Here is a 914,377-nt window from a genome sequence, read left to right as displayed (position 1 = left end):
CGGGCGGCCATAACGCGGATCATCGGGCGAAAGGACCGGACCGGTGGGCGCGGCAGCGGTGGCCGGGCGGCCATAGCGCGGATCGTCAGGGGAAAGGATCGGGCCCGTGGGCGCCGGGGCGCCACGGTCCGAGTAAACCGGCGCACCGGCGGGCCGACCATAACGGGGGTCGCTGGGCGACAGTACCGGACCGGGCGGCGGCAACGCGGCAGAACTCTGCGCGTTCGGCGCCTCGTCATCATCATCCAGCGCATCGAAATCAGGCGCGCTGGAGCCACGGCCTTCCTGGGCCGCGTAGCCGCCGGGCACGTACTGTCCCGGAGCTGTCGAATAGGATTGGCCTTGGTAGACTTGGCCTTGACCTGACGGATAGCCCTGCGCATGGGCCAGCGAGGTTCCCGCCATGGCAGCGGCGATGGCGGCACAAATCGTCAGAATGCGGTTATTCATCATCGCCTTTGTATAGACCCCAAAGCCCGACCGGACCGTTAACAGCAGATGACGGAAGATAGCGGCGCATTCAAGACAAATCCCGGAAACTCGGCCCAAACCAGTCATTTGTGATCGCCGCCTGGCTGCGGCAAAGATGCCTCAGGGCGGCGAAAATCGCCGATATCGCGTTGGCGAGCGACTTCAAAACGCAGATTTTGTAACAAAAAGCCGCCGGGCATTGAGATACTCTCAAATCGGCCTGATTCGCGCGCGCCGTCCCCGCGAAATCCAGCCGCACAGTGGTCACCGCGTTCCCTTGGCAATCAATAACCCTCCAGCGATCTCCAAGGAGGGGTGGAACTCGCGTCCATGCTTCCCGGCTTTCGTTTTCTGTTCACTGCAATCATCCTGTCGACGTCGGTCCTGATTTTTGGCCTGGGCGCTGCCGCGCTGCTGCGGGCCGCGCATGAGGAATTTGCCAACCTTCCCTCGCGACGGGCGGCGCCCGAGCCGATGTTTGCCCGTCAGACCGACGACTCGCTGCCGACGCTGGCGCTGCTGCGTGTCGATACGCCGGTCGTGGACAAGCCGGCAGAGAGCGTCCCGACTGCCGCCATTCCGGAAGCGCCCGCCGACAACCCGGTGACCATCGGGCAAACGCCGGACGCCGGACCGACCGAACCCGAGAAACTGGCTGCGCTGAAAACGGATGAGCCCGTGCAGGCCGAAGCTGCCAAGGAAATTGCCAAGGAAACTGCCAAGGAAACTGCCAAGGAAACTGCAAACGAAGCCGCCAAGCCGGAACCTCCGGCGCAGGAGGCAAGCGCCGAGACACCGCCCGCTCCGGCGCCCGCACCCGAAGCACCCGCGATCCAGGCGGAAGCGAAGCTTGCCGCCATCGCGGAAACGCCTCAGCCTTCGGCCGTGGCACCCCCGCCTCCGGCCGAGCCGGCGATGGCAGCGACCTCCCCCGAAGACGGCCCGGCTGCGCCCCGGATCGCGACGCTCGGCGGTCCCGCCGTCGTCGTGGATGAAAAGACATTGGCGGCCACCACGGAAGCGAAGCCGGACCGCAATGCCCTCAAGAAGCGGGCCGCGGAGCGCGCCCGGGAACGGCGGCAGCTGGCCGCGCGCCGCGCACGCCTGGCACGTGAGGCGGCGGTGCAGCAGCAGCAATTGCTGGCCAATCCGTTCGCGCAATTCCAGGCGCCGCGCGCAACGCGTTAGCCGGCTCGATCAAGAGATCAGGCCGGGCCGGTCGCGACCGGCGGGCCGTCGGCGGCGCCCCACTCCGTCCACGAGCCGTCATAGAGCGCCGGGTTCTCGACGCCGAGGCGATAGAGCGCCAGCGTCAGCACGGCGGCGCTGACGCCGGACCCGCAGCTCGTGACGATGGGCGCATCCAGCTTCACGCCGGCGCCGGCGAAAGCCGCCCGCAACGCATCGAGCGGTTTCATCGTGCCGGTCGCAGCATCGAACAGATTGTTGTAGGGCAGGCTGAAGCTGCCGGGGATGTGGCCGGAACGCAGCCCCGGCCGCGGCTCGGCGACCTTGCCCTGATAGCGCTCGTTGGTGCGGGCATCGATCACCTGCTCGGCGCGGCTTGAGAGATTGGCAACGAGCTGCTCCATGCTGCGTACGCGGCGTGCATCGAAGGTCGCCCTGAACGTCGAAGGTTTTGGCGCGACCTCGCCCTTCTCGACCTTGCGGCCTTCCGCGACCCACTTCTTCAGGCCGCCATCGAGGATGCGCACCTCCTTGCCGAACGACAGGAACATCCACCACACCCGCGGTGCGGCGACCCAGCCGCCGGAATCGTAGACCACGACAATGTCATCATTGCCGATCCCCAGCGTGCCGACATCGCCGCCGAATTGCTCGGCCGAGGGAAACATGTGCGGCAACGGGTTGGAATGATCGGATACCGCGTCGACATCGAAGAACACCGCGCCTGGAATGTGCGACGCGAGATAGTCGTCCTTCGGCAGCGGCAGCACGCCCGGCATCTTGAACGAGGCATCGATCACCTTGACGTTGGCATCGCCGATGTGCGCGGCGAGCCATTCGGTGGAGACGAGCGGGTCGGTGGTGGCGGGCATGGTGCAGATCCTTTCAGCATTCGTCATGGCCGGGCTTGTCCCGGCCATCCACGTCTTGCTTTCGGCCGTGCAGCCAAGACGTGGATGCCCGGGACAAGCCCGGGCATGACGGAGATAACGGAAAAGGGTTCGGATTACCCCTTCTTCTTCGGCTCCCACTTCTCGATCGGGCCGCCGGCGTCGCGCCAGGCGGCGAAACCGCCGCCCATATGGGCGACCGGCTTCAGGCCCATGTCTTGCGCGGTCTTGGCGGCGAGCGCCGAGCGCAGGCCGCCGGCGCAGTGGAAGATGAACTTCTTGTCCTCCTGGAAGATCGGCTTGGCGTAAGGGCTTTGCGGATCGATCCAGAATTCCAGCATGCCGCGGGTGCAGGAGAAGGCGCCGGGGATCTTGCCCTCGCGCTCGATCTCGCGGGGGTCTCTGATATCGACGATCACGACGTTCGGGTCCTGTGCGGCCTTGATGGCGTCAGCGGCGCTGACGGTTTCGATCGCGGCGTTGGCTTCGTCGATCAGGGATTTGATGCCGCGGTGGATGGTCTGGGGCATTGGACTGCGCCTTTCGTTGTTCTTGATCCGTCATTCCGGGGCGCGCGTAGCGCGAACTATGATGCGCAGTTGCGCATCTGAGAATCCAGAGGTTATTTCATCCGATCGAGATTCCGGGCTCGATGCTTCGCATCGCCCCGGAATGACGACGACCGCTACCGCACCAATTCCTTCATCGCGCCTTCGAGGCCTTCGATCGTGATCGGGTACATGCGGCCCGAAAGCAGCCGGCGGATGATGGTGGTGGATTCCGAATAGTCCCAGTGCTTCTGCGCCACCGGATTGAGCCACACCGTGTGCGGATAGGTGCGCGTGACGCGTTCCAGCCAGACCGATCCGGCCTCCTCGTTGACGTGCTCGACCGAGCCGCCCGGCACCATGATCTCGTACGGCGACATCGAGGCGTCGCCGACGAACACCACCTTGTAGTCGTGCGGATACTTATGCAGCACGTCCCAGGTCGGCGTGCGATCGGTGAAGCGGCGCTTGTTCTGCTTCCAGACGCCCTCATAGAGGCAGTTGTGGAAGTAGAAATACTCCATGTGCTTGAACTCGGACTTCGCCGCCGAGAACAATTCCTCGACCTGCTCGATATGCGAATCCATCGAGCCGCCGATGTCGAAGAACACCAGCACCTTGACCGCGTTGCGACGCTCGGGGCGCATGACGACGTCGAGATAGCCGTGGTTGGCGGTCTCGCGAATCGTGGTGTCGAGATCGAGTTCGTCGGGCGCGCCGGTGCGGGCGAATTTGCGCAGGCGCCGCAGCGCGACCTTGATGTTGCGGATGCCGAGCTCGACATTGCCGTCGAGATCCTTGAACTCGCGCTTGTCCCACACCTTCACGGCGCGGTTGTTGCGGTTCTTCTCCTGACCGATCCGGACGCCTTCCGGGTTGTAGCCATGGGCGCCGAACGGCGAGGTGCCGGCGGTGCCGATCCACTTGTTGCCGCCCTGGTGACGGCCCTTCTGTTCTTCAAGGCGCTTGCGAAGCGTCTCCATGAGCTTGTCCCAGCCCATGGCTTCGATCTGCTTCTTCTCTTCCTCGGTGAGGTATTTTTCCGCGAGCTTCTTCAGCCACTCCTCGGGGATCTCGGCCTTGTCCATGGCGTCGAGCAGGCTTTCCAGCCCCTTGAACACGGTGCCGAAGACGCGGTCGAACTTGTCGAGGTTGCGCTCGTCCTTCACCAGCGCGGCGCGGGAGAGGTAATAGAAATTCTCCACCGTCTGGTCGGCGAGGTCGGCGTCGAGCGCCTCCATCAGCGTCAGATATTCGCGCAAGGTCACGGGGACCTGGGCGTCGCGGAGCGATGTGAAGAATTGCAGGAACATGGATGACAGATTGCCCGCCGGGCCGCCAAGGTCAAGGGCGGAGCATGCCAAAGGCCAGCGCATAGCTGTCAGGCCTAGACCGGGGGGCTTTTTCAATTACAATTGAGCGGTAAAGGCTTTATTCCGGCAGGGGAAATTCAATGAGCATCATTGCGGCGCTGATCATCGGCGGTATTGCGGGCTGGCTTGCCGGGCTGATCGTTCGCGGCGCAGGGTTCGGGCTGATCGGCAATATCGTGGTCGGCATCATCGGCGCGCTGCTCGCGGGCTGGCTGCTGCCGCAACTGGGCGTCAGCCTCGGCGTCGGCTGGGTTCGCGATATCATCAACGCCACCATCGGCGCGGTGATCATCCTGGTGATCCTGTCGCTGATCAGACGCTGACGCAGCCGCCAGCTACTCCAATCGCGACCGCCGGACCGGCGGTCGTTTACTGTTCAGGCCGCGAGCGGCCCAAGAACTAGCAACAAGGCAAACGGATAGATGAAATTTACCGGCACCAAGGACTATGTCGCCACCGACGACCTCAAGGTCGCCGTCAACGCCTCGATCGTGCTCGAGCGCCCGCTTCTGGTGAAGGGCGAGCCCGGCACCGGCAAGACCGTGCTGGCGGAGGAAGTGGCTAAAGCGCTGGGCGCGCCGCTTCTGACCTGGCACATCAAGTCGACCACCAAAGCGCAGCAGGGCCTCTACGAATACGACGCGGTATCGCGCCTGCGCGACAGCCAGCTCGGCGATCCCCGCGTCTCCGACATCTCGAACTACATCAAGCGCGGCAAATTGTGGGAAGCCTTCACCCACGACAAGCGCCCGGTGCTTCTGATCGACGAGATCGACAAGGCCGACATCGAGTTTCCGAACGATTTGCTGCTCGAACTCGATCGCATGGAGTTCTTCGTCTACGAGACCGGCGAGAACATCAAGGCGAGCCTGCGCCCGATCGTGATGATCACCTCCAACAACGAGAAGGAACTGCCGGACGCGTTCCTGCGCCGCTGCTTCTTCCACTACATCAAGTTCCCCGACGCCGACACCATGGGCCGGATCGTCGACGTCCACTTCCCCGGCATCAAGAAGCGGCTGGTGGAAGAAGCGCTGCGCATCTTCTTCGAGGTGCGCGAAGTCCCGGGCCTGAAGAAGAAGCCCTCGACCTCGGAGCTGCTCGACTGGTTGAAGCTCTTGCTGAACGAGGACATCACGCCGGAAATGCTGAGGGAGCGCGACCCGCGCAAGCTGATCCCGCCGCTGCATGGCGCGCTGCTCAAGAACGAACAGGACGTGCACCTGTTCGAGCGGCTGGCGTTCCTCAGCCGCCGCGAAGTGTAATTCGCTGACGACCTACGGCGCCAGAACCTCACGGTTCTGGCGTTTCGTTTTTCAAGACACAACAAACGAAAAAGAAACAGGGAAGATGAACGTTCAGACCCAGATCGACGCAACTGCGCCCCGAACCACTGAGCATTTCGACGTCGTCATCGCAGGCGCCGGCATCTCCGGCGTTGGCGCCGCCTATCACCTCACCACGCAGTGCCCGGGAACGACGTTCGTCGCGCTGGAAGCGCAGAAGACATTCGGCGGCACCTGGACCACCCACCGTTATCCCGGCATCCGCTCCGACAGCGACCTGCACACCTTCGGTTATCGCTTCAAGCCGTGGACCACGGCGCCGATCGCGAGTGCGGCGGAAATCCTCAAATACATGGGCGAGGTGATCGAGGAGAACGATCTCGCGCCTCACATCCGCTACCAGCACACCATCACCTCGGCGAAATGGTCGAGCGAGGAAAATCTCTGGACCATCGAAGCCACGCGTACCGACACCGGCGAGCGGCGGCGCTTCACCACCAGTTTCTTCTGGATGTGCCAGGGCTATTACCGCCACACCGAAGGCTATACGCCGGAGTGGAAGGACATGGCCAAATTCAAGGGCCCGGTCGTCCATCCGCAGAAATGGCCTGAAGACCTCGACTACAGCAACAAGCGCGTCATCGTGATCGGCTCCGGTGCCACCGCGGCGACGCTGATCCCGGCGATGGCGGCCGACTGCGCGCATGTCACCATGCTGCAGCGCTCGCCGACGTACTTTCGCACCGGGCGCAACGCGATCGAGATCGCCGAGGAGCTGCGGAAGCTGCAGGTCGACGAGCACTGGATCCACGAGATCACCCGGCGCAAGATCCTGTTCGACCAGGACGCCTTCACCCGCAAGACGTTTGCCGAGCCGGAAGCGGCCAAGAAGGATCTGCTTTCCGCCGTCGAAGCCTATCTCGGCAAGGACTACGACATCGCGACCCACTTCACGCCGAAATACCGGCCGTGGCGGCAGCGCATCGCCTTCATTCCTGACGGCGACCTGTTCCAGGGGATCAAGTCCGGCAAGGCCTCCGTCGTCACCGACGAAATCGACCGCTTCACCGAAAAAGGCATTCTGCTGAAGTCAGGCCAGGAGCTGGAGGCCGACATCATCGTGACAGCGACGGGCTTCAACCTCTGCGCCAATGGCGACATCGAGTTCGCCGTCGACGGCAAGCCGCTCGACTTCGCCGACACCGTGACCTATCGCGGCATGATGTTCACGGGCGTGCCGAACCTCGTCTGGGTGTTCGGCTATTTCCGCGCGAGCTGGACGCTGCGCGTCGATCTCGTCGCCGACTTCGTCTGCCGGCTGCTCACGCACATGAAGGCGACCGGCGCCAAGAAAGTGACGGCGGAGCTTCGCCCCGAGGACCACAACATGCCGCTGCTGCCCTGGATCGATCCGGAGAACTTCAATCCCGGCTACATGATGCGCGGCATGCACCTGTTGCCCAAGCGCGGCGAAAAGCCGGAATGGCAGCACAACCAGGATTACTGGGCGGAAAAGGACGAGTTTCCGGCCATCGACCTCAAGGACAAGGCGTTCGTTTACAGCTGAGGTGTGATGCCGGGTGGTGTTGCATCCCCTCACCCGGCATTCCCTAGCTTACGCAGAACGCGCCTCGATCACGTTGAAGCGGCCGGCGGGATGAACCGCGGCCAGGGCAAAACCGCTTTGCTCGATCAGTTCGCGATACTGCTCCCTGGTGCGCTCGCAGCCGCCGGGCCCGCGCATCATGTTCAGATCGCTCAACGCATGCGCCTTGTCCTCGTCGGTAGCGGCCGGCGTTTCCGGCATCAGCCGTTCGACGAGCAACAGCTTGCCGTTGCCCGGCAGCGCCGCGCGACAATTTCGCAAGATCGAGATACTGCGCGCATCGTTCCAATCGTGGATGATGCTCTTGAGGATGATCGCGTCGGCAATGGCAGGAACGGATTTGAAGAAATCGCCGGCGACGAATTCAACGCGATCGCTGATGCCGGTTTGCTGGAGATGCTGGCTCGCGGCCTCGGCGCATCGCGGGAGGTCGAAAACAGTGCCGCGCAGTTTCCGGTTTTGCTGCGCGATGGCGCCGAGCAATTCGCCGGAGCCGCCGCCGACGTCCATCAGGTGAGAGATCCCGCTGAAGTCGTAGGAGCGAAGGATATCCGGTGTGACCAGCCGCGTGAGCTCCGTCATCGCCACATTGAACTTGCCGACGAGATCAGGCGATCGGCCCATCAGATCGAAACTGCTGGCGAAGCCTTGCAATTCCGCCGCGGTCTTGCCGGTCATCACGGTCTCAAGCATTCCGCTCCAGGTTTTCGAGAGCAACTCGGCTTCGAAGATGGCCCAGCCCTTGAACGATTGCGCCGCTTCGCCGTCGAGGCGGGCGCCTACTTCCGTCAAGGCGTAGCTCCCTCCGCCGGTTCGCGAACATAGGTCGATGGTGGAGAGTGCAACGAGCAGGCGTCCAAGCGCGCCTTCGTCCGCGCCGGTTGCCTTTGCGAGTTCGCGAGGCGTGCGCGGTCCGTCCCGCAACAGTTCGGCCAGTCCTAGCCGGGCCGCCACATAGATCGCCGCCGTCACGCGGTGCGAGTGAATCAGGTCGAAAAGCCTGAGGGCCGATACTTGCGATGCCATCGTGCCTCCTTTGCCGTGATGCCGTTGCGTTTTTCGAATGCGATTTCCCCGCGAACTTGCCGCGTGCCGCCCGGAATCGCTTGGCGCCGCCGCTTTCGTTGAGCGCCGCTGGAGCGCGGCCGGGAGTTATTCGCGCCGGGGACGCATGCAAGCCCGGGGAAGCGGTGCGGTCGGCTTGCGATCAAGGTGACGGCTAATGGGAGCCGACGAAATGAGACATTTCACAAATATCATGTATACCTAAAAGGTACTATAAAACCGTAATATTAGTCTATTTGCCCCATCTCCGCTATTCCTGTATACATCCTGCACTCAACACGGAGTGCAGCCCATGCCGTCCTCATTCCCGCTCAATGCCTGGTATGCCGCCGCCTGGGACGTCGATATCAAGCACGCACTGTTTCCGCGCACGATCTGCGGCAAGCATGTCGTGATGTACCGCCAGTCCAACGGGCAGGTTTCCGCGCTGGAGGACACCTGCTGGCACCGCCTGGTGCCGCTGTCGAAGGGACGGCTCGACGGCGACACCGTCGTCTGCGGCTATCACGGGCTGAAATTCAACGCGCAGGGCCGCTGCACCTACATGCCCTCGCAGGACACCATCAATCCCTCCGCCTGCGTCCGCTCCTACCCCGTGGTGGAGCGCCACCGCTTCATCTGGCTTTGGATGGGCGATCCGGCGCTGGCCGATCCCGCCTTGGTGCCCGATATGCACTGGAACGACGATCCGGCCTGGGCCGGCGACGGCAAGACCATCCATGTGAAGTGCGACTATCGCCTCGTGGTCGACAACCTGATGGACCTGACCCACGAGACCTTTGTGCACGGCTCCAGCATCGGCAACGACCACGTCGCCGAAGCCCCGTTCGACGTCACCCATGGCGACAAGACGGTGACCGTGACGCGCTGGATGCGGGGCATCGACGCGCCGCCGTTCTGGGCTGCGCAATTGCAGAAGCCTGGTCCGGTCGATCGCTGGCAGATCATTCATTTCCAGGCGCCCGGCACCGTCAATATCGACGTCGGCGTGGCGCCCGCCAGCACCGGCGCGCCGGAGGGCGACCGCTCGCAGGGCGTCAACGGCTTTGTGCTCAACACCATGACGCCGGAGACCGAGGCCACCTGTCACTATTTCTGGGCCTTCGTCCGCAACTACCGGATCACGGAGCAGAAGCTGACCACCGAAATCCGCGAGGGCGTTTCCGGCATCTTCCACGAGGATGAAATCATCCTCGAAGCCCAGCAGCGCGCGATGGACGAAAATCCGGACCGCACCTTCTACAACCTCAACATCGATGCCGGTGCGATGTGGGCGCGGCGCGTGATCGACCGCATGGTCGCGCGCGAGCGAACGCCACCGACCATGCAAGCCGCGGAGTGAGCCGTGAGCGAAGCGGAGCAACAGACATGAGCGAACGCGACACCGAGCGTTCCGTCTCGCAGACCGTGCGGGCGCAACTCGCGCTGCGCGACATGATCCTGTCCGGGCGGCTGCGGCCGGGCGAACGCATCAGCGAATTGCAGGCGGTCGACATCACAGGTGTATCGCGGACGCCGGTACGGCTGGCGCTGGTGCGGCTGGAGGATGAAGGCCTGCTGCAGGCGATCCCCTCCGGCGGCTTCATGGTGAAGGCCTTCACCGAGCGCGACATTCTCGATTCGATCGAGCTGCGCGGCACGCTGGAAGGCCTTGCCGCCCGCTTCGCCGCCGAGCGCGGGGTCAGCGCGCGCAGCCTCGAGCCGCTCAAGGAGTGCCTTGCGGATCTCGATCAGCTGGTGCGGCAGGACCCGATTTCGGTCGAGGCCTTCTCCGCCTATGTGACCATGAACGCGCGCTTCCACGCCATCCTCAACGAACTGTCCGCCAGTGCGCCGCTGATCCGCGAGATCGATCGCGTCTCCGCATTGCCGTTCGCTTCGCCCAGCGCGTTCGTGATGGCCCAGTCGGCGCTGCCGGAAGCGCATCAGATCCTGCTGCTCGCACAGGATCATCACCGCATCGTGGTCGACGCCATCGAGAACCGCGAGGGCGCGCGGGCCGAGGCCGTGATGCGCGAGCATTCCCGCCTTGCCGCGCGCAATCTGCGGCTCGCGGTCCGCAACCGCACGCATCTCGAACTGATGCCCGCGCTCGCTCTGCTCAAATCGTCAGCCGAATAGGAACGCCCATGCGTTTTGCCGAACAATGGAGCTGGTGCACGGTCGACGCGGTCAGCGACGTGACGCCGACGATCCGCGAATTCCGCCTGCGTCCCGAGAGCGGCCACATCGTGCCCTACCCGGCCGGCAGCCATATCGGTGTCACCGTGCTGATCGACGGACAGCCGGCGCGGCGCTCCTACTCGCTGGTCGAGAATAGCGATGCCGGCACCTACCGGATCGCGGTGCGGCTGGCCCCGGACAGCCGCGGCGGCTCGCGCAGCATGTGGAATTTGAAAGTCGGCGCGCGGATCGAGACCTCGAACCCGACATCGCTGCTCGAAATCGACTGGACCAGGAAGAACTATTGCCTGATCGCCGGCGGGATCGGCATCACGCCGATCACGGGAATCGCGGCCGCGTTGCGCCGAGGGAATATCGACGCGCCGCTGCATTATGCCGTGAAGTCGCGCAGCGATGCCGCGTTCCTCGATGAGCTGACAGCGCTGCTCGGCGACCGGCTGACCATGCACGCCTCCGAGCAAGGCGCGCGGCTCAATCTCGACGCCACGTTCCACGCGCTGCCGCGCGACACCATCGCCGTCATTTGCGGGCCGATGCGAATGCTCGAAGCCGCGCGCCGCGCCTGGAATGACGCAGGGAGAGCGCCTGCCGATCTGCGCTTTGAGACCTTCGGCTCCAGCGGCCTGATGCCGACGGCGGAATTTCGCGTACGGCTGAAGGATACGGATACCGAATTGGTGGTGCCCCAGAACAGCTCGATGCTCGACGCGCTGAACGGCGCCGGCTTCGAAGTGATATCGGACTGCCAGCGCGGCGAATGCGGCGTCTGCGCCGTCGATGTCCTCACCGTCGAGGGCGAGATCGATCACCGCGACGTGTTCTTCAGCGATCAGCAGAAGCGCGAGAACCGCAAGATCTGCCCGTGCGTGTCGCGCGCGATCGGGGTGGTGACGATCGATACGCTGTACCGGGCTGAGACTGTCTAAAGCGTGATGACGTTTCGTCGAATCGTCATCCGCTTTATCTTTTTGTTTGAGCATGATCTTTTCGGAAAACCGGTGCCCACTTTTCCGGATCATGCTCTGGCGCCTGGATCGGGCGCCGGTCTCGCCGGTCGCGCCCCCATAAACCTGCGCCGCAGTCAGGTGCGAATGAAATCCGCCGTGCCCCTGATAGCGGCGCAATAGCGGACCTCACCTGAAATCCTGCTCGGGCCAATTGCGGACGTGCGTCGCAGCACGACGGGCCGATAGATTGATTTATCGGAAGCGCGGGCCCAGCTTACCTTCGGAGGCAGCGATACGTCCAGACAATCGGGAGGTGAAGCATGTATCAGCATATTCTCATTCCGACAGATGGGTCGGAACTAGCGGAGCGTGGCGTGACGCACGGGTTGGCGTTGGCGAAATCCGTTGGAGCCAGGGTATCTGTAATCTACGTCGTGGAACCGCTTCTTGCAGTCACAGGCGACTTTGCGAGCGTGTTGGATCGCGCGAAAAATGCGGCCAAGGAGGCCGGTGTTTCCTGCGAGACAATTCAAGTAGAGAACGTGCCACCCTATCAAGCCATCGTCGCAGCAGCCGAGGACAAAGGCTGCAATCTCATTGTTATGTCATGGCATGGGCGCAGCGGACTTTCGACGCTTGTAATCGGCAGTGTGACAAACAAGGTGCTGACCTACGCGAAAATTCCCGTACTGGTTTGTCGGTGAATGTGCAGACCGCTCGATGGTCAAACATCAGCGTCGAGGCGTTGAGATTGGCGGAGATCATGCGCGACATGATCGAGGCGTCGACGACCCGTAGCTCCTGCAGCCTGCGGACGTGCAACTGGTCGTCGACCACGGTCCATCCGAACGTGGCAACGCAAATTGCGGCCGGCCGGCGCCTTGCCGCCAGAGATGGCATCGCCTCACAGACCATCGGCGACGAGCCATCAAGACCGCTTCACTATCCGCGAATGCCTGCTCTACCTTTTTCGCGTGCGATGTTTAGCCAACCGGTCCCGGGATCCAATAGTCCCCCAGGAGCGGCATTACCTTTACGCCATTAATTACTCCGCGCTGCAGGCTTGGATCGAAATAGCGCATCGTCCGCTCATTGAGGTCAATGATGCGTCCAGGCGTTAGTGGCCCCACGTCATTTATCTTGACGATGACCTTCTTGCCTACAGCCTCAACGAGGGCATACTTCGCTCTCGCGCCATATAGGACCCCACCAAATTTCTGACGCAAGCTTGTCTTGATGGCAGCCGCCCAGACAGAGGGATCATAGCGCTCGCCCGAGGCTGTGTTCGGGCCGCCCTCTCGCCATCCGGGCTTGAACGGATTGTATGTGGATGCTGCACCAACGATCGCATCTCCCGAAGCGGCCATAACGACAGCGATTGAATGAACTGCAACGATTTCACTCCGAGCAGCGGAAACAGAAATGACAAGCGCAACCAGCGCGCCGCAAATTGCGGCGCTCGAGCGGAACAGCATCATAGCTCCTTTGATTTTCTACGATCGGCCGGTTCCAGATGCCGCAAAACATGGTCACGCGAACGCGGAAGCGTTCACGAATTCATGCCAATTCTTTGCGGATTCGCGCCAACCCGGGCGACGGGAACCGTTGTGGGAACCGACGATGGTCCTCGCACAGCGTTCTTAGTTCTCACCGACTAAGACAGAGATTGCGTCAGCAACATGACAACGGAGCCTGGCGAAGAGGAACCGTCTAGGCGATACCGCTGGGGATCGATTGCGTTGAAAACTCGAAAGTCGCCGGGCCCCAAAATCTCGCCAATGTAGCGCCTTGGCGATTTCAGCCGCTGCAAGGCTCTGTAGACTCGATACGGACGACAGCGATAGCCAATACGGTAATTGATATGGTCCCTCACGTCGCAGCGAGAGGACTTTTTCAACGCTGTCGGTCATTAAGCGACATCACCGAGCGCAAGCCTATTCGGCTCTACCTCCAATAACGGACGTTTGGCGCCACGGCTGTGATGTCCTCTCAGGGCCATAGGACTAAACCGCTCGCGCGGTAGGGCGCCGCGGCTGGCGACGGAGCCAAGAGGATAGCGCAACGGGGCGTCCTGCCTTGAGATCGAGGGGTTCGACAACCTCACTCAAGACAGGAGCATCCCCATGACCGACGAGGCAGTGAGCCCGTTGCGCCGGCGCATGATCGAAGACATGACGATCCGCAAGTTCGCGCCGAAGACCCAACATGACTACGTGCAAAGAATCAAGAACTTCGCTGCGTTTCTCGGGCGATCACCCGATACGGCGAGCTTCGAGGATGTCCGCCGCTACCAACTTCACCTGACGGCGAGCGGTGTTGGCGTGCCGACGATCAACCAGACCGTCTCGACCTTGCGGTTCTTGTTCCGGGTCACGCTGAAGCGGCACGAGATCGTCGAACATACCCATATCATTCACGAGCCGCGCAAGCTCCCTGTGGTGCTTAGCGTCGAGGAGGTGGCGCGGCTACTCGATGCTGCACCGGGGCTCAAATGCAAGGCGGCACTGAGCGTGGCCTACGGCGCCGGTCTGCGCGCCACCGAGGTGGTCTCGCTCAAGGTCTCCGACATCGACAGCAAGCGCATGATCATCCGCGTCGAGCAGGGCAAAGGCGGCAAGGACCGTAATGTCATGCTGTCGCCGAGCTTGCTCGACCTGCTGCGGACCTGGTGGAAGGCGGCGCGCCCACAGGGCTGGCTGTTCCCGGGCCGCGATCCGGCGCAGCCGATGACCACGCGCCAGCTCAATCGTGCCTGTCATGCCGCCGCGCAGATGGCGGAGATCAGCAAGCGCGTCTCGCTGCACACCTTGCGGCACAGCTTCGCCACCCACCTGCTCGAGCAGAACATCGATGTCCGCGTCATCCAGGTGCTGCTCGGTCACGCCAAGCTCGACACCACGGCGCTCTATACCCGCGTCGCCACCAAGACGATCAGCGAGGTCATGAGCCCGCTGGAGCATATCGCGCTCAAGCTCAAGGAGAGCCGACCGCCCAGCTGACGCGCAGGCCGCTCGTGTCGCGCCCGGCCTTGGAGGTTGCGGATATCTTCCGCAACCATGGCCCGGCATGGCGTCAAGCCCATGCCGGCCATGTCAGCCTCGATCAGTTGAAGGTGATGTCGGCGATCGAGCGCTGTCGCACGGCGGCGCTGGGCGGCCATGTCGCGCGCTGCGCGGACTGCGCCTATACGACGATCGCCTACAACTCCTGCCGCAACCGGCATTGCCCGAAGTGCCAAGGCGCCGCCGCGAAAGACTGGCTTGCCGACCGCGAGACCGAGCTGTTGCCGGTGCCGTACTATCACGTGGTGTTCACGCTGCCGGCGGCCATCGCCGACATCGCCTACCAGAACAAGGCCGTGATCTACGACCTGCTGTTCAAGGTCTCGGCCGAGACCATGCTGACGATCGCCGCTGATCCGAAGCATCTGGGCGCCAAGATCGGCATCACCTCCGTGCTGCATACCTGGGGCTCGGCGCTCACCCATCACCCGCATGTGCACATGATCGTCCCGGGTGGCGGCATCTCGCCCGACGGCCAGCGCTGGGTGTCCTGCCGGCCGGGCTTCTTCCTCCCGGTGCGCGTGCTCTCCCGCCTGTTCCGCCGATTGTTCCTGGAGAAGCTCATCGCCGCCCACCAGACCGGCCGCCTCAGCTTCTTCGGCGAGAACATCCATCTGGCCGATGCGCGATCCTTCGCGGCCTATCTCGCCCCGCTGCGCAAGGCCGAGTGGATCGTCTACGCCAAGCGCCCGTTCGGCGGACCCGAGGCGGTGCTGGCCTATCTGTCGCGCTACACCCACCGCGTTGCCATCGCCAACAGCCGCTTGATTGCCTTCGACGATCGCGGCGTCACCTTCAAGTGGAAGGACTACCGCAGCGAGGGCCGCGATCGATACAAGCACATGACGCTCACCACCGACGAGTTCATCCGTCGCTTCCTCATCCACGTCCTGCCCAAAGGCTTGCACCGCATCCGCCACTACGGCCTGTTCGCCAAAGGCGCTTGTGCCGACAACATCGCCCGCGCCCGTGAACTGCTCGCCGTTGCAAAACCTGACGACCAGCCTACCGCTGCCGCCGTCGATCCCAAAAAGCCGAGCTGTCCATGCTGCGGCGGTCGTATGATCATCATTGAGGTCTTCGAACGCGGCGCAACGCCACGGCATCGGCCGACAGCTCCAGCGACCGTCATCAGGATCGACACCTCATGACCGCGTTACAATCCCGCAAATCTGCGCGTCGCGCCCGCTGCCCCTCCGCCAGCCACGGCAGAGCGCGCCCAGCTCTCTGCCCACCGTCGCAAATCGTCGGACAGCTTATGCAGTTCAGCGTCATCCGCCGCTCGTTCGTCAGCCGCTTCACCGTCGCACAACGCGTTGCTTCGGCTCGATCCCAATCAGCCAGCGCGCCCGCGGCACTCAAATTCCCATAGCGCCTGCCGCACCGCCGTACGTTCCCTTAAGCGCGGTTTCCTCCCTTGGAGGCTTTCGGACGCCGGCCGCCGAGCACGCGGCGCCGTCCCTCAAGCGGCCGGCATCCGAAACCCTTCACAGAGGCGGACTCATACGGTGCAACGTTGGACGAACTATGCACCGAGCAATGGCAACGTGAACTGAAAAACGGCACCGCCGCCCGCTTTGTTCGTTGCCCAGATCCTTCCGCCAAAAGCCTCAACGATCCCGCGCGACGTGGACAGCCCAAGCCCCGAACCCCCTCGCTTCGACGCGAACGGTTCGAAGATGCTGGAAAGCTGGTGAGCTGGAATGCCTGTTCCCGTATCAGAGACGGAAAATCCCGCTTTGGACTGATCGACCTGCCGAGTTTCCATCACGACCCGCCGTTGGCCCGGACGATCTTTCATCGTTGCGTCCATCGCGTTCAACGCCAAATTCAACACAACCTGCTGCAGCCAAGTCGGATCGGCACGCACCGCCAGCATGCTTTGCGAAGGGTGCGTTTTCATTTCGACACCTACTTCGGCAGCATGTGGCTTCAAGATTTCATGAACAAGACCCACGACGTCATTCAAGTCGATCTTTTGTATCTCCGGCTCACCGCTTCGCAACAGGTTCTGCATATGGCGGATGATTTGTGACGCGCGCAGGCTGTCGCGACGAATGTCGGAAAGGATTTCCTTCACGCCAACGGGCGCAGAAGACCCTTCAACGTCCAGCTCTGCGGATTCGATATTGCTCAGGATAGCCGCCAAGGGCTGATTCAATTCGTGTGCAAACAACGAGGCTATCGCCGCAGCGTCGGCACGCCGAGTTAATCGACTGATTTCGAGGAGACGACGTCGGAGTTCGCTCTGCGTTTCCCTGTACTCATGGATATCGGTACAGGAGCCGATGTATCCAAGAAAGGAACCGTCCCGCGCATAGCGCGGAATTCCAGTATCATCGATCCAACGATAGGTGCGATCATGGCGACGCAACCGATATTCCATTCTGAATTCCTTCCGCGCGTCAAAGTGGCTGACGTAGGTTTCCAGACAGCGATCGAAATCCTCCTGATGAACGCCCCCCGACCAACCATTACCAAGTTCCTGCTGCATGTCGCGGCCAGTAAAGGTCAACCATGGCCGGTTGAACCAGATGCATTGCTTGTCCGGTCCGGACACCCAGATCATCACCGGGGCGGCATCCATGACTTCGGCGAATCGCGCGTCCAGTCCGCCCGCCGGCTCGGCAGAAGAGCGAGTTGCCGGCGCGGTCCGGATTTGGCTTGTCGATTTCGATCGCTGCTCGGTGCGACCGCGGCATCGGGCGAGGGCCCGCTCAATGGCTTCGAGCAACGTGGATTTTAGGATCGGCTTTGTTAGAACGTCTTCAGCGCCAGCCTTGATCGCTTGCACGCTGGTCTCAACGCTCCCGTGCCCCGTCAAAAACAAGATAGGCAAACCAGAGCCGATTTCGTTCAATCGCTCCTGCACGTCGAGCCCATCGAGGTCGGGCATGCGCATGTCCAGCAGTACACAGCCTGTTTCCGTGCGCGGCGGATTTGCGAGAAGCTGTCGGCCGGATTCATAGACCATGACCCGGTAACCGGCAGTTCGGAGCAGCCGGGCAATAGCAACCCGAAACGATGAGTCGTCGTCGACAACGTAGATGGTTGCCGGTTTGATGGTCATCTTGTTCACCCAGGCGGAGCGGGATACCGCCTGCGCCAACTCCGGTTGTTCACCCAGATATTCAAATCACAAGCAAGAACAGGAGCCGCTTTGATCTGCATCAAGCAATCCCTTATTGAAAAGGGGGAATCCCCGGCCCAGGTCTGCTGTGGCTCACGAGCGGTAATACTCCAACTGATCGTAAGTTCCGCTTGGCCATCAGAAGCGGCATCTACGCCTTTACCAATCCGTCCTAGAAGAATTCGCCGAGGAATGCCGCAGCTTCGTCCGAGATGCCGACGATCTTGTTCGTTGCCTGACGATAGAACTTGAATTTTAGTTCGGTCGCAGGCTCGCCATCATTCCACTTGTTGAAATGCTTGAGCCCGCTCCGCCCCAGCGATCGCTTCGCGGTGCGTCCGATGGTGACGCTCACACCTGGCGTTTGCCTGATCTCTGCGCGGTGAACGCGAACGTCTTCGGCCGTGAATCGGAAATCCCGGCCTTGATCGCGAACGCCATGCTTCCTCGTGCCAACGCTACGCCGACACCGGGAATCTCACCGCTTCCAGTGCCGTCTTGCCGCGGATCATGTCGGAGGCCTTGTCGGCGATCATCAAGGTTGACGCGTTGAGATTGGCCGAGATCATCCGCGGCATGATCGAGGCATCGACTACGCGCAGACCCTGCAGGCCGTGCACGCGAAGCTCGTCGTCGACCACAGCCCATTTGGCATCCGCCGGTCCCATGCGGCAGGTGCAGCCGGGATGGAACGTGGTGGTGCCGCGCTCGGTGGCAGCGGCGAGGAATTCATCGTCGCTCTGCACCTTCGGTCCCGGGAAATCCTCGTACGCATAGTACGGCGCGAGCGGTTTGGACGCGAGCAACCGGCGCGCCAGCTTCATGCCGGCGACGACGACGCGGCGGTCGACCTCTTCCACCAGATAGTTGGTCTGGATGATCGGCGGCGCGAACGGGTCGGCGGAGCGGATGCGGACATAGCCGCGGCTCTCGGGACGCTGCTGCCATGAAGCGACCGTCATGCCGGGCTCATCTTCAAGCTGGCCCTGCACGCCTTCCTTGTAGCTTGCGGGCGTGAAGGTGAGCTGCAGATCGGAGCTTTCGGTGGTCTCGCCGGAGTGCCAGAAGCAATAGACCATGGTCGGCGACAGCGAGAGCAGGCCGCGCCGCGTCGTCGCCCATTTCAACGCCTCGACCCAGAGGCTCACGCCGCGCCTGAGTTCGTTGATGGTCCTGATGTTCTTGACGCGCGCGACCGAGCGCGGCGCGTAATGGTCCTGCAGGCCCTCCCCCACGCCGGGCAGCGCGTGGCGAACCTCGATGCCGTGCGATTGCAACAATTCCGGCGAGCCGACACCGGACAATTGCAGCACCTGCGGCGAGTTATAGGTGCCGCCGGACAGGATGACTTCCTTGCCGGCGCGCACCTCGACGGGCGTACCGCCCTTGCCACCTTTGAGGTAGCGCACGCCGACGGCGCGCTTGCCCTCGAAGATGAGGTTGGTGACATGCGCATGCGTCCGCACGTCGACATTGCCCCGCCTGCGCGCCGGATGCAGGAATGCCGTCGCAGCGCTGACGCGCAGGCCCTTCTCGATGGTGCGCTGGCAGTAGGAGACGCCCTCCTGGATTTCGCCGTTGTAGTCGGGGTTACGCGGAATGCCGAGGCTGACGGCGCCTTCCATGAAGGCTTCGCAGAGCGGATCCTGCCAATCCATGGTGGTGACGGTGAGACTGCCGTCGCGGCCGCGATAGGTGTCGTCGCATTCGCCGACGCGCCGCTCCATCCGCTTGAAATAGGGCAAGATGTCCGGATAGCCCCAGCCGCGGTTGCCGAGCTGCGCCCAGGTGTCGAAATCCTGGCGCTGGCCGCGGTTGTAGATATGGCCGTTGATGGACGACGAGCCGCCGAGCGTCTTGCCGCGCGGCGCGTAGATGCTGCGGCCGCCGGTCCACGGCCCGGGCTCCTGCTGGTAGGCCCAGTTGATGCTCTTCATGTGGAAGGTCTTGATGAAGCCGGCCGGCAGATGGATGTAAGGGTGCCAGTCTCTCGGGCCTGCTTCGAGCACGCACACGCGGCTCGCGGGATCTTCACCCAGACGGTTGGCGAGCACGCTGCCTGCGGAGCCCGCGCCGATAATCACATAATCGAACGTTTCCATCGTCTCGCTTCTCGCGCGGCTTCGTTACCGCGGCTTGTCGTTGAGTTGATAATTGAGATGGGCCTTCACGGTCGGCCACTCGCTGGCGATGATGCTGTAAACCACGGTATCGCGCAACGTGCCGTTCGGCGCGATCTGGTGGCTTCTCAGGATACCGTCCTGCTTGGCGCCCAAACGCTCGATGCCGCGGCGGCTCTGGTGATTGAAGAAATGCGTGCGGAACTCTACCGCAATGCAATTCAGCTTCTCGAAAGCGTGCGTCAGCAGCAGCAATTTGCACTGGGTATTGAGCGCGCTGCGCTGCACGCGCCTGGCGTACCAGGTCGAGCCGATCTCGACGCGGCGGTTGGCGGCGTCGACGTTCATGTAAGTCGTCATGCCCGCGACCTTGCCGTCGGCGTCGAACACGGTGAACGGCAGCATCGTTCCGGCCGCGAACAGGCCGAGCCGGCGGTCGATTTCCTGCTTCATGTTTTCGGCGGTCGGGATGAAGGTGTACCAGAGCTTCCACAGCTCGCCGTCGCTTACGGCTTCCACGAGCCCCGCGGTGTGATCATGCGACAGCGGCTCAAGCCGCGCGTGCGCGCCCTGCAGGGCTACAGGTTCAAGAAAGGCCATTTAATTCTCCACTGCCAACCGCGTCATTGCGAGGAGCTCGCGACAAAATTGCAAGGCAATTTTGCGCTGAAGCGACGAACAATCCATCTATCCCCTTGTGGTGCTATGGATTGCTTCGCTGCGCTCGCAATGACGGGGATGGTTCATTTGTTCAAAAAGTTCAGCGGCAGTCCCGGCCGCGCCCAGTCCATCGCGATCAACTCGCCTTTGCCCGACAGCGTGATGTAGGCCGTCTTCAATTCTGACCCACCGAACGCGATATTGGTGGTGACACGGTCGCCGGTCGGCACCTGCTCGACCAAGGTGCCGTCGGGCGCGATCACGGAGATGCAGCCTGACACCAGCGTCGCCACGCAGACATTGCCTGATGCTTCCACCGCCATCGAATCGAACATCTGGTAGCCGCCAAGCCCCGCGATCGGCTTGCCGCGCTCGCCGCGATAGATCACGTCGCGCGGCTTGATGGTGCCGGGCTCGGAAATTTCATAGGCCCACAGCCGCGCCGTCGGCGTCTCCGCGATGTAGACCGTCTTCTCGTCCGGCGACAGGCCGATGCCGTTGGCCGGCAGCACGCCGTGCACGGCCTCGACGATCTCCTTCATGCCGGGCTTGATGTAATAGAATGCGCCGACATCCATCTCGCGGGCGCGGCGCTTGCCGAGATCGGAGAACCACAGTCCGCCGTGCCTGTCGAACACCAGGTCGTTCGGCCCGCGCAGCGCATGCTCGCCGCATCTGTCGACGACGGTCTCGACCTTGCCGCTCTGCAGGTCCACGCGCTGGATCGAGCCGCCCTGATAATCCTCCGGCTGCGGTCCCGGCATGATCATCTTGCCGGTCGGAATCCAGCTGAAGCCGCCATTGTTGCAGATGTACATCTTGCCGTCCGGCCCGAGCGCTGCGCCATTGGGGCCGCCGGGAATTTGCGCGACGACTTCCTTCCGCCCGTCCGGATAGACCCGCGTCAGCCGGTTGCCGCGGATTTCGACCAGCACCACCGAGCCGTCGGGCATGACCACGGGGCCTTCCGGAAACTCCAGATCGGTGGCGAGAACGCGGATATCGGCCATGAAATCCTCCCGGCTGGCGCTTGGCTGCAGGCGGATTTTGGCTCGACCCCGCACGCGCAACAATTCGTTGCGGCTGTTATGGCAAAGTCGGTTTGGCTTGCCAAGCAAGGGCGGGCAATCTAGCAGCGCAGGGCAGCATTGCGGAGACGCTACTCCCGCACCGGAATCCATATCTCCAGCCCGCCATTGCCGGTGGCGGGATCGAACTTCTCGTCGTAGCGCTCGAAGTTCGGTGCGTCCGCCGCCTTCATGCCTGATAGTGGCAGCCAGTGATTCCAGATCGTGTTGACGGTGCGGCGAATGGTCGAGATGTGCTCGGCGTGGGTGAACACGGCATATTTCGCCTCGGGTATCCGCACGCGGGCGAATTCGCGCGGCAGGTCGGAGAAGTCCAAAACCTCGACACCGGCGACGTAGTCGAAATTGCCGGCATCGTCGGCGTTGCAGCAGACGCCATAGGCGACCCTGCCGATCCGCGCCGGGAGATGATCGACGCTTTGGTGAAACTGGTGCCACAGGTTCGGAATGCCGGCGCCGCTGTTTTCGTGGGTGCAGCGCTCGGCAATACCGGCGACCAGCAACGGCTTGGAGGTTTCGAAACGCGGGGGCTTGAGGTTTTCGAGCAGGGTGGAATCCATGACGATCGGCTCCTGAAGCTTGAGATGATCGAGGCACGTTGCGGCGCGGACCGCTTCGGGCGTGGTGCCGAAATGGTCGCGGAACGCGCGGGTGAAAGCTTCGTGCGAGCTGTAGTCAGCATCCAGCGCGAGACTCAAGATATCGGGCGCACCGGCGGCGAGCGCCTGCGCGGCCTTGGTCAACCTGCGGGCGCGCACATAGCGCATCACCGAAAGACCGGTGGCGGCGGCAAACGCCCGCACCAGATGAAAGCGCGAGACGCCAGCGACACCAGCGACATCATCGAGCGTCAGCGGCTCGGCGAGATGACTTTCAATGTACCAGAGCGCTTTCTGGGCCGGATTCATGACTGACAGCTTTCATGCGAAGCGTGCGCAGTATGATCGATGGCGCCGCGCGTCGTTTGACAGTCCTTGCTCTTCAATCTCACCACTGACACTGTAGGCGAAACTTTGGGAGGGGTTCCATGCTCATCACGAAGGTTCGGGCGCATCATATCCGCATTCCCTATGACGCGGGAGTTGCGAGCTTCAGGCAAGGTGCTTCCTCGATCTCGGCGCTGGAAATCGTCATGGTCGAAGTTTCAACCGATGCCGGCATCACCGGCTGGGGCGATGCCTTTGCCTATGTCTGCCCGCGTACCAGCTATGCCGCAATCGAGGAGATGATTGCGCCGCAGGCGCAGGGGCAACAAGTCCCCGACGCGGCCGGCATTCCCGCCTTCATGGAACAGATCCAGCGCAACCTGCATCTGTTCGGCCGCTACGGCATCACCATGTTTGCGATCTCGGCACTCGATATCGCGCTGTGGGACCTTGCCGCCAAGGTCGAGAGCGTGCCGCTGCATCGCCTGATCGGCGAGGCCAGGCGCACGCGGATTCCCGCCTATGCGAGCCTGCTGCGGATCGGCAAGCCCGAACTCATTGCACGCGAATGCGAGACTGCGCTGCGGCAGGACTACAAGGCGATCAAGCTCCACGAGACCACGACGCCTGCCGTGTTTGCCGCGCGCAAAGCGATCGGTCCCGACATTCCGCTGATGGTCGACATGAATTGTCCGCTGAATGGCGAGGATGCGATCGCGTTCGCGCATTCCTGCCGCGACGCTGCGCCGATGTTTTTGGAGGAGCCGGTCTGGCCGCCGGAAGATTTCGCAACGCTGGCGGAAGTGCGGAGCAAGGGCGGGCTCAATGTGGCGGCCGGCGAGAATGCCTGCACGGTGCATCAGTTCAGACAGATGATGAAGGCCGGCGCGGTGAGCCACGCGCAACCTTCCGTCATCAAGGTCGGCGGCATCACCGAGCACTTGAAGGTCGTCGCGTTGGCCGACGAACTCGGCGTCCGGCTTGCGCCGCATTCGCCGTATTTCGGGCCGGGCTTCCTCGCGACGCTGCACCTGATGTCGTTGCGCGACGACGCAAGCTTCGTCGAAGTGTTCTCCATGAAACGCGCCGCCTGTCTGTGGCGCGGCCGCATCGATGTCGACGCCCATGGCAACGTCGAGGTGCCGCAAGGACCGGGGCTCGGTTATGAGCCCGACAAGGCCGTCATGGAGCAATACCGCGTGGTGTGACCCTACTTCGCGCCGTCTTTTGGCGCTGGCGCATCCTTCGCAGCAGGCGCGGCATCCTTCGCTGCGGGCGTTGCCTTCCTCGCATCCTCCGCCGCCTTGTTCTGTGCCGCCTGCAAATCGCTGACGACCTTCTGCAGGCTGATGACCGCGCCCTTCAGCGCCTCGATCTGCCGGTTGGCGGCATCCGATTTCTGCTGATGATCGGTGGTGAGCTTGGTGATCGTCTTCTGCAGGAAGTCGACATTGCTCTGCAGGCAGGAGGTGCGCCGCTCCATGGTTTTTTCGACGGTGCAGATCTCGATGCCAGGAACGTCCTGCGCGCGGACGGTCGAAGGCAGTGAGGCCATCAGCAGCGTGAAAGCGGTGAAAGCAATCCTCGGAGCAATCATCAAATCCTCGTTCCAAATGCATCTGGCGCAGGGAACATCTATCACAGCAATTTGCGCGAAGCAGGTCCTCGACCGCAGAGATACCATACTGATACCTCATTCAGGCGCTGTGCTTCATCCCGTTAACGTGGATGGATTTAGCCGCGAACAGAACCGGTGTTCACCGGCCGCGGCAGTGGAGATTGATTGTATGGCAACGCGTGAAAAGCGGCTGGCGCAGTTCGACGGCAACGGAGACCCGCCGCCGAACCTGCCGGTGGAAGTTCTTTGCGAGGATCACAGCGGAACCTATCAACTGCCCTTCGCCTGCCGCTGGATCGATGGTCAATGGCGCAACGACAGGACCGGCGGCATGGTCGAGGCCACGGTGGTCGGCTGGCGGCTGCCGCGCTCCAGCGCGATCTGAGGAAACCGCGGGCGCGGGCGGCCGCACCCCGCATTTTGTGCCAGAATGCGACGGGAACACGCGCGACGTTAATGTTCGGAACGCGAACGGAACGAACCGCGCCCGAATCACTGATTGAGCGCCGTACTCCGTTGTTCACGGCTAGATGTCGGCCGCCATCCCAGACGGCGCACAACATAGAGCGCCATAACAATCGGCCGCAGCCAACGGCCAAGGACAAACGTTAATTCCTCGGGAGATGACATGGCGGTCAGCCTCCAGGGGGTGGGTGGCGGCACCTTGTCGACGGCCGGCGGCACATCGACGGTCTTGAAGTCGGCGGGGCTGACGATCTCGAGGTACTCCATGTCCTCGGAGTAATCGTACAGGTAATGCGTGATGCCTGGTCGCTGGTGCACGACATCGCCGGCCTGCACCAGGGTCGACTTGTCCTCATACATGAAGCGCGCCCAGCCCTTGGTCATGATCACGATCTGGAATTCGCATTCGTGCTTGTGCCAGCCGGTACCTTCTTCCGGCGGCAAGTCGGGATTGGCCTTGACCAGATGGCAGATCACCTGCCCGCCCGTGGCATCCGCGATGCCGAGGTCGCGATACAGGAAGAAGTCGCGCAGACCTCCGCCCTTGAATTCGGTATCGCCGGGTTTGACGTGGGAGAATTTGCTGACGACAGCTTGCTTGTTCATGGAGCCTCCACGGTTCGCGTTGGCGGGATCGCGCGAAGTCGGAGAGCGTCCAAATTTTCGGCAGCCTCGCATCGTCGCGTCACGGCTAACATGTTGCTATGCGAAATCCGCGCCAGCCGCGTTGCAGTGCGGCGAGAGGATGGCAGCGGTGCGGTGAACCGATTGGCTGGAGGCAGGAATTCGGTTTCAGCAACCCAGCGAAAGACGGCGAAGAGATCACCCGGATGTGGGCCTTGGCTGACACCGGCTTGGGCAAGACCTGCGCGTTACCTGAGCCGTTCAAACGGGCAAGGCCTCGCGCCCCTGCCTAATATTCGACCTCGAGCTCTTCGATATCGGCGGGCTCGGCCCTGGCGGCTTCGATCCATTCCTGCATTTCGGGCATCGCCATGATGGTGCTGGCGTAGGCTGCGAGCGCGGGTTCGAGCTTCACGTCATAGGTCATAAAGCGGGTCACGACGGGGGCGTACATCGCGTCCGCCATGGTGCGCTCGCCGAACAGGAATGGCCCGCCTGATTCCTTGAGGCATTCACGCCAGATGGTGCAGACCCGGTCGATATCGGCCTGCGCGCGCGACCAGATCTTGAAGCCGGGGAAATGGCCCTTGAGATTGACCGGCAGCGAGGCGCGCAGCGTGGTGAAACCGGAATGGATTTCGCCGCAGATCGAGCGGCAATGCGCCCGCCGGATCCGGTCCGCCGGCAGCAAGCCCGCCTCCGGCCTGACCTCGTTGAGGTATTCCGCGATCGCCAGCGTATCCCAGATGGTGGCGCCCTCATGGCGCAGGCACGGCACCAGGATCGACGACGACAGCAACAGGATTTCAGCCCGCGCCGAGGCATCGTCCGGGGCGGTGACCACCTCCTCGAACTCCAGGCCGGAGAATTTCGCCAACAGCCAGCCGCGCAGCGACCATGACGAGTAGTTCTTGCTGGAGATGGTCAGTGTCGTCTTTGCCATATGGCCTTTTCCTTCAGCGAAGCGTCGTCCGCCCGGACACCGGCAACCGGCCGCGCCAATACGCCGCCGCCTAATGCGTGTGCGTCGTGAATGTTCCACAGCAAGCCACGTGCCAGTTTTAGAGGCGGCCAGCCCGGCTCTGGCGTCGATATTGCATGGCCACCTGGGACAGGGGCTGATGTGAATGATGTCAATGATGTACCAGACCTATCAGAACCACATGGACCTGACGGCGCCATGGCGGACCGGGGCGGCGGCGGCGCTTAAATACCTCAATCTGGTGCCGCAGGGCGTCTCTGATCGACTGTTTGGCCGGCTCGCCGCCTCGCTCGAACTGATCTCGCGCTCCTCCCTCACCTATGACCGGCCGGCCTATGGCATCGACCGGGTGCTGGTGGGCAACCAGGAGTTGGAGGTGACCGAGGAGGTCACCTATGCGACCCCGTTCGGCTCGCTGCTGCATTTCAAGAAGGAGAACGCGCCGGAGCAGCCGCGGCTGTTGCTGGTGGCGCCAATGTCCGGCCATTTCGCCACCCTGCTGCGCAGCACGGTGAAGACGCTGCTGCAGGACCACGACGTCTACATCACCGACTGGCACAATCCGCGCGACATTCCGCTTCATGCCGGCCGCTTCGGCCTGGAGGACTACACCGACCATCTGATCACGTTCCTCGACAAAATCGGCCCGCGCGCGCACATGGTCGCGATCTGCCAGCCATCGGTCTCGGCACTGGCCGCCGCCGCCGTAATGTCGGAGGACAACCACCCGGCCCGCCCGGCCACGCTGACGCTGATGGCCGGGCCGATCGACACCCGGATCCAGCCGACCAGGGTCAACGAATTCGCCAAGAGCAAGCCGATCAACTGGTTCGAGAAAAACCTGATCAATTACGTGCCGGTGCAGTGCAAGGGCGCGTTCCGAAGAGTCTATCCCGGCTTCGTGCAGCTCACCGCCTTCGTCTCGATGAACCTGGAGCGGCACATCAAGCAACACATCGACCTCGCCAATCATCTGGCGAAGGGCGAGAAGGAGAAGGCTGAACTCATCAAGACCTTCTACGACGAATATTTCGCCGTGATGGATCTGCCCGCCGAATTCTATATCGAAACGGTTCGCGACGTGTTTCAGGAGCATCTGTTGCCGCAGGGCAAACTGATGCATCGCGGCCGGAAGGTCGACCCGGCCTCGATCCGGCGCATGGGCCTGATGACGGTCGAAGGCGAAAAGGACGACATCTGTTCGATCGGCCAGACACTCGCCGCGCAGGACCTCTGCACCGGCGTGCGCGCCTATCGCAAGGTCCACCACATGCAGGCCGGCGTCGGCCATTACGGCGTGTTCTCGGGCAAACGCTGGAATAACGAGATCTATCCGCTGCTGCGCGATTTCGTGCATGTGAATGCGTGAGGGTACTCGCGCCGCGTCATTGCGAGGAGCGAAGCGACGAAGCAATCCATGTCTCCGCGTATGCCGAACGATGGATTGCTTCGCTCCGCTCGCAATGACGCTGCGGCTCTAGCCGTACTCGCTCTCACGCTGTAAAACCCTCCCAAGGCCGACCGCTCAAGAGTCGTCCGGGAGGACCAACTAATGCGACTTTCAGCAAATCTTCGCGCTCTCGCACTGGGCGTCGTCAGCGCCATCCTGCTCTCCGCCACGGCCTCTGCCGCGGAAGTGCGGGTGATGATCTCCGGCGGACTGTCCGCCGCCTACAAGGCGTTGGTGCCCGAATTCGAACGCAGCACAGGCCACAAGGTGCTGACCGCCTACGGGCCGTCGATGGGCACGACAACCAACGCGATTCCCATGCGGCTGGAGCGGGGCGAGCCGGCGGACGTGTTGATCATGGTCGGCTATGCGCTCGAAGATCTCGCCAAAAAGGGCAAGATGACCGCCGGTACCAGCGTCGATCTCGTGAAGTCGCCGATCGCGGTTGCCGTGAAATCCGGCACGCCGAAGCCTGATATCAGCACACCCGAAGCGCTCAAGCGCGCGCTGCTGGCGGTGAAGACCGTCGCCTATTCCGACAGTGCCAGCGGCGTCTATGTCTCGACCGAAATGTTCGGCAAGCTCGGCATTGCAGACGAAATGAAGGACAAGGCGCGAAAGATTCCGGCTACTCCCGTCGGCGAGATCGTCGCGCGCGGCGAGGCCGAGATCGGCTTCCAGCAGATGAGTGAACTGAAGCCTGTCGAGGGCATCGACATCGTCGGTCCGCTACCGGACGAATTGCAGAAGATCACGGTATTTTCCGCCGGCATCGCCAGCGTCTCCAAGGAGCCCGACGCCGGCAAGGCGCTGATCAAGTTCCTCGCCTCGCCCGCGGCGCGCGGCGAAATCGTGAAGAGTGGGCTCGACCCGATCGCCACAGGCGCTACGAATTAGGCCGTGCCCCGCTAAACCGCCGTTTCGAGGGCTTGCCAGCATCCGCTATGCGCCGATAGCGACCAGAGCTTGCAACGCAGCTAAATGACGCGATGGGCCAGTTCCGGCAAACAAAGGTGACCAAGGACCAATCAGAACTCCCCGCTTCGGGTCGAAACAAGCCGAATAGAGGCAGGACCTTCCATATTGGCGCTAATATAGCTTTGCGCGGCCGAAATGAGAGTTTCCACGGCGGATCGATTGTACGCGGGATGCTGGGGATTCAGATGCAAGTCAGTTTCGACGATCATCACCTGTGTAATCCCAGAGGATAGAACCTCAACGGCGAATGATACGAACGATACGTGCGGAGCTTTGAATGGCATTGGAGCCGCTTTCACTGACGGCGGACGAAGATGACACCCCAGCCGAGGCCAAGTGTGGCGGCGACAAGCGAGCCCAGGAGCACGCCTAGTTTCGCGGCCTTCAACAACCCTTCATCGGAGAAGGCGAGTATCGCGATGAAAATGGACATGGTGAAGCCGATCCCAGCCAGCAGGCCGACAAGACAAACTCCGCCCCACGAAACGCCAGGAGCAAGGCGACACCAGCCAAGCCGTACCGCAACCCAGGTTGCGCCGACGACGCCAAGCGGCTTCCCGGCAATCAGGGCAAGCGCAGTGCCCAGCATCACCAAAGAGCCCCCACCGGAGAGATCAATGCCTGTTAAGCTAACGCCGGCATTCGCCAGCGCGAAAATCGGCATAACGCAGTAAGCCACCCACGGATGCATCGCCATCTGCACCCGCGAAACCGGAGGCAATATCTCGCGGTGAGCTACGCGAAGCTCTCGCAGCGGTTGCTCTAACTGGTGCGAATCTCTTGCCTTCACCGCGTCACTGCTTTGTAACTGCTTGAGCACGCGTGAGACCACTTCCAGCGGCTGTTCCCGCATGGGTGTAGGGCGCGCCGGCGTAATCAGCCCGAGTACGACACCTGCAAGGGTTGGATGAACCCCGGCCATCATGAACCCGATCCAGACCAAAGAACCGGGCAAGACGTAGAGGGGCGCGGAACCGATCCCGATCCGCTGAAAACCAAAAACAGCGAGAACGCCAATCAATACGACGGCAAATCCGCTGAACTGAAGACTGGCTGTGTAGAAGATGGCAATGACCAGCACCGCGATGATGTCATCGATAATCGCCAGAGCAAGCAGGAAGACTCTCACATTGACCGGGATCGATCGTCCAAGCAGTGCGAGTACACCGACGGCAAAGGCAATGTCTGTAGCGGTTGGCACGGCCCAGCCCTGACCCCGGGTGGGATCGCTGTTAAGGCTCAGATAGATAAGCGCGGGGACGATGACGCCACCAGCCGCCGCGATCAAAGGCAGAATGGCCTGATCGAGTTTGCTCAGTGCGCCTTCATGAATCTCGCGCCGAATTTCCATGCCCACGACAAGGAAAAAGACCGTCATCAGCGCATCGTTGACCCAGAAATGCAGCGACCGGGAAAGAAAATATTCCCCAAATCCGATTGTGAGCGGCAGGTTCCAGAAGGCGTGATAGACGTGAGCGAACGGAGAATTGGCCCAGATCAATGCAGCGGTGGCGGCAACGAGAAGCACGACTCCGCTGACAGCCTCAACATGCAGGAAGCGTTGAAGTGTGTTGAGGGCCTGTTCGGCCAGTTGCTGGGCTCGCGGCAGGTCGTCAAACGCTGAGCGGTGATTCATGAGGCGCACGCTTTCCGCGAGGCGGCCCGACCGTCGCTTGACCTGTCACTGCTCTATGCAGCGAGCACCCGAACGCCGTTATACATCGCCAAGCCGACAATTCAACCTTGGAAGAACGACCAATATCTTCTTTGGGTCGAAATACGACCGGGTCGAGCCAGCAGCAAGTCCGGCCAAGTCGGCTATGCCGCCGAAAGTAACCTCAGAGTATTAGCGATGCATGTGCTGCATGGCGAGCAGCACGATCACCGCCAGCGCCAGCACGATCGTCGTGCTTTTCCAGAACAGCAGCGGATTGCGCTCGATCAGCGGCGTGCGTGACGTGGAGAGATAGTTCGCATTGGGGTGGCGCAGGTCGAACAGGAATTCCGAAAAACTGTCGTAGCGCTTGAGGGGATTGGGGTGCACTGCCTTCTCCAGCGTGCCGTCGATCCACTGCGGCAATTCGCGGTCGCCATGCGACGCCGGACGATAGACCAGCCTGTTGAACTGTGATCGCGTCCGCGCCTGTGCGATCTGCGCGCCGTAGGGCAGTTTTCCTGTCAACATCTGGTAGGTGATGACGCCGAGCGAAAACAGGTCGGAGCGCGTCGTGGCGAACTCGCCAAGAAAATACTCGGGCGCGGTATATTGCTGGGTACCGAGAATGTCGTCGCGCATGCCTGACGGCTCGGCCTCGATGACACCGGTGATTTTCGTCGAGCCGAAATCGATGATCTTCACCGTGCCAGTAGCGTCGATCATGATGTTGTCGGGCCTGATGTCCTGGTGCAGCATCTCCTTGCGGTGGAAGGCGCGCAGCCCCTTGGCGATCTGCTCGACGATGTCGCGCACGGTCTCAAGGCCCGGCTTCGGGTTGTCGATCATCCACTGCGTCAGCGTCTGCCCGTCGATGTATTCGGTCGCGACATAGAGAAAGTTGCGCTTGCGCTGCAGCAGGCAGGGTTTGAGCACATGCGGGCTGTCGATCCGCCGCGCCACCCACTCCTCCATCATGAAACGCTTCAGGTAGGCGGGATCGTCGCGCAGATCGATCGAGGGGATCTTGATGGTGACGACCGCGTCGGTTTCGATATCGACGGCGAGATAGATGTGGCTTCGGCTGGAGCCGTGCAGCTCGCGGACGATCCGGTAGCCGTCGAACACCGCCCTCGCCTCCAGCAGCGGCGGCAGCGGCAGCTCTTGCGGCTGCGCGAATACTTCGGCTGCGGCGCCGTCAGGCAACTCATCGACGCGGACGATCTGGACGGTGAGGTTGTCCGTGCTGCCGGCTTCAAACGCCTGGTCGACAATCCCCTTTGCGGCCGCATCGAGATCGCCGCTGCCCTCGTTCACTGCCTTTGCCATGCGACGGGCGCTCAGATGCTCGTAGATGCCGTCGGTCGCGAGCACAAAGACGTCGCCCGGCTCGATCCGCAGCATCTGGTAGTCGATCTCGATTTGCGGATTTACGCCGAGCGCCCGGCCGAGATAGCTCTGCTGCGAGGAGATGACGATGCGGTGGTCGTTGGTCAGTTGCTCCAGCGTGTTGCCGGAGAGACGATAGATGCGGGAATCGCCGATGTGAAAGAGATGCGCCGTGGTCGACTTGATGACGATGGCGGAGAGCGTACAGACGTAACCGCGGTCCTTGTCATAGGCATACTGGCTGCGCGTCTGCGAATGCAGCCAGGAATTGGTCGCCTCCAGCACGCGCTGCGCCGAGGTGCGCACCGACCAGGATTCAGAGGTGCAGTAATAATCGGTCAAGAATCCCTTGACCGCCGATTCCGCGGCGACCCGGCTGACCTTGCTCGTGCTGATGCCGTCGGCCAGCACGATGGAAATGCCCTTGAGGCTGAGCAGCGGCTCGTCCGGGATCAGGACGCCATGGAAATCCTGGTTGGTTTCCTTGGCTCCCTTATCGGAAAATTGTCCGACCGATATTTTCAGCTGGCGCGGCATTCCCGGCTTTCACGACAATGGGCCTCCCCGCAAGGAGAGACCCATCCGCAGCGCGAGATCAAGCCGCCAGGCGCGACGAAGCCGGCTGCTGCGAGGCAGACCGCTTCGGCGCCGTTTTGACGTGGGTCGTGTACAGCGTCAGGCCGGTGAAGGCGAGGCCGCCGACGAGGTTGCCGACGACGGTCGGGATCTCGTTCCAGAAGATGTAGTCGAACCAGGTAAACTTGCCGCCGAGCAGCAGTCCTGCGGGAAATAGAAACATGTTCACGATCGAGTGCTCGAAGGTCATCGCAAAAAACAGCATGATCGGCATCCACATCGCCAGCACCTTGCCGGGAACCGTGGTGGAGATCATGGCGCCGACGACACCCGCCGACACCATCCAGTTACAGAGCATGCCGCGAACGAACAGCGTCAGCATGCCGGCTGCGCCGTGCGCGGCATAACCCACAGTGCGGCTTTCGCCGATATGGCCAAGCGCGATGCCGACCTTGTCGGGCGGCGACGAGAATCCGAAGGTAGTGACGATCGCCGCCATCGTCGCGACAGTGAAGGCGCCGCCGAAGTTGCCGATAAAGACAAGACCCCAGTTGCGCAGTACGCCGCCGAGGGTGACGCCCGGGCGCTTGTCGATCAGCGCCAGCGGACACAGAACGAAGACGCCGGTGAGCAGGTCGAAGCCGAACAGGTAGAGCATGCAGAAGCCGACCGGGAATAGCAGCGCGCCGATGATCGGCTGTCCCGTGTTAACACTCATCGTGACGGCGAACCAGGCCGCCAGCGTCAACAGCGCACCGGCCATGTAGGCGCGGATGACCGTATCGCGCGTCGACATGAAGATCTTGGATTCTCCGGCGTCGACCATCTTGGTCACGAATTCCGAAGGCGCGAGATAGGCCATTCCTGTTCCCCTTTCGAGACAACGTTAGAGCGCGCCGGATGCTGCGCAGCCGTGCACCGATTGAGTGAAAATCTTGCCGTCCTCGCGCGCGACGAATCCCGCGCCGCCTCTGAACGGCACGGAACGACGCAGGTCACGCCGATCGGGGACTTGGGACGCGCGAGCTATCGTGAGGTAGTCCCGAAGACTGCTCGAAGCACCTCACGCGAGGCTGCTTGATCCCAACGCCTTCGGCCAACGCTGGCCTTGGCAATCCGAAAAGGACGGCAGTCGTCATTGACTGAGACAGGATTAAGCAATCGATGTGCCAACCCGAAATCGCGCCGCAGGCTTAGAAAAAGCGCGTATTTCTACGTGGTTATGGACTTATCGCAGGATGTCCCGACTGAGACTGATGCCTTGTATTTGTGCAGTTGCACAGATGTTGCGCCAGCCGCGCAGTCCGCCCTATCAGTCATTCCGGGGCGCGCAAGGCGTTGGTGCGTTCGAGGCTCGATGGATTCGGGTTCGAGGCTTTGCACCGCCCCGGAATGACGGAAGGACTATCCTCAGACCTCGACGGGTCAGCCCGCCTCAAGGAAGGTGCAACGATGAGCGACAAGATCAGCCTGACGGACAAACTGGCCACGTTCAATGAGTATTGGTCGCCAAGAACCGTTGCGCAACTCAATGACTATGATGTGATGGTCGTAAAGGTGAAGGACGAGTTCGTCTGGCACAAGCACGATGATACGGATGATTTCTTTCTCGTCCTGAAGGGCGTTCTCGACATCCAGCTGCGCGACCGAACGATCACGATCGGCCCCGGCGAAATGTACATCGTTCCAAAGGGCGTCGAGCATCGCCCGGTCGCCCGCGAGGAAGTACACCTGTTGCTCATCGAACCGACCGGAACGCCGAATACCGGCGACGCCAGAACGGCGGCACCACGCAAGACGGCATAGTGGATCGCGTCATCTTGTGGCCTTTCGCGACTTATTGCGCCGCTGCGCAAGCTTGGTCGGTCACGGGGCAAAGCGGACATTAACCGGCCGATAGTCCTGGCTGAATCAGCTGAAGATGACCCATACCGGACTCAGCCTGAAGATCAGAAGCGAGGTGAAGAGAACTCGACGGCCGGGACAACTGATTGTGGAGCCGAGTTCAATGCTCGTAGCAAAAAGTGATTTGCCAAGCTATTCTTGTCGGGTCGTGGGAGCGCGCAATGTCGAAAGCAATTGCCGTCTTGGGCTCCGCTCTGTTCTTCGTCATTGCGCCGTTGGTGCTGGCAGGCTTCGTCCCCTGGTGGGTCACGCAGTGGGAATTTCGGCCAGCTTTCTTCGGCGTCGATCTAACCCGCATCCTCGGCGGGATATTGATCCTCGCCGGAGTGCCCGGACTTGTGGATTCATTTGCCCGTTTTGCGCTGGAGGGACTGGGGACGCCTGCCCCCATCGCGCCGACTCAAAAGCTCGTAGTGACTGGCCTTTATCGCTACGTGCGAAATCCGATCTACATCGCGGTCGTCGCAGTCATTTTTGGTCAGGCCGTTTTGTTTGGTGACTGGCGTCTCTTCTGGTACGGCGCGCTACTCTGGCTTTTTTTTCATGTCTTTGTGGTGATGTACGAAGAACCGACGCTCAAGCAAACATTCGGCACGGAGTACGAGAGCTTTCGGACTAATGTGCCGCGCTGGATTCCGCGGTTGACGCCATGGCGAGCCGCATAAAGGAATCGCTGCAAGCGGCTCGATGCCGGCTGCAACAAACAATGCGAGACGGCGAAGCGTAGCAAGCGCGCCTAGCGGCCTCGCCCCGGAGGGTCCACTACCTTAGCCGCCAGGTCGAAACAACGCATGGGCCGGGCAACTGCACGCCCGTGTCTTTCCGATCCCGGAGGAAGACCGGCCGTCTGCGCCTGCGCATTATGAGGACCGAATCTGGCCCTTCGCGACATATTGCGGTGCCGCGCAAATTTGGTCGCTCACGAGACAAAGCGGACATAATCTTCGTCGCGCCATGCCACCACGTTTATGGGCTCACGGCGGCCTATTTCGTCTGCGTCCGCACCGGCCGGTCCTTCAGGCCGTTATTGTCATAGGCCTTGCGCAACATGCCATTGGCGATCGCTTCGTTCATAAACTTGACCGCGAACGCCCGCGACAGCGGATGATTGGGCGGTACCGCCACCGCCGTGACCGTTTGCTTGAAGGTTTCGTCCAGCACGCGGGTACCCGGGATCTGCTTTGCCATGGCGTTGAGCTGGTCGCGCGACAGCGCGAAAGCGTCGATCTCGCCGGCCTTGAGCAGGCCGAAGATTTCGTCGTAGGTCTGGTATCCTGTGACCTTGGCGTTCTTCAGATGCGCGATCGCGCCGCGCATCGTGGTCGTGTTGTTGACCGCGGCGACCTTGATGCCGGGTTGATCCAGCGTCGCAAAATTCGTCACCGTCGAACCCGGCTTGACGATGTAGGTCGCATCAGCAACTTCATAGATCGGGCCGAACGACATCCGGCCCTCCCGCTCGGGATCCTTCGGCAGGAAGGTGATGTCCCAAGTGCCTTTCGATGCAGCGTCAACGATTTGCCCGGAATTGTTGTGCGCGACATATTCGACGGGAACGCCGAGTTGCTCCGCCATTGCCTTGCCGAGATCGACCGGCACGCCGGCGTAGCCGGTTTCGGTCTTGGTCGACCAGAATGCGCCGCCGGCCGGACTGATCGCGATCGCCACCCGCAGCTTCCCCGTCGGCGCGATCTCGTCTTTCAGCGCGTCGGCGCCGGCGGGCGTTGTCGTCATGATGGCTAATCCCAGAAGGAGGCCGGACATTCCCGGCCGGAACTGATTGAACATCGGGAGCTCCTCCCCTGGCGGCTGGCGCCGCCCATCCTTTCACGGATGATCACTGTTTCTTTTTCTTTGCCCCGGCGCCGCCTTTTTGTGTCGCCGCGGCCGGCGTTGCCGGCTTGGCCGGCTCGGCCGTTTCAAACTTGCCGATCACAATGATCTGCACGCGCGCATTGGCAGGCGACGCCGGACGGTTGACATCCTGCAACTGTTCTTCGCCCAAGCCAAGCGCCTGAAGCCGTTTCGGCGCGACCTTGAAGGTATTCACCAGCACGTCGCGGATCGATTCGGCGCGGCGCTGGCTCAGGATCAGATTATGGTCGCGCCTTCCGGCGGACTCGACGTGATCGACGATCAGATAACGGTAGGGCCGCGTCTTCGGGTCCGTGAGCGCGTCGGCGATGCTGCCGATGGTCTGGTAGGAGGCCGGGCGGATCAGGGAAGAGTCCTGGTCGAACACGACGTCGAAACGGAGCTGCGGCAGTTTCGTCAATTGCGGCGCGATCGGCGGCCGCTTTTGCGGCTGCGCATCCGCCCTAGCCTTGATGCGATCGGCAGCCTGCTGGCGCAACGCAGGCAGATCGAGATCCGACTCGGCTTCGACGGCAAGCTTCTCAATGATATCTGCGGTCGACGTCGCCGTTTGCGCACGCGCCGCGGCCGTCGGCCAGGCCATCAGGGACAGGGCGCCCAGCAAAAGGCCGATGTCGCGCAGCTTTCCGCTTGTCCACCGCATCATTGATATCCCGCCGCGCTGATCGCCTTGTTACAGTTCGGGGTCGCTTTCTTGGTCGATTCCAACAGGCATTGCAGGCCCTTGACGGGGTCCTGCCGCACCTCGCCGCAAAAACGGTTCAGCTCCCAATTGCACAGTTTTACAAGGGAAGTGCGCGCGGTAATGCGCGCCTGGATCGCGCCGAGGGCCTGGGGATAATCGGTCCTGCACTTCGCCGACACCACGTCCTGGTTGCGGCCGAGGCACTCCCGCAGACGCGTCGCGTCGAGATTGACGCCGCGGCAATTGTCGTCGATGTCCTTGCCGCAACTGGCGGCCAGCATGGCCCCCGCTTTTTCGAAATTCATGGTCTGCGCTGCCGCCAGCGAAGGCAGTGATATTGCAATGATGCAAAGGAAAAGCCGGATTCGGGTCATGCGCGCACCTCACACAAGGAGGATGGCGATGGTCAAGTGTTCTGTTTGATTTAGCTACGTTCTCCTCGATGTATTGCGCCGCAACAAATCGTCGCAAGGCGGGCCACCGGACAGGCCGGACTTGCTAGGCTTGCGAATGACCGTCCAGCCACCTGCAGCATGACAGAGTGATGACAGCATGAGTTCGACCGCCGCGTTCCTGGCCTCCTTCGCCACGATCCTGATCGGCGTGGCCCTCGGCACAGGCCTGAGGCGCGCCCTGCCGGCCGAACTGCTCGAAGGCGGCGCCAAGGAAGCGATCCGCCTCAGCGCCGGCTTCCTCTCCACCTTGGCCGCACTCGTGATCGGCCTGATGATCGCGTCGGCGAAGAACACCTACGACAACCAGAACAGCAATTTAAGACAACTCGGCACCAATGCGGTGCTGGTCGACGAGATGCTGACCAAATACGGGCCGGAGGCGAAAGCGGCGCGCACCCTGCTCCGTGAAATCATCCCGTCCGCGGCCGCCCGCATCTGGCGGGAGAACGCCGCAGGCAAAGGCGGCGATCCCAATTTCGTCGTCAGCGAGACGGCCGAACGATTCTACCGGGCGGTCGAAGGCCTCAATCCCGTCAACGCGGAACAGACCTCGCTGAAATCCCGCATCATCCAGATCACCACCGACATGGGCCGGACGCGGCTTCTCGTGTTCACGCAGGCCGACGACGCGATACCTCTGCCGTTCTTTATCGTGCTGGTGTTCTGGCTGGCGGTGATCTTCGCGAGTTTCAGCCTGTTCGCGGAACCGGGGTTGATCGTCGTGACATCAACGCTCGTTTTCGCGCTCTCGGTATCGAGCGCGCTGTTTTTGATCGTCGATCTCAGCCACCCCTTCCAGGGCCTGATGCAGATCTCGGACCATCACCTGAAGATGGTGCTGCCCAAGATCGAATGAATTTGTTTCATGTTCTATGGCGCGGATTGCGCCGCCGGCACCTTGATCTCCTGCGGCAGGATGATGGCGGCCACGATCACCAGCAGGCACAGCGCGCCGAATGCCTGCAGCATGGTGGAGAAGCCGCCCATTTCATAAAGCCATGCCACCAGGCCGACGGAGGCGCCGGCTGCGGTAAAGCCGACGAAATAGCGCACCGAATAGGCGCGCGAGCGCCATTCCTCGGTGGTGTATTTGCCGACCATGGCGTCGTTGACGGTGACCTGGCCGAACGCGCCCATCACGATGCCGATGGAAGCAATGATCAGCGGCAGGTTCGACAGCGTGGCCGCGACATACATGAACGGCGCCAGCAGGAACGACAGCGGCAGCATCACCGTCTTCAGCGAATAATGGTCGATCAGCTTGCCGATCGTATACTGCGTCATCGCGCCGAACACATAGACGCCGGCCGCGATGACCCCGAGCAGCGCCGGGCTGTTGGTCACGCCGGCCAGCCGCTCGGCGAACAGCTTTGGCATCGCCACCGTGATGGCGTTGAAGGTGGTGGAAATCGCGATCACCACGATCAGCAGGGCCAGCAGCGCCCGCCACATGTCCTGCTTCGCGATGCGCGCCTGCGCCGCCGCCTGTTTGGTGCCGGTGCGGTCCTCGTGCACCACCATCAGCGCAAAGGCGACGCCGATCAGGATGGTGACGATGCCGGGCGCGATGAACGCCCAGCGCCAGCCGAGATATTGCCCGATCACGCCGGTGACCAGCGCGGAGGACGCGACGCCGAGATTGCCCCAGACGCCGTTCAGGCCCATCTCGCGGCCGAGCCGGTCGGCATAGGACACGATCATCGCGGTGCCGACCGGATGATAGATCGAGGCGAACAGGCCGATCGCCAGCAGCGCCGCGCCGAGCTGCAGCGGGCTCGAGACGAAGCCGACGGCGATCATCGACGCGCCGATGCCGAGAAAGAAGATCACCATCATGTGGCGCCGGCTCCAGCGGTCGCCGAGCCAGCCGGTGATCAGCGAGCCCGCCCCGAAAGCGACGAAACCGGGGGTGGCGTATGGCAACAGCTCCGAATAGGCCATGCCGAGCGCCGGCCCCATGATGATGACGGCAGCCGCAAAAATGAGCATCGCATAATGGTCGATGAAATGGGCGGCGTTGACGAAAGTAATGACCCGGCTGGGGCTGTTCATGGTCGATTCCCGAATCCCGTAATGTCCTGAAATAGGTTATACGGGGATGTCCTGACGGGATGTCGCCAATGAATATCGCCGAAAAGCCAATTGCCGCCATTATCGGGCGCCTCACCTCGACCGGCGACGGCATCCACATGATCGCCAACAGCTACAAGAAGGGTTTTCGGATCCACACCCACATGCACCGCGAGGCGCAGCTCGTCTATGCGGCCAAGGGGACGATGCAGGTGACGACGCCGAAAGGCCGCTGGCTGGTGCCGCCGGACCGGGCGGTGTGGGTCCCGGCGCTATCAGAACATGCGATCGACGTGCTCGCCGACATCGAGATGCGGACGCTGTATTTCGAAATCGACTGGCTGCAGCGCGAGGCGCGCAGCCACAGTCTCGATGCGGAATTCGTGGTGCGGGTGTCGCCGCTCCTGCACCAGACCATCCTCGCGCTGTTCGACGATCGCGGCGACCGCGAGCGGACGGAGCTTCTGTTGCGGCTGGCCATGATGGAGCTCGACCAGGCCGAGGATTCGGCCACCTTCATCCCGCTCCCACATGAGCCGCGCTGCCGGCGCGCCGCCGACATCGTGCTCGCGGACGTGACCAGCGACCATGAAATCGAAACGCTGGCGCGCGAGGTCGGCACCTCGGCGCGGACGCTGTCGCGGCTGTTCTCGGCGGAAACGCAATTGAGCTTCAAGAGCTGGTGCCAGCGGGCCCGGATTGCTGCCGCCATCGAGAAGCTGTCGACCGAGGCCGGAGTCTCGGTCAAGCAACTCGCCGCGGATCTGGGCTATGCCAGCGTGCCTGCGTTTTCCCATGCCTTCCGGCAGGTTACCGGCAAGACGCCGACGGAATTCGCCGGCAAGGAGTGAGTAATCCCTTTGCGGAGGCGTGACATATTTCTGTACAGTCCATACGCTTGATTGTGATCGGCACCGCCCTAAATTCCGTATAAGTTTCCGGCACCCTCACTGGATTCGACTTAACCGCATGGCCAACGCCTTTTTCTCCGACCTTCTCGCAACGATCTCAGAACGTAGCCGTACGCTGCTGCGCAGGGGCGATCCATCGGTCGCCCGCCAGGACTCCTCCGAACTGCTTGAACTCTGCGAGGCCTTGCTGTCGGGCCGCGGCGAAGCGTCCGCCACCGCACTGGCGCGCGACGTGCTCGATCGCTACCACGACCTCGACGCCGCCCATCGCCTCACCTTCTTCGAAGCGCTGGCCCGCGACTTCGGCCCCGACCGCGAGAAGTTGTCGCAGGCGATCGAGAGCTGGCGCAGCCACCCGAACGATTCTGACGCCAGCGATCTCCACTTTGCTTCCGAGCCGCGGCGTCAGGAGCTGATCCGCCGGCTCAACCGCGCGCCCGGCGGCACCAGCGACCTGGTGGCGATGCGCGCCGACCTGCTTGCCCTGATGAAGGGCAACAAGGATCTGGCCGCGCTCGACCGCGACGTCGTGCATCTATTGTCTTCTTGGTTCAACAGGGGATTTCTCGTGCTGCGCAGGATCGATTGGTCGACGCCGGCCAATATTCTGGAACAGATCATTCGCTATGAGGCCGTGCACGAAATCCGCGACTGGAACGATTTACGCCGCCGCATCGATCCGGTCGATCGCCGCTGCTATGCCTTCTTCCATCCCCAGCTCAACGACGAACCGCTGATCTTCGTCGAGGTCGCGCTGACCGAGGCCATACCGACCGCGATCGCGCCGCTGCTCGCAGCCGAGCGTCAGCCGGTGCCGATCGAACGCGCGCGCACCGCCGTGTTCTATTCGATCTCGAACACGCAGAAGGGGCTCGGCGGCATTTCCTTCGGCAGCTTCCTGATCAAGCAGGTGGCCGAGGAATTGCGGCGCGAATTGCCGAAGCTCGATACCTTCATCACGCTGTCGCCGGTGCCGGGCTTCATGCAGTGGCTGAAAAAGGGCGACGACGTTCCGCTCAGCGACGAGGAGCGGACGCTGCTGGAGGCTCTCGACAGACCGGACTGGTTCGAGGATGCGGAACTGACGGCGCAACTGCGCACCGTGATCGAGCCCTTGGCGGCGCATTATTTCCTCAAAGCCCGCACGTCCAAAGGACGGCTGGTCGATTCGGTCGCCCGCTTCCACATCGGCAACGGCGCGCGGCTGGAAAAGATCGACTGGCTCGGCGATCTCTCGCCCAAGGGCCTGCGCGAATCCGCCGGCATCATGGTCAACTACCTCTACCGGCTCGAAGACATCGAGAAGAACCACGAGGCTTACGCCAACCAGGGCGAAATCGCAGCTTCGAGCGCGGTAAAGAAGCTGCTGAAGACCGAGGGGCGACGGCTGCTCGACATGCGGCTGTCGTAGGCCGGCGACTGATCCGATCGCCGATATTGCGCCTGCGTAGCCCGCATGAGCGCGTAGAGTCGAGGAGAGGCGCGGTGACTTGGGCCATGCGGCAACGTTCCGTTTCCTCTCCCCGCTCATCAAACCGGACGTGCCGATTTCCGGCATCCGGCTTTCCGACTGGCTTCACGACAGAACACACGACTGATCAGCCTTCGTTCTGTCGTACAGCCTTCTCAGGAGCGTCCGGAGCTAACTGGTGTTTGCAGGCTTATCGCCAATCACCACTCCTCGGCTCCTTCGAAAGGCGTGCCCGAAGTCAGGGTCCTTCCCTCCACCGGAGTTACCCGGTTTCATCAGTACTATGACCCTGTCCGACTCCCGTTCCGGCCGCCGCCTTTCGCGACGTCGAGGCCGCCACCCTCGCCCAAACGGGTCTCCCCCGTTGCCTGCATCACCTTTCCACCGTGCCGTGCCCATTACCCCGGCGGATCAGACGGGTGCGCGCGTCGATTGCTTCCCCATCTGTGCGGCCTTCCCCGTATCGCTGGCGGGTCGGCATCCGCATCTTCACTTTCGAGGCCTGCTCAGGCTTCACTCACGTTACGGCCCGCTGGATTGCTCGACCGCCCAAGGCGACCTTTGTCACGAGGCTTCAGTGTGACCAGTTACCCAGCCACCCTGCTCGTCAGCTACCAGACCTATCGACAACTATCTGGGTGGATTCTTCCTCCACTGGTGATACACGCCCTTTCGGGGCACACAGCGACATGCGGGGGCCACTCTTTCCCAAACTCGAGCCTTTGCGAGAGGCCCCGCATGTCGCTGCGCTCATGCGGGCTACGATCTGTTTCAAGTCTTGTACTCATAGAGCAACCGGGCCCGAATGGTGCCTTCCAGCGCCCTTATGTCCGCGAGCACGCGCTGGCCGTCGGCGGCCGACGCGTCGACATCAAGCACCACGTAGCCGACGTCGTGGGCGGTCTCGTAATATTGCGCGGCGATGTTGACGGCATGGCGCGCCAGCACTTCGTTCAAACGTCCGAGCATGCCCGGCAGGTTACGCTGCACCTGAATGAAACGCGTGCCTAACGGCCGCGACGGCAATTGAACCTGCGGGAAGTTGACGGCGCCCATGGTCGAGCCGGAATCGCTGTAATCGACCAGCTTGCGTGCGACTTCGGCGCCGATGCGCTCCTGCGCCTCCTCGGTCGAGCCGCCGATATGCGGCGTCAGGATGACGTTCTCCAGTCCCTGCAGCGGCGAGACGAAGCGATCGGCGTTCGAGCGCGGCTCGACCGGAAAGACATCGACCGCGGCGCCGCGAAGCCTGTTCTCGCGCAGCGCGTCGGCGAGCGCCTCGAGGTCCACGACCGTGCCGCGGCTGTTGTTGATGAAATACGCCCCGTGCTTGATCGCAGCGATCTCCTCGCGCCCGATCATGCCGTGCGTGGCGGGAGTTTCCGGCACATGCAGGCTCACGACGTCGCTTTGCGCCAGGAGTTCATGCAGGTTCGCGGTCGGCTCGGTGTTGCCGTGACGAAGCCTGTCGGTGTGATCATAAAAGATCACCCGCATGCCCATCGCTTCGGCGAGGTTGGAGAGCTGCGAACCGATATTGCCGTAACCGATGATGCCGAGCGTCTTGCCTCTCACCTCGTAGCTGTCGTTGGCCGACTTGTCCCAACGCCCCTCATGGGCCGCATTCGAGCGCGCGACGATCCGGCGCAGCAGGATGACGATCTCGCCGATCACGAGTTCCGCCACGCTCCGCGTGTTGGAGAACGGCGCGTTGAACACCGGAATGCCAGCCCGGCGCGTGGCGTCGAGGTCCACCTGGTTGGTGCCGACACTGAAACAACCGACCGCGATCAGGCGGTCCGCGGCGTCGAGAACATCCGGCGTGATTTGCGTGCGCGAGCGGATGCCGAGCAGATGCACGCCCTTGATGGCCTCCTTCAGCGCATCGCCCTCGAGCGCCTTGGACAGGCGCGTCATGTTGGAGTAGCCGGCAGCCTCGATCATCTGCGCGGCGCTGTCGTTGACACCTTCCAGGAGCAAGACCCGGATCTTGTCCTTTGCAAGCGAGAGTTGGGGAAGCGTGGTGGCCAAGATCGTAGCGTCCTTCTTCAGATTATGCCGTCATTGCGAGGAGCGAAGCGACGAAGCAATCCATCTTTCCCTGTGCCGAGATATGGATTGCTTCGCTTCGCTCGCAATGACGAACGAGAGACCTCTTCAGGACTTCGGCTTATCCCGGAAATACGGCTCGACCGGGCCGTGCACCTTGATGGTCAGCGGGTTGCCGTAACGGTCCTTGGCGTTGCCGGCGGTGACGCGCACCCAGCCTTCGCTGATGCAGTATTCCTCGACATTGGTCTTCTCGACGCCCTTGAAGCGAATGCCGACATCGCGCGCGAGGATCTCGGCGTTGTAGTACGGGCTGTTCGGATCGACCGAAAGCCGGTCGGGAAATTGGTCGCTCATCGCTTTGTTGGTCTCGCTCACAGCAGTGCCTCGATATCTTTTCTTAGTCCCTCGGGGATGGCGGTGGGCGCGTAACGCCCGACCACCCCACCCGACCGGTCAACCAGGAATTTGGTGAAATTCCATTTGATCGACGAACCCAGCAATCCCGATTTCGCATTCTTCAGGTGATTGAACAGCGGATGCGCCTGGCTGCCGTTGACGTCGACCTTGGCGAACATCGGAAAGGTCACGTCGTACTTGCTCGTGCAGAACTCCTCGATCTGTTTGGCGTCGCCCGGCTCCTGGCCGCCGAACTGGTTGCAGGGAAAGCCGAGCACCGCAAAGCCGCGCGGCGCGAAGTCGCGATGCAGCTGCTCCAGCCCCTTATATTGCGGCGTGAATCCGCAGGCGCTCGCGGTGTTGACGATCAGGAGCGCGTGCCCCTCGAACCGCTTCAGCGGAACCTCTTCGCCGTCGAGCGACTGCGCCGTAAAATCATAAACGCCTGGCATGGTCCTCTCTGTTCAGCCCGCCGGATCGATCGCCGCCGCGGGCGTTTCGCCGGCTTCGACTGCCTCGCCCACGGCGAGACAGAGATCTTCGCGGTAGCGCCCGGAAACCAGCTGCACGCCGACGGGAATGCGTCCCACCAGCCCGGTGGAGACCGTTAGCCCGGGAAGCCCCATGAAGGGAATGGCAATCTGCGGCAATTGCGCATGCCAGACGCGCGCGAACGACGCCTCGTCCTTGCAGTCGAGCTGATCGGGGAACGGCAATTCGCCCGATACTGGCATCAGCAGCACGGCATAGTTTTCGAAGAACGCCAGCCATTCGCGCGTCAGCGTTGCGCGCCGCGTCAGCACCTTGGACAGATCGAATGGATGCACCTTTGCGCGGTTGCCGCGCAGGCAGGCCAATGCGCCGGGGTCGCCTTCGCGTTCGGCGGCTTCGAGTTGCGCCTCATAGCCGTCGCCGAGCCAGAGCTTTGTCTGGAGATCGGCAGGCTCGCGTAGCGGCGGCGTATTCGCGATTTCCTCGACGATCCATCCGGCACGCTCCAGCCGCTTGCCGGCGTCGGCAACAGCGGCCCTCACCTCGGGCACGGGATCAAGGCCGTCAGGGTTTAGGCACATCGCGACGCGCTTGGGCATCGCCGGCCCGTCCAGCGGCGCCGGCACCCACCAGGGATCGCGATAATCCTTCGCCGACATCGCGGTCAGCGCGATCCTGATATCGCCGATGGTGCGGGCCAGCGGGCCGGAGACGGCGCTGATCTGCGGCCCGATCGGACGATCGGGCAGCGCCGCGTTGAACGCCGCAATGCGTCCCATGGTCGGCCGCAGGCCGTGCACGCCGCAGGCATAAGCCGGGTAGCGGATCGAGCCCGCGATATCAGTGCCGTGCGCGATGTGCCCGATGCCGGCCGCGACCGCCGCCCCTGCACCGCCGGACGAACCGCCCGGCGTGATCGAGGGGTCGCGCGGATTCTTGGTATCGCCATGAATGAGGTTGGTGGTGAACCAGCGATAGGAGAACGCCGGGCAATTGGTACGCCCGAGAATGACGGCGCCGGCCTTGCGTAGATTGTCGATCACCGGACTGTTGCTCTTTGCGATGGTATCGCGTTGCAGTTTCAGCCCGTTGGTGGTGGCAAAGCCCTCCTGGTCGATATTGACCTTCACCGTGACGGGCACGCCGCCGAGGGGGCCGGTGTCTTCGCCGCGCCCGATCGCGGCATCAATGGCGGAAGCCTGAGCCAGAACGTCCTCGGGCCTATGGTCGACGACGGCATTGATTTTGGGATTGACCGCATCGAGCCGCGCCAGCGCGGCAGTCGCCGCCTCCCTGGCCGAGACTTTCTTCGACCTGATCAGCGAGGCCATTTCCGCAGCCGACAAACGCCAGAGATCCTGCATGCAAAACTCCATCCGATTGCCGCCCTTGTAGCGCCAGGCGCAGGGCAATGCCAGCGGGAGGAAATGGCAGGGCGCGCTCCCTCTCCCCGCAAGCGGGGCGAGGTTGACCAAAGCTAGCGCATATGGGCGATGTAATAGGCGAGATCGACGATCTGCGCGACCGAGATTGGGGCCATCACGTCGGCCATGCTGGCATCATAGCCGTGGCGGCTGTTGTCCTTGTACTCGGCAAGGGTCTTGGCGAGATAGTCCTCGCGCTGATTGGCGATGCGCGGGACGTTTTCCTTCCCCGACAGATCAGGATTATGGCAGGTGTCGCAGCGGTGCTGTTGTACCAGCGCCTGGCCGCGCTGCATCCGCGCCGGATCGCCATTTTCCCCTGGCGCCTCGGGCTTCGGCATCTTGGCGATGAAGTCCGAGAACAGGCGAAGATCGTCGTCGGTAAGCCCCTTTGCCATCTCGTTCATCGGCTCGAAGACGCGCAGCTTCTCGCGGAACATGAAGAGCTGGATCAACGTATAAGGCGCCTGCTGACCGCCGAGCGAGGGCGTGTTTTCGGTTTCGGACTGGCCCTTCTCGCCGTGGCAGGCGAGGCACGGCGCGATGCGCTGTTCGATGGTTTCGGCGTTGGCGGAAAAGGCGATGGAGGCGAACGCCAAGGCCAGGATTTTTTTTCGCATTGATGAATACTTTGCAACATGGCTCGTCATGCCCGGCCTTGTGCCGGGCATCCACGTCTTGACTGCGTCACAGCACCGAAGACGTGGATGGCCGGGACAAGCCCGGCCATGACGATGTCGTGGATTAGCTCCGACTACGACTTCCCCGCCACCTTCTGTTTGCCGTAGGTGATGCGGTAGACGGCGCCGTTCCAGTCGTCGGAGACCAAGAGCGAGCCGTCCTTCATCTGCAGCACATCGACCGGGCGGCCGATATATTTATTGTCTTCCAGGAAGCCGGTGAGGAACGGCTCCATCGACTTCATCGTGCCGTCCTTGTTGAACTTGGCCATCACGAGATCGCCGCCCACTTTCTTGGAGCGGTTCCAGGAGCCGTGCCGGGCGATGATGGCCGCGTTCTTGTAGGCCTTCGGGAACATGCTTCCGGTGTAGAAGCGCATGCCAAGCGCCGCGGAATGCGGCCCCAGCAGACCCACCGGCGCGGTGTATTCGCTGCAGGATTTACCCCAGCCGAATTCGGGATCGACGATGTTGCCCTGCAGGCAAAACGGCGCGCCGAAATGTTCGCCGACCTTGGTGATGCGGTTGAGCTCGTCCTCCGGCACGTCTTCCGACATCCAGTCGCGGCCGTTATCGGTGAAGTAGAGCTGCTTGGTTTCCGGATGCCAGTCGAAGCCGACGGTGTTGCGAACGCCGCGGGCGATGACTTCCGCGCCCGAACCGTCGAGATTCATCCGCCTGATGAGGCCATGCTCGTCGTCGTTCAGCACGTTGTTGCCGGGCTGCCCGACCGGAACGTAGAGCTTGTTGTCGGGACCGATGGCGATGAACTTCCAGCCATGGGCTTCATCCTTCGGCAGCTTGTCGAAGATCACGGTCGGCTTCGGCGGGTTGTCCAGGTTGTCCTCGACCTTTTCGATCTTCGAGACCTTGGACAGTTCGGCGATGTAGAGCGTGCCGTCCTTGAAGGCGAGGCCGTTCGGCCGATAGAGGCCGGAGGCCAGCACCTTGACTTCGCGTTTGCCGTCCTTGTTGACGATGGCATAGACCTTGTCGACCAGGCGGCTGCCGACGAACACCGTGCCCTTGTCGCCGAGCGCGAGCGAGCGGGCGTTCGCCATGCCGGCGGCATACACCTCGATGTTGAAACCGGCCGGCACCTTGAGCTTCGCCGTCGGCAATTTATCCGGCGCCGCAGGTATCGGCGGCGGCGCATTCGGCGCAAGCTTGGCGGCGGCTTCATTGCCCGCGGGACGGCCGATCAACGGCGAGCCTGGAGGCAGCCCCGGCGAGACCGCAGCCGGCGGTGGCGCTGCCGCGGCCGGTGGCGTAGCGGGCTGCTGCGCGGCGGCCGGCGGATCGGCGGCCTGTTGGGCCGCGGCATTCAGCGCGAAGGCAGTCAAGAATGCGCCGGACAGCAACAGGCTGCGCGGCACCGACACGTAGTTCATCATCGGCGTTCTCCCTGGCGGAAGCCTTTCTCGTTGCGCGGGCCGATATGACGCCAGCGCCGGAGGCTTTCCCGGCCGGCACTCTCCATATTTCTCTGTAGGTGCGCAATCGGAAACCTACCGCTCGCAAGTTGCACCTGCCGTAACGAACGGCGTTGCGAAGCGTTCCGCGGGCTTCTCGCGCGCGGTCAGTGCCGGGTGATGGACCCGCCGGGCGCGTCGAGGATCGCTTCCGCGAACGGAAACTCCAGCACGATCTCGCCGTCGTCGTCAGTGACTTCGATGGTGGCGCTAAGAAGCGCCCCTTCGGCACCATCCGTCTTGAGCAGCTCCCGGATCATGGCGCGCGCCATTTCCCAGGCGCGATCGGGATCGACCAGCACTTCGCCGTCGGGATCGGAAATCAGCTCATCGCCGATACGGGTGTTGAAATAATATCTCGGCATCGGCTGAAACCTGATTCCATTAAGGCCCCGCCACCGGAGGCCGCCACTGTCTCACAAATTCTTTCATCCGAAGCCGGCAGCGCTCCGTCCTCCCAGAATTGCCATTCGCGGCGCTGCGAACAACAGCGAAACGCTTGATCCCACGTTGATTTGACCGGAACGCGCCGCACAACCCCGTGAAAGCGTCTTCGCAGCGCAGCATAACAATTAGGAGTTCCGGGAAAAAGATTTAACTGGCGAACTTTTTGATCCGCAGTACCTTAAGGGTATGGGCGGTGTTCGTCCGGTAGCAAAGGGAGAGGCTAAATGGCCTGGAAAGCGCCGAAAATCGTCGAAGTGCCGGTCGGCATGGAAATCAACATGTATATGTGTGCCACCCGCAAGTAAGCGGTAGCGCCTATCATTTCTCACGCAGGTGGATTTGCGGGCATGACGCATCCCCGATCGCGGGGTTGTGTCTGAGTCCGGAGTCCACCTTGTGGTGTTTGTAGCAGTTCGCATCTTCAAGTTTGAATCTCCAGGAGACGGATCATGCTTCGCGTCGTCGTCCTGGGCGCCGCCGCCGGTGGCGGCGTTCCGCAGTGGAACTGCGGGTGTGCGGTGTGCACCAAGGCACGAACCGAAAATCGGGAATTGCAGAGCACCCAGGCCTCGATCGCGGTCAGCGCCGACGGCGAGCACTGGTATCTCATCAACGCCTCGCCCGACCTGCGCCAGCAATTGATCGCGACGCCGCAGCTTCATCCCAAAGCTGGCCAGCTCAGGCACAACCCGATCGCCGGCGTGATCCTGACCAATGGCGAAGTCGATGCGGTCGCAGGGCTGTTATCGATGCGCGAGGGCTCCCCCTTCACGCTCTATGCGCATGAGCGGGTGCTTGCGATTTTGCGATCCAACAGCATCTTTAACGTGCTGGGCGAAAACAATGTGAAGCGGCGGGCGATCGAGATGGACGTCGCGTTCGAGCCCGCTTTGCCTGACGGCTCGCCGTCAGGCATCGAAATCCTTCCCTTCGCGGTTCCCGGCAAGGGCGCGTGGTATCTCGAAGGCAAGGCGCATCCGGCGGGCGGCGATGGCGCGGGCGATACGCTGGGCTTGCGGATTCTGGACAAGGCCAGCGGCAAGTACTTCTATTTCCTGGCCGCCTGCGCTGATGTGACCGACGATCTCAAATCGCGCCTTTCGGGCGCCGCGCTGGTGTTCTTTGATGGCACGGTGTGGCGCGACGATGAATTGATCGCGCAGGGCCTCGGCACCAAGACGGGACAGAGCATGGGCCATATTTCGATGTCGGGCGAACATGGGGCGATCGAGAGCCTTGCCGGCCTCGACATCGGCCGCAGGGTGTTCTTGCATATCAACAACTCGAACCCCGCTCTGCTCGCCGGCTCGGACGAACGAACGGCACTGGAACAGGCGGGCTGGCAGATTCCAGCCGATGGAACGGAGATCACGCTGTGAATGTCGTGCCTACCAGCGGAATGACCGCGCTCTCGATCGGCAAGGGCATTACGCTCAACAATGCCGAGGAACTGGAGGCGACGCTCCGCCATATCGGCGCGACGCGCTATCACAGCCTGCATCCGTTTCACCGCCTGTTGCACGGCGGCAAGCTCAACAAGGGACAGGTGCAGGCCTGGGCGCTGAACCGCTATTATTACCAGAGCACGATCCCGCTGAAGGATGCGATGGTGATCTCGAGGTTCCGCGATCGTGCGACCCGGGTCGAGTGGCGGCACCGGATCGAGGATCACGATGGCGACGTCGGCAGCGAAGGCGGCATCGAACGCTGGCTGAAGCTGACCGAGGGCCTCGGGCTCGACAGCGCCTATGTGGAATCGACCGAAGGCATCCTGCCGGCAACGCGGTTTGCCGTAGAGGCCTATGTGCATTTCTGCCGGGACAAGACGCCGCTGGAGGCGATCGCCTCCTCGCTGACGGAACTGTTCGCGCCGAACCTGCATGAGGAGCGCATCTCCGGGATGCTGCAGCACTATGATTTCGTCAATCCTGACATCATGAGCTATTTCAGCCGCCGCCTGAGCCAGGCGCCTCGCGATGCAGGCTTTGCGCTGGAATACGTCAAGGCGCATGCGAAGACGCATGCCGAGCGCGAGGCGGTCTGCAACGCGCTGATCTTCAAGACCAATGTGCTATGGGTTCAGCTCGACGCGCTGTATCATGCCTATGTCGAGGGCCACATACCGCCCGGCGCGTTCGTGCCCAAAGGGGATTAGCGATGGCGAGCCGCAACATCAGTGTCAGCGAGGCGAGCCGGCCGAAATTGCCGCGGCACGCCAGGCTGAAATTCGATGAGACGCGGCAGGTCTGGGTGATCCTGGCGCCGGAGCGGGTGCTGGCGCCAGACGAGATTGCGGTCGAGGTGCTGCAGCTTTGCGACGGCGTGCGCAGCGTCGCCGACATCATCGACCAGCTTACCATCAAGTACACAGCTCCCCGCGAGGCGATTGCCACCGATGTGGTTGCGATGCTGCAGGACCTCGCCGACAAGGGTTTTCTGACCGGAGCGCGTGAGAAGACGTCATGAGCGACATTCTCGCAGACGGCAAAACAACCGGCACCGCCGCCCCCAGCGACGGACTCGCGGTGCTCGAGCAGAAGCGCTCGACCGCGGAGACGTTCGGCATTCCCCTCGCCGTGCTCGCCGAGCTGACCCACCGCTGCCCGCTGCAATGCCCCTATTGCTCCAATCCGATCGAACTCGATCGTGGCAATAGCGAACTCACCACCGCGGAATGGAAGAAGGTCTTGAGCGAGCTCGCCGAGATCGGCGTGCTGCAGATCCATTTCTCCGGCGGTGAGCCGACCGCGCGCAAGGACCTGGTCGAACTAGTGCAGCACGCAACCGATGTCGGGCTGTACAGCAATCTCATTACCTCGGCGGTGCTGCTGACCAAGCAAAAGCTGTCAGCACTCGCCGATGCCGGGCTCTGCCACGTGCAGATCAGTTTCCAGGGTAACGAGCCCGTCGTGGCCGATCGCGTCGCCGGATTGAAGAATTCGCATGAGAAGAAGATCGAAGCCGCGAGATGGACGCGCGAGCTCGACATGCCGCTAACGGTGAACGCGGTCATGCACCGCCAGAACCTGCACCAGCTCTCCGACATCATCCAGATGGCGGTCGATCTCGATGCCGACCGGCTCGAAGTCGCCAACGTCCAGTATTACGGCTGGGCGCTGAAGAACCGCGCCGCGCTGATGCCGACGCTCGAACAGATCGAGGAAACCAGCCGCATCGTCGAGGAGGCCGCGACACGGCTGAAGGGCATTCTCGCCATCGACTATGTGGTGCCGGACTATTACGCGCTGCGGCCGAAGAAATGCATGGGCGGCTGGGGCCGGCAGTTCTTCAACATTTCGCCGGCCGGCAAGGTGCTTCCCTGCCATGCGGCCGAGAGCATCACCGGGCTGGAGTTCGAATCCGTTCGCTCGAACCATTCGATCGCCTGGATCTGGCAGAATTCCGAGGCCTTCAACCGCTACCGCGGCACCGGCTGGATGCCCGAGCCCTGCAAGAGCTGCGAATTCCGCGAGATCGATTTCGGCGGCTGCCGCTGCCAGGCGTTTGCGCTGACGGGCGACGCCGGCAATACCGATCCGGCCTGCACGCTGTCGCCGATGCATGAGCAGATCTTCAAGCAGGCCGAGCGCGAGGCCGCCGCGCACCAGGACCGCTTCCTCTATCGCAATTTCGCCGGCGGCACGCTGGAGACGGAAGGCGAACATGGCGCCTGACGCCGACGCCGGCAAATCCATCAAGCGTGCCGATCCGTTTGCGCCGCTGACGTCGGAGCAGCTCGCGGTCAGCGACGGTCACGACATCTATGTCGAAAGCGTCGGCTGCACGAGCGGCATTCCCGCGGTCTATCTGCATGGCGGGCCCGGCAGCGGCTGCCAGCCGGATCATCGCCGGCTGTTCGATCCCGAGCGTTTCCATGCGGTGCTGTTCGACCAGCGCGGCGCCGGCCGCAGCCGCCCCAAGGGCAGCCGCGAAGCCAACACCTTGCCGCATCTGATCGCGGACATGGAGGCGATCCGCGAGAAATTTGGCTTTGAGCGCTGGATGGTCATCGGCGGCTCCTGGGGCGCGACGCTGGCGCTGGCCTATGCGCAGGCTCACCCCGACCGCGTCAGCGGCATCGTGCTGCGCGCAACCTTCCTCGGCACGATCGAAGAAATCGAAAACGGATTTCTCAAAACGCTGCCAAGGTTTTACCCCGGCCTTTACGACGACTTCATCAGCACGCTACCGGAAGACGAACGCGCGCAACCGCTGCAGGCCTATTTTCGCAGGATCCTCAATTCCAGTCCCGACGTGCACATTCCCGCAGCGCGGGCCTGGGGCGAGACCGAACGTATCCTTTCCGAACACACGCCCAACCGCACGCGCCTCGATCTGACGGCACTCAATTCGTCAAAGAGCATGCCGGCCACGCCGTTCATGGAAGCGCACTATTTCTCCAACGATTGCTTCATGCAGCCGAACCAGTTGCTGCGCGAAGCGGAACGGCTCGCCGGCATTCCCGGCATCATCGTGCAGGGGCGCTACGACTTGCTGTGTCCACCCGCGACCTCGCATGCGCTCGCGGCGATCTGGCGCGAGACCGAAATCCGCGTGATCGAAGGCGCCGGCCACACGTTGTACGATCCCGGCGTCCGCGACGCCGTGATGAGGGCGATCGCGGACATGGCGTCCCGAACCAGCAAATAGGAATCAAGAAAAATGCCGATGGCGGGAAAAGGCATGCTGCTGACGTCGATGAACATCGACGCCGAGCATGAGGCCGAGTTCAATCGCTGGTACGACCGCGAACATCTCGAAGAGCGCGTTGCCATCGACGGCTTCCTCGAAGCGCGCCGCTATGTCGCCCATGACGGCAATCCGAAATATCTCAGCCTCTATTCCACCGAAACCTTTGAGGTGCTGGACAGCCCGGCCTATCGCACCGCACTGGCGAACCAGACGGCGTGGTCGAAGGCCAACATCGCCCGCTTCCAGAACATGATCCGCGCCGTGGCGCGCATCACCATCAGCCGGGGTACCGGCCGCGGCGCGGCGCTCGGCATCATCAGGCTCAGGCCATCGGGCGGCGAGGACAAACTGCGCGCTGCGTTGCACGAGCAACTCGATCCGGCACAGCTCGACGGCATCATTTCGCTGCACCTGATCGAGAGCGATCCGGCGCTGTCGAAGCCGATCACCGATGATCCCTCGGCGCCCAATTCCGGCGCCGGCGACTGGTTCCTGCTGATCGATGCCACCGACGTTGGCGCATTGCCCGCGGCCATGCTGCGCTTCAGCGGCAATATCGCATTGAAGCCGTTGACGATCTCGAGCGGTATCTACCGGCTGATGTGGGATCTGGCGAAGGGCGATATCGGCAGCTAAAGCCTGATGACTCTTCCTCGAATTGTCATCCCGCTTTAGCTTTTTGTTTGAGCATGATCTTTTCGGAAAACCGCTACACACTTTTCCGGATCATGCCCTAGACGCTGCCCCCGACCGCCGCGGGCAGCTTGAGCCGCCATCCGAACCGGCTGGCGCGGCCCGACAGGAAATCCCTGACTGAGCGCTGCGCCGGCCGTTCGACAAAGCGCCACACCATCCAGGCCAATAGCGTCGTGGCAAGAATGATTGCCACCACCGACGGGACCGGGTTGGCCGGCGCTTGACGGGTAAGCAGCACGTAGCCGAACTGCATGTGCAGGAGATAGAGCGGATAGGTGAGACCGCCGGCCGCGAGCACGAGTGCAGACGGCAGCGGCACATGGCGGATGCGCGTGGCCACAAAGATGATCGCGATCGATGCGAGACAGATCGCCGCTACCGTCCATGCGTCGAACGTGCCGCCGGTAAGCGGCGCCAGCTTCACCGTCTTGTGGATGGATTGAAATACCGCCGTGCCGATCGACAGCGCGAACATACCGTACAGCGCCGGTCCGCGGCGGCCGCGATAGAACTGATAGATCAGGAGGCCAACGGCGAAGAAGCCGCTATCATCGGTGAGAAACAGCTTCTCGAGCAGCGGAGCGTCGAGCGTCAGCTCATTGGCGAAGGTGATGCCGAGCCAGACCAGGATGATGGCATCGATCCGGCGCGGAAAGAGCCCGGCCGCGATGAGGACGGCGACCCAGGCATAGAACATCACTTCGATCACCAGCGACCAGTAGGAGGTATCCATATAGGGCTGACCGAGCGGGGGCGCTGCGATGAACAGATTGGCGAGCCACTGCCTGATGCCGGTTTCGAAGTGCGGCGGGCCCAACACCACGATCGCGAGACAGGTCAGCGTCATGCAGAAGACGAAGGTCGGGTAGATCCGGCTAAAGCGGGCGATGGCGAAGCCGGTCGCCGTTCGGCCCTCGGCCGAATAGGCGATGACGAAGCCGCTGATGACGAAGAAGGCGGGCACGCCGAGATAGCCGTATTTGGCGATCGGCGTCAGCCAGGGCAGCGCCACCTGCGGTATCCCATGCGAGGCCGGGCCCCAGAAGCCAAAATGGTAGAGAACGACGGCCAGCACGGCCGCGAGCCGCAGCAGATCGAGCGCTTCGACGCGCGAATTTGGATGTGCGGTTGGCGGCATGATCTGAGCGTTCCGGAATGGGAACAAATGGCAATGCCGCGAACGTAGGAACTTCCGATGAAGGTGCTGTTAATACATGTCGAGTAAACCGCTGGGCGAGATTTGCTTTCTGGCAAGCATCGCTCGATTTCAGAGCGGGTCCGCACGGCCAGCGCTTGCGTCAAGCGGCTTCGATTTCTCTTCGCATATTGGGCGAACGCCCCGAGAAGACAGATGAGAACTTCTGCCGAAGTCTCTCATATCACTTTCAATTGTGTCGCTAATGTTCTTCATGAACTGACGTCCTGTTTCGGATGTAATGGATGCCATACGCATCTGCTTCCTTGATAAAGCTTGCCTCACACACTTGGTGACATTGCCGGCTCCCGTTACCTTCAGCCGCCAATGGAGTCGCATGCATGGTGGAAAAGCCCGTGGGCAACATCGCCGAGATTTTCGCCGCCTTCCTCAAGCTCGGCCTCACGTCGTTTGGCGGGCCGATCGCGCATCTCGGCTACTTCAGGAGCGAATTCGTCGAGCGGCGGAAATGGCTGAGTGAAAGCAGCTATGCCGACATCGTTGCGCTGTGCCAGTTCCTGCCGGGGCCGGCCTCCAGCCAGGTCGGCTTCACGCTCGGCATCTTTCGCGGCAACGGCCTGCTCGGCGGATTGGCGGCGTGGTTGGCCTTCACCATGCCCTCCGCCGTCGTCATGTTCGCCTTTGCGCTCGGCGCGACGGTCTTCACCGGCCCGTTCGCCGAAGGGGTGCTGCACGGGCTCAAGCTGGTCGCGGTCGCCGTCGTCGCGCAGGCGATCTGGGGCATGGCCAGGAGTCTCACGCCGGACCGTGAGCGTGCCGCCATCGCGCTTGCGGCCGTTGCGATCGTGGTCTTCATCGGCGGATCGTTTGGGCAGATCGGCGCCATCGCCCTTGGCGCGGTGGCCGGACTGTGGCTGTGCCGTGGAGCAGGACCCGAGCCAACCGGCCATCTCGGATTTTCAGTATCGCATCGGCTTGGCGTCGCCACGCTTGTGTTGTTCGCGGTGCTGTTCCTGGTCACGCCGCTGGTGGCGGCAAAGACCGGCTCGCAAAGCCTTGCCCTGTTCGATGCGTTTTACCGTTCCGGCGCGCTGGTGTTCGGTGGCGGACATGTCGTGCTGCCGCTGTTGCAGGCGGAAGTGGTAGCGCCGGGCTGGGTCAGCAATGCGGACTTCCTCACCGGCTATGGCATGGCGCAAGCCGTGCCCGGGCCCCTCTTCACTTTTGCGGCCTATCTCGGCGCTGTCACAGGCCCCGCTCCCAATGGCCTCGCCGGCGCGGTGATTGCGCTGATCGCGTTGTCGCTACCGGGGCTGCTGCTGGTCTATGGCATGCTGCCGTTCTGGGATGCGCTGCGCCAGCGCCCCAATACACAGGCCGCGATGCGCGGCACCAATGCCGCCGTCGTCGGCATCCTCGGCGCCGCACTCTACAATCCGGTCTGGACCAGCGCGGTACTCACGCCGCGCGATTTCGCGGTGGCGCTTGCGGGCTTTCTGCTGCTTACGGTGTGGAAGCTGCCGCCATGGATCGTCGTCGTCATTCTTGCGGCGGCCGGCGCTGCGTTGCCGATGATCTAACGTCTGCTTGGTTCATTCAGCATTGAATCAAAAGTGCACTGCACATGCTGCGGTGCCACATCAATGCTGCGACGCTAAGTCCAAGCTCCTATGCAATTGAAAGCTTGAGATCGCGCAAAATTGGCTTGTGTGCCGCGTCTGGAATGGCTCTAATAAGATAAGCCTATGATCCAATTCAAAAACCACAAGAACGCTCGTTAAGCGTTCGCAAGGCAAAATGAGGCCGCGTTCCGGTTGTTGGCGCGGACAAGGTAGGAATGAAACCGACTGATATCTCGGCGCCAGACTACTTTCACAAGGTGGTCGATTGCCAATGGGCCTGCCCCGCACACACACCGGTTCCCGAGTATATCCGTTTGATTGCCGAGGGGCGTTACAGCGACGCCTACATGATCAACTGGAAATCGAATGTGTTCCCCGGAATTCTGGGACGCACCTGCGATCGTCCATGCGAGCCGGCATGCCGGCGCGGCCGCGTCGAGGATAATCCGGTCGCGATCTGCCGCCTGAAGCGCGTTGCCGCCGACTTCAAGGACGACGTCAGGCACCGCATGCCGAGGCCTGTCGCGAAGAACGGCAAGCGCATCGCGCTGGTCGGCGGCGGTCCCGCTTCTCTCGCCGTGGCACGCGACCTCGCGCCGCTCGGCTATCACTGCACCGTGTTCGATTCCGATCCCAAGGCGGGCGGCATGATGCGGAGCCAGATTCCGAAATTCCGCCTGCCCGATACGGTCATCGACGAGGAAACCGATTACATCCTCAACCTCGGCGTCGAGTTCAAGGGCGGTCACCGCATCGACAGCCTGAAGAAGCTACTGGCCGAAAATTACGACGCGGTCTTCATCGGCTCCGGCGCGCCGCGTGGCCGTGAGTTGGATATCCCTGGCCGCAAGGAAGCCACCGCCAATATTCACATCGGTATCGAGTGGCTGGCGTCCGTCTCGTTCGGCCATGTCGAGAAGATCGGCAAGCGTGTGATCGTGCTGGGCGGCGGCAACACCGCGATGGATTGCTGCCGTACCGCGCGCCGGCTCGGCGGCGCGGACGTCAAGGTCATCGTGCGCTCCGGCTTCGAGGAAATGAAGGCGAGCGCCTGGGAGAAGGAAGACGCCATTCACGAGGACATTCCGATCCTCAATTACATGGTGCCGGTCGCGTTCAAGCATGTGAACGGCAAGCTGATCGGCGTCACCTTCCAGAAGGTGAAGGCCGAATACGACGCCAAGGGCCGCCGCAATCTGGTGCCCTCCGGCGAGCCGGACCAGACCATCCCCTGCGACGACGTGCTGGTTGCCGTCGGCCAGGAGAACGCCTTCCCCTGGATCGAGCGCGATTGCGGCATCGAGTTCGACAAGTGGAACATGCCGCAGGTCGATCCCAAGACGTTTGTATCGACCAACCCGAAGGTGTTCTTCGGCGGCGATGCTGCGTTCGGCCCGAAGAACATCATCTGGGCAGTGGCGCACGGCCATGATGCTGCGCTGTCGATCCACAAGATGATCTCGGGCGAGGACATCAACGAGCGCCCGCTGCCCGAGGTGCATGTCACCTCACAGAAGATGGGCATCCACGAGTGGAGCTACGACAACGACATCTCGGGCGACAAGCGCTTCAAGGTGCCGCATCGCGACAAGGTGATCGCGCTGAAGGACATCAAGACCGAGGTCGAGCTCGGCTATGACGTCAAGCTCGCGCTCGGCGAGGCGCAACGCTGCCTGAACTGCGACGTGCAGACCATATTCTCGGCGCCGGCCTGCATCGAATGCGACGCCTGCGTCGACATCTGCCCGATGGATTGCATCACCTTCACAGAGAATGGCGAGGAAGAGGACCTGCGGCAGCGGCTGAAAGCGCCCTCGCCGCGTCACGACCAGGCGCTCTATGTCGCCGAAGGGCTCAAGACCGGGCGCGTCATGGTGAAGGACGAGGACGTCTGCCTGCATTGCGGGCTGTGTGCCGAGCGCTGCCCGACCGGCGCCTGGGACATGCAAAAGTACCTCATCGATATGACTCACGCAGGTTCGACATGCCAGACCAAAGCCCGATCAGCAGCGTAAACGACTTCGTCGTCCGCTTCGCCAACGTCAACGGCTCGGGTTCGGCGAGCGCCAACGAACTGTTCGCGCGCTCGATCCTGCGCCACGGCGTGCCGGTCTCTCCGCGCAACATCTTCCCCTCCAACATCCAGGGGCTGCCGACCTGGTACGAGGTGCGCGTCACCGAAGCCGGCCATCTCGGCGCCCGCGGCGGCGTCGACATGATGGTGGCGATGAACCCGCAGACCTGGGACAAGGACGTCGCCTCGATCGAGCCCGGCGGCTATCTGTTCTACGATTCCACCAAGCCGATGCCGTCGTCGAAGTTTCGTGCCGACATCAACGTCATCGGCGTGCCGCTGACCGCGATCACCAACTCGACCTACACCGACCCGCGTCAGCGTCAGCTGTTCAAGAACATCATCTATCTCGGCGCGCTCTGCGCCCTGCTCGACATGGATCCAAAACTGGTCGAGCAACTGATCGGGGAGCAGTACAAGAGCAAGGAAAAGCTGTTGTCGTCGAACGTCCACGCGCTGCATCTCGGCCGCGACTGGGCGCTGCAGAACCTGAAATGCCCGATCGGACTGCAGGTGAAAAAATCAGACAAGGTCGGCGACCGCATCTTCATCGAGGGCAACAGCGCAGCCGCGCTCGGCGCCGTCTATGGCGGCGCCACCGTCTGCGCCTGGTATCCGATCACGCCGTCATCGTCGGTGGCGGAGGCCTTCACGAGCCACTGCAAGAAGCTGCGGCACGACCCCGAGACCGGCAAGGCGAAATACGCGATCGTCCAGGGTGAGGACGAGCTCGCATCGATCGGCATCGTGATCGGCGCCTCCTGGAACGGCGCGCGCGCCTTCACTGCGACCTCCGGTCCCGGCATCTCCCTGATGACCGAATTCATCGGCCTTTCGTACTTCGCGGAAATTCCGGCCGTGATCATGAACATCCAGCGCGCCGGCCCTTCGACGGGAATGCCGACGCGCACCCAGCAATGCGACATCATCGCCTGCGCCTACGCTTCGCACGGCGACACCAAGCACGTCCTTTTGTTTCCGGAAGACCCGGCCGAAGCGTTCGAGTTCGCGGCGCAGTCGTTCGATCTCGCCGACCGGCTGCAGACCATGATCTTCCTGATGCTCGATCTCGACATCGGCATGAACCACCGCCTCTGCCGCCCGCTGAAGTGGGACGACGCGAGGCAGTATGACCGCGGCAAGGTGATGACGGCGGCAATGCTCGACGAACCCGGGCGCGATTTCGGCCGCTATCTCGACGTCGACGGTGACGGCATTCCCTACCGCACCTATCCGGGCACGCATCCGACCAAGGGATCGTTCTTCACCCGCGGCACCTCGCGCGACCGCTACGCCCGCTATTCGGAAGAAGGCGCGGTTTACGCCGACAACATGCAGCGGCTGGTGCGCAAGTTCGAGACCGCGCAGGACCTGGTGCCGCGGCCGTTGCAGGCCAACGCCGCCAAGCCGACCAAATACGGCGTGATCTATTTCGGCTCGACGGCGCCCGCGATGGACGAAGCGATCGGCCTGTTGGAAGCGCGCGGGCACCAGCTCGATCGCATGCGCATCCGCGCCTTCCCGTTCCACTCCAGCGTGGCGAGCTTTATCGCCGACCATGATTTCGTGTACGTGGTCGAGCAGAACCGCGACGCCCAGCTTCGGCAGTTGATCGTCAACGAGAACGGCATCGATCCGGTCCGGCTGGTACCGATCCTGCACTATGACGGCACACCGATCACCGCGCGCTTCATCGCCAATGCCATCGGCGACCACCAGGACCATCTCAAGGTGACCCCTCTCCGCAAGGCCGTGTCATGACCTACATTGCAAGGCCAAAATTTCATCATCCCGGCCTGAAGAAGAACGATCTCGGCTATACCCACCGCGACTACGAGGGCAAGATCTCGACGCTGTGCGCCGGCTGCGGTCACGACTCGATCACGGCTTCCATCATCGAAGCCTGCTACGAGCTGTCGATCGAACCGCATCGCGTCGCCAAGATTTCAGGCATCGGCTGCTCGTCGAAGACGCCGGACTATTTCCTCGGCAATTCGCACGGCTTCAACTCCGTGCACGGCCGCATGCCGTCGGTGCTGACCGGGGCCAACCTCGCCAACCGCGACTTGATCTATCTCGGCGTCTCCGGCGACGGCGACTCGGCTTCGATCGGCTTCGGCCAGTTCGCACATTCGATCCGGCGCGGCGTCAACATGACCTATATCGTCGAGAACAACGGCGTCTACGGCCTCACCAAGGGCCAGTTCTCGGCGACCGCCGACCGCGGCTCGAAGTCCAAGAAGGGCGTGATGAACACCGACAACGCTATCGACCTGGTGGCGATCGCGCTGCAACTCGGCGCCAGCTTCGTGGCGCGCAGCTTCTCCGGCGACAAGACCCAGCTGGTGCCGCTGATCGCCGCCGCGATCCGCCACAAGGGCGCATCCTTCATCGACGTCATCAGCCCCTGCATCGCCTTCAATAACCATGCCGGCTCGACCAAGAGTTTTGACTATGTCCGCGAGCACAATGACGCGGTGAACCGGCTCGACGTGCTCACCGGCCGCGACCCGATCACGGTCGAGTATGCGCCGGGCACGGTGCAGGTGGTCGAGCAGCATGACGGCACGCGGCTGGCGCTGCGCAAGATCGACGCCGATTATGACGCCAGCGACCGGCTGGCGGCGATGACCTTCCTGCAGAAGCACGCCGCCAAGGGCCAGGTGGTCACAGGGTTGCTGTATGTCGATCCCGATGCGGAAGACTTGCACACCCATCTCGACACCGTCGAGACGCCGCTCAATACGCTGGAAGCCAAGGACCTGTGCCCTGGCACGGCGGCGCTGGAAAAGATCAACGCCAGCCTGCGGTAGCTACGCCGCCACGGAGATGTTCCGTGGGTGCGCGACATACTCCTTCAGGACCGTGCCGGACGCGTCGCTCTCGACGAGCGATACGTCATAGCTCCAGAGATCGGCGAGGTGCTGCAGCACGCGCTTGGTATCGGTCTCGGTGAGCTGGGCGCCCTTCACCACGGTGTGGCGCAACATCAGCCGGCGATCGCCGGCAAGGTCGACATCGACGACTTCGATATTCGGATCGATGAAACCGACGTCGTACTGCCGCGCCAGTTCGCGCCGCAGCCGGCGGTAGCCGCGCTCGTTGTGGATGGCATCGACCAGGATGCCCGCGCGCTCCTCCGGATCATCATGCAGGTGGAACAGGCGGAAGTGCCGCATCAGCCGCGGGCTCATGAACTGGCTGATGAAGCTTTCATCGCGATAGTTGGCCCAGATGTCGCGCAGCACGGCCATGGCATCGCCCTTGCCGGCGATATCCGGAAACCACTCGCGATCCTCGGCGTCCGGATCGGTGACGATGCGCTCGATGTCCTGCATCATCGCAAATCCCAGCGCATACGGGTTGAAGCCGGAATAGCGCGGATCGTCGAACTCGGGCTGGAACACCACGTTGGTGTGCGACTGCAGGAATTCGAGGAAATTGCCGTCGGTCAGCCTTCCCTGCTGATGCAGCCGGCTCATGATGCGATAGTGAACGTAGGTCGCCGTGCCCTCGTTCATGACCTTGGTCTGGCTCTGCGGATAGAAATATTGCGCGATGTGGCGCACGATCCGCAGCAATTCGCGCTGCCAGGGGCGCAGGCGCGGCGCGGTCTTCTCGAGAAAATACAGCAGGTTTTCCTGCGGCAGGCCGAGCATCTGGCGGCGGCGTTCGACGTCCAGTATCGCGCTGCTCTTCACCTTGCCGCCCGGAACGGTGCGCCACAAATCGTTGAATGCGGCCTCCTCATGGGCACGGCGCCTGCCCGCTCGCTTTTCCTCGGCGCGCAGGTCGAGACTCTTCTTGCCGGGATAGCGATCGATGCCGTGCGACATCAAGGCGTGCGCGGCGTCGAGCGTGTGTTCGACCGCCTGCCGGCCGTGGCGGTCCTCGCAATGCGCCACGTAGCGCTTGGCGAATTCGAGATAATCCAGAATGCCGTCAGCATCCGTCCATTGCTTGAACAGATAATTGTTCTTGAAGAAATGATTGTGGCCGAAGGCGGCATGCGCGATGACGAGCGTCTGCATCGTCGCGGTGTTTTCCTCCATCAGGTAGGAAATGCACGGCGACGAGTTGATGACGATCTCGTAGGCCAGCCCCATCAGTCCCTTGCGATAGGATGCCTCCTGAAAGGCAAAGTGTTTGCCGAATGACCAATGCTTGTAGAACAGCGGCATGCCGACGGATGAATACGCGTCCAGCATCTGCTCGGCGGTAATGACCTCGATCTGGTTGGGGTAGACGTTGAGCCCCAGCTCATCGCACGCGACCTGCTCGCAGGTGTCGCAGATCTTCTGCAGCGTCCGGAAATCCCAGTCGGCGCCCTGAAACAGCAACTGGTCGGTCGCAGTCATGACGCGGTCCTTTCCTGCTGGCTACGGCGCTGGAAGAGATCGTGAAACACCGGGAAGATCTCGCTGCGCTCATTGACCTTGCGCATCGACAGCGGCGCGCCATTCGCACGCAGGCCCTCGTAAAGGGTCCAGAGCGCGGAATTCGGCATTTCGTAGGACAGGCCGTTTTCCTGGCCGACTTCCAGATAGGCAAAGAACTGGCTGACCGGCAGGATCTTGTCGGTCAGAAGCCGGCTCGCGACCTCGCCGTCCGCGTAGGAATTGTCGCCGTCGGAAGCCTGCGCGGCATAAATGTTCCAGTCCTCGGGGCGGAACCGCGTGCGCACGATGTCGTGCATCGCCTGCAATGCGCTCGACACCAGCGTGCCGCCGGAAGCCGGCCCGTAAAAGAACGTCTGCTCGTCGACCTCTTCGGCCCGGTCGGTGTGCCGGATGAAGACAATCTCGACATGGCGATAACGCCGCTTCAGGAACACGTAGAGCAGCATGTAGAAGCGCTTGGCGAGATCCTTCATGTGCTCGGTCATCGAGCCGGAGACGTCCATCAGACAGAACATCACGGCCTGCGCCACCGGCTTCGGCACCGTCTCGAAACGGCGGTAGCGGATGTCGATCGGATCGATGAACGGGATGCGTTTGATCTTTGCCTTCAGGGCCTCGATCTCGGCCAGCAGTTCGACGCGGCGCGCCTCGCTGCAATCCTCAAGCTCGGCTTCGAGGGCCGCCAGTTCCTCCGGCCGCGGCCGCCGCAGCGCGACGCGACGCGCCAAGGCACGGCTTACGGTGCGGCTGACCGAAATATTGGCGGGCGAGCCTGACGTCGAGTAGCCCGCCCGGCGAATGCCCTCGCATTCGACCTCGGCCAGCTTTCGCTTGGCGAGATCGGGCAATTCGAGGTCATCGAGGAACAGGTCGACAAACTCGTCGCGGCTGAGGACGAAGCGGAACGTATCCTCGCTGTCGCCCTCGCCCGCACCCCTGCCCTTGCCGCCGCTCTGGTTCGGCCGCGGCAGCATGTCGCCTTCGACGAACTTCTTGTTGCCAGGCAGCACCATGTCGCGCGTGCCGCCCTCGCGGCGAAAGCGCGGCTCGTCCATGCCATCAATGGGTACGCTGACCTCGCCGCCCTCCAGGACATCCTTGATGTCCCGTTCCTGCGACGACTTCTTCACCGCCCCTTGAACCAGCGCCTTGGCTCGACGCAGAAAGCGCTGGCGATTCTCCAGACTCTTGCTACCCGGATTCAGGCGCCGGTCGACGATGTGAATGGCCACGGTCTCATCCGCCTCAGCCTGCCTGTTTTACGCGCATGTACCACTCGACCAACCGGCGGACTTGTCGCTCGGTATAGCCTCGCTCGACCATGCGCGCGACAAACTCGCCATGCTTCTTTTCCGTCTCTCCGTCTTTCTTCGAACCGAACGAAATCACGGGAAGCAGGTCCTCGACCTGGGAGAATATCCGCTTTTCGATCACTTCGCGAATCTTCTCGTAGCTGGTCCAGGACGGGTTCTTCCCGCTGTTCTGGGCCCGCGACCGCAGCGAAAACTTGACCACCTCGTTGCGGAAGTCCTTCGGATTGGCGATGCCGGCCGGCTTTTCGATCTTGGTCAGTTCCTGATTGAGCAGCTCGCGATCGAGCATTTGCCCGGTGTCGCGATCCTTGAAATCCTGGTCCTCGATCCAGGCATCGGCATAGTCGACATAGCGGTCGAACAGGTTTTGGCCGTAATCCGAATAGGATTCGAGGTAGGCCTTCTGGATCTCATGCCCGATGAATTCGGCATAGCGAGGCGCGAGTTCAGCCTTGATGAACTCGAGGTAACGCTTCTCGACCTCGTCGGGAAGCTGCTCGCGCCGGATCGCCTGCTCCAGCGTGTACATCAGATGGACCGCGTCGGCACCAACCTCGCTGGTGTCGTGATTAAAGGTCGCGGCGAGGACCTTGAACGCGAAGCGGGTCGAAACGCCGTCCATGCCTTCATCGACGCCGGCAGCATCCCTGTATTCCTGAACGCTGCGCGCCTTCGGATCGGATTCCTTCAGGCTCTCACCGTCATAGATCCGCATCTTGGCGAACACGGTCGAATTCTCGTGCCTGCGCAACCGCGACATCACCGAGAAGCGCGCCATGGTTTCCAGCGTGGCCGGAGCGCACGGTGCGGCGGCCAGTTCGGAACTCTGGATCAGCTTCTCGTAGATCTTCTGCTCTTCGGTGACGCGCAGGACGTACGGCACCTTGATGACGCAGATGCGGTCGATGAAGGCCTCGTTGTTCTTGTTGGTCTTGAAGCTTTGCCATTCGGCCTCGTTGGAGTGGGCGAGAATGTGACCGGTGAACGGGATCGCACCGATATTCTCGGTCCCGATATAGTTGCCCTCCTGCGTCGCCGTCAGCAGCGGGTGCAGCATCTTGATCGGCGCCTTGAACATCTCGACGAATTCGAGAATGCCCTGGTTGGCGCGATTGAGACCACCGGAATAGCTGTAGGCGTCGGGATCGTTCTGGGCGAGGGTCTCCAGCTTGCGGATGTCGACCTTGCCCACCAACGACGAGATGTCCTGGTTGTTTTCGTCGCCGGGCTCGGTCTTTGCGATCGCGATCTGGCGCAGCCGCGACGGCTGGATCTTGGCGACGCGGAACTGCGAGATGTCGCCACCGAAGGCTTCGAGGCGCTTGTAGCACCACGGGCTCATCAGACCAGTGAGGCGGCGGCGCGGAATGCCGTACTTTTCCTCAAGCATCGGCCCCAGCGATTCCGGATCGAACAGGCTGAGCGGACTCTCGAACACCGGACTGAGTTCGTCACCAGCCTTCAGCACGTAAATGGGGTGGACTTCCATCAACGACTTGAGGCGTTCGGCGAGCGACGATTTTCCGCCGCCGACAGGTCCAAGCAGATAGAGGATCTGCTTGCGCTCTTCGAGCCCTTGAGCTGCGTGGCGGAAGAAGCCGACGATGCGCTCGATCGTATCTTCCATGCCGTAGAAGCCGGCGAAGGCCGGATAGAGCCGCATGGTGCGATTCAAAAAGATACGGCCAAGGCGAGGGTCCTTGGCCGTGTCAATCATCTGAGGCTCGCCGATCGCAGCTAGTAGTCGCTCCGCAGCATTGGCGTATCGCATCGGATCGTTTCGACACGACTCCAGATATTCCGCCATCGACATATCGGTCTGGCTTCTAGCTTCGAAGGACCGGGCGAAAGCATTGAACAGAGAATCGTTGTACATGATCCGTCTCTCCATGGTCACCTGATAAATGCCGGACGCACCGTCGGGTTCCAGTAGCGGAGCGTCACAGCTTCCGTCTCGCGAATCACCATAAGCACCTGCACTGATTGGACACGCGAGCCAGATCACAATGCAATGCAATAGTCGTGCTAAGCGGCTCAGCCTCGTAAAGATACGGGTCCATTTCGCTCCCGTTGTATCCGCGCGGCAACATTTTGCACCGGGCTAATACCGAGCGGGAGGTAAGGGGTTTTTTAACGATTCTGCGCACTGCACTGCTCGAATCGGCGACGGCTTTGGCAGTCTGAAGCAGCAAAGCGGAGAAAATCCGGATTCCAGGCGGCCCAAAGGTGCGAGAACGGTGGCCTTTTGTCACCTTCGGCAGGCCGGCCAGTCGCGAAAGGGCCAAGATTAACACCCGTTCATTTCGCGGGCCGGGGCGTTGAACGCGCCCCGTGCCAACTGCAACTAAAGTACGGTGCCGCGCGTTTAATCCGAGTCTGCCATGAAATTCGTCTGGATCGTCGCAGCTGTTGCCTCCCTCGTCGGAGCCAATGCCTCTCTCGCCCAGGAGGCGGTCGACAAGGCGAAAGCCGCCACCTTCAATATCAAGATGTTCAGCGGGCCGCTCAGCCACAAGGCCTATGCCTGCTTCGTGCGTCGTTATGACGCCAGCCATCTGGCGCAGCACCCCAGGCAGAAAGTCAGCGCGATGAAGCTGCTGGTGACAGCCGAAGAAGCGCCGGAGGACAAGATCGTCAACTATTCCTTCCGCCTTGGCTTCAAGTATCGCCACCGCGCCGGCAACTTCGATTCCAGCGGCTCTTGCAGTCACATTGCCGCCGAAAACAGCGGCGGTGAAATTCGGCTCGGCTGCGGCGTCGATTGCGAAGGCGGCGGCATCGAGGTGGCGATGAAGGATGCGCGATCCGCGCTGATCCGGCTTGAGCGCATCAGAGCCTGGGAGCGCAACAAGGCCGACGAAGACGCCAGCGACGATCTGGCGGCCGGTGCCGACGACAAGATTTTCCGCGTTGATCGCGCCGATCTGCACGAATGCTCCGACTTGGTGACCGATCGCAAGGAGCTTGCGGCACTCAGGCACAAGTGAGCCACTCTACATAAGTTGGTGAACCACCTACTTAGGTTTGTGAACCACACCACTTAGGCTGGAACGACGTCATGTTACGTTGGAAGGACGTTATGCATCGACGCAACATGCTGTGGGGCGCGGTTTCGGCGTTCAGTGCAGTCTTTGCTGCCTCTCGCGCAAACACCGCTGCCGAAGCGCCTTCAACAAAATTGAAGGTGGTGTATCACCTCAACGATCTCGACAAGGTGAACTTCGTTCTGAGCAACATCCAGAACCATCTCAACGGTGTCGGCGGCCCCGATCACGTCACGATCGCGCTGGTGGTTCACGGCCAGGCGTTGCGGGCGTTTCACTCCGCTTCCGTCAATCCAGACATTTCCCGGCGCGTCGGCCACTTCAACAAAGCCGGAATCGAATTCGCTGTCTGCGGCAACACCATGAAGTCGCAGAATGTCACGCTGACGGATTTGTTGCCGGGTTTTATCGCCGACGACCGCGGCGGCGTGGTGCGGATCGCCGAGCTGCAATCGCAAGGCTATCTTTACCTGCGACCATGAGGCGTTGCCGATTGACGTGAATGTTTCACGTCGACCGCTCATTTGAGCGATCTGGTCGCCGCACTTTCGCCCGCGCCATCGAGTTGAATGCCTCTTGTGTTCGGATGCAGTCGCGATGGCGTCTGCGCGCCCGCTCCCACCCCGACATGCGAGTTGTGTCCCCCAGCAACCGCCCGCGGAATGTTTTGCGCATGAACCCTCAAATGCACGCCGGCGCCGGCGGCTTCCGCTGCGCGCGGGCCGAAGGCGAGCAGGCCGGCCAAAAGCACGAGGCAGGTGCGAGACGAAAAACAACGGCTCATGACGGGCTCCTTCACAACTTCGTGCTTGTGCCCGTTGGTGTCGCCATTTCGACAACCGGTTCGACCCGCCAGCCGGCATCGAGACCGGCCATTTTACGGGATCGAACCGGTGCCAATGGCGTTAATATCGCAGGGAAACCTCCCCCATCCGACCGCAAGCCCAACCAAATATTGACTTTCCGGCCCTGCCCCCGAAAGCTGCCAGAAACCCAAAAACAGACCGCGCAAACAGAACAGGCACCATGAATCCCGTCAAATCACTCGAAAACCATGGCCAGGCCGTCTGGCTGGACTTCCTCGCCCGTGGCTTCGTCGCCAAGGGCGACCTCAAGGCGCTGATCGACACCGACGGCGTCAAGGGCGTGACGTCGAACCCCTCGATCTTCGAAAAGGCGATCGGCAGTTCGGACGAATATGACGGCGCGATCAGCCATGCCCTGAAGGCGGGCGACCGCCCGGTCGCCGACCTGTTCGAGGCGGTGGCGATCGAGGACATCCAGAACGCCGCCGACGTGCTGCGGCCGGTTTATGACAGCCTGGACGGCGGTGACGGTTTTGTCAGCCTCGAGGTCTCGCCCTATCTGGCGATGGACACCAAGGGAACGATCGCCGAGGCCGAGCGGCTCTGGAAGGACGTCAATCGGCAGAACCTGATGGTGAAGGTGCCGGCAACACCGGAAGGCCTGCCCGCGATCGAGCATCTGATCGGCGAAGGCATCAGCATCAACATCACGCTGCTGTTCTCGCAGGACGTCTATCGCGAGGTGGCAGAAGCCTATATCGCGGGCCTGGAACACTACGTGGCCAAGGGCGGCGATCCCTCTCACGTCGCCAGCGTCGCATCTTTCTTCGTCAGCCGCATCGATACCGCCGTCGACAAGCAGCTCAACGAGAAGATCGCCAGGGCCAATGACCCCAGCGAGAAGGAGCGGCTGAGCGCGCTGAAGGGCAAGGTCGCCATCGCCAACGCCAAGCTCGCCTATCAGGACTACAAGGGGCTGTTCGCAGGCCCCCGCTGGGAGAAGCTTGCCGCCAAGGGCGCCAAGCCGCAGCGGCTGCTGTGGGCCTCCACCGGCACCAAGAACAAGGACTACAGCGATGTGCTGTATGTCGAGGAGCTGATCGGTCCCAACACCGTCAACACGGTGCCACCGGCAACGCTCGATGCATTCCGCGACCACGGCAAGCTGCGCGACAGTCTGGAAGAAAATATCGAGGACGCGCAGCGCGTGCTCGAAGAGCTCGAAAAATCCGGCATCTCGCTCGACGACATCACCGCCGAACTGGTCACGGACGGCGTCAAGCTGTTCGCTGACGCCGCCGACAAGCTCTATGGCGCGGTCGCGAACAAGCGCGCCGCCTCTCTCGGCGGCGGCATCGACCACCAGCAACTCGCGCTCGGCGATGGCATCCGAAAGGCCGTCGAGAAGAGCACCGAGGACTGGCGCGCATCGGCCAAAATCCGAAGGCTGTGGCAGAAGGACAAATCGGTCTGGACCGGCGAGGATGAGAATAAATGGCTGGGCTGGCTCGACAGCCCCGCCACAGCCGACGTCGCCAATTACGAGGATTTTGCCCGGCGCGTGAAGGGCCAGAAATTCAGCGACGTCGTCGTGCTCGGCATGGGCGGATCGAGCCTCGGGCCGGAGGTGCTGGCGGAAACCTTCCCCAAGAAGTCCGGCTTTCCGAAACTGCACGTGCTTGATTCCACCGATCCTGCGCAGGTGCGCGCGATGGAAGACACCGTCGATCTCGCCCACACGCTCTTCATCGTCTCCAGCAAATCCGGCGGCACCACCGAGCCGAACGTGATGAAGGATTACTTCTTCGATCGCGTCGCCAGGACGGTCGGCAAGGACAAGGCCGGCCATCGCTTCGTGGCCGTGACCGATCCCGGCTCGTCGCTGGAGAAGAATGCGATCAGCCAAGGCTTTGCCCGTATCTTCCACGGCGATCCCGCGATCGGCGGACGCTATTCGGTGCTGTCGCCGTTCGGCCTGGTGCCGGCGGCCGCCGCCGGCATCGACGTGCGCAGCCTGATCGAGCATACGCTCGCGATGGTGCGCTCCTGCGGCGCCGACGTGCCGCCGCATGAAAACCCGGGCGTGCAGCTTGGGCTCGCGATGGGTCTGGCCGGCCTCGAAGGCCGTGACAAGGTGACCATTACCTCGTCGGAAAAGGTCGCCGATTTCGGCGCCTGGGCCGAGCAGTTGATCGCCGAATCCACCGGCAAGGAGGGCAAGGGGCTGATCCCGATCGACGGCGAGCCGCTCGGTGCTCCCTCGCTCTACGGCAACGACCGCTTCTTCATCGATATCAGGACCGAAGGCGAGGACGACGCCTCGCATGACGACCGGCTCAAGGCGTTGGAAACGGCCGGACATCCCGTGGCCCGCATCGTCATGAAATCGATCGACCATATCGGCCAGGAATTTTTCCGGTTCGAGATGGCGACCGCCGTGGCTGGCGCGATCCTCGGCATCAATCCGTTCAACCAGCCCGACGTGGAAGCGGCGAAGATCAAGACGCGGGAACTGACCGGCGCGTTCGAAAAGACCGGTTCGCTCCCGGCGGAGAAGCCTGTCATTTCGACCGACGAGGCCGATCTCTATACCGACGAGCAAAATGCGGCCGAGCTGCGCAAGGCCGGTGCCGATGGCACGCTCGGCTCCTGGATCAAAGCTCAGCTTTCGCGCGCGGACAGCGGCGACTACGTCGCCCTGCTCGCCTATATCGCGCGCAATCCCGGCACGATCGGCTCGCTGCAGAAGATGCGGCTTGCGGTGCGCGACACGCATCATCTGGCGACCTGCGCCGAATTCGGCCCGCGCTTCCTGCACTCGACCGGTCAGGCCTACAAGGGCGGCCCCGACAGCGGCGTGTTCCTGCAGATCACGGCCGACGATACCGAGGATTTGCCGGTGCCCGGACAGAAAGCGAGCTTCGGCATCATCAAGGCGGCGCAGGCGCGCGGCGATTTCGACGTGCTCACCGAGCGCGGCCGGCGCGCGCTGCGCGTCCACCTCAAGGGCAGCCTCGGGCCGGGACTGGCCGCACTCGATGCCGCAATTTCGGAAGCGCTCAGTTAGGAAAGTCAGATGCAACTCGGCATGATCGGTCTCGGCCGGATGGGCGGCAACATCGTCCGCCGGTTGATGAAGAACGGCCACACCGCCGTGGTCTACGACAAGGATGCCAAGGCGGTCGCCGCACTTGCCGGCGAAGGCGCAACCGGCGCGGAAACGCTGGAAGCGTTCGTGGCAAAACTGGAGAAGCCGCGCACCGCCTGGGTGATGCTGCCGGCCGGCAAGATCACCGAGGCGACCATCGAGGCGCTCGCCAAGCTGATGCAGCCTGGCGACGTCATCATCGACGGCGGCAACACGTTCTGGCAGGACGACGTCCGCCGCGGCGCGGCGCTGAAGGAGAAAGGCTTGCACTATCTCGACGTCGGGACCAGTGGCGGCGTCTGGGGCATCGAACGCGGCTATTGCATGATGATCGGCGGCGACAAGGCCGTTGTCGACCGGCTCGACCCGATCTTCAAAACACTGGCGCCGGGCGCCGGCGACATTCCGCGCACACCGGGCCGCGAGGGCCGCGACCCACGCGTCGAGCAGGGCTATATCCACGCCGGCCCTTCCGGCGCCGGACATTTCGTCAAGATGATCCACAACGGCATCGAATACGGCCTGATGCAGGCCTATGCCGAGGGTTTTGACATCCTCAAGAACGCCAACATCGAAGCCTTGCCGCCGGAGCATCGCTTCGACATGAACATCGCCGATATTGCCGAGGTGTGGCGGCGCGGCAGCGTCATTCCGTCCTGGCTGCTCGATCTCACCTCCTCCGCACTCGCGGAAAACCAGACGCTGGATAATTACTCCGGCTTCGTGGAAGATTCCGGCGAAGGTCGCTGGACCGTCAACGCCGCGATCGACGAAGCGGTGCCGGCGGAAGTGCTGACGGCGGCGCTCTACGCGCGCTTCCGTTCGCGCAAGGATCACACCTTTGCGGAAAAGATCCTCTCGGCAATGCGGGCCGGTTTCGGCGGCCACAAGGAGCCGCCGAAGAAACCTGATACGAAGGCGTAGGCTGTCATGGCTGTCGGTAAAGCAGCACGGCAACGGCCAGATCCCTGCTCCTTCGTCATCTTCGGCGTCACCGGGGACCTCGCGCACCGGCTGGTGATCCCCGCGCTCTATAACCTCGCGGCCGCCGATCTCCTGCCGGACAAATTCTGCGTGGTCGGCATCGCCCGCAAGGGGATGACCAGCGATCAACTGCGCCACAACCTGATGAAAGGCCTGCGCCAGTTCGCCACCCGCGCCGTCGACGATGCGATCGCCGAGCGCCTTCTTGCATGCGTCACCTGCATCGAGGCCGATCCGAAAGAGCCTGAAACGTTCGATGCCATGAGCCGACAGCTCGACGCATTGGAGGCCGCTCGTCAAACCGGCGGCAACCGCCTGTTCTATCTGGCGACGCCGCCGAACGCGTTCCTGCCGATCAGCCGTGAGCTCGGCCGCACCGGCATGCTGGCGGAGAATGGCGCATGGCGGCGGCTGGTGGTCGAAAAGCCGTTCGGCACCGACCTCGCTTCGGCAAAAGCGCTCAACAGCGAATTGCTCAAACTGGTTGAAGAGCACCAGATCTATCGGATCGATCATTACCTGGGCAAGGAGACGGTGCAGAACATCCTGGTGCTGCGCTTTGCCAATGGCATGTTCGAGCCGATCTGGAACCGCAACCATATCGACCACATCCAGATCACCGTCGACGAAAAACTCGGCGTCGGGCACCGCGGCAGCTTTTACGACGCGACCGGCGCCCTGCGCGACATGGTGCCGAACCATCTGTTCCAGCTGCTGTCGCTCGTCACGATGGAGCCGCCGGTGAAATTCGACGCCCATTCGGTGCGCTCCGAAAAGGCCGAAGTGCTTTCCGCGATCCAGACCCAGACCGAGCAGGAGGCGCTGCAAAATTCCGTGCGCGGCCAGTATCGGGGCGGCAGGATTGGCGATGTCGAAATCGACGACTATCGCAAGACCCCCGACGTAGCGCCTGGCAGCACCACCGAGACCTATGCCGCGCTGAAGCTGACCATCGACAATTGGCGCTGGGCCGGCGTGCCGTTCTATCTCCGCACCGGCAAAGCGCTCGGCGTCAAGCGCACCGAAATCGCCATCAAGTTCAAGCAGGCGCCGTTCGCGATGTTCCGCGACACGCCGGTGGACCGGCTGTCGCAGAACTACCTCATCATCTCGACCGAGCCGACCGAAGGCATCGCGCTGCAATTCAACACCAAAGTGCCGGGGCCGAACATCAACATCGACGGCGTCGAGATGAAGTTCCGCTACAAGGATTACTTCAAGGCCGAACCTTCTACCGGCTACGAGACGCTGATCTATGACTGCATGATCGGCGACAATATCCTGTTTCAGCGTGCCGACAGCGTCGAGGCCGGCTGGCAGGCCGTGCAGCCGTTCCTCGATGCCTGGAAGAAGGCCGGCGGCAAGGGATTGAAGGTTTACGAGCCGGGCAGCGAAGGGCCGGAGGAAGCCAACGATCTGCTTGAACGCGACGGCCGTAGCTGGCGGAAACTGGGCTGAGCGATGACGGCGGAAGACAATCGCCATGTCGTTGCGGTCGCCGATCCGGCCGAACTCGCAAAGGCCGCCGCCGAACGCCTTCTCGCCCGAATAGCCGCCAACAACGGCCGCGTGGCGATTTGCCTGACCGGCGGATCAAGCCCGAAGCAGCTCTATCAGTTGCTGGCGACCGATGCGTATCGAAGCCGGATTCCATGGCAGCGCGTGCACTGGTTCATCGGCGACGAGCGCTTCGTGCCGGCGGACGACCCGCTCAATAACATGGGCATGGCGCGAGCGGCCTTCCTGGACCGATGCGCGCCGGCGGCCAATATCCATCCGATTCCAACGGCGACCGCCGACCCGGCCGACCCCGACCGATGCGCCGCGCTCTACGAACAGGAGCTGCGATCGTTCTATGGCGCAGACATGCTCGATCCAGCCTACCCCCTGTTCGATCTCGTGTTGATGGGCATAGGTCCCGACGGCCATACCGCGTCGCTGTTTCCCGGCGATCCCGCGCTCGACGAGACCGTGCGCTGGGTCGTCGGCGTGCCCAAGGCGAATGTCGAACCATTCGTCCCGCGGATCACGCTTACGCTGCTCACCCTTGCCTCCTGCCGCGAAATGTTGTTCGAGGTTGCAGGCGGAGCCAAGCGCGCGATCTTGACGCGGTTGTTCGCAGGCGAGAACCTGCCCGCCAACCGCGCGCGATCCACCGGCGAGACGATCTGGCTGGTCGACCGGGACGCGCTTCCGGAGGATTTTGGTTGAGCGACAGGACTCTTTGCGCGCTGGTGGTGATGGGCGTTTCCGGCTCGGGCAAGAGCACCATCGCCGATCATCTCGCCAAACGCCTCGGCTGGCGCTACGAGGACGGCGACCGCTTTCACCCGCCGGCCAATGTTGCGAAGATGAGCGCCGGCCATCCGCTGACCGACGAAGACCGCTGGCCGTGGCTCAAGGCGATCGCCGACGAGATCGACCGGCTCGCAGCGTTCGGCGAGCACGCCGTGATCGCCTGCTCGGCGCTGAAGCGCGCCTATCGCGACGTTCTCGTGCACGGGCGCGACGATGTCAGAATCGTCTTTCTCCAGGGAACGCAGGAGCTGATCGCGGAACGGCTTGCGGCCCGCAAGGGACATTTCATGCCGCCGGGCCTGCTCGCCAGCCAGTTCAGAACGTTGGAGCCGCCTGATACCGACGAGCATCCGATCAAGGTATCGATCGATGCCCCGGTCGAGGCAATCGTCGACGACATCGTCAATCAATTGAACCTGGTTTCCCAATGACCCGAATCGCACTCGTTGTTTCCGACGTCGACGGCACCCTGTTGACGCACGACAAGATCCTGACCGAGGGCGCAAAGGCTGCCGTGCGCAAGCTGCATGCGGCCGGCGTCGGCTTCACCATCGTCTCGAGCCGGCCGACCATCGGCATGGGTTTTCTGATCGATCCGCTTTCGATCACGCTTCCGATCGGCGCCTTCAACGGCAGCTCGATCGTCGATAACAGGCTCAAGCCGATCGAGCAGCACCTGATTCCGCCTGCAGTGGCGCAGCGCAGCCTCGACGTGCTCAATGCGTTCGGCGTCGATATCTGGCTGTTCAGCAACGAACGTTGGTACACGCGCAATCCCGACGGCGAGTATGTCCCGCACGAGAAACGAGCCATCAAGGCCGACCCGACCATCGTCACCGACTTCACGCCGCATCTTGCGGAGGCCTGCAAGATCGTCGGCGCCAGTTCGGACCCGGCGCTGCTGCAGCGTTGCGAAGTGGCCATGAGGGAGGCGGTGGGTCTTGAGGCGACCGCGGTGCGTTCGCAGACCTACTATCTCGACGTCACGCCGCCCGGCCACGACAAAGGCACCTTCGTGGACGCCATGATCAGGCGCCTCGGCATTTCGCCCGCAGCGGTCGCGACCATCGGCGACATGGAAAACGACCTGCCGATGTTTGCCAGGAGCGGCGTTTCGTTTGCGATGGGCAACGCGGCCGACAGCATCAAGCAGCGCACGACGCATGTCTCCGACAGCAACGAGCACGACGGGTTTGCGGCCGCCATCGATACGGTACTGCGGCTTGGATAGGCCGATCCGGCGTATCAAGGCCGCCTGAAGGATAAATCGAGGACTTGTCAAAGTCTTCCGGCGACGAATCCGGTCCTGTCGGCGGGCACAATCGGCAAGCGCGAGCCGGTGTCCGAGCGCCTCCTCCTCCCATGAAGGCAGGCCCCCCAGCCCGAGCCTGCCTCGGCGAACGGGCGGCGGCTCGCGCGACTTCCAACAACCTCAGTGGGCTTGTCGCTCCCTCCGGTATGATTGTCGACCGCCGGCCGGTATTTCCGCCGACCGGCGTTGCTCGGTCTTCAACCGCCATGCGCATTCGACATCTCCGACAGGACCTAATCGACGCTGAAGCTCGACGGCTTCTGCCGTCGCCCGGGAGGCGTGTTCGCAACCGTCTTCACTATGACGTGGAAAATCACTGCGCCGCACGCTGGCCATATGCACGCCGCCGGGCATGAACGCATCGCCATATCCGAATGCACGTCAACGTGATTATCCGGACACGTCGTGGCTGAAAGCTCCCTCAGGATCGTTCCGGTCCAAGTGCCCCATGAATCCCTGCTCCGCCCTGACTCGATCATACGATCGATAAGTCTCTGTTTCCCTTGCCAGCGCAGCAGATGCCATAACCGAAATAGACCACGCTGTAATGTACGGCTCGTGCCAAATCTTCCGACGCCTCACATCCCCTGGAAACCCTGCAGCGCAATCGTTGCTCATTCGACCAGCGTGAAGGCTTGTCCGATAATTCAAATCAAAGCTTCGCGCCGGGCAGAAATCGGCCATGTCTTGCTCGCTCATAAATTGAGTTGTCTGCCTCGGCGGATGTCGCATAGTGTTCGTGGAAATGCATGAAGGCTGAGTTCTAGCGCAACACACGGCTGCAAGCAGATTCAGACGCATTCTGTTCAAGCAGCGAAACAGCGGACTTTGCCGATGGATGACTTGACGGTCATTACGTCTCGCGTGGATGGTTTCGAAGGCTTTCGCAACGCCGTCCACGGCTCGCATGTCGATGTGATGCAGCTTCAGCGCGGCCGGTTTCGCGGCCTGCTGACCCATATTGGCGCCGGCGACTTCTCTCTCAGCGTCGGATCTTTCTCCGTCGGACTTCGGACACAACGGACATCGTCCGATCCCAAGCTCATCGTCGGCATGCTGCTTGGTGCAGAGAATCGTGTCACGCACTGGTCGTACGATATGGACCCAGGGGACGTTCTCGTGATTCCGCCCGGCGTCGACCATGATGGGCGATTCCACGGCGCCGCATCATATGCAGCCCTCCGGCTCGACCTGTCCGACGTGGCCGGCGTTTTCGGCCGCGAGAACCGGATGGGTGATCCGACGAACTGGAACCGAAAAGATTGCTATCGCGCGGACCCGCGTATCGGCGGGAGAGCCATTGCAAAACTGCGCGAGATCGTGTCGCGACTGGCCGATCCGAACGCTCGCATCTCGCCGAAGGCCGTCGAGTTCTGGCGACGCACGATCATCGATGTCGTCACGGCGACCGTCCAACATTCGCAATCATCCGGCATGACGGAGATGATCCCATCGGCGACACGTGTAACGCAAAGGGCCGAGCAATATATCGAAACCGCCGGGTCCCGGCCCGTGCATATTTCCGAGATTTGCGCCGAGTGCGGCGTATCCCGCCGCAGCCTTCATCGGGCGTTCGACGAGGTGCTCGGCATCGGTCCGGTCACCTTTCTTCAACGCAAGCGGCTATGCGACATTCATTCCGCGCTCCGCGATTCCGATCCCGCCACGACGACGATCGCGGAAATCGCCCTGCAACATGGCTTTCTCAATCTCGGAAGATTTTCCGGCTATTACCGCACCCTGTTCGACGAGTATCCGTCCGAGACGTTCGGCAAGCGCTATCCCGGCAGGAGCCGGCGGCTGGCGGAGCCTGCCGCTACTTCGAACGCTGCACTGCCGGCTTCTCGGTCGGCGTCTTTGCCGCGCAGAGATTATGCGCGGTGTTGATCAGCGCGATGTGCGTCAGCGCCTGCGGGAAATTGCCGGTCTGGCGGCGAGCGGTCGGATCGTATTCCTCCGCCAAGAGGCCGAGATCGTTGGCGATCGCGACCACGCGGGCAAACAGCTCCTGCGCCTTGTCAAGCTCCCCGGCCAGCACATAGGCGTCGGCGAGCCACAGCGTGCAGGCGAGGAATGCGCCTTCGGCCGGCTGCTTCTCCACTTCACGGGGATCGTGCCGCAGCACGAAACCGTCGCGCATCAGATGATGTTCGACCGCGGCAAGCGTCCCACGCACGCGGGGATCGTCCGACGGCAGGAAACCCACCGACGGCAGCAACAGAATGGAGGCATCGAGCATCTTTGAGCCGTAGAACTCGACGAAAGCGTTCATTTCAGGATCAAAACCCTTGGTGCAGACGTCGCGATGAATGGTATCGCGCAACTTGCACCACTTCTCCAGCGGCGCCTTGAAGCCGAACGTCTCGGCGCTCTTGATGCCGCGGTCGAACGCGACCCAGGTCATCACCTTGGACGAGACATAGTGCTTTCCGGCGCCACGGCGCTCCCAGATGCCGTGGTCGGGCTTGTGCCATACTTCGGCAAGGTGCTGCAGCACGGCGCACTCCATCGCCCAGCTGGTTTCATCCATTTCGAGCTTGGCCACGCGCCACTGGTGAAACGCGTCGATCAATTCGCCGTAGACATCGAGCTGCAACTGCGCATGCGCGGCGTTGCCGACCCGAACCGGCCTTGCACCCTCATAGCCGGGCAGCCAGGTGGCCTCCCATTCCAGCAGGCGTCGCTGCCCCATGATACCGTACATGATCTGCATGTTGGCGGGAGAACCTGCCGCCGCCCGCAACAGCCAGCGGTGCCAGGCGGAAGCCTCCTCGGTATAGCCCGAGTTCATCAGTGCCAGCAGCGTGAAGGTGGCGTCACGCAGCCAGCAGAAGCGGTAGTCCCAGTTGCGCTGTCCCCCGAGCTGCTCCGGCAGCGACGTCGTTGGCGCGGCGACAATGCCGCCGGTCGGCGCATAGGTCTGCGCCTTCAGCGTGATCAGCGAACGCATCACGAGATCGCGGTATTCGCCTTCAAAAGTGCAACGGCTGCACCATTCGGTCCAGAACGTTTCGGTGTCCTGCAAGGCGTAAGCAGGATCGATCGGCTTGGGCACAGGAAGATGCGAGGGGCCGTAGGTGAGGACGAAGGGAACGGTGTCGCCCTCGCCCACTTCGAAATCGGCGACCGTCGTCAGGTCCTCGCCGCGGGTTTCCACCGGCGTCCGCAACACCGTCATGTCCTGCCCGCAGATTGCGAGCAGCGCGGAGCCATCCTCGCTTTTCTTGACCCAGGGAATGTCGACGCCGAAACCGAAGCGGATCACCAGTTGCATGTGCATCCTGACCCGGCCGCGAACGCCGCGCACCAGCCGCACCACATCGGAGGCGTTACCGCGCGGCGGCATGAAGTCGATCAGGTCGACTGTACCATCAGCCGTCTCGAACCGTGTCTCCAGGATCAGGGTGTCGCCCCAATAGCGGCGGGAGGTGCCGGTGACCTCCCCCGCCGGCGCGATCAGCCAGCGGCCGTGCTTGTGCGTGCCGAGAATAGCCGCAAAGCAGGCATCGGAATCGAATGCCGGCCAGCACAGCCAATCGATCGACCCGTCACGGCCGACCAGCGCCGCGGTTTCGCAATCGCCGATCAGCCCATAATCTTCGATCGGGCACGGCACGGTGATTCACCACCAGAGCGGGATGGCATTTCTTCCAGTCATCATCCCGCTCTGCCTTCCTGCTCGTGCATGATCTCTTCAGATCGCGGCGCGCGACCGCTCATGGGTTGCCGCCTTGAGCGCGGCGACGTCGACCGTGGACGTCATTTCCTCAATTGTCACCGGAAGCCGCCGCCGCCAGTTCGGATGCTCGTTGACGGTGCCGGGAATGTTGGGCTGATCGACCACGCCGAGCAGATCCTCCAGCGAGACCGCGAGCAGCCGTGATTTGGTACGCGCCAGGAAACTCGCAACCGAATAGAGATCGTTGCGATCGATGGCGTGATGCCGCAGCACGTCGTCCAGCATGGCAAGCGCGTGCCAGCGCGCCTCGTCGCTCTCGCCGGGATCGATCCCGAGCGAGCGCTTCAGCTTGAGATCGCCGAACGAGCGCCAGCCGGCATAGGTCGAGAGATCATGGGTGTTGAAGGTGACGAGCGCGTTGGTCAAATAATGATCGATGTTGCGGAACGATCCGTGGTCGTCGCGCTCGAACATCATCACAAGATATGACCAGATGCCCCAATCGGCGATCTGGTCGCGAAATCCTTCCGGCACCGTGCCGAGGTCTTCGCCGATCACGACGCAGCGTTGCGCCACGCTTTCCTGCGCGGTCACCGCCAGCAGCGCCTCGAACGGCATTTGCACATAGACGCCGTCGCGCGCGGTAAAGCCTTGCGGCACCAGATAGAGCCGCTTCAGCCCGAGAACGTGATCGAGCCGGATCGCGCCGGCATGCCGCATCGAGGCGCGTAGCATGTCGCGATACGGGGCAAACGACTGCTGCTCGAGCCCGACCGCATTGAAGCCGGCAAGGCCCCAGCTCTGGCCGGCGGTGTTGAGCGGATCGGGCGGTGCGCCGACGCCGAGGTGGCGCGATATTGCGACCTGCTCGTTCCAGGCGTCGAACCCGTCGGCCTGCACGCCGACCGCGACGTCGAGATAGAGCCCGACCTTCATGCCGAGCTTTTTGGCCAGATCGTTGGCCGCGCCGAGTTGCCGGTCGGCGGTCCATTGCACGAATTCGACGAATCCGATTTCGCCGGCGTCCTCACCCTGGCGCAAGGCGGCGCATCTGATATCGTCCGGCTGCTGCCATTCTTCCGGCCATTCCCACCATGGCTTGCCGAACTTGTGCCGGAGCACCTCGAAGCAGGCAAAGTGCGACAGCAACGTGCCGCGCTCGGTGCGGAATTTGTCAAAATCCTGTTGGCGCCCCGGCTTGGGAGCGGACTTGAAAGCGGCGAAGGCGGCGCGAAGCGCGCGCCACTTCAACCCAGCGACGCCGACGTAATCGACGACATCGCCTCCCCGCAACGATGCCAGCGCCTCGCGGATTTCGGAATCGGGCTGAAATTCGGGAAGCTTTTCAACGTCGATATAGAGCGCGTTGAGAAACAGCCGGCTGTTCGGCGAATACGGGCTGCAATCGCCCGGGCGATCGTCGAACAATGCATGCAACGGATTGAGGCCGACACCATCGGCGCCGAGCTGATCGGCGAGTTCGATCAGGTTGGCGAGGTCGGTGAAGTCACCCATGCCCCAGTTGCGGGCCGAGCGCACGCTATAAAGCTGGACCGCGAGCAGCCAGCAGCGGTCGAACTCGCCGCCAAACGCCCGTTCCGGCGCCGAAATCAGCGGCACGTCCTCGGTCGTTGCGGTATCCCTCACCTGCAGCCGATAGATGCCGAGCGGCAGGTCCTTCGGCCAGTCGATGGCGTGGTCCGAACTCTCGCCCTTGGCAATAACTCCCGAATCCGCAACGATTTTCCAGTCCACCGGGAGCCTGGCCTTCGGGAGTTCGGTTCGCGACGGCCGCCCGGACCGGACCACCACGGGGTGGCCGACCAGTGGCCCCGGCGCCTGCGGTGGCAGGGCATCCAGAATTATTTTGAGCGCGGCGGCGTCCGTCACACGGCGGTGACCCTGACCATCCAGGAACTCGGTTTGAATCCCCAGGGCTTTGGCTTGAGCAAAAAGGTCCATTCGGCACGTACTTTGCACGCAAACATCAAACCGATGTCGCGAAATTGTCCAATTACGGGAAGGAGATAGACCGTGTCTAACGCTCGGACCCCTCAACGGTTCCACTGGAACCAAAGCGAGCCGAGCGGCTTTTTATCTATGTCCGGAACGTCTCCCTTTCTTCAAACGAAACGGGGACGTCATTTCCATGGCTAATGGCATCACCGTGAACAAAAAAGCGCAAACCGCCGAAAGCTCTCATTCCGGCGTCTCCCTCCCTATCGATGGCGCCTATCCGCTGGATAAGGACCTGTTGCTCGAAGCAAAGGAGATGCCAGCCGCCGACCCCGTGGCCGACGAACTCTGGTACAAGGATGCGATCATCTACCAGCTCCACGTCAAGGCCTTCGCCGACAGCAACAACGACGGCATCGGCGACTTTGCCGGGCTGACCGAGAAGCTGGGGTACCTGCAGGATCTCGGCGTCACCACGCTGTGGCTGTTGCCGTTCTACCCTTCGCCCGGCCGTGACGACGGCTACGACATCGCCGACTACGGCGACATCAATCCCGATTTCGGGACGATGAAGGATTTCAGGCGCTTCATCCAGGAAGCCAAGAAGCGGGGCTTGCGGGTCATCACCGAGCTCGTCATCAACCACACGTCCGACCAGCACGACTGGTTCAAGCGCGCCCGCCGCTCGGACCCGAATTCCAGCGCTCGCAACTGGTATGTCTGGAGCGACACCGACCAGAAATATCTGGGCACCCGGATCATCTTCACCGATACCGAGAAGTCGAACTGGACCTGGGACCCGGAAGCCGGCCAGTTCTACTGGCACCGCTTCTTCTCGCACCAGCCGGACCTCAATTTCGACAACCCGCGCGTGGTCAGCGCGCTGGTGCAGGTGATGAAGCGCTGGCTCGATACCGGCGTGGACGGCTTCCGGCTCGACGCCATTCCCTATCTGTGCGAGCGCGACGGTACCAACAACGAAAACCTGCCGGAGACGCATATCATCATCAAGCGGCTGCGCAGCGAGCTAGATGCCTATGCAAAAGGCAAGGTGTTGCTGGCCGAGGCCAATCAATGGCCGGAGGACGTGCAGGAATATTTCGGACGCGGCGACGAATGCCACATGGCCTATCACTTCCCGCTGATGCCGCGCATCTACATGGCGATCGCGCAGGAAGACCGTTTTCCGATCACCGACATCCTGCGCCAGACGCCGGATATTCCGGGCAACTGCCAATGGGCGCTGTTCCTGCGCAACCATGACGAGCTGACGCTGGAAATGGTCACCGACGTCGAGCGCGATTACCTGTGGTCGACGTACGCCAACGATCCTCGCGCCCGCATCAATGTCGGCATCCGCCGGCGGCTGGCGCCGCTGATGGACAACGATCGGCGCAAGATCGAGCTGATGAACTCGCTGCTGTTCTCATTCCCGGGCACGCCGATCATCTATTACGGCGACGAGATCGGCATGGGCGACAACATCTATCTCGGCGACCGCAACGGCGTGCGCACCCCGATGCAATGGACGCCGGACCGCAATGGCGGTTTCTCCCGCGCCGACCCCGCGCGGCTCTATGCACCGACCATCATGGACCCGGTCTACGGCTATGAATCGGTCAATGTCGAAGCGCAGTCGCGCAGCCTGTCCTCGCTGCTCTCCGCCACCAAGCGGCTGATCGCGGTCCGCAAGTCGACGCTGGCCTTCGGCCGCGGCACCATGACGTTCATTCGCCCGGAGAACCGCGCGGTGCTGTGCTATGTGCGTCAGTACGGCGACGAGGTCATCCTGTGCGTCGCCAACCTGTCGCGGTCGGCGCAGGCGACCGAGCTGGATCTCTCCGCCTTCAAGGACCGCATCCCGCTGGAAATGCTCGGCCGCACCCGCTTCCCCGCGATCGGCGAGTTGCCCTACATGATCACGCTCGCGCCTTACGGCTTCTACTGGTTCGAACTGCAGGAGCGCGACAAATCGGCGCCGGTGCCGCAGCGCGCAGTGCCCGAGTTCGAAACGCTGGTGGTGCCGCTGAACGCGACCTGGGTGTCGCTGGCGCGCGAACGCGGCGTGTTCGAGCGCGATGTGCTTCCGGGACATCTGGCGCGCAGCCGCTGGTATCCCGAACGGTCAGAGAAAGCGATCCGTCCGGCGCTGACGTCGGCGATACCGTTCTGCGACATCGGCGACAACCGACCGTGGCTCGCTTTCTTCGAAACCACGGAGCGCAGCATCACGACGCGTTACGTGTTGCCGATGCAGATCGAATGGGTACGCTTCGACCGCGAGCGCTACAATCCGCATGCGCTGGCCGCCGTCCGACAAGGTGCCCGCGAGGGTACCTTGCTCGACGTCGCCACCGACCAGATCTTCATCTCGCTGTTCTTGCGCAACCTGCAGCAATCGCTGACGGTCGACGAGAGCGAACAGGGCCTGCAACTCGAATTCCGCCCGACCAGCCGCTTCGGCGACAAGCCGATCCGGCAGCCCGAGCACATCCGCACCGTCGAGTCCGATCTGCCCCGCAGCACCGCGCTGGTAGACAACGACTACGTCGTCAAGATCTACCGAACGCTTCAGCCCGGCCCCAATCCCGAGATCGAGATGGGGCGCTTCCTGACCGACGTCGCCAATTTTCCCAACGCACCGGTGCTGCTCGGCAGCGCCGAATTGGTCGAGGGCAACGAGAAGAGCGCGGTCGGTGTCGTTCACGCCTTCGTCGCCAATCAGGGCGATCTATGGGCCGTGAGTGCTGCCTATCTCGATCGTTTCGTCGAGGAGCAGCGGCTGCTGGCGGAGAGCATCCACCCCGGCGAGCGCGAGGAAGAAATCCCCTATCTGCGTTATATCGCGCAGGCCGGGCGGCGCGTCGCCGAGCTGCATGTCGCGCTCGCCAGCAATAGCGAGCTCGCCGAATTCGCGCCGGAGCCGACCGGCCGCGACGACGTACAGCGCTGGATCGACGATTTGGCACTGTGCGCCGGACACGTCTTCGATTTGCTCAGGCAGCGGCGCGAAACGCTGAAAGACGCCGCCGACCGGGCGCTGGCCGACCAGGTGCTGGCGTTGCAGCCGGCCCTGCGCGATCGCCTCGAAACGCTGCTGCCGCGCGAGTTCGACGCCGCCAACATCCGCTGCCATGGCGACCTCGATCTCAGCCAGTTGCTGATCGTCAAGGACGACATCTTCATCGTCGACTTCGAAGGCACGCCGCGGCGCACGATTGCCGAACGCCGGCGCAAGGTGCCCGCGGCGCGCGATGTCGCCAGCCTGATCCGCTCGATCGATTATTCGGCAACTTCCGCCCTTGAGCGCGCGCTCAAAGTGGCCAACGATGAGCATGGCAAGCTGGGTGCGGCGCTTGGCGAGTGGCGCGACCGGGCGACCGTGGCATTTTTCGCCGCCTACAGCGAAGCCATGACCGATCAACGGTTGTGGCCGAACGATCCCAGAGCTGCCGAGCGCATATTGAACTTCTTCCTGCTCGAGAAGGCTTTGAACGAAATCGAACACGAGCTGTTGTATCGACCGGACTGGCTACGCATGCCCCTGACCGGAATCATCCGAACGTTGTCGCAATCACCATTCGAGGCCGCATGACCAAGCTATCCGCCGAGGCCTATGCGATCATCGAAGGCAAGCATTCCGATCCGTTCCGCTATCTCGGTCTGCACAGCGAGGGCGGCCAAAGCGTGGTGCGCGCGTTCATCCCCGAAGCCTCCAACGTGGAGGCGATCGGCGAGCATGGCGAGACCGCACCGCTGCAGCGCATTCACGATGCCGGACTGTTCGCGGGCGCGCTGCCGAACGGATCGAAGCGTTACCAGCTCCGCGCCCGCTTCGGCGAGAACGTCGTCGATCTCGATGATCCCTACCGCTTCCCGCCCGTGCTCAGCGACTTCGATCTCTATCTGCTGGGCGAAGGCACCCACCGGCGGATCTACGACAAGCTCGGCGCGCATCCGATGCGGCTGGATGGCGTCGAAGGCGTCGCGTTCGTGGTGCTGGCGCCGAACGCCAAGGCCGTCAGCGTGGTCGGCGATTTCAACTACTGGAATGCCAGGCGGCATCCGATGCGTGTGCGCGGCGTCGGCTATTGGGAATTGTTCGTGCCCCATGCCCGCGCCGGCGACCGCTACAAGTTCGACATCACCGACCGGGACGGACGGCGCCTGCCGCTGAAATCCGATCCGGTGGCGTTTGCGGCGGAGATCCGGCCTTCGACGGCCTCGATCGTCGTCGACGAAAGCAAGATTCCGCATCCGCGCTCGGCGCCATCGGGCATCAACGCGCTGGAAGCGCCGATCTCGATCTACGAGGTGCATCTCGGTTCGTGGCGGCGCAAGAACGGCAACGAATGGCTGAGCTATCGCGATCTCGCCGAGCAGCTTCCGGCCTACGCAAAGGACATGGGCTTTACCCATATCGAATTCCTGCCCGTCAGCGAGCATCCGTTCGACGGCTCATGGGGCTATCAGCCGACCGGCCTGTATGCGCCGACCAGCCGGTTCGGCACGCCGGAGGATTTCTCCGCCCTCGTCGATGCCTGCCATCGCGAGGGGCTCGGCGTATGGCTCGACTGGGTGCCCGGACATTTTCCCGATGATCCGCATGGTCTCGGCTATTTCGACGGCACCGCGCTCTACGAGCATGCCAATCCGATGCAGGGTCGCCACCTCGACTGGGGTACGTTGATCTACAATTACGGCCGCACCGAAGTGGTCAATTTCCTGGTTTCCAACGCGCTGTTCTGGCTCGATCGCTATGGCGTCGACGGCCTGCGTGTCGATGCCGTCGCCTCGATGCTCTATCTCGACTACAGCCGGCCTGCGGGCGAGTGGATTCCGAACCGGCATGGCGGGCGGGAAAACCTCGAAGCCATCGAATTCCTGCGCCGCTTCAACATCGAGGTGTTCGGGCATTTTCCGGAAGCCACCACGGCGGCGGAAGAATCCACCGCATGGCCGCAGGTCTCGCAGCCGGTCGAATATGGCGGGCTCGGCTTCGGCTTCAAGTGGAACATGGGCTGGATGCACGACACGCTGAAATATATCGGCAAGGATCCGGTGTACCGGAAGCACCATCACGGCGATGTGCTGTTCGGCCTGCATTACGCGTTTTCGGAAAACTTCATCCTGCCGCTGTCGCATGACGAGGTCGTGCACGGCAAACGCTCGATCCTCGGCCGCATGCCGGGCGACGAGTGGCAGCGGTTTGCCAACTTACGCGCCTATTACAGCTTCATGTTCGGCCATCCCGGCAAGAAGCTCCTGTTCATGGGCTGCGAGTTCGGCCAGGAGCGCGAGTGGAATCACGATCAGTCGCTGGACTGGCACCTGCTGGGGCAACACCGGCACGCTGGCATCCAGAACCTGATCCGCGATCTCAACCGGCTCTATCGCGCCGTGCCGGCGCTGCACGAGATGGATTGCAACCAGGCTGGATTCGAATGGGTCATTACCCATGATTCCGGCAACAATATCTTTGCCTGGCTGCGCAAGGGTTTCGACGCGCATGCGCGCTGTCTCGTGGTCGTCAACTTCTCGCCGAACGTCTATCAAAATTACCGCGTCCGGGTGCCGTTCGCTGGCAAGTGGAAGGAAGTGCTGAATTCCGACGCCGCGCATTATGGCGGCAGCAATGTCGGCAATGTCGGCGAAGTCCACACCCTGGATGGCAGCATCCCCGAACTCAGCCTCACCATTCCGCCGTTGGCCGCGATCTTTCTCGTACCGGAAAGCTGACGCATGCGATTGTCCGCGGGAAGTCCCGCCCGCTTAGGTGCAAGCTGGGACGGAAGGGGCACCAACTTTGCGTTGTTCTCGGCCAATGCGGAGAAGGTCGAGCTTTGCCTGTTCGACGCCCAGGGCCGCCGCGAACTCGAGCGGATCGAACTGCCGGAGCGCAACGAGGACGTCTGGCACGGCTATCTCAACGACGTCTCGCCCGGGCAGCTCTACGGCTACCGCGTCCACGGCGCCTACGCGCCCGAGCGCGGGCACCGCTTCAACGCCAACAAGCTCCTGCTCGATCCCTATGCCAAGCGGCTCGCCGGCCGCCTGGTGTGGAGCGACGCGCATTTCGGCTATCGCACGGGAAGCGCGCGCGAGGATCTCTCCTTCGACCGCCGCGACAATGCGCGCGGCATGCCGAAGGCGGTCGTGGTCGACGAGACCTTCAACTGGGGCCGCCGCGAGATCCGGCCGAACATCGCCTGGGAAGACACCATCATCTACGAGGCCCACGTCAAGGGTCTGACACAAAAGCGCAACGACGTGGCGCCGGCCTGGCGTGGCACCTATGGCGGACTGTGCTCGCCGGCGATGATCGACCATCTCAAGCGACTTGGTGTCACCACCATCGAGCTGTTGCCGATCCACGGGCTGATCGACGACCGGGTGCTGGTGGAACGCAAGCTGGCGAACTACTGGGGCTACAACACGCTGGCATTCTTCGCGCCGGAGCCGCGCTATGCGCAGGACAATGCGCTCGATGCTTTCAGAACCACGGTGGCGCGGCTGCACGACGCCGGCATCGAGGTGATGCTCGATGTCGTCTACAACCACACCGCCGAGGGCAACCATCTCGGCCCGACGCTGTGCTTCCGCGGCATCGACAACGCGTCCTATTACTGGCTCAACAAAGAGCATCCGCGCTACTATGACGATTTCACCGGCTGCGGCAGCTCCGTCAACCTCACCCATCCGCGCGTGCTGCAGATGGTGATGGATTCGCTGCGCTACTGGGTCGAGGTCTGTCATGTCGACGGCTTCCGCTTCGACCTCGCCACCACGCTGGCGCGCGGGCCGAACGGTTTTGACCGCAATTCCTCCTTCCTCACCGCCGTGCGGCAGGACCCGGTGCTGGCCACCGTCAAGCTCGTCGCCGAGCCGTGGGATCTTGGCCTCGGCGGCTATCAGGTCGGCGCGTTTCCCTCGCAATGGTCGGAATGGAACGATCGCTATCGCGGCGCGATGCGGCGTTACTGGAGCGGCGAAGGCAGCCTGATCGGCGAAGTATCGAGCCGCATGACCGCCTCATCCGACCTGTTCCGTCACGACAATCGCGCGGCGCGCGCCAGCATCAATCACATCACCGTCCATGACGGTTTCACGCTGGCCGACCTGTTCAGCTACAACGAGAAGCACAACGAAGCCAACGGCGAGGACAATCGCGACGGCTCCAACGACAACAACAGCAACAATTGGGGCCATGAGGGCCCGACCACCGACGCCGGGATAACAGCGCTGCGCCGGCAACTCCGCAAGAATCAGTTTGCCTGCCTGTTCCTCGCGCAGGGAACGCCGCTGATGCTGGCCGGCGACGAGGTCGGCAATTCGCAGAACGGCAACAACAACGCCTATTGCCAGGACAATGAGATTGGCTGGGTTACCTGGGACAATCTCGGCAAGGTGGGCGAAGACCTCACCGATTTCGTCGGTCACATGACCGCGCTACGCCGGCGCTTCCCGCAACTGCGCTACCAGCGCTGGCTTTCCGGGCGACGCAAGGATGGCACCTATGGTGTGCTGTGGCTGACACCGGCGGCCGAGGAAATGCAGGAATCCGACTGGAATTTTCCGGAGGGACGATTCCTCGCCTACGTGCTGGGGCCCTTGGAACAAGGCCAGCCGCCGATCTTTATCGTGCTGAACGCCGCGCCTGAAGAGATCGGTTTCAAATTGCCGCAGATGTCCGAAATCAAGAACTGGCAGCAGGTGCTGAACACGACCGAAACCGTGCAGAGCTTTGCCGAGTTCGCTTCCGGCACAGAGACCAGCGCGCCGCCGCGGTCGGTGCTTGCCTTTGCAGGCGCGGCATGAATGACCGCCAGTTCGGCCCTTTTCTGACCAATTACGGCACGCGCTTTCGACTGTGGGCGCCAGCGGCGAAACGCGTCGAGGTGATGCTCGAGCAACCTCACGCGATGCGGCGTGGCGAGGACGGCTGGTTCACGGCCGACATTGCCGGCGTCAAGGCTGGCGCGCGCTACAAATTCCGCATCGATGACGAGATCGACGTGCCGGACCCGGCATCAGAGTTTCAACCCGATGACGTCTTTGGCCCGAGCGAGATCATCGATCATGCAGCCTATCCGTGGCGTGCCCAAAACTGGCGCGGCCGGCCGTGGCAGGAGGCTGTCATCGTCGAGGCCCATGTCGGCACCTTCACCAAGGAAGGCAGCTATCGCGCGATGATCGACCGGCTCGATCATCTCGTCGAGACCGGCATCACCGCGCTGGAATTGATGCCGCTGGCGGATTTCGCAGGCACGCGCAACTGGGGCTATGACGGCGTGCTGTGGTATGCGCCGGACAGCGCCTATGGGCGGCCCGACGATCTCAAGGCGCTGATCGACGAAGCGCATCAGCGCGGGCTGATGGTGATGCTCGACGTCGTCTATAACCATTTCGGCCCCGAAGGAAATTATCTCGGCCGTTATGCGCCATCCTTCTTCACGGATGCACATACCCCGTGGGGAAGCGCGATCGATTATCGTGTAGCGCCGGTCCGCGCCTTTGCGATCGAAAATGCACTGCACTGGCTGCGCGACTATCGTTTCGACGGGCTGCGGCTCGACGCCGTCAACTCCATCGTCGAGCCGGGCGGGCTATCGCTGCTGCATGATATCAGCGCCGCCGCGGGCAAGCTCGCAACCGAGACCGGCCGGCACATTCATCTCGTGCTGGAAAACGGCGACAACCGCGCCAGCATTCTGGACGCCGCGGAAGGCCCGCCGCACGGGAAGTATCGCGCGCAGTGGAACGATGATTATCATCACGCCTGGCGCGTGCTGATGACCGGCGAGAAGCAGGGCTATTACGCCGACTATCAGCGCGCGCCGTTATCGGACATCGCCCGCGCGCTGTCGTCGGGCTTCGTCTATCAGGGTGAGATGTCGGCGTTCCGTCGCGGCAAGCGCGGCGAGCCGAGCGGCCATCTGACGCCAACGGCCTTCATCAACTTCGTGCAGAACCACGACCAGATCGGCAACCGCGCGCTCGGCGACCGGCTCGAAGGCAACGCCGACCCGCGGATGATCGAAGCGGCGCTTTCGGTGCTGCTGATCGCACCTCACATTCCCATGCTGTTCATGGGTGAGGAATGGGGCTCCACGGTCCCCTTCCCGTTCTTCTGTGATTTCGGCGGCGAGCTTGCCGACGCGGTCCGGAAGGGTCGCCGCGTCGAACTGGCGTGGGCCTATGCGGAATATGGCGACGAGGTCCCCGACGCGCTTGCGGCATCGACCCGCGATTCCGCCATCCTCGACTGGGACGGCCGCAACGCGCCGGCCGGACAGAAACGCCTGACCATGGTGCGAGAACTGTTGCTGATACGACGGCAGGAGATCGTGCCGCGCCTGGCCGGCGCAGCCTTCGGGAAGGCCGAGGCAGCAGACAACGGGCTACTGACGGCCAACTGGCGCATGGGCGACGGCGCCGCGCTCCGCCTTGCCGCCAACCTGTCGGACCAGACCATCAGCCATGCGCCCGGCAGACCGGCGGGAACCCTGATCTGGGGCAGCGAGTTGGGCGACAGCGTCCCGCCATGGACGGTGCTCTGGCGCATCGGATAGGAAAATGCCTCCGGCGATCCCGATCGCGACCTACCGCCTGCAATTGTCGGCGGATTTCGATTTCGACGCTGCCGCTTCGGTGGTGCCTTACCTGAAGGCCCTTGGGATCACCCATCTCTATGCCTCGCCCTTCATGCGCGCCCGCAAGGGCAGCACGCATGGCTACGACGTCACCGACCACGCCCGGTTCAATCCCGAACTCGGCGGCGAAGCCGGCTTCGAGCGGCTGAGCGCGGTGCTGCGGCAACACGATCTCGGGCTGATCCTCGACTTCGTGCCTAACCATGTCGGCGTGCATTTTGACGACAATCCCTGGTGGCTCGACGTGCTGGAGTGGGGTCCCGCCTCGCCGCACGCCATATCCTTCGACATCGACTGGGAGCAACTGCCTTACCGCGCCCGTGGCGGCGTTCTGCTGCCGATCATCGGCTCGTCGTATGGCCAGGCACTGGAAAGCGGCGAGATCGAGCTGCGCTATGACGCGAGCGAAGGCAGTTTCTCGGCCTGGTATTTCGAGCATCGGCTGCCGATCGCGCCGGAACGTTACGGCGAAATCCTGCGCATGATCCTCAAGGAAGCGGATGCGGAAGAAAGCGCGCCCGGCAAGGCCATGCTTGCGCTGGCGCTGCGCTACCAGGGACCGCGGCGTCCCAACCGCAAGGAAGCGCCTGGCTTCAAGGCCGAACTGAAGGGCATCGCGGGAGCCGCCGAGATCATCGCGCAGGGCCTTGCAGCCTATCGCGCCGGACCGGATCGCGGCGCTGCCACACTGGCGCTGCATCATCTGCTCGAACGCCAGCACTACAAGCTCGGCCACTGGCGGCTCGCTTCCAGCGACATCAACTACCGGCGCTTCTTCGACATCAACACGTTGGCAGGCCTGCGCGTCGAGGATGCCGCCACGTTCGAGGCGATCCATCGCCTGGTCAAGAAGCTGATTGCCGAGGGAAAGCTGCATGGCCTGCGGCTCGATCACATCGACGGCCTGCGCGATCCCGTGCAGTATTTCCAGCGCCTGCGCCGGCTGGTTCGCGAGGCGCATGGCGGCCAGTCACGGCCCTTCTACGTGGTGATCGAGAAGATCCTCGGCGAGCACGAGAAGCTGCCGGCCTTCGCCGGGGTTCACGGCACCACCGGCTATGAATGGATGAACGCGATCACCCAGGTGCTGATCGACGGAAACGGCCTGGAGCCGCTCGACGAGATCTGGCGGCAGATCAGCAACCAGTCGCCCAAGCTCGAACCCATCCTGCGGGAGGCCAAACGCCGCGTATTGGAAACGCTGCTGGCCAGCGAGTTCACGGTGCTGACGCGGCTGTTGGCGCGGATTGCCAGCGGACATTACTCTACCCGCGACTATTCCGCCGACAGCCTGCGGCAGGCGCTCGAACTCTACGTGCTGCACTTTCCGGTCTATCGGACCTATCTGGCACCGTCAGGCCCGTCCGTGCATGATCGCCAGTTGATATCAGGCGCGATCGAGCGGGCGCGCAGCGACTGGTTTGCCGCCGACGACGGCATCTTCGACTTTCTCCGCGACACGCTGACGATGGATCTGATCAACCCCGGGCGGGCGCACCACAGCGCGCCACGCGTCAGGCGCTTCGCCTTGAAGGTGCAGCAATTCACCGGCCCGATGATGGCGAAGTCGCTGGAGGACACGACGTTCTATCGCTACCACCGCCTGCTGGCCCTCAACGAGGTCGGCGGCGACCCGGCCGCAAAGGCGCTTACGGCCGGCGAATTTCACGACATGATGCGGACCCGCGCCAGGGAGTGGCCGCATGGGATGACGGCGACCGCGACGCATGACACCAAGCGCGGCGAGGATGCGCGGGCGCGCATCATGGCGCTGGCCGAAATCCCGGGCGAATGGACCAGCACGGTGGCACGATGGAAATTGCTCAACGCGCCGCACCTTCTGGTCGATGGCGAGTTGCGCGCGCCCTCGGCGACATCAGAATACATGCTGTATCAGGCATTGCTGGGCGCATGGCAGCCGGGCGACGCTTCCCTCCTCGAACGGATGCAGGAGTATGCGCTGAAAGCGGCGCGCGAGGGCAAGCAGGAAACGAGCTGGCTCAATCCGCACGCGGCTTACGAGGGCGGCGTAAAAGACTTCATCGCAAAAATTCTCGATCCATCGCTCTCGGGTGAATTTCTAAGCTCCCTGCAATCGCTTGCGCAGCGATTATCGCTGCTGGGCGCGCTGAACTCGCTCAGCCAGATCACGCTGAAAGTGGCGATGCCGGGCGTACCGGATATCTATCAGGGCACGGAGCTGTGGGATTTTTCACTGGTCGATCCGGACAATCGGCGGCCGGTCGATTTTGCCGAACGCGCAGGCCGGCTCGCCGCGCTGGAGAAATGGGATTGGGGTCGGCTGACGGAGAACTGGCCGAACGGGCATCTGAAGCTGGCCTGGACACGGCATCTACTCAAGCTGCGGACTGAACTCGCCGATGTATTCACGGACGGCGACTACGAGCCTCTGGAGGTGGGCGGCTTGCATCGCGACCATTTCATTGCTTTCGCCCGGCGGCGAGGCCGGGAGGCGGCAATCGTCGTCGTGACGCGATGGTTTGCGCCGTTTACCGACAGCGGCAGGCATTGGCCAAGTCCGGAAAATTACGACGCCGTGCTGAACGTCGGCGGCTATGCGGCGGAAGGTTTTGCCGATGCCGACGCTGCGCAGTTGCGCCTGTCAGACCTGCTCACGCATCTGCCCGTCGCCGTGCTGAAAGCGAGGTTCACCGGCGCCGCAAAGCCGTCTCCACGGCGCAGCCGCGGCTAGTGCATCAGTTTTTCTTGGTCAGCAACAACTGGCCCCGACTGCGGATGGCGGCCTGTGCGGCCTCGGCAAAGCGCTGCAACAGCCATGGCAGCACCACTTCGACCTGCACATGATCGTCGGCGACGTCGACATGGCCCGCCGCGCCCTGCCCGAGGGCGCGCACGCGGAAGATCATGCGGTTATCTTCCCAGCGCTCCTCATCGACGCTCAGCATCGGCACGCCGGACGCGGCGCGCGAAAGCCCGGACTTAAGGCGGCGCATCGCCTCTTCGCGTCCCAGACTATGCGGAATGGAAACCACGAGCGGCTTGGTCATCGCAAAATCCCTCTCTCATCTAACCGCATGTAATTGCACAGGCTTCGAATGGAAGAGCCTCACGCATTATGGCGGTGCAAAACGGAACTTAGGTGACTCCCGGTTGTTGGTCCCCGTGAAGGGCAGAACATGCAGAACGCCCGTTCGGGCTGAGGAGAGGTTTATGTCTATCGGCACCATCATCCTGATCATTCTCATCATCGCCCTGCTCGGCGGATTCAGCGGCATCGGCGGCGGTCCGTTCTATGGCACCGGATATTACGGTGGCGGAGGATTGGGCCTTGTGATCGTGATTCTGTTGATCCTGTTGTTGCTTGGGAAGCTGTAGGAAAAGCGCCGTACGTGGGGTGGGCAAAGGCGCAGCCGTGCCCACCTTTCTTTTTGGCCGCAGGATGGTGGGCACGCTTCGCTTTGCCCACCCTACATTGAAGCCAGCTTTTTCATCGACGCCTTGATCGACGCCGCCGCATCATCATAACCGTCCCACGCCTTCGTCTTCGCCAGCAGCGAGGGCACGGTGCGCACCGTGTACTTCTTCGGATCGAGATCGTCGCGCACCTGCGTCCACGTCAACGGCATCGAGACGGTAGCGCCGTCGCGCGCACGCGGCGACAGCACGGCAACCGCGGTCGACATCCGGTCGTTGCGCAGATAATCGAGGAAGATCTTTCCCTTGCGCAGCTTCTTCGACATGTTGAGCAGATAGCGCTCGGGATCATCGTTCGCCATCCACTGGCAGATGCCTTGCGCGAACGCCTTGGCTTCCTTCCACGTCACCTTGTCCCTCGCGCCATGGAGCAGCGGCGTCACCACGTGCAGCCCCTTGCCGCCGGTGGTCTTGCAGAAACATTCGAGGCCGACGGCGGTCAGTCGCTGGCGCATATCTTTCGCCGCCTCGATGACATCCAGGAATTCGACATTGGGCGCCGGATCGAGATCGAACACCAGCCGCCCCGGCACATCGGGTTCTCCGGGCGCGCAATTCCAGGGATGCAGCTCCAGCCCGCCGAGTTGCGCCACCGCGGCCAGCCCTTCGATCCGGTCGATCTGCAGATAGGGCTTGCGGTCGCCAGAGACCTTCACCAGTTCGAGGAGCTTCGAACCGCCCGGCATGGCGTGGCGCTGAAAGAAGGTCTCGCCCTTGATGCCATCGGGCGCACGCAGCACCGAGCACGGTCTTCCCCTGATATGGCCGATCATCCATTCGCCTACCGCCTCGAAATATCGCGCGAGGTCGAGCTTGGTGACGGCCTCGCCGTCGCCGCCGTCAGGCCACAGCGCCTTGTCGGGCTTGGAAATCGCAACGCCCAGCACCTCTGAAGATCTGGCCGACGCTTTCGGCGATCGCGCGACGGGCGTTACAACTTGGGTCATGGCAGGCCTCTCCGCGCGTACTTCCTTTGCCGGCTTGTCCTGACGCAGACCCTTGAACGCGGCCTGCCGGATGTTGCCGCCATGGGTCCAGCCGGCGAACTCGACCTCGGCAATCAGTTCGGGCTTCAGCCAGTGGACATCGCGGGTCTTCTTCGGCGCATCCTTGCCGCCGAACGGGCTCTTGTCCGATGCCGCCGCTTTCAGCGCCGGCATGATGCGGCGGACCGTATCCTGGCCGAAACCGGTGCCGACCAGCCCGACAAAAGCCAGATGGTTGCCACGATAGACGCCGGCCATCAGCGAGCGGAATTTGCCGTTAGTGGTTTTCCAGCCACCGAGCACGACCTCCTGCCCGCCGCGGATCTTTGCCTTGGTCCAGCTCTCGGAACGTCCCGAACGATACGGCGCGGCCAGCTTCTTGGAGACGATACCTTCCAGCGACAGCTTCCTGGCCGACTCCAGCACGGCATCGCCGCGCTCCTCGAAATGATCGACGTAACGGATCAGTCTATCCTTTCCGTTTCGCCGCTCCTCCAGCAGCCGTTTCAAGCGTTCCTTGCGCTCACGCAGCGGCAACTGACGCAAATCCTCACCCTCGGCAAACAGCAGATCGAAGGCAAAGAAGATCAGGTCGCCGGTCTTGTTGTCCGCTATTGCCGCCTGCAAGGCGGAAAAACTTGGCACGCCGCTGTGGTCCAGCGCGACGATCTCGCCGTCGATCAACGCATCGGGTAACGCCTTGGCCGCTCGCGTAATGGCGCCGAATTTGTCGGCCCAGTCCAGCCCTTTCCGGGTCAGCAACGCGGCATCACCATCCTCGATCCGCAATTGCACGCGGTAACCATCGAACTTGACTTCATGACACCAGCCATCCGCGTTCGGCGGCCGCTCGACCGAGGCACAGAGTTGCGGCGCGACGAAATCCGGCATCGTGGAAACCTTCTTCGGTTTTGCGCTCTGCGCCGGTGCGCGGGATCTTGTTTCGAGACTGGATCGCAAGGCCGCCGCTTTGCCCCTGGCGCGCGCCTCCGCCGCATCGCCACGGTTCGAATGCCAGACCGCGTCGGCTTTGGTCTTGCCCTTGGCCAGCATGAACGGCTTTGGCGCCCTGCCCTTGCCTTCGGCAATCTGCGCCATCGATCGCCCCGAAGCGACGGAACGATCCTCTTCCAGAATGTCGTTGGCCTCGCCTTCGCGTGCGTATTCGTCACGGTGCTTGATCAGAAGCCAGTTGGTGCGCTTGCCGCCATAACGGTCGCCCTTCATTCGCACCAGCACCCAGCTTCCGTGCAGCTTGTCGCCCTGCAAGGTGAATTTCAGGTCGCCCTTCTTGAAGCCGCGATCGGGATCGTCGGATTCCCAATAACCACGGTCCCATAGCTGCACGGTGCCGCCGCCATATTCGCTGTCTGGAATGGTGCCTTCGAAGTCGCCGTAATCGAGCGGATGATCCTCGACCTCCACGGCAAGCCGCTTGTCGTGCGGATCGAGCGAGGGGCCGCGCGTTACCGCCCAGGACTTGAAGACGCCGTCGAACTCCAGCCGCAGATCGTAATGCAGTCTTGTCGCATCATGCTTCTGGATCACAAAACGCCGATGTTTGGCGGGCGCGACCTTGACGTCGCCGGAGGGCTCCGCCGTTTTGCCGAAATCGCGCTTCTTGCGGTACGTGCTGAGTTTCTTCAACGCCACGGCCAACCTCGACCATCAGGACCGCCCCTGTCACGCAGGAACGAAACCCCATACTAGCCGTTGAAGTTCCCAAACCCAACCCGTGCCCGGAGATTGCAATGGCCCCCCGCGCCTACTGGAAAGGCTCGCTGAAACTCTCCTTGGTGTCATGCCCTGTCGTATTGTACCCGGCCTCGACATCGGTCGAGAAAACCCGTTTTCACATGATCAACAAGGAGACCGGCAACCGCCTGAAGCAGCAGATGATCGATGCCGAGACCGGCGATGTCGTCGAAAGCGACCAGAAGGGCCGCGGCTATGAGCTGAAGAAAGGCCGCTATGTCGAGATCGAAAAGGACGAACTCGAAGCCGTTCAGATCGAGAGCAATCACACCATCGAGATCGATAGCTTTGTGCCGCGGGATGAAATCGACAAGCGCTACTACAATCACCCTTACTATCTCGCCCCCGACGGCAAGGTCGCGGTGGACGCCTTCGCGGTGATCCGCGACGCCATGAAGGATGAGGACCGGGTGGCGCTGGCGCGCATCGTGCTGACCAACCGCGAGCACGTCATGGCGATCGAGCCGCTCGGCAAGGGACTGCTCGGCACCACGCTGCGCTATCCCTACGAGCTGCGCGACGAGGACGACTTCTTCGAGGACATCAAGACCCCGAAGATCACAAAGGACATGGTCGAGCTCGCGGGCCATATCCTGCAGACCAAGGCCTCGCATTTCGATCCCTCGAAATTCAAGGACGAGTATGAGGATGCGCTGAAGGCGCTGGTGCGGCGCAAGGCTTCCGGCAAGACAATCAAGCTACCCGAGCCCGAGGAGAAGCCCGACAACGTCATTAACCTGATGGATGCGCTGAAGGCGAGCCTTAAGGGCAAGGCAGCGGCGAAGCGGCGCGGCCATGGCTCAACGGCGCGGCGTGCGCCGGCACGCCGGACGACAAAGCGAGCGCACCGGTCCGCGGCCCGGCACCGCAAGGCGGGCTGATTCCTCCGTCATTGCGAGGAGCTCGCGACAAAATTGCAAAGCAATTTTGCGCTGAAGCGACGAAGCAATCCATCCCTCCGCGCGTGTGTAGCGATGGATTGCTTCGCTTCGCTCGCAATGACGGGGTGGCCTCGGTCCCGCTTGCATTACCCGGCACCAAAAGGCATTTTCTCCCTGGGAACTGACGCCACCGATAACAACGGCGCCGGACCGGGGAGGATTTGATGGCACTGACAACGTCGCACGTCGCTGGACCAGCCACGCCTGCGGTACGCGAAATGACGTTCGGCGATCTCCTGCGCAAGGCGGCCGAAGCGGCGCCCGATCGTCTGGCCCTGATTGCGGGCGTGCCCGATCCGGCGCTGCGGCGGCAATGGACCTACGCCGAATTCTATCGGGAGGCGCAGCGGACCGCCCGCGCGCTGCTGTCCCGCTTCAAGCAAGGCGAGCGCATCGCGGTCTGGGCGCAGAATATTCCGGAATGGATGATGCTCGAATTCGGCGCCGGGCTCGCGGGCATGGTGCTCGTCACGGTCAACCCGGCCTTTCGCGCGCGTGAAGTGGAGTATGTGCTGAAGCAGTCGCGCTCGGCCGGCGTCTTCGTCGTCAACGGCTTTCGCGGCAATCCGATGCTGGAGACGGTGCAGGCGGTGGCTGCGAACTGCCCCGAGCTGCGCGAGATCATCTGCTTCGACGACTGGAACGCCTTCATCGCGGCTGGCGACGATGAGCGCGTCACGCTGCCGGACGTTACTCCCGACGATCCCGTCATGATCCAGTACACGTCGGGCACCACGGGCTTTCCGAAAGGCGCCCTGCTCCGCCATCGCGGACTGCTCAATAACGGCGCCGACACCGCCGACCGGATGGGTGTCGATGCCGGCGACGTCTTCGTCACCACGATGCCGCTGTTTCATACCGGCGGCTGCGTCTGCTGCGTGATCGGCGCGGTATCGAAAGCGGCGACCCAGGTGCTGGTGGAAGCCTTCGAGCCCGGCCTCGTACTGGAAATGCTCGGGACCTATCGCGGCAATGCGATGCTCGGCGTTCCCACCATGCTGGTGGCGATGCTGGAGCACCCGACATTCGCGGCGACCGATCTTTCGGCCGTCAAGGCGATCTGCTCCGGCGGCTCCACGGTGCCGGCCTCGCTGGTGCGGCTATTGGAAGAGAAACTCGGCGCGCCCTTTACGATCGTGTTCGGCCAGACCGAATGCTCCCCGGTCGCGGCGCAAACGCGCACCACCGACAGCGTCGAGGACAAGGCCAACACGATCGGCCTGCCGCTACCCAACATGGAAACCAAGATCATCGACCCCAACACCGGCGAGACCGTTCCGATCGGCACGATCGGCGAGTTCTGCACCCGCGGCTATCACGTGATGATCGGTTACTTCGAAATGCCCGACGCGACTGCCGCCGCGATCGACGCCGACGGTTGGCTGCATACCGGCGATCTCTGCGCCATGGATGCGCGCGGCTATTGCACGGTGGAAGGCCGCCTCAAGGACATGATCATTCGCGGCGGCGAAAACATCTATCCGCGCGAGCTGGAAGAGCTGCTGTTCAAGCATCCGAAGGTCGGCGAAGTCGCCGTGATCGGCCTACCGCACGAGAAATGGGGCGAAGAGGTCGCAGCCTTCATCCGCCCGGCGCCGGGAGCCATCATCGACAAGGACGAGATGATCGACTACATGCGCGCCGCGCTCGCCCCGCACAAGACGCCAAGACACTGGTACGTCGTCGATGCCTTCCCACTGACTGGATCGGGCAAGATCCAGAAGTTCAAGCTGCGGGAAGCCTGCACCAAGGGCGAGATGACGGCGATCTGAAAATCCAGGTGCCATTCCAATACAACCGCAACGATGATAGTTTGGCCTGGCACTGGGGACCATCAATGCCGGGTCTAAACGCGATCTTGATACTTGAGGCATCACGCCCAAGCATCACCTGCCGCCTGCCCCGCCCTTACGTCGTCGCGCGGCGTACGAGCCGATAGGTCATTGTGATGTTCGACCGAGCCTATCGGCAGCGCCTCGAAGCGGACCTTACGCGATGGGAAGCCGATGGCGTGATCACGCCTGCTTCTCTGACAGCCATCCGCGCCGCCCTTCCCCCGCTCGCTCCCGGCATCAACATCGCGGTAGTAGTTGCCATCGTCGGCGGCCTGCTGATCGCGGCTGCGTTCCTGGCTTTCGTCGCGGCGCATTGGATTGAACTGGCGCGGCTGTTGCGTTTGGCCATGCTGCTTGCCGGCGTCCTCATCGCCCATGGCCTCGGCGCCTGGTTCGCCCGCGCCGGCCAGCCGGTGCTCGCCGATCTCTGCGCCAGTGTCGGCGCGATCATCTTTGGCGCCGCGATCGCACTGGTCGGCCAGATGTATCATCTGGGCGGCGACTTTGCCGGCGGCATGCTGCTGTGGGCGATCGGCGCGTTGGCGGCGGCCGCGCTGACCGGCTCGCGCGGCACGCTCGCGGTGGCGCTTACGGCCGCAACCATCTGGAGCTGGATGCGCACCTTCGAAATCGAAGTCCCGCATTTTGCATTTGCGGCGTTCTGGCTTTTCGCGGGCGGCCTCGCCCTGGCCTGGAATTCGCGCGTGGCGGCGCATCTCGTAGCGGTCGCGGCATTTCCATGGTGGATTGCTTCTTCGCTTCATCCGCATCTTCATTTTCGGCCATCATTCATGCTTGCCAATGGTGCGGCATTGCTGTTCGGCGGCGGGCTGGCGCTTGCCGCTTTGGCCTGGGAGCGCGCGGCCCGTGCCGGATCCGTCCTGTCGAACTACGGCGCTTTGGCACTGGCAGGCGCCGCGATCCTGGAAGCGGTCATGGCCAACGAGGTCTTCCGCAGCCACACCGGGTTGGCAAACCAGCCGCTCTGGATCATCTCATGTGGCGTCGCCGGTATGATCTTTGCCGTTGCCGTCGCCGCAACGGCACGTCGGATCGGTACGGCTTTCGCCGCAGGCGCGATCGGGCTCGTCCTCGCTGCCGCGGCCGCGTGGACGCCTCAGCAATCGAGCGAACCGTGGCTGGCCTATGCCGCTCTGCTCTGCGCCATGCTCTGCCTGGTTGTTTCCGGCATGCTGGACGCCGCCCGTCCGCGGATCGTCGCCGGCTGGCTCGGCATCGCAGGCGTTATCGCGGCCATCACATGGGCGGTGAAGGGTTCGCTCTTGAACCGCTCGATATTCCTCGCCGCGGCCGGCATCGTCGCTGTTGCTCTCGCCTTGATCCTCAATCGTTTCGTGCCGAGGGCCCGCGAATGATCACAGGCTCTGTCGCATCTCTCGCTGCACTCTGGTCGCGCATTCCAAAATTCGTGTTGTTCGGCGTTGCCGCTCTGCTTCAGATCGCGCTGCTGGCCGCGATGATCGTCGATCGGATACAGGTTCTGCGTGACGGCACGGAAGTGACCTTGCAGACCCGTCCCGTCGATCCCAGGGATTTCCTGCGCGGCGACTACGTCATCCTGGGCTACGACATTACGCAACTGCCGGCAGGCACGCTTCAGAACCAGCCCTCCGGCGAGCGCCATCCGCTGGTGTACGTTAAACTCACGCCCAATCGCGACGGCGTCCATGAGCCCGTCTCGGTCCATGCCAACCCTGTGCCGGTTGCGAGCCCCGAGGTGTTGATCCGCGGCCGCATCGCCTATGGCGCCAGCTGCGGCTCGAAGTCAGACGTCTTCTGCGAAAAACTCACAATTCGCTACAACCTCGAAAGCTATTTCGTTCCCGAGGGTGAAGGCCGGAAGCTCGAAGATGTCCGCAACCAGCGCAAGCTGCTGGTCGTCGCGGCAGTCCTGCCCTCCGGGCGCGCCGCCATCAAGCGCCTCCTGATCGACGGCAAGCCGGTATATGAGGAGCCGTGGTTCTAGCTCCGCTTCCGCGACCTCACGCGCGGTCGCCACTAGCCCTTGAATGTCGGTTGCCGCGGATGGATGCAGTCCTTGAAATCCGCAAAACCCTTCCACGCCGGCTCCGGCGCGTCCTGTCCGGCCTGCGGCATATAGATCGATGTCTCCATCGACCCCATTGTCGGAATATAGCGCGGACAATTCGGAAAGATCGCCCGCGCGGTCACGCGCACGATGAGTTGCGCGCCGACGGTCTCCGCCAGCAGCGGATCGTTATCGCTCACGCTGGCGCTGCCGTTGACCCGCAAACGTTTCGGCTTGTCGTGCATCGCGATAAACAGCAGGCCGACATCGGCATTGACGACGATGTTGCCCAGACTCTTGAACATGCCGTTGCCGTCATAGTCGGGGAAAGCGAGTTCGGAAGGCCCGGTGATGCGCACAAAGCCCGGCGCCCCGCCCTTGAACGAGCAGTCGGGCCGGCCCTCGGCGTCGGCGGTTGCGAGAAAGAAATACGGCAGGCTTTCTATATACTGCTTGTCGTCAGCGGTGAATTCCTTGCGCATCAGCTTCTCTTCCAGCCGGTCCGAAATCCGGCGGCTGTCGAACTGATCCTGCAATTGCCGGTTACCTTCGTGATACATGACACTCTCGGCCATGGCGTTGCGTCCTCCTCCGATTCATCCGGGCGCGTGCGGTCTACCCAGTGGTCACATCCCAACGGTGAGCATACCATTTTATCGTGGGACAGCGTGCGGCAAGCTGACCCGCGTGACAGATGCGATACGGATCGTTTGGCGAGCTATCGCAGTCAGTTGAAAACCGGTAGATTTATTAGCCCCACCACGGCCATTGGCCCGGGAGTTCCATCGATGCTGCAGCTTTACGGAAACTCGAGATCGCGCGCGATGCGATGCCTGTGGATGCTTGAGGAAGTCGGCAGGCCGTATCAGCTGGTAGAAAAAACGACCCGTGCGGACGATCTGCAAACCGCAGAATATCTACGATTGAACCCAAATGCCCGGATTCCGACGCTGGTTGACGGCGATCTGGTGCTCTGGGAGTCGATGGCGATCAATCTCTACCTCGCGCAAAAATATGACGGGCCGATGCACTGCACCAGCCCGGAAGTGCTCGGGCTCGCCGCGCAATGGAGCTTCTGGGCGATGCTGGAGGTTGAACATCTGCTGCTCAATCTTCTGGAGCACCGCGCGCTGCTGGCAGAGTTTGCGCGTGATGCATCCGCGGTGGAGCGGAACGAATTGCTGCTGAAGAAACCTCTGGGCGTGCTGAACGACACCTTGGCCGGATGCGATTATTTGGCGGGGAACAGCTTTACGGTCGCCGACCTTAACGTCGCAAGCATCCTCGTATGGGGCAAGATGGCGCGACTGGATTTTTCTGCCTACCCGAACCTGATACGATGGCTGAACGCGTGCCTGGCAAGACCTGCCTTTGTGCGCGTGCGCGAGCAGGCTCGCCGCAAATAGCCGCCACGATCTGATCAATCCGGCGCGCGCAACCGGTAACCGATCCCCGTCTCCGTCAGCACGAATTGCGGACGCTCGGGGTCGGCTTCGATCTTCTGCCGGAGCTGGCGGACATAGACGCGCAGATATTGTGCATCCGTCAGTTCGTCCCAAAGCTCCTTCAACAGGAAGCGATGGGTCAGCACCTTGCCGGCGTGCTGCACCAGGACGCGCAGCAATTCATATTCCTTGGGCGAAAGCTTCACCTCGCGCTCGCCGACCTTGACGATGCGGCGGACCAGATCGACCGAGAGGTCACCTGCGCGAAACACCGGCCGCTCGCCCTGTACCTGCAACTGGTGCCGCAGCGCCGCGCGCATCCGCGCCAGCAGCTCATCCATCCCAAACGGCTTGGTCAGGTAATCGTCGGCGCCGAGATCGAGCGCCTGCACCTTGCCGGCCTCATCGCCTCTGCTCGACAGCACCACGATCGGCACGCTTTCATTGCGGCCGCGGATCATGCGCAGCAAGTCGTGGCCCTGGATATCGGGCAGGCCCAGATCGAGAATGATCAGCGCCGGGTTCTCGGCGAGCTTTTCCAGCGCCAGCTTGCCGTTGGAGGCTTCCAGGATGTCGTAGCCTTGCGTGCTCAGTCCCATCCGCAGCAGCTTGCGGATCGGCGGCTCGTCATCGATGACCAGAACCTTGATCGCGGGAGCATTCATGCGGCGGTATCCAGTGCGCTGTCCATAGCAGGTACCGGCAGCCGAATTGATATCACCGCCCCGCTACGGTCGCTGCGGTTGGCAGCCGAGATCGTGCCGTGCATCGCCTCGACAAAGCCGCGGGAGATCGCAAGCCCAAGGCCGGTGCCGGGACGGACGTGATCGCCCTTCTCGGCGCGATAGAATTTGTCGAACACGCTTTCGAGTTCCGCAGGCGGGATGCCGTTGCCCTCATCGAGGATCTGCAGCAAGACGACGCCTTGATCGCGCATTCCCCTGACCGAGATCGTGGTGCCGGACGGCGCATATTTGGCGGCGTTATCGAGCAGGTTGAACAGCACCTGTTCGAATAGCACGGCGTCGAGCTCCAGCATTGGCAGATTGGGGCTAAGCTCCAGCGACACCTTGTGATGCACGAGAATCTTCCCGGCCCGCCGCAGCGCGCTGCCGACGATCTCACTGACGTCATGCCGCGCGGAATTCGGCACGATGGCGCCGGATTCCAGCTTGGTCATGTCGAGCAGGTTGGCGATGAAGCGGTTGAGCCGCTCGGATTCGTCGATCATGGTAGCAAGCAGTTCGTTCTTCTGCGCGTCGTCGAGGCCGGAGCCGAGATCGCGCAGGGTGGAGGCGGCGCCGAGCACGGATGCCAGCGGCGTCTTCAGATCATGCGAGATCGAAGTCAACAGCGCGCCGCGCAGCCGGTCGGATTCCACCGTGCGCTTGACCCGATCCATGTCCTCCACCAGCAGCACGCGCTCGATCGCGAGCGCGCCCTGATCGACCAGCGCATCCAGCAGCCGGCGCTGGTCCGGCGTCAGCAACGGGCCGGTGCGGTCGTCGTCGATGCCGATGACGCCGATTGCGCCGCGCCCGGTTCGCATCGGCAGGAACAGCCGCTTCGCGCCCGGCAGCGTATCCGAGCCGCGCCCGGCCGGACGATCGTTGCCCCAGGCCCAGTTGGCGGCGGCGAGATCGGCCTGATCGAGCTGATCCTCCGGCGGATAGCCGGACTTTACGGTGAGTACGCCCTCCTCGGGCAACAGCAACACCACCCGCACTTTCAGCATCAGCGCGGTCTGGTAGGCGGTCGCCCACAGCACGTCATCCAGGGTCGCGGTGCCGGCCAGCTTGCGGCTGAAGGCATAGAGCGATTCGGTGGTGCGGACCCGGCCGATCGCCGTGTCGGCCTGTGATCGTACGCGCGCCGCGACATTGGAAACCAAGAGCGCGATCACCATGAAGAAGAAGAACGCCACGATGTTGGTCGGATCGGTAATGCTGAAGGTGTAGACCGGCGGCAGGAAGAAGAAATTGTAGGATAGCGACGCCACGACGCTTGCCAGCAGCGAGGGCCACAGCCCGTAGCGGGCGGCGACGCCGACAACGGCGGTGAGGAATATCAGATCGACGTTCTCGATGCCGCCGAACAGCGGACGGATCAGCGCGGCGGCGGCAAGGCCGATCGCGACGAACAACAGCGCCATCAGATAGGGCCGCGCCTCGAACGACTCCTGCCGCGCCGCGGTCTGCACCGCCGCTTTCGCAACGCCCTCCTCGTCGCCGGCAATGACGTGGACGCTGATATTGCCGGAGCGGCGCACCAGATCGTGCACGACGGAACCGCGTGTCAGTTCGAACCACCATGACCGGGTCGATTTGCCGATGATGATCTGCGTCACGTTATTGGCATGTGCGAAGTGGATGACGTCGTCGGCGATGCGGCGGCCGACGCCGGGAATGGTCAACGCCTCGCCGCCGAGCGCTTCGGCGAGCCGCATGGTATCGACCAGCCGGTCGCGCTGTTCGTCGCTCAGCTGCAGGCTGCGCCGCGTCTCGATGCTGATCGCCGTCCACGGCGCGTGCAGCCGGTCCGCCAGACGCTTGGTATAACGGACAAGGCCAGCGGCGCGCGGATCTTCGCTGACGCAGACCAGGATACGCTCGCCGGCCGCCCAGGGACCCGCGATGGCGTTGGCCTGCATATGGGTGAGCAATTGCTCGTCGACGCGCTCGGCGGTGCGGCGCAGTGCCAGTTCGCGCAATGCGGTCAGGTTGCCCGGCGAAAAATAATGCTCCAGCGCCCGCTGGGCCTGTTTGGGGACGTAGACCTTGCCTTCCTTCAGCCGCTGGATCAGGTCATCGGGCGTGAGATCGATCAGCTCGATGGCGTCGGCGCGGTCGAAAATCGAATCCGGCACGGTCTCGCGTACCCGCACATGCGTGATCTGTGCGACCACGTCGTTGAGGCTCTCGATGTGCTGAATGTTGACGGCGGTATAGACGTCGATGCCGCGCTCGAGCAGCTCCTGGACGTCCAGATAGCGTTTTGGATGCCGGCTGCCGGGCGCGTTGGTATGGGCGAGTTCGTCCACGAGCGCGATCTGCGGCCGCCGCGCGATCAGCGCGTCGAGGTCCATCTCCTCGAGGACCTGGTCCCGGTAGCTGATGCGCTTGCGCGGGACGACCTCAAGACCATGGAGCAGCGCTTCGGTCTCGGCCCGGCCATGGGTCTCGACGATGCCGACCACGACATCGGCGCCCGCGTTCTTCTTGGCGTGGGCGCTCTGCAGCATCTCATAGGTCTTGCCGACGCCGGGCGCAGCGCCGACGAAAATCTTCAGCCGACCCGCGCGGCTGTCCTCGCGCCGGGCCGCCTCCAGCAAGGCCTCCGGCGAAGGACGTTGTTCGGGGTCGCGGCGGGTTTGGACCATGCGGCAATATAATCCTCACCCGCCGGTGAGCCTAGCTGGTCTCATTTGGAAGCCTCGTCCAATGCCAAATTCAACGCCAATACGTTAACACGCGGTTCGCCGAGCAATCCTGCCATGCGGCTCTGGGTGTGCTCCGCGACCAGTTCACGGACGCGTGCTTCCGGCAGGTTGCGGGCTTTGGCGACGCGCGGGACCTGGAATAGCGCGCCCTCGGGCGAAATATCCGGATCGAGCCCGCTGCCGGACGTCGTGACGAGATCGACCGGCACAGGCGAGGACGGGTTTTCGGTCCTGAGCTTGTCGACGTCCTCCTTGATCCGGTCGGCCAGCGCCTTGCTGGTCGGCCCAAGGTTGGAGCCGCCGGAGTTGGCGGCGTTATAGGGCGCGGGCACGGTCTTGCTCGGATCGGCCGGGTCCGGCGCCGAGGTCGCGGAGGGGCGGCCATGGAAATACTTGTCGTCCTTGAATTCCTGACCGATCAGGGCCGAGCCAATCACCTTGCCGTCCTTCTCGATCAGGCTGCCTTGCGCCTGCTTCGGGAAGATCGCACCGGCGACGGCGGTCATCGCGAGCGGATAGGCAAGGCCCGTGATCGCGGTGAGCAGCAGCAGGATGAGGATGGCGGGGCGAATTTCTCTGAGCATTGGTGTGTCTCCGATTTCTCCGTCATTGCGAGGAGCGAAGCGACGAAGCAATCCATTCTGTGTTTGCGGCGATATGGATTGCTTCGCTGCACTCGCAATGACGGTTGGGGTTTAGGCCAGCCCCAAGGCCGCAACCGCGAGGTCGATGGCCTTGATGCCGATGAAGGGAACGATGATGCCGCCGAGGCCGTAGATCAGCAGGTTACGGCGCAGCAGCGCGCCGGCGCCGACCGCACGATAGGCGACGCCTTTCAGCGCCAGCGGGATCAGCGCGATGATGATCAGCGCGTTGAAGATGATCGCCGAGAGGATCGCGCTTTGCGGGCTGGCGAGGTGCATGACGTTGAGCACTTCGAGCTGCGGGTAGAACGCCAGGAACATCGCCGGGATGATCGCAAAATACTTGGCGACGTCGTTGGCGATCGAGAACGTGGTCAACGCGCCGCGCGTCATCAGGAGCTGTTTGCCGATCTCGACCACCTCGATCAGCTTGGTCGGGTTGGAGTCGAGGTCGACCATGTTGCCGGCTTCGCGCGCGGCCTGCGTGCCGGTGTTCATGGCGACGCCGACGTCAGCTTGGGCAAGGGCCGGCGCGTCGTTGGTGCCGTCGCCGCACATCGCCACCAGCTTGCCCTTGGCCTGCTCGTCGCGGATCAGCTTCAGCTTGTCCTCAGGGGTTGCCTGCGCCAGGAAATCGTCGACGCCGGCTTCGGCGGCGATCGCAGCGGCCGTCATCGGATTATCGCCCGTGATCATCACGGTGCGGATGCCCATGCGGCGCAGTTCCGCAAAGCGCTCGCGGATTCCGCCCTTGACGATGTCCTTGAGATGGATGACGCCGAGCAGCTTGCCATCCTTGGCAACCGCGAGCGGCGTACCGCCGGCTTTGGAAATTTCGTCGGCAATGGCCTGGATTTCGCGTCCAGTTTCGGACATGGCGCCCGTTTGCAGCGCACGAACCGCATTGCCGGAGGCAACCGCCCGAATGCCGCCGCCATCGACGTAGTTGAGGATCGCATCCACCGCGCCCTTGCGGACGGTAGACGAGCCGGCATCGATGCCGCTCATGCGCGTCTGCGCGGCGAAAGGAATGAAGGTCGCGGCGAGCTCGTTCATGTCGCGCCCGCGGATACCGTATTTCTCTTTCGCCAGCACGACGATTGAACGTCCTTCGGGCGTTTCGTCGGCCAGCGAGGCGAGTTGGGCTGCATCCGCCAATTCCTGCTCGGTGACGCCGCGGACGGGACGAAATGCGGTGGCCTGCCGGTTGCCGAGCGTGATGGTGCCGGTCTTGTCGAGCAGCAGCGTGTCGACATCGCCGGCGGCTTCAACGGCTCGGCCGGACATTGCGAGCACATTGAAGCGCACCAGGCGATCCATGCCGGCGATACCGATCGCCGACAATAGCGCGCCGATCGTAGTCGGGATCAGCGTGACGAACAGTGCAACCAACACCACGACCGAAATCGAGCCGCCCGCATAGGCCGCATAGCTCGGGATCGTCACGGTCGCGAACACGAAGATGATGGTGAGGCCCGCGAGCAGGATGTTGAGCGCGATCTCGTTCGGCGTTTTCTGCCGCTCGGCGCCCTCCACCAGCTTGATCATGCGGTCGATGAAGGTCGAGCCTTGCGCTGCCGTGATGCGGACGCGGATCCAGTCGGACAACACCTGCGTGCCGCCGGTCACCGCCGAGCGGTCGCCACCGGATTCGCGGATCACCGGCGCCGATTCACCTGTTATTGCGGCTTCGTTCACCGACGCCACGCCCTCGATCACTTCGCCGTCGGACGGGATGTTGTCACCCGCCTCGACCAGGACGATATCGCCCACCTTCAGGCTGGTGCCGGAGACCAGACGATAGGATCGGTCGGAGCCTTCCAGCAGCTTGGCCTTGCTTTCGGTGCGGGTCTTCTTCAGCGATTCCGCCTGGGCCTTGCCGCGGCCTTCGGCAACGGCTTCGGCGAAATTGGCGAACAGTACGGTGAACCACAGCCACAGGATGATTTGAAAGGTGAAGGCGAGCCCCTCTCCGCCCGTCACCAGATTGCGCAGGAAGATGACGGTCGTGAGCGCGGCGACGATCTCGACCACGAACATCACGGGATTCTTGATCATCAGCCGTGGATCAAGTTTTGCAAATGCCGCGCGGATCGCGGGCACGACGATTTTCGGATCGAGCATCGCCGAAGCTGTCGCCTTTTTCTGCAGTTTCATGGTTTCCATGGATGTTACTCCGAAAGATCAGAACAACGTGTTGGCGTTCATGGCCAGGTGCTCGACGATCGGGCCGAGCGCGAGCGCCGGGAAGAAGGTCAAGCCGCCGATGATCAGGATTACGCCAACGACGAGGCCAACGAACAGGCCGCCGGTGGTCGGCAGCGTGCCGGCCGAGGGCGGAATCGATTTCTTGGAAGCGAGCGATCCCGCCAATGCCATCGCCGGAACGATCATGAAGAAGCGGCCGACGAACATCGAGCTGGCGAGCGTGAGATTGTAGAAGAAGGTGTTGCCGGTCAGGCCGCCGAAGGCCGAGCCGTTATTGCCGGTCGCCGAGGTGAAGGCATAGAGTACCTCGGTGAAGCCGTGCGGCCCGGCATTGGCCATCGACGCCACTGCCGAGGGCAGCACCACGGCGACCGCGGTCCAGCCGAGATACATCAGCGGCAGGACCAGAATGGCGAGCATCGCCATCTTGACCTCGCGCGCCTCGATCTTCTTGCCGACATATTCCGGCGTGCGGCCGACCATCAGGCCTGCGACGAAGATCGCCAGCACGACGAACAGCAGCATGCCGTAGAGTCCGGCGCCGACGCCGCCGACGATGATTTCGCCGAGTTGCATGTTGATCAGCGGGATCATGCCGCCGAGCGCAGTGAAGCTGTCATGCATGGCGTTAACCGCACCGCACGAGGCCGCCGTGGTGATGACCGCAAACAGCGAGGAGGCGACGATGCCGAAGCGGACTTCCTTGCCCTCCATGTTGCCGCCGGTCAGGCCGAGCGAGGCAAGGGTCGAGGTGCCGTTGGCCTCGGCCCAATAGGTGACGGCGACGCCAGCAAGGAACAGGACGCCCATGACGGCCAGGATCGCCCAGCCCTGCCGTTCGTTGCCGACCATGCGGCCGAATACGTTGGTGAGCGCGGCGCCGAGCGCGAAGATCGAGATCATCTGCACGAAGTTCGACAGCGCGGTCGGATTCTCGAAGGGATGCGCGGCATTGGCATTGAAGAAGCCGCCACCATTGGTGCCGAGCGTCTTGATCGCGACCTGCGAAGCGACGGGACCGACCGCGATGGTCTGCTTGGCGCCTTCCAGTGTCGTCGCCTCGACATAAGGCTGAAGCGTCTGCGGCATGCCCTGCCACACCAGGAACAGCGTGTAGACGATGCAGATCGGCAGCAACACATAAAGGGTGCAGCGCGTCACATCGACCCAGAAATTGCCGATGGTGCGCATCGAGGAGCGGGAAAAGCCGCGGATCAGCGCCACTGCCAGCGCGATGCCGGTTGCCGCCGACAAGAAGTTCTGATGTGTCAGGCCCAGCATCTGCACCAGGTACGACAGCGTGCTCTCGCCGCCGTAGTTCTGCCAGTTGGTGTTGGTGATGAAGGAGATCGCGGTGTTGAACGAGAGGTCCTGCGCGACCGCGGATTGCCCCGCCGGATTAAACGGCAACAGGGCCTGCAACCGCATCAGACCATAGATGATCAGGAAGCCGCCGACATGAAACAGCAGCATGGCGACCGTGTAGGTCAGCCAGTGCTGTTCGCGCCGTTCATCGACGCCCGAGATCCAGTAAAGGCCGCGCTCCACGGGACGCAGCACCGGTGACAGGAAGGTGGCCTCGCCGTTGAACACGCGCGTCATGTACCAGCCGAGCGGTTTGACGAGCGCGACCACGATGGCGCAGTACAGGATAATTTGAAACCAGCCGATGACAGTCATTGTCCGAAACCCTTCAGGATCTTCTTGCGGGCAGCAGCAGATGCACGAGCGCGAGCAGGAGCGCCGATGTGACGACAAACGCCAGTATGACTTCCACCAGCGTAATCATGGCGCGCTCAGAAGCGTTCCGGCCGCAACAGTGCGTAGGTCAGGTAGAACAACAGGCCGAGCGAGACGAGGCCGGCAAGCGAGTAATCGAAGATCATGGCACGCTCCTCCATAGCGTTTTCAAGCGAAGTGGATTCCGGTTCGCGTGAAGAAAACGCGTCAACATCTAAAGCCGTTCACAGGCGTAGGCGTAACCGATGCCTGCCACAAAGAAGCCGAGGCCGAGCGCCAGCATGAAAATGTCCATCATGGGATGTTCCTATGCGACGTGAGCCGGCCGCGCGAATGGCCAGCGTATTGGATGGCTGTGAGGTGCCACCGGACGCATAGGTTTTCGAGACGGGAGGAATAGCGACGTTATAGGAATCTCATAAAGACGACCCAGTCGTCCCTGCGAACGCAGGGACCCATAGCGACCGGCCGTAATTGAGCGAATGCCGTCGGCCACTCTGCTTAATCGAAAGAGCAACGCGGTATGGGTCCCTGCGTTCGCAGGGACGACAAGCAATTACCTTTATGAAATCCCTATTTCTTCGCCCCTCGCCTGCTCTCGCTTTCAAATGGCGATCTGGCCAATTTCGTCGGTGCGGCTATCGCAACAGCCGCGCCAAAAGAGAGATACGGCCATGTCGATTCTCCTCGAGCAAACCCTCCCCGCTGCGCTCAGCGACCGGCTTCGCGATGCCTTTTGTGTCACGGCCGAGTTCTTGTCTGACATCATCAGCGAAACCTGCCGGCGCTTTCCCTCTGCGAACGGGAACGCCAGAACCGCCCGCATCGAGCGGCTGATCCAGTCGCAAGCCTGGACCGACGCGGCGCTGGCGCTGATCGACCTGGAGCTGCCGCAATGGCAGATCCGCCGCCTCGCCTATGATGAAGGCGAATGGTACTGCGCACTGTCACGGCAGCGCGAATTACCCGAATGGCTCGACCAGTCGATCGAGGGCCGTCACGCCGACCTGGCGCTGGCGATCCTGAGCGCATTCGTCGAGGCCCAGCGCGTCAGCGCACCGGCATGGCGAACCAGCGTGCCAAGCGTGCCCCAGGAAACGAACCCGCAGTACGAACCGCTCTGCAGCGACAATTTCGCCTGAGGCAAGGCCGCCATGCAACATTGGCCGAACCTCGCGCACCCATGCGTGCTCACCCAGGCCCTCGGCTGACCGCTCATCGAAAGCTATCGCGATCCTACGCGATCCTTATGAGATCGCTCGCGCACTCCGCTCGAATTCATATCGAGCCGCAAAGATATTCAAAGGCACTACCCGTCTCGTAAAGGAATACCAACGTGAAACTCGTCGAACCTCCATCGTGCAGCGCCGCGTCAACCATTGTCGTCATTGGCCGCAATCGGCACGGCCAATGGGTCGCCCAGGAGCAGAACGGCCTCTATGGCGGCCTGTTCGTCAACCGCGCGCAGGCCCTGAAATACGCACTGTTCGAGAACGGCCATCACCCGGAAACCATCGTCGAACTGTCGCGAGAAATCGAACTTGAGATGCATGACAGCGGTGGAGTGGTTCGCCGGACAGCCGGCGGCGACCGTACAGAGCTCGGCAAGACCTCCTGATTCCCCATGATGTCACTAGCTGCTCCCACCGACTGGCTCATCGGCTACATCGCCGATCTCCCCACCCCGTTCGACGGGAGTGACGAACTCGATCTCAACGCATTCGCCACGCTGTGCGAACGCCAGATCGATGCCGGCGCTTCCGCGATCGTCGTCGGCGAAACCGCCGGCGAGATGTCGACCTTGACGACGAAGGAGAGGCTTCGCCTCATTTGCTGCGCCGTCGAGACCGCGCAGGGCCGCGCCCGCATCATTGCGGGCGCCGGATCCAACTCAACCGATCGCGCGATCGAATTGACGACGCGCGCCGAGCACGCCGGTGCCGACGCCGTGCTGTCGGTCGTACCCTACTACAACAAGCCGACGCAGGAGGGCATGGTCGCGCATTTCCGCGCCATCGCCGCCTCCACCGCGCTGCCGGTGATCCTGCACGACATCCCCGCGCGGACCGTCCGCGAACTGACCGACGCAACGTTGTCGAGGCTGGCCGAGTCAGCGCAGTTCATCGGATTGCTGGACCGCACCGGCAGTATCGCGCGTTCTGCCCGCCTGCGGCCGCGGCTGCCGCGGTATTTCCGTCTGTTCACCGCGATGACGCCACTGCGTCAGCCTACATGGCGGCCGGCGGCCATGGCTGCGTTTCGGCGGTAGCCAACATCGTCCCGGTATCGTGCCGGGCGCTCCACGCAGATCTCAGGCAGGGTCAGCTTCAATCCGCGCTGCACTTGGCCGACCGACTGCAACCAGTGGCCGAATTGCTGGCCGCTGATCATCCGGCCAGCCTGAAATGCGCGCTGGCGCTGCTCGGCCTGATCCGGCCCGATACGCGCCTGCCGCTCGTGCCGTTGGACGAAACGGCCAAGTCCTTGGTCGAGGTCGCCATCGCCCGCCTTTCCGACGAAGACCCGGTCAGCCCTCGCCGTGCCTTGCCCGCCACGCCGGTCCGGGACCGCGCATGTAATGGGCCTCCGGGCGATAAGCCCTGATCGGCTCGTTGCCGAACCATGTCAGCAAGCGAGCCAGTGCGCGCAGCAGCGCGACCGATATGGATGAAACTTGTCGCATATCAAAAATCCCATTTCTCGCCGAGGTGCAGCGGCTGGCGCGGAAATCGGTCGCCATGCGCCACAGCGTCGGCTTGGTGCGTCCAGTTCACGCGGGCCGCGGCATGCAGCCGCAATTCGTTGCGCAGCCGGCGGATCTTTGCGGCGGCGATTGCGCGGTGGATTGTCCTCCGTGCACTCCGTACGCGACGGAACGTGCGGCCAATGGAGAAGCCGGCAGCCGAACCATGCCACCGGTCGTGATGCGAATAGAAAAGAGTCATGTCCATACTCCCGATCTGGCGCGAGGTGTGCGCCTGATCGAACATGCGGAGATACGCATATGATTTCGAGAGGCGCGGCGATCCTTTCACATAGGTACGGTATAAAGATCGGCAGGGTTCACCAGCATGATCGAAAGGTTTTGCGGGAACATCGTCGATCCGGTCGCATTGACGATGGATTTCGTGGTGCTAGCCTGTTTCGAAAATGCCGCCGCGAAGCACGGCTTAGCAACAATCATTCGGGGTGGAAGCCATGAACGTCGCCTCGTCAGGCGCTGCAAAGACCGAGCCGGTCACCTCCGACGGCGTGGTCGCGGCCGGCGTCTATGTCGAGGGACGGCGCGTTGCCAATATCGCCATTGACGAAGCCTCGAGCTGGCGCAGCAAGCCCGACCATGTGGTCTGGATCGGCCTGCACGAGCCTGACATGGCGGTGCTCAGCCGTGTGCAGCGGCAGTTCGAGTTGCACGACCTTGCGATCGAGGATGCCGACCATGCGCATCAGCGGCCGAAGATCGAGCAGTATGGCGACGCACTGTTCATCGTGGCGCGCACGGCGCAGCTCGACGGCAACAGCATCGCATTCGGCGAGACGCATCTGTTCGTCGGCGAGGGATACATCGTCTCGGTGCGCCACGGCGCCTCGACGTCCTACAAGGCGGTTCGCGAGCGCTGCGAGAGCTGCCCGCGCGCGCTCGCCCGCGGCGAGGACTACATTCTCTATGCCATCCTCGATTTCATCGTCGACAATTACTCGCCTGTGATCGAGACCATCCAGGAAGAAGTCGAGGCGATGGAGGAGCAGGTACTCGCCAGCGCAATGACGCGGGCGCAGATCGAGCGGCTGTACATGCTGCGTCGCGACCTGTTGCGCCTGCGCAATGCGGTCGGCCCGCTGGTCGAGGTCTGCCGCCGGCTGGAGCACGACAATCTGCCGATGGTGCGGCCGGCGATGCGGCCGCTGTTCCGCGACGTCACTGACCATGTTCGCACGGTGCAGGAGCGGATCGATTCGCTTCGCGAGGTGCTGGCATTTGCCTTCGAGGCGAGCCTGCTGGTCGGCCAGGCGCAGGAAACCGCGGTGTCCAAGAAGCTGGCCTCATGGCTCGCCATCATCGCGGTCCCGACCGCGATCGCCGGCATCTACGGCATGAACTTCAAACACATGCCGGAGCTGGAGTGGGAATACGGCTATTTCGGCGTGATTGGCACCATCCTGCTCGTATGCGCAGGATTGTTCTGGCGCTTCCGCCGCGCCGGCTGGTTGTAGGATGACCTGCCGAAAGCCGTGTTTTTGCGGGCGCAAACGGGTACCCACCTTGCTCAAGACGGTATAGAATACCGGCGAGCCAACGATCAGGCAGACGGACGATTACCATGACTGCCATATCGGCGCCCCGAACCATCATCTCCATCATTGCCCTTGTTGCGGCCTGTGGCGTGGCAGTTGCCGCCACCATCTTTTACGTCCGCCGCGAGGCGCCGGCTGATACCACCGCCGTGACAAATGCTCCGGCAATCTCAGGGCCCGCATCGGACGGGCGCGGGCCGAGTCCAACCCCGCTGGCAACGGCCAAGGCGGAAGCCAACGCCGTGGTGGATGCGCTGATCGGGCCGCCACCAGCGCCGGAGAACAGCGATGGCGTGCCGACGTTCGACGTCGCCCGTATCGAGCCATCTGGCGAAGCTGTTATCGCCGGTCGGGCGGCGCCGGGCGCAACGGTCGAGTTGCTGCGCAACGGCGAAGTGCATGATCGCGCGGTCGCGGATCCATCCGGGCAGTTCGTCATGATCCCGCCTCGGCTTCCGTCAGGCACTTACGACCTGACGCTGCGCGCCAAACAGGCGGACGGCAAACTGATGATATCCAAGCAGCGCGTGACGACGGCGCTGGAGCCGAAATCGATCGAACGGCCGATGGTGGCACTGGTGACGCCGGACAAGCCTACTGTCGTGCTGTCGCAACCGGCCGAGTCAAAGCCGGCGGCAGGCGCCGTGGTTGTGGAGGCCGTCGAGATCGAGCCCGGCGGCAAGTTCCATGTGAGCGGGCAGGCGCGCCCCGGCGCGGGCTTGCGCCTTTATCTCAACGACAGCTTCGTTACGTCGGTGACGGCCGGCGCAGATGGACGTTTTGCGGTCACGATCAATGAAGGGGTCGCGCCGGGCAACTACCGTGTCAGGCTCGACGAAGCGTCGAACTCCGGCTCGGTGCGGGCACGCGCCGAGGTGCCGTTCAACGTTCCCGACACCGCGGTGACCGCATCCGTGTCGGGGCAGTCCAAGCGCGCGGACTCCAGCAGCGCACAACAGCCGCAGCTTGCGGCGGCGGGCGGTATCACCTTGCCTGATGGCGGCGCGCCGGCCTCGACCGTGGTCGTGCCGAAGATCACGACCACCACGGTCTCCCGCGGCGACAGCCTCTGGCGTCTCAGCCAGCTCTCATATGGCGCCGGCACGCGCTATTCGGTGATCTACAAGGCGAACCGGGAACAGATCCGGAATCCCAACCTGATTTATCCCGGCCAGATCTTCGTTCTTCCGGCGCAGTGACGCTCCGTCATCATCGCGATGACGTCATCACGGCGCCGTTGAACGATGATCTCGTCTACTCCGCCGCCGACTGCAGCGCCACCTTTTCCGCGCGCACGGCGCAGAACTTGAATTCGGGGATTTTTCCGAACGGATCGAGCGCGGGGTTGGTGAGCAGATTCGCCGCCGCCTCCGCGTAGCAGAACGGCATGAACACCATGTTTTCCGGCACATCGCGGTCGGAGCGCACCTTGACCTCGACGGCGCCGCGGCGTGTCTCCAGGCGGATGAAATCGCCGGGCCAGACGCTTAAGCGCCGCATGTCCTTCGGCGACATGAACGCCACCGCCTCGGGCTCGATCTGGTCGAGCACCTGCGCACGCCGCGTCATCGAGCCGGTGTGCCAGTGCTCGAGCACGCGCCCCGTGGACAGCACCATCGGATATTCGGCGTCGGGCAGCTCATCCGGCGGAATCACCTTGGCGGGCACGATCTTGCCGCGGCCGCTCGCGGTCGGGAAGCCGGTCGTGAAGATGATCTCATTGCCGGGCTTGCTGGGATCATCCGCCGGATAGGTGACGGCTCCTTCGCGCACCAGCCGTTCCCAGCTGATGTTCTTGAGCGAGGGCATCAGCTGCGCCATCTCGGTGTAGACGTCGCCGGGACCCGAATAATTCCACGGCAGCCCCATGCGCTTGCCGATCTCCTGGATGATCCAGAGATCCTGCCGCGCATCACCCGGCGGCTTGATCACCTGGCGCGCGAGCTGCACGCGGCGATCGGTGTTGGTGAACGAACCGTCCTTTTCCGCGAACGCAGAGGCCGGCAGGATGACGTCGGCGTGGAACGCGGTCTCGGTGACAAAGAGATCTTGCACGACGAGATGATCGAGCATCGCGAGCGCATGGCGCGCATGCTGGAGATCGGGATCGGACATCGCGGGGTTCTCGCCCTCGATGTACATGCCGTTGATCTCGCCGGCGTGGATCGCATTCATGATCTCGACCACGGTGAGGCCGCGGACGGGATCGAGGTCCTGGTCCCACAGCTTCTCGAAGTTGCCGCGCATGTCGTCGCGGCCGACGGGCTGGTAGTCGGGCAGGAACATCGGGATCAGGCCGGCGTCGGAGGCGCCCTGCACGTTGTTCTGACCGCGGAGCGGATGCAACCCAGTGCCGGGACGGCCGACCTGGCCGGTGATCAGGGCAAGCGCAATCAGGCAGCGCGCGTTATCGGTGCCGTGGACATGCTGGCTGATGCCCATGCCCCAGAAGATGATTGAGGACTTTGCGCGGGCGTAGGTTCTGGCGACCTCGCGCAGGGTCTCGGCATCGATGCCGCAGATCGGCGCCATCTTCTCCGGCGTGAACTCCTTGATCTTCTCCTCGAGGTCCTGGAATCCTTCGGTGTAACCGGCAATGTACTGGTCGTCGGTCAGGCCTTCGGTGATGATCGTGTTGATCATCGCATTGAGCATGGCGACGTCGGAGCCCGGCTTGAACTGCAAATGCTTCGTCGCGTGACGCGACAGCGTCTGCCTGCGTGGGTCCAGCACGAAGAGCTTCGCGCCCTTCTTGGCCGCGTTCTTGATGTAGGTCGCGGCGACCGGGTGGTTTACGGTCGGATTGGCGCCGATCACGATGATCACCTCGGCGTCCATCGCAGCCGCAAACGGCGCCGACACTGCGCCCGAGCTCAGACCTTCGAACAGCGCTGCGACCGATGAGGCGTGGCACAGCCGCGTGCAGTGGTCTACATTGTTGGAGCCGAAGCCGGTGCGGACCAGCTTCTGGAACAGGTACGCCTCTTCGTTGGAGCCCTTGGCAGAGCCGAAACCGGCGAGCGCTTTCACGCCCTTCTCGTCGCGAATCTTGACGAGACCTTTTGCTGCAATATCCAGCGCCTCTTCCCACGACGCCTCGCGGAAATGCGTGAACGGATTGGCCGGATCGACTTGATCGTTGGCATCCTTCTTCGCGTTCGGCAGCCGCACCAGCGGCTTGGTCAGGCGGTGCGGATGATGGATGTAGTCAAAGCCGAAGCGGCCCTTGACGCAGAGGCGGTTGTGGTTGGCCGGGCCGTCGCGACCCTCGGCATAGATGACCTTCTCGTCCTTGACCTGATAGGTGACCTGGCACCCGACGCCGCAGAACGGGCACAGCGAGTCGACCTTCTTGTCCGCATAGGTGACGCGGGTCTGCTTCTCGTCCAGCATGACCGACGGCATAAGCGCGCCGGTCGGGCAGGCCTGCACGCATTCACCGCAAGCCACGCAGGTGGACTCACCCATGGGATCGTCGAAGTCGAACACGATCTTGGCGCCGGCATTGCGATAGGCCATGCCGATGACGTCGTTGACCTGCACTTCGCGGCAGGCGCGCACGCACAGGCCGCACTGGATGCAGGCGTCCAGATTGACGCTCATCGCGGGATGGCTGGTGTCGCCCGACCAGCGCTCGGCCGCCGGGAAACGGCTCTCGGTGACCTCGACCTTTTCGGCCCAGTGCCAGAATTTCGAATCGGGATCGTGCGAAGTCTCGCGCGCCGGCTGGTCGGCGACCAGAAGCTCCAGCACCATCTTCTGCGCCGCGACCGCACGCGCGCTCTCGGTCTTCACCTTCATGCCGACGCTTGGCGTGCGCTTGCAGGACGCCGCCAGCACGCGTTCGCCCTCAATCTCGACCATGCAGGCGCGGCAATTGCCGTCGGGCCGATAGTCGGGCTCCGGCGAGTAGCACAGATGCGGAATTTCCTTCTGGTGGCGTTTTGCCACTTGCCAGATGGTCTCGCCCGCGCTGGCCTCGACTTGCTTGCCGTCGAGCTCGAATTGAATCTTCGTCATTCCGCAGCCTCGTTCGGCACGAATTCTTCCGGAAAATATTTAATCACTGAGGTCAGCGGATTCGAGGCCGCCTGCCCTAACCCGCAAATTGAGGCATCGCGCATCGCCTGGCTCAACTGGTCGAGCAGTTCGCGGTCCCACACCGGACGCTGCATCAACAGCGCCGCCTTCTGGGTGCCGACCCGGCACGGCGTGCACTGGCCGCAGCTTTCATCCTCGAAGAACTTCATCAGGTTCAGCGCCGCATCCTTCACGCTGTCTTGCTCGGACATGATGATGACGGCGGCGGAACCGATGAAGCAGCCGTATTTCTCCAGCGTGCCGAAATCGAGCGGAATATTGTCCATCGACGCCGGCAGGATTCCGCCCGACGCCCCGCCCGGCAGATAGGCGTGGAACGTGTGGCCATCCGCCATGCCGCCGCAGAATTCATCGATCAGTTCACGCACCGTCAGGCCCGCCGGCGCAAGCTTCACACCCGGATTCTTGACGCGGCCGGAGACCGAATAACTGCGCAGCCCATGGCGGCCGTTGCGGCCGTACGAATTCCACCAGGATGGGCCCTTCTCGACGATGTCGCGCACCCAGAACAGCGTCTCGATGTTGTTGATCAGCGTCGGCAGGCCAAACAGCCCGACCTGGAACGGGTATGGCGGCTTGTGTCGCGGCAAACCGCGCTTGCCTTCGATGCTTTCCAGCAGCGAGGATTCCTCGCCGCAGATATAGGCGCCGGCGCCACGACGGACGTGGATCGTCGGACCGCCGGGCGGCAGCTTGGCGAGTTCGAGGGGAAGCACCTTGAGCGCCGCCGGATATTCGTCGCGGAGGTAGATATAGACATCGGTCGCATCGACGATATGCGCGCCGATCAGCGTGCCCTCGATGAATCGATGCACGTCGCGAAGCAGATAGAAGCGATCCTTGAACGTGCCGGGCTCACCTTCGTCGCCATTCACCGCCATCAGCCGCGGCCCGGGCTCGCCGAGCACCGCGCGCCATTTGCGCCCGGTCGGGAAGCCGGCGCCGCCAAGGCCGCGCAGGCTGGAATCGTCGAGCGCCTTCAGAATGTCTTCCTTGCTGACGCGGCCGGCGCGCAGATCGCCCAACAGCTTGTAGCCGCCGTCCTTCACATAGCTGTCGTAGTCGACATAGGGCGGAATTTCGGGATGAACCTCGCCGCGCGCCGCGGTCGCCAGCACTTCGGGCGCGGTCGCCTTGAAAACGTAGTGATGGCCGACCTCGGCCACCGGCGCCACATCGCACAGTCCGACACAGGGCGCCCGCACCACGCGCACCTCCGGCCCGGCGCCGCGCTGCAATTCCTGCAGCAACTGCTCGGCCCCCATCATGGCGCAGGTCAGCGAATCGCAGACCCGAATGGTAAGCGGCGCAATATCCGGCTCGCCCTCCTTCACCACGTCGAAATGCGCGTAGAAGGTCGCGGTCTCGAACACCTCCGCAAAGGACAGATTCATCTCGTCGGCAAGGGCGGCGAGATGGGCGGCCGAGATCTGGTGGTACTTGTCCTGGATCAGGTGCAGATGCTCGATCAGGAGATCGCGCCGCCGCGGCCGGTCGCCGAGCAGAAGCTCGATCTCGTGCGCTGCGGTAGGGTCGACCTGGCGGCCCTTCGGCGTCGCCTTTGCCCGCTTCCTTCCCGCGCCCGGATGTTCGAACGAGCGGACCTGCTGCACGTCATGGACATTCATTGATAGCGTCTCGTTCTCAGGACCAGATTAGATCGACTCTAATCACTGGCATGCCAGATGCCAAGCAAATTATGGCGTCTCGATAAGTATTTAAGTCGCTGGTGGTGGCAGGGTTCGGGCGTTCAAGCCTCGGCGACATCAGCTGGGTGTCGCCCTACCTGACGAGGGAATGAGAACTCGAAAACGACCGCAAGATCAATAAAGCCATCCTATGCTGCGATTGCGAAGGCGTATCGATCGAACCCCTGCGGAAGTCGTAGCCGCACAAGACGCCGCGGGAGCCATGCCTGGTCCCCCGCGGCGTCCTCTTGTATCAGAGTATCTTGACGGCGCTTTCCAGCGTCTTCCAGACGCCCCAGGCCAGCGGAATGCCGACGAAGGCCCAGAACAGCGCAGCCTTGGCGTCGAGCCCGCCGAAGCCGATGCCATAGGAGCCCGACGGCCCCGAAGCCCCGGCATTCGCCGTCGCCGCCTGCAGCTTGGCGACCTCGGCATCGCTCATGTGCCACTTCGCATCGACCGGCTTGATCAGGTAGTTGCAGATCAGGCCGGCGACCAGCATGGCGCACAGGATGTACATCGTGGTGTTGTAGAGTTGGTCGCGCGGAACACCGGCCGAGAGCTGGAATTCGCGGATGTAGTTCACCACCACAGGGCCGATGATGCCCGCCGTCGACCACGCCGTCAGCAGACGGCCATGGATGGCGCCGACGAACTGGGTGCCGAACATGTCGGCGAGATAGGCCGGCACGGTCGCGAAGCCGCCGCCATACATCGACAGGATGATGCCGAAGCCGAGCACGAACAGCAGCTTCGAGCCCATCGCGGCAAACGTCGGCGCCAGCGCGTAGAGCGCGATGCCGAGGATGAAGAAGGTGTAGTAGGTGTTCTTGCGGCCGATCTTGTCCGACAGCGACGCCCAGAAGAAGCGGCCGCCGATGTTGAACAGTGAGAGCAGCCCGGCGAAGCCCGCCGCGATGCCCGCAATCGTCGCCTTCTGTGTCGCGTCGAGCTGGTTGAAGCCGACATCGGGCAAACCGATCAGCTTGCCGGCGAAGATTTCCTGCAGCATCGGCGAGGCCATGCCGATCACACCGATGCCGGCGGAGACGTTGAGGCAGAGCACCCACCAGATCAGCCAGAACTGCGGCGTCTTGTGCGCGTCCTTCAGATGAACGTGGTTCTGCGAGATCATCGCATTGGCCTTTGCCGGCGGCGTCCAGCCCTCGGGCCGCCAGCCTGCCGGCGGAATGCGATAGCGGAAGGCGCCGATCATCATGAACACGAAATAGATCACGCCCATCGCGACGAAGGTTTCCCAGACGCCGACCGAGGTCGGGGTCTTGAAATAGTTCATCAGCAGGTTGGCCAGCGGCGCGCCGATCATGGCGCCGCCGCCAAAGCCCATGATCGCCATGCCGGTCGCCATGCCGCGCCGGTCAGGGAACCATTTCACCAGCGTCGACACCGGCGAGATGTAGCCGAGGCCGAGACCGACGCCGCCGATCACGCCCGAGCCGAGCCACAGCAACCAGAGCTGATGCGTGTAGATGCCGATCGCGCCGAGGAAGAGCCCGCCGCACCAGCACATCGCCGAGACGAAGCCGGCCTTGCGGGGGCCGACGCGCTCGAGCCAGCCGCCCCACACCGCTGCGGCAATGCCGAGCAGCACGAAGAACAGCGTGTACATCCAGCCCATGCTGGCGACCTTCCAGTCGCAGGTGGTGGTGAAGAGCTCCCGCACCAGCGTCATGTCGGCGCACGCCTTCGGCGCGCTCAGCCCGATCGCGCGCGATAGCGGCAGCCAGAACACGCTGAAGCCATAGGCCATGCCGATGCAGAGATGGATGCAAAGCGCGGCCGGCGGCACCAGCCAGCGGTTGAAGCCGGCTGTCGCGATCGTTCGCTCCTTGTCGAGGAGCCCGAGCGCACCTGACGGTGCAAGCGTGGCGTCGGCTGTACTCATAGAAAAAACCTCCGGGTTCGTGGCCTTACCGGCACGTCAGTTGGAAAGTTGAGGGATGGATGAGGGGCAGCGAAGCGCCGACCGGATGCGCATGGCCGGATCGGAGCGGATCTCAGGGCAAAATCGTTCGGAGTGCGGAGCAAGCGCGTCAGCAAAGCGACAAGCGACGGAACTCGCTTGCACGCTTGCCCACCTATCGACCGAACCTGCGGTCATCGCGCCCCCTCCCCACTCAGACTTCTTGAGTCAGAAGACAGCAATCGACGTGCCAAATGGCGCGATACAGAAAATCAATCACTTAGCAGGATGGTGTTGGCATCCACGGACAAAATGTCCTGATCGTTGCCGGACAAAATGTCCGGTCAGCTCGCCTCCGGCAGCCACACGCGGAAAGTGCTCCCCGCGTCAACCGCGCTCTCCACGGTAATCTGCCCACGCTGGCGCTTCACCAGCGTCTGGCTGATCGACAGGCCGAGGCCGGTGCCTTCGCGACGCTTGGATGTGAAGAAGGGATCGAACACCTTCTCCATGACTTCAGCGCTCATGCCGATGCCGGTGTCGGCCACTTCGATTGCAATACCCGGGTTCCCATCGCGATCGGCGTCGAAGGAGCGGAGAGTCAATGTGCCGCCGTCCGGCATGGCATGGATGGCGTTGACGATCAGGTTGATCACGACCTGCTGCAATTCGGTGCGGTTCATCAGGACCAGGCGGCTCGCGCGATCTTCCCGCACCACGCTGATTTCCGTCTTGTTCAGAAGATGCTGGACCAGCGGCAGGCAATCCAGCACGACGCTTCCCGGCGCATGGCGCTCGATATAGCCGGCATATTCCTCCGGCCGGGCGAACTGCAGAAGTTTCATGACGATCTGGCTGATGCGGTGGATCTGCTCATCCAATAGCCGGAACTCGACCTTGGCCTTATCGACGTCGGCGCCGATCACGCTGCGGATGACGTCGAGATTGCCCTGCATCACCGCGATGGGATTGTTGATCTCATGCGCCACGCCCGCGGTGATCTCGCCGATGGCGGCGAGCTTTTCGGACATGATGAGCTGCTTGGTGGTTGCCTCCAGCTTTAGATTGGCATGCTCGAGATCCTTCGTTCGCTCGCGTACCCGCGTGTTCAACTCCTCGTTCCACTCGCGCAATTGCCGGTCGCGCTCCTGGACCTGGTCGAGCAGGGTATCGAGTTGGAACGCCACGCGGCCGATCTCATCACCCGACACCGGCAGTTTGGTGCGGGCGGACAGGTTGCCGCTCTCCACCTCGCCGATCGTCGCCGTAACGCGTTCGAGCGGCATGAATATCGACTGCGCCCAGCGCAGGAAGATCGGCACGGTCGCCGCCGTGATCACGATGAACGCAAGCGCGATGATCAGCAGCGTCTCGAACTTGGCGTCGTTGAACGGCTTCTGCAGGAAGCCGACATAGAGCATGCCGACGCGCTTGCCATAGGTGTCGACCAGCGGCTCATAGGCCGAGATGTACCAGTCGTTGACGACGAAGGCGCTGTCCAGCCAGGTACGCCCTTCCCCCAGGACCGCGGAGCGGACCGCCGCCGACACCCGCGTTCCGAGCGCGCGCCGTCCCTCGAACAGGCGGACATTGGTCGATATCCGCACGTCGTCGAGAAACAGCGTTGCCGTGCCCTGGCTGCCCTCCGGCAGGCTCGCCTCGCGATAGACGAGGTCGTTGATCGTATCGATGAATTCGAGATTCTGGTTCAGCAGGATTCCACCAACCAGCGCGGCCGGCCCGCCTCCGGGAGCCGTTGCGCGGGCAGCAGCATGCACCACCATGCCGCTTGTTTCCGTACTGCGATCGGTCGGCACTGCGTTGGGCGTCGGCACCAGATCGAGACGCGCGCGCTCGGCGAGAACAGGCGAGATCGACGCAAGTTCGTCGTTGGTGAAGATGTCGATACCCGTCGACATGGCCTCGCCTGACAATGCCGACCTGATGATCGGCCAGTCGGCCCTTGGCGCGCCCTTGAGCGGGGGTGACGAGGCGACGACCTTTCCACCGGCGTCCACCAGATAGAGAAAGTCGAGACCGATTTCCTTGCGGGACTGTTCGAGCAACTCCACCACGGCGGCGAGGGTTTCACGCTCTTCCACCTCGCGGAAGCGGAACGAGAGACTGAGCCCGCGGATCTGAACACCGGTCTTTTCCAGAATACGGGCCAGATATTGGTGAGCGATGGTGAGATCACCATTCACCTTCGAAATCAGCGTGGCGTCGAAGCGCGCGTTCCAGCGATAGATGGCAACGCCGAGCAGAAGCGGCAGGATGACCAACATCGGCAGCAGCGCGATGGCAAGCAGCCGGAAGCGGACGGATTGCCCGCGCACCGGCGCGTCGATGCTGCCTGCCCGGTCAGCCATTCCATAACGCAAGTTTGCGATCGATGGTCTTGCGCGAAACCCCGAGCCGCCGCGCGGCTTCCTCGCGGTTGCCGCCGGTCTCCTTCAGCACCGAAAGAATATGCCGGCGCTCCAGATCCGCGAGACTGTCGGCGCTGGCAGCCTGCCCGTCGTTGCGCTGCGGTCCGGCGAAATCGTCCGGGAACGCGCCGAGGATCAAGGTGCGCTCGATCAGATTGCGCAACTCGCGCACATTGCCCGGCCAGTCGTAACTCGCCAGCGCGGCCCGCACCGAGTTGTCGATCGGAACCGGCGGCATGCCCAGTTGCATCGAGAGCTTGCTCATGAAGATGGTGGCGAGCTCCTGCACGTCGTCGCCGCGGTCCTTCAACAGCGGCAGATGAATCTGCATGACGTTGAGGCGGTAATACAGATCCGCGCGGAAGCGTCCCCTCTCCACTTCCTTCTGCAGATCGGCATTGGTCGCAAAGATGAAGCGAAGATCGACCGGCACTTCGCGCTCGGAGCCGACGGGACGCACGCGGCGGTCTTCCAACACGCGGAGCAGCTTGCTCTGCATCGGCAGCGGCAGTTCGCCGATCTCATCGAGGAACAGCGTGCCGCCATGGGCATAGAGGAACAGGCCTTCGCGGCCGCTGTCGGCACCGGTGAAGGCGCCCTTGATGTGGCCGAACAGCTCGCCCTCGATCATTTCAGGGGGAATCGCTGCGCAGTTCACCGGCACGAACGGCTTGTCGGCGCGGTCGGACAGCGAGTGAATCGAGCGCGCGGCGACTTCCTTGCCGGTACCGGATTCGCCGGTGAGCAGAATCGATGTCGGCAGGCGGGCGACGCGGGCAATGGTTTCCCGCACGCTGCGGGTCGCCGGCGATTCCCCGATCAGGTTATCACGCAGGAAGGTGCGATCGGAGGACGCGCGCAGCGCATAGCGCAAGACGTAATTCTCGCGCTGCAGCCTGACACGGTCGAGGCAGCGCGCCACCGCATTCAATATCTGGTTCGAGCGAAACGGCTTCAGCACGAAATCGACCGCACCGGCGCGTAGCGCCTGGATCGCGGTGTCGAGATCGGCATAGGCCGTGATCAGGATGGCATCGGCGAAAAAGCCGACGGCCCGCTGCTCGGCCAGCCAGTCGACACCGTTCTTGCCCGGCATGATGTTGTCGAGGATGACGACGTCGAACCGGCTCTTGTCGAGCTTGCGCGAGGCTTCGTCGGTATCGGCGGCCTCTTCCACATGCTTGCAGCGCGGCCCCAGGGTGCGCACCAGAAAATTGCGCATCCCGGGCTCGTCATCGACGATCAGGATCGAGGCCTGCGCCAGCGCGCTGAACTCGGGGCCGCCGGCCGATTTGCCTGACTTGGCCGCGGGTTCTGCCGCAGGGGATATCGCTGCACTCGCCTTCGATGTCGGGAGATTCATGCCGGGAGTTGTAGGTCCGATTGTCGCACCCGGCAATCACGCGCCGTAGTGAAGTCGTCTAATTGACGCGGGCGACTTTACCGCTCAGGCATTCGCCTTTTCTATCGGTCAATTTGCTTTTTCTATCAGAAAAACAATGCGGTCCTGGCTGCGCTCGGTGATTTCGACCTTGTCGCCGGTCTCGCGGATGAGGTTCGGGATATCGATCACCGACAGCGGATCGGTGCAGAGCACTTCCAGCCTGTCGCCGGGCGGCAGCGTCTTCAGCGCCTTGCGCGTCTTCAGCGCCGGCAGCGGACATTTCAGGCCGGCGAGATCGAGTTTTGTAGTGCTCATGCATCGACCATGGCGAAGCGAGCCTGCATCGTCAACTTAGGTCTGTAGGGTGGGCAAAGCGAAGCATGCCCACTATTTTCATTCGAGCCTAGAGAGATGCGTGGTGGGCACGGCGCAAACGCGCCTTTGCCCGCCCTACGGCCCTACATCAGACCTGCATAGGACAGGAACCCAACCGTCTGGCCGGGCTCGACCAGCGTCACCTGTTCGCCGAGTTCGACCAAGCCGTCGGTATCGACCAGCGACGACAACAGACCCGCGCCCTCGCGCGGAAACTTCACCGCTTCGAGCGCGCCGTCGGAGGCCTTCCGCAAGCTGACGCGGACATATTCGCGGCGCGAGATCTTTTTCTTGTAGCCGAAGGCGGCGCGAACCGGCATCGGCAGCAGCGGCTCCGGCCGCGCGCCCGATAGCGCCAGAATGGTCGGCCGCACCACGTGAACGAAGGTGACAAAACTCGCCACCGGATTGCCGGGCAATCCGATGAACGGGGTGCCGTTGATGATGCCCATCGCGACGGGGCGTCCCGGCTTGATCGCCATCCGCCACAGCACCAGCCGGCCGACACTTTCGACGCTCGCCTTGACGTGATCCTCCTCGCCGGTCGAAACGCCGCCGGTGGTGAGGATCAGATCATGATTGCCGGCAACCTCCTGCAGCGCGCGCGCCAGCGAGGTGCGATCATCCCTGATGATGCCGAGATCGCTGACCTCGCAGCCGAGCCGCGACAGCATCGCCATCAGCATGAAGCGGTTGGAATCGAACAATTGCGCCGCGGCGCGCGCTTCGCCGGGCGAAGCGATCTCGTTGCCGGTGGAGAATACGGCGACGCGCAGGCGCCTGACGACATCGAGCCCGGTCAGGCCGAAGGCCGCGGCAAGCGCGACATCCTGCGGCCGCAGCCGCTGGCCGGCCTGCAGCGCCGCAAAGCCCTTGGCGATGTCCTCACCCGCGGGACGCACATTGGCGCCGGGCTTGAGGCCCGCGGGAAGCACGACCTTGTCGCCGTCGACGCGCACGTCCTCCTGCATGAACACGGTATCGGCGCCTTCAGGCATCGGCGCGCCGGTGAAGATGCGCATTGCATGCCCCGGCTTGAGCGGCGCAGATGCAGCGCTGCCCGCCTGGACGCGGCCGGTAACGACAAACGCCTGCTCGTCCTTCTGCGGCAAGTCACGGCTCGAAACCGCATAGCCATCGACGGCGGAATTGGTGAAGGGCGGCAGCGGCAGCGGCGCCAAAATTTCGTGCGCGAGAATGCGGCCATCGGCGCGGGCGAGCGCGACCCTCTCGACATCCACCACCGGGGTCACGCGCGTGGCAATGAGACCCACGGCCTCATCGACCGACATCATCGGGCCGCCGAAGGCAAAGCAATCGTCGGACAACTGCGCCATGTGCCTGATCAGCCCTCAGCTTCGCATTTCGCCAGCAGGTCTTCGAGCGAGATTGCGGACCGCAACATCATCGCCGCCACGGCCTCGATATCGTCGAGATGGGCAGTCGGCAGCCTGGTTTCAACCGCCGTATCGGTGGCGATGCCGACAATGCCGGGATCGTCGGGGAACAGCAGCGGCTTCTCATTCGCGGCGCGATGGACCTCGATCTTGCGATGCGGCTCGCGCTTGAAGCCCTCGACGACGACGAGATCGACCTCCGACATCTTCGCCAGCAGTTCCGGCAGTCGCGGCTCATGCGCGCCGCGCAGCTCATGCATCAGGGCCCAGCGCCGGCCGGACGACACCAGAACTTCGGCCGCGCCGGCCTCGCGGTGCCGCCAGGAATCCTTGCCGGGCACGTCGACATCGAAGGCATGATGGGCGTGCTTGATCACGGAGACGCGCAGCCCCTGTTTTGAAAATTGCGGAATCGCCCGCGTCAGCAAGGTGGTCTTGCCGGCGCCGCTCCATCCCGCGAGGCCTATTACCTTCATTGCGTTCTCCCGGCGGCCCCCACCGTCATTGCGAGGAGCGAAGCGACGAAGCAATCCACGCTTCATTCGCGGCACTATGGATTGCTTCCGCCTTCGCTCGGTGAGCTACGGCGGACAAGTCGCTTCGCTCGCAATGACGGCTGGTGGCCGCATTGTTCATCTCCGGAAATGCTTTATATCGGCTGGAAGCCCTTGTCATGCTAACCTGCGTCCTATGATGAAGATGGAAAAAGCCCCCGCCCCCCTGATCGTGCCGAATCCCGAGGATCCGCGGCTGACGGAGCGCGTCGCCGGGACCGACCAGACGGGCGCTGCGGTCGAGATCCGGGTGCCGGTGGAGCGGCCGCTGACGCTGTACCTGAACGCGCAGGAGATCGTCACCATGATGACGATCGGCGACTACCCGGAGTATCTGGCGCTAGGCTACCTCCTGAACCAGAACATGCTGAAATACGACGACGTCGTCACCGAGGTCGAATATCACGACGACCTGCAGGTGGTCGTGGTGCGCACCGAGCACCATACCAATTTCGAGGCCAAGCTGAAAAAGCGCACGCAGACTTCAGGCTGCGCGCAGGGCACCGCGTTCGGCGACCTGCTCGAAGCCGTGGAAAGCGTTGCACTGCCGAAGGCGGAACTACGCACCTCCTGGCTCTACGAGATGACGCGTGCCATCAACACCATGCCCTCTCTCTATCTGGAGGCCGGCGCGATCCATGGCTGCGTGCTGTGCAAGGAAGGCACGCCCGTCTGCTACACCGAGGATGTCGGCCGCCACAACGCGGTCGACAAGATCGCGGGCTGGATCTATCGCCACGGCGTCGATCCCGCCGACAAGATCCTCTACACCACCGGCCGCCTCACCTCGGAAATGGTGATCAAGACGGTGCGGATGGGCATTCCCATTCTGGTCTCGCGCTCGGGCTTCACGGCCTGGGGTGTCGAGCTGGCGCGGCAGGTCGGACTGACGCTGGTCGGCCGTACGCGCGGAAAGCGCTTCATTGCGCTGTCGGGACAGGAGCGGATCGTGTTCGACCAGAACCTCGACTATGTCGAGGAGGAATCCGCGCGGCACAAGCGCAAGGGCGAAAGCGATGACTGACATTCCCGGCGTGCTGCTCGCCGGCGGCCTGGCGCGGCGAATGGGCGGCGGCGACAAGCCGATGCGCACGATCGCCGGCCGCACCATCCTCGATCGCGTCATTACGCGGCTTGCGCCGCAATGCGACGGATTGATCCTCAATGCCAACGGCGATCCCGCGCGCTTTGCCGCGTTTGGGCTGCCCGTGATCGCCGACGGCGTCGCCGATTTCCCCGGCCCTCTCGCCGGCATCCTGGCAGCGCTCGACTGGATGGCGGCGAACCGGCCTGACGTGGCGCTGGTATTGAGCGCAGCGGCGGACTGTCCGTTCCTGCCGCGCGATCTGGCCTCGCGCCTGCATCAGGCGCTAATTGATGAAAATGCTGAGCTCGCGGTCGCCGCTTCCGGCGGCCAGTCGCATCCGGTCATCGGATTATGGAGTATCGCCTTGCGCGACGAGCTGCGCCATGCGCTTGTCGTCGAGGACATCAGGAAGATCGACCGCTGGACCGCGCGCTACAAGCTCGCCACCGTATCCTGGCCGACCGAGCCACTCGATCCCTTCTTCAATGCAAACACGGTGGATGATATCGCGGAAGCCGAACGGCTGGCAGCGCTGGACGCGGCGCCGGAGGCCTGAGAAGAACCAGGATTTCGGAAATTCCGTCAGGGTGCCAACCAGATCACCGCGAATGTAATCAGGCCGCACAGGCCCCAGGCGGTGGCTAATTTCGGCAACCGACCGATGGCGACGAGGAACCACGCCGGCAGAAAGAATATTCCGAAGATCGCACTAAGCAGAAGAACAGCTATCAGATGAAACCCGCCGTCACCGCCAGGGGGCGGGTAGAGCACATGGAAGGTATAGATCCAGAACACTGTGCCGGCGGCGGCGACGAGGGCCGCGATCGTGCGGAAACTCAGGCGGTCGAACAGCGTCATGGGATCATTCCGCGCGATCGACCGCATCGCCTGACGCCGTGTCGCGCTCCTTTCGACCTGCTTGGTCGCGGCGCGTACCTGTCGGGTTCATCGCGGTACGACCTGCGGCGCGCCACGGCAGCGGGAGCGGCACTCTGCCGACCTGAACCTGATCACGGACGGTTGCGACTACCGTCCATGTCCCGCAGGCTCGAGAGTTGCCGATGAGCGAGATCGTATGGGGTATTTTGGCCTTCTTCCTCAGGGCGGTCGATTTTGTCCTGAATATTGGGGTGTTCGTTTCGCGGCTGCGCGAGCTTGCCAGAGTGTGGACGGGTAGCGACAAGATCGTCGAGGTGCCGGCGACGGTAAAAATCCTGACGCCGGCGGCACAGCGCGCCCTCGCCGAAGCCGAACGGCGTAACCACTTCCTTTACCTGCCTCGAAGATAGCGCGGCATTCTACGCCACCAGCGGAACCGTCCAGGCATCGTAGCCATACACCCAGTCGGTATCGGTCTTTCCGCTGAGCCAGGTGTTGGCGCGCGAGGTCGATTGAATACGTTCCGTCCGCGCCTTGCGCGTCGCCTCGAAGCGACGAAACGCATTCGCGACGCCTTCCCGTTCCACGCCATCGAGACAGCGCGAGAGAACGGCGGCGTCCTCGATCGCCATCGCTGCGCCTTGCGCCATGTAGGGCGTCATCGGATGGCAGGCATCGCCGAGCAGCGTGACGTTGCGATCCGTCCATCGCTCCAGCGAATGGCGATCGACGATCGCCCATTTGTGCACGTCTGGACATGCCGCCAGCACCTTCTCGACCTGGCTATGGAAGCCGACAAAGGCCTTCCGCAATTCGACGACATCGCCCTTCGCCGACCATGACTCGATCCGGAACTCCGGCTCCGGCTGGCTGGTAACGAGATAGATCTCGCTGCGGTCCGGCTTGACGTAGTAGATGACGATGTGACGGTCCTCGCCCCACCATTTGGTGCAGTCGTCGATTTTTGCTCCTCCCAGCAGCGTGGCGGGATAGGTCGTGCGATAGGCGATGCGCCCGGTAAAGCTGACCGGCGACGCTCCGAACAGAATGTCCCTTACCAGCGAATGAATGCCGTCGGCGCCGATCACGGCGTCGGCCGTCGCGGTCGCACCATTGGCAAAGGCGAGCCGGACGCCCTCGGCAGCCTCATCAAGGCCGATCAGCTTGTGATTGAGCTTGACGCATTGATCAGGAACGGCGCTGGCGAGCGCCGCATGCAGATCGCCGCGATGCGCCAGGAGATAGGGCGCGCCAAACTTTTGTTCGGCGCTCTCGCCGAAGATCATGTCGAACTTGACGTCGCCGGTGCGCCAGTCGCGGTTGTTCCAGGAGCGCGGATAGAAGGATTGTGCGCGCAACCGTCCTTCAAGCCCAAGTTCGCGCAGCACCTTCATGGCGTTGCAGCCGATCTGGATGCCGGCCCCGATCCGCGCGAACTGCGTCGCCTGCTCGTAGACGGTGACATCGATGCCGACCCGCCGCAGCGCTGCGGCAGTCGCAAGCCCGCCCATGCCGGCGCCAATAATCGCAATTGATAGCGGTGTTGCCATTTCCCATCCCTGCCCCGAGCCGCTTCTGTTGGCGGCTTCTTACACTTCGCGAGCGCGTCAGGCCGGCCGGAAGCCCGCCTGCTCCAGTGCCGCGCGGCCCGCCTCCGACGCCAGCGCGTCGAGAAACGCCTGCACCGCCGGCCTCTGCTTGCGCGCCGTCACCAGCGCGAAGTCATAATGCTCTTCGGCAAAGGGAATGAAACCCAGATTTGATGCATGCGCGACCGGCGCAATGGTCATGCCCCAATCGGCGCGGTGCTGCGCAACGGCCGCCGCCACCGCATTATGCGAGCGCGGCTGATTCCAGTAGCCGTCGGGGCGCGCACCGCCGAGCAGCCGGTCGATCAGGATGCGCGTGCCGGCGCCCTGGTTTCGATTGACCATGATGCAGGTGGGATCGGCGAGCGCGGCGCGCACCGCATCTTCCGCGTCCAAGCCCTCGAAGCGCCGGTCGCCCTTGCGGAACACGATGCCCTGCATGCGACGCCAGCCCGGCACCAGTTCGAGACCCTCGGCAAGATAGGGCGTGTTGTAGGTTTCAGTCTTCTCGTCGAACAAATGGATCGGCGCAAAATCGCACTCGCCGCGTTTCGCCGCCGCGAGCCCGCCGAGGCTGCCGACGGCGATCGAGCGCACGACGAGCCCGGCATGCGCCAGCGGCGCGGTGACGAGATCGAGCCCGGTGCAATGGCTGCCGACGATGACAAGATCGGGCACCCGCACATGCGGCGTGAACAGCGTGACCTCGGCCTCGCAGCCCGCCGGCATCTGGTCGGCGAGCGCATCGATGCGCAGAAACCCGTCGGCTTGCGCAAACGAGGTGATAGCACCGGAGCCCTTGCCCGTAGGATACGCAATCAGCCCATCCGCCCCTTCGACCAGCGACACCATGACGAATTCGGTGCGGCCGAGTTCTGACGCGATCCGCACCGGCACGCGCGCATTGACCTTGGCGTCTGAACGCGGCGGCAGGCCCGCCATCCGTCGCAGCACCGGCACGATCATGTCGTGGAAGGTGAACATCGCCGAGGTCGGAAATCCCGGCAGGATGATCACCGGCTTGCCGTCGCACACTGCGAGGCACAGCGGCTTGCCGGGCTTCAGCGCCACGCCATGAGCGATGATGCCGGGCTTGCCGAGCCGGCCGATGATGCGGTGCGACACGTCGCCCGCGCCTTTCGAAGTGCCGCCCGACAGCACGAGCATGTCGCTGCTCGCGAGTGCCTCACGCATCACGGATTCGAGCTGCGCTTCGTCGTCCGGGATCGCGCCGAGAAAACGAGCCTCACCGCCGTTTTCCGAAATCGCGGCCGTCACGATCGCACCATTGGTGTCATAGATCGCAGCCGGCCGCAGCGACTGGCCGGGCTGCACCAGCTCGTCGCCGGTCGAAATGATGGCGACGCGGGGAGCCCGCGCGACGGTCACTTCCGCGATTCCGCAGGCCGCCAGCATGCCGATCTCGCGCGAGCCGATGACGGTGCCGGCGCGCAGCAGCGCTTCGCCGCGGGCGATGTCGGAGCCGGCATAGGACACGAATTGTCCGGGCGAAGCGGCGCGGCGGATTTCGATCGCGCGATGTCCCGCCGGCTGCGTATGCTCGACCATGACGACGGCGTCCGCTCCGCGCGGCACCGGACCGCCGGTCGCGATCGGCGTGGCCGTTCCCGACAATACCGGCCGCGTCGGCGCAGTGCCGCAGGCGATCATCTCGTCGTTCAGCATCACGCGCACCGGTGAAGCCTCACCGGCGGTCGCGAGATCGGCGGAACGCACCGCAAAACCATCGACGTTGGAGCGATCGAACGGCGGCACGTCGATCGGCGCGGTGACGTCTTCGGCGAGCGCGCAGCCGAGCGCGTCAGCAAGCAGGCGCTTCTCTCCCGGTACCATCAGCGGGAACAACGCGGCTTCGAACCGCGCCAGCGCATCCTCGCGCGACAGGATCGTCAGGAACTGATCCTGCTCGTTACTGTCGCGATCTCTCGGCGAGGGCGTGTTGGTCATTCCCGAACCCATATCATTCCCGCAACATATAGGCATCGACCGGCGCACCGGCCGCAAATCCTTCCGAGCCGCCTGATACCACGAGCCAGGCTTCAGCACGGGCGATCGCATCCAGCGACAATTCGCCCACGGCAAGCGTGCTCCATCTATCCTGCTGCCGCTCCAGCAACACGATCTCGGCGATGCCGACGCTGGATGCAATCTTGCGCGCCAGCGGCAAATTGACCGTCTTGCGCGAGCGACGCCCCGAGAGGCGATCGAGCACAGGAAGCGCCAGCGTCCACCATGCCGCAAGGGCCTGATCCGGCGCGCCCGGCAGCGCGATGACGGGCATCTTGCCGATGCGCCCGACGGCCGAGGTGCGGCCGGGCTGCAGCGCAATGCCGTGGGCAAGAACTTCGCCACGCGCAGCCAATGCGGTCACGGCCGCGTCGGTGCGCCCGACGCCGGAGCCACCGACGATCAGGAGCAGATCGCTTGCGCCGTCATCCAGTGCCGCTGCAATCGAACCGGCATCGCGGCCTACGGCGGTCGACGACACGACGTCGGCACCCGCGGTCCGCGCGCTCTCGGCGATCAGCTCTGCCGTCGCGCTGCCACCGCGAACATTGACGATGCGGAGCCGCGGACGGCGAACGTCCAAGCGCTCCAATCCGGCAGCGCGCGCGATCAGAAGATGACGCGGCAGCACGCGCCGCCCGGCCTCCACGACAAAACTGCCCGCGGCGATATCGCCGCCGGCCCGGCGCACGCCCTGCCCCGGGATCGCCTCCGCCTGCACCTGTGGCAGCGGACCTGATACATCGACGGAATCGGAATCGAGCACGCAGTCGCAACCATCGGGAATCGCATCGCCGGCCTCGACCCAGATCGGCGGCGCCGACAACGGTAACGGCGAATAGGAGGACGCACCAACGAGATCGCGCGCGCCGAATGCATAACCGTCCACCGCCGCGACGTCGCGCGGCGGATGTGCCCGAAGCGGCGGCATCTCGGCGGCGATGCAACACAGCGCCTCGGCAAGCGTAAGTTCTGCCGGCGCGACAGGCTCCACGCCCTGCAGCAGGGCGTCGAGCGCTCTATCGAGCGGCGTAAGCGTGGTCGGCAGGCGCTGGCGCGAGGTCATGGTTCGCCTATGCCCTGAATCGGGCCGGAAATAAACAGAACCGGATACCGCTCGCTGACGAGCCGCTCCATTTAGCCACGTTGACGCCGGCGCAAAATAGTTGCAAATGAGACCAATTGGCGGGGCAACCGCCTGAAGACACAAACGGCCAACGCGCCGATTCCAGGGAGAAAACAGGGATGTTCGCCAGGAACCTATCCAGGCTTACCGTGCTTGCGGCCGCGATGCTGGCATCGACCGCCGCGCTCGCGCAAATTTCCGACGATGTGGTCAAGATCGGCGTCCTCACTGACATGAACGGCCCCGCGGCGACGCCGACCGGCCAGGGTTCAGTCACCGCCGCGCAGATGGCGATCGACGATTTCGGCGGCAAGGTGCTGGGCAAGCCGATCAGCATCATCGTCGGCGACCACCAGCTCAAGCCAGACATCGGCGGCGGCATCGCCCGGCGCTGGTACGATGTCGATCAGGTCGACCTGATCGCCGACGTGCCGGTATCGGCGGTGGGGCTTGCGGTGCAAGGCATCGCCAATGAGAAGAAGAAGCTGTTCATCACGCATTCGACCCTGACCGCGGATTTCCACGGCAAATCCTGTTCGCCCTACGCGATGCAGTGGGTGATCGACACCCGTTCGCTCGCGGTCGGCACCGCGCAGGCGGTGGTCAAGCGCGGCGGCGATAGCTGGTTCTTCATCACGGACGACTACGCCTTTGGCCACTCGCTGGAACGCGACGCTTCGAGCGTCGTCACCGCCAATGGCGGCAAGGTACTGGGATCGGTGCGCCCGCCGCTCGCCACGCCTGACCTGTCTTCCTTCGTGCTGCAGGCGCAGGCGTCCAAGGCCAAGATCATCGGCATCGCGGCCGGTCCGCCGAACAACATGAACGAGATCAAGACCGCCGCGGAGTTCGGCGTGCTGAAGGGCGGTCAGCAGATGGCGGCCTTGCTCGCGCTGATCACCGACATCCATTCGCTTGGGTTACCGGCAGCCCAAGGCCTGTTGCTGACTACGTCGTTCTACTGGGACATGGACGACAAGACCCGCGAATGGTCAAAGCGCTATTTCGCCAAGATGAACCGGATGCCGACGATGTGGCAGGCCGGCGTCTATTCCTCGGTCATGAGCTATCTCAATGCCATCAAGGAAACCGGCACCGACGAACCGCTGAAAGTGGCGGCGAAGATGCGCGAAAAGCCGATCGAGGATTTCTTCTCCCGCAACGGCAGACTGCGCGAGGACAATCTGATGGTGCACGACCTCTGGCTGGTGCAGGTCAAGAAGCCCGAGGAATCGAAATATCCGTGGGACTATTATCAGATCCTCGCCAAGATCCCGGGCGACGAAGCGTTCGGCCCGCCGGACCCGGCGTGTGCGATGGCGAGGAAATGAGGTAAGCGAATGGCGAGTAGCGGAAGCGATTCGCCACTCGCCATTCGCTATTTCACTACCCCCGCCTCCCGAAAATACTTCATCACCCCCGGATGAATCAGCGCCACATTCGGGGCGGCGGCAACGGTGTTCGCCGCCGTGGTCTCACAGGCCTGCGGCAGCTTCTTGCACAGTGCGGCCTCCTGCCCATGCAAGGTACGCGCGAGGCGATAGGCGACGTCATCGGGCAGGCTTTCGCGCGCCAGCACAAAACTCCATGAGCCGATGGAATCGATCGCTGCCGGCTGGTTCGGATAGCTGTTGGCCGGGACAGTCAATGGCTTGAGGAAGGTGTGCTTGGCGCGGACGCGCGCGATCTCGCCGGCGTCGGGTGCGATGAACCGCGCGCCGCCGGGGGCCTGCGCCATCGCGGCAAAGCCCGGCCAGCCGATGCCGGCGCCCCACAGCGCGGCGGCGCGGCCGTCCTGCACCATGGCCGGACCGTCGCCGGCGCGATCGAGATAGATCGACTTGAAATCCTCGTCCTGCTTCAGCCCGATGCCGTCGAGGATATAGCGCGACAGGATCGGCAGGCCCGAACCCCTGGCGCCGAAGGCGACCGGCTGACCGACCAGATCCTTGATCGTCTTGTAGGGGCTGTCCGCCCGCACCACGAACATGCCGGGACTGGAATACATCGCGGTCAGGATTTTCAGCTTCGTCGCGGCCCTCCCGATGCCCATGAAGGCTTCGTAAGCGGGCTCCCCCGCGATCAGCGCGATATCGAGCTGATCGGATTCCAGCAGCGGAATGTTCTCGTTGGAGCCTTTGGTATTGCGCGGCTCGATCGCGAGCGCCGGATCGGCAGCGTTCATGACTTCCGCAAAGGCATTGCCGTAAACCGGGAAGCCGCCGCCCGGCGTCGCGGTCCCGAGGCTGATACTGGTCTTGGTAATGGCCTTGTCTCCGTCCTGCGCCATGGCGGCGCCGGCAAACAGGAGCAGGCCGGCACAGGCGATCCCAGCGAGTTTCATCGTTGGCCTCAAGCGTTCCATGACGAATGATGCAATGGAGGTTGTAGGCAAGCACACAGCCCGATGAAAGCCCGTTCTTGGCCCCCAACCCGCCATTGCCGTATCGCTGTCATGCCTGTAAACGATGGCGGCACCGTTGCCGGCCGCCCTCCCGCGGCCGCTCCGCGGCGGGGCCTGTAGCTCAATGGTTAGAGCCGGCCGCTCATAACGGTCTGGTTGCAGGTTCGAGTCCTGCCGGGCCCACCAGCGATATCAATTGCTTAATCAGGGGTTATTTCGCCGCAGCGGGATCACCGCACCAGAAACCGCACCAGATACGTGCGCCTTTCGTTCGTGGCCAGTCTCACGCATCGCGATTTTCTCGACTGCGTCCGACAAATAATCGGGATGATGGTGGCCGTAGGTGTTGAGTAGCACCTCCAGCGACATCCCAAGGTAACCAGCGGCCTGCCATGGGTCTGCTCCCTTCTGCATAAGCCAGGTCGCTGCTGTGTGTCGCAACGTGTGAGGTGATATTCCTGGACCCAGCCCCGCGAGCCTAACCGCGCTCTTGAACGCCGTCTTGACTGAACTAACTGGCTTGCCATTGAACTCGACGAAATGCTTCGCCTCTGGGTCGATCCGATGCCAACGCCGCAGATGCGCAAGTAACCGCTGAGGGATCGGAACCGTAGGTTGGCGCTTATTAGTTTTCGCAGCACCTTGTTGAAGGCGGTAGTACCGCCCCCGCTCGAGGTCGACATAAGACCGACCGAGCGCCGGAATGGGCGATGCGGCAGCGATGGCTCCCGCGCGCGTTCCACTATAGATTCCCAGCAAGATGAAGCGAGCAAGATGCCGGAGTGGACGCTTGGCTGTAGGAGCCTTCATGTCGTCGATCAGCCGGCGCGACCTTTTTTGCAACTCGCGATATCGCCAGCAAGTCCAGATCAGTTTGGCTGCATCACTACGCGTCAACCATTTGTCACGCGGCTCACCCTTTTCCGGCAGCGAGACCTTAACGATTTCGCGGTGATAGCCTTCCGCGGCATGATGGCCGACGGCGGCGCGTAGATCCTCCAAATCTCGCCTAGCGCCGCCTCGGTTACGCCGTTTCCTTCTGTAAGCGCGACACGCCTCACCGCTCACCTCACCGAGCATTTTTGCGCCCCACCACGCATTCAATCGCTCGATGCGCTTCTTGAATTTTCGTATGGCGGCAACGGTGTCTTCACTTTCGCTGTCAACTTTGAAGCGATCACGAAGCTTTTCTAACTGCGCATCCAAGTAGATCGAGAGAACGTCCGCGATCGGGATATCGTCAATATGCCGCACTCGCCGTTTCGGCGTGTACTTGGAGGCGATGTATTCCTCTAACTTCTTCTCCGCGGCCGCAATCTCATCTGCAGTGCAGCCTGTGCTGACGTCCCGACCATTGTCTCGGATGATCCAGGTTGCTTGGTGTGTGATCTTTCCACCTTTGCCACGGCGGGCGGCCTTAAGCTGGAGCCTGGCTCCCTTGCTTCGTCGCGGCATAACTCTCGCATCCGTTCAATGTGCGCCAGCGTCGTGAATTCCTTGCCGGCAATTTTTTCAATAATCAATCGGCTACGATCGCGCTCACGGCGCAAACCGGCGACCGTCATCCCGCCCATAGGAAATGCGATTTTCACGGCATCAGCAAGGCGAAGCGGAGTGTTAGGTGTAATTTCAGGTTGCGTTCGATCTATCATCGAAGCTTTCGAAATTTCGGATGACCGATCGCCATCCTGGCAGGGGCCGCCGCGAAATAAAGCCGACAACCGCTCTTGTCGGGCTTCAGAGCATCCAATCGCAGAATTGAGTGGGTTCGCGTAAAAAAGCGCAGAGGCGGCAGAGCAGTCCCCTAGGGAATCGAAGACCCATGTTTCGGCCTTGAGAGAGCCAAATAATGGCTCCGCCTCTGTCCGCCATTGTCCGCTGCTGTCCAATTATTTCAATAAATTCAATATCCATAATCCGCTATTGTCCGCCGACGTGCACCGTCTTTTATTCGACGGATATTCGACGTACAAGTGCGGGAAACGTTATTAAGGCACTCCCCGAATGTCGAAGTCACTCACCGAGGCTCAGGTCACGACGGCTAATGCGCGCTCCAGGCTCGAGCTTGGCGTGCATTGGCGTCGCCTCGATGCGGAAGCGCATCTGGGCTATCGCAAAGGAAAACAGAGCGGCGTTTGGTTTGTCCGCTGGCGTAATCACCACAAAGGCGGCAACTACAAGCAGGTGCCAGTCGGCGTCGCCAACGACATCAATGATAAGCCCGCCGCCGGGATTCTGACCTTCGAACAGGCCGTGAGAACGGCGCGGGAGGCCGTAGCTCGAGCCAGAACAGAAGCCGCATCGCAGGCGGCGGGCCCGGCTCCTACCGTACGATCGGCCGTTGAATCGTACGTCAGGGAACGCGACGCTCGAGAAAAGCGCCGAACAGGCCGCGACGTCCGATCCGATGCCAGTACCAAGCTGCGGCGCTACGTTCTTGGTCAAGACAAGCGTGGCAATCAGGAAGCTGCGGAAGCTGCTCCTCTTGCATCGGTGTATCTGCATGCCTTGAAAGGAGATGACTTGATAACGTGGCGGGAGGGTTTGCCGGAGGACCTAAAGGTCACGACCAAGCAGCGGTTCGTGAATGACCTCAAGGCGGCACTAAATGCCGCGTGGCCGCGACTTTCCGCAGATCGAAAGAAGCTAAACCCGACGTTCCTCGCCATTGTGAAGGCCGGCTTCAAAGCCGAGCGGATCGATGATGATGATGCTGTGTCGGTTGCTCGGGATAACCAGATTCTCACGGATGACGTGGTTGGCGCCATCCTTCAAGCTGCGCGTGAAGTCGATCACGAGCAAGGATTTGATGGCGATCTATATCGGATCGTCGTATGTCTCGCCGCGACCGGCGCGCGGTATGCCCAGGTCAGGCGAATGCGCGTTGGCGACGTACAGGTTTCAGCACGGCGTCTAATGGTACCGGGCTCCTACAAGGGGCGCGGCGGCAATAGCGGCTCAGGCCCGGTCCCGGTGGGCGACGATGTGATTGAGGTGCTTTCGCCCGCAATCATCGGGCGGCCAAGCGATGCACCTCTTTTCGAGCGATGGATCCATGAACAGCAGTCGGGAGGTATCGCGTGGAAGAAGTCTGAACGCGGCCGTGGAAAAGAGGCGAACTTGCACGTCCTTGGAAGGCCATTCGCGAGCGCGCGGGTATGCCGGAGGTGATCCCCTATGCTTTGCGGCACTCGAGCATCGTACGCGGCCTCCGAAAGGGCTTGCCTATCCAACAGGTCGCCAAATTGCACAACACCTCAGTCAAAATGATCGAGCGGCACTACGCGAAATACATTGCGACCGCTTTGGAAGACCTCGCAAGGGCGGCAGTCGTGTCCCTGGTGCCGCGGAGTGATGGAAACGTGGTGCCGATGGGAAAACGCGCGTAAGGGATCATCCTGCGGTCTTGATCGAATCCATTCGTTTGATGGCGACGGTAGCCCCTTGCACTAGCAGTGGGTTTGCCTTGCGAGCTATCGCTCGAGACTGCGCTCCTGGCCGCATACGATTGGGGCACGCGCTGCTTATGATGTTTCGGCGCTGTTTCCGGATAGATTGTCCGGAAAGTCTCCTCCGTGTCCGCTGATTGCTACGAAGCCTAACGAACGGCCATCCAGGTCGCCATGCCCACCATCATCAGATTCTCGGTCAACGAAACGAACCCGAGCGGGACTTTGCTGCTACCCCCGACGCATGCGCATTTGAGCTCTCGCCGATCTATGTAAACCGCTTTGAAGACCGAAATCGCTCCGATCCCGCCGATGAAGAGCGCGATCGGAATTGCGATCCACTTGAATAGGCCGCCGGCGATCATCAAAACACCCGAAACCGCTTCGCCGAACGGATAGACGTAGGCATATCGAACGACCCGCTGAGCGAAGAGGTCGTAGCCCAGGAACATGTTCGAGAACGTCTCCAGATTCTGCAGCTTCAGGATCGCAAGGATGCACATGCTGAAGGCGACGAACCATTCCCCGGACCGGACCGATATCAGCGTGCCGGTTGTCGCCCAGGTCCCGGCAAGCGCCATTGCCAGCGCGGTGGCGAAGACGGCAACGACCGGTTGGTAACTTGTCGCATTCGGATCGGCGACCGGCTGGTGGAAGTAGCGGCGCAGGTCGTCGTAACCACCAACCCGATTGCCGGCGATGAAGATCTGGGGGGTTGTATCCACGTGCTCGGATGCCATGAACGCATCGGTTTCCGCGCGGCTCTTGAACTGATGGTCCTCGACGTCGAATCCTTGGCGATGCAGGAGGTCGAGCGATTTGAGGCCGAATGGGCAGATATGCTCCGGCGTCACCATGCGGTACAGCATCGCCGATTTTGTGGGGATGTGATCCAATGCGATGATCCCGCTTCGCGATCTAGGTTTCGTTCTTCCGGTATCTTTCACGCGTGACGTCTTTGGCCACTGGGTCCAATGCGCGGTTCCGGTAATGATAGCTAAGGACGCCGTAGATCAGCGCGACGAGAAGGACGAACGCTCCGACGAAGTACACGGCTTCGAGGCCCATGGCGATTTCTCCTGGACGGTTCAGGCGGCGTGGCGCTTTCTGGTTCGGGCGGCCTTCTTGGCTGACCGCGAACGTTCCGCTGCCGGACGCTTGGCCGCGGCGGCCCCGCCCAGGCGGCCGCCCTTGCGCGACGGCGAGTGGTCCTCCTTCGTGCCTCGTCCGGAGCCGCTCTTCTTGCCGCCGTGGGTCTCCTTGTTGACGGTCGCCCAGGCACGCCGCTCGGCTTCGTCCTCCGGAACGCCGCGATGCTCGTAGCCTTCCTCGATATGCTCGGCCTGGCGCTTTTGCTTGTCGGTGTAGCTGGATTTGTCGCCGCGAGGCATGGTGGTCTCCGTCGTTTAGGACCTCGGAACCAACCCCTGGGCAAGCTATGAGGTTCCTATTCGAAATGGTCTCGCCTCCGCAGGCTGCAGGTCGGTGAATGCGGCTCGATCCGATTTCGCTGCGTTTAGAAGCGGCATGGCGGCCTGACATCAGAGCCCAAACGGATAGGTATCCGGAACCCCCGTTGGGCGATGCTGCGGTCCTAAAGGACTGACCGCGTGAGTCTCGTTGAACCACAAGAACGAGTCGAACTGCTGAGGCAGCGAGGCTTCAGCATAATGGCTTTGCAGTTCGGTATTCGGGCGGTAGATGACACCGATGAAGCGTTCGAGGCGCGGCTCGAGCAGGCGACGGCGAAGGCTCTCGTCGCGGCGAAATTCCAGCAAGCCGCTTGTCGCGCCCGCATCGTGGAACAGTCGCTCATAGCTGTCCGGCCGGGAGGGCCGTACCCGCATCACTTCCATCTCGCCGTCCCAATCCGAAGCGGCGGCGACGGTGCCCGTATGAGTGCCAAATCCGATCAGGGACGCGGCTCCAGCGAACTTCTCTCGACAAAGCTGACCGATGTTGAGTTCGTCGCGGACCGCGCCCATCTCGGTGAATCGGGCATCCCCGATATGAGAATTGTGCGCCCAGACCACGGCCTTAGATCGAGTCCCTTGCGCGTCCAGAATATGGCCCAAGGTCTCAAACATGTGGGTGTCTCGTAGATTCCAGGATTCAGCGCCGCCATAGTACATGATGCGGTAATAGCGTTCGGCCGAGGCGATCAGCCGTGCGTTCTGGGCGGCGTCCAGGAAGCTGTCCGGATCGTTCGCGGCGTAATCCAGTTCCTTTGTCAGGATCTCCTGGCATTGCCGAAGGACCTCGGCCTCGCATTTCCGATAGCCTTCGGTCAGGACGGCACGGCCGTAGGTCGAAGGTTCGCGCTGCCAAGGGGTGAGACAACCATAACGCTCACGGGCGACCGCCGCGGCTTCAGGATCAACGCTATCGAGGTAGCCAAGGAGGGCCGCAACCGAGCTCCGCATGTTGTAGAGGTCGAGGCCGAAGAACCCGGCCCGCTCGCTTGCCGGTTTCCCTTCATTGTGTTTGCGCATCCACTCGACGAACGCGGCGACATCCGCGTTTCGCCACATCCAGGTCGGGAAGCGCTCGAACGGCTTTTCGGTCGGACCGTGGGACACTCGACGGCGAACGTACCTGTCGATGGCGGCGGCGTCAGGCCAATCCGCTTCGACAGCGACAATCTTGAAGCCTTGCTTCTCGATCAGGTGGCGCGTGATCGCGCCGCGGGCCCGATAGAACTCTGACGTGCCGTGACTGGCTTCGCCCAGCAGAACGACGCGCGACCGCGCGAAGCGATCGAAGGAGGCGCCGAAGGCGGGATCGTCGAAGGACGGCAAGGGTTCGACGGCAGCGCTGATCATCTCCGTCAGTGAGCCAAATCGTGCGCGCCCAGGGACGTGATTGCTGGCGGAACGCGTGCCGTCTTCGGCCCATCCGTGCTCTCCGATCAGTGGCACGAAGCGGACGGCGCCGAAGGTTTCTTCGTCATATTCCGCTTCACTCCGGCGCGTGATCCGCAGCAGCAACTGTTCGTCTTCGAAACCACCGACCGGGATGATGAGGCGTCCGCCGACGGCCAACTGCTCTTTGAGCGCATCCGGTATCGTTGGCCCGCCGGCGGCGACCAGAATCGCGTCGAATGGCGCTTCTTCGGGCAGACCGCGCGTACCGTCGCCGGTATGAACCACGCAATTGTCGTATCCTATCGCGGCGAGACGTTGGGTGGCGACTCTGGCCAGATCGCCATGTCGTTCGATCGTGTGAACCGCTCCGGCGAGCCGAGAGGCCACCGCCGCGGCATAACCTGAACCGGTTCCGACCTCGAGCACCTTGTCCGCCGGGTTCAGTTCGGCCGCTTCGCTCATCAACGCGACGATATATGGCTGCGAAATAGTCTGCGCACCCGCGATCGGCAACGCACCATCCTCATAAGCGAATTCCTCGAAGCCGGATTCGACGAACCGCTCCCGTGGGACCTCTGCCATGGCACCAAGAACACGTCGGTCGCGAATACCGCGGCCGGCAAGTTGAACCTCGACCATGCGATTGCGAAGTTGGGCGAAATGAGCCATCGCAGCACCTCCTTTGAAGTTGTGGTGCGAGAAGCCAATGGGGAAAAGCCAGCCCGGTTCCTTTCAGCGCGGCCAAGCGCCTGCTGCGGCTCGAAAAAAAGGCAGGTATCGACTCAGAAAAATTGCAACTTCGCTCCGGTCCATCGGTTACAGCACCGTGTTCGACAACTTCCGCCCAAGATTCGCGCGCAGTATGATCGAACCGAGCGGAGGAGCTGCGATACCTTCGCGCGAGACCCGCGGCAACGAATGCGACAAAGCCACTCGTCGGAACTGCAGCTTGCCGGCCGAATTGTCGTGGCGAAGGCAACCGACTGCCCGGTCATGACCTTTCGTCACCCCGGAGCTTGGTTGCTTCGCTTCGTTGTCCTTATCGGAACGATTGACAGCATGAATGGATCGATGCCGTGGTGGGAATCCGCCGTCATCTATCAGGTCTATCCGAGGTCCTTTCAAGACACCAATGACGACGGTATAGGCGATCTCAACGGCATCACCCAAAGACTGCCGCATCTACTCGATCTTGGTGTCGATGCGATCTGGATTTCGCCGGTTTTCCGTTCGCCGATGAAAGACTTCGGCTATGACGTTTCCGATTACACCGACATCGATCCGATCTTCGGTGCGATGCCGGACTTCGAACGACTGATTGCAGAAGCACATGCGCGCGGGATCAAGGTGATCCTGGACTTTGTGCCCAACCACTCCTCCGATCAGCATGCGTGGTTCGTCGAAAGCCGCGCGTCCAGGAATAATCCGAAGCGCAATTGGTATATCTGGCGTGATCCTGCTCCCGATGGCGGTCCACCCAACAACTGGCTTTCGGAGTTCGGCGGCAGCGCCTGGGAGTTCGATCCACCCACGGGCCAGTATTACTATCATGCCTTCCTGAATTCCCAGCCCGATCTTAACTGGCGGAATCCGGAAGTGGTGGAAGCGATGCGGGAGGTGCTGCGCTTCTGGATGCGCAAGGGAGTAGACGGATTCCGGGTCGACGTAATCTGGCACCTGATCAAGGACAATGAATTTCGCGCCAATCCACCCAACCCAAATTATCGTGAGAGCAGGCCGCCGAACGAAGCCTTGATACCGCTGCACACCACCGACCTGCCCGGGGTCCACGATGTCATCGCCTTGCTACGCCGGACCACTGACGAATTTGCGGATCGACTGTTGATCGGTGAAATATATCTGCCGGTGGAGCGCCTCGTCACTTACTACGGCAGGGATCTCGACGGAGTGCACCTGCCCTTCAATTTTTCTCTGCTCAATGTTCGCTGGGACGCGAAGTGCATCCAGGCCCTGATCGCGGAATATGAAGGCGCGTTGCCGAAAGACGGGTGGCCAAACTGGGTGCTCGGCAATCATGACCGGCCACGTATCGCTGGCAGGGTAGGTTCGCGCCAGGCCGCGGTTGCGGCCATGCTGCTGCTGACACTTCGCGGCACGCCGACGATCTATTACGGCGATGAGCTCGCCATGACCCAAGTGGATGTCCCCCGCGATCGCGTGCGCGACCCGTTCGAACGCAATGTCCCAGGGATCGGAGTCGGCCGGGACGGCTGCAGAACGCCGATGCAGTGGAATTCGGGTGAAAACGCCGGCTTCAGCAAGGTCGATCCCTGGCTGCCGCTCGCCGACGATTGGCGATCGAACAACCGGGCGAGGCTGCGCGAGGACCCCCTTTCGATTCTTAACCTGTATCGGCGCTTGCTGCGCCTGCGCAAGAAAATGCCGGCACTGTCGGCCGGCGCGTACCAGCCGTATGCCGCGGACGAGGACTTGCTGGCCTATTACCGGGAATTCAATGAGAACAGGTTACTCATCGTCCTGAACCTGACGGACCGGACACAGGCCTTGAAATTGGAAGACGGCGCACGTGCACGGATCCTGATATCAACGAGGGCAGACCGCGATGGAGAGCGGATCCCAGACGCCGTTACGCTTGTCGGCGACGAGGGCCTCGTCATCGATCTGGCAGCCGGCTAGGAACCACTGCTTCGAGCGGACGTTTGGCTCTTACTGAGGGCAGGTCACCGATCGAACGGAGCCTAGCTGCGCGCGTGAGTGTAACGGAAGAACCGAGGGCCTGGTGGCGCGATGCAGTCATCTACGAAGTTGCAGCCATCTCGTTTCAGGACAGTAATGGAGATGGCTACGGAGATCTTCCGGGTCTATTGCAACGCATCGATTATCTGAAATGGCTCGGCGTCGGCGCCGTATGGCTTACGCCCGTCTATAAAAGTCCGGATCAGGACTTTGGCTACGACATTTCAGATTTTTCCGCCATTGACGCTCGCTACGGCACAATGGATGATTTCGACCGCGTCAAGGAGGCATTGCACGAAGCCGGCATCAAGCTCGTTCTCGATTTCGTGCCCAACCATACCTCCGACCGGCATGTCTGGTTTCATGAAAGCCGAGTATCGCGAGATAATCCGAAGGCCGACTGGTACGTATGGGCGGAAGCGGGCGCTAACGGCGGGCCGCCAAACAATTGGCTCAGCCGCTTCGGCGGCAGCGGCTGGGAGTGGTGCGAGTCGCGCCGACAGTTCTATTACCACTCGTTTTTGCCCAGCCAGCCCGACCTGAACTGGCGTAACGAACAGGTCCGCCGAGCCATGGCCGGCGTCTTGCGCCTTTGGCTCGATCGCGGCGTCGACGGCTTTCGCGTCGACGCCAGCGCTGTGCTGATCAAGGACGATTTGCTGCGCGACAATCCTGCCGATCCCGAAGCCGGCGATTCCACGCCGCCGCCTCAGAGATACACGCCGGTGTTCACCGACGACCGGCCTGAAGCCATGGGCTGCATTGAATACATCAGAAGCATTCTGGACGAATATGACGCAAGGCTGCTCTGCGGCGAGGTGCAGGGCAAGACCGATCGCATCGGTCACTTCTACGGCAACGACAAGCCGCGGCTGCATCTGCCGCTCAACTTTGCACTGCTCGACACGGAATGGAATGCCATCGCGCTGCAAGCGACCATCGACGCCTACTTCAATGCGATTCCGGACGGCGGTTGGCCGAACTTTGTGATCGGGGGGCACGATAAGCGCCGGGTAGCAACCAAGCTCGGCCAGGCTCAGGCAAGAATTCTAGCGATGCTGCTAATGACGATCCGCGGCACGCCGATCATATTTGCCGGAGATGAAATCGGGTCCCAGCAGGTCAAAATTCCGCCCGAGAAGATACGCGATCCGTTCGAAAAATTTGTGAAAGGTTTCGGCCTCAATCGCGACCCCGAGCGCGCCCCGCTGCGCTGGGATGCAACCGAGAGAGGCGGCTTCACGACCGGCGATCCGTGGCTGCCGCTCAGCGAGGACAGGTCGTGCAGCATCGAGACGGCACGGCGCGATGAGCGTTCGCTGCTGCACCTCTACCGTGAACTGATCGCTTTGCGCGGCTGCGAACCCTGCCTCCTGCGCGGCGAGTACCTTCCGATGCGCGCGCACAATGACATCTTCTCTTTCGCGCGGGTCCTGGATCAAGTGCAAATCCTGGTTGGTCTCAACCTGTGCCGTGAGCCGCGGCTCTGGGAATGGCGTGGTAATGGCATCAGATTGATGACAAGCTACCTTGACCGCGAGCAAGCCAAACTCGTGGGGCCAACGCATTTGCGGCCAAATGAAGGTTTGGTGATTAAGCTGAACCGTTAAGGTCCTTTCGGCGACCTTCTCGGTCGATCAGCGCTGGCAACTATCGGCAAGAGAACTTCATCTGACGAGCTGAACGCGCAGCTCATCCAACTATTTTGCGAACGACAGTTGATCAGTAGGTTTCATCGTCGACGCGCCGGAAGTCCGGATTTCATACACGGTGTCCGCTTTTCTGAGTGAGTAGCTGACTTCAGCTGCTTGCGCCTTGTTTCCGCTGCGTGGCGGTTGAAATTCGACTTGCGGCTAGCTTTACTCTTCTAGCTCCTTTAAAAGGCGTTCGCGGTGTCGAATATGCTGCATGTGTACCGCATAGAAGCTATCGAGAAGCTTCCGAGCCTCCGTCGTGTTATGCCCATGACGGGCAAGGGCCGCTACCCTCTGCTCTTGTTCGGCAGTTCGTCGGTCGCCTTCGGCAACGTGCCGCTCCGCCTCTTCCAAGTGACGCAGACGCATCGTGCGATCCATGCGCGCAGCATAGCCTATTTGGCAGGCGGGGCGCTAAGGTTCTGCTCTGGGTGGTCAGAAGCGGAAGTCCCTGCCCCGACGTTCTTAGGCGAGTAACATTGTAGATCGGCGTACAAGGACTTACTCGGTGGCGGAAGCAATGGCGCGCCTTGGGTATACGTTTCGCAGACGCGAGCTCGCGCATCTTCGTACCTCTCCGCCTTCGGCGCGAAGCGCAGCTTTTGGGTGTGAAGTCGCCCGTGATTTCGGGCATTCAGGACACACGCCCGTAATGGGTGAGTTCTAGACATAGAAAGGAACGATTGCAGCCGTGCGCATTTGATTCCTGCGAACGCACCAGTCGCTTCCTTTCAGGAGTTTGCGCCATGCAAGGGAACAAAACCCACGAGCAGCAGAAACGAATTCTCGAGCGCAAGGAGGATGTTCCCTCGCCGAACCGATCAGATGCACAGAAGCAGTTCAATGCGGCGGCGGGCAGCGCCAAGATAGCGCGGCATGGCGAACGGCAAAGCGAGTATCCCCTGAGTTCCGGCGGAATGAACCAGGAAAGCGACCAAAACAAACATAATCACCAGACCCAGCAGAATCACAAACCGCAAAGACCTGAGCGCGCGCAGCAGAAACAGGACTAATCAGATGACCAAAGAAGGCAGAAAGGGTGTCGGGCCCACCGCGCGGAGCAAGGGCGCGGGGACCGGAGCAATGACCGATTTTCCAGAAGAAAAGCTTGGCGAAAACGACGTATTGTCAAATCGAGACAAGGCCAGTCGTTCTGAAACGCGTGGCCAGGATGGCAAAAGGATCCAGAGCGATCAATATCAAAGCACGGTGCACGAAAAGCGGTAGAAAATAGCGCGCGGGCACTTACGGCCACTTTGTCTCTTGTCTGGCTCAAGAAGGTAGCGACCATGAAAATCGGCCAATCTTCGCTGGAGTGATCAAACTTCGCATGGTTGGTGGTGTTGAAGGCTACCGACGGGATCGGTGCCGTGTACCGCCATAGCTGCGGGAGGAATGATCACGCTGGGTGGGTATTGGTCCGAGATTCGCGGAGGCGCTGGCCGCCCGGCATTACCCGAGTTGTAGCATCTTTTGTACTGAGGTTCGCATGCCTACCACGGCCGACATTCTGATCGACACGCTGATCGCCTGGGACGTTCAGGTCATCTTCGGCCTGCCTGGCGACGGCATCAATGGCATCATGGAGTCGCTGCGCACACGCCAGGACAAGATCAGGTTCGTGCAGGTTCGCCATGAGGAGTCCGCGGCCTTTATGGCGACGGCCTATGCGAAATGGACTGGTCGACTAGGCGTCTGCCTTGCGACATCGGGACCGGGCGGCACGCATCTGCTCACGGGTCTTTATGATGCCAAGCTCGATCAGGCACCGGTGCTAGCCATTACCGGGCAGCAGTTTCATGACCTGATCGAAACCTTTACCCAGCAAGATGTCGATCTCACACGCGTCTTCAACGATGTGGCTGTGCTCAACGCTCAGGTCACCGACGCTGCGCATATGGAGAATGTCGCCAGCCTCGCCTGCCGGTCGGCCCTTTCGACGCGGGGCGTCGCGCACCTTTCCATCGCCAATGACGTGCAGGAGCAGACCCTCGACGCCACAAAGCGCTCGAAGCGCAACCGGCCGCGCCATGTTCCCAATCGCTGGTTTGAGGGCCGCAGGCTTCCGACCGAGCGCGAACTCGATGCCGCGGCGGAAATTCTCAATCGAGCCAGCCGTGTAGCAATACTTGCCGGCCGCGGTGCGATAGAGGCCCGCGAAGAACTCGAGCGTGCTGCGGACCTGCTTGGGGCTCCTGTAGCCAAGGCGCTGCTGGGCAAGGCAGTCCTGCCTGACGATCATCCGCTGACGACCGGCGGAATCGGCATACTGGGTACGCTGCCCTCGCAAGAGCTGATGGAAAGCTGCGACGCATTGCTTATTGTCGGGTCAACGTTCCCTTACGTCGAGTACTATCCGAAGCCCGGCCAGGCTCGCGGAATTCAGATCGATCGCGATGGCCGGCGCATAGGCTTGCGCTATCCGGTCGAGTCGGGCCTCGTCGGTGACTGTGCGGAGACGCTGCGCCTGCTCAACTCGCGGCTAGGGCGCAAGGACGATCGGTCGTTTCTGCAGCGGGCTCAGGCCGGCATGAAGCGTTGGCGCGACCTGATGGCGCTCTCCGAAACAAAGGACGATCGGCCGCTGAAGCCGCAGGTCGTCGCCCGCGCCTTCGGCCGCCGTTTGCCGGCCAATGCCCTGCTTGCGTCTGACTCCGGCCAGAACACTGAACTCGCCGCCCGGCACATCGATCTTCAGGCGGGCCAGGCATTCGCTGTGTCCGGCAGCCTCGCCTCGATGGCCTGCGGTTTGCCATATGCAATTGCCGCCGGCATCGCCTTTCCAGGCCGGCCGGTCTTTGCCGTCATCGGCGATGGCGGTTTTGCCATGCAGCTCGGCGAATTTTCGACCGCAGTTCGGTATCGAATTCCACTGAAGGTGCTGGTGATCAAGAACAACATGCTGAACCAGATCGCCTGGGAGCAAATGATGTTCCTTGGCAATCCCCAGTTCGGGTGCGAATTGCAGCCGATCGACTTTGCCAAGGCCGCCGAAGCCATGGGTGGACGGGGCTTCACTATCGCCAAGGCATCAGACGTCGAGCGCGTTCTGGATCAGGCCTTCGCCACGGAAGGGCCCGTCGTCATCGAGGCGGTTGTCGATGCATCCGAGCCAATGACGCCGCCTAAGATGCCTGAGGACTACAGGAAGAACTTCAAGCAGGCGCTACCGGAAACGCCTGGCCGCGAACAGATCGAACGCAGCATTGCGAGCGAGCCGGTCAAATCGATGATGGACGCAAAGGCATAATCGTGCCGGCCGAAACGGGTTTCACTTCTGGCGTACCTGGCTGACCTGTTCGCCCGAACCAATCATCTTGGATCGCCCGTTCGCGAGTATGGCAATCCAAGCCCGACTCGCAGCTTACCTGTCATAGCATCCGGAACAAGCCGTCGCTCGAAACAAGCTCCGTATGCAACTTCAAACCGTTGGGCACATTGTCGTACCATGAACGAGCTCGCAAATGGACTTCTTGTTGCACTGGCGGTGTTGGCGATCTTCGGAGCTATCGCCGTCTTCTATTTTGTAATCTATACGCGTGCCGACTGAATACAGCGCGTTTGGTGACAATCGCCGGACTTTAGGTAGGGGTGGACATGGTCCATGCCGGAACATCGTGAGCAGGCCTTGCTGCGGAAGCATTGGTCAGGGTCGTGTCTAGTTGATTGAAAGATCTGAACGACCTGCTTCGATGCTCGATCGGTTCGCGGCGGGGCGAGAGGAGTACGCGGCTCCATGCTTCCGTACTTTTCTGTTGTGGATCTCGCTAGAAAAATGGTGGGTGACCTCCTGGAAAATGCAGGTCACGGCCCGCATGAAACTGCATGGGACCGCATCGAGAGTTCGGCCTATCGATTACGGCGCTACGGACAAATTGCGGAAACCAAGTCACCAGTCTTGATTGTGCCAGCACCGATCAAGCGTGCATACATTTTCGATCTGTTGCCTCAGGTTAGTGTGGTACAGCGTCTCCGCTCTGCCGGATTCGCAGTTTACTTGTACGAATGGCCGGAGGAACAGGATGCCAAATGGGGTCTCGAAGCCTGTATAAGCTCGCTTTGTCTTGCGACTGAGATGATAGCGACCAAGCATGGCGCCCCACCCATCCTGGTCGGACACTCTCTCGGCGGAACTCTTGCTGCGATCACAGCGGCTCTGGAGGCGCAGCAGATCAGGAAAGTAGTGCTCATTGAATCTCCACTGAAGTTTGGGGAGCAGACAGGAGCGCTGAGACCCATTGTGTTTGCTTCGCCAGTATTGCCGCTCGATACAATCCCGGGAACTCTTCTCAATTTGGCTAGCATTGCTGCAGATCCAAAGGAGTTTGCATTCGACCGTTATGGCGACGCCTGCGCATGCCTGGCGGATCAAGAAGCGCTGGCAATCCACCTTGCCGTTTTTCGCTGGAGCCTCGACGAGTTCGCCCCAAATGCCCAGCTAATTCAAGATGTACTTCAGCTGCTCTACCGTGAAGATCGGTTCGCGCGGAACGAACTCCATCTTCTCGGGCGGTCTGCCCAGTGCGATTTACTCGGTAACGTTGCAGCGATCGTCGATCATACAAGCCGCGTGGTCCCATCCTCATCCGCACTGGGATGCTTGAAGGCGCCTTCAGTTTTCTCATATGAGCCGGAAATTGGAGTTGCGCTTCAGCACGTGGGACCAATTGTGGGTCGGCGGGCCCACGAGAAGGTATGGCCGAACGTGATTGATTGGATGCGGGCGCACCTCTAATCGCCGTCGACCGTTTCTTCTCACGTGGCAACAATATCTACGTCTGCTTGATCAAAGTGGTAAAGATTTATTAGTCCACGTCTTTTCAATCTCGATTAGAAATTTCCCTCCGCAACTTGCACATGGAACGCCCCTTGCACGCCACATTTGTACTACCTGATCCCGGTCGTCAAAAGTCATGAGCGGTCGATAACCGTCAGCCTGAAGCCGTCCAAGGATGGAACATCTACATCGCTCTCGCCGGCAACCATTCATTCGCGCTACATGACAATCCGTCGCGCTGCGCAGGTGAGTGCACCTCGCGCGAACGGCCACCGCCGACAGCGCCGAGTCGCTTATCTCCGTTCACAACTGTTCGGAGTGAACACTGTTTGGACGCGGCTTTCAGGACCCGCGACGGATCCGTCATTGACGAGTACTAAAGCCGAGAGCAACGCATGGGTGCTTGGCGTCACATGCCGCCGGTGCGCGCTTCCCAGTACATAGGCGTCCCGTAATACCGGTGGGTACGTGTTTCCCAATCTCGATCCTGCCAGGAGTCATCGCTGAACTCAGGCGCATCCTTCAGCTGTTGCTCGGTAATACTGGTTCGAAAACCGCCAAGCGACGGATCATATGTCAGAGCGCCCCAAGGGATGGGATAATGGCTGTGGCCCAACCCGACGAATCCGCCAAAGCTCATGACCGCATATGCGACGCGACCCGACACCTTGTCGATAATGAGGTGGTCAATCTCGCCAATATTCTTTCCGCCTGCCCCATAGACCTCGGTTCCCTGAATGTCTTCGCTAGAGACACATTGATGATCGGGATGGGCTGTCGCACGGGCCATGGTTAGCCTCCTTAAACAAGGTGGGGGTTTCCTTGGCTAAACTCGACCGGTACGCGCTCGTTCCGACGGTACGGAAAAAGTCCTGCCGCAATGTCGCCTAGCGACATTACACGACGCGAGGTCTAATCACGGCACTCCTTTCGCTGGCAGCAGTGCCCGTTCGATTATGCCGCAAACTGCCTCAGAACGACCGGCTCGTAGCGCACTCGCGCTCGACGCGTTCCGTCACGTCGCGTGCCATAGCGATGGAACCAAGCGCTTCGCCTCCGTCATCTCCTTTAACGATTGCAAACGTCATCTCGACGTAAAGTCTGCGCCCGCTCTTGTGCAATGCTCGGGTCAGAGTCGGCCGACCTTGAAGCTTTAGAGTACTCTTTGTCATTGCTGCATCGAAGCCATTCCAGTGTGCGGCTCGAAGATGACCGGGGATGATCAGATCGAGACTTTGTCCCAGCGCCTCCTCTGCAGCAAAGCCAAACAGCGCGATGCAGGCGCGGTTCCAGCGAATGATCACTCCTTTGCGGTCGACGCAGATGAGAGCGTCAGCGCCTGCTCAAGGATTTTCTCGTCCAACTCTGACACCGTGTTCTCCCGTATCGGAACGATGGATCTGAATTCGTTCAAGGGCCGCGGGTTCGGACCGAACGTACGCATCCGACGGGGGCCGTCTTGCGTGACGGGTGGCAATTCGCGAAGCGTGTGGCCTTAAGTCTAGCTTTAAGGTCATCAGGCGATGCGGGTCGAGGTTTTGGGTGGGCTGGAGCGGCGGCGGCGCTGGTCGCAGGACGACAAGGCACGGATTGTCGAGGAGACATTGGCGCCGGGCGCGAAGGTGACTGAGGTTGCGCGTCGCAACGGAGTAGCGGCCAGCTTGGTGTTTACCTGGCGTCGACAAGCACGGACATCGGAACAAGTTGTACCATCTTTTACGCCGGTGCAGATCGCTGCCGTAGCGGCATCGGCTGAGGAAACTCCGAGGCTTTTGCCTACGGTTGATGGCCGAGTTCGCTCCGTGGCAGCCGCGCGTACTGGATTGATAGAGATCGATCTCGGCAACCGACGGTGCATCCGGGTGGATGCGCACGTCGATTCGGAGGCGTTGGCGCGGGTCCTCGATGTGCTTGGACGCCGATGATTGCGATACCGGGGAATGTGCGAGTGTGGCTCGCGACAGGCTACACGGATATGCGCAGAGGCTTTCCGTCGCTGGCACTCCAAGTGCAGGAGGTGCTGCACAAAGACCCGCTCAGCGGTCATCTGTTCGTCTTCCGCGGTCGCCGCAGCGATCTTGTGAAGGCGATCTGGCACGATGGCCAGGGAGCCTGCTTGTTCACAAAAAGACTCGAGAGAGGAAAGTTCATCTGGCCATCGGTTGCCGGAGAATCGGTAACGATCTCGCCGGCGCAGTTGAGCTATCTGCTGTCCGGGATCGATTGGCGTAACCCTCAAGAAACCCATCGGCCGACGCGGGTCGGATAGCCGCTTTTACGGTTTGAATCTGCTGCTTGATCTGATTCAATGGCTTCATGATATCGAAGCCGGACGATCTTCCATCGGACCTCGTCAGTGCCCTGGCGGCGCTGCAGGCCGAGCGTGAGGCACGGCTGCGAGCTGAGGCGGTGGCTGCCAACTGGCAGGCGCAAGCCGCGAATGCGCAGGCGCAACTGTCGGATACCGAGGCGCTGATCGCGCATCTCGAGCTGCGGATCGAGAAGCTGAAACGCGAACTGTACGGGCAACGCTCCGAACGCACGGCACGGCTGCTCGAGCAGCTGGAGCTGGAGCTGGAAGAGCTCGTCACCACGGCGAGCGAGGATGAGCTTGCCGCGCAGGCCGCCGCGGCGAAGACGCAGAACGTCCGCCCCTTCATGCGCAAGCGGCCGGTGCGCAAGCCATGGCCGGATGACATCGAACGCGAGCGCGTCGTCATTGAAGCTCCAACGACCTGTGCCTGCTGCGGTGGATCGCGGCTGGCGAAGATCGGTGAGGATGTGACCGGGACGCTGGAGGAGATCCCGCGGCGCTTCAAGCTGATCGAGACGGTACGGGAGAAATTTACCTGCCGCGATTGCGAGAAGATCAGCCAGCCGCCGGCGCCGTTTCATGCCACGCCGCGTGGCTTCATCGGCCCACAATTGCTGGCGACGATGCTGTTCGACAAGTTCGGCATGCATATCCCGCTCAACCGCCAGAGTGCGCGCTTCAAGGCCGAAGGGATCGACCTGCCGTTGTCGACGCTGGCCGATCAGGTCGGCCACGGGACCTTCGCCGTCATGCCGCTCTTCCACTTGATCGAACGCCATGTGCTCGCGGCCGAGCGCCTGCATGGCGATGACACCACCATCCGTATCCTGGCGAAGGGCAAGTGCACGACCGGGCGGATCTGGACTTATGTGCGGGATGACCGGCCCTTCGCCGGGCCTGCGCCGCCGGCGGCGGTCTATTACGCCTCGAGCGACCGACGAGGCGAGCACCCCCAGAAGCATCTGGCCGCCTTCACGGGTATCCTGCAGTGCGACTGTTACAGCGGCTTCGAGCCGCTGTTCGACCCGCAGCGGAAAGTGCTGCCGATGACGCCGGCGTTTTGCTTTGCCCATGCGCGGCGGGGCTTCTTCGAGCTGGCTGACATCGAGAAAAATGCTCGGGAAGGTAAGAAGGGCAAGCCGGTCTCTCCGATCGCGCTGGAGGCGGTCAAGCGCCTCGATGCGTTGTTCGAGATCGAGCGCGCCATCAACGGCCGTGGCGCCGACGAGCGGCGCGCCGTGCGCCAGGAAAACAGCAAGCCGCTTCTCGATGACATGCGCGCCTGGTTGCTGCGTGAGCGCGAAACCCTCTCGCGCTCCTCCGATGTCCTGAAGCCGATCAACTACATGCTCAGGCGCTGGGACGACTTCGCCAGCTTCCTCGACGATGGCAGGATCTGCTTGACCAACAATTGTGCTGAGCGCGCATTGAGAGGCATCGCATTGGGAAGGCGCAACTGGACCTTCGCCGGCAGCCAGCGTGGCGCCAACCGTGCCGCCATCATGCTGACGATGATCACGACCTGTCGCCTCAACGACGTCGATCCCAAGGCTTGGCTCGCCGACGTCCTCGCCCGTATCGCCGATCTTCCCGCTTCGCGTCTGCACGAACTGCTGCCCTGGGAATGGAAACTCCTGCGCCAAGCCGCCGGTCAGCAGGCCGCCTGACCTTCACGCAACGCCATCATAGAGCCCGCCGCGCCCGCGCGCATGCGTCAATCAGGCGGTCTTCGTCGTATGCGTACGACCGAACTGGTCATGATTACAAAGGTGGTACGGAGCTCCATAACATCAGGGCTTTATAGGAGAAGCGGCGTGATCACTGGCCGACGCCATCAGAGACACCAATAATCCGACTATGTGACGGGCGGCCCGGTCGTTAGCCTGACTCCAAGAAGGGCTGCACTCGATACGCACGCCGGCCCACATCGAACGTAAACTTGGCCTGAAAACCGACCTTCTATAGTTTCAACCTCAATGGCCAATGAAGCAGGTTTGGCTTGCACTGGCTAAGCCGAGTCAGGCCGTGACCCTGGTGCTGGCGCATGTCCCCGAAGGCTGGACGGCTGAAGTGGTGCCAGCAGTCCTCACCGAAAGGCAGCTAAGGCTCTTCCGCGAGGTGAGCCTGAAACCCGGCGAGATTTACAGGATCACGAAGGATTAGGGCGCGTGCCGATCTCTTTCAGTATCAGTCAATACAATCGCGCGGCAGTAGTTCTGGCATCGACTCACATCGGCGGCTTCAACCCGGGAGACCGCAGCCACTCGCTCATGTGGGAGCCGGTTTCGGCTTGCCTCGCTCTGCGCAGGAGCGTTTCGCGTGGACGGCCCGCTGGAAGCAACTTGGCCTCCTCGCGGAGCCGCTTTGCTTCATTTGCTAGGCGGGTTTCCAGAGTTTCAGTTTGCTTGAAGCGACGGCGCTGCTGCATGACACAACCTCGCTGCTACGGGTCCTAACCGTTGGGTTTGCAAGTTCCGATTCTAATATGCGGGAGGCGACGAGTCAGTTCCAAAAATCAAACTAGGGCGAAAACCGAAAGCAGGTCATCAGCGCCGGAAAACACACCAATTCTGCCGCTGCTGCAAGGAAATATTGGGTACTGGCCGAAATAGGCCACTCGCGGAACCAAAGCAGGCCACCTCACGGGAACAAGCGGTAAGAAGCTAGCGTTTCCTCTGGGGCGTTTGAGGAGGCGAAAATGCCAGTATTCATCATGTGGGCCATTCCTGCCGTGATCGTTGTGGGCGGCGTGGGCTATTATTTGGTTCGCGCCGTTCACTAAGACGGCGGGCGATCCCGGCACTGCATATTGCCCCGGTGCCGGGACTTTTTTCGGGAACGAGTGGCAATGGAATTGAGGTCGTGTCTGGAGGACAGACACACGAAGCAAGTGGCACGGTCTCGCTGGCCCGCCGCAGAGACGGAACTGGACAGACCCCGGCGCTTCACTCGTCCCCAACCTGTGCGCCGGGGTCGTCTTTTTGTTGCTTGCGAACTGTGGACGCCGCTTGGCCAGCGACTTGATTGGAGACCCTGACCGATGAACTAAGCTCGCGGAAGCGGGCCGCTCCCATGTTGATGCACCGGAACTGTAGGTGGGCCACTTAGATCGGCTTGTGAGGGCATCCAGGCTCGCTCGGCAGCCAGGGCTCCCTTTGCCATTTCTCTCGTGTCGCATGGTGATTAGGTGGGGAAATGGGATGCCTAACTCCTTAGTGCCTTTAACCTCCCTACCTGCTTGCCTCGCTTGAGGACCACGGACGCGCGAGCGACACTCGCACCAAGTTTGCGCAAGCGCTCGAGCTTTCCGATCTCCTCCTCAACCAACTCCTTCGACACACCTTGGCACGTCCATCTCAGCGGTCCGGCCGCCGCTCGACTTTCTTCCTTGCTGTTGCCGACTTTCTTCACCGCCTTCTTGACTGCCGCACGCGACTTCTTCGTTTTCCGTGCCGCATAACCAAGCTCGTGTACGGGACCGCCTGTCATTCGTGCAGGGTCTTGCTTTCGGGATCGCGTCGTCTGTTTCTTCTTCTCGGTTGACACGATCCTCTCCTCAAATGAGCCGGTACATTAAGGTGCCACCGAGGAGGCCGCCTAAGACGAATGGCCGCAATCCATGGAATGTCTCCAGCTCCTGCGGCGTCCCTCGATCTCCTCTGATCACGTGAAAGAGCAACGCAAACGCCGACAAAAGGCCCTGGCAGCAATTCGCAAGCTGCGTGCCGCTGATGCAGTGGGGTAGCGGCATGCGTCAGGCGAAATGGGGACCGACCGTGTACCTGCTGGGCGGACGACCTCGGGCAGCTTGGCCGTTCCGGCGATAGCCAGATGTCAATGACGACAACCTGGAGGCGGCGAGCGCCGACCTGCCTGAAAAAGCAATCGAATGGTCCATTCGGTTAGTCGGTTTCAACTCCCGTTGAGGATTTGACACCCTCCAGTGCGTCAGCGGAATTGCCCTACGTCAACGGAACTGTCGGCGGCGTGTTCCCTAAGAAGGAACCTAAGCTTATACCATTCGCGGACACTCCGGTGTCGAATTTTGGCTAGCGTCGCCGCTCAGCCTGCTCGCCTCGCCCTCGCGAAATGCTGAGAAAGGAATCCCCAAGTTCCCGGTGAATCGCAGCGTTGTCCTACCGGCTGATCGATCAAGCCACAGGAACTGGCCCGAATATGCCGAGTTGATGTTCTAGGGTCTGTTGAGATTCACCTGGAATGGATGACGGCGGTAGCGAGGTAGATCATCGCCTCGAAACTGCTGTCTGTCTTGTCGCATCGCATTGCCACGCGCTTGAATTCCTTCAGCTTGCCGAAGAAGTTCTCGATCAGGTGGCGCCATTTGTAGATGTCCTTGTCGATGTCGAGAGGCTTGGCGCGCCTTTGATGCTGCGAGATTACGACCTTCGCCTTGCGCTCATTCATGTCTTCGATGATCCAGTTGGAATCAAAAGCCTTATCAGCGATCAAGCCGCCGAATTCGAGGTCCTTGATCAGGGGCGCGACGCCGACGGTGTCAAAGCGATGGCCGGGGAGCAGGATGAACCGCACCAGGTTCCCAAGTGCGTCGGTCAGCGCGAGGATTTTCGTGGTCCAGCCGCCCTTCGACTTGCCGATGGCCTGATTTTTTGTCCCCCTTTTGCTCCCTGCGCGTGGCGGTGAACTTTGACGATTGTCGCGTCGACCATGGCGAACTCCATATCCGGATCATCCGATACGGCATCGAAAATCCGCTTGAAAACGCCGGCCTTCACCCAATCGCGATAGCGCTTGAACACCGTATTCCAGTTGCCGAACGTCGGCGGAAGGTCTCTCCATGGGCTGCCCGTGCGCGCGATCCACAGCACTGCTTCGAGAAACAAACGGTTGTCACCCCCTGTGCGGCCGGGGTCCGTGGCCTTGCCCAAACAAAGCGGCTCCATCTTCGCCCATTGAGCGTCCGTCAAAACGAATCGGTGCATTCCAAACTCCTTTCGGAGCTTGAATCACGGGCACTCCAATCTGTGAATCCTGAATCTCAACAGACCCTAAACCGTCTTTTTCAATCGGAGGAGACATGGGACTTTTCTCAAAGGGTATCCAAACCATGGATGACCTGCTGCTGCACGGCCTGCACGATATCTATTACGCCGAACAGGAGATCACCAAGGCGCTGCCCAAGATGGCCGACCAGGCGACCAATCGCGACCTGGCGCAGGGCCTGAAGAACCATCTCGAGGAAACCAAAAAGCAGATTGAGCGTCTCGACCAAGTGTTCAAAAAACTCGGCAAGACCCCACAATCCACCGACTGCCCCGCCATCGACGGCCTGATCAAGGAAGCCGACAATACCGCCGGCGACGTCGAGGACAAGTCCGTGCTGGACGCCGCCATCATCGCCAATGCCCAGGCCGTCGAGCACTACGAGATCGCCCGCTACGGAACGTTGATCGCCTGGGCCGAGGAGCTCGGCCACGATGATATCGTGCGTTTTCTCACCACCAATCTCGATGAGGAAAAGGCGGCCAACACCAAGCTGAATAGCGTGGCGCTGCGCAAAGGCGTCAACCGCAAAGCCGCAAGCTGATGGAGGGAATCATGAGACGTACGATGATTGCAACCGCTTGCCTATTGCTGGCGGCGCCGGCGCTGGCGCAATCGATCGGTGAGAAGACCGGAGTCAATTCCGCGCTCGGCGTGAGCCCCTCCACTGCGGATTTCGTCAAGCAAGTCGCGATATCCGACATGTTCGAGATCGAATCGAACAAGCTTGCCCAGCAGAAGGGCAATGCCGCGGAAAAGACCTTTGCCACACAGATGGTAACCGACCACACCAAGACCAGCACGGAACTGAAGGGGCTGGTGTCGGGAGGCAAGGTAAAAGTCGAATTGCCAGCTGCACTTGACTCTTCGCACCAAAGCAAGCTCGACAAGCTCAAGGGGACGAGCGGCAGGGATTTCAGCTCCGAGTTCAATTCGATGCAGGTCAGCGCCCACAAGGAAGCCGTCGACCTGTTCGAGCGCTATGCCAAGGGAGGCGACAATTCCGATTTGAAGGATTGGGCCGGCAAGACGCTGCCTGCGCTCAAGCATCACCTCGAGATGGCGCAGGATCTCGACAAGAACTCGGCACCTACGGTCGGCGAGGGCAAGAAATAGGCACGACGAAGGGTCGGTTCTGTGCGGCAGGCTGCTGCAGTGTTCTCGTAGGCGTGTTTCAAGCTGTAACGGCAATTCTGCTCGTCGGCCAGTTCGTTACACTGGCCACGATATAATTTGTTCATCGCCTTGGGGCTTCCATGAATGACGAATTCCGAAAGCAGCATGCCGTGACCGTTCGGCTATCGCCGATAAGGCGGATCCAATCACGAAGAAACGTTTACTCGACTTAGCGGCCAGGTACGACCTGGCACCGCGGCCGGCTGTCCCATCACATCCAAGTCCGCCAAGCAAGTGCGGGATCCGCTTCTTTGAAGCAACTCGTCACGATCGACACGAGATACTCGAAACGTTGTGCCAACTAGCTAGCACTACTTTGGCAGATTTTGAGCGGCATAGGATTCCCAAATCAGTTTTCCAATGATTCATGGGTAGTCGGCCTTTGGAGGGGCCGACCATGGTTGGCAACACGCTGGATTGGAATGAAGAGCTTGGACGCTGGCTCAAGCCATTTCTGGATCGGTTGGGTCATAAAGCGCGGCGACAAATGTGTCCGCTTTACGTATCGGGGCTGATCGGCCCTGGTGATCGCAAGAGCATTCAGCCGATGGCGGAGCGGCTTGCACTTGGCGAATATGATCAATTGCACCACTTCATTGTGGCCGGGGTCTGGGATGCGACGCCGGTTGAGACGGAACTGCTCGTTCAAGCGGATAGGCTCGTCGGCGATAGCGATGCCGTGCTGGTGATCGACGACACCGCGCTTCCCAAGAAGGGTACGCATTCGGTGGGTGTCGCTCCGCAGTATGCTTCGGCGCTGGGCAAGACCGCCAACTGCCAAACGCTGGTGTCGCTGACGCTTGCGCGAGGCGAAGTACCGGTCATGCTCGCATTGCGGCTGTTTCTTCCGGACAGTTGGACGAGCAATCGGGCTCGATTGGAGCGAGCGGGTGTTCCGACCGAATATCGAACGGCACGGACGAAGCCGGAGATGGCCCTGGCAGAGATCGATCGTGTCATCGCGGCCGGTGTGCGCTTTGGCTGCGTATTGGCGGATGCCGGTTATGGGATGAGCGCGCCGTTCCGCCAGGGGCTCACAACTCGCAAACTTGCCTGGGCGGTCGGTATTCCGCATCACCTCAAGGTGTACCCTGCCGATGTGCGGATGATCTGGCCGGTTGCTGGGCGCGGCCGTCCCCGTAAGCGGCACGTTCCTGACATTCTATCGATGGCGGCCGGAGACATGCTGACCGACGCCACATGGCAGAACATCAGTTGGCGCACGGGCACGAAAGGAAAGCTCAAGGCTGGTTTTGCCGCTGTCCGCGTGCGGGTAGCCGACGGACCACCGCAGCGGATCAGAGACAAGGGTCAGCAACATCTGCCAGGGGATGAGGTTTGGCTCATCGGCGAGCACAGGATGTCGGGAGAGAAGAAATACTATCTCGCCAACCTGCCGGCAAAGACGAACCTACGCACCTTGGCGGCCACCATCAAGGCGCGATGGATTTGCGAGCAGGCTCACCAGCAGGTGAAAGAAGAACTCGGTCTCGATCACTTTGAGGGACGATCCTGGCAAGGCCTACATCGTCATGCGCTCATGACGATGATCGCGTACGCCTTCCTCCAGCATCGCCGCCTCGCAACAGCAGGGCGGAAAAAAAAGAATCAACGGGCCACCGCCTCAGCCGACGTTGCCAGCCGTGCGCCACGCCATCCTCGAACTCATCGCTCGACTACCGCCGCAGCGATGCCCGCATTGCCGAAAATGGATTTGCAACGAGCGGCGGCGTGAGTAAATCTGCCAAAGTAGTGCTAGGCCGTGTACCCATAAACCGGCGGCGTGATGCGACTAACGCAATGTCTGCTTTGCCCCTATAGCGACCGACTCCGTGCGGCAGGGCAATGGGTCGCGATGGACCACAAGCTGACATCAGCAGCTTGCTACTTCGCCGTTACCAGCGTCTCACTTGGCTGCCGACTACCGGTGTCCTCACGGGTTTCGCCAAGCCAAAGAATACCACGAAGGCGTTGCCACCGCAGCGCGTTGAAAGGGTTTCGTCCGGCGTCTTGGTCAGGCAAACCTCATCCATGAGATCGATATTGTTGGCGGCCCATACGTTTCCCGCGGGATCGACGACAACCCCCGTCAGAAATTGCATCCCTTTCCCCGCGTAGCCGGTCTTGGGCGGAGAGATCGGGTCGCCGGTCTTGAAGCCGGGAGGGCATGTCTCGGTCCTGACGCCGCAAAGCTGCGTCAGCGTTTTGCCGAAACCGTTCGCAACCCATATGTGGTCATTGCCGTCGACCGTGATGCCCCAAGGTCCGCTGATGCTCCCTCCACCGTCGAACGACGGGGCGGTCCCGTGATTGCCATCCGGGCGTATCATGCTGACGCTGCCACCGGGAAATTCCTCGATGATGCGGACCAGGGCGATGAACTTTTCGACCGTCTCGTCACCGCCGCCCGCCGGCTTCAATTTGCTTTCCAAGCTGCTCCGCAGCTTCATCCGGAGCAGGTCCAGCTTTTCCTTGATGCTCGGCTCGCCCAACACATTTGCGACCCAGGCGTTGCCGTGGCTGTCGATTGCGATGGCGTGGGGACTGTAACCGACCTTCAATTCTTCGGCCTTGCCGGGATTATTCGCCGGGAAGCGGGTCACCGTATTGGAGTTGGAGTTGGAAACCAGGACCCGGCCCTGCAGGTCGAACGCGACGTGGAAAGGACCTTTCACCTGGCAGGTGCCGTCGACAGGCTTGTCGTCAACGGTACGGCACAGGATGCGCGCCTGAGCCGGATCGCCCTTCGGCAAGTGAACGATCTGGCTCTTGCTTGAATCCAGCGCCCAGACATCCCCATCGGGCGTCGTATTGACGCCCTGCATTCCACCGAGTTGCCCATTCAAATTGTAACCGGTCGATGGGGACAGCGGCTTTCCATTCTTGTCGAACACCGAAATCGTCTTACCGCCGATGCTGGTCACCCACACCTTGCCATCGCCTGCGATGGTGAGACCCCAGCCGGGAAAGTCCACGCCGCCGCCGGTAAAGCCCGTCGTCATCGGCGAGATGGGGCGGCCGTTCGGGGCGAGCGCGGAGAGCGTGCCGCCGATCCCGCCGAACATGGTCGATTGCGAGCCTGCCATCTGATTGTTTGCCGCCCAGGCGTTGCCATCGCCGTCGATACCGATGCCGCCGAGGCCGTTCAAACCGCCACCTGCGTATCGCAGCGCGATCGTCCATGTGCCGGGAGCGAACAGGAGGTAGGGCCGGAAAGGGACGGCGCGGGAGCCTGGCCCCTCCCGTCCAGCCGGATAGAAATGGTCCAACAGCGCAAACAGTTTTGCAGGCTGATTCCAGGGATGCAGCGCAATCGCCTGCGCCGCGGTCAATGTATCGGTGGGAGCGGACTTTCCCGGCGGCGTTGAGGCGGCAAACAACCTTTCGCAGGCGTCCGCCTGCACGCGCGTGATGCAACCCGCCAGCAAGCCACCCAGGGTGTTCAAAACAGCCAGGGAGGTGGTCTGCGTGCTGTTCAACGGATCCTGGATCACCGTGCCCCATCCGCCGGTCGTGAGGTCTACCAAGTTGGGCACATTGCCTGCGGCGATCTTCAGGCCGAGCGCATGACCGCTAAGCGTTTCACCTTTGAGGAATTGCGCGCCGGTCCATACCGCTGCCACTGTCGTGAGTTCGTTGACGGTCACTTCTTTCGGTGCGGTGGACCCCAACGTTGCCATCAGCGCGATAGCCGGGTTCGGGCCCTGGGAGCCGCCAATCCTGGGCTGTCCACCCTTGGCGGTCAGGTAGAGCACGCCGCCGCCAGCCTTCCCGGTGTCGAACTGCAAGCGAAAGGCTCCGTCGTCGCCCGTGCTTATTTCCGACAGCTTGGTGGGTGCGCCCTCACCCGCTGCCCACAGCGTCACCGTCGACTTTACGATAGGACCGCCGCCGCCATTGACCTTCCCAAGAAGTTCTTGGGCCGAGGCGTGGCCGAAGGTCAGCGCGACTAAAGCGAAGGCAAGAAATGGCACGCGCATGGCGTCTCCTCTCACGGTGGCAATGATCAGGTGTTCCGCTGGGAAAATTCAGTCCGGCGTGTCGTGATGGTGGGTCGTCACTATCCTGCACTGTCTAAAAACAACTCCTTGACGTAGATCAAGGCGGCTTTGGGTCGATTCCGTTGAAGAAGTCCGTTCGCGCCCCGAGGCGGCGCAAATTGCAGCGCGAACCGACCATCTCTCAGGCCGATTTTGGCTGCGGCATGGGGACCAGCTTGGCTAGTTTCCGGAGGTTCTGGGCGGTTGCTGCGAGCAGGAACTCGTCGCGGGCACCATTTGGTCCACGTAGTCGCAGTCGGTCGAGCTTGAGAATGCGTTTGAGGTGAGCGAACAACATTTCGACCTTCTTGCGCAGTCGTCGTGATGCTCGACCTTCCCAGGATTTGGCAATCGCCCGCGCCATGTCGCGGGCCTTCTCATGAATCGAGCGAGGCACCTTTCGAGCAGGCGTGTTCGGACAGCAACGTGGCCTCAAGACACAGGCGTCACAGTCAGCCTTGCTCGCTCGATAGAGCAGCGTCTCGCCATCATCCACACGCGTCCCTGTTGTGGTCAGCGTCTTGCCGCCAGGACAGATATAAACGTCGCCGGCTGGATCGTAATTGAAGTCCTCCCGTGCGAAGGTGCCGTCCTTGCGCGCCGATTTGTCGAACACGGTCACATGCGGCTCGATACCGTGTTCATCGACCAGCCAGCCCAGCATGTCGGCTGAACCATAGGCACTATCACCGAGGAGCCTGAACGGGTGGAGAGCGAAGTTCCTTGCGGTCCGCTCGATCATGCGCTTGGCGGCGAGAACTTCTGCCTGCCGGATCGCTGTGGTCGGCTCAACATCGACAATGATCGCATTCTCCACATCGATCAGATAGTTCGTGGAGTAGGCAAAGAAAGCCTGCCCGCCATGAGCGCCGGTCCAGCGTGCGGCTGGATCAGCCGGCGAGATGAACTTGGGGACGATCTCGGTCGCAGCCCCGAAGGCCGCATCGTCCAGGACGGCTAGATACTCGTCGACCGCACGGCTCGCGACCTGTGGGGGCAGCCCCTTCTCGCCCTCGATGCCGTTCTGCCGGTTCGCATCGGCTTTGATCAGGCTGGCATCGACTGCAAAGCTTTCTCCGCCAACCAGGCCCTCGTCGACGCAACGGCGCAAGATGGCCTCGAACAGATGTCGCAGCAGATCACTGTCACGGAAGCGCCCATGCCGGTTCTTCGAGAAGGTCGAATGGTCGGGCACGTCACCCTCGAGCCCAAGGCGGCAGAACCAGCGGTATGCCAGATTGAGGTGAACCTCTTCGCACAAGCGCCGCTCCGAACGGATGCCGAAGCAGTAACCGACCAGCAGCATGCGGATCATCAACTCGGGGGCGATCGAGGGGCGCCCAATGGTGCTGTAAGCTCTCGCCTCAGCCCATCGAGCTCCACGAACCGGTCGATCGATCGCAACAGGTGATCGGACGGAACGTGCCGCTCGAGCGAAAACTCGTAGAACAACGCAGCCTGCTCACCCAGCTGAGGTCCCATCATGATTCAGTCCTCTCGCTACGACTGAATCAGCCAAGATCAACTGGCGCAAGCGCCGACTTTTTCAACAAAATCGGCCCAAAGCCGCTCTCCGCCGCATCGCCGTGGATGTCCGCTTGGAGTCATTTTCGACGGCTTTGGCAGAGATTGAGGGCTGGTTCATGTCCGCTACTGTCCATAAGCGCCGTACAAGGCTCGGGCCAGGAGCGTTGCGTTTGGCCGGACTCCCGTGATTCAAACTCCCAAACTGGGGCTCGAATCATGCGCTACGAACTCGCCGCTATGAATGGACCGCCATGAGGCCGATGCTGCCGAACAAGCCGCGTGGCGTTCCTCGGGTGAACGAAGAACGTGTCCTCAATGGCATCTTCTGGGTCCTAGGATCAGGAGCACCCTGCCGCATTCCGCCATTGTCGGACCTTCGTCGCCGGCTCCTGAGTCGGTTTACTTCCGTGACGAACCTATAGACTACACGCTTAATGTCATCGCTCTACCCGGAATAGGTTTGGTGCTGAACTTAGCTTAGAATACAGGACGCAGTTACTTCGATTGACCTCTGCTTACGCTCGACAGCCACGATCGCCTCGTTCGCGAGCCATACCCGATGGCGCCTACCTTCGCTCCATTCCCGAAAGATGATCTCGGGCTATGATATGCTGAGTTTCTGAATAGGGATCGGCAAGACCGGTCCGCTCCAGGTAATCAAGTGCGATATCGAAAGCTTCCAGGACCACTAAGTCACTTACGAGGACAGGGCCACTGATGCGTCATTAACTCACTCATAGAGACTCTAAGAGGGAATGCCATCGCATTGGCAATCGTTCCTCATGTGCCCACTCCGGCAGGCGGCAAATCTTTCGCAACGGCGAGCTATTCGGCGGCCTGGTGGTGCGCCGGCTTCTCGACATCGGCAAGCGGCGATACCGCGGGCCCGTTGAGCGCGGTGCCATTGGGTGCGAACTGCGATCCGTGGCACGGGCAATCCCAGCATTGCTCCAGCGAGTTCCAGTGCACGACGCAGCCTAGGTGCGTGCAGCTGGCTGAATGCAGATGCAGCTGCCCCTTCTGATCCCGGCACGCGGCGACCTTTCGCAACCCACTACGCACTAGGCAGCCTTCCCCCGGCCGCAGCCGCTCGACGGAAGCGATTTCGTCCGCCGAAAGATATTCCGCGAAATTCTTCAACGGCGTGATGTTCTCGCTGATGTACTCACCGAGATTCTTGTGGATCTTTCGTGCCGGCGAATAGACTTCCTCCCATGGACTGGCGCCGGTGGTGATTAGGTCCGCGATCAGGATGCCGGCGACGAGGCCATTGGTCATGCCTTGTCCGGAGTCGCCACTGACGATGAAAACATGCTCCTCGTCCGGCGAGCGACCGATGAAGCCGACGAAATCGATCGGCTCCAGCACCTGGCCCGACCAGCGGTAGGTTATCGCGCCCATGTCAGGCAACCGTTCGCGCGCCCAGTGCTCCAGCGCCGCAAATCGTTCCTCGCCGTCATCGGCCTCGCCCGACTTATGATCTTCGCCGCCGATAATCACCAGGACTTCCTCGGTGGAGAGCGGTTGGAGGCGGACATAGTGATAGGGATCGAGCGTGTCCCAATAAAGCGCGTCGGCCAGCACGCCGGCCGGCAGTTTCGCCGCGATAACGTAAGTGCGATAGGGTGCCTGCTTAGTGTGAATAGCGACTTCAAGGTTGACCGGAGAGTTTGTCGCGACGACAACGTCGGTGGCGCGCACCTCGTGCCCGGACGCAACCTTAACGACGACGTCGCCCAGCTTATGCTCGATACTCTCGACGCAGCTATCGGCGTAAAGTTTTGCGCCGGCGCGCTGCAGGGCGCTTGCGAGCCCGGCGAGATATTTCGTGGGATGAAAGCGCGCCTGTCCGGGGAATCGCAACGATCGCGCCATGCCATCGGAGTGAAACGGCGTCGCCGTCTTGCGGTTCTCGACGGGGATGCCGAGTCGCTGGCAGCACTCAAGTTCCTCATCCAGCAGGGAGCCCGGCGTCTCCGGCGCTGGCACCCAGAGGCCGTCCACCCGGCAGAAATCGCAGTCGACGTTTTCGAGATCCTGGATCGCCTCGGCGCGGCTGATCGCGGCCATGACGCTCTGGTAATAGAGTCGCGCACACTCCTCGCCGCGCGCGCTGACAAGTTCCTTGTAATAGTCATCTAGCGCCGTGGCGAGATGCGCGGTCGTGCGCGCCGTCATGCCGCTGCCGATGCTGCCGCGGTCCAGCACGATCACGGAACGGCCGCGGCTCACAAGCTCATAGGCCACCGACAGCCCGGCAATACCAGAACCCACAACAACCAAGTCCGCCCGCTCGGACCCCGACAGGCTCGGAGCCTGGGCCACGTGGATGTCCATCCATAGCGATCGCGTATGTTCATCCCGCACATTCATGGCGCACCTTTATCAAAAAGGGCCAACGGAGCCGCAAGAGAAGGGTTCCGTTGGAGGACGATTGCGGGTGGGTGGAAGCAGCAGCGACCACGCGTCAAAATCGCCTCGTTGGCTTTGTGGAAAACGTGCGATGTCAGGCATCGCCCCATTTGAGGCCGACCGTACGCTCTTCTTACCGAAAATCGCGGAAACTTAGCGATGGGCGGCGGTTCCAAGTTCCTCGGCGTAAGTCCGGTCTTTGCACGCTCCGTCCCTTGCACTAGGCAGGGGCGCCAGATCGGCTCCTCTCGCCGACGAAGCCAAACCAGGCGAATGGGAGTGCGACTACACAGAGAACTGCCATCGGAAAGTACGCTGCCCCGCCATAGGAGGCGTATAGCGCACCTGATGAGATAGTCATTGCAGCGGTCATAATTCCTGAGCCAAACGCATAGAAAGCTTGCGCGGTTGCGGCGACTCGTGTCGCAACCAGAGTGCCCATCATCCGCATGCAAGCGAGATGAAGCAAAGCAAAGGTCAATCCGTGTAGCGGTTGGATAAGCGAAAGTAGCAACACGGAGGTCGTCGTGCCGGCTACACACCAGCGGACAATTCCGGCAGCAGCTGACAAAGCGATCGCGGCGCGCGCGCCAAACCGATTAAGCAATACCGGACCAGCGAGAAAAAACACGAATACCTCTGCAACTACGGCTTCCGACCACAGCAAACTGATCGTCCAAGTGCTTATGCCAGCATCGCTCCATCGAATCACAGAAAATGCGTCGTGCATTGCGTGACTGCCATAAACGAGCGCAGATACCAAAATCAGGATTCGGAAGTGCGACATCTTGACCAGTGCCTTCAGCTCCGCGAACGGAAACGATGGCGGGCGATGCGACGCGCTTCGAGCCACACTGGGCAGAAGTGCCGTGGCGCCAGCAGCCGCGATCAACAAGGCAGCGTTCATCCAGATGACCGGAGAGAGATCAACAGGGGTTATGAGCTGTCCAGCCGACAGCGTACCCAAGACGAAAGCCGCCGAGGCGTAGCCCCGAATCCGGCCGTATTCGACCCTTCCCGTTATCCGAGGATTCGCCAAATTGACCGATAATGCGTCGGCAATGGAGGTCGTAGGGGCAAGAGCGGCAGGCTGAAGAAGGACTACGGCAAGTAGCAGCCAAAATGCGTCAGCCCAGATCAATGCGATCGCGGCGGCAGCGGAAATGACGGCACAACCGGCAAGGACGAGGCGCAACGATCCAAATAGATCGGCCAGCATTCCCACCAGCGGTCCAGAGACAAGCCGCATTAATAATGCGGCGGCCAAAATCAAACCAATCTGCTGGGGGGCAAAAGCTCTTGTCTCGAAAAATTTGGGCCAGAATGGAGACGCAACGCCGAAAGCCGCATACAGGGCGACGTAAAGGATTATATAGATCAGTGGTACGGGGATGCACATGGGCTCGGAGGTTCTGTTGTCAGCTAATCCAAACCAGTACATGTGCCCCCGCAGGACACCGAATGTCCGCCGCCGGTCAGGTTTGAGGTTTCCGTCCCAATAGTTGCTTCAGCCTACTGAAATCATCTAGTAACCACGTGAGTTTCTGACGCGGGTTGACGGAGCGAGGGGTGAGGAAAAGCAACCTCTCTGAAAGCACACTGTGCCTCATAATGACGCACATATTCTTCAGCCATTCGCGTCGCGCTAAATCTACTTTCAAAATGCGATCGAACGCGTCGTCGGTCGAGTTCTTGGAGTCGCCCGATAGCGCGAACAGCTTCCTCCTCGTTGGACACCACAAACCCTGTTATTCCTTCATCGATTACTTCCTGCACCGAACCGGAGCTGTATGCAATTACGGGTGTTCCGCAGGCCATGGCTTCGATCATGACAAGGCCGAACGGCTCAGGCCAGTCGATCGGAAAAAGCAGCGCGGTGGCGCCGGCAAGAAACTGACGCTTGGTTTCATCATTTACTTCACCAGTAAGCTGGATCCGGTTGCCGTCAACGTGGGGCTCCAGCCGCTCCTTAAAGTACCTACGCTCGCCACGCGGTACCTTTGCAGCGATGCGAAGTGGCATTCCAACTGCGTGTGCGATGCGGATGGCGGCTTCCGGCCCTTTTTCCGGCGTGAGCCGACCGAGGAAAGCGAGGTACGAACCTCGCTCAAAAGAAGGCTCACAAAGCTTGAGCGGCAGGCCGTGGTACACGGTGCCAATCCAGTTTGCTTCAGGCAATGACGCACGCTGATTGTCGGAAATAGAAACGAACGGAGCAGAGGGAAACCGCCGGACCACATCGCCGAAACCCGGTAGATCCATCCGGCCGTGACAGGTCGTCAAGAAAGGAACGCCCAATCGACTGAGCAACGGCAGGTGCAGCCAATCAATATGCGCGTGAACCACGTCGAATTCAGCCGCCGTTCGCGCCAGTTCATCCAACAAGGCCGATTGAATCGCCATTGGATCGGTGCGTGGCCGGCCAAGGCGAAGAGCGCGAGGCCATATAGCATTGAGCTGAGCCCTCGTCACTGAATCCCCGCTCGCGAAGAGCGTCACCTCATGCCCCAAGCTGATCAACTCATCAACCAGCCAAGCCACGACGCGCTCGGTGCCACCGTAAAGTTTTGGGGGCACACTTTCCATTAGAGGCGCTACTTGGGCAATGCGCATCGATTTTCACGCTCCTTCAGAGTGACCCGAGCAAAAATGCTTTATCTCCGATTTTTGCTGATGGAGTGATTATTGTCATTTCCCCAGCCGGCCGTGCTCGACCATTAGATCCAGCCAGTCCTCCAACAACCGGCTCATCAAGAAGTTTTCGCGTACGCTCTCCTTTGCGCGTGAGCCGAGCTGCTCTCGAAGTTTGGGATTTTTCAGTACCTGGACTATTCTTTCAGCGGCCTCACCAGGCGTCTTCACTAAGAACCCATTGCATTCGTTCTTAATCTGGTGGCGGATGCCGCCCACGTCCCCGCCGATGACCACGGCGCCTTTCCACATCGCCTCTGTTACAGTGAGGCCAAATCCTTCGCGGATCGACTTCTGTAAAACCACCGTTGCCTTCCGCTGCAGCGCATTCACCAGCACCGGGTCATCCACCGCGAGAACAATGATGCCCTCGTCGATCGAACTCTGCAGCGATTCAAAGATGACCTGACTCTCTGGATCGTCAGAGGCGTTGTTGCCAATCAATACGAGTCTACAATCCGCCTGTTTTCTTGCCTTGCGAAACGCGTCGATGACGCCCAAGGGGTCCTTCCAACGATCAAATCTGGAAATCTGCACAACTAACGGCAGATCCGTTGGAATTTTATAGTTGGCGAGGAATTTTCCGATCTCTTTATCAGACAATTCTCCATTTTTGGGTGAAAATGGATCGATCGCGGGAGAGACGAAATGCTGGTCTATGCCGAGATCTTGAGCATATTCAGGGAGCGAAAAAACAGCTGCGTCATACTTTTCTATGAAAGTCCGCAGATAACTCCACACGGGGGCAAATGGAGACGAAAGATCGACGTGACATTGCCACAGCCATGGCGCCTCGCGATGGGGAAAATGAGAAATAAGCGGCAGCGGCTGAGGATCGTGGACGATAATGGCGTCGCACTCATCGAGATGAAGCCTCGTTGCATTCTCGAACACCACCTCTTCATATATGGTTCGCTCGGCCTCAGACCAGGTCAAGTTCTCACCTTGCAGAGTGTTGTGCAGCTTCTTAGTGCAGCCGAAAAAACCGGGCGTACCCTGAATGAGGTGCCAGTCGGTCTCGATTCCCGCCGCATTCATCATCAGCGTCAACGGCGTGAGGAGTTCGGTTACACCGCCACCATAGAATGTAGAACTGACGTGGGCGATGCGCATTGCGCGGACGCGGTCAGCCTTCAAGCCTATTCTTTCCGCCGCAGCTGAACCGATCAGCGGTTCGTACTGTTCGATCGTGTGAAGCCCAAGTTTGGATCTCTCAACAGGCGAATTGAGCAAAGACATCGAAGAGTACCTTTTCGCAGACTCGGATTATCTGCCGCTTGATCTGTCCCAGATTTCTCCACCCTTCCCATCCGATAAGTCCTGACCGCCTGCGATGTTTCGAGATCAATTCGATCGAGCTGCCACGATGAACAGACGTTCATATTCATCGGGGTCTACTGCCCGCGAGATATTGAGCTTCGGCAGACTTAGGCGACCCATGGGACGATGGTGCGTCGCAACAAACGTGGCGCCGGTGCGTCGGCAACCTGGGTGCGACGCCCTTTGGTCATTCAAAGTTGACAATTCGATCTAAGGTCAAAACAGCGGCAAGCGATTGGCTGAAAGCCGGCAATGTCCGACCGTTGTGCTTGAAGCGCCATCTGCCATCGTCAGAGTACTGGCAGAGCCCGTTGTGGTCCGTCCGGCGACGCCACACGCACGTCATCAAACTGCAGTTACGCAACCGCCTTTCTCACTACCGACAGTACGTCGCATTTGAATGGGTCCCGTTTCGTCCAATGAGAGGCCGACCCCTTAAACCGAATCGGAGGCAGTCGGTGAGCTGCAGGGTGTTTGCAGGTCAGTCAGTTCGACGACCGCGTCCTTCCCAGCATGAGCGCGTTCCGAGCGGCATCCTCACGAGGTCCACGCCGACCGTCGTGATGGTTCTCGCCAAGTTCTCCCGGCCGGGATGTGGTAGCTGCCCTCGCGCAGAGTATCGAACAGCTCTGAAGATAACAGATCCAAGGTCAGGGAATTGAAAGAAGAAATGGCAGCCGCAAAACGCCTTTCGAACGAAACTTTTCCACTTGCTCTTCGCTTGCCGGCGCACGATTCGATGACGATGATCCGCTGCGCTCGCCGGAGGTTTGGAGATAGATTGAGAGTGAACTTAGAACGCCTTCGTTATTCGATCGTCCCCAGCCGCTCACGAAGGTCTTCGCTCGAGCGACCACGGCCGAACTTGGCCAGTGATCCGGTCTGATTAAGGGCTTCGGCCCTTCCCGGCAATCCCAGGGGACGGCAACTCACGGCAGCCTGACGACAAGACGGCAACGACGAAATTCGACTGGAACACACAGCCGCGCATATTTCCCGCGCCCGTAGGCCTGCCTTCTTGATAGGCCGGCCCAAAAGCAGCGAAATCTGCAAAGGTTTGCGGCCGACGATGCAGATCCATCCCGCAATGCCTTGGCCATAGGAACCGAGCAACCTGCAACCGATTAAAACTTGATGGATAACTCGGTTGAAAAGAAACAAGGATCATCTTCCAGGAATCTTTTAGCTTGTGCGATCAAGCGACGCCAAGTGATCTTGTTCGTTGGAGCGGGAGTCTCGATGGCCGTCGGTCTGCCGTCCTGGCAGACCCTGATAGACCATCTGCTAAAGGAGCTCGAGCTCGCTCCCGAGGTGATAGATGGAATGAATGACGGCTACCAAATGCTCGCCGAATTTTATCGGCTGAAGCAGGGTGGAATGGGCCAGCTACGAAGCTGGCTCGATCGAAACTGGAAAGTCGCGACAGACAAGGTCGCGCAATCGGAGTTGCACAAGCTCATTGTCGAATTCGATTTCCCAGCCATTTATACCACCAACTATGATCGAAACCTCGAGACGGCGTTCGAGGTCCACCATAAGCCTTATGCGAAGATCGCAAACGCCAAGCATATCGCAGACGCTGCCCACGGCATTACGCATATCATCAAGTACCATGGTGATTTCGATGACGATGCATCGCTGGTTCTTACCGAGACCGATTTTCTGGATCGACTATCCTTCGATTCACCGCTGGATATCAAATTCCGCGCGGATGCTCTCGGTCGCACCATTCTGTTCATTGGCTACAGCATGTCTGACCCCAATATCCGCCTGCTATTACACAGCATTTGGCTGACATGGGAAAAATCAGGCCATAAGGACCATCGGCCGCCCTCCTTTGTGTTCATGGCAGAGTTTAACCCCGTGCAAGAGGCGATACTGGCCCACTGGGGAATTACGCTTTTAACTCCCGAAAGTGGAAGCTGCCGAGGTGACGCGTTGACAGCTTTCCTGGCCGATATCCGAGCGAAGATTCGTGACGTCGACGATTAGGTCTGGGAGTCTGTGATCTTGCTGGCCTTGCGCTCGGCCGCCATGATGCGCCAAGCCTCTTCCCTTAATTCGTCGAGATCGTAATCGTCGCCGGTATCGAGGTTAAGGCGGCCTTGCTCGCAAGCCACGACGTCTTTGTCGCCCAGCCAAAACGTAGCACCAGTCGGCATATGGGTAAGCTTGTCGCCGTCAAGCACGAACTGCTCCTTCATCACTTTCATATGCATAATACTGTCCTCATGAGGAGCGTCTCGTATTAACGGCGCCAAGATTATCGGCCACCTTTGCTGCCACGACGAGGTTCTTTACCTGCCGCTTGACGGCTCGCCCGTGCCACTTTGTTGGCGCCTCGCGCGTGATGTCCATTCCGGTTACCGCCGTGTTTCCCAATTCTTTTGCCGGCTCTGCGGTTGTCTTCACCTTGACCATGTTTAGCATTCTCGATTTTTGTCGTGGTTGTCGGACCAGGCGAGCTATCTTCCAGCGAGCTGCCTGTAGTGCACTCATGAAAGGCGCGTCCTGTAAACGCATCTCACGCCCTAACTGCGGTCCTTGTTGGCAGCGTGATCCTTCAATTGTTCGGTTTGCGTCCACTTACTGTCTCTCTGCAGTGCTTGTCGCGGTTTGAAAGCACCATGTTATCGCAGATCAGGTCGCTCTGAAGGTCAGTCATCGCACCAGTACAAGCGCCTTTTCCTTCGCTCCCGGCGCGGATGTTTGCCATCTCACTTTAATCCACTGATCATGATTGCCTATCCTTGTGGCTTTTGGGGCCTGTGGCCCGACTGCCCCCCATGATTGTGCTTATTGTGCTGGCTTTCCTGGTTTAGGCCGCCGCGGCTCACCGGAAACTCCGATTGGCGTCCACCACGCTTCGCAGTGCGTGCACCGCCATCGTGTTGCGTGCGTGCGATCTCTTCCTCGAGCTTCCTAGCATCAGGAACATCAGGCTTTCTTTCAAGGATACGCAGTTGCTGCTCGTGCGTTTTCTTGCCCTGTAGTGCAGTCTTTCGTGGACCACTGTCGCGATCGTTTTGTGGGGGGCCGCGACGCCGATCCCGGACCTCAGCTTTATCGATTCCACCCTGCGGATTAGTGTCGTTCGCGATGTCACCTTCAAAGGTGTTAGCGCCGGCAAATTCCTCCAGCTCATCGGGCGTTACTCCTGCCATCGTCGTTCCCTTCGAGCCGCCGATCAGCGGGTTGCGTACCAGGTCGACGTTAGTCGGCCTGTTCAGTTTCACATGTTTAGTGCTCATGACCTGTCCTTCGAAGCTGGATGGGTGCCGCCACCTTTTCTTTCCGCATCATGAGTATGGTGGCTATCGCGTTCGCCGCCGCCGCCGGATATTTTGCTGTGCCGGCGTTGCGGATCGTCGGCCGGCGGTTTCTCGACGTGGAGCGGCTCCTTGGCGTTTTCATGGGAAGCGCCCGGGCCACCCTGACGGATGCTCGCTGGCGTCTTTGTTGAAGTCGACATGGCGCTCGCTCCTGACTAGCGATCCTGCTGATAGCCCTGGTGAGTGGTGTTCTGCGCAGTATTTCCGGCTTGCCCCTGCTCTCGGGGATTCTCAATATGGCTGCGGCCTTTCTGAACCTGATGGGCATTACCGGTTTTGGAATCACCGGTGCCCTTGCGGCTTTGATTGTCCGGCGGCACGGGCGGGGGCTTGGTCATTGTTGGCTCCGTTGTTGCTTGCAACAGGACAACGCGCGGTGAACACGAGGGTTTCTTCCCGATTCAAGGACCGCGACCGCCCACAGGTCCGACAGACCGAGACGATGGCGTAGTTCACATTCCGGAGATCGGCAGAACGAAAGGTGCAGCTTTGTTCCATTAAGGAACGCTTCCACTTGCGTCCAGTTTTACTCTCAGTCCGCTTACGGAGGTGGCCATGCAGAAACGAAACCGTTTCAAACAAGCCCAATCCCTAGAAAAACGTCTTGCTGAAGAGGCGAAGCGGCTGCGTAAGGAAGCCGAATTGCTTCCCCACGGCAAGCAGCGCGATGAGGTTGAAACGAAGGCCCGCCAAGCCGAGACCGGCTCGCGCATTAGCGATTGGTTGCAGTCGCCCGGCTTGAGATCACCGCAGTAAGGATCATCTCATGACTCCGAGAGAGCGCAAGGACATGCCTTGGCTTCTGCTATGTTTTGCTGTCGTCATCGCGGTAATAGCCGGTGGCGCTGTTTCCCAACTGCTATAGGCGAAGTAAAGCCGCCCCAGCGTCCAGCTCCTTGTCGGCCCGACCAAAGACCTCGCTAGTCTAAAATCAGAAAAATGCGATCTGAGGTTTTGCTATCATCAGCCAGAATATGATTGCAACGGCAGCGAAGGCCGGGACACCGAAGGCAAACCAAAGCCAGAAAATCTGATGATACTGACGCGGAAGTGCCGTTCCCTCGACCGCAGCTTTCAACGCCAGGTCCCTCAGACGCATTTGCATCCAAACTACTGGCAGCCAGAGGGCACCCGTGATGAGATAAAGTACGATCGACCAGGCGATCCATCCTTCCCATATTGAATAACCGACGTTTTGGATGAGCAAGGTACCGGTGATGGGCTGAAGCACAACTGCGGTAGCCGTGAAGATGAAATCTGCGATAACGACGATTCGCGCGACACCGGCGATAACTACTGGCCTTCCCCCGAGATGAGCTGCAAGCATAAAAAAGGCGATACCTGCACCTGTCCCGAGCAGCACGGCTGCGCCTATGACATGCAAATACTTGAGAACGAAGTAGAGCATCACCGGTCATCCAGAATCGCCAACGCGACGAAGTGTAGGACAATGATCGGCCAGATTTTCAGCATCGGCCCCAGAGGATCAGCCCATAGGCGCGGCACAAGGATGGTTCCGATGATAGCGTAGGCGACGGAAATGCCGATCGCCGCATAGAGGCCGTAGCGGCTGGTGGGTCGGTAGGCGATCGCAAGTCCGATGACGAGATCAGACAAAGCGCCAGCGACAACCGTCACGGTCGCAGACGTACCTTCCACGCCGCCTTCACGCATGAGCCCGACGCCAATATCCCAGCCCGGCCCTAGCGAAACGAAAGCGGTCGAAATCCAGAAGAGACACAATATGCCGAACACCACCAGTTTGAGCAAATACATGCGGGCAAACCAGCGCTCCTGAACAGACGCGGGCTCTGAGGCAAAAAATTCCGAAGGGCTCTTCGGATGGAGCCCAAGATGGTGCATTGCTTCGAGGCTGCCTATCGCGCCTCGCGCGATCTCCCGTTCGGCTGTGCTCCGCACCGGAGGCCGCCAACCCAAAAACGAGATCGTATCGCCAGCCCTGTACATCAGGCTCGATGCGAATTTCGGCAGGTGTATCTCCCGCGCGGGCGCCCACCTGTACCAGCCCCGTATGAGGGCGATGATCTCGCTGAAGGAATAGCGATGCGGTCCGACCAACTCGACGATTTTTTTCCCAGGCGTCGCTGGCTCGAGAAAGACTTCCACGGCTCGCACGACGTCTTCCAGCAGCACGATCTGCAGCGGCCCAGAGTTCGGCATAACCGGTACTAACGGAAGCGCGGCCAAGCCCCGCATGAGCGCGCTTGCCCCATATGCCGATCGACCGATCACCACGGAGGGCCGCAGAATGACCCAGTCGAGATCTCGCTGCATAAGATCCAGATCACCCGACAGCTTCGTTTGTGAAAAAGCGCTCGGGGTCTCGCGGTCGACGCCGATTGCGGAAAAATGAATGACGCGCCGGATTTTCAGCTGCTCGCAGGCGGCAAATAGGCTCGCGACGCCTTGATGATGAACCATTGATGTCGACTCCCCGGGACTGTCCTGAAGGACGCCGGCGCAGTTCACGACCGCTTCCATGCCGTTTAGATGAGACAACCAGTAGGACGATGACGTCGCTTGCGAAAGATCGACTTTGATAGCCCGAGGGTCGGATTGGCAAACGCTTCTGCTTAACGAAAACACCGCATGCCCGCGCGAGGACAGATGATTTACAATCGCTGACCCGATCAGTCCGGTCCCTCCTATCACCGCGATTTTCATGAATGTCTCTGCCTCTCCAGTGATGGCGCTTCTCTCCTGATGGTTTCTTGTCTTCTTGGAACGCAACTTGCCGGGCCTCTGGATCGTTCCAGAGTGCGGAACGAGACAAGCGTCAGAGGGCCGAACCCTCAGAGGCGGCAGGAAAAGCGCAACGCACCTTCTCTTTGCAATTGGCTTCCTCGATCGAGAAGTTCCCGGCAGGCGCCCGGCGGGTCCGACGGCTACAGTGCAAACCGACCAGCAGCACACCAGTGCGCCCACTCGGCGCGGCAGTAAAAGGCGGCCGATACACGACACATCGCCGCCTGCACCCGATTGTCAATGGCGAGATCATGGTGCCGGCGGCGGGACCGCAGCCACAGATAGATGCGCTCGGGAAGCCCCGATCAGGTCACAGGCCGAGCCGCTTCTTTGATCGCTGCGCTGGTAGTTGAGATTCCAGCCGCATAGGCAGCCCCCGCGCCAAGCAACAGCGCGCAGAAGCTTGCAAACATGACATAGGCGAAGTGTTTTCGGGCTTCCTCCATCTGCGCCTGCGTTGCGGGCCGCGCCGTCGAGCCGACCGTCTCGCCGCGCGACGGAGCGCCTGAAAAGGCGGCCATGCGAGCGCTTGCCGAGTAGGAAGGGCCGACCAGGTTGCTGGCGACGCTAGTTGCAGAAGCCGGAATCATCGCCGATGCGGCCACAACCACGACGGTCGCGACCGCCCAAGCCCCAAGTGCGTGTCCGACCCGGCCGAGGCCGGTTTGGTCAGGCGAATTGGCGGCTGCGACGGCGCCGCCAACAAAGGCGGCGATGATGCCCGAGACGGCCCACCATACGAAGGCGGCCCATCCGGAGGCGGCGGGCGCCGATTGGGCGGTCGGAACGTCGATTGCGAGCAGCCCGACTCCGAAGCCGAGCATGGTCAGCAGGATTTGGACCACGAGTGAAGCAAATACGCCGGCCAACACGGCCGACCAAGTCCAGCCGAAAAAGGCATTTGGAAACGTGCGCGGGGCCATGACGACCTCCTCCAGAAATAAATGGAACCTATTGTGCAACGCGTTGTCCAAGCCACCGTTCCTATTGAAGGAACTGCTGCTGCATCCAGCCGTTGAACGTCAGTGAAACGATCGATGGAGTTAACCATGACCTTCGGCAGAGGAGCCCTGTTGTGGCTCCTGGGTGTCCCCCTTCCGATCCTTCTGCTGCTAGCGCTGTTCTGGCGTTAGTTGCATTTCGGCATTAAAGGACGGGCCCGTTAGAACGACTCGGTTATCCCACGATATGGACGCGACGGCCGCGATTTTGCCCGCCGACGCACGACCTGTGGGCGTCGTTCCTAGGCGGGCAAGCGATATTGTTCTAGGTTTTCTGGCAATGGGCATCAGCTACGTGTCGATGAGGGTCACCGCCAGCGTGGCTCTGCCAATGTTGACGCGAAGTCACGTCCCAGCTCGAAGGGAGCGGAATCCCGAGCTGAGGACCTTCTTGCACGCTGCCCGTGCCGCGAGCCAACGCCCGCTGCGGCAACCGTCCACTACTAAAACGATAAGATGAAGAAGCCGTTTCGAGCGACTTTTTACGCACGCTTGAATCGAAAGATCGTGAAGCATTAGGATGACGTCAGCGTTCGACATTGCGATTGGTGAAGCGGGCGTTCCCAAGACCGGTGCCGATGGTCAACACGCCCCAACGTTTCACATCCTGCATGAAGGGCACCTCGGATAGACCTTGCACGACGCCGTCGTTGGGCATGACCACGACCGTATCGTGCTCGCCAATCTGGGGAATCGCCTCGACGAGACTTGCCGGCAGATTGAACTTGCCGCTCACCCAATTGCCCGGCAGATTCTGCGCGCCCTTTTTGATCGAGCCGTCGCTCTCGATAACGCCCGGGCACGCCACGCCGATGAACGGCGCGAGGTTGAATCCCTCGTCTTCCGCCTTCGCGATCAGACCTTTGAGCATCCTGACGACGCGCTTCACGGCGTTTTCACGGGTTGGCTCGTCGTCGGCATGACGCCATAGCTCGGGTTTCCATACGCACGCTTTGGAGAGGTCCGGCGCCTTCTTGCGACGCGTTTCCACGACGCCGCAGCGGATGTTCGTTCCTCCGATGTCGACGGCAAGGATGGAGTCATGAGCTTCGAAAATCCAGGAAGGAGCGAGATGTAGCGCACCGATAAGTCCCGCTTCATCCGGATGACGGTGGATCGGCAACATCTCGATCTTGGAGTTCTCGACTTTGAGGATAATTTCGGCGCGTGCGATGGCGAGTTCGCCGAGGCGGCTGTCGCGAAAGCCGCCCCCCACGACGATACGCTCGGTCTTATCCCATGCGCTGGTCTTGAGGAAGCGGCGCGTTACGTGGGCGAGCTCCTGCGCGAAGTCCTCGACCGCACTGTACACGACCGCTGATGCCTCGCTATCGTCGCCGACCAGAGTGGCATCAAGTTCTTTCTTGCTGAGATTGTCGGAAAGCTTCTTGCCGAACGGGTCGTCGCCCGACCTGCGCAGCGGCTTCCGCCACTCTTCGAGATTTTCCCGGAAAGCGGTTTTGCTGGCGCGGTCTCCGAGGAATCCTTCCTCATCCTTCAGTTCGAGGTTGAAGCTATCGATCTCAACCCATTGGAGGCGAGATGCGCCGTGAGCAGCGATGCCAGTAGTCGTGATCGTTTCGTCGGCCATCTGAGTCTTCTTTAGCAAGCCGCGAGGCAATTAGGCGCCTTGCATTCAACACGCCCCGCTGACCGCGGTTCCTCCTGTCTCGGGCCAGGCTTTGCCGGGTGCGCGATCCGGAGGTGACGATTGCGCAGCAGGCGCGCGGGCTTCCGCGCTTCCCGGCGCGCCCCTTTTATTGCGGTCTCAACCGTGACTTCATGGATGTCCCATACTTCCACCGCCGCGTGCCATATTCAGATTGGTGAAGTATTCGCATCCATCGGCCATTCCTGTTCCCCCGAGGTCTCATCTCGAATGGGAACAGCGGGCAGCCAGCGGCTCGTCGACGCCACTCAAGCCATCGAGCACTGCAAAATCTGCCGCAAAGGACGAGGCTGAGGAGTTCGGCTATGGCGACATCGCGCGTTTCCTCGCCAATCTGAATGAGAATGCGGCAAAACACCGAGCTCAACACGGCGGCGCTGCGCAACGGCATCAAACGCGACGGCTTCGACCGCGGCGTGAACGCGTCGCCTCAGCGGCTTCGTCGAATCGCGGGGTCGCTGCCTTCTTGTCCGGTCCGCACTCTCCACACTGATCGCGTCTTGCGGCGGGCGTACCAAGCCGCTACCGAAATAACCAGCCAGGCAAACGATGCGCCTATAAAGGCAGCCGCGATGCTGGTCTCCGCCGTCAACGAAAAGACGATCGCAAAGGCCAGCATGCCTATCGCGCCGAGCGCGGCGCCGGCGGAGTCTACCGCTGCCGCCATTTGCCCGCGGCGCTCGCCGACGAGACCCGCTTCGCGCTTTCGGCGGATTTCGTGCTTCTCGATCAGAGTCGCGCTCGCGCAGAATATGGCTGGAAGGGCGAGAAAGACGCCACCGATGAATGCTCCATAGCGGCTACTGACGAGGCCCGTAAAAATGGTCGCGCCGCCGCCAAGCGCGAAGCGGATCAGGTATTCATACCAGCGTCCTTCCTTGAGAGAGGACCGCGAAAAGCGGATCGGAGTCATGTCTGACCTCCGGCGAAGATCAGAAGCCCAAAGGCGACGATCAGCCAGACAACCAGCGACAGCAACGTAGACGTCACGGTTCGCAGCTTCGCGCGGACAAGGAGGTGGCAGACAACGACGCTGTAGATGGCGAGCGCAATCGCTCCCGCAATCATCGCTTGAGTTTGCAAGGCCGCGTAGTCCGCCCCATGCTGATAAACCGCGATTCCAAGCGTTGCGAGCGCGACCGAGGGCGCTGCTCCGAACAGGCCGGCGAAGCTCTTCGGACGCAGAAGATCTCCTAGCATCGCGAACGCCGATACGACGGCGCCGCCGACGAGGAAGCGGATGGCGTATTCAGTCATTTCGCTCTCTTCCACAGTTTCGAGATCGGCCCGCCGGCTCCGTAGACCGGATCCTTGCGCGGCACCGGCACCTTCGGAATAGTTTTCAGCGCCCGCGGACGGTGCTCGACGGTCGTGCACTCGTCGTATGCGCCGGTCGGCGGGTAGGCCCCGATGACGAGGAACTCATCGTCTGCTGAAAGGCATTGATGGCCCGTGCCGGCAGGCAAGATGACCACATCGCCAGCCTTCAACGTGAAGATTCGCCCCTTTTTGCCGCCAAAGCGAGCGCGCCCCCGGCCACGCGCGACGCCGAGCACCTCATGGATCCCTGAATGATAGTGCACGTAGTCGTAGATGCCGTCGCGCCAGGTATCTCCCCACCCGTTTGCTTCGAACAGGTCTTCGATCGCGGCCGCTGGGTCTTGGCGGTCGTCGAACGCTACAGCCTTTCGATAGATAATCAGTGGCCAGCGCGGATGATTTGGGACAAGACCGTCGTCCTTAAAGCGGACCGTGTGAGGCTTACGCACTCGGGCGAGGTCCAAAGCTTGCCGCTTGCCGGGGCGCCGCAGCCCGGTTGCGCGTTCCGCGTATCCCTTCAAGTCTTCAAAGGTCGGCATGATCGTCCTCCGTTGAAGTGTCGCCGGGATAGCCTGTCAAAAGCCGGAGGGACCGTTCGAGAACCGCACCCAGCGCGAAGCCCGCGACGACATCGCTCGCCCAGTGTGCCAGAACCACTATGCGCGTGAGCGAAAGCCCGACCGCAAGCGCGCGGATCGCCCCGCGGGAGCCGGCCGGCAACGCTCCGGCTGCCGATGCCAAGGCTCCCATATGCAGCGCATGGCCGGACGGAAAGGCATCCTGACGTTTACCGGAAAAAGGGACGCCATGGACATGGCCGACAACTGTTCGGCGGTCCGGCCGGGTCTGGTCGAACATATGCTTCAAGCCATGGGGCAGCAGCGACGCTGCGACGGTGACGAGTAGAGCATGATTGCCGGCTCGCCGCAGCGAGTCGGCGCACCCGCGCGACGCAAGCCAGCCGGCGGCTGCCAGTGCCAGAAGGACCTTCTCGTCGGCGCCCCAAGTCAGGGTGCGGGCCAAGCGCTCCGGCGCCCGCGATGTATTGCGGGCGACAGAGCGCGCGACCGCGACATCCGCACTGGTCGGCCGGACCGTGACTGGAAAGCTTGGCCCGCGCCTTGCGCGGCCTGCTGACAATCTAGCTGTTCCAAACATGACTCAAAAGATCGGAACGGAAAGGTACCGTCCTAACGCGCGAGCTGCCGCCAAAGGTCCTCCTTGCTGCCGAATCCGGGCTTCCCAAAGACCGGGCTTCTCAAAGAAGGGAGTACCGGACCGTGCCGCCCGTTGTTACTCTGTCGTTTACGGCTCGGACCGGAACCCTCCGCCACCGCACGCCTCCGGGCACAGCGTCGCGCTTGCTGGTTGTCCTTCTGATAGATGGCGGCGACCTTCCCATTGCATCCGGATAATCATCCAACCATTTCGAATTGCCGTTCAATTTGTTCGCCCGCTCCTATCCAATGCTTCCCAATCAGTTCGTCTCCATCTCGGCGACATCGCCGTCCGACGGCAATCCTTCGACCGCGGAGGAACAAACCAGAGCGCCTACCGTTCGAACCGATATTTCCCTCTCGCTTCGAGGCTTCCAATGTATCACCACGTCAAGAAACTGATGTTCACCGTCCGCGTCGACGAACCGGATCCACGCTTTGGCAATATGCTCCTGGAGCAGTTCGGCGGTGCCAATGGCGAACTCGCAGCCGCGATGCAATATTCGATACAGGGTCTGAACTGCGAGGATCCGGATCGCAAAGACCTACTGATGGATATCGGCACCGAAGAACTGAGCCATCTCGAAGTGGTAGGAACCCTCGCCCGCATGCACCTCAAGCCAACAAAGTTCGATCGCCAGGCGGCCGAAGCCGATCCCCTGATTGCGATCGCGGGCGGTGGCGGCGTGAACCTGTTCAATTCTCAAGGCAACCCTTGGACTGCCGATTATCTGAAAATCACCGGCGAACTCGACGTCGACCTGCGCAACAACATCGCGGCTGAAGCGCGTGCGAAGATCGTCTATGAACGGTTGATCAATTTCTGTGACGACGCCGGCACCAAGGACGCGCTGCAGTTCTTGATGACCCGAGAAATTACCCACATGAAGGCGTTTGCCTTGGCGCTCGAGAGCATGGGCAAATCAGCCTTCAGCATCGGCCGCATCGCGCCGACACCAGGACTGGTCGACCAGTTCTTCAATGATTCCACTGGCACCGGAGAGCATGGCGAAATCGACACTCGCGGACCCTGGAACGAGGGAAATGGCTGGGTATTCACGGACTCGCCGGCTATTCAGGCCGAAGCTGGCGCCCCGAGCGCGATCGTGACGGAAAGTTCGCCGTCCGTCGACGCGAATGGGCTGAGCGAGCTACTGGTCGACGAACTCCGCGATATACTGCACGCGGAGAAACAGCTGACGAAAGCGCTTCCGAAGATGGCCGAAGCGGCGCGTTTCGACCAGCTACGAGAGCTATTCGAGCAGCATCTCGTCGAGACCGAAAATCAGGTGGAGCGCATTAACGAATGCTTCGAACTGCTCGGCAAGACCGCCCGCGCGAAACCTTGCAAGGGCATGATGGGCCTTGTCGAGGAAGGTGATGAGGTCATGGCCGAAGGCGAAGAGAAGGAGGATCCGGCTGCCGACCTGGCGCTGATTGGTGCGGCGCAGCGCGTGGAGCATTATGAGATCTCGGCTTACACAACGGCGAAGAACCTCGCCCAGCAACTCCGCCATAGTGCCATCGTCGCGCTATTGTCGAAATCGCTGGCTGAAGAAGAGAACTCCGACCAGTTGCTCAACCAGGTCGCTCGATCGCTGATGTCGGTGGCAAAAATGCCTGCCGCGATCGAACAGGCCGAATAAGCGATGCTGTACGTAATCCAGTATTCATTTCTGCAACCGCCGGCACGGCTCGTTCGGAAGTCCAAGGAACCGGGTCCGGTAGGAAACTGAGGACATCCTCAAGGATAATGGCGAGACTTTGAATCGCGACAAGGAGGAAAGCGGACATGAAAGTGAGCAATAGTCAAAAATCCGACCAGGCAGAGGATGGTATTTCTCGCGAAACATTGAACGATTGGCAGCGGAAGGACGCCGCAAAAAATGCAGGGGAAGCCAAGCGTCGCGATGCAGACCTGAAGGACAGAGGGAAACAAGCCGGAGGGAAAATTCATCGCCAAGGATAAAGCCGAGCGACTTGCTCCGGAGCGGACGCGATATTGAACCGTTGACCGCGCGACTGCGACTGTCGGTTTGACGGTGTCTAGCATCCGCAGGATTTCGGATGAGGCAGATTCGGAAGTCGGTGAGTTGTCTGGACGTTCGACAAGTCAATCGCAGGTCAATGCAAGCGTTGCCTTGAAGTGGGCCGACGTCCCCTTCCCTCCCGATTTACCATGCCCTATATGAACCGCGCCCTCATTCGCTTGAAAAAGGACCGGCGGTTTGGCCAAGCAGCTTTCGCTATTCGCCGTCACGTCTCGCTCTCCCGAAGGCCTGCGTTACGCCGCCGAATTCATTTCGCCGGCGACCGAACGGGATTTGATCGAGCATGTCGCAGCGCTTCCGCTGCAACCCTTTCAGTTCGGCCAATATGAGGGCAAGCGGCGCGTGGCGTCGTTCGGCTTTCGCTACGACTATACGCTGCGCCATCTGCAGGAGGCTGATCCGATCCCACCATGGCTCACGCAACTGATCGAACGCGTCGAAGGGCTCGGCGGCCCGGGCACCAAAATCGCTCAAGTGCTCTGTACCGAATATGACACCGGCGTCGGCATCGGCTGGCACCGCGACAAACCGCATTTCGACAGGATATTCGGGCTATCGCTAGGCTCACCGTGCAAGTTCCGCTTTCGGCGGGCCGTAAGTGAAAAATGGGAGCGCTTTGCTCTCGATGTGGCTCCGAGGTCGATCTACATGATGGCGGGCGCCTCCCGACAGGACTGGGAGCACAGTATTCCTGCTGTGGAGGCTCCCCGATATTCAATCACTTTTCGGACGATGGTGAAGCGAACCTGACGATCGAACGCATTATCGATATGCTCGGTCGACTCAACCTTTCGGAAACCCATGACCCGACGAACCGGCAGTGCCGATCTACCGCTACACGGGGGCCGCGTGCCATCTTGGCTGGCCGAGCGCATGGCCTCGCTGGGCGCGATCATCACCCAAGCTGTGGTTCACCACTATGGGCGCGATGAATTCCTGCAGCGGCTATCGCATCCATTCTGGTTCCAATCGTTTGGCGCTGTAATGGGCATGGACTGGCATTCATCGGGCATTACCACCAGTGTGATCGGTGCCTTGAAGCGCGGACTGAGTCCAATGCAAGCCGAGCTCGGCATTTATGTCTGTGGCGGCCGCGGCAAACATTCGCGTCGCACGCCGGACGAGTTGACTGCGATTGGCGAGCGGACCGGTTTCGATGGCCGGGCGCTGGCACGCGCCAGCCGACTTGTCGCCAAGGTTGACAGCGCGGCCGTGCAGGACGGCTTTGAACTCTATCTGCATGGTTTCTTCGTCACCGATGACGGCAAATGGACCGTGGTGCAACAAGGCATGAATGGCGAGAAGCGGCAAGCCCGTCGCTATCACTGGCATTCCGAGAACCTACGCAGCTTTGTCGACGAACCCCACAGTGCAATCGACGGGCCGGCGCAAGGGGAAATCATTAACCTGACCGATCATCGGGCGGAAAGCTCCCGGAGCGCGCAGCTCGAACTCCTCAGCGCGCTGGGGGCTGAGGGCATTACCCGCGAATATGCGGCGCTCTCGGGCCAGGTCGCGACCCAGCCCGAATTGCCGCACCTCCTCATGCCCGGCCACCACGACGTCCGCAGCAGCGACGTGTTCACCCGCCGCCTGCACGGCACACTTGCCGCCGCCGCCGAGAGGGGTCCACTGGACTTTCCGGAATTATTGCTTACCCCGGGCGTCGGAGCCCGTACCGTGCAGTCCCTCGCCATGGTCGCGGAGGTAGTGCATGGCGCGCCCTATCGCTTTCGTGATCCGGCTCGTTTCTCGCTCGCGCATGGCGGCAAGGATCGCCACCCTTATCCGGTACCGATCAAGGTCTATGATGAAACCATCCGTGTGCTGAAATCCGCGGTGCAACAGGCAAAACTGGGCCGCGACGAAGAAATGCAGGCCCTAAAGCGTTTGGATGACCAGGCTCGCCGGCTGGAACGAACGGCCACCGGACCGTCGTTTGAAGCCTACGTCGCGGCGGAGAGAAGCCGCTCCACCTCGCTCGGCGGACGATCGGTATTCGGTTGGGAAATCGATCTCCCTAAATGGAATTTTCAAAAGCTTAGATAACGATTTCGCGGATGCACGCACAAAAAAAGACACCAGTTATGAATAACTGACCGGGAATTTGGAGGTTCGCTTCTTCGCGGATTTCTCCTTTTTGAACCTAGCTCGGCTCAATGAGGACCGTGTCTATGTCGTTCCCAGGCTGCATCTGGATGCAAATCATTTTCCGCAAGCAGCGATCTTTAGGAAGCCGTCCCGATTTGCGGGGTTCCTCGGTCAAAGATCGAGGAAAGACGATGTCGACGTGGTTCAGGGACGATGCCAACCCGCAGCTCCTCATGGAAGCCAAGCAGATCGCTTGGGAGTTTCTCGAACGCAGCGGCGAGATTGATGATCCCGGAGAAATCAATCAATTCCTGACAGGCAAAATTGAACATATGATCGGACAGGGACAGCGGAACCGGCTGGCGCTTTCGAACCGCGCGATAGCCGCCTTTAGGGAATATCGACGGGCGCGAACCATCGAGCACACGCTGATTACGCGGTGAGGAAAGGTCTCGTTGCTTACCGCGCTTCACAAAGATGTCGATGAACAAAGGAACACTAATCCGCAAAATCTGTTGGCGGCAGAAGCGACTGCAACAGGAGACATTCATGAAAGTTCGTGACGTCATGAGTCCTGAAGTTCAGCTCTGTACGCCCGATGACACGCTAAAAGATGCGGCCGAAGCGATGGCGGCACTTGCCGTGGGTTTGCTTCCAGTGACCGACAATAAGTGTCTGGTCGGAATGATTTCCGACCGCGATATCGCGGTCCGCGGGGTTGCCTTGGGCCGAGGGCCGGATTCCCGCGTGGGCGATGTCATGACCGCCGAGGTCAAGTACTGCTATGACGATCAGGATCTTCACGAGATCACCGCCAACATGGGCGACATCCAGGTCAGGCGGTTGCCGGTGCTTAGTCGCGACAAACGGTTGGTCGGCATTATCGCGCTCGGCGATATCGCACAGGCACAGGCAGGCAATGGCACCGGTGAAGCGCTCAGCCAGATATCGCGGCCGGGCGGACAGCACGCCCAGCTATAAACCATCAACTGGCAAGGCTTACGTCCGCAGATGGCTGCTGCCGTTTAGCCATCCGAGCGTCGTTACTGTCCGTTGCCGGCCGCACGGGCCACACCCACAAAAGCCGGTGCAGTGCTGCGTTGAGTGCGGCATTAGCCTAAGGAAGTTTTCCTCGCGTTCCTGCCTTTCGCACCGGACAGGCAGGGACTCACCGCTCCAGTAGCCATCAATCGCGACGGAACCGCTAGCTGTCCTTACTCGTTCGTGGATTGGGACCAACGGAGCTTCTCATGCTGATTGAGCACCAAGGTAAGCGGCCGAGCATCGATCCAACCGCCTATGTGGCCCCAACGGCGGTGATCTGTGGCGACGTGACGATCGGTCCACGTACGCACGTCTCGTTCGGGGCGGTGATTGAGGCACACGGCGCGCCGGTACGTATCGGCGCACAGTGCGTCGTCCGCGAGAACCTCAACATCCGCAGCACCAGCCGGAATGCCGTCGAGATCGGCGACTTTGTCCTGATCGGGCCGCAATCTTCCCTCAAGGGTTGCATCATCGAGGACGAGTGCTTCCTGGCCACGGGCGTCAAAATCTATCAAGGCGCAGTCATCGGGCGGCTCACAGAGGTTCGCATCGACGGCGTGGTCCACGTGCACAGCGTCCTGCCGCCGAACTCGCTTGTCCCGATCAAATGGGTGGCAGTCGGCGATCCTGCTCAGCTGTTCCCGCCCGACAAGCACGAGGACTTGAACGCGATCCTGGCAGGGATGAACTTTCCCGAAGAGGTCTACGGGCTGGAGCGCCAGTCCGGCAGCGGCGTCGACATGGACATGAAGGAGGTCACCCGACGCGTGGCGGGCGGGCTTGCCGATCACCGCGACGATCGGGAGCTATAGCGCTGCGTCGGAGTCCTCCGGGATTTCCTCAGATCGAAGCCCGCGTGCTGGCCGATGGGGAGCTATTCGAAACGCCGTCATGCCCAGGGCATGTAGGCATTCCGTCAAAAGGAATGCGAGTACCGGCTTGCGTTTGACGGGATGTCCGGTTGCGGCCCTTCGCGACATTTTGCGCTGCCGTACAACTCCGGCCGCTATAGGGCAAAGCGAACATTGCCTTCTCATCACGTCGATGGGGCTTATGTACACGGCCTAATCTCGCTTGAATGACGAAGGCTCGTCTGCCGCCGAAGGGATCACGAATCCAGATGCTACTCGGCCTGACGCAAGTGCGACATGGCATCAGTCTCGGCCGTGCTGGTCATGACACGCCGCCAGGGTGCGCGCCTTTCCATCACCGCCGCGACGACGCAGCAACCCGCTGGACCTGCAGGCGATAAAGTAAACAGATTTCCCAAACGGCGGCGCTCTCGAAACTACAGCGACGTCGGCTTTCGAATCGAGTCGCGTCCGATGTCTGCAAACGGATCATGGATGAGCGATTCGCGACGTAGCCCGTTTGCGAGCGATCTACCGAGCAACGGTGACTAAAGGAACAATTTGGCGGATTCCATCGTTAAACGAGGACTTAACGGAGGAACTCATGGCAAGAACCGCATGGAAGCGGCCAGGTTCGCCGATCGGCAAGAAGGGACCGCGCAAGGCAAATCCCTCGTACAAACGCCGATCTCGTCAGCCTTGGTCGATGACGGACGTGAACAAGTTGAAGCAACTCGCGAAGGGTAACACTCCTGCCCGCGTGATGAGTGTCAAGCTTCAACGGCCCATTGCAGCTATCCGCAGCAAAGCCCACCGTGAAGGAATATCATTGAGACCGGTGAACCGCTCTCCTTACAATCGACGAGCTAAGACAGCCAAGAGAAGCTAGGAGTTGCGCCGGATCACGACCTAAATGCGAGGCTGCCTTTCTTTTTATCGATGCAGAGGGTTCCGGATTTGCTCTTCTGCTTCGCTCAGTCCTCCAGATAGAAGAGCCCTTTTGCAGTCATCGCTAGACCGACCTGCGGAGTAAGGTCGCCGGCAGGACTGCTTTCTGCTGGAGCTGTTCCATCGTGCATTGCCGCGGCTTCTTGTCTGGCCGCCAGCGCAGGATTGTTGTGCCGTGCCGGAAGCGCCCACCGGTGAAGTGATCGTAGGACACCTCAACGACGAATTTCGGTTTTACCGGTTGCCATTCGGCCGATCGCCTTGTCGACCAGCGGCTCGGGCCGCCTGGGACATTTCCGGTAAAGCTGCGGTCGCTGGCAATGACCTCGAGTTTGTCCGTCAGCGCTGCCTTTTGTCCTGACTTGAGCCCCGACGTGAAGCCCACATGGTTCAACAGGCCCTCTTCATCGTAGAGGCCTAACAGGAGCGAACCTACAATCTTGCGTCCCGCGGTACGCCTCTCACCATAGCGAAAGCCACCGATCACGCAGTCTGCGGAGCGCATGCGTTTAATCTTTTGCATGCCGTTGCGATTGCCACTTTGGTAGGGAAGATCGAGGCGTTTGGCAATGACACCGTCGCTGCCACCGCCGGCCGAAGCTAACCACCGTTTGGCATCGCTATGATCCCGACTCGAGGGAGACAGTCGGAAGACGTCACTGTGCTTGAAATGCCGTTTGGCGAACCGTTCGAGCGCAGGCCGTCGTTTCATGAGCGGGAGCCTATCCATATCATCGGTACCGCAGCGAAGAAGATCGAACGCAAGGAATATCGCGGGTGTTTCCGCGGCAAGACGTTTGATGCGGCTCGCCGCCGGGTGAATGCGCTGCAAAAGATCATCGAACGAAAAGCGATTACCGACTGGAATAACCAGCTCACCATCAAGCGTAAACTGCATGTCGGCCAGGCTCATGGCCGCGACCGCAACTTCGGGAAAGTACCGGACGAGATCTCGTCCGGATTTGGACTGCATCCGAAGGCGATCCCCGCTTCGGATCAGGAGGCAACGAAAGCCATCCCACTTGGGCTCATACTGCCACTCGGCTCCTCGTGGCAGTTTGTCGACCGAGCGGGCCTCCATGGCGAGCACGAATGTCTCCCGTTTTGTCAACTTCCGAACTGGAACTTTAACAGCACGGTCGGCTTTCTGTTCCTGAAGCAATCGGAGAGCATCCCTGTGGTCAAGAAATTGCTGGCCCGCTACCATGCCAAACGCGACTTCGAAAAGACTGGCGAGCCGCGCGGCACCAAGCGTGTGAAAAGCTCGAAGCGCCTGCGTTTTGTTATTCAGAAGCATGCGGCCTCTCGCTTGCATTACGATTTGCGCCTGGAAATCGATGGTGTTTTCAAATCATGGGCGGTGACGAAAGGACCCTCGCTCGATCCTTCTGACAAGCGTCTTGCCGTGGAAGTCGAAGACCATCCACTCGATTACGGCGACTTCGAGGGTACAATCCCGAAAGGCCAATATGGCGGTGGCACCGTGATGCTTTGGGATCGCGGCTATTGGGAATGTGAAGATCCGCAGCAGAGCTACCGTAAAGGCAAGCTCGATTTCATCGTCGACGGGACAAACTCTCCGGAGGCTGGATCTTGACCCGCATGCGACCACGTGAAGGCGAGAGACGCACCAACTGGCTACTCATCAAACATCGCGACAAAGCATCCCGTGAAGGGAAGAAGAATAGCATCCTCAAAGACGACCGTTCGGTGGCCTCCGGTCGTTCCATGGACGAGATTGCGGAAGGAAAGGGCAAGGGACCTAAACCCTTCATGAGCGCCGCACGCGCAAGGCGGCCGGCAAAGGCGGTTTGGGGTTCGAAACGCGCCGCCGCCCGTACACGCGCAGCGGTTAAGCGGTCGTCTGTCGGGTCGGCGAGGCGCAAAAAGAAGGCTTCGTCCGGCGTTAGACTTCCGGCATTCATAGCGCCACAGCTGTGTACCTCGGTCGATCGTCCGCCTTCGGGACATTCGTGGGTCCACGAGATCAAGTTCGATGGTTACCGGATCCAAATGCGCGTCGCCAGCGGCATGGTTACGCTCAAGACTCGCAAAGGTCTCGATTGGACAAGGAAGTTCCCGGCGATCGCGCTAGCAGCCGCCAGTCTGCCCGATTGCTTGATCGACGGCGAAATCGTGGCTCTGGATCATCGCGGTTCACCCGACTTCGCGGGATTGCAGGCAGCGTTGTCGGAGGAAAAGACGGACGACCTGATCTTCTATGCCTTCGATCTAATATTCCAAAGGAAGTTGGACGTTCGTCGGAAAGGACTAGTCGAACGAAAGAATGCACTCAAGAAGTTGCTGGTAACAACATTTGGAAAGAAAGAACTCGAAATCTGTTACGTGGAGCACTACGAGAGTGGTGGCGATGCCGTCCTGAAGTCAGCCTGTCGTATGTCACTTGAAGGTATCGTTTCGAAGGAAGTGGACGCGCCTTATGTATCGGGCCGCACAGCGCACTGGACCAAAGCCAAATGCCGCGCTGGGTACGAGGTCGTGATCGGCGGCTGGAACAGCAATGGCTCGGCGTTTCGCTCGCTGATGGCCGGAGTTTATCGAGGCAACCATCTCGTCTATGTCGGCAATATCGGCACGGGCTATGGCGGCGATAAAGTGAGCCGGCTTATGCCGCAGCTGAAGGCTCTGGCTTCGGATGTAAATCCCTTCGGTGGGAAAGACGCCCCCAAGAATAGAACCGGCATACACTGGCTTAAGCCCGCCCTCGTCGCTGAGATCGAATTCGCGGGCTGGACAGGGTCGGGCATGATCCGGCAGGCCGCCTTCAAGGGCTTGCGGACAGATAAGCCGGCCACGGAAGTGGAGGCCGAAACGCCGGCACCGCTTGAGACGATCGAAGTCCGCAAGCCTGCGACAAAGCGAGCGGGCGTTCGCAAGGCTTCTGCAAACGATATCGTAATGGGCGTGCCGCTAAGTCGGCCAGACAAAGTCCTCTGGCCCGACGATGGCGAAGGTGCGATGACTAAACTGCAGCTTGCCGAATATTATAGGGAGGTCGGCCCGTGGATTATGCAGCATTTGAAAGGACGCCCATGCTCGATCATCCGCGCGCCCGACGGCATAACGGGCGAGCGCTTCTTTCAGCGTCACGCAATGAAGGGGGGCTCGAATCTGCTGGAGCAGGTTTCAGTCGGAGGCGATCGCAAACCATACATTCAGATCGATCGCATCGAAGGGCTTGCTGCAGTGGCCCAGAGCGCAGCCGTCGAGCTTCACCCGTGGAATAATCAGCCAGGGGATCCTGCTCTTCCCGGTCGCCTCGTGTTCGATCTTGACCCCGCGCCCGAGGTTGAATTCGATCGCGTGATCGAGGCTGCCTTGGAGCTTAGGGACCGATTAGCGAAACTTGGTTTGGCTTCATTCTGCAAAACTACGGGAGGCAAAGGGCTGCATGTGGTAACGCCTTTGGCACGGCCCCGAAAAGGCGAGAAGCTTGACTGGCCAACGGCAAAGAGCTTTGCCCGTCAGGTGTCTACGGCCATGGCATCAGACTCACCCGACCGCTTTCTCGTCAATATGTCTAAAGCCAAGCGTAGGGGAAAAATTTTCCTCGACTATCTCCGAAATGACCGTTTTTCGACCGCGGTCGCGCCGCTCTCGCCACGTGGCAGACCACATGCTCCCGTCTCGATGCCTCTGGCTTGGCCGCAGGTGCGCCAAGGTCTCGATCCGCTGAAGTACACGTTGAAATCAGTTCCAAAGCTGCTGAAGAAATCAAAAGCGTGGGAGGAATACTGTGAGAGCGAACGGCCACTTCGACGTGCCATTTCGCAAATAAAGAGTGGGTCAATTGGCCTCGCTGCATAGCTGACAGCGCAGCTGCATGGCTGACAGTTCCTGTCCATGTCGCGGCGGCCATGGAGACCGGTCCGCGCGGCGAACTTTAGTTTAGGATTTTGCCGTTCCGGGCTCCGCCATCTTCCGGTGTTGCTTGGCCAACCGTTCGGCCGGCGTCACATTGGCGACTGCGGATTGTATCTTGTTTTTCAGTCCGCTGACGACGTCGCCTTCGCCTTTCATCATGGCGTCGAAGCCGGCTCTGGCAACCATGGCAGCGTCATCCTTTGCTTCCGAGCCCACCTTGGTATCGAGCATATCGGCGCGCGCGAAGAATTCGGTCTCGGTGGCCCCGGGCATCAGGCAGGTCACACTAATCTTCGTCTCGCGCAATTCTTCGCGCAGCGCAAAGGAAAAGGAATTCAGATAGGATTTGGTGGCGTTGTAGACCGCCTGGAAACTTCCGGGCGTAAACCCGGCAATCGAGCCTGTGATAAGGATACGGCCTTGATCAGCTCGGCGCATATCCCGGCCTACTTTGTGAATCAGATAGGTTGTGCCCATTACGTTGGTATCAATGACTTCCCGCGCCCGCGGCCAATCTTGATCAAGGAAAGCATGGCCTAGCCCTCGTCCGGCGTTGGCCATTAGCACGTCGACTAGCCGGCTCTTGGCTGCGTCATAAAGCTGATCGACACCCTCCATGGTGGCGAGATCGACGTGGAGGGCCTCAATAGCACCTCCACCCTTTTCATCTCGCAGCTTCTGGGCCGCGTCGTGGATCTCGGGCTCATCGGCGGCAATCAGCAGATCAAAACCTTCACGGGCACATATCCGCGCGAGTTCGAAGCCGATGCCGGTGGAAGCCCCAGTCACGATTGCAAATTGTCCAGCCATGCAGCGTCTCCAATGATGTCCCTCTTTGCTCCCTCATCTTTTAATCAGCACGGCACCCGCGGCGTTCCTATTTTCGTTTGGAACCGCGCGCCAAGAGGACACTTGATTCAGATAGATATTCCCGGAGCACCGTATGAAAGCCCTCACCTGGCACGGCAAAAGCGACGTCCGTTGTGAATCGGTTCCCGATCCGAAAATTCAGGAAGGACGCGATGCGATTATCAAGGTGACCGCCTGTGCCATTTGCGGTTCGGATCTGCACCTCTTCGATGGCATCATGCCGACCATGGAAAGGGGTGACGTACTCGGCCATGAAACGATGGGCGAAGTGGTTGAAGTCGGCAAAGAAAACAAAAAACTGAAGGTCGGCGATCGGGTCGTCGTACCATTTACGATTGCTTGCGGCGAATGCTTCTTCTGCAAGAATGGGTACTATTCGGGTTGCGAGCGTTCCAATCCGAACGCCAAGGAAGCCAAGAAGATGTGGGGACACTCGCCTGCCGGTTTATTCGGCTACTCCCATATGCTCGGCGGCTTCGCAGGCGGCCAGGCGGAATACATGCGGGTCCCATATGCGGATGTAGGCCCCTACCAGGTGCCGGAAGGTTTGAGCGATGAGCAGGTCCTTTTTCTGTCGGACATTTTTCCGACCGGCTACATGGCGGCCGATTTCTGCAACCTAAAAGGCGGAGAGACGGTCGCCGTATGGGGCTGCGGCCCGGTCGGCCAGTTCGCGATCAAAAGCGCCTTTCTACTCGGCGCTGAGCGCGTGATTGCGATAGACACAGTGCCGGAGCGCCTGGCTCTCGCACAGAAATCGGGCGCCACGACGCTCGATTTCATGAAGGAAGACATTTACGACCGCATCCAGGAATTGACGAATGGTCGAGGCGCCGATGCCTGCGTCGATGCGGTCGGCACGGAGCCCGAGACCAAAGCGAGCCTGGATTCGGTCGTGGACCGTATCAAAGTGGCGACTTTCATGGGCACCGACCGCCCACATGTGCTGCGCCAAGCCATTCAATGCTGCCGCAACTTCGGCACTGTCTCGATCGTCGGCGTCTACGGCGGTATGCTGGATAACATTCCGATGGGCAGCGCGATCAATCGTGGCCTCACTTTCAGAATGGCGCAGACACCGGTTCAGCATTACATGCCGAAGCTGATGGAGCGGATAGAAAAGGGGCAGATCGACCCGTCCTTTGTCATCACGCACCGCGCGACCCTTGAGCAAGGACCGGAGCTCTACAAAACCTTTCGGGGGAAAAAGGACGGCTGCATCAAGGTCGTCATGAAGCCATTTGGTTAAGGAGATCAGGGTCATGGCCAATCCGAAAACCATCACGAACGAGGTCGCCGGTAAAGCCAAACGCCTTATAGGCGAGATTCTGGGGGACCAAGGTCTCCACGACGAAGGCAATGCACAGGAACGCCAAGGCCGGGAAGAACGAAAAGAACCGCCCGAGATCAAGCCTCTCGGCAACCTCGACAAATTGACTTGAGGATGCGCAAATCCTTCGGTGCCTCATGGCCGAGCCAAAATCGAACTGGATCGCGGCAGCCGAACTAGGACTCATCAGCAGCAGCTTCTCGACCATCGTCAGCCAGCTCTTCGCTGCCCGTTTGGGACGCGACGCTTTCGTCGACTGGATGACCGTTGCCGCCATTCCGATGCGCGATGCGGCGCTAAGCGCCGAACCGTCCTGGAGTGCGATCCTCGCCGGGATTGCGTTTCATCAATGGGCGGATTTTTCCTGGGCCGTGATATTCTTCGGTCTCCTCGGCCGCTGGACCGCGGAGCTTTCTCCGTTGCGCATCTTTCTCTTGGCCATACCCTGGGCGGTGTTCACTTCCGCTTCCGAATGGCTTGTATTGGTACCATTACTTCCCTTCCAACAGCCTTTGTTCACACTTCAGCAGCCATACTGGACCGGCCTTCTGGTGCATATGGCTTCGGCCGGTATGTACCCCATATTCGCGTGGCTACGCTGGCCGCATGGTCGCGCGCCTTCGACGAAGGCAGTGAGGGCGGCTCGGGCGTGGGGCGCCGGTAGCCTGGCCATCATTTGTATTCTCGCAATGCTCGCCCTCTCAAGCCAGTTCGGTTGGGAATGGCCTTGGATGGGCAAGGATCCCGAGGCCGATCAGACCTATATGCGTCACATGACGACGCACCACGCACAGGGTATCGAGCTTGCAAGGCTAGGAGAGCAACGCTCGCAAGATCCGCATCTTCGGGCTCTGGCGAGCCTGATGGTCGCCAGCCAAGTCGGCGAGATCCGGATCTTCGGTGCGTGGTGGCAAAGCTGGTTCTCTCTTCCGATGCCAGAGTGCACCGCTCAGGAGCGTGCGGGCATGCCGGGTTATCTGACGACAGATCAAATGAAAGAGGCGCGATCGGCGTCCAGCGACCAGTTCGATCGCACGTTCATTGAGCTGATGACAATTCACCATGCGGGGGCGGTGAAAATGGCCGATAAGCAATGGCGACGCCGCGGCGATCCGAGGCTCCGGATTATGGCGCACGCCATCCGACATGGGCAACAAGGTGAAATTGCGCTGATGAATAGAATTGAGGGTGCCGCTGCCGTTCTCACGGCCACTCAAAACATGCTGGCCGATAACGTCAACTAAGATTCGTTGCGGGCGCTTCAATCCGTGTCGATTCGGTAAGCGAATATTGTGGCCAGTGCCATAAGACCCTAAGCCGTCGCAGTTGCATAATGCTCGCGGAGGCGGTCGAGCAGCTGGGCCTCGTGGATGGTTCGTCGGCTGCGGCTGTTGTCCGCCAGTTGTCTCGTCGATTGTATCTCAACCCTCCTATTCGCACAAAGCTCGACAGGACAAGAGTTGATTGTGCGGCAAGCAACGTCAATGCGAGCATCCGAGAGCGCTCGCGTACGACAGCGCACGTCAGCGGCGGTTTGAATATTTCCGGACACCAAGGGCGACGAGGAAATTTTTCGCGAATGAGCCGCCCACAGTGAGGTATCGCAACGAGGCTGCTAATGTCGGCAGTAAATTCCGCAAGCGTTCGCCGCTGTTCACCAGTGTCCTAATCCAACGAACGCGGCTGATGGCCGCCTAAGTGCCTGAGTTTGCTGGCGCTCCCTAGGGGAATCGAACCCCTGTTTCAGCCTTGAGAGGGGCAAATAATGGCTCCGCCTTCGTTCGCCAACATTCGCCGACATCCAGTATTTTCAATAGGTTGAATGCCCGTAGTTCAGTATTGTTCGCTGACATACACCGTCGTATATTCGACTAATATTCGACGTATAGCGGTGCGACAAAACGCTATGTCGAAGGCACTCACCGAATGTCGAAGACACTCACCGAGGCTCAAGTCACGACGGCTAATGCGCGCTCAGGCTCGAGCTTGGCGTGCATTGGCGTCGCCTCGATGCGGAAGCACATCTGGGCTATCGCAAAGGAAAACAGAGCGGCGTTTGGTTTGTCCGCTGGCGTAATCACCACAAAGGCGGCAACTACAAGCAGGTGTCAGTCGGCGTCGCCAACGACATCAATGCCAAGCTGGCCGCCGGGATTCTGACCTTCGAACAGGCCGTGAGAACGGCACGGGAGGCCGTAGCTCGAGCCAGGACAGAAGCAGCTTCGCAGGCGGCAGGCCCGGCTCCTACCGTACGATCGGCCGTTGAATCCTACGTCAGGAACGCGACGCTCGAGAAAAGCGCCGAACAGGTCGCGACGTCCGATCCGACGCCAGTACCAAGCTGCGGCGCTACGTTCTTGGTCAAGAAAAGCGCGGCAATCAGGAAGCTGCGGAACCTGCTCCTCGCGCATCGGTGTATCTGCATGCCTTGACAGAAAACGACCTGATAACGTGGCGCGAGGGTCTGCCGGAGGACTTAAAGGTCACGACCAAGCAGCGGTTCGTGAATGACCTCAAGGCCGCACTAAATGCCGCGTGGCCGCGGCTTTCTGCAGATCGAAAGAAGCTGAATCCGACGTTCCTCGCCATTGTGAAGGCCGGCTTCAAAGCCGAGCGGATCGATGATGATGACAATGCGTCGGTTGCTCGGGATAACCAGATTCTCACGAATGAGGCAGTTGGCACCGTCCTTCAAGCTGCGTGTGAAGTCGATCAGGAGCAAGGATTTGACGGCGATCTATATCGGATCGTCGTATGTCTGGCCGCGACCGGCGCGCGGTATGCCCAAGTCAGGCGAATGCGAGTGAGCGACGTACAGGTTTCGGCACGGCGCCTGATGGTGCCGGGCTCCTACAAAGGGCGCGGTGGCAATAGCGGCTCAGACCCGGTCCCGGTGGGCGACGATGTAATCGAGGTGCTTTTGCCGGCAATCGCCGGGCGACCAAGCGATGCGCCGCTTTTCGAGCGATGGATCCATGAACAGGAGCCGGGGGGTATCGCGTGGAAGAAGTCTGAACGCGGTCCGTGGAAAAGAGGCGAACTTGCACGTCCCTGGAAGGCCATTCGCGAGCGTGCCGGTATGCCGGAGGTAATTCCCTATGCTTTGCGGCACTCGAGCATCGTGCGCGGTCTCCGAAAGGGCTTGCCCATCCAACAGGTCGCCAAACTGCACAACACCTCGGTCAAAATGATCGAGCGGCACTACGCGAAATACATTGCGACCGCCTTGGAAGACCTCGCGAGGGCGGCGGTCGTGTCCTTGGTGCCGCGGAGTGACGGAAAAGTGGTGCCGATGGGAAAACGCGCGTAAGGGATCATCCTGTAACTCATTCGTCTGATGGCGCCGGTAATCACGCTGACGAGATCCGCACCAAACTTGCCGCCTGATCTTTCCAGCAGCGTTGCCAGAAGCCGTCGCGATGATGCGGCGGCTTTTCCACTCGGGAGAGGTGCAAGGTCCATCCCTAGGGCGTTCACCATTGCCCAATAAATTCAATGATATAATCGCTCAATTCCTCAGGGTGTGCCGTAAAACTTAGGAATCGCTGATTAAGAAGCGGATGGCTCGGTCATCTCGGGCGAGCGGAACTCTTGTGGCCATGCTTATTCGGAAAACAGCTCGGGAGCCAATACTTAGATATTCTAATCAATCGCACCCCTCCGAAAAAGCGAAAGGAGTTCGTACGAACGGTCCGCCGCTCCCGGCTTGCTTAGCGTCATTGCATAAGTCCCGGCATACAGCGCTTCGTCGAACGGCCGTTCATAAATCCAATCACGCACCACTCCGCGATATGAAATCTTCCAAACTCCATTCCGGCATTCATAGCGGTTGAAGGTGCGACACGCGGCGATCGTCTCCTTGGCTTCCGGCGTTCGAATGCGGTGGTGCGAAATGCGGTGCGTTTCGCCCTCTGCGCGATCGCCGTCTACGCGGTACCATTCGTTCAGGACGTAATGGGTGGTCAGCTCGTATTTGCCGATAAACTCCTTGAAGACCCAGTCGACAAAATCCATTGCCGCCCCCCGGTACATCTCTCCGTGCTCCTCGACAGCGTCGCTGAAAAAGATCGAGCGGAGGAGATCCGGGTCCCTGCGATCGACCCCACGGCAGTAAGCCATCTCCAGTTCGTGAAGACGCTCTTTTACGAGCAAGGTTCGGAGAGCCTGCTGGTCAAGGGTCATATCTCACCTCACGATCGATGGGTTCAGCCTGACGGCGGCTCGCATCTATTCTGCAGCTACCTTTGGAGACGACGGGGACACCAGAGCTGTCGCCCGACCTCTCGTGGACAGCAAAATCAGGATTGCGCCAGTTGTCATGACCGCAGCGCTTGCGAACAGTCCGGCCGAGAACGAGCCCGTTGCATCGCGCAGATAACCAACGGTGAAGGGCCCGAGAAAACCGGCAAAATTGCCGATCGAATTGATGGCCGCAATGGCGATTGCCGAAGCAGTCCCGGACAGGAACGCCGTCGGCAACGTCCAGAACACGGGCGCATACCCCAGACAACCGAAGGCGGCGAGACAGAGCGAAGCCACGACCAGATAGGGATCGCTCAACGATGCTGCGCCCACAAATCCAAAAGCGGACAGTACGAAGGGAAGAAAAACGTTCCAGCGACGGTCGCCGCCCCGGTCGGAGCGCGAGCCCCAGTACAACATTCCGATGGCGCCCACGACGTATGGAAGAGCCGCCACCATGCTGGCTCTGAGATCGGTCAGCCCCAGGGTCTTCACGATTTGAGGCAGGAAGAACCCCAGGCCATAGATGGCCAGATTTCCGCAAAAATGGATCGCGGCGAAACAGATGACGCGAATGTCGAGCAGGTTGCTCCAATTTCCGGGGCGAGCCTGCTTGGGGCGATCGGCCTCGGCGCGCAGGGACTGCACCAGCCAGGCCCGTTTATCCTGCGTAAGCCATTTGGCTTCCGCCGGCTGATCGGTGAGATAGAAATACGCGATGACGCCCACAATGACGCTCGGCAGCGCTTCGAGCAGATAGAGCCACTGCCAGCCTTTCAGGCCGAGGACGCCATCCAGTCCGAGCAGGAGACCGGAGAGCGGCAGGCCAATAATGCCGGCAAGGGGAACCGCAGCCAGAAAGTATGAAAATACGCGCCCGCGATATGCCTCGGGAAACCAGTAGCTCAAATAAAAGAGAACGGCCGGAAAGAACCCCGCCTCGGCGACACCGAGCAACAGCCTAAGAGCATAAAAGCTCTGCTCGCCCTGCACGAACGCCATGGCGCCCGCGACGAGACCCCAACTCACCATGATGCGCGCGATCCAGCGCCGCGCGCCGACCTTCTGCATGATGATATTAGAGGGGACTTCAAAGAAAAAATAGCTGACGAAGAAAAGTCCAGCGCCGAAGCCAAAGACGGCCTGAGAGAAGCCCAGATCGCGATTCATGGTCAAGGCCGCAACGCTGACATTCACCCGATCGATGAACGCCAGAAAATAGCAGAGCACCAGAAAAGGAATGATCCTCCGGGTGACAGCTTTCAAGGTATCGCGTTCAAGCAGCATGTTTGCCCCGTACGTTCATGCGATGAATGCGCCTGCACAGAGTCAATGTGCCGGCAGTTGACCCCGAAGTCCTGGCGCTGTTCCTGGCACCGTCGGCATCTCGATAGGCGTCCAGAGCCATTTCAAGCAGCGGTAATAGTCTTCCGCGTCGCGATCCTGATACTGCTGACGCCGGACATCGCGGGAAATGGCGTCTTCTGCGTGATACACATCCCACAGCGCCCGCGACTCGAGCTGGACACGGGAGGTCCGCACCACGCGATCCCGCTGGAACTGTAGAAACGTGGCAGCAACGTCGCCGTTTGGGACATCCAGAAGAGCGGCAAGATAGACGGCATCTTCAATTGCCATCCCCGCGCCCTGCGCGAGAGATTGCAGCGTCGCGTGGGCGGAATCGCCCAGCAGGGTGACACGGCCCCTGGCCCAATGCCGGATGGGATCCCGGTCGGCGAGCGGCCAACGTCTGGAAAGATCGATCAATCCCAGCACCGCCTGCACCTCGGGATGCGTGTCGCGGTACGTGTGCTGCAGTTCGGCCTTGTGCGCTGCGGGATTGTTCTTCTGAGCGAATGTGTCGGTCTTGAATACGGCGACAATGTTGAGCTCGGTCCGGTTTCGCAGCGGGTAGTAAATGATGTGAAATGCGGGCCCGACCCAGAGCACGACCTCGTGGCATCGGACGCCTTTCGGTACGGCATCGACCGGAACAATGGTGCGATGAGCGACGTATCCGATCGATCGGGGATGGTCATTTGGATGGAGCTGCGACCGGATCACGGATCGCAGACCATCGGCGCCGATCAGGGCCGCGCCTTCAATCGTCTTCCCGTCGGCCGTAGCGACCTCCACGCGATCGCCGAGGTCCCGAAACCCGGACACCGTAACGGATTGGTCGAGCCGGACGTTGGGCAGCTTTCGACAGGCATCGAGAAGAATATGATGCAGATCGACCCGATGAATCGCGACATAGGGAGCGCTGAACCAGCTCCTGAATGCGGCGTCAAAGGGAACCGCGGCAAGCTGTTCGCCGGAATAGGCGTCAAGCATCAATAGCGCGCTCGGCATATGGGATTGCTTGCGAACGAGGTCGGCTATACCCAACTGTTCGAACGCTTGAAACACGTTGGGGCCAATCTGGATCCCGTATCCAATCGCGCCAATCTGCTCGCTTTGTTCGAGCAGGCGAACCGCCATTCCCTTCCTGCCGAGCGCGAGCGCGGTGGAAAGGCCACCGAGACCGCCACCCACGATCAGAATTTCATCGGGGTTCTTGTTCATCCTGGATACCGCCTTGCGTTTGAGTTCCGTCGGCCGCGCCCGGCCGTGGTCACTATTTTTTCACGAGCGCGCAGCCACCCTGATCGAGCGGCCTGAAGGCCTGGTTCGCGGGAATCGTGCTGACGAGCGAATAGTAATCCCACGGCCCCTTCGACTCTTCGGGCTTCTTGACTTGGAAGAGGTACATGTCATGGATCGCGCGGCCGTCGGCCCGTACGACCACGCGGCCGAACAGACTGTCATCAATGGCGCCTTCCTTCATTTTCGCAATTGCCTCGGCGCCGTCGTCCGAGTTGGTTGCTTTGACGGCACCGAGATAGGCGAGGACCGAAGAATAGACCCCCGCGTGATTCATCGTCGGCATCTTGCCCTTGTTGCGTGCGGCAAACCGTTTGCTCCATTCGCGGGTCTTGTCGTTCAGGTCCCAGTAAAACGCTTCCGTAAACAGCAGACCCTGTGCGGTCTGCAATCCGATGGCGTGAATATCCGAGACGAAAACCAGCAGAGCAGCCATGGTTTGACCGCCTTGCGGGATACCGAATTCGGACGCCTGCTTGATTGCAACGCTTGTGTCGCCGCCCGCATTTGCCAGACCAATGACCTTGGCCTTCGAGGACTGCGCCTGCAGCAGGAACGACGAGAAATCCGACGTTCCTGTCGGGTGACGAACGGAGCCGAGGACCTTGGCTCCGTTTGCCGTGATAGCCGCAGTGGCGTCGCGCTCCAGGGCATAGCCAAATGCATAGTCTGCCGTGAGGAAGAACCACGGCGATCCGCCGCGCTCGGTAACGGATCTAACGGTCGCGTTGGCGACGGACCACGTATCGAAGGTCCATTGTACGGTATTTGGAGAGCACGCCTTCCCGGTCAGGTCGGAAGACGCCGTACTCGACGCTAGAAAGGCATGGCGGGAGCCGCGCACGATCTCATTGACCGCCAACGCAACGCCCGAATTCGGAACGTCCAGTATGGCGTCTACGCCATCGACATCGAGCCATCGACGCGTGAGCGCCGAGCCGACATCAGGCTTATTCTGGTGATCAGCGGATACTACTTCGATCTTGATGCCGGGCCCAATGGAGCCGAAATCCTCAACAGCCATTTGCGCCGCAAGGACTGAGCCCGGCCCGGCGGCGTCGGCGTACAGGCTCGACTGGTCGTTCAGCACGCCGATTTTGACGACACCATTAGAAATCTCGGCCTGCGCGCCGGCAATTGACACCAGGGCCGCGATCGCCGCCGCTACGATGACAGAGCGTTTCATCATTCCTCCTCCCCACCTTAAGCACCCCTAGCCAGGTGTCTTTATGTCAGTATACCTACATATATCTATCGACTGTCAATTATTTCGTGCTATAAATCTGGAAGATAACAGATTTTGTCCATCCGATTAATGTACGTGTACATACAGTTAGGATGGCTTCGTCAGGACCTCAGAAGGACAGCGAACAATGCGCCTATGCCGTTTCGACGATGGTTTGCTCGGCCTGGTCAACGACCAGGTTGTTTACGATGTCACCGCTGCGCTCGACTCCCTTCCGAGTTACCGCTGGCAATATCCGATGGGCGACGCGCTCATTGCGCATCTCCCAGCTGTCTGCAGCGCCGCGCAGCGGCTCAAAGGCCACGCAAGGAAATTCGACCTGGCGCAGGTTCAATTGCGCAGCCCCGTGGCCAATCCCGGTAAGATCATGGCGGCCCCGGCGAATTATCGTCTCCACGTCGAGATCGATGCAAAGGACCCCGCAGTTCATCATAATTTTCACAACAAGCAGCTTGCGGGACTCGATCGGCCGGTTGAAACGCTCGGCTTGTTCTTGAAAGCGACATCTTCGGTTGCGGGGCCGAGCCCCGGCATCAGCCTGAACTGGTGCGACAAGCGAAACGACTACGAAGCCGAGCTTGTCGTCGTCATCGGCAAGACTGGCAAGAACATCAGCGCTCGAGACGCCATGGAATACATCGCCGGCTATTGCATGGGGCTGGACATGAGCGTTCGTGGATCGGAGGAACGAAGCTTTCGCAAGTCCGCGGACTCCTACACTGTCCTGGGACCATGGCTTACGACCGCCGATGAAGTTGCCGATCCGGAGCAACTGATGCTCTGGCTGACCTTGAATGGCGCTCCGCGGCAGCGATCCTCAACGGCGGCGATGACCGTCGGCATTCGGCGCCTGATTGAGATCGCATCGAGTGCCTACACGCTTTACCCCGGTGATATTCTGATGACCGGAACCCCGGAAGGGGTTGGAGCGGTGGTCCCTGGGGATGTCATTGTCACTGGTTGCGAAACACTTGGCGAAATGACCGTGCCCGTTGGTAGTTAGTGGCTTTTTGATCGCCGTCGATGACGCGACCTCCAGCTTCCGAAGGAAATGCATCTTGCCAAGAACACCAGCCGCCTCCCCGACCGCTTCCGGTTCGACGACCGTCGCACAGACCGAGGCCTTCGCGCGCGGTCTCGTCCTTCATGGATTGCCGGGCTATCTCATCCGGCGGCTGGATAGCCGCGCAGCCTCGCTCTACGAGCAATTTACCGCGCAATCCGAACTTACGCCGCGCCAGTTCGGCATTCTGCTCACCCTCTTCCAGCTGGGACCGCTGCCTCAGACCGAACTTGGCAATCGCTTGCATCTTGATCGCAGCACCTTGGGCGAGATGTTGACGCGCATGGTCGAACGCCATCTCGTGGAGCGGCGCGCTCACGAACGGGATCGGCGAGCCGTGGAAATCGCTCTCACCGAAACCGGCAAGAGCGCGCTACTGGCCGTCGTTCAGCAGGCGCTCGATGCACAGGAAGCCCTTCTTTCTCCTTTACCCGACTATCTCAGGCCGGTGTTTCTCAAATGCCTGCAGATTCTCGCCGATGCCGAAGATGCTGTCGGTTGAATTGCTGCGATACCTCCAACGATAGAGAGAAATCATGGACACAGTCATGATCAAGGATAATGCGGGACCACAAACCGAAATCGCATCGCTGGATGATCTTTACCGCGAAACGGAACGTCTCGAAGTCACGCCGGGCTGGGTGGGGCGTGATCGTCCTATCTTCTGGAAGGAGCCGCGCACCGATTTTGTTCCCACACAGTGGCGCTACCGCCAGGTTCGGGACGCGCTGGCATCAGCGGGCACCCTGATCGACGTAGCGCTTGCAGAACGGCGCAATCTCATTCTGAGAAACCCGTTTCCCGGCAACAATTTTGCGACCGTGAGAACGCTTGTCTGTGCGTACCAGATGATTCTGCCGGGCGAGGTGGCACCGTCGCACCGCCATTCGGCTCACGCGCTGCGCGTCATTCTCGATGCGAAGGGATCATATTCAGTCGTCAACGGCGAAAAGACACCGATGGCGTCCGGCGACATCATTCTGACACCAGGAGGGCACTGGCACGGACATGGCCACGAAGGAGCAGAGCCTGCTTATTGGCTCGACGGCTTGGACATTCCCTTGGTGCATCTGATGGAGCCGATGTTCTTTGAGGAATATCCCGACAAATACGAGAAGATCGCGTCGGTCGCGGCCGACTCGCGCTTCCGATTTTGTCGCGACGCGATATTGGCCGGGCTCGATACGGCAAAGAGCGATCCGGAGGAGGGCCACGGTCCTCGCATCACGCTTGAGGCGCCTGATATGCCGACCATGGGCCTGACAGTCGAGCGATTGGGTTCCGGACAGCGAACGCGTCGCCAGCGCTCGACCGCGAACCGGATATTCGTTGTGATGGAAGGGTCTGGTGAGACCAAAGTGGGCGAGGAGACATTCGCGTGGCAAAAGGGCGATACGGTTGCCATTCCCACTTGGGCCCCTTTCAGCCACCAATCAACCTCGGACTCTCAGCTCTTCTGCATGTCCGACGAACCTCTGATGCGTGCTTTCAAGTATTATCGGTCTGAGTTCGTGTGACCGCTCCGACGGATTGAATCGTCAGCACTAATTCGATGCAGCGGAGATTTAAGCGCTGTTTGCGGCGGTGAAGGTGCATCGCACGAATGAGGCGAAGCGGGCGACCGGGATTTCACGCTGCCAACACCAGCGGCCGGCGACCAGGCCGCAATTGGCGGCCTGGAAGATCGGCTCTTCCTCATCGTCTTTGGTGGCGACGATCACCTGGAGAAAATCAACGCTCGCTCGGCCAATTGGCCGCCGGGGTGGTACGAGGACTGCATTCAGACGATCCGGCTCTCTCTAGGGTCGATTCGCGTCTTAGGCAGCCCCGCGCCCGATGTGCATCCTTGATCGCCTGCAAGGGCTTCCAGCACCGGTATCGCGAACGGCGACTTCGTGCTTGGGTCTGTTGACCGGCCTGTAGAGGGAGCATGAGCAAGGCGATTCGCATTCGGCAACACGGCGGACCGGATGTGTTGGAGCTCCTAGATATCGAGCTTCCCAATCCTGCCCCGGACGAGGTCCGGGTGCGCCATACGGCGATCGGAGTGAACTTTTCCGACCTGAACGTAAGGCGCGGCGGATTTTATCCTAACCATAACCCCTCGTTCCCTTTCGGGATCGGCAATGAGGCGGCGGGCATCGTTGAGGCAATTGGCTCATCGGTGACCGACTTCAAGCCCGGTGACCACGTCGCCTACGCCGGCATGCGCGGGCAATTCTATGAGGATACCGGAGCCTGTGCTGAAGAACGCAACGTTCCTGCTGATCGCTTGGTCACGGTCCCATCCGGCGTTAGTGACCAGCGGGCTGCCGCGATGCTCATGAAGGGGTGCACCGCCTCTCTGATCATAAACGGTGTTTACCAGCCGGGACCGGACGATATCATCCTGATTCACACAGGGGCCGCCGGGGTCGGTTCTTTGCTAGTCCAATGGTCAAAGCACCTGGGCCACGGTAATCGGCACGGTAGGCTCCCGCAAGAAGGCAGAAACGGCCAAACGACTGGGCTGCGATCACATCGTCCTCTACAGGGAAACCCGACTTCGTATCCGAAGTAAAGCGAATCGGGCCGCGTGGCCTCTCGGCCGTTTTCGATGGCGTCGGTAAGGACACGTTTATTCCATCGCTCCCGCTGCTACGGCAACTTGGACGAGCGGTAAACTACGGCAACGCGTCAGGCAATGTTCCTCCGTTCAACGTAATGCTCCTCGCGTCGAAGTCGCTTTCCGTGACCCGCGTCGGTGTGACGGGGCACATCCAAGATACCGCGTCGTTCCGTTCCGTTGCAGCCACGCTCTTCGAATTGGTTCGAACCGGCACGATCGCCGTGAATATCGACCGTGCTCGCCATCGTCGACATGACGAACTCCGGGGCGGCCATCGCCGTGCAGGGTCGGCCCAATGCGGACCTTGGCGGAGCGCGGCTCGTCTCGAATCGCCCTAGAGGCGGAAGACCCGCGCGGCGTTGCCGCCGAGAAATGCTGCCTTGATCTCTTCGGTGAGGTTGAGTGCGTCGAGGCCTTCGAGCGCCTTGTCGGGTGCGATCATCGGATAGTTCGTGCCAAACAGCACCTTCGCGGCGCCATGGCTGCGGAGATACTCGACAAGCCCCGGAGGATAGCGCCGCATCGTATATGCCGAGGTGTCGATGTAAACATTTTCGTGCTTGGTCGCGACGGCGACGGCTTCTTCGGTCCAAGGATAACCAATGTGGCCACCGACGATGACCAGTTCCGGAAAATCGAGCGCAATACGATCGAGGTAGATCGGTCGCCCGACCTCGGAAGGCATCAGCGGGCCGGTGTGTCCGATCTGCGTACAGAACGGCACGCCCTCCTCGACGCAGGCAACATAGACCGGGTAGAATCGCCGATCGGTCGGCGGAACTTCCCATAGCCAGGGCAGCACCCGGATCGCCTTGAAGCCGAGCTCACGCACGCAGCGCCTGACCTCGCGAATTGCTTCCATCGGCCTGGAAATGTCCACCGAGCCGACGCCGACCAGTCGCCCGTGGGCTTCGGCGACGAAGGAAGCGACCTCGTCATTGGATATCATGACATTGCGCGGCGCGACCCAGGCGCTGATCAGCATGCGGTTGACGCTTCCCTTGTCCATCGCGGCCAACGTCTCCGACACCGGCGGCGCCTCGGTCGGCGTGGCGCGCTTAGTCCAGCGCCGCAGCGACGCGAAGATCGGATCCTGGCTGTGGCGCAGTGTGTGATGCTGTCCCCAGGCATCGATGATCATAGGTACCTCGCTTCAACAGTTCCAAACGGTCCAAAATCGGCAACGAATGTCTCGCCCGGCTTCGGCCGCAACATCCCGGTCAGCGTGCCCGTGCTGATCATCTGCCCAGCCTTCATTCCGATGCCCGTGCGCGAAAGTTCGTTGGCAAGCCAGGTCACCGGCACCATCGGGTGATCGAGAAACTCTCTGGCCGTGCCTTTGCGGCGCAATGTGCCGTTACATGTTAGGAAGACCTCCTGCCCGGCAATGTCGCGCCTTTGCCAATCCGCGATGGCAGGACCATAGACGATCGTCCCGGAGCCGGCGCCATCAGCGAGGACTGCCGTCAACGGAGGAAATGCTGCGTCGTGGACGAACCGGCATTCCGCCAGTTCAATTCCCGGGTGCAGCGAAACTATCGCCTCAGTTACTTCCTCAGTGGTGTAGGGCTTGCCGCGCGGCGGCAAATCGGCTCCAAGGCGCGCCTGATACTCCACCTCGGGAATCGGGCTGCATTGCCTGGCGTGTTCGACGTTGCCGGGCGACTCCACGATCCCTGATGCAAATACGCGGCCGTAGATCGGCGAGTCCGTGCGCAACTGCCGTTGCAGCGGCTCCTTCATCGCAGCGATTTTCCACCCCGCGACCTCCCAGCCCAGTTCTTCCTCGACCATGCGGGCAACGCCATAAGCCGTCGCCTTGTCCGGCGGCACGAGGCGCCGGTCGAGTCCACTTTGCTGTCGTCCTTCGCGGCGTAGCGTGGCGAGCAGGCCGGCGAGCTCACGCGGGGTGGATCGATTCATCGTAGTCACCTCACCAGGAGCATTGGCGTATGACTTGACACCGCTGCACGCAAACGACTTCTTAGGTCGGTGGGTTGAGCCAAAGTCAACGCTCGATCGCCTGGGCCGCCCTTAAGTCCCGCCTACCCTCCGACACCGGCTGGAATCGACCAATGGCATCACGACGACTCCCTCCCTTGCATGCGGTGCGAGCGTTCGAGGCTGCCGCGCGACACCTTTCGATCACGCGTGCCGCCGACGAGCTGAACGTCACGGTTGGAGCCGTCAGCCGGCACGTGCGCGCGCTCGAGGCACGCATGGGCACTGCGCTTTTTCTGCGTGGACCACGTGGGCTGGCCTTGACCTCCGCCGGCAAGGCCTTCGCCGATTCCACACGCGAGGCTTTGGACCGGATCGCAGATGCGGCTGACGGGCTCCGCTTGCGGCGTTTCAGGCGTCTATCGGTCGGGGTCTACGGCTTCTTCGTCTCTCGTTTTCTTCTGCCAATCTGGCCAAGCCTCAGGACTGCCTATCCAGACCTCGAGATCGACTTGCACACCAGCGCCAATCCGGTGGACCTCCTGGCCAGCCGATTTGATGCGGTGATCGCCGTCTCTGATGCCGAACCGCGGGCCGGCATGGTCACTCGGCCGTTGGTACCGATCGCGACAGTGCCGGTGTGCTCGCCTGAACTCATCAGAAACGGCTCAGTGGACTTCTCAAGCATTCCCCTTTTGCATGTGAAGCCCCGCCCCGACGACTGGCGACGATGGTTGGATTGCGCGCAGTTCTCGGACGTGCCTGTGCAGGGCGGCAGCAGCTTTGAGAGCCTCAGCCTCGCCATCGAAGCCGCGGAAGCGGGCCTTGGCGTGGCCATCGCAATCGAGGGCCTGCTCGGCCCCGACCTCGTGCGCGGCAGGCTCGTCCGCGCCCATCCCATCGTTCGCCAGACCCGGCGGCACTTCGTTCTCGAATACGAGCAGCGGATGGCGGATGATCCTGCAGTGGCCGCCTTTGCCAGTTGGCTCGGCAACTCACGCGACCAGGATATCCCGCGCGCGTCATGAACGAAGCGTCCCGCTCGGAAGGTAAAGCCTGCCACAGAAGTGACTTGAGTGTCGCTCAAGGCGCAAACAGAAAACCTCGTTTGCCAGGCTGACCCAGCTCTGAGCACCTAAAACGCTGAATGAAGCGGAAGCCTAAGATTCAGGGAGCAACGATGACGACACAAGACGATTGGCAGTATCCTTACGGGACCAAGCAGCGTTACCACCTCCAGCACGTGCATCTCTTTGCATCCGACATCGATGCGACGATCGACTTCTACAAGAAATGGTTCGACGCCGAGGTGATGTGGGACGGCGATGTTGCCGGCGCGCGTAATTTCTTCATGAAGATCGGCATCGGCGCCTTGCACCTGTACGATCAGCTCTCGCGCGGCGAAGGCAAGAACGCCGTCCATCATCTGGGCATGCAGGTCGTCGGCATCGATGAACTCTACAAGCGCATGAAGGCCGCAGGTCTCCATATTCCAAACCCCATCCGCTCGCTGGGCGGGGGTGGCGGCTATTTCATGGTTGGCGCTCCCGATGGGGTTGTCATCGAAGTCTTCGAACCCGGAAAGCTCCGCGAGCCGGTGGTGCGCACGTATTTTGGCTTCGGAGAATGAGACTGAGGGAGACCTTCCCTCGATGGCTTTGCGAAGCTGGTGGCAACGCATATCGCGCACGATCTCAGGAAATACGCGTTAGCGGAAATGCCAGGTCGCGCTATACCCGCGATTCGGGGACGCGCTGTCCTGTCGGCGGGTAGCACAATCGGCTAGCCGCGCTTTGATTGTCCACAAGAGCAGCCTTTTGCGCTGAACTCCATCGATTTGTGCATTACCCTCAGTGCAGCTCTCGGTTACTGCGAGATCCTGCTCCGGACATCTCGACCCAGTTGATCGGAGGCGGTCCGGTGCGGCCGGCCGCGCGGGATGCCCGCCGCGAGGGGCCTTCCGACTGAAACAGCGGTTGATAGATCAATTAGTCCAGTTTAAAGAAGAAGTTATGCGAAAACTCGACCCTGAGAAGCACGAAAAGAAACGTCAGGAAATTTTGGGCGCGGCGATGCGCTGCTTCCTCCGGAGCGGCCTGAAGGGCGCGTCGACAGCGGAAATTTGCGCCGAGGCGGGAATCAGCCCCGGCCACCTCTATCACTACTTCGAAAGCAAGGACGCGATCATCGCGGCGCTGGCGGAGGGGAGACTCGAGAAGATATCGGAGCGGTTAAAGGACATCGTCTCCGGCGGGCGCTCGGTGGTGGCGGCGCTCCTGTCGGAGCTGGGGGGACAGCCCGGGGGGCCGGCGGGGTTCGCCCTGTTTTTCGAGATACTCGCAGAGAGCAGGCGCAATCCCGAAGTGGGCAAGATAGTGCACGGCCACAACCGAAGCATGCGTGGGCTTCTGGCCGAAGTACTTCGCTATGGCCAATCCCGGGGTGAGATCCAGAGTCAATTGGATCCGGAGGTCGCAGGTGCCGCGATCATCGGGCTTACCCATGCGGTGAAGGCAGTGGCATTGCAGGATCCGAAGCAGGATGCGAGCAAGGTCACGGCCCTGCTCCAACAGCTTCTGGTTCGCCTGCTGACGACTTCTCTAGAAGACGCGAGAAAAGAACCTGGTCGGACGAAGAAAGCGCTGGCGCGATCCAGAGCTTGATAGCGACTGACCGGAGAAAGACCCGATAGTATTGCCGTCAAGCCAGCGAATTCGGCGCCACGCCCGTTGCGGCTAACAGATTTCGGCGCCGTCGCCGCTGCAGTCATTTCCTCAATGCGGTGAAGGCCTGGCTCTCGCAACGGTCAACAATCACCGACATTCGGGTCGTTACGTGCTCATTGCCTTTATAGAAGACCGCTAACGGTCGTCTTCTTGAGAGCTCCGTAGCGCCGCTCCGAAGACATATGATCCACGGTACAGAAGATATTGGATGGGCTCGGATCGGCGCCGAAATCTCATGGGGCTCCTCAAGCTTGGCTTCAGCGGCAACTTTCTTCAGCGACTCCATGACCTTCGATAGGTCCGGCGGGCTGACCGGGGTGTCAACCTGTCGCGCCGGGTCCGAGGAACACGCCGCCAGGAGAACATACAATGGGCCCCACGAAAGTCGCATCCAGCTCTTCTGTCGACGACTAGTCTTGGATGGCCTCCTCAACTTGGATACATCGCTCCAACAGCGCCGCTGCTCGCTCGCGGCTGCGGATTCATCGAGCATCTCGAAGAAGATCAATCGAGACCTGTGAAACCCAAGCCCCAGGTGATTCCATCGCGAACGATTGACGATTTCCTTTTGTGCGAACGGTCAGCAAGGCCGTGATCGTATCGCCCTCGATTCTCGCTTCGATCAAACCGTTGACGTTTTGGCCCGAAATCTTACCTCCCTGGCGGTACTGGCTTTCAAACCAGTTACCCGAAAGCGCGGAGCCCCTTTGATCGATATTCGCGGTCAGCTCCAGTTTGTAAGCGTCGCTCGCGCAGCGCACATTCATTTTCACGGACTGACCTTCGTTCTTAGCTATGTAATTGACCTTGCAACGGACACGCTCGCGCGGTCCATCCGAAGGTTTCATCGAACCCACACCCGACCATGAACCGGCCACTTCATCGAAGCTCGGCTGCGCGCAAGCAGGTGCGATGATCAAGACTGCCATCAAGAATGGCCATCCCAAACTCCGCGAGATGAGTGTTCCATACCGAAACATGATCTTGATCCTTACTCTTTCCACCAGCGTCGGTCGCCCTGCCGGGATCCCACGGTATATATAGATCACTCAATCTAATATTTGATTGACACGTTGTCACCTGCGTCACATAACTAGATTGATCAATCTAGTAACAATATGTGCCGCTCACTGCAAATATTCTTGAGGAGTGCCAACTGTGCCATCAAGCAACGCTACGGAGTTCCGCATTGGCGGTGACATGGCTGTCAAACGGGTCGGATTCGGCGCCATGCGTCTTGCGGCTAACGGATTTCGCGGCCCGGCCCGGGACCCCGCCGCCGGCCGCGCTGTGCTGCGCCGCGCGGTCGAACTCGGGGTCAACCTCATCGATACGGCTGCCTTCTATCACAGCAGCGACAAAACGGTTCGCGCGAACCGCTTGATCCGGGAGGCGCTTTATCCCTATCCGTCGGGCCTGCTAATCGCGACCAAGGTCGGACACGTTTTTAATCCAGATGGCAGCCACCGGACCGCCACCGGCTCCGACATGCGACGATTGGTCGAGGAAAACCTTCAGGACCTCGGCCTGGACCGGCTCGACCTAGTCTATTTGCGCATCGGAGAAATGAGGCCGCCGCAAGACGAGTCGCTGGCCGAACGCTTCGAGGCTCTTGCTGCCCTGCGCGAAGCAGGCCTGATCCGTCACCTCGGTCTCAGCAATGTTCACCCGGACCATCTTTCCGAAGCGCGCGCGATCGCGCCGGTCGCTGCTGTGCAGAATTACTTTAACGTGGCGCAGCGCGGAGACCTTTGGCTGTTGAAGGCGTGCGAGGCCGAGAATATCGCCTTCAGCCCCTTCTTTCCTCTCGGCGGAGGAATGACGATCATCGACGACGGCCGCCTCGCACGGATTGCGAGCCAACACGGAGCAACCAGCAATCAGATTGCCTTGGCCTGGCTGCTGGCTCTCTCGCCAGCGATGATCGCAATTCCCGGGACCGGGTCCATGGCGCACCTGGAAGAAAACACTGCCGCCGGCGATATCGTCCTCACGGAAGAAGACCTTGCCGACCTCGCCTGACTTGATGGGCTCATCCTTGTGGGGGACTGCAGGTGGGTTCGCCGGTTCTGGTCGGGCATCCGGTGAATCTACCATCGCAAGGTCGGGCAGATCACGAATAATTATAGAGCGATCAGTCTATTTTTGTTGACGAGGCACGCGCTCTGCCTAAAAGGTCTACCTCGGAGCGTCGCCTGTCTGGCCTTTTTGAGGAAAACGAGTCCCAGACCTCCACGGGCGGGCGGCGCTCCACCCTCTCTCTCGAAGGACTACTTCAAAATCGATGAAGTCTGTTCAGACGACTCCGCCTGCCCTGCTGTTGCCGATCCTCATGACGGCCCAGGCCGCACGCCATCATCCGTTCGTCAGTCCCTCGATAGCAATAGAAGGACACCTACCTCGCGAGACGTTCGCTATGCGGCACTGCCGCCGTACTTCAGGCAGATCAAAGGAAGAAAGGACATTCACATGAAAACACATCTAAGGCTCGCACCGGCAGCCGCCGCAATTCTTGCCTCAATCCCCGCGTTTGCCGCAGCGGGACAGGCGTACCTGCCGCCGCAGAAGGCGGTCGCGATTCTCGTTGACGGCGCTCCCTGGTCGGCCGATTCGCCAAATGGCAGGAGCTTCAAACTCACCCTGAACAAGGACGGCACCGGCAGCATGCGCGCGACCCTGTTTACGCAATCCGTCACCTGGACAGTCAAAGGCGATGCGATGTGCCTCTCCGGCACCACGATGGCGAAGTGCCTTCGGTTCCAAGAGATTCCCGGAGGACTTCAGGCTTGGGAAGGCGACAAGCCTGACCTGAAGATCAGCCGCTAACGGCTTCGTATCGGCTTCATTGGCGGCGCCTTGGTAGCGCCGCCGCCTCGAAGCCGCGCCTTATGGTGGCGGAGCTCGGGACCGATCTTCAACTATGAACTGAGAACCAGGATGAGAAGAGTACAATACGACCGCTACGGCGGACCTGCGGAAATGCATTTCGGAGAGTTCGACTTACCTCTGCTTGGGCGCAACCAAGTGCGCGTTGCCGTCCGGGCCGCGGCGATCAATCCCTTTGACTGGAAGCTTCGCCAAGGAGCGATGAAACTCTTCATGAATAGGTCATTTCCGAAGGGGATGGGTACCGATTTTGCCGGGGTCGTCGAGGCCGTCGGAAACGACGTCACCACTGTTCGTGTCGGGGATGAAGTCTTCGGCACCATGGACTTCAAGAAGTCGGGCGCCTTCGCGGAACAGGTCACCCTGGATGCCAATCTTGTCGCAAAGAAGCCCCCGCAGCTTTCCTTTGCCGAAGCAGCCTGCCTTCCCATTCCGGCGATGACCGCCTGGGCTGCGGTCATCGACCAAGCTCGAGCACGGCCTGGCTCAAGTATATTTGTGAATGGCTGCGCGGGCGCGGTCGGCTCGTTCGCCGTGCAGTTGGCGATCGCCCACGGAGCACGCGTTGCCGGGACAAGCGGTCCCACCTCCATGGCAAGCGCAAGCGCGGCGGGTGTCCAGCCGATATTCGCGTACTCCAACAAGAGTGCGTACCTTAATGGCGAAAAGTTCGACGCCGTGTTCGATACCCTCGGAACGCTCGGTGTTGGCGACGGCCTTTCAATGCTCAAGCCCGACGGGGTGTTCGTCGATATCAATCCGACAGCCCCGAGGCTCATTCGAGGAATGGTGTCGCGACGCTACAAACTCGCCTTCGCGACCATGGGAATCAAACACCTTTCGGCAATCGCTGAAACTGCTTACAAGGGCGCGTTGAGGCCAGCCGTTGGTGTGGAGGCGCGCTTCGAAGACGCTCTGACTATGCTGACGAAAGCGGAACTAGGACCAAGGCTGTCCGGCAAGGTCGTGTTGCTGATGAAAACATAGGACACGATCTTGATCCTTCCTTACGATCCAGAGGGCACATCAGACGCGCGTTGGCTCGACACCGCTGCATACATTAAGTTCGACGCGGCGTAGGGCGGCTTGCCGGCGAACACATGCGTTGACAGCGTTATTTCATGATACCAATATCTACGCTTTCTCCTTAACGATGGCGTTGCTTGAAGGGATAGTTTGAAGTGACCATTGTCGTGTCGGTCAAGTATGTTCTCAAGCCCGGAAAGCGGGATGAGCTTTTGTCCTTCGTGATGGACAATGTAAAAAACACAAGGAAGGAGAACGGAAATCTAGCCTATTCCCATTATCCCTCTTTAGAAAACGAACAAGAGATGTTCGTATTCGAGATGTGGGAGACCTTGAAAGATTTGGAAAACCACATCAACATGCCGCATTATGTGGCATTTGATGACAGAAGAAAACCTCTTCTGGAATCCTATGAGGCCCAAGTCTATGAGGCGACGTTGTGCCGCTCAACGAACAAGGCTCCCAGGGCCAATTGACCCAGCACGAGGCCCTCGGCCAGGGAACAGCTCTTCTCCCGGCTGCAATCGTAGGAAGCCCAACGCCCTCGCAATGATCGGTAGAATTGGAATTGCATTCCAGCCTACACACCGCGATGCTGGCGCTTTTTCGCCGACGCCTTGTTCGATGGAGGCCGCAGGAAGCGCGAGATAGCGATCTTTAGCATCTCGGTGGTGTTCGCCGCGTCCAGCCCAGGATCGCGGATCGTCATCGCCTTGGCGCCATCGATGAAGCTGATGAGGATCGACGCTGCCAAGTCCGGATCCAGGTCAACATCGACTTGGCCGCGCTCTTGGCCTTCCTGCAAGAGCTTCGCGAGCAACGCCCTAATTTCACAATGACGCTCGCGCAGGATATCGCCGATCCCGGGATTACGGGCGGATTCCGCGAGCAAATCGAGCATGAAAGTCCCCTTCGAACGGTCGCCGCCGAAGATCCCGCGCTCCAGCTCTGCGAGGAGCGCCGTGACCACGTCGGGCCCTTGAGCGATAGCGCTGAAGATCTCGGTGGCCATCGCCAGTCCGAATACGGTGATGGCGCTGACGATCGCCTCCTTGCTCGGGAAATAGTGGTAGAGGTGCCCGGGGCTGATCTTGGCCTCTGCACAAATGTCGGACGTGCTCGCTCCTCTAAAACCGTCCCGCACAAAACAGCGTGCTGCAGCTTGCAGAATTTGCTGCCGCTTCTCTTCGTGCTTGACTGGATCGAGCTTCCTCATAGCCACCTTCCTAATTTAGAGCATTCTGTCTATCATAAGGTGCGGTCATTATGCGAACATATTATAATAGATAGATCATTCTACTAATTGAGATTTCAGTTCTGGAGAATCCCACGTGAGCGATCAGCAATCTCAACCCACCAGCGGTGAAACCGGAACCCTTGGCGTAGGCCCAGCCGCTGCCGATGTGTCGGCGCCCAGCGAGCCGGCAGCGGCTGAGGTCGAGACGGCGAGAATCGCATCCAACCAGGAAGAAACCTCGCCGAGGCCCGACGCGCCCAGGGTGGAGGCCGTCGCAACGGAAGCGCAAAAACTTGAAGCGTTACAGGGTGAAGCTCTCGCGATCGACACCGGAAAGCCGGAAGCGCGGCGCTTCCCCAGTAATGTGACGATCATGTCGCCTGGCGACCGCCTCGGCGCTGACGCAAAGGCTGCGCCGGCAGAGGCATCGTCCAGCAAGCGCCGGTTCGGGGTGATGGCCGCCGTGCTGGCGTTGGCGACGGTGGCGGGTGCGCTCGGCGGGGCGCTGGCAACGGCAGGCATTGGAAAGTTGATGGCCGGAGAGACGGCTTCGGCCTCAGCCCTGGCGCCGGCGAAGGACCACGGGCTGGAGGCCTCCGTGGCGCGGATCGATGCCGACATCGCAGCGCTGAAGGCAAGCATCGAACATACTGCCACGGCGGGCGCTACCCAGTTCAACAAGGCCAGCGACCGCCTCGACAAGGTCGAGAAGGCGCAGACCGAGCCTGCCGCGAAACTCGCCAAGCTCAGCGAAGCCGTCGACAAGCTTCGCGCCGCCCAGGCATCCGCGACAACGGGCATCGCCGCATCGGCTCCCGCAAAGGACGTGACTGGGTTGATATCGCAGCAGGCTGCGGCCGCACCCGCTCCTTTTCCTTCGCCCAAGCCCGAAATTGCACGGCTGCCAACCGTCGAAGGCTGGATATTACGGGACGTCGCCAATGGCAGCGCACTGATCCAGAGTCACCGCGGCATGTATGAGGTCTATGCCGGCGACCCCGTGCCCGGTCTCGGCCGGGTCGATGCCATTCGCAAGCAGGACGGCCGCTGGGTGGTCGTGACCAGCAAGGGCCTGATCGTCGCGCGCTGAATATTCCTTCATTCTCGCGTGAAGCTTGCCCGGTCGGAGCAAAGCAGAGCGTATACACGGGCCTGTCGTGCCGAAGTATCGGCCATGAGCACGACGCCATCTGCCCCAAAGAGTATTGCGCGCCCGACCTCGCGGGCTCTGCCCACCGGGCCATAGTTGGAGACGCCCCTCGCCTCCTGCGCCCGAGTCACCGAGAGTGCGATGGCGATGGCGATGGCCGCGAAGCCACCGCTTGCAGCAATGATGCCACCCTGAAGAAGGATCGCCGGTGGGTAGGCGTGGCTATCGATTGAGGCCAAGCAACCGCGCTTGAGTAGCTGCGGCGCAGGCCGCGCCTCTCCGAGCTTTCCTACTTGTAATTTTCTATCTGTATGCTGTCTTTCTCAACACCAGATTCATTTAGGGCTTCAACGACAGATGCAATGAGCCTGCTTGAGCCGCATACATAGAAGATCGCATCATCGCTCCGGCCTCTCGCTACATTCTTGACGGTATCGACAAACGCCTCCGGACGGACGGCATTATAGTCCGATACAAGCGGCTCCAGCTCCTTGCGATATAGGAAGTCGCCTCGCTGTACCTGAACCAGCGTGATCGGATGGTTGCCCGCCTTGTGTGCTTCCAAAATCATGGAGCGGAAGGGTGTCATCCCCACTCCGCCCGCTATGAAAACCAAGCTTCCGGGCCTGCTTTCGGGCAGTTTGATGTGTGCGCCTGTGCCAAACAGGCTGATCTTATCGTTTGGCTGGAGCGCGCTCATTTTTTCCTTGAATTTGCTTTTCGAGCCGACATGCATGCTGAACATGAGCTCCGGATCTCCAGGAGCTGAAGCGAAGGACAGCTCGCGTATCGAGCCAAGGAAGAAGTCGAGCGCACCGCCGACTCTCAAATGGGTATACTGCCCAGCTCTATATTTGACTCCGGTTGCATCGAAGAAAAACGAGTAGACGTCGTCGTATTCGTGGACCTTTCTCGTAAAGGTGATTTTCATACGTGGTACTTGCTTCCTTGTTTTCCTGGTCTGTTTTGTCTTGACCAAGAGCACTTACAATTCGAGGCCGCCATGGCTGCGCTTTCGCGCCACAGTCGATCCTGACGGTCTCGGCTTCGCGCTAATTCGGAGGGGTCGGGAAAGGTCGGTTCGCCCTTGACCAGGGAAATGTAAATCCGGCCGTCGGGCGGGGTGATTGCCCCTAGAGCGACGTTAACGAGCATTTTGCCGGAGTGTTCGGGTGTATTCATGACGAACTCGGGACGGAATAGGCCGATCAGCGGAAAGACCGTACGCGTTAGGACTTTCACGAACGCTCTCTGCAAAACCGACGCGTCACGACCCGCAACGCCGCCGGTAAGTCCGGGATTGAAGGCGACGACGCTGATCTGACGAGCCTTCACCTCGTCGAGTCGGACGACGGACAGTGCCGTCATCAGATTGCACAGCTTTGAAGCCGTGTAGGAGCGTATGCCTAGCCAGAACCATTTTCGGTCGGGTGGGCCCATTCCTGCAGGTCGAGCGTCTTAGGCGCGATCCGCTTGAGGGGAGGATCGTGCATGTTGCTTGAAGTGATCACCAGGCGGCCGTGATCGGCCAAATGCGGCAGCAGGAGTCGGGCCAGCAGATAGTGGGCAAGGTGGTTCACCGCGAAGGTCAGGCCATAGCCCTCCGCGCTCCGCTGCTTGGCGTCGGAACCATGGATGCCGGCGTTGAGGACCAGAACGTTGATGCGGGTGTCCCCGAGCTGCCATGTCACTGCATCTGCAAATTCCCGGACACTGGCGAGCGAGGCCAGATCGATCGGCATGACCTCGACGCCACTTGGCACTGTTCGCCCGCTACCACGGGCACCGATGATGACTCGCGTGTCGAGCTGAGCGGCAATCTGCTGCAGGGCAGAGCGCCAAGCCCGGCTGTGGCTCCGGTCATGACAACGACGCGCTGCGGCTTAGCTTTGTCCATGGCTTATCGTCCCATTCTGATCTCTGCAGGCTGCTCCGGCGGCCCAGGCAGAAGAGCCGTTGAGCTCCTATCGTCGCCAGGCGCGATCCGGCCTTCGGCGCGCACCTCGGTGATCATGGCGGCTGGCCTCCCGGGCGCTGGCGGCTGCAAAAGCTTCTGCGCTGGCGTAGTAGCAACCAACGTCCCTGCTGGAGGCTCGGCGAGAATGTTTCGCCAGGCGGCGTTCCAATGGCTCAAACCGGTCACCTGCCCTGTGAAGGCGTAGTCCAGGAATGCGAGGGTCAGATCTGCTGTGGCCTCCTTGACCATCGGGTTCAGCGCCGGGCCTCCGACGAGAGGCCGATCCGTGAACATGCTATGAGACCCGCCCTGAAACATGGCCAGCAGCTTTCGCGGGCTGGCAACTGCGTTGAAGACCGCCACGCGATCGCTCGCCGGCGAGTAGAAGCCCGGAATTCTTATGATGTCCTCGGTAGACGTCACGTGTAGAGTCGGAACGTTGATATTGGCGAGCACGCCGGTCAGGTTCTTTTCGCCGTAGAAAGGCGGCGCGGAAATCACGATCGCAGCCCGATAGCGCTGATCGCGGAACTGGACCCACCGTCCACTACGGATGACGCGCGCGCCGACTGCCAGCAATGTGGTGTTGGCCCCGTACGAATGCCCTGCAGCGACAATCCGGTGCGGGTCAATGAGGCCGGCATAGGGACTCGCGTTGGAGAGCATGCGGTCGAGCGCAAATCGCAAATCGATAGCCCGCGCTGCCGCTTCGCCGTCCTGTGCCGCGGCTTGAAGGCGATTCACGATCCCGAGGGGATTGCCGAACCAAACCCCGGAGTCGCTGCCGGTGTGCTGAACATGCAGGCTGGCAATGCCGTGTGCGGCCCACTGTCTCGCAAGATAGGTGTAGCCATTGCGAGTACCTCCGATGCCATGTGAGAACACGATCAACGGCACCCGGCCGGAAGACGCATCAGCAGGCCAATACAGGCGCGCTGGGACTCGGCGTCCCCGAGAAGTATCGACCCAATCAAAGTCGACGGTACGAAAGGGCGCCACCTCTTGTTTGGAAATGGCAACCTGCGCATCCGCGCCTTTCGCTGAAAACGCGGCGACGAAGCACGCCAGTAGCACGGCATTGAGCTGACGTCTCATGTCCTTTGCTCCTTGGGAGATGATGTCCTTGAGAGGTGCGCGCGGCGATCGTTTGTTTTATCGTTGCAGACGCGGGGAGATTTCGAAGTCCATTTGGGGCGCGAGCGAGTTAGAGCTAACCATTGGAGACTATGCGGGCGCCTAATTCGTGCGGCCGGGGGCCATGGTTTCAGTCCGCGGCAAGTATTTTCGATCTCAAGCGCGGTCACCCGACGGATGATGCCTTTGTCCCGCAACACGGATGCGAGGCACCATCTGGACACACCCGAAGTTGTTCGCAGATGCATTCGGGGCCACTCATCCCAATTTACTCATTACGCAGTTGCTCATATTACTAGAGCGTACCTTCTATTAATTATCAACCAAACCCATGCGCGTCAACATATATTAGATCACTTGTTCTAATTATGCTCCACCCCCTCGATTAGGTCGAGCGCCTCACAATTCACCGCGTTCTCATTTAGGAAGGCTCTGTGCATCTAACGTAAAGGCCATTTTGCGAACACATTGTAGTTAGATAGATCGATCATTCTAGGAATAGAATGGAAGCGATTATGGGTTTTAGTCCTGCAGCGAAAAGCCTCCTTCCAGAGCGTCGTCTACCCTGGGCGAAAGCCGGCGCGGCGGTCCGGGCTTTGCTTACGAGGGCCACCATCAGGGCCGCCATTCTCTATGCGTCCTCTACAGGACCCTCGGCCGCTGAAGACGGCGATATCCGCGCTGCCTATGAAGTGGCGTTTGCAGGCCTCACCATTGCGCAGGCCGACGTCCTGGCTGCCGTGCGGGGCGGCGCCTACAAGGTCAGGGTCAACTATCGGACATCCGGAGCGGCGAGGCTGATGGGTTCGGCGACTGGAGAGGCGGTGTCGAGCGGCGCTTACAAGCGGGGCCGCCTTATTCCCGCGACTTTCGACCTTGCCCATCAAGGAAGCCAACGAGTGCAAAAGATTGGACTGACCATGTCAGACGGTAAGGTCAACGCAATGTCGATCGATCCGCCCGCCAAATCAGAGAACATCAACGTTCCCGTCACGTTAGAGCATCTCAAGAATATCACCGACCCCTTGAGCGCTCTATTGCTGCCGGCGGTTGCTCAGGACGGGAAAAGTGAAGCCGGAGTTTGCGATCGCACGGTGCCGGTCTTTGATGGCCGGCGCCGTTTTGACGTCTCGTTGAAGAGCAAGGGGACGCGTATGGCGAACAAGGGCCCCTACGTTGGGCCTCTCACAGTCTGCGAGCTACGGATAACACCCATCGCGGGAGAAATGCGCAGCGAGAGCAGTTCACAGGCCAAGAGGCCGAGTGGAGCGCTCGGCGACGTCGAACTGGCGTTCGGAGTGGTCGATGCGCAGAGGATTTATATCCCCGTCTCGCTCTCAGCGAAGATTGGCTACATGACGCTCGAGGCTCGCCTCACACAACTTTCGAGCTCTGGTTCAAGATAAAGAACGCCCAGGAACTTTCGCTATTCGTCCAAGCTAGAAACTTTAACCGCGCATATATACGTTTCTTGTATAGATCGAGTAATCGATCTATGATCGATGTCGATATCGAACGGGAGGGCGCCCTTGAACTTCACTTCGGATGGCTCACTTCAAGCGCACTCGGCAACGCTCTTGGCGTCTGACGAGACGACGCATGAATTCGCTGATCAGGGATCGTCGGATCAGATTCGAGTGCGGGCGCCCAAGACGTGGCCAGTCTCAGACCACTTTGACGGGCAACGCTTCCATAACCCCACTCTTCCAACGGGTTTCGCGCCTACGTTTTCGAGCGCGATGAAAATGATCTTTGACAAGAGAAGCCGGTGGCCAGCTGCAGTGGAGAATGCGTCAGTGCCCAGGCTACGCGCGATGTGCGGCACCAATGACATTGCCATAACCTTCGTGAATCACGCCACGTTCTTGATTCAGTGCAAAGGCTTGAACATTCTGACCGATCCCATTTGGTCGATGCGTGCAAGCCCAATCCAATGGCTCGGTCCAAAGCGCGTCAGGGAGCCCGGCATGGCCATCGATGACTTGCCGCGCATCGATCTCATCCTGATCAGCCACAATCACTACGACCACCTGGACATAGGTACGCTGCGTTGTCTTCAGCAGAAGTTCTCGCCAATCGTGCTGGTGGCCGCTGGCGACGGAGAATTGGTCCGCTCTATCGGGTTTACCAATATTTGCGAGTTTGACTGGTGGGAGGAGCTCCAAATCAGGCCAGGCTGCAAAGTGACCTTCGCACCGACACAGCATTTTTCGGCGCGCGGGATCCGGGATCGTCAAAGGAGTCTTTGGGGCAGCTATCTGATTCAGGATGGTGATCGCCGAGTCTATTTTGGGGGAGATGGAGGCTATTCCACCCACTTCTCTGACATCAAGAGACGACTTGGGACTCCCGACGTCGCGATGCTGGGCATCGGTGCATATGAGCCACGCTGGTTCATGAGTCCTATGCATATGAATCCCGCTGAAGCTGTCCAGGCGCATCAAGACCTTGGCGCCACGCAAAGCATCGGAATGCACCACGGGACCTTTCAGATGTCTGCGGAAGCAATTGACCGTCCGCTGGTGGACCTGGCCGCCGCGATCAGGATGGCTGGGATAGACGAGACCTCGTTCATCACTCTCCGGGAAGGCGAAACACGAATCTATCGCGCGAACTGAGAAGACTGCAGCGGCCCACTCATTGGTATTCTTCGGAGTCTACAAAAATGTCACCTGTTAGACGGGCAGCGCTTGCAGCAGCACTGTGCCTAGTAACGGCGGGTTGCGCGACAGCGCCGCTCAATCGGGCAGGATCGCTCGCGACTTACGATGATCTCAAGGCTTCCGATGGGGTCCTCACGAAATCTGTCCTCCGCGTCGATAAGGACTATGTCCTTGCAGCGAAGACCGTTCGGCTTATGCCGACGCGCTTCTCCGCGACTGCTGCGGCGGGCGTTCCATTCTCGGAGGACCAGCGCAGACTCATCAGCAATGCCATAGACCGGGCCGTGTGCGCTGGATTGAGCGAACGGTTTCAGGTCGTCGGCGGGACTGAGCAATCAGATCTGATCGCGCACGCCGTTATCACCCATGCTGCTCCAACAGACCCCGCGGCGGCGGGCGCATCCAAGGTCGTGTCCGTGGTGCCGACCATCCTCCTCCCCGGGGTACCCGTGCCCGTTCCACGCATTCCTATTGGACTGGGAAGCCTGTCGGTGGAGGCTGAGGCCAAGGACCTTCGCGGCAAGCAGAAAGCCGCCATGGTGTGGGGACGCGGAGCGAATTCCTTCACGAGCGCCGGACGGGTATCACAGGACGGAGACGCATACGATCTCGCGACGGCCTTTGGCGCCGACTTCAGCAAACTGCTCGTCTCTGGCAACAGTCCGTTCGGCACTGGGCCATCACTCCCATCGGCGGAGAGTCTAAGCACCACGTTGGGCGGCGCACCAAAGCAAGCCGCCTGCGAGGCATTTGGAAGAGCACCAGGCGTGGCTGGGCTGATCGGGGAGCGAATTGGGCTCCCTCCCGACTGGACTGACAAGGGCACGCCCGCGCAATCCCCTCCAGCATCGAACTGATTCTGCTGACTAACGCGACGACGCGGCGTCGCCACCCGGCTCCTTCATTGACTCGGGCAAGTCGCCTCCTATAATTAGAGCGATCGATCTATAATGAGGAGAAGGTAGTTGTCCCTATCTGCGCCAAACCGGAGGATTGTTGTAGCCGAACCGGCGGACTTTCCCGTGCTGGCAACGTCTGGCGAAGGCGTTGCTCCTCCGCGTCGGCGCCGGGGTTTACTTGTTGCCGCGGCAGCGATTGCAGCAATTGTGGTCGCCGTGATGACAGTTGCCATGGTGAATCGTCGCGCATCGACCGCGACCATTTCAGTTCAACAGGCCCCTGCTTTGACGGCCACGAGCGCAATCCCCCGTGAGCTGACGTGGGACATGGCGATGGAAGCGTCTGGCACGATCACGGCGTGGCAAGAAGCCAGTATCGGAGCGCAGATCGGCGGCTATCAGTTGTCCGATGTCCTGGTAAACGTCGGCGATCAAGTCAAGAAGGGCCAGGTGCTTACACGGCACGATCCGAACCTGTTGCGCGCGGATGAAGCTCAGTTGAAAGCTCGATATGACCAGGCCGAAGCAAATTGGCAGCGCGCGTTGAGCCTAAAAGGCCGTGGTTTTCTCAGCGATAAGGATGCCTTGCAGCAGGAGACCGAGGCGAAGACCGCAGAGGCGCTTCTCGTAGCGAAGCAGTTGCAACTGAAATATACCGAGGTTGTCGCGCCTGATGACGGTGTCATCAGTTCACGAACGGCGACGCTCGGCGCCGTTGTCCCAGTCGGGCAGGAACTGTTCCGCCTGATCAGGCAGAATCGCCTGGAATGGCGGGGCGAACTCACGGCTGCGCAACTTGCGCAAATCGTACCGGGGCAGCGCATTATCCTGGCGTTGCCGGACGGCGGCACCGCCGCTGCAAAGGTTCGTCAGACAGCGCCCTCTCTGGATCCGCAATCGCGTCTCGGCGTGGTCTATGCCGATCTCGAGCCCGGGAGCCGCGCGCGGGCCGGGATGTATGTGGGCGGCAGAGTTATCCTGGGCGAAAGTCAGGCGCGCGTGATCCCGTCCGAAAGCGTCGTCATACGTGACGGACGCAGTTTCGTGCTCAAGATCGCGGACGGAAACTCAAGACCACGCGTAGCACTTCAAGCCGTGACCATCGGGCGCCGGCAAGGCAGCGATGTCGAGATTACTTCCGGGATCGAGGTCGATGACCGGGTGGTTGTCCAGGGCGCCGGCTTCCTGAAGGACGGCGACATAGTGCGATTGGCTGCAATGAGCGATGCCAGTTCGGCCTTCAGTCCTCAGGATGGTGATCCCAACCAATGAATATGGCGACGTGGTCGATTCGAAATCCGATCCCGGCGATCATGCTGTTCGCGGTTCTGGCACTTGCCGGGTTCTGGGGCTTCAGGGTGTTGCCAATCCAGAGCTTTCCGGATCTGGACCTGCCCGTCGTCAACGTCACCTTGATTCAACCAGGGGCGGCGCCGTCCCAGCTTGAGACGGAGGTCGCCCGCAAAGTCGAAGACTCCCTTGCGACGTTAGGCGGCCTCAAGCATCTGCGAACGTCGATCACGGACGGTCAGGTCGCCATCCGGGTCGAGTTCGTGCTCGAGAAGAATCTCTCGGAAGCCTTGATCGAGACCAAGGATGCAGTCGACCGTGTACGTTCGGAACTGCCCTTGGACGTTCAGCCACCAACTGTGAGCGCACAGCGGGCGGGTAGCAACGCCCTGCTCGTCTATGCCATATCGTCCACGCGCTTCGACGAAGAGGCCCTGTCGTGGTTCGTCGATGACACCATCGCAAAGATAATCCTCGGCGTGCCCGGCATAGGTCGCTTTGAGCGTGTCGGCGGCGTGCAGCGGGAGGTGCGCGTTGAGGTTGACCCCGTGCCTCTGGCCGCACTTGGGCTCACAGCGGCCGATGTCTCGCGCGCACTACGCCAGGTTCAGCAGCAATCGTCGGGCGGACGGGCCCAGTTGGGTCAGAACGAGCAGGCCGTCCGCACGACGGCCATCGTGCGCCAGGCCTCAGATCTCGCCGCGCTTCCGATCACGCTCGCGGGCGCACCCAAGGTGCGCCTCGATCAGGTTGCGAATGTTCAAGACACCATCGCTGACCGCACGCAAGTCGCTTTGCTGAACGGCGAACCCGTCGTCGGATTCAGGATATTTCGTGCCAAAGGCTTCGATGAGGCGAGCATCGCCGACGCGGTTCGGAAGGCGATGGAGCAACTACAGACGACCGATCCGACACTGCGTATCAAGCAGATCTCGGGCTCGATCGACTATACGCGCGAGCAGTATGCGGGCTCGATGCATATGCTCTACGAGGGCGCGCTGCTGGCGATCCTTGTCGTCTGGTGGTTTCTGCGCGACTGGCGCGCGACGCTTATCGCCGGCGCGGCCCTTCCGCTATCGATCCTTCCCGCCTTCGCCGCAATGGCATGGCTGGGATACTCGCTCAATACCGTGACGCTCCTCGCGCTCGCGGTCATCGTCGGGATCCTTGTCGATGACGCGATCGTCGAGATCGAGAATATCGAGCGCCATCGCGCAATGGGCAAGCCGATGCGTGAGGCCGCAAGCGAAGCCGTAACCGAAATCGGGCTCGCAGTTGTCGCAACGACGATGACGTTGGTCGTCGTGTTCCTGCCCACAGCCTTGATGAGCGGCATTTCCGGAATGCTCTTCAAGCAATTTGGGTGGACGGCGGTCATCGCGGTGCTGGCATCCCTACTCGTCGCGCGTTTGCTCACGCCGATGATGGCCGCGTATCTGCTGAAGTCACGACCGTCGACGGAGCACAAGGACGGTCCACTCATGACAACATATCTCCGGGCCGTCAGTTGGTGCCTGGACCATCGGAAGACTACAGCGGCGGGGACGGTATTGTTCTTCCTCGCTTCGCTCGCGCTTATACCGTTAATCCCCACCGGATTGATCCCTCCGGCGGACCGCGGTTCTACGACGGTGAATATCGAGCTTCCGCCAGGCAGCTCGCTGCAGAACACGCTGAGAGTTGCCGAAGATGTGCGCGTCGCGCTGAAGGACGTGCCTGGGATCGACAATGTGTTCACGACGGTGGGCGACTCCCAACAAACGGGGCCGGGAGCGCAGCAGGCCGGCGAGGTGCGTAGAGGCGCCATGGTCCTTATGCTGGCCCCCCGCGGTCAACGTGAAGGTCAGGTCGCGATCGAGAACCTCGTGCGCCCCAGGCTTCTCGCCATCCCCGGCGCGCGGTTCGCGATCGGCAGTGGCGGCCTCGGCGAGAAGATCCAATTCATTCTCTCAAGCGACAACGTGGAGGCGCTCAGAGCCAGCGCGGAGGCGCTCGAACAGGAACTGCGAGGCGTCGGCGGGTTCACCAATATCAAGTCTACAGCCAGCCTCGAACGTCCCGAGGTTATCGTCCGTCCCGATCTGCTGCGGGCCGCCGATCGCGGTGTCAGCACCGCCTCGATTGGTGATGTGGTCCGAATAGCAACCAGTGGCGACTTCAACACGCAGGTCGCACGTCTTAATTTTGATAGCCGGCAGGTCTACATCCGGGTGCGTGTTGCGGACGCGGCGCGGCAGAAGATCGATACGCTTGCGAACATGCGTGTGAATGGCCGGAATGGTCCGGTTCCATTGTCGAGTGTTGCTGCGATCTCGGTTGAAAGCGGCCCCTCACAAATCGACCGTTATGATCGCCGTCGCTACGTAACCGTTGAGGCCGATCTCGGCGGCATGGCGCTCGGAACCGCGCAAGCTAGAGCCATGGCTCTGCCCGCGATCCAGAACTTGCCGTCGGCTGTAAGTCTCATCCGGACCGGCGATTCCGAGCTTGCTGGCGAACTTGCGGCTGGTTTCGGTCTGGCTATCGTCATCGGCATTGTTTCCATGTTTTGCGTGCTTGTGCTGCTGTTCAAGGATTTTCTCCAACCCGTGACCATTCTCTCGGCGCTTCCGCTTTCCGTCGGCGGCGCTTTCGTCGCGCTGCTCGTCGCGCGCAGTCAACTCAATCTCCCGGTCATGATCGGATTCGTGATGCTGATGGGTATCGTGGCGAAGAATTCCATTCTGCTGGTCGAATACGCTGTCGTCGGTATCCGCGAACGCGGCCTTTCGATGCATGAAGCGCTGGTTGACGCGTGTCACAAGCGCGCGCGCCCTGTTGTCATGACCACGATCGCGATGATCGCCGGCATGCTGCCGATAGCACTGGGATTTGGCGCCGATGCGAGCTTCCGTCAGTCGATGGCGATAAGCGTCATCGGCGGCCTGCTGACATCGACAGCGCTCTCTCTGTTGGTCGTGCCCGTGGCATTCACCTACGTCGAAGGATTCGAAAGGTGGATCATGCGTCTCCATGAACGCTTCATCTTTTGGCGAAAATTCAAAGCGTACCAGGCAACAGGTTAGTCTCAACCCAAGCGGCGGAAGCGCCATAGGAACCAAGCCGTGGACAGTCTAGTCGAACCCTCGCGACTTGCCGGCATCGAGCCGGGCACCATCTCCATCAGGAACGTCAATCTCTCGCTGGGATCAGGCGCCGCCCGCGTTCATATCCTGAAGGACATCAGCCTTCGTGTGGCATCGGGCGAGGCGATCGGCCTGGTCGGACCGTCGGGTTCGGGCAAGTCGACCTTGCTGATGGTGATGGCGGGGCTGGAGCGCCCTGACAGCGGAGAGGTGGTGGTATCAGGCACGCCGTTCGATGCCCTCGATGAGGATGCGCTGGCCCGCTTCCGCGGCCGCCAGGTCGGCATCGTGTTCCAGTCGTTTCACCTGATCCCGACCATGACGGCGCTGGAAAACGTCGCGGTGCCGCTGGAGCTTGCCGGCAATCCCGACGCGGCGAAGCGCGCAGCAGAGGAACTCGCTTCCGTCGGGCTCGGCGAGCGGCTGCATCATTACCCAACCCAATTGTCCGGCGGCGAGCAGCAGCGCGTGGCGCTCGCCCGCGCGCTGGCGCCCGATCCCGCCATCCTGGTCGCGGACGAACCGACCGGCAATCTCGACGAGACCACCGGCAAGCAGATCGTCGACATGCTGTTCACCAAGCACGCCGAGCGCGGCATGACGCTGGTGCTGGTGACGCATGACAGTTCGCTGGCGCAGCGCTGCGATTGCGTGGTGCGGCTGCGCTCGGGCCGTATCGAGGAACATTCATGAGCACCGTCTGCGAACCAGTCTACCCACGCCGCACGTCCTGGCTGGCTCTCCGCTATGCGCTGCGCGAGTTGCGCGGCGGCTTGCGCGGCTTTTACGTCTTCATTGCCTGCCTCGCGCTCGGTGTAATGGCGATTGCCGGCGTCGGCTCCGTCGCCGCCAGCCTCAGCGGGGGCCTGGAGCGCGAGGGCCGCACCCTGCTTGGCGGCGATGTCGCTTTCTCGCTGATCCAGCGCGAAGCCAAGCCGGAGGAAATCGCCTTCCTGCGCGCGCGGGGGCAGGTTTCGGTGGCAGCCACGCTGCGGGGGATGGCACGGAGCCATGACGGCAAGCTTGCGCTGGTCGAACTCAAGGCGGTCGATGGCAACTACCCGATGCTTGGGGACGTCACGCTCGCGCCAAAACTGCCGATGGCGGACGTCCTAGCCGAGCGCGACGGCGCGTTTGGCGCGGCGGCCGATTCCATGCTGTTGACCCGCCTCGATCTCAAGCTTGGCGACCGCATTACGATAGGCAATGCCACGCTCCAGATTCGCAGCGTGGTCGACGCCGAGCCGGACAAGCTCGCCGGCAGTGTCGGCCTTGGCCCTCGGGTTCTGGTCAGCGACGCGAGCCTGCGCGCCACCGGCTTACTGCAGCCCGGCAGCCTCGTGCGTTGGATCTACCGGCTCAAGCTGCCGGACAACGCGTCCGACGAGCGAGCCGCCACCCAATTGATCGAGAGCGCGCGCAGCGCCCTACCCGAAGCCGGCTGGGAGATCCGCAGCCGCAGCAATGCCTCTCCTCAACTCGAGCGCACCATCAACCGCTTTACGCAGTTCCTGACCCTGGTCGGCCTCGCCGCGCTCCTGGTCGGCGGCGTTGGCGTTGCCAATGCGGTCAAGAGCCACATTGATCGACGACACGATGTCATCGCCTCGTTCAAGGCACTCGGCGCCACCGGGCGCGACGTCTTCCAGATCTATCTGATGCAGGTGATCGTGCTGGCGGGCGTCGGCTCGGTCATCGGGCTGGCCGGCGGCGCGGCCCTGCCATTCGTTATCGTCGGCGTGTTTGGCAAGCTGCTGCTGCTGCCGGTGATCCCTGCCCTGCATCCCGATGAATTGGCGCTGTCGTTCATCTACGGCCTATTGACCGCGCTTGTGTTTGGATTATGGCCGCTCGGCCGCGTGCATGACGTGCCGGTCGCGGCGCTGTTTCGCGAGGTAGTTGCCCGCGAATGGCACCGCCCGCGCTGGAGTTATCTGGCGCTGATGGCCGCGGTGACCGTCCTCCTCGTCACGGTTGCGATCGGGCTCGCCTACGACAAGCGGATCGCTGCCGTGTTCGTCGTGTCCTCAGTCGCGGTGTTTGGGCTGCTGCGTGGTGTCGCCGCCGGTCTGATGGCGCTGGCGCGCCGCCTGCCGCGATCCGACATCACCATGCTGCGGCTGGCGATTGCCAACATCCACCGGCCCGGTGCGTTGACGCCGTCGGTCGTGCTGTCGCTCGGCCTTGGACTGGCGGTGCTCGTCACCATCACCCAGATCGACGGCAATCTGCGCCGGCAGTTTCTCGCCTCGCTGCCGGAGCGGGCGCCGGCGTTCTATTTCCTCGACATACCAAGTTCGGAAGCCGACCGCTTCGGCGCATTCCTCAAGCAGATCATGCCGGCCTCCTCGTTCGAGGACGTGCCGATGCTGCGCGGACGCATTGTCGCGGCCCGTGGCATCAAGGCGGAAGAGCTCAAAGCCTCGCAGGACGCCGAGTGGGTGCTGCAGAGTGACCGCGGCCTGACCTACACCAGCGAGATCCCGAAGGGCTCCAAGATCGTCGAGGGCGAATGGTGGGGGCCTGACTATCAGGGCCCGCCTCTGGTCTCGATGGAGAAGCGGATCGCCGACGGGCTAAAGCTCAAGATTGGTGACGATATCGTGGTCAACGTGCTCGGCCGCGACATTCCGGCTAGGATCGCCAATCTGCGCACCCTCGACTGGCAGGGGCTCGGCGTCAATTTCGTGCTGGTGTTCTCGCCCAACGCGTTCAAGGGCGCGCCGCACACCCATGTCACGACGCTGACCGAGGCACATCCCGACCCGACCAACGATGCCAAGGTCATCAAGCAGGTGGCCGACGCCTTTCCGATGGTAACGAGCGTGCGCATGCGCGAGGCGCTGGAGACCATCGGCACGGTTGTGGTCAACCTGGCGCTGGCGATCCGCGGGGCCAGCGCCGTGACGCTGATCTCGGCGATCCTTGTGCTTGGCGGCGCGCTCGCCGCAGGCCATCACCAGCGGGTCTACGACGCCGTGATCCTGAAGACGCTCGGTGCAACCCGGGCGCGGCTGCTCGGGGCCTATGCGCTGGAATACCTCATGATCGGGTTCGCCACGGCGGTGTTCGGCGTGATCGCCGGCACCATTGCGGCCTGGCTGATCGTGACGCGGCTGATGACGCTGAGTTTCGCATGGCAGGCCGGCAGCGCCGTCGGCGTGGTCGCAGTGGCCCTGATCGTCACGGTGGGGCTCGGGCTCGCCGGCACGTTGTTGGCGTTGAACCAGAAGCCGGCCGGCGTGTTGCGGAATCTGTGACAATTGGTCGTCTCTGATGAACAATCCGCACGTTACGGAAACAGCTACCGCTGAAGCGAGCGTCGTCGCCGATATAGCCGAGGTTGGTGCTCTCACCAGAGACCTGGCGAAACGCTACGAGGGAGTTTTCTCGCATTTTAGGTCTGTCCTGCTCGAAGCCTTGCAGGGGGCGGACACGATGGCGGATGGGGCGCGTTATGCCATGGCAATGACCGAGGCTGCGTCGGCAAGTTTCCGCGAGAGTTTTCCCAATCAGCCTGTCTACGCCTGCAAAAGCGGTTGTGCCGCCTGTTGTCACCTCTTCGTGGCCGTCCCCCCAGGTATTGCCGAGGTGATCGCAGCCCATATCGCGGTGACCTTTTCGCCGACGGAGCGAACTGCATTGGTGACACGTCTTAATGAGGCTGCCGCCGCTGCTGCGGAGGTGGAGGATCCGGTAAGGCTTCGAAGGCGGTGTCCGTTGCTGGGCGAGGACAACCGATGTTCGGTTTACGAGGTCAGGCCGCTGACTTGCCGAGCCTTCACCTCGACGTCAGTTTCGCGTTGCCAGCAGATCGTATTCGATCCGGCCTTCGCAACGGCCGGTGTTGAGCAAAACCCGGCGCTATATCGCATCCACATGGAGGCGACGGTCGCACTTCAGGAAACGGCGCGTCGTCGCGGCCTGCCTGCCGACCAAAAGGGCTTGGCGCGTGCGTTGTTGAACGTCTTCATGGAGCTTCCATAGATTCCGAGCCGACGGATATACGCTGCTTGTCGGCGCAACGGGCGCCATGGTCGTTGGCCCCGCCATCGGCGCGCCGGCGTCCTATGAAACTTTGGCCGACTTCCAGCCCGTCGGCATGCTCGGGACGTCTCCGCTCTTGCTCGTGGTAAATGCCGAGTCGCCGCACAAGACCCTGAAGGATCTGGTCGCTTGGTCGAAGGCCAATCCATCGACGGCAAACTATGCAAGCGCTTCGCCAACCTTCACGCTGGCAGCCGAGCTGTTGAAGCTGCGATCCGGAGCTGGGAGCTGCCCGACGTGCCGACCATGGCCGAAGCTGGTATCACAGGCGCTGAAGCGGCTTTCTGGACAGGTCTCTTCGTGCCCAAGAGCACGCCGACAGAAGCTGTAAGCCGACTGGAAGCGAGGTGCGAACTGCGATGCAGGATGCAGACGTCAGGCAAAAGCTGCGGTCGCTGGCAACGGATGCGGTAAGCAGTTCGCCAGCCGAATTTACCGACCGCATCAAGGAGGACTTGAAGGCATGGAGCGATGTGGCGAAGGTAGCGAATGTTACCTTCAATTGAAGCCGAAGTGCTCCGCCAACGTCACCCATCGCTATGGGTGCGATGTTCACGACGAGGTGCATTCACCACGCGTAGCGTAACGCGAAGTCGCTTATCCGACGCTCTGAAGCGTGCGCTACTCGGGCGACTCGCGGTCCGGATGGCGCCTCCGTCATCGCCTGCCGGACGCCGACGGCAGGGCACGGATCGGCCCAATAAAAAACACAGCCTGCCGATGAAATCACCCGATTCCAAATATCTTATCGATGCTCCTGCATTCTCAGAGCAACATGGTCGCGAATGGCCGACGAACAAGACCACAGATTTTTATCCCTCCGCAATCAATCTACAACGATCCCCCTTCAACACCTCCGATATGCGGTTGTTTGCGCGGAGTATGGAAGCTTCCGGCGGGCTGCAGAAGCGTTGTTGACGCAGCAATCAACTCTGAGCCGCTGCATTCGGGAACTCGAGGAATCAATAGGCGTGATTGTGTTCGAGCGGTCGAGCGGCGGCGTCTGCGCCACGTCGGCCGGCCGGGATTTTCTCCGAGCGGCGCGGTCGATTCTCGAACAAATGGATGCGCTGGTTACGACGGCCAAGTCTAACGGACGCGGCGAGGCTGGGCGGCTGTCTGTGGGATTCTATACATCGCTGTCGGCCGGCAATTTACGAGCGACCTTGGTAGATTTCAGGCAGCGGTGCCCACAGGTCGCACTTGGCATGGTCGAAAGGTCCCGGATGCGCCTCGTCACCGCCTTAAAGAATGGCGCTATCGACGTTGTCATCGCGACCGACGGGGGACACGTCTTTGACAGCAACGCCTTGCCGCTGTGGAGCGAGCGCGTCCTGGTGGCCTTGCCTGAGGGACATCAACTGGCTGGGAGGAAGGCGATCTACTGGACCGATCTGCGGAATGAGACGGTCCTTCTCAGCCATTATGACCCGGGACGAGAACTTGAGGATCTCTTGTTGGCGAAGCTGATCTCGACAGCAGACCGTCCCAAGATCGAACGCCATGACGTTAGCAGAGGTATCATCAAGACCCTCATATCCATAGGATTCGGTGTCAGTTTGGTGGCCGAGTCCGACATCGGCGTCACTTTTGCGGGCCTCGCTTATCGAGAGGTACGAGACGGCACGGGGCCGAGTCAGGTCAATTATTCAGCACACTGGCGCAAGGACAATGACAATCCGGCGCTGGCAAACTTCCTCAAATTGTTGAGCGAGCGCTATCCCTTGCCTTGCGCAGGCTGACCCTTGCGGCGGGTCTTTGCAAAGGCCCGGTCGGTTGCCATGAATCGCGCCAGCATTGGTGCGACCAGCTTTGCTGGATCCGAGATCGACTGCCCGGTTCGCGGGCAAGCATGTCGATGTAGGCCGCAAGGTCGCTATGGACATCGGCCGGTAATTCCACGGTGAGCTTTACCGGCTTGTCATCGGCGATGGCGCCGAGCTTCAGCTTTGCCATTTTTTCAGCCTCTGTATGGTTCGAGCACGAGGTCGCGATTGACGATTACCCGCACCGGAAAGCCCGGCCGGATTGTCAGCGTCGGCTGGATGTTGAGATTGCGCCGAACGATCTGCTGACCGGTCTGGTTCAGGGCCCCTGCCCCACGGCGAAGGGCCTGCAGAATAGCGCTGTTTCCGTTGCCAGCATCCGAACCGGATCCAAGTTCGGCTCCTACACCAAGCAAAGTCGACAGCAACGCCGCCTTGAACAGCTCGCCCCAGTGAAGATCGACCTCGTCGTGAAGCCCAGCATAGCCTGCGGTATCGGCACCCGGCTGGCGCTCAAGGACGATCGATCGGCCGTTCGGCATGATCAGGCGGGTCCAGACCAGGAGCACGCGTGACTGTCCATGTGTAACGTGGCTATCGTAGATTCCTATCAGCCGCGCACCCTGGGGCACCAACAAAGTTTGACCGGACAACGTATCAAATAGCGGTTCGGTCACATGCGCCACGATCTGTCCGGGTAGATCGGAGCGGATGCCCGTAATAAGGGCCGCCGAAATCACAGACCCTGCTTGGACGAGATAACGCGAAGCTGGCTTCGCCACACGGTCAGGGCTCGTGGTCCGCCGATCGACGGCAGCGCTAACAAAAGCGAGCTTGCGGTCCTGTCCATTCTGGGCAAACGCCTCATCGGACGGTGATGCGGCATTTGAGGTCGTCTCGGGAGTCGCTGCCGCCGGTGGCCGAACATTCGTCGCCGCAAATACTTTGCTGGTACGCGCGGCCTCGCTTTCCTGGCTCATCCGCTGTTGCTCCGGATCGATCGCAAGCGGCCCGGACTGGGCCTGGGCCGCAACGATGGGGCGACCGAGATCACCCGGCAATGGCGGCCCGAGGCGCGGCACCTCGCGCGGAATGCCCGCATAGTCGCGCGGCAGCCCGACAAGGCCGTCGGCCACATTGTGGTGATCGGTGCTGTACAGCTCTTCGGAAGCTGGACCACGCGTGCGATTCTGCTGCAGGGCCCACAGCACGGCTCCGGAAACGAGAACGAGCGCGAGTGCCGTGCCCCCGGCCAATACCTTACGCGACAGGCGTGTCACGGGCAGCCGTTCTGGACGCAGGCGCAGTGAGCTGGCTATCTCCGCAGCACTCTTCGGCGAGGTAGAACCATGACTACCGGCACCAGTCGTTTGGTTATCGGTCACGACGGCCTCCCGTCGCTTCGGATGATTCGGACCTTTTGCTGAGAGTCACCACCAAGTCGCAGCTCGGCCGCCGCAAACAGCCGATCGACGATCAGCACGTTACGATAGGTTCGGTAGTTGACGATCTCGGAATTGCCGTCCGGACCGATGGCAAACAGCGGAGGCATTTCTCCCTGAACGATGCCGGGTGAGAACTCGATAAAGACCTTGCGGCCATCGTCATAGACGCCGATCGGCCGCCAAGGCGGATTGTCGCCCTCGAAGGTGTAGCGATAGCGCCGCTGAGAAGGCTCGGGGAGAACTGGCGTCGGGGAAACAGCTCGGGCACGGCCGGCCCTGTCCTCGGGATAGAACCAGGCGACTGATGGCATGTAAGGTTTTTCACGCGAGCGCAGCTCGATGAGATAGGTGCGACGGTCGGTATTGACCACGAGGTTGGTCTCAATCGAAGGCCGCGTCGGCTTGACCATGATGTGGACACGTCTGGTATCGCCGCTTCCGCTTTCGGTGTCGCCAACGACCCAGCGCACGGTGTCGCCAGCCGATACCGGCCCCGAACCCGTGAGCTGCTCGCCGGGCTCGAGTGCGATATCGGTGATCTGTCCGGGGCTCGCGTAGATCTGATAGAGGGCGCCGGGACTAAAAGTGAAGACCTGAACGGCATTGAAGTAGCCGGCGCTACGCGGCTCGACTCGCGCAGCGTCATTGGCGGTCTCGATCCGCGCAATAGGCTCCTTTGCCTCAACGTTTCCCTTCTTGCCTCCCTTCGCCGGCGTCCAGGACGGCGGAACGTGCAGAGATCGCGGACGATCCTCCGCCAGCGATGGCGGACTGGGAAGTGGCGGGACATCGTCGTCGTAGCTGATCTGCGGCGGCTTGACGGTGGTACAGCCGCTGAATGCCAATATGCAGACAAGCAGAATCGGGCCCATGACGTTGCGCGCACTCGGCCTGGTAACTCCAATAAACTGCATGCTCACTGCCCAAGCTCCTTTGACCAATTGATGGCGTTGACATAGATCCCGAGCGGGTTCTTGCGCAGGCGTTTGGCATTACGCGGGGTTTCGATCACGATGGTGAGGATGGCAGTCCAACGCTCGGTGGCGGTAAGCTGGCCATTGTCGTAGCGGCGCTCGATCCAGGCGACCCGAAAGCTTTCCGGCGAGGCACGGATGACGCTGGATATTTCCACTGCGATCTGCAGTTTGCCGAGTTTGGCAAAGGGATCGTTGACGCGGGCGTGGTCATTGAGGGCGGCTGCGCCGCGATCGGTCGTAAAGTCGTAGGCGCGCAGCCAGTCCTGACGCAGCACGATGGCATCGGCCGACAGCCCGCGCACGTTCTCGATGAAGCGTGCCAAATGAAAGGCGATCTGCGGATCGGTCGGCTGATAGAAGCGATTGGGAGGGCTAACCGCCTCTGCCTTGCCGAGACGATCGACCTCAATGACCCAGGGCGTAATGCTTCCCTGTGTGGATTGCCAGATGAGACCTGACGCAAGTCCTGCCGACAGGATCAGAGAACCGAAGGCTATAAGTCGCCAGTTTTTGGCCTGCACCAGCGCCGAGCCGATGCGCTCGTCCCACGCTTGCGCCGCTTTCTGGTAGGGCGTTACGGGCGCGGGCGTGCGGCCATAATGAACGGATGGTCGTTTGAACATCACTTCCCTCCTTCGGAGAGATCGACAGAGGCGCCTCCTCCACCATGGTCTGCAGTGCGAACGACGTTGGTAGCGGTCGACGCCCCGTGACTCATGGTCTGCATGAGCTTCATGCGTCTGGCCGAGCTGGACTGACTGTCCGGAGGTGAGGAACTTGCCGCTGGCTGGGCTGCGCCGGCTTCACTGGCAGCGCCACCAGTTGATGCCGAGCCGCTTGCAGAATTTGCCGCGGCGCGACGAAGCGGGCTCGTCATCGCAGACGCGGCGGCATCCGCGACGCCGGACAAACCACCCGCCCTGAACGTCCCGCTCGCGCTACCCGCTAGCGCCGCAGTCCCGCGCGCCGCACCGCCGAGTGCACCGACGCTTCCAGCAGCCAGGCCCGCTCCGGCCACCACGACCCCGCCGGCAGCCAACCCCGTGCCCGCGGCGGCTCCGGCGCCAAGTTGCGGGCCGCCGGACACGATGCCATTGGCGATGCCGGGCCCAAAGATCCCTAAGCCCAGAAGCGCTAACGCGGCCAGCACCAGGGCCATGGCATCGTCAATGCCGACCTGTGCGCCGGCCGAGCTAACGGTAAACTGTGAGAACAACGTCGAGCCGATGCCGACGATCACGGCAAGCACCATGACCTTGACGCCTGACGAGATGACGTTGCCGAGTACGCGCTCGGCGGCGAAGGCTGTCTTACCAAACAGGCCGAAGGGGATCAGGACGAAGCCCGCGAGGGTCGTCAGCTTGAATTCAATCAGGGTGACAAAAAGCTGAATTGCCAAAATGAAGAAGGCGAGCAGCACGATCACCCAGGCAAACAGCAGCACCACGATCTGGATGAAATTCTCGAAGAAGCTGACATAGCCCATCAAGCCTGAGATCGATTCCAGCATCGGCCTTCCCGCATCGATGCCGACCTGCGCGATCCGGCCCGGGCGCAAGAAATCCGCTGACGACAGCGCAGAGCCCGATGCCTTCAGGCCCAGACCGGCAAAACTCTCAAAAACGATGCGAGCGAGGTTATTCCAGTTGCCGATCAGATAGGCGAACACGCCGACGAACAGCGTCTTCTTCACGAGGCGGGCGATGATGTCTTCGTCGGTGCCCCAGGCCCAGAAAAGAGCGGCGAGCGCAATATCGATCGCGGCGAGCGTGGTTGCGAGGAAGGCGACTTCGTTGCCAAGCAACCCAAAGCCAGAGTCGATATAGCGGGTAAAGGTTTCCAGAAATCGGTCGATGACGCCGGTGCCACCCATGGAATCACTCGCGTTCGGGTGTTGGAACGGGCGGCCAGCCCTGGGGGAGACGATCGGGATGCTTGGGCTGCATCAACGACGGTATCGGGCTGTTTGGCTGAGCATCGGCGGAAGTAACGCCCGGTGGTTTCCTTGATCCAAGGAAGCGACGGCGGTTCTCCGCCCAAATCAGACGGCACTCCTGGAGTTGTGCCACCTGCTCGGAGGTGACCTTCCGGCAGCGTTCGAGCTCGGCGGCAAGGCTACTGGCTACACGGGATGCCGACGATCCAGCAGCCAGTGGACCGTCAGTGTCGCCGCGGAGCTGGATTGTGCAAGCTGCGGCCGAGAGGACGGAGACGATGGCTGCTGTGAACACGAACATTCCCCGCCTGAATCCACCACGCCTGCTCATTGATGAAACATCCGCACGCTTGAAGGCTGATAGCCGCGACCGGATGCCAGAAAGCGGCGAAGCTGCTCCCTGCCCTGGTCCTGAGCAGCGGTGCGCTGAGCCGTTTCGAGATTTTGCGCCCGTCCCTGTGCGGCAACTGCTGCTGTAAGATCGGCGAGTTGCTGCGCCTGCAGACCAAGGAGCTGATTCCCGGCCTGACTGGCCTGCAGCGCGCCGGTCGCGCCCTGGCTTGAGCTGACGAGGGCCGACATCTCTTTGCGATGGGCATCGAGATTGCCGACCACGGTCGCCTGAATGCGCATAGCATCCTGCAAGCCCGCCACCGAATTTTGCCAGCGTGTCTGAGCATTCGCGATCAGCGCTTGATCTGACGCGTTCGTCGATGCTGGCGCATAGGTCGTCGAGAAAGCTCGATCGACCTGCTTGATGTCGTAGGCAATGAGCTGGGCCTGGGCGAGAAGTTGCTGGGTTCGCTGGATGGATTGTTCGAGCTGCTGCAGCGAGGAATACGGCAGACTGGCGAGATTTCTGGCTTGGTTGATCAACATCTGGGCTTGATTCTGCAGCGATGTGATCTGGTTGTTGATCTGCTGCAGCTCACGCGCGGCCGTGAGCACGTTTTGCGCGTAATTGTTGGGATCGAATACGATCAATTGGGCCGAGGTGGACGAGACCGCGCCGACGATTGCAATGGCGATGGCGCTCGCCGCAGTGAGGTACCGGAAATGCTTCATGACAAACCTTCCTGCACTCTGAGACCCGGAATGAGATCGGCGGCCCAACCCAGCCCACGCTCGGCGAGCCAACCCATGACGAACCCCTCGCGGCCATGTTCGGCGAGAACCCGCTCGATCATTGCCTGGTCGGACTTTGAGGAAGCCGCAGTGAAGGCGAGCGCGAATTCATCTAGACCCAGCTCGAACAAGCGATTGCCGCGCCGGGATTGGCAGTAGTAATCGCGCTTGGGCGTGGCGCGCGCGAGGATCTCGATCTGCCGGTCATTGAGACCGAAGCGCCGGTAGATGGAAGTTATCTGCGGCTCGATCGCCCGCTCGTTCGGCAGGAGCAGTCGCGTCGGACAGCTTTCGATGATGGCAGGCGCAATCTCGGAGCCGTCGATATCCGAGAGCGATTGCGTGGCGAAGACGACGGAGGCATTCTTCTTCCGCAGCGTCTTCAGCCATTCGCGGATCTGGCCGGCAAACCCTTCGTCGTCGAGCGCGAGCCAACCTTCGTCGATAATGAGTAGCGTCGGCCTCCCATCGAGTTGACCTTCGATACGGTGGAAGAGATAGGCGAGCACAGCGGGTGCGGCACCGGTCCCGATCAAGCCCTCGGTTTCGAACGCCTGGACTGAAGTTGTTCCAAGCCGTTCGGTCTCGGCATCGAGCAAGCGCCCGAAGGGGCCACCGAGGCAGTAGGGTTGGAGAGCCCTTTTCAGGCTCTGGGACTGCAGCAGCACGGACAAACCGGTCAGCGTCCGTTCGCCGTGAGGTGCCGAAGCCAACGATGACAACGCCGACCAAAGATGGTCCTTAGCTTCAGGCGTGATGTCGATCTTTTCGCGGGTGAGAATGGTTGCGACCCATTCCGCCGCCCAGCCGCGCTCGGTCGCATCGTCGATCATGGCCAGCGGCTGCAGCGCGACCGGCTCGGAGGCGCTATCCGACAGCGCGCCGCCGAGATCGTGCCAATCGCCCTTCATGGCAAGCGCCGCTGCCCGGATCGACCCGCCGAAGTCGAACGCAAAGATCTGGGAGGAGGGATATCGGCGGAATTGCAGCGCCATCAGCGCGAGCAGCACGGATTTGCCCGCACCGGTCGGACCGACCACCAGCGTATGTCCGACGTCCCCGACGTGGAGAGAGAACCGGAACGGCGTTGATCCTTCCGTCCGCGCAAAGAATAGTGGCGGCGCACCGAGATGGACGTCCCTCGCCGGCCCGGCCCAAACCGCGGACAACGGGATCATATGGGCGATGTTCAGAGTCGAGACTGGGGGCTGGCGGACGTTGGCATAGACGTGGCCCGGCAACGAGCCCAGCCAGGCATCGACGGCGTTGACGGTCTCCACCATGCAGGTGAAGTCGCGTCCCTGAACGACCTTCTCGACCAGGCGCAACCGTTCATCCGCGACGTGCGGATTCTCGTCCCAGACTGTAATCGTTGCTGTGACGAAGGCTTCGCCGACTAGGTCCGAACCCAGTTCCTGCAACGCGGCATCGGCGTCAATTGCCTTGTTGCTGGCATCGGTGTCGATCAGCGACGAAGCCTCGTTGGTCATCACCTCTTTCAGGATTGCGGCAACGGATTTGCGCTTGGCGAACCACTGCCGCCTGATCCTGGTCAAGAGTTTCGTCGCGTCAGCCTTGTCGAGCATGATCGCGCGGGTCGACCAGCGATAGGAGAACGCAAGCCGATTGAGGTCGTCCAGGATTCCCGGGGTGGTCGCGGTTGGGAACCCGACGATCGTGAGCACCCGCAGGTGTTGGTCGCCTAGCATTGGCTCAAGCCCACCCATCAGGGGCTCGTCCGCCAACAGCGCATCGAGATACATGGGAATCTCGGGAACGCGGACGCGCTGTATCTTGGTCGAGACGCAGGCATGCAGGTACGTCAGGGTCTCGCCGTCATCGAGCCACCGGCACGCCGGCATGAACCCTTCGACCAATTGCAGCACGCGGTCGGTCCGATCGACAAAGCCGCGCAATACCTGGTGGGCGCCGGCAGCCTCCCCGCGCTCAGGTCCCTCATAAAGGAGGCGCTCGGCGCGCGCCGCATCTTCGGCCGGCGGCAGATACAAGAAGGTGAGGAAATGGGCTGACTCGTAGTGAGCACCCTCCTCCTCGAATTGCGCCCGGCGCTCGGCATCGACCAGCGCCGATGCCACGTCTGGGCAACTGCTCGGTGGATAGGCGTTCGATGAATACCTCTGCGCTTCAACAAACACCGCCCAGCCGGATCCGAGGCGCCTCAAAGCGTTATTGAGGCGGCCGGCAACCGCAACAAGTTCTGCTGGAACAGAGGAATCAAGATCTGGCCCGCGAAAGCGCGCGGTCCTCTGAAACGATCCATCCTTGTTGAGGATGATGCCTTCGTCGACCAGTGCGGCCCATGGCAGGAAATCCGCAAGATGTGTAGTGGAGCGGCGGTATTCGGCAAGGTTCATCATTGGTTGCTCACACATTCAGATGGGTTGGGGTGCGCAGATGGCGTCTTGCAGTCTCGACAAAGAGCGGATCGCGCTTCGCGGCCCAGACGGCAGCGGCATGACCGATTGCCCAGATCAGTAGGCCCGCGATCCACAGCCGAAGGCCGAGGCCGAGCGCAGCGGCAACGGTGCCGTTGACGATGGCGATCGCCCGCGGCGCACCGCCCAGCAGGATCGGTTCGGTCAGCGCACGATGCACAGGAATTGCAAAACCTTCAACCGGCCCGTCCATCAGATCAGCACTCCGCCGCCGAATGAGAAGAATGCCAGGAAGAAGCTCGACGCTGCGAACGCGATCGATAGACCGAACACGATCTGGATCAGGCGCCGGAAGCCGCCCGAAGTGTCGCCGAAGGCGAGCGTAAGGCCCGTAACGATGATGATGATCACGGCGAGAATCTTAGCGACGGGCCCCTCGACCGACTGCAGTATCTGGTTAAGCGGCTGCTCCCACGGCATGTTGGAGCCAGCGGCCTCTGCAGTGGGCGAGATCGCCACGGAGCTGAGAGCTATCAGCCCGCTTCTCAATGTGACGGCGTTCATGAAGGGTCTCCTGCGGGTGAAATGAGGTAGTCGCCCTCGGTGGTCAGGCCATCGACGCGCGCGAGTTCTGTCAGCCGACGGTCTGCGCCGCGGCCGGAGAGAACCGCAATCACGTCGATGGTCTCCGCGATCAGCGCCCGCGGCACGGTGATGACGGCTTCCTGGATAAGCTGTTCGAGGCGGCGAAGGGCACCAAGCGCCGTGCCCGCGTGAATGGTGCCGACGCCACCGGGATGGCCGGTGCCCCAGGCCTTGAGAAGGTCGAGCGCCTCGGCCCCTCTCACCTCACCGATCGGGATTCGGTCGGGGCGTAGCCGGAGCGAGGAGCGCACGAGGTCGGACAGCGAGGCGACACCATCCTTGGTGCGTAGCGCCACGAGGTTAGCCGACTTGCATTGGAGTTCGCGCGTATCCTCGATTAACACGACGCGATCTGCCGTTTTTGCAATCTCGGCCAGCAGCGCATTGGTCAGTGTGGTCTTGCCGGTCGAGGTACCGCCGGCCACGAGAATGTTTTGACGTGTTCGGACAGCGTTCCGGAGCTCTTCAGCCTGGACGTCTGTCATGATGCCGGCGGCGGCATAATCGTCGAGCGTGAACACGGCGACCGCCGGCTTGCGGATGGCAAACGCAGGTGCGGTCACGACGGGCGGCAGCAGCCCCTCAAAACGCTCTCCCGTCTCGGGTAATTCGGCCGAGACGCGGGGACTTGCCGGATGAACCTCGGCGCCGACGTGATGGGCAACCAGCCGCACGATACGCTCGCCGTCGGCTGCCGCGAGGCGCTCGCCGGTATCCGCCAGGCCCCCTGCCAACCGATCGACCCAAAGCCGGCCATCGGGATTGAGCATAACCTCGACGATCCCAGCGTCTTCGAGCCAGGCCGCTATCGCCGGTCCGAGCGCGGTGTGCAACATGCGTGCACCACGCGAGGCCGCCTCAGATTGAAAGGAATGAACTGCCACGCTTGCCCCCAAGGTCGCCGAGATATGAGCTCGGCGGTGGGGATCAGTAGAAAAGGCAGGTTACGCGCTCGTGCAACAAGCTGAAATCAGGCGGCGTGCCGTGGCGTAGCAAAAGAAGAGATGGCGGGATTACTCACGAGGAACGGTTGGCGACGTTTGCTCCGGATCGATGTCGAGCGAGATCTCCTGGGCCAGGGTCTGGCCCCTGGCCAGCCGGCGCCCGAGGGCTTCGACAAACCCCTCATACCGTTCCCGGCCCTTGGCCTGCGCAGCGGGTTGCGCCGTATCAGGGAGCGGCGGCGTTGCCGTCAGCCAGAACCGCACGAACAAGGCCAGCGCTTCATTTGAAATGGTGATGTGACGCTCCAGCCGCTCGACGTGCCGGGTCAGCCGGTCCAGACGACGGCCGAGGGCTGCTTCCATCCGCTCCGAATTATCTGGCGACAGGAATGAAGCCAACGCGGTTTCGACGATGAGCGCCTGTGGCACCCGCTTGCGGCTGGCATAATCGGCGAGCTGGCCCGCAAGGTCCGGAGGCAAACGAAACGTGTGCTTGGTTCGCATTATCTCATCCTAGAGCTCAAGGCCATCGTCTGGATCCATCGCGGCCTGGCGTGCGAGTCTGGAGACGTTCATGCGCAGCACACGCGCTCGTATGGCGTCACCGTCGCCCTCATCTTCCGTGAAGTCGAACTCCGGTGGAGGCTTCAAGGCCTCTGGCGCGATATTTTCATGCTCGGGAAGCTCCGGCTCGCGGCGAATGCCGGAATTTGCAGTAGATTGCCGAGCACCCGACAAGCTTACCGACTCGGCAACATTTGAAATCTGCGAAGCTGGCTGCCTGCTCCAATCATCTGACGCTGCCTTACCGTCTCGGTCGAGGGAGCTTGAGTTCGACGGTGGTAGCACGCGCTCGGTCAAACGTGGATCTTCAAAATACTTCGCCTTCTTGGCGCGGATCGGTGGCACGCCGGAAACCAGCACCAGCTCGTCCTCGGGCGGAAGCTGCATTACCTCGCCGGGCGTTAGCAGTGGCCGCGCGGTCTCCTGTCGCGAAACCATGAGATGGCCGAGCCACGGGCTAAGCCTGTGACCGGCATAGTTCTTCATCGCCCTTAATTCCGTGGCAGTCCCAAGCGCGTCCGAAACCCGCCTGGCCGTACGCTCGTCATTGGTCGCAAAGGAAACGCGCACATGACAATTATCGAGGATCGCGTTATTCGGCCCGTATGCTCTTTCGATCTGATTGAGCGACTGCGCAATAAGGAAACTCTTGAGCCCATAGCCCGCCATGAAGGCGAGCGCCGACTCAAAGAAATCGAGCCGCCCCAGAGCCGGAAACTCGTCGAGCATGAGAAGCAATCGATGCCGGCGGCCCTTTGCCTGGAGTTCCTCGGTGAGACGACGGCCGATCTGATTGAGGATCAACCGCACCAGCGGCTTGGTGCGGCTGATGTCCGATGGAGGTACGACGAGATAGAGCGTTATCGGCCGGTCATTCTCAACGAGATTTCGGATGCGCCAGTCGCAGCGGCGCGTCACCTTGGCAACGACAGGATCGCGATAGAGGCCGAGGAACGACATCGCGGTCGAGAGCACGCCGGACCGTTCATTTTCGCTCTTGTTCAGTAACTCCCTCGCCGCGGAAGCGATCACGGGATGTGTTCCGGCTTCGCCGAGATGCGGCGTGGTCATCATCGCGCGAAGTGTGGTTTCGATCGGACGTTTCGGATCGGACAGAAAGCTCGCGACGCCGGCAAGCGTCTTGTCGCGCTCCGCATAGAGAACGTGCAGGATGGCTCCAACGAGTAAGGCGTGGCTGGTCTTCTCCCAATGGTTCCGCCGTTCCAGTGACCCCTCGGGATCGACGAGAACGTCGGCAACATTCTGGACGTCGCGAACCTCCCACTCCCCCCGTCTTACTTCCAGGAGAGGATTGTAGGCCGCACTTGTTGAATTGGTTGGATCGAACAACAGCACGCGGCCGTGCCGGGCGCGAAAACCGGACGTCAGGGTCCAGTTTTCACCCTTGATGTCATGAACGATGCAACTTCCCGGCCAGGTTAGAAGGGTCGGGACAACAAGTCCGACGCCCTTTCCGGATGTGGTGGGGGCGAAGCACAGCACATGCTCAGGTCCATCGTGCCGCAGATAAAGTCCCTCGATCCGCCCGAGGATCACACCATCTGCCCCGGCAAGGCCGGCACTTCGAATCTCAAGCTGGCTGGCCCAACGTGCAGAACCATATGTGGCCGCCGTCTCCGCCTCCCGAGCCCGCCAAATCGACATCGCGAAAGCGACTATGATCGAGATGATCCCTCCGGACGCAGCGACGCATGCCCCTTCAACGAACACTTCAGGTGCGTAGGCATCGTAGGCATACCACCACCAGAAGAAGGCCGGAGGCAGATAGATGGGAACGCCCGGTGCGAGCTCAAACCAGGGGTGTCCGAGTTGCGGCTGATAGCCGAGACGCCATGCCGTCCATTGCGTCGCGACCCACATCGTAATGAGCACGACGGTCAAGACGCAGGCGATCTGGCCCCAAAGTATTCTGGTTGCGGACATGGCATCGAATATCAAGTGACTCCGTAATCCGCGGACAAGCCATCTTGCAGGCTGCGAGTATTTTCGGATATCCGGGCGAGCAGATTGGTGCGGCAAACCAGATGCCAGCCACGATCTGAAGCCCTACGTTGAAAGCAAATGCCGCTTGGTAAGCGACTTCAGGGTAGTGCCCATCTATGGGAGGCCAGAGCTGAACCACTAACCCCGTCATATATTGCACGACAAACGCGCTACCGATGTGGAAGACGTTCAGCGCTGCATTGGCTCTACCCGCCAGCTCTTTAGGGAAATACTCGGCTAGGATCGCGTAACTGAGGACAGTCCCAGCGCCGACTGCCGCCACGAAGATCCATGGGACATACGACGGGAGCGGCAATCGCAAAATCAATGCCAATTGAGCCGCGATGAACATCGTCGCGACAAGGCCCAACAGCGGCCGCGGTCCAACGCCACGTCGACGCGCCCGATCGACCGCAACGCCCCACAGAAGCCCGCCCAAACTCAATGCGATTGCCATGATGAGCAAATGCCAGAGTAGTCCCGAGCGGTCGAGGCGCTCGACATCGCTGAGCCATGGCGCCGCCCACAGTCCCTGCAACGCCCATGCCGTCCCGATACAGGCGGCTGAAAGCGGAGCCAGGCGCCAGAAGCGTCGGTCGGCATAAACCATCCTTAGGCTATTTGGTTCGCCTGCCACCGATATAGGTGCTGGCACCTCTGGGACAGCAAGATAGATGACAAGAGCGCAGCCGGCCGAGACAATCGCGAGCAGCGCAAACAATGCTCGCCAACCCGCCGAAACCAGCAGGACCTCCGCAGGCAAAGTTGCCGTCAGTGCGCCCAAGGCCCCCAACATGATCATCAGGCCGTTGAGCAGCGGGACACGTTCGCTGGGAAACCAGAGCACGAGGGCTTTCAAGCCGGCCGTCAATGACGCGGCGACACCAAGACCGATCAGCGCTCGGCCGCCGAGGAGCAGCCAAAAATTATCCGAGACGGCAAATAGCGCCGCGCCCAGAGCTGCGGCAATCATCACGGCACTTTGGATCCGCCCCGGACCATATCGGTCCAACAAGATGCCGATCGGAATCTGGGCAGCCGCAAAAGTCAGGTAGTAAACAGACGTCAGTAGACCAAGATCGCCAGCGCTGAGGCCAAATTCCGATGTCAAAGAGCCAGCGACCGTCGCATTGATAGTCCGGAATAGAAATGAGAGATAATAAGCGGCAACGAACGGCAGAAACACCCGCAGAATCAGGTGCCAGTTTTCAGTCCAGCCGCCGACACGTCGGCGTCGAGTCGCATGGCTGGACAGTCGGGACCGTAGTGGCTGTTCGACCGATTCTTCGTGAGCAATTGTCTGCTTCGCAACAGGTCTAGTGCAGAGGCAGTCCCGCCTTCCCTGGAAAGTTGAACAGGCTGCCGCCCTCCCGGACGGCAGTGGAGTGCTCTACTTCGATGCCAACCGGGTTTGACGTGCGGAGATCTGGCTCGTGAACTGGCGAAGAAGTCTTTGCCACTCCCTTCCCAAAACCGTCAGCGAGAGTACCTCTCTTGTGGCCGAGCCGATCCACCGTCTCATGCACGAGCGAAGTCCCCGACTGAACGCGCCGCCAAACCTGTGTGGCAAATTCATCGAACCGCTCCGACCCTAGCGCACACGCGGCTCGCAGAGCTGCTGCCGGTAGCGGCGGCGTCACCGCAAGCTGGTATCGAGCCTGCAGCGCGACACTCTCGTTGACAACCCTAAGATCCCGATCGAGCTGTTCGAGCTGGCGGCTCATAAGCGAAAGGCGGCGATCTACCGGGAGATTATCGCTATCGTCGTCTGAACCGAAGAACTGAGCAAGGGCGGCCTCAACGAGCGCCGACTTGCTGGCGCCGGGACGCTTGGCGGCTGCCGCTAGCCGCGCGGCCATCTGCTCCGAAAGATAGACGCCAATTCTGGGCTTCATCGTTGGACCTTTTGATAGCCTGATTTCCTGCAGTGCGCGTCTGAAACAGCGGAATGGTGCCGATCAACTACACCCGACGCGCTGAACAAAAGGGCTACTCACGGTCCCCGAGCAACTGCTCAATCGCAACCGTCGTGCGTTCGGATAGATCGGCGTAGAAAAAAGCCGCTCGAGATTGCATGGCACCTGGCGGCGGGCGCGAGGTGCGACATGGCGCGGAAGTGCCGGGCAGTCCGCCAATCAGATTCCCAACCCAATTTTCCTTCCAATGCTCCAGGTCACTCCGCCCCCACTTGTCGCGACGCCGGAGACCTGTCGATCGAGATGCTGCTCCAACGCTGGCCGCCAGGGCACGAGTTGGAATCCAAGCCCGTCGTCAATCATGGCAAACCTGCCTGACGCAAGCGTTATGCGCCGGCGATAGACGCCCACGATGCGTTCGCCCTCCGACGAAGGATTGTGAGATAACCCCGTCTGGGCCGCGAGTCTCGCGACCGCCGCGTCCAGCTCTCGCTGTCTTAGCGTTTTGAGGAGATCGCGGGCAAAGATGACCCTTGCCCCCTGCCGGCGCACAAGGCTTTCGGCCGCGAGATGGTCGACCCTGCGGTCCATGGCATTGCGCACTTCTGATCCGAAACCGCCGTTCGCCACGACCGTATCCCGTGCGAGCAACTGCCGATCAAGCCAGGTTGCGCCCGGCGCCGTTACCTGCGCTTCGACATTGAGATCGGACCGCGTTGCGAGCGAGAGCCGCTTGCGGCCCTGAGCATCGTCGTAACTCCGCGTCTCCACGATCGCACCGGGCGCGGCGTCACCAGTCATTTCGATATCGATGAACCTGAGATGATGCGTTCGTCCATCGATACCCTCGACGACCGCGTAGGCCAAGCCCTTCAGTTCATCATGCAGTCCGCGCTCGATGAGACGACCGAGCACCCCATCGGCCGGCGCATCGCCGTGCAGGGCAAAGCCGGATACGTCCGGCTCGCGACCGAAGCCGCCCATCGCCCGATGCATCGTTTTGATGATGTCGCCACGAACTGAGAGTTCACGCAGCTTGTCCTCGATACCGGGTTTGAAGGTCCAGCAGCCCGGTGCAATCTGCTCGGCAAGGCCGAAACGTTCGAGTTTGGCGGCCCGCCCGACCATCAGGCGACGGAGTTCGGGGTCTTCTCCCGACGCACTGGGGCGAAGGTCCGCGACGCCGGCGCCCTCGTCGGCGGCAATACGCAACGCCCGATCGAGGCTCGTCCAACGTTCTGCCTCGACCTCTCTTTCCAGGGCAGACTGGATATCCCGCTCGCTACGCGGCCCAAGCTCAAGGGCAACGCGCTCGGCGGCCCGATCCCGAAACCCGCGGCTGATATAATCCCGGCTGATGACGAGATCCCGGCCGTCCTCTGCGCGGCCGCGGATCAGAACATGGATATGCGGATTGTCTGTGTTCCAATGGTCGACCGCGATCCAGTCCAGTTTGGTTCCGAGATCCCGTGCGACGTCGGACATCAGCTCGCGTGTGAAGGCGCGGAGATCGCCGAGCTCGGCGGCATCCTCCGGAGAAATAATAAATCGAAAATGGTGCCGGTCATCCTTGCAACGCTCGGCGAACGCACTCTCATCCGCTGTATCCGAAGCCGCATCGAACATCCGCGTATCGGCGCCGTCCCGCGTCACGCCATCTCGCTTCAAATAGGTGATGTGCTTGGACAGCGGCGCCGAGCGGAAGCGCGTGCCCCGATGACGGACCACGCGCGCCTTCATCACCACCCGTCGCGAGGTCGAGCGGAGGGACAAGGAGAGCGCTGCGCGCCGGCCTCGCCCGAAGCGCGACCGGCTCGCGCCGCCCGTGCCCCAGCCGAAAGCGTCGCCGACATGACCGGCCTTCTTGGCCGCCCGCATGACCTGGCCAACAAAGCTCTTCGGACGTGAGGGACTACGTCCGCCGTCGCGGATGCGGCCAGGACGAACGCGAAGATCATTGTCTTGCCCACTCACGATCGTCTCTCCGCGAGCTGTTGCTCGCCGACGGCTCTCGCCGCATTGATTTCGCTGATGATTTGCAATGGAGCGACGGCTTGGCTATTCCCGATGCCTGGTAAAACGTCAACCCCGCCAACCACATGCGCCCTGCCGAAGGCGGCGCTTTTCCCTTGCCGTCCTCAGTTGACCTGCGAAGCCCCACTGTTTGCGAGGGAAGCGAGCGTTTGCGATAGCGATCGTTACCCGAAGGGCCGAGACACCCGTAGGGTGGCTCGGTGAGGAGCGAAGCGACGAGTAGAGCGCGGGCCGAAGGCATCGCCCGTAGGCCATCAGCACGTTGATATCGCGGTCTATCCAACGCGCCGGTACGGCAGAGCGGTCGGAGGCCAGATGAATGAATGGCGAACCGATGAATAGCTGCGAGACGCGGCACGGTCTGTGCGCGCACGCTAAGCTCCACGAGGAGAGCCGCCACAGGAGCGCAAACGGCAATCCCAACAAGGGACGAGCATGCCACCGTGCTCGAGGCCATCCAGGGTAAAGCTGCTTCGCGCCGGCCGTTCGGCCGCCCTGGACGGCCGCTGTGCGCGGTGGCTTTGACGATGATGGTCGGGACGGAGGAATGGTGCCGCCCCCGTTCGAACAGAGGAATGGCAGATTGAGTGCACGCGGAACGCACGGTTAATCTTCCCATGTCCACACGGGAACTACTTGACCGATGACAGCCGCCGCCGGTGTTATTCCGAAGTAGCGCCCGTCGAAAGATTCCGCAGATTGCCAGTTCATGAGAAAGAGCTCCCCTTCCCCAATGACGCGACACCCCTCCCACTCCGGCAATGTCCGACCGCGACTGTCGCGCTCCTGCGCCTCGCCCACCGCGATACCATCGACTGTAATGCTGCTCCCGGTTCTGCACACGGTTTGTCCCTGCCGCGCCAGCACGCGTTTCAACATCGGAACACCGGTTGGCAGATAGCCGTTCAGGTCAAGATAGCTTGCCAGCGGAGCCGGCGGCCAAACGGCGACCAACTCCGTGACGTAGTGGCTGCCTGCAGGCCGCACGCGATAGAGGCCGACAGGAACGCTCGCAGAACTGTTCCAGATGTAGATTGGCGATGGCCGTCCGACGATCGTCCCAGCGAGAATGGCAACTGCGCCAATTGCCATTGGGATTGTTCGGGTCCGAGGCGTCACGGTGCGACCCGTCGCCGATGAAGCCAGGCTTGATGGCGTGACTTTGTGTAGCCGCGGGGCGATTCGTTGACGGACAGGCGATTGTGAGCATGATGCCAATAGTCGGGCGCGGCGTCGGCAGGATCAATGCCGAGCGCCTCGATGGCATCGATCAACTGCAGCACGTGTTCGACCTTGGACCAGCCTGACAGGCGCAAAAGGCTCTCTCCGCCTGGTTTGACATAAGGGACAGTCGAGCAGCGCTGGCCGGTTGCGACCGCCCGCAAGATGTCGATCCGTGAAACGACCGTTCCAAAATCGTTCGACATCCAGCGGACAAACGCGAAGATGCTGCCGGGCGCGAACGACAGGACGCGCCTGCGGCGATCGAGAATTCGCTCCTCGGCGACGCGACCGAAGCGAATTCGGTTCTCGATACGCTTTTCAAGCCAGAGAAGCTCGACCTGCGTGAGATCGCTCATGCGCCTCCTCCGTCTGCTCGGAGGCCAAACGTTTGCACGCCCACACGCTGACCGCGGTGGTTATGCACAGCCAGGAAAACGGCGTGGTCCGTTAGAAGAAATCCAAAGGATTTCTGGTTAGTAAAGTTACGGCGGCTCGAACGCGCCTGATTACAAGCGCTTAAAACCGATTCCGGTCCCCGATAGCACGAGCATCCGGTCCCCGATGGCACGAGTGTTGTGGTCCCCGATAGCACGAGTTGATTCACAGCTTATCTCCAGCCTGAAGTGCGAGACCTCGCTTGCGAAGCCGTTCCGCTAGTGGATCGGTGCAATGGGGCGTAAAGTTCAAACGTTCGACACCGTCTCGCTCGCGCGTGATCACGAGCTGATAGCCAGGCAAGGTTTGCCGGCGGACGATTTCGCGCAGATCAAAGGCAAAGTGTTTGAGGGGCGAGAGGCTGCCGGACTTGGCGTGAAGGTGCAGGAAATCAAAACTCCAACCACCCTGCTGGCGGCCGCCGTGCTTGCGAACAAGCCGGTAAAGCCAACGCTCAAGTCCGCCGGTTAAACCGAAATAAGCCCGGTCGATTGTCAGCACGAGCGCGTCATTGCGAACGCCAGCGTAGAACCAGTCCGGCAGAATCAGTTCGAGCCCCATGGGGCGTCCATTGGCATCCGCCGTCTCCTTCCATTCGTTGATCCAGGAGAAGCGATGCCGCCGTCGTTCAGCGGGCTGCCGGATCGATGTCAGCACCGAGGTTGACTGCAGCCGATCCAGACCCGCCTTGAGGCGATCATAGTCGCGCACGCTGGTGCCGCGGCCAACGAAGGTCAGAATTTCGTGCGGCGTTGCCGCCATCAGACGCGAGGTCTTCAGCCCGGCGTCGCGCGCCTCGACAATTTGCGAGGCTGCCCAGATCAGGACGTCAGCATCCCAAATCGTTGCCATGCCGTGTTCCGGCACCGGCTCGACGCGAATGGAAATGCCTCCCGCCCGGAAATCGATGGGTACGCTGCGCTTCGACTTGGCCAGTGAAAAGAATGGATAGGCCATCAGGTCCTGCGCATCGCGCGGTGCGAGGTCGCCTGGCAATGCGCGAAACAGCTCAAGCTGATTGCGCTCGGATCGTAATTTGTGCCGCATCAGCGACGTTCCTGGCCGGCATAGGGGCGCAGCGCCGGATGCTTCTTCGCAGGCAGGACCGTCCCCTTACCGGGGTCGGACGTCGATGTCTTGGCACCGAGATCGGCCCAGGCCTTCAGATCATCGAGCGCATATACGACGCGGCCACCGATCTTCCGATAGGTCGGTCCGGTCCCGTAGGTGCGGTGTTTTTCCAGGGTGCGACCGGACAGTCCGAGGTACCGCGCGGCCTCCGGCGTTCGCAGGAAGCGTGGCGGCAGACCGGCCATGGGATCAGGCATTTGAGGGCTCCATGAAGGGATCGCGCTAGCGCTGCGGTGACAGCGTGCATGCGGTGATCATGGAGGAGCATTCCGTCGCGGGGGGATGCCGAAGATCGGGGGGCCGATTTTCGATACCCCTAGACATGCCTATTTGCCCTTTCGTCTCGCGCGCAAGAGTTCGCGGTAGCCGCCGCGCATTAGGGCGAGGCCGCGCTTCACGAGGCGGATGGTACGGTTGCGCAGGTCATGGGTCTTCCAGGCGCGCTCCGGAATCTGCTTCTTGCCAAAGAGGCCTTCGGCGATCGCGCGATAGGTTTGCCCCTCATTGCGTCCGTCCAGCGCACGCAAGACAAGGGTCATCTGCTGACGCCGGCGTGAGTGCTCCGAGAGCGGCGGACGGGGAGAACGGCCGCTCATGGCGCGCCACAGCGATTGGGCTGCCTGGGACCGCAGCTCAAACGAGGAGTCCATTGGCAACTCTATCGCGTGCGCCACGCCCACGACGGGCAACGTCTTCAACCACATGCGATGGGTTGCGCCGCCCGACCACAGCACGGCGTGCCATCCGTCCGCGCTTAGCCGCAGTTCGCCATTGGGCAAACTTGTGAAATCAAGCGAGACCGGTTGAGCAGAAGCCTGCGACGAAGTGGTCACCGACAAAACGGTCGGCAGCGCTTCAGGCGCCCAAAAGACATTCTGCTCGTAACAGGCCTTTTGTGGATCAGCTGCGAAAAGTCAGGCCCCATTTCCTCCGGAATTCGGCTGGGGCGGCGTTAAGCGGATTGCCAAGCGTGGAATAGTGCTTTCGGTATTCGGGATTACGGCGAAGGCATTCCCAGGCGAGGCCCGTCAGATCGACGTTTTGCACTTTTGAATAGGCCTCGGGCGAGCGCCAATCGAAATTCGGCATGTACTTGATCCTCACGCTTAGCAATGCCGCATAGCAACACGCCAAATGTGGACCCTTTATGGTTGCATACTGTATCCCACCAGTTAGTTACGCGAATTATTTCGCCAGAAAGAAATTTTCCGGGCCTGTCACTATCAATCCTTCGGACTCGCTAGCGGGACCGCCGGAGCAAATGGCCGTAGCCACGACGTGTCATCCATTTGGCGCGAGCCAGATGGCTGTCAAAGGCGGTACGCGCTCGCTGCGGGCTCTGGTCGGGATCGATGTGGAGGACGATGCGCGCGACCTCCCGCCAATCAGCATTCTCGGAGTCGGCATCCAACAGACGGAGATAGGTGACGACATGTTGCTGGTCATAGTCCGTCAACACGGGGTCATCCGGCGCCAAGTCCGCAACATCAGGGTCCAGTGGGGGTGACGGCATGACACTCCTTCGAGAGCTCCGGGGCTGCGCCCGCCAACTGATAGCCCCAGTTTAGTCCTATTCAAGGCAGTTCGCGGCCAAGCTCAACGAAAGCAGTAACCGATCGGCATTTTCGTCGCCACGCGCTTTGTAGAAAATACTCCGTGGTGAAATACTCTTCAAGCCGCTGCGCTCCCGGATATGGATATCCGAGAGATATTGGCGCTCAATCTAAGAAAGCTTCGGCGTGTGAGAGGCATCTCGCAGGAAGAGCTCGCGCATCGTGCCAAGATCGATCGCACCTATATCAGCTCGCTTGAGCGTAACCTTTACGCGGCGAGTATCGACGTTCTGGATAGAATTGCGCGCGTTCTGGGGGTTGAAGCCAGTGATCTTCTGAAGCGGCCACCAACAGCGCCCAAGAAGCATCGCAGCCCCGCCGATAGTTAAGTTCTAAGCGACTAGAAAGAGTTGGATCCAATCGTCCCCGAAAGAGTTGGATCCAATCGTCCCCGCGAGCCGGACCGCAAGGTCCGGCGAGCCCCGGCGCGGACACGCGTCGCCGCCGCCGATCCGCTTACCGGATCGGCGGCGGCGCACCTGGCGCCTGGTACTGGACGGAAAGTGGCCGCGCAATTTTCTCAAATTGCGCGGCTCATGTCTCTAGATGGCGCGTTCCATCAAGCGTTTGGCTTTCCCCTCCAGCTCCAGCCGCGCATCCTGATGCGACTTGGTCCGCGCCAGCGCGGTGATCCCTTGCACGAAGTCAAAGACGCTTTCGGGTTTCCGGCTTTCTTCGCCAAGCACGGTTTCGATAATCTTCGCGGTTTCCGATTTGGAAAACCCGCCCTTGCGCAAGAAACTCTCGCGATCGTCATCGGTCCGGGCGACAATTCGAGCGCGTGCGGCCTTGATACCGGCAACGAACGGCGCCGGCGATGAATTGGCAAAGCTGGTCAAGGCTGGCGCCGCCTCATGCGCGAAACGCTGAGCGGCGAACTTGGAGTGCCGGATCGTGATTTCTTCGAAATTCTCCACGCCCCACAGGTTGCGGTTCATGCAAACGCCGCGAAGATAGAAACTGGCAATTCCGAGCGTCTTGCTGCCGACTTCGCTATTCCAGCAGTAAAATCCCCGGAAATACAAATCCGGTGAGCCATCCGGCAATCGTCCGGCTTCGATTGGATTCGTGTCGTCAACCAGAAACAGGAACACGTCGCGATCGCTGGCATAAAGCGTCGTCGTATCCTTGGTCACGTCGACGAACGGGTTATGGGTCATCGTGCTCCAATCCATCACACCCGGGACCTTCCACCGTGTGTCGCCAGTGCCGTTGCCAGCGATCTTCATGACGGCGGCGACCAGTTCATGATCCCAGATACGGCCGTAGTCCGGTCCAGTGACGGCACGAAGCTCCACGCGTCCGTTATCAGCTTCCAGCGTTTTGACGAGTTCAGCACGATGGGACAGCAAGCCGTGCTGCAGGTTGATGGCGGACAAAGCTGCGGGAAGCTGCCGCAAATAGGAGGTTGGCGCGCCGACCAGCGTGCACAACTGCCCGAAACTCCAATGCGTCGGCATGACCTGTTCGTCACGCCCCGGTACCATCAAGGCAAGCCGTTCCGAACTATCCCGGTTCGCTTCCACCCGGATGGCCCGGCTTTCCACCGTCCGCGCCTGCGCCCGCTCCGCCCTGCCCCGCACGGATTCGTACAGATCAGAGAGGCTCAGAAAGCGCTCGTCATCGGGCCGCGTAAACCACTCCGAGGAAACGCGGCCGATCCGCTGGCCGCGCGATATATCGACGCGGAAGCCGCCGGAAACGGGCTGGTTGCCTTGAGTCCCGGTCATCATATTCATGGTCTTTCTCCTTTGAGCTGAGGTTGAAGCGCAGCGCTGCGCTGCAACCCTGCCCGTCGGCGAGACCTGGGGTAGCAAGGGCAAGGGCGGCTGGGCGTGGAGGGGGATCACCCGCCTGACAAGGGCGCGCGGTACGCGCGCGTCTGCACGCGCCTGACGATCAAATCGTCCAGGAAGATCTTTGCGCGGAAGACCGGGGAAACCCGTCCGGCCGGCACGCATGGCGTGCTTCACCCTTGCCCGCGCGAGGGCGGAGCCCTTAGCCCTCCTTCAAACAAATGCTCTTCTTTCCACGCGCAAAAAGCCCCGCCTCCGAAGAGGCGGGGCGCGATCCCCGAAAGGATCAGTCGCCGCTACGGCGGGACCAGATCAGGGTAAAGCCCTCGTCGCCCTCGACCTTCACCAGCGAGGCGTAGATCGGTGCCGGGAAGCTCGGATCATCGAGCTTGACTGAGAGGTACTCGCGATCGCTGTCACGGGCGGTCTTCTTCCAGGCGGCGCCGAATTCGGTGGTGCCTGCGAAGATACGATAGTCGGGGGCCCTGTCGTTCTCCTTGTCGCTGGGAGAGAATTTCGCCTTGATGTTGAGCGTCAGCGTCTTGATCGAACCGATGTAGCCGTTGTCCTGCGCGGTGAAAGTGCCGATGGTAGCCATAGTAATCTCCGTTGGTTGCTCGGGCCGCGCCCATCGCGGCCTCGATGGCGATCCGTGGCCCGGGGAGCGATCGGCCCGCAGCCCTTGGGCCCGCAGCGTCAGCGGAGGACTGCGGAGCCTGCTTTTTTGACTTCCGCGAGGAATGCCGCGTCTTCGCGGCAGGGGAAAAAAGCAGGCGTAGCCGTTGCGGGAAGGCGATCGAGGCCTTTGGCCGGCCCTCGGGCCTGATCAGCCATTCGAGGTTGCGTTGGACGCGAGCCACGAACGAACTGACGGAGATCACCATGGCTGCCGGTGTCAGCACTGCACAAGGACACAACTTCATCAGTCGAGCCCATGCGGACAGACGCGCATCAATGGCCATGACAACGCGGCGAGGCAAACGCAAGCAAACGTTTTCGCAGTCCATCGCAGGGGATCGGAAACTGGTCGGGAAGATCGCGAGGCAATTCAGGGGTCCGAAATCATCCGGCTATGGAGCGGCTAGCGAAAACCAGACCTCGTCGATTGAGTCGGCGACAGCAATCCCCAGCCACTACGAACGGCGTACCTCCGAGAAACCGCGCCAGCTTCGAGGGGGTTCAAGCGGTCCAAAACTAGGCGACCGGCTGCGCGCCGCAAAGGCGCGCGGCCGAAATTTTTGAAATCAGCCGGGGCCGCTATCGCGGCCCCGGCTGACATCTTCACTCGGCAGCCTCCGAATAGGCCTTGCCGCCTTCAACATCGGTCGGCGTTTCCACTGGTTCCGCAACAGGCTTGTCCGTTTGCAGCAGCGCGGGCAGCCAATCCGTTGGGGCCAGCAATTGTTCGGCCGCTTCCACCATTTCTAATTTCTTCATGTCGGTCATTCGCTCCGCTGCCTCGTCGCTCACGCCTGCCCGCACGGCCTCCAGAATGCGTGCCTTGGTGACGCGTCCGAGATAACTCCGCACGGTCGGCCGCCAATAGCCAGTCATATCAAGTGACACGGCTTCCGCCAGACGATCCGCGGTCGCAAGCGCGCGGGGCCTGCGATCCCATGGCAATCGCACGGCATTGACGGTGAGCGCAACACAATGCGCGAACAGCGCCAATCGGCTATCGTGATCCAATTCGGCCACGAATGCCCAGAGCTCCGTGACCTCGCGCGGCATCTGCCTTGCCCAATTGGCGTGACGATCTGCCCACGCCTTGCCGCTTGGGGTATCCGCGATCCCGTCAGCATGGCCCGCCAAGTCGGTCTTGAGCGGCTGGATGCCGACGATATGCGCGTCCGCCCCGAGATAGAAGATTTGCGCTGTCAGCGCGTGGGTCGCCGCAACGATGGCGACCTCCGGCTGCTCACTCAGATTGAGCCGAAGCCCCAAGGTACGATGCGCGGTAAGATCGCGGACAAGCGTGTCAGACAAGGGACGGTCTTCTTCCTCGTCGTCAGCCCCTTGTTCCCTTTCCCCCGGCTCGTCGGGTTGGTCCGGGTCACCATTGTCGTCATCCGGGCCCGATGTATCGCTAACTTCTTCGCTCTCGGCTTGGGGTTGTTCGTCCCCAGGGCGAATGAACCCGCGTTCAATCCTGACCGTGCCGTCATGGTTGAGGATAACGAACGCGCCGCCTCGCGCGATGTGGCCGGGATCGTAGGCCTGACGCTTTCTCTCCAGACGCTCGATCTCGGCTTCGAGTTCGCCGAACCGCGCATCCACATCTTCGGTGAGTTCCTCGGCCGTCCGGTGCTGTTCGGTGAGACGGTCAAACTCCGATTGTGCAGTTCCAAGCGCGGCCTGATCTTCCTCCGATAGTTCTACCGCATGCGGGTAGGTTCGCCGCATGCCATGGGCATGCGGAAAATCTAGATGGGCTTCGGTCCATTTCCAGCCCTCCGCTTCTCGCAAAGCATCTGCCGCACGCCCAAGCTTTGCGGTGACGAGAAGATCAAGCAGTGCGATGTCTTCCAGATAGCCGCCGCGATCCTCAGTGAAGAGATCGCGCAGCATGCTGCCGCCCGCTTCCACATATGCCTCGATCCCGACAAAGCGCGCGCGGCGATCGGTGGCGGGGACATGGGTTTCGGTGAGAAGGCGGCGGATGCTGCTGGCATCGCGGTTATAGGACAGCCGATCAAAGACGGCCTCTTGGCGAGCGTGGTCGGTGGTAATGGCAAAGGCCATCAACTGTTCAAGCGTCAGTTCACCATTGCGGTAGACCTGCATCAGTTTAGGAGAAACCGCGGCGAGCCGCAGACGCTGCCGCACCACATGGGGCGTGACGCCGAAACGGGCCGCGATTTCTTCCGCACCGAACCCGCGTTCATCAGCGAGTTTCTTGAAAGCCTCGAACTGGTCGGCAGGGTGCATGCTTTCGCGGGTGACGTTCTCGTCCAAACTGATCTCGTGCGGATCGTTGGCAGTATCGACGATGCATCGGATCGGCTCGGTCTTCTTGATTTCCTTTCGCTTCACCCGCAGAAGCTGGGCAAGCCGCCTGCCCTCGCCGATGGTCACGAAGTAAAATCCGGTCGCGGCTCCTTCCGCGTCCAGCTCCGGTTCAACGACCAGATTTTGCAGAATGCCCTTGGCGGCGATGCTCGCCGCATAGGCTTCAATCGCCGGCTCGCTATGCGGCGTCTTGCGCGCATTGTTCGGCGACTTCTTGAGCTTGTTGAGCGGAATGAAAATCCCGACTGCGCTATCGGGGCTGGCTTCAACGTGCTTGGCCGACATGATCGATCTCCTTTGCTTTCATGGGTGCAAGGCGCACTCCGCGCCTGCGCCCCTGCCCGTCGGCGAGACCGGGGGTAGCAAGTGCCAGGGCGACCCGTGCGGAGGGGGATCACCCGCCCTAACAGGGCCGCTCAAAGAGCGGGTCTGCACAAGCGACTGCCAAGAATTCGAGCGTAGGGGAGATCCGAGAAGCGCGGAAGACCGGGGAGACCGCTCGGGTCGGCGCCGGCGCTTGCCGGCGCTTCACCCTGGCGCGCGCGAGGGGCTGCGCCCCTTAGTCTCTCAGTGAAAAAAACGCACAGTGCGAGCCAGTTCGCCTATTGGCGACAAAACTATAGAGGCAGCCGCAGGAGCGTCAGCATAGCGCCGACGCGGGAACCGCGGCGGGACGCGGGACCGACTGCAGTCGCGAGACCGGTTAACAAGGCACCCGCCGAAGGGCAGTGATAGCGACGCCGGAATGAAATGACGGCGGGCCCCGAAGGCGAGTGCCTCCGGCGAGCGACCCATGATCGCGCGAGGGATCGAAGCCGAATGGCGTGCGCCGTTGTGGCGTGAAGAAGAAGGGAGTGTTCGAAAGAATGGGGCCTACTGGTTTGGCTCTTATCTGCCCGACTTACCGGTGTCGGAAACGACTGAGACCTCGAAAGAGGAACGGGACCAGAGCATGTCGGGAAACGTCTCGAAATCGGGCGCCGCAGCCCGGTGGAGAGCACAAGGTAAGGTGTGCATGGTGAAAGCTGTATTGCCTGAATCCCAGTTTCCAGTTGCCAAAGGGCTGGCCGTAGCGAACGCGGCTGACACGCTATGCCACGCGGGGCAGATCGCACCGGCCAGTGCGATCCGCCACCAGTCGGCGTGGGACGACCTCCGTCGGAGGGTCAAGGAAGCGAATGGGACACCTAAACACACCGTAACTCCCCACACACGCAACTACGGGATCGCCTGCAGCAGGTTCGTTCGCGAACCTGTATGGCGACGGAGCCGTCGTAGTACCCAGATGCCCGGCGTAATGGCCGGGACAGCCGCCGCGAGGCGGACGATCATGCGTATAAGGCCGAGTGACCGGTTCGAAAGCGCCTCCGATCGGGGGAAGGACGATGCCGCTAACAACGGCATGTGCAGTATGCGTAGAAGAGATTCTTCAACGGAGAGGTTCTGCTGATGCAGGCCGTTACCATCCAGAGGAGAATTGAATCACTTCCGACCTTGTCGCGGTCGGGCAAGCGGATCAATGGCCTTCACCGCCTGATGAGATCTCCATTTCTCTTCGAGCGGGCCTACGAAAAGGTCTCCCAAAATAAGGGAGCCTTGACGCCCGGTGTTGACGGCAAGACCTTCGACGGCATGTCGCTGGCGAAGCTCGCCGACCTCGCCTGTCGCGTGGCAGAGGGCACATATCGCTTCCGACCTGTCCGCCGGGTTTACATCCCGAAGGGCAACGGCAAGACACGACCGCTGGGAATTCCCACGGTGGAGGACCGACTCGTTCAGGAGGCGGTCAGGACCATCCTCGAGGCAATCTATGAACCTGTGTTCCTCGATGAGTCGCATGGGTTCCGTCCCAGGCGGTCCTGTCACACCGCGCTAAATCTCATCAAGAAGACTTGGACGGGTTGCAAGTGGCTGATCGAAGTGGATGTGCGTGGGTTCTTTGACAACATCGACCACGACGTCCTGCTCAGGCTTCTCAAGAAGCGGATCGATGATGACAGATTCATCGGTCTGATCGAAGGAATGCTGAAAGCGGGCTACATGGAAGATTGGGTCTATGGACGCACATACAGCGGTACACCACAGGGCGGAGTCGTATCGCCCTTGCTCGCCAACATCTATCTGCATGAGCTGGATCAGCACATGCAGACATTGAGGGCGGGATTCGATAGAGGCCGCGACCGACGCGCATTCCCGCCCTATGCGGCGTTGCAAAGGCGCGTCCTTGGCCTCCGCCGGAAGATTGAGCGGCTGCGCGCCAACGGCGCGGAACTGGCCGAGATCGATGCCGCGTTGGCAGAGATCAAAGTCATCAATAAGGAGAGACGGAAACTACCTTCCGTCAATCCCATGGACCCCAACTTCAAAAGACTCCGCTACTGTCGATACGCCGACGACTTCCTGATCGGCATCATCGGCAGCAAGGAGGAGGCTCGTGAGACAATGGCCTCTGTCGAACGATTCTTGACAGAGACGCTGAAGCTCGCGATCTCGCCCGAGAAGAGTGGGATTCAGGCCGCCTCAAAGGGAGTGACCTTCCTCGGCTACCGCATCGTGGCGTACACGTCCTACGGGGGTGGACGAAAGTCCAACCGCAAGGGACCGGCAGCACGGACATGGCGCGTTACGCGTCGACCGACTACCGGCAATGTTAGTCTGCGTGTGCCACGCAAGCGGATAACCGAGTTCTGCAAGCGGCATGGCTATGGCGACCTCGCCAGGAAGACCGGCCGTGCTCGTGAGCAGTTCTTGGTCACCAGCGACACCGCGACCGTGCTCGCCTATAACTCAGAGTTCCGTGGTTTTGCCAACTACTACTCGTTTGCCGATGACAACAAACGTGCCTTGGGACTGCTGGAGCTCGTTGTGTTCCGCAGCCTCATCAAGACGCTGGCGTTGCGCCATCGAACGACGAGGGCACAGATCATGGCCCGTCTGTGGAAAGGGTCGGATTACGAGGTGTCCTCCGTAGTCCGAGGTAAGCTTCGCACGATCAAACTGTGGAGACTGAAGCACCTCACGCGAACCTTTTGGATAAGTCAAGGAATTGACGATCTCACAAGAGGCGCGTGGTGGGTCATAAGCTCGAATGACCTAATCGACCGCCTGCATGCTCGCCGATGCGAAGCATGTGGCAGCACGACAGGACCATTCGAGATGCATCACCTCCGCCGCGTGCAAGACCTGCAGAGTGGGTCGCTGATAGTCTGGAAACGGTCCGGTTGGCGGCGCAAGACGATCGTCCTGTGCCCGTCGTGCCGGGTGGCCGTCTCCAATCGAGAGCATACGCATATGGAAAGCCGTGTGCATCGCAAAGGTGCCCGCACGGTTTGGGGGGAGGCGTAGGGACATCCTCCGCGGAGGTGTTCCACGCCTACCCTACCGAGACGCCGTGCGGCTCGGTTCACGAGAGCCCGGTGCGGCACTTGCCGCTCGCGCAAAAGGCACGTGCTCGTGTGCTCTTTCTGTCGTCATAGTCGTGAAGCGATTTCTCCGATGTGGGACTGGCCGGAGTTACCCGCAGGACAGGTCAATGCTTTCTGAACCGACCGTCGGGAACTGGTTTGCCGATTCGTGCTTTAGCTCCCTACAGGAGGATCAAATGGCACAACCAGCATGGAAGCGCTCCGGCTCGCCAATCGGCAAGAAGGGTCCGCGAAAGACAAACCCGAAATACAAGCGCCGCTCGCGTCAGCCGTGGAGCGACAAGGAAGTCAAGCAGCTTCGCTCGCTTGCGAAGGCGAACACGCCGACCGGCGTCATCAGCCTTAAGATGGAACGGCCACCAGCATCGATTGCCAGCAAGGCACAACGTGAGGGTATCTCGCTAAGGCCAACCAATCGCTCCCCTTACAATCGGCGCAAGACTACCAAGAAGGCGAGACGTTAATTTCGTGCTGACGGTCTTTCTTCAATGACCTCACTCACGTCAGGCTCTTCGAGGCCGTCAGCGCGAACACACTCACACGGCATCCCCGCTCCGCACTGACAGCCTAATTCTTTAGTCCATGGACGTTGGGGGTGGTTCTCGCACACCCAGCCAATACCGCGACAGACCTTGCAGTCGGGGTTGATCATGAGACGAGTTTGACCGGCTGACGTCGGTACGCATCGATTGCGCAGTTTGAAAGAACGAGCCTGCGTCGTTCTCCGCACCTCAACATTCCAATGAGTTCATCGAGCAGAAAATTCGCAGACCAATTGGGGTCCCTGAGTTCACCGGATTTCTCAAGGACACTCCAGGCAATCGCAAAGGACTGCTCTATTAGGTCAGTGTCGGTCATAGCCGGAAAACGGCCCCTCAACCGATATGTTCCTACGCAGTGGTTTCAGACCCGGGAGAACTCGAGCGTGGAGCGATCGCTCGGTAAGCTTCTGCTCCATCCCTACATTTCTGCTGCCTTCTCGTAGCAGATGACGTGAACCAACCCCGACCCTCTGAGTTATTTGATAGTCTGGAGGTGCGCATGTCGAACTTCGTAGTCCTGTTGGTTGAGGACGATGCGTTCCAGCGCGAGGCGGTGGCCGAACTTCTGAAGGATGAAGGATTCGAAGTGATCGAATGCACGACCGCAGAAGCTGCTGAATTGATCATCGCGTCAACCGGCACCGAGCTGCAAGCGCTCGTCACCGACCACAAACTAGCGGGTGCCATGTCAGGCGCAGCACTTGCTCAATATGCCCGCCGCCGGCACCCGCAGTTGAATATTGTCATCATGTCCGGCACGACCGTGCAGCCTATGCCGGTCGATACGACGTTCCTGCAAAAGCCTTTCGTTCCCGCGCGGCTGCTCGAAGCGGTTCGCGACTAAAAAGCGTGGGGGCCCCGCTCCAAGAGATCGCGAGCATACCCCACGCCTTCAGTCCGCCGCCAATTCCTTGCGGACAGCGGCGGCTGAATTTCCGACCTTGTCGATAACCTTCTGCAGTTCTTCCTTCGCGATGTTCAGATGCCTGGTCCAGTAATGGACCTCATGGTCCTGGTTCATATTGATTTTGCTGCGGCCAGGCTGCTCTCTCCTGGTCAGGCTATCCGCCATCAGGCTGTCCTCGCTACGCGCCGTCTCGAAATCCGGTCTGGTCCGTTAGATAGCGAAGCCCCTCGACTGCGAGTGCCTTTTCGTCAACGTCCAACCAAGCCAGATGCGCGGCCAGTCTTGCGCGGGTGGTTTGGACCTCCTCGGGAGTGAGGTTCGCGATCATCGTGAACGCCTGCATTACCCGATCAATAGCTGCCTGCATGTTGTTCCTCCTCTGCGACGCTCAACTCAGGAACAAACCATACGTTCCTAGGTTGGAACGCGCATTGGAGGACGTCATGGACCTGACACGTTGTTCGCACTGCGGGAAACGTATGGTCCCCATACCCAGCTGCAGCGGGCGCACCGAGCTAAAGTGCCTTCTCTGCGACAAGCTGGACCCAAGGGAGACACTGGCTGCAAAGCAATGGGCGGACAGCTCGCCAGCCCCGCCTATTTCCGAGACAGCCCCTTAAAGGAGCTTGCTCTTAAGAGGCCCTCGGAAGTGATGTCGCGGTACTCGATATCGGCGGCAAAAGTCGGCTCAACCCACGTAGCCTTGGGCTTCCGAATGGGTTTGGTGAGCTTTGATTTTGGACTGACCACGGCATCAAGCTGCTTGCGGATTTGGCTGGAGACCGTGCGGGACCAGCCGGTCCCGACCTTTCCCATGTAGACCAGTTCCTTGCCTTCGCGCCTGCCGAGATAGAGCGCGGCGACGCCGGTCGGATCCTTTATAAATCCAATGACGGGGAATTTCCCCTTCTGGACAGTCTTGATCTTGAGCCAGCTTTCACTGCGTTCTGATCGATACGGAGCGTCCGCTCGTTTGGAGATGATGCCTTCCCAATTGAGCTTGGCAGCGTGCTCAAACATCTCTTGCCCGTCACCGATCAGATGTTCGGAATAGAGAACCGGCAGCTCGACGCCATTTTCACCGAGCAGGTCGAGCAGCGCTTGCTTGCGCTCGATCTGTGGCAACTTACGGAGGTCCCCGTCGCGCCAGAGCAGGTCGAAGGCGTAATAAACCAGCCGGTCCTGTCTTCCCGCCGCGAGCTCTGCCTGCAATTCGGAAAAGTTCGTCCGGCCCTCGTGAACGACCACCACCTCTCCGTCGATGATGGCTTCGCCGGGGATGTCCAACGCGCCCGCGATTGTCGAGAAGCGTTTGGTCCAGTCGAGCCCGTTCCGGGTGTAGACCTTCTTGCGTCCCCGGTTGAGGTGAACCTGGACGCGGTAGCCATCGTATTTGATTTCGTGAAGCCATTGTTCGCCGTTCGGCGCCTTGGACTTCAACGTGGCTAGCTGGGGTTTAATGAACCCCGGCATGGTGTGGGTACGCTTTGGCAATAACTCAACTCACAAAAAAGCCCGCTGGAGGGCGAGCGGGCATTTTTGCTTATTTCCTTGGAATCTCGAACAATCAGGGGACGTGATCCTGCCTGCCACCACCAGCGCTGTAGGGTTTGTTGGGGAGGTACTCGCGATCGCCCAGTGCCTTTCCCGCGTCCCGCACCGCCAAAATGGCGGACTTCCGCCGCTAGCGCCTCGAGGAATGGCGAGGGGCATGGGTCCTCCTGAAAATACTTCAGGGGGTCATCACTTCCGGCCTCCCAGTCGGGACTATCGCGATTTCATCGACAAGATGGATACCCACTATCCTCGTTCTGGCGAACAGTATCGGCTTGATTCGATTGCGAGCGAGAGAAGGACGACGGCAGGGGCTGTAAAACGAAAAGAGGGCGCCCGGCCTCACTGAACTCCCAGCTCCTTGATCGCCTGAGCCGAAATATCCGCAGGATCACGCACCCCCGTCTGCCCGATCTCGATTATTTTCTTGGCGATCATCTCGGCTATCGGGTCGTTACGGTCGACAAGCCCAATGGTCCGCAGTGCTTGCTCATAGGCCGTCGTCAGGCGATTGATTTCCTCGGGCCCCATCGGCATGTTTTGCAGTAGGCGATAAATGGGCATCGTTCAGCCCCCTGGTCGGGAGCACAATCATACCCGTTCAAACCGAGGGCGGGAATAGGCCGATGCCTTGCTTCCTCTTGAGCAGGTCGGCCAAATCCGCCTCGAAAATCTGCTGCGTACGCTCGAAGCATTCGAGTAGATCGACGGAGGACCGGCTGTTGATGCGCGCAACAAGCTTGCGCTGGCGCTCAATGATGAGGCGACCGCTTTCGACGTGGCGTTGAGCCTGAGCGATCTTCTGGTCCAATGTCATCGAAGGCGACCCCCGGGTCTAGTTCCGGAAAGGGAACTGAACTCCCTTTTGCGTGTTGAGTCGAATTAAATCGAAGCTGGTGCCGCAGCCTCGTTTTGCTTTTAGGTCTAAATTCCTTGATAAAACCGAATAGTCCTCGCGAGCGGACTAGCGACACGTCGAAGCGGGACGACGGATCGTTGAAGGCGACGAAATCACGTTGCCTCCGGCTTAGCCGCGCCGGGAGCGGACGCACTGCTAGAGACGTTTGAATCGACGCTGGCGATCTTTGAGAGCGACCTAGTCCGCCTATTGAAACAATGAGATGCAAAAGGCGGTTGGACTGCGTGACCAAGCTTCCGATGTTTAGCTGAGTATCCGTATGGCGCGAAAGACCATCGCCGTGTCGGTGGAGAGCGATGAGGTACGGCTTAGTTTAATTCCACCCAGCCCTCACGCCCCGCGAAATCCCCGTCGCAGCAATCCGGCCAGCGCGCCGCTCAGGCTGGCTTCACTGGCGATGTTGCCGTGCGATGTGCTGAACAGCCGAACCACTAGCCGCTGATATTGTTCGGCCGTAGGCTCGAGACGCGCCACCACCGTCTCGCGGAATCGCGAGACCATGGATATGTCGGTCCATCCCAGCCCTTCCAGATGTATCTGGTAGCGCCAGCCCGCAAGCTCCAGCGCGTTTCCGGCCGGACCCGAAAAGCGCACCGAGGTCAGCGACACCGCCAGCAGGCGGCACGACAGAACTTTCCCTTCGCCGGCGAGCCAGGCGGCCTCGTCGGTTTCAAAACTATCGCCGGTGCGCGGCAGTTCGAAGCAGACGAGAAATGCGATGAAGGCGATTAGCATCGCGATGCCGGCCCACAGCAAGTTGAAGAAGTCGAGCGAAGAAATCTCGCCAGCCGCGTAGGGCGAGACGAACGCCCAGACGATGCTGGCGGCTGAACTCAGCGCGATCAGGCCAAAGATCGCGGCGAGCCTCCAATGCACGCGTGGCGTCGAGCGGTCGCCGCCCTTATCGGTGATATTGAACGGGCGGCCAAACGGCTTGACGATGGCGCTCAGCAGCGTCGCGGTCACCGCAAAGCAGGTGACGGCGTGGGTGGCCTCCATGAACAAGGGGAGCGTCCGCGCGCGCGAGATCCAGCCCATGTAGATGATCTGGCCGAGCAGCGCCGGCACGCCGTAGCGCAGGAAGGTGTGATAGTCGGCTTCGAAGGCGGGCAGGCCGCCGAACCAGTAGATCGTCGGCGCGATCAACAGCAGCACCATGAAGGGCTTGCAGAGCCAGTTCAGCACCCCGTGAAAATAATGCCAGCGCTGGGTGAAGCTGAAGCCGCGGCCGAACAGCGGGCCGTTGCGCAACAGCGCGACCTGGATGGTGCCGAGACACCAGCGCGCGCGCTGTGTGATGTATTCCGGGACGCCTTCGGCGGAAAGCCCAAAACTGAGCGGCTCGTTCAGCCAGGAGGTGCGGTAGCCGCGCGCAAGCATGGTGTAGGTGAGATTGATATCCTCCGAGATCGCTTGCTGCGGGAAGCCGCCGACCTCCTCGAGCCGGTCGCGACGAACAACAAAGGATGTGCCGACGCAGAACGCGCAGCCCCACCCATCCTTGGCCGGCTGGAAGATGTCGAAGAAAAAGCGTTGATCGTCGACCCAGTTCTTCTCCGCCAAGAGATTATGCTGGATCGGATCGGCATTGTAGTAGAATTGCGGCGTCTGCACGATCGCAACTTCCGCGTCGGACAATAGCAGGCCGACGGTGCGTTTCAAAAAATCCGCCCGGGGCGCAAAGTCGGCGTCGAGCACCAGAATGACCGGCGCGTTGCTCTCGCGCGCGGTCACGGCCAGCGCGTTATTGAGGTTACCGGCCTTGGCGCCCTTGTTGTCGGGCCGCGTCACATGCCTCGCGCCGACCCGGTCGCAGTACTCTCGCAGCCAGTCACGCCTGGTATCGTCGAGCACCCAGACCGTGGCGTTGGGATAATCGAGCGCCAGCGCGCTCAGGATTGATCGTTCGAGGATTTCGAGCGGCTCGTCATACGTGCAGATGAAGACATCGACAGCGGGGTAGTCATTATTCGCGGATAAAGCGCGCTGCGCCGCGTCGGCTTCCGAGCGACGATCGGTGCTGCGGAACAGGATCACGATCGACATCAGCGTGTACAGAATGGCCAACAGCTCGAACCCAATGAACAGCCGAGGCCAGAGGCTTTGAGCCGACAGCGCGAACGGCGGCAACGTATCGTTCCACCGCCACAGCGCATAAAGGATCAAAAAGCTTGCGGTCGTGACCCCGAACAGAATGCGATCGCGAGCGCGCAACGGGTCCAATAGCCGCGCCATCACCAGAAGGCCGATGAGGATTCCGATATCGATGGTCAGGATCGACAGGTCGTCGCCGGCAGTCGGGAACATCAGCGTATCCTTTCCCCGGTGAATGGATTCCAGCCCGTTTCGGCCAGTACGGCCCAGGCTGTCGCGCCGAGATGGGGGCGGCGATAGTAAAACAAGTCGGGCACGGTGCCGGTCGGGTCAATCGACAGTCCCGTCGTCAGTCGCGCCGCGCGCGACGCATTGAGCAGCCCCGAGCGGGTCTGATCGGTTTTCAGGCTGGCCAGCAGACGATGGCTTTGCGTCGCATCGCCGTTGATTCGGTAGGCCAGCGCCGCCTGCGCCGTGCCCTCGACCCAGACGCCATCGCGGTCGCCATTGAAGTCAAAACCGCCATCGACAGCGAGATGCGCCTGCGCGAAGCCCAACGCGCGTCGCCAGGCCGCGGGCGCATCGCTCACGGCCATCCAGGGCCAGAGCTGAACGTCGAGCGCGAGCACGCCTTCGTCGGCCATGCGGCCGTCGGGTTTGGTGCCCAGAAGGAATCGATCGCCCCGAAAGGCTCGATCGAGCAGTCGCCGTGCCTGCGCCGCCGCGTCGGCATATTTCTGTTCGCCGGTCAGGCGCAACAGCCAGTTCGCAACGGCGTGAACATCGACATTGTGTTCGGTCGACATCCAGGTCAACCTGACCTGCTGCGGATCGTAGCCGTGAAAGCCGCCACAAAAACCGTCGCCGCAGGCTGTCGCGGCGATGATCCAGTCGGTCAAATGCTTGGCGTCGGAAAGATACTGAGCATCGCTCGTCGCCTGATGCAGCGTCAGCAGCGCTAACGCCACCCACGCGACATTTCCGGTCGAGGTGCCTTCCTGCGCCGCATCCTCCGCCCAGATTTTGGCGCTTTCATCCCACCAGCCCGGTAGATTCGGAGCGCCCGCTCCTACGGGGCCGGCGCGATAGGCGTTGCGGATCCGGCCATCGTCAAAACTGCGGTCATGGCGGGCTGCCCGGCTCAGCGCGTTGCCGATCGGCTTGGCGTCCGACAGGTTTCCGCAGGCGATCAGCGCAATGACGGCAAGCGCGTTGTCGTAGACGAAGGCAGTGGTGGCGATGCCCGCAGGCAGGTTCGCTTCATCAGCGGCCGCTTCATAGCTGCGGATGAAGACCGCGTCCGCGCCGCGTGTGAGCGGCGTCACCGCCCGGTTCAGCCCGGCGCAGAAGCTGCTTGCCGTTTGCGCCTCCTCGCCCGCGGCCGGCCATGCGCCCATGATGGCTGCGCCTAAAGTCATCGCGATGGCAAGCTTCATTGCGACGCGAGCGCGCGGGCTCCGGGCTCCCGGTCTTCATCAGGTTTTTCCGCCTGCGGTCGCGGGGAATGGAAAGCGGCTTGCAGCCGGTCGAGACCGGCGCGTCGTGTATCCGAATCGAGCGGCGAGTTTTGGGCAGTGTCAGTGTGGAGACCCGCGTCGCGCGTCCAAGAAGCAACGAAGTGGCCGAGTCGGCGCCAGCTCACCGACATCGATGGCACCACGCCATTATCGCGCGTGACGGTTACCCATTGGCCGACCGGACAGGCCGGCACGCCCGATGTCGCCGCCTGCTGCGCCTGCGAGCCATTGCCGTCCGCGCCATCCGGCGTGATGATCGCGTAGAGTTCACGCCGCTCGGTCTGCGGAAAGGGAACGGCAAAGCGCTCGTCGGCCTTGTCGCTGGTCTTTGGCAATACGGCGCTGATGATCCCGGACCGGAACGAACTTCCGTCGATGCGGACGCGGGTGCCCGGCATCATGTTCTGTCCCTGCCGATAAGAGAAGATGGCGACCACAAAGCGTTTGTCGCAATCGACGATCGAACTGATGGTGTCGCCGGCATTGACATGACGTCCAGCCGCCGCGCCGATGGTCAGCACCTTGCCGCCGCCGCGAGAAAGAACGTCGGCGGCTGAAAGGCTCGCCAACCTACTCTGTTCGAGGTCGATCATACTTTCAAGGTCGGCAAGCACGGCGGACAGCTGCTTCTCCTCGATTTCCATCCGCTTGGCATCCAGCCCGATATCCCTGCGCTTCTGCGCGAGGTTATTGAGCGCAATCAGTTCGTCGCCCACATAGACGCCCCGGTTCAGGGCGCCAAGCTGCGCCTGCTTCTGGTTCAGTTTGGCCGTTTCCGCATCCGCATTATGTAAGGCCGCGTTGTATTGTTGCGCGGTCGGTCTGACCATCTCGATGCTCGCGGCAGCGCGCGTCACCATGTTGTTTTGTCGTTCCACCAAAGCCTTCTTCTCGCCGCTCATGGCGTTGGATTGGGCCACGCGCGCGCGCAGTTCCTCGATCTGCGACTGGAATTGCGCCCTGAGCTGGTCGGTCTGGCTCGCGAGTTCGGTGTCGAGGGAAGCAACGTAGGCGAGATCCGACTCGCGTTTTGCGCGCGTCGCATCGAGCTTCTGGCGCGCGTCGGAGGATTTTTCCTCAAGCGAAATCAGCGTGCTGCGGTCGAGCCTCGGATTTCTGATCTGCGCCAGCCGGTCGCCGTCGCGCACGTCGCTGCCAGGAAGCGCTGTCAGCGCATCGATTTCACCACTGATCGGCGCGGTAAGGAGTGTTACCGGGGCATTGACGACGGCGCGATCGGATTGGTCGGCAACTATCGGCGGTGCCACCGCCGTCACCATCAGGATCGACAACAATCCCGCCACCCCGACGGCGGAGACCCTCAGTATTGCTTGATGCTTCCGGGCAGTCGCACCGTTTGATCGATCAATCATCAGCTCTCCCTTGACTGGAGGTGCCCCGAAGAAGCGCTTCCCTGTTGATAGCTGCCGGTTCATGCCGGTTGCCTTGTGACTGCACTGCAAACAGAGCATCGCGCGTTTGGTTCAAGTTTCATTTGGGAAAAAGATGCAGAAATGATCGATGGGAACCGCACAATGAACTTGCGGGCTGCGATCTGCTTCACGCACAAGCGCGAAATCAGTACCCGGGCGCGATAGTTCATCGAGCCTCAGAAGCGTGCGCCCGCGACTTTCGGCCCTGCCAGGCAGCGCACGCGAAACCGAGGTGGACCGCTACGACTAAAATTGCATTGTTTTCCCGACATCGACGGAACGATGGGTTCTCCCCGGAGTCGATTCCAAGCCTCTGGCACTATGCCCTCCAAAGCCCCAGGCCAGAGGAAAACCTCCCAGGTTGGCGGTCCTGGCGCTAGTGCGGTAAGCGCTGGGGCCGCTTGGGACTCGCTGGATCGTGGAATGGCCCTGCACTTCAGCCGCGTTGCTCCCGCGACGGAGGAGCTGGAGATATGGAGCGCGAGCGAGCGCGGCTTCTCATTTGTGATAAGTTACGAGAATACCAGTGGCCCTGGACTTCACGGGCGGCCGGGCTATGTAGCTGCTTGGCGCCCCATCTACATTGCAGGCCTGCCATCAGGGTAGGTGGATCCCGTTTAAGACGTTGCCGAAGCCGAGGATGCCTGTAACGCCATGCTGGGGCATCTGACCAGATAGCTTTGAATGTGGCGTGGCGTCGCCTCAAAACCGCTGAGTGAGTCGCCCACCGAACAGACAAGCGGTATAGGTCTGTCACGATACCCGCGCGGCTCCGGGGTGAAATGTTCAAAAAATCATCATTTGATATGGAGGTCTCTCCGCTGAGGAGACACGCTGCTGACGCCCTGAGGCGCGCCCGCAAGCTGCCGGTCGGCCATGCGCGCAACGACCTAAGACAGCTGGCGGCCGGCTTGCTCTGGCTTGAAAAGCGCGACTGCGTCAAAGCCCGCGTCGTCGACGTCGCTACCCATCTGGAGAAACTGGAAGGCGCCGCACAACCTAGCGTGGTCGTGGTGGAACTCGCCGCAAGGCGGCCCGGCTAATAACGAATGTGGCTTCTATTTTGGCCTTGATCAAGCACGGCTCCAACGCGGCGATGGTTGAGGGCCTATGCTTGCGATCCGCGCCAGAACAGCCCCCCTCTGCGGCGCGTAGCCGTCCCTACTTAGGTGCCTTCAGCCCGGGCGAGGTGAGCCACTCATTCATGTGTGCGGAAATGTCCATTATACGCGCTCGTCTTAAGAGGGATTCACGCTCCGATCCCGGCGGCAATCGCTCTGCCTGATCTTTGAGATCCGCTACTAATTGCGCGATCCTATCTTCAAGAGGTGGACGGTTCAGTCTCTCCACTTGGGTCAACCGCTTCCTGGGATGCGCTTTGCTTTGAGTCTCCTCAATCATGCTAGGTCCTCCACGCTGGCATGGCCGCCTTCCACGGCTCTACAGAGCAAACTCACCCCGGCAATTCCAGTTTCGAATCCGGTACGGTCACTATCAGTTTATGACCGGCGAAGTGTCGGCCATCCGACAGAGCAACCAGCGCAACTTACTCAATTGATTATTGGCATGAATGTCGCCGCTTAGTGCCGGGTCAGCCAAGCCTAAGATTTTCGGCGGATTCTTTGCCGCGGTTTGCGACTACTTCGTAGCTAACCTTCGCGCCCTCATTCAGAGTGCTCAGTCCCGCCTTCTCGACAGCCGAGATATGGACGAACACATCTTTGCCGCCTGCGTCGGGCTGGATAAATCCATAGCCCTTTGTCGAATTAAACCACTTCACAGTGCCTATCGCCACAGTCGTTCTCTCCCAAGACATTGTAGATTTCTATCCCAAGGCAATCAGAGATCGAATGCAAGAGAGAAATCAGCCCGCCGGCCGTGAAGAATCGGAGGGCCGCTTATGCAAACTAAAAAGACGCAGGAAGGAAGTTTAATTCCAGATCCACGCACAGTAAGCCGCTTAGTATTCAGGACCGTTGGAGTCAGCTCGAAGTAGTTGTCCGATTTTCGATCAGAGACGTACGCCCACCGGTGTTGACATCCGCCTTGTGCTCCATCATCGCGACGCCCCACTGCAAATTGCGGACCAACTGCCGGACCTCACCGTTGGAGCTTTCGTAGAGTGATCTTCCGGTTCCAGGAGCTTGGGCCGGAAGAACCAAAATCGCGGGCAGACGTTGAATCCGCATGTCGGACGCTTTTCACTATTTCCGAGCTCATGCTGTCCGGGCCCTTTGCAAGGCTCGGGCGATGCCTGTCGGACGGATGAGGCATCTCCAGATCGTGGTGGGAAGGATCTATCATCTCCTGACGAAGGAGGCCGCGTACGGCCCGAACCTAGATCACATGGATGACTTTCGGGCGGCACAAAAGCTCGAAAAATCGCTCGATTGATAGGCGTTACGCTCACTCCGCCCGTGCACAGCCGGTTGCATCGTAACAGGCAAAATCATCGACCGGAGCACGGGACCAGCGAAGAATTGCGTCCGCCACGAGAAGAAGTCGCGGTGGGCCCGCAGGAGACGAATTGAGTGGCAGTCGCCGATACCCAAACGGTCGCAAGGCTGCTACGGGAGTATGCGCAGCGGACCGCATTGCGCGGCGGCAATCCATACCGTGCAAAGGCCTACTCACGCGCTGCGGACAGTCTTTCCGCACTTGCCGTCCCGCTCCACGTGCTGATCGAGGAAGATCGCCTCACCGAAATTCCGGGAGTGGGGGAAGCTATTGCCGACATCATCACAAAGCTTCATCGGACGAGCACGCATCCGAGTCTGGAGAAGCTCCGTAAGGAAATCCCAGTCGGCGTCCTAGAAGTGCTGACGGTACCAGGCCTGAGACCAGACAAAGTGCTCCGGCTCTACAAAGATCTCGGCATCACCTCCCTTGCCGAACTCGAGGCCGCCGCAAAGGAAGACCGTATCAAGAAGGCCAAAGGGCTGGGCGCCTCGCTGCAAGCCAGGATCCTGCAGAATTTGGCTATCGCGAAAAACGGCGTGGGGCGGCTGCATCTGCATCGCGCCGCCGCCCTGCTTGAACATGCGACGGCGTCTCTTCAAAAGGCGCGGCCCAATCTGAAGCATGTCACCATCGCTGGCGACTTCCGGCGCGGGTGCGAACTGGTGGGCGACCTCGCTCTTGTTGCAGAAGCGCCTGAAGTGGAGGACGCGCTTGCCGCCCTGGAGGGGGCGGGCTCACAGTCCATATCACGGACCGGAAGCACTTCGGCGCGACCCTGCTTCACGCGACCGGGTCAGCGGGACACCTTGAGCAGCTTCGGGCGCTCGCCGAAGATAAGGGCATGAAGCTTGAAGCGATAGGGCTAAGGAAGGGCCGGCGCCTGCTGGCTGCAACGGAAGAGGAAATTTATAGCGCGCTCGGCCTTCCATTTGTCGAGCCGGAGCTTCGCGAGGGCGCGGGCGAAATAGAGCGTGCGATAAAGGGCAAGCTGCCGAAATTGATCGCCGACCGCGACCTGCGCGGTATCCTGCATTGCCACACGGACGCCTCTGACGGCACCGAAACGCTCGAGGCAATGGCAAAAGCCACACGCAAACGCGGCTTCCAGTATTTCGGGGTGGCCGACCACTCGCAATCGGCGCATTACGCCGGCGGACTCTCGCTCGAGGAGATCGAGGCGCAGCACCGCGAAGCCGATCGGCTCAACAAGAGTTTCGGCAAGAAGTTCCGGATCCTCAAGGGCATCGAATCCGATATCTTGGCCGACGGCTCCTTGGACTACCCCGACGAAATTCTTAGTAGGTTCGACTTCGTCGTCGCGAGTATCCATGGTCGCTTCAAGCTCGACCGGGAAGCGCAAACGGCCCGCCTGCTCCGCGCGATCTCGAACCCACGCACCACGATCCTCGACCATATGACCGGACGCCAGCTAATGCGCCGTCCAGGCTACGACATCGATATCAAGAAGGTACTGCGCGCCTGCGCAAGGCACGGCGTGGCCGTAGAGATCAACGCCCACCCTTGGAGGCTCGATCTCGACTGGCGCTGGCATCAGGCTGCGCTCGACTTCGGTTGCATGTTAAGCGTCAATCCGGATGCCCACTCGATCGGAGAGCTCGACCATATGCACTGGGGCGTCGAGATGGCCCGCAAAGGCGGCGTACCAGCGGACCGGGTATTGAATGCCATGAGCCTGCCACAGCTCCTGAAGCATCTCAGGCGCCGGCGGTAAGGAATTACTCCCGCCGCATCCTGCCGAGGATCTATTATGACGGATTCCTGCCGACTATGGTCGAACTCAAGCAGCGTGCACCCGCGGCTTGCTAGGCGATTCTTTGTGATTGGCGTGCTTCGGCTGCTCCACCTGTTTGGCGAGCCGGCTCCGCAGTAAGGCGAGCACGGCGGCTTCCTCCGGCTTCAAATTTGCGACAGCGCTCCGAAGTTCGCTCTCGACTTGTGACTTGATCTCAAGGACCAGGTTTCCATCCATGTACGAGTTCAATACCTCCGGATGGATGTAGCACTTCCTGCAGATCGTCGGCGTGTTGCCGAGCCGCGCCGAGACGTTTTCGATTGCGCTGCGAAGATTGCGCTTGGCCTGAGCAGCGCTGTCGAAGCTCTGAAGTTCGCTCAGGGTCATGGCAGCCAGCACCGTTCCTGCCCAAGTCCGGAAATCCTTTGCGGTAATTTCTTTACCGGTAATTGCCTTGAGATACTCATTCACGTCGGTCGATGTGACATCCTGGCAATTGCCTTGTTCATCGATGTACTGAAGCAGTTCTTGTCCGGGGAGCTCCTGGCAGGCTTTGATGATCTTGGCGATGCGCCGGTCTCGTACGCGTAGCGACCATTGCTTACCCCCTTTACCCGTGAAGCGAATACGAACCTCGTTTCCCTCGACCGCCACGTGCCGGTTCTTCAACGTGGTCAGGCCATAGCTGTTATTCTGCTTGGCGTAATCGTCATTACCTACGCGGATCAACGTGGTTTCCAGGAGATGCACGACGGTTGCCAGAACTTTTTCGCGCGGCAGGCCGCGCAATGCCATGTGCTCGCGCACTGTTTCCCGAATGGAAGCAAGCGCGTTTGCAAACGCAACCACATGCTCATACTTTGTGCTTTCGCGCACTTCGCGGAAGCGGGCATGGTAGCGATATTGCTTGCGTCCCTTTGCGTCACGGCCGGTTGCTTGGACATGGCCGTCCGAGAACGGGCAGATCCACACGTCGGTCCAAGCGGGCGGGATCGCGAGTGCCCTGATCCGCTTCAGCGCGTCAGATCCGCTGAGCCTTGTGCCGTCGGGTCGTATGTAACTAAATCCTGTCCCTGCCTTCTTGCGCCGAATACCGGGACGTTCGTCTGATACGTATCTCAGGCCAGCGGATTCGGCGGCGTCCCGCGGGTCGACAATCGCCTGCGCGCTATCTGGTGGCTCGATCAGCAACACACCGCCTCCTGTCCAATGAACTTTTCTGATCGAGGAGGGTTCCTGTGAGGCCTTCAATGAGGCACAAGGGCCTAACGCCCTGGCGGGCGCCCTTCGAGCGAAGACCCGATACGATCAACCGGCTTTGCGATGGCGCGCGCTCCGCCTGCCTTGGCCCGTTTTTCCATTTCGGGTTCGGGAGGCAGGCTTTGTCGAGCGCTCGGCGGCGAGGCTTCGCCGGAGCGCATCCATGAGATTGACGACGTTCTCGCGTGAGGGCTTGACCGGAGGGGCCTGCGTTGGGCGTTTTGCCTTCTTCCTGCGCAGAATGCGCACGAGCGCCTTGCGGTAGTGATCCTCCAGCATAGCAGGATCGAAATCGGCTGACCTCGTTCGGATGATATGCTGCGCGAGCTTCATCATTTCGGGCGGCAACTTCATCTCGAGAATCTCGCTGAAATATTCCGACTCGTTTCGGACCTCGTTCGCGAAGCGTAGCGTTACGCCGCGAAGGCCGTGGCCCATCGGCTCGAGCAGAAACGGCCTCTCGCGCGAGGATAGCACTACGCGAGCCAGGCCGCTAACGGCCTCCCGGCTCATCGCATCTCGGATCACCGCAAAAGATTCCCGGCTAATTTCCTCGCGCGGCCCGACGTAGTACGGCTTCTCGAAATACCGCGCGTCGATCTGCCCGGCGGGAACGAAACGCTCGATTTCGATCGTGCGCGTGTTCTGCGGCCTTTGAATAGTAACCGATTCTCCTGCTCTTCATCATCATAGTCGGCGGCGTCTTCGGCGGGCTCACCACGAGGGATGGCGGGGACGATTGGCGCACTTTCACGCCGGGGCGGAGTGGCAACCTCCACCTCACCAGGCCCGCGGTGCTCGCGTCGAGCCTGCTCTAGGTCTCGATCTTCGACCAGCAGAAACTCGTTCTCGCCGACCTCATAGCCGCGCGCCGCTGCTTCTACGGCCTCTCCCGTAACGGAATCGACAAGTTTCTGTTTGATGCGATGGCCGGTTCGCCGGTTGACCTGCCGAAAGGAGATCCGCTCAGCCGCCGAGATTGCGGGATAGAGCGCGATGGGACACGAGACGAAGGACAGCTTCAGATAGCCCTTCCAGTAGGGTCGGGACGCCGGCACCAGAACGCAACAAGGTACAAGAGCCAAGCCGGGGGTATGGCCGCGCAGTCAACGGCCGTAAGGCACGGAAGTTTCAGGGGCGGCCTTATGTTGCACGCCTTTCGCAGGAACGCTGCGCTTCAGCAGGGCTCTGCTACCAAGGTCGATTTCCCGTGCTTGATGCTGGAGAATCCTTGCACTGCCGACTCACCTGCACGTGCATGTGCTGATTTCCGAGCGGATATGGTCAAGTCCTATAACCAACACCGGCCACGAACGGGTTGCGCGCTCAATCAACCAAGAATCTATTGTCCACGCCCATTCACCGGTGTCCGCTATGGCGAAAGCGGCTGGTTATCCTCGCGCCCGGCGCAACGCAGCTTGCAGTCGCGTCATCTCCTTCTCCCAACGCGCCTCTTCAGCCTGCGACTCTTCCTCGAGAGCCTGTAGCTTTGCTCGAATGCCTGCTGCTTTCTCTTCGTGCTTCCGGCGGGCTGTGTCCAAGGCGCCTTGTGCCTTGTCGATGGCATGCTGCCGTCGCTCGCGCTCCATCTCCCTGGCAGCCTCTTCCTTCGCACGTTCGCGCTCGCGGCGCTTGTGCTCCTTCTCGAAAGCGAGTGCGGCCTTCCGGTCAGTCGCCTGGTCATTGCCTCGTCTTGGGGGCTTCTGTGCACTGCGGCCCTGCGACTTGCGGCCTGACGTCTTCGAGCCGCGGTCGCTGGCGAGATCGGTGGGCAGTTCAGCGTGCTCCTTAAAAAGCCCACTCGAGCCGACTGGGCGTTTCAAAACGACGCCCGGCGCCGCCATCGTCGCTACGATTACGTCGGGATCCTCGCTTTGCTTCGCCGCGCCCTGGTGAAAAAGATTGCTGTCCGCGCCCCAGGCTTCCAAAGCCGCCTTCATCGAAGGCGCCGCTATCGCCAAGTCGAAAAAGCCTAATGATGTCTCGTAGGTCTTCAGCTTTTTCGCCATGCATACGCTCCGCAGCGGCCAGTTAGATCACGATATGATCGAAGTCCATGGCAATCCGGCAGTTTGGAAACGTCCTCTTCGCTTCCGCCAATAAGTCTGCATCGGTATAGCGACCGGAAATGTGAGTTAGGACGAGTTGCTTCACGTCGCACATAGCCGCAAGCGCGGCCGCTTCACGCGCGGTGAGATGTCCGTAGTCGCGCGCAATCGCCGCGTCGCGTTCCAGAAACGTGGCTTCGATGACCAGCACGTCCGCACCCCGAACCAAGTCGGCCAATCCCTAATGGTGCGCAGCTTCTCCGCAACGGCTGCGTCTTGGATTTCTTCCGCATAGCCGTGCCTTGCGATCAACTCCCACGTCTCTTCATGCGCCGATGACAGCAGACTAGCGACGTGACGATCAGCCCGTCGAAATTGAAGGTGTTGGATGACTTCGGCTTGAACTTTAGGGCTCGGGTCCGCCTTCGCGAGCTCTACCGCCAGATCTATTCCATCCAAGCCGCTCTCTCCGGCAATCAATGCCAGCAGATGCTCCCGCGTCTGCTCGGAGAGCGTAGCAACTCTTGCTTGAAGATCGGGACCCAGAACCCCCGGACGAAAGCGCGGCGCGCTGCGCAAAGTTGGAATTTGCGTCTGGCTATTGCTGTCCGAAGCTAAGGGCCAAATCTGCGGCGCGAAATCGGGCCTGCCGGTCATAATCATGAAACGCACCGCGCGATCCACTTTGCCCGGTTTGTGCCAACGCTCGGCGAACGCCATGATGTCCGCCTGCACGAGGTCCCAGGCCCCGGACGCAGCGCGATAGATCATCTCGGCCGCCAACATCGGATCAATGGGCAAGGCGAGGCGTATGGCGTGAGCCACGATTTCTGCGCCACCCTTCTCACGCGACAGGCGCTCCGTGGCGAACAAGACCGATTCTTCCCACGAAGGCTGATCAAGGATGGCAGCACGCAGCTGCACGCGGGCGCTCGAGTCACCGCTTACGGCAGCCCGCATAATTTCAACGACCCGGCCACTCGCATACCATTCCTGGAATTGCTGATGCTGAAATGCAATGCCCTCTCCCGAGCGCATCAATATGTGGTGACTCGTCAGCGCTTCTAAAATTGCGAGCGGCTGTAGCGGACCGGCAATCTGGCCTTGTTCTCGCAGCTTAGCAGCCGTCGCTGTGACGATCCGGCGTGCGTCGGGCTCAGACATGGTGGTAGAGCCAACAATATTGAGATGACTCGCCAGATCGGTCAGAATCTCCGTGTGGCATCCAAGTAGCACTGATCGCAGAGCGTCGGCGTGGTCGACTGCTCTCTCATGCTGCTCGACGAACAAGCGCAGCACGGCTTCCTTTGTGTCAGGCATTGCGCCTTGCGCGCCGCCCGTGAGCAAGGCAGAAAGGTACAGGGGCGTGGCGATCAGCGCGCGAACGCCGGGCGTCCGCCAAGCACTATCGACGATCATCTTTCCGGCTTCGCTAAAGAGTGCATCTGCGATCGCGATCTGCTGATCCACAGAGAGGGGTTCGATCTCGACGCGCGGCCCCGATATGGGAACGTCGAGCGCCTGTCGCCGCGTTGTCACGACGATGCGAACGTCCGGCCAATCGCGACGAATTTGCCCGATCTCTACACGCAAACGCTTGTGGGCCTCCGGTGCAAGCTCATTCCAACCGTCGAGCAAGAGCAATAGGCGTCCGCGTTGGGCGAGCGCGCTGATCTCGCCAGCGTCAATCGTCCGGAAAGCGGCACGGCGATGTAGGCTCTCAAGGAGCCCTGTTGATCCTGCGGACCAATCGCCCAGCCTAAAATAAAGCGGTACAATCGAAGGCGCTGTGAGCGCGTGTTCAGCTAGTTGCAAGAGGGTCGTGGTTTTGCCTGTGCCTGGGGACGCCACAATCGTTACCTCAGGCGCGACTTCGATCGCGAGTGGCAATCTTCCGATGCTGAAAGATGGCGCGGCGCTGTCTCCGTCAATTCTCAGCGTGAGCTCGACTGTGGCGCCAGACCACACTGGCCCGCGCTTGTGTGTCACGAGGTCCGCGCCAGCAGCGGAACGAATCTTCTGGAATACGATATCGAACGCGGCATCAACTGGTCGATCATCGGCGGAAATCGCTGCCTCAACCCGCGCTGGCTCCTCGGCAAGGACGGTAGCGGGGTTGAGAAGCTCGCGGAAAGCGCGTGCTTGGGTGTCATGTTTCCATTTGGTCAATTGCTCGACGGTAAACCGTTCAGGATCGGCGTCGACGAGCCTTCCGCAATTTTGGCAAAGCCACAGTCCGTTATCCTTGCTGCGTCGCGCTTCCGGCGTTTGGGCAGCGTTGTAGCGTGGGCCACCGGGAGACGCCGCGCAGATATGGGCCGCCACGCCGATGATGATCGTCCCGTCCTGGGCTGCATTGGCACCGACAGTCGGCCGCCGGCATTCAGGATTGGAGCAGCGATAGGCGACGCCCTTGGCAATCTCCGTAACGGTGCGTTTGGTGAAATCGTCGCGCACGTGCAACCCAAAATCCTAGGAATTGCCTCCAGGCCCCTGCCAAGAAATGACGAATCCTTTATAAAACCAATAACATAGAAAGCATGCCGCTGCACGCCGGTGCGTTTGCAGTTGTTTCTTGGCATGGTGTTCGGCAGAACCGATCATCTAACGTCGGATCATCAATGCCAAAAGTTCTTCCGAGCCAGATCGTAGACGCCATTGATGGCATGTTCGGCGCCAGCCGAAACGAAATTGATGCCGGCGCCGTCACCTATGTCCACCGTGCCGAGGTTCACGCGCTGCTCGGTCTTCTCGATCAAGTTCCAAGCGAACTGGTCGATCTGCCGGCGACGGACTATCTTGAATTGTCGCGCTGCCGCGCTGTCCTTGCGACGTCGCTTGCGCTCTGGAACGTCGGCGATACTCGGCCCGCGCGAGATATCGGTGGCAAGGATGCGGTGGAGCGCATCCGACGCCTGATGAAACAATGTCATGATGAATTACCTCCAACAGAACCTGAACTGCCCTTTATTTCTGATAGCGATATTCGCCTTGGCATTGAGGATCGCATTCGGGCCGCATGGACGGATTTCAATGCGCGAGAATGGATGGGCGCGACAGTCTTTGCGGGGGCAGCATTGGAGGCCCTTCTTCTCTGGGCGTTAAAACAAGTGTCGCTCACGAAACCGTCCAAACGGCCTCCTGATCAGCTGCATCTCGCCGACCTGATTAGCCTCGCTGCGTCAAATGGAGTGATCGACGCTGCAACCGAACAACAGGCGGGCCTTGCCAAGGACGCACGCAACCTTGTCCATCCTGGGCCTGCATTGCGGTCCGGCGAAGCTTGCAACAAAGCAACGGCACTGGCCGCTCTTGCCGCGGTTTACGGTCTGATTGAGCAACTTAAAAAGTTAGTGGTGTAGGGAGCTCTTAGAACGCTAGGTAATGAACTAGGTAATCTGCTTATGCAACAAAACGAAATGATTTCCCGTCTGGAGAGTTATGTAACTGCGCTTGAGGGGATTCTTTCGCGATTCCGTAAGACGCGCGGCAGCATTCATATCGATAGCGATGACGATGCTCGTTTCAGGCAGATTGTCTTGGAATTGCGAGATTTGTTTGATGACGAGTTCGTTGATGGCCATCGGCACTCTCAGCCACTTGTCGCTTATTTCAACGACAGCATCAGCAATTGGCTGAATTCGCCTTCCCATCATGGCGTCGAAAGCGTCAAGGGCGTTGTTGTCTCCGCCCTCACGCGTGTTCGCCGTAATTCGCTTGCTCTTAAGACAGCGACGCTTTCGGTAAAATCGTCAAAATCAATCGACCCGGAAATCATTTTCAGGCTAGCCGAGCGCCTACATCGGGTTGTGCGTCAACTAAGGGAACGTCGTGAAGGGCGTCCTACACTTGACGTCGCTGACGAATACGACGTGCAAGATCTTTTTCATGCTCTCCTAGCCATTCATTTCGATGATATTCGCCGAGAGGAATGGGTGCCATCATACGCCGGCCGAGCCTCAAGAATGGATTTCTTGCTGCCGGAGATTGAAGGGGTCGTCGAAATAAAAATGACGCGCCCAGGTCTGACAACGAAGCAGCTCGGTGAGCAGCTCATCATCGACATCGCCAAATACAAGAGACATCCAGCATGCCGGACGCTGTTCTGCGTGGTGTACGACCCTGAAGGACGTATTACGAATCCTCGAGGTGTTGAGAACGACCTCAAGGACGAAAGCGATCAGATGTCCACGTATGTCATAATCGTGCCGCGGAATGCGTAGGTATATTATCTAGTAATTTCAATATATGATACATATCCTTGTGTAATGTCTTGACATATGCAAGGTTTTGTATCATATTGGTTCCATGAAAAAAGAGCCGGAACGCCAGGAGGATAGGGCCATCTCGCTTCTCCAGAAGCGAGGTATGATGCGCCTTTCCGAATTCCTCGAACAAGGAATCACGTCGGCGACCATTTCCCGGATGGAGCAAAAGGGCGCGCTCAATCAACTAAGTCGCGGTCTTTACCAGCTTCCTGACGCGCTGCTGGACAGCAACCACTCACTTGCTGTTGCCGCCAAACTCGTTCCCAACGGGGTCATCTGTTACGATTCCGCGCTCTCCTTTCATGAACTGACCGATCGCATTCCTCCCTATGTGTGGATGGCGATTGGTCCGCGCGATTGGCGGCCCAAGATCACGCGCCCTCGCATTCAAATCACGCGCTTCGGCCCCAAGGAATTCGACAAGGGCGTTGAACATCATTCCATCGAAGGCGTATCGGTATCAATTTATACGCCCGCCAAGACGATCGTCGACCTCTTCAAAAGTGGCCACCGTCAAAAAGCGTTCTACAATGCACCCGCAGGCCTTGCGCACGCTACGCAAGCCATGAAAGACGCGCTCAGGCTGCGCAAGGCGACACCTTCCGAGATCGCAAAATACGCCGTCGAAGCCGGCATATGGGAAAAAATCGTTCAGCCGCGCCTTGAGGCGCTGACTGTGAATGCGTAAGCCGCTGAAAAATGCCGGGGCTTCCGTCCGTGCCCGCCTGCTCAATCTTGCGAAAGAGCGCAACGAGCCGTTCGATCTCCTGCTCACGCAATATGCGCTCGAACGACTGCTCTACCGGCTGAGCATCAGCAAGTACAAGGATAAGTTCGTCCTCAAAGGTGCCATGCTGCTGCGACACTGGCTCGATGATCCACATCGGCCAACGCGCGACCTCGACCTGCTCGGCTTTGGCGAGAGCGATCCGCAACTGACCCTAGGTTTATTCAAAGAAATTTGTGAAACCCAAGCCGACGACGGCGTTACGTTCGATACCGGTACGCTGGAGGTCGACACGGTTCGCGACGACTCCGGCTATAGGGGCTTACGTCTCAAATGCTATGCTACGATTGACGGGGCGCGTGTGCGAATTGTCATCGACATCGGCTATGGCGACGCAACCGAGCCGGGGCTAAACGAGATCGAACTCCTGCCGCTGCTCAACCAGCCAGCGCCGAGGCTGCGGGCCTATCCGCCGGAGACTGTCATTGCCGAAAAATTCCAGGCGATGGTCCATCTTGGCCTTGCCAACACGCGTTTGAAGGATTTCTACGATATCTGGGTCCTTGCCCGAACCTACGAGTTCAAGGACGATCGCCTCGCGCGCGCAATTGAAGCTACCTTCGCGCGACGAAAGACCGAGATTCCAGCGGATCGACCGGACGCCCTCACCAAGGCGTATGCGGATGATCCGACCAAGGTCCAGCAATGGACGGTCTTTATCCAGGACGTTGCAGTCGATCCCGATCCTCTTCCTGGTGTCGTCGAGACGCTCGCCACTTTCCTAATGCCCCACGCAGAAAAGGCGCGGAATTTGAAAGGCTAGGAGCTGCAATGGTCGGTCGGACGAAAATCGCCGGCATCAACGGCAAGCCTCCTAAGACATCTCTCCACCACTGGTGGCCCCGAGGTCTCTCCGGACTTTGGAAGGACAAGGAAGGCAAGGTCACACGATTATCGTGGGATGGAACGATGCTAAGGGCGCCACCCAAGCAATTCGGCGCGATTACCAATGGCCACCACATCAAGCTCAACGGCCCATGGGCGGGATCGATCGAGCCGCTCTTCGACGATGCAGACAGTGTCTTACCGTCACTCGCTGCAAAATTGGAAAGCCTGTCGTACGTTGATGGGAAATGTGGCACGGCGATCGATGAACGCATCACACCTCACGAGATAACGCCTGAGGACCGAAAGTTGCTCGGCGAGGGCTTGGCTTCCTTGTTGGTTCGATGCCCTGCTCATCGCCATCAATTGCATCTGGCAACGGAGCGCTCTGCGGGTCGGACCGGTGACCGGGTTCAAAAACATGAAGGCGCACTCATCGCCCTGAACATCAATCAACACTATCGCCAGATCGTGCAATCTTTGGAACGTGGCGGGAAAGTCGTTCTGCTCCGATCAGGCGAACGAGAGTTCGTCATGGGCGAAGGCTATTTGAATACACTCGCTGGTCACACCGTCGAACTCTCGTACCAATGCCTCCTACCGCTCACGCCGACTATGGCTGTGCTTGCCTTCGCGCCGCGCAGGTATTGGACCAATCCACCTATTTGCACCATCGGCCTCAACCATGCCGAGGTTGACCTCATCAACGAAGTTACGCAGATCTATTCCCGTGATTACATCTTCTATCGGAACGAGGCGCCAAAATTGATTGACGCATTCACGGCTCGCGAATTCCGTGTTTTTCAGTATCATCGGTTCGAATGGCTCGATGCCGTGATGCAGGCGGTTGCAGCTTATGCACCAAGGCGGAGTGTGTCATAATGGATGCCTCCCATGAAGGTCGTTGATTCACTTCTAAACCGCTCTGAAAAAACGGTGATGCGCGAACTCGAAAAGATCGCATCGGACAATGCAATGAGGATATTCGCCAAGCCGCGGCTGTCCGATGTGATCCAGAAGAACAGCACGCATCTCACCAACCGCGAGTTCGATTTCTATACGCGGAGTCACTGCGATTTCGTTGTTGCCGACCCAGAAGCCAGACCGGTCATGGTCGTCGAATATGACGGGCCGCTGCACCGATTGAGCGACGAACAGCGGGAGCGCGATGCAATCAAGAATGAATTGTGTCGGCGAGCCGGATTGGGATTGCTTCGGATCAACGACAACTACGTCACGAAGATTTATCGTGGCATGACCGTCCTGCGCTGGATCATCGAAGTCGCCGAGCTAGAAAAGGTTTTCAATGCTGCGCAAGAAGGAGGTCACATTCCGTGGGATGAGCCTTTCGATCCGACATTTCTTGAGCCGGCCGGCTCCGGCGGTCGCTTTCCCTATTGGCTTGGTGCGGCGGCAACCCAATCCTTCCATAAGTTCTTCGGAACGCTCGATCGCGACATCCCGAAAGGCCTCAATGGTGTTCTCGGACAAGATGAGAACGGTGCCGCACGCAGACTTTCATGCCTCTATTTCGGAGACCAGAGTCTCTGGACGACGACCGGTATTCGTAAGCAAGATTTGCAATTTCCAGATTATGATCTCCTAGATGAGATCAACACTTGCGAGCTCGGCATTCTCCTAAAAAGGTTTCGACGAGGGCTGGTCCACGCGTCCTCTGTTGACGAATTTCGGCCGATCTTTGATCACTTTTGCAAGAGTTACAACGCACATCCGAGCTACTCCATGGGGGCTTTTCCGTTCGAAACCCATTGGAACTTCACCGAGGGGTGGAAGGCACGGCAGGCTTAAGCGCGTTGGCCGTTCAATCAACGTCTCCTTGAACTGCAAAGCGTATTCATTCGCTTTGGCGGGGCTGCCGCATCGCGAGTGCTGGCGCTCACGATCCGCCGCAAGACAGGCGGGACCCTCTGACATCAAGGATAGACGCGAACCACGGGCGGGGTCATTGCAGATCGAATGGAATAGTCACCGATCTGCCGCGCAACCTCGCCGGCGATGTACTGCGCGCCCATGACAATGTGCCCGACCGCCACCCGGTCGGGCTGTTCCGGAGAGTATCGGTTCTCGACGTATTGAGGTAACCGCTTGATGACGAGGAGCACGCGATCGAGATCGAACGCTTGGCTCCCCGTGCTGAACGCTTTGGCGGCAGACGCCAGATCATGACCATGCTTGCGGCGCTCTTTATCATCGATCCCCTGAGCGGCAAGGCCACCTTTAAGCGAGAGCTCCGCCCCAATTAGGCTGGATTGAACGGCTCCTCGAAAATCAAAAGCTACGCTCAAAGCGGCCGCGGCTGCCTGCAACTGGAATGAAGCCAGTTGAAGTAACTCCTGAGCTTCCTTTGAGGGCACCTTATAGTCGCCCAACCGACCTAATGCGCCCGCGAAGTCGAAAATATCAATGAACTGATCGTGGAAGGCCGCCAAATCCTGGGGGCGCGATGCCAACCAACGAAGTTGCATCTCTGAGAGATCAGTAAGCTGAAACGGATTGACGGACATCCGGCCGTAGCCATAGGGGATGTAAATCCGCGCGAAGATATCCCTAAACATAAAGACGCCGCCGTGAATGCCTCCAATCGCCAAGTCCGATGGCCGGTAGAGCGAGCCATGTATCTCCAGTATCCGTTGCGCCGTCGGAGGCATCCCGTCCCCTGTCATCACGAACGAGATGTAGCCAAGTTTCTTCATGACCTTAGAGACGATCGCCATGCTGCGCTGCTTAGGTGCCAGTCCTTCCGTCAGGGCTTCTTCGTCAGCCGCAATAACGAGTTCGAGTAGTTCGCTATCGGAATGCTCTTCACGCCCGGATGTTTTCTCGCCATGGGGAGGCTGCATAGCGTCGTCCTTAGCATCGTTGCGCAATCGGATATCCGTCAAATTCAAGCGGGCACCGTGCGAGCCGGCCTGCGCCATACACGAGGTAACGCAAGTCGACCAATGGCCTGTCGCTGCCTTAGAGCCGGCACCCTTAGTTCGAAATGTGAAGTTCAGTAAGGTGTCTGCGTGCAGCGCCCTCAAGCCCCACGAACGATGCGCCGGTTATAATCATCTGTGTTTGGGCGAACTCCTCTCGTTCCAACAGTTCGATGAACGGTTGGACGATGAAGTTCTCTTTATCTTCGATCAGCTCACCAGCAAATTCGGCGGGCATATCCAGAATTGCCAGACCTGGATAATGGCACTGGGCTTGGGCGCTCAGCGTCAACAGTCCGTAGTGGTAAGCCATGAGGAAGTACAGGGAGTCGGTTCCTCCCAATGCGGCTTGCCACTTCTTCGATCCAACTTTGAATCTGAACGAATTGGCCGAAATGTCCAATGACACGTCGTTGTGCGGCCAGATGCCCGGCTTTAGCCGATCGATCGCATGCAGGTACTCGTTCATTCCATCTGCCAGTACCTTACTGGCGTCGTCGAAGTCGGTTGCGCGGATCATCGCGCTCACTGTTTCGTCCAGTGGTCTGATGCGTTTTTCAATCTCGGTGATTTCAGATCCCAGCTTCAGGCCAAGTTCTACAGCGCCCTTTAACCGACCGAGCTGCCGTTGCCGCTCGTTCAGTTCGCCGAGTTCCATGTCTGTGGCGCTGATCTGTTCGCTGACCAAAGCAGAAACAGCCGCACGCAAGGGCGCGAGTTCGTTGTCTACCATCTTCAGGGTCTCTTTAGACTCTGCGAGTTGTGCCTCGATGCGCTTGCTGTCGCGGTGAAGAAGACTTAGCAGCTGTTGCGCCTCGGCTAGTTCCCCTTTCAAACGCTCGCTTTCGAATTTTAGCCTGGCTGCACCAAGCTCCTGAATCGCGGGTCCGTCGGGTAACTCCTGGCTGCATAGAAAGCAGCTATAGGGCCTCGATGCTTTATTTGTTACCGATTGATCGCAAGCCGGGCAATGAGTTACACGCAAGTCGGCCAGCAATTCTCCTGCGTCGCTGACACGGCTCAAGCGCTCCGCTTCCCCGTTGAGGGTCTCCTGATAAGCCTTCATTTCGGCGATACGTTCGGTGACACCCGCCGCCCGCTTACTTAATTCCTCCATTCCGATCACGAGACTGGCTCGCTTTTCTCCGAGTTCCTGACTGCGACCGCGTCCACTTGGCGGCAATGAGTTTGTCCGGATCGATTCGAGAATTTCGATTCGTCTAGTGCGAAGCTCGCTAGCGCTGTCTTCAAGCCGCTTTTGCGCTTCGACAACGCGGGCAATGGTTATAGCTCCCTTCAAGTCGGCATCCGCGAGTACATCACCCGCCAGCTCTTGCAAGGTCGCTTCGTATTGCTCCCGTCGCGCCTGAAGTTTGGCGGCTTCACTCTTCAGTCGGATTAGTTCTCCGTATTCGTCACTAAAGACGCTCTCGGCCAAGCCTAAGAACTGAAGCAGACAGGCATGTTGTTCACCTTCTGGCTGCTTGTCAGCAATATCGGTCCAGAACCGCTGCTGGCGGAATATATGTCGCAATAGCATCCGAAAGCTCAATTCCGGCCACGTTTGACCGGAGTAGGGGCTGCCTTTCGGGAAGTGAAGCAGGGGTATGTTCAGTTTCTCTAGCAACAAGCGTTGAAAATCTTGCGAGCCCATCGGAACGCCATTGACGAAGACCTTTGATTTTGCGCCCAGCTCGTCCCATTTCCGCTCGACGTGTAGGGTGTCATCAGCGACGCGCATTACGGCGGAAGCGCCACCGTATTTGATGGCAAGATGCTCATCGATGTCGGACTCGAACGGATTGGCTCCGCTGTCGCCAAGCAGGAAGTCAAGCGTCTGAAGCCAGCGCGTCTTTCCGGTGTTCGGGCGACCGACAAGGACATTGACACCATCCTCGAAGATTAGCTCTTCCGGTGCCCCGACTGTCTTTCGGCGTTCCACTCTCACAATGCGAAGCGTTGGCGTGCTCATCGGCGTATCACCTCACCGAGGGGCTTCTTGCCGACTTCCTCGTCAAACAAATTGTAAATCAGTTTCTTGAGCGTGCTGCCGCTCTTGGAGCCAAATTCCTTTTTGACGGCACGCATTCTTTCAACAAGCGACGCAAAGGACGGCTTTCCGGCGAGCGCAGTCGCTCGTTTTTTCCCGTCAGGCGTCAGCGTTATCAAATAGCCGTTCTTCTTCTTCACGACCTCGATCAATTGCCGCGCTTCGAGATAGGCCAGAACACGGTAGTATCGTTTGTCCCATGGGCCGTAGTGATGCCGGACCATAGCGGACTCGACTGTATCGCTGCCTTCTGCAACAGGCGGCGATGCGTTCTTTGCGACGGCGAAGAAATCTGGATATCTCACGAAGAAATCCAGCTTCGCCATTTTTGTCAATCCGTCGATCCGGTTGCCGGTTCCGCATAGGCTGATAAGTAGGAGTATTCTAGCTGCATGAAATTCAACAATGTTGTCCGCAGACAAAGGCAAGCTGACCGGGGCGAGGCCTATTTGATGTATCGACTTCATCGCTCTTGCCTCGTGAATCGATGAAGGCACCTGTCCGCGATGTCGTACATGCAGCCCTTCAGAAAGGCTGGCTGGTCATCAACGGGGTTGGACGAGTTCTGATTAATGGCATCCATTTTTTGCAAACACAAAGAATGGAAGATCGCTCCGTCAGCAGACAGCTCGCCTGCCATTTGTCCAGCACGCAACGTGGCAAGCTCCGACTTGACCCGCCGCTGCATCGCTTGGACATCGTTCTCGCTCATATAACGTGGCGTACGCATCATTTGCGCATAATCACGCCGCAACTCTAGTGCCATTCTGATCTGGTCGTCAGAAAGACTCGCGTCGTCCATCTTCTCCCGAAGTTTGGCGCCGGAAACGTCAGAGCATCCATCGACAAGTTCTTGAAGCCGATCACTCCACCACGCCAAAAGCGCGGCGCGGCTTATGATCTTTTTAGCCCTGTCGGGAATCCAGAATGCCCGCCCTGCGTCATAAGCCCACGAACGCAGTTCGCCTTCCACGACTTCTGCCTGCTCAGGCAGAATGAAAAATTTCTGGCTGAAGGCGATCTTCAGGATGCGCAACACGTTTTTGCTGCGGATCGTATCTTGGTCATGTCGCACGTCCCAAAGACAGTGCTCAAGCCAGTATTCGATGCCGCTTCCCTTCGCCGACTTGAGATCGGGAAGCTTTTCCTTGACGGATTCCGAAAGCGAGCCGAAGTCCGCGCAGGTTGTTTCGCGTCCCGGCCCGTAGCAGGGATATGTCAACAGCCTGAGTTCTGAATTTACGTCTCGCAGCGTGACAATCCGAAAGCGTGCGGTCTCTTTATGCTGATCGCGAGTCAGCGACTTTGCGCAAACGGAATCCGCCCCTTTCGCGCAAAGACTTGCGACCGACCAAAGTGTATCTGGTTCATTCGATTTGACTTGGACGTATTCGACGAACTCTTCGCCGTCCTGCACGCGCTTGATTAAGATGTCGTCGTGCGTCTCGCAATGCACCTTTTGAATGGTCGCGTCTTCGATCATATCCAGAAAAATATCGACGACGATCTCGTCTTGATACGAAAGGCCTGCACGCGCAGTCGGCCCGCCTTCCTCATGCGGATGATGGTCGTCAATGGACGGCAGCTCGATCTCGGCGGTGCTTGCTTCGTCGGACATACTGGGCGTTTCAATCGGTAGCTTTTTGCTTAGCCCCAACCCTTTCAAATTTTTCTGGTAACCGCAACGCTGACTTGCTAGATTTTAATAATACAGCTTCGGCTACACATTTAATAGCTCTTCCCAGCAAGTGGTGTACCGAGACGAAAGGTGGTCTTGATGTCGCTTTCAAGCTTGCTGCCTGCCGGACGATGCGTATGTCAGTACGTGCCACGACCGTAATACGCATTCAGGCGGTCGAGGGCCTTCATTATCGACTTCGACCTAGCGCTTTCTGGCGCGATTCAGAGATCGCCCTGGACCCTTGCCGCAGGTGCGAGATCAAGTAGCATGACGCCTGCTTTCTTGTACCGAAATCGGGGTTGGTAGATCGCCCGTATGACGCGGTTGGCGGCTTTGGCCAGCGTGCCGGTATCGGCACTGGCAATCGGCAGCCGGACCGAGCGTGTCACGTTGGACGGCGGATCGGTCGGCTTGAAGCGGTTCGTTTCGACGAATACGGACAGGTGCGCTGTTGCCAGACCTTGGCGGCGCATCTTTTCGGCGGCGCGTGCGACGTAACTCGCGACTGCTTCCTCCATTCCTTGCAACCTCGTGACCGGCCTTCCGAACGAGCGCGAAGCGATGATGCTTTTGCGATCCGGCGCGTGATGTTCGAGCGAGAGGCAGCCGACGCCGGGTAATTCCATGACCATGCGCCCGTGCGGGGGTCGAGAGGGCGCTGGGGAAGCGACACAGGACGTGAGCGTGTTCAAAGCACGTCTCGCCTTCAAGACATTCAACGTCGTGCGGCAAGGACGGATCGATTTAAAGAGATCATGACGGCCAAGGGTTACCAATATTCGATCACTCAATGTGATGTACCCGCCGAGAGATGGGCCACACTTGAGGCGTTTCGGGCGAAGCGCGAGACTTGGCTAGAGTGGCTCGACAACGATGAACACCATGCGATCTGGACCACCGTATCAGCGATGGTTTGGACAGACGTGTCATTTCGAACTCTCACTCAGCTAGCCGTCGATGATGAGAATAGCAGTCTCGGCAATTCGCTGATCGCAGAAGCGGTAATCAACGGGCACGTTACCACGCAGGTTCTTGCCATACGCCGACTGATTGATAACGGCAGCGACGTCATGTCGTTGCGTCGCCTGATTAAAGATGTGCGAAGGCATTTCGACCTGTTCACGCGAGAGAATTACGTCTGTCACGACGGCCTTCCCTATGATTTCGAAGACGTCCAGGTGAAGGCGATGAAGGAGCAAGTAGGACGTGGACCGGTCTGGTTGGCAACAAGCGGGCCGGAGGCATGGAGCACATCGCGGATGATGCACGAACAGTTTGACAGGCTGTCTGGCATTGACCCTTCCAAGCGCAATCGAGTGGACCGCTTGCCGATTGCGCTTATCGAGACAGTCGAAGATTGGCTCGATAAAAGCGGCTCAGATGATTTAGCAAAATGGAGCCATGCTTACCCTGGCCCATGCTGGAACGCGACAAAGGCGGGAGCGCATTGCGGGCCTGATGGTGACAACCAACAAGCTTACAGACGCGATTAGAACGCTGGCGCGGGTAACTGAAGCTGTATCAGCCGAAATTCTCTTTGCTAGCGGCAGACTGAATAGCCTGATGCCGGCCGCGCAGTTCGACCAATTCGAAAATCTGGACAGGCCAGTCATGCCAGCGGACGGCATGGAGAACGCGCAGCAGGTGTGGGAGGCGTTGAGCGACGAGCGGGAGCAGTATCTTGAAAGCGTCAGGGCAGACCTGATCCGCGCTGCAATCTTACAGAAGGCAGCACCGTGAAATGCGCCGTTCGCCGCTTTAAGAGTCTGGAGCTTGCGCTGAAAGAAATCGAGCCGTTTCGTGCGAAACGGCGCGCACCTGCAAGCCGGCAGGTATTCAAGCAACTCGGCGACCTGAGTCGCGCGAAATTCTCGCTAATTTGATCCTTTGCATAACGAAAAAGGAGGTCGAGGGGGCAGACGTAACGTTTTCAAGCGACCCGATCGGCGGCGACGGGATCATTCAAGACGTCAAAACTGGTGAGACATGGCCGACCGAACATGTGATGGTCCCTCGTCACGCGATCAAAGAATCTAATGACGCAAAAACGCTGATCCTCAAGGGAATCGAGCAAAAGCGCCAGAAGGGCGGCGAAGCTTACGCGGGCGGCAAGACGTTGGTTGTGTTTCTGGATGGACCAGTCGGCGAATGGAAGCCTAATGTCGTTGCGCGGGACCTGCCCGATCCGCTGCTTCTTCGCGGCTGTTTGGGTGGTGGGGTTGCGAGGCGTCGAGGACGGCGAGTACGTTTATAACGTTACTTGTCTGGATATCAGCGAGGGCGATGCACCAGCCTTTTACGTAGCCTTAACAAAACGTTCGACGGCTGGAGTGTGACGCAAGTTCAGTAATTGCGGGGGAAACATGTTTCAATGCGTAAAGGCGCTTGCTCGTAAAGCATGCCGCTTTGTTTCAAACATTTTTGGAGGGGATCAGGTGTCAACTGAACCGATTTATTTCGGAATCATCTCGGAGGCAGAAGTTGAAACATTGCGTCAGCACTGTTCACGTGGGAGGACGCACCCGCTGCTCGACTTGATCGCCCGAAAAGAGGAGCGATCGTGGTACGTCGTCGAGCACGCTGCAAGAATGATCTATCAGCATAATCAGACTTGGCTTGAAGGCCTCAAGGACCGCTTGCTCGCAACTGACGACTATACGCATGCGTCCAGCGCGATCGGTGAGATTCGCGCATACGGCGCGCTTTTGGATACGTGGATGGCGGTCACGCCCGGTCCCAAGGTTCCGTATTCAAAAGTGTCTCCGGAGTTCGGGGTGGATAACGGCGATGGAGATGTGATCGTTGAGGTTCACACGCGGCAACTAGACAACGCAGAGGCCGAGGGGTTGAAGCAGCACCATGCTGACCTGAATGCGGCGCACCAGAAGGCCGTCGCTGCCGCCCGTTCGACAGGAAGTACGGAAAGCGTTGTCACGAGTGGGGAGAAAGAGGTCTTTCCAACAGGGGCACCAAAGCCGGGCAAGAAAGGCGATACGTGGGTTACGAACACGATTAGCCGCATAGCCGCGATCAAGGAGAAGGAGCACCAGATCGATCCGGAACGCCCCTTCGTTCTGTGGCTCGATCTTCACGATTATTCGGTTTGGGGTTTCGCGCTCGACCTAGAGTTTTTCAGGCCGCTGTTTTCCGAGGGGAAAGACGGTTACGTCAATTCGGGTCCGTTTTGGTTCGCCGTATACGGCAAGAAGGGCGATCCGCTTTTATATTCGCAAAGTTTTGATTACCGCTCTATGCCACTGGCCCACGATGGCAGGTTCTTCCAAACAATGACGAAATCCCATGGTGGCCCCACGCGCGTGTCTGCTGTTGTTTTTTCCACGGTGGGAGCCACAATGGTGATGGAAAATCCAAACGCGGTTCATCCGTTGCCGAACAGAGTCAGGGCGGCTTTGATGAAGGTCCCCGACTTTCGTCTCGACCTTTCGATCATGGAGTGGGAGCCGGGCCTTGTATCGTCGACCGTAGAACAAGACCGAAAGGTGGTTGTCGCCGCAGCCACCACGCTTGGGAAATTCGATGCGGCTGGCTAACGATCACTGTCCGCTATCAGAGATCAGACTTCTAGTGAGCTGATGTCAGTCACATGAAACTGTAGTTGGTCACAAAGCCACAGCTGCGCCTTGAGCAAAAAGTTGTCGTACATCACTTCGAGTGACCTTTTTGCGGAGCCGCTGGGCTCGCGATCCATAAATGTTCAAGCCGCAATGACCGGTGCCGGGCCATTCAGGCTTGAATCAGCGGGCGGTGCGTTTGGCCGCAAACGGTGTCAATTGGTCGACGATGAGCAAATCACATCAAGCTTGTCAGTCAGCCCGATACTCCATAACGTCCGATGTGCGAAGTTCGATCGACGTTCAACTCGTACGCAGCAGCGACGGGTCGAGCGCAGGCAGCCTTATCGGGTCGAACGGCGCCAAGTCGACGCTTTGTGCTGCGCCATCCGCGATCAATTCGGCAATTGCTTCTCCGGTCGCTGGTGAGTTGAGGATACCCCAGACATTGTGCCCGGTAGCGACATAGAGCCCCTCGCTGCCTGGGACTTTGCCTATCAGCGGCAAGCCGTCATGTGTGACCGGTCGGAAACAGGCTTGCCGCGCGACGATCCTCTCTGGGCGGAAAACCGGCGACAATCGTTCGGCGATGGCCTGCAGGCGACCGATGGCCTCTGAATCCGGTTTTACGGCGGCGGGGTCGATCGGCAGCGGGACCACGTCGGATAGAGCCGTAATATGGGTGCTGCCGTCTGCGCGCGGAAACACCTCGACGCTGACCATGTCGCTGGTCTCGTCGTGATAGTCTAGAAATAGTGCGTGTGGGGGAACGTCTGCGCCGGTATCGTAGACAAGACTCGGACTACGCTGCCCGAAAACGGCCGGCAAGCTCATCCATTCCGCCGCCAGCAATGACCACGGTCCCATGGCGACAACGACGGCGTCTGCCTCAAGGATCTCGCCGTCAACTTCGACGTCCCGCACAGTCGTCGCGTGGGTATGCCTCACCACGCCAGTAGCGCGCCCGCGGCGCAGTTCGGCGCCGCGCGCTTGGGCGGCGCGCATCATAGCGGAGGTGAACATGCGGGGATGAACAATTGCCGTCGTCTCAGGGGTGCTTAACCGCGACGCAATAACAACCCCGTTGGAGAGCCAATCGAGCTCCGAAGGCTTCTGGCGGCGCGGGTCGCGCTCGGAAGCGACGAAGCCGCCGTAAGCGGTCATGGGACGATAGCCCCAATCGTCGGCGATCTCCTGCGGCAAAGCAGCGTGCAGCTGGAAACTGCGTCGGGCCAGTGCGTCTAACGGCGTGCCGGCACACCAGTCGAGTGCCAGAAATCCGCCGGCCTTTCCAGATGCTGCGGCGGCAACCTCGGTGCTCTCAACCACGATCACTTGGGCGCCGCGTCGGCTGAGGAAGTAGGCCGTGCAGGCGCCCACTACGCCGCCACCGCAAATCACAACCCGCATGGTCTCTCCGCTTGCAAGCAATCAAAACGCCGAGGAGGTCAGGTCCGCGATGCTAACGCGTCGGCAGCCCCTTTGTCCCCTTGATCTTATCAACGAACGACCATGTCTTGCGTACGTGGGCGCTGATGAAAGGGCCGACACATCCGGCGATTCTGGCGTGCAGTTTCAACACTTGGAACCAAGATTCAACCAAAGGAGCGGCTGTATCTTGAGACTAATCACCCCGGTTAACCGATGCCATCACGTAGAATGGCTGGACGCTTACCGCGTTGGCCTATTCCGGTTCAAATTCCGAAATCCAGTTGCGGCTCCGTGTCGTTCTCACCTTGCAGGGAAGACAGCGACACTCCCAGGAGGCGGACCGCTTTTGAAAGGGGCATGGCGTCTTCCAGCAGGCCGATCGCCAGGCGCGCGAGATCATCGCGGTTCGCGACGGGCGCAGACACGGATCGGCTGCGCGTGATGATCTCGAAGTCGGCGAACTTCACTTTAAGTGTGACCGTTCGCCCCCGAGTGCCCGCCGACTCGCAATATCGCCAGACCTTCTCTATCAGCGATTGGAGCTCCGCCACCATCGCGTCGAATTCCGTGAGATCGGTGAAGAACGTGTTTTCGGCGCCGACCGATTTGCGGATGCGATTGGCCCGCACGGGGCGGTCGTCGACGCCGCGCGAAATCCAGTAATAGTAGGTGCCGGACTTGCCGAAGTTCTCCTGCAGGAACGCGAGGGACTGATTGCGAATGTCGAGGCCGGTCCAAATCCCAAACGCGTTGAATTTGGCGGCGGTTGCCGGCCCGATGCCGTGAAACTTCCCGACCGGCAACGTCTCGACGAAGGCCGGTCCCATCTCCGGCGAGATAACGTACTGCCCGTTGGGTTTGCGGTGATCGGAGGCGAGCTTCGCCAGGAACTTGTTATAGGAGATGCCCGCCGACGCGTTCAGGCCGGTTTCAGCCTTGATCTTCTCTCGGATCCGCAGCGCGACGTCTCTGGCAAGCAGGATGCCTTGCAGGTTTTCGGTGACGTCGAGGTAGGCCTCGTCGAGCGAAAGTGGCTCGATAATTGGGGTGTGCTCGGCGAAGATATCGCGAATCTGTCGGCTGACCGCCTTGTAAACTTCGAAACGCGGCTTGACGAAGATCAGATCCGGACACTGGCGTTTCGCGGTGACCGACGGCATGGCCGAGCGAACGCCGTACTGGCGGGCTTCATAGCTCGCGGCGGCGACGACGCCGCGCTCGGCCGAACCGCCCACTGCCACCGGCTTGCCGCGCAAGTCCGGATTGTCGCGCTGCTCGACCGACGCGTAGAAGGCATCCATGTCGATATGGATGATCTTGCGGTGAGGCGCGGACGAAACGCTGTGTTTCGGATCGGGCGGGACCATGGGTGGATTGTACAGGGGACCGCAAGCCAAGTCGCGACCAGATAAGCCTCAATCCGCCGAGGGACATTCAGGGCAGGTGTCGCCGATCGAGTCCAGCACCTCGGCAATCGCGACGGCGGCCACTTGCGACGAAACGCCGGCCGGCGGATCCATCCGAGCGATCTGGAATGCGCGGTCGCGGGCATGCGGATCGGCGCGGTCCTGCATCCACCCATGCTCCTCGCATTCGCGAATGGCGCCGGCCTCGCTGAGCGTCGAAATCGCCCAGCCGCGTAGCGTCCGGATCGCTGGTTGCCTGTCCTTGGTCATCAGCATTCGAAATCGCTCCTAGCGGGCGAATCCTCACGCCTCGCCGTCGGTTCCGGGCTGCTAACACAGGTCAGAGATTCCGAATTGCATGGCCTATGGCTTTTCCACGTGTTCCGTCCGTCTGTGGATGTCAGGCGGCTAGCGCGGGATCTTCCTTTTCGCCCGTAGCCACGATCTTTAGCGCCCCGTCTGGCAACGGCCGCTGGAGCGCCTTGGCCTCGTCCCAAGGAGCGCGCAGCCAGACGTCGTACTCTTCGTTTGTGGTCAGGATCACCGGCATCGCCTTCGGATGGACGCGTTCCACCTCGGCGTTCGGCTTGCAGGTCAGGAAGGCGTAGACGTCGATTGTGACTTCTCCTTCCTTGGCCTTCCGGACGCTGGTCCAGTTCGTCCAGAGGCCAGCGAACGCCAGCAGCGGGCGGCTTTCGTCCGGAGCGAACCATACCGGCACCTTCTTGCCATCGATCGTGTCGTACTCGCTGAATGACGTTAAAGGGACCAGGCAACGGTGCTCGGTCGCGAGCCACCGCTTCCAATGTGCGCTGCTCACGTTTCGGATGTTGGTGGTGCCACTGTCTGGCTCCATCCGAAGCAATTCCTTGAAATCGACCGGCTTACCCTTGGCCTCGAGTTTTTGGGCTCGCTTCTTGGTGGCATCCAGGAGCGCCTGCTGGGAGGACGGCATGCCCCATCGAGCCATGACGATCTCACGACCGTCGGGCGCGTTGCGAATAATCGGCGCTGGGTAGTCCGGAAAGATGCCGGGCATGGAAGGCAGGTTGCCAACGTGACTGTTGAGTGCGTTGAACAGGCGGCGGATCGCGTCAACGTTCTTGGTCATCGAATAGAGATTGCACACGTTCAGTCCTCCGGTGGCACGATGCGCGGCCGCTGAGTTAGTTGCAGCAGCGTCGCCGCGGGGCGACGGCCCGCCTTGGCGCATTTCTGACAGCGCAGCCTGCCGGCGAGATCATGAACGAAGGTTGTCGATGGATGGGGCAGGGCAGCCAGATCGACCTGGCTCGGCGCCTTGCAGCGCGAGCACTCGATCTGAAGCAAAGGATAGCCGCCGTTTATCGCCTGGTCGACGGTCGGAGAGGGATCGATCGGTTCTCCGTCCGCCCACATCCGCTCGTTCCAGCTTTCAGCCAGGAGCCGATCGGCCTGGCGGATCAGTGCATCTCCCTTGGCGCGCAACTCGTCTGACTGAATGGCCAAAATGCCTGTCATCGCCCGCGCCTTGCCGAGCTCCTTCTTCAAGGCCTTGCGGTCTCTGCCAGACAGGGGCGTCGGGTGATACTTGGGAGTCATCCGGAGCGACGCCGGGCCATGATCAGATAGGCTCGAAGGCCGGCCAGCAGCCGTCTTCCTCATGACGGCCAGTCCGGTTCTGGCAGGTGTTGTCGAGCAGCCGCTGCCCCACCTCCCTCCAGCTGGCTTGCTGCCCGTACAGCCGGACGGCGTCGGCCTTCTGGATCTCGACAATGCGCTCGCATCTGCGACAGGACACCCGCAGGATATGTTGCGGGATTTCGGAGAGGCGCTGCCCCGCGCTCGGTTGTCTCAAAGGCCTGCTGCCGGCATAGGCATCATTCAGCACGGCCTGCCAATATTCGTCCGGCATCTCGTCTTGTGGGCCAAGATGAGGCGCCCCTATGGATTTACCTCCAATCGAAGCGGCCAGCTTTTCCATTTGTTTCGGGGTAGGCATCCGCCAACTCGCGGGTCGATCGCTCATGGCATAATTAGAACATATCAAGAACAGATGTCGAGTCCGACCAACGGCGGATGTAAATGATCTTTTCTGGTGTCGACGGTGCGTATCCAAATTGAGTCGCAAAACCCGGGCGGCATGTCGGAACCAGCCCCTTTCGATCGTCTTGAATCTGAGCTGCCCCGAAAACGGAGTTCTGCGTACATGGCCCCCCGCGCCAACTGGAAAGGCTTTTTGCGCCTGTCCCTCGTCACTTGCCCGGTCGCGCTGTATCCAGCCACCTCCGAGTCCGAGAAAATCTCGTTCAACCAACTCAATCGGCAGACCGGTCACCGCATCAAATACCTCAAAGGTCGACGCGGACACCGGGGAGGAGGTCGCCAACGAGGACATCGTCAAGGGTTACCAGCTCGAGAAAGACCAGTTCATCGAGATGACGAAGGAAGAGCTCGAAGAGATCGCGCTGGAGTCCACGCGTACCATCGAAATTGACGAGTTCGTCGAGAAGTCCGAGATCGATCCGCGTTACCTGATCCGTCCCTACTATCTGCGTCCAGACGGGAAGGTCGGTCACGACGCTTTCGCGGTCATCCGCGAAACCATCCGGGAGATGAACAAGGTCGCGATCGGGCGCGTGGTGTTGACCAATCGCGAGCACATCATCGCGCTTGAGCCACTGGATAAAGGGCTGGTTGGTACCTTGTTGCGCTACCCCTACGAAGTGCGCTCTGAACAGGAGTATTTCGACGATATCCAGGACGTTAGAGTCACGAAGGACATGCTGGATCTTGCCAGGCATATCGTGAACCAGAAGTCCGGACGCTTCGAGCCGGAGAAATTTGAGGATCAGTACGAAACGGCCCTGATCGACCTCATCAACCAGAAGCGTGCCGGCAAGCCGATCACGCCAAAGGAGCGACCCCGCGGCGAGAACGTCGTCGATCTGATGGAGGCGTTGCGACGAAGCGTCGGCGGGGCTGCGGCCGAAACGAAGGCCACGAAGAAGCCGGCGAAAAAGCCGCGCAAGGCGGCAGCCGGACAGAAGGAAATGTTGATGCCGATCGCCGGCAAAAAGAAGGAGACGGCGGCGAAGAAGCCGGCAGCCAGGCCGCAGCGCAAGTCCGCCTGATTGTGATACCGTGTGATCGGCGAAAACCACGCGTGAGCGTTCTCGTACCAATGCCGGTAAGAGGGAAAGCCGGCCTACGATGTTCGCGCTCACATTCCTAGGGACATCGGCAAGCGTTCCGTCGGCTGAACGGAATCATCCCGGTCTCCTCGTCGAGGCCGGAAGTCACCGCATTCTGGTGGATTGCGGAGAAGGGACGCAGCGCCAATTGCTCCGCAGCGGCGCGGGCTTTCGAAGGCTCGATCGGCTCTTGTTGACCCACGGCCATTTCGACCACGTGCTTGGCATTCCCGGTCTCTTTTCGACCCTGCGGCTGCGACAGAGCACTGAGGTCATGACGATACACGCAAGCCCGGCCACACTCGAAGTCGTCATCGGGATGCTCGCCGGCCTCTGGGGCGAGGGAAGGGCACCCATTCCACTCGAGCTTGTTCCGCTGACCGCAGGTCAAGTCATTGACGGAGGCGAGTTCACAATTGCCTGCTTCCCGGTTCGCCACCGCGATACCGACAGCTTCGGATTCTCATTTGAAAGTCGGGCTCGCCGTCACCTTCGGCCGGACCGCCTTGCCGCCCTCGGCGTGCCCGACGGTCCGGTGCGCAAGGAGCTGGCGGAAGGAAGACCGGCGACACTCGCGGACGGTAGGACAATTGATCCCGAAGGCGTTCTCGGTCCGCCAGAGCGGCGCAGGAAGCTCGTCATCGTGGGCGATGCCGAAACACAAACGACCCGTCGCAGCGGTTGAGCCTCCTTTTTCAACAATTGCCCACCGCAACAGGACGCGACGCAGCGATTGCAAAGGCGATTGCAGACCCGCAGTTTGTCGTCAACGACCCGCAACGCAGCTGGCTTTATCTCGTGCAACGAGATGCACCTGCGGCTCTGCTCGAAGGACTGCGTCGGCGCCTGGAGGCAGGACTTGAACTGCCATACCGTGCTGACGAAATTCTATCGGACTTGGACGTGGTCGATAAAGGACCGATCGTCGATGCCATCCTCGACGTTAGTAGCGAGAATCGCAAGATCAATCCTGCTGCTGCAGTGGTTGGCCCAGCAACAATTGAGGCGCTCCTCGATAAATATCTAGCGATCAAGCAAGCGTTGCGGAAGGATCGGAACGACCGCGCGCTGTGGGACGAGCATAACCGCATCGAGTCCAGAATCCAGTGCACGCGCCCTGCGATTTTCGCTGCGACCATCTTGCGCAAGGCAAAGTCAGACGATCCTTCCATCATTTCGGCCTTAGCAACTCTTGTGTCTCATCACGGTGCCCGCCATGAGGATCGCGGCAGACCTCTAGCGATTGATCCAACGACCAAAGGCGCGTGGATTGATCTTCTGCGAAGCTGGGTCGACGCGGTGATTGCATCACCTAGCGCAGGACGATACGCGCTTAGCGAGGTGTCAAATGCCATTGGTCGTTTGGGTTTTGAGGAACTAGCACCCCAACTAAAACGTCTCCTGTACGAGGAACTAGTGCGCCTGAAAAGAGCGCAACAAGGCCGCGCCGCCGCTTTGAGGCGTGGAGATATCGTAGCGTCGTCTGATGCAGGCATGCGCTATGACAATCAGTACCAAGCGTCTTTCATCCGTCTCGGCGGAGACGCGGTTGCGGCCATTGCTAAGGAATATCTCGAAGAAAGGAACTTTGGCTTTTCGGCCGCGCTGATACTCAAATCTATATCCGACAGGCAACTAAACTTGCCCGAACCAAGCTTTCATCGCCAGTGGCCGTGGTTCGACGGAGTGGACGCGGCCCGGAAGAGCAGAGCTGCATCGCCTCAGCCAACACCTGCCAACGCGCTCGCGACACCGATTTTTGCGGCCATAAACCGGTTGGCAAGATCGGAGGCAGAAAAAGAGGACCAGTTGCTCGCTATCAACTTAACCCGCATCGCCTTAAGTATGCCGCATGGCGATCGTGATGAGCTCGTTGCCCGGGTTGTGGCTTTGCCGCAGCCTTTGGCGACGAAGCAGACACTCCTCGCTGCTATGGTGCTCGATGGACAAATCATCGATGTGGATTTCGTCATGCAGGCCATCGACGACTGGCTCTTGGATGCCGGTGACGATCCAATCAAGGCTTGGCACAAGCGGCAAAACACGTGGGAAATCGAGCCTTGGCTCGAATTACTGCCGTTCACGACGCGGCCCGAAGCCGTGTTTGACGGCTTGGCCAAGGTAAAGGCGTTCTATGGCCGTGACTGGGCAAAGCGATGGGAACGTGTGGTAAGGGCGGTTGCGGCCGTGCCCGATGCAGCAGGGATCACTCTGCTAACAAGCCTGGCACGTGAACACAAAGATATAGCAGACGACCACGCTTGGATGCAGGCGATCCTCAACCGGGGCTCTCTCGGATCCGTGCTCTTGTACGTCGATCTGTTCATCGAGCGTATCTTGGGGATTGGGCCTCATGGCGTCGATGCGTGGCATGTCGGTCGCCAACTCGCGGATTACGCGCAGAAATTTTCTGAGTTAAAGCCTGAACTGCGGAAACGCTACGAGACGGTTGGCAATGGTCCGGGCCGGGCAATGCTTGAGCATTTCTTTGGTGATGCGGCCGGCGCGGATGATCTTCTTGCCATGGTCAAGAAGTACGCAGCGAATAACGAGCCTTATAATGGCGAGATGGCGCGAGCTGTGGAAGCTGTGGCAGTTGACAAGGTGCCCACTGCCGAAGGCTCGAACGCTTACAACATCTATCCGGCTCCTGTGAGGAAATTGCGTAAAGCGCTCTTCGAGTTGCTCAATGGCTCATCCGTGGAAGCATCTATCGCCAAGCAATGTCTCAACGCTATTGACAAGCTCCGAGACGAATACGGCATCGCAGCCGACGACGCCCGGCATCCAGACGTTATGTCCGAACGACCGTGGCCGCTAGAAGCGAAGGCCTCATAATTGGCACCGTCGCGACCGATCCGTTCACGTCGCGCTGATCTGGCCGAGAAGTTCGTCCAGTGTTGCAAATTGGACCCCAAACTCCGCCTTGAGCCAGGCTCTGTTAGTCGGACTGAGAATCGATCGGACCGTTCCATGAGCCAGATCGTTAGTGCACAAAATATCGTTTCGATAGGCTATGTGGGCAGCGACAATCTCCCCGTCAGCCCATTCTGCACAGGCCTTGCGAAACCTCTTCTCCTGGAGCACTCCGCTGGCACCCTGCCACCCACCAGCGGCTTCAAATGCAGCCCTGCCTACGCCCCGAGCCTCAATGCGGGCCAAGGTATCAATCTGACGTTGCTCGCGCTCGCCGTCCCCGTGCGCTGCGTGCGCAAAGAGCGCCGGGTCAGCGATATCGACCGGCCTGGGTAATCCGAGCCATGACGCGGTGCGCATAAGCCTGATACCCGCATCGAGTGCACTTTTTAGCTTTGCCGATTGGATAACGGGCAGGCCAGGATGACGGGCGTCATCGGGGCCCATCGTCATTAATTGAATGTAGGGCTTGCCATCCCTCTCAACTATGGAAAAGGGAAACTGCACCTGCATTGCAGGCTCGGCGAAATAGGCCGTTCGATCGGTCTTACGAATTGCCTCGATCCGAAAGCTCGCTTCGCTTATGAATCCAGTGATCCGGTTATTCGCGAGCGCAGCTCGAATAAGTCTCCAATCGCAGTCCGCCGGATCGAATATTTTTTCCCAAGCATTGCTGTCGAACGATATCCGCATACTCAGACCTTATCGCTGAACAAAGTTCAGCTTCGACGTTTTCGGTCAGCATCGAAGATACTCCATGCTGGGTGGAGCCGCTGTCAATAGTTGGTAGTGCTTGAAATCAAACGGGAAATTCTGCGAACGCGCCCGCCGCAATCTCAGGTGAGCTTTCGTAGATTTTGCCGCGTTCTGGAGCTCCGCTTTGCAGGCATTCCCAAGAAAACCGTGAACACGCGAAGAACGCTGAACGAGCAACCACAATGCCACGTTGGCTATTGCATCAAGCTGCGGCAACGGTCGATTTGCGGAAAATTTACCACTATAAGCCCGCGATAAAATTCACCGTTTGAAAAACCGTTTTAATCTCTCGCACTCAAACGGTGAGCTTTTCTAAGTGCTTGATTTGACTGGCGCGCCCGAAGAGATTCGAACTCCTGACCCCCAGATTCGTAGTCTGGTGCTTAACGTGGCTGTGGGCTTGCAATTTGTCCAGATTTGGACTATATCCATATTCGACAGGAGCGATCCATGTTGAATAAACGCAAGCCGACCCCCACTGGGACAGTAAAAGGGCCTCAACGTCTTGATAGCTCACGATTTGCTCCCGCCAACCGAAGGCGGCTCAGCGCGCCAGCCCTACGAACCTTCCTCGCGATTGCGGATCTCTGGGGATTGACGGAAGAGCAGCGCCTCCTGGTGCTCGGGTATCCATCCCGGTCCACTTACCATAACTGGTGCAAGCAAGCCCGTGAGCACGGCGCGTTCACACTTGATGTGGACGTTCTGACGCGCATTTCAGCGGTATTCGGTATCCACCAAGCACTGGGGATCCTCTTTCCCCAGGAACGGCTCGGTGTTGATTGGTTGCGAACTCCACATAACGAGATCGTCTTCGGTGGACATGCGCCGCTCGATCTCATCACCAATGGCTCTCAAGATGGGTTGCTATCGGTGCGTCGTTTCCTCGACGGCGCACGTGGCGGCCTTTACATGCAGCCGAACACGATTGACGAGGCCTTCACGCCTTACGACGACACGGAGATCGTCTTCCGGTGACGGACGCTTTCGTACCCTCGCCACGGCCTGCCCATCGTTTGATCCCTTCACAATTTCCTCCCATCGGGCTGTTCGATACGGTCGCGACAGCGGCCGATCTTTCAGCGGTGATGGATCTCGTCGGTTGGACGAATGACCGTCTTGTGGCCGAACGTATCGATCGGCTACCGCAGAGCGAATGGGTATATGGCACCCCTAACTCCAGCATCGTCATGGCAGCCTTTCTCCACGTCGCTCCCGGCGGAATGAGATTCAACGGACCGGAGCTTGGCGCCTGGTATGCGGCTGATGATATTCGCACGGCGGCTGCCGAGGTCGGTCATCACCTTCGGCGCGAAGCGGCTGCTCGCAACATCGCCACGATGAGCCGGACTTACAGGGCATACACCGCTACGCTGCTAGGAGATTATCTCGACATCAGAGGGCAGCAACTCGCACTTCCCGAAGTGTATGCGAGCGAACGTTATGATGCTTCGCAGAAGCTTGGCGAGGATATTCGCGCGTCAGGTCGTGCGGGGCTGCTCTACGACAGCCTAAGGCGTCGCAAGGGTATCAACGTCGTCGCGCATAGACCGCGCAACATCGTAGATATTTTGCAGACGGACCACTTTGAAATCACTGTGCAAACAGCAGCGCGCACGATCGACGTGCGACAACTATCCAACTGAGTAGTACGCGGACCGAATTGAACCGCACTCTCTACATCGTGAATTCTGGCATGATCTGATGAAGCAATTAGTTCCCCATCAAGCCGAAACGCGCAAGTTTCCATACTACGCCAAAATGCGATTTGGCACGCGGGGACCAGAAGTCGTCCGATCGAACACACCCGGTGTATCCGGCGCCCCGCATCGAGTTTCTATCATTGTCGTCTATCGTAAAGCTGATGGTGCTGGGGATTATCCCAGTGCGACCGACGGTCAATGGCATTACGATGAAAGACGTTGGCGCTCAAAAGCGCAAAGACATCGCCAGGTGCAACGAACCGGAGTTGACGGTTGCACCACAGAGCGCCAACGCTCCCGATCCCCGTCTCGTCGAAGTCGTGCGACTGCTAGCTCGTCATGCTGCGCGCTGCTGGTACGAACAAGCCAACGAGGAGCACGGGTCGAAGCGCTCCTGACTTTGCCGGAGACCGTCTCATGAAGGTCGCGCTTTACGCCCGCTACTCCAGTGACAACCAGCGCGACGCGTCAATCGCGGACCAATTTCGCGTCTGCCGTACCTATGCCGAGAAGCAGGGTTGGCGAGTCGTTGAGGAGTATTCCGACCACGCGATTTCCGGTGCGTCGCTTCTGCGTGCCGGCGTCCAAGCGCTCATTACCGACGCCTTGCGCGGGCGATTTCAAGTGGTGCTGGCGGAGGCGATGGATCGCCTCTCACGTGATCAGGAAGACATCGCTGGCGTGTTCAAGCGCATGGCCTATGCCAACGTAAAGATCGTTACTTTATCCGAGGGTGAGGTTACGCACCTGCATGTGGGCCTCAAGGGCACGATGAACGCCCTCTTCCTCAAGGATCTTGCCGACAAAACGCGCCGAGGCCAGCGCGGACGCGTCGCGCTTGGCAAATCTGGCGGTGGCAACTCCTACGGCTATGATGTTGTGAAGCACTTCAATGAAAGCGGCGAGCCGATACGTGGCGATCGCATGATTAATCCTGCGGAAGCTGAGGTGGTTCGCCGCATCTTTCGCGACTATGTCGTTGGCAAGTCGGCGAAGCGGATCGCTGTTGAGCTAAATAGGGATGGCATCGCGGCGCCAGGCGGCGGCGATTGGGGCTTCAGTACCATCAATGGCAACACGAAGCGTGGCAACGGCATCTTGAACAACGAGATGTATATCGGCCGGATCGTTTGGAATCGACAGCGGTTCATCAAAGACCCGGAAACTGGCAAGCGTCAGGCGCGCCACAACCCCGCAGCCGAATGGATCATTCAAGAAGTACCAGAATTGCGCATCGTAGATGATGGGCTCTGGAATGCCGCAAAGGCACGACAAGCTGCCATAAAGACAAAGCGCCAGGACGATGGCACTGAGGTGCAGAATAGCTTCCGCGACCGCCGCCGCCCAAAATACTTATTCTCAGGTTTGATAAAATGCGCATGCTGCGGCGGCGGATACGCCATGATTTCGGCCGACCTCATCGGCTGCTCGACCGCAAGAAACAAGGGAACGTGCGATAATAGGAGGAGTTTCCACCGCGCGCGGCTGGAGGCACGCGTGCTGAACGCGCTACGATGCCACCTAATGGACCCGGCTCTGTTCAAGGAATTCTGCGACGAATTAACACGTGAGATGAATCGTCTTCGGATGGAAGGCTCGGCGTCGATAGAGGTTGCGCGGTCGGAGCTGAAGCGCATCGAGCGCGAGCTGGATACGCTGCTTAATCTGATCCTCAAGGGCGGCGCGGCGGACAGGATCAACGCCAAGATGGTCCAGCTTGAGGGCCGGAAGGCAGAGCTTGAGCAGCAGCTCACCGATGCAGAGGTGCCGCCGCCCCTTCTTCATCCCGAGATGGCGACGTTCTACCGGGAAAAGGTCGGCGCCCTCCACGAGGCGTTACAGGACCATACCGAGGCAACCCGGCTGAAGGCTGGCGAGATTCTGCGTTCCCTCGTGAAAGAGATCATCCTTACTCCAGAGGCTGGCGAATTGAAGATCGACGTCCGGGGCGATCTAGCCGGAATCTTGGCGATTTCCCTCAAAACAAAAACCCCGGCCACTGGGACCGGGGTTTCGCAATTCGAGATGGTTGCGGGGATAGGATTTGAACCTATGACCTTCAGGTTATGAGCTTGACGATGTGCCGGTAGTGTTTGTCACGATCATCTGGCGGTTTGCATAACCAGTCCGATTTCTATGCCACGACCATCCACATCCCGCAGACAAAAGACCTTCTATAAACACTTTGAGAATCGGCCATACAATCTATGATAGTCCTTTCTTCAGCAACCTTTGGGCGGGACAGGTCAAATGCCGAAGAGCATCGTCATCTTTTCCGATGGCACAGGCCAGGCGGGCGGCATCAATTTCGACGAGGCACGAACTAACGTCTACAAGCTGTACCGCGCCTGCCGCGTAGGCCCCGACACCCGAATTGATCCTTCCGAGCAGGTCGCATTCTACGACCCCGGTCTCGGTTCGGCAGCGGACGGCGGTCACTTCAAGGTCGGCTGGCTGCGTACGTTCTACAACGTCGCGAGCATGGCTACCGGCCTCGGCATCACCGCAAACATCATAGACTGTTACGCTGCGATAATACGCTTGTATGAACCCGGCGACCGTATTTTCCTGATCGGCTTCAGCCGCGGCGCTTACACGGTTCGCTCGCTTGCGGGTGTGATCTCCTATTGCGGAATCGCGCGGCAATTGCCGGGTGGTGCCCCCCTACGTCTTGACCTTGAAGGATCGCGCGAACTTGCAGAACACGCGGTGAAGGACGTGTATCAGTTCTGCTCATCCTATGACCGGACGAAGGTGGGCCACTATCTCCAGTTCATGTTGCAGACGCGCGATGCGATCGCCGAAAAATTCAGGACCGAACACGGATGCTCAGCCGTCAAGGACGGAGTCGAGCAGGCAAATGTGTTTCCCTATTTTATCGGCGTCTTCGACACTGTGGCCGCATTAGGGAATAAGTGGCTGGCGCCGATTCTTATCGCGGCTGTGCTCGCGATTCCATTCGGGCTGCATTTCATAGGCGCTTGGCTGGAACCCGCCTACCCATGGGCCGGCAAGGTTACGCGCGATCTGGGCTATTTGAGTGTTATCGTTGCGCTGCTCATCTACCTGAAGAATTATTTGAAGATTGCGCCGTCCCTGCCCGGCTATGGCTTTTTCAGACGTCTCATGACGCTGCATCTCACGCGGCCGAAGCATCAATTCTATGACACGACCCTTAACGTGAATGTCGGCTACGCGAAGCATGCAATGTCCATCGACGAAAACCGCGCCGACTTCGCGCGTGTCGGCTGGAGGCCAACCGCCGAGAAGCTGATGAAGCGCGACGAGGATAAGAACCTTTACTTCGAACAGGTCTGGTTTCCCGGGGTTCACGCGGATATCGGCGGCGGCTACCTCGAAAACGAAGCCCGCCTTTCGGACGTCGCCCTGAGCTGGATGCTCGCCGCTTCGTCTATTATCCAGGATGGCCTGAAACACGACAGCAGCGTGCTGAAGCTGTGGCCCCATCCCAGCGGCCCGCAGCACGACGAACAGGCCGGGGGCTGGCTGAAGAAGGGCGTCCGGCTGTTGCCGGAAGACGATAAGACGCATGAGTCCGCTGCAACGATGCACAAGTCTGTCTACCAGCGGTTCGCAGGCGATCCGGTCCTGTTGTTCAACCGAATTGCGCAGTATCGCCCCTCAAATCTGGGAAAGCATGTCGACTTCAAGCAATATTTTGGTTCGAATGCAGCTGTAGCCAAGCCTGCCCAGAATCCAAAGTGCGTCGCCGACGATATCGAGGCGAAGTGGGAAAAAGCCGGCTATCCGGGCCGGTTGTGACGGGGAGCCCGGAACGAAGAGCGTCTACTCCGATAGGATCTCGACCTATGGCCCTTAGGTCATTAGGCTGAAGGTCCGCTACGAGTGACAGACGTCAGGTCGCCACAACGCCCTATCTAAGTTCGGGTCCAGACCGAGGCGCCACCGCACCAGTTTCGCACCAGAAACGCCCCAGCCAAAGCGCAACGAACGCGATCGAATTCAAACGAAAGGACAGCAAAATCAACGAACCTGTTCGATATTCAGCAGCTCATAACGGTCTGGTTGCAGGTTCGCGTCCTGCCGGGCCCACCAGCCTTCGCTCCCCACCAACCAAAATATCGAAAACAACCCCATGCAAAGTAGCAACTGGTCGATGCTTTGAGCGACCCCGCGAACGATTTGACACGTCGGGCAAATCAGCGGCACTATTGCATCGTCGCATATCATTGCTTTGCTTCAGCGGCCATCATACTACCGCTCCACTACTCGATCTGACGATGGCTTCTCTCTCCTGATCGTAGATTCGGCGGCGTTATCGCGCCAAGGGTCTAAAAGCAGGCGCCAGCTGCGGCCGCTATCCGTTAGCTCGCGCTCGTTGCAGTAGGCGCGAGGCGGCAACAAGATCCTGCGTTTCAAAACCCTCGGTGAATTTTTGATAGACCGGGGCGAGCAATCGGATAGCCTTGGACCTGCGGCCGGTCGCGATCCAGTGCTCGGCTAAATCGGTGGCGATACGTAGCTCGAAGGTCAAAGCCCCTATCGCACGCGCTTCGGCGAGCGCTTGCTGCAGCCGCTTTTCCGCACGCAGCGGCTCACCTGCATGGAAAAGGACCGATGCATCAACTCGCTGCAGTTCGGACCGGCACCAGCGTTCTCCCTGGCGTTCCTGATAGTCGATGGCCTGCGCGATGGTCTCGCGCGCTTCCTCAATCCGCCCTTGGCGCAGCAAGGTGTGCGCCAGGACTGCAAGATAGCTGCCGATCCGCATCAGAAAGCGACATTCGATGAGTTCGCCAATCGCCGCTCGAATATCCTCCACCGCCTGCGGATCGCCGCGCAAATCGCGCAGGCAAGCAGAGAAATAGCGCTCGACCGGAACCCAGCGCGAGATGCGCTCCCGTTCCAGGTTGCGACGCAGCCGCTCGGTGAAACTCTCGAGCGCGTCCAAATTCCCCGTTTGGAGCGAGACGGGAAGCGCGGCCAGCCCAAGCGCATTCGACTGAGACACCCAATGACCGCTGCGATCGGCAGCGTCGACAGCATCGCGGGCCAGCCTGGCGGCATAGTCGGCATGCCCTTGCATCCACGCAACGAAGGGCAGGTTGAAGCGGACGGTGATGAACCGGTAGACCTCGTTCGCATCCTTGCGCGAACGGCCCTCAGCCAGCGAATAGGTCGCGGCAAGGCGATCGAGTACCTCGCGGCTTTGATTTAACTCGCCAGCATGGGCACGGGCCCAGGCCAGCGCCCTGTCACCTTCGGACGTTGCCGTCGAGTCGCGGTCGCGATCAGCCAGCTCGGCGGATTCCTCGAGATAGGCTATGGCACGCGCGACATTGCCGATCTGCAATAAGTAAAAGGCGAAACCCACCAGCGCCCGCTGCTGATACTCAAGATCGTCGGCGCGCTTCGCAAAGGCAATGGCGGCAAGCCAGGCAACCTCGTTTTCGTTCGACATTTTGCGTGCGTAGAACAGGCTCCATCCAAGGGCACAGGCGAGCTTTGCCTTCGACAGGTCGTCGCAGTCGATTGTCTTGGCCAGGGCGAGCGCAAATTCCAGCCGCGCTTGGGCTTCTGACAAAATGGAGGTTTCCGACCATAAAGTGATCGCCGCAACCGTAAGCTTGATTCCGAGGACCGGGTCGCCTTCTTCGCTAAACGCCCATGAAAGGGCAGCCCTCAAATCGGAGATACGGCCGAGGTAGCGCTGGGTCCAGTCGGCCGGCTCGCGCCAGTTCCACTCCTCTTCGGACTGTTCGTACAGCGCGAGGACGCGCTGCGCATGATGCCGTTGAGCTTGACCGCAGGCGGGATCGGCCTGGCGCCGCTCGGCCGCGTACCGCCGTGTGCTGTCCAGCAGTCGATAGCGAAGGCTCGGGCCTCTCGCCTGCGCGGTCACAAGCGATTTGGCAACGAGACTTCCGAGACCGGTGACGACATCGACCGGAGTTAGTTCCGTTGCCTCCGAGATGAAGACCGCATCCTCGACCTCGAAGGCATCGCTGAACACCGAGAGCAAGCTGAACAGCGTGGCTTCCCTCTGCGAGAGGAGCTTGAAGCTCCAGTCGATCGTGGCCATGAGGGTTTCATGGCGTGGCGGCGCACCTTCAACGCTTGGGCCCCGAAAACCGAGGTTCTGGTCAAGCATCGCCACCAGCTCGCGGGGGCTGAATGTTCCAATCTGGGCTGCCGCCAGTTCAATAGCCAACGGGAGACCGTCAAGCGAATGACATATTGAGGCGACGGCCTCGCAGTCATCATCGATGAACTGGTAGTCCGACCATTCGGCTGCGCGGCGGACGAATAGCTGCACCGCTGGAAATCGGATGGCCTGATCGGCTGTCAGGGCGTCGCCAGATCTCGGTGAGGGAAGCGAACCAAGCCGCACGACATGCTCGGTGACGGTGCCGAGCGGCTCGCGGCTCGTAGCAAGCAGCTTGGACGGCGATGTGTCAGCCATCAACTTGCCGGCAAAGATGGCGGCGGCGGGGAGCACATGTTCGCAATTGTCCAGAATGATCAGCATCTGTCGCGGTCGCAGATACTCGAGGACTGCAGCTAGGCTGTTATCCGAATTGCCCCTGATGCCCAGCGCTGTCAGCAGCGCCGCGCCGAAAAGTGTCGGATCAGAGATTGTCGCGAGGTCGACAAAGCACGTGCCGTCGCGGCACTGCGAGGAAAAGGCCCGCGCCGCGGCAATGGCGACGGTCGTCTTGCCGATCCCCCCTGCGCCGGCCAGGGTGATGTGTCTCTTCTGGATCAACAAGTCGGCAATGTCCGCCATGTCCGCTTCGCGACCAACGATGCCGCGCAACAATGGCGGCCGGGACGAAGGGGACGGCCCAGCAAGCGCAAGATTGTCCTCGACCTCGGCGATGCTGGTTTGCACCTCCGCTATAAATTTGTAGCCACGGCGCGCCACGGTTGCAATGTAGATAGATTCAACCTGCGTATCACCAAGCGAACGACGCAAACTCCACATATTGACCTTGAGATTGCTGTCGTGAAGGAAGGTGCCCGGCCAAGCGGCCGCCATCAGCTCATCCTTGGTGACCAGTTCGCCGCTGCGCTGTACCAGCAGTTGCAAAAGTTCGAAAGCGCGCCCACCCAATTTTACGGGACGCCCGTCAAGAAGAAGCAATTGTCGGCGGGGAACGAGGCGAAACGGTCCGAAGGAAAATATCAGTTCCTGCCGGCGTGCGCCTTGCTGCGATGTCTCCGTGGCAACCCGCATTGATCATCGCCAATCGATCTACAAGATCGACTGCAATCATAGTGCGCCGCAAACTTGGGGTCGACCGGATTTCGCTCGGAATTCGCCTGTAGCGGACATTTCGCCGCGGCCCAGCCGCGACGAAGATCGTCTGCTCAGGGTCCCGTTCCAATATGACACGATCGCAGGAGGCTACGCGCGCATGCCGACATATGGTCATCTGCAGTCTTGCGATGCGCACTTCTTGCCTAAGGATTGATCATTTTTTGGACTCGCCAAGGATCGCCAACCGCATGACCTCGACGCCGCCATCGGCAAGCTCCGGCAACTTGCCGAACCATTCCTGAACATAGGGCATGGCGTTGTGGGCTTCGAAATCAGCCTGGCTGGCAAAAATTTCGTAGAATACGAAGTGGCCGGGCTTGGCGCGGTCCTCCTGGAGAAAATACACGAGATTCTTGGGATCGCCGCGAACCAGGGCAATGAGCGACAAGGTCGCTGCGCGCAGGGCATCTTCCTTGCCGGGCTTGGCCCGCACCTGAGCCACCACCGAGTAGGCGCCTTCCCGAATCTCCTGGTAGCGCACATGCGGCGCCTCCTGAGCGTGCGCCAATGATACTGGCATGGATAGCAAGATGCCGAACAGGATGGCTGCAAGACAATTGCGGATGAGAGTCTGCATGACGAATTCCTTCACATTGATGATCATGAACGTGCCGCCGGGCTAGCAAGCCGTCGCTGCCAGTCCCGGCGGGGGCCGATCGACCGCTGGCCTTGCGGATCAGCGTGCGATTGTCTGTTGCCGTTTCGTCAGGGCTTCGCTGAATCGCTTCTTGACGGGGCCGAGCGCTTTCACGAACTCGAGTTGCTCACCTTCAGGGCCCTTGCAATAGATCAGTTCCCAACCGTCCGACGGCGCGTCGGTGACCCGGTTCGTGTTGGCGCTGCGGGGAGCGGCCTTGCGTTCCGCCTCGGTCATGACCCGGACGGTGCGGTTCGCCCTCACCTGCGTCATGCCACGGCGGGCGGATTCGGCTTCGAGATCGGCGATGAACTTGTTGAAGTCGACATCGTCGCGAACATGGAAGCAGATATGCATCATGCGCGGAAAGGCGGGGCTCATGTGCTGCACCGGTTCGGCGAAGCTCTTCGAGGCGCCCATTGGTTGATCGGCGTCGCGATATTGCAGTAACTCGATGACGACATTGTCGAACTGGATGAAGCGGACGTCGAGCCGCTGGGCGCCACTCCGCAAATCAGGGACGCCGATCGTCCGCGGATTGACGCCACGTGCATTCGCCTCGATTTCCTGGTCGGCCAGCAGCGTGTTCTGCACCCCGTCGCCCTGAAAGTCGCCGTGGCGGAAAACCTCGGTGCCGCCCAGCACCGCGGTATAAAATTCATAGGCCCGCTCCATGTTCTGGACGGTGAGCCCGAAATGCTGGACTCCCTGGAGCCGCGCGCCAAGCGGCGCCTCATTGCGCTCGGCCGCCGACATGCCCTCGGTGTCCCGTGCGGCGGCCGGTGTGGTTGCCGGCGTGCCGCCGACCGCAGCGATCACGGCTACGCCGGCCGTTCGAAGCATGGCCCGGCGGCCGATTTCGGGAGCGTTGTGGTTTTCATCTGTCATTTCGTTCTCCTTGGTTTTTGGTTGCATTGCCTGCGCTATCCGGCCGCTCAATCAGCCGTGGGCAGAGGAGCAGCGGGATTGACGAGACCCGCCGAACGAAGTTCGCGCCAGAAATCGACGGGTATGGATTCTTCGAGGGCCGCGCGATCCTCAGTGATGCGCTCCGGACGGCTCGCGCCGGGGATCACGGCCGCAACCACCGGATTCGCGAGCGCGAACTGCAGGCCTGCACCCTTCATGCTGGTGCCGTAGCGATCGGCAATCGCCTTGATACGCGCCACCTTGTCGAGGATTTCCGGAGCCGCCGGCGCATACTCGAAATTCGGACCGCCAACGAGTGCCCCCGAGCTGTAAGGGCCGCCGACGACGATAGCGAGCTCATGCTCCGCAGCCATCGGCATCACCCGCTGAAGCGCCCGGGCATGATCGAGAAGTGTGTATCGGCCCGCGAGCAGGAAACCGTCGGGGCGCGGACCTTCTAGCGCAAGCAGCAACTCGATCGGTTCCACCCGGTTGACGCCGAGACCCCACGCCTTGATCACACGCTCGTCGCGTAGCCGATCAAGCGCCTTGAATGCGCCCTTGCGCGCACTTTCGAACACCGCCAACCACTCATCGCCGTAGAAGTCCTGTGCCACGTCATGCACAAAGGCGATATCAATATGGTCAGTGCCCAGCCGCTTCAGGCTGTCCTCGATCGAACGCAACGTCCCATCTTCCGAGTAGTCGTTGATGATCTTGTTCGGGCGTCCGTGCCTGAAGACATCACTCTTCTCGCCGAGGTCACGCGCGCTTACATCCTCGATCTCGTCCAGGATCAAGCGTCCGACCTTGGTGCTGATCACGTAATCGCCGCGCGGTCTGCCGGCGAGGGCAGCGCCCATACGGATCTCCGCAAGCCCCGCGCCATAGAAGGGCGCATTGTCGAAGTACCGGATGCCGTCGTCCCAGGCCGCGTTCACCGTCGCCCGTGCTTCTTTCTCCGGGATGTTGCGGAACATGTTGCCGAGCGGCGCGGCACCAAAGCCCAGCTTGCCCGGCAGAATATCCTTGAGCACCATTTGCATATCCTCCGTTTCGGGCAGACCATGCCATCCTTCGGAATGACCGCGAGACCGTCGACCCAAGAGGTCGACGCTCTGCCGCGATCAATTTCAGTCATGAGCGGATGTGTCTGCGCTCTTTATGAACGCTGCGACCTCGCGCGGATGCGACAACATCACCGCGTGGCTGCTCTTCAGCTCCGCCACTTTCGCACCCGACCGCCGGGCCATATTGCGTTGCGCGGTCGGGGGGATCATATGATCCTCGCTCGTCACCATGTAGTAAGTCGGCTTTGTCTTCCAGGCCACGCGACTGACTTTGGTCTGCACCGCCTGCAATCCCCACGGGAGTTGAGCGGCACTCATGAAGCGCGTTGTGGCGATGTCGACATCGGCGGCGAACGACGAGGGGAATTTTTCGGCGTCGACGAGGAGGTAATTGCCCTCGGCGACGAGCGGAGCTTTGTGCTCGCCCGCCGGCGCAGGCGCTTCTGCGAGCGTGCTTACTGACTCTCCGGCATCGGGAGCGAATGCCGCGAGATAGACCAGGCTGCGAACTTTGGGATTGTCGCCTGCTTCCGTGATCACCATCCCTCCATAGGAGTGCCCGACAAGGATCACCGGATGTCGAGCCTTGGCGATCACCCGTTCGGTCTCCGCGACATCTTCGCGAAGCGCGATCGTCGGCTGCTGGACGACAAGCACCTCGTAGCCTGCATTTGAAAGAATGTCGTAAGTCGTTTTCCACCCCGATCCGTCGACGAAGGCACCATGGACAAGAACAATGGAAACGCCTTTCTCGGCCGAAGCCGCAGGGGCGGCTTGAGCAGTTGCGATCGATATCGCGGCAAGCGCGGAGATAATCGGCTTCATGACAGGCTCCAATCTTCGAAACGGCGACATGCTGTTCGATGAGCCATCACTAGATCAGGCGTGCATTCCGGTATTTTCGATTCCTGCGCGATGAGAGACAAATCCTGCTCATCTCCTGCGAAGTCACCGCTGCTTGCGAAGCCCAATCGGGTGCTTGAACAAGCCTTTGTTCTACCTGCCTTTTACCTCTTTTAACCGCTTCGACTCTGGACTCAGCAGCGAGCTCACCCAACAATTGCCATGGATCGGCACAGCGCCCCGGTTTCACCGCTTGTGAGAGATTTCCGTGGCTTGGTAGCGATCGGGATTCCGGCCGTGCACGTGACGGGAATCCGCGTTCGTTCGCGATACGGGCCGGGACTCGCCGCAGTTAAGGGGGAGTCACAATGACGCTTGCCACGCATGGCAGTCAAAAATACCAGAACAGCGAGAAACTCGCTGAGGCCGCCGACTGGCCGGCGATGAGCGTCGAGCATCGACGGTTTGAGGCGGGACAGCAGGCGACGCCGGTTCCGATCTGCACGGAGATCGTGATGTTGTTGTCAGGCGGCGGAATGGTCCGCCGCGACGGCAACGGCGAGGTACAGCAGAGCCTTGCCCGGCCGGGCATGAGCTATCTCGTACCCGTGGGAACGCAGGAGACCCGCCTCGAGCTTTCGGACCGGATGGAATGTCTTCACCTCTATCTCCCTGCGGCACTACTCGACCAAAGCGCCCTCGCCGACTTTGATGTCGATCCGGCGAAGGTGCAGATCGCCTATGCCCACGGCCTGACGGACCAGGTGCTCTTCCACATCTGCTCACCGCTTCGCGACCTGCTTCATCGTCCTCGCCAACCGACCGATACGTTGTTCGTGGAAGGCATTCAGATCGCGCTCGCCGCGCATCTTCTTGGGCACTATACGATCGACCGCTGGCGCCCACCGGACAAGTCACCGCAGCTCGATCCACGAAGACTCCAGCGCGTGTTGGACTATATCGAGGCTTCTCTCACAACCGACATCCGACTTGAGGAGCTGGCAGCACAGGCCTGCCTCAGCCCGTTTCATTTCTCCAGGCTTTTCCGCGAAGCGACGGGACTGTCACCGCACCGCTATGTGACCGATCGCCGTGTCCAGGCTGCGCGGCAAGAGCTGGCACGCAACAACCTGTCGCTGGTCGAGATTGCTCTGGAATTCGGTTTCGGCTCCCAGGCCAATTTCACGCGTGTGTTCCGCAAAGCCACGAGTCTCACTCCGGGTCAGTATCGCGAGCTGTGCGGCGGCCAAGTCGATGGCAGCGGCTGATCCCGATGGCCGAGATTCCGCAGGGATTGAGCATGATCCCGCAGGATTCGGAAATACGCGCGCTCCTCGCTTGCTAGAAATTCTAATCCGATCCTAGCAAACAAACAGGAGATACCATGTCTAAAGGAAAAGTGCTCGTCGTTGGCTCCAACGCCACCCGAATTGAGATTCAGGGAGAACGCACAGGGCCGACGGGCCAATACCTCAACGAGACAGTCGTGCCGGTCATGGCCATGATCGATGCCGGCTACGACGTGGTGCTGGCTACACCCGACGGCACCAGGCCGCACATCGATCCCGCCTCAGACTCCGCACAACATTTCGGCGGAGACGAGAAGGCCTTCCAGCGGGCACGCACTTTCTTCGAGAGCGATGCGTCGATGAACAATGTCCGTACGCTGCGTTCGGTCATCGAAGCTGGGCTGGGTGACTACTTCGGCGTTTTCGTCCCCGGCGGTCAGGCTCCGGTCGTCGACCTCATGCAGGACGCCGAACTCGGCGAGATTCTGCGGTACTTCCACACGAGCAAGAAACCAACCGCGCTTCTCTGCCATGGGCCGATAGCTTCACTGGCCGCCCTACCGGATGCCAGGGGATACCGCGCTGCTCTGATCGCCGGGGACGGCGCCAAGGCGGCGGAACTGGGAAAGGGCTGGCAATACACCGGGTATAAGATGACGGTGTTCTCGGCCTCCGAAGAGAAGCCGATCGAACAACACATCCTGCATGGCAAGCTGTACTTCACGATGCCGGATGCGCTCCAGATGGCAGGTGGCGACGTGACCACGGGCGCTGACTTCGAACCCAATGTCATTATCGATCGCGAGCTCATCACAGGGCAGAATCCGCGGTCAGATCATCCGATCGCGTCGGCGCTGATTGCCGCGCTGGAACGCGCCTCTGTCCCAGCCTGAGCTCCTGTGCGGTTGCTGCGAACCCTTGTACCCCTTCACCAGTCGCAGCAACCGTTTCGCCGCTGCGGCGGTGTATGACTTCTGCTTCTCATCCAACAGCCGAAGCGCGTTGCCCGTTTGCCGACGGCTGCAACGCTGGACGACACCAGTTTCGCACCAGAAACAGCCTGACTGAAACGCAACAAATGCTATCAAAATCAACAAAAACAGGGGGAAATCAACGAAACTGACCGATATTCTGCCGCTCATAACGGTCTGGTTGCAGGTTCGAGTCCTGCCGGGCCCACCAGTAAATCAATCACTTAGCGGCCTTCGTTGCATCCTCCGTTAGAGTACCGCACCAGAAATGCCTCGCTTCGTTGCTTTCAGTCGTGCTTCAGCAATCCGCAAACTACTTCTCGGGTTTCGATCTGGCTACGATTTCTCCACGCGATCGTAGATTCGGCTGCATTTTCGCAGAAGCAGTCCAAGCAAGAGCTCGGGTTTCTACGATCGGAGGACCTGTCGACGGTAAAGAACCTGCGAGCGGAACGTACAGATCGGCAATATTCATCGAGACGGATGTGCATGAGCCGACGATTGCCGATGAATTACGACGCTTGGGCTGCCGCGCCCCTAGAGCCGAGGCCGCTTGCGAAGGGCGGCTACAGATCGGAGCGACTCTGGTCGAAGCCGCCACGAACTTTCGAGCTCTATAGACCGACCGAACCGGCTGGCGGCGCGGTGCGGTAATGCCGCAACGATTACCCGCCGGCGGCATCCGCCCCTCCTCATCGTCAGCGCCCGACGAATTTCGGCGGGCGCTTGGCGTTGAAGGCTTCGACGCCTTCCTTGAAGTCCTCGGATTGGCGCAGACGGCTGTAGCAGTGCCCTTCGAGTTCGATGGCGATCGAAAGCGTCGAATCTTCGGTGTCGTTCAAGAGCTTCTTCGCCGTGCGCTGCGCCAGCGGCGAGAAGGTACGAAGCTCGTCAACGAGCCTATCTGTCGCCTTCTCCAGCTCGACGTCCGGCACGCATTCGGTCGCAATCCCCCATTCCAGCGCCTGCTTTGCCGAAATGCGCTTTGATCGCATCACGATGTCCTTCGTGCGGGTGATGCCGACCATCTTCTGCAGGCGTGCGGATCCGCCCGACCCGGGGATTTGCCCGAGCTTCTGTTCCGGCAGGGCATATTGCGTGGTCTCCGAGGCGATACGGAAGTCGCAGGCGAGCGACAGCTCGAAACCGACACCGAAACAATAGCCGCGGTTGGCCACGATCACCGGCTTGGCGCAGCGCGCAGGCGCTGCGATATTCCAGGCCAGTTTCGACACATGTTCGGGGCTCGCTTCCATGAACCCGCCGATATTGCCGCCGCTGGAGAAATGTTCGCCTTCGGCCCGCAGCACGATCACGCGAACACGCGGATCTTCGTCGAGTGTTTCAAAGGTCAGCCGCAGCTGGTCGCGCTGCGGCATAGCGACAACGTTATAGGGCGGCCGGCCAAGAATGATGTCGGCGCGTTCGCGCGCCTCATCGATCTCGACCTTGAACCCGTCGAGCTTGGCCAGGCGAGGATCGGCAAAAGTGTAGGATGACGGCATTTCTTGCTTCCTTCTGTTTGTAAGTGATCAGGTCGCGTCCGGTGGCGGCTGGCGCTCGACGTCATACTCTCCGGCGACGAGCAGGCGCCGCAGCAGCTTGCCGACCGGTGATTTCGGGATGGCATCGATGAAGACGTAACGTCGCGGACGCTTGAAGTTGGCAAGGCCCGAGGTGCGGCAGAACTGCTCGAGCTCTGCCTCTGACACCGGCCGATTGCGCTTGATAAAGGCCGCGACGACCTTGCCCCATTTCTCGTCGGCAAGACCGACCACCGCCACTTCGGAAACCGCTGGATGCAGCGACAAGCAGCTCTCGATCTCCACCGGCGAAACATTCTCGCCGCCGGTGATGATCATGTCATCGACGCGGCCGGTGACGAAGAGATCGCCCTCGGCATCGATAAAGCCAGTGTCGCCGGTAAGGTACCAGCCCTCGCGCAACGCCTTGGCATCGGCTTCGGGCCGCCGCCAATAGCCCTCGAACGCCTCGTCGCCGGCGAGCGAGGCGATGATCTGGCCTTCCTCTCCCGGTGCGGCCAGTTCGTCCACCGAGCGGGAGTTGATGCGGACTACCCTGATGTGCTGGTTGATGCCGGCCTTGCCGGCTGAGCCGGGCTTGGCCAGCGCATTCTGGTCGATCGTGAAGGTGTAGATCTCGGAGCTGCCGTAGTGATTGACGAACAGCTCAGGCTTGAACACATCGGCCAGCTTCTTCAGCAGTCGATCCGTCATCGAGGCCCCGGCAAAGCCGAGCTTTCGAACGCTTGAGATGTCGGTGGCGACAAACGCGTCGTGGTGAACGAGATCGTGATAGAGCGTCGGCACCAGATAGAGATTGCTGACCCTCTCACGGTCGATCAACGCCAGCGCCTCGCGGGCGTCGTAACGCGGCAGGCAGATGAAGGCGCCGCCGATCAGGGACATGGCGAGCAAGGAGCGGACGCCCATGGTGTGATAGAGCGGCATCACGCCAAGCGTGCGCTCGCCCCGGCCGTAGAGGTTCTGCGCTACATGCGCCACGGCCGCTGCCCGCTCGGCGCGATGACGGCGCGGCACACCTTTTGGCCGCGATGTCGTGCCCGAGGTGTAGAGCATGATCGACCAGGCATCGGCGCCAACTCGCGGCAGGGCGTCGGAAGCGGCGCCACCCACCATCTCCGCGAAGGCCAGGCCGCCGTCGATCTTCATGCCGATCGCAACGCGCTGCAGGCTGGCCGCACGTGTGGCATTTCTGACGGCCTCGGCGGAGACATCCTGATAGAACACGGCGCGCGCCTCGGCATTTTCGATGCAGAAATCGAGCTCGTCGGCCTTAGCGCGCCAGTTGATGGGAGTGAGGACGAGGCCTGCCAATTGACAGGCCCAATGCAGCGTCGCCGCCTCCCAGCGGTTCTGCAGCACTGCGACGACATGGTCGCCGGGCCTCAGCGCGATTTGGTCGAAGGATGCCACGAGCGCCGAAATCTTGCGGTACCACTGGCGATAAGTGAGGCGGACATCGCCATCGACCAGCGCAAGCGCATCCGGATCTCGCGCGACGCTTGCAACAAAGCTACTGCCAAGATCAAGCATCGGACTTCTCTTCGGTAGTGGTGGCAAGCTCGGCGGCCGCTTCGAGCGCCGCCTTTATGATCTGGGTGTATCCGGTGCAGCGGCATAGATGGCCGCTGAGGAGATCGCGAATATCGGCTTCGCGCGGCGAGGGATTGCGGCGCAGATGGTGGTCAAGCGACATCAGGATGCCGGCCGTGCAGAACCCGCATTGCAGAGCGTGGTTGCGGCGGAAAGCCTGCTGCAGGATGCCAAGCCGGCCCGGCGACGGAGCAAGCCCCTCGACCGTCTGGATCTCACAGCCATCGACCTGCGCCGCCAGCGTCAAGCATGAACGCGTGAGCATGCCGTCGATGATGACTGTGCAGGCACCGCAGACGCCGTGCTCGCAGCCAACATGGGTTCCCGTGGCGCCGATCCGGTGGCGCAGGAAGTCAGAAAGCAGCATGCGCGGCTCAGCCTCGGCCTCAACTGGTTTGCCGTTCAGATGAAAGCGGATTGGATGACGGCCATGGGCGGCAAGACGCGTCATTGCAGCACCTCGCCGATCAGGTCGCGCCCAATAATCCGCACCAGATCGCGCCGATATCGCGCGGTCGCGTGCACGTCGTCCCGCGCGTCAAGCTCGTAGGCAAAGCCATTCAACGCATCGTCAAGTGCGGTGCCATCGAGGCATGGCCAGTCCCGCGCCACCGGTACATCCGCGACGCCGCCCACGGCAAAGCGGACGCCTTTCGGCGTTGCCGCCGCCGCACAGGCCACGATGGCGAAATCACCGTGACGGCGGGCGACCTCGCGGAAGGCGCATCGGCCGCCGCGATGACCGGGAAACGACACGGCCTCGATCAACTCGTCTTCGGCGCGATCAGTAGCCATCATACCGACAAAGAAATCGCGAGCTGGGACGCGGCGACGCCGCCTTTTGCTGCGCAGATGCACCTCGCCGCCGAGCGCAATGAGCGCGAGCGGCATCTCGGCGCTGGGGTCCGCATGCGCCAGCGAGCCGCAGATGGTGCCGCGGCTGCGCGTCTGGACGTGGCCGATCCAGGGTAGCGCCAGCGCAAGCAGTGGCAGCGTCCGTGTCAGTTCGGGCCAAGCGAGCAATGTGGCCTGGCGTACGCCCGCGCCGATCGTCACGACGCCAGCCCGCTCCTCGACGCCGTTGAGCTCCTTTAGCCGCATGATGTCGATCAGGACCTTTGGCCGGGCCAGGCGCATGTTGAGCATCGCCATCAGCGACTGGCCGCCGGCCAGCACGCGAGCATCGCCGCCCTCGTTCGAAAGTCCTTCCAGAACTTCGTCGAGGGACTCGGCCCGGACATAGTCGAAGGCGGCGGGCTTCATCGTCGTCCTCCAAACAGGCTTGCGAGCCTGCCGAGCAGCGCAACGAGGGAGAAGCCGCTGGCGGACGCTCCACCGCCGGCCTTGCGCGCGAGAGCCGCGAAAAACTGTCCGATGACCACGCGCGTGGCGCCGTCGAGCAGACGGCCGCCGATGCTGGCGACCTTGCCGCCGATCGCGGCGTCGTAGCGGTAGTGCAGCCTAGTGCCGCCCTTGCCGTCGGGCTCGAGCGTGATGCGCCCCTCGGCGTCACCGAAGCCGAGCGCGCCCTCGGCCTTGCCGCGCAACGTGACGGCATTGGGCTGGTCGAGATCGAACAGCTCGACATCGGCGCGATAGCGCCCTGTCACCGGACCGATACCCAACGTCACGTCAGCGCGGAAATGCGTGTCGGAGACCTTCTCGACGCGCTGGCATCCGGGAATTACCGCCTGCAATGTCCTGACGTCGAGCAGCATCGTCCACACCTGCTCCGGCACTGCTTTGACGGAGGCGCTGCCCTCGCCGCGCAGCCGGCGGTCTGCCTCCCGAGCGGCACCTGCCCTCAATTGTCCTGCCGGCGGCGCCGGCTCCGGCCCGCGCGCCAAGTCGGCGAGCTTCGCCGGCACCAGCGGCAACGTGACGTCGGCCAGTCCCAGCGCATCGGCCACGGCGTTGGCGATGCACACCGGCGTCGACATGCAATTGCCCTCGCCGACGCCCTTTGCTCCCAGCGGGGTAAACGTCGAGGGCGTCTCCATGTGAATGATCTGCGGCTCCGGAACTTCGGTCGTGGTCGGCAACAGATAGTCGGCAAACGTTCCGGTCAGAAAGCTGCCGTCGGCGGCATAGGCGTATTCTTCAAAAAGCGCCGCCCCCAGCGCCTGGGCAAAGCCGCCGCGGATCTGCCCGTTCACCATGCCGGGATGCAGGATCGTGCCGCAATCATGCATGGTGACGTAGCGATCGATCCGCGTTTCAAACGTCGTGCGATCAATCTCGATGCCGCAGAAATCGAAGATAAAGCCGTGGCAGAGCGATGAGTTGATACGGTCATCGTCATCCGGCGCTGTCAGCTCCGGCGGTGTCCAGAACGCGGTTTCGCGGATGGTCTGGCCGGCATCGTCCGGCAGTGAGCCCGGCGACCAGTGACCCAACGCCGCAACGCGCGAGAAGGCGACGCGGTTCTCCGGATTGGACTTCGAGACAACAAAGCCGCCGGCGAACACAATGTCCGCCGGCTCGACATTGAGCTGGCTCGCAGCGATGCGCGCGAGGCGATGCGCGATGCGTTCAGCCGCCAGCTTGGCGGTGCCGGCCACGGCGGCCGCAAACCGGCTCGCGTAATTTCCGGAGGCGATCGACCACGCATCCCTAGCGGTATCGATCTCGGTGTTGACGCGGATGTCCTGCGGCCGGAGGCCGAACACGTCGGCGACCACCTGCGACAGCACGGTGCGATGGCCCTGCCCTTGCGGCACGGAGGCGACATGGACGGTAACGCCGCCGACGGGGTCCAGCGCAACCGTTGCGGTCGCCTGCGCGCCGTTCTTCGGCCCCGCCTTGCGGCGCTCCGCTGCAGTAAGCACGGTCGTGATGTAGCCTATGTTGGAGACGCTCGGCTCGACGACCGCGGTGAAGCCGATGCCATAGAGCCGGCCCTGCGCGCGCGCCTCATCGCGTCGCGTTCTGAGTTCTGCGAGTTTCCCCTGCTCAACCGCTCTGGCGATCGCCTCCTGATAGTTACCTGAATCCAGCAGCGCACCGGTTGCCGTGCGATAGGGAAAGGCGCCGGCGGGAACGAGATTGCGCTTGATGAGTTCGAGCGGATCAAGGCCTAGGCCGATTGCGATCCGCTGCACCAGCCGCTCCAATGCGAAATAGACTTGCGGTCCACCGAAGCCGCGGTTGAGGCCAGTCGGCGTCTTGTTGGTGACCACGACGCGATTGCGCACCTTTACATGGCGGATATCGTAGGCGCCCGTGAGATTGCCGTGCATGCGGTAGAGCGTGGCTGGTTCGGGTGCGCGCAGATGCGCGCCGCAATCCTCGACCTGGTCCCAGTCTAGGGCGAGGATCCTGCCGTCGGCGGCGACGGCAGCCGAAAGGGTGGTGGCGCGGTTGGTGGCCGAGACCGAAGCAGTGAGGTGCTCGAGCCGATCCTCGATCCATTTCACGGGACGTCCGACAGCACGCGAAGCCGCGCCGATCAACACAATGTAGGGAAATACGCCCTGCTTCACGCCAAAGCTGCCGCCGGAATCGGGCGGGGTGCGCAGCCGCAACCGGTTGCCCGGTACTTTCAGGGCGCGTGAGATCACCGTGTGAATACTGAACGGTCCCTGGAAATTGGCGAGGATGTCGAAGGCGTCCTCTGCCGCTTCGTAGGAAGCGATCACGCCGTAGGTTTCGATCGGCGTGCAGGAATTGCGGGGATAGCGGATATCGATCGAGAAGCGATGCGCGGCTTCCGCAAACACCCCGTCCGGATCGCCATAGGAGAAGCTGCGGTCACTGGCGAGGTTGCCGAGAAAGCCGTCGTGTAGAACCGGCGCATCGGCCGTAAGCGCCGCCAGCGGATCGACCACGGCCATGCGCGGCCGGCACTCGACGTTGATCAGGTCGACGGCGTCTTCCGCCCGGGCGCGATCAGCGGCAATGACGATGGCGACCGGCTCACCGACATAGCGCACCCGATCGACCGCGATCGGCCAGCATTCCACCGGCGCCTTGACACCGACCACGAGGCTTGAAGTCAATTCTTTGACCTGCCTGCCGGTGAGAACGGCCGCGACGCTTGGCGCACGCCGCGCCGCCTCGGTGTCGATCGAAATGATATCGGCGTGGGCGTAGGACGATCGGAGGATCGCAGCATGAAGCGTTCCCGGCGGCGTTCCGATATCGTCAATGAAGCGCCCGCGTCCGGTCAGGAGCGCCGCATCTTCGACGCGCTCGATCGAGCGGCCGACCCAAGGCCGGCCTTCCTTCCGACCTTCCATGTCGACCGATACGGATCGAGCCGCAGGCTGCGCCATTTATGACATTCCTCCCGATCGCGCTCTGCGAAGCCACGTGGAGCAGATGTAAGAATGCTCGCAGGCCGGGCCATACCGGCTGCTCTCGCGAGTTACCAAATCGTCTCATTTAGACTGCCCGCGACCAGTCAGCTGGCAAGGCGCGAGACGTTGCGGAACTCGCGCGGACTCACACCGGCGTGATCACGAAAGAAGCGCGTGAAATGCGCCGGCTCCGGAAAGCCGAAGCGTTCGCTGAGTTCGCCAAAGGGCACATCCTGGTGCATCACCGCCTCGAGCGCCCGCTCCATTCGCATTACGTTGAGATAGATCTTGGGCGACACGCCGAGCGACGTCTCGAACAGACGGAAGAACTGCGCCCGCGACAGACCCGCGTCCCTTGCGAACTGATCGACGCTCGCGCACGGATGCTCCCGGGTCCGCATCGCTTCCGTGGCGCGCCTGATCCGCCAATCACAGCTCTTCGCATTCATGCGGATCGAAGCCGGAAAGCGGTGCCATGGCGTGAAACGCTCGATCACCGCGATCATCAGATCCGAGAGCGCCTGTTCATGGGTGCGGGTGCAGTCCGGATGCTCTACCATTTCGGCGGCCAGCCGGAGCGTGAGCTGACGAATCCGCGGCGAGACCTCTCCGGAAGGTTGGTCGAAAAAGCCGGGCGCGCCGCTGGCGGCCCAGCCGGAACGAAATTCCTTCAGCCAATGTGGCTCGACGTAGAGCGCGAGAATGAGGGTCCGCGGCCGCGCCGGATCGTGAACATAGGCATGCGGCGTCCAGGCATCGACCAGGACAGCATTGGTATCGGTGAGTGGATAGGCTCTGTCCCCCACCATGAATTGCGTATCGGCGCCTTCGACCTTCAGGAGGACGTGGCACTGCGGATGCGCGTGGCGCACCAGCGAGCGATCCATATCCAGGAGCGCAACCCTACCGAAGGCGCCGTGAGCGATGCGCAGAGCTGTCGACATACTGGTCCTCCCTTCACAAGCTGCTTCGTTTCATGGCGCGGATCGTACCGCGTGCCGCGACGCCAGCGCATGCTGACGCAATTGGGTTAGCGTGGCAGAAGGTGTGATGGCCTCCGGATCGATCTTCAGTTCGAGGAGGGCCGGCTTGCGCCGCTCGTCTGCATAGGTCTTTGCCCGCGCGAAGGCGGCGGCAAAACCTTCAATTTCGAGAACCTGTTCGCCATAGCACCCGAACGAGCGGGCCAGCGCGACAAAATCCGGATTCTCGAGCGCCGTCGCATGAACGCGCCCCGGATATTCCTTTTCCTGGTGCATGCGGATCGAGCCGTACATGCCGTTGTTGACGACAATGATAATCACGCCGAGCCCGTACTGCGATGCGGTCGCAAGCTCGTTGGCGCTCATCAGGAAGCAGCCATCGCCGGCAAAGCAGACTGCCGCGCGGTCAGGATGAACCAGCTTGGCCGCGATCGCCGCAGGCAGGCCATAGCCCATCGCGCCGGATGTCGGTGCAAGCTGCGTCCTGAAACCGCCATAGCGATGGAACTTGTGCACCCAGATCGCGTAGTTGCCCGCCCCGTTCGAGATGATGGCATCGTCCGGCAGGGCTTCGCGCAAGTGAAGCATCACCGCGCCGAGATCGACCGGGCCTGGCATCGATCCGGGTATCTGATCGGCGATGAACTCCTCGCGCGCCGCTGCGAGCCATGCCTTCCGCCGCGCCTCCGTCTCCGCTTCGTGTCGCTCGGAAGGCCGGAGCCCGGCCAGCGCCGCGGCCATCTCGGACATGCCGGCGTTGATCGGCAGATCGGCCTGATAGATGCGTCCAAGCTCGTTCGGATCGGCATGTATGTGCACGAGGCGCTGAGCCGGTCGGGGAATCTCAAACAACGTGTAGCCCGAAGTCGTGGTCTCACCCAGGCGTCCGCCCAGGGCGATGATCAGGTCGGCGCCGCGAACGCGTTCGACCAGCTTCGGACTTGGGCCAAGACCGGCGTGGCCGACATAATGCGAATGCCGGTTGTCAAGAATGTCCTGCCTCCGGAAGCCGGCGACAACCGGCAGGCTGAATGTCTCCACGAAGCTCCCGAGGTCCGCGCAGGCTCGGGCATTCCATCCGCCGCCACCGACGATCACCAGCGGCCGCTCGGCGCCGTCGATCATCTCGACCAAGCGCGACAACTGAGCGGGACCGGGATGGCCCGCAACCCGCACGTAAGGAGCAGCATTCGCGACCGCAGCTCGCTCCGTCAGCATGTCCTCAGGCAGCGAGACCACAACCGGCCCCGGACGCCCGGACACCGCAACATGGAAGGCGCGGCTGACCAATTCGGGGATACGCTCGGCGCGATCGATCTCGACCACCCATTTGGCCATGCTGCCGAACATCCGCCGGAAGTTGACCTCCTGCCAGGCTTCACGCCCCAGCATGCCACGAGCGACCTGGCCGATGAACAGGATCATCGGCGTCGAATCCTGCGACGCCGTATGAACGCCGATTGCGGCATGGCTTGCGCCTGGCCCCCGCGTGACAAAGCAGATTCCGGGATGCCCGGTCAGCTTGCCATACGCTTCGGCCATGTGCGCCGCGCCCGCCTCATGCCGGGTCACGATGGTGCGGATCGTCTCGTCCGGGCCGGCAAGCGCATCGATCGCGGCCAGGAAGCTTTCACCCGGCAGGCAGAAGACCGTATCCACGCCGTTGATCTTCAGCGTATCGACGAGAATTTCGCCGCCACTGCGCTGGCTTGAAGTCATCAACATCGACAGCTCTTCGGCTCATGATAGATGGTTGGTCGAACAGGCCGGCCTTGATTCCCTAAAGCCGATCTTGGGCAAGAACACGCGAAAGCGCAGGATCCGGATTCTTCTGCAGGGCATAAGCGAGATCGACCTGCTCCTCGCCCTTGACGTGAATGCGCTTGAAATCGAGCTCCGGCGCGTCGACCGGCACGGTCGCGTCAAGCCCCATCTTGGCGCTGATGCCGTCCCTTGTGGTCGGATCGAGCTTGGAGCCGAGTGCGCCGGAAACGATCAGCAGATCGCGATCGGCCTGGAAGCGCGTCGCGACCGCCCACTCGATTTCCTCGGAGTCGTCGATATTGACGTCCTTGTCGACGACAACGACGTGCTTGACGTCATAGTGGGCGCCGAAGGCGCACATGATCATGTTCTTCGGCTCCCCGTCTGACGTCTTGTCGATCTTGACGGCAAGGTGGTAGCGGCAGGTGCCGCCGCGCGGCAGACGCACATCGAGCACGTTCGGGAAGCTGCGCCGCAAATGCTGCAGCAGCGTCGCCTCACGCGGCACGGCGCCGAGGATGAGGTGCTCATAGCCACCGCCGACAATCGTGTGGTAGATCGGCCGGGCACGGTGAGTGACGGCGTCCACCTCTATAACCTCCCGGTTTGCGCGCGGCCCGTAGTATTGGGGAAATTCACCGAACGGTCCTTCCGGCTCGCGCACGCGCGGGAGAATTCGCCCTTCGATCACGATCTCGGCCTGAGCCGGCACGCCGATGGAATTGGTCTTGCACTTCACGACGTCAATAGGTTGACCCAGCAGCGCGCCGGCTATCCCCATCTCGTCTTCATCGAGCGCGGCAATCGCCTGCGACGCCAGAAGCAATGCCGGATGGACTCCGATGACGATCGCGATCTCGAGCGCCTCGCCCGCCTCCTCGGCCATGCGGAAATAGGAAAGCGTGTGCCTGGGTAGCAATAGAACGCCGATCCGGTTCGGACCGCTGATCTGGCAGCGATGGATCGATACGTTCTGAATGCCGTTGCGCGGATTGCGCGCGATCAGCAGACCTGCCGTGATATAGGGCCCGCTGTCGCGCTCGTTGTGCTTCGGGATTGGTAGCTGCCTGAGAAGGTCGACCTCGTTGTGGACGATTTCCTGAACCGGCCCGCTGCTAACTTCGCGGCTCGGCAGCGGCTCGCGCGCCGCAGCGAGGAAGCGCGCCAGCAACTGCTCCGCGCCAACACCGATGGATTCGGCGACCCAGTCCCGGGCCGCGAAAAGATTGGCGACCACCGGAATGTCGTGTCCGCCCGGCTTTGGAAATAGCACCGCGCGATCGCGCTCCAGCCGCTTCGAAACGGCAGCAAGTTCGTCGGCGAGCTCCACGCCCTCGCGGGCGACCGCGAGCCTGCCTCGCTCGGCAAGATGGGCGAGCCAGAAGCGCAAATCCTTTGGTGCGTCCGCAGCAGCGGGTCTGGCCAGGTTTTCGGTCCGCATGATGTGCTCCTTTCGGTGGTCTTCGGCAGGCATTCAGGGAGCAATTTTTCGCAGTGGTCGGCGTTTCAGCGCCTCGTCTTCGCCCCAGCGGCGCACCACGCCGATATCGATATCGAACAGGTCGAGCACGCGTCCGACCGTGTGCTCGACCATGTCGTCCAGACTGTCGGGCTTGGCGTAGAACGCCGGCACTGGCGGCGCGATAATCGCGCCGATCTCCGAGAGTGCGGCCATCGTGCGCAGGTGCCCCGTATGCAGCGGCGTCTCGCGCACCATCAACACGAGCCGGCGTCGCTCCTTGAGGACCACGTCGGCGGCCCGCGTCAGCAGGGTGGTCGTGACGCCGGATGCAATTTCCGACGTGGACCGCATTGAGCAGGGAGCGACGACCATGCCTGCCGTACGAAACGAACCGCTGGCGATCGAGGCGGCCATGTCGTCGATGGCATGGTTGAAATTGGCAAGCGCCCTCACCTCCGAGATCTTCAGGTCGGTCTCGTAGGCAAAGGTCTGCTCAGCCGTCTTCGACATCACAAGATGCGTCTCGACGCCGGCATTACGGAGCAATTGCAGCAGGCGGACGCCATAGACGACGCCGGAGGCTCCGGAAATACCGATAATCAGCCGTGAGGGCGTCCGATCCTGCATGACGGTTCGCGTTCCGCTCCCTGTGTCGCGGCGCAACAGACGGTCGAACGTCATGCGCCGTTTGAAGGGACAGTAGGGGGAAGCCAGGATCAGAACAAATAATGATTGATGATAAACTCGATCATCTGAAATGATGGTCGTCTAGCATGACCGGAGGGGACGGCGATGGAATTCAGGCAGATGCAATACTTCCTTTGCCTGGCGGAAGAGAGGAACGTGACCCGCGCGGCGCGCCAGCTCAACATCGTGCAGCCGGCACTCAGCATGCAGATCGCCAAGCTCGAGGCCGAGCTCGGCCAAAAGCTGTTCGAACGAAGCAACAACGGCATGACGCTGACGACGGCCGGCGAAGCATTCTCCCGGCTCGTGTCTCCGATCGTGCGCGACGTCGAATATGCCAAGCAAGAAATGGCGCGGCTCAACGGCCGGATCTCGGGGCGGGTTTCAGTCGGGCTGATCACGTCGGTGGCGCAAAGCACGATGGCGAGTTCGTCGGCAACCGTTGCGCAACTCTATCCGGAGATCACGCTCTCGGCCTGCGAGGGCTACACGGAAACGCTGACGGACTGGGTCAATTCCGGGCAACTGGACTTTGCGCTGATCAACGTGCCACGCCGGCGCGTTTCGCTCACCGCGCACCATGTGATGGACGAGGAAATGGTATTCGCCTGCCGAAAGGATTCGCCCATCAAGCCGCCGACGAACCTGCGCTTCGGGAATCTGCCCGAATTCGACCTGGTCATGCCATCGAGACGGCACGGCCTGCGCATGATCCTGGAGGAGCACGCGGCCACGGCCGGCATCGAATTGAAGCCGAGACTGGAGCTCGACACTCTGCCCGCGGTCTGCGATGTGATCGCCACCACGAATCTGGTGACCGTGCTGCCCACGATTGCACTTCAACAGTCGCTAGCCGACGGCAGGGTGAGAGCGCACCGCTTCGTCGAACCGCGTATCGTCAGATCGATCGCCTGGGTTCATCATCCGCGCCGAATGGTGTCCCCGGCCGCCAGAGCCGTGCTGGATATCATTCGCCGCGACCTGCTCGAGGCAGCGACATCGGCAAGCAACTACGTGCAGCCGCATTCCGGCTGCGCCGGGAGGCGCCGCGCTGCCCGACACGCCAGGTCGCGATCGCTGCATCGCACTGGTAATCATCTGAAATGATCGAGGTTATCATCGCTAATTATTTGCGGTGATGACGGGCCGCATTCTATGAGGAGCTACTCAACAAGGACGCTTTCTCATGACGGGCGATCTTCGCCGCTCTTCATCACGCGCGCATGCCTGGGGCGCAGGCAGCGGAACGACTCCCGAGGCTCGCCTGCGGCAGCGCTTGCCCACGCTGGATGACATCGAGCGTCGCGCGCGCCGCCGCATCCCGCGCTTTGCCTTCGACTTTCTCGAGGGCGGCACCGGGAGCGATCTCAACACGCGGCGCAATCGACTGGCGCTCGACGCGGTGGAATTGGTCCCCCGCTACGGCAATCCCAGTCCCGTCCGCGTGGATGTCGAACTGCTCGGTGTGCACTGCGCCGCGCCGATCGGTATTTCTCCCGTGGGCGTCGACGGCATCATCTGGCCCGGCGCTACGCGGATTCTCGCGCGCGCCGCCGGTAAGGCGCGTATTCCCTATATTGCCGGCTCGCTCGCCACTGCTGCGATCGAAGAGGTCGCCGAGCTCGCAGGTCCCTATGCCTGGTTTCAGCTCTACGGCCTGCCCGCCAACGATCATGCCGTCACTTTCGATCTGATCAAGCGGGCCGCTACGGCCGGCGTACGGGTGCTGGCAGCGACACTGGATGCGCCGGTACGCTCCAAACGGCCTCGCGACCTGCGTAACGGCCTGGTGGTGCCGTTTCGTCCCACGCCCAAAACCATTTTGGATGTGGCTCTGTCACCGCCGTGGCTGCTTGCACTCGCCAGAGCAGGCACGCCGGCCTTTCGCAACATGGAGCGCTATGTCGAAGAGCCGGCGACGCTGGCGAACACGGCCGGCTTTGTGCAGAGCCAGATCAAGGGCACGTTTTCTTGGGATTTCGTCAAGCGAATGCGCGACGCCTGGCCGGGCGCGCTGATCGTGAAAGGCGTCATGCAGCCCGACGACGCCGAGATGGCCGTTGCAGTGGGAGTGGACGGCATCCTGGTTTCCAACCATGGTGGCCGGCAGTTCGACGCGGCGCCTGCCGCGATCGATGTCCTACCCGCCATCGTTGCCAAAGTGGGAGCCAGGGCCACCGTCCTGTTCGATAGCGGCATCCGCTCTGGCCTGGACGTCGCCCGCGCCCTCGCGCTTGGCGCCCGCGGCACATTTGCCGGCCGCGCTTTCCTGCTCGGCCTCGGCGCACTCGGCGAGCGAGGCGCAGCCTATGTGGCCGCAATGCTGAAGGAAGAATTGGAAACCGCAATGGGGCAACTGGGCGCGCATTCTCCCGACGCGCTGACCCTACTCACATCTCGCCACAGGCACACGTTCGATTTTGCCTGAACCCGAGCGCGAAGGCGGCAGCCTTCGTTCGAACCCCATCCGCGATCGTCTTCAACGGCCCGGCCATTCGCGATTTTTTGAGACGCTTTGGTAAGTCCCGAGACTCGGCGGAATCGAGGTGCGTCGGTTGCCTGTCCAGAATTGACTCAAGGGCGCCCAAGTGCGCCACGAGGAAACGTTTGGGTACAGGTCGCACGAGCCCCATGGACAAGAGTGTCCGGGTGGCCACGGTCGCCGGCCCCACCCTTTGAGGACGCCAATGCTATTCCGCTCCACCGCCATTGCACTCTGCACATTGTCCGCTCTCGTCATGCACGGCGCGTCGGCAACCGCAGACAACTACCCTTCCCGTCCGATAACATTGGTGGTGCCTTTTCCGGCGGGAGGCGCAAGTGACGCTATCACCCGTATCCTCGCCGACAAACTGGGAGAGGCTCTTCGCGGCACGATTGTAGTCGAAAACAAGGGAGGCGCCGGCGGCAATATCGGCACGAACAACGTGGCGAGGGCCGCTCCGGATGGTTACACCCTGCTGCTTAGCTCTTCAGGTCCCCTCGCCGTCAACAAGACGCTGACGACGGATCTTCCGTATGATCCAGAGACCGCTTTCGAGCCGATCTCGCTGATCTCGACCATGCCTAATGTTCTGGTCGTCAATCCGACCAAGATTCCGGCAACCAACGTGCAGGAATTTATCGATTTTGCGAAAGCCAGCCGAGAACAGATCTCATACTCGTCGATCGGTAATGGAAGCTCGCAACATCTTGCCGGCGTTCTGTTCGAGCGCCGGACAGGAACGCGTTTGCTTCATGTCCCCTACCGGGGGGCTGGCCAACTAACCGTCGATCTGGTGTCGGGCGACGTGCCGGCCAGCTTTCAACTCATACCCAACATTGCGAGCCAGTTGCAGGCCGGTCAGATAAAGCCGCTAGCAGTGACCAGCAAGCAACGCAGCAAGGCACTTCCAGACGTCCCCACGATGGCGGAGGCGGGATTTTCGGATCTGGAATCCTTTGCGTGGTTCGGCCTGCTCGTTCCGAAAGGGACACCAAAGCCGATTGTCGATCGGCTTCATAGCGAGGTGGTCAAGATCATGTCGGACCCTGCAGTGCAGAAGCGGATGATCGATATCGGAGCCGATCCGATCTACACAAGTCCGGATGAGTTCAAGGCTCTGATTTCGTCAGAGGTGATCAAGTGGCGAAATCTGATCAAGGAAGCTGGTATCTCCGGCAACTGACGACGATTCGGGAAGGATGGTTGCAATCTTGCGGCTTATCGGAGTGCGGCGCAGCTCATACGATGCATGACCAGCCAGGCGCGCGGTGTCGCGCGGTAGGTGCCGTTCGAGAACACCCAACATCGAGATTGCTGTGACACCAGCCGATGACCATCGCGTTTGCGTCTGTCGCACACATGCGCGTTTCCAGACGTCGGGGTCCATGCGCCCACCGCCAATATGGCCTTGTTCTGACCGATCTTTCGCAAGGGGCGCACCAGTTTCGCACCAGAAACAGCCCGACTGGAACGCAACAAACGCGATCGGAAGCAATCAAAAACGAAGCAAGATCAACGAAGCTGATCGATATTCCGCCGCTCATAACGGTCTGGTTGCAGGTTCGAGTCCTGCCGGGCCCACCAGCCTTCGCTGGCTACGCCAGCTTCGGCTCGGCAAGCCACATCGTAGCGAAGGTTGCTGCGCCGAAGCCCATTGGACGTAGGCATGCTTCCGGGCCGCGAGCTACCGCCGGGCCAGCCAGCCCAACCAAAATATCGAAAACAACCCCATGCAAAGTAACCGGCCGTCGCCGCCAAGGTGGCTTCGACATTGACACGTCGGGCAAATCAGGGGCACGATTCTACGATCGCGCACCAGAAGCGCCTGGCCTTGTCCCAGCGACGCGCTTCATTTCTGTGATCGGAACAACCTTTCGACAACTTCGAACCTGCGAGCGGAACGTGCAGATCGGCGATGTCCATATTGGCGGCGCGAATGAGCCGACGATGAAGTATCGCTAAACCTACTATCACCTGGCGCTTCCTACTCGAGAGCAGCTGGGCGAAAGCATTGCCCTGCAAAGGCAAAGGTCACAGGTTCGAATCGTGTCGGGTGCGCCAATTTCCTGCGTTTGTATCGGCTAATGGCTAGACTGTTCTGTAGCTCCGCCTGAGTTTGGGTGAGCAAGCAATCTGATCGAATTCGTCACCGGTAGTTGACACCGATGCGCAATGCCGAAATGCGTGTGCGAGTGCATGCGCCATGCACGGGAAGGCCAGTGTCTGCAGTCTCGAGCCTACGTGCAGCAGCCCGCCCCGCCCGTGTCCGCCCTGGCCTTCTTGAAAGCAGACATCCGAGTAACCGACGCCACGATCTGTTAAGGGCCCATTCACGGACATCCCCAATATTCCGGTAAGCAAACCTGAGGTAATGCTTTACTGTGCGCCGCGAGATATAGGTTTCAAGCAGGTGCAAGGTGAACCGAGAGATATTGTTCGGACCGTTTCGCTTTGACGCGGCTACCCGTACACTATGGGACGGAAGCGTCCCGGTTCGGCTTGGCGCTCGCGCGCTAGCGATCCTGCAAGTCCTCCTTGAAGCACCTGGCGTAACCGTCAGTCGGAGTACCCTGATCAAAAGCGCATGGCCGGGCTTGCACGTTGATCAAAGCAATTTGCGGGTGCAAATCTCAGGACTGAGAAAGGCTCTGCGTGATTACGGCGGCGCAATTCAAGCTGATCCGTCTCAGGGTCCCCGTTCCTTGGTGGAAGCCCGTTGCCTGCTGGACAGGTTGCACCCCTGGACCGCACCAGTTTCGCACCGGAAACAACCTCTTCGAAACACGACGAACGCAATCGAAATCAAACGAAAATGCAGCAAGATCAACGGAGCTGATGGATATCCCGTCGCTCATAACGAGGTGGATGCGCATGAGCCGATAATCGCCGATGAGCTACGATACGTGGGCTGCCAAGCCTCTAGAGACGAAGACATGGTCGCTTGCGGACGGTGGTTGCAGATCGGGGCGACGAGAGGCACCCTACCCGCCCGTAACTATTGTCCGTTCAACTGACCCGTCAGCCTTCCGTGAAAGGCAAGGCTTCGCGGATCGAGCCCGGTGAACTTGATGGAGTGACCCAGCGCGCGGTACTTCGTTTCGATCGCGTCGAGCGCGGCGACACTTGAAGCATCCCATATCTGGGACGATGTGAGATCGACAGTGATCTCCTTTGGATCCGCACGATACGAGAAGCGCTCAACGAGGTCGTTGCTGCTTCCGAAGAACAGCGGGCCGTGCACGGCGTAGCGGACTGTACTGCCGTCCTCGCTCGGCACTCGCTCGACGCGGATAACATGAGCGACGCGTCTGGCGAAGAGCACCATAGCCAGCAGCACGCCACCGGCGATGCCGAAGGCGAGATTGCCGGTTGCGACCGTGATGGCCACCGTCACTGCCAGCACTGAGGTTTCCGACTTCGGCATGCGCTTGAGCGTCGAGGGCATTACGCTGTGCCAATCGAACGTCTTCACCGCGGCAATCATCATGACGGCCGCCAGCGCCACGAGCGGAATTTGCGCCATCAGGCCACTAAGCACCGTAACCAGCACCAGCAGCACGATCGCCGCAGCAATGGTGGATATCCGCGAGCGGCCGCCGCCGATCTTCACATTGACGACCGTCTGCGCAATCATGGCGCAGCCGGCGATGCCGCCATAGAAGCCTGCCACAATATTGGCGACGCCGAGCGCCCAGGATTCCTTGCCCTTGTGCGAGCGGGTGTCGGTTACGTCATCGACCAGTTTGGCCGTGAGCAGCGTCTCCAGCAGACCGACAAAGGCGACGCTGAGCGCGGTCGGCCAGATGATGCCGAGGGTTTCGAGATTGAGCGGCACGGTAAACTGCGTGATGCCGGGCAAGCCTGGCGCCATGGCGCCGCCATTGCCGCCGACATTGGGCACCGTGAGTTGGCCCGAAATTACGATCGCCGTGACGACGACGATGGCAATCAGCGGCGCAGGAATAACCGTGATCAGCCGGGGTGCAAGCAGCACGATCGCAATCGTCAGCGCGAACAAGGGATAGACGATCCACGGCACGTTCAGGATATGCGGCACCTGCGCGAAGAAGATCAGAACGCCCAGCGAGTTGACGAAGCCGATCATCACAGAGCGCGGGATGAAGCGTGTCAGCCGCGCCATGCCGGTCAGGCCGAAGACGATCTGGATGGCGCCGGCAAGCAGGATGGTCGGCAGGATGTAGCCGGTGCCGTGGGTCTTCACCATCGGCCCAATCACGAGCGCGATCGATCCTGCAGCAGCCGTCACCATTGCCGGCCGCCCGCCAAATACGGACATCACCAGCCCCAGCACGACCGAGGAGAACAGCGCGACCTTGGGATCGACGCCGGAGACGAAGGAGAAGGAGATGACCTCGGGGATCAGCGCGAGAGCCGTCACCACGCCAGCCAGGGTCTCGCGCGTGAATTCCCGCGGCGAGGCCAGCACCGAGCCGATTGAAGGAGAGTCGTCGAGTGCCATCTGTGCAGCGCGGTCGTCGATTGCGGTCATGGCAATGCCCTACTGAACAGCGCGCTTCAGCGCGCCGGCAAGATTGGTCTTTTCCCAGGAGAAGCCGCCGTCGCTTTCCGGCGTGCGGCCGAAATGGCCGTAGGCCGCGGTGCGCGCATAGATCGGCTTGTTGAGCTCGAGATGCCGGCGGATGCCGCGCGGCGTCAGATCCATCGACTCGGCGACCGCCTTTTCCAGCTTGTCGTCGGCCACCTTTCCGGTGCCGTGGGTGTTGATGTAGATCGACAGCGGCCGCGCGACCCCGATCGCATAAGAGAGCTGCAGCGTCGCCTTGTCGGCGAGACCGGCGGCCACAATGTTTTTCGCGAGGTAGCGCGCCGCATAGGCCGCAGAACGGTCCACCTTAGTGGCGTCCTTGCCGGAGAACGCGCCACCGCCGTGTGGCGCCGCGCCGCCATAGGTATCGACGATGATCTTGCGCCCTGTCAGCCCGGCATCGCCATTGGGTCCGCCGATGAAGAACTTGCCGGTCGGATTGATGTGCCAGATCGTTTTGTCTGATATCCAGCCTTCCGGCAGCGCCGCGCGCACATAGGGCTCGACGCGTTCGCGCACCTGGTTGGAGCTCATGTCCTCGATCAGGTGCTGGTGTGAGACCACGATCTCGCGCACGCCGACCGGCTTACCGTTTTCGTATTGCACCGTGACTTGGCTCTTGGAGTCCGGTCCCAGCACCTTCTCTTCGCCAGCGTGCCGCGCTTCCGAGATCAGCCGCAGGACCTTGTGGGCGTAGAATATCGGCGCCGGCATCAGTTCTGGCGTTTCGTTGGTAGCGTAGCCGAACATGATGCCCTGGTCGCCGGCGCCCTCCTCGCGGTTGGTGCCGGGCTTGTCAGCATCGACGCCCTGGGCGATGTCGGCCGACTGCGGATGCAGCAGCACCTGCACGTCGACGGTCTCCCAGTGAAAGCCCTCCTGCTCGTAGCCGATGTCCTTGATGGCGGCGCGCGCGGCCTGCTCGATCTGTTCGTTGGTCACCGAGGACGGTCCGCGCGTCTCGCCCGCGATCACGACCTTGTTGGTGGTCGCCAGCGTCTCGCATGCAGCGCGGATACTCCAGGGATCGACCCCGGCCCTTTCGCCCTCGCGGAAGAACAGGTCGACGATCTCGTCGGAGATGCGGTCGCAGACCTTGTCGGGATGGCCCTCCGAGACGGACTCGCTGGTGAAGAGATAGGATGTGCGCATGATTTCCCTCGGGTTTCAGTTCGGCCCGCGCACGACGCAGCGGAAGCCGATGTGACATGTCGATGAATCGATACTCTCGCCCTGCCGCGCGGCCGGCCGCGCCCGCAGGCAGTAGTTCGGGGCGCAAAGATGCGAGCCGCCCTTCACCACGCGCAGCGCCTTGCGCTGATCCGCGTCCTTGCGCTGGCAGCACGATTTGTCCGCGCTGCCGGTGGGTGCGTAAGCCGTCGTGGTCCACTCCCAGACGTTGCCGCACATGTCGTGCAGGCCGTAGCCGTTCGGCGGAAACGCATCGACCGGCGACGTTCCCTCAAAGCCGTCCTCGGCGAGGTTCTCGAAAGGAAAGCGTCCCTGCCAGGTGTTGGACAGATGGCGGCCTTCGGGATTGCCGGCGTCGCCCCAGGGGTACGCAGCCCCCTCGAGCCCACCGCGTGCAGCGAACTCCCACTCCACCTCGCTGGGCAATGCCTTGTCGGCCCAGGCCGCATAGGCCTGCGCGTCCTCGTAGTTGATGTGCACAACCGGATGATTGCCTTTCTGGGCGATCGAGCTGTTTGGCCCGTTCGGATGCCGCCAGTTCGCACCGGGCACATAGGCCCACCATGCACGATGATCGCGCAGGCTGACCGGCCGCGGCGGCTTGACGAAGACGAGCGAACCCGGAACGAGGAATTCCTCCGCCGCATCCGGATACATTTCGCGCATCGGCGTACGCTCGGAGAAGGTGACGTAGCCCGTCGCTGCGACGAACCGGTCGAACTGCGCGTTGGTCACGGGATGGCGGTCGATCCAGAAACCATCCGATGTCTCGCGGTGGACTGGCCCCTCTTCGCGGTAGAATGCGTTCGAGCCCATCAGAAAAGTCCCGCCGGGAATCCAGACCATGCCTTCCCGGCGGACAACGCTTGCGGCGCGGAAGACCGTGGACGCCTCGCCGTTCAGCGAGGCGCCTTGATGCGAACAGCAGCGTGTTGCAATCCGTTCCACGGCCCTGCTCTCAACCGGTCAGCGAAGATTTTGCTTCGGCACGAAGTCGAGCGGCGCACCGGGCGGAATCAGTTCCTCCTTCTTCGCGCTGTCCTCGAACGCGCGTACCACGCGGTGGGCGTGCTGCATCACCCACCAGCGCACATAGCGCTGGTTGACGGCCTCACGCTCCTTGGGGTCTTCCTTCAGGTGGGTGATGCGGGCGAAGCCGAGCGGCAGCTCCGGGTCGTGGAAGTGCTGTTGGCGCTTGAAGTTGATCTTGAAGTCCTTCCACTTCACCGCGTGCAGCTCGTCCTTGAGCCAGACGATGCAGGACTCGCGGTTGGACGCTTCCTGCTTGCCGAGGAAGAAGCCGGTCTGATCGGTGCCGTCGATCAGGCGGTCCTTCGGCGGCTCGCAGCCGGCGAACCTGAGGAGCGTGGTGAACATGTCGGTGACATGCACCATCTCATTGCTCTCGACGCCGGCCGGGACATGGTCGGGCCAGCGGATCAACAGCGGCGTGCGGATGCCGCCTTCGGCCGAGGAGAAGTAGGAGCCGTCGAAGAAGCCGCCGGTGCCGCGGCCGGCCAGATGATCCTCGGCGCCGTTGTCGCCGCACATCACGACGATGGTGTTGTCACGCACGCCGAGCCGGTCGAGTGTGTCGAGCAGCACGCCGAAGTCGTGGTCGAGCATCAGCAGACAGTCGCCCCAGTCGCCGTTGTCGCTCTTGCCCACGAACTCGTCGCGCGGACTCATCGGGAAATGCATCAGCGAGTGGTTGAAGTAGCAGTAGAACGGCTTGTCGTCCTTGACCGCCTTCTCCATGAACTTGATGGCCCGCTTCTGGTATTCGAGGTCGCAGGTCTTCTTGGTTTCCATGGTGAGCTGCTGGTCCTTGATCGGCCAGGCGCCCTTGCCTTTCACGCCCTCATGCATATGCGAGTAGCCGTCGCGCTCGGGATCGTAGTGCGGATCTTCCAGCCACATGCATTCGTCGTAGGTGCGCAGCGGCCCGTACCATTCGTCAAAACCATGATCGGTCGGGAAGCGACCGTCTTCGGCCCCGATGTGCCACTTGCCGTAGATCGATGAGGTATAGCCGGCTTCCGCCAGGATCGACGCAATGGTGCGCTCCCAGGTAACGATGCCGCCGCCATTGCCGCCGAGCGCAATGGTGTGGTTGCCCGAGCGGATCGGGAAGCGTCCCGTCATCAGTGCCGAACGGGTCGGCGTGCACTGCGGCTCCACGACATAATGCGTGAGCTTCATGCCTTCCTTCGCGAACGTGTCCATCCGCTTGGTGTCGGCGCCGCGCAGGCGACCGCCGCCATAGCAGCCGAGTTCGCCCATGCCGAGGTTGTCGACGTGAAAGAACAGAATGTTTGGTTTCTTGGCCATAGTAACTCCGTTGGTGGCGCTATTCACGCCGGGTCTTTGATCTTCGGTTGCGCGGGACTTGCGGAATGGCTCTCCTGCCATTTCGGACCTGGTCCGCGCATGTAGTGCCGTTCGGGTCGGTATCTGCTGCCAAAGATCGCCCAGAGCCTGCGCCATACTGCTGCAAGCGGCGCGCCGAGCTCAGCCATGCCGGGGTTGTTGGCATGAAGAATGCTTGGTTTCCTTGCCATAGATCGCTCCGATCGATTGGCGCCAGGATGCACCAATCCCTTAACGACGCGGGTCGCGCGTCATTTTCCTCGAATTGTTGTTTCGCTCCCTCCCGGCAGCGAGTTCGATGTGTCAGTAGAGTTCGCCCACTCCTTTCGGTCCCACCTTCATTCCAAAACCGGACAGACCGCGGTCCTTGATCTCCGGGGCCATGGCGGCGAGCGATTCTTCGCGGATCAGCCCCTTGAGCTCCTGAACCAGGTTCATGAACTCCGGCGTATCCGTCATTTCGGGTGTGCGCGGCCGCGGCAGCGGCACCTTGATCTCCGCCTTGATCCTTCCCGGCCGCGCCGTCATCACGTAGATTCGGTCTGACAGGAAGATCGACTCCTCGATGTCATGGGTGATGAACAGCACCGAGATGCGGAACTGCTGCCAGATGTTGGTCAGGATCTCCTGCATCACGACGCGTGTTTGCGTATCGAGCGCGCCGAACGGCTCGTCCATCAGCAGCACCTGCGGGCTGGTCGCCAGCGCTCGCACGATGCCGATGCGCTGCTTCATGCCGCCCGAGAGCTGGTCGGGATAATGGTTCTCGAACGAGAGCAGCCCCGCCAGATCGAGCAGCGAGCGCGCCGTCGTGAGGCGCTTGTTCTGGTCGACGCCGGCCATCTTCAGGCCGAACTCGACGTTCTTTCGCACCGAGAGCCAGGGAAACAGCGAGTATTGCTGGAACACGACGCCGCGGTCCGAACCCGGCTTCGTGATCTTCTTGCCGTCGAGCAGCGCCGCCCCTTTCGTCGGCTTGACGAAGCCGGCGACGATGCTGAGCAACGTCGACTTGCCGCAGCCGGATGGGCCGATCAGCGAAACGAACTCGCCGGGCTGCACGTTGATCGAGACTTCCTTGACGGCGACAACTTCGCTTTCAGCACGGCCGAAGGTCACGCCTATGTTGCGGACGTCGATGAAACCCCTGGCGGCTTCCGCATGTGCTTCTGCGACGCTCATTTCCTGCCTCCGGGTGCGTAGGCGAGCCACGGCATCAGGAGCACGCCGACCATGCGGATGACGCCGCTGCAGGCGAGACCCAGCACGCCGATCGTGATCATGCCGAGCATGATCGCGGGATAGTCGACCAGCGAATAGGCTTCCCAGGTGAAGTAGCCGACGCCGAACTGGCCGGAGATCATCTCGGCCGCAATCAGCGACACCCAGGCGACGCCCATGCCGACCGCAAGCCCGGTGAAGATATGCGGCAGCGAGCCGGGCAGGATCACGTTCCAGAACAGCTGCGCCTCGTTGGCGCCGAGACAGCGGCCGGCGCGGACCAGCACGCCGTCGAGCGAATGCACGCCGTGGATGGTGTTGAGCAGGATCGGGAAGAACGCGCCGATGAAGGTGATGAAGACGATCGCCGCCTCGTTGTTCGGCCATAGCATGATTGACATCGGCACCCAGGCGATCGCGGGGATCGGGCGCAGGATTTCCACGCAGGGCATGAACAGGTCACGCACCCGCTCGTATTTGCCGATCAAAAGTCCCAGCGGCACGCCGATCGCGATCGCGATGAAGAATCCGGTCAGGATGCGCTTGACGCTGATGGCGATGTTGACGAGGTACTTGTTCGACAGGCCGACCTGGGTCAGCTGGTTGAACACCTCGGCCGGCGTCGGCACGTTCTTGAAGCGGATGTAGAACTCGAAGCGGTACTTGGTGCCGAGGTACCAGACCAGGAACAGCGCGCTGATCGAGATGCAGCCGAGCAGGACCGAGATGATGCGGTCGCGCGTGATGTGCTTGAGCAGCGAACGCGCCACGGTACGGAACGACAGGGTAGGGACCACCTCCGGCTCGGCCGCAACCGGCGCAGGCGCCGCCTGCCCTTCCGTTACCGGCACTTGCGGCTTCTCAGGCGTGGATGTCATCGTGCTCTCGAGGATCCGCTCCGGATCGATCTGTCCTGTCGGGATTGGGATTGCCACAACCTTCGCTCGCGCCATGTTGCTCATCGCGCGCCCCTATTGCCCGACGTTGATAGCGTTGAGCGCTTCGGTGTAGGTGGCGAGCTTGCCGCCGTTCTTCGCGGCATAGGCCTCGGCGTCCTTCTTCAGCAGGAACGGCACCACCTCGGGATTCTTCGCGTCGGGCTTGACCGCGTAGAAGGCGGCGTCGGCAAACACCTTGATGCCAAGCTCGTGGTCAACGAGATAGACCGCGTTGAACTTCTTGCCTTCCTTCGTGAATTTCTTGACGCCGAACAGCGCGCAGACCGGCGAGGAGAACGGCACGATTTCGCCGCCCTGGATCCAGACTTCGCCGACCTTCTTGGGATCGTTGACCGGCACGTTGCAGACGGGGTCGGTGCCTGTGACGTTGTAGGTGTCGAAGGCCGCCATCTGCTTGTCGTAGTCGAGCCCGAGCTCCTTGTAGGTGGCACGGATGTAGCTGTCGTTGATCCAGGCACCCATATCGAGCGGCTTGATCATGTTGAGCTTCTGCAGGATCGCGTAGCTTCCGCTCGCCGATTCGATCAGCAGCTTCTTGATGGTGGGATCAAGCGTGTGCACGCCGCCGGGGCCGAGGAAGATGTAGACCACTTCCTTGTTGATCTTGGTCCACTCCTCGATCTTCTCGGCGGCGAGCTTCGGATTCTTGCGCATCCACTCATTCGCCTCGATCAGCGACTTGAGATAGGCCGTGACGATCTCCGGATACTTCTCGGCAAAATCCTTGCGCACGGTCACGCCGTGGAAGGTTGGCACCTTGGTCTCGGCACCGTCATAGATCTTGCGCGCAAAGCCCTTGAACGGCAGCAGCTCGGCGAAGGGCACGAAGTCGCCGTGGGCGTCGATGCGCTTCTCCTGCAGATTGGTAGTGCCGACTTCCGGCGACTGCGAGACGAGGCTCCAGAAGTCCGGTGGCAATCCTTTCTTCTGCAGCGAAGTCAGCATCATGCCGTGCGCGGCGGAGCCGAACGGCACCGAGACGTTCTTGCCCTTGAGATCGGAGAGTTCGTAGAACGGCGAGTCCTTGTGAACGACGATGCCATTGCCGCCGCCGACGGCGTTATAGGCGATGATGGCAACCAGCTGCGTCGGATTGTTGGTGGTCTGGCCGGTTGCGCCGTTCACCATCAACGGATAGTCACCCATCATCCCGATCTGGATGTTGTTGGCCATCATGCCGTTGGTAATCGGCGGACCTGACGTCGCGTTCTGCCAGTTGAGTTTGTATTGGAAATCCTTGTACTTTCCGGTCTTCGGCAGGTTCTTCTCGAGAAGACCAAGCTCCTTGATAACGACCCCGCCAGTCACCGTATTTGTCGTCGTGTTCTGCGTGCCGATGCCGATCTCCAACACCTGCGCGCGCAAATCTCCGGAGGAGAGCATAAGTGCCACCGCCACGCACCAGGGGGCGACCTTTGAACCGCAAGACACGAGTGTGGTGACGTTCATCACGTTAACCCCTTAAATTGACGCGGGTTTGCTGGATGGCGGCCCGCCGTTGGGCTGCGCTCGGCGCGATCGGGGGTGCAAGGGCCAAGCCAGTTTGCACCCTGCCTGCGCGACAGGTTGTCCCTGTCCGCCGCATGCGACGCACCGAATTTACGAAGGAAGAAACGGCGGCTGTGATGCCCACTCGCGAAACCCTCAAGACGACCGAATTGCCGTGCTTGACGTGAGTTCTGGGCTTGGAAAGGATTTCTTAAAACAAGGAACGGCGGTGGCACGCAAATCCTTGCCGAAAAACTCCGACTGCTCAAGAATTAGCCGGATCCGGCGTACTTTCTGATGAAATATTGAGCGACATGACGCCCGTCCGAGCAAGTGAGCTCGCCGTTTCAAGTCGAACCGACACGTTACCGGTTGTCAGTCTGCGTCGTCCTGAAGACCAGTCCTGGCGGTCTTGCCGTCGCGCATTTTTGCCAGCGGCGCGGTATCCTTGATCAGGATGTTGGTCCCGTGCGTATCGAGCGCCCCCATCTCGGTAAGACGCTTGAGCGTGATGGTCACCCATTGGCGTGTCACGCCTACCATGTTCGCAAGGTCGGCATGGGTGAATGAGGCTGCGATCAATGTGCCGCCGTGCTCTTTGACGCCGTAAAGGTCCGTCAAGTGCAGCAGCAGATGAGCGAGCCGCTCCGTTGGCGAGCGCGTGCCGAGCATCTGCGCCAGCGAGGAATAGCAGCGTCCCTTGAAGCTGAGACCTTCGATGATGCCCAGCGCCAACGCAGGGATTTTCAGGACCATCTGACGCAGCACGTCTCCGGGTAGATGCAGGACGGAACTGTTGATCGCAGCCGCGCCTGACCAGACGTGAATCCCTCGATTGAACACGTCGGGACCCCCGACGAAATTGCCGGGATGCCAATAGGCCAACGTGATTTCGCGTCCAGAAGGGCCGATGTAGAAGACGCGGATGCGCCCGCTCTCGACCAGATAGATACCGTCCTGCGGGCTGCCCTGACTGAAGACCTGCGCACCACGGTAGTAGACCTTGTGCTTGCTGGCGCTGACGACCTGCTGGATTTCCGCCGCGGAAAGGCCTTGGAAGAGCGGCGCCGGGCCGCCTCCCCGCGCCTTCTCGTCGGGCATCAGCATGGCGCCAAAGCGAGCTTGGTCGGCCCAGCCGAGGTTGGCTCCCATCTTCCAGGTATTTGCCAGCTTGCCTGCCAAAAAGGCCTCCATCGATGCAAGTTAAGCAAATCTTGCGCCAAGGAGTCGGCAAGAATGGGAAAGCCCCGTGGCGCCGCTTGGGCGCCGGTGATCCTGCGGCCAGGATGCTCAGGGCATAATTCCGGACACGTCTGTCGCAGCGTCCCCACCTGACGTCAGGTCCAGAGCAAAACTGGTCGCCTTGGCCTGCCCCAGAGGCTAAACGACGCCGGTGGATGGCGCTGCGGCTCTAGTAATTGCTACGCGTCAGCTCGTTCGGGATGCCATCGATCGGGCATTCGTCAGTGCCGACGGTCGGCCGCGTGAGCGCCTCGACCATTTCACGGGTGCCTTCGGGGTCTGCGATCCACTTCGCATAGAAATCGTAGGGGCACTCGGCGACGCCCTTTGCGTCTTCGCCGGAGTTGATTTTGCCGGTGTAGCCGCGATGCAAGAGCTTGAAGAGATGGTTCTGCGACTGGTTGTTGCGGCGGGCGTCGCGGATCAGATGTTTCGACAGCGCCGCATACTGGATGCCGTATTCCTCTTCGCCCGTTTCGCCCAATGTGCGGCCGTCAAAACCGATGATCGCGGAGTGGCCGAAATAGGAATAGACGCCGTCGAAGCCGGCGGCGTTGGCGACCGCGACATAGACGTTGTTGGCCCAGGCCATCGCCTTGGAAATCAGCACCTGCTGCTCCTTGGCCGGATACATGTAGCCCTGGCAGCGCACGATCAGCTCGGCGCCCTTCATGGCGCAGTCACGCCAGATCTCCGGATAATTGCCGTCATCGCAGATGATCAGGCTGATCTTCAGGCCCTTCGGCCCCTCGGAGACATAGGTGCACTTGCCGGGATACCAGCCCTCGATCGGCACCCACGGCATGATCTTGCGATACTTCTGAACGATCTCGCCCTTGTCGTTCATCAGGATCAGGGTGTTGTACGGCGCCTTGTTGGGATGCTCTTCATGGCGCTCGCCGGTCAGCGAGAACACGCCCCACACCTTGGCCTTGCGGCAGGCTTCGGCGAAGATCGCAGTCTCTTCACCCGGCACCGATGACGCGGTCTCGTACATCTCCTTGGAGTCGTACATGATGCCGTGGGTGGAATATTCCGGGAAGATCACGAGGTCCATGCCCGGCAGGCCGAGCTTCATGCCGACGATCATGTCGGCGATCTTGCGGGCGTTGTCGAGCACTTCGGCCTTGGTGTGCAGGCGCGGCATCTTGTAATTGACGACTGCGACGCCGACCGTGTCGTTGCTGGAAGAAATATCACCGTGAAGCATGGGACTCGCCTCTTGTTCTGGTTTGGGTTTGACGGATCGCGCTGCTAGTGGCTGATCATCCATGGCCGCGCGGTCGGAAAACCCTTCGCGCCGCTCTTTGTCTTGGTCATCAGCCGGCCCGGCTTCTTCTTGCCGGTTGAACAGCAGCCGCAACCGGGGCCGTGCGAAGCCTTGTATTCGGCAACCGTTTTCGGCGCGTGGGCGCTGCGCTCGTTGGTGGCGATCGCCTTGCGCTTGTCGGATGGCATGCAGAAGAACGCCGGCGCGGTCAGGATCACCCGCGGCGATTCATTGTCGCAGCGCGGGCAGTCCTGCGGTTCGTCATATTCGGACATCGGCCGTATGTCCGTAAACGGACCGCAATCGTTGCAGAGATATTCGTAGACGGGCATCTGGTTTCCTTGCGCGAATAGTTCGAAGGAGAATTTCGCGAATGGCGGATGCGGGGCGGCCGGCACGCTTAAGCCGACCCGCATCTTTCTCGCGCAGGGATCACTTGTCCGGCGAGATCGGCATCTGGATGTCGCCCGTGATATGTTTGATGGGACCGGCCGACGACGGCATGATGTCGAAGTCGAAGATCTCCGTCGGCAGCCACAGCGTGGCGCAGGCGTTCGGCACGTCAACCACGCCTGAGATGTGACCCTGGCACGGCGCGGTGCCGAGGATCGAATAGGCCTGCGCGCCGGAGTAACCGAACTTCTTCAGGTACTCGATCGCGTTCAGACAGGCCTGGCGATAGGCGATGTGGACGTCGAGGTAATGCTGCTTGCCGGCTTCATCCACCGAGATGCCCTCGAAGATCAGATAGTCCTTGTAGTTCGGCGTGATCGGCGACGGCTTGAACACAGGATTCTTGATGCCGTATTTGGCAACGCCGTCCTTGATGATTTCGACCTTCAGATGTAGCCAACCGGCCATTTCGATCGCGCCGCAGAAGGTGATCTCGCCGTCACCTTGGCTGAAATGCAGATCGCCCATCGAGAGGCCGCCGCCCGGCACATAGACCGGGAAGAAGATCTTTGAGCCGCGCGATAGATCCTTGATGTCGCAATTGCCGCCATGCTCGCGCGGCGGCACCGTGCGCGCGCCCTCCGCGCCGACCTTGGCCTTGGCATCGCCTTTGGCGCGGCCGGCATGCGCGGTCGCGGCGAACGGCGGATTGGCGAGACCCGGGACGCGCGTTGGGTTGGTCGCGATCAGCGCGGTCTCGCGCTCGTTCCAGGTCGCGAGCAGTTTCGGATCGGGCAGACAGCCGATCAGGCCGGGATGGATCAGGCCGGCAAAATTCACGCCGGGCACATGACGCGACGACGTGTAGAGACCCTTGATGTCCCAGATCGATTTCTGCGCCAGCGGGAAATGATCAGTGAGGAAGCCGCCGCCATTCTGCTTGGAGAAGAAGCCGTTAAAACCCCAGAGGCTCTCCTTCAGCGGACCGACATCGAGCAGGTCGACCACCAGCAGATCACCGGGCTCAGCGCCCTTGACGCCGATCGGGCCGGACAGGAAGTGCACGATCGACAGATCGATGTCGCGCACGTCATCGGCGGAATCGTTGTTCTTGATGAATCCGCCGGTCCAGTCATAGGTCTCGATGATGAAGTCGTCGCCGGGATTGACCCACGCCACGATCGGGATGTCGGGGTGCCAGCGGTTGTGGATCATGTCGTTCTCGTAGGCCGATTTGGTAAGATCGACCTTGATCAGTGTTTCTGGCATCGATAGCTCCCCTTTTTAAACAGCACAGTTACGGTTCAAACGGACAGGAATTTCGAGACCTGCGCGGCATCGACGCTGTCGCGCGGGTCGTCGCGAACGATCTCGCCGTTCTCGATGACCAGCACGCGGTCGGCGATATCGAGCGCAAAGCTCAAGACCTGTTCGGAGACGACGATCGAAAGGCCGCGCTCGTCGCGGATGCGTTTCAAGGTGCGCGCCATGTCCTTGATGATCGACGGCTGGATGCCCTCGGTCGGCTCATCCAGCAGCAGCACTTTCGGTTTGGTCGCGAGCGCGCGCGCAATCGCGAGCTGCTGCTGTTGACCGCCCGACAGATTGCCGCCGCGGCGGTTCTTCATCTCCAGCAGCACCGGAAACAGCTCATAGATGTCGTCGGGCACTTCCGAGCCGCCTGAGACGACCAGGCCGGTTTCGATGTTCTCCTTCACCGTCATGGTGGAGAAGATCATGCGGCCCTGCGGCACATAGGCGAGGCCCTTTGCGACCCGCTCGAAGCTCTGCATCGCGTTGAGCTCGGCGCCGTCCATTTTCACCGAGCCGCTCTTCGCAGGCAGAATACCCATCAGCGATTTCATCAGCGTGGTCTTGCCCATGCCGTTACGGCCCATGATCGCCACGATCTCGTTGGGCGCCACCGAGACGTTGAGGCCGTGCAGCACTTCGCTCTGGCCGTAAGCGACGTGAAGATCCGAGATAGCCAGCATCGACGCGCTCTCCTTATTTTCTACGCATGATCTTGTCCGGAAACCGGACGCCACTTTCCGGGATCATGCGCTAATGTCCGAGGTAGACTTCAATGACCTTCGGGTCGTTCTTGACCTTCTCCATCGTGCCCTCCGACAGAATCTGGCCCTGGTGCAGCACCGTGACCTTGTGAGCGATGTCCTCGACGAATTTCATGTCGTGCTCGATGACGAGCACCGAGCGGTCCTTGATGATGCGGTTGAGCAATTCGGCGGTCTTGGCGCGCTCGGAGACGCTCATGCCGGCCACCGGCTCGTCGAGCATCAGGAGCTCCGGGTCCTGGATCAGCAGCATGCCGATCTCGAGCCACTGCTTCTGGCCGTGGCTGAGTTGGTCGGCATAGGTGTCGAGGCGATCCTTCAAAAAGATCATCTCGGCAACTTCCTCGACGCGTTCCTTGACCGCCGCGTCGCGCTTAAAGGCCAGCGAGCCGAACACGGTGCGGCCGCGTGGGTATGAAATTTCGAGATTCTCGAACACGGTCAGGTCCTCGAACACCGACGGCGTCTGGAACTTGCGTCCCACGCCGGTCTGCACGATCTGGTTCTCCTTCAGCTTCGTCAGCTCCTTGCCGCGAAACTGGATCGACCCGGAGGTGGCCTTGGTCTTTCCGCAGATCAGATCGAGCACCGTGGTCTTGCCGGCGCCGTTCGGGCCGATGATGACGCGGATCTCGTTCTCCTCGACATAGAAGGAGAGATTGTTCACGGCCTTGAAGCCGTCGAAGGACACGGTGAGTCCCTCGACCGCGAGCAGGAAGGGTTTGGGCTGGTGACCGATGAGCATGGTCTATTTCCTCATTTCGCCAGTTGGGCATCGGCACCGAGGTGACCGATGAGCATATCTGCCTCCTCACTCCGCCGGTGCGCCGTCGGCGACGGAATTCCAGCCGTCTTTAGGTTTCGATTTTCGCGATGCCAGCAGCCGGTCGATGCGCGGCTGAACGTAATCCGCCCAGATTCCCGACAGGCCGTTCGGGAAGGCCAGCACGACCGCGATGAACAGCGCGCCGAGGCCGAACAGCCAGAGCTGCGGGAAGGATTCCGAAAGGCCGGTCTTGGCGAAGTTGACCAGCAGCGAGCCCCACACCGCGCCGAAGATCGACATCCGCCCGCCGACCGCCGTGTAGATCACCATCTCGATCGACGGCACGATGCCGACAAAGGACGGTGACATGAAGCCGACATTGAGCGCGAACATGGCGCCGCCGATCGCGGCGAAGACCGCGGCCATGCAGAAGGCGAAGATCTTGAAGTTGGCGACGCTGTAGCCGGAGAAGCGGACGCGGTCTTCCTGTTCACGCATCGCCACCAGGATGCGGCCGAGCTTGGTCAGGCGGATGAACTGCGCGATGCCGATGCAGGCGAACAGCAGGATCACCTCGACGAAGTACAGGATGATCTTGGCATGGTCCGGCCGGATGTCCCAACCCTTCAGGGTACGCAGGTCGGTCATGCCGTTGATGCCGCCGGTATAGCCCTGCTGTCCCACGATCAGGATGGTCAGGATCGCGGCGACGGCCTGGGTGATGATCGCGAAGTAAGTGCCGCCGACGCGGCGCTTGAACATCGCGGTGCCGATGATCAGGGCGAACAGGCCGGGCACCAGGATGATGGCGGCGATGGTAAAGGTGAGACTGTGGAACGGCTGCCAGAACAGCGGCAGCGCAGTGATCTGATTCCAGTCCATGAAGTCAGGAATGCCGGGTGTCGACTGGATCTTGGTGTTCTCGACGCTGGAGGCTTCCAGCTTGAGGAACATCGCCATGCAGTAGCCGCCGAGGCCGAAGAACACGCCCTGCCCCAGGCTCAGAATGCCGCCATAGCCCCAGCACAACACAAGCCCGATCGCGACAAAGGCGTAGGTCAGATATTTCGCGACCAGGTTGAGGCGGAACACATCCAGCGACAGCGGCAGGATCACGAACAGGACGGCGGCGAGCGCAATGAAGCCGATGAGCTCGGATCGATTGAAGAAGCGTGAGTTGATCATGACCGTGCCTGCTCTCTGTTATTTGCGGACTTTGAGGGCGAACAGGCCCTGCGGCCGCAGCATCAGAATTCCGACCACAGCGAGCAGCGTGAGCACCTTGGCCATCGAGCCCGACATGAAGAATTCCAGCGTCGACTGCGTCTGCGAGATCGAGAAGGCGGAGGCGATCGTGCCGAGCAGGCTGGCGGCGCCGCCAAACACGACAACCAGGAACGTATCGACGATGTAGAGCTGGCCTGAGGTGGGCCCGGTCGAGCCGATCATGGTGAAGGCGCTTCCGGCGATGCCGGCGATGCCGCAACCAAGCCCGAAGGTGTAGCGGTCGACCTTCTCGGTATTGATGCCGACGGCGCCGGCCATGATACGGTTCTGCACCACGGCGCGGACCTGGCGGCCCCAGCGTGACTTGTACAGGACGTAGGCGACCACGATCGTGATCAGCACCGTCAGGCCCATCACGAAGACGCCGTTGATCGGGACCTCGATGCTGTCGGTCACCTTGAGTGAACCCAGCATCCATTGCGGCAGCTCGACGCCGACCTCGCGCGGGCCGAACACCGAGCGATAGGTCTGCTGCAGCATCAGGCTGAGGCCCCAGGTGGCGAGCAGCGTATCGAGCGGTCTCTTATAGAGGTGCCGTATCAGCACCCATTCCACCAGCATCCCCAGCGCGCCGGAGGCCAGGAAGGCCAGTATCATCGCGAGGAAGAAATAGCCGCTGAACAGGCTCGGAAGATAGGACTGAAACGTGTTCGACGTCAGCCAGGTGACGTAGGCGCCGAGAATCATGAACTCGCCATGCGCCATGTTGATGACGCCCATCTGGCCGAAGATGATCGCGAGCCCCAGCGCCATCAACACGTAGACGGAAAACAGGATCAGGCCCGCAAAGCCCTGCATGACGAAGATGGAGCCCAGATCGCCAATCGAATAGTCGCCGAACATCGATGTTTCTCCGTCGAGGGGATAAAGTCCCCGCGCCACGAGCAAAGTCGCGACGCGGGGCCGTCAAGCGCGGATTGACGGTCCACGCCAGGGAGCTCTTGCTCGGGAAGCCTGCGGTGAGTCCGCAGCCCTTACTGGTAGCCCTTCGGAAACGGATCGGGCTCGACCAGATCCGAAGTCTCGAAGATCAGCTCGAACTGGCCATCGAGCTTGGCGCGGCCGACGCGGGTCTTTGACCACAGGTGATGGTTTTCATGGATGCGCACGTAACCTTCGGGCGCTTCCTTGAATTCCACGCCGGGCGAAGCGGCGGCGATCTTGTCGACATCGAAGCTGCCGGCCTTCTCGACGGTCAATTTCCACAGCCACGGGCCGAGATAGCCGGCCTGCGTGACGTCGCCGATCACGGTCTTCTCGCCCCACAACTTCTTGAAGGCCGGAACGAACGCCTTGTTGTTGGCATTGTCGAGCGACTGGAAGTACTTCATGCAGGCATAGGCGCCCGCGATGTTCTCGCCGCCGATGCCGTCGATTTCGTCCTCGGTCACCGAGATTGTCAGCAGCGCCTGCTTCGAGAGGTCGACGCCGGCCGCCTTGAGCTGCTTGTAGAACGCGACGTTCGAGCCGCCGACCACGTCGGTGAAGATAACGTCGGGCTTGGTGAGCTTGATCTTGTTGATGACCGAATTGAACTGCGTGCTGCCGAGCGCGTAATATTCCTCGCCGACGACCTTGCCCTTCAGCACGTTCTCGACGTGCTTGCGCGCGATCTTGTTCGAGGTGCGCGGCCAGATGTAATCCGAGCCGATGAAGAAGAACGATTTGGCGCCCTTCTCCTTGGCGATCCAGTTCAGCCCTGCGAGGATCTGCTGGGTGGCTTCCTGGCCGGTATAGATGACGTTCTTGGACTGCTCGAGGCCTTCATAGAAGGTCGGGTAATAGAGCATGCCGTTGTACTGCTCGACGACAGGCAGCACCGCCTTGCGCGAGGCCGAGGTCCAGCAGCCCATGATCGCCGCGACCTTGTCGTTGACGAGCAACTTCTTGGCCTTTTCGGCAAAGGTCGGCCAGTCGCTGGCGCCGTCTTCCTGGATGAACCTGATCTTGCGCCCGAGCACGCCGCCCATGGCATTGATCTGTTCGATCGCGAGCTTTTCAGCCTGGATCGAGCCGGTCTCCGAGATCGCCATCGTGCCGGTGGCGGAGTGCAAAATGCCGACGGTGACTTCCGTATCCGTGACCGCGAGGCCCGTGGTGTTGACCACGGAGGTGGCGGGGCCTGCCCCGAAGGAAGGACGTGGAAGGATCGAAATGAGCGGCAGGGCCGCCGCGCCCATCAGCAGTTTGCGGCGAAGCGGCGACTGCAAGCCCTTGTTTGGTTCGTCTGACATGAGCACCCCATTTTTGTTTCGAGAACGCTTATTGGTCAGGCGAGGATTGCCCGGAATTGTGCACTGCACAGATACGTGGGATTGCGTATTCTGCACCGCAAAATAGCGACGTAGATTTCTGGTACGAAGTTTGCTGGCCAGGAGGGACCGGTTGAGCGGGCAGGAGCAGCAGAAGTGGCAGGGCGGCAGCGGATAGACCGCGTCAGGCGCCAGTATAATCAATGGGTTGCCAACCAGACGTTGGAAGACTACGCGCTGCGCTTCACCGCCAAGAGCGCGCGGCGATGGTCTGCCGCCCGCGTCGCCAACACGGCCCTTGGCGCGATCTCTTTTCTGGCACTGGAAGCGATCGGCGGTACGATTACGCTGAACTATGGCGCCACCAATGCCACCGTTGCCATCCTGGTCGTCAGCGTCATCATTTTCTTCTGCGGCCTGCCGATTGCCTATCATGCCGCCAAATGCGGCATCGATATTGATCTGCTGACCCGCGGCGCCGGCTTCGGCTATATCGGTTCGACCATCACCTCGCTGATCTACGCCTCCTTCACCTTCATCTTCTTCGCCATCGAGGCGGTCATTCTCGCCTCCGCGCTGGAGATGTGCTTCGGCATCCCGCGGCCGATCGGCTATCTCATCAGCGCCGTCGTGATCATTCCGCTGGTGACCTACGGCATCACGCTGATCAGCCGCTTCCAATTGTGGACGCAGCCGATCTGGATCATCCTGCATATCCTCCCCTTTGTCGCGATCGCCTATGCCAATCCGCTTTCGTTCACAGAATGGCGCAAGTTCGCCGGCGAACACGGCGACGCCGGCGGGCATCTCGATCTGCTGCTGTTCGGCACCGCGGCTTCCGTGGTGTTCTCGCTGGTGGCGCAGATCGGCGAGCAGGTCGACTTCCTGCGCTTTCTGCCGCGTGATCGTCGCACGTCGCGAACGTCGTGGTGGCTTGCGCTATTGATCGCCGGCCCCGGCTGGATCCTCTTCGGCGCGCTCAAGCTGCTGCTGGGCTCGTTCCTCGCCTTCTTTGCGCTGAGCCACGGGCTCTCCAGCGAGCAGGCGGCCGAGCCGGCGCACATGTATCTCGAGGCGTTTCGATACGTGCTATCACAGCCCGACATGGCGCTGGCGCTGACCGGCGCCTTCGTCATCCTCTCGCAAATCAAGATCAACGTCACCAATGCCTATGCCGGTTCGATCGCCTGGTCGAACTTCTTCTCGCGGCTGACCCATAGCCATCCCGGCCGCGTGGTGTGGCTCGTCTTCAATGTCGTGGTCGCGCTGCTGCTGATGGAGATCGGCGTCTACAAGGCGCTGGAGCAGACGCTGGCGCTCTATTCCAACGTGGCGATTGCCTGGGTCGGCGCGCTGGTCGCCGATCTCGTCGTCAACAAGCCGCTGGGGCTGCGGCCACAACACATCGAGTTCAAGCGCGCGCACCTGTGCGACATCAACCCGGTCGGCGTCGGCGCGATGACGATCGCGACCATCGTCTCGATCTCGGCGTTCTACGGCCTGTTCGGACCGACGGCGAAGGCCCTCTCCGCCTTCGTGGCGCTGGCGGTCGCCTTCGTCACCGCGCCGCTGATCGCCTGGGCGACCGACGGAAAATATTACATCGCGCGAAAACCGAAGCGGAGCTGGCAGAATCTTGAATCGATCCAGTGCTGCATCTGCGAGCATTCGTTCGAGCCGGAGGACATGGCCTCCTGCCCGGCCTATGCCGGGCCGATCTGCTCGCTGTGCTGTTCGCTCGATGCGCGCTGCCACGATCTCTGCAAGCCGCATGCGCGTGCCGGCGCCCAGGTCTCGGACATGCTCGGGAAACTGCTGCCGGAGCCGATCTTTGCGCGGATCAATTCGCAGTTCGGGCATTACCTCGGCGTGTTCGCGGTATCCGCAGGGCTCGTCGGGCTGACGCTCGGGCTGATCTATCTGCAGACCTCGGCGACGATGCCGGTCGAGAACTTTGTGCTGTCGGACGTGCTGTGGAAGGTGTTTTTCGCGCTCACCATCATCATCGGCGTGGTGGCGTGGCTGTTCGTGCTGGCGGAGCAGAGCCGCCGCGCGGCGGAGGCCGAGACGCGGCGGCAGACCACGCTGCTCATTCAGGAAATCGACGCGCACAAGCGCACCGACGCCGAGTTGCAGCGCGCCAAGGAAGTCGCTGAGTCCGCCAACCTCGCCAAGAGCCGCTACGTTGTCGGGCTGAGTCATGAGCTGCGCTCGCCGCTGAACGCCATCTCGGGCTACGCGCAGTTGCTGGAACAGGATTCGAGCCTTGCCACCAAACCGCGCGACCAGGTCCGTGTGGTGCGACGAAGCGCCGATCATCTGTCGGGGCTGATCGACGGCATTCTCGATATTTCCAAGATCGAGGCCGGCCGGCTGTATCTCTCGCGTGACGAGGTACGCTTGAGCGAATTTCTCGATCAGCTCGTCGGCATGTTCCGCGTCCAGGCTGCCGCCAAGGGCATCGACTTCGTGTTCAAGCGACCTGCGGTGCTGCCGGTCGTGGTCTATGCCGACGAGAAGCGGCTGCGGCAGGTTCTGATCAACCTGTTGTCGAACGCACTGAAATTCACGCAAAGCGGCAGCGTGCAATTCGCGGTGCATTACCGCAGCCCTGTCGCGGAGTTCGAGATCATCGACACCGGGCCCGGCATTCAGGCGGACGATCTCGAACGCATTTTCGCGCCGTTCGAGCGCGGCGCGCTCGGCGTCTCGCAGCCGCAGACCGGCACCGGGCTCGGCCTCACTATCAGCCGGCTGCTCGCGGGCGTGATGGGCGGCGATATCAAGGTGGCGAGCGAGGTCGGCAACGGCAGCACGTTCCGTGTCAAGATCCTGCTGTCGGAGGTCACCAACCCGACGCGGATCGCCCCGGTGGAGGCGCCGATCTTCGGCTATCACGGCCAGCGCAAGACCATTCTGATCACCGACGACGATCCGACGCATCGCGATCTCCTGCGCGAGGTGCTGGCGCCGCTCGGCTTCATCCTGCTCAGCGCGCCCGACGGCCCTGGCTGCCTCGCGCTGGCGCAGCATTGCCGGCCTGATTTGTTCCTGCTGGATATCTCCATGGCCGGCATGGATGGATGGACGGTAGCGCAGGCGTTGCGCGAGAGCGGCCATCATCAGGCCCGCATCCTGATGGTATCGGCGAGCGCGCTGGAAGCCCACGGCGCGCCGCTGGCCCAGCCGTTCCACGACGGCTATCTGATGAAGCCGATCGATATTCCAAAACTGCTGGAGACCATCCGGCAGTCGCTCAAGCTCGAATGGCAGTATGAGGCCGATCAGATCCCTGCCCCACACTGGAAGCCGGATACGGGCTCGCGGCCGCCGGTGAAGCACGTCGAAGAGCTGATCGGGCTCGGGCAACTCGGTTATATCAGAGCGATCCAGGTCAAGCTCGATGAGATCGGCAACGATCACCCCGAACATGCCGATTTCGTTTCGCAAATGCGCGCGCTGATCGACCGCTTCGATCTCGATCAGTACATGGCGACCCTGAAAGCCCTGCACAGCCATGATCATTGAACCGAAAAAGCGCGATGTCGCCCTCGTCGTCGACGATTCCCCGGAAACGCTGCGGCTACTGACCGATGCGCTCGACGGCGCAGGGATGACGGTGATGGTCGCGCTCGACGGCGCCTCCGCGATGCGGATCGTCGACCAGATCACCCCCGACATCGTGCTGCTCGACGCTGTCATGCCGGGCATCGACGGTTTTGAGACCTGCCGGCGGCTGAAACGCGATGCCGGCCTCGACCATGTGCCGATCATCTTCATGACGGGCCTTGCCGAGACCGAGCACATCGTCCGCGGGCTGGAGGCCGGCGGCGTCGACTATGTGACGAAGCCGATCGCAGTCGAGGAGATGCTGGCGCGCATCCGAGTTCACCTTGCCAACGCGCGGCTGACCCAGAGTGCGCGCGCCGCGCTCGATGTGTCCGGCCGCTATCTACTCGCGGTGAACAACACGGGCAGGCTGATGTGGGCGACGCCGCAGGCGCAAAAGCTCTTGTCGGACGCGTTGGCAAGCGAAACCGACGAGGTGATACTGCCCGACCCGATTCCGCAATGGCTGGAACAGGCGCGCAAGGGCAAGACAGGATCGAAAGCCACGATCATGGCCACGCTGCCTGGCAACGAGTTGCTCCGGCTGCAATATATGGGCAAGCTCGGCGCCAACGAGTTCCTGCTGCGGCTGGCAAAAGACTCCGGCGCCGAGGCGCCTGCGGAGTTCTCCAGCGAGTTGGGGTTGACCACCCGCGAGGGCGAAGTGCTGTCATGGCTCTCCAAAGGTAAGACCAACCGCGACATCGCGCAGATTTTGGGTCTCTCCCCGCGCACCGTCGACAAGCACCTCGAGCAGATCTATTCGAAACTCGGTGTGGAGAATCGCACCGCGGCCGCGGCGATTGCAGTGAATGCAAAGCACCGGAAATCCTGACGCGAACTCTCGTTAGCCGAGCGACACAACAGGCTTCGGACTATCTTGGCATTGATGCGGGCTCACCGCTGAGCTTGCCGCACCGCCGGTCAGGTGGTTCTGCCGCTTGTCAAACCTATGCTTGCTGGACAAGCGAGTGCAACGCCTTGACCGCGGCCTCCCGGTTCTCCACCGGAACAAACAGGCTGACCGAATTCGGCGACATCACGTACTTGTCGGGGACGATCCCGTGATGTGCGAGAACCTGCAACGCCGTGAGCGGCAATTCCGGCGAAACGGCGCCGAAGCAGGTGAGACTGACCGCGCTTGAAGCCTCGCGCGGCTTGCGTAGATCCTGGCTCTGCTCCAGCGTGCGCGAAAGCGCATCCAGCCACTCTGAATCACAGGCCACGGTCATGCTGGTTTTTCCCACGGCGAAGCCGGAGTCGAGGAGCTGCGGCCAGGACAGGCTGTTCTGCTTGAGATGCTGCGCGAATTTCTCGAAGCCGTGATTGAGATCGTTGCAATCGATTTCCACATGCTCGATGCGCGCGATCGAATTGACGGCCAGAGCTTTTCCGTTTTCCATGCCTGCAACCTCTTTCATCACTTGCGTGCTGTGTTCGACGCCACCCCACTGCTTGATCACCAGCGGCACGTCCTGACTCTGCGCCAGCTCTATGCTGCGAAAATGCAGGACCTTTGCGCCCCAGAAGCACATCTCCGACAGGGATGCGAAGTCCACTCGCCGCAGGGGCTTCGCGTCCGGCACGATGCGCGGATCGGCCGAACAAACTCCGTCGACTTCCTTGATGATTTCACAGCGTTCGGCCTTCAATGCCGCCGCCATCGCAACGGCCGTGGTGTCGCTGCCGCCCCGGCCGAGCGTGGTGATTTCCCGGGTCGCCGGGTTCACGCCCTGAAATCCCGCCAGCACCACGACGCGCCCACGATCAAGTTCCTCACGCACACGAATGGGCCGTACATCCAGAATGCGCGCGGAGGAATGGGAGTCGTCGGTCATCACGCCGGCCTGGCTGCCGGTGAAGCTGATCGCGGGCACGCCGAGATCGGCAAGCGCCATGCTCATCAGCGACATGCTGATGCGCTCACCGGTTGTCAGCAGCATGTCGAGTTCACGACGATTGGGAGCAGGGCTGACCTGATAAGCCATCTGGATCAACTGGTCGGTGGTCTTGCCCATGGCCGAGACGATCGCCACGACACGATGACCACGGCCATGCAGGTCGGCGAGGCTGCGCGCAACGCTGCGAATTTTTGCCGGGGTTTCAAGGCAGACACCGCCATATTTCTGCACGATGATGGGATGGTTGCGCATCTAGCCTCCCTGAGAAACCTCGCTCGCCTCGTCCATCGCACCGGCACCGCCTATCCACGTGCCGACGACTTCAAAGTTTGGATTGAAGGCGACCAGGTCGGCGCGGTATCCGGGCGCGATCCGTCCAAGCTCGGACTCAAGGCCGAGAAATGCCGCCGGCGTCCTGGAGGCCATGATGAGGGCATCAACAAGGGAGATTCCGAGTAGCGCAACGGCGTTGCGCACCGCCTCGATCATGCTGAGGTGAGCGCCCGCGAGCGTGCCATCCGGACCGGTCAGGCGATTTTCGCGCAAGGTGATCGGCCTTCCCTGCAGCATGAATTGCCGGTCGTTCGTGCCCACCAATGGCATGGCATCGGTGACCAGCATCAGTCGGTCGCGCCCCTTGCAGCGGAACGCAACACGCAAAGCGGCGCGGTCAACGTGGATGCCGTCGCAAATGATCCCAGCAAACAGCCGGTCATCATCCAGCGCGGCGCCCACCAGGCCCGGCTCTCTTGCGTTCAACTGCGACATGGCATTGAACAGATGGGTCACCCCCGAAACACCGCGATCGACCGCCTGCCCGATTTGGGCCGCGGTGGCGTCGCTGTGGCCAGCCGCGATACGCAAGCCGGCGCCGATCACCTCATCGATCATGGACGCGGGCACGCATTCCGGGGCCAGCGTCACCATGGAGCGGCCGCGGCCCCCAAAACTTTTGATCGCGGCGAGATCGCGCCGGTCGGGCACCCGTATCTCGGCTTCCGGGTGAATGCCCTTGCGAGACCGGTTGAGGGCCGGTCCTTCCAGATGAAAGCCGAGCACGCCGGGAATCGTCAGACAAGCCTCGGCGACTGCCGCCAGGCGCTCGATGACCTCGCTGCGATCGGTGATGAGGGTCGGCAAGCAGCCCGTGGTTCCCGTCTTGCGGTGCGCCTCGACGATGCGTCGAACGCCAGCCTCGGTCGGCTGGTCGTTGAGAAGAACGCCCCCGCCTCCGTTCACCTGGATGTCGATGAATCCGGGAGCAAGGATCGCGTCCGCGGGAAGCTGGATTGAGGCGCGCGCCGCCGCCTCGCCAAAGGTGATGCTTTCAATCCGCCCTTGGGAGATCCTGACCGAACCGGGACCGCGCATGTCGGCACCATCAAAGATGTGCTGCGCGGCAATGGTGAGAGAGGAATAACCGGCGTGGCCCATCAGCATTGATCCGAGAATGGCAGTCACGGACTCGTGAGGTGAGTCCCGTACAGGACTTCATATGTACACTGAAGAGCCTCGAAGAGGACCCGGAGCGAAACCTTCGCGTTAGCGTTCCATGGTAACAAAAGCTACCACGTATCTCGGCATCGATGGCGGTGGAACCCGCTGCCGCGCCCGGATCGAAGACGAAAACGGCAGGGTACTCGGAACAGCGAGCTCCGGACCTGCGACGACGCGGATTGGCTTCGAGAAGGCCTGGCGGTCGATCATGGAGGCCACCGAGGCCGCAGCCGCGCAGGCCGGACTGACGCGCGAGGATTTCGCCCAGATGCACGCCGGAATTGGGCTTGCCGGTCTTGGTCGGCGGGGCGCGGAGGCGGCGCTCAACCAGATCGCGCATCCCTTTGCTTCCGTCATCTTCATCAGCGACGGCCTGGCGGCCTGCCTCGGCGCCCATAGCGGCGCGGATGGGGCCATCGTGGTCGCCGGCACAGGTTCGGTGGGTGTCGGCCTGATCGATGGCCGCGAAATCCGCATCGCCGGTTACGGTTTTCCCGTGTCGGACGAAGGCAGCGGCGCCGATATCGGGCTCCACGTCGTTCGACTGGCGCTGCGGGCCGCGGATCGCCGCGGCGAGCTGACCCCATTGCTTTCGGAGGTGCTGGGCGCCTTCGATCATGATCCCTATCAGGCGGTGGCCTGGTCCGAAGAAGCCAGGGCCACAGACTACGCGGCGTTCGCGCCGATCGTGATGCGGCACGCCAATCAGGGCGATCCGGTCGGCCGTCGCATTGTCGAACGCGCGGCCGATGCCATTGGCGATCTGCTCGATCTGTTCCTGGCGAGAGGAATTGACCGGCTCTCGCTGGTGGGCGGGCTCGCCGATGCCATGGCTCCCTGGCTGACGCCTGACTTGCGCACCCGCCTGAGACCTCCCGATGCCGACGCGGCGGCCGGCGCGTTGCTGGTGGCGCGAGGGCGGCTTGATCTGCCCAAGAGAGAGACGGAGAGAGAAACGGACAGAGACACTGACCATGAACAGGCTTCGAAGTTCCGCGTTTGATGGCGCTTGGATCAACAACATGGCCACCGAAGAAGTCGATCCCCGCTTTGCCGATCTTGATGCATGGTCGCTGACCTCAGCGATGGAAGCGATGTGGGAGGGCCAGCTCGCGGCCGTCGCGGCGATTGGTCACGCCCTTCCTGCGATCACCGCGGCGACCGAAGCGGCCAAGGCGGCGCTGGGCGATCGCGGGCGCATCGTATATGTCGGCGCCGGCACCTCGGGCCGCGTGGCCGTCCAGGACGGGGCCGAGCTGACGCCGACCTTCGCCTGGCCCAGGGAGCGCGTCCGCTTCATCGTTGCCGGCGGAGACAGCGCGTTCGTCACCAGCATCGAGGGCGCGGAGGACGATGTCGATGATGCGGTCGCGCAGATCGATGCCGCGCGGCTCACACCGCACGACGTGGTGATCGCCGTTGCCGCCAGCGGCACAACGCCATTCACGGTCGCGGCGCTGCAGCAGGCGGGCGCGTTCGGCGCAGTGACGATCGGCGTCGCCAACAATCCCGGCACCGCCCTGCTGGCATCGGCAAAGTTTCCGATTCTGATCGAGACCGGCCGCGAGCTGATCGCCGGCTCCACGCGGATGAAGGCGGGCACCGCGCAGAAGGTCGTGCTCAACCTGATCTCATCGGGGATCATGCTGCGGCTTGGCCGGGTGTATCGCGGCATGATGGTGAACATGCCGCCGACCAACGCCAAGCTGAAGCGGCGCGCCGAGGCCATGGTGGCGCAAATCGCGCACTGCGATCCGTCGCACGCGGCACGCGCGCTCGAGCAGGCCGAGGGCGACATCAAGACGGCAAGCCTTCTGGCGTTGGGTGTCGACAGGGTTGATGCCGAGACCATCCTGAAAAACTGTGACGGCAACCTTCGGCGCGTATTTGCCGAGCTGACCAAGGATCAAGACCGGCATCGCAAGGAAGCGCCGGTGCGCAAGCAAGGCGGAGCGGTTGAGCCGTGACGTCTTCCGCCATGGCGCGCGAAATCGGCGAAAGCCCGGATGTTGTCGCCAGGATTGTTCGCAACCGTCCCGCCACGCGCGACATCGCCCAGCGGATTGGGATTGGCTCCGCCCCCCTGTGCGTCGTGTGCGGCCGGGGGAGTTCCGGGCATGCCGGGGTTTTCCTGAGATACCTTGTCGAGACGCGGCTTCGCCTTCCCGTCTCAGCCAGCGCTCCTTCCGTGATCACGGCATTTCGCACACCCTTGATGCTGCGCGATGCGCTGTTCATCGTGATCTCGCAATCCGGGCGCAGCCCGGATCTTGTCGCGGCGACCAGATCGGCGCGTGCCGCGGGCGCCCGCACTATCGCCATCGTCAACGCGACGTCGTCGCCGGTGGCCGACGAAGCGGAGTTCGTCGTTCCGATCGAAGCTGGCACGGAGCACTCCGTGGCGGCGACCAAGACCGTGATCGGCTCGATGGCCGCCAGCGCCGAGCTTGTTGCCGAGTTGGCGGAGGACCCTGCGCTGCGGTCAACCCTCGACAGGCTGCCCGAGCGCCTGCACCGCGCGCTGGCGCTCGACTGGTCCGCAATTGCCGATGATCTCGCCAAGGCATCAGCCGTGTTTGTGGCGGCGCGAGGCCTGGGCCTGGGCTCGGCGCGGGAGATCGCGCTCAAGCTTTCGGAAATCCTGCGCCTGCCTTCCATTGGTCTGAGCGCTGCCGAGCTGCAGCATGGGCCGCGCGCCGCGCTATCATCGCGCACGCCGGTTGTCATGATGCGCCTCATGGACGAAACGGCTGTTACGGTGGACGCGGTGGCGGAAGAACTGCGCGAGCAGGAGATCGCGCTGCATCTATGCGGCGGACCGCATGGCTCGCTGCCCTGGCTGGCCGAGGATGACCCCGCCACCGACCCGATCACCATGCTCGTTCCGGCCTATCGGATGATCGAGCAGGCAGCGCGTGCCTGCGGATTTGACCCCGATCGTCCGCCTCGCCTGAGCAAGATTACCGAGACGTTTTGACGGCTGACCAATCGGCGACATCACGCGCACTTCGACCGTCAAGCGGCGACCGGCTTTCGTCCTCGTTCAAAAACGAAATCGCAGTACCCGTTTTGTATGGCGGCCGCGCAATACTCCCGGTATTTGGGAAACCCGCCCGTGAACAGCGTCAGTCCCTGAGCCTTGTCCTTGACGTTGGTGCCGACGTACCAGGTCTTCGCCTTGGACAGGAGCGAACGCTGCGCGAGCTTGAACACGAGCGACATCCAGTCGTCTTCCGCCTTCCTGGTCGGCTCGATGGTATCGAGGCCATGGTCAGCCATATGCGTGATGGCATTGGCGATCCAGTCGACATCGTTCTCGCTGATCCTGACGATGTTGGCCAGCGCCGCCGGGCCGTTAGGTCCGGTCGTCATGAAGAGATTCGGAAATCCCTCCATCATCAGGCCTAGATATGACCGGGCCCCCTCCTTCCATTTCTCGTTCACGGTACAGCCGTCGCGACCGACGACATCGAAAGCCGTCAGTGCGCCTGTCAGCCCGTCATAGCCGGTCGCAAAGATGAGCATGTCGAGTTCGGTTTCGCCCGACTGCGTGCGCACGCCATGCGCCGTGATCTCCACGATCGGGTCGGTGACGCAATCGATCAGGCGAACATTCGGCTGGTTGAACGTCTCATAATAGCCGGTGTCGAGGCACGGACGACGGGCAAAGATCGGGTAGCCGCGCGGCTTCAGCTTTTCCGCGGTGACGGTATCGGTGACGACGCCATTGATCTTGTCGCGCACGAACTCCGCAACATGCTCATTGGCCTCCTCGTTGCTCAAGAGATCCGTGAAGGTGCCGAGCATGGTCAACCCGCCGGACTTCCAGGCATCTTCCAGGAGCTCGCGACGACGCGACGGCGTCACGCTGAAGAACGCGCGGGTCGTCCACGGCCGCACGCCGCCGTTCGGGCTGTTGCGCGCCGCCTCGCGAATACCGGCGTAGTTGCGTTTGACATCCGCCACGTAATCGGGATCGAGCTTCTGGTTGCGCATCGGCATGGTGAAGCTCGGCGTGCGCTGGAACACGAACAGCTCATCGGCCTGCCGGCCGACCTCCTGCACGATCTGGATGCCGGTCGATCCCGTGCCGATCACGCCAACGCGCTTTCCTTTGAAGCTCACCGGATGATGCGGCCATTTACCAGCCCGCAGCAATTGACCCTTGTAGGCATCGATGCCGGGTATCTCGGGATCCCTCGGAATCGAGAGAGGACCGGTCGCCATCACGCAATAAGTGGCTTCAATCGTCTCGCCGCGATCGCTCGTCACCTTCCAAAGCTTGCGCGCTTCATCCCAGACGGCACGCGTGACCCGCGTGTTGAACTGGTAGTGCTTGCGCATGTCGAGCCGGTCGGCGACGAAGTTGAAGTAGGCCAGAAGCTCCGGCTGCGACGCGAACTCTTCCGACCAGGTCCACTCCTGTTCGATCTCGGGCGAAAAGGAATAGCTGTAGTCGATGCTCGGCAGATCGACGCGCGCACCGGGATAGCGATTCCAGTACCACACACCGCCGACGTCGCCGCCGGCCTCGAAGGCCGCGATCCTGAGGCCCATTTCGCGGAACTTGTAGACGGCGTACAGGCCGCCGAATCCGGCGCCGACGACGACCACGTCAACGCGCTGTCCTCCTGCAGTCCCAATCTTCATGTCGGCGTTTCCTCCATTTGATTCTTGAATCCTGAAGACGGCGTCCGCTAGCGCCGACGGAGATCGTAGATGGGATCGTCGGGAAACCACGCGCCCAATGGCAGCCGCGGTCCAAAGCGGATCGCTTCGGGCTCGGTTGCGGCCACCTGCTCGTCCACCCAGTCGTAGACGACCACGCGTCGGAAGACCCGCCACTCGCCGTCTCGCCGCTGAAAGACGTCGCAATAGCGGCCGGCAATCAGAAACTGGCGAACGACGTCATCCCGTCCCGGCCCGCGCTGCAGCGCGAGGAAATAGCTTTCGACAACGGCCTCGTTGGGTGCGGTGAACTCGATCAGGATGTTGCCGACCATATGGACGTTGCGTGCGCCGCTTTCGAAGATTCCGCTCGCCCACTGGAAGAACCCTTCGACCGGGCCCGAATACGGGCCGTGCTCATCCGTTGCATCCGGCCAGTAGGCGCTGCGAAGCGCCGCTTCATCGGCCCGATCAACCCCGCGGCAATAACGGTAGATGCAGTCGCGGATCGCCTCTCGATCGAGCAGCTCGGCGATCTTCGCTTGAGCTATGGTCATATCGCGCCCCGTCCAAGCCTTGGCTCGATGCGCAACTCGCACATCGGCCCTCCTTGACGGCGGCAACCATCCCATGTGCAGTGGAAGCAACCAACAAAACTTCATATGTGAAGCTGAATTTCACATTCTTGAATTTACTCCGGCAAAGGGAGGGGCGTTGTGGCACCGCAGCAGACGACATCCGCCTCCATTTCCGCGGCCGGATCCACGGTCAAATCCGCACTACGCGCCATTGAAATCCTCGAATTCTTCATGCGGGAACGGCAGCCGCGTGCCATGTCGGAAATCGGCGTTGCGCTCGGTTATCCGCCGTCCAGCGCCACCGTTTTGCTCAAGACGCTGGTCGGCCTCGGCTACCTGAATTTCGACCGCAAAACGCGGGTGTATTTCCCGACGCCGAAGGTGACCTCATTGGGTGACTGGATCCCGAGCACGCTGTTCGGAAGCAGCCGCCTGCTCGAGGCGATGCGCGACGTTCATGCCGCAACGGGTGAAGCCGTTGCGATCGGCACCACGAACGACGTGTATCTGCAGTACGTCAAGATCGTCCAATCCATTCACCCGCTTCGCTTTCATGTCGATGAGGGAACGCTCAGACCGCTGACGCAGTCCGCGCTCGGCTGGCTGCTGATGTCGACGATGCCGGACGAAAAGGTCGACAACATCGTTCGCCGCGCGAACATCGCTACGCCGAATGCGTCGGACAGGGTCAAGCTCCCGGAGATGATGAAGCGCATTCGCCAGATCCGCGGCAAAGGCTATTGCTCCGCAGAGAATGTGCCAATTTTGGGTGGAGCCACCATTTGCGTGCTGCTGCCGACCAAGATTCAGAAACAACCCGTGGCGCTCGGACTTGGCGGCGCAGCCGAGCGGATCAGGCAAAACTCCAGCCGCTACTTGAGCGTTCTGCAGCAGGCCGCCAGATCGGTCAGAGCCAACGACGCGTCAGCCGATACCGGCTTGTGATATCGCTCCAAACGGGCAGTCGCTGGACGGCCGTCACTCCTGCAGGGCTTCCTCACGCCGCGCGCGGATCGCGGGTAGCGTGATCAAAATGACTGCGACGGCGGCGGCGGCCAGGAGGCCGGCCGACAATGGCGAAGTCAGAAACACGCTCGCGTCGCCGCGCGAAAGCACCATCGCGCGGCGGAAATTCTCCTCGATCGCCGGCCCCAGCACCAGTCCCAGCAACAGCGGCGCGGCCGGTAGTTGCAGCTTGATCAGGACGTAGCCGAACACGCAAAACGCGGCCGCTTCATAGATCTCGAAGGTGCCGCCGTTGATCGAATAGACGCCGATCGAACAGAACACCATGATCGCCGGAAACAGATAGCGATAGGGAATAGTGAGAAGCTTTACCCACAATCCGACCAGCGGAAGGTTGAGGATCAGCAGCATCAGGTTGCCGACCCACATCGAGGCAATCAGCCCCCAGAACAGGGCCGGATTCTTGGTCATGACTTCCGGACCGGGCTGGATGTTGTGAATGTTCATGGCGCCTACCATCAGCGCCATCACGACGTTGGACGGCACGCCGAGCGTTAAAAGCGGAATGAAGGAGGTCTGGGCTCCGGCGTTGTTCGCCGATTCCGGACCCGCGATGCCTTCGATTGCGCCCTTGCCGAACTGCTCCGGATGCTTCGACAGCTTCTTTTCCAGCGTGTAGGAGGCGAAGGACGAGAGCACCGCGCCGCCGCCCGGCAGCACGCCGAGCAGCGTACCGAGCGTGGTGCCACGGAGCATCGCTGGGATCATGCGCCGGAAATCCTCCCGCGTCGGAAACAGATTGGCGATCTTCTGCGTCACCAGCGACAGCTTGTCGTCCTGCTCGAGGTTCTTGACGATCTCGGCAAAGCCGAAGATGCCCATCGCCAGCGGCACGAAATCGAGGCCGTCGAAGAGCTGCGGAACGCCGAAGGCAAAGCGCTGCGTTCCGCTGCTGAGGTCGGTGCCGACGAGGCTCAACAGCATGCCAAGCACGACCATGCCGACGCCCTCGATGAACGGACCGCTTGACAGCACCGAAGCAAGGATGAGGCCCAGGATCATCAGGGCAAAGAATTCCTTGGGGCCGAACAGCAAGGCCGCCGCCGTCAGCGGCCCGGCCAGCGCCGCAAGCGCCAGCGTGGCCACGCAGCCCGCAAAAAAGGAGCCGATCGCGGCCGTCGAGAGCGCGACGCCGGCCCGGCCCTGCTTCGCCATCTGGTAGCCGTCAATCGTGGTGACGACGGACGAGGACTCGCCGGGCAGGTTGACCACGATGGCCGTGGTCGATCCGCCATATTGCGCGCCGTAATAGATACCCGCCAGCATAATCAGCGCCGCCTCCGGTGGCAGCGCGTAGGTGATGGGAAGCAGCATTGCGATGGTGGCGAGCGGACCAAGGCCGGGGAGTACGCCGATCAAGGTACCCAGCAGGCATCCCGAGAAGGCGTAGAGCAGATTGGCCGGTTGGGCCGCGGTGGAGAAGCCGATCGCCAGGTTGTGAAAGAGATCCATCGCAGTTCGCCTTCAATTGAACAGCGCCGGCCATACCGGGAGCCGCAGCCCGAGGCCATAGACGAACACGAGCAGGCACAGCGCGATCAGCACCGCCGCATTTGCCAACGCTCCCTTCCAGGTGAACTCATGACTGGCCTTGCTCGACACCACGATCAGGACGAAGAGCGAGCCCACCAGACCAAGTGGAAACAGCAGGAGGGCAAACAGGATCACCGAACCCGTGACCCAGGCGAGGCCTTTCCAGTCCCACTGTCGCAACGGCTGCCGTTCTGCCGTCGATCGCATCGCCCGCACCATCACGGCAAGCCCGATAGCGGCAAGCACGATCGCGAGCATACGGGGAAAATAGCCCGGCCCCATCCGCGCCGCGGTGCCCGCGGGATAGCCGAGCGCCACGACGTAAAAGAAGATCGCAAAGCCGAGGAACAGCGCACCCGCAGCAAAGGCACGCTGATCGCGGATCGCAAACCGCGCCATCATTCTCGTCCCTCCTGATCCGGATTCCCGCCCGCCCTCTCGTCGATTGCTTCCAGCAGGATCGGCACACCGACGGCGCAGGCATGGACGCCGAGGTGGGCCGTCATCTGGAGAACCTGAAGGATTTCTCTGGTGTCGATACCGAGGCGCAGCGCCCGCCTGATTTGCACGCGCAGTCCCGACGGATTGAGACCCGTGAAGCAGGCATTCAAGGCAATCGAAATCAGGCAGCTCGCCTGCTCATCGAGCCCATCTGCCGCAACTCCTCCGACAAGGAGGTCGAGCAGCACGGCGAAATAGCCGGGATCAAGGCGCAGCCACTGGTCGCAGAAGTCGGGGAAATCCCCGAACCGGGCAATATAGGCTTCGCGCAGCGCCTGTTGTTGGCCGGACAGTTCGCCCCTTGGCGTATCGAGCCCTGCCGCGGCTAGCTCCTCGACCAGAATGCCGACACCGATATTGCAGCCATCAAGACCCTGCGCGGTCGCGAGCCGCAATACGTCGATGATTTCCCGCGCCGACGCGCCGTTCTCGAGCGCGAGACGCGTGTGCAATGCGAGCCCCGAACGAAACAGATGCGTCGCCGACCCATCCAGGGCGACATAGATCAATTCGCACATCTTGCGCGACAACGGGCCGGTTTCGGCGGGATAGCCGCCATAGCGGGCATAGGTTGCGAGAAAAGCCGGATCGAGCCGCAGCAGGCCCTCCGTCCATGGCCGCCAGTAACCGCGGGCGCGAATGAAAGCTTCCTTCAGGACCTGTTCCTCGGAAGTGAGATTCATGAGGCGTATCCTGCAATGACACGATCGGGACCCGCATAGACGCTGAGCCAACCATCGACTGCGATCACGCTGCCGGTGACAAAGCTGGCGTCGGGGCCGAGCAGAAACGCCGCGGTCTCGGCAATATCCTGCGCCGATGCTGCGCGCCCCAGCGGCATCCGGCTAACCGCGCTCGACGCCGTTCCCTCGATCGGTCCCGCGGCGATTGCATTGACGCGAATGCCGCGCCCGCTCCATTCACACGCCAGCGTCCGCGTGAGCATCGCGACCGCCCCGGCGCTGGCTGCGACCTCAACATCTTCGCCGAGCGCGACGTCGCCGGCGATCGATGTCAGGTTGAGCAGCGTGCCAAAGCCCTGTTGCTGCAGGACCGGTCCAACCGCTTTCGCGACGCGGAGCGCTCCCGTCAGATGGACCGCCAGCGCGTCACCGCCGGCATCGGCAGAAAGAGCGGTTCGATGGGCCGTGGTCACTGCATCCGCACCAACCGCATTTACGACCCCATCGACGCGACCGAAACGGCGCGCGATACTGGCGAGCGCCTCCGCCATGGCTTGCTCGTTCGAAATTTCGACCGGGAGCGCGTGGCATTGGGCAACCCCTGCGGCAAGCGCCGCCAATTGCTTGCCGTCGGCATCGAGCGCCACGACCGTCGCATCCTCATCAGAGAGCCTCCGGACCGTCGCCTGGCCGAGCGAACTGCAGGCACCGACGACGACGTAGGTCGGCCTCCCCGGCGGCGCCGCGCTGCGCTTGTTTTCTTCCGTGTGGCCATGACCGCCGAGCAGCGATCCACCGTCGACGAGAAAGGTCGATCCCGTGATGGACGATACCCGAGGCGAGGCCAGAAATGCGATTGCCGCGGCGATTTCCTCGGGCGCCGCCATGCGACCGAGCGGAATTCGTCGGGCTACCGCGACCGGGTCGATACGGCCGCGCGCGATCAGCGCCTCGACCAACTCGGTACGCGTATAGCCCGGTGCGATTGCGTTGACCCTGATTCCATCGCGCGCAAATGTGCAGGCATGGTGGCGTGTCATCGCAAGCACACCCGCCTTGGAGGCGCTGTAGCCGTTTCGAAACGGCACCGGCCGCAATGCCGCGCCGGAAGCGATATTGACGATGACACCTCCGCCGGAACGCCGCATCACCGCTGCAGCCTGCTCCGCAGCGACAAGGCTGCCGCGCAAATTGACCGCCACGAGATTTTCGAAGACAGAAACCGGCTGATCCACCACACCAACCCCATCCGTGTCGGTACGGCCGGCATTGTTGACGAGCACATCCAGGCCACCGAGGCGGCGGACGCAGTGCTGCACCATCTCGGCCACCTGCGCCGGCCGCGCCATGTCCACGCCGAAATATCCATGCGCTGCACCAAGCTCGCCGGCACGGATTGCGGCCTTGTCCGCATCGATGTCGGCGATCAGCACCCGGGCGCCCTGGGCTGCAAAGCGCCGCGCTGCTGCCCAACCGATCCCGGCGGCCGCCCCCGTGATCAGGACGACACGTCCGCTCAGTTCAGCTTCCCGTTCGGCTCGCGTCACAACCGGTCCCCGATGCTCCCAGGCGTCTTCTGCGCTAGGCGATGTTTGTGAGGACAATCCCGCCGTCGACCGTCAGCACCTGCGCCGATATGAAGCTGCTGTCGTCGCCGGCCAGGAAGGCGATAGTGTTGGCTATATCGTCGACCGTGCCGAGCCGTCCGAGCGGCGTCCGCGCGATCCGCCGCGCGTCGAGCTCCGCATTGCGGTTTCGCATCGTCCCCTCCGTCGGAATCGCCGATGGCGCCACCGCGTTCACCCTGATCTTGCGCTCGCCAAGTTCTGCCGCCGCGGCCCGCGTAATGCCCATGACGCCGGCCTTGATGCCGCTATAGACGATGCTGTTTTTCGCGGAGATCAATCCGGCAACCGAAGCCACATTGATGATCGCGCCGCCGCGCTCGCCATCCATCGCCTCGGCCGCTGCCTGAATGCCCCAGATGATCGCCTTGAAGCCGATATTGAGCATGCGATCCACGGTCTCGGGCGCGATGTCGGGCACCGACTGGTAGCGGACCCAGGCGGCATTGTTGACGAGGATATCGAGGCGTCCCTGCTGCTCGGCGAGGCCAAGGACGGCGGCGCGCATTCCGTCGCGGGTCGAGACGTCCTGCGTGACGGCAACCGCGGTGCCGCCAGCCGCCTTGATCGCTTCCACCGTCGAATTGACGAATTCAGGCTTCAGGTCGTTGACGCCCACGGTGGCGCCGCGTGACGCCAGAAGCAATGCGGTTGCGCGTCCGATCCCGTTCCCGGCGCCGCTCACGAACGCGACACGATTTGCAAGCGGCTTGTCCTTCATTTCCGTCATTGCGAGTTCCCTTCCCTATCGTGACGCGGTGACATCGGAAGCCGGCGCGATCGCACCGACGTAGCGGCGACCGAGCGCGGCCAGGACCTCGCTGGCATCACCCTGCGCCTGCAAGGCGCGGACACGGCGCAAGTGCCGGTGCACCGGGACATCCCAGGTGAATCCCATGCCGCCATGAATCTGCAGCGCGCCTTCGCTGATCGCGCTGCCATAGACGCCTGCGGCGAGAAACGCAGCATCACGCTGCAGCGCGCCGGCTTCGTCGCCGACGCTGCGTGTGATGGCGTGTCGTATGCCTTCCAGTCCGAGTTTCTGGCGGGCCAACGCATGCCGTATCGCCTGATTGTAGGATAGCGCGCGGCCAAACTGGCGGCGCGTCGATGCGTGTTCCTGCGCCAACGTCAGGCACGTCTCGGCAGAGCCCAGAATGGCCGCGGCGCGCAGGACGTTGGCGTCCGAGCACAGAACACGCCAGGTATTTTCGGGCAGAAGGTTCGCCGCCGGTATGGTAACGCCCTCCAGATGGACAGCGTGTTCGGGCACCGCCAGATCCAGACCCGTCGCGTCCTCGACGACGATCCCATTGCTGTTGGTCGAAACCAGTGCCGCCCCGCTCTCGCCGATGCGGACCAGAAGGCAATCGGCCTCGCGCGCGCAAGCTGCCCGGGCAATCCAGCCGTTGAGCACAACCGATTCACCTTCACGCGCGGCACTGACATTGCTCTGCCAGGCGATCGTCGCCAGCATTTCGCCTGATACGACGGCTTCGGCCGTTCGTGGCTGCGTTTCTTGCAGCACGCGGCCAAGAAGAAGGGCCTCCATCAGCGGAAAGCCGAGCAGGCCTGCCCCCGCGGCCGCGACCACCGGGACAGCAAAGGCCAGCGGCAAATCCAGCCCGCCGACATCGTGAGACGCCATCACCCCGAGCAGGCCGTCATTGGCAAGGTGTCTCGCCTGCTCCCGCAAACTCAAATCCGCACAATCCGCAACCGCGCGCGCCGCGGTAACGGCGAACTCGCTCGGCTGCAATCCTTCGCCGGTCAATGTCATCACTTGCCTTTCGAAAGCTGCAGAATCCTGTCGGCGATGATGCCGAGCTGAATTTCGGTGGTGCCGGCATAAATCGTCTCGGCGCGTGCCTGCAGATAGATCGCCTCGAAGCGGCGGCGCGCGACCTGCACGGCCGGATGCAGCGGTAACGATGCCTGGTTCAGCAGCTCAAGCGTGAGCGCCGCAAAACGCTGGTGCGCTTCGCTCCAGTGCAGCTTCGCAAGACTCCCGCGCGCGCCGATCCGGTCGCCGTTCACCAGCGCGTCCACGGCCGTCTCGACATGCGCCTTCAGCACCTCGATGTCGACGACAATCTCGCCGAGCCTGACTTCGTAGTGTCGCTCTGCGACCAGTTGCGCCAGCACCGGATCGGCCTTGCAGGCCGAGATCACGTGACGAAGCTCGTTCTCGAAGCGCCAGGCGCGATACATGCGGTTGGTAGCCCGTTCGATCTCAAGCACGCGGATTGCGGCGGCCCACCCTTCATCCGGCGCTCCGAGCGCATCGGACTGCAGGACCTCGACGTCGTCGAAAAAGACCTCGCAAAAACTCTCGCGTCCGTCGATCGATTTGATCGGCCGCACACGCACACCCTTTGCGTCGAGCCGCACGGCAAACATCGCCAGCCCACGATGCCGGTCCTCCAGCGGGCCCGTTCGCGCCAGCACCAGACAGCGCTGGGCGCGGTACGCACCGCTGGTCCAGATCTTCTGACCGTTGATCCGCCAGGTGTCGCCGCTGCGGGTGGCACGCGTCCGCAGGCCCGCGAGATCCGATCCCGCCTCGGGCTCGGAAAAGCCCTGACACCAGATATCCCGCATCTCCAGGATCGCCGGCAGGAAGCGGCGCTTCTGCTCCTCGGTGCCGACAGCGAGAATGATCGGGCCTGCGAGCTCCTTGCCGATCGAATTGACGCTTTCCGGCATCGCCAGCGCGCCGATCTCCTGGTTCGCGATCAGGTGTTCGCGCAAGGTCCGGCCATGCCCGCCGTAGCCTTTCGGCCAGATGATGCCGGCGAGCCCGGCGCGATACATCGCCGCCTCCCACGCAATCGATTGCGGCAGGGTCGGCGGTGAGAAGGCCGCGCTGTCGCTGCGAAAGTTCGCAGGCAGATTGGCCCGAAGCCAACGACGCATCGCGACCCGATAGGCCTCACCGGACAGATCACCGGATGCGGCTGCAGGCGGCTCTGTTTCAATCACTGTCATCGTCGACTTCCCGCTTCAACTGAACCGGGAGCGATGCCGGCCGCAATCGACCGGATCGCTCCTCGGATTTTTCCGATCATTGCGACTTGAGCAGATCGCACGCGCTTTCCGAGGCCGGGCGCCACGCCTCCTCGGCGGGAATGGTCCCCGTGATCTCGTAATAGTCGTTGGCGTATTTCGACTCGGCCGGCGTCTTGATGCGGGCCACGTAGAGCGGACGCATCACCTGCCCGTCGGCGCGGATGCTGACATTCTTCATCGCGAAATCGTTGACCGGCGTACTCTTCATCTGCCGCGTCACCGCATCGCCCTCGTCGGTACCGGCAGCCGCAACCGCCTTGAGGTAGTGCGTGATGGCACTGTAGGTGGCAGACTTTGCCTCGTTCAGGATCTGGCCGTTAGACGCCTCGGCAAAGCGCTTGGCGAAGGCGCGGGTTTCGACAGTGAGGTCCCAGTAGAACGGAGTGGTCAAGCGGACGTTCTGCAGGTCGCGCAGCCCGATCCCATGCGCCTGATTGATCATCAAGCCCAGCGGCACAAGCAACTGCTTCTGCGGCAAGCCGAACTCCTGCGCCTGCTTGATGGCATTGCCGAAATCCGCGCCGGAATTAGCCAGCGCAATCGCCTTGGCGCCGCTCGCCTGCGCCGTCAGCAGGAACGAGGAGAAATCCGATGAGTTCAGCGGATGCAGCACCGAGCCCACGACCTTGCCGCCGCCCGCCTTGATGAAGTTCGTGGTGTCGGCCTGCCATCCCTTGCCGAAGGCGTAGTCGACGGTCAGGAAGAACCATGTGTCCACGCCCTGCCCCAGCAAGGCCTTCACCGTGGCCTTCGGCTGCGCGTAGGTGTCCACCATCCATTGCGTGGTCATCGGCGAGCACTTATCGTTGGTGAAGAACGACCCTGCCGTCCCCGCCAGAAGATACGGCTTCTTCCGCGCCTTCATGATGTCCTGCACGGCGAGCGCGATCGAGGAGGCCGAGCAGCCCACGATGGCATCGACGCCCTCATTGTCGAGCCAGCGCAGCGCCACGGCGACGCCGATGTCGGGCTTGTTCTGGTCGTCGGCGACGACGAGCTCGATCTTCTTGCCGTTGACGACGCCACCGAAATCAGAGATCGCGAGCCGCGCCGAAGCAACCGAACCTGGCCCGCAATTGTCGGCATACGGGCCGTTCTGATCGTTCATGATCCCGATCTTGATCACGTCGCTGGAGATGCCTTGGGCGCGGAGCGGGACCGTTACGAACAGCATCGCGGCCAACGCAACGACGGCGTTGAGAAAACGAATATTCCCCTTCATCATCAGTTCCTCCCTGCAGTGATTGAGCCGACTTCGCGGTTCTTGTTGATTGATGCCTTCAGTGTTGCGGACCGCCCGTGCGCGGGACGATGAGTGCGTCGAGCGCAACCGCGCCCTCGCCTTCCGCCTTCAAGAGCAGTGGATTGATGTCGATTTCGGATACCGATTCCGCATGCGCGACCGCAAAGCGCGACAACGCGGCGATGGCCCGGGCTGCGGCCTCGAGATCGGCGCGCCGCCGGCCCCGCGCCCCGTTCAAGACTGCGAATGCCCTCAGCGATGTCAGCATCGCCATAGCCTGCGTCTCGCTCACGGGCGCCATCTGCACGGCGGTGTCCTGGAAGATTTCGGCAAAGATGCCGCCGAGACCGACCATGACGACCGGCCCGAACACCGGATCGATCCGGCTGCCGAGGATGAGCTCGGACAGGCCTTGCGCCATCGGGGCAACGATCACGCCATCGATCGCCGCGTGCGGTGCTTTCGCAGCGACCCGCGAGAGCATCTCGGCATGCGCTTGCCGCACCTCGGCTTCGGACCGAAGCCTGACGGCAACACCTCCGACTTCCGTCTTGTGCGGCAGATCGGGCGAGGCGATTTTCAAGACAACCGGAAAGCCCATCTCGCTGGCGACGCGGGCTGCGGCGTCGGCATTCAAGACCAACTGCTCGGCGAGCACCGGAAGGCCGGCGTCCGCAAGCGCGCGCTTGGCGCCGAGCTCATGCCGGAACGCCTCCGCGGAAAGCGGCGAGGCTTTCGCAATGACTGATGGGTTTGCATCCTTCGGGGCTTTCGCCGCCGCCTGCAGTCGCGCCAGCGCCGCGACCACCGCGCAGCAGCCGTCAAAACTCGCAATCGTCGGATAGCCCATGGCATGCAGCTCGGCGAGCGCGTCGGGCGGGCCGTCGACGCAGAGAATGACGGGACGGTCGGGATATTGCGCACGGATGTGGCGCAGGGCCTCCATGTAGACCGAGCGCAGGCGCGGCATGTGCAGCGAGAACGGAAGCGGCAGCACGATCACGTCACTGCGATCGTCGGCCACGACTGCCGATAAAATCTTCTGCAACAGATCGGGTCGGCTCGACATCTGCGCGGTGGCATCCACCGGATTGCGCGCGGACGCAAACGGGACGAGCTCGAGGATCGTGCGCTGCGTTGCTTCGCTCAGCTCCGGCAACGACAACCCGACGGCCTGCGCGGCATCCGCCAGCAGGACACCGAACCCGCCCGACGCGGTCACAACCGCCAGACGCGGCCCCTTCGGCAGCCGGTCCGGCAGCAGGATCGAGGCGGCATGGCCAAGCTCGATCAGTTCCTCGATGCTGCGCACCCGAACCGCGCCATGACGCGCAAGCAAGGCGTCAAAGACCGCGTCCGATCCCGCCAGCGCTCCGGTGTGGGAAGCAGCCGCCGCCTGCCCCGCCGCCGAGGTGCCGATCTTCAGCACAAGAACCGGCTTTCCGGCATCGCGCGCCTCGGTCAGCGCCGCAATCAGGCGACCCGCATCCCGGCAAGCCTCCACACAGCACAAGATGACCTTGGTGGCGGGATCGCGGGCAAGCCAGGCAATTCCGTCGGCAACATCGATGTCGCATTCATTGCCGGTCGTCATGAAGCGGCTGACGCCGACGCCGCGGTCGCTCGCCATCCGCATGGTGAAGCTGCCGAGATTGCCGCTTTGCGAGACGATGCCGAGCGAGCCGGCGGCCGGCAGGCTGTGCTCGAGCACGATCGAGAAGGTGGCGATCGCCCGATCGGCAACGCTGACCGCGCCGAGGCAATTCGGCCCCAGCAGCCGCATGCCGGTCCGGCGCGCGGCCACGCGCAGCCGCTCCTGCATGGCGCGACCCTTCTCGCCCAGCTCTGCAAAACCCGAGGAGAACACGACGACGCTGCGGACGCCGCGTCCGGCGCATTGCTCCACCGCTTCAGGTGCCTTCTCGGCGTCAACCGCGATGATGGCAAGGTCCGGCGCTTCCGGCAGCTCGTCGAGCGACGCATAGGCCTGAAGCCCCTGCACCACCGAAGCCTTCGGATTGACCGGATAGATCTGCCCCGCATAGCTGTAGCGGCGCAACAGATCCACCGGCCGACCACCGATCTTGGTGGCGTCCTGCGATGCACCGATGATGGCGATCGAGCGCGGCGCCATCAACGCGTCGAGACCCTCTCCCGGCCGCATCGTCAGCGCCCCTTGAACACCGGCGCGCGCTTTTCCAGGAACGCCATGCGCGCTTCCTTGGCGTCTTCGGTCTTCGACAGCGCCATGGTGATGTTCTGCTCGAAGCGATAGGCATCGCGCGGCGGCATCAGCTCGACCATGTTGGTGGCCTGCTTGGCATACTCGATCGCGACCGGGCTCTTCTCGGCGATCTCGCGCGCGATCTTCATCGCTTCCGGGATCAGGTTTTCGCGGGTGGTGCAGTCCTCGATGATGCCGAGCCTATAAAGCTCGGCCGCGGGCACCCGGTAGCCCGTGAAGAACATGCGGCGCATTAGGGAGCGGCCGAACAACGTGTTCAGCATCGCCGCGCCGCCGGCAAGGCCGACATTGATCTCGGGCATGCCGAACACGGCTTCTTCGGAGGCGTAGAAGATGTCGCAGGACGCCATCAGGCCGAGGCCGGCGCCGAGCGCGACGCCGTTGATCGCGGCAATCACCGGCTTGGAGCACTCGCGGATGCAGTTACCGGTTTCGCGGGTGATGCGGTTGTGGTCGTGAAACGCACCGATCTTCGTCGGGTCCGGGCGATCCTTCAGATCGGCGCCGCTGCAAAACACCTTGCCGGCGCCGGTGAGAATCGCAACTCGGACATCGCTGCGCTCGGATATCTCGTCGAACACGCTGACGATGCGATCCCGCATCGCGCGATTGAGCGCATTCACCGGCGGGCGGTTCAGCGTCACCAATGCGATGTGATCGGATACTTCGAGCGTGATGATGTCGCCGGACATGGCTTCCTCCTGATTTGCTTGATCTTGACGACGCGATCCTCGACGCCGGCGTCGGCTTCAGACGCCTGACCGATCGGTCAGTTTTTTGGCAAATAGCACCAAGGCTGCTCGCTTGCAAGAGCCGTTCGCACAGATCAGTTGACTGACCGATCGGTCAGGTATTAGGTTGCTGCCCAACCGACAACAAAATCCCGGGAGAATTCGCCATGGCAAGAATCAGCCGACGTCAGTTCACGACGCTCGTGGCCGGCGCCATCATCGCGCCGTTTGCCGCGCCCGCGATCGTCAGAGCGCGCTCGTCACAGACCATCTTCATCATCGTGCCCTATGCGAGCGGCGGCTCGATCGACAGCCTGATGCGCACGGTCGCCAAGGGAATGTCGGAAGCGCTCGATCAGCCGGTTCTGGTCGACAACAAGCCCGGCGCCAACGGCATCGTCGGATCGCAATATGTGGCACGCGCCGCCAAGGACGGCACCGTCCTGCTCGCCGGCGGCACCGGCCCGATCTCGTTGAATGTCCTGTTGCGCAAAAACCTGCCCTACAAGCTTTCGGATTTCGCTTCGGTCGCCATGCTCTGCAACGGCCCGCTGTCGCTGACCGTGAACGCCAAGATGCCGGTTACCGATGTGAAGAGTTTCGTTACCTATGCCAAGGGCCGCGACAAGCCGCTGTTCTACGCCACCCTCGGCCCCGGCAGCGTGACGCATCTGTTCGGGATCATGATGGGGAAATCGATGGGCTTCGCCGTCACCGACGTCGCCTATCGCAACAATCCGCTTTCGGTCATGGAGCTGCTGTCAGGCGCGTGCGACCTCAATTTCGCAACGCCGGCCGCCGTGGCCGAGCACGCCAAGACCGGGCAATTGCGCATTCTCGCGGTTTCCTCCGCCAAGCGCATGGCGAACATTCCAGATGTCCCGACGCTCGCCGAGTCAGGCTATCCGGAGCTCTCCGCATCGTTCTGGACCGCGCTGCACGCACCCGCCGGCACCCCGCGCGACGTGATTGAACGGCTGAACGCGGCGGCCAACACCGCGATGCAGAAGCCGGAGATCGCAAAGCAACTGGAAACCGATGGATTGCAAGCCGACATCGGCGCACCGCAGTTGCTCGATTCCCAACTGGGCAAGGACGCGGCCCTTTGGGGACCGGTGATCACGGCGCAGAATATATCACTCGAATGAACCGGGTCTTCGCCCGGCCGTTCGATCGTCAGGATCTCGGCGTCTGACGCGCCTTTCGCCGGGAGGATTTGGGCGGCTCTGCCGGCGGCGGTGCCGCAACATCACCGCTACGAAGGCCGTTGAACACCATGTCGAAGAAGATGTCGGCGATCTGCTCCGGCGTTGCGCTCTTGTTGGGATTGTACCACCGATGCATCCAGTTGAGCGACGACAGGATCAGCCGCCCGGTCATGGGAACATCGACCTTTCGAATTTCGCCGGCGTCGATCGCTTCCTGGATCAGGCCGCGCAGAAAGTTCTCGAACCGGTCGCGGCGCGTGAGCCTTTCCTTCTGGCGGTGACGATCCGGATCGTTCCAGAAGGCGGTCGTCGATGCGATCCAGGCCCAGCGATATCTCCGGAAATACTCGGCGGTCGCGACCATGAAGGCGCGGATCTTCTGCGACGGCGGCCCGTCCGGAACCCGGTCGCGCACGAACAGGTACAGTTCAAGCGTGGAGCCGACGGCCACGCGCGCGTAGATCTCATCCTTGTTGGAGAAATGATGATACAGCAGCGACTTCGAGATGCCGCAGGCTACGGCAATGTCGCGCATCGACGTGCCGTCATATCCCTTGGTGGCGAACAGCCGTCCGGCTTCCGAGAGGATCTGCAGGACACGATCGGACGCCTCCGCCTGGTTCGGGATTCCGTCCTTTGTCGTCGATAATTCAACCATCGAACCCGCAATCTGTCTTGGCGCGTCCGAACCTAAAGCCGCAGTGACCGCCATTCCAGAACGACCGTAGATTTTCACCGACCGACCGGTCAAGTCCGCTCAGCCCTTGCAGCCCAACAAGGTATACCGCGATGAATAAAACCCCGCGCATCATCCGTATCGGAGGAACCAAGGACCAGCTCGGCGAGAGCCCGGTGTGGGACGAGCGCACGCAGTCGCTGGTCTGGATCGATTCCCTTGCGGGAGCGATCCGCAAACTGTCGCCCGCAACCGGCGCCATCGAGGAATTCCAGGTGCCGGCTCCGATCGGGTCACTCGCCCTGACGCATGCCGGCGGCGGGGTCCTGGCGCTGCGCCATGGCTTTGCGCAGTACGATTTCAACACGCACGGCTTGACCATGGGCCCCTCGATCGACGTCGAACACCCCATGGTACGGCTGAACGACGGCAAGGCGGATCCTTTCGGGCGCTTCGTGGCCGGGACCCTGCATGGCGGCCGGGCGGAGAATGAAAGGCCGCTTGGCGGCCTCTATCGCATCGACGCGTCGGGCGCGATCGAACTGATCGAGGACGATCTTGGCGTGACCAACGGCCCGTGTTTCAGTCCGGACGGCAGGACGTTCTATCTCGCGGACTCGGCGCGGCACGTGACCTGGGCCTATGACTATCGCCGCGAGGGCCCGCTTGCGAACAAGCGCATCTTCGTCAATACGGACGCACTAGGCTCGGGCGCCGACGGGGCGACGGTCGATGCGGAAGGTTATTTGTGGACCGTGCTGGTGCGCATCGGCGCGATTGCTCGCTTCGCGCCGGATGGAACGATGGAGCGGCTTGTCGAGATGCCGGTCCGCCATCCGACCAGCGTCGCGTTCGGCGGCCCCGGCCTCGATGTACTCTATGTGACGTCAATTTCGCGCAGCACGAACCTCGCGGACGACAGCCCGGATGCCGGAGGATTGTTTGCGGTCGAGGATCTCGGCGTGAAGGGACTGGTGGCCGAGAGGTTCGGCTGACGCTAAAGCGTGATGAAATTAGATTTGATTGCGACCACGAAGAAGGCGCGCTCCCTCTCCCGCTTGCGGGGAGGGTTGGGGTGGGGGTGTTACCGCGGGCGATACTGCCCGAGTGGAGAGAGCCCCCACCCGGCGCTTCGCGCCGACCTCCCCCGCAAGCGGGAGAGGTGAAGCGCGTTGCGGCTAAACTCATCTAACCAAAAATCATCATGCTCTAGGCAGACCGTTTGATCTGCCGCGGCACGCTCTCGGCCATGTAATCGACAAACACCCTGATCTTTTCCGGCAGATAGCTGCTCTGCTGGAACGTGGCGTAGATGCCCTCGTCGAAGGTCGAGTTGGTGACGCGGAAGCCCGGCAGCAGGCGCATCAGCCTTCCGCTCTTCAACTCGTCCGCGACCGTATAGTCGTCGAGCAACGCAATGCCGTGTCCCTGCGCGGCGAGATCGCACAGGATGATGCCGTTATTGCTGCTGAACGAGGATGGCACCACGATCTCGCGTAGCCGGTTCTTGCGCATGAACTTCCAAACCACGTCCTCAGGTCCCATCCAGTAGGTCAGGCAGTTGTGCCCCGTCAGATCATCCGGGCCGCGCAGCTTCGGCATTCGCCTGGCATAGTCCGGCGATGCCACCAGAATGCGTTCGCTCCTCACTAGCCTGCGCTGCATCAAGCCCGGATCCTTCGGCGCGGCGATCTGGAAATCGATGTCGAATTCCTCCTCGCGGAGCTGGACGCGCCGCTCCGACAGACGAAGCTCGACCTTCAACTCCGGATAAAGTTTCTGGAACTGCGGAATCAACGGTGAGAGCACCTTGATTCCGAACAGCGTTCGCGAATGAACCCGGAGCGTGCCGCGCGGCGTACTTTGCAAGGCGAGCGCCGCGGCCTCGGCATCCTCGATGCCGTGCAGCACCTGCTCGGTGCGCTGAAAGAAAATCTTGCCGGCCTCGGTCAGCCCGAGATGACGGGTGCTGCGATTGATCAATTGCACCCCGAGCTGGGCCTCGAGCTCCCCGACATAGCGTGACACCGACGCCGGAGAGAGCCCCGCTTTTCGGCCCGCAGCGGAAAAGCTGCCCTCGCGTACGGTGCTGACGAACAATTCCATGGCCTGGAGGCGATTCATCGATCTTTTCAGATTCTGCAAAAGACATGCTCAGATTACGCCAATTGTTCGAAAAACCACAAGGCCATAACTTTGCCTGAAGCGGCCGCACGGGGCCGAAACGCAAATGGCGAGGAACGCATCCGATGGAATTCGGCGTATTCATTCTGGCGCAGCAGCGCGGCTATCACCAAACCTCGCAGCAGGTCATCAACAATGCCGTCGAACAGACCGTCGCGGCCGAGGCGGCCGGCTTCGATACGGCCTGGTACGCCGAGCATCATTTCAACAATTACAGCCTGTGTCCCTCGCCACTGATGATGGTGTCGCATTGCGCGGGCCTGACCAAGCGGATCCGGCTCGGCTCTGCTGTGTGCGTGCTGCCGCTTTACAATCCGGCGCGGTTGTTGGGCGAGATCGGCTTTGCCGACACGGTCTCGAACGGCCGGCTCGACCTCGGCATCGGCTCGGGATACCAGCAGTTCGAGTTCGACCGCTTCGGCGTCGGCCTGAAGGACTCGCATTCGCTGTTCGCGGAGTTCTACGATGTCCTTCAGGCGGGCATGAAGGAACGCATATTCTCGTACTCCGGCAAGCACCTTCAGATGCCGCCGACGGCGATCGCCGTTCGCACGATCCAGAAGCCGATGCCGCCGATCTGGGTGACATCGGGGCATCCGGAGACGCTCGGCCGCGCTATCAGCGACAATCACAATTTGTTCGTGACCGCCCTTCTCAACGGTCTCGACGCCATCAAGGCGCTGCGCGAACGACTCGAAGGCATTGCATCCAAGGAAGGACGCTCGATCGACGACACGCATTTCGGCTTCCTGCGCTGCGCCTATGCCAGCGACAATGAGAATGAAATTCACGCCTACCTCGACAATGCCCGCTTCCAGCGTCGGCTGTCGGAAAGCCTGAAATTCCGACGCGCCCAAAGCGACGACGGTTACCTGATCAAGGAGGAAGCCGGACCGAATGACATGAGCCTGGAGACGATGCGCAGCAATCTGCCGGTCGGCAGTGTCAACCAGGTGATCGATCGCATGCTGGAGGAGATCAGCATCTTGAAGCCGCCCCACATCGCGCTCCAGACCCAACTCGGCGATTTCGACCAGCGCACGATGCTCCGTCAGATCGATCTGTGGGGCAGCAAGATCATTCCGGCGATCCGGCGCGAACTCCGCTCAAGCCGGCCCGCAGACAGGCTCGCCGGGGAAGCGGCCCCGGCATAGAGCAGTTGTCAGTATCGAGGCGACCCTGGAGGACCACATGGGCTGTCAATTTCTCCCGATGAGCGACGTCCGCTCCGTCGAGGCGGCGGAGTTTCGCGAGGCCATGCGGAATCTGGCGAGCGGCGTCGCCGTCGTCGCGACGGGAACCGAGACCAAGCGACGCGGTCTGACCGTGAGTTCGGTCACGTCGCTGTGCATGGACCCGCCCTGCCTGCTGGTGGGCGTCAACCTGACATCGGAAACGCATGATGCGATCCTCGCCACCGGTCGTTTCGGTGTGAGCCTTCTCGGCGACGGACAGCAGGATCTCGCTCTTCGTTTCGCCGGGCAGAATGGCGTCAAGGGTGTCCAACGCTTCGAGACGGCGGCCTGGGAGCAAGGCATCCTCGACGTGCCGCTGTTGCGATCCGCCGTCGGCGCGCTGGAGTGCGTGCTGCATCACCACCACGTCGTCGGCACCCACGGCCTCTTCGTCGGAAGAATCGTGGCCACGCGCGGAGGTAAGGGCGATCCTTTGGTCAATTTTCAAGGCGCGCTACGGACATTGCCGCAGCCCTAATCCCCCGACGCGCGCGCTTGCATCGGCAAGCCCGCTACTCGCTCACTCCTGAAGCAGACTTCGGAACGGACCGACGCATGATCGTCGAATGCTCGCCGGAAGGCGGAATCCAGCTAACGGAGCCGTTTGATTTCCGCAGGTTCAAGCTCGTGCTGAAAGGCGAAGCAAGTGCCGAGTCGCGCGCGTGGCGGGGCGTCACTTTTGTCGATGACCGCAATGCCCTCGTTCCCATCCAACTGGTACCCACGTTGAATGGCCGTCCCGACGATGACAGTTGGGAACCGGCCTTTGCCGAGATGGTCGCGAAAGCCCGCGAGCACGGCTGGATCGAGGCAGATGCAATCCGTGCCCACGTCGAACGCCAGCCTTGATCGCACCACCTCGCGACGCAGTCCCGCTAAAGCATGATCCGGAAAAGTGTGTAGCGGTTTTCCGAAAAGATCATGCTCAGACAAAAAGCTAGAGCGGGATGACGATTCGAAGAAACGTCATCACGCTTTAGTTCGAGGATGTATCGACCTTCTTCCAGGTCTGGTCGGGGTTGAACCGCGCGATACGCAGGGCGAGCAAGGCGGTGCGGGCGCCGAGGTCTTTCTGGTAGACCACGCCATTATGGTTGACCAGGAAGGTCATCACGCCCGAATTGCCGTATTCGGCGGGCCAGGCGAGCAGCGCGAAGCCGCCGATCATCTTTCCCTTCACGATATAGTTGAGTTCGCCGCCCGTCGCATTCGCCCCCTGCTGCGTCAGGATCTTGAAATAATAGCCGTGATAGGGAGTAGCCCCTTCTCCGGCCTTGTATCCCTCGGCGGACGCCTTCGCGGCGAGTTCGCCGAGCGGACTGTCGTCACCCGGCCAGTAGAGCCCATCTTTCTTGCCCGATGTGCTGACGATGCGCTGCGCATAGACGCCAACGCCCGCGCCGCGATCCTTCTCCGCATATTCGTTCTGCGCGTCGACAACAGCGAGAGCGGTCTGGATCGCATCGAGCTCATTGCGGCCGATGCGGCGGTACAGAATTTCGAGGCGTCCCGCCGCTGTGTCGAATTCCCACGCGGCCTTGTTCTTCACCAGCGGGATCGGGAATGGGAAGTCGTCATTGCCGAGAATGATCGTCGCCTTGTTGTCGCCCTCGTTCTTGATCGAGTGCTTCGCGGTCCAGGCCGTGTTGAAGCGCTCGAGCGTTTCCTTGTCGGCGACATCATCACCGGAGGAGACGATGTCCGCTCCATCAGGGCCAAGCACCTGCAGGATGCTTTTCTCGGCTCCCGACTTGACGGCATCTGCCAGCGCCGTCGCCGCCTCATCGGGAGTCTTGAAGGTCTGTTGCGCGCTGGCGGGAAACGACAGCAGGCACAGCATGACCGCAGCAGCCGGAGCGAAAAACCGGGTGCGAACGGAGTCGATCGAATGACGGATCGTCATGGTCACATCCTCGATTGCGTCGGAATCTGTGCGCCTGACGCGACCCAGTCGCGGTAGGTGCGGAATTTCAGTCCGAGCCTGTCGTAGTGGACGCGCAGATAGCCGTCGCCGCCGCGGGTCACCGCGTCCGGTTTCACCATCTGCACTTCCTGCGCCATCACGCCGACATAGGACTTGGTGCTGCCGAGATAGCTGAAGCGGTAGTAGCCGAGGCCGTTACGGAGATGACCGAGCAGCGTGATGTCGTGCTTCAGCTCAATGTCGGAGCGCCGCCCGCCGCCAAATCCGCCGCCGCCCCGGAAGCCCCCGCCGCCACCGCCGCGGAAGCCGCCACCACCTCCCATCGCGGCTCGACCGCCGAAACCTCCGCCCCGTCCGGCCATGGCCATGCCGCCGCGCGGGCCCATGCTCGCCATGCTGGTCCGGCCGCGGGCCGCATGCGCAGCAGCGCCCCTGCCCGCTGACACATTCATGGCTCCGCCGCGTCCGCCGCCGCGGTCTGCGCGCGCGCCGCCGCCGCGATTGGCAGCCTTGGCGCGATCTCCGCCGCCCGCCTTGGCGCGATCGGCCGCGCCCGGCCGGTTGCCGCCACGATCTCCGACGCGATCGCCACCGCGATTGCCGGCACGATTGCCGGCCCTGTCACCAGCGCGATCACCGGCACGATCTCCGATGCGATCACCCGCACCCGGACGATCACCACCAGGCTTCAGCACCTGCTGGCCGTCGCGGCCGCGAAAATCCATCCGGTTGCCGGCACCCGCCTTCAGATTGTTGTTGCCGAAGCGATCCGCGACGCGCGCGTTGGCGTATTTGACGCCCTGGCGGTGCGCCGGGTTGTGCTGCCAGTTGTTTCCGACGTTGGTTATCCTGTTGTAGTGATTGACGTAGAGGTTGCGGTTGCCCCAGTTGAAGCCGCCGCCCCAGTAATTGCCCCAGCGCGCGATGGCCCAGCCGGTGCCGAAGGCAAGCCCGGCCGCGATCACTCCGGCGCCGAGATAGGACGGATATCCGAAGTAATAGGGCGGATACTCCGCGTAAGGCCATTCGCCGTACACGGTGGCGGGATCGTAATAGGGCACGTACATCGTCGACGGGTTGGCCTGCTCGATCACGATCACGTCGCGATTGTCCTGTTTCTGAACGCTCACCTTCTGCTGCTTGTTGGTCGCCAGCTTGTTGCGCGCCTGCGCTTTGGCCCGCAGCCGCTGGACCGCATCCATCACATCCGGCTGCTGCGCCAGCACGGCATCACCAAGGTCTTTGGTCCAGTCGATCTTGTCGCTCATCATCGCGAGCACGTCGGGGGTGGAAGCGAGCGCCTTGACGCTGTCGTCCCATCCCTGCTTGTCGACGGCCGCCTTCAGCGCATCGCCCTTCAAGCTCTTGTTGCCTTTCACCCAGCGGTCGCCCTGCACCACTTCCAGCGGATAAGTCGATGCCGCCAGCACATTGGCGAGCAACTCGTCCGGATAGAGCGCGATCGGCGCAACCAGCGCTTCGAGCTGCCCGGGCTTCAGGAGCTGCTGCTCGGCTTGCGGTTGGGGCGGCGGGCTGCTCGGGGGTTGAGCGGCCGCCGGCGGCTGGCTGGTTTGGGCGGATGGCGCCGGTTGATTGTCTGTCGTTTGTGCCATGGTTGCGATCGGCGTCGCCAACAGGAACGCCCACGCAAGCAGGATTTTGCCGCAACGGAACATCGTCGCTCTCCTCCAGATTGCTGGGCCAGCTTCAAGCAGTGGCGAGGCCGAAGGTTTGATAAAGATCAAAGGAATTCAGTCAGGCCTAACCCCGAACCTGTTCCCGCGCCTTGCCGCCCTGTTGCGGCGCAAGAACAAGCCGGCGGTCGTGAATCAGGTTTTCCAGCCGGTGTGCTGCCACATTCAACGCGGTGACATCGCGGGTTTCGTCCTCGCCGGCGGCAGCCTTGAGGCGCTGCGTCTGCAGGATGCGGTCGATTTCGCGCTCGATCTCGTCGAGCTCGGCCTCTTTGCCGCTGACCCGGATGCGCCGCCCCAGCGCATAGAGCGCATCAAGCGCCTGCTCGCGGGTCTGCGGCCCGTCCGCGCGCAGGAATTTCCAGGCAGCGGCGAGCACGGACACCAGTCCGCCAGCGATCATCGGCGCCAGGAAGATGATGTTGCCCCATTTGTCGAGGAAACTTTCCTGCGTGCCATTATAGAAGGCTGCTGCGCCGGGATGCACCGGCAGGTGAGCATCCGCATCCGTATCGGGCGCCGTCACCTGAGCGAGGATCGGCAACTCCGTGAGCAGGTCGCGACGCGCATTCATCACCGATTGCGTCAGATCCGTGATGAGATCGTTGCTGAGCTTCTTTTGCGCGACGAGATAGAACGAGGTGCGGAGCGTCGTCAGGTCCTCCGCGGGAACAGGCGGCGCGCCGCGCAAGGTACCCTTCGGCACCTCATAGCTCTCATAGGCGCGATCCCGCCCGGCAATGGCGCCGGCCTGCTCGATCGGAATCAGCACCGGCGACATCTTGGTGTTCTGTGGAAACAGGCTACGGATCAGCGTCAGGTATTTTTCGGCAAGCGGCACCACGATCAAGATCGCGCGGACCTCCTTTGCCTCAAGCGCCTTTCGCGCGTCCGCGGGCGCCACGTTCTTGAAGATCACGTTGGCTCGGGGGAGATCGTACTCGTCGCTCAATTCCTTGACGATCTTCCGATTGACGTCACCGCCGACGACCCCCACGGTAACCCGCTTCAATCCGGCGATATCCGAGATCGGCGAGCCCGGCGGCGCGACCAGCAACGCCACCGCATGCGCGACCACCACGACCGCTTGCGCCTGTGACAGATCGCCGACATCGCCGCGCACGATCGCAAGATCGACCTTGCCGGAGGAGAAGGCTGTCGCCGCATCCAGCACGCTGCCGGTCTCGACCATGTTGAACCGCACGGGCGCGTTCAACTGCGTCAGCTTGCGCGCGATGGCCGTCACCAGCCGGCTCGCCTCCCCATCCAGCGACCCCACCGCGACCGTCAATGTCGTCGGCTTCGTGTACCAGCGATATCCAAGAAAGCCGGCGCCTGCCACCAGCAGGAAGACGCCGGCCACCAGGGCGATCCGCAGCCAGGTCGGCAATCTCATCGGGTTCATGCGGCGTGCTCTGACAGTGCCTCAGGCGACCGTCGATCCGAACAGCCGCTTTGCCAAGGCTCGGTCGACATCAAGCCAACCGCGCGCGAGCCGATCCATTGATCCAGATCAACGCTGCCCGGCTTCGCCCTGCAAGAGTCGAGCAGCCGGCGCCCACCCACCCGGCAAGCCGCTCCCCCAGAGCGACACCAAGAGGCCGTCACCCCCATGGCGGCCTCTTACCTTGCAGGGTGATGCCGGAGTTTCGAACATGCGCACGTCAAAGCTGATCGCCGCCACGCTTGCCGCCTTGCTGCTGGCCTGGTCGCAAGCGGCCGCGGAGGACAAGATGGTGGTCGACATGAGCAGGATGACGTGCGGCGAGCTTACCAAGCTCGGCTTCCAGGATTTCGCCGGCATCACGATGTGGCTGAGCGGCTATTACAATGCGAGCGTCCGCAACACCACCATTGACCTCTACCAGTTCGCGCAAGCCGCCAAGACCGTGAAGGACTTTTGCGCGACAAGCCCGCGCGCGACGGTGATGTCGGCCGCCGAGCGGGCGCTCGGAATCAAGATGCCGCGAGCGCGCTAGAGTGCACCAGCGGCAACCGGATCCGGAACAGCGCGCCCTCTCCGCTCCGGTTTTCTGCTGAAATCTCGCCGTCATGCGCCTCGACGATGGTGCGCGCGATGGACAGTCCCATCCCCATGCCGCTGGGCTTGGAGGTGTAGAAGGGCTCGAATATTTCCGCCAGTTTTCCGGCGAGGATGCCCGGGCCATGATCGGCAATCTCGATCTCGGCGTAATCGCGATCCCGCGCGGTGCGCACGACGATCCGGCGCCGCGCTCTATCCAGATGCGCCATCGCGTCCGCAGCGTTCATGAACAGGTTGAGCAGGACCTGCTGCAGTTGAATACGGTCTCCCTTCACAGGGAGGGGGACAGCGCTGAGCGCTCTTTCCACGGTAACTCCTCTCGCATGGGCAAGGCCGGATACGAGATCGAGGGTCTCGCCGACCGCCTCGTTGAGGTCGATCTCCCTGGCCTCGAACGGCGCACGCTTCAGCAGACTGCGCAACCGTCTGATCACCTCCCCTGCGCGCTGGTCGTCGCGCCTTATGTCGGAAAGTATCTCCTTCAGCTCGCTCACGTCGAGCGTCGGCGAATCCAGCATCAGGGCTGCGGTCTCGGTGTTGACGAGGATCGAGCCGAGCGGCTGGTTGAGCTCATGGGCGATCGACGTGGTGAGCTCGCCCGCCATGGAATAGCGGTTGACATGGGCGAGTTCCGACATGCGCTGGCGCGCCTCGACCTCGGCGAAACGACGGCGCCGCCGCTCGTAGAGCAAGATAGAGATCAGCGCCGCCTGCAGCAGGACAACACCGCAGGCGGCCGCGATCTGCCAACGGTATTTCTCCCAGGCAGAGGCCTCGCGAAAATAGACCTCGCTACCCGGCGGCAGCAGCGCTTCGCTAATGCCCCATCGCTGCAATTCTCGCCAATCGTATTTGGCCGCTGCAAATTCGCTGGGTGGTGTCTTGATGTCGCCCGGGTTCTCACCACCGAGAATGCGAATTGCCACGCTCACGGCGGTCCGGCTGCGGCCGAGCGCCGAATGCATCGGCCCGCCGACGATTTCCCTGCCGAAGAACGAGTCGTCATGCGTAAAGATCGGCGCATTGGCGACGTTGTAGAGCCTCGTCAGCGCCCGGCCGCCTTCGTGCGCGACACCGGTGGCATCGGCAACCATTTGGTACCAGAAGATCGCGGAGTGCGACGGCAGGGTGGCAAGCTGCCTCAGCGTGTCCTCATAGGGCAGCTTGTCGTACCACCTTATCTCTATTCTTCCCTCGAGCGGCTTCAGCTCCCTCACCATTTCGCCTCGCCAGAATCGCTCGTTCGGCGAGTCGCCATTCACGATCGCGATCGTCTTTGTGTCAGGCGATATCCTGAGGAAGTTCTCGAACAGAACGAGGAATCTGTGGGTGACCGCGACGACCGTGTCATTGCTGGTCAAAGCGGAATGCTGGACACGGCGAGCCTCAATGGTCGTAAACAGCATCGGCGTTGCAGGAAAAAGCTGCGCGCGGTTGCGTTGAATGAACGAAGCCGCGGGCGCGCCGACAACGATGACGAGGTCGGGCAGATGGTTGGCGTAGAGCGCCTGCAGATACTGAAGAAACGGGGTTTCCGAATTGACGTCGGCGGAGCGCGCAGCAACGAGGGAATGCTCCTGAACATCCAGCGGCCAGGGCGACTGGCGGTCCAGCTCGGCGCGCATGGTCCTCGCATATTCGTTCCAGGGCCGAAATTCCCGGCCGACCGAGTGCAGAATCATGATCCGTTTGTGGTCGGGCTGGCCGGCGTAGACCGGTGCCGAGCTGATCAACGCCAACAGCACGAAAAGGCGCCAGACCATTCTGGTCAGACGCCTTTCGCCGATCTTGATCCCCGAGCGACCCGTCACCGCTGCCTAGCTTCCTGTTGCACAGCACAACACGAAGCCATAGCAGCATGATTTAGCGCGCAGGGAAACTGTGGCAAAGTCCCCCTCGCCGGTTACCTGGCACCACCCGCTAGCAGCGCGTGACGACCCGGCCGTAGGCATCCACCGCCTGGACGCAACCCGATCCGTAGTAGGCGCCGGCCGCGGCTCCCGCGGCAGCGGCACCCGCACCGACCGCAACGGCCCGCCGCGTGGTACGCCGCGCCACGCCGGCATAGCTCATCGGCGTCAGCGGACGTCCAATGCGCGCCTCCGCCGACGTGACCAGGCCGTTGTTCACTGCAGTCTCGCCGTTCCAGAACAGGCCGACGGCGAGCGCAGCGGCGGCGGCAAAAGTGAAAGTCAATTTGCGCGAGGCGGTCATTTCTTTGCTCCTGCGGGTGTGCCGGGCGGAATTTCGTCGAACTCGATCATGACGGCAGAATCGAGCGCGACCTTGGTTGCGTCTGTCGGCGGCTTGAACGCAAAATCGCCGTCGGCGTTCGCCTCCGTCTTCCAGTCCTTGATCTTCAGCGTGTATTGCGGTGCGCCGGTCACGGTCTTGCTGGTGATCACATATTTGCGCGGCACGGGTTTTGCGCCGGGCTCGACCCAGATCTGCCAGTCGGTGTCGACACCGCGAAACGCCAGATGTTCGCATTCGACGCCGTCTACCACGCCGAGCCCGATATGCTTGCCTTCGACGACGTCGGCCATCAACTGGTCGTAGGAATTGGAAAGCAGCAAGTCGGCGCCGGGCAGCCCCGCGCCCGATCGGGACTGCAGCGTGTCGATCACCTGATCCACGGTGCCCGCGAGATCGGACTGCACATAGGATTTTGCGTTGTTACCGTAGAGCGAGACCGTCTTGCCGTCATAGACCAGCTCGACATCGGCATAGCCGCCGGTGCGGCGGACGCGCAGCTTGTCGGGACGATTCATCTTCATTTCGCCGGAGCTCGTGAACTGGATCTTCTGCAACCCCGGCGTGACAATCTCGATGTCGCTGTCGAATTTTGCCGAGAGCGATTTCTGACCGGCGAGATAGTCTGTCATGCCTTTCAGGATTTTGGCGGGATCGTCGGCGCGTGCGCCTTGCGTTGCGACAAGGGAAAGCACGCCGATCGAGATAGCCGTCGCCGAAGTGCGGAGCAATGTCCGGCGGTGTGTTTCAGTAGCCATAAGGTCCTCCATGGTGCGCGGCATTCAACCCGTGCCATGGAGTGCGGCCTTGACTTGAATCAAGGCATCGCCCGACCGTATCTCGGCTACGGCGTCGGACAACGCGCGTATTTGATTTCCATGCCCGACATCCCCGGAAACAGGCGCATGACGGTGTTGGCGTCCACTTCCCTGAGATTGAACTGCACGCTTTGCAGCATGATATCGGAGGCGCAGGCCGCCAGGAGGTTGATGGTCGCCCCTTCATCCTTTTTTGCCTTGATACGGCAGCGCGCGAATTTTCCGGTGATCTGGTCGCCCTCGATGATGAAGCCGCCGCCATAGACGTCGGACATGTCGGTGAAGGTAATCTGGTTGCCCTTGCGCGTGAAAACCTTGCCGCAATTTTCGGCGTCGCTCGCCCACGCGCCGTTGAGGTCAAAGGCGCCGGCAGAACCGCAAAGTCCGAGCGAGACGCCAAGCAGGAGCGCCGCAGATGCGGCGTTGGTGTGAAAGCGATTCATCTCATCTTTTCCCCTCAGTGACCGCTCATCACCAGCGTCTTGACCGGCAGCAACAGCGCCTGGATGCGCAGCAAGAGCGCATGCACGAGGCCGGTGGCATCGACGGCATGCAGGGCAAAGCCTTTCAGCGCACCGGTCTTCGGGTCGGCGATCACATCGTGATTGCTGGTATAGGCATTGACGATGCAGCTGGAGCCCGGCGTGACCCCCTCAAGTCCGCCTTTGTAAAGCGGCTCCAGGAAGACGAGGATCGTGCCGGGCCTTTGCAGGTTCTGCGGATCGATCAACTGCTCGCCGCTCCGGAACTGTCCGGCTGCGATGTAATCCTGCACGGTCGTGACGACGAGCGGAATGATCGCCCAGGGCCTCGAGATGCAGGTCGCTTCCGCGACCATCCCCGGCTTCATGACCTGGGCCTCGATCTGGCCGAAGCCGGCCTGCAGGATATTTCGGCCGGCGCCTTCAGGGATCAACACGCCGGCTGGCCGCATGAGCTGATTGACCACATCCCCGGTGCGAACGAGAAACTGCTCGACCCGTCCGTCGATACCTGCCCGCACGTAGGTCTTGTCGAGATCGACCTGCGCCTGCGCCATCGCGGCCTCGGCGCTCGCCTTCTCGGCGGGTAGCAGCGTCGAGACTCGCAACACCGCTGACTCCTTCACGGCATTTGCTGCGTCGACGCCGGACTGTCGCTGATCGACCAGCACCTGCAGTTTTTCGATGTCGCGTTGCGGCACGATGCCGGGATTGCGCCGCTGCAACTCGCTCTTGACGTCCAGTTCGTCCCTGGCCTGCTGCAAGTTGGCCTTTGCTTCGCCAACCTGGGCGTCCGCCTTGACGACATCCGCCCTCGCGCTGATCATCGCGGCCTCAACTTCGGCGACCTTGCGCCTGGCGGTTTCGACCGCGGCCTGCTGTCTGGAGCTGTCGAGCCGGAACAGGACATCGCCCTTTTTCACCGGCTCACTGAAGCCGACATTCACCTCGGCGACGCGGCCGGAGCCTTCAGGCAGGATAGGCACCGTGCGGAAGTAGATCGCCGCCGACGTGGTCGAGGGGTGGAAATAGAAGATCATCGTGATCAACCCGATGGTCAACATCAGGCAGCCCGTGATGCCCCAGCGCAGTTCATACCAGACCGAAAAGAATGTGATCTCCTTGCCGAACCGCTTGCCCTGCACATAACGGCGATAGAGGTAGTCCGGGAGGATCGTCACCAGCGAACAGATCATCAGCTCAAGCATGGCTGCGTACCTCTTCCTTCGCGGCGCTCCTGGCGCCGGACTTGCCGCCTGACGTAGCTGGTGCTTCGGAAATCGGCTCGGCCTCGGGCGTGCCCGGCGCAGCGTCGGCAATGCGTTCGACCGATCCGGCAATGCTGCGCAACGGCGTGCTGAAATCGGGCAGGTCGATCATCGCGAGCAACAGGCCCGCGATCCAGAAGATATGCATGTGGGTAAAGAGCGAGATCAAGCCGAGAACGGCGACGATTTCGAACTGCAGCTTGTGCGTCCTGTGCGCCATCCGCTCCGGCAGGCTATGCAATTTCCAGTACAGGGTGCCGACCCACAAGATGACACCCACAAGGAAAATTCCCATCACCACCATCAGTGTGTCCGATCCGTCCGGACCCGGGATGAAGAACGGCAGATGGTGGGGCGCCAACGGATGTATCTGTTCACTCAAAGCTCGTACTCCCCCTGTCAGGTCGCCCGAAGGCCCCGCCCCGCGTGCAGAGTGGGGACTATGGTCTCCCAATGCTTGATCTGAATCAAGAAGTGCCCTGCGGCCCCAGCCGTAACGTTGGAACATCCAATGCGGCGAACGGTCATTCGGGAGAGACGTACATGGCCAAGATCGACGACCTGATCCCCAGCGCGAAGGAAATCCAGAAGCAGGCGGCGTTGAAGGAGGCGCAAAAGGCGGACGAGATGGCCAAGCGGCTGGCTGCGACAGAGGCCGAAAAGCATGCCCTGATCGACAAGCTGAGCCAGCCGTCGGGCCTGTCCGAGGATGAGAAGGTCAAGCTTGCCTCGACCGTGATCCAGCGAGCGGTGCGCAACGGATTGACGGAGGTGCAGGTCTACCGCTTTCCGAATTCGCTGTGCACCGACCGCGGCCGAGCCATCAACCAGATGGAAAAAGGCTGGGAAAAGACCCTGACCGGAATCCCCAAGGAGATCTTCCAGCTCTGGAGCGACTATCTGCAGCCGCGCGGCTATCGCATCCGCTACCAGATCGTCGATTTTCCCGGCGGCGTGCCCGGCGACATCAGCATCACCATCAGCTGGGACGCCTAGCGCGACCGATCGCCATTGAACCGGGAATCATTGCGCATGTCCAAGAACGGCAGCCAGTCGAAGACGAAGATGAAGCGGAAGGAGTATGAGAAGGAGTTGCGCAAGCTCCAGGTGCAGCTCTGCCATCTGCAGGAATGGGTCAAGCAGGAAAAGCTCCGGGTCATCATCCTGTTCGAGGGCCGCGACGCCGCCGGCAAGGGTGGCACCATCAAGGCCCTCACCGAAAAGGTCAGCCCGCGGGTGTTTCGCGTGGTCGCACTGCCCGCGCCCTCCGACCGGCAGAAAACCCAGCTATTCCTGCAGCGCTATGTCGAGCAGTTTCCCGCCGGCGGCGAGATCGTGATCTTCGACCGCAGCTGGTACAATCGCGCCGGCGTCGAGTATGTCATGGGATTCTGCTCGCAGGCGGAACACAAGCGTTTCCTGGAGCTGTGCCCGCATATCGAGAAAATCGCGGTCGAAGGCGGCATCATCCTGATCAAGCTGTGGCTCGAGGTCGGGATGGAGGAGCAAGAAATCCGCTTCAACGCACGCATCGAGGATCCCCTGCGGCAATGGAAGCTGAGCCCGATGGACACCGAGTCGTTCGGGCGCTGGTACGATTACTCGCGGGCGCGCGACATGATGCTCGAGGCGACCGACACCAAGCACGCGCCGTGGCACCTGATCCGCTCCGACGACAAGCGAAAGGCGCGGCTGAACGTCATCTCACACATTCTCGGCACGATCCCCTACAAGAAGATCGCGCGCGACCAGGTCAAGCTGCCGAAGCGCTCCCACAAGGGCCGCTACGATGACCAGGCCAGCCTGCGTGGCATGAAGTTCGTCGAAGAGCGGTACTAGGTTCGCAAACGGGAGCCGCGCGGGCGGCTCCCGCCGCTTCTGTTCATCGCATCGCGATCGTCACGCCGCCGACGGCCGCCGAGACTTCGGCGCCGACCCTGGGCCCGCTGAGTTGCAGGATGACGCCTTTGGCATTCTGCAACTGGACGCCGCCGGCCCCTGCCGCCACCGCACCTCCCGCGCCGACCACGGCGTAGCTGCCGGCGAGATCGCCTGGGCTGCGCAGGTTCAATGCCCTGCCGGTGAATTTTGTCGTGGAGGCGCCGACCGTGAATCCCACACTCATGCCTGACACGGTGAACGGATACTTCTTGCCGCGAAAGGTCAGGACGCCCTCCCCGCCGCCGACGCCGACGATGAAACCGCCCTTGGTAAACACGACGGCAACCGAACCGACCTCCGCCATCGTCGGCGTCGCAAGTCCGGCCGAGACCAACAATCCCAGCACGGCAGCCAGCATCATTCGCTTCCGATACTTCTTCATGGCATTTCCTTCTAGGGTTTGAGCCGGACCACCATGATCCGGGCTCCAGACTGCGGCCGGCCTATTGCGCGAGGATCATTGCGAAATAGCCGAACACGGTAAGCAGGATGTTGGTGTCCTCAGACATGTCGGAGCTCCGGGAAGCTTGCGGCGACGGTTGGCCGATGCTGTTCCGCTTCCCGCGGCATCCTTTGATTCAAGTCAACGCAAGCTGGTCTTGAGCGCAGCGCCTCGCATTCGACGCGTCACCGCACGCGGCGGTGCAGTCAGCCGGCCTTCAGATCGCCGAGCAAACTATCCATCCTTCGGGTCCAGTTGGCGCTGTCAGTCTTGTCGGCGAGGCCATCTGCCTGCAGGACGTCGCGGACCTGCCCGCGGGCGCCGACGATCTGGAAAGCGATGCCGCGCGCGGCAAGCTCGTCATGGAGGTCGTGCAGCATCCGGGCGCCTGCGAGATCAATGAAAGGCGAGGATGAAAGGCCGCAGACGACCAGCCTGGTGTCTGGCGCTGCCGCGAGCCTTGCCAGCACGGCGTCAAGAACTGTTTCCGCATTGATGTAGAGCAGCGACGCTTCCGGCCGGAAGGCGATGATCCCGGCAAGCGGCTCGACGTCCGGATTGCGCGCGCTGTCGGCATAGCGGCCGGTTCCCCGCACCCGGCCGAGAAAGGCGATGTTCGGTTGCGAGGCCCGCGCCAGCAGCAGGAAGATCGAAGCGAGCGCCGCCAGCAAAATGCCTTGCAGGATGCCGAGCAGCAGCACGGAGACCAGGGCAATCGCCGCGGCAAAAAAATCGATCCGGCTGATCCGCCACATGCGCTTGAGCGCGGCAACGTCGACGAGCTTGTACACTGCCGTGAAGACGATCGCCGCCAGCACGGCCTTCGGAAGATTTGTCAGAAGACCGGTGAGGAAGAGCAGGCAGATCGCCAGTGTCAGCGAGCAAATGACGAGCGCGAGCGGCGTTTTCGCGCCGGCCTGGTCGTTGACGGCGGATTGCGACAATCCGCCTGCGACCGGATAACCATGGCCGAGCGATACCGCGAGATTGGCCGCGCCCAGCCCCAGAAATTCCTGCCGCACGTCGAGGACGTAGCCGTGCTTGGCCGCAAAGCTCCGCGCTGCCGAGACGCCTTCGACATAGGCGAGCAGCAGGATGCCGGCGGCGAGCGGAAACAATTCATCGAAATCCAGAAGCCCGAAGGTCGGCATAGCGAGGCTCGGCAACCCCTTCGGGATTTCGCCGGTGACGGGAACCCCGAGCGCGGGCAGGCCAAGCGCCGTCGCGACGAGGATCGACAGGATGACGACGGCAAGCCCGACCGGTCTGCCCGGCAAGGCACGTTCGCCGAACAGGAGCAGCAGGACCGCGACAAGACCGACCGCCAGCACGATCCAGTGAATGCCATGAAGTTGCCCGACGAGCATGATCAGGCGGTCGAAGAAATGGCGTCCGCCGCCGGCAACGCCGAACAGGCTCGGCAGTTGCGTCATGATGATGGTGAGGCCGGCGCCGGCCTTGAAGCCAACCAGAATGCTGTCACTGATCAGGCGCACCAGCATGCTGAGCCGGAAAATCCAGGCAATCAGGCAGAGCGCCGCAACGGTAAAGGCTGCCAGGCTCGCGATCTGGGCATAGCGGACGTAATCGCCTCCCGCCAGTGCCCCGACCGTAGCGGCGATCATCAGCGAAATCGCCGAGGTCGGCCCGACCGCAAGCTGCCGCGACGAGCCGAGCAGCGCATAGCCGAGACCGCCGAGCATATAGCCGTAGACACCGACCTGCGGCGGCAGCCCGGCGAGCGCCGCATAGGCCAGCGACACGGGAATCGCGTAGGCGGCGAGCGTCACGCCGGCAATGACGTCGTGGCGTAACCAGCCGGCGCGGTATTCGGCGAACCACTGCGCTGGAGGAAAAAGTCTGGTCTCTCTCAATTTCATGAATATCCCTCATCGCGGTTCTGCCGCTTCGGCCGGGCGCGTTGCCGCGCAGCGCAGCAGCACGCGCAGCCCCTCCGTTGATCCAGATCAACGTTTCGCTCTGCGGGCCAACAAGACTTCGGAAGGGCCCCGAACCTGGATGCAAGGCATGCGCCTGCTACGCCTGCTGATCATCGCCGCAAGCGTCATGACAGCGTCATTGGCGACCGCAGCCGATGAACCGCAATTGCAGGAAGAGGTGTGGGCACTGCCCCTGCCCGTTCCGACCATCGCCTATGTGGTGCGCCCGGTCGGCGACGGCCCCTTCCCGCTCGCCATCATGAACCACGGCGTATCGCTCGATCCCAAGCAGCGCAGCTTCTTTCCGCTGGTCGAATTCCGCGATGCGGCGATGTGGTTCGCACGGCGCGGCTACATGGTGGTGGCGCCGTCCGGCCCCGGTTACGGCGCGACGGCTCTCGACATACCGGAGGCCGGAATCTTCACTGTGTTCTTCTCGAAGATCGGCAAGTGCAGCAATCCCAATTTCCGCGATGCGGGGCTCGCAGCCGCCCAGCTCAATCTCTGGATCATCGAGTACATGACCGAGCTGAAGCGGATTGTCCCCGGCAACGTCATTGTCATTGGCCAGTCCGCAGGCGGCTGGGGCTCGATCGCCTTGTCGAGCGCTAATCCTCCGCCGGTCAAGGCGATCATCACCTTCGCCGCAGGACGGGGCGGCCGCGTCGACGGAAAGCCGCATAACAATTGCGCACCGGACCTGCTGGTGGAAGCAGCGGGCAACTTCGGCCGTACGTCGCGGGTGCCGATGCTGTGGCTGTACATCGAGAACGACACCTTTTTCGGACCGGAGTTGTCGAAGCGAATGCATGCGGCTTTCACCGCCGCAGGCGGTAATGCGGAGTACCATCTGTTTCCGCCTCATGGCGGCGATGGGCACTTCTTCGTCGGCTCGCCGGACGCCGTCGCGATCTGGTCGCCAATAGTCGGCGCTTTTCTCGACAAGCACAGGTGAGCAACCATGCGACATTCAGCGAGGCTATCTCTATGCTTCGGCATTGCAATCGTCCTGGCGGCGAATGAACCGACATTCGCGCAACAATCGGCAAAGCCCGCGGCAGACGAATTCGCCCTGCGCGGCCAGCGCGAGGCCCGTAGCATCAGGTATGGTGAGTGGCAAAAGGTCTGCTTCAAGCCGGGCGGCGCACAGACAGTCTGCCGCACCGCCATCAGCGGCACCTTCGAGACCGGCCAGACGGCGGTGCGCGTCTATGTGACCGAGCGCGAGAACGACAGCACGGCACGGCTGCAGCTGTTCCTGCCGGTCGGGCTATACATGCCGCCCGGCGTCAAGCTCAGTGTGGACAAGGGGCCGGAACACAAAATTCCCTACACCTGGTGCCTCACCAACACCTGCATCGCCGGCGACGTCGCCAGCCCTGCTTTGCTTGGCGAGTTGGAGAGGGGCAAGAGCCTGACGGTGGAGGTCGTCGACACGAACTTGCTCGAGGTCACCACCTCGTTGCCGCTCGACAAGTTTGCCGCCGTTCGCAACGGCGCGCCGGAAAAAGTCTTCGAGCAGAAGATCGACGAATGAGCTACGCGAGAGCCGCCGCCCGCTCGATCGGCTCGATCAGCGACTGCGCGGTAAACGGCTTTGTCAGATAAGCGATGCATCCGGAGGCCATGGCGGCCATGCGCGTGGCGTCGCTGTCGTTGCCGGTGATGTAGATGACCGGCACGTTCACGCCCGATTCCGCCAATTGATGACGCAACTCGATGCCCGATCCGTCGCTCAGATTGATATCGAGCACGAGGCAGAACGCCGCATCGAAATTGTCATGATTTTTTAGCGCACTCGCTGTTTCGAACGGCACAGCTTCAAAGCCATGCCGCCCGAGCAGCCGGCGCATACCCTTCAGCATCGAGGGGTCATCATCAACGACAAAGACGGCTTTGCGATGCAACAAGGTGCTCCGCCTTCAGTTATTCGGGAACTTTCATCGGCATGGCCTCAAGGGGCAGCCCGAGTAACCTTTGGATTGGACGAGGGTTCCTCACCTGGTCCACTTTTATCGACCACGAGATCCCAAAGGCGCTCTCGTATGCTGGTCAGCATACTCTCTGTCGGTAAATCTTCACCCTGTACTTCCGGACAAGTACAGTCTTGGCGTGTATCAACCAAGCATGCCGAGTCGTTCGGCCAGCGTCACCAGTTCGGCCAAAGACCGCGTCTTCATTTTTTCCATCACCTGATGACGATGCGCCTTGATGGTACGCTCTGTCGTGCCGAGCTCATGGGCGATTTGCTTGTTCAGCTTGCCGCGCACAACGAGGCCGAACACCTGCTGCTCGCGCGGCGTCAGTTCCGCCGCCAGCGCCCGCACCTCCCCCAGCCTGGACCGTTCGTCGCGCACGGTGGCATGACGCGCCATCGCCCGCGCAATGGCGCCGAGCAGTTGTTCTGATTCCACAGGCTTGGTGAGGAAGTCTTCCGCGCCAGCCTTGATGGTCCGCACCGTCGTCGGCGTGTCGGCATGCCCGGTCAGGAACACGATCGGCAGGGTCAGGCCGAGTTCGTTGAGGCGTCCCTGCAATTCAGGGCCGCTCAGGCCGGGGATGTGCACGTCGAGCAGGATGCAGCCGGGCTCGCTATCGTCCGGCAGGCAATCGAGCAGTTGCTGCGCCGACGGATAGGTCGCGACCTGATAGCCGGCGAGTTTCAGGCGACGCTCGATCGCGGTCCGGAACGAAGCATCGTCATCGACGACGTGAACGTGACCCTGCAACCTCACCTCCTATGCCGCCAAAGGAAGCGTGAAATGAAATGTCGCGCCGCCGCCGGTTTGGTTCTCGGCCCAGATATTTCCCTTGTGGGCCAGGATGATGCTGCGCGCAATGGAAAGTCCAATCCCCATGCCCTGATCCTTGGTGGTGAAGAACGGGTCGAACACCTGGCTAAGCTTGTCGGACGGGATGCCCGGACCGGAATCGGAAATCGAAATCTCGACCGCGGATCCGCCGTTCAATTCCGTGCGACCTATCACGGTGCGACCGTAGGGAATCGCGGACATGGCATCCATGCTGTTCACGACCAAATTCAGGATGACTTGCTGCAGCTGAATCGGATCGCCGTTGATCCGCAACTCGCCCGGCGCGGTCTGCAGGTAGAGCGCGACGTTGCGGCCCGAAGCTTGCACCGAAAGGAACTTGAACGCCTCGTTCATGATTTCGTTGAGGTCGACCTCCCGTGTTTCGAACGGCGTGCGCTTCAGGAAGGCGCGCAGCCGGCGGATCACCTCACCGGCGCGCTGATCGTCGCGTTTGATGTCGGCAAGGATTTCCCTGACCTCTTCCAGATCGGGGTTATCCGACCTCAGGATCAATTCGGCGGTCTCGGCGTTGGTCAGGATCGAGCCCAGCGGCTGATTGAGCTCGTGCGCGATCGACGAGGACAATTCGCCGGCGGTCGCATTCCGATTGACGTGAGCGAGTTCGGACATCCGATTGCGCGATTCCACTTCGGCATCGTGCCGCAAGTGCCGCTCATGCAGCAGAAACGTGATCAGCCCCGCCTGGAGCAATAGCGCCGCCACAACAGCCATGCTCTGCCAGCGATATCTCTCCAGGAACGTCTGCTCGCGGAAGCGAACTTCGCTGCCTTCGGGCAGGCTGGATTCGCTGACGTTCCAGCGCTGCATCTGCGGCCAGCTGAAGAGCGGCTTCACGCCGGCGCGAGCCGGCGGAATATCTCCGGCCCGTTCGCCGTTGAGAATGCGCAGCGCGATTTTCGCGGCCTCCGTGCCGATCTCCGTCGCGAGCAGGACGTATCCACCGATCCCACCCATGGCCAGCAGCGGTTCTGCGCCGACGATGATGGGGCGGTTAGCCTTTTCGGCAATCATCCCGAACGCTGTCGCCGCGGGATAGAATGTGCCCTCGCCGTCCGAGAACACGCCCGTATAGATAATGGCGCTCCGCTCCGGCAATTCGGCAACGCGTTTGCGGATGTCGGACATCTTCTGCCCAACGATATCGATCACGTTCAGGCCGGATGTTGCGGCGGGAATTTCCTCAGACCAGTGACTGAACAGAGCCTGCCGCTCCCAGGCATCTCCCACCAGGGCAACGGTGTCGAGATCAGGCACCACAGCCCGTGCGGCTTTGATGGCACCCGCCATGGAATTCTTGAGGATGACCCCCGTTACGTTCGATTGCTGCTCGAGCTTCGCAAGATCCCTCTCGTCCAGCATGGCGAATACGATAGGCGTGTCCGGCCACAATTCTGCGCGCCAGCTCAACGTGTGCTCAAGCATTCCCCTGCCCATTGACACGATGACATCGATCGGCCTGTCCCGGTATTTTTCCTTGAGGTGCCGCTTCAGGCTTTCCGTATAGACAGCGCCGCCGAAGCGGGGCAGATCGAGGTTCTCGCCGTAGATCGTCACGCGCACACCGGCGCGGGCATCGAGCACCCCGCGCAGCCCCGACCAGAGCTGATAGTGGAACGGTCCGCGCAAATCCGACTGGTCGAGCACGAGGACGGAATGCGGCCGCGCCGGCTGTGCCGAAACGCAGATCGGCGCCAGTAAAGCAAGCAGCCCGATAATCCACCCACAGATCCTAACCATGATGCCCCTGAAAGAATCTCGGGTAAAACTAGCATCCGGCAGCGGCCGCGAACACCCCGTGTGCCGTCACAGAATACCGTATCCGTGGCAGCCATGTTGACGCATCCGACCTGTCCTCAGGGACAATGGACCGCGGACCGGTGATCGCGAGAATGGCCGCCTTGTGAAACGGTTTTCGCCAAATGCGACAGCGGCGTCGCATTCCAGAACGCGAAAAATCGAGACCACCACCCGAGCGCTTGTGTCGTTTTAGCAAGGAGATGGTCCATGTTTGCCCGCGTCAGCACCAGCTTTGCTGAATTCCCCGGCATCTTTGGAGAGTATGACCCCAAAGGTGGGGCGCCGATCAGAATCAATTTGAACGAATTCAGCTACAAGAAGGGCGCCGAAATCTTCGGCGAGAAGGAGCCGGCCGACTATGTCTACCAGGTCGCGGCCGGCGCCGTGCGGAGCTACAAGCTGCTCTCCGATGGTCGCCGTCAGATCGGCGCCTTCCACCTCGTCGGCGATATCTTCGGGCTCGAGATCGGGACGGAGCATCGCTTTACCGCCGAGGCGATCGTCGACACCACCGTTCGCCTGCTGAAGCGACGCAGCCTCGAACTGGTGGCCGAGAACGACGCGAAAGTCGCCCACAATCTGCTCAGCATGACGACCAGCAATCTCCGACACGCCGAAGATCACATGCTACTGCTGGGACGCAAAACCTCGCTGGAGCGCGTTGCGGCCTTCTTGATCGAGATGGACCACCGGTCGACGGCGGCGGGCATTCTTGCGCTGCCGATGTGCCGGCGCGACATCGCCGACTATCTCGGGCTGACGCTGGAAACGGTATCACGCGCGCTGTCGCGGCTGCACGATCTCGGCATTCTCAATTTCATCGGCAACAACCAGCGGCAAATCGTGCTGCGCGACCGGGACAAGCTCGCTAGCTACGATCTCCAGCACTGAAGGCCTTCCCTAACGCATTCGGGCCGAGATGCTCGATCGTCCTGAGCAGAACCTCGAACAGCACCGCGGTGGACCATCCGAACATCAGGATGCCGTTCATCGCAGCCATCGGGCCGAACAGCCGCCATTCCTTGACCGGTATGACGTCGCCATAGCCGAGCGTCGTGTAGTTGACGAACGCGAAATACAGGAGATCGCTGCCTTCAGGTGCCGCGCCGACCGCGGCGTAGGACAGCGACCAGACGACGATCTCGATCGTGTGCGCCAGCATAAGCATCAGCACGGTCGCGACCATGACACCCATCAGAAAGAGGCGCGGACGCCGTGTGTCATTGAGCCCGGTCCAGCGGGCGATGCTGACGGCGGCGACTGTCGCCAACGCATGAATGATGATGTTGATGATGCTGACGCACGAGCCGACCAGGAGCTGGATCATCATCGCGCTTTTCCAATTCCCTGTACGGCACTTTTTTGAGCTGCCGCCTCGGTGTCAGCCGGCACCTCCGTCGCACCGTCCTCGCGCACCCACGCTGTGAGCAATTCCCATGCGACCGCCAGGATGATTGGCCCGATGAACAGGCCGACGATGCCGTGTGCCAGCGTGCCACCGATGACGCCGAGGAAGATGACGAGCGCGGGCGTCGTCAGTCCGCGTCCCATCACGATGGGCTTCAGCACGTTGTCGGCGAGCGAGGCCGGCACAAGGCAAAGCGTGATCAGCAGCGCCACCACTAGAGGCTTGGTCGCCCAGATCCAGATAAGGACGGGAATCACGATCACCGCCGAGCCGATCTGCAGGATGCCTAGTATCATCACGGCGAAGGCCAGCAGTCCTGCCTTCGGTACATCGGCCAGCTTCAGGATGATCCCGATCACCAGCCCCTGCGCGACCGCAATACCAATCACGCCCTGCGCCACCGAGCGGATGGTGGCGCCCGCCAGCACCAGAAAATTCTCACTGCGCTCGGCCACGACGCGCGCCAGGAAGCGGTTGCTTGCCGCGACCAGCCGGGGGCCGGCCGGCAACAGGAAGCCGGTCAGCGCCACTGCGACGAGGAACTTGAGGGTCCCGATGCCGGCGCCGCCGGCAAGGCCGAGCATCGTTCCGGCCAGCGGTTTCAGGTGCGGCGCCAGTTCCCGCATCGCCGTGCGCAGATTGGTCGATGCCTGCTCCCACAGAGCGTAGAGCTGCGCGCCGATGATCGGCCACTCCTTGACGCCCGCGGGCGGCGACGGCGCGGCGAGCGTGCCGGCACTGAGCTGCGCCGCAAAACCGCGCAGCCCCTCGACCGCACCGAGCCCGAGCCAGGTCGCAGGACCGATGACGATGCCGAAATTGACGAGGGTCAGCAGGGTTGCCGCAAGCCTGGGGCGGTTGCCGAGCAGGCCGGAGAGCCAGCTGAAGACAGGATAGAGCGCAACGGCAAGAACCACGCTCCAGGCGAGGATCGGCACGAACGGCCGGATCACGACGAACGACCAGTAGATCAAGAGCGCAAGGAGCGCGAGCCGGACCGCCAGCTGGATTTCATCCTCGCCTGCGAGGAGTTGTCGGATGGTTCGCAAGCCGTGCCCCTCGTGTCTGCCGACAGCGAGAATTCCGCCTTCTGCATGGGTACGGTTTGACTCAGATCAACCCGGGGAGGCAGGCAGCCTTCCGGTAACGGATGGCCACTGGGCCCAAGGTACATCCATGGGAGGTACACCCATAGGTCAGCCCAACAAGCCAATACCGCTCAACGCGAGCTTGTGATTTGCCGATTTCACGATTGGGGAAGATGATGCCCTACCCCCAGCGGAGTTGCAGTGATGCGTAGAGGGGCCCCTTGGACGAGGCAGTACCGAGAACTGATCTTTGCGGCAGGCGCGATCTGCGCGGCATTGACCTCCACCGCAGCATTGGCTTTCGCACTGTTTTCGTAGTGTTTGAGTAAGTTCAGCGTCATCAGCGCGGCCTCGGGGCTGGCGTGGCGCGCGCAATGGGGCTTTTTGGCCACCACCCTGCAGCGGTCGCTCAACGGCATCGTTAATCCGGACGCCGGCTAGGCCTTGAGGCCGCCGAACCATGCGCCGAAATAGCCGGCATACAGGGCCGGCGATTCGAGATTCATGGAATGCCCGATGCCGGGCACTGCCACGAGCCGGCAGGCCGGCATCGCTTCCGCCATCGCGCTCAGGTCGGCCGGAGCTATCCAGCCGTCCCGCTCGCCCCAGAGCACCAGGTGAGGATGCCTGAGTTCTGGCATCCGCCGTTGCAGTTCGCCGCTTTTCCGCTCGAGGGTCAAATTGACCGGCGTGCCGATCCAGATACCCTCCGACACGCCGAATGTCTGTTCCAGGATTCGCTCATACAGCTTCTCGACCTCTTCCAACCCTGCCCGAAACCGCGGCATCGCATTCGGCGCGAGGCTTTCGGGCTCGAACAGAGATACCGCCGCCGTCGCCATGACCGCGCGCGTCACCTCCCTGCTCGACATCATGGCTCGGAAGAGATCGAGTTGCTCGGCATTGAACGACATGCCGAGCGGCGTCACGGGGTCGAGCGCGAATACCCGGCCGAAGCGCTGCGGCTGCATCAGCAACATCCGCGCGGCAATGATGCCGCCGGTTGAGTGCGTCGCCAGATGACAGAAGGAAATGTCCAGCTCATCCAGCGCCGCCAGCATGTCGAGCGCATGCTGCTGCATGGAATAGTTCGCGTATCCTGCCGTATGCGGCGGCCTGTCGCTTTCGCCGCAGCCGCGCCAGTCGATCCCGATGACCCGCAGGCCCCTTGGAAACAGGGGCGCGGCGAGTTCAATCCAGTCCTTGCTGGCGAGATTGCCATGGATGAAGACGACGGTCGTGTCGCCCTTCGCCCATTCCCGCCAGCCGAGGCTGATCTCTCCCGCACGCACAAGCGGCATCGGCAACCTACTTATTGAGACCCGCCGTCGGATTCGGTCCGTCGGGAGTCGGTGCCTCCGGTATCGCCGAGACCACCACACCACGGATCAGACGGTCGGTCTCGATCGGCGAGCTGGTATCGAGATTGCCCGTGGACACGAAGTCGGTGACGTCAGCCGCGAACTCCACCGGATTGTCGGTATGGATGAAGTGCCCGGTGTCGGGATAGATCTTCAGGATCGGCCGGTTGTTGGCGCGCGTCATCTTCGTCATGAAGGGCGTGATGATGTCGCGGCCGAGGTCCTTCAGCCCGTTGAATGCGGTACCGGGAATGAAGGGCTCCTTGTCGCCGAAGGCGAGGAAGATCGGCGCCTTGATCTCGGTCAGCCGCCGGTAGAGATTCTTCGGGTCATCCTGCTGCAGCTCCGACACCATGGTGTAGATGTCGAAAATGTAGACATTGGCCCACTGCTCCAGCTCCTTCGGATTGCCCTTGATCAGGCCGACGCGCTGCTCGGTATGCAACCGCGCATACTCGCTGTCGTTCATGAAGTAGCCGCTCTTGCTCCGGCCGACCACGCCGGTGACAGGATCGCGCTTCTTGAAATAGAAGAACTCGCGGATGTTCTGCTCGGGACGGGCGATTTCGTTCGAGAGCACCTGGGTCGGTCCCCAGACCTCCTTCCACTTGTCGAAGTCCCGCGCGAGGGCAGCGTCAAACAGCTTTGCCTTTTTGCCCGGCGCGACTGTTACCTCGCGCGGATACTCCTCAAGGCCAGCAGGCGCTTCGAGTACCAGGCTATTCACCGCATCCGGGTATGTTAGCGCATAGCCCAGAATAACCTGGCCCCCCAGCGAGTGGCCCAGATAAGTTGCCTGCTTGACCTTGAGCTGGTTGACCACGAGGTCATAGACCACCTCGCGCAAGTCCTGCATGGTGCGCGCCGGGCTCTTGTCGAGATTGCCCGGACCAGACATGCCGTAATGCGGCAGGTCGGGTGCGATCACGCGCAGGCCGCTGCGCAGCGCGTACTGCATGACGTTGCCGTAATGGCCGGCGAACGCGCCCTTGCCATGGATGATGACCAGCACCTTCGGATCCTTGTCGGTGCCGTTGTACTCATCCATGTAGCCAATTTGGTAGGTGGTGCCCTTGGCATCCTTGGCGTTGGCGTATTTTACCGGATAGGGATAGGTGACAAAATCCTTCCAGAACGACTTCTTGGGATCGATGTCGGAGGCCACGCCAGGCACGCGGTAGTTCTTGTCGACGAACTGCTGCGCCTTGTCGAGGCTGGCAACGTCATCCATGAACGACACGAACTTCGGATCGTTCTTTCGGTGGTTGATGATCGAAAACACGCCGTAATGCGCGACCGGGCTCTCCTCGGCGATCAGATCAGCGCCGGGGATACGTTCGACGGAGCGCTCCGCCAGCTTGAAGTTGAGCCAGAGGTCGTTGGTGATGTGCATCACCAGGGTGCGCGACTGGATACGACCCAAATATGGGTTGAGATTGTGGGTTTCGCCGACGCGGTTGCGCCAGACCAGATCGACCGCATCATATAGCTTCGAACGGTTGATCACATTGAGGCCAGCCTTCTCGTTCGGCGGATCCCAATAGAAGATTTCGGGCTGCACCGAGGTGAAGGCCTGGGTTGTCCGATACCCGAAATCATAGCCGGTCAAACCGAGCACCGACCACCCGAAAGCCATGCCCATCAGCGGGTGCTTTTCCTTGGGCATCTTGTAGTAATCGCCTTTGGTCTGTTGCCAGACCGGATCGGACTCGATTGCGGCCGTCATCAGCTGGAAGGTCCAGTTACCGACGGGATCCTCTGCATCGGATTGCGCGGTGCCGCCGATCGGCATTATCGCGCTGACATATTCCGGATGCATCACGCCCCAGACATAGGTTTGCGTGCCGCCCATCGAGACGCCAGCGGCAAGCGCCACCTTCGCCACTTTCAAATGGTCGCGCAGCATCCGGTAATTGGCCTGCACCATGTCATAATAGCTGTATTGCGGGAATTTTACGCCGAGCCCATCCGATGGCTTGCTCGCGCCCCAGGTGCCGAGCGGGTCGACCATCACGACGTAGTAGCGGTCGGTGTCGATCGGCCGGCCCGGGCCAATGATCGGTACGCTGCCCGAGAGCGCGGCGCCCTTGACCCACTGCTCGTACATGTCGGTGGAGTCGCCGGAGTAATAGGAGTTGATGACCACCGCGTTGGTGATCTCGCCGGCGGCGTTGCGCCGCGGAGTGCCGACCGCGATGTAAGCCGTGCGCAGCTTGCCGCCACCGAGCGACTCCAGCGTGACGCCGCCCTCGCCGCCATTCTCCCATTTCGAAGGATTGGCGAGGTCGTATTTGCCGCCGAGCTTGAAATTTGCAATCTCGTAATACTGCTTCAAGCCATCGTGCTGTACCTGCGAGGATCGTCGCGTAAACGGCTGCGCGGTCGCCAGCGACGCGCTCACCGTCAGCAACAGCAGACCGATGAAAAATCGCCTCATGGAAAGCCTCCCTGGACAGGTTTTCCGTAAACTTCCGACTGGGCACCTCACCAAGTGTTGATCTATCTCAAGGGCTGACGCGGCAGCGCGCCTCAGGGTTGCGGCTCGATATCGTCAAAGTGAATCGAATGCCGTTTCTGGCGCATGGCTCGCACCGCATCCGTTACGAGCTCGATGGCCCGCAGGGCGCCCCCGCCTATGTGTTGGTCAACGGGCTGACGCAATATTCGGAGCTGTGGGCCGCTTACCGCGACGCACTGACGGCCAGAGGATTCCGCGTCGCAACGTTCGACCTTCTCGGCCAGGGCGCTTCCGACAAGCCAGAGCTTTTCATCAGCCAGGGCGATCAGGTCGAAGCGCTTCGGCTCCTGATCGGCGAACTCGGCGATGGCCCGATTTTCCTGAGCGGCATCAGTTTTGGCGGGCTGATTGCGCTGCGGTACGCGATCGAGCATGGTGAAAGACTGGCCGGGCTCGTCCCGATGAGCGCATTCGCCGAGCTGTCGCCGCAACTCCTGCTGCTAGGCAATGCGCTGCGAACGGGCCTCATTCTCGGCGGCACGACCTATCTGCAGGACCTGCTGCTGCCGATGAACCTGTCGGACGCCTGGCTCAAGCCGCTGCTCGGCAATCTCGATGCCGTGAAGCGGCAGGGCTGGTTGATCAACGACGTTTACGCGCTTCAGAACCTGATGGAGTCGTTCCTCGATTTCCAGCCTCTGACGCCGCTTCTTCCGTCCATCAGGACGCCAACCATGATCCTGAACGGCGAGTTCGATTTTCTCACTCCGCGCTCGCTGCACGAAACGCTGCGCGTCAATATTCCCGACAGCTCGCTCGTCATCATCCCGAACGCCTATCACGCCTTCACGCTGGAGAAGGCGGCATTGACCGCGGATCTGCTGGCGCGCTTCGCCGAAGACGTGCTGGCGAAACGCTGGCAGGGCAGCAAGACGGTGTGGATCGCACCGGAGGAGCCCGGCGGCGCGATGATCCCGTTTCCGGCCGGCTACGACCATTTGCGCGCGGTCCCGGTGCAGAAGGCGGCGCCATGAGCCAGTTCCTCGGTCCGCTCGATGCCGCCGGCCGCGTTCCGCCGCTCCAGCAAACGCGCATCGCCGCATTCCTGATTTCGGCGCATGGCGCGCTGGCAAGGCAGCTTGCGGTCGCCTTGCCCGGCCAGCTCAAGGCCGGCTGGCAAACCGAGCTGAACGCGCAGCTTCATCGCGAGACCGAGATCGTCTCCTTGCTGATACGTGCGACGTCCTGGTTGCCGGAATTCACGCTTCCCCTCCACGCGCTGACCTGGGAGGCGGCCTGGCTGCCGAAGCCGGTAACCGGCGTTGCCGACCTGAGGCAAGCAATGACGATCGATATTGCCGCACTTGGGCACGCCGTGCACGGCGCAATCCGGCCTGCCGCACTGCTGCCGGTCGAGGCATCCGCGGAGGATCCGTTCGTGATGGCGTTGCGGCGGATCGAATTCGAGAGCAGCCGTCTCATTCAGGCACAGATTCATTTCCTCAAGAGCGAAGACCTCAGGCCGATGCGCGACGCCGTCAGCGCGGCGGTCGAAGGCCGGCATCGCCAGGTCGGGAAGCTGTGGGCGGAGCTGCTCGAGGGCATCGGCATCCGGGGTGACGCGGAAGCGTGAACGGGCGGACCCTTGACCCAGATCAAGGTCGCCGCTTGGCCCGGCCGCAACATCTTCGATCAACCGTTCCGCCTCCGATCGATTGCCGGAGTTAGATCATGAAGCCCGTCTCCGCCGAAGAAGCCGTCGCGATGATCCCCAACGGCGCAAGCATCATGGTCGGTGGCTTCATGGGCGTCGGCACGCCGGAACGCCTGCTCGACGAGCTGGTGCGGCAGAAGAAGTCAGGCCTTTCCCTGATCAGCAACGATGCGGCGGTACCCGGCAAGGGCGTCGGCAAGCTGTTCGAGGGCGGCCAGGTCACCAACATGATCGGCACCCATATCGGGCTCAATCCGAAAGCGCAGCAGCAGATGCTCGGCAAGCAGATCACCGTCGACCTGATCCCGCAGGGCACTTTTGTCGAACGCATCCGCGCCGGCGGCTGCGGCCTCGGCGGCGTGCTGACGCCGACCGGCGTCGGCACCCTCGTCGAGGGCGGCAAGCAGAAGATCGACGTGAATGGAAAATCGTACCTGCTCGAGACGGCGCTGCGCGCCGATTTCGCGCTCGTGCACGCATTCCTCGCCGACTATGTCGGCAACCTTTCCTATGCCCTCACCGCCCGCAACTTCAATCCTGTGATGGCGATGGCGGCTGACACGGTGATCGTCACCGCCGAACATATCGTGCCGGTCGGCGTCATCGCTCCCGATCATGTCGTCACGCCAGGCCCGCTGGTGGATTATCTCGTCGCGAACGGGTGACCCATGGATGCACAAACCATCATTGCCCGCCGCGTGGCGCAGGAGCTTCGGTCCGGCAATCTCGTCAATCTCGGCATCGGCATTCCGACGCTGGTCGCGAACTACGTCCCCGCCGGGCTAAATGTTTTCTTTCAATCCGAGAACGGCCTGATCGGCACCGGCCCCATTCCCGAGCAGGGCATGGCGCATCCGCTTTTGACCGATGCCGGCGGAAGGCCGATCAGTGCGCTGCCGGGCGCGGCCACCTTCGATAGCGCGATGTCGTTCGGCCTGATCCGCGGCGGCCATGTCGACATCACGGTGCTCGGCGGCCTGCAGGTGGACGCCGGCGGCCATCTCGCCAACTGGATGATCCCCGGCAAGATGGTGCCGGGCATGGGCGGCGCCATGGACCTGGTGACCGGCGCCAAACGCGTGATCGTTGCCATGCAGCACGCCGCCAAGGGCAAGTCCAAGATCGTCGCCGAGTGCAATCTGCCGCTGACCTCGGCACGTCCGGTCGATCTTGTCGTGACCGATATGGCGGTCATCGCCTTCCCTGGCGGCAAGGCTACGCTCATGGAGACGGCGCCGGGCCTGAAAGTCGCCGAGGTGCTCGCGGTGACGGAAGCCGAACTCGCCATTCCGGACAAGGTGCCGGAGATGAAGCTTTAAAACGCGAACGCGGATCGAGACCATGCAGATCTTCAACGGATTCGACGATCTCAGGGCCGCCGTCGGCAAGGAGGTAGGCGTCAGCGACTGGATCGAGATCACGCAGGACCGCATCAACAAGTTTGCGGAAGCAACGTGCGACGAACAGTGGATTCACGTCGATCAAGAGCGAGCGAAAGAAGAAATGCCTGGTGGCAAGACCATCGCGCATGGCTTGCTGTCGTTGAGCCTGACACCGATGTTCATCCGCGAGGTGATGGGCCTGAAGGGGCTGAAGAACACGCTGAACTACGGCGCCGATCGCATCCGCTATCTCGCGCCGGTGCCGGCCGGCTCAAAACTGCGCGGCCGCGTGAGCATCGCCGAAGCCGAGGACGTGCCGCCCAACGGTTTGCGGGTGCACTATCGCGTCGCGATCGAGATCGAGGGCGGCCAGCGGCCGGCTTGCGTCGCCGAAGTGATCGGCCTGCATTACCGTTAAGCCGGCCTAATCGATGATGTGATAGCCGCCGTCGATATAGAGCACGCTGCCGGTGATCAGCTTGGCGCCATCGAGCGCCAGGAATGCGGTGGCCCTGCCGACATCGTCGATACTGACGAGGCTGCGCGCCGGCGCCTGCGACTGTGCCTTGTCCATCAATTCATCGAACTCGGGAATGCCCGACGCGGCGCGGGTCGCGAGCGGTCCCGGCGAGATGGCATGGACGCGAATGCCCTTCGGGCCGAGTTCTGCCGCGACATAGCGAACCGCCGCTTCGAGCGCCGCCTTTGCTACGCCCATGACGTTGTAGTTCTTCACCACCATCTGGCTGCCGTAATAGGTCATGGTGAAGATGGTGCCGCCGTTCTTCATCAGTGGTTCGGCCAGATGCGCCATCCGCAGGAACGACCAGCAGGACACGTCCATGGTCTTCTGAAAACCTTCGCGGTCGACATCCACCACGCGGCCGTGCAGCGCGCCCTTCGGCGAGAAAGCAATGGAATGAAGCAGGAAGTCGAGCTGTCCCCATTCCTTCTTGATCCGTTCGAACACCTTCTCGGTTTCACCCTCGACCATGACGTCGAGCGGCTCGAAGATCGGCGATTCCAGGGCTTTGGCCAGCGGCTCCACGTGCTTCTTCGCCTTTTCGTTCAGGTAGGTGACTGCGAGATCGGCCCCCAGCGCGCGAAACGCCTTGGCGCACCCCCACGCGATGGATTGATCGTTGGCAATGCCGACGATCAATCCCTTCTTGCCCTTCAGCGCGACCTTGGTCTCGGGAAAAACCGGGATGTTCATGATGCTCTCACGCGTTTCTGGTTGGGCGATTGTCTATTCATCAGCAGCGCCAGCGTGTGCTGCGCAATCATCAGCTCTTCGTCGGTGGGCACGACGTAGACGGGAATCCGGCTGTCGGAGCTCGATATTTTCGTGGCGTGTTTTGCATTCTCCGCCTGGTCGAGCGCAATGCCGAGCCAGGCCAGTTTTTCGGCAATACGGGCGCGGATCGAGACTGAATTCTCGCCGATCCCGGCCGTGAACACGAAGGCGTCAAGGCCCTGCAGCGCCGCCGCCAGCATGCCGGCGTTGAGGCCAACGCGGTAGACGAAATAGTCGACCGCAAACGCCGCACGCGGGTCCGCGCTCGTCTCCAGTTCCCGCATGTCGTTGCTGACGCCGGACAGCCCCTTCAGGCCGCAGTCGCGGTAAAGGAAATTCTGCACGTTCGCGGCCGACATGCCCTTTTCCGCGATGAGGTAGAGGACTACGCCGGGATCGAGCTGGCCCGGGCGAGTTCCCATCGCGAGCCCGTCGAGCGCGGTGAAGCCCATGGTGCTCTCGACGCTCTTTCCGCCCCGTATCGCGCACATCGAGGCGCCGCTTCCGAGGTGAGCGACAATCACCCGACCGCCGGCGATATCGGGCGCGACCTGCGGCAAGCTCTTGGCGATGTATTCGTAGGACAGCCCGTGGAAGCCATACCGCCGGACGCCCTCGGTGTGAAGCTGATGCGGGATCGCATAATGGTCCGCCAGGGCGTCATGATCGCGATGAAACGCGGTATCGAAGCAGGCAACCTGGGGCAATGTCGGGAATTTGCCGAGCAGCGTCCTGATCGGCGCGAGGTTATGCGGCTGGTGCAGCGGCGCCAGAGAGACGTAGCGCTCCAGGCGCGCCACGACACCATGATCGATCAGCACCGGTCGCGAATGATCCGGTCCGCCATGGACCACGCGATGGCCAACCGCGATGGGATTTACATTGAGCTCATCGCGCAGCCACGCACCTGCCACCGCCATCGCGGCCGGAACATCGGCCACGGCTTCGATCGGATAGGCCCGATCGGCCATCGGATCACCGTTGGGACCGCTGGCGCGCAGCCGCGGCCGGCTGCCGATGCCGTCCATCTGGCCCTTGATCTGGCGCCGCAGCCCGCCCTCGCCTTCGACCGCGAAGATCTGAAACTTCACGCTGGAGGAACCGGCATTGACGACGAGGATCGTATCCATGGCGGTCACGCTGCGGCGATTGGAGTGGTTTTGCGGCGCGCATTGGCCTGAAGGGCGGCAATGGCAGCGGACGCCATCCGCGACCGCGGCGAATCCGCCCGCGACGTCAGCACGACGGGCACGCGCGCGCCGAGCACGACGCCCGCACCATCAGCCTTGGCGAAATAGGTGAGGTTCTTTGCCAGCATGTTGCCGGACTCCAGATCGGGCACGACCAGGATCTGCGCGCGGCCTGCGACCTCCGACTTGATGCCCTTGATGCGGGCGGCCTCGAGGTCGATCGCGTTGTCGAAGGCGAGCGGTCCGTCGAGCAACGCTCCGGTGATCTGCTTGCGGTCGGCCATCTTGCACAGCGCGGCGGCCTCGATGGTGGACGGAATCTTCGAGGTGACCGTCTCGACCGCGGACAGGATCGCGACCCGCGGCGTCGTGCCGAAACCTGCCTGATTAAAAAGATCGACGGCGTTCTGGATGATGTCCCGCTTGGCGTCGAGGTCCGGGGCGATGTTGATCGCCGCATCGGTGACGAACACGGTATCGGCGTAGGCCGGCACGTCCATGACGAAGACATGGCTGATACGACGGTCGGTTCGCAGTCCGCCGACTTTTGCAGTGACCGCGCGCATGATCTCGTCGGTGTGCAGGCTGCCCTTCATCAGGACCTCGCCCTTGCCCTGGTGGATCAGTTCAACGCCCTTGGTAGCTGCATCCGCCTCCGTGTTCGGCGTATCGACGATTTCACAGCCCGAGATGTTCAGATTGTGCTTGGCGGCTGCGTCCCTGATCCTGGACGCCGGTCCGACAAGGATCGCCTTGATGATCCCGGCCTCCGCGGACTCGATCGCGCCGCGTAACGAACTCTCGTCGCAGGGATGCACCACAACGGTCGACACCGTCGGAACGCCTTTCGCGGCCGCGATAAGCTTGTCGTACTTTGACACTGGTTGCGTCCCCATCGCTGCGGCTGGCTTGGTGCTCATTATTTTGCTCCGACAAGTTGGCAGCATCGATCCACTTAATCATCGGACCTTGGAGCGCGCCGCCATGGTGACGTTGATCTAGGTCAAGCGTCTGCTGCACGAGGCGGGCCGTGGAAGCCGACCGCACCAAAGCGACCGCTGCACAAATTTTGGCTGACGAACGGCCAAGGTCTCGCTCCGGCTTGACATAGATCAAGCGGAGCGCTGGCGCGCCTCCTCTAGCATGCGGAAAACAACATGGTACCGCCGGCCGGGCCTGAACCAATTTCTCGGGAGGGAGACGCATCATGAAGGGTAGCGCAGCGCTCAAGCAGGATGCCAAGACGGATAGCTGGAGAGGCTTCCAGCCCGGCGACTGGTCATCCACGATCAACGTGCGCGACTTCATCGTCCGCAACGTCACTTCCTACGCGGGGGATGAAAAGTTTCTCGCTCCAGCATCGCAGCGTACCAAGGCGGTGTGGGCCAAGCTGCAGCCCTACTTTGCCGACGAGCGGAAAAAAGGTGTCCTTGCAGTGGACGCACAGAATCCGTCGACCTTGCTGGCGCATCCGGCCGGCTACATCGACCGGGACAACGAGGTGATCGTCGGCCTTCAGACGGACCAGCCGTTCAAGCGGGCGATTTTCCCGTTTGGCGGGCTGCGCATGGTGGAAACGGGCCTCAAGGCGGCGGGGTTCGAGCCGGATGCCAAGGTCCACGAAGCCTTCACCAAATACCGCAAGTCGCACAATGACGGCGTGTTCGATGCCTATACGCCCGAAATCATGAATTGCCGTCGATCCGGCATCATCACCGGCCTTCCCGACGCCTACGGCCGCGGGCGCATCATTGGTGATTATCGCAGGGTCGCGCTTTACGGGATCAACCGCCTGCTGGAGGTCAAGCGCCAGGAACGCGCCCAGATCGACGACATGTGGCCGACAGACGAGGTCATTCGCATGCGCGAGGAGCTCGCCGAGCAAATGCGTGCGCTGCAAGACCTCGCATCGATGGCGAAGCTCTACGGTCACGACATCACGCAGCCCGCGATGAACGCGCGGGAAGCGTTCCAGTGGACCTACTTTGCCTATCTCGGTGCGATCAAGGAAGCCAACGGCGCAGCGATGTCGATCGGACGCATCTCGAGCTTCCTCGATATCTACATCGAGCGCGATCTGAAGGAAGGCGCCCTCGACGAAGCAGGCGCGCAGGAACTTTGGGATCAACTGGTGCAGAAACTGCGTATCGTGCGCTTCCTGCGCACGCCCGACTACGACGCGCTGTTCAGCGGCGATCCCTATTGGGCGACCGAATGCGTCGGCGGCATGGACCTCGATGGCCGAGCGCTGGTGACCAAGAGCAGCTACCGCATGCTCCACACGCTGACCAATCTCGGGCCCGCGCCCGAGCCGAACATCACGGTGCTGTGGTCCACTCACATGCCGGCGGCTTTCAAGCGCTTCTGTGTCAAGGTGAGCCGCGACACCTCATCGCTGCAGTACGAGAACGACGACCTGATGCGGCCGTACTGGGGCGATGACTATGCGATCGCCTGCTGCGTTTCGGCCATGCGACTCGGCAAGCAGATGCAGTTCTTCGGCGCCCGCGTGAACCTCGCAAAGGCCCTGCTCTACGCCATCAATGGCGGCCGCGATGAGGTTACCGGCGAACAAGTCGCGCCGCAGAGCATGCCGGTTGCCGGCGATGTCCTCAACTATGACGACGTCATGGCAAAATTCGATTCGACCATGGAATGGCTCGCCAGGACCTATGTGCATGCCATGAACTGCATCCACTACATGCATGACAAGTACTTCTACGAGCGGCTGGAGATGGCGCTGCACGATCGTGACATCCTCCGCACCATGGCGTTTGGGATCGCCGGCCTGTCGGTGGTTGCCGACAGCCTTGCCGCCATCAAGTACGGAAAGATTCGCGTCGCCCGTGACGCGACCGGCCTGGTGGTCGACTACCAGAACGAAGGAAACATATCGACCCCGCAGTTCGGCAACAATGATGACCGTGTCGATCAGATCGCCTCGGCAATCGTGACGAGCTTCATGCAGAAGATCCGCAAGCATCCGACCTACCGGAATGCGACGCACACGCAAAGCGTCCTCACCATCACCTCGAATGTCGTCTACGGAAAGGCCACGGGCAACACGCCCGACGGCCGCCGCAAGGGTGAGCCGTTTGGGCCTGGTGCGAACCCGATGCATGGCCGCGACAGCCATGGCTGGCTTGCCTCCTGCCTCTCGGTCGCAAAGCTACCCTACAAGGATTCGCTCGACGGTATCAGCTACACCGTTTCCGTCGCTCCGCAGAAGGCGCATCTCTCCGAAACCCAGCTTGTCGAAGAAGCCACCAAGGCCTTCGACCTCTATTTCGGGCGCGGCGGCTTCCACATGAACCTGAACGTGATCGACAGGGAGACGCTGGAAGACGCCATCAAGAATCCGGACAAGTATCCGCAACTCACGATCCGCGTGTCGGGCTACGCTGTCAATTTCGTTCGCCTGACGCCGGAACAGCAAAGGGACGTGATCAGCCGCACCTTCCACGGCCAGATCTGAGTCCCAAAGGGGTCATCGATGTCGACTCCGGGTGCACTCGAATCGGGAAGCCGTCACGACCTGCGTACGGGCGCCTCGCCCGACGCTCCCGATGAGGACAAGTTCAAGGACGAGCAAGGCGCGTTCGGGTACTGCCATTCCTACGAAACGTCATCCCGGTACGACGGTCCCGGCCTGCGGGTCGTGCTGTTCGTATCGGGCTGCCTGCTCCGTTGCACCTATTGCCACAACCCCGATACCTGGCATCTCAAGGACGGGACCTACGTATCGGCCGAGCAGGTGCTGCGCCGTCTCGGCGAATTTGCTCCGGCGCTGCGAAGCATCAATGGAGGACTGACGATCTCGGGCGGCGAGGCGATGGTGCAGCTCGCTTTCATCAAGCGCATCTTCGCCGGCGCCAAGGAAATGGGCCTGCACACGGCCATCGAGACCTCGGGCTTCCTCGGCGATCGCGCCGATGACTCATTTCTCTCGGTCGTCGACCTGGTGCTGCTCGATATCAAGAGTTCGGATCCGGATACCTACCGCAGGGTCACGGGGCGGGACATCGCGCCGACGTTGCGCTTCGCAGACCGCCTCGCGTCGATCTCCAAACCGGTCTGGGTCCGCTTCACGCTGGTGCCGGGCCTCACCGACGATCCCGCCAATGTCGAAGGCATCGCGAAGTTTGTTGCGCCCATGAAGAACGTCGAATGGGTCGAAGTGCAGCCCTTCCACCAGATGGGTTCGTTCAAGTGGAAGGCGATGGGCATCGACTACAAGCACAAGGATACGCCGCCTCCCAGCCGCGAGCTGGTGAACCGGGTTCTCGGCCAGTTTCGCGATGCGGGCTGCCGCGCCCGCTAACAGATCACACCAATCCGGAGAAGCAGATGTTGGACCTTGCCCGCGATATCATCGGTAGTCAGCCGATCCTGACGGCATTTCTCGCGATCGGTGTCGGCTATCTCGTCGGCCAGATCAGTATCGGCGGCTTCTCGCTCGGTGTGGGCGCCGTGCTGTTCGTTGGCCTCGCCATCGGTGCATTCGCGCCGAAGGCCCAGATTACAGGCCCCATCGGTCTTACCGGCCTGATCATGTTCCTTTACGGCATCGGAATTCTCTACGGCAAACAGTTCTTTGAGGGCATGGTCGGCTCCGGGCAAAAATATAATCTGCTTGCGCTGGTAGCGTGCCTGGCGGGCCTTGGCATGGCACTCGGGCTCGGGCAGATCTTCGGCGTCAAGATCGGTCACACACTGGGCATCTATGCCGGATCGATGACGAGCACGGCAACGCTGCAGGCTGCCCTTGACGTCACCAAGACCAAGGATCCGTCGATCGGATATTCGATTGCGTATCCGTTCGGCGTCATCGGCCCGATTCTGTGCATCTATTTCATGACGCGGATGGTGCAGCCGAAATTTCCGGCGAAGGTGCAGCGCTTTCACATGGGCGAGATTTCCATCGGCGCGGGCTTTGCCGGCCGCACGCTCGGCGAATTGACCAAGGAGTTTCTCAAAGGCGTCCAGGTGACGATGGTTCGCAAGGCGAAGCAGAATATCGTTCCCGGGGATGATACGGTTTTGTCCGCCGGCGATGCGGTGCTGGTCGTGGCCGACAGCCAGGAGGCCATTGCGAACGCCGCCGCCAGGCTCGGAAAGCTCGAGCCGGGCCGGCTCGCCAGCGACCGGGCCGACCTGGACTACATCAGGGTCTTCGTCGGCAAGGCGAGCGTGGTGGGCATTCCGCTTTCCAGCCTCCCGATGCCATCGGGCGTTCCGGCGCATCTGCTGCACGTTCGGCGCTATGATGCCGACCTCGTGCCTTCGCCCGACCTGATGCTCGAATTTGGCGATCGGGTCGGCGTATTGACGCCGCCGGATCGCAAGGAAGACATACGCAAGCACTTCGGCGATACGGTCAAGGCAACCGCCGAGTTCAGCTATGTGTCCCTCGGGCTCGGGATGGTGCTTGGCGTTCTGCTCGGCTTGATCCCGATCCCGATTCCGGGCGTAGGTATCGTGACCCTCGGTATCGGTGGTGGGCCGCTTATCGTTGCGCTCATTCTCGGAAAGTTGCGCCGCACCGGGCCTATGCTGTGGACCATGCCGCTTCCAGCCAACATCGTGCTGCGAAACTTCGGCCTTGCGATGTTTCTTGCCACCGTCGGCGTCAACGCCGGCCAGCCCTTTGTCCGCACCGTCGCCGAATCCGGCTTCACCATGCTGTTCATTGGCGCTGCCGTTCTCCTCACCACGGTAGCGATCGTCTTGCTGGTTGGTCATTACGTCATGCGAATTCCCTATGATGATCTCGTCGGCGTGGCTTCGGGCGCGACCGGCAATCCCGCCATCCTCGTCTATTCGACCAAGATGGCCCCGACCGAGCGGCCCGACATCGGTTACGCCATGATCTTCCCGTCAATGACGCTGGTGAAGGTGATCGCGATACAGATTGTCGGCCTCCTGACGGTGGCAAACAGCGCCAACTGACCGGCGGCCGAAATCGAACGGCCGTGCGTCGCTGAACTCCAGCCGACTGCACCCCACCTTACCGAACGCGCTCCTCGCTCACGGCGGCGAGCAGGAAACAGGAGAGACAGCATGTCGGATAAAGAGGCACAGCAACCGCCCCTCTTTAGCCTGAACGCCTACAGTGCGGCCGAGATCAAGGAGGCAATCGAGAAGGTTGGCGTCAAGAAGACAAGACTCCCGTTCCTGGCTTCCTTCATGCTGGCGGTTATTGCAGGTGGAAGCATCGGGTTGGGCGCCCTGTACTATACGATCGTCGCCAGCGATGCCGAGCTCGGTTTCGCCACAACGCGGGTCCTGGGTGGATTGGTATTCTCGTTGGGGCTGGCATTGGTTCTGGTGGGCGGCGCCGAGCTTTTCACCGGAAATAACCTGATCGTCATGGCCTGGGCGAGCGGTAGCGTGTCAATGAAGGAGATGCTGGCCAACTGGGTCATTGTGTATTTCGGCAACCTCGCCGGTGCGCTTGGCCTGGTCTTGTTGGTCTTCTTTTCTCACCATCTCGATATGAACGGCGGCCGCATCGGCCTGTCGATACTGAATACTGCCGTGGCAAAAATACAGCCTGATAGCTTCACGCTGTTTGTCAAAGGCATCCTGTGCAATTTGCTGGTTTGCCTGGCTGTGTGGCTGGCTTATGCGGGGCGGTCGGTCACCGACAAGATTGTCGCGCTCATATTGCCGATCTCCGCCTTCATAGCTGCGGGGTTCGAGCACTGTGTCGCCAACATGTATTTCCTGCCGCTGGCGTGGCTGCTGACGCAAACCGGCGGCGTACCGGCCGGCTTCGACGCCTCGTCAATAACGCTCGCGGGAATTGTGCACAATTTGGTGCCCGTGACGCTCGGAAACATCGTCGGCGGATCCGGTCTGGTCGGCTTCGTTTATTGGATGATCTACCGGGCAGCGAAGCAACGCTGAGGACTGGTTCGTCCTCAGCGATCTGCTTCTACGATGCCTTCTTTGCCGTATGCCCCTCATCGAGCCCGAACAGCCCGGCCACCTGTTTCAGGCGCTTTGCCACCTCGCCCGATATTTCAGCGCTGGCCGACAGCACCTCCTGGATCGCCGCAAAGGTCTTGCGACGCTCGTCCTTGTGGTTGGGCAGGAGTTTTGGAATGGCGGCAAGCGCGGCGTCCCGATCGATCAGCAGCATGAAGAACTGCTCGCGCACCAGCGTCTTGAACTCGGCGAGCGTCAGCCGCGCGGACTCGTCGGCCCGGCGAAGCCGCCGCAGCGCCTCAAGGCTGCGTTCGTCGACCATGCCGCGGGCCGACCCGACATACAGCAGCGCGCGGAGGCCGGCTTCCCTCAGGCCACCGGTGCCGATTTTCGATTTCAGTTCGGAGATGCGGGCCTGCAGATACTCGCGATGCTTCGGGTCCATCTCGCGAAGGCGCGAGGGGGTGGATTGCGGATCGACGCCAACAGCGGTTTGCAATGCCGGCGACCCATAGATCGCCAGGAACATCGCCTCACTGAGCGCTTCCTGCTGGTCGCGCCATTGATCGAGCGAGCTGACGATCTGCTTCGATACCCTTTCCTGGAGGGCGAAGAAGGGATTGTCGTCGGCGACCGGCTTGCGCTCCTCGCGCGCCTTGTCTGCCGCGTTCTCCACCGCGGTCATGAACGGATTCTTGCTGCTGAACGCCTCGTATTGCAGCCGGAGCGGATGCCAGTTGCGCATCATCTCCGCCATCTGCGGCGTGACCATCGATTTGACCCAGGGCTGCACGTACTTCCGGTAAGCCTCGAGGTTCCTCTCCGAGACGCGCTTGGCGGTTTCGAAGCGGCGCTCGTCCTCCGGCGAATTCCCTCCCATCGCTCTGATATCTTCAAGCGTACGCGCCTCGCAGCGCATGACCCATTGCCCGACCGTAAGTTCGTCATTGGTCGTGTCGGAGCCCCTCGCCTCGAATGTCGCTTCATACAGGCCGGGCGGCAACACATCGATCAGGTCGATGTTGCTGGAGAACTCGGCATGCTCCTTCTTGGCGACGCCGCCGGAAACGAAGATGCCGAGATGTCCTATCGTCTCATGCACCGTGTAGACGATCGTCTGTCCGTAGGCCCTGATGTCATCGACGTCGGCATAGAGGTCGAGAATCCAGTGCAGCGCCTGCTGCGGCGGGGTGATGTTGTCGCCCTTGGAACAGAAGACCACGATCGGAGACCTGATCTGGCGCAGGTCGACCGCGGTCCCGTCGGACATCTTCACACGACCGGCGGCGAGATTGTTGCCGACAAAGAGCTCATCGACGATGAACTGGATCTCCTCGGCGTTCAGATTGACGTGGCCGCCCCACCAGCGCTCGAACTCAAGATAGCGGTCGGCCTCGGTATCGACCTTGGAATAAACGTTGTACTGCTTGGTCCAAAGCGTGTTCGAGGGATTCTGGTTCTCGAAATTCTGCACCAGCCAGGCGCCGTCGAACTTCCCGGCGCCGAGATCGCTGGTGAGCGCCGTGAGCCAGCTTCCGCCGAGCAGGCCGCCCGAATAGCGCATCGGGTATTTGCCGTGGACGCCGGCCCAATAGGCCAGCGGCGCGCCGGCGATAATCAGCGGACCGAACAGTTCGGGCCGCAGCGAAGCGAGGATCATCACGGCCCAGCCGGCCTGGCAGTTGCCGATCACGCACGGCTTGCCATCGGCCTCCGGGTGTCGCTCGATCACCTTTTCGATGAAGATCGCTTCGGCACGCGCGATCCGCTCGATCGTCTGGCCCGGCATCGGTTCCGGCAGGAATCCGATGAAGTAGCAGGCATGGCCCGCCTTCATGGCGACGCCGATCTCGCTGTCAGCCTTGAAGCCGCCGATGCCGGGACCGTGACCGGCACGCGGGTCGACCACGACAAAGGGGCGGCGCTTGGGGTCGATCTCCACGCCCTTGGGCGGGATGATGCGCACCAGCGCGTAGTTGACGGGCTGATCGAGCTTCCGGCCGTCGATGATCAGTTCCGCGGCATAGGACAGGACATGCGGCGCGGTTTGGGCGACATGGTCCCGATACTGATCGCCACGCTGACGCATGATGTCGAGGAACAGCACGCTGCGCTGTCCGGCATCCACCATGTATTCGACCGCGTTGGCAACGAGCCCGGACATCGCACCGCCCGGCAGTTCCGGCTTTTCCAAAGTCATGATTTCGATCCTTCTACCGGCAGTCCGGATAGAAGGCGGTCCGGACCAGGCGGACTTTGATTTAGGTCAATCCCGCCCGCGCGCTCGCCGTCCTTGCTTGGGCCGGGAGGAAGTTCGATGACGGCAAGCGAAAATTACTCCGCTACCGAACGCTTGCGTGACGGCCGCGGGATCGAAATCCGCGCCTTGCGGCCCGGTGACAAGGACGACATGCTGGCGGCCATCGGCCGCACCGGTACGCAATCGCTGCAACGCCGCTTCTTCGTGGTGAAGCGCGGTTTCTCGGAGAAGGAGATCGCCTTCTTCATGAACATCGATTTTGCCGATCACATCGCCCTCGTCGCGCTTGCCGAGGAAGACGGACGCAAGGTCATCGTCGGCGGTGGACGTTACATCGTCAACGAGCCCGGCAAGGCCGAGATCGCCTTTGTCGTGATCGACGACTATCAGGGCCAGGGCATCGGCACGCTGCTGATGCGTCATCTCGCCGTCATCGCCCGCAAGGCGGGGCTGAAGGAGTTGATCGCCGAGGTCCTGCCCGAGAACGCCGCGATGCGAAAGGTGTTCAGCAAATTCGGCTTCCAGGCCCGCCGTGGCAGCGACCCACAGGTTGTGCATCTCGCGTTCACACTCTGAACGCACTGCAATCCGACGAAAGGCGGACTGCCCTTCCCGCGAGGATCCGCAGGATTTGCCCGCTCCCGCCTTGACGTCCTGACACAACTCCGGAAACCTGCGCCCTCTTCTGGGGGCTGATTTCAGCCATCCAGGATCGGCAGGCCCTTCTGGACGGGAACGGCTACAGGAATTGGTACGTCTATTGCTTCCGGGTGATAAGCGTGCGAGGGGGTAAGGACCTAAATATGATCCGCGTGTTTCTTGATCGGCTTTACCTTTTCTCCGGCTATCTCGCCGGACTTTTCCTCATTGCGATTTTTGTGCTGATGCTGCTGCTGTCGGGTGGCCGGCCGCTCGGTATCAATATTCCCGCGGGCGACGATTTCATCTCCTGGTGCATGGCGGCGACCGCCTTCCTCGGGCTGGCACACACGTTCAAACACGGCGAGATGATACGCGTCGGCCTTGTGATCGACCGTCTCAGCGACAATGTCCGCCACTATGTCGAGATCGCAGCGCTTCTGGTCGGCGTCGGCTTCATCGGCTTCTTCGCCTGGCATGCGGCTATCATGACGTGGCAGTCGTGGAAGTTCTCCGACATTTCGCAAGGCGTGATCGCGGTGCCGCTATGGATTCCGCAGCTCGGCTACAGCGGCGGTCTCGTCATTCTTTTCATCGCCTTCGTGGATGAGCTGATCCATGTGCTGCGCGGCTTTACGCCGCGCTACGAATTGCCCAAGCCGCAAAGTGCCGAGGAAATCGTCGAGCGCGCCATGCAGAGCGGGGTCTGACATGGAGCTGCTCTCCATCGCCGCCATCCTGCTCGGATTCCTTGCGCTGCTGCTCGGTGCCGGCGTCTGGATCGGCGTCGCCCTGATGGCGACGGGATGGGCCGGCATGCAATTCGCCGGCGGCGCCATTCCGGCCGGCAGCGTGCTGGCGACCACCGTGTGGGGCAACAGCGCGTCCTGGTCGCTCGCGGCATTGCCGCTCTTCATCTGGATGGGTGAAATTCTGTTTCGCACGCGCCTGTCGGAGGAAATGTTCCGCGGATTTGCGCCGTGGCTGAACTGGCTGCCGGGCCGGCTCATGCACGTCAACGTGCTCGCCTGCGGCGTGTTCGGGTCGGTGTCGGGATCGTCAGCCGCGACCTGCGCGACGGTTGCCAAGATCGCCCTGCCCGAATTGAAAAAGCGCGGCTATGACGAAAACCTGAGCTTGGGATCCCTGGCCGGTGCAGGCACGCTCGGCATTCTCATTCCGCCGTCGATCACCATGGTGGTCTATGCGGTGCAGGCGAACGTCTCCATCATTCAGGTCTTCCTCGCCGGATTTCTGCCGGGCCTGCTGGTGATGGCACTCTATTCCGGCTACATCGGAATCTGGTCGCTCGCCAATCCGAACCGCACGCCGCCGGCCGAGCCACCGATGAGCTTTCGCAAGCGCATCTCGGAATCGCTCAATCTTATTCCATGCCTGCTGCTGATCATTTTCGTCTTTCTGTCGCTGTTGATGGGCTGGGCGACGGCGACGGAATGCGCCGCCTGGGGCGTGTTGGGATCGCTCGCGATCGCATGGTGGCAAGGCGCGCTGAGCTGGGAATCGTTCTGGGCGAGCGTGATGGGCGCGACGCGCGTCAATTGCATGATCCTGCTGATCCTGGCCGGCGCCTCCTACATGGGCACGTCGATGGCCTATACCGGCATCCCCCTGGCGCTCGCGAGCTGGGTCAACAGCCTCCAGCTCAGCCCCTATGCGCTGATCGCGGCGCTCACCGTGATGTATATCGTGCTCGGCACGGCGCTCGACGGCATTTCCATGATCGTGTTGACCACCGCCATCGTCATTCCGATGGTGAAGCAGGCCGGCTTCGATCTGGTCTGGTTCGGCATTTTCCTGGTGCTGGTGGTGGAAATGGCGGAAGTCTCTCCGCCCGTCGGCTTCAACCTGTTCGTCCTGCAGACCATGAGCGGCAAGGATTCCAACACGGTCGCCAAGGCCGCCCTGCCGTTCTTCTTTTTGCTCGTTCTGGCGGTTGCCATCATCACGGTTTTTCCTGATATCGTGATGCTGCTGCCGCGGATAGCGTTCCCTGGCTAGAGAGGTATTTGTCATGTTCAAACTCATAAAGACCTGCGCATTGGCCGCCTGCGTCGCGGCGCTCGCCGCTCCCGCAATGGCGCAGACAAAATGGAATCTTCCCGCGGCCTATCCGGCGGACAATCCGCATTCGGTGAACCTGATTGCGTTCGCGAAGGACGTTGCCGACGCCACCGGCAACAAGCTGCAGATCACCGTGCATCCCGCGGCATCGCTGTTCAAGGCGCCGGAAATCAAGCGCGCGGTCGCGACCGGACAGGCGCAGGCGGGCGAGGTCCTGATCTCGCTGCACGAGAACGAGGATCCGATGTTCGGCATCGACGTCATCCCGTTCCTGTCGACGAGCTACCCGGCGGCCAAGAAGCTGTGGCTCGCGTCGAAACCCGCGATCGAAAAGAAGCTCGCCTCGCAGGGACTCATGCTGCTGTTCGCGGTGCCGTGGGGTCCGCAGGGCATCTATGCCAAGAAGGATCTCAACACGGTTGAGGATATGAAAGGCCTGAAGTGGCGCGCGTATAACGTCGGCACCTCGCGCATCGCCGAGCTTGTCGGCGCACAGCCCGTCACCATCCAGGCCGCCGAACTGCCGCAGGCACTGGCGACCGGCGTCGTGAACGCGTTCATGACCTCGGGCTCGACGGGCTATGACAGCAAGTCCTGGGAAACCATGACGCATTTCTATGATACGCAGGCCTGGATTCCGAAGAACGTCACCTTCGTGAACAAGGCGGCGTTCGACGCACTCGACAAGCCGACCCAGGAGGCGATCCTCAAGGCGGCGGCGGTCGCCGAAGAACGCGGCTGGAAGCTCGCGGAAGAAAAGGCGAAGTGGTATCTCGAACAGCTTCAGGCCAACAAGATGAAGGTGCTGCCGCCACCGCCGGCGTTGAAGACGGGACTCGAGAAGATCGGCGAGCAGTTGACGGCCGATTGGCTCAAGAAGGCCGGCGCCGATGGCGAGGCCGTGATCGCTACGTATAAGAAGTAAGGTCCTCCTTATTGTGGGCTCGTAGCGTCCGGCGTTGATCGCCGGACGCTATTTTTTTGCGACCGAAGCGGGTCAAAGACAGGTCGTGATGCCGCCGTCGACATAAAGCGTGTGACCGTTGACGAAGGACGAGGCATCTCCTGACAGGAAAACGGCAGCGCCAATCAATTCGTCCACATTGCCCCAGCGGGAGGCCGGCGTCCGTTTCTCCAGCCACGCCGAAAATTCGGGATCATCGACCAGCGCCTGGTTCAGCGGAGTCTTGAAGTAGCCCGGCGCGATGGCATTGATCTGCAGCCCGTGTTTGGCCCAATCGGCGCACATGCCGCGGGTGAGGTTCTTGATCGCTCCCTTGGTCGCGGTGTACGGGGCAATGCCCGGCCGCGCCAACTCGCTCTGAACGGAGGCGATGTTGATGATCTTGCCCTTTCCGCGCGGGATCATGTGGCGCGCGACGGCCTGACCGACGTAGAAGGCGCTCGAGACATTGGTCCTGAGCAATTGCTCCCACTTCTCCGCGGGAAAATCCTCCAGCGGAGTACGAAACTGCATGCCGGCATTGTTGACGAGAATATCGATCGGCCCATTGGTCCGTTCGATGGTGGCAATGCCTTCGCGAACATCCTCGGCGACGGTCACATCGAAGCCGGCGACCGCAACTGCGTAGCCGGCTGCGGTCAGACTCGCGGCGGCGGCCTCGAGCTTGCTGCGCTCCCGCCCGTTCAGGACGACGGCAGCGCCGTGCTCGGCGAGCCCCCGCGCGATAGCGAGCCCGATCCCCTGGGACGATCCGGTGACGAGCGCTCGTTTGCCGGCGAGATTGAACAGTTCAAATGCCACGGTACAACCTTCTTCATGAAGAACGGATCCGAATGGACGTAGAAATACCGCACACCGCGGTCAAGCCAAAACGGCAGATCATTCGAGATCGCAATATCCGCCTGCCGGCGAAGACGGATGATGTTACCTGGGCTTCGGATGGATACTTAGAAACCCCATCGTCGCCTCTCGCGCCCGTCGCGCGATTTCGCCGGCGCCCGGGCGATCGGCCGCCTGAAGCAACAGGCCGGTCATCAGATCACCCCAGAGCAGCCCCAGGAATTGTTCGGTCATCACTACTTCATCGCCATCGCAGAGCCCGGCTGCCCTCGCCTTTGCCACGATCTCGCACAATGAATCGCGCGTTGGCTTGCGCGCGATCGATTCCAGGGCTTGCGCAACCTTTGGCGCATGCACGGTTTCCGAGATCGCCAGCCGGAACACGGCGACAACGACCGGATCGGTCGTTTCCGTCAGAAGCTTCGTTCCAAAGGCGATAAGCACATTGGCCAGGGTTTCCCTGTCGCGCAGCTCGGGCAGATCGGCCGGCGCTTTCAACCGCTGGGCGCGCTCGGTGATGCAGGCGACCAGCATCGCTTCCTTGTTGCCGAACAGCGAATAAAGCTCGCGTTTCGAAACGCGCGCACGCGTCGCGATCTCCAGCGTGCTGGTCTGCGCGTAACCGCCCTCCATGAACGCCGCCATGGCCGCGCCGAGAATCCTCTTCCGGACGGCGGCACCATCGGCCTCCTCCTCACGCGGTTTCATCCTTGGACTCATCGACATCATTCCCGCTTGACGTGGTACCCATTGGTACCATATATCGAATCCTGTGGTACCATACAGTACCAAAACCGACGGTGACGGTAAAGGCATCGCCAGTCGCTGCCCGCGCGCAGGCCTGGCCGGAGGAAACACCATGAACAGACGTCAGCTATTGGCCGCGGCATTGGCGCCGCTCGCATCGCGGATTGCCCCTGACGCGATCTCGTCAAGCGCATTCGCAGCAACATCGGAACGGGATGGAAAAATGAGCAGGACGACGCAACGGATCATCGAGTGCAACGGCATCCGCCTCAACATCGCTGAACAGGGCGAAGGACCGCTGGTGCTGCTGGTGCACGGCTTCCCCGAATCCTGGTTCTCCTGGCGGCATCAGATCGACGCGCTGGCCGCTGCCGGATTCCGGGTCGTCGCGCCCGATCTGCGCGGCTACGGCAAGAGCGATGCGCCGCAGGCGATCGACCAGTACACGATCCTGCATCTCGTCGGCGACATGGTCGGCATTCTCGATGTCCTGGGCGCAGCGACCGCCGTCATCGTCGGTCATGACTGGGGCGCCAGCATCGCCTGGCAGGCGGCCCTGATGCGGCCCGACCGGTTCAGGGCGGTCGCAGCGCTCAGCGTCCCGTTCCGCCCGCGCGGCAAGGCGCCGCCCACAAGTCTTATGCCGCGCACGGAGACTGCGCAATTCTATCAGCTCTATTTCATGGAGCCCGGTCCCGCCGAAGCGGAGCTCGGACGCGATCCGCGCGCAACCATTCGCAACATGCTGTTCGGCGCGTCCGGCGACGGCGTGGCTGCGGCACGCGCTTCCGTCGCTGCAGGCGGACCTCCGCTGAACCTCAGCATGGTGCCGAAGGGTGGCGGATTTCTGCAAGGACCCGGCGCGCCCAAGACCCTGCCATCCTGGCTCGACGAAAGCGACATCGACTTTTACGGCGAGGAATTCAAACGCACCGGCTTCCGCGGCGCGCTCAACTATTACCGCAACATCGATCGCAACTGGGAAATCACCGGCGCGATGGCCGGCCTGCAGGTGACAGTGCCGGCGCTCTACATCGCCGGCGATCGCGACTTCCTGCTCGCCTTACCCGGCACGGACCAGTTGCTCGCCAACCAGAAGAATTTCGTTCCCAGCCTGCGCAAGATTCAGATGCTTCCGGGCTGCGGCCACTGGACCCAGCAGGAGCGACCGAACGAGGTCAGCACCGCGCTGGTGGAGTTTATTCGAGACCTGCCGAGCCGACGATGACAACCCTCCCCTCCCAACAACCGTCCTTGCCGCGACCGGTAGCTGTTGCCGGCAGCCGAAAAGAAGACGAAGCGGTGAACGTCAAGAAGGCCATGCTCGACGGGCCGGTGCTGCCGACGCTCCTGAAGCTCGCTTTGCCGACGCTCGTGGTCATGATCGTGCAAACCTTTGTCGGGATCGCGGAAACCTATTTCGTCAGCTTCCTCGGAACGGAAACTCTCGCGGGTGTCACGCTGGTATTTCCCATCTTCATGCTGATGCAGATGATGTCGAATGGCGGCATCGGTGGCGGCGTCGCGTCAGCGATCGCACGTGCGATCGGCGCCGGCAAAACGGCCGAAGCCGAGGCGCTTGCACTCAACGCACTCGTTCTCGCCATTGCTTTCGGCATCATCTTTGCCGGCGCCGAATGGATGTTTGGCGAGACCGTCTACCGGTTGCTCGGCGGCCAGGCCGAAGCACTCGATGCAGCCCTCGAATATGGCCACGTCATCTTCTCCGGAGCGGTCCTGGTCTGGATCGTGAGCCTTCTGGCGGCGGCACTTCGCGGCGCGGGCAACACCGTCGCGCCGGCCGCCGTCATTCTGCTGGGCGTGTTCGTGCTGCTTCCGCTTTCACCGGCCTTGATCTTCGGCTGGGGGACCTTTCCTCAGCTCGGCGTAACCGGAGCCGGCATTGCCGTCATCGTCTATTATCTCGTCGGCACGTTCGTGCTGATCGCCTACATGCGCTCCGCCCGAACCTCGCTGCGCCTGCCGTTCGACATCCGCCTCGTCAAGTTGCGACTGCTCGGCGATATCCTTGGCGTCGGCGGGTTATCGGCGATCGGCACCATCCAGTCCAATCTGACCGTCGTTCTCGTCACCGGCGCCGTCGGGCTGTTCGGCACCGACGCCATCGCAGGCTACGGCATAGCCTCGCGCCTCGACTACATCCAGATCCCGCTGCTGTTCGCACTGGGCAGCGCGGCGCTCACCATGGTCGGCGTGAACATCGGAGCGGGCCAGATCGGAAGGGCGGAGCGCATCGCCTGGGTTGCCGCGTTGTTTGCAGCCGGTGTCACCGAGCTGCTCGGACTTGTCGTGACGATATTTCCACAGGCATGGCTGACGCTGTTCAGCACCGAGCCCGAGGTTCTTGCCGCCGGCTCGACCTATTTCCGCATCGTCGCGCCGTTCTACGGCGTGGCCGGCCTCGGGATGCTGCTCTATTTCGCCGGGCAAGGCGCTGGCCGCGTGATGTGGCCGGTTCTCGGAGGAGCCGTCCGGCTGATCGTCGCGGCGGGGCTAGGCTGGATCGTCGTTGCCGGTCTGGGTGGAGGATTGCGTGAACTCTTCATCACCGTGGCGGCGGGCTCCCTGATTTCCGGCGGCATCGTCGCATCCGCGCTGTGGCTCCGTGGCTGGGGGCCAGCCAGTCAGGCTTCGAAATAATCCCCCGGCACGGATCACCGTAACGCAGGCGTCTGCCCCGACTGGTATTGCCCGGACAGAACTTGCGCCGCGCCGCCGATGCCGCGCCGGAAGGCTTCATCGAACGTCACGCCGCTAACCTGCCAGCGGTGCGTCCGGCCGGCCCAATCGATCTGCCACTGCGTGGCCCAGCCGAGCTGCCGGTCATCCCAGACCAGTCGCCCGGTCAGAACGGCCTCCGCGTCCTGCTCGGCTGCAACAGGCGCAAGCGCCGACAAGGGCGTCTTCCCCAGCGTCTCGCCAGTGATGTTCGATTTCGCCAAAGCCGCCGCGCCGGGCAGCACGATAAGCATGCCGCGCTTGTCAGCCGCGGCGAGCAGCGCGTCGCGCTGCAGGTCGGACTGGGTTCCATCGATGGTCACGACAAACTTCCTTGGGCCCTGCTCCATCGCGACAAAGACCGCAAGTACCGGACGGTGTGAAAGCCAGGGTTTGAGCCCGAGCTTCCTCAGAATCTCGTCGATCTTGCTTTCCTCGAAATCGACCGTGAGGTCATAGGGCCGATCGCGGGTGCCCTGCTCGTCGCGAATGGGTTTGCCAAGGAATTGATCGCGATAGCTGAAGGTCGTGACAAAATCCTTTGCTTTCGATTTGTAGGCTGCCAACCGCCGGTCACCGGCAAGCTTCTGCGCGCCGGAGACCTTGATGAGGACATCTTCCAGGCATGTCGCGAAGCCGGCAATGCGGTTCGCTTCGCCCTGTCCCGTCACGGTGACCTTCGTGCGATAAAGCTCGGCGCCCACGCCGGCCATGCTGCCGGCGCACCAGATCGAGACGGCTGCAAGCAATGTCCTGACAATCGCGCGGTTCCGCTTCCGGATGCTGTTCTCTTCGGTCATGTGTTTGCTTCTGGGCATTCGTTCATATCCGCGGAAACGCCAACTTTTCAAACAGCGTGGCTTGCCAGCGAAATCAGGGACTTATTGCGTCGTCCTTGCGCACCAACATCTTCGATCACGACCCTCGATCATTGCAAACCACGTCGCGGCGCAACATGCAAAATGAGACTACCGGTCAAGTTGTGAGAGGTGAAGCTGCGTGCGCAGCCCTCGTCATCAGCTAGTTTTCGCCCGGCGGTCCCGGTCGCCATGCATTCCGGCTGCACGATCAAGCAATCGGCCATCCACGGCATGGCGGGTTTGGAACGACCTGACGATACAAAAACCGGCGATACAAGGGAGGGGTTCGATGTTTAAAAGCTGTGCGGGACTGGTCGCGCTGAGCAGCCTGTTGCTTTCCAGCGCCGCCATAGCCCAGGAGAAAATCAAGGTCGGCGTCACCGCGACGCTCGAAGGCACCTATACCGTGCTCGGCGAGGACGGCATACGCGGACATCAGACGGCCATCAACACGCTCGGCAAGAAGGTCGGCGACAAGGAAATCGAATTCATCATCGCGTCGACGGATGCCACGCCCGATTCCGCGGTTCGTGCCGTGCGCAAGCTGATCGAACAGGACAAGGTCCAGATCCTGCTTTCACCCCTGTCCGGTGACGAAGGCATCGCGGTCAAGAACTTTGCCAAGACGCGCCCGGAACTAACCTTCATCAACGCCGCTTCCGGCGCGCAGGAAACCACCTTTGTCGATCCCGCGCCGAACTTCTTCCGCTACAACATGGACGGCGCCCAGTGGCAGGTGGGCCTCGGCAAATACGCCTATGAAACCAAGGGTTACCGAAAGATAGCGACAGTCGGCGAAGACTATTCGTTCATCTATACGCAGGTGTTCGGGCTCGTGCTCGAATTCTGCGGCGCCGGCGGAAAGGTCACCAACCGGCAATGGGTGCCGCTCGGCACCAAGGACTTTGCCTCGGTCATTGCCGCTCTGCCCGACGACGTCGATGCGATCTACCTCGGCCTCGGCGGCGCCGACGCCGTCAACTTCCTGAATCAGTACCAGCAGGCCGGCGGCAAGGCGCATTTGATGGGCGGCTCGATCATGGTCGACCAGACCATTCTTTCCGCCAAGGGCAACGCCAAGAACGCGCTGCTCGGCACCATTGCCGCGAGCGGCCAGGCCGACACCTGGGAGGATCCGGGCTGGCAGAAGTTCGTGAAGGCCTATCAGGACGCCTTCCCGCCAAACAAACGCTTCCCGAGCCCGTCACTGCTCGCCACCAACTACTACAACTCGACGGCGGCGCTGATCCTCGCGCTGCGTCAGGTCAACGGCGATCTCAGCAACAACCAGGCGAAATACAGGGAAGCGCTGGCCAAGATCGAGCTCGACGCGCCCAACGGCAAGATCAAGCTTGACTCCAACCGTCAGGCCATCGGCACCAACTTCGTCACCGAGGTGGTGGATGACGGCAAGGGCGCCTTGTTCAGCAAGGTCGTGAAGGTGATCCCGAACGTGAACCAGACGCTTGGCTATGACCCTGCGGTCTTCTCCAAGATCGGCCTGCCGAGCCGGACGGTTCCGGAGTGTAAGAAGTACTGACTCTCTTCGCATTTGCGAACGGGCCCCGGTCACGCGCCGGGGCCCGGGCTGGACGTGATCTTCCCTTGCATTCTCGCGGCGGATGTTGAACGCTGGTTGAAAAAGACAAGAACATCCCGCGGGAGGGAAGGCATGAGCAAGGCTCTCGCCGTCTTCCACGGCCGGTTCGGTCGCGCGACGGTCTATCAGTTGAACCGCCCCTTCAACATGCATGCGCATCGCGAAGGGCACCTGATCTTTCATGTCGGTGGAACACCGGCGCGCATTGATGTGTGCGACGAGCGATGGCTTCTCGCGGAAGATTCCATTGTTGCCATCAACCCCTGGGAACCACACAATTTTGTCCCGACGGACATGGAGAACGGCGCGATCTTCTTCGTGCTCTACGTCAACGCCGAATGGTTCGCTCCCGATGCGGCGCGCGCTCACGGTTTGCGGTTCGGCCATACCTGTTTCAAGCGCACCGTCGCCCTCGACAGGCATATCCGGCGAACCGCGGCGCTGGTCTGCGGCGCACCCTCGCTAAGCAGTCTCGATAGCGAACTCAGGCAGTTGATCGACGGATGCTATGAGGAGAGCTGGCAGAGTTCCGAGCCGGTGCAGGAGACGCGCAGCGCCAGCGCCATCACCGACTTTCGCGTCCGCAAATCCATCAAGCTGATGTCCGAAAGCCCAGGTGCGGAGATCGAACTGGATTCGATCGCGCGGGCCTCCGGGCTGTCGCGCCCGCACTTCTACCGGCTGTTCCGTACCCAGACCGGCGTCACCCCGAACCTCTATCTCAATACACTGATCATGGAACAGGCGCTGGACGCGCTGGTCGCGACCGAGGTGCCGATTGCCGATATCGGCTTCGATCTCGGCTTCTCCTCCCAGAGCGGTTTCACCCGTTTCTTCGCCGCCAATGTCGGAATGGCGCCGACCGAATACCGCCGCGCCGCCAAAGTCTTGCGCCCCTGAGCGCAGAGCGCGCGAAAAGATACTCACAATCAAGTGCAAGCTCCGCGGCCCCATTAGAATGGTCCCAAAACGCGAGCCGAAACGGCCGCGCGTCTGGGAGGACGGCATGGTGACGGCCGCGCTGCTACCGTGACACGATTCATCGAACGCCATCCGGCATGGGCGCTGATCGTCTTGATCGCGGTCGCGGTGCTGTTGTGGCTGATCCTTGCCGTCTGGCCACCCGGCCTCGAAGAAGCGTTCGGCAGGAAGCGGGTCTTTCTCAACGCCGTCTTCAACGGCATCACGCTCGGCGGCCTCTACTTCCTGGTCGCGAGCGGATTCACGCTGATCTTCGGGCTGATGCGCAACGTCAATCTGGCGCATGGCTCGCTCTATCTGTTCGGTGGCTACATCGGTTACGCCATCAGCGCCTGGACCGGTTCCTGGATCCTCGGCTTCGTCATCGCGTTTCTCGGTGTCGCCCTGGTCGGCATCGTGCTGCAAATCGTGGTCTTCCGCCGCATGGAAGGACAGGATCTGCGCCAGACCATGGTGACGATCGGGCTCTCGATCGTGTTTGCGGACCTGATGCTGTGGGCATTCGGCGGCGACTTCTACCAGATCCAGACCCCGAGCTGGCTGGTCGGCCCGATTGAATTGCCGCTGGTCACCGCGGTCAGATCCTCCGGCGAAGCGGTGTATCTGCGTTACCCGATGGTGCGGCTCGTGATCTTCGTCGCGGCGGTGGTGATTGGCATCGCGATGTGGCTGGCACTCAACCGGACTCGCGTCGGCATGATGGTGCGCGCCGGCGTCGATGACCGTGACATGCTCGCGGCCACCGGCGTGCCGATCCAGCTCGTCTTCGTGGCCGTGTTCGCGCTCGGCGCAGGGCTTGCGGGAATCGCAGGTGTCGTGGGCGGAACCTTTCAATCGATCTCGCCCGGCGAAGACACCCGCTTTCTGCTGGCTTCGCTCGTCGTCGTGATCGTCGGTGGCATGGGATCGATTCCGGGTGCGGCGCTCGGCGCCGTCATCATCGGCCTCGCCGAGCAGCTTGGCTCGGTCTACATCCCGACCTACGCGATCGTGGTGACCTTCCTCATCATGGTGCTGGTGCTGGCGCTGCGGCCGCAGGGCCTGTTGGCGAGGCGATGACATGTCGTTGGTCCAGGGCACCCATCCTCAGACCAGTCAGCCGGCAAAGGCACGCGCGATACTGCTGGCGTGGCCGGAATTCAACAAGCCGGCGGTTTGGCTGGTCGCCGTGATCCTCCTGATCATGCCGTTCATCGCCAACGGCTTCTTCCTGATCGAGATCTTCGCCACCACGATGATCCTCGGGACCATCGCGCTCAGCCTGATGTTCCTCGCCGGTTATGGCGGCATGGTCAGCCTGATGCAGCTCACCGTCGCCGGCTTTGCCGCCTACATGGTCGCCGTGTTCGGCATGAGCGCCAACACCAATATCAGCCTCGGCTGGCCGTGGTGGCTGGCAACGCCGATGGCGCTGCTGCTCGCGACCGCGTTCGGCACGCTCGGCGGTGCACTTGCGGTGCGCACCGAGGGCATCTACACCATCATGATCACGCTCGCGATCGGCGCGGCTTTCTATTATTTCACCAACCAGAACTGGGCGATCTTCGGCGGCCATACCGGCATCAACACGGTCGCGACGCCGAAATTCTGGGGCGTCGACTGGCGTTCCGACATCCCCTTCTATTACGTTACGCTGGGCGTCGCTGCTTTCTGCTATTTCGCCGTTCAATATGTCTCGCGTGCCCCGTTCGGCCTGGCGCTGCAGGGCGTGCGCGACAATCCCCGCCGCATGGCGGCGCTCGGTTTCAATGTCAACGCACACCGCGTGGCCGCCTATGCCTTTGCCGCCTTCATCGCCGCGCTCGGCGGCGTGCTGCAGGTGTGGAACTACCGGCAGATCTCGCCCGGCTCGGTCAGCGTCGGCGCCTGCATCGACATCCTGATTATCGCCGTTGTCGGCGGCATCAGCCGTCCCGTCGGCCCCTACATCGGCGCCTTCATCTTCGTCATCCTTCGCACCTTCGCGCTCGATCTCTTGGTCAAGTTCGGGCTCGACGGCAACCGCTTCCGGCTGCTGATCGGCCTCGGCTTCCTCGCCATCGTGTTCTGGTCGTCGGATGGCGTGATCGGACTGTGGGAGCGCTGGCGCCGCCGCGCTGCAGCCACTGACGCGCGTCCAAGCGGAGGGAAGCCGCATGGATAATGCCGCGCCACGCTTTTCATCGGTTGCTGCCGGCGCTGCGCTGGAACTGCGCGGCGTGACCCGGCTGTTCGGGGCGCTCGCGGCGCTCACCGACGTCACCATCACGGTTCGCCCGGGCGAGCGCCGCGCCGTGCTCGGCTCCAACGGCGCCGGCAAGACTACGCTGTTCAATTGCGTGACCGGCGATTTTCCGCCGTCATCCGGCACCATCCGGTTCTTCGGTGAGGACATCACCCACTTCCCGCCGTATGAGCGGATCAGGCGGGGCCTGCGCCGCACCTACCAGATCTCGGCGCTGTTCCCCGGCCTCTCGGTGCGGGACAATGTCTATTTAGCCTGCCGCGGCGTTTCCCGCGGACGGTTTTCGGTGCTGCGTCCGGGCACGAACGACGCACTGATGCATGCGACCGAAGCCCTGATCCAGGCCGTGCATCTGACATCAGTCAGGGAGCAGCGGGTCGCGGAACTCGCGCATGGCCAGCAGCGGCAGCTCGAAATCGCGCTCGCGCTCGCCGGCGCCCCGCGCTTCATCCTGTTCGACGAGCCGGCCGCAGGGCTCTCGCCCACCGAGCGGCGCGAACTGATCGAGATCCTGACGTCGCTGCCCGCCCATATCGGCTACATCATCATCGAGCACGACATGGACGTCGCACTGCGCGTCGTCGAAAGCGTCACGATGATGCACAACGGCCGTGTCTTCAAAGAGGGATTGCCGCACGAGATCGAAGCCGACCCCGAGGTGCAGGAACTCTATCTGGGGGCCGGCCATGAATGATGTCCGCCGCGCCGCGCCCGCCCTCGAAGTCCGCGGCCTCGACGTCTATTACGGCCATTCGCATGCGCTGCAGGGCGTCGATCTAACGCTGGATTCCGGCGTGTTCTCGGTGGTCGGCCGTAACGGCATGGGCAAGACCACGCTGTGCAAGACCATCATGGGCCTGCTGCGGGCGAGCGGCGGTTCGGTCCGGGTCCGCGGCGAGGACATCACCCGCCTCAGCCCGGCGCGGATCGCGCAAGCAGGCGTCGGATATGTACCGCAAGGGCGGCGGCTGTGGCGCTCGCTCAGCGTCGACGAGCATCTGCAGCTTGCCGCCGGAATGCGGCGCGGCGCCTGGAGCATCGACCGCATCTACGAGACGTTTCCCCGCCTGGCCGAGCGCAAGGACCATGGCGGCGGCCAGCTCTCCGGCGGCGAACAGCAGATGCTGGCGATCTCGCGCGCTCTGCTGACCAACCCGCAACTTCTCATCATGGACGAGCCGACCGAAGGGCTTGCGCCTGTCATCGTCGCCCAGGTCGAGGACATGCTGGTGCGGCTCGGCGAGGACGGTGACATGTCGGTGCTCGTGATCGAGCAGAATATCGGCGTCGCCACCGCGATCTCGAAAAACGTCGCGATCATGGTCAACGGCCGCGTCAATCGCATCATCGACTCCGCGCGCCTGGCCGCCGACCGCGAGCTGCAACAGCGGCTGCTTGGCGTCGGTGTCCATGGCGCCGAGCCGGAACTGGATATCGCCGCCGCCGACGCACGCGCCGAAACGCGTCCCGCGCAGCCGCGCGCCCCAAGCGCAGCGCCGGTTCGGGTCTATATCTCCAATCCCACGCTGCCGACGCGCTGGTCACAGCCGATACCCATCGCCCGCATCGAGAACGCCGCGCGCACGCTCTCGAGCGGCGTGGCGCGCATCGAAGATGCCGCGCGGCAGAAGCGTCAGGCCGGCGCAGGCGTGCAAAGCGCATCCGGGCCGCCGGTCGTCCTCGTTGTCGGAACGCTCGATACCAAGGGCGAGGAGCTGCGCTTCATCCGCGACGTGATCGCCGGGCAGGGTTTGCGGACACGCCTGGTCGACGTCTCCACCAGCGGCAAGCTCTCCACCTGCGACGTCTCCGCGCAGGAAATCGCGCTGAATCATGGGCGCGGCGGATCGAGCGTGTTCGGCGCCGATCGCGGCACGTCGGTTTCCGCGATGGCGGACGCCTTCGCCAACTGGCTGCGCCGCCAGGGCAATATCGCCGGCATCATTTCGGCGGGCGGTTCCGGCGGTGCCTCGCTGGTCGCACCAGGCATGCGCGCCCTCCCCGTCGGCGTACCAAAGCTCATCATCTCATCGGTCGCATCGGGAGATGTCGGCCCCTATGTCGGACCGGCCGATATCACGATGATGTATTCGGTCACCGACGTGCAGGGCCTCAACTCGATCTCGCGCGCCGTGCTCGCCAATGGCGCCAACGCCATCGCCGGCATGGTGAAGGCGCGGCTCGACAATCAGGCCGCGAATGAGCGCAGGGCGCCGGCGGATCTGCCGGCGGTCGGCATCACCATGTTCGGCGTGACGACGCCGGCCGTGCAGAAGATCGCAGCCGATCTGCGCAACGATTTCGAATGCCTCGTCTTCCACGCCACCGGCGTCGGCGGTCGCTCGATGGAGAAGCTGGTCGATTCCGGAATGCTCGCAGGCGTCATCGACCTCACGACGACGGAGGTCTGCGACCTCCTGATGGGCGGCGTGTTCCCGGCAACGGAAGATCGCTTCGGCGCGATCATTCGCAGCCGCGTGCCCTTCATCGGCTCAGTGGGTGCGCTCGACATGGTCAATTTCGGCGCGCCCGATACGATTCCCGAACACTACCGCCAGCGCAAATTCCACGTTCACAATCCGCAGGTGACCTTGATGCGCACCACGCCGGAGGAGAACGACCGGATCGGGCGCTGGATCGGCGACAAGCTCAACCGGATGGACGGGTCGGTGCGCTTCTTCCTCCCCGAAGGCGGCGTCTCCGCACTCGACGCACCGGGACAGCCGTTCTGGGATCCGGAGGCCGATGCCGCACTGTTTACCGCGCTGGAACGCAGCGTGCGCCAGACCGGCAACCGCCAGCTCATCCGCATCAAGCGCCACATCAACGAGCCCGAATTTGCATCCGCCATCGTCAACGCGCTCCGCCCTCTGGTCGGACGCCCGGGGACACGTCGGAAAGTCGCGAGGTGACCATGGCGAAGTTCGAACGTTCAGCCATCCTGAAGAAATTCCGCAACATGGCCGCCAGGGGTGAGCCGATCGTCGGCGGCGGCGCTGGCACGGGGCTATCGGCCAAATGCGAGGAGGCCGGCGGCGTCGACCTGATCGTGATCTACAATTCCGGCCGCTACCGCATGGCGGGACGCGGTTCGCTTGCCGGCCTGATGCCCTACGGCGATGCCAATGCGATCGTGGTGGAGATGGCCGGCGAGGTGCTGCCGGTCGTCACCAGGACGCCGGTGCTGGCCGGCGTCAACGGCACCGATCCGTTCCGCGACATGGATACCTTCCTCGATCAGCTCAAGGCGCTGGGCTTTGCCGGCGTGCAGAACTTTCCGACCGTCGGGCTGATCGATGGCGTCTTCCGCGCCAATCTCGAAGAGACCGGCATGTCCTACGCACTGGAGATCGACATGATCGCCAAGGCGCGCGACAAGGACATGCTGACGACGCCTTACGTGTTCAGCGAAAGCCAGGCCGCGGCGATGGCGATCGCGGGCGCCGACATCATCGTCTGCCATCTCGGTCTAACCACCGGCGGCGCGATCGGGGCGCACACCGCGCCCAGGCTCGAAGACTGCCCGGAGCAGATCGACACCTGGGCTGCGGCGGCGCTCAGCGTCAATCCGGACATACTGGTGCTGGCTCATGGCGGGCCGATCGCCGAGCCAGATGATGCCGACTTCATCATGAAACACACGCGCAAGTGCCACGGCTTCTACGGCGCCTCCTCGATGGAGCGCCTGCCGGTGGAGCGCGCGCTCACGGAACAGGTTCGTAAATTCAAGGCGATCGGCGCGCGGTAACGCCGAGGGCAAAGGGAGGAGAAGATGTCGGGGACTCTGGTTGGCGAGTTGATCCTCTGGCTGATCGTCGCGATCGTCGTGATCGCCATCGTCGTCTATATCGTGAACTGGCTCTACCACCGTTCGTCGAAGGAAGTCTCCTTCGTCCGAACTGGTCTGCTCGGCGAACGCGTGGTGATCAACGGCGGCGCCTTCGTGCTGCCGTTCATTCACGACTACACGCCCGTCAACATGAACGTGCTGCCGATGGGAATCGTGCGGGCAAAACATGACGCGGTGATTACCCGCGACCGCATGCGCATCGACATCGAGGCCGATTTCTATGTGCGCGTGCAGCCGACCCGCGAGGCGGTCGCAATTGCCGCGGCGACGCTCGGGCGGCGCACGCTCGAACCGGAACAGTTGCACGCTCTTCTCTCCGGCAAGTTCGTCTCCGCCATCCGTTCCGTCGCCGCCGAAATGACCATGGAACAGATGCACGAGCAGCGCGGCGAATATGTCGCGCGCGTCAAGGCCGCCGCCGCCGAAGCACTGGCCCAGAACGGCCTTGAACTGGAGTCTGTCGCCATCACCGATCTCGACCAGACCGATCTGGAATATTTCAACCCGTCGAACCGATTCGACGCCGAGGGTCTGACCCGGCTGATGGAGGACATCGAGGCCAGGCGCAAGCTGCGCAATGACATCGAGCAGGATTCGATGATCAAGATCCGCTCCCGCAATCTCGAAGCCGAACGACAGGCGCTGGAAATCGAGCGCGAAAGCGAGACCGCCCGTCTCGAACAGGAGCGCGACATCGAGATGCGCCGGGCGCTGCAGCGCACGGAAGTGGCGCGCGAACGCGCGTTGCGCGAGACCGAGGCCGAACAGGCGCAGATTTCCGCCCGTGAAGCCATCGAGAAGGCGCGCATCGCCAATGAGCTCGCGATCGCCGAAGCCCGTATCGCCTCGGAACGGGAGACAAGGCACCGCGAGATCGAGCGGACGCGCGCAGTCGAGGAAAAAGAACTGCTCGCGCGCGAGGAGATCGAGAAAGCAAAAATCGCCAACCAGCGCGCGGTCGATACCGCCCGTATCGCCTCCGAGCGCGAGGTTCGGCAACGGGAGATCGAGCGCACACGGTCGGTCGAGGAAGCCGAGATCACGGCACGCGAAGCGGTTGAGAAGGCCCGCATCCAGCAGGATCGTTCCATCACGGATGCGCGGATCGCCAATGAGGAGGAAACCCGCAGGCGTGAGATCGAGCGCACCCGCGCGGTCGAGGAAGCCGAAATCGCGGCACGCGAGGCAACCGAGAAGGCTCGCATCGCCCAAACCACGATCGTCAATGTCGAGCGTATCGCCTCCGACGAGCGCACAAGGTCGCTGGAGATTGCGCAGGTACGCACCATCCAGGAAGCGGAGATCGAGGCGCAAAAGGCCGTGGAAGCCGCCCGGATCGCCCGCGAGCGGACGCTCGCCGCCGAACGCATCGCCGCCGAACACACCACGCGCAAGCTGGAGATCGAGCGCAACCAGGCGCTGGAAGTCGCCGGGATTACGGCGCGAGAAACAACCGAAGCCTCACGTATTGCCCAGGAAGAGCGCGTTCGCTCGCTCGAAATCGCGCGCAACCGCGCCGTCGAGGAAGCCGACATCGCCTCGCGCGAAGCCATCGAGGCCGCGCGCATTGCCCAGGAGAAGGTGATCGCCGCCCAGCGTATCCGGGCCGAGAAGGAGACGCGGGGGCTCGAAATCGAGCGCACCGAGTCCATCGAGACCGCCGAACTCAAGCGCCGCGACGCCATCGAGCGGCGGCGCGTCGAGGTCGAACTGGCGCTCGAAGCGGAGCGCATCGCCTCCTCGAAGACCCGCGAAGTGCTCAATATCGACCAGAAGAAGGCCGTCGAGATCGCCGACGAGGAGCGCGTGATCGCGCTGGCCGCCAAGCGCTCCGAACGGATCGACGCCGACCGCCAGGTCAAGCAGGCGGAGATCAACGCGCGCAAGGAAGTCGAAACCACCGATGTCACGCGCGAACAGGCGCTCGAAGCCGCCCGGCTGGCGCGGCGCCGCGCGATCGAGCAGCTCGAAGTCGCCCGCGTCCAGGCGCTGCAGGAAGCCGAGATTGCTTCCCGCGAGGAAGTCGAGCGCGCGCGAATCGCGTCCGACCGTGGGCTCGACGAAGCCCGCATCGGTCGCGAGCGTGATCTGCGAAAGTTAGAAGTTGGTCGAGAAAAGGACGTCGAGACGGCGCTGATGGAAAAGGCGATCGCCCTCTATCAGAAATCGCTGGAGGAATCCGCCGCCAAGGTCGCGGCCGAGGATGCCCGCGTGCGGGCGACGGAAGCGGCCGAGCGCGTCGTCACCGCCCGCGAAAGCGAGATCGCCAAGCGGCGCAAGACCGTGGAAGTGCTGCTCGCCGAGAAGCAGGCCGAGGAAACGCGGATCGCCGCCGAGGCCGAGCGCGTGCGCGCCGCAGTCGAGGCGGAGGCGCAGCGTCTCCTGAACGAAGCCGAGAACGTGCTCACCGACCAGGCGCGCTACTCGCTGTTCCGCCGCAAGCTGCTCGACCGTATCGAGGGCATCGTGCGCGAGAGCGTCAAGCCGATGGAGAAGATCGAGGGCATCCGGATTCTCAGTGTCGACGGCCTCAACGGCAATGGCATCGGCGGCGGTGGCGGCGGCCGCAGCGCCACCGACGAGGTGATCGACTCGGCGCTGCGCTACCGCGTGCAGGCGCCGCTGATCGACTCGATTCTCTCGGACATCGGCGTCGAGGGCGGCAGCCTTGCCAAAATGCCCGGCCTCATTCGCGAAGCCCGCGATATGCAGGGCATCAAGGATTCGACACGCAAGGGCAAATCGGACGCCGCGCCTTCCGGCGACGCGCCCGGCGAGCCCCCCGCCGAGCGCGGTCCGCGCAAGAAAGGGTGAGATTACGCCATGGCCCGCGTCTACGTCTCCACCGTCGTCAACGCCCGCAACGACCGCGTCTGGGCGCGGGTGCGCGACTTCAACGGCATGCCCAACTGGCATCCCGCCATCGCAGAGAGCCGGATCGAGGGTGGCGAGCCCGCCGACAAGATCGGCTGCGTGCGCGATTTTCGCCTGCGCAACGGCGATCGCATCCGCGAGAAGCTGCTGGGACTCTCCGACTACGACATGTTCTGCACCTACTCCATCCTCGAATCTCCCATGGGAGTGGAGAACTACGTCGCAACGCTGCGGCTGACCCCGGTGACCGACGGCGACCAGACTTTTCTGGAATGGACTGCCGAGTTCGACTGCGCGCCCGAGCGCGAGAACGAACTCGTCAACAACATCGGCGCTGGTGTGTTCCAGGGTGGATTCGACGCGCTCAAGCGCGCTTTCGGAGGCTAGCGTGCCGCATATCGTCAAAAGCACGATCCTCGACGCGCCGACCGGCGCGGTGTGGAACGTGCTGCGCGATTTCAACGGGCACGATCGCTGGCACCCCGCGGTGGCGACCAGCACGATCGAGCGCGCGCAGTCGTCCGACAAGATCGGTTGTGTCAGGCGCTTCAAGCTGCAGGATGGCTCGGAGCTGCGCGAGCAATTGCTGGCGCGGTCGGACCTCGAACAGACCTTCAGCTATTGCCTGCTCGATACGCCGATCCCGATGTTCAACTACGTAGCCCATGTCCGCCTGCTGCCGGTCACCGATGGCGACCGCACCTTCTGGCACTGGGAATCCAGGTTCACTACGCGGCCCGCGGATGCTGAGCGGCTGACACAGATGGTCGCGGAACAGATCTATCAAGCCGGCTTCGACGCCATTCGCCGGCACCTGAAGGAGGCCGCATGAAAGCGGAGGCCAAGCCATGCCCGTCACGGTGAAGACATTTTCGACCTTTGGCGAAGCGGCGTCGGCCTTATCGTCCGACCGCAGCGCGCGCTATCTCGGCGGCGGCACGCTGGTGATGCGCGCGCTCAATGAAGGCGACGTCTCGATTTCGACGGTAGTGCGCGCGACCGACACCGCGCTGTCGCGGATCGACGTTGCAAGCTCCCGCGTGACGATCGGCGCCGGCGTCACCTTCGCAAGAATTCTGGCCGAGCGCGATCTTGCCTTTCTGCACGCGTCGGCCCGTTCGATCGGCGGGCCGGCCGTGCGCAACATGGGCACCGTGGGCGGCAATCTGTTCGCACCCAATCCCTATGGCGATTTCACCGTCGCCCTGCTCGCCCTCGACGCGACCGTGTCGGTGCAGGGCGGATTGGGCGCCCGTGAAATGCCAATCGAAGAGTTCCTGCAATCGCGCGAGCGGCAAAGCGGCGCGCTGGTGCTGGCCGTCTCCTGTCAACGACCCGCGAGCGCCGACGCCTTCCGCTATCGCAAGATCGCCCGCATCAAGCCGAAGGGTGGCTCGGTGATCACACTCGCCGCGCATCTGCCGGTCAGCGGCGGCCGCGTCTCGGGCGCGCGCATCGCGCTCGGTTCGATGGCCGCGACGCAGATTCGCGCGAGGGCGGCCGAGCGGGCGCTGGAGGGACGTCCGCTCGACGATTCCGCGATCAGCGCGGCTGCCGCGGCGGCAGCGGAGGGCGTATCGCCGACCGACAACGCGCTCGGCAGCGCCTGGTATCGCCGCGAGATCGTGGGCGTCCATCTGCGCCGCCTCTTGTCCGGCCTGGAGTAAGCGTTCATGACCAAAACCCCGCTCCAGTTTCGTCACAATGGCCGCGACGTCGCCGTGTTCGTGGATGGCGGCGTCAACCTGCTCGTAGCCCTGCGCGAGTTGATCGGCGACATGACGCCGAAATTCGGCTGCGGCCAGGGCGGCTGCGGCGCCTGCAGCGTGCTGATCGACGGCGAGCTCCATCTCTCCTGCCTGACGCTGGCGGAGACGGTGAACGGCCGCACCGTCGAAACGCTCGACGGGCTGAAGGACGGCCCCAACCTGCATCCGCTGCAGCGCGCCTTCATGGAGCAATTCGCGGCCCAATGCGGCTATTGCACACCCGGCATGCTGATGGCGGCGAAGGCGCTGCTCGACCGCAACCCCTCGCCGACCCGCGCCGAAGTCATCGAGGCCATTTCGGGCAATATCTGCCGCTGCACCGGTTACGAGCCGATCATCAACGCCGTCCTCACCGCCGCCACGAGCGGTCGCGCACGCGCCTGAAGGGAACCACCATGCTGGAACTGCGCAAGGACATCTTCGCCGACGAGCGCGACGACAATCTGAAAGAGATCGGCAAGGGCACGCAGCGCCAGGACATGCTCGGCCATGTTACGGGCACCTCGACCTATTTCGACGACCACAAGCTGCAGGGCATGCTGCATCTCAAGGTGCTGCGCAGCCCGCACGCCCACGCCCGCCTGCGCCGCATCGACACGATGGAAGCGGAACGTTCGCCCGGCGTACGACGCGTCATTCGCGGCGCCGACGTGCCGGTCAATCTCAACACGCTCCTTAGCCTGATCAATTTCGGCAAGGACGACGAGCCGTCGCTGGCCGTCGACAAGGTGCGCTACAAGGGCGAGCCGATCGTCGCCATCGTCGCCGACAGCCCGCGCGAAGCCTTTGAGGCGATGGCAAAGGTGCGGGTCGACTACGAGCCGCTGCCTGCGGTGTTCGACGTCGAGGAGGCGTTGAAACCGGGCGCGCCCGTCGTCAACGAGGTCTACCCCAAGAACACATTCATCTATCACGACGTCTATGATCACCAGAAGCTTCGCTTCGGCGACGTCGAACGCGGTTTCGCCGAATCCGATCACGTCCTCGAACAACGCTACCAGATGTCGCCGATCGAGCATGCGCCGACCGAGACCAACGGCTCGATTGCAGCCCCCGACACCAACGGCCGCTATGTCGTCTACACCTCGACGCAGGCCCTGTTCTTTTCGCTCGACACATCCGCCAAGATCCTTGATGTGCCTTCCAATACGTTCCACTTCATCGGCGGAACCGTCGGCGGCGGTTTCGGCGGCAAGGTGGACACACTCACCGAACCGCTCGCCATTCTCGGCGCGATGCTGACCGGGCGCCCGGTGCGCTATCAGCTCGGCCGCGAGGAGGAGATGCAGTTCGGCTCGCCGCGCGGCGCCGAGCGCATCTACATCAAGGACGGCGTGATGCGCGACGGACGCATCGTCGCCCGCAAGATCCGTGCCTATTTCGACAGCGGCGCCTACACTCGGCTTTCAAGTTATGCCGTGGTCAAATGCGTCGCTCACCTGCCCGGCCCCTATACGATCCCGAATGTCCATGGCGACGTTTATTGCGTGTTCACCAACCGCACGCCTGCGACCGCGATGCGCGGCTTCGGCGTCACCGCGATGGACTTTGCGCTCGAATGCCAGATGGACAAGCTCGCCCATCTCGTCGGCATCGATCCAATGGAGTTCCGCATTCTCAACGCCTATCGCGACGGCGACATGAAGGCGCACCGGCGCGAAGCCAAGAACACCGCGCTGATCGAATGCGTCCAGGTCGCCGCCGAGAAAGCAAAATGGCCGCTGCGCGAAGAGGTGAAGCGGATGTCGTCGCGCAAGGACGGCGGCGGCAGCCGGGCGGCGATTTCGCCGACGCCGCTTGAGCCTGCTCTGCAACGTGCCGCGGTTTCGCAGCAGCGCACCACCTATGATCGCGCGCCTGCGGCGGCCGTCCAGCCACCGCCTCCTGCGCCGACACCGCCTGCCCCGCCACCAAGGCCACCGGTACCGTCGCCGTCACACGGCGCCACCCGTTTCTCCTCCGTCTTCGGCACCAGGAGGCGCTGACCATGGCCAGACATCGCGGACGCGGCATCGCCTCGATCAACTATCCCATCGGCATGAACCTTGGCGGTGACCCCAGCCAGGCGCTGGTTCATTCCAACCCCAGCGGCAAGTTCACGGTATCGTTGTCGTCGATCGACCTCGGCCAAGGCATGAAGTCGGTGACGCGGCAGATCTGCGCCGAGACGCTCGGCGTGCCGGTCGAGGACGTCTATGTCGACACTGCGGATTCCGACACCGGCCCGCACTGCATGGGCTCGTTCGCCTCGCGCGGCACCCATCGCGTCGGCAACGCGGTGATGGCGGCGGCCAGGGAAGCGCGCGGCGTCATGATGGAAGCTGCCGCCGAGGAGCTGGAAGTCAACGCCGCCGATCTCGATACGGACGGTCGCGGCAACATCCACGTCAAGGGCGCGCCGCACCGCTCGATTTCCACCAAGGACGTCGCCATCGCCGCGCAGTTCAAGCAGGGCAAGACGATCTCGGGACGCGGCATCTTCCTGGTGCCGCTGTCGGAAGTGAACCCCGAGACCGGCGAGATGTCCCCCGCCACCTGCTACGCGCATGCCTGCCTCGTTGCCGAGGTCGAGGTCGACGATGAGACCGGCGAAGTCGCGATGGTGCGTATGGACAGCGCCTATGAACTCGGGCGTGCGCTCAATCCACGCCTCGTGGAGCAACAACTCGTCGGCGGCGCCTGGATGGGCGTCAGCCACGCGCTGTTTGAAACGCCCGAGCCCTATTATCCCGATCCCGCGCATGGTCCGCGCGACTTCGTCGAGTATCTGATGCCCGGGCCCGGCGACACCTGCCCGCACGATATCGCCGTGCTGGAACGTCCCGCCGCCGACGGGCCGTTCGGCGCCAAGGGCCCCGGCGAGATGTGCGCCAACCCCGTGCTGCCGGCGGTGGCCAACGCGATCTTCAATGCGGTCGGCGTGCGGATGGATGAATTGCCGATCACGCCCGAGAAAGTCTTGCGGGCGATCAAGGCGCAAGGCGGCGCGCGGCCGCAGGCGCGGCGCTGAGGCGAGAGCATGACGGTCCGCGGCAACATTGTTGGCATCGACAGCCCCGAGGCGCTCGAACGTGCCTTGCGCACAGCCTATTACCTCGCTGACGACGGCCTCGCGACGGCGGCCTATCTTGGGCTGGCACTCGGCAAGCCGCTGCTGCTCGAAGGCGCGCCCGGTGTCGGCAAGACCGAGGCCGCCAAGGCCATCGCCGCCGTGCTCGGCCGCCGCCTGATCCGGCTGCAATGCTACGAGGGCATCGACGCATCCGCCGCACTCTACGAGTGGAACTATCCGCGTCAGATGCTCGCGATCCGCCAGGCCGGTGAGGAGAGCATCGACATCTATGGCGAAACTTTTTTGATCGAACGGCCGATGCTGGCCGCGTTGCGCGCGCCCGATTCCACCGTGCTGCTGATCGACGAAATCGATCGCGCCGACCAGGAGTTCGAGGCGTTCCTGCTCGAATTCCTTTCCGACTTCCAGATCTCCATTCCCGAACGCGGCACAGTCCGCGCCGCCGAGCGCCCCGTCGTCGTGCTGACCTCGAACCGCACCCGCGACCTGCACGAAGCGCTGCGCCGCCGCTGCGTCTATCACTGGATCGACTATCCCACCGCCGAGCGCGAGGCGCGCATCGTGATGATGCGGGCCTCGAGCGTCGCCGAATCCACCGCCCACGCTGTCGTCGCCGCCGTCGGCAAGCTGCGGCGCGAGCCGCTTAGCAAGGCGCCCGGCATCGCCGAGGCGGTGGATTGGGCGGAAGCGGCCACGCTGTTGCACGCGCGCGGCGCGCGCTGGCCGGATGCCTTCAAGCGATCGATCGGCGTCGCACTGAAGGATGAGGAGGACCTCACCTTCATTTCCGGCCGGCTCGACGCCCTGATTGCGGAGGCTGCCGCGTGAGCGACGAACTTCAATTACCGCGCGCCGCCGGCGTCTTCGTGTCCTTTGTCGCGCTACTGCGCGTCAACGGCTTTGCGGTCGCGCCGGAACAGACGACGGCGTTCCTGGCAGCGATCGAGCTACTCGGCCCGCGCAGCATGGAAGCGATCCGTCAAGCGGGGCTGGCGACGCTCGCCCCGCCGCCCGAGCGTCGCGCCACTTACGACCGGCTGTTCGACCTCCATTTCCTCGGCAGCGAGGCGGTGGATCATGCGGGCGCGGAAGATGAGGAAGTGGTTCGCCTGCAAGAGGAAGGTCGCGGCGAGGACGAGACATTGCTGGCTGACGAGGCCAACGAGTCCGGACTTGTTGCAGCCCGCGCCGAGGCGCTGGTCGAGCGCCGCTTCGCGCCAAGCCAAACCAGTGATGCGCTGCGTCGGCTTTCACGCGAGGCTCCTGCCCGGCTGCCGCGACGTCGGGGCCACCGGCGCATGCGCGCCCGCCGCGGTCCTTGGGCGGATCTTCGCCGCACCTTGCGCGACAGCGTGCGCAACGACGGCGAGGTGCTGCGGCTCGGTCGGCTCAAGCGGCGCACCCGCCCGCGCAAGGTGCTGCTCTTGATCGACGTCTCCGGCTCGATGAAGGGACGCACCGACGACAACATGAAGCTCGCGCATGCCATCGTGCATGCGGCGCCCAATGTCGAGGTGTTCACCTTCGGCACAAGGCTCACCCGCGTCAGCCGCGCGCTCCGTCTCAAGCGGCGCGAGCAGGCGCTATCTGCGGCGGCCCATCTGGTCAGCGATTGGGATGGCGGCACAAGGATCGGCGACGCGCTGCAGGCATTCCTCGCGGTGCCGCGGTTCGGTGGCTATGCACGTGGCGCCGCCGTCGTCATCCTCTCCGACGGACTGGAGCGCGGCGATCCATCTGCCCTGCGCGATGCCGTCGCAAAATTGTCGCGGCGTGCCTGGCGGCTGAGCTGGCTGACGCCGCTGGCCTCAGGCGCTGGCTTTCAGCCGCAGACCGAAGCGCTGATCGCGATCCGCCGCTTCGTGAATGATTTGGTTGACGGCGGATCATCAGCCGCGATCGTTTCGCATGTACTCTCGCTTGGACAAAGGAAGGCCGCGTGACCGATATCGTCGATGCCCATCATCATATCTGGCGTCAGGCCGACCTGCCCTGGCTTGTTGGCCCGATGCAGCCGCGCATCTTCGGGCCCTACGAGCCGATCCGGCGCGACTATCCGATCCGGGAATATCTCGGCGACCTCGCAGGATCCGGCGTCACGCGCTCGGTCTATGTGCAGACCAACTGGGCCAACGACCGCTTCGAGGACGAAACGGCGTGGGTGCAGGAGACCGCGAAAGACCACGGCTGGCCGCACGCCATCGTCTCCTATGCGGATTTCAACGTCGACGACGTTCGCCCGCAGCTCGACCGTCTGGCGCACTATCCGCTGGTGCGCGGCGTGCGCATGCAACTGCACTGGCACGAGAATCCGCTCTATCGTTTTGCGGCCCGGTCCGATCTCTGCGCCGATCCCAAAATCCGCCGTAACGTCGCGCGGCTCGCCGACTACGGTTTCAGCTTCGATCTGCAGGTGTTCGCGCCGCAGATGGCGGATGCCGCCGGCCTCGCGGAAGCCTGCCCCGACGTAACCTTCATCCTGCAGCACGCCGGCATGCTGGAGGACCTTTCAGCGCAGGGCCGGTCCCTCTGGCGCAGCGGCATGGGCCGGCTCGCGACCTGCCCCAACGTCGTCTCAAAACTTTCCGGCCTCGGCACCTTCATCCATCGCAACGACCCCGCCCACATCGCCGGCATCCTCGCCGATACGGTTGCGATCTTCGGCGCCGATCGCTGCCTGTTCGGTTCCAATTTTCCGATCGAAAAACTCTGGACGACCTATCGCGAACTGATCGACGCCTTTCTCGTCGCCACGGCCTCGCTCGCCGCGGATCAGCGCGACGCCGTTCTGCGAAAGACGGCCACGCGCGTCTACCGGCTCGACCGATGACGGCGCGAACCGACAATTAAAAGAACATGGGAGGGAACATATGCCGCTCGAGATCAAGATCCTCGATTATGGGGATATCGAACTGGAATCGAGCTTCCTGGTGCTCGGCCGCGATTGCGGCCGCACCCGCCGTGTCCTGACGCTGGGATTCCTGATTGTCGGCGGCCCCTATCCCGTCGTGGTCGATACCGGCTATCGCTCCAACCAGATCATGGAAACGCTCGGCATGCGCGGGCTTCAGTTCCACGAGAACATGATCGAGAACCAGCTCGCGCGCCACGGCGTGCGCATGGGCGACGTCCGCTATGTCTGCCACACCCATCTGCATATCGATCACGCGGGCAAGGACGACCTGTTTCCGATGAACACGACGGTGGTGCTCAACCGCAAGGAGCTGGAATATTCCGTCTCCGGACTGATGCACCCGCAATATCCGGCGCCCGACATCAAGCACCTGATCGACCGCCTGCACACCAAAAGCGCGCTGCGCTTCCTCGATCTCGAAGTGACCGGTCCGGTCGAACTGATGCCCGGTGTCTATTGCGACGCCGCCAATGCGCATACCGAAGGCTCGATGAACATCCACGTTCATACCGCCGACGGCATCGCCACCATCTGCGGCGACGTGATCTACGATTTCAACGACCAGATCGTCACCCCCTTTAACGAAATCCACGACGCCGAACCGCGCACCACGGGCAATCACGGCACCAGCAAGCGCGCGGAGAAGGCCGCTATCAAAAAACTGCTGAGCAATTCGCGCTATCTGCTCCCGGTCCATGACCGGCCTGCAAAAATCGAAGGCGGCATGGTGATCGGCCGCCTGCACGATCAGGTGCCCGGTCCTGTGGTGCAGAGCCTGCCCCAGCGCAACTGGTTCCCGGCCTGAGCGCTGAGAGAAGGACGGACCGATGACGCACGTGACGCTGCGCCCGGAATTCGAGGCCCTGATCGACCCCTATGCGCCGGTCGGCCAGGTCGGCACCGGCTTTGAATTCACGGAAGGGCCGATCTGGCATCCGACGCATCATTATCTCCTGTTTTCGGATATGCCCGGCGACGTGCGAAGGCGATGGGATGCCAAGCGCGGCGTGGTCGAGGTCAAGCGTCCTTCGAACAAATGCAACGGCATGACCTATGACGCCGAGCTCAATCTGATCGTCTGCGAGCATGCCACCTCATCCCTGATCCGCGAACGCCCAGACGGAAGGCGCGAGGTGATCGCCTCGCATTTCGAGAACCAGGAGCTCAACAGCCCGAACGACGTCTGCGTCCATTCGAGCGGCGCGATCTATTTCAGCGATCCCTGGTATGGCCGCATGCCGGTCTACGGCGTCGAGCGGCCGCGCCAGCTCGGCTTCCAGGGCGTTTTTCGCGCTCCGCCCGGCGGCGGCCCGCCAAAGCTCGTGGTCGACCGCCATCTGTTCGACCAGCCGAACGGGCTCTGCTTCTCGCCCGATGAACGCCTGCTGTACGTGAACGACACGGTGCAGGCGCTGATCCGCGTCTTCGACGTCGAGGCCGACGGCTCGCTGTCCAATGCGCGCGTCTTCGCCAGCGGCATCCGTTCCGAGCTCGAGCCCGGCCTGCCCGACGGCATGAAGTGCGACCAACGCGGCAACGTCTGGGTCACCGCGCCCGGCGGCGTATGGGTCTATTCACCCGCGAGCGAATTGCTCGGCAAGGTGCGCGTGCCCGAACTCGTCGCCAATCTCGCCTGGGGTGGACCTGATTTTCGCACGCTCTATCTGACTGCGACGCATTCGGTCTACGCGATCCCGGTCAAGGCCGGGCCGCGTCACGAGCCTTATATGAGTGGCAGGGCTTCGACCGGACCCGATACTGGCACCGCTACGCCTGCCTCTCCCCAACTGGCCAGTGGCGACATGCAGCTGGATCCGCGCCGCTGCGCGATGATCATTCAGGATCTGCAGAACGACGTGATCATGGAAGGTGGCGCATTCGCCGATTCCGGCTCGCCTGGCCACGCACGCCAGCAACGCGTGGTCGACAATGTCCGCCGCCTAGCGGAAGCCGCGCGCGCCCGCGGCGTCGTCATCATCCATGTCTGGTTCATCGTCGAGCCGGGCGCGCCTGGCGTCACGCTCAATGCGCCACTGTTCGAAGGGCTGGTCGACAGCGGCGCGATGGTGCGCGGAAGCTGGGGCGCGGCTCCTGTTCCGGGGCTCGAGCCGCGCGCCGGCGATTTCGTCGTCGAGAAAATGCGGATGAGCGCGTGGGAAGGCACGCGGTTAGAGACCATCCTCAAGGCGACCGGCCGCGACATGATCATCAACACCGGCGCCTGGACCAATATGTCGATCGAGCACACCGCCCGCACCGGCGCGGACAAGGGCTACTTCATGATCGTGCCCGAGGATTGCTGCTCGACCATGAACGCCGAGTGGCACAACGCCTCCATCAATTTTGCCATGCAGAATGTCGCCGTCGTCACCAATGCCGACGCGGTGATCAGGGGATTGGGATGAGCGGGATCCTGCCATGCCAAAACTCTTTCACCTAAGCTGCTCGCCACGCGCGGACTCGGAATCCTCCGCCGGCGCGCGGGTGTTTATCGACTGTTTCCGGCAGGCGCGGCCGGACTGGGACATCGACACGATGAACCTGTGGCGGGATCATTTGCCGGAATTCGAGAACTATGTGCTGGAAGCCAAATATGCCCGCATCGACGGCCGGGCTTTCACCGACTCGCAGCGCGATGCCTTTGCGGTCGCCGAGCGCATCGCGATCCGCTTCGCGCTCGCCGATCGCGTACTGATCTCGACGCCGATGTGGAACTTCGGTATTCCCTACAAACTGAAGCAATGGGTCGACGTGATCACGCAGCCCGGGCTGGCGTTCCGTTTCGATCCCGCGCAAGGCTATCTGCCCCTGTTCAAGGACCGGCCGACGGTTGTCATCCTCGCCAGCGGCAGCGATTTCGTCACCGGCATGAATCGCGGCCGCATCGACATGGCCACCCCCTATCTGCGCGAGCTGCTCCGCTTCGTCGGCGTCAGCGACGTGCGGTTCGTGCCGATCGGACCGACCACCGGGCCGGCCGAGCCGATCCGCAGCGCACGCGAAGGTGCGCATCGGCGGCTGGCCGAAATGGCTGCGCGGTTCTGACGCGCGGCCGTGCTCAGAGCCTTGGCGGAACCGGAACATTTGCGGCAATATGGCGCTTACTGGGGCGTACCGAAGGAGATTCCCGTTGAAGTGCTATGAGCTGCAGGGACCGAACGGAATCGATGGACTTGCCTTCGTCGACAAGCCTGTGCCGGAGCCCGGCGAAGGCCAGGTGCTCGTCCGGCTCAAAGCGGCAACGCTGAACTATCGTGATCTCCTCACCGTCAAGGGCGGCTATGGCTCGCGCCAGAAATTCCCGCTTGTGCCGGTTTCGGACGGTGCTGGTGTCGTCGAGCGGGTCGGCCCGGGCGTGCGGGAGTTCGCAGCCGGTGATCGCGTCATCGGCAGCTTCTTCGAAAGCTGGCTCAGCGGTGAACCCAGCGCAGAAAAAATGAATCGGGCTCTCGGTGGCTCGGTCGACGGCGTGTTGACGCAGTATCGGATCTTTCCAAAACATGCGCTGGTCAGAACGCCGGAGCATCTCAGCGACATCGAAGCCGCCGCACTCCCCTGCGCCGGCGTCACGGCCTGGAGCGCGGTCGTCAAGTTCGGCGGCATCAGGCCCGGACAGATCGTTCTGACGCAAGGCACCGGCGGCGTTTCGCTCTTTGCCATTCAATTTGCCAAAATGTGCGGCGCGCGCGTCATCGCAACTTCCTCCAGCGACGGCAAGATCGAACGCGTCAAGCAGCTCGGCGCCGACTTCACCTTGAACTACAAGGCGACGCCCGACTGGGGAAAGAAGGCCCGCGAATGGAGCGGCCAGGGCGTCGACCTCGTCGTTGAGGTTGGCGGGGTCGGCACGCTGAACGAGTCGATCCGGGCTGTCAGGATCGGCGGCACCATCGCCTTCATCGGCGTGCTCGCCGGCCCGCCGCCGTCAGACTCGCGCCTCCCCTTGATGGTGATGCAGCAGCAGCGGCTGCAGGGCGTCACCGTCGGATCGGTCGAGGATCTCAAGGCGATGGTGGAGGCAACGGCGGTTCACAAGATGAAGCCGGTGATTGACAGGACCTTTGCCTTCGATCAGGCGAAACAGGCGTTTTCCCACATGGAGAGCGGCACGCACTTCGGCAAGGTGGCGATCGCGATCGACTGAACACAAAGCCCCGCAGCCGGTTCCCGCTGCAAAATTGCCGGGTTTTGAGCGCATCCAGATCGGCAGGGCACCGGAGCCAAACAACCCCGCTGGCAACAGCCGGCAACAGCGCGGCGCCAAACACGCTTGCTGGTTGCAAGAATTGCCGCCGTCGCTATAAGGCTTCCGATCCGAGAAAATCACCTCGTCGAAAACGAGTGCCGCCTGGCTCTCGCGCGTGCCGTCGGACGGAAATGAACGATGAGCGAAGACAAGAGCAAATTGCTGCGGTCGCTGACCATTGATCGCAGCACGGACAAGGTGGAGCGACCGGGCCGGCGCTGGCTGCCGCTAGTGGCGGCGGCTGCCATTTGCGTCGTCGGATTTGCAGCTTTTGCCGCTTACGAATTAGGCCGGCAGGACTCCCCTAAGGAGACCGCGCCGCAGCCGGCCGCACAGAAGCAGACCGCGCAGGTTCAACCGCCGCCCGCCGCCACAAACGACAAAACGGCCGGCAGTCTGGCGGCCTCCGGCTATGTGGTGGCGCGGCGCAAGGCGACGGTCGCGGCCGAAATCACCGGCAAGGTGGTCGAGGTTTTCATCGACGAAGGCATGACAGTGACTGAGGGTCAGATCGTCGCGCGGCTCGACAGCGTGCTGGCCGAAAAGGACTACGAGCTGGCGCGCTCGCGTGTCGAGACCGCGGACGCAGCGGTGGCCGCGATCACGGCCGATCTGGAGGATGCGACCCGGATCATGACGCGCATACAGACACTCTCGCAAAAGAATTTTGCCACCGAGGCCGATCTGACCAAGGCGCAGGCCCGCGTCGGCGTGCTCAGCGCGCAGTTGCGCCAAGCGCAGTCGCAATTCGAGACTGCCAAGATCGACGCCAAGCGCAGCGGCTCGCTACTCGACAAGCACCAGATCCGGGCGCCCTTTGGCGGCGTTGTCATCGACCGCAGCGCGCAGCCCGGCGAGATGATTTCGCCAATGTCGGTCGGCGGCTTTACGCGAACCGGCATCTGCACCATCGTCGACATGGATTCGATCGAGATCGAGGTCGACGTCAACGAGGCCTTCATCGGCCGCGTCAGTCCCGGCGGTCCCGTCAACGCGGTGCTGGATGCCTATCCGGACTGGACCATTCCCGCTTCCGTGATCGCGATCGTGCCGACCGCAAACCGCGAAAAGGCCACCGTGAAGGTTCGCATCCGCTTCGAGAAGAAGGATCCGCGCATCCTGCCCGACATGGCGGTGAAGGTGAATTTTCTGCAAGCCAGGGGAAACAGCAAGGAAAACGGCAAGGCCAACGACAAGGCAGGCGGTAAGGCCAACGGCGCCACCAAGGCCGCCGCAAACTAGCGCCCGCCAGAAATTCCGACAGGAGAGAAACGTGACAGCCGAACATCCGATGGTTCGCCTTACCGGCGTAGCCAAGCGCTTCACCAAGGGCAAGGAAACGATCTCGATTTTCGACCATCTCGATCTGGCGATTCCACGCGGCGATTTCATCGCGGTCATGGGCCCCTCCGGCTCGGGCAAGACCACGCTGCTCAATCTGCTCGGGGGCATCGACCGCGCCGACGCGGGCGAGATCTCGGTTGCGGACCACCGCATCGACGGCCTTTCCGAGGGCGAACTCGCTGCCTGGCGCGCCGCCAATATCGGCTTCATCTTCCAGTTCTATAATCTGATGCCGATGCTGACGGCGGCGCAGAACGTCGAACTGCCGCTGCTGCTGACGAAATTGCGCAGCAAGGAGCGCGCGGAGCGTGTCAACACCGCGCTTTCCGTGGTCGGGCTCGCCGATCGCACAAAACACCGTCCGCGCGAAATGTCGGGCGGCCAGCAGCAGCGCGTGGCGATTGCGCGTGCTATCGTCTCGGATCCGAACCTGCTGTTGTGCGACGAGCCGACCGGCGACCTCGACCGCCAGTCCGCCGACGAAATCCTGTCGATCCTGCAACTGCTCAATGGCGAGCTCGGCAAGACCATCGTCATGGTCACTCACGACCCGGCGGCGGCCAACTACGCCAAGCGCGTCCTGCATCTCGACAAGGGCCGCTTCGTCGAACGGGAGCTGGCCGCGTGAACGATTTCGACCTGGTACGGAAAAACCTGTTCCGCCGCAAATTGCGTGCGAGCCTGATGATCATGTCGATCCTGATCGCCTTCATGATCTTCGGCGTGCTCGCCGGATTCTACCGCGCGTTTACCTTGGGAGAGGATCGCGCCGCCGCTGACAGGATGATCACCGTCAACAAGATCAACTTCACCCAGCCGTTGCCGATCGCCTATTACAACCGCGTGCGGGCGGTGGAAGGGGTCCGTCAGGTGACCTTCGCCAACTGGTTCGGCGGCTATTATCAGGATCCGAAGAACTTCATCATGTCGCTCGCGATCGAACCATCAACCTATTTCGACGTCTATCGCAGCGAATTCGATGTTCCGCCCGAGCAGCTCCAAGCCTTCATCCGCGACCGCGGCAGCGCGGTGGTTGGCGAAAAACTGGCGCAGAAGTGGGGCTGGAAGATCGGCGATCGCATTCCCGTCCAGAGCAACATCTTCAGCCAGAAGAGCGGCGGACACACCTGGGACCTCACCATTGCCGGCATCGTCAAGGGCAAGGTCGAGCACGTCGACACCAACTTCATGCTGTTCCAATACGCCTATTTCGACGAGACCCGCAGTTTCGGCAAGGACACGATCGGCTGGATGATCCTGCAGACCACTTCGCCCGAAAACAACGATCGCGTGGCGAAAACGATCGACGCAATGTTCGCCAATTCCACCGCCGAGACCTCGACCGACACCGAAAAGGCGTTCGGCAAGGCGTTCGTGGCGCAGTTCGGCAACATCGCGCTGATCGTGTTCCTGGTGGTAGGCGCCGCCTTCGTCACCATCCTGATGATCGTCGGCAACACGATGGCGCTGTCGATCCGCGAGCGCACCCGTGAGATCGGCGTATTGAAGACACTTGGATTTTCAGGCCCGCGCATCCTGGCCATGGTGCTTGGCGAGTCCGTACTGCTGGCGCTGCTCGGTGGCGTGCCGGGGCTTGCGATTGCAGCCCTGATCGCCATGGCGCTGCGCGCGAGCCTCACCAACGTCGCTCCAGCCTTTGCGGTATCGCCAACCATCATGCTGCAAGGGTTGGCGCTGATGATCGCGCTTGGACTGATTACAGGGATCATTCCGGCGCTCAACGCCATGCGGCTTAGAATCGCAACTGCGCTCGGACGGGGATAGGCATGCGTTCGCTCTGGCTTCAGGTGGCGGCGGTCACATCAATCAATCTCAAGAGCATCGCGCAGCGGCGCTGGCTCTCACTCTCGACGGTGATCGCGATCGCGCTGGTGGTGATCGTGCTGCTCGCGTTCCTGGCGATGGCCAATGGATTCCAGCGCACGATCGCGGGATCCGGCGCCGACGATATCGCCATCGTGCTGCGGGCCGGCTCGCAGGCCGAAATCAACAGCACGGTAAGCCGCGACCAGGTGCGGCTGATCGAGGATGCGCCAGGCATCGCGCGCGGAGCCGACGGCAAGCCCCTGATCTCGCCGGAACTCTATCTCGTGGTCGACGGTATCAAGCGCACGACCAAGACCAAGGCCAACCTGCCGCTGCGCGGGATCGGCGAACAGGGCATGGCGTTGCGCAAGGACATTGCCATCACGGCGGGCCGCATGTTCAGCCGCGGCAGCAACGAAATCGTGGTCGGCAAAGCGCTGCTGCGGGAGTTTGAAGGGTTGGACCTCGGCTCTACGGTGGCGTTCGGCGCGACGCGCTGGACAGTCGTAGGCGTGTTCGAGGCCGGCGGCAGCGTGTTCGAATCCGAAATCTGGGCCGATCTCAACGTGGTGCAGAGCCTGTTCAACCGCAACAACATCGTCCAGACCGTGCGCGCGCGTCTCACCAGCCCGGCCGCATTGAACGAGCTCAAGAATTATAGCGATACCGATCCGCGGCTGAAGCTCGACGTCAAATCCGAAGCCAGCTACTTTGCCGAACAGGCGTCGCAAACCACCGACCTCATTCAGAAACTCGGCTGGCCGCTGGCGATCGCGATGGCGCTCGGGGCCATCGCCGGCGCGCTCAACACGATGTATTCGTCGGTGGCGTCACGCGCCACGGAAATCGCAACGCTGCGCGCGATCGGCTTCGGCGGCTTCCCCGCCTTCGTCGGTACGCTGGCCGAGTCGCTGTTGCTCGCGGTTATCGGCGGCCTGCTGGGCGCTGCCGCGACCTATCTGATATTCGATGGCGTCACCGCCTCGACGCTCGGCGGCAACTTCACCCAGGTGGTGTTCGACTTCAAGCTCAGTCCCTGGCTGATCGCCGAGGGTGTTGCGCTGGCGCTGATTGTCGGCTTGGTCGGCGGACTCTTTCCGGCCGTCCGCGCCGCGCGATTGCCGATCGTCGAAGGCCTGTACGCGAACTGAGCGTTATTCCCCCTTGAGGCCGGCGGTGCGGATCACCTCGCTCCATTTGCGGGTTTCGTCGTCGATGAACTTGCCTAACTCGGTGGCGGTGCCGGGGCGCGCCTCCAGTCCCTGAGCGATCAGCTTTTGCTTCACGTCGGGATCGGCAAGGACACGAATGATCTCCGCCTGCAGGCGATCGACGATTGCGACCGGCGTTGCTGCCGGCGCCATGAAACCGTACCAGCCGGAAGCGATCACGCTGGAAAGTCCCTGCTCGCGCAAGGTCGGCGCCTCCTGGTAAATCGGGCTGCGCGCGGCCGACGCCACGCCCAGCACACGCAACTGGCCGCTTTGAATATGCGGCAAGGCTGTGCTGATGGCGGTCAACGTTGCGTCGAGACGGCTCGCCAGCAGTTCCGTGTAGGCCATGTTATCGCCGCGAAAGGGAACGATGAGGCCTTTGACGCCTGCATCCCTGAACAGCAGTTCGGCCGCCAGATGGGGTTGCGAGCCTGCCCCCGGAGAACCAAAGGTCAGGCCTTCGGGCCGCGATTTGCCGTAGGCGATCATTTCCTGAACGGTCTTGAAGGGCGCCCGCGCATTGACCACCAGGAACAACGGCGCCATGACGGCCATCGCCACCGGCTGCAGATCCTTGCGGTTGTAGTTGAGTTTCTCGAACAAGGCTTCAGCCGTCGCAAACGGCGCCGCCGCATAAAGGAAGGTGTATCCGTCCGGCGCGGCGCGCGACACCAGTTCGTTGGCGACGCGGGTGTCTGCACCCGGCTTGTTTTCGACAATGAACTGCTGGTTCAGACCGCGCCCAAGCTGCTCGGCCAGGATGCGCAACGAGATGTCGCTAGCCCCGCCGGCCCCGTAGGGCGACACCAGCCGCACGATCCGTGACGGCCAATCGCCCTCGGCAAACGCGGAAAAGCGCGGACCTGCGGCAAAGCCAGCAGCGATGGTCCCCAGCAGCGTTCGGCGTGTGACGTTCATGATTGCCTCCCCGGAGCAGAACGCCGCCTGAAGGTGCGGTGCAGCCCGTCGCGTCCATCCCGTTTTATTCGAGCCGCATGGGCGCGATCGCATCGCTGCATCGCCGGGCTCCTGGTGTCATCGCCGCAACGATAGATACGCGCCGTCTACCGAACAATGTGTATTTTTTGACCGATTGATAAGCATGGCCTATGAATTCCGAAACGGCGGCATCGGGAGGCCCGGCATGGCGATGGACGTGACACTGCGGCAGTTGCGCGCCTATGTGGCCGTGCTGGAGGCCGCAAGCTTCTCGGAAGCCGCCAAGACCATGCACCTGTCGCAGGCAGCGCTCTCCGGCCTGATCAAGGAGCTCGAGAATCGCGTCGGCGTTCGCCTGCTGGACCGCACCACGCGAAAAGTGTCGGCGTCCGCGGTCGGCGAGACCTTTGCGCCGATGGCGCGGCGCGTGCTGACAAATCTGGACGATGCGCTGGAGAACCTGACCAATCTCAAGGAGCTTCGCCGCGGGGTGGTGCGTGTCGCGGCGCCGGAAACGCTATCCTGCACGCTGCTGCCGGAGCTGATCGCCGCATACAACGACAGCCATCCCGGCGTGCACGTCCGCTTCGATGACGTGCCGATCCAGGAAGTGCTGGCCGGCCTGCAGAACGGCGCCACCGATATCGGCTTCGGACCGGCCGGCGTCGTTCCGGATGATCAGGTCGAGGTGCACATGATCTGCGCCGATCCGCTCTGGGTGGCGCTGCGCGGCGATGATCCGCTGGCCAAAGGCAGGTCAGTCAGCTGGAAGGATTTGCGCGAGCGCCCCCTGCTCAACTACATGCCCAACATTGCCATCAACGTGCTGAGCCACGTGCCGCCCCGGCACCACCCCGGGGAATTGGTGCCCGTGCACCGGGTGAACACCGCACTGTCGATGCTGCGGGTGAGACAAGGCGCCGTGATCTGCCCCTCAATGGCCGAGCCGCTGGTGCACGGCTTCGGACTGACGTTCCTGCCGCTCATGCAACCGACCGTCAAATGGAAGATCGCGATGTTCGTGCGAAACAGCGCATCGCTTTCGCCCGCCGTGGAAAGCTTCCGCGACTTCACGCTCCATTTCAGCCCGAGCTGGACAGCCGTTGGAAGCGAGCGACGCCGCCCGAGCGAACGGCGCAAGCGCGTTTAGCGAAAGGCGTCACGCGCAAGTCGCTGCTTCACACCGAGAATTCGAAATCCAATCGCGGCAGAGCGCCCCCTGCAGGAAACATCCAATGATTGTAGATGTCCTGATGACAAACTGAATCCGTGGGCGTAGCCTCCTCCAAAATAAAACATATGGGAGGAGTGGCATGCCAGACGCAGCGGTCGCAGCACGTTCTTCTGAAACCACGAACAGCGGCACGACGCAGCAGGTCGATGTCGCCGTCGTCGGCGCCGGGTTTGCCGGCCTCTATCTCCTGCATCGACTGCGCAAGGCCGGCTTCTCGGCGGTCGTGATCGAGGAAGCCGGCGATGTCGGCGGCACCTGGTACTGGAACCGCTATCCCGGCGCACGCTGCGATATACAGACCATCGATTACAGCTACACATTCGATCCCGAACTCGATCGCGAATGGACGTGGTCGGAAAAATACGCGACGCAACCGGAAATCCTGCGCTATTTCGGCTTCGTCGCCGATCGCTATGACCTCCGTCGCGACATCCGCTTCAACACCAGGGTCAAGGCCGCGAACTGGGATGACACCAGCGAGCGCTGGCAACTCACAACCGATAACGGCGCTGATGTATCCTGCCGCTATTACATCATGGCCACCGGCTGTCTCTCCACGCCAAAGCCGCCGGAGATCGACGGCGTCAAGGACTTCAAGGGCGAAGTCTATTTCACCGGCCGCTGGCCGCATGACGGCGTCAATCTCGCAGGCAAGCGCGTCGCCGTGATCGGCACGGGATCATCGGGCATCCAGTCGATTCCTCTGATCGCGGAGCAGGCTGCGCATCTCACCGTGTTCCAGCGCACGGCGAGTTTTGCGCTGCCCGCGCATAACGGTCCGGTGCCCGACGATCGCAAGACGTACTTTGAGGCTGACCGCGCCGCCTATCGCGAGCAGGCGCGCTGGTCTCTTGCGGGCGTGCCGTATCCGCAGGAAATGGCGGTGAGCTGGCAATTGAGCGATGCCGAGCGCCGCGAACGCTTCGAGAAAGCGTGGGCGGCCGGCGATCTCGTCCACATCCTGACCCAGCTCTGGGCCGACCAGGCCGGCGATTTTGATGGCAACGCGCTGATCGGCAAGTTGATTCACGAGAAGATCCACACCGTGGTGAAGGACCCCGAGACGGCTGCGGCACTGAGTCCGCATGACCATCCATTCGGCTCCAAGCGCCCGTGCCTCGATACCAACTACTACGCGACCTACAACCGTCCCAACGTCACGCTGGTGAACCTGCGGCAAGAGCCGATCAAGGCGATCACGGCATCCGGCATCGCCACCGACAAGCGCAGCGTCGATCTCGACGTCATCGTGTTCGCAACCGGTTTCGATGCCATGACCGGCGCGATCATGGGGGTGCATCCGATCACGGGACGCGCCGGAAAATCCTTGTCGAGCGTCTGGGCCCAGGGACCGCAGACCTATCTCGGCCTCACGGTTGCGGGCTTCCCCAACCTCTTCATGATCACCGGTCCCGGCAGCCCGTCGGTGTTGTCGAACATGGCCGTGTCGATCGAGCAGCATGTCGACTGGGTGGTCGATCGCCTGGCGGCGTTGCGCGAGGCGGGCTTCACGACCATCGATGCGACCGAAACGGCGCAGGCCGGCTGGGCGCAGCACATGGCCGATTGCTCGATGCTGACGCTGCATCGGCTGGCCAATACCTGGTACACGGGCGCCAACGTTCCCGGCAAGGCGCAGACCTTGATGCCCTATAACAGCGGTGTCGGTCCCTACCGCGGCATCTGCAACGAGGTTGTCAGCCGTGGCATGCTGGGCTTCAGGCTCACCGGCCCCAACGTTCCCGAGCAATGCAATGACGGCGAGGTCGTGCGTCTGCAGCCGGACGTGCGGATCGTGCTGGGCATGCTGGCGGAAATGAACCTGCCGCAAATCGAGTCGCTCGGCGCGCAAGGCGCGCGCGCCTTCCTCGCCGAATTCAACAAGGGCCGTCCCGCAGGGCGCCCGGTCGGCGAGGTCGGCGATGGCGTGCTGCACGGCGCCGATGGCCTGCTGCCCTATCGTCTCTACCGTCCGGCCACGCCCGGCCCGCATCCGATCGTGGTCTATTTCCACGGCGGCGGCTGGGTGCTCGGCGACGAGCAATCCGACGATCCGTTCTGCCGCGACATCTGCCGCCGCAGCGGGATGATCGTCGTCAGCGTCGGCTATCGCCACGCGCCCGAGCATCGCTTCCCGGCGGCACCGGAAGATGGCTATGCGGCGACAAAGTGGATCGCCGAACATGCGGCCGAACTCGGCGGCAAGCCGGGACCGGTGCTGGTCGCAGGCTGGAGCGCCGGCGCCAACATCGCCGCCGTCACCTGCCAGCTCGCGCGCGACCGCGGCGGGCCGGAGATCGCAGGCCAGCTTCTGGTATGCCCGGTCACCGATTGCCGGTATGACCGCCAATCCTACTCCGAGAATGCGGTCGGCTATTTCCTGACGCGCGCGCTGATGTTCTGGTTCTGGGACATCTATTGCTCGCCCGCCGACCGTACGGATCCGCGCGCCTCGCCGCTGCTCGGCAATCTGGCGAACCTGCCGCCGGCGTTTGTCGCGACTTGCGAGTTCGATCCGCTGCGCGACGAAGGCATCGAATATGCCGAGGCGCTGGCTGCCGCAGGCGTCCCGGTCGAGCAACTGCAGGCGCGCGGCCACATCCACTCCTCCCTGATGATGGTGGACGTGGTGATCACCGGCGTCAGCGGACGCGCGAAGATGGCGGAAGCCCTGCGCGGTTTTGCGGGGTTGCCGCGGAAGCTGGAAGAGACCGGCGACGCATCGCCGATCGCGGTCAACGCCGCAGCGGGATAGACGATCTGCAGCCTCTCCCTCTCCCGTGAAGAACGGGGAGAGGGAGATGAGCGGCCGGCAGCCTGTCATGCATTAGATTTTCTACGTTGACCGATCCATTGATTTCGTTTGTCGTCGCCGGGACGCTCCTCAAGAGAAGAACGGAAAAGCAGACCCCATGACCGCCACGGACGATGTCAGAAATATCGAAGGCGTGATCCAATCCTATCTCGACGGCCTCTACGAGGGCGACACCAGCAAGATTGCGAGCGCCTTTCATCCGACCAGCGCACTGACCAGCATCGACGACGGCGGCGAACTGGCGATCACGCCGCGCGACATTTGGCTCGGCAACGTGCGGAACAGACCATCGCCAAAGCAGCGGGGCCTGGCGCGCCACGATGAGATACTGTCGATCGATCTCGTCGGTCCGACGATGGCCTACGTCAAGCTCAAATGCGCGATACCGCCGCGCTTCTTTACCGATCAACTCTCGCTTCTGAAGATCGACGGCCGCTGGCAGATCGCGCAAAAGGTTTTCATGACCGAGCTGCGGGAGTGACCGGCCATGGCCGCCGGGCCGAAGGAGACAACAATGAATTTCCTCGACAGCTACATGGTCGATCCCCGTCTGTCTCTGCTCGACAAGACGAAGATCCAGGCCCAGGTCCTGGTGCCCGTGCTGCGGGCGTTGCGCGCTGAATTGGGCAAGGAAAAAGCCGACGCGGTCGTCAAACAGGCCCTGCGCGATTGGTCGAAGCAATTGTTCGCCGATGTCGGCGCGAGCGTCGAGGGCAGCGCGCGGCGCAAATGGGCGGCGATGCACACGGCGCTTGCCGATGTCACCGAACGCGAAGTGACGGTGGAGATGCGCCGGCACGACAAGGAGGCGCTGGAGTTCGACGTCACGCATTGCCGCTTTGCGGAATTCTTTCGCGCGCTCGGCGAGCCGGAGCTCGGCGCGCTGCTGGTCTGCGCAACGGACTTCGACATCGTTGCCGGTGGGGGTAGCGAGGTCAGCCTCAACCGAGAACAGACCCTGATGCAGGGTGCGCCAAGCTGCACGTTCCGCTACGCTTTCGCGCAGCGATCGTGATTTCCTGCCGTCACTCGCGCCGCAGAAATCCCGTGAAAGCCATCGATAGTGGCGTATGATGCATCCCAGGAAACCCGGCTTGATCGGGCCAGCAAGGGAGAGCGCCGATGGCAGCGACGGCGGAGCAAATCTCGCCCTGGCTCAAGGGACGCTCATTCGCCTCCTTGAGGGAAGAGTTCGACCGCAACGGTTACCTGATCTTCGAACGCGTACTTGCGCCCGACCGCGTCGCAGAAATCCGCGCTGCGCTGGCGCCGCACCTGGCGCGCGATCTGCTTGGCCGCAACGATTTTGAAGGCACCAAAACCAACCGCGTGTATGCCTTGCTGGCGAAATCGCCGGTGTTCGCCGAACTCGCGATCCATCCGCTCGCCCTGGCCTTCGTCGAGGCCGAGCTCGGCGACAGCTGCCTGCTGTCGGCCATGCTCGCGATCAATCTTCATCCCGGCGAGACGGTGCAGCCCTGGCACTTCGACGACGGCGGCGTCAAGATACCGCGGCCCCGTCCGGCGCTCGGTATCTCCACGTTCTGGGCGATCGACGATACGACCGAGCAGAACGGCGCCACCGAAATCATTCCGGGAAGTCATCTCTGGGACGGACAATATATCGAGGGCGCGGTGAAACCCGCGCACTTCACCAACGAAGCCGAGCACGACGAAGGCAATCGAACGGACGCCATCAAGCTGATCATGCCGTCCGGATCGCTGGCGATCACCAAGGGAACGTTATGGCACCGCGGCGGCGCCAACCGATCGGACCGGCCGCGCCTGATCATTACGCCGCAATATTGCGTGGGCTGGGTGCGGCAACTGGAGAACATGGCACTCGCCGTCCCCGCCGATCTCGCGAGCCAATTGCCGGAGCGTGCACGCGAACTGATCGGCTACTCGATCCATCCGCCGTTCATGGGCTATGTCGACGGCGTTCATCCGAGGCGCTTGCTGCGGACGCATTGACGGATACCGGATATCGCCCCCTGGACCGGATGAGCGGGATTTCCTGCAGCGACAAGCCCGCAGCGAACACCCTCGTCGTCTTTTCGTCGTAACCTCCGAACCGGTTTGTGAAATGCTTCACTGACAGGTTGACGCCGACGCGGCAAGGTAGAGAAACGACGATCTCACGCGTCGGAGTGTATCTCCGTGCTTACCCTGATTGCACAGACCACCGAAATTTCTCCGGCAGCGCGATGGCTTGTTGCCACACGCGGCAGCGCCGCGATGGTCGCTGGATGGGCCTCATTTCGAATTGGCAACGACACCGCGCAACCGTTCGCTCGGCTGCCGTGCGCGCGCCTTTCTGAGAGCAGCATTCAACGATCGCCATATTGACTATTCATTTGACGCCGGAGGAACCACAACGATGCGCTTCCTCGATCAACCGACCAAGGACAAAGTGCAGTCCGTGATCGACGCCAACATGACGCAGTTGGCCGCGGTCGAGGGATTTGTTTCCGCTGAACCCGGTTTTCCGATCATCGATGGCGCCGTGCGCAAGGAGCCGGCGGTCATCGTCTACGTGATCCACAAGAAGCCATCGGCCAGCGTGCTGCCGGAAGAGCGCATGCCGCGCCAGCTCGGACCCTATCGCGTCAGCGTGATGCAAGCCGATCCGTTGCGGCAAGTCATGACGTTGATGAGCGATCAGCCCATCGCCGATAGCATCGCGGCTTCGGCGTCCGGCCTCACCTACAAGCCGATCACCGGAAACCCGATCAACGCGAAGTTCAAGGTCAAGAAGCCGATCGTCTGCCACATCGGTCCTGACGCCGGCTGGCCGGTGCTGCGGCCGTTCCTCGAGGCGACGAAAAAGACGCTGTCCGTCGCGATGTACGACTTCAATGCCGACTATATCGCGAAGAGCTTCATCGAGACGGTGCGCGACAAGGATCTTCAGGTCGTGCTGACCTGGGACGACGGCATGACGGAGCCGGAGACCAAGATCCGCACCAAGCTCAGGAAATCCCTGAAAGACAATCTCGACGGCTTCATCGTGCGGTGCGGCGCCTCGCGCCGCTTCGCCAGTGCCTATCACGAAAAGGTCGCGGTCCGCGATTCCAGCGCATTCTGGCTGTCCAGCGGAAACTGGAGCTCGCGCAGCCAGCCGAACATCGACCCGATCGGAACCCCTTCCCAGGCCAAAGGGATGTACAGCAAGGGCAACCGGGAATGGCATGTCATCGTCGAGGATGACAAGCTGGCTAAGGTCTTCGAGCGCTACATCAAGCACGACCGCGACGGCTCGAAGGCGGAAGCGGAAGCCGGCGAGGACGGCGTTGTGCTGGATGCGCAGACAGCTGCCCGGTTGCCGGACGTCTTTGTGCCGGTCGAGGCATTGTTCGACGCCGATGACGTCGCTGATACGCCGACGCCGATCGCCCCCGAGATCCTGCCGACCGGGCCCGGCGAGTTCGAGGTCGCGCCCGTCCTGACGCCCGACAACTACATCGGCCGCATCATGGAGCTGATCGACAGCGCCAAGCGATCGATCTTCCTGCAGTTCGCCTACATCAATTTCAGCGACAAGAAGATCGACAAGAAGTTCACCGAAATGCTCGCGAAACTCGCCGAGCTCAGCAACCGCCCGAACTTCGACATGAGAATCATCCTCGGCAGCAACGGCGCGGCCGACAAGATCAGGAAGCTCGTGGAATCCGGCTTCAAGGAAACGGTATTCCGCAGCCAGAGCGGCATCCACAACAAGGGAATTATCGTGGACGGCGAAACCGTGCTGGTCAGCAGCACGAACTGGTCCGGTGACGGCGTGCTGCGCAACCGGGACGCCGGACTGATCATCTTCAACAAGGAAATCGCGACCTACTACCAGAACGCCTTCGTGTTCGACTGGGAGAACCGCGCCAGCGCCTTCATCGAGGATGATCCGCCGGTGACGGTCGCGCGCGACGGTGACGAGACGCCGCCGGGCATGGTGCGGATGTCATGGCGCGATTACTACGGCTAGGCGACGTGCCTCTATCAACTGATGGCGTCGCGATTGTAACTCGAACTATTTCGATACTGCACCCGCTAGCACATTCGGCGAATTGCCGTCTGACCCGTTTCATGATGGGAGACTGTTATGGCTGATGGATTTCTGACAAGCGATACGACCGATACGACCTGGATCAGGCCGCTAGGCACGGACTGGAAGGAGGTTACCTACACCGCCGTCGACGGTCTTGCGGTGTTCGAGGGATGCATCATTCTTGGAACCGTGGCCGAGGCGCAAGGCACCAAGAAATTGGTGGAGGACAATCCGGGTATCCTGAAGGACGACGCCGAGGCCTTCGGCGCCGGAATCCGTGGCGCCCAGTTCCGCTGGAAGAACAACACGATTCCCTTCGAGATCGATCCCAATCTGCCGAACCAGCAGCGCGTGCTCGACGCCATCAAGCACTGGCAAGACAATACGCCGATCAAATTTGTGAAGCGCAACGCGGCTGATCCCGCCCATAAAGATTTCGTCGTGTTTCGTCCCGGGAGCGGCTGCGCATCGTCGGTCGGCCGGCGCGGCGGGCGGCAGGAGGTCATCCTGGGCAGCGCCTGCAGCACGGGGAACTGCATTCACGAAATCGGCCACACGGTCGGGCTTTGGCACGAGCAAAGCAGGAAGGACCGCAATCAGTTCGTGACCGTCAAGCTCGATGCGGTCATTCCGAATGCCCGCCACAATTTCAATCAACACATTCAGGATGGCGTCGACCTCCTCGCTTACGACTATGGCTCGATCATGCATTATCCGCGCAACGCGTTCAGCGCCAATGGCGAAGACACGATCATTCCGAAGAAGGCCGGCGTCGAGATCGGGCAGCGCAAGAAGCTGAGCGCCGGCGACATCGCATCGGTGAAGAAGCTCATCACGATATGAGGAGATGACCGGTGGGCCTGGTCGTCAACAACAATGTCGAAGGCGCCGGCGTTCATGCGTTAATCGTCGGCGTCAGCGACTATCTCAACCTCCCCGAAGCCGGCGAACCGTCCCCCGACGAGACGTGGAACCTCAACAAGCTCTCCTCGCCCGCGCTCTCGGCCCTCAAGATCTTCGACTTCATCACGACGACCGGCCTGCGGCTGCCGCTGAAAACCGTCCGGCTGCTGCTCTCGCCGTCGCCGGCCGAGGTGCAGGTCGAGCCCCGGCTCGCCAATGCCACGCCAACCCGTGCCAGCCGGGCTGCGTTTTCCAAACTGGCAGCCCAGTGGCGCACGGACGCCTCGAACAATGCGGAGGACATGACGTTCTTCTACTTCGCGGGCCACGGCACGCAGCGCGGCTCCGAGGATTCCGTGCTCATGCTCGACGACTTTCTGACGAGCGACGCGCCGCTCAACGAGTGCTTCGAAATGCACAATCTGAAAAGCGGCATGGCGCCGACGGCGACGCGCCCGAATATCGCGCTGACGCAGTTCTACTTCGTCGACGCCTGTATGGACCGAAACGCAAAGCTGAGAAGCTTTCTGAATCCGGTGGTACCGCCGGTGTTCGGAATCGAACTGAGCGGCAAGGACAAGCGGGCGGCGCCGCTGATCTACAGCACAGTCGACGGCGCGTTCGCGCTCGGACGCAGCCGCAAACCGAGCCACTTCGCCGAGGCGCTGACGCGGGCCCTGAACCGCGGCGCCGAAGAGCCTGACGAGGAGACCGGGCAGTGGCCGGTGACGGCGACGACGATCAAGAACGCGCTGGACTTCTACTACACCAAGAACAATCTCGGGACGCTCGTGACCATGGGCAGCCTGGTTGGCTCGCCGGTGATCCGGTATCTGGCGGGCCCGCCGGATATCGACATAGCCGTCGAGGTTCAACCGGACAGCCTGGGGATACCCTCCGCCATCGGCGTGCTCGATCAGAACAATGCCGCGGTTCCCGGATGCAACCCCGGCGCCAAGACGAAGTTCGAGTTCACCGTCCAGGCGGGCGTCTATCGGCTGGAAGTCAACGCGGGACGATTGGCGTCAAACCCGTTTCGTTCACCACCGCGGCCTTTCATGAAGCCGGCGCTGAAGCCCTGGACGCACAATCTGTCACAGTTTCTCAAGCCCTCGATCTGAGCCTCGCTGAGGAAAGTTGTCATGGCCGATCCCAAAGCAACCCTCACGTTCAAGCTCGACACGCCGCCGAACCAAAGGTGGAGCGGCGCCTTGCCGATCGAGGTGCGCGACGAGAAGCTTGTCCTCAGGGCACGCGGAGTCAGCGACGATAGCCTGGAAGTGCCGCCGGGGCGCTACTACGTCACCGCGACGCTGCCCAACGGCGACCAGTCCACGGTCGACGAGGTCGTCGTCGTCAGCCCCGGTGAGAGCAAACAGCTCAACATCGCGTGCCCGGACGCCGCCTTTCCTCCCAGGCTGGAAACCACGAATACGATTTCGGATTCATTGTGGGAGATTTCGCGCCCGGTCACGCAGTATTTCTTCAGGCAGTCGTTTGCGGTTGTTCGCGGAAACTGGCTGGCCGACAAGATCGCCGGTACCAGCTCCCAGGTCCCGCTCAAGCGAGAGCCTACGACCCGGTCAAACCTGGATATCCCGTTCTCGCGGGAGGCGGTCTGGATCGAAATCGAGAGATCGAAGCAATGTAACTATTTTGCCGTTCCGATCGACGAAGGCGGTTCAACGACAGTCGAATGGTCGCTCGACCTCAAGACCGACAAACTCACCCTCGAGTTCGACTTTCACGACGGCGAACTGAACTCGTTGCTAGACTTCGCCAACAACAGCAAGGCCGACGAGGCGCGGTCGATATCGCGCACGCTGGTCACGCGGCCCGACTATTACGCGACGAAAAAGCAATCCCCGCTTCGCGCGGCGCTTGGCGCCTACGTGCTGATACGCGCCAATCAGCTCGAAGGTCTGGACGAGTGGACCGGCAATCTGGTTGCTTCCTATCCCTGGCTTCCGGACGCGCTCGCGGTTCGCATCGAGTATCTGGCGCGCAGCGGCCGGCACCCGGAGGCGCTGAAGCTGTTGCTGGATATTCCGAAGTCGGGGGCGCCGCTGTTTCGTTCCGGTATCGGCTATCTCGCCGATCGCGCCAGGACCTACGCAAAACTGGCGGCGGAAGGCGAATCCAGCCTGCAAGTCTCGGCGGACGACATCGAAAAGCTCAAGCGGATCTCGCAGGTTTTCGGCGAGCTTGTGATCGCGCTTGATATGACCTTGTCGACAACCGCGCTCCGGAACGTTCCCGCCTTCAAATCCGCGTAACCGGCACCGAATTGCCATCGGTCTGGTCGACGGTCCAGGGCACGGCGACCGTCGTCAGGAAGTCGCCAGGACCAAGTCGGTCCCGGCCCGAACGCCGGATTTCCGCCGCCAGCACATAGCTGTCGCGCGAGCGGAAATCCCAGCGTGCTTCCAGATGAAAGGGAATGCGATCCTGCCTTCCGCTGATCCCCTCGATGACGACCTCCGCGATCCGCGTCGACACCGCGTCGATCAACGTCACATCATCGAGTCCCACGATCGCGGTCGCGCCGTCGAACCGTTGCGGCGACGGGAGCTCAATCCAGCCACGAATCGAGATCTTGCGCATGGGCCTTTCCCGCGAAGCGGTCGGTGCTGGCCGGATTACGTGCCACAAACCGGCGGCGCGAAGTTCAGTGCGATTTACCCCGCCCTCGATGCTTGCGGCCGATGCGTGGCCGAAGGCACTGCCTGCGCATCGAACACGATTCCCTCATATCCCTTCTCGGCAACCTCGGTGATGGCGGCGACATATTTCGGCGTGCCGCCATTATAGACGAGGTAGCGCGTCTTGCCGTGCTCATGGCCGGGGATGTTCGAATTATACCCGGTGAACCACGACTTGGCTTTGCGCATCAGCATGATGGCATACATCTTGGTCACGTGCGCCGTCCAACGCGCCTGCGCTTCGGCCGTCGGCTCGGCCCGCGTATGGCCGCGGTCCCACATGTGGGCGAGCAGCCCCATGCACCAGCCGACACCATTCTCGATGCCGCGCGGAAAGTTCGTCGACGCCGAACCGCTCTGCGGTCCGGTCGGCATCAGCAGGTTCGGAAAGCCGTGCGCCATCATGCCGAGAAAGGTCGAGGGTCCGTCGCACCAGTGGTCGGCAAGCTTCACCCCGCCGACGCCGGTGATATCGATCGCATCGAATGCGCCGGTGATGGCGTCGAAGCCGGTGGAGTAGACGAGAATGTCGAGTTCGTAATCGCGCGCACTGGTGCGCAAGCCGGTTTCGGTCACCCGCTCGATCGGCGTCTCGCTGATGTCGACGAGATGCACATTGTCACGGTTATAGGCCTCGAAATAATTGGTCTCCAGCGGCACCCGCTGCACGCCAAAACCGTGATCCCTGGGGATCAGCTTTTCCGCCGTCGCCGGATCCTTCACCCGCTGTCGGATACGCTCGGCGATGTAGGCGGAGAATTCGGCGTTGGCCGCCTCGTCGGTAAATATCTCGCGAAAATTGCTCAACCATATGCCGAAGCCGGGCTCGTCATAGAGCTTGTCCCACAGCGCGACACGCTCCTCGCGGGTGGCTTCGTAGAAGCCGCGCCTGTCGGGCTCGTGCTCGAAGCCGCCGGGCGTGCGCCGGCAGGCGGCGAAGATGTCGTCATAGCGCGAGCGGATGTCAGCCATCTCCGCGTCCGAGATCGGGCCGTTGTTGAGCGGCGCGCTCCAGTTCGGCCGTCGCTGAAACACCGTGAGTTCACCGACCTTGTCGGCAATCTCGCCGATCACCTGGATCGCGGTGGCGCCGGTGCCGATGATGCCGACCTTCTTGCCGGCCAGCTCGACCGGCTCGTGCGGCCAGTTGAAGGTATGAAACGAACGCCCCTTGAACGCCTCCATCCCCTCCAGCCGCGGCAGCGTCGGTATCGAGAGCAATCCGACTGCAAGAATGAGGAAGCGGCAGGAGAGTTCGCGCCCATTGTCGAGCTTCAGCCGCCACCGATGGCTGGCCTCGTCGAACACCGCCACCACGACCCTGCGGTTGAACCGCATGTATTTGCGCAAATCGAACTTGTCGGTGACGTAGTTGAGATAGCGCAGATTCTCCGGCTGCGCCGAAAAGCGCTCCTTCCAGTGCCACTCGTTCAGCAGTTCCTTCGAGAACGAATAGCCGTAGGTATAGCTCTCGGAATCGAAGCGCGCGCCGGGATAGCGGTTCCAGTACCAGGTCCCGCCGAGATCGGGCGCGGCGTCGAGCACGAGGGCATCCACCCCGAGGTCCGCCAGCCGCTTGATCTGGTAAATGCCCGAGACGCCGGCGCCAACGACGACGACCTCATAATGCGGCTTGATCTCCCCGGTCATGCGCTTCCCCGTTCTTGCTCTTTTGCGGCGACGCTTCGTGCGCGGTCGCTGCACTATAACAATTATCCGGGCTTTGCACTTGCGTCAGCAAGCCGGTCTGCGTTGCGAAATCGGAAAATGCGGCGGCATTCTCGCGACGCCATTCGCCCGAGGTTTGCATCTCGTTTGCCCTCATCGAGATCGAGGGCGCAGGGAAGACCGGGTGCGCGCCGCACCCGCGGTCTCGTGTGCAATGTGCGTAAGGAAATGCGGCACACGAGCATACAGGTTTGGCGGGAGCATCCCGGCCTTCCCTGCGCAATGGGTTTACGGCTTATACGTGCTCTTGTGTCCGCAAAATCTGCCAGAATGTGCGAACGGGCGGTTCTGACCAACCGCCCGTCGCTGGATCTGATCCCGTTCGTGCTCAAAGGCCGAGAGCCTGTCGGGGAGCGAGGGACAGATCCGGTGGTCTTCCTCAACCCGAACAGTTGCACGGGCTTCGAGCCCGAACCGAGCAAGGAAGGGAGTGGATGATGGCACAAGATGAGGTCGTTGTCGTCGGTATTGATGTGGCCAAGGACAAGGTGGATGCGTGCATTCGCTCGCTGTCTCAATGGCAGACGTTCCCAAGTACCGCGGAGGGGCAGCGCGCCCTGATCCGCTGGCTTCGCAAACACAGGGGCGGCAAGGCAGCCATGGAGGCTTCCGGCGGTTATGAGCAGGACTGGGCCAAGGCGCTGCGCGAGGCCCGCATCGAAGTCCGGATCGTCGACCCGAAGCGGGTGCGCAGCTTCGCCCGCTCGGCCGGACGCCTCGCCAAGAACGATCCGATCGATGCGGAGATGATCGCCTGGTTCGCCGAGACCTTCACCGAAGCACCGGGCCAAGCCTACGACGCGGCACGCGAGAGGTTGGTCAAGATCGTCAATGCACGCCAAGGACTGCTCGATCTACAGACTAGCTTGAAAAACAGTGGCGAGCATTCCGTGCCGGACGTCGTGCAGAAAATGCAGGCGCGGCTCTTGAAGAAGATTGCCGTCGAAGTCGCCAAGCTCGATACTGCGATCGCAGCCCAGGTCAAAGCGACACCGCATTTTGCCGAGCTCGCCGAGATCATCGAGAGCGTGCCGGGACTTGGCAAGATCACTTCCGCCGGACTGATCGCGACGATGCCGGAACTGGGCCAGGTGAACGACAATATCGTCGCGGCCTTGTTGGGGGTAGCACCTTACGATGACGATAGTGGCCAACGGCGGGGCAACCGCCACATCAAGGGCGGACGCCGAAAGGCCCGCAACCTCTTCTACATGCCTTGCATGGGAGCTGCGACCCAGCACAACCCCGTGCTCAAGGCGTTCTATGACCGCCTGATCGCCAAGGGAAAGGAGCCGAAGGTTGCGCTCACCGCCTGTATGCGCAAGCTCATCGTCATCCTCAACACCATGATCGCGCGACGCCAAAAATGGGACGCCAACCGCTACAAAGTGAGCGACCCCGCTCGGCTTCCGCCGAGCGCATGCCCAGCCTAAAGACCGGTGAGCGGATGGGGTCAAGGCCGTCAGCCGCCGGAGGCGGTGGCGCGTAGCGCCAGCCTTGAGGCCAGCCGATCACAGGGCTACATCAACACAGTTGCTCCCCGGCGAACGGCTTTTTTGCCACCGTCGCCCCGAGAAGCCTCGCTTCCGGGACTTGATGCCAGCACCGCGAACATCAGGACCACACGACTTCACCGTACGCGTCAGGCGCGTACGTCCAGCGCGCCATCCACGTCCATCGCATCTCACCGCACGTTCGTGACGATCGCGAGCGCCCCTCATCCGCGGCGAGACGAGCGGAGTTATGCGACTGATTTGGGCGGGAACGAAAGCGGAATATTTTTGATTCCCGGGCTTGACGCCATTTCTGAAAATCAGAAGTGATTTGCCCTTCGGGTTGATTTGTCGCACGTAACCGCCTGAAATTGTGCTTGCGCACAAAGCAAATCAGTCGGCGGTGAGAAGCGCCGCGCAACAGGATCCCTACAAGTCCGCGCCTCAGTCGCGTCAAAAAAAAGCCTTGCTGTGACTGGCGCGCCATAGGATTGCGGCGAAAAACTCCTTAGAAGTCGCAACTGTGGCGTGGCGGGGAAAATATCTTGGCATGTCTGCGGCAAGGGCTGTCCCAGAAAAGCTACCTGCAACTCTTGTTGCAGTGGCGGCACTAGTGGTTATCACGATCAGGCTCAGCGTCCCTTCGTCCCCAGCGGCGCGGGACTTTGAGGAATGCGCGGAGTGGACCCGAAGGATGTTTCCGGGCGACGAGCGCGTTGCGCGGATCATGGATTGCGGCGCGCGTTTTGCCGGGCGACGAAAAGCGGACGGTGGTTATGCCTACTATGATTTATTGCAGAACCGCAGCTTTGACATAGCTGGTCCGAACCCGACAGCGAACGAGCGCGCACAGATCTATTCGCAATATGGGCGCTTCCTTGAATTGCAGCGGCGTGAGGCAGCTTTGGCCGAGGTTCAGCAACTGGCCGCCGAACAGCCTCGTGTCACCGAACAGCCTAGTGTCACCGAATTGCCGATGCCCATCAACTTGCGCCGTCCAACTACACCACCATCGAAACTGGAGCCGTGCGCGATCAAAGGATCGCTGTCGTGCACTTGGACGAAGTTGACCTCCACCGTCAGAAACGCTTTTGCTTCCAAGCGTGTCGCTTCAACTAACCCGCGCTAGCGGCAATTGGCGACGCGCTGGGCTCTCGTGTGCGCTCGATCCTCGCACCTTGCGATGATGTACGACATGGGCCGGAGATGGCGGACCCAGTGCAATCCTGCTCCCCAATCCTGCTCCGGATCCTCTGGGCGCGAGAGTGCGCGGACGGATAGATGCGTAGGGTGGGCAAAGCGAAGCGTGCCCACCATCGAGCAGCGCGAGACCGTTGATGGACGGTGGACACGTCGCTATCGCTCCTTTGCCCACCCTACGCGGCCGAGCCCGCTTCCATCCGCGCATGCAACTGTTCGACATACGGGTCCTCGATTCCCAACGCGGCGAGCTGCGTCGCCAGTTGCACGAGGTATTCCCGGTTGGTGCCGAGCACGCCCTTCCCGCTTGCGATCATCGCTGCAGTCTCGGCAAGCGGCAGTTCGCCGACATAGCTCGGATGCGCACGGTTCGAGGCGAAGGCAAGCGCCGTGATCGGTCCCTGCGGCGTCTGCATCGGCACCATCGCCGGCGCATAGCCGCCGCGCAGCATCTCGCGGCGCCAGAGTATCGCGGTTTCCGCATGCACAGAATCGGCAGCGATACGAAACGCCAATCCCCGGCAACATCCCTAGCCCGGCTCCAGCGACAGCATCAGCGCCGGATAGTCATTCGATCCGCGGCCGAGATTGATCTTCAGCGTGAAGCGGCGCTGATAGTCCTCGACGTCGGCGAGTCTCACCTCGGCGAAATGAAAGCCGGGGTCCCACATCAGCGAGCCGTAGCAATAGATCCAGAGATCGTCGCCATCAGGATGATTGCCAAGCACGGAAAGCCGAGACGTTTCGATCTCTTCATCCGGCAGCCGCCAGGCAACCGGCCATCCCGCGGCCCGCGCCCGCTGCTCCCACATCGCAAACATTTCCGGTGTCAGCCGCAGCAGCGACTTTTCCGGATGCGTAACCCGCGTTCGCAGGTCGGGCAGGTGAATGAATGCGTCCGCGGTCAAGCCCGCCCCCTTGCAGATGCCCTGTTCATCCGCAATGTGCCATCGCCGGGCCTCGACGCCAATTCACCCTGCGAGGTATTCGCAGGTCATTATTTCATGGCTTGACCAATATTTTTAGGCCCAGCCTGCATCTGCAGCACCAAAGCCGGCCGTTCACTCGATCCCGGCTGTCAACGCATACGGCTCACTGCGAGGGGCGGCTGGATATGATAAAATCCATTCGACTGAGTATTTGCCGCAAGTCGGCCATGCCGGCATCGATTCCTCGCAGCGCGTCGCCGAGCGCAGCCGTGGTCCGCGCCACTGCCGCTACGGACGTACGGAATTCGCCGTAATTTTGAAAGGTCTGATCGATATCGGCGAACAGACATTCATAGCGCGGCTCAAGATAGTCGTTGCAGACCTGGATGCGCCAGTGATTGGTCTTGATCTCCCGATTGCGCATGAGGTCGTGCGCGACGGCGTGGGCATGCGCCTGCGCGCTGGCTTCATCGGGAAATTCCTGGCCCTCGCTGTCCGGATAGGTGTGACGCCCCGCCTTCAGGATAAAATAATACAGTGGCATGATTCCTCCTGTCGCACGGACGTTTGGTTCCCTCCGAAGAGCCTGCCCACCGGGCCTACGTCGTCGGGACGCGTCAATAGTCTCCAACATCAGGCCACCGGCAAGCACACGACTTCGCAAAGTCCCAGCAGCTTACGGCTTCGAGGCATTCGCCTCCTTCATCGGAAACTCGATCGTGAACACCAGTCCCTCCGACGAAAACTCGCGCTTGACGTCCGCTTCGGGAACGCCGCGATCGATCGCAGCGGTTCCGAAGCCGATGTGATCGGGTTCCTCGATGCGCGGCCCGCCCCTCTCTTTCCAAACGAATTTCAGAAAGTGCTTCTGGTTCCTGACCGACGCCGTCCAATTCAGAAAAACTTTGCCATCGGTTTGCGAGAGCGCGCCGTACTTGGCGGCATTGGTCGCCAGCTCGTGCAGGACCAGGCCGAATGGACTCGCGAGATCGGGCGGCAGCACAACCGGCTCGCCCTCGATTTGCAGCCGGTCCCGGCCACCGACCATGTACGGTTCGAGCTGTTGGCGGACCAACGCTCTGAGGTCGACACCCTCCCAGTCGGACTCGACCAGAAGATTGTGCGATTTGGCGAGCGCTGACAGGCGGCCATCGAACTGAGCCACGAATTCGCTAGGAGACGCCGCGCTGCGCAGGCTCAGATGCGCGATCGACTGCACCACGGTCAGGGTATTCTTGACCCGGTGCGTCAGCTCGCCGAGCAGCAGCGCCTGCCTCGTTTCCCAGGCCTTGCGATCGGTGATATCGACAAAGGTAATGACGACGCCGTCGATCTTGTCGTCAACCGTCCGATAGGGCCGCAAGCGGATGTCGAACCAGCGACCCAAGCGGCTGCGCACTTCGCGGGTGATCGGCGCAAGATGCGACAGCACGGACTGCGCATCCTTGACCAGATCGTCATATTCAAGCCGGTGGGCGAAATCGGTGACGGGACGCCCTTCGTCGTTGGGAGTAATGCTGATCAGGTCGGTGACCTGCTGGGTGAAACGCTTGATCCGCAAACTTGCATCCAGAAACAGCGTGCCAAAATCGGTGGCCGCCATCAGGTTCTGCAGATCGCTGTGCCCGCGCGAAACCGCCTCCAGCTTCAGTTTCAGTTCGGTGTTGACGGTTTGCAGCTCTTCGTTGATCGATTGCAGCTCTTCCTTGCTGGTTTCCAGCTCTTCCGACGTCGAGCGGTATTCCTCATTGATGGACTGCAGCTCCTCGTTGGCAGCGCGCAGCTCCTCATTGGTGGCTTCCGATTCTTCCCGGGTGCTGCGCAGCCGCCCCTGCGTCAATTGCAATTCTTCGGTCAGGCGGCGGACCACCTCGTCGACACCGCCGGTCTTGTCGAAGTCCTGCATGCTGGCGGGATCGACGGCTTCGCCCTCGATGAAGACAACGACGGCCTCGTGCGGCCGTTCGCCGTCGTCTTCGAGGATCGGCTTGACGTGCAGCAGCACGCGATGGGACGAGCCGTTGAAGCGCACCAGGATGGGCAGGCTGAGCGACGGTTTCGGGTTCTCGAACACCCGGTGCAGGGCGGAACGCAGTTCGAACCGCAATTCCGGCCGCACCAGGTCGACGACGTCGCCGCTCAGCGGCCCGCCGGACGGCTGCAGATAGCGGCCGGCGTTCTCCGACAGATGAATGACCCGGTGCGTGCTGTCGACCAGAACGCTTGGCGGCGCGACCTTTTCGATCGCCTTGCGGTGCGATGCGGCTTCGCTGAGCATCGCGCTGGGCGCAAGCGAGGCCCTCGCGCTGGCGGCGTGGTCCTGCAATGCTCCCATGCTGCCCAGCAGGCGCGGCAGTAGCCGCGGCTTGTCGCCGCCCTGCACCGTGGACTGATAGATGCGGGCCTTGCGGTCGACGGTGCGGAACAGGCCCGGTGGGCTGTCGGCGGTCTCGGACGAGCCGACCAGCAGAAATCCGCCGGGGTTCAGCGCGTAATGGAAAGTGCTGCAGACCTGCTGTTGCAGTTCACGATCGAGGTAGATCAGGAGGTTGCGGCAGGAGATCAGGTTGATGCGGGAGAACGGCGGATCCTTCAGCACGCTGTGACTGGCAAACAGCACGGTGTCGCGCAATTCCTGCCGCACCCGGAATTGTTCGCCCTCGCGCACGAAGAAGCGGCGCAGACGCTCCTCGTTGATATCGGCCTCGATCGCCGCTGGATAGCGACCCTCCCGGGCGACCGCCAGCGAACGCGGGTCGAGATCGGAGCCGAATATCTGGATCGGCGGCCGCAGATCGTGACGCGACGCTTCTTCCAGCAGCAGCATGGCAATCGTGTACGCCTCCTCGCCGGTCGCGCAGCCGGCGACCCAGACGCGGATCGGCTCGCTCGGCTGACTGATCTGGAAAAGCTGCGGCAACACGTCGTCCTTCAGCGCATCGAATACCTCGGCGTCGCGGAAGAACGTCGTGACCGAGATGAGCAGGTCGCCGAGCAGCGCGGTGGCTTCGTCGGCATGGTCGCGCAGCAGGTTGTAATATTCCGCCGGGTCGTCGCATCGCATCACCTGCATGCGCCGCGCGATCCGCCGCACCACGGTCGCGCGCTTGTATTTTGCGAAATCATGTCCGGTCCGGACCCGGACATGGGCGAGGATGCGCCGCAAGATGTCTTCGCTGAACTGGCGCGGCGCGGCTGCGCCGAAACTCTCCTTGTCCTTGATCAGCTCGACCAACCGGTTCGCAAGCTCGGAGAGCGGCAGTACGAAATCGACAATTCCGGTCGAGATCGCGCTTCGTGGCATCGAGTCATGTTCGGCCTCGCCGGGATCCTGGACCAGGATCAGGCCACCGCTCTCCTTGACCGCCTTGATGCCGATCGCGCCGTCGGAGCCCGCGCCGGTGAGGATGACCGCAAAACCGTCGCCATGCTGTTCGGCCAGCGACCGGAAGAACAGATCGATCGGCGCGCGTTTTCCGCGGGGCTCGACGAATTCGGAAGCTGCGATTTCACTGTCGGTAATCTGCAGGCGCCGGTTGGGTGAAATGACATAGACGTGGTTGACCTCCATGCGCTGCGGCGCGCCGACCTGCACGACCGGCATCTTGGTTCGCAGGCCGAGAATGGCGGCCATTTCACTGGGGCGGTCGGGGTCGAGGTGGATGACAACCACGAAGGCCGCCCCGGGCTCGTCGGGAAGCGCCTGGAAGAAAGCCTGCAGAGCCTTGACGCCGCCGGCGGACGCGCCCATTCCGACCACGATCGGCTTGGCGCCGTTGGTCGTCAGGCGGCCGTTTTTTTCGTTGTTTTCAATCACCTGTATCCCCCGGTACGGCATCGAACCTCGGATCGGCGATGCGGGCAAGGACTTTTGATACGGTTCTTGCATTACAGGAACAAGGTGACGCTGCGGACATTGTTCCTCGGGGTCGGCATGGAGTTCGCGGATGTCCAATCGGAATATTCTGGCGATTGGCACGTCGGCGGGCGGCGTCGACGCATTGCGTTTTCTGGCATCTGAACTGCCCGGCGACTTTCCCGCCTCGGTGCTGGTCGTTATCCATCTGTCGCCCCACTTCGAGTCGTCGCTGGACGCCATCCTGACGCAGGCAGGCCCGCTGCCGGCGCATTTCGCCGCAGACGACATGACGATGGAGCCGGGCCGCATCTATATCGGTCCGCCCGACAGCCATATGCTCACCGACGGCGACAAGCTCAGGCTCGGACAGGGGCCGCGCGAGAACAATACCCGTCCCGCGATCGACCCGCTGTTCCGGTCGGTGGCGCTGTGTTGTGGCCATCGCGGCGTCGGCGCCGTGCTGACGGGGACGCTCGGCGACGGCGCCTCGGGCCTGCACATCCTGCACGAGTATGGTGGGTTGACCGTGGTCCAGGACCCCGATGATGCTGCCTTCTCCGGCATGCCGGAAGCAGCGCTGACCCAATTCAAGCCGGACCACGTCACGAGCCTCGCCGGCATGCCGGCATTGTTTCGGCGCCTCGTGAGCCAACCGCAGGGGAACCCCATCCCGCCATCTTCGGACCTGGTCTACGAGGTCGATCTGGCCAAAGGAGGAACCGGCAGCATGAGCCAAATGGACCGTATCGGCGAGAGATCGTTGCTGGCCTGCCCCGACTGTCATGGCGTGATGTGGGAGATCAAGGAGGGCGATCTGCTTCGCTATCGCTGCCATGTCGGCCACGCCTATACCGCCGAACTGATGAGCTTGGCGCTGGACGAAAATCTCAGGCGCGCCCTGGACAGCGGCCTGCGCGCCCTGGATGAACGAGTTGCGTTATCGCAGAAACTGTACAAGCAGGCGGAACACGCAGGTCGAACCCACCTCGCGGAATCCTGGCGCAGGAAACTTGTCGAGTGCGAACGCGAAGCCGAAGTCCTCAGGGATTCGATCAAGCGGTTCGATCAGCTTGCGGCGCACGCGGTGCAACAGTGAGGCCTTTAGTGAGTACGGGACTGTCAGAAGCGCTGCATTCATGCACCGGCAAGCAATTCAGGCCTCATACGCATCGATCCTTCGCGTCGGCCTCCACCAGCGGAAACATCCGCTGATAATTCGATCGAACGGCGTCGTCGCATTCGCACGCCCGCTTCCGGATCTGGTTAATATCGACGATGTGGAGCCGTCCCCTTGTGTAGGAGATCAATCCGGCATCCTGCAGCGCGCCGGCCACCGTCGTCACGCTGGTGCGCCGTACACCCATCATCCGGGCGAAGAATTCCTGCGTCAGTAGAAGGTCGGGGCCGACAAGGTCGTGCATTCGCGAAAGCCATTTGCAGGTACGCGCATCGATGTCATGGACGGCATTGCAGGCGGCGGTCTGCTGCACCTGTGAAAGGAAGAACTGCTCGTACTTGATCAGAAGTGCCTTGAAGTCCGGCAGTTCGCTGGCAAAGGCACGGAGCCGGTCCGACGTCATGACCGAAGCCTTGCCGGCAATCTGGACAGTCACAAGGTTGAGCGACACCTTGTCGTCAAGCGCCTGGCTCGCGCCGAACACGCCGTCGTTGCCGATCATGCCGGTTTCTATGGTGGAGCCATCGGAAAGTTCGACGATCGAGGAGATGATGCCCGAATGCGGAAAGTAAACCCGCTGGATACGCTGGTGCGGTTCGGCAAGCACATCGGCCGTGGCAAGGTCAATCACGGACAGGTGAGGCGCGATGCCCGCAAGAGTCGCCGCTGCAAGCTGGCCGAGCAGGAAATTCGAACCGTGAGGCATTTGCTACCCTCCACGGCGCGCCAATTCGCCTTAGTTCAGGGAGTCAAGCACCAAGCTCACTGGCGATTTCATAAACATTGCGCCGTGCCCAGCGCTTCCGCAAGCCTAATCTTGCTGGCCACCCAGCACTTCCGGATTAGGGCACTGCGCCACGGGCCTCTTCCGAGATAAGGGAATTTCCCTTAAGACGCGAGGGGAACCAGTATCCTCGTCGCAAGACCGGTGCGAGCAGCAGGCAACGGGAGTGCCGCCGGAAGCCACCTATCGCAACATCATCAATAACAAAAGGTAAACCCGATGCGCGACCAGTTCTCTACCACGCAGCAAATTCGCAAACCTGCCGTAAGTTCCAAAGGCGGCATCGTCGCATCGCAATCGAGCCGGGCCGCGCAAGTGGGCGCCGAGGTACTGGCCGCGGGCGGCGACTGCGTCGATGCCGTGATCGCGACCACCTTTGCGCTCGGCGTGCTGGAGCCGTGGATGAGCGGACCCGGCGGCGGCGGCGCGATGGTGCTCTACCGCGCGCGCGATGATCGTTACGAAGTGATCGACTACGGCATGCGCGCACCTGCGAGCCTGCGGGTGGAGGATTATCCGCTGACCGGCGGCGGCGCGGCATCCGACATCTTCCCCTGGCCGCGCGTGAAGGACGACCGCAATATTCACGGTCCCGGCTCGATCGCGGTGCCCGGCGTTGTCGCCGGCATGGAAGAGGCGCACCGCCGCCACGCCAAATTGCCATGGAAGGAATTGCTGGCGCCGAGCGTCGCGCTCGCCGGCGAAGGCCTTTTGGTCGACTGGTGGACCACCGTGATGATTTCGAGCTCGGCCGTGGATCTGCGGCGCTATCCCGCCAGCGCCGCCGCCTATCTGCAGGACGGCCTGCCGCCGAATCCGCAATGGGGCATCAAGTCCAGCGTTCGCATGCCGCAGGACAAGCTCAGGGACACGATGGCGCAGCTCGCCAGCGCCGGCCCGCGCGACTTCTACGAAGGTGATCTGGCAAACAGCCTCGCCGCCGACATCCAGGCCGCCGGCGGCGCGCTGTCGGTCGAGGATATCAAGCCGTACCGCGCGCACCTGCGTGAGCCGCTGGCGATCCCCTATCGCGGCGGCAAGGTGTTGGCGACGCCCGAACTCACTGCCGGCCCCACGCTCTCGCGCACGCTCGGTCTGCTGCAGAAGGATCTGAAGCCCACGCGCGGCGGACCGGATGCGGCAGCCTATGCCGCCTATGCATCGGCGCTGCAAGCCGCCTATCGCGAACGGCTGAAGGACATGGGCGACCAGGACGGCCGGCGTTCACTCGGCGCGGAAGCGCTGGCGCCGGCCTGCACCACGCATTTCTCGGCGGTCGACCGCGACGGCAACATGGCGGCGGTGACGCAGACGCTGCTCTCGACCTTCGGCTCCAAGTTCGTCTCGGGCCAGACCGGCATCACCATGAACAACGGCATCATGTGGTTCGACCCGACACCCGGCGTGCCGAATTCGCTGGCGCCGGGAAAACGCTGCCTGACCAACTATACGCCGGTGCTGGCGCAGGCGGCCGATGGCCGCCGCGTTGCGGTCGGCGCCTCCGGCGGCCGCCGTATCCTGCCGGCGGTGAGCCAGCTTCTGTCCTTCGTGATGGATTATGGCATGGATCTCGATGCCGCTATCCATCAGCCCCGCATCGACGCCAGCGAGGGCGCGATCGTGATCGGCGACGTCCGCCTGCCGCAGGCCACGCGCGAAGCCTTGGGCGCACGCTTCGATTATGAGGAAGCACGCATCCAGGCCCTGCCGATGAAATTCGCCTGCCCCAGCATCGTGATGCGCAACGGCGACACCAACAGCGGCGCGACCGACCCGTTCCACGCCTGGAGCGAGGCGGTAGCGGAGAGCCGCGCGTGACGATGAATTAGATCCCGAGCCGATCCCGCACCCGCCCCGTCACAACGGCGGCGGTGACACCGAGCGGCCAGAACGCGTGCAGCGCCATCGGCTTGATCGCGGTGATGGGCATGTCGATCTCGGCATCCTTGCCGCCGACGAGGCGGCGCGCGAGTTGTCCGCCCATCGCGGTCGAGAGCGCGACGCCGCGGCCGTTGCAGCCGAGCGAGATCAGAAGGTTTTCCGCGGGCTCGTGCACATGCGGATAATGATCGGGCGTGATCGCGAGCCGGCTGTTCCAGCCGTGCGTCCAGCTCACGCCCTTCAGCCGCGGCCACAGCCGTTCGGCGTAGCGGATGAGATAAGCGACGTCGGCAGGCTTGCTGATCCAGCGCATCGGCCCACGCCCGCCCATCAGCAAACGATTGTGCTGATCGATGCGGTAGTAGACCGTGATGTGTCCGCTCTCGTAGAGGACCGGACGCGTCGGCATGATCTCGCGCGCGACGTCATCAGGCAGAGGCGCAGTGGCGGTGATCGACGAGAACACCGGCACGATGCTGCGCCGAAGCGCCGGCCACAGATCATCAGTAAACCCATTGGTCGCCAGCAGCACTTTTTCCGCGCACACGATCCCGCGCGGCGTCTCGATGCGCCAGCCGCCCCCTTCACGCGACAAGGACAGCGCCGGCGTCTCGCCATGAACCGCAGCGCCTGCCGCGATCGCCGCGCGTGCCAGTCCGCGTGCGTAGCTGAGCGGATGCAAATCGCCGCCGCGATTGTCCAGCATGGCGCAGAGATAGCGGTCGGTGCCGGTCATCTCCTGCATCTGCTCGCGGTTCAACAGCGTCACCGGCATGCCACGGCGGATGCATTGCTTCGCGGTCGCTTCGATCGCCGCCGCGCTCGCCTCATTATAGGCCGCGCGCAGCGCGCCGTTCTGCCTGGCCTCGCAGGGGATCTGGTAGCGGCGGATCAGGTCGAACGTATAATTCGTGGTGCCATAGGCGAAATTGATCATGCGGCCGCCGAGTTCGGCGCCGAAATCCGCCTCGATCTGGTCAGGGTCGTGCTTGAGCCCCGGATTGACCTGCCCGCCATTGTTGCCCGATGCGCCCCAGCCCGGCTGTTGCGCTTCCAGCACGATGGCGTCGACGCCCTGCTCGGCGAGATGCAGCGCGGTGGAAAGTCCGGTAAAGCCGCCGCCGATGATTGCGACCGCAACATTCCTGTCGCCATCGAGCGGCGGCGTCGGTGTCGGCGCAACCGCCGTATCGGCATAGAGGCTTGGCGGCAACGGCAAGGATACAGGCGCGTTCATGGGCAAGAACCGAAGGCTTAGAGCGGATGCAGCACGCGCCGCAGAAAGTCCTGCGTGCGCGCATGCTGCGGCTGGTTGAGAACCGATCTCGCCGGGCCCTGCTCGACGATCACGCCGCCGTCGATGAACAGCACGCGGTCGGCGACGTCCCGGGCAAACCCCATCTCATGGGTAACGACGACCATGGTCATGCCGTCGTCGGCGAGCTTGCGCATCACCGAGAGCACATCGCCGACCAGTTCAGGATCGAGCGCCGAGGTCGGTTCGTCAAACAGAATAGCCTTCGGCTGCATCGCCAGCGCGCGGGCAATCGCCACGCGCTGCTGCTGTCCGCCCGAGAGTTGCGGTGGGTGGACTTCGGCCTTCTCGGCGAGCCCCACCTGCGCCAGCAGCGCGCGCCCGCGTTCGAGCGCCGCGGCGCGCGGCTCCTTCTTCACATAGACCGGCCCTTCGATGACGTTCTCCAGCGCAGTGCGATGCGGAAACAGGTTGAAGCGCTGGAACACCATCGAGACCTGCGTGCGGATCGAAACGATCGAGGGCGCGTTGCGGTCCACCCGCGCGCCCTCGACGCTGATATCGCCGCTGTCATAGCTTTCCAGCCCGTTGATACAGCGCAGGATGGTGGATTTGCCGGAGCCCGAGGGGCCGATGATGCAGACCACCTCGCCCTTCTCGACCGACGCCGTGATGCCCTTGAGCACCTCGACCTTGCCAAAACTCTTGTGAACGTTTGACAGCTCGATCATTTCTGGCCCGCGCGCTTTTCGAAGTGACGGACCAGCAGAATGAGCGGGATGCTCATGGTGAGATACATCAGCGCCACCAGCGTGAACACGCTGGTGTTCTTGAAGGTCGAGGACGCGATCAGCTTGCCCTGAAGGGCGAGTTCGGCGACCGTAATGGTCGAGGCTTGCGAGGAATCCTTCAGCATCATGATCATGACGTTGCCGTAGGGCGGCAGCACGATCTTGATCGCCTGCGGCAGGACCACGCGGCGCATGGTCTGCCACCAGCCCATGCCGATCGCCTGCGCCGCCTCGATCTGCCCCTTGTCGATCGCCTCGATGCCGGCGCGGAAATTCTCGGCCTGATAGGCCGAATAGGCGATGCCGAGCCCGAGGATCGCCGCCTGCAGCGCCGTCAGCGTCAGGCCGAGTTCGGGCATCACGAAGTAGAGATAGAACAACAGCACGATGATCGGGATGCCGCGGATGACGTTGATCAACCCGGCGCTCAGTCCCGACAGCACGCCGATGCCGGAAACCCGCATCAACGCCCAGATCAGGCCAAGCAGCGTGGACAACAGCAGCGAACCGATGGTGACGATGATCGTCAGCGCCACGCCGTTCATCAGGATCGGCAGGAACTCGATCGTGTCGCGCCAGAAAGCCTGCATCAGGCCCCCTGCGCCTTCAGGCCCCATTTATCGAGGATCTTTGCCACCGTGCCGTTGGCCTTGAGCTTCGCCAGCGACGTGTTGATCTTGGCCAGCAACTCGGTATCGCCCTTGCGCACGCCAATGCCGACCGCGCCCACGGTCGTCGGCTTGTAGCTCTCGACAATGCGCGCCTCGGGGAAACCGCCCTGCTTGAGATTGTAGGCAAGGATCGGATAATCGGCGAAACCGGCCTTGAGGCGGCCGGCGTTCACGTCGCGCAGAATATCGGGAATGGTATCGTAGGCTTTCACCTCGCTGAACAGGCCCGACTTCTTGAGCGCATCGACGAAGGCCGTACCGACCTGCGCGCCGACCACCGCGCCTTTCAGGTCTTCCTGGCTGGCGTAGGCCTTGCTGTCGCTCTTCGGCACCAGAAGCCCCTCGCCGTAGCTGTAGAACGGCTCGGAGAAATCGATCACCTCTTTACGCGCCGGCGTAACGAACATCGCCGCCGAGATGATGTCGATCTTGTTGGATGTGAGCGAGGCGATCAGGGTGGAGAACTGCATCGGCTCGATCTGCACCTGGAAGCCGGCGTCCTTGCCGATCTCGGTGATGAGATCGACCATGATGCCCTGAATGCTGTTGGTCTTGGTGTCGAGGAAGGTGAAGGGCACGCCGGTTGGCGTCGAGCCCACCTTCAACACCTGCTGCGCGGATGCCGGCATTGCGGCTGTGAGAACCAAAGCCGCCACCGCGGCCTGAACGAGACGCTTCAGAGCCATTGCACATCCTCCTGAAACCGGACACCGTTCCGGCGCCGCCCGCCTGGCCTTGACAGAAGAAGTTGCGGGCAACGCCGTTCGGGCCTATTTTCACCAATATGAAATTGTGGTCACAGTTCCCCGACTATTGCAAGCCATTTTCATGCATATGAAGAAAGCAGCCTGACGTGAGCGGTGGCAAAAGAATAAAGAAAGCAGCGCCCAAGCCCCGAAAGGCAGCGCGCACGCCGAAGGCAAAGCCCGCCGCCAGGCCGGCTGAACCTGCAATGGACCTGGCGGTCGGCCGCCGCATTCGCGATCTGCGCCGCGAACACAAATTGTCGCTGGAGACGATTGCCGATCGAACCGATCTGTCGATCGGCTTCCTCAGCCAGATCGAGCGCGGCCTGTCGTCGCCCTCGCTGCGCGTGCTGGCGACGCTGGCGGACGTGCTCGGCGTCGGCATCGCCGCGCTGTTCGGCTCCAGGCCGAGCGACGATGCCGGTTCCGGCGGCGTGGTCACGCGGCAGTTGCAGCGCGCCGAACTGAAACTGTGGCGCACCGGCATTTCCAAGCAATTGCTGAGCCCGGCCGGAACGGAAAACCGCCTCAATCTGTTTCTCGTGCACCTCGAGCCCGGCGGCAACACCGGCGACGAACTCTATACGCATGATGGCGAGGAAGCCGGGCTGGTGCTGGAAGGCGAGATGACGCTGACGGTCGACGCCGAGACCTGGAACCTCAAGCAAGGGGACAGTTTTCGGTTTGCCAGCCGCCGCCCACACCGCTTCTCAAATCCCGCTGATAATGCGAAAGCGGTCGTGTTGTGGGTGAACTGCGTGACGCAGGCCGGGTGAGCGACAGTCTGGAGTAAATCATGGATCAAGCCCGAGAGGATTGGGCGCCGCATAGCGCGCACTGGGGCGCCTTCTCCGCGCGATGGAACGGCGAAACCCTCGATGTCACGCCCTACGAGGGCGACCCGGCGCCCTCACCGATCCTGCAGAATTTCACCACCGCGATGCGCCATAAGGCGCGCATCCTGCGGCCGATGGTCCGCAAGGCATGGCTGGACCGCAGCGTGCGCACCGAGCGCACCTTTGATCAGGAATTCGTCGAATGCTCGTGGGATAAAGTTCTCGATCTGCTGGCGAGCGAATTGTCGCGGGTCAAAACTGAACATGGCGCCGCCGCGGTCTTCGGCGGCTCCTACGGCTGGTCCAGCGCCGGACGTTTCCACCACGCGCAGAGCCAGGTTCATCGCTTCCTGAACATGGCGTTCGGCGGTTACGTGCGCTCGGTGAACAGCTACAGCGCCGGCGCCTCGGCCGTGATCCTGCCGCGTGTGATGGGCGGCTATGAGGCCGTCTCGCGCCACAACGTGACCTGGGATCAGATCGCCGAGCATAGCGATATTGTGCTGGCGTTCGGCGGCATGGCGCTGAAGAACTCGCACGTCGCCAGCGGCGGCATCAGCCGCCACATCGAGCGCGACGCGATGGCGACGGCCGCGCGCCGCGGCGCGGCGTTCTATTGCATCAGCCCATTGCGTGACGACATGCCGGCAGAAGCCGACGCGCAATGGCTGCCGATCAAGGTCGGCACCGACGTCGCGCTGATGCTGGCGCTTGCGCACACGCTCCTGACCGAAGATCTCTGTGACAAGGCTTTCATCGAACGCTATTGCACCGGTTTTGAGAACTTCGAACGCTATCTGCTCGGCCGCGATGACGGCACGCCGAAGGATGCGGCATGGGCGGCCGACATCACCGGCAATTCATCCCGCGCGATCGTCGACCTCGCCCGCCGTCTGCCGCGCGGGCGCACCCTGATCGCGGTCTCGCATTCGCTGCAGCGGGCGCAGTATGGCGAACAGCCGGTGTGGATGGGCGCGGTGCTCGCGGCGATGCTCGGCCAGATCGGCCTGCCCGGCGGCGGTTACAATTACGCGCTCGGCGCGCTCGGCCACACCGGCCGGCGGCTCAACGCCGTTCCTATACCGACGCTGTCGCAGGGCAAGAACGGCGTCAGCAATTTCATTCCGGTCGCGCGCGTCAGCGACATGCTGCTCAATCCGGGCAAGCCGTTCGACTACAACGGTCGTTCCATGCACTATCCCGACATCAAGCTGGTCTATTGGGCGGGCGGCAACCCCTTCCATCATCACCAGGACATCAACCGCATGCGGCGGGCTTTCAACGCCCCGCAAACCATCGTGGTGCACGAAAGCGCCTGGACGCCGATGGCGAAATTCGCCGACATCGTGCTGCCGGCGACCATGACGCTGGAGCGCGACGATATCGGCGCCGCCGGCACCGATCCAAGGCTGGTCGCGATGCGCAGGGCCGTGGACCCGATCGGCGAAGCGCGCGACGATTTCGACATCTTTGCCGACCTCTCGCGGCGCCTGGGCGTCGAGCAGGCATTCACGGAAGGCCGCAATAGCCGGCAATGGCTGGCGCATCTTTACGAGCCGACGCGAAAGGCGCTGACCGAAGCCGGTTGGGATGCGCCTGATTTCGACGAGTTCTGGCAACGCGGCGAACTCGCGCTGCCGTCGGGGCCCGATGACGGCGGCTTCCTTCGCGCTTTCCGCAACGATCCCGTCAGCAACAAGCTTTCAACGCCAAGCGGCAAGATCGAGATCTATTCGAAAGCCATCGCAGGCTTCGGCTACGACGATTGCCCGCCCCACCCGGCCTGGCTGCCGTCGACCGAGCCGCCCACTTCGCGCCACCCGCTGACGCTGATCGCCAACCAGCCGGCGACCCGGCTGCACAGCCAGCTCGACTTCGGTGCCTACAGCCAGTCGAGCAAGATCGCCGGCCGTGAAGTCGTGCGCCTTCACCCTGACGATGCCAGGCGCCGCGGCATCGCCAACGGCGACATCGTCCGCCTGTTCAACGACCGCGGCGCGTGCCTGGCCGCCGCCGCCGTCACCGACGACGTCATGTCCGGCGTGATCCAGTTGTCCACCGGCGCCTGGTACGATCCGGAGCCTGGTGCGGCAGAACAGCCGCTCTGCGTCCACGGCAATCCGAACGTACTCACCCGGGACATCGGTACATCGCGGCTAGCACAAGGCTGCTGCGGCCAGGTGACGGTGGTCGAGTGTGAGAAGTATTCGGGGGCGTTGCCGCCGATCCGGGCGTTTGATCCGCCCGATCAGCGGTGATGCGGTGTAGTGGCCCCTTGTATGAAGAGCGCGAGCTATTCCACCGTCATTGCGAGCGAAGCGAAGCAATCCATCGCGCCGCTTGCGGAGACATGGATTGCTTCGTCGCTTCGCTCCTCGCAATGACGGCGGCGAGCGCTGTGCGCTCTCACCCGAACCGCTGATCGTACCGGCTCACGCTCAATTCGCTCACATCGATATCCGGCTTACGTCCCGACAGCAGGTCCGCCATCACCCGCCCCGAACCGCACGCCATGGTCCAGCCGAGCGTGCCGTGGCCGGTGTTGAGGTGCAGGTTGCCGTATCGCGTGGCGCCGATCACAGGCGGGCCGTCCGGCGTCATCGGGCGCAGGCCGGACCAGAAGCTTGCTTTGCTCAAGTCGCCGCCGCGCGGAAACATGTCGGTCAGCGAATGATCCAGTGTCGCCTGCCGCGCCGGATGCAGCGTATTCGAATAGCCGGAGATTTCCGCGGTGCCGCCGACGCGGATACGATCACCCAGCCGCGTGATCGCGACCTTGTAGCTTTCGTCCATCACGGTCGAGACCGGCGCGCCGTCGGGATCGATGACCGGCACGGTGATCGAATAGCCCTTCACCGGGTAGACCGGAACGGAAATGCCGAGTGGCTTGAGGAATCGCGGCGACCAGCTTCCCAACGCGGCGACATAGGTGTCGGCCTGCAGCAGGCCCTCGCTCGTCATCACGCCGGTGATCTTGCCGCCATCCGCGATCAGCCGCTCGATGGTCGTGTTGAACTTGAACTGCACGCCGAGTTTGGCTGCTTCCTGGGCGAGCCCTTGCGTAAACATGTGGCAATCGCCGGTCTCGTCCTGCGGCAGCCGAAGTCCACCGACGAACGTGGCCTTCGCCGTCGCCAGCGCAGGCTCCGCGCCGATGCAGCCGTCGCGATCGAGCACTTCGTAGGGAACGCCATACTGCTTAAGCACCGCGATGTCGTCGCCGGTCGTATCGAGCTGCTTCTGCTTGCGGAAGAGCTGCAACGTGCCGCGGCTGCGCTCGTCATATTTGATGCCGATCTCGTCGCGCAGTGCCCGCAAGGAATCGCGGCTGTATTCGGCAATCGGAATCATCCGGCTCTTGTTGACGGCGTAGCGCTCTGTCGTGCAGTTGCGCAGCATCTTCAGGCCCCAGATCCACATCATGGGGTCGAGCTTGGGCCAGATCACCAGCGGCCCGTGCCGCATCAACAGCCATTTGATGGCCTTCACCGGCACGCCGGGCCCGGCCCAGGGCGAGGAATAGCCCGGCGAGACTTCGCCGGCATTGGCGAAACTGGTCTCCAGCGCAGGCTCAGGCTGACGGTCGACGACAACGACTTCATGGCCGGCGCGCGCCAGATAATAGGCTGTGGTGACGCCGATCACGCCACTGCCGAGAACGGTGACTTTCACGATTCCTCACACATACGCCGCGGCAACACTGCCGCGGCTTCTGTCTTTCCTTGAGAGCAAGGATCAGGCCACCCGCTTGATCGCGTCGCCGAGGATCGAGACGATATCGTCGATATGGCTCTTCTCGACGATCAAGGGCGGCGACAACGCAAAGCTGTCGCCGCTCATGCGCAAATAAAGCCCGCGATTGAAGCAATCGACCATCACGTCATAGCCGCGCGCGCCGACGCCATCGCTGCGTGGCGCGACTTCGACGGCGCCCATCAGGCCGACATTGCGGATGTCGACGACGTTCGGCAGGCCTTTCAGCGAATGCAGCCCATCGCGCCAGTACTCGGCCATCGATGCGCCGCGCGTGAGCAGCCCCTCATCCTTGTAGATGTCGAGCGTCGCAAGGCCGGCGGCGCAGGCGGTCGGATGCGCCGAATAGGTGTAGCCGTGGAACAGCTCGATCGTGCCCTCGGGGCCGACCATCAGCCCGTCATGGATCTTGCGGCTGGCGAAAACCGCGCCGCAAGGCACGGTACCGTTGGTGATGCCCTTGGCGGTCGTCATCATGTCGGGCGTGACGCCGAAATAGTCAGCCGCGAACGGCGCGCCCAAGCGGCCGAAGCCGGTGATGACCTCGTCGAAGATCAGGAGGATGCCGTGCTTGGTGCAGAGTTCGCGCAGGCGCTGCAGATAGCCCTTCGGCGGCGGCAGCACCGCGGTGGAGCCCGGCACCGGCTCGACGATGACGGCGGCGATGGTGTCGGCGCCATGCAGCGCCACCATCCGCTCGACATCGTCGGCGAGTTCGGCGCCGTGATCCGGCTGGTCCTTGGCGAAGGCATTGCGGGCGAGATCATGGGTGTGACGGATGTGGTCGACACCAGGCAGATGGGTCGCAAACGCGCGGCGGTTCGCCACCATGCCGCCGACCGACATGCCGCCGAAGCCGACGCCGTGATAGCCGCGCTCGCGGCCGATCAGGCGCGTGCGCGTCGCCTGCCCAATGGCGCGCTGATAGGCCAGCGCGATCTTCAGCGCGGTGTCGACCGATTCCGAACCGGAATTGGTGAAGAAGACGCGATCGAGTCCCTTCGGCGCGATCTCGGTAAGCCGCTCGGCGAAGTCGAACGCCAGCGGGTGGCCCATGTTGAACGAGGGCGCGAAGTCGAGGTTCATCAACTGCCGTTCGACGGCGGCAGCGATCTGGCGGCGGCCATGGCCGGCATTGACGCACCACAGGCCGGCGGAGCCGTCGATCACCTTGCGGCCGTCGACCGTGGTGTAGTGCATGCCCTCGGCGGAGGCGAACAGCCGCGGCGCTTTCTTGAACTGCCGGTTGGCCGTGAAAGGCATCCAGAACGAGTCGGTCTGCAGGGTGTTCGGCTTCTGATGAAGGGTCACGGGTAGCTCCTTTGCTGGCAGCTCAAGATAGCACCGGGCCACGCTCGGGAAGCCACAACAAGTCCTTTTCTTCGGTTCTGCAACCTATTGATTTTATTGACCCTGCCGGGGCATATTTGTTCGATCCGAAACACCTGCAACAGGGATTTTCCGATGAGCGTCGATATCGGCGGGCGACTCCGATTCATCCGGGCCCGGCACAAGCTCTCACAGCGCGAGCTGGCCAAGCGTTCCGGCGTGACCAATTCGACGATTTCGCTGATCGAATCGAACCAGATGAACCCGTCCGTCGGCGCGCTCAAGCGCATCCTCGACGGGCTGCCGATGGGCCTTGCCGAATTCTTCGCGATCGAGCCGGAGCGCCCGCGCAAGGCGTTTTATCGCGCCGACGAACTGACCGAAATCGGCAAGCAGCCGATCTCCTACCGCCAGGTCGGCGACACCATGTTCGGCCGCGCGTTGCAGATCCTGAAAGAGCGCTATGAGCCCGGCAGCGACACCGGACGCGTGCCGCTGACCCATGACGGCGAGGAAGGCGGCATCGTGGTGAGCGGCCGGCTCGAAGTGACGGTCGACGACGAGCGCCGCATCCTCGATCCCGGCGACGCCTACTATTTCGAAAGCCGCAGGCCGCATCGCTTCCGCTGCGTCGGCGCGAAGGCGTGCGAGGTGATAAGCGCCTGCACGCCGCCGACGTTTTGAGCAGAGGGTGTCCGGGCGTTTCGGCAGACGTCGCATTGACACAATGACTCGTGCTCGATCCTACCAGTCGGAGCGTCGTCGATCCGGCTGCGGATAACCGGTCCGAAGGCAACCATCTTAGTGATGGTTGCCTTTGTCGAGCGGCACGAAGCCATGCTCTTCGTCGTGCTCATACCAATAGATCTGCCAACGCCTTCCGCCGGCCCGAGGCTTCTCCAAACGAAATCCCACCGCCAGGTGCCTACCATCCGTTCGGAGTGTTATCGCCCCGTATGTTTCCACGTTGCGTCGAGCCAATTCGCCCTGAATCGCTATTCGTTCCTCTCGATACTCCCGCTTCTGCTTCGCGGTAGTCTTGGCCGACTCGATAAGCGCATCCAGCTTTTGCAGCCGCTTGAGCTGTTTTTGATCTTCCTTCTCTCGCGTGGATCTCAAAATTTCCGTGCAAAGAACGAGTGGCGCATCCCCGCGGCCATGGCGGCCCAGACGGCCCAGTAGATCGGGCCGGGGATGGACGTGGCTTTCCTCGTCGCCGGACGATACCACGAACGCGAACGGGTTGACGGCCTGAAGGAATTCATCCGTAACATCGGCAGAACCATGGTGGCAGCTTTTCATGACATCTGCCCTAAGCCGACGGCTAGCCTTGTCGACAGCGTCCCCCAGAGATTGATCGTCGCCGATTTCGCCGTAGTGCCGTAGCAGAAAGTCCTCAGCAGGAAGGTTCAGGTCGCCGCCGAAAAGTAGTGTGAAGTTTCGATAGCACAGACGCAGGAGCACCGAGTGGCCGTTCTTCGTCTTGCCATTGTCCTTTCCTGTTGAGCCCACGGTATCGCCGAACCAACGAAGCATTGGCTTTCCATCAATCATTTCCACGACAGGCCCCAAGATCTCGATTGTGAGTTCTGGATTATCGCTCGGGGCGAATCCTGGCATCCAAGACCGGTTGTCCTCGATGGTACCGTGTGCTGTCGAGAGCATCTCAACGGAATCGACTCGACCATTCGTGAGTGCTGTGTAGATGAGCTCGGCGTACTGCTTTCCTTTACGAGATTTTTCTTTCTTGTAGAAGGCCTCGATCTCCTCGTGCGTCGGCTTTAGATCAGCGACGTATTCACCGCTATCATCGCTAGGGCCAAACAGCTCTTCACCAGGACGTTCTGCTATTCCGTTGTGGTATACGTAATCGAAGGAGAACTTCTGCTGCTCGAACAGTTTCTTAAAGCCATAATAGTGATCTTTATCGGAGTGTGTGATGATCGCCGCGTGAAAGCGAAACTCTTTAGCCAGCTTTCCGAAACGCCAGCTGATGAACCTGTACATGTTGTCGCCGGCACCAGCGTCGATCAGCATGACCTTTTCATCGGGCGGAACGGCTGGACTAACTACCAAACAGCCATCGCCTTGGCCGACGTCAACGAACACAACTTCCAGGGGGCGCTCATCAACGCAATCTTCTAACTTGATCCAATATCTCTCAGCGCCCCATTTGACTCGGCCCCACTCCCCTTCCGTCTGCTCGATGTTTAACCAGTCTCCCCAAAGAATCTGCTTCACCTTCTTATTTCGGTCGTCGATATGCCGCAGATAAACATCGCCTCTGCCCGCAAATCTTTGCATTGTGACCTCCCTGTCCCAAGGTCATTTTTTACCAGTTATTCGTACACGTGGCGAGAGCATTATGCAGAAAGACAACCGAGCCCAAGCAGATACGGCATTAGGCATTATCGGTGGCCTATAGGTGCAGGTCGAGATCAGCTGGTATGAAGTCTCAAACGACCCACAGGCGTAGGACACAGTAATAAGCCTTAGAAGTCGCAGAGAACTGCACCAACATATCAAGTGTGGCTTCGGACAGGTTCTGCTCCAGTCTACGGGCTACGAATTTTCAGGGGGAGCAATAGCATGCGCAAGGTCTGGATCGAGGCAGCGTTGAACGGATCGTGGGGCCGCGCGCTCCAACCCGGCATTCCCGATACCGTTGAGGCCATCATCGCCGAGGGCGGCGCCTGCGAGCCGGCGCAGCACTGGCGCGCGCGGCCGGCGTCAAGGCGCCCATCTATCGTCTGATGTTCTGCAACCTGATCGCCGTCGGCCTTCCGCCAAAGCCATATGCGCTCGCGGCCTACCATGCGCTATTGGAAGAGGAAGCGCCCGGCGCGCCCTGGATGATCGCGGGCGTCAGCGCCGATCTTCGCCCGCTGTTTGCGATACGATCGCACGCGGCGGCCATATTCGCGTCGGCCTTGAGGACGCGCCGCTTGCCACCACCGCGACCAATCTCGAACTCGTTGAAGAGGCCGTGCGAATCGTGCGCGGTCTTGGCGCAGAGCCTGCTACTCCGGCCGAGATGCGGCAGGCCCTGGCTGCGACCTCGGCGCAAAGCCCTGCGAGTTGATTTCAGCCGAAAGGCCGATGTTGCGCTGCAGGGAATGACCTCCGCCTCGCCTCAGCGGGCGCCGACCACGCCTGCCGCAAGCAGTGGTCCGCCGCGCGATCAAGGGCGGACGTCACCCGGTCGGTTCGGGCACGGTGCCACTCGGGTCATGAGAATTAAGGCTATTTCAAAGATCGGCGCGAGAACATTCGCCGAGCCGGCGCTGCGCTTGCGCGAGTGGCGAAAAAGCTGAATAGTTTCCTTGGTGCGACTGCACCCGCGCAGCCGCTTCTTGGAGCTTTTCCACATGTCAAAGCTCACCGAGCACGGCGCGTGCCTGTTGTGGAAGCCGGAATTGGTCTGGCTGAATGTCGTTTCCGACGCAATGCTCGCCGGCGCCTTTTTTGTTACGGCGTTCGTTCTCGCGTTCTTCGTGTGGCGGCGCCACCGTGAGCTGATGTTCCGCGGCGTATTCTTGATATTTGCGATCTTCGTCGCGGTTTGCGGCGTGAGTCGCCTGCTGTCGATTTACACCGTATGGGTGCCGGCCTATGAAATCGAGGCCCTGATCAAAGCTGTCCTGGCGCTGATCTCGGTCGCGATCACGGCAGTTCTACTGCTGGCGTTGCCGCGGATCCTGGTGCTGCCCACGCGCATTCAGCTCGCGAATGCCTATGCCGCACTCGAGGAGGAGGTCAGGCAACGCCGCGAGGCCGAGGCCATGGTCAAGCGTTTTGAGGAGAAGGAGGCCACCGAATCCAAAATCCAGCAGGCCCAGAGGATGGAGGCCATCGGCCAGCTCACCGGTGGCGTCGCGCACGACTTCAACAACATTCTGACCGTGATCACGGGGACCATCGAGATCCTCAGCGATGCCGTCAAGGATCGTCCACATCTCGTTCAGATAACCAATCTGATCAGCGGAGCCGCGGCCAGGGGCGCCGAGCTGACGAAGCATTTGTTGGCGTTCTCCCGTCGACAGCCGCTGCAGCCGCGCAACACCGACGTCAATGCGTTGGTGATCGATGCAGCGGGTCTGCTGCGACCGACTCTCGGCGAGCACATCGAAATTGAATCGATGCTGGCGCACGATTCCGCACCGGCTCTGATTGATCCCAGTCAGCTCTCGACCGCGATTCTGAACCTGGCCCTGAATGCGCGTGACGCCATGCCTAACGGCGGCAAGCTGACGCTGGAAACCAAGAATGTGGCGCTCGATGAGAACTACGCTCGCCTGAATAGCGAGGTCAGACCGGGCAACTACGTCATGATTGCAGTGAGTGACACCGGGGATGGAATCCCGAGCAACCTGCTCGAAAAGGTATTTGAGCCATTCTTTACCACCAAGGAGGTCGGGAAAGGATCCGGGCTCGGCCTGAGCATGGTGTATGGCTTCGTTAAACAGTCGAACGGACATATCAAGATCTACAGCGAAGAAGGCCACGGCACGACCGTGAAGCTATATCTGCCGCACGCCACGGGTGGTGGCCCGGAGGAGCCGGCCGGCGAAACCGGCGGATATGCGGGCGAACATAGCGACCAGTCTATCCTGATTGTCGAGGACGACCCGCTGGTCCGCGAATATGTCGTGGCGCAAATCACCCGCTTCGGATTCCGCACGCTCGCCGCCGGCAATGCTGCCGAAGCGCTGGCAATCATCGATGGACCCGAACGCATTGACCTGCTGTTCACGGACGTGATGCTCCCCGGTGGCGTGAATGGCCGCCAGCTTGCGACCGAGGGGATCAAAAGGCGTCCGGAGCTGAAAGTGCTATATACCTCCGGTTATGCCGAGAATGCCCTCATACATCATGGCCGTCTCGATGCCGGCGTGCTGCTGCTGCCAAAGCCCTATGTCAGCGCCGACCTCGCGCGAATGCTTCTGACCGCGCTGGCATCGTGAGTGCTTCCAGCAACAGCGGCCTCACTTCGCCAGCGCGCTCGACAGCAGCAGTTCGAGCTCCTGCCTGACATCGTCGAGCGGCTGGGCGCTGCGCGCGGCGCGGCACATCGCAACCGTCCCCTCCGTCGATGCGATGACGAGCGCCGCCAGCCGCCGGGCGCGGGCGGGCGCCACGCCCTCGCGGCGCAGCGCCGTGAACATGATGCGCTGCCAGTCGGCGAACACACCGTCGGCGAGGTCGAGCAGATGTTGCTGCGCGGCTTCGTCAGGCGCGCCGTCCTTCTCCGTCGCGTCGTTGACATACTGCTCGACCGCGACCGCAAGCACCGGACAGCCGGCCTGGAACTTCGATTTCTCCAGCGTCTGGCGCCACAGGCCGATGAACGTGCGCAGGCCTGCGATCGCACCGCGCGACTGCACAAGATGCTCCAGCGGCCCCGAGACCTGCCTCCCTGCGAACACCACCGCATCCTCGATCAGCTGCTGCTTGCCGCGCGGAAAATGATGGCCGATCGAACCGCGCGGCGTGCCGGTATGGCGCACCACCTCGCGCATGCTGGTGGCGTTGACGCCGCGGCGGCTCATCAGGTCGGCGGCGCCTGCCACCATCTTGGCGCGGGTATCTGACGTCATCGGGATCCTCTCCGGCGGAATGGCATATCCTATAATATGACACTTGACATAGCCAGCCCCATGTGAAGTTATGACGATTGTCATAGTCAAGAACATGCCGGCAGGAGGAGCACGCCATGACGTTTATCCACGTGATGACGCCGCAGGGTCGGCTGAACGCCGATCAGCGGCGCGTACTGGCAAAGACGCTGACGGATGCCGTGCTGGTGCCGGAGGTCGGCAAGCTCACGCCGGAGGCGCGCCGCGGCTATCAGGTGCATTTCGCCGAGCGGCCGCTCGACATGATCGCCCACGGTGGCGAGTTACTCTCCGACAAACCAAGCGATGTCATGTTGATCGATGTCGCGGTGATGGACTTCTGCTGGACGCGCGAGGATCGCGCCACCGTCATCCGCAACATCCATCGCGCGCTGGCGGAGGCCTGCGGGATGAAGGCCCCCTCGCCCGCCTGGTGGATCAATTTCCGCATCATCGAGGAAGGAAGCTGGGGATCGCGCGGCGGCGTGCTGTCGTTCCTCGACCTGCTCGAACATGGCGCGTCGCATTTCTCGCCGGAGCGGGCGGCGGCGATCCGCACCGCGCTCGCCGTCAGATACGAGCGATAGCAACGCGCGACCGCAATAATCATTCCAGAAACATTCGAGAGGACGACCATGAGCGCCGAAGGAACGATCCGTACCGAAACCCACGACCGCATCTTCAAGATCATCATCGACAATCCCGCAAAGAAGAACGCGTTCTCGCCGGCGATGATGGAGCAATTGTCGGATGCGCTGACGGAGCTGCACAACAACGACAGCCTTTGGGTCGGCGTCATCTGCGCCGAGGGCAAGGATTTCACCGCCGGCCTCGACATGCCCCGATTCTTCGGCCCCAACGCCGAGAAGCGCAACTTCAGGGAGGGCAATGTCGACGTGTTCGGGCTGCAGAAGCGCTGCAAGAAGCCGATCGTCACTGCGGTGCAAGGCATCGTCTTCACCATCGGCATTGAGCTGATGCTGGCGGGCGACATCGTCGTCGCCGCCGACGACGCCCGCTTCTGCCAGATGGAATCCAAACGCGGCATCGCCCCGCTCGGCGGCGCGCATTTCCGCTTCCTGTCGCGCGCCGGCTGGGGCAATGCGATGTATCATCTGTTCCTGTGCGATGAGTTCACCGCAGCACGCGCCCGCGAAATCGGACTGGTGCAGGAAGTGGTGCCGGCCGGCCAGCAGGTCGAGCGCGCGATGGCGCTCGCGAAGATCATTGCCGGCAACGCGCCGCTCGGCATCCAGGTCACCAAGGAAGCGGCCCTGAAATATGTCGAACAGGGCGAGCAGGCCGCCATCGCCTACATTCCAAAGGTCCGCGAGCGCGTGCTCAACAGCGCCGATGCGCGCGAGGGCATTCAGTCCTTCATCGAGCGGCGCGCCGCGGTGTTTCAGGGCCGGTGACCGCGGAGATGACTGCCCTTTCACCGAAACAGGAAGAACTGGCGGATCTGCTCGTTCGCGCCCGCCGCAATGCCTGCCAACTGTCGTCGCTACCCGCCCATCTGGTGCCGCAAACGTCAACCGAAGCCTACGCCGTGAACCGCAAAGTGGCGGAGCAACTCGGCTGGGAATTATTGGGCTGGAAGATTGCGGGAACGACGGAGGGGGTGAAGAGCAAGCTAGGGCTGGACGGGCCGATCTACGGCCGCACCTTTCGCCGCTTCGCCTGCACCTCGCCGGCGCGGTTCAAGGCCGCCGAACTGCTCGATCCCCTGATCGAATGCGAGTTCTTCGTCACGCTGGCGCGCGACCTGCCGCCGCGCGAGCAGCCCTGGACGTTTGCTGAAGCGTGCGATGCGATCGGCGAGGTCCACGCCGGCATTGAAGTGGCGGAGTGCCGCTATGCGCGCAAGGCTTTACCGCCGATGCCGGCCATTCTCGCCGACGGCAGCGCGTCCGGACGCTACGTCTTCGGCGAGCGAATCGAGAACTGGCGCGACGGATTGTCGTCCGTCCCGGTTCGCGTTGAACTGGACGGCGTGCTGCGCCGGGAGGGCAAGGGCGCCGACGTCATGGGCGATCCGCTGCGACCGCTGTGGTGGCTCGCCGAACAGCGCCGGCACTGGGGCGACGGGCTTCGCGCGGGCGAGACCATCTCGACCGGCTCGATGACCGGCATGCTGCCAGTGCGCGCCGGTCAGCAGGTTTGCGCGCGATTTGGTGAACTGGCAACCATCGAGATCACGATCGAACCGTGATGGTGTCCGGGTCGCAACGGACCCGAGCGGGCGGAAACTAGCGCCGGAAATCAATACTGCGTATGATGATGCCGGGAGGCCTCCCCTCAAACTCCCGGGCATCGAACTTGCGCGACGCGCATTGTTCGATCCGGTCGCGCAATCGAAGGAATTGCTCCTCGCGCCGCTCCGGCGCTGTCCGCGGCACATGCTCCAGATCGTCCATCGCCGAGGCGCTGACGGCACAGGGAATTTCCCTCGGACCGTCCATCATGGAGAACAGCAGCACCATCCGGTCGATTTCATAACCTCGGATACTGCCACGCGCGAGCGTCATGGGGTTGTCCTCCCGAACAGAAACGAACAGTCCCATCGGCTTGTTCCTGGTGTTCGCGCATGATTCTCGCTCAATTGCATTTATGTGCCGCGACCGTGGCGCGGTATCCGAACCCGGATCGGCCGGGCTGCGTATCTGGATCAAATCGGTGGTCTGTGCCGACGACGCAGGCGGTATCGTCGCTGCCCCGCGCCGTGATAGACTGGTTCAGCGCACTGCCGGTTCATCGCGAACCATCGGGAGCATCCTCATGCGCGCTGTCGTTCTGCTTCTTGCCTGCCTGCTAGCCTTCGTCGCTCCCGCCAGGGCCGACGACGTCGCCACAGCTCAAGGCGTGATCCGTGCGCAGGAGCAGGCCTTCGCCAACGACGATGCCGCAGCCGCCTATTCGCACGCCGCACCCGAGATCAAGCAGCTGTTTCCGCAGGCCGACATCTTCATGCAGATGGTCCGGCAGGGCTATGCGCCGGTCTACCGCCACAAGAGCTTTGAATTCGGCGAAGCGCGCTCTTCAGGCGGCCGCATCGCCCAGCGCGTCCACATCGTCGACGACAATGGCGAAGCCTGGGAAGCGATGTACACGCTGGAGCAGCAGAGCGACGGCAGCCTGAAAATTACCGGGTGCTCGCTGCTGAAGGCGGGACAGGCGGTCTAAACTTTTGCCATCGCCAGCCGCTGCCGCGCGCGCATCAACAGCAGCAGCATGATGGCGATGTTGAGCGCGTTCCACGCCAGCCCGTTGGCGAACGCCGCCATGTAGGAGCCGGTGGCGTCGAAGATCGCGCCCGAGACCCAGCCGCCGAACGACATGCCGAACACGGAGGCGAAGATCACGATGCCGACGCGGGTGGCGGCTTCCGACGCCGGCATCGCCTCGCGCACGATGATGGCGTAGCTCGGCACGATGCCGCCCTGGAACAGGCCGAACATCGCGGAGATGACATAGAGCGAGGTCAGGCCGTCGAAGAACAGGTAGAAAAAGAGCGCGGTGCCCTGCGCGACCGAGCCGATCAGAAGCGTGCGGATGCCGCCGATCTTGTCGGCGAGAAAGCCCGATCCGATGCGGCTGATGATGCCGAAACCGAGCATCAGCGACAGCATTTCAGCGCCGCGCGCCACGCCATAGCCGAGATCGCTGCAATAGGCGACGATATGCACCTGCGGCATCGACATCGCCACGCAACAGGCAATCGCGGCCAGCGACAGGATCGCCGTCAGCGCATTGGTGGAGATCCGCAAGTCCACGCGCGGCGGGGCCGCGTTCTCGTGGTCGCGCTGGCCGCCTGCCCCCATCAGCAGCCGCAACACGATCAGCGCCAGCGTCATCGCCACCGCGGTGAAGATGCCGAGCGCGATATGGGTGGTGCGCCAGCCCAGCTGCTCGATGCCGAAATTCACCAGCGGCGGCCAGATCGCGCCGCCGATGTAATTGCCGCTGGCGGCGACGGCGACCGCAAGCCCGCGGTAGCGGTCGAACCAGTGCGAGGCTTCCGCCATCAGCGGCCCGAAGGTCGCCGACGACGACAGCCCGATGGCGAAATGCACCAGGATGAAGTGCCAGATCGAGGTCGACATGCCCGCGACGACATAGCCGAGGCCGAGAATGCCGATGCCGAGCCCGATCGCGGTGACGATGCCGTAGCGGTCGGTGATCTTGCCGGTCAGCACCGCGCCGGAACCGAAGCCGAGCATGATCATCGTAAAGGCGAGCGAGGCCGTGCCGCGGCTCGCGGCGAAATCGAGCTGCACCACCGGCAGCGCCACCACCACCGACCACATGCCGACGCTGCCGAGCGAGCCAATCAGGACGGCCACGGCAAGCCGGGTCCACGCCCGGCGCGAGTCGGGAACGAACAGGTCGGAATCCTTGGAAAGCTCAGAAGAAATTGCCACGGCGACCGCAACTTCGGGGGCAAATCGCCTAACGTCAAGCCACATTGCCGCGATATTGGGCATGCAGTTGTGGTGGGGGTAGGTAAGGCGGCGGCCTTGGCTGAATCAGCCATCGCCTCTAGTTTGCCGCCATGTTCGTTCGCCTGACGAGACCTGCGCGTGTCAGATCAGGGTGGTTCGCCGCCCTGCTCTATCTGCTCTGCGTGCTGGCGCCCGGGGCCGCGCTGGCGCTCGGCGACGGGGCGTCATGCCTGACGGTCGAACCGGCCGCGACGGCGCACATGCATGCGGACTCCCCACATCAGCACCACGCAGGGCCTGCACACCATGACACCGGCAGCGGCCTGCATGAGCAGGCGAAGCATCAACATGACGGCAAGGATTCGCCAAATCCGTGCTGCGCCATGCTCTGCCTGTCGGCGATTCCAGCCGATCTGCCCGCCATCGCCAGACCCGCGCCGCCGATCTCGCTTTGCGTCTCCGAAAACTCCTGGCGCCCGCCGGGTGAGGCGCCGCCGCTGCTGTATCGTCCCCCCATCGCTTGATCCCGACCTGATGATCCCGGCAAGCCACGTGCATCAGCGCGCGCACGATCTCGCGTCCGCGCGGCACATTCCAGGCGAAGTAAGAGAAAGAGCATCAAATGAAAACCATCATGACGACAGCCATCGCGTTGCTGGCCATTTCAGCCATGCCGCAGCCGGCGCAGAGCCACGACAAGCACTCCCGCGACACCTATTCGGCCGGCGAGCCGGGCAACCCGAAGAAACCTTCGCGTACGATCGAAGTTGAAATGAGCGAGATGGAATACACGCCCTCGCGCATCCCGGTGAAGCGCGGCGAGCAGATCCGCTTCGTGATCCACAATGTCGGCAAGGAAGACCACGAATTCCTGCTCGCCACCACGAAGGAAAACCTGAAGCACGCCGAGGAGATGAAGAAGCACCCGCATATGGAGCATGACGATCCCAATGGCGTGCGCCTCAAGCCGGCGAAATCGGCGGAGATCCTCTGGAAGTTCACCAAACGCGGCACGTTCGAATATTCCTGCCTGATCCCCGATCATCGCGACTACGGCATGATCGGCAAAGTGACGGTGAAGTGAAAGCGAGCTCAAGGAGATGACGATGAAAAAGACGATGCAGATTTTGGCCGCCGCCATGTTCGCGGCGATCTCGTTGCTGCCCGCCTGCGCGCAGGCCGAAGCCGTCCAGGGCGAGGTCAGGAAAATCGACGAGGCCGCCGGCAAGATCACGCTCAAGCATGGCCCGATCAAGAGCCTCGGCATGGACATGGGCATGACCATGGCTTTCCGCGTCAAGGACCCCGCGATGCTGAAGGAGGTGCAGGTCGGCGACAAGGTGGAGTTCGAAGCGGAGCAGGCCGGCTCGGCCTATACGGTGATGAAGATCCAGAAGAGCAAGTGAGCGCTCCTCGACATCGCGACGCAACCCCGTAAGATGGGTAGAGCGCAAGCGAAACCCATCAGCCGCATTGCCGAACGACGGCGCAGCCGAAAACCAACCAACGAGACGCCCGTGCGACGAATTGACGACCAGGTTTTCCGGCTGCTGCTGCTCGCCGTCACCCTCGCCTTCGCCTGGGTTCTGCAGCCGTTCTACGGCGCCATCCTGTGGGCGATCATCGTCGCCGTCATCTTTGCGCCGGTGAACCGCGCGCTGCTGCGCACGATGCCCGGCCGGCCGAACCTCGCGGCCGTGGTGACGGTCCTGCTCACCATCGCCATCGTGATCCTGCCGCTCGCCATCGTCGCGACCTCGCTGGTGCAGGAAGCAACAAGCCTGTTCGGCAAAATCCAGTCCGGCGAGTATGACCTCGCGAGCTACATCCAGCGCATCTTCGATGCGCTGCCGGCCTGGGCGATGGGCTTGCTGGAGCGGTTCAACCTGACCAATCTCTCAGGCCTGCGCGAGACCCTGTCATCCGGCCTGATGAAGGGCGGTCAGATCCTGGCGCCGCAGGCGCTCAGCATCGGCATGAACACGTTCGAGTTCATGATCGGCCTCGGCATCATGCTCTATTTGCTGTTCTTCCTGACGCGCGACGGCAAGGCGCTGGCGGACCGGATCAAGGACGCCGTTCCGCTCGGCGCCGACCACAAGGCCGCCTTGTTCAGCCGCTTTGCCGATGTCGTTCGCGCTACCGTCAAGGGCGGCATTCTGGTGGCGATGGCGCAAGGCGCGCTCGGCGGCCTCGCCTTCTGGTTTCTCGGCGTTCACGCCGCGCTGCTGTGGGCCGTGCTAATGGCGTTCCTGTCGCTGGTGCCGGCCGTCGGCGCCGGCCTGGTCTGGGTGCCCGTTGCCATCTACTTCCTCGCCACCGGCGCGATCTGGCAGGGCCTTGGCCTGATCGCCTATGGCGTGTTGGTCATCGGCCTCGTCGACAATGTGCTGCGCCCGTTCCTGGTCGGCAAGGACACCAAGCTGCCGGACTATGTCGTGCTGATCTCGACGCTCGGCGGCATCGAAGTGTTCGGCCTCAACGGCTTCGTCATCGGCCCGCTGATCGCGGCGATCTTCATGGTGAGCTGGGAGATTTTTTCGGCATCGCGGCGGGGCGCGTAGCTACCCCAGCTCAAAGCTGGTAACGCCGAATACCCGCTCCAGCCGCAACGGCGGAATCGCACCGGTATACATCCGCGCCGTCTCGAACACGGGCGCAAGCCCAAAACTTTCCGCCAGCGCCATCGCCTCGCGGTTGATGCCGGGTACATCCAGGAAAATCTCGCCGCCACCCGCCTCGGCTATCAAGGCGGACAGCACCGCCTCCGCCGTCGCGCGATCATCGGCCACCAGCGGCCCAATTTTGAATCCCTTGCGGCACGGCCGGATCACGCCCCATCCCCTAAGCCGGCCATCGCGCATCACCGCACAACCGGCATGCCCGGGCGCGCCGATCCAGGCGCGCAGGAACGCGGGCCGTGGCGCCGGAAACACCGTCGCATCGTCCGCCTCGATCGCCGCCATCGGAACGTCGCTCAAGGCAATCATCCCGGCCCGCGACGCGTCCGGCACTGTCACTGTACCGCCATAGCGAATGTTGGCGTAAGCGAGCTGAAAGCCGGACTTCTTGTAATTGTCCTGTTGCGCCACCACGCCGTCGAGACCGATCACCCGCGCGCCGGCATGCGCGATCGCGGCATTCCATATCCGCATTCCGTAGCCTTTGCCGCGCAGATCCGCGCGCACGATGTAAAAGCCGAGAAAGGCAAAGCGCGCATCGTAGTTGACGCAGGAGACCGTCGCGACAGGCGCGCCGTCGCGTTCGCCGATCAGGAAACCCTCGGGATCGACCGACGCAAAGCAGGCATCGTCGGCAAGCCCCGGATTCCAGCCTTCCGCGGCGGCCCAGTCTATGGCGAGGGAGATTTCGTTCGCGCGCATGGCGCGGATGTTGAAGTCAGTCATGGCGGACGGTCCTTGTATGCCTGTCTTCGGCCGTCATTGCGAGCGAAGCGAAGCAATCCATCTAGCCGCAAGGAAGTATGGATTGCTTCGTCGCTTCGCTCCTCGCAATGACGCTGCCCTCTGCGGAATTGCAAACATGACAATCGCGAAACCGCGCACTCGATCGCGTCACGCAGTTCCTGAACACACGATGCAAATGTGTGTGTGCAGTCCAGAAATGGCACACTTCATCACGCAAAATATCATTGCGCCCTGCGATTTGTTTAGCGAAAATTAACCTTGCTGGCTGGCGCGGCTTGAGTAGTTGGAGGCTTCACACATGTACCGATCATCGCTCGCGCTGGCCCTTGTTGCCCTGTGCTCCGCGCCTGCCGCGGCCAGCGACCTGTCATCCGTCTACGTCGCGCCGGGCGGCGTCTACGCGCCCTCCTCGAATGTCTACGTGCGTCCGGGAGCGGCCTATCGCCAAGCGCCTTACGCGGAACCCGGTTACGGCTATCGCTCCTACGAAGCACCGCCCCCTGCCTACCGCGCACCGACGGCGGTCTATGGCGAGTATGGCTACCCCGCGCAGCCGGCCTATGTCGAACGCGCGCCCGCCTATCCCGCGCGTTACTACGCCCGAGAGCGCTACTACGCGCAGGACCAGGACTATGCGCTGGAATACGCGCCGCGGCCGCCGCTGCCCGTGCCTTACCGCGCGCGAGCGCGGTGCGACGACGGTTATGGCAGGTGGTCGTATTGCGACTAGGCCGCCGGCTCACGCGGGTTCGTTGCCGCTCGGGGCGTCGGTCGGAATTTCGAACCGACGCCTCCTGGACCATCGGCCTGCCCTGCCACTTTTTCCCAAAAACTTATCATTTGTGAAGGCAAACGGCCCGCCGCAGGTGTATTCTTCGATATCAAGCGAGTCGCAATAATACTTGGCAATTGTACTTCGCAATTGATTGTAAACCTGGAGGCCGCGGGATCATAAGATCGGGTGGCCTTTCGCTGGGTTGATGAGCATGACGCATCACGATGTCCCCTTCGTGGTCTCGCTGATCTGGCTGACAGCACTCAGTAGTGGACTGATCTTACTGCTTTTTGAGTGAATACGGTCAGAGCAGGCTACCAGGCACCAAGGCACGTTGACGCCAATAACGTGGGCCGCTCGAGCTTTATCGTCAGCGCTCGCATCGCGCCGCTGCTTCAAATTTGTCATCGAAGGCCACGTCGTTCAAACGTGTCTCGCAAGATTGCGGTGACCTTGCGATCCAGGACTTCGAGACGGCTACGAAGCTCGAGTTGCTCGTTCGATATGACGCGCTTGACGGTGACTTCGACGATCACAGACAATACGTAACAGACGAAGGCTGCCGCCAGAATCGAAGAGACCAGCGGTCGAAAGTCAGGCGTAACATTCCAAAAAACAAGACCTACGACGAGAGCCGCAATCCAGATGACGACCTTGAGAAATGTTTTCATTTAAAGTGCTCCGGCAGAAGCCCGTGCCGTCCACTTCCGGTTTGCCCTGCCTCTAGCAGGGCGAGGCAGCACACCAACAATCGACTTTCAGGGCACACAGTTCCCGTAACTAAAGCGACGTTCGGCTGGAACAATTTGGGCCAGGGCCGACACAAACGACGGCAGTAGCACGCGTGAACGCACAACTATTTTTGGATGCGTCTCTCTGCAGTGGTAGTCACATCCCCTTCAATCCTTGCGGGCTCCGGCAAAATCAGCACGCAGGCTGGTTTCGCTTCGCGCTTCCCATCCTGCACACTGAAGCCTAGAAGATGCGCATCTGCCAGCGGGGTGGAGCATTGGCGAACCGGGTCTCACAGGCTGACGACGATGGCGAACGGCTGTTCGCGCAATCGGCCTTTTATGCGGAGTTCGCACCGCCGGAGAGCCACGGCCATCTTGTGGATTCGATTTACGTCCTGAAGGATTGCGGGCGGCTGACGGCAAACCGCCTGGCATTCGCCTCACCATTCAGGGAACTCACCTTCAGCTTTCGAGAACTGGCGTCGCCGCGCCTCGCGCGCAGTGGCAAAGTGGTTGTGAACGAACCCAACTTTTCGCATCGAAGGAAAGGCAGGGCGTTTTTCGGCTGGGTCATCGGCATCAAGTTCAAACCGAATTGGCCGTATCCGTTGCACGCCGAGGACCCCGTGATCGTCGCGTGTCAAAACTCCCTGACGCGCGCCATAAGTGAAGGCCCATCGTCCTTCGCCATCCTTGCTCCCCTGGACCAGCTTTTGCTCGCGCTCTCGCGGCAGACCCAACACGGATCGATCGCAAGCCGCGACTATTTTGATACGTCGCACGATCGCGTTGCCCGTCTTGCAAGCCACGTCGGCGGTTCGGTGCGAACGCTGCACAGGCGGATGAAGGCATCGACCGGCGTTGCGCCAAAGCGCTTCCTGGCCGTTCAGCGCTTCCGTCGTTCGGTTTACGAAATTGCGACCCGGAATACCGGACTGTCACGGGTCGCCTTCAATCTGGGCTTCTCCGATCAGGCTCACCTGACCAGGGAGTTTCAGCGGCACGCCGGCGTTTCGCCCGGCGCATTCAAGCAGACATGGCTGGGACGTCATGCGCGGGCTGTCCGATTTCTTCAAGACGCCGGCCCATCTGCCCGCCTAAGGATGGCGGTGTGGCCGTTCGAGGCCCCGACCAATTCACCTTCGAAGAGACGGACGCGCCATCGAACCTAGTCGTCGTCTCCTCCGCCGTTCGCTTCGGGAGACCGACATGATCATCGATGCCTGGATGCAGCATCCCAATGCGGGGTGGATCGGCAATCCGATGTTCGATTCGTTGCGCCGGTGGCGGCCCGGCAAGCGGTCGGAAACGGCGCTTCCCATCCAGGATACGATTGCCGAAATGGATTGCGCCGGCGTTTCCGTCGGCATGCTCTGCGCCTGGCACGGTCCTCAGGGGCCGATGATCGGCAATGACGAAGTCGCGCACTATTGCCAGGAATATCCCGATCGCTTCGTCGGCATCGCATCCGTCGATCTCTTTCGTCCCATCGAGGCCGTGCGTGAGCTGAGGCTCAGGGTCAAACGGGACGGCTTCAAGGGGTTGCGCGTTCTGCCCTGGCTTTGGGGCCTGCCGCCGGACGACCGCCGCTACTACCCGTTGTTTGCAGAGTGCTGCGAGCTCGATATTCCCTTTTGCACGCAGGTCGGACACGCAGGGCCCCTGCGCGAGTCGGAGCCGGGACGGCCTATTCCCTATCTCGATCGCGTCGCGCTGGAATTCCCCGAGCTTCGCATTCTCGGCGGCCACATCGGCGTGCCCTGGCTGGGCGAGATGCTCTCGCTGGTGATGAAGTATCCGAACGTCTTCATCGATACGTCGGCCTACAAGGCCAGCCGCTATCCATCCGAGTTGGTCGAATACATGCTGGACAATGGCAGGCATCGGGTTCTGTTCGGATCGAACCACCCGTTCTGGCCCGCAGGCGAATGTATCGCCGGACTTGAACGGCTCGACCTTGGCGAAGCGGCCCGGTCCGCATTTCTCGCGGATAACGCGCGGCGCTTGTTCAAGCTCGACTGACTCTTGTTCTCCCGATCGCAACCCTGAACAGCGGAGAAGATCCGATGCCGTGGACCATCGAGCGCCGGCACCCTCACGTGGCCGTCGTGACCATGAACACCAACAAGGTCAACGCACAAAACCCGGCCTTCTTCGCCGACCTGCATGCCGCGTTCGATCGTCTCGAAGCGGAGTTCGCCGACTGCGCCGTCGTCCTGACCGGATCGGGTGCGGTATTCTCAGCCGGCCTCGATTTCGACCATCATTTTCCATTATTCGCGCGCCGCTCGCTCAAGGAGATCGACGCCTGGTTCGATGCCTATCGCGCGACGAACCTGCGCCTGTTCGCCTATCCAAGGCCCACGGTCGCGGCCATCAACGGTCATGCCTATGCCGGCGGGCTGATTACGGCGCTCGATTGCGATCACCGCATCGCTGTTGAAGGTCCGCTCCAGTTCTCGCTGAACGAGGTGCCGATCGGCATCCCGATGCCGGCGGTCTATTGCGAAATCATCAAGCACGCGATCGGCCCGCGCGCAGCATTCGAACTGACCCTGTTCGGTCAGATCTACGATCTCCCTGCCGCGAGCCGATTGGGCATTGTTCAGCAGACGACTGCACCCGATGAGTTGCTGAATGCCGCCGTCGTCTGGGCCGCGCTGGTGCCGCCGGATTGCCATGCGGCCTACGCCTTTTCGAAGCGCGCGCTACAGGCGACCGCCATGACAGCCATCGACCAGGCCGCTCGCCTCGACCGGGATTGGCTGTCGCGCGGCATGTCCGATCCGGGGAGCATCCAGGCCCATGCACGGCGCTACAGGGAACTGAAGGGTAAGGAAACTACATGGCCGTTGCCGGCCTAGGGCAGTCCCCCTCCGCTTGGCTAGCGGTTGGGCTTTCCCTGGTTTGGGAGTTCCAATTCCCCGGCTTCGGCCTCGATACGGCTGGAAGGCATGAAATGCTTTTCGAGCACAGGTCCTTCATTGCCTTCGAACAGGATGCGCTGTGCATCGCCTTCGAGATCGTCGTATTGGCCATTCCTCAAGGTCCACATGAACGAGGCCAGCCCCACCAGCCCCATCCCGATCGCAATCGGAACCAGAAAGAAGAAATCGATCATGAGAACGACCTCGCGAAGTTAAACATCGTGAGCCCAGCGCGATGCAACGTCACGCGCCGCCCGGCTGCACCGCGCGATAAGCGTGCCATGTGGCATGTCCGAGCAGCGGATAGATCACGATCAGTCCGAGCATCGCGGTTGCAAGGCTCAGCAGGAACAGCACCAGCACGATCGTCGCCCAGATCAGCAGGACGCGGAGGTTGCTCCAGACCAGTGCCATGCTGCTGCCCATCGCAGTGAGGGCATCGACATCCTTGTCCAGCAGCATGGGAACGGAGAAGGCGCTGATTGCGAACGAGAATGCCGCAAACAATCCTCCGATCGCAGTCCCGACTGCGAGCATCGCCCAGCCGGTCTGCGTGGTGAAGAGCATAGGCGCAATCCGATTGAGACCCGGGAACGGCAGCAGGCCGAAAAACAGCGCGTAGATGATGACCGCGGCGCGCATCCACACGATCATCAACAGGCATAGCAGCACGCCGGTGAACAGGATCTGACCGCCCGAGCGGGGCCTGACGAAAAAGAGAGCGTGCCAGTGCAGGGGTTGCCCGGCTTCGATCCGGCGGCTCTTTTCATACAGGCCGAGGGCCAGGATCGGGCCGACCACCATGAAGCCGGCGAAAGCCGGGAACAGAATGTAGTCGCGCCCGAGCGCGATCAGGCTGCTGACAAAGCCGACCGAGAGCAAGAAGATGATCAGGCCGTATGCGATGCTCATCGCCGGCTGTATCATGAGATCTCGCCAACCTGCGGCGAGCCACTTTAACGGGTCATCCACCTTCAGCGGCCGGCCCCATCGATCGACGATTGGAAGGGGCGATGCGACCGGAGGGATCATCGGCATAGCGTTTCTCCCTGCTCAGGAATGACCCGCTTTGAGCGCCGTCGAAGGCGAACACGACGACTTTGCGGCGCTGAACCGTCCCCGCGCGGCATCGCCCTCACCTTGCCTTAGATGCGCGACGCAGGCAGGCTGCGACATGATCGCGACGTAGACCAGATGGGCATTGGCTGCGACGAGGACGGCGACGGCGGCGGCGAGCACGACCCAGAGACCGATCATCGGTCTTGCGCGCGGTTGCTTGTCGGACCTGGCGAGATCGTTCATGGGGTCACCGTCCGCTTGTCGAGCAAATAGAGCGTGAGGATCTTTCGATCGAGGTCGGACAGACGGCCTTCCCAACTCGGCATCTGCCCCTGCCGGCCCCCCCATATCGAGGTATCGATGGCTTCCAGGTCACCGCCGTAAATCCAGGATTTGTCGGTCAAGTCGGGCGCACCAAGCTCCGGGTTGCCCTTGGCATCGTCGCCGTGACAAGACACGCAATTGGCGGCGAATATCTCCTTGCCGGCTTCGATCGTCTTGGGATCGATGGTTGCTTTCGCATCAGGGTGCGAGAGAGAATAGACGAAGGACGCCACTTTCATGCCGTCGGCCCGCGGCAGCATCTGGTCGCGTCCGAACGCCGGCATCTGGGACACACGTGCGTCCTTGTGCGCGGAATTGATGCCGACGCGGATGGTATTGAAGATGTCTTCATGCTTGCCGCCCCACAGCCAGGATGACGTGGTCAGGTTTGGGTAGGCGGGACCGCCCTTGGCATCATGGCCATGGCATGCCGCGCAATTATCGCCGAACAAGGTGCGGCCGGCGTTGCGGACATTTTCCATGAGCTTCGGATCGGCCTGGATCGCAGCGAAGCTTTCCGTTTCGACCCTTTTGGTCCAGACGCTGCGATCGATTGTCGCCTCGTTCAGTGCCGCCGCAACGGTCGTGCGTTGATCCACGCCGAGCAGGCCCTTGGTGTAGGTGACGCCCAGCGGCCAGGCCGGCATAAGAATCCAGTAGACAACGGAGAACAGGACGGAGAGCGCGAGAAAGAAATACACCGCACGCGGAACCGGCGTGTTCAATTCCTTGATGCCGTTCCATTCATGGCCCGTGGTGAGATAGCCGGTGTAGCTGTCGCGCTCTTGCTGATCTACGGCCATGGCTTGTCCTCGTCGCGAAGGATTGACCGCGCGGCGGCGTCAAAGCGCTTCTTGTTCGAGGGCCAATAGGCGTAGACCACCACCGCGGCCGAGAGCGCGAGCAGATAGAAAAGCCCGAACGATTTGGAAACGCCGACCAGAAAATCGTGCTCTATGCTCATTGCTTCGCTCCAGCATCTGCGATCGGCTTGTGAGCCGCGTCGGTAAGCCGCCCGAGAATTTGCAGGTACGCGACCATTGCATCCATTTCGGTCAATTGACTGGGGCGCCCGTCGAACGCGCGCACAGTGGTCGCCTTGCCATAACGCTCGGTAACGCCTTTGGCCTGCGCCGAGTCCGGATTGGATTGGCCGAACGCGTCAAGCGACGCATTGGCGATCATCTCGTCCGTATAGGGAACTCCGACCGCGCGCTGCGCTTTCAGGTGAAGGCCGAGATCATGGGTGCGCAGTTCGGTGGAAAGCAGCCAGTCGTAGGCAGGCATGACCGAAGGCGGCACCACGTCGCGGGGATTGATGAGATGGGCGACGTGCCATTGGTCGGAATACTTTTCGCCGATGCGGGCGAGGTCGGGGCCCGTTCGCTTGGACCCCCACAGCATCGGATGATCATATTTGGATTCGACCGCGAGCGAGTACGGACCGTAGCGGTCGACCTCGTCGCGAAGTGTGCGGATCATCTGCGAATGGCAGGCATAGCAGCCCTCGCGGATATAGATGTTGCGGCCGGCAAGTTCGAGCGGCGTGTAGAGCCGCATGCCCGGCGCGGACTCAACCGTCTGATGGATGGTATACAGCGGGGCGATCTCGACCAGACCACCGATACTTGCCACCACGATGATGCCGATCACGAGGCCGATTGCCTTGCGTTCCATCCGATAGTGGAATCCGAAGATCGACATGGCATCTCACTCCGCCGGCTGTGGCGAGGCCCCGATGGCCTTTGGCTCCGGCTGATCGGCCGTCGCCTCGGAAATCGGGTTCGGAAGCTTGATGGTCATCCAGATATTGTAGGCGCCGATGCACCCGCCAATCAGGAACAACAGTCCGCCGATGGCGCGGGCAACGTAGTAGGGGTGCATAGCGATCAGGGAATCGACGAAGGAATAGGTGAGCGTGCCGCCCTCGCTATAGGTTCGCCACATCAGTCCCTGGATAATGCCGGAATTCCACATCGCGAAGACGTAGACCAACGCGCCTGCGAGCGAGAGCCAGAAATGCGCCTCGACAAGCCCGGCCGAGTACATGCTCTTGCGCTTCCACACCCACGGCACCACAGCGTAGATCGAGCCGAACGTGATCATCGCGACCCAGCCCAACGCACCGGCATGAACGTGACCAACGGTCCAGTCGGTATAATGCGAGAGCGCATTGACGGCACGGATCGCCATGAACGATCCCTCGAACGTGGTGAGCCCGTAGAACACCGCCGCCACCATCATGAAGCGCAACGTCGCGTCGTCACGCACCTTTTCCCAGGCGCCGTTCAGTGTCAGCAGCGCGTTGCCCGCGGACGCCCACGAAGGTACCAGAAGCATCAGCGAGAACGTCATGCCCAGGGTTTGCACCCAGTGCGGCAGCGCCGTGTAATGCAGGTGGTGAGATCCCGCCCACATGTACAAGAAGGTGATACCCCAGAAGCTGATGATCGACATCCGGTAGGAGAAGATCGGGCGGCCCGCCCGCACCGGCAAGAAGTAATACATCATGCCGAGGAAGCCTGCGGTGAGGAAGAACGCCACGGCGTTGTGGCCGTACCACCACTGGATCATGGCGTCCTGGACGCCGGAAAACAGCGTGTAGCTCTTGGCGTGGCCGATCGAGACCGGCACGGCGAGGTTGTTGACGATGTGCAGCATCGCCACCACGAGGATGAACGCCATGAAGTACCAGTTCGCGACGTAGATGTGCGGTTCCTTGCGCCGCGCCAGCGTTCGCAGATAGATCAGGAAGTACACCACCCATACGACGACGAGCCAGATGTCCGCATACCACTCCGTCTCGGCATATTCCTTCGACTGCGTAATGCCCATCATGTAGCCGGTGACGGCAAGCACGCAGAACAGGTTGTAACCCATCAGCACGAACCACGGGCTTAACTGGTCCGGCAGGCGCGCGCGCGAGGTTCGCTGCAGGACATAGAACGAGGTCGCGATCAGGCCGTTGCCGCCGAAGCCGAAGATCACTGCGGTCGTATGAACCGGCCGGATCCGGCCAAAGCTCGACCAGCCGCCGCCAAAGGTCAGGTTCGGATTGACGAGCTGCCATGCCACCCAATCCCCGACGGCAAGGCCGAAGACGACCCAGATCATCGCCAGGACAATCCCGGCCTTGGTAGGATCATCATAGTAGGAGGCGAACCGTTCCTCCGACGGCTCCGGAGCATAATAGTCCTTGCCGATGAGAAAGATCGTGAGGATGCCGACCACGAAGATCAGCGCGCCGTGAATGCCGATCGGGTCATCACGCCCGACCACACCAAGCACAGATCCGCAGATTGCGACCACAAGGCCGATCAGAATCGCGCCCTGTCGCTCATTTCGGGTGAGCTGGGCCACCATGGGAGAGGTGGGGAATGGTTGCATTGCCTACACTCCACGCGAGTCGTGAAGCTCATGATCGGATTCAGCAATGCAACAGGCCGCTATTGTTGACCTAAATCAAAGCGCGTGACTTCCGCACCTCATGGATTTTCCAGGCGCTGGAGATTCGGAGCGGACAGGCCCTGCTGTCGTTTTAGCCAAGCGTGCGGGCGTGTCGTACTGGACGTCCACTCGGCAGGGGTGTGCCGAACCTGCCGCTCGGAAAGAGTCCGTGTTAGGCATCCGGCCGACCTATGAGACGCTCAAGCCTATCGTCAGCATCTTGTTGCCGCATTCAACATAAGCGCTCCTAATACGAGCGACGCGACGAAATTATTCGACAAATCAACCAATTACCGAGTCTGCGAAACCGTTGGGTCTCAGCAGCGCTGAAACAAAAATTGATGGAACTTTTGAAAAAAACGGGGAAAAACCCAAATGCAGTCTTGATTTGCCTCCTTTCTTTTCGCGGGGCGCATTGTGAGTAACGCGTATGACTGATCAACAATTGGCAATTCAGGCCATTGGCGAGGCCCAACTCATACTGGAAGAATACCTGCAACCCCGTCCTCAGAACAATGAGCGTATCCTCGACAAGCTGGTGGAAGTTCTCGAACGTCCCGATGTGATGGCTGCTGTAAGCCGCTTGCAGCAGCGCAGTTGCCTCGAGGCAGCCAAATGAGCAAGCAGCTTTCATCAATGGCCCTGACGGCTTTCGTCGCGGCGCTGTTGTTGGGAATGCCAAAGGTGGAAGCGAAACAGCAGTGCAGCGCCGCGATGCCGTCAGATCCGAACGGAAAATGGTGGTCGTATCGTCTCATCGACGGACGAAAATGCTGGTACGAAGGCAAGCCAGGGCTTTCGAAAGCCTTGCTGGCATGGCCTAAAGGCGAGGCCGCGCAACCATTGCCCAAGGACGTGCTGCCCAAGGCCGTGTCCGCGCAACCGTCGCGCAAAGATGTCAAGGAAGTCGCAGACATCGTCCCGGAGAAGCGCTTCAATCCGCTGGACGCGCAAGCCTGGGCACCGAAGGAGGCCGTGCAAAATTGGGCACCGGAGGAAGCCGTGCAAGCGCGGACGCCGAATTACATCCCCGAGACTTTTGATGCGTTATGGAGCGGAAGGATCTGGCTCTTAGGTCGTTGAGAGGTTGACCTGCGGCGCTTCGTTTTTCGCTTCGGCTTTTCTGTCCACTGATCTCTGTTGCTGAGCGCGTAGGATGGGTGGAGCGACCCATCGCCTGCGCGGCCTTGCCGCGTCGATCGAAGAATCGCGCAGCAAAGGCCGATTTCGCGGCCTCTCTCGTCGGCCACTCCGAAGAGGCTGAGGATTACCTCGTCACTGCCCGCATAGGACAGCCACTGCGCTTCGCATCAATCGCGCAGCAGCACGGCCTCCCGAAGGGTCCGGCTCGAGCCCAAGACGGAGGCGAGGCCCAGCGCCATCAGCAGCACGCCAAGCCAGGTTGCCATCCAGCCCCACCCGTCATCGGCCGCCTCGGCGATAGGGGCGACGGCAGAGGCGACCGGCGCGGCTGAAGGTGCGGAAACGGCAACCGCGTCGCTTCGGGCCGGTGCGGCTGCCAGAAGCGTCTCCGCGTCGAGCCGGCGCGGCGCGGGGTGGTCAGGCGTGAGTTGGTCGGTCGCGCGGTCGGCGACGGCGGCCGGCGGCACGAAGGCCGCGGCCCCCGTAGCCGGGGCGGCAGCGGCCTCAACCACGTTGAGCTCGGGAGCGGGCCGCGTCGGCTCAGACGTTTCCGCCGGTGCGGAGCGCAGCATCTCCGCACGCGCATCCATGACCGCCTTGTTGCGCCGCGCGGCCTCATTCTCCTCGGGAGCGGCGACGCGAGGCTTCGCGGCGCGACGACGAACCTGTTTCACCGTCGCGGTCTCCTCGGCAGCCTGGAACCAGCATTTGCGGCGCCCCTCAGTACGATAGACCCAGCGCTGCCCCTCCGCTGTCGACGCACCGGGCCGTGGCAAGCACTCCCTCTCCTTTTCCACGGGAGCAGGCTCAGTGGCTGTCTGGGGAGGAGAGACATTGAACAAGTCTGCAAGCGGATTCGAAGACGCAGGCGAAGTCGGGAGACCTGCGAGAAGAACAAAGGCAGCGATGGAACATCGCAGATAACCGGACATGAGAATCCCAGAGTTGCGCCCCCACGGAAACGACCTTTGGCCGCGACATGGGTCACAATAGGGCTCAAATCCGGCAAGGCGGTGGATTCATTCTGGTCCGGAACAAGATCGTGGTCCTGATCCTGCAGCCGCGCGGAAGGCGTGCAAGGTGGCTTCTTGTTCATCTCGAATCTCGATGGGTCGTAGAAACTCGGCAAGTCACGTTGCATCGATGTGGCGAGATTGATCCCATGCACTGCGGCACCTCAGACCGAAGCCGTTCCAATGAATCAGATTTCGCAGTCGACTGAATTCAAAGCTTTGCGCAACCCACCAAATGCGCTTAGCCGACAGGATTCGGTATTGCTGGCGGCCTTTCGCCGCTCGGAAACAGCAGTTCGCTGGATGGCAATGGTCTTTGGTTTCGACTTGGGACGGACCACGGCAGTGACCTTCCTTGATTTGGAATCCTTTGATCTGGAATCGTGTCGATGGTGGACGATCACCCTCGGGGGTTGCGAAGAACCGACACTGGTTTCCTCCGACGGAGAACTGCGCTCGTCGACCAGCGCGGGCTGCGCTGGTGGCTCGCTGCTCGCAGCGGCAATTTCAAGTCGATCAGCCTTCGCCAACGCCGCATGTGAATCGGAAATGCCTACGGCTGTCTCGGCAGGGGGCTCGACGACCACTGCCGCACTACGTACCGGAGTTCTGAGTTCCATTGCCGTTAAGATTCCTACACCCAATGGGATGAGGAGGCCCACCAACACCATTCTCAGCATGACGCTTCTCCACTTGTTCAGTGGCGGCGAAAATTCTTTTAGTGGCGGTGAAAATTCTCCGGTCTAATACGGCAACTTGGCGGCGGCTCACGTAACGACTCGACCCACGTAGAGCCTGTTTGTCGATAGGGTTAACGTCGGCCCGGATGTTCCCGACGCGCGAACGTTGAATGGAGGAACAAGATCGCTCGCTGCGCTGGCTGAGACGATGGGGACCGGCACGAGTTGATTGCAGAGGTTAGTCCGGGCCTTTGAGTTCAGAAGAAGACAGCCAATCGCGGTCCGGAGACGGCCCGATCTTTCTGCCTCGTCGCAAGTTAGCGGCATGAAAGATCGCAACCACAACAATCACGGGCAACAATCCGACTGCGCCCAGCAGACCTAATTCCATCCACATGGCAGCGCTCACTTTGTTGCGCCCCACATCCATAACGTGGCTGGCTCAGAAGCAGTTCGGCACTGACCGTCAAGATTCGCAGGAACCGAAGATCGTCTTCAGCGTTTGGGCCGGTTGGTTCTGGATGCGCATCGCTGGCCTTGAGCAGAATCGGAAGTGGCGATTTCAACGCATGTGAACCCGATCACCGGATCCGTGCGAGCCGCTTCGCCTTGACGGCCCGCCGGGCCGCGGCTGCGGCGGCAAAATCTCTCCCCTTATTCGTGAAATCGCACGCCTTGGCTGAATCGGAGATATGCGCTAGCATGCTGCCATGTTCGTTCGCCTGACGAGACCTGCACGCGTCAAAGCGGGGTGGTTTGCCGCCCTGCTCTATCTGTTTTGCGTGCTCGCGCCCGGGGCAGCGCTGGCACTCGGCGATGCCGCAACGTGCCTGATGATGGAGTTCCGGCCGGCTGCCGCCACGCATATGCACGACGACGCGACGACGCTGCCTACGGCTCACAAGCACCATGAGGCGAATGGAAGCCACCTCGTTAGCGGCAACGCCTCGCATGATCATGCCAAGCATCAACACGACGGCAAGGGTTCCTTCGGACCCTGCTGCGCCATGCTCTGCGTATCCGCGATCGCAGCTGACCTGCCTGCGGTAGCCAAGCCCGCACAACCGACTTCGCTCTGCGTCTCCGAGAATTCCTGGCGCCTGCCGGGTGAGGCGCCCCCTCTGCACTATCGTCCTCCCATCTCCTGATCCGACGTAACGACGTGGGCAGCCGCGCATCGATAGCGCGCGCACGCCCGTGGTTCATCGCGAGATCAGGGATTAATTCATGTCTGCGCAATTTCATGCGTGGGTCGCCGCCGTTGGTTCGGCGGACGAACGCTATTCCATCGTCAAGGCTGCGCTCTGCGGCGCTATGATTTTTACGGCTGTCATGCTCGCGGGCTGCACGCCCGAGACAACGCGCATGGCCAGTGCGGACCCGGCTGATCCCACTGCCAGAGTAGCCGGCGCCGGCTACCGCTCGACCGTTGCGCCTTACACCTCCCTGCGTCCGTCAACGCCTGCGCCTTGGCGCGAGCGTAACGACAGTGTCACTCCCAAATCCAGACGGGAACAGCCATGAACGCTTCTTCCAGATCCCATGCGTTCGCGCTGCTGTTGACGGCAGGCATGGGCCTGTCCGGATGCGCGTCGTTCTCGCCCGACAGCGGCATGACCGTGGTAGCCGGCGTCGCCAGCCAGACCATCGGCAAGGAGGTTGCATTCGTGCGGTCGGCTGACGACGCGGAGCGGACTGGTGGCACCGTGCGCCGCCTGCTCGGCCGCACCCTCAGCGTCGATGCCGCCGTGCAGACCGCTCTCCTCAGCAACAAGGGGCTGCAGGCCGCGTACAACGAACTCGCGCTCGCGGAAACCGATCTTGTCCAGCAGAGCCTGCCGCCCAATCCGACCTTTTCCATCTCGCGTATCAGCGGCAACGGCGCCAGCGAAATCGAGCGGCAGGTCGTCGGCGATATCCTTGCGCTCGCGACGCTGCCATTCCGTTCCGAGATCGCGCGCGAGCGTTTCCGGCAAGCGCAATTGCGCGCGGCACTGGAAACGCTGCGGCTCGCCGCCGATGTCCGACGTACGTATTACCGCAGCGTTGCGGCCAACGAAATGGTCGTCCTTCTCACTGACGCCAAATCCACCGCGGAGAGCACGGCGCAACTGGCCAAAAAGCTCGGCGAAACCGGCTCGCTCAACAAGCTTGATCAGGCCCGTGAACAGGTGTTCTACGCCGAAACCACCGCCGACCTCGCCAGCGCACGTCAGGAGGCGACCAGCGCGCGCGAACGCCTGACGCGGTTGATGGGCTTGTGGGGTAACGATCTCGGCTTCCGGCTTCCCGATCGATTGCCGGCCCTGCCGCGGCGCCCGCGCTCACTCCCGACGATCGAGGTCGATGCCGTCGGTCACCGCGTCGATCTACAGATCGCGCGCATGGAACTCGCCGCGTTGGAAAAATCGCTCGGGCTCACCCAGGCGACGCGCTTCGTCACGCTCTTCGACGTCGCCGGCATTTCGAAGCGCACCACCGATCCGGACGCAGCGCCATTCCGCGAACGCGGCTTCGACATCGCGTTCCAGATTCCGATCTTCGACGGCGGCGAGGTGCGGGTCCGGCAGGCCGCGGAGAGCTACAATCAGGCCTTCAACCTTCTCACGGAGAAAGCCGTCAACGTCCGCTCGGAGGCGCGCGACGCCTATCGCGTCTATCGCTCGGCCTATGACATCGCCAGCCACTACCAGCGCGAAATCCTGCCGCTGCGTCAGATCATCACCGAGGAGATGCAGCTTCGCTTCTCCAGCATGCAGATCGACGTGTTCGCGCTGCTGACCGAAGCGCGCCAACGGCTCGCCTCGCTACGCGCCGCGATCGACGCCAAACGCGCATTCTGGCTGGCGCAATCCGACCTGCAGACCGCAGTCAATGGCGGCGGATCGGGCGGCGCACGAGAAACCCCGACGACGACGGCCGCCGCAACGCCAGCAGCCGGCGGTGCGCACTAGGGAGAGCAAACGATGTTTTCACGCAGAGGATTTTTGGGCACGGCCGCGCTCGTCGGCGCCAGCGCCGTCACCGGCCGCGTGCAGGCCGCCGCCATTCCTGAAGCGCCAACGATGGACAAGGCGGTGATGCAGCCGCCACTGCATCCGACCTCGGGTCCCGACTACCGGCCCGTGGTGACGCTCAACGGCTGGACTCTGCCGTGGCGCATGAACGGCGACTGGAAGGAATTTCATCTTGTCGCCGAGCCCGTCGTGCGCGAATTCGCGGAAGGCATGAAGGCCAATCTGTGGGGCTATAACGGCCAGGCTCCGGGGCCGACCATCGAGGCGGTCGAGGGCGACAAGGTGCGCATCTTTGTCACCAACCGCCTGCCCGAACACACCACCGTGCACTGGCACGGCATGATCCTGCCGTCAGGCATGGATGGGGTCGGCGGGGTGACCCAGCCGCACATCCCGCCCGGAAAAACCTTCGTCTACGAATTCCAGCTCAAGCACAGCGGGACGTTCATGTACCACCCGCATTCCGACGAGATGGTGCAGATGGCGATGGGCATGATGGGCATGTTCGTCGTCCATCCGCGCGATCAATCGTTCCGGCCGGTCGACCGCGACTTCGTCTTCGTGATGAGCAGCTATCTCATCGATCCCGGCACCTATCTGCCCAAGGTCAACGAGATGACCGACTTCAACATGTGGACGTGGAATTCCCGCGTGTTTCCCGGAATCGATCCGCTGCCAGTGCGGCTTGGCGACAGGGTTCGCGTCAGAATCGGTAATCTCACCATGACCAACCATCCGATCCACCTGCACGGCCACAAGTTCGCGGTGTCCTGCACGGACGGCGGCTGGGTGCCGGAGAGCGCGCAGTGGCCGGAGACGACGACCGACGTACCCGTAGGCGCCATCAGGGCATTTGATGTGCTCGCCGACAATCCGGGCGACTGGGCTTTTCACTGCCACAAGTCACATCACACCATGAACGCGATGGGTCACGACGTGCGCAACATGATCGGCGTCCCGCACAAAGACCTCGCCAAGGCCGTCGGCAAGCTCGCGCCCGACGCCATGGTGATGGGCTCGACCGGCATGGCGATAGGCAACATGGAAATGCCGGCGCCCGACAACACGCTGCCGATGATGACCGGCACCGGCCAGTTCGGCCCGATCGAGATGGGCGGCATGTTCACGGTGATGAAGATCCGCGAGGGAATGGCGCACGACGATTACAGCGATCCCGGACCGTACAAGTTTCCGCAAGGCACCGTCGCTTGGGAGGTCGAAGCACCCGCTGCCGCTCCGGCGCGGCAGGAAACGCCTGCGACTTCCCCACAGACGAAGAAGGGCACGAGCAACAAGCCCAGTCACAAGGGCATGAAGATGTAGCAGGCAGCAAGTTCTGCGGACTTGCTAAGGAGGTGAGCTGAGATGAATGAAACGTTATATAGGATTGCGCGCCGATCCTTCCTTGGCGCACTCGCCGCGATTCTGGCGGGACGTATAGCTGCGCCGGCTTTTGCCGCTGACCCCGTCATTACAGTCTACAAGGATCCCAACTGCGGCTGTTGCTCGGGCTGGGTTGATCATCTGCGCGGGGCCGGCTTCTCGGTCGCTGTACAAAACACCGACCAGCTTGCGCAGATAAGAAAACAGCACGGCATTCCGCCCGAACTCGCTGCTTGCCACACTGCAATTGTGAGCGGCTACCTCGTCGAGGGACACGTACCCGCGGCCGCGATCCAGCGCTTGTTGACCGAACGTCCGAACGCCGAGGGCATTGCCGTTCCCGGCATGCCCGTGGGGTCACCTGGAATGGAAGGCGGGATGCCGCAACCCTACACGGTCGTGCTGTTTTGGCAGTCCCGACAAGCCCCTTACATGCGCTTTCTCGGAACGCAGCGGCTTGACACATAAGCGCTGGTGTGACCGGCGGAGTTCAACAAGAAGGACGATCCAATGAACAAGATTACCACAACCGCCGTGACGCTGATTGCAGTGGCGGCACTAGCATGGCCTGCAAGCGGCCATGAAAAGCATGGCCACGAAAGCTATTCGGCCGGCGAGCCAGGCAATCCCAAAAAACCATCGCGCACGATCGAAGTTGAGATGAGCGAGATGGAATACAATCCTTCACGCATTGAGGTGAAGCGCGGCGAACAAATCCGCTTTGTCATTCGCAACGTCGGCAAGGAAGACCACGAATTCCTGCTCGCCACCACGAAGGAAAATCTCAAGCACGCCGAGGATATGAAGAAGAATCCGCACATGGAGCATGATGATCCGAACGGCGTGCGGCTCAAGCCGAAGATGTCTACCGAGATTCTTTGGAAGTTCACCAAGCGGGGGACGTTCGAATATTCCTGCCTGGTCCCCGACCATCGCGACTACGGGATGATCGGCAAGGTGACGGTGAAGTGAGCTGGAAAACACCGAGAAGGAGAAAGCAACGATGAAACTCAGTCACACAATTGCAGCCGCGACGCTCTTGTTCGCGACTGCCGCTACCGCGCAGGATGTCGCCAAAGGTGAAGTCAAGAAGATCGACGAGAGCGCGGGAAAGATCACTTTGAAGCACGGACCGATCAAGAGTCTCGGCATGGATGAGTCGATGACAATGGTGTTCCGCGTAAAGGATCCGGCGATGCTCAAGAAGGTCAAGGTCGGCGACAAGGTCGATTTCCAGGCCGAGAACGCCAGCGCCGGCATCACGATTACCGAGCTTCAGAAGGCCAAATAGATCAGCTTGTCGGCGCCGCCGTGGTCGTGCTGCGGCGCCCGTGGCTGGCGTGAAGTCGGCGGAGGTGTTGCGAGCCCGACCGGGCTTGCAACACCGTCAATTCGCCGGCGATGGAGGCAAGAGGAATTCGTCTCCAGGGAGAGCGCGGCATAAGCCGTAAAACCATTGCGCAGGGAATGCCGGAATGCCCCGGCTGTACCTGTATGCTCGTGTGTGCACTCTTCGCATCCCTTGCACACGAGACCGCGGGTGCGGCAGGCACCTGGCATTCCCTGCGCCCTCTTCGTTGGGCGAATGAATATTGCAAAGCCCGGGCGAAACGTGCCGCGGGAAGGCGGAGGTGTGTCTTCAGCAGTCATTGCGAGCGAAACGAAGCAATCCATGGCGCCACCTGCTGAGACATGGATTGCTTCGTCGCTTCGCTCCTCGCAATGACGGGGCTACCAGCGGAGGGTATCCGCGGCCGTTGGCCCGGAATAGCGGATCAAGAACCCCCGTTAACCCTTTGCTAACCATACACCCGGCAAATATTGCCGGGTGAAGTCGAGTGTCGTCGGCCGCGTAAAACGGGAGGAACCCCGTGGACGCCAGTGCGGTGCCTCACTTTCGAACCGGCGGCCCTTCGGCCGCCGCGAAGACGTTTGGCGCCCGCGGGCGCCAGTCGCGGGGGGCAGCTACCATGGTCGATGTCACGGCGGGTCAGGGTGGTGCAGGCACAGGAGGCAAGTTTCCGAGCCTTGCCGAAATCGGCGATATCCTGAAACGCGGCGATCTGGCGCTGGCGCTCGGCGTCCTCATCATCCTGGTGGTGCTGATCGTCCCGCTGCCCTCGATCGTGCTCGACCTGTTCCTGGCGATCTCGATCACGGTGTCGATCCTGATTCTGATGACCTCGCTGTTCATCCAGGCGCCGCTCGAATTCTCGGCGTTTCCGACCGTACTGCTGATTTCGACCATGCTGCGGCTGTCGCTGAACATGGCCTCGACCCGCCTGATCCTGTCGCATGGCCATGAGGGCACGGCGGCGGCCGGCCACGTCATCGAAGCCTTCGGCAATTTCGTGATGGGCGGTAATTTCGTGATCGGAATTATCGTGTTCGCGATTCTGGTGATCGTGAACTTCGTCGTCATCACCAAGGGTTCGGGCCGCATCGCCGAAGTCGCCGCGCGCTTCCAGCTGGATTCGATGCCCGGCAAGCAGATGGCGATCGACGCTGATTTGTCCGCCGGCCTGATCGACGAAAAGACCGCCAAGGCACGCCGCAAGGAACTGGAAGACGAAAGCGGCTTCTTCGGCGCCATGGACGGCGCCTCGAAATTCGTCCGCGGCGACGCCATCGCGGGACTTCTGATCGTCTTCATCAACATCGTCGGCGGCATCATCATCGGCGTCGCCCAGCAGGGCATGAGCTTCGGCGATGCCGCCCGCACCTACACCGTGCTCACCGTCGGCGACGGCCTGGTGACGCAGGTGCCGGCGCTGATCGTCTCCACCGCCGCGGGCCTCCTCGTTTCGAAGGCCGGCATCACCGGCGCGGCCGACAAGGCGCTGATGAAGCAGCTCTCGGGTTATCCGCAGGCGCTCGGCATGTCGGCCGGCGTGATGCTGGTGCTGGCGCTGCTGCCGGGTATTCCGATGCTCCCCTTCCTCGCGCTCGGCGGCGGCGCCGCGGCGCTGGCCTGGAAGGCGCGCAACCACAAGGAGGTCGTCAAGGCACAGGAAGCCGCCGCGGCGGCTGCGCCCGACGCCGCGGCTGCTGCCGCCCAGGCCGCAGCCGAAGAGCCGATCGCCACCGCGCTCAAGATCGACGACCTCAAGATCGAGCTCGGCTACGCACTGCTGCCGCTGGTCAACGGGCCTGACGGCACCGACCGCCTGACCGAGCAGATCAAGGCGCTGCGCCGTTCGCTTGCGATCGAGATGGGCTTTGTGATGCCGGCGGTGCGCATCCTCGACAACGTCCAGCTCGAGGCCAACACCTACATCATCAAGATCAAGGAAGTGGACGCCGGCACAGGCAAGATCTGGCCGAACCAGTTCATGGTCATGGACCCCGCCGGTAACCAGGTCGGCGTGCCCGGCATCCACACGGTGGAGCCGACCTTCGGCCTGCCGGCGACCTGGGTCGACGCCGCGCTGAAGGAAGAGGCCTCGCTGAAGGGCTACACGGTGGTCGACGCCGCGACCGTGCTGTCGACGCACCTGACCGAACTGCTCAAGAACAACATGAGCGACCTCCTCTCCTATGGCGAGGTGCAGAAGCTATTGAAGGACCTGCCGAAGGAACAGGGCGAACTGGTCAAGGACATCGTGCCGAGCCAAGTCACGGTCTCCGGCATCCAGCGCGTCCTTCAACTCCTGTTGGCCGAGCGGATCTCGATCCGTGACCTCTCCACCATCCTCGAAGGCATTGCCGACGCGCTCGCCTTCTCGCGCAACCCCGCCATCATGGTCGAGCACGTCCGCGCCCGGCTGGCGCGCCAGATCTGCGCGCAGAACACCACCTACAACGGCTATCTGCCGCTGATCGCGCTGTCGGCGCGCTGGGAGCAGGCGTTCGCGGAATCGATCGTCGGCCAGGGCGAGGAGCGCAGCCTCGCGATGCAGCCCTCCAAGCTGTCGGAGTTCATGACTGCTACCCGCAATGCCTTCGAGCAGGCGGCGCGCGAAGGCGAAGCGCCGGTACTGGTTACCTCTGCTGCAATCCGCCCGTTCGTTCGCTCGTTGGTCGAACGCTTCCGCTCGCAAACCACTGTCTTGTCGCAGGCCGAAATTCATCCGCGCGCGCGGCTGAAGACGGTCGGCAGCGTCTAGGACTACCGGCGTCGCGGCGCAAATCAGCGGTAAAATGGCGAAGCCTTTTCGCCACATGCAAACGGTTTATTAAAATCGCGGGAAATGGGTCGGATTCCGTACAGTTGGCGCTTCGACTGCCATAACATCTTGTAAAAGATAAACAATTGTTCATTCTCGCCGGCGCCTGATCGCGACCGTTCAAGTCTTTTCACCGCCTTGTGATCGCCTCTTTGGAACTGAATGGCGGATTCCTACGTTTCCTGACGCGAGACGTTGAACCAACCTGCGGGCGCATCCAACAAATCCGTAGGCGGGAAGGCGGCAGGAGACTTCCATGAACCACTCGATCTACAGCGCAGATCGCATGACCCATCTCAAGATCGTGGTCGTGGCACTCGTGGCAGGTATCGTGGTCGCCGGGTTCAGCATCTCTGCACGCACGACCTCGGATGAAGGTCTCACCCAGACCGCGAGCACGCGCGTGATGAAGGCCGGCAAGCCGGTCGCAATTACGAGTACAGGCAACTCAGTCGTACGCTAAAGGAGAGATTTCACGGAATTCACGCGGCTCTTTACAGCCCCCCAAAGTCGCCGTGTGGATAATCAAGACCCCAACTACCCCCAAGTTGACTGCGAAAACGCCCGCTCCCCACGGGCGTTTTCTTTTTGTCGGGGCTAGTGTCCGGAGTGCCCGTCACCGCCGGTCGAACCGTCACCGCCTGTCCAGGGCTCGCCTGAATCCCCGCTCCGTGGGGCCTTCGTGCCTTGGCGAAATGCGTATCCGATAAATCCCGCCAGCAGGATGAGAACGAGAAGCGGCCCCAGCCAATTCGGCACGATGAACGACTCCCAGTTCAGCGGCTAGCGTGGCGGAGCGCCCGCCGGCACCGTCTCGATCAGCTTGCCGGTAAAGACCGGCGCCGAGGTCGGCTGGCCGCTCGGCGAGCCGCCGGCCTGCTCGACGGTGACCGCAAAGAGCGCAGCGTTGATCGTGCCGGCGTCGTAATCGGCCAGCACCGGACGCGCGGTGAAATCGCTGCCGCCGATCACGCCGAGCGAGCGCGGCCGCGGCAGCTTGTCGGAGATCAGCCAGAGCTCAAAGCTCTTGCCGGGCTCCGCATCGGCCCCGACCTTGCGGACCGTGAAATTCTTCGTCGCCGCATCGACCGTCAGGATGAAGGCCGGCGAGCCGCCGTCGCGCTGCAGCAGCGCGACATATTGCGCCGACGGCACCGGTGAAGGCGCCGGCGTCTTCACCTCGACCGTCTGGATCTGCGGCTTCGGCCGCAGCCGCTCCGGCAACAGATCCGGCTGGTAGACCTGCACCGCCAGCATCGCGACCAGCGCCGCGGCAAGCGCGGTGGCGATGGAAGCGACATTGCGCCAACGCTTCGCGCGACCCGCCAACTGGATGACGTTCGCATTGTCCGCGACCGTCGTGGCTGGCGCGGCCGGCGTCGCGTCGGCCACCACGGGAGCCACCACCGGCTCGGCGGCAGGTTCGGGCGGCGGCGGTGCGGGTTGCTCCGCCCGGGGCAGCACCAGCGGCGCCTGCGCCTCGGTCGAATGTCCGATCGCGGCCTTGATGTTTTCCCACACGATCGGCCGCGGCTCGATCGAACCGACCATCTGGTTGAGCACGCCGAGCCGGTATTCCCAGGCATGGACCAGCGCGCTGTATTCGGTGTCGACGGCCATCATGGTCTCGACCTGGGCGCGCTCGTCGGCATCGAGAGTGCCGAGCGCGTATTCCGCGGCGAGCGCGATATGGTCTTCGCTATGGGCCATCGTTCAAGATCCGGACCTTTAGAGCCCGAGACACTCCCTTATATCCATCATGCTGCGGCGCAGCCACGTCTTCACCGTATTCACAGGCGTCTCGAACTTGGCGGCGAGCTGCTCGCGGCTCCAGCCGTTGTAATAGGCCAGGAGCACGAGCTTCTGCCGGTCCGGCTCGAGACGGCCGACGCATTCCAGCAACCGCTTCAACTCTTCCGTCATCTCGCGCCGCGCCAGCGGATCGGGAGAATCGGCCGCCACTTCCATCGCGGCAGGCTCCTCCTCGATCGAGCTTTCGCTCTTCTTGCGCACCACGTCGATCGCCCGGTTGCGCGCGATCGACGCCATCCATGTGATCGGCGAAGACAGGGCCGGGTTGAACTGGCCGGCACTGTTCCAGATCTTGACGTAGGCCTCCTGAATGACCTCTTCCGCGAGGTCCTGACGCCGCAAGATACGGAGCACAACGCCGAAGAGTTTCGCACGCGTGGCGGCGTACAGGCGCTCAAAAGCGGCCTCATCCCCCTTCGCCACCGCGGCAATCAGCCAGACCAGCTCCGCTGGCGTCAGCATTCAGCGTCCCCCAAAATCTCAGATTCTCCACCCGCGTCCTACGCTGGAGCCGACGAGAGGTTTCGTAGCATACCTTGCGTCAAAAGGGCCACCAAGTGGCCCGGGTCGGCATGCCGGCAACGAAAAACCCGGGCCTTGCGGCCCGGGTTTTCGATCGTGTCAGATCAGCGGAGGCTCGTCAGGCGACGCCAAGCCGGGCGCGCATCAGGCCGATACTATCCATGTCGGCCTGCTCGCGGGCGCTCTCCTCGGCGCGCTCGCGCGCCTGGTCGCGCTCGTCGAGCAGCTCGACCTTCTTCAGCTCCTCGAACGCTTCGCTCAACAGGCCCTTGGCGTCTTCGAGCTGGATGCGCAGCTCGTCGGCGGAACGGGTCAGGTTTTCCCGGCGCTGGATCGCGGCCTTGGCGTAGGTCGGATAGGCGAAATGGGAGGGATCGTTGATCCCGGCCCGCTCCTGCTCGGTCTGGATTTCGCGCTCGAGATCGACCGACATGCGCTGGAAGTCGGCGATCATGCCTTCGATCTGGGTAACCCTACGGCGCTTCTCGTCGACCTGAAACTTCTTCAGGCGGATCAGCGTTTCTCGTGACTTCATCGACTCATACTCCCCAGAAGTCCCAATCTGAACGCGGGACGGAGCCGGCTCCCCAGGGGGCCCCACCGGCGTCGTTAATCATGTGCCGGGGATGATGGCCTGACAAAGTTAGCGTTCCGTTTCCAAATTGCCGAGGATATGCGCCAAGAGGCCATAGCCGTCACCAAGGCTTGCTTTTTCGTCCTTGGCCTGGCGCAGGAAGGCTTCGAGCGGCTCGTGCAGCCGCACGGCCTCATCGACTTCGGGACTGGAACCCGCCCGATAGGCGCCCAACCGGATCAGCTCTTCCATGTCGGCGTAGGTCGCCATCACCTGCCGGGCGCGCGTGATCACGGGCAGGTAGGCGGGATCGGCCGCTCGCGGCATGGTGCGCGAGACCGATTTAAGGATGTTGATTGCGGGAAACCGTCCACGCTCTGCGATCGAGCGTTGCATCACGATGTGGCCATCCAGAATGCCGCGCACCGCATCCGCGATCGGCTCATTGTGGTCGTCGCCGTCGACCAGCACCGTGAAGATGGCAGTGATGGTGCCGACGCCGGTTCCCGGCCCTGCCCGCTCCAGCAGTTTCGGCAGTTCCGTGAACACGGTCGGCGTATAGCCCTTGGCGGTCGGCGGCTCGCCGGCCGACAGCCCGATCTCGCGCTGCGCCATGGCAAAGCGTGTAACGGAGTCCATCAGGCACAGCACGTCCTTGTCCTCATCGCGGAAATATTCCGCGATCGCGAGCGTCAGGTAGGCCGCCTGCCGCCGCATCAAGGCCGGCTCGTCCGATGTCGCCACCACCACGACCGAGCGTGCGAGGCCCTCGTCGCCGAGATCCTCTTGCAGAAATTCCTGCACCTCGCGGCCGCGTTCCCCGATCAGGCCGATCACGGTGATGTCGGCGTCGACGTTCCGCGCCAGCATCGACAGCAGCACCGATTTGCCGACGCCGGAACCGGCGAAGATGCCGAGCCGCTGGCCGCGGCAACAGGTCAGGAACGTATTGAGCGCCCGCACCCCGAGATCGAGCGGCGGGCCGACACGCTTGCGCGAATGCGCCGGCGGCGGCGCGTTGCGATAGGGCATCGGCGACGGGCCCTGCACCAGCGGCCCCTTGCCGTCGATCGGTTCCCCCATGGCGTTGACGACGCGGCCGAGCCAGGCCGGCGACGGCCGCACCTGGCTGGCTGCGGTCGCGATCACCGCGCGGCAACCGCGCCTGACACCGTCGAGCCCGCCGAACGGCATGACGACGGCATTGCTGCCGGAGAACCCGATGACCTCGGCCGGGATGAATCGGTTGCCGCCGGTATCGATGACGATCCGCGCACCGACCGACATCGCATGGATCGGCCCCGCGATCTCGACCATCAGCCCGCGCACGCCCACAACACGGCCATATATATTGACGCCGTCGATATCGCCGATTTGCTCCGCAAGCGCCTTCATTGCGAAAACCTTAAGTTTCCACGTTTTAGCCGAGACCGCTTAACCTCGTGTTTACCCGCATCATTAATCATTGCGTCACTGTCTTTGGTGACTGAGAGCGCTTGCCCGTCAGAAGAAGGGTAAGTCGCGGGAGTCGGTTAGGCCCGCCTCTTAATGTGGAGACTGAGCACGCACGGTTAGAAAAAGCTGCTTCCAAGCAACATCTTAGGGCGATTCGATAAAAATTGCACTTAAAGAGCTTGCGAACCGGAATCAGAGTTTGTTAACCATGTGTCTGTCAGGATCCGAATCAGTTGTTCAAAGGCGTTTTGAGTGCCGCAAGTGCGGCCGACCTGACGCCCGGAGCGGCGGACTACAAGGGGACTGGCATGCGCGTTTTGCTGATAGAAGATGACAGCGCCGTCGCGCAGTCGATCGAATTGATGCTGAAATCCGAGAGTTTCAACGTCTACACGACGGACCTCGGAGAGGAAGGCGTCGATCTCGGTAAACTTTACGATTACGATATTATCCTTCTCGACCTCAACCTGCCCGACATGTCCGGTTACGACGTGCTCAAGCAGCTCCGGGTTTCGAAGATCAAGACTCCCATTCTGATCCTCTCCGGCCTCGCCGGCATCGAGGACAAGGTCAAGGGTCTCGGCGTCGGCGCCGACGACTACATGACCAAGCCCTTCCACAAGGACGAACTGGTTGCCCGCATCCACGCGATCGTGCGCCGTTCCAAGGGTCACGCCCAGTCGGTCATCCAGACCGGCGACCTCGTGGTCAATCTCGACACCAAGACGGTTGAGGTCGGTGGCCAGCGCGTGCATCTGACGGGCAAGGAATACCAGATGCTGGAGCTGCTCTCGCTCCGCAAGGGAACCACCCTCACCAAGGAAATGTTCCTCAACCACCTCTATGGCGGCATGGACGAGCCCGAGCTGAAGATCATCGACGTCTTCATCTGCAAGCTGCGCAAGAAGCTGGCCAACGCCTCCGAAGGCCGCAACTTCATCGAGACCGTGTGGGGCCGCGGCTACGTGCTGCGCGAGCCGCACGAGGCGGACGAGCGCATCCCGGCCTGATCAGGGTTTACGGCGAGCCGAAAGGCTCACTCCTCCCGACTGGACCCCGCCCGGAACGGCGGGGTTTTTGTTTGGACAGGCGGTTCCCGCCAATTGCGCGATCGACCATCAACTTCACCGGTCGGAACAATCGCGGTTCAGCTTCCTAGGTCTAAGCGCCCAAGGCGTTCGATATCTCGCCGAGCGTCGCTTTCTCGGCGTCGCTCACCTTGACGCCGGCACTGAACAGGCCGCCGCCCTCCGAGGCCGCCTCGGCGGTGCTCTTGCTGATTTGCCGGAGCCAGTTCTTGAATTCCGCCGCGTCACCGGGCGCCTTCGCGGCAAGCAGAGCGGAGACCTGTCGCAGTTCGTCGATGCATTTGCCTTTCATCTCGGCCGGCTTGCTGTTCACGAATTTAGCTTTCAAGCCATCTCGCGCCGCGCTCCTGCCTTCACTGCTGGCAAAGTCCGTGACGACGGATTTGACCAGCGCGTTGGTGCCGGCGCTGGAGGCCGCCTCGGTGAGCGCGGCACCTCCGGCAAAGGATTCTTTCAGCAGCCCCCAGAGACCACTGGGTTCGGCCGCGGTGATGGCCATACCGGCGATCATCGGGCTCTCCAGCAGCAGCGTCCACTCATCCTTTGTGAAGTTTGTCTTGTCGGCCATGGATCTTACTCCTGATGAACTCAGACAGCGGATCGAGCGATCCTCGGCAGCGCGCGTGCACAGCGCCGCCGCAATATGCTGCGCTGCCGTCCGGCGCAGGTCGGGCGGCGGCGATGTATCAGGACACTCAGGAACGGGCGAGCGCGTCGAGCTTGCCTCGAAGCTCGTCAATCGCCGGCTTCGCAACGGTGCCGGCACCGGGCGTCGCCAGCACCTTGTCACACATCTGATTGATCGTCGGGGTGGCCGCAACGATCAGCTTCACGAGGATGGTTTTTCCTTCCGGGGAGAGCTGCGCCGCGCGGGAATTGACCTCATTCAATTGAGCGGTCGCTTCCTTCAGCTTGGGTAGCGCGGCCTCCGCCGACGCCGCGTCGGTGATGCCGGGGAGCAAGGTCCTGATGGAACCAACCGAGGCGTTGACCTGGTTCGCCAGATTCATCCCTCCGACCGTCAGATCCGTCGGAGCCGCGCCCACGGTTCCGGTTGCGGTCCGCGTCGTGGAAGGAGGCGGCAGCTGAGCGACTGTGTCCTCCCGTGAAGGGCCGAAGGCGAACCAGGCAAGCCCACCCAGAACTACGGCGGCGACCAACCAATACGGCCATTGTGATGCCGTGACCGAACGGGCCGCCGCGGAGGCCGTCTGACCAGACTGGTAAGCTGTCCGCCCCGAAGCCTCTGCAATTCGGCCACCAGCCGCGCTGGCCGCTGCCGCGCCGCTGCGCAAGCTCTCACTCGCGCCGTCGATGAGACCGGCGGCACTCAGCTGACTGGCAAGACCGGACGGTATTGCCGCGGCAATCTGATCCTTCTGTGAGGTGAGAAGGGACGCCAGCCCGCTGGCGTCGAGACCGGCGCTGCGTTGCTGTTGACCCAACATGCCAAGGACCACGGGGCCCAGCATGCCAAGCATCGACTTGCTCGTCCCCTCGCCGATCCCCGCGAACTTGCCTATGGTCTGCGCCATCGCATCCAGCGTTCCGCCACCGAACAGGCCCGAAAGCATGTTCGCCCCTGTTTCCTGCAGCAGGTTTTGGCCGGAACCGCCGATGAGATTCTTCAGACTGTCGATCGATGCGGATTGCTGTGTCAGTGTGTTGGTAAGCTGGCGTGCCCCATTGGGAGTGGAGGCAACGTCAGCGAGGCTTGCAAGAAGCGCGGGAATTGCTCCCGAGATGGCTTTTTGCGTGACATTGCGATCAAGACCAAGAACAGAAGCGATCTTTGCGATCATGTCGGGTGTGAGGAATTGCATCACTGCAGAGACCAGATTTGTCGCCATAGCGATCCTCCTGAGCAAGAGTGCAGTTGCTTGCTCAAGTTAGTCCCTCCGTTTCGGATTGCGCCTCAGAAGTTTAATCACCTTATGTTACAACTTGGCGGTTCGAAGTTCCATCAAAGCTGCTACAATTGGCCTCTCAGCAAAAGATGTCGCTCCTCAAAGCAGGGAGTTGCGTGGATGGGTATTATCTGGACGATCATCATTGGCTTCATCGCCGGCGTCATCGCCAAATTCATCATGCCCGGCGACAACGAGCCGTCAGGCTTCATCATGACGACGATCCTTGGGATCGTGGGCGCTTTCGTTGCATCGTATCTCGGACGCGCCCTCGGCTGGTACAACCCGGGCGAAGGCGCAGGGCTTATCGGGGCGGTTGTCGGGGCGATCCTCGTTCTGTTCGTGTATGGTCTCATCACGGGCCGGCGAACCGCTTGAACGAACCGCTCATGGCGGGCACCGGCGCATCGGAAACATCGCCGCGCCACGCATCGGGATCCGCCGGCGCTGATCCTTCACGCGGGAGCTGACGGAGCCTGCGCACATGTCGCATGTCGATCTGGCATTGTCCGTTGCGCTTGGCATCGGGCTCGCGGCTGCAACCGGCTTTCGGTTGTTTCTGCCGCTGCTGGTTCTGGGCGGTGCGGCTTACACCGGGCATGCAAGCCTCGATGAAGGGTTCGTATGGCTCGCCACACCCGCCGCCCTCATCATGCTCGGCACGGCAGCCATCGTGGAGATCGCCGCGTTCTACATTCCGGGCGTCGACAATTTGCTCGACACGGTGGCGACGCCCGGTGCCGTCGTCGCAGGGACGATCGTATCGGCTGCGGTCATGACCGACCTGCCGCCGATGGTGAAATGGACGGCGGCCATTATCGCGGGAGGTGGCGTTGCCGGCATCACGCAGGGCCTGACGGCAATGCTCCGGGCAAAATCCACCGTCTTTACCGGTGGACTTGGAAATTCGGCGGTGGCCACAGCCGAGCTCGGGAGCGCCTCGCTGATCTCGATTCTGGCGCTGGCTGCGCCGCTCGTGGCGCTTGCACTGGTCGTCCTGTTTTTCTGGCTGGCATTCCGCCTGCTTCACCGCCTGGCTCGGGGATCGCGTCAGCCAGGCGAACAATAGGCAGAACCCTTCCCACTCATTGGGGAGCGTCGCAATTGCATCGAACCGTGTGAGCCGTCGCTGATCGCGACAAAATTCACTTCGCCCCGGATTGAAACCCGCTTCGCGGTGTCTCGTAGCTGACGGAATGTCCGCAAAACGAAGGGGGAAGTCATGAAAAACGTCAGTCTGGCTGCCGCTGTCGCGCTCGGATCGGCATCGGGCGCGCTCATCGGCTATTCGGCGCTCGCCGGCGGCGACAAGGTCGCCTTCCCGGAGAATTTCGACAAGGGCACGCTCTACGCCACGGTCGATCGCTACGACAACAAGCAGTATCGCGAGCTCTATGCGACGACGGCAGCCGTCGATGCGGTACGCAAGGGGCAGCCGATCCCGAGCGGCACGGTGCTGATGCTGGTGCAGTACAAGGCGCAACTCGATGCGGCCGGCCAACCCCTCAAGGACGCCAACGGCCGTTTCCAGAAGGGCGACCTCGTCGCCTACACGGTGATGGAGAAGCGCGACGGCTGGGGCACCGAGTACAAGGACGATATTCGCAACGGCGAATGGGAGTATCAGGCGTTTGGTCCGGACAAGAAGGTCAACGACAAGGCCAATTTGACGGCCTGCTTCACCTGCCACAAGCCACATGCCGCGCAGGATTTCGTCATCTCGCTGGCGGGCCTCAAGGGCACGCCCGAAGGCGCCATGGCAAAGCCCGCACCCGGACCCGGCGTGGTCTCGATAGCAGATTTCAAGTTCGGGCCGGAGACCGTCGTCGTCAGCAAGGGCCAGACCATCACCTGGCACAACGCCGATTCCTCACCGCACCAGGTGACGATCACCGGCCCCAAGGCGCAGCGCTCGTCGATCGCGCTGAAAGGCCAGACCACCCAGCTGACCCTCGCCGAGGCCGGAACCTATGACTACATCTGCGGCCTGCACCCGGCCATGAAGGGCAAGATCGAGGTCAAGGAATAGCCGGCTGAGTCAAGGCCGCCATGGAGGATTTGCGGACCCCGCCGAAAATGGCGGGGTTTTGTTTGGGATTGAACCCGCCGCCCTGATGCGCCGACTGACAGATCGTGCAAACCTTTGGGGACGCACGAGTTGGGGCAAATTCGATGATCCTGCAATCGCTTGCCGGGCTGCCGGCGTTTCTGGTGTATTTCTGCACGGCAATCGTTGCCGTGGTGGCCTACCTCTTCGTCTATACCCGCGTCACGGCGCATAATGAGTTCGATCTGATCCGCGCCAATGAGCCGGCCGCTGCGATCGCGCTGGGCCTGAGCCTGCTCGGCTTCGTGCTGCCGCTGGTCAGCGCTATCACCCATTCGGCCAATGTCTGGGATTGCCTGATCTGGGCGGGAATCGCGCTGATCGTGCAGATCATCGTCTATTATCTCGTCAGGGTTCCCGTGCCGAAGCTGTCGGAGCGGATCGCCTCCGGCGAACTCGCTGCCGCGATCTGGCTCGGGCTGTCCTCGCTGGCCGCCGGCGCGCTGAACGCCGCCTGCATGGTCTACTGACCATGGCAGACAAACCAAACCAGGATTTCGGCAAGCGAAACAAGGTCTCGGTGCCGGCAGCGCCGCGTTCCGTTCCGCCGCCGCCAGCCAAGCGTTCGGGTCATGTCGCCCTTCTGTTGATGGGCACGTTTGCGGTCGGCACCGCCGCCTACACGCTGATGCCGAACCGCACTTGCGAGCAACCATCGAACGCGTACGCATCGCCGACGCAATCCACGACCGAATGCTCCTCACGCAGTTCTTCCTCGAGCTCCGGCGGCTCCGGCGGCGGTTCGTCGGGGCGCAGCAGCTACTACAGCAGCGACTCCTCCTCTTCCTCATCATCGAGCCATTCCTCGTATGATTCCGGCTCGCACGCGGCGCAGCGCGGCGGCTTCGGCTCGTTCGGACATGCCATCGGCTTCTCTGGCGGCTGAGTTTCATGCAACGCATCCCCTGCCCTGAACGCGACGACTGGCGTGCCACCGCCGAAGGTGTTGGATTCACTTTTCACACCATCAATGGCGAACGCTATTGGGACGAACGGGCCTATTACGCGTTCACGCTGAACGAGATCGAACGGCGGATCGAGGCGCCCACCGCCGAGATCGAGGCGATGTGTCTCGAACTGGTCGGCCGCGCGATCAAGGACGAAAAATATCTGCGGCGCCTGAAGATACCGGAAGCGTTCTGGCCGCTGATTTCCGAGAGCTGGCGCCGCCGTGACGCCAGCCTCTATGGCCGGCTCGACCTCTGCTATGACGGCTGGAGCCCGGCGAAACTGCTGGAGTACAACGCGGATACACCGACCTCGATTTTCGAAGCGGCGGTTTTTCAGTGGACCTGGCTCGAACAGGCGATGGAGCGCACCATCATCCCGAAGCGCGCCGACCAGTTCAATTCAGTCCATGAGCGGCTGATCGACGCCTGGAAGAAGCACGGCGGCGCCAAGCATCTGCATCTCGCGGGGATGACCGGCAATACCGAGGATGCCGGCACGCTGGCCTACCTGCAGGACACCGCGAGCCAGGCCGGATTGAAAACGACGCTGATGGACATCAAGGATGTCGGGCTCGGTGACGATGGCCGCTTCGTCGATCTCGACGACCGCGCCATCGAGCTCGCCTTCAAGCTTTACCCCTGGGAATGGATGTTTCAGGACGCGTTCGGCGCAAAACTGTCGAGCGCGCCGACCCGCTGGATCGAGCCGCCCTGGAAGGCGATCCTCTCCAACAAGGGCATCCTTCCCCTGCTCTGGGAGATGTTTCCGAAGCATCCCAATCTGCTGCCGGCCTTCTTCGAGGACGATCCGAAGGCGTCCATGCTCGGCTCCTCGTTCGTCCGCAAGCCGCTCTATTCGCGCGAGGGCGCCAATGTCGCGCTCGTCAGTGCCGGTACCACGCTGGCGGAGCAGCAGGGTCCCTATGGCGCGGAAGGATTCATCCGGCAGGCGTTCGCATCGCTGCCGAGTTTTTCCGACCAATATCCGGTGCTCGGAAGCTGGCTGGTCGATGGCACGCCGTGCGGCCTGTCGATCCGCGAAGACGAGAATCCGATCACCGGCAACACGTCGCGCTTCCTGCCGCACGCAATTCTATAGCGCGCGGCATCCGAGGCACGGGCTGAAAAACGAGATCAGCTTGCCGCGGCGACCGCCCGCAGGGTTTGCGGCACCAGCGTCGACGCGCCCACTCTGATCACCGGCGCGATGTTCGGACGATAAAGTCCACGCCGATCTGGATAGGGCTTGAACGTGTTGGTAATGCCGACCACGGATTCGGCCGCGCCGAGCGCCAGCACGCCATCGGGCTCCAGCATCCGCGACAGCCGTTCGAAGATGTTGGTCTTGGTGTTCTGATCGAAATAGATCAGCACGTTGCGGCAGAAGATGACGTCGAACACGCCAAGATGGGAGAAGTCCTGCAGCAGGTTGAGCTGACGATGCTGCACCATGCCGCGCAGCTCCGGGCTGATCTGCCAGAGTTCGCCGTTCTGGGTGAAGTATTTCACCAGCAACTGAATCGGCAATCCGCGCTGTACCTCGAACTGGCTGAAGATGCCGGCCTTCGATTTCTCCAGCACCGCCTGCGACAGGTCGGTCGCAACGATCTCGGTGCGCCAGCCGGCCAACAGGTGTCCGGCCTCCTTCAGGCACATCGCGATCGAGTACGGCTCCTGCCCGGTGGAGGAAGCCGCGCACCAGATGCGCAAGCTGCGGCGGGCCGCGCGCGCTTGCACCAGCGCCGGGATCACCGTCTCGCGCATATGATCGAACGGAATCTTGTCGCGGAAGAAAAACGTCTCGTTGGTGGTCATCGCCTCGACCACCTCGGCCGTCAGCGCGCTGGCGCCAGCCTTCATCTTCTCGACGAGTTCGGAAATGCCCGGCAGGCTGGACTTGCGCGCCAGCGGCAGCAGCCGGCTTTCGACCAGATATTGCTTGTCGGCGGAAAGATCGAGCCCGGAGCGCTCTTTCAGAAGCTTACGCAGATACTCATAGTCTGAAGGCGTCACGAACGATCTCCCGAAAACAACCGAACCAGTTTGGGCGCAATCTGATTGAGCGGCAGGACCGCCGCGCAAATACCTGCATTGGCAGCCGCGCCCGGCATGCCCCACACCACGCTGGTGGCTTCGTCCTGGGCAATCACGCTGCCGCCGGCGGCGACGATCTCCTTGCCGCCGCGCATGCCGTCCGAGCCCATGCCGGTGAGGATCACCGACATGATACTGCCCTGCCAGACGTCGATCGCGGAGTTGAACAGCGGGTCCACCGCAGGCTTGCAAAAATTCACCGGCGGCCCGTCGTCGAGCGCGATCGCCGCATCAACGCCGTGGCGCACGACCCGCATGTGGCGGCCGCCCGGCGCAAGATAGATCCGGCCCGGCTTGACCATCTCGCCATCGACGGCCTCATGCGCCGGCCGGCGGCTTGCGCGTGCCAGATGCTCGGCGAGAATGGTGGTGAAGGTCGGCGGCATGTGCTGGGTGATCAGCACCGGAAAGCGATCGATCACCGGCCCGATATCGGCGACAAGCGCCATCAGCGCCTGCGGCCCGCCGGTCGACGAGCCGATCAGGAGCACGCGCGGCGCCAGCATGCTGAACGACCGGCGCGCGAGCTGCAGTTGCGGCGCAGGCGCGGCGACCGGATGGGGCAATACCTCGCGTATCCGGTCGGGAGCCGGCGCCAGCGCCGGGCTCGCGGCGGGCGAGGCACGACGGCGCGCCCTGGCGCCGAGATGACGGATCTTCTGAATCAGATCGTGGTGGAAAGTCTCGGCGGCGGTCGCCTCGCGCGTGCTTTCCGGTTTCGGAATGTAGTCGGAGGCGCCGAGCGAAAGCGCCTTGAAGCTGATCTCCGCGTTGCGGCGGGTCAGCGTCGACGCCATGATGATGACGAGGTCGCGCTTTTTCGCCAGCAGTTGCGGCAGCGCCGAAATGCCGTCGAGCTCCGGCATTTCGATATCCAGCACGGCAACGTCGGGCTTGATGCGTTCGATCTGGTTGACGGCGTCGAGACCGGTACGCAAGGAGGCGGAGACCTCCATATCCGGCTCGGCGCCGATCCAGCGCGAGATCATCCCGCGGATCACGACGGAGTCGTCGACCACCATGACGCGCAGCTTGTCCTGCCGTGTCGAGATTGGCGGTGGAGACTTCGTTAACGCAACACTCATTACTTCACCCGACCCAACTCAAAAGCGTACACTTACAAGAACAACGCCGAGGGCCGTTGAGCCGCCGGGAAAACCTGCGCGAGATCAGAGCAGGCCGACTTCCTGGAACTTCGCGGTAACGATATCCTTGTCGAACGGCTTCATGATGTACTCGTTGGCGCCGGCATGCAGTGCGCGCGCGATGTGCGCGACGTCGTTCTCGGTGGTGCAGAACACCACCTTGGGCGCGTCGCCACCGGGCATGCGGCGCAGATTGCCGAGGAACTCGTAGCCGTCCATGACAGGCATATTCCAGTCGAGCAGAACCGCTTCCGGCATCGCGCGCTTGCAGGCCTCCAGCGCCTTCTCGCCGTCCTCGGCCTCGACGATCTGAAAATCGAGACCTTCGAGGATGCGCCGTGCGACCTTTCGGATGACGCTCGAGTCATCGACGACCAGACAGGTTTTCATTTTAGGCCTCCACTTGCACCTATCCCCAAGGGGGATGTTTTCATACCGGGTTGGATTTTCATGCCGCCATCAGGTCAGGCGTGATTTCGAGAACGCGATCGACGTCGAGGACGACCATGAGCTGGCCGTCGAGGCGGTGCACGCCGCCGGCGAGCTTGGCGAAGCGCGGATCGAGGTTGACGGGGTTTTCCTCGCGGCTGGCGTCAGGCAGCCGGAGCACCTCGCCGATCTGGTCAATTAGAAGCCCGTAGGACTCGCCCCTGAGGTCGACGCCGACCGCCATCGGCGGCTTGCCGTCGTCGTTCTTGGGCAGTCCGAGCCGGGCGCGCATGTCGACCACGGTGACGATGCGGCCGCGCAAATTGAGCACGCCGGCGATCTCGGCCGAGGCCAGCGGCACCCGCGTCAGCCGTTCCGGCATGAACACGTCCTGGACCCGCGAGATCGGCAGGCCGAACAATTGGCCCCCGATCACCGCGGTGACGTATTCGGCCACGGTGCCCTCGATGGTGTCGGTCTTGGTTGTTGTCATGTGCTTAGTTCCTTAGGCCGCGCGCCTGTCTTCGGCGGTCTGTTCCTTCAGCGCCGCGATCAGGCCGGGACGGTCGAACTTGGCGACGTAGTCGTGGAAGCCGGCCTGCCGCCCGCGCTCGATCGCCGCCGGCGACACCAGCGAGGACAGTGCGATGATCGGCAGCTGGCCGAGATTGTGGTCGGCGCGGATCGTCTCGGCGAACTCGAAGCCGTTCATGTCGGGCATCTCGATGTCGGTCAGCACCACGTCGAAGGTCTGGTTCGAGCGCAGCGCGGCGAGACCTTCCTGCGCGTTGACCGCCGTCCGCACCTTGTATCCGGCGGCTTTCAGCACCGGCGCCAGCATGTTGCGGAAGAACGCGGAGTCGTCGACCAGCAGCACCGATTGGGCCGTTGAAGAAGCCCGCATCTCCTTGCGCGCGAACCAGTCGGCGAACGCCATCGGCAGGAAATGGCCGACGTCGATCACTTCAGTGGCCTGGCCCTTGATCACGGCGGAGCCGAGGATGCCGTCGGCCTGGCCGGCGACCTCGATGTGCAGCCGCTCCTCGACGATGTCGATGATCTCGTCGACCACGAGCCCCATCGAGCGGCCGTCGTCGGCGAACACCAGGATCGGCTGCGAGCCCGTGGTCTGGACGCTGACCCCGTTCATCTGCACCAGGGGCATCAGTTGCTCGCGGTACTGCACCATGTGGCGGCCGTTGGAGAGCTCGATCTTGTCGGTGGCGATCTCCTCCAGCCGGGTGACGAGGCCGAGCGGCACCGCCTTGGGCTGCGAGGAGCCGGCGCGGAACACCAGCAGCGAGGTGAGCTGTTCGCCGCCGATCGCATGCGCGGCGGAGGCGTCATCGGCCATCTCATGGGCCGAGGCGCCGGAGGCACCGAGCGCCTTGGCAATGCCGTTGGGGTCGATGATCATGATCACGGCGCCATCGCCCAGGATGGTGTTGCCGGAGAACATGTCGATGTGCCGCAGTTTTGTGGACATCGGCTTGACCACGATTTCTTCGGTGTGGAACACGCCGTCGACCACGATGCCGAAGGTCTGGCTGCCCACTTGAGTGACCACGATGAAGCCATTCTCGGGGTCGGTGGAAGAGCCGTCGTCGATCTTGAGGAGCTTCTTCAGGTGCATCAGCGGCAACAGCTTGTTGCGCAGCCGAAGCACCGCGGTGTCCTTGATGCGCTCGATGCGGTGCTCGGAGTTGGCCCGCGCCCGGACCAGCTCGACCACGGACAATTGCGGAATCGCGAAGCGGTCGCCGCCGGCTTCGACGATCAGGGCCGAGACGATCGCCAAGGTCAGCGGGATCTTGATGGTGACGGACGAGCCCTCACCCGCCACGCTCTTGATGTCGATGGTGCCGCCGATCTGGTCGATATTGGTGCGCACCACGTCCATGCCGACGCCGCGGCCCGAGACCGAGGTGACGGTGGCCGCGGTCGAGAAGCCCGGCGCGAAGATGAACTTGTGGATCTGGGCTTCGGTCATCTTCTCCAGTTCGGTCTCGGTGACGAGACCGTTCTGCAGCGCCTTCGCCTTGATCCGCTCGGTGTTGAGACCCCTGCCATTGTCCGCAATGCAGATGATGATGTGGCCGCCCTCGTGATAGGCGGAGAGGCGGATGGTGCCCTGCTCGCCCTTGCCAGAGGCGACGCGCTCGGCCGGGGTCTCCAGACCATGGTCGGCGGAGTTGCGCACCATGTGCGTCAACGGATCCTTGATCAGGTCGAGCACCTGGCGGTCGAGCTCGGTGTCGGCGCCGTGCATCTCCAGCTCGATCTGCTTGCCGAGTTCGCCGGAGAGGTCGCGGACGATGCGCGGCAGCTTCTGCCAGGCATTGCCGATCGGCTGCATCCGCGTCTTCATGACGCCTTCCTGCAGCTCGGCGGTGACGTTGGAGAGCCGCTGCAGCGGCACCTTGAACTCGGTGTCCTCGTTGCGGCGGGAGATTTCCAGGAGCTGGTTGCGGGTCAACACCAGCTCGGAGACCATGGTCATCAAATGTTCGAGGGTGTCGACGTTGACGCGGATCGACTGGTTGGCGATCTTGTCGGCGACCTCGCCATCGGTCTCGACCGGGGCGGCGCGCTTGGCGGGTTTTGCCTTTTCTTTCGCAGCTTCCTTGGCGGTTTCCTTGGCCTCCGGCGCGGGCGCGGCCTTGGCGACGGGCGCTGCTGCCACTTCGGTCTCGGTCTCGCGGAAGGCGCGCTCGAGATCATCGAGCGAGACTTCGCCCGGACGCAACGGGCGTTCCAGCACCTGCTCGACCAGCGTGCCCCGGGTCATCGCGGGCGGGGCCGGCGGCGCGATGGGAACGGGCGCGGGTGCGGGCGGCGGCGCCGTGGCCTCGGCGTGCCCATGATGGCCGCCTTCGGCCATCGCATGCAGCTTCTCGATCAGGTCTTCGTCGGTGCCTTCGGGCTCGGTCTCGGTGGCTTCCAGGCCGGCGAGGATTTCCTTGATGCGGTCGATCGAGGACAGGATCAGCGTCACGGCTTCGGCCTTGACCGGCATGCCGTCGCGGAATTTACCCATCAGGGTCTCGCCGGCATGGGCCAGCGCTTCCAGCCGCGGCAACCCCAGGAAGCCGCAGGTGCCCTTGATGGTGTGGACCAGCCGGAAGATGTTATCGAGGATCTTCGCGTCGCTCGGGTCCTGCTCGAACCGCACCAACTGATTGTCGACCGTATCCAGGCTCTCGCTGGTTTCGGTCAGGAACTCCCGCAACAAATCATCCATGAAACTGGCCTTCGCACGCAGCGGCACGCGACATCGACGCGCCTTACGGAACGAGGCCAGCTTCTATGCAAAGCGTTTAATATTGGTTGAGCAAGAGGAAAAGAACGGGATCAACAAAGAGATAAGACGGCAGAAATCAAATCTGCCGTCTGTTTTCACCGTTGGTTAACCTTAAACGCGCTTTAGCGCGTTCAGGGTTTGCGCGTTGGCGCCTTCAGGAAGCGGTAACAACCACCTTTTCGCCGTCGGGCACAAGCGTCACGTTGAGCCCGCAGGCCTGCGCCAGGAGGCGCGTATAGTAGGGTTGCACTGCATGCGCGTCGACGCTCGCCGTCGAACTTGCGCTCAGGAGATCGGCGATGTTCTGCGGCACGCGGGCGTTCAGGCCGGAAGACGTGACGCGAAAAGCCATCGTCTCGCCGTCGCCGATCGGATCGATGGTCAGCGTGCCGCCGCGCGGTATCGTCTGCTGCGCGATGATCAGCATGTTCAACAACAGCTTGACGCGGTTCTTCGGCAGCAGGAGCCGCGGCAGATTCCAGGTGATGGTAATCTTGCCGTCCTCGATGTGGCCGCGCGCCATGGTCTGGGCATCGCCGAGATCGATCTGCGCGCCCGCCGATCCCGCGGCTCCGAACGCCAGGCGGCAGAACTGCAACCGGGCGGAGGCGGTCTTGGCGCTCTTGCGGATCAGATCGAGCGCGAAATCGCGGTCTTCCGGCTTCGGATTATCGTCAAGCACCTCAAGCCCATTGACGATCGCGCCAACCGGGCTGATGAGATCGTGACAGACGCGCGAACACAGCAGCGCCGCAAGTTCGAGGGTATCGGGAGCCGGACCGGGAGACGAAGTGCCAGACATCATGGGTTCCTGGAAAGCCGCCGAGTCGTGAATTACCGGCGGGCCGTTACGAATCACGCGTGCTTATCGGTGATACACTGCGCAGCCCCGTGCTGCCAGCAGGGGGCGGCAATGGTAAGGCAGGACGAACAGCAAATGGGCCGCGCTCATGAATGAGACACGTCCACCCGCGCTCGATCGTGACGCCGCAGCAAGGCTGATCGAGCCGCTGACCGAGATCGTGATCCGCGCCGGCGACGCTATCCTTGCCGTCAACCGTTCCGCCATGACGGTCGAGGGCAAGACCGACGGCTCGCCGGTAACGGAGGCCGACCTGGCGGCCGACCGAATCATCGCCGAGGGCCTTGCCCGCCTGGTGCCAAAAATACCTGCGCTGTCGGAAGAACGCACCCAGGCGGCCGCGCTGCCCTACAGGGAAAGCTTCTTCCTGATCGACCCGCTCGACGGCACCAAGGAATTCGTCGCCGGGCGCAACGAATTCACCGTCAACCTGGCGCTGGTGTCGGAGGGGACGCCGCTGCTCGGCATCATCAGCGCGCCCGCCCTCGGCCTGATCTGGCGCGGCGTGGTCGGTCGCGGCGCCGAGCGGCTGACGCTTGGCAAGGAGCCTGGCAGGGATAGGCCGCTGGTCGAACCGATACGCACCCGGCCCTGCCCGACGCGCGGCCAGCCCTGGACGGTCGCGGTCAGCCGTTCGCATGGCGATGCCAGGAGCGAAGCCTTCATCGCGGCGAGGCCGGGCGCGGTGCGCTGCGAACTCGGCTCGGCGGTGAAACTCGGCCGGGTGGCCGAAGGCTCCGTCGATATCTATCCGCGGCTGGCGCCGACCTCGGAATGGGACATCGCCGCGGGCCATGCCGTTGTTGTGGCCGCCGGCGGCAGGGTCACCGATTCAAGCGGCGCTGCCCTGCAATTCGGCACCGGACGGAATGGCTTCATCGTTCCGGAATTCATCGCCTGGGGCGATCCGAACGCTGCGACCAATGCTTCGTAGCCCGGGCGAGCGTAAGCGACCCCGGGAAAGGTGGCGACGACGCAACGTGTATTCCGTTTGTCTGATACCGCCCCCGGGGTCGCTTCGCTCGCCCGGGCTACGGAAGTCCTACTGCGCGAGCCCGCGCTCAAGCGCCGGCCAGCGTGACGTCGCCTCTTTCAGGAAACGCGAAGGGTCGGCCGCAAACGCATCGCGGTTGTCCTCGCGGCCGAACAGATAGAGCCGCTGGCCCGCGACCACCCAAAAGCGCGGATTGCCTGCATAGGTGATGCCCCGCCCCAGATCGACCGGGTCGTAGCCGCCGAACTGGGGCCCGTAAATTTCCGGATGCGCGACGAAGGAGGCGCGGTTGCCCTCGTTGCGGAAACGCCAGATGGCGCCGCCGCCGCGCGCCTCGAAATCCGGCAAGCCCTGGAGGGCCATGGATTCGGTGAAATAAGCGACCGGATCGAAGCCGCCGATGGCGAGGCCGGAATAGCGGTTCACCACCACGCGCTCGGTGGTTGCGGCGCGGGCGGCCAAATCAAGGCTGAGCGCGCAAAAAAAGCTCGCCAATAAGGCAAAAGCGGCCATTCCGGGGCGCAAACCGTATCTTTCCTGCCGTTGTGCCGTCATAGTTGGTGCCGATAACATGCGAGTCGAGGGGACACTGGGCGCAACCTAGAGCCATGCTTGTTGGCGTCAGGTTAAGGCGGCGGCCAGAATTTCGATGCCAGGGGTTCTTTCATGACGTTTGCTTCACGCCTTGCCGCGGTGACGTTCGCCGCGCTGATGTGTTGGACCGTGCCGGCTTCGGCACAGCAGCCACCACCGCCGGGCCAATACCCACCACCGCCGGGGGCTTACCCGCCACCGCCGGGGGGGCAATATCCGCCGCCGCAGCGCCAGCCGGGACCCGAGACCTTCGGGCCCGAAGAACTGGTCTCGGCCGGGCACAAATTCTTCGGCAACGTCTCGCGGGGCCTTGCTTCCATCATCGAGCGCGCGGTCAGCCAATGGGGCCTGCCCAACGGCTATGTGCTCGGCGAAGAAGGCTCAGGCGCCTTTGTGGCGGGCCTGCGGTATGGCGAAGGCACGCTCTACACCAAGAATGCCGGCGACTTGCGGGTCTACTGGCAGGGTCCGTCGGTCGGCTTCGACTGGGGCGGCGACGGCGCGCGCACCATGACACTGGTCTACAACCTGCCCGCGACCAGCGCGATCTACCAGCGCTTCGTCGGCATCGATGGCTCCGCCTATATCGTCGGCGGCTTCGGCATGACCGCGCTTACCGCCAACAACATCGTGCTGGTGCCGATCCGCTCCGGCATCGGACTGCGGCTCGGCGCCAATGTCGGCTATCTCAAATACACCCCGCGCGCGACCTGGAACCCCTTCTGAGCCACGTCTATACGCGCGCCTTCCCCAGGCGGATTCAGGTTAACGCGGCATTGGGCTGGCGTAGGCCCGGCCCGGCGTGGCAATGTGATTAACGAATCCTTGTCTGTGTGGAGTAACCATTCATGATCGAGCCGATCATGTATCTGGCGATCGGTTTTCTGGTCTCCATGCTGTTCGGTCTGATGATCGTGCCGCTGGTGCATAACCGGGCGGTGCGGCTGACGACGCGGCGGCTCGAGGCGGCGACCCCGCTGTCGATGGCCGAAATCCAGGCCGACAAGGACCAGCTCCGCGCGGAATTCGCGATGTCGGCGCGGCGGCTCGAAATGAGCGTCGAGCAGCTCAAGAACAAGACCACCAGCCAGCTCGCCGAACTCGGCAAGAAGAGCGATGCGATCAACCGCATGAAGATCGAGCTCGGCGAAAAGAACGCCACGATCTTTGCGCTCGAAGCGCGCGAGAAGGCGGTGAAGGAGCAGCTCCGCGCCACCGAAGAGGAATTTGCGGCCAAGACCGAGCTGTTGCGCAACGCCGAACAGGCGCTGACCGACAAGCAGGCCGAACTCGGCAAGATCAATAACGAATTGAACGATCGCTCGATGATGGCGGACAGCCGCCAGGTCGAGCTGGTCGCGGTGCGCACCCAGATCGAGGAACTGAAGGGCCGCGTCGGCGACGCCGAAAAGGAATTTTCGACGACGCAGGCCCGCCTCGTGCAGGAGCGCGCCGACTCCGAGCATGCGAGCCGCGAACTGATGGAAGCGCGTGGCCGCGTTGAAAATTTGAGCCAGCGCGTCACTGATCTCGACCGGCAATTGATCGTGCAGGTCAAGGAAGCCGAGATGCTCGGCGACCGCGTCAACGACCTCGAGGCGCGGCTGGCGACGCAAGGCAAGATCCTGGCCGAGCGCGAATACGAAAACAATCAGCTAAGGCAGTCGAATGAAAACGCCGAGCGCGCCGCGCGCGAACTGCGCGCGGAGATCGCAGGCATGAGCGGCGGCAAGTCGCCGGTCGTGGAGAAATTGCGAAGCGAGAAGGCCGCGGTGGAGGAACAGCTCCGCATCGCGCGCGACGAGCGCGCGAAACTGCAGCGCGACATCAACGCCATTCAGCAGCAGGCCGAAAGCTCGTGGCAGACCGAGCGGATGGAAAACGCGCTGCTGCGCGAGCGCATCAACGACATCGCCGCCGAAGTCGCCAAGCTCGCCATGCAGCTCGAGGGACCGAATTCGGCGATCGAGGCGATGCTGGCGGCGGAACCGGCCGTGCCGAAAGTGCCAGCCAAGCCCGCCAATGACACAGCCGGCGCCGTCTCGGAAGGCGGCGGCACACTGGCCGAGCGCATCCGCGCGCTGCAGTCACACGCCTCCCGCGCCCGCCAGCAGGGGGCGTAATTCCCCCGGATCGGCGCGAAAACACGACGTTACAGCCCGACTGATCGCTTGACACTGGGGCCCCGTCCTTCGTAAATCGCGGGCACTGACAGGCCTGTTGTTCGCCCACACTTCCCGGACGCATAGCTCAGCGGGAGAGCGTTCCCTTCACACGGGAGAGGTCCAAGGTTCGATCCCTTGTGCGTCCACCATCGGCCTTCTGAACCATACGGGTTGCGGGCAATCATCGACGCCGGGCGCTCGCCGGCAGCTTTCGTGACCGTCCCATCAAAATATCGAAAACAACCCCATGCAAAGTAGCCGATGCTGCCGGCGTGACGGCCTACACACCAGATTGCATGGTGCTCTCCATGCGTTCGCGCGCTTGGGATCGTGATTTGTAGTCCATGGATTACATTTCGCTTGCCGGCCTGTAATCCACAGATTACACACGATCCGTGATCGAAGTTCGAGAAACCCCTGAGTTCACCGTTGGCTGGCCGCGCTGAAAGATCAGCGCGCCGTCCTTCCCATCGTTCGCCGGATCAGCCGCGTGGCTGCTGGAAACAACGGGAGATGCGAAGTCAGTCGGCGGGTCGGATCGACCACGGCCCCGGATACCGTGTCTACTTCACCCGTCGCAGACAGACCCTTGTTATCTTGCTCTGCGGTGGCGACAAGCGCACTCAGAGCCGGGACATCAGGAAGGCAATGGGGATCGCGGAGAAATTGGAGGACTAGGATGAAAGTCAGCAAACTTAAAAAATTCGACGCCGCCGAGCACCTTCGCACCCCGAAAGCTCGCGCGGAGTATCTGAGTCTCGTTCTCGCTGACGGCGACCCTGCCGAGGTCCGTGACGCCCTCAATGTTGTTGCCAGAGCGCAGGGTATGAGCGAGGTCGCCAAGGCTGCCGGAGTGACCAGAGAGGGTCTTTATAAGACGCTCGGAGCGGGCGGCAACCCGGAGTTCGCGACCGTCATGCGGGTCATCGGCGCTATGGGTATCCGCCTTTCGGCGCAGGCGGCGGATGCAAGGCGGAAGAAGCGTGCCGTGGCGTGAAGAGAGTTTGCGTCGTCACGACGCGAGCAGGCACCTAAATCAAAACCCGCCGCCCTTGTGGGGTCGACGGGTTTCTCAATGGCCGTGTCGCCCACGGCCCCCGACATCTTCTCTCAACCACTACGCTTCGCTCGTCGGCAGATGATGCTGGCTGATCGTTGCGGCTTAGTATAACGCCGCAAATACGCCTAGCGGTACCGGGACCCCTACCCCAGAGATATAAAATCCTTGTGCAGAACAGTTGGTCTTTTGGCGCCATCGAACAGCACGGTGACGCCGGTCGTGCTGTGACTGACATGGACAACAATGCCGGTCCGTTCAGCCAGCTCTGGGCATCGATCGGCTCCGAGCGCGCTCATCTTAAAGCGCCTGCCGACAACCATTCTGTCGGTTTCCTGAACCATCATCAAAGCATTTAATTAATGAAAGGAAACGTCTGCGCTGATGCGCAAGATAAATGCGTGATTCGGGTTACATTGCGGCGAGCTTGTGGCAGAGGCGTAGTGCGTTGCAGCATCGACACCCCCGCATGACCTGGCCATCCCATACGGAAAAGCCCGCCTGGCTCACCCGCGATGCAGGAAGGCAACGCGCCGGCCGAAAGTGATTCTGGTCAAATAATCTCGTTGGTTTTTCCCGGCTCCTGGCGAATTATTCTCGGCAGCGACTTGAGGGGGGCGATCATGGACTTATTCCTCGGCGAGAAGGTCGCCGTTTTGGAAAGCGAGACGACGCACAAGAGCTGCCGTTCCTGCGGTGAAAGGTTGAAGCTGGTTCGAACGATGGTCAACTCCCGCACGGGCTCCATCGTCCACATGTTCGAATGCCGGTGCGGGGAGCGCACGTGGGATGACTAGAGCTTGATCCGGAAAAGCGCGTAGCGGTTTTCCCTCGCGCAAACGCGAACGCGTTTGCGCGGAGATCATGCTCAAACAAAAAGATAAAGCGGGATGACGGTTCGAAGAAAAGTGATCACGCTTGGAGAATTGGCCGAAGCGAAATCGCAATGCACGATCGGCCGCAAGGCTGGATCGCTCGTGACCGGCGGCAAGCGGGTCGCGCAGGGATGAAGTTTTAACTCAGATCCCGAACAGCCAGATCGCGACGATGGTGCCGAGCGTCGCTAGCCCGCTGATGGTCCATCCGGTTGCGTAGGAGATGTTGTCGTCGTCGCTGATGCCGCGCATCAGATCGGCGGCGCCTGTGGTTGCGGACCGCCATTGCATGGTGTTGCTCCAAAAAGCCTGCCCGCAAGCATAACGCCGAACCGGGTTCCCGGTTCCGCGCTATCTGGCCGCCGTCGGAGCGACGGCGTGCCAGTCTTCAATCAGACGTAGGAAAGCCGGCGTGCATCGGCCGGAGCGATTTCGTTTTCGTCACCAACGATGATGGTGACCTTCCATCCCTCGCTGGCCCAGACCCGCGCCTTGGCGACCGCCACCAGCATGCTGCTCCGGTCCATCCTGACGGTCTCGTCCTTGCGTTCCGCCACGATCCTGTACGCCATGCCACTCCCCCTACGCCGGTATTACTACGGGGGAAGTTTCGGTTACCGCTTTGGCCGCAATTTGCCGACAATTTGTCCAATCGGGGGCATGGTTAACGGCCGAAACGCGGTTTTGACGGCCGGTTTTGGCCCTATTTGGCGGCTTTTCGCACCGCCAGCGCCGGTTTGGTCACGCCGTCGACCCCGGTCAGGATCAGGACGGTCAGCAGCGCGTTCTGCGGGCCGTACCAGGCATTGGTCGGCTTGTACCATTCATTGCGCGAGTGCCAGTTGCCGCCCTCGCCGCCACCGCCGATGGTCACGGCGGGAATGCCGAGCGACATCGCGATGTTGGAGTCGGTCGAAGAGCCGGCGAAGGTCGGGCGCGGCCCCTTGGTGACGGCCGCGACCGTGCGCTGCGTCGCCTGCACGATCGGCGAATCCATCGGCACGATGCCCGCCGGGCGGTCGCCGATCAGCTTTGCCTCCACCGTCATCTTGTCGGATTTCCAGCGCGCGTTTTCATCTGCTACCGCTTCCTTCACGAGTTCGAGCAGCCGCGCCTCGAGCTTCAGGAGTTCCTCGGTCGAGTTCGAGCGCATGTCGACGGCCATCCGCGCTTCCGCCGCGATGGCGTTGACCGAGGTGCCGCCGGTCACCGTGCCGACGGTAAAGGTGGTCTTGGGGTCGGAGGGCGGCTGCAGCTCCGAGATCTTTGCGATCGCCCGGCCCATCGCATGCGTCGCGCTCGGCAATCCGAACTCCTGGAACGAGTGGCCGCCGGGCCCCTTGAACGTGAACTCGTAGCGATGGCTGCCGGTCGCCTGGTTGACGACCCGCGTAATGCCGAGCCCGTCGATCGAGATGAAGCCGTCAATATCGGTGTGATCGCGGAACAGCGCCTTTACGCCGCGAAGATTGCCGAGCTCTTCTTCACCCACCGTGCCAACGAACAGAATATCGCCGACGGTCGCAATCCTGTTTTCGTTCATCACTTTGATCAGCGACAGCATCGCCGCCAGCCCGCGCGAATCGTCGCCGATGCCGGGCGCGATGATCGCACCGTCCTTCTCCTTCACGGTGACGTCGGTGCCTTCGGGGAACACCGTGTCGAGATGCGCCGACACCACGAGCTTGGGCCGGCCGCCGCCGCTGCCCTTGCGCAGCGCGATCACATTGCCTTCCGCGTCGATCGACGTGTCCTTGAAGCCGAGCTCCTGCATCCGCTTCTGATAATATTCGGCGCGGACTTTCTCCTTGAACGGCGGCGCCGGGATTTCGGTGATGCGCTTTTGCTCGGCAAAGGTCCGCTCGTCGTCGGCCTTGATGTCGTCGAGCGTCTTGACGATTCTGGGATTGGCCAGAATGGCTTCCAGATCCGGCGCGGGAGCCGCTTGCGCCCACACTTGCTGCGTCAGCGCATGTTGCGCGACGGCGACGATTGCGATGGCCAGGATCGATCGAGTGAATGTCATCAAGCTTTCTCCGTTCGCGATTCTATCCCGCGCGTAGTCCTGCGTCCTTCAGCCGGCCTGCGAACCAGCCGGACAGGGCATGGTCGTAGACGCCGCTGGTATAGACCTCCGACATCGTGACGTGGGTCTTGCCCAGCGTCAGCATCACGCCGATCCAGTAGGCGAACCACAGATGCGGATCGGTCAGCGCCCGCAGCTTGTGCTGGTCATGCTCGAGCGGCTGATGATTGGCCGATTTGCGCACCTCGACCGCGAGCAGATTATTGGGGATCGCGCGCTGGTGCACCACGATGTCGGGATAAATCGATTTCGCCAGATGATCGTCGGTCGAGACGGTTGAACCATGCGGCAGCCGCAGCGTGCGATCGCCGAGCCGGTCGTATTCGCAATCGATCTCCCAGCCCGTGAACTGCGGTTCGAAATGCACCGCCAGGCGATGCGTCAGCGCGCGTTCGCCGACATCCTTTTCGAGCAGATAGGCCTCGCGCGCGTAGAACTCGTGAAGTGCGGTGACGACCTTGTTCAGTTCGGTCTGCATGACGCTTCCCACAAGTCTCGTCGTCATTGCGAGAGCAGCGACCTGTCCGCCGTAGCTTTAGTGAAGGCGGAAGCAATCCATAGTGCCGCAAGCGCAGGAATGGATTGCTTCGTCGCTACGCTCCTCGCAATGACGATCTCAATTGTCGCTTTACATCTGCACTTCGATCAGCCGCGGCCCAGGCTCGGCGACGGCTTCCGCCAGCGCCTTGTTGAAATCGTCGGCATTGGCAACCGCGCGCGCCGGCACGCCCATGCCCTTGGCGAGCGCGACGAAGTCGAGGTCCGGGCGGTCGATCTTGAGCATGTCGAGCGCCCGCTGCCCCGGCTCGCCCGCGCCGACGCCGTCGAATTCACCACGCAATATCTGGTAGATCTTGTTGGCAAATACAATCGTGACGACGTTGAGGCCTTCGCGCGCCTGTGTCCAAAGCGATTGCAGCGTGTACATCGCGCTGCCGTCGCCGACCATGCAGATCACCTTGCGGTCCGGGCACGCGACCGCGGCACCCGTTGCGACCGGCGTCGAGAAGCCGATCGAGCCGCCCATGTTCTGCAGCCAGTCGTGCGGAGCGGCGGCCGCCGTCGGCGGAAAGAAGCCGCGGCCGGTGGTGACGGATTCATCGACCACGATGGCGTTTTCCGGGATCGCCATTGCGATCGCCTGCGCGATCGAGGCATGCGTCAGCGCGCCGGTCGGCTTGGCGAGTTCGACCATTTTCTGCGGCTTCCGATCGGACGGCTGCGCATGCAGCGCACCGGCCAGCGCCTCCAGGGCGGCGACGGAATTTTCGGCGCCCGTGGTCATGCGATGCACCTCGCAGCCCTGGGGTTTGAGCATGCTCGGCTTGTTCGGATAGGCGAAGAACGCCACGGGATCGTTGGCCTCGACCAGCACGATGTTCTTGAAGTCTTTCAGGATCGGCAGCGCCTGCTCGATCACGTAGGGGATGCGGTCGATCGAGAAGCGGCCCTTGCCGCGCGCCATGCGGGGATTGTAGGTCTGGCCCATCACCTTGCAGCCGGTCTTGCCCGCGATCTGGGCGGCCAATGCCAGCCCGTGCTCGGTCAGCGCGCTGCCGGTCATCAACAGCAGCGTCGACGCGCCGCCGTTGCGCAGCACTTTGGCGGCGTGGTCGACAGCCTGTGCGGAGTAGCTGGCGCGCTGATTGTCATCAGGCACCTGCGCGATGCCGTCGGCCTCGTTCCAGGCGGTATCGGCGGGCAGGATCAGGGTGGCGATCTGTGCCGGCGAACTCTTGGCGGCGGCGATGGCGGCGGCGCCGTCGGCGGCGACCGACTTGGCATCCGGGGAGGTCCGCACCCAGGACGACATCGGCCGCGCCAGCCCCTCGATGTCTGACGTCAGCGGGGCGTTGTAACCAATGTGATAGGTCGCGTGCTGGCCGACGATGTTGACGATGCCGGAATTGGCCTTCTTGGCGTTATGGAGATTGGCCAGACCATTGGCGAGGCCAGGGCCGAGATGCAGCAGCGTCGAGGCTGGCGTACCCTTCATGCGGTAATAGCCGTCGGCGGCGCCCGTCACCACGCCCTCGAACAGGCCGAGCACGCAGCGCATCCCCTCGACCCGGTCCAGTGCGGCGACGAAATGCATCTCCGAGGTGCCGGGATTGGTGAAGCAGACATCTACGCCGCCTGCGACCAATGTCCGCACCAGACTTTCCGCACCGTTCATGCTCTCGTTCCCTTCGCGATCTTTTTTAGGAGCCGCCAACGATCAATCATTGTTCACACGTTTCGTCAAAGGTTTAGCGGAACAAGGCAGCCATCGCGTAGGACATGTTGCCTTTTTTAACCGCAGGGATTGAAAATGGCTGTGGTCACAGGCTCGTTGGTTGCACGACCGCCGCAATTATGGCCTGTGTCCTCTCATATTCAGATTTTTTCGCGAGGAAGAACAAGATGACCCGGGCTTTTGCTTTGCTGTTTGCGGCGCTGACCATGCTGGCCGGGGCCGGCCAGGCGCAGGCTCAAGGTTTGTTTCAAGGCTTCTTTGAAGACTCGCGCGACATCATGGGCGGCGGCCCCGGCTTCTTCCGGCCCGGCATGCCCAGCGGAGCGAGCCCGATCCCGCGCCAGACCGTGATGTTTAACGGCAATTACGCCCCCGGCACAATTTTGATCAGCACGGCCGAGCGCAGGCTCTATCTCGTGCTCGGTAACGGCCAGGCGATACGCTATGGCATCGGTGTCGGCCGGGACGGCTTCCGCTGGAGTGGAACCCACCGCATCAGCGCAAAGAAGGAATGGCCGAGCTGGACCCCACCGGCCCAGATGCTCCGCCGCCGTCCCGACCTGCCGCGCCATATGCGCGGCGGTATCGACAATCCGCTCGGCGCGCGGGCGATGTATCTGGGATCGACGCTGTATCGCATCCACGGCTCCAACGAGCCCGAGACGATCGGACAGGCGGTCTCCTCTGGATGCTTCCGCATGACCAATGAAGACGTGACCGATCTCTACAGCCGCGTCTCGGTCGGCACGCCGGTCGTCGTGAAGAATTAGACTCTCACCGGCCAGGAACCCGCCACGATCATGCGCAAGCGCGTGATCGGGCCTTTCTGGTCTTGCACGCACCCGCCGATTGCTGCAGCGTCGTTCGGATGCGCACGCTCCGCCGATTCCTCCATGTACGAACGCTAGCGGCGGCCCTGAGCGCCGCAGCACTCGGCGAGATTTTGCTGCCGTGTACGGCGTACGCCGACCTTCCCGCCACCGCGCAGCGTCAACGCGGCGAGAAAAAAATCTTCACCGATAACGAGATTACCGAAGGCTTTCTCAAGATCGCCTTCGGCGCCGAATACCATCTCGCCGGCCGCGTCGATCGCATCCGCAAATATGACGGGCCGGTGCGGGTGTTCGCCGACGGCAGCCGGGCCGACCGCAAGACGCAGCTTGCGAAAATCGTGGCCGACATCGCCGCGCGCGTTCAGCACCTCGACATCGCCATGACCGGAAACAGCGAAGACGCCAACGTGCAGGTCAAGCTGGTGCGCGACCGCGATCTCTATCGCACCATCGCGACCTTTTACGGCAGCGACCGCGCGCGCGAGATTCGTTCCTCGCTCGACCCGCAATGCCTGTCCGGTTTTCGCAAGAACGAAAAATTCGAAATCGAACACTCCGACGTGATCCTCACCGTCGACAATGGCGACTTCGTCTTCCTCGACTGCGCCTATGAGGAATTGCTGCAATCGCTGGGACCGATCAACGATACGGCGAGCGTGCCCTGGACGATGTTCAACGACAATGTGTCGATGGGCTATTTCGGCGTCTACGACCAGTATCTCCTCAACCTGCTCTATGACCCCCGGATCAAGCCCGGCATGACCGTGCAGGAGGTCAAGGCGTTGCTGCCGGACGTGCTGACCGACGTGCGCGCCTGGGTGCGCAAGGTCAACAACCTGCCGTAAGTGAGGGGGTTGCGGGCTGGCCGCGAATGCGCAGCTTCATCACGCAATGTTGCGAGTGGAGAAGACGTGAGTTTGCCACTGGCCTCACCGCGTCATTGCCTGCGACAAACGCGGAGCATTTGCGTAAGGAAGCGAAGCGACGACTTGTCCGCCGAAGCTCGAAGAGCGAAGGCGGAAGCAATCCATGCTTCAGCGTATGCCGCACGATGGATTGCTCCGCGAGCGCCGTCTGCACGACGCGGTGAATAGCCCGAACAGAACAATTCGCCTTTATTCCCACAACAACGCAAAGTTTTATTTACGAAACATTGTGACTTCCAAGAGCAAATCCTATTTAATGTTGGTTATGGGCGACTCGTATAAGTCTTTCAAATGAACGACCTGCCTCGAATCCAGGCCTTGCGCTGCTTCATCACCGTGGCCCGTGAAGGCACGGTGTCGCGCGCGGCCACGCTGCTGCACCTCACCCAGCCTGCCGTCAGCCTGCAGCTGAAGGGCCTGGAGGAGAACACCGGGCTGCAGCTTTTCAACCGGACGCCGGGCGGCTTTACCCTGACGGAGGCGGGCGCCGCCCTGCTGCCGCTGGCGCACCGGACGGTATCGGCCTCGGCAGATTTCAGGACGGCGGCGGATTCCTTGCGCGAATCTCTGCGCGGCACGCTGCGCGTCGGCACGATCCAGGATCCCGAGTCGATCCGGCTCGGCCTGTTCGTGCGAAGCCTCGCCACTTCCTCGAAGAAGACCGAGGTTTTCCTTCGCTACGGCATGACCGGCGACGTGCTGGCACAGATCGGCAGGGGCGAACTCGACGTCGGATATTATGTCGATGCCACGCCGCCCGAATGCCTCGCGTCGGGGCTGCTGTCCGAACGGGCCATCGACGACGGCAAGATGCAGCTCATGCCGCTGATGCGCTTCGATTACCGCGTGATCGCGCCGCGCGAATGGAGCGACAAGGTGTTGGGCAAGGATTGGGGCGACCTCGCCGACCTGCCGTGGATTGCGACGCCATATGACTCGGCGCATCGACGGCTGCTCGACGACGTGTTCCGGCCGACGGGCTCATTGCCAAAGCGCGTCGCCTTCGCCGATCAGGAAGAAGCCATGATCGACTTCGTCGAATCCGGCGACTGCCTCAGCCTCGCCCGCGACTGCGTGCTCGACCGCACCGCGCCGAAACGGAATATCGTCATCGCCGACAAGGTGTCGCTGACCTGTGACCTCAGCTTCGCCTGCCTGGCATCGCGGCGCCACGAGCCGATGATCTCTCAGGCCTTCGCGGCCATGCAGGCGGTATGGGATTTGAAGCCGGCCGGTGCCGCGTCCACGCCGATCGAAGCGGCAAGGTCGCGAAAAAGCGCCCGAAGGTAGCCGGCATCAGATATTGGCACGAGATCTTGGCACTAGATCTTGGCGCTGCAGATCGATTTGAGCGCCTTCCATTCCTCTGCCGTCAGCAGCGGCGGTTTGCTGGCCGGCGGGTCCTGCCGGCTCATCCGCGCCAGCCGATCCTCGCTCAGGGGATGGGTGGAGATAATGGAAAGGCCCTTGCCTTCCTTGCCGGTCACGCGAAGCAGCAATTCCCCGGTCGGCTTCGCCGGCCGGCCGAGCCGGTGCATGACGTCGATCGCGAAGCTGTCGGCGTTATGCTCGGCCTCGCGTGAATGCGACGACGTCACCAGCGTGCGCGAGCCGAAGATCAGCGCGCTGGAGCCGGTGATGTCGCCGAACAACAGCCCGATCAGGAACGACGTGCCGCCATTGTGGATCAGTCCGCGCATGCTGTCGCGATGCTTGAGGTGGCCGAGTTCGTGCGCCAGCACGCCCGCGATCTCGTCGGCGTTCTCGGCCTTCGCCAACAGCCCGTCGAACACATAGACCTTGCCGCCGGGCAGCGCGAAGGCATTCGGAATCGAGCTCGACAGCACGCCAGACTGCACAGAGGTGTCGAGGCCCGCGGATTCGCGAAGCGCAGTGACGAGCTTGGTGAACGCCTTCTGCCCGGCGGGGTTGTCGCAGTCCCTGGCATCGAACATCTTCTTGATCTGGCTGTCGGCGACGTCACCGAGCCGCCGCTCGAACGCTTCCGGCACCAGCGGCGTGAGCCGGTCGGCCAGCAGCGGCACCCCGAACAACACCACGGCAACGATCGATACCGCTGCCGCGAGCGACCAGCCGACGATGGTAGCGACGCCGCGGCGGCCGATCATGTGGTCGTCGATGCTGGCGCAGCGCGCGACGAGCTCGCTCGCAAGGGCGGTGTCGCGAACCTCCAGCCGCGCCAACGCAGGCGCCGTCAGGCAGCTCACGCGCAGCACGCCGGCCGGACTGTCGACGCGGCGGATATCGGCATAGGCCCACGCTGCCAGCGTTTGTTCGCCCTCGACGATTTCGAGCTGGTCGGCAAGGCGGAGCGTCACAGTGCGCCGCCGGCTCGACGCGCCGTCGAAATAGGCCGCCGAACCGTCGAGGGTCGATGTTGAGGGAATTGACGCTTCGCTATTCATGGCGACACCGAAGCCCTAGAAGCCGCCGACATCGAGGCCGTCGGCAAAGCCCTCGCCGAGCGCGTTGGCCATCTCGCCGCGCGCGGCAACGTTGGCGGCCGCCTCGATGCCGCTGATATTGACCGAGCCGAGCACCCTCACCCAGAGGTCGCGCGACAGATAGACCCGTATGACGATATTCATCGCCAGCGCAAATACCAGGTAGCCGATGCCCATGAGTACAAGCAGCGGGATACTCCTGGCGAATTCCTGCGACGTGAAAAACTCGGTGAAGGCATCGCCGCTCATGCTGGCGACCAGCGCTGCCGCCAGCCCCAGATAGACCGAGAACACCAATCCGAGCACCACGATCCAGCCGATGACTTTCCAGTACAGGCCGATCAATGCGCTCTTGGGCAGCGACGATTCCAGCCGCACGCCGCCGAACCGGATGCCCGAGAGCCACCAGCGCCATTCGATCGCCTTGAAGGCCCCGTAGATGAATGGCGCGACCGGGTACACCACAAACGCGATCGGCGCGAGCAGCCACAGCCACCAGCCGCGCTTGAAGAACTCCCAGCCCCGCCCCTCGAAACTGCCCTGCAAGTCGCCGTAGAAGGAATGGCGCATCTTGTAGCGTTCGAGTGCGGCCGTGCGCCACGGCAGCGCCAGCCCAAGGGTCACCGCCGACAACAGGCCCCACAGCGATGCATACAAGGCGTATTTCCATCCCGAGCCGCTCATCCAGAACCGCACGCCGCGCCACACCGTGCGCGTCAGCCGATAGCGCCGCGCGCGGTAGATCGCGAACTGCCCGAAGATATAGAAGAAGGCGACCAGCGGAATACTGGCAAACGCCTGAATATGCTCGGCCTCGAGGCCGATCAGGAAATAACCGAGATAGACCGGCACCAGGATCGCCATCGCGACCAGAAATCCGATCAGCAATTCCTTGCCGCGGCCGGTGTATTCGGCGGCATCGCCGTCGACCAGGGTGTTGGCCCAGAGATGCCTGCGGATATCGGTGAGCAGCCAGAACCGGTAAAAGCCGAGGGTGACAAATTCCAACCCGGCGCCGCGCTTGACCAGATGGAAAAAGTCGCCGCGGCTGCCGGAAAACCCCACCGGCATCGGCGGCGGCATAGGCGACGGCGGCGGTGGCGGCGCCTGAGGGGGCCAGCTCATCTCATTCATGATTCAACTCCAGGGCGACGGTAGCGGATAAAACCACATTATTGTCGGCCGGTGTGTGACCCTGGTCCCACAATGAGTTCCTATAGTGCGCGAACTCTTAAGTCGGGATGGAGGATATCGCCCGATCCAAGTCCGCTTTGCGGCGGTTTGCTGACTAGAGTCGAACATCACTCGAAGCCCGACGAGGGCATAAGCCGAAATCCGCCGCGGCATCGGACTTGTTCGATCATCGCCTGATCAGCGACCTGTCCCCGCCGCTGCGCGCGGCACGGCTGCACTTCGCTGCTGTCGCGCGCCGTTCCTTCTTTTCAAGCGAGCGCTGACACGAGCCACAGCCCCGCCTGGAGCCCACGTCCATCAGCTCCGATGTTTGCAGCGAGCGCCTCGCGTACGGCCTCGGTGGCACGCGTTCGTTGTTCTTCCGAGCCGTTCTCGAGAATTGCCGGTAGAGGACCTGCTTGTGTGATGAACGCGATGCTTTGCGCGATGTCCTTGCCGTGCATCGGAACGTCAACGGCCTCGAGTGCGACCTCACGAAACCCAGCGTCACTCAGAATTCCGCGAACGCGCTCCTCGCGGGCAAACGAAAACATGCCCGGTGCCAGCGGATCCGCTGGCGGTTGAGCCGGCAGATGGGGCCGCGCGGCCTCGACCGGCACGCGAAACCACGAGCTCTCCGGCATAGTACGGAAACAAACGAACACCAGCCGGGCGCTCGGTTTCATCCCGCTGCGGATGTTGGAGAATGCCTCGACCGGGTCATCGAAAAACATGACGCCAAAACGCGAATACACCAAATCCGCCCAACGCGGCTCAAAGGCGTAGGTCGTCGCGTCGGCTAGGGCACAGGACACGTTGCTATATCCCGCTTCAGCGGCGCGGTGTTTGGCGAAGCCCAGCATCGGGACCGAGACATCGACACCCAACACGGCACCCGACCGGCCGACCGCCTTTGCGAAATCCAACAGTGTGTCGCCGGTGCCGCATCCGATATCAACCACATGCTCGCCAGGCTTTGCCGCTGCGGCACTGAAACTGACGCTCGTAACCGAAGTGAAGACATCGCTGATCGCGGCTTGCTGCGCGACCCACGCATGTCCCGTGGTGCTGTTCCAAAAATCTGCTCCGCGAGGATTTGGCGTTGGCGCTGGCATTTGATTTCTGTCCTTGGTGCTGAAAAGCTCGACGCATGTTATCCCAATGCAAATTGCGCGATAGTGGAAGTCGCAGACAAGGCCACAATGTCCGATTCGGGTCATTCGCATCGATCGTGCGATATCTGCGATGTGTCCGCTATTCGGCTCATCTCGGACCACCTATGATCTTGCTCGGATACGGTGACGTGCGCGCGAATCGTCACCTTACGCCGTCTTTTCGAACAGTTCCCGCCCGATCAGCATGCGGCGGATTTCGCTGGTGCCGGCGCCGATCTCGTAGAGTTTGGCGTCGCGCAGCAATCGCCCGGTCGGATAGTCGTTGATGTAGCCATTGCCGCCGAGCAGCTGGATGGCGTCGAGCGCGCATTGCGTGGCTTTCTCCGCGGCGTAGAGAATGGCGCCGGCCGCATCCTCGCGCGTGGTCTCGCCGCGGTCGCAGGCTTTTGCCACTGCGTACACATAGGCGCGCGAGGCGTTCATGGTGGTGTACATGTCGGCGATCTTGCCCTGCACTAGTTGGAACGTGCCGATCGGCTCGCCGAACTGCTTGCGCTCGTGCACGTAAGGCAGCACCACGTCCATGCAGGCCTGCATGATACCGATCGGGCCCGCCGCCAGCACCGCGCGCTCATAGTCGAGGCCACTCATCAGCACGTTGACGCCGCGGCCGACCTCGCTCAGCACATTCTCCTCCGGCACCTCGCAATCCTCGAACACCAGTTCGCAGGTGTCGGAGCCGCGCATCCCGAGCTTGTCGAGTTTTTGCGCGGTGGAAAATCCCTTCATGCCCTTTTCGATGATGAAGGCGGTCATGCCGCGCGGGCCGGCATTGGGATCGGTCTTGGCGTAAACGACCAGCGTATCCGCCACCGGACCGTTGGTGATCCACATCTTGTTGCCGTTGAGGATGAAGCGGTCGCCTTTCCTGTCGGCGCGCGTCTTCATCGAGACCACGTCCGAGCCGGCGCCGGGCTCCGACATCGCGAGCGAGCCGACATGCTCGCCGGAGATCAGCTTCGGCAGGTATTTCCGCTTCTGTGATTCATTACCGTTGCGGCGGATCTGGTTGACGCAGAGGTTGGAATGGGCGCCGTAGGACAGGCCGACCGCGGCCGAGGCCCGCGACATCTCTTCCACCGCGATGCAGTGCTCGAGATAGCCGAGGCCGGCGCCGCCATATTCCTCCTCGACCGTGATGCCGTGCAGGCCGAGCGCGCCGATCCTGGGCCAGAGGTCGCGGGGGAACTGGTTGCTGCGGTCGATCTCGTCGGCGCGCGGTGCAATTTCGTTCTGCGAAAACGAAAACACCGTCTCGCGGATCGCATCCGCGGTCTCGCCGAGGTCGAAATTGAACATCCGTTGTGCGTTGGGAATCATGGCCGCCTCCCGGCGAATTAAACGTTGTTTCAAACAGACTTATGCTTCGGGCCTGCGCTTGTCACGCGGCGAAATGCGCTGAACCGTCCAGGATCGGGCGGATAGTCGATGCGGCCAAATGCGCCCAACTCGCCCTTGCGCCGGGAGCCGGGTCGAGATGTAATAGGGTAAAACATCGCCCGCGCGGCATGCTTCGCGTGGGTGGAATTCAGGGAGAGCCACCCATGCACGGAACCGTCGATCTCGCCAGCGATTCCCATCTGCGGACCGCGCGTGATGCGGCCCAGTCCATGCCGCTGGCGGATTTCGACGTCAGCAATCCCGAGCTGTTCAAGACAGATTCATTCTGGCCCTATTTCGACCGGCTGCGCCGGGAAGAGCCGGTACATTACTGCAAGGACTCGATGTTCGGGCCGTATTGGTCGATCACCAAATACAACGACATCATGGACATCGAGACCAACCACGCGGTGTTTTCGTCAGCGGCTTCGCTTGGCGGCATTACCATTCGCGACGTCGCGCCGGACCTGCGCCGCGAAAGCTTCATCGCGATGGACCAGCCGCGCCACTCCGCGCAGCGCAAGACGGTGGCGCCGATGTTCACGCCGACCCATCTCGACGAGCTCGCGATCAACATCCGCAAGCGTTCCGCCGAATGCCTCGACAACCTTCCCAAGAACGAGGTGTTCGACTGGGTCGACCAGGTCTCGATCGAGCTGACCACGCAGATGCTCGCCGTGCTGTTCGACTTCCCCTGGGAAGACCGCCGCAAGCTGACGCGCTGGTCCGACGTCGCCACGACGCTTCCCGGCCCCGGCGGCGTCGTCGCTACCGAGGAGGAGCGGCAGGCAGAGCTGATGGAATGCGCCACCTATTTCGCAAGGCTGTGGAAGGAGCGCATCAGCCAGCCGCCGAAGAGCGACCTGTTGTCGATGATGGCGCATAGCGACGCCACCCGCGACATGGACCCGAAGAATTTCCTCGGCAATCTGATCCTTTTGATCGTCGGCGGCAACGACACCACCCGCAATACGCTGTCGGGCAGCATCTATGCGCTGAACAAGAATCCGGACCAGTATCGCAAGCTGCGCGACAACCCTGATTTGATCGACAGCTTCGTGCCCGAAGTGATCCGCTGGCAGACGCCGCTGGCGCATATGCGCCGCACCGCGCTCGAAGACATCGAATTCCGGGGGCGCCAGATCAAAAAGGGCGACAAGGTCGTGATGTGGTACGTCTCCGGCAACCGCGACGAGGACGTGATCGACCACCCCTACGACTTCATTATTGACCGCGCCCGCCCCCGCACCCACCTTTCCTTCGGATTCGGCATCCACCGCTGCGTCGGAATCCGGCTGGCGGAACTACAACTAAGGATTATCTGGGAAGAAATCCTCAAGCGGTACGATAATATTGAGGTGATAGCCGAACCGAAGCGGGTATATTCGAGTTTCGTCAAAGGCTACGAGACCCTGCCGGTCCGCATCGCCGGCTAACCCTGAAAGCCCTACCGGGATTTACGAACATGAACGTCCAGACTTCCATCAGAGCCGACAAGAAAGAGCTTCTGCGCGCCGCGCGCGAAGAGGCCTATTCGACGCCGCTCAGGGATTTTCACCCCGGTGCGCCAAGACTGTTTCAGAACGACACCCTGTGGCCCTGGTTCGAGCGGCTGCGCAAGGAGGAGCCGGTTCACTACTGCGAGAACTCGCCGATCGAGCCCTACTGGTCGGTGACCAAGTACAACGACATCATGCATGTCGACACCAACCACGGCATCTTCTCCTCCGACTCCACGCTCGGCGGCATCTCGATCCGCGACGTGCCACCCGGCTACGACTATCCGAGCTTCATCGCGATGGACCAGCCGCGGCACTCGGCGCAGCGCAAGACGGTGTCGCCGATGTTCACGCCGACGCATCTGGACGAACTCGCAAAGTTGATACGCGAGCGCTCGCAAAAGGTGCTGGACAATCTGCCGCGCAACGAGACATTCAACTTCGTCGAGCGAGTCTCGATCGAGCTGACCACGCAGATGCTGGCGACCTTGTTCGATTTCCCCTGGGAGGAGCGGCGCAAGCTGACGCGCTGGTCCGACGTCTCGACCGCGTTGCCCAAGAGCGGCGTCGTGGACTCGCCGGAGCAGCGGCGCCAGGAGATGGACGAGTGCTACGCCTATTTCTCAAAGCTCTGGAACGAGCGCGTCAACGCGCCGCCGAGGAACGATCTGCTGTCGATGATGGCGCATAGCGACGCCACGCGGCACATGGACCCCGACAATCTGATGGGCAACATCATTCTCTTGATCGTCGGCGGCAACGACACCACGCGCAACACCATGAGCGGCTCGGTGCTGGCGCTGAACGAGCACCCGGATCAATACCAGAAGCTGCGCGAAAACCCTGCCCTGATTGATACCATGGTGCCGGAAGTGATCCGCTGGCAGACGCCGCTGGCCCATATGCGCCGCACCGCTTTGGTCGATACCGAGATCGGCGGCAAGAAGATCAAGAAGGGCGACCGCGTCGTGATGTGGTACGTCTCGGGCAACCGCGACGAGGAAGGCATCGAGCGGCCCGACGAGTTCATCATCGACCGCGCCCGTCCGCGCACGCATCTGTCGTTCGGCTTCGGCATCCATCGTTGCGTCGGCATGCGCCTCGCGGAGCTGCAATTGAAGATCGTGTGGCAGGAAATGCTCAAGCGCTTCGACCGCATCGAAGTGGTCGGCGAGCCGAAGCGGGTCTATTCCTCCTTCGTGCGCGGCATCGAGCAGCTGCCGGTTCGCATTCCCGGATGAGCGCCGAGCTCAATCCGCCCGAACTGGCGGAAGCGATCAACGCCAAGGGTTTTCCCGGCGCGGCCGGTGTCCGTATCGTTGCCATCAAGCCGGGGTATGCCGAAATCGCGCTGGCGCGCCGCGAGGACCTGCTGCAGTTCTTCGGGCATTTTTTCGGCGGCGTCATCACCTCGCTCGCCGATCATGCCGCCGGAATCGCCATCACGTCCGCTCTCCCCAAGGGCAAGATCGGCGTCACCGTCGAGCTCAAGGTCAACTTCCTCAGTCCCGCCGACGGCACGGAGCTGATCGCCCGCGCCAAGACGCTGAAGATGTCGGGCTCGATCGGCGTCGCCACCATCGAGCTGTTTTCGAAGAAAGAAGAAGCCGAGACGCTCTGCGCCTTCGGCACCGCCACCATGCGCGCGATGGACCTGCCGGCCGAGTTGCGGCCGCGCTAGACGCGAACCCATAAATCCAGAATGGTCGGCGGACGTCCACTTTAGTGCGCATTTCCGGCTCACATCGGACGGAGCGTGAGGTCCGGAAAGTACCAACCTATGCGGACGTAGTGCTTCAGTCCCCGGCCTGGCGCGCCGTCGTGCCGCCTGCGCTGCTTGGCCAGATCCAGTCGCGGATTTGCGGCATGTCCTCCCCATGCTCGCGCACGTAGCGCGAATGCTCGATCAGCGCATCGCGGAATTCCTGCTTGATGTGGGCGGCCGCGATGCCGAGCCCTGGCACGCGCTCGATCGCTTCGATGGCGAGATGGAAACGGTCGAGCTGGTTCAATACCACCATGTCAAACGGCGTCGTGGTGGTGCCTTCTTCGGCGTAGCCGCGCACATGCATGCCGCCGTGGTTGGTACGGTTATAGGTCAGGCGGTGGATCAAATAGGGATAGCCGTGATAGGCGAAGATCACCGGTTTGTCGCGGGTGAAAAGGCTGTCAAAATCCCGGTTGGACAGGCCGTGCGGATGCTGCTCCTTCGGCTGCAGCGTCATCAGGTCGACCACATTGACCACGCGGATCTTCAAGTCCGGCAGCGCCTTGCGCAGCAGGTCGACCGCGGCGAGCGTCTCCAGCGTCGGAACATCGCCGGCGCAGGCCATGACCACGTCGGGCTCAGCATTGGGCGCTTCCGTGCCGGCCCACTGCCAGATGCCGATGCCCGCCTCGCAATGCGTGATCGCCTCGCGCATCGACAGCCATTGCGGGGAAGGCTGCTTGCCCGCGACGATCACATTGATGCGGTCATAAGTGCGCAGGCAATGATCGGCGACCCAGAGCAACGTGTTGGCGTCCGGTGGCAGGTAGACGCGGACGATATCGGCTTTCTTGTTGGTGACGAGATCGATGAAGCCGGGATCCTGGTGGCTGAAGCCGTTGTGATCCTGACGCCAGACATGCGAAGTGAGGAGATAATTGAGCGAGGCGATCGGGCGCCGCCAAGGCAGCGCGCGCGAGACCTTCAACCACTTGGCATGCTGGTTGAACATCGAATCCACGATGTGGATGAAGGCCTCGTAGCAGGAGAACAAGCCGTGTCGGCCAGTAAGCAAATAACCTTCGAGCCAGCCTTGGCAAAGATGCTCGCTCAGCACCTCCATCACCCGCCCGTCATGGGCAAGGTGGACGTCGTAGGGTTCGATCCCCTCCATCCAGATGCGATCGGTTGCCTCGAACACCGCGTCCAGCCGGTTGGATGAAGTTTCGTCCGGACCCATGATGCGGAAATTGCGTGCGTCCGCATTGAGCTTCACGACATCGCGCAGAAACCTGCCGAGCTCGCGCGTGGCTTCGGCGACCGTGCCACCTGGGCTGGGGAAGTCGACGGCATAGGAGCGAAAATCCGGCAGCTTGAGCTCGCGCTTGAGCAGGCCGCCATTGGCGTGCGGATTCGCCCCCATCCGGTGGTTGCCTGTTGGCGCGAGCCGCTGCAGTTCGGGCATAAGCCCGCCGTTCGCGTCGAACAGCTTCTCGGGCTCATAGCTGCTCATCCACTGTACAAGCAGTTTCAAGTGATCGGGATTGCCGCGTGGATTGGTGATCGGCACCTGATGCGCGCGCCAGAATCCTTCGACCTTTAGTCCATCTATCTCTTTCGGTCCCGTCCAGCCCTTCGGGCTCCGCAACACGATCACCGGCCATTGCGGCCGGTGGAAGCTGCTCGTGTGGTTACGCGCGCCTTGCTGGATCGAGCGGATGCTGGTGAGCGCGACGTCGAGCGCATCGGCCATGAGCCGATGCATCGCATGCGGATCGTCGCCTTCGACGAACAGCGGCTCGTGACCGTAGCCTCTGAAGAGACCGCGAATCTCCTCGTCGCTCATTCGCCCCAGCACGGTGGGATTGGCGATCTTGTAGCCGTTGAGGTGCAAGATCGGCAGCACCGCGCCGTCATGCACGGGACTAAGGAACTTGTTGGAATGCCATGATGCGGCGAGCGGGCCTGTCTCGGCCTCGCCGTCGCCGATCACGCAAGCCACGATCAAATCGGGATTGTCGAACGCGGCGCCGTAGGCATGCACCAACGCATAGCCGAGCTCGCCGCCTTCGTGGATAGAGCCCGGCGTTTCGGGCGCCGCATGGCTCGGAATGCCGCCAGGGAAAGAGAATTGGCGAAACAGCTTTCGCAAGCCATCCGCATCACGCGTGATGTCCGGGTAGACTTCCGTGTAGGTGCCTTCGAGATAGGTGTTGGCGACCATGCCGGGGCCGCCATGGCCAGGGCCGCAGACATAGAGGACGTTGAGATCATAAATGCGGATCGCGCGATTGAGGTGGGCATAAATAAAGTTGAGGCCCGGCGTGGTTCCCCAATGCCCGAGCAGCCGCGGCTTGATGTGTTCCGGCTTGAGCGGCTCCTTGAGCAGCGGATTGTCGAGCAGATAGATCTGGCCAACGGAGAGATAATTGGCGGCGCGCCAGTAGCGGTCGAGCAGTTCCAGGTCTTCGGCGGATGCTCGTTCGTTAGGATTTGTCATCAATTGCATGCTGACCTCCTGGGAAACATGCGAACAACCGACCCCCAAACCGCCGATCCGTTCCATAGCGTCAGGTTAAAATGCGAATTTGACGACAGGTGCTTGAGCCAGGTCAAAACGCGTGCCCGATGAGGAGGCATGGGATGATCCCGTCCAGGGCATCGTCCCTCGGCGCCTTCTCGCCGGCATGGTACTCTTCGCCACAACCGCAGCCGTGCGGTCCGTCTCAAGCGCGATCCGCCTGGTTCCGGTAGAGCCCGCCGCAGTCTTGTTTCCTTGGCTAGCCGCGACCGACAAGATGAGCCGCGGAGCGCCAAGCATGAAGCGACATCGCTTCGAGGCTTCGTACCGTGTCGACGCGAAGCAGTGCGGCGTCGGCGGTGAGCGTTCCATTGGCGACCGCGCCGAGCGTCGCGCTGCGATGGATACGCAGCGCTTCGCCAAGTTGCGTCGTACAACGCTCGAGCTCGGCAATCGCCTCGTCAGGCGGAATCGCGCGCGGACCGGCCATGGCGTCGGCGCCACGTGAGGCCGGCGCGACCTGTGGCGATCCAGCAACGCGGGGCGGCACCGCCACGCCGCGCGCAATCGCGGCTGCGCTCCGCATCGCTTCTGCGCATAGTTCTCCCGCGCGACTGTCCTCCGGCCCATCCCGCACCGAACCGAAATTGATCCCTCCGTTCGCCACTTCCGTCAGTCGAGACGCGCGGTCGAGTGCGTGCAGTGTGCTCGTGAGACGCCGTTGCTCGTCGTCGGTATCAGGCGGTCCGGTCACATCAGACAGGAATATTTGTGCCTGGCGCAAGGCGTCGGCCGCTTCCTGCACCGATACGGTGTCCTTGCCAAGACGGATTGGTTTGGCGCTGCCGGCCAGTGCCGCCTCGACCGAACCACACACGGTTACGAGCACCCGCGCGATCGTTCGCCGCACCGCTTCCACCGCCACGATCGGATTGGCGAGCGCCAAGGGTTCGAGGCACCGCGTAAGCGGTGAGCTACGCTCGGGCAGGATACGCTCGACCAGGCGCGTGAACCAGTCGATCAGGGGCAGCAGGACCACTACGCCGACAACATTGTACGCCGTGTGATACGCGGCCAGCAACGTGACGCCATCGACGGTGCTCGAGGCACGCTCAAGCAGAGGGATGACGACGGGAAAAAGCATCAGCGCGATCAGGGCGGCGATCAGCTTGAAAAGGATATAAGCGATGGCCAGCCGCTTGGCGGTGGTGCTCGCGCCGATCGCTGCCAGGGCCGAACTCGTTGCTGTTCCGATGTTCTGGCCGATAATCAGCGCGCAGCCTTGGTCCAGCCCGACCGCACCGGCGTAGTAGCCGGACAACGTGACGGCGACCGCGGCCGTCGACGACTGCATCAGCGCGGTCATCACCAGTCCGATCACGACCAGCACCAGCACGCCGAGCAGGCCCGACCACCACCGGCCTTCCGGACCTCCGAGAACCGCAGGCAGGTCCGCCGGGTGCAACCGTTCGGCCAGCCCACCCATGCCCTGCTGCAGGGTCGTCAGCCCGAACAGCACAAGCCCGAACCCGGCGAGAGCGGCGCCCGCCCCGGATAGTCGGCCGCGCGTCAGAAGCTTGGTCAACGCACCGACGAAGATCATCGGCAGCGCCGCGGCCGTGAGCGAGACACGGACGCCGATGAGCGCGACCAGCCAGCCGGTCCCCGTGGTGCCGACATTCGCGCCGAAGACAAGGCCCAACCCTTGCTGGAACGTCAACAAGCCCGCGCTGACGAGACCGATCGTCGTCATGGTCGTTGCACTGGAGGACTGCGTCAGGAGCGTGACGATAGCACCCCAAAAGGAGCCATGCAGCGGCGTCGCCGCCGCCTTGCTGAGCATCGCGCGCAGAGCGGAGCCGGCCAGCGTCTTCAGGCCCTCGGTCATCACGGTCATCCCAAGCAAGAACAGACCTACGCCGCCGAGTACCGAGATTGCCGTGGACATGCGGGCTCCTGAGGTGAATGACGATCAGGCCAGCTCTCGCACTGTAGCGCGGTTGTACCGATAACGCAGCAGGGGCTCGCATGAACAAAGCGATGTGCCGGACCAGGCATCACCAAACCCGGATGTCGCGGAGCCTGACATCGGGCGCGCACTCGCGCGACCCGTCGGCTCATTCGGGCTACGCTTGCTGACAGTTACCCGGTACCATCAAAATTGGTACATCCAGATTGCCGGCTTTCCGAACGTTTCAGTTTTCGTAACATCGCAACCACAGGAGCTCTCTTGTGCGCGCGCTCCGGCGAGAAAACCGCGTTGGCTCAATCCAGCCCCCTGTACCGCAGCCAAGGGCATGTATCTCGTCGGGGCGCGCAAGCAAGAATTGCCTGGCGCAACGCTCCTTGGGACGCGCTGATATTTGACCTCGAAGCGGAACGGCGATGAGCATGCGTGGTCGTTTTCACGAATTAGTCGAGTGTTTGATGTGTCGAGCACCAAACGCCGCTGGCCGGGTTGCATCGGCTGCGAACAGTCCGTTGACGAACGCCACGGCCGGCCAAACGCCTGGACGGACACGAGGCTTTCCGATGTGGACATTTCTTACAATCAATCCTCGCGCTGGTAGAAACTCGCGGCGATACCCGAGGAAATTTTCGAGCGCGAGATGCAGGGCAAAACCCTCAACGGGTACCGCGCGGTGAACTCCGATCAGTCAGAGGTGCTCCCGTCTGCGGAAGAACGACCACCGCCACGCTTACCAGATACTGCAAGCGAGATGGTATCGCCGCCGCGGCATACTTCATCCTCGGAACGTCATTGCATAGTGACTGTGCGCGCTATGGATCTGCCGGCCGAGTTGCGGCCGCGCTAGGTGTTGGAGCCGCGCGACTTCACAAGCCAGACCAGGGCAATAGCCAGTACACCAGTGCCGATTACGAGCCAAAGTGAGGCTTGTCTGCCGGTGAGCGTATAGGCGAGCAGAAAGCACATAAACCACATTGCGCCGATAGCCGGCACGATGGATCCGAGATGAGTTGGCATGAACGCTCGAGCCACCTTTGATTGCACTTCAGGCACCGTCTATAGCGCCTCCCTTTTGGTTGGTAAAGCTCCCAACTAAAATCTTTAGTTGAACCACTTTGTGAGCGGAATCATCATTCCGCTCATTTCCGCTTGTCGCAATATCGGCGGTGCATCACTCTTCCTGCAAGCCCACTCCCGGCGGCTGCTATGCCTGCGGTCGACGTTCCCTTGCAGCGCTGTCAGTCTGCGTGGCGTCCCTCAACGCACAGCCCAAAGCTCACCAGATTGAAGCGGCCTCCGTTGACACCGTCGAGCCGGGACACGACATATCCCGTACCGCCGACCGAGCTCACCGCCGAGGACGAAGATATGGACGCGCCCCGCAACATCGATCCCGTTCCCGCCGATTCCGACAATGCCGTCGTACACTGGCTGACGAACGAGACGCGCGATCAGCGCTTCATCGACAATATTTTCGCCGAGCTGTGCATGCGGCTTCAGCACGCCGGCATTCCGGTCAAGCGGGCGACGCTTCATCTCCTGATCTATCATCCGCAATGGCTTGGTGCCCGGATCATATGGGCGGACGGGATGCGCGAGGCGGAGATTGAACGGGTCGACTACGATGTGAGGGAGCGATCCGAGTATATCGGCAGTCCCGCCAGCGAAATCCTTGATGGCGCCACCGAGGTGCGCGAGAACCTCGAACGCGATTCCCCGCTCGGCCGCAGTCACGCCCTTTACGACGAGATGCGCGCGAAAGGCCTGACCGACTATGTGGCCTGGCCGCTGTACCATACGCTCGGCAAGCGGCACATCGTGACCTTCTCAACCGACCGGCCCGGCGGTTTCGACGACGCGCATATCGCCGAGCTGCGCAAGCTGTTGCCGGTTCTGGCGCTGGTCAGCGAAATCCGCATGAAGAATCGGCTGGCGCGAACGCTGCTCGAAACCTATGTCGGATCGCACGCCGGCGAACTCATTCTGGCCGGCGCCACAAGGCGCGGCAGCGGCACGACGGTGCGCGCCGCCATCATGATCTGCGATCTGCGCGAGTTCACAAAGATCTCCGACAACTGGCCGCGTGATGACGTCATCGATCTCCTCAACGGCTATTTCGACGCGATGTCGGAGCCGATCGTGCGGCATGGCGGAGAAATATTGAAATTCATCGGCGACGGCCTGCTCGCGATTTTTCCGCTCAGCCAGCCATCGGCCTGCGCCAATCTGCTGCGCGCCGTGACCGATGCTCGTCAGGCCATGATTGCCCTGAACGAAGCGAATGGAAAGACCGGCCGTGCGCCGCTGAACTACGGCATCGGCATCCACGTCGGTGACGTCATGTACGGCAATATCGGCTCGCGCACCCGGCTCGATTTCACGGTCATCGGTCCCGCGGTCAACATGGCTTCGCGGCTCGAGGCGCTCACCAAGCAATTGGGCAGGACGGTGCTGCTGTCGAAGGCGTTCGCCGAGCTGGTGCAGAGCGATTTCGACCTCGAACACGTTGGCGAACACCCCGTGCGCGGCTTCAGCGAGCCGATCGAGCTGTTTGCGTATCACGGCTGAACGACGAGCTGGCCGGCTGTTTCTATCGGGCTCGTCATGCCCGGGCTTGTCCCGGGCATCCACGTCTTTGCTTCAATCAATCAAGAAAGACATAGATGGCCGGGACAAGCCCGGCCATGACGAAAAGGGCCGCACACAGCGGCCCCTCTCCCACTTCAATATGTGGGGCGCAACGGGCTTGCTTCAAGACCCCTGATATCCCGTACAACCGCTGACCGAAGCCACAACCTGCGGGGTGACGAAATGGGTGCATTGACCGATCATGCGGTGATCATCGCCGGTGGAGGCCCCACCGGCCTGATGCTGGCCGGCGAGTTGGCGCTCGCGGGCGTCGATGTTGCCATCGCCGAGCGGCGCACCAGCCAGGACCTCGTCGGCTCGCGTGCCGGCGGGCTGCACGCCCGCACCATCGAGGTACTCGATCAGCGCGGCATCGCCGATCGGTTCCTCGCGCAGGGACAGGTGGCCCAGGTCGCCGGCTTCGCCTTTATCCGGCTTGATATCAGCGACTTTCCCACCCGGCACAATTACGGGCTGGCGCTGTGGCAGAACCATATCGAGCGCATTCTCGCCGGCTGGGTCGAGGAGCTTTCGGTGCCGGTCTATCGCGGGCGCGAGGTGACAGGTTTTACGCAGGACGACAGCGGCGTCGACGTCGCGCTGTCCGACGGAGCATCGCTGCGGGCGAAATATCTCGTCGGCTGCGACGGCGGCCGCAGCCTGATCCGTAAATCAGCAGGCATCGATTTCCCCGGCTGGGATCCGACCACCAGCCATTTGATCGCCGAGGTGGAGGTCGCCCGGGAGCCGGAATGGGGCATGCGCCATGACATCAGCGGCATCCATGGACTGAGCCGGATGGAGGATGGCGGGCCGGTCCGGGTCATGGTGACCGAACAGCAGCTTGGTGGCACCAGCGAGCCCACCTTGAACGATCTCAGCGAGGCGCTGATCGCGGTCTACGGGACCGACTATGGCATCCACAGCCCGACCTCGATCTCCCGCTTCACCGACATGACACGGCAGGCGGCGTCCTACCGCCAGGGGCGCGTGCTGCTGGCCGGCGACGCCGCGCATGTGCATTACCCCGCGGGAGGACAAGGCCTCAACACCGGCGTGCAGGATGCGGTGAATCTCGGATGGAAGCTGGCCCAGGTGGTCAAGCAGACGTCGCCGGAAAGCCTCTTGGATAGCTATCACGCCGAGCGCCACCCGGTCGCGGCGCGCGTGCTGTGCAATACGATGGCGCAAGTCGCGCTGATGCGTCGTCCCGACGACCGCGTCAAGGCCCTGCAGGAAACCATGTCCGAACTGCTCGGCATCGACGAGCCGCGCAAACGAATTGCGGCGATGATGTCCGGCCTCGACATCCACTACGACCTCGGCGAGGGACACCCCCTGCTGGGCCGCCGCATGCCCGACCTCGACCTCATCACCTCGGACGGTCCGCTGCGCACCTTCGCCCTGCTGCATGATGCCCGGCCGCTGCTGCTCAACCTCGGTGAGCCCGGCGCCTTCGACATCACGCTGTGGGCGGATCGGGTACGGCAGGTCGACGCCCAATATGCCGGTGCGTGGGAGCTTCCGGTGCTTGGCGCAGTCACCGCTCCCAGCGCCGTGCTGATCCGGCCTGACGGACATGTGGCCTGGGTTGGCGACGAGGCCCGGTTTGGACTCGCTGCCGCGCTGACCAATTGGTTCGGCCCCCCTGCCACGGCGTAGCTGAAGGGTTTTCGCGACCGGCTACGCCGATCGAGCCATTGACAAAAAAATTTGTCAATGTACGCTACCGCCATGATCGACATCGAAGTAATCAGCGATCCGGCGGTTGCGGTAGCCGCCCTTGACCCAATGCGAAGCCGGTTGCTGGCCGAACTCGCAGAGCCCGCGTCTGCGGCGATTCTGGCGACGCGCGTGGGATTGCCTCGTCAGAAGGTGAACTATCACCTGCGCGCGCTCGAAGCGTGCGGGTTGGTCGAGGTCGCGGACGAACGGCAGTGGGGCGGATTGACCGAGCGGCTGCTGGTGTTGTCGGCCAAATCGTTCGTTGTTTCGCCCGAGGCCTTGGGCGCGGTCGCCGCCGATCCGAAACGCAGCAAGGATCAGCTCGCGGCCAGCTATCTGATCGCACTCGGTGCCCGGATCGTTCGCGAGGTCGGCGATCTCTGGAAACGCGCACGAAAAGCCGACAAGCAGCTTGCGACCTTGGCGGTTGATACAGAGGTTCGCTTCGCGTCTCCCGCGGCCCGCGTGGCGTTCACGCATGAGCTGACGCAAGCCATCACCGAGCTGGTCAGCCGCTACCACGTTGCGAGCGCTTCGGCCGGCCGTAACCATCGATTGGTGATCGTGTCTCATCCTTTGCCTCAAGCGTCTCACTGAAAGGACGGACCATGCCCGTAAAGAAGGAACCGTCTGGCCGTCGCAGCGTCGAGGCCAAGGTTGAAGTCCCCGGCACACCCGAAGAGGTCTGGCAGGCGATTGCGACAGGTCCCGGCATCTCGTCGTGGTTTGTGCCGACGACGTTGGACGAGAAAGTCGGCGGCCGTACCAAATCGAACTTTGGCCCGGGAATGGATTCCGATGCCAAGATCACCGTTTGGGAGCCGGCCAAGCGCTTCGTTGCCGAAACGCACGAAGGACCTGGCGCGGTGGCCACCGAGTGGACCGTCGAAGCCAAGGACGGCGGCACATGTGTGGTCAGGGTCGTTCACAGCTGGTTCGCGGATACCGACGATTGGGATGGCCAGTTCGAGGGGCACACCTACGGCTGGATCGCATTCTTCCGGAACCTGCGGCTCTATCTGGAGAAATTTCGTGGGCAGTCATCGACGATCGTCGCGCTTTCCGCGATGTCGAACGACACCAATGCCTGGGACCGCCTGGTCGGCCCGCTCGGCTTGGCTGAGGCAAGCGCCGGTGCGCGCTTCGCGACACAAGCCGGAACGCCAGAGTTGCGCGGCATCGCAGAAGCCGTCAATCCTCCGCAATGGCCAATGGTGCAATTGCTGCTCGAGCACCCGGCACATGGACTCGCACATCTCTTCGCCATGCCGATGGGAGGGACAACTTTGCTGTCGATCCGTCTCTACCTCTACGGCGACGCAGGGCGCGCCGTGGCTGGTCACGTCGAGGCCGATTGGCGGCGTTGGCTTGATCGTCAATTCCCACCACAGCCGTAGACATTGCGCATCGGCAGCTTCAGACCACAGCGGTCATTTCCGGTAAGCTAATCAAGCGGCGTTGGCGAGTTGGCGCGACACCGACAGGATGGTGGCCTGGATCTGCTGGCTCGCTTCAATTCGAGTCTGGCTACCGTGCCGCGACCGGGTCAGTCGCGTGCCATTCAATTCCGATGTGTTGCTTCCCGATCCTTCGCGGCCTTCACCTGTTGTTCGAAAGCTGCGCCGCTTTCGAGCAGTGCACGTTGTCCGAGGGCGAAGCGGGCGGACAGACTTGCTGCAATTCGTGTGCGACGTCGGCGGCCATCCGCCCGATCTGGTCGGAAACGTCGGGCAGATCGTCGTCGATGCCAGCGGCATCAGCGGCGAGGAAGGCGGCGAGCAGCAGCGCGCCGCCGGTTACCAGGCGCCGTGAGATGGCGCCGAACATGGGCCTACCGCACAGGCTTCATGTAGTTTGCCACGAGATGGTCGGCGACCTTGCGACCCATCGCGTCTCCGACCTCCAGCGAATTGCGGAAATGAATGCCGCCCCAGATGCGCACTTCTTCGTGCTCCTTGGCCATCTGCGCAAAGCTGGTGAACTGGCGCGAAAGGCGCGCGTCGGACGTATCGGTCGCGGTGAAGCTTTCCGTCCCGTTGCCGAAAACAGCTTCCAGAACGCCTCGCGCCGCACCCGCGTTGATTCCCGCCTGCGACGGGTATTCCGGGTGCATCGGCGTGGTGTTCAGCGGCAGCCAGCCGGCGTCGCGCTCGGTCGCATCGTTGCCGTCCTGGTCGCCGTTGCGGATCGCGGTGATCGGTCGCCAGAAATTATACTGAAACTTGGCGTCCCAATCGACGATGAAGCAATTGGCGAGTGCCATGGACATAAGCGCGAATACGCGCGCGCTTTCTGCAACAGGGAGATTGTGACGCGCGGATGCCTGCCTGGCCGCCTGGAACCATGCCGGCCCGAGGTTGGCCTGGGTCCAGAAGCGCACGGCGTCGGACTGCGCGTCGGTCCGCTTCGTGCTCTTCGCGCCGCCCATTTCCCTGGTTTCGTTGTAATCGCGCGCGTAAAGGGCACTGTTGAGGGCTGGGGGTGGAGCCGGGCGGAACTGACTGGCGCTGTCCATGCCCCACGGCTTGGCCGTCGCATATTGCGGGAAGATCGGCGGCGTGGTCGGCACCCAGACACCAGGCGTGGTGAGCGGACGATATGTGTCGGGCATGTTTGTCGCGTCGCTCTGCCGTTCCGCGAAAACGGCGTCCGCAACGGTTTTACCCAGATCGATACCTGCGGCCCGTGCGGGATTGTCCGGAATGGATTTCATCGTCTCCGCGAAGGCTGCCTCAATCCGCTCCTTCTGGCCGGGATACTGGCGCATGAGAATTTCGCGGGCCGCCGCCGCTGCCGCGGCCTCGGCCGAGGCATTCGGGTTAGCTGGAAGCTCCGGTATGTAACGTGAATATCGGCTCTGCACCGAGTTGACCGCGTCAGACATCGACACGTTCACCAGGGCCATGCTGCGCGTCCAGGGATTGCCGGCGACGTTGACGGCCTTCATTACGTCCATTGCAGTGTTGTTCCAGTCGCCGATGACATCAGCGCGGACCGGTGTATGAGCGGAAATCAGGGCCAGGCCGACGATTGCAACTTTCAATACGTTCATCGTTGCCTCCTTCGAAAAGTTGAATTTTCGAAATGACTCCAAAAATGGGGTGTGGATGTACCTCCGTAATCATCTTGTCGTGCGCACAGCCGCAATCGCGCCCGTTACGCGCAAGCGTCGCCCCAACGACCAAGAGCCTTTGCAGGCTTCGCCAAGACAGTACTTAGCGATCGTCGGGCTTGCGCTCAGCCGTATCAGTTGTCGGAGCCGACATCGCGGACCAGCGGTCGTCAAAACTCGCAGCCGGTAGCTCATTCGCGTCGACCGGGAGGTCTTTCGCAGTCGTACCGGCGGAGACGACAGTGCCGTCGTTCCAATGCAAGTGCGACTTCATGGTGGCGGCGGTTGCGGCGACCGCGAGCAGGGCGACAGCCACGAACCCAGTAATCGTTCGATGTCTCGTCATCAGAACCTCCGTGATCCGGAAGCCCCCTTAGGTTGGGTCACGGGAACCTCGCGAAAGTTCAACAGCGATGCGACAAGTGTGGATTGCGCTAAATCAAACTTCGGACGCCGAGGTTGTCCGAATTTCAATAACCACTCAGCGTGTCTCTCACACTTTCAGGGAGGTCCACATGGCAATAGGGAAGTTGTTGGTGGTAGGCGCCACCGCACTGTCGCTCGTCGGGTCCGCGGCATATCCCGCGCTAGCTCAGGAGAAGTTGGTCGGCACCTATGGTGAGGTCCGCACCGTCTTGTCCTTCAAGGTGACTGAGTCGGCTCTCCAAAAATTCGTACCCGCCGGCTGGCAATCGAACCCGGTCGGTAGTGGGCCCTCAAAAGGGGCCAACGTACTTTTAGTTCTTATCGACGCTATTACTATCCAAGGTCCGGACGGGAAGCCCGAGGCAACCGGGCAAGGCGCCGTACTGGTGTTCCTGGCGAAGAAAACGGGAACGGAAGCGACGGCGCCAATGGTCTTTGCCGGGTTCGTGTCCAACGCCGGCAACGTTCCGGGTGCATATGGTGCCTTCGAGCTTGCCAAGGCGACCGTTGCGCGAACGACACGCACTGATCCAGAGGGCAGATCGAGCGCAGAAGAATCGTGGGATTTTAGCGCCAATGACAACGCGGGCGTCTCGGTCCAATTGCAATTCGGCCACGCGCCCACTGCGAGGACCAAGGTGGAAGCGCGGATCTACTCAGCAAAGATGCCGGATTTCTATCGCATCTACCGGATCGAGCAGGCAATTGACGTCGTGCGGAGCAGTGAGACTGGGGTCGATCGAGTCCAGAAAGTTGCATTCAAGATCAAAGGCTCGAACATTGCGCCGCTTTTCGACGGCTCAGAGAAACTGGTGAGTATTGCGTCCATTCCGTGGTACACGCGCCAAGTCTCTCTTCCGAGCGGGGGAACGCAGTGATCTTGATTGGCAGTCGGTTCCGGCGCTTCGGAGCTATTCGCGGCTGCCGATGACCGTACCTTAGCCGGCTGAGAACGGCAGGCACATTGACGCTTTCGGCCGCGCCCGGCGCGGCCGACCTGCTCACCGCAATTCCCGCATGGCAACCGACTACGGTCCGGTCTGAAGCAGAAGTCCGCTTATCTTTCCTTCCGGTGTCATAAAAATCCGCCAGATCGCCAAGCCATTCGTGAATCGGACTTCATAGATGTCAAAGCCACCACCACCGACTCCTCTAAACGAGATCGATTGCAGCTGCCCCAATTCTTCCAGGGCACGCTTGAGGTTCGGCAGCTGCCGGCGCGTGAGTTCGGCCAATGACGGCATCATCTCGTCGTAGTTCGGCTGTGCGGCCTGAAGCGATTCGATGGTGTGACGTAGCGCCGCTTCACTGCCCTGCTGCGCAATGCCGTCCTTCATCCGCTTTGCGAGTTGCTCGGCTATGCGGTCCGCCTCCGCCTTGTCGATTCGCTTCGCGGTTTGCTCCAGACCGCCCTGATGCAGGATCAGCGCATTGGCTCGCCCCTGCGGGTCCGTGATGAAGGAAATCTGGGCATGGACGACCTTGGCGAAGAATTTGGTTGAACTCTCGGGATAGATTTGCACTCGCGGCTGGCTAGGAAGCTGCGTGAAGAATTGATCGCCTTCCCGCGTGACGGTGAAGACCTGCCCCACCAGCAGGTAATAGCCAACGTAATTGTCGAATATCTTCGGATCGATGGGAGCCTCTGTACGCGGCTGCGCCTGCTCTTGCGCGCGTTTTGCGATCGCGTCGGGATCAAATGTCATTGCACTGTCCGCTCTTGGAGATGAAGGGGTCTGCGCCACCACGCCGGTCGAGATTGCCGCCAGCGGCAGAATGCAGGCGATGATTGCCGCGCGTGTCTTCCAATCGACCTTTCTTGGCAGACAGGTTTCTGCCAGAAGCTGTTCGACCCGTCGCGCGACGGTTTCGGATCTCGCCATGGCCAGGCTTATCGGACCACGCGGTCCACGCCCCAGCCCGACAAGAAGCTCGGCATAGCGGATGCGATCTTCGATATCTTCAATCGCCGAGGCGTCGCTTCTGGCTTCCGCCAGATAGACGATCTGGCTATTGATCCACCAGGCCAGAGGATTGAACCAAAAAAACGGCCCTGTTGATCGCCGCCAGCAACAGCAGATAGAAATCGCCTCGACGCACATGCGATTCCTCGTGAGCCATAATTGCGCGCCGGTCCAGAACATCCCAGGTGCCGTAATGTGCAGGCAGGAGAATGGTTGAGCCGAACGTCCCCGGTGCCGCGATCTCGGGACTTGAACGCACGTCCCTGCCCACGGTCCAATCCTCGTGGACGGGATGCGCCGATACCCGCAGCCGCCAACTGAGCACGGTGCCAATCGCCAAGCGCAGCAGAAGCCAGCCGGCAACCGACAGATAGATCGCGGCGGCAAGCACGCTCCAATTGAAATGCTGCGAGATTCCGCCATGCGGCGTAACAGGAACGGGGACGAAGTCTGGCGTGTAAGAGGAGATCGAGCTACTTCCCGTCAGAACGACAAGAGCAGACGACACGTCTGCTCCCAAAGTGAAAATCGGCCGGCCGACCAGAAGGGGGGACGCAAGAGAAACGAGCAAGACCAACCGCCATACCGACATCAGGAGGTGCGGATTGCTCACGCGCAGCGCCTTCAATCCAAGCCAGACCGCCACGATCAGGATGGATGAGCGGATCGCGGCTTCGACGACGATTGCCAACATCACTTCCTCTCGTTCTTTGCCTGCGCAATCTTCTGCGACAGCAGTTCGAGCTGCTTCTTGTTCAGCATCTTGGCGTCTACGATGCCGACGAGCACATCCTCGATCGAGCCGTTGCAGAACCAGGCGGCGATACGCCTAACTGCCTTCGCTGCCACTTTCCGGCGATCCTCAACCGGACGGAACAAAAACGTCCGCCCCTCGACCTCGTGCGCGACGAAGCCTTTTTCTTCCAGCCTGCGCAGCACGGTGCGCACGGTGGATTCCTTTAGCGGTCGATCCAGCCGCTCCCGCACCGATTCCGCGGTGATCGGCGCATGAGCCCACACGAGCAGCATCACCTCTCGTTCAAGCTCGCCGAGCTCCGGTAGATCATCATCCATCATATGCGACCTTCGATAACGTTACAACGTGTAACATATAGAAGCGACATTGGTCAACGGTTTGCCAGGCGGCCACGATCAATAGCACTGCTTCGACAATTTCATTGAAAGGCGTCAGCGACTTACGCCCTATACAATTGCGGCATGACAGCTGTAGCCAGATGAGAATGCCGCCCTCGGCCGTTTTGCTCTAAGCCAATCGCCACGGCCCGATATCAGCTCAGGCGAGCCTGATGTCCCAGAGGCCCTCTTCGCGGCAGGCGATCAGCTCGTCGCGAAGCAATTCGGTGACCAGCGCAATCGCAGTCGAGCCGGGATGATCGATGGGAGACGCAAGGGTCAGTTCGCGCATCGGTGACGGTTTTGCTATCGCCGCCACCTCCAGCCGGCCGCTGGCGACTTCGTTTCGCACCGAGGACGGCGGCAGCAGCGTATATCCCAAGCCTTCCTCAACGAGGCTCGTCAACACGCGGAACGAATCCGCTTCCAGCTTGACGTCGAGTTTCAATTTCTTCTTCGCCGCCGCCTGCTCGATCAGCGCCCGGAGGCCGTGCGAATGACTTGGCAGCACGAGGCGCTGTTTCAGCAGCCAGCCGATATCGACCTGCTTCTTTTTCGCAAGGCCACTGCCGCGCGGCCCGACGGCGACGATCGGATCGCGACCGAGACCTTGCACGGCAAGATGCAGATCGCTCGACGGACCATAGATCAGCGCCAGGTCCATTTCGCCGCGGTGCAGCCATTCGGTCAGATGGCCGCTGTAGCTTTCGACGATGCAGAGCGAGATGCCCGGATAGGTGTCGACGGTGCGCCGGGCGAGCCGCGCCGAAATCACGCAGCTCACGGTCGGCACGAGGCCAAGCACCACGCGGCCCGAGGGCGGTCCGCCGGCGGACTGGATCTCGTCGCGCACCTGGTCGATCTGCCGGACGATGCCGGCCGTCCTTGCAAGCAGAAGCCGGCCGGCATCCGTCAGCACCATGCCGCGGCCGTTCCGGGTGAACAGCTCGGCGCGCAATTCATGCTCGAGCAGCTTGATCTGCCGGCTCAGCGCCGGCTGCGCCACGCGAAGCGTGTCAGAAGCCTTGCTGAGGCTGCCGAGCTCGGCCACGCAACTGAAAGTCCTGAGCTGCCGGATATCCATCGCTTGCCAATCTTCGAAGGCAGGTTCATACGCTATAACAATTCAGCATAGGGGCACTGCCGCCGTTTCACAACGGCCCGCGCCTTAGGCAATTGACATCAACCACCATCAACGCCCAAAAAAAACCAATGACCGCACAAGAACAACAAGACGAATTCCACGACATCCGCGACGCCGTCGCCAAGCTCTGCGCCCAATTTCCCGGCGAATACTGGCGCAAGCTGGATCGCCAGATGGCGTATCCGAAGGCGTTCGTCGATGCGCTCACCGAGGCCGGCTATCTCTCAGTGCTGATCCCCGAGGAATATGGCGGCTCCGGGCTGAAGCTCTCGGCCGCGGCGGCGATCCTGGAAGAGATCCAGCGTGCCGGCTGCAACGGCGGCGGCTGCCATGCCCAGATGTACACGATGGGCACCGTGCTGCGGCACGGCAACGACGCCCAGAAGGCAAAGTATCTGCCGGCCATCGCCAGCGGCAAATTGCGGCTGCAGGCGTTCGGCGTCACCGAGCCGACCAGCGGCACCGACACCTCCTCGCTGAAGACCGTCGCCAAGCGCGACGGCGACCACTACATCGTCAACGGCCAGAAGATCTGGACCAGCCGCGCCGAACATTCCGACCTGATGATCCTCTTGGCGCGCACCACGCCGAAGGAACAGGCCAGGAAGCGCACCGATGGCCTCTCCGTGTTCATCGTCGACATGCGCGAGGTGAAGGGCAAGGGTCTGGAGATCCGCCCTATCAGAACCATGATGAACCACGCCACGACAGAAGTGTTCTTCACGGACATGCGGGTGCCGGCCGAGAACCTGATCGGCGACGAGGGCAAGGGCTTCCGCTACATCCTGTCCGGCATGAACGCCGAGCGCATTCTGATTGCAGCGGAATGCATCGGCGACGCCAAATGGTTCATCGCAAAAGCCACCGGCTATGCCAAGGAGCGCGCCGTGTTCGGCCGTCCGATCGGCCAGAATCAAGGCATCCAATTCCCGATCGCCAAGGCTTACGCCGCGATGCGCGCCGCCGAACTGATGGTGAAGGAAGCCACCCGCAAATATGAAGCCGGTCTCGATTGCGGCGCGGAAGCCAACATGGCCAAGATGCTGGCGGCGGATGCCTCCTGGGAAGCGGCGAATGCCTGCGTGCAGACCCATGGCGGCTTCGGCTTTGCGGAAGAATACGACGTCGAGCGCAAGTTCCGCGAAACGCGGCTGTATCAAGTCGCGCCGATTTCGACCAATCTGATCCTGTCCTACGTCGCCGAGCACGTGCTCGGCCTGCCCCGCTCCTATTGAGAACGCCAGATGCTGCCATTGGAAGGATTGATCGTCGTCTCCGTCGAACAGGCGGTCGCCGCCCCGTTCTGCAGTTCGCGGCTGGCGGATGCCGGCGCACATGTCATCAAGGTCGAGCGCCCCGAGGGCGATTTCGCCCGCGGCTATGATGCGGCGGCGAAGGGACAGAGCAGCTATTTCGTCTGGCTCAACCGCGGCAAGAATTCGCAAGTGATCGACCTCGCGACCAAAGAGGGCCGCGCCGCGCTGGAAGAGCTGATCGCGAGCGCCGACGTGCTGTTGCAGAACCTCAAGCCGGGCTCGATGGACAAGCTCGGCTTCTCGCTGGAGCGCCTGAAGAAGGACTATCCGGCGCTGATCTGCTGCACCATCTCCGGCTATGGCGACAGCGGCCCCTATGCCGACCGCAAGGCCTACGATCTGCTGATCCAGGCCGAGAGTGGGCTCGCCTCGATCACCGGCGGCCCCGAGGGTCCGTCGCGCGTCGGCATCTCCGTCGTCGATATCGCCACCGGCGCCACCGCGCATGCGGCGATCCTTGAGGCGCTGATCGCGCGCGGCCGCACCGGCAAGGGCGCCGATATCCGCATCTCGATGTTCGACGTGATGGCCGACTGGATGGCGGTGCCGCTGATCAATTCGGAAGCCGGCAATCCGCCGAAGCGGATGGCGCTGGCCCATCCCTCGATCGCGCCCTACGGCGTGTTCAATTCCAAGGACGGCAAGGGCATCCTGATCTCGATCCAGAGCGAACGCGAGTGGAAGAAGCTTTGCGCCGAGGTGATTGATAAGCCCGACCTGCCGAACGATCCGCGCTTTGCCAACATGGTCGAGCGCGTGCGCAACCGCCAGCTCACCGACAAGACGGTAGCCGATGCCTTTGCTTCGATGAATCGCGTCGAGTTGCTCAAGCGCCTCGACGAGGCCGACATTGCCTTCGCCGAGGTGAACACCATGGCCGATCTCGCCGTGCACCCGCATCTGCGCCGCATCGAGGTCGATACGCCCAACGGCAAGGTGAGCTATGCCGCGCCCGCCGCGATCTTCGTTGGTGAAGACAGGCACTATGGCCCCGTGCCCGCCATCGGCGAACACGTCGAACTTCCCGCAGCCCGTATCAAAAGCCTGAAGTCATGACCGAAGCCGCCGCCAAACTCGATCTCGACCATCTGCGCCAATGGATCGGCCGCAGCACGGAAGCATCCGACATCGTCACTGCACAACTCGTGAAGGGCCTGCGCGCGACGCTGTTTCAGGACATCGGCGAGCCCCAGACGGGTGACGCCGCGCCGTGGACCACGCATTGGTGCCTGGCGCAGCCGGTGTTTCCGATGTCGATGCTCGGCCCCGACGGGCATCCCACGCGCGGCGGCTTCCTGCCGCCGGTGCCGCTGCCGCGCCGGATGTGGGCCGGCGGCGAGATCGAGTTCATTGAGCCCTTGCGCGTCGGCGATGAATCGACGCGAACCTCGCGGATCGCAGATGTGACGGTGAAGACCGGCTCGACCGGCACGCTGTGCTTCGTCTCCGTCGAACACACGGTCACGACACCGCGCGGCGTTGCCGTCCGCGAGCGGCAGGACATCGTCTATCGCGATATCGGCGGCACAGCGCCCGCTTCCCCGCCGAAAGCCCCTCCTCCGCCGCCGGTCGCAAAGCATCGCGAAAGCCACGTCAGCGATCCCGTGCTGCTGTTTCGCTATTCGGCGCTGACCTTCAACGGCCACCGCATCCACTACGACCGCGACTACGTCACCAAGATCGAGGGCTATCCGGGGCTGATCTTCCATGGTCCCCTGCAGGCCGCCCTGATCGTCGAATTCGCGGCAAAACTTCACGGCGACTCGGCGCCGAAGAAATTCAGCTACCGCGGCGTGCAGCCGCTGTTCGAAGGCAGCGAGTTCTCGATCAACGCCAACGAGACCCACGCCGGCATGGAACTGTGGATCGCCAACGCCGAGGGCCAACCGACGATGAAGGGCACAGCGACCTGGTAGGGTCGCCACCCGCCAACAACTTCGTTGACGTTAGCGGGTCGACCGCTCGCCATCAATCGCAGACGGTGCCGGCGCACCAAAAGCGCCGCGAATGAAATAGAAGACGCTGCACACGCAGGGCACTGCGAGCGCCACCCACGAAAACGCCCACCAGATGCCGCCTTCTCCGATCAATGCCGAGAGGCCGGCCACGGTAATAACAGCCAGCACCGCAGGACTGGTCCATTGCCGAGAACCCGATCGGACGACGGTCATTCGGCAGCCCCCGCCTCGACGGCAATGGCGGCATTTTCCATCCTCGCAGAGCGCCGCTTCGCGATCCACAGGTACAAGCCGCTCCCGAGAATAATCACAGAGCGCCGGTCAGGGGCCATGACTCCTGAAGCGACACGCGCGCGGCATAGGTGCCATTCGTGATGCGGTGACAGTCCAGCTTGCCGACCTCCGTGCCGCCGCCCTAATCTTGCTCTCGCGTCGAAGAGAACGTGACCAAGAAAAGCAGAGGGAACCGACAGGCCATGGGTCAGGCGAGTACAGCGCGCCCTCCCGAAACGGGAGCTTTTGATGCCGTCGTGGTCGGCGCCGGCTTTGCCGGCCTCTACATGCTGCATCGGTTGCGGGGGCTCGGATTCACGGCCCGGGTTTACGAGGCCGGCGGCGGCGTTGGCGGGACGTGGTATTGGAATCGCTATCCCGGAGCCCGCTGCGACGTCGAGAGCCTGCAATATTCCTTCTCGTTCTCGGAAGAGCTGGACCAGGAATGGAACTGGTCGGAGAAGTATTCGCCGCAGCCGGAAATCCTCGCTTACGCCAACCACGTCGCCGACCGCTTCGACCTGCGCAGCCAGATCGTGTTCGACACCCGCGTCACGGCGGCAACCTTCAACGAGGAGACCGATAGCTGGCTGATCGAGACGGATCGCGGCGACTGCGTCACGGCAAGATTCTGCATCATGGCAGTTGGCTGCCTGTCGGCGCCGAACCGTCCGGCCTTCCCGGGCATGGATGACTTCTGCGGCCCGATCTATCATACCGGCGAATGGCCGCACGAAGGCGTCGACTTCACGGACTTGCGCGTCGGCGTCATCGGCACCGGCTCGTCGGCAATCCAGTCGATCCCGATGATCGCGCAACAGGCGTCGCAACTCACCGTGTTCCAGCGCACCGCGACCTGGTCCGTGCCGGCGTGGAATGAGGCACTGTCGCCAGAATATTTGAAGGAAGCCAAGGCGCATTATCCGGAACTGCGCGCGAAGGCGCGCGCCCGTCCGACCGGCTTCTATTTCCCGTTCAATACCCAGCCGGCCCTGGAGGCGAACGCGCAGGAGCGTCAGCAGCAATACGAAGCGGCGTGGCAGCGCGGCGGACTTCCCTTTCTCGGCGCCTACGGCGACCTCCTGTTCGAAAAGTCGGCTAACGATACGATCGCCGAATTCGCACGGCAGAAGATCCGCGGCATCGTCAATGATCCCGCGACCGCCGAGTTGCTATGCCCGCAGAACGTGTTCGGCTGCAAGCGGCTCTGTGTCGATACCGACTACTTCCAGACCTACAACCTGCCGCATGTGAAGCTGGTTGACGTATCCCAGACGCCGATCGAGCGATTCACCAAAGATGGCATCGTGGTTGATGGCACCGAATATCAGTTCGACGCCGTCGTTTCCGCCACTGGCTTTGCCGCCATGACCGGCTCGTTCGACAAGATCGGGATCACCGGCCGCGGCGGCCGTACGCTCAGCGAGAAATGGCGCGCCGGCCCCCGCGCCTATCTCGGCCTTGCTTCGGAGGGATTTCCGAATCTCTTCATGATCACCGGCCCCGGCAGCCCGTCGGTGCTGGCCAGCATGATCCAGGCGATCGAGCAACATGTCGACTGGCTGGCCGATTGCCTCAGTCACATGCGCGATGTCGGCGCCCGCAGCATCGAGCCCGTTCAGGCAGACGAGGACGCCTGGGTCGCCCACGTCAACGACGTCTCGACGGTTTCGCTGCGTTCGACCTGCAGCTCCTGGTATGTCGGCACCAACATTGCCGGAAGGCCTCGCGTGTTCATGCCCTATATCGGCGGCTTTCCGATCTATGTGCAGAAGTGCAATGAGGTGATGAACAATGCCTATGACGGCTTCGTTCTGAAGGGTGCGCGCTCCAGCAATACGCCGCCGCAGGTGCGCTTCACCGAACGTTGGCAGGTGCCGCTGGACATCGAGGTTATTTCGCCGGCCGCGGTGGCGGCGAAGCGCGTCCCCGTCGTTTGAGCCAGGAGGAGACGAGACATGAGCCGCCATCCTGATTTCGTGCCTCAAGGCGTGATCCCGGCGGTACTGCTGCCGTTCCACAACGATTTCTCGATCGACGAGCCGAGTTTCCGCGCTCATTTGCGCGATGTCGCCTCGGTGCAGGGCCTGTCTGCCATCACGGTCAACGCTCATTCCACCGAGGTCGCCTCCTGTACCCAGGACGAGCAGCGCCGCGTCATGGAGATCACCAGCGAGGAAGTCGGCGACAAACTGCCGATCATTCACGGCGTGTGGGCGGACGGCAGCCTGGAGGCGGCGCGGATCGCTCGACAGGCCGAGGCCGGCGGCGCTTCCGCGCTGCTGGTATTCCCACCGGCGCCCTTCTCCCTCGGCCAGTCGGCCGAGATGGCGCTGGCCCATTTCAAGACGATCAGCGATGCGACCAATCTGCCACTGATCGTGTTTCAATATCCATTGGCCACGGGCCAGGGTTATCCGGCGGCGACGCTGGAGCGGCTGTTCGACGAAGTGCCGACCATCCGCGCCATCAAGGACTGGACGCCACAGGTGGCGCAGCATGAAAGCCAGATTCGCGCCTTGCAGGGGCGTGCGCGCCCCATCAACGTGCTGTCTACCAACAGCGCATGGCTGTTGAGCTCGCTGGTGCTCGGCTGCAATGGCCTGCTTTCCGGCAGCGGCAGCGTCATCGCCGATCTTCAGGCCCGGCTGTACCGTGCCGTGAAGGCCAACGATCTCGCGGAAGCCCGCCGGCTGAACGATCGGATCCATCCGACGGCGCGCGTGTTTTATGCCGATCCCTTTGTCGACATGCACAACCGCATGAAGGAAGCGCTGGTACTGCTCGGCAAACTGCCGCGCGCCGTTGTGCGTCCGCCATTGGTCAAAATATCGGACGCGGAAATTGCGCGGATCCGAAGCGCGCTGGTCGAGGCAGCGCTGCTCGACGCCCGAACCGAGCAGGGGCGCAACGCGGCATAGTCAGGGCTGAAAGATAATTGCAAGGCGCTCGGGTACGCGGCCGCTGCACGGATGCTAGAGCATGATCCGGAAAAGTGTGAGCGGTTTTCCGAAAAGATCATGCTCAAACAAAAAGATAAAGCGGGATGACGATTCGAAGAAACGTCATCACGCTTTAGTCGTCGCGTAGCCTGAGTTGCTCGACCATGGCGGCTATTTCTCCCTCGAACTTTGCAAGCCGGTCGCCTTGTGCCTTGAGGCGGTCGGATAGCTTCTGCATCTCGTCGCGCTCCAGCGACTGCGTGAGCCGATAAATGATCTCGTCGTTGAGCGAGCGCGCGTTTGCCATCGCCGCTTCGACGAGTTTGTCTCGTATCCTCTCTGGCAGACGGAGCTGAACCCGATCCGACGTCCTGCCAGTTACTGTTGCTTTCTTTGTCCGGGGCGCCGCGGGCTTGACCGGTTCTGGTAAGGTTGCTTTTTTCCTGGCCACGCTCGTCTCTCCTGGGGCCAAGCCACAAGGAATTGCGCCTCGATGAAGCTTGCGAAGCAATCCGACAATTCAGGCGTGATTGAGGACGTTGACTAAAGATCAGGCGCGCTGCATTCGACCTGCCCCCTTGGCCCAAGGGCTATTCCAGCCTCCGGACCCCACAAAATTCTCCACCCGTCTCGACTCGCGGCTCCGGCGTCTTTAACGTTCTCAGCGCAGAAATGGGGCGAGAAATGGCAAAGAAAACCGTGACCAAGCGGAAGAGCGGCTCGGCAAAAGCAGCACCGAAGAAATCGACGAAAAAGTCCGCCAGCCGCGCAGGCGCAGGCGCAAAAGCACAGAAGAAACCAACCTCACGAAAGTCCGCCAAGGCGCGCCCGCCCAAGGGGCCAGTCTGGCAATGGTCGGCGTTGCAGACGGCAGCCGCCATCCGCTCAGGCGCGATTTCCTCGATGGAGGTCGTCGAAGCGCACATCGCGCGAGTGCGCGATGTCAATCCGAAGCTCAACGCGGTTGTCGTCGATCTGTCGGAGCAAGCGCTGAAAGCGGCCAAAGCCGCGGACAACGCCCGAACAAGACGGGCCGAGCTCGGTGCGCTCCACGGCGTGCCGATCACGATCAAGGAAAACGTCGACTATGAGGGGCGGCCCAACCCCAACGGGGTGGCCGCGCAGATGAATATTATCGCTCCCTCCGATGCGCCGGTGGTGCGCAATCTCAAAAAGGCCGACGCGATCGTCATCGGCCTGACCAACACGCCCGAGTTCTCGTTCCGCGGCTTCACCGACAACCCGCTGCACGGGCTTACGCTGAACCCGTGGAATCCCGATATCACCTGCGGCGGCTCGTCCGGCGGCGCCGGCGCCGCGGTGGCAGCCGGCATCGGCACGATCGCGCACGGCAACGACATCGGTGGTTCGTTACGCTGGCCGGCGCACTGCAACGGCGTCGTCACGATCAAGCCGACGCAGGGCCGCATCCCCGCCTATAACGAGAGCGCCGCGACAGAGCGGCCGATGCTCGCGCATCTGATGTCCGCGCAAGGGCCGCTGGCGCGCAGCGTCGACGACGTCAGGACGGCGCTCGAGGTCATGAGCCGGCGCGATCCGCGGGATCCCTGGTGGGTCGCAGCGCCCCTGGTCGGGCCGAAACCGAAAGGCCCGATCAAGGTCGCGCTCGCGAAGCTACCTGACGACATGGACGTCGCCCCCTCGGTGCGTGCTGCGCTCCGGCAGGCCGCGGATCATCTCGAGCGTTCGGGCTACCGTGTCAGCGAGATCGAAGTTCCTGATATCAACGGTGTCTGGCAGACCTGGTGCGACATCATCACCAACGAAACCGCGATGCTGCAGGAAGCCGGGATGCTGAAAGTGACTTCGCCCGATTTCCATGCCGCCTGGAGCGGCATCAAGTCGAAGGCAAACACGCTCGACTTGTTGGGCTGGATGCGCGCCACGGCGGCGCGCAACACCCATATCCGGGCCTGGCAGTTGTTCCTTGAGGATTTCCCTGTGGTCCTCGCCCCGACGACGGTGAAGCCGACGCCCGGCCCGCGCGAGGATGCCATCAGCACGGAGCGCACGGGTGAACTGTTCTGGAACGACCTGCGCTTCATTTCCGCGATCAATGTGCTCGGTCTGCCCGGCGCCGTCGTGCCCGTAACGCTGCATGAAGGCCAGCCGATCGGTGTGCAACTCATTGCGGGGCGCTATCGCGAGGATCTCGCACTGGATGCCGCGGCGGCGATCGAGAAGCGAGCGGGAACGCTGGTACCCCGGCTGTGGGAGAAGATGGCCTGAGCGGGCCTTGGCGGTGGCGTCCTCGCACGGCCCGCCGGCTTGACTTCGGGAAGCAATCCATCGAGAGGTGGATCGCTTCCGCCTTCGCTCCAGGGCCATGGCGGAACACAAGAAAATCCAGATGGGAGCCGCCGCCCGATGTCGTCCCGAAAACCAGCCAAAGCCGATTCCCTGACGGTCAAGGACGCCACCTTCGGCCTGCTGCGCGCGTTCGGCATCAAGCGCGTGTTCGGCAATCCCGGCTCCACCGAACTGCCCTTCCTCAGCGACTGGCCCGACGACATCGATTACGTGCTCGGCCTGCAGGAAGCCTCCTGCGTCGGCATGGCCGATGGCTATGCGCAGGCGACCCGCAACGCCGGCTTCGTCAACCTGCATTCGGGCGCCGGCGTCGGCAATGCGCTCGGCAATATCTATACCGCCCATCGCAACCAGACGCCGCTCGTCATCACCGCTGGGCAACAGGCGCGCTCGATCCTGCCGCTGCAGGCCTTTCTCTATGCCGAGCGCGCCTCCGAATTCCCACGTCCCTACGTCAAATACAGCGTCGAGCCGGCGCGCGCCGAAGACGTGCCGGCTGCGATCGCGCGGGCCTATTATGTCGCGATGCAGCCGCCCTGCGGGCCGACCTTCGTCTCGATCCCGATCGATGACTGGACCCGTCCTACGCAGCCGGTCGAAGCCCGCCACGTCAGCCGCGAGCTCGGGCCCGACGCCGACGCAATGAAGGCGCTGGCCGATGCTCTCATCGCCAGCAAGCGCCCGGCGCTCGTCGTCGGCCCCGCGGTCGACCGTGCCGAAGCGGTCGAGCTGATGGTGAAGGTGGCGGAGAAGACAAAGGCAGCGGTGTGGGTCAGCCCGTTCTCGGCGCGCTGCTCGTTTCCGGAACGGCATCCGCAATTCGCCGGCTTCCTGCATGCTTCGCCCGGACAGTTATCGGACACGCTGCGCGGCCATGACCTCGTGGTGGTGATCGGCGCGCCGGTCTTCACCTTCCACGTCGAGGGCCATGCCGCGATCTTCGACGGCGCCACCACGATCTACCAGATCACCGACGATCCTGACGCCGCCGCCGTCGCGCCCTCCGGCGCCAGCATCATCGCCACCATGAAGCCGGCGCTCGCGATGTTGCTCGATTTGCTGCCCGAGACGAAGCGCGCCATGCCGCCCGCCCGCGTGCTGCCACCGGCACCAGTGGCCGCCGATCCGCTCCCCGTCGAATTCCTGCTGCACTCGCTCTCTCAAGCCATGCCCGACAATGCGGTGCTGGTGGAGGAAGCGCCGTCGCATCGACCGGCGATGCAAAAGTTCATGCCGATGCGCGGCCAGGACAGTTTTTACACCATGGCGAGCGGCGGCCTTGGCTACAGCCTGCCCGCGGCGGTCGGCATGGCGCTGGGGCGGTCGGGCGTGCGCACCGTCTGCCTGATCGGCGACGGCTCGGCGATGTATTCGATCCAGGCGCTGTGGACCGCCGCGCGCCGCAATCTGCCGCTGACGGTGGTGGTGATCAACAATGCCGGCTACGGCGCGATGCGCTCGTTCAGCCAGGTGATGCAGGTGCGCAATGTGCCCGGTCTCGAACTGCCGGGCATCGATTTCGTCAAACTCGCCGAAGGCATGGGCTGCCACGCCGTGCGCGTGACAAAATCATCCGAACTCGCCGGCGCGCTAAAGACCGGGCTCGCCCATGACGGCGTCAGTCTGATCGAGGTGCTGGTGGATTCGGCGGTGCCGCTGCTCTACGCGCAGAAGGGGTGAGGCACGCCTCTCTCTCCGTCATTGCCTGCGACAAACGCGAAGCGTTTGTGCAAGGGAGCGGAAGCGACGAAGCAATCCATGGCTCAGCTTGCCGCGCTATGGATTGCTTCGCTGCGCTCGCAATGACGGGGATAGGCCACGACGCCACGCGAAAGGCTATGCGCGACGCACCGCCGCGACTTCCCCCGCAAGCCGGCCGTAATCCGCCCAGACCAGATTCAAAAGCAGCGGCGGCTCCTGCCCTGCCTGCAACATCTGCGCGTAGCGTTCCTTCGCGCCATCCATTTCCCACCACTTCTGCGCCGATGTCGCGACCTTGCGAAAGTGGTTGAGCATGCCGGAAAACTGCCGGCGGTCGGCGCCGGCGAGGCTGGCGCAATGATTAAGCCAGTTGAATCCGGCGACCACTGATATCGCGAGGTCATTCATGGTATTGCCGGAGAATTCGATCACGGTGTCTTCATGCGGCCGCTGGCGAAGATAGGCATCGAGAATCGCACTTTGCGAATCCGCTTCCGCGAGCAGCTTGAACTCACCTCGCGGCACCATCAGGAGATAGCGAACGGCCTCCAGCCGCGTATGATCGCAGACCGTCTGCTTGTCGGCGCCTGCGTCCGAGGATTTGCGCTTGCATGCCGGGTAGACCCATTTGCCGTTGTCGGCGTCGTCGAGATATTGCCTGCCCTGCTTCTCGATATCGGCAAGTAGCGCGTGCGGAGCATCCGGCGCCGGTGCAGCTTTTCCGAATAGCCAGGCACGCCAGCTCATAAGAACCCCATTTGATTCAAACGCTTGCCAACTCGCCCGCAAGTTCCGTCCGCGGAACGTTACTTGACGGCATTCTACGCTCGCACGAGAATTCGGTATGGGGCAACTGTGGAGTGAGTATCATGAAACAGCCAATGCTCGGAAAAGCCGCCCTCGTGGTCTCCGTATTCGCATGCGCGAGCATGCTGTCATTTGACCGGAGCGAACAAAAAGGCGTTTCGCTGTCCATCGAGCGCGCGCAGGCACAGATGGTTGACCCATCGACCCCGGGCGTCACCCCCCGCCGGTCGGCGCGGAGGGTTGGCCGCGCGACGGCAATGGGCGCTGGTGCTGTCGCTGCCGGTGCTGTCGCTGCCGGAGCGAGCGCTGCGTATTATGGCAGTGGCGGCCCTTACTACGCTGGCGCCGGTCCTTACGCCTATTACGGTGGTCCCGGCGCATATGGCGGCCCCGCTTATTACGGCGGCCCCGGCGTATGGAGTCAGGACTACGCGGCGCGCAATGGCATTATCTGCCAGCCCGGCACACTGGTCCGCCTCGAAGACGGCCTGATGCACAGGTGCCAGTAAGGTAGCCAAACGGGAAAGGCGGCCGAAGGACCGCCCTTCTCCTGTGCTCCAGTCCGGTGTGCAAGCGGCGACGCCTCGAAGCCCGTCGATGAACCGTTGCAGAGTGGTGTTGGTCGCCGCGGGCGCCTCCTGCTGCACCCAGTGCCCGTACCCCGCAGCATCGCCGTTCCGGATCGTGACGAAGTCGATCGCGCTCATGCCGATTCCTGCGTGACCTTCCGGCTCAAGCCGGCCAGCAACTGGGGAAGCTTCGCCAGGCCCTCGGCGCTGGCATCGTGGAAGCGCTTCAGCGCCGCCAGCTTCTCCGTCTCTTCCGGCCCGACCCGCGCCATCGCGGCGAACAAACTGTTCAGGCGCGACCGCGCCAACCACTCCTCGATGTTCGCCTGGGCGCGCCAGCCCATGCGATTCCTGGTCGAGACCGCCAGCATGCGCAGCCAGTCCGTATCGAGAACCGGGTTCGGCACCGGTGCGCACAAGGCGTTCTTCTGCGCATCATCGGCGAAAGCCGTTTCAATGAAGCCGATCAACGCGGCGCTGAAAGTCGGCTGGCAGGTTCGTATCATCTGAATGTTGATACGGCTGCCGTCCCAGATCGGGACCGGCGGTTTTCGTGAAATGCCGCTGGCCGAGCAATCGACGATCAGCGAATTCGGCACCAGCGCTACCTCGCCATGATCGAGGACGAGACGATCGGGATAGACAGCCTTCAGATAGCCCTTCCGCACGACATTGCCGATCCGTCTCAGTTGAACCAGTTCAGCTTCAGTGATCGTGGCGCAGCGGTAGATGGTCGGCACTACCTGCGGGTCGAGGCGCAGCAATTCACTGCTCGCCTCCAGCCGTTCGAAGAGATCGGCAATGTCGGCCGCGGCACTCAGCGCTTCGAACTGCCGGGTGAGGCTTGCGATGAATGCGAGCAGGAATTCGTCGCCCGGCTGGATATTGGCGCGGTTGATGAACCAGGCGTCGCGCGGCATCACCCAGTGGATCCGCACCGGGTCGACCCCGTGACCCAGCAACCAGAGACAGGCGTCGATCCCGGTCTTTCCCGGGCCAACCACGACAAAATTGTCCGATCGCGATGCCATGCCCGGAAGCTGGTTTGGCGGGATGCATTTCACGCCGGGAGCGACCGAAAATTTCGGCTCGCGGGTCGAGGGAATGTCGAAGGTCAAATAGGCGCTGTCGACCACGCGCTTGCGAACGGCGACACGATGCCGCCGGCCGGTGAGCAGGGATTCAAACGCGTCGTCCGCCGTGACGTTGCACATCGGAAAAAACTGCACGCGCCCTGAAGGAAGCAGGCGCTGCTGCATGACCTGGTCGTAATAGGCCAGCACCTCCGCGCCGCTCGCCAGCGAATACAGGCCCTCATTCAGGCCCGCGACGTCGAGCCCAGGATGGCTCAACTCCCGCGAACTGACGCCATAAAACTTGGAGGGCTGGTGAAGACGGACGAAGGTATAGGCGTCGTTCCAATGGCCACCCGGCTTGTCGCGCCGGTCGACCATGATGATCCGAGCATCGCTGTTGGTCAGCACCTCGTCGGCAAAAGCCATCGCCGCGGCGCCTGCGCCGATCACGAGGTAGTCGGTTTCGTGGCTGTCCATAATCGAACCCCCAAGAACCAATTGTACGCATCAAGTATGGATTGCTTCGCGGAGCCTGTCATCGGGCGCGCATTCGCGCGACCCGTTGGCTCGCAATGAAGTGGTGAGAGATGACCTCAGCTTACTTCCCGTAACTCTCCCGCATCTTCGCCTGGATCTTCGCCATGCCTGCGATCCAGCGGTCGTAATTCTCGGTCTTCTTGCGCATGTAGCCTAGCACCTGCGGGTGCGGCAGGATCACGAAGCTTTCCGCTTCCAGGCCCTTCAGCACGTCCTGGGCCACCTGCTCCGGCGACAGATCGCCGTCGCCGGATTGCGGGCCCTTCGGTATCGAGCGCAGCATGTTGGTGTCGACGCCCTGCGGACACAGGATCGACACCTTGATGTTATCGGCCTTGTGCGAGATCGCGAGGTTTTCGGCAAAGCCTACGGCCGCATGCTTGGTGGTCGAATAGGCCGGGCTGCCGACCTGCGACAGCAATCCCGCCGCCGAGATCGTGTTGAGGAAATAGCCGCCGCCGCGCGCCTTCATGCGCGGGATCAGATGCCTGGCAGCATAGACATGGGCCATGACATGGACGGCCCAGCTTCGCGACCAGGGCTCGTCGGAGGTTCCGCCGGCGTTGACCGACAGCGGATCGAAGCCGCCGCCGATGCCGGCATTGGAGCAGAACAGCGCGATCGGACCGAACTGATGCTCGGTCTCCTCTATGACGTGAAGGATGTCCTTCTCCTTCCCGACATCGCATTTGAAGGCGGCCCCGCCGATCGGCGTGGCGACGGCCCGCGCGGCGGCAGGATCGATATCGACGACCACTACCTTGGCCGCGCCTTCGCGATGGAAGGCCTCGCTCATCGCCTTGCCGATGCCATTGCCGCCGCCGGTGACAACCACGACTTTGCCGGCCACCTGCATGAGCGCTCTCCCCGTTTTTGATGATCCTACGTCAGGACCATCATATCGAGAATAGCCGTATAATGGCAGGCGGCGCCGAGCAAGACGAAGCCATGCCAGATCGCATTCTGGAAGCGCAGCCGCTGCCAGGCATGGAAGATCACGCCAAGAGTGTAGAGCACGCCACCCGCCACCACGAAACCCAGCGCCAGCGGCGGCACCGCCTTCACCACCGCGTCGTATAGCGTAACGCCGCTCCAGCCGAGCGCGAGATAGAGCCCGACCGCCAGACGATCGTACCGCCCCGGCACCGACAGCTTCAGCACGATACCGGCGATGGCGATGCACCACACCCCGACGAGCAGCGCGATCGCCAGATAGCTCTCGCGGAGTTGCACGATGAACGGCGTATAGGTGGCGGCGATCAAGAGATAGATCGCCGAATGATCGAAACGGCGCAGCACCCATTTGGCCCGCGACACCGGCCAGAGATTATAAACCGCCGACAAGGTCAGCATCGCCAGCAGGCCCGCGACGTAAATCGATACCACCGCAATCTCGAACGCGCTGGCATAGACCGCGGTCAAGACGATCAGGGCGGTGGCGGCGACAAGCCCGAGCGAGATGCCGACGATGTGCACGACGCCGTCGGCGATCAGTTCGGCGCGGTCGTAATTCCAGTGCATGGCGTCGGCCGCCGCATGGATCGATGTCGAGGCGAGTTGCTTCAGTCTGAAAATGGTCATGCAGGCCCGCAGAAGCTGGTGGGAGAGCGATAAGATATGGGTCTTCCGAGGTCAACGAAGCGTTCAAGCCGTCGGCTTGAACGCCATCACCCGTCAGCGGGTCGCACGCGAGTCCTCGCCCGGCGACAAGTTCCGGCAGACCATCACATACCCCATCGCCGTGGCATTTTCGTGCTGCCGAGAACGACCTCCTATCGGTGCGGGGAACAGCCAACTCATGCTCCGTCATGGCCGGGCTTGTCCCGGCCATCCACGTCTTTTCCCCGCAAGACCGCAAGACGTGGATGCCCGGGACAAGCCCGGGCATGACGAGCTGGGATACATTCTCGGGCGATCACAAGAGCTTGATTTTACCTCTCCAATCGCCACTTTCCTGAGCATCGCCCACCGAGTCCTTGCACCGAGCTCTCCACCCGCATGCCCCCCAGTTTTTCAGATATCGTCGAGGAAGCGCGCCTGTCGGCGCGGGCGCTGCTGGACTACGGCGACAGCTTTTTCAATCCCACCGTCCGGCTCGGCGTCACCGGCCTGTCGCGCGCCGGCAAGACCGTGTTCATCACGGCACTGATCCATGGCCTCACCCGCGGCGGCAGGTTTCCCGTATTCGAGCCGTATGCCACGGGCCGGATCGCCCGTGCCAGGCTGGAGCCGCAGCCGGACGATGCGGTGCCGCGCTTCGCCTATGAGAGCCACGTCCGCACCCTGATCGAGGAGCGGCGCTGGCCGAACTCCACCGTCGACATCAGCGAATTGCGCCTCGGCATCGACTACCAGCGCCAGAACGGCGCAGACCGCACGCTCACCATCGACATCGTCGATTATCCCGGCGAATGGCTGCTCGACCTCCCGCTGCTCAATAGAAGCTTTGAGCAATGGTCCGCCGAGAGCCTTGCGCTGTCGCGCGAGGGCCCGCGCGCAAAACTCGCCGCGCCCTGGCATGCGCACCTGAAGACGCTTGACGCGGAGGGCCGCGAGGACGAACAGGCGACACTCGCCGCCGCAAAACTGTTCACCGATTATTTGCGCGCCTGCCGCGACGAACGTTTCGCCATGAGCCTGCTGCCGCCCGGCCGTTTCCTGATGCCGGGCAACCTCGCCGGCTCGCCGGCGCTGACGTTTGCGCCGCTCGATGTGGCCATCGACGGCACCGCGCCCGACGGCTCGCTGTGGGCGATGATGCGGCGGCGCTATGAAGCCTACAAGGACGTGGTTGTGCGCCCGTTCTTCCGCGATCATTTTGCCCGGCTCGACCGACAGATCGTGCTGGTCGATGCGCTCGCCGCCTTCAACGCCGGCCCCGAAGCGCTGCACGATCTCGAAGCAGCGCTGGCCGGCATTCTCGATTGCTTTCGCATCGGCCGCAGCACGATCCTGAGCAGCCTGTTTCGTCCGCGGATCGATCGCATCCTGTTTGCCGCCACCAAGGCCGATCATCTGCACCATTCCAGTCACGACCGATTGGAGGCCGTCTTGCGGCGCGCCGTCGCCAAGGCGGCCGACCGCGCCGAATATGCGGGAGCTGCCATCGACGTCGTCGCGCTCGCCGCGGTGCGCGCCACGCGCGAAGCGACGGTTGCACGCGGCCGGGAAAAGCTGCCGTCGATCCTCGGCACGCCCGCGCCCGGCGAGACCGCCAATGGTGATACGTTCGACGGCGAGACCGAAGTTGCGACCTTTCCGGGCGACCTGCCCGCCGATCCCGAAGCACTGTTCAACGGTGGTTTTCGCGGCCTTTCGAGCACGCCGCACGACAACGCCGATTTCCGCTTCCTGCGCTTCCGGCCGCCGCTCCTGGAACGCAAGCCCGAGGAAGAGCCCGCGCTGCCTCACATCCGCCTCGACCGCGCCCTTCAGTTCCTGATCGGAGACCGACTGCAATGAGCGAAAAGACGCCGCATCGGCGGCCGGCGACGTTCAAGCTCGGCGATCCCGGAGTCGTCGTGATCGATCCGGACGAGACCGGCCGCCCCGCCCGCGGCACGGTGCAGATCACGCCCGAGGCCGATCCCGCGCTGCTGCCCGTGCCGATCGACGCGCCCCGTATCCCGGTGCGCCGCGGCTTTCGCTGGGGCACGCTGTTCTGGTCGGCGGTTGGCGGTCTGGTGCTGCTCGGCACCGGGCTCGGCATCGTCAACCTGATCGAGGATCTGTTCGCGCGCAGCCAGACGCTTGGCTACGTCGCGCTGGCATTTGCGGTGGCGGCCGGGCTGGCGCTCGCCGTCGTCATCGGCCGCGAAGCGTTCGGGCTGGCGCGGCTGGCGGCGATCGAAAAGCTGCATCTGCGCGCCACGGAGGTACTGCGCAGCGACGATCGCGCCGAGAGCCGCGCCGTCGTCAACGACCTACTCAAGCTCGCGCATCAGAACCCGCAGCTGGCGCGCGCCCGCGCCACGCTTGTCAGCCATGCCGACGACATCATCGACGGCGCCGACATGATCAAGCTGGCCGAGCGCGAACTGATGGCGCCGCTCGACGAAGAGGCGCGGCGGCTGGTCTCGACCGCCGCACAGCGCGTTTCGGTCGTCACCGCCGTGAGCCCCCGCGCCCTGATCGACGTGCTGTTCGTGTTCGTCGCCGCGATGCGCCTGATCCGGCAACTGGCGCGGCTCTATGGCGGCCGTCCCGGCACGCTCGGCATGATCAGCCTGTTGCGCCACGTCATCGGCCATCTTGCCATCACCGGCGGCATGGCGGTCGGCGACAGCCTGGTGCAGCAGATGCTCGGCCACGGCATCGCCGCCAAACTCTCGCAGCGGCTCGGCGAAGGCGTGCTCAACGGCCTGCTCACGGCAAGGCTGGGGCTTGCGGCCATCGACGTCACGCGCCCCTTGCCGTTCACCGCGCTGCCGCGACCGGCGCTCTCCGATCTCGCGAAGGATTTGCTGAGCAAGCGCGACGATGAGTGAGTTGCGTAGGGTGGGCAAAGCGAAGCGTGCCCACCATCAAGCAAGCGCGATCGGCGATAGATGGTGGGCATGTCGCTAACGCTCCTTTGCCCACCCTACGAAGTGCGGGCTGACACCGGCCGCGGTGAGGCGGCCCGACCCGCTGCGTCCAAACGTTTCAAACCATAGAAGGGTCGAGTACAGGTTGCCGCCGGCCCGCTTGTTCAAAACCTGTCTTGCCGCGCATTCACTTTTTCTCCGTTTGTGATACCTTGTGCCGTATCAAACGCTCCGGGGACCGAGAACTGAGCGGGGAGCGCCATGAGAGGCGTCACCGAGTGGCTCAAGTCAATCGGCCTGTCGGAGTACGCCCAGCGCTTCGGCGAAAACGGCATTGACCTCTCGGTCCTCCGCGACCTGACGGAGCAAGACCTGAAGGAACTGGGCGTCCTTTTAGGTCATCGCCGCAAGCTGCTGCGCGCCATAGCGGCGCTTGAAGACGCAGCCAGGCCCAAACCGGCGGAAGCAGCGACCGAGCCGAGGCGACCGGATGAAGGCGAGCGACGCCACCTCACAGTGATGTTTTGCGATTTGGTTGGCTCCACAGCCATTGCGGCGCGGTTGGACCCGGAGGACATGCGCGCGCTGATTGGCGCGTATCACAGCTGCATCGCGGCAGTCATAGGTCGCTATAACGGAAAGATTGCCCGCTATATGAGCGACGGTGCGTTGGTCTATTTCGGCTTCCCGCAAGCACATGAGGATGATGCCGAACTGGCCGTGCGCGCTGCGCTCGCACTCATTGATGCCGTGGCGAGCATCCGGAACGTCGCCGAGACACTGCAGATCCGTATCGGCATTGCGACGGGCACTGTGGTCGTCGCCGAGCTTCTGATTGAGAAAATATTGGCGGAGCAAGAGGTCGTCGGTGAGACGCCAAACCTCGCCGCGCGGCTGCAAGCGATAGCGGAGCCAGGGACCGTGCTGATCTGCGCGAGCACGCGCCGGCTCACCGAGGGAAAGTTTTACTACGCTGACCTCGGCCCCGTCGTGCTGAAAGGCTGGGCGAAGCCCTTCCAGGTTTATCAGGTGCTGGGAACGAGCGGCGTAGAGAGCCGTTTCGAGGCGATGCACGCTGCCAAGCTGCCGCCTCTGTTCGGGCGCGAGGAGGAAATAGAGCTTCTGTTGCGTCGCTGGCGACAGGTCACCCTGGAAGGGGGGCGAGCGGTGACCCTTACAGGAGAGCCAGGTATTGGCAAGTCACACATCGCATTGGCGCTTAATGAGCGGATCCAGGGTGAACCACACATCACCTTGCGCTATTTTTGCTCCGAGCATCATACCCACAGCGCATTGTTCCCATTCATCACCCAGCTCGAACGTGCTTCCGGGTTCGAGCGCGGCGATTCACCTCAGGAGAGACTGTCCAAGCTCGGCGCGCTACTGGGGCAATCCACACACAATTCCGAACACCTGGCAGTTCTGGCCAACTTGCTGGCGCTACGGGTCGATGATCATTACCGAATGCGGGACATCACTCCACAAAAACGCAAGGAGAAAACCTTCGCCGCATTGCTGGCCCAGCTCGATGGATTGGCGGCGCAGCAACCGGTGTTTCTTATTTTCGAAGATGTACACTGGATTGACCCAACCTCGCTCGAGCTCCTTGCAGCCGCTGTGGAGCGAGTGCCGCAGCTTCGGGCACTGATGCTGATCACGGCCAGGCCAGAATTCACTCCCCCATGGCCGAGCTATCCTCACACCACAACGATCCCGCTCACCCGCCTTGGCCGACGCGACGGCGCGGCGCTGGTCCTGCGGGTGACCGGGGGCAAGACGCTTCCCGAGGAGGTAATGAAGCACATTCTCGCGCACACCGACGGGGTGCCTCTCTTCATAGAGGAACTGACGAAGATGGTGATCGAAGGCGGGTTGTTGCGAGAGCGTGACCACGAATACGTTCTTGATGGCCCTCTACCTTCGTTCGCGATCCCAACCACCTTGCAGGCTTCGCTGATGGCTCGCCTTGACCGGCTGTCGCCCGTGCGGGATGTGGCCCAGATCAGTGCCGTCGCGGGCCGTGAATTTCATTACGAGCTTGTGAATGCGGTCGCCGGGCTACCGAAGCAGAAATTGGACGAGGCGCTCGACCAATTGGTGCGCTCGGAACTGGTGTTCTGCCGGGGAGAAATTCCAAACTCGGTATACACTTTCAAGCACGCGTTGGTGCGGGATGCGGCGTATGCCGGGCTGCTAAAGAGCCGGCGCGTGCATCTACACGCCGCGATCGCAAAGGGGCTCGAGCAGAAATTTCCTGAAGTCGTGCAAACTCAGCCTGAAATTATTGCCTACCATTACACCCAAGCGAGAAACTACAAAAGGGCCCTGCACTATTGGTATGAAGCAGGCAAACAATCTGCGGCTCGTTCCGCGCACAACGAAGCGATCGGTCATCTGAAACAAGGGTTGAATCAGATTCCCAACATCGACGAACCGATGCTCCGAAATAAATCGGAGTTGCTTCTCCAAATTTCTCTCGGCAACTCCCTTCGGGCGGTTAAGGGCTGGAGCACTGACAGTGTGAAGCATGCGTGCACGCGGGCGGTTCAACTGTGTAAAGAGAGTGGGCTTGACGAACATGTCTTGCCTGCGGTGTTTGGCCTATGGAGCTGGAATTTCGTTCGTGCTTCGCTTGGCGAGGCTCAAGCCCTTGCCGAACATTTGCTGAAGAGCGCTGAGGGCGCCGAAAATTCGGCTTATGATGTTCTTGGCCACGAAGCCTTGGGGTTTACCCTGTTTGCACAAGGGAAATTTTCTGCTGCCCACGCGGAGCTACGACGCAGTATCAGTCTCTGCGAGGACTGCAGGGCCGCAGAATATCTTGAACTTTCAGCACAAGATCCGCGAGTTCATGCAAGGTCATACGACGGCATGGCACTTTGGGTGCTCGGCTATCCAGATCAGGCGTTGCGGCTTTGCGCGGACGCTCGCCGATACGCAGATGCATCTCAATATCCGTTCAGCGAGGCAATTGCCCGAACGGTAGGCCTTCGGGTGCACCAGTTTCGCGGCGATGCTGCAGTTGTTGCAGGTGAGGCCAATGCCGCTATCGCATTCTGCGAAGAGCATGAGTTTGTGCACTATCTGGCCATGGCGTTGATTCTGCGCGGGTGGGCAAGTGCCGACCAAGGTGAGTTTGAGAAGGGTATTGCCGAGATTCAAGAAGGCCTGGAAAAAAAGCGGGCGACCGGGGCCTTGCTGCTGGAATCGTACTCTTTGGGATTGATGGCGGATGCCTGCATCAAGAACAAACGTTATGGGCAAGCGCTTGACGCTTTGAAGCAGGTGGAATCAGGACTCAATGGAGAGAACTGCGAACGCTTCTACGCGGCGGAAATATATCGTCTGCTTGGCGAAACGTACCTTAAATCGAACCAGAATCTGGATCAGGCGGAGCATTATTTTTGCAAAGGTCTCGAGGTCGCGCGCGAGCAGAAAGCCAAATCCTTTGAACTTAGAGTTTGTCTGAGTTTGTGTGACTTGTATGAGCTGAGACCAGCCGCCGGCAGGTGTCGCTCACAGCTCGGCGAGGTTTATGGATCTTTTAGCGAGGGTTTTGACACGCCGGATCTGGTGAAGGCCAAGGCAAGATTGGAAAGTTCCTGGTGATGTTCAGGTTCGGACCGCAATCGGTCCAATGGGTCAGACGCTGGGGCTCCAGCCATCCTACGAACTTCCACGAACTGCGAACTGATTTGCAAACTGCACAAAATAGCTCCCAGGGCAAATCAATTCTGATTTTCCGAAATCATGTCAAGCCGGGAATTGAAAAATATTCCGCTTAACATCTGGGGCAAATCAGTCGCATAACTCCGCCCGTCTCACGGCAGATGAGGGGCGCTCGCGATCGTCACGAACGTGCGGTGAGATGCGATGGACGCTGATGTCACGATGACGTACGTGACGTGAGGCGTACGGCGAAGTCGTGTGGTTCGGGCGCCGCGGTGCTGGCGTTAAGTCCTGAGAAGCGCAAGCTTCTCACAGGCGACGGAGGCAAAAGAGCCGTTCTCCGGGAAGAGCACGAAGTAAGCCGTAAAGCCATTGCGCAGGGAAGGCCGGAGTGTTTCCGCTGTACCTGTATGCTCGTGTGCGTTTCCTTGCTATGCGCAACGGCACACGAGACCTCGGGTGCAGCAAGCACCCGGTCTTCCCTGCGCCCTCTGAATTTCGAGGAGGGCAAACGAAGATGCAAACCTCGGGCAAAATATGTCGCGAGATCGCGACGCTATATCCACCGTCATTGCGAGCGCAGCGGCTACTACAAGCTTCATTCCCACAGTCGTCGTCACCCGCGAAGGCGGGTGATCCAGTATTCCAGAGACATCATGATAGAACCGATAAGTCGCGGCGTACTGGATCCCCCGCATGCGCGGGGGACGACGACTTCAAGAAAGGCGGCTGCATCCCTCACCTTCCGCCAGCACGCGCCAGTGGAACAGCGGCGAATCCGGCGCCGGCGACAGCTCCGGCGTCCAGCCGGTGAGCTTCTCCAGCGCATAGGTGTCCATCACCGTGCCGCGCCAGACGCGCTCGACCCGCTCCAGCGGCTGCCGCTGCGCCGTCGTCAGATCCCACAGCGGCAGGCGATGGTCCGGCTCGCGCGCGACAAGGAGACCGGGATGATCCTTGATCAGGTCCATGCCGGGATCGCGAAAGCCCTGAAACCTGCCGCGCTCGTTGATCTGGATGACCGGCACCTGCCCGTTGAAATGCCAGCGCAGCATCGCATAGGTGCGATAGTCCGACGTCGCGATCCAGGTCGCATCGGTCGCCCGCAACTGCTCGCGCGCACGTGCCGCGACCTGTTCATAGCCTGCTTCGGCGCCGACCGGATCGGTTCGGCCGATCAAATTCCAGGGCGCCGCCACGTAGTAGAAGAACACACCGACCACGAAGGCGATGCCCGAGATGACCGCCACCCTCGCCCACCAGAACGTCGATTTGATCATGCGTTCCGAAACGCCCTCGCGTCGCAGCATGACGAGGTTGATCGCGGTCGCAGCAAAGCCGGCGGGCCACAGGAACATCGGCCAGGTGTCGCCGACGCGCAGCGTCAGCGACTTCCAGAGAAAATAGAGGAACGGCACCAGCACGGCAGTCGAGAGCAGGATCGCAACCGGTTCGCGCGTTCGATAACCGCGCCAGGCCGTCAGCATCACGCCGAACAGCACTACCGGCAGCAGCACGAAGCCGACGAGGCCGAACTGCATGCCGATGAATTCGCCGACCGTGCGCAGCGAGAACTGGCGGTCCGCGACTGCGCGCACGAGCTGGAAACGGAACGAGGCCCAGTCGTGCTGCGCATTCCAGATCAGGACCGGCGAAAACACGATCACCGCGATCAGCGCCGCCCGCCACGGATACGAGCTGAGCAGCCAGCGCCGCCGCCAGTCCGGCACCAGCACGAAGGCGATCACCGCCGGCAGCAGCATGATTGCGGTGAATTTCGACAGCAGCGCGAGCCCCGCGAACAGCCCCGCGGCCAGCCACCAGCGCGGGTTGCCGCTCTCGTTAAGCCGCACCAGCGACCACAGCATCGCAACCGCAAACGGGATCATCGCGGTATCGGGCGCGACCTTCGCCATCAACAGCCCGTAATACAGCGCTGCTTCCGGCAACAGCACCGCGAAGATGATGGCGCGCATATCATGCGTCACGCGGCGGACGATGTCGGCGAGCAGGAGCTGCGTCACCAGCATCGCGACGATGCCGCCGAACCGCACGCCGATGAGGGTGTCTCCGAAGATCGCGGTGCCGAACCGGATCGACCAGGCGATGCCGGGCGGATGATCGAGGAAGGAGAGCACGCTCTCCTTCGACCAGGTCCAGTAATAGGCCTCGTCGGTGCGCAGGTCGAGCATGCCGGCATAGACCAGCCGCATCGCCGTCATCGCCGCGATCAGCAACGCCACGGCAAGCCATGGCGGCGCGGCGGAACTGGCTTTGGGCTTATCGGGTGGGGCTATGGTCACGGCGCGCTTTCTCCTCGACTGTGCCGGGAGTGTCAACGCGCCGTGACGGAAAAGTTAATCGTCGTCCCTGCGAAAGCAGGGACCCATAGCCACCGATCGTGGTAAGGAGAACCGCATGGGCTACAGCGACATGGAGAGGCCGCGGAGTATGGATCTCTGCTTTCGCAGGGACGACGGGGACCGGTATCTAGCTTATGAATTAAGCGCTACCATCGCCCAACATTGACCCCTGTGGATCGCATGGCCGCCCTTTCTCGAGACCAGATCACGACCTTCGTCCGCAGCATCAGCCTGCGGCAGGTCCGCCTCGCCACCGGCGTGATCCTGTTCGCCTATCTGGTGAGCCATTTCCTCAACCACGCGCTCGGCAACATCTCGCTGGAGGCGCTGGAGAGCGGCGTCCAGATCCACATGGCGTTCTGGCAATTCCTGCCGGTCACGATCCTGTTCTACGCCGCATGCCTGGTGCACACCGCGCTCGGCATCTGGGCGCTGTATGAACGCCGGCAATTTCGCTGGAAGGCGATCGAGCCGCTGCAATTGGCGCTCGGCCTCAGCATCCCGATGATGATCATCGCGCACATCATCGGCGTTCGGCTCGGCCAGACACTCTACGAGCACGAGAAACTCTATCCGCAGATACTGTTCCTGTACTGGATCTGGGCGCCGTGGCGCATCCCGATGATGCTCGCGGTGATGACCATCGCCTGGGTCCATGGCTGTATCGGGCTCTATCTCTGGCTCCGCATGCGGGCGTTCTACAAGCGCGCCGCACCGTTCCTGCTCGCCGCGGCGGTGCTGATCCCGACGCTCTCCATGCTCGGCTTCTATCAGAGCGGGCGCATGGTCATCGACAATGACAGCACCGAGTGGCGGGCGGAAACCCAGTCGGAGCGCCAGATCGGCACGCGAGCCGAGGCGCAGGCGCTCGATCGCATCACCGATTATTTCCTGTTCGGCTATTTCGGCCTGATCGGCATCGCGCTGGTGGCGCGGGGCGTCCGCGCCGTCAACGAGCGCCGCCGCGGCATGATCAATCTCTCTTACGGCAACGGCCGCACGGTGCGTGTGCCGAAGGGGCTGAGCGTGCTCGAGGCGAGCCTGCGCAACAACGTGCCGCATGCCAGCGTCTGCGGCGGCCGCGCCCGCTGCTCGACCTGCCGCATCCGCATCATCGGCGATTGCAGCGCGCTGCCGGAGCCTTCGCAGCGCGAAGCCTTCGTGCTCGGCCGGGTCGGCACGTCGGATCCATCTATCCGCCTCGCCTGCCAGTTACGGCCGCCGGCCGACCTCTCGTTCTTCCAGCTGTTCCTGCCGCATACGATGTCCGCCGACGGCCACGACTCCAACCCGACCCGGATCGGCCAGGAGCGCTATCTCGTCAGCCTGTTCGTGGACATGCGCGGCTCGACCAAGCTTGCGGAAAAACGGCTGCCGTTCGACACCGTCTTCATCGTCAACCGATTCCTCGGAGCGGTGTCGCAGGCGGTGATCGAGAGCGGCGGCAGGCCGAACCAGTTCGTCGGCGACGGCATGCTGGCGCTGTTCGGGCTCTCGACCAGCCGGCAGAACGCGTGCCGTCAGGCCCTGAAGGCGGCGGCGATGATCGCCGCCAATGTCGACGAGTTGAACAAGTTTCTCGAACATGACCTGCGCGAGCCGATCCGCTTCGGCATCGGCATCAATGGCGGCGAAGTCATCGTCGGCGACATCGGCTATCGCGACCACATGGTGTTCACCGCGCTCGGCGATCCCGTCAATGTCGCGGCGCGCTTGCAGGACATGACCAAGAGCCTGGTATGCGAGGCCGTCATCTCCGATGAAGTTCGCGCAACGGCTGGCCTCGACGCCGATGCGCTGCCGCAGCATGACGTCGAGATTCGCGGACGCAACGAACCGATGATCGTACGCACGGTAATGGATGCGCGAAGCTTGGCGGCGCTGGTTAACGAACAGCAAAGCGCGGCAGCGTGAAAGCGCTACAGTTATAGCGGTTCGAAGCGTGTGTGATGTTTTTCACACCTGAATAATCGTTCAGAAAATTCTCGGCGAACGCAGGCCGCAAACCTCGAACCCGCTCTCTCAAGCACACGACAGATTGGCGATGGGTAAGACTGAAACTTAAACCCGCGCCGAGACGAAACGTCGACCGCGCACATTTGAAAGAGAACGACCATGCTTCGCAAAGTGACCCTCGCCCTTGTTGCCGCCGCGTCCCTCAGCGCCGTCGCGCTGGCTCCCAGCACCGCTTCGGCGGGCGGGTTCTGGCCGCATCACCATCACCACCACCACTTCGGCCACGGCCATGGTCATGGCCATGGCATCAGCATCGGCCTGATCGGTGGCGGCTATGGCGGCTGCTACGTGACCCGCCGAGTGCTGACGCCGTACGGGTTCCGCTGGCGGACGGTAAACATCTGCTATTGATCTAGATCAATGCATTGGCCCCGGTCGCGGCTAGCGGCCGGGGTCTTCCGTGCACGATGCGTCACGCCATGCCTGGGGCCAAGCGCAAGAATGACCTCAGCACGCAGCGAGTCAGGCCAATCGACCGATTTGGAAATCCTTACTGTCCGGCTGCGTCAAATGAGGGCGAAACCGGCAAAACAGCCTAAATCGGCCGCGAATGGGGGCATTTTTGTCGAATCGGCTGGTCCGTTTGCGCTACCCAGCCCGCCCTAACCCGCGTATCCTGCCGCCGCGGGCATGCCGGTTAGTGCGGGGACCGGCGGCTCGTATATTTTTTTGATTCCGCGGAGACGACGTGAATGGCTAAGGGTACGGTGAAGTGGTTCAATCCGACGAAGGGTTATGGATTTATCCAGCCCTCAAGCGGCGGCAAGGACGTGTTCGTTCATATTTCGGCAGTTGAGAAAGCTGGGCTTTCGACGCTCAATGAAGGGCAGACCGTCGAGTACGAAGAGATCGCCAACCGCGGCAAGACTTCGGCCGAGAACCTCAAGGTTTAGCGCGCAAGCGCAACCGGCAACGGCACGCTCTCGGACCTAAATCCGGGAGTTGGGCTTAAAAAACTTCTCGAAAACTGTGAGCGTTCGGCGGAGCGGGCACCGCTTCTGCACGCGCGATGGCTAGACCGTTGCGCCAAAACCGGCCGCTCAATCTTCCGTAACCCACTTCTGGACCGTCATCACGTCCGGTGGCTGCAGATAGCCGCGCGGCCAGAGGTCGACGACCCATTCGACCTTGGTGGCGCGATCGACCAGCACCGCGGTGTTGTGCGGCGTCTGCAATACCAGCGTATTGCCGCGATATCGGGGATCACCGATCGCGTGATGCTTCAACAGGCCCCACTCCCGCAGCACCAGGAGCAGGCTGGTGGTGTTGCGCGTGGTGTCCCAGCAATCGTAATTGTGCTTGTCGTCGAAGTAGCGGAAATCCGCCTTCGCCACACGCTTGTCGGTGCCGAGGATCGGCCCCATGCGGCGATCGAACCACACCACCGCCTTCTGAATCGCAGCACGCTCCGCCGCGGCCGAGGCGCGGCCCGCCGCCATGATCTGGGTCAGCGCGCCGCGGTCACCGGCGGTAAAATCGAGGATCTCGCGGCGGCGGCAGACGAAACCGTAGCAGACGGTCATCGACGTGGCGGATGGCGGATAGATTGAAACCGAGCTGTAGAGGTTGGCGACCTCGGAACTCATCTCGACCGCTCTCGCAGGCGGCGCTGCAAACAGCGCGGCGACAAACGCGACGAGCGCGGCCGCGAAGCTGTTACGCGTGAGATTTCCCAGTGTCGGCAGAGCGGCCTCTCTCATCATCCCTGCGGTTCCCAAGCGACGGCGTTCGTGACGCTTAGCGCGGCTCCCGCGCACTGCCAACCAGCAAGGCCGCGATCTGGGGACGGCACCGCCGGAATTCCGCCCGCTGTGCTCTCCTTGCGCCAGGTGGTTCCGCCATACCATTCCTGTGCTGCCTGGGCTGCCCGCCACCCTGGACAATCGGGGGATTTGCGCCTGTTCCGGCAATCCCGGTCCCGATAAGCTGGCTAGAACGAAGAGAATCCCATGCTGATTCCCGCGCCGCCTCCGCCCTTCAGCGCACCCTACGCGCCCGACGATCGCGCCATCGCCACCGGCCTGCTCCAGGCCGTGCGGCTGGACGCGGCGCAGGAGGCTCGCATCGATCGCATGGCGACGCGGCTGATCGAAGCCATCAGGGCCAATGACGATCCACTCGGCGGGGTCGAGGACATGCTGCGCGAGTTCGCGCTCTCGACCAAGGAGGGACTGGCGCTGATGGTGCTGGCAGAAGCGCTGCTGCGCGTGCCGGATGCCCGCACCGCCGACCAGTTCATCGAGGACAAGCTCGCCGAGGGCGACTTCGTCCACCACGAAACGAGGTCGAGCGCCTTCCTGGTCAATGCCTCGGCGTGGGCGCTCGGCATGTCTGCCCGCGTGATCCAGCCCGGCGAGACGCCGCAGGGGACCATCGGCCGGCTGACCAAGCGGCTGGGCGCGCCAGCGGTGCGGGCGGCGACGCGCCAGGCGATGCGGTTGATGGGCAATCACTTCGTGCTCGGCGAGACCATCGAGGCGGCGCTGTCGCGCGCGCAGCCGCATTCGTCGCGTCATCAGCGCTACTCCTTCGACATGCTGGGCGAAGGCGCGCGCACCGCAGATGACGCCACGCGCTATTTCAATTCCTATTCGAGCGCGATCGAAGCGATCGGCCGCACGGCGGGTAACCGTCCGCTGCCTAACCGTCCCGGTATCTCGGTCAAGCTCTCGGCATTGCATCCACGCTTCGAGGCGGTAAGCCGCACCCGGGTGACGGACGAACTGGTGCCGCGGCTCATCGATCTTGCCCGACAGGCAAAATCCCATGACCTCAATTTCACGGTTGATGCCGAAGAGGCAGACCGGCTGGAGTTATCGCTCGACGTGATCGCGGCAACGTTCGCCGATCCCTCGCTTGCAGGCTGGGACGGTTTCGGGCTGGCGGTCCAGGCCTATCAGAAGCGCGCGGCCGCCGTGATCGATTACGTCGATCGCCTCGCGCGCAGCCTCGATCGCAAAATGATGGTGCGGCTGGTCAAGGGCGCCTATTGGGACACCGAGATCAAGCGTGCGCAGGAACGGGGCCTCGACGGCTATCCCGTCTTCACCCACAAGGCGATGACGGATCTGAACTACCTCGCCTGCGCACAACAATTGCTGGCGCTGCGGCCGCGGTTATTTCCGCAATTCGCTACCCATAATGCGCTGACCGTCGCGACCATCCTCGAGCTTGCGACGGAGCAAGGCGGCTTCGAATTTCAGCGCCTGCACGGCATGGGCGAGGCACTCTACGCAAAGCTCGGCGAAGATCGTCCCAATATTGCCCATCGCACCTACGCGCCGGTCGGCAGCCACCGCGACCTGCTCGCCTATCTGGTGCGGCGACTGTTGGAGAATGGCGCGAACTCGTCGTTTGTTGCGCTCGCCGCCGACGAGGCTATCCCGGTGCCGCAATTGCTGCGGCGTCCGGCCGACATCATCGGCCGCGCGGACAATGCGGCCCATCCGAACATTCCGCTGCCGCGCGATCTCTATGGGGCCAAGCGGAAAAACTCCCGCGGGATCGAATTCGGCGAGCGCGCGGCGCTGGGGCAACTGGTCTCGGCCATCGCCGTCACACCATTGCCTGCAACGGGGAGCATCGCTGACTCAACCGAGAGCGAAGCCAATGCGGCGATACTGGCAGCGCGGAACGGCTTCAGGCATTGGGCCAGAACGCCAGCTGGAACGCGCGCAGCCACGCTGGAAGAAGCCGCCGACCTGCTGGAGGCGCGCGCGCCGCACTTCATCGCGCTGCTGCAACGCGAGGGTGGCAAGACACTGGACGATTCGATATCGGAAGTCCGCGAAGCCGTGGACTTCTGCCGCTACTATGCGGCCCAAGGGCGCGAACTGTTCGGTGAAGACAAGACGATGCCAGGGCCGACGGGCGAGAGCAATATTCTCAGCCTGCGCGGCCGCGGCGTGTTCATCGCGATCTCGCCGTGGAATTTTCCACTCGCGATATTCATGGGCCAGGTTACCGCAGCATTGATGGCGGGTAATGCGGTCGTTGCGAAGCCGGCCGAGCAGACGCCGCTGATCGCGGCCGAGGCTGTGCGGCTGTTGCATGAAGCCGGCGTGCCAACGTCAGCGCTGCATCTGGTGGCAGGCGACGGCCGGATCGGCGGCGTGCTGGTGGCGCATCCCGACATCGCCGGTGTCGTCTTCACCGGATCGACCGAAGTCGCGCGCACCATCAACCGCGCGCTCGCCGCCAAGGACGGGCCGATCGTGCCACTGATCGCCGAGACCGGCGGCATCAACGCCATGATCGTCGATGCCACCGCCCTGCCCGAACAGGTCGCCGACGATGTCGTGACCTCGGCGTTCCGCTCCGCCGGCCAGCGCTGCTCGGCGCTGCGGCTGTTGTTCCTGCAGGATGACGTCGCCGACCGCATGATCGAGATGATCGCTGGCGCGGCGCGCGAGCTTGTCATCGGCGATCCCGCAGATCCCGCCACCCATATCGGACCGGTGATCGATACTGAGGCCAAGCAGCGGCTGGATGCGCATATCGAACGCATGAAGAAGGAAGCCCGGGTGCACCTTGCGGGTCACGCACCACAAGGCAATTACGTCGCGCCGCATATTTTCGAATTGTCCGATGCCGGACAGCTCACTGAAGAAGTGTTCGGCCCGGTGCTGCATGTGGTGCGCTACCGCGCCGACCGGTTGGACCACGTGCTGCAAGCGGTCGGACGCTCGGGCTATGGGCTCACGCTCGGCATCCATTCCCGGATCGACGACACGGTGGAGGAGGTCATCGACGCCGTTCAGGTCGGCAACATCTACGTCAATCGCAACATGATCGGCGCGGTCGTCGGCGTGCAGCCGTTCGGTGGCCACGGGCTATCCGGCACCGGCCCGAAGGCCGGCGGGCCGCATTATCTGGCGCGCTTTGCGACCGAGCAGACGGTGACCATCAATACCGCCGCAGCCGGCGGAAATGCAGCGCTGATGTCCGGCGGCGAGTAGTTGCATCGCCCACCCGAGATGGGTCAAATGGCATCCGGATGCCGGCTTTCGCTGGCGGTAATTCCGACCCACGAAAAACAATCAGACAAGCCAGACGGAGCGGCGCCACGATGGATAAGGGTATTTTCGAAGGCCTCAAGGTTCTGGACTGCGCGAGCTTCATCGCAGCCCCTGCGGCCGCCACCGTGCTGTCGGATTTCGGCGCCGACGTGATCAAGATCGAGCCGCCCGGCGCCGGCGACCCCTATCGCAACCTGCCGAATTTGCCGGGCTACCCGCATAGCGAGCATAATTTCGCGTGGATGCTGGAAGCCCGCAACAAACGGAGCCTCGCGCTCGATCTGTCCAAGCCCGAGGGCCAGGCCGTGCTGCATCGCCTCGCTGCCCAGGCCGACGTCTTCATCACCAATTATCCGCCGCAAGTGCGCGAGCGGCTCGGCATCACCCATGAGCATCTGGCGCCCCACAACGAGCGTCTGATCTACGCGTCCTTCACCGGCTATGGCGAAAAGGGCGAGGAAGCCAACAAGCCCGGCTTCGACTCCAACGCCTATTGGGCGCGCTCCGGTTTGATGGATCTGGTGCGCGCGGACGAGCACACCACACCGGCGCGTTCGATCGCCGGCATGGGCGACCACCCCTGTGCGATGGCGTTCTACGGCGCGATCGTCACCGCGCTCTACAAGCGCGAGCGCACCGGCAAGGGCTCGCATGTCAGCTCCAACCTGATGGCCAACGGCATCTGGGCGGCTTCGGTGCTGGCGCAGGCAAAGCTGGTCGGCGCAAAATTCGGCGAACGCCGCCCGCGCGAGCGCGCGCTGAACGCGGTGACCAATCACTACCAGTGCAAGGACGGCCGCTGGCTGATCCTCTCGCTGCTCAATGAGGACCGGCAATGGCCGACGCTGGCGCGCTGCCTCGGCCGCGAGGATCTCATCGCCGATCCGCGCTTCGAAACCAAGAAGGACCGCCATGCGCGCTCGCTCGAACTGATCAAGATCTTCGACGAGACTTTTGCGACCAGGGACCTTGCCGAATGGCGCAAGATCCTCGACGGCAACGGCCTCGTGTTTGGCGTGGTCGGCATTCTCGACGACATCCCGAACGACAAGCAGATGATCGAGAACGAGGTGCTGGTGCCGTTCGAGAACGACACCATGCTGACGATCTCCAGCCCGATCTGGGTGGATGGCAGCAAGAAGGTTCAGCCGCGCAAGCCGCCCGGCATCGGAGAGCACAGCGACGAGATCCTGCGTAACGCGGGCTATGACGAGGCCGCGATCGGCAAGCTGCGCGCGGCCGGCGCGGTGGCGTGAGGCAGCAAGCCATGCCCAGCTATCGCCTGCATTATTTTGCGGAGTCCGGAAACAGCTACAAGCTCGCGCTGATGCTCACTCTGTGCGGGCAGAAGTTTGAGCCGGTCTGGACCGATTTCGGCGGTGGCGTCACCCGCACGCCGGAATGGCGGCGCGACGTCAACGCGATGGGCGAAATTCCGGTGCTGGAAGAGGACGGCGAGTGTCTTACCCAGACCGCGCCAATCCTGCTCAAGCTGGCCAAACAGTTCGGCCGGTTCGGCGGCGAGACCGAGCAGGAGCAGTTCGAACTGTTGCGCTGGCTGTTCTGGGACAACCACAAGCTCACCGGCTACATGGCGACCTACCGCTATTTCCGCACCTTCACGCCGTCGCCGGATGAGCATGTGCTGAAGCATTTCCGCAGGCGGCTTGATGATTTCCTGTCGATCCTCGAGCAGCACCTGCAGAAGAATGCATTCGCCATCGGCGAACGGCCGACGGTGGCCGACATTTCCATGATGGCCTATCTGCATTATCCCGCCGACGAGACCGGGTATGATTGGGCGGTCAGCCATCCCGCGATCGATGCGTGGCTTAAGCGAATGGCGCAATTGCCCGGCTGGAAATCGGCCTATGACCTGTTGCCCGGCAAACGCCTGACGCACTACGCCAAGTGAGGGTGGTTGCTAGCGGCTTTTGACGAAGCACATGCCGATACGGGAAGTCTTGCCGGCGGCTTGACAGGTCAGGCCTTCGGCGCAAGTCCAGTCACGAAAACTCGCGTCATTGCTGGCGGCCGGTTTGCCCTGCACATAGCAATGCGCGCCCCAACCGTCCTGATAATTGGTGCCGGCGAGTTCGGTGCTGCCGCGCAACTGCGGACGGCTGGCAAAGCCGCGCGAGTAGTCCGGCTCTTTGCCGTCGCGCAGGCTTTCAAGAATATCGCGGCGGCGGATCTGGTCGCCGAAGAAATGCGGCGAGGCCGGTACCACGGTCGCGTTCGACGGCTTGTCCGCCATCCAGTCGACACCGGGAAAATGAAAGCCCCCGATACCGCGCGTCTGGTGGCAACCGGAACAGGTCACGTCGTTGAGCCGCCGCTCGAACCCGGCGAGCGAGCGGATGTTCTGCAACTTCGCGCCGCCTTCTGTTGCCTTCCTCAGCGCAGCCACGACGTCAGCTTCGCTGAACACAGCTCCCTCTCCCTGCACCAGCCCGAATTCCGGCTCCAGATCCGACGGGTCGAACCCGACCGGCGTTGGCGCAATCGCGCCGTTTGCGAGGAATTTTTCCGGGATCAGCACGGTGCCGCGATCGAACGCGACGAGGTTGACGGGATCGAGCAGCCATGCCCTGAACTCGCGCTTGAGGCCATCGTCCGCCAGAAGGCGCGCACGGTCGATCTGATTTTCCATCGGCGCTTCCGAGAAGACACGCGCGTCCCGATCGTAGCGAAACACCTTCAACAGATAGTCGGTGCGGAAATCGCGCACGGCTGATTTCGGCGCGTGCGCGATCTGCAGATTGGTCTCGATGCGGTCGATATTTTCATGGCGGATCAGGTCTGTCCCGGCGAGCGGCGCGGCGAGCCAGCGCCCGGCGATTTCAGAACAGGCAATCGCCTTCCCCTCACCCCTCGCCTTCAGCACGACGTTCAGCGTCATCGGCAGCCGCGGCGGCGACGCTTGGTCGCCGGCCGCCTTGTTCATCCGTGTCAGGCGGTAGATCAGGCGGATCTCGCCGCAGCTTGCTTCCGCAGCGTAAGTGCGGTCTATGCGGTTGACGATGCCGGCCAGCACGAACCGCGTCTCGGGCGAATAAAGCAGCGTGCGGTCGAACAGCTGGAAATCAAACCCCTCGCCGACGCCGATCGTCTCCTTCGGTAGGCTCGCCTGATGCCGCGCGATGTAGCGATCGAACTCGCCATCGATCGCCTGCTGGACCGGCATCATCGACGGCAAGGCGAACAGCGCGCTGTTGGCGAGCGGAATATCGGCCGACCGCTCCGGCAGCAGCATGCGGTCGAGGCGAAATTTTCCGCCGCCGAGTTCGCGCAGCGCCGCCGGATCGGTGATGGCGGTGCCGCGCTCCAGGGCGGCCGTCTCGGCGGCGCGCGCCGGCAAAGCACCGCACAGCAGAGCAAGTACGAGGACAAGAAAGGGCGCGCGGCTCATGCCCCAACTAACACCGCGCAAAGAGGTCTATTCAAGGAAAAAGGCGCCTCACATCGCTGTGAAGCGCCTTCCTGTTTAGATGTCGTCGTCAGCGTGCGACGATCAGACCCTTGCTGGTCACGACCACCCAGCGGCCGTCCTGCTTGCGGATGGCGTCGACACGGCCAAGGCCCGGCACGGGATCGCCGGCATAGACCTCGTACATGCCGCGGCGGCTCTCGATCAGGGCGCTGCCGTTGGCGACGTCGCGCAAGATCCAGCCCTCGACAGTCGGCAGCCGGGCAACTTCAGGCTTCGGCGGAGCCGCTGGCGGTGGAGCTGCGGCAGCAACCTGTTGCGGTACCGAGCCCGTCACGTCCTTCGCGGTGGCAGGAGCCGTCGCTGCGGACGCCTGGGCGGCACGGAGCTTGTCGACGGATTCGCTGAGCCTGGCGAGTTTTGCGGCAGGCTCGGCCTGCGCCTTCTCGACCTTGTCGAGGCGGTCGCTGGCCTTGTTGAACTGGGTCACGCCAGCCTTGGCGGTATGTTCGAGGCTCGCCTTCAGCGCGACGATCTCGGCATCGATCCGCGCCACCGAAGCTTCGAGCGCGCTGTCCTTCACCGCGGCCGCGGCCGTATCCTGGGCCACATCTCGGGCCATCAACTTTCCGACCCCCGCGGTTGCCAGCGCGCCACCGAGCGCACCCGCCACCGTCGCCAGCGCCACCACGGCGGCCATCGCTCCGAACCTGCGCTTGCCGGACGATGCTTCCGCCGGCGCAGCCTTCGCCTCTGAGCCGACGCGGTCACCGGGCGACATGATCGTCACGTTGCCGGGGAAGCGCGGTGCTTCCGGCTTCACGGCGTCGATCTTGGGAGCGTCAATCTTGGGAGCTTCAGCCTTTGGCATCTCGACCTTCGGCGCTTCCATGCCGACGGCCTCCACCCTGGGTGCGTCGGACTTGGGCGCGGTCTCTTCCTGCCCGGGTGAGAGCTTGGCCGTCTCGACCTCTGCCGCGGCCGCTGCCGGCTCGCCCGTCGCAGCCGCGCCGGGAGCAGCCGGCGCGGCGCCAGGAGTTCCGGCTTCACCGCTGGTGGGCAGGGATTGCTGATCGCTCACGTTGGATTCTCCAGAATTGATTGACCATTTGGTAACTTTTATTGCTTGCCAAATCGTTACCGGCGCCGGCCTTACCGAAATTTTAGGAACTCATCCGGCCCGGCCTTGGGCCGTCGTCTGCGGGCCGTAACGTCCGGGCCCTCCATGCTGCCCTGCGGCATCCGTGTTCCGTTTGCGCCGGTCTGTTTCCCGACTAACATGGAGTGACCACCAGCCAGAAAGGCAGGAGGTTCGCCATGACCATCGAAAAATGCATCAACGAGTTTGATGTAGATGACGTCATTTTTGAGGAAGGCTCGACCGGGCGGGAACTCTTTGTCGTGCTCGACGGCAAGGTCGAGATCGCCAAGATGAACGGCGCCAGCAAGACCGTGATCGTCACCCTCGGCAAGGGCGAGTTCTTCGGCGAGATGGCCGTCATCGACGGCTCGTCCCGGTCTGCAACCGCCATTGCGGCCGCGCCCCACACCCGCGTGATGCGGATCAATCACGCCCGCTTCGTCTATCTCGTCAGCCAGCAGCCGGCCTTTGCGCTGATGATCATGGATGCGCTCAGCAAGCGCCTGCGGGCCTCCAACACGGTCGCCTTTAGGACCGCAGCGAACTCATGAGCGAGCGCCGGCCAAGCCCGTTCAAGACTTTGCTCGACAGCGACGTCTGCACGCTGATCGAGGCGGCCGAGGACGTCTATCAGGTGCGTTTCAAGAATCGCGCGGCGAACGCCTATCTGGTACGCGGCAGCTCGCGCACCATCTTGATCGATGTCGGGCTATCCTCGAACTATCCGCACCTGCTGACGTGCCTCAACCATCTCGGGGTGAAGCCCGACGAGATCGACATGGTGGTGCTGAGCCACGAGCACCTCGATCATATCGGCGCGGCCTATCATTTCCATGACAGCGCTTTCATCGCCGCGCATCGGCTGGCCGCCAACAAGATCATGCTGCGCGACGACTTCTCGATGCTGCGCAAGATGTTCAATGAGCCGAACGTGCCGATCAATGTCGACCTCTGGCTCGAAGAAGGCAATCTGGTCGACCTCGGGAATTTTCGCCTCAATGTGATGCACACGCCGGGCCATACCTCGGCCTGCATCACGCTGTTCGATCAGGACAAGGGCCTGTTGTTCGCCTCCGATACGCTGATGCCCGGCGGCGTGATGGGCGGCGTGTTCGGCTCCGGCAGCATCGCCGACTACATCCAGTCGCTGGAGCGGCTGAAGGGCCTGAACTCAAAAATCCTGCTGTCCGGCCACGGCCGGCTGTCCGATACGCCGCAGGACGACGTGCGGATCGCGATCCAGCGCTCGCACGCATTGCTGTCGGACACCGCACAATTGTTCGATGCACTGGATGCACGGGCGAACTTTGAGCCGATCATGCAGTCGGTACGCGACCTCAACAAGCTCGACGACAGCTAGGCCGGTTCGTCCGCAACATATTCCGCCACGCCGAATGTGTGGTTCGGCCATTTGACAAATGGCACGGTGGCCTGTTCAACGGTTCCCAACAACACTGCGCAAAAACATCGGGAGAGACAGCACCATGAAGTTTTACGACTCGGTCGGACCGAACCCGCGCATCGTCCGCATGTTCATGGCGGAGAAGGGCATCGAGATGCCGAAGCAGACGGTCGATCTGCGCAAGGGCGAGAACCGCGAGGCCGAGCATCTGAAGCGCAACCCGCATGGCCAGATGCCGACGCTCGAACTCGACGACGGCAACTATCTCTCCGAAATCACCGCGATCTGCGAATATCTCGAAGAGAAGCATCCTAGCCCGCCGATGATCGGGGCAACGCCGGAAGAGCGCGCCGAATGCCGGATGTGGACGCGCCGCGTCGATCTCAACATCTGCGAGCATATGGGCAACGGCTTCCGCTTCGGCGAAGGCCTGAAATTTTTCGAGAAGCGGATTCCCTGCGCGCCCGAGGCTTCGCCCGGCCTGAAGATGATCGCCGCCAACCGCCTGCAATGGCTCGACGGCCAGATGGCCGACGGCCGCCAATATATCTGCGGCAAGCGCTTCACGCTGGCCGATATTCTGCTTTACGGCTGGCTCGATTTCGCCGGCCAGGTCGGCCAGCCGCTCGATACGACGAATGCCAACATCGTGACCTGGATGGCGCGGGTGGGAGAGCGGCCTTCGGCGAAGGCGTAAAGTAGCAGTTCGCTCACCGCTCAAGAAAAAGGCCGGCGGGCGTTACGCCGCCGACCTCATCTTGCAACTGCCGGCTCACGGGGTCCGGTTCCGTTGCTTGCATTCCGCTTGCTATCTACCTTGATTGGTAACACCCGGCGCCGGCCGATGCCATTGCATGCAGGTATGGCCAAACCGTCTTGAGGTAGGCTCGCGCTGTGCAAACGGATGGAGCCGACTATCCCTTGGTTTAGGGCAGTGGTAGCGCTTTACAGCACCACTGGCGTATCCGGCAGTTCGTTCGTCCCGCCGCCCGTCCTTGGAAAATGCGCCGTCAGTTCGCGCGACACTGCCGCGATGCCCCTGATCACGCCACGTTCGAAATTCCCTGTCCGGAAATCCGCTTCCATCTCCTTGCAGATTTTCTCCCAGCCGGCGGCGCCGACCTTTGTGTCGATACCTCGATCGGCGACAATTTCGACATCGCGATCGGCAAGCAGGAGATAGATCAGCACGCCGTTGTTGTCGGCAGTGTCCCAGATCCGCAAATGCGAAAACACGTCCAGCGCCCGCTCCCGCGCGGACTGGTTGCGAAACAGCGGAGCGCCGTCGAGCGCGCCTTCGACCACGAAACGAACCTGCCCGGAATGGGTAGCTTCGCCCGCATTGATCGCCTGTTCGATCCTCGCCAGGAGGGCCGGCGGGAAATCGCGCCGGCGGCGCCAGTGATGCTGGAGAAGATGCCTGGTGATACGACCGATGCTCATGGCTACCAGCTCCCCGATGCACCGCCGCCGCCGAAACTGCCGCCGCCTCCGCTGAAACTGCCACTATCGCTATTGCTGGAGCTGGATCCGCCGGACCATGAGCCGCCGCTGCCGCCCATGACCCATCCATTGTCCCTGCCGCGGCGTCCCACGCTTGGGCCCATGGCGCCCATGTTCTGGACGAGGAAGGTCACGACAAAAGCGATAAAACCGATGAGGATCGCGGCCACCAGCGATCCTGCAAGGAACCAGCCGAACATCCCGACAATGCCGCCGGTTGCCGCCGCGCCGATGAACCGGCCGAGCAAGGCCCTCAACACCCCGCCGATGATGAAAGCGAAGACGAGGAAAAAGGGATTGAACGGGTCGATATAGTTGGACAGGCCTGACCCCTGCCAGTGCGGCGGCTCCGGCTCTGGCAATTTCTCGCCGTCGGCGACTCGGACAATCCGGTTCACGCCGGCAGAGACGCCACCGGCGAAATCGCCGGCCTTGAATTTCGGCGTGATGTCTTCATCGATGATGCGCTTCGTGGTGGCGTCGGTCAGCGCCCCTTCGAGGCCGTAACCGACCTCGATGCGCAAATGACGGTCGTTCTTGGCGATGACGAGCAGCGCGCCGTCGTCGACCTTCTTGCGACCGATCTTCCAGGCCTCCGCGACCCGCAGCGCGAATTGCTCGATGGCCTCGCCGTCCGTCGTCGGCACGATCAGCACCGCGATCTGGCTGCCCTTTCGCGTCTCCAGATCCCGCAATGTCTGCGTCAGCGCGGCGGTATCGCCGGCCGAGAGCGTGCCGGTCTGATCGACGACGCGGCCACTCAGCGGCGGCACCGCCACAAGCGCCAGCGCCGCGGCGGCCCAGCACAGCAGCAGTGCAAGAAGAGAGGCTCTTGCCGCGCGCATTTTCGTCCGCTACTTCGCGGGCGCCGGCGTCGGGTTGAAGTCCACCTTTGGCGCGGTCGAGATTGCCTTCTCGTCCTCGACCGTGAAATTCGGCTTCTCCTTGTAGCCGAATGCCATCGCCGTCAGATTGTTCGGAAAGGTGCGGATGCCGACGTTATAGTCCTGCACCGCCTTGATGTAGCGATTGCGCGCGACCGTGATGCGGTTTTCAGTACCTTCGAGTTGCGCCATCAGGTCGCGGAACAGCGCGTCCGACTTGAGCTGCGGATAGTTCTCAGTCACGACCAACAGCCGCGACAAAGCGCTCGACAGTTCGCCCTGGGCCGCCTGGAATTTCTGGAATGCAGCAGGGTCGTTCAATACCTCTGGCGTCGCCTGGACGCTGCCGACCTTGGCGCGGGCATTGGTGACACCCAGCAGGACGTCCTTCTCCTGCTGTGCAAAGCCCTTCACGGAATTGACGAGATTGGGCACCAGATCAGCACGGCGCTGATACTGGTTGACCACTTCCGACCAGCCCGACTTGACCTGCTCGTCAGTGGTCTGGATGGCGTTGTAGCCGCAATTGGTCAGGCTCAGGCACGACAGGGTCGCCAGCACGCTCCAAAATCTGCGCATCGAACTCTCCCCAAAGAAAAGTCCAACGTCACCATAGCAGATTAGTTGCGTCCGGTATGCAGGCGCGAGGCCGCGTCAGCCTAATTTTACAGGCGACGGCCCTTGCGTATCATTTGCCGAAATAACAACATGACCGCCAACGAAAAGGAAACGCGAGGGCGCCCATGGAGTTCGAAACCATCGTCGTGGAGCGGCCTGACCCGCGAATAGTGCGGATCGTGATGAACCGACCCGAGGCGCGCAACGCGCAAAACCTGCAGATGACCTACGACCTCAACGCCGCCTTCGACCAGGCGGTGCAGGACGATGCCGTCAAGGTCATTATCCTCGCCGGTAACGGCCTGCATTTTTCGTCGGGGCATGATCTGCGCCCCGGGGCCAAGAACACTGCCGGTGTGGATTTTCCGCCGGTTGGAAATTGGGGCGGATTCGCCGAGCCTAATGCCCACGGCCGCTTCGCGCGCGAGCAGGAAATCTATCTGCAGATCACCCGGCGCTGGCGCAACCTCGCCAAGCCGACGATTGCGGAGGTGCACGGCAAATGCATCGCCGGCGGGCTGATGCTGGCCTGGGCCTGCGACCTCATTGTCGCAAGCCACGATGCCGAGTTCTGCGATCCCGTCGTCGCCATGGGCGTCTGCGGCGTCGAATGGTTCGTGCATCCCTGGGAGTTGGGCCCGCGCAAGGCCAAGGAATTGCTGTTCACCGCCGACGTCTGGAGCGCGGAGGAAGCGCACCGACTCGGCATGGTCAACCACGTGGTGCCGCGGGATGAACTCTCCGCCTTCGTGATGAAGCTTGCTGAACGGATCGCGGCCAAGCCTTCGTTCGCGCTGAAGCTGACAAAAGAAGCCGTCAATCGTTCGGTCGACGTGATGGGGCAACCCGCGGCGATCGAGCAGGCATTCGCGCTGCATCAGCTCTGCCACGCGCACAATCTGCAGGAGTTCGGGATGATCGTAGATCCGGCAGGCCTTCACCCGTCCGTCCGTAAACCCGCCCAAGCGAAATAGAAAAGCAAAGAAGATCAGATGGACCTCACCTTGAGCGACGAGCAGCGGTTGCTGCGCGAAAGTGCCGACCGCTTTGTCAGCGAGACCTATATCGCCGATCACCGCCGAAAGATCGCGAGCGATCCGCTCGGCTTCAGCGCCGAGATCTGGAAGCAGTTCGCCGATCTCGGCTGGCTGGCGCTGCCGATTTCGGAAGCCCATGGCGGGCTCGGTGGCGGCGCCGTCGAGATCGGCATCCTGATGGAAGCGTTCGGGCGGGGTCTCGTTTCCGAGCCCTATCTCTCCACCGTCGTGATCGGCGCGTCGCTGATCGCGGAATGCGGCACGGAAGCGCAGAAGCAGGCGCTGCTGCCGAAAATCGCCGACGGTTCGCTGATCCTGGCGTTCGCACATTCGGAGCGCCAGGCGCGCTTCGATCTGGCCAAGGTCGCGACATCAGCAAAGAAGATGCCTGACGGCTGGCGTCTGGATGGACAGAAGACCGCCGTACTCGACGGTAACGCCGCCGGGCAGATCATCGTCTCCGCCCGCGACGATGGCGCCAAGCTCTGCCTCTTCCTCATGCCCTGCGGCGCAGCCGGGCTTACCTCGCGCGACTTTCCTCGGCTTGGCGGCGGCCGGGCCTGCAACCTCGATCTCAACGGCGTGCAGCTTCCCGCCGACGCGCTGCTCGGCGATGGCAGCGACGCACTGCCCGCGATCGAAGCTGTGGTCGATCGCGCGATGGCCGCGCTCGGCGCAGAGGCGGTCGGTATCATGCAGACACTGCTCGACCAGACGCTGGAATATACCAAGATACGAAAACAGTTCGGGCGACCGCTATCCGCCAATCAGGTGATCCGCCATCGCCTTGCCGATATGGCGATGCAATGCGACGAAGCGCGCTCGATGGCATTGCGCGCCGCGCTGATGGCCGATGCCGAACCTGTCGCGCGCGGCCGTGCCGCCTCGGGTACGAAAGCCAAGATCGGCAAATGCGCGCGCTTCGTCGCCGAGCAATCCGTGCAGCTTCATGGCGCCATGGGTGTCACCGAAGAGCTCGACATCGGCTCCTATTTCAAGCGGCTGCTCGCCTTCGACACGTTGTTCGGCGGCAGCGCCCATCATTACCGCCGTCACGCCGTCCTCGGCGGCCGTGCCGTTCAGGCCTGAACCGGAGCGCATCATGGACCTTACATTCAATACACAAGAGCGCGCCTTCGAGCAGGAAGTCCGCGACTTCATTGCAGCAAACCTCACGCCGGAGATGAAGCGCGCCACCGCGCTGACGCCGTCGGTCTTCTCCGACCCCGACATCGGCATGGCCTGGCAGCGCGCCCTGCACAAAAAGGGCTGGGGTGCGCCAGGCTGGCCGGTGGACCATGGCGGGCCGGACTGGACCCCGGCGCAGCGCTGGATTTTTGAGGCCGAATGCGCCCGTGCCGGCGTGCCCAATGTGAACGTCATGGGCGTCAAGATGGTCGGCCCCGTCATCATCGGTTTCGGCTCGCCCGAGCAGAAGAACTTTTATCTGCCGCGGATTCTCTCCGGCGAGGATTACTGGTGCCAGGGCTATTCCGAGCCGGGCTCCGGTTCCGATCTCGCTTCGCTGAAAACCCGTGCCGTGCGCGACGGCGACGACTACATCATCAACGGCACCAAGATCTGGACCACGCACGCCCATCATGCCAACCGGATGTTCGCGCTGGTGCGTACCAACGAGACCGAGCGGCAGCAGGACGGCATCTCCTTCATCCTGATCGACATGAAGACCGCGGGCATCACGACGCGACCGATCCTCACCATCGGCGGCGACCACGAGGTCAACCAGGTGTTCTTCGACGACGTGCGCGTGCCCGTCGCCAATCGCGTCGGCGAGGAAGGCAAGGGCTGGACCTACGGCAAGTATCTCCTCGAGTTCGAACGCGGCGCCGGCATCGCCTCGGCCAAGCTGCGCGACGCGCTGAAGACGATTTCGGAGCTTGCCGAATCCGAAGTCACCGGCCGCGCCATCGACGATCCCGATATCGCGATCAGGATGTCGGAGATCGAGGTCGATATCGATACGCTGGAGATGACTGAATTGCGCGTGCTCTCGGCATTGCAGACCGGACAAAATCCCGGCGCCGTGTCGTCGCTCTTAAAACTGCGCAACAGCGAAATCCGCCAGGCGGTGACGCGGCTCGGCGTCGACGTGATCGGCAATGACGGCCTCTATGTCGAGCCGGTGCGGCCGCTGTATCGGCTCAACGAGACGCCGGGAATCCCCGAGGAATTGCTGCCGGTAGTGCCGGAACATCTCAACGGGCGGGCGTATACGATCTTCGGCGGCTCGTCGGAGATTCAGCGGGAGATCGTGGCGAAGATGGTGTTGGGGCTTTGATTGCTGTCGTTCCGGGGCGATGCGAAGCATCGAACCCGGAACCTCGAGGTTCCGGGTTCGCGTCTTCGACGCGCCCCGGAATGACGGCGGTGGATTACCCCGCCGCCCTCGCATCCCGGATCGCCTGCCACACCTTCGCCGGCGTCAGCGGGGTGTTGAGCTGCTTGATGCCGAGTTCGCTGAGCGCATCCATCACGCCGTTGGTGACGCAGGGCGGGCCGCCGATGGCGCCGGATTCGCCGCAGCCTTTGGCGCCCAATGGATTGGTGCGGCAGGGCGCGGAATCATCCAACGTCACGACGATCGGCGGGATGTCGTCAGCGCGCGGGACGCAGTAGTCCTGGTAGCTCGCCGTCAATAGCTGCCCTTCCTCGCTATAGGCAACGCCTTCATAGAGCGCCTGCCCGATACCCTGCGCAACGCCGCCATGCACCTGGCCGGTCACCAGCATCGGATTGACGGCGATGCCGACGTCGTCGACGGTGGTGTAGCGCACCACCTTGCTGACGCCGGTCTCGGGATCGATCTCGACCTCGCAGATATGCGTGCCGTTCGGCCAGCTCGGCCCGTCAACCTCGCCTTCGCTATTGACGGATAGCCGCGCGCCATCCTCGTTCTTGGCGATCTCGAACAGGCTGATGCGCCTGTCGGTGCCGACCACCGTCAACCAGCCGTCGCGATATTCGATATCTCCGACCGAGGTCTCTAGCACGTTCGACGCCTTCTCGCGCGCCTTCTGGATCATGTCATTGCTCGATACCGCCACCGCCGTGCCGCCGACGAACAGCGAGCGTGAGCCGACGCTACCGAAGCCGGTGGCGAGATCGGTATCGCCCTGCACGACATCGATCTTGTCCAGGGGAATGCCGAGCGATTCCGAGATCATCTGGCTGTAGGTGGTCTGCAGCCCCTGCCCCATCGCCATAGTGCCGGAATGCAGGATGACGCGGCCTTCCGCGGTCGCATGCAGGCTGACCTTTTCGGTGTGCGCGCGCCCGCCGGTCCATTCGATGTAGCTGGTGAGGCCGCGTCCGTAGAGCAGGCCCTTCTTCTTGGCCGCCTTCTTGCGCGCGGCAAAGCCGTCCCAGTCCGAAAGCTCCGCGGCGCGCGACAGCATGTGCGCGAAGGCGCCGGAATCGTACACCTGGCCGACGGCGTTGGTGTAGGGGAGTTGCGCCGGCTTGATGTAGTTCATCTTGCGGATGGTACGTGGGTCCATGCCGATCTGGCGGGCAGCGGCATCCATCAGCCGCTCGACGATGAACACGGCTTCAGGCCGCCCGGCGCCGCGATAGGCGCCCACCGGAGCCGTGTTGGTCATCACGGACTTCACCTCGAAATGCACCAGCGGCAGATCGTAGACGCCGGTCTGCACGAACGGGCCGAGCACCAGCGGAATGATGTTGGCGGTCCCCGACGAGTACGCTCCGGTGCCGCCGATCGAGCGCACCCGATAGGCCAGCACGCGGCCCTTGGCGTCGAGCGCGAATTCGCCGGTCGAGGTGAGATCGCGGCCATGGGTGCCGCCGACGAACTCATCGGTGCGATCGCCGCGCCAGCGGATCTTCTTGTTCAGCTTGGTCGCGGCATAAGCAACGATGCCGTCTTCAGGATAGAGGCTGGTCTTCTGGCCGAAGCCGCCGCCGATATCGCCGACCAGCACGCGGATGCTGTCCTTCGGCCGCTTCAGAATCGATTCCGCGAGCAGGTCACGGGTCGAGCCGGGGGTTTGCGATTGCACGTGCAGGATCAGACGGCCGGTCTTCTTCTCGATCTCGGCAATCGTCGAGCGCGGCTCCATCGCGGAAGGAACAAGTCGCTGGCTGACCAGATCGAGCGAGACTTTGTGCGCGGCATTGGCGAAGGCTTCTTCGACCTTGGCCGCGTCGCCGTAGCTCATGGCAGCCACGATGTTGTCGGGCGCTTCCGGCCATACCACCGGCGCGCCGGGCTTCACCGCCTCGACGGGATCGACCACGGAGGGCAGCACCTCATATTCAACGGTAATCGCCTCGGCCGCCGTCTGTGCCTGCACCCGCGATGTTGCGACCACGGCAGCGACGGCCTCGCCGGCATAGCGCACGATTTCATGCGCAAGTAGCCGCCGCGGCGGCACCGTCATTGGCTTGCCGTCCGGCCGCTGGAAGATCGCGAGCGTCGGGAGGGTGCCGATATCGTCCTTGATAAGGTCCGCGCCGGTGTAGATGGCGGCAACGCCGGGCATGGCGGCGGCATTAGCCGTATCGATCGAGGTGATCCTGGCATGGGCATGGGGCGAGCGCAGCAAATGGAGCCACAGCGCCCCTTCCTCTGGCTTGTCGTCGATGAACTGTCCCTTCCCGGTGAGCAGTCTCTGGTCTTCCAAACGCTTGATCGGCTGGCCCGCACCAAAACGCATATTGCCGGGAAGAATGTTCATCAGTTTGTCCTTAAAGCTTCTTGTCGGATCGGGCGCGGTTTTAGCGGTTTTTCGGCCCGAGACAACTCATTCAATTCGCTGCAATAAATGCGCCAAGCCCCGCGGCACCGGAGGGTGTCGCGGGCGGATATGATCCTGCTGCAAAAAAGGAAGTATCAGCTGCGGCTGATATCGACGATATCGATGGTAATGTCGCGCGTCTGCGAGTCGCGCTTCAGGCTGATGCGAATGCTCTTGCCGGCGCCCACCTGCTCGATCTGGTCGGTCAGGTCGGAAAGCCGGTGCACCGGCTTGCCGTCAACCTGGACAATGACGTCGCCGAGCGCACCCGAGTTGAAATCAACGCCGCGAATGCCGGCGCGTTCGGCCGGGCTCCCGGGCGCGGTGCGCACGATGATCACCCCTTCGACGCCCAACCTGGTCGAAACGGCCTCGCTGGCGGCGACAATCCCGATCCCGGGCGTCGGCACGCGGCCGTTCTTGATGAGCTCCGGCACCACGCGATTGACGATATCGACGGGCACCGCGAACCCGATGCCGGCGCTCGACCCCGACGGCGAGATGATCGCCGTGTTGACGCCGATCAGCCGCCCTGCCGAATCCAGCAGGGGCCCTCCCGAATTGCCGGGATTGATCGCGGTGTCGGTCTGGATCACGTTGGTGATCTCGCGGCCGCTGCTGGTCGGCAGCCGGCGCTTGAGCGCGCTGATGATGCCGCTGGTCAGCGATTGATCGAGGCCGAAGGGATTACCGATCGCAAAGGCCGATTGACCGACCTTGAGCTCGCTTGAACTGCCCAGCGCCACCGGCGGCGGCAGCTTGCGTGCGCCCCTGATCCGTAACACCGCGAGATCGTAGTTGGGCGCGACGCCGATGATTTCGGCCTGCGCCACCTCGCCCGAGGCAAAGCGAACCGCAACTTCGCTGCCGTTCTGCACGACGTGGTTGTTGGTGACGACATGACCGTCATTGTCCCAGACGAAGCCGGTACCCGAGGCAGCGCCAGCGCCGCCGCCTTCATCCTCGGCCAGCGGGTTGGCGGCGGCAGAGCGTGCGGCGACCTGAACCACCGACGGCGAGACCCGTTCGAACAGCTCGATATTCGCCCTTTCGGCATCGGCCAGCGGGCCGCGCTGGTCGACGGTCCGAGCTACCGTGTTGGTCCAGGGACTATAGCGGATGTTGGAAACGGTTAGCGCCACCAACACGCCTGCGACAATGGCTGCAAGAAGCACGAAGCGACGGTTCATCGATTACTCCCCTTGGCCAGGGCTGCCGCGTGCTAAGGATGGATGCCGCGAGCAAACCGGCCTAATCAGCCGTTCGGAACCGCGTAAGCAACGTTCCAGCCAGCCGGTGGTTTCCTGCCCCTGTTGGAGATATGGTCTGACCGTCTCCTAGGCCAGATCGCGCAGGGCGGCCTCGACCACCTTCCGCTGGTCTGCCGTCAACGCCGCCTGCGGCGGGACCGGGTCGCCGACCGGGTAGCCCTGAAGTTCGAGTCCGGCCTTGATGCAGGCGGCGAGATTGAACCGTGCGAAGGCCTCGTTGATACGCCAGAGCCGGCGTTGCAGCGCCATCGCCTGATCCCAGCGCGCCGCCTTGCAGAGGTTATAAAGCTCGACGCTCTGCCGCGGAATGATGCAGGCGGGCCCAGCCATCCAGCCTAGCCCGCCGATCAGCATCACCGCCGCCGGAATATGGGCGGACGCGGAGAAGACCTTGATGCTGTCGCCACAGCGATTCATGATCGACAGCAGGCGGCCGGTATTGGTGGAGGCATCCTTGATGTAGCCGATGCGCGGATGGGTCGCGAGCCGTTGGATCACATCGAGCGTGAGATCGGACCGCTGGAATTGCGGATTGGTGTAGATCACGACGGGAATATCGACGGCGTCGGCAATGGCGCGGAAATAGGATTCGACCTGCGCATCCGCGATCGGAAAATACGCCTCCATGATCGCGAGAATGCCATCGGCGCCGAGCTTCTGATGCGCCCTCGCCTGCGCCACCGCGTCCGCCGTCGACGTCGAGGCGACGCCGGCGATGACCGGCACGCGGCCCTTCGCCGCCTCGATCGTTGCCTGCACGACGCTCGCGCGCTGCGCCTGGTTGAGATAGGCGAACTCGCCGGTCGATCCAAGCGGCGTCAGCCCGTGCACGCCCGCCTTGATGAGATCGTCGCACAGTCGGCCCAGCACATCGGTGCTGACTTCGCCTGATACATCGAGGGGTGACACCAGATAGGGAAAGACGCCGTGGAAATCAGCCATGGTGAGAGTATGCCTCGCGCGGAAACTTTCTCCGCCATGGCTATCCGGAACGGCCGGGCCAGGCAACGTTTCCGAAAACGCCGAGCGTGTCCCGATCATTTGCAGTCGCGCAGCCAGGTATCGATCGCCGGCAGCGTACCTCGATGTCGATTGCTTCGACGCCGGAAGCACGAGATTCTCAGCGTTAGGTCTCAGCTCGCGCTCGGAACAGCAATGACCACCGCGAGCATTGTGCCGCGACATCGCGCCGAGGATGCTTCACGCGCGCGCGCGCATGCGCCTACGCCAGCCGCCCTTGCGAGACGCCGGATCACACTACCGCATCGCTTGCCGGGAATGGCCGGAAGGCGCTGCGTTGCGCAGTATTAGGCTGCGGTGCCGGCAAAAAGATGTCCACACTTGTTCACAGGTTCTAACGATTTCACTCACGATAATTTCACGACTTTCTTCGCAATCTCGTGGCCTTGACCAAGCGCGAGACAGGTTTGATGGCTGTGCAGAAGGTCGCTGACGCATCCTCTCTCCGAACTTCAGAGCTCAAAGCGTGCGCCTCTGATTCAGCGGCGAATACTCCAGGCTTTCGTCACTTCCTCGGTACACCAGCGCCTTCACAACGCTTCCGCGCATTCGGTGTCGATCCGCTCTGTTCGCCTGCGCACCATGCAAAGCTTCGCGGCCTGATGCATCGCCTGTCACGGCGAATGGATGCTGCAATCAAATGGCCGCCACATCACGCTCGATCGGCGGAGTGCTGGGAAAATCCCTTCATTCCCTCCGGCTACACCTATCTGCTGCAATTCATCGCGCATGATCTGGTTCACTCGGCGATTCCGCTTTCAGTCGCGGGAGGACTCGGTCGCGGGACAACCAACGCCCGCCGCACGCCGCTTCGACTGGAGACGCTATACGGCAGCGGCCCTGTCGGATCGCCGCACATCTATGCGCTCGACGCGCCGAACGACGACCGCCGCACCAAGCTTCGTCTCGGGCGAATGCGCTGGAAGGAGAACGAGCCTGCGAGCGGCTGCCCGTTCCGCGACATCGCGCGGACACCGGCCGAGAACGTGACGGGGATCGACCGCAGCATTGTGGGCGTTCGTATTGCACTCACCGAGGCGCTGGTCGCCGATCCGCGCAACGACGATCATGCCGTCATGTCGCAGCTCACGGCGCTGCTCGCACTCTTGCACAACGGGCTCGTCGACATCATTCGCGGCCGGGAAGATACTGCCGGGCCGAACGGCCGGTTCGGCGCAGCCTACAAGCGCTTCCTGTGCGCCCGCAGCGCATTGACGGCCATCTATCACAACATCATCCGCAACGACCTGATGCGGCGGGTGATTCATCCTGATATCTACGCAAGCTATTGCGGGCCTTCCCCACACTTCATGGACCGCCTCGCTTCAGCCGACCGCCCAGCGCCCGCAGATTGGGAAATTCCGTTCGAGTTTTCGCACGGTGCGTTCCGCTTCGGTCATGCCATGGTGCGACCGGAGTACCAGATCAACGACCTGTCGCTCCACGATCTCAACAACACCCTCGAAAAGACCTCCGCGAACGATCCAGGCAACATGCCTCTCGACGAGACCTGGATGGTGCAATGGTCGCGCTTCTTCGAGATCAACGGGTCGACGCCGAACTTCAGCCGCCGCATCGGGCCTCATCTCAGCGATGGGCTGGGCAATGACCAGATCTTTCCGCCATTCGACGAAACCGCACGGGTCGGCCTGCTCTATCGCGACCTGCTCGGCGCCGGCGTCGCCGGCATGTGGTCGGTAGATGCATTGATTGCCGAGATCGGCGACAGGCGGCCGCATTTGATCGCCATGTCTCGCCTGCTTGCCGACCGCGCCTACCGTGTCGATCAGCTTCGCGAATGGCTCGTCTCGTCACAGACCTACGGCGCGCTGACGGACGAGGACGTCGAGACGCTTTCGAACGATCCGCCGCTGCCGTTCTTCGTCCTGTTCGAGGCGATGCAGCAGACGGCGGGCCTGCAGCTCGGGCTGCTCGGTTCGATCGTCGTATCGGAGGTGATATTCGGGGCGCTCGCGAGCGACCCGCAACCGGCCGGCGGCCCGCTCTCCGATCAACTGGATCGGATTTCCCGCGAATTTTACCTGGCGAACGTACTTCAGGACATTCCAGACATCTCGAACATGGCTCAACTGGTGGAATTCACCACCGAGATTGCCGATCTGCGGCAGGCCGTGCCCGCATTTTTGTGAAGCGGGATTCTCCGCTTCACGCAACCCGGAGGAGTAAGAACGATGGCACTCGAGAGAATGCAAGTCACCAATCATGAGCGCTGGGGCAATCTGGTGAAGACCTGGTCGACGGGCAAGAACTACCTCGACGACGACAACGAATATCCGATCCCGACCAACATCGACGAATTCAAGGAGCAACTCGCCAAGGCGCAGGTGTTCATGACGGTTCCGGATCGCTACACGAAGGTACAGTTCGTCGAGCAGCATCTGGACACGATCGTCGTGCGCCTGCCGCCTGCGGTGGCAATCGCGGATTCCGAAGAGAAGCTCAGCAAGCCGGGCGCAACCTATCCGCTTCCGCCGTTCTACAAGCGGCTCTTCAACGGGATGGATCCGGTAATTCCGGAAGCCGAAAAGTTCAAGGTGCACGCCGAACGTATCGGCGACTACACGATCAGCTTCTGCGCCTAGCGCATGATCCGGACCCGAAGGATCGCGTCCGCGCAAGGTGAATATCGGTTTCCGCGCGCGACAAACGCGAAACGCGTTTGCGCGGAGATCGTGCCTGGATCGAAGAATAGAGCGAGATGACGCTTCAAAGAAGGTCATCTCGCGCTAGTCAGAGCTGGGCGATATCTCCGACAGGAAGCCCTGCGCCGAGCAAACCTCGACGAAGGGTTTCCCGTCGCTCGCTCACGCTGATCGGGTGAGCTTGCATGACCCACCGAACCACTGCCTCGTCGGTCGGAACGGATGTGCCTACCCAGAACGAGCGCAATCCGTTGACGAAGCGCTGCGCTTCTTCGCGCGCCCTTTCCAACTCACCGAGGTAGAACAACGTGGCCGTCCGCCATGCCGGCAAGATCCGCACGATACTGTTGGCGCGGTCGCAGGCCTCGAGGGCGCCTTCATAGTCGCCGCACAGAAAGCGAATGGTGCCGTGATAGGCCCATTCGAGATAGGAAGGCGCCGGTGAGACCGTCAGCGCCTGATCCGCCCTGAATCGCGCCTGCTCGATCGATCCGCAAAACGCGTCATAGTGAGCGCTGGACAGCAACGTCCAGGGATCATTGTCATTGAGCTCGCAGGCGAGCGCCATGTGCGGCGCAGCCTCCGTCTCGCGAAGCGCCATCACATAGGACCAGCCGCAGCACAGATGCGCCCTGGAATCGACCGGGTCCAGTTGGACGGCGGTCTTCGCCAGCTCGAGCGTCGCCTTGGCCTTGTCGAGATCGCGAAAGATCCCGGGATGCACGAGATGCTCGATGTTGTTCATCTGCACCAGGCTGCTGTAACAGGGTGAGAATCCCGGATTGTCGCGGATCGCATCGCGGAAGATCGCAACCGCCCGCCGCCAGCTTTCGGGGTCGAATTTCGACATGAGATTCTGTCCGCGCAGCCAGCGGTCGTGCAGATCGAGCGACACGTCCGGCTCGCCGGCGAGCCGCATCAGCCGCTCCGTCGACAGTTGCACGTTCAACGACGTCGCGATCCGGCGGATGATGCGCTGCTGCGTTTCGAACCAGTTGCCGAGGCCGAGGCGGAAGCTTTCGCTCCAGATATAGATTCCCGTGGTGTCGTCCCGGAGCACCATCACGATATTGATTTCGGCACCGGCCTGATAGGCCGTGGTCTCGATGCAGTATTGCGGCGCGGAGTCCGGCGCGGGAAGCACCACCGTGGCCGGCGGACGGTCGACCACGCTCCATTCGCGGAAACGCACGAGACAGGCGGCGAGATGCTGGGAGAACCCCTGCACCAGATGGCTGTGATCCTCATCAACGCCGTGCATCGCAAAGGGCCGCAGCACGAGGCGCGTCTTGGCGGATGCATGGACCGCCGGCGACATCGGGACTGGCGGCTGAACGGCGGTTCCCCTGATCATTCTGACGGCGAATTCGTCATTCGCCGCGGATGCGGCCCGATCGGTCGGCGCGCGCTCCAGAATACCGAGTTTGATATTGGCGACGAGTTCTTCGGTGGCCGACGACGGCTCCATCGCGTAGTCGCGATCCAGCAGATCCCACAGCGACTTGTAGATGCGCAACGCGCCGGCAGTATCGCCTTCTTCCGCATGCGCCCGCATCAGATAGCGGCAGGCATATTCATGGGTCGGATCGAGATTGACGATCGCAGCCGCGATCCTTTTTTTGGCTTCGGCGGGCACGCTCGCGGAGGTCAGGCCTTCGTCGAGACTGCGCATCAGCCGTTCATGGATGGTCTGTCGCTTGGCCAGCACCCAGACCCGGAACGAGGGATCGAGATCATCCATCCCTTCGAGCAGCCGGCCGTCGAGCTGCGGCGTATCGAGCAGCAGCGGGTGAACGCGCCCGGTTTCGGCGAGTTGAATCACGCTTTCGATGTCGACTTCGATTCGCCCGGTGTCGAGACCGACCAGCAGGCGTTCCGCAACGAAACCGTCATAGCCGGCCTCCTCCAGCGTGGACCGCAGTTCGCGCACGACCTGACGCAGCGAAGCCCGCGCTTTTTCCTCGTCCGAACGGCTCCAGAGCAGGCCGACCAGCCGCTCGCGGCTCTCCTGCTTCGCCTCCGATAGCGCGAGGTAGCTCAGGACGGCGCCGGCCTTGCGGGTTCGCAGTTCGATCGCCCGGCCGTTGAACCGGACGCCGAACCGACCGACCAGCGATACCGACAGGCGCGGCGCGCTTTCGGGCGCCGCCGCGGCGTTGTCTGATGTCATGGCGTTGGCAATGGCCGGCATGTTTCTGGGAACCGGTTGGCTAATACCGGCCAGTCTATATCAAAGCGACACCCCCGGTATAGGTTGCGCCGCCGCCGGTTCGCGCTATCGCATCCTGCAGCCTGGCCGTGACGATTTCGGATGGCTCGAGTTGCAGGCCGGGAGCAATCACGCGGACCACCGGAACGGCGAAGCGCGGGCGCGTGAGTGCGATACAGAACGTCTCGACTCCCAGTTTTTCCAAACGCTGCACGATCAATCCAAATATGCCGCTCGCTTCAGTTGCGGGAAGGGGCAGATGGGCCGCGTGCTCTGCGACCGGCTGCAGCAGTTTGCACTGGCCGGCATCGATGGCCGCGCGCTGCAGGTGGATGCGGTCCTGTGCGTTCAGCGCGCCGTCACCCCGCTCGCTGCGTTTGGTTGCGACGATGGCGTCGGCCAATTCGAGCTGACACATTTCCACAATCGCGGAGCGGACCGCAGCCTCGAGCGCCGGCCGCGCGGCGAGGCCGAAGGCAAAACCCGAACCATCCGACCGGCAGGAGACCGCCGCAACGCAGGGCACGCCGATATCCGTCGTGATATCGAGCAGCCATGTCCGGCGCTGCACCGCTGCGCCATTGCGAAGCTTCTGCAACAACTCTTCCGCCGCGAGGCCGGCTTTATGCTGCATCGGAATTGATCGCGGCAACTGACCGCCCCTCCACCACAGGCTGGCCGCATCGCGTTCGATCAATTCCAGGAGGCCGTGCAGTGCCGCGGCGTCCCGCGACGGACCCGCGGCCGAGCCGATGCTCAAGGGGTATGGCGGCGCGAAGTCGCGGTGCGCCGGCGGACGCCGCAGGCAGATATCAGCCGGCAGCAACACCTCGCCGCCATCGGTTACGCGCGTTGCACGACACCAGGAATGCACCCGCTCCGGTTGCAAGCTTCGTTCTGAAAGCACGGCGACCAATTCCAGTGCCTTCGGACCGAGTTTCCCAACCCGATCGTCGATGCCGGGCTTGAGCAACAGGTCGGTACCGGTCTGCAATTGAGAGAGATATTCTATTCCCTCGCCGATGCAGCCCTGGAATGCTTCCTGCAACGTCAGACCGACGCCGGAAACGCCGACCATGGGGCTTCCGTCATGCAAGGGATCGGCAAGCGCCGGATCGAATTGCGCACCAAAGCTGATCAGGCCAGGCGCATCGGGCGCGGCCAATTCGAACACCCGCGAAAACCGCGAGGCGGCGATCAACAAATGGGCGCGATTCGTGATCTCCGAATCAATCTCGCCACTGGATTTAACGCCATATTCCAGCGCCTGCAGCACACGTTCGGCATCGTGATCGCCGGTCGCGTCCGATTCGTTGCCAAGAAGCAACGCTGCCGCGCGTGCAAACAATTCTTGCATCGAATTTTCGGTACCGCTCACGGTGACCTCACGACTTGACGGGCAGACTCAGGGCGTAAGGCAAGCCCCGCCTTCGCCCTGGAGGAACTTATGCTCGCGAAAGCCTTAGTCATAGCCATGGCAGCAGATATTGCCCGATCGGACTATGCCAAGCCGACCTTGATTCGTGGCCGTAGCCGCGAATGGCTGATCGCCTGCCGTTGGGGACCTGAGGGCGAATATCTTTCGATTGCGACGGCCGGCCCGATCACGGAGCCTCTCGCGCTGGTTGCACCACAGTCGATAACGCCAATTCACAGCCTGGTCGGCGTGCTGGTCTCCGAATCGGAAAAGCAATCCACCAGCACGTTCCTGTTGGTACGTCAGTTGCCCGCTGCGATCGAACTTGCCGGTACGTTTTTCCCGGCCGATGGCTACGTCCTGCTGCAGGACCACGGCGATATCCATCTCGTCTGCAATGCGCGCTACTCGCATAGTTGCGGCTGGCTCGACGGCAAGGAGATCCGCAAGGACATTCCTGATCCGGCCCCCTATTCGGCCGAGGCAATGTCCTGGCATATCGAGGCGACGCGCCGCGACTGGATCGGCGAATTCATTCCCGGCAGCAGGCCGCCGGAGCGGCTTGCGATTCGCGCGACCGGTTGACTCGGCGATCGGACCATCCAATCCAACGGAGCGGCATGAGATCGCTGCTTGTCTTTCCTTGACGAAGACTATCCCTGCGAAGGAAACCTCCGCCGCTCATCGCGATCGACAGTATTCAGCAGGGCAACCGTGGTCTTCGCCACGGGCGCTCGATCGGCGATGCTTTCAACCAGCTTCGCGATGCAAAGCCGGACGCGCGGGCTGGTCGTGCGCCCATAGGCCTTGAGAACGCGCAAGGCGCCCGGCTCGGCGAGCAAGTGAGCCGCTGAATTCAAGCCGGAAGATCCAGGTCCGACAGATTCGAACAACTCGCCGACCGAAATGCCCAGCACGGAAGCGATCTGCGACAACCGGCTGGCGCCGACCCGGTTGACGCCCCGCTCGTATTTCTGGATTTGCTGAAAGGTGACGCCAATTCGTTCCGCGAGCAGGCTTTGGCTCATGCCGCGGTTGATCCGAAACATACGAATCCTGGTGCCCACCATCGCATCGAGCGGGCCAGATTTCCTCGTCGCCATCGGCAGGCTCCCCCGGGCTGTTTCAAGCTGGGAGACCCTAGCACAACCCTAAGGAGATGCAGATGCTAATTCGCGATCCCAGGGAGCAGTTTCACGCGCTGCTCGTCAGTGACGTGCTCGATCGTCAACCGTCCCTTCGCGTCGATTCCCGCCTTCATGGCCGGAGGGTGCCCGGTCTCGAGAAAATGCTGCAGGGCAGCACGGCTCTCGTCCGAGAGCGCAAACAGCCCGCGCATGAGTTCAAAGAAGCCAGGTTCTTCCGCCACATAGAGCAGTTCGCGCAGTTCCGCGCCGGTATATTGTCCTAACGCTGTTACAAGCCATTCGGTTTGGTCATTCGGATCGCTTTCAGGCACGCGATTCAGATAGTAGACGACCGATTCAGCACTCATTTCATCCCCCGGTACCTCGCGATAGCTGACAGACCGCCTGTTCGGGACGGACTTTCTGGCCAGCTAACTCCCGAGCCTAACACTGCTCGGGCCTTCGTGATTTCAGCGTGATCGCAAGTCGCCGGGCGCCTAAGCTTCAGTTCCGCTGTCCCATCGGCAAGACTGTGCCGAACTGATGCGACCGGGCGCAATATTCTTACGCTGCGCCCTGATTTCGGCGTTTCCGGATATCGACTTCCGACCGCTCTCACCTGAAATTCAAAAAGCCTTCGCGATGGCGCGCTGGGCGTCCTGCTGAATCGTCTTCAGATGATTCTGATCCCGGAAGCTTTCTGCGTAGATCTTGTAGACGTCTTCGGTGCCCGATGGCCGCGCGGCAAACCATCCCGCTTCGGACTCGACCTTAATGCCGCCGAACGACTGGTCGTTGCCGGGCGCGCGGGTCCGTATCGCACTGACCGGTTCACCGGCAAGCTGGCGCATGTCGAGTTGCTCCGGCCCGAGCGCCTTCAGCGCGCTCTTCTGCTTGGGTGTCGCCGGCACATCGATCCGCTCGTAGAAGGGAACGCCGAGTTCGGCCGTCAGTCCGGTAAACAACTGGCTCGGACCGCGACCGGTGCGGCCGAGGATTTCGGCGGCGAGCAGCCCCATCACCATGCCGTCCTTGTCGGTCGTCCAAACCGAGCCGTCGCGCTTGAGAAACGAGGCGCCGGCGCTTTCCTCGCCCGCGAAACCGAACGCGCCGGTGCCGAGGCCTTCGACGAACCATTTGAAACCGACCGGCGTTTCGACCAGCTTGCGGTTCAACTTTTTGGCGACACGATCGATGATCGAACTGGAGACAATGGTCTTGCCGATCGCGGCGTCGCTGCCCCATTGCGGCCGATGCTCGAACAGATAGGCGATCGCTGCCGCAAGAAAATGGTTCGGGTTCATCAGCCCGCCCGTGCGCGTGACGATGCCATGCCGGTCGGCATCGGTATCGTTGGCGAAGGCGACATCGAACCTGTCGCGCATCTGGATCAAGCTCGCCATCGCGAACGGCGAGGAACAATCCATCCGGATTTTTCCGTCCCAGTCCGCGGTCATGAAACGGAACGTCGGGTCAACGGCGTCGTTCACGATGGTCGCGTTGATCCCGTAGTGCTCGATCAGCGGCTGCCAGTAATGCACGGCGGCGCCGCCCAATGGATCGATCCCGATTTTCACGCCGGATGATTTGATCAGCGCCATGTCCACGGCATTGCCGAGATCGGCGACATAGGGACGGATATAATCGTGCAGATGCGTCGTGGGCACCTTGCGGGCGCGCGCATACGGCATCCGCGCGACGCCCTTCATGCCGGCTTCGATGTAGGCGTTGGCGGCCTTTTCGACCTTGGCCGTCACGTCGGTATCGGCCGGACCGCCATGCGGCGGATTATATTTGTAGCCGCCGTCTTCGGGCGGGTTATGCGAGGGGGTGATGACGACGCCGTCGGCGAGCCCGCTCGTTCGGCCCTTGTTGTAGCTCAGGATCGCATGCGAGATGACCGGCGTCGGCGTGTAGCCGCCGCGCTCGTCGATCATGATGTCGACGCCGTTGGCGGCAAAAACCTCCACCGCGCTAGCGAGCGCCGGCTCCGCCAGCGCATGGGTATCGATGCCGATGAACAGCGGGCCGGTGAGCCCGGTCTCGCGGCGGTGATCGCAGATCGCCTGGGTCGTCGACAGGATGTGGTTTTCGTTGAACGAGTTCTTCAGCGATGTCCCGCGATGGCCCGAAGTTCCGAACGCAACGCGCTGGGTGGGATCGGCCGGATCCGGCTTCGACGCAAAATAGGCCGTTACCAATTGCGGCACGTTGACGAGGGAGGCGGGATCGACCGGCTTGCCGGCGGCAGGATTGGGGGCAGTCACATGACCTCACGGAGTGGTGGTTTCGCCGGATTATACGTACAAGCGATGGCGCGGGCAAAATTGTGCGTGACGACGCAAGCCGATGCCGCCCCTAGTAAACGCCGCGTTGCCGAGGCGGTTTCCTGCTGCCCTGCGTGAAATACGGATTGTTCAGGCACTGAGCCGAGCGGCCCGAAGCGGACGCGGCGCACTGCGCCAGCGATGTGAAACTGCAGTCTATGCTGCCGCCACCAATGGAATAGGTTTGGATGCAAACCGGGTAGTTCGGGTCATAGGTCTGGGCGCGCGTGGGCGCGACCATCAACACTGTTGCGATCGTCAGAATCGTGCAAGCCAACAGGCGCATGGGGGCTCCTTCCGAAAAGGAGCTTACCACACGCGTGTGCCGTCGCGTGCCGCCGGGGAACGGCAATCACGCCGGCAGGCCGCTGCTCGATTCGTATCTCAGGTCTGTTGACGCAAGGCTGGCCGACGCGTCGCAACTTGCCTGATAATTCTTCAGCGCGAGGCGCACGTCGTCGGGCAACGCAATCGATTTGTGATCCACCAGCGACGTCGTCACGGTCACGAAGGTGGCGCGTACGCACTCGGCACCATCCTTGAACGCATGAACCGTGAACTTCACCGAGGTACGTCCGATCTCGCGCACGATCACCGCGACGTCGAGCACGTCGCCCATCCTGCTGGGCGTGGCGAAATCCGCCGAGACGTGGGCATAGCCGAGGCCGGTCCGCCGTGTTCCGACCAGCTCATGGTAGGGAAGTCGCAGCGCGTCGCCGTACCAATCCTCGATCACGCCGTTGAACAGGTTGAGATATTCCGGCGTGTAGACGATGCCGGCCGGATCGCAGGAGCCGAAGCGCACCGGCAGGCGCGTGCGCCAGATGCCATCAGGCAGTTCGGAGAGGGTCAGAGGTTCGAAACGGGCCATGCACGGGGCTCATTTAGTTTAGGTATAAAGTATTTTCTATATCCCCGCCGGTCGATAATGTCGAGCATCGAAGTTCAGCCTATGTCGCGTCCTGCTTGCCCTGCCACGGCATCTTCCAATACGGTCGCGGACGCCGCAAAACTGCCGGCCCCGCGAGCGGTGTTGCTCGGCCTTCTTGTGCCGGGAGTTGATTTGGTCCTAAAGGAATTGCACGTCCGAACCTTCGACGCCGGTCGGCACGGCTGCACAACGGAACGTCGGGAGATATGGATTGATGGCCGGCAAGGAGCTCGCGCTGATCGACGAAGAGAACATCACCGGCGATGACGCAGACAACCGCGCCCAGGTCAGGGTATGGCTTCGCCTCCTGGCCTGTACGTCGTTGATCGGCGCCGAGCTTCGACGCCAGTTCCGCGAAGAGTTCGACTTCACGATGCCGCGTTTTGACGTGCTGGCGCAACTCGATCGCGAACCTGTCGGGCTGGTGCTGGGTGAACTGCCGAAGCGGCTGATGGTCACGGCGGGAAATCTGACCCCGATCGTGGATCGTCTGGTCGAAGACGGCCTTATCACGCGCTCACCGTCGCCGCTCGACCGCCGCGTGCAGATCGTCTGCATGACGGCCGAAGGCAGGAGGGCGTTCAGACGGATGGCGAAAAAGCACAGCCTGTGGCTGGCTTCGCTGCTCGCCGAATTTCCGAAAGCGCGGCTCGATGGATTGGTCAGGGAACTCGATGATCTCAAGAACGCCGTGAAGCGCGCAACGGAAGAAGCCCGAGCCTAGCGGCGCAGCTTGTAGCCGGCGGTATCGCGGTCCCAGGTGTCGGGCGTCCTGCCGGCCTCGCGCAGGGCGACCTTTCTGATCTTGCCGTTCTCGGTCAGCGGCATCTCGGTGACGATGCGGACAAATCGCGGAACCGCGAAATAGGCCATCTTGCCCTCGCAATGCCTGACGACATCGATCGGCTCAAGCGCATGGCCGGGTTCGAGCTGGATCGCCGCCGCAACCTCGTCTTCGCCGAGTTCGGACGGCAGTGGATAGATCGCGCAGGCTGTGATCGCCGGATGCTTCAGCAGCACCTGCTCCACCTCCCAGGATGAAACGTTCTCGCCGCGGCGGCGGATGGAATCCTTCATCCGGTCGACGAAACGATAGTGACCGTCCGCATCGCGCACGACGCGGTCCCCGGTGTGAAACCAGCGGTGTCGCCAGGCCTCAGCCGTCTTGTCCGGCATTTCGAAGTAGCCCGTCGCGAAGGCGAGCGGTTCGTGCACGCGTAGCAGCAGTTCGCCGGCCTCGCCGTCAGGCAAAGGCTCGTCCTCTGGACCAGCGATGCAGGCCTCAACGCCCTCAGCGAGATAGCCCATGGTGCCGGGGCGATCGGACGGGATCGTGCCGGCAAATACGAAATTCGTCTCGGTCGAGCCGTAGCCGTCGAGCAGCGGCACGCCGAAGCGCTCGAGAAACGGACCGTGAAACTCGCCGGGAACGCCGCCACCGAGCGCGACACGCACGAAATGCGCAGTGTCGTTCGCCGACGGGGGCTGCGCCAGCAGCATCACGGCCATCGCGCCGAGGAGGTAACCGACGGTCGCCTGATGCCGCCGCGCCGCGGCCCAGAAGCCGGAGGCGGAGAATTTTGGTTCGAGCACATAGGTGCAGCCGTTCAGGAGCGCCTGATAGAACGCGTTCAGCGCATTGGTGTGAAACAGCGGCAGCGTCGTGAACAGCACATCACCTTCGACGATCCCGAGCGCCCGCGCCGAATAGACGCCCCACCAGAACATCTGCGCCTGCGGGCAGCAGACGCCCTTGGAAGGCCCGGTGGTGCCCGACGTATAGAGGATCGCGACCGTATCGTCCGGCCGCACCGGCGCGGGCGGAGCGCCCTCGCCGGGCGCAGGCAACTGCGAGGTTGATCCCGGCAGCGCACCGCCTTCGCCAATTGTCCAGACAAGATCCGGCGGCGCGACGTCGCTTTCCAACGTTTCGACGGCCGGCATGAAGCACGACTCGATCACCAGCAGCTTCGGCGTGGCGTTGCGCAGGATGTGGCTGAGCTGGATGCCGCGCAGCGCGGTATTGATCGGCACCGACACGGCGCCCATCCAGGCGCAGCCGAGATAAACCTCCAGGAACTCGGGCCGGTTCGAGCACATCAGCGCGACACGATCGCCCGCGCGAATTCCGGCCCTCATCAGGCGGCCAGCTGATGCAGCCGCGATCGACGCCGTTTCAGCGTAACTCCATCGCGTTTCGCCGAAGACAAACAGCGGACGATCGCGGATTGCGCAGCCTGGCGCGTCAAAATGGTCGCGAGAATCCGGTCCGCCGGCGGGAAACGCTCGGCCGCCTGCGGCCAGATCGACCCACCCCGGCGCTGCCCGGCCGCGCTGCTGTTACCTGCCTGCATACGCACCTCCAAGGCCGGGCAGGTCTGCGATAGATCGCACTTGGCCAGCCAGATAGTTTAGGCTTAAAGTATTCGCCGAAAACCGCCGCGGCAAGGGCCGCGTGCGGACTTCCGGCCAGCGCCGTGTGGCAGCAGGATATGAACAGGAGCGATGTCCGTAATGAGCCTCGACACTCCCTATCGATCGCCATCCGACGCCTTCGCGGCCACCGCCACGAGGCGGCCGGACGCGCCATTCCTGCTGGCGCCTGCGAGTGCGCAATTGCCCTACGCGCCAGCAGGATTCAGGATCGAATATGGCGCGTTCAAGACCGAGGTCGACCGGCTTCGCGCGGAATATGCAGCCGCCGGCTATGGACGCGGGGCGCGGGTTGCCTTGCTGCTGGAAAACCGCCCGGTCTTTTTCCTGCATTGGCTTGCGCTCAATGCGCTCGGGGTTTCGATCGTTCCGATCAACCCCGACGTCCGCCCCGACGAATTGTCGTTCCAGCTTGAACTGTCGCAGGCGGACCTGCTGGTGGCAACGCCCGATCGCATCCATGTGACGAAAGATGCGGCGCTCGGCCGCGCCCGCCTGATCGATACCGATAGCCGCATTCCGCCGTGCCAGACTGATGTCGCCGGCCAAAGCCCCGAGTTCAACGGCGAATGCGCGCTGCTGTTCACCTCAGGCAGCACCGGCAAGCCGAAAGGCTGCATGCTCTCGAACCGCTATTTCCTGCAGGTCGCCGACTGGTACCTCGGGCAGGGCGGCGTCGCCGAACTGCAGCCGGACCGCGAGATCAACCTGACGCCGCTGCCGATGTTTCACATGAACGCGCTCGGCTGCAGCGCCGTCGGCATGATGGTATTGGGCGGCGCCGTGGTGCCGCTGGACCGCTTTCATGCCAATCGCTGGTGGCAATGCGTGGCCGACAGCGGCGCGACCGTCGTGCATTGTCTCGGCGTCATCCCTGCCATTCTGTTGCAACTGCCCGCAACTGAAGTCGAACGCCAGCATCGCGTGCGATTTGCTTTCGCCCCCGGCGTCGATGTCCGCCACCGCGCCACCTTCGAGGAGCGTTATCGCATCCCGATCGTCGAGGCCTGGGCGATGACCGAGACCGGCGGCGCGGCGGCCACCACCACGTCGCGCGAGCCGGCAGGCTTTGGCGCGCGCTGCGTCGGCCGGCCGTCTCAAGGCATGGAATATCGCCTCGTTGACGATCAGGGTACCGATGTCGCGCTCGGCAAACCCGGCGAACTGCTGGTCCGTGCCAAAGGCGATGATATCAGGGCCGGATTCTTCAGCGGTTACCTGAAGGATGAGGAAGCCACCGAAGCGGCGTGGCAAGGTGGCTGGTTCCACACCGGAGACCTCGTCTTCGCCGACGAAGACGGGCTGATGTATTTCTTCGATCGCAAGAAGACCATCGTGCGGCGCAGCGGCGAAAACATCGGCGTGCTCGAGGTCGAAAGCGCGCTTCATATGGACACGCGCATTAGCGGATGCGCAGTAACGCCGGTTCCCGACGACATCCGCGGCGAGGAAGTTTTTGCGTTCATCGTGCCGAACGTAAAGGTCGACGATGCTGCAGAGCTTGCGACATCGATCGTCAAAACCTGCGCCGAGCGCCTCGCCTATCACAAGGTGCCCGGCTACATCGCCATCGTCGAGGAACTGCCGCTGTCGTCAACGCGCAAGCTCGCCCGGGGCGAGATCAAGACGCTCGCAGCAGAAGCCGTCAGCGTCAACCGCGCCATCGACATGCGCGCGCTGAAAGCGAAGCTGCGCCACGCCTGACCCGTAGCTGCCATCCTTACGGCAGCAACTTGTACTTCCCGTTTTCGATCTGGACCAGGATCCGCGCACGGTCGTCGACGCCGTGGCGATCAGCGGGCGTGTAGCTGTAGATGCCGTGCGCGCCGACCACATCCTTGGTCGTGAACAGCGCCTCGCGCAGCGCGTTGCGGAACGCCGGCGTGCCGGGCGTCGCCCCTGATGCCTTTGCGCGTTTGACCGCATCCATGAACACCAGCCAGCCATCGAACGCATAGGGCGAAAACGCATCGGCCGGCGCCTCGCCATTGGCCTTTTCATAGGCCGCCCGGAAGGCGAGAACGACCTTGCGGATCGGATTGCTCTCGGGAAGCTGTTCACCCGCCGTCACCGGCCCAGTCGGGCAGATGATGCCTTCGGCCGATTTGCCGGCCAGCCGCAGGAAATCCGCGCTGATCATACCGTGATTGCCGTAGAGCGGCCCTTTGTATCCGCGCTCCGCCAGCGCAATCACGGGCAGCGCGCCAGGCGTTCCGGTGCCGCCCAGCATGATCGCATCGGGACGCAGGGAGACCGCACGCAGCACCTGCGCGGTGACCGAATTGTCGGAGCGCGCATAGCGTTCGTTGGCGATCACCTTGATCCCGGCTTTCTCGGCGCTTTGCAGCAGCGAATTATACATCAGGTCGCCAAAGGCGTCGGAGAAGCCGATGAAGGCTACGGTCTTCACGTTGCGGTTCTTCATGTGATCGACGATACCCTGCACGAGCAGCGGCGTCGGCTGCGGTGTCTGCACCACCCACGGCCCGCCCTCCCCGGCCGGAACCGGCGCGATCGGCGAGACCGCCACCATCGGCACCTTCATCTCGATCGCTGCGGTCGCCATCGCCAGCGTCTGCGGTGCGCCTGACGTGCCGATCAGGAAGTCGACCTTTTCCTGCTCAACCAGCTTGCGCGCGTTGCGCGTCGACGCGGCCGGGTCCGAGCCGTCGTCGAGCTGGATGACGCGTACTTTCTCGCCATCGACCTCGCCGATATAGGCCTGGCCTGCGGCCAGGCCCTTGGCGTTCGGCACCCCGATCGAGGATACCGGCCCGCTCAGGCCGGTGACGAAACCGACGAGAATCTCGGCCCGCGCCGGCGCAGAAGCGCCGAGCAGAAGCGCGGCGCCGATCAACAAGATATTTTTCTTTTTCATGATGTCACTCGATGTCGACGAAAAGGTTCAGCCCTGCCTGGGCACCAGCGCAAGGACACGCAGCGGACTGCCCGAGCCGTTCTGGATTTTTAGCGGTGCTGCCACGATCACAGCACCCGTCGGCGGCAACTGATCGAGATTGCACAAGCATTGCAGGCCGTAACGCCCGCCGCCATGCAGGAAATGATGCGCCGGATAGGGCGGATCGAGATGACCGGCCTGGCCGGCATCGGTTCCGATCGTCTCGGTGCCAAAACCGATGACGCCGCGCTCCTCGACCAGCCAGCGCATCACGGCCGCATCCGGTCCGGGCGTATGCGCGCCGTCGTCCTTGAGGTTGGCGTAGTCGCGCCAGCCTTTCTTGGACCAGTCGGTGCGCAGTAGCACCCAGTGCCGTTCCGGAATCCGTCCGTGGCGTTTTTCCCAGGCCTCGACGATCGGGATCGTCAAAAGGAAATCCGCATCCTGCGCAGCCTCTGCCGAGCAATCGATCACGCAGGCCGGCGCGATCATGTCGCGGACCGGCAGCGTGTCGACCGAATTGTTCGGCAGGTCCTTGCCGGTGAACCAGTGGATCGGCGCGTCGAAATGCGTGCCCGTGTGTTCGCCGAAAGTCAGGTTGTTCCAGTACCAGGCGGGACCACTCGCATCATAACGCGAAATCTGCTGGATGCGGACCGGTGCGGCCTGGCCGAACTCGGGCGGCAGCACGATGACTGGGAAATCAGGACTGAGCGTAAAGGTCAGATCGACGACGCGCACCGCGCCGGATGCAACCGCGCCGGCAAACTGCATGAGACTGTTGCTGTCCATTGCGCTTCTCCCGTTCTCAACAAGCTACGACCCAAGTTCACGCTCGACCGCCTTGGGATTGGCCGCAAGGCGCTGGCGAATGTCCTCGGCGACATCGCCCACAAAAACATCTTCGAGTCCACGCTTGAGCGCCGACACGATCGCATTCGCCACCGCGCGCGGCGCGACCTTCGGCGGCGGCACCGTCTGGAACCATTCGATATCGAGCGGACCCGTGAACACGTTCACCACCTTGACGCCGCCCGGCCGAAGCTCCGCGCGCAAGGAGTGCGACAGCGAGAGCGCGGCCGCCTGCGACGCCGAATAGGCCCCGAACATTGGCCAGTTCGCCAGCGCATAGACCGACAGGATATTGACCCAGGCGGCGGCGCTGTTGACGCCATCGGAGCCCCGCATCCGCATCGCGGGTCCGAATGCCTGCGCCAGATGCACGAAGCCGAGATAGGTCTGGTCGATCTCGTCGCGCACGACGCTGGTACCTTGCCGGTCGAGCAGTCCGCCGGAACGGACATGCTCGGTGGTATTGACGAGAATATCGACCTTGCCGCCGATATCGGCCGCCAGATCGGCAACCGACTTCTCGTCGCCGATATCGAGCGGGACGATCTGGACGCCCTCCAGCCCGCGCAACGTTTCCTCGCCGCGGAACGGCTTCCATGGCTCGGCGACGCCGACAAACACGATCGACGCGCCGGCTGCTTTCAGTGCGGCCACGACTTCCTGGCCGACAATGCTGCGCCCGTTCGTCACCAGAGCGCGCCGGAATTTCGGATCGGCGGTCATCTCACGCCACTGCCTGTCATCCGTCATGTTCGATGTCTCCCGTTCGGGATGGGCGAAGGCCACGGCCTGCCCGCTCTTGTCCAGTTGAAACGACATCACGACCGGCTTGCCCTCTTCGCAATCGGCATGCAGGTGTGTCACCAGTTTCGGCCCGCATTCCATCGCGACCAGACCGACGCGCCACGGCGCGCGTTCGCGGAAGTGCACATCGGCCGGAATGTGCAGCGTGGTTTCGGACAAAAGCGTTCCGCGCCGCGGCGCGTCGGTGAAGACGAGATCGGCGGAAAGGCACGCCGGACAGGCGTCGCGCACCGGATAGCAGAATGTTTCGCAGGCGCCGCAACGCTGCAGCATGAAGCGACCCTCGGCGGCGGCCCGCGTAAAGCCGTGCGATGCACGGCTGCGCGCGCGCGGCGGCGACGTCGGCAGCCGCGTGCGCAGCAGCGGATTTTTCCGGCGCGGCTTTGCGATCGGCTCGATCATGAGCCCGCTCCCGCAAGGATCGCCGCGCCCGAGGCGAGGCCGCGATCATAATTGATCATTCCAAAGCCCGATGCCAACCCGATGCGCGCATCCCTTACCTGCGTCGGACCGGCCTGCCCAAGCACCTGACGCATCGCCTCGACCACCCCGAGATAGGCGCCGCCTGCGCCGGCCTGCCCAACCGAGAGCTGGCCGCCGGACGTGTTGTGCGGGAAGCTGCCGTCGATCGTCAGATCGTGCTGCCTGACGAAATCCGGCCCCTCGCCCTTGCGGCAGAAGCCGAGATCCTCGAACTGCATCATCGAGATCACGGGATAATCATCGTAGGTCTGGACGAAATCGAGATCGTCAGGCTTGACGCCGGCCATTGCGTAGAGCTCGTCGATGTCCATCGCCCAGCCGCCCCGCACCTGAACGGGATCGTCGCCGAACGCGTTGTGGCGCTCGATGGTGGCGAGGATCTTGACGGCGGGCAGTTTCAACGATGCGGCGACGTCCTCGCTCATCACGAGGAACGCCTCCGCGCCGGCGCACGGCATCACGCAGTCGAACAGATGGATCGGATCGGCAATCGGCCGCGCCGACATGTATTGCTCGATGGTCAGCGGCGCCTTCATCAGGGCATGGGGATTGCGCAGCGCATTGCTGCGCTGGGCAACCGCGATCTTGCCAAAGTCCTCGCGCGTTGCGCCGAATATCCGCATGTAGTTGCGTGCGATCAGCGCAAAGCTCGCATTGGCGCCGCCGGCGCCATAGGGATAGACGGCGTCCTGGTTGAAGCGCGAAAAATTCTCCAGCGTGTAGCGGAAGGAATCGACGTGGTTGGTATCGCCGGCGACGCAGGCCACGATGCGGGCGTCACCCGCCTGCACGGCCCGTGCGGCGCGGCGGAGCGCGGCAATCGCGCTCGCGCCGCCGAGCGGAATGGTATCGATCCAGCGCACGCAAAGACCGAAATGCTGGGTAAGTCCGATCCCGCTATCGAGCCCCGCCGTAAAACTCGAAACGCAGAATCCGTCGATATCGCGAGGCGTAATCCCGGCGCCGTCGACCAGTTCCTTCAGTGCGCGGCCGATCCACCACTGCGCGCTTTCAATCGAATAGCGCACGTAAGGAATCGTCACCGGAACCGCCATCACGACCCGGTCGTAAGGTGTGCGGATGGAGTTCTGCATCGGACTGCCGGGTTCCTGTGAGCCGTTCAGAGCACGGTCAGCTTGACGTCGATATTGCCGCGCGTTGCGTTGGAATAAGGGCAGCGCTCATGGGCGCCGGCAACGACTTCCTCCGCCACGGCTTTCTCCAGCCCCGGGAGTTGCACCTTAAGCTCGACCGTCAGCGCATAGCCGACCTCGACCGGGCCCATGCCGACCTTGGCGGTGACGGTCGGTTCCGCCGACGGCGTGATCTTGCGGGTGCGCGCAACGAGCTTCACCGCACCGAGGAAGCACGCCGCATAGCCCGCGGCAAAAAGCTGTTCGGGATTGGTGCCCGGCCCGCCCGGACCGCCCAGCGATTTCGGCAGCGACAGCGCCACCGACAACAGCCCGTCGTCGCTCGCGGCCTTGCCATCGCGCCCGCCGGTTGCCGTCACCTCGGCTTCATACAGAATCTTGTCTGGCTGCAGCATGTTCTATCCCTAGGGTTTGTCGGCTTGCGTGCGCGCGACGATGGCGCGGAAATCCTGGCGGGCGCGGTCATTGGCCAGCGCAAAACTCGGTCCACGGCTCGGCTCGGTGCCGTTGAGGCGCTGCAACTGCACCCACATCTCGGCGCTCTTCAGCGCCACCGCCGCGCAGTTCACCACCGGCGCATGACCGACCTTGAAACCGTGCTCGCTCGCAATCAGGAGACCGGGCAACACGCCGGCCGGGATGACGACGTCGGCGCCGCGATCGACCAGCGGCTGCGCGCAGGCTGCAAAGTCGCTCAGCATGCGCGCCCTTGCCGCGGTATCGCCCGCGAACGCTGCGCTGAAATCTTCGGGGCGGCAACCCATGCCGGTGACATGCACCACGCGGCCGGAAAGCCCGTAACGATCGGCCTGCTCGTAATGCCAGACCTCGAAAGCGCTATCGAGCGTGACAAGGCCGAGGCGACGGCCAAGCTGCGAGGCCGCCAGCAGCGTGGCCTCGCCGGCGCCAACCACGGGAATCGTCAGCGCCGAACGCAGTTCATACAATCCGGGATCCTGGAAGTGGCCCATGACATAAGCATCGAAGCCGTTCTCCTTCGCCGCGATGCCATTATCGACGGCCTGGATCGCACAGCGGAATTCGGCCAGCCGGCCGAAGTCGCGATCGGCGGGAGTGATGCCCTCGACATGGACACTGGTGCCGGGTGCTGCGATCTCGTTCAGATAGGCCGCAAGCCGCGCCATGTAGGACGCGCTCGTAGCCTGGTCGACGAAGCTCTGCCAGAAGATGCGCACAGCGGATATCCTGTTCACAGGCGAAGTGTGCGGAGCCTCGCCCCCCACAGCACGAGGGTAACGATACGCACACGCCTGTCGTTGCGTAGGCGCGTTATAGAGTGGCGCCATCCCATCGACTGAAATATTTCAACCACAAAATAATTTTGGCGTCAATTGAACCGCGCGCAGGCGCGCGCTGCGCACGACAAGATCGGTTTGCCGAAAGGACAGGCAGATAGCGCCTCACCCTTTTGCACAAGCGAATTCGGCTTTCCCAGCCGCTCGCAGTGCCGCAAATTTTTTCCGCCGAGCGCGAATCTGGCGTATTGACCTGCAGCCGAGAAATACTTTAGGCTTTAAACAATTGACAGGGAGTGGGCGCCGCCGTGCACAGATGCACGTCGCGCTGATGGTTGCGTTGATAAAGGCTCTTCAATCGTGGCTGAGATCATCGACCTCGGAACAGCGCGTGCTACGGGCGGGTTCGCACTCGCCGCGGCTGGCCCCGCCGTTTCAGGTCTTGACTGCCTGAGTCTTGGCCACCTGCGCGGCAACGAAGTCACGGACCATTCCGGCAAAAGCCTCCGGCATCTGATCGGGAAGCGGCACCATGCCTCCTGAGAGCTCACGCAAGATACTGCCACCGATCGCTCCAGCGACCTTTGGAGCCACGGGATGAACGTGCGGATCGCCTGTCGGAGCAATGACCAGCGTGGGACACTGGATGCTTCCCAGACGATCCTCCATTCGATAGCGATTCACCACCCGGTGGCCTTCCGCCGCCATCTCGCCGGCCCGCAGCGCGTCGACCATGAAGCGCTGCAGCAGATCGGTGTCATCAGCGGGATAGAACGGCTGCCGGCGCGCCCAGAGCTCCGTGAGATGGGAGCCGTCGGCACGCGTCTCGACATCATCGATCACCCGCATGCCGTGGTGCTTGGCCCGCCGCGCCGCATCGACGAACGGACAGGCCGAGAGCACCAGCGCGCTGACGCGCGCAGGCGCCGACGCGGCCATCTCCACCGCAATCGCCGCGCCGGTATGATGACCGACAATGGCGGCGCGTGGCTCTTCCAGCGCATCGAGCACCGCGAACGCGCCCTCGGCCCACAGTTCGATCGAGGGATCACCGGTCGGTCGGTCGGAATCTCCGAAGCCCAGCGTGTCCATCGCGATGGCGCGGAAATCGCGGCCGAGCAGCGGCAGCACGTCGCGGTATTCATCCCACGAACGCGGCGTCTGATGCAGCAGGAGAACGGCAAAGCCGGTTCCCGCCGTGGCGACATGGATGCGCCCAAGAGGCGTCGTAACAAAGCGACGCTCGACGCCGGAACCGGTTCTTGTAGCGCTCATTTCGTAACTCCCATCCGGATGCAGGCACCAGGCCCACGCCTGCTTTCGGCGACAATCGCGGCATCGATCGTGCTGGTCCGACCTCGATCCATGCTGACATCTCGCTCAGGTCGCGGCTGATTTCAACCAAGGGGAATGCAATGCGCAAGATGTTAGGTTTGACTACACTCATCGCCGGCCTCGTCGTGGCCTCGACCGCACAGGCCGACATCACGGTCGGGTTCGTGACGTCGCTCAGTGGACCCGGCTCCTCGATCGGCATCCCGTACGGTCGTGGCATCCAGGCCGCGATGGAATACAAGAGCGAGGTCAACGGCGAGAAGATCAAGCTGATCCAGCTCGACGACGGCTCCGATCCCTCGGCCGCAACCCGCAATGCGCGCAAGCTGATCGAGGAAGAGAAGGTTGATCTCCTGATCGGCACCGCGACCACCCCATCGACCATCGCGATGATGGGGGTCGCGACAGAGTTGAAGGTGCCGTTCATCGCCGTTTCCCCACTCTCCGGACAACCGAATCCGGCCGATCAGTGGGCCATCTCCGTTCCACAGCCCGCTTCGCTGCTGGTCAAAGTCGTCGCCGACCGGATGAAGCGCGATGCGATGAAGAACATCGGCTATATCGGCTTCTCCGACGCCTGGGGCGATCTCGTCTATAACGGCGCCAAGGCGGTGGAAGCCGAGGACGGCATCAAGGTACTGACCAACGAGCGCTATGCGCGCGTCGACACCTCGGTCACGGGACAGATCCTCAAGGTTCTCGCCGTGCGTCCGGATGCCGTGCTGATCGGCGGATCGGGCACGCAGGGCGCGTTGCCGCTGCTGGCGCTCGGCGAACGCGGCTTCAAGGGCAAGACCTACGGCACGGTCGCGCTGGTCAATCCCGATTTCGTGCGCGTCGGCGGCAAGGCCGCGGAAGGCATCCAGGTTTCTGCCGGTCCCGTCATTGTCGCCGAGCAGCTTCCCGACAGCCACTTCGCCAAGAAGCTGGCGCTCGAATTCCGCGCGGCCTTCCTGAAGGCCAACAATGTCCCGACCACGGACGGCTTCTCGGCCTACTCCTTCGACGGTTGGAGGATCTTCACCTCTGCCGCCGAGCGGGCGCTGAAGACCGCCAAGCCGGGCACCGTCGAATTCCGCAAGGCGCTGCGCGACGAGATCCTCGCCACCAAGGAGCTCTCGGGCGTGCACGCGGTCTACAACTTCAAGCCCGGCGCCTATCACGGCGTGGACGAGCGCGCGCTGGTGATCGTCCGCCTCAACAACGGCGCCTGGACCTACGAGCCCTGAGCGATATCGAGACGTAACACGGAAGGACGGCCGACGGCATGACGGCAGATATCGCAGCGATCCTTGCGATCGACGGAATAGCGACCGGGGCGGTCTACGCCCTGGTCGCCATCGGCACCGTGCTGATCTTCACCGTGACGCGGGTGATCTTCATTCCGTTCGGCGACATCGCAGCTTTCACGGCGCTGACGCTGGCCGCGCTCGACGCCAGGCAGCTTCCGGGAACAGTCGGACTGGTTGTCGTACTGGCGTGCATGGCTACCGTGATGGAGGCCGTCTCGCTGGCGCGCGCCGGCGAGCTTCGTTCCGTCCCGAAGGCTGTGCTCGGCTATCTCGTGTTGCCGCTGATCGTCGTCGGCATCGTCTGGCTGACGATGCGCTTCAATCCGCCGATGCCGGTCCGGATCGTGCTGGCGCTGCTCTTGATCATGCCGATCTCGCCGCTGCTGGACCGGATTGTGTTCCGCCCGATCGCGGATGCTTCGGTGCTGCTGCTGCTGACGGTCTCGGTCGCGCTGCATTTCGCGCTGGTCGGACTTGGCCTGCTGTTCTTCGGCCCCGAAGGCGTCAGGACCGAGCCGCTGACGTCGATGGCGATAGAGATCGCCGGCGTGCACGTTTCCGGACAGACGGTGCTGATCCTCACCGCCGCGCTGGTGTTCAGCGGCCTGCTGTTTGCCTTCTTCGACTTCACGCTGGTCGGCAAGGCGCTGCGCGCCACCGCCCTGAACCGGACCGGCGCCCGGCTGATGGGAATCAGGCCTGCGCGTGCCGGAACCATCGCCTATTTGCTGGGATCATTGATGGCGGGCGTCTCCGGCGTCCTGATCGCGCCGGTCAACACGATCTTCTATGATTCCGGATTCCTGCTCGGCCTGAAAGCCTTCGTCGGCGCCATCATTGGCGGCATGACGAGCTATCCGGGCGCTGCGCTCGGCGCATTCGGCGTCGGCCTTCTCGAAAGCTTCGCCTCGTTCCAGAGCAGTACTCTAAAGGACGTCATCGTCTTCTCGCTGCTGATCCCCGTCCTGCTCTGGCGCTCGCTCGCCTCGCAGCATTCCGAAGAGGAAGTCGAGGAATGACCCTGCAGCAGATCCGTCTCATCATCGCTGCGGCGATCGCCTGCCTCATCGCAGCTCCCTTCGTGCTCAATCCGTTCAGCATCACCTTGCTGAACTATATCGGCATCTACTCGCTGGCGGCGATCGGGCTCGCGCTGTTGACCGGCGTCGGCGGTATCGTGTCGTTCGGCCAGGCCGCGTTCGTCGGCGTCGCGGCCTACTCGACCGCGTGGGTCACCGCGCTGAATGGCTATTCGCCATGGCTCGGACTGGTGCTGGCGGTTATCCTGACCTGCAGCATCGCGGCGATCCTCGGCTTCGTGACGCTGCGGCTGGGCGGCCATTTCCTGTCGCTGAGCACGGTCGCCTGGGGACTGGCGATCGCGTTCCTGTTCGGCAACATCAATGGGCTAGGTCAGCACAACGGCATTTCGGGGATTCCGCCGATCTCGATCGGCCCGATCGCTCTGGTCGAGAGCAAGCAGATCTATTTCCTGATCTGGGCGATCGTCGTCGCCGTCCTCCTGCTCTGCTACAACCTGCTCGACTCCCGCATCGGCCGCGCCATGCGCGCGCTGCGCGGCGGCAATACGCTGGTCGAAAGCCTCGGGATCAGCGCGTTCCAGATCAAGCTGGTGACGTTCGTGATCGCCGCGTTTCTCGGCGCGCTGTCCGGGTGGCTCTATGCCCATCTCGGCCGCTTCGTCAGCCCCGGTCCATTCGAAGCCGGCATGGGTATCGAATATCTGATGATGGCGATGGTCGGCGGCGCCGGCAGCGTTCTCGGCGGCGTGGTCGGTGCCGCGATCGTCACGCTGCTGAAGAATACCGTGCAGGATTACCTGCCGCTGATCGCGAAGGGCGCGTCCGGCCAGCTTGAGATCGTGGCGTTCTCGGCGCTGTTCATTCTGTTCCTGCAACGGGCCCGGCAAGGCATCGTCCCGTTCCTCGCAGGCTTTCTGCCTGACCTCAAGCAGTCCCGTCCGCAAACTGCTGATCCGTTACCGCTCCGTGACAAACCGGAGCCCGGCACACTCCTTCTTAAAGTGCGCGAGGCGCAGCGGCGATTTGGCGGTCTCGTCGCCGTCAACAATGTCAGCTTCGAAGTTAAATCCGGCGAGATCCTCGGGCTGATCGGGCCGAACGGCGCCGGCAAGACCACGATGTTCAACCTGCTGACGGGGGCGCTGCGCACCAACAGCGGCGAGATCGCGTTTGCAGGCCGCTCGATCACCCGCGATCAGCAATTCCACATCGCCCGCGCCGGCATCTCCCGCACCTTCCAGCACGTCAAACTGCGCCCGCGCATGACACTGCTCGACAACGTGTTGCTCGGCACCTATTCGCGCACCAGGACCGGCCTGTTCGCGGGCGCGCTGCGCCTGAACCGGGCGGAAGAGGCCAGCGCGCGCTACGAGGCGCTGAAGCAGCTCGAGCGGGTCGGTCTCGGCGACAAGCCGTTCGAACTCGCCGGCAATTTGCCGCTCGGCAATCAGCGCGTGCTCGAAATCGCCCGCGCGCTCGCGGCCGATCCGACGCTGCTCGTCCTCGACGAGCCGGCGGCCGGCCTGCGCCGACAGGAGAAGCTGAAGCTTGCGGAGCTCTTGCGGTCGCTGCGCGCGGAACACCTGACCATCCTGCTGGTCGAGCATGACATGGAGTTCGTGATGTCGCTGGTCGATCGCATCGTCGTGCTCGATTTCGGCTCAAAACTCTGCGAAGGCGAACCGGCGGCGATCCGCAGCGACGCCCGCGTCCAGGAAGCCTATCTCGGAGGTGTCGCGTGACACAGATGTTCTCGGTCGAGAATGTGTCGGTCGCCTACGGCAAGGTGGAAGCCGTACGGAACGTCTCACTGTCCGTAGAGCAAGGGCAGATCGTGACCGTGATCGGCCCCAACGGCGCCGGCAAGACCACCCTGCTGATGGCCGCCATTGGCCTGCTGAAATCGACGGGCCGCATGGTCTTTCAGGGTGCCGACCTTGCACGGATCGATGTCGAAGGCCGCGTCGAGCGTGGCCTGTGCCTCGTGCCGGAGAAGCGCGAGCTGTTCGCCGACATGTCGGTGGCCGACAATCTCCTGCTCGGCACCTACAGCCTGCGCGACCGCTCGGCGACGCGCAAAAGCCTCGACGACGTGTTCGACCGTTTTCCACGACTGAAGGAGCGCAGCAAGCAGGCCGCCGGCACGCTGTCCGGCGGCGAGCGGCAGATGCTGGCGCTCGGCCGCGCGCTGATGGCGAAGCCGAAACTGCTTGTGCTGGACGAACCCAGCCTCGGGCTGGCGCCGCTGATCGTCCGCGAAATCTTCCGCACCATCGCCTCGCTACGGAGCCTTGGCGTGTCGGTGCTTCTGGTCGAGCAGAACGCTCGCGCTGCGCTGGAGACCGCGGATTACGGCTACGTGCTGGAAACCGGCGAGATCATCCAGTCCGGCCCGGCTGACACCCTGATCCACGATCCGAAGCTGATCGCGGCCTATCTCGGCGGGCATTAGAGCGACCAAGGGCGGGACCAAAATTGCGAAAACAACCCCATGCAAAGTAGAAATGGGGCGTCGTATCGTCCTAATGCACCAGACCTAGTCGCGAGGACAGCGCGCGTTACGCGACGGGTTCGCGCGCAAGGCCCATGGCCCGCAACGCCGACGCAAAGGCCGCAAGGCGCTGCTCGCGGTAGGCGGCCTGGTCGACGCCTTCATAGTTCATGAAGCCCTGTCCAGTCTTCATGCCGATGCGTCCCTCCCGCATATTGGTCTCGATAATCGGCGGTGCGGCGTAACGATTGTCGCCCAGCGCGTCGGCCAGATAGCGGCTGGCATGATACAGAATATCGCCGCCGCCCCAGTCGATGAATTCGAGCAGGCCCAGCACCGCAAAGCGGAATCCGAAGCCGTAGATCACGGCCTTGTCGATATCTTCCGCCGAGGCAACACCCTCCTCCACCATGCGGGCCGCTTCGTTCATCGCCAGCGACTGAATTCTGGGAACGATAAAGCCCGGCCGCGCCGCGCAGACCACCGGCACCTTGCCGATGCCTTCGAGCAGCGTCTTCATCCGCGTCGTCGTCTCCGGCGCGGTGAGCCGCCCGGGGGACAATTCGATCAGCGGCACCAGATAGGCCGGATTGAGCCAGTGCGCATTGAGGAAGCGGCCAGAATGTTCGATCGAGCCTGCGAGATCGTCGACCAGCATCGTCGAGGTGGTCGAGGCGATGATCGGGCGCTCGCCTGTCAACCGCGAGGCCTCGGCCAACGCCTTGCGCTTCAGCTCAAGGATTTCCGGCATCCCCTCGAAGATGATATCGCAGCGTGGCAGCGCTGCAGCCGCCTCCTGCCGGGGCATGATCGTGACCCGCTCGGCAATTCTGGATACAAGCTCGGGCGGGAGCAGATCGATGCGCGAGAGAATCTCGAGCGTCGAGCGGATTTCCGCCCTCGCCTCCGCCGCTAACGCCTCGAATGCTGCCGCTTCCCGTTCCTTGAAATCGATGACGACCACATGATGGCCGGCGAACGCGAACACGACGGCGATGCCGCGTCCCATCCGTCCGGCGCCAAGACATCCGATGACCGGTTTCATCTGAAGCCCTCGACCAGAAGATTTTGCAGCGCGGCCCAATCGAGATTGCCAAGACCGAGCGAGGACAAGCTGCGGCCCGTCACCGCAAAATCCTCGCCGGCGATGGCGGAGCCGATCGCGAGGAACGCCTTGACGAGCGGTGTCTGCACGCCCACGAGACCTGCTACGGATGCAAGGAACGACAGGCCGAGACGGAGATCTTCCAGCATGTAGCGGTGCTCGACAAGAATGAGCCGCTCGGACCAGTCGCCGGAATCCGTAAGCTGGTCGTGCGCGTCGCGCGCATACATCCAGGGCTCGCCGTCCTTCGAATAATGGTTGGCCAAGGGAAAATGCGGCGCTCCGTAACCAAGCGCCTCGCGGATGGTGATGCGTTCGGCATCGAGCGCATCGGTGACGCGGCGGATCGACGGCTGAGTTCCTTCCTTGTGAATGTCCCACTTCTCGAAATGTTCGATCGGGCCGGCATTCATGGTGATCAGCGGCGGATGGATGATCGGGCCGGCATTCATCAGCGCGCCCGACAGCGCATCGCCGCATGGCTCAATGGCGTTCGGAAACGCGCGCTCGATCACACCCAGCGCGTGCTTGGCCAGACGCTGCGGAAACACGCCGGTCGGCAACCGCGCGCCCCTGCCGGAGATGCGAACGGCATAAGGACCTTGCTTGCGCGCCAGCCACGGCAAGGTACCCGTCTCGGCGGTTGCGATCTCCGCGCGATTGCCGGCATCGCGGGCGGCGCGGGCGAAGATGTAGGAGCCGAACGTGCCGGGCGGCAGAAACACGACCTGGCCGTCGCGCAAATGCGGCGCGGCCAGCTCGGCGATTGATCCTTGCGCAAATGCAGGCGCCGGACACAGGATGAGATCGGCGGCTTCGATGGCTTCCGCAATCGACGACGTGATCGCCGCGAGCTTGGCATCACGACGGCCGGACCGGTCGATCACCGTTATCGTGCTGCCCTGCGCCCGATGCGTCTCGACATCGGCAGGATTTCGACGCCACAGCCGGACTTCGTGACCGGCCAACGCAAAGTCACCAGCCGCCGCGAACGAACCGTTTCCGCCACCCAACACTGCGATTTTCAAAATGACCTCCAGCTTCGTTGTCGTCCGGTTCGGTATCGATGCGCCATCTCTCGACGTGCATCGGAAACCGTTATGCGGGATTCACCTTGACGTTCCTCTCCTGCCACGCCGCCCAGGTCGGCCGGTCGATCTGGAACAGGTCGGTGGAGCGCGCGTACCAGCCGCTGCCGTGCATGCGGGCAATCAGGTGCAGCGCCTGCGTGTCGATGTGGCAGCGTTCCTTGTCCAGGATCACGGCATCGTCGACATGGGCCCGGAGCACGCGGCCGATGACGGCGGTCTGCCGCGGTCCCGTCACCAGCGAGGTGAGGACGCGGCATTCGAACGACACCGGCGATTCCGCGATACGCGGCGGCCGTACCGCCTGCGAGGCGGCCGCCGTCAGTCCGGCAAGCCTTAATTCGTCGATCTCCGGTGGCGCATCGATGCAGGTGATGTTCATGGCCTCCGCGTTGCTCTCGGCGACGAGGTTGACGACGAATTCCCCGGTATCGAGGATGTTCGCCGCCGTGTCCTTGAACCGTTCCGAGCCTGCCAAAAGTCCGATCGCAACGGTGGGCGGCTCGTGTCCCATGACGTTGAAGAAGCTGAAAGGCGCGGCATTGATCACGCCGCTCGCGGAGAGCGTGGTGATCCAGGCGATCGGCCGCGGCGTTACCGTGGCCGTCAGGATCTTGTAGCGATTCTGCGCCTCCAGCGTCTCCATGTCGAAGATCATGCCGACCTCTCAGATCGCCACCACGGGATGACGCAGCCGGCCGATGCCGGTCACTTCGGCTTCCACAATGTCGCCCGGCCACAGCCATTCCTGAGGAGAGCGCCCGGCGCCGACACCCTCGGGCGTGCCGGTCGCGATGATGTCTCCCGGTTCCAGCGTCATCGCGGCTGAAATGTCGGCGATCAGCAGCGGCACCTTGAACAGCATGTGGCGCGTGTTGGAGCGCTGCTTCTCGACACCGTTCACCGTCAGCCAGAGATCGAGCGCGTGCGGGTCGGTGATTTCATCCGCCGTGACGATGCACGGCCCGAACGGCGCGTAGGTGTCCTGGCCCTTGGAGTAGATCCATTGGCCGGCACGACGATTGTCGCGGGCGCTGACGTCGATCATCACGCTGTAGCCGAACACGAAGCCGAGCGCGTCCGCCTCCGACACGCGCCGCGCGGTCCGCCCCATCACCACCGCAAGCTCGACTTCCCAGTCGAGCTGCTGCGTGATCGCCTTGTTGTGATGGATGGCTTCGTCCGGTCCGATGACGCTGGTCGGCGGTTTCGAGAAGATGATGGGCTGCTTCGGCAGGTCCTTCGCCGTGTCGAGGGCGCGCGACGATTCCGCGACGTGCTCGACATAATTCAGGCCGATGCCAAAAATGTTCTTGCGCGGACGCGGGATCGGCGCCAGCAGCCTGACATTCGCGAGCGGCAATGCGGCGCCGACGGGCCAGCCATCCCTGTCCTCATTCAATATCTTCTTGAGCGCCGCCAGCGCGTGCGGCCCGAGATCGATGAAATCGAGCATCGATGACGGAAGAGAAACCCCGGCATGCTGCCCGGCCTTCTCGACGTCCACGACGAGATCACCAACGACAGCGCCAAGACGAGCGGCGGCCTCAACGGTGCAGCGATAGGTAACGAGACGCACTGTTGCTCTCCTAGGATATGAGCGGCTGGCGGCCGCCATTGTCGCCAAAGGCTTCCTCGCGGTAGAGCCCGAGCGCTTGCATCACCGGCAGATCATTGAAGGTGAAGAGGCAGGCGTCCTCGCTGGCTGAGCCATTCACATGCTCATGCCAGGCCCAGGACGGCACGCAGAAGATGTCCCGCTCCTTCCAGTCGAAGCGCTTGCCGTCGATTATCGAGTGACCGCTTCCCTTCGCGACCTGATAGATGAAGCTTCCGGTGTGACGATGCGCGCGGGTGCTCTCGCCCGGCCGCAGCATCTGCATCGATGCGCCGATCGTCTGCATCACCGGTCCGCCGGTCGCGGGATTCACATAGTTCATGAGGACGCCGTCATACGGCGAACCGTCGGTGGCCTTGCCGTAGCGCTGCAGCGCCTCGTAGGTCGGGCCCCACTCATATTTGAGCAGCGGCGAATATCTCTTGGACCATTCGGCGCCGGCCGGTCGCAGGCCGGGACTGCCCCAGGTGTGCGTCATGTCGTCGACGGGATAGCCGACGCTCTGCTGCAGATCGGGATGGACGACGTAGAAGTTGGCTTCGAGCGTGTTGACCAGGGGAATGTCGAGGCCGTCCTGCCAAATGCAAGGTGTGCCGTCGCTGGAGACGCCGTGCTCGTGCCAGGTGCCGTTCGGCGTCAGCACGAAATCGTTGGCGCCGAGCGTCATCTTGTGGCCATCGACGATGGTGTAGGCGCCCTCGCCTTCCATGATGAAGCGCAGCGCAGAGGCTGAATGGGCGTGGGCGGATGCGACCTCGCCCGGATGCATGACCTGCAGGCCGGAATAGAGCCAGCCGACGGCGGCGGCGTGGTCGCGGCGGCCGGGATTGTTCAGATAGATGACGCGACGTCCGGCCTTCTCCGGCGACACCAGTTCGACGGAGCGCAACACATGCGCGCGGAGATCCTCATAGCGCCACAGCACCGGAACGGAGGATGATTTGGGCTGCCAGGGCTCGATCTTGTTCGCCACTGTCCAAAGGGCGCCTGCCTCCAGCCTTTCAAGTTCGTCGTAATAGGCGAGCAGTTCCGGCGTATCCTCGACATTGGCCCGCCCGGCCACATCTTCCCGGTGGTTCTCACGAGCTTTCGTTGCCATCTCGCCCTCCTGCGAGTTGACGCCGTTCTCGGCGCCACATTGTCAATTCATCTAATCGGGTATCATCGCAATCGCCTGTATCTCGACCTTGGCGCGATCCTCGACCAGCCCCGAAACCTGCAGCGCCGTCATGGTCGGAAAGTGACGGCCCATCACGCCGCGGTAGACCACGCCGATTTCCTTCAGGCGCGCCGAATATTCCTTGCGGTCGAGCAGGAACCACGTCATCGACACGACGTGCTCGGGTGCGGCGCCGCCGGCGCGCACGACCGCATCGACATTCCTCAGGGTCTGACCGATCTGATCCACCAGATCGTCCGACTCGAACTTGCATTGCTCGTTCCAGCCAATCTGGCCGGCGATGAAGATCATCTTGCCGCGGGCGGCGACGCCGTTCGCGTAACCGCTCGGCTTGGCCCAACCGGGCGGCTGCAAGACTTGGAACATTTCCTAACTCCCATAGCAGGACGCGACTGGACGGCCGTGCGGCTAGATCGCCTTCAGGACGTCGCGTCCGATGATCAGTTTCTGGACTTCGGTCGCGCCTTCATAGATGCGCAACGCGCGAATTTCGCGATAGAGCTGCTCGACGATCTCGCCCGAGCGCACGCCGCGGCCGCCGAACATCTGCACGGCGCGGTCGATCACCGCCTGCGCGGCTTCCGTCGCAACCATCTTGGCCATCGCCGCTTCGCGCGTCGTGGAGGCCTTCTGCACGTCGCGCCGCCAGGCTGCGCGGTAGGTGAGAAGCGCGCTGGCATCGACATCGGCGGCCATGTCGCCGAGGGTAGCCTGCGTCAATTGCTGGTCGCCCAGCACGCCACCGAACATCCGCCGCGTCCGGGCATGCGCCACGGCCTCATCGAGCGCGCGGCGGGCAAAACCCAGCGCTGCGGCGGCGACCGATGCGCGGAAAATATCGAGCGTGCGCATCGCGATCTTGAAACCTTCGCCCGGCGAACCCAATAGCCGGGCCGCCGGAATCCGGCAACCTTCGAAGCGCAGCGTCGCCAGCGGGTGCGGCGCCATCACGTCGATGCGGTCGGCAATCGAGAAGCCGGGATCGTTGGGCAGTACCACAAAGGCCGAGATGCCGCGCGCGCCCGGCGCCTCGCCGGTTCGCGCGAACAGCGTGTAAACGTCGGCGATGCCGCCGTTGGAAATCCAGGTTTTCTCGCCATCCAGGATGTAATGGTCGCCTTCGCGCCGCGCGCTGCAGCCCATGGCGGCAACGTCGGAACCGGCCTCTTTCTCCGACAGGGCAAAGGCGGCAACCCATTCGCCGCGCCGCGCCTTCGGCAGCACCAGCGCGCGCAGTTCGGGCGAGCCGGCAATCGCCACCGCACCGGTGCCGAGCCCCTGCATCGCAAAGGCGAAATCGGCGAGCCCGCTGTGCCAGGCCAGCGTTTCGCGGGCGAGACAAATCAGCCGGGAATCGATCACCGCATCGGGCTGGTCGCCCGCAACGGACGCCTCCAGCAATCCGGCGGCGCCAAGCTTGCGGACCAGCGAACGGCAGGTTCCGTCGACGTCATGGCCGTGGGTATCGCCAAGGTCGGCTGCAAATGCATCAAGCGCGGCAGCGTATTCGCTGTGACGGGAATCGAAGAATGGCCACGCGAGGTGTTCGCGCGACGGCCCGCGTAATGGCGAAACCGGAGTCATACTAGTCTCCCGCAAAGGCCGCTCTTGGCGCACGCCGCCAGGGCAGCGCGCTCCAATAATGTTTCATGGCTAAAATATCCTGTCAAGCGAGACGCTCGCCAATCCGAAGCGCGGCAGCTGTGCATGAAGCCTACGAAACAGGCTGAAAACTGCACATAAATGCGCGATCGGCGCTTTTGCGCTCTCTGAACCTGCAACCCCGATTGACATCATTTTTGTTTCATGTCTAAAATTATATTCGGTCGTCCCGGAGTTCCGGACCGAGGCCTTGGAGGCGAGCATGGCAGAACGCTCTTTCGCGCGCGAGGTCGAGGACCTCAAGCTCGGCGCCGGCCAGGAATTTCGCGGCGAAGGCATCCTTGCCATCACCAAGGCCTTGCTCGAATGCGGCGTCAGCTATGTCGCCGGCTACCAGGGCGCGCCGATCTCGCATCTGATGGACGTGTTGTCGGACGCACAGGATATCCTGTCCGACCTCGGCGTGCATTTCGAATCCAGCGCGAGCGAGGCTACCGCTGCGGCAACGCTGGCCGCCTCGGTGATGTATCCGGTCCGTGGCGCGGTCACCTTCAAGGCCCCCGTCGGCATCAATGTCGCGTCCGACGCGCTTGCCAACCTCACGTCGGGCGGCGTGACCGGCGGCGCACTCATCATCATCGGCGAGGATTACGGCGAAGGCTCCTCCATCATGCAGGAGCGTTCGCACGCCTTTGCGATGAAGTCGCAGCTCTGGCTGGTCGATCCCCGGCCCAATGTGGCCTCGATCGTCAAGGCCGTGCACGATTCCTTCGAGCTGTCGGAAGCGTCGAATACGCCCGTGATGCTGGAGGTGCGGATACGCGCCTGCCATGTTCATGGCCGCTTCGCCACCCGCGACAACGTCCGCCCCGCCTTTCCGTTGTCCCGCGCGCTGGATCAGCCGTCGCGCGACACCAACCGCATTGTGCTGCCGCCGGCCTCGTTCCTGCATGAGAAAGAGAAGATCGAGCACCGCTGGCCCGCCGCGGTCGAATTTATCCACGCGCGCGGCATGAATGAAACCTTCGACGGCGATATCGACGATATCGGCATCATCATGCAGGGCGGCATGTACAACGGCGTCATCACCGCTCTACGCGAGGCCGGGCTTGCCGACATCTGGGGCGAGACGCGGGTGCCGCTCTATGTGATGAACGTGACCTATCCGATCGTTGACCGCGAGGTGATCGACTTCTGCCGCGACAAGAAAGCCGTGCTGATGGTCGAGGAAGGCCAGCCCGAATTCATCGAACAGGCGCTGCACAAGATCCTGCGCAATGCCGACATTCCGGCCAAGCTGCACGGCAAGGACCTGTTTCCGATGGCCGGCGAATACACCGCGCAGGTGATGGGCGAGGCGATCGGCGCCTTCATCCGCCGCTGGCGCCCCGATGCCTTGTCGGATGCCGCGCGCGCACCGAACATCGACCGCACCGAGGTCGATGAGAAGATACGCGCACTCGCGACCGTCGTGCCGCCGCGGCCGCCGGGCTTCTGTACCGGCTGCCCGGAGCGGCCGATCTTTTCCGCGATGAAGCTGGTGGAAAAGGAGCTGGGTCCGCACCACGTCGCCGCCGATATCGGCTGCCATCTGTTCTCGATCCTGCCGCCGTTCAATATCGGCGCCACCACCATGGGCTACGGGCTCGGCCCGGCGTCGGCCTCCGCCTTCAATGTGCCCGCAGGCAAGCGCCCGATCTCGATGATGGGCGATGGCGGCTTCTGGCATAACGGCCTGACCAGCGGCGTCGGCAATGCCGTCTTCAACCAGCACGACGGCGTCATCGTCGTGGTCGACAATTACTATTCCGCCGCAACCGGCGGCCAGGATATCCCCTCCTCGCGCGCGGACAATCGTTCGCGTTCGACCAAGCATCCCATCGTCGAGGCGGTGAAGGGCGTCGGCGCCAAATGGGTGCGCCAGATCGACCGCACCTACGACGTCTCGCGCATGCGCGACACGCTGCGCGAGGCGCTGACGACGGAGGAAAAGGGACCGAAGATCATCGTCGCCTCGTCGGAGTGCATGCTGAACAAGCAGCGGCGCGTGAAGCCGCTGGTGGCGGCCGCCGCCAAACGCGGCGAGCGCATCGTGCGCGAACGCTTCGGTGTCGACGAGGACGTCTGTTCCGGCGACCACGCCTGCATCCGCCTGTCCGGCTGCCCGTCGCTGTCGGTGAAGCCGACCAGCGATCCGCTGAAGGACAATCCGGTCGCCGCCGTCGACAATAGTTGCGTCGGCTGCGGCCATTGCGGCGAGGTCGCGGACGCGGCCGTACTGTGCCCCTCCTTCTACCGTGCCGATGTCGTTTCCAACCCGACCGCATTCGAAGCCCGGCTCGACCGTATCTGGCAGCGGATGATCGGCGCATTGCAGCGCTGGCGGGCGGGGCGACGGGTCATGTTCGAGCAGGAGGCGGCATGAACGTCTCTGTAGCGCCCTCCTCCGTCGGACTCAGCCAGGCACGGCCCATTACCGTCGCGGTGCTGGCGATGGGCGGCCAGGGCGGTGGCGTGCTGGTCGACTGGATCGTGGCGCTCGCCGAGCGGCGCGGCTGGTTCGCGCAGTCGACATCCGTGCCCGGCGTCGCCCAGCGCACCGGCGCCACGATCTATTACATCGAGATGATCGCGCCTGACGCGAACAAGCCGGAGCGTCACCCCGTGCTGTCGCTGATGCCGGCACCCGGCAAGGTCGACATCGTGATCGGCGCCGAATTGATGGAGGCCGGCCGCGCCATCCTGCGGGGGCTGGTGTCGCCCGATCGCACGCTGCTGATCGGCTCCTCGCATCGCTCGTTGGCGGTGATCGAGAAGACCGCGCCGGGCGACGGCACCGCCGATGCGTCGCAGGTCTACGAGGCCGCGAACGTTGCGGCCAACCGCTTCATCGCGTTCGACATGGCCGAGATTGCCGAGGCCACCGGCAGCGTGGTCTCCTCGGTGCTGTTCGGCGCGCTCGCGGGCTCGGGCGCCCTGCCCTTTGCCACCGAGGATTTCGAAGAAACGATCCGGGCTGCCGGTGTCGGAGTCGATGCCAGCCTGCGCGCCTTCACCGCCGGCCGCAAGCGCGCCGTCGCCACGCTCAAGCAGGATCCGAAGATCAAGCCGGCAGCGAAGCCGCCACTCGCCAAGCGCTTTCCGAGTCTCGAACCGATTGGCCATGCCGATTACGACGCGCTGGTCGCACGGGCGCGGCAGTTGCCGCCGGAGGTGCATGGTATCGTCGCCGCCGGCCTGCAACGCGTCGTCGACTATCAGGACGTCGCCTATGGCGGCGAATATCTCGCCCGGCTGGAGGCGATGCCGCGCGAGGCCACCGGGTTGATGCAGGCCTTCGCCAAATATCTCGCGGTCGCGATGGCCTATGACGACGTCATCCGCGTCGCGGACCTCAAGACGCGCGCGGGGCGGTTCGACCGGGTGCGCCGCGAGGTGCGGGCCGGCGATAACCAGGTTCTCGCCATCACCGAGTTCTTCCATCCGCGGATCGAGGAAATGGCGGGGCTGCTGCCGCCGCGTCTCGGCGAAAGGGTCGAGCGCAGCGAACGGCTCGCGCGGCTGATCGATCGCGGACGCAAACTGCGCACGACCTCGCCGTTGGCGTTCCTGATGCTGTACGGCGTCGCCGGCCTGCGCCGCTTTCGCCGCCGTACGCTGCGGCATGTCCGGGAGATGCGTCATCTCGATCAATGGGCGCAGCGTGTCAGGAAGTTCGCCGCGACTGACATCGCGCTTGCAATCGCCGTGTGCGAGGCCCGCCGTCTCGTCGGCGGCTATTCGGACACGCATTCGCGCGGCGAATCGAAATTCGACAAGGTCATGCTGGCGTCCGAACGCCTGGCCGGCCGGCCCGACGCTGCCGAATGGGTGCAACGGCTGATCAAGGTCGCGCTGAAGGACGCCGACGGCGCCGAGCTCGACGGCGCGCTGCGGACCGTCGAGACACTGTTTGAGGACGCCTGAGGATGGATCAATTCGAAGTCGTGGTGTCGAAGGCCGAGGCGCTCACGCCGCGCATCCGTGAATTCGTGCTGGCGCGCGCCAATGGCGCGCCGATGCCGGGCTGGGCCGCCGGCGCCCATATCGACATCCACCTGCCTGATGTCGGCCGGCGCTCCTATTCGCTGATCGAGACCGCATCGCCCCGCGCGACCGAACATCCGACCGCCTATCGCATCGCCGTGCTGCAGGAAAGCAAGAGCCACGGCGGCTCCACCTTCATGCACGGCCTCAAGGTCGGCGACCGCCTGACGATTTCGCCGCCGGCGAACAATTTTCCGCTTCATGCGAGCGTCGGCGAGGTCGTACTAGTCGCGGGCGGCATCGGCGTGACGCCGCTGCTCACCATGGCCTGCGAACTAAGTGCGGCGAAACGGCCGTTCTCGTTCTATTACGCCGGCCGCAGCCGCAGCGAACTCGCCTTTCTCGGCGAGATCGAGCGGCTGACCGGCGCGAGCGCGATCATCCATGCCGACGAGGAAGCCGGCGGCTTCTTCGATCTCGAAGGCCTGATGAACCGGCTCGCGCCCGAGGTGCCGCTCTATCTCTGCGGCCCGCTGCCGATGATCGAAGCCGCCATCGCACTGGCGAAACGGATGAACTGGCCGCAGGGACGACTGCATTTCGAAATCTTCAGCGCGCCGGAAGAAAAATCCGGCGACGCCAGTTTCGAGGTCGAGCTCAAGAGCAGCGGCCGCGTCTACGAAATTCCAGCCGGCAAGACCATCCTCGACGTGCTGCTCCAGGCCGGCGAAGACCCGATCCATGACTGCAAGCGCGGCGATTGCGGCATCTGCCAGACCACTGTCATCGAGGGCATCCCCGATCATCGCGACTACATCCTGAGCGACAGCGAGAAAGCGTCGAACAAGGTGATGCAGATCTGTATTTCGCGCGCGAAGACCAAGCGACTCGTGCTCGACCTGTGAAGGAGGAACGCATGACCCGATACGCCGGCAATGCCGCGGCGCTCCGCGCCCTGGTCCGCGACCAGGAGGTTCACCGCGACGTCTATGTCAGCGAGGAGGTGTTCCAGCTCGAGATGGAGCACATGTTCCCGAACAGCTGGGTCTATGTCGGCCACGACAGCCAGGTCCCCAACGCGGGCGACTATTACGGCACCACGATCGGCACGCAACCGATCCTGCTGGTTCGCCACACCGACGGCACGGTGAAGGTGCTGCACAACCGCTGCCCCCACAAGGGCACGCGCATCACCTCCGAGACCTGCGGCAACACCGGAAAATTCTTCCGCTGCCCCTATCATGCCTGGAGCTTCAAGACCGACGGCTCGCTGCTCGCGATCCCCCTGAAGAAGGGCTACGAGAACACCGGATTCGAGCAGAGCCACGCCGCAACCGGAATGGCGCCGGTGCGCCATATCAGAAACTATCGCGGCTTCGTGTTCGCCAAGATCAACGATGGCGGCCTCGATTTCGAGGAGTTCTTCGGCGAAAGCCTGTCGAGCTTCGACAACATGATCGACCGTTCGCCGGTCGGCCAGCTCAAGGTCGCCGGCGGCGTCCTGCGCTACATGCACAATTGCAATTGGAAGATGCTGGTCGAGAACCAGACCGACACCTGCCATCCGATGGTGGCGCACGAATCCTCCGCCGGCACCGTGGTCGAAGTCTGGAAGAAGGCGCCGCCCGGCACCAAGAAGCCGATGGCCGTCGAGATCATCGCGCCCTTCATGAGCCCGTACGAGTTCTTCGAGAACATGGGCATCCGGATCTGGGACAACGGCCACGGCCACACCGGCGTGCACCACTCGATCCATTCCGACTATTCGGCAATACCGGGCTATTTCGAGAAGATGACGGCGGCCTATGGCGAGGAACGCGCCAAGGCGATCCTCGGCGAAAACCGGCACAACACCGTCTATTTCCCCAACATCATGATCAAGGGGCCGATCCAGTTGCTGCGGCATTTCAAGCCGATCGCGGCCAACAAGACGCTGGTCGAATCCTGGACCTTCCAGCTCGTCGATGCGCCGGACATGCTGCTGGAGCGCACGCTGATGTACAACCGGCTGATCAATGCGCCGACCTCCATTGTCGGCCATGACGATCTCGAAATGTACGAACGCGCGCAGGAGGGCCTGCATTCGAATGCCAATGAGTGGGTCAACCTCCAGCGCCTCTACAGTCCCGATGAAGCCGGTCAGACGAATGTGGCGGTCAACGGCACCAGCGAGTGGCCGATGCGCCACCAGTTCCGGGCCTGGACCAAATTCATGACGATGGGGATGTGACATGACCATGGTCGCTGAAGCTCCCCTGAAGAATGCAGTGCCAACCGACCAGGAATTGATCGACTTCGTGGTTCGCGAGGCGCGACTGATCGATCAGCAGCGTTTCGACGAATGGCTCGATCTCTACGCCGACGACGCCTTCTACTGGATGCCGCTGGAATGGAATCAGACCGACCCGCGGCTGACCTGCTCGCTGATGTACGAGGACAAGCTGCTGCTCTCGATCCGGGTCGAGCGGCTCAAGGGCGCGCGCACCTTCAGCCAGAAGCCGAAGAGCCGCTGCCATCACGTGCTGCAGACGCCGCAGGTGGATTCACGCGACGCTGCCGCCAACAGCTACGTCACCTGGACCCCGATGCACTATGTCGAGACCCGCCTGGAGGAGCAGACGCTCTATGCCGCCTGGGCCACGCATCATCTCAGCGTCGAGAACGGCAAGCTGAAGATCAAGCTCAAGCGCGTCGACCTGATCAATTGCGATGCTGCCTTCGGCAACATCCAGCTCTTCATGTGAGGTGAGATGCCCGCGCTCCCCTACACGGCAATCGTCAGCGGCGGCAATACCGGCATTGGTGCTGCGATCGCCCGCGGCTTCCTCGCCGACGGCTACGACGTGATCTCGCTGTCACGGCGCAAACCCGACTGGAGCCACCCCCAATTCATGTCGTACGAAGTCGATTTGCTCGATGCGGCGGCGACGCGGCAGGTGGCGTCGGAAATCGCGGCGAAGGCTGCGATCACCCATGTCGTACATAATGCTGGCGCGATCCGCGCGAAGCTGCTGGAAGAGGTTGTTGACGAGGATGTCGGCGCATTGGCGCAACTGCATTTCGGGACAGGGATTGCGCTGGTGCAGGCGGCGCTGCCGAGCATGAAGCTGGCCCGCTTCGGCCGCATTGTGCTGCTGTCCTCCCGCGCCGCACTGGGAGCCACCACACGCACTGTCTATTCGGCGACCAAGGCAGGCATCATCGGCATGGCGCGGACCTGGGCGCTGGAGCTTGCTCCATACGGCATCACCGTCAACGTCGTGGCCCCCGGCCCGATTGCGGACACCGAGATGTTCGAAAGCGTGATGTCGCCGGACTCCGAGCGCGCAAAAAAGCTCGCGCAATCTATCCCGGTCGGCCGTCTCGGCGAGTCCGGCGACGTCGCGCGTGCCGTCAGTTTCTTCAGTTCACCGGATGCCAACTTCATCACCGGACAAACCCTTTATGTCTGCGGCGGAGCCAGCATCGGATCGATTTCCATCTGAGATCACAACCATGGATGCCACAGTCAAACGAAAGGCCCGGTCCGCGAAGGGCGCGCGCGTTCAGCCCTTGCGGCCGGTCGAGCCGGCGCACGAATCCGACGGCGCGCATCTCGAACTGCGCATCTGGCTGCGGCTGCTGTCCTGCGCTACCCGGATCGAGAAGGCGCTGAACGCGCGGCTGCGCAAGGAGTTCAACACCACGCTGGCCCGCTTCGACCTGCTCGCGCAGCTCACACGCAAGCCCGAAGGCGCGACCATGTCGGAGGTCTCCGAACTCCTGATGGTTTCGAACGGCGCCATCACCGCACTGGTGCAGAAGCTGGAAGCCGACGGCTTGATCCATCGCGAGGTCGATTCCGAGGACCGCCGTACCTTCCGTTTGCGCCTGTCGCAGGAAGGCGCCAGGGAATTCGGCCGGATGGCGCGCCGGCACGAGGAATGGGTGATTGCCCTGATCGGCGAGCTGTCGCCCGTCGCGCAATCGGACCTGCTGCAACATCTGACCTTGCTGAAGCGCCGCCTCGACAAGCACACCTGATTGATCCCGCACTCGAACCTATGATTTGCGCTCGCCTCGCGGCGTTGCGAGCCTATGCCTGAAGAACGCCAGGATCTCGTCACGCGCGGCGATGGTCGGCTGGCCGGCCTCGTCGATCAGATGCGCGGTGACGACACTGTGCGGCGTCGTCACGTGGCGCGCGAAGAACGGCGCCAGATCGGTATTCGCCGCGCTGTCCGGAAGCACCCGGCCGATAAAGCGGTCACCGAGCGCTTCTGTGTAGGCCGCGAAGCGCTGCGCCATGCAGAACTTGTCGCCCTCGAAGCGATAGGCCATGACTGTCAGATCTTCCCGTTCGAGCCGCTCGCGCACCGCCCTGACTTCGTCGGGCGCGATTTCAATGCCGGCCGGATCGTTCATCGGCAGCGACGGCTGCGAGAGCACCGGCGCCAGCATCGACGGCTCAAGCATCATGGTCAGCGCAAAATTTCCGGTAAAACACATCCCGATGGCGCCGACGCCGGGACCGCCGCACGCGCCATGCGCAAACCGCGCCAGCGACCGCAGCCACTTCGTCACCGGGCTGGATTGGTTGGAGGACAGAGCGCGAAACTCGGCGCTCACACAGGCGCGCTGAAAGACCGCGGCGCCCTCCTCCGCACCCGGAACGGCGCCGTCGCGGCCGAACAGCGACGGCATGTAGACGGTAAAGCCGGCATCGCGAACCCAGCGGGCAAACCGCGCGACGTGCGGGCTGATGCCCGGCATCTCCGTCATCACGATGACGGCAGGTCCCGTGCCGGCGACATAGACGGCCTTGGTGACATCGTCGAGCGCGATGTCGCGGCGCGTGAAATCCTCGAGCGGATCGTCCTGCTTCATGGACCGTTTCGGCATCGGCGCAATTCCCTGATCGGTAGTCTGGCGGACATCGTTGCGATTTCGCGGCCGGCGGGCTAGTGTCGAAAATGACATTTATCAGGCATTTTTTGACATGACCAAAGTCGCGGTTATCGAGATCGAGGGATGCATGGCCTCAAGCGCCGCCATCGCCCACGACGTCATGGCGACCGCCAACCGGATCAGTGCTGCGAAGCGTGCTCCGCCTTTCAAGGTGACGACCGTGCGTTGCGGCTCCCGCCGAAGCGACGTCAATCTGCGAGGGATAGAACTCGTGATCGTCCCCGGTCTCGGCACTCCGTCGGCGGACGAGCTGGAGAGCAAGTTGAAAAGCCCGGCGTGCCGGCGTGCGGGCGACATGCTCACCCGCGCGTTCAGCAACGGCGCCATGCTCGCCGCGCCCTGTGCCAGCACCTTCCTGCTGGCGGAGACGGGGTTGCTCGATGGCCGGCGGGCGACCACGACGTGGTGGTTCGCGCCGCTGTTTCGCCAGCGCTATCCCCGCGTCGAACTCATGACGGAGCAGATGGTCGTCGCCGATTGGCCGATCGCGACGGCCGGCGCGGCCATGGCGCAGATGGACCTGATGCTCGCGGTCGTCAGCCGGTTCGCCGGACCGCGCTTAGCAAAAGCCTGCGCCAACTTTCTGCTGCTGGATGAGCGGCGCTCCCAGGCGCCCTTCATGGCGATGACCTATCTGGCGGGCCAGGACCCCAAAATCGCCAAGGCCGAGCAATGGGTGCGTGACAACATCGCGCGCGACTTTGCGATGGAGGAACTCGCCGCATCCGTCGCGCTGGCGCCGCGGACATTTGCCCGGCGAATGGCGGCGACCTGCGGCGTTTCACCGATTCAGTTCGTCCAGCGAATCAGGCTGGAGACCGCGCGATTGCTGCTGGAGACCACGCGGCTATCCGTCGAAGAGATCGCGCGGAGGGTCGGATATGCGGAGCCTTCCACGCTGCGCCGGCTGATCCGGCGCGATACCAAACATCCGCCCGGACATTTCCGACCGGCTGCGTGAATGGCTCGCGATGCCTTGGACGGATCGGCCCCGCTCACTTCATTCAGCTTCGATGCACTCTTGCATGATCCTGTCGATCTCGGCGATCGAAAGAACTCCGAGCTCGGCAATGAATACGATCCGTGCCCGCGGCGCCCCGGCCGCCGGCACCCCGCCCGGCGCCAGCGTTGCGCGTCCGCCAGCGAGCTGAAACACCATCAACCGCCCGGGCTGCTCCAGCGTCTCGAACAATCCCTTTGCGCGGGCGAGCTTCGGCGCCAGTCGGCCGATCGCTTGCTGCAATCGGGGGAGCGACACCGGCTGTTCCGATGTCCAGCTCAGCGTCTCGAACCGGTCCGTCGTTGGCCGTCGAGGCCCTGCTTCGCGCAGCGCCGGCACGCGGTCCACGTCGACAGGGAACAGCAGCGCTGCGGGGACTTCGCCATGCAGGGCATCGACCACCACCGCCGCCGGATGCAGTACGCGAATGGCCTTGCACAGTTGCGCGCGACGCGCCGCGTCTACCAAGTCTACTTTGCTCAGCGCGACCACGTCTGCCGCCCGGAGCTGTGACCGCAATAGCGCATCGCCGTTCAACGTCTCCGGCGTTGTCGTCGCGTCGACCACGCACAGCACCGTCTCCAGCGGCGCCTCCCGCCAGATCACGGGATCCATCAGGTTGCGCACGATATCAGCGGGATCGGCGACCCCGCTGGTTTCGATCACGATGTACTCCGGCCGCGGATCGCGCCGCAGCAGCGTGGCGAGCGTGCGCAGGAGATCGCCTTCCAGCGAGCAGCAGATGCAGCCATTGCTCAGGCTGACCACCCCGTCGCTGGCGCCCGCGATCAGCTCCGCATCGATGTTAACAGCGCCGAAATCGTTGACCACGGCAGCGATCCGCCGCCCCGCTGCATGCGCCAGCAGATGGTTCACGACCGTGGTCTTGCCCGCCCCGAGGAAGCCGGTGATCAGCAGGACCGGGACCGGCACGATCAGCCTCCGTCCGTCAAGCTTGGGCAACAGGCCGGCGCACCGGCCGGCCGGGCCGCGCCGCCACATCCAGCACACCATCTGTGATCAACGGCTCGCCGCTCACCACCAGATGCCGCACGCCTTCTGACGGGCGGTTCATCGCCGAGAACGTCGCGCGGTCGGTCAGCGCATCGAAATCGAACACGACAATGTCGGCATCCGCGCCCACCTGCAGCCTTCCCTTGGCACGCATGGCCGGCGTGCTGTGGGAAAGGATCTCCGCCGGGATCAGGGCGCATTTGCGGATGCCCTCGAGCAGCGACACCGCCCGGCGCTCACGCACCCACTCGCGGATGAAGCGGGTGAAGCAGCCCGCCGAACGCGGATGCGAGGTGGCGTCATCAGGCAGCGGCCAGGCGTCGCCGGTGTAGACGCTTCCGTCCGACAGTGTCCAGGGCATCGCGTCGGAGGCGATCGCGCCGCCCGGATACAGCACCGATATATCAAGGAGGTCGCGATGATGCGGATTGTTCTCGGTATCCAGGATGTGCCACAGCACCAACGTGGAGGGCTCCTCCGCCTGCGCCGCCAGCAATTCCTTGCGATCGCGGAAGCGCCGTCCGTCGGTCACCCGCTGCACCGAATCGTAGCCGGTGCCGTTGCGCTCCACGAATTCGGGGTCGCTGAAGAACGCTGCCGCCAGCACCGTCGAACCGGTGCCGTATGGATAGGCCTCCACCGTGATCGGCAGGCCCTGCGCCTGCGCCCTGGCCACCAGCACGGCGCAACGCTCGACGTCCGTCTTGCTGGAAGAGTTGAAGTGGCAGATGTGCATGTGCGCGCCGGTGGCGCCGGCATAGCCGATCAGGCGGATATAGGCCTCGGCCGCGCTTTCCGGGTCGATGCGGGACATGTAGGCGACGTGGGTGAAGGTCGCGACATCATGCCTCGCCGCCAGTTGGCACACGGCGGTAAGCTCCTGTACGCCGGCACCCGGGGCATAGGCGTTGAGGATACCGATGCCGATGCCGCCCTCGTTCAGGCCAATCTCCAGGCGGTCGAGGATGCCGGCCACCTCGGTGTCGCTGGCCACGTTGTCGATCCAGCGGCGATCGCGCATCGCATTGCCGAACGCCTCCAGCGAGCTCTCCGTGTTGGAGCCGGTCATCGCGCCGATGCGCGCGAACGCCCAGTTGGCTGCGGCGCCGTAGTTCAGCACGCGTCCCTTATCGGCCTGCCGCCGATACCAGGATGCGACCGGCAATACTCCGGCTTCGAGGTCGAGCGTCGTCGTCACCCCGTCGAACGCCTGCATGCGGTCGGCCGGGATCGACTGGCCGTGCGCATGCAGGTCGATGAAGCCCGGAGCCACCACCAGGCCGGTCGCGTCGATCACCCGCTCGGCGCTGCCGAGCCCGGTGCCGACGGCCGAGATCCGGCCATCCAGTACCGCCACATCGCCAATGGCATCCATCCCGCTCGCCGGATCCACCACCCGGCCGCCACTGATCATCAAGCCGCCCATATCGCCACTCCCGCACGTAAAGAGGCCGGTCCGGCAAGGCCCGGCAACAGCTCCGCAGGTATCTGCCCCGCCCACATACGAGCCGCCCTCGACTTCAATAGAGGCAGATTTTCGGACCGACGACTACCTCCGCTGACGCCGGCGCATCATGCGCGTATTGCTCCATATCCTTGGCATTCATCGCAAAGGCCTCCTCTCCAGATCGATCGCCGAGATTGCAGCATCGCCTCGCCAAGAGCGGGACGGGAGATTTTGGAAGCGGCCCACAGCGTGAATAACTGTAACTTCGTTGCCACATCGGCGAGTTCAGTGTTGTTGTGTTCGCCGCGCTACAGACTCTGCGGCCAACATCAGCAAGTGTGCCTGCGGGGGTAGTTAAAGCGGCGCGGTCGTTGCGGACTCGTCGAGGGCCATGGGGGCTTAACCTCCACGAGTCCGCACGCTCCGTTTTTCGAGCGCAGGTGCGACGATTTATCGATTCTTGTTATTAATTCCTGGAAAAAGCGAGTGATTGAAATGCGCAAACATCCCGCCGCGGCTACTTCAGCAGATCTCAACTTCATCAAAGCGTATTTCGAGCTGAAGAAATTGCGAGAAGACATTGAGTGCATCGAGCGATCATCGAGGTCACGCTCAAGCCGAGCGGCGGTAGCGGATCGCGATACGCCCAAAGGTGATGATCGCACTCAAGAAGTTTTGCGGCCTTAAGCGCACCCAATTTCCCCGGCCGCACGCAGGTCCGCAACGCATGTCGGCGGGCCACAAGAGGGCGACTTCGCGTCCAGAGGCAGATTTTCGGACCGACAACCACCTCCGGCAATGCCGGCACCTCATGCGTATTGCTGCACCATTCATCGCCGCGACGTGCTAAACTTCCGGCATGTCTGAAATCTCGACTTATGATGGGCAACCGCTGCCGTTCGAACAGCTCGCGAAAGCGATCGCGGAACGCCGGTCTACCTATGGCCGCGCCAGCGGGCTTCGCATCGATCGTGCCGAGCGCGGCGAAGCCTGGTCCAGCCTGCCCTACCAATCCGTCTTCGCCGGCGACACGGAGTCCGGCGTGATCCACGGAGGGGTGGTCACCGCCATGCTGGACGAAAGCTGCGGCATGGCCGTCCAGCTCGCGCTCGACGGCAGCCGCGCGATCGCGACGCTCGATCTGCGCATCGATTACCAGAAACCTGCCAAACCCGGCCTCGACATCAAGGCGCATTCGATCTGCTACCACGTTTCGCGTTCGATCGCCTTCGTGCGCTCGACCGCCTATCAGGAAACCGAACAGGATCCTGTTGCGACCGCCGCCGCCTGCTTCATGATCGGCGCCAACCGCACGAACATGCTGCAGGACAGGGAGGCGTACGAGGTGCCGGTCCTCGACGCACCGGAAGACGTTTCAGGCGCATTCGCCAAGAGCCCGTTCGCCCGCTGCCTCGGCATCCGCGTCGCCGAGGACGGCGTGTTGCACATGCCCTTCTCGCCGAGGATCATCGGCAATCCGGTGCTGCCAGCCATCCACGGCGGCATCACCGGCGCCTTCCTGGAGACGACGGCGATCGTCGGTGTGGCGCGCGAACTCGGCATTGCAACGCCGCCCAAGCCGATCGGTCTGACCATCAACTATCTGCGTTCGGGACGGGCGCTGGACAGCTTCGCGAATGTCTCGATCGTCAGGCAGGGCCAGCGCATCGTCGCCTTCCAGGCGCAGGCGTGGCAGGAGGATGCATCAAAGCCGATCGCGACGGCGTTCGGACATTTCAAGTTGAGGCAGGCGGGGGACAGGGATTAGGGCGCACGCGAACCGTCACCGCGCCTCACGATCTCGCTGCGCGTCTGCCAAGGCTTGGGGCTCGACCATCAAGCCCTGTCGTTCGTAACGACGACGCGTCCTGCTAAAGCGCACGACGACAGCATGTCGGGTGCTGTTCGCTTTGGCGCGCCGCGTGAGGAGGGCATTTCCCGCCGGCAGATACGCGAGATCATCGAGACCGACGCAGCGCAGACATGCCGGGCCGGGCTTCTCCATCATTAGCAGATCTCCGGTGCCGCCGCACCGATGGCATGTCCATTCCGTACTCAATGGCTGGATTACTACCAGCTCGAGAGCGCGGCTTGCCTTTGTTGCCATGCGCTCGCGCTTTTTCTCGGAAAGCTCGGGCGAGACCCAGTGTGTCCGATATGCCGCCTCAATGGCAGGATTTCCGCTTCGACTGAAGCGCAGTATCTGGCGGCGCGCCGTACGGTCGACGTATGCCGTCTCGCTGGGCAACAGTCCCCTGGCGGTCGCCCAAGCCTGGAACAACCGCATGGCTTCCGAGATGCCCGGCAGACCAGTCTGGATAACTTCTTCCAGGCAATCGATCTGCCCGCGGCGCCAACGCTCCACCGCGCCAGAGTCCAGCCATCCGATCCCTGTGAGAACGTCGATGGCGCTCACGAAGTGCTGGGCGGCAAGGGCCGCTTCAGCCGCCGTCACGACGCGATCGGAAAGCGGAACGCGATTCTTCCGGCTCATTGCAGCTCCCGGCACACATCGCAAATGACGCCGCACCCGCGCCGCGGTGGCGACGCGGCTCGGCGCTCGCGCCAGTCTCGACAGGCAAGATCAGGCACGCGGATCAGTTTCGCAAGGCTTCAACCATTTCCCGGTCCATTTTCGCTGACAGGGCAATGGCAACCTTGACATGCGCGCTCCCAAAATAAGCGAAAACAACCCCATGCAAAGTAGCAGGCGGCCGCTGGCGCTCGAACAGCAACTTGACACGTCGGGCAAATCAGGGGCATTCCTCCACCATTCCGCAATCCTGTAAACGCCGCCTCGCCCCGCAATAGCGGGCGCGTCGGTTGCGATTGCGGCTGAAAAGCCCTCACCCACCATTGAAATTGCAGGGATCACCGCAGCGAACGATCGCGCGTGCGTGGCCGAACCGCGCTTCGCCCACGCGTGGCCCAAGGAATATCGACATGAACACCGCTCCTGATATCACTACGCCAACGGCGATCGCCGCAACCGACCAAGCCAAAGCGGTAGCCACCCCGCGGATCAAGCTGCTGTCGCATGGATTCTCCATCGACCATCCAGACCCGGAGCTCGGCGAACAGCTCATGGCTGATACACTGGGTGTCGCCGACCGCGAAGCGATGCATGGCATTCTCAGGCAACTGGTAAAGGCCAGCGTGAGCGGCGAGAGTCCCGACGAGGTCAACCTCTCCTTCATGATTTCGATGGTGAAGAGCATTCGGCCGCGGGATTCCGTCGAGGCCATGCTGGTGGCGCAGATGGTTTCGGTTCATGTGATGGCGATGCGATGCGCCCATCACCTTGCGAATGCGGACGATCTCGCCCAGCACGACAGCGCCGCGCGCGCCTTGGGCAGGCTCGCCCGCACGTTTCCCGCCCAGATCGACGCGCTCAACCGCTACCGAAGCCATGGCGAGCCCGCCATCACCGTGCAGAACGTGTCGGTGGGCGACGGCGGCAAGGCCATCGTCGGCAACGTCACGCAACATGCGAACGTGATCGTGTCGGACAAGAACCCGGCATCCGCGGCGCGGAAGGCGCCGAAGGCCGCGGGCTCCAGGCGAAAGCGCGATTCCGTCTGTTCCAAGCGGGAAGCATAGGCATGAGCGATCACATCAGAAATACCGGCCCGATGCTGGCGAGCCCGCGTTGTGGCGCCAACACCCGCACCAGTGGCGCGTGCCGCTCGCCGGCGGTGCACGGCAAAAAGCGCTGCCGCATGCACGGCGGCGCACAGGGATCCGGCGCGCCAAGGGCAAACCGGAACGCGCGCAAGCACGGCCTTTTCACTGGGGATGCGATCGCCGAGCGACGACAGATTCGGGCGTTGTTGGGTGAAGCGCGGAAGTTGCTGGAAGGGATGAAGTGAGTGCGTTTCGCAGCCTCGCTCGCCACCTACGCCGCGGTCAACTTGCGAGCCTTCTTCGCTCGCGCGGGCAACCTGCTTTCGACTGAAAATCCGACATTCAGCGCCCGCATGATGGTGGCAATCGTTTCGAAACGCGGCTTGGCGCCCGGTGCCAGCGTCTTGTAAAGGCTTTCGCGGCCGAGACCGGACGCCTTCGCTGGCTAGCCCACGTTGCGGGGATTAAAGCAACAGTGCACTCAACTGCGGGCGAGAGTTTCCAGCACCGTCACCGTAATTCGGCACCGGGCCGCCGCTATGACCCCACGATTTCGCCATACGCATCGTGTTGTTCGTCCGTACGACCCTTCCCGTCAGGCTAGCCTTCGGAAACATGGACATGGGCGGTGATTTCATTGGCCGCTGGCGTGCGGGTGGCGGCGGGAGAACGGCACGGCAGGCGAAGCCTGGAAAGTGCAGCGCGAAGGCGCTTGCTTGCGGCTCATGGCTGCTCTCGTGTGTCATCGTCGCCGGCATGGCGACGCCAACGGCATGGGCGGAAACAGCCGCGCCGGCCGCGACACGCGCCGCTGATAGCGAAAAAGACCAGGGTGGGCCTGGCGCCGCACAAGCCTCCCGCACGCAGAAGCCGGAGCCCGAAACAGTCCTGCGACAGAATGAGGTGCAGAAGCCGGCGCCGGAAGCTGCCGTTCAAATGCCGGAAGCCCGGAAATCGGGCCCCGACGCCAAGAATTTAGAGGCCAAGGATTTACCTGTACCCCAGTTCGTCTTGCCGGACGATCTGGCGAAGAAGATCGGCCAGAAGATCTGGCTGAATGAAACGGGCGGAAAACGTGAGGCGATCACGTCATGGAATGCGAACGAGGAATTCGCGTCCCTCGGCATCGGTCATTTCATCTGGTTTCCTGTCGGCAAATGGCTGCCTTTCGAGGAGAGCTTCCCGGCCCTGCTCGAATCCATGCGCAAGAAGAACGTGCGTTTGCCCGCCTGGCTGGACCAGACGCAAATTCCGGCCAACCCGTGGACCAGCCGGGCCGAGTTCAGGAAGAACGCCCACTCGCCGCAGATGAATGAGTTGAGGCAGTTTCTGCTCGACACCGTGGCGGAGCAGACGCAATTCATGATGGCGCGGGCGCAAGGCGCGATGGAGAAGATCCTCAAGACGACGCCCGAGGGCCCGGAGCGCGACCATCTCGTCATCCAGTTCACGCGCGTCGTTCGTGCCTCGGAGAATTTTTATCCGCTGATCGACTACATCAATTTCAAGGGCGAGGGCACCAACCCGAACGAAGCCGCCATGAACCGGGAGACCGGGCGGCGGCAGGGTTGGGGTCTCAAGCAGGTGCTGCTCAAGATGAACGGTGTGACCGGCGATCCGAAGGCCGTGCGCGCCGAATTCGCCGATGCGGCGCAGTTCGTCCTGCAGCAGAGGATTCGCAACCTTCCCTCCAACCGTGTCTTCGAGGTCGGCTGGCTGCGCCGCATCGCGACCTACCGCCGCCCGATCGCGGATCCGGAATCGAGCCCCGAACGGGCTTTGAGGAAATCGTTGCGGGTGACGGCGGCTCAATAGCTTTCCTGTGAAGGGGGCAGTTGCCGTTTTTGCGTAGGCATGAGGCCGCTTGTCCCGCGACGTTCGTCAGGCAATCGCGGGTTGCGCCTCGCTGCCGTCAGCCTTTGGCCCTCTTCGCCATCACCTTCCCATAGGCCGCCTGCAGCCGTTCGCCTACGCTTCGGCCGGTTCGACGCTTCGGTTTCGAGCCGAGATGGATTCCCACATGGTCGGGCCGCCGTCGCTGAGCAGCTTGGCGCGAATGCCGATTACGGTGACAGCGAGTAGCCCGCATGAGCGCAGCGATCTGCGGGATGGACCATCCCCCGGATCTCGCTGCGCTCATCCGGGCTACGCCTGCTGCTCCTGAAGGGCCGCATCTCTCGACTATTTGGCGCTTCGCCGTTCGCGCAGCAGGTTATCATATTGAGCCGGGTCGTGACGTTCCAGGCGATCGAGCGCGTCATTCGCCGCCTCGACGGCGGAGACGCCAACCTGCTCCTTGATTACGGCGATGTCCTTCGCGGCCTTTTCCAAACGGCCCAATGTTTCCGCGGGCACTGGTTGCATCCTGGCCAACGCGATCGCGATCTCCGTAAGCCAGCCAAGCTGTTTTCCATAGCTCGCAACCTCCGTAACGACCCGGTCCTCTACCGCGGGATCGCCAGCATAATTGACCGTAAGCGATGGCGAGAACCACGGCGCTGTAATGCGCTGAGCTACGTCGCCGGACAACGGCGCCCGAAACATCCACCACGGATCAAAGCCCGAAGTTTTTTTCGTCACAGGGTTCCTCCTATCGCAGTCTACGCGATCAACCGCTGCACCAGCGCCGACTCACTCGAGTAGGTCAAAAGCGCCTCGTGAGTAGCCCGAGTAACCCCAACATATGTCAGTCGAACACATTCCTCGACCGCCTCGCCGTGGCGGCCGAGCAAGCCCAGACCTGCAATAGCGACGCACGGAAACTCGAGCCCCTTCGCGGTGTGCATGCTCAACAACCGCACGGCTATACGCTTCGTCGACACCCTGTTCTTGTTGTTCCTGGCCAGATCGATCGGCACTTCATGCCTGGTGAGTACCTGAGCGATCCGCTCGCCAATCCAGTGCTCCGGATAAAGGCAAGCCATTTGCGGCCACTCGTACCCCGCCTTTTTCCGCCCGAGAAACCACTCGGCGACGCAGTGTGCTTCCGCGTCGATGCTCACACACTGCCGCACGTCCGGCACCAGTCCCTGCCGACCTGCATCTTCAGGCAACAGGATGGGGTGCTCATCATCGGCCGTCGTACCCGGAGCGCCGATCACGTCTGAAGCGAAGCGTCGCGCAAAGGCAACGATTTGGGCCGTGTTGCGGTAGTTGACTTTCAGTACGGTCGTTCGGCCCTTCGCTTCAATTCCGAGCTGGCTCCACACCGGGCGCTCACGTCCCTTGTAGATGGCCTGTATATCGTCATAGACGACCATCAGCGCCTTCGTGCGCGGGTTCACCATCTTGGCCGCAAGCGCCAGCCATTGCGGCTCGAAGTCGTGTGCCTCGTCGATCAGGACCGCATCGTACTGTTCCGTTGGGATATGTCCCTGGTCTACAGCCTTGACGACCTCTGAGACGCTCGCAGCCAGACGCTTTGCGTAGTCCGGATATTCTCGCTCGGATGGGGCGGGAATCCCGTAGGTCCGCAGCATCCGGTAACACCAGGCATGAAAGGTAAGGACCTGAACACGGTCCTCCACGCCTCGATCCTGCATGGCATCCTCAAGTCGCCCGGCGATGCCGTTGGCGTAACACAGGATGAGCACTGGCTTCATCGCCGAACGCGCCAGATATTCGGCTCGAAAGGCAAGGATCAGCGTCTTGCCCGATCCGGCGACGCCGCGAATAATTCGATGCCCCTCTCCCAGACTGCGCGCGATCTGCTCCTGATGCATGTCCATGACTGCAAGCGTCCGGTCGGATGGATCGGGCACCACTGGTTCGTCGAGAGGCAGCGCAATCTGTCGTATGCGGATTTCGGGAAAGAGCAGCGCGCGCAGCCGGTCGAACTGCGGCATCGACAGAGGCTCTCCGAGACGCGGATAGACCATGCGCCATAATCTGGACCGGAATTCCTCGGGGTCCGCGCTTTCAGTCATTTCATCCTTGAACACACTGAGATGCTCGGCGAACACCTCCTTGAGATTGGTCTGATCGAACTGCTTGCGCGTGATATTGGTGAACACGGCTCCGAAGCCGAACGGAACGATGGATTTGCCCATGAAGTGGTGACCGGCCGGAAACAATAGTTGCCCATCCCGCTCCAGCGTGCGCACGACCTCGAACGTGTATTTGCGAGCCTGCTCCAGGGGATGGCTCTCGCGCACGGAGATTGTGCCAAACGACGGCGTTCTCTTCGAGGAAGTCCTTGAGGCGCTCCGCGAGCCGCAGCTCGCCGCGGGTGTCGAAGCGCGCGAAGCCCAGGCTGGGAATCAGAATCGCCATGTAACGGCCAAGAGGTTGACAGCCAGCTCAGAGCTTAACGCGACCTCAACACGCTTTGAACCAATGCTCACGGGCCTGCCCCTTCGCAAATCAAGCGTTCTCCCAGCGACTATTTCAGGAAGACCTATTTGGGCCGGGGCGACTTCAACACCCGTGCGACGGCGTCCTGAAGCCCTGGCGATCCCCAGGGAAGACGAAGGGCGTTACGCGAAGATACTGAAAGATAAAAGCAAATTGGCTTGACTGCGAGCGAATTGCTACCACGCCTTGTTACCACCTTCAATAGCGGCAACTCTCATCCCGCACCGCTCGGCTGGCTCGCCGCCTGTTCAAGGGAGAGACGGCAAGCCATGCTTAGCGATGAAGCTGAGAGCAATCGCGAACTCTCCACAGAGAAAAGCGGCTAGGCCGAGCCCGATCCACGTATAACCAGACGTTAAGCAGTCCTGGGCTTCCCTCATACTAACGGTGTTATCCGAAATACTTTCAGAATACAGCCCGAGTTGTTCGATCCGCGTGTCCTCAAGCTTTCGCCCTTGCACAATGTCGTCTGCCCAGTGGATCGGGTTCGTACCGGCGTAAAAGAACCTCCCTGGCATCGTGGCTCGGATTACGCGGGCGAGCGCCACGATCAAGCATATGAGCAAGGGAACGAGAGCGGCATAGTGCACGCCTAAATCGACCAGCCTCGCTGCAAGCGTGCCGACCAATCCCGCTATCGCGGCTATAACAGCGCCTAGAATGGCAGCCAATGTGACTGCGCGCTGGGTGATTGCCAGAGCTGCTTTCAATTGCTCCTGCAAATAGGTCTCGGCTTGCTTTTCGAGCTTTTCCAGATAATCCTTACGCTCATTGGCCGCGAGTTTCGAAAGCGCTTCAACCAGCAAGCGCCGCTTATTTTCCAATGCTTGCTTAGTAGGGATTGCGGACATGTCACCCAAGGAACGTGAAGAAGGTTTGCGCAAGCAAGAGCAGAAAATCATTCGGGAAGAACGGGACCGGCAACGCGAAGAACACGAACGCCGAGAGCGAGAACGCGAATGGCAGGAGCGCGAAAGAAACCGGCGTCAGCAAGAAGATAACAGGCAAGGTTAAGAGCGACTAGCGTCGACGAGCAGGCCTATTGCCGATGAATGAATTTTCCGGTGCTCCTCTCGGAGCGCCCTGAAAGCCACGCCCGCTGCGGTGAACTGTGGACCGTCGGCCGAAGCAGCTTGAGCCATGGATCACAGCTCGTTGGTCAGAGCATCTTTAGGAACAATGCACGACCTCCGGACGTATCGCCGGGAACGAGATGGCGCGCCACTCAGAACAGAACTGCAAGCCCTTGCCGCGCTTGATGGCCTCTCGCGGGCTGAAGGGGGTTTTTCGGGCCGATAGAAGAAAACCCTCCCCTGGGGCGACAGCGTAAAACGGGCTTCCACGGCGCTGCCGCAAAACGCATTCCCCTACCCTTGCTTCCGCACGATTATTCGCGACATTGAGCTTCAGCGAAAACGGAAGCCGCCATGAGCCAGCCCGCATTCGATCCCTTTGGAGAGCCGGTCCCGGCGGTCGACACCTCGACCGCGCCGATTCGTGCGTCCAGATGGCTGAAGTCGGGCGGCGTGGGGCTGTTCTGGGGGCTTGTCGGCATCATCGTGCTGGCGCGCGCGGTGTTTTTCGAGCCGGGCGACCTCAGCTTCGAGCACGCCGTGGCGTGGGCGCAGGGTCTGCTCGCCTCGCTTTAGCAGCTTGCCGGCATGCGCTGTCCCGGGCGGGATTGCCGGGGCGGCCTCACCTGCAAATGCAGGTTGAGGGATATAACCTCTCTGTATGGGCACAATCCGAAAATGGACTAGCGAGCCTGCGTGGTCCGGCGCATAAATTATTCTCCAAGGAGGATAAGTGCCGCCACCCCAGAGCCGTTCTGACGATCCAACGCCACGACCCGGCATGTTTGGCCGCGGCCTGGCCCTCATTCCAGGGATCGTGCTCTGCGGCATCATCACCGCCGTTTCGCTCGGGGCGCAACACCTCGAAGAGCACGTCTTCGTCCATCCTTACGTCGAGGCACTGGTGATCGCGATCCTGCTCGGGATGGCGATCCGCACGGTCTGGCAGCCATCCGAGCGCTGGCGTTCCGGCATTGCGTTCAGCGCCAAGCAACTGCTCGAGGTCGCCGTCATGCTGCTGGGCGCGTCCATCAGCTTCGGCGCGATCGTTGCCTCCGGCTATCTCCTGATCGGCGCGATCGTCGCCACCGTCGTGGTGATGCTCGCGGTGAGCTATGGCCTCAGCCGCATGCTCGGGCTTCCGACAAAAATGTCGATCTTGATCGCCTGCGGCAATTCGATCTGCGGCAACTCGGCAATTGCCGCCGTCGCGCCGGTGATCGGGGCCAATAGCGACGATGTCGCATCGTCGATCTCGTTCACCGCGATCCTCGGCGTGTTGATGGTGCTGGGCCTGCCGCTCCTGATCCCCCTGCTTGGTCTAACGGCGACGCAATACGGCATTCTGGCGGGCCTCACCGTCTATGCCGTTCCGCAGGTTCTGGCGGCGACCGTGCCCGCCGGCATCGTCAGCACGCAAATTGGCACGCTGGTCAAGCTGGTGCGTGTGCTGATGCTGGGGCCGATCGTGGTGGCCCTGTCGCTGGTCGCGGCGCGACGCCGCAAGCGCCACGCCGATCAAACCAAGGCCGCCGCCATCAGCCCGTTCAAGCTGGTGCCCTGGTTCATCATCGGCTTTCTGGTGCTCGCAGCCCTGCGCTCGCTTCACCTGGTGCCCGATCTTGTGGTCGCACCGGTGACGAAGACGGCGGCCATCCTGACCGTCCTCTCGATGGCTGCGCTTGGCCTTGGCGTCGACGTGCGCGTGCTCTCGACTGTCGGTGGAAGGGTCACCGCCGCCGTCACGCTGTCGCTGCTCCTCTTGCTGGGCCTGAGCATCGGGCTCGTCCACCTCTTCCGGTGACGAGGATGCCGAGGACGGGATAGAAGGCGCGCTCCCAAAATATCGAAAACGACCCTATGCAAAGCGGCAGGCAGCTGCCGACGTTCGTATGGCAACTTGACACGTCGGGCAAATCAGCGGCATTCCTCCACCATTCCGCAATCCTGTAAATGCCGCCTCGCCCTGCAATAGCGGGCGCGTCGGCTACGATGATGACTTAGAATCCGAATTTGACGAGTCGGACTGAGCAAAATTCACTCTGGGGGATGGCCGGAATGGGCGCAAAGCAGCCGGAAGAGGTGCCCATCTTTGTCCTGGAGTGGTAGCAAAATGGCGCGCCGGACGAGATGAAACTGAGAACTGCTGTCTCATTGAACTTAAGCTACAACAATCCTATTACGCAGCCTCCGGTGCCTTCGCCCGTGTCAGGTCCTTCAGGAACTGATCCATCAGCGGCTTGTTGCCAAACCGGCGATAAGAACGCTCCGACTCCAACGAAAATGTCGGTTGGGCCCCCACCAGGTTTGTCATCGTCAGCTGCGCCGCTTCTATATCACCGCGCCCCCCTTGCAGCGCAGCCTGGATCAGCAGGCAGTTGGCATCGCGCGGCGCCCTTACAAGGCATTCGGCGATCACGGTAGCCGACTCATCGCGACGATCAGCGGCGTAAAGAGCCTGGCCATGCACATAGGCGTAATATTCCGGCGCCATGGGATGAAGGCGACGTGCCCGCTCGGCATTGGCAACGGCGTCCGCGTAGTCTCCGAAACGGACTTGCGCTTTTGCCAATGCCATCATGCTATCCGGGTCATTGGGATTCAGTTCGACGGCGCGCCTGGCGGCCTGCAGGCCGCCTGCATAATCGCCCTGCACCGCGAGCCCGAAGCTGATTACCTGATAGCCGAGCGAGAGATTGGGATCGAGGCGCACAGCCTGGCGCGCTTCGCTAAGACCTAGTTCCAGCTCATGCGCTGTCGCCCGACCATTCGACCTCCTGGCCACATCCGCAATGTAAGTGAGGGCCAAGCCCGCACGGGCGGCGGCATAGGCCGGGTCCATTTCCAGCGCGCGCTGATATATGCCGCGTGCCTCCATAAGTCCTTCCGCATCCTTGGCGCCATGCCGGTATCGATGACGAGCCCGCAGGACAAGATCGTAAGCCTGAAGGTTGTCGGTCGGACGTTGCGCGGCAGCGGTGGCTTCACTTCGGCCGATATACGGCGCGAGCTGGGCGACGATTTCCGTGGTCAGCTCGCTTTGTACGGTGAAGACGTCGGCAACCTGCCTGTCGAAGCTGCGCGACCAAAGGTGCGCGCCCGATTTCACGTCGATCAACTGCGCCGAGACGCGAAGCCGGTCCCCCTCGCGGCGTGCGCTGCCTTCCACCACGTAGGAAACGCCCAGCTTTACCCCGAGCTTGCGCACATCGCTTTCCTGCCCGCGCACGGCATATGTGGAGTCGCGCGCGACGATCTGAAGCTCGGAATTCCTTGCAAGCGCCGTGGTCACATCCTCGGTCAGCCCGTCTGCAAAGTACGACTGGTCGCCGCTCATGGTCGCAAAGGGCATGACCGCAACTGACGGCCGCGGGTCGGCGCGGGTCTGGTCGAAAGACAGCGCAGTCGGGAGCCGGCTGACCATCGCGGCCAGGGAAAGCGGCTGGATTTGGGTGCCGATGAGGACAAGGGCTACGGCGGCGACGCCATACGACCAGCGCGCAGCGGTACCGCGTAGAACGCGCGGGACTTTCCGCCAGCGAGACCACGAGGATTGCGCGCGCCGTACCCGGTAGACATCAAGAAGCTCGGGAATGTTTTTGGCGCGCCTGCGGCCCACACGCGCGAACACCTCGCCGCGATTGCGGTCTGCGGCCATGACGACAGCGCCGCTGACAAAGATGCTACCGGGGTCGGCCATCGCCTCAAGCCGTGTGGCGACATTAACGCCGTCGCCGTACATATCGCCATTATCCTCGATGACATCACCGAGGTTGATGCCTATGCGCAGCTCAAACGGGGCGTTGTCGAAGGCTTGCTGGATGGCAGCGGCCGCATCAACGGCTTCGTTGACGCTTGGAAACATCGCCAGAAACCCGTCCCCGGTCATCTTGAAGATGCGTCCGCCATGCCGCGCGACTGTGGGATCGATCAGATTATCGAAGACCGTGCGCAGCTCTTTATAGGTGGTGGCCTCGTTTTCGGCCATCATCAGGCTGTAGCCGACAATGTCGGCGGCCATGATCGCGGCGAGCTTGCGTTCCATCAACGGTTTCCCTGTACAGGGGCGCCAGGCACAAACTGGCATTGCGGACATTTAACGCGCCGCCGGCTTGAGATTAAACCTTCCAACCCGCATGCGGTTATCAACACAGCTCATATATGCGTGAGTATTGAGACCCGTCCGGCGGCGCACAGGCACCGGCACTCCGCTCATATGGATGCGAACATCCGAGGGCGCTCGCGTACGACAGCGCACGTCAGCGGCGCTTTGAATATTCCCGGACACCAGGGCGACGAAGGAAATTTTTCGCGAATGCGCCAGCCACAGTGAGGCATCGTGCCGAGGCTAGTCTGCTGATGTCGGCAGCAAATTCCCCAAGCGTTCGCCGCTGTTCACCAGCTTCGTATTCAACCACTATTCAACGAACGCGGCTGATGGCTACCTAAGTGCCTGAGTTTGCTGGCGCTCCCTAGGGGAATCGAACCCCTGTTTCAGCCTTGAGAGGGCCGCGTCCTAACCGCTAGACGAAGGGAGCGTTGGCTTCAGGGAATAGCCGCGAAATGTGCGGTGGGCAAGGCAAGTCTGCGGGCCTTCGCACGGTTGGGTAAACCTGTGGCTTCGCCTCCTCGCGCCGTCCCCTCGCATTTTCGGCCGATCGCGCAGGCTTCAGGGTTCGTTGACGAATTTGAGCGTTCCGGCCGGTTTCAGCGTTTTGGCCTCAAACGTGCGGATTTCGGTCACCCCGCCGATGTCGAGGGTCAACACCAGCCGCTCGCCGGCGACTGCGGTCGCGACGATGCGGGCGCCCTTGGGCAGGCTTGCAATGATGTCCGTCGTGGCCGCCGCGGGGCTTCCCTCGCCGCGGTAAAGGCGGTACCCGACGGCGATCAGGACCACGGCCACCGCAAGCGCCGAGGTCAGGCCCGCGATCAGCATCATCCGCCGCACCCGCGCGATCAGCGCGGCCTGTTCGGGGGTCGGTTCGGGGGCAACGGTATCGGTCATGCAAGGCTCGGTTTTGGAACAGGGATTATCTAGTGGCGGTCAAAGGCTGGAGGTCACCGTCGGCGGCGACGAGGGATCGCCGCGCCTAGATCGCGTGCTCGCGGTGCTCCGCCCGGAACTGTCGCGCTCGCGGCTGAAAGCGCTGATCCTGGCCGGTTCCGTCTGCACCAAGGGCGCCCCCATCCGCGACCCCGCTTATCATGTCGCGCGCGGGGATACGATCACAATCGACGTCCCCGAAGCCGCGCCGCCGGAGCCTTTGGGCGAGGATATCGCGCTCGATATCGTCTATGAGGACGACGACATCATCGTCATCGACAAGCCGAAGGGGCTGGTCGTCCACCCGGCCGCCGGACACGAGACCGGCACGCTGGTCAATGCGCTGATCGCCCATTGCGGCGCCAGCCTCTCCGGCATCGGCGGCGTGCGGCGGCCGGGCATCGTGCACCGGCTGGACAAGGACACGACCGGCCTGATGGTGGTCGCCAAGAACGACCAGGCGCATCAATCGCTGACCGCGCAATTCGCCGATCACGGCCGCACCGGGCCGATGCAGCGCGGCTACATGGCCTTCATCTGGGGCGTGCCCAATCGCCAGCGCGGCACGGTCGATGCGCCGATCGACCGGCATCCTTTTGCCCGCGAGAAGATGGCGGTGCGCCAAAGCGGCCGTGAAGCCGTCACTCATTGGGAGCTGCAGGCGGCGTATCAGGGCCGCGGCGGCAAGCCGGTTGCGTCGCTGCTCGCTTGCCAGCTCGAGACCGGACGGACCCATCAGATCCGGGTGCACCTGGCCCATATCGGCCACCCCCTGATGGGCGATGCCGTCTATGGCCCGCACTTCAAGACCAAGGCCGGGCAGCTCGGCGTCAAAGGTAAGGATGCACTCACTGCCCTCGGCCGGCAGGCCCTGCACGCCTATCTGCTCGCCCTGGAACACCCCCGAACCGGGGAATTTTTGCATTGGGAGGCCGCCCTGCCGGAGGATTTGCGCCTCCTCAAAAGCGCGCTGGAAGCGGCCGTATGACGCAGGCCCTTCAGAAAACCTTAGTTATGACAACAGGTTATAGCTGGCACACGGGGACGTGACGTCAGCATTCCTTCCCTATTTGTTCGTTTTCCGCTATGTTGCACCTGCGCTGAATATCCAGCGCGGAACATCGCAGCCTGGTCGGCTTTAACAAAGCGATCACCTGCCGGGCCCGCCGCTATCGGGGGCCTGAACCACTGGAGGGCGCTCAATGGCCCGTACAGCTACGTTGCCGGTTCTCAATGGAGAATCCGGTCTTTCAAGATACCTCGCCGAGATCCGCAAATTCCCAATGCTGGAGCCCCAGCAGGAATACATGCTCGCCAAGCGTTGGCGTGAGCATGACGATCGCGACGCGGCACATCACCTTGTCACCAGCCATCTCCGGCTCGTGGCCAAGATCGCCATGGGCTATCGCGGCTACGGCTTGCCGATCTCCGAAGTCGTTTCGGAAGGCAATGTCGGCCTGATGCAGGCGGTCAAGCGGTTCGAGCCCGAGAAGGGTTTTCGTCTCGCCACCTACGCCATGTGGTGGATCAAGGCCTCGATTCAAGAGTACATCCTGCGTTCCTGGTCGCTCGTGAAAATGGGAACCACGGCGAACCAGAAGAAGCTGTTCTTCAACCTGCGCAAGGCGAAGAGCAAGATCTCCGCGCTGGACGAGGGTGATCTCCACCCCGACCAAGTGAAGCTGATTGCCAAGCGCCTCGGCGTGACGGATCAGGACGTGGTCGACATGAATCGCCGCCTCGGCGGCGACGCGTCGCTCAACGCGCCGATCCGCGACGACGGTGAAGCCGGCGAATGGCAGGACTGGCTGGTCGACAACTCGCCCAACCAGGAAGCCGTGATGGCCGAGCACGAGGAGTTCGATCACCGCCGCAAGGCGTTGACCGGCGCCATCGGCGTGCTCAACCCGCGCGAACGCCGCATCTTCGAGGCGCGGCGCCTGGCGGAAGAGCCGATGACGCTGGAAGACCTCGCCGCCGAATTCGGCGTGTCGCGCGAACGCGTGCGGCAGATCGAGGTCCGTGCTTTCGAGAAGGTGCAGTCGGCCGTCAAGGGCACGATCGCCCGGCAGGAAGCCGAACTCGAAGCCGCGCACTGATCGCGGTCGAAGTAACTGATGACGAAAGCCGGCGGCGACGCCGGCTTTTTGTTTTTGGGCTCTTTGTTTTTGCAGGAGCTATCTCATCAACTCCGCTGTCGTCCTCCGCGAAAGCGGGGGACCCAGTACGCCGCGGCGGTCGTGAGACGGCACGCAATCACTACGGCCCCTGGAAGACTGGATCGTCCGGTCAAGCCGGACGATGACAGCTGCGCCCTACTCCCCCCACTCCCGCGCCATCGTCGCCAGCGCGCAGCCTTCGCAATAACGCGCGTCCTTGTAATCGATCCAGTTGTGCGCGTAGACGCGATCGAGCGGGATTCCATAACGGGCGCGCAGCACCTTCACCAGGATTTTCCACGCCGCGATTTGCGCCTCGGTGGGACCGCGGGTTACGTCGGGATAGTTGCCGGCGAATTCGACGCCGACCGAATTGTTGCCGACCACCTGCCGATAGGTCGGCTTGTTGTCGATGTATTTGTTGTCGTTGCGGTTGGCGCCGTCGCCATGGGTCGGGACGAGATGTTCGCCGACCGCCCAGTACACGGTGCCATCGGTCTCCACCCAGACCATGACGCCACGCCGCGTCGGGTTCTTCGCCTGCGCCTGCGCGCCGCCGCGCGCCGAGCCGGCCGGGCCTTCGGTCTGGTGCACGATGATGTTGCGCCAGGGATGCGATTTTGCGAGGTCGCCCCATGGCGCCAGCCAGACCATCTTCAGCCCGGGAATGTCAGGCGTGCCGGATGTGCGCGCGATGGCGGCAAGGTCGGGCGTTTGCGCGGAGGCGGATGCGGGGAATACGAGGACGAACAGTGCGGCCGCGACGAGGCGATGAATCATGCTCGGGGTCCAGTGACGGACCTTGATAGCATGCTTCAGGCCCGCTTGCGCAGGACCATGTCGGACATCGGCGCGCTTGCCGGTTCGGGCGCCAGTGGCGGCGCCGGATCGTAGGTGGCAAAGCCGTTGCGGCCGGCCTTCTTGGCGTCGTAGAGCGCGTGGTCGGCGGCCGCAATCAGGCGGTCGGGATAGGCGCCCATCTCACGGCTCCATTGCGCGACGCCGATCGACACGGCGATCGGAATGTCGTTGCCGGTGCATTGCTCGGCGTCGGCGCGGCAGACTTCCAGCACGCGGCGCGCGATCATGGCGCCCTCGCGCAGCGTCGAGGACGGCAGCACGATGCAGAACTCGTCGCCGCCGGTCCGCGCCAGCATGTCGCCGGGCCGCAACCGGGTTTGCGCCATCAGGGTGAAGTGCTGCAGGCAGGCGTCGCCGGCCGCGTGGCCATGGGTATCGTTGATGCCCTTGAAGCCGTCGAGATCGATTACCAGGAGCGCAAACGGCTGGCCGCTGCGCTCCGAGCGCATGCACTCTTCCGTCAGCCGCTGCAGCAGATAGCGGCGGTTGCCGACGCCGGTGAGATCGTCGAGCAGCGCGAGGTCCGCGACCTCGTTGCGCAGATGGTCCATCGCCATCAGCAGGAAGCCGAAATTCAGCGCCATCGACAGGAACACCAGCACCAGCACGACCACCGACTGCAACGGGCTGAAATGCATGTAGGAGAAGCCGCCACCGGCGACCGCGCCGATCATCCTGATGACGAGCAAGGCCATGATGAGAATCGTGACGATGCCCGCGAGCCGGGCACCCGGATTGACCCGGCCCTCATGCCGGCTCAGCAACAGCTTCAGGCTCAGTGCCATCGGCACGGTCTGAGCGATGGTGAAGACCGTCATCCGCGCAGGGACGCTGTCATGGACGAAAGTGAAGAACCACAGACCGATGGTGCCGAGACCCGTGATGAGCAGGGTGTTGCGCCATGACAGGGGGCGATCGAAGAACTTCTGCACGCCCATCGACGCAAGGCAGATCGCCAGGATCAGTGCGGTGCCGGCGAACAGCAGCGGCACCAGCGTATCGGGAAAGATCACGCGCAGCGTTGCCATCGCCGCGCCGGCCGCCGCCACGAATGCCGAGCCGGTCCAGAACCGCGCGGCCTCGAATGACGGATAGCAGCGCATGACGTAGGCCCAGATCAGGCCCAGCGCCAGAAAATTGATGACGAACACCGTCCACAGCGTCGGAACGCTCAGCATCGCGAACTCGGGACGCGCACGCCCCGTCTCCCCTCTTGTCTAACAACCGCTCAAGACTTCCGCCCGAGACTTCCCTTTAGCCTGCGATCCCCGTCGTCTTGCGGAACAAGGTGCATCCGCGCCGCTTAACGGACCCTGACCGCCGTCGGCCAATCCAATCCTTGGTTTTGAATTGATGAAGATCGCGCGTGTTCGGGCATCGTTAAGCATGATGCGCGCGACGCGGATGGCGGCGGTGGCGCGCGTTTCGACCCAAAATCGCGTCAAAATGCATAACAACTGTGGATAACGTGATGACAACGCCATGACGGCACGCGGCATCAGCCTGCGAATCTGGTGGGATCATGATCGAGGATGTTGCGAGGCTGGCCCTCCGCCAAGCATGCCTCGGTGTCGCGTTTCAATCCATGAAAACCTTGAGAGGATACTATGGCTAAGAAAGCGAAGAAGGCGAAGGCGAAGAAGGCCAAGAAGGCCAAGAAAGCCAAGAAGAAGTGAATTTTGGCCCGGGTGGAGTGCTCAGCTCCGCCCGGGCTCCCAACTCCGGGTGAATTTTGGAGAATGGCGGGCCAAGGGTCCGCCTTTTTGATTCCGGCGGTAGCCAATGCGTAGCGGCGAACCCGTAGCCCGTTGCGTCGCTTCGCGCGCAACGACGGCCGCGCGAAAAACCTACCGCTCCGCGAATGCGAGCTTGGCGCCGAGCGCGGCAAATCCCGCGGCAAAGCTGCGGCGCAGCCAGGCCATCGCCTTCGGCCTTGTGATGACGCGGTCGCGAAGGGCGGCGGCGAACAGGCCGTAGATTGCGAACACCGCAAAGGTCATCGCCATGAAGGCCGCGCTCAATTCCAGCATGCGGGCCAGCGGCTGCGGCTCGTCGGCAGCGACGAACTGCGGCAGGAAGGCGAGGAAGAAGATCGACAGTTTCGGATTGAGGATGTTGACCAGCACGGCGGTGACGATGACGCGCCGGCTGGAGCGCGCCTTCGCGGCCGCGCCCGTATCGACCGCGAGCGCGCCCGTCTCGCGCAGCGCCTGCCAGGCCATGTAGAGCAGATAGAGAACGCCGCACCATTTCAGCATGGCGAACGCCAGCGCGCTGGTGTGCAGCACCGCGGCGAGCCCGAGCATGGCGGCCACCATATGCGGCACGATGCCGAGCGTGCAGCCGAACGCCGCGGCGACGCTCGGCCGCGCGCCCGATGTCAGCGCCACCGCCAGCGTGTAGAGCACGCCGGTGCCGGGCGAGGCGACCACGATCAGGGAGGTCAACAGGAACGACCACGTCATGCCCTGCCCTTACCACGGCGGCATCCGCCGTGGAAGCAGCCGGCGGCTCACGAACCCGCGCGCGCCCCATGGTCGTGACGCCGTTCATGCACCATGCGTTCCGCCGTGCGGATCACGTCGAGCGGGGCCCATGGCTTGGCCCAGAACTCCACGCCGTCGGGCAATTCCTGATGCAACGGCTTGCCCGAGGTGACGATGACGCCCATCTCGGGATTGTACTTCCGGGCGATATGCGCGAGCTCGACGCCGTCCATATTGCCGGCGAGCTGCACGTCGGTCATCATCAAGACCAGGCTGCCGGCGGCGCACTCCAGCACCAGTTCGGCCGCCTCCGCGCTTTCGCATTCGATGACGTCGACCTCGCTTTCCTCCAGCAAGAGGCAAATCATGTCGCGCTGCATCGGGTCGTCTTCGACGATGAGGGCGGTTGCGCGAGAGGGTGTTGATCGTTCGAAGGGCTTTGATCGTCCCATATCAGCCTCCTGCAAAGGGTCTCGTCGGTCGAAAACATCACTCTGTCGGGTACTCGACACTAAGAGCGGAAACCGCTTTATGGTTCGGTTCCAATTTGCAAAAGTTGCGGGAACCCGCGATTTTTTTTCATTTTGATGGGGTGAGATACCGATGACTGCGATATCCGGAAGCGCGGCCGCGATAACCGGCGCCGCCAGCGGCATCGGCCGCGCGCTCGCGTTCGAGCTCGCCGCGCGCGGCTGCGACCTCGCACTCGCCGACCGCGACGAGGCCGGCTTGTTCGAAGGCGCCGCCGAGATCGGCAAGACCAGCAAGCGCAACATCTCGACCCATCGTGTCGATGTCGGCGAGCCCGCCCAGATCCAGGAATTTGCCAGCGCGGCGATCGCGGCGCACCCCTCGCTCAACATCGTCATCAACAATGCCGGCGTTGCGCTGATGGGCAGCTTCAACGAGGTCGACCAGGCGCAGATGGAATGGCTGATCAACATCAATTTCTGGGGCGTCGTGCACGGCACCCGCGCCTTCCTGCCGCATCTGTCGAAACAGCGCGAGGCGCATATCGTCAACCTGTCCTCGATCTTCGGCATCATCGCCCCGCCGGGCCAGACCGCCTATGCGGCCGCGAAATTCGCGGTGCGCGGCTTTTCGGAGAGCCTGCGGCATGAGCTTGCGATGGCCAACAGCCCGGTAAAGCTCTCGGTGGTGCATCCCGGCGGCGTGCTGACCAACATCGTGCGCAACTCCCGCACTGGATCTGGCATCACCGACAATGCGCGACGCGCGGAATCGATCGATCGTTTCGACGCGATCGCGAAAACGACGCCGCCGATTGCCGCGCAACGCATCATCGCCGGCATCGAGAAAAACCAGCCGCGAATACTGATCGGCAACGACGCATGGCTCATGGATCTGCTGCAGCGGTTTCGGCCGGCGACGTATTGGAAGGTGCTCGCGAAGCGGATCGAGCGGATGTCGGGGCAAGGGTCCCGCCCGTAGGATATGGACGGAGCCGTAGGGTGGGCAAAGCGAAGCGTGCCCACCATCGAGCAGCGCGATCGGTGATGGATGGTGGGCACGGCGCTGACGCGCCTTTGCCCACCCTACGCACCTCAGCGCCCAACCAATCGATCCGCGAAATACCCGATCGTCTTGCGGTAGACCGTAGCCCTGTTCCACTCGCGCATCGCTTCGAAATTCGCGGTGCCCTCGCCGTAGGGCGCGCCGCCCTTGAAGCCGGAGACGTGCAGCAAATTCGCCGTGGAGGCGAGCACGTCAGGCACGCTGTGGCGCAGATCGACGTGGCCGTTGCCGTCGAAATCGACGCCGTATTTGATGTAGGACGACGGCAGAAATTGCGTCTGGCCGATCTCGCCGGCGAAGGCGCCGATCAGGTCGCGCAAGGGCAGATCGCCGCGCTGCACGATCTTGAGCGCAGCGAGCAGCTCGCCCTGGAACAGTTCGGTGCGGCGGCAATCATGGGCCATGGTGGCGAGCGTGCGGATCACCGGCAGCTTGCCGACATCGCCCTTGCCGAAATCGCTCTCCAGCCCCCAGATCGCGACCACGATCTCCGGCGGCACGCCGAACTTCTGCTCGATGCGCGAAAGCAGCGAGCCGTGCCGCTGCAGCATCTGCCGGCCGATATTGATCCGCCCGGGCCCGACGCGGGTCGAGACATATTGCTCGAACGACTTGTTGAAGGTGCCGCGCTGCCGGCGGTCGAAGGCGAGCACCGCCGGATCCTGCGTGACGCCGGCAAACGACTGGCTGATCACCGACTGCGAGACGCCGGCCGCTGCCGCCTCCTGCGACATCGCCGACACGAAGGTGTTGAAATCGCCGCCGCAGCGGGCGGCGTAGGTGGGGGTCGAAGATAGCAGCAGGGTAAGAATGGGAGCGCAGAGCGCCAAGGTGATGCGGCCGATGGGCATATGGGACAGTTTCCTTCCGAGCAGCAGATTTGCTCTCGACTCAACTGTAGCATCGGCCGCGTTCGAGACACCATGTTCGAAACATAAGCCGATACCGACGTCAGCAACGACAAGAAAAGACGGTAGCGAAATGCGCAAGTGTGAAATACGTCACTTGCACGCAACGCGCAATCCGAGATAGCCTGTCAGGCAACCTCAACGTGCTGGGGGTTGCCATGAAATCGAAACGAAGACTACTGGCGGCCGTCACCGCTTCTGGAGCGGTTTTGTGCCTTTCCGTTTCGGCCGATGGCAGCATCTATCGCGATGCTGCTGAACAAACCAATCCGTTCCCCGAGCTGCTTTCGCTTCGCGTTGAACGATTGCGGGAAAAGCTTCGCGCGACCTCGCCGGGCGATCATGATGCGACAAGCGGCAAGATCAACAATATTGTCCAGTTCTTCAACTTCAATAATTGCATGCGTGGCTCCTGGAGAAATTGTTAGAGGCTCCAATGCTGGCGGCTGGTCCTCTTGGGTTGGTAGTGCTGCAATCGACGGAATTTTGTAACATCGATTGCGCCTATTGCTACTTGCCGGATCGCGCCAATCCTCGCCACACGATGACGCTCGCTACGGTCGAGGAAGTTGCACGATTGATTTTCGACCGGCCGCTGCTCAAGCACGAGCTCGATATTGTCTGGCATGCCGGCGAGCCCCTGACGATGCCGCCCGCCTACTATAGGCAGGCGATAGAGATCATCGAGCGCCGGCGCCCGCAGGATGTCGCGGTCCACTACGGAATTCAGACCAACGGCACCTTGATCGACGACGCCTTTATCGATCTGTTCGAGCAGCAGAACATCACCGTCGGGATCAGCCTGGACGGCCCGCGCGACCTGCATGACCTGAATCGGAAATACCGGAATGGGTCCGGCAGCCACGAACGCGCTCTCGCCGGTATCGCGAAATTGCAGGCGCGAGGCTATCCATTTCACTTTATCGGTGTCGTGACAGCGCCGACCCTTTCCCGCGGCTCAGAGCTTGTCGATTACTATCGGCGCTTCGGCCCTGCGGCGATCGGACTGAACATCGAGGAGCTGGAAGCACAGAACACGCATTCGTCGCTTTACGAGAACGGCAGCCGCGAGACGTTCGAGCGCTTTATCAGCGACGTGCTGCGGGCGGCGGCGCAAGAGGGCGACGGGCCGGTTGTACTGCGGGACTTTCAGCGCACCATCGCATCGCTGATCGCGGGAGTACCCGAGGATAACGATCAGGTCATTCCCCTACGCATGCTGAATATCGCGTACAATGGCGATATCAGCACCTTTTCTCCCGAGCTGCTGGCGCTGAACGCCCCGCAACGGCAGCGCTTCATCTTTGGCAACGTTCATCATTGCAAGGAGCTGAGAGACATCCTTTCCGACGATCGGTTTATATCGGCGTATCGGGAAATCAGCGACGGCGTTACGAACTGTGCCAGCGAGTGTGAGTATTTTGAGCACTGCGGCGGCGGTGCGCCAGTCAATAAATTATCCGAAAAAGGTTCGATGCGGGCGACCGCAACAAATTATTGCGCATTCACCAAGAAGGCCTGGGTGGACGTGTGCCTGCAGCTCACGAACGCGCGGGACAATCACTTCGAGGTGTCCTTGACGATGTGAGGGTGCCATGAACGCCTATCTGCCGACCATTCCGACAGGCAACGCCCTACTGGTATTTATACTGGGCCTTCTCGTTGGTACTTTTGTGATCCACAAGTTTTGCCTGGATCAGTTTGGAAAATCGATTGCCGGCAATGACGACAATTGCCCATGGAAATTCGTCATTCTGCGCTATCAGACTACACCAAGCGAATATCTGACCGGCTACTCGATCTATTTCGGCCTGATGATGACGATCTTTCTGGCCACCTCGATCATCGGGCCGGGACCATTCTTTCAGATACTGAAGGCAGTCACCGCAGCCGCTACGCAGAGCGAAATGCCGACGGCATCACCGGCGGCCGAAACCTCATTGCAGAACTATCCGACCTTTCCGATTCTGGTCGCTTTCTACATCGTGGGTCTCAACCCCAATTTGCCGAAAGCCCTGGATTTCGAAATCAGCATTCGCGGTTTCGCGCACCGAATGGCCTACATCCCGAAAAACATCGATCGGCTCCTGAACTATATGCGCTTCTCCGACATGGATTTGCAGCCGGACAAGCTTGCCGACGCCTGGAATGCAATCGACCTGGACCGGCCTGCGTCACCTGCTCCGGATCTGAAAAGCGCTTGCGCCACGTTCGATCGGGTGGTGCTGCTGTATGCCCGTGCGGCGACCTTGGCGGGCGATGCCAGTTTCGACGACTCGAAAGATTTGGCCGGCAATCTCGATCTGGAAATATTCCGGAAGTACCGCGCGGAGATACAGAACGTCGGCACCAATCTGCTGGCGATTTACGCACGCTTGTCCGACTTGCCGGCGCCCGAGGCGCTGGACAGACGGCGCGCTGTTCTCACCATCCAGCGCGACCTGATCAAGAATCTGGAGTGGCTCTACGTCATATTCGCCGGCGCCGTTACCGCAGCAAGGGGCAATGGACGGATTTTCGATCGCTTGAGCGCCGCCGGCTTTGTGTCCCCCTATCCGCCGGCCCAGAGAATCCCGTGGGATCCGATCCTCAAGGCCACCGGCGCTGCGGCATTCGTGGTTGTTGCGGCCTGCCTGCTTGCGATCAACACGTTTCTGGGCACGACCGAGCAGACGCAAATTCCGACCACCACAGACGACGTGCTGCAGTTACTGATGGTAATTCTTGTCGTCCATATTTTTGCGATCGGCCAGTCCCTCGCCTTGCGCGCGAAACTCCTCGGCCGAAATGCATACTACGCCGAATCCGGTAACGGCCGCGCGGAGGCCTACGTCCAGATCTTCCTCAAGTGCTGGATTACGTCTTTGCTCCTGAATCTCGTACTGTACAGTCCCAACCTCATCGCGGCGCTTTCCACAATCAACGGCGACCACCCGACGGTCACGCAGGTGCAGTTGCTCTGGCAATATTTCTCTCCGCAGTTGGCGTGGGCGACCGTTCCGGCGATCTGTGGCGTCATGACGTCCTATACGCTTGATCGTCCCGCGGGCACCCGCTTCGAGCAGGCATTATCGGGCGGGCTGCAGGCCTCCGCGATGACTATTGCAGCCATGCTTGCGGCCGAGTTGACGTTCAGCAACATCAGCATCGAATACCGGGAATTTCTCATTGTGCTCTATGGCGGGCTCGGCTTCGTGCTTGGCGCCATGTTGCCCAAAGGCATCCGGCGGCATTGGGATGTACAGGAATCATACTTGCCGGACAAGATCACCGTCCTGCGAAACGCAGTCCGCCAGTATTTCCATGATATCCAGCAGTTCAGTGAATGGCTCAATGCGCGCAGCGACAAGCTCGACGGCAAGCGCCCGCTCGACGTGCTTTCCGAGGACAACGGACTGCAGCAACTCACACTATTTGTGAGCAACACAAGGCAGAGGGTCGCCGGCGCGATGCGGTGAGGGTGTACAGAGCGATGTCAGGCCAGCCGGCCTGACATGCCGGATCTGCCCTCATTCGCCGCCGTCGATCTGGCGTCCCATCAGTGCGATCGCCTTCTGATAGACACCGGCGGCATTCCAGGCCTGGATGGCGGCAAAGTTCGGCTCGCCGGGCTGATAGCCCGCGCCGGCGCGCCAGCCATGCGCCTTCAGGAAGTTCGCGGTCGACATCAGCGCATTCGCCGAGTTTTCGAGATTTCCGGTGCCGTAAGCCAGGATCGCCTTCGGCATGAACTGCGTCTGCCCGACCTCGCCATGCATCGAGCCGCGCTGGCTCGGCGACAGCGCGCCGCGATCGATCAGCTGCAGCGCCGCGTAAAGGTGCTCGGTGAAATAAGCCGAGCGCCGGCAGTCATAGGCGAGCGTCGCGATCGAGGCGAGCATGTTCTGGTTGCCGCGCTGGCTACCGAACCCGGTCTCCATGCCCCAGATCGCCAGCAGCGGCCCCGGCGGCACGCCATAGCGCTCCTGAATCGAGGCGAACAGTGCGCCCTGCGAGCGCTTCAACTGCCGCCCTTTCGCGACGATGGTAGTGGCGCCGCGCTTGGCGAGAAACGCATCGAGCGAGAGACTGAAACTGCGCTGGCCGCGATCGGCATTGATGGTCGCCTGCGCATAATTCGTCGCCATCAGGGCCTGGATGGTCGAGGCGCTGACGCCCTTGGCGCGCGCTTCGCCGGCGAATTGCTGTTTCCAGGATTCGTAACCGCCGGACGAGCTGCCGCATTGCGCGGCGTGGGATTGGGAGTTGAAGCATGCGAACATTGCCAGGGTGGCGCTGAAAGCAAATGCGATGCGGAGCATGGAAAAGCCGTTCCTGAGAGAGCACTGCAAATAAGCATCGGCTTCTAGCACGTCCTTGGCCGCGCTTCGAGGGTTACGGCAAAACGCGGGGGCAGAAACTCCCCGAAAACGGCCATGATTGCGACTAATTTGAACCGGTTGATCTGCCGGTGCTACCTTTACAAGTCATACTTCGTCCTGCCCCTTCCCCCGATCGTTCCTCGAACAAATGGATTTCTCATGGGCTTACGGCGCACTCTGTTCAGGCCGATCCTCCTGCTGCTCGCGATGTCGCTTGGCGCGACGACGAACGCCGACGCGCAGACGCGCGACGTGGTCGGCGCAAAAGATTATCCCGGCATCGGCCGTTTCGGCGGCAGCGTCATCACAGGATACCAGGTGAAAGATTTTGATGCGGCGCGGATGCAAGGGGCTGCGTTCAAGGACGGCCAGCCCACCGATGCGCGGCGGCTGGAAGGCCGCATCACCCGCATCGCCTATCGCACCAATCCCGGCCCGTCGATCCTGGAAGTGTCGCGCAATTTCGAGACGCAATTGGCGAAGGCTGGATTCGAAACGCTGCTTGCCTGCGACACCGACGCCTGCGGCGGCATTCCCTTCTCGGAAGCGGTCGACGCGCTGCCGATCCCGCAGATGTGGGTGGACGGGTTCAACTACCGCTATTTTGCCGGACGCAAGGTGGACGGCGGCCGCGAGACTTTTGTCAGCCTCATCGTCAGCGAGAACAACCGCGATACCTACGCGCAGCTCGTCATCGCCGTGCCAGTCGCGATCGAGAACAAGATGGTGGATGCTGCCGTCATGGCCAAGGGTCTCCGCGAGACCGGCCGCATCGCGCTCTACGGGATCTATTTCGATACCGACAGGGCCGAGGTGAAGCCCGAAAGCCGCCCCACCCTCGAGCAGATCGCGAAGCTGCTGACCGCTCAGGTCGGGCTCACCGTCTTCATTGTCGGCCACACCGACAACCAGGGGCCCTTCGCCTACAATCTCGATCTGTCGCGACGCCGCGCCGAGGCGATCGCCGCCGAGCTGGTGAAGAACTACGGCATCGGTGCGCCGCGGCTGCGCACCGCGGGTGTCGGACTGCTGGCGCCGGCCGGCTCCAACGCCACCGAGGCCGGCCGCGCGCTGAACCGACGGGTGGAGCTGGTGGCGCCGTAGCTTCAATGCGTGGGCTTGGGCCCGCTTTGGCTGCCAAGGACAATGGCTATGACCAGGTCCAGTGGTTTCAAAGTCGGAATGGGAATTGCGATCGCCGCGCTGGCGGCAATCCCGAAGCTGGCCGCCCAGGCGCCAACGCTTTCCGTCGATCCTTCACGGTTGCCCCGCCTCGGCACCGTCGACGCGCGCTTTCAATCGTATAACGTTGAAATGGTCGAGGTGACCGGGGGACGCTTCTGGAAGCCTTACAAGGCAACCGCCTCGGCGGCAGCGCGCGACGCGGTGAACGCCGGCAACATGCCAACGGGCGGCAATCCCGACCTCTACGAATATCGCCAACCGATCGACCTATCAAATCCGCGACTGCGCATATTGGCTGCGGCGCTGGCGCCGGCTTACGTACGCGTCAGCGGCACCTGGGCCAACACCACCTACTTTGCCGAGAATGATGAGCCCTCGACGCCGCCCGACGGTTTCCGCGCGGTGCTGAGCCGCGAGCGCTGGAAGGGTGTCATCGACTTTGCCCGCGCTGTTGGCGCCGAGATCGTGACCTCGATGGCGACAAGCCCCGGCGTCCGCGACGCGGCGGGTCTGTGGCAGAGCGACCAGGCGCGTCGCCTCTTCGCCTATACCAGAGCCGCCGGCGGCAGAATTGCCGCCGCCGAGTTCATGAATGAGCCGACACTCGCCGCGATGGGCGGTGCCCCCAAGGGTTACGATGCGGCAGCTTACGGGCGGGACTTCAAGGTCTTTGTTGCGTTCATCAAGGCTAGCGAACCGGATGTGATCGTTCTCGGCCCCGGTTCGATCGGCGAGACAGCAGAGTCGCCATCCAACCCCGGCTTCATCAACGCACGCGACTTGCTTACGGCATCCGGCCCCGGCATCGAGGCTTTTTCCTATCACCACTATGGCGCGCTCTCGCAACGATGCTCCGGCATTCCGGGTCAGACCACACCGGAGGCCGCGCTTTCGAAAGACTGGCTTGAGAGCACCGACCGGACGCGCGCGTTCTACCAGTCGCTCCGGGACGAGTTTGCGCCTGGCAGGCCGATGTGGCTGACCGAGACCGCCGAGGCAGCCTGTGGCGGCAATCCCTGGGCTTCCACTTTCCTCGATACGTTCCGATATCTCGATCAGCTTGGCCGGCTTGCCCGGGCCGGCGTCCAGGTGGTCGCGCACAACACGCTGGCTGCGAGCGATTACGGCCTGCTGGACGAGACGACATTCCGCCCGCGGCCGAACTATTGGGCGGCGCTGCTGTGGCGCGTCTTGATGGGAACGACCGTTCTCGACGCCGGCGCGCACAAGGGGATGCATTTCTACGCGCATTGCCGGCGCGGCGTGCGTGGGGCCGTCACATTGCTTGCCATCAATACGGACAGGACGAATGCCGCAGCGCTGCGATTATCTGTGGCCAGCGAGCGTTACACGCTGTCGGCGGACGATCTGCAAAGCGAAGCCGTGAAGCTGAATGGAACGGTCCTGGAGCTTGGCCCGGATGACGGCCTTCCGCAGCTTGCCGCGGTGACAGCGCCACCCGATACGATTGAGCTTGCGCCGGCCACGATCACCTTCCTCACGATCCGGGACGCCAAAAATCCGGCATGCGATTGAGTTCTTCTCGGGCAGGCGTCATTGCGCGTCTTCCTGGACGGCTTCCCTGACCGCCGCAACTACCGAGTCCACGTCCCCATCTGCAGGCACGTCAGCAAGCTGACGTAACTTGGCGTACCTCCAATGCTCTCCTGGGGGATGCAGTTCGCCTTGCCAGCGGCGGGAAAACTGGACCATTGGCTCGTGAGCTGCTGCCGTGCCTTGTTCTCATCGTCCACGCAGCTCTTCATCGACTGATCAAGGGTCATGCCAGTCGCGGCCGCGGCGTCGAGTTTACAGCTTCGGTTGATATCGAACGTCGGCACCCGGTCGGCTACCGCAACGACGAGCTGAGAACTTAAAGCGATCATCGAAATTGAAAGCGGCATGTTGCCCTCCTGCTCAATCGAAAACAGCTGCTCCATGTCTGTCCCACGTCCGCCTTACCTGCTCGCAGACATAAGGCGGCGTGAATGACACACCCGCGTGGCACCGGAAGCGGAAATCGAGCTGCCAGCGCGGCAAGAGCAGCACGTCCTGCGCACAGAGGACAAAGCGACGCGAGAATTCTTCTTGATCTAGATCAACAGAGGTCCACCTTGGCTGCATTTTCGAACGTCACCGTCGATACCGGCTACTTTGGCTTTAACGCCTTGAATCGACATAAATTGTCGGCGACGGGACGTCGCCAGGCAGCCCGCTTCGAACTGGCCTCTCCCGCGGCTTGTTGATCAGGCTGACCAGCGTGTAGCTGATGATCAGCAGCAGAAACCACGAACCGATCTTGTCGACGGATACCATCGACCAGCCGTGCCGCTGCGATGGATAGATCCAGGTTTTCGTGAACGTGCCAATATTTTCCGAAAGCCAGATGAACAGCGTTACCAGTACGAGCCCGAGAAACAGCGGCATCGAACGGTGCGTGTGCCAGACCCGGAAATGGACGCGGGTGCGGAACAGCAGCCAGCCGGCAAGGGCGAACAGCAGCCAGCGCAGGTCGACGATGTAGTGATGGCTGAAGAAGTTGACATAGATCGCGACGCTGAGTGCCGCGAACGCGAGGCGGCGCGGATGCGCGGTGAACTCGAAATCGAACAGGCGCCAGACACGGCAGAGATAGCTGCCGATGCAGGAATACATGAAACCGGAGAACAGCGGCACGCCGCCGATCCGAAAGAAGTTCGGCTCCGGATAGATCCAGGAGCCAACCTGTGTCTTGAAGAGCTCCATCACGGTGCCGACGAGATGATAGATCAGGATCACCTTGGCTTCTTCGAAGCTTTCCAGCCGGCCGGCGAGCAGCGCGATCTGGACGGCGATCATGCAGAGAAACAGGAAGTCGTAGCGCGCAAGCGGCGCTTCCTGCGGATAGAAACGCCAGGTGGCGATCATCAGAAAGACGGCGATGCCGCCGAACAGGCAGGCCCATGCCTGTTTCACGCCGAAGCGGAAAAATTCGTAACATGCCGAAGTCGCGCGGCGCCGCGCCATGAAGCGGCCGAGGCGGTGTTCGCCGGCGATGAAACGGCGGAGCGGCGGCCAGATGGCGGCGGCACTCGGGGCGGGATGCGGGGAAGCGGTCGGAGGTTTTACGAAGTCATGCACGCGGCGGAGCGTGGCTGATGACCGCGATCAAAGCTGGGCAAAGATTTGCAGATTCCCCTCAGATAAAGCGCAGTTTCAATCCGCCTTCAGACGGAGGCAGAGCACCGCGCTCGTCAGCGCAGAAATTCCCAGCAGCACGAGCACGCCGGGCAATCCGCTCAGCGCGAACACGATGCCACCGAAGGTCACCCCGACCGTGCCGCCGAGAAAGCTGCACGAATTGAGCATGCCTGACCCCTTCCCCGCCTGCAGTTGCGGGAGCGTTGCAAGCCCGAGCCGCGGCGCCGAGGCGTAAATCAGCGCGATTCCAACGCCGGCGACAAACAGGCCGGGCATCAGGATCGCGAACCTCGCTTCGACCTGGAACGATAGATAGATGATGGCGCAGCCGAGCGCGAGCAGCAGCGATCCGCCGGTCAGCATGCGCCGCACGCCGATCTTCGTTCCGATCAAGGGAGCCGCACGCGCAAACGCAAACAGCGCGACCGAGAGCGGCAGCAGAGAAAGGCCGGCCGCGATGGCGGACATGCCGAGGCCGTCGGCGGATTGCGCGAAGAGGTTGTAGTAGAGCAGTAGCGTCATGATGTCGAACATCACGAGAAACAACAGGCCTGCGGCAATCGCGAAACTGCGGTTCGCGAACAGGCTGAAGTCGACCAGCGGCTGCGGGCGCCGCGTCTCCGTCCGGATCAGGGCCGCGAACCCAATCCCGGCCAGCGCGAGCGGGACGATGGCGGCCAGCGGATTGGTGCGGACATGCGCCAGCGCCTGCAATCCCGATATCAGCGTCACCATGAAGACGGCGAGAATGCCGAGTCCCACCCAGTCCATCGAGATCGCGCGCCGGCCGCCGGCGCCGGGATGCCGCAACAGCATCAGCGCGGCGGGCGCCATGGCGGCGACGTTCAGCCAGAAGATAAAGCGCCAGCCGGCGTAATGCGTCACCGCCCCGCCGACCAGCGGGCCGATGCTGAAGCCGAGCATCAGAAAGCCGGTCCAGGCGCCGATCGCCTCCGCTCGTTTTGAGTCAGGCGCGGCTTCGCTCACCGCCGCGAGCGTGCCGGCTACCGCAAACGCGGCCCCCAATCCCTGCAGCGCGCGGGCGCCGACCACGACGGGACCTGCCGGCGCCAGCGCAATGATCAGCGAGGCGAGCGCAAACAAGGCGATGCCGGCGACCGAGGACCTGCGCGCGCCTAGCTGGTCCGCCGCGTCGCCACCGACGACGATGAAGATCGCGGCGGTCAGGAGATAGGCATTGACCACCCATTCGAGCTCCGCCGGACCAAGCTGCAGGCTGCCCTTCATGTCGGGGAGCGCGGCCATGATCGCCGTGCTGTTGTCGCCCACCGCCAGCATGGCCAGGCAGCACGCCGCGAGCACGGGCGCGAGATCGCTCTTCGTGTTGGAGGCTGCCGGCATCACCACCGCCCCTTCCGCCTGTTCCAGGCGAACAGCACGTCGGCGAACCTATCATAGGCAAACCGCGTCAGCGGCAGCATGAAACGATTGCCGACGAGCGCAGCCAACCAGCCTTCGCCCGGCGTTATCTGCCAGATCGCGACCGCGACATCGGCGCCGACGATCAGGCGGCCGGTCTCATCCGTTGCATGCAGGCGGCGGCGCACGTCGTCGAGCGACGCGCCGTAGGATGCCAGCGCGTCGGGCTGCTCGTTGATATCCTTGAACGAGATGGCACCGGCGCGGACCGCGGCCAGCAGCCTGTTGCGTTGCCAGTCAATGCCGGCGTCGCAGACCGGGCAGCGCGTGTTGTACCAGATGGTCAGACGAGCGGGCATGGCGTTGCGAAGCGTAATCGCCTACCGCTGCCGCGTCGAGGTGCCCCGTACGTGGCTCCGCTTCGCAAGAGCTTTGTCCGCCCGCTTCGCGCAGGGCAGCTCAGCGCGAGGCGCGTGTGATTTACTTTGACAGCGGCGATCCCATCGAGGACAAGCCGCCCATGGCCAAAAAACCCGGAACCAATCCCAAAGGCGAATTCGCCTTTTTCAACGTCGTTTATGAAGACGACTCCCAGCGCTCCAACCGCCGCGTGCCTGCCGAACTGCTCGGCGGGCTCGACGGCGACGAACCCGCGCGCACCTACATCATGGAGCAGGATCGCGAGATCGCCGAGAAGTCCGGCCGGCCGCAGCTCGAGATCAAGAGCATCAGCCGGGTGGGCGCGAAGAAGAAATAGACCTCACAAACAAAAACGGCGGGCCTCGGCCCGCCGCTTCTTTTTTCGATGGATTGCCGGGTCAAGCCCGGCAATGACAGTCAATTTTAGTTATCCAAAAAGCTCCGCAGCTTCCGCGACCTTGACGGATGCTTCAGCTTGCGCAGCGCCTTGGCTTCGATCTGACGGATGCGTTCGCGGGTGACGCTGAACTGCTGGCCGACTTCTTCCAGCGTATGGTCGGTGTTCATGCCGATGCCGAAGCGCATGCGGAGCACGCGTTCTTCGCGCGGGGTGAGCGAGGCCAGAACCCGCGTGGTGGTCTCGCGCAGGTTGGACTGGATCGCAGCATCGATCGGCAGGATCGCGTTCTTGTCCTCGATGAAATCGCCGAGGTGTGAATCTTCTTCGTCACCGACAGGCGTTTCCAGCGACAGCGGCTCCTTCGCGATCTTGAGGACCTTGCGGACCTTCTCAAGCGGCATGCCGAGCTTTTCGGCGAGCTCTTCCGGGGTCGGCTCGCGGCCGATCTCGTTGAGCATCTGGCGCGAGGTGCGCACGATCTTGTTGATCGTCTCGATCATGTGCACGGGGATGCGGATGGTGCGCGCCTGGTCTGCAATGCTGCGCGTGATCGCCTGCCGGATCCACCACGTGGCGTAGGTCGAGAACTTGTAGCCACGGCGATACTCGAACTTATCGACCGCCTTCATCAGGCCGATGTTGCCTTCCTGGATCAGGTCGAGGAACTGCAGGCCGCGGTTAGTGTACTTCTTGGCGATCGAGATCACGAGACGCAGGTTGGCCTCGACCATTTCCTTCTTGGCCTGGCGTGCCTCGCGCTCGCCCTTCTGCACGCCGTGCACGATCTTGCGGAATTCGCCGATCTCCAGACCGGTGAGCGCCGCCAGCGACTGGATCTCATGGCGCAGCTCCTTGATGCGGTCCTTCTCGTGATGGACGAAATTCTTCCAGCCCTTGGCGGAGAGTTTCGAGACACGGTTGAGCCAGCGCGGATCGAGCTCCGAGCCCTGATAGTTACGCAAAAAGTCTTCGCGCGCGACGCCGTGGCTGTCACCCAAACGAAGCAGGCGGCCTTCGAACGAGACCAGCTTCTTGTTGATGTCGTAGAGCTGCTCGACGAGCGAGTCGATGCGGGCCTGGTTCAGGCGCAGCGACTTCACCTCGACGATGATCTCGTCCTTCAGCTTCTTGTACTTGCGCTCCTGCGAGGGCGAGAGCGACTCGCTCTGAAGCTGGTTGGCGATATCCTGTTCTTGAAGACGCCGCAGCTTCTTGTACTCGGAGGCGATCTTGTCGAAGGTCTCGACCACCTTCGGCTTCAGCTCGGCCTCGATCGCAGCCAGCGACATCTGGTTTTCGAACTCGTCGTCATCCATGTCGCCTTCGGCGGCGGCTTCGGCCGGATCCTTCTCCTCGGCGTCGGCATCGCCGGCGGGCGCGGCGCGGAACGGGGTCGGCGACGGCGGGGCAGCCGGCGGCGCGACATGCGCGGGTGCGGCCTCGCCATTGGTGGCGGCGCCTTCGGCAGGAGCGGCGATCATCGCCGGGTTCATGTTGTTCTTGGCGTCGGGGCCGGCATAGGTGGCTTCGAGATCGATGATGTCGCGAAGGAAGATCTTTCCTTCGTTGAGCTCGTCGCGCCAGATGATGATGGCCTGGAACGTCAGCGGGCTTTCGCAGAGGCCCGCGATCATCGCCTCGCGGCCGGCCTCGATGCGCTTCGCAATCGCGATTTCGCCTTCGCGCGACAGCAATTCCACAGTGCCCATCTCGCGCAGATACATGCGGACGGGATCGTCGGTGCGCTCGCCGGGCTCTGATTTCTTGACCTCGGTGACGGCCTTGGCGGTGACCTCGACAAGCTCGTTGTCGGTGTCGTCGTCGGCCTCTTCCTTCTCGCCCTCCTCGTCGGCTTCCTCGGCCTCGGAGACGTTGATGCCCATGTCAGAGAGCATCGACATGATGTCTTCGATCTGTTCGGGCGAGGTGGTGTCGGAGGGCAAGACTTCGTTGAGCTGATCAAAGGTCACGAAGCCGCGCTTCTTGGCCTGCTTGATCATCTTCTTGACGGCGGCATCCGAGAGGTCAAGCAACGGCGACGGCGCGTCGGGGCTATCCTTCTCAGGGGCGTCCGCTGCCTTGTCGTCTTTTTCCTTGTCCTTAACCTGCAGCGTCTTTGCCTTGGTGGCCATTCATCAAGCTCCCGAAACGCGCTTCATGCGGGCGTGCGTCGCACCGGCCCGCAAGTTGTTCACTCATTCGTCCGAAGTGACGTCGTGCGATCGTCACCTCGTTCTGTTCATTCGCCTTCGCATGACGAGAGGAAAGCGGCACCCGCTTTTCTGCACCATGGTTACGACGCGCAAAGGGCGGCGCAGACCGTCGCCACCCCGAATTCCAATTCGTCGGTTTCTGTCTTTCGTAGCCCGAAGGCCCTTAAGCTTCGCTTAACCCTGTTTTTGCCGCCAAATCATGGATTTGGCGAGTCTTTTCGCGGGCCAGGCCAAGGCAGTCCGCATCATTTTTTAAACGTCAAACGCTTTTTCGGAACCGGCCCGAAAGCTCCCCAAAACCCTCGATCAGGGCCTCGGTGCCGTCGAGGGAGTCCAGCCGGGCGCTGACATCCTTCAGCCATGCCAGATTGGCCTCGCTGGTCTCCTCAGCCAACGCCAATTCGGCATCTTTCTTCTCCCTAAGTAGGGCATGTGTTTTCTGATGCAAGACAACCAGTTGCTGCCAGGTGGCCAAAACATCCTCGCGGGCCGCGCCGGGCCGTGCGGCCCACACCGCCGCGGTCGTGATCGCCCGTTCAACCCGTTGAAGAACCTCGCTTAATCCACGCGCCTCGAGATCGGCGCGCATTTTTTCGGCCTGCTCCTCGACGTCGGGGGAATGGTGATGGTCGTTGGCAAAGGCCGCGATAATCCCGGCGCGAAGCTTATTGGCCTCGGGATGGGCCAGTTCCAGGGCGGCCACCTCCTCCAGATGGTCGTGCAACAGCCAGGGGTGGTTAATAAGGGATTGCAGGATCAGCGCCTCCCGGCGGGACATGGCGCTGCGCTGTCCGCGCATGATCGGGCTGGTCGCAAGCTGGGGGCTCGCCGCCTGGTAGGGGCCGGGCGCGATCCCCGGGGCTGCTCCCGGCGGGCGGCCACCGCGGGGGGCGAATCGGCCGGCCGGCGCTGCTCCGCGCGGGGCAAACGTGCGGGGTGATTCGCCGCGGCCGGACCGGAAATTACCCCTTCCGTAGCCGCCGCCCCCGCCCTGTGGGGCGAAGGTGCGCTGCAGACGCTCGGCGAGATCCTGGCGGTAGTAGCGGCGCACGACCTCGTCGCGGATGCCGTTGGAAAGTTCGTTGATGCGCGCTTCCAGCGCCGCCCGCCGTTCGGGCGTCGCGAAGGTCCCGCCCTCGATCTCGCGCGACCAGATCATGTCGGCAAGCGGGCGCGCCGCCGAGATCACTTCTTCGATCGCAACACGCCCGCCGGTGCGCGCGAGATCGTCCGGGTCTTGCCCCTCGGGCAACAGCGCAAAGCGCAGGCTTTTGCCGGGCGCGAGATTGGGCATTGCGAGGTCGGCGGCGCGGTAGGCGGCCTTCTGCCCGGCCCGGTCGCCGTCGAAGCAGAGGATCGGCTCGTCCGCCATCCTCCACAACAGCGCGAGCTGGTTTTCGGTCAAGGCCGTGCCGAGCGGAGCGACGGCGCCGCCGAAGCCCGCAGTGACCATGGCGATGACGTCGACATAGCCTTCGACCACGATCAGCGGCGCGCCGTTATGGGTTGCCTGCCGCGCGGTGGCGAGATTGTAGAGATTGTCGCCCTTGTGGAAGAGCGGCGTTTCCGGCGAGTTCAGATATTTTGCCGGAACGTCCTTTTCCAGCGCGCGGCCGCCGAAGGCGATGACGCGGCCTCTGGCATCCGTGATCGGAAACATCACGCGGTCGCGGAAGCGATCGTAGGGAACGGGGATGTCGTCGCCTCCGATCAACAGCCCGGCTTCCACCATGTCTTCGGTAGAAATGCCCTGCGCGCCCAGATGCTCCTTCAGCGCAAAACGATCCGGCGGCGCATAGCCCAAGCGAAACTGCAGTTGCGTCGCCGGCGTAATGGCACGGTCGCCGAGATAGCCGCGGGCCTTGGCGCCATTGCGGGAGGCGAGCGTATCGGCAAAGAATTTGGCCGCGAGTTCCATCACGTCGTGCAGCGTCTTGCGGCGCTGCTCGTGCCGCGCGGCGTCGGGGGTCGCCGCCGGCAGTGGCATGCCGGCCATGGAGGCGAGGCGCTCGACGGCCTCGGGGAACGAAACGCCTTCCGTCTCCATGACGAAGTCGAAAATGTTGCCGTGCTTGCCGGTCGAGAAGTCGTGGTAAAATTGCTTCTGGTCGTTGACCGTGAACGAGGGCGTCTTCTCCTGCTGGAACGGCGACAGCCCCTTGAACTCCCGCCCCGCCTTCTTCAGCTTCACGCGCCGGCCCACGACTTCCGAAACCGGAAGCCGGGCGCGCAGCTCTTCGAGGAATTGGGGGGTGAAGCGCATGGATCAGGTAGCTGCCAGAGTCGTGGGGCCGTGCCAACCGATTAGCGATACAGGGAGGCTTGTCCCGAAAGCGAAGTTTATTGGGCTTCTTGCCGCTATTCACAGGGGCCGTCATTCCGGGGCGATGCGCAGCATCGAACCCGGAATCTCGAGATTCTCAGGGGCGCAACGGCGCCCCATAGTTCGCTACGCGCCCCGGAATGACGGAGACAGCTTGAATCCCTGCCTGTTCCGCGCTTCCATCCCGTTCATGTTCACGATCTTCCGGGGCGGCAGGAGCGGGGCGTGGCGGGTGACGCGGTTCGCATCCGTCAAGGGCGCGTCGCTGGCGCCGACGCCTTCGGTATCGGTCGTGCATTCGCTGTCGATCACGCTGCCGATCATGCCCTCGCCGACCGCCTGGCGGCTCGCCGGCGTCGCCAGCCACCTGCGCTATGCCGAGCGGGCCGAGAAGACGGAGCTCGACGCCTCGCCCGCCGAGATCGGCCGCCCCGAGGCGACCTTTGCCGCGCTGATCCCGATCAAGAAATCGGCGGCGTGGTGGGAACTGACGCAGGAGGAGCGGCGGCAGATTTTTGAGGACAAATCCCATCACATAGCAGACAGCCTGAAACACCTGCCGGCAGTCGCCCGCCAGCTGTTTCACAGCCGCGATCTCGGCGAGCCCTTCGACTTCCTGACCTGGTTCGAGTACGCCCCTGCGCATGCCGACGAATTCGAGGAGCTGGTCAGCACCCTGCGCGCCACCGAGGAATGGAAATTTGTCGAGCGCGAGATCGATATCAGGATGGAGCGCGAGCGGCTGGATGCGGGCTGACCGTATCTCGTCATGGCCGGGCTTGTCCCGGCCATCCATCTCTCAAGAAGGATGGATACGCGGGTCAAGCCGGTCAAGCCCGCGTATGACAGTCTTGTACGCCGGTCCGCCGCCAGACTCTATTCTTCCAGAAACTTCCCCGAGGCGATGTGCGGCAGGCCGGTGACGGGCCAGTTGTAGACGTAGGTCCACGCCTCGCCCGTGCTGCCGTCGTCCAGCGCCAGTGGCAGCATGCGGCGGATGTATTCGGTCGGCTCCGGAAAACCCTCGCCGCAGGCTTCATACATATCGAGTTCGCCGAGCAAGGCGTCGCGGTCGCGCAGCCGGTACAGTTCGCCGAACACGATGTCGGCGGGATCGTCCGACAGCACCAGCCCCGGATAATGCTTGATGCGATAGAGCCGGCCGCGGCAGGTGGCGGTGCCCAGAAAATCCGCGCTGCGCGACAATAGCTGCGCCATCGGATGGTCGAAGCCGCGCATCAGCGTGCCGTAGACGAAGAGACGATCTGAAATCATGGAGCTTGGGACACCGTCATTGCGAGGAGCGAAGCGACGAAGCAATCCATACGGTGTTTCCGCCGTGCGGGGCAATGGATTGCTTCGCTGCGCTCGCAATGACGGCTGAGGCAGGCAGCTACGCCGCAACCACCTCGTCGCTGACGACGAGAAACTTCACCAGATCCATGCGGCCAAAGCTCGTGGTCAGCGCGACGTCGGCGGCGTCGCGGCCGGTGCCCATCAGGATCCGGCCGATGCGGGGGGCGTTGTGGCGGGCGTCGAAGGTGTACCACTGGCCGGAGAGGTAGACCTGAAACCAGCCGGAGAAATCCATCAGCGCGGGGTTGCGCGGCACGCCGATGTCGCCGAGATAGCCGGTGCAATAGCGCGCCGGGATGTTCATGCAGCGGCAGAAAGTCAGCGCCAGATGCGCGAAATCGCGGCAGACGCCGGCGCCCTGCTCGTAAACGTCATGCGCCGACTTCATGTGGTGGGCATGTTCGTACCCGAAGGTGACGTGGTTGTGCACGAAGTCGACGATGGCCTGCACCCGCTGCCACCCGGCCGGCGAATTTCCGAACAGCGACCAGGCGATATCGGTAAGTTTGTCGGTTTCGCAATAGCGGCTCGGCATCAGATAAAGCAGCACGTCGTCGGGCAATTGATCGATCGGCACCTGCTGCGCGGTCGGCACCACCGCATCGGGCAGGCCGGAATCGCGCACCAGCGCCGCGCCGCGCAACGTGACGCCACCGGCCGGCGCTGTGAGGCGGCCGCAGACATTGCCAAAGCCGTCGCGATAGAAACTGATCGGAACGTCCGGCTCGGCGACGATACGCTCGGTACCGACGATGTCGGCAAAGCGCGACGGATGGATCGAGAGCATGACCACCATCGGCGTCGGCTGCGCGGCCGCATAGGAAATCTCGAAGCCGACCTTGATCTCCATGGGTCAGACCTCTTCCGCCTGACGTACCTCGTCTTGCACTTCAGCGCTGACGATCACATCATGGATCCAGCCCACGACCGGCCGGTTGCGATAAACGGTCTTGTGGATGATGGTCAGGAACGGCATCGTCAAACAATCATCGATTCTGGCAGGTCCTAATTCAGGCTTGATCATGCTCAATTGTAGGTCGGGGTGCCGATTCGATAGGCAATGCGCTTGAGGAAATGCTTTGAACGACGCGGGCAGCACAACACCACTACTCCTAAGCACTGAAGATGTTCCTCCGGTCCACGAAGTTAACGCAGAAGGCCGCTCGCCGTTTCTCCTGACGTGCGATCATTACGGGCGGCTGATTCCGGCCGTGCTCGGCGATCTCGGCGTGAGCGAGAGCGAACTAACGCGCCATATCGCCTGGGACATCGGCATTGCCGGCGTCGCGGAAGCGCTCTCAAGGCATCTCGATGCGCATCTGATCGCGCAGCGCTACTCGCGGCTGGTGATCGACTGCAACCGCCCGCCCCATGTCGCAAGCTCGATCCCGCGCATCAGCGAGGCGACCACGATACCCGGCAATGAAGGCCTTTCGCGCGAGGCCGCCGCGATCCGGCGCGCGCAGATCTTCGATCCCTACCACCGCCGCATCGGCGAGATCATCGACCAGCGCGGCAGCGCCGGCATGCCGACGGTGCTGGTATCACTGCACAGCTTTACGCCTGTTTATGCGGGGATCGCGCGGCCCTGGCATATCGGCACGCTCTACCACCGCGACACGCATCTGCCGCCGCTGCTGTTAAAGCTGTTGCGCGCCGAGGGCGATCTCGTGGTCGGCGACAACGAGCCCTATGCGGTCAGCGACGAGACCGACTACACGATCCCCGTCCACGGCGAAGCGCGCGAGCTGATGAACACGGGGATCGAGATCCGGCAAGATCTGATCAGCGATGTAGCTGGCGAGACGGCATGGGCGGACCGGCTGGCGCGAATTCTCGGCGAGATCGAAGTGATGTTGCGGGCGAAGCGGTTGATCTGAGTTTGCGCGTGGCGAGACTCACCGCGGATGGGATGCGTTCCTCCATTGCGGGGAAGGCAGCGCACTGTCCATGCGGCAAGCTCGCGCTACTCTTCTCGACAGCTTTGGCCATGCACCGAGGCGCGATAGGAATCGCTGCGGCGAGCTGCTCGTCACGCAGGCGGCCGAAGCGCGGTGATCCAGCCTTCGACGATTTCGGATTTCAGCGGGTCCGGGCGATCACATGTCGGGCACTGCATGATCGCAGGGCTCTTGCCGTCGCGCGCTGTGACCAGGATCATTTTCCGTCCGCATCTCGGACAGTCCAGATGTATAGTCTCCAAGGGATGCCTCTTTTTTTGGCCCACACAGTGCGGCCTGCCGGCAAGACCGCCCTGGCCGTTTGAGAGGTGAGCCTTGGGTCTCGCCGGCGCACGAGCACGCTTGGCGGGTGGGTGCCGGCGAGCTGCGGTCGCAATCGCATCGAAGCGTGAAACAGGCAGCGTTTGCTATTGATCCAACGTGCAGTATTCGGTCACCTAGCCTTACCGATCGCCGGCGCGAAATTACATGCGCAGCTACCTACGGTTGATCTAGATCAAACAGCAGAGTTGCCCTAACCGGAAATCTAGGCGATGTGCGGTTTGTCAGACAAGTTCTCGCCATACGCGGATTGCTCCTCCGGCGCCCCTCACGCACACAAGGGAGAGTTAAGGTGCGCGCATTGACCCTTTCAGTCGTGCTGGTTCTCGGTCTGACGACGCTGCCGGCGCGAGCCCAGATGTATGATCCGGCTTACCCGGTTTGCCTGCAGTCTTACGGGCCTCAAGGCGGCATTTCATGCCGCTTTGGGTCGATGGCGCAGTGCAAGGCAGTCGCGTCCGGCCGCTCGGCGCAGTGCATTACCAACCCGTATTACGGGAAGCGGCGTCGCTGATGCGCCCGAAGCGGCGGCCGTAAAATCAGCGCGCGCGCGTCAGCGCCAGCCAGATGCCGCCGCCGATCATGACGCCGCCGGAGACGCGCGACACCAGCCGCGTCCGCTGCTTGGAGAAGAATTTTCGTGCGCGGCCGGCCAGCAGCGCATAGATCGCATCCGTCGAGGCGGCGATCACCATGAAAGTGATGCCGAGCAGCGCCACCTGCGGCAGATGCGGCTTCTCCATGTCCATGAACTGCGGAATGAACGCACCGAAGAAGATCAGCACCTTCGGGTTGGAGAGCAGCACCAGAAAGCCCTGCAGGAAGAAGCCGCCGCGCGGCGGCGGTGGCGGCTCGTCGGCGTTGAGGCCCTCCACCGGCTCGCGGATCAGCTTGATGCCGAGCCAGATCAGATAGGCCGCGCCGGCAAAGCGCACCCAGTCGAACCAGTAGCCCATGGTCGCCATCAGCGAGGTCAGACCGATCGCGACGGTGCCGATCACGATCGCCATCGCGGTCTGCACCCCGGCGCAATTGATCATCGCCGCCCTCGTCCCGTATCGCAAGCCATTCGCGATCAACAGCGTGACGACAGGACCCGGCAGCAAGGCGAGCGCGATGCAGGCGGCGACAAAGGCGAGATAGACCTGAAGGGACATGTGGGAACCTCGGCTGGGAGAGACGTCATGGCCGGGCATAGACGTCCGAAGGACGGCGTCGCTTCCGCTCGCCTATGTCCCGGCCATCCACGTCTTATCGCAAAGCGCGCCCGTTAAAAAGACGTGGATGCCCGGGCTCGTCCCACGGCTGTCCGGTTTAGTTTTAGCATAGACTTAGGCTCATCTGCCGCTGATCTTGGACGATTGGCGATGGTTCGAGCAGTTTGTCGATCGATCGGCGGTGCATGAGGTTGGCCCGGACCAGCCTGCTGAAGACGGTTGGGCTTGGAACGGCTTTCTGTGCAGCCTGGGCCAGGCGCAGCAGCAGGAAGGCGATGAGCGCGACCGCAATCTGGATGCGTATGGCATTCTCGGATGTGCCGACGAAGCGAGTGATCTTGAGGGTCTGCTTGATCCAGCGGAAGAACAACTCGATGGCCCAGCGTCGACGATAGAGATCAGCGATCTCTTGTGCGCTGGCATCGAGATCATTCGACAAGATACGCAGCATCTTTCCGGTATCGGTCATGATGCGGACCTCGCGTACCGCATCCTGCATTGGATTGCAGCGGCTCTTGGCCTGGCGTGCGGGAAGGAAGCCGATGCGGTCGGAGAGGATGTTGCCGTCCGGGATGACGGGCAGTTCCTCCACCACGTCGAGCGGCGTGTTGGATTTGAAGCGGCTGACGATCCGGCAGCCGGCGGCATCGAGCGCGGCCCACCAGGCATAGTCGTAATAACCGAGATCGAAGACATAAGTGGCGCCCGGCTCGATCGGCATTTGCTGGGCCATGGTGATGTCGTTGACGTTGGCCGGAGTGACCGCGGCATAGATTGGGCGATCGGCGTCGGCGTCGTAAATTACGTGCACTTTGGCACCGCAGACCCCCGCCGAGAACCGCGCCCAGCCGGCGCTGTGTTCGTTCAAGCGCACGCTCGTGGCATCGATCAGGTAGGTCGTCTCGGCAAGCTTGCGACGCAGCCCGCGATGCGCCTGCTTCATCATTATCGCCAACAGTTCGGTGAACACGGCGGCAGGCCGCTGTGCGTTCGCATCCGAGAAGGTCGATCGTTGAACCGGTGCCGCGCCCACATGGTAGAGCCGCACAGCATGGCTCGAAAGTCCTGCCACGATCTCGCGCAAGCTCGCCGCCCCCGAAAGCTGACCATAAAGCAGCGCCACCAACTGGCTCTTGGTCGACAACCGGCGCACCCGCGCATCGGCTCCATGCTCCTCCACAAGCCTGTCGAACCGATGCCATGGAACGTGCTTTAGAAGTCCGTGGAATACGCTATTCTGATGCAGCATGGCTTGATCCTTCTCCGTGTCCCAAAACGTCGCCAAACGCTTGGAGCACAGAAGAATCAACGCCATGCGCCTTGTCTACAAAAATTAAACCGGACAGCCGTGGGCTTGACCCGGGCATGACGGAGGTGTTTCACCGTCCCTCCATCGCAGCCACCATCCAGCGCGTCATTTCGCCGGTCGCCAGAAACGCCAGCGCGGCGCGCTGTATCGCCGACGCCTCGCCTTTGCCGTGCGCGACCGCGACGAGGAGGTCGCAGCCGCGCGAAACCGCGATGCCTACCGCGTGTCTTGCGCCGGCGGCCGGCGGCAACTCATACGTCCTGATCCGCCCCGGCATATCTGCCACGCGCACCACCTGTCCGCTGCTGACCGGTACAAAGCGCTGATTGATCAAATCGACATCGGCGACACGATCAACCTCATCGTCGTCAGCGACGCCGCGGTCGCAATTGCAGAAGCCGATCTTCGGCCGCACAGAGATCACGACATCGCCGCCGCATCCATCGCAGCGAAACGCCTTGCCGGCCGGCCAGCCGTCGCGCGGGAAGGGCCAGGCGATTTCACGCCACGCACTTTGCTGCTCCTCGTGGCGCGGCCCGGCTTGCTGATAGGCCGCAGCGCCCGACAGCGCGCCGAGCGTCACAATGAAAAATGCAATGAGCGGCCAGCGGCGCATCGTCGGCACCTTACGGCAGGCCGGCGACGGCGCGCGCCGGGCCGGTCAGTTCCAGAATGTGCAGGCCAGTGTTGGCGCGGTCGACGATGTAGATGTAACCGCGCTCGTCGGTTTCGACATTATTGGTCTGGATCGCGACCTTGCAGCGGTTCTTGTCATCGATCTTGACGCAGCGCTTGTCGGTCGCCGCCGTAATCGCCGGAATGAAATAGCCGACCTCGATGGGATGAAAGGGATCGCGAATGTCGAGCGCGCGGACGCCGGCATTGAAGAAGGCGATAAACGCCATCTTCTTGTAGAACACCGGCGCCATGCTCTCGTTGGAGGAATGCGCGCCGAACCGTCCGCCCCGCTCGCAAAACGTTCCGCTCGCTTCCGGCACGGTGTAGCTCGAGATCATCATGGGCCGGTTCTCGACCGTGACGTCGGCGAACCACACCATCTGCCGCGGCTCGTTGCATTCGTTCAGGATCGCCTCATCGACGATCATCACGATGTCGCGGGTCTTGCCGTCCTTGTCGCGCGCGAATTCCGCAATCGGCATGCCAAGCATCGGAAACGTCGTGTGGGCGCCGTTGAACGCCGACATCGGCAGCCGCGCAATTTCCGGAAGCCGCAGATTGTCCGCGGTCGGCTCCTTCGGGCCGTTGAGCAGCTTCTCGCGATCGACGATCTGCAGGATGCCGCCCTTGTTGGTGCCGTAACCGAAATAGACCCGGTTGCCGGAAGGCCCCGTCGAGATCGGCCCGTGCAGTTCGGTCGGCACCGCGCCGGTCGAGCCCGGCTCCTGGCCGGGCAGGCCGAAATCCCTGATCTTCTGCGGATGCGCGGGATCGGAGAGATCGTAGACCTGCGTCATGCGGCGCGTGCGCCAGTCCGGCGCGCCCGACACCAGGAAGGCAATGCCGGTGTCGCATTCCCACCAGTTCTTGTGCGTATCCTTCAAGCCGGCGATCCGCGTGATCAGCACGGGATTGGCGGGATCGGCGACGTTCCAGATCTCATGGGCCTCACCGCCGAACGTCCTGAGCATGTAGACCGCGTTGCGATCGCCCTTCGGCAACGCCTTGCCGTCGCAGATCCGCCCCATCTGCGCGCCGCCCCCTTCATATTTTCCTTCCTGGCCCGGGAGATGGCGCAGATATTTCGGCTGCGAGGGATTGGTGACGTCGACGATCGACGTGCCGTTCGGTTCAGCCTTGCCGGTCTGCGGATTGACCGGCGCTGGAATTTCGTCGCTGCCGCCATGATGGCCGATATAGGCGATCCAGCGATCGCCCTGATGGTGGATGGTCGGCTGATAGGCGCTGCGGGCCTGCAGATCGCTGGTTCCAACAAGCTTCATGTTGGAGGCTTCGGGCGGCGCGCCGATCACCTGCTGCTGCGCGTGAGCGCCCGAGCATGCGAGAAAATAGATCGCGCACCAGGCTGCGAGTTTGAGGCGATCGCCCATGTTCCACCCCGACTGTTCAAGGCCAATCTGCGTTGGCTGGCGATAAGCTAACACATCCTTGGGATGCGCCCAACACACGCCCTTGACATGCAACCTTTTGGTTGCCTATTATCCCAACCATGGATGAAGTCTTCAAAGCGCTCGCCGACGCGTCGCGGCGCTCGCTGCTGGATCGGCTTCACGCCAACAATGGACAGACGCTGAACGAGCTCTGCGACGGCCTCGACATGACGCGGCAGGCCGTGACCAAGCACCTGGGGATTCTGGAAGCGGCAAACCTCGTCACCACGCTCCGGCATGGCCGCGAGAAGCTGCACTACCTCAATCCGGTTCCGATCCATCAGATCGGCGAACGCTGGATCAAGAAATTCGAGCGCGGGAAACTTGCCGCGCTCTCCGAGTTGAAACGACAATTGGAGAAGCGTGATGAGTAAGCCGGAATTCGTCTACGTCACCTATATCGAGACCACGCCGGAGAGATTGTGGGAGGCACTGACGTCCAGCGAATTCTCGAGGCGCTACTGGTTCGGCACCGAGTTGAAATCGGACTGGAAGGTTGGCTCACCGCTGGAACTGGTCATGGGCGGCACCACTACCGATACCGGGGAGATTCTCGAGGCCGATCGGCCGCGGCGGCTCTCCTACACTTTCCAGCATGTGACCAACGAGGCGTACCGCAACGAGAAGGCCACCAAGGTCGTCTTCACCATCGAGCCGCACGGCAGATTGGTGAAGCTGACGCTCACGCATGAAGGTTTTGCAGAGGGCAGCAAGCTGTTGGACGGCATCTCCAGGGGATGGCCGGCCATTATGTCCAGCCTCAAGAGCCTGCTGGAATCCGGCACCGCGCTTGAAATTCCGGTTTCCGCGCTCGGCATCGAAGGTGTGTCATGAACATCAAGAACTTCAAGCCTGCCATTGTCTACACCATCTACATCGCCTCGACGCCGGAGAAGGTGTGGGAGGCGCTGACGCGCGCGGAGTTTTCCAGGCAGTATTTCTCCGGCCAGGCGGTCGAGGTCGATCTCAGGGTGGGCGGCGCCTTCGTCATGCGCACGCCCGACGGCGCCCTGCATATTTCGGGCGAGGTGATCGAATGCGAACCGCTGAAGAAGCTCACCGTCACCTTCAACGTCAACTGGCCGGCGCTGGTGGAAAAGCTCGGGCCGACGCTCGTGACCTACGAGATCGAGAAGGCCGGCAACGTGGTGAAGCTGACGATGCTGCAATCGCACGACCGCGACATCAGCGACGACATCCTGTCCGGCGGACGCACAGGCTGGCCCGCGATCCTGTCCAGCCTGAAGAGCCTCCTGGAGACCGGCAACGCACTGGCCATCGAGATGCGGCCGCCGGAGCGGATGCTGGCCGCACTGAAGGAAATGGGGATCGGGACGCCGTAGGGAGCGTCCTTCCTCTTCCGGCCATCGCTCGCCTGCCGATTCAAGTGCATGCCGAGCGTGCTATTGACGGCGACTCGTGGTAATCTGCGGCTATGGCGAAACAGAAGAACATTGCAACAAAAGGGACGAAGTCGGGCCGGTTTGTGCTCGGACGAGGTCGTTTTGCCAAGATCAGCGAAGTCGAGGGCATCAGGCTCACCCCGGCGATGAAGAAGCGCGCCGGCGAAGCGCGAAGCAAAGGCCTCACAGCGGAAGAATATCGCCAGGCAATCATTCGTAGCCATCGCAAGGGCTGACCGACCGCATGTACGATGCGATCGAGGATCCCTACACCTACAAGAACTCGACCGTACTGGTGAACAAGCTCGACTTGCGAAGCCAGGATGAACTCGACGCGTTCGAGGCAGAAATCTCCAGCGCGCGAGCGGAAGAACCGCTGCCAGATGGATCGATGGACTTCGCGCACTACAAGGCTATCCACCACCATCTGTTTCAAGATGTCTATCAGTGGGCAGGGCAGGTCCGCACGGTCAGGATTGCGAAGGGCGGCAATCCATTCTGCTTTCCCGAAAACATCGAGGACCAGGCGAACAAGCTGTTCGACGGTTTGCGATCTGCGGATTACCTCCACAATCTCGATGCGCTGACATTCGCAAGCCAAGCTGCGCATTTCCTGGCAGAGCTGAATGCGATCCATGCGTTCCGCGAAGGAAATGGACGATCGCAGCTTACGTTCTTCGCCCTGCTGGCCGACCACGCAGGCCATCCGCTCAAAATCGAAAAATTGAAGCCGGACGAAATGCTGGCGGCGATGATTGCCAGTTTCGACGGCGACGAACGCAAGCTCGGCAGTGTGATCTATGGCCTGATTTCGTGATCCGACGGCGGAACCCGCGCACAAATAGGAGCACACAGTCCCAACCAAGGCGACGACGATGGAGCGCCATAGCCTACTTGCTAAGCTTCGCGAGTGGACTCAAGCCTGCCTAAGGGATATTCCAGCGCAAGCAGTTCCAGCACAGAACAGCTGCCTCGCATGTAGAGGCCGAACGTCACTCTACTTTGCAACGAAACCGCTGATTTGAGCGCGGAACGACGCACCGATGAGCCTGCGCACCCGGCTATTAATTCTTGTTATTGCCGCGATGCTGGTGCCGGCCATCCTTGTGGGACTGCGTTTCATCCAGAACCGCACCAGCGACATCGATGCCGCGCGGGCCAGTCTGTCGGCCACCGCCAGCGATATCCTGGGCGATCTCGACGAGAAGATCCAGGGCACGGCCCAGCTTCACTACGGCCTCGCCCGCGCCCGCGATCTCGATACGCGCGACAAGGCGGCCTGTTCGGCGTTCCTGTCCGCCGTGCGCGAGGAATACACGCGCTACACCGGCATCCTGACCATCAATCCGGACGGCAGCCTGTTCTGCGACTCGCTTAGAACCAACCGGACGCTCGATCTGAGGGATCGCGAATACTTCAGGCAAGCGTTGATGGCACACGGCATCGTCACGTTGGAGCCCGTGTTCGGCCGCCTGACGGGGACATCCGTGCTGCAGATCGCCTATCCCGTTCGCTCCGAATCCGGCGAGCTGAAATTCATCCTGCTCGCCTCGTTCAATCTGAAGAAATTCGCCGAGGATCACGACAGGCGCCTGTCTGATGACAGCGAGATTCTGCTGGTTGACAGGAAAGGCACGGTCCTCGTCGCACCCGACAGCAAGGACTGGACCGAGCCGGCCGGCACGTCGATTGCGAATTCTGAGTTGTTCCGGTTTGCGGCTTCGCCGAACCGCGAGCCGTTCCATGAAGCGGCCAAGCGCGAAGGCCGGACCCGCGTCTGGGCTGCAGCTCGCTCGCCTTCGGCACGCGATGCCGGGCTTCACATCATGGTCGGGCGGCCCAAGGACAGCCTGGTGGCCGCGGCCAACCGCCGTCTTTACGAGGACCTGGCAATCCTGGCGGTAGCCTCGTTGCTGCTGCTGGCCGGCGTCTGGATTCTCGCGACCATGATCATCGGCCGTCAGGTCGGACGTTTGGCCGCGATGGCGACGAAGCTCGGGCTTGGCGACCTGAGTGCACGAATTGCCCAGCCCCATCCGGGCGGCGAACTGGGCGGGCTGATGACACAATTCAACAGCACCGCTGAGTCGCTCGAGCGTCAGCGCGCCGCCATTGACGAGCTCAACCAGAAACTCACCCAATCCCAGAAAATGGAGGCGATGGGCCAGCTCACCGGCGGCGTGGCGCATGATTTCAACAATCTGCTAACAGTCATCCTCGGCAATGCGGAGCATCTCGCCGAGCGGCTGGCTCCTCACAAGGAGCTGAGCAACATCGCCGAGAGCATCGCGACCGCCGCGGAACGCGGATCGGACCTGACCCGAAGCCTGCTCGCGTTCGCGCGCAAGCAGCCCTTGATGCCGAAGCATATCGACATCGGTCAGAAAATTCTCGGCATGGAGCCATTGCTGCGCCGGACGCTCGGCGAACACATCGAATGTAAATTCAACCTGGATCAGAACCTGTGGCAGGCCAGCGTCGACCCGGGCCAACTGGCCTCGGCGCTGCTCAACCTGGTGCTGAACGCGCGCGACGCCATGCCATCAGGCGGCAAGCTGACGGTCGAGGTGAAGAACACGTCGCTCGGTGAAACCGACGTCGACGTCAACGGCGAAGCGCGGCCCGGCGACTATGTAATGGTCACCGTGACCGATACCGGCACCGGCATGACGGCCGAGGTCGCCGGCCGCGCCTTCGAGCCGTTCTTCACCACCAAGGAAGTCGGCAAAGGCACCGGCCTCGGCCTGAGCATGGTCTACGGCTTCGCCCAGCAATCCGGCGGCGCAATGCAGATACGCTCCGAGCCGGGCCATGGCACCGCGGTCAGGCTTTTCTTTCCTCGCGTCGTGACAGCTCAGATCAGGGCCGTGCCCTCCACCGATCAACAGGCGCCCCCGACCGGCAGCGAAACCATTCTCGTTGTCGAGGACGACGACATGGTGCGTGGCTATGTCGAAGGCGAATTGAAGGCGCTCGGCTATCGCGTCATCGTCACGCCCAACGCATCAGCGGCGCTCGAAATTCTGCGCGGCCCGGAGAACATCCATCTCCTGTTCACGGATGTCGCGATGCCCGGCGGCATGTTCGGGACGGAACTCGCCCGCCAGGCCGCGCGCCTGCGGCCTCAATTGAAGATTCTCCTGACCTCCGGCCATACCGAACATCCCGCGAAGGCGATCGACGGGGCCGGTCGCGGCGTGCGGATCCTGAACAAGCCCTACCGCCGGCACGATCTGGCATCGATGCTGCGCGCGGTCCTGAAGGCGAATTGATCGCCGGGCTACGCCGCCACCGGCGCGATGATCCGGCGATAGAGGTGCCAGGTGGTGTGGCCGAGCACTGGCAGCGTCACCACGAGGCCGAGGAAGTAGGGCATCGCCGAAACCGCGAGCAGGACCACGATCAGCGCCGCCCATCCGATCATCGGCAACGGGCTCGTCACCACCGCGCGGACGCTCGTGATCATCGCGGTGACGAAATCGACGTCGCGGTCGAGCAAGAGCGGAAATGACACCACGGTGAGCGAGAACAGGATCAGCGACAGCGCGGCGCCGACCGCGTTGCCGATGGCGAGGAATAGAAGGCCCTCGTTGGTCGTGAGCACTACCGTGATGAATTCATGCAGGCTGGAGAACGAGGCATTGAGCCCGAGCAGCAGCGCAATCAGCAGCCGTACCTGGTACATCCACACCACGAACACGAACAGCGTGACAAAGGCCATCCAGCCGATTTCGCTGCGTGACCTTATCGTGGCCCAGATCGCTCCGAACGAAACCGGCCGCCCGGCTTCGCGTCGCCGGCTCACCTCGTAGAGCCCGACAGCGACGAACGGGCCGATCATCGCAAAGCCCGCGGCGAGCGGATAAACCAGATAGACCATGCCAAACGCGGTCAAGCAGAGCAGGATCGCGATCCCGCCGGCCGCATAGAGCGCGCCAAAGGCGAGCCCGTAGAGCGGCATCGCCTGAAAATCCCGCAGGCCCTGGCTCAGCGCCTCCGCGATGTCGGCCGCCGTAATCGGCCGCACCACCGGATCGGCCTTGCCGGAGATCGTCTCCATCGAGTCCTCCCTGGGTTTGGGACATTGAGGCAGGGTGCAACGGAGGCGCGTTGATCTTGGTCAATATTTGAGAGGGTGACCACCTCTCTCTTACCGTCGTCCCTGCGAACGCAGGGACCCATACTCCGCGGCCGTTGTTGCTGGAAAAGGCAGATAGCGACCGGCGTATAAACAGTTTCCGCTGGTGGTTATGGGTCCCTGCGTTCGCAGGGACGACAGCGAGAGTTGTGCTCCCTCCCTCATGATGCGGGCATTGCAGCCGGATTGCGCTTGTCAGGAACGGGGCAGGAGCAGGAGCGCCACAACAAGGTTCGCAACAAACAGCGCCGCATCGATGACGAAAATCCGGAGCATCGGCCCCTTCAACACGGGCCAATACGCCACCCCGACCCGCCCGCCACGCATCAGGACCGGAAGGTTGTAGGCGAACTGGCTGAAGTGACACGCAGAGAAAAACAGGAACAATGCAAGCTGCGCGTCAAAAGCCCCGAAGAAGGGCGGCCGGAACAACAGGAGATACAGCGACAGGAGGCCGATCGGCAGATTCATCCCGCCCAGAAACGCAACGCTGGCCGACAAAGTCGGCGCGATCGGATTTCCGCGCTCCTCGCGCGGCACCAGTATCTTCAGCGTATTGCCCTGGGCAATGCTGAACTGGATGAACGCGCCGCCGAACCAGAGCGTATTGAGAAGCAGAACAATATCCGAAAATCGCATGGCTACTTTCCGTAAAAGGCCTCGCTGCGGACGACACGGCCAGCGCCGTCGAAGTCCATGAACTCGCTGGCGCGCGCGTCGCCCAGCTGCCACCACACCGTCAGCCGCGCGATCGTGTCGTCCCAGCTCCAGTTCAGGATTTTCAGGTCCGCGCTCTCGATATGGCCGTAGGCCTTGTGCCAGTAGGCACGGATGTTCTCGGCGCCCGCGACCACGGGCGACTCCGTCAATTTGAGCGCCAAAGGACTGCGCATCTCGGCGTTTTCGGCAAAGTGCGAAACGACGGCGTCGATATCGACCTTGCGCCAGTTCGCGCACCACGCCTCGACAAAGCGTCCGGCCGCCGCGCGATCCATTATCTGTTCGCTCATGCTCGCGCCCCTCCCTCGGGTGCAACTGCCGGGAAGAGATGACACAGGGCGATCCTAACGTCAACCATGTTGACGTGACAAAGCGATCAATTGTTATCTGCAATGACCCCCATAACCGCCATCCAGGCAGCAGCGCCGGGCTGGCCGACACGATCGAACGCCTCGCGCAGGACCTTGCGCTCGTAACCCGACGCCCGTTGCTCGATGCGCTGACCGGCTTCTGTCAGCCGCAGCAATTTGGAGCGATGCTGCTCGGGCGATCGCTTCGATGTCAGCAGCTTACGCTCCAGCAACAGGCCAAGCGGCCGATTCACGGCCTGCTTGGATATGCCGAGGATCTCGATCAGGGCCCCGATCGAAATATCGGGTTGTCGCGCGACCACATAGAGAATGCGGTGATGCGGGCGCGAAAGGCCAAGCGTGGCGAGATACTCATCGGCCGAAAGCGTCATGCCGCGCCAGCCGTAATACATGAGCTCCAGCGCTGCATCCAGATCATGGAGCTTCTTGAGCGAGGCGCGGTGCAGGCCCGCGGCGTGAGACGTTTTCTTTTGCATTTTTCTACCGCGTCGAATTGATCGAAGGGCCTAACCCAGCGCCCGCAGTTCCCGCCGCAGCACCTTCCCCGTCGCCGTCATCGGCAGCGTCTCGGCGAACTGCACGAAGCGCGGGTATTCGTGCGCGGCGAGTTGCACTTTCACGAACTCCTGGATCTCGCGCGCCAATTCGTCGCTCGGCGCAAAGCCCGGGCGCAGCACGATCCAGGCCTTGATGGATTCGGTGCGGATCGGATCGGGGATACCGACCACCGCCGACATCGCAACCGCCGGATGCTTCATCAGCGTGTGTTCGATCTCCGACGGGCCGACGCGGTAGCCGGCGGTGGTGATGACGTCGTCCTCGCGGCTGACGTACCAGAAATACCCGTCCTCATCCTGCACGCCGAGATCGCCGGTGAGCAGGAACTCGCCGGCATATTTCTTCGCGGTCGCGTCCGGATTCTTCCAGTACTCGATCATGGTGCAGGGACAAGGCTGGCGCACGCCGATGATGCCGCGCGCGCCCCTCGGCAATTCCTCGCCCTTGTCGTTGACGATGCGGACGTCGAAGCCCGGTGTCGCCTTGCCCATCGAGCCGGGCCGGATCGGGAACAGGTTCGAATTGCTGCCGATCACGAGATTGCATTCGGTCTGGCCGAACACTTCATGCGCGTCGATGCCGAAGGTTTCGCGCACCCAGCCGTGCAGTTCGCCGCCAAGCGATTCACCGCCGGTGAAGATGCTGCGCAGGTTCAAGCCGGGATTCTTCACGCCGGCCTGCCGCATCAGTTTCAGCGCGGTCGGCGGCAGGAAGGTGTTGCGAATGCCAAGCTCGGCCATCATCGTCATCGCCGCTTGCGGCTCGAACTTGCGCGCGCGATGGCCGACGAGCGGAATGCCGTGATACCAGAACGCGAACAGGGCGTTGATCAGCCCGCCAATCCAGGCCCAGTCGGCTGGCGTCCACATCAGGTCGCCGGGCCGCGGCAGAAAGTTGTGGCACATCTCGACATTGGGGAGATGGCCGAGCACCACGCGATGCGCATGCAGCGCGCCCTTGGGATTTCCCGTCGTGCCAGAGGTGTAGATGATCAGGGCCGGATCATCCGCCGAGGTGTCGACGGTAGGGAACACGTCGTCCGCCTCCTCGATCGCCGGCCAGAACGGCTTCGCGCCGGCGTGCGCGATGCTGGTCGTGACATAGATGGCCTGGAGATACGGCAGCCGGTCGCGGATCTTCGAGAGCTTCTCCCATCCGCTTTCGTCGGTAATGATGGCCCGTGCGCCGGAATTCGACAGCCGGAATTCCAGCGCATCCTCGCCGAACAGCGCGAACAGCGGAATGGAAATCATGCCGGAACGGAACGCCGCGAGATGCGCAATCGGCAATTCAAGGGATTGCGACAGGAACACGGCTATGCGGTCGCCGCGCGAGAGGCCGTCGGCCTTCAACACGTTGGCAAACCGGCGCGACATCTCGGCGACCTCGTCGAACGAGGTGCGCGTGGTGACGCCGTCCTCGTCGACATAGATCAGCGCCAGCCGGTTGCTGCCATCGGCATATCGATCGCAACACGCCGTCGCCATGTTGAAGCGATCCGGGACGTCCCAGCGGAAGTTACGGTAGAGTTCGTCGTAGGTTGAGGCTTCGGTGAGCATGGCCTTGGTTGTTTCCCTTCGTCATGGCCGGGCATAGTAGTCTGTTTTTGCGCAGACTACGTACACTTGTCTGCGCTCCCGGCCATCCACGTCTTCTTGCCTGTCGTAAGTCTAAAGACGTGGATGCCCGGGACAAGCCCGGGCATGACGTGGAGAGATGTTTTGTCGCCCCGACTTAAGGCGCCCGCGCCTTCTCCATCGCCAGTTCGGCCTCGAGGCTTGCGATGTCGCGATAGATCGAGGCGACGGCCAGCACGCGGCCGTTGCTCTTGTATTGCAGCAGGCAATCCTTGCTGGCAATGTCGCCATCGACGGTGATTTCGTCCCATTTCTCGGCGTGGCCGACATAATTGATCGGCACATCGTAGTGCTGGCTCCAGAAAAACGGCACCGCATGGAACGGCTCGCGCTGCCCAAGCATGTTTCGCGCTGCAGTCTGGCCCTGACGCTGGGCCACCACCCAATGCTCGACGCGGATGGTCTGAAGGGAATGCGGATCGGGCCAGCGCGCAATATCGCCCGTAGCATAGATGCCGGCGATGCTGGTTTCCAGATAGGCGTTGACGGTGACGCCACGATCGATCGCCAGTCCCGCCTTCTCGGCCAATTCAAGGCGCGGACGCACGCCGACGCCGACCACCACGAGATCGGCGTCGATCACGCCGCCGCTTTTCAGCGTCGCGCGCTTGCCGTCGATCGCGGTGACGGTATCGCCGAGATGGAAGATAACGCCGTGCTCTTCGTGCAGGGCGCGCACGAAATCGCCCAGCTCCGGCCCGAGCACGCGCTCCATCGGCCGCTGCTCGAGGCCTACGACGTGAACCTCGATATTTCTGGCGCGCAACGAGGCCGCAGCTTCCAGCCCGATGAAGCTCGCGCCGATCACGACCGCGCGCCGCGCGCCGTCCGCCGATGCAATGATCGCGCGGGAATCGGCGAGCGAGCGCAGCACGTGGACATGGGGCTGATCGATGCCCGGTATCGGCAGGCGCACCGGTTCCGCGCCGGTCGCCAGCAGCAACCGATCGTACGGAATGGTCTCCCCGCCTGACGTGACGACATGGCGCGCATTGGTGTCGATGGCCGTGACCTCGGTGTTGAGCCGGAGGTCGATCTTCGCCTCGGCGTAGAAATCATCCGGCCGCAACGGCACCCAGTCCTCCGGCGCGCTTCCGGCGAGATAATCCTTGGACAGGTTCGGCCGGTCCACCGGCGCCGCCGCCTCGTGGCTCAGCATCACGATGCTGCCGGGATACTCCTGCCGCCGCAGCATCTCGGCTGCGGCGAAGCCTGCCGCGCCGCCGCCGACGATCACGATCCGGCCGGGCGCATCGGTGATGGCGATCACCTGCGGCTTGGGCTGTTCACGCTTTTGGCGAACCAGGATGCGACCGTTTTCCTGCTCGACCTTCCAGACCGCGATCGGACTGAGCGCCGGCGCCCTTGTGGCTTCGCCGGTGCGCAAGTCGAAACAGGCGTGATGCCAGGGACAACGGATGCCTCCGCCCGTCACCAAGCCCTCCGCGAGCGGCCCGTGATAATGGGTGCAATGGGCGCCGACCGCGAAAATCTCAGATCCCGAGCGCACCAGCACGACTTCCTCGTCGCCGACATGGCCAAGCAAGGTCTCGCCGGCGAATTCGGACAACAGGATGCCCTTTGACAGATCGGGACCGGCGGGCGGAGCTTGCTGATCGGCCATGTCGTCCTCCGCTTGGGTTGCGTTAGGTCGCCATTCCCAGAAATTCCTGACGGGTCAGCGCATTGTCGCGAAAGCAGCCCAGCATGCGGCTGGTCACGAGATCGGAGTCCGGCTTGTGCACGCCGCGCGTCGTCATGCAGTGATGCGACGCCTTGATAATGACGCCGACGCCCTGCGGTTCCAGCACGTCATTGATGGTGTTGGCGATCTGCGCGGTCATCTTTTCCTGAATCTGCAGGCGCCTGGCGTAGACGTCGACGACGCGCGCCAGCTTGCTGATGCCGACCACGCGGCCGTTTGGAATGTAGGCCACCCAGGCCTGGCCGACGATCGGCGCCATGTGGTGCTCGCAATGGCTCTCGAAACGGATGCCGCGCAGCACGATCATCTCGTCATAGCCTTCGATCTCTTCGAAGGTCTTCCTCAGGATTTCGACGGGGTCCTGACCATAGCCTGAGAAGAACTCCTCGAACGCGCGCGTCACCCGCGCCGGCGTCTCGCGCAGGCCGTCCCGATCAGGGTCTTCGCCCGTCCATCGGATGATCGTGCGAACGGCCGCTTCGACCTCGGCCCTACCAGGCCTCTGGATATCGGACAGCGATGTCCTTGCGCGATTAAGTGCCTGTACATTCGGATTCATCGAGATGCCTTTCCACGACGCGTGCCAACGGAGCTTGAGCCTGTTGGATGCGGCGCTGGTGGAAAGGTTCCCGAGGAAAACTACCCGGCCAGCGCCGCCTTCACCATGCCGCTGGCTTTGCCGAAATCCATTTGCCCCGCGAACTTGGCGCGCAGCACGCCGATCACCTTGCCCATGTCCTTCATGCCGGCGGCGCCGGTTTCGGCGATCGCGGCCGAAATCGCGGCCTTCACCTCGTCGTCCGACATCTGCTTGGGCAGATAGGCGGAAATGACCGCGATCTCCTCGCGCTCCTGCGCGGCGAGCTCGGCGCGGCCGCCCTTGTCGTAGAGCTCGACGGATTCCTGGCGCTGCTTGATCATCTTCTGCAGGAGGCCGAGCAGGTCGGCATCGGAGAGCGGCGGCTTGCCCTGCCCGCGCGCGTCGATATCGGCGTTCTTGATCGCCGAATTGACCATGCGCAGGGTGGAGAGCTTGCGCTCCTCCTTCGCCTTCATGGCCTCCTTGACCGCATTGTTGATGTCGTCGCGCAGCATGGTGCCTCACTGAAATTAGCGCCGCTGGAAGGGCCTTGGGTCTATCGGAAGATTCCGCGTCTATATAGCGACTGGGCGAACCACGCCACTGCGGGAGTGGCCTATGGGCCGGCCGGCGGGGCAGGAAACGAACGAGACCGGCTCGAATTGGTTAAGCCTTAGCGGTCCGTTTAAGGCGGATTTGGCCCAAAAGACCGAGGGCCGGCGGAACCGGCGGTCAAATATGCAGCAAACGCATGTGAATCACCCTGTTTTCTGGCCTTCCGGCTTTGACGCGCGGGGGCGCTTGCGACTATGAAGTGCGCTCATGACAACATCCAATAATTCCTCAGCCTGGCCGGACCAGAAACCGACCGCGCTCCTCGTGCTTGCCGATGGTACCGTGCTGGAAGGTTTTGGCCTCGGCGCGGAAGGCCACGCCGTCGGCGAGGTCTGCTTCAATACCGCGATGACCGGCTATGAGGAGATCCTCACCGATCCCTCCTATGCCGGCCAGCTCATCACCTTCACCTTCCCGCATATCGGCAATGTCGGCACCAACGACGAGGATATCGAGACGGTGAACATGGCGGCGACGCCGGGCGCGCGCGGCGTGATCCTGCGCACGGCCATTACCGATCCCTCGAACTACCGCGCCACCAAGCATCTCGACCAGTGGCTGCGCGCCCGCGGCATCATCGGCCTCTCCGGCATCGACACCCGCGCGCTGACCGCGCTGATCCGCTCCAAGGGCATGCCGAACGCCGTGATCGCGCATTCGAAGAGCGGCACGTTCGACCTGCATGGGCTGAAGGAAGAGGCGCGCGAATGGCCCGGCCTCGAAGGCATGGACCTGGTGCCAATGGTCACGTCGGGCCAGCGCTTCACCTGGGACGAGACGCCGTGGGCCTGGCAGCAGGGTTTTGGCCGCCAGAGCGAGCCGGAGTTCAACGTCGTCGCGATCGACTACGGCATCAAGCGCAACATTCTGCGGCTGCTCGCCGGTGAAGGCTGCAAGGTCACGGTGGTGCCGGCGACGACATCGGCCGAAGACATTCTGGCGATGAAGCCGGACGGCGTTTTCCTGAGCAACGGCCCGGGCGACCCGGCGGCCACAGGCAAATACGCCGTGCCCGTGATCCGCGAGGTGATCGCGTCGGGTACGCCGACCTTCGGCATCTGCCTCGGTCACCAGATGCTGGGACTGGCCGTCGGTGCCAAGACCAAGAAGATGCATCAGGGCCACCACGGCGCCAATCATCCGGTGAAGGACGAGACCACCGGCAAGGTCGAGATCACCTCCATGAACCACGGTTTTGCGGTGGACCAGGATACCCTGCCTGAGGGTGCGACGCAGACCCACATCTCGCTGTTCGACGGCTCCAATTGCGGCATCGAGCTCAAGGACAAGCCGGTGTTCTCGGTGCAGTACCACCCCGAAGCCTCGCCCGGCCCGCGCGACTCGCATTATCTGTTCAAGCGGTTTGCGGATCTGATGCGGGAAAAGAAGCGGGCGTAAGACGCTTTCGCTAAACGCTGCGCCGCATATTCATCCATGTCGTCATGCCCGGGCTTGTCCCGGGCATCCACGTTTTTACAGTGCCGCAGCGACGAAGACGTGGATGGCCGGGACAACTAGCGCGAAGACGCGCTTCGCGCTTTAGCCCGGCCATGACAGAAAATTTGCCGCACTAGTGCTCCGCCACGCGGTATAATATTATAATCATAATTTAACGAAGGGAATTTGCCATGCCCGACAAGTCCGCCGCCGTCGAATACGGCGTAACGCCGACGCATGTGATGGCATCGATGTCGGGCCTCGACTTCGTCCGCGCCATGTTCGCGGGCAAACTGCCCTCGCCGCCGATCATGCAGAATGTCGAGCCGTTCGAGTCCACCGCCGAGAAAGGCCACGTCGTGTTCCACAGCGTGCCGGGCTTCCGGCACTACAATCCGATCGGCTCGGTGCATGGCGGCTATGCCGCGATCCTGCTGGATTCGGCGATGGGGCTTGCGGTGCAAACCGCGCTACCCGCCGGCACCGGCTACACCACGCTGGAATTCAAGATCTCCTTCATCAGGGGCATGAGCAAGGATACCGGCACCGTCCGCACCGAGGGCAAGACGCTCAATGTCGGCCGCCGCGCCGCGACGGCGGAAGCGCGTATTACCGACGCGAACGGCCGGCTGCTCGCGCATGCGACGACGACGTGTCTGGTTTTCGAGATTCCGAAGGGAACGTGAGGGGCGGAGTTTGGTTTGACGTTATAGAGCGTAGGGTGGGCAAAGCGAAGCGTGCCCACCATCTCACGTCGTGTATTCGGTTAGAGTGGTGGGCACGTCGCTACGCTCCTTTGCCCACCCTACACATCGGAGCAAAGCCATGTCCGTCGTCAGCGCCGATATCGAGCCGCTCACCTTCATCTTCGAAGATGACGGCCTCGTGCCCAACAATCCGCTACCGTTCCTGGTTTACAAGGGCGCGGTCGATGTCGCGAACGATCATCCGGAAAAGACCATCGAGGGATTGTTCGGCGCCAATGGCTGGGGCGCGATGTGGCGCAACGGCGTCTATGACTATGTGCATTACCACGCCACCGTGCACGAGGCGCTCGGCGTCGCCCGTGGCCGCGCGCGCGTCCGCTTCGGCGGTAACAGCGGCAAGGAGCTCGAGATCACGCCCGGCGACGTCGCCATCCTTCCCGCCGGCACCGGGCATCAATGCGTGTTCGCCAGCCCCGATTTCTGCGTCGTCGGCGCCTATCCGCCGGGACCGCCGATGCAGATCACGCGCCCGACGCCGGAGAACCACGCCAAGGCGTTGAAGACGATCCCGGAAGTGAAGCTGCCGAAGACCGATCCGGTGCGGGGCGAAGACGGACCGCTGGTGAAGCTATGGAGAAGCGCCGCGCGATAAGGCGGCCCGCCACTAGCCGCGGCTGGCAATCCGATCGGCCGCCCGTTCCGCGGCGGGCTCTCCCAAGGACACCCGCATCGCCGCGACCCGGGCAACAAAGAGCCCGATGACGAGGTTGGCCCGTTCGATCTCAAGCTTGTCACGGACCGGCCCGGTCGGCGCATCCGCGCACATGGTCTTGATGCAATCCAGCGTGCGAGACAATGAATCGACGACCGTCCATATCGGCTCGATCGAGGGCGGCGCCACCGCCGACGGCCCCGGCATGACTTCAGCCGTGCCGGGAAATTCAATTACTTTTTGTTGCATCACTAAAATCCAAATTCGAACCAATTGCACGGCCGGGGTGTCCCCGGTTCGTTCTGCCCGGGATCATGGCCCCACCCATCATAGTGTCGCCTCGCGCAGGCTCGCTTAAATTGATTATCGGAATCTTGCAGCGCGCCTTCAATACGCGCGCGTTTTTCGTGCATCTTGAACTTTAGGAGCTTCCCGATACCTGCATTGCCGGCGCCCTTCGCACGGCCCAGGAATGGTGCAGCAGGATACGCCTGCGATCATCAAGAAAGCGCGCAGAAAATTGCGCGTGAGACGACGCCTTGACATAGGTCAATACCAATACCCTGCACGAGGCGGATTCTACAACGCAGGCTTGTATACAAGGCCGACAGAGCCCGGTTCTTCCGGTCCCCGGCGCGAAGCTTTTTTTGCAGCGATGATGCACGTTCTTCTTGGCGATACGCACCACTTCATGAGCCGCTAGAATGCGTCTGATTGATCTTCGAACATCCGGAAGCGGAATTTCCCGCAAGCACAAGGAAAACCGGGATCAGACGCAGGCGGCAACTCCAGAACCTTGAACACATCAGAACAGGAGGAGGCGACATGCTAAAGCAAATTCTGCCCCTGACATTGTCTCTCTGTATCGGCGCAGCGGCTGCGCCCGCGGCGCTGGCGCAGGCGCCCATCACCGAACAGGAAGCGCACGCGATCGCGGTCGACGCCTACCTCTATTTCTACCCGCTGCTGTCGATGGACGTCACGCGAAAGCAATTTACCAACATCGGGCCAGACAAGGAAATGGGGAAGGGTCCGATGAACATGTTCAATAACGTACCCGAATATCCACCTGCGGACTTCAGGGGTGTCGTTCGTTCGAACTTCGACACTTTATACTCCACTGCATGGCTGGACATGTCGAAAGAGCCTGTGGTGATCTCAGCACCGGATACGAATGGGCGCTACTATCTGCTGCCGATGCTCGACATGTGGACCGACGTGTTTGCTTCGCCGGGCTGGCGAACGACGGGCACCGGGGCCGGGACGTTTCTGATCACGCCTCCGGGTTGGCGGCCGGACCTGCGCGACAGGTTTGTGGAGGAGTTCAAGCTTCCGAAAGACACCCAACGGATCGAAGCGCCAACGTCTTACGTCTGGGTGATTGGCCGGACCAAGACAGATGGCCCGCACGACTACGATGCGGTCCGAAAAATCCAGGCCGGCTACAAGGTCGCGCTGCTTTCCGAGTATGGCAAGGCTCCCAGGCCGGTCGAGTTCAAGCCGGACCCGAGCATCGACATGAAGACGCCGCCAAAGGTCCAGGTCGATAGCATGTCGGCAGGCGTGTATTTCGCCAATGCCGCCGAGCTGCTCAAGGTTCACTCGCCTCACATCACCGACGAGCCGATCATCGCGCAGATGAAGAAAATCGGTATCGAGCCCGGCAAAAGCTTTGACATCGGCAAGCTCGATCCGGCGGTGCAGAGAGCGATCGAAACCGCGCCGCAGGACGGACAAAAGCTGATGGCCTGGAAAGTGCCGACGCTGGCCCGCGTCGCCAATGGCTGGTCGATGAACACCGACACGATGGGCGTCTACGGCAACTACTATCTGAAGCGGGCGATCGTCTCGCAAGTGGGGCTTGGCGCCAATTTGCCCGAGGATGCCATCTATCCACTCAACCTCGCCGACGAATCCGGCAAGCCGCTCGATGGCGCCAACAAATACACCATCACCTTCGACAAGGGCGCAGCGCCGCCGGTCAACGCGTTCTGGTCGATCACACTCTACGATCCAGAAGGCTTCCAGGTCGGCAACGTCCTGAACCGCTTTGCGGTGAGCAGCTGGATGCCGTTCAAATACAATGCGGACGGTTCGCTCGATCTCTATTTCCAGAACGCCAGCCCCGGCAAGGAGCTTGAAGCCAACTGGCTTCCCGCGCCCAAGGGGCCATTCAATCTGACGATGCGTCTGTACGCACCGAAGTCGGAAGCGCTGACCGGCAAATGGAATCCGCCGCCGGTCACGAAGTCGCAAACAACGGTAGGCATTTCGGCTCAATGAGCGTTGACGGCCGCCGGGGCTTCGGCGCCGGCGGCCGGTCGCGCAAACACGAAAGCCCTGACGAGGAGCAGACCAGAGCTTTTGCGCAAGAGATTCTGGGAAGGGTATTCGTCACGACTCACGTTCGCTGCGTCACACGAGTGGAGAAAATCCCATGATCGCTGAACAAGACAAGTGTCGGCCGAAACAGAAATGGCTATTGGCCACCGGTCTTGCGACCCTGCTCGTCGCATTTCCAGCTCTTCTCGCTGGATCCGCAGCCGCCCAGCAAATCACGGGCACCCCGGGCACGCCCGGCGCTACGATGACGATCGACGGCAAACAACTGCCGCCGGAGCCCCCGAAGTTCGGCGGCGTGATCAACGAAACGGCCAAGGATTCCAAGCCGTATTGGCCGCCGTCCGTCGCTCCGCCCAAAGGGGCGCCAAACGTGCTGCTGATCATGACCGACGACCAGGGTTATGGCGTTTCCGGTACCTTCGGCGGCGTGATCCCGACCCCGAACATGGATCGCATCGCCAACGCCGGCCTGCGTTATACCCAGTTTAACTCGACCGCACTGTGCTCGCCGACACGCGCCGCGCTGATCACCGGCCGCAACCATCATTCGGTCGGGTATGGCGTCATCGGTGAAATGTCTACCGGCTACCCCGGCTACAATTCCGTCATCGGCCAGGAGAGCGCAACGATCGGAACCATTCTGCGCGACAACGGATATGCCACGTCGTGGTTTGGCAAGAACCACAACACTCCGACCTATCTGTACAGCGCGGCCGGACCATTCGACCAGTGGCCGATCGGCATGGGCTTCGAATACTTCTACGGATTCATGGGCGGCGAGACCGACCAGTGGACGCCCTACCTGTTTCGCAATACGACCCAGGTATTTCCATGGATCGGAAAGCAAAACTACAACCTCATCACCGACATGGCCGATGACGCCATCAACTACATGAACGGCTTGAACGCCGCCGCGCCGGACAAGCCGTTCTTTGTCTACTACGTGCCGGGTGGCACGCATTCGCCGCACCAGCCCAGGAAGGAATGGATCGACAAGTTCAAGGGCAAGTTCGACATGGGCTGGGAGAAGCTGCGCGAGCAGATCTTCGCCAACCAGAAGAAGCTCGGGGTCATCCCCGAGAATACCCAGCTGACGCCCTGGCCGGATACGCTGCCGAAGTGGGACTCGCTTTCCTTCGTGCGAAAAAAGCTGTACGCGCGCGAGGCTGAGGTGTTTGCCGGCTACGCCGCCTATACCGACTATGAGATCGGCCGCGTTATCCAGGCCGTCCAGGACATGGGCAAGCTCGACAACACGCTGATCATCTATATCAGCGGCGACAATGGCACGAGCGCCGAGGGCACCCTCGAGGGCACTCCGAACCAGATGACCGCCTACAACGCCATTCTGGACCTCCCGGAAGCCGAGCTGATGCTGAACTATGAAGCCTGGGGCTCCGACAAGACCTACCCGCACATGTCGGTGGCCTGGTCGTGGGCGTTCGACACGCCGTTCAAATGGACCAAGCAGGTGGCATCGCACTTCGGCGGTACACGACAAGGCATGGCGATATCGTGGCCCGGCCGCATCAAGGACGCCGGTGGCATCCGCAGCCAGTTCCACCACATCATCGACATCGTGCCGACGATCCTCGAAGCATGCGGCATCGCGGCGCCCGCCACGGTCAACGGCATCGCGCAAAAGCCGATCGAAGGCGTGAGCATGGCCTACACGTTCGACAAGGCAAACGCCAACGCGCCATCAAAACGCGAAACCCAGTATTTCGAGATGTTTGCCAATCGCGGAATCTACAACAATGGCTGGTATGCCGCGACGACGCCGCCGGTGCCGCCGTGGGTCTTGGGAACGGCGAAGCTGCCCGAGATCAACGACTACAAATGGGAGTTGTACAACATCACCGAGGACTTTTCGCAAAACAACGACCTCGCTGCGAAGAATCCCGACAAGCTGAAGGAGATGCAGGCACTGTTCCTGACGGAGGCGGCAAAATACCAGGTCTTGCCACTGGACAACTCGGTCCTGCCCCGTCTCGTGACGCCGCGGCCAAGCGCGACCGCCGGGCGAAGTGTCTTCACGTTCAAGGGAGAGAATGCCGGCATTCCCGACGGTAACGCTCCTAGCATCCTCAACAAGGACTATACCATCACCGCCGAGATAACCGTTCCCCAGGGCGGCGCGGAAGGAATGATCGCCACGCTGGGCGGCCGCTTCGGCGGATACGGCCTCTATCTGCTCAAGGGAAAGCCGGTGTTTTCCTACAATATGCTCAATCTCAAGCGGTATCGCTGGGAGGCCGGCCTGGGAAGTCGCGATGTCTTTGGCCACGCGCTCAAGCCCGGCAAGCACACGATCGTGTTTGACTTCAAGTACGATGGACCCGGCCCCGGCAAGGGCGGCACCGGTGTTCTCACGGTTGATGGCAAGCAGGTCGCCAAGAAGTCGATGCCGCACTCGATTCCTTTCCTGATGGCGATCGACGAGACCTTTGACATCGGCAGTGATACCCGCACCGCAGTGGACGACAGCTACAAGCTGCCGTTCCGGTTCACCGGCAAAATCGACAAGCTCACCTACAAACTTGGCGCGACGCAAATGACGGGCAGTGAGCAAAAGCTGATGCGGCACGCGCTCGAAAGAGCGAGAGACTAGCCCAATCCAATTGATCTGCGGGCATCAAAAGGATGCCCGCAGATTCATCGTTGTGCGAGAAAGCATCTTTCTTAGAGCCCGGACGCTTCGGTCTTCGGCCAGTCGCATCAAGGACAATCGCGCACCGGCACGCAGCGGGCTTCATTGATCCGCCGCCGATGCCGGACGCAGGGCCGCCTTCGCAAAGCCCGTTGACGTGCATAGCAGGCGATAGTCTCGTGACTTCAGCGCAACAGTCGCGACGGATTTTCGATCTGGACCGTTTTCGCGGGGCGATGGCTTACGACGAGATATTCGATCTATGTCAATCTCGGATTGATCACTGTGATCTCAGGGCATTGGGAGCAACAGATGGCACACGAACCATTCAATCGAGCACTCGGCGCCCTTCTCAAATATGCAGGTGCCGGCCTGTCGATTGCGATGCTGGCCGCCCTTCCCGGCGTGGCACGCGCCGATGAAAACGGCATCAGCTTCTGGGTCCCCGGTTTCTTTGGAAGCCTCGCGGCCACGCCGCAGCAGCCGGGTTGGTCGCTGGCGAATATCTACTACCACACCTCCGTATCGGCCGGCGCCGACGTCGCGCGTGCGCGTAACTTCTCGCTCAACAGGGTTCCGGCCAACGTTACCTTGAACGCAAACCTGAATTTGAGCGTCAACGCCACCGGCAATCTGGGCTTTGTGATCCCGACCTATGTATTCTCGACGCCGGTACTTGGCGGCCAGGCGTCGGTGTCCCTCATAGGGGCGTATGGTGTCGTCGGCACCAGCCTGGCGGGGACCTTGTCCGGCGTGCTCACGGGCCCGCTCGGCAACAACATCCCCTTCTCGCGGTCCGATACTTTCAGCGACACGACATGGGGCTTTGGGGATCTGATACCGCAATTCGCATTGCGCTGGAACGCCGGCGTCCACAACTACATGACCTACATCACGGGCGATATCCCGGTTGGCGCTTACGAGTCCACGCGCTTGTCAAACCTTGGCATCGGACACGGCGCGATCGACGCCGGCGGCGGCTATACCTATTTCAATCCGCAGACCGGCCACGAGGTCTCCGGCGTGCTCGGCTTCACCTACAATTTCAAGAATCCTTCGACGCAGTATCAGAGCGGCGTCGACATGCACTTCGACTGGGGTGCATCGCAGTTCCTGTCGAAGCAGGTCATGGTTGGCCTCGTGGGCTATGTCTACAAAGAACTCGGCTGCGACAGCGGTTCAGGCAACCGTGTCGGCTGCTTCCAGTCCCAGGTGGTTGGCGTCGGTCCCCAGATCGGATTCCTTTTTCCGGTCGGCGACATGCAGGGCTATCTCAATCTCAAGGCTTACGGAGAGTTTGCTGCAGAGAATCGTCCGAGTGGCTGGAATGCCTGGGTCACCTTCGCGATCTCGCCGCCGGCGCCCGGCGCGCCTCCGACAACGAAACCCATCGTCAGAAAATATTAGGATCGGGTGGCTCGGACGGCTCGATCGTTCTCAAGAGATTTAGCGGATCGATGCCTCGCTGTATCTCTCGCTAAGCATGTATCTAACGTAGCCAGATACGCCGTCCGTCAGTCGGCGATTCGCCGCTTCTTCGTTCGAAGCTACACCGTCAAAACCGACCGTGACGCGACGGGAATGTCCTTTCGGAAGGCAAACGCCGCAGGCCGCAGGGATGGCAAGGCCGACCCTGCGCTGTGCGCGCCTCGCGAAATCGCAATTGCGTCCTACGCCGCGTTGGCGCCTTCCTGGCGGCTGGCCTCGAACAGGAACCAGGTGCGGCGCTCGGTCTCGTCGATGAACTGTTCGAGCAGGCTCGCGGTGCCCCTGTCCTCATTGTCGTCGGCAAGCTTGTGCGCCTTGCGCATCGCCGCCGCCATCTTCTTGTTGTCTTCCATCAGTTCGCGCAGCATCTGGCGCGCCGGCACGTAGGCCTCGTTGTTGTCCTGGATGGTCTGCAACTTGCCGATCTGTCCGATCGAGCGAATTGTTGTGCCGCCGATCTTGCGCACCCGTTCGGCAAGCTGGTCGGTGGTGCCGTAAATCGCTGCCGACTGCTCGTCGAGCAGGAGATGATAGTCGCGGAAATGGCGGCCGCTGACGTGCCAGTGGAAATTCTTGGTCTTCAGATAGAGCGCAAAGGCGTCCGCCAGCAGGACATTGAGCGACGCCGAAATCTTCTCGACGGCGGCCGGCGCCAGGTCGGTCGGTGTATCGAGATCGGGGGATACCTTGTCGGATTTGTTGTTGGCTTTGCTCACGTTGCACCTTCCTGTTAGGAACCGGAAACCGGCGGCGGGTGGACATTGGCCGCTGGACGACCTAACGCATTACTTTCAGGCTGGTTCCGGCTCCGGAACCTACTGTTTTGCGGGACATTGCGCGCATGGATGAATGGATCGACTATTACGATTCAACGCATACGATTTATGCGAGCAAGCTGCATCGCGACCTGCATTTCCAGGTCATCGCGCGCGACATCATCGGCTATATCGCCTCGCCCGACGCCGTCGTGCTGGACTATGCCTGCGGCGAGGCGCTGTCGGCCGCCAGGGTGGCGGACGCCTGTGCCAAGCTCTATCTGGCCGAGCCGGCGCCCGGCGTCCGCGGCCGGCTGATCGCGCGCTTTGCGCCGAACACCAAGATCCGCGTCCGTTCGCTCGATGAACTGCGGACGATGAGCGAGGGCTCGATCGACCTCGTCGTCATGAACTCGGTCGCGCAATACATGACACCGGATGAACTGGATTCGGCGTTTGCCGTCATACGCCGGCTGTTGAAGCCCAATGGCCGACTGGTGCTGGGCGACATCCTGCGGCCCGAAGTCGGGATGGCCCGGGACGTGCTGGCGCTGCTGAAATTCGCACGCGCCCACGGCTTCCTGAAAGACGCGCTCTATGGCCTCGCCAGCACGGCGCTGTCCGACTATCGGCAACTGCGCACCCGCGTCGGGCTGCAGCGCTACGGCGAGAAGGAGATGATTGAGAAGCTCGCCCGGGCCGGCTTTTCCACCTCGCGCGCGCATCAGAACATCGGCCACAACCCCTGGCGGATGACCTTCGTGGCCCGGCACGCTCTCCAGCTCAGTTGAATCCTACTACGCCCTAAGGTTGTTAACCCTAAAGTGCGGTAAGCATGGTTCACCGCGCCGTGATCGGTAATGATGTAAGCGGCCCGGTGGCGGAAGCGACGACGCGGGAGCAGTGCAATGCTCTTTATCCTGGTTCAAATCCAGGCCGGGCCTCCACGCTTCACCCTGACGGGCTACGCGTGGCGGAGCCACGCGGAGACCGTCAGGTCGGAGCGTGTCCGGCGTAGCTTGAGCGTAGCGAAAGCGTAGACGGACCCAGACCGCCGTAGCGCGCAGAGCGCCAAATCCCTGAATTTCCCCGTTGATGGCCCGTTTTTGGGGGTTTCGCGGGTGCAAAATCTGGTCTAAAGACCACCCGCGCGCGAGGGTGACCCGCGCTCTTGGCTTAGGGGACGCGCGGCTGCGCGCCCTTTTTTTGTGCCCAAAATCCAGTCTGAGAGCTGATGCCCAAAAGAACAGATATCTCCACCATCCTGATCATCGGCGCCGGTCCCATCGTGATCGGCCAGGCCTGCGAATTCGACTATTCCGGCACCCAGGCGGTGAAGACGCTGAAGGAAGAGGGCTACCGCATCGTCCTCGTCAATTCCAATCCGGCCACCATCATGACGGATCCGGAACTGGCTGACGCCACCTACATCGAGCCGATCACCCCTGAGATCGTCGCCAAGATCATCGAGGCGGAGCGCCACGTCATTCCGGGCGGCTTTGCGCTGCTGCCGACCATGGGCGGCCAGACCGCGCTGAACTGCGCGCTGTCGCTGCGCCGCCAGGGCACACTCGACAAGTTCGACGTCGAGATGATCGGCGCCACTGCCGACGCCATCGACAAGGCCGAGGACCGCCAGCTGTTCCGCAACGCGATGGAGAAGATCGGCCTGCAGACGCCGAAATCGCGGCTGGCCAATGCCTCGGCGCTGAAGAAATCCTATCGCGACAAATACCTCGCCGAACGCGAGAAACTGTCCGGCGATGCGCTGGATGAACTCGAACGGCAATGGACGATCGGCGAGAACGAGCGCCGCAAGCGCTACCAGGAGCACGCACTCGGCGAGGCGCTGATGGCGCTGTCCGAGATCGGACTGCCGGCGATCATCCGCCCCTCCTTCACCATGGGCGGCACCGGCGGCGGCATCGCCTACAACAAGGAAGAATTCCTCGACATCATCGAACGCGGCCTCGACGCCTCCCCGACCAACGAAGTGCTGATCGAGGAATCCGTGCTCGGCTGGAAAGAGTTCGAGATGGAGGTGGTGCGCGACAAGAAGGACAATTGCATCATCGTCTGCTCGATCGAGAACCTCGATCCGATGGGCGTGCACACCGGCGATTCCATCACGGTGGCGCCGGCGCTGACGCTGACCGATAAGGAATACCAGATCATGCGCGACGCCTCGATCGCGGTGCTGCGCGAGATCGGGGTCGAGACCGGCGGATCCAACGTGCAGTTCGGCGTCAATCCCGAGGACGGCCGCATGGTCGTGATCGAGATGAACCCGCGCGTGTCGCGCTCCTCGGCGCTGGCATCGAAAGCGACAGGCTTCCCGATCGCAAAAGTCGCCGCCAAGCTCGCGGTCGGCTACACGCTCGATGAAATCGCCAACGACATCACCGGCGGCGCCACACCGGCCTCGTTCGAGCCGACCATCGACTACGTCGTCACCAAGGTTCCACGGTTTGCGTTCGAGAAATTTCCCGGCGCCTCCACCACGCTGACGACCTCGATGAAGTCGGTCGGCGAGGTCATGGCGATCGGCCGCACCTTCCAGGAGAGCCTGCAGAAGGCGCTGCGCGGGCTCGAGACCGGCCTGACCGGGCTCGACGACATCGAGATCGAAGGCCTCGGCCAGGGCGATGACAAGAACGCGATCCGCGCGGCGCTCGGCACGCCGACGCCGAACCGCATCCTGCAGGTGGCGCAGGCGATGCGGCTTGGCTGGTCGAATGAGGAGATCTTCAATTCCTGCAAGATCGATCCGTGGTTCCTCAGCGAGATGCGCGGCATCATCGACATCGAAGCCAAGATCAGGGCGCACGGCCTGCCGCCGAACGGCTATGGCATGCGCATGCTGAAGGCGATGGGCTTTTCCGACGCACGGCTTGCCGTGCTGTCCGAGTCCACGGAAGCCGAGATCACCGCGAAGCGTCATGCGCTTGGCGTCCGTCCCGTGTTCAAGCGCATCGACACCTGCGCTGCGGAATTCGCTTCGCCCACCGCCTACATGTATTCGACCTATGAGGCGCCGTTTGCGGGCGCGCTCGCCGATGAGAGCGCGCCGTCGGACAGGAAGAAGGTCATCATCCTCGGCGGCGGCCCGAACCGGATCGGCCAGGGCATCGAATTCGACTATTGCTGCTGCCACGCCTGCTTCGCGCTCGACGACGCCGGCTACGAGACCATCATGGTCAACTGCAATCCGGAGACGGTGTCGACCGACTACGACACCGCCGACCGCCTCTATTTCGAGCCACTCACCGCCGAAGACGTGCTGGAGATCGTCGCCACCGAGCGGCAGAACGGCACGCTGCACGGCGTGATCGTGCAGTTCGGCGGCCAGACCCCGCTGAAGCTGGCGCGCGCGCTGGAAGCCGCTGACGTGCCGATCCTCGGCACCTCGCCCGACGCCATCGACCTCGCGGAAGACCGCGACCGCTTCAAGCGCGTGCTCGACAAGCTGCGGCTGAAGCAGCCCAAGAACGGCATCGCCTATTCGGTCGAGCAGGCACGGCTGGTATCGGCCGATCTAGGCCTGCCGCTGGTGGTGCGCCCATCCTACGTGTTGGGCGGCCGCGCGATGCAGATCATCCGCGAGGAAAACCAGCTCAACGACTACCTGCTCGGCACCCTGCCCGAACTGGTGCCGGCCGACGTCAAGGCGCGCTACCCCAACGACAAGACCGGGCAGATCAACACCGTGCTCGGCAAGAACCCGCTGCTGTTCGATCGTTATTTGTCCGACGCCACCGAGATCGATGTCGACTGCCTCTGCGACGGCAAGGACACTTTCATCGTCGGCATCATGGAGCATATCGAGGAAGCCGGCATTCACTCCGGCGATTCCGCCTGCTCGCTGCCGCCGCATTCGCTTGACGGGAAGATGATCGAGGAGCTCGAGCGGCAGACCCGCGAGCTCGCGCTCGGCCTCGACGTCGTCGGGCTGATGAACGTGCAGTACGCGATCAAGGACGGCGAGATCTACGTGCTCGAAGTCAATCCGCGGGCGTCGCGCACCGTGCCGTTCGTCGCCAAGGTCGTCGGTACGCCGGTGGCGAAGATCGCAGCAAGGATCATGGCCGGCGAAAAGCTTGCCGATTTCAAACTGAAGAAGAAGCAGCTCGGCCATGTCGGCGTGAAGGAGTCCGTCTTCCCCTTTGCGCGCTTCCCCGGCGTCGATACCGTGTTGGGTCCGGAAATGCGCTCGACCGGCGAGGTCATGGGCATCGACCGCTCGTTCGAGGTCGCGTTCGCCAAGAGCCAGCTCGGCGGCGGCACCCGCGTGCCGCGCAAGGGCACCGTCTTCGTCTCGGTGCGCGAGACCGACAAGGACCGCATCGCAGATGCGGTCCGCTTGCTGCACTCGCTCGGCTTCAAGGTGATGGGCACCTCCGGCACGCAACGTTTCCTGACCGACAAGGGCATCCCGACGGAGAAGGTTAACAAGGTGCTGGAAGGACGCCCGCATATTGTCGACGCCATCACCAATGGCGACATCCAGCTCGTCTTCAACACCACCGAAGGGCCGCAGGCGCTGGCGGACAGCCGTTCGCTGCGGCGGGCTGCCCTCTTGCATAAAGTGCCGTATTACACCACTCTTTCGGGTGCTATTGCGGCCGCCCAGGGCATCCGCGCCTATCTGGGCGGGGACCTTGAGGTCCGCACACTGCAGAGTTACTTTTCCGAGACCTGATCGTTGGGCCGGGCGAATGCCCGCTAAACGATTGGCAATAAAGCCGTATGGCTGGAACTCACCGCTCGTTTGGATGTTGAATCGGCCCCTGAAGGGGCCGAAATTAATAGGCTGGCGGGCTCGTTATCGGGCCACGAAAGCCCGAATCAAAATCTAGGAAATACCTCGTGCGTTCCGCGCAATGGGCGGCTCGTGCGATGGAAGGACGGAAGAATGGTAGACAAGGTTCCGATGACTGCGAGCGGCTATGCCGCGCTTGAGGTCGAGTTGAAGCAGCGCCAATCGGTGGAGCGTCCGCGCATCATCGAGCATATTGCGGAAGCGCGCTCGCATGGCGACCTCTCCGAGAACGCGGAATATCACGCGGCCAAGGAAGAGCAGTCGCACAATGAAGGCCGCATCGCCGAGATCGAGGACAAGCTCGCGCGCGCCGACGTGATCGACATTTCGAAACTCTCTGGCGACACCATCAAGTTCGGCGCCACCGTCACGCTGGTCGACGAGGACACCGAGAAGAAGGCGGTGTGGCAGATCGTCGGCGAAGTCGAGGCCGACGCCAAGAAGGGCCGCATCTCCATCACCTCGCCGCTCGCCCGCGCCCTGATCGGCAAGAAGAAGGGCACGACCGTCGAAGTGATGGCGCCGGGCGGCGCCAAGGCCTACGAGATCACCAAGGTCGAGTGGCGCTAAAGCGCGATCCGCCTGGGGATCATGCTGTAGTCACCTGCAAGTTACTGTTGCGACAAAGCCGCGTTTGCCACGCGGCTTTTTTGTTGCCGTCGCGCTGACAGGATTGTGAGTGGTGGCGCGGCGGATTTTTGAATATCCGCTCCAAGCAATACTTATAGATTATAACTAAGTCGATCGGCGGAAAAACCCGGCATTTCGCGGCGATGGACTAAACGTCGCGGTCTGCCGGGGCGTCATCTTGCTGCGTTGCATCAGCGACAATGTCGCGCAGCGGCGAGGTGACGGGGAATGATTCAAATTCAAAGGTGTTGTGTCGGCATCACACGCGATCTGCCAACACCGTGTAATCTCGTCACGCTAGTTTCTGGCGTGCCAAACAAAGGGGGACGATGAGATGGACCAAATCGACAGACTGCTCGCGAAGTGGCAGCCGCAGGCGCTGAGCCTGCTTCGCTTCATCACGGGCTTGCTGCTGTTTCAGTACGGTGTCGCCAAGATTCTCGGTTTTCCGGTCGTACCGATGTTCGCAAAGATACCGCCGCTGATCGTGGTGGCCGGTACGATCGAACTCGTGCTTGGCGCGCTGTTGATGATCGGCCTGTTCACGCGCCTCAGCGCATTCATCCTGTCCGGCCAGATGGCGTTCGCCTATTTCATCGGGCACATGTTCAAGGCGCCCGCCGCGCCGGTCTTTCACCCGATACTCAATGGCGGCACCGCCGCGATCCTGTTCTGCTTCGCCTGTCTCTATCTGGCGACCGCAGGCGGCGGTCCGATCAGCGCCGACGCGATGATACGGAAGAAATAGGCTGAATGCCGTCATTCCGGGTTCGTGCGTAAGCACGACGCGGAAGCTCGAGATTCTCAGGTGCGCAATTGCGCACCTGAGTTCGCGTCTTCGACGCGCCCCGGAATGATTCTTAGCCTCACCCTGCGACCTTCACATCGAGCGGCACCGCCGCTTCGTATTTCGAATTGTGCAGCACCAGGGACGTCCGCACATTGCGTACATGCGGCGCGGCGGTCAGGTGCGTGACGAAATCCTGGAACGTCGCCATGTCGGGCGCGACGCATTTGAGGATGAAGTCGACCTCGCCCGACAGCATCCAGCATTCCCGCACCAGCGGCTCGGCGCGGACGAAATCCTCGAACGCGCGCAAATCCGCATCCGCCTGGCTGGACAGATGAACGGACGCGAACACGGTGACGTCGAAGCCGAGTCGGCGCGGATCGAGCAGGCCGCGGTAGCCCTGGATGTAACCTTCCTCCTCCAGCGTGCGGACGCGGCGCAGACAAGGAGGTGGCGAGATGCCGACCCGTTTGGCCAGTTCCACGTTGGTGATTCGGCCATCCGCCTGGATCTCGGCAAGGATTCGGAGGTCGATTTCGTCAAGATTCTTCGACACGCGCGTCGGGTTCCCTAATTTGGCTGCGCTTAGGCAGGTCTTACCGGCAACTCTTTAGCCCAGGCCGCGCCGCTTGCGCAATTTTATTGCGCGTGCAGCGCCACATTTCGCAAAAGTGACTTCAGTTCCGGGGAAAATTCGCTGGGATGAATTGCAATTCTTGCATAGCTACCCAGATATCTTAGACTTGGATTTGACACTTTCAGCGCCGCCGCGACGTCCTGCCGAGCGCTTTCTGCTCAAGTCAAAACAAACCCCCGAATAAGAGAGGGATCCGCCGATGCCTGCGCCTATCCATGCCAAGGTCGTCATTATCGGTTCCGGCCCCGCCGGTTACACCGCGGCGATCTACGCGGCGCGCGCGATGCTCGAACCCGTATTGATCCAGGGCATCCAGCCGGGGGGACAACTCACTATCACCACCGACGTGGAAAACTATCCGGGCTTCGCCGACGTCATCCAGGGCCCTTGGCTGATGGAGCAGATGGAGAAGCAGGCGGCCCATGTCGGCACCAAGATCGTCACCGATCTCGTCACCAAGCTCGAACTGGCGCAGCGGCCGTTCCGCCTGACCTGCGACAGCGGCGACGTCTATCTGGCGGAGACGGTGGTTCTCGCCACCGGCGCGCAGGCGCGCTGGCTCGGCATCCCCTCGGAAGAAAAATTCAAGGGCTTTGGCGTCTCGGCCTGCGCGACCTGCGACGGCTTCTTCTACCGCGGCAAGGAAGTGATCGTGGTCGGCGGCGGCAACACCGCGGTCGAGGAGGCGCTGTTCCTGACCAACTTCGCGTCGCAAGTGACGATCGTGCATCGTCGCGATCATTTCCGCGCCGAGCGCATCCTGCAGGACCGCCTGTTCAAGAATCCGAAGATCAAGGTGGTGTGGGACTCCGCGATCGACGAGATCCTCGGCGCCGAGAACCCGAGCAAGGTCACCCATGTGCGGCTGAAGAACGTCAGGACCGGCACATGTACGGAAGTGCCGGCGGACGGCGTCTTCATCGCCATCGGTCACGCACCCGCAACCGACCTCGTCAAGGGCCAGATCAAGCTGAAACCCTCCGGCTATGTCGAGGTGGCGTCGAACTCGACCGCCACCTCGATCCCCGGCCTGTTCGCTGCCGGCGACGTGGCTGACGAAACCTACCGGCAGGCGGTCACGGCCGCCGGGCTCGGCTGCATGGCGGCGCTTGAGGCCGAACGCTTCCTGGCTTTGCGTGCGAGCGATCGCGCGGCGGCAGAATAATCATGCCTCGAACAAGGGACGGATTTACGGACATGGATTGGGACAAGCTGAAGGTGTTTCACGCGGCGGCGGAAGCGGGAAGCTTTACCCATGCCGGCGAGCAGCTCGGGCTGTCGCAATCGGCGGTATCGCGGCAGGTCAGTGCGCTGGAGCAGGAGCTTGCGGTGTCGCTGTTCCACCGCCATGCGCGCGGCCTCATCCTTACCGAACAGGGCGATCTGTTGTTCCGTACCGCGCATGACGTGTTCATGCAGTTGCAGGCGGCGCGCGCCAAGCTCACCGACAGCCGCGAGCGGCCGAGCGGCGACCTCAAGATCACGACGCCGCCGGCGCTCGGCATCAACTGGCTGATCCCGCGGCTCGACGAATTCACCGCGCTCTACCCTGATATCCGCATCTCGCTGATCGTCACCGACGAGGATCTCGATCTGTCGATGCGCGAGGCGGATGTGGCGATCCGGACCCGCAAGCCGACCCAGCCGGACCTGATCCAGCGCAAGCTGTTCTCGATCGGCTTCCATGCCTATTGCTCGCCGGAATACATCAAGCGCTTCGGCACGCCGCGTACGCTCGACGACCTCGACTCGCACCGCATCATCATGCTCGGTGATGCACAGGTGCCGCCGCATCTGCAGAACCGGAGCTGGCTGATCGACGCCGGCCGCAATGGCTCCGGCCCGCGCGAAGCCTATTTCAAGGTGAACAATATCTTAGGCCTGGTCCGCGCCTGCCAGCAGGGGCTCGGCATCGCCGCCCTGCCCGACTACCTGGTCGAGGAAAACAATCGCCTGGTGCAGCTTTTCGGCGAGACCGACTCGATCGCGGTGGACACGTATTTCGTTTACCCCGAGGAACTGAAGACGGTCGCACGCGTGCAGGTGTTCCGCGACTTCGTGGTCAGCAAGGCGCAGCGCTGGCCGTCCTAGCGCATGATCCGGGAAAGCATGCCCCGCACTTGATGCGGGGTGGGCACCGTTTTTCCCTCGGGAAAAACGCGACGTGTTTACCCGGAGATCATGCTCAAAAAACAAGGTAGCGAAGCGGCTCCTGTTGTTTCGGATTAGCCCATTTAATAGAGGGCGCGCTCACCGCATGTCTGACATGCGGCTTGGGCGCTTGCTGCATGGCGCTGATGAGGATCATAGTACTTGAACGCTGAGTGATCGCGTCGCGCATATGTCCCCCTCCTCCAGTGACGCGGTGGTTCAGTAATCCCTCTTGGAAGGTGATTGTGTCGGCCTCACGTGGCCAATACCTTGAGCCGGGCTTTCGGGCCCGGCTTTTTTTTGAGTCCAAGTCTCTTTCAGCGACATGCCGTGTTCCCGCGCAGATTGACATTGAGGTTCTCGGCCTCCATCATCCGCACATGATCACGAGTTCGTGCGCAGCCTTGTCGTCGAAAAAAGGTCCCCACCCGGGGACCCGAGATCGACGCGCGCGCTAAAACTGCCGCAACCCGCGATCCGAAGCCCCGCCGTGTGGACGGGGTTTTTTATTGGTCCCGTCTCCGGCTCACCCCATGAGGAGATGGAACGATGACTGCTCCCACGAACGACCTAACAAGCCGGCTGCACGGCCTGTGGCTGCCGCTGATCACGCCGTTCCGCAACGGCGAACTCGACGAGGCCTCGCTGCGCCGCCTCGTCCGACACTATGCGGCCGGCCCGGTCGACGGCTTCATTCTCGCGGCAACCTCGGGCGAAGGCATGTCGCTTCGCGCGGACGAACTCGAACGGCTGGTGACGCTGACGCGCAGCGAGCTCTCCCTCTGCCAGCGCCATCTGCCGATCCTGCTCGGCCTGTCCGGCGCCTCCACCGCGAAGATGAAGGATGCGCTGGACGAGACGGCGGCCTGGCCGATCGACGGCTATCTGATCGCAAGCCCCTATTACATCCGCCCATCGCAGCGCGGCCTGCTGCAGCATTTCACCGCGCTCGCCGACCACGCCTCATGGCCAATCGTTCTCTACAACATCCCCTACCGGACCGGCGTCAGCCTCAGCAACGAGACGCTGCTGCAGCTTGCCGCGCATCCGAACATCGTCGGCATCAAGGATTGCGGCGCCGACCGCGCGCAGTCGATCGACCTGCTGGCGCGGCGGCCGGCGGGCTTTCGCGTGCTGACCGGCGAAGACGCGGAGTATCACGATGCGCTCGCCGACGGCGCTGATGGTGCGATCCTGTTGTCGGCGCATCTGGAGACCGAAGCCTTCGCCTCGATGCGGACGCTGCTGAGGCAAGGCGACCGTGACGGCGCGCGGGCGTGCTGGAAGGAACTCTCCCGGCTGACCCGGCTGTTGTTCGCCGAGCCGAGCCCGGCGCCGGCCAAGCATTGGCTGGCGCGCAGCGGACTGATCGACAGCGCCGAAGTTCGCCTGCCGATGGTGGAAGTGAGCGAAGAACTGGCGGCGTTGCTGGACGAGGAAATCGAACGGCGCAGGCCGCCATTGTTGCGGCGGGCCTAAGGTTGCGATCGACGCCCTCTCGTCGCATCGGCGAGAGGGAGAAAGAGAGTCAGCTCACCAGCAGGCGATAGGTCATCACAGGCGCGAAGCCGAGCAGCATCGCCCAGATCGCGAATGACGACACCAGGAGGACGTCATGCATGCTCTGGGCAAACTCGCCGGTCGGAAATTTCCTGTTGTGCGCGCTCATTGGTCTCCCCCGTTGTTCTCCAAGGGACACCCATACGCGTAAAATTTTAATGTCGCGCGCGACGCTTCGCTCGACTTTGACGCCGTGCGATCAGGGAATGTTAACCAGATGTGGCGGTGGTTAATCGCGGGTAGCAGGTGCGGTCAAATGCAAGCGAAATCGGAACCAGGTTTTTAAAGCCGATCGCGTATCGGAAGAGGAAGGAGCCACAGGAAACGCGGGGGCGCGTCGTGCATTTCGAAAACAATAGCTTTTCTGATCAACAGGGTTTTTCGACCGAGGACATTGTGTGGGCCGTCGGCATCTGGTCGGTGATCCTGACACTGTCGCCGGTCGTCGTGTTCTACGTGCTGATGGTGGCGTAAGAGCCGGACTCTCTCCCCCGTCATTCCGGGATGGTCCGAAGGACCAGACCCGGAATCTCGAGATTCCGGGTTCGATGCTTCGCATCGCCCCGGAATGACGACTCCCCACAAAAGAAAAACGCGCGGAATGCCGCGCGTCTTTGTCAGTCAGAAAAAGAAAGCGGCGTTGTTACGCCGCCTGCTTGTGCATGGCGCCCGAAGCCGACGCCGTTCCGCGGATCGCCTTGATCGAACGTTCGATCGCGCCCCACAGCCTGGAGATCTCCGCCGCAGCACGGCCTTCCGCGTAATATTCGCGGGCGCCCTCGCCCTGGCTCAGCGCCATGATCAGATCGGCGCGGTTGGTGATCTGGCCGCTCCACACCGGCGCGCGGAATTTCGCCAGCGCTTCACGCGCGATGGTGACGATGCGGCTCTCGGCGCCGTCGCGTTCGGCGGGCGCACCGTTGACCACCACCGCATAGGGCTTGCGCGCCGAGCGGCAGGTCTGAATCGTTTCCTGCACCGCGTTGACGTCGAACACGCCCGGACGCGCCGGAATGATCACCATCGTCGCGTTGCGGATCGCGTCGTCGACGACGGCCGACAAATTCGGCGGCGTGTCGATGAACACCCATTCGACGCCGTCGCGCTTGGCGGCGGCGACGATGCCGCTGACGGAATTCACCGCAGCCTTGATCGGCGGCTCATTGGTACCGCGCAATTTGTGCCAGAGCGTAAGCGAACCCTGCGGATCGGCGTCGACGAGCAAAATGGGCTTCGTTGCCTTGTGAACATGGGCAGCGAGGTGAGCAGCCAGGGTACTTTTTCCCGAGCCTCCCTTACGTGATGCGAAAACAATTACGTTCATACCTTGGCCTCCAGTTGACCCCAGAAGCCGAAAATGAATCAGCGCGCTGATTCGTGAAAGAAAAATTTATCGACTGCCGCGATGGGGCCACTTAATTGCCAATAAGGCTGGTTTTTGAGTCACACCGTGCAACTCCGGTTACCCGAAAAGGAAGTCGGCAAAGCCTTGTCTTGCTTGGCTCATTGCGTGCTTTTTGCACGCTCGCGTTCGAGTTTTACGCGCTGACGTTCGAGCCATTTGCGCTCGATCCATCCAAGTCCCTGCGCCATAGGTTTCTGCAGCGGCGGCACGTCCTGCGCGAACAAAAGGAGTCCGAGCGGCAGCATCCAGAGTCCGAGCACCGGCAGGAAGCTGAGAAAACCGCCGACGACCAAGAGAAGCGCGAGCGGAATCCTGACATAGATCGACGACGGCTTGCGCACCCAGCCGACGAACTTCGCCGGCCCGGGCGGCAGCTTTTTCTCGAACCAGGCAAAGTGCCGGTCGAGTTCCTTTTGATGCTGACTCAATGAACCCTCTCCTCTTGTGTGAGGAGATGTTCATTGGAACGGCCGCCGGCAAGCGTCAGTCTGTCGCCTGAAAGAGATCTTGAAATTAATGAGCCGCCGTCAGGTCGCGGGCTTTTTCGGCTTCTCGCGCGGTTTGGCGGTCGCGGCCTTGCGCGGGGCGGCCGGCCGGATGACGGTCGGCCGGCCGGCTGGTCTCGCCGAAACTTCTCCCGGCTCGGGTCGGAAATGCGTACGCATACGACGAAGACCGCCTGATTGACGCATGCGCGCGGGCGCGGCGGGCTCTATGATGGCGTTGCGTGAAGGTCAGGCGGCCTGCTGACCGGCGGCTTGGCGCAGGAGTTTCCATTCCCAGGGCAGCAGTTCGTGCAGACGCGAAGCGGGAAGATCGGCGATACGGGCGAGGACGTCGGCGAGCCAAGCCTTGGGATCGACGTCGTTGAGGCGACAGGTCGTGATCATCGTCAGCATGATGGCGGCACGGTTGGCGCCACGCTGGCTGCCGGCGAAGGTCCAGTTGCGCCTTCCCAATGCGATGCCTCTCAATGCGCGCTCAGCACAATTGTTGGTCAAGCAGATCCTGCCATCGTCGAGGAAGCTGGCGAAGTCGTCCCAGCGCCTGAGCATGTAGTTGATCGGCTTCAGGACATCGGAGGAGCGCGAGAGGGTTTCGCGCTCACGCAGCAACCAGGCGCGCATGTCATCGAGAAGCGGCTTGCTGTTTTCCTGGCGCACGGCGCGCCGCTCGTCGGCGCCACGGCCGTTGATGGCGCGCTCGATCTCGAACAACGCATCGAGGCGCTTGACCGCCTCCAGCGCGATCGGAGAGACCGGCTTGCCCTTCTTACCTTCCCGAGCATTTTTCTCGATGTCAGCCAGCTCGAAGAAGCCCCGCCGCGCATGGGCAAAGCAAAACGCCGGCGTCATCGGCAGCACTTTCCGCTGCGGGTCGAACAGCGGCTCGAAGCCGCTGTAACAGTCGCACTGCAGGATACCCGTGAAGGCGGCCAGATGCTTCTGGGGGTGCTCGCCTCGTCGGTCGCTCGAGGCGTAATAGACCGCCGCCGGCGGCGCAGGCCCGGCGAAGGGCCGGTCATCCCGCACATAAGTCCAGATCCGCCCGGTCGTGCACTTGCCCTTCGCCAGGATACGGATGGTGGTGTCATCGCCATGCAGGCGCTCGGCCGCGAGCACATGGCGTTCGATCAAGTGGAAGAGCGGCATGACGGCGAAGGTCCCGTGGCCGACCTGATCGGCCAGCGTCGACAACGGCAGGTCGATCCCTTCGGCCTTGAAGCGCGCACTCTGGCGGTTGAGCGGGATATGCATGCCGAACTTGTCGAACAGCATCGTCGCCAGCAATTGTGGGCCGATGAAGCCACGCGGCGTGGCATGAAACGGCGCCGGCGGCTGGCTGATCTTCTCGCAATCGCGGCAGGTAAATTTCTCCCGTACCGTCTCGATCAGCTTGAAGCGCCGCGGGATCTCCTCCAGCGTCCCGGTCACATCCTCACCGATCTTCGCCAGCCGCGATCCACCGCAGCAGGCACAGGTCGTTGGAGCTTCAATGACGACGCGCTCGCGTTCGATGTCATCCGGCCATGGCTTGCGCACCGGCCGCTTGCGCATGAAGGGGCGGACGTTCTGCGTCTTCGCCGCGGCGGCCTGCGCGGCAAGCTCATCCTCGCTCGCCGTGGTGACGAGCTCTTCCAGCTCCAGCTCCAGCTGCTCGAGCAGCCGTGCCGTGCGTTCGGAGCGTTGCCCGTACAGTTCGCGTTTCAGCTTCTCGATCCGCAGCTCGAGATGCGCGATCAGCGCCTCGGTATCCGACAGTTGCGCCTGCGCATTCGCGGCTTGCGCCTGCCAGTTGGCAGCCACCGCCTCAGCTCGCAGCCGTGCCTCACGCTCGGCCTGCAGCGCCGCCAGGGCACTGACGAGGTCCGATGGAAGATCGTCCGGCTTCGATATCATGAAGCCATTGAATCAGATCAAGCAGCAGATTCAAACCGTAAAAGCGGCTATCCGACCCGCGTCGGCCGATGGGTTTCTTGAGGGTTACGCCAATCGATCCCGGACAGCAGATAGCTCAACTGCGCCGGCGAGATCGTTACCGATTCTCCGGCAACCGATGGCCAGATGAACTTTCCTCTCTCGAGTCTTTTTGTGAACAAGCAGGCTCCCTGGCCATCGTGCCAGATCGCCTTCACAAGATCGCTGCGGCGACCGCGGAAGACGAACAGATGACCGCTGAGCGGGTCTTTGTGCAGCACCTCCTGCACTTGGAGTGCCAGCGACGGAAAGCCTCTGCGCATATCCGTGTAGCCTGTCGCGAGCCACACTCGCACATTCCCCGGTATCGCAATCATCGGCGTCCAAGCACATCGAGGACCCGCGCCAACGCCTCCGAATCGACGTGCGCATCCACCCGGATGCACCGTCGGTTGCCGAGATCGATCTCTATCAATCCAGTACGCGCGGCTGCCACGGAGCGAACTCGGCCATCAACCGTAGGCAAAAGCCTCGGAGTTTCCTCAGCCGATGCCGCTACGGCAGCGATCTGCACCGGCGTAAAAGATGGTACAACTTGTTCCGATGTCCGTGCTTGTCGACGCCAGGTAAACACCAAGCTGGCCGCTACTCCGTTGCGACGCGCAACCTCAGTCACCTTCGCGCCCGGCGCCAATGTCTCCTCGACAATCCGTGCCTTGTCGTCCTGCGACCAGCGCCGCCGCCGCTCCAGCCCACCCAAAACCTCGACCCGCATCGCCTGATGACCTTAAAGCTAGACTTAAGGCCACACGCTTCGCGAATTGCCACCCGTCACGCAAGACGGCCCCCGTCGGATGCGTACGGAAATGCGCGCGGCAGGCCGGCGAGAGTTGGGATTTCCTGGCGACCATGCAGGCCGTCACGCGGCTGATATCGGGGATGTCGGCGCTGCAGAGGCGAAACGCGTCGCCGGTGCAGGCCTGCTCCTGTTCGGGGGTGTAGGCGTGGCCGGCGGTGGACCAGATCGAAACCGACAGTGCCGTGGCCAGCATCAATCCGAACCGGAAATTCCCTGCGCGAAAAATCGTCATCAAATCCCCCCAGTGCAAAATTTGGCGGAATTGTGGGTGAGCGGATGAGGATTCGCAAGCACGGGTGGACAGCACGCCACAGCACAAGTGTCGCGGCAGTCGAGCGGTAAATTCAAGGGCGTAACGGGTGGTACAGTTGGGTGGGCTCGAACCACCGACCTCCTGTTCCACAGACAGGCGCTCTAACCAACTGAGCTACAACTGCATCCTTGCGGGGCCCCGAAGGGGGTCGCGAATGGGCCGGAAACTAGGTGCAACGCCTCGCTTTGGCAAGTGCGCGAAGTCACACAATATTGGTCATCCGGCAAGCGCAATTCGTTCAACGCGCGGAATCCGCCGACGGTCCCGGAAGCCGGCCAAATCGGCCACCAGCAGCAAAAAGCCCGGGCCGTTTCGCCCGGGCTTTTCGGAAGCGATGCGGCCCGATCAGGCGGCCGGCTTGTAATACTTCGAGGCGGAAGCCTTGATCGGCTCGACGGTCTCGCCGGCGACCTTCTGGCCGAGCTCGGCGAGCTCCTTGGCCTGGGCGGTGAAGGTCTCGTATTGCTTCTTGGCGTGCGCAGTCCACAGCTCCAGCGCCGCGGCCGGCGTCTTCACGCCGAGCAGCTCCTGCGCGAAATCGAGCGAGGACGAGGTGTTGGCCTTGAAGAACTCGATCAGCTTGCCGTTGTACTCGCTGGCGCCCTTGCTGGCCGAGGTGAACACGGCCTCGATGGTGCCGTTATGGGTTTCGGCGGCATCCTTGAACTTGGCGTAGCTGTCGCGGGCCTGCGAGACGCCCTTTTCGGCGAACGCACGCACTTGCTCGGGAACTTCGAAGGGGATAATGGAGGCGGAGAAGGGATCGGTGGGGCTGGTCACGGCTTGCATCCTTCACAACGGGGTTAAACGATGTCCCCCTCGAGGAGGCCGGGCAGGCAAGCGGCCGAGGGGTAACGCACACACGCACTCACGGAAAGTGCCCATCCTCGGGCTCGCCCAATAAGCACCCATATCATGTCAAATTTGTGCAACGCACCGCAATTTGTGGTGCGTTGCCGCAAATAAACCCGCACCGGATGCGTGTTCCAGCCGGGTGACCCTGCCCGACGGTGAAAGATCAGGCCTTCGGCTTGGCGGCTTCCACCGCGGCCTTGCCGACGATCTGGCTCATTTCGCTCGCCTGCTCCGCCAGTGCGCGCATTTGCACCTGCACATATTCGCTTTGCAGCCGCATCACCTCGGGCAAATCCTTGGCCTTCAGCAGCGCCTGCGCGTGATCGAGCGAGGCCTGCACGTTCTTCTCGGCATAGGCGACGGCCTTCTCCCGGACATCCTTGGCGCTCTCGCGCACCGTGGCACCGCGCTCCTCGATGGAGCCGGCAGCGGCCTGCGCGGCCTCCACGAATTTCTCAAACGTCTTGCGGGCCTGCTCGAAGCTTGCTTCCGCCATCGATCGCATTTCCTTGGGTATTTCGAAACGGTCTCGCGCTTCATCGCTCATGATGGCTCCTTTGCATTGGCAGGGATTGCGTGCAGATACCGCCAAGGGGAGCGTTCCGGAAACGGATGCGGCGCCCGGGAGGTTGCCATCGTTGGCACCTCACGGCGGTTTGCAGCTCACCCAACGCGGCGGCCGGCCGAAGGGTTCACCCGGTTAAGGTTATCCATGGGTTAAATTACCCCGGGCGCGCCGGGCCGTGGACCTGCCACCGCCGGCTTGCAATAGTAATGTTCCCTTAACGCTGTCGGCATCGTGGCTGCCGATCCTGACGCCAGGCGGTCATGTACTTGCGATGACGGAAGCGGAATTTCAGTGGCGGGCGCTTGGCGATCCGCGATTGGCAGCCTATGCGGCGAGCCCCCTGCCCGCCTGGTTATGGACCGCCGACGGCAAGCGCATCCTGTGGGCCAATGCGGCCGGCGCGCGCGTGCTCGGCGCCGCCAGTGCCGCGGCGCTTGCCGAAAAAACCTTCGGACCGGCCGACCGGCACCGGCGGCAGGTTGCGCGGCTGGCCGGCCGGTTGCTCGCCAACGGCGCCATCCGGCTGGAACGCCTGCAGGGATTTGGCGCGGCGCTCGGCGGCCTTGCGACCTGCGGCTGTTCGCGGCTCGACCTTCCCAATGGCGGCCACGGCGTTCTGATCGCCGCCGGCAACGTCACCTTGATCGCGCCGCGGCCGGTGCAGGCATACGAGCCGCGCGAGAACGAGATGCAGCCAGAGGGCGCATCGGAACCAACCCCGCAGCCGAGTGCGCCCGCCATGCCCGTCATCGAATTGCCGGTCGCTTCGCAAGCAGTTCCCAACTATGCACAGCCGGCGCGATCGGGCGAAGCGCCCGCCGAGTTTGCCTTGTTCGATGCGCTTGCGGAGCCTGCCGCCGAGGAGCCGCCCGCGGCCGCCCCCATTCCGCGCGCGCCGCAGCCCGCGATCCAGACGCTCGCCGGCCAGCCGGCACCGCAGCCGCGACGCCTGCCGCTACGTTTCACCTGGCAGATGGATCGGGACGCCCGCTTCACGCTCGGCACCGATGAGTTCACCGGCCTGATGGGCCCGCGCACGACAGCCGCCTTCGGCCGGCCATGGCGCGAGATCGCCGAGACCTTCGGATTCGATCCCGCCGGCCGGATGATGCAGGCGTTTGCGACCGGCGCCACCTGGAGCGGCATCACGCTGAATTGGCCGGTGGATGGCGGCGGCACTTTGCCGATCGAATTGTCCGGCCTTCCGATCTTCGACGACGCACGAAATTTCGCCGGCTATCGCGGCTTCGGCGTCTGCCGCGATTTCGACGCGCTGGCACGGCTCGCCGCGCTGCGCCTTTCGGAGCTATCCGGCGAAGGGACGCCGCCGCAAGAAGCGCCCGCCGCGCCAGTTTCAGAACCGGCCGCTGCGGCATCGCCTTCATCCGACGAATTGCCTGAGCCGATTGCTGTCGAGACTTCACATCAAGAAGATCTGGAAACGCCCGTGGAACCTCCCAAGGAATCGTCCAAGGAAACCATGCAGGATACCCCAACCGAAACCGCAGCCGAATTTCCGGCGGATGCCGCGAACGTGCTGCTGTTCCGCGCCCCCGGCGAGGCGAAGGCGCTCGCGCTGACGCCGGTTGAAAACAGCGCCTTCGACGAACTGGCGCGGCAACTGTCGGCACGGCTCGAACCCGAGAACGGCAACGAGGCGGCGGTAGACGTCGCCGGCGAAACTATCTTCGAACCACAGACCGTATCGCCCTTGCGCGAAGCCGCCGGCGAGACGCCGGAATGGCTGGCACAGCCGGAGCCACCCGCGTATGGCGAGGCCGCGCGCGACAAGGCGCTGCTCGATCTCCTGCCGGTCGGCATCCTGATCTACCGGCTCGACCGGCTGCTCTATGCCAATCCCGCTTTCCTGACGCAGATGGGCTATCCGAACCTGCATGCGCTGGAGGAAGCCGGTGGCCTCGACGCGCTCTATGTCGAACCCGGTGCGTCGAATACATCCTCGACATCGGACACCGGCAGGCCGGTGACCATCTCCGCCAGCGTGCCGGCGGACGCGGATGCGCCGTCATCGGCCGCCGAGGCCCGCCTCCACACGATTTCATGGGACGGCGATTCCGCCCTCGCTTTGATCTTCTCGGGCACCCGCCACGAAGCCGCGGCAGTCGCCGCCGCCATTTCGCAGGCCGAGCCGGCAGCTGAGCCTGACGTGTCCGAGCCCTCGGCCGTCGGTCACGCCAATGCCGAAGAACTCGCCGCCATCCTCGACACGACAGCCGAAGGCATCGTGATGTTCGACGCCGAAGGCAACATCAACGCGGTCAACCGCAGCGCCGAAGCGCTGTTCGGCCGTGACGGCGACGAACTCGCGCAGCACAATCTCGCCGACCTCTTTGCGCCGGAAAGCCGGCACGGCGTGTTCGAATATCTCGCCGCCATCAAGGCCTCCGGCGTCGAAAGCCTGCTCGATCAGGGACGCGAGGTGCTGGGCCGCGAAAGCAAGGGCGGCATCATTCCGTTGTCGATGACCATGGGCCGGACCCGCGCCGACGGCCCGAATTTCTTCGCGGTGTTCCGCGACCAGTCGCAAGCCAAGAAGACCGAGAGCGAACTGCGCGAGGCGCGGCGGCTGGCCGAACGCGCGGCCAACGCCAAGGCCGACATACTGGCCCGGATCAGCCACGAGGTGCGCACGCCCCTGAACGCCATCATCGGCTTTTCGGAAGTCATGATCGGCGAGCGCTTCGGCGCGCTCGGCAACGAGCGCTACCTCGAATACATGAAGGACATCCGCGCCTCCGGCGAACGCGTAATCGCAATCGTCAACGACCTGCTCGACCTGTCGCGAATCGAAACCGGCAAACTCGATCTCGCCTTCACCAACCAGAACCTCAACGAACTGGTCGAGAGCTGCGTCGCCGTGATGCAGCCACAGGCCAACCGCGAGCGCATCATCATCCGCACCTCGCTGGCGCATACGCTGCCGCCCGTGATCGCGGACGCACGCGCGCTGCGCCAGATCACGCTGAACCTGATCGGCAACTCGATCCATCTCGCCAATGCCGGCGGCCAGGTCATCGTCTCCACCGCGCTGTCCGATTTCGGCGAGGTGATGCTGCGGATCCGCGATACCGGCCACGGCCTCAACGACAACGAGGTTGCCGCCGCGCTCCAGCCGTTCCGCACCTCGGCGCCGTCGGATCGGGCCGAGAGTTCGGCCGTCAGCCTGTCGTTGACCAAGGCCCTCGTCGAAGCCAACCGCGCCAAATTCCAGATCAAGACCGGTGGCCGCTCCGGCACGCTGATCGAGATCGTATTTCCGCACGCGGTCGCGCGCGCGTAGCGGCGATCACGCGATCGGCGAGAGAAACGCTGGAACGCTGCGGCCATCGCTGCGCAGATAATCGGCCATCGGTTTGACGACCTTGATGACGGCCGCTCTCGCCGTCATGCGCTGCCGCCATTGCAGAAGATTTGGCGCCTCACCGGTCATGTCGGCCCCCATGCGGGCGCCGAACAGCTGCGCCATATAGAACGCGATATCGGCAAAGGAATATTCGCCGGCGAGAAACTCTCGGTCGCCAAGCGTGCGCTCCATCGTTCGATAAAAGGCGGCGGCGGCCTCGCGCGCGGGCTTGCCGGCGGGATCGTCGGGCGTTTTCCAGAGCGGCATCAGTTTGATGATGTGCGGGAAATAGACTTCGTCCGATTCATGCTCCAGCCGGCGAGCCCGGGCTCGTGCTGCCGGACTTGCGGGCCACAGCGCAGGATGCGGCTTGATGTCTTCGAGATACTCGAAGATCTGGGTGGAATCGAAAATCTCGAGATCGCCGTCGATCAGCACCGGCACCTGCCGCTTTGGATTGATGCGCACGACTTCCGGATGCTTTGGCGCGTAACCCTCCTTCTGGGTGAAGGGCACCATGACCAGCTCGAAGTCGATGTCCTTCTCGTGCGCGGCAATCTGAACCTTGGCGCCGAACATGCTCAAGGCGGCGGAGAACAACCGCATCTTGCGGCCGCTGCTTCGGTCGGCTTCTCGGCCGGATTGAGCATCCTGGTGCATCGATTTCCCTCAATCATCGCTGGCGCGCTCGACCCCGAGGCCCTGGCCACCTTCGTCATCGCGTCCTGCTCAGGCGCCCTAGCCCAGGCCAAGGCCAAGCAAAGCACGGCGCCGCTTCGGACGTGCCGAGCAATTGGCGCTTCACTTCGTTCAAGGCAAGTGCCGAAGGCCAAAAACGCACGCGCTTCAGAGCCCTAGCGAAATCCTTGAGATCCGGCGCGCTCACGCAAACGTCCTTCTGGACAGCGGCGGCTTTTCCGGCTGATATGCGGCGAATTGACACACAGCGGCTCCGCGCGAGCCTGGAGGAAACCCCATGATTCCGTTTCAAACGCGCCTGTTCGGCGCGGTCGTCGCGTTGACGCTTGCAGCTGGCGTGCCTGCCCTCTCGCAGCAGCTCGAGCTCAAGATCATGGCGCCCGCAGCCCCCGGCGGCGGATGGGATCAGACCGCCCGCGCGATGCAGCAGGCGCTGGTCGCCGCCAAAATCGCCCGCAGCATTCAGGTCACCAACGTGGCAGGCGCCGGCGGCAGCGTCGGCATCGCGCAGTTCGTCAACGGCGCCAAGGGCGACGGCAACCAGATGATGGTGAACGGCTTCGTCATGGTCGGCGCGCTCGCCATGAACAAGTCGCCGGTGACGCTCGAACAGGTGACGCCGATCGCGCGCCTCACCGAGGAGATCCAGGTGATCGTGGTGCCGGCGAATTCACCGCTCAAGACGGCGCAGGATCTTGCCGCAGCCGTGAAGGCCGACATTGCCAAGGTGACCTTCGCCGGCGGCTCGGCCGGCGGCGTCGACCATGTGATGGCGGCGCTGTTTGCGGGCACGATCGGGGCCGACGCGAAGAAGATCAACTACATTCCGTTCTCCGGCGGCGGCGAGTCGCTGGCGGCGATTCTCGGCGGCAAGGTCACTGCCGGCATTTCGGGCCTGAGCGAGTACGAAGGCCAGATCAAGTCGGGCAAATTGCGCGCGCTCGGCGTCACCTCGGAGAAGCGCATCGCCGGCGTCGACATTCCGACCTTCAAGGAACAGGGCATTGACCTCGTGATCGCCAACTGGCGCTCGGTGGTCGCGCCTCCCGGCATCACGCCGGAGCAGCGCAAGGTCCTGAGCGAGGCGGTCGAGAAAATGGTCAAATCGGACGCCTGGAAGGACATCCTCAAGCAGAAGGGCTGGGATGACGCCTATCTTTCCGGCGATGCGTTCGCGGACTTCCTGAAGAAGGAAACGGCGCGCGTCACCGACGTGCTGAAATCGGTCGGCCTCGTCAAATCATGACGGACACCCCTTCGAGCGATTTTCCGCAGGGGCCGGCGGGGCGGCGCATCGATCCTGCGGGTCTGGTGGTTGCCGCCGCGCTCGCGGTGCTCGCCGTGGTGCTGGTCTTGGATGCATGGCAACTGCCCGCCACCACGATGTACGGCATGGGCCCTGAGGCGATGCCGATCGTCGTCGCGGTCGGGCTCGGCCTGCTTGCGATCGGCAACCTGATCGACGCGCTGCGCGGCAACCTGCCGCCGCGCGAGAGCGCCGATCCGAAGCCCGTGCTGCTGATCCTGGGCGGACTTGCGCTGCTGATCGCCATCATCGGCCTCGGCGGCGGCTTCATCCTTGCGACATCGGCGCTGTTCGTCACCACTTCGGCGGCGTTCGGACGGCGCGCATTGCTCGCCGATCTCGTCATCGCCCTGGTGATGACCACCCTGATCTATCTCGCCTTCGATCGGCTGCTGACGTTGAGCCTCCCTGCCGGCCCCCTTGAAAGACTGCTGTAATGGAAACCTTCGCCGCCCTCGCGCATGGCATGGCCGTCGCCGTCCAGCCGATGAACCTGCTCTACGCGCTGATCGGCGTGTTCCTCGGCACTGCCGTGGGCGTGCTGCCCGGCATCGGCCCGGCACTCACCGTTGCGTTGCTGCTGCCGGTCACCTACAAGCTCGACCCCGGTGGCTCGCTGATCATGTTCGCCGGCATCTATTACGGCGGCATGTATGGCGGCTCGACCACCGCCATCCTGATCAACACGCCCGGCGAGAGCGCATCGATGGCGACCGCGCTGGAGGGCAACAAGATGGCCAAGGCCGGCCGCGGCGGCCCGGCGCTGGCGACGGCGGCGATCGGTTCGTTCGTCGCGGGCACCATCGCCACCATTGGCCTGGCCTTTCTCGCGCCGCTGCTGGTCGATTTCGCGGTGAAGTTCGGGCCTGAAGATTATTTCGCGCTGATGTGCGTGGCCTTCGTGACGGTATCGGCGACCTTCGGCGATTCGCCGATCCGCGGGCTGACCAGCCTGTTCATCGGATTGACGCTTGGCCTGATCGGCATCGACAAGCTCACGGGACAGGCGCGGCTTGCGTTCGGCATCCCCGAACTGCTCGACGGCGTGGAAGTAACGACGCTGGCGGTCGGCCTGTTCGCCGTCGGCGAAGCGCTTTACGTCGCCTCCCGCCGCCATCATGCCGAGGAGAAGATCGAGCCGGTGCGCGGCTCGCTATGGATGACGATGGAAGACTGGAAGCGCTCATGGAAGGCGTGGCTGCGCGGGACGATGTTCGGCTTTCCGATCGGCGCGCTGCCGGCCGGCGGCGCGGAGATTCCGACATTCCTGTCCTACTCGACCGAGAGGCGGCTGACGAAACATCCGGAGGAATTCGGCAAGGGCGCGATCGAAGGCGTCGCCGGGCCGGAAGCCGCCAACAACGCCTCCGCCGCCGGCACGCTCGTGCCGCTGCTCACGCTGGGCCTTCCGACCTCGGCCACCGCCGCGATGATGCTGGCTGGCTTTCAGCAATACGGCCTGAACCCGGGGCCGCTGCTGTTCGCCGAGCGGCCCGATCTGGTGTGGGGCCTGATTGCGAGCCTCTTCATCGCCAACGTCATGCTGCTGGTTCTCAACCTGCCACTGGTAGGACTGTGGGTGCGGCTGCTCGCGATCCCGCAGCCGTGGCTGTACGCCGGTATTCTCGTGTTCGCGACCATGGGCACCATCGCCGCAAAACCGTCAGTGGTCGAATTGTCGATGCTGGCGGGTTTTGGCGTACTGGGCTTTCTGATGCGCCGGTACGATTTTCCGATCGCGCCCGTCGTCGTCGGCCTCATCCTCGGCCCGATCGCCGAAAGCCAGTTGCGCCGGGCGCTGGCGATCAGCCTCGGTGATCCCCTGGTGCTGCTGCAAAGTCCGATGTCGGCGACGCTGCTCGGCATTGCGCTGATTGCGCTATTGGCGCCGTTCGTGCTGAAGGGGATGAACCGATTCAAGGCAAACGAGGATTAGTCCCGGGCCACACTTTGGAATCACTCTAAATCAAATACTGGAATCGCTCTAAATGAAGCCGTTCGCGACATCCAGTCGCTGCCGCCATGCTGGCTGCTGCGCTACTGAAACCGGCATCTCCACCAGCTTTGTCGGGCAGCCCTCATGACGAATTTTCGCGCTACCGCAGCAACCGCAGCGTTGCTCTGTTTCACCGCATTCGGAGCCTCGACAGCGTCCGCCGACGGCGAGGTCAACGTCTACACCTATCGTGAAACCAAGCTGATCCAGCCGCTGTTCGATGCCTTCACCAAGGACACCGGCATCAAGGTCAACGTGGTCTCGGCAAGCTCGGGTCTCGAGCAGCGGATGAAGGCCGAGGGCGCCAATAGTCCGGCCGACGTGCTGCTCACGGTCGATCTCGGCCGCCTCGACGACGCCGTACAGGCCGGCGTCACTCAGCCGATCAAGTCGGTGGTGCTCGACGAGATCGTGCCGGCGCAATATCGCGATCCGGATGGACAGTGGGCCGGCATTTCGATGCGCGCGCGCGTGATCTACGCCTCGAAGGACCGCGTCAAGCAGGACAAGATCACCTATGAAGAGCTCGCGGATCCCAAGTGGAAGGGCAAGATCTGCATCCGCTCCGGCCAGCACATCTACAATAACGGCCTGTTCGCGGCCTATGTGGCCAAGCACGGCGAGGCCAAGGCCGAGGAATGGCTGAAGGGCGTGAAGGCCAATCTGGCGCAGAAGCCGTCCGGCGGCGACCGCGAAGCCGCGCGCGACGTCGCGGCCGGCAAGTGCGATATCGGCATCGGCAACACCTATTACTGGGCGCTGATGATGAACAACGACCCCGAGAAGAAGCCGTGGGCGGAAGCCACCAAGGTGATCCTGCCGACGTTCGAGGGCGGCGGCACCCACGTCAATCTCTCCGGCGTCCTTCTCGCCAAGCACGCGCCGAACAAGGCTAACGGCGTCAAGCTGATCGAGTGGCTCGCGGGCGAGAAGGCGCAGAAGATCTACGCCGATGCCAACTACGAATACCCGATCCGCGCCGGCGTCGCCGTCAACCCGACCATTGCGGGCTACGGCAAACTCACCGCCGATCCGACGCCAATCGCCAAGATTGTCGCCAACCGCAAGGCGGCGTCAACGCTGGTCGACAAGGTCGGGTTCGATAATTGATCGCACCAAGTCGCGAAAGCATTTCCTTCAATATGCCCTCTCCCTCCCCGGGAGAGGGCATATTGCTGCATGGGCTTCGGGCTCCTTGCCGATGTGAGCCGGCGTGACCCGGACTACGCACTCGGGCCGGATCGCGGCAGCGATTGCGGTCGGGACCGCCATGCTGGTTGCGGCCCCCGTTATCTCGATCATTGCGTTAGCGATGCAGCCAGCGCCGGACGTCTGGCAGCCCCTCATCGAATACGTGCTGCCGCGGAGCCTGCTCGATACCGCACTATTGCTCGGCGGTGTCGGCATCTTGTCACTCGCCATCGGCACCGGCACGGCGTGGGCGATCTCGCTGCATGAATTTCGCGGCCGCCAGATGCTGCTGTGGCTGGTGCCGCTGCCGCTCGCGATCCCCACCTATCTGGCGGCTTATGTCTATGTCGATTTGTTCGAGCCGCTCGGCCTGATCCACAAGACGCTCGCGCTTTGGCTGCCACTGCAAGACGCGGTGCGCGTGCTTCCCAACCTGCGCTCGCTGCCCGGCGCCATCATCGTGATCGCGCTGGTGCTCTACCCCTACGTCTATCTTTCGGCGCGCACGATGTTCCAGTTTCAGAGCGCGGAGTTCGCCGAAGCTGCGAAGACGCTGGGCGCCGGCCGCTGGACCACCTTCTGGCGCATCTCGCTGCCGATGGCGCGACCGGCCCTCGCCGTCGGCGTCGCGCTGGTCTCGCTGGAAACCCTGAACGACATCGGCGCCAGCGAATATCTCGGCGTCCGTACGCTCACGGTCTCGGTGTTCACCACCTGGCTCAATCGCGGCAGCCTTGCCGGCGCAGCGCAGTTGTCCTGCTTCATGCTGGCGATTGTGGCCGGACTTATCGCGATCGAGCGTTACGGACGACGCAATGTAACGACGGAATTTTCCGCCGAAAGCCCGCGGCTCACGCAACGGACGCCGCTCACCGGCATCAAGGGCGCCTGCGCCTTCGCCACCTGCCTGCTGCCGGTATGCCTCGGATTTCTGGTGCCGCTGTTGTTTCTCGCGCATCAGAGTTTCAAGCGCGGACTGTTCGCGAATTTCGACATGGCGCTGTGGCGCGACGCCTTCAACTCGGTTGCCTTCGCAAGCATTGCCACGCTGACCGCGCTCCTGCTCGGCTTCGCCACCATTCTGGCGTGGCGCTGGCGACCGAACGGGCTGCGCTACGTTGCGATGAACATTGCGCAAACTGGCTACACACTGCCGGGACTGGTGCTGGCGCTGGGCCTGCTCGCGCCGGTGCTCGCCATCGACAATGGCATCAACACGCTCGCCGGGTGGCTCGGACAATCGCTGCCGGGACTGATCATTGTCGGCTCGGGCGCTGCCGTCATCATCGCCTATGTGATCCGGTTTCTGGCGGTGCCGACCGGATTCATCAAGGCGGGATTCGAGCGGATTCCGCGCGACTATGACGACAGCGCACGCGCGGTCGGCGCCGGCCAGACCACGACGATGTGGCTGATCCATCTGCCGCTGCTGCGCCCTGCCATGCTCGGCGCCGTCATCGTGGTGTTCGTGGACTGCCTGAAGGAATTGCCGGCGACGCTGCTGCTGCGGCCGCTCAACGTCGACACGCTGGCGACCTCGATCTACCAGTACGCCAGCCGCGGCAGTTTTGAGGAAGGCGCGCTCGCCGCACTGCTGATCGTCGCCGCCAGCATCGGCCCGGTGGCGTGGCTGACGCGGTTTTCGGATGTGCCGGCCGGACCGGCGTAAGCAGTGCGTAGGGTGGGCAAAGCGCAAGCGTGCCCACCATTGCGTTCCGAGATTGAGGACGGGTGGTGGGCACGCTTCGCTTTGCCCACCCTACGGGATCGCGCGCACAAACCGGCGAAAGCCAGGTGATCCCGTCAATGCCTCGAACGCCGGATCGCGCTTCTCTTCGGCGAACGCAAAGCCCGCTTTCGCATAACATCGCTCGGCCGCCTCGTTGCCGATCAGAAACGATATCGATGCCCGCTCGAAGCCCGCCTGCTTGCCGGCGGCGACTGCGTGGTCGATCAGCGCCTGTACCAGCCCACGACCGCGATATTCCGGCAGCGTCGCGACATGCTCGATCAGCCAGTCGCCGTCGCCGCCCTGCACCCAGCAATTCCTGGTGTAAGCGCTGCGCTGGAAGATCGCCGCGACATCCGATGCGGTCAGCCCGCTCTCGGCCGCCGCCATTTCGATCGCCACCTTCGCTGCAGGGCCGATGCCGGAGGCAGGCAACGCGCACAGCGAGGCCGCCGGCTTTCCTTCGACCTCGGCGATGATGAATTGCGAGACGTGCCACCATGACGGCTGTTTTGCTGTGGCAATCCGTTCGACGAACGCCAGGCATTCCGGCTCACTCCAGCCGAGTGCGATGTCGAACCAGCCGCGCGGCAGCGGGCCGCGCTGCGAGGCCAGGATATTACGGGCAATGAAGCCGGCGTCGTCGTTGCGCGCGGGACGGATCGCAGGTTGCGACCGCCCGGCCGCCATCGCGTCAGGCGTTCTTCAGCGCGACGCGGAACTCGGCTTCGGTCTTGGCCTTGACCTCATCCAGCGTGACGCCGTCGGCGAGCTCGATCAGGGCCATGCCGTCCTTGCCGTGCTTGTCGATGGTGAAGACGGCAAGATCCGTCACCACCATGTCGACCACGCGCTCGCCGGTCAGCGGCAGGTTGCAGGTCTTCAGAAGCTTCGGGCCGTCCTTGGCGGAGTGCTCCATGACCACGACGACGCGCTTGACGCCGGCGACGAGGTCCATTGCGCCGCCCATGCCCTTCACCATCTTGCCGGGGATCATCCAGTTGGCGAGGTCGCCATTCTGCGCCACCTGCATTGCGCCGAGGATCGACAGATCGATATGCCCGCCGCGCACCATGCCGAAGGAATCGGCCGAGGAGAAATAGCTGGTCGACGGCAGTTCGCTCACCGTCTGCTTGCCGGCGTTGATGAGGTCGGCATCTTCCTCGCCTTCATACGGGAACGGACCCATGCCGAGCATGCCGTTCTCGCTCTGCAGGTTCACGTCGATGCCGTCGGGGATGTAGTTCGAGACCAGCGTCGGAATGCCGATGCCGAGGTTGACGTAATAGCCGTCGCGCAACTCTTTCGCGGCACGCGCGGCCATCTGTTCACGGGTCCAGGCCATGGGGAGCTCCTTAAATGCTCGTTAGTTTGCGCATGATCTCCGCGCAAACGCTACGCGTTTGTCGCAGGGAAAACCGGTTTCCACTTTTCCGGATCATGCGCTGGGCCGCGGGCGGGTGTTGCGGAATTCGATCCGCTTCTTGCCGGTGCCGACCTCGATGATGCGTTTGACGAAAATGCCGGGCGTGTGGATGTGGTCGGGATTGAGTTCGCCGGCCGGAACCAGTTGCTCGACCTCGGCCACCGTGATCTTCGCGGCGGTCGCCATCATCGGGTTAAAATTGCGCGCGGTCTTGCGATAGATCAGGTTGCCGGCGGTGTCGCCCTTCCAGGCATGAACGATGGCGAGATCGGCGAACAGCCCACGCTCCATGATGTATTTCTCGCCGTCGAATTCCTTCACTTCCTTGCCTTCGGCGATCAGCGTGCCGACGCCGGTCTTGGTGAAGAAGGCCGGGATACCGGCGCCGCCGGCGCGGATGCGCTCGGCCAGCGTGCCCTGCGGGTTGAATTCGAGTTCCAGTTCGCCTGCGAGGTATTGCTGGGCGAACAGCTTGTTCTCGCCGACATAGGACGAGATCATCTTTTTGATCTGTCGCGTTTCCAGGAGCCTGGAGAGGCCGATGCCGTCGACGCCTGCATTGTTGGAAACGACCGTCAAACCCTTGACGCCGGAATCGCGGATCGCGTCCGACAGGGTTTCGGCAATGCCGCACAGACCGAAACCGCCCGACATGATCATCATGCCGTCCTTGAGAACGCCGTCGAGTGCCGATTTGGCGTCGGGGTAAACCTTGTTCATGGAATATGACCTGATGGAGGGAACGGCTGAAAGCCGGCATTTATCTCCGGATTATTAGGCGAATTCTTCGCGGTGCGTCAATGACGGGTGGATTATGCCGCCGAGTAGCCCAAGGAGCGCCATCTCGGCCTTGAAAGCGTCAAGAAAACCCTTCAAGTTGTGTGGGTTGGCACGGGCATCACCTTTGGCGCCGCCTGCCGTCATCAACATTGACCCTGTAGCATCAAAGCCGAGTTCGGTTTAGCCAGATCCGGATATGTCATTGACGATGGCTCAAGGAATGAAGCGCCTCGGGATGCCGATTGCGGTGCTGTTTTGCGCGGCAGTACTCGCCCTGATCGGAACCTCGTGGTTCCTCAACCGCGACGCGCTGCGCCAGGCGGTCGAGGCGCAGATCCGCGCAGTCACCGGGCTCGATCTGGTCGTGTCAGGCGCGATCGACGTGTCGGTGTTTCCGGGAAGCTACGTCTCCTTTCACAATGTCGGACTGAAGGGCGGCGGCACCACCGACCCTGCGCTGCAGGTCGACGTGCTGACGGCCAACCTGCGCCTGCTGCCTTTGCTGCTGCGCCGGTTCGAGATCGCCGACGTCATGATGTTGCGGCCGCACATCCGCGTCGTCAGGGAAGCCGGCGGCGAGAGCAACTGGACGCCGTTCGTCGAGCGGATCGCGCGCACGATGAGGCCCGGCGCGGAGAATCAGGTGTCGTTCTCCGAAATCAGGATTCAGGACGGTGTGCTGAAATACGAGGACGCCACCAACAACGTCAAGGAACAGCTCGGCGACATCGATCTGTCGCTGGCCTGGCCGTCGATCTCTCGCTCGTTCGCGGCGACCGGGCAATTCGACTTTCGCGGCGAACGCGTCGACGGCTCGATCTCGGCCAGCGACTTCGTCGCGATGCTGTCGGGCGATCGCTCCGGCCTGAAGGCGCGGCTGGTCAGCGCGCCGCTCAAGCTCGGCTTCGACGGCTTTGTCGCCAACCGCACCAGCCTGATGATGGAGGGCACAGTCAGCGTCGACAGCCTGTCGCTGCGCAACGCGCTGCGCTGGATGGGACAGCCGGTGCCCGGCAGCGGCGGCTTCGGCCGTTTCACGCTGAAGGCCCGCGCCAATGTCGTCGGCGCCTCGGTCGCCTTGACCAACGTGAATGTCGAGCTCGACGGCAACGCCGCCGAAGGCGTGATGACGGTCGCCAATAATGGCCGTCAGACGCTGCAAGCGACGCTGGCGGCCGGCAATCTGGATTTCACGCCTTACATCTCGACCGTCCGCCTGCTCGCGAGCGGCGCGCGCGACTGGAACCGGCAATTGTTCGACCTCTCCTCGCTCTCCGCCACCGATCTCGACATGCGGCTGTCGGCGGCGCGGGTGACGGTGGGCCCGACCAAGCTCGGCCGAACCGCGTTCGGCGCCAATTTGCGCGGCGGCGCGCTGGCGCTCTCGATCGGCGAAGCGCAGATGTATGGCGGCATCGCCAAGGGCTCGCTCGGGATCGCGCGCTCCGATGTGGTCGCCGACGTCAAGGCGCAACTCCAGTTCACCGATGTCGATCTGCAGACCTGCGCCAACGAATTGTTCGGCATCACCAAACTGTCCGGCCGCGGCAATCTCGGCCTCTCCCTAACGGCCTCCGGCTCGAGCCCGTTCGGCCTCGCCTCCTCGCTCGACGGCACCGCCACGCTGACCGGCCATGACGGCGCGATCGCGGGCTTCAATGTCGAGCAACTGCTCAAGCGGCTGGAGCGGCGGCCGCTCTCCGGCGGCGGCAATCTGCGCAGCGGCTCGACGCCTTACGACAATCTCAACGTTTCCGTTCGGTTCAATGACGGCATCGCTACCGTCGAGGATCTCCGTGTCGACGGCCCGACGACACGCCTGTCGCTGACCGGCACCGCCTCGGTGCCATCACGCGAATACGACCTCAAGGGGGTCGCCAGCCTGACCTCGGCCGCCGCCGGCGGCGACAAGGGATTCGAGCTGCCCTTCGTCGTGCAGGGCCCGTGGGACGATCCGCTGGTGTTTCCCGATCCGGAAAGCCTGATCCGCCGCTCGCCGGGCGCTGCGCCCTTGCTCGACGCGGTGAAGGATCGCAAGACGCGCGATGCGGTACGCTCGGTGATCGAAAGGTTTACCGGCGGACCACGACAGCCGGCGCCTGAGGCTGCGGAGAGCGCGAAGCAGAACTAATATCTGCGTGAAAACCGTCTCAGCGCGTAGCCCGGATGAGCATGGCGACATCCGGGGCTTATTTTCATTATTCCCGCATGTCGGTGACCTCGCGTTCTCTATGCGACGTGAAGTTTCAAACCCGCACGCTTCTGAAGATAACCGAGAACGCTAAAGAGGTTCTTGGCCTGCGGATTACCGCGCGGACCGAACATCCGGATAAGACTCTTGGGCTGGGTGCCGGTCGCCTCGCCAAGCTCTTCAAATCCGACAGTTGCCTTGATATAATCACGCAGGATCGTTTTGCCGGTTTCGACATCCCCGCTTAACATCGCATCGACGCCTTCACGAAGCAGCGCTTCGGCAAACTTCTTGTCATTCTTGACGCGGGTTTGCACCAGTTCCTTGAAGCTTCCTGTCTTCGCCATCTGTCTCTCCGCACTTCTCAACGCCGCCCACGCTTGCTCAGCTTGTAGTCCCGCCAGTACGCCTTTGCCGCATCGATATCCCGTTGCTGCCGCTTCTTTGTACCTTCCGTGAGCAAGATGACGATGGTGTCGCCGTCTCGCCCGAAATATACGCGATAACCCGGTCCAAAATCGATCTTGTATTCCAGCACGCCCTCTCCAACGCTCTTGGCGTTGGAGAAATTGCCTTGCTCCATGCGGGCAATGGCACGCGCAATCCTGGCGCTTGCCACCGGCTCCAACTCCGCAAACCATTCGGCAAACGGCGCATCGCCGCCAACATCGACATAGTAGCGGATATCAATCGGAGGAGCAGGGTAACACATGTGTTACCCTGCTTCAACCTGCGATATGGATTGATCGGCGTATCGAACTATTTGGATGCGATCTTCGCCACGCCCGCCCTGATCCGCACCTCCGCCAGGGGCTTTATCCACGGCGGGTTGTCTGCGTCTTGGCCGTACCATCTAAGCGGTCCACACATAACTGGCCCCTGTCGATGAAATCTTTCAGCTCCGCTCGCATGCGCGCGAGCAGGAGCTGCGCCCGCGCATTGTCCAGTCCGGAGTGATCGAGCTGACGCATAAGCCGGTCCAGCTCAGCAATCCGCCGGCGCATCATTTCAATCCGATCATCGCTCACGGCGGTCGACCGCCTCGTTCGAAGGCCTTCTGCTGACCGCGCGGACATCCAGCTTCAGCCGCTCATCGACATTGAGCAGGCGTTCTTCGCCGCCGAGCCGATTCCGCTCTCTGATCAGGCCGAGCATGGTGACTCGCATGGACATCAGGTGAACAGCAGCTTCTGAGCAGTCCTCGTCCCGGTTGACCTGTTTGCGGATACTGACCTCCGCGATCAGCATCTCCGTCCGCAAGAGCCTGATTTTCCTGCGAATTTCATTCAACTTGTTGTCCATGGACCACCTCGCTGCGGTTGAGCCTCACAAGAACAAATAAAGAACAAATTTCAAGTTAAGAGTCCGGCCCCGATCAAAGAATCTTGGAGTTTTCGATGCCCCGCCTTCCGGACCAGATCGACGCGCCGATGACGCCGCGCCAATCGACGACGCTCCGGACGCTGAGCGCCGAGGCCTATCAGCCAAAATTGTTCGAGAAGAACCTGACTGCACAGGAAGCCGATCGGCGGATTGCCGCGCTGAAGGCGGAGATCGAACTGGCGAACTCGTTCTGAGCGAGCGGCTGCCGTCCAGGAACCTTGCTCCTCGCTGCGTGCTTATTCCCGAAGGGAAGCCCGGCATAGGAGGACCTGGATGGGCGAGCCGACCGAAAAGGAAATCCAGAACCGCGCCTATCAGATCTGGGAGCGCAACGGCAGGCCCGAAGGCAAAGAGGACGAATTCTGGCGCCTCGCCGAACAGGAACTGCGCAACGAGGACAAGTCGTCGCCCGTCCGCACACCCGATACGCTGTAGCCGGACGCGGGCAGCTTGGCCATCGCGCCTCGGATGAGTAAAGCGACATCCGTGGGCGACGAAATGCCGATCATTGATTAGGCAAGCGGACTGCTGATCATTGTTCGCGAGGAGACATCAGGCTGCCGGCCGATTGCCACCGGGCCGCAACAGCGGCAAACCTTTCGCCGGCCCCGAATGTTTCTCTTTCTCCGCCAGCAACACGGCGGGTCGATAACAAGTAAATGATCAGCCGTCATGGGTGTGCTGCGCCGGCGGTCGACGGCGGACAGCAATTCGAGCGGCCGAAGGCGTCGTACCGATCAACGCTCACCGACCGATAGCAAGGGTCCGGCGTTCCACCACATCCTCAGTTTCGGAAGAAAACGTTGTGAACGACACTTACGCTCTGCGTCGTGGGCTCACGGTATCCATGGACGCAGGATGCTTGGACCCAAAATGATTGAACCATGAAGCCAAAATGGTTGAACCAACGCCCGCACATGCGCGAGCGCTTTGCCGCATTTGCGCCGCGAACATCCCCCTACACAAGTTTGCACCGCGCCATCTGGATCGCGCCACATGGTTGCGCTATCATTATCCAACCGGTTAACAAGCCGGGTTTTCAGGGAGAACAACGTGATATCCAGGAGATCAGTTTCACTCGCGGTCGCTGCGGTCGGGCTGTTTTACGCCACTGCACCCGCGCTCGCCCAGCAGAAGACCATCACGGTCTGGTTCGGCAAGGGCTTTTACAAATCCGAAGACGACGCGCTGCTCGAGGCGATCAAGAAATTCGAGGCCAAGACCGGCATCAAGGTCGAACTGTCGCAATACGCCATTCAGGACATGATCCCGAAGACGGTGGCCGCGCTGGACTCCGGCACCGTGCCCGATGTCGCCTATTCCGACAGCTATGACGTCCAGGCGCAGGGCAAATGGGCGTTCGAAGGCAAGCTGGAAGATCTTTCCGACATCATGACGCCGATGAAGCCGGCGTTCGCGCCGAACACGCTGGAGACGGTCAACCTTTACAACGACGTAGCCAAGAAGCGCGCTTATTACGGCTTCCCGCTGAAACAGCAGAGCATGCACGTGCAGATCTGGCAGGACATGCTGGAGCAGGCCGGCTTCAAGCAGAGCGATATTCCGACCAAGTGGGAGGATTACTGGTCGTTCTGGTGCGACAAGGTGCAGCCCGCAGCGCGCAAGGCAACCGGTCAGCGGGTCTACGCCGTCGGCCAGCCGATGGGTGTGGAATCCACCGACAGCTTCCAGTCGTTCTACACCTTCATGGACGCCCACAACGTCAAGCTGGTCGATGACGAGGGCAAGCTTCTGGTCGACGATCCCAAGGTGCGGGAAAACCTGATCAAGGCGATGAAGGATTATACCGACACCTACATCAAGGGCTGCACGCCGCCTTCCTCCACCACCTGGAAGGATCCGGACAATAACGTCGCCTTCCACAACAAGACGATCGTGATGACGCACAACTTCACGATCTCGATCGCGGCGAAATGGCTCGACGACGCCAACAATCCGGCGCTGACGCCGGAGCAGCGCGCGCTTGGCAAGAAGAACTATGACGAGGTCATTATTACCTCGTCCTTCCCGAACAAGCCGGACGGCACGCCGATCAAGTATCGCTCCGACGTCAAGACCGGACTGATGTTCACCGCCGCCAAGAACAAGGCGGAAGGCAAGGAGTTCATCAAGTTCCTGATGCAGGAAGAGAACCTCCGCCCCTATATCGAGGGCGCGCTCGGCCGCTGGTTCCCGGTGACGACGGCCAGCCAGCAGAGCCCGTTCTGGCAGGCTGACCGGCATCGCAAGGCCGTGTACAACCAGTTCACCGGCGGCACCACGCCGTTCGACTTCACCAAGAACTGGAAGTTCACGATCCTCAACAACGAGAACGTCTGGGCCAAGGCGATGAACCGCGTGGTGAGCGAGAAGGTGCCGGTCGACAAGGCCGTCGACGAACTGATCGCCCGCATCAAGCAGGTCGCTGGTTAAGATAGCTCATGCCGGCCGCCGCGCAGTATGTTGTTCGTCGTCCCTGCGAACGCAGGGACCCATGCGCCGCGGCGGCCGTTTTGAAAAATGCCGGTCGACGACCTTGCGTACCAACAACCGCCTGTGGTTATGGGTCCCTGCGCCCGTGCGCAATTGCGCATTAGGCAGGGACGACGGCGTAACCGCGGCCGGCATCTCGTTTCAAGAGTAAACCTATGGCAATCACGCTTTCGGGCGATCAGGCAATTCCAGGCCCGCCTTTATCGGCCCGGCTGACCACGCCGCAGGTCTGGGGCATCGTGCTGCTCGCGCCCTACATCCTCGTGTTCCTGGCCTTCGTGGTCTATCCCGTCGGCTACGGGCTGTGGCTGGCGCGGCATCCGGCGAGCTATGCCGCGCTCTGGCACGACCCGATTTTTGCGCGCGCTGCCGTCAATACGCTGATCTTCCTCCTGGTCGGCATCAATCTGAAAATGGCGATTGCGCTGTTTTTGTCCGGCTTCTTTGCGCAGCAGCGCACCTGGATCAAATGGCTGTCGGTGCTGTTCATCCTGCCCTGGGCGGTGCCGTCGATCCCGACCATCCTCTCCGTGCGGTTCATGCTCAATCCGGAATGGGGCGTGATCAACCAGATCATCTTCAAGCTCACCGCCGAGGACGGCCCGAACTGGCTGAACGATCCGACCGTGGCGCTCGGCATGGCGATCGGCGTCCATATCTGGAAATCGTTGCCGTTCTGGACGCTGATCCTGATGACCGGACGGCTCGCGATCTCGCATGACCTCTATGAGGCCGCCGAAGTCGACGGCGCGAGCTGGTCGCAGAAATTCCGCTATATTACCTGGCCATCGATGCAGACGCTCTACGTCACCTGCACGCTGCTTTCGATGATCTGGACGCTCGGCGATTTCAACAGCGTCTATCTGCTCACCGGCGGCGGCCCCGCCGACCTCACTCATGTGCTGGCGACGTTGGGTATCCGCTATCTCAGGCTCGATCAGCTCTCACTCGCGATGGCCTCGATCGTCTGCGCGCTGCCGTTCGTGCTGCCGCTGGTCTATTTCATGATGAAACGGTTGTCGCGATGAAGCTGCCAACACTGCACGAAATCGGCACCGAAGCGAAGCTGCTTCTGATCGGCATTCCCGTGCTGATCTGGACCCTGGTGCCGATCTATCACATGTTCCTGTTCGCGATCTCGCCGAAGGAGGACGCGTTTTCGGGCAAGCTGTGGCCGGCGCATCCGACGCTGAACAATTTCAAGATCGTGTTCTACCAGGAGCATTACTTCCTGCGCGATTTCTGGATCCAGTTCTTCAATTCGGTGGTGATCGCGCTTTCAGCGGGCGCGCTGACATTGATGATCGCGACCGCAGCCGCCTTCTCGATCTCGCGGCTGCGCGTGCCCGGCGGCCGCTGGGTGATGAATCTGGCGCTGTTCACCTACTTCATCCCGGCGGCGTTCCTCGCCGTGCCGATGTACCGCACCATGGGCAATTACGGCCTCCTCAACAATCACTGGTCGCTGATTCTGGCGATGGTGACGATCGCCTCTCCCTACGCGATCTGGGTGTTGAAGCAGGCGTCCGACAAGCTGCCGGTCGAACTCGACGAAGCCGCCACCATGGACGGCGCCACCACGCTGCAACTGTTCCGCCTGGTCTACGTGCCGCTGATGATGCCCTCGCTGGTGGCGATCGGCACCTACGCGATCTTGCTGGCCTGGAATGAGTATCTCTACGCGTTCCTGCTGCTCTCCAAGGACACCGAGATCACGCTCCCGGTCGCGCTCGGCAACTTCCTGGCCGCCGACGACTCGCCGTGGGAATTGCTGATGACCACCGGCTTCATCTACGCGCTGCCGCCGGCCGCGATCTATTACGCATTCAAGCGGTATATGGTGGGCGGACTGACTGCGGGCGCGGTAAAGTCTTGACGCAAGGACGGAGAGGTTCGTCCTACGCCGCGATCAGGTCACGCAGCGACCGGGCTGAAGCAGCTTGGCGACCTCGGTCAGCACGCTGACCGGCGGTTCGCAGGCAATCGTCGTCTTCGGCTTGTCGGGCTTGGCTGGCGGCGGCGGGCGGTTCCGTGCTTCGTCCTTGACGACGGGAACCCGAACCACCACCGACGTATCCTTGAGACCGACGGTGCGGATCGTAATCGTCTCACTCTCACCCGGTGCGACCTTCAGGCCCACGCGGTCGGCCTTGGCAGCACGGTTGATGTCCGTCGCAGGCGCGGGTGGAGTGAGTTCCTGGCGGCCGGTGAGATCATGACCGGAAGCAAGCTGGACGGCGCCTAACGTGGCGGAGACGGCGAGAACGGTAAAAATTGCTTGGAAAATCTGTGACATGACGGTGCATCCCTCGCCCCATGGCGATCACCGAAATAACCCGAAGCGAGCCGCCGGGGGTCCGGCACTTCTCGATCACTTAACCGTGTACGAAAAATATTTGCGGCACCATGGAACGACTTTGGGGGGGTCGGAGTCATCCCGGCAGCCGGTTATTCCCCCTGCCCCATTGACCGGCGACGTAGGGCGCGACCGTGGTGATGCCGGTCGCGCCCTGCTTTTTTCTGCTGATGGATCGACGACGAGCGATGCTGAATTGGCGCAACGTGATCCAGTTACGATCCTGACGAAACTCTGCCCCGACAAACTAGCGAGCCAGGCGCCGAAGATCTCCGGGTTATAGTGCCGGAGGGGGAAGAGATCATGGGCCGCCCAACAGAACTGCCCGCCGCAATAGCGCAGGTTTTCACGACCGACGAACTTTTGGTTCGCCCGGCGCCAGCGCCCGATTACCTCAGCGAAAAGCTGGCACTGCAGGACCTCGCCAGCAACATGGCGGATCATCCCGCCGAAGTGTTGCCGCGCCTCGTCAGGCTGTCGATGGAAGCTTGCGACGCGGACTCGGCCGGCGTCAGCGTTCTCGATGGCGACGTGTTTCGCTGGAACTCCCTCGTCGGCAAATTATCGGTGTTCGAAGGCGCGACCACGCCCCGGAACTTCAGCCCGTGCGGCGTTTGTCTCGACCAGAGCAGTCCGATCCTGATGGAGCGGCCCGAGCGCGCTTACTCGTGGATTGCGGAAGCTAACATCACCGTGCCCGAAGTTCTGCTGGTGCCGCTGTTGAGGAACGGCACCATCCCGGTTGGGACGCTTTGGGTGGTCGCCAAGGAGGGACACAAGTTCCACTCGGGGCATGCGCGCGTGCTGTCCGAGCTGGCCGTGTTCACCGGCATCGCGCTGCAGATGATCCACACTGACCTTCACTTGAAGAAGGCGCTCGAAGCCCAGGAGATCCTGGCCAAGGAGATGAGCCACCGGGTCAAGAACCTGTTTGCCGTTGCCGGCGCGATGATCAAGATGACCGCGCGGCACACCGAAACCAAGGAAGAGATGACCGAGTCACTGACCGGCCGCCTCACCGCCCTCTCCGATGCCCATTCGCTGGTTCGGCGCTCGTTCAATGCCGGCAGCGCCCTCAAGGGCGTGGACATGGCGGAGGCCATCCGTACCGTGCTCCGGCCTTACAGCATGCCTGAGCTGAACGGGCCGATGGTGTCGCTGGGAGAACGCGCCACCAACAGCATCGCCCTCGTCTTCCACGAACTCGCAACCAACGCCGCGAAATACGGCGCTCTCCGGGATGACGGAAAGGTCGACGTGGCGTGGCGGATCGAAAACGAAAACGTCGACATCGTCTGGCGTGAAATCGGCAAACCGGTCGAGGCGCCGGCTCAGTTGGGATTTGGCAGCAATCTGGTTGCCTCAACGATTGCCTCGCACAACGGCCGCATCGATTACGACTGGTCGCAGAACGGCCTGATCATCAAGGTGCAAATTCCGCTGGCGAATTTGGCGAACTGACAACGCACCAGTTCAACCCTCCTTTCGCATCAGGCGCGCTCATGCCGCCGGCGCCAGCAATCCTGCAGCGATCACGCGCTGACAAGCTAGAGCATGATCCGGAAAAGTGTGTAGCGGTTTTCCGAAAAGATCATGCTCAAACAAAAAGATAAAGCGGGATGACGATTCGAAGAAAAGTCATCACGCTTTAGTTCAGCGCTCTTACCAGTTCGTCCGCCTCGCGCAGATCGCCGGAAGTTTCCGCGGAGGCGAATTTCGCCCTGGTTGATATCAGCAGTTCGCGCGCCTCAGCGCGCCCGGATGCGCCATCGTCAGCGCTGAGCAGGCGGGCGATACTGATGGCAGTGCGCAATTCCCAGCCCACCGCCCCGAGCTTCCTGGCGGAGTCCAGCGAGCGCTTGAACAGACGCTTGGCCGCCCGGTCGTCCCGCAAAGGTTCCTGGCACAACAGCGAGCCGTGAATCCGATAAATCTCGGGAGCAGCCCAGCGTTCGCCGGTTTGCTTCATCAGAGCTTCGGCCGAAGCAGCGAAGCTCCGAGCTCTTTCTATCTGCCCGATTCTTCCGAACTCCGTGGCGAGCAGGATTCGATAGAGCGGCATCTGGATGCACCTGTTCTCGGCGGGCAGTTTGCCGAGCAGGCGACATAGGTGTTCGAGCACTTCCGGCGCAGGGCCCCGTGCCGCCAACGCAGAGGTCGCCCACAACGGACCGATGACCCGGTACATCGGATAGCCATACTCGTCAGCAACCTTCATGCCGCGCTCGACGCTGGCCAGATTGGCCGCAAGATCGCCCTCGTACCAATGATCGCTAACCCCGAGAATAGAGGCAAACGCCAGCATGAAAGGATGCCCGATCTCGCTCGCGAGCTGTCGCGCCGTTTCGCAGCACTCTCGGGCCCGCCCGGGCCGGCCCAACAGCCATTCGGTGTGTCCGGAATAGACGAGCGACACGATCAATGGATCATGCTGATAGATCTGGACCAGCTTGGCATGCTCGCGAGGATTGTAGCGGGCGCTGACCAGAGTCGCGAGTTCAGCCGCCTGCTCCAGACGACCGAGAAAGAAATTGGCGATCAAGGCAGCGGTATACGCCATGAGGGCGGCCTCGTCGTCGCGCCACTCCTCGGCCCGCCGGACGAAATCCTGTGCGTGTTTGAGGCCCTTGGTGAGCTCGCAGTTGACCAGTTTGGCGATGGTACTTCCCCACAGCACCGTCGCCTTCTCGCGAATGGTGCCATAGTTCGCGCAAAGTTTGAGTGCGCGACTATACGGTCCATAGACGTTCGGGTCGGACCATCCTGCGTTGGCGGTGTATGCCATCGCCAGGTTGGATTGCAGCGCGATTTCAGCCTCGAAACGCCGCGCCGAGGCGGGCAGCTTCGGTATCAGCGAGAGACCCTCGCGAAGATGGGCAACGGCCTCCTTGGTTGCGGATCGGCGGAGCGCGGATTTACCCGCCTGAAGCCAGGCCTCGATCGCTTCCGGGATGTTCCCCGCGCGCGCATAGTGATAGCCGAGCACGGCAGGCTGGCTGCTCTCGCCGATCGCGGCCTCCTGGAGCAACCACGACGCGACGCGCGCATGGAGCTCGCGCCTTTCCTCCTTGAGCAGCGAGGAATAGGCGACTTCCTGTATCATCGCGTGCTTGAAGGTGAAGACGGTGCCTTGAGATTCCTCGATGCGATACACGACGCCGGCGCTCGCCAGTGCCTGCAACGCGCGTCTCAGCGTTTCGCCTTTACCCGGGAGTACGTTGAAAATGCCGTCATAGGTGAATTGCCTTCCGAAGACGGAGGCGATCTGGGCGACGCGCTTGGCGGGACCGAGACGATCAAGGCGCTCCATCAGCGAATCGTGAATGCTTGACGGCACCAGCGGTTTGGGCAGTTTTTCGCCCAGCGCCAAGCCGTCAGCGGCATTGGCGACCGTGCTGGAATCGATCACGGCCCGCGTAAACTCCTCGACAAAGAGTGGCACGCCATCGGTTCTTTCCACGATTTGGCTGGTAATCCGGCGCGACACGATATCCTTGCCAGCGACGGCTGCGACCATCTCCTCGCAGTAATGCGTTGCCAGCTTTTGCAGAGCAATCCGTTGAATTGCAGAGCCCGACAACCAGTCCGCCCGGTAGTCATCGCGATGCGTGATCAGGATCATGACCCGCTCGCCGGAACAGTGAGCTATCACGCGTACCAGCAGTTCGATGGTGGTCGGATCCATCCATTGAACGTCCTCGAAGATCATCAGGATAGGCTGCCTGCGCGACGCCGAGACGAGAACATCGATGAACACCTGAAAAGCACGCTCTCGCTCAAAAGGAGATCCGAGATCCGCCGGTTCGTACTCCGAGCAGGCCGGTATCGACAGGACCGCTCCGTAGTAGCGAAGCGCGTGCCCAACATTGGGCACGGCTCGTGCCAGGAGCGCGCGCAATTTCGCCAATGCAAGTTCGGGGTCGTCGGTTTCCTGGATGCCGGTCGCGCGCCTGAGCCGCTCGATTTCCGGAGCAAGCGGCGTGTTGACGTGGAACGGCGAGCACTGCAGCGACAGAACCTCACGCGGAGACGCATCAAGATTACTGCGGAACTGGCGGATCAGGCGTGACTTGCCGATGCCGGGTTCACCGGAAACCACGCCGACCCGTCCCGAGCCCGCTGCAGCCTGCCGCCACATCTCGGCAAGCAATGCGCCTTCGTTGGTTCGGTTGATCATCGGGGCCAAAGGCGACCTCTGCGCCCGGTCGAACCTGCTTCCGCTGGACGCCAGCGCTTCCGCACGCCAGGCTTCGACCGGCTCTTCCACGCCCTTGAGCGGGCGCCTGCCAAGCGGCGTGTAGCTGAACGTGCCGCGCGTCAGCTCGTAGGTGCTCGAACCGACCACGACACCATTCTCACTGGCGAGCCCTTGCAGGCGGGCAGCGACATGTGCCGAGCTGCCGAACACTTCACGCCGATCAGCGGGCTCGCCGGGCACGCTGCCGACGACGACCTCCCCGGTGTTGACCCCGATGCGCACACCAAGGCGGACGAAGCTGCCATCCGACAGGGGAAACTTCTGTTCCTTGATTGCCGCAGCGATCGCCAGCGAGGCGCGCACCGCCCGTTCAGGATCGTTTTCATGGGCTTGTGGCACGCCGAAATAGGCCAGCAATCCGTCGCCAATCATTCTGGCGATGTGACCGCCGTAGCGGCGAATCTGCTCGTCGCAGATATCGCGGTAGGTTCTGATAACCGCGAAGAAGTCTTCCGGATCAATCCGCTCGCTCAGCGGCGTCGAGCCGACGATGTCGACAAATACCACGGTAAGCTGCCGACGTTCGGCGTGCAGCGCCTCGCCCTCGACGTTCGGCGGCGACGATGTCCGCTGAAGTCCGCCCGACGGATCGGGCGGCGGCTGGCTGTTCATGACGCGACCAGGTTCAATTTCCGTCGTATCTGCCGCGAGGCAAGATAGACCGCAAGCCGCATCCGGTTGACGCTGCCTAGTGGTCTGTGCTCGGGCAGACAGTTCCAGGGATTGAACATCATGTGCTCGGTATCGTACAGCTGATTCTGCGCCAGAAAGTTCTGCCGTGGAATAGCAATGCTCCCCAGCCGCACGATCTTGTCGTTGCGACGGGTCCACCACCGGGACGCATCCTCGACGTCATCCGACGTGGCGGCGTGCCGCACCCGTATGGAGAAATCCAGCACGGCATCAAGGCCGGGCTGACGCGCATGCGGGTCCAGATCCCGTACAAGCGCATCCTGAAGAAAGCTTTTCGATCGAGCCCAAAACATGAATGTCCACCATCGGGCGGGCTTGTCTCGGCCGCCGGCAGGACCAACCACATAGCGCACGACCCTGTGCTCGCCGAACAAGAACGGCGACATGCTGTGATAGGTGGCCGTCAGCGGATTGCGGATGGTGAAAAGGCCCTGCAGCGCCGTCCGCAAAAACAGGTAAAATTGGCGCGGACGCCGAACTATGAACCCGAGCCATAGCGCTGCCTTGCGAAGCTTTTCCCGCCAGGTTGCCTGTGGTGCACTCACCGCGTTCATCAGCTGCGTATAATCGACCACATCCTTGCAGAAGAAGATCGGAAAGCTGGAGAGCGCGAAATCATGCTCGCCGGGTGACACCTTGTCGGGCACCAGCGTTGAAAGAATGGTCTTCGTCCCGACCTCGCGAAGCTTGATGGACATGCCGCGCGCGTCCATCCTGCGGTCGCTCTGGCGCCGGCCGAGCCCGTTGGAAAACCGGACCACGGCCGGATAGCGAGCACCTGGACGAAACAGCTCTGTGGTGAACTCGGCCGGAAGATCCTCGCGAACGATCAATTCCGCGGTCACGCATCCGTGCGACTTCGCGTGCTGGTCGCGCATCGCGGGGACGAAGCTGTCCGAGACCCTGCTCGTGCAGTAATTGCTAATCACCGCTTCTGCGGCAATGCGCGCCATTTGCCGGGTCATGGTTGCCTCGCCAGGCACGGCCCGCTCGAGCACATGCAACGGCATTGGCCGGTCCGGAAATTCCAGCGCGTTCACGAGGTGCCGGTATCGCGCCGGGCTCGCGGCCGATGTCCGCTCAGGGCCGTGTCGCGCCGGGCGCACGATCTGGAGCACCATCTGGCCGAATTCCCTCAGGCGGCGCGCCGTGCGGAAGCCGAGGCTGACTGGCTGATCTCCAATGAGATGCGCCATGAGCCACTTCCCTGTTGCGGGCTGATCGAGCCGCCGCGGGGTGACGGACCGGCTCATGACGCGTGCACTCTGCCGGAGGCCAACAGCCTGAGCGCGGCGAGGCTCGGGACAAAGAAATAATCGCCGCCCTTGGTTTCGACAAAGCGCGGGATGTCGAAGCATATAAATGGCCGCCGTCCCGTGGCCTCGTCGCCCGGGATCATCATTTGGCTGCCCTCGCGACTGCCGGCAATCGGATCGCCGTCGTTGCCCTGCTCGAACTCGTCGCCGAAGTTGATCCATAACTGCTGCACGAACTCGAATTGATCAAAGCCGGAATTGAAGGCGATGAAGATGAGGCCCCGCCGTTCCTCATCACGATCGCCAGGCGGAAGATACTTGCCGTAGGTGATGCCGCGGCGGATCAGGCGGTGCCGGCTCATGGTCTTGCCGCCAAAACCCAGCGCATCGCGCGGATTGGTGCGCCGCACATGGGCCCCCAACGGACATCGCGCGCCCGCAGGATCGTCGGCATAGGCGAATGCATTGCTGATATCCTTGGCCGATGCATGCGGATGGTTGATCAGCGAAGATCCGTCGCGCCACCGTCCCATCATCTTGGCAGCCAGGAATTCTTCCGCGCTCTTGTCGTCCGGCAGACCGCCGGGGATCGTGCGGGCAAACGATTTGGCTTGCTTGCTGATGTAGTCTCGAAACAACGGTACGTTCTGTTCGAGCTTGCGGAACACCATATAGGTTGAGTTATGCGCAAGCAGGTTCGGCAGCGGCATCGGCGCGAGATCCCCACCTTCGCCAGGGTAGCCGAGGATGAATTCCCCCAGCGGGATCTTGCGAAATTTTCCGCTGTGATCGGGATTGCCTATGTCCTGCGATCTCGCCGCGCCCGCCTCTCGCGGCACACCATCGACATCGGGATTGCTCACGCCGTCGACGAAACCGAAATGCTCACGACGCGCCGTCTCGCCTTCGATGCGGAGACTTTCGGCAGATTGCTCAGGCCCGAGTTCCTCCAGACCGGCCGGCAACAACCGCCGGAAGTTTCGGCAACCAGCCTCGAGCGCTGCTTCCGTCTTGCCATAGATCATGACCAGGAGATGGACGCGGCCCGTCCTCCACGGTTCATCCCAATATCGCGGCGAACTCTTTCCGACATCTCCGAGTTCGTCTGCACGGACTTTCATGCCCTCCCGAAACTCGGCCGGAAAAGTCGCGAGACTTTCCTCCGGAAGGCCGAGGGCGCGCAGGCCGTCGAAGGTCAGGGCAAGATTGAGTGTCGTATCCGGCTTTTCGCTCCACTGGCCGGGGGTGACGGATCCCGTGTCCATGAGCTGTTGCAGCAACGTCCTGGCAGCGCGCTCATCGTGAATGGCCAGATAGAGGAAACGCGCATGCGGAAAGGAGCCGTAGCCACGAAGAATATTGCCTTGAATATTGGAAAAGTCGAACATCGCGGTACTCGCTTTCAATCGCTATGTCGTCACAAATCTCCTGCGTGCGGCCTGACTTCTTGCAGCCTTTGCCACAACTTCGCGAAGTCTTCCTTGAGTTCTGCCGGCGTTGGCTGCGTTTCCTGAACGTGCCTGATGAATTCCCCGAGCCCTCGCCGGTACATCAGCCCCAGCAGAATATCGTTCACGGTGGCGTCGGGCTGGTCGGCCAGCAACAAATTGGTCGTAACCTGGCACTGCTCAAAATACCTGGAGAGACCATCGCGGCTCTCGATGCCCGGAAAGCCACGGCAGTTTTGCCAAATGGTCTTCAATTGATCCGGGATATGCGCGACCATTTCACGGATCAGAACGTCGATGCTGAAACCGTCGAAGTCGCAGGCGAACAGCAGATAGTTTGACTTCAGTGTATCGACCTTCGCCGGCGTTCCCTGATAGGCAAGCCGGTCGATCACGACAAAGCGGGCCATGTGGACGACCGAAACCTCAGCCAACGGCGAACCGCGCGGATATTTTTCGTCCAGTGTGCGCAGAAAGGCGCGCAACGCGGCTGTTTGCCCATCCTTGATTGGAAACAGTCCGGTAAAGCCGTATTTTTCGCCGTTCTGATTTGCCATGCGCGGGTACTCCGCTCGAACGATTTGCTACTTGGGAATGGGGCCGAAGCTACCCAGCTTGTTCTGCAGGCTCATGAGCAGGCGATCGAATTCCGTCGCAAATTTATCGGGCGCCAGGTCGCGCGAATCTCTCGCGAACTGTTCAAGCTCGCGGCGTACCTCGAGGCCCGCACGGACGTCGCGCACCGAGGCGCCGGGGTAAGCGCTGTACGAGTGATCCGACTCGACCTGATTGCGTTTGATGTACGTCTTCAGCGGCCCGACCGGCCGGGCCATGGGATAGCGGATGCTCCAGAACCACACGGCGTCGAGTGGCGCATAGAGGACGTCCGCGAAGGCCTCGATGTAAGGACCCCACGGACCATTGAACGTGCTCAAAAAGAACAGATAATCGTAGTTCAGCTTTTCCGCAGGCTGACCTTCGAGTTGCGGAAAGCGATCGCGCTTGATCACAACCCAATGAACGAAAGGCAGAAACGCCAGCGCCTTCGCGGTGTTCTGGGTTCGCTTCCAGCGATCGAATATCCAGAGCAGCAAGCGAACGACGCAGGTGCCGAAGCGATTCATCGGCGTGATGACGTTGAACGTAACGGCTTTGCCAAGTCCGTCCTTATTGCGCGCACGATCGGCCATGAAAACCTCGTCGCGAAGAGGAGTGAATAAAGCGCCCTTGCTTGGCTACCCACCCCTACGGGAATACCACTGCCTTCAATACTTCAATAAAACCATCGATACCATCGAGCGAATTGCAACGTCCAATATCCGGGTCGCATCGCGCGCGCCCCCAAGCCCTTCACACGACCACGTCTATTCGAGCCGTGGCAAGGACCTTGAGCGCATTTGATCCGGCTTGACGTAATTGTCGGCATCCAAGAACGACGATTACGCACGTCCGTTCTTCTCCAAGACCAATCGCTGCAGATGAGCGCGCTGGGAGTGGTGACGGAACGCGCGGGCGTCATATCAAATTTAGCCACGTGGTGTCTGTGAAGCACCTCACATATGTCGGACTTGAGCCCCGGCGGAATGCTTGCTTGTCCTGTAGGCGGCGCAGAAGCCTGGGCCGCACCCGCTCGCTAAGCTCGCGCCGGATCGCGAGCCGCCTTCATCTCATCACTCGGCTTGACATCCTGCGAGCGGCTGTAGATCGCGACCGCCGCAATCAGCACCAGCGTCAGCGTGCCGAACAGCGCGCGGTAGGCGTCTTCCGTGCGCGCGCCGCTTGCGAGCGGCTCGAACGCGCCGATGATGATGCCGGAGAGCGTCTGCATGCAGGCGACGCCGAGCATCACCGAGGTGTTCATGGTTGCGATGCCGCGGCCGATCAGGCGGTCGGGGAAGATGCCGCGGCCGTGCGTCATCACCATGGTAGAGGAAGCAGAGAAGAAGCCCATGGCGATGATGACGGCAACCGGCAGCCAGGCCGGCGGGCGCGAGAACAGCGCGAGAATCGCGAGCAGACAAACGATCACCAGCGTGCCGCCGATCGCAATGCCCTTGCGGGTGTCGAGCCGGCGGTCGAGCGGGCCGAAGGCGAGCATGCCAGCCTGGTAGGCAATCACGGCGCAAAGCAGGATGTTGCCGGCTGCGATCGGGCTCAAACCATGGACCTCGCGCAGGAACGCACCGCCCCACAAGCCCTGCACGGTGAAGGTGCAGGCGTAGTTGCAGAAATTCAGCGCCAGGATCGGCTTCAGGCGCGGGTTGCGCAGCACCTCGAGGAAGCCGTTGAGCATCTCGCCTGATGGTTCCACCTTGCGGCTCAGGAAGGGATGGCCGGGCGGCGCGTCGCGCACCACCAGAAAGATCGCGACGGTAGCGAGCGCGATGAAGACGACGACGGCGCCGAACACCGGACGCCAGCCAACCGCCTGCGATGCCCAGGCAAGCGGCGTGGTGGCCGCGAGGTTGCCGAGCAGGCCGATCGACAGCACCATCGCGGTCAGCGTGGAAAAACGATCGGGCGGAAACCAGCGCGAGATCACCACCATGCTGCCGATCAGCATCACGCCGCAGCCGGCGCCCATCAGCACGCGGCCGGTGAGCAGCACCGGCCAGCTCGGCGCCAGCGTGAACATTGCACCACCGATCGAGGCCACGATCAGCATGCCGACCACGGTATAGCGCGGGCCGAAACGGTCGAAGAAGAAGCCGCAGGGAATCTGCATCGCGGCAAAGCCGAAGAAGAACGCGCCGGTCAGCGCCCCCAGCGCTTCCGGCCCGATGGCGAGATCGCGCATCAGATCGAGGCCGATGGTGACGTTGGAGGCGCGAAAAAAATGGCTGGCGACATAGGCGGTGGCCAGTGTCGCGACGATGATCAGGCCCCGGCGGTGGGGGAAAGGCCGCTCGGCGGACTGCATCGGTGAAGGGACGTTTCCGGTTATTTTCTTGTTGCTGCAGCGAGCCTATGCGGGCCCGCCGCGCAGTTCAACAAACAATGCGGCTTACGCCCGCTGCAGCGCCAGCGCCACGCCGGCCAGCACCAGCACCATCGCGACAATCTCGCGCGCACCGAGCGGCTCGCCGAGGATGAGCGCCGCCGAGATCACGCCGATCAGCGGCACCAGCAACATGCCGGTCGAGGCCGATGACGGCGGCAGGCGGCGCAGGGTCTCGAACCAGGTGAGATAGCAGAGCCCCATAGGCACCAGCGTCATGTAGACGAAGCACGCCAGGCCTTGCGCAGTGAGCGCGCGGTAGTTCGGCTGTTCGAACGCAACGCCAAGGATCAGCATCACAAGACAGCCGAGCCCGACCTGCCAGGCGACCACGACCAAAGGCGGCATCGGCAAGGCAACGCGGTTGAGGATATTGCCGACCGCAAACAGGATCGCCGCGGAAAACAGCAGCAGGATTCCGACGATCCGCCCGCTGTCGAAGCTAAGGCCGTTGCCTCCCAGCAGCACGGCGATACCGCCGACGCCGAGAACGAGCGCTGCGATGTCCACGAGCTTGGGCCGGATTCCGGCCAGTGGCCATGCCAGGAGCGTGGCCCAGATCGGCATGGTGTAGACGATCAGCGCGCCCTCGCCGACGGGGACGAACTTCATCGCCACCGTGGAAAATCCCATCCAGGCGAACACGTTGGTGAAGGACGCGAACGACAACCGACCCAGCGCCTCGCGCGGGACCTGCAGCGACTGTCCCCACGCCTTCGCTAATCCGAACAGGATGACTGCCGCGGCGACGCCGGCCAGCCCGCGGGCAAACAGCGGCGGCCATTGCTGCAGCAACAGCTTCATAAGCGGCCAGTTCAGCGCCCATCCGAAGGCGGTGACGCCCAGGCAGAGAAAGCCGATCCACCTGTCGCCCCGCACCGCATCCATGCCCATCGCTTAGCAGCTTGCAGACAATGGCTCCATGTCGTTGCGCGCAAAAAAGATCCGGCGCGCTGGTGGAACGCGCCGGATCAGTCCGACCAGCTTTCAGATCGAAGCTGGTGGCCCAGCCAGGGGGAGGTGCCTGGCCGCGAACCTGGATCGCCCTTCCCGAAGCGTCGTCTCCGTGTCACGACAATAATACCGCGAGCCCGGCGAAGGCGACGTGAACTGGTTCACACGGCGCGCGCAAATCCGGCGCGTCTGCGGGGCAAAGGGTCAATCATTTGGCCAGACCATTTCCATTGACCGTCGCGCGCAGGAATTGCGGCGATTGTTGGCGGAGCTCGCGTGCCGGCGGCCGCTCCGAGGGATCGCGGCCCAGCTTCGGCTTCAAATCCGCAAGGTCGAGAAAGGTATCAGCCTGACGGCGCAGTTCGTCGGCCACCATCGGTGGCTGGCTAGCCAGAGTGGAAACGACGGTGACGTGGACGCCGCGACGCTGCACCGCTTGCAGCAGCGGACGGTAGTCCCCGTCGCCCGAGAACAGATACATGGCATCGACATGATCGGCGAGCTCCATTGCATTGACGGAAAGCTCGATATTCATGCTGCCCTTCACCTTGCGCCGGCCGCTGGCGTCGATGAATTCCTTGGTGGGCTTGGTGACGACGGTGTAGCCGTTATAGTCGAGCCAATCGATCAGCGGACGGATCGATGTATATTCCTGATCCTCGATAATGGTCGTGTAGTAGAACGCGCGCAACAGCGCGCCACGGTCCTGGAATTCCGTCAATAGACGCCTGTAGTCGATGTCGAAGCCGAGCGCCTTGGCGGTCGAGTACAGATTGGCACCATCGATAAAGAGCGCAATTCTGGCAGACGATGACATCGGGCACTGACCCCTCATTCAGGATACGCAGGCCAAGAGAAATATTCGCGCAGGCTTTGGCCGCAGGCAATGCGGCGCCTAAATTGATCGAGGTGACGAGGCAGGCGTCGCCGGCGACCGGGAGGAACAGACAACGCGCCGAGCAATTCGATAGTGCCCACCTGCCTCGACATGCCGAGGTTAGGGCCGATTCACACCATGCTCAATTGTACCGAGGTAAATGACCGACATCGAAACGGATGGACCGGCTATACGAAGGTTTATGGTCGCCGGTCCTGACGGCGTTGCCGCAGGCGCTTTAGCGATTTCCATGCCGGCGCGAACACAAATCCGACCGCCGGAATTGCTGCGGCGCCGACCAGGAGGCCGATGACGCCGGACATGGCCGCCTCTACCGCCCATTCGAGGATTGCGGCAGCGGGCGGAAATGCGTGAGCCACGGCCTCGGCTGCGGCCTTGACCGCGTGGTGGATCGCAGGCGGGCCGTAGACCTCGACGCCATGCAGGATGATGCCGCCGCCAACCCAGATCATGGCAGCAGTCCCGACCACACTGAGGACTTTCAGGAGCCCCGGCATGCCGCGAACAATGCCACGTCCAAGCGCGCGGCCGGCGAACGAGGCACCGTCGCTCCGTGCCAACGCCACACCGACATCGTCGGCCTTCACGATCAGGGCCACCACGCCATACACGGCGACGGTGATTCCGATGGCCACCACCGCCAGCACCAGGGCCTGCTTCCAGATGCTCCCTGCGGGAAGCGCGGCCAGTGTGATCGCCATGATCTCGGCCGAGAGGATAAAGTCGGTCTTGATCGCGCTTGCGACCTTCTGATCTTCGACCGACTGCGCGTTCAACGCCACGGTGCCGAGCTGGGCTTCATGCTGGTGCGCATGATGGGGCATGACGGCCTCGAGCACCTTCTCCACCCCCTCGTAGCAGAGATACGCACCCCCCAGCATCAGGAGTGGCGTGATCATCCAGGGCAGGAAATAACTCAGCAGCAGGGCCGCCGGCAGCAGGATCAGCAGCTTGTTGCGTAGCGATCCCGCGGCGATCCTGCCGACAATGGGAAGTTCGCGCTTCGGCTCGAACCCGATCACGTAACCGGGCGTGACTGCGGTGTCATCGATGACGACACCGGCCGCCTTCGCGCCTGCCTTGACGGCTTGGCTGGCCACGTCATCGAGCGAGGCCGCGGCTACTTTCGCGATCGCGGCAACATCATCGAGAAGGCCTATCAGCCCGATGCTCATCGATTTCACCATTCAAAGGTTCGTTGCGGTGACATTGGCGGATGCACCGCTTCCAGCACATGACCAAAATGGGAGGTCAACAATTCACGACAAAAAATCCGGCGCGCAGTGGGCACGCCGGATCCTTTTCTACTCACTCAGCGAAGAACTGTCAGCCCGTGGCCGCCCGCGGCGCACGATTGCGCGAGTTGCGCTGGAAGAACAGCGCCTGGCTCGCCACCGCCGAGACCATCGCGGGCTGGAACGGTTTCGAGATCAGGAACGCCGGCTCCGGGCGCTCGCCGGTCAGGAAGCGCTCGGGGTAGGCAGTGATGAACACCACCGGCACCTCGAACACGCGCAGCAATTCGTTGACTGCATCCAGGCCCGACGAGCCGTCGGCGAGCTGGATGTCGGCGAGGATCAGGCCAGGCTTCTTGTTCTTGGCGAGCGCCACCGCATCGGCATGGGTACGGGCGACGCCGATTACGTTGTGACCGAGGTTCTTCACCAGGCTCTCGAGATCCATCGCGATGAAGGTCTCGTCCTCGATGATCAGGACATCGGTGGCGATTTCCGCCGCCATCTCGCGGCCGGCGGTGTCCGTCAACTGCCGGGTCTCGGCAATGTCAGTATTGAGAATGAACGCCACCTCCTCCTCGGAGAAGCCTTCAAGCGACAGCAGCAGGAAGGCTTGCCGCGGCAGCGGTGTGATGTTCGACAGCCTGCGCTCCGGCGGCAGCGCCAGCGTCGCGACGTCAGGGTTGTCGTTGAGCGAGACCGAATTCCAGATCTGGGTGAACAGTTTGAACAGCCCGGCGCGCGGGCCGTGGCGTTCGTCCAGCAGGGAGCCATCCTGCAGCAGGGCCTCCAGCATGGCGGCCACATAGGCATCGCCCGAGGCCTGGTTTCCGGTCAGCGCACGGGCATAGCGCCGCAACAGCGGCAGATGTTCAGCAACGAGCTGTGATCGGGACATCCCCATTCCATCCTTATCTTGGGCCGTAACCTTGGCCGTAGTTAGGGTCTCAGCCGGGCGGATGTAACCAAGGCGCCGCGGCGGGCGTCAATTGAGCTTCGGCGGGGGGACCCAGGTTCCCCTGTCCCCCCGATTACTCGCGAAGGGCAAAAAAGTTCCAGAAAAAGTTCCAGGAATTCGGAACCTTCCGCGCATATTCGCATTAGCCTGTGACCAATAACGCGGCGGCCTAGGCCCAATTTCGAGGTAACCTCTTGAAAACACAGAGAATTAACTCTCGGGGAAGCGTGGATCACACCATGAAGGAAGTAAAGAAGCAGGGCGGGCTTAACGCCGAGATTCAATCCAGGATCGGCCATCAGCTCCGCGCCATGTACGATGACGTGGTCCGACAAGGCGTGCCGGACCGCTTTGCGGAGCTGATCCGAAAGCTCGATGGGCCGGAAGCGGCGGCGGCTCAAATCGACGAAACAGCAAAAAATGACGGGAGGGACTAATGCCTCTCACCGACTCTCTTCGCGACGACATTTTGGCGTCGGTACCCAGCCTGCGCGCGTTCGCGATCTCGCTCTCCGGTAATGGCGATCGTGCGGACGACCTGGTGCAGGAAACGTTGCTGCGCGCCATTGCCAACATCGACTCGTTCCAGCCCGGCTCGAACCTGCCGGCTTGGTTGTTCACCATCCTGCGCAACCTGTTTCGCTCCGACTACCGGAAGCGGCGGCGCGAGGTGGAGGACGCCGAGGGCAATTATGCGAAGACCCTGAAGACCCAGCCGTCGCAAGGCGCGCATCTGGAATTCGAGGAGTTTCGCACCGCGCTCGACAAGCTGCCGCAGGACCAGCGCGAAGCGTTGATTCTGGTCGGCGCCTCCGGCTTCTCCTATGAGGATGCCGCCGCTATCTGCGGCTGCGCGGTCGGCACCATCAAGAGCCGCGTCAATCGCGCGCGCTCGAAACTCTCGGCCCTGCTCTATGTCGAGGGCGCCGAGGATTTCGGACCTGACGAGACCGTGCGCGCCGTGATCGGTGGCAATGGCGGATGATGACGCTATCGAAATGACATGGAAAAGGCGGCCCCGATGGGCCGCCTTTTTGTTTGAGGTGTAGCCGGGTGAAGCGCAGCGCAACCCAGGACACACTTTGTCGCGCCGCCGACTCCCGGATTGCGCTTCGCTACATTGGGCTACCCTCGATCAATTCAGACCGCCGAAGGCGTAGATCAGGACCAGAATCGGAATTGGCACGCCGAGCAGCCACAGCAAAAGATAACGTCCCATGACGAACTCCTCGCTTTTGATGAGGATTAAATGCATGGGGCATGCAGGGGTTCCGAAGCCGTCAGGTGGACATGGCGAAATGCGCCCTTGTCCACCCTTACGATCCTGTCAACGCAGCGGCGCGGAAATCTCGCCGGTGCGGTCGCGCTCGGTCATGTCGACGACGGTGACCATCGGCGCGGTGAGTTCGTATACGTAGCTGACGTCGGTGAAGTAGCGCTTTGCGGTGCCGCCCATCGCTTCCGGCGCGACGCGATCGAGCAGGATCAGGCCGAAATCACTGTCTTCCCGCCGCGTCGCCGCGCTGGTGTTGAACTCCTCCCAGCGGAAATGAAAGATCTCGTCCGGCTCCTCGCCGGTGACTTCCCAGTTGGCGACGATGTGCGGATGCTTGCCGACCAGCGACAGCCCCTCATCGGAATGCGAGGCCAGCTCGAAAAACAGCAACGACAGCGACTGCGCGGCGCGCGCACTCACCGAAATGTCCGGCCCGTTGACCACGATGCGGTCGGCATGCGGGATCGCGCGCGATTCGAACAGGCCCCTGAGCTTGACGCCCTGCCACTGGCTCTCGCTGAGCAGCGTCACCACGTTCGACATCGCGTGGATGCGGCCGATCAACAGCTCGCGCGACACGTCCATGTCGGAGCCGTGGCGCAGCGTGCGCGTCACGATCGACTGGATCACGGCAAGGATGTTCTTGACCCGGTGGTTGAGCTCGTCGATGACGGCGGTCAATCGCCGCTCGAAACCGATCCGGACCTGAATCTCGCGGCTGAGCCGCAGATTGTTGTAGGCGACATAGCCGAACAGGCCGCAGACGATGCCGGTGAGCGCAAGGCCGATCGCTGCCACGATCATCGCCGTCTGCTGCGCGCGCAGTGCGGCGTTGTTCTTAGCATAATAGCCGAGCGACCAGTCGCGGCCGCCGAACGTCACCGTCCGCACCACCGACGGCAACGGATCGCCCTGCTTCAGCGGCCGCAAGGTGACGACGCCCTGCTCGTTGGCGACATATTCGTCGCTGACGTCATCGGGGTCCTTCAGCACCACCGCAAACAGCGAGCGGTCGTCATTGGTCAGCATCAAGGGCGCCAACTCGTACGAAAAGGTGACGAAGCCTGCCGGCTCGGCGCTGCCTTCCGGCACGATGGCGGACGCCAGCACGATGCCGATCGGCCCGTTCTGGCGCAACAGCGGGATCGGGTCCGATGCCAGCGGCTTGCCGGCCGCCGCCGCTTGCACCAGCATCGGCCCGATCACCGAATGCCGGTCGTAGGCCCGGCCCGGAGCGCCCAGCGTATCCGAGTTGCGCGGCTCGACGTCCATCAGCACGTCAATCGGCTTGTTGATCGTCTTGATGTCCAGCGGCTTGTCGTCGAAATCCCGGATCGCTGGATTGGTGAAGCCAGCGCTCTTCAGCTCCGCCTGCGCCACAGCCAGATCGCCCGGCTTGAGCCGCGCGATCCAGGACGCGACTACGAAATCGGCCTTGAAGGCATAGATTGCCGAGCGCAGCGGCTGCAGCATATTGGCCTTCACTACCGAAGGTGTGCGAAACAGTCCAGATGCAACGCGTGCGAGCAATTCGCGTTCGGTCAGGCGGTCCTGCACCAAGCTGGCATGAACGTCGATGGCGCGGGCGAGCGCGATCCCGTCGAGCGCCAGTTCCTGATCGTGGACGCGATAGGCCGCGAGACCGGAGAGCAGAACTCCGATCAGCGCGATAAAGCCGATAATGAAGCCCAGCCGAACCACTCGCTTACTCAGGAATGACGTGTTGGCGACGACGTATTGAAAGCATTTTTGGGTCTGCCGGGGCAGAAACACATTGGCAATAGCGCGCAAGCCAACCGCGGCGAATATGACGGAGCGATCATCAGCACGCAACTGAGAGGTTGGCAGCGGGCAACAACACGGCCGCCGTTAACGCTGATTTGGCGGGGCCAGAGATTGATAAGCTGACAGCGTCGATTTGGTTCCGCCGCGGACGGACAAATCCGCGGGCTTTGGCGGCAGACGGCAAATTAAGATTAACGCGCAGCTCACCGCCCGCTGGCCTGACCGCTTGGTCCGGCCGCCTGCTCGCCGAGCCCGGCCGGCCTGATTATCGAAGCCTGCTTGCTTCTGAGCTACTTGTCTCCCGGGCTGCTCCTTGGATTACCTGGCCTTGGCCTTCGCGGCCGGGCGCAGGCCGCCCTTGGCCTCGATGAAGCCGATGATGCGATCGAGCCCCTCGCTCTTCTTCAGGTTGGTCATCACGAACGGCCGCTCGCCGCGCATCCGTTTCGCATCGGTATCCATCTTCTCGAGCGATGCACCGACATAGGGCGCGAGGTCGATCTTGTTGATCACCAAAAGGTCCGAGCGGGTGATGCCGGGTCCGCCCTTGGAGGGGATCTTGTCGCCGGCGGCGACGTCGATGACGTAGATCGTGAGATCGGCGAGTTCGGGCGAAAACGTCGCGGCGAGATTGTCGCCGCCGGATTCGATCAGCACCAGATCGAGATCGGGAAACTTTGCGCGCATGTCAGCAACGGCTGCGAGGTTCATCGAGGCGTCCTCGCGGATCGCGGTGTGCGGGCAACCGCCGGTCTCGACGCCGGCGATGCGGTCCGGCGTCAGCGAGCCCGAGCGCACCAAAAATTCCGCATCCCATTTGGTGTAGATGTCGTTGGTGATCGCGGCGATGTCGTAGCGCTCGCGCATCGACTTGCAGAGCAGGTCCATCAGCGCGGTCTTGCCGGAGCCGACGGGGCCGCCGACGCCGATCCGCAAGGGTCCGTGAGAATTAGACATGTCGAATGCTCTTCCAGTTGCGCTTGAACGATCGTAGCCCGGATGGAGCGCAGCGCAATCCGGGACAGGTTGATCCAAATGTGGGACGGCCCCGGATTTGCGCGGAGCCTGTCATCGGGCGCGTTCGCGCGACCCGTTGGCTCCATCCGGGCTACAGCTTGCTGCGGCATCATGACCTGAACAGCCTCGTATATTGCGTCTCATGGCGGAGGCTGGCGAGATCGGCGCGGAAGGTGGCGCTGCCGAGATCATCCAGCGAGGCGGCGAGCGCACGCGTCGACGTGGCGGCAACGTCGGCTTCGAGGCTCGCGAGAATGCGCTGGCTGTCGGTCTGCCCGAGCGGCACGAGGCGGGCGCCGGCGGAAATCCAGTTCGACACCAGCGCGTGCAGGAAAGCGTGCATCGCGGGCGGAAGGGGAACGGCATGGGCGGCGCCGACGAGGCCGACCGCAACGGGATAGACGATCGCGCCACCACAAGCTGCGACCATCACGTCAAGGCCGTCGCAGGCCCAGGCAGACCGTGCGATATCGATGAAGGCGCGGCCCTGCGTCGCGGTTTCGAGCTGGCGTTCCCGTGAGGGCACGAAAGCAGCCGCCAGTTCGGCAATGCCGCGCAGTCTTTCGTCATCCCGTGCGGTCGCCGCTCGATGGGCCTGCGCCAGGAACACGGCGTCGCAGAAACCGGACCCATCGGCCAGCATCGCCGCCAGCCAGTCGCGCAGCGATGCGGCGTCGGTGATGTCCCCCGCCTCCACCGCCCATTCGATGCCGCTGGAATAGGAAAACGCGCCGACCGGAAACGACGGCGACAGCCAGGTCATCAGCCGGTACAGCGCCCCAGCTTCCTCCGCCGTCATCCCGCCGATTGCGTCGGCGGGCGCGGGCTCATTTGTGGTCATGAGCATGGGAGTGGTCGTGATGGTGGTGATCGTGGTCGCAATGTTCGTCGTGATGATGGTCGTGATCATCATGGTGATGGTGATCACCGTGGTGATGATGACCGTGAGCATGATGGTAATGGCCGTGATCGTGCGCGGCATGGTCATGAGCCGCTTGCGCATACGCCCCGCCCTCGGGATCGAACGGCGCCTCGATCTCGATGATGCGCGCGCCGAGCCCCTTCACCATCGCCTCGATGACATGGTCGCGGCGGATGCGCAGGCCCTTCGGCATGATCTGCGTTGGCAGATGGCGGTTGCCGAGATGCCAGGCAATGCGGACCAGATGCAGGGGATCGGCCCCACGAATCTCGATCAAGGGCTCGGCCGCCGCCACCACCTCGATCAGCCTGCCGTCCTCCAGCACCAGCGCATCACCACCGCGCAGCGCGACCGCGTTTTCCAGGTCGAGCAGGAATTCCAGCCCGCGCGTCCCGGTCATCGCCATCCGCCGCCGGTGCCGGTCGTCGAAATCGAGCACGACGGTATCGGTGGCTGATTGCGTCCAGCGATGCTGGCCCAGGACTTTGGTCGCGCGGATCATGGGTTCAGAATTTCTCCACCTTGCCGTCGCTGATGATCTCGATCACCGTCGGCGCCGTCTTCATCTGCGAGGAATACTCCCGCCACACCTTCATGTGCGGCGCACGGCCATGCGCATTGAGATCGTCGCGGGTTTCCCAGCGCTCCACCACCACATAGAGATTGGGGTTGTTCACGCTGACATGGCCTTCATAGGAGATGCAGCCTTTCTCCTTGAGCGTTTCGACAGTGCAGGCCTTGTGTCCCTTGATGAAGTCGTCCTTGTTTTCCGGCTTCATCGGCGTGGTGGCGATGACGTAAATCATGAATTCTCTCCCGTTGCTTTTCTTGTTAGCGAGTTTCGACTTTCTCGGGCGTGATATACTCGATCTTCGGCGGCGCGCTCATGCATTTCACGGCGACGCGGCCGAACGTCTTCATGTGTTCTGCCGTGCGGTGCGGCCCCAGCGCTTCCATGTTCTCCCACTGCTCGACGAACACCATCTTGGCGGGATCGGTAACGCTCTCATGCAGATCATAGGCAATATTGCCGGGCTCTTTCCGGGTTTCCTTGATGCAAGCGGTGGCCGCGGCGATGAAATCGGCGCGCGTTTCAGGCTTGATGGTCAGCGTGGCAACGACGTAAATCACTTCAATCCTCCCGGACTTTTGTTCTGGCTCAAGTTCCGGGAGCGACCTTAGAACATGAAATAGCGCTGTGCCAGCGGCAGAACCTCTGCCGGCGCGCATGTCAGAAGCTCGCCGTCTGCGCGCACCTCATAGGTCTCGGCATCGACCTCGATTTTTGGCGTGGCGCCGTTGTGGATCATGCTCTTCTTGGAGATGCCGCCGCGGGTATTTTTGACCGGATAGAGGGTTTTGCCGATGCCGAGTTTCCGCGCCAGCCCACCGGTAATCGCGGCCTTCGAGGTGAAGACCACGGAGGATGCCGTCAGCGACTTGCCGTAGGCGGCGAACATCGGCTGATAATGCACCGGCTGCGGCGTCGGAATGGAGGCGTTGGGATCGCCCATCGGGGCCGCCACGATCGAGCCGCCCTTGATGATGCAATCCGGCTTGACGCCGAAGAACGCCGGCGACCACAGCACGAGGTCGGCGAGCTTGCCCTTCTCCACCGAGCCGATCAGTTTCGACACGCCGTGCGCGATCGCAGGGTTGATGGTGTATTTCGAAATGTAGCGCTTGACGCGGAAATTGTCGTTGTCGTTGCCCTTGTCCTCGGGCAGCGCGCCGCGCTGCTTCTTCATCTTGTCGGCGGTCTGCCAGGTGCGGATGATGACTTCCCCTAACCGGCCCATCGCCTGCGAGTCCGACGACATCATCGAGAGCGCGCCGAGATCATGCAGGATGTCTTCCGCCGCGATGGTCTCCTTGCGGATGCGGCTTTCGGCGAACGCGAGATCTTCGGCAATCGAGGGATCGAGATGGTGGCACACCATCAGCATGTCCAGATGTTCGTCGATGGTGTTGCGCGTGAACGGCCTCGTCGGATTGGTCGAGGACGGCAGCACGTTTTTCAACCCGGCGATCTTGATGATGTCGGGCGCATGGCCGCCGCCGGCGCCTTCGGTGTGGAAGGCGTGGATGGTGCGGCCCTTGAAGGCCTTTACCGTGTCCTCGACGAAACCGGATTCGTTCAACGTGTCCGAGTGCAGCATCACCTGGACGTCGTAATCGTCGGCCACCGCAAGACAGTTGTCGATCGCGGCCGGCGTGGTGCCCCAATCCTCATGCAGCTTCAGCGCGCAGGCGCCACCCTTGATCATCTCGACCAGCGCTGCGGGGCGCGCAGCATTGCCCTTGCCTGATATGCCGAGATTGACCGGGAAGGCATCGAACGACTGGATCATCCGTCCCATGTGCCACGGACCCGGCGTGCAGGTGGTTGCAAACGTGCCATGCGAGGGACCGGTGCCGCCGCCCAGCATCGAGGTGACGCCGGACATCAGCGCGTGCTCGATCTGCTGCGGGCAGATGAAATGGATGTGGCTGTCGAACCCGCCGGCGGTGAGGATTTTGCCCTCGCCCGCGATCACGTCGGTGCCGGGGCCGATGATGATGGTGACGCCGGGCTGGATGTCGGGATTGCCGGCCTTGCCGATGGCGGCGATCATGCCCTCCTTGATTGCGACGTCGGCCTTGACGATGCCCCAGTGGTCGACGATCAGCGCATTGGTGATGACGGTATCGGCCGCGCCCTGCTTGTTGGTGACCTGCGATTGCCCCATGCCGTCGCGGATCACCTTGCCGCCGCCGAACTTCACCTCCTCGCCATAGGTGGTGAAATCCTTTTCCACCTCGATGATGAGATCGGTGTCGGCCAGCCGCACCTTGTCGCCGGTGGTGGGCCCGAACATGTCGGCATAGACGCTACGTTTGATTTTGACGCTCATAGTTTCCCCTGCACGTCACCGCGGAAGCCGTAAATTGTCTTCTTGCCCGCAAGCGCGACGAGTTGCACGTCGCGGGTCTGGCCGGGCTCGAAGCGGACCGCGGTGCCGGCGGCGATGTCGAGGCGCATGCCGCGGGCTTTCCTGCGGTCGAATTTCAGCGCGGGATTGGTTTCGAAGAAATGGTAGTGCGAGCCAACCTGGATCGGGCGGTCACCGGTGTTGGCGACGGTGAGCGTCACCGTCTTGCGGCCGGCATTGAGCTCGATCTCGCCGTCCTTGATGAAGAGTTCGCCGGGGATCATCTTTCCTCCTCCGTCATTCCGGGGCGATGCGCAGCATCGAACCCGGAATCTCGCAAATACAACCTCTGGATTCCGGGTTCGGCCGCTTTGCGGCCGCCCCGGAATGACGATGACTATCTGATCGGCTCATGCACGGTGACGAGTTTGGTGCCGTCGGGAAACGTCGCCTCGACCTGGATGTCGTGGATCATCTCCGCGATCCCATCCATGCATTGCGCGCGGGTGATGACCTGCGCGCCCGCCTGCATCAGTTCGGCGACAGTGCGGCCGTCACGCGCGCCCTCGACGATGAAGTCGGAGATGATGGCAATCGCCTCGGGATGGTTGAGCTTGACGCCGCGCTCGAGCCTGCGGCGCGCCACCATGGCCGCCATCGAGATCAAGAGCTTGTCCTTTTCGCGGGGGGAGAGATTCATGCGAGCACTCTGGTAATTGATAGACCTAGTTGAGCCACAGCCTTTAGCTTAGCCAAAGCCTTGGTAGCGCTGTGCCGCTGGCGCGGCCGAGCACCGTCATCATGTCGGCACGCAGCCGGGCGGCATCTTGGGCACAGAAGCGCGCCATTGCAAATCCATTCCACGAGGAGATGCCGACCTCCCCGCCGAACGCTTCCGACGCCTCGCGAATGCGCTCCACCAGCGCCTCGTCGCCGGGCACGATCAGCGCGGTCCCGATAGCTGCGCCGCCTTTCGCAACGGCCGGTCGCGCCAGTTTCGCGCCAATGTCACCATCGAGCCGGACGGTCTCCGCAAACACCAGGCGACCGCCGCGGCGCAGCCGCCAGCGGTCGACGAATTCGCCATGCTGCATCGTTTCGCCCATCGCCGCGCGGCCGAACACGACGATTTCGCAGAGCAGAAGCGAAGCACTCTCCGCCAGATCGATATCGATCCGCCTGATGATCCGCGCACGGTCGAACAGGATGGTCTCCTGCGGCAGCCAGGCGAGGTGCGCACCGGCCTCCGCTTTCAGGGCGATGGTGAGCTCTGCGGCAGGACCGGGCGCGCGATAAACCTTTTCGGCCGCTGCCGTCATCAGCGTCAGCCGCGTCCCCTCGCCTGCCCTGATGTCGATGTCGAAACGGTCGCCGCCGGCAATGCCGCCGGCGGTGTTGACGAAGACGCCCGACAGGCCCTCCGCTTCAGGGGAAGGAAAACGCACACGCAGCGAGCCTGACTCATGCAGGTCGCCGCGGCGCGTGACGCCATCCCGTAAATGCACGCCGAACCGAACCGCGCCCTGTGCCCGGTTGGCCGCGAAGGTGGCTGACGTCCCGCGCGCGATTTCGGCCTGCATCCGTCCCCCAAACGACGTTACGACGCTCCCCGACACACGAGGTTTACAGCGCCATCTGGCGGCTGATCTCGGCGGGGTCGAGGTTGGCGCGGTCGCAGGCAAATTTCACCGCGCCGCGGTCCATGACCGCGAAATTGTCGCCGAGCTCGCAGGCAAAGTCGAGATATTGTTCGACCAGCACGATCGCGATGTTGCCGAGGCTGCGCAGATAGGAGATGGCGCGGCCGATGTCCTTGATGATCGAGGGCTGGATGCCTTCGGTCGGCTCGTCGAGCAGCAACAGCTTCGGTCGCATCACCAGCGCGCGGCCGATCGCGAGCTGCTGTTGTTGCCCGCCGGAGAGGTCGCCGCCGCGGCGTCCCAGCATCGTGTTCAGTACCGGAAACAGCGAGAACACGTCATCGGGTATGTAGCGATCGTCGCGCTTGAGCGGACCGAACCCGGTCCTGAGATTTTCCTCAACGGTGAGCAGCGGGAAGATCTCGCGGCCCTGCGGCACGAAACCAATGCCGCGCCGTGCGCGCTCGTAGGGCTTCAAGCCGGTGATGTCGTTGCCTTCGAGCGTGATCGAGCCGCCCGCAATCGGATATTGCCCGACGAGCGCGCGCAGCAGCGAGGTCTTGCCGACGCCGTTGCGGCCGAGCACGCAGGTCACCTTGCCCGGCTCGGCGGACAGCGAGACACCGCGCAGGGCCTGAGCCGCGCCGTAATAAAGGCTGATGTTGTCGACCTTCAGCATGGATCAGCGCCCCAGATACACTTCGATCACCCGCTCGTTCGACGAGACCTGATCGATGGTCCCTTCGGCCAGCACCGTGCCTTCGTGCAGGCAGGTCACCTTGACGCCGAGCTCGCGGACGAAGGTCATGTCGTGCTCGACCACCATGACCGTCTTTTCCTTGTTGATTTCCTTCAACAGCTCCGCGGTCTGATGCGTCTCGACGTCGGTCATGCCGGCGACGGGTTCGTCGACCAGCAGCAGTTTCGGGTCCTGCGCCAGCAGCATGCCGATCTCCAGCCACTGTTTCTGGCCGTGCGACAGGCTGCCGGCTAGGCGATTGCGGGCATTGGTCAGGCGGATGGTTTCCAGCACGCGGTCGATCCGTTCGGATTCGGCTTTGTTGCCGCGCCAGAACAGCGTGCCCTTGACGCTGTGATCGACATTGAGCGCGAGCAGCAGATTGTCCTCGATGGTCTGGCTTTCGAACACCGTCGGCTTCTGGAACTTGCGGCCGATGCCGAGCTCGGCGATGCGGGTCTCATCGAGACGCGTCAGGTCGGTCATGCCGTCGAACAGCACCGTGCCTTCGTCCGGCTTGGTCTTGCCGGTGATGATGTCCATCATCGTGGTCTTGCCGGCACCGTTGGGGCCGATGATGGCACGCATCTCGCCGGGCTCGAGCGTCAGCGAAAGATTGTTGATGGCGTGAAAGCCGTCGAACGAGACGTGCACGCCGTCGAGATAGAGCAGCGCCGAAGTGGTCCTTCCCTCCATGACACTCATGCGCTTACTCCGCGGGCTTCGGTTCGCCGACGCCGTCCTCGAGCGCGGCGCTTTCGGCATTGGCTTTTTCCGTTTCCTTGCGGGACTCCCGCCAGGCATTGAAGGTGCCGACGATGCCCTTCGGCAGCAGCAGCGTCACCAGGATGAACAGCGCTCCCAGCATGAACAGCCAGTATGGCGCCAGCGGACCCGACGTGAAGAAGGTCTTGGCGTAATTGACGACGACGGCGCCGAGGGCTGCGCCCACTAGCGTGCCACGGCCGCCGACGGCGACCCAGATCACCGCCTCGATCGAATTGCCCGGCGCGAATTCGCTCGGATTGATGATGCCGACCTGCGGCACGTAGAGCGCACCGGCGACACCGGCCATGCAGGCCGACAGCGTGAATACGAACAGCTTGTAGGACTCGACGCGGTACCCGAGGAAGCGGGTGCGCGACTCGGCATCGCGGATCGCAATCAAGACCTTGCCGAGCTTGGAGGTCACCACCGCGCGGCAGATCAGGAAAGTCAGGATCAGCGCCAGGCAACTCAATGCGAACAACGCCGCGCGGGTGCCGTCGGCCTGCACGTTGAAACCCAGAATGTCCTTGAAATCGGTCAGGCCGTTATTGCCGCCAAAGCCGAAATCGTTGCGGAAGAACGCCAGCAGCAGCGCGTAAGTCATCGCCTGCGTGATGATGGAGAGATAGACACCGGTGACGCGCGAACGAAACGCCAGCCAGCCGAAGCAGAACGCGAGCAGGCCCGGGACGAGCAGCACCATCAAGGCCGCGAACCAGAACATATCAAAGCCGTGCCAGTACCACGGCAGCGCTGGATAATTCAGGAACACCATGAAGTCGGGCAGGATCGGATTGCCGTAGACGCCGCGGCTGCCGATCTGGCGCATCAGGTACATGCCCATCGCGTAGCCGCCGAGCGCGAAGAAGGCGCCATGGCCGAGCGAGAGAATGCCGCAATAGCCCCAGATCAGGTCGATCGAGAGCGCGAGGATGGCGTAGCAGGCGTATTTGCCGAACAGCGCGACCAGATAGGTAGGCACCTGCAGCGCCGAGCCGGCCGGCATCAGCAGGTTGGACAGCGGGATCAGCACGCCGAGGCCAGCGACGACGACGAGGAATATGGTGGCGCTGCGATCCAGCGATCGCGTCAGGACATGCGGCGTCATACTTCCACCGCCCGACCCTTGAGCGCGAACAGGCCGCGCGGACGCTTCTGGATGAACAGGATGATCAGCACCAGGATGGCGATCTTGCCGAGCACGGCGCCGGCCACCGGCTCCAGGAACTTGTTGGCGATGCCGAGCGTGAAGGCGCCAACCAGCGTGCCCCAGAGATTGCCGACACCGCCGAACACGACGACCATGAAGCTGTCGATGATGTAGCTCTGGCCGAGGTTGGGGCTGACATTGTCGATCTGCGACAGCGCGACGCCCGCGATCCCGGCAATGCCCGAGCCGAGGCCGAAGGTGAGCGCATCGACGCGCGAGGTGGCGATGCCCATGGAGGCCGCCATGCGGCGATTTTGAGTGACCGCGCGCATCTCGAGCCCAAGCGCCGTGTAGCGCAGCATCGCCAGCAGGATGACGAACACCGCCAGCGTGAAGCAGAGGATCCAGAGCCGGTTATAGGTGATGGTGATCTGCCCGAGTTCGAATGCGCCACTCATCCAGGAGGGATTGCCGACCTCGCGGTTGGTCGGGCCGAACATGGTGCGCACGGCCTGCTGCAGCACCAGCGACAGGCCCCAGGTCGCCAGCAGCGTTTCCAGCGGACGGCCATAGAGGAAGCGGATGATGCCGCGCTCGATCAGGACGCCGATGGCGCCGGCGACGAGGAACGCCAGCGGCACCGCGATCAGGAGCGAGTAATCGAACAGGCCGGGATAGCGGGTGCGGATGACCTCCTGCACCACGAAAGTGGTGTAGGCGCCGATCATCACCATTTCGCCATGCGCCATGTTGATGACGCCCATGACGCCGAAGGTGATGGCGAGCCCGATCGCGGCAAGCAGCAGCACCGATCCGAGCGACAGGCCGTACCAGGCGTTCTGCACCATCGACCACATCTGCAAATTGCTCTGGATCGAGGCGATCGCGCCGGTCACGGCGCGCGCGACATTGGGCGGCAGATCGCTGCCGAGACCGGTCAACAGCGCCATCGCTTCCTGGTCACCCTTTGCCTTGACCACGGCAACGGCCTCGAGCTTTTCGAGTTCGGTGGCGTCGGACTTGTAAAGCAGGATAGCGGCACGGGCCTCGGCGAAGGCCGCACTCACCGTCTTGTTGGTTTCCTTGGCCAGTGCGCCGTCGATCACGGGCAAGGCATTCTCGTCGTGGCTCTTGAAGACCGACTGCGCGGCGGCGATGCGCTTGGCGGGATCGGGCGACAACAGGGTCAGGCCGCCGAGCGCAGCCTCCACGGCGCGACGCAGGCGGTTGTTGAGACGGACGGCGGCTGCATTGTCGGGCAGCTTGTCGACGGCTGCGCCGGTAGCGGCGTCGATGATCTTGCCGTCGGCACCGGTGACGAAAACCTTCTTGGTATCGGGATCGGCCGACAGACGGCCGTCCTGCAGCGCGCTGATGATGGGAAAGGCGAGTGGATTGCCCGACGTCGCGACCGCGCCGATCGCCTCGTCGGTGTCGGAGAAGTCGTCATTGGCGAATTTGGCGACCGCATCCTCGAACGGACCGGCCAGCGCCGGCACGGCAACGCAAGCGGCGAGCAGGATGGCGAGTAGAACCGCGCGAAAACGGTCAAGGAAATTGGCAGACACAATACGCCCCGGCAGGAGTGTGGGGAGAAGGCGGCGGTATCGCCGCCTTCTCCGTTCTTGCTTGTAGTTCAGGTTCTCTTGGAAGTTCTCTTGGAAGTTTTTTTAAAAGGCTTTTTTACGTCAGGAGGATCATGATCCTGTCGGATCAGATCGGGATCAGGAGCCCTGACCGCCGCACTTGTTGGTCTTGGTGTTGTAGTTGCCGCACTTCTTGCCGACCCAATCGCCGATCAGGTCCTTGGAGCCGTCGAGCTCCTTCGACCAGGCGTCGCCAGCGACGAGACCCGGGGTCTTCCACACCACGTCGAACTGGCCGTTGGCCTTGATCTCGCCGATGAATACCGGCTTGGTGATGTGATGGTTCGGAAGCATCTTGGAGGTGCCGCCGGTCAGGTTCTTGGCTTCGATGCCCGGGAGAGCGTCGATCACCTTGTCCGGATCGGTCGACTTCACCTTCTCGACCGCTTTGACCCACATGTCGAAGCCGATGACGTGCGCTTCCATCGGATCGTTGGTCACGCGCTTCGGATTCTTGGTGTAGGCCTGCCACGCCTTGATGAACTTCTCGTTCTCCGGCGACTTGATCGACTGGAAGTAGTTCCAGGCGGCGAGATGGCCGAGCAGCGGCTTGGTGTCGATACCGGCGAGCTCTTCTTCACCGACCGAGAACGCGACAACCGGAATGTCGGTCGCCTTGATGCCCTGGTTGCCGAGCTCCTTGTAGAAGGGAACGTTGGCGTCGCCGTTGATGGTGGAGACCACGGCGGTCTTCTTGCCGGCCGAGCCGAACTTCTTGATGTCGGCCACGATCGTCTGCCAATCGGAGTGACCGAACGGCGTGTAGTTGATCATGATGTCTTCCTGCTTGACGCCCTTCGACTTCAAGTAGGCTTCGAGGATCTTGTTGGTGGTGCGCGGATAGACGTAGTCGGTGCCTGCCAGCACCCAGCGCTTCACCTTCTCGTCCTTCATCAGATAGTCGACAGCGGGGATCGCCTGCTGGTTCGGGGCGGCGCCGGTGTAGAACACGTTGCGCTCGGATTCTTCACCCTCGTACTGCACGGGGTAGAACAGGATCGAGTTCAGCTCCTTGAACACCGGGAGCACGGACTTGCGGGACACCGAGGTCCAGCAGCCGAACACGACCGAAACCTTGTCCTTGGTGATCAGCTCGCGGGCCTTTTCGGCAAACAGCGGCCAGTTCGACGCGGGATCGACGACGACGGCTTCGAGCTTCTTGCCCATCACGCCGCCCTTCTTGTTCTGCTCGTCGATCAGGAAGAGGATGGTGTCCTTCAGCGTGGTTTCGCTGATGGCCATGGTGCCGGAGAGCGAGTGCAGGACGCCGACCTTGATGGTCTCCTGCGCTTTGGCGTTCGAGAACGCCGCCAGACCCAGAACCAGGCCGGCGGTGGCCGCCAGCCAGCGGCGGCGGCTCAGCGTCGCTATATCGTGAGTCAATTTTGTAAGCATGAAATGTCATCTCCCTGACGCAGGCGTTAAACGCTGCGAACGGCCCCACGGCCGCCTGCGTTAAGGGAATCGCAAGAACCATGCCACGGCTATATGACGGCATAAGCTCCTCTAATCGCTTGAAAATTCTGGCTACACCAAAACCGATGACGGCCGATATGCCTATTTCCTGAGCTTCGGAAATGTATGCTTTGGCGGCAAACTATCTATTTTTTGTGCAAAAGCCGCAATTTGGCTAAATTTCTTGCACGCTTTTTGATCGTTTCGGTCTGACGAGCGGCACCACGCGGGCCGCGCCGATCGGCTTCCTTAACAGCGCAGGCAAAGCGCACGGAATTCACCTTGAAAGCGCCGTGCGACTGCTCCATATGATCCCCGTGACCTAGAGAATCATCAGGTCCCTGCGAGCCGCGTGTTCTGATCCCGTTTTGCGGTTTCTGGCTTGCCCCCTTCAGCTAGCAAAACCGACGCCCCAAACACGCGGGTGTCTCCAGACACACTCGCGCGCTCCTTGGCTGAAACCGCCGGGCGCCTGCTCTTTTTATGGAAAGAACCACCCTTTTGACCTTCTTTCAGGATTTCGGCCTCGCCGATCCCATCTCGCGTGCGCTCAAGGAAGAAAATTACCACACGCCCACGCCCATCCAGGCCCAGACCATCCCCATCGCAATGACCGGCCGCGACGTCGTCGGCATCGCCCAGACCGGAACCGGCAAGACCGCGGCCTTCGCGCTGCCGATCCTGCACCGGATCCTGGAGAACCGCGTCCGGCCGCAGCCGAAGAGCTGCCGCGTGCTGGTGCTGTCCCCCACCCGCGAACTGTCCGGTCAGATCCTCGACAGCTTCAACGCCTATGGCCGCCACATCCGCCTGACCTCGGCGCTCGCGATCGGCGGCGTGCCAATGGGCCGACAGGTCCGCTCGGTCATGCAGGGCGTGGAAGTCATGGTGGCCACCCCCGGCCGCCTGCTCGATCTCGTCCAGAGCAACGGGCTGAAGCTGAACCAGGTCGAGTTCCTAGTGCTCGACGAAGCCGACCGCATGCTCGACATGGGCTTCATCAACGACATTCGCAAAGTCGTCGCCAAGCTGCCTATCAAGCGGCAGACGCTGTTCTTCTCGGCCACCATGCCGAAGGATATCGCAGAACTCGCCGAATCCATGCTGCGCGACCCCGCCCGCGTGGCGGTGACCCCGGTGGCCTCGACGGCCGACCGGATCGCCCAGCGCATCATCCAGGTCGATTTCGCTGCCAAGCCGGCGGTGCTGGCGCAGCTTTTGAAGCAGGAACCGGTCGACCGCGCGCTGGTGTTTACCCGCACCAAGCACGGCGCCGACAAGGTAGTGAAGGTGCTGGCCAAGGCCGGCATCGAAGCCAACGCCATTCACGGCAACAAGTCGCAGAACCACCGGGAACGCGTGCTGGCGGCGTTCCGCTCCGGCGAGATCCGTACCCTGGTCGCCACCGACATCGCCGCCCGCGGCATCGACGTCGACGGCATCAGCCATGTGGTGAATTTCGACCTGCCCAACGTGCCCGAAACCTATGTGCACCGTATCGGGCGTACCGCCCGCGCCGGCAGGGAAGGTGTCGCGATCTCGCTGATCGCCGGCGCCGAGGAGATGGGCTATCTGCGCGACATCGAGCGGCTGATCCGAATTGCGCTGCCGCGGGAAGACCGCCGCACGCCGGGGAGCCGCGACGCCGCACCGGCGGCCCCGCATCACTCCGCCCAGCACCGGAACGGACGGTCCGCGCCGCGCGCCCATGCTGGCCGTTCCAATGAGCAGCAGCCGTCAAAAGGCCCTCGCCGACGACGCCGCGGTGGTGGTAATAATGCCGCGCCGCAGCCGAACCGGCATGAGTCGCCGCGTCAGCCGCAGCAGGGCAGCAAGAGCCAAGCCGGCCACAGCGAAGGCATTCAAGGCGTCGCCTTCTTGCATCGCGAGAGCCGTCCGAATAATCAACCGAACCGTAGCCACCGACCGCAGCGCTAGCCTCGATCGACCTGGAGACCACCATGGCTAAAGAAGAGCTGATCCAGTTCGAAGGACTGGTGACCGAAATCCTCCCCGACGCGCGCTATCGCGTGCAGCTCGATGCCGGACACGAGATTGTTGCCTATACCGCGGGCAAGATGAAGAAGAACCGGATCAAGACGCTCGCAGGCGATCGGGTCACGATCGAAATGTCACCCTATGATCTGGAGAAAGGACGCCTGATCTTCCGTCACAAGGACGAGCGTCCCAGCAATCCCGGCGCCCCGCGCGGTGCGCCACCGCGCGGCGGACAGTTCCGTCGCCGGTAAACGAACCCTTAACACCTGCGAAAACGCGCCCGATACGCTTCTTGTCGTGCGCGAACGCGGCCGGCTGGCCGGCCGAATCAAAAAATCGTGCACGTCAGGATTGTTTTGACTGATGCAATCGAATAATATTAAGCATCGATTTTCGGCCGGACGACATTAGCTATCCACCGGTACAGCCGGTTTAGACGCTGACGACCCTTCCAAAAATTCGATCTCACCAGCCCATCGAAGGGTGGGCTACGACTTGTATATCTGAGAAGGGACTACCCCAGTGAGCATGGGAACCGTGAAGTGGTTTAACGCAACCAAGGGCTATGGCTTCATCCAGCCGGATGACGGCGGCAATGACGTGTTCGTGCACATCAGCGCTGTCGAACGTGCCGGCCTCGGAACGTTGCGTGAAGGCCAGAAGATCTCCTACGAAATCGTGGCAGATCGCCGCTCTGGCAAATCTTCGGCCGACAATCTGCGCGCCGCCGGATAAGCGATTTTCGGGCCGACAGCGTCCCGAAGATCGCCGCTGAACAATTCAGCCGAATAAATCAAAAGGCCGCGCCCATGGCGCGGCCTTTTTCATCTCATCGTTTTCCTGGCAGTTCGCCCGGCACGGGCGTTTCATTTCTGTTCGCAGACCGTCGTATTGTACATCACGCAAAGCGACTGGCGCGGACGGGTGAAGGTGACATCGCTCAGCGTGATGCCATTCGCCTTGTTGATGAACCAGGCAACGCTGGGAACATATTTGTATTTCACCTCGCTGTAGATCAGGTAGGTGTTGGCGATCTTGAGCGCCTCCGGAATCTCGATGATGTCGCCCGCGGAGTGCGCGTTGGCGCCTTGGCTCCACTGTACCCGCGCCTTCAACGTGGTCGGATTGATCCAGAGTTCGGTGATCGTCCCCTCCACCGGAGTCGACGCATAAGGCGTCATGATCGCCTTGCTGGCATTGAAGAAATTGGTCAACTGCGCATCGGTGACCTTCTCGTTCTGGGACGTCAGGTCCGACAGCGTGCGCGCCATGATCGTCACCTTGCGGTCGATGGCGACGCCGGCCGAGAACTCGTAGGTTCCGACGAGCATCATTGCCATGAGGGGCATGATCATCGCGAATTCGACCGCTCCGACACCACGGTTGTTCCCAACCAATTCGAACGCGTGGCGGCGCATACGAAGCCAGATTCCAGTAATCGGTTTCATCGTCCTGGGCCCTATAGGTAGGGTTCGTTTTGGAATGCCGCGGTCGCCGTCAACAGCCGCTGATTGTTGCCTATGTTCGCAACGTTGAAGCCGAGGCCGGTGACGAACAGCGGCCACTTGTAGAACAGCCGCACGACGACGATGTCGCCGGGTCCGCCCGGCAGATAATTGTTCGGAGGAACGAAATTTCCCGCAACGATCGGGTCGGAAACGTTGACGCTGGAAAACGCCTTGTAGCTCTGCACGTCGATCGAGATGCCGTTGACGCAATCGAACATGATGGTGAGCTTGGCGCAAACGGCGTTCTTGAATTGCGCCTGGGTGAAGGAGGAGTTCTGCGCCTGGCCGGTCAAGATCAGACGGGACGTATCCTGCGTCACCGTCTCGAGAATCTGGCTGGCAAAGAACACCAGCGCCAGTTCGATGATCGCGAACAGGACGCCGAAGAATATCGGCGCGATCAGCGCGAACTCGACGGCGGCCGTGCCCCTTCGATTGCGACGAAACCGGCGCAGGATGTTTGTCTTGGAAGCTGTGGAAGGCGGCATCGACGAGACCTCAGAACGCGAGGGGATTGCCGCGAAAACCTATCCGAAACTGATTGTTGAATTGTTTCGGCCGATCCAGCCAGAACGACCCGTTGCGTTAAACCGGTCTTAACCGTGCCGAGAGACCGTTGCCGACGCCCCCAATCCAATGGGGGGCGAGCCCGTGCAACGGATTAGTTCCTACCGCCGGCCGCCGCGCCCGCGGCCTGGCCGGAGAGCACGCCGGCCTGACTGATTGCGGTCTGGAAGTAGTTCACACCGTCGCCGAGGGTGACGCGGCGCTGGCAGGTCGGCATGCAGCTATAGGATTCGCGCTCGACGCCGCGATAGATGGTGACGAGTTGCTCGGACGGGCCCTCGACCTGGATCTGGCGGTCCACCAGCACCTCACCGTTGCGGTCCATGGCGATGAAGTTGGTCGCGCCGTAGCCCTTGCCGGTAACCACGACGATGCCGCCGCTCTGCAGCGTCACGTCCGCAATCAGCGGGTTTCCAACCACGATGGTGGAGACCTTGGCAGGAAGCTTCACAAGCTTCGCTTGGTCGACATAGACGGCGATGCGGTCGGGATCGGGCGAGGCCAGGCAGACGGCCGGCCACAGCAGGATTCCTGCAACGACGGAACGCAATCCAAAACGCGCGCGCGCGCGAATACGCGGAAACTTGAACGACATACTCTACCCCGGGGCATCAACAGGCCGGCAATGGCGGATACACAGCGGAACCGGCGCCCGACAAGGTGAATCTGACGACAATTCATGAACAAAGGGCAAATAGGCCGCGCCCGGCGGCAAGAAATCCGCCATTTACCCTTTTTGATTTGAGCATGATCTCCGCGCAAGCGCATTCGCGTTTGTCGCGAGGGAAAACCGGTGCCCACTTTTGCGCTAACGTGGCCCTGCGGGTCCGGCTCTACTTGCGGAACGGATAGACCAGTTGCCCGACGATCTCGCGGGGAAACGAGACCTGATCGTCCACGCCATAATGCTCCGGCAGGCGGTCTTTCGGCATCCGAAAGGTCCCGAACAGGAGGTCCCAGAGCGGAAAGGTGCCTGCGAAATTGGTGTCGCCGCCCTCTTCGCGGGCGGTGTGGTGCCAGCGGTGAAACACCGGCGTCGCCACGACGTATTTGAGCGGCCCGAGCGTCCAGTTGAGGTTGGCGTGGACGAAGGCCGAATGGAAGATGTTGAACGGCCCGAGCCAGAGCATCACGCCCGGCGAAATGCCGGCCAGCAGCAGCGCGACGTCAACCCCGATGGTCCCGAGCAGCAGGTTGGCGGGATGAAAGCGCGCCGCCGAGATCCAGTCCACGTCCTCTGAGGAATGGTGGATGGCATGGTATTTCCAGAACCCGCCGCCATGAAACATGCGGTGCAGCCAGTACATCATGAAATCGGCGGCGACCAGGAACAGGATCGCCTGCAGCCACAAGGGCAGCGTCGATAGCGGGCCGTGGCCGTTGTCATAGAAGGCGATCAGTTCGTCGGCATCGCGAATTCCAAACAGCAGCGCGGCGCCGAGCACAAGCAGCCCGATGCGAAATACGCGCGCGAACAGCGGCACCAGGAACCAGTAGCAGACGTCGGTGACGAGCTCGCGCTTGCGCCACCAGGGCTTGCCGGGATTGCAGGCCCAGAAATGCGAAAGCAGCGAGAACAGCAACGCCAGCGCGATCGTGACGGGCACCACCTTGGCCAGGGTCTGGCCGAACATCTCGACGATTTCGGTCGGCAGATTCATTTCGACCGGCGTATCAGAATCCCCGCCTCGCCGCCAGTTGCCCAGCCGTCGGCGGGCTTCAGGCGGTCGTCACGACGGCTTTCGGGGCACCACCGGCCGACGCCAATGCGTGGCCCAGCCGGTTGAAGGGACGCTCGATCCGGGGCTCGATCAGATAATAGCTGAACGCCAGCGACACGGTGGAAACCAGCAAGAACAGCGGCACCAGGCCCACCGGGACCAGTCCGGCGATCAGCGACACCACGGCGAAATGAACGAGATAGATGGCGTAGGAGTGGCGTCCCAGCACCGTCATCCAGGACAGCGCGACGTTCGAGATCAGGACACCGAACGCGAATGCAGCCAGCAGCGCGATTTCGGCAGCCTGCGGCGTGACGATCAGCGCAGCGCCGAGCAGCAGCAGCGCGGCGAATGTCGGCCTGTTCTTCAGCTCGATATAGTCATACAGCAGGATACCAAAGCCGAAGCAGATCACCTGGCGCGGCAGCCAGCTGGTGAAGACGCCTTCAGCCAGAAACGCCTGGCTGGCGGGCAGCGACGCCGCCAACCGCGGAATCAGATAGGGCTCGACGGCCAATTGTCCGATGACGCTGACAAGCGCGATCGACGTGTAACACAGCGTGGCGCCGTTGCGGCGGCGGAACAGGTAGATCAGCAGCGGGAACAGCAGATAGAACTGCATTTCCACCGCAATGCTCCAGCCGCCCGGAACGACCGAATTGTAGGCGGTGACGCTGCACGAATGCAGGAAGAAAAACGTCAGCAGCACCTCGCTGACGCCGACGCCGTCAGGCGCAAAATTCGTGATGCCGCGACCGCGCGTCGCCAGCAGATAAAAAACAATGGCGACCCAGAACAGCGGCGCGATACGGAAGAAGCGCCGGATATAGAACGAGCGGGCGGCGGCCAGATCGAGCCTGTCGCCGAATGTCAGCATCATCGTATAGCCGCTGATGATGAAAAAGAGCTGGACGCCGAGCCCGCCGTAGTTCTTGGCAAACCAGGTCAGGCCGGGAACGACGCCGGTGGACTCTTCCTGGCAGTGCACCAGCACGACCAGCAGAATGGCGACGCCGCGCAAAAGATCCAGCGACTGGTTGCGCCGTGTCATGGTGTGCCGGCGGTACGGACGTGCAATATGGCGTTGCCATCGGCGTAGACGCGCCGCCAGCCGGCGGTGTGGTCAAGCAGGCTGGCCGCCGGCGTGAAAGGCGTCAGCAGCACGGCATCGATCTGCCAGGCCTTGAGGATATTCAGAAGCTCGTTCACGTCCTTGAGCTGCATCGCGCGGTAATAGGCCATCTCAAAGGCTTCGCCGTAGAGCTCGGCACGCCCGTCGATGAAGACCGGCATCTGCCGCCAGATCAGATAGCCGCCGAACGGGAGATCGTTGAGAACCCGCTTCGGATGATGCGCCATCAGCGCATCGACGGCCGCCGCCGGCGAATGGTTTTGGGGCGGTGCGAAAGTGGTGTTGGCCGCCAGCAGCCACGTCCAGCCACCGAGCAGGGCGATTACCATCGCCACCACGGACATCGGGGCACCGGTGCGGGCGGACCAGGCAGGCCGCAGCGCGAACTGCGAGGCCACCGGCGCGAGCACCACGATCGGCAGCAGCAGCGCGAAGATTTCGACATTCCTGACATGCGACAGCGCCATGTGCAGCAGGCCCAGCACCAGCGCGATTCGTGGCGGCGTGAGCTTGACGCCGCCATAGAGCCCGCCGGCGATCAAGAGAAGGATCGCCGCTTCGAACGCGCCGAATTTGCTGAAGTCCGCCGGCATCCATTCATAGATCAGATGCAGGAGTTCGCCGAGATCCAGGATCTTGCGGGCGGCGAGGATCGATCCCCAGCCGTACGGCGTGGCGCAGCAGGCTACCAGCGCACCGACGCCGAACACTGCCCAGCGCAGCGTCACCGACCGTCGCCGGGCGTGCTCAGCATTCCACAGCGCGTCCAGCGCGAACGCGCCGACCAGCACGAGGCCGAACACGAACCCGCCGTGCAGGTTCGCCCACAACGCGAGCAACGGCAACAGCCATGGCGAGGGCGCCTCTCCGCGCTCGCTCGCCGACATCAGCCCGTACGCCCACGCCAGCATGATCGGCAGCACCAGCACGTGCGGGCGCGCCAGAAAATGCCCCATCGAAAGCACCAGCGCCGCGATCGCGACCGCGACCGCATAGCCGGCGGGGATGCGGCGGCCTAGAATGTGGGCAAACAATGCGAAGGTTGCTGCGATCGAGCTCGCGGCGAGAACGACCGGTCCGGTCCAGCCCGCCAGATTGTAGCTCACCGCATAGAGCACCTGCGCCAGCCAGGACGACGACGTCCACGGCTCGCCGGCCTTGGTGAAGGAATAGATGTCGACGCGCGGCAAGGCGTGGTGGTCGAGGATCCACTGACCCACGGCGATCTGCCAGTAAGTGTCGGAATCGTTCAGAAGCGCCGCGCCGCGGATCAGCAACAGCGCGTAGACGCCAATGCCGAGCCACAGCCATGCCGGAATGTCGGCAAGGCTGAAGGTTTTCTCGCTCCGGATCGCCTCCGCTTCGATGCTCATGCGAAATTACCGGCCGGTCCTATTGACGAAATGGATAGGCCAGTTGCCCGCCAATCTCGGTCGGGACCTGCTGATCTTCGTCCACGCCGTAAGTTTCAGGCAGCCGGTTCTCGGGCATGCGGAACGTTCCGAACAGAATGTCCCAGAGCGGAAAGGTGCCCGCAAAATTGGTGTTGCCGCCCTCTTCCAGCGAGGTGTGATGCCAGCGATGGAAGACCGGCGTGGCCAGCACATATTTGAACGGCCCGAGCGTCCAGTTCAGGTTGGCGTGAACGAAGGCGGAGTGGAAGGTCGTGAACGGCCCCACCCACAGCATGATGTTAGGCGATATGCCCGCCATCAGCAGGATGACGTCGACCAGGATCGTTCCGATGAACAGGTTGACGGGGTGAAAGCGCGCCGCCGAGATCCACTCGAGATCTTCCGAGGAATGATGGATGGCGTGATATTTCCAGAACCCGCCGCCGTGAAACATGCGGTGCAGCCAGTACAGCATGAAGTCGGACGCGACGAGGAACAGTATCGCCTGCATCCAGAGCGGAAGCTGCGCCAGCGGTCCATGGCCGTTGTCGTAGAATGCGATCAGTTCGTCGACCTCGTGAATGTTGAAGACGACTGAAGCGCCGATCACCAATAGGCCGATGCGGAAGATGCGCGCGAACACCGGCACGAAAAACCAGTAGCAGATGTCGGTAATGAGTTCGCGCTTGCGCCACCAGGGTTTGCCGGGATTGCAGGCCCAGAAATGCGAGAGCACCGTGAATACAACGGCGAGCACGATCGTGACCGGAACGACCTTCGCCATCGTCTGGCCGACCACCTCGATGACTTCCATTGGCAAACTCGACATGACGGCCCCGCTCGATCACATCTGCAAAGGGGTATCCGCTCGCGCTTAAGGAGCCGTGAATCGAAGGAGTCGGCCGACACAATGCGATCGCGACGAAGGCGCTTCGAAGTCGCATTTCGATTTTTATCGAACGCTTTAATGCAGCGTTTACTGTGCTCAATAACAGCAAGTTCCGAGCATTTTTCGACGTTCGAATTAACTGCGTCGAAATTGTCGCACCCTAGGGTGACGCCATGGTCACGGTGCTGAGAACGCCGGCAAGACCAAACTTAAGTTCGACCAGCCACGTGTACACAGGAGTTATCATCTATGAAGAATCTCGTTTCGCGTTTCGTGAAGGATGAGTCCGGCGCCACCGCCATCGAGTACGGTCTGATTGCCGCCGGCATCGCGATCGCGATCATCACCGCCGTCAACGGTCTCGGCACCAAGCTGTCGACGAACTTCAACACGATCTCGAGCTCGCTGAAGTAAGCGACGGCTGCGAGTTAGCGTCAAAGGCCCCGGCAAGCCGGGGCCTTTTTTCGTTTTCCGTCAGAGCCCGCACCGGCGATCCGACTGCCGGAAGCGGCATGCCCCCGCAACGTTCCGCCGTTTCCCGATTGTTCATTTCTGGTGGCTAGGCTCGGCCGGAGCCTGCACCCCGGTCAACCGCAGCAAGCGTGATTTCATGATCCTCGATACCGCCCGCCTCCTGCTGTTTCCGGCCCTGATGGCGTTCGCAGCAGCGAGCGACCTGTTCACGATGACGATTTCGAACCGGGTCTCGCTGGCACTGATCGCCGGCTTCGTCGCGCTTGCGGTACTCGGCGGCATGGGCCTGCACGACATTCTCCTGCATTTCAGCGCCGGCGCCGCCGTTCTGGTGGTGGCCTTTGGCTGCTTCGCGATGGGATGGGTCGGCGGCGGCGACGCCAAGGTCGCGGCCAGCGTGGCGCTGTGGTTCGGCTTCGACCATCTGCTCAATTATCTGCTCTATGTCTCGCTGCTCGGCGGCGCGCTGACGATCCTGCTGATTCAGTTCCGGCAATGGCCGCTGCCCTCCTTCCTCACAGGACAAGCCTGGCTGAACCGGCTGCACGACAAGCAGAGCGGAATCCCCTATGGCATCGCCCTCGCGCTCGGCGCGCTGATCGTCTATCCGGAGACCGAATGGATCAAGGCGATCGGTCTCACTCACCTCGCCATGCGCTGATCCGGCGTCGCTAACTTTCCGTTAAGGCAATTTACACACGCCTCATTAACCATGCTTTGACGAATAGCTGGTCAACTCCCATCACCGCGGCGGAAGCGTCGCAGCGTAATGTGGAAAGTGAAGCGTATGAATAAGCCACGCATTGTGGTTCTGGCCATCGCGATCGTCGCCGGCGGCATTGCCGCTTATCTCGCCAGCGGGTCCGGCGACAAGCCAGCGCCGGCACCGGTCGCGGAGATGCAGACCGTCGAAATTCTCGTCGCGAAATCGGATATCGGCCTCGGCCAGTCGGTCAAGCCGGACGATCTGCAATGGCAGATGTGGCCGGCCGCGACCGCCAACAGCAACTTCATCAGCAAGGCCAGCAAGGCCGACGCCATCACCGAAATCACCGGCTCGATCGCGCGCTCCCCGTTCATCGCGGGCGAGCCGATTCGCGAGCAGAAGCTGGTGAAAGCCGATGGCTCCGGCTTCATGGCGGCGATCCTGCCGGCCGGCTACCGGGCCATTTCCACCGAAATTTCGCCGGAAACCGGCGCCGGCGGCTTCATCCTGCCGAACGACCGCGTCGACGTGCTTCTCACCAAACGCGAGAGGAGTGCCAACGGCAGAGGTGCGGACGTCTCCAATTCGGAAATCATCCTCTCCAACGTCCGCGTTCTCGCAATCGACCAGGCGCCGAAGGAAAAGGAAGGCGCCAACTCGCTGGTCGGCAAGACCGTCACCCTCGAACTGAAGCCCGAGCAGGCCGAGATGCTGGCGCGGTCGCGCCAGAGCGGCACGCTGACGCTGGCGCTGCGCAGCATCGCCGACGTCAACACGGTCGATGATCTGGATGAACAACAACGCAACAGGCGCGGCGAGAATTTCAACGTCATTCGTTATGGCGTCGCCAGCCAGCAAATGATGCAGAAGTGACCGAAAGGACGCACGATATGAAGTGCAGGGAAATTCAGCCGATGATGCGAACGTTCATCGTCCGCGCCCTGTCGTTTTCGGCCGTGGCTGCTCTGACGCTCAATCCGGCGCTGACGCCGGTGGTGGCGAGCGACTATCGCGCCATGCCTCCGGCCGCCGCCGACGGACAGATGAACGCGCGTTTCGTTTCGCTCGGGATCGGCAAATCAATGGTGGTCGACCTGCCGCGCGAGATCAAGGACGTGCTGGTCGCCGACCCCAAGGTCGCCAACGCAGTCGTGCGGACGACCCAGCGCGCCTATATTATCGGCGCCGCGGTCGGCCAGACCAACATCGTTTTCTTCGACTCCACCGGCGCGCAGATCGCAGCCTATGACATTGCGGTCAAGCGCGACCTCAACGGCGTGCGCGCCGCGCTGAAGCAGTCGCTACCGAATTCGGACATCGTGATCGAAGGCGTCGGCGACGGCGTCGTGCTGACCGGCAGCGCAGCAAGCCCTATCGAAGCGCAACAGGCCGCCGACATTGCCGCCCGCCTCGTCGGCGGCAGCGAGAAGGTCGTCAATTCGATCGCGGTCCGCGGCCGTGACCAGGTGATGCTGAAGGTGACGGTCGCCGAAGTCTCCCGCAACATCATCAAGCAGTTGGGCATCGATCTCTCGGCCAGCTTCACCTACGGCACCTCGGTGGTGAATTTCACCAACGCCAATCCGTTCACCGCCCTCGGCCGTTCGCTGGTCCCGGGCAACTCGGCACAGGGAACATTCGGGAGCGGCGGTTCGTCGGTGACCGCTACGCTGCGCGCAATGGAAAGCGCTGGCGTCGTGCGCACGCTGGCCGAGCCCAACCTGACAGCGATCTCGGGTGAATCCGCGACCTTCATTGCCGGCGGCGAATTTCCCGTTCCCGCAGGCTATGCCTGCGATCCGGTCACGCGCGTCTGTACGACCCAGATTTCATTCAAGAAGTTCGGCATTTCGCTCAACTTCACGCCGGTGGTGATGACCGAAGGACGGATCAGCCTTCGCGTCATGACCGAAGTGTCGGAACTGTCGAACGACAACTCGATCACGCTGACGCAGGCTCTCAACAACAATTCGACGAATTCGCTGACCATTCCCTCGATCAAGACCCGCCGCGCGGAAACCACCCTGGAGATTCCCTCCGGCGGCGCGATGGCCATGGCGGGCTTGATCGCGGAGCAGACCAAGCAGGCCATCAACGGCCTGCCCGGCCTGGCGCAGCTGCCGATTCTCGGCTCGCTGTTCCGCAGCCGAGACTACGTCAACAACCAGACCGAACTGATGGTTCTGGTTACGCCATACGTGGTACGCGCGGTGGCGCAGAAGGACCTGTCGCGCCCCGACGACGGCTTTGCCGCCGCGGCGGACCCGCAGGCCGACCTGCTCGGCAGCATCAATCGCATCTACGGCGTTCCGGGCCGGGTCGAAAAGGCACGGAATTATCGCGGCACCTACGGCTTTATTACGGACTGAGGCGGGACGATGACACCACAGAGCACATTCCCAAAACCCGCCGATCGCAAGCGCGCGCTCCGCCTGACGGGAGCGCTGATCGGTCTTTCCCTGGCGCTCGGCGCCTGCAAGCATGCCGTCGTTGATCCCGCGACGACGGCCAGCGTCCCCGATGATTACCGCCTACGCCACCCGATCGCGGTCCAGGAAGCCGACCGCTCGATCGTCGTTTTCGTCGGTCGCGGGCGTGGCGGCCTTTCCGCCTCCCAGCGCGCCGACGTCATGTACCTGGCCCAGACCTGGCTTCGCGAAGGCACAGGCGCGATCAGCGTCGACGTCCCCGTCAATACACCGAATGCGCGGGCGGCCGAGGATTCATTGCGGGAGATCCAGGCCGCCTTCTCCGCCGCCGGCGTGCCGCCGCGCGCGGTCAATGTCCGCCGGTATAGTCCCGAGGATCCCAGGCATATGGCTGCGATCCGCCTCAACTATCCGAAGATTTCGGCCGTGGCCGGCCCATGCGGGTTGTGGCCGGAGGATCTCGGTCCGTCGATCAACAACAAGGGCTACTTCGACAACAAGTCCTATTACAATTTCGGCTGCGCCAATCAGCGCAATCTAGCGGCGATGGTCGACAATCCGGCCGACCTCGCGCAGCCGCGCCCCGAAACGCCAGCCTTTACGCCGCGCCGTGCCGTCGCCTTCGACAAATATCGCAAGGGCGCAACAACCACGACCAGCTATCCCGAGGCCGACAAGGCCAAACTCAGCGATACCGGCAAATGATCACTTACTCGCGCCAGAATTCAGAACAGCAGCCGGAAATCACGGCACCGTCGACCGAGGATCACATCGCGCCGGCGCCGCGGGTGTCGGTGCAGGCCTTCTGCGAGACGGTGGAAACGGCGGCCGCGGTGCAGTCGGCGGGCGAAGACCGCCGGCTGGGCAAGGCCCATCTCAAGATCCAGATGGGCGGCATGGCCGCCGCCATCGAGGCCTACCGCTCGGCCCCGACCCCGAACGTCATCATCCTGGAGACCGAGGGCCGCAACGACATTCTCGCCGGCCTCGACCAGCTCGCCAGCGTCTGCGACGCCGGAACCCGCGTGATCGTGATCGGGCGCATCAACGACGTCATGCTCTATCGCGAGCTGGTGCGCCGCGGCGTCAGCGACTACGTCATCGCCCCGGTCAACGCCATCGACGTCGTGCGCTCGGTCTGCAACCTGTTCTCGTCGCCGGAAGCCAAGGCCGTCGGCCGCATCATCGCCGTCGTCGGCGCCAAGGGCGGCGTCGGCGCATCTACCGTCGCCCACAATGTCGCCTGGGCGATTGCGCGCGATCTGGCGCTGGATTCGGTGGTCGCCGATCTCGACCTTGCCTTCGGCACCGCCGGGCTCGACTACAACCAGGATCCGCCGCAGGGCATCGCGGACGCGGTGTTCTCGCCCGACCGGATCGATACCGCGTTCCTCGACCGCCTGCTGTCGAAATGCACCGATCATCTGAGCCTGCTGGCGGCGCCGGCGACGCTCGACCGGGTCTACGATTTCGGCGCCGAGGCATTCGATTCGATCTTCGACACGCTTCGCACCACGATGCCGTGCATCGTGCTCGATGTTCCCCACCAATGGTCGGGATGGACCAAGCGCGCTTTGATCGCGGCCGACGACATCCTGATCGTGGCGGCGCCCGATCTCGCCAATCTGCGCAACACCAAGAACATCTTCGACCTCCTGAAGGCATCGCGGCCGAACGACCGCGCGCCGCTCTATTGCCTCAACCAGGTCGGCATCCCGAAGCGGCCGGAGATCCCCGCCGCCGAGTTCGCCAAGGCGATCGAAAACCACCCGATCGCCACCATCCCGTTCGAGCCGCAGATCTTCGGCTCGGCCGCCAACAACGGCCAGATGATCGCGGAGATCTCCGCGACCCATCGCACCACCGAGATGTTTCTGCAGATCGCGCAGCGGCTCACCGGCCGCGGCGAGACCAAGAAGCCGAAGAGTTCGTTGCTGTCACCTTTGATCGAGAAGTTGCGGGCCAAGAAGTAGACAGCCCGCGTGGAGTGCCATCGTGTTCGGTAAGCGTAGCGGAAATGATAGTGATACGCGGGTAATGAAGCCCGCCATGCAGGCGCCGGAGCCGGCGGCTGCGCCGGTCGTTGCGCGCGAAATGGCCGCGCCGGCCGTCGCTTCTCCCCCAATCGCGCCCAAGGCACCGCCACCGCCCGCCCCCACCATGGAGGCGCGGCGTTCCGACAATTACTACCAGGTCAAGGCGACCATCTTCGGCGCCCTGATCGAGGCGATCGACCTCGCCCAGCTCGCCAAGCTCGATGGCGAGTCCGCGCGCGAGGAAATCCGCGACATCGTCAACGAGATCATCGCGATCAAGAACATCGTGATGTCGATCGCCGAGCAGGAAGAGCTGCTCGATGACATCTGCAACGACGTGCTCGGCTACGGCCCGCTGGAGCCGCTGTTGTCGCGCGACGACATCGCCGACATCATGGTCAACGGCGCCGGCACGGTGTTCATCGAAGTCGCCGGCAAGATCCAGAAGACCGGCATCCGCTTCCGCGACAACCAGCAGCTTCTCAACATCTGCCAGCGCATCGTCAGCCAGGTCGGCCGGCGCGTCGACGAATCCTCGCCGATCTGCGACGCCCGCCTCGCCGACGGCAGCCGCGTCAACGCCATCGTTCCGCCGCTGGCAATCGACGGCCCCGCGCTCACCATTCGTAAATTCAAAAAGGACAAGCTGACGCTCGACCAGCTGGTCAAATTCGGCGCGATCTCGCCGGAAGGCGCACAAATCCTGCAGATCATCGGCCGCGTCCGCTGCAATGTGCTGATTTCCGGCGGCACCGGCTCCGGCAAGACAACGCTGCTGAACTGCCTGACCAACTATATCGAGCATGACGAGCGCGTCATCACCTGCGAAGACGCCGCCGAACTGCAGCTGCAGCAACCGCACGTGGTGCGGCTGGAAACCCGGCCGCCCAACATCGAGGGCGAGGGCCAGGTCACGATGCGCGAGCTGGTCCGCAACTGCCTGCGTATGCGCCCTGAACGCATCATCGTCGGCGAAGTCCGCGGACCCGAGGCGTTCGACCTGCTGCAAGCCATGAACACCGGCCACGACGGCTCGATGGGAACGTTGCACGCCAACAATCCCCGCGAAGCTCTGTCGCGCTGCGAATCCATGATCACGATGGGCGGATTCTCGCTGCCCTCGCGCACCATCCGCGAGATGATCTGCGCGTCGATCGACGTCATCGTGCAGGCCGCGCGCCTGCGCGACGGTTCACGCCGCATCACCCACATCACCGAGGTGATGGGCATGGAAGGCGACACCATCATCACCCAGGACGTGTTCCTGTACGACATGATGGGCGAAGACGCCAACGGCAAGATCATCGGACGGCACCGCTCGACCGGCATTGGCCGCCCGAAGTTCTGGGAACGCGCGCGATACTACAACGAAGAGAAGCGGCTTGCGGCCGCGCTCGATGCCGCCGAAATCATCGAGAAAGTTTGAGGAAGGCAACAAGCATGCAGGCACTCGCACTGGCCTTCCTCGCCGCCACCGCCCTCGGCGGCCTGGCATGGGTGTTCATCTATCCGCTGCTGTCAGGCGAGCGGAAGGCGGAATCGCGCCGCGCCTCGATCGCCCGGAACGACGCTCCGGCGCGGCAGGCCGAAAAGAGCCAGCGCTCGCGCCGCGAGCAGGTCGAAGGATCGCTCAAGGAGCTCGACGCCCGCCGCAAGAAGGACAAGACCGTCGCGCTGTCGACTCGCCTCGCCCAGGCCGGCCTGGGAACCTGGACGACGCAGAAATTCTGGATCGTGTCCGGTGTTTTCGGCGCGGTCGGCTTCGTGGCCGCATTCGTCATCGGCGGCTCCCCGCTGGGCGCCGTCGTGATGGCTTTCGGCACCGGCCTCGGCCTGCCGCGCTGGATGCTCAGCTATCTCAAGAAGCGGCGCGAGAAGGCGTTTCTGAAGGCGCTGCCGGACGCCGTCGACGTCATCGTGCGTGGCATCAAGGCCGGTCTGCCGCTGTTCGAGTCGATCAAGGTGGTCGCGGCCGACTCGCCGGAGCCGCTCAGGAGCGAGTTCAACGCCATCATCGAAACCCAGACCATCGGCATGCCGCTCGGCGAAGCCTGCGGCCGGCTGTACGAGCGGATGCCGGTGCCCGAGGCGAACTTCTTCGGCATCGTGGTCGCGATCCAGCAGAAGTCCGGCGGCAACCTGTCGGAAGCGCTCGGCAACCTCTCCAAGGTGCTGCGCGACCGCAAGAAGATGGCGGAAAAGATTCAGGCGATGTCGACGGAAGCCAAGGCCTCCGCCGGCATCATCGGCTCGCTGCCGCCGATCGTGATGCTGCTGGTCTGGCTTTCAACGCCCGACTACATCTCGCTGCTTTGGACCCACCATATCGGCCAGTTCATGCTGGTGTGCTGCGTCGGCTGGATGTCGATCGGCATCATGGTGATGAAGAAAATGATCAACTTCGATTTCTGACGGTAACGGCCATGATTGAGTTCCTGATCGCCAAGATGCACGATGCGCAGTTCATGACCATGCTGCTTGCCGGCATCGCGGCAAGCGCGACCGCCTATACGCTGATCATGCCGCTGTTCGCCGGCGAGGGCCTTGCCAAGCGCATGAAGGCGGTCGCCAGCGAGCGTGAACGGCTGCGCCAGCGCGAGCGCGACCGGCTCAACAAGTCGGAGAAAGTGTCGCTGCGGCAAACCCCGAAGCAGCTCGTTTCCAAGGTCGTCGAAGACTTCAACCTGACCAAATGGCTGGCGCAGGAAGCCGCGCGCGACAAGCTGATCATGGCCGGCTACCGCGGCCAGGCGCCCTACGTCACCTTCCTGTTCGCCCGCGCCGTGACGCCGATCGTGCTGTTCCTCGGCGCCGCCCTCTACGTGTTCGTGGTCACGCAGATGGACAAGCCGTTGACGATCAAGCTCGGCATCTGCATCGGCGCCGCTTATCTCGGATTGCAGGCACCGATGCTGTTCCTGAAGAACGCCATCAGCAAGCGCCAGCTCCAGATCAAGCGCGCCTTTCCCGATGCGCTCGATCTCTTGCTGATCTGCATCGAGTCCGGCATGTCGGTGGAAGTCGCCTTCCGCAAGGTCTCGACCGAAATCGCGTCGCAATCGATCGCGCTGTCGGAGGAATTCGCGCTGACCACGGCGGAATTGTCCTACCTGCAGGACCGCAAGGTGGCCTATGAGAACCTCTCCAAGCGCACCGGCCTTGAGGGCGTCAAATCGGTCTGTCTGGCGCTGATGCAGTCGGAACGCTACGGCACCCCGCTCGGCCAGAGCTTGCGCGTGATGGCACAGGAAAACCGCGACATGCGGATGACCGAAGCCGAGAAGAAGGCAGCCGCGCTGCCGCCGAAGCTCACCGTGCCGATGATCCTGTTCTTCCTGCCCTGCCTGTTCATCGTCATTCTCGGACCGACCTACATCAAGCTCCAGATGATGCCGTAAGGCGAACGGCGCGGCGGGCACCGCGGGGGCCTTCAACTCAGCTAACCGATTTTCGTCATGGCCGGGCAAAAGCGCGAAGCGCGTCTTCGCGCTAGATGTCCCGGCCATCTATGTCTTTCTTGCTTACTAACGCAAAGACGTGGATGCCCGGCACAAGGCCGGGCATGAGGAGTCCTCAATGACTGCATTTTGATTCAGACGCTGAGGTGCGCTCGAGCGTGCAACGCGGCGGTGACCGACCCGCCCTCGGGGGGACGGCTCACGCTTTAGCTTGGGTAAGAAAGATCAATCCGGCCGGTTGAGAGATGCAACCGGGACAGTCGCCTTGCTGCCGGGAGGACGCGAATGGTCCTTGTCCTTGCGGCTCAGCATTTCCCGCAGGTAAGCCACGTTGGCGGTGGCCTCGTCGGCGGGCAGATCGCCCTTGGCGATGGTCTCGGCCTCCGCGAAACGGCCCTGCAGGCCGACGACGAGCGCGAGATTCTGGCGCACCCGCCCGTCGGCCCGCGGATTGGCGTAGGCGCGGCGCAGCGTTTCCTCGGCTTTCGGCAATTCCCGCGTTAGCATGTAGGAGAGACCGAGATTGGACAGCACTGACGGCTCTTCCGGCACGATCTTCAGCGCAGCCGCATAATAGCCGCGGGCCTCCTCGTGCTTGGCCATCTTGTCGAGCGTGGTGCCCTGCACCGAAAGAATGCGCCAGTCCGGATTGGTCGGCGAATGGGCGCGGCTCAGCACGTCGAACGCGGCCTGCGAATTGCCGTTGTCGGCGAGCGCGCGGCCGTAAGCGGCGAGCAGCGCCTTGTTGCCGGGATGGGCGATGGTGGCTTGTTCGAGCACGGCAGCGGCCTGTGCCCGCTGGCCGGTGGCACGGAGCGCCTGGCCGTAACCCAGCGCCGCCTCGGCATCCTTGGGATTGGCACGATATCGCTCGCCATAGATCTCGGCTGCCCGGCGCGGATCGTCGGGGACGGCCTGTGCCTTGGACGACGAGGAGGTCAGCGATCCCGTGATGTCGGACATGGTCTGGCAGCCGCCAAGGCCTGCGGCCAGAACCGCCGTTACGGCGGCCGAGGTCAGGAACCGGGCAAGGGATCCGGCGTTGCGGGGCTGTCGACGCATGGCACTTCAACTCACGGGAATGGCGGACGAATGGAGCCGTACGAGCCAGCAATAGAGTGTTAACCCTAACGGCCGGTTAACCGGCCGTGCTATGCCAGCTTCACCACACCGCCCCTGCCCCGTCCCCTCCGCGAGACAAGCATGCCATTCCCGTTCGAGACCGCGCCCACCGCCTCCGCCATTCCAATTACCTTCGCCACCAAGACGAGCTGGAGCGAAATCGCCAAAGGCCTTCCCGAACCATCACGGCAGTTTGCCCTTGCCAATGATTTCACCGCCAAGCCCGGCAAATGCCTGACGCTGCCCGGGCCCGACGGGCAGATTGCGCAGGTCGTGTTCGGGCTTGAGGACGAGAGCAGCAAATCCCGCGACCTGTTCCGGCCCGGTGCGTTGCCCGGCCTGCTGCCGCCCGGCGTCTATCGCTTCGCCAATGCGCCGCACGATTTGCGCCTCGCGACGCTGGCCTTTGCGCTGGGGAGCTACCGCTTCGGCCGCTACCGCAAGGCGGAGAAGCCTGACGTCAGGCTGGTACCGCCCGAAGGCATCGATGTCGTCGATATCGCGCGGATGGCGGAAGCCGCCGCGCTGGCGCGCGACCTGATCAATACGCCGTCGAACGACATGGGCCCGGAGCAACTGGCTGATGCCACGCAGGCCCTTGCGGCCCGCTTCGGTGCCGAGTTCAACTGCATTGTCGGCGACGAGCTTGTGAAGCAGAATTTTCCGCTCGTTTACGCCGTCGGCATGGCCTCGACGCGCGCCCCGCGGCTGATCGACCTGAGCTGGGGCGACCGCACTCATCCCAAGGTAACGCTGGTCGGCAAGGGCGTCTGCTTCGATACCGGCGGCCTCGACATCAAACCGTCCAGCGGCATGCTGATCATGAAAAAGGACATGGGCGGCGCCGCCAACGTGCTGGCGCTGGCACAGATGGTGATGGATGCGAAGCTGAAGGTCCGCCTGCGCGTCCTGATCCCCGCGGTGGAGAACGCAGTCGCCGGCAACGCCTTCCGTCCGCTCGACATCTTCAAGTCGCGCAAGGGGCCTACGGTCGAGATCGGCAACACCGACGCCGAGGGACGGCTGGTGCTGGCGGACGCGCTGGCGCTGGCGGACGAAGAAAAGCCGGATCTCTTGGTCGACCTCGGCACCCTGACGGGTGCGGCGCGGGTGGCGCTGGGGCCGGATTTACCGCCCTTTTACACCCAGGATGAGACGCTCGCCGAAAGCGTCGCAGCCCATGCGAAACGGGAGAACGATCCATTGTGGCGAATGCCGCTGTGGCCGCCTTACGATTCCTGGCTGGATTCGAAGGTCGCCGACATCAACAACGCGCCATCAGGCGGCTTTGCCGGATCGATCACCTGCGCGCTGTTCCTGCAGCGCTTCGTCACCGATGCCAAAAGCTGGCTGCATGTCGATATCTACGGCTGGACGCCGTCGGCGAAGCCGGCGCGTCCCGAGGGCGGCGAGTGCCAGGCCGCCCGCGCGATCTACAAACTGTTGAGCGAACGTTATGCATGATCCGCGCCTGACGCCAGCACGGCCCGAAATCGCCGCAAAATATCTCGAAGGCAAGGTGAAGGCCGCGCGTTTCGTCGATGGCGAGGAATTTTGCGTGCGCGAGGCCATCGCGCCATTGTGGGAAACAGCTGATGCGGGCGCCATGATGGCGACGCAGGCGCTGAAGGGCGAACGCGTCACGGTCTACGACCGCAACGGCGAAGGGCTTGCCTGGGGACAGCTCGGCAGTGACGGCTATGTCGGCTGGATAGCCGATGGCGCGCTGGCAAAGCCGGTGGCCACACCGACGCACAAGATCACAGCGTTGCGCACATACGCTTTTCCAGGCCCTTCGATCAAGCTGCCGCCGGTCGAGACGCTCACGACGGGCGCAAGGGTGACGGTCATGCGCGAAAACGGCCCGTTCGTCGTGACCAGCGAGGGCCTCTATCTGCCGCGCAATCATGTCGGCGGCCTCAACGCCATGGAGCAGGATTTCGTGGCGGTCGCCGAACGCTTCGTCGGCACGCCCTATCTTTGGGGCGGCAAGAGCTCGCTCGGCATCGATTGCTCCGGCCTGGTCCAGGTGTCGTTAACCGCTGCCGGCATCGGCTGCCCGCGAGACAGCGATATGCAGCAGGACGGCCTCGGCCGGTCGCTGGATGTGGCGGAGACGAAGAAGCGACAGCGCGGCGATTTGATCTTCTGGAAAGGCCACGTCGCCATCGTCCGCGACGCCGACACCATCGTCCACGCCAATGCACATCACATGGCGACGGTGATCGAGAACACCCAGGAAACGATCGCGCGGATCAAGGCGGCGGGAAGCGAAGTGACGGCGATCAAGCGCCTCTAACCACGCCTTCCGCCCGTCATCACCCGCGAAGGCGGGTGATCCAGTATTCCAGAGCAATTTGAGCAAAGAACCGAGAAGCCGCGGCGTACTGGATACCCCGCATGCGCGGGGTATGACGGCTGTAGCTGATGACAACTGCTACTACGGCTCCGGCACCGCCTCGATCCGGAACGCAGCGGCGAATAGCGCGCGGGTGTAATCGCTCTTCGGATTCTTGAAGAGCTCCGCGGCCGGCCCCTCCTCCACCACCTTGCCGTGGCGCATCACGATCAGATGGCTGGCGAGCGAGGCGACGACGCGCAGATCGTGCGAGATGAACATGTAGGTCAGGTCGCGCTTGCGCTGCAGCTCGCGCAGCAGATCGACCATCTGGGCCTGGAACAGCATGTCGAGCGCCGAGGTCGGCTCGTCGAGCACGACGAAATTCGGCTCCAGCACGACCGCGCGTGCGATCGAGATGCGCTGGCGCTGGCCGCCGGAGAATTCGTGCGGGTAGCGGAAGCGCGTCTCGGGGTCGAGGCCGACGTCCCGGAGCGCCTTGACGACGCGCGCCTCGCGCTCCTCATAGGACAGCGACTTCTGGTGCACGGAAAGGCCTTCGGCGACGATATCGCCGACCGACATGCGCGGGCTGAGCGCGCCGAACGGATCCTGGAACACGATCTGCATGTCGCGGCGATGCGGCAGCATGGCCTTGAAGCGCAGGCCTTGAATGTTGTTGCCGAGGAACACGATTGGCCCGTCGGAGGAAATCAGCCGCAACAGCGCCAGCCCCAGCGTGGTCTTGCCCGAGCCGGATTCGCCGACGACGCCGAGCGTCTCGCCCTTGCGCACCGCGAGGCTGACGCCGTCCACCGCCTTGATGTGGCCGACGGTCGAGCGCAACAGCCCGCGCTTGATCGGAAACCAGACCTTGAGATTGTCGGCCGATATCACCACCGGCTCCTCGGGCCGCGGCGGTGCCGGGTCGGGCTTCGGCTCGGCAGCAAGCAACGCGCGCGTATAAGTGTGCTTCGGCGCGGTGAAGACCTGTTCGACCGGCCCCTGTTCGACGATCTTTCCCGAATTCATCACGCAGACCACATCGGCGATGCGGCGGACGATGCCGAGGTCATGGGTGATGAACAGCATGCTCATGCCGAGCCGCGACCTGATCTCGGCGAGCAGCGCCAGGATCTGCGCCTGCACCGTGACGTCGAGCGCGGTGGTCGGCTCGTCCGCAATCAGAAGGTCCGGCTCGTTGGCGAGCGCCATCGCGATCATGACGCGCTGGCGCTGGCCGCCGGACAATTGATGCGGATAGCTTTGCAGCCTCGTTTCCGGATCGGGAATGCCGACCTGCGTCAACAGCTCGAGCGTCCGCGCCCGAGCCGCCGCCCCGCCGATGCCCCTATGCAGCGAGAGAATTTCCCCGATCTGCGCCTCGATGGTGTGAAGCGGATTGAGCGAGGTCATCGGCTCCTGAAAAATGATCGAGATGTCGTTGCCGCGGATTTCGCGCATCTCGCGTTCCGAGGCATTGAGCAGCTCGCGGCCCTTGAAATGGATGGTGCCAGAGGGATGCGAGGCGGCCGGATAAGGCAGCAGCTTCAGCACCGACAGCGCGCTGACGGACTTGCCGGAGCCGGATTCACCGACCAGCGCCACGCACTCGCCACGCTTGATCGAGAACGACACTTGATCGACGGCAATGCTGTTGCCGAACGCGACCGAGAGATCGCGGACGTCGAGCAGCGGTTGGTTGATGGCGTCCATGCCGCTACCCCTGCCGGAAGGTCTTGCGCGGATCGAAGGCGTCGCGCACGCCCTCGCCGATGAAGATCAGGAGCGACAGCATGATCGCTACCGAGAAGAAGCCGGTGAAACCGAGCCAGGGCGCCTGCACATTGGCCTTGCCTTGCGCCAGCATCTCACCGAGCGACGGCGAGCCCGGCGGCAGGCCGAAGCCGAGGAAATCGAGCGCGGTCAGCGTCATCACCGAGGACGACACGATGAACGGCAGGAACGTCATGGTCGCCACCATCGCGTTCGGCAGCAAATGCCGGAACATGATGACGCCATTGGAGACGCCGAGCGCACGCGCGGCCTGGATGTATTCGAAGTTGCGCCCGCGCAGAAATTCCGCGCGCACGAGGCCCACCAGCGACGTCCAGGAGAACAGCAAGAGAATGCCGAGCAGCACAAAGAAGCCGGGTACCAGCACCGATGACAGGATCAGCAGCAGATAGAGCGAGGGTATCGCGCTCCAGATCTCGATGACACGCTGGAAGATCAGATCGGTCCAGCCGCCGAAATAGCCCTGCACGCCGCCGGCGATGACGCCGATGATCGAGGACAGGATGGTCAGCGTCAGGCCGAATAACACCGAGATGCGGAAGCCATAGATCAGTCGCGCCACCACGTCGCGGCCCTGATCGTCGGTGCCGAGCCAGTTATATTCGAGATCGCTGCAGCTCTTCAGGCCCTTCTTCTCGAGCACCGGCTTGCACTGCTCTTCCGTCAGCATCCATGTCGGCGGCGACGGCGCCGGCGTCGGCAGGTCGAGATTATGGGTGGCGTAGGAATAGCGGATCGGCGGCCAGATCATCCAGCCGCCCTTCTCCGCAATCAGCTTCTGCAGATAGGGATCGCGGTAATCGGCCGCGGTCTCGAAATCGCCGCCGAAGGTTGTTTCCGAATAGCTGACGAAAGCCGGCCAATAGAGCCTCCCGTCATACTTGATCATGAAGGGGCGGTCGTTGACGATCAACTCCGCGAACAGCGAGATCGCAAACAGCGCGAGGAATATCCAGAGCGACCAGTAGCCGCGGCGGTTGGCCTTGAAGTTCTGCCAGCGCCGGCGGTTGAGCGGCGACATCGCAAGGGGATGCCGCGAGACTGGTACGACGACGCCGAGCGGCGACTGCGTCCCGGTCTCGATCGGCTGCGGGGCGAGCACCGTCATCAGACCTCCCGCGCCTCGAAATCGATTCTTGGATCGATCCACATATAGGCAAGGTCGGAGATCAGCCCCACCACAAGGCCCACAAGGGAAAAGATGAACAGCGTGCCGAACACGACCGGATAGTCGCGGTTGAGCACGCTCTCGAAGCCGAGCAGCCCGAGCCCGTCGAGCGAGAAGATGGTCTCGATCAGCAGCGAGCCGGAGAAGAACGCGCCAATGAACGCACCGGGAAAGCCCGCGATCACGATCAGCATGGCGTTGCGGAAGATATGACCATAGAGCACCTGCCCCTCGCCGCAGCCCTTGGCGCGCGCGGTCATCACATACTGCTTCCTGATCTCGTCGAGGAACGAGTTCTTGGTCAGCAGCGTCATGGTGGCAAAGGCCCCCAGGCCCATGGCGATCAGGGGCAGCGTGAGGTGCCAGAAGTAGTCGATGATCTTCCAGTACCAGGGAAACTGCGCCCAGCCATCCGAGGTCAGGCCGCGCAGCGGGAACACGTTGAAGAACGAGCCGCCCGCAAACAGGATGATCAGCAGTATCGCGAACAGGAATCCGGGGATCGCAAACCCGATGATGATCACCGCTGACGTCCACGTATCGAAGCGCGAGCCATCCGCGACCGCCTTGCGGACACCGAGCGGAATCGAGATCAGGTAGGTCAGCAGCGTCAACCAGAGACCGAGCGATATCGAGACCGGCAGCTTCTCCTTGATCAGCTGCACCACGGTGGTGTCACGAAAGTAGCTCTTGCCGAAATCGAAGCGGGAAAAATTCCACACCATCAGCGCAAACCGCTCATACGCAGGCTTGTCGAAGCCGAACTGCTTTTCGAGGTTCTTGATGAAATCCGGATCAAGTCCCTGCGCGCCGCGGTATTTTGAATTGACGGCGTCGGCGGAGGCGCCGGCCTGTGGCGTGCGGCCGGCAAAATCGCCGCTGGAAGAGCCTGAGATGCGCGAGGAGCCGCCGGTGTCGGCGCCGGACAGCTGCGCGATGACGCGCTCGACCGGGCCGCCCGGCGCGAACTGCACCACCACAAAGGAGATGAAGAGGATGCCGAGCAACGTCGGAAACATCAGGAGGATGCGGCGGGCGATATAGGCCGTCATTATTGCTTCGCCTGCTCGAGTTTGCCCGCCTTGGCGGCGTCATGCCACCAGATAACGCGCTCGCCGGACCCCGATGCATCGATCTGATAACGCGGCAGGTTCTTCGGGCGATCGAACTGGTCCCAATAGGCCAGCCGGTGGGTCTTGTTGTACCACTGCGGCACCCAGTAGCGCCCGGCGCGGAAAACGCGGTCGAAAGCATGGCAGGCGACGGTCAGCTCGGCGCGGGTATTGGCCGCAATCATCTTTTCGATCAGCGCGTCGATAGCCGGGTTCTCGATGCCTGCGAGATTGTACGAGCCCTTGGTCTTGGCGGCATGCGAGGAGAAGTAGGCGCGCATCGAGTCGCCCGGCGTCGTCGACATCGAGAAGCGCGTGATCGTCATGTCGAAATCGAAATCCTCCACCCTCGCGCGATACTGCACGGCATCGACCACGCGCGGGCTCGCCTCGATTCCGAGCGTGCCCAGGTTCTTGATGTAGGGCGCGTGATGCGGATTCAACGAGGGCTCCTCGTACAGGAATTCGATGCGGAACACTTCGCCGCTTGGCGTCATCCGCTTGCCGTCCTTGATGACGAAGCCGGCTTCGTTGAGCAATTGCTGCGCCTTGCGCAGCATGTTGCGGTCCTGCCCCGAGCCGTCCGAAACCGGGGGCACGTAGGGCTGGCCGAACACTTCGTCGGGTACCTGGCCGCGGAATGGCTCGAGCAGCTTCAGCTCGTCCGGTGAGGGCGGCCCCTTCGCCATCATGTCCGAATTCTGGAACGGCGAATGCGTCCGCGCATAGGCGTCGTACATGATGGTCTTGTTGGTCCACTCGAAATCGAAGGCGTTGATCAGCGCCTCGCGCACGCGGGGATCCTTGAACTTGTCGCGGCGGGTATTGATGAACCAGCCCTGCGCGCCCGACGGCCTTTCGTCCGGTACCTGCTCGCGCTTGACGCGGCCGTCCTTGATCGCGGGGAAGTCGTAGCGCGTCGCCCAGATGCGCGCGGTGAACTCTTCGCGGAACAGATAGTTCTTGCCGGTAAAGCCTTCGAAGGCGACGTCGCGGTCGCGATAGAATTCGTAGCGGATCACATCGTAGTTGTAGTGGCCGCGGCAGACCGGGAGGTTCGCGCCCCACCAGTCCTTGACGCGCTCGTACTCGATGAAGCGGTTGACCTCGAACTTGCCGACCTTGTACGGCCCCGAACCCAGCGGCGTATCGAGCGTCGATTCATCGAACGGCCGCGTCTCGTAATACTTCTTCGAAAAGATCGGCAGGCTGGCGACATAGAGCGGCACGTCGCGCGCGCGTTTTTCGGCGAAGGTGACGATAACGGTCACATCGTCCACCGCCTCGGCGCCCTTCACATCGCGCATCTGTACCTGGATCAGCGGATGGCCTTTTGCCTTTAGCGTATTGATCGACCAGGCGACGTCATGTGCTGATATCTTCGAGCCGTCGTGAAACCTGGCCTCCGGGCGGAGCGTGAAGCGGTAGATCAGCTTGTCCGGCGAAATCCGCACTGATTTGGCGACGAGTCCATACATCGCGTCCGGCTCGTCGCCGGCGCGCACCATCAGCGCCGAGAAGGTCAGGTCCATGCCCTGCGCGCCCTCGCCCTTGAGGATGTAGGCGTTGAGCGAGTTGAAGGTCTGGTAGGACTGATTATAGGCGCGCGTCGAAGGAATGGTCGAAAACACGCCGCCCTTGGGCGCCGCGACATTCACATAGTCGAAACTCTTGAAGTCGGCCGGGTATTTCAGATCGTCGAATGCCGAGATGCCGTGCACCTCGGCGCCGTTTTCCTCTGTAGCGCGAACGGGGCCAAGCCCCAGAACGCTCAGCGCGCCTGCGCCAAGGCCGAGGACGTGCCGGCGGGAGAATTGCGCCATCCGCAAAGTATCCTTCAAGAGCGCTTGCCGATCCTGCCGGCCTTCTCCGCATCGTGCCACCAGAGCGACGGTAGACCGGAACGGCCGTATTTGGGCGCCGGCTCGAAATGGCTGAACCGATCCCAGCGGGCATAACGTGAAAAGCCGTAGGTGAATTGAGGCACGAGATAGAAGTTCCACAGGAGGACGCGATCCAGCGCCCGCGTTGCTGCGATCAGACCCTCGCGGTCGGTGGCGAAGATCACTTTCTCGATCAGCGCATCGATGGCGGGATTCTTGATGCCGAGGGTGTTGCGCGAGCCCGGCTGGTCGGCCGCGGGCGAGCCCCAGAATTCGCGTTGCTCGTTGCCGGGCGACAGCGACTGGCCCCACTGATCGATGATCATGTCGAAATCGAAGCTGCGCAGGCGGTTCTGATACTGCGCGTCGTCGACGACACGAATAGAGGCGGTGACGCCGATGCGCTCCAGCGAAGGCTTGTAGAACAGCGCGATACGCTCGGCAGAAGGATCCTGGACCAGGATTTCGACTGTGACGGGCTTGCCCGAGGTGTCGACCAGCTTGCGTTCCTTCACCTCAAATCCCGCTTCCTTCAGAAGCTTGGTGGCTTCGCGCAGATTGGCGCGGACGTTTTCGGGATTGCCGCCAACCGGATTGGCGTAGGCCGTGGTGAAGACTTCCGGCGGTACCTTATCGCGTAGCGGCTCCAGCAGCGCCAGCTCCTGGCCCTGCGGCAGGCCCGAGCAGGCAAGCTCGGTGCCTTCGAAGTAGCTGTTGATGCGCTTGTACTGGCTGTAGAAGAGCTGCTTGTTCATCTCCTCGAAATCGAACGCATAGTTGAAGGCGCGACGGACCCGTGCATCCCTGAACTGCTCCCGCCGATTGTTGATGGCAAAAGCCTGCATCCGGCCGGAATCGTTGATCGGAAACTCTTCCTTGACGACGCGCTTGTCCACGACCGCCGGAAATTCATAGGCCGTCGCCCATTGCTTGGCGGAATTCTCCGCGATCCAGTCGGCCTGATCGGCCTTGAACGCTTCCAGCGCCACGAGATTGTCGCGGAAGAATTCGAAGCGCAACTCATCGAAATTGTTCTGTCCGATCCGCACCGGCAGCTGGGCGCCCCAGTAATCCTTCACCCGCTCCAGCACAACGGAGCGGCCGGCAACGAAATCCTTGATGCGGTACGGACCCGAGCCGAGCGGCTTCTCCAGCGTGGTCTGCGAGATGTCGCGCTTGCGGCCCTGCTCGTCGGTACCTTCCCACCAGTGTTTCGGCAGCACCGGAATTTCGCCGACGATGGTCGGCAGTTCGCGATTGCCCGGCGCATCGAAGGTGAACTTGATGTCGCGCTCCCCGCTTTTCTCGGACTTGACGACGTGACGATAATAGGCGGCGTAGAACGGACTCTGCTTCTTGAGCGTCTCAAGTGAGAAGATCACGTCTTCCGGCGTCACCGGCTTGCCGTCGTGCCAGCGCGCTTCCTTGCGCAGCCGATAGATGACCCAGGAGAAATCGTCCGGATGGGAGGCTGTCTCTGCGAGCAGACCGTATTCGGTCATGACCTCGTCCAGCGACTTCGCCATCAAGGTTTCGTAGATCTGGGCAGCGGCGGGGGCGAGCGAGCCTTTGATGCCAGCCACGGCGATGTTGAAATTGTCGTAGGTCCCGATCGAGATCATCCGCGCGACGCCGCCCTTGGGCGCGTCCGGATTGACGTAATCGAACCGCTTGAAGTCGGCCGGATACTTGATGTCACCGAACAGCGACAGCGCGTGCCGCCAGGCCGGTTCGCCGCTTGCGGCCTGCGCCGTTTCGATCGCGGGAAGCGTAGTCGCAATACCTAGGGCGGGAGCCATGGCGGCAACCGCGGCGCCCTGGAGAAGATGTCGTCGGGTAATGGCCAAATGCAGAATTCCTGTTGCTGATACCAGTATCCGTGCTGTCGAGGTCCGCGGCGGCCCCAGACGCGAAACCCGCAAGCACAAGGCCGAGCTAGTGAGGACCCAATATAAGGCAAGGGTTCGACGAATTACGTTGCTTTTTCCTCATGATAGCAGCTTGGGAACACCGCCGCTGCGGCGAATAGTCCCGGTAACAACTCCGCTAGTAAAGATGTGATCCCGCATAGCGAAACGGCCAGGCGATGCCTGGCCGTCGTGCCAAAGTCCGTGCCGGACGGTCAAAAGATTTTACTTCGCCGCCGTTGGCAGCGGTGCCGGTTTTTCCGACAGCGAATTCAAGTAGGCGATGACGTCGGCGCGCTCGCTGTCCTTCGCGATACCGGCGAAGCCCATCGCCGTGCCCGGAACGAAAGCCTTGGGATTGGTGAGGAACTTGTTGAGATCGTCAAAGGTCCAGTTGCCGCCCTTGGCCTTCATGGCAGCCGAGAAATTGAACCCGCCGTGGCCTGCGCCCTTCGGCTCGTTGACGACGCCGAAGAGGTTCGGGCCGACGCGGTTGGGACCGCCCTTCTCGAAGGTGTGGCAGGCCGCGCACTTCTTGGCGGCGGCGGCGCCCTTCTCGACGGAGGCGGTCTGCAACAGCTTCTCGATCGGCTCGGCGGGAGCTGCGGCTTCCTTGGCGCCACCGTGAGAGGCGTCTTCCTTCACGGCAATCTCGAAGCCCGGCTTTTCCGGCTTCACGGGCGCGAAAATCGCGTGGGCGGCAAAGCTCGTCACCAGGAGAACGAGGCAGGTGGCCAGGACGGCACCGAGAATCTTGTTGAGTTCGAAGGAGTCCATAACGGATCAGGCTCCAGGCCGGAAAGGTCGACTGAAGGCCGGCAAAACGGCCGCGGATGGGCGCGAGGAATCAGCTTTTGCGCCGCACCCTCAGCAGAGTTGAGATATCGGTTTGCCCGGGCTCTGGCAACCCGTATAAACGCGCCGAATTTCATCCCATCCCCACCAAATCCACTAGTCCGGCCGGGCCCTCAGACGATGACCGATTCCCGTATTTTGGTGCTGATCCCCGCCCGGATGGCGGCGACCCGGCTGCCGGGCAAGCCGCTCCTGGATATCGCCGGCCTGCCCATGATCGTGCACGTGCTGCGGCGGGCCGAGGAAGCCCAGATCGGCCGGGTCGCGGTGGCGACCGATACCCCCGAGATCGCCGCCGCGGTAAGGGCCGCCGGCGGCGAGGTGGTGATGACCCGCGCCTCCCATCCTTCCGGCTCCGACCGGATCCACGAGGCCATGCAGACGCTCGATCCGTCAGGTAAGGCCGAGATCGTGGTCAATTTGCAGGGCGATTTCCCGACCATCGCGCCGGATACCATCCGCGCCGCGCTGCCGCCGCTCGACGACCCCGCTGTCGATATCGCCACCCTCGCCTCGCAGATCCACACCCAGGAAGAGGACCAGGCCCCCAGCGTGGTGAAGGCGGTCGGCTCGCCGATCGGGGCGAACCGGCTGCGCGCGCTCTATTTCACCCGCGCCACCGCGCCCCACGGTGACGGCCCCCGCTACCACCATATCGGCCTCTATGCCTACCGCCGCGCCGCGCTGGAGCGGTTCGTCGCCCTGCCCCCCTCCCCGCTGGAGCAGCAGGAAAAACTCGAACAACTCCGCGCGCTGGAAGCCGGGATGCGGATCGACATCACCGTCGTCGACAGCGTCCCTCGCGGCGTCGACACCCCGGCCGACCTCGAAACCGCCCGCAAGATACTAGCCAAGGCGTGACCGGCTGCCTAAAAGGCCCGCCAGGAAAAGACAGTATGACCAAAAAGCTCAAAATCGCATTCCAGGGCGAGCCTGGCGCCAATTCCCATATCGCTATCGTCGAGGCCTATCCGGACGCCGAACCGATGCCGTGCGCGACCTTCGAGGACGCGCTGTCGGCGATCTCCTCGGGCGAGGCCGATCTCGGCATGATCCCGATCGAGAATTCGGTCGCGGGGCGCGTTGCCGATATCCACCATCTGTTGCCGGCCTCCGGCCTGTTCATCGTCGGCGAATGGTTTCTGCCGGTCCGCCATCAATTGATGGCGCCGAAGGGAACAAAGCTCTCCGACATCAAGACGGTCGAGAGCCATGTCCATGCGCTCGGCCAGTGCCGGCGCATCATCCGCAAGCTCGGCATCAAGCCGATCGTGGCGGCCGACACCGCCGGCAGCGCCCGCGACGTCTCCGAACGCAAGGACAAGAGCGTTGCCGCAATCGCCTCCCGCCTGGCAGCGCAGATCTACGGCCTCGATATCCTGGCCGAGGATGTCGAGGACGAAGCCCACAACACCACCCGCTTCGTGGTGCTGGCGCGCGAGGCGGATTGGGCCAGGCAAAACTCCGGCCCGCTGGTCACCACTTTTGTCTTCCGGGTGCGCAACCTGCCCGCCGCGCTCTACAAGGCGCTCGGCGGCTTCGCCACCAACGGCGTCAACATGACGAAGCTGGAAAGCTACATGGTCGACGGCAATTTCTTTGCCACGCAGTTTTATGCCGACGTCGATGGCCACCCCGACGACAGGGGCCTCGCCTTTGCGCTGGAGGAGCTGAAATTCTTCTCGCGCGAATTCCGCATCGTCGGCGTCTATCCGGCCCATCCGTTCCGCGCGACGTTCAGCGAAAAACAGGATTGAGGACGCGCACACTTCTGCTCGCCGAACCCTTACCGGCGAACGGCGGGTTTGCGGTCATTAAAGCGGGATGACGTTTCTTCGAATCGTCATCCCGCTTTATCGTTTTGTTTGAGCATGATCTTTTCGGAAAACCGCTACACACTTTTCCGGATCATGCTCTAGCGGCGTGGCCGATATGGCTATTGTGAAGTGGTACTCGCGGCCGTTATCGGCCGGCGTGCGCCGCCTCTCCAATCACCACCGGTTCCAGCCCCATCCCGGGCCCCATCCTGGGCGCGGGCCCCATGGGCGCGGCCCCCAAACCGGGCGCGGCCCCCAAACTGGCGGGGCACCCCACGCATAGGCGCCGTGCCATCCCGGACGCCACACGCGACGCGGGCCCCAGGCGCCATAGACGCCCCATCTTGGACCCGGACGCCACCAGCAGCGCCCCCAAGCGTTGCAGACCCAGCGGACCTGCTCGACATCGTTGGCTTGACGTGAAATCTGGTCGGCCTGCGGAAGGCCGTTCGGCATCGCCGCGGAAGCCGAAGTGGCGGTGAGCACAACGCCGGCGAGAGCGGCCAACCCAACAATAGCAGATTTGAGTTCCATGGCTCGTCTCCTTGGTTGGAGACCTCAACAACCCTTCTGACAACGTTTGGTTGCTCCTCAGATCCGAAGCCAGCACCGGGTACGCTCAAAAATGAGATGGAGAAGTCATCACGATCTGGAGGACGATCTGGAAAAGCGCGCAGCGGTTTTCCGAAAAATCATCTCAAACAAGACAAGCGGGATGACGAATTCGAAGAGGAGTAATTGGCTTTACGCAGCCACTTTCTTGTTCAGCCCGAACGCGTCCGCCAGCAGACTGTACGACTTCTTCCGCGCGTCGTGGTCGTAGACGGCGGTGATGATCATCAATTCATCGGGCTGGCTCGCCGTGATCATCGGCTGCAACTTTGCCATGATGGTCGCCGGGCTGCCGACGAAGAAGCGTGAACGGTTGCGAGCGATCGAAGCGCGCTCGGAGTCGGTGTAGTTATAGGCCAGCGCTTCCTCGACGCTCGGCAGCGGCAGGTACTGCCCGCGGTCGCGCCGCAGGCGGTTGAGGTCCATCGAGGTCGCGAGCTGTTCGGCTTCCGCATCGGTTTCGGCGGCGACCGCGGCGACGGCGAGGATGCCGTGCGGCCCCTCCCGCCAGCCGGACGGCTTGAAATGGCTGCGGTAGTTGGTCATCGCTGCGATCGCGTCGTAGGACGCGAAATGATGCGCGAACGCGAAGCCCATGCCGACCTGTGCTGCCAATTCCGAACTGTAGTCGGACGAGCCGAGCAGCCAGATCGGCGGCAGCGGCGTGTCGTCCGGCATCGCCACCACATTGTTGTAGGGATGACCGGCGGGGAAACCGCGGGTTTCCCACAACACCAGTTCGCTCAGCCGCTCGAGAAAATCGTCGCCCTCGCGGCGATCGAGCCGGCTGCGCAGCGCATGCGCGGTGGCGCCATCGGTGCCGGGCGCGCGGCCGAGGCCGAGATCGATGCGGCCGGGAAACAGCGCCTCCAGCATCTTGAAGCGCTCAGCCACGACCAGCGGCGCATGGTTGGGCAGCATCACGCCGCCGGAGCCGACACGGATGTTCTTCGTCACCGCCGCGATCTGACCGATCATCAGGTCAGGCGCGGGGCTCGCAACCGAAGCCAGGTTGTGATGCTCGGCGAGCCAGTACCTGATATAGCCGAGACCATCGACATGGCGCGCCAGATCGATGCTGTTCTGCAGCGCATGGGCCGGGCGGGTGCCAGTGGTGACGACGGAGAGGTCGAGAACGGAAAGCGGGATCATGGCGCTAAACTAGTGCGGCAATCGAAGGCGACAAAGGCCCGGTCGGCGCAGATCAGGCCCGCGCTTGTGGGGAAAGGCGTGTTGGGTAACCGCCAAAGTGTGGGACAAAATGCAACAAAATCGTAGTTCTTCATGTTGCCCAACGCATAATGTCACCCTTAATACCGAGCCGAACCAAGATCATCTCGCTGTTATAGTTAAATAAAACACACAAATGGCTTTAGCCCACAATCCCTTCCATCCCCGCCTTCATGTCAATTATTTAGTATAAAGTGGGCTATTTCCCATGGTCGATGGGCTGTTTGATCGACCCGATTTGGCCTATTTTAGCTGATCGCCGCTAGGCCTGATGTCCGCCCATCGTTTCCGGAGCTTGTGAGTGCCATGACCGACGTTACGCCCCCCGCATTCGACGGCCATCGCGTGCTGCATTCGCCCCGGATTTCCTTCGAGTTCTTTCCGCCCAAGACCGAAGAGATGGAGCGCAGCCTATGGGAGACCATCAACCGGCTGGCGCCGCTGACGCCAAATTTCGTCTCCGTGACCTATGGTGCCGGCGGCTCTACCCGCGAGCGCACCCATTCGACCATCGCGCGCATCCTGAAAGAGACCAGCCTGGTCCCGGCGGCGCATCTGACCTGCGTCGGCGCGCCGAAGGGCGAGATCGACGACGTGGTGGCGCGCTATCACGAGATCGGCGTCCGCCACATCGTGGCACTGCGCGGCGATCCCACCACCGGCATCGGCACCGCCTATCACGCTCATCCCGACGGCTATCAGAGTTCGCCCGACCTGATCGAAGGCATCAAGAAGCGCTATCCTGATATCGAGATTTCGGTCTCGGCCTATCCGGAGAAGCATCCGGAGAGCCCGACCATCGATGCCGATATCGACACGCTGAAGGCCAAGGTCGACGCCGGCGCGGCGCGCGCGATCACGCAGGTGTTCTTCGATAACGACCTCTACTTCCGCTACCTCGATCGCGTGCGCGCCCGCGGCATCGATATTCCTGTCGTCCCCGGCATCATGCCGATGCACAATTTCAAGCAGGCGCGCAGCTTCGTGACCCGCGCCGGCACCACGGTGCCGAACTGGCTCGCCGACAAGTTCGAAGGCCTCGACGACGACGCCGACACGCGCAAGCTGGTTGCCGCCACCGTTGCGGCCGGCCAGGTGCACAAACTCGCCAAGCACGGCGTCGACACCTTTCACTTCTACACCATGAACCGCGCGGACCTCGTGTTCGCGATCAGCCATCTGCTGGGCATTCGCCCCAATGGCGCACAGAAAGCCGCCTGATCCGATGACTGCCAAGATTTCGCCAAAGCGTACCGCCCTGCTCGCCGCCGCGCGCGAGCGCATTTTGGTGCTCGACGGCGCCATGGGCACGATGATCCAGGGCCTGCAGTTCGACGAAACCGCGTTTCGCGGTGAACGTTTCGCGGACTTCCATCGCGACGTCCGCGGCAACAACGACCTGTTGATCTTGACGCAGCCGAAGGCGATCGAGGACATTCACGCCGCCTATTTGCGCGCGGGCGCCGACATCGTCGCCACCAACACCTTCTCTTCGACCTCGATTGCGCAGGCCGACTACGACATGTCGGACCTCGCCTATGAGCTCAACCGCGATGGCGCCAGGCTGGCGCGCGCTGCCGCCGAGCGCGTCTCGGCCGAGGACGGCAAGCCGCGTTTCGTCGCCGGCGCGCTGGGCCCGACCAACCGCACCGCCTCGATCTCGCCCGACGTTTCCAATCCCGGCTATCGCGCCGTCACCTTCGACGATTTGCGCAAGGCCTATGGCGAACAGGTCAACGGCCTGCTCGACGGCGGCGCCGACCTCCTGCTGGTCGAAACCATTTTCGATACGCTGAACGCCAAGGCGGCGCTCTACGCCATCTCCGAAATCACTGAAGAACGCGGCATCGATGTGCCCGTGATGATTTCGGGCACCATCACCGACAAGTCCGGCCGCCTGCTCTCCGGGCAATTGCCGGAAGCGTTCTGGAATTCGATCCGCCACGCCAGGCCGATCACCGTCGGCTTCAACTGCGCGCTCGGCGCCGAAGATCTCCGTGCCCACATCGCCGATATCGGCCGCGTCGCCGACACTTTGGTTTGTGCTTACCCAAACGCCGGCCTGCCCAACGAGTTCGGCCAGTATGACGAGACGCCGGAATACATGGCGCGGCTGATCGGCGAATTCGCCGAGGCCGGCCTCGTCAACATCGTCGGCGGTTGCTGCGGCACTACGCCGGACCATATCGCAGCGATTGCCGCCGCCGTCGCCCCGCACAAGCCGCGCGTCGTGCCGGTCATCGAGCCGCGCCTGCGATTGTCGGGACTGGAGCCGTTCGCGCTGACATCAGCGATTCCCTTCGTCAACGTCGGCGAGCGCACCAACGTCACCGGCTCGGCAAAATTCCGCAAGCTGATCACCGCGGGCGACTACACCACAGCGTTGCAAGTGGCGCGCGACCAGGTCGAGAACGGCGCCCAGATCATCGACGTCAACATGGACGAGGGTCTGCTCGATTCCGAAGCCGCGATGGTGACCTTCCTCAACCTCGTCGCCGCCGAGCCTGACATCGCCCGCGTCCCTGTCATGGTCGACTCCTCGAAATTCAACGTGATCGAGGCCGGCCTGAAATGCGTTCAGGGCAAGCCGGTGGTGAACTCGATCTCGATGAAGGAAGGCGTGGAGAAATTCATCCACGAGGCCCGGATCGCACACCGCCATGGCGCAGCCGTCGTGGTGATGGCATTCGATGAAGTCGGGCAGGCCGATACGTTCGCGCGCAAGACCGAGATCTGCAAGCGCGCCTACGACATTCTCGTCAACGAGGTCGGCTTCCCGCCCGAGGACATCATCTTCGATCCGAATATCTTTGCGATCGCGACGGGCCTCGAGGAGCACAACAATTACGGCGTCGACTTCATCGAGGCGACGCGCTGGATCCGCCAGAACCTGCCGGGCGCGCATGTCTCCGGCGGCGTGTCCAATCTCTCGTTCTCGTTCCGCGGCAATGAGCCGGTGCGCGAAGCGATGCACTCGGTGTTTCTGTATCACGCCATTCATGCCGGTATGGATATGGGCATCGTCAATGCCGGGCAGATGATCGTCTATGACGACATCGACCCCGCGCTGCGCCAGGTGTGCGAGGACGTGATCCTCAACCGCGACCCCGGCGCAGCCGAGCGACTGCTGGCGCTGGCGGAAAAATTCCGTGGCAAGGAGAAGCAGGGCAAGGAGCAGGATCTCGCCTGGCGCGAATGGCCGGTCGAGAAGCGGCTGAGCCACGCGCTGGTACACGGCATCACCGAATTCATCGAAGAGGATACCGAGGCCGCGCGCAAAACGGTGGAGCGGCCGCTGAACGTGATCGAAGGGCCGCTGATGGCCGGCATGAACGTCGTCGGCGATCTCTTTGGCGACGGAAAGATGTTCCTGCCGCAGGTGGTGAAGTCCGCCCGCGTAATGAAGCAGGCCGTCGCCTATCTGATGCCGTTCATGGAAGAGGAAAAGGCGCGCAACCTCGCCAATGGCGTGACCGGCGATGGCCGCAATGCCGCCGGCAAGATCGTGCTCGCGACCGTGAAGGGCGACGTCCACGACATCGGCAAGAACATCGTCGGCATTGTGCTGCAATGTAACAATTTCGAGGTGATCGACCTCGGCGTCATGGTGCCTGCCAACAAGATCATCGAGACCGCCAAGGCCGAAGGCGCGGATATCATCGGGCTATCAGGCCTGATCACGCCCTCGCTCGACGAGATGAGCTTTCTGGCCGGCGAGATGGAGCGACAGGGCATGAAGATGCCACTGTTGATCGGCGGTGCCACGACGAGCCGCGTGCACACTGCGGTCAAGATCGACCCGAACTACAAGGGCGGGCCGGTGGTTCACGTCAACGACGCCAGCCGCGCCGTCGGCGTCGCGTCGTCGCTGCTCTCGCCCGACAAGCGCGAGGCTTATGCCGCCGACGTCCGCGCCGAATACGCCAAGATATCCGACGCGCATTTCCGCGCGCAGGCCGACAAGAAGCGGCTGAAACTGGCAGATGCACGCGCCAACGCGGTCAAGGCCGACTTTGCCAAAATGCCGCCGAAGAAGCCGGCATTCCTCGGCATCAAGAGCTTTGACGCCTATGATCTGGCCGAGCTTGCCGAATACATCGACTGGACGCCGTTCTTCCAGACCTGGGAACTGACCGGGCGCTTCCCCGCCATCCTCAACGATCCCAAGATCGGCGAAGTCGCGCGCTCGCTCTATGACGACGCGCGCAAGATGCTGGACCGCATCATCAAGGAGAAATGGTTCACCGCGCGCGCCACTATCGGCTTCTGGCCGGCCAACGCCGAGGGCGACGATATCACCGTCTATGCCGACGATACGCGGAAGCGGAAGATTGCAACCCTCCACACGCTGCGCCAACAACTGGAGAAGCGCGAAGGCCGCTTCAACGCGGCGCTGTCGGATTTCATCGCGCCGGTGGCGTCGGGCGTGCCGGACTATATCGGCGGCTTCGTCGTCACCGCGGGGATCGGCGAGGACGCGGTGGCCGATCGCTTCAAGAACGCCAATGACGATTATTCCTCGATCCTGTGCAAGGCGCTGGCCGACCGGCTCGCCGAAGCCTTCGCCGAGCGGATGCACCAGCGCGTCCGCAAGGAGTTCTGGGGCTACGCGCCGGACGAGGCGCTGACCTCCGATCAGCTCATCCTCGAACAATATGCCGGCATCCGCCCTGCCCCCGGCTATCCCGCGCAGCCCGATCACACCGAGAAGGCGACGCTGTTCCGCCTGCTGGACGCGGAAAACACTGCCGGCGTAAAGCTGACCGAGAGCTTTGCGATGTGGCCGGGCTCGTCGGTATCGGGGCTTTATTTCTCCCATCCCGAAAGCTTCTATTTCGGCGTCGGCAAGATCGAGCGCGACCAGGTCGAGGACTATGCGGCGCGCAAGGGCATGGCGGTGGCGGAGACCGAGCGCTGGCTCGCGCCGGTGCTGAATTACATTCCCACCCAGGAGCGGGCTGCGGCGAAGGCACCGGTGGCGGAAATCGTGCCCGCCAACGACGTCGCCTCGCACCCGCCCGGCTGCACCTGCGCCGTGCACCTGGCCTGGCGCAAAAAGGCAGTGGGAGCAGGCTAACACTTCACCCTCCCCTGTGTTCAGACCGGAGACAAGGTGGACGGGTGTTCGGAGACATCGTGGACACTTTCGACAGCGAATCAAGGAGGCTGTCGGATGCCGTTCCGCGAGGTGTGCCGGATGGACACGAGATTGGAATTTGTGATGTTGGCCTCGGTGGAGGGAGCCAATGTTCGGCAGCTGTGCCGGCGCTTCGGCGTGAGCCCGACGACTGGCTACAAATGGCTGGAACGTTGGCGGCTGCAAGGAACGGCGGGGCTTCACGAGCTGTCACGTCGGCCGCAGAATTCGCCGTCGCGCAGCGCCGCAGCGACGGAGAAAGCTGTCCTTTCGGTCCGCGCGGAGCATCCGGCCTGGGGCGGTCGCAAGATCGCCAGGCGGCTGAAGGATCTGGGACGGGAAGCCATTCCGGCGCCCTCGACCGTGACGGCGATCTTGAAGCGGCACGGGGTCGAACTGGGCGCACATGGCGGCGGTCAGTCCGCCTTCACCCGGTTCGAGCGGTCGCGGCCGAACGAGTTGTGGCAGATGGACTTCAAGGGCCACGTGGCCCTGCATGCCGGCCGGCTTCATCCGCTGACCGTGCTCGACGATCATTCCCGCTTCTCCGTGCTGCTTGCGGCCTGCGCCAACGAGCGGACCGAGACGGTCCGCCAGCAGCTCATCATCGCCTTCCGCCGCTACGGCCTGCCGGAGCGGCTGATCACCGACAACGGTTCGCCCTGGGGCGACGGACCGGGCAACCCGTTCACTCCGCTCGGGGTCTGGCTGATCGAGCATGGCGTCAAGATCAGCCATTCGCGGCCCTATCATCCACAGACCATGGGCAAGGACGAACGCTTCCATCGCAGCCTCAAGGCCGAGGTGCTGTCCGGTCCGCCGTTCGCCGATCTCGCCGCGGCCGAGCGCGCCCTCGATCGCTGGCGCAACGTCTACAACACACAACGGCCGCACGAGGCGCTCGAGCTTGCTGTCCCGGCCAGCCGCTATCAGCCGAGCCCGCGCGACTATGTCGAGATCGTCGCGCCCTTCGAATATGCCTCGGACGACGTCGTGCGCCGTGTTCAGCAAGGCGGTCACGTCAGCCTCCTCGGCCGCGCCGTCAAAGTTCCCAAAGCCTTCCGCGGAAGGGCTGTGGCGTTCCGACCCACTACACACGATGGCGTCTTCGACGTTGTCTTCAGAACCCAGATGATTGCAACCATCGACATCCGGCCCCTCGACCGCGAGCCCGAAAGTGTCCACGATGTCTCCGAACACCCGTCCACCTTGTCTCCGGTCTGAACAACCTGGAGGGGGAGGGTCGACGCTCATGCAATGAGCGGCGGGGCGGGGTGACGGTCCCTCCGCTCGAACAGTGCCCGAGTTGAAAGACTGTCACCCCGCCCCGTCTCGCATTGCGCTTCGCTCCATGCGAGCCTACCCTCCCCCTCCAGGGGAGGGTGAAGCACGTCATCGCCGCCACAGCCCGATCATCATCACCGGGCTTGACCCGATGATCCATCTTCACAAGACTCTCGCGAAGGTGATGGATGCCCGGATCACGTCCACGGCTGTCCGGTTTAATTTTTGTAGACAAGGCGCATGGCGTTGATTCTTCTGTGCTCCAAGCGTTTGGCGACGTTTTGGGACACGGAGAAGGATCAAGCCATGCTGCATCAGAATAGCGTATTCCACGGACTTCTAAAGCACGTTCCATGGCATCGGTTCGACAGGCTTGTGGAGGAGCATGGAGCCGATGCGCGGGTGCGCCGGTTGTCGACCAAGAGCCAGTTGGTGGCGCTGCTTTATGGTCAGCTTTCGGGGGCGGCGAGCTTGCGCGAGATCGTGGCAGGACTTTCGAGCCATGCTGTGCGGCTCTACCATGTGGGCGCGGCACCGGTTCAACGATCGACCTTCTCGGATGCGAACGCACAGCGGCCTGCCGCCGTGTTCACCGAACTGTTGGCGATAATGATGAAGCAGGCGCATCGCGGGCTGCGTCGCAAGCTTGCCGAGACGACCTACCTGATCGATGCCACGAGCGTGCGCTTGAACGAACACAGCGCCGGCTGGGCGCGGTTCTCGGCGGGGGTCTGCGGTGCCAAAGTGCACGTAATTTACGACGCCGACGCCGATCGCCCAATCTATGCCGCGGTCACTCCGGCCAACGTCAACGACATCACCATGGCCCAGCAAATGCCGATCGAGCCGGGCGCCACTTATGTCTTCGATCTCGGTTATTACGACTATGCCTGGTGGGCCGCGCTCGATGCCGCCGGCTGCCGGATCGTCAGCCGCTTCAAATCCAACACGCCGCTCGACGTGGTGGAGGAACTGCCCGTCATCCCGGACGGCAACATCCTCTCCGACCGCATCGGCTTCCTTCCCGCACGCCAGGCCAAGAGCCGCTGCAATCCAATGCAGGATGCGGTACGCGAGGTCCGCATCATGACCGATACCGGAAAGATGCTGCGTATCTTGTCGAATGATCTCGATGCCAGCGCACAAGAGATCGCTGATCTCTATCGTCGACGCTGGGCCATCGAGTTGTTCTTCCGCTGGATCAAGCAGACCCTCAAGATCACTCGCTTCGTCGGCACATCCGAGAATGCCATACGCATCCAGATTGCGGTCGCGCTCATCGCCTTCCTGCTGCTGCGCCTGGCCCAGGCTGCACAGAAAGCCGTTCCAAGCCCAACCGTCTTCAGCAGGCTGGTTCGGGCCAACCTCATGCACCGCCGATCGATCGACAAGCTGCTCGAACCATCGCCAATCGTCCAAGATCAGCGGCAGATGAGCCTAAGTCTATGCTAAAACTAAACCGGACAGCCGTGGATCACGTCCGGGCATGACGCCGGAGTGTACTCTGCCATGAAATTCTTCTCGTTCTGGCGATCGCTGGCGAGCTTTCGGGTTCGCATTGCGCTCAACCTGAAAAATGTCCCGGCCGACGTGATCTTCGTCGACCTCGACGCCAACGCGCATCGCGATCCCGAATATCGCAAGGTCAATCCGCAGATGGCGCTGCCGGCGCTGGTCGAGGATGACGGCACCACGCTGTTCCAGTCGCTCGCCATTCTCGAATATCTCGACGAGAAATATCCCTCCCCGCCGCTGCTGCCCGCCGACCTAAACGGCCGCGCCCGCGTGCGTGCGCTGGCGCTGATGGTGGCCTGCGAGGGCCATCCCCTGCTGACGCCGCGAGTGCGCCGCTATCTCGATCACGAACTGAATCTGCGCGACACCCAGCAGGCGGCCTGGCGCCGACACTGGATCGTGGAGACGCTGGCGGCGCTGGAGGGACATCTCGCCGATAACAAGGACACCGGAAAATTCTGCCACGGCGATGCGCCGACGCTGGCCGATATCTGCATGGTCGGCCACGTCACCGTGGCGGTAACGCAGCAGATCGATTTGAAAATCTATCCGACCGTGAAGCGCATCTTCGAAACCGCGATGGCGCTGCCGGAGTTCGCGAAAGCCCATCCGCTGGCACAGCCGGATACGCCCGAGGCGATGCGGGCGAAGGGGTGATGAGCGCGGCTCGCTATCCGGCGACGCGGCTCTCTCCGCACCCGACCAGAAAAATCGTGAAAACAACCCCATGCAAAGTAGGATTGAGGCCGGCTCGCGCTCGTGCGAGCGCAGCCGTAGGGTGGGCAAAGGAGCGTAGCGACGTGCCCACCATTCCCTCGGCATAGAAGGTGGGCACGCTGCGCTTTGCCTACCCTACAACAGCAACAGCCACTCACCCCTTCGGCGGGGCCAGCGCCTGCACGATTTCCTGGAACGGCGACAGCGCCTCGCACCGCTCGGAATGCGCCTTCAGCGCGGGATAGCGATCACCGAACAGCGCGGGATGCGCCTCGCCGGTGAAGCGCAGCACGCAGGCCACCGCAATATCGGCATGGCCGATCTTGTCGCCGGACCAATAGGGCGTCTTGACTTCGGCCCGCTCCTTTTCCAGCATCTCCAGCACGCCTGATATCTGCGCCTTGCAGCGCTCGACCCAGAGATCGAGCTGCTTCTCCTTGCGCAGCACGCGCTCGTACAGCAGGCTGACGCCCTTGTCGCCGAGCCCCATCGCCAGCGCGCAGATCCGCAAATGCCGCCAGCGCGCCTCGCCGCTCCGCGCGATCATCGCCTTGTCGGCGCCGACGCGGTCATCGAGATAATCCAGCATCATCGCGCTCTCGATCAGCGCTTCCCCGCTATCCAGCACCAGCGTCGGCACCCGCCGCAGCGGATTGTAGGCCGCGATCTTGTCGGCATCGCCAAAGGTCGACCACGGTTTGTGCTCGAATTCGATGCCGTAAAGCCGCATGGCGATGGCGACACGGCGGACGAAGGGAGAGTCGAATTGGCCGATCAGGATCATGGTTCTTTTTGCTCTCTGCTTGTCATGGCCGGGCTTGACCCGGCCATCCATCCTTCTTCAGATAGAATCTTAGTTTGATGGATGCCTGGATCAAGTCCGGGCACGACAATCCGAGCCAGGAATCGACCATGTTGCGTTCATTTGCCCCCGTGCTGTTCCTGCTGACATTTGCCGCGACGGCCCATGCCCAAACCGCCCCCACCGGCTTCCAGTCGCCGTCCAAAAACGTCGCCTGCCAGTATTTCGACTACGACAAGCAGAACGTGCTCCGCTGCGACATCAGCGCGATGGAAACCAAGTCGCGCCGTCCCGCCGATTGCGAGCTCGACTATGGCGGCGCCTTCGAGATGAACGCCAAGGGTGCGGCCGCGCGCATCTGCCACGGCGACACCGTAATGGACAAATCGCTGCCGGTGCTGGGCTATGGTGAGGTCTGGCAGCGCGGGGGATTTACGTGCAAGTCGGAGCAGACGGGTGTGACGTGCTTCAACACCGATCGCCGTGGGTTTTCGCTGGCGCGGGCGAAGCAGGAGGTGTTTTGAGAAATGCTCCGAAAGCGCCGCAAGCACATCTGTCATACTCCGCCACCGGGTCTCGCCTTTGGCGAGCCCGATGACAGGCTCCAGCGGAGTATCCAGTACGCCGCAGCCGCTCGGCCCTATCGCAACTGCTCTGGAATACTGGAAACGTGAATCCATCTCCCCGCATGCGCGGGGATGACAGCCGACAAAGAGGACGCGTTAGTGCCTCACTCAACCACCGGCAGATGCGGCGCGGCATCGAGCGGCACGGTGCCGTCGAGTCGCGGATCATCGATCACCTCGATTTGCCGCCGGAAGGCACGAAAGCCCGTGCGCTGGTAGAACGCCATCGCGGCGGGATGATCGAAGGTGCAGGTGTGCAGCCAGAGGCGATCAATCGGGCGCGACCAGGCGATATCAAGCGCGCGATTCATCAGCCAGCGCCCCGCGCCGCTACCGACCAGCTTTGCGGTGACGCCGAACATCACGATCTCGCATTGGCCGGGCTTTGCAAAATTCAGCTCGAGCAGGCCCTCGTCGCTGCCGACATCGACCAGCGCATAAACTTCGAGCTGCGGTGAATGCAGGTGAGCCGCGAGTTCGGCATCGCGCATCCTGATCCGCGAAACCCACAGCCATTGCTCGCCGATACGGCGGTAGAGGTCGCGAAACCAGTCCAGCGGCGGCGTCTCGACCCGGCGCAACGTCCAGGCGCCAGCGGGATCGGGGCGCGGCACGGGACGCGCGGTCATTTCCAGGTGCGTGACGATGGCGGCGACCTTGCCATTGGGGATATCGGAATAGCCGTCGGGCACGATCAATTGACGTCACTCCCCTTCATCGCTCGCCAGCACGCCCTTCACGGCCCGCGCCCAGCCGGCGAGTTTGCGGTCCCGCGTCGCTTTGCTCATGTTGGGTTTGAAGCGATGTTCGAGCCGCCAGTTGTCGGCGAACTTTGCGGGCTCGGGATAGACGCCGGCATGCAGGCCGGCGAGATAGGCGGCGCCGAGCGCGGTGGTTTCCTGGATCACCGGGCGGTCGACCGGGGCGTCGAGGAGATCGGCGAGGCGCTGCATGGTCCAGTCGGACGCCGTCATGCCGCCGTCGACGCGCAGCACGTTGGCGGCCTTCTCGCCCGGCCAGTCGGCGCGCATCGCCTCGCGGAGATCGAAGGTCTGGTAACAGACACTCTCCAGCGCCGCATGCGCGAGCTCGGCGGGGCCGGTGTTGCGGGTCAGCCCGAACAGCGCGCCGCGTACGCGCGGATTCCAGTAAGGCGCCCCCATGCCGACGAAGGCCGGCACCAGATAGACGCTTTGCATGGGATCGGATTTGTCGGCGAGCGGGCCGGTCTCGGATGCCTGCTTGATGATACCGAGGCCGTCGCGCAGCCATTGCACGGCGGAACCTGCGACGAAGATCGAGCCTTCCAGCGCGTAGGTGCGCTTGCCGTTCAATTGATAGGCGATGGTGGTGAGCAGCTTGTTCTTCGAAGCGACCGGCGTGGTTCCGGTATTGAGCAGCGCAAAGCAGCCGGTGCCGTAGGTCGACTTGATCATGCCGGGCTCGAAGCAGGCCTGGCCGATGGTCGCGGCCTGCTGGTCGCCGGCGATGCCGGATATCGCGATCGAACCGCCGAACAGGTCTGGCACGCAGTCGCCGAACTTGGCGGAGGAGTCCTTGACCTCCGGCAGCATCGAGTGCGGCACGCGCAACAGCTTCAGGAGCTCGTCGTCCCACTCGCCGGTGTGGATGTTGAACAGCAGCGTGCGCGAGGCGTTGGTGGCGTCGGTCGCGTGCACCTTGCCGCCGGTCAGCCGCCACAGCAGATAGCAATCGACGGTGCCGAACATCAGTTCGCCGCGGCCGGCGCGTTCGCGCGCGCCGGGGACGTGGTCGAGGATCCAGGCGACTTTGGTGCCGGAGAAATAGGGATCGATGATCAGGCCGGTTTTCGCCGAAATCGCGGGCTCGTGGCCTTCATTCTTCAGTTTGGCGCAGATGTCGGCGGTGCGGCGGTCCTGCCAGACGATGGCACGGTGCACCGCCTGCCCGGTGGCGCGGTCCCAGACCACGGTCGTCTCGCGCTGGTTGGTGATGCCGATGGCGGCGATGTCCTTGGCCGTGAGGCCGGCCTTCTCCAGCGCCTGGCGGCAGACCATCACGGTCGAAGTCCAGATGTCCTCCGGCTCGTGCTCGACCCAGCCGGAGGCCGGGAAATGCTGCTGGAATTCGGCTTGCGCCGTCGCAGCGATGGAGATGTCGCTGCGGAACACGATGGCGCGCGAGGACGTGGTGCCCTGATCGATGGCCAGCACAAAGGACATGACGTTGCTTCCCCGGGGAGGATTGTTGGTTGCCTGAAGCAATCCGATTGGGAAAGGTTCGTCAATATGAAGGCGGCGGGACCTTCCTTACCCTCCCCTGGAGGGGGAGGGTCGGGACGGATCGAGCGAAGCGAGATACGTGACGGGGTGGGGTGATCTCTCAACTCGGGCACTGTTGGATGTGGAGAGACCGTCACCCCGCCCCGCCGCTTCGCGGCGACCCTCCCCCTCCAGGGGAGGGTAAGAGATCATGTCGCCGCTGTCGTAACGCCACCATCCACCACGATGGTCTGGCCGGTCATGAAGGTCGACGCGTCAGACGCCAGATAGGCCACCGCTCCGGCGATTTCGTCGGGCTCGCCGATGCGGCGCAGCGGGGTACCTGATGTGCGGCGCTTGAGGTTGTCAGGGTCTTCCCACAACGCCCTCGCGAAATCGGTTTTGACGAGGCCCGGCGCCACGCAATTGACGCGGACGCCCTTCGGGCCCCATTCGCCGGCAAGGCTGCGGCACAGCGCGAAATCAGCCGCCTTCGAGATGCCGTAGGCGCCGATCACGGTGGAACCGCGCATGCCCCCGATCGAAGAGATGATCACCACCGAGCCGTTGCCGCGCTCGGCCATCTGCGGGATCGCCAGCGCGCAGAGCCAGATGTTGCTCTTGACGTTAGAGCCCATGATCTTGTCGAAGGCCTCGTCCTTGATGTCGAGCAGCGGGCCGTAATACGGATTCACCGCGGCGTTGCAGACGAGGATGTCGACCTTGCCGTAATGCTTGGTGGTGCCTGCGACCAGCGCCTCGACTTCCTCGCGGCGCGAGATGTTGCAGGGAATGACATGGGCATCGCCGCCGGCCTTCTTGATGCCCTCGGCGACTTCGTGGCAGGCGTCGGCCTTGCGGCTGGAGATCACGACCTTGGCGCCGAGCTTGGCCAGCAGTTCGGCGGAAGAGCGGCCGATGCCGCGGCTGGAGCCGGTGATGATGGCGACCTTGCCGGTGAGATCGAACGGGGTGTTTTTCATTGTTGTTGCCTCCGCTTGCTCCGCACGCACCACTGTCATCGCCCGGCCTTGTGCGCAATTGCGCACTGGGACCGGGCGATCCAGTACGCCGCGGCGTTAGTGATGATTGAACGTTCTCTGGAATACTTGTATGGGGCTTGGTCAATAGTGGTCGTTGCTAGGTCATTGCGTTGATCTCCGAGGGAGGCCGACATCCCCGCGTGCCGACCTCAAGACGGGCTGTCCGCCTTGGCGCAGCGACCGTCAAGGGTGGCCGGAGGCCATCGCGTAGCGACGCAGCCCTTGACGGTCGCAAGCTTGGCGGCAGGCTTGAGGTCGGCACGCGGGGATGTCGGTGGCGAGATGAGGACGACTTCCGAGGCGAGCCCGCCTTGGACGCGATATCGCGTCGCAGACTTGTATTCGGTTGATCGATCGGGATCAGAACCATGATGCATGCATGCGCATCGGGGCGAGCTCCGGGGCGGCGGGTCCATTCTGGGTCGCGGCGCAAAGGCCATGTATTCCTGCGGATCATCGCCACCTCGGATGCCGTTGGCAGACCGCACGCCGGGCTGCCAAACCGTCAATGGTGTGGGGTTAAGGGAAGCTGCACGGTCAGGTGCCGGCGGGTCGTAACTTGATGTCCTCCGTCAGCTGGCCGGTGGTCACAAGCCGCCACAGGGCGATGAGTAGCTTACGGGCCAGCGCCACGATCATGGTCTTGCGCGTGGTGCGTCGGCCATCGGCGGTGCGCTCACGGAACCAGTTGGCGAGCCGGCTGCCCTTCTGAAAGATCAGAAAGCGCCAGGCCAGTTGGATCATCCCCCGGCGAACCCGGCCGTTGCCGGCGCGGGCCAGTCCCTTCTCGCGCCGGCGCTGACCGCTCTCGTCCGGCGCGCCGGTTAGCCCGGCATAGCGCGCGACAGCTCTGCGATCGCGCAGATTGCGCGACAGAATCTCATTCACCAGCATGTCGGCGGTCTCGATGGCAATGCCCAGAACCCTTGCGATCAGACGAACCATCGCATGGGGTCCTTGTGATGTGGCCGGCGCAGCGGTGAGGCGCTGCAGCCGTGCGCTTTCGATGGCGCGGATCTGGTCGCGCAGCAGGCATAGCCGCTCCAGATCGCGGCGCAGCTCCGCCCTGGCATTGTCCGGCAGCGGCGTTCCTTCCGCGGTACGCTGTGTCTCCAGTTGCTGCGCCGCCTTGCGAAGCCTCGGATTGAACCCGCCGATGCCGAACAAGGCGAGGACGGCTTTGACCCGGTTGACGATCCGCGTCTGCTCGCTCACCAGGCTCTCCCGCTCGCGGCCCGGTCGTCGAGCGTCTTCTTCCGCCATGGTCGGGATCGTGGCCATGCTGCAATGGCGCTTCTCACCACGCAGCCAACCCAGCAACGAACGCATCAGCAGTTCCGTGTCGATCCGATCGCTTTTGGGACGCCGGTGCTCGCGAGACACCGCGATGCTCGCAGGATGGATGACGTAAGCTTCGATGGCGCGGGCCTGCAGCCAGCGGGCCAGCCAGAACCCCTCCCGTCCGGCCTCATAGGCGCAGACGATTCGCTTGACCGCGCGTCCCGCCTTGTGCGCTTCCTCGCACCAGCGCTGCAGCAGCTTCAGCAGAGCGTTCGCGTCTGCATCAAGCTTCTTCAGCGGCCGGCGTGTGACGCCGGGGATCATAGCTGCAACCAGCCACTTCGACTGGCTCATCTCGATAACTGCAACGAGTGTGTTATCCTGCTCGAAGGCGGTGAGGGACCTGCTGACGTCAAACGGTTGCGACATGGCGTGCTCCATTGCGTGACCACGGCGCCCGAGGTGTCGATACCCTCGCCGCCGCTGACCCTGCCGCCACCCCCTCATAGCATCTGGATCCCCCGCTTTCGCGGGGGATGACAGCTTCACTGCCGCATTACACCAGCCCGCCCGCGTCGGTGACGCGGCGGAGGTGGTAGTCGGTGTCGCCAAACGTATTCTCGATCATGGTCAGCCGCTTGAAGTAGTGGCCGATCTTGGCTTCCTGGGTCATGCCGATGCCGCCGTGAAGCTGGATCGACTGCTGGCCGATGAACTTGCCTGACTTGCCGATCTGCACCTTGGCGGCGGCGACTGCGGTCGCACGCTCCTTGGCGCTGTCGAAATCGGCCGCCATGGTCGCGAACATCGACATGCTGCGGGCCTGTTCCAGCGCCACGAACATGTCGGCGGCGCGGTGCTGCAGGGTCTGGAAGGTGCCGATCGCAACGCCGAACTGCTTTCGCGTCTTGAGATATTCGACCGTGCTCTTCAGCGATTCATCCATCGCGCCGACAGCCTCCGCGCACATCGCGGTGCGGGCTTCATCTACCACGCGCTCGATCAGGGCGAGGCCGTTCTCGGGATCGCCGATCGCAGCATCTGCACCAACCTCGACGCCGGTGAAGGTGATATCAGCCGCATGCAGGCCGTCCTGGGTCGGATAGCCCTTGCGGGTGACGCCTTTTGCACTGGCCGGCACCAGGAACACGCCGATGCCGCCTTTGTCACGCTGGCCGCCCTTGGTACGCGCGGTCACGATCAGCGTGTCGGCGTTCTCGCCGTTGAGCACGACGAACTTTTCGCCGTCGATGACCCAGCCCGCGCCCTTCTTCTTGGCGGTGGTTGCGACATCGCCGAGATCGTAGCGCGAGTTCTTTTCGAGCTGCGCGAAGGCAAAGGTCTTGCTGCCGTCGATGATGCCGGGGATGTGCGCGGCCTTCTGCTCAGCCGAGCCGCCATGGCGCAGGAAGCCGCCGCCGATCACCACCGTCGCCAGATAAGGCTCCAGCACCAGCGCCTTGCCGAGCGCTTCCATCACGATCATGGTCTCGACCGCACCGGCGCCGAAGCCGCCATCGGCTTCCGCGAACGGCAGGCCCAGCAAACCCTGCTCGGCGAGCTTGCCCCACACGACCTTGCTCCAGCCGCCCTTTTCCTTCTGGTACTTCTTGCGCGCATCGAAATCGTAGGAGTCGGTCAACAGACCGTCGATGCTTTCCTTGAGAAGACGCTGCTCCTCGGACAAATCAAAATCCATGTTCGTTACTTTCTCTAGAATTCAACTCGGGCAACGCCGTTGCCGACCCCTCCGTCGTCATCCCCGCGGAAGCGGGGATCCAGTAATCACCGGCGCGTCGTAAGCTATGACTGCCGCGGCGTACTGGGTCCCCCGCCTTCGCGGGGGACGACATGTGTGTTGTGGTGACACTAAAGCCCAAGCACCGCCTTGGTGATGATGTTGCGCTGGATCTCGTTGGAGCCGCCGTAGATCGAGACCTTGCGGTTGTTGAAGTAGCTCGGCGCGATCTGGGCGGTCCAGTCCATGGTCTCGTTGGAGCCGTCGTCGCCATGCACGTCGTACGGCGCGGCGAACGGGCCGATCACTTCCATCAGAAGCTCGGTGGTGGTCTGCTGGATTTCCGAGCCCTTGATCTTCAGCACCGAAGACGCCGGGTTGGGCTTGCCCTTGCCGTGCTTGCCTTCGTCGGCGACGACGCGAAGCTGGGTGAGTTCGAGCGCCTTGAGCTCGATCTCACAGGCCGCAAGCTTCTCGCGGAAGCCCTGGTCCTCGATGACGGGCTTGCCGTTCGATTCGACCTTGGAGGCGAGATCCTTGATGCGGCGCAGCCGCTCCTTGGAGACGCCGACGCGGGCGATGCCGGTGCGCTCGTTGCCGAGCAGGAACTTTGCGTAGTCCCAGCCCTTGTTCTCCTCACCGATCAGGTTCTCGACCGGCACCTCGACGTCGTCGAAGAACACTTCGTTGACCTCATGGCCGCCGTCGATGGTCTCGATCGGGTGCACGGTGACGCCCTTCGACTTCATGTCGAACACGATGAAGGAGATGCCCATCTGCTTCTTCGCATTGGTGTCGGTGCGGCAGAGGCAGAAGATCATGTCGGCGTGCTGGGCGAGCGTGGTCCAGGTCTTCTGGCCATTGATGATGTACTTGTCGCCCTTGCGCTCGGCCTTGGTCTTGAGCGAGGCGAGGTCCGATCCCGAGCCGGGCTCGGAGAAGCCCTGGCACCACCAGTCGTCGACATTGGCGATGCGCGGCAGGTACTGCTGCTTCTGCTTCTCGTTGCCGAAGGTGTAGATGACCGGGCCGACCATGCTGACGCCGAAGGCCAGCGGCGCCGGCGCCGGATGCATCTGCAGTTCTTCGTTGAAGATATAGTGCTGCACCGAGGTCCAGCCCGTGCCGCCATATTCCTTCGGCCAGTGCGAGACCCCCCAGCCCTTCTTGTTGAGGATACGCCACCAGGCGATCATCTCGTCCTTGGAGAGGTGACGGCCCTCCACCATCTTGCGCCGCGTCTCCGGCGGCACGTTGTCCCGGAAGAAGGCCCTGACCTCCTCACGAAACGCTATTTCTTCCTTGCTGAAAGCGAGATCCATCGGATCCTCCTGTGAGCGAACTTGATTCCTGCGAACTCTCTATCTCGTCGTCCCCGCGAACGCGGGGACCCATAACCACCGGCTTCCGTTGTTACCAAAGCCGTCTCCCCAACTGCCCCAAGCTGGGCCGCGGCGTATGGGTCCCGGCTCAAGGCCGGGACGACGGCGGGATTTAGGAACGACCTCCTGATACGGCTTGTTGTTTCGATGGCGCAGCCTGCAGCTGCGATTGCTGCATGCGCAATTCGTGGCGCGACAGTTTGCCGACCGGCGTGCGCGGCAGTTCGTCGACGAAATCGACCTCCGCCGGCAGTTCATGCTTGCCGAGCTTGCCGGTGAGGAAGACGCGCAATTCATCCAGCGTGAACGGTTTTGCGCCGTCACGCAGCTTGATGAAGGCTTTCGCCGCCTCGCCACGGTAATCATCGGGAATCCCGATCACGATTACTTCCTGCACGGCGGGATGCGTATAGATCGCCTGCTCGATCATCTGCGGATAGACGTTGAAGCCGCCGGAGATAATCATGTCCTTCTTGCGGTCGACCAGAAAGAAATAACCGTCCGCGTCCATGTAGCCGATATCGCCGGTTAGGAAGCGGTCGCCGACAAAGGCGTCCGCGGTTTCCTTCGGCCTGTTCCAGTAACCCTTGGTGACGTTCGGGCCGCGGATGCGGATTTCGCCGGTTTCGCCCACTGGCATCAGTCTGGTCGGATCCTCCAGCGACACCACGTCCATCTCGATGCCGGGCAGCATCAGGCCGATCGAGCCGGGCTTGTCCGGCCCCTCCTTCGGGTGTGCGGTGCCAGGCGAGCAGGTTTCGGTCATGCCCCAACCGCTCTTGAGCTTCATCCCGACCCTGTGCTCCAGGATCCGCGCGACCTCGACCGGCAGCGGCGCGCCGCCTGAGCCAACGCTGACCAGCGAGGACAGGTCGCGCTTGTCCAGGTCCGGCAAGGCGGCGATCGCGATCCACATGGTGGGCACGCCGGGAAACGCCGTCGCGCGCTTCACTTCGATGTCGCGCATCACGGCCTCGACATCGAAACGTTGATGCAGCGAGATCAGATTGCCGCGCCGGATCGACGACAGCAGCACCACCGTCAGCGCGTAGATGTGAAACAGCGGCAGCACGCAGATCACGCGCTCGATCGCATTGCGCTCGGCGCGCGACGGCCTGCCCCAGACGTCGTAGACCGACACTGCCGAGGTCAGATTGCCATGGCTCAGCATCGCGCCCTTCGGCAGGCCGGTGGTGCCGCCGGTATATTGCAGCAGCGCCACGTCATCGGCCGAGATTGCGGGCCATTGCGCCGGCTTCATCGCGCCGTCAATGAACTGCTTGAACGTGATGATCTTCGGATTATCTGGCAGCGCCGCTTGCTGTGTGCCGACCTTGCCCCAATGATCGTCCTCGCAAACGATCAGGCGATCGAGCAGGCCGTGAGCGAGGAATTTCAGCGCGGTCGGCAGCAGCGCCGACAGATTGCTGGTGACCAGCACCCGCGCGCCGGAATCGGAGAGCTTGTGCGACAGCGCGATCTCGCCGTCGAGCGGCGACAAATGCACGACACGGGCGCCGGCCTTCAACGCGCCGAAGAAATTGACGGGATGATCGGGCGAATTGCCGAGGAACAGCGCGATCGAACTGTTCTTGCCGTAGCCGGCGCGGAGGAAGGCGCTGGCGGCGGTTTCCACCAGCGATTCGAGTTCGCTGTAGCTGATCGGCCGGTCGCGAAATTCAAGCGCCGGCCGCGAGGCGAACTCTGCGGCGGCGTCCGACAACAGGTCCGGCAGCGTGCCGCGCGCGATCGCGTCGTCCCAGCGGACGCCTTGCGGATAGAACTGTTCGCCGGGATGGGGCATTTGTGCGCTCAGTACAGCGTGCTAGCCAAGCCGTCATTCCGGGGCGCTCGCGGCCAGCGAGCGAACCCGGAATCTCGAGGTTCCGGGTTCGCGCTATGCGCGCCCCGGAACGACGTGGAGAGAGCGTACCAGCCCATCAAGCCGCTTTCGACTGCGCCAGCGACGCAAACGTCTTGCCTTCCGCGGCGAGGCGCTTGAGCAGCGGCGCCGGTTCGAGCGAGGGATCGTTGGTCTCCTTGGCGTAATGAGAGAGACGATCGGCGATGTGCTTGAGACCGACCTGGTCGGCATAGAACATCGGGCCGCCGCGGTAGATCGGCCAGCCATAGCCGTAGAGCCAGATCACGTCGATGTCGCTCGGCCGCGCCGCGATCTTCTCTTCGAGGATCCGCGCGCCCTCATTGATCATCGGGTACATCATGCGCTCGAGGATTTCGTCGTCGCTGACGACGCGCTTCTTGCGGCCGAGACGCTGCAGCGTCTCGTCGATCAGCTTCTCGACCTCCGGATCCGGCAGCGCCGCGCGCGAGCCGGCTTCATATTTATAGTAGCCCTTGCCGGTCTTCTGGCCGAACCGCCCGGCTTCGCACAGCGCGTCGGCGATTTCCGACTTGATGCCGCGGTCTTTGCGCGAGCGCCAGCCGATATCGAGGCCGGCAAGATCGCTCATCGCGAACGGACCCATCGGCATGCCGAACTTCGTCACCACGGCGTCGACCTGCTGCGGCAAGGCGCCTTCGAACAAGAGCTTTTCGGACTGCTTGCCGCGCTGGGCAAGCATGCGGTTGCCGACAAAGCCGTCGCAGACGCCGACGACCGCCGGCACCTTTGCGATCTTGCGCGCAATCGACACGGCGGTGGTCAGCGCATCCGGCGCGGTCTTGTCGGCGCGGACGATCTCGCACAGCTTCATGACGTTCGCCGGCGAGAAGAAGTGCATGCCGAGCACGTCCTGCGGACGTTTTGTGACCTTCGCGATCTCGTCGATGTTCAGATACGACGTGTTGGAGGCCAGCACCGCGCCCGGCTTGGCGTGCTTGTCGAGCGCCTCGAACACTTCCTTCTTGACCGCCATGGTCTCGAAAACGGCCTCGATCACCAGGTCAGCGTCCTTGACGTTCTCAAGGCCGACCTTGCCGTCGATCAGACCCATGCGCTTGGCCGGGGCATCGGCGGGGATGCCGCCACGGGCGGCGGTCGCCTCGTAGTTCTTCTGCATGACGCCCATGCCGCGCTTGAGCTGCTCTTCGCCGGTCTCGATCAGCGTCACCGGGATACCGGCATTGGCGAACGACATCGCGATGCCGCCGCCCATGGTGCCGGCGCCGATGATGGCGACACGCGAAACATTGCGCGCCTTCGTTCCTTCCGGAACCCCGGCGATCTTGGCCGCCTCGCGCTCCGAGAAGAAGGCGTAACGCTGCGCCTTGGACTGATCGCTCGACACCAGCTTGAGGAAACCTTCGCGCTCCTTCTTCAGGCCTTCATCGAACGGCAACTCGATGGCGGCGCGCACGGCGTCCGCCGCTGCAAACGGTGCTTCCAGTCCGCGCGCCTTCTTGGTCAAGGCGGCGACCGCGTTGGTGAAGATCGAGATGTCGGCCTTGGCCGCCGCGAGCTTGCTGTCGTCATCGCGCAGTTTGCGCAGCGGGCGCTTCTCCGCGAGCACCTTGCGGGCAAAAGCCTCGCCACCAGACGCCGGCCCCTCGACGATTTCCTCGATCAGGCCATTCTTGAGCGCATCCGCCGCGCTGATCGGATCGCCGCTGACGATCATCTTGACCGCGAGTTCGGGGCCGACCGCACGCGGCAGGCGCTGGGTACCGCCGGCGCCCGGCAGCAGGCCAAGCTTCACCTCGGGCAGGCCGAGCCTAGCTTCCTTGGTCGCCACGCGATAGTGGCATGCCAGCGCAACTTCAAGACCGCCGCCGAGCGCGGTGCCGTGAATCGCGGCGATGATCGGCTTCGGCGACTTCTCCATGAGCTCCAGCATCTCGGCGAGGCCCGGAGGCTTCGGCGGCTTGCCGAATTCGGTGATGTCGGCGCCGGCGATGAAGGTGCGGCCGTCGCAGGTCAGCACGATCGCCTTCACCTCCGCATCCGCGATCGCACTTTTCATGCATTCGAAAATACCGCCGCGCACGGCGGCGCTGAGCGCGTTTACCGGAGGGCTGTTGACCGTGACGATCGCGATGACGTCTTGACGCTCGAGTTTTACCACTTCGCTCACGGGACTCTCCCTGGATTACTTGTTCTTGGATGCCACTCGACTTGCGTTGAGTGGCTACGGCCGTCTCGTCAATTTCGCACTGCGAAATTTAATTCCACATCTTGACAGGGAGGGTTATTTTGAAGCACGTCCCTTGTCAACGAGCTCATCAGCAGTGGCGGGTAATGAAGCGTCCAGGGAAGAAAGTGGCGACTGATCGCAGCTTCGTCGTCGCACTTTCCCGCGGACTGGATGTATTGCGCGCATTTCATCCCAACGACGGACTTCTCGGCAATCAAGAACTTGCCGCCCGTACCAATCTGCCGAAGCCAACCATTTCCCGGCTGACCTACACCCTGACCAAGCTCGGTTATCTTACACCCGTTCCCCGGTTCGAGAAGTATCAGCTCGCGCCATCAGCCATGGCGCTGGGGTATGCCGCGCTCGCCAATCTCGGTGTTCGGCATTTGTCCGAGCCCTATCGCGAAGCGCTGATGCGCGAGACCGGCGGCGCCGTCGCGGTCGGCGGGCGCGACCGTCACAGCATGATCTATTTCGGGCAGAGCCGCACCGGCCTGCTCGGTGTGCAGCTTGACGTCGGCTCGCACGTGCCGATCGCGACCACCGCGATGGGACGCGCCTATATCTGGGCCCTGCCCGACGACGAACGCGCTTCGTTATTGCGCGAACTGCGCGACCATTACGGCAATCGCTGGTCCAAAATGCGCGACGGCATCGAACGCGCGGGCGAAATGCTCGCGCGCCGCGGCTTCACCATCTCCGCCGGCGAATGGCAGGAGGACGTGCACGCGGTCGGCGTGCCGCTGAAGCTCAGCGACGGAACCGGACCATATGCCTTCAATTGCGGCGCGCCCGCTTTCCGTTTCACGGAAGATCGCCTGGTCAACGACATTGGACCTCGCCTTGTCACGATGGTAAGGAACATCGAGACGGCGCTGGGCGGCGCAGCACCGCAATCAAAAAAAACAGAAAACAAAAAACCCAAAGCAGGAGGAAGAGTTGCACGTTTGGCCGAGGGGATCAGATAGTCTTCACCATGACCGGCGAAAATATTCGCGCGGTCATTCCCGCTCCGTGATCAGGGCGGGCGGGACGCGATGACGCAGGCACAGCTCGCGCAGGGCAATTCGCCCCTGCTCGCGGTTCGCGACGTCAGCGTCGTGTTCGGCGGCATCATCGCGCTCAACGGCGTGACCTTTAACATGCACAAGGGAAATATCCTTGGGCTGATCGGACCGAACGGCGCCGGCAAGACGACACTGTTCAACTGTCTCTCCCGGCTCTATCAGCCGTCTTCCGGTGATATCCTGATGGAAGGCGCCAGCATCCTGACGCGCCCGGCGCACAAGATCGCCGAGATCGGCATCGGCCGCACCTTCCAGAACGTCGCGCTGTTTCCCAACCTTTCGGTGCTCGACAATGTCCGCGTCGGCTGCCATTCGCGCACGTCGAGCGACATCGTCTCGGACTCGCTGAAGCTCGCCTGGGTTCGCCGCAGCGAAGCCGACGTCAACAGGAAGGTCCACGAGATCCTCGCCTATCTCGATCTCGAGGAGGTCGGCCACACCGTGGTGTCGGGGCTGCCGTTCGGCACCCAGAAGCGTGTCGAGCTGGCGCGCGCGCTCGCCGCCGACCCGAAGATCCTGCTGCTTGACGAGCCCGCCGGCGGCCTCAACCACGAGGAAGTCTATGTGCTCGGCGATTTGATCAAGAAGCTTCGCGACGAGCGGCATCTCACCGTGCTGCTGGTCGAGCATCATATGGGTCTGGTGATGTCGATCGCCGACCACGTCGTCGCGCTTAACTTCGGCCGCAAGCTCGCCGAGGGAACGCCGGCCCAGGTCCAGGCCGATCCGGATGTCATCAAAGCCTATCTGGGGAGCAAGGACCAATGACCGCGATGCTCAACGTCAAGGACCTGCGCGCCTATTACGGCCAGGTCCAGGCTCTTCACGGCCTCACCTTTGCGCTCAACGAGGGTTCGCTGACCACGCTGCTGGGCGCCAACGGCGCCGGCAAGACCACCACCTTGCGGGCGATCTGCAACATGGTGCGCTCGACCGGCGCGATCGAGTTCGAGGGCAAGCCGCTGTCCGGCAAGTCCACCGAAAACGTCGTCCGGCTCGGCATTGCGCATGTGCCGCAGGGCCGCGGCACCTTCACCACCATGACGGTGGAGGAGAACCTGCAGCTCGGGGCCATCACCCGCACCGACAAGAAGAACATCGTCGCCGATATCGAGCGCATGTATGAGCACTTCCCGGTGCTCAAGGAGCGCCACACCCAGCAGGCCGGCACGCTGTCGGGCGGCGAGCAGCAGATGCTCGCGGTCGCGCGCGCGCTGATGCTGCGTCCGCGGCTGATGCTGCTGGACGAGCCGTCCTTCGGCCTGGCGCCGCTGATCGTGCGCGAGCTGTTCAAGATTCTCGGCAAGATCAACCGCGAGGACAAGGTCACCATTCTGGTGGTCGAGCAGAACGCGCAACTGGCGCTGGAACTCGCCGACCAGGCCTATGTGATCGAAACCGGGAAGATAGTGATGTCGGGGAACGCGAAGGAAATCGCGAGCAACGAAGACGTCCGCAAATCCTATCTCGGCTACTGAGGAGCAGGACAATGGAGCTGTTTACCAACCAAGTCCTGGCCGGGATCGCCACGGGCGCGATCTATGCCTGTATGGCGCTCGCGGTGGTCATGATCTACCAGGCGATCGACCACCTGAATTTCGCCCAGGGCGAAATGGCGATGTTCTCGACCTTCATCTCCTGGCAATTGATGCAGTGGGGCGTGCCCTATTGGTGGTCGTTCATACTCACGCTGGCGATCTCGTTCGCCGGCGGCATCCTCATCGAGCGGCTGCTGTTCAAGCCGCTCGCCAAGGCGCCGGTGCTGACCAACGTCGCCGGTTTCATCGCGCTGTTTGCGATCGTCAACTCGGTGGCCGGACTGATCTGGGATTTCACCATCAAGCAGTATCCGACCCCGTTCGGCTCCGCGCCGTTCCTCGGCAGCCAGTTGATCTCGACCCACCAGGCCGGGATGGTCGGCGTCACACTCTTGATGCTGGTCGGACTCTACCTGTTCTTCCAGTTCACCCGGATCGGCCTTGCGATGCGCGCCGCGGCGGCGTTGCCGGAATCGGCGCGCCTGGTCGGCGTCAATACCTCCTGGATGATTGCGCTCGGCTGGGGCATGGCCTCCGCGATCGGCGCCGTCGCCGGCATCCTGATCGCACCGGTCGTGTTCCTCGAACCGAACATGATGGGCGGCGTTCTGGTTTACGGCTTTGCCGCCGCCGTGCTCGGCGGCCTTTCCTCGCCGCTTGGCGCCGTCATCGGCGGCTTCCTGGTCGGCGTCTTCGAGAACCTCGCCGGCACCTATATCCCCGGCGTCGGCAATGAACTGAAACTTCCGATCGCGCTTGCGCTGATCATCACCGTCCTGGTCTTCAAACCTGCCGGTCTGTTCGGCCGAGCCATCGTCAAGCGAGTCTGATCATGAGCGCCGCTGCAGAAGACACTGTTACAGAAGCCCCGGCCGTCGAGGCCGTTCCGAAGCGCGCCATGACGCTGGGTACCGGCACCTCGCTGGTGATCCTGGCGGCACTGCTCGTCACCCCGGTGTTCGTGAAGAACTTCGTCGTGTTCCAGATGACGATGGTCATGATCTACGGGATCGCGGTGCTGGCGCTCAACATCCTGACCGGCGGCAGCGGGCAGTTTTCGCTCGGCCAGAGCGCGTTCTACGCGCTCGGCGCCTATACGTCGGCGGTCCTGATGGAAAACTTCAACGTGAATTACGCGTTGACGCTGCCGATCGCGGGGCTTGTCTCGTTCGGCGCCGGCTACCTGTTCGGCAAACCCGCATTGCGGCTTTCCGGCATCTATCTGGCGCTAGCCACCTTCGCGCTGGCCGTCGCCATGCCGCAACTCCTGAAGCTGCATTTCCTCGAGCATTGGACCGGCGGCGTGCAGGGCCTCACCGTCATGAAACCCGATGCGCCGTTCGGCCTGCCGATCGGACAGGACAAGTGGCTCTATTACTTCACGCTGGCGATCGCGCTGGCGATCTATATCGGGTCGGTCAACCTGCTACGCTCACGCTCGGGCCGCGCCTTCATGTCGATCCGCGACAATGAGATCGCGGCCTCCGCCATGGGCGTCGACGTCGCCCAGTACAAGACGCTCGCCTTCGGCGTGTCCGCGGGCATCACCGGTATCGCCGGCGGGCTCAGCGCCATCGTCGTGGCGTTCGTCGCGCCCGACAGCTACACGATCAACCTAGCCATCGCGCTATTCCTCGGCATGGTGGTCGGCGGTGTCGGCTGGCTGCCGGGCTCGTTCGTCGGCGCCGCCTTCATCATCTTCGTGCCGAACATCGCGGAGAGCATCTCCAAGGGCCTCTCCGGCGCGGTGTTCGGTGTGCTGCTGTTCCTCGTCATCTTCCTCGTGCCGCATGGTGCAAGGCAGGTCGCAATGGTCGCCCAGCAGATGCTCGGCAATCTCAGGAAGAACTGAGAACAAGAAGAAACTCGGGAGTGGCGAACTCGGCCATTAACCAATATTCCGCCGGGCGGTAGTTTCCCGGGGATCAGACTAAATATCGCCCTCCGCGACACCGTCGCGGAGGGCTTTTTGTTGCTGGATGCAACCGAAAGGTATTCAATGCAATCAAGAGCCGCCAAGTGCTCCAGTCAAAAACAATGACACAGTCATCGATCCCAGGGAGATCAAAAAATGCTCGCCATCAACTTGCGCTTGGGAGCCTTTTCGGCGGCCCTCGCATTGCTTGCTGCGACCAGCAGCGACGCGCTTGCGCAGAAGAAATACGACACCGGCGCCACCGATACCGAAATCAAGATCGGCAACATCATGCCCTACAGCGGACCCGCTTCCGCCTACGGCGTGATCGGCAAGACCGAGGAAGCCTATTTCAGGAAGATCAACGCCGAGGGCGGCATCAACGGTCGCAAGATCAACTTCGTCAGTTATGACGACGCCTACTCTCCGCCGAAGACGGTGGAACAGGTGCGCAAGCTGGTCGAGAGCGATGAAGTCTTGCTCGTGTTCAATTCACTGGGCACCCCGCCGAACACCGCGATCCAGAAATACCTGAACTCGAAGAAGGTGCCGCAACTGTTCGTCGCGACCGGCGCAACCAAGTGGAACGACCCCAAGGAATTTCCCTGGACCATGGGCTGGCAGCCCAACTACCAGAGCGAGTCGCAGATCTACGCCAAGTACATCCTGAAGAACCATCCGAACGCCAAGATCGGCATCCTCTATCAGAACGACGATTACGGTAAGGACTACCTGAAGGGCTTCAAGGACGGACTTGGCGCCAAGGCATCGATGATCGTCCTGGAGGAGAGTTATGAGGTCTCGCAACCGACGATCGACTCCCACATCGTCAAGCTGAAGTCGTCCGGCGCCGACGTCTTCTTCAACATCACCACGCCGAAGTTCGCGGCGCAGGCGATCAAGAAGAACGCGGAGATCGGCTGGAAGCCGCTGCACTTCCTCAACAACGTCTCGGGCTCTATCGGCAGCGTGATGAAGCCGGCCGGCTTCGAGAATGGACAGGACATCATCTCGTCGCAATACTTCAAGGATCCGACCGACGCGCAATGGAAGAACGATGCCGCGATGAAGGCATGGAACGAGTTCCTGGATAAGTATTATCCGGAAGCTAACCGGGCCGATGCGTCGGTGATGTACGCCTATATCGTCGCACAAGGCTTGGTGCACGTGCTAAAGGCCTGCGGCGACGATCTGACCCGCGCAAACGTCATGAAGCAGGCGGCCAGCATCAAGGACTTTGAGCCCGGCGGTCTGCTGCCTGGGATTAAGGTCAACACGTCAGCGACCGATTTTGCTCCGCTCTCGCAATTGCAATTGATAAGGTTCAAGGGCGAGAACTGGGAGCGTTTCGGCGAAATTCTCTCGGGCGACGTCGGAGGCTAGTAAGCCAGCACCGCCTATCGAAGATGCAAGCCCTGCGGCTTTGCCGCAGGGCTTTTTGTTGTGAGGTCTCCAGCAAGATGCTACTCACGACGCCATTAAAAGAGCTTCGTTCAAGGAAGCCTGACGGGTACGTTTAATAAATCAAAAGGGAGAGACAGAAATGTCCACAATGAAAAAACTTGCGGTTGCTTCGGCCGCGTTTGGACTACTCGCCGCATCTTCGAGCGGCGTTCTCGCGCAGAAGAAGTATGATCCCGGCGCCAGCGATACCGAGATCAAGATCGGCAACATCATGCCCTACAGCGGTCCGGCTTCCGCCTATGGCGTGATCGGCAAGACCGAGGAAGCCTACTTCAGGAAGATCAATGCCGAGGGCGGCATCAACGGCCGCAAGATCAACTTCATCAGCTATGACGACGCCTATAGCCCGCCGAAGACGGTGGAGCAGGCGCGCAAGCTGGTCGAGAGCGACGAAGTGCTGCTGGTCTTCAATCCGCTCGGCACGCCGCCGAACACCGCGATCCAGAAATATCTCAACAGCAAGAAGGTGCCGCAACTGTTCGTCGCCACCGGCGCCACCAAGTGGAACGATCCCAAGGGCTTCCCCTGGACGATGGGCTGGCAGCCCAACTACCAGAGCGAAACCCAGATCTATGCGAAGTACATTCTGAAGAGCAAGCCGGACGCCAAGATCGGCATCCTCTACCAGAACGACGACTACGGTAAGGACTATCTGAAGGGCTTCAAGGACGGTCTCGGCGCCAAGGCCGCGTCGATGATCGTGCTGGAGGAAAGCTACGAAGTCTCCGAACCGACCATCGACTCCCACATCGTCAAGCTGAAGGCGACCGGCGCCGACGTGTTCATCAACATCACCACGCCGAAATTCGCGGCGCAGGCGATCAAGAAGAACGCGGAGATCGGCTGGAAGCCGCTGCACTTCCTCAACAACGTCTCGGCCTCGATCGGCAGCGTCATCAAGCCCGCCGGCATGGAGAACGCGCAGGACATCATCTCCTCGCAGTATCTGAAGGATCCGACGGATGCGCAGTGGAAGGACGATGCCGGGATGAAGGCGTGGAACGAGTTCCTGGACAAGTACTATCCGGAAGCCAACCGCGCCGACGCCTCGGTGATGTTCGGCTACACCGTGGCGCAGGGCCTTGTGCACGTGCTGAAAGCCGCCGGCGACAATCTCACGCGCGCGAACGTGATGAAGCAGGCCGCCAGCATCAAGGATCTCGAACTCGGCGGGCTGCTGCCGGGCATCAAGGTCAACACGTCAGCGACCGACTTCGCCCCGATCTCGTCGGTGCAACTGATCAAGTTCAAGGGCGAGACCTGGGAACGCTTCGGCGAAATCCTCTCGGGCGACGCCGGCGGCTAGAGCGTTTTCCAGCAAAGTGGAAACCGGTTCGCGTCAAGAAAACGCGTCCACCCAAAAATCTGGAGACCCGTTCCGATTCCATCGGAGCGGGTCGCTAGTCATCTCGATTCCTGATCGGCCAATTTACGGCCAACAAGACCCCCCGTGGCACGCTCGCGGGGGTTTTCTTTTGCAGCGATTGGATGGATAACCAGACCTCCCGTCTCATCCAGCTCACGTGCCATCATGACCGACCGACGTTCCCTCTTGCGTGCGATCTTCGATGCGGCCGTTGCGGCCGCGCATCCCGACGTCGTGCTGTCGGCGCATCTACGCCCAGTGCCGAAGGGCAAGGTGATCTGCCTCGCCGCCGGCAAGGGCGCGGCGGCGATGGCGGCTGCGGCCGAACGGCACTACCTCGACGCGCTGGGGCTCGATCCGTCGAGGCTGGCCGGCCTTGCCACCACGCGCCATGGCCACGGCGTGCCGACGCGGTGGATCAGGGTGATCGAGGCCGGCCACCCCGTGCCTGACGAAGCCGGGCTGAAGGCCGCCGACGAAACGCTGCGCCTCGCCGCCGAGGCAACCGCGGACGATCTGTTGCTGGTGCTGCTGTCCGGCGGCGGCTCCGCGAACTGGATCGCGCCGGCGGACGGGGTTTCGTTCGCGCAGAAGCAGCAGGTGAACCGCGCGCTGTTGCGTTCGGGCGCACCGATCGGCGAGATGAATATCGTCCGCAAGCATCTGTCGCGAATCAAGGGCGGCCGGCTGGCCCGCGCCGGACAGCACGCCGCCGAAATCGTGACACTCGCGATCTCAGACGTGCCGCACGACGATCCCTCCGCAATCGCATCGGGACCAACGGTGCCCGATCCGAGCACGCTGGCGGACGCCCGCGCGCTGGTGGCGAAGTATAACCTCACGGTTGACGACGCGGTCCGGCGCTCCCTCGAAGATTCCAGGAATGAGAGCTGCAAGCCCGGCGATCCCGCCTTTGCCCGCGCGCACTTCGAAATGATCGCAAAACCGAAGGCTTCGCTCGACGCGGCCATCAAGATCGCGAAGGACGCGGGATATGAGGTCATCGCCCTCGGCGCGGATCTCGAGGGCGAGGCGCGCGAAGTCGCGGCCGACCATGCGCGGCTGGCGCTGAAGGCGCGCAGCGAAGGCAAGCGCATCGCGATCCTGTCGGGCGGCGAACTCACGGTAACCGTGCGCGGCAATGGCCGCGGCGGCCCCAACCAGGAATATGCGCTGGCGCTGGCGGATCTCCTGAAGGACAAGCCCGGCATCGTCGCGCTGGCCGCAGACACCGACGGTGCCGACGGCGGCGCCGGCAGCGCAACCGATCCGGCCGGCGCCGTGATCGATCAGACGACGTTTGCGAAGATGAAATCGCTCGGTCTCGATCCCGCGGCCTATCTCGCCAACAACGATGCCACCGCGTTCTTTTCGGCCACCGGCGATCTCCTGCTGACCGGCCCGACGCTCACCAACGTCAATGACGTCAGGGTGATCCTGGTGGACCCCGCTTAGGTTTTTCGGGCGATCGTCGACACCCTGTACGTGCCGTGACGGCGTTAACGCTCTGTTGAGCAAGTTGCGAGGAACCGGCGCGGACCTGCCCGCCTCGAAGCTGTGGATTCACCAGCATGGTCTTCTAATGACCGCTCTCCTGGAGGAGGAGAGCCGCCATCGGCGGCTGGGGAAATGCCACATGACGGATCACGGCCAGATCACCGCCTCGCGGTCGGCGCAATCGAGTGCGCGGCTCGAAGAGGCGATCAACCATTTGTCGTTTGGAATCGTCATCTTCGACGACAAGCGCGAAGTCGTTTTCTGCAATGAGCGCTACAGGGAGATGTACGGGCTCTCGCCTGAACAGGTGAAGCCGGGAACACCGACCCATGAACTGATCCGGCACCGGCTCAATCTCGGCCTGAAGGTGCAGGTCGCGGTCGATGACTATATCCGCGAGCGCGTCGGCCGCGACATCGCGCTCGACACCACGGTGCAGGAGTTCACCGACGGCCGGTTCATCGCCTACACCGTCTATCCGATACCTGGCGGCGGTGGGATGGCGACCCACGAGGACATCACCGAGCGCGAAGAGCTCAATGCCCGGCTGAAGAAACAATACGAACTCGGCAGGCAGCAGGAAGAAACCCTGCGCATCAGAAACTTCCAGTTCGACACCGCGATCAACAACATGTCGCAGGGGCTGTGCTTCTTCGATTCCGACCACCGCCTGATCGTCTGCAACGATCGCTTTGTCGAGATGTATGATATCGCGCCCGAGCGCGTCAGCCCCGGCATGTCGCTGGTCGAGATCGTAGACCTGCGCTTCGAAGCCGGCAGCTTCCCCGCCATGACGCGGGACGAATATCTGCAGTGGCGCACCAATGTGGCGGTTTCCAACGTCGCGAAAGACAGCATCGTCGAACTGATGAACGGCCGCACCTTCAAGATCCGCCATCGTCCGATGCCCGGCGGCGGCTGGGTCGCGACGCATGAGGACATCACCGAGCAGCGCCAGTCCGAGGTCAAGATCGAATACATGGCGCATCACGACGCGCTGACCGACCTTGCCAACCGCGTGCTGCTGAACGAGCGGCTCGAATATGCGCTGGGCAGGATTCAGCACGGTGAAATGGTCGCCGTCCATCATCTCGACCTCGATCAGTTCAAGGCCGTAAACGACACGTTTGGTCATCCCGGCGGCGACAAGTTGCTCAGGATCGTCGCCGAGCGGCTGCGCGGACTCGTCGGCGTGGCCGACACGATCGCGCGGATGGGAGGCGATGAGTTCGTGATCGTGCAGGCCGCGATCGCTGATCCCGCCGACGCCACTTCGCTGGCGCAGGCCGTCATCGATACGCTGAGCGAGCCCTATGACATCGACGGCCAGCAGGCCGTGATCGGCGTCAGCATCGGTATTTCCGTCGGCCCCGGCGACGGTTCGAACCCCGACAAATTGCTGCGCAATGCCGACCTGGCGCTCTATCGCGCCAAGAGCGACGGCCGCGGCACGTTCCGTTTCTTCGAGCCTGCGATGGACCTGCAGATGCAGACCCGCCGCATCATGGAGCAGGATCTGCGCCGGGCGCTGCCGGGAGGCGAGTTCGAACTGTACTATCAGCCGGTCGTCAACCTCGCGAGCAAGGAAATCAGCGGCTTCGAGGCCTTGATACGATGGAATCATCCGATCAAGGGAATGATCTCGCCTGCCAGCTTTATCCCGCTGGCCGAGGAGATCGGCTTCATCGTTCCAATGGGCGAATGGGTGATCAGACAGGCCTGCGCCACCGCCGCGCAATGGCCCGACCACCTTCACGTCGCCGTCAATATTTCGGCGATCCAGTTTCGCAGTCCCGGCATGATGCAGGTAATCATCGGCGCGCTCGCCGCTTCCGGCCTTGCGCCGACGCGGCTCGAGATCGAAATCACCGAGAGCGTATTGCTCCACAACAAGGAAGCGACGCTCGCGCTGCTGCATCAGCTGCGCGAACTCGGAATCCGGATCGCCATGGACGATTTCGGTACCGGCTATTCGTCGCTGACCTACCTGCAGAGCTTTCCGTTCGACAAGATCAAGATCGACCGTTCGTTCGTCAAGAACATCACCGAGGATTCGAGCTCGCTCAACATCGTGCGGGCTGTTGCGGCGCTCGCCAATGGCATGGGCATGACGGCCACCGCCGAGGGCGTCGAAACCGCGGAGCAGCTCCACAGCATCGCATCCGAGGGATGCACGGAGATGCAGGGTTTCCTGTTCAGCAAGCCACTTCCCGCCGCCGAGATCGAGCGGCAGTTCCTGTCGGGCCGCGGCCCGCGCGAGGCTCAGGGCCGCATCGTCGCGGCTTGATTTCAGGAACTGTCATTCCGGGGCGATGCGCAGCATCGAGCCCGGAATCTCGAGATTCCGGGTCTGGTCCTTCGGACCATCCCGGAATGACGACATCACTCAAAACTCCGTCGCGATCTTCGACAGCATTTCGAGCAGCGCAACGCGGTTGGCAGGCCCCAGCAACTCGTTGAGGCGCGCCTCATGCTTGCTGGCGACGAGCTTCTTGGCGCGCGCCAGCACCGCCCTTCCCTTGTCGGTCAGAACCAGGATGTGCGAGCGGCGATCGTTGGTCGAGCGCATCCGGGTGCAGAGATCGCGACTCTCCAGCGCGTCCAGCATCGAGACGAAGTTCGGTCTGAGGATGCCGAGCGTGTTGGCAATTTCGGTCTGGTTGCGCCCGGGATTGCGGTCGAGCAGCAGCAGCACCGAGAACTGCGCCGGCGTCAATTGCAGCGGCGCCACGCAATGCAGGAAGTCTTCGAACACCTTGAGCTGGGCGCGCTTGAGCGAATAGCCGAGCAGGTCGGCCAGTTCGCCCAGTTGCAGCCCGGCATTGTCAGCGCCGCCATCGGCGATCTCCTTGCCACTGCTGCGCGACGGCTTGACGGCATCGGTCGCTGCCTTGGAAACTGTCATGGCGTGAGGCTCGCACCCAGAAAGTGCCTCGGCCGATAGCCGGGGCCTTGATGTTATATTTGATAATTGTTATTGGATATATCAAATATCGGCGTCTTTCAACTGCCGAGATATGGGACAGCCGGCAGACCACGTGAGGTCAGGACCGGCGACGCTTTTAGGGGGAGCGCCAGTCTTGAATACGACGATCATGCTGTTCCTGCTGCAGGACGGCATCACCAATGGCGCGATCTATGCGCTGCTCGGGCTTGCGCTGGTGCTGGTGTTTGCCGTCACGCGCGTCATCCTGATCCCGCAGGGCGAATTCGTCACCTTCGGCGCGCTGAGCTACGCCGTGCTGGCGACCGGCAAGGTGCCTGGCACCGCGTGGCTGGCGCTCGCGATGGGCGCGACGGCCTTTGCTCTCGATCTGTTTGACGCGCGGCGGTCGCTGCGGCTCAAACAGGTCCTCCGCTCACTAGCCCTCAACATCGCTCTCCCCGCCGCGATCCTGGCTCTGACTTACGGCCTCGCCGGGCCCAAGACGCCGATTGCGGTCAACATCGCGCTGTCGCTGCTGATCGTCGCGGCAATCGGGCTGTTTCTCTACCGCATCGCGTTTCAGCCGCTCGCCCACACCTCGGTGCTGGTGCTGCTGATCTCATCCGTCGGCTGCCACCTCGCGCTGCAAGGCCTGGGCCTGGTGTTCTTCGGCGCCGAGGGTCTGCGCGGCCCGGCGCTGTCGAGCGCGGCCCTCACCATCGGCCCGCTGCGCTTTACCGGCCAGAGCCTTGCCGTCTACGGGCTGACGATCGCCTTCATCGTCGCACTGTGGCTGTTCTTCGGCTTCACGCTGATGGGCAAGGCGCTGCGCGCCACCGCGGTGAACCGGCTCGGCGCCCGGCTGGTCGGCATCCGCACCACGCTGTCGGGACAGATCGCATTCCTGCTGGCGTCGTTGATTGGCGCGATTTCCGGCATCCTGATCGTGCCGATCACCACGCTCTACTACGACACCGGCTTCCTGATCGGCCTGAAAGGCTTCATCGCCGCGATCATCGGTGGCCTCGTCAGCTATCCGCTGACAGCGGTCGCCGCGCTATTGGTCGGCAGCGTCGAGGCGTTCTCCTCGTTCTACGCCAGCAACTTCAAGGAGGTCATCGTCTTTACGCTGATCCTTCCCGTGCTGGTGCTGCGTTCGCTCGCAGCGCCCGCGGTCGAGGAAGAGAAGGACTGACGGCGATGAAGCAGCGAACCCCTCTCCTCATCTTCGCAGCTCTGATGGCGGCGATCCCGTTCATTCCGGGCATCCCGCCGTTCTGGATCGTGCTGCTCAACAATATCGGCCTCGCCGCGCTGGTGGCGATGGGGCTTGTGCTGCTGACCGGCGTCGGTGGCCTCACCTCGTTCGGCCAGGCCGCCTTCTGCGGCTTTGGCGCCTACACCACGGCGGTACTCACCACGGCCTACGGCGTCTCGCCGTGGCTGACGCTGCCGCTCTCGCTGTTGGTCAGCGGCATCGCCGCTGTTTTGCTCGGCATCATCACGGTGCGGCTATCCGGCCATTACCTGCCGCTCGGCACCATCGCCTGGGGCATCGGCCTGTTCTATCTGTTCAGCAAGCTGGAGTTCCTCGGCCGCAACGACGGCATCTCCGGCATCCCGCCACTTTCGATCGGCAATTTCAGAATGCTCGATCCCGGCACGATCTATTTTGCGATCTGGATCGGGGTGCTGGTCTCGGCATTGCTGACCATGAACCTGCTGGACTCCCGCACCGGCCGCGCGATCCGTGCGTTGCGGCGCGGCCATATCGCCGGTGAAGCGTTCGGCGTACAGACGCCGCGCGCAAAACTGCTGGTGTTCGTTTATGCGGCGGTTCTCGCCGGCCTGTCCGGCTGGCTCTATGCGCATTTCCAGCGCGCGGCCAATCCGACCCCGTTCGGCGCGCATGCTGGCATCGAATATCTCTTCATCGCCGTGGTCGGCGGGGCCGGCTATGTCTGGGGCGCGGTGCTCGGCGCCGGCATCGTCGTCATCCTCAAAGAGATCCTGCAGAGCTACCTGCCCTATGTCTTCGGCGGTCAGAGCCAGCTCGAGACCATCGTGTTCGGCATCCTGCTGGTCGTGCTGCTGCAACTGGCGCCGACCGGCGTCTGGCCCTGGCTGATGTCGCGCCTGCCGTTCAGGCCGGGCCGCAAGGTACCCGACATATCGCTTCCCCTTGCCAAGCGCGAGCGCGCGCCAGCCTCAGCTGGCGTGCTCCTGCAGATCGAGAAGGCGCGCAAGCAATTCGGCGGCGTGATCGCGGTGAACGACGTCTCCTTCAACGTCGGGGCACGTGAGATCGTCGCCCTGATCGGCCCCAACGGCGCCGGCAAGAGCACGACATTCAACCTGATCACGGGCGTGTTGACGACCACCGGCGGCACCATCTCGGTGCTCGGCCACAAGGTCGACAACGCCCCGCCGCAGGAGGTCGTCAAGCTTGGCGTCGCGCGCACCTTCCAGCACGTCAAGCTGGTGCCCGACATGACCGTGCTGGAGAACGTCGCGATCGGCGCCCATCTGCGCGGGTCTGCGGGCGCGATCTCCAGCATGCTACGGCTGGACCGCGCCGACGAGGCAAAGTTGCTGGCGGAAGCCGCACGCCAGATCGGGCGCGTCGGCCTCGGCGACCAGATCGACCAGCTGGCGGGAAGCCTGTCGCTGGGACAGCAGCGCATCGTCGAGATCGCGCGGGCGCTGTGTGTCGATCCGCTATTGCTGCTGCTGGACGAGCCGGCCGCAGGCCTGCGCCACATGGAGAAACAGCGGCTCGCCGCCCTCCTGCGCCAGTTGCGCGACGGCGGCATGTCGGTGCTGCTGGTCGAGCACGACATGGGTTTTGTGATGGATCTCGCCGATCGCGTGGTGGTGCTGGACTTCGGCACCAAGATCGCCGAGGGCACGCCGGCTGCGATCAAGACCAATCCCGATGTGATCAAGGCCTATCTCGGAGCTACCGCATGAGCGCGCTGTTGTCGGTCTCTGACGCCCATGTTTCCTACGGCAAGGTCGAAGCCGTGCGCTCGGTCTCGCTCGACGTCGCCGACAACGAAATCGTCACCATCATCGGCGCTAACGGCGCCGGCAAGACCACGCTGCTCAACGCCATCATGGGCGTGCTGCCGCTGAAGGGCGCCACCGCCTTCGCCGGCACGGACATGGCTGCGCTCGACATCGAGGACCGCGTCGCGGCGGGCCTTTGTCTCGTCCCCGAGCACCGCGAATTGTTCGGCACCATGAATGTCGAGGACAATCTGCTGCTCGGCGCCTTCCGGATTCCGAAAGCCACGGCCGCACAATCGTTCGAGCGCGTCTATGCGCTGTTTCCGCGGTTGAAGGAGCGGCGCAAGCAATTGGCCGGTACGCTCTCCGGCGGCGAGCAGCAGATGCTGGCGATGGGCCGCGCGCTGATGGGCGCGCCAAAACTCTTGATGCTGGACGAACCGAGCCTCGGGCTCGCACCGATCATCGTCGCCGACATCTTCCGTACCATCGGCGAACTGCGCGCGGCCGGCGTCTCGGTGCTGCTGGTCGAGCAGAACGCGCAAGCGGCCCTCAAGATCGCCGATCGCGCCTACGTCATGGAGCTCGGCGAATTCATCCTGTCGGGATCGGCGAGCGATATCGCCAGCAACCAGCGGGTCGCGGCGAGTTATCTCGGCTTCCAGCATGAAGGCGCGAGCGAGATCTAGGTCGGGTACTCACGAAGCCGGCTCGGCAGAGCAGCTCGCTGCGTCAGCGCCAGGGTTCCCGCCGCGTCGGCAGTGGATTTCGCCGCACCTTCACTTACACAATCTTAAGCATGATATGAGTTCCGCCCCTATCGGGTGAGTTGCACAACTTTCCGAATACTCGCGGTCTCCTAACTTGCGGTACTGCAGCCGCTTTCCGCCCGACGCCGGGTGTCGAGAGCGGCTGGTGGATCACAAGGTCAGACGATGCGTGCTTCCGATTATCCTGATGTCGAAACCCCCGAATTCCTGCTGGCGGCGCTTGAGCAGGCCAGCGAGGCGGTCGTCATTGTCGACGCTGATCTGCGTGTGAGCCATTTCAATGCCGCTGCGGAATCTATCTGGGGCGTTGCCCGTGCGGATATCCTCGGTCTCGATGCAAGCTGTCTCGGTCTCACGGACCTGCAGCCAAATTCTGAGATCACCATCCGCCGCAGCGACGGCACCCGGCTTCGCGCATCCGTATCCGTCTCGCGCGTCGAGATCGGCGGCCGAAACAGCTACATGGCCTTCGTTCGCGACATCACCGCCGAGGTCGAGCGGCGCGAGCGGATCGCGCTGTTGAACCTGGTGGCCGACAAGACCACGCGTGCGGTCGTCGTCACCGATCGCAACCTGCGCGTTGTCTATACTAATGCGGCGTTCACTGGAATGTTCGGATACAAGGCCGCGGAGGCGCAGGGACGGCAGGCCAATGAGTTGCTCGCCGGGCAGCTTACCGACCGCAAGACCCTGGCGAGGCTGCGCCGCCGGATCTGCGACGGACGCGGTGACGACGAGGAGATCCTTGCCTGCGACAGAGATGGAAATGAGATCTGGATCTCAGCCACGGTCAAGGCGTTCCGCAACGATCGTGGGCGCATCAAATACGTGTTCGCCCTGCTCAGCGACATCTCCGAGAGCAAGCAATTGCGGTCGCTGCAGCAACTCATCATGGGCGCGCTGGCCGACGAAATTCCACTCGCCGAGATCGCCGATCGGCTTTGCCGGCGCGTCGAAGTCATCGCGCCTGATGTCGTCGCTTCGGTGTTGCACGTCGACTCGGACGGCTTGGTCCATCCGCTGGGTGGCCCCAGCCTGCCCGACGACTACAGCCGTGCCCTCGAAGGCGTCGCTATCGGTCCGAACATCGGCTCGTGCGGATCGGCCGCGTATTACGGCACACCGGTGCTGGCCGAAGATCTCGATACCGATCCGCGCTGGCAGCCGTTCAAGACGAGGCCGCTGGCGGTCGGGCTGAAGGCCTGCTGGTCGACGCCGATCAAGGCCAAGGACGGCCGCGTGATCGGAACCTTTGCCTTCTATTTCCGGGAACACCGCGCGCCGAGCCGCTGGCATCAGCGGATCGTCGACGCCTGCGTTCAGCTTGGCGCGCTGGCGATCGAGCGCAAGGAGGCGCGGGCCCAGATCGCCCGCCTCGCCTACCACGACATGCTGACCGGGTTGCCGAACCGCACGCAGTTGCGCCAACTGATCAACCAGGCGATCGATGATGGCCAGGGCAAGCAGCTCGCGCTGATATTTCTCGATCTCGATCACTTCAAGGACGTCAACGATACGCTCGGCCACTCGGCCGGCGACGCGCTGCTTGTCGAATTTGCCAAGCGGCTGCGCGCCCGCATCCAGCCATCCGACCTGCTGGGGCGGCTGAGCGGCGACGAGTTCGTCATCGTCCTGCCGAACTGCGATCCGTCCCGCGCCTCGCTGGTCGCCTCCAACATCACCACGGCGCTGGCCTCGCCGATATGGATCGACAGCCGCCAGGTGCCGATTTCCGCCAGCATGGGCATCAGCATCTATCCCGACAACGCGACCGACATCGATAACTTGATGCAGCAGGCCGATGCGGCGATGTACCAGGCCAAGCAGGCCGGCCGCTCGACCCACCGCTTCTTCAGCGCTGATATGAACCGCCTCGCCGAGCAGCGGCTCGTCATAAGCGCAGCGCTCCGCCAGGCCATCGCCAATGACGGATTGAGGCTCGTCTATCAACCGCAGACCCGAACCGTCGACGGCACGCTTTATGGCGTCGAGGCGCTCTCGCGCTGGCATGATCCCGAGCTCGGCGAAGTCCCGCCCTCGAAATTCATCCCGCTGGCCGAGGAGGTCGGCCTGATCGAACAGATCGGCCTGTGGTCGATCCGCGAAGCCTGCCGGCAGATGGCCGCGTGGCGCAGCGCCGGGCTGGACGTGCCCTGCGTGGCGGTCAACCTGTCGCCGCTCAATTTCCAGAACGCGAAGCTCGCAGCCGTGGTGGCGGAGACCATCGCGGCCAACGGCCTGCCGCCGGAAGCCTTGATGCTGGAGATCACCGAAGGCGTGCTCGTCAACGAGCGTACGGCCGCAATCGAGACCATGAATGCGATCCGCAAGCTGGGCGTCGGCCTGTCGCTGGACGATTTCGGCACCGGCTATTCGAGCCTGAGCCGGCTGGCGCATCTGCCGATCCGTGAACTGAAGATCGATCGCAGCTTCATGCGCAACATCGAGCGCGACGCCAGCGCACTCGCGATCGCGACCGCCGTCGTCCGGGTCGGCCAGAGCTTGACGATGGCCGTGGTCGCCGAAGGCGTCGAGACCGAGGGGCAGCGCAGGTTGCTGGCCGGACTCGGCTGCGACGTCGTGCAGGGATATCTCTGCGCGCGTCCGATGGCGCCGGAAGCGTTCGAGCGATGGCTGGTCGAGCATGCCGCTAGGCAGGCCCGTGCGATGTTGCGAAGCGTCGATGAGAGGCACTCCCAACCGACGCCGTCGCGGCTGGTCGCGTCGACGAGCGGTTAACCGTAGGGTGGGCAAAGGCGCAACGCGCCGTGCCCACCATCTCTCCCATTCGCCGCTTTATGGTGGGCACGCTTCGCTTTGCCCACCCTACGGACCGCCTACTTCGCCGGGACGTATTTCCCGTCTTTCACCGTCAGGATGATGCGCGAGCGGTCGTCGAGGCCGTAGCGATCCTTTTCGGTGAAGTTGTAGACGCCCTGGCTTGCCGCGATTTCCTTCTCGGACATCAGCGCGAGACGAATTGCCTCGCGGAATTCCGGCGTTCCGGGCTTCGCGGTCTTCAGCGCCACCGGAATGACGCGCTTGAGCACCTCGAAGGCGTCGTAGGAGTGGCCGGCGAACTGGCTGCGGCTGTTGGCACCGTACTTGGCTTCATAGGCGGTGTTGAGCGCAAGACCCGGCTTCTTGGTCAGCGCGCTGTCGGGCTGCGTTTCCGGCGACATCACCGGGCCCGAAGCCATGATCACGCCTTCCGCCGCGGGACCAGCGATGCGGATGAAGTCCATGCTGGCGGCGCCGTGGGTCTGGTAGATCAGGCCCTTGTAGCCGCGATCGCGCAGCGTGCTCTGCGGCAGCGCCGCGGCGGTGCCGGAAGCGCCGACGAGGATGGCGTCGGGATTGGCGGCGACCAGCTTCAGAACCTGGCCTGCGACCGACGTATCGGGACGGGCATAGCGCTCTTCGGTCGCCATGGTCAGGCCCATCGGAACGGCCTGGGTCTTGAAGTCGTTGACCCAGAGATCGCCGTAGGAATCGGAGTAGCCGATATAGCCGACGGTCTTGATGCCATGCGCCTTCATGTGCTCGTACAGCACCTTGCCCATGATCGGAATCGGCTGCGGCATCGCGACCGACCATTTCATGCGCGCTTCATTGATCGGCAGCGGCGCGAGGCCGAAATGCGGAATGCCCGCCTCGTTCGCAACCGTGGAGACGGCAACCGTCGGCGGCGTCGTCGACGAGCCCATGATGATGTCGGCCTTGGATTCGGTCACGAACCGCCGCGCATTGGTGGTGGCCGTCGTCGGGTCGCCGCCGTCATCGAGCACGATGATCTTGATCGGCACGCCGCCGATTTCCTTCGGCACAAAGTCGAGCGAATTGCGTTCGGGAATGCCGAGCGCCGCCGCGGGGCCAGTCGTGGTGACGGTGATGCCGATCGTGATTTCGTTGGTCTGCGCAACCGCCGGCGAGCCCGGCAAAGCGAGCGCCGCTACAATGGCTGCAGCGGACAGAAAGGCCTTCTTCATTCATTCCTCCCTTGATTATCTATTTATCGTCTTAAGCAAAACTCGTCGGACTATTCAGCCCCTTCTTTAGGTCATGTGGGCGTCTTCGTCAGCCCCGCATGAACCGTTCGATGATCTCCGGCGGCATCGGCGCCGATTTCAGCTTCGCCGGATCGTCCGGATGCTTGCCGACCAGCACACGGGTCTCGAACGCCTCGATCGCCAGCGCCTCGCCCTTGAACACGTTGTGAACGACCTCGAAGCTGGAGCGCTTGAAGCTCTCGATCCAGCTTTCGATCCTGATCCAGTCGCCATGGGTCGACGGGATGTGGAATTTCGCCCGCGTGTCCACCATGGGGATGCCGACCAGGCCGTATTTGTGGATGATGTCCTGTTTCGAGAAACCGGCGGCCTCGAACATGATCGAGGTCGAATCATCGAACATTGCGAAATAGCGCGGGTAGTAGACGATGTTGGCGGGGTCGCAGTCGCCCCACTGGATCTGCACGTCGCGCCGGTTGACGAACATGGAATGAAATTTCCTAGAACATGATGATTTTTGGTTAGATGCGTTTAGCCGCAGACGCGCTTTACCTCTCCCGCTTGCGGGGGAGGTCGGCGCGCAGCGCCGGGTGGGGGCTCTCTCCACTCGGGCAGTGTCACCCGCGGAGACACCCCCACCCCAACCCTCCCCCGCAGGCGGGAGAGGGAGCGCACCTTCCTCGTGGTCACAATCAAATCTGATTTCATCATGCGCTAGCGCGGTGCCATGCGAAGCGCGGCATCGAGCCGCACCACTTCGCCGTTCAGATACGGATTGTCGATCATGTGCAGCGCCAGCGAGGCGAACTCGTCGGCCTGGCCGAGCCGGCGCGGGAACGGGATCGCGGCGGCGAGCGAGTCCTGCGCTTCCTGCGGCAGGTTGGCGAGCAGCGGCGTCAGGAACAGCCCCGGCGCAATCGTCAGCACGCGAATGCCGAACTGCGCCAGCTCGCGCGCGATCGGCAGCGTCATGGCGACGATGCCACCCTTGGAGGCCGAATAGGCCGACTGACCGATCTGGCCGTCATAGGCCGCGACCGAGGCGGTGGAGATCACCACGCCGCGCTCGCCGGTGGCAAGCGGCTCCAGCTTCGACATCGGCGCCGTCGCCAGCCGCAGCATGTTGAACGAGCCGATCAGATTGACCTTGATCACCTTGTCGAAATCGCCGAGCGCCATCGGGCCATCCTTGCCGATCACGCGCTTGGCGACGCCGATGCCGGCGCAGTTCACCAGCACGCGCGCCGGACCGTGGACCGCCTCCGCCTTGGCGATGGCCGCTTCGGCCGAGGCTGCGTCGGAGACGTCGCAGACCACGGCGACACCGCCGATTTCGGCGGCAACGGCCTCCGCCAGCTTGGCGTTGAGATCGCAGACCGCGACCTTGGCGCCCTGCGCCGCGAGCCGGCGCGCGGTCGCTGCGCCCAATCCCGATGCGCCACCGGTGACGATGGCGGCCTGATCCTTCAACTGCATGGTGCTCTCCCTACAAAACGCTTGTTCGATTTCAGTACAGCGTGATCACCCGTGCCGGCGGCGCTGGCGAGTAAATTTCCTCGATCAGCGCGCTGCGGTTTTCCAGAACCGCGCGCTGGTTGATCGAGCCCTTGTCGGTGACCTCGCCGCGGTCGATCGACAGCGGCGCATCGAGCAGTACGGCGCGCGTGATCCTTGTCGATGAGCCGGTCGCGCCCGCGATCAATTGCTGGGAGCGTTCGCGGAAGGCTGCCACGATCAGCGGATCGGACGCCACCACGGCAAGATCATCCAGCGGAAGCGTCGGATTGATCAGGCGGCAGCCGTCGAGGTCGAGCACCACCAGCGCCGAGATTTCGTCGCGGTTGATGCCGGCAATGACGACGTCGCGCACCAGCGGCGCGCAAGCTCCAACGAAACGCGCCCGCAACGGCCCAACGCTGACCCAGGTGCCGCTGGCGAGCTTGAAGTCTTCGCCGGTGCGGCCGTCGAAATCGAACCCGGCGTCGAAATTATCGGGGTCGACCGGCTTCAGCGCATCGCCCATTTTGTAGAAGCCTTCCTCGTCGAAGGCCTTCGCCGTCATATCAGGCTGGCGCCAGTAGCCCGGCATCACATTCGGCCCCTTGGCGCGAACCTCGAGCTTGCCGTTGTTGGGCACGAGCTTGGCGTCGTTGCCGAGAACCGGCAGCCCGACATGGCCGGAGCGGCTGGTGTGCGGATTGACCGACATGAAGAACGGCGCGGTCTCGGTGGCGCCAAGCCCGGTCAACATCGGCACGCGATAGCCGGTTTCGCGAACCGACAATTCGTCGAGACTGTTCCAGACGAAGGCCGACAGCGCTGCGCCGGAGAAGAACATCGCATGGAGGCGGGCGAAGAATTTTTTGCGCAAGGCTGCATCGTCGCGCAGATAGGGCAATAGCGATTCATAGCCCTTGGGCACGTTGAAATAGACCGTCGGCGAAATCTCCTGAAGATTGCGCACGGTCTCCTCGATGCCGCCGGGCATCGGCTTGCCCTCGTCGAGATACATCGAGCCGCCATTGTACAGCGTCAGCCCGATATTGTGATTGCCGCCAAAGGTGTGATTCCACGGCAGCCAGTCGACGATAACAGGCGGCTCGTCCTTCAGGAACGCCAGCGTATCGCGCAACATCACCTGATTGGCACAGATCATGCGCTGGGTGTTGATGACGGCTTTCGGATTGCCGGTCGAGCCCGACGTCAGCAGGAATTTTGCGATCGTGTCCGGGCCGATCGCCGCGTGCACCGCGTCGAGACGCGGATGCAGCGGCGTCGCCACCAGATCAGCCAGGCTAGTCACCTCACGCCCGGCTACCGTGCCGCGCGAGGCCGCGATCTCGGTGCCGAGGGCCACGTTGGCTGTGAGCGCATCGGCGAACTTCGTGGCGTCGTCAGCGAAGACGAGGCCGGGCGTCAGCAGCTTCATCAGATAGGCGAGCTTGCCGTAATCGCGCGACACCAGCGAATAGGCCGGTGATACCGGGCAGAAGGGAATGCCGGCATAGAGCGCGCCGAATGCGACCAGCGCATGATCGATCGAGTTGCCTGAGAGGATGACGACGGGCCGCTCGGCCGAAAGCCCGCGTGCCAGCAGTGCGGAGGCGATGTGCCACGATGACGTCAATAACTCCGCATAGGTGATCTGCCGCCAGCCCCGCGCGGCGTTGCGCTCCGCCATGAAGACGCGGTCGGGCGCGCTTGCTGCCCAATGATGCAGGCGGTCGGTGATGCGCACGGGGTAGTCGGTGAGCTGTGCCTTCGGGCGCAGATAGATGGTGCCGTCGTCGTGGCGCTCGACATGCACAGCAGGCGTGCCGAACGAGATCGGGCGCAGCGGATGATTTTCGCGCGCGGCTGAGTCGGTCGAGGCGGACATGCTGGGCTGAGCGCTCATGTCAGGTCGGCTTCACCTTTGTGGTCTTGTGATCGAGAAACGCGCGAATGCGCCGTTTGGCTTCCTTGTCGCTTTGCGCCACCGTCGCCATCAGGGATTCCATCAGAAGGCCGGTCTGCGGATTGGCCTCCGCGATCATCGGCAATGCCTGCAGCACGGCAAAATTGGTCAGCGGCGCATTCGCCGCGACGCGCTCCGCAAGCTCCAGCGCCTTGAGCAGCGCGCCGCCGGCCTCGGTGAGGTATTGCGAGAAGCCATAGGCCGAGCCTTCGGTCGCCGAATAGACCCGCCCGGTGAGCATCATGTCGATCATCCGCGCCACGCCGATCAGCCGCGGCAGCCGCACCGATCCGCCGCCGCCGACGAAAATGCCGCGCTGGCCTTCGGGCAGCGCGAAATAGGCCGATGGTTCGGCGACGCGGATATGCGCGGCGCAGGCCAGTTCCAGCCCGCCGCCGATCACTGCGCCCTTCAGCGCTGCGATCACAGGGACGCGGCTGTACTGGATACGGTCGAACACCCGGTGCCACATCTGCGAGTGCAGCAGGCCGCCGGTCGCATCGTGGTCGGTGAGTTCGGACAAATCGAGGCCGGACGAGAAGTGATCGCCGACGCCATGGATGACCACGGCCCCGACATCGTCAGGCAGGTTAGAGAAACAATCCTGGATCGCCAGAATGATGCCGTCGTTCAGCGCATTGCGCTTGGCCGGACGGTTGAGGCCGACGGTCAGCACCGCGCCCTTCTGCTCGATCTTGAGCAAGTCGGATTGACCCGCTGCTGCGGTGGAGCCGGCGTTTCCCATGGGCGTATATTACTTCCTCTGCAGAATAGTTATATTTTATAACGATTGCGGGAGGAGTCAAGGCGGGTATCCCGGTGGGTTCGAAGTAGCGCCTCCGTTGAGCTACGGCGGACAAGTCGCTGCGCTCGCAATGACGGGGAGATAGCGCCACGAGCCCCACTGTCATCCCCGCGCATGCGGGGATCCAGTACGCCGCGGCTTCTCGGTTCGATCCCTGACGTCTCTGGAATACTGGATCACCCGCATTCGCGGGTAACGACAACGGAATATGCGTTCGCGATCTCGCGACATGAACTGCCCGAGCTTTACCAAGAACCTTATCCCTCGAAAGAGGGAGCAGGGAATGCCGGGTGCTTGCTGCACCCGCGGTCTCGTGTGCAATGGGTGTAGGAAATGCGCACACGAGTATACAGGTACAGCCGAGGCACTCCGGCATTCCCTGCGCAATGGGTTGACGGCTTATGCCGTGGTCTCCCCGGAGCCGAATTCCTCTGGCCTCCGTCGTTGCCGGCTTGATGACTAAATCGATCCGGTTGGATCAGAATAGCCACCGGCAGCTTGGCACCAGCCACGGGTGTCAGGACCACACGGTTTTGCCGTACGCAAATGGCGTCGCTCATCTTGCGCGCCGTGAGCCGCTCACGACTTTGACATCGCCCTGCAGCCGCCTTGCGCGCCGACGCCCTCGCGTCCACCGCATCTCACCGCACGTTCGTGACGATCGCGAAGCGCCCCTCATCTGCCGTGAGACGGACGGAGTTATGCGACTGATTTGGGTTGCCTGTTAAGCGGAATATTTTTCAATTCCGGGCTTGACACGATTTCGGAAAATCAGAATTGATTTGTTTGTCGGTTATCTTGTCGAAGCCCGTAGGGGTGGCAAAGCCAACGGGTCGCGCGAATGCGCGCCCGATGACAGGCTCCGCGTGCCCACCATCGAGCGCGCGCGATCGGTGATGGATGGTGGGCACGTCGCTAACGCTCCTTTGCCCACCCTACGGCTACGGCTCTAAAAGCTCACAGCACCTGGTGCACATCGATGACGACCCGGTCGGCGTGGCGGGCGGCGGAGGCGATGAAGAGGTTTTCCATCAGCCAGCGATATTTCGGCGCGCCCGTCTCGAATTTCGGCACAGTGCGGAAATAGATCAACTTGGGATCGACCGGCTCGCCGCGCTTGAGTTTTTGCAGCAGCTCGACCGGGCCGAAGCGCAGGCCCTTGTTCTCGACATAGACGACCGCGCCATCGTCGGTCTCGAAGGCGTATTTGGCTTCGAGCTCGATCAGCTCATTGGGGCGGATGATCTGGAAGTCGGCGCCGAAGGGAAGAACCTTGCCGTTGACCTGCTCGCCCCTCACCTCGCCGCCAATGATCGGAATGATCCGGCGCACGCCGGTGCCGATTTCACCGGCGGACGTCACCTCGCCGATCCGGGCGGTGATGGTGAAGACGTATCTGGTCTCAAGCTGCGGGGTCATCGGGCCACCGTTGATCTCCGATTGCAAAGCATCGTAGCCCGGGTGGAGCGCAGCGCAACCCGGGGCTGCCTCGCACCGGCTGAAGTTGTCCCGGATTGCGCTTCGCTCCATCCGGGCTACCAGTCTATCCGGCCATGCGTTGCGGCAGCCACAGCGCCAGGATCGGAAAGGCGATCAGGATCACCAGGCGGATGAGGTCGGTCGCCACGAACGGCAGCACGCCGCGGAAGATGGTGGAGAACGAGACGTCCTTCACCACGCTCTTGATGACAAAGACGTTCATGCCGACCGGCGGATGGATCAGGCCCAGTTCCACCGTCATCACGATGATGATGCCAAACCAGATCGGGTCGAAGCCGAGATGCATGATGACGGGGAAGATGATCGGCACGGTGAGGATGATCATGGCCATCGCATCCATCAGGCAGCCCAACACGAGATACATCACCATGATCAGCGCAAGGATGCCGTAGGGGCCGAGACCGAGACCGGTGAGGATTTCAGTCACTTTCTGCGGGGTCTGCGTCACCGTCAGGAAGTAGCCGAAGATCAGCGCCCCGATCAGCACGGTGAAGACGGCGGCCGCGGTGCGGGTCGCCTGCAGCAGCGAGGCCAGGATCTTCTCCTTGTCGAGCCGGCCGGTGAGCACGCCGATCAGGAACGCGCCGGTGGCGCCGACACCGCCCGCCTCGGTCGGCGTGAAGCGCGGCAGGAACGGCAGGCCGTAGAGCCCGCCGATCACGAAGATGAACAGCAGCACCGGCGCCCAGATGTTCTTCAACCCGGCAAAGCGCTCGCGCCATGACGTCGGTTTACCCCGCGGCAGAAAATCAGGTTTGACATAGCCGATCAGCGCGATGGTCAGCATGTACATGGTCATCGCCAGCAGGCCGGGAATGATACCGGCGATGAAGAGCTTGCCGATATCCTGCTCGGTGATGATGCCGTAGACCGCCAGCACGGTCGACGGCGGCAGCATCGCGCCCAGCGTGCCGCCAGCCGCGATCACACCGGTCGCGAAGGACTGCGGATAGCCGAAACGGCGCATCTCGGGATAGGCCACCGCGGAGAAGGTCGCGGCGGTCGCCACCGACGATCCGCAGATGGCGGCAAAGCCACCGCAGGCGCCGACGGTGGCGATGCCGAGCCCGCCGCGCAAATGCCCGACAAAGCCGTTGGCAGCGTGAAACAGCTCGCGACTCATGCCGGAATTGCTGACGAACGTACCCATCAACAGGAACATCGGGATCACGCCGAAGGTGTAGTCGGTCACCGTGCGCATCGAGGTCTGGCCGACCAGTTTCAGCGCCGGCGTGAAGCCGACCAGATAACCAAAGCCGCAGACGCCAACGAGGCCCATCGCCATGCCGACGGGCACGCGCAGCAGCATCAGCGCAAACAGCGCGACAAATCCGATGACAGCGACGGCATCTGTGCTCATGCGACCTACTCTACCGTCTTGACCTTGGCGTCATGGATGTCTTCGGGGTGGAAAATCAGCCGGTAGGTCCGGATCGCGATCAAGAGCACCGCGGCGCCGTCGCCGGCCCAGGCGATGGCGAAGAACGGCCAGGTCGGCATGTGCATGTCAAAGGTGAGGACGTTGTCGTTATAGGTGGTGCGCACCTTGTCGAACAGCGTCCAGGTCTGCACCGACACCACGAACAGCAGCACCAGCGTTGCGAACACGTCGATCATGCGCTGGTATTTCGGGCCGACATTGGCCCAGACCAGATCGACCGTGATGTGGCCGCCGCGATAGCTGGTGGCCGCGATGCCCCAGAAGATCAGGATGCCGAGCAGCATGCGCCCGATGTCGAAGGAATCGGGGATCGCATAATTGAGCGTGTTGCGGAGCAAAACGCCGATGAAGATGTTGAGCGCCACGATGCCGACGAAGCCGGCGGCGATCCATTCGATCGTGTCGATGAAACGATCCATCCACGCGCGATTCATGTGCGGAGGTTCCTGAAGTGGTGCTCAGAATTCAGTATTCACCTCTCCCGCTTGCGGGGGAGGTCGGCGCGCAGCGCCGGGTGGGGCTCTCTCCACGCGAAGATTCTCCGTGTAGAGACACCCCCACCCCGCCCTCCCCCGCTAGCGGGAGAGGGAGAAGAAGGTCTACTGCGCGAGCGCGTTGTACTTGGTGAGCGAGGCCTTGAGCTCGGTCAGCGCCGTGTCCGGATCGCCGCCGTTCTTCTTGACGCCGTCGCCCCAGGTCTTGACCAGCGGCTCGGCAGCCTTCTTCCAAAGTCCGATCTGCTCCGGCGTCAGCGTATAGACCTCGTGGCTGGGCTCCGCCTTGATCTTCGCGATCCCGGCATCCTCCATCTTGCCCCAGTGCTCCCCGACCTTGCCCGCGGTCTCGGTGTTGCAGTTGTTGTCGATCGCCTTCTTCTGCTTGTCGGACATCGCGTTGTACTTGTCCTTGTTGATCACGAAGGCAAATGTCGTGACATAGAGCGGCGCCTCCATGTCGTACTTCGTGACCTTGTCGATGCCGAACAGCAGCAGCGAGCCCCACGGGAAGGTGACGGCATCGGCGACGCCGCGCTCGATGATGTCGCGAACCTCAGGCGCGGACGACTGCACGTTGGTGCCGCCGAGCTGGGTGACGAAATTGGCCATGGTGGCGTGGGCGGGGCGGATCTTCATGCCCTTGATGTCGTCGGGCACGACGATCTTCTTGGTGCGGGAATGGAACGACGACGGGGAATGGACGAAGCCGAGGCAGAACTTGACGTCCTTCATCTCCTTCTCGGCATATTTGCGGTACCAGGCGTCGAGCGCCATCGAGCCGCCCTTGGCATCCGACATCAGGAACGGCAGTTCGCCGGCGCCGATCAGCGGGAAGCGCCCGGGCTGGTAGCCGGGGTTGACATAGGTGACGTCGGCGATGCCGTCGCGCGCCATGTCGTAATGGTCGAACGCCTTGCCGAGCTGCTGGGCCGGAAACACCTTGGACTTGATCGTGCCACCGGAATCCTTTTCGACCGCGGCCGCCCAGTCTTCCAGCGACTTCTGCAGCGGATGCGAAGACGGCACCCAGTGCGAAATCTTCAGCTCGAAGGTCTTTTCCTGCGCCAGCGCAGGCGTCACACCGGCTGCAAGCAGCAGCGCCAACAACGCTTTTCTCATGGACATTCTCTCCCCTCGCAGTTTCCTTGGCAGTTTCTTTGGCAGTCTCATGACAGGCCTGTTTACCCGGCTCCGTTAGTTAACATGTTATCTAACGCGTCCGCATTTTCAAGACGGACGCGCGTTTTCAAAACGGACGTTCGGCCGCATCTGTTTTGTGCGCTGCGGCGAACGACGCGCCGCGTTTTTGCGCCGACCGGCATTGCCAAGACTGTTATATGATATAATCATCACGGCAAGTCCGCGCGCGGCGGACCTGTAGACTACAGCAATCGGAGAGCCGGCCTTGAGGACAAAAGTCGCAATCATAGGTGCAGGTCCGGCAGGATTGTTGCTTGGGCAACTATTACATCTCTACGGGATCGAAAACATCATCCTCGAGCGGCAGACGGGCGAATATGTGCTCGGCCGCATCAGGGCCGGCCTGCTCGAGGAAGGCACGGTGGCGCTGCTCGACGCGGTCGGCGCCGGCGCGCGCGCCCATCGCGAGGGGCTGATCCATCACGGCGTGGAACTCGCCTTTGGCGGGGCACGGCATCGCATAGACATGCATGGCGCCACCGGCAAGACCGTCATGATCTACGGCCAGACCGAGGTAACGCTCGACCTGATGAACGCCCGCAAGGCTGCCGGCCTCACCACCGTCTACCAGGCCGCCGACGTCAAGCCGCTCGATTTCGATACCGACCGGCCGCGGGTCAGCTACGTCAAGGACGGCGTCACCCACGAGATCGAATGCGACTTCATCGCCGGCTGCGACGGCTTTCATGGCGTCAGCCGCGCCAGCGTGAAGCCGTCGGCGATCCAGACCTATGAGCGGATCTATCCATTCGGCTGGCTCGGTATCCTCTCGGAGACCCCGCCGGTCAGCCCCGAGCTGATCTATTCCAACCATGCGCGCGGGTTTGCGCTCTGCACCATGCGTTCGACCAAGCGCAGCCGCTACTATGTGCAATGTCCGCTCGACGATCATATCGACCAGTGGCCGGACGAGCGCTTCTGGGACGAGTTGAAACGCCGGATCGACCAGAAGGCGGCCGACGAACTCGTCACCGGCCCCTCGATCGAGAAGAGCATTGCGCCGCTGCGCAGCTTCGTCGCCGAGCCGATGCGGTTCGGGCGGATGTTCCTGGCCGGCGATGCCTCCCACATCGTGCCGCCGACCGGCGCCAAGGGGTTGAACCTCGCCGCCAGCGACGTGCATTACCTCTCGCAGGCGTTGCGCGAATATTACGACGAGAAATCCTCCGCCGGCATCGACGGCTATTCGGCACGCGCGCTGGCGCGGGTCTGGAAGGCGGTGCGCTTCTCCTGGTGGATGACCTCGATGCTGCACCAATTCCCCGACGAGGGCGAATTCGGCGCGCGCATTCAGCTTGCCGAGCTGGATTATGTGGTCAATTCGAAAGCGGCGTCGGCGTCATTGTCGGAGAATTATGTCGGGCTGCCGTTTTAGGCGGGAGCCGCAGGGTGAGCACTACCGTCATTGCGAGGAGCGCAAGCGACGAAGCAATCCATGCATCTGCGTATGCGGGACGATGGATTGCTTCGCTCCGCTCGCAATGACGGGGAGAGAGCGCGGGCATTTCAAACATCCGTCGTAATCCCGTTTAAAACTTTGTAGGCGATGACTTCGCGCGCGCGTTGCGTTCAATGACGACAGACTTCGTCAACACGCGAGCCGCACATGACCGCCACCGACATTCCCGCAGGCTTCACGCCTCGCACCCGAAGGAGCCCGCTCACCGACCCCTGGGAGCCGCTGTATTCGAAGACGACCGACAAGGCCGTCATCATCGGGCTGCGTCTGGCAAAACCGCACACCAATGGTCGCGGCCTGATCCATGGCGGATTGATCGCCGCACTCGCCGATAACGCCATGGGCCATAGCTGCGCCCATGTGATGGGCGGCGTGTCGTCGCTGGTGACGGTCTCCCTCGCGGTCGATTTCGTCGGCACCGCGGAGGTCGGGCGGTGGCTCGCGATCGAGAGCGACGTCGTCAAGACCGGCCGGACGATCTGCTTCGCGCAGAGCCTGATCAAGGCCGACGGCGTCGTGATCGCACGGGCCAATGCGACGTTTCGCGTGGTGCCGAAGAAGGAGCCGGTGGCCTAACCGAAATGCCAGTCGGCCATCTCAGTGACGAGGTCGATGAAGGTACGCACCTTGGCCGAGAGCAGCCGCGAGGTCGGATAGACGATGTGGATCGGCAGGGCCGGCTGTTCGAATTGCGCCAGCACGATCTTGAGCCGGCGCGCCTTCAGCGATTCGGCGGCCTGATAGGCCAGCACCCGCGTCAGGCCGCCATCCGCTTCCGCATACTGGATCGCGGCGTCCGAGCTGTTGGTGGCGAAGCGCGGCGTGCTGGCGATGCGGACCTCGCTGTTGTCCTCGACGAAGCGCCAGTCGAGCGCCGCCGTCATGGCGCCGAACTGGATGGTGTCATGCGCCGGGATGTCACCCGGCCGCTGCGGTTCGCCGCGCGCCTTGAGATAGCCCGGTGAGGCCACCACGATCCGCCGCATCTCGCCGACATGGCGCGCCACCAGCGTCGAGTCGGGCAGATGGCCGATGCGGACGGCAAGATCGACGCCGTCCTCGACGAGGTTGACCATGCGGTCGGACAAACGGAGATCGACGCCCACGTCCGGATAGCGCTTGAGATAAGCGGTCACGATTCCGCTGACATGCAGCCGGCCGAAGCCGACCGGCGCCGAGATCACGAGCTGCCCCTCCGGCCACGTCCGCTCGCCGGCGACGGCGCCCTCGGCCTCGTCGACGTCGGCCAAAATCCGCCGCGCCCGCTCCAGATAGCGTGAGCCGGCATCGGTCAGCGTCACCTGCCGCGTGGTCCGCTGCAGCAGCCGCGCGCCGAGGCGGTCCTCTAGCGCCGCGATCAGCCGCGTGACGGCGGACGGCGACAGGCCGAGCTTGCGCGCCGCCGGGGCAAAGCCCCGCAAGTCGGCGACAGCGACAAAGGCCTGCATGGCATCGAGCCGGTCCATCCTACTATTGCATATCCAGCAATGGTGAAGTGTCAATTGCCAGGATTGTTTATGCTACCGAAACGTCCATCTTGAGGGCCGAAGGACGACCGTGTTGGCGCTCCATGAGGAGGCTCAGATGTCTGACGTTCACACCTATTCCAGCGACGTTGCTTTCACCCCGGCGGTGAAGGCGATCCAGGCCCGCAAGGGCTCGCGCGACGCTTATGCCAATGTCGAGGCGCGCGGCGGCTGGCGCACCGAGATCGACGAAAACCTCGCCGGCTTCCTCGCCGAGACCAACAGCTTTTTTCTTTCGACCGCCTCCGCCGACGGCCAGCCCTATATCCAGCACCGCGGCGGGCCGAAGGGTTTTGTCAAAGTGCTCGACAAGAACACGATTGCGTTCGCCGATTACAGCGGCAACCGGCAGTACATCACGCAAGGCAATCTGTCGGAGAATCCGCACGCGCATATTTTCGTGATGGACTACGCGCATCGCCGGCGCGTGAAGATCTGGGGCGAGGCGCGCGTGGTGGAAGACGATGAAGCCCTAACGAAAGCGCTGATGCCGCAGGGCTACAAGGCGCGCCCCGAGCAGGTCATCCTGTTCAGGATCGCGGCGTGGGACACCAATTGCCCGCAGCACATCCCGCAGAAATTCGACGCCGCCGACGTCGCGCAGGCACTGGCCGTGCGCGACGCCCGCATCACCGAATTGGAGTCCGAGTTGGCTGCCCTTAAGGGGCAGCACACAGCAGCGGCGCCGTAATCACGCCGCCTGCTGCACCGGCGCCCAGGCGAATTCCGGGTAGTACAGCAGCATCATCCGGTCGACATAGGCGGTGAGGTTAGCGAACTGCTCGGTGCGCTGGCGCAGCGCCGATTCGAAGAACGGCGTCAGAATTCCGGCGAGCGCGCCGAAGGCGGTGGCGTCCATGCCGCATGGCGTTTCGCCCATCAGGAAGGGCTTGTCGCCAAGCTGCACCGACAGCGCAAACAGCGAGCGGACGGCAAGATCGATATCTTCATCCGGCGCGTGGCGGCCGAGGCCGCTGAGCAGATAGTTCTCGGCGACGCGAAACTGCGCATCCTCGCGCATCTTCTCGCGCAGATGCATTGGTGCACTGTCGAAGAAATGCGCCGGTCCCTTGGCAAAGTTGTCGCCATCGACCCAGCGTGCGCCGACCAGCGCCCAATAGACATGGTGCTCGATCATGCGCTCGAAGGCCCAGGCCTGCGCCCGCGCCTGCAGGCTGAGCGGCGCGTCGAAATCGAAGCCATATTTGGCTTCCAGATGCGCGCGGATGAAGGTGGAATCGGCGATCGTCTCGGCCTCATCGACGATATAAGGCAACTGCCCCTTCGGGGAGGCAGGTGGTTTGGCCTTTTCCTTGCGGTAGGCGAGACCGGCCATCTTTAGCTGGACCTCGGTCTTGGTCACAAAGGGGCTGATCTCCGGCAGGCCGAAACCGGCGCCGAAGCCGTAAAGGACAATCATGCAGGTCTCCCGATCTCAAAACATGCCCCGAGGCTAGCGCCCCCCTGCTGCCACCATGGTGTCAGCAGCAGCAATGCTGGCTATGGCGCTCCTCCTCCCGCGGCGTACGGTGCTTGCGCGCCCACGCCACGAGTTGCGCTCGCGCCAGGGCGCACATTGCCGTGAGCGAGCGCCAGGCCAGTTCGAGCATTGCCCAGCGCAGGTCTGACGTGACGCAGTGGATCGAAACGAGCTGTTCCAGTGCAAAGCCCTGGGCATTTGCGAGAGGTCCGCGGCTTCCCAGGGGGCCGAATTCGCTGAAAATCGTCATGGACAAATTCCCTTCACTTGAGGTGTTGTCCCGATATACCGACCCCCTGCTGCCAACATGCTGTCAGCATCGGGCAGACGCCTTTTAAAAAAGAGATGAGCCATGAGACGGGCCGACCGGCTATTCCAGATCATTCAGGTGCTCCGGCGCACCCGAAAACCTTTGACGGCAGACGCGATCGCGGCCGAGCTGGAGACGTCGAAGCGAACCATCTACCGCGATATAACGACCCTGATCGAACAGCGCGTGCCGATCCGCGGCGAAGCCGGCGTCGGCTACATCCTGGAAAAGGGATTTGACCTGCCGCCCTTGATGCTCACGCCCGATGAGATCGAGGCCTGCGTGCTCGGCGCGCAATGGGTGGTCGGCCATGCCGATCCCGCGCTGGCGCGCGCTGCGCAGGACCTGATGGCGAAAGTCGCCGAGACCGTGCCCGAGCGCCTGCGGCCGTTCGTGCTGGAACCCGCCAGCCGCGCCCGGCGGGCATGGAACCGGGAGCCCGACCGCATCGACATGGTGCGGACACGGTCGCAAATTCACGATGGCAAGAAGATCACGCTGAACTATCGCGACGAGCGTGGCCGCGACAGCCAGCGCACGATCTGGCCGATTGCGGTCGGCTATCACGAGGCGGTGCGGATCCTGGCGGCATGGTGCGAACTGCGGAAGGATTTTCGCAGCTTCCGCACCGACCGCGTCATCGACGCGGTCTACCACGACGAAAAATATCCTGAACGGCGCGACATCCTGCGGGCGAAATGGCGGCGTAGCCTGGTCTGGGAAGCGCCGAAAGATACCTGACGGCGGCCGCTGGCCGCGGCCGTCATTCCGGGCTAAACGCTGTTCATGCAAGGAATCGCCGCCGAGAACCAAAGCGCCTACCAAAGTCCCTGCCAGGCCTGCGGCGCCTGCTGCAGCTACTCGCAGAACTGGCCGCGTTTCACCATCGAGGACGATGCCGCGCTCGACCTGATCCCGGAACGGTTCGTCAACGAACGGCTGTCGGGCATGCGCTGCGACGGCGACCGCTGTTCGGCGCTGTCAGGCAAGGTCGGCGAGGCGACGTCGTGCCTGGTCTACGCGGTGCGGCCCGAAGTGTGCCGCACCTGCATGCCGGGCGATGTCGAATGCGCGATGGCGCGAAAGCGGCACGGATTGCCGATTCTTCCCGTCGTTCCTGCCTAGATCCGTAGCCCGGATGCAGCCAACGGGTCGCGCGAATGCGCGCCCGATGACAGGCTCCGCGCAGTCCGGGGCAGCTTTGGCCGGTTGCGAGAGGGTCCCGGCGCTACAAAGTTACGCCGTCACGGTTTCCGCAAAATCTTCTTCGTCGATCTCGTCGTCGATCGGCTTGAACGTCGAAAGCGGCTTGGTCGAAAGGGTGATCGGCTTGCGGCCGCCGTTGGACGACGACGAGGCGGAACGCGCCGCGGGTTCGCGCGACAGTGCATAGAGCGTGGAACCGACCCGGCCGCCGAAGTGGATCAGCTCGCGCTCGGTGCAGCTCGCGGCGATGGCGAGAGCCAGCGCGTGCAGATGGCTGCGGCGGTAGCAGAACAGCGCCAGCATGGCGCGGACGTCGGAAGAAACGCTGTCCACCAGCAGCGGCAGGCCGTGCGCATTGGCGCGGTACATCTCGCCCAAGAGCTCGTCCCGGACCGGACAGAAATCATTCTCGAAGGCTTCGCGGCTTGAAAACATTGCGGGTTCTCCCTTTCCGGAAGATGCCGCGCAATTCTCTAATGAAGGGTTAACCACGCTTGCCAGTAGTGTTCCGGGGGGACTTTCCAATCACGACTGAAGCGGAATCGACACATGATTCGTGGTCGACGCGGAGGCGACGTTTTCTGATGCCGAAGGATGATTGAGACCAGGAGTGCGACCGCGCCGAACGCGGGATCAGTTCGCCGCCATGAAGATCGCCAGACCGAAACCGGTGAGATGATGCAGCGCCTGGTCGACGCCGATCAGCGTCCAGAACCACGGATGCTCGTTCTCCAGCGTGACGCCGAAGCGGGACGCGATGATCCCCTTGAGACGGTCGACGATGAGATGAATGAAGAAATCGATAAAGGCGACGAACCAGAAGCGCGGCGCGACGATCAGGATCAACACCAGCGACACCGCCAGGTGCACGAGGCAGTGCGCGAGCAGCGGCA

At 62.3% G+C, this 914,377-nt stretch carries 834 protein-coding genes, 7 tRNA genes and 17 pseudogenes (2 of these 858 only partly in view); 406 read left to right on the top strand and 452 right to left on the bottom strand.

Features of this window, described 5'->3' with window-relative positions; translation table 11 throughout:
• Positions 1-453: the start of a L,D-transpeptidase family protein gene (locus tag LMTR21_RS07740; protein WP_141688476.1), read on the bottom strand. Its footprint begins 900 nt before the window's first position; the window shows 453 of its 1,353 coding nt (coding positions 1-453); the start codon lies at positions 451-453; its stop codon lies beyond the left edge, outside the window.
• Between the two features lie 348 nt (positions 454-801).
• Between LMTR21_RS07740 and LMTR21_RS07735 the strand changes: the two genes are divergently transcribed.
• Entirely contained in the window at positions 802-1,659 is an 858-nt protein-coding gene (locus LMTR21_RS07735; protein WP_148635940.1) for a prolipoprotein diacylglyceryl transferase, read from the top strand.
• Positions 1,660-1,676: 17 nt separating this feature from the next.
• Here the strand turns inward: LMTR21_RS07735 and sseA are convergent, their stop codons facing one another.
• The 3 genes from sseA to LMTR21_RS07720 form a co-directional block, all read right to left on the bottom strand.
• Complete coding sequence (sseA, locus tag LMTR21_RS07730; RefSeq protein WP_065754919.1) at positions 1,677-2,531, bottom strand: 3-mercaptopyruvate sulfurtransferase; 855 nt, start codon at positions 2,529-2,531, stop codon at positions 1,677-1,679.
• A gap of 134 nt (positions 2,532-2,665) precedes the next feature.
• On the bottom strand, positions 2,666-3,079 hold the full coding sequence (locus LMTR21_RS07725; RefSeq protein ID WP_065754888.1) for a rhodanese-like domain-containing protein: 414 nt from the start codon (positions 3,077-3,079) through the stop codon (positions 2,666-2,668).
• A gap of 155 nt (positions 3,080-3,234) precedes the next feature.
• Positions 3,235-4,410 (bottom strand): vWA domain-containing protein, encoded by a 1,176-nt coding sequence (locus LMTR21_RS07720; protein WP_065754887.1) that lies wholly within the window; start codon positions 4,408-4,410, stop codon positions 3,235-3,237.
• Between the two features lie 140 nt (positions 4,411-4,550).
• On the opposite strand from LMTR21_RS07720, the gene LMTR21_RS07715 reads away from it, so the two are divergent.
• The 3 genes from LMTR21_RS07715 to LMTR21_RS07705 all read left to right on the top strand — a co-directional run bounded on the left by LMTR21_RS07715 (position 4,551) and on the right by LMTR21_RS07705 (position 7,323).
• Positions 4,551-4,793: a GlsB/YeaQ/YmgE family stress response membrane protein gene (locus tag LMTR21_RS07715; protein ID WP_057836459.1), complete on the top strand. Its 243-nt coding sequence runs from the start codon at positions 4,551-4,553 to the stop codon at positions 4,791-4,793.
• Positions 4,794-4,892: 99 nt separating this feature from the next.
• On the top strand, positions 4,893-5,735 hold the full coding sequence (locus LMTR21_RS07710; protein WP_065754886.1) for an AAA family ATPase: 843 nt from the start codon (positions 4,893-4,895) through the stop codon (positions 5,733-5,735).
• An 85-nt stretch (positions 5,736-5,820) separates the two neighbouring features.
• Positions 5,821-7,323 carry a flavin-containing monooxygenase gene (locus LMTR21_RS07705; RefSeq protein ID WP_065754885.1) on the top strand — a complete coding sequence of 501 codons (1,503 nt, stop codon included), beginning with the start codon at positions 5,821-5,823 and terminating at the stop codon, positions 7,321-7,323.
• A 48-nt stretch (positions 7,324-7,371) separates the two neighbouring features.
• Here LMTR21_RS07705 and LMTR21_RS07700 read toward each other — a convergent pair whose 3' ends face one another.
• Entirely contained in the window at positions 7,372-8,388 is a 1,017-nt protein-coding gene (locus LMTR21_RS07700) for a methyltransferase (RefSeq protein ID WP_065754884.1), read from the bottom strand.
• A gap of 331 nt (positions 8,389-8,719) precedes the next feature.
• Between LMTR21_RS07700 and LMTR21_RS07695 the strand changes: the two genes are divergently transcribed.
• The 4 genes from LMTR21_RS07695 (at position 8,720) to LMTR21_RS07680 (ending at position 12,262) form a co-directional block, all read left to right on the top strand.
• Positions 8,720-9,769, top strand: a complete 1,050-nt coding sequence (locus LMTR21_RS07695; RefSeq protein ID WP_065754883.1) for an aromatic ring-hydroxylating dioxygenase subunit alpha — start codon at positions 8,720-8,722, stop codon at positions 9,767-9,769.
• A 26-nt stretch (positions 9,770-9,795) separates the two neighbouring features.
• Positions 9,796-10,548, top strand: a complete 753-nt coding sequence (locus LMTR21_RS07690) for a GntR family transcriptional regulator (protein WP_065754882.1) — start codon at positions 9,796-9,798, stop codon at positions 10,546-10,548.
• A gap of 8 nt (positions 10,549-10,556) precedes the next feature.
• On the top strand, positions 10,557-11,537 hold the full coding sequence (locus LMTR21_RS07685) for a PDR/VanB family oxidoreductase (RefSeq protein WP_065754881.1): 981 nt from the start codon (positions 10,557-10,559) through the stop codon (positions 11,535-11,537).
• A 341-nt stretch (positions 11,538-11,878) separates the two neighbouring features.
• Positions 11,879-12,262 carry a universal stress protein gene (locus LMTR21_RS07680; protein WP_065754880.1) on the top strand — a complete coding sequence of 128 codons (384 nt, stop codon included), beginning with the start codon at positions 11,879-11,881 and terminating at the stop codon, positions 12,260-12,262.
• Here the strand turns inward: LMTR21_RS07680 and LMTR21_RS07675 are convergent.
• Both LMTR21_RS07675 and LMTR21_RS07670 read right to left on the bottom strand, forming a co-directional pair.
• Positions 12,159-12,401: pseudogene (locus LMTR21_RS07675) on the bottom strand (GMC oxidoreductase); the annotation flags it as partial. The gene LMTR21_RS07680 and the pseudogene LMTR21_RS07675 overlap by 104 nt on opposite strands.
• Positions 12,402-12,541: 140 nt before the next feature.
• The gene (locus LMTR21_RS07670; protein WP_187399322.1) at positions 12,542-13,036 is read right to left on the bottom strand and encodes an RlpA-like double-psi beta-barrel domain-containing protein; all 495 of its coding nucleotides are present in this window, start codon (positions 13,034-13,036) and stop codon (positions 12,542-12,544) included.
• Between the two features lie 645 nt (positions 13,037-13,681).
• Here LMTR21_RS07670 and LMTR21_RS07665 point away from each other — a divergent pair.
• Positions 13,682-14,557, top strand: coding sequence for a tyrosine-type recombinase/integrase (locus tag LMTR21_RS07665; RefSeq protein ID WP_187399165.1), 876 nt, complete (start codon positions 13,682-13,684; stop codon positions 14,555-14,557).
• A gap of 14 nt (positions 14,558-14,571) precedes the next feature.
• Complete coding sequence (locus LMTR21_RS07660; RefSeq protein ID WP_065756975.1) at positions 14,572-15,771, top strand: IS91 family transposase; 1,200 nt, start codon at positions 14,572-14,574, stop codon at positions 15,769-15,771.
• A 374-nt stretch (positions 15,772-16,145) separates the two neighbouring features.
• On the opposite strand, the gene LMTR21_RS07655 is transcribed toward LMTR21_RS07660, so the two are convergent.
• From LMTR21_RS07655 to LMTR21_RS07630, 6 genes are all read right to left on the bottom strand, one after another.
• Positions 16,146-17,690: a response regulator gene (locus LMTR21_RS07655; protein ID WP_141688612.1), complete on the bottom strand. Its 1,545-nt coding sequence runs from the start codon at positions 17,688-17,690 to the stop codon at positions 16,146-16,148.
• Positions 17,691-17,922: 232 nt separating this feature from the next.
• Positions 17,923-18,105 (bottom strand): hypothetical protein, encoded by a 183-nt coding sequence (locus tag LMTR21_RS07650; RefSeq protein WP_246175387.1) that lies wholly within the window; start codon positions 18,103-18,105, stop codon positions 17,923-17,925.
• Positions 18,106-18,208: 103 nt separating this feature from the next.
• Positions 18,209-19,852: a GMC family oxidoreductase gene (locus tag LMTR21_RS07645; RefSeq protein WP_065756029.1), complete on the bottom strand. Its 1,644-nt coding sequence runs from the start codon at positions 19,850-19,852 to the stop codon at positions 18,209-18,211.
• Between the two features lie 24 nt (positions 19,853-19,876).
• Complete coding sequence (locus LMTR21_RS07640; RefSeq protein WP_065756028.1) at positions 19,877-20,470, bottom strand: GNAT family N-acetyltransferase; 594 nt, start codon at positions 20,468-20,470, stop codon at positions 19,877-19,879.
• A gap of 143 nt (positions 20,471-20,613) precedes the next feature.
• Positions 20,614-21,540, bottom strand: a complete 927-nt coding sequence (locus LMTR21_RS07635) for an SMP-30/gluconolactonase/LRE family protein (protein ID WP_065756027.1) — start codon at positions 21,538-21,540, stop codon at positions 20,614-20,616.
• 149 nt (positions 21,541-21,689) lie between these two features.
• Entirely contained in the window at positions 21,690-22,526 is an 837-nt protein-coding gene (locus LMTR21_RS07630; protein ID WP_065756026.1) for an AraC family transcriptional regulator, read from the bottom strand.
• 119 nt (positions 22,527-22,645) lie between these two features.
• On the opposite strand from LMTR21_RS07630, the gene LMTR21_RS07625 reads away from it, so the two are divergent.
• Positions 22,646-23,752: a mandelate racemase/muconate lactonizing enzyme family protein gene (locus LMTR21_RS07625; RefSeq protein WP_065756025.1), complete on the top strand. Its 1,107-nt coding sequence runs from the start codon at positions 22,646-22,648 to the stop codon at positions 23,750-23,752.
• A gap of 2 nt (positions 23,753-23,754) precedes the next feature.
• Here the strand turns inward: LMTR21_RS07625 and LMTR21_RS07620 are convergent, their stop codons facing one another.
• Complete coding sequence (locus LMTR21_RS07620; protein ID WP_065756024.1) at positions 23,755-24,141, bottom strand: hypothetical protein; 387 nt, start codon at positions 24,139-24,141, stop codon at positions 23,755-23,757.
• 190 nt (positions 24,142-24,331) lie between these two features.
• Between LMTR21_RS07620 and LMTR21_RS07615 the strand changes: the two genes are divergently transcribed.
• Positions 24,332-24,547 (top strand): hypothetical protein, encoded by a 216-nt coding sequence (locus tag LMTR21_RS07615; RefSeq protein WP_065756023.1) that lies wholly within the window; start codon positions 24,332-24,334, stop codon positions 24,545-24,547.
• A 257-nt stretch (positions 24,548-24,804) separates the two neighbouring features.
• Here the strand turns inward: LMTR21_RS07615 and LMTR21_RS07610 are convergent.
• Positions 24,805-25,233, bottom strand: a pseudogene (locus LMTR21_RS07610) (cupin domain-containing protein); the annotation flags it as partial.
• A 307-nt stretch (positions 25,234-25,540) separates the two neighbouring features.
• Positions 25,541-26,194, bottom strand: a complete 654-nt coding sequence (locus tag LMTR21_RS07605; RefSeq protein WP_065756022.1) for a glutathione S-transferase family protein — start codon at positions 26,192-26,194, stop codon at positions 25,541-25,543.
• Positions 26,195-26,378: 184 nt separating this feature from the next.
• Here LMTR21_RS07605 and LMTR21_RS07600 point away from each other — a divergent pair, with 184 nt between their 5' ends.
• Entirely contained in the window at positions 26,379-27,602 is a 1,224-nt protein-coding gene (locus tag LMTR21_RS07600) for a polyhydroxyalkanoate depolymerase (RefSeq protein ID WP_141688611.1), read from the top strand.
• 183 nt (positions 27,603-27,785) lie between these two features.
• Positions 27,786-28,580 (top strand): substrate-binding domain-containing protein, encoded by a 795-nt coding sequence (locus LMTR21_RS07595; protein ID WP_065756021.1) that lies wholly within the window; start codon positions 27,786-27,788, stop codon positions 28,578-28,580.
• Positions 28,581-28,956: 376 nt separating this feature from the next.
• Here the strand turns inward: LMTR21_RS07595 and nhaA are convergent, their stop codons facing one another.
• From nhaA to LMTR21_RS07575, 3 genes are all read right to left on the bottom strand, one after another.
• Positions 28,957-30,297: a Na+/H+ antiporter NhaA gene (gene nhaA, locus LMTR21_RS07585; RefSeq protein WP_065756020.1), complete on the bottom strand. Its 1,341-nt coding sequence runs from the start codon at positions 30,295-30,297 to the stop codon at positions 28,957-28,959.
• A gap of 210 nt (positions 30,298-30,507) precedes the next feature.
• Entirely contained in the window at positions 30,508-32,241 is a 1,734-nt protein-coding gene (locus LMTR21_RS07580) for a bifunctional protein-serine/threonine kinase/phosphatase (RefSeq protein WP_065756019.1), read from the bottom strand.
• 58 nt (positions 32,242-32,299) lie between these two features.
• A complete protein-coding gene (locus LMTR21_RS07575; protein ID WP_065756018.1) occupies positions 32,300-33,142 on the bottom strand; it encodes a formate/nitrite transporter family protein in 843 nt (280 codons plus the stop codon).
• A gap of 590 nt (positions 33,143-33,732) precedes the next feature.
• On the opposite strand from LMTR21_RS07575, the gene LMTR21_RS07570 reads away from it, so the two are divergent.
• Together LMTR21_RS07570 and LMTR21_RS07565 are read left to right on the top strand one after the other, a co-directional pair.
• The gene (locus LMTR21_RS07570; RefSeq protein WP_065756032.1) at positions 33,733-34,086 is read left to right on the top strand and encodes a cupin domain-containing protein; all 354 of its coding nucleotides are present in this window, start codon (positions 33,733-33,735) and stop codon (positions 34,084-34,086) included.
• 260 nt (positions 34,087-34,346) lie between these two features.
• On the top strand, positions 34,347-34,850 hold the full coding sequence (locus tag LMTR21_RS07565) for a methyltransferase family protein (RefSeq protein WP_065756017.1): 504 nt from the start codon (positions 34,347-34,349) through the stop codon (positions 34,848-34,850).
• A 319-nt stretch (positions 34,851-35,169) separates the two neighbouring features.
• On the opposite strand, the gene LMTR21_RS07560 is transcribed toward LMTR21_RS07565, so the two are convergent.
• The 3 genes from LMTR21_RS07560 to LMTR21_RS07550 form a co-directional block, all read right to left on the bottom strand.
• Entirely contained in the window at positions 35,170-35,949 is a 780-nt protein-coding gene (locus LMTR21_RS07560; RefSeq protein WP_065756031.1) for a transporter substrate-binding domain-containing protein, read from the bottom strand.
• Between the two features lie 73 nt (positions 35,950-36,022).
• Positions 36,023-36,703, bottom strand: coding sequence for an OmpA family protein (locus LMTR21_RS07555; protein ID WP_246175385.1), 681 nt, complete (start codon positions 36,701-36,703; stop codon positions 36,023-36,025).
• Complete coding sequence (locus LMTR21_RS07550; protein ID WP_065756015.1) at positions 36,703-37,119, bottom strand: hypothetical protein; 417 nt, start codon at positions 37,117-37,119, stop codon at positions 36,703-36,705. The genes LMTR21_RS07555 and LMTR21_RS07550 overlap by 1 nt, the downstream gene beginning before the upstream one ends.
• A 178-nt stretch (positions 37,120-37,297) precedes the next feature.
• On the opposite strand from LMTR21_RS07550, the gene LMTR21_RS07545 reads away from it, so the two are divergent.
• On the top strand, positions 37,298-38,056 hold the full coding sequence (locus LMTR21_RS07545) for a bestrophin-like domain (protein ID WP_065756014.1): 759 nt from the start codon (positions 37,298-37,300) through the stop codon (positions 38,054-38,056).
• 14 nt (positions 38,057-38,070) lie between these two features.
• Here the strand turns inward: LMTR21_RS07545 and LMTR21_RS07540 are convergent, their stop codons facing one another.
• Complete coding sequence (locus tag LMTR21_RS07540) at positions 38,071-39,252, bottom strand: MFS transporter (RefSeq protein WP_065756013.1); 1,182 nt, start codon at positions 39,250-39,252, stop codon at positions 38,071-38,073.
• A gap of 68 nt (positions 39,253-39,320) precedes the next feature.
• Between LMTR21_RS07540 and LMTR21_RS07535 the strand changes: the two genes are divergently transcribed.
• The gene (locus LMTR21_RS07535; protein ID WP_065756012.1) at positions 39,321-40,121 is read left to right on the top strand and encodes an AraC family transcriptional regulator; all 801 of its coding nucleotides are present in this window, start codon (positions 39,321-39,323) and stop codon (positions 40,119-40,121) included.
• A gap of 118 nt (positions 40,122-40,239) precedes the next feature.
• Positions 40,240-41,592 carry a malonyl-CoA decarboxylase gene (locus LMTR21_RS07530; protein WP_065756011.1) on the top strand — a complete coding sequence of 451 codons (1,353 nt, stop codon included), beginning with the start codon at positions 40,240-40,242 and terminating at the stop codon, positions 41,590-41,592.
• Between the two features lie 831 nt (positions 41,593-42,423).
• On the opposite strand, the gene serA is transcribed toward LMTR21_RS07530, so the two are convergent.
• The 7 genes from serA to LMTR21_RS07495 form a co-directional block, all read right to left on the bottom strand.
• Complete coding sequence (gene serA / locus LMTR21_RS07525) at positions 42,424-43,683, bottom strand: phosphoglycerate dehydrogenase (protein WP_065752824.1); 1,260 nt, start codon at positions 43,681-43,683, stop codon at positions 42,424-42,426.
• 126 nt (positions 43,684-43,809) lie between these two features.
• A complete protein-coding gene (locus LMTR21_RS07520) occupies positions 43,810-44,058 on the bottom strand; it encodes a DUF3297 family protein (protein ID WP_065752831.1) in 249 nt (82 codons plus the stop codon).
• 17 nt (positions 44,059-44,075) lie between these two features.
• The gene (locus tag LMTR21_RS07515; RefSeq protein WP_065752823.1) at positions 44,076-44,552 is read right to left on the bottom strand and encodes a glutathione peroxidase; all 477 of its coding nucleotides are present in this window, start codon (positions 44,550-44,552) and stop codon (positions 44,076-44,078) included.
• Between the two features lie 12 nt (positions 44,553-44,564).
• Positions 44,565-45,956, bottom strand: a complete 1,392-nt coding sequence (locus tag LMTR21_RS07510; RefSeq protein ID WP_065752830.1) for an amidase family protein — start codon at positions 45,954-45,956, stop codon at positions 44,565-44,567.
• Between the two features lie 113 nt (positions 45,957-46,069).
• Positions 46,070-46,636, bottom strand: coding sequence for a c-type cytochrome (locus LMTR21_RS07505; protein WP_065752822.1), 567 nt, complete (start codon positions 46,634-46,636; stop codon positions 46,070-46,072).
• A 134-nt stretch (positions 46,637-46,770) separates the two neighbouring features.
• On the bottom strand, positions 46,771-48,090 hold the full coding sequence (locus LMTR21_RS07500; protein WP_141688281.1) for a PQQ-dependent sugar dehydrogenase: 1,320 nt from the start codon (positions 48,088-48,090) through the stop codon (positions 46,771-46,773).
• Between the two features lie 185 nt (positions 48,091-48,275).
• Entirely contained in the window at positions 48,276-48,533 is a 258-nt protein-coding gene (locus tag LMTR21_RS07495; protein ID WP_065752821.1) for a DUF6894 family protein, read from the bottom strand.
• A gap of 306 nt (positions 48,534-48,839) precedes the next feature.
• Between LMTR21_RS07495 and pqqA the strand changes: the two genes are divergently transcribed.
• The 7 genes from pqqA to LMTR21_RS07460 all read left to right on the top strand — a co-directional run bounded on the left by pqqA (position 48,840) and on the right by LMTR21_RS07460 (position 53,943).
• On the top strand, positions 48,840-48,920 hold the full coding sequence (gene pqqA / locus LMTR21_RS07490) for a pyrroloquinoline quinone precursor peptide PqqA (RefSeq protein ID WP_057835625.1): 81 nt from the start codon (positions 48,840-48,842) through the stop codon (positions 48,918-48,920).
• Between the two features lie 144 nt (positions 48,921-49,064).
• Positions 49,065-49,994, top strand: a complete 930-nt coding sequence (pqqB, locus tag LMTR21_RS07485) for a pyrroloquinoline quinone biosynthesis protein PqqB (RefSeq protein ID WP_065752820.1) — start codon at positions 49,065-49,067, stop codon at positions 49,992-49,994.
• Between the two features lie 20 nt (positions 49,995-50,014).
• Positions 50,015-50,770, top strand: coding sequence for a pyrroloquinoline-quinone synthase PqqC (gene pqqC / locus LMTR21_RS07480; RefSeq protein ID WP_057835729.1), 756 nt, complete (start codon positions 50,015-50,017; stop codon positions 50,768-50,770).
• 2 nt (positions 50,771-50,772) lie between these two features.
• Positions 50,773-51,081, top strand: coding sequence for a pyrroloquinoline quinone biosynthesis peptide chaperone PqqD (gene pqqD, locus LMTR21_RS07475; protein WP_065752819.1), 309 nt, complete (start codon positions 50,773-50,775; stop codon positions 51,079-51,081).
• Positions 51,078-52,289: a pyrroloquinoline quinone biosynthesis protein PqqE gene (pqqE, locus tag LMTR21_RS07470; RefSeq protein WP_065752818.1), complete on the top strand. Its 1,212-nt coding sequence runs from the start codon at positions 51,078-51,080 to the stop codon at positions 52,287-52,289. Before pqqD ends, pqqE begins: the two co-directional genes overlap by 4 nt.
• Positions 52,279-53,265, top strand: a complete 987-nt coding sequence (pip, locus tag LMTR21_RS07465; RefSeq protein WP_065752817.1) for a prolyl aminopeptidase — start codon at positions 52,279-52,281, stop codon at positions 53,263-53,265. Before pqqE ends, pip begins: the two co-directional genes overlap by 11 nt.
• 12 nt (positions 53,266-53,277) lie before the next feature.
• The gene (locus LMTR21_RS07460) at positions 53,278-53,943 is read left to right on the top strand and encodes a DUF4286 family protein (RefSeq protein WP_065752816.1); all 666 of its coding nucleotides are present in this window, start codon (positions 53,278-53,280) and stop codon (positions 53,941-53,943) included.
• A gap of 97 nt (positions 53,944-54,040) precedes the next feature.
• Here the strand turns inward: LMTR21_RS07460 and LMTR21_RS07455 are convergent, their stop codons facing one another.
• A complete protein-coding gene (locus LMTR21_RS07455) occupies positions 54,041-55,141 on the bottom strand; it encodes an acyltransferase family protein (protein WP_065752815.1) in 1,101 nt (366 codons plus the stop codon).
• 398 nt (positions 55,142-55,539) lie between these two features.
• Here LMTR21_RS07455 and chrA point away from each other — a divergent pair, with 398 nt between their 5' ends.
• The 4 genes from chrA (at position 55,540) to LMTR21_RS07435 (ending at position 61,668) form a co-directional block, all read left to right on the top strand.
• Entirely contained in the window at positions 55,540-56,739 is a 1,200-nt protein-coding gene (gene chrA, locus LMTR21_RS07450) for a chromate efflux transporter (protein ID WP_065752814.1), read from the top strand.
• Between the two features lie 257 nt (positions 56,740-56,996).
• Positions 56,997-58,796, top strand: coding sequence for an FAD-dependent oxidoreductase (locus LMTR21_RS07445; protein ID WP_065752813.1), 1,800 nt, complete (start codon positions 56,997-56,999; stop codon positions 58,794-58,796).
• Positions 58,766-60,616, top strand: coding sequence for a 2-oxoacid:acceptor oxidoreductase subunit alpha (locus LMTR21_RS07440; protein ID WP_065752812.1), 1,851 nt, complete (start codon positions 58,766-58,768; stop codon positions 60,614-60,616). Before LMTR21_RS07445 ends, LMTR21_RS07440 begins: the two co-directional genes overlap by 31 nt.
• Positions 60,613-61,668: a 2-oxoacid:ferredoxin oxidoreductase subunit beta gene (locus tag LMTR21_RS07435; protein WP_065752811.1), complete on the top strand. Its 1,056-nt coding sequence runs from the start codon at positions 60,613-60,615 to the stop codon at positions 61,666-61,668. The genes LMTR21_RS07440 and LMTR21_RS07435 overlap by 4 nt, the downstream gene beginning before the upstream one ends.
• On the opposite strand, the gene LMTR21_RS07430 is transcribed toward LMTR21_RS07435, so the two are convergent.
• The 3 genes from LMTR21_RS07430 to LMTR21_RS07420 are packed head-to-tail and all read right to left on the bottom strand — an operon-like array spanning position 61,669 to position 66,444.
• Entirely contained in the window at positions 61,669-63,213 is a 1,545-nt protein-coding gene (locus tag LMTR21_RS07430; protein WP_065752810.1) for a SpoVR family protein, read from the bottom strand.
• Positions 63,210-64,487, bottom strand: a complete 1,278-nt coding sequence (locus LMTR21_RS07425; RefSeq protein ID WP_065752809.1) for a YeaH/YhbH family protein — start codon at positions 64,485-64,487, stop codon at positions 63,210-63,212. The genes LMTR21_RS07430 and LMTR21_RS07425 overlap by 4 nt, the downstream gene beginning before the upstream one ends.
• A 13-nt stretch (positions 64,488-64,500) precedes the next feature.
• Positions 64,501-66,444 carry a PrkA family serine protein kinase gene (locus LMTR21_RS07420; RefSeq protein ID WP_065752808.1) on the bottom strand — a complete coding sequence of 648 codons (1,944 nt, stop codon included), beginning with the start codon at positions 66,442-66,444 and terminating at the stop codon, positions 64,501-64,503.
• A gap of 505 nt (positions 66,445-66,949) precedes the next feature.
• Between LMTR21_RS07420 and LMTR21_RS07415 the strand changes: the two genes are divergently transcribed.
• Both LMTR21_RS07415 and LMTR21_RS07410 read left to right on the top strand, forming a co-directional pair.
• Positions 66,950-67,555, top strand: a complete 606-nt coding sequence (locus LMTR21_RS07415) for a hypothetical protein (protein WP_065752807.1) — start codon at positions 66,950-66,952, stop codon at positions 67,553-67,555.
• 92 nt (positions 67,556-67,647) lie between these two features.
• On the top strand, positions 67,648-68,094 hold the full coding sequence (locus tag LMTR21_RS07410; RefSeq protein WP_065752806.1) for a DsrE family protein: 447 nt from the start codon (positions 67,648-67,650) through the stop codon (positions 68,092-68,094).
• Between the two features lie 38 nt (positions 68,095-68,132).
• On the opposite strand, the gene LMTR21_RS07405 is transcribed toward LMTR21_RS07410, so the two are convergent.
• Positions 68,133-68,396, bottom strand: coding sequence for a hypothetical protein (locus LMTR21_RS07405; protein ID WP_141688279.1), 264 nt, complete (start codon positions 68,394-68,396; stop codon positions 68,133-68,135).
• A gap of 242 nt (positions 68,397-68,638) precedes the next feature.
• Here LMTR21_RS07405 and LMTR21_RS07400 point away from each other — a divergent pair, with 242 nt between their 5' ends.
• From LMTR21_RS07400 to LMTR21_RS07370, 7 genes are all read left to right on the top strand, one after another.
• Complete coding sequence (locus LMTR21_RS07400; protein ID WP_065752804.1) at positions 68,639-71,485, top strand: bifunctional transaldolase/phosoglucose isomerase; 2,847 nt, start codon at positions 68,639-68,641, stop codon at positions 71,483-71,485.
• Between the two features lie 9 nt (positions 71,486-71,494).
• Positions 71,495-72,490 carry a phosphogluconate dehydrogenase (NAD(+)-dependent, decarboxylating) gene (gnd, locus tag LMTR21_RS07395; RefSeq protein WP_065752803.1) on the top strand — a complete coding sequence of 332 codons (996 nt, stop codon included), beginning with the start codon at positions 71,495-71,497 and terminating at the stop codon, positions 72,488-72,490.
• 6 nt (positions 72,491-72,496) lie between these two features.
• On the top strand, positions 72,497-74,008 hold the full coding sequence (gene zwf, locus LMTR21_RS07390) for a glucose-6-phosphate dehydrogenase (RefSeq protein WP_065752802.1): 1,512 nt from the start codon (positions 72,497-72,499) through the stop codon (positions 74,006-74,008).
• Between the two features lie 3 nt (positions 74,009-74,011).
• A complete protein-coding gene (gene pgl / locus LMTR21_RS07385) occupies positions 74,012-74,761 on the top strand; it encodes a 6-phosphogluconolactonase (protein ID WP_065752801.1) in 750 nt (249 codons plus the stop codon).
• A gap of 29 nt (positions 74,762-74,790) precedes the next feature.
• Entirely contained in the window at positions 74,791-75,279 is a 489-nt protein-coding gene (locus LMTR21_RS07380; RefSeq protein ID WP_065752828.1) for a gluconokinase, read from the top strand.
• A complete protein-coding gene (locus LMTR21_RS07375; protein WP_065752800.1) occupies positions 75,276-76,079 on the top strand; it encodes a Cof-type HAD-IIB family hydrolase in 804 nt (267 codons plus the stop codon). Before LMTR21_RS07380 ends, LMTR21_RS07375 begins: the two co-directional genes overlap by 4 nt.
• Positions 76,080-76,994: 915 nt before the next feature.
• Positions 76,995-78,047, top strand: a complete 1,053-nt coding sequence (locus LMTR21_RS07370; protein ID WP_065752799.1) for a helix-turn-helix domain-containing protein — start codon at positions 76,995-76,997, stop codon at positions 78,045-78,047.
• On the opposite strand, the gene LMTR21_RS07365 is transcribed toward LMTR21_RS07370, so the two are convergent.
• Positions 77,977-79,776: a glycoside hydrolase family 15 protein gene (locus tag LMTR21_RS07365; protein WP_065752798.1), complete on the bottom strand. Its 1,800-nt coding sequence runs from the start codon at positions 79,774-79,776 to the stop codon at positions 77,977-77,979. The two genes, LMTR21_RS07370 and LMTR21_RS07365, sit on opposite strands and share 71 nt — an antisense overlap.
• Before the next feature lie 78 nt (positions 79,777-79,854).
• Positions 79,855-81,801, bottom strand: coding sequence for a 4-alpha-glucanotransferase (gene malQ / locus LMTR21_RS07360; protein WP_065752797.1), 1,947 nt, complete (start codon positions 81,799-81,801; stop codon positions 79,855-79,857).
• A 310-nt stretch (positions 81,802-82,111) separates the two neighbouring features.
• On the opposite strand from malQ, the gene treS reads away from it, so the two are divergent.
• Genes treS through treY form a run of 5 tightly spaced genes read left to right on the top strand, consistent with a single transcriptional unit; the run spans position 82,112 to position 94,161 of the window.
• Positions 82,112-85,390, top strand: a complete 3,279-nt coding sequence (gene treS / locus LMTR21_RS07355; protein ID WP_065752827.1) for a maltose alpha-D-glucosyltransferase — start codon at positions 82,112-82,114, stop codon at positions 85,388-85,390.
• Positions 85,387-87,534, top strand: coding sequence for a 1,4-alpha-glucan branching protein GlgB (gene glgB, locus LMTR21_RS07350; protein ID WP_065752796.1), 2,148 nt, complete (start codon positions 85,387-85,389; stop codon positions 87,532-87,534). The genes treS and glgB overlap by 4 nt, the downstream gene beginning before the upstream one ends.
• A 3-nt stretch (positions 87,535-87,537) precedes the next feature.
• Positions 87,538-89,613 carry a glycogen debranching protein GlgX gene (gene glgX / locus LMTR21_RS07345; protein WP_065752795.1) on the top strand — a complete coding sequence of 692 codons (2,076 nt, stop codon included), beginning with the start codon at positions 87,538-87,540 and terminating at the stop codon, positions 89,611-89,613.
• Positions 89,610-91,367: a malto-oligosyltrehalose trehalohydrolase gene (treZ, locus tag LMTR21_RS07340; protein WP_065752794.1), complete on the top strand. Its 1,758-nt coding sequence runs from the start codon at positions 89,610-89,612 to the stop codon at positions 91,365-91,367. Before glgX ends, treZ begins: the two co-directional genes overlap by 4 nt.
• Positions 91,368-91,371: 4 nt before the next feature.
• Positions 91,372-94,161: a malto-oligosyltrehalose synthase gene (gene treY / locus LMTR21_RS07335; protein ID WP_065752793.1), complete on the top strand. Its 2,790-nt coding sequence runs from the start codon at positions 91,372-91,374 to the stop codon at positions 94,159-94,161.
• Between the two features lie 4 nt (positions 94,162-94,165).
• Here the strand turns inward: treY and LMTR21_RS07330 are convergent, their stop codons facing one another.
• A complete protein-coding gene (locus tag LMTR21_RS07330; protein ID WP_065752792.1) occupies positions 94,166-94,477 on the bottom strand; it encodes a polyhydroxyalkanoic acid system family protein in 312 nt (103 codons plus the stop codon).
• Positions 94,478-94,640: 163 nt separating this feature from the next.
• Here LMTR21_RS07330 and LMTR21_RS07325 point away from each other — a divergent pair, with 163 nt between their 5' ends.
• The gene (locus LMTR21_RS07325) at positions 94,641-94,805 is read left to right on the top strand and encodes a DUF3309 family protein (RefSeq protein WP_065752791.1); all 165 of its coding nucleotides are present in this window, start codon (positions 94,641-94,643) and stop codon (positions 94,803-94,805) included.
• Positions 94,806-94,897: 92 nt separating this feature from the next.
• On the opposite strand, the gene ligD (LMTR21_RS07320) is transcribed toward LMTR21_RS07325, so the two are convergent.
• A complete protein-coding gene (gene ligD / locus LMTR21_RS07320) occupies positions 94,898-97,543 on the bottom strand; it encodes a DNA ligase D (RefSeq protein WP_065752826.1) in 2,646 nt (881 codons plus the stop codon).
• A 98-nt stretch (positions 97,544-97,641) separates the two neighbouring features.
• On the opposite strand from ligD (LMTR21_RS07320), the gene ku (LMTR21_RS07315) reads away from it, so the two are divergent.
• From ku (LMTR21_RS07315) to LMTR21_RS07300, 4 genes are all read left to right on the top strand, one after another.
• Positions 97,642-98,526, top strand: coding sequence for a non-homologous end joining protein Ku (gene ku / locus LMTR21_RS07315; RefSeq protein ID WP_065752790.1), 885 nt, complete (start codon positions 97,642-97,644; stop codon positions 98,524-98,526).
• A 224-nt stretch (positions 98,527-98,750) separates the two neighbouring features.
• Positions 98,751-100,358 (top strand): AMP-binding protein, encoded by a 1,608-nt coding sequence (locus LMTR21_RS07310; RefSeq protein WP_065752789.1) that lies wholly within the window; start codon positions 98,751-98,753, stop codon positions 100,356-100,358.
• A 176-nt stretch (positions 100,359-100,534) separates the two neighbouring features.
• Positions 100,535-101,797, top strand: coding sequence for a DUF2157 domain-containing protein (locus tag LMTR21_RS07305; RefSeq protein ID WP_065752788.1), 1,263 nt, complete (start codon positions 100,535-100,537; stop codon positions 101,795-101,797).
• Positions 101,794-102,408, top strand: coding sequence for a GDYXXLXY domain-containing protein (locus LMTR21_RS07300; protein ID WP_065752787.1), 615 nt, complete (start codon positions 101,794-101,796; stop codon positions 102,406-102,408). Before LMTR21_RS07305 ends, LMTR21_RS07300 begins: the two co-directional genes overlap by 4 nt.
• A gap of 32 nt (positions 102,409-102,440) precedes the next feature.
• Here the strand turns inward: LMTR21_RS07300 and LMTR21_RS07295 are convergent, their stop codons facing one another.
• Positions 102,441-103,046, bottom strand: coding sequence for a pyridoxamine 5'-phosphate oxidase family protein (locus LMTR21_RS07295; protein ID WP_065752786.1), 606 nt, complete (start codon positions 103,044-103,046; stop codon positions 102,441-102,443).
• 213 nt (positions 103,047-103,259) lie between these two features.
• Here LMTR21_RS07295 and LMTR21_RS07290 point away from each other — a divergent pair, with 213 nt between their 5' ends.
• Positions 103,260-103,877 (top strand): glutathione S-transferase family protein, encoded by a 618-nt coding sequence (locus LMTR21_RS07290; RefSeq protein WP_065752785.1) that lies wholly within the window; start codon positions 103,260-103,262, stop codon positions 103,875-103,877.
• 14 nt (positions 103,878-103,891) lie between these two features.
• Here LMTR21_RS07290 and LMTR21_RS07285 read toward each other — a convergent pair whose 3' ends face one another.
• The 6 genes from LMTR21_RS07285 to LMTR21_RS07260 form a co-directional block, all read right to left on the bottom strand.
• Positions 103,892-104,581: a response regulator gene (locus LMTR21_RS07285; RefSeq protein ID WP_065752784.1), complete on the bottom strand. Its 690-nt coding sequence runs from the start codon at positions 104,579-104,581 to the stop codon at positions 103,892-103,894.
• Positions 104,578-107,295, bottom strand: coding sequence for a sensor histidine kinase (locus tag LMTR21_RS07280; RefSeq protein ID WP_065752783.1), 2,718 nt, complete (start codon positions 107,293-107,295; stop codon positions 104,578-104,580). The genes LMTR21_RS07285 and LMTR21_RS07280 overlap by 4 nt, the downstream gene beginning before the upstream one ends.
• A gap of 41 nt (positions 107,296-107,336) precedes the next feature.
• Positions 107,337-107,939 carry a K(+)-transporting ATPase subunit C gene (locus LMTR21_RS07275; RefSeq protein WP_065752782.1) on the bottom strand — a complete coding sequence of 201 codons (603 nt, stop codon included), beginning with the start codon at positions 107,937-107,939 and terminating at the stop codon, positions 107,337-107,339.
• A gap of 111 nt (positions 107,940-108,050) precedes the next feature.
• Positions 108,051-110,165, bottom strand: coding sequence for a potassium-transporting ATPase subunit KdpB (gene kdpB / locus LMTR21_RS07270; RefSeq protein ID WP_065752781.1), 2,115 nt, complete (start codon positions 110,163-110,165; stop codon positions 108,051-108,053).
• 18 nt (positions 110,166-110,183) lie between these two features.
• Positions 110,184-111,887, bottom strand: coding sequence for a potassium-transporting ATPase subunit KdpA (gene kdpA, locus LMTR21_RS07265; RefSeq protein ID WP_065752780.1), 1,704 nt, complete (start codon positions 111,885-111,887; stop codon positions 110,184-110,186).
• Between the two features lie 116 nt (positions 111,888-112,003).
• Positions 112,004-112,093, bottom strand: coding sequence for a K(+)-transporting ATPase subunit F (locus tag LMTR21_RS07260; RefSeq protein ID WP_016846764.1), 90 nt, complete (start codon positions 112,091-112,093; stop codon positions 112,004-112,006).
• Between the two features lie 528 nt (positions 112,094-112,621).
• Between LMTR21_RS07260 and LMTR21_RS07250 the strand changes: the two genes are divergently transcribed.
• From LMTR21_RS07250 to LMTR21_RS41575, 4 genes are all read left to right on the top strand, one after another.
• The gene (locus LMTR21_RS07250; RefSeq protein WP_065752779.1) at positions 112,622-113,089 is read left to right on the top strand and encodes a hypothetical protein; all 468 of its coding nucleotides are present in this window, start codon (positions 112,622-112,624) and stop codon (positions 113,087-113,089) included.
• 194 nt (positions 113,090-113,283) lie between these two features.
• Positions 113,284-113,565: a hypothetical protein gene (locus LMTR21_RS07245; RefSeq protein ID WP_065752778.1), complete on the top strand. Its 282-nt coding sequence runs from the start codon at positions 113,284-113,286 to the stop codon at positions 113,563-113,565.
• Between the two features lie 6 nt (positions 113,566-113,571).
• Positions 113,572-114,216, top strand: a complete 645-nt coding sequence (locus tag LMTR21_RS07240; protein ID WP_065752777.1) for a dihydrodipicolinate synthase family protein — start codon at positions 113,572-113,574, stop codon at positions 114,214-114,216.
• Positions 114,180-114,551, top strand: a complete 372-nt coding sequence (locus LMTR21_RS41575) for a dihydrodipicolinate synthase family protein (protein WP_065752776.1) — start codon at positions 114,180-114,182, stop codon at positions 114,549-114,551. Before LMTR21_RS07240 ends, LMTR21_RS41575 begins: the two co-directional genes overlap by 37 nt.
• Positions 114,552-114,631: 80 nt before the next feature.
• On the opposite strand, the gene LMTR21_RS07235 is transcribed toward LMTR21_RS41575, so the two are convergent.
• Positions 114,632-114,937: a hypothetical protein gene (locus LMTR21_RS07235; protein ID WP_065752775.1), complete on the bottom strand. Its 306-nt coding sequence runs from the start codon at positions 114,935-114,937 to the stop codon at positions 114,632-114,634.
• Positions 114,938-115,145: 208 nt separating this feature from the next.
• Here LMTR21_RS07235 and LMTR21_RS07230 point away from each other — a divergent pair, with 208 nt between their 5' ends.
• On the top strand, positions 115,146-116,162 hold the full coding sequence (locus tag LMTR21_RS07230) for a magnesium and cobalt transport protein CorA (RefSeq protein ID WP_065752774.1): 1,017 nt from the start codon (positions 115,146-115,148) through the stop codon (positions 116,160-116,162).
• A 107-nt stretch (positions 116,163-116,269) separates the two neighbouring features.
• A complete protein-coding gene (locus LMTR21_RS07225) occupies positions 116,270-117,442 on the top strand; it encodes a LysM peptidoglycan-binding domain-containing protein (protein ID WP_065752773.1) in 1,173 nt (390 codons plus the stop codon).
• Between the two features lie 55 nt (positions 117,443-117,497).
• Here LMTR21_RS07225 and fdhF read toward each other — a convergent pair whose 3' ends face one another.
• The 8 genes from fdhF to mobB all read right to left on the bottom strand — a co-directional run bounded on the left by fdhF (position 117,498) and on the right by mobB (position 130,017).
• On the bottom strand, positions 117,498-120,263 hold the full coding sequence (gene fdhF / locus LMTR21_RS07220; protein WP_065752772.1) for a formate dehydrogenase subunit alpha: 2,766 nt from the start codon (positions 120,261-120,263) through the stop codon (positions 117,498-117,500).
• Complete coding sequence (locus tag LMTR21_RS07215; RefSeq protein ID WP_065752771.1) at positions 120,260-121,972, bottom strand: NADH-ubiquinone oxidoreductase-F iron-sulfur binding region domain-containing protein; 1,713 nt, start codon at positions 121,970-121,972, stop codon at positions 120,260-120,262. The genes fdhF and LMTR21_RS07215 overlap by 4 nt, the downstream gene beginning before the upstream one ends.
• Before the next feature lie 313 nt (positions 121,973-122,285).
• Positions 122,286-123,938: an OFA family MFS transporter gene (locus LMTR21_RS07210; RefSeq protein WP_065752770.1), complete on the bottom strand. Its 1,653-nt coding sequence runs from the start codon at positions 123,936-123,938 to the stop codon at positions 122,286-122,288.
• Between the two features lie 362 nt (positions 123,939-124,300).
• Positions 124,301-126,325 (bottom strand): sensor histidine kinase, encoded by a 2,025-nt coding sequence (locus LMTR21_RS07205; protein ID WP_065752769.1) that lies wholly within the window; start codon positions 126,323-126,325, stop codon positions 124,301-124,303.
• Entirely contained in the window at positions 126,318-127,748 is a 1,431-nt protein-coding gene (locus LMTR21_RS07200) for a sigma-54-dependent transcriptional regulator (RefSeq protein WP_065752768.1), read from the bottom strand. The genes LMTR21_RS07205 and LMTR21_RS07200 overlap by 8 nt, the downstream gene beginning before the upstream one ends.
• A gap of 108 nt (positions 127,749-127,856) precedes the next feature.
• Positions 127,857-128,084: a sulfurtransferase TusA family protein gene (locus LMTR21_RS07195; protein ID WP_065752767.1), complete on the bottom strand. Its 228-nt coding sequence runs from the start codon at positions 128,082-128,084 to the stop codon at positions 127,857-127,859.
• A gap of 143 nt (positions 128,085-128,227) precedes the next feature.
• Positions 128,228-129,481, bottom strand: coding sequence for a molybdopterin molybdotransferase MoeA (locus LMTR21_RS07190; RefSeq protein ID WP_065752766.1), 1,254 nt, complete (start codon positions 129,479-129,481; stop codon positions 128,228-128,230).
• An 8-nt stretch (positions 129,482-129,489) separates the two neighbouring features.
• The gene (gene mobB / locus LMTR21_RS07185) at positions 129,490-130,017 is read right to left on the bottom strand and encodes a molybdopterin-guanine dinucleotide biosynthesis protein B (protein WP_065752765.1); all 528 of its coding nucleotides are present in this window, start codon (positions 130,015-130,017) and stop codon (positions 129,490-129,492) included.
• 214 nt (positions 130,018-130,231) lie between these two features.
• Here mobB and LMTR21_RS07180 point away from each other — a divergent pair, with 214 nt between their 5' ends.
• A complete protein-coding gene (locus LMTR21_RS07180) occupies positions 130,232-131,119 on the top strand; it encodes a formate dehydrogenase accessory sulfurtransferase FdhD (RefSeq protein WP_065752764.1) in 888 nt (295 codons plus the stop codon).
• Entirely contained in the window at positions 131,112-131,738 is a 627-nt protein-coding gene (gene mobA, locus LMTR21_RS07175; RefSeq protein ID WP_065752763.1) for a molybdenum cofactor guanylyltransferase MobA, read from the top strand. The genes LMTR21_RS07180 and mobA overlap by 8 nt, the downstream gene beginning before the upstream one ends.
• Before the next feature lie 26 nt (positions 131,739-131,764).
• Here the strand turns inward: mobA and LMTR21_RS07170 are convergent, their stop codons facing one another.
• Positions 131,765-132,040 carry a hypothetical protein gene (locus tag LMTR21_RS07170; protein ID WP_246175383.1) on the bottom strand — a complete coding sequence of 92 codons (276 nt, stop codon included), beginning with the start codon at positions 132,038-132,040 and terminating at the stop codon, positions 131,765-131,767.
• Positions 132,041-132,243: 203 nt separating this feature from the next.
• Between LMTR21_RS07170 and LMTR21_RS07165 the strand changes: the two genes are divergently transcribed.
• Positions 132,244-132,471 (top strand): hypothetical protein, encoded by a 228-nt coding sequence (locus tag LMTR21_RS07165; RefSeq protein ID WP_065752761.1) that lies wholly within the window; start codon positions 132,244-132,246, stop codon positions 132,469-132,471.
• A 9-nt stretch (positions 132,472-132,480) separates the two neighbouring features.
• Here LMTR21_RS07165 and LMTR21_RS07160 read toward each other — a convergent pair whose 3' ends face one another.
• The 3 genes from LMTR21_RS07160 to LMTR21_RS07150 are packed head-to-tail and all read right to left on the bottom strand — an operon-like array spanning position 132,481 to position 136,744.
• Positions 132,481-133,611 carry an FAD-dependent monooxygenase gene (locus tag LMTR21_RS07160; RefSeq protein WP_065752760.1) on the bottom strand — a complete coding sequence of 377 codons (1,131 nt, stop codon included), beginning with the start codon at positions 133,609-133,611 and terminating at the stop codon, positions 132,481-132,483.
• A 57-nt stretch (positions 133,612-133,668) separates the two neighbouring features.
• Entirely contained in the window at positions 133,669-135,630 is a 1,962-nt protein-coding gene (locus LMTR21_RS07155) for a molybdopterin biosynthesis protein (RefSeq protein ID WP_141688277.1), read from the bottom strand.
• A 1-nt stretch (position 135,631) separates the two neighbouring features.
• Positions 135,632-136,744, bottom strand: a complete 1,113-nt coding sequence (locus LMTR21_RS07150) for a molybdopterin-binding protein (RefSeq protein WP_065752759.1) — start codon at positions 136,742-136,744, stop codon at positions 135,632-135,634.
• 179 nt (positions 136,745-136,923) lie between these two features.
• Here LMTR21_RS07150 and LMTR21_RS07145 point away from each other — a divergent pair, with 179 nt between their 5' ends.
• The gene (locus LMTR21_RS07145) at positions 136,924-138,135 is read left to right on the top strand and encodes an ABC transporter substrate-binding protein (RefSeq protein ID WP_065752758.1); all 1,212 of its coding nucleotides are present in this window, start codon (positions 136,924-136,926) and stop codon (positions 138,133-138,135) included.
• Positions 138,136-138,182: 47 nt separating this feature from the next.
• On the opposite strand, the gene LMTR21_RS07140 is transcribed toward LMTR21_RS07145, so the two are convergent.
• Positions 138,183-139,148 carry a TAXI family TRAP transporter solute-binding subunit gene (locus LMTR21_RS07140; RefSeq protein ID WP_065752757.1) on the bottom strand — a complete coding sequence of 322 codons (966 nt, stop codon included), beginning with the start codon at positions 139,146-139,148 and terminating at the stop codon, positions 138,183-138,185.
• A 170-nt stretch (positions 139,149-139,318) separates the two neighbouring features.
• Here LMTR21_RS07140 and LMTR21_RS07135 point away from each other — a divergent pair.
• Positions 139,319-139,394: transfer RNA gene (locus tag LMTR21_RS07135), tRNA-Ile, on the top strand.
• Between the two features lie 18 nt (positions 139,395-139,412).
• Here the strand turns inward: LMTR21_RS07135 and LMTR21_RS07130 are convergent.
• Positions 139,413-140,663 carry a tyrosine-type recombinase/integrase gene (locus LMTR21_RS07130; protein ID WP_065752756.1) on the bottom strand — a complete coding sequence of 417 codons (1,251 nt, stop codon included), beginning with the start codon at positions 140,661-140,663 and terminating at the stop codon, positions 139,413-139,415.
• Between the two features lie 549 nt (positions 140,664-141,212).
• On the opposite strand from LMTR21_RS07130, the pseudogene LMTR21_RS07120 reads away from it, so the two are divergent.
• Positions 141,213-142,597 (top strand): annotated as a pseudogene (locus LMTR21_RS07120) (tyrosine-type recombinase/integrase).
• Positions 142,598-142,806: 209 nt separating this feature from the next.
• Here LMTR21_RS07120 and LMTR21_RS07115 read toward each other — a convergent pair.
• The 4 genes from LMTR21_RS07115 to LMTR21_RS07105 form a co-directional block, all read right to left on the bottom strand.
• Entirely contained in the window at positions 142,807-143,526 is a 720-nt protein-coding gene (locus LMTR21_RS07115) for a MauE/DoxX family redox-associated membrane protein (RefSeq protein WP_065752755.1), read from the bottom strand.
• A gap of 49 nt (positions 143,527-143,575) precedes the next feature.
• Positions 143,576-143,725: a hypothetical protein gene (locus LMTR21_RS39960; protein WP_187399321.1), complete on the bottom strand. Its 150-nt coding sequence runs from the start codon at positions 143,723-143,725 to the stop codon at positions 143,576-143,578.
• A 20-nt stretch (positions 143,726-143,745) separates the two neighbouring features.
• Complete coding sequence (locus LMTR21_RS07110) at positions 143,746-144,048, bottom strand: plasmid stabilization protein (protein ID WP_065752754.1); 303 nt, start codon at positions 144,046-144,048, stop codon at positions 143,746-143,748.
• A gap of 150 nt (positions 144,049-144,198) precedes the next feature.
• Positions 144,199-146,190: a protein-L-isoaspartate(D-aspartate) O-methyltransferase gene (locus LMTR21_RS07105; protein WP_065752753.1), complete on the bottom strand. Its 1,992-nt coding sequence runs from the start codon at positions 146,188-146,190 to the stop codon at positions 144,199-144,201.
• A 390-nt stretch (positions 146,191-146,580) separates the two neighbouring features.
• On the opposite strand from LMTR21_RS07105, the gene LMTR21_RS07100 reads away from it, so the two are divergent.
• From LMTR21_RS07100 to LMTR21_RS07070, 6 genes are all read left to right on the top strand, one after another.
• Entirely contained in the window at positions 146,581-148,179 is a 1,599-nt protein-coding gene (locus LMTR21_RS07100) for an alpha-amylase family glycosyl hydrolase (RefSeq protein WP_065752752.1), read from the top strand.
• A 74-nt stretch (positions 148,180-148,253) separates the two neighbouring features.
• Complete coding sequence (locus tag LMTR21_RS07095; RefSeq protein ID WP_065752751.1) at positions 148,254-149,849, top strand: alpha-amylase family glycosyl hydrolase; 1,596 nt, start codon at positions 148,254-148,256, stop codon at positions 149,847-149,849.
• Positions 149,850-150,679: 830 nt separating this feature from the next.
• Positions 150,680-150,946, top strand: a complete 267-nt coding sequence (locus LMTR21_RS07085) for a hypothetical protein (protein WP_065752749.1) — start codon at positions 150,680-150,682, stop codon at positions 150,944-150,946.
• Positions 150,947-150,950: 4 nt separating this feature from the next.
• Positions 150,951-151,160: a hypothetical protein gene (locus LMTR21_RS07080; RefSeq protein ID WP_084030589.1), complete on the top strand. Its 210-nt coding sequence runs from the start codon at positions 150,951-150,953 to the stop codon at positions 151,158-151,160.
• 262 nt (positions 151,161-151,422) lie between these two features.
• Positions 151,423-153,183: a thiamine pyrophosphate-dependent enzyme gene (locus LMTR21_RS07075; RefSeq protein WP_065752748.1), complete on the top strand. Its 1,761-nt coding sequence runs from the start codon at positions 151,423-151,425 to the stop codon at positions 153,181-153,183.
• 486 nt (positions 153,184-153,669) lie between these two features.
• A complete protein-coding gene (locus LMTR21_RS07070) occupies positions 153,670-154,668 on the top strand; it encodes an alpha/beta fold hydrolase (protein WP_065752747.1) in 999 nt (332 codons plus the stop codon).
• 51 nt (positions 154,669-154,719) lie between these two features.
• Here the strand turns inward: LMTR21_RS07070 and LMTR21_RS42160 are convergent, their stop codons facing one another.
• From LMTR21_RS42160 to LMTR21_RS07060, 3 genes are all read right to left on the bottom strand, one after another.
• Complete coding sequence (locus LMTR21_RS42160) at positions 154,720-154,923, bottom strand: phosphatase domain-containing protein (RefSeq protein WP_488225952.1); 204 nt, start codon at positions 154,921-154,923, stop codon at positions 154,720-154,722.
• A gap of 196 nt (positions 154,924-155,119) precedes the next feature.
• A complete protein-coding gene (locus LMTR21_RS07065; protein ID WP_065752746.1) occupies positions 155,120-155,500 on the bottom strand; it encodes a PRC-barrel domain-containing protein in 381 nt (126 codons plus the stop codon).
• Between the two features lie 181 nt (positions 155,501-155,681).
• Positions 155,682-156,014 carry a PAS domain S-box protein gene (locus LMTR21_RS07060; protein ID WP_246175381.1) on the bottom strand — a complete coding sequence of 111 codons (333 nt, stop codon included), beginning with the start codon at positions 156,012-156,014 and terminating at the stop codon, positions 155,682-155,684.
• Between the two features lie 219 nt (positions 156,015-156,233).
• On the opposite strand from LMTR21_RS07060, the gene tnpA (LMTR21_RS41765) reads away from it, so the two are divergent.
• From tnpA (LMTR21_RS41765) to LMTR21_RS07035, 4 genes are all read left to right on the top strand, one after another.
• Entirely contained in the window at positions 156,234-156,635 is a 402-nt protein-coding gene (tnpA, locus tag LMTR21_RS41765) for an IS66-like element accessory protein TnpA (RefSeq protein WP_148635932.1), read from the top strand.
• 23 nt (positions 156,636-156,658) lie between these two features.
• A complete protein-coding gene (gene tnpB, locus LMTR21_RS07045) occupies positions 156,659-156,979 on the top strand; it encodes an IS66 family insertion sequence element accessory protein TnpB (protein ID WP_430642467.1) in 321 nt (106 codons plus the stop codon).
• Positions 156,980-157,026: 47 nt separating this feature from the next.
• Complete coding sequence (gene tnpC / locus LMTR21_RS07040) at positions 157,027-158,691, top strand: IS66 family transposase (protein WP_148635933.1); 1,665 nt, start codon at positions 157,027-157,029, stop codon at positions 158,689-158,691.
• A 316-nt stretch (positions 158,692-159,007) separates the two neighbouring features.
• The gene (locus tag LMTR21_RS07035) at positions 159,008-159,187 is read left to right on the top strand and encodes a hypothetical protein (protein ID WP_065756974.1); all 180 of its coding nucleotides are present in this window, start codon (positions 159,008-159,010) and stop codon (positions 159,185-159,187) included.
• Between the two features lie 1,193 nt (positions 159,188-160,380).
• Here LMTR21_RS07035 and LMTR21_RS40745 read toward each other — a convergent pair.
• Positions 160,381-160,570, bottom strand: a pseudogene (locus LMTR21_RS40745) (DUF3606 domain-containing protein).
• 663 nt (positions 160,571-161,233) lie between these two features.
• Positions 161,234-161,946 (bottom strand): annotated as a pseudogene (locus LMTR21_RS07020) (IS5 family transposase).
• Between the two features lie 134 nt (positions 161,947-162,080).
• Here LMTR21_RS07020 and LMTR21_RS07015 point away from each other — a divergent pair.
• The 3 genes from LMTR21_RS07015 to LMTR21_RS07005 all read left to right on the top strand — a co-directional run bounded on the left by LMTR21_RS07015 (position 162,081) and on the right by LMTR21_RS07005 (position 164,957).
• Complete coding sequence (locus LMTR21_RS07015) at positions 162,081-162,590, top strand: YciE/YciF ferroxidase family protein (protein WP_065755859.1); 510 nt, start codon at positions 162,081-162,083, stop codon at positions 162,588-162,590.
• Positions 162,591-162,601: 11 nt separating this feature from the next.
• Entirely contained in the window at positions 162,602-163,162 is a 561-nt protein-coding gene (locus LMTR21_RS07010) for a DUF4142 domain-containing protein (protein ID WP_065755899.1), read from the top strand.
• Between the two features lie 457 nt (positions 163,163-163,619).
• Positions 163,620-164,957 carry an IS701 family transposase gene (locus LMTR21_RS07005; RefSeq protein WP_065755898.1) on the top strand — a complete coding sequence of 446 codons (1,338 nt, stop codon included), beginning with the start codon at positions 163,620-163,622 and terminating at the stop codon, positions 164,955-164,957.
• Between the two features lie 160 nt (positions 164,958-165,117).
• Here the strand turns inward: LMTR21_RS07005 and LMTR21_RS40740 are convergent, their stop codons facing one another.
• Both LMTR21_RS40740 and LMTR21_RS06995 read right to left on the bottom strand, forming a co-directional pair.
• Positions 165,118-167,202 (bottom strand): Vgb family protein, encoded by a 2,085-nt coding sequence (locus LMTR21_RS40740; RefSeq protein ID WP_065755858.1) that lies wholly within the window; start codon positions 167,200-167,202, stop codon positions 165,118-165,120.
• Positions 167,203-167,404: 202 nt separating this feature from the next.
• A pseudogene (locus LMTR21_RS06995) lies at positions 167,405-168,747 on the bottom strand (transposase).
• Between the two features lie 258 nt (positions 168,748-169,005).
• On the opposite strand from LMTR21_RS06995, the pseudogene LMTR21_RS06990 reads away from it, so the two are divergent.
• Positions 169,006-169,139 (top strand): annotated as a pseudogene (locus LMTR21_RS06990) (IS5/IS1182 family transposase); the annotation flags it as partial.
• 475 nt (positions 169,140-169,614) lie between these two features.
• Here the strand turns inward: LMTR21_RS06990 and LMTR21_RS06985 are convergent.
• The 4 genes from LMTR21_RS06985 to LMTR21_RS06970 form a co-directional block, all read right to left on the bottom strand.
• Positions 169,615-171,162 carry an FAD-dependent oxidoreductase gene (locus LMTR21_RS06985; RefSeq protein ID WP_065755857.1) on the bottom strand — a complete coding sequence of 516 codons (1,548 nt, stop codon included), beginning with the start codon at positions 171,160-171,162 and terminating at the stop codon, positions 169,615-169,617.
• A 259-nt stretch (positions 171,163-171,421) separates the two neighbouring features.
• Positions 171,422-172,642, bottom strand: coding sequence for an MFS transporter (locus LMTR21_RS06980; RefSeq protein ID WP_246175375.1), 1,221 nt, complete (start codon positions 172,640-172,642; stop codon positions 171,422-171,424).
• A gap of 80 nt (positions 172,643-172,722) precedes the next feature.
• Entirely contained in the window at positions 172,723-173,814 is a 1,092-nt protein-coding gene (locus LMTR21_RS06975; protein WP_065755856.1) for a glycosyltransferase family 4 protein, read from the bottom strand.
• A 75-nt stretch (positions 173,815-173,889) separates the two neighbouring features.
• A complete protein-coding gene (locus LMTR21_RS06970) occupies positions 173,890-175,131 on the bottom strand; it encodes a glycosyltransferase (protein ID WP_065755855.1) in 1,242 nt (413 codons plus the stop codon).
• A gap of 1,215 nt (positions 175,132-176,346) precedes the next feature.
• On the opposite strand from LMTR21_RS06970, the gene LMTR21_RS06965 reads away from it, so the two are divergent.
• Positions 176,347-177,204 (top strand): SIR2 family NAD-dependent protein deacylase, encoded by an 858-nt coding sequence (locus LMTR21_RS06965; protein ID WP_065755854.1) that lies wholly within the window; start codon positions 176,347-176,349, stop codon positions 177,202-177,204.
• On the opposite strand, the gene LMTR21_RS06960 is transcribed toward LMTR21_RS06965, so the two are convergent.
• From LMTR21_RS06960 to LMTR21_RS06930, 5 genes are all read right to left on the bottom strand, one after another.
• A complete protein-coding gene (locus LMTR21_RS06960; protein ID WP_141688579.1) occupies positions 177,201-177,431 on the bottom strand; it encodes a hypothetical protein in 231 nt (76 codons plus the stop codon). The two genes, LMTR21_RS06965 and LMTR21_RS06960, sit on opposite strands and share 4 nt — an antisense overlap.
• A 10-nt stretch (positions 177,432-177,441) precedes the next feature.
• On the bottom strand, positions 177,442-177,633 hold the full coding sequence (locus LMTR21_RS06955; RefSeq protein ID WP_141688578.1) for a hypothetical protein: 192 nt from the start codon (positions 177,631-177,633) through the stop codon (positions 177,442-177,444).
• 323 nt (positions 177,634-177,956) lie between these two features.
• Positions 177,957-178,463, bottom strand: a complete 507-nt coding sequence (locus tag LMTR21_RS40730) for a hypothetical protein (protein WP_246175366.1) — start codon at positions 178,461-178,463, stop codon at positions 177,957-177,959.
• Positions 178,460-178,684 carry a hypothetical protein gene (locus LMTR21_RS40545; protein ID WP_084030923.1) on the bottom strand — a complete coding sequence of 75 codons (225 nt, stop codon included), beginning with the start codon at positions 178,682-178,684 and terminating at the stop codon, positions 178,460-178,462. Before LMTR21_RS40545 ends, LMTR21_RS40730 begins: the two co-directional genes overlap by 4 nt.
• 15 nt (positions 178,685-178,699) lie before the next feature.
• Positions 178,700-178,882, bottom strand: a complete 183-nt coding sequence (locus tag LMTR21_RS06930; RefSeq protein WP_084030922.1) for a hypothetical protein — start codon at positions 178,880-178,882, stop codon at positions 178,700-178,702.
• 217 nt (positions 178,883-179,099) lie between these two features.
• Here LMTR21_RS06930 and LMTR21_RS06925 point away from each other — a divergent pair, with 217 nt between their 5' ends.
• Positions 179,100-179,300 carry a hypothetical protein gene (locus LMTR21_RS06925; RefSeq protein ID WP_084030921.1) on the top strand — a complete coding sequence of 67 codons (201 nt, stop codon included), beginning with the start codon at positions 179,100-179,102 and terminating at the stop codon, positions 179,298-179,300.
• A gap of 175 nt (positions 179,301-179,475) precedes the next feature.
• On the opposite strand, the gene LMTR21_RS06920 is transcribed toward LMTR21_RS06925, so the two are convergent.
• The 8 genes from LMTR21_RS06920 to LMTR21_RS06885 form a co-directional block, all read right to left on the bottom strand.
• Positions 179,476-179,952, bottom strand: coding sequence for a DUF2269 family protein (locus LMTR21_RS06920; RefSeq protein ID WP_065755850.1), 477 nt, complete (start codon positions 179,950-179,952; stop codon positions 179,476-179,478).
• Positions 179,952-181,229, bottom strand: coding sequence for an SDR family oxidoreductase (locus LMTR21_RS06915; RefSeq protein WP_065755849.1), 1,278 nt, complete (start codon positions 181,227-181,229; stop codon positions 179,952-179,954). The genes LMTR21_RS06920 and LMTR21_RS06915 overlap by 1 nt, the downstream gene beginning before the upstream one ends.
• Positions 181,230-181,615: 386 nt before the next feature.
• A complete protein-coding gene (locus tag LMTR21_RS06910; protein WP_141688577.1) occupies positions 181,616-182,284 on the bottom strand; it encodes a hypothetical protein in 669 nt (222 codons plus the stop codon).
• A 553-nt stretch (positions 182,285-182,837) separates the two neighbouring features.
• A complete protein-coding gene (locus LMTR21_RS06905) occupies positions 182,838-183,902 on the bottom strand; it encodes an ROK family protein (protein WP_065755847.1) in 1,065 nt (354 codons plus the stop codon).
• A gap of 508 nt (positions 183,903-184,410) precedes the next feature.
• A complete protein-coding gene (locus tag LMTR21_RS06900) occupies positions 184,411-184,893 on the bottom strand; it encodes a DUF3147 family protein (protein ID WP_065755846.1) in 483 nt (160 codons plus the stop codon).
• Entirely contained in the window at positions 184,890-185,237 is a 348-nt protein-coding gene (locus tag LMTR21_RS06895) for a DUF3147 family protein (protein WP_065755845.1), read from the bottom strand. The genes LMTR21_RS06900 and LMTR21_RS06895 overlap by 4 nt, the downstream gene beginning before the upstream one ends.
• The gene (locus tag LMTR21_RS06890; RefSeq protein ID WP_065755844.1) at positions 185,234-185,839 is read right to left on the bottom strand and encodes a cupin domain-containing protein; all 606 of its coding nucleotides are present in this window, start codon (positions 185,837-185,839) and stop codon (positions 185,234-185,236) included. Before LMTR21_RS06890 ends, LMTR21_RS06895 begins: the two co-directional genes overlap by 4 nt.
• Complete coding sequence (locus LMTR21_RS06885) at positions 185,826-186,323, bottom strand: phosphatase PAP2 family protein (protein WP_430642530.1); 498 nt, start codon at positions 186,321-186,323, stop codon at positions 185,826-185,828. The genes LMTR21_RS06890 and LMTR21_RS06885 overlap by 14 nt, the downstream gene beginning before the upstream one ends.
• Positions 186,324-186,894: 571 nt before the next feature.
• Between LMTR21_RS06885 and LMTR21_RS06880 the strand changes: the two genes are divergently transcribed.
• The 7 genes from LMTR21_RS06880 to LMTR21_RS06855 all read left to right on the top strand — a co-directional run bounded on the left by LMTR21_RS06880 (position 186,895) and on the right by LMTR21_RS06855 (position 192,518).
• The gene (locus LMTR21_RS06880) at positions 186,895-188,163 is read left to right on the top strand and encodes a DUF892 family protein (protein ID WP_065755842.1); all 1,269 of its coding nucleotides are present in this window, start codon (positions 186,895-186,897) and stop codon (positions 188,161-188,163) included.
• A gap of 146 nt (positions 188,164-188,309) precedes the next feature.
• Positions 188,310-188,486 (top strand): hypothetical protein, encoded by a 177-nt coding sequence (locus LMTR21_RS39945; protein WP_187399320.1) that lies wholly within the window; start codon positions 188,310-188,312, stop codon positions 188,484-188,486.
• A 259-nt stretch (positions 188,487-188,745) separates the two neighbouring features.
• Positions 188,746-189,318, top strand: coding sequence for an alpha-ketoglutarate-dependent dioxygenase AlkB (locus LMTR21_RS06875; protein ID WP_065755841.1), 573 nt, complete (start codon positions 188,746-188,748; stop codon positions 189,316-189,318).
• A 51-nt stretch (positions 189,319-189,369) separates the two neighbouring features.
• Positions 189,370-190,617: a DUF763 domain-containing protein gene (locus tag LMTR21_RS06870; protein ID WP_065755840.1), complete on the top strand. Its 1,248-nt coding sequence runs from the start codon at positions 189,370-189,372 to the stop codon at positions 190,615-190,617.
• 149 nt (positions 190,618-190,766) lie between these two features.
• Positions 190,767-191,102: a hypothetical protein gene (locus LMTR21_RS06865; RefSeq protein ID WP_141688576.1), complete on the top strand. Its 336-nt coding sequence runs from the start codon at positions 190,767-190,769 to the stop codon at positions 191,100-191,102.
• A gap of 106 nt (positions 191,103-191,208) precedes the next feature.
• Positions 191,209-191,640 carry a CBS domain-containing protein gene (locus LMTR21_RS06860; RefSeq protein WP_065755895.1) on the top strand — a complete coding sequence of 144 codons (432 nt, stop codon included), beginning with the start codon at positions 191,209-191,211 and terminating at the stop codon, positions 191,638-191,640.
• A 269-nt stretch (positions 191,641-191,909) separates the two neighbouring features.
• A complete protein-coding gene (locus LMTR21_RS06855) occupies positions 191,910-192,518 on the top strand; it encodes a gamma carbonic anhydrase family protein (protein WP_065755838.1) in 609 nt (202 codons plus the stop codon).
• 1,051 nt (positions 192,519-193,569) lie between these two features.
• On the opposite strand, the gene LMTR21_RS06845 is transcribed toward LMTR21_RS06855, so the two are convergent.
• A complete protein-coding gene (locus tag LMTR21_RS06845) occupies positions 193,570-194,586 on the bottom strand; it encodes an ATP-dependent DNA ligase (RefSeq protein ID WP_065755894.1) in 1,017 nt (338 codons plus the stop codon).
• A gap of 96 nt (positions 194,587-194,682) precedes the next feature.
• Between LMTR21_RS06845 and ligD (LMTR21_RS06840) the strand changes: the two are divergent.
• Positions 194,683-197,333 (top strand): annotated as a pseudogene (ligD, locus tag LMTR21_RS06840) (DNA ligase D).
• A gap of 81 nt (positions 197,334-197,414) precedes the next feature.
• On the opposite strand, the gene LMTR21_RS06835 reads toward ligD (LMTR21_RS06840), so the two are convergent.
• Positions 197,415-198,200 (bottom strand): SDR family NAD(P)-dependent oxidoreductase, encoded by a 786-nt coding sequence (locus LMTR21_RS06835; protein WP_065755837.1) that lies wholly within the window; start codon positions 198,198-198,200, stop codon positions 197,415-197,417.
• 133 nt (positions 198,201-198,333) lie between these two features.
• On the opposite strand from LMTR21_RS06835, the gene LMTR21_RS06830 reads away from it, so the two are divergent.
• The 5 genes from LMTR21_RS06830 to LMTR21_RS40720 all read left to right on the top strand — a co-directional run bounded on the left by LMTR21_RS06830 (position 198,334) and on the right by LMTR21_RS40720 (position 202,900).
• Entirely contained in the window at positions 198,334-199,509 is a 1,176-nt protein-coding gene (locus LMTR21_RS06830; RefSeq protein ID WP_065755836.1) for a zinc-dependent alcohol dehydrogenase, read from the top strand.
• A gap of 13 nt (positions 199,510-199,522) precedes the next feature.
• Complete coding sequence (locus LMTR21_RS06825) at positions 199,523-199,702, top strand: hypothetical protein (protein ID WP_065755835.1); 180 nt, start codon at positions 199,523-199,525, stop codon at positions 199,700-199,702.
• Between the two features lie 25 nt (positions 199,703-199,727).
• Positions 199,728-200,834: a DUF305 domain-containing protein gene (locus tag LMTR21_RS06820; RefSeq protein ID WP_065755834.1), complete on the top strand. Its 1,107-nt coding sequence runs from the start codon at positions 199,728-199,730 to the stop codon at positions 200,832-200,834.
• Positions 200,835-201,581: 747 nt separating this feature from the next.
• Positions 201,582-202,022 carry a hypothetical protein gene (locus tag LMTR21_RS40725; protein ID WP_246175364.1) on the top strand — a complete coding sequence of 147 codons (441 nt, stop codon included), beginning with the start codon at positions 201,582-201,584 and terminating at the stop codon, positions 202,020-202,022.
• Entirely contained in the window at positions 202,004-202,900 is an 897-nt protein-coding gene (locus LMTR21_RS40720) for a tyrosine-type recombinase/integrase (protein WP_246175362.1), read from the top strand. Before LMTR21_RS40725 ends, LMTR21_RS40720 begins: the two co-directional genes overlap by 19 nt.
• Positions 202,901-203,232: 332 nt before the next feature.
• Here the strand turns inward: LMTR21_RS40720 and LMTR21_RS06810 are convergent, their stop codons facing one another.
• The 4 genes from LMTR21_RS06810 to LMTR21_RS06795 are packed head-to-tail and all read right to left on the bottom strand — an operon-like array spanning position 203,233 to position 207,661.
• Positions 203,233-203,772: a nuclear transport factor 2 family protein gene (locus LMTR21_RS06810; RefSeq protein ID WP_065755833.1), complete on the bottom strand. Its 540-nt coding sequence runs from the start codon at positions 203,770-203,772 to the stop codon at positions 203,233-203,235.
• Between the two features lie 45 nt (positions 203,773-203,817).
• Positions 203,818-205,119 carry an MFS transporter gene (locus LMTR21_RS06805; protein WP_065755832.1) on the bottom strand — a complete coding sequence of 434 codons (1,302 nt, stop codon included), beginning with the start codon at positions 205,117-205,119 and terminating at the stop codon, positions 203,818-203,820.
• A 42-nt stretch (positions 205,120-205,161) separates the two neighbouring features.
• On the bottom strand, positions 205,162-206,397 hold the full coding sequence (locus LMTR21_RS06800; protein WP_065755831.1) for an FAD-dependent monooxygenase: 1,236 nt from the start codon (positions 206,395-206,397) through the stop codon (positions 205,162-205,164).
• Between the two features lie 52 nt (positions 206,398-206,449).
• A complete protein-coding gene (locus tag LMTR21_RS06795; protein WP_065755830.1) occupies positions 206,450-207,661 on the bottom strand; it encodes an ABC transporter substrate-binding protein in 1,212 nt (403 codons plus the stop codon).
• A 187-nt stretch (positions 207,662-207,848) separates the two neighbouring features.
• Here LMTR21_RS06795 and LMTR21_RS06790 point away from each other — a divergent pair, with 187 nt between their 5' ends.
• From LMTR21_RS06790 to LMTR21_RS06780, 3 genes are read left to right on the top strand one after another with little or no spacing between them, the layout of a single operon-like run.
• On the top strand, positions 207,849-208,724 hold the full coding sequence (locus LMTR21_RS06790; protein WP_065755829.1) for a fumarylacetoacetate hydrolase family protein: 876 nt from the start codon (positions 207,849-207,851) through the stop codon (positions 208,722-208,724).
• Positions 208,725-208,731: 7 nt separating this feature from the next.
• Positions 208,732-209,286, top strand: a complete 555-nt coding sequence (locus LMTR21_RS06785) for a MarR family winged helix-turn-helix transcriptional regulator (protein WP_187399319.1) — start codon at positions 208,732-208,734, stop codon at positions 209,284-209,286.
• Positions 209,287-209,320: 34 nt separating this feature from the next.
• Positions 209,321-210,301, top strand: coding sequence for a cupin domain-containing protein (locus LMTR21_RS06780; RefSeq protein WP_084030917.1), 981 nt, complete (start codon positions 209,321-209,323; stop codon positions 210,299-210,301).
• 48 nt (positions 210,302-210,349) lie between these two features.
• Here the strand turns inward: LMTR21_RS06780 and LMTR21_RS39940 are convergent, their stop codons facing one another.
• Positions 210,350-210,505: a hypothetical protein gene (locus LMTR21_RS39940; RefSeq protein ID WP_187399318.1), complete on the bottom strand. Its 156-nt coding sequence runs from the start codon at positions 210,503-210,505 to the stop codon at positions 210,350-210,352.
• Positions 210,506-210,714: 209 nt separating this feature from the next.
• Between LMTR21_RS39940 and LMTR21_RS06775 the strand changes: the two genes are divergently transcribed.
• Together LMTR21_RS06775 and LMTR21_RS41760 are read left to right on the top strand one after the other, a co-directional pair.
• Complete coding sequence (locus LMTR21_RS06775) at positions 210,715-211,344, top strand: alcohol dehydrogenase catalytic domain-containing protein (RefSeq protein WP_084030916.1); 630 nt, start codon at positions 210,715-210,717, stop codon at positions 211,342-211,344.
• On the top strand, positions 211,299-211,730 hold the full coding sequence (locus LMTR21_RS41760; protein WP_141688586.1) for a zinc-binding dehydrogenase: 432 nt from the start codon (positions 211,299-211,301) through the stop codon (positions 211,728-211,730). Before LMTR21_RS06775 ends, LMTR21_RS41760 begins: the two co-directional genes overlap by 46 nt.
• Here the strand turns inward: LMTR21_RS41760 and LMTR21_RS06765 are convergent.
• Together LMTR21_RS06765 and LMTR21_RS06760 are read right to left on the bottom strand one after the other, a co-directional pair.
• A complete protein-coding gene (locus LMTR21_RS06765; RefSeq protein WP_065755826.1) occupies positions 211,727-212,533 on the bottom strand; it encodes an amidohydrolase family protein in 807 nt (268 codons plus the stop codon). The genes LMTR21_RS41760 and LMTR21_RS06765 overlap by 4 nt on opposite strands.
• Complete coding sequence (locus LMTR21_RS06760) at positions 212,530-213,186, bottom strand: 2-keto-4-pentenoate hydratase (protein WP_246175355.1); 657 nt, start codon at positions 213,184-213,186, stop codon at positions 212,530-212,532. Before LMTR21_RS06760 ends, LMTR21_RS06765 begins: the two co-directional genes overlap by 4 nt.
• Before the next feature lie 281 nt (positions 213,187-213,467).
• Here LMTR21_RS06760 and LMTR21_RS06755 point away from each other — a divergent pair, with 281 nt between their 5' ends.
• From LMTR21_RS06755 to LMTR21_RS06745, 3 genes are all read left to right on the top strand, one after another.
• The gene (locus LMTR21_RS06755; RefSeq protein ID WP_065755824.1) at positions 213,468-214,361 is read left to right on the top strand and encodes a LysR substrate-binding domain-containing protein; all 894 of its coding nucleotides are present in this window, start codon (positions 213,468-213,470) and stop codon (positions 214,359-214,361) included.
• A gap of 152 nt (positions 214,362-214,513) precedes the next feature.
• Entirely contained in the window at positions 214,514-214,963 is a 450-nt protein-coding gene (locus LMTR21_RS06750; protein ID WP_065755823.1) for a VOC family protein, read from the top strand.
• 382 nt (positions 214,964-215,345) lie between these two features.
• Entirely contained in the window at positions 215,346-215,996 is a 651-nt protein-coding gene (locus LMTR21_RS06745; protein ID WP_065755822.1) for a TetR/AcrR family transcriptional regulator, read from the top strand.
• 545 nt (positions 215,997-216,541) lie between these two features.
• Here the strand turns inward: LMTR21_RS06745 and LMTR21_RS06740 are convergent.
• Positions 216,542-216,988, bottom strand: coding sequence for a hypothetical protein (locus LMTR21_RS06740; protein ID WP_141688575.1), 447 nt, complete (start codon positions 216,986-216,988; stop codon positions 216,542-216,544).
• A gap of 271 nt (positions 216,989-217,259) precedes the next feature.
• Here LMTR21_RS06740 and LMTR21_RS06735 point away from each other — a divergent pair, with 271 nt between their 5' ends.
• The 4 genes from LMTR21_RS06735 (at position 217,260) to LMTR21_RS06720 (ending at position 220,447) form a co-directional block, all read left to right on the top strand.
• A complete protein-coding gene (locus LMTR21_RS06735) occupies positions 217,260-218,081 on the top strand; it encodes an aldo/keto reductase (RefSeq protein WP_065755821.1) in 822 nt (273 codons plus the stop codon).
• A gap of 447 nt (positions 218,082-218,528) precedes the next feature.
• Entirely contained in the window at positions 218,529-218,885 is a 357-nt protein-coding gene (locus tag LMTR21_RS06730) for a hypothetical protein (protein ID WP_141688574.1), read from the top strand.
• Positions 218,886-218,996: 111 nt separating this feature from the next.
• On the top strand, positions 218,997-219,932 hold the full coding sequence (locus tag LMTR21_RS06725; RefSeq protein WP_065755820.1) for an NAD(P)-dependent alcohol dehydrogenase: 936 nt from the start codon (positions 218,997-218,999) through the stop codon (positions 219,930-219,932).
• 194 nt (positions 219,933-220,126) lie between these two features.
• Complete coding sequence (locus LMTR21_RS06720) at positions 220,127-220,447, top strand: putative quinol monooxygenase (RefSeq protein ID WP_065726926.1); 321 nt, start codon at positions 220,127-220,129, stop codon at positions 220,445-220,447.
• Positions 220,448-220,551: 104 nt separating this feature from the next.
• Here the strand turns inward: LMTR21_RS06720 and LMTR21_RS06715 are convergent, their stop codons facing one another.
• A complete protein-coding gene (locus tag LMTR21_RS06715) occupies positions 220,552-221,187 on the bottom strand; it encodes a TetR/AcrR family transcriptional regulator (RefSeq protein ID WP_065755819.1) in 636 nt (211 codons plus the stop codon).
• 115 nt (positions 221,188-221,302) lie between these two features.
• On the opposite strand from LMTR21_RS06715, the gene LMTR21_RS06710 reads away from it, so the two are divergent.
• Complete coding sequence (locus tag LMTR21_RS06710) at positions 221,303-222,298, top strand: hypothetical protein (RefSeq protein ID WP_065755818.1); 996 nt, start codon at positions 221,303-221,305, stop codon at positions 222,296-222,298.
• Positions 222,299-222,647: 349 nt separating this feature from the next.
• On the opposite strand, the gene LMTR21_RS06705 is transcribed toward LMTR21_RS06710, so the two are convergent.
• The 4 genes from LMTR21_RS06705 to LMTR21_RS06695 form a co-directional block, all read right to left on the bottom strand.
• Positions 222,648-223,289 (bottom strand): FAD-dependent oxidoreductase, encoded by a 642-nt coding sequence (locus tag LMTR21_RS06705; RefSeq protein ID WP_065755816.1) that lies wholly within the window; start codon positions 223,287-223,289, stop codon positions 222,648-222,650.
• Positions 223,286-223,726 (bottom strand): hypothetical protein, encoded by a 441-nt coding sequence (locus LMTR21_RS40540; RefSeq protein ID WP_210250567.1) that lies wholly within the window; start codon positions 223,724-223,726, stop codon positions 223,286-223,288. Before LMTR21_RS40540 ends, LMTR21_RS06705 begins: the two co-directional genes overlap by 4 nt.
• Before the next feature lie 38 nt (positions 223,727-223,764).
• Positions 223,765-224,100 carry an SDR family NAD(P)-dependent oxidoreductase gene (locus LMTR21_RS40535; protein WP_210250566.1) on the bottom strand — a complete coding sequence of 112 codons (336 nt, stop codon included), beginning with the start codon at positions 224,098-224,100 and terminating at the stop codon, positions 223,765-223,767.
• A gap of 158 nt (positions 224,101-224,258) precedes the next feature.
• Positions 224,259-225,410, bottom strand: coding sequence for an alpha/beta hydrolase family protein (locus LMTR21_RS06695; RefSeq protein ID WP_065755815.1), 1,152 nt, complete (start codon positions 225,408-225,410; stop codon positions 224,259-224,261).
• Between the two features lie 542 nt (positions 225,411-225,952).
• Here LMTR21_RS06695 and LMTR21_RS06690 point away from each other — a divergent pair.
• The 12 genes from LMTR21_RS06690 (at position 225,953) to LMTR21_RS06640 (ending at position 239,215) form a co-directional block, all read left to right on the top strand.
• Positions 225,953-226,855, top strand: a complete 903-nt coding sequence (locus LMTR21_RS06690; RefSeq protein ID WP_065755814.1) for a DUF3108 domain-containing protein — start codon at positions 225,953-225,955, stop codon at positions 226,853-226,855.
• 96 nt (positions 226,856-226,951) lie between these two features.
• Positions 226,952-228,067, top strand: a complete 1,116-nt coding sequence (locus tag LMTR21_RS06685) for an MBL fold metallo-hydrolase (protein WP_084030914.1) — start codon at positions 226,952-226,954, stop codon at positions 228,065-228,067.
• Positions 228,068-228,114: 47 nt separating this feature from the next.
• Positions 228,115-228,969, top strand: coding sequence for a DUF3313 domain-containing protein (locus LMTR21_RS06680; RefSeq protein ID WP_065755813.1), 855 nt, complete (start codon positions 228,115-228,117; stop codon positions 228,967-228,969).
• Positions 228,970-229,077: 108 nt separating this feature from the next.
• Positions 229,078-230,283, top strand: a complete 1,206-nt coding sequence (locus tag LMTR21_RS06675; RefSeq protein ID WP_210250564.1) for an efflux RND transporter periplasmic adaptor subunit — start codon at positions 229,078-229,080, stop codon at positions 230,281-230,283.
• Positions 230,280-233,366 carry an efflux RND transporter permease subunit gene (locus LMTR21_RS06670; protein WP_065755811.1) on the top strand — a complete coding sequence of 1,029 codons (3,087 nt, stop codon included), beginning with the start codon at positions 230,280-230,282 and terminating at the stop codon, positions 233,364-233,366. The genes LMTR21_RS06675 and LMTR21_RS06670 overlap by 4 nt, the downstream gene beginning before the upstream one ends.
• A gap of 39 nt (positions 233,367-233,405) precedes the next feature.
• Positions 233,406-234,119: an ABC transporter ATP-binding protein gene (locus LMTR21_RS06665; RefSeq protein WP_065755810.1), complete on the top strand. Its 714-nt coding sequence runs from the start codon at positions 233,406-233,408 to the stop codon at positions 234,117-234,119.
• Entirely contained in the window at positions 234,116-236,686 is a 2,571-nt protein-coding gene (locus LMTR21_RS06660; protein ID WP_065755809.1) for an ABC transporter permease, read from the top strand. The genes LMTR21_RS06665 and LMTR21_RS06660 overlap by 4 nt, the downstream gene beginning before the upstream one ends.
• Before the next feature lie 16 nt (positions 236,687-236,702).
• The gene (locus LMTR21_RS06655; RefSeq protein WP_065755808.1) at positions 236,703-237,413 is read left to right on the top strand and encodes a YkgJ family cysteine cluster protein; all 711 of its coding nucleotides are present in this window, start codon (positions 236,703-236,705) and stop codon (positions 237,411-237,413) included.
• A 46-nt stretch (positions 237,414-237,459) separates the two neighbouring features.
• A complete protein-coding gene (locus LMTR21_RS41755) occupies positions 237,460-237,804 on the top strand; it encodes a tripartite tricarboxylate transporter substrate-binding protein (RefSeq protein ID WP_065755807.1) in 345 nt (114 codons plus the stop codon).
• Entirely contained in the window at positions 237,735-237,887 is a 153-nt protein-coding gene (locus tag LMTR21_RS41750) for a hypothetical protein (RefSeq protein WP_430642577.1), read from the top strand. Before LMTR21_RS41755 ends, LMTR21_RS41750 begins: the two co-directional genes overlap by 70 nt.
• Complete coding sequence (locus LMTR21_RS39935; protein WP_187399437.1) at positions 237,833-237,979, top strand: hypothetical protein; 147 nt, start codon at positions 237,833-237,835, stop codon at positions 237,977-237,979. The genes LMTR21_RS41750 and LMTR21_RS39935 overlap by 55 nt, the downstream gene beginning before the upstream one ends.
• 279 nt (positions 237,980-238,258) lie before the next feature.
• Positions 238,259-239,215 (top strand): LysR family transcriptional regulator, encoded by a 957-nt coding sequence (locus LMTR21_RS06640; RefSeq protein WP_065755806.1) that lies wholly within the window; start codon positions 238,259-238,261, stop codon positions 239,213-239,215.
• Here LMTR21_RS06640 and LMTR21_RS06635 read toward each other — a convergent pair.
• The 23 genes and pseudogenes from LMTR21_RS06635 to LMTR21_RS06525 all read right to left on the bottom strand — a co-directional run bounded on the left by LMTR21_RS06635 (position 239,191) and on the right by LMTR21_RS06525 (position 259,528).
• Positions 239,191-239,429: pseudogene (locus LMTR21_RS06635) on the bottom strand (DUF2274 domain-containing protein). The gene LMTR21_RS06640 and the pseudogene LMTR21_RS06635 overlap by 25 nt on opposite strands.
• Positions 239,430-239,433: 4 nt before the next feature.
• Positions 239,434-240,558 carry a TraB/TrbI/VirB10 family type IV secretion system protein gene (locus LMTR21_RS06630; RefSeq protein ID WP_246175686.1) on the bottom strand — a complete coding sequence of 375 codons (1,125 nt, stop codon included), beginning with the start codon at positions 240,556-240,558 and terminating at the stop codon, positions 239,434-239,436.
• 62 nt (positions 240,559-240,620) lie between these two features.
• On the bottom strand, positions 240,621-241,556 hold the full coding sequence (gene trbG / locus LMTR21_RS06625; protein ID WP_246175685.1) for a P-type conjugative transfer protein TrbG: 936 nt from the start codon (positions 241,554-241,556) through the stop codon (positions 240,621-240,623).
• 44 nt (positions 241,557-241,600) lie between these two features.
• A complete protein-coding gene (gene trbF / locus LMTR21_RS06620; RefSeq protein ID WP_065755803.1) occupies positions 241,601-242,284 on the bottom strand; it encodes a conjugal transfer protein TrbF in 684 nt (227 codons plus the stop codon).
• Entirely contained in the window at positions 242,284-243,534 is a 1,251-nt protein-coding gene (gene trbL, locus LMTR21_RS06615) for a P-type conjugative transfer protein TrbL (RefSeq protein ID WP_065755802.1), read from the bottom strand. The genes trbF and trbL overlap by 1 nt, the downstream gene beginning before the upstream one ends.
• A gap of 4 nt (positions 243,535-243,538) precedes the next feature.
• Positions 243,539-243,898, bottom strand: a complete 360-nt coding sequence (trbK-alt, locus tag LMTR21_RS41745) for a putative entry exclusion protein TrbK-alt (protein ID WP_187399317.1) — start codon at positions 243,896-243,898, stop codon at positions 243,539-243,541.
• A gap of 26 nt (positions 243,899-243,924) precedes the next feature.
• Positions 243,925-244,662, bottom strand: a complete 738-nt coding sequence (gene trbJ / locus LMTR21_RS06605; protein WP_065755801.1) for a P-type conjugative transfer protein TrbJ — start codon at positions 244,660-244,662, stop codon at positions 243,925-243,927.
• Entirely contained in the window at positions 244,659-247,100 is a 2,442-nt protein-coding gene (gene trbE, locus LMTR21_RS06600) for a conjugal transfer protein TrbE (RefSeq protein ID WP_065755800.1), read from the bottom strand. The genes trbJ and trbE overlap by 4 nt, the downstream gene beginning before the upstream one ends.
• 7 nt (positions 247,101-247,107) lie before the next feature.
• Positions 247,108-247,371 (bottom strand): VirB3 family type IV secretion system protein, encoded by a 264-nt coding sequence (locus tag LMTR21_RS06595; RefSeq protein WP_065755799.1) that lies wholly within the window; start codon positions 247,369-247,371, stop codon positions 247,108-247,110.
• Positions 247,371-247,682 carry a TrbC/VirB2 family type IV secretion system protein gene (locus tag LMTR21_RS06590; RefSeq protein ID WP_065755798.1) on the bottom strand — a complete coding sequence of 104 codons (312 nt, stop codon included), beginning with the start codon at positions 247,680-247,682 and terminating at the stop codon, positions 247,371-247,373. The genes LMTR21_RS06595 and LMTR21_RS06590 overlap by 1 nt, the downstream gene beginning before the upstream one ends.
• Entirely contained in the window at positions 247,679-248,599 is a 921-nt protein-coding gene (trbB, locus tag LMTR21_RS06585) for a P-type conjugative transfer ATPase TrbB (RefSeq protein WP_065755797.1), read from the bottom strand. Before trbB ends, LMTR21_RS06590 begins: the two co-directional genes overlap by 4 nt.
• A gap of 177 nt (positions 248,600-248,776) precedes the next feature.
• Positions 248,777-249,211: a CopG family transcriptional regulator gene (locus LMTR21_RS06580; protein WP_065755796.1), complete on the bottom strand. Its 435-nt coding sequence runs from the start codon at positions 249,209-249,211 to the stop codon at positions 248,777-248,779.
• 9 nt (positions 249,212-249,220) lie between these two features.
• Positions 249,221-251,164: a conjugal transfer protein TraG gene (locus tag LMTR21_RS06575; protein WP_246175684.1), complete on the bottom strand. Its 1,944-nt coding sequence runs from the start codon at positions 251,162-251,164 to the stop codon at positions 249,221-249,223.
• Positions 251,082-252,461, bottom strand: a complete 1,380-nt coding sequence (locus tag LMTR21_RS06570; RefSeq protein WP_246175343.1) for an MFS transporter — start codon at positions 252,459-252,461, stop codon at positions 251,082-251,084. The genes LMTR21_RS06575 and LMTR21_RS06570 overlap by 83 nt, the downstream gene beginning before the upstream one ends.
• Before the next feature lie 130 nt (positions 252,462-252,591).
• Positions 252,592-253,170, bottom strand: a complete 579-nt coding sequence (locus LMTR21_RS06565) for a ribbon-helix-helix protein, CopG family (protein ID WP_065755794.1) — start codon at positions 253,168-253,170, stop codon at positions 252,592-252,594.
• 240 nt (positions 253,171-253,410) lie between these two features.
• A complete protein-coding gene (locus tag LMTR21_RS06560; protein WP_065755793.1) occupies positions 253,411-255,165 on the bottom strand; it encodes a relaxase/mobilization nuclease domain-containing protein in 1,755 nt (584 codons plus the stop codon).
• A 666-nt stretch (positions 255,166-255,831) separates the two neighbouring features.
• Complete coding sequence (locus LMTR21_RS06555) at positions 255,832-256,317, bottom strand: S26 family signal peptidase (protein ID WP_065755792.1); 486 nt, start codon at positions 256,315-256,317, stop codon at positions 255,832-255,834.
• Positions 256,318-256,340: 23 nt separating this feature from the next.
• A complete protein-coding gene (locus tag LMTR21_RS06550; RefSeq protein WP_065755791.1) occupies positions 256,341-256,805 on the bottom strand; it encodes a DUF2840 domain-containing protein in 465 nt (154 codons plus the stop codon).
• A gap of 244 nt (positions 256,806-257,049) precedes the next feature.
• Positions 257,050-257,931 carry a replication initiator protein A gene (locus LMTR21_RS06545; RefSeq protein ID WP_065755790.1) on the bottom strand — a complete coding sequence of 294 codons (882 nt, stop codon included), beginning with the start codon at positions 257,929-257,931 and terminating at the stop codon, positions 257,050-257,052.
• A complete protein-coding gene (locus tag LMTR21_RS06540) occupies positions 257,931-258,212 on the bottom strand; it encodes a helix-turn-helix transcriptional regulator (protein WP_057854240.1) in 282 nt (93 codons plus the stop codon). Before LMTR21_RS06540 ends, LMTR21_RS06545 begins: the two co-directional genes overlap by 1 nt.
• Positions 258,213-258,341: 129 nt before the next feature.
• The gene (locus tag LMTR21_RS06535) at positions 258,342-258,848 is read right to left on the bottom strand and encodes a DUF2285 domain-containing protein (RefSeq protein ID WP_347339180.1); all 507 of its coding nucleotides are present in this window, start codon (positions 258,846-258,848) and stop codon (positions 258,342-258,344) included.
• A gap of 67 nt (positions 258,849-258,915) precedes the next feature.
• Complete coding sequence (locus LMTR21_RS40715; protein WP_065755788.1) at positions 258,916-259,104, bottom strand: transcriptional regulator domain-containing protein; 189 nt, start codon at positions 259,102-259,104, stop codon at positions 258,916-258,918.
• A gap of 151 nt (positions 259,105-259,255) precedes the next feature.
• Positions 259,256-259,528 (bottom strand): DNA -binding domain-containing protein, encoded by a 273-nt coding sequence (locus LMTR21_RS06525; protein WP_084030910.1) that lies wholly within the window; start codon positions 259,526-259,528, stop codon positions 259,256-259,258.
• 180 nt (positions 259,529-259,708) lie between these two features.
• Between LMTR21_RS06525 and LMTR21_RS06520 the strand changes: the two genes are divergently transcribed.
• Positions 259,709-259,957, top strand: coding sequence for a helix-turn-helix domain-containing protein (locus tag LMTR21_RS06520; RefSeq protein ID WP_065755786.1), 249 nt, complete (start codon positions 259,709-259,711; stop codon positions 259,955-259,957).
• 213 nt (positions 259,958-260,170) lie between these two features.
• On the opposite strand, the gene LMTR21_RS06515 is transcribed toward LMTR21_RS06520, so the two are convergent.
• From LMTR21_RS06515 to LMTR21_RS06505, 3 genes are all read right to left on the bottom strand, one after another.
• Positions 260,171-261,361 (bottom strand): DUF932 domain-containing protein, encoded by a 1,191-nt coding sequence (locus LMTR21_RS06515; protein WP_187399390.1) that lies wholly within the window; start codon positions 261,359-261,361, stop codon positions 260,171-260,173.
• A 349-nt stretch (positions 261,362-261,710) separates the two neighbouring features.
• On the bottom strand, positions 261,711-262,022 hold the full coding sequence (locus LMTR21_RS06510) for a DUF736 domain-containing protein (protein WP_065755784.1): 312 nt from the start codon (positions 262,020-262,022) through the stop codon (positions 261,711-261,713).
• A 683-nt stretch (positions 262,023-262,705) separates the two neighbouring features.
• Positions 262,706-264,718, bottom strand: a complete 2,013-nt coding sequence (locus LMTR21_RS06505) for a ParB/RepB/Spo0J family partition protein (protein ID WP_065755783.1) — start codon at positions 264,716-264,718, stop codon at positions 262,706-262,708.
• Positions 264,719-265,882: 1,164 nt separating this feature from the next.
• On the opposite strand from LMTR21_RS06505, the gene ltrA reads away from it, so the two are divergent.
• The 3 genes from ltrA to LMTR21_RS06480 all read left to right on the top strand — a co-directional run bounded on the left by ltrA (position 265,883) and on the right by LMTR21_RS06480 (position 269,244).
• Positions 265,883-267,778, top strand: coding sequence for a group II intron reverse transcriptase/maturase (gene ltrA / locus LMTR21_RS06500; RefSeq protein ID WP_065755781.1), 1,896 nt, complete (start codon positions 265,883-265,885; stop codon positions 267,776-267,778).
• 187 nt (positions 267,779-267,965) lie between these two features.
• Positions 267,966-268,322 carry a hypothetical protein gene (locus LMTR21_RS06495; RefSeq protein WP_246175313.1) on the top strand — a complete coding sequence of 119 codons (357 nt, stop codon included), beginning with the start codon at positions 267,966-267,968 and terminating at the stop codon, positions 268,320-268,322.
• 577 nt (positions 268,323-268,899) lie between these two features.
• Positions 268,900-269,244 carry a response regulator gene (locus LMTR21_RS06480; RefSeq protein ID WP_065755888.1) on the top strand — a complete coding sequence of 115 codons (345 nt, stop codon included), beginning with the start codon at positions 268,900-268,902 and terminating at the stop codon, positions 269,242-269,244.
• A 48-nt stretch (positions 269,245-269,292) separates the two neighbouring features.
• On the opposite strand, the gene LMTR21_RS06475 is transcribed toward LMTR21_RS06480, so the two are convergent.
• The 8 genes from LMTR21_RS06475 to LMTR21_RS06440 all read right to left on the bottom strand — a co-directional run bounded on the left by LMTR21_RS06475 (position 269,293) and on the right by LMTR21_RS06440 (position 276,764).
• Positions 269,293-269,472 (bottom strand): DUF3606 domain-containing protein, encoded by a 180-nt coding sequence (locus LMTR21_RS06475; protein WP_065755779.1) that lies wholly within the window; start codon positions 269,470-269,472, stop codon positions 269,293-269,295.
• A gap of 13 nt (positions 269,473-269,485) precedes the next feature.
• Positions 269,486-269,674, bottom strand: a complete 189-nt coding sequence (locus LMTR21_RS06470) for a hypothetical protein (RefSeq protein WP_065755778.1) — start codon at positions 269,672-269,674, stop codon at positions 269,486-269,488.
• Positions 269,675-269,904: 230 nt separating this feature from the next.
• Positions 269,905-270,801, bottom strand: a complete 897-nt coding sequence (gene ligD, locus LMTR21_RS06465) for a non-homologous end-joining DNA ligase (protein ID WP_488225951.1) — start codon at positions 270,799-270,801, stop codon at positions 269,905-269,907.
• Positions 270,802-271,203: 402 nt separating this feature from the next.
• Complete coding sequence (locus LMTR21_RS06460; protein ID WP_065755776.1) at positions 271,204-271,425, bottom strand: hypothetical protein; 222 nt, start codon at positions 271,423-271,425, stop codon at positions 271,204-271,206.
• 37 nt (positions 271,426-271,462) lie between these two features.
• Positions 271,463-271,678: a hypothetical protein gene (locus LMTR21_RS06455; protein WP_065755775.1), complete on the bottom strand. Its 216-nt coding sequence runs from the start codon at positions 271,676-271,678 to the stop codon at positions 271,463-271,465.
• A 432-nt stretch (positions 271,679-272,110) separates the two neighbouring features.
• Positions 272,111-274,087 (bottom strand): glycosyltransferase family 2 protein, encoded by a 1,977-nt coding sequence (locus tag LMTR21_RS06450; RefSeq protein WP_065755774.1) that lies wholly within the window; start codon positions 274,085-274,087, stop codon positions 272,111-272,113.
• The gene (locus LMTR21_RS06445; RefSeq protein ID WP_065755773.1) at positions 274,087-275,310 is read right to left on the bottom strand and encodes a YyaL domain-containing protein; all 1,224 of its coding nucleotides are present in this window, start codon (positions 275,308-275,310) and stop codon (positions 274,087-274,089) included. The genes LMTR21_RS06450 and LMTR21_RS06445 overlap by 1 nt, the downstream gene beginning before the upstream one ends.
• Positions 275,307-276,764, bottom strand: coding sequence for an HlyD family secretion protein (locus LMTR21_RS06440; protein ID WP_246175298.1), 1,458 nt, complete (start codon positions 276,762-276,764; stop codon positions 275,307-275,309). The genes LMTR21_RS06445 and LMTR21_RS06440 overlap by 4 nt, the downstream gene beginning before the upstream one ends.
• 842 nt (positions 276,765-277,606) lie before the next feature.
• Here LMTR21_RS06440 and LMTR21_RS06430 point away from each other — a divergent pair.
• Positions 277,607-277,867, top strand: coding sequence for a hypothetical protein (locus LMTR21_RS06430; protein ID WP_141688573.1), 261 nt, complete (start codon positions 277,607-277,609; stop codon positions 277,865-277,867).
• 548 nt (positions 277,868-278,415) lie between these two features.
• Here LMTR21_RS06430 and LMTR21_RS06420 read toward each other — a convergent pair.
• Positions 278,416-278,619, bottom strand: a complete 204-nt coding sequence (locus tag LMTR21_RS06420; protein ID WP_065755887.1) for a cold-shock protein — start codon at positions 278,617-278,619, stop codon at positions 278,416-278,418.
• A 736-nt stretch (positions 278,620-279,355) separates the two neighbouring features.
• Between LMTR21_RS06420 and LMTR21_RS41740 the strand changes: the two are divergent.
• Positions 279,356-281,016: pseudogene (locus LMTR21_RS41740) on the top strand (DNA polymerase/3'-5' exonuclease PolX).
• A gap of 66 nt (positions 281,017-281,082) precedes the next feature.
• Here the strand turns inward: LMTR21_RS41740 and LMTR21_RS06405 are convergent.
• The 5 genes and pseudogenes from LMTR21_RS06405 to LMTR21_RS06385 form a co-directional block, all read right to left on the bottom strand.
• Positions 281,083-282,225 carry a DNA topoisomerase IB gene (locus LMTR21_RS06405; RefSeq protein ID WP_065755886.1) on the bottom strand — a complete coding sequence of 381 codons (1,143 nt, stop codon included), beginning with the start codon at positions 282,223-282,225 and terminating at the stop codon, positions 281,083-281,085.
• Positions 282,226-282,345: 120 nt separating this feature from the next.
• On the bottom strand, positions 282,346-282,957 hold the full coding sequence (gene ku, locus LMTR21_RS42155; protein ID WP_084030906.1) for a non-homologous end joining protein Ku: 612 nt from the start codon (positions 282,955-282,957) through the stop codon (positions 282,346-282,348).
• Between the two features lie 200 nt (positions 282,958-283,157).
• Positions 283,158-283,355, bottom strand: a pseudogene (locus tag LMTR21_RS42150) (Ku protein); the annotation flags it as partial.
• A gap of 333 nt (positions 283,356-283,688) precedes the next feature.
• Positions 283,689-284,306, bottom strand: coding sequence for a cell envelope biogenesis protein TolA (locus LMTR21_RS06390; RefSeq protein ID WP_065755767.1), 618 nt, complete (start codon positions 284,304-284,306; stop codon positions 283,689-283,691).
• A 22-nt stretch (positions 284,307-284,328) separates the two neighbouring features.
• Positions 284,329-284,586: pseudogene (locus tag LMTR21_RS06385) on the bottom strand (MBL fold metallo-hydrolase); the annotation flags it as partial.
• 2,380 nt (positions 284,587-286,966) lie between these two features.
• Between LMTR21_RS06385 and LMTR21_RS06380 the strand changes: the two are divergent.
• From LMTR21_RS06380 to LMTR21_RS06355, 6 genes are all read left to right on the top strand, one after another.
• Complete coding sequence (locus LMTR21_RS06380; protein WP_141688572.1) at positions 286,967-287,707, top strand: hypothetical protein; 741 nt, start codon at positions 286,967-286,969, stop codon at positions 287,705-287,707.
• A 42-nt stretch (positions 287,708-287,749) separates the two neighbouring features.
• Positions 287,750-288,568, top strand: a complete 819-nt coding sequence (locus LMTR21_RS39930; protein WP_210250563.1) for a PD-(D/E)XK nuclease domain-containing protein — start codon at positions 287,750-287,752, stop codon at positions 288,566-288,568.
• Positions 288,569-288,713: 145 nt separating this feature from the next.
• A complete protein-coding gene (locus LMTR21_RS06370; RefSeq protein WP_246175278.1) occupies positions 288,714-289,301 on the top strand; it encodes a type IV toxin-antitoxin system AbiEi family antitoxin domain-containing protein in 588 nt (195 codons plus the stop codon).
• A complete protein-coding gene (locus tag LMTR21_RS06365; RefSeq protein WP_065755762.1) occupies positions 289,294-290,163 on the top strand; it encodes a nucleotidyl transferase AbiEii/AbiGii toxin family protein in 870 nt (289 codons plus the stop codon). The genes LMTR21_RS06370 and LMTR21_RS06365 overlap by 8 nt, the downstream gene beginning before the upstream one ends.
• Before the next feature lie 8 nt (positions 290,164-290,171).
• Positions 290,172-291,107, top strand: coding sequence for a hypothetical protein (locus LMTR21_RS06360; RefSeq protein WP_065755761.1), 936 nt, complete (start codon positions 290,172-290,174; stop codon positions 291,105-291,107).
• 12 nt (positions 291,108-291,119) lie between these two features.
• On the top strand, positions 291,120-292,034 hold the full coding sequence (locus LMTR21_RS06355) for a DUF2726 domain-containing protein (protein ID WP_187399316.1): 915 nt from the start codon (positions 291,120-291,122) through the stop codon (positions 292,032-292,034).
• Positions 292,035-292,159: 125 nt separating this feature from the next.
• Here the strand turns inward: LMTR21_RS06355 and LMTR21_RS06350 are convergent, their stop codons facing one another.
• The 5 genes from LMTR21_RS06350 to LMTR21_RS40680 form a co-directional block, all read right to left on the bottom strand.
• Positions 292,160-293,164 (bottom strand): hypothetical protein, encoded by a 1,005-nt coding sequence (locus LMTR21_RS06350; RefSeq protein WP_065755759.1) that lies wholly within the window; start codon positions 293,162-293,164, stop codon positions 292,160-292,162.
• Between the two features lie 55 nt (positions 293,165-293,219).
• Positions 293,220-295,136, bottom strand: coding sequence for a hypothetical protein (locus LMTR21_RS06345; RefSeq protein ID WP_065755758.1), 1,917 nt, complete (start codon positions 295,134-295,136; stop codon positions 293,220-293,222).
• Positions 295,133-295,681 carry a hypothetical protein gene (locus LMTR21_RS06340; protein ID WP_141688571.1) on the bottom strand — a complete coding sequence of 183 codons (549 nt, stop codon included), beginning with the start codon at positions 295,679-295,681 and terminating at the stop codon, positions 295,133-295,135. The genes LMTR21_RS06345 and LMTR21_RS06340 overlap by 4 nt, the downstream gene beginning before the upstream one ends.
• Positions 295,678-296,832: a dsDNA nuclease domain-containing protein gene (locus LMTR21_RS06335; protein WP_141688570.1), complete on the bottom strand. Its 1,155-nt coding sequence runs from the start codon at positions 296,830-296,832 to the stop codon at positions 295,678-295,680. The genes LMTR21_RS06340 and LMTR21_RS06335 overlap by 4 nt, the downstream gene beginning before the upstream one ends.
• 284 nt (positions 296,833-297,116) lie before the next feature.
• Positions 297,117-297,413, bottom strand: coding sequence for a DinB/UmuC family translesion DNA polymerase (locus LMTR21_RS40680; RefSeq protein WP_246175276.1), 297 nt, complete (start codon positions 297,411-297,413; stop codon positions 297,117-297,119).
• Between the two features lie 237 nt (positions 297,414-297,650).
• Between LMTR21_RS40680 and LMTR21_RS06320 the strand changes: the two genes are divergently transcribed.
• The 4 genes from LMTR21_RS06320 to LMTR21_RS06305 all read left to right on the top strand — a co-directional run bounded on the left by LMTR21_RS06320 (position 297,651) and on the right by LMTR21_RS06305 (position 300,446).
• Positions 297,651-298,388 (top strand): hypothetical protein, encoded by a 738-nt coding sequence (locus LMTR21_RS06320; RefSeq protein ID WP_065755755.1) that lies wholly within the window; start codon positions 297,651-297,653, stop codon positions 298,386-298,388.
• Between the two features lie 70 nt (positions 298,389-298,458).
• Positions 298,459-298,635, top strand: coding sequence for a hypothetical protein (locus LMTR21_RS39925; RefSeq protein ID WP_187399315.1), 177 nt, complete (start codon positions 298,459-298,461; stop codon positions 298,633-298,635).
• 139 nt (positions 298,636-298,774) lie between these two features.
• A complete protein-coding gene (locus LMTR21_RS06310; RefSeq protein WP_065755754.1) occupies positions 298,775-299,149 on the top strand; it encodes a hypothetical protein in 375 nt (124 codons plus the stop codon).
• 109 nt (positions 299,150-299,258) lie between these two features.
• Entirely contained in the window at positions 299,259-300,446 is a 1,188-nt protein-coding gene (locus LMTR21_RS06305) for a hypothetical protein (protein ID WP_141688567.1), read from the top strand.
• Between the two features lie 324 nt (positions 300,447-300,770).
• Here the strand turns inward: LMTR21_RS06305 and LMTR21_RS06300 are convergent, their stop codons facing one another.
• From LMTR21_RS06300 to LMTR21_RS06275, 6 genes are all read right to left on the bottom strand, one after another.
• A complete protein-coding gene (locus tag LMTR21_RS06300; RefSeq protein ID WP_065755752.1) occupies positions 300,771-301,877 on the bottom strand; it encodes an NAD(P)/FAD-dependent oxidoreductase in 1,107 nt (368 codons plus the stop codon).
• Positions 301,878-302,161: 284 nt separating this feature from the next.
• Positions 302,162-303,265, bottom strand: coding sequence for a DNA polymerase IV (gene dinB / locus LMTR21_RS06295; protein ID WP_065755751.1), 1,104 nt, complete (start codon positions 303,263-303,265; stop codon positions 302,162-302,164).
• A 48-nt stretch (positions 303,266-303,313) separates the two neighbouring features.
• The gene (locus LMTR21_RS06290; RefSeq protein WP_065755750.1) at positions 303,314-303,580 is read right to left on the bottom strand and encodes a hypothetical protein; all 267 of its coding nucleotides are present in this window, start codon (positions 303,578-303,580) and stop codon (positions 303,314-303,316) included.
• 124 nt (positions 303,581-303,704) lie between these two features.
• The gene (locus tag LMTR21_RS06285; protein WP_065755749.1) at positions 303,705-304,433 is read right to left on the bottom strand and encodes an SOS response-associated peptidase; all 729 of its coding nucleotides are present in this window, start codon (positions 304,431-304,433) and stop codon (positions 303,705-303,707) included.
• Between the two features lie 2 nt (positions 304,434-304,435).
• On the bottom strand, positions 304,436-304,885 hold the full coding sequence (locus LMTR21_RS06280; RefSeq protein WP_065755748.1) for a hypothetical protein: 450 nt from the start codon (positions 304,883-304,885) through the stop codon (positions 304,436-304,438).
• A gap of 22 nt (positions 304,886-304,907) precedes the next feature.
• On the bottom strand, positions 304,908-305,312 hold the full coding sequence (locus LMTR21_RS06275; RefSeq protein ID WP_084030897.1) for a hypothetical protein: 405 nt from the start codon (positions 305,310-305,312) through the stop codon (positions 304,908-304,910).
• 180 nt (positions 305,313-305,492) lie between these two features.
• On the opposite strand from LMTR21_RS06275, the pseudogene ku (LMTR21_RS06270) reads away from it, so the two are divergent.
• From ku (LMTR21_RS06270) to LMTR21_RS06260, 3 genes and pseudogenes are all read left to right on the top strand, one after another.
• Positions 305,493-306,417, top strand: a pseudogene (gene ku / locus LMTR21_RS06270) (non-homologous end joining protein Ku).
• Positions 306,418-306,496: 79 nt separating this feature from the next.
• Positions 306,497-307,138, top strand: a pseudogene (locus tag LMTR21_RS06265) (MBL fold metallo-hydrolase); the annotation flags it as partial.
• A 20-nt stretch (positions 307,139-307,158) separates the two neighbouring features.
• Positions 307,159-309,315: a hypothetical protein gene (locus LMTR21_RS06260; RefSeq protein WP_065755746.1), complete on the top strand. Its 2,157-nt coding sequence runs from the start codon at positions 307,159-307,161 to the stop codon at positions 309,313-309,315.
• A gap of 24 nt (positions 309,316-309,339) precedes the next feature.
• Here the strand turns inward: LMTR21_RS06260 and LMTR21_RS06255 are convergent, their stop codons facing one another.
• Entirely contained in the window at positions 309,340-310,086 is a 747-nt protein-coding gene (locus LMTR21_RS06255; RefSeq protein ID WP_065755745.1) for a hypothetical protein, read from the bottom strand.
• Positions 310,087-310,599: 513 nt separating this feature from the next.
• Between LMTR21_RS06255 and LMTR21_RS06250 the strand changes: the two genes are divergently transcribed.
• The 3 genes and pseudogenes from LMTR21_RS06250 to LMTR21_RS40675 form a co-directional block, all read left to right on the top strand.
• A complete protein-coding gene (locus tag LMTR21_RS06250; protein ID WP_065755744.1) occupies positions 310,600-311,127 on the top strand; it encodes an MbcA/ParS/Xre antitoxin family protein in 528 nt (175 codons plus the stop codon).
• On the top strand, positions 311,124-311,795 hold the full coding sequence (locus LMTR21_RS06245) for an RES family NAD+ phosphorylase (RefSeq protein ID WP_065755743.1): 672 nt from the start codon (positions 311,124-311,126) through the stop codon (positions 311,793-311,795). Before LMTR21_RS06250 ends, LMTR21_RS06245 begins: the two co-directional genes overlap by 4 nt.
• A gap of 396 nt (positions 311,796-312,191) precedes the next feature.
• A pseudogene (locus LMTR21_RS40675) lies at positions 312,192-313,307 on the top strand (recombinase family protein); the annotation flags it as partial.
• Between the two features lie 105 nt (positions 313,308-313,412).
• On the opposite strand, the gene LMTR21_RS40670 reads toward LMTR21_RS40675, so the two are convergent.
• Positions 313,413-313,682 (bottom strand): hypothetical protein, encoded by a 270-nt coding sequence (locus LMTR21_RS40670; protein WP_246175266.1) that lies wholly within the window; start codon positions 313,680-313,682, stop codon positions 313,413-313,415.
• 196 nt (positions 313,683-313,878) lie between these two features.
• Positions 313,879-313,964, bottom strand: a tRNA-Met gene (locus LMTR21_RS06230).
• Between the two features lie 138 nt (positions 313,965-314,102).
• Here LMTR21_RS06230 and LMTR21_RS06225 point away from each other — a divergent pair.
• Positions 314,103-315,635: a T6SS phospholipase effector Tle1-like catalytic domain-containing protein gene (locus LMTR21_RS06225; RefSeq protein WP_065755740.1), complete on the top strand. Its 1,533-nt coding sequence runs from the start codon at positions 314,103-314,105 to the stop codon at positions 315,633-315,635.
• Positions 315,636-316,191: 556 nt separating this feature from the next.
• On the opposite strand, the gene LMTR21_RS06220 is transcribed toward LMTR21_RS06225, so the two are convergent.
• The 5 genes from LMTR21_RS06220 to LMTR21_RS06200 all read right to left on the bottom strand — a co-directional run bounded on the left by LMTR21_RS06220 (position 316,192) and on the right by LMTR21_RS06200 (position 322,596).
• Positions 316,192-319,071, bottom strand: a complete 2,880-nt coding sequence (locus LMTR21_RS06220) for an ATP-binding protein (protein WP_065755738.1) — start codon at positions 319,069-319,071, stop codon at positions 316,192-316,194.
• Between the two features lie 238 nt (positions 319,072-319,309).
• A complete protein-coding gene (locus LMTR21_RS06215; protein WP_246175264.1) occupies positions 319,310-319,759 on the bottom strand; it encodes a putative quinol monooxygenase in 450 nt (149 codons plus the stop codon).
• Between the two features lie 72 nt (positions 319,760-319,831).
• The gene (locus tag LMTR21_RS06210) at positions 319,832-320,680 is read right to left on the bottom strand and encodes a VOC family protein (protein ID WP_141688566.1); all 849 of its coding nucleotides are present in this window, start codon (positions 320,678-320,680) and stop codon (positions 319,832-319,834) included.
• Between the two features lie 47 nt (positions 320,681-320,727).
• Positions 320,728-321,741 carry an aldo/keto reductase gene (locus LMTR21_RS06205; RefSeq protein ID WP_065755737.1) on the bottom strand — a complete coding sequence of 338 codons (1,014 nt, stop codon included), beginning with the start codon at positions 321,739-321,741 and terminating at the stop codon, positions 320,728-320,730.
• Positions 321,742-321,834: 93 nt separating this feature from the next.
• Entirely contained in the window at positions 321,835-322,596 is a 762-nt protein-coding gene (locus LMTR21_RS06200; protein ID WP_065755736.1) for an alpha/beta hydrolase, read from the bottom strand.
• 386 nt (positions 322,597-322,982) lie between these two features.
• On the opposite strand from LMTR21_RS06200, the gene LMTR21_RS06195 reads away from it, so the two are divergent.
• The 3 genes from LMTR21_RS06195 to LMTR21_RS06185 all read left to right on the top strand — a co-directional run bounded on the left by LMTR21_RS06195 (position 322,983) and on the right by LMTR21_RS06185 (position 325,085).
• Entirely contained in the window at positions 322,983-323,882 is a 900-nt protein-coding gene (locus tag LMTR21_RS06195) for a helix-turn-helix domain-containing protein (protein ID WP_065755735.1), read from the top strand.
• A 116-nt stretch (positions 323,883-323,998) separates the two neighbouring features.
• Positions 323,999-324,796, top strand: coding sequence for a type 1 glutamine amidotransferase domain-containing protein (locus tag LMTR21_RS06190; RefSeq protein ID WP_065755734.1), 798 nt, complete (start codon positions 323,999-324,001; stop codon positions 324,794-324,796).
• 211 nt (positions 324,797-325,007) lie between these two features.
• Positions 325,008-325,085, top strand: a tRNA-Met gene (locus tag LMTR21_RS06185).
• Between the two features lie 487 nt (positions 325,086-325,572).
• Here the strand turns inward: LMTR21_RS06185 and LMTR21_RS06180 are convergent.
• From LMTR21_RS06180 to LMTR21_RS06140, 9 genes are all read right to left on the bottom strand, one after another.
• Positions 325,573-326,379 carry an enoyl-CoA hydratase/isomerase family protein gene (locus tag LMTR21_RS06180; protein ID WP_065755733.1) on the bottom strand — a complete coding sequence of 269 codons (807 nt, stop codon included), beginning with the start codon at positions 326,377-326,379 and terminating at the stop codon, positions 325,573-325,575.
• Positions 326,380-326,406: 27 nt separating this feature from the next.
• Positions 326,407-327,951: an AMP-binding protein gene (locus LMTR21_RS06175; RefSeq protein WP_065755732.1), complete on the bottom strand. Its 1,545-nt coding sequence runs from the start codon at positions 327,949-327,951 to the stop codon at positions 326,407-326,409.
• Positions 327,944-328,462 carry a (2Fe-2S)-binding protein gene (locus LMTR21_RS06170; RefSeq protein ID WP_065755731.1) on the bottom strand — a complete coding sequence of 173 codons (519 nt, stop codon included), beginning with the start codon at positions 328,460-328,462 and terminating at the stop codon, positions 327,944-327,946. The genes LMTR21_RS06175 and LMTR21_RS06170 overlap by 8 nt, the downstream gene beginning before the upstream one ends.
• On the bottom strand, positions 328,459-329,274 hold the full coding sequence (locus LMTR21_RS06165) for an FAD binding domain-containing protein (protein WP_065755730.1): 816 nt from the start codon (positions 329,272-329,274) through the stop codon (positions 328,459-328,461). Before LMTR21_RS06165 ends, LMTR21_RS06170 begins: the two co-directional genes overlap by 4 nt.
• Positions 329,271-332,285 (bottom strand): xanthine dehydrogenase family protein molybdopterin-binding subunit, encoded by a 3,015-nt coding sequence (locus tag LMTR21_RS06160; protein ID WP_065755729.1) that lies wholly within the window; start codon positions 332,283-332,285, stop codon positions 329,271-329,273. Before LMTR21_RS06160 ends, LMTR21_RS06165 begins: the two co-directional genes overlap by 4 nt.
• 128 nt (positions 332,286-332,413) lie before the next feature.
• The gene (locus LMTR21_RS06155) at positions 332,414-333,253 is read right to left on the bottom strand and encodes a helix-turn-helix transcriptional regulator (RefSeq protein WP_065755728.1); all 840 of its coding nucleotides are present in this window, start codon (positions 333,251-333,253) and stop codon (positions 332,414-332,416) included.
• A 30-nt stretch (positions 333,254-333,283) separates the two neighbouring features.
• Positions 333,284-335,011: a thiamine pyrophosphate-binding protein gene (locus tag LMTR21_RS06150; RefSeq protein ID WP_065755882.1), complete on the bottom strand. Its 1,728-nt coding sequence runs from the start codon at positions 335,009-335,011 to the stop codon at positions 333,284-333,286.
• A 61-nt stretch (positions 335,012-335,072) separates the two neighbouring features.
• Positions 335,073-336,497: a UbiD family decarboxylase gene (locus tag LMTR21_RS06145; protein WP_065755881.1), complete on the bottom strand. Its 1,425-nt coding sequence runs from the start codon at positions 336,495-336,497 to the stop codon at positions 335,073-335,075.
• Between the two features lie 33 nt (positions 336,498-336,530).
• A complete protein-coding gene (locus tag LMTR21_RS06140; protein ID WP_065755880.1) occupies positions 336,531-337,145 on the bottom strand; it encodes a UbiX family flavin prenyltransferase in 615 nt (204 codons plus the stop codon).
• Positions 337,146-337,310: 165 nt separating this feature from the next.
• Between LMTR21_RS06140 and LMTR21_RS06135 the strand changes: the two genes are divergently transcribed.
• The 4 genes from LMTR21_RS06135 to LMTR21_RS41730 all read left to right on the top strand — a co-directional run bounded on the left by LMTR21_RS06135 (position 337,311) and on the right by LMTR21_RS41730 (position 342,704).
• Positions 337,311-338,312: a LysR family transcriptional regulator gene (locus LMTR21_RS06135; RefSeq protein ID WP_065755727.1), complete on the top strand. Its 1,002-nt coding sequence runs from the start codon at positions 337,311-337,313 to the stop codon at positions 338,310-338,312.
• 79 nt (positions 338,313-338,391) lie between these two features.
• Positions 338,392-339,633 carry an alpha-hydroxy acid oxidase gene (locus LMTR21_RS06130; protein WP_065755726.1) on the top strand — a complete coding sequence of 414 codons (1,242 nt, stop codon included), beginning with the start codon at positions 338,392-338,394 and terminating at the stop codon, positions 339,631-339,633.
• A 259-nt stretch (positions 339,634-339,892) separates the two neighbouring features.
• On the top strand, positions 339,893-340,873 hold the full coding sequence (locus LMTR21_RS06125; RefSeq protein WP_084030896.1) for a Bug family tripartite tricarboxylate transporter substrate binding protein: 981 nt from the start codon (positions 339,893-339,895) through the stop codon (positions 340,871-340,873).
• A 1,234-nt stretch (positions 340,874-342,107) separates the two neighbouring features.
• Entirely contained in the window at positions 342,108-342,704 is a 597-nt protein-coding gene (locus LMTR21_RS41730; protein ID WP_084030895.1) for a winged helix-turn-helix domain-containing protein, read from the top strand.
• Here LMTR21_RS41730 and LMTR21_RS06115 read toward each other — a convergent pair.
• The 16 genes from LMTR21_RS06115 to urtA (LMTR21_RS06035) form a co-directional block, all read right to left on the bottom strand.
• Entirely contained in the window at positions 342,686-344,200 is a 1,515-nt protein-coding gene (locus tag LMTR21_RS06115; RefSeq protein WP_065755724.1) for a SulP family inorganic anion transporter, read from the bottom strand. The genes LMTR21_RS41730 and LMTR21_RS06115 overlap by 19 nt on opposite strands.
• A gap of 9 nt (positions 344,201-344,209) precedes the next feature.
• Positions 344,210-345,409, bottom strand: a complete 1,200-nt coding sequence (gene metK / locus LMTR21_RS06110) for a methionine adenosyltransferase (RefSeq protein ID WP_065755723.1) — start codon at positions 345,407-345,409, stop codon at positions 344,210-344,212.
• A 15-nt stretch (positions 345,410-345,424) separates the two neighbouring features.
• A complete protein-coding gene (locus tag LMTR21_RS06105; protein ID WP_065755879.1) occupies positions 345,425-346,294 on the bottom strand; it encodes a formylglycine-generating enzyme family protein in 870 nt (289 codons plus the stop codon).
• 120 nt (positions 346,295-346,414) lie between these two features.
• Positions 346,415-347,779 carry an arylsulfatase gene (locus LMTR21_RS06100; RefSeq protein WP_065755722.1) on the bottom strand — a complete coding sequence of 455 codons (1,365 nt, stop codon included), beginning with the start codon at positions 347,777-347,779 and terminating at the stop codon, positions 346,415-346,417.
• Between the two features lie 342 nt (positions 347,780-348,121).
• Positions 348,122-349,000, bottom strand: a complete 879-nt coding sequence (locus LMTR21_RS06090; protein WP_065755721.1) for an ABC transporter ATP-binding protein — start codon at positions 348,998-349,000, stop codon at positions 348,122-348,124.
• Positions 348,997-349,917, bottom strand: coding sequence for an ABC transporter permease (locus LMTR21_RS06085; RefSeq protein ID WP_065755878.1), 921 nt, complete (start codon positions 349,915-349,917; stop codon positions 348,997-348,999). Before LMTR21_RS06085 ends, LMTR21_RS06090 begins: the two co-directional genes overlap by 4 nt.
• 93 nt (positions 349,918-350,010) lie before the next feature.
• Entirely contained in the window at positions 350,011-351,381 is a 1,371-nt protein-coding gene (locus LMTR21_RS06080) for an ABC transporter substrate-binding protein (RefSeq protein WP_246175681.1), read from the bottom strand.
• Between the two features lie 480 nt (positions 351,382-351,861).
• Positions 351,862-352,668 carry a Crp/Fnr family transcriptional regulator gene (locus LMTR21_RS06075; RefSeq protein ID WP_430642529.1) on the bottom strand — a complete coding sequence of 269 codons (807 nt, stop codon included), beginning with the start codon at positions 352,666-352,668 and terminating at the stop codon, positions 351,862-351,864.
• A gap of 229 nt (positions 352,669-352,897) precedes the next feature.
• Positions 352,898-353,938 (bottom strand): aliphatic amidase, encoded by a 1,041-nt coding sequence (locus LMTR21_RS06070; RefSeq protein WP_065755719.1) that lies wholly within the window; start codon positions 353,936-353,938, stop codon positions 352,898-352,900.
• A gap of 44 nt (positions 353,939-353,982) precedes the next feature.
• Complete coding sequence (locus tag LMTR21_RS06065) at positions 353,983-354,330, bottom strand: FmdB family zinc ribbon protein (protein WP_065755876.1); 348 nt, start codon at positions 354,328-354,330, stop codon at positions 353,983-353,985.
• A 100-nt stretch (positions 354,331-354,430) separates the two neighbouring features.
• Positions 354,431-355,660 (bottom strand): formamidase, encoded by a 1,230-nt coding sequence (fmdA, locus tag LMTR21_RS06060; RefSeq protein WP_065755718.1) that lies wholly within the window; start codon positions 355,658-355,660, stop codon positions 354,431-354,433.
• Between the two features lie 35 nt (positions 355,661-355,695).
• Positions 355,696-356,385: an urea ABC transporter ATP-binding subunit UrtE gene (urtE, locus tag LMTR21_RS06055; RefSeq protein WP_065755717.1), complete on the bottom strand. Its 690-nt coding sequence runs from the start codon at positions 356,383-356,385 to the stop codon at positions 355,696-355,698.
• 70 nt (positions 356,386-356,455) lie between these two features.
• Positions 356,456-357,211 carry an urea ABC transporter ATP-binding protein UrtD gene (gene urtD / locus LMTR21_RS06050; RefSeq protein ID WP_065755716.1) on the bottom strand — a complete coding sequence of 252 codons (756 nt, stop codon included), beginning with the start codon at positions 357,209-357,211 and terminating at the stop codon, positions 356,456-356,458.
• Between the two features lie 66 nt (positions 357,212-357,277).
• A complete protein-coding gene (gene urtC / locus LMTR21_RS06045) occupies positions 357,278-358,417 on the bottom strand; it encodes an urea ABC transporter permease subunit UrtC (RefSeq protein ID WP_065755715.1) in 1,140 nt (379 codons plus the stop codon).
• Positions 358,418-358,435: 18 nt separating this feature from the next.
• Positions 358,436-359,362, bottom strand: coding sequence for an urea ABC transporter permease subunit UrtB (urtB, locus tag LMTR21_RS06040; RefSeq protein ID WP_065755714.1), 927 nt, complete (start codon positions 359,360-359,362; stop codon positions 358,436-358,438).
• Between the two features lie 131 nt (positions 359,363-359,493).
• A complete protein-coding gene (gene urtA / locus LMTR21_RS06035) occupies positions 359,494-360,753 on the bottom strand; it encodes an urea ABC transporter substrate-binding protein (protein WP_065755713.1) in 1,260 nt (419 codons plus the stop codon).
• Positions 360,754-360,927: 174 nt separating this feature from the next.
• On the opposite strand from urtA (LMTR21_RS06035), the gene LMTR21_RS06030 reads away from it, so the two are divergent.
• Both LMTR21_RS06030 and LMTR21_RS06025 read left to right on the top strand, forming a co-directional pair.
• On the top strand, positions 360,928-364,299 hold the full coding sequence (locus tag LMTR21_RS06030; protein WP_065755712.1) for a hybrid sensor histidine kinase/response regulator: 3,372 nt from the start codon (positions 360,928-360,930) through the stop codon (positions 364,297-364,299).
• Positions 364,289-365,215 (top strand): response regulator transcription factor, encoded by a 927-nt coding sequence (locus LMTR21_RS06025; protein ID WP_065755711.1) that lies wholly within the window; start codon positions 364,289-364,291, stop codon positions 365,213-365,215. Before LMTR21_RS06030 ends, LMTR21_RS06025 begins: the two co-directional genes overlap by 11 nt.
• A 115-nt stretch (positions 365,216-365,330) precedes the next feature.
• Here the strand turns inward: LMTR21_RS06025 and LMTR21_RS06020 are convergent, their stop codons facing one another.
• Both LMTR21_RS06020 and nagA read right to left on the bottom strand, forming a co-directional pair.
• Complete coding sequence (locus tag LMTR21_RS06020; protein WP_065755710.1) at positions 365,331-366,533, bottom strand: aspartate kinase; 1,203 nt, start codon at positions 366,531-366,533, stop codon at positions 365,331-365,333.
• A complete protein-coding gene (gene nagA / locus LMTR21_RS06015) occupies positions 366,534-367,715 on the bottom strand; it encodes an N-acetylglucosamine-6-phosphate deacetylase (protein ID WP_065755875.1) in 1,182 nt (393 codons plus the stop codon). It lies immediately after the preceding gene.
• 118 nt (positions 367,716-367,833) lie between these two features.
• Here nagA and LMTR21_RS06010 point away from each other — a divergent pair, with 118 nt between their 5' ends.
• From LMTR21_RS06010 to LMTR21_RS06000, 3 genes are read left to right on the top strand one after another with little or no spacing between them, the layout of a single operon-like run.
• Entirely contained in the window at positions 367,834-368,781 is a 948-nt protein-coding gene (locus tag LMTR21_RS06010) for a glucosamine kinase nucleotide-binding domain-containing protein (RefSeq protein WP_065755709.1), read from the top strand.
• A gap of 19 nt (positions 368,782-368,800) precedes the next feature.
• Positions 368,801-369,745, top strand: coding sequence for an N-acetylmuramic acid 6-phosphate etherase (locus LMTR21_RS06005; protein WP_065755708.1), 945 nt, complete (start codon positions 368,801-368,803; stop codon positions 369,743-369,745).
• Between the two features lie 11 nt (positions 369,746-369,756).
• Positions 369,757-370,755: an SIS domain-containing protein gene (locus LMTR21_RS06000; RefSeq protein ID WP_065755707.1), complete on the top strand. Its 999-nt coding sequence runs from the start codon at positions 369,757-369,759 to the stop codon at positions 370,753-370,755.
• A 38-nt stretch (positions 370,756-370,793) separates the two neighbouring features.
• On the opposite strand, the gene LMTR21_RS05995 is transcribed toward LMTR21_RS06000, so the two are convergent.
• On the bottom strand, positions 370,794-372,428 hold the full coding sequence (locus LMTR21_RS05995) for a flavin-containing monooxygenase (protein WP_065755706.1): 1,635 nt from the start codon (positions 372,426-372,428) through the stop codon (positions 370,794-370,796).
• Between the two features lie 47 nt (positions 372,429-372,475).
• Complete coding sequence (locus LMTR21_RS05990; RefSeq protein ID WP_065755874.1) at positions 372,476-372,997, bottom strand: nuclear transport factor 2 family protein; 522 nt, start codon at positions 372,995-372,997, stop codon at positions 372,476-372,478.
• A gap of 165 nt (positions 372,998-373,162) precedes the next feature.
• Here LMTR21_RS05990 and LMTR21_RS05985 point away from each other — a divergent pair, with 165 nt between their 5' ends.
• The gene (locus LMTR21_RS05985) at positions 373,163-373,969 is read left to right on the top strand and encodes an IclR family transcriptional regulator (RefSeq protein WP_210250562.1); all 807 of its coding nucleotides are present in this window, start codon (positions 373,163-373,165) and stop codon (positions 373,967-373,969) included.
• 33 nt (positions 373,970-374,002) lie between these two features.
• Here LMTR21_RS05985 and LMTR21_RS05980 read toward each other — a convergent pair whose 3' ends face one another.
• From LMTR21_RS05980 to LMTR21_RS05935, 10 genes are all read right to left on the bottom strand, one after another.
• Complete coding sequence (locus LMTR21_RS05980) at positions 374,003-375,502, bottom strand: tripartite tricarboxylate transporter permease (RefSeq protein WP_065755705.1); 1,500 nt, start codon at positions 375,500-375,502, stop codon at positions 374,003-374,005.
• A 12-nt stretch (positions 375,503-375,514) separates the two neighbouring features.
• The gene (locus tag LMTR21_RS05975) at positions 375,515-375,985 is read right to left on the bottom strand and encodes a tripartite tricarboxylate transporter TctB family protein (RefSeq protein WP_246175242.1); all 471 of its coding nucleotides are present in this window, start codon (positions 375,983-375,985) and stop codon (positions 375,515-375,517) included.
• Entirely contained in the window at positions 375,982-376,767 is a 786-nt protein-coding gene (locus LMTR21_RS05970) for a carboxymuconolactone decarboxylase family protein (RefSeq protein ID WP_065755704.1), read from the bottom strand. The genes LMTR21_RS05975 and LMTR21_RS05970 overlap by 4 nt, the downstream gene beginning before the upstream one ends.
• The gene (locus LMTR21_RS05965; protein ID WP_065755703.1) at positions 376,764-378,314 is read right to left on the bottom strand and encodes an SDR family oxidoreductase; all 1,551 of its coding nucleotides are present in this window, start codon (positions 378,312-378,314) and stop codon (positions 376,764-376,766) included. Before LMTR21_RS05965 ends, LMTR21_RS05970 begins: the two co-directional genes overlap by 4 nt.
• Positions 378,315-378,348: 34 nt before the next feature.
• On the bottom strand, positions 378,349-379,122 hold the full coding sequence (locus LMTR21_RS05960; protein ID WP_065755702.1) for an SDR family NAD(P)-dependent oxidoreductase: 774 nt from the start codon (positions 379,120-379,122) through the stop codon (positions 378,349-378,351).
• Positions 379,123-379,137: 15 nt separating this feature from the next.
• On the bottom strand, positions 379,138-380,172 hold the full coding sequence (locus tag LMTR21_RS05955) for an acyl-CoA dehydrogenase family protein (RefSeq protein ID WP_065755701.1): 1,035 nt from the start codon (positions 380,170-380,172) through the stop codon (positions 379,138-379,140).
• Positions 380,172-381,380 carry an acyl-CoA dehydrogenase gene (locus LMTR21_RS05950; RefSeq protein ID WP_065755700.1) on the bottom strand — a complete coding sequence of 403 codons (1,209 nt, stop codon included), beginning with the start codon at positions 381,378-381,380 and terminating at the stop codon, positions 380,172-380,174. The genes LMTR21_RS05955 and LMTR21_RS05950 overlap by 1 nt, the downstream gene beginning before the upstream one ends.
• A gap of 76 nt (positions 381,381-381,456) precedes the next feature.
• Complete coding sequence (locus tag LMTR21_RS05945) at positions 381,457-382,686, bottom strand: ABC transporter substrate-binding protein (RefSeq protein ID WP_065755699.1); 1,230 nt, start codon at positions 382,684-382,686, stop codon at positions 381,457-381,459.
• A 55-nt stretch (positions 382,687-382,741) separates the two neighbouring features.
• Positions 382,742-384,868, bottom strand: coding sequence for an acetate--CoA ligase family protein (locus LMTR21_RS05940; RefSeq protein WP_065755698.1), 2,127 nt, complete (start codon positions 384,866-384,868; stop codon positions 382,742-382,744).
• Between the two features lie 2 nt (positions 384,869-384,870).
• Positions 384,871-385,641 (bottom strand): enoyl-CoA hydratase/isomerase family protein, encoded by a 771-nt coding sequence (locus LMTR21_RS05935; RefSeq protein WP_065755697.1) that lies wholly within the window; start codon positions 385,639-385,641, stop codon positions 384,871-384,873.
• A gap of 206 nt (positions 385,642-385,847) precedes the next feature.
• On the opposite strand from LMTR21_RS05935, the gene LMTR21_RS05930 reads away from it, so the two are divergent.
• Positions 385,848-386,828: a tripartite tricarboxylate transporter substrate binding protein gene (locus LMTR21_RS05930; RefSeq protein ID WP_065755696.1), complete on the top strand. Its 981-nt coding sequence runs from the start codon at positions 385,848-385,850 to the stop codon at positions 386,826-386,828.
• Between the two features lie 28 nt (positions 386,829-386,856).
• Here LMTR21_RS05930 and LMTR21_RS05925 read toward each other — a convergent pair whose 3' ends face one another.
• Complete coding sequence (locus LMTR21_RS05925; protein ID WP_065755871.1) at positions 386,857-387,546, bottom strand: TetR/AcrR family transcriptional regulator; 690 nt, start codon at positions 387,544-387,546, stop codon at positions 386,857-386,859.
• A 131-nt stretch (positions 387,547-387,677) separates the two neighbouring features.
• On the opposite strand from LMTR21_RS05925, the gene LMTR21_RS05920 reads away from it, so the two are divergent.
• Positions 387,678-388,559, top strand: coding sequence for an SMP-30/gluconolactonase/LRE family protein (locus LMTR21_RS05920; RefSeq protein ID WP_065755695.1), 882 nt, complete (start codon positions 387,678-387,680; stop codon positions 388,557-388,559).
• Positions 388,560-388,773: 214 nt separating this feature from the next.
• On the opposite strand, the gene LMTR21_RS05915 is transcribed toward LMTR21_RS05920, so the two are convergent.
• On the bottom strand, positions 388,774-389,688 hold the full coding sequence (locus LMTR21_RS05915; protein ID WP_065755870.1) for a LysR family transcriptional regulator: 915 nt from the start codon (positions 389,686-389,688) through the stop codon (positions 388,774-388,776).
• A gap of 125 nt (positions 389,689-389,813) precedes the next feature.
• Here LMTR21_RS05915 and LMTR21_RS05910 point away from each other — a divergent pair, with 125 nt between their 5' ends.
• From LMTR21_RS05910 to LMTR21_RS05900, 3 genes are all read left to right on the top strand, one after another.
• A complete protein-coding gene (locus LMTR21_RS05910; RefSeq protein WP_065755694.1) occupies positions 389,814-390,902 on the top strand; it encodes an LLM class flavin-dependent oxidoreductase in 1,089 nt (362 codons plus the stop codon).
• Between the two features lie 37 nt (positions 390,903-390,939).
• Positions 390,940-391,461 (top strand): flavin reductase family protein, encoded by a 522-nt coding sequence (locus LMTR21_RS05905; RefSeq protein ID WP_246175223.1) that lies wholly within the window; start codon positions 390,940-390,942, stop codon positions 391,459-391,461.
• A 77-nt stretch (positions 391,462-391,538) separates the two neighbouring features.
• The gene (locus tag LMTR21_RS05900; RefSeq protein WP_065755692.1) at positions 391,539-391,832 is read left to right on the top strand and encodes a hypothetical protein; all 294 of its coding nucleotides are present in this window, start codon (positions 391,539-391,541) and stop codon (positions 391,830-391,832) included.
• A 127-nt stretch (positions 391,833-391,959) separates the two neighbouring features.
• On the opposite strand, the gene LMTR21_RS05895 is transcribed toward LMTR21_RS05900, so the two are convergent.
• The 3 genes from LMTR21_RS05895 to LMTR21_RS05885 all read right to left on the bottom strand — a co-directional run bounded on the left by LMTR21_RS05895 (position 391,960) and on the right by LMTR21_RS05885 (position 396,006).
• Entirely contained in the window at positions 391,960-392,886 is a 927-nt protein-coding gene (locus LMTR21_RS05895) for a DUF2950 domain-containing protein (protein ID WP_065755691.1), read from the bottom strand.
• Positions 392,887-392,888: 2 nt separating this feature from the next.
• Positions 392,889-394,583 carry a DUF3300 domain-containing protein gene (locus LMTR21_RS05890; protein WP_065755690.1) on the bottom strand — a complete coding sequence of 565 codons (1,695 nt, stop codon included), beginning with the start codon at positions 394,581-394,583 and terminating at the stop codon, positions 392,889-392,891.
• An 85-nt stretch (positions 394,584-394,668) separates the two neighbouring features.
• Positions 394,669-396,006 carry a TAXI family TRAP transporter solute-binding subunit gene (locus LMTR21_RS05885; protein ID WP_065755689.1) on the bottom strand — a complete coding sequence of 446 codons (1,338 nt, stop codon included), beginning with the start codon at positions 396,004-396,006 and terminating at the stop codon, positions 394,669-394,671.
• 250 nt (positions 396,007-396,256) lie between these two features.
• Here LMTR21_RS05885 and LMTR21_RS39920 point away from each other — a divergent pair, with 250 nt between their 5' ends.
• On the top strand, positions 396,257-396,580 hold the full coding sequence (locus tag LMTR21_RS39920; RefSeq protein ID WP_065755688.1) for an HdeA/HdeB family chaperone: 324 nt from the start codon (positions 396,257-396,259) through the stop codon (positions 396,578-396,580).
• On the opposite strand, the gene LMTR21_RS05875 is transcribed toward LMTR21_RS39920, so the two are convergent.
• The 6 genes from LMTR21_RS05875 to LMTR21_RS05850 all read right to left on the bottom strand — a co-directional run bounded on the left by LMTR21_RS05875 (position 396,558) and on the right by LMTR21_RS05850 (position 401,848).
• Positions 396,558-398,408 carry a sensor histidine kinase gene (locus LMTR21_RS05875; RefSeq protein ID WP_065755687.1) on the bottom strand — a complete coding sequence of 617 codons (1,851 nt, stop codon included), beginning with the start codon at positions 398,406-398,408 and terminating at the stop codon, positions 396,558-396,560. The two genes, LMTR21_RS39920 and LMTR21_RS05875, sit on opposite strands and share 23 nt — an antisense overlap.
• Positions 398,409-398,565: 157 nt before the next feature.
• Positions 398,566-398,859 (bottom strand): hypothetical protein, encoded by a 294-nt coding sequence (locus LMTR21_RS05870; RefSeq protein WP_065755686.1) that lies wholly within the window; start codon positions 398,857-398,859, stop codon positions 398,566-398,568.
• Entirely contained in the window at positions 398,856-399,656 is an 801-nt protein-coding gene (locus LMTR21_RS05865) for a DUF2092 domain-containing protein (RefSeq protein WP_065755869.1), read from the bottom strand. Before LMTR21_RS05865 ends, LMTR21_RS05870 begins: the two co-directional genes overlap by 4 nt.
• Positions 399,657-399,742: 86 nt before the next feature.
• The gene (locus LMTR21_RS05860; RefSeq protein WP_065755685.1) at positions 399,743-400,159 is read right to left on the bottom strand and encodes a hypothetical protein; all 417 of its coding nucleotides are present in this window, start codon (positions 400,157-400,159) and stop codon (positions 399,743-399,745) included.
• 14 nt (positions 400,160-400,173) lie between these two features.
• Positions 400,174-401,406 carry an HlyD family secretion protein gene (locus LMTR21_RS05855; protein ID WP_065755684.1) on the bottom strand — a complete coding sequence of 411 codons (1,233 nt, stop codon included), beginning with the start codon at positions 401,404-401,406 and terminating at the stop codon, positions 400,174-400,176.
• Positions 401,399-401,848, bottom strand: a complete 450-nt coding sequence (locus LMTR21_RS05850; protein ID WP_246175210.1) for a hypothetical protein — start codon at positions 401,846-401,848, stop codon at positions 401,399-401,401. Before LMTR21_RS05850 ends, LMTR21_RS05855 begins: the two co-directional genes overlap by 8 nt.
• A gap of 161 nt (positions 401,849-402,009) precedes the next feature.
• Between LMTR21_RS05850 and LMTR21_RS05845 the strand changes: the two genes are divergently transcribed.
• Positions 402,010-402,462, top strand: a complete 453-nt coding sequence (locus LMTR21_RS05845) for a hypothetical protein (RefSeq protein ID WP_065755682.1) — start codon at positions 402,010-402,012, stop codon at positions 402,460-402,462.
• A 36-nt stretch (positions 402,463-402,498) separates the two neighbouring features.
• Positions 402,499-403,305: a polyphosphate kinase 2 gene (ppk2, locus tag LMTR21_RS05840; RefSeq protein WP_065755681.1), complete on the top strand. Its 807-nt coding sequence runs from the start codon at positions 402,499-402,501 to the stop codon at positions 403,303-403,305.
• A gap of 43 nt (positions 403,306-403,348) precedes the next feature.
• Here ppk2 and LMTR21_RS05835 read toward each other — a convergent pair whose 3' ends face one another.
• Positions 403,349-403,789 carry a hypothetical protein gene (locus LMTR21_RS05835; RefSeq protein WP_065755680.1) on the bottom strand — a complete coding sequence of 147 codons (441 nt, stop codon included), beginning with the start codon at positions 403,787-403,789 and terminating at the stop codon, positions 403,349-403,351.
• A 266-nt stretch (positions 403,790-404,055) separates the two neighbouring features.
• Complete coding sequence (locus LMTR21_RS05830; protein ID WP_065755679.1) at positions 404,056-405,729, bottom strand: SulP family inorganic anion transporter; 1,674 nt, start codon at positions 405,727-405,729, stop codon at positions 404,056-404,058.
• Between the two features lie 148 nt (positions 405,730-405,877).
• Here LMTR21_RS05830 and LMTR21_RS05825 point away from each other — a divergent pair, with 148 nt between their 5' ends.
• Both LMTR21_RS05825 and LMTR21_RS05820 read left to right on the top strand, forming a co-directional pair.
• Positions 405,878-406,744, top strand: a complete 867-nt coding sequence (locus tag LMTR21_RS05825) for an alpha/beta hydrolase family protein (protein WP_065755867.1) — start codon at positions 405,878-405,880, stop codon at positions 406,742-406,744.
• Positions 406,745-406,750: 6 nt separating this feature from the next.
• Positions 406,751-407,326 (top strand): invasion associated locus B family protein, encoded by a 576-nt coding sequence (locus LMTR21_RS05820; RefSeq protein WP_065755678.1) that lies wholly within the window; start codon positions 406,751-406,753, stop codon positions 407,324-407,326.
• 1 nt (position 407,327) lies between these two features.
• On the opposite strand, the gene LMTR21_RS05815 is transcribed toward LMTR21_RS05820, so the two are convergent.
• The 3 genes from LMTR21_RS05815 to LMTR21_RS05805 form a co-directional block, all read right to left on the bottom strand.
• Positions 407,328-407,642 (bottom strand): response regulator, encoded by a 315-nt coding sequence (locus LMTR21_RS05815; protein WP_246175208.1) that lies wholly within the window; start codon positions 407,640-407,642, stop codon positions 407,328-407,330.
• 264 nt (positions 407,643-407,906) lie between these two features.
• The gene (locus tag LMTR21_RS05810) at positions 407,907-408,518 is read right to left on the bottom strand and encodes a response regulator transcription factor (protein ID WP_065755677.1); all 612 of its coding nucleotides are present in this window, start codon (positions 408,516-408,518) and stop codon (positions 407,907-407,909) included.
• Between the two features lie 9 nt (positions 408,519-408,527).
• The gene (locus LMTR21_RS05805; protein WP_065755676.1) at positions 408,528-410,360 is read right to left on the bottom strand and encodes a sensor histidine kinase; all 1,833 of its coding nucleotides are present in this window, start codon (positions 410,358-410,360) and stop codon (positions 408,528-408,530) included.
• 267 nt (positions 410,361-410,627) lie between these two features.
• Here LMTR21_RS05805 and LMTR21_RS05800 point away from each other — a divergent pair, with 267 nt between their 5' ends.
• The gene (locus LMTR21_RS05800) at positions 410,628-411,311 is read left to right on the top strand and encodes a helix-turn-helix domain-containing protein (RefSeq protein WP_084030891.1); all 684 of its coding nucleotides are present in this window, start codon (positions 410,628-410,630) and stop codon (positions 411,309-411,311) included.
• On the opposite strand, the gene LMTR21_RS05795 is transcribed toward LMTR21_RS05800, so the two are convergent.
• The 5 genes from LMTR21_RS05795 to LMTR21_RS05775 all read right to left on the bottom strand — a co-directional run bounded on the left by LMTR21_RS05795 (position 411,289) and on the right by LMTR21_RS05775 (position 416,714).
• On the bottom strand, positions 411,289-411,750 hold the full coding sequence (locus LMTR21_RS05795; RefSeq protein WP_065755675.1) for a potassium channel family protein: 462 nt from the start codon (positions 411,748-411,750) through the stop codon (positions 411,289-411,291). The two genes, LMTR21_RS05800 and LMTR21_RS05795, sit on opposite strands and share 23 nt — an antisense overlap.
• On the bottom strand, positions 411,747-412,877 hold the full coding sequence (locus tag LMTR21_RS05790; RefSeq protein WP_084030890.1) for an AI-2E family transporter: 1,131 nt from the start codon (positions 412,875-412,877) through the stop codon (positions 411,747-411,749). Before LMTR21_RS05790 ends, LMTR21_RS05795 begins: the two co-directional genes overlap by 4 nt.
• A 197-nt stretch (positions 412,878-413,074) precedes the next feature.
• On the bottom strand, positions 413,075-413,335 hold the full coding sequence (locus tag LMTR21_RS05785; protein WP_141688563.1) for a hypothetical protein: 261 nt from the start codon (positions 413,333-413,335) through the stop codon (positions 413,075-413,077).
• An 18-nt stretch (positions 413,336-413,353) separates the two neighbouring features.
• Complete coding sequence (locus LMTR21_RS05780; protein ID WP_065755673.1) at positions 413,354-414,217, bottom strand: alpha/beta fold hydrolase; 864 nt, start codon at positions 414,215-414,217, stop codon at positions 413,354-413,356.
• A gap of 7 nt (positions 414,218-414,224) precedes the next feature.
• A complete protein-coding gene (locus LMTR21_RS05775) occupies positions 414,225-416,714 on the bottom strand; it encodes an alpha/beta hydrolase (RefSeq protein WP_065755672.1) in 2,490 nt (829 codons plus the stop codon).
• Between the two features lie 128 nt (positions 416,715-416,842).
• Here LMTR21_RS05775 and LMTR21_RS05770 point away from each other — a divergent pair, with 128 nt between their 5' ends.
• From LMTR21_RS05770 to LMTR21_RS05750, 5 genes are all read left to right on the top strand, one after another.
• A complete protein-coding gene (locus LMTR21_RS05770) occupies positions 416,843-417,769 on the top strand; it encodes an alpha/beta fold hydrolase (protein ID WP_065755671.1) in 927 nt (308 codons plus the stop codon).
• Positions 417,766-418,368, top strand: coding sequence for a hypothetical protein (locus LMTR21_RS05765; protein WP_065755670.1), 603 nt, complete (start codon positions 417,766-417,768; stop codon positions 418,366-418,368). Before LMTR21_RS05770 ends, LMTR21_RS05765 begins: the two co-directional genes overlap by 4 nt.
• A 98-nt stretch (positions 418,369-418,466) precedes the next feature.
• On the top strand, positions 418,467-419,114 hold the full coding sequence (locus LMTR21_RS05760) for a CoA transferase subunit A (protein ID WP_065755669.1): 648 nt from the start codon (positions 418,467-418,469) through the stop codon (positions 419,112-419,114).
• A gap of 3 nt (positions 419,115-419,117) precedes the next feature.
• Positions 419,118-419,768, top strand: coding sequence for a 3-oxoacid CoA-transferase subunit B (locus LMTR21_RS05755; RefSeq protein ID WP_065755668.1), 651 nt, complete (start codon positions 419,118-419,120; stop codon positions 419,766-419,768).
• A gap of 22 nt (positions 419,769-419,790) precedes the next feature.
• A complete protein-coding gene (locus LMTR21_RS05750; protein WP_065755667.1) occupies positions 419,791-420,249 on the top strand; it encodes a MaoC family dehydratase in 459 nt (152 codons plus the stop codon).
• Positions 420,250-420,255: 6 nt separating this feature from the next.
• On the opposite strand, the gene fabI is transcribed toward LMTR21_RS05750, so the two are convergent.
• The 3 genes from fabI to LMTR21_RS05735 are packed head-to-tail and all read right to left on the bottom strand — an operon-like array spanning position 420,256 to position 423,238.
• Positions 420,256-421,047 (bottom strand): enoyl-ACP reductase FabI, encoded by a 792-nt coding sequence (gene fabI, locus LMTR21_RS05745; protein ID WP_057856154.1) that lies wholly within the window; start codon positions 421,045-421,047, stop codon positions 420,256-420,258.
• Positions 421,044-422,258 (bottom strand): acetate/propionate family kinase, encoded by a 1,215-nt coding sequence (locus tag LMTR21_RS05740; RefSeq protein WP_065755666.1) that lies wholly within the window; start codon positions 422,256-422,258, stop codon positions 421,044-421,046. The genes fabI and LMTR21_RS05740 overlap by 4 nt, the downstream gene beginning before the upstream one ends.
• Positions 422,259-422,263: 5 nt before the next feature.
• Complete coding sequence (locus LMTR21_RS05735) at positions 422,264-423,238, bottom strand: phosphate acetyltransferase (protein ID WP_065755665.1); 975 nt, start codon at positions 423,236-423,238, stop codon at positions 422,264-422,266.
• Between the two features lie 287 nt (positions 423,239-423,525).
• On the opposite strand from LMTR21_RS05735, the gene pflB reads away from it, so the two are divergent.
• The 4 genes from pflB (at position 423,526) to LMTR21_RS05715 (ending at position 429,227) form a co-directional block, all read left to right on the top strand.
• Entirely contained in the window at positions 423,526-425,793 is a 2,268-nt protein-coding gene (gene pflB / locus LMTR21_RS05730) for a formate C-acetyltransferase (RefSeq protein WP_065755664.1), read from the top strand.
• Between the two features lie 18 nt (positions 425,794-425,811).
• A complete protein-coding gene (gene pflA / locus LMTR21_RS05725; protein ID WP_065755663.1) occupies positions 425,812-426,639 on the top strand; it encodes a pyruvate formate-lyase-activating protein in 828 nt (275 codons plus the stop codon).
• 26 nt (positions 426,640-426,665) lie between these two features.
• Positions 426,666-428,267, top strand: a complete 1,602-nt coding sequence (locus tag LMTR21_RS05720) for an aspartate:alanine exchanger family transporter (RefSeq protein ID WP_065755662.1) — start codon at positions 426,666-426,668, stop codon at positions 428,265-428,267.
• Positions 428,268-428,378: 111 nt separating this feature from the next.
• Positions 428,379-429,227, top strand: a complete 849-nt coding sequence (locus LMTR21_RS05715) for a formate/nitrite transporter family protein (protein ID WP_065755661.1) — start codon at positions 428,379-428,381, stop codon at positions 429,225-429,227.
• Between the two features lie 28 nt (positions 429,228-429,255).
• Here LMTR21_RS05715 and LMTR21_RS05710 read toward each other — a convergent pair whose 3' ends face one another.
• The gene (locus LMTR21_RS05710) at positions 429,256-431,448 is read right to left on the bottom strand and encodes a DUF3141 domain-containing protein (protein WP_065755660.1); all 2,193 of its coding nucleotides are present in this window, start codon (positions 431,446-431,448) and stop codon (positions 429,256-429,258) included.
• Between the two features lie 117 nt (positions 431,449-431,565).
• On the opposite strand from LMTR21_RS05710, the gene LMTR21_RS05705 reads away from it, so the two are divergent.
• The 4 genes from LMTR21_RS05705 (at position 431,566) to LMTR21_RS05690 (ending at position 435,154) form a co-directional block, all read left to right on the top strand.
• A complete protein-coding gene (locus LMTR21_RS05705) occupies positions 431,566-432,084 on the top strand; it encodes a GNAT family N-acetyltransferase (protein ID WP_065755659.1) in 519 nt (172 codons plus the stop codon).
• 227 nt (positions 432,085-432,311) lie between these two features.
• The gene (locus LMTR21_RS05700) at positions 432,312-432,857 is read left to right on the top strand and encodes a TRAP transporter small permease (RefSeq protein WP_065755658.1); all 546 of its coding nucleotides are present in this window, start codon (positions 432,312-432,314) and stop codon (positions 432,855-432,857) included.
• A 1-nt stretch (position 432,858) separates the two neighbouring features.
• Entirely contained in the window at positions 432,859-434,166 is a 1,308-nt protein-coding gene (locus LMTR21_RS05695; protein ID WP_065755657.1) for a TRAP transporter large permease, read from the top strand.
• A 13-nt stretch (positions 434,167-434,179) separates the two neighbouring features.
• Entirely contained in the window at positions 434,180-435,154 is a 975-nt protein-coding gene (locus LMTR21_RS05690; protein WP_065755656.1) for a TRAP transporter substrate-binding protein, read from the top strand.
• Between the two features lie 72 nt (positions 435,155-435,226).
• On the opposite strand, the gene LMTR21_RS05685 is transcribed toward LMTR21_RS05690, so the two are convergent.
• Entirely contained in the window at positions 435,227-435,994 is a 768-nt protein-coding gene (locus LMTR21_RS05685) for an SDR family oxidoreductase (RefSeq protein WP_065755655.1), read from the bottom strand.
• 123 nt (positions 435,995-436,117) lie between these two features.
• Positions 436,118-436,741 carry a TetR/AcrR family transcriptional regulator gene (locus LMTR21_RS05680; RefSeq protein WP_246175195.1) on the bottom strand — a complete coding sequence of 208 codons (624 nt, stop codon included), beginning with the start codon at positions 436,739-436,741 and terminating at the stop codon, positions 436,118-436,120.
• 262 nt (positions 436,742-437,003) lie between these two features.
• On the opposite strand from LMTR21_RS05680, the gene LMTR21_RS05675 reads away from it, so the two are divergent.
• Together LMTR21_RS05675 and LMTR21_RS05670 are read left to right on the top strand one after the other, a co-directional pair.
• Positions 437,004-438,008 (top strand): alpha/beta fold hydrolase, encoded by a 1,005-nt coding sequence (locus LMTR21_RS05675; RefSeq protein WP_065755654.1) that lies wholly within the window; start codon positions 437,004-437,006, stop codon positions 438,006-438,008.
• Positions 438,009-438,082: 74 nt separating this feature from the next.
• Positions 438,083-439,441 (top strand): MATE family efflux transporter, encoded by a 1,359-nt coding sequence (locus LMTR21_RS05670; RefSeq protein ID WP_246175181.1) that lies wholly within the window; start codon positions 438,083-438,085, stop codon positions 439,439-439,441.
• A gap of 14 nt (positions 439,442-439,455) precedes the next feature.
• Here LMTR21_RS05670 and LMTR21_RS05665 read toward each other — a convergent pair whose 3' ends face one another.
• Complete coding sequence (locus tag LMTR21_RS05665) at positions 439,456-440,319, bottom strand: DUF2066 domain-containing protein (RefSeq protein WP_084030888.1); 864 nt, start codon at positions 440,317-440,319, stop codon at positions 439,456-439,458.
• A gap of 349 nt (positions 440,320-440,668) precedes the next feature.
• On the opposite strand from LMTR21_RS05665, the gene LMTR21_RS05660 reads away from it, so the two are divergent.
• The 25 genes from LMTR21_RS05660 to LMTR21_RS05540 all read left to right on the top strand — a co-directional run bounded on the left by LMTR21_RS05660 (position 440,669) and on the right by LMTR21_RS05540 (position 468,232).
• Positions 440,669-441,919 (top strand): ABC transporter substrate-binding protein, encoded by a 1,251-nt coding sequence (locus tag LMTR21_RS05660; protein ID WP_065755653.1) that lies wholly within the window; start codon positions 440,669-440,671, stop codon positions 441,917-441,919.
• Between the two features lie 132 nt (positions 441,920-442,051).
• Positions 442,052-442,879, top strand: coding sequence for an AraC family transcriptional regulator (locus LMTR21_RS05655; protein ID WP_065755652.1), 828 nt, complete (start codon positions 442,052-442,054; stop codon positions 442,877-442,879).
• Positions 442,880-443,008: 129 nt separating this feature from the next.
• Positions 443,009-444,019: a branched-chain amino acid ABC transporter permease gene (locus tag LMTR21_RS05650; protein WP_065755651.1), complete on the top strand. Its 1,011-nt coding sequence runs from the start codon at positions 443,009-443,011 to the stop codon at positions 444,017-444,019.
• A gap of 1 nt (position 444,020) precedes the next feature.
• On the top strand, positions 444,021-445,103 hold the full coding sequence (locus tag LMTR21_RS05645) for a branched-chain amino acid ABC transporter permease (RefSeq protein ID WP_065755650.1): 1,083 nt from the start codon (positions 444,021-444,023) through the stop codon (positions 445,101-445,103).
• Complete coding sequence (locus LMTR21_RS05640; protein ID WP_057856137.1) at positions 445,096-445,878, top strand: ABC transporter ATP-binding protein; 783 nt, start codon at positions 445,096-445,098, stop codon at positions 445,876-445,878. The genes LMTR21_RS05645 and LMTR21_RS05640 overlap by 8 nt, the downstream gene beginning before the upstream one ends.
• Positions 445,871-448,096 (top strand): ABC transporter permease, encoded by a 2,226-nt coding sequence (locus tag LMTR21_RS05635; protein ID WP_065755649.1) that lies wholly within the window; start codon positions 445,871-445,873, stop codon positions 448,094-448,096. Before LMTR21_RS05640 ends, LMTR21_RS05635 begins: the two co-directional genes overlap by 8 nt.
• 2 nt (positions 448,097-448,098) lie before the next feature.
• Complete coding sequence (locus LMTR21_RS05630; RefSeq protein ID WP_065755648.1) at positions 448,099-448,932, top strand: phosphoenolpyruvate hydrolase family protein; 834 nt, start codon at positions 448,099-448,101, stop codon at positions 448,930-448,932.
• Positions 448,933-448,956: 24 nt separating this feature from the next.
• Positions 448,957-451,848 (top strand): flotillin family protein, encoded by a 2,892-nt coding sequence (locus LMTR21_RS05625; RefSeq protein WP_065755647.1) that lies wholly within the window; start codon positions 448,957-448,959, stop codon positions 451,846-451,848.
• Between the two features lie 9 nt (positions 451,849-451,857).
• Complete coding sequence (locus LMTR21_RS05620) at positions 451,858-452,295, top strand: SRPBCC family protein (RefSeq protein WP_065755646.1); 438 nt, start codon at positions 451,858-451,860, stop codon at positions 452,293-452,295.
• A gap of 1 nt (position 452,296) precedes the next feature.
• Positions 452,297-452,740 carry an SRPBCC family protein gene (locus LMTR21_RS05615; RefSeq protein WP_065755645.1) on the top strand — a complete coding sequence of 148 codons (444 nt, stop codon included), beginning with the start codon at positions 452,297-452,299 and terminating at the stop codon, positions 452,738-452,740.
• 16 nt (positions 452,741-452,756) lie between these two features.
• The gene (locus LMTR21_RS05610; protein WP_065755644.1) at positions 452,757-453,575 is read left to right on the top strand and encodes an FAD binding domain-containing protein; all 819 of its coding nucleotides are present in this window, start codon (positions 452,757-452,759) and stop codon (positions 453,573-453,575) included.
• Positions 453,576-453,581: 6 nt separating this feature from the next.
• The gene (locus LMTR21_RS05605) at positions 453,582-454,061 is read left to right on the top strand and encodes a (2Fe-2S)-binding protein (RefSeq protein ID WP_065755643.1); all 480 of its coding nucleotides are present in this window, start codon (positions 453,582-453,584) and stop codon (positions 454,059-454,061) included.
• Between the two features lie 11 nt (positions 454,062-454,072).
• Positions 454,073-455,662, top strand: coding sequence for a xanthine dehydrogenase family protein molybdopterin-binding subunit (locus tag LMTR21_RS05600; RefSeq protein ID WP_065755642.1), 1,590 nt, complete (start codon positions 454,073-454,075; stop codon positions 455,660-455,662).
• A gap of 2 nt (positions 455,663-455,664) precedes the next feature.
• Positions 455,665-456,687, top strand: a complete 1,023-nt coding sequence (locus tag LMTR21_RS05595) for a xanthine dehydrogenase family protein molybdopterin-binding subunit (RefSeq protein WP_065755641.1) — start codon at positions 455,665-455,667, stop codon at positions 456,685-456,687.
• A gap of 9 nt (positions 456,688-456,696) precedes the next feature.
• On the top strand, positions 456,697-457,578 hold the full coding sequence (locus tag LMTR21_RS05590; RefSeq protein ID WP_065755640.1) for an AAA family ATPase: 882 nt from the start codon (positions 456,697-456,699) through the stop codon (positions 457,576-457,578).
• On the top strand, positions 457,575-458,693 hold the full coding sequence (locus LMTR21_RS05585) for a vWA domain-containing protein (protein ID WP_065755639.1): 1,119 nt from the start codon (positions 457,575-457,577) through the stop codon (positions 458,691-458,693). Before LMTR21_RS05590 ends, LMTR21_RS05585 begins: the two co-directional genes overlap by 4 nt.
• Positions 458,690-459,580, top strand: coding sequence for an amidohydrolase family protein (locus tag LMTR21_RS05580; protein ID WP_065755638.1), 891 nt, complete (start codon positions 458,690-458,692; stop codon positions 459,578-459,580). The genes LMTR21_RS05585 and LMTR21_RS05580 overlap by 4 nt, the downstream gene beginning before the upstream one ends.
• A 40-nt stretch (positions 459,581-459,620) precedes the next feature.
• Positions 459,621-460,469: an MBL fold metallo-hydrolase gene (locus LMTR21_RS05575; protein ID WP_065755637.1), complete on the top strand. Its 849-nt coding sequence runs from the start codon at positions 459,621-459,623 to the stop codon at positions 460,467-460,469.
• 22 nt (positions 460,470-460,491) lie between these two features.
• The gene (locus LMTR21_RS05570; RefSeq protein ID WP_065755636.1) at positions 460,492-462,069 is read left to right on the top strand and encodes an isochorismatase family protein; all 1,578 of its coding nucleotides are present in this window, start codon (positions 460,492-460,494) and stop codon (positions 462,067-462,069) included.
• 13 nt (positions 462,070-462,082) lie between these two features.
• Positions 462,083-462,709 carry an FMN-dependent NADH-azoreductase gene (locus LMTR21_RS05565; protein WP_065755635.1) on the top strand — a complete coding sequence of 209 codons (627 nt, stop codon included), beginning with the start codon at positions 462,083-462,085 and terminating at the stop codon, positions 462,707-462,709.
• Between the two features lie 85 nt (positions 462,710-462,794).
• Positions 462,795-463,808, top strand: coding sequence for a zinc-dependent alcohol dehydrogenase family protein (locus LMTR21_RS05560; RefSeq protein ID WP_065755634.1), 1,014 nt, complete (start codon positions 462,795-462,797; stop codon positions 463,806-463,808).
• Between the two features lie 240 nt (positions 463,809-464,048).
• On the top strand, positions 464,049-465,152 hold the full coding sequence (locus LMTR21_RS05555) for an efflux RND transporter periplasmic adaptor subunit (protein ID WP_065755633.1): 1,104 nt from the start codon (positions 464,049-464,051) through the stop codon (positions 465,150-465,152).
• Positions 465,153-465,201: 49 nt separating this feature from the next.
• Positions 465,202-465,882 (top strand): ABC transporter ATP-binding protein, encoded by a 681-nt coding sequence (locus tag LMTR21_RS05550; RefSeq protein WP_065755632.1) that lies wholly within the window; start codon positions 465,202-465,204, stop codon positions 465,880-465,882.
• Entirely contained in the window at positions 465,879-467,039 is a 1,161-nt protein-coding gene (locus LMTR21_RS05545; RefSeq protein ID WP_065755631.1) for an ABC transporter permease, read from the top strand. Before LMTR21_RS05550 ends, LMTR21_RS05545 begins: the two co-directional genes overlap by 4 nt.
• 2 nt (positions 467,040-467,041) lie before the next feature.
• Entirely contained in the window at positions 467,042-468,232 is a 1,191-nt protein-coding gene (locus tag LMTR21_RS05540) for an ABC transporter permease (RefSeq protein ID WP_065755630.1), read from the top strand.
• Positions 468,233-468,235: 3 nt separating this feature from the next.
• On the opposite strand, the gene LMTR21_RS05535 is transcribed toward LMTR21_RS05540, so the two are convergent.
• Positions 468,236-469,213, bottom strand: a complete 978-nt coding sequence (locus LMTR21_RS05535; protein ID WP_065755629.1) for a Bug family tripartite tricarboxylate transporter substrate binding protein — start codon at positions 469,211-469,213, stop codon at positions 468,236-468,238.
• Between the two features lie 184 nt (positions 469,214-469,397).
• Between LMTR21_RS05535 and LMTR21_RS05530 the strand changes: the two genes are divergently transcribed.
• From LMTR21_RS05530 to LMTR21_RS05490, 9 genes are all read left to right on the top strand, one after another.
• Positions 469,398-470,384 (top strand): LysR family transcriptional regulator, encoded by a 987-nt coding sequence (locus tag LMTR21_RS05530; protein ID WP_210250561.1) that lies wholly within the window; start codon positions 469,398-469,400, stop codon positions 470,382-470,384.
• Positions 470,385-470,547: 163 nt separating this feature from the next.
• Positions 470,548-473,223: a flavin-containing monooxygenase gene (locus LMTR21_RS05525; protein ID WP_065755628.1), complete on the top strand. Its 2,676-nt coding sequence runs from the start codon at positions 470,548-470,550 to the stop codon at positions 473,221-473,223.
• A gap of 157 nt (positions 473,224-473,380) precedes the next feature.
• On the top strand, positions 473,381-473,764 hold the full coding sequence (locus tag LMTR21_RS05520) for a nuclear transport factor 2 family protein (RefSeq protein WP_065755627.1): 384 nt from the start codon (positions 473,381-473,383) through the stop codon (positions 473,762-473,764).
• A 33-nt stretch (positions 473,765-473,797) separates the two neighbouring features.
• The gene (locus LMTR21_RS05515; RefSeq protein ID WP_246175162.1) at positions 473,798-474,298 is read left to right on the top strand and encodes an L-2-amino-thiazoline-4-carboxylic acid hydrolase; all 501 of its coding nucleotides are present in this window, start codon (positions 473,798-473,800) and stop codon (positions 474,296-474,298) included.
• A gap of 107 nt (positions 474,299-474,405) precedes the next feature.
• The gene (locus LMTR21_RS05510; RefSeq protein ID WP_065755626.1) at positions 474,406-475,257 is read left to right on the top strand and encodes a phytanoyl-CoA dioxygenase family protein; all 852 of its coding nucleotides are present in this window, start codon (positions 474,406-474,408) and stop codon (positions 475,255-475,257) included.
• 406 nt (positions 475,258-475,663) lie between these two features.
• Positions 475,664-477,262 carry a phospholipase D-like domain-containing protein gene (locus LMTR21_RS05505; RefSeq protein ID WP_065755860.1) on the top strand — a complete coding sequence of 533 codons (1,599 nt, stop codon included), beginning with the start codon at positions 475,664-475,666 and terminating at the stop codon, positions 477,260-477,262.
• A 117-nt stretch (positions 477,263-477,379) separates the two neighbouring features.
• A complete protein-coding gene (gene legP, locus LMTR21_RS05500) occupies positions 477,380-478,168 on the top strand; it encodes a Dot/Icm T4SS effector Zinc-dependent metalloprotease LegP (RefSeq protein WP_065755625.1) in 789 nt (262 codons plus the stop codon).
• An 11-nt stretch (positions 478,169-478,179) separates the two neighbouring features.
• Complete coding sequence (locus tag LMTR21_RS05495; protein WP_065755624.1) at positions 478,180-479,349, top strand: caspase family protein; 1,170 nt, start codon at positions 478,180-478,182, stop codon at positions 479,347-479,349.
• A 21-nt stretch (positions 479,350-479,370) separates the two neighbouring features.
• Complete coding sequence (locus tag LMTR21_RS05490) at positions 479,371-480,504, top strand: carboxypeptidase-like regulatory domain-containing protein (protein WP_065755623.1); 1,134 nt, start codon at positions 479,371-479,373, stop codon at positions 480,502-480,504.
• Here LMTR21_RS05490 and LMTR21_RS05485 read toward each other — a convergent pair.
• Together LMTR21_RS05485 and LMTR21_RS05480 are read right to left on the bottom strand one after the other, a co-directional pair.
• Positions 480,491-480,832, bottom strand: coding sequence for a hypothetical protein (locus tag LMTR21_RS05485; RefSeq protein WP_065755622.1), 342 nt, complete (start codon positions 480,830-480,832; stop codon positions 480,491-480,493). The genes LMTR21_RS05490 and LMTR21_RS05485 overlap by 14 nt on opposite strands.
• 74 nt (positions 480,833-480,906) lie before the next feature.
• The gene (locus LMTR21_RS05480; protein WP_065755621.1) at positions 480,907-482,580 is read right to left on the bottom strand and encodes a flavin-containing monooxygenase; all 1,674 of its coding nucleotides are present in this window, start codon (positions 482,578-482,580) and stop codon (positions 480,907-480,909) included.
• 512 nt (positions 482,581-483,092) lie between these two features.
• Here LMTR21_RS05480 and LMTR21_RS05475 point away from each other — a divergent pair.
• Entirely contained in the window at positions 483,093-484,091 is a 999-nt protein-coding gene (locus LMTR21_RS05475; protein WP_084030388.1) for an IS110 family RNA-guided transposase, read from the top strand.
• Positions 484,092-484,845: 754 nt separating this feature from the next.
• Complete coding sequence (locus tag LMTR21_RS05470; protein ID WP_141688380.1) at positions 484,846-485,280, top strand: hypothetical protein; 435 nt, start codon at positions 484,846-484,848, stop codon at positions 485,278-485,280.
• A gap of 247 nt (positions 485,281-485,527) precedes the next feature.
• Here LMTR21_RS05470 and LMTR21_RS40530 read toward each other — a convergent pair.
• From LMTR21_RS40530 to LMTR21_RS05455, 3 genes and pseudogenes are all read right to left on the bottom strand, one after another.
• A pseudogene (locus LMTR21_RS40530) lies at positions 485,528-486,163 on the bottom strand (gamma-glutamylcyclotransferase).
• Positions 486,164-486,443: 280 nt separating this feature from the next.
• The gene (locus LMTR21_RS05460; RefSeq protein ID WP_065754058.1) at positions 486,444-486,824 is read right to left on the bottom strand and encodes a DUF6894 family protein; all 381 of its coding nucleotides are present in this window, start codon (positions 486,822-486,824) and stop codon (positions 486,444-486,446) included.
• Positions 486,825-486,956: 132 nt separating this feature from the next.
• A complete protein-coding gene (locus tag LMTR21_RS05455) occupies positions 486,957-490,031 on the bottom strand; it encodes a chemotaxis protein CheB (RefSeq protein WP_065754067.1) in 3,075 nt (1,024 codons plus the stop codon).
• 250 nt (positions 490,032-490,281) lie between these two features.
• On the opposite strand from LMTR21_RS05455, the gene LMTR21_RS05450 reads away from it, so the two are divergent.
• Entirely contained in the window at positions 490,282-491,235 is a 954-nt protein-coding gene (locus LMTR21_RS05450; RefSeq protein ID WP_210250558.1) for a chemotaxis protein CheB, read from the top strand.
• A gap of 64 nt (positions 491,236-491,299) precedes the next feature.
• Here the strand turns inward: LMTR21_RS05450 and LMTR21_RS05445 are convergent, their stop codons facing one another.
• Positions 491,300-492,022, bottom strand: coding sequence for a Crp/Fnr family transcriptional regulator (locus LMTR21_RS05445; RefSeq protein ID WP_065754056.1), 723 nt, complete (start codon positions 492,020-492,022; stop codon positions 491,300-491,302).
• Positions 492,023-492,319: 297 nt separating this feature from the next.
• Between LMTR21_RS05445 and LMTR21_RS05440 the strand changes: the two genes are divergently transcribed.
• Positions 492,320-493,918 (top strand): gamma-glutamyltransferase, encoded by a 1,599-nt coding sequence (locus LMTR21_RS05440; RefSeq protein ID WP_065754055.1) that lies wholly within the window; start codon positions 492,320-492,322, stop codon positions 493,916-493,918.
• Between the two features lie 7 nt (positions 493,919-493,925).
• Here LMTR21_RS05440 and LMTR21_RS05435 read toward each other — a convergent pair whose 3' ends face one another.
• From LMTR21_RS05435 to LMTR21_RS05420, 4 genes are read right to left on the bottom strand one after another with little or no spacing between them, the layout of a single operon-like run.
• Complete coding sequence (locus tag LMTR21_RS05435; RefSeq protein ID WP_065754054.1) at positions 493,926-495,218, bottom strand: NAD(P)/FAD-dependent oxidoreductase; 1,293 nt, start codon at positions 495,216-495,218, stop codon at positions 493,926-493,928.
• Positions 495,219-495,235: 17 nt separating this feature from the next.
• Positions 495,236-495,967 carry an amino acid ABC transporter ATP-binding protein gene (locus LMTR21_RS05430; RefSeq protein WP_065754053.1) on the bottom strand — a complete coding sequence of 244 codons (732 nt, stop codon included), beginning with the start codon at positions 495,965-495,967 and terminating at the stop codon, positions 495,236-495,238.
• The gene (locus LMTR21_RS05425; protein WP_065754052.1) at positions 495,964-496,617 is read right to left on the bottom strand and encodes an amino acid ABC transporter permease; all 654 of its coding nucleotides are present in this window, start codon (positions 496,615-496,617) and stop codon (positions 495,964-495,966) included. The genes LMTR21_RS05430 and LMTR21_RS05425 overlap by 4 nt, the downstream gene beginning before the upstream one ends.
• Positions 496,617-497,384: an ABC transporter substrate-binding protein gene (locus tag LMTR21_RS05420; RefSeq protein ID WP_084030700.1), complete on the bottom strand. Its 768-nt coding sequence runs from the start codon at positions 497,382-497,384 to the stop codon at positions 496,617-496,619. The genes LMTR21_RS05425 and LMTR21_RS05420 overlap by 1 nt, the downstream gene beginning before the upstream one ends.
• A 167-nt stretch (positions 497,385-497,551) precedes the next feature.
• On the opposite strand from LMTR21_RS05420, the gene LMTR21_RS05415 reads away from it, so the two are divergent.
• Entirely contained in the window at positions 497,552-498,220 is a 669-nt protein-coding gene (locus LMTR21_RS05415; protein WP_065754051.1) for a cupin domain-containing protein, read from the top strand.
• Positions 498,221-498,240: 20 nt separating this feature from the next.
• Entirely contained in the window at positions 498,241-500,538 is a 2,298-nt protein-coding gene (locus LMTR21_RS05410; RefSeq protein ID WP_065754050.1) for a molybdopterin guanine dinucleotide-containing S/N-oxide reductase, read from the top strand.
• Positions 500,539-500,686: 148 nt separating this feature from the next.
• Here the strand turns inward: LMTR21_RS05410 and LMTR21_RS05405 are convergent, their stop codons facing one another.
• The gene (locus LMTR21_RS05405) at positions 500,687-501,952 is read right to left on the bottom strand and encodes a D-amino acid dehydrogenase (RefSeq protein ID WP_065754049.1); all 1,266 of its coding nucleotides are present in this window, start codon (positions 501,950-501,952) and stop codon (positions 500,687-500,689) included.
• 63 nt (positions 501,953-502,015) lie between these two features.
• Positions 502,016-503,344 (bottom strand): omega-aminotransferase AptA, encoded by a 1,329-nt coding sequence (gene aptA / locus LMTR21_RS05400; protein ID WP_065754048.1) that lies wholly within the window; start codon positions 503,342-503,344, stop codon positions 502,016-502,018.
• Between the two features lie 153 nt (positions 503,345-503,497).
• Between aptA and LMTR21_RS05395 the strand changes: the two genes are divergently transcribed.
• Positions 503,498-504,046 (top strand): cupin domain-containing protein, encoded by a 549-nt coding sequence (locus LMTR21_RS05395; RefSeq protein WP_065754047.1) that lies wholly within the window; start codon positions 503,498-503,500, stop codon positions 504,044-504,046.
• 117 nt (positions 504,047-504,163) lie between these two features.
• Here the strand turns inward: LMTR21_RS05395 and LMTR21_RS05390 are convergent, their stop codons facing one another.
• Complete coding sequence (locus tag LMTR21_RS05390; protein ID WP_065754046.1) at positions 504,164-505,666, bottom strand: ComEC/Rec2 family competence protein; 1,503 nt, start codon at positions 505,664-505,666, stop codon at positions 504,164-504,166.
• 285 nt (positions 505,667-505,951) lie between these two features.
• On the opposite strand from LMTR21_RS05390, the gene LMTR21_RS40665 reads away from it, so the two are divergent.
• The 3 genes from LMTR21_RS40665 (at position 505,952) to LMTR21_RS05380 (ending at position 508,326) form a co-directional block, all read left to right on the top strand.
• Complete coding sequence (locus LMTR21_RS40665; protein WP_246175999.1) at positions 505,952-506,116, top strand: hypothetical protein; 165 nt, start codon at positions 505,952-505,954, stop codon at positions 506,114-506,116.
• A gap of 4 nt (positions 506,117-506,120) precedes the next feature.
• Positions 506,121-506,444, top strand: coding sequence for a 3-keto-5-aminohexanoate cleavage protein (locus tag LMTR21_RS05385; protein WP_246175679.1), 324 nt, complete (start codon positions 506,121-506,123; stop codon positions 506,442-506,444).
• Between the two features lie 286 nt (positions 506,445-506,730).
• A complete protein-coding gene (locus LMTR21_RS05380) occupies positions 506,731-508,326 on the top strand; it encodes an ATP-binding protein (protein WP_065754044.1) in 1,596 nt (531 codons plus the stop codon).
• A 21-nt stretch (positions 508,327-508,347) separates the two neighbouring features.
• Here LMTR21_RS05380 and LMTR21_RS05375 read toward each other — a convergent pair whose 3' ends face one another.
• On the bottom strand, positions 508,348-508,959 hold the full coding sequence (locus LMTR21_RS05375) for a TetR/AcrR family transcriptional regulator (RefSeq protein WP_065754043.1): 612 nt from the start codon (positions 508,957-508,959) through the stop codon (positions 508,348-508,350).
• Between the two features lie 116 nt (positions 508,960-509,075).
• Here LMTR21_RS05375 and LMTR21_RS05370 point away from each other — a divergent pair, with 116 nt between their 5' ends.
• From LMTR21_RS05370 to LMTR21_RS05360, 3 genes are read left to right on the top strand one after another with little or no spacing between them, the layout of a single operon-like run.
• Positions 509,076-509,564, top strand: a complete 489-nt coding sequence (locus tag LMTR21_RS05370; RefSeq protein ID WP_065754042.1) for a tautomerase family protein — start codon at positions 509,076-509,078, stop codon at positions 509,562-509,564.
• 48 nt (positions 509,565-509,612) lie between these two features.
• Positions 509,613-510,392 (top strand): crotonase/enoyl-CoA hydratase family protein, encoded by a 780-nt coding sequence (locus tag LMTR21_RS05365; RefSeq protein WP_065754041.1) that lies wholly within the window; start codon positions 509,613-509,615, stop codon positions 510,390-510,392.
• A gap of 8 nt (positions 510,393-510,400) precedes the next feature.
• Positions 510,401-511,189 carry a 2-keto-4-pentenoate hydratase gene (locus tag LMTR21_RS05360; protein WP_065754065.1) on the top strand — a complete coding sequence of 263 codons (789 nt, stop codon included), beginning with the start codon at positions 510,401-510,403 and terminating at the stop codon, positions 511,187-511,189.
• 37 nt (positions 511,190-511,226) lie between these two features.
• Here the strand turns inward: LMTR21_RS05360 and LMTR21_RS05355 are convergent, their stop codons facing one another.
• On the bottom strand, positions 511,227-511,505 hold the full coding sequence (locus LMTR21_RS05355) for a DUF1488 family protein (RefSeq protein WP_065754064.1): 279 nt from the start codon (positions 511,503-511,505) through the stop codon (positions 511,227-511,229).
• 250 nt (positions 511,506-511,755) lie between these two features.
• On the opposite strand from LMTR21_RS05355, the gene LMTR21_RS05350 reads away from it, so the two are divergent.
• Complete coding sequence (locus LMTR21_RS05350; protein WP_065754063.1) at positions 511,756-512,160, top strand: DUF4864 domain-containing protein; 405 nt, start codon at positions 511,756-511,758, stop codon at positions 512,158-512,160.
• Here the strand turns inward: LMTR21_RS05350 and LMTR21_RS05345 are convergent.
• On the bottom strand, positions 512,157-513,398 hold the full coding sequence (locus LMTR21_RS05345) for an MFS transporter (protein WP_065754040.1): 1,242 nt from the start codon (positions 513,396-513,398) through the stop codon (positions 512,157-512,159). The two genes, LMTR21_RS05350 and LMTR21_RS05345, sit on opposite strands and share 4 nt — an antisense overlap.
• 131 nt (positions 513,399-513,529) lie before the next feature.
• On the opposite strand from LMTR21_RS05345, the gene LMTR21_RS05340 reads away from it, so the two are divergent.
• From LMTR21_RS05340 to LMTR21_RS05325, 4 genes are all read left to right on the top strand, one after another.
• On the top strand, positions 513,530-513,943 hold the full coding sequence (locus LMTR21_RS05340; protein WP_246175140.1) for a hypothetical protein: 414 nt from the start codon (positions 513,530-513,532) through the stop codon (positions 513,941-513,943).
• Positions 513,944-514,041: 98 nt separating this feature from the next.
• Positions 514,042-514,503, top strand: coding sequence for a cupredoxin domain-containing protein (locus LMTR21_RS05335; protein ID WP_065754039.1), 462 nt, complete (start codon positions 514,042-514,044; stop codon positions 514,501-514,503).
• A gap of 22 nt (positions 514,504-514,525) precedes the next feature.
• Positions 514,526-514,825, top strand: a complete 300-nt coding sequence (locus LMTR21_RS05330) for a copper-binding protein (protein WP_065754061.1) — start codon at positions 514,526-514,528, stop codon at positions 514,823-514,825.
• A gap of 111 nt (positions 514,826-514,936) precedes the next feature.
• Entirely contained in the window at positions 514,937-515,983 is a 1,047-nt protein-coding gene (locus LMTR21_RS05325; RefSeq protein WP_065754038.1) for an AI-2E family transporter, read from the top strand.
• Here LMTR21_RS05325 and LMTR21_RS05320 read toward each other — a convergent pair whose 3' ends face one another.
• Positions 515,984-516,826, bottom strand: coding sequence for a GNAT family N-acetyltransferase (locus LMTR21_RS05320; protein WP_065754037.1), 843 nt, complete (start codon positions 516,824-516,826; stop codon positions 515,984-515,986).
• Between the two features lie 319 nt (positions 516,827-517,145).
• On the opposite strand from LMTR21_RS05320, the gene LMTR21_RS05315 reads away from it, so the two are divergent.
• Positions 517,146-517,577, top strand: coding sequence for a hypothetical protein (locus tag LMTR21_RS05315; protein ID WP_065754036.1), 432 nt, complete (start codon positions 517,146-517,148; stop codon positions 517,575-517,577).
• A gap of 449 nt (positions 517,578-518,026) precedes the next feature.
• Here the strand turns inward: LMTR21_RS05315 and LMTR21_RS05310 are convergent, their stop codons facing one another.
• Positions 518,027-518,293 carry a hypothetical protein gene (locus LMTR21_RS05310; protein ID WP_065754035.1) on the bottom strand — a complete coding sequence of 89 codons (267 nt, stop codon included), beginning with the start codon at positions 518,291-518,293 and terminating at the stop codon, positions 518,027-518,029.
• 311 nt (positions 518,294-518,604) lie between these two features.
• Here LMTR21_RS05310 and LMTR21_RS05305 point away from each other — a divergent pair, with 311 nt between their 5' ends.
• Genes LMTR21_RS05305 through LMTR21_RS05295 form a run of 3 tightly spaced genes read left to right on the top strand, consistent with a single transcriptional unit; the run spans position 518,605 to position 521,220 of the window.
• The gene (locus LMTR21_RS05305) at positions 518,605-519,528 is read left to right on the top strand and encodes a helix-turn-helix transcriptional regulator (protein WP_084030697.1); all 924 of its coding nucleotides are present in this window, start codon (positions 518,605-518,607) and stop codon (positions 519,526-519,528) included.
• A gap of 37 nt (positions 519,529-519,565) precedes the next feature.
• Positions 519,566-520,378 (top strand): amidohydrolase family protein, encoded by an 813-nt coding sequence (locus LMTR21_RS05300; protein WP_065754033.1) that lies wholly within the window; start codon positions 519,566-519,568, stop codon positions 520,376-520,378.
• A 44-nt stretch (positions 520,379-520,422) separates the two neighbouring features.
• Positions 520,423-521,220: an enoyl-CoA hydratase/isomerase family protein gene (locus LMTR21_RS05295; RefSeq protein WP_065754032.1), complete on the top strand. Its 798-nt coding sequence runs from the start codon at positions 520,423-520,425 to the stop codon at positions 521,218-521,220.
• A 20-nt stretch (positions 521,221-521,240) separates the two neighbouring features.
• Here the strand turns inward: LMTR21_RS05295 and ccoS are convergent, their stop codons facing one another.
• From ccoS to ccoN, 7 genes are read right to left on the bottom strand one after another with little or no spacing between them, the layout of a single operon-like run.
• Positions 521,241-521,477 carry a cbb3-type cytochrome oxidase assembly protein CcoS gene (ccoS, locus tag LMTR21_RS41570; protein WP_065754031.1) on the bottom strand — a complete coding sequence of 79 codons (237 nt, stop codon included), beginning with the start codon at positions 521,475-521,477 and terminating at the stop codon, positions 521,241-521,243.
• 49 nt (positions 521,478-521,526) lie between these two features.
• A complete protein-coding gene (locus LMTR21_RS05285; protein ID WP_065754030.1) occupies positions 521,527-522,321 on the bottom strand; it encodes a DUF2189 domain-containing protein in 795 nt (264 codons plus the stop codon).
• A 15-nt stretch (positions 522,322-522,336) separates the two neighbouring features.
• Positions 522,337-522,585 carry a hypothetical protein gene (locus LMTR21_RS05280; RefSeq protein WP_065754029.1) on the bottom strand — a complete coding sequence of 83 codons (249 nt, stop codon included), beginning with the start codon at positions 522,583-522,585 and terminating at the stop codon, positions 522,337-522,339.
• Positions 522,582-523,469 carry a cytochrome-c oxidase, cbb3-type subunit III gene (gene ccoP, locus LMTR21_RS05275; RefSeq protein WP_065754028.1) on the bottom strand — a complete coding sequence of 296 codons (888 nt, stop codon included), beginning with the start codon at positions 523,467-523,469 and terminating at the stop codon, positions 522,582-522,584. The genes LMTR21_RS05280 and ccoP overlap by 4 nt, the downstream gene beginning before the upstream one ends.
• The gene (locus LMTR21_RS05270) at positions 523,460-523,630 is read right to left on the bottom strand and encodes a cbb3-type cytochrome c oxidase subunit 3 (RefSeq protein ID WP_065754027.1); all 171 of its coding nucleotides are present in this window, start codon (positions 523,628-523,630) and stop codon (positions 523,460-523,462) included. Before LMTR21_RS05270 ends, ccoP begins: the two co-directional genes overlap by 10 nt.
• Positions 523,627-524,370, bottom strand: a complete 744-nt coding sequence (ccoO, locus tag LMTR21_RS05265) for a cytochrome-c oxidase, cbb3-type subunit II (protein ID WP_187399314.1) — start codon at positions 524,368-524,370, stop codon at positions 523,627-523,629. Before ccoO ends, LMTR21_RS05270 begins: the two co-directional genes overlap by 4 nt.
• 6 nt (positions 524,371-524,376) lie before the next feature.
• Positions 524,377-526,029, bottom strand: a complete 1,653-nt coding sequence (gene ccoN, locus LMTR21_RS05260) for a cytochrome-c oxidase, cbb3-type subunit I (RefSeq protein ID WP_065754026.1) — start codon at positions 526,027-526,029, stop codon at positions 524,377-524,379.
• Positions 526,030-526,543: 514 nt separating this feature from the next.
• Here ccoN and LMTR21_RS05255 point away from each other — a divergent pair.
• Both LMTR21_RS05255 and LMTR21_RS05250 read left to right on the top strand, forming a co-directional pair.
• Positions 526,544-526,732: a hypothetical protein gene (locus LMTR21_RS05255; RefSeq protein WP_084030696.1), complete on the top strand. Its 189-nt coding sequence runs from the start codon at positions 526,544-526,546 to the stop codon at positions 526,730-526,732.
• Positions 526,729-527,196 carry a hypothetical protein gene (locus LMTR21_RS05250; RefSeq protein ID WP_141688379.1) on the top strand — a complete coding sequence of 156 codons (468 nt, stop codon included), beginning with the start codon at positions 526,729-526,731 and terminating at the stop codon, positions 527,194-527,196. The genes LMTR21_RS05255 and LMTR21_RS05250 overlap by 4 nt, the downstream gene beginning before the upstream one ends.
• 227 nt (positions 527,197-527,423) lie before the next feature.
• On the opposite strand, the gene LMTR21_RS05245 is transcribed toward LMTR21_RS05250, so the two are convergent.
• Positions 527,424-527,930, bottom strand: a complete 507-nt coding sequence (locus LMTR21_RS05245; protein ID WP_246175128.1) for a hypothetical protein — start codon at positions 527,928-527,930, stop codon at positions 527,424-527,426.
• 522 nt (positions 527,931-528,452) lie between these two features.
• On the opposite strand from LMTR21_RS05245, the gene LMTR21_RS39915 reads away from it, so the two are divergent.
• The 10 genes from LMTR21_RS39915 to LMTR21_RS05195 all read left to right on the top strand — a co-directional run bounded on the left by LMTR21_RS39915 (position 528,453) and on the right by LMTR21_RS05195 (position 537,978).
• Entirely contained in the window at positions 528,453-529,016 is a 564-nt protein-coding gene (locus tag LMTR21_RS39915; protein ID WP_187399313.1) for a hypothetical protein, read from the top strand.
• A 643-nt stretch (positions 529,017-529,659) separates the two neighbouring features.
• Positions 529,660-530,097: a hypothetical protein gene (locus LMTR21_RS05235; RefSeq protein WP_065754021.1), complete on the top strand. Its 438-nt coding sequence runs from the start codon at positions 529,660-529,662 to the stop codon at positions 530,095-530,097.
• A gap of 79 nt (positions 530,098-530,176) precedes the next feature.
• Positions 530,177-530,473 (top strand): hypothetical protein, encoded by a 297-nt coding sequence (locus LMTR21_RS05230; RefSeq protein WP_084030694.1) that lies wholly within the window; start codon positions 530,177-530,179, stop codon positions 530,471-530,473.
• Positions 530,470-531,903, top strand: coding sequence for a TolC family protein (locus LMTR21_RS05225; protein ID WP_148635938.1), 1,434 nt, complete (start codon positions 530,470-530,472; stop codon positions 531,901-531,903). The genes LMTR21_RS05230 and LMTR21_RS05225 overlap by 4 nt, the downstream gene beginning before the upstream one ends.
• Before the next feature lie 12 nt (positions 531,904-531,915).
• Positions 531,916-533,289, top strand: a complete 1,374-nt coding sequence (locus LMTR21_RS05220) for a multicopper oxidase family protein (RefSeq protein WP_065754019.1) — start codon at positions 531,916-531,918, stop codon at positions 533,287-533,289.
• Positions 533,290-533,331: 42 nt separating this feature from the next.
• A complete protein-coding gene (locus LMTR21_RS05215) occupies positions 533,332-533,817 on the top strand; it encodes a DUF411 domain-containing protein (RefSeq protein WP_065754018.1) in 486 nt (161 codons plus the stop codon).
• 42 nt (positions 533,818-533,859) lie between these two features.
• A complete protein-coding gene (locus LMTR21_RS05210) occupies positions 533,860-534,321 on the top strand; it encodes a cupredoxin domain-containing protein (protein WP_065754017.1) in 462 nt (153 codons plus the stop codon).
• 31 nt (positions 534,322-534,352) lie between these two features.
• A complete protein-coding gene (locus LMTR21_RS05205) occupies positions 534,353-534,640 on the top strand; it encodes a copper-binding protein (RefSeq protein WP_065754016.1) in 288 nt (95 codons plus the stop codon).
• A gap of 679 nt (positions 534,641-535,319) precedes the next feature.
• Complete coding sequence (gene flhA, locus LMTR21_RS05200; protein ID WP_065754015.1) at positions 535,320-537,455, top strand: flagellar biosynthesis protein FlhA; 2,136 nt, start codon at positions 535,320-535,322, stop codon at positions 537,453-537,455.
• 316 nt (positions 537,456-537,771) lie between these two features.
• Positions 537,772-537,978, top strand: coding sequence for a hypothetical protein (locus tag LMTR21_RS05195; protein ID WP_065754014.1), 207 nt, complete (start codon positions 537,772-537,774; stop codon positions 537,976-537,978).
• A 320-nt stretch (positions 537,979-538,298) separates the two neighbouring features.
• Here LMTR21_RS05195 and LMTR21_RS05190 read toward each other — a convergent pair whose 3' ends face one another.
• From LMTR21_RS05190 to fliI, 4 genes are all read right to left on the bottom strand, one after another.
• Positions 538,299-539,225, bottom strand: a complete 927-nt coding sequence (locus tag LMTR21_RS05190) for an anti-sigma factor (protein WP_148635937.1) — start codon at positions 539,223-539,225, stop codon at positions 538,299-538,301.
• 18 nt (positions 539,226-539,243) lie between these two features.
• Complete coding sequence (locus tag LMTR21_RS05185) at positions 539,244-539,789, bottom strand: sigma-70 family RNA polymerase sigma factor (RefSeq protein ID WP_057862050.1); 546 nt, start codon at positions 539,787-539,789, stop codon at positions 539,244-539,246.
• Between the two features lie 178 nt (positions 539,790-539,967).
• The gene (gene fliJ / locus LMTR21_RS05180; protein ID WP_028347246.1) at positions 539,968-540,384 is read right to left on the bottom strand and encodes a flagellar export protein FliJ; all 417 of its coding nucleotides are present in this window, start codon (positions 540,382-540,384) and stop codon (positions 539,968-539,970) included.
• 108 nt (positions 540,385-540,492) lie between these two features.
• Complete coding sequence (gene fliI / locus LMTR21_RS05175) at positions 540,493-541,818, bottom strand: flagellar protein export ATPase FliI (protein ID WP_065754012.1); 1,326 nt, start codon at positions 541,816-541,818, stop codon at positions 540,493-540,495.
• A 368-nt stretch (positions 541,819-542,186) separates the two neighbouring features.
• Here fliI and ctrA point away from each other — a divergent pair, with 368 nt between their 5' ends.
• Positions 542,187-542,888, top strand: coding sequence for a response regulator transcription factor CtrA (gene ctrA, locus LMTR21_RS05170; protein WP_016848562.1), 702 nt, complete (start codon positions 542,187-542,189; stop codon positions 542,886-542,888).
• A gap of 151 nt (positions 542,889-543,039) precedes the next feature.
• Here ctrA and LMTR21_RS05165 read toward each other — a convergent pair whose 3' ends face one another.
• Together LMTR21_RS05165 and LMTR21_RS05160 are read right to left on the bottom strand one after the other, a co-directional pair.
• Positions 543,040-543,534, bottom strand: coding sequence for a hypothetical protein (locus tag LMTR21_RS05165; RefSeq protein WP_065754011.1), 495 nt, complete (start codon positions 543,532-543,534; stop codon positions 543,040-543,042).
• Positions 543,535-543,661: 127 nt separating this feature from the next.
• Positions 543,662-544,816, bottom strand: coding sequence for a DUF937 domain-containing protein (locus LMTR21_RS05160; protein ID WP_065754010.1), 1,155 nt, complete (start codon positions 544,814-544,816; stop codon positions 543,662-543,664).
• A 177-nt stretch (positions 544,817-544,993) separates the two neighbouring features.
• On the opposite strand from LMTR21_RS05160, the gene LMTR21_RS05155 reads away from it, so the two are divergent.
• From LMTR21_RS05155 to LMTR21_RS05130, 6 genes are all read left to right on the top strand, one after another.
• On the top strand, positions 544,994-545,251 hold the full coding sequence (locus tag LMTR21_RS05155) for a GlsB/YeaQ/YmgE family stress response membrane protein (RefSeq protein ID WP_065754009.1): 258 nt from the start codon (positions 544,994-544,996) through the stop codon (positions 545,249-545,251).
• Positions 545,252-545,357: 106 nt separating this feature from the next.
• On the top strand, positions 545,358-545,942 hold the full coding sequence (locus LMTR21_RS05150) for a DUF4126 domain-containing protein (protein ID WP_065754008.1): 585 nt from the start codon (positions 545,358-545,360) through the stop codon (positions 545,940-545,942).
• Positions 545,943-546,095: 153 nt separating this feature from the next.
• The gene (locus LMTR21_RS05145) at positions 546,096-546,902 is read left to right on the top strand and encodes a cytochrome P460 family protein (protein ID WP_065754007.1); all 807 of its coding nucleotides are present in this window, start codon (positions 546,096-546,098) and stop codon (positions 546,900-546,902) included.
• 143 nt (positions 546,903-547,045) lie between these two features.
• On the top strand, positions 547,046-547,450 hold the full coding sequence (locus LMTR21_RS05140) for a DUF350 domain-containing protein (protein ID WP_065754006.1): 405 nt from the start codon (positions 547,046-547,048) through the stop codon (positions 547,448-547,450).
• Between the two features lie 2 nt (positions 547,451-547,452).
• On the top strand, positions 547,453-547,866 hold the full coding sequence (locus LMTR21_RS05135) for a hypothetical protein (RefSeq protein WP_065754005.1): 414 nt from the start codon (positions 547,453-547,455) through the stop codon (positions 547,864-547,866).
• Between the two features lie 5 nt (positions 547,867-547,871).
• Positions 547,872-549,029, top strand: coding sequence for a glutathionylspermidine synthase family protein (locus tag LMTR21_RS05130; RefSeq protein ID WP_065754004.1), 1,158 nt, complete (start codon positions 547,872-547,874; stop codon positions 549,027-549,029).
• A 35-nt stretch (positions 549,030-549,064) separates the two neighbouring features.
• Here the strand turns inward: LMTR21_RS05130 and LMTR21_RS05125 are convergent, their stop codons facing one another.
• The 6 genes from LMTR21_RS05125 to chpT all read right to left on the bottom strand — a co-directional run bounded on the left by LMTR21_RS05125 (position 549,065) and on the right by chpT (position 555,701).
• Complete coding sequence (locus LMTR21_RS05125; protein ID WP_065754003.1) at positions 549,065-549,943, bottom strand: CheR family methyltransferase; 879 nt, start codon at positions 549,941-549,943, stop codon at positions 549,065-549,067.
• Positions 549,940-551,109, bottom strand: a complete 1,170-nt coding sequence (locus LMTR21_RS05120; RefSeq protein ID WP_148635936.1) for a protein-glutamate methylesterase/protein-glutamine glutaminase — start codon at positions 551,107-551,109, stop codon at positions 549,940-549,942. The genes LMTR21_RS05125 and LMTR21_RS05120 overlap by 4 nt, the downstream gene beginning before the upstream one ends.
• An 84-nt stretch (positions 551,110-551,193) precedes the next feature.
• Entirely contained in the window at positions 551,194-551,559 is a 366-nt protein-coding gene (locus LMTR21_RS05115) for a response regulator (protein ID WP_057834994.1), read from the bottom strand.
• Positions 551,560-551,617: 58 nt separating this feature from the next.
• A complete protein-coding gene (locus LMTR21_RS05110; RefSeq protein ID WP_065754001.1) occupies positions 551,618-552,091 on the bottom strand; it encodes a chemotaxis protein CheW in 474 nt (157 codons plus the stop codon).
• 12 nt (positions 552,092-552,103) lie between these two features.
• Positions 552,104-554,839 (bottom strand): hybrid sensor histidine kinase/response regulator, encoded by a 2,736-nt coding sequence (locus LMTR21_RS05105; RefSeq protein ID WP_148635935.1) that lies wholly within the window; start codon positions 554,837-554,839, stop codon positions 552,104-552,106.
• Positions 554,840-555,053: 214 nt separating this feature from the next.
• Complete coding sequence (gene chpT / locus LMTR21_RS05100) at positions 555,054-555,701, bottom strand: histidine phosphotransferase ChpT (RefSeq protein WP_065751039.1); 648 nt, start codon at positions 555,699-555,701, stop codon at positions 555,054-555,056.
• A 148-nt stretch (positions 555,702-555,849) separates the two neighbouring features.
• On the opposite strand from chpT, the gene cysQ reads away from it, so the two are divergent.
• On the top strand, positions 555,850-556,695 hold the full coding sequence (gene cysQ / locus LMTR21_RS05095) for a 3'(2'),5'-bisphosphate nucleotidase CysQ (protein ID WP_065751018.1): 846 nt from the start codon (positions 555,850-555,852) through the stop codon (positions 556,693-556,695).
• A gap of 108 nt (positions 556,696-556,803) precedes the next feature.
• Here the strand turns inward: cysQ and LMTR21_RS05090 are convergent, their stop codons facing one another.
• On the bottom strand, positions 556,804-557,268 hold the full coding sequence (locus LMTR21_RS05090) for a YHS domain-containing (seleno)protein (RefSeq protein ID WP_141688114.1): 465 nt from the start codon (positions 557,266-557,268) through the stop codon (positions 556,804-556,806).
• Positions 557,269-557,421: 153 nt separating this feature from the next.
• Here LMTR21_RS05090 and LMTR21_RS05085 point away from each other — a divergent pair, with 153 nt between their 5' ends.
• From LMTR21_RS05085 to LMTR21_RS05060, 6 genes are all read left to right on the top strand, one after another.
• The gene (locus LMTR21_RS05085; RefSeq protein ID WP_065751016.1) at positions 557,422-558,075 is read left to right on the top strand and encodes a DUF1134 domain-containing protein; all 654 of its coding nucleotides are present in this window, start codon (positions 557,422-557,424) and stop codon (positions 558,073-558,075) included.
• Positions 558,076-558,197: 122 nt separating this feature from the next.
• Complete coding sequence (locus LMTR21_RS05080; RefSeq protein WP_065751015.1) at positions 558,198-559,472, top strand: coiled-coil domain-containing protein; 1,275 nt, start codon at positions 558,198-558,200, stop codon at positions 559,470-559,472.
• Between the two features lie 116 nt (positions 559,473-559,588).
• Positions 559,589-559,663, top strand: a tRNA-Val gene (locus LMTR21_RS05075).
• Between the two features lie 364 nt (positions 559,664-560,027).
• Positions 560,028-560,192: a type II toxin-antitoxin system RelE/ParE family toxin gene (locus tag LMTR21_RS05070; protein WP_347339165.1), complete on the top strand. Its 165-nt coding sequence runs from the start codon at positions 560,028-560,030 to the stop codon at positions 560,190-560,192.
• 1 nt (position 560,193) lies between these two features.
• Entirely contained in the window at positions 560,194-560,511 is a 318-nt protein-coding gene (locus LMTR21_RS05065) for an addiction module antidote protein (protein ID WP_065751014.1), read from the top strand.
• Positions 560,512-561,086: 575 nt separating this feature from the next.
• Positions 561,087-561,368, top strand: a complete 282-nt coding sequence (locus LMTR21_RS05060) for a hypothetical protein (RefSeq protein WP_065751013.1) — start codon at positions 561,087-561,089, stop codon at positions 561,366-561,368.
• Positions 561,369-561,590: 222 nt separating this feature from the next.
• Here LMTR21_RS05060 and LMTR21_RS39910 read toward each other — a convergent pair whose 3' ends face one another.
• From LMTR21_RS39910 to LMTR21_RS05040, 5 genes are all read right to left on the bottom strand, one after another.
• Positions 561,591-561,737, bottom strand: coding sequence for a hypothetical protein (locus tag LMTR21_RS39910; RefSeq protein ID WP_187399312.1), 147 nt, complete (start codon positions 561,735-561,737; stop codon positions 561,591-561,593).
• Positions 561,738-561,838: 101 nt separating this feature from the next.
• Positions 561,839-562,018 carry a hypothetical protein gene (locus LMTR21_RS05055; protein ID WP_057837448.1) on the bottom strand — a complete coding sequence of 60 codons (180 nt, stop codon included), beginning with the start codon at positions 562,016-562,018 and terminating at the stop codon, positions 561,839-561,841.
• A 131-nt stretch (positions 562,019-562,149) separates the two neighbouring features.
• Positions 562,150-563,472: a M20/M25/M40 family metallo-hydrolase gene (locus LMTR21_RS05050; protein ID WP_065751012.1), complete on the bottom strand. Its 1,323-nt coding sequence runs from the start codon at positions 563,470-563,472 to the stop codon at positions 562,150-562,152.
• A 22-nt stretch (positions 563,473-563,494) separates the two neighbouring features.
• On the bottom strand, positions 563,495-564,010 hold the full coding sequence (locus LMTR21_RS05045) for a hypothetical protein (protein ID WP_065751011.1): 516 nt from the start codon (positions 564,008-564,010) through the stop codon (positions 563,495-563,497).
• 150 nt (positions 564,011-564,160) lie between these two features.
• Entirely contained in the window at positions 564,161-565,708 is a 1,548-nt protein-coding gene (locus LMTR21_RS05040; RefSeq protein WP_065751010.1) for an acetolactate synthase large subunit, read from the bottom strand.
• A 227-nt stretch (positions 565,709-565,935) separates the two neighbouring features.
• Between LMTR21_RS05040 and LMTR21_RS05035 the strand changes: the two genes are divergently transcribed.
• From LMTR21_RS05035 to LMTR21_RS05025, 3 genes are all read left to right on the top strand, one after another.
• Positions 565,936-566,538, top strand: coding sequence for a L,D-transpeptidase (locus LMTR21_RS05035; RefSeq protein WP_065751038.1), 603 nt, complete (start codon positions 565,936-565,938; stop codon positions 566,536-566,538).
• Between the two features lie 98 nt (positions 566,539-566,636).
• Positions 566,637-567,446: a DUF2927 domain-containing protein gene (locus tag LMTR21_RS05030; protein WP_084030426.1), complete on the top strand. Its 810-nt coding sequence runs from the start codon at positions 566,637-566,639 to the stop codon at positions 567,444-567,446.
• 372 nt (positions 567,447-567,818) lie between these two features.
• Entirely contained in the window at positions 567,819-568,817 is a 999-nt protein-coding gene (locus tag LMTR21_RS05025) for a LysR family transcriptional regulator (RefSeq protein ID WP_065751008.1), read from the top strand.
• Positions 568,818-568,849: 32 nt separating this feature from the next.
• Here LMTR21_RS05025 and LMTR21_RS05020 read toward each other — a convergent pair whose 3' ends face one another.
• The 4 genes from LMTR21_RS05020 to LMTR21_RS05005 all read right to left on the bottom strand — a co-directional run bounded on the left by LMTR21_RS05020 (position 568,850) and on the right by LMTR21_RS05005 (position 573,660).
• Entirely contained in the window at positions 568,850-569,953 is a 1,104-nt protein-coding gene (locus tag LMTR21_RS05020) for a M48 family metallopeptidase (protein WP_065751007.1), read from the bottom strand.
• Positions 569,954-569,968: 15 nt separating this feature from the next.
• A complete protein-coding gene (locus tag LMTR21_RS05015; RefSeq protein ID WP_065751006.1) occupies positions 569,969-571,126 on the bottom strand; it encodes a DUF898 family protein in 1,158 nt (385 codons plus the stop codon).
• Positions 571,127-571,434: 308 nt separating this feature from the next.
• Positions 571,435-572,280 carry a class I SAM-dependent methyltransferase gene (locus tag LMTR21_RS05010; protein ID WP_065751005.1) on the bottom strand — a complete coding sequence of 282 codons (846 nt, stop codon included), beginning with the start codon at positions 572,278-572,280 and terminating at the stop codon, positions 571,435-571,437.
• A gap of 207 nt (positions 572,281-572,487) precedes the next feature.
• Positions 572,488-573,660, bottom strand: a complete 1,173-nt coding sequence (locus LMTR21_RS05005) for an isovaleryl-CoA dehydrogenase (RefSeq protein WP_065751004.1) — start codon at positions 573,658-573,660, stop codon at positions 572,488-572,490.
• Between the two features lie 224 nt (positions 573,661-573,884).
• Here LMTR21_RS05005 and LMTR21_RS05000 point away from each other — a divergent pair, with 224 nt between their 5' ends.
• The 3 genes from LMTR21_RS05000 to LMTR21_RS04990 are packed head-to-tail and all read left to right on the top strand — an operon-like array spanning position 573,885 to position 576,900.
• Positions 573,885-575,156 carry a cytochrome P450 gene (locus tag LMTR21_RS05000; protein ID WP_065751003.1) on the top strand — a complete coding sequence of 424 codons (1,272 nt, stop codon included), beginning with the start codon at positions 573,885-573,887 and terminating at the stop codon, positions 575,154-575,156.
• Positions 575,157-575,185: 29 nt separating this feature from the next.
• A complete protein-coding gene (locus LMTR21_RS04995) occupies positions 575,186-576,460 on the top strand; it encodes a cytochrome P450 (protein ID WP_065751002.1) in 1,275 nt (424 codons plus the stop codon).
• The gene (locus LMTR21_RS04990; RefSeq protein WP_065751001.1) at positions 576,457-576,900 is read left to right on the top strand and encodes a PaaI family thioesterase; all 444 of its coding nucleotides are present in this window, start codon (positions 576,457-576,459) and stop codon (positions 576,898-576,900) included. Before LMTR21_RS04995 ends, LMTR21_RS04990 begins: the two co-directional genes overlap by 4 nt.
• A 115-nt stretch (positions 576,901-577,015) precedes the next feature.
• Here LMTR21_RS04990 and LMTR21_RS04985 read toward each other — a convergent pair whose 3' ends face one another.
• Positions 577,016-579,427 carry a phosphoketolase family protein gene (locus LMTR21_RS04985; protein WP_141688116.1) on the bottom strand — a complete coding sequence of 804 codons (2,412 nt, stop codon included), beginning with the start codon at positions 579,425-579,427 and terminating at the stop codon, positions 577,016-577,018.
• A 280-nt stretch (positions 579,428-579,707) separates the two neighbouring features.
• Positions 579,708-581,396, bottom strand: a complete 1,689-nt coding sequence (locus tag LMTR21_RS04980; protein WP_065751000.1) for a Na/Pi cotransporter family protein — start codon at positions 581,394-581,396, stop codon at positions 579,708-579,710.
• A gap of 1,389 nt (positions 581,397-582,785) precedes the next feature.
• Here LMTR21_RS04980 and LMTR21_RS04975 point away from each other — a divergent pair.
• From LMTR21_RS04975 to LMTR21_RS04960, 4 genes are all read left to right on the top strand, one after another.
• Complete coding sequence (locus LMTR21_RS04975) at positions 582,786-583,985, top strand: adenylate/guanylate cyclase domain-containing protein (RefSeq protein ID WP_065751035.1); 1,200 nt, start codon at positions 582,786-582,788, stop codon at positions 583,983-583,985.
• A gap of 243 nt (positions 583,986-584,228) precedes the next feature.
• Positions 584,229-585,707, top strand: a complete 1,479-nt coding sequence (locus LMTR21_RS04970; protein ID WP_065750999.1) for an FAD-dependent monooxygenase — start codon at positions 584,229-584,231, stop codon at positions 585,705-585,707.
• A 72-nt stretch (positions 585,708-585,779) separates the two neighbouring features.
• Positions 585,780-586,367: an ArsR/SmtB family transcription factor gene (locus LMTR21_RS04965; RefSeq protein ID WP_065751034.1), complete on the top strand. Its 588-nt coding sequence runs from the start codon at positions 585,780-585,782 to the stop codon at positions 586,365-586,367.
• 11 nt (positions 586,368-586,378) lie between these two features.
• Positions 586,379-587,167 carry an SRPBCC family protein gene (locus tag LMTR21_RS04960; protein WP_065750998.1) on the top strand — a complete coding sequence of 263 codons (789 nt, stop codon included), beginning with the start codon at positions 586,379-586,381 and terminating at the stop codon, positions 587,165-587,167.
• Positions 587,168-587,369: 202 nt separating this feature from the next.
• On the opposite strand, the gene LMTR21_RS04955 is transcribed toward LMTR21_RS04960, so the two are convergent.
• From LMTR21_RS04955 to LMTR21_RS04945, 3 genes are all read right to left on the bottom strand, one after another.
• Positions 587,370-587,597 carry a hypothetical protein gene (locus tag LMTR21_RS04955; protein WP_065750997.1) on the bottom strand — a complete coding sequence of 76 codons (228 nt, stop codon included), beginning with the start codon at positions 587,595-587,597 and terminating at the stop codon, positions 587,370-587,372.
• Between the two features lie 4 nt (positions 587,598-587,601).
• Positions 587,602-588,822 carry a vanadium-dependent haloperoxidase gene (locus LMTR21_RS04950; RefSeq protein ID WP_065750996.1) on the bottom strand — a complete coding sequence of 407 codons (1,221 nt, stop codon included), beginning with the start codon at positions 588,820-588,822 and terminating at the stop codon, positions 587,602-587,604.
• Positions 588,823-588,985: 163 nt separating this feature from the next.
• Positions 588,986-589,228 carry a hypothetical protein gene (locus LMTR21_RS04945; RefSeq protein WP_065750995.1) on the bottom strand — a complete coding sequence of 81 codons (243 nt, stop codon included), beginning with the start codon at positions 589,226-589,228 and terminating at the stop codon, positions 588,986-588,988.
• A gap of 169 nt (positions 589,229-589,397) precedes the next feature.
• On the opposite strand from LMTR21_RS04945, the gene LMTR21_RS04940 reads away from it, so the two are divergent.
• On the top strand, positions 589,398-590,186 hold the full coding sequence (locus tag LMTR21_RS04940) for a hypothetical protein (protein WP_141688112.1): 789 nt from the start codon (positions 589,398-589,400) through the stop codon (positions 590,184-590,186).
• A gap of 150 nt (positions 590,187-590,336) precedes the next feature.
• On the opposite strand, the gene LMTR21_RS04935 is transcribed toward LMTR21_RS04940, so the two are convergent.
• The 4 genes from LMTR21_RS04935 to LMTR21_RS04920 form a co-directional block, all read right to left on the bottom strand.
• The gene (locus LMTR21_RS04935) at positions 590,337-591,410 is read right to left on the bottom strand and encodes a DUF3471 domain-containing protein (RefSeq protein WP_187399311.1); all 1,074 of its coding nucleotides are present in this window, start codon (positions 591,408-591,410) and stop codon (positions 590,337-590,339) included.
• Positions 591,319-591,966: a M56 family metallopeptidase gene (locus tag LMTR21_RS04930; RefSeq protein ID WP_065750992.1), complete on the bottom strand. Its 648-nt coding sequence runs from the start codon at positions 591,964-591,966 to the stop codon at positions 591,319-591,321. Before LMTR21_RS04930 ends, LMTR21_RS04935 begins: the two co-directional genes overlap by 92 nt.
• Positions 591,966-592,346 (bottom strand): BlaI/MecI/CopY family transcriptional regulator, encoded by a 381-nt coding sequence (locus LMTR21_RS04925; protein WP_065750991.1) that lies wholly within the window; start codon positions 592,344-592,346, stop codon positions 591,966-591,968. The genes LMTR21_RS04930 and LMTR21_RS04925 overlap by 1 nt, the downstream gene beginning before the upstream one ends.
• A 220-nt stretch (positions 592,347-592,566) precedes the next feature.
• Entirely contained in the window at positions 592,567-593,490 is a 924-nt protein-coding gene (locus LMTR21_RS04920) for a LysR family transcriptional regulator (protein WP_065750990.1), read from the bottom strand.
• Between the two features lie 128 nt (positions 593,491-593,618).
• Here LMTR21_RS04920 and LMTR21_RS04915 point away from each other — a divergent pair, with 128 nt between their 5' ends.
• The 3 genes from LMTR21_RS04915 to LMTR21_RS04905 are packed head-to-tail and all read left to right on the top strand — an operon-like array spanning position 593,619 to position 596,782.
• A complete protein-coding gene (locus tag LMTR21_RS04915; RefSeq protein ID WP_065750989.1) occupies positions 593,619-594,785 on the top strand; it encodes an acyl-CoA dehydrogenase family protein in 1,167 nt (388 codons plus the stop codon).
• Between the two features lie 9 nt (positions 594,786-594,794).
• A complete protein-coding gene (locus LMTR21_RS04910; protein ID WP_065750988.1) occupies positions 594,795-595,922 on the top strand; it encodes a CaiB/BaiF CoA transferase family protein in 1,128 nt (375 codons plus the stop codon).
• Entirely contained in the window at positions 595,919-596,782 is an 864-nt protein-coding gene (locus tag LMTR21_RS04905) for an HTD2 family dehydratase (RefSeq protein ID WP_065750987.1), read from the top strand. The genes LMTR21_RS04910 and LMTR21_RS04905 overlap by 4 nt, the downstream gene beginning before the upstream one ends.
• A gap of 30 nt (positions 596,783-596,812) precedes the next feature.
• Here the strand turns inward: LMTR21_RS04905 and LMTR21_RS04900 are convergent, their stop codons facing one another.
• Entirely contained in the window at positions 596,813-597,037 is a 225-nt protein-coding gene (locus LMTR21_RS04900; RefSeq protein WP_141688110.1) for a hypothetical protein, read from the bottom strand.
• A 263-nt stretch (positions 597,038-597,300) separates the two neighbouring features.
• Between LMTR21_RS04900 and LMTR21_RS04895 the strand changes: the two genes are divergently transcribed.
• Both LMTR21_RS04895 and LMTR21_RS04890 read left to right on the top strand, forming a co-directional pair.
• Positions 597,301-599,037: a flavin-containing monooxygenase gene (locus tag LMTR21_RS04895; RefSeq protein ID WP_065750986.1), complete on the top strand. Its 1,737-nt coding sequence runs from the start codon at positions 597,301-597,303 to the stop codon at positions 599,035-599,037.
• An 18-nt stretch (positions 599,038-599,055) separates the two neighbouring features.
• Positions 599,056-600,018 (top strand): dihydrodipicolinate synthase family protein, encoded by a 963-nt coding sequence (locus LMTR21_RS04890; protein ID WP_065750985.1) that lies wholly within the window; start codon positions 599,056-599,058, stop codon positions 600,016-600,018.
• A gap of 154 nt (positions 600,019-600,172) precedes the next feature.
• Here LMTR21_RS04890 and LMTR21_RS04885 read toward each other — a convergent pair whose 3' ends face one another.
• Entirely contained in the window at positions 600,173-600,490 is a 318-nt protein-coding gene (locus LMTR21_RS04885; protein ID WP_187399310.1) for an Arc family DNA-binding protein, read from the bottom strand.
• A 233-nt stretch (positions 600,491-600,723) separates the two neighbouring features.
• Between LMTR21_RS04885 and LMTR21_RS04880 the strand changes: the two genes are divergently transcribed.
• Positions 600,724-602,289 carry an amidase family protein gene (locus tag LMTR21_RS04880; protein WP_065750984.1) on the top strand — a complete coding sequence of 522 codons (1,566 nt, stop codon included), beginning with the start codon at positions 600,724-600,726 and terminating at the stop codon, positions 602,287-602,289.
• A 138-nt stretch (positions 602,290-602,427) separates the two neighbouring features.
• Positions 602,428-604,050, top strand: a complete 1,623-nt coding sequence (mdlC, locus tag LMTR21_RS04875) for a benzoylformate decarboxylase (protein ID WP_065750983.1) — start codon at positions 602,428-602,430, stop codon at positions 604,048-604,050.
• A 156-nt stretch (positions 604,051-604,206) separates the two neighbouring features.
• On the opposite strand, the gene LMTR21_RS04870 is transcribed toward mdlC, so the two are convergent.
• Entirely contained in the window at positions 604,207-604,818 is a 612-nt protein-coding gene (locus tag LMTR21_RS04870) for a hypothetical protein (RefSeq protein ID WP_065750982.1), read from the bottom strand.
• Positions 604,819-604,940: 122 nt separating this feature from the next.
• Here LMTR21_RS04870 and LMTR21_RS04865 point away from each other — a divergent pair, with 122 nt between their 5' ends.
• Positions 604,941-605,387, top strand: coding sequence for a hypothetical protein (locus tag LMTR21_RS04865; protein ID WP_084030422.1), 447 nt, complete (start codon positions 604,941-604,943; stop codon positions 605,385-605,387).
• A gap of 194 nt (positions 605,388-605,581) precedes the next feature.
• Here LMTR21_RS04865 and LMTR21_RS04860 read toward each other — a convergent pair whose 3' ends face one another.
• The 3 genes from LMTR21_RS04860 to trhA all read right to left on the bottom strand — a co-directional run bounded on the left by LMTR21_RS04860 (position 605,582) and on the right by trhA (position 608,641).
• Entirely contained in the window at positions 605,582-607,000 is a 1,419-nt protein-coding gene (locus LMTR21_RS04860; RefSeq protein ID WP_065750980.1) for a hypothetical protein, read from the bottom strand.
• A 121-nt stretch (positions 607,001-607,121) separates the two neighbouring features.
• On the bottom strand, positions 607,122-607,916 hold the full coding sequence (locus LMTR21_RS04855; protein WP_065750979.1) for an SDR family oxidoreductase: 795 nt from the start codon (positions 607,914-607,916) through the stop codon (positions 607,122-607,124).
• A gap of 26 nt (positions 607,917-607,942) precedes the next feature.
• Complete coding sequence (gene trhA / locus LMTR21_RS04850) at positions 607,943-608,641, bottom strand: PAQR family membrane homeostasis protein TrhA (protein WP_065750978.1); 699 nt, start codon at positions 608,639-608,641, stop codon at positions 607,943-607,945.
• Positions 608,642-609,058: 417 nt separating this feature from the next.
• Between trhA and LMTR21_RS04845 the strand changes: the two genes are divergently transcribed.
• The 3 genes from LMTR21_RS04845 (at position 609,059) to LMTR21_RS04830 (ending at position 615,195) form a co-directional block, all read left to right on the top strand.
• Positions 609,059-610,522, top strand: a complete 1,464-nt coding sequence (locus LMTR21_RS04845; RefSeq protein ID WP_065750977.1) for a YcjX family GTP-binding protein — start codon at positions 609,059-609,061, stop codon at positions 610,520-610,522.
• Complete coding sequence (locus LMTR21_RS04840) at positions 610,519-611,547, top strand: YcjF family protein (RefSeq protein WP_065750976.1); 1,029 nt, start codon at positions 610,519-610,521, stop codon at positions 611,545-611,547. Before LMTR21_RS04845 ends, LMTR21_RS04840 begins: the two co-directional genes overlap by 4 nt.
• Before the next feature lie 300 nt (positions 611,548-611,847).
• Positions 611,848-615,195, top strand: a complete 3,348-nt coding sequence (locus LMTR21_RS04830) for an adenylate/guanylate cyclase domain-containing protein (RefSeq protein ID WP_065750975.1) — start codon at positions 611,848-611,850, stop codon at positions 615,193-615,195.
• A 776-nt stretch (positions 615,196-615,971) separates the two neighbouring features.
• Here LMTR21_RS04830 and LMTR21_RS04820 read toward each other — a convergent pair.
• On the bottom strand, positions 615,972-617,477 hold the full coding sequence (locus LMTR21_RS04820) for a glycosyltransferase family 39 protein (protein WP_065751033.1): 1,506 nt from the start codon (positions 617,475-617,477) through the stop codon (positions 615,972-615,974).
• 321 nt (positions 617,478-617,798) lie between these two features.
• Between LMTR21_RS04820 and LMTR21_RS04815 the strand changes: the two genes are divergently transcribed.
• The 3 genes from LMTR21_RS04815 (at position 617,799) to LMTR21_RS04805 (ending at position 620,527) form a co-directional block, all read left to right on the top strand.
• On the top strand, positions 617,799-619,532 hold the full coding sequence (locus LMTR21_RS04815; RefSeq protein ID WP_065750974.1) for an adenylate/guanylate cyclase domain-containing protein: 1,734 nt from the start codon (positions 617,799-617,801) through the stop codon (positions 619,530-619,532).
• Between the two features lie 201 nt (positions 619,533-619,733).
• Positions 619,734-619,985, top strand: a complete 252-nt coding sequence (locus LMTR21_RS04810) for a hypothetical protein (protein WP_065750973.1) — start codon at positions 619,734-619,736, stop codon at positions 619,983-619,985.
• 341 nt (positions 619,986-620,326) lie between these two features.
• Complete coding sequence (locus tag LMTR21_RS04805) at positions 620,327-620,527, top strand: cold-shock protein (protein WP_028351035.1); 201 nt, start codon at positions 620,327-620,329, stop codon at positions 620,525-620,527.
• Between the two features lie 147 nt (positions 620,528-620,674).
• Here LMTR21_RS04805 and LMTR21_RS04800 read toward each other — a convergent pair whose 3' ends face one another.
• The gene (locus LMTR21_RS04800; protein ID WP_246175124.1) at positions 620,675-621,337 is read right to left on the bottom strand and encodes a hypothetical protein; all 663 of its coding nucleotides are present in this window, start codon (positions 621,335-621,337) and stop codon (positions 620,675-620,677) included.
• A 252-nt stretch (positions 621,338-621,589) separates the two neighbouring features.
• Between LMTR21_RS04800 and putA the strand changes: the two genes are divergently transcribed.
• The 3 genes from putA to LMTR21_RS04785 all read left to right on the top strand — a co-directional run bounded on the left by putA (position 621,590) and on the right by LMTR21_RS04785 (position 626,567).
• The gene (gene putA, locus LMTR21_RS04795) at positions 621,590-624,592 is read left to right on the top strand and encodes a bifunctional proline dehydrogenase/L-glutamate gamma-semialdehyde dehydrogenase PutA (RefSeq protein WP_065751031.1); all 3,003 of its coding nucleotides are present in this window, start codon (positions 621,590-621,592) and stop codon (positions 624,590-624,592) included.
• Between the two features lie 110 nt (positions 624,593-624,702).
• Entirely contained in the window at positions 624,703-625,908 is a 1,206-nt protein-coding gene (locus tag LMTR21_RS04790; RefSeq protein ID WP_065750972.1) for a CaiB/BaiF CoA transferase family protein, read from the top strand.
• A gap of 11 nt (positions 625,909-625,919) precedes the next feature.
• The gene (locus LMTR21_RS04785) at positions 625,920-626,567 is read left to right on the top strand and encodes a glutathione S-transferase family protein (protein ID WP_065751030.1); all 648 of its coding nucleotides are present in this window, start codon (positions 625,920-625,922) and stop codon (positions 626,565-626,567) included.
• Positions 626,568-626,576: 9 nt separating this feature from the next.
• On the opposite strand, the gene LMTR21_RS04780 is transcribed toward LMTR21_RS04785, so the two are convergent.
• Together LMTR21_RS04780 and LMTR21_RS04775 are read right to left on the bottom strand one after the other, a co-directional pair.
• Entirely contained in the window at positions 626,577-628,064 is a 1,488-nt protein-coding gene (locus tag LMTR21_RS04780; protein ID WP_065750971.1) for a hypothetical protein, read from the bottom strand.
• A gap of 88 nt (positions 628,065-628,152) precedes the next feature.
• On the bottom strand, positions 628,153-629,163 hold the full coding sequence (locus LMTR21_RS04775; protein WP_246175111.1) for a hypothetical protein: 1,011 nt from the start codon (positions 629,161-629,163) through the stop codon (positions 628,153-628,155).
• Between the two features lie 236 nt (positions 629,164-629,399).
• Between LMTR21_RS04775 and LMTR21_RS04770 the strand changes: the two genes are divergently transcribed.
• The 3 genes from LMTR21_RS04770 to LMTR21_RS04760 all read left to right on the top strand — a co-directional run bounded on the left by LMTR21_RS04770 (position 629,400) and on the right by LMTR21_RS04760 (position 631,322).
• Positions 629,400-629,774, top strand: a complete 375-nt coding sequence (locus LMTR21_RS04770; protein ID WP_065750970.1) for a Crp/Fnr family transcriptional regulator — start codon at positions 629,400-629,402, stop codon at positions 629,772-629,774.
• The gene (locus LMTR21_RS04765; RefSeq protein WP_065750969.1) at positions 629,771-630,583 is read left to right on the top strand and encodes an MBL fold metallo-hydrolase; all 813 of its coding nucleotides are present in this window, start codon (positions 629,771-629,773) and stop codon (positions 630,581-630,583) included. The genes LMTR21_RS04770 and LMTR21_RS04765 overlap by 4 nt, the downstream gene beginning before the upstream one ends.
• 124 nt (positions 630,584-630,707) lie before the next feature.
• Positions 630,708-631,322 carry a glutathione S-transferase family protein gene (locus tag LMTR21_RS04760; RefSeq protein WP_065750968.1) on the top strand — a complete coding sequence of 205 codons (615 nt, stop codon included), beginning with the start codon at positions 630,708-630,710 and terminating at the stop codon, positions 631,320-631,322.
• 248 nt (positions 631,323-631,570) lie between these two features.
• Here the strand turns inward: LMTR21_RS04760 and LMTR21_RS04755 are convergent, their stop codons facing one another.
• The 3 genes from LMTR21_RS04755 to LMTR21_RS04745 are packed head-to-tail and all read right to left on the bottom strand — an operon-like array spanning position 631,571 to position 633,591.
• Complete coding sequence (locus tag LMTR21_RS04755) at positions 631,571-632,068, bottom strand: TPM domain-containing protein (protein WP_065750967.1); 498 nt, start codon at positions 632,066-632,068, stop codon at positions 631,571-631,573.
• A gap of 2 nt (positions 632,069-632,070) precedes the next feature.
• Entirely contained in the window at positions 632,071-632,973 is a 903-nt protein-coding gene (locus LMTR21_RS04750; RefSeq protein WP_065750966.1) for a TPM domain-containing protein, read from the bottom strand.
• A gap of 9 nt (positions 632,974-632,982) precedes the next feature.
• The gene (locus tag LMTR21_RS04745) at positions 632,983-633,591 is read right to left on the bottom strand and encodes a LemA family protein (protein WP_065750965.1); all 609 of its coding nucleotides are present in this window, start codon (positions 633,589-633,591) and stop codon (positions 632,983-632,985) included.
• Between the two features lie 164 nt (positions 633,592-633,755).
• Between LMTR21_RS04745 and LMTR21_RS04740 the strand changes: the two genes are divergently transcribed.
• The 3 genes from LMTR21_RS04740 to LMTR21_RS04730 are packed head-to-tail and all read left to right on the top strand — an operon-like array spanning position 633,756 to position 636,966.
• Positions 633,756-634,604 carry an enoyl-CoA hydratase gene (locus LMTR21_RS04740; protein ID WP_065750964.1) on the top strand — a complete coding sequence of 283 codons (849 nt, stop codon included), beginning with the start codon at positions 633,756-633,758 and terminating at the stop codon, positions 634,602-634,604.
• A gap of 18 nt (positions 634,605-634,622) precedes the next feature.
• Positions 634,623-635,756, top strand: a complete 1,134-nt coding sequence (locus LMTR21_RS04735) for an acyl-CoA dehydrogenase family protein (RefSeq protein WP_065750963.1) — start codon at positions 634,623-634,625, stop codon at positions 635,754-635,756.
• Positions 635,757-635,769: 13 nt separating this feature from the next.
• Complete coding sequence (locus tag LMTR21_RS04730; protein ID WP_065750962.1) at positions 635,770-636,966, top strand: acyl-CoA dehydrogenase family protein; 1,197 nt, start codon at positions 635,770-635,772, stop codon at positions 636,964-636,966.
• A 94-nt stretch (positions 636,967-637,060) separates the two neighbouring features.
• Here the strand turns inward: LMTR21_RS04730 and LMTR21_RS04725 are convergent, their stop codons facing one another.
• The 3 genes from LMTR21_RS04725 to LMTR21_RS04715 all read right to left on the bottom strand — a co-directional run bounded on the left by LMTR21_RS04725 (position 637,061) and on the right by LMTR21_RS04715 (position 641,658).
• Positions 637,061-639,385: a xanthine dehydrogenase family protein molybdopterin-binding subunit gene (locus LMTR21_RS04725; RefSeq protein WP_065750961.1), complete on the bottom strand. Its 2,325-nt coding sequence runs from the start codon at positions 639,383-639,385 to the stop codon at positions 637,061-637,063.
• A gap of 155 nt (positions 639,386-639,540) precedes the next feature.
• Positions 639,541-640,635 (bottom strand): S1C family serine protease, encoded by a 1,095-nt coding sequence (locus LMTR21_RS04720; protein WP_065750960.1) that lies wholly within the window; start codon positions 640,633-640,635, stop codon positions 639,541-639,543.
• A gap of 147 nt (positions 640,636-640,782) precedes the next feature.
• Positions 640,783-641,658, bottom strand: coding sequence for a dihydrodipicolinate synthase family protein (locus LMTR21_RS04715; RefSeq protein WP_065750959.1), 876 nt, complete (start codon positions 641,656-641,658; stop codon positions 640,783-640,785).
• Positions 641,659-642,359: 701 nt separating this feature from the next.
• Between LMTR21_RS04715 and LMTR21_RS04710 the strand changes: the two genes are divergently transcribed.
• Entirely contained in the window at positions 642,360-643,886 is a 1,527-nt protein-coding gene (locus LMTR21_RS04710) for a peroxidase family protein (protein WP_065750958.1), read from the top strand.
• A gap of 42 nt (positions 643,887-643,928) precedes the next feature.
• Positions 643,929-644,339, top strand: coding sequence for a hypothetical protein (locus LMTR21_RS04705; protein WP_065750957.1), 411 nt, complete (start codon positions 643,929-643,931; stop codon positions 644,337-644,339).
• A gap of 148 nt (positions 644,340-644,487) precedes the next feature.
• Here LMTR21_RS04705 and LMTR21_RS04700 read toward each other — a convergent pair whose 3' ends face one another.
• Both LMTR21_RS04700 and LMTR21_RS04695 read right to left on the bottom strand, forming a co-directional pair.
• The gene (locus LMTR21_RS04700) at positions 644,488-646,590 is read right to left on the bottom strand and encodes a BTAD domain-containing putative transcriptional regulator (protein ID WP_065750956.1); all 2,103 of its coding nucleotides are present in this window, start codon (positions 646,588-646,590) and stop codon (positions 644,488-644,490) included.
• A 34-nt stretch (positions 646,591-646,624) separates the two neighbouring features.
• Positions 646,625-647,965: a YcaO-like family protein gene (locus tag LMTR21_RS04695; protein ID WP_065750955.1), complete on the bottom strand. Its 1,341-nt coding sequence runs from the start codon at positions 647,963-647,965 to the stop codon at positions 646,625-646,627.
• A gap of 117 nt (positions 647,966-648,082) precedes the next feature.
• On the opposite strand from LMTR21_RS04695, the gene LMTR21_RS04690 reads away from it, so the two are divergent.
• Entirely contained in the window at positions 648,083-648,610 is a 528-nt protein-coding gene (locus tag LMTR21_RS04690) for a hypothetical protein (RefSeq protein WP_065750954.1), read from the top strand.
• A gap of 68 nt (positions 648,611-648,678) precedes the next feature.
• Here the strand turns inward: LMTR21_RS04690 and LMTR21_RS04685 are convergent, their stop codons facing one another.
• The 5 genes from LMTR21_RS04685 to LMTR21_RS04665 form a co-directional block, all read right to left on the bottom strand.
• Positions 648,679-649,128 (bottom strand): helix-turn-helix domain-containing protein, encoded by a 450-nt coding sequence (locus tag LMTR21_RS04685; protein WP_084030421.1) that lies wholly within the window; start codon positions 649,126-649,128, stop codon positions 648,679-648,681.
• A 65-nt stretch (positions 649,129-649,193) separates the two neighbouring features.
• Entirely contained in the window at positions 649,194-649,520 is a 327-nt protein-coding gene (locus LMTR21_RS04680) for a hypothetical protein (protein WP_065750952.1), read from the bottom strand.
• Between the two features lie 258 nt (positions 649,521-649,778).
• Positions 649,779-651,419, bottom strand: a complete 1,641-nt coding sequence (gene pgm / locus LMTR21_RS04675; RefSeq protein WP_065750951.1) for a phosphoglucomutase (alpha-D-glucose-1,6-bisphosphate-dependent) — start codon at positions 651,417-651,419, stop codon at positions 649,779-649,781.
• A 91-nt stretch (positions 651,420-651,510) separates the two neighbouring features.
• Complete coding sequence (locus LMTR21_RS04670) at positions 651,511-651,765, bottom strand: DUF3551 domain-containing protein (protein WP_084030420.1); 255 nt, start codon at positions 651,763-651,765, stop codon at positions 651,511-651,513.
• Between the two features lie 66 nt (positions 651,766-651,831).
• On the bottom strand, positions 651,832-652,350 hold the full coding sequence (locus LMTR21_RS04665) for an acyl-CoA thioesterase (protein ID WP_065750950.1): 519 nt from the start codon (positions 652,348-652,350) through the stop codon (positions 651,832-651,834).
• 274 nt (positions 652,351-652,624) lie between these two features.
• On the opposite strand from LMTR21_RS04665, the gene LMTR21_RS04660 reads away from it, so the two are divergent.
• Positions 652,625-653,134, top strand: coding sequence for a MarR family winged helix-turn-helix transcriptional regulator (locus LMTR21_RS04660; protein ID WP_065750949.1), 510 nt, complete (start codon positions 652,625-652,627; stop codon positions 653,132-653,134).
• On the opposite strand, the gene LMTR21_RS04655 is transcribed toward LMTR21_RS04660, so the two are convergent.
• Positions 653,131-654,624, bottom strand: a complete 1,494-nt coding sequence (locus LMTR21_RS04655) for an ATP-dependent acyl-CoA ligase (protein ID WP_246175678.1) — start codon at positions 654,622-654,624, stop codon at positions 653,131-653,133. The two genes, LMTR21_RS04660 and LMTR21_RS04655, sit on opposite strands and share 4 nt — an antisense overlap.
• 300 nt (positions 654,625-654,924) lie before the next feature.
• Between LMTR21_RS04655 and LMTR21_RS04650 the strand changes: the two genes are divergently transcribed.
• Entirely contained in the window at positions 654,925-656,547 is a 1,623-nt protein-coding gene (locus LMTR21_RS04650; protein WP_065750948.1) for an AMP-binding protein, read from the top strand.
• Between the two features lie 16 nt (positions 656,548-656,563).
• Here LMTR21_RS04650 and LMTR21_RS04645 read toward each other — a convergent pair whose 3' ends face one another.
• From LMTR21_RS04645 to LMTR21_RS04615, 7 genes are all read right to left on the bottom strand, one after another.
• Positions 656,564-657,721 carry an ABC transporter substrate-binding protein gene (locus tag LMTR21_RS04645; protein WP_065750947.1) on the bottom strand — a complete coding sequence of 386 codons (1,158 nt, stop codon included), beginning with the start codon at positions 657,719-657,721 and terminating at the stop codon, positions 656,564-656,566.
• 27 nt (positions 657,722-657,748) lie between these two features.
• On the bottom strand, positions 657,749-658,534 hold the full coding sequence (locus LMTR21_RS04640; protein WP_065750946.1) for a cyclase family protein: 786 nt from the start codon (positions 658,532-658,534) through the stop codon (positions 657,749-657,751).
• A gap of 24 nt (positions 658,535-658,558) precedes the next feature.
• Entirely contained in the window at positions 658,559-659,800 is a 1,242-nt protein-coding gene (locus tag LMTR21_RS04635) for an SDR family NAD(P)-dependent oxidoreductase (RefSeq protein WP_084030418.1), read from the bottom strand.
• Positions 659,797-660,975 carry a thiolase family protein gene (locus LMTR21_RS04630; protein ID WP_065750945.1) on the bottom strand — a complete coding sequence of 393 codons (1,179 nt, stop codon included), beginning with the start codon at positions 660,973-660,975 and terminating at the stop codon, positions 659,797-659,799. Before LMTR21_RS04630 ends, LMTR21_RS04635 begins: the two co-directional genes overlap by 4 nt.
• 26 nt (positions 660,976-661,001) lie before the next feature.
• Positions 661,002-661,430 carry an organic hydroperoxide resistance protein gene (locus LMTR21_RS04625; RefSeq protein ID WP_084030417.1) on the bottom strand — a complete coding sequence of 143 codons (429 nt, stop codon included), beginning with the start codon at positions 661,428-661,430 and terminating at the stop codon, positions 661,002-661,004.
• Positions 661,431-661,439: 9 nt separating this feature from the next.
• Positions 661,440-662,231: an aspartate/glutamate racemase family protein gene (locus LMTR21_RS04620; RefSeq protein ID WP_065750944.1), complete on the bottom strand. Its 792-nt coding sequence runs from the start codon at positions 662,229-662,231 to the stop codon at positions 661,440-661,442.
• A 495-nt stretch (positions 662,232-662,726) separates the two neighbouring features.
• A complete protein-coding gene (locus LMTR21_RS04615; RefSeq protein ID WP_065750943.1) occupies positions 662,727-663,566 on the bottom strand; it encodes an alpha/beta fold hydrolase in 840 nt (279 codons plus the stop codon).
• A gap of 140 nt (positions 663,567-663,706) precedes the next feature.
• Here LMTR21_RS04615 and LMTR21_RS04610 point away from each other — a divergent pair, with 140 nt between their 5' ends.
• The 4 genes from LMTR21_RS04610 to LMTR21_RS04595 are packed head-to-tail and all read left to right on the top strand — an operon-like array spanning position 663,707 to position 668,413.
• The gene (locus LMTR21_RS04610) at positions 663,707-664,855 is read left to right on the top strand and encodes an ABC transporter substrate-binding protein (protein ID WP_065750942.1); all 1,149 of its coding nucleotides are present in this window, start codon (positions 663,707-663,709) and stop codon (positions 664,853-664,855) included.
• A gap of 38 nt (positions 664,856-664,893) precedes the next feature.
• Positions 664,894-665,937 (top strand): branched-chain amino acid ABC transporter permease, encoded by a 1,044-nt coding sequence (locus LMTR21_RS04605; RefSeq protein WP_065750941.1) that lies wholly within the window; start codon positions 664,894-664,896, stop codon positions 665,935-665,937.
• Positions 665,934-667,703, top strand: coding sequence for a branched-chain amino acid ABC transporter ATP-binding protein/permease (locus tag LMTR21_RS04600; protein WP_065750940.1), 1,770 nt, complete (start codon positions 665,934-665,936; stop codon positions 667,701-667,703). Before LMTR21_RS04605 ends, LMTR21_RS04600 begins: the two co-directional genes overlap by 4 nt.
• Positions 667,704-667,708: 5 nt before the next feature.
• On the top strand, positions 667,709-668,413 hold the full coding sequence (locus LMTR21_RS04595; protein WP_084030416.1) for an ABC transporter ATP-binding protein: 705 nt from the start codon (positions 667,709-667,711) through the stop codon (positions 668,411-668,413).
• 106 nt (positions 668,414-668,519) lie between these two features.
• On the opposite strand, the gene LMTR21_RS04590 is transcribed toward LMTR21_RS04595, so the two are convergent.
• From LMTR21_RS04590 to LMTR21_RS04560, 7 genes are all read right to left on the bottom strand, one after another.
• The gene (locus LMTR21_RS04590; protein ID WP_065751026.1) at positions 668,520-669,461 is read right to left on the bottom strand and encodes a 3-hydroxybutyryl-CoA dehydrogenase; all 942 of its coding nucleotides are present in this window, start codon (positions 669,459-669,461) and stop codon (positions 668,520-668,522) included.
• 32 nt (positions 669,462-669,493) lie between these two features.
• Positions 669,494-670,585: an NAD/NADP-dependent octopine/nopaline dehydrogenase family protein gene (locus LMTR21_RS04585; protein ID WP_065750938.1), complete on the bottom strand. Its 1,092-nt coding sequence runs from the start codon at positions 670,583-670,585 to the stop codon at positions 669,494-669,496.
• 70 nt (positions 670,586-670,655) lie between these two features.
• Positions 670,656-671,303 (bottom strand): flavin reductase family protein, encoded by a 648-nt coding sequence (locus LMTR21_RS04580; protein ID WP_065750937.1) that lies wholly within the window; start codon positions 671,301-671,303, stop codon positions 670,656-670,658.
• A 9-nt stretch (positions 671,304-671,312) separates the two neighbouring features.
• A complete protein-coding gene (locus LMTR21_RS04575; protein WP_065750936.1) occupies positions 671,313-672,224 on the bottom strand; it encodes a fumarylacetoacetate hydrolase family protein in 912 nt (303 codons plus the stop codon).
• A 10-nt stretch (positions 672,225-672,234) separates the two neighbouring features.
• Positions 672,235-673,362, bottom strand: coding sequence for a cupin domain-containing protein (locus LMTR21_RS04570; RefSeq protein ID WP_065750935.1), 1,128 nt, complete (start codon positions 673,360-673,362; stop codon positions 672,235-672,237).
• A gap of 51 nt (positions 673,363-673,413) precedes the next feature.
• Entirely contained in the window at positions 673,414-673,809 is a 396-nt protein-coding gene (locus LMTR21_RS04565; RefSeq protein ID WP_065750934.1) for a RidA family protein, read from the bottom strand.
• 42 nt (positions 673,810-673,851) lie between these two features.
• A complete protein-coding gene (locus LMTR21_RS04560) occupies positions 673,852-675,027 on the bottom strand; it encodes an acyl-CoA dehydrogenase family protein (RefSeq protein WP_065750933.1) in 1,176 nt (391 codons plus the stop codon).
• Positions 675,028-675,307: 280 nt separating this feature from the next.
• On the opposite strand from LMTR21_RS04560, the gene LMTR21_RS04555 reads away from it, so the two are divergent.
• Genes LMTR21_RS04555 through LMTR21_RS04525 form a run of 7 tightly spaced genes read left to right on the top strand, consistent with a single transcriptional unit; the run spans position 675,308 to position 683,094 of the window.
• The gene (locus LMTR21_RS04555; RefSeq protein ID WP_065751025.1) at positions 675,308-677,470 is read left to right on the top strand and encodes a thiamine pyrophosphate-dependent enzyme; all 2,163 of its coding nucleotides are present in this window, start codon (positions 675,308-675,310) and stop codon (positions 677,468-677,470) included.
• Positions 677,467-679,011 carry an indolepyruvate oxidoreductase subunit beta family protein gene (locus LMTR21_RS04550; RefSeq protein WP_065750932.1) on the top strand — a complete coding sequence of 515 codons (1,545 nt, stop codon included), beginning with the start codon at positions 677,467-677,469 and terminating at the stop codon, positions 679,009-679,011. The genes LMTR21_RS04555 and LMTR21_RS04550 overlap by 4 nt, the downstream gene beginning before the upstream one ends.
• Before the next feature lie 2 nt (positions 679,012-679,013).
• Positions 679,014-679,976, top strand: coding sequence for a PDR/VanB family oxidoreductase (locus LMTR21_RS04545; RefSeq protein ID WP_065750931.1), 963 nt, complete (start codon positions 679,014-679,016; stop codon positions 679,974-679,976).
• Between the two features lie 11 nt (positions 679,977-679,987).
• Entirely contained in the window at positions 679,988-681,301 is a 1,314-nt protein-coding gene (locus tag LMTR21_RS04540; protein ID WP_065751024.1) for an aromatic ring-hydroxylating dioxygenase subunit alpha, read from the top strand.
• Between the two features lies 1 nt (position 681,302).
• Positions 681,303-681,815 (top strand): aromatic-ring-hydroxylating dioxygenase subunit beta, encoded by a 513-nt coding sequence (locus LMTR21_RS04535; RefSeq protein ID WP_084030414.1) that lies wholly within the window; start codon positions 681,303-681,305, stop codon positions 681,813-681,815.
• 6 nt (positions 681,816-681,821) lie between these two features.
• On the top strand, positions 681,822-682,556 hold the full coding sequence (locus LMTR21_RS04530; protein WP_065750930.1) for an SDR family NAD(P)-dependent oxidoreductase: 735 nt from the start codon (positions 681,822-681,824) through the stop codon (positions 682,554-682,556).
• 10 nt (positions 682,557-682,566) lie between these two features.
• Complete coding sequence (locus tag LMTR21_RS04525; protein ID WP_084030413.1) at positions 682,567-683,094, top strand: MarR family winged helix-turn-helix transcriptional regulator; 528 nt, start codon at positions 682,567-682,569, stop codon at positions 683,092-683,094.
• Between the two features lie 18 nt (positions 683,095-683,112).
• On the opposite strand, the gene LMTR21_RS04520 is transcribed toward LMTR21_RS04525, so the two are convergent.
• Positions 683,113-683,952, bottom strand: coding sequence for a dienelactone hydrolase family protein (locus LMTR21_RS04520; protein WP_065750929.1), 840 nt, complete (start codon positions 683,950-683,952; stop codon positions 683,113-683,115).
• A 97-nt stretch (positions 683,953-684,049) separates the two neighbouring features.
• On the opposite strand from LMTR21_RS04520, the gene LMTR21_RS04515 reads away from it, so the two are divergent.
• A complete protein-coding gene (locus tag LMTR21_RS04515) occupies positions 684,050-684,979 on the top strand; it encodes a GlxA family transcriptional regulator (protein ID WP_065750928.1) in 930 nt (309 codons plus the stop codon).
• 39 nt (positions 684,980-685,018) lie between these two features.
• Here the strand turns inward: LMTR21_RS04515 and LMTR21_RS04510 are convergent, their stop codons facing one another.
• Both LMTR21_RS04510 and LMTR21_RS04505 read right to left on the bottom strand, forming a co-directional pair.
• On the bottom strand, positions 685,019-685,951 hold the full coding sequence (locus LMTR21_RS04510) for a CobW family GTP-binding protein (RefSeq protein ID WP_141688106.1): 933 nt from the start codon (positions 685,949-685,951) through the stop codon (positions 685,019-685,021).
• 16 nt (positions 685,952-685,967) lie between these two features.
• Positions 685,968-687,458 carry an amidohydrolase family protein gene (locus tag LMTR21_RS04505; RefSeq protein ID WP_065750926.1) on the bottom strand — a complete coding sequence of 497 codons (1,491 nt, stop codon included), beginning with the start codon at positions 687,456-687,458 and terminating at the stop codon, positions 685,968-685,970.
• Between the two features lie 880 nt (positions 687,459-688,338).
• Here LMTR21_RS04505 and LMTR21_RS04495 point away from each other — a divergent pair.
• On the top strand, positions 688,339-689,247 hold the full coding sequence (locus tag LMTR21_RS04495; protein ID WP_065750925.1) for a PaaI family thioesterase: 909 nt from the start codon (positions 688,339-688,341) through the stop codon (positions 689,245-689,247).
• A gap of 15 nt (positions 689,248-689,262) precedes the next feature.
• Here LMTR21_RS04495 and LMTR21_RS04490 read toward each other — a convergent pair whose 3' ends face one another.
• Positions 689,263-689,973 (bottom strand): hypothetical protein, encoded by a 711-nt coding sequence (locus LMTR21_RS04490; protein ID WP_065750924.1) that lies wholly within the window; start codon positions 689,971-689,973, stop codon positions 689,263-689,265.
• A 449-nt stretch (positions 689,974-690,422) separates the two neighbouring features.
• Here LMTR21_RS04490 and LMTR21_RS04485 point away from each other — a divergent pair, with 449 nt between their 5' ends.
• The gene (locus tag LMTR21_RS04485) at positions 690,423-691,079 is read left to right on the top strand and encodes a hypothetical protein (RefSeq protein WP_065750923.1); all 657 of its coding nucleotides are present in this window, start codon (positions 690,423-690,425) and stop codon (positions 691,077-691,079) included.
• 2 nt (positions 691,080-691,081) lie between these two features.
• Positions 691,082-691,348 (top strand): HGGxSTG domain-containing protein, encoded by a 267-nt coding sequence (locus LMTR21_RS04480; protein WP_065750922.1) that lies wholly within the window; start codon positions 691,082-691,084, stop codon positions 691,346-691,348.
• A 26-nt stretch (positions 691,349-691,374) separates the two neighbouring features.
• Here LMTR21_RS04480 and LMTR21_RS41565 read toward each other — a convergent pair.
• A pseudogene (locus tag LMTR21_RS41565) lies at positions 691,375-691,533 on the bottom strand (helix-turn-helix domain-containing transcriptional regulator); the annotation flags it as partial.
• A gap of 191 nt (positions 691,534-691,724) precedes the next feature.
• Here LMTR21_RS41565 and LMTR21_RS04470 point away from each other — a divergent pair.
• Positions 691,725-692,918, top strand: a complete 1,194-nt coding sequence (locus LMTR21_RS04470) for a hypothetical protein (RefSeq protein ID WP_065751021.1) — start codon at positions 691,725-691,727, stop codon at positions 692,916-692,918.
• Positions 692,919-693,284: 366 nt separating this feature from the next.
• Here the strand turns inward: LMTR21_RS04470 and LMTR21_RS04460 are convergent, their stop codons facing one another.
• The 3 genes from LMTR21_RS04460 to LMTR21_RS04450 all read right to left on the bottom strand — a co-directional run bounded on the left by LMTR21_RS04460 (position 693,285) and on the right by LMTR21_RS04450 (position 696,262).
• On the bottom strand, positions 693,285-693,647 hold the full coding sequence (locus LMTR21_RS04460; protein WP_065750921.1) for a hypothetical protein: 363 nt from the start codon (positions 693,645-693,647) through the stop codon (positions 693,285-693,287).
• Positions 693,648-693,703: 56 nt separating this feature from the next.
• On the bottom strand, positions 693,704-695,257 hold the full coding sequence (locus LMTR21_RS04455) for a DEAD/DEAH box helicase (RefSeq protein ID WP_210250557.1): 1,554 nt from the start codon (positions 695,255-695,257) through the stop codon (positions 693,704-693,706).
• Positions 695,258-695,704: 447 nt separating this feature from the next.
• Complete coding sequence (locus tag LMTR21_RS04450; protein ID WP_187399309.1) at positions 695,705-696,262, bottom strand: hypothetical protein; 558 nt, start codon at positions 696,260-696,262, stop codon at positions 695,705-695,707.
• 43 nt (positions 696,263-696,305) lie between these two features.
• Between LMTR21_RS04450 and LMTR21_RS39905 the strand changes: the two genes are divergently transcribed.
• The 3 genes from LMTR21_RS39905 (at position 696,306) to LMTR21_RS04440 (ending at position 698,333) form a co-directional block, all read left to right on the top strand.
• Complete coding sequence (locus tag LMTR21_RS39905) at positions 696,306-696,470, top strand: hypothetical protein (RefSeq protein WP_187399308.1); 165 nt, start codon at positions 696,306-696,308, stop codon at positions 696,468-696,470.
• Positions 696,471-696,883: 413 nt separating this feature from the next.
• Positions 696,884-697,105: a hypothetical protein gene (locus tag LMTR21_RS04445; RefSeq protein WP_065750919.1), complete on the top strand. Its 222-nt coding sequence runs from the start codon at positions 696,884-696,886 to the stop codon at positions 697,103-697,105.
• A 205-nt stretch (positions 697,106-697,310) separates the two neighbouring features.
• Positions 697,311-698,333, top strand: a complete 1,023-nt coding sequence (locus tag LMTR21_RS04440) for a YeiH family protein (protein ID WP_065750918.1) — start codon at positions 697,311-697,313, stop codon at positions 698,331-698,333.
• A gap of 375 nt (positions 698,334-698,708) precedes the next feature.
• Here LMTR21_RS04440 and LMTR21_RS04435 read toward each other — a convergent pair whose 3' ends face one another.
• The 3 genes from LMTR21_RS04435 to LMTR21_RS04425 all read right to left on the bottom strand — a co-directional run bounded on the left by LMTR21_RS04435 (position 698,709) and on the right by LMTR21_RS04425 (position 701,537).
• Positions 698,709-700,574, bottom strand: a complete 1,866-nt coding sequence (locus LMTR21_RS04435) for an adenylate/guanylate cyclase domain-containing protein (protein WP_065750917.1) — start codon at positions 700,572-700,574, stop codon at positions 698,709-698,711.
• 418 nt (positions 700,575-700,992) lie between these two features.
• Positions 700,993-701,067 (bottom strand) — tRNA-Glu (locus LMTR21_RS04430).
• A 131-nt stretch (positions 701,068-701,198) separates the two neighbouring features.
• On the bottom strand, positions 701,199-701,537 hold the full coding sequence (locus LMTR21_RS04425) for a hypothetical protein (protein ID WP_065750916.1): 339 nt from the start codon (positions 701,535-701,537) through the stop codon (positions 701,199-701,201).
• Here LMTR21_RS04425 and LMTR21_RS04420 point away from each other — a divergent pair.
• Together LMTR21_RS04420 and rpoH are read left to right on the top strand one after the other, a co-directional pair.
• Complete coding sequence (locus tag LMTR21_RS04420) at positions 701,536-702,564, top strand: RluA family pseudouridine synthase (protein WP_065750915.1); 1,029 nt, start codon at positions 701,536-701,538, stop codon at positions 702,562-702,564. The two genes, LMTR21_RS04425 and LMTR21_RS04420, sit on opposite strands and share 2 nt — an antisense overlap.
• Positions 702,565-702,778: 214 nt before the next feature.
• Complete coding sequence (rpoH, locus tag LMTR21_RS04415; RefSeq protein WP_065750914.1) at positions 702,779-703,675, top strand: RNA polymerase sigma factor RpoH; 897 nt, start codon at positions 702,779-702,781, stop codon at positions 703,673-703,675.
• 216 nt (positions 703,676-703,891) lie between these two features.
• Here rpoH and LMTR21_RS04410 read toward each other — a convergent pair whose 3' ends face one another.
• From LMTR21_RS04410 to LMTR21_RS04395, 4 genes are all read right to left on the bottom strand, one after another.
• On the bottom strand, positions 703,892-704,515 hold the full coding sequence (locus LMTR21_RS04410; RefSeq protein ID WP_065750913.1) for a peptidoglycan recognition protein family protein: 624 nt from the start codon (positions 704,513-704,515) through the stop codon (positions 703,892-703,894).
• Positions 704,516-704,550: 35 nt separating this feature from the next.
• On the bottom strand, positions 704,551-705,774 hold the full coding sequence (locus LMTR21_RS04405; RefSeq protein ID WP_065750912.1) for a GGDEF domain-containing protein: 1,224 nt from the start codon (positions 705,772-705,774) through the stop codon (positions 704,551-704,553).
• A 669-nt stretch (positions 705,775-706,443) separates the two neighbouring features.
• Positions 706,444-707,061, bottom strand: coding sequence for a LysE family translocator (locus tag LMTR21_RS04400; RefSeq protein WP_065750910.1), 618 nt, complete (start codon positions 707,059-707,061; stop codon positions 706,444-706,446).
• A gap of 47 nt (positions 707,062-707,108) precedes the next feature.
• Positions 707,109-707,534: a response regulator gene (locus LMTR21_RS04395; protein ID WP_065750909.1), complete on the bottom strand. Its 426-nt coding sequence runs from the start codon at positions 707,532-707,534 to the stop codon at positions 707,109-707,111.
• Between the two features lie 151 nt (positions 707,535-707,685).
• On the opposite strand from LMTR21_RS04395, the gene LMTR21_RS04390 reads away from it, so the two are divergent.
• On the top strand, positions 707,686-708,534 hold the full coding sequence (locus LMTR21_RS04390; RefSeq protein ID WP_065750908.1) for an SDR family NAD(P)-dependent oxidoreductase: 849 nt from the start codon (positions 707,686-707,688) through the stop codon (positions 708,532-708,534).
• Between the two features lie 113 nt (positions 708,535-708,647).
• Here the strand turns inward: LMTR21_RS04390 and LMTR21_RS04385 are convergent, their stop codons facing one another.
• Positions 708,648-709,469 (bottom strand): lytic murein transglycosylase, encoded by an 822-nt coding sequence (locus LMTR21_RS04385; protein ID WP_065750907.1) that lies wholly within the window; start codon positions 709,467-709,469, stop codon positions 708,648-708,650.
• A gap of 215 nt (positions 709,470-709,684) precedes the next feature.
• On the opposite strand from LMTR21_RS04385, the gene LMTR21_RS04380 reads away from it, so the two are divergent.
• From LMTR21_RS04380 to LMTR21_RS04370, 3 genes are read left to right on the top strand one after another with little or no spacing between them, the layout of a single operon-like run.
• Entirely contained in the window at positions 709,685-709,954 is a 270-nt protein-coding gene (locus LMTR21_RS04380; protein WP_141688104.1) for a hypothetical protein, read from the top strand.
• An 8-nt stretch (positions 709,955-709,962) separates the two neighbouring features.
• Positions 709,963-711,114, top strand: a complete 1,152-nt coding sequence (grrM, locus tag LMTR21_RS04375; protein WP_065750905.1) for a cyclophane-forming radical SAM/SPASM peptide maturase GrrM/OscB — start codon at positions 709,963-709,965, stop codon at positions 711,112-711,114.
• Between the two features lie 7 nt (positions 711,115-711,121).
• Complete coding sequence (locus LMTR21_RS04370) at positions 711,122-712,984, top strand: antitoxin Xre/MbcA/ParS toxin-binding domain-containing protein (RefSeq protein ID WP_065750904.1); 1,863 nt, start codon at positions 711,122-711,124, stop codon at positions 712,982-712,984.
• 51 nt (positions 712,985-713,035) lie between these two features.
• On the opposite strand, the gene LMTR21_RS04365 is transcribed toward LMTR21_RS04370, so the two are convergent.
• Positions 713,036-713,788, bottom strand: a complete 753-nt coding sequence (locus LMTR21_RS04365; RefSeq protein WP_246175677.1) for a lytic murein transglycosylase — start codon at positions 713,786-713,788, stop codon at positions 713,036-713,038.
• 306 nt (positions 713,789-714,094) lie between these two features.
• Here LMTR21_RS04365 and LMTR21_RS04360 point away from each other — a divergent pair, with 306 nt between their 5' ends.
• Both LMTR21_RS04360 and LMTR21_RS04355 read left to right on the top strand, forming a co-directional pair.
• Positions 714,095-714,991, top strand: a complete 897-nt coding sequence (locus tag LMTR21_RS04360) for an OmpA family protein (RefSeq protein ID WP_246175676.1) — start codon at positions 714,095-714,097, stop codon at positions 714,989-714,991.
• 48 nt (positions 714,992-715,039) lie between these two features.
• Entirely contained in the window at positions 715,040-716,608 is a 1,569-nt protein-coding gene (locus tag LMTR21_RS04355) for a glycosyl hydrolase family 79 N-terminal domain-containing protein (protein ID WP_065750901.1), read from the top strand.
• Positions 716,609-716,667: 59 nt separating this feature from the next.
• Here LMTR21_RS04355 and LMTR21_RS04350 read toward each other — a convergent pair whose 3' ends face one another.
• The 4 genes from LMTR21_RS04350 to LMTR21_RS04335 form a co-directional block, all read right to left on the bottom strand.
• Positions 716,668-717,012: a hypothetical protein gene (locus LMTR21_RS04350; RefSeq protein ID WP_084030411.1), complete on the bottom strand. Its 345-nt coding sequence runs from the start codon at positions 717,010-717,012 to the stop codon at positions 716,668-716,670.
• A gap of 220 nt (positions 717,013-717,232) precedes the next feature.
• Positions 717,233-718,192, bottom strand: coding sequence for a DUF817 domain-containing protein (locus tag LMTR21_RS04345; protein WP_065750900.1), 960 nt, complete (start codon positions 718,190-718,192; stop codon positions 717,233-717,235).
• 75 nt (positions 718,193-718,267) lie between these two features.
• Entirely contained in the window at positions 718,268-719,614 is a 1,347-nt protein-coding gene (locus LMTR21_RS04340) for an MFS transporter (protein ID WP_065750899.1), read from the bottom strand.
• On the bottom strand, positions 719,614-719,991 hold the full coding sequence (locus LMTR21_RS04335) for a thiol-disulfide oxidoreductase DCC family protein (RefSeq protein WP_065750898.1): 378 nt from the start codon (positions 719,989-719,991) through the stop codon (positions 719,614-719,616). Before LMTR21_RS04335 ends, LMTR21_RS04340 begins: the two co-directional genes overlap by 1 nt.
• Before the next feature lie 161 nt (positions 719,992-720,152).
• Between LMTR21_RS04335 and LMTR21_RS04330 the strand changes: the two genes are divergently transcribed.
• Positions 720,153-720,389 carry a hypothetical protein gene (locus LMTR21_RS04330; RefSeq protein WP_057858426.1) on the top strand — a complete coding sequence of 79 codons (237 nt, stop codon included), beginning with the start codon at positions 720,153-720,155 and terminating at the stop codon, positions 720,387-720,389.
• Between the two features lie 86 nt (positions 720,390-720,475).
• On the opposite strand, the gene rpoD is transcribed toward LMTR21_RS04330, so the two are convergent.
• Both rpoD and dnaG read right to left on the bottom strand, forming a co-directional pair.
• The gene (rpoD, locus tag LMTR21_RS04325; protein ID WP_065750897.1) at positions 720,476-722,584 is read right to left on the bottom strand and encodes an RNA polymerase sigma factor RpoD; all 2,109 of its coding nucleotides are present in this window, start codon (positions 722,582-722,584) and stop codon (positions 720,476-720,478) included.
• A gap of 340 nt (positions 722,585-722,924) precedes the next feature.
• Entirely contained in the window at positions 722,925-724,928 is a 2,004-nt protein-coding gene (gene dnaG, locus LMTR21_RS04320; protein WP_065750896.1) for a DNA primase, read from the bottom strand.
• Positions 724,929-725,178: 250 nt separating this feature from the next.
• On the opposite strand from dnaG, the gene LMTR21_RS04310 reads away from it, so the two are divergent.
• Positions 725,179-725,745, top strand: coding sequence for a chlorite dismutase family protein (locus LMTR21_RS04310; protein ID WP_065751019.1), 567 nt, complete (start codon positions 725,179-725,181; stop codon positions 725,743-725,745).
• 119 nt (positions 725,746-725,864) lie between these two features.
• On the opposite strand, the gene LMTR21_RS04305 is transcribed toward LMTR21_RS04310, so the two are convergent.
• The 3 genes from LMTR21_RS04305 to LMTR21_RS39900 form a co-directional block, all read right to left on the bottom strand.
• On the bottom strand, positions 725,865-726,263 hold the full coding sequence (locus LMTR21_RS04305; protein ID WP_065750895.1) for a gamma-glutamylcyclotransferase family protein: 399 nt from the start codon (positions 726,261-726,263) through the stop codon (positions 725,865-725,867).
• Between the two features lie 118 nt (positions 726,264-726,381).
• Entirely contained in the window at positions 726,382-727,194 is an 813-nt protein-coding gene (locus tag LMTR21_RS04300) for a transglutaminase-like domain-containing protein (protein WP_065750894.1), read from the bottom strand.
• A 3-nt stretch (positions 727,195-727,197) separates the two neighbouring features.
• The gene (locus LMTR21_RS39900) at positions 727,198-727,368 is read right to left on the bottom strand and encodes a hypothetical protein (RefSeq protein WP_187399307.1); all 171 of its coding nucleotides are present in this window, start codon (positions 727,366-727,368) and stop codon (positions 727,198-727,200) included.
• Between the two features lie 55 nt (positions 727,369-727,423).
• Here LMTR21_RS39900 and LMTR21_RS04295 point away from each other — a divergent pair, with 55 nt between their 5' ends.
• Positions 727,424-728,224: an N-formylglutamate amidohydrolase gene (locus tag LMTR21_RS04295; RefSeq protein WP_065750893.1), complete on the top strand. Its 801-nt coding sequence runs from the start codon at positions 727,424-727,426 to the stop codon at positions 728,222-728,224.
• 152 nt (positions 728,225-728,376) lie between these two features.
• Here the strand turns inward: LMTR21_RS04295 and LMTR21_RS41435 are convergent, their stop codons facing one another.
• On the bottom strand, positions 728,377-728,505 hold the full coding sequence (locus LMTR21_RS41435) for a hypothetical protein (RefSeq protein ID WP_283813542.1): 129 nt from the start codon (positions 728,503-728,505) through the stop codon (positions 728,377-728,379).
• Between the two features lie 413 nt (positions 728,506-728,918).
• Between LMTR21_RS41435 and LMTR21_RS04290 the strand changes: the two genes are divergently transcribed.
• Positions 728,919-729,140, top strand: coding sequence for a DUF3551 domain-containing protein (locus tag LMTR21_RS04290; protein WP_084030427.1), 222 nt, complete (start codon positions 728,919-728,921; stop codon positions 729,138-729,140).
• Positions 729,141-729,165: 25 nt separating this feature from the next.
• Here LMTR21_RS04290 and LMTR21_RS04285 read toward each other — a convergent pair whose 3' ends face one another.
• From LMTR21_RS04285 to LMTR21_RS04270, 4 genes are all read right to left on the bottom strand, one after another.
• Positions 729,166-729,783: a LysE family translocator gene (locus tag LMTR21_RS04285; RefSeq protein ID WP_065750892.1), complete on the bottom strand. Its 618-nt coding sequence runs from the start codon at positions 729,781-729,783 to the stop codon at positions 729,166-729,168.
• A gap of 163 nt (positions 729,784-729,946) precedes the next feature.
• Positions 729,947-731,092 (bottom strand): IS4 family transposase, encoded by a 1,146-nt coding sequence (locus LMTR21_RS04280; RefSeq protein WP_148635931.1) that lies wholly within the window; start codon positions 731,090-731,092, stop codon positions 729,947-729,949.
• A gap of 130 nt (positions 731,093-731,222) precedes the next feature.
• A complete protein-coding gene (locus tag LMTR21_RS04275; RefSeq protein ID WP_065755412.1) occupies positions 731,223-731,768 on the bottom strand; it encodes a hypothetical protein in 546 nt (181 codons plus the stop codon).
• A 10-nt stretch (positions 731,769-731,778) separates the two neighbouring features.
• Positions 731,779-733,221 (bottom strand): LVIVD repeat-containing protein, encoded by a 1,443-nt coding sequence (locus tag LMTR21_RS04270; protein WP_065755410.1) that lies wholly within the window; start codon positions 733,219-733,221, stop codon positions 731,779-731,781.
• Between the two features lie 119 nt (positions 733,222-733,340).
• Between LMTR21_RS04270 and LMTR21_RS04265 the strand changes: the two genes are divergently transcribed.
• From LMTR21_RS04265 to LMTR21_RS04240, 6 genes are all read left to right on the top strand, one after another.
• On the top strand, positions 733,341-733,655 hold the full coding sequence (locus tag LMTR21_RS04265) for an ArsR/SmtB family transcription factor (protein ID WP_065755409.1): 315 nt from the start codon (positions 733,341-733,343) through the stop codon (positions 733,653-733,655).
• The gene (locus tag LMTR21_RS04260; protein WP_065755408.1) at positions 733,648-734,115 is read left to right on the top strand and encodes an SRPBCC family protein; all 468 of its coding nucleotides are present in this window, start codon (positions 733,648-733,650) and stop codon (positions 734,113-734,115) included. The genes LMTR21_RS04265 and LMTR21_RS04260 overlap by 8 nt, the downstream gene beginning before the upstream one ends.
• Positions 734,112-734,624: an SRPBCC family protein gene (locus tag LMTR21_RS04255; RefSeq protein WP_065755407.1), complete on the top strand. Its 513-nt coding sequence runs from the start codon at positions 734,112-734,114 to the stop codon at positions 734,622-734,624. The genes LMTR21_RS04260 and LMTR21_RS04255 overlap by 4 nt, the downstream gene beginning before the upstream one ends.
• Positions 734,625-734,716: 92 nt before the next feature.
• Positions 734,717-734,920, top strand: coding sequence for a hypothetical protein (locus LMTR21_RS04250; RefSeq protein WP_065755406.1), 204 nt, complete (start codon positions 734,717-734,719; stop codon positions 734,918-734,920).
• Between the two features lie 8 nt (positions 734,921-734,928).
• Positions 734,929-735,501 (top strand): Fic/DOC family protein, encoded by a 573-nt coding sequence (locus LMTR21_RS04245; protein WP_065755405.1) that lies wholly within the window; start codon positions 734,929-734,931, stop codon positions 735,499-735,501.
• A gap of 226 nt (positions 735,502-735,727) precedes the next feature.
• On the top strand, positions 735,728-737,956 hold the full coding sequence (locus LMTR21_RS04240; RefSeq protein ID WP_065755404.1) for an ATP-binding protein: 2,229 nt from the start codon (positions 735,728-735,730) through the stop codon (positions 737,954-737,956).
• Positions 737,957-737,964: 8 nt separating this feature from the next.
• Here the strand turns inward: LMTR21_RS04240 and LMTR21_RS04235 are convergent, their stop codons facing one another.
• The 8 genes from LMTR21_RS04235 to LMTR21_RS04200 all read right to left on the bottom strand — a co-directional run bounded on the left by LMTR21_RS04235 (position 737,965) and on the right by LMTR21_RS04200 (position 744,908).
• Positions 737,965-738,744, bottom strand: a complete 780-nt coding sequence (locus LMTR21_RS04235) for a DUF2189 domain-containing protein (protein ID WP_065755403.1) — start codon at positions 738,742-738,744, stop codon at positions 737,965-737,967.
• Between the two features lie 273 nt (positions 738,745-739,017).
• Positions 739,018-739,461: a hypothetical protein gene (locus LMTR21_RS04230; protein WP_065755402.1), complete on the bottom strand. Its 444-nt coding sequence runs from the start codon at positions 739,459-739,461 to the stop codon at positions 739,018-739,020.
• A gap of 2 nt (positions 739,462-739,463) precedes the next feature.
• Positions 739,464-739,832 carry a nuclear transport factor 2 family protein gene (locus LMTR21_RS04225; protein ID WP_065755401.1) on the bottom strand — a complete coding sequence of 123 codons (369 nt, stop codon included), beginning with the start codon at positions 739,830-739,832 and terminating at the stop codon, positions 739,464-739,466.
• An 86-nt stretch (positions 739,833-739,918) separates the two neighbouring features.
• On the bottom strand, positions 739,919-740,389 hold the full coding sequence (locus tag LMTR21_RS04220) for a MarR family winged helix-turn-helix transcriptional regulator (RefSeq protein ID WP_148635934.1): 471 nt from the start codon (positions 740,387-740,389) through the stop codon (positions 739,919-739,921).
• Positions 740,390-740,419: 30 nt separating this feature from the next.
• A complete protein-coding gene (locus LMTR21_RS04215; RefSeq protein ID WP_065755399.1) occupies positions 740,420-742,030 on the bottom strand; it encodes an acyl-CoA synthetase in 1,611 nt (536 codons plus the stop codon).
• Between the two features lie 175 nt (positions 742,031-742,205).
• Complete coding sequence (locus LMTR21_RS04210; protein WP_065755398.1) at positions 742,206-743,732, bottom strand: FAD-dependent oxidoreductase; 1,527 nt, start codon at positions 743,730-743,732, stop codon at positions 742,206-742,208.
• Positions 743,733-743,754: 22 nt separating this feature from the next.
• On the bottom strand, positions 743,755-744,372 hold the full coding sequence (gene folE / locus LMTR21_RS04205; protein WP_065755397.1) for a GTP cyclohydrolase I FolE: 618 nt from the start codon (positions 744,370-744,372) through the stop codon (positions 743,755-743,757).
• A gap of 80 nt (positions 744,373-744,452) precedes the next feature.
• A complete protein-coding gene (locus LMTR21_RS04200) occupies positions 744,453-744,908 on the bottom strand; it encodes a GatB/YqeY domain-containing protein (protein WP_057858407.1) in 456 nt (151 codons plus the stop codon).
• Positions 744,909-745,215: 307 nt separating this feature from the next.
• Between LMTR21_RS04200 and carA the strand changes: the two genes are divergently transcribed.
• From carA to LMTR21_RS04185, 3 genes are all read left to right on the top strand, one after another.
• Positions 745,216-746,406, top strand: a complete 1,191-nt coding sequence (gene carA, locus LMTR21_RS04195; protein ID WP_065755396.1) for a glutamine-hydrolyzing carbamoyl-phosphate synthase small subunit — start codon at positions 745,216-745,218, stop codon at positions 746,404-746,406.
• 230 nt (positions 746,407-746,636) lie between these two features.
• The gene (locus tag LMTR21_RS04190; protein WP_065755395.1) at positions 746,637-747,131 is read left to right on the top strand and encodes a PaaI family thioesterase; all 495 of its coding nucleotides are present in this window, start codon (positions 746,637-746,639) and stop codon (positions 747,129-747,131) included.
• Between the two features lie 139 nt (positions 747,132-747,270).
• Positions 747,271-747,804: a cupin domain-containing protein gene (locus tag LMTR21_RS04185; RefSeq protein ID WP_065755394.1), complete on the top strand. Its 534-nt coding sequence runs from the start codon at positions 747,271-747,273 to the stop codon at positions 747,802-747,804.
• Positions 747,805-747,816: 12 nt separating this feature from the next.
• On the opposite strand, the gene LMTR21_RS04180 is transcribed toward LMTR21_RS04185, so the two are convergent.
• Entirely contained in the window at positions 747,817-748,143 is a 327-nt protein-coding gene (locus tag LMTR21_RS04180) for a hypothetical protein (RefSeq protein ID WP_141688533.1), read from the bottom strand.
• A 546-nt stretch (positions 748,144-748,689) separates the two neighbouring features.
• On the opposite strand from LMTR21_RS04180, the gene LMTR21_RS04175 reads away from it, so the two are divergent.
• From LMTR21_RS04175 to LMTR21_RS04165, 3 genes are all read left to right on the top strand, one after another.
• Complete coding sequence (locus LMTR21_RS04175) at positions 748,690-750,147, top strand: DUF1254 domain-containing protein (protein ID WP_065755392.1); 1,458 nt, start codon at positions 748,690-748,692, stop codon at positions 750,145-750,147.
• A gap of 154 nt (positions 750,148-750,301) precedes the next feature.
• The gene (locus LMTR21_RS04170) at positions 750,302-752,818 is read left to right on the top strand and encodes an arylsulfatase (protein ID WP_065755391.1); all 2,517 of its coding nucleotides are present in this window, start codon (positions 750,302-750,304) and stop codon (positions 752,816-752,818) included.
• Positions 752,819-753,241: 423 nt separating this feature from the next.
• On the top strand, positions 753,242-754,264 hold the full coding sequence (locus LMTR21_RS04165) for a SphA family protein (protein WP_065755411.1): 1,023 nt from the start codon (positions 753,242-753,244) through the stop codon (positions 754,262-754,264).
• Positions 754,265-754,527: 263 nt separating this feature from the next.
• Here the strand turns inward: LMTR21_RS04165 and LMTR21_RS04160 are convergent, their stop codons facing one another.
• The gene (locus tag LMTR21_RS04160; protein WP_065755390.1) at positions 754,528-755,061 is read right to left on the bottom strand and encodes a Dps family protein; all 534 of its coding nucleotides are present in this window, start codon (positions 755,059-755,061) and stop codon (positions 754,528-754,530) included.
• Positions 755,062-755,186: 125 nt separating this feature from the next.
• Between LMTR21_RS04160 and LMTR21_RS04155 the strand changes: the two genes are divergently transcribed.
• The 5 genes from LMTR21_RS04155 (at position 755,187) to LMTR21_RS04135 (ending at position 761,297) form a co-directional block, all read left to right on the top strand.
• Positions 755,187-755,891, top strand: a complete 705-nt coding sequence (locus tag LMTR21_RS04155; RefSeq protein WP_065755389.1) for a class I SAM-dependent methyltransferase — start codon at positions 755,187-755,189, stop codon at positions 755,889-755,891.
• A gap of 80 nt (positions 755,892-755,971) precedes the next feature.
• A tRNA-OTHER gene (locus LMTR21_RS04150) sits at positions 755,972-756,047 on the top strand.
• 287 nt (positions 756,048-756,334) lie between these two features.
• Positions 756,335-759,799: a carbamoyl-phosphate synthase large subunit gene (carB, locus tag LMTR21_RS04145; RefSeq protein ID WP_065755388.1), complete on the top strand. Its 3,465-nt coding sequence runs from the start codon at positions 756,335-756,337 to the stop codon at positions 759,797-759,799.
• A 213-nt stretch (positions 759,800-760,012) separates the two neighbouring features.
• On the top strand, positions 760,013-760,489 hold the full coding sequence (greA, locus tag LMTR21_RS04140) for a transcription elongation factor GreA (RefSeq protein WP_065755387.1): 477 nt from the start codon (positions 760,013-760,015) through the stop codon (positions 760,487-760,489).
• Between the two features lie 394 nt (positions 760,490-760,883).
• Positions 760,884-761,297: a DoxX family protein gene (locus LMTR21_RS04135; protein WP_065755386.1), complete on the top strand. Its 414-nt coding sequence runs from the start codon at positions 760,884-760,886 to the stop codon at positions 761,295-761,297.
• A 118-nt stretch (positions 761,298-761,415) separates the two neighbouring features.
• On the opposite strand, the gene LMTR21_RS04130 is transcribed toward LMTR21_RS04135, so the two are convergent.
• Positions 761,416-761,895, bottom strand: a complete 480-nt coding sequence (locus LMTR21_RS04130; protein WP_028350193.1) for an Lrp/AsnC family transcriptional regulator — start codon at positions 761,893-761,895, stop codon at positions 761,416-761,418.
• Between the two features lie 280 nt (positions 761,896-762,175).
• Here LMTR21_RS04130 and trxB point away from each other — a divergent pair, with 280 nt between their 5' ends.
• Positions 762,176-763,141: a thioredoxin-disulfide reductase gene (gene trxB, locus LMTR21_RS04125; RefSeq protein ID WP_065755385.1), complete on the top strand. Its 966-nt coding sequence runs from the start codon at positions 762,176-762,178 to the stop codon at positions 763,139-763,141.
• 2 nt (positions 763,142-763,143) lie between these two features.
• Positions 763,144-764,067: a LysR family transcriptional regulator gene (locus LMTR21_RS04120; RefSeq protein WP_057858391.1), complete on the top strand. Its 924-nt coding sequence runs from the start codon at positions 763,144-763,146 to the stop codon at positions 764,065-764,067.
• Positions 764,068-764,161: 94 nt separating this feature from the next.
• On the opposite strand, the gene LMTR21_RS39895 is transcribed toward LMTR21_RS04120, so the two are convergent.
• Positions 764,162-764,317, bottom strand: coding sequence for a hypothetical protein (locus LMTR21_RS39895; RefSeq protein WP_187399306.1), 156 nt, complete (start codon positions 764,315-764,317; stop codon positions 764,162-764,164).
• A 359-nt stretch (positions 764,318-764,676) separates the two neighbouring features.
• On the opposite strand from LMTR21_RS39895, the gene dapA reads away from it, so the two are divergent.
• Positions 764,677-765,606, top strand: coding sequence for a 4-hydroxy-tetrahydrodipicolinate synthase (gene dapA, locus LMTR21_RS04115; RefSeq protein ID WP_065755384.1), 930 nt, complete (start codon positions 764,677-764,679; stop codon positions 765,604-765,606).
• Between the two features lie 49 nt (positions 765,607-765,655).
• Here dapA and LMTR21_RS39890 read toward each other — a convergent pair whose 3' ends face one another.
• Complete coding sequence (locus LMTR21_RS39890; protein ID WP_187399305.1) at positions 765,656-765,796, bottom strand: hypothetical protein; 141 nt, start codon at positions 765,794-765,796, stop codon at positions 765,656-765,658.
• Between the two features lie 230 nt (positions 765,797-766,026).
• Here LMTR21_RS39890 and LMTR21_RS41430 point away from each other — a divergent pair, with 230 nt between their 5' ends.
• Positions 766,027-766,161, top strand: coding sequence for a hypothetical protein (locus tag LMTR21_RS41430; protein WP_256380318.1), 135 nt, complete (start codon positions 766,027-766,029; stop codon positions 766,159-766,161).
• A 169-nt stretch (positions 766,162-766,330) separates the two neighbouring features.
• Here the strand turns inward: LMTR21_RS41430 and LMTR21_RS04110 are convergent, their stop codons facing one another.
• The 9 genes from LMTR21_RS04110 to LMTR21_RS04070 all read right to left on the bottom strand — a co-directional run bounded on the left by LMTR21_RS04110 (position 766,331) and on the right by LMTR21_RS04070 (position 772,083).
• On the bottom strand, positions 766,331-767,011 hold the full coding sequence (locus tag LMTR21_RS04110; protein WP_057835747.1) for a ParA family protein: 681 nt from the start codon (positions 767,009-767,011) through the stop codon (positions 766,331-766,333).
• A 179-nt stretch (positions 767,012-767,190) separates the two neighbouring features.
• Positions 767,191-767,520 (bottom strand): hypothetical protein, encoded by a 330-nt coding sequence (locus LMTR21_RS04105; protein WP_065755383.1) that lies wholly within the window; start codon positions 767,518-767,520, stop codon positions 767,191-767,193.
• Between the two features lie 306 nt (positions 767,521-767,826).
• Entirely contained in the window at positions 767,827-769,491 is a 1,665-nt protein-coding gene (tnpC, locus tag LMTR21_RS04100; protein WP_148635933.1) for an IS66 family transposase, read from the bottom strand.
• Positions 769,492-769,538: 47 nt separating this feature from the next.
• On the bottom strand, positions 769,539-769,859 hold the full coding sequence (gene tnpB, locus LMTR21_RS04095; protein WP_430642467.1) for an IS66 family insertion sequence element accessory protein TnpB: 321 nt from the start codon (positions 769,857-769,859) through the stop codon (positions 769,539-769,541).
• Positions 769,860-769,882: 23 nt separating this feature from the next.
• Positions 769,883-770,284 (bottom strand): IS66-like element accessory protein TnpA, encoded by a 402-nt coding sequence (gene tnpA, locus LMTR21_RS41725; RefSeq protein ID WP_148635932.1) that lies wholly within the window; start codon positions 770,282-770,284, stop codon positions 769,883-769,885.
• Positions 770,178-770,600 carry a hypothetical protein gene (locus LMTR21_RS40655; RefSeq protein ID WP_246175105.1) on the bottom strand — a complete coding sequence of 141 codons (423 nt, stop codon included), beginning with the start codon at positions 770,598-770,600 and terminating at the stop codon, positions 770,178-770,180. The genes tnpA (LMTR21_RS41725) and LMTR21_RS40655 overlap by 107 nt, the downstream gene beginning before the upstream one ends.
• Positions 770,601-770,728: 128 nt before the next feature.
• Positions 770,729-770,805 (bottom strand) — tRNA-His (locus LMTR21_RS04080).
• Between the two features lie 221 nt (positions 770,806-771,026).
• A complete protein-coding gene (locus tag LMTR21_RS04075) occupies positions 771,027-771,461 on the bottom strand; it encodes a phasin (protein ID WP_065753269.1) in 435 nt (144 codons plus the stop codon).
• A gap of 238 nt (positions 771,462-771,699) precedes the next feature.
• Complete coding sequence (locus LMTR21_RS04070; protein ID WP_065753204.1) at positions 771,700-772,083, bottom strand: phasin family protein; 384 nt, start codon at positions 772,081-772,083, stop codon at positions 771,700-771,702.
• A 292-nt stretch (positions 772,084-772,375) separates the two neighbouring features.
• On the opposite strand from LMTR21_RS04070, the gene LMTR21_RS04065 reads away from it, so the two are divergent.
• Positions 772,376-775,405, top strand: coding sequence for a PAS domain-containing protein (locus tag LMTR21_RS04065; protein WP_065753205.1), 3,030 nt, complete (start codon positions 772,376-772,378; stop codon positions 775,403-775,405).
• A 6-nt stretch (positions 775,406-775,411) separates the two neighbouring features.
• Here LMTR21_RS04065 and LMTR21_RS04060 read toward each other — a convergent pair whose 3' ends face one another.
• Positions 775,412-776,128 carry a glutathione S-transferase family protein gene (locus LMTR21_RS04060; RefSeq protein ID WP_210250555.1) on the bottom strand — a complete coding sequence of 239 codons (717 nt, stop codon included), beginning with the start codon at positions 776,126-776,128 and terminating at the stop codon, positions 775,412-775,414.
• Positions 776,129-776,444: 316 nt separating this feature from the next.
• On the opposite strand from LMTR21_RS04060, the gene LMTR21_RS04055 reads away from it, so the two are divergent.
• The 5 genes from LMTR21_RS04055 to LMTR21_RS04035 all read left to right on the top strand — a co-directional run bounded on the left by LMTR21_RS04055 (position 776,445) and on the right by LMTR21_RS04035 (position 782,329).
• Positions 776,445-777,413: a Bug family tripartite tricarboxylate transporter substrate binding protein gene (locus LMTR21_RS04055; RefSeq protein WP_065753206.1), complete on the top strand. Its 969-nt coding sequence runs from the start codon at positions 776,445-776,447 to the stop codon at positions 777,411-777,413.
• On the top strand, positions 777,410-777,910 hold the full coding sequence (locus tag LMTR21_RS04050; RefSeq protein ID WP_065753207.1) for a tripartite tricarboxylate transporter TctB family protein: 501 nt from the start codon (positions 777,410-777,412) through the stop codon (positions 777,908-777,910). The genes LMTR21_RS04055 and LMTR21_RS04050 overlap by 4 nt, the downstream gene beginning before the upstream one ends.
• Positions 777,910-779,409, top strand: a complete 1,500-nt coding sequence (locus LMTR21_RS04045) for a tripartite tricarboxylate transporter permease (protein ID WP_065753208.1) — start codon at positions 777,910-777,912, stop codon at positions 779,407-779,409. The genes LMTR21_RS04050 and LMTR21_RS04045 overlap by 1 nt, the downstream gene beginning before the upstream one ends.
• A 144-nt stretch (positions 779,410-779,553) precedes the next feature.
• On the top strand, positions 779,554-780,579 hold the full coding sequence (locus tag LMTR21_RS04040) for a Fe(3+) ABC transporter substrate-binding protein (protein ID WP_065753209.1): 1,026 nt from the start codon (positions 779,554-779,556) through the stop codon (positions 780,577-780,579).
• A gap of 160 nt (positions 780,580-780,739) precedes the next feature.
• Positions 780,740-782,329 carry an ABC transporter permease gene (locus LMTR21_RS04035; protein WP_065753210.1) on the top strand — a complete coding sequence of 530 codons (1,590 nt, stop codon included), beginning with the start codon at positions 780,740-780,742 and terminating at the stop codon, positions 782,327-782,329.
• Positions 782,330-782,419: 90 nt separating this feature from the next.
• Here LMTR21_RS04035 and LMTR21_RS04030 read toward each other — a convergent pair whose 3' ends face one another.
• The 3 genes from LMTR21_RS04030 to LMTR21_RS04020 all read right to left on the bottom strand — a co-directional run bounded on the left by LMTR21_RS04030 (position 782,420) and on the right by LMTR21_RS04020 (position 784,535).
• A complete protein-coding gene (locus LMTR21_RS04030; RefSeq protein WP_065753211.1) occupies positions 782,420-783,079 on the bottom strand; it encodes a GNAT family N-acetyltransferase in 660 nt (219 codons plus the stop codon).
• 4 nt (positions 783,080-783,083) lie between these two features.
• Positions 783,084-783,734 carry a 3-oxoacid CoA-transferase subunit B gene (locus LMTR21_RS04025; protein WP_057838558.1) on the bottom strand — a complete coding sequence of 217 codons (651 nt, stop codon included), beginning with the start codon at positions 783,732-783,734 and terminating at the stop codon, positions 783,084-783,086.
• A 93-nt stretch (positions 783,735-783,827) separates the two neighbouring features.
• Positions 783,828-784,535, bottom strand: coding sequence for a CoA transferase subunit A (locus LMTR21_RS04020; protein ID WP_065753212.1), 708 nt, complete (start codon positions 784,533-784,535; stop codon positions 783,828-783,830).
• A gap of 268 nt (positions 784,536-784,803) precedes the next feature.
• Here LMTR21_RS04020 and LMTR21_RS04015 point away from each other — a divergent pair, with 268 nt between their 5' ends.
• Positions 784,804-786,726 (top strand): AsmA family protein, encoded by a 1,923-nt coding sequence (locus LMTR21_RS04015; protein ID WP_065753271.1) that lies wholly within the window; start codon positions 784,804-784,806, stop codon positions 786,724-786,726.
• A 98-nt stretch (positions 786,727-786,824) separates the two neighbouring features.
• Here LMTR21_RS04015 and LMTR21_RS04010 read toward each other — a convergent pair whose 3' ends face one another.
• The 4 genes from LMTR21_RS04010 to LMTR21_RS03995 all read right to left on the bottom strand — a co-directional run bounded on the left by LMTR21_RS04010 (position 786,825) and on the right by LMTR21_RS03995 (position 788,088).
• Positions 786,825-787,133 carry a transcriptional regulator gene (locus LMTR21_RS04010; protein ID WP_065753213.1) on the bottom strand — a complete coding sequence of 103 codons (309 nt, stop codon included), beginning with the start codon at positions 787,131-787,133 and terminating at the stop codon, positions 786,825-786,827.
• A gap of 17 nt (positions 787,134-787,150) precedes the next feature.
• The gene (locus LMTR21_RS04005; protein WP_430642527.1) at positions 787,151-787,498 is read right to left on the bottom strand and encodes a type II toxin-antitoxin system RelE/ParE family toxin; all 348 of its coding nucleotides are present in this window, start codon (positions 787,496-787,498) and stop codon (positions 787,151-787,153) included.
• Between the two features lie 103 nt (positions 787,499-787,601).
• Positions 787,602-787,814 (bottom strand): hypothetical protein, encoded by a 213-nt coding sequence (locus LMTR21_RS04000; protein ID WP_141688326.1) that lies wholly within the window; start codon positions 787,812-787,814, stop codon positions 787,602-787,604.
• Positions 787,804-788,088: a hypothetical protein gene (locus LMTR21_RS03995; protein ID WP_141688327.1), complete on the bottom strand. Its 285-nt coding sequence runs from the start codon at positions 788,086-788,088 to the stop codon at positions 787,804-787,806. Before LMTR21_RS03995 ends, LMTR21_RS04000 begins: the two co-directional genes overlap by 11 nt.
• A gap of 95 nt (positions 788,089-788,183) precedes the next feature.
• On the opposite strand from LMTR21_RS03995, the gene LMTR21_RS03990 reads away from it, so the two are divergent.
• From LMTR21_RS03990 to LMTR21_RS03970, 5 genes are all read left to right on the top strand, one after another.
• Entirely contained in the window at positions 788,184-788,363 is a 180-nt protein-coding gene (locus LMTR21_RS03990; RefSeq protein ID WP_246175090.1) for a DUF3072 domain-containing protein, read from the top strand.
• 79 nt (positions 788,364-788,442) lie between these two features.
• Positions 788,443-788,604 (top strand): DUF2934 domain-containing protein, encoded by a 162-nt coding sequence (locus LMTR21_RS03985; RefSeq protein WP_084030623.1) that lies wholly within the window; start codon positions 788,443-788,445, stop codon positions 788,602-788,604.
• Between the two features lie 618 nt (positions 788,605-789,222).
• Entirely contained in the window at positions 789,223-790,602 is a 1,380-nt protein-coding gene (locus LMTR21_RS03980; RefSeq protein WP_065753217.1) for an ABC transporter substrate-binding protein, read from the top strand.
• A gap of 215 nt (positions 790,603-790,817) precedes the next feature.
• Positions 790,818-791,690: a carbohydrate ABC transporter permease gene (locus LMTR21_RS03975; RefSeq protein ID WP_065753218.1), complete on the top strand. Its 873-nt coding sequence runs from the start codon at positions 790,818-790,820 to the stop codon at positions 791,688-791,690.
• Positions 791,687-792,538 (top strand): carbohydrate ABC transporter permease, encoded by an 852-nt coding sequence (locus LMTR21_RS03970; RefSeq protein WP_065753219.1) that lies wholly within the window; start codon positions 791,687-791,689, stop codon positions 792,536-792,538. Before LMTR21_RS03975 ends, LMTR21_RS03970 begins: the two co-directional genes overlap by 4 nt.
• Before the next feature lie 33 nt (positions 792,539-792,571).
• On the opposite strand, the gene LMTR21_RS03965 is transcribed toward LMTR21_RS03970, so the two are convergent.
• Positions 792,572-792,958, bottom strand: a complete 387-nt coding sequence (locus LMTR21_RS03965; RefSeq protein WP_065753220.1) for a hypothetical protein — start codon at positions 792,956-792,958, stop codon at positions 792,572-792,574.
• Positions 792,959-793,321: 363 nt separating this feature from the next.
• Between LMTR21_RS03965 and LMTR21_RS03960 the strand changes: the two genes are divergently transcribed.
• Complete coding sequence (locus LMTR21_RS03960) at positions 793,322-794,479, top strand: sensor histidine kinase (protein ID WP_065753221.1); 1,158 nt, start codon at positions 793,322-793,324, stop codon at positions 794,477-794,479.
• A gap of 187 nt (positions 794,480-794,666) precedes the next feature.
• Here LMTR21_RS03960 and LMTR21_RS03955 read toward each other — a convergent pair whose 3' ends face one another.
• The 10 genes from LMTR21_RS03955 to LMTR21_RS03915 all read right to left on the bottom strand — a co-directional run bounded on the left by LMTR21_RS03955 (position 794,667) and on the right by LMTR21_RS03915 (position 807,656).
• Complete coding sequence (locus LMTR21_RS03955; protein ID WP_065753222.1) at positions 794,667-797,888, bottom strand: AAA family ATPase; 3,222 nt, start codon at positions 797,886-797,888, stop codon at positions 794,667-794,669.
• On the bottom strand, positions 797,885-799,009 hold the full coding sequence (locus LMTR21_RS03950) for a catalase (protein ID WP_187399304.1): 1,125 nt from the start codon (positions 799,007-799,009) through the stop codon (positions 797,885-797,887). Before LMTR21_RS03950 ends, LMTR21_RS03955 begins: the two co-directional genes overlap by 4 nt.
• Positions 799,010-799,218: 209 nt before the next feature.
• Positions 799,219-800,613: a Dyp-type peroxidase gene (locus tag LMTR21_RS39885; protein ID WP_065753224.1), complete on the bottom strand. Its 1,395-nt coding sequence runs from the start codon at positions 800,611-800,613 to the stop codon at positions 799,219-799,221.
• Between the two features lie 29 nt (positions 800,614-800,642).
• Positions 800,643-801,230, bottom strand: coding sequence for a hypothetical protein (locus tag LMTR21_RS03945; protein WP_065753225.1), 588 nt, complete (start codon positions 801,228-801,230; stop codon positions 800,643-800,645).
• A gap of 27 nt (positions 801,231-801,257) precedes the next feature.
• Positions 801,258-801,863 (bottom strand): hypothetical protein, encoded by a 606-nt coding sequence (locus LMTR21_RS03940; RefSeq protein WP_065753226.1) that lies wholly within the window; start codon positions 801,861-801,863, stop codon positions 801,258-801,260.
• 443 nt (positions 801,864-802,306) lie between these two features.
• Positions 802,307-803,593, bottom strand: a complete 1,287-nt coding sequence (locus LMTR21_RS03935) for an MFS transporter (protein ID WP_065753227.1) — start codon at positions 803,591-803,593, stop codon at positions 802,307-802,309.
• An 84-nt stretch (positions 803,594-803,677) separates the two neighbouring features.
• A complete protein-coding gene (locus tag LMTR21_RS03930) occupies positions 803,678-804,559 on the bottom strand; it encodes a DMT family transporter (RefSeq protein WP_065753273.1) in 882 nt (293 codons plus the stop codon).
• Between the two features lie 274 nt (positions 804,560-804,833).
• Positions 804,834-805,442, bottom strand: coding sequence for a LabA-like NYN domain-containing protein (locus LMTR21_RS03925; RefSeq protein ID WP_065753228.1), 609 nt, complete (start codon positions 805,440-805,442; stop codon positions 804,834-804,836).
• 260 nt (positions 805,443-805,702) lie between these two features.
• A complete protein-coding gene (locus LMTR21_RS03920; RefSeq protein ID WP_065753274.1) occupies positions 805,703-806,698 on the bottom strand; it encodes a DUF808 domain-containing protein in 996 nt (331 codons plus the stop codon).
• 151 nt (positions 806,699-806,849) lie between these two features.
• Complete coding sequence (locus LMTR21_RS03915) at positions 806,850-807,656, bottom strand: response regulator (RefSeq protein WP_057838542.1); 807 nt, start codon at positions 807,654-807,656, stop codon at positions 806,850-806,852.
• A 299-nt stretch (positions 807,657-807,955) separates the two neighbouring features.
• Between LMTR21_RS03915 and LMTR21_RS03910 the strand changes: the two genes are divergently transcribed.
• The gene (locus LMTR21_RS03910; RefSeq protein WP_057838541.1) at positions 807,956-808,153 is read left to right on the top strand and encodes a NepR family anti-sigma factor; all 198 of its coding nucleotides are present in this window, start codon (positions 807,956-807,958) and stop codon (positions 808,151-808,153) included.
• Positions 808,153-808,701 (top strand): sigma-70 family RNA polymerase sigma factor, encoded by a 549-nt coding sequence (locus LMTR21_RS03905; protein WP_057838540.1) that lies wholly within the window; start codon positions 808,153-808,155, stop codon positions 808,699-808,701. The genes LMTR21_RS03910 and LMTR21_RS03905 overlap by 1 nt, the downstream gene beginning before the upstream one ends.
• A gap of 342 nt (positions 808,702-809,043) precedes the next feature.
• Here LMTR21_RS03905 and LMTR21_RS03900 read toward each other — a convergent pair whose 3' ends face one another.
• The 15 genes from LMTR21_RS03900 to urtA (LMTR21_RS03830) all read right to left on the bottom strand — a co-directional run bounded on the left by LMTR21_RS03900 (position 809,044) and on the right by urtA (LMTR21_RS03830) (position 822,966).
• Positions 809,044-810,693 (bottom strand): CHASE domain-containing protein, encoded by a 1,650-nt coding sequence (locus tag LMTR21_RS03900; RefSeq protein WP_065753229.1) that lies wholly within the window; start codon positions 810,691-810,693, stop codon positions 809,044-809,046.
• Between the two features lie 402 nt (positions 810,694-811,095).
• Positions 811,096-811,734, bottom strand: coding sequence for an urease accessory protein UreG (ureG, locus tag LMTR21_RS03895; protein ID WP_065753230.1), 639 nt, complete (start codon positions 811,732-811,734; stop codon positions 811,096-811,098).
• 169 nt (positions 811,735-811,903) lie between these two features.
• Positions 811,904-812,641 carry an urease accessory protein UreF gene (locus LMTR21_RS03890; RefSeq protein ID WP_065753231.1) on the bottom strand — a complete coding sequence of 246 codons (738 nt, stop codon included), beginning with the start codon at positions 812,639-812,641 and terminating at the stop codon, positions 811,904-811,906.
• Complete coding sequence (locus tag LMTR21_RS03885; RefSeq protein ID WP_084030625.1) at positions 812,622-813,218, bottom strand: urease accessory protein UreE; 597 nt, start codon at positions 813,216-813,218, stop codon at positions 812,622-812,624. The genes LMTR21_RS03890 and LMTR21_RS03885 overlap by 20 nt, the downstream gene beginning before the upstream one ends.
• A gap of 4 nt (positions 813,219-813,222) precedes the next feature.
• A complete protein-coding gene (locus tag LMTR21_RS03880) occupies positions 813,223-813,522 on the bottom strand; it encodes a putative quinol monooxygenase (protein WP_057858350.1) in 300 nt (99 codons plus the stop codon).
• A gap of 25 nt (positions 813,523-813,547) precedes the next feature.
• Positions 813,548-813,847, bottom strand: coding sequence for a putative quinol monooxygenase (locus LMTR21_RS03875; protein ID WP_057858349.1), 300 nt, complete (start codon positions 813,845-813,847; stop codon positions 813,548-813,550).
• A 47-nt stretch (positions 813,848-813,894) separates the two neighbouring features.
• Positions 813,895-815,610, bottom strand: a complete 1,716-nt coding sequence (gene ureC, locus LMTR21_RS03870) for an urease subunit alpha (RefSeq protein WP_065753233.1) — start codon at positions 815,608-815,610, stop codon at positions 813,895-813,897.
• The gene (locus LMTR21_RS03865) at positions 815,607-815,912 is read right to left on the bottom strand and encodes an urease subunit beta (RefSeq protein ID WP_065753234.1); all 306 of its coding nucleotides are present in this window, start codon (positions 815,910-815,912) and stop codon (positions 815,607-815,609) included. The genes ureC and LMTR21_RS03865 overlap by 4 nt, the downstream gene beginning before the upstream one ends.
• A 113-nt stretch (positions 815,913-816,025) precedes the next feature.
• Positions 816,026-816,328, bottom strand: coding sequence for an urease subunit gamma (locus LMTR21_RS03860; protein ID WP_065753235.1), 303 nt, complete (start codon positions 816,326-816,328; stop codon positions 816,026-816,028).
• Between the two features lie 43 nt (positions 816,329-816,371).
• Positions 816,372-817,208, bottom strand: coding sequence for an urease accessory protein UreD (locus LMTR21_RS03855; protein ID WP_065753236.1), 837 nt, complete (start codon positions 817,206-817,208; stop codon positions 816,372-816,374).
• Positions 817,209-817,251: 43 nt separating this feature from the next.
• Positions 817,252-817,947: an urea ABC transporter ATP-binding subunit UrtE gene (urtE, locus tag LMTR21_RS03850; RefSeq protein WP_065753237.1), complete on the bottom strand. Its 696-nt coding sequence runs from the start codon at positions 817,945-817,947 to the stop codon at positions 817,252-817,254.
• A gap of 3 nt (positions 817,948-817,950) precedes the next feature.
• Complete coding sequence (gene urtD, locus LMTR21_RS03845) at positions 817,951-818,712, bottom strand: urea ABC transporter ATP-binding protein UrtD (protein ID WP_065753238.1); 762 nt, start codon at positions 818,710-818,712, stop codon at positions 817,951-817,953.
• A gap of 4 nt (positions 818,713-818,716) precedes the next feature.
• Positions 818,717-819,883, bottom strand: coding sequence for an urea ABC transporter permease subunit UrtC (urtC, locus tag LMTR21_RS03840; RefSeq protein WP_065753239.1), 1,167 nt, complete (start codon positions 819,881-819,883; stop codon positions 818,717-818,719).
• Positions 819,880-821,448 carry an urea ABC transporter permease subunit UrtB gene (urtB, locus tag LMTR21_RS03835; RefSeq protein WP_430642576.1) on the bottom strand — a complete coding sequence of 523 codons (1,569 nt, stop codon included), beginning with the start codon at positions 821,446-821,448 and terminating at the stop codon, positions 819,880-819,882. The genes urtC (LMTR21_RS03840) and urtB (LMTR21_RS03835) overlap by 4 nt, the downstream gene beginning before the upstream one ends.
• A 201-nt stretch (positions 821,449-821,649) precedes the next feature.
• Positions 821,650-822,966, bottom strand: a complete 1,317-nt coding sequence (gene urtA / locus LMTR21_RS03830; RefSeq protein ID WP_057838525.1) for an urea ABC transporter substrate-binding protein — start codon at positions 822,964-822,966, stop codon at positions 821,650-821,652.
• A 543-nt stretch (positions 822,967-823,509) separates the two neighbouring features.
• Between urtA (LMTR21_RS03830) and LMTR21_RS03825 the strand changes: the two genes are divergently transcribed.
• The 3 genes from LMTR21_RS03825 (at position 823,510) to LMTR21_RS03815 (ending at position 825,759) form a co-directional block, all read left to right on the top strand.
• Positions 823,510-824,964, top strand: a complete 1,455-nt coding sequence (locus tag LMTR21_RS03825) for a DEAD/DEAH box helicase (protein WP_065753241.1) — start codon at positions 823,510-823,512, stop codon at positions 824,962-824,964.
• A 23-nt stretch (positions 824,965-824,987) separates the two neighbouring features.
• Positions 824,988-825,275, top strand: coding sequence for a translation initiation factor IF-1 (gene infA, locus LMTR21_RS03820; protein WP_057838523.1), 288 nt, complete (start codon positions 824,988-824,990; stop codon positions 825,273-825,275).
• 271 nt (positions 825,276-825,546) lie between these two features.
• A complete protein-coding gene (locus LMTR21_RS03815) occupies positions 825,547-825,759 on the top strand; it encodes a cold-shock protein (RefSeq protein WP_002714433.1) in 213 nt (70 codons plus the stop codon).
• 131 nt (positions 825,760-825,890) lie between these two features.
• Here the strand turns inward: LMTR21_RS03815 and LMTR21_RS03810 are convergent, their stop codons facing one another.
• From LMTR21_RS03810 to LMTR21_RS03780, 7 genes are all read right to left on the bottom strand, one after another.
• Positions 825,891-826,379, bottom strand: coding sequence for a pilus assembly protein (locus LMTR21_RS03810; protein WP_246175088.1), 489 nt, complete (start codon positions 826,377-826,379; stop codon positions 825,891-825,893).
• Between the two features lie 104 nt (positions 826,380-826,483).
• Positions 826,484-827,020, bottom strand: coding sequence for a TadE/TadG family type IV pilus assembly protein (locus LMTR21_RS03805; protein ID WP_065753243.1), 537 nt, complete (start codon positions 827,018-827,020; stop codon positions 826,484-826,486).
• 173 nt (positions 827,021-827,193) lie between these two features.
• Complete coding sequence (locus LMTR21_RS03800; RefSeq protein WP_065753244.1) at positions 827,194-827,694, bottom strand: pilus assembly protein N-terminal domain-containing protein; 501 nt, start codon at positions 827,692-827,694, stop codon at positions 827,194-827,196.
• A 238-nt stretch (positions 827,695-827,932) separates the two neighbouring features.
• Positions 827,933-828,760, bottom strand: a complete 828-nt coding sequence (locus tag LMTR21_RS03795; protein ID WP_065753245.1) for a sterol desaturase family protein — start codon at positions 828,758-828,760, stop codon at positions 827,933-827,935.
• A 58-nt stretch (positions 828,761-828,818) separates the two neighbouring features.
• Positions 828,819-829,871, bottom strand: coding sequence for an acyltransferase family protein (locus LMTR21_RS03790; protein ID WP_065753246.1), 1,053 nt, complete (start codon positions 829,869-829,871; stop codon positions 828,819-828,821).
• The gene (locus LMTR21_RS03785; protein ID WP_065753247.1) at positions 829,868-831,325 is read right to left on the bottom strand and encodes a hypothetical protein; all 1,458 of its coding nucleotides are present in this window, start codon (positions 831,323-831,325) and stop codon (positions 829,868-829,870) included. The genes LMTR21_RS03790 and LMTR21_RS03785 overlap by 4 nt, the downstream gene beginning before the upstream one ends.
• A gap of 19 nt (positions 831,326-831,344) precedes the next feature.
• On the bottom strand, positions 831,345-832,175 hold the full coding sequence (locus LMTR21_RS03780; RefSeq protein WP_065753248.1) for a sterol desaturase family protein: 831 nt from the start codon (positions 832,173-832,175) through the stop codon (positions 831,345-831,347).
• A gap of 309 nt (positions 832,176-832,484) precedes the next feature.
• On the opposite strand from LMTR21_RS03780, the gene LMTR21_RS03775 reads away from it, so the two are divergent.
• The 9 genes from LMTR21_RS03775 (at position 832,485) to LMTR21_RS03735 (ending at position 841,278) form a co-directional block, all read left to right on the top strand.
• A complete protein-coding gene (locus LMTR21_RS03775; RefSeq protein ID WP_057858333.1) occupies positions 832,485-832,649 on the top strand; it encodes a Flp family type IVb pilin in 165 nt (54 codons plus the stop codon).
• 196 nt (positions 832,650-832,845) lie between these two features.
• Positions 832,846-833,370 carry an A24 family peptidase gene (locus LMTR21_RS03770; protein WP_065753249.1) on the top strand — a complete coding sequence of 175 codons (525 nt, stop codon included), beginning with the start codon at positions 832,846-832,848 and terminating at the stop codon, positions 833,368-833,370.
• 126 nt (positions 833,371-833,496) lie between these two features.
• Entirely contained in the window at positions 833,497-834,288 is a 792-nt protein-coding gene (cpaB, locus tag LMTR21_RS03765; protein WP_065753250.1) for a Flp pilus assembly protein CpaB, read from the top strand.
• 17 nt (positions 834,289-834,305) lie between these two features.
• Complete coding sequence (locus LMTR21_RS03760; protein ID WP_065753251.1) at positions 834,306-835,784, top strand: type II and III secretion system protein family protein; 1,479 nt, start codon at positions 834,306-834,308, stop codon at positions 835,782-835,784.
• A 9-nt stretch (positions 835,785-835,793) separates the two neighbouring features.
• Positions 835,794-836,549 (top strand): CpaD family pilus assembly protein, encoded by a 756-nt coding sequence (locus tag LMTR21_RS03755; RefSeq protein WP_065753252.1) that lies wholly within the window; start codon positions 835,794-835,796, stop codon positions 836,547-836,549.
• The gene (locus tag LMTR21_RS03750; RefSeq protein WP_065753253.1) at positions 836,546-837,817 is read left to right on the top strand and encodes a CpaE/TadZ family protein; all 1,272 of its coding nucleotides are present in this window, start codon (positions 836,546-836,548) and stop codon (positions 837,815-837,817) included. Before LMTR21_RS03755 ends, LMTR21_RS03750 begins: the two co-directional genes overlap by 4 nt.
• A gap of 22 nt (positions 837,818-837,839) precedes the next feature.
• A complete protein-coding gene (locus tag LMTR21_RS03745) occupies positions 837,840-839,306 on the top strand; it encodes a TadA family conjugal transfer-associated ATPase (RefSeq protein ID WP_065753254.1) in 1,467 nt (488 codons plus the stop codon).
• Between the two features lie 14 nt (positions 839,307-839,320).
• Positions 839,321-840,292 (top strand): type II secretion system F family protein, encoded by a 972-nt coding sequence (locus LMTR21_RS03740; protein ID WP_057858327.1) that lies wholly within the window; start codon positions 839,321-839,323, stop codon positions 840,290-840,292.
• An 11-nt stretch (positions 840,293-840,303) separates the two neighbouring features.
• Complete coding sequence (locus tag LMTR21_RS03735) at positions 840,304-841,278, top strand: type II secretion system F family protein (protein WP_065753255.1); 975 nt, start codon at positions 840,304-840,306, stop codon at positions 841,276-841,278.
• Positions 841,279-841,563: 285 nt separating this feature from the next.
• Here LMTR21_RS03735 and LMTR21_RS03730 read toward each other — a convergent pair whose 3' ends face one another.
• Positions 841,564-842,400 (bottom strand): tetratricopeptide repeat protein, encoded by an 837-nt coding sequence (locus LMTR21_RS03730; protein WP_065753256.1) that lies wholly within the window; start codon positions 842,398-842,400, stop codon positions 841,564-841,566.
• A gap of 141 nt (positions 842,401-842,541) precedes the next feature.
• Here LMTR21_RS03730 and LMTR21_RS03725 point away from each other — a divergent pair, with 141 nt between their 5' ends.
• Positions 842,542-843,924: a leucyl aminopeptidase family protein gene (locus tag LMTR21_RS03725; protein ID WP_065753257.1), complete on the top strand. Its 1,383-nt coding sequence runs from the start codon at positions 842,542-842,544 to the stop codon at positions 843,922-843,924.
• Positions 843,917-844,759, top strand: a complete 843-nt coding sequence (locus LMTR21_RS03720) for a C40 family peptidase (RefSeq protein WP_065753258.1) — start codon at positions 843,917-843,919, stop codon at positions 844,757-844,759. Before LMTR21_RS03725 ends, LMTR21_RS03720 begins: the two co-directional genes overlap by 8 nt.
• Positions 844,760-844,900: 141 nt before the next feature.
• On the opposite strand, the gene LMTR21_RS03715 is transcribed toward LMTR21_RS03720, so the two are convergent.
• The 6 genes from LMTR21_RS03715 to LMTR21_RS03690 all read right to left on the bottom strand — a co-directional run bounded on the left by LMTR21_RS03715 (position 844,901) and on the right by LMTR21_RS03690 (position 853,442).
• On the bottom strand, positions 844,901-846,514 hold the full coding sequence (locus LMTR21_RS03715) for an ABC transporter ATP-binding protein (RefSeq protein WP_065753259.1): 1,614 nt from the start codon (positions 846,512-846,514) through the stop codon (positions 844,901-844,903).
• Positions 846,515-846,518: 4 nt separating this feature from the next.
• On the bottom strand, positions 846,519-847,703 hold the full coding sequence (locus tag LMTR21_RS03710) for an ABC transporter permease (RefSeq protein ID WP_065753260.1): 1,185 nt from the start codon (positions 847,701-847,703) through the stop codon (positions 846,519-846,521).
• On the bottom strand, positions 847,703-848,815 hold the full coding sequence (locus tag LMTR21_RS03705; protein WP_065753261.1) for a microcin C ABC transporter permease YejB: 1,113 nt from the start codon (positions 848,813-848,815) through the stop codon (positions 847,703-847,705). Before LMTR21_RS03705 ends, LMTR21_RS03710 begins: the two co-directional genes overlap by 1 nt.
• Positions 848,815-850,698 (bottom strand): extracellular solute-binding protein, encoded by a 1,884-nt coding sequence (locus LMTR21_RS03700; RefSeq protein WP_065753262.1) that lies wholly within the window; start codon positions 850,696-850,698, stop codon positions 848,815-848,817. Before LMTR21_RS03700 ends, LMTR21_RS03705 begins: the two co-directional genes overlap by 1 nt.
• 14 nt (positions 850,699-850,712) lie before the next feature.
• Positions 850,713-852,557 carry an extracellular solute-binding protein gene (locus LMTR21_RS03695; RefSeq protein ID WP_065753263.1) on the bottom strand — a complete coding sequence of 615 codons (1,845 nt, stop codon included), beginning with the start codon at positions 852,555-852,557 and terminating at the stop codon, positions 850,713-850,715.
• A gap of 333 nt (positions 852,558-852,890) precedes the next feature.
• A complete protein-coding gene (locus LMTR21_RS03690; RefSeq protein ID WP_065753264.1) occupies positions 852,891-853,442 on the bottom strand; it encodes a c-type cytochrome in 552 nt (183 codons plus the stop codon).
• Positions 853,443-853,640: 198 nt separating this feature from the next.
• Between LMTR21_RS03690 and LMTR21_RS03685 the strand changes: the two genes are divergently transcribed.
• Together LMTR21_RS03685 and LMTR21_RS03680 are read left to right on the top strand one after the other, a co-directional pair.
• Positions 853,641-854,381 (top strand): 3-deoxy-manno-octulosonate cytidylyltransferase, encoded by a 741-nt coding sequence (locus LMTR21_RS03685; RefSeq protein ID WP_065753265.1) that lies wholly within the window; start codon positions 853,641-853,643, stop codon positions 854,379-854,381.
• Between the two features lie 35 nt (positions 854,382-854,416).
• A complete protein-coding gene (locus LMTR21_RS03680; RefSeq protein WP_065753266.1) occupies positions 854,417-855,277 on the top strand; it encodes a prephenate dehydratase in 861 nt (286 codons plus the stop codon).
• Between the two features lie 804 nt (positions 855,278-856,081).
• Here LMTR21_RS03680 and LMTR21_RS03670 read toward each other — a convergent pair.
• Positions 856,082-857,101 (bottom strand): LLM class flavin-dependent oxidoreductase, encoded by a 1,020-nt coding sequence (locus tag LMTR21_RS03670; protein WP_065753267.1) that lies wholly within the window; start codon positions 857,099-857,101, stop codon positions 856,082-856,084.
• A gap of 384 nt (positions 857,102-857,485) precedes the next feature.
• Between LMTR21_RS03670 and metF the strand changes: the two genes are divergently transcribed.
• The 5 genes from metF (at position 857,486) to maiA (ending at position 865,772) form a co-directional block, all read left to right on the top strand.
• Entirely contained in the window at positions 857,486-858,400 is a 915-nt protein-coding gene (gene metF / locus LMTR21_RS03665) for a methylenetetrahydrofolate reductase [NAD(P)H] (protein ID WP_065753268.1), read from the top strand.
• Between the two features lie 4 nt (positions 858,401-858,404).
• Positions 858,405-862,256 (top strand): methionine synthase, encoded by a 3,852-nt coding sequence (metH, locus tag LMTR21_RS03660; protein WP_065753275.1) that lies wholly within the window; start codon positions 858,405-858,407, stop codon positions 862,254-862,256.
• Positions 862,257-862,352: 96 nt separating this feature from the next.
• Positions 862,353-863,540 carry an IS481 family transposase gene (locus tag LMTR21_RS03655; RefSeq protein WP_065750742.1) on the top strand — a complete coding sequence of 396 codons (1,188 nt, stop codon included), beginning with the start codon at positions 862,353-862,355 and terminating at the stop codon, positions 863,538-863,540.
• Between the two features lie 366 nt (positions 863,541-863,906).
• Complete coding sequence (locus LMTR21_RS03650) at positions 863,907-865,052, top strand: IS4 family transposase (protein ID WP_148635931.1); 1,146 nt, start codon at positions 863,907-863,909, stop codon at positions 865,050-865,052.
• A gap of 57 nt (positions 865,053-865,109) precedes the next feature.
• The gene (gene maiA, locus LMTR21_RS03645) at positions 865,110-865,772 is read left to right on the top strand and encodes a maleylacetoacetate isomerase (protein ID WP_065756785.1); all 663 of its coding nucleotides are present in this window, start codon (positions 865,110-865,112) and stop codon (positions 865,770-865,772) included.
• A 214-nt stretch (positions 865,773-865,986) separates the two neighbouring features.
• Here maiA and LMTR21_RS03640 read toward each other — a convergent pair whose 3' ends face one another.
• Positions 865,987-866,616: a glutathione S-transferase family protein gene (locus LMTR21_RS03640; protein WP_065756788.1), complete on the bottom strand. Its 630-nt coding sequence runs from the start codon at positions 866,614-866,616 to the stop codon at positions 865,987-865,989.
• Positions 866,617-866,744: 128 nt separating this feature from the next.
• Between LMTR21_RS03640 and LMTR21_RS03635 the strand changes: the two genes are divergently transcribed.
• Positions 866,745-867,158 (top strand): DUF6636 domain-containing protein, encoded by a 414-nt coding sequence (locus LMTR21_RS03635; RefSeq protein WP_148635930.1) that lies wholly within the window; start codon positions 866,745-866,747, stop codon positions 867,156-867,158.
• A 206-nt stretch (positions 867,159-867,364) separates the two neighbouring features.
• On the opposite strand, the gene LMTR21_RS03630 is transcribed toward LMTR21_RS03635, so the two are convergent.
• The 8 genes from LMTR21_RS03630 to LMTR21_RS03595 all read right to left on the bottom strand — a co-directional run bounded on the left by LMTR21_RS03630 (position 867,365) and on the right by LMTR21_RS03595 (position 878,981).
• Positions 867,365-867,958, bottom strand: coding sequence for a GNAT family N-acetyltransferase (locus LMTR21_RS03630; RefSeq protein WP_065756786.1), 594 nt, complete (start codon positions 867,956-867,958; stop codon positions 867,365-867,367).
• Between the two features lie 6 nt (positions 867,959-867,964).
• Positions 867,965-869,464, bottom strand: coding sequence for a glycerol kinase GlpK (gene glpK, locus LMTR21_RS03625; RefSeq protein WP_065756787.1), 1,500 nt, complete (start codon positions 869,462-869,464; stop codon positions 867,965-867,967).
• A gap of 248 nt (positions 869,465-869,712) precedes the next feature.
• A complete protein-coding gene (locus tag LMTR21_RS03620) occupies positions 869,713-870,486 on the bottom strand; it encodes an SDR family NAD(P)-dependent oxidoreductase (RefSeq protein ID WP_065756790.1) in 774 nt (257 codons plus the stop codon).
• A 597-nt stretch (positions 870,487-871,083) separates the two neighbouring features.
• A complete protein-coding gene (locus LMTR21_RS03615; RefSeq protein ID WP_148636058.1) occupies positions 871,084-872,256 on the bottom strand; it encodes an IS110 family RNA-guided transposase in 1,173 nt (390 codons plus the stop codon).
• Positions 872,257-872,383: 127 nt separating this feature from the next.
• Positions 872,384-873,526: a pimeloyl-CoA dehydrogenase small subunit gene (pimD, locus tag LMTR21_RS03610; RefSeq protein ID WP_065751319.1), complete on the bottom strand. Its 1,143-nt coding sequence runs from the start codon at positions 873,524-873,526 to the stop codon at positions 872,384-872,386.
• A gap of 170 nt (positions 873,527-873,696) precedes the next feature.
• Positions 873,697-874,887: a pimeloyl-CoA dehydrogenase large subunit gene (gene pimC, locus LMTR21_RS03605; protein ID WP_065751320.1), complete on the bottom strand. Its 1,191-nt coding sequence runs from the start codon at positions 874,885-874,887 to the stop codon at positions 873,697-873,699.
• 172 nt (positions 874,888-875,059) lie between these two features.
• Positions 875,060-876,751 (bottom strand): dicarboxylate--CoA ligase PimA, encoded by a 1,692-nt coding sequence (gene pimA / locus LMTR21_RS03600; protein ID WP_065751321.1) that lies wholly within the window; start codon positions 876,749-876,751, stop codon positions 875,060-875,062.
• Positions 876,752-876,887: 136 nt separating this feature from the next.
• Entirely contained in the window at positions 876,888-878,981 is a 2,094-nt protein-coding gene (locus tag LMTR21_RS03595) for a 3-hydroxyacyl-CoA dehydrogenase NAD-binding domain-containing protein (RefSeq protein ID WP_065751322.1), read from the bottom strand.
• A 164-nt stretch (positions 878,982-879,145) separates the two neighbouring features.
• Here LMTR21_RS03595 and LMTR21_RS03590 point away from each other — a divergent pair, with 164 nt between their 5' ends.
• From LMTR21_RS03590 to LMTR21_RS03550, 9 genes are all read left to right on the top strand, one after another.
• Positions 879,146-880,009, top strand: a complete 864-nt coding sequence (locus tag LMTR21_RS03590) for an IclR family transcriptional regulator (RefSeq protein WP_065751323.1) — start codon at positions 879,146-879,148, stop codon at positions 880,007-880,009.
• A gap of 69 nt (positions 880,010-880,078) precedes the next feature.
• Positions 880,079-880,876, top strand: coding sequence for an ABC transporter ATP-binding protein (locus tag LMTR21_RS03585; RefSeq protein WP_057834319.1), 798 nt, complete (start codon positions 880,079-880,081; stop codon positions 880,874-880,876).
• A complete protein-coding gene (locus LMTR21_RS03580) occupies positions 880,873-881,586 on the top strand; it encodes an ABC transporter ATP-binding protein (protein WP_057858296.1) in 714 nt (237 codons plus the stop codon). The genes LMTR21_RS03585 and LMTR21_RS03580 overlap by 4 nt, the downstream gene beginning before the upstream one ends.
• Positions 881,587-881,597: 11 nt before the next feature.
• Complete coding sequence (locus LMTR21_RS03575) at positions 881,598-882,476, top strand: branched-chain amino acid ABC transporter permease (RefSeq protein WP_065751324.1); 879 nt, start codon at positions 881,598-881,600, stop codon at positions 882,474-882,476.
• A 2-nt stretch (positions 882,477-882,478) separates the two neighbouring features.
• On the top strand, positions 882,479-883,498 hold the full coding sequence (locus LMTR21_RS03570; RefSeq protein ID WP_065751325.1) for a branched-chain amino acid ABC transporter permease: 1,020 nt from the start codon (positions 882,479-882,481) through the stop codon (positions 883,496-883,498).
• A gap of 219 nt (positions 883,499-883,717) precedes the next feature.
• Complete coding sequence (locus LMTR21_RS03565) at positions 883,718-884,944, top strand: ABC transporter substrate-binding protein (RefSeq protein ID WP_065751326.1); 1,227 nt, start codon at positions 883,718-883,720, stop codon at positions 884,942-884,944.
• 160 nt (positions 884,945-885,104) lie between these two features.
• The gene (locus tag LMTR21_RS03560; protein WP_065751327.1) at positions 885,105-886,331 is read left to right on the top strand and encodes an ABC transporter substrate-binding protein; all 1,227 of its coding nucleotides are present in this window, start codon (positions 885,105-885,107) and stop codon (positions 886,329-886,331) included.
• A 225-nt stretch (positions 886,332-886,556) separates the two neighbouring features.
• Positions 886,557-887,846, top strand: coding sequence for a glycerate kinase type-2 family protein (locus LMTR21_RS03555; RefSeq protein WP_065751328.1), 1,290 nt, complete (start codon positions 886,557-886,559; stop codon positions 887,844-887,846).
• Positions 887,847-888,027: 181 nt separating this feature from the next.
• Positions 888,028-890,175, top strand: a complete 2,148-nt coding sequence (locus LMTR21_RS03550; RefSeq protein WP_065751329.1) for a sensor domain-containing protein — start codon at positions 888,028-888,030, stop codon at positions 890,173-890,175.
• Between the two features lie 99 nt (positions 890,176-890,274).
• Here LMTR21_RS03550 and LMTR21_RS03545 read toward each other — a convergent pair whose 3' ends face one another.
• Positions 890,275-890,793: a MarR family winged helix-turn-helix transcriptional regulator gene (locus LMTR21_RS03545; RefSeq protein ID WP_065751330.1), complete on the bottom strand. Its 519-nt coding sequence runs from the start codon at positions 890,791-890,793 to the stop codon at positions 890,275-890,277.
• A 175-nt stretch (positions 890,794-890,968) separates the two neighbouring features.
• Here LMTR21_RS03545 and LMTR21_RS03540 point away from each other — a divergent pair, with 175 nt between their 5' ends.
• From LMTR21_RS03540 to LMTR21_RS03525, 4 genes are all read left to right on the top strand, one after another.
• On the top strand, positions 890,969-892,009 hold the full coding sequence (locus LMTR21_RS03540) for a branched-chain amino acid ABC transporter permease (RefSeq protein ID WP_065751331.1): 1,041 nt from the start codon (positions 890,969-890,971) through the stop codon (positions 892,007-892,009).
• A 5-nt stretch (positions 892,010-892,014) separates the two neighbouring features.
• Entirely contained in the window at positions 892,015-893,784 is a 1,770-nt protein-coding gene (locus LMTR21_RS03535; protein ID WP_084030465.1) for a branched-chain amino acid ABC transporter ATP-binding protein/permease, read from the top strand.
• Positions 893,781-894,512 carry an ABC transporter ATP-binding protein gene (locus LMTR21_RS03530; protein ID WP_065751333.1) on the top strand — a complete coding sequence of 244 codons (732 nt, stop codon included), beginning with the start codon at positions 893,781-893,783 and terminating at the stop codon, positions 894,510-894,512. Before LMTR21_RS03535 ends, LMTR21_RS03530 begins: the two co-directional genes overlap by 4 nt.
• A gap of 246 nt (positions 894,513-894,758) precedes the next feature.
• The gene (locus tag LMTR21_RS03525) at positions 894,759-897,332 is read left to right on the top strand and encodes an EAL domain-containing protein (protein WP_065751334.1); all 2,574 of its coding nucleotides are present in this window, start codon (positions 894,759-894,761) and stop codon (positions 897,330-897,332) included.
• 98 nt (positions 897,333-897,430) lie between these two features.
• Here LMTR21_RS03525 and LMTR21_RS03520 read toward each other — a convergent pair whose 3' ends face one another.
• The 9 genes from LMTR21_RS03520 to LMTR21_RS03475 form a co-directional block, all read right to left on the bottom strand.
• Complete coding sequence (locus LMTR21_RS03520) at positions 897,431-898,582, bottom strand: ABC transporter substrate-binding protein (RefSeq protein WP_065751335.1); 1,152 nt, start codon at positions 898,580-898,582, stop codon at positions 897,431-897,433.
• Between the two features lie 88 nt (positions 898,583-898,670).
• Complete coding sequence (locus tag LMTR21_RS03515; RefSeq protein WP_065751336.1) at positions 898,671-899,090, bottom strand: acyl-CoA thioesterase; 420 nt, start codon at positions 899,088-899,090, stop codon at positions 898,671-898,673.
• A 227-nt stretch (positions 899,091-899,317) separates the two neighbouring features.
• Entirely contained in the window at positions 899,318-900,079 is a 762-nt protein-coding gene (locus tag LMTR21_RS03510) for an SDR family NAD(P)-dependent oxidoreductase (protein ID WP_065751337.1), read from the bottom strand.
• Between the two features lie 31 nt (positions 900,080-900,110).
• On the bottom strand, positions 900,111-902,000 hold the full coding sequence (locus tag LMTR21_RS03505; RefSeq protein WP_065751338.1) for a feruloyl-CoA synthase: 1,890 nt from the start codon (positions 901,998-902,000) through the stop codon (positions 900,111-900,113).
• A gap of 1 nt (position 902,001) precedes the next feature.
• Positions 902,002-902,805: a crotonase/enoyl-CoA hydratase family protein gene (locus tag LMTR21_RS03500; protein WP_065751339.1), complete on the bottom strand. Its 804-nt coding sequence runs from the start codon at positions 902,803-902,805 to the stop codon at positions 902,002-902,004.
• 1,017 nt (positions 902,806-903,822) lie between these two features.
• Positions 903,823-904,284, bottom strand: coding sequence for a DUF3237 domain-containing protein (locus LMTR21_RS03490; RefSeq protein WP_065751340.1), 462 nt, complete (start codon positions 904,282-904,284; stop codon positions 903,823-903,825).
• A 124-nt stretch (positions 904,285-904,408) separates the two neighbouring features.
• Positions 904,409-905,725: a TRAP transporter large permease gene (locus tag LMTR21_RS03485; protein ID WP_065751341.1), complete on the bottom strand. Its 1,317-nt coding sequence runs from the start codon at positions 905,723-905,725 to the stop codon at positions 904,409-904,411.
• Between the two features lie 5 nt (positions 905,726-905,730).
• Positions 905,731-906,240 carry a TRAP transporter small permease gene (locus tag LMTR21_RS03480; RefSeq protein ID WP_065751342.1) on the bottom strand — a complete coding sequence of 170 codons (510 nt, stop codon included), beginning with the start codon at positions 906,238-906,240 and terminating at the stop codon, positions 905,731-905,733.
• Between the two features lie 165 nt (positions 906,241-906,405).
• The gene (locus tag LMTR21_RS03475; RefSeq protein ID WP_065751430.1) at positions 906,406-907,422 is read right to left on the bottom strand and encodes a TRAP transporter substrate-binding protein; all 1,017 of its coding nucleotides are present in this window, start codon (positions 907,420-907,422) and stop codon (positions 906,406-906,408) included.
• Positions 907,423-907,708: 286 nt separating this feature from the next.
• Between LMTR21_RS03475 and pobA the strand changes: the two genes are divergently transcribed.
• A complete protein-coding gene (gene pobA / locus LMTR21_RS03470; RefSeq protein WP_065751343.1) occupies positions 907,709-908,878 on the top strand; it encodes a 4-hydroxybenzoate 3-monooxygenase in 1,170 nt (389 codons plus the stop codon).
• Between the two features lie 231 nt (positions 908,879-909,109).
• Positions 909,110-909,538 carry a PaaI family thioesterase gene (locus LMTR21_RS03465; RefSeq protein WP_065751344.1) on the top strand — a complete coding sequence of 143 codons (429 nt, stop codon included), beginning with the start codon at positions 909,110-909,112 and terminating at the stop codon, positions 909,536-909,538.
• Here the strand turns inward: LMTR21_RS03465 and LMTR21_RS03460 are convergent.
• The gene (locus tag LMTR21_RS03460; RefSeq protein WP_065751345.1) at positions 909,535-910,428 is read right to left on the bottom strand and encodes a LysR family transcriptional regulator; all 894 of its coding nucleotides are present in this window, start codon (positions 910,426-910,428) and stop codon (positions 909,535-909,537) included. The two genes, LMTR21_RS03465 and LMTR21_RS03460, sit on opposite strands and share 4 nt — an antisense overlap.
• A 118-nt stretch (positions 910,429-910,546) precedes the next feature.
• Between LMTR21_RS03460 and LMTR21_RS03455 the strand changes: the two genes are divergently transcribed.
• On the top strand, positions 910,547-911,179 hold the full coding sequence (locus LMTR21_RS03455) for a pyridoxamine 5'-phosphate oxidase family protein (RefSeq protein ID WP_065751431.1): 633 nt from the start codon (positions 910,547-910,549) through the stop codon (positions 911,177-911,179).
• Here LMTR21_RS03455 and LMTR21_RS03450 read toward each other — a convergent pair whose 3' ends face one another.
• Complete coding sequence (locus tag LMTR21_RS03450) at positions 911,180-911,908, bottom strand: glutathione S-transferase family protein (RefSeq protein WP_065751346.1); 729 nt, start codon at positions 911,906-911,908, stop codon at positions 911,180-911,182.
• A gap of 61 nt (positions 911,909-911,969) precedes the next feature.
• Positions 911,970-912,218 (bottom strand): hypothetical protein, encoded by a 249-nt coding sequence (locus tag LMTR21_RS03445; protein WP_065751347.1) that lies wholly within the window; start codon positions 912,216-912,218, stop codon positions 911,970-911,972.
• Between the two features lie 102 nt (positions 912,219-912,320).
• Here LMTR21_RS03445 and LMTR21_RS03440 point away from each other — a divergent pair, with 102 nt between their 5' ends.
• Positions 912,321-913,019 (top strand): helix-turn-helix transcriptional regulator, encoded by a 699-nt coding sequence (locus LMTR21_RS03440; protein ID WP_065751348.1) that lies wholly within the window; start codon positions 912,321-912,323, stop codon positions 913,017-913,019.
• A gap of 45 nt (positions 913,020-913,064) precedes the next feature.
• A complete protein-coding gene (locus LMTR21_RS03435; protein ID WP_065751349.1) occupies positions 913,065-913,403 on the top strand; it encodes a YkgJ family cysteine cluster protein in 339 nt (112 codons plus the stop codon).
• Positions 913,404-913,514: 111 nt separating this feature from the next.
• On the opposite strand, the gene LMTR21_RS03430 is transcribed toward LMTR21_RS03435, so the two are convergent.
• Both LMTR21_RS03430 and LMTR21_RS03425 read right to left on the bottom strand, forming a co-directional pair.
• A complete protein-coding gene (locus tag LMTR21_RS03430; RefSeq protein ID WP_065751350.1) occupies positions 913,515-913,919 on the bottom strand; it encodes a hypothetical protein in 405 nt (134 codons plus the stop codon).
• 198 nt (positions 913,920-914,117) lie between these two features.
• Positions 914,118-914,377: the 3' portion of a DUF3307 domain-containing protein gene (locus LMTR21_RS03425; protein WP_187399303.1), read on the bottom strand. It continues 94 nt past the right edge of the window; 260 of the gene's 354 nt are visible here — the last part of the coding sequence; the start codon falls outside the window, past its right edge; the stop codon is at positions 914,118-914,120.

This window comes from Bradyrhizobium paxllaeri, from assembly GCF_001693515.2.
In the GTDB taxonomy this organism is placed as follows: Bacteria; Pseudomonadota; Alphaproteobacteria; order Rhizobiales; family Xanthobacteraceae; genus Bradyrhizobium; species Bradyrhizobium paxllaeri.
Note: the sequence above shows the minus strand (reverse complement) of the source record. Positions and strands in the feature narration are given on the sequence as shown.

Excerpts from the sequence above, each read along its gene's own strand:
- LMTR21_RS03670 (WP_065753267.1), bottom strand. The coding sequence starts at position 857,101 with ATGATCCCGCTTTCCGTTCTCGACCTCTCCGTCGTCACCACTGGCACC.
- LMTR21_RS40540 (WP_210250567.1), bottom strand. The coding sequence starts at position 223,726 with ATGACGGCACTGTCCGTCGTCCGACTCGACGAGGTGAAGGCTCGTCAG.
- LMTR21_RS06175 (WP_065755732.1), bottom strand. The coding sequence starts at position 327,951 with ATGCTTGATCTTGGCAGTAGCTTTGTTGCAAGCGTCGCGCGAGATCCG.
- LMTR21_RS03825 (WP_065753241.1), top strand. The coding sequence starts at position 823,510 with ATGGAAAGAACCACCCTTTTGACCTTCTTTCAGGATTTCGGCCTCGCC.
- LMTR21_RS06380 (WP_141688572.1), top strand. The coding sequence starts at position 286,967 with ATGCCAAAAGTTCTTCCGAGCCAGATCGTAGACGCCATTGATGGCATG.
- LMTR21_RS05520 (WP_065755627.1), top strand. The coding sequence starts at position 473,381 with ATGACCGCCACGGACGATGTCAGAAATATCGAAGGCGTGATCCAATCC.
- LMTR21_RS04595 (WP_084030416.1), top strand. The coding sequence starts at position 667,709 with ATGTTCTCGGTCGAGAATGTGTCGGTCGCCTACGGCAAGGTGGAAGCC.
- LMTR21_RS04840 (WP_065750976.1), top strand. The coding sequence starts at position 610,519 with ATGAGCGAAAAGACGCCGCATCGGCGGCCGGCGACGTTCAAGCTCGGC.
- LMTR21_RS05210 (WP_065754017.1), top strand. The coding sequence starts at position 533,860 with ATGAACAAGATTACCACAACCGCCGTGACGCTGATTGCAGTGGCGGCA.
- LMTR21_RS06145 (WP_065755881.1), bottom strand. The coding sequence starts at position 336,497 with ATGCGGACCGAAAACCTGGCCAGACCCGCTGCTGCGGACGCACCAAAG.
- LMTR21_RS05315 (WP_065754036.1), top strand. The coding sequence starts at position 517,146 with ATGTACCGATCATCGCTCGCGCTGGCCCTTGTTGCCCTGTGCTCCGCG.
- LMTR21_RS05485 (WP_065755622.1), bottom strand. The coding sequence starts at position 480,832 with ATGCGCAAGATCTCGATTCGTGGCTGGATTGAGCTCCCGTCGCCGCAA.
- LMTR21_RS06965 (WP_065755854.1), top strand. The coding sequence starts at position 176,347 with ATGGATAACTCGGTTGAAAAGAAACAAGGATCATCTTCCAGGAATCTT.
- LMTR21_RS05030 (WP_084030426.1), top strand. The coding sequence starts at position 566,637 with ATGCGCACGCTCCGCCGATTCCTCCATGTACGAACGCTAGCGGCGGCC.
- LMTR21_RS05220 (WP_065754019.1), top strand. The coding sequence starts at position 531,916 with ATGTTTTCACGCAGAGGATTTTTGGGCACGGCCGCGCTCGTCGGCGCC.
- ureC (WP_065753233.1), bottom strand. The coding sequence starts at position 815,610 with ATGAGCGTCAAAATCAAACGTAGCGTCTATGCCGACATGTTCGGGCCC.
- LMTR21_RS06685 (WP_084030914.1), top strand. The coding sequence starts at position 226,952 with ATGTCGATATCGAACGGGAGGGCGCCCTTGAACTTCACTTCGGATGGC.
- LMTR21_RS07515 (WP_065752823.1), bottom strand. The coding sequence starts at position 44,552 with ATGCCAGGCGTTTATGATTTTACGGCGCAGTCGCTCGACGGCGAAGAG.
- rpoD (WP_065750897.1), bottom strand. The coding sequence starts at position 722,584 with ATGGCCACCAAGGCAAAGACGCTGCAGGTTAAGGACAAGGAAAAAGAC.
- LMTR21_RS05920 (WP_065755695.1), top strand. The coding sequence starts at position 387,678 with ATGAATAAAACCCCGCGCATCATCCGTATCGGAGGAACCAAGGACCAG.
- LMTR21_RS03620 (WP_065756790.1), bottom strand. The coding sequence starts at position 870,486 with ATGAAAAACACCCCGTTCGATCTCACCGGCAAGGTCGCCATCATCACC.
- LMTR21_RS04685 (WP_084030421.1), bottom strand. The coding sequence starts at position 649,128 with ATGGCGACGAGGAAATCTGGCCCGCTCGATGCGATGGTGGGCACCAGG.
- LMTR21_RS07145 (WP_065752758.1), top strand. The coding sequence starts at position 136,924 with ATGTTCGCCAGGAACCTATCCAGGCTTACCGTGCTTGCGGCCGCGATG.
- LMTR21_RS39885 (WP_065753224.1), bottom strand. The coding sequence starts at position 800,613 with ATGTTCGACTTTTCCAATATTCAAGGCAATATTCTTCGTGGCTACGGC.
- LMTR21_RS03795 (WP_065753245.1), bottom strand. The coding sequence starts at position 828,760 with ATGAATCTGCCGACCGAAATCGTCGAGATGTTCGGCCAGACCCTGGCC.
- LMTR21_RS05755 (WP_065755668.1), top strand. The coding sequence starts at position 419,118 with ATGGATGCACAAACCATCATTGCCCGCCGCGTGGCGCAGGAGCTTCGG.
- LMTR21_RS05000 (WP_065751003.1), top strand. The coding sequence starts at position 573,885 with ATGCACGGAACCGTCGATCTCGCCAGCGATTCCCATCTGCGGACCGCG.
- trbB (WP_065755797.1), bottom strand. The coding sequence starts at position 248,599 with ATGTTGCACACCGCGCTCGGACCGGCGATAGCGGCCTGGCTCGAAGAC.
- LMTR21_RS03935 (WP_065753227.1), bottom strand. The coding sequence starts at position 803,593 with ATGCAGTCCGCCGAGCGGCCTTTCCCCCACCGCCGGGGCCTGATCATC.
- LMTR21_RS05760 (WP_065755669.1), top strand. The coding sequence starts at position 418,467 with ATGAAGCCCGTCTCCGCCGAAGAAGCCGTCGCGATGATCCCCAACGGC.
- LMTR21_RS41575 (WP_065752776.1), top strand. The coding sequence starts at position 114,180 with ATGGCGGCCGGCGGCCATGGCTGCGTTTCGGCGGTAGCCAACATCGTC.
- LMTR21_RS05435 (WP_065754054.1), bottom strand. The coding sequence starts at position 495,218 with ATGAACGCGCCTGTATCCTTGCCGTTGCCGCCAAGCCTCTATGCCGAT.
- LMTR21_RS04580 (WP_065750937.1), bottom strand. The coding sequence starts at position 671,303 with ATGATCTTCGACATGGAGACGCTGGAGGCGCAGAATCGCTACAAGATC.
- LMTR21_RS05855 (WP_065755684.1), bottom strand. The coding sequence starts at position 401,406 with ATGCTTGAGCTGATGATCTGTTCGCTGGTGACGATCCTCCCGGACTAC.
- maiA (WP_065756785.1), top strand. The coding sequence starts at position 865,110 with ATGAAATTCTTCTCGTTCTGGCGATCGCTGGCGAGCTTTCGGGTTCGC.
- LMTR21_RS06895 (WP_065755845.1), bottom strand. The coding sequence starts at position 185,237 with ATGACTGAATACGCCATCCGCTTCCTCGTCGGCGGCGCCGTCGTATCG.
- LMTR21_RS05150 (WP_065754008.1), top strand. The coding sequence starts at position 545,358 with ATGTCGCATGTCGATCTGGCATTGTCCGTTGCGCTTGGCATCGGGCTC.
- pqqD (WP_065752819.1), top strand. The coding sequence starts at position 50,773 with ATGGCGAGCCGCAACATCAGTGTCAGCGAGGCGAGCCGGCCGAAATTG.
- LMTR21_RS07380 (WP_065752828.1), top strand. The coding sequence starts at position 74,791 with ATGGGCGTTTCCGGCTCGGGCAAGAGCACCATCGCCGATCATCTCGCC.
- LMTR21_RS04555 (WP_065751025.1), top strand. The coding sequence starts at position 675,308 with ATGGCAGAACGCTCTTTCGCGCGCGAGGTCGAGGACCTCAAGCTCGGC.
- trbL (WP_065755802.1), bottom strand. The coding sequence starts at position 243,534 with ATGGGTGGCACCGGCGTCATCGACCGATTTCTGGAAACCTTTACCCGC.
- fdhF (WP_065752772.1), bottom strand. The coding sequence starts at position 120,263 with ATGACGAAGATTCAATTCGAGCTCGACGGCAAGCAAGTCGAGGCCAGC.
- LMTR21_RS07410 (WP_065752806.1), top strand. The coding sequence starts at position 67,648 with ATGCATCGACGCAACATGCTGTGGGGCGCGGTTTCGGCGTTCAGTGCA.
- LMTR21_RS07455 (WP_065752815.1), bottom strand. The coding sequence starts at position 55,141 with ATGCCGCCAACCGCACATCCAAATTCGCGCGTCGAAGCGCTCGATCTG.
- LMTR21_RS06155 (WP_065755728.1), bottom strand. The coding sequence starts at position 333,253 with ATGTCGACAGCTCTGCGCATCGCTCACGGCGCCTTCGGTAGGGTTGCG.
- LMTR21_RS04810 (WP_065750973.1), top strand. The coding sequence starts at position 619,734 with ATGCTTCGCAAAGTGACCCTCGCCCTTGTTGCCGCCGCGTCCCTCAGC.
- ccoP (WP_065754028.1), bottom strand. The coding sequence starts at position 523,469 with ATGGCCGTAGATCAGCAAGAGCGCGACAGCTACACCGGCTATCTCACC.
- LMTR21_RS04210 (WP_065755398.1), bottom strand. The coding sequence starts at position 743,732 with ATGGCCGATCAGCAAGCTCCGCCCGCCGGTCCCGATCTGTCAAAGGGC.
- LMTR21_RS06200 (WP_065755736.1), bottom strand. The coding sequence starts at position 322,596 with ATGAAGCCGATTATCTCCGCGCTTGCCGCGATATCGATCGCAACTGCT.
- LMTR21_RS04330 (WP_057858426.1), top strand. The coding sequence starts at position 720,153 with ATGGCCAAAAAACCCGGAACCAATCCCAAAGGCGAATTCGCCTTTTTC.
- LMTR21_RS06970 (WP_065755855.1), bottom strand. The coding sequence starts at position 175,131 with ATGTCTTTGCTCAATTCGCCTGTTGAGAGATCCAAACTTGGGCTTCAC.
- ccoS (WP_065754031.1), bottom strand. The coding sequence starts at position 521,477 with ATGATCGATTTCTTCTTTCTGGTTCCGATTGCGATCGGGATGGGGCTG.
- LMTR21_RS06920 (WP_065755850.1), bottom strand. The coding sequence starts at position 179,952 with ATGCTCTACTTCGTTCTCAAGTATTTGCATGTCATAGGCGCAGCCGTG.
- LMTR21_RS05270 (WP_065754027.1), bottom strand. The coding sequence starts at position 523,630 with ATGAGCATAGAGCACGATTTTCTGGTCGGCGTTTCCAAATCGTTCGGG.
- LMTR21_RS04225 (WP_065755401.1), bottom strand. The coding sequence starts at position 739,832 with ATGAGCGAACAGATAATGGATCGCGCGGCGGCCGGACGCTTTGTCGAG.
- LMTR21_RS05480 (WP_065755621.1), bottom strand. The coding sequence starts at position 482,580 with ATGACCGGGGAGATCAAGCCGCATTATGAGGTCGTCGTCGTTGGCGCC.
- LMTR21_RS42160 (WP_488225952.1), bottom strand. The coding sequence starts at position 154,923 with ATGAATGGTTGCCGGCGAGAGCGATGTAGATGTTCCATCCTTGGACGG.
- fliI (WP_065754012.1), bottom strand. The coding sequence starts at position 541,818 with ATGAAGGCGCTTGCGGAGCAAATCGGCGATATCGACGGCGTCAATATA.
- LMTR21_RS06670 (WP_065755811.1), top strand. The coding sequence starts at position 230,280 with ATGAATATGGCGACGTGGTCGATTCGAAATCCGATCCCGGCGATCATG.
- LMTR21_RS05710 (WP_065755660.1), bottom strand. The coding sequence starts at position 431,448 with ATGACTTTGGAAAAGCCGGAACTGCCGGGCGGTGCGATGTCCGGGCTC.
- LMTR21_RS05795 (WP_065755675.1), bottom strand. The coding sequence starts at position 411,750 with ATGATGATCCAGCTCCTGGTCGGCTCGTGCGTCAGCATCATCAACATC.
- LMTR21_RS03430 (WP_065751350.1), bottom strand. The coding sequence starts at position 913,919 with ATGTTTTCAAGCCGCGAAGCCTTCGAGAATGATTTCTGTCCGGTCCGG.
- LMTR21_RS04750 (WP_065750966.1), bottom strand. The coding sequence starts at position 632,973 with ATGCGCGCGGCAAGAGCCTCTCTTCTTGCACTGCTGCTGTGCTGGGCC.
- LMTR21_RS06545 (WP_065755790.1), bottom strand. The coding sequence starts at position 257,931 with ATGCGGCACAAATTACGATCCGAGCGCAATCAGCTTGAGCTGTTTCGC.
- LMTR21_RS05635 (WP_065755649.1), top strand. The coding sequence starts at position 445,871 with ATGAATGATGTCCGCCGCGCCGCGCCCGCCCTCGAAGTCCGCGGCCTC.
- LMTR21_RS07555 (WP_246175385.1), bottom strand. The coding sequence starts at position 36,703 with ATGCGGTGGACAAGCGGAAAGCTGCGCGACATCGGCCTTTTGCTGGGC.
- LMTR21_RS03435 (WP_065751349.1), top strand. The coding sequence starts at position 913,065 with ATGCAAGGAATCGCCGCCGAGAACCAAAGCGCCTACCAAAGTCCCTGC.
- LMTR21_RS07210 (WP_065752770.1), bottom strand. The coding sequence starts at position 123,938 with ATGAGTACAGCCGACGCCACGCTTGCACCGTCAGGTGCGCTCGGGCTC.
- LMTR21_RS06365 (WP_065755762.1), top strand. The coding sequence starts at position 289,294 with ATGCGTAAGCCGCTGAAAAATGCCGGGGCTTCCGTCCGTGCCCGCCTG.
- LMTR21_RS06345 (WP_065755758.1), bottom strand. The coding sequence starts at position 295,136 with ATGAGCACGCCAACGCTTCGCATTGTGAGAGTGGAACGCCGAAAGACA.
- LMTR21_RS04645 (WP_065750947.1), bottom strand. The coding sequence starts at position 657,721 with ATGAAAAAGAAAAATATCTTGTTGATCGGCGCCGCGCTTCTGCTCGGC.
- LMTR21_RS07435 (WP_065752811.1), top strand. The coding sequence starts at position 60,613 with ATGACCTACATTGCAAGGCCAAAATTTCATCATCCCGGCCTGAAGAAG.
- LMTR21_RS03990 (WP_246175090.1), top strand. The coding sequence starts at position 788,184 with ATGCCCCGCCTTCCGGACCAGATCGACGCGCCGATGACGCCGCGCCAA.
- LMTR21_RS06900 (WP_065755846.1), bottom strand. The coding sequence starts at position 184,893 with ATGACTCCGATCCGCTTTTCGCGGTCCTCTCTCAAGGAAGGACGCTGG.
- trbK-alt (WP_187399317.1), bottom strand. The coding sequence starts at position 243,898 with ATGTTCGTGTTCACAGCAGCCATCGTCTCCGTCCTCTCGGCCGCAGCT.
- LMTR21_RS04780 (WP_065750971.1), bottom strand. The coding sequence starts at position 628,064 with ATGAGCCGCGCGCCCTTTCTTGTCCTCGTACTTGCTCTGCTGTGCGGT.
- LMTR21_RS06340 (WP_141688571.1), bottom strand. The coding sequence starts at position 295,681 with ATGAAGTCGATACATCAAATAGGCCTCGCCCCGGTCAGCTTGCCTTTG.
- treS (WP_065752827.1), top strand. The coding sequence starts at position 82,112 with ATGCCAGCCGCCGACCCCGTGGCCGACGAACTCTGGTACAAGGATGCG.
- urtA (WP_065755713.1), bottom strand. The coding sequence starts at position 360,753 with ATGTCAGACGAACCAAACAAGGGCTTGCAGTCGCCGCTTCGCCGCAAA.
- LMTR21_RS06475 (WP_065755779.1), bottom strand. The coding sequence starts at position 269,472 with ATGGCGGATAGCCTGACCAGGAGAGAGCAGCCTGGCCGCAGCAAAATC.
- LMTR21_RS04360 (WP_246175676.1), top strand. The coding sequence starts at position 714,095 with ATGTCGCTTGGCGCGACGACGAACGCCGACGCGCAGACGCGCGACGTG.
- LMTR21_RS04995 (WP_065751002.1), top strand. The coding sequence starts at position 575,186 with ATGAACGTCCAGACTTCCATCAGAGCCGACAAGAAAGAGCTTCTGCGC.
- LMTR21_RS03580 (WP_057858296.1), top strand. The coding sequence starts at position 880,873 with ATGACCGCGATGCTCAACGTCAAGGACCTGCGCGCCTATTACGGCCAG.
- nhaA (WP_065756020.1), bottom strand. The coding sequence starts at position 30,297 with ATGAATCACCGCTCAGCGTTTGACGACCTGCCGCGAGCCCAGCAACTG.
- LMTR21_RS04070 (WP_065753204.1), bottom strand. The coding sequence starts at position 772,083 with ATGAGCGATGAAGCGCGAGACCGTTTCGAAATACCCAAGGAAATGCGA.
- LMTR21_RS07080 (WP_084030589.1), top strand. The coding sequence starts at position 150,951 with ATGACCAAAGAAGGCAGAAAGGGTGTCGGGCCCACCGCGCGGAGCAAG.
- LMTR21_RS04625 (WP_084030417.1), bottom strand. The coding sequence starts at position 661,430 with ATGCTGCAGCCAGACAAGATTCTGTATGAAGCCGAGGTGACGGCAACC.
- LMTR21_RS07535 (WP_065756012.1), top strand. The coding sequence starts at position 39,321 with ATGAATATCGCCGAAAAGCCAATTGCCGCCATTATCGGGCGCCTCACC.
- LMTR21_RS05510 (WP_065755626.1), top strand. The coding sequence starts at position 474,406 with ATGGCAGCGACGGCGGAGCAAATCTCGCCCTGGCTCAAGGGACGCTCA.
- LMTR21_RS07495 (WP_065752821.1), bottom strand. The coding sequence starts at position 48,533 with ATGCCGAGATATTATTTCAACACCCGTATCGGCGATGAGCTGATTTCC.
- LMTR21_RS04060 (WP_210250555.1), bottom strand. The coding sequence starts at position 776,128 with ATGCACCAGGATGCTCAATCCGGCCGAGAAGCCGACCGAAGCAGCGGC.
- LMTR21_RS05360 (WP_065754065.1), top strand. The coding sequence starts at position 510,401 with ATGACTGCCCTTTCACCGAAACAGGAAGAACTGGCGGATCTGCTCGTT.
- LMTR21_RS05165 (WP_065754011.1), bottom strand. The coding sequence starts at position 543,534 with ATGGCCGACAAGACAAACTTCACAAAGGATGAGTGGACGCTGCTGCTG.
- LMTR21_RS03550 (WP_065751329.1), top strand. The coding sequence starts at position 888,028 with ATGACGGATCACGGCCAGATCACCGCCTCGCGGTCGGCGCAATCGAGT.
- LMTR21_RS04425 (WP_065750916.1), bottom strand. The coding sequence starts at position 701,537 with ATGACCGATACCGTTGCCCCCGAACCGACCCCCGAACAGGCCGCGCTG.
- LMTR21_RS07260 (WP_016846764.1), bottom strand. The coding sequence starts at position 112,093 with ATGATCTTCGATTACTCGCTTGCCGGCCTCGTCTCGCTCGGCCTGTTG.
- LMTR21_RS07415 (WP_065752807.1), top strand. The coding sequence starts at position 66,950 with ATGAAATTCGTCTGGATCGTCGCAGCTGTTGCCTCCCTCGTCGGAGCC.
- LMTR21_RS07280 (WP_065752783.1), bottom strand. The coding sequence starts at position 107,295 with ATGGTCCAAACCCGCCGCGACCCCGAACAACGTCCTTCGCCGGAGGCC.
- LMTR21_RS05675 (WP_065755654.1), top strand. The coding sequence starts at position 437,004 with ATGAGCAGGACGACGCAACGGATCATCGAGTGCAACGGCATCCGCCTC.
- LMTR21_RS03975 (WP_065753218.1), top strand. The coding sequence starts at position 790,818 with ATGGCAATCACGCTTTCGGGCGATCAGGCAATTCCAGGCCCGCCTTTA.
- LMTR21_RS05695 (WP_065755657.1), top strand. The coding sequence starts at position 432,859 with ATGGAGCTGCTCTCCATCGCCGCCATCCTGCTCGGATTCCTTGCGCTG.
- malQ (WP_065752797.1), bottom strand. The coding sequence starts at position 81,801 with ATGGACCTTTTTGCTCAAGCCAAAGCCCTGGGGATTCAAACCGAGTTC.
- LMTR21_RS05365 (WP_065754041.1), top strand. The coding sequence starts at position 509,613 with ATGAGCGCCGAAGGAACGATCCGTACCGAAACCCACGACCGCATCTTC.
- LMTR21_RS04280 (WP_148635931.1), bottom strand. The coding sequence starts at position 731,092 with ATGCTGCATCAGAATAGCGTATTCCACGGACTTCTAAAGCACGTTCCA.
- tnpC (WP_148635933.1), bottom strand. The coding sequence starts at position 769,491 with ATGATATCGAAGCCGGACGATCTTCCATCGGACCTCGTCAGTGCCCTG.
- LMTR21_RS05900 (WP_065755692.1), top strand. The coding sequence starts at position 391,539 with ATGATCGTCGAATGCTCGCCGGAAGGCGGAATCCAGCTAACGGAGCCG.
- LMTR21_RS04660 (WP_065750949.1), top strand. The coding sequence starts at position 652,625 with ATGGCCGGCAAGGAGCTCGCGCTGATCGACGAAGAGAACATCACCGGC.
- mobA (WP_065752763.1), top strand. The coding sequence starts at position 131,112 with ATGACTGACATTCCCGGCGTGCTGCTCGCCGGCGGCCTGGCGCGGCGA.
- LMTR21_RS07705 (WP_065754885.1), top strand. The coding sequence starts at position 5,821 with ATGAACGTTCAGACCCAGATCGACGCAACTGCGCCCCGAACCACTGAG.
- LMTR21_RS06835 (WP_065755837.1), bottom strand. The coding sequence starts at position 198,200 with ATGGCTGGACAATTTGCAATCGTGACTGGGGCTTCCACCGGCATCGGC.
- LMTR21_RS04945 (WP_065750995.1), bottom strand. The coding sequence starts at position 589,228 with ATGACGAGACATCGAACGATTACTGGGTTCGTGGCTGTCGCCCTGCTC.
- LMTR21_RS06890 (WP_065755844.1), bottom strand. The coding sequence starts at position 185,839 with ATGCCGACCTTTGAAGACTTGAAGGGATACGCGGAACGCGCAACCGGG.
- LMTR21_RS04725 (WP_065750961.1), bottom strand. The coding sequence starts at position 639,385 with ATGAACATTCTTCCCGGCAATATGCGTTTTGGTGCGGGCCAGCCGATC.
- LMTR21_RS05425 (WP_065754052.1), bottom strand. The coding sequence starts at position 496,617 with ATGCAGGCTTTCTGGCGCGACACGATCGAGTTCCTGCCGATCCTGATG.
- LMTR21_RS06830 (WP_065755836.1), top strand. The coding sequence starts at position 198,334 with ATGAAAGCCCTCACCTGGCACGGCAAAAGCGACGTCCGTTGTGAATCG.
- LMTR21_RS39910 (WP_187399312.1), bottom strand. The coding sequence starts at position 561,737 with ATGCAATGGCGGTCCGCAACCACAGGCGCCGCCGATCTGATGCGCGGC.
- LMTR21_RS03720 (WP_065753258.1), top strand. The coding sequence starts at position 843,917 with ATGCATGATCCGCGCCTGACGCCAGCACGGCCCGAAATCGCCGCAAAA.
- trbJ (WP_065755801.1), bottom strand. The coding sequence starts at position 244,662 with ATGAAGCATTTCCGGTACCTCACTGCGGCGAGCGCCATCGCCATTGCA.
- LMTR21_RS03500 (WP_065751339.1), bottom strand. The coding sequence starts at position 902,805 with ATGGGAAACGCCGGCTCCACCGCAGCAGCGGGTCAATCCGACTTGCTC.
- LMTR21_RS06860 (WP_065755895.1), top strand. The coding sequence starts at position 191,209 with ATGAAAGTTCGTGACGTCATGAGTCCTGAAGTTCAGCTCTGTACGCCC.
- LMTR21_RS05505 (WP_065755860.1), top strand. The coding sequence starts at position 475,664 with ATGCGCTTCCTCGATCAACCGACCAAGGACAAAGTGCAGTCCGTGATC.
- LMTR21_RS05630 (WP_065755648.1), top strand. The coding sequence starts at position 448,099 with ATGGCGAAGTTCGAACGTTCAGCCATCCTGAAGAAATTCCGCAACATG.
- LMTR21_RS04190 (WP_065755395.1), top strand. The coding sequence starts at position 746,637 with ATGCCCGACAAGTCCGCCGCCGTCGAATACGGCGTAACGCCGACGCAT.
- LMTR21_RS06735 (WP_065755821.1), top strand. The coding sequence starts at position 217,260 with ATGGCTGTCAAACGGGTCGGATTCGGCGCCATGCGTCTTGCGGCTAAC.
- LMTR21_RS05715 (WP_065755661.1), top strand. The coding sequence starts at position 428,379 with ATGTCGGATAAAGAGGCACAGCAACCGCCCCTCTTTAGCCTGAACGCC.
- LMTR21_RS04615 (WP_065750943.1), bottom strand. The coding sequence starts at position 663,566 with ATGAGCGCTACAAGAACCGGTTCCGGCGTCGAGCGTCGCTTTGTTACG.
- tnpC (WP_148635933.1), top strand. The coding sequence starts at position 157,027 with ATGATATCGAAGCCGGACGATCTTCCATCGGACCTCGTCAGTGCCCTG.
- LMTR21_RS05010 (WP_065751005.1), bottom strand. The coding sequence starts at position 572,280 with ATGCCAGCGCCAACGCCAAATCCTCGCGGAGCAGATTTTTGGAACAGC.
- LMTR21_RS06595 (WP_065755799.1), bottom strand. The coding sequence starts at position 247,371 with ATGGACGGGCCGGTTGAAGGTTTTGCAATTCCTGTGCATCGTGCGCTG.
- LMTR21_RS05570 (WP_065755636.1), top strand. The coding sequence starts at position 460,492 with ATGACGCACGTGACGCTGCGCCCGGAATTCGAGGCCCTGATCGACCCC.
- LMTR21_RS04495 (WP_065750925.1), top strand. The coding sequence starts at position 688,339 with ATGTCTGAAATCTCGACTTATGATGGGCAACCGCTGCCGTTCGAACAG.
- LMTR21_RS06215 (WP_246175264.1), bottom strand. The coding sequence starts at position 319,759 with ATGATCATCAATGTGAAGGAATTCGTCATGCAGACTCTCATCCGCAAT.
- LMTR21_RS03455 (WP_065751431.1), top strand. The coding sequence starts at position 910,547 with ATGTCTGACGTTCACACCTATTCCAGCGACGTTGCTTTCACCCCGGCG.
- LMTR21_RS05440 (WP_065754055.1), top strand. The coding sequence starts at position 492,320 with ATGCGCGACCAGTTCTCTACCACGCAGCAAATTCGCAAACCTGCCGTA.
- metK (WP_065755723.1), bottom strand. The coding sequence starts at position 345,409 with ATGCGCACATCCTATCTCTTCACCAGCGAGTCCGTCTCGGAGGGCCAT.
- LMTR21_RS04745 (WP_065750965.1), bottom strand. The coding sequence starts at position 633,591 with ATGCGCAGATTTTGGAGCGTGCTGGCGACCCTGTCGTGCCTGAGCCTG.
- LMTR21_RS07370 (WP_065752799.1), top strand. The coding sequence starts at position 76,995 with ATGGATGACTTGACGGTCATTACGTCTCGCGTGGATGGTTTCGAAGGC.
- LMTR21_RS05530 (WP_210250561.1), top strand. The coding sequence starts at position 469,398 with ATGGCCTATGAATTCCGAAACGGCGGCATCGGGAGGCCCGGCATGGCG.
- LMTR21_RS04845 (WP_065750977.1), top strand. The coding sequence starts at position 609,059 with ATGCCCCCCAGTTTTTCAGATATCGTCGAGGAAGCGCGCCTGTCGGCG.
- carA (WP_065755396.1), top strand. The coding sequence starts at position 745,216 with ATGACAACATCCAATAATTCCTCAGCCTGGCCGGACCAGAAACCGACC.
- LMTR21_RS04400 (WP_065750910.1), bottom strand. The coding sequence starts at position 707,061 with ATGACGTGGTCGTTCCTGTTGACCTCCCTGATCGTGGTCGCCTCGCCC.
- LMTR21_RS03475 (WP_065751430.1), bottom strand. The coding sequence starts at position 907,422 with ATGAGAAAAGCGTTGTTGGCGCTGCTGCTTGCAGCCGGTGTGACGCCT.
- LMTR21_RS07085 (WP_065752749.1), top strand. The coding sequence starts at position 150,680 with ATGCAAGGGAACAAAACCCACGAGCAGCAGAAACGAATTCTCGAGCGC.
- LMTR21_RS04040 (WP_065753209.1), top strand. The coding sequence starts at position 779,554 with ATGACGAATTTTCGCGCTACCGCAGCAACCGCAGCGTTGCTCTGTTTC.
- ccoN (WP_065754026.1), bottom strand. The coding sequence starts at position 526,029 with ATGGTGGCCCAGCTCACCCGAAATGAGCGACAGGGCGCGATTCTGATC.
- LMTR21_RS06085 (WP_065755878.1), bottom strand. The coding sequence starts at position 349,917 with ATGACATCCACGCCTGAGAAGCCGCAAGTGCCGGTAACGGAAGGGCAG.
- LMTR21_RS07695 (WP_065754883.1), top strand. The coding sequence starts at position 8,720 with ATGCCGTCCTCATTCCCGCTCAATGCCTGGTATGCCGCCGCCTGGGAC.
- LMTR21_RS05330 (WP_065754061.1), top strand. The coding sequence starts at position 514,526 with ATGAAAAAGACGATGCAGATTTTGGCCGCCGCCATGTTCGCGGCGATC.
- LMTR21_RS06125 (WP_084030896.1), top strand. The coding sequence starts at position 339,893 with ATGCTATTCCGCTCCACCGCCATTGCACTCTGCACATTGTCCGCTCTC.
- LMTR21_RS03860 (WP_065753235.1), bottom strand. The coding sequence starts at position 816,328 with ATGAATCTCTCCCCCCGCGAAAAGGACAAGCTCTTGATCTCGATGGCG.
- LMTR21_RS06695 (WP_065755815.1), bottom strand. The coding sequence starts at position 225,410 with ATGAGACGTCAGCTCAATGCCGTGCTACTGGCGTGCTTCGTCGCCGCG.
- urtE (WP_065753237.1), bottom strand. The coding sequence starts at position 817,947 with ATGCTGAAGGTCGACAACATCAGCCTTTATTACGGCGCGGCTCAGGCC.
- LMTR21_RS07065 (WP_065752746.1), bottom strand. The coding sequence starts at position 155,500 with ATGGCCCGTGCGACAGCCCATCCCGATCATCAATGTGTCTCTAGCGAA.
- fmdA (WP_065755718.1), bottom strand. The coding sequence starts at position 355,660 with ATGCCAGAAACACTGATCAAGGTCGATCTTACCAAATCGGCCTACGAG.
- LMTR21_RS04910 (WP_065750988.1), top strand. The coding sequence starts at position 594,795 with ATGCTGCCATTGGAAGGATTGATCGTCGTCTCCGTCGAACAGGCGGTC.
- LMTR21_RS04185 (WP_065755394.1), top strand. The coding sequence starts at position 747,271 with ATGTCCGTCGTCAGCGCCGATATCGAGCCGCTCACCTTCATCTTCGAA.
- LMTR21_RS06440 (WP_246175298.1), bottom strand. The coding sequence starts at position 276,764 with ATGATTGATCGATCAAACGGTGCGACTGCCCGGAAGCATCAAGCAATA.
- pimA (WP_065751321.1), bottom strand. The coding sequence starts at position 876,751 with ATGCCCCATCCCGGCGAACAGTTCTATCCGCAAGGCGTCCGCTGGGAC.
- LMTR21_RS07580 (WP_065756019.1), bottom strand. The coding sequence starts at position 32,241 with ATGCCGCGCCAGCTGAAAATATCGGTCGGACAATTTTCCGATAAGGGA.
- LMTR21_RS04245 (WP_065755405.1), top strand. The coding sequence starts at position 734,929 with ATGTACGATGCGATCGAGGATCCCTACACCTACAAGAACTCGACCGTA.
- LMTR21_RS03650 (WP_148635931.1), top strand. The coding sequence starts at position 863,907 with ATGCTGCATCAGAATAGCGTATTCCACGGACTTCTAAAGCACGTTCCA.
- LMTR21_RS04265 (WP_065755409.1), top strand. The coding sequence starts at position 733,341 with ATGGATGAAGTCTTCAAAGCGCTCGCCGACGCGTCGCGGCGCTCGCTG.
- sseA (WP_065754919.1), bottom strand. The coding sequence starts at position 2,531 with ATGCCCGCCACCACCGACCCGCTCGTCTCCACCGAATGGCTCGCCGCG.
- LMTR21_RS04665 (WP_065750950.1), bottom strand. The coding sequence starts at position 652,350 with ATGGCCCGTTTCGAACCTCTGACCCTCTCCGAACTGCCTGATGGCATC.
- LMTR21_RS05300 (WP_065754033.1), top strand. The coding sequence starts at position 519,566 with ATGATCATCGATGCCTGGATGCAGCATCCCAATGCGGGGTGGATCGGC.
- LMTR21_RS04175 (WP_065755392.1), top strand. The coding sequence starts at position 748,690 with ATGCTAAAGCAAATTCTGCCCCTGACATTGTCTCTCTGTATCGGCGCA.
- pqqB (WP_065752820.1), top strand. The coding sequence starts at position 49,065 with ATGCTTCGCGTCGTCGTCCTGGGCGCCGCCGCCGGTGGCGGCGTTCCG.
- LMTR21_RS07715 (WP_057836459.1), top strand. The coding sequence starts at position 4,551 with ATGAGCATCATTGCGGCGCTGATCATCGGCGGTATTGCGGGCTGGCTT.
- LMTR21_RS03970 (WP_065753219.1), top strand. The coding sequence starts at position 791,687 with ATGAAGCTGCCAACACTGCACGAAATCGGCACCGAAGCGAAGCTGCTT.
- LMTR21_RS04640 (WP_065750946.1), bottom strand. The coding sequence starts at position 658,534 with ATGGACAGCAACAGTCTCATGCAGTTTGCCGGCGCGGTTGCATCCGGC.
- LMTR21_RS41755 (WP_065755807.1), top strand. The coding sequence starts at position 237,460 with ATGGTCGTTGGCCCCGCCATCGGCGCGCCGGCGTCCTATGAAACTTTG.
- LMTR21_RS03510 (WP_065751337.1), bottom strand. The coding sequence starts at position 900,079 with ATGCAGTTGAAGGATCAGGCCGCCATCGTCACCGGTGGCGCATCGGGA.
- LMTR21_RS04695 (WP_065750955.1), bottom strand. The coding sequence starts at position 647,965 with ATGCAAGAATTGTTTGCACGCGCGGCAGCGTTGCTTCTTGGCAACGAA.
- LMTR21_RS05660 (WP_065755653.1), top strand. The coding sequence starts at position 440,669 with ATGTTTAAAAGCTGTGCGGGACTGGTCGCGCTGAGCAGCCTGTTGCTT.
- LMTR21_RS06750 (WP_065755823.1), top strand. The coding sequence starts at position 214,514 with ATGACGACACAAGACGATTGGCAGTATCCTTACGGGACCAAGCAGCGT.
- LMTR21_RS05090 (WP_141688114.1), bottom strand. The coding sequence starts at position 557,268 with ATGGCCGCTTTTGCCTTATTGGCGAGCTTTTTTTGCGCGCTCAGCCTT.
- LMTR21_RS04570 (WP_065750935.1), bottom strand. The coding sequence starts at position 673,362 with ATGGCAACGAAAGCTCGTGAGAACCACCGGGAAGATGTGGCCGGGCGG.
- LMTR21_RS05380 (WP_065754044.1), top strand. The coding sequence starts at position 506,731 with ATGTCAAAGCTCACCGAGCACGGCGCGTGCCTGTTGTGGAAGCCGGAA.
- dapA (WP_065755384.1), top strand. The coding sequence starts at position 764,677 with ATGACTGCTCCCACGAACGACCTAACAAGCCGGCTGCACGGCCTGTGG.
- dinB (WP_065755751.1), bottom strand. The coding sequence starts at position 303,265 with ATGGTCCCGCCCGATCCGAAACACAGCGTTTCGTCCGCGCCTCACCGC.
- LMTR21_RS04740 (WP_065750964.1), top strand. The coding sequence starts at position 633,756 with ATGGAGTTCGAAACCATCGTCGTGGAGCGGCCTGACCCGCGAATAGTG.
- LMTR21_RS07300 (WP_065752787.1), top strand. The coding sequence starts at position 101,794 with ATGATCACAGGCTCTGTCGCATCTCTCGCTGCACTCTGGTCGCGCATT.
- LMTR21_RS06855 (WP_065755838.1), top strand. The coding sequence starts at position 191,910 with ATGCTGATTGAGCACCAAGGTAAGCGGCCGAGCATCGATCCAACCGCC.
- LMTR21_RS05350 (WP_065754063.1), top strand. The coding sequence starts at position 511,756 with ATGCGCGCTGTCGTTCTGCTTCTTGCCTGCCTGCTAGCCTTCGTCGCT.
- LMTR21_RS04630 (WP_065750945.1), bottom strand. The coding sequence starts at position 660,975 with ATGCAGAACTCCATCCGCACACCTTACGACCGGGTCGTGATGGCGGTT.
- LMTR21_RS06445 (WP_065755773.1), bottom strand. The coding sequence starts at position 275,310 with ATGAAGCTTGCCATCGCGATGACTTTAGGCGCAGCCATCATGGGCGCA.
- LMTR21_RS06825 (WP_065755835.1), top strand. The coding sequence starts at position 199,523 with ATGGCCAATCCGAAAACCATCACGAACGAGGTCGCCGGTAAAGCCAAA.
- gnd (WP_065752803.1), top strand. The coding sequence starts at position 71,495 with ATGCAACTCGGCATGATCGGTCTCGGCCGGATGGGCGGCAACATCGTC.
- LMTR21_RS07560 (WP_065756031.1), bottom strand. The coding sequence starts at position 35,949 with ATGTCCGGCCTCCTTCTGGGATTAGCCATCATGACGACAACGCCCGCC.
- LMTR21_RS05395 (WP_065754047.1), top strand. The coding sequence starts at position 503,498 with ATGAGCGTCGATATCGGCGGGCGACTCCGATTCATCCGGGCCCGGCAC.
- LMTR21_RS05620 (WP_065755646.1), top strand. The coding sequence starts at position 451,858 with ATGGCCCGCGTCTACGTCTCCACCGTCGTCAACGCCCGCAACGACCGC.
- LMTR21_RS03940 (WP_065753226.1), bottom strand. The coding sequence starts at position 801,863 with ATGGCCGATCGTGCGCGCAATAAGGACGGACTTGGCAAAGCCGTTACG.
- LMTR21_RS07015 (WP_065755859.1), top strand. The coding sequence starts at position 162,081 with ATGGGACTTTTCTCAAAGGGTATCCAAACCATGGATGACCTGCTGCTG.
- LMTR21_RS03615 (WP_148636058.1), bottom strand. The coding sequence starts at position 872,256 with ATGTCGCAACCGTTTGACGTCAGCAGGTCCCTCACCGCCTTCGAGCAG.
- LMTR21_RS04610 (WP_065750942.1), top strand. The coding sequence starts at position 663,707 with ATGCGCAAGATGTTAGGTTTGACTACACTCATCGCCGGCCTCGTCGTG.
- LMTR21_RS04950 (WP_065750996.1), bottom strand. The coding sequence starts at position 588,822 with ATGAACGTATTGAAAGTTGCAATCGTCGGCCTGGCCCTGATTTCCGCT.
- LMTR21_RS03635 (WP_148635930.1), top strand. The coding sequence starts at position 866,745 with ATGTTGCGTTCATTTGCCCCCGTGCTGTTCCTGCTGACATTTGCCGCG.
- LMTR21_RS04530 (WP_065750930.1), top strand. The coding sequence starts at position 681,822 with ATGCCCGCGCTCCCCTACACGGCAATCGTCAGCGGCGGCAATACCGGC.
- LMTR21_RS06930 (WP_084030922.1), bottom strand. The coding sequence starts at position 178,882 with ATGACCAAGCCCCCGCCCGTGCCGCCGGACAATCAAAGCCGCAAGGGC.
- LMTR21_RS05130 (WP_065754004.1), top strand. The coding sequence starts at position 547,872 with ATGCAACGCATCCCCTGCCCTGAACGCGACGACTGGCGTGCCACCGCC.
- LMTR21_RS07005 (WP_065755898.1), top strand. The coding sequence starts at position 163,620 with ATGGTTGGCAACACGCTGGATTGGAATGAAGAGCTTGGACGCTGGCTC.
- LMTR21_RS05195 (WP_065754014.1), top strand. The coding sequence starts at position 537,772 with ATGAACCACTCGATCTACAGCGCAGATCGCATGACCCATCTCAAGATC.
- LMTR21_RS04865 (WP_084030422.1), top strand. The coding sequence starts at position 604,941 with ATGAAACAGCCAATGCTCGGAAAAGCCGCCCTCGTGGTCTCCGTATTC.
- LMTR21_RS06760 (WP_246175355.1), bottom strand. The coding sequence starts at position 213,186 with ATGGTCGAGGAAGAACTGGGCTGGGAGGTCGCGGGGTGGAAAATCGCT.
- LMTR21_RS04965 (WP_065751034.1), top strand. The coding sequence starts at position 585,780 with ATGATCGACATCGAAGTAATCAGCGATCCGGCGGTTGCGGTAGCCGCC.
- LMTR21_RS07655 (WP_141688612.1), bottom strand. The coding sequence starts at position 17,690 with ATGACCATCAAACCGGCAACCATCTACGTTGTCGACGACGACTCATCG.
- LMTR21_RS07615 (WP_065756023.1), top strand. The coding sequence starts at position 24,332 with ATGGCAACGCGTGAAAAGCGGCTGGCGCAGTTCGACGGCAACGGAGAC.
- LMTR21_RS06715 (WP_065755819.1), bottom strand. The coding sequence starts at position 221,187 with ATGAGGAAGCTCGATCCAGTCAAGCACGAAGAGAAGCGGCAGCAAATT.
- LMTR21_RS06730 (WP_141688574.1), top strand. The coding sequence starts at position 218,529 with ATGAAAACACATCTAAGGCTCGCACCGGCAGCCGCCGCAATTCTTGCC.
- LMTR21_RS06525 (WP_084030910.1), bottom strand. The coding sequence starts at position 259,528 with ATGCCGTCACCCCCACTGGACCCTGATGTTGCGGACTTGGCGCCGGAT.
- LMTR21_RS03700 (WP_065753262.1), bottom strand. The coding sequence starts at position 850,698 with ATGGCGCAATTCTCCCGCCGGCACGTCCTCGGCCTTGGCGCAGGCGCG.
- LMTR21_RS06250 (WP_065755744.1), top strand. The coding sequence starts at position 310,600 with ATGTTGAATAAACGCAAGCCGACCCCCACTGGGACAGTAAAAGGGCCT.
- LMTR21_RS05140 (WP_065754006.1), top strand. The coding sequence starts at position 547,046 with ATGATCCTGCAATCGCTTGCCGGGCTGCCGGCGTTTCTGGTGTATTTC.
- LMTR21_RS05925 (WP_065755871.1), bottom strand. The coding sequence starts at position 387,546 with ATGGTTGAATTATCGACGACAAAGGACGGAATCCCGAACCAGGCGGAG.
- LMTR21_RS07235 (WP_065752775.1), bottom strand. The coding sequence starts at position 114,937 with ATGTTCGATCAGGCGCACACCTCGCGCCAGATCGGGAGTATGGACATG.
- trbG (WP_246175685.1), bottom strand. The coding sequence starts at position 241,556 with ATGGGCCCGATTCTGCTTGTCTGCATATTGGCATTCAGCGGCTGTACC.
- LMTR21_RS03685 (WP_065753265.1), top strand. The coding sequence starts at position 853,641 with ATGACCGATTCCCGTATTTTGGTGCTGATCCCCGCCCGGATGGCGGCG.
- LMTR21_RS06470 (WP_065755778.1), bottom strand. The coding sequence starts at position 269,674 with ATGCAGGCAGCTATTGATCGGGTAATGCAGGCGTTCACGATGATCGCG.
- LMTR21_RS04065 (WP_065753205.1), top strand. The coding sequence starts at position 772,376 with ATGACGGAAGCGGAATTTCAGTGGCGGGCGCTTGGCGATCCGCGATTG.
- LMTR21_RS07195 (WP_065752767.1), bottom strand. The coding sequence starts at position 128,084 with ATGAGCACTACAAAACTCGATCTCGCCGGCCTGAAATGTCCGCTGCCG.
- LMTR21_RS04680 (WP_065750952.1), bottom strand. The coding sequence starts at position 649,520 with ATGAGTGCTGAATCGGTCGTCTACTATCTGAATCGCGTGCCTGAAAGC.
- LMTR21_RS05430 (WP_065754053.1), bottom strand. The coding sequence starts at position 495,967 with ATGATCGAGCTGTCAAACGTTCACAAGAGTTTTGGCAAGGTCGAGGTG.
- LMTR21_RS07685 (WP_065754881.1), top strand. The coding sequence starts at position 10,557 with ATGCGTTTTGCCGAACAATGGAGCTGGTGCACGGTCGACGCGGTCAGC.
- LMTR21_RS06480 (WP_065755888.1), top strand. The coding sequence starts at position 268,900 with ATGTCGAACTTCGTAGTCCTGTTGGTTGAGGACGATGCGTTCCAGCGC.
- LMTR21_RS06780 (WP_084030917.1), top strand. The coding sequence starts at position 209,321 with ATGGACACAGTCATGATCAAGGATAATGCGGGACCACAAACCGAAATC.
- LMTR21_RS05540 (WP_065755630.1), top strand. The coding sequence starts at position 467,042 with ATGCGTTCGCTCTGGCTTCAGGTGGCGGCGGTCACATCAATCAATCTC.
- LMTR21_RS05875 (WP_065755687.1), bottom strand. The coding sequence starts at position 398,408 with ATGGTCTGGCGCCTTTTCGTGCTGTTGGCGTTGATCAGCTCGGCACCG.
- LMTR21_RS04690 (WP_065750954.1), top strand. The coding sequence starts at position 648,083 with ATGGCAGCAGATATTGCCCGATCGGACTATGCCAAGCCGACCTTGATT.
- LMTR21_RS05160 (WP_065754010.1), bottom strand. The coding sequence starts at position 544,816 with ATGGCGACAAATCTGGTCTCTGCAGTGATGCAATTCCTCACACCCGAC.
- LMTR21_RS03780 (WP_065753248.1), bottom strand. The coding sequence starts at position 832,175 with ATGTCGAGTTTGCCAATGGAAGTCATCGAGGTGGTCGGCCAGACGATG.
- LMTR21_RS07680 (WP_065754880.1), top strand. The coding sequence starts at position 11,879 with ATGTATCAGCATATTCTCATTCCGACAGATGGGTCGGAACTAGCGGAG.
- LMTR21_RS07530 (WP_065756011.1), top strand. The coding sequence starts at position 40,240 with ATGGCCAACGCCTTTTTCTCCGACCTTCTCGCAACGATCTCAGAACGT.
- LMTR21_RS03770 (WP_065753249.1), top strand. The coding sequence starts at position 832,846 with ATGATCCTCGATACCGCCCGCCTCCTGCTGTTTCCGGCCCTGATGGCG.
- LMTR21_RS04470 (WP_065751021.1), top strand. The coding sequence starts at position 691,725 with ATGGGCGGTGATTTCATTGGCCGCTGGCGTGCGGGTGGCGGCGGGAGA.
- LMTR21_RS03570 (WP_065751325.1), top strand. The coding sequence starts at position 882,479 with ATGAGCGCCGCTGCAGAAGACACTGTTACAGAAGCCCCGGCCGTCGAG.
- LMTR21_RS07690 (WP_065754882.1), top strand. The coding sequence starts at position 9,796 with ATGAGCGAACGCGACACCGAGCGTTCCGTCTCGCAGACCGTGCGGGCG.
- mdlC (WP_065750983.1), top strand. The coding sequence starts at position 602,428 with ATGTCGTCCCGAAAACCAGCCAAAGCCGATTCCCTGACGGTCAAGGAC.
- LMTR21_RS04600 (WP_065750940.1), top strand. The coding sequence starts at position 665,934 with ATGACCCTGCAGCAGATCCGTCTCATCATCGCTGCGGCGATCGCCTGC.
- LMTR21_RS07215 (WP_065752771.1), bottom strand. The coding sequence starts at position 121,972 with ATGAATGTCCATGACGTGCAGCAGGTCCGCTCGTTCGAACATCCGGGC.
- LMTR21_RS06335 (WP_141688570.1), bottom strand. The coding sequence starts at position 296,832 with ATGTCCGACGAAGCAAGCACCGCCGAGATCGAGCTGCCGTCCATTGAC.
- LMTR21_RS04215 (WP_065755399.1), bottom strand. The coding sequence starts at position 742,030 with ATGCTCACCGAAGCCTCAACCTACGACGAACTCTACCGTAACTTCCGC.
- LMTR21_RS06745 (WP_065755822.1), top strand. The coding sequence starts at position 215,346 with ATGCGAAAACTCGACCCTGAGAAGCACGAAAAGAAACGTCAGGAAATT.
- LMTR21_RS07205 (WP_065752769.1), bottom strand. The coding sequence starts at position 126,325 with ATGGCTGACCGGGCAGGCAGCATCGACGCGCCGGTGCGCGGGCAATCC.
- LMTR21_RS03750 (WP_065753253.1), top strand. The coding sequence starts at position 836,546 with ATGATCACTTACTCGCGCCAGAATTCAGAACAGCAGCCGGAAATCACG.
- LMTR21_RS06090 (WP_065755721.1), bottom strand. The coding sequence starts at position 349,000 with ATGAGCGTCGCAGAAGCACATGCGGAAGCCGCCAGGGGTTTCATCGAC.
- LMTR21_RS05945 (WP_065755699.1), bottom strand. The coding sequence starts at position 382,686 with ATGATGAAGGGGAATATTCGTTTTCTCAACGCCGTCGTTGCGTTGGCC.
- LMTR21_RS04955 (WP_065750997.1), bottom strand. The coding sequence starts at position 587,597 with ATGTTCGGCGCCATCTCACGGCGCCTGGTAACCGGCGGCGCGCTGCTG.
- LMTR21_RS06565 (WP_065755794.1), bottom strand. The coding sequence starts at position 253,170 with ATGAAGCCCAGAATTGGCGTCTATCTTTCGGAGCAGATGGCCGCGCGG.
- LMTR21_RS03775 (WP_057858333.1), top strand. The coding sequence starts at position 832,485 with ATGAAGAATCTCGTTTCGCGTTTCGTGAAGGATGAGTCCGGCGCCACC.
- LMTR21_RS07540 (WP_065756013.1), bottom strand. The coding sequence starts at position 39,252 with ATGAACAGCCCCAGCCGGGTCATTACTTTCGTCAACGCCGCCCATTTC.
- pip (WP_065752817.1), top strand. The coding sequence starts at position 52,279 with ATGGCGCCTGACGCCGACGCCGGCAAATCCATCAAGCGTGCCGATCCG.
- LMTR21_RS03505 (WP_065751338.1), bottom strand. The coding sequence starts at position 902,000 with ATGAGCGCTCAGCCCAGCATGTCCGCCTCGACCGACTCAGCCGCGCGC.
- LMTR21_RS03915 (WP_057838542.1), bottom strand. The coding sequence starts at position 807,656 with ATGTCCCGATCACAGCTCGTTGCTGAACATCTGCCGCTGTTGCGGCGC.
- LMTR21_RS04260 (WP_065755408.1), top strand. The coding sequence starts at position 733,648 with ATGAGTAAGCCGGAATTCGTCTACGTCACCTATATCGAGACCACGCCG.
- LMTR21_RS03955 (WP_065753222.1), bottom strand. The coding sequence starts at position 797,888 with ATGAACAGCCAGCCGCCGCCCGATCCGTCGGGCGGACTTCAGCGGACA.
- LMTR21_RS05320 (WP_065754037.1), bottom strand. The coding sequence starts at position 516,826 with ATGACTGACTTCAACATCCGCGCCATGCGCGCGAACGAAATCTCCCTC.
- LMTR21_RS07600 (WP_141688611.1), top strand. The coding sequence starts at position 26,379 with ATGATGTCAATGATGTACCAGACCTATCAGAACCACATGGACCTGACG.
- LMTR21_RS06170 (WP_065755731.1), bottom strand. The coding sequence starts at position 328,462 with ATGACGCGTCTTGCCGCCCATGGCCGTCATCCAATCCGCTTTCATCTG.
- LMTR21_RS05940 (WP_065755698.1), bottom strand. The coding sequence starts at position 384,868 with ATGCGGCCGGGAGAGGGTCTCGACGCGTTGATGGCGCCGCGCTCGATC.
- LMTR21_RS06275 (WP_084030897.1), bottom strand. The coding sequence starts at position 305,312 with ATGAGCGATCGACCCGCGAGTTGGCGGATGCCTACCCCGAAACAAATG.
- LMTR21_RS07405 (WP_141688279.1), bottom strand. The coding sequence starts at position 68,396 with ATGAGCCGTTGTTTTTCGTCTCGCACCTGCCTCGTGCTTTTGGCCGGC.
- LMTR21_RS04540 (WP_065751024.1), top strand. The coding sequence starts at position 679,988 with ATGACCCGATACGCCGGCAATGCCGCGGCGCTCCGCGCCCTGGTCCGC.
- LMTR21_RS05235 (WP_065754021.1), top strand. The coding sequence starts at position 529,660 with ATGTTCGTTCGCCTGACGAGACCTGCACGCGTCAAAGCGGGGTGGTTT.
- LMTR21_RS07130 (WP_065752756.1), bottom strand. The coding sequence starts at position 140,663 with ATGCCGCGACGAAGCAAGGGAGCCAGGCTCCAGCTTAAGGCCGCCCGC.
- LMTR21_RS03755 (WP_065753252.1), top strand. The coding sequence starts at position 835,794 with ATGACACCACAGAGCACATTCCCAAAACCCGCCGATCGCAAGCGCGCG.
- LMTR21_RS06505 (WP_065755783.1), bottom strand. The coding sequence starts at position 264,718 with ATGTCGGCCAAGCACGTTGAAGCCAGCCCCGATAGCGCAGTCGGGATT.
- LMTR21_RS07160 (WP_065752760.1), bottom strand. The coding sequence starts at position 133,611 with ATGGCAACACCGCTATCAATTGCGATTATTGGCGCCGGCATGGGCGGG.
- LMTR21_RS39920 (WP_065755688.1), top strand. The coding sequence starts at position 396,257 with ATGCGCACGTCAAAGCTGATCGCCGCCACGCTTGCCGCCTTGCTGCTG.
- infA (WP_057838523.1), top strand. The coding sequence starts at position 824,988 with ATGGCTAAAGAAGAGCTGATCCAGTTCGAAGGACTGGTGACCGAAATC.
- LMTR21_RS06195 (WP_065755735.1), top strand. The coding sequence starts at position 322,983 with ATGACGCTTGCCACGCATGGCAGTCAAAAATACCAGAACAGCGAGAAA.
- LMTR21_RS40740 (WP_065755858.1), bottom strand. The coding sequence starts at position 167,202 with ATGCGCGTGCCATTTCTTGCCTTCGCTTTAGTCGCGCTGACCTTCGGC.
- LMTR21_RS04255 (WP_065755407.1), top strand. The coding sequence starts at position 734,112 with ATGAACATCAAGAACTTCAAGCCTGCCATTGTCTACACCATCTACATC.
- treY (WP_065752793.1), top strand. The coding sequence starts at position 91,372 with ATGCCTCCGGCGATCCCGATCGCGACCTACCGCCTGCAATTGTCGGCG.
- LMTR21_RS04275 (WP_065755412.1), bottom strand. The coding sequence starts at position 731,768 with ATGCGCCGCTGGCCGCTCATTGCATTTTTCATTGTGACGCTCGGCGCG.
- pqqA (WP_057835625.1), top strand. The coding sequence starts at position 48,840 with ATGGCCTGGAAAGCGCCGAAAATCGTCGAAGTGCCGGTCGGCATGGAA.
- LMTR21_RS03575 (WP_065751324.1), top strand. The coding sequence starts at position 881,598 with ATGGAGCTGTTTACCAACCAAGTCCTGGCCGGGATCGCCACGGGCGCG.
- LMTR21_RS04370 (WP_065750904.1), top strand. The coding sequence starts at position 711,122 with ATGAACGCCTATCTGCCGACCATTCCGACAGGCAACGCCCTACTGGTA.
- LMTR21_RS06455 (WP_065755775.1), bottom strand. The coding sequence starts at position 271,678 with ATGACATTGGACCAGAAGATCGCTCAGGCTCAACGCCACGTCGAAAGC.
- LMTR21_RS05575 (WP_065755637.1), top strand. The coding sequence starts at position 459,621 with ATGCCGCTCGAGATCAAGATCCTCGATTATGGGGATATCGAACTGGAA.
- greA (WP_065755387.1), top strand. The coding sequence starts at position 760,013 with ATGGTAGACAAGGTTCCGATGACTGCGAGCGGCTATGCCGCGCTTGAG.
- LMTR21_RS06680 (WP_065755813.1), top strand. The coding sequence starts at position 228,115 with ATGTCACCTGTTAGACGGGCAGCGCTTGCAGCAGCACTGTGCCTAGTA.
- LMTR21_RS05295 (WP_065754032.1), top strand. The coding sequence starts at position 520,423 with ATGCCGTGGACCATCGAGCGCCGGCACCCTCACGTGGCCGTCGTGACC.
- LMTR21_RS05535 (WP_065755629.1), bottom strand. The coding sequence starts at position 469,213 with ATGAACGTCACACGCCGAACGCTGCTGGGGACCATCGCTGCTGGCTTT.
- ccoO (WP_187399314.1), bottom strand. The coding sequence starts at position 524,370 with ATGTCGATCTTCGGATTCCACTATCGGATGGAACGCAAGGCAATCGGC.
- fabI (WP_057856154.1), bottom strand. The coding sequence starts at position 421,047 with ATGAACATCCCGGTTTTTCCCGAGACCAAGGTCGCGCTGAAGGGCAAG.
- LMTR21_RS04765 (WP_065750969.1), top strand. The coding sequence starts at position 629,771 with ATGAGCGAGCGCCGGCCAAGCCCGTTCAAGACTTTGCTCGACAGCGAC.
- LMTR21_RS04390 (WP_065750908.1), top strand. The coding sequence starts at position 707,686 with ATGACTGCGATATCCGGAAGCGCGGCCGCGATAACCGGCGCCGCCAGC.
- LMTR21_RS03555 (WP_065751328.1), top strand. The coding sequence starts at position 886,557 with ATGACCGACCGACGTTCCCTCTTGCGTGCGATCTTCGATGCGGCCGTT.
- LMTR21_RS06220 (WP_065755738.1), bottom strand. The coding sequence starts at position 319,071 with ATGCGGGTTGCCACGGAGACATCGCAGCAAGGCGCACGCCGGCAGGAA.
- LMTR21_RS07460 (WP_065752816.1), top strand. The coding sequence starts at position 53,278 with ATGCCGATGGCGGGAAAAGGCATGCTGCTGACGTCGATGAACATCGAC.
- LMTR21_RS04035 (WP_065753210.1), top strand. The coding sequence starts at position 780,740 with ATGCTGGTTGCGGCCCCCGTTATCTCGATCATTGCGTTAGCGATGCAG.
- LMTR21_RS04710 (WP_065750958.1), top strand. The coding sequence starts at position 642,360 with ATGGATGCTGCAATCAAATGGCCGCCACATCACGCTCGATCGGCGGAG.
- LMTR21_RS05040 (WP_065751010.1), bottom strand. The coding sequence starts at position 565,708 with ATGAACGGTGCGGAAAGTCTGGTGCGGACATTGGTCGCAGGCGGCGTA.
- pqqC (WP_057835729.1), top strand. The coding sequence starts at position 50,015 with ATGACCGCGCTCTCGATCGGCAAGGGCATTACGCTCAACAATGCCGAG.
- LMTR21_RS06390 (WP_065755767.1), bottom strand. The coding sequence starts at position 284,306 with ATGGCGAAAAAGCTGAAGACCTACGAGACATCATTAGGCTTTTTCGAC.
- LMTR21_RS07230 (WP_065752774.1), top strand. The coding sequence starts at position 115,146 with ATGAACGTCGCCTCGTCAGGCGCTGCAAAGACCGAGCCGGTCACCTCC.
- legP (WP_065755625.1), top strand. The coding sequence starts at position 477,380 with ATGGCTGATGGATTTCTGACAAGCGATACGACCGATACGACCTGGATC.
- LMTR21_RS04050 (WP_065753207.1), top strand. The coding sequence starts at position 777,410 with ATGACGGACACCCCTTCGAGCGATTTTCCGCAGGGGCCGGCGGGGCGG.
- LMTR21_RS06550 (WP_065755791.1), bottom strand. The coding sequence starts at position 256,805 with ATGAGCGATCTCACGCAGGTCGAGCTTCTCTGGCTTGAAAAGCGTATC.
- LMTR21_RS03515 (WP_065751336.1), bottom strand. The coding sequence starts at position 899,090 with ATGTTCGTCAACCGGCGCGACGTGCAGATCCAGTGGGGCGACTGCGAC.
- LMTR21_RS06360 (WP_065755761.1), top strand. The coding sequence starts at position 290,172 with ATGGTCGGTCGGACGAAAATCGCCGGCATCAACGGCAAGCCTCCTAAG.
- LMTR21_RS07075 (WP_065752748.1), top strand. The coding sequence starts at position 151,423 with ATGCCTACCACGGCCGACATTCTGATCGACACGCTGATCGCCTGGGAC.
- LMTR21_RS06430 (WP_141688573.1), top strand. The coding sequence starts at position 277,607 with ATGTTCAAAAAATCATCATTTGATATGGAGGTCTCTCCGCTGAGGAGA.
- LMTR21_RS06905 (WP_065755847.1), bottom strand. The coding sequence starts at position 183,902 with ATGGCCGACGAAACGATCACGACTACTGGCATCGCTGCTCACGGCGCA.
- LMTR21_RS07165 (WP_065752761.1), top strand. The coding sequence starts at position 132,244 with ATGAGCGAGATCGTATGGGGTATTTTGGCCTTCTTCCTCAGGGCGGTC.
- urtD (WP_065755716.1), bottom strand. The coding sequence starts at position 357,211 with ATGCTCATCGGTCACCAGCCCAAACCCTTCCTGCTCGCGGTCGAGGGA.
- LMTR21_RS07170 (WP_246175383.1), bottom strand. The coding sequence starts at position 132,040 with ATGACGCTGTTCGACCGCCTGAGTTTCCGCACGATCGCGGCCCTCGTC.
- LMTR21_RS06320 (WP_065755755.1), top strand. The coding sequence starts at position 297,651 with ATGACGGCCAAGGGTTACCAATATTCGATCACTCAATGTGATGTACCC.
- LMTR21_RS03725 (WP_065753257.1), top strand. The coding sequence starts at position 842,542 with ATGCCATTCCCGTTCGAGACCGCGCCCACCGCCTCCGCCATTCCAATT.
- LMTR21_RS05655 (WP_065755652.1), top strand. The coding sequence starts at position 442,052 with ATGAGCAAGGCTCTCGCCGTCTTCCACGGCCGGTTCGGTCGCGCGACG.
- LMTR21_RS06925 (WP_084030921.1), top strand. The coding sequence starts at position 179,100 with ATGCAGAAACGAAACCGTTTCAAACAAGCCCAATCCCTAGAAAAACGT.
- LMTR21_RS04565 (WP_065750934.1), bottom strand. The coding sequence starts at position 673,809 with ATGTTCCAAGTCTTGCAGCCGCCCGGTTGGGCCAAGCCGAGCGGTTAC.
- LMTR21_RS07115 (WP_065752755.1), bottom strand. The coding sequence starts at position 143,526 with ATGCTGTACCGCATGGTGACGCCGGAGCATATCTGCCCATTCGGCCTC.
- LMTR21_RS05445 (WP_065754056.1), bottom strand. The coding sequence starts at position 492,022 with ATGCCTCACGGTTCGAATTTCCTGCTCGGCCAGCTTGCAGCGGCGACT.
- LMTR21_RS06580 (WP_065755796.1), bottom strand. The coding sequence starts at position 249,211 with ATGCGAACCAAGCACACGTTTCGTTTGCCTCCGGACCTTGCGGGCCAG.
- LMTR21_RS04015 (WP_065753271.1), top strand. The coding sequence starts at position 784,804 with ATGGCTCAAGGAATGAAGCGCCTCGGGATGCCGATTGCGGTGCTGTTT.
- LMTR21_RS07240 (WP_065752777.1), top strand. The coding sequence starts at position 113,572 with ATGATGTCACTAGCTGCTCCCACCGACTGGCTCATCGGCTACATCGCC.
- LMTR21_RS03730 (WP_065753256.1), bottom strand. The coding sequence starts at position 842,400 with ATGCGTCGACAGCCCCGCAACGCCGGATCCCTTGCCCGGTTCCTGACC.
- LMTR21_RS05610 (WP_065755644.1), top strand. The coding sequence starts at position 452,757 with ATGCCCGTCACGGTGAAGACATTTTCGACCTTTGGCGAAGCGGCGTCG.
- LMTR21_RS06820 (WP_065755834.1), top strand. The coding sequence starts at position 199,728 with ATGGCCGAGCCAAAATCGAACTGGATCGCGGCAGCCGAACTAGGACTC.
- LMTR21_RS06590 (WP_065755798.1), bottom strand. The coding sequence starts at position 247,682 with ATGAACGCCGTCACATTGAGAAGCGGGCTGATAGCTCTCAGCTCCGTG.
- LMTR21_RS05310 (WP_065754035.1), bottom strand. The coding sequence starts at position 518,293 with ATGAAAACATTTCTCAAGGTCGTCATCTGGATTGCGGCTCTCGTCGTA.
- LMTR21_RS03695 (WP_065753263.1), bottom strand. The coding sequence starts at position 852,557 with ATGGCTCCCGCCCTAGGTATTGCGACTACGCTTCCCGCGATCGAAACG.
- LMTR21_RS06725 (WP_065755820.1), top strand. The coding sequence starts at position 218,997 with ATGAGAAGAGTACAATACGACCGCTACGGCGGACCTGCGGAAATGCAT.
- LMTR21_RS06800 (WP_065755831.1), bottom strand. The coding sequence starts at position 206,397 with ATGAACAAGAACCCCGATGAAATTCTGATCGTGGGTGGCGGTCTCGGT.
- LMTR21_RS03480 (WP_065751342.1), bottom strand. The coding sequence starts at position 906,240 with ATGAATCGCGCGTGGATGGATCGTTTCATCGACACGATCGAATGGATC.
- LMTR21_RS05370 (WP_065754042.1), top strand. The coding sequence starts at position 509,076 with ATGACGTTTATCCACGTGATGACGCCGCAGGGTCGGCTGAACGCCGAT.
- LMTR21_RS05070 (WP_347339165.1), top strand. The coding sequence starts at position 560,028 with ATGCGAAGTCAGTCGGCGGGTCGGATCGACCACGGCCCCGGATACCGT.
- LMTR21_RS07665 (WP_187399165.1), top strand. The coding sequence starts at position 13,682 with ATGACCGACGAGGCAGTGAGCCCGTTGCGCCGGCGCATGATCGAAGAC.
- LMTR21_RS04905 (WP_065750987.1), top strand. The coding sequence starts at position 595,919 with ATGACCGAAGCCGCCGCCAAACTCGATCTCGACCATCTGCGCCAATGG.
- LMTR21_RS04535 (WP_084030414.1), top strand. The coding sequence starts at position 681,303 with ATGACCATGGTCGCTGAAGCTCCCCTGAAGAATGCAGTGCCAACCGAC.
- LMTR21_RS05970 (WP_065755704.1), bottom strand. The coding sequence starts at position 376,767 with ATGAATCTCACTTCCGAGGAACAGGTCCTGAAGGAAGCTTTCATTCGC.
- trbF (WP_065755803.1), bottom strand. The coding sequence starts at position 242,284 with ATGTTCAAACGACCATCCGTTCATTATGGCCGCACGCCCGCGCCCGTA.
- LMTR21_RS04705 (WP_065750957.1), top strand. The coding sequence starts at position 643,929 with ATGGCACTCGAGAGAATGCAAGTCACCAATCATGAGCGCTGGGGCAAT.
- LMTR21_RS06000 (WP_065755707.1), top strand. The coding sequence starts at position 369,757 with ATGGCGCGCGAAATCGGCGAAAGCCCGGATGTTGTCGCCAGGATTGTT.
- dnaG (WP_065750896.1), bottom strand. The coding sequence starts at position 724,928 with ATGCGCTTCACCCCCCAATTCCTCGAAGAGCTGCGCGCCCGGCTTCCG.
- LMTR21_RS04605 (WP_065750941.1), top strand. The coding sequence starts at position 664,894 with ATGACGGCAGATATCGCAGCGATCCTTGCGATCGACGGAATAGCGACC.
- LMTR21_RS06660 (WP_065755809.1), top strand. The coding sequence starts at position 234,116 with ATGAGCACCGTCTGCGAACCAGTCTACCCACGCCGCACGTCCTGGCTG.
- LMTR21_RS04970 (WP_065750999.1), top strand. The coding sequence starts at position 584,229 with ATGGGTGCATTGACCGATCATGCGGTGATCATCGCCGGTGGAGGCCCC.
- LMTR21_RS05780 (WP_065755673.1), bottom strand. The coding sequence starts at position 414,217 with ATGCCGCTTGTGCGTGCGGGAGAGATCAGCCTCGGCTGGCGGGAATGG.
- LMTR21_RS05525 (WP_065755628.1), top strand. The coding sequence starts at position 470,548 with ATGCCAGACGCAGCGGTCGCAGCACGTTCTTCTGAAACCACGAACAGC.
- LMTR21_RS06130 (WP_065755726.1), top strand. The coding sequence starts at position 338,392 with ATGACGGGCGATCTTCGCCGCTCTTCATCACGCGCGCATGCCTGGGGC.
- LMTR21_RS39930 (WP_210250563.1), top strand. The coding sequence starts at position 287,750 with ATGCAACAAAACGAAATGATTTCCCGTCTGGAGAGTTATGTAACTGCG.
- LMTR21_RS05015 (WP_065751006.1), bottom strand. The coding sequence starts at position 571,126 with ATGAATGAGATGAGCTGGCCCCCTCAGGCGCCGCCACCGCCGCCGTCG.
- LMTR21_RS06010 (WP_065755709.1), top strand. The coding sequence starts at position 367,834 with ATGGTAACAAAAGCTACCACGTATCTCGGCATCGATGGCGGTGGAACC.
- LMTR21_RS40665 (WP_246175999.1), top strand. The coding sequence starts at position 505,952 with ATGCGCAAGGTCTGGATCGAGGCAGCGTTGAACGGATCGTGGGGCCGC.
- LMTR21_RS03465 (WP_065751344.1), top strand. The coding sequence starts at position 909,110 with ATGACCGCCACCGACATTCCCGCAGGCTTCACGCCTCGCACCCGAAGG.
- LMTR21_RS04715 (WP_065750959.1), bottom strand. The coding sequence starts at position 641,658 with ATGGCTGATTTCCACGGCGTCTTTCCCTATCTGGTGTCACCCCTCGAT.
- LMTR21_RS06355 (WP_187399316.1), top strand. The coding sequence starts at position 291,120 with ATGAAGGTCGTTGATTCACTTCTAAACCGCTCTGAAAAAACGGTGATG.
- chpT (WP_065751039.1), bottom strand. The coding sequence starts at position 555,701 with ATGTCTGGCACTTCGTCTCCCGGTCCGGCTCCCGATACCCTCGAACTT.
- LMTR21_RS05720 (WP_065755662.1), top strand. The coding sequence starts at position 426,666 with ATGTTGGACCTTGCCCGCGATATCATCGGTAGTCAGCCGATCCTGACG.
- LMTR21_RS07595 (WP_065756021.1), top strand. The coding sequence starts at position 27,786 with ATGCGACTTTCAGCAAATCTTCGCGCTCTCGCACTGGGCGTCGTCAGC.
- kdpA (WP_065752780.1), bottom strand. The coding sequence starts at position 111,887 with ATGACTGTCATCGGCTGGTTTCAAATTATCCTGTACTGCGCCATCGTG.
- LMTR21_RS04030 (WP_065753211.1), bottom strand. The coding sequence starts at position 783,079 with ATGGCGGCCGGGCGGTCGCAACCTGCGATCCGTCCCGCGCGCAACGAC.
- urtB (WP_065755714.1), bottom strand. The coding sequence starts at position 359,362 with ATGTTCGGCGACTATTCGATTGGCGATCTGGGCTCCATCTTCGTCATG.
- LMTR21_RS04220 (WP_148635934.1), bottom strand. The coding sequence starts at position 740,389 with ATGCAAAAGAAAACGTCTCACGCCGCGGGCCTGCACCGCGCCTCGCTC.
- ureG (WP_065753230.1), bottom strand. The coding sequence starts at position 811,734 with ATGTCTAATTCTCACGGACCCTTGCGGATCGGCGTCGGCGGCCCCGTC.
- LMTR21_RS04960 (WP_065750998.1), top strand. The coding sequence starts at position 586,379 with ATGCCCGTAAAGAAGGAACCGTCTGGCCGTCGCAGCGTCGAGGCCAAG.
- LMTR21_RS04440 (WP_065750918.1), top strand. The coding sequence starts at position 697,311 with ATGTTTGGCCGCGGCCTGGCCCTCATTCCAGGGATCGTGCTCTGCGGC.
- LMTR21_RS06135 (WP_065755727.1), top strand. The coding sequence starts at position 337,311 with ATGGAATTCAGGCAGATGCAATACTTCCTTTGCCTGGCGGAAGAGAGG.
- LMTR21_RS05870 (WP_065755686.1), bottom strand. The coding sequence starts at position 398,859 with ATGACCGCCTCGCGCAAATTGACTTTCACTTTTGCCGCCGCCGCTGCG.
- LMTR21_RS05565 (WP_065755635.1), top strand. The coding sequence starts at position 462,083 with ATGCCAAAACTCTTTCACCTAAGCTGCTCGCCACGCGCGGACTCGGAA.
- LMTR21_RS03440 (WP_065751348.1), top strand. The coding sequence starts at position 912,321 with ATGAGACGGGCCGACCGGCTATTCCAGATCATTCAGGTGCTCCGGCGC.
- LMTR21_RS05835 (WP_065755680.1), bottom strand. The coding sequence starts at position 403,789 with ATGAAGAAGTATCGGAAGCGAATGATGCTGGCTGCCGTGCTGGGATTG.
- LMTR21_RS41435 (WP_283813542.1), bottom strand. The coding sequence starts at position 728,505 with ATGATCCTGGTCACAGCGCGCGACGGCAAGAGCCCTGCGATCATGCAG.
- LMTR21_RS07505 (WP_065752822.1), bottom strand. The coding sequence starts at position 46,636 with ATGCGAAAAAAAATCCTGGCCTTGGCGTTCGCCTCCATCGCCTTTTCC.
- LMTR21_RS05980 (WP_065755705.1), bottom strand. The coding sequence starts at position 375,502 with ATGGATCTCTTTCACAACCTGGCGATCGGCTTCTCCACCGCGGCCCAA.
- LMTR21_RS05705 (WP_065755659.1), top strand. The coding sequence starts at position 431,566 with ATGACGGCAAGCGAAAATTACTCCGCTACCGAACGCTTGCGTGACGGC.
- LMTR21_RS07140 (WP_065752757.1), bottom strand. The coding sequence starts at position 139,148 with ATGAAACTCGCTGGGATCGCCTGTGCCGGCCTGCTCCTGTTTGCCGGC.
- LMTR21_RS04480 (WP_065750922.1), top strand. The coding sequence starts at position 691,082 with ATGAGCGATCACATCAGAAATACCGGCCCGATGCTGGCGAGCCCGCGT.
- LMTR21_RS07035 (WP_065756974.1), top strand. The coding sequence starts at position 159,008 with ATGAAGCAGGTTTGGCTTGCACTGGCTAAGCCGAGTCAGGCCGTGACC.
- LMTR21_RS05120 (WP_148635936.1), bottom strand. The coding sequence starts at position 551,109 with ATGAGTGTTGCGTTAACGAAGTCTCCACCGCCAATCTCGACACGGCAG.
- LMTR21_RS05700 (WP_065755658.1), top strand. The coding sequence starts at position 432,312 with ATGATCCGCGTGTTTCTTGATCGGCTTTACCTTTTCTCCGGCTATCTC.
- LMTR21_RS07500 (WP_141688281.1), bottom strand. The coding sequence starts at position 48,090 with ATGATGAACTACGTGTCGGTGCCGCGCAGCCTGTTGCTGTCCGGCGCA.
- LMTR21_RS06960 (WP_141688579.1), bottom strand. The coding sequence starts at position 177,431 with ATGCATATGAAAGTGATGAAGGAGCAGTTCGTGCTTGACGGCGACAAG.
- LMTR21_RS05005 (WP_065751004.1), bottom strand. The coding sequence starts at position 573,660 with ATGATTCCCAACGCACAACGGATGTTCAATTTCGACCTCGGCGAGACC.
- LMTR21_RS04890 (WP_065750985.1), top strand. The coding sequence starts at position 599,056 with ATGAGCCGCCATCCTGATTTCGTGCCTCAAGGCGTGATCCCGGCGGTA.
- LMTR21_RS04020 (WP_065753212.1), bottom strand. The coding sequence starts at position 784,535 with ATGAACAAGGTTTACCCCGACGCCAAATCGGCACTCGACGGCGTTCTC.
- LMTR21_RS06690 (WP_065755814.1), top strand. The coding sequence starts at position 225,953 with ATGGAAGCGATTATGGGTTTTAGTCCTGCAGCGAAAAGCCTCCTTCCA.
- LMTR21_RS06705 (WP_065755816.1), bottom strand. The coding sequence starts at position 223,289 with ATGAAAATCACCTTTACGAGAAAGGTCCACGAATACGACGACGTCTAC.
- LMTR21_RS39925 (WP_187399315.1), top strand. The coding sequence starts at position 298,459 with ATGCCGGCCGCGCAGTTCGACCAATTCGAAAATCTGGACAGGCCAGTC.
- LMTR21_RS05605 (WP_065755643.1), top strand. The coding sequence starts at position 453,582 with ATGACCAAAACCCCGCTCCAGTTTCGTCACAATGGCCGCGACGTCGCC.
- LMTR21_RS07700 (WP_065754884.1), bottom strand. The coding sequence starts at position 8,388 with ATGGCATCGCAAGTATCGGCCCTCAGGCTTTTCGACCTGATTCACTCG.
- LMTR21_RS03715 (WP_065753259.1), bottom strand. The coding sequence starts at position 846,514 with ATGGACGCCATCAACCAACCGCTGCTCGACGTCCGCGATCTCTCGGTC.
- LMTR21_RS05020 (WP_065751007.1), bottom strand. The coding sequence starts at position 569,953 with ATGAATAGCGAAGCGTCAATTCCCTCAACATCGACCCTCGACGGTTCG.
- LMTR21_RS03740 (WP_057858327.1), top strand. The coding sequence starts at position 839,321 with ATGCAGGCACTCGCACTGGCCTTCCTCGCCGCCACCGCCCTCGGCGGC.
- LMTR21_RS03640 (WP_065756788.1), bottom strand. The coding sequence starts at position 866,616 with ATGATCCTGATCGGCCAATTCGACTCTCCCTTCGTCCGCCGTGTCGCC.
- LMTR21_RS05600 (WP_065755642.1), top strand. The coding sequence starts at position 454,073 with ATGCTGGAACTGCGCAAGGACATCTTCGCCGACGAGCGCGACGACAAT.
- LMTR21_RS05305 (WP_084030697.1), top strand. The coding sequence starts at position 518,605 with ATGCGCATCTGCCAGCGGGGTGGAGCATTGGCGAACCGGGTCTCACAG.
- grrM (WP_065750905.1), top strand. The coding sequence starts at position 709,963 with ATGCTGGCGGCTGGTCCTCTTGGGTTGGTAGTGCTGCAATCGACGGAA.
- kdpB (WP_065752781.1), bottom strand. The coding sequence starts at position 110,165 with ATGGAAACCATGAAACTGCAGAAAAAGGCGACAGCTTCGGCGATGCTC.
- LMTR21_RS05155 (WP_065754009.1), top strand. The coding sequence starts at position 544,994 with ATGGGTATTATCTGGACGATCATCATTGGCTTCATCGCCGGCGTCATC.
- LMTR21_RS40715 (WP_065755788.1), bottom strand. The coding sequence starts at position 259,104 with ATGCCGAATTTCGATTGGCGCTCGCCCGAGGCCTATTCAAAAGTGCAA.
- LMTR21_RS04200 (WP_057858407.1), bottom strand. The coding sequence starts at position 744,908 with ATGCTGCGCGACGACATCAACAATGCGGTCAAGGAGGCCATGAAGGCG.
- LMTR21_RS05860 (WP_065755685.1), bottom strand. The coding sequence starts at position 400,159 with ATGAATCGCTTTCACACCAACGCCGCATCTGCGGCGCTCCTGCTTGGC.
- LMTR21_RS07310 (WP_065752789.1), top strand. The coding sequence starts at position 98,751 with ATGGCACTGACAACGTCGCACGTCGCTGGACCAGCCACGCCTGCGGTA.
- LMTR21_RS04920 (WP_065750990.1), bottom strand. The coding sequence starts at position 593,490 with ATGGATATCCGGCAGCTCAGGACTTTCAGTTGCGTGGCCGAGCTCGGC.
- LMTR21_RS05555 (WP_065755633.1), top strand. The coding sequence starts at position 464,049 with ATGAGCGAAGACAAGAGCAAATTGCTGCGGTCGCTGACCATTGATCGC.
- LMTR21_RS03560 (WP_065751327.1), top strand. The coding sequence starts at position 885,105 with ATGTCCACAATGAAAAAACTTGCGGTTGCTTCGGCCGCGTTTGGACTA.
- LMTR21_RS06515 (WP_187399390.1), bottom strand. The coding sequence starts at position 261,361 with ATGATGACCGGGACTCAAGGCAACCAGCCCGTTTCCGGCGGCTTCCGC.
- LMTR21_RS06115 (WP_065755724.1), bottom strand. The coding sequence starts at position 344,200 with ATGACCGCAATCGACGACCGCGCTGCACAGATGGCACTCGACGACTCT.
- LMTR21_RS07520 (WP_065752831.1), bottom strand. The coding sequence starts at position 44,058 with ATGAGCGACCAATTTCCCGACCGGCTTTCGGTCGATCCGAACAGCCCG.
- LMTR21_RS05595 (WP_065755641.1), top strand. The coding sequence starts at position 455,665 with ATGGCCAGACATCGCGGACGCGGCATCGCCTCGATCAACTATCCCATC.
- LMTR21_RS04730 (WP_065750962.1), top strand. The coding sequence starts at position 635,770 with ATGGACCTTACATTCAATACACAAGAGCGCGCCTTCGAGCAGGAAGTC.
- LMTR21_RS05750 (WP_065755667.1), top strand. The coding sequence starts at position 419,791 with ATGCAGATCTTCAACGGATTCGACGATCTCAGGGCCGCCGTCGGCAAG.
- LMTR21_RS06955 (WP_141688578.1), bottom strand. The coding sequence starts at position 177,633 with ATGGTCAAGGTGAAGACAACCGCAGAGCCGGCAAAAGAATTGGGAAAC.
- LMTR21_RS04900 (WP_141688110.1), bottom strand. The coding sequence starts at position 597,037 with ATGACCGTCGTCCGATCGGGTTCTCGGCAATGGACCAGTCCTGCGGTG.
- LMTR21_RS05805 (WP_065755676.1), bottom strand. The coding sequence starts at position 410,360 with ATGGTTAGGATCTGTGGGTGGATTATCGGGCTGCTTGCTTTACTGGCG.
- LMTR21_RS39945 (WP_187399320.1), top strand. The coding sequence starts at position 188,310 with ATGAAAGTGAGCAATAGTCAAAAATCCGACCAGGCAGAGGATGGTATT.
- LMTR21_RS05475 (WP_084030388.1), top strand. The coding sequence starts at position 483,093 with ATGATGGCACAAGATGAGGTCGTTGTCGTCGGTATTGATGTGGCCAAG.
- LMTR21_RS05055 (WP_057837448.1), bottom strand. The coding sequence starts at position 562,018 with ATGGCGTACAGGATCGTGGCGGAACGCAAGGACGAGACCGTCAGGATG.
- LMTR21_RS04485 (WP_065750923.1), top strand. The coding sequence starts at position 690,423 with ATGAACACCGCTCCTGATATCACTACGCCAACGGCGATCGCCGCAACC.
- LMTR21_RS05355 (WP_065754064.1), bottom strand. The coding sequence starts at position 511,505 with ATGACGCTCGCGCGTGGCAGTATCCGAGGTTATGAAATCGACCGGATG.
- LMTR21_RS04420 (WP_065750915.1), top strand. The coding sequence starts at position 701,536 with ATGCAAGGCTCGGTTTTGGAACAGGGATTATCTAGTGGCGGTCAAAGG.
- LMTR21_RS06080 (WP_246175681.1), bottom strand. The coding sequence starts at position 351,381 with ATGCTCTCCTCCGGAGATTTGCGCGCGCAGGTGTTGGAGATCGGCATC.
- LMTR21_RS05375 (WP_065754043.1), bottom strand. The coding sequence starts at position 508,959 with ATGACGTCAGATACCCGCGCCAAGATGGTGGCAGGCGCCGCCGACCTG.
- LMTR21_RS05915 (WP_065755870.1), bottom strand. The coding sequence starts at position 389,688 with ATGAATCGCCTCCAGGCCATGGAATTGTTCGTCAGCACCGTACGCGAG.
- LMTR21_RS03735 (WP_065753255.1), top strand. The coding sequence starts at position 840,304 with ATGATTGAGTTCCTGATCGCCAAGATGCACGATGCGCAGTTCATGACC.
- LMTR21_RS03790 (WP_065753246.1), bottom strand. The coding sequence starts at position 829,871 with ATGACACGGCGCAACCAGTCGCTGGATCTTTTGCGCGGCGTCGCCATT.
- LMTR21_RS04305 (WP_065750895.1), bottom strand. The coding sequence starts at position 726,263 with ATGATTTCAGATCGTCTCTTCGTCTACGGCACGCTGATGCGCGGCTTC.
- LMTR21_RS07190 (WP_065752766.1), bottom strand. The coding sequence starts at position 129,481 with ATGGCGCAGTTGTCCGACGATTGCTTTGCCTTCGGCGGCCCGATGATG.
- LMTR21_RS04405 (WP_065750912.1), bottom strand. The coding sequence starts at position 705,774 with ATGCTGAGCGTTCCGACGCTGTGGACGGTGTTCGTCATCAATTTTCTG.
- LMTR21_RS07625 (WP_065756025.1), top strand. The coding sequence starts at position 22,646 with ATGCTCATCACGAAGGTTCGGGCGCATCATATCCGCATTCCCTATGAC.
- ku (WP_065752790.1), top strand. The coding sequence starts at position 97,642 with ATGGCCCCCCGCGCCTACTGGAAAGGCTCGCTGAAACTCTCCTTGGTG.
- LMTR21_RS40545 (WP_084030923.1), bottom strand. The coding sequence starts at position 178,684 with ATGTCGACTTCAACAAAGACGCCAGCGAGCATCCGTCAGGGTGGCCCG.
- LMTR21_RS04545 (WP_065750931.1), top strand. The coding sequence starts at position 679,014 with ATGGATCAATTCGAAGTCGTGGTGTCGAAGGCCGAGGCGCTCACGCCG.
- LMTR21_RS06655 (WP_065755808.1), top strand. The coding sequence starts at position 236,703 with ATGAACAATCCGCACGTTACGGAAACAGCTACCGCTGAAGCGAGCGTC.
- LMTR21_RS05645 (WP_065755650.1), top strand. The coding sequence starts at position 444,021 with ATGTCGTTGGTCCAGGGCACCCATCCTCAGACCAGTCAGCCGGCAAAG.
- LMTR21_RS07725 (WP_065754888.1), bottom strand. The coding sequence starts at position 3,079 with ATGCCCCAGACCATCCACCGCGGCATCAAATCCCTGATCGACGAAGCC.
- metF (WP_065753268.1), top strand. The coding sequence starts at position 857,486 with ATGACCGACGTTACGCCCCCCGCATTCGACGGCCATCGCGTGCTGCAT.
- LMTR21_RS03865 (WP_065753234.1), bottom strand. The coding sequence starts at position 815,912 with ATGATCCCCGGCGAACTCTTCATCAAGGACGGCGAGATCGAGCTCAAT.
- LMTR21_RS04925 (WP_065750991.1), bottom strand. The coding sequence starts at position 592,346 with ATGGATGATGATCTACCGGAGCTCGGCGAGCTTGAACGAGAGGTGATG.
- LMTR21_RS03565 (WP_065751326.1), top strand. The coding sequence starts at position 883,718 with ATGCTCGCCATCAACTTGCGCTTGGGAGCCTTTTCGGCGGCCCTCGCA.
- LMTR21_RS04985 (WP_141688116.1), bottom strand. The coding sequence starts at position 579,427 with ATGACAAATCCTAACGAACGAGCATCCGCCGAAGACCTGGAACTGCTC.
- LMTR21_RS06795 (WP_065755830.1), bottom strand. The coding sequence starts at position 207,661 with ATGAAACGCTCTGTCATCGTAGCGGCGGCGATCGCGGCCCTGGTGTCA.
- LMTR21_RS03995 (WP_141688327.1), bottom strand. The coding sequence starts at position 788,088 with ATGGACAACAAGTTGAATGAAATTCGCAGGAAAATCAGGCTCTTGCGG.
- LMTR21_RS05390 (WP_065754046.1), bottom strand. The coding sequence starts at position 505,666 with ATGCAAAGATTTGCGGGCAGAGGCGATGTTTATCTGCGGCATATCGAC.
- LMTR21_RS06985 (WP_065755857.1), bottom strand. The coding sequence starts at position 171,162 with ATGAATGTGCGGGATGAACATACGCGATCGCTATGGATGGACATCCAC.
- LMTR21_RS06100 (WP_065755722.1), bottom strand. The coding sequence starts at position 347,779 with ATGGCCAAGAAACCAAACATTCTGTTCTTTCACGTCGACAACCTCGGC.
- LMTR21_RS03585 (WP_057834319.1), top strand. The coding sequence starts at position 880,079 with ATGACGCAGGCACAGCTCGCGCAGGGCAATTCGCCCCTGCTCGCGGTT.
- LMTR21_RS03460 (WP_065751345.1), bottom strand. The coding sequence starts at position 910,428 with ATGGACCGGCTCGATGCCATGCAGGCCTTTGTCGCTGTCGCCGACTTG.
- LMTR21_RS05800 (WP_084030891.1), top strand. The coding sequence starts at position 410,628 with ATGTTTGCCCGCGTCAGCACCAGCTTTGCTGAATTCCCCGGCATCTTT.
- LMTR21_RS06810 (WP_065755833.1), bottom strand. The coding sequence starts at position 203,772 with ATGACCCTTGACCAGCAGGCTCTCCGAACCTTGCTCGTAAAAGAGCGT.
- LMTR21_RS04755 (WP_065750967.1), bottom strand. The coding sequence starts at position 632,068 with ATGAGCATCGGTCGTATCACCAGGCATCTTCTCCAGCATCACTGGCGC.
- LMTR21_RS03485 (WP_065751341.1), bottom strand. The coding sequence starts at position 905,725 with ATGAGCACAGATGCCGTCGCTGTCATCGGATTTGTCGCGCTGTTTGCG.
- urtC (WP_065755715.1), bottom strand. The coding sequence starts at position 358,417 with ATGATCAACTCACGCTTCTTCAATCGATCCGAGCTCATCGGCTTCATT.
- pimC (WP_065751320.1), bottom strand. The coding sequence starts at position 874,887 with ATGGATCTCGCTTTCAGCAAGGAAGAAATAGCGTTTCGTGAGGAGGTC.
- LMTR21_RS06350 (WP_065755759.1), bottom strand. The coding sequence starts at position 293,164 with ATGGCGCAGGCCGGCTCGCACGGTGCCCGCTTGAATTTGACGGATATC.
- folE (WP_065755397.1), bottom strand. The coding sequence starts at position 744,372 with ATGAATCCGAATGTACAGGCACTTAATCGCGCAAGGACATCGCTGTCC.
- LMTR21_RS05035 (WP_065751038.1), top strand. The coding sequence starts at position 565,936 with ATGACCCGGGCTTTTGCTTTGCTGTTTGCGGCGCTGACCATGCTGGCC.
- LMTR21_RS04170 (WP_065755391.1), top strand. The coding sequence starts at position 750,302 with ATGATCGCTGAACAAGACAAGTGTCGGCCGAAACAGAAATGGCTATTG.
- LMTR21_RS05115 (WP_057834994.1), bottom strand. The coding sequence starts at position 551,559 with ATGAAAACCTGTCTGGTCGTCGATGACTCGAGCGTCATCCGAAAGGTC.
- LMTR21_RS06305 (WP_141688567.1), top strand. The coding sequence starts at position 299,259 with ATGTTTCAATGCGTAAAGGCGCTTGCTCGTAAAGCATGCCGCTTTGTT.
- LMTR21_RS03705 (WP_065753261.1), bottom strand. The coding sequence starts at position 848,815 with ATGACGGCCTATATCGCCCGCCGCATCCTCCTGATGTTTCCGACGTTG.
- LMTR21_RS07430 (WP_065752810.1), bottom strand. The coding sequence starts at position 63,213 with ATGACTGCGACCGACCAGTTGCTGTTTCAGGGCGCCGACTGGGATTTC.
- cysQ (WP_065751018.1), top strand. The coding sequence starts at position 555,850 with ATGAATGAGACACGTCCACCCGCGCTCGATCGTGACGCCGCAGCAAGG.
- pgl (WP_065752801.1), top strand. The coding sequence starts at position 74,012 with ATGACGGCGGAAGACAATCGCCATGTCGTTGCGGTCGCCGATCCGGCC.
- LMTR21_RS07645 (WP_065756029.1), bottom strand. The coding sequence starts at position 19,852 with ATGGAAACGTTCGATTATGTGATTATCGGCGCGGGCTCCGCAGGCAGC.
- LMTR21_RS04670 (WP_084030420.1), bottom strand. The coding sequence starts at position 651,765 with ATGCGCCTGTTGGCTTGCACGATTCTGACGATCGCAACAGTGTTGATG.
- LMTR21_RS05515 (WP_246175162.1), top strand. The coding sequence starts at position 473,798 with ATGAATTTCCTCGACAGCTACATGGTCGATCCCCGTCTGTCTCTGCTC.
- LMTR21_RS05045 (WP_065751011.1), bottom strand. The coding sequence starts at position 564,010 with ATGCAGACCGAACTGAACAAGGTCGTCACCGCACTTCACGAGTTCTAC.
- LMTR21_RS07330 (WP_065752792.1), bottom strand. The coding sequence starts at position 94,477 with ATGACCAAGCCGCTCGTGGTTTCCATTCCGCATAGTCTGGGACGCGAA.
- LMTR21_RS04855 (WP_065750979.1), bottom strand. The coding sequence starts at position 607,916 with ATGCAGGTGGCCGGCAAAGTCGTGGTTGTCACCGGCGGCGGCAATGGC.
- LMTR21_RS07180 (WP_065752764.1), top strand. The coding sequence starts at position 130,232 with ATGATGAAGATGGAAAAAGCCCCCGCCCCCCTGATCGTGCCGAATCCC.
- LMTR21_RS04720 (WP_065750960.1), bottom strand. The coding sequence starts at position 640,635 with ATGAACCGTCGCTTCGTGCTTCTTGCAGCCATTGTCGCAGGCGTGTTG.
- LMTR21_RS06540 (WP_057854240.1), bottom strand. The coding sequence starts at position 258,212 with ATGCCTGATCCCATGGCCGGTCTGCCGCCACGCTTCCTGCGAACGCCG.
- LMTR21_RS05950 (WP_065755700.1), bottom strand. The coding sequence starts at position 381,380 with ATGACAGTGATTGAAACAGAGCCGCCTGCAGCCGCATCCGGTGATCTG.
- urtD (WP_065753238.1), bottom strand. The coding sequence starts at position 818,712 with ATGAGTGTCATGGAGGGAAGGACCACTTCGGCGCTGCTCTATCTCGAC.
- LMTR21_RS07290 (WP_065752785.1), top strand. The coding sequence starts at position 103,260 with ATGCTGCAGCTTTACGGAAACTCGAGATCGCGCGCGATGCGATGCCTG.
- LMTR21_RS07575 (WP_065756018.1), bottom strand. The coding sequence starts at position 33,142 with ATGGCCTATCTCGCGCCTTCGGAATTCGTGACCAAGATGGTCGACGCC.
- LMTR21_RS04310 (WP_065751019.1), top strand. The coding sequence starts at position 725,179 with ATGTTCACGATCTTCCGGGGCGGCAGGAGCGGGGCGTGGCGGGTGACG.
- LMTR21_RS03805 (WP_065753243.1), bottom strand. The coding sequence starts at position 827,020 with ATGCCGCCTTCCACAGCTTCCAAGACAAACATCCTGCGCCGGTTTCGT.
- LMTR21_RS07565 (WP_065756017.1), top strand. The coding sequence starts at position 34,347 with ATGTCGAAAGCAATTGCCGTCTTGGGCTCCGCTCTGTTCTTCGTCATT.
- trbE (WP_065755800.1), bottom strand. The coding sequence starts at position 247,100 with ATGATGAACCTTGCCGAATACCGCCGCTCCACTACACATCTTGCGGAT.
- LMTR21_RS04240 (WP_065755404.1), top strand. The coding sequence starts at position 735,728 with ATGAGCCTGCGCACCCGGCTATTAATTCTTGTTATTGCCGCGATGCTG.
- LMTR21_RS05250 (WP_141688379.1), top strand. The coding sequence starts at position 526,729 with ATGAGCAAGCAGCTTTCATCAATGGCCCTGACGGCTTTCGTCGCGGCG.
- LMTR21_RS04880 (WP_065750984.1), top strand. The coding sequence starts at position 600,724 with ATGGCAAAGAAAACCGTGACCAAGCGGAAGAGCGGCTCGGCAAAAGCA.
- LMTR21_RS04435 (WP_065750917.1), bottom strand. The coding sequence starts at position 700,574 with ATGGAACGCAAGCTCGCCGCGATCATGGCCGCCGACATTGTCGGCTAC.
- LMTR21_RS07250 (WP_065752779.1), top strand. The coding sequence starts at position 112,622 with ATGTCGATTCTCCTCGAGCAAACCCTCCCCGCTGCGCTCAGCGACCGG.
- LMTR21_RS04505 (WP_065750926.1), bottom strand. The coding sequence starts at position 687,458 with ATGGGCGGCTTGATGATCAGTGGCGGCCGGGTGGTGGATCCGGCGAGC.
- LMTR21_RS07070 (WP_065752747.1), top strand. The coding sequence starts at position 153,670 with ATGCTTCCGTACTTTTCTGTTGTGGATCTCGCTAGAAAAATGGTGGGT.
- LMTR21_RS04700 (WP_065750956.1), bottom strand. The coding sequence starts at position 646,590 with ATGCCGGCCATTGCCAACGCCATGACATCAGACAACGCCGCGGCGGCG.
- LMTR21_RS06225 (WP_065755740.1), top strand. The coding sequence starts at position 314,103 with ATGCCGAAGAGCATCGTCATCTTTTCCGATGGCACAGGCCAGGCGGGC.
- LMTR21_RS04365 (WP_246175677.1), bottom strand. The coding sequence starts at position 713,788 with ATGTTCGCATGCTTCAACTCCCAATCCCACGCCGCGCAATGCGGCAGC.
- LMTR21_RS04135 (WP_065755386.1), top strand. The coding sequence starts at position 760,884 with ATGGACCAAATCGACAGACTGCTCGCGAAGTGGCAGCCGCAGGCGCTG.
- LMTR21_RS04410 (WP_065750913.1), bottom strand. The coding sequence starts at position 704,515 with ATGATTCATCGCCTCGTCGCGGCCGCACTGTTCGTCCTCGTATTCCCC.
- LMTR21_RS06495 (WP_246175313.1), top strand. The coding sequence starts at position 267,966 with ATGCTTTCTGAACCGACCGTCGGGAACTGGTTTGCCGATTCGTGCTTT.
- LMTR21_RS04490 (WP_065750924.1), bottom strand. The coding sequence starts at position 689,973 with ATGAGCCGGAAGAATCGCGTTCCGCTTTCCGATCGCGTCGTGACGGCG.
- LMTR21_RS05910 (WP_065755694.1), top strand. The coding sequence starts at position 389,814 with ATGGAATTCGGCGTATTCATTCTGGCGCAGCAGCGCGGCTATCACCAA.
- LMTR21_RS07670 (WP_187399322.1), bottom strand. The coding sequence starts at position 13,036 with ATGATGCTGTTCCGCTCGAGCGCCGCAATTTGCGGCGCGCTGGTTGCG.
- LMTR21_RS03445 (WP_065751347.1), bottom strand. The coding sequence starts at position 912,218 with ATGACGATTTTCAGCGAATTCGGCCCCCTGGGAAGCCGCGGACCTCTC.
- LMTR21_RS05025 (WP_065751008.1), top strand. The coding sequence starts at position 567,819 with ATGAACGACCTGCCTCGAATCCAGGCCTTGCGCTGCTTCATCACCGTG.
- LMTR21_RS05255 (WP_084030696.1), top strand. The coding sequence starts at position 526,544 with ATGACTGATCAACAATTGGCAATTCAGGCCATTGGCGAGGCCCAACTC.
- pflA (WP_065755663.1), top strand. The coding sequence starts at position 425,812 with ATGTCGACTCCGGGTGCACTCGAATCGGGAAGCCGTCACGACCTGCGT.
- ltrA (WP_065755781.1), top strand. The coding sequence starts at position 265,883 with ATGCAGGCCGTTACCATCCAGAGGAGAATTGAATCACTTCCGACCTTG.
- glgX (WP_065752795.1), top strand. The coding sequence starts at position 87,538 with ATGCGATTGTCCGCGGGAAGTCCCGCCCGCTTAGGTGCAAGCTGGGAC.
- mobB (WP_065752765.1), bottom strand. The coding sequence starts at position 130,017 with ATGAAGGTAATAGGCCTCGCGGGATGGAGCGGCGCCGGCAAGACCACC.
- LMTR21_RS04520 (WP_065750929.1), bottom strand. The coding sequence starts at position 683,952 with ATGCCGAAACGGTCCATGAAGCAGGACGATCCGCTCGAGGATTTCACG.
- nagA (WP_065755875.1), bottom strand. The coding sequence starts at position 367,715 with ATGGGCCACGCCGGTTATTCCTCTCTCACCATTGCCGCGCAGCACATC.
- LMTR21_RS06740 (WP_141688575.1), bottom strand. The coding sequence starts at position 216,988 with ATGGCAGTCTTGATCATCGCACCTGCTTGCGCGCAGCCGAGCTTCGAT.
- LMTR21_RS03910 (WP_057838541.1), top strand. The coding sequence starts at position 807,956 with ATGAAGGAAGTAAAGAAGCAGGGCGGGCTTAACGCCGAGATTCAATCC.
- LMTR21_RS05205 (WP_065754016.1), top strand. The coding sequence starts at position 534,353 with ATGAAACTCAGTCACACAATTGCAGCCGCGACGCTCTTGTTCGCGACT.
- LMTR21_RS03590 (WP_065751323.1), top strand. The coding sequence starts at position 879,146 with ATGAAGCGTCCAGGGAAGAAAGTGGCGACTGATCGCAGCTTCGTCGTC.
- LMTR21_RS06775 (WP_084030916.1), top strand. The coding sequence starts at position 210,715 with ATGAGCAAGGCGATTCGCATTCGGCAACACGGCGGACCGGATGTGTTG.
- LMTR21_RS07100 (WP_065752752.1), top strand. The coding sequence starts at position 146,581 with ATGAATGGATCGATGCCGTGGTGGGAATCCGCCGTCATCTATCAGGTC.
- carB (WP_065755388.1), top strand. The coding sequence starts at position 756,335 with ATGCCCAAAAGAACAGATATCTCCACCATCCTGATCATCGGCGCCGGT.
- LMTR21_RS05825 (WP_065755867.1), top strand. The coding sequence starts at position 405,878 with ATGCGCCTGCTACGCCTGCTGATCATCGCCGCAAGCGTCATGACAGCG.
- LMTR21_RS40535 (WP_210250566.1), bottom strand. The coding sequence starts at position 224,100 with ATGCCGATCGATCTGGCCTCGCTCGCCAGTGTCCGGGAATTTGCAGAT.
- LMTR21_RS06790 (WP_065755829.1), top strand. The coding sequence starts at position 207,849 with ATGCGCCTATGCCGTTTCGACGATGGTTTGCTCGGCCTGGTCAACGAC.
- LMTR21_RS06640 (WP_065755806.1), top strand. The coding sequence starts at position 238,259 with ATGGCCGACGAACAAGACCACAGATTTTTATCCCTCCGCAATCAATCT.
- treZ (WP_065752794.1), top strand. The coding sequence starts at position 89,610 with ATGAATGACCGCCAGTTCGGCCCTTTTCTGACCAATTACGGCACGCGC.
- LMTR21_RS04770 (WP_065750970.1), top strand. The coding sequence starts at position 629,400 with ATGACCATCGAAAAATGCATCAACGAGTTTGATGTAGATGACGTCATT.
- LMTR21_RS04355 (WP_065750901.1), top strand. The coding sequence starts at position 715,040 with ATGACCAGGTCCAGTGGTTTCAAAGTCGGAATGGGAATTGCGATCGCC.
- LMTR21_RS39900 (WP_187399307.1), bottom strand. The coding sequence starts at position 727,368 with ATGATCAAGCCTGAATTAGGACCTGCCAGAATCGATGATTGTTTGACG.
- LMTR21_RS06980 (WP_246175375.1), bottom strand. The coding sequence starts at position 172,642 with ATGTACTGGTTTGGATTAGCTGACAACAGAACCTCCGAGCCCATGTGC.
- LMTR21_RS07735 (WP_148635940.1), top strand. The coding sequence starts at position 802 with ATGCTTCCCGGCTTTCGTTTTCTGTTCACTGCAATCATCCTGTCGACG.
- LMTR21_RS04590 (WP_065751026.1), bottom strand. The coding sequence starts at position 669,461 with ATGGGACGCGGCATCGCCGTCGTGTTCGCGTTCGCCGGCCATCATGTG.
- LMTR21_RS06005 (WP_065755708.1), top strand. The coding sequence starts at position 368,801 with ATGGCCACCGAAGAAGTCGATCCCCGCTTTGCCGATCTTGATGCATGG.
- LMTR21_RS07155 (WP_141688277.1), bottom strand. The coding sequence starts at position 135,630 with ATGGGTTCGGGAATGACCAACACGCCCTCGCCGAGAGATCGCGACAGT.
- LMTR21_RS05190 (WP_148635937.1), bottom strand. The coding sequence starts at position 539,225 with ATGGCCCATAGCGAAGACCATATCGCGCTCGCCGCGGAATACGCGCTC.
- LMTR21_RS06210 (WP_141688566.1), bottom strand. The coding sequence starts at position 320,680 with ATGACAGATGAAAACCACAACGCTCCCGAAATCGGCCGCCGGGCCATG.
- LMTR21_RS04380 (WP_141688104.1), top strand. The coding sequence starts at position 709,685 with ATGAAATCGAAACGAAGACTACTGGCGGCCGTCACCGCTTCTGGAGCG.
- LMTR21_RS05185 (WP_057862050.1), bottom strand. The coding sequence starts at position 539,789 with ATGCTGACGCCAGCGGAGCTGGTCTGGCTGATTGCCGCGGTGGCGAAG.
- LMTR21_RS06300 (WP_065755752.1), bottom strand. The coding sequence starts at position 301,877 with ATGCGGGTTGTGATTTGCGGTGGCGGCGTAGTGGGCGCCTGCACGGCC.
- LMTR21_RS04785 (WP_065751030.1), top strand. The coding sequence starts at position 625,920 with ATGCCCAGCTATCGCCTGCATTATTTTGCGGAGTCCGGAAACAGCTAC.
- LMTR21_RS07285 (WP_065752784.1), bottom strand. The coding sequence starts at position 104,581 with ATGAATGCTCCCGCGATCAAGGTTCTGGTCATCGATGACGAGCCGCCG.
- LMTR21_RS04165 (WP_065755411.1), top strand. The coding sequence starts at position 753,242 with ATGCTGGCCGCCCTTCCCGGCGTGGCACGCGCCGATGAAAACGGCATC.
- LMTR21_RS39905 (WP_187399308.1), top strand. The coding sequence starts at position 696,306 with ATGTCACCCAAGGAACGTGAAGAAGGTTTGCGCAAGCAAGAGCAGAAA.
- LMTR21_RS06370 (WP_246175278.1), top strand. The coding sequence starts at position 288,714 with ATGATGCGCCTTTCCGAATTCCTCGAACAAGGAATCACGTCGGCGACC.
- LMTR21_RS07445 (WP_065752813.1), top strand. The coding sequence starts at position 56,997 with ATGAAACCGACTGATATCTCGGCGCCAGACTACTTTCACAAGGTGGTC.
- LMTR21_RS04790 (WP_065750972.1), top strand. The coding sequence starts at position 624,703 with ATGGATAAGGGTATTTTCGAAGGCCTCAAGGTTCTGGACTGCGCGAGC.
- LMTR21_RS03945 (WP_065753225.1), bottom strand. The coding sequence starts at position 801,230 with ATGGCAAATCAGAACGGCGAAAAATACGGCTTTACCGGACTGTTTCCA.
- LMTR21_RS07720 (WP_065754887.1), bottom strand. The coding sequence starts at position 4,410 with ATGTTCCTGCAATTCTTCACATCGCTCCGCGACGCCCAGGTCCCCGTG.
- LMTR21_RS06160 (WP_065755729.1), bottom strand. The coding sequence starts at position 332,285 with ATGGCGCAGCCTGCGGCTCGATCCGTATCGGTCGACATGGAAGGTCGG.
- tnpA (WP_148635932.1), top strand. The coding sequence starts at position 156,234 with ATGCGGGTCGAGGTTTTGGGTGGGCTGGAGCGGCGGCGGCGCTGGTCG.
- LMTR21_RS06460 (WP_065755776.1), bottom strand. The coding sequence starts at position 271,425 with ATGCCCATTTATCGCCTACTGCAAAACATGCCGATGGGGCCCGAGGAA.
- LMTR21_RS04760 (WP_065750968.1), top strand. The coding sequence starts at position 630,708 with ATGAAGTTTTACGACTCGGTCGGACCGAACCCGCGCATCGTCCGCATG.
- LMTR21_RS05280 (WP_065754029.1), bottom strand. The coding sequence starts at position 522,585 with ATGAACGATCTCGCCAGGTCCGACAAGCAACCGCGCGCAAGACCGATG.
- LMTR21_RS07010 (WP_065755899.1), top strand. The coding sequence starts at position 162,602 with ATGAGACGTACGATGATTGCAACCGCTTGCCTATTGCTGGCGGCGCCG.
- LMTR21_RS05420 (WP_084030700.1), bottom strand. The coding sequence starts at position 497,384 with ATGGCTCTGAAGCGTCTCGTTCAGGCCGCGGTGGCGGCTTTGGTTCTC.
- LMTR21_RS05890 (WP_065755690.1), bottom strand. The coding sequence starts at position 394,583 with ATGTTCCGTTGCGGCAAAATCCTGCTTGCGTGGGCGTTCCTGTTGGCG.
- LMTR21_RS03535 (WP_084030465.1), top strand. The coding sequence starts at position 892,015 with ATGAAGCAGCGAACCCCTCTCCTCATCTTCGCAGCTCTGATGGCGGCG.
- LMTR21_RS04550 (WP_065750932.1), top strand. The coding sequence starts at position 677,467 with ATGAACGTCTCTGTAGCGCCCTCCTCCGTCGGACTCAGCCAGGCACGG.
- flhA (WP_065754015.1), top strand. The coding sequence starts at position 535,320 with ATGGTCGATGTCACGGCGGGTCAGGGTGGTGCAGGCACAGGAGGCAAG.
- LMTR21_RS05215 (WP_065754018.1), top strand. The coding sequence starts at position 533,332 with ATGAATGAAACGTTATATAGGATTGCGCGCCGATCCTTCCTTGGCGCA.
- LMTR21_RS04815 (WP_065750974.1), top strand. The coding sequence starts at position 617,799 with ATGGCCGCCCTTTCTCGAGACCAGATCACGACCTTCGTCCGCAGCATC.
- LMTR21_RS06105 (WP_065755879.1), bottom strand. The coding sequence starts at position 346,294 with ATGGTCTGGATTCCCGGCGGGACTTTTCTGATGGGCTCGAACGCATTC.
- LMTR21_RS07150 (WP_065752759.1), bottom strand. The coding sequence starts at position 136,744 with ATGACCTCGCGCCAGCGCCTGCCGACCACGCTTACGCCGCTCGATAGA.
- LMTR21_RS05770 (WP_065755671.1), top strand. The coding sequence starts at position 416,843 with ATGCCGTTTCTGGCGCATGGCTCGCACCGCATCCGTTACGAGCTCGAT.
- LMTR21_RS04525 (WP_084030413.1), top strand. The coding sequence starts at position 682,567 with ATGGATGCCACAGTCAAACGAAAGGCCCGGTCCGCGAAGGGCGCGCGC.
- LMTR21_RS03800 (WP_065753244.1), bottom strand. The coding sequence starts at position 827,694 with ATGTCGTTCAAGTTTCCGCGTATTCGCGCGCGCGCGCGTTTTGGATTG.
- LMTR21_RS06845 (WP_065755894.1), bottom strand. The coding sequence starts at position 194,586 with ATGGAGGCCCGCTCGGTCGACAAACTGCCACGAGGAGCCGAGTGGCAG.
- LMTR21_RS06765 (WP_065755826.1), bottom strand. The coding sequence starts at position 212,533 with ATGATCATCGATGCCTGGGGACAGCATCACACACTGCGCCACAGCCAG.
- urtA (WP_057838525.1), bottom strand. The coding sequence starts at position 822,966 with ATGCTTACAAAATTGACTCACGATATAGCGACGCTGAGCCGCCGCCGC.
- LMTR21_RS39935 (WP_187399437.1), top strand. The coding sequence starts at position 237,833 with ATGCAGGATGCAGACGTCAGGCAAAAGCTGCGGTCGCTGGCAACGGAT.
- LMTR21_RS07640 (WP_065756028.1), bottom strand. The coding sequence starts at position 20,470 with ATGGCCTTTCTTGAACCTGTAGCCCTGCAGGGCGCGCACGCGCGGCTT.
- LMTR21_RS04560 (WP_065750933.1), bottom strand. The coding sequence starts at position 675,027 with ATGACTCCGGTTTCGCCATTACGCGGGCCGTCGCGCGAACACCTCGCG.
- LMTR21_RS04930 (WP_065750992.1), bottom strand. The coding sequence starts at position 591,966 with ATGTTGGCAATCGTCGTCGAAGCCGCGATCCGCTCATCCATCCTGATC.
- LMTR21_RS03880 (WP_057858350.1), bottom strand. The coding sequence starts at position 813,522 with ATGATTTACGTCATCGCCACCACGCCGATGAAGCCGGAAAACAAGGAC.
- LMTR21_RS04830 (WP_065750975.1), top strand. The coding sequence starts at position 611,848 with ATGAGAGGCGTCACCGAGTGGCTCAAGTCAATCGGCCTGTCGGAGTAC.
- LMTR21_RS05625 (WP_065755647.1), top strand. The coding sequence starts at position 448,957 with ATGTCGGGGACTCTGGTTGGCGAGTTGATCCTCTGGCTGATCGTCGCG.
- glpK (WP_065756787.1), bottom strand. The coding sequence starts at position 869,464 with ATGTCCTTTGTGCTGGCCATCGATCAGGGCACCACGTCCTCGCGCGCC.
- LMTR21_RS06915 (WP_065755849.1), bottom strand. The coding sequence starts at position 181,229 with ATGAAAATCGCGGTGATAGGAGGGACCGGACTGATCGGGTCAGCGATT.
- LMTR21_RS05085 (WP_065751016.1), top strand. The coding sequence starts at position 557,422 with ATGACGTTTGCTTCACGCCTTGCCGCGGTGACGTTCGCCGCGCTGATG.
- LMTR21_RS05865 (WP_065755869.1), bottom strand. The coding sequence starts at position 399,656 with ATGGCTACTGAAACACACCGCCGGACATTGCTCCGCACTTCGGCGACG.
- LMTR21_RS04300 (WP_065750894.1), bottom strand. The coding sequence starts at position 727,194 with ATGGAGATCAAGGTCGGCTTCGAGATTTCCTATGCGGCCGCGCAGCCG.
- LMTR21_RS06025 (WP_065755711.1), top strand. The coding sequence starts at position 364,289 with ATGATCATTGAACCGAAAAAGCGCGATGTCGCCCTCGTCGTCGACGAT.
- LMTR21_RS03930 (WP_065753273.1), bottom strand. The coding sequence starts at position 804,559 with ATGGATGCGGTGCGGGGCGACAGGTGGATCGGCTTTCTCTGCCTGGGC.
- LMTR21_RS04250 (WP_065755406.1), top strand. The coding sequence starts at position 734,717 with ATGGCGAAACAGAAGAACATTGCAACAAAAGGGACGAAGTCGGGCCGG.
- LMTR21_RS07110 (WP_065752754.1), bottom strand. The coding sequence starts at position 144,048 with ATGCCTCGCGGCGACAAATCCAGCTACACCGACAAGCAAAAGCGCCAG.
- LMTR21_RS04515 (WP_065750928.1), top strand. The coding sequence starts at position 684,050 with ATGACCAAAGTCGCGGTTATCGAGATCGAGGGATGCATGGCCTCAAGC.
- LMTR21_RS03490 (WP_065751340.1), bottom strand. The coding sequence starts at position 904,284 with ATGACCCCGCAGCTTGAGACCAGATACGTCTTCACCATCACCGCCCGG.
- LMTR21_RS07440 (WP_065752812.1), top strand. The coding sequence starts at position 58,766 with ATGCCAGACCAAAGCCCGATCAGCAGCGTAAACGACTTCGTCGTCCGC.
- LMTR21_RS04010 (WP_065753213.1), bottom strand. The coding sequence starts at position 787,133 with ATGGCGAAGACAGGAAGCTTCAAGGAACTGGTGCAAACCCGCGTCAAG.
- LMTR21_RS06755 (WP_065755824.1), top strand. The coding sequence starts at position 213,468 with ATGGCATCACGACGACTCCCTCCCTTGCATGCGGTGCGAGCGTTCGAG.
- LMTR21_RS05735 (WP_065755665.1), bottom strand. The coding sequence starts at position 423,238 with ATGAGCACCAAGCCAGCCGCAGCGATGGGGACGCAACCAGTGTCAAAG.
- LMTR21_RS03530 (WP_065751333.1), top strand. The coding sequence starts at position 893,781 with ATGAGCGCGCTGTTGTCGGTCTCTGACGCCCATGTTTCCTACGGCAAG.
- LMTR21_RS03545 (WP_065751330.1), bottom strand. The coding sequence starts at position 890,793 with ATGACAGTTTCCAAGGCAGCGACCGATGCCGTCAAGCCGTCGCGCAGC.
- LMTR21_RS03680 (WP_065753266.1), top strand. The coding sequence starts at position 854,417 with ATGACCAAAAAGCTCAAAATCGCATTCCAGGGCGAGCCTGGCGCCAAT.
- LMTR21_RS05470 (WP_141688380.1), top strand. The coding sequence starts at position 484,846 with ATGTTTCCGGGCGACGAGCGCGTTGCGCGGATCATGGATTGCGGCGCG.
- LMTR21_RS05080 (WP_065751015.1), top strand. The coding sequence starts at position 558,198 with ATGATCGAGCCGATCATGTATCTGGCGATCGGTTTTCTGGTCTCCATG.
- LMTR21_RS03890 (WP_065753231.1), bottom strand. The coding sequence starts at position 812,641 with ATGCTCATGACCACAAATGAGCCCGCGCCCGCCGACGCAATCGGCGGG.
- LMTR21_RS06070 (WP_065755719.1), bottom strand. The coding sequence starts at position 353,938 with ATGCTTCACGGTGATATTTCTTCCAGCAACGACACGGTCGGCGTCGCA.
- LMTR21_RS07550 (WP_065756015.1), bottom strand. The coding sequence starts at position 37,119 with ATGACCCGAATCCGGCTTTTCCTTTGCATCATTGCAATATCACTGCCT.
- LMTR21_RS05060 (WP_065751013.1), top strand. The coding sequence starts at position 561,087 with ATGCAGGAAGGCAACGCGCCGGCCGAAAGTGATTCTGGTCAAATAATC.
- LMTR21_RS05105 (WP_148635935.1), bottom strand. The coding sequence starts at position 554,839 with ATGGATGATTTGTTGCGGGAGTTCCTGACCGAAACCAGCGAGAGCCTG.
- LMTR21_RS07545 (WP_065756014.1), top strand. The coding sequence starts at position 37,298 with ATGAGTTCGACCGCCGCGTTCCTGGCCTCCTTCGCCACGATCCTGATC.
- LMTR21_RS05830 (WP_065755679.1), bottom strand. The coding sequence starts at position 405,729 with ATGAAATTGAGAGAGACCAGACTTTTTCCTCCAGCGCAGTGGTTCGCC.
- LMTR21_RS05490 (WP_065755623.1), top strand. The coding sequence starts at position 479,371 with ATGGCCGATCCCAAAGCAACCCTCACGTTCAAGCTCGACACGCCGCCG.
- LMTR21_RS04120 (WP_057858391.1), top strand. The coding sequence starts at position 763,144 with ATGCCTCGAACAAGGGACGGATTTACGGACATGGATTGGGACAAGCTG.
- LMTR21_RS06870 (WP_065755840.1), top strand. The coding sequence starts at position 189,370 with ATGACCCGACGAACCGGCAGTGCCGATCTACCGCTACACGGGGGCCGC.
- LMTR21_RS05145 (WP_065754007.1), top strand. The coding sequence starts at position 546,096 with ATGAAAAACGTCAGTCTGGCTGCCGCTGTCGCGCTCGGATCGGCATCG.
- LMTR21_RS06205 (WP_065755737.1), bottom strand. The coding sequence starts at position 321,741 with ATGGTGCTCAAGGATATTCTGCCGGGCAAGCTGGGCTTTGGTGCCGCG.
- LMTR21_RS04385 (WP_065750907.1), bottom strand. The coding sequence starts at position 709,469 with ATGCCCATCGGCCGCATCACCTTGGCGCTCTGCGCTCCCATTCTTACC.
- LMTR21_RS04445 (WP_065750919.1), top strand. The coding sequence starts at position 696,884 with ATGAGCCAGCCCGCATTCGATCCCTTTGGAGAGCCGGTCCCGGCGGTC.
- LMTR21_RS03965 (WP_065753220.1), bottom strand. The coding sequence starts at position 792,958 with ATGTCACAGATTTTCCAAGCAATTTTTACCGTTCTCGCCGTCTCCGCC.
- pqqE (WP_065752818.1), top strand. The coding sequence starts at position 51,078 with ATGAGCGACATTCTCGCAGACGGCAAAACAACCGGCACCGCCGCCCCC.
- LMTR21_RS03855 (WP_065753236.1), bottom strand. The coding sequence starts at position 817,208 with ATGCAGGCCGAAATCGCGCGCGGGACGTCAGCCACCTTCGCGGCCAAC.
- LMTR21_RS05110 (WP_065754001.1), bottom strand. The coding sequence starts at position 552,091 with ATGACAACAACCAAGACCGACACCATCGAGGGCACCGTGGCCGAATAC.
- trhA (WP_065750978.1), bottom strand. The coding sequence starts at position 608,641 with ATGACCATTTTCAGACTGAAGCAACTCGCCTCGACATCGATCCATGCG.
- LMTR21_RS03885 (WP_084030625.1), bottom strand. The coding sequence starts at position 813,218 with ATGATCCGCGCGACCAAAGTCCTGGGCCAGCATCGCTGGACGCAATCA.
- LMTR21_RS03925 (WP_065753228.1), bottom strand. The coding sequence starts at position 805,442 with ATGTCATCGTCTGCCAGAATTGCGCTCTTTATCGATGGTGCCAATCTG.
- LMTR21_RS05995 (WP_065755706.1), bottom strand. The coding sequence starts at position 372,428 with ATGAAGATTGGGACTGCAGGAGGACAGCGCGTTGACGTGGTCGTCGTC.
- LMTR21_RS07275 (WP_065752782.1), bottom strand. The coding sequence starts at position 107,939 with ATGCTCAGAGAAATTCGCCCCGCCATCCTCATCCTGCTGCTGCTCACC.
- LMTR21_RS07605 (WP_065756022.1), bottom strand. The coding sequence starts at position 26,194 with ATGGCAAAGACGACACTGACCATCTCCAGCAAGAACTACTCGTCATGG.
- LMTR21_RS06190 (WP_065755734.1), top strand. The coding sequence starts at position 323,999 with ATGTCTAAAGGAAAAGTGCTCGTCGTTGGCTCCAACGCCACCCGAATT.
- LMTR21_RS05895 (WP_065755691.1), bottom strand. The coding sequence starts at position 392,886 with ATGACGATCCGTCATTCGATCGACTCCGTTCGCACCCGGTTTTTCGCT.
- LMTR21_RS03920 (WP_065753274.1), bottom strand. The coding sequence starts at position 806,698 with ATGAGCATCGGGCTGATAGGCCTTCTCGATGATGTTGCCGCGATCGCG.
- LMTR21_RS06450 (WP_065755774.1), bottom strand. The coding sequence starts at position 274,087 with ATGTTCCCGACTGCCGGCGACGACCTGTCGATCCTGACCATCGATATC.
- LMTR21_RS40655 (WP_246175105.1), bottom strand. The coding sequence starts at position 770,600 with ATGACGATTTTTCGCGCAGGGAATTTCCGGTTCGGATTGATGCTGGCC.
- LMTR21_RS06255 (WP_065755745.1), bottom strand. The coding sequence starts at position 310,086 with ATGCGGATATCGTTCGACAGCAATGCTTGGGAAAAAATATTCGATCCG.
- LMTR21_RS05410 (WP_065754050.1), top strand. The coding sequence starts at position 498,241 with ATGGATCAAGCCCGAGAGGATTGGGCGCCGCATAGCGCGCACTGGGGC.
- LMTR21_RS04270 (WP_065755410.1), bottom strand. The coding sequence starts at position 733,221 with ATGGGCGATCGCCTCAAACTCGCAGCCTGGTGCGCGATCTATTTTCTC.
- LMTR21_RS39895 (WP_187399306.1), bottom strand. The coding sequence starts at position 764,317 with ATGCGCGACGCGATCACTCAGCGTTCAAGTACTATGATCCTCATCAGC.
- LMTR21_RS04635 (WP_084030418.1), bottom strand. The coding sequence starts at position 659,800 with ATGATCGAGCCGATCGCAAAGCCGCGCCGGAAAAATCCGCTGCTGCGC.
- LMTR21_RS04025 (WP_057838558.1), bottom strand. The coding sequence starts at position 783,734 with ATGGCCTGGACCCGTGAACAGATGGCCGCGCGTGCCGCGAAAGAGTTG.
- LMTR21_RS03520 (WP_065751335.1), bottom strand. The coding sequence starts at position 898,582 with ATGAAGAAGGCCTTTCTGTCCGCTGCAGCCATTGTAGCGGCGCTCGCT.
- LMTR21_RS03525 (WP_065751334.1), top strand. The coding sequence starts at position 894,759 with ATGCGTGCTTCCGATTATCCTGATGTCGAAACCCCCGAATTCCTGCTG.
- LMTR21_RS03690 (WP_065753264.1), bottom strand. The coding sequence starts at position 853,442 with ATGGACTCCTTCGAACTCAACAAGATTCTCGGTGCCGTCCTGGCCACC.
- metH (WP_065753275.1), top strand. The coding sequence starts at position 858,405 with ATGACTGCCAAGATTTCGCCAAAGCGTACCGCCCTGCTCGCCGCCGCG.
- LMTR21_RS39915 (WP_187399313.1), top strand. The coding sequence starts at position 528,453 with ATGAATCAGATTTCGCAGTCGACTGAATTCAAAGCTTTGCGCAACCCA.
- LMTR21_RS05455 (WP_065754067.1), bottom strand. The coding sequence starts at position 490,031 with ATGGGCGCGTCCGCCGGCGGCGTCAAGGCTCTGCAGGCTTTCTTCCAG.
- LMTR21_RS06280 (WP_065755748.1), bottom strand. The coding sequence starts at position 304,885 with ATGACTCCCAAGTATCACCCGACGCCCCTGTCTGGCAGAGACCGCAAG.
- LMTR21_RS06880 (WP_065755842.1), top strand. The coding sequence starts at position 186,895 with ATGTATCACCACGTCAAGAAACTGATGTTCACCGTCCGCGTCGACGAA.
- LMTR21_RS04460 (WP_065750921.1), bottom strand. The coding sequence starts at position 693,647 with ATGTTTCGGGCGCCGTTGTCCGGCGACGTAGCTCAGCGCATTACAGCG.
- LMTR21_RS07105 (WP_065752753.1), bottom strand. The coding sequence starts at position 146,190 with ATGGCTCATTTCGCCCAACTTCGCAATCGCATGGTCGAGGTTCAACTT.
- LMTR21_RS04980 (WP_065751000.1), bottom strand. The coding sequence starts at position 581,396 with ATGTCCACGGCAATCTCGGTACTCGGCGGCGTAGGTCTGTTCTTGCTT.
- LMTR21_RS40680 (WP_246175276.1), bottom strand. The coding sequence starts at position 297,413 with ATGGAGGAAGCAGTCGCGAGTTACGTCGCACGCGCCGCCGAAAAGATG.
- cpaB (WP_065753250.1), top strand. The coding sequence starts at position 833,497 with ATGAATAAGCCACGCATTGTGGTTCTGGCCATCGCGATCGTCGCCGGC.
- LMTR21_RS07710 (WP_065754886.1), top strand. The coding sequence starts at position 4,893 with ATGAAATTTACCGGCACCAAGGACTATGTCGCCACCGACGACCTCAAG.
- LMTR21_RS06555 (WP_065755792.1), bottom strand. The coding sequence starts at position 256,317 with ATGGCAATTGGCGCAGTTGCCATTCTCGCTGGGACGATCGTCGGACGG.
- LMTR21_RS04800 (WP_246175124.1), bottom strand. The coding sequence starts at position 621,337 with ATGATGAGAGAGGCCGCTCTGCCGACACTGGGAAATCTCACGCGTAAC.
- LMTR21_RS06165 (WP_065755730.1), bottom strand. The coding sequence starts at position 329,274 with ATGAAGCCCGCCGCCTTCGACTATGTCCGGGCCGAGTCCCTCGACGAA.
- LMTR21_RS05905 (WP_246175223.1), top strand. The coding sequence starts at position 390,940 with ATGGGCTGTCAATTTCTCCCGATGAGCGACGTCCGCTCCGTCGAGGCG.
- zwf (WP_065752802.1), top strand. The coding sequence starts at position 72,497 with ATGGCTGTCGGTAAAGCAGCACGGCAACGGCCAGATCCCTGCTCCTTC.
- LMTR21_RS07400 (WP_065752804.1), top strand. The coding sequence starts at position 68,639 with ATGAATCCCGTCAAATCACTCGAAAACCATGGCCAGGCCGTCTGGCTG.
- LMTR21_RS04055 (WP_065753206.1), top strand. The coding sequence starts at position 776,445 with ATGATTCCGTTTCAAACGCGCCTGTTCGGCGCGGTCGTCGCGTTGACG.
- fliJ (WP_028347246.1), bottom strand. The coding sequence starts at position 540,384 with ATGAAGTCACGAGAAACGCTGATCCGCCTGAAGAAGTTTCAGGTCGAC.
- LMTR21_RS04805 (WP_028351035.1), top strand. The coding sequence starts at position 620,327 with ATGGCTAAGGGTACGGTGAAGTGGTTCAATCCGACGAAGGGTTATGGA.
- LMTR21_RS05590 (WP_065755640.1), top strand. The coding sequence starts at position 456,697 with ATGACGGTCCGCGGCAACATTGTTGGCATCGACAGCCCCGAGGCGCTC.
- LMTR21_RS07570 (WP_065756032.1), top strand. The coding sequence starts at position 33,733 with ATGAGCGACAAGATCAGCCTGACGGACAAACTGGCCACGTTCAATGAG.
- LMTR21_RS04870 (WP_065750982.1), bottom strand. The coding sequence starts at position 604,818 with ATGAGCTGGCGTGCCTGGCTATTCGGAAAAGCTGCACCGGCGCCGGAT.
- urtC (WP_065753239.1), bottom strand. The coding sequence starts at position 819,883 with ATGACGCCGCATGTCCTGACGCGATCGCTGGATCGCAGCGCCACCATA.
- LMTR21_RS05975 (WP_246175242.1), bottom strand. The coding sequence starts at position 375,985 with ATGATGGCGCGGTTTGCGATCCGCGATCAGCGTGCCTTTGCTGCGGGT.
- LMTR21_RS03905 (WP_057838540.1), top strand. The coding sequence starts at position 808,153 with ATGCCTCTCACCGACTCTCTTCGCGACGACATTTTGGCGTCGGTACCC.
- LMTR21_RS05960 (WP_065755702.1), bottom strand. The coding sequence starts at position 379,122 with ATGACGGAAATGAAGGACAAGCCGCTTGCAAATCGTGTCGCGTTCGTG.
- LMTR21_RS03985 (WP_084030623.1), top strand. The coding sequence starts at position 788,443 with ATGGGCGAGCCGACCGAAAAGGAAATCCAGAACCGCGCCTATCAGATC.
- LMTR21_RS04820 (WP_065751033.1), bottom strand. The coding sequence starts at position 617,477 with ATGACGGCGATGCGGCTGGTCTATGCCGGCATGCTCGACCTGCGCACC.
- LMTR21_RS05935 (WP_065755697.1), bottom strand. The coding sequence starts at position 385,641 with ATGTCCGGCGACATCATCACGCTCGAAGTATCCGATCACATCGCATTG.
- LMTR21_RS07200 (WP_065752768.1), bottom strand. The coding sequence starts at position 127,748 with ATGAATCTCCCGACATCGAAGGCGAGTGCAGCGATATCCCCTGCGGCA.
- LMTR21_RS05690 (WP_065755656.1), top strand. The coding sequence starts at position 434,180 with ATGTTCAAACTCATAAAGACCTGCGCATTGGCCGCCTGCGTCGCGGCG.
- LMTR21_RS04990 (WP_065751001.1), top strand. The coding sequence starts at position 576,457 with ATGAGCGCCGAGCTCAATCCGCCCGAACTGGCGGAAGCGATCAACGCC.
- trxB (WP_065755385.1), top strand. The coding sequence starts at position 762,176 with ATGCCTGCGCCTATCCATGCCAAGGTCGTCATTATCGGTTCCGGCCCC.
- LMTR21_RS06975 (WP_065755856.1), bottom strand. The coding sequence starts at position 173,814 with ATGCGCATTGCCCAAGTAGCGCCTCTAATGGAAAGTGTGCCCCCAAAA.
- LMTR21_RS06020 (WP_065755710.1), bottom strand. The coding sequence starts at position 366,533 with ATGCGCAACCATCCCATCATCGTGCAGAAATATGGCGGTGTCTGCCTT.
- LMTR21_RS05065 (WP_065751014.1), top strand. The coding sequence starts at position 560,194 with ATGAAAGTCAGCAAACTTAAAAAATTCGACGCCGCCGAGCACCTTCGC.
- glgB (WP_065752796.1), top strand. The coding sequence starts at position 85,387 with ATGACCAAGCTATCCGCCGAGGCCTATGCGATCATCGAAGGCAAGCAT.
- LMTR21_RS04155 (WP_065755389.1), top strand. The coding sequence starts at position 755,187 with ATGGATGAATGGATCGACTATTACGATTCAACGCATACGATTTATGCG.
- LMTR21_RS06065 (WP_065755876.1), bottom strand. The coding sequence starts at position 354,330 with ATGCCCGTCTACGAATATCTCTGCAACGATTGCGGTCCGTTTACGGAC.
- LMTR21_RS07305 (WP_065752788.1), top strand. The coding sequence starts at position 100,535 with ATGTTCGACCGAGCCTATCGGCAGCGCCTCGAAGCGGACCTTACGCGA.
- LMTR21_RS06520 (WP_065755786.1), top strand. The coding sequence starts at position 259,709 with ATGGATATCCGAGAGATATTGGCGCTCAATCTAAGAAAGCTTCGGCGT.
- LMTR21_RS03785 (WP_065753247.1), bottom strand. The coding sequence starts at position 831,325 with ATGAGCATCGAAGCGGAGGCGATCCGGAGCGAGAAAACCTTCAGCCTT.
- LMTR21_RS04895 (WP_065750986.1), top strand. The coding sequence starts at position 597,301 with ATGGGTCAGGCGAGTACAGCGCGCCCTCCCGAAACGGGAGCTTTTGAT.
- pimD (WP_065751319.1), bottom strand. The coding sequence starts at position 873,526 with ATGGATTTTGATTTGTCCGAGGAGCAGCGTCTTCTCAAGGAAAGCATC.
- LMTR21_RS07630 (WP_065756026.1), bottom strand. The coding sequence starts at position 22,526 with ATGAATCCGGCCCAGAAAGCGCTCTGGTACATTGAAAGTCATCTCGCC.
- LMTR21_RS05815 (WP_246175208.1), bottom strand. The coding sequence starts at position 407,642 with ATGCGCCGGCTGCTCGGGCGGCATGGCTTTGAAGCTGTGCCGTTCGAA.
- LMTR21_RS05775 (WP_065755672.1), bottom strand. The coding sequence starts at position 416,714 with ATGAGGCGATTTTTCATCGGTCTGCTGTTGCTGACGGTGAGCGCGTCG.
- LMTR21_RS05550 (WP_065755632.1), top strand. The coding sequence starts at position 465,202 with ATGGTTCGCCTTACCGGCGTAGCCAAGCGCTTCACCAAGGGCAAGGAA.
- urtE (WP_065755717.1), bottom strand. The coding sequence starts at position 356,385 with ATGCTGGCTATCTCGGATCTTCACGTCGCTTACGGCCAGAGCGAAGTG.
- LMTR21_RS06150 (WP_065755882.1), bottom strand. The coding sequence starts at position 335,011 with ATGACTTCAAGCCAGCGCAGTGGCGGCGAAATTCTCGTCGATACGCTG.
- LMTR21_RS04235 (WP_065755403.1), bottom strand. The coding sequence starts at position 738,744 with ATGGAGACGATCTCCGGCAAGGCCGATCCGGTGGTGCGGCCGATTACG.
- LMTR21_RS05680 (WP_246175195.1), bottom strand. The coding sequence starts at position 436,741 with ATGAAACCGCGTGAGGAGGAGGCCGATGGTGCCGCCGTCCGGAAGAGG.
- LMTR21_RS05460 (WP_065754058.1), bottom strand. The coding sequence starts at position 486,824 with ATGCCACTGTATTATTTTATCCTGAAGGCGGGGCGTCACACCTATCCG.
- LMTR21_RS04335 (WP_065750898.1), bottom strand. The coding sequence starts at position 719,991 with ATGCCCGCTCGTCTGACCATCTGGTACAACACGCGCTGCCCGGTCTGC.
- LMTR21_RS03960 (WP_065753221.1), top strand. The coding sequence starts at position 793,322 with ATGGGCCGCCCAACAGAACTGCCCGCCGCAATAGCGCAGGTTTTCACG.
- ppk2 (WP_065755681.1), top strand. The coding sequence starts at position 402,499 with ATGTCCAAGAACGGCAGCCAGTCGAAGACGAAGATGAAGCGGAAGGAG.
- LMTR21_RS05335 (WP_065754039.1), top strand. The coding sequence starts at position 514,042 with ATGAAAACCATCATGACGACAGCCATCGCGTTGCTGGCCATTTCAGCC.
- LMTR21_RS04110 (WP_057835747.1), bottom strand. The coding sequence starts at position 767,011 with ATGAACGTAATTGTTTTCGCATCACGTAAGGGAGGCTCGGGAAAAAGT.
- LMTR21_RS04975 (WP_065751035.1), top strand. The coding sequence starts at position 582,786 with ATGGACGCGCCCCGCAACATCGATCCCGTTCCCGCCGATTCCGACAAT.
- chrA (WP_065752814.1), top strand. The coding sequence starts at position 55,540 with ATGGTGGAAAAGCCCGTGGGCAACATCGCCGAGATTTTCGCCGCCTTC.
- LMTR21_RS03710 (WP_065753260.1), bottom strand. The coding sequence starts at position 847,703 with ATGACGGTGCTCGCCCCGCAGCCGATCGAGACCGGGACGCAGTCGCCG.
- LMTR21_RS05740 (WP_065755666.1), bottom strand. The coding sequence starts at position 422,258 with ATGGATACGATCCTCGTCGTCAATGCCGGTTCCTCCAGCGTGAAGTTT.
- LMTR21_RS06290 (WP_065755750.1), bottom strand. The coding sequence starts at position 303,580 with ATGCTGATGACCAAGGACAGGCAACCAGCGATCCGGACGCTACGCGGC.
- LMTR21_RS07325 (WP_065752791.1), top strand. The coding sequence starts at position 94,641 with ATGTCTATCGGCACCATCATCCTGATCATTCTCATCATCGCCCTGCTC.
- LMTR21_RS04285 (WP_065750892.1), bottom strand. The coding sequence starts at position 729,783 with ATGTCCCTTCAGGTCTATCTCGCCTTTGTCGCCGCCTGCATCGCGCTC.
- LMTR21_RS05845 (WP_065755682.1), top strand. The coding sequence starts at position 402,010 with ATGGCCAAGATCGACGACCTGATCCCCAGCGCGAAGGAAATCCAGAAG.
- LMTR21_RS04350 (WP_084030411.1), bottom strand. The coding sequence starts at position 717,012 with ATGGAGCAGCTGTTTTCGATTGAGCAGGAGGGCAACATGCCGCTTTCA.
- LMTR21_RS05225 (WP_148635938.1), top strand. The coding sequence starts at position 530,470 with ATGAACGCTTCTTCCAGATCCCATGCGTTCGCGCTGCTGTTGACGGCA.
- LMTR21_RS05135 (WP_065754005.1), top strand. The coding sequence starts at position 547,453 with ATGGCAGACAAACCAAACCAGGATTTCGGCAAGCGAAACAAGGTCTCG.
- LMTR21_RS04935 (WP_187399311.1), bottom strand. The coding sequence starts at position 591,410 with ATGTGCGTCGAGGCGATTTCTATCTGCTGTTGCTGGCGGCGATCAACA.
- LMTR21_RS06865 (WP_141688576.1), top strand. The coding sequence starts at position 190,767 with ATGCAAATCATTTTCCGCAAGCAGCGATCTTTAGGAAGCCGTCCCGAT.
- LMTR21_RS07510 (WP_065752830.1), bottom strand. The coding sequence starts at position 45,956 with ATGCAGGATCTCTGGCGTTTGTCGGCTGCGGAAATGGCCTCGCTGATC.
- LMTR21_RS07225 (WP_065752773.1), top strand. The coding sequence starts at position 116,270 with ATGACTGCCATATCGGCGCCCCGAACCATCATCTCCATCATTGCCCTT.
- LMTR21_RS03760 (WP_065753251.1), top strand. The coding sequence starts at position 834,306 with ATGAAGTGCAGGGAAATTCAGCCGATGATGCGAACGTTCATCGTCCGC.
- LMTR21_RS04005 (WP_430642527.1), bottom strand. The coding sequence starts at position 787,498 with ATGTGTTACCCTGCTCCTCCGATTGATATCCGCTACTATGTCGATGTT.
- LMTR21_RS05785 (WP_141688563.1), bottom strand. The coding sequence starts at position 413,335 with ATGCCGTTGAGCGACCGCTGCAGGGTGGTGGCCAAAAAGCCCCATTGC.
- LMTR21_RS04230 (WP_065755402.1), bottom strand. The coding sequence starts at position 739,461 with ATGCGATTTTCGGATATTGTTCTGCTTCTCAATACGCTCTGGTTCGGC.
- LMTR21_RS05930 (WP_065755696.1), top strand. The coding sequence starts at position 385,848 with ATGGCAAGAATCAGCCGACGTCAGTTCACGACGCTCGTGGCCGGCGCC.
- LMTR21_RS04735 (WP_065750963.1), top strand. The coding sequence starts at position 634,623 with ATGGACCTCACCTTGAGCGACGAGCAGCGGTTGCTGCGCGAAAGTGCC.
- pflB (WP_065755664.1), top strand. The coding sequence starts at position 423,526 with ATGAAGGGTAGCGCAGCGCTCAAGCAGGATGCCAAGACGGATAGCTGG.
- LMTR21_RS06140 (WP_065755880.1), bottom strand. The coding sequence starts at position 337,145 with ATGCAGGATCGGACGCCCTCACGGCTGATTATCGGTATTTCCGGAGCC.
- LMTR21_RS39890 (WP_187399305.1), bottom strand. The coding sequence starts at position 765,796 with ATGAGCGCGCACAACAGGAAATTTCCGACCGGCGAGTTTGCCCAGAGC.
- LMTR21_RS05285 (WP_065754030.1), bottom strand. The coding sequence starts at position 522,321 with ATGCCGATGATCCCTCCGGTCGCATCGCCCCTTCCAATCGTCGATCGA.
- LMTR21_RS06180 (WP_065755733.1), bottom strand. The coding sequence starts at position 326,379 with ATGCCGTCATCCTACACTTTTGCCGATCCTCGCCTGGCCAAGCTCGAC.
- LMTR21_RS05665 (WP_084030888.1), bottom strand. The coding sequence starts at position 440,319 with ATGACCGAAGAGAACAGCATCCGGAAGCGGAACCGCGCGATTGTCAGG.
- LMTR21_RS04650 (WP_065750948.1), top strand. The coding sequence starts at position 654,925 with ATGAGCCTCGACACTCCCTATCGATCGCCATCCGACGCCTTCGCGGCC.
- LMTR21_RS05340 (WP_246175140.1), top strand. The coding sequence starts at position 513,530 with ATGTTCGTTCGCCTGACGAGACCTGCGCGTGTCAGATCAGGGTGGTTC.
- LMTR21_RS05640 (WP_057856137.1), top strand. The coding sequence starts at position 445,096 with ATGGATAATGCCGCGCCACGCTTTTCATCGGTTGCTGCCGGCGCTGCG.
- LMTR21_RS40730 (WP_246175366.1), bottom strand. The coding sequence starts at position 178,463 with ATGAGCACTAAACATGTGAAACTGAACAGGCCGACTAACGTCGACCTG.
- LMTR21_RS05230 (WP_084030694.1), top strand. The coding sequence starts at position 530,177 with ATGTCTGCGCAATTTCATGCGTGGGTCGCCGCCGTTGGTTCGGCGGAC.
- rpoH (WP_065750914.1), top strand. The coding sequence starts at position 702,779 with ATGGCCCGTACAGCTACGTTGCCGGTTCTCAATGGAGAATCCGGTCTT.
- LMTR21_RS06510 (WP_065755784.1), bottom strand. The coding sequence starts at position 262,022 with ATGGCTACCATCGGCACTTTCACCGCGCAGGACAACGGCTACATCGGT.
- LMTR21_RS05765 (WP_065755670.1), top strand. The coding sequence starts at position 417,766 with ATGAGCCAGTTCCTCGGTCCGCTCGATGCCGCCGGCCGCGTTCCGCCG.
- LMTR21_RS03655 (WP_065750742.1), top strand. The coding sequence starts at position 862,353 with ATGCCGTTCCGCGAGGTGTGCCGGATGGACACGAGATTGGAATTTGTG.
- LMTR21_RS07420 (WP_065752808.1), bottom strand. The coding sequence starts at position 66,444 with ATGTACAACGATTCTCTGTTCAATGCTTTCGCCCGGTCCTTCGAAGCT.
- ctrA (WP_016848562.1), top strand. The coding sequence starts at position 542,187 with ATGCGCGTTTTGCTGATAGAAGATGACAGCGCCGTCGCGCAGTCGATC.
- LMTR21_RS06805 (WP_065755832.1), bottom strand. The coding sequence starts at position 205,119 with ATGCTGCTTGAACGCGATACCTTGAAAGCTGTCACCCGGAGGATCATT.
- LMTR21_RS04940 (WP_141688112.1), top strand. The coding sequence starts at position 589,398 with ATGGCAATAGGGAAGTTGTTGGTGGTAGGCGCCACCGCACTGTCGCTC.
- LMTR21_RS04045 (WP_065753208.1), top strand. The coding sequence starts at position 777,910 with ATGGAAACCTTCGCCGCCCTCGCGCATGGCATGGCCGTCGCCGTCCAG.
- LMTR21_RS05050 (WP_065751012.1), bottom strand. The coding sequence starts at position 563,472 with ATGACATTCACTCGATCGATCCTGGCCATCGCAATCGTCGCCGTCGCG.
- LMTR21_RS07295 (WP_065752786.1), bottom strand. The coding sequence starts at position 103,046 with ATGGCCGAGAGTGTCATGTATCACGAAGGTAACCGGCAATTGCAGGAT.
- LMTR21_RS04340 (WP_065750899.1), bottom strand. The coding sequence starts at position 719,614 with ATGCCGGCAGCCTCCAACACGAAGAGCGATCTCGCGCCCGTGCTCGCG.
- LMTR21_RS05885 (WP_065755689.1), bottom strand. The coding sequence starts at position 396,006 with ATGAACCCGATGAGATTGCCGACCTGGCTGCGGATCGCCCTGGTGGCC.
- tnpA (WP_148635932.1), bottom strand. The coding sequence starts at position 770,284 with ATGCGGGTCGAGGTTTTGGGTGGGCTGGAGCGGCGGCGGCGCTGGTCG.
- LMTR21_RS04395 (WP_065750909.1), bottom strand. The coding sequence starts at position 707,534 with ATGGGACGATCAAAGCCCTTCGAACGATCAACACCCTCTCGCGCAACC.
- LMTR21_RS07635 (WP_065756027.1), bottom strand. The coding sequence starts at position 21,540 with ATGGCCGATATCCGCGTTCTCGCCACCGATCTGGAGTTTCCGGAAGGC.
- LMTR21_RS05820 (WP_065755678.1), top strand. The coding sequence starts at position 406,751 with ATGCGACATTCAGCGAGGCTATCTCTATGCTTCGGCATTGCAATCGTC.
- LMTR21_RS07620 (WP_065756024.1), bottom strand. The coding sequence starts at position 24,141 with ATGATTGCTCCGAGGATTGCTTTCACCGCTTTCACGCTGCTGATGGCC.
- LMTR21_RS05955 (WP_065755701.1), bottom strand. The coding sequence starts at position 380,172 with ATGACATTGACCGGCGAAGGATTGCAGCCGAGCGAGTTCGCCGTTACC.
- LMTR21_RS04860 (WP_065750980.1), bottom strand. The coding sequence starts at position 607,000 with ATGGACAGCCACGAAACCGACTACCTCGTGATCGGCGCAGGCGCCGCG.
- LMTR21_RS03810 (WP_246175088.1), bottom strand. The coding sequence starts at position 826,379 with ATGATCATGCCCCTCATGGCAATGATGCTCGTCGGAACCTACGAGTTC.
- LMTR21_RS03450 (WP_065751346.1), bottom strand. The coding sequence starts at position 911,908 with ATGATTGTCCTTTACGGCTTCGGCGCCGGTTTCGGCCTGCCGGAGATC.
- LMTR21_RS07375 (WP_065752800.1), top strand. The coding sequence starts at position 75,276 with ATGACCCGAATCGCACTCGTTGTTTCCGACGTCGACGGCACCCTGTTG.
- LMTR21_RS04915 (WP_065750989.1), top strand. The coding sequence starts at position 593,619 with ATGACCGCACAAGAACAACAAGACGAATTCCACGACATCCGCGACGCC.
- LMTR21_RS39960 (WP_187399321.1), bottom strand. The coding sequence starts at position 143,725 with ATGGGCCTCGAAGCCGTGTACTTCGTCGGAGCGTTCGTCCTTCTCGTC.